Below are 841,075 nucleotides of genomic sequence, written 5' to 3'. Positions count from 1 at the left end.
GGTGATGCCGTGGCCGTGCAGGGCCAGCAGGTGGCATTGGCCAGCGATGGCGCCCTGCAGCTGCAGGGTGTGACGGCAGGCAGCCTGGTCGCGCGCAGTGCAGAACGCCTGACCCTGTCCGCGGCCGACGTTGCCGGCAATGTGACGCTGCAGGGCCAGCAGCTGCACTTCGGCACGACACATGTGGGTGGCAACCTGCAGGCCACGGGTAGCAACGGCATCGATCAGGACGGCACGCTGCGCGTGGATGGCAGCACCGACCTGCGCAGTGATGCGTCGATTGCACTGGGATCGGCTGGCAACGAGCTGCGTGGCGTGGTGTCGCTGGCTGGCGTGGGTATCGATCTGGCCAGTGCGGGCGACCTGCGCATCGGTTCGCTCGACAACCGCAGCGCCGCAGTTCGCCTGCAGGCAGGAGGCTCGCTGAACCTGCCCACCGGCGTGATCGATACCGGCGGCGGTGACCTGCAGCTGCTGGCCGGCGGCGCATTGCAGTTGCCGGCGGCGTTGCGTGGAAACAACATCACCCTGCGCAGCGGCCAGGACCTGCAGCTCGGCCAGGACGTGCTGGCTGCGGGGGAACTGCAGCTCGGCAGCGGTGGCGCGCTGACCCAGAGCGGTGGTGTGCTGGCCGCACAGCGCCTGCAGGGCAGCGCCGGCGGCAAGGCCAGCCTGCGCGGCGACAACCGTATCGCCACGCTCGGTGACTTCAGCAGCCAGGGCCTGGAGCTGCGGACCACGCAAGGGCTGCAGGTGACCGGCAATGTGCAGGCTGGCGCGCAGGGCCTGCTCGACGTGCATGGTGGTGATCTGCAGCTCAATGGCAGTGTGCAGGCGGGCCAGCTGCGCCTGCAGTCGTCCGGCGCGATCCGTGCCGGTGCTGGTGGACGCCTGCTGGCTGATCAGCTCAGCGGACGCGCCGCCGGGCCGACGATGCTGGGCGACGCCTCGCAGTTCGTGGCCAATGCCATCGGTACCCTCGGCGATTTCCAGTCGCCCGCAGGCTTCAGTCTGACCAACGCCGGTACCCTGGCCCTTGCCTCGCTCAACGGCAGCGCATTCAGTGTCGATGCGGGCAATAGTGGGTTCTACCTGAAGGTGCAGGGCGGTGACATCCGCCAGCTGGGCACCACGCCGGTGCTGGCCGGTGCCAGCCACTGGTGGTCCAGCGGCAGCATCGGCACCCAGCCCTTGCCGATCTATCTGACCAGCGCCGGCAGCAGCCACGTGGTGGACTTCATCGGCCGCCCACCGGCGTACTTCTATGGCATCGGTATGGATGGACTGCCGCTGGTGGTGGGCGGCGGCCTCAACCTGCCCACGGCGATCGTTGGCGCGCGGACCCAGGGCAGCGTGCTGCCGCGGGTTGCCTATGTCGACATGGGCGCATTGAGTGCCCAGTACCGCGCGTTCGGCATCGTCCAGCCCGGCATCCGCCTGCCGGCCGACCAGACCGTGGCCTGTGACAGCGGTGACCCGGACGCGGAGTGCGCGCAGTGAATCCCACCCTGCCTGGCCACTGGCCGTGGAGGCTCTGATGGACCGCAACGACCTGCTCGACCGCCTGTGTGCGGCACTGCCCGAGGGCGGCGCCTGTGGTGACAACCTCGAATACGATCCGGCCTTCCTGGCCCTGGACCAGGCGGCGGCGGCGCGCGCCGAGCGGGTCGTCGGCGACAGTGTGCTGGCCGCTGAAGAACCCGACTGGGACCGGGTCGGCGAGCAGGCGCTGGCACTGCTGCAGCGCACCCGCGACCTGCGGGTGGCGGTGCATCTGGCCACGGCATGGAGCCGGCAGCAGGGCTGGGCGGGTTGGGCCGATGGCCTGCGCCTGGTGCAGGGCCTGCTGCAGCAGCAATGGGCCGGGGTGCATCCGCAGCTGGATGCGGAAGACGATGACGACCCGACTGCCCGGGTCAACGCGGTGCTGGCGCTGGCCGATCCGCTGGGGGCACTTGGTCGCCTGCGCGTGCTGCCCTTCGTGCAGTCGCCGCGGCTGGGGCGCTTCGCCCTGCGTGAGCTGCGTCTGGCCGAAGGCACGTTGAAGGGGGCGGCAGAGTCCCCGCCTTCGCCGGGCCTGGAGGAGATCGACGCCTGCTGCCTGGATTGCCCGCTGGAGATGCTGGCGGCCAGCACCGAGGCTGCGCGGCAGTCGCTGCAGGCGGCACGCGCGATCGATCAGTTGCTGGGTGAACAGCTGGGACCGGCGGCTCCGGACCTGAAACCGCTTCTGGACGATCTGGCCACGCTGGATCGCTACCTGCAACCGCGCTGGCAGGCACGCAGCGGCAGCCAGGCCGGTGTGGGCGACGAGGAACATGACGCGTCACAGGACAGCGACAGCGCAGGTCCGGTCTCAACCCGCAGCCAACGCATCGAAAGCGCCGACGATGTGCGCCGGCGGCTGGACGAGATCTGCGAGTACTACGCGCGCTGCGAACCGTCCAGCCCGGTACCCCTGCTGCTGCAGCGGGCGCGTCGCCTGGTCGGTGGCGACTTCCTCGCCCTGCTGCGTGACCTGGCGCCGGGTGGCATGGACGAAGTGGGACGGGTGGTGGGCCGCACCGAATAGACCCACGCCCTGCGTGGACGGGCGTCGCCCGATNCCGCACCGAATAGACCCACGCCCTGCGTGGACGGGCGTCGCCCGATGGGGCAGAGCCCTTTCCTGCGGAAAGGGATCCGACCCTGTCAGATCACCAGCTGTAGAGCTTCCAGTACACCGGCGACACGCCGTCCTTGTCGTTGTCCATGCGGCCATCGCCGTTCTTGTCGTACATGTAGAACGGCGCACCGCGCGACGGGGTCACCTTGACCATGCGCAGCTGGCCGGACACGCGGTATTCCTCGATGACATCGCCGTTGTCCATGGTGCGCTTGGACACATCCGCGCCCTTGACGTCGACCGGGGGAGCGCCCGCGCCACCCATGCTGGCGCAGCCGGCCAACAGGAGCAGGGAGGCCAGCATCAGAGTCTTCATGGGTGGGGTTCCTTTGCCTGGAAAGAGCCTCGATTATGCCCCATCGCCGCGTACGTGCCGTGTCGCCGCGGTGCAGGCACGGGCGCGTAGAATCGACCCATGAGCAGATTAGTCCTGATCGACGGGTCCAGTTACCTGTACCGCGCGTTCCACGCGCTGCCGCCCCTGTCCAATGCACAGGGTGAACCCACCGGCGCGCTGTTCGGCGTGGTCAACATGCTGCGCTCGACGCTGAAGGAGCGCCCGGCCTACGTGGCGTTCGTGGTCGATGCGCCCGGCAAGACCTTCCGCGACGACCTGTACGAGCAGTACAAGGCCAACCGCCCGCCGATGCCCGATGAGCTGCGCAGCCAGGTCGAACCGATGTGCCGCATCGTCGAGGCGCTGGGCATCAGCATCCTGCGCATTCCCGGCGTGGAGGCCGACGATGTGATCGGCACGCTGGCGCTGCAGGGCCTGGCGCAGGACCTGAAGGTGACCATCTCCACCGGCGACAAGGATTTCGCCCAGCTGGTGCGCCCGGGCATCGAACTGGTCAACACCATGACCGGCAGCCGCATGGATTCGGATGCGGCGGTGATGGACAAGTTCGGCGTGCGCGCCGACCAGATCATCGACCTGCTGGCGCTGATGGGCGACACCGTCGACAACGTGCCGGGCGTGGAGAAATGCGGTCCGAAGACCGCCGCCAAGTGGCTGGCCGAGTACCAGCACCTGGACGGCGTGATGGCGGCCGCGCCGACCATGAAGGGCAAGATCGGCGAGAACCTGCGCGCCGCGCTGGAGCGCCTGCCGCTGAACCGCGAGCTGGTGACCATCCGCACCGACGTGGAGCTGGACGCCAGCCCGACCACGCTTGCCCTGCGTGAGCAGGACGTACCGGTGCTGACCGAGCTGTACACGCGCTATGGCTTCACCCAGGCGCTGAAGGAACTGGGTGCACCACTGCCGGCGCCCGCGGCGGCCAGCGAAGCTACCCCGAGCCTGCGCGGTACCGCCGCCGGCTTCGCCCGTGGCAGCGCCGAGGCCCCCGCTGCTGGCACGCTGGATCCGGCGCTGGCCGCGCCAGGTGAATACGAGACCGTGCTGACCAGCGAGCAGCTGCAGGGCTGGGTCGAGCGCCTGCAGCAGGCCGATCTGATCAGCTTCGATACCGAAACCGATGCGCTGGACGCGATGCGCGCGCGCCTGGTCGGCGTCAGCCTGGCGGTCGAGCCGGGCAAGGCCGCCTATATTCCGGTCGGCCACGATTACCCGGGCGCGCCGGCGCAGCTGCCGATGCAGCAGGTGCTGGATGCGCTGCGCCCGGCGCTGCAGGACCCGGCAAAGAAAAAGCTGGGCCAGCATGGCAAGTACGACCTGCATGTGCTGCGCCGCCATGGCGTGGAGGTGCAGGGCTACCACGACGACACCATGCTCGAGAGCTTCGTGCTCAACTCCACCGCCACCCGCCACGACATGGATTCGCTGGCCCTGCGTTACCTGGGCTACAGCACCATCAAGTTCGAGGACGTGGCCGGCAAGGGCGCCAAGCAGATTCCGTTCTCGCAGGTGGGCATCGACGAAGCCAGCCGCTATGCGGCCGAGGACGCCGACGTCACCCTGCGGCTGCACCGCGCGCTGCAGCCGCAGCTGCTGGCCGAGCCGGCGCTGGACAGCGTGTACCGCGACATCGAGATGCCGCTGGTGCCGGTGCTGACCACGATCGAAGCCAATGGCGTGCGGATCGACACCGACGAACTGCGCCGGCAGAGCCAGGACCTGTCCTCGCGCATGCTGGCCGCGCAGCAGAAAGCCACCGAGCTGGCCGGCCGCAGCTTCAACCTGGATTCGCCCAAGCAGCTGCAGGCGGTGCTGTTCGACGAGCTGAAGCTGCCGGCGGTGGTGAAGACCCCCAAGGGCCAGCCCAGCACCAATGAAGAGGCGCTGGAGGCGATTGCCGACCAGCACGAGCTGCCGCGGGTGATCCTGGATTACCGGGGCCTCGCCAAGCTGCGCAGCACCTACACCGACAAGCTGCCGGAGATGGTCAACCCGGACACCGGCCGGGTGCATACCAGCTACCACCAGTCCGGTGCTGCCACCGGCCGCCTGTCCTCCTCGGACCCGAACCTGCAGAACATCCCGATCCGCACCGAGGATGGCCGCCGCATCCGCCGCGCGTTCATCGCCCCGGAGGGCTTCCAGCTGCTGGCGGCCGACTATTCGCAGATCGAGCTGCGGATCATGGCGCATCTGTCCGAGGACCCGGGCCTGGTGCGTGCCTTCGAACAGGGCGCCGACGTGCACCGCGCCACCGCCGCCGAGGTGTTCGGCCGCACGCTGGAGGAAGTGACCCCGAACGAACGCCGCGCGGCCAAGGCGATCAACTTCGGCCTGATGTACGGCATGAGCGCCTTCGGCCTGGCCCGCAACCTGGGCATCGACCGCGGCCAGGCGCAGGACTACGTGGCGCTGTACTTCAGTCGCTACCCGGGCGTTCGCGACTTCATGGAGCGGATGCGCCAGCAGGCCCGCGACCAGGGCTACGTGGAAACCCTGTTCGGCCGCCGCCTGTACCTGAACGACATTCATGCCCGCAACCAGGGCTTGCGCGCCGGTGCCGAGCGCGCTGCGATCAACGCACCGATGCAGGGCACCGCCGCCGACATCATCAAGCGCGCGATGGTGGATGTGGACCAGTGGTTGCGTGACAGCGGCGCACCGGCACGGATGATCCTGCAGGTGCACGATGAACTGGTGTTCGAAACCGAAAGCAGTTTCGTTGAAGACTTGCGTTTGCAGGTGGTCGAGCGCATGTCGCAAGCGGCCAAACTGCGGGTGCCGTTGGTGGTCGATACCGGTGTCGGTAACAACTGGGACGAAGCCCACTGAGTGCATTTCAGGCCGAAAACGACGTGAATTCGTTCATCCGCCGGAGCTTTCTGACTCGATCATGAATGTTGCCCTGATGGAAGTTCATTAAATTGGGCCCCTTCACGAACCGTTAGTGTTCGGAGTGCTTCTATAACTCTCGACAGGCGCAACGCCTGTTGTGGATCTCTCCCATCCCCTGGAGCAGATCTCGGAACGGGGACTCCTCCCCAAGTGCCCGTTCCCCGGCCCCGTTGACCTCCCCCTGGTCAGCGGGGCTTTTTATTTGTGCTGTCACAACCTCGGATGGGGTCAGATCCCTTTGCCCATCGGGCAAAGGGATCTGACCCCGGATGCTAGGCTGGGCCACCGATCCGCAGGGGAAGACAATGCCCGACCTGTTCGCACTGGCGATGCCGTGGTGGGAGTTCATCCTGCGCGCGGTGGTGGTGTATGTCGTGGTGCTGGGCATGGTCCGGCTCAGTGGCAAGCGCCCGCTGGGGCAGATCACCCCGTTCGACGTGCTGCTGGTGGTGCTGCTGGGCAACGCGGTGCAGAACGCGCTGCTGGGCACCGATACCTCGCTGGGCGGCGGCCTGCTGCTGGCGGCCACCCTGATCCTGCTCAACTACGGAGTGGGTTGGGTGAGTACCCGCAGCCGGCGGGTTGAACGCCTGGTAGAAGGAGAACCGGTGGTGATCGCACGCGATGGCCGCCTGTTCGACGCCGTTCTGCGGCGGGAACAGGTCACCCGCTCGGATTTCGAGGCCGCCATGCGCCAGCAGGGCTGCCTTGGCGTGGAAGATGTCGAGCTGGCCTTGCTGGAGATCAACGGGCACATCACCATCATTCCCAGGAAGAGCACCTGACTTGTAGAGCCGAGCCATGCTCGGCTGCACTGGGTTTCAGCCGAACATGGGCTCGGCGCTACGCGGCATCGTTCATGGCGTGCAGCGGGCGTTGCCCGCAGCAGGCTTGCGCTCGTAATAGGCGAAACGGTTGCCGCTGTCGATGCCGACCAGGTTGCCGTTCTGCAGCAGTTGCAGCACGAAGTCGCTGCCGATATCGCGATGGATGAGGATGCGGCCTTCGCGCAGGCTCGCACGCAGTGGCTGTTCGCGGCCTCCGGCCTCGACCACGCCACCCTCGAGGAAACGCAGCTGCGACAGCACGCTGCGCTCGGCTTCAAAGCTGCCACAGGGCATCGCGGTGGCTGGCACTGGCGTGAGCGCGGACGCGGAGGCGCTGGCAAGAACGGCAAGGTCCTTGGCAGGCCCGCAGGCCGGGGCATCCGCGCGCTGAGCACAGGAACGCTGCAGCGCATCGCGGGCCTGCTGCAGGCGGCCACCGCTCCACAAGGCTTCGGCGACGTCGGCGCAGAATGTTTCGCCCTGTTGCACGCGGCACAGCTCGGTCAGCTCATCCAGCTGTGCGGGCGGCAGCGGCGCATCCACCGAATGCTGCAGGCCGAGCAGGGCCTTGCCCATCATTTCCGAAGCGATCTTCCTGGCCACTGCGGTGCAGCCCTCGGCGTCGAACGACGGTGACTCCTCCTTGCAGATCTCGGGCATCGGCGGTTCGGACGTTTCCGGCGCGGCGTCCTTGGCCTGCTGCTGGTAGGTCTCCAACAGCTGGGAGCAGGCCGCGCCCACGCCCTCGGCACACCAGGCGTGCAGCTTCACCGGTGCGGCCTCCGGCAGCGCCTCCAGGCACTCGGAGGTGTTCATCACGCAACCATCTTCGATGGGCTCGGGCATCGTCTTGCAGGCGGCGGCGTGCTCACGGGTGAACTCGCGATAGGGCGTGTTGATCGTGCGGTCGTTGTCCGAGAAGTACCAGTTTTCCAGGCGGCCGGTGGACAGGTTGCCGGTGCCGAGCACATCTTCCTGGCGGGCGATGCGCAGTTCCTCGGTGGCCTGGTAGGGGCCGGACAGGAAGCCGTGGCCTTCGCTCTCGATGGTCAGCGTGATAGTGCCGCCGCTGTCCTTGTAGGTGCCGCAGGCCATCGATTGCGCGGCAGCCGGCAGGCTGGCCGAGGCCAGCGCGAGCAACAGCAGGGAGCGCCAACCCGCAGCGCGGTGGCGGAGGGCAACAACAGCAGGCATGACATCATCCTTGAAGAAGAAAGAACACGACCTGCCCGGTGCAGGACGCACCGCAGGCAGGAGAAAGCACCACGCCCCAGGCGCGGTGCCGGAAGATCAGAGCCAGTCGCGCGGCACCAGGTAATCGGCCAGGCGTGCCTCGGCGCTGCCCGCTTCCGGACTGAAGCCGTACTCCCAACGCACCCGCGGCGGCAGGCTCATCAGGATGCTTTCGCTGCGGCCGCCGCTCTGCAGACCGAACAGCGTGCCGCGGTCATAGACCAGGTTGAACTCCACATAGCGGCCGCGACGGTACAGCTGGAACTCGCGCTCGCGCTCGCCGTAGAGGGTGTCCTTGCGCTGCTGCACGATCGGCAGGTAGGCATCCAGGAAGCCATCGCCGACCGCGCGCAGGTAGTCGAAATCGCGCTCGAAGTCGCCGTGCAGGTCGTCGAAGAACAGGCCGCCGACGCCGCGCGTTTCATTGCGGTGGCGCAGGAAGAAGTACTCGTCGCACCAGCGCTTGTGCGCGGCATAGCGCTCATCGCCGAACGGGGCGCACAGGTCGCGCGCAACCTGGTGCCAGTGCTGCACGTCCTCGTCGAACGGATAGAACGGGGTCAGGTCGAAGCCGCCGCCGAACCAGCTGGCCACCACTTCGCCATCGCGCTGCGCCTGGAAGAAGCGCACGTTGGCATGGGTGGTCGGCACGTAGGGGTTGAGCGGGTGGAACACCAGCGACACCCCGGTAGCGCGCCAGGAGGCACCGGCCAGTTCCGGACGGTTGGCCGAGGCCGACGGCGGCAGGCGGCTGCCGGCCACGTCGGAGAAGCCGATGCCGGCCTGCTCGAACACCGCGCCATCACGCAGTACGCGGGTACGTCCGCCACCGCCCTCGGCACGCTGCCACAGGTCTTCCTGGAAGCGGGCCTGGCCATCGACGGCCTCGATCGCCGCACAGATGCGGTCCTGCAGGTCGGTGAGGTAGGCGCGCACGCGCTCGAATTCGTTCATGGCGCGTACTTTACCGCAGGGCCTGCCCAAAGCTGCGGGCAGGCCCTGGCGGGCTCAGCGCTTGCGGTTGGAATGGCGTGGCGGCGGGGTGTCGTCTGATGCCGCGTCATCGGCTGCCTTCTGCAGCGCGCGGCCCAGATCGATCAGTTCCCAGTTCTGGGTTCCGAGCACATCGCAGGCCACATGCAGGCCGCTGCGGTCGGTCTTGCACAGTTGCTCCAGGACTGCTCGTGCGTTCACTTCGACACCGTTGCCCTGCGCGGTGACCAGGTTCTCGCACCCTTCGCGGACGCCGGCGCGGCAGACCGTGGTGTAGTGCTCGGCGGCCTGCAGCCAGTTCCCGGACAGCGCAAGGCGGTTGCCAAGCATGTTGCAGCCCTGCAGCTTGCCCTGCGCGCAGCAGGCTTCCGCCCCGCCGGCAGCGAGCGCCTGCGGGCAATCCTGTGGTAGCGGCAGCACGGTGTACTGCTTCGGTGCACTGCAGCGGCTCGGGCCCTCGTCAGTGGGGGTGAACACCTGGAAACGGGTCCAGGTATCCAGGCCCAGCAGTTGGCCGCCAGGCAGCGGGCGCAGCACGAAGTCGCCGCCCCGGTCGTGGCGGATGCGGATGTCGCCCGCTTCGACGCGTGCGCGAAGATGGCTGCTCCAGCCCACACCGACCAGGCCGGCATCGCCGAAGTCCAGCGTGTCCATCAGGCCGCCGTCGGACCGGTAATTGCCGCAGGGCAATGCAGTCGCGGGCTGCGGTCGCAGCGATGCGACCACCGCCTGCAGTGCGGGCAGACGCTCACAGACGGAGCGCTCGTTGCCGGCGGTGCAGGCCGCCGCCAGGGCCTGCACCGCCTGCAGGTGATCTCCCGACTCCCAGGACAGTTCGGCCACGCGCTCGCAGAAGCCGGCCTGCGCTGTCTCCCGGCACAGTTGCAGCAGTTGCTGGCGTCGCTGTACAGGCATGATCACCGGTGAGTCCGGGCCAGCCATCGTCACCATGGCTTCGGTCATGGCGGCCGTCATCGCGGCCTTGACCAGCTGCTCCTGCACTGCGGGGTCGGCCTCGAGTGCGGCCGCACACGCCGGGGTTCCCTGTTCGAAGCCGCCATCGTCACAGGCGGCGGGGAGTTTGATGCCCGACAGGGCCGCGTCGAGCGCTGCCTTTGCCAGGGCGGGATCGGCCTCGACCGTGGGTTTAGCCTCCTCGTGCCAACGATCAGCCAGTTGCAGGCACATGCCGGGCACGCCCTCGCGACACCCCGCTTCCAGGGCGGCCGGGGTCGCTTCGCGACGGTTGTCCAGGCACGCCGTCGCATCGGCCAGGCAGCTGCCTTCAGCCGGTATGGCCGCTGCGGCGCACTGTGCGGGGGTCTGCAGGAGGTAGACCGTGCCATCCACCTCGACCGTGCGGCGACGATCGCGAACCTGCAGCGCACTGGGCAGGCCGTACTCCAGATTCACCAGTTGCAGCTTCCCGTCGATCTGCTGGAACACGACCGGAGACGGCGCACTGCCGAAGTGCTTCTGCTCGCCACGGTTGGGTGAGCTGATGCGCAGCGTGCTGCTGCCTTCATCGGCCTTGAACAGGCCGCATTGCAGTGACTGTGCGGAGGCCATCGGCGCGGCCAGCAGCAACGCCCAGGCCAGCCAGCGGCGGCGCGGTGCGGGTGAATGCATGTCGTCTCCTTGACGATCGAACGGGAAACTCCAGGCGCTACGGCGAACCACGGCCCTCGCGCGGGGGCATGCATTGTGCCGTGCCTGGCACGGGCTGGTAACGCTGGTAGGCCGTCTGGTTGTCCATGCCGAGCAGGTCGCCGTTGCCGAGCTGGCGCAGCACGAACGTTTCGCCGTTCTGTTGTAGCTGGACGGCGCCTTCGTGCAGGCGGGCCTGCGTGCCGTCGCCGAAGTCGAAACTGTCGAACTGGCCACCGTCGGCCTGGTAGCGGCCACACGGCACATGTTGGAGCGCCACCAGGTGCAGGTCGGCGCCGAGTTCACGCAGCGGTGCGGTACGTTCGCAGGCACTGACGCGTCCAGCATCGCAGACCACCTGCAGGGCCTGCACCGCCAACGCAGGTTGCAGCGCGTCCAACTGTTGCGCGGCTACTTCGATGCAGAAGCGGCCACCACGGTGTTGCAGGCACAGCTGCTGCAGCTGTTGCAGCGCCGCCAGGGGCAACGGCGGTCCCTTCGGTGCCTTCTCGGCCTGTTCCAGGCGCTGATCAACCCGTCGCATCGCGGCAGCCAGATCATCGTCGGTCAGCGCTTCGCAGACCTGAGGATCGTGGGTGGGGGCGTGCTCGCGGCAGGCTGGCGGGCGCTCGAAGTGCGCACTGCCGGCGCCATCGGTCGCTGCCGCGGTGTTGCTTTCGAGTCTCTGCTGCAGCAGCGCCGAGCAACCGGCGCCCACACCCTCGTCGCAGGCGCGCCGGGCCTGGCCGGGCGAGGCCGTTGGCAGCTGCACCATGCAGTAACTGCCAGCAGCGCGGCAGCTGCCGGCCACAGCGCTGGGCTCGACAGCGCAGGCCCTGGGCTGGCGCAGGGTATAGACCACGAACACGTCGTCCTCGATGCGCCGCCCATCGGTGCTGATCCGGATCGGCTCCGCCACGCCATCGTCGAGCATGACCAGGCGCGTCTGTGCCGCACTGCGATCGACCCACAGCGGCTCCGGCTCACCGATGCCGTTGTCGCGGTAGCCGCTGCTGTGGGTGGTGAACACCAGGGCCATGCCGTCGTCGACACTGCGGTACTCGCCGCATTGCAGGGCATCGGCGCTGGCAGGCAGCGCGGCGAACAGCAACAGGGCAGGGAAAAGTGTCAGCAAGCGCATGCGACGGTCCTTGTCGTGCGAGAAGGGGACGGGGCTCAGTGGAAGCGCGAGCGGATGTCGGGTCGCAACAGGCGCCAGGCCAGCCAGCCCTGCAGGCCCAGGAACAGCACCGAAGTGCCCAGCAGGGTGAAGGTCATCATCCAGCGACGCGGCTGCAGCGATTGCTGCATCTCCGGCTCGTCGGCAAGCAGCACGATCATGTCGCGCATGAATACGTCCAACCACCAGGTGATCGCGAAATTGGCCAGTGCGCTCACCAGCAGCATCACCACGAAGCACCACAGGCCCCAGCGGCGCTCGCGCAGCAGCCCCCAGCTGGCCACGGCCGAGACCAGGCAGAGCAGTGCGGTGATCATCGAGGCACCCACCGGGTGCGCCAGCAGCCAGGTCAGGCTGTGCATCTGCCGATGCTGTGCTTCACCCGCCAGCAGCTGCCAGAGTGGAGCGTCGTGCAGCGGCCACACCAGCAGACCCTGCAGCGCGAAATAGCCGGCCAGCAGCGCGGACAGCCAGAAGGAGGCCTGCACCAGTGGCCGAATCCACGCGTGGTAGGGCGAAGGCTGCAACGAGGGCGGCGGGAGCGGCACTGACATCCGGTGTCCTTGCAATCGGTGCCCGCGCGATCAGCGGGCCGTCACCCGGGTGGCGACGGCCGGCAGGATATGGTGTTCGCTTAGCGGTGCCAAGGGCAGGCCGTGCGGTGGCTGCAGCGGCACCCAGGCCAGTTCGGCGATCTCCGCGCGTGCCTGTGGCCTGCCGTCCACCTGTACCCACCAGGCCTGGGCCTGCACGCGGTGGCCGGGCTCGTTCACCGCCCAGTCCTGGAACGTGCCCAGCGTGATGGAGGCATCGGTGCACAGCTGCACGCCGAGTTCCTCGTCCAGCTCGCGGGCCAGCGCCTGCAGTGGCGCTTCGCCGGGTTCGGGCTTGCCGCCGGGCTGGATGAAGCGGGTGGCGCCGTGCTTGCGCACCACCAGCGCCCGGCCGCGGTCATCCAGGATGACCGCGGCCACGATGTGGATCGTGGCCGCGGCGTTGCTCACTTCAGGTTCTGCTCGAACAGCTTGAGGATGCGCTTGTACTGGTCCAGCCAGGAATCGGCGCGGACGTAGCCGTGGCGCTCCAGCGGGTACGGTGCGATCGACCAGTTGTCCTTGTGCAGTTCGATCAGGCGCTGGGTGAGGTTCACCGAGTCCTGGAAGAACACGTTGTCATCCATCATGCCGTGGGCGATCAGCAGGTTGTCCTGCAGGTTCTGCGCGTACTCGATCGGCGAGGACACGCGGTACGCCTCCGGATCGATGTCCGGGGTGTTGAGGATGTTGCTGGTATAGCCGTGGTTGTACTGGTGCCAGTCGACCACCGGGCGCAGCGCGGCGCCGGCCTTGAACGTGCCCGGCGAGCGGAACAGGGCCATGAAGGTCATGAAGCCGCCGTAGGAACCGCCGTAGATGCCGGCGTGGTCGCGGTCACCCTGCTGGGTATCGACCAGCCAGTCCAGGCCGTCCTTGTAGTCTTCCAGTTCCGGGTGGCCCATGTTGCGGTAGATCGCAGTACGCCAGTCGCGGCCGTAGCCCTCGCTGCCGCGGTAATCCATGTCCAGCACGATGTAGCCCTTCTGCACCAGCAGGTTGTGGAACATCTGCTCGCGGAAGTAGGCCGGGTAGCGCTGGTGCACGTTCTGCAGGTAGCCGGCGCCGTGCACGAACATCACGATCGGGTACTTCTTCCCCGGTTCCTTGTTTTCCGGTTCGTAGTACTTGGCCCAGACCACGCCGGCACCGTGCTTGGACGGCACCGCCACCAGCTTCGGCTGGATCCACTGGCGTGCCTTGTAGTCGGCCGTGCGGGTGTCGGTCAGCACGCGGGCCTGGCCACCGGTGCTCGGCAGCACGGCCAGCTGCGGCGGCAGGTAGGCACCGGAATAGCGCACCAGCAGCTGCTGGCCGTCCGGCGACAGCGAGAAGTCTTCCACGCCGTTGAGGCTGGTCAGCTCGCGCACCTGGCGGCTGCCGGTGTCGACCGCGCAGACTTCGTAGTCATGCGGGGCCTGCTGGTTGCACAGGAAGTAGAAGCCCTTGCCATCGGCCGACGGCACCGGCGCCGAGGTTTCCCACTTGCCGCTGGTCAGCGCCTGCGGCTTGGCGGTGCCGGCCTGGGTGTACAGGTGCGAGAAGCCCGATTCCTCCGACAGCAGCCACAGCGTGCGGCCATCGGCCATCCAGCCGAAATCATTGAAGCCCCAGTTGATCCAGCCGTTGTCGGTCAGGCGATGGCGGTTCTGCACGCGGCCATCGGCAGCGTTGACGCTGATGATCCAGCGGTCCTTGTTGTCGTTGGCACGCAGCATCACTGCGGCCTGCTGGCCATCGGGGCTCCAGCGGATGCCACCGCCCATGAAGTCGCTCATCACTTGCAGGCTGCGCTCGCCCTTCAGCGCGTCCTTGCCGGCCTTGCGGCGCAGCTCGGCCAGCGGATCGGTGCTGATGCCAGGCAGGCCGGCCAGCGAAACCTTCTCGGCCTTGCCGGTACGCACGTCCACGTACCACAGGGTGTGCGGCTCGAAGCCGTTGCGGCCGACGCGGGTGCGGGTGTCTTCGGTTTCCTCGTAGCCCGACTCGGTCACGTACAGCGGCATCTTGCCGCCGCGGCCGTCATCGAAGTCCTTCGGCTTGGTCACCACGATCAGGTGGGTCAGGTCCGGCGACAGCACGCTGTCGGCGATCTCCACGTCGGTGCCCAGGTACACCGGGCCCGGTGCGCGGGTCGGGTCGGCCTGGCGCCAGCGCTGGTCCTGGTCCTTCAGTGCTTCGCGCTGGTCGCGGTCGCGGCGCAGGGTTTCCAGCGTACGCAGCTGCTGGTCGCGCAGCACGTCGGCCTTCGGCGGCGTGCGCGGATCCTTCTCGGCCTTCAGGCTGGCCACCTGCTGCACACCGCTGGCAGCGGTCCAGTGGAACCAGTTCTGGCCAACGCGCCAGATCACGCCATTGTCGGCAGCGAAGTTCACGTTGCCCGCGCGCTCGTTGCTGCGGGTCAGCTGGGTCAGCGCGCCACTGCGCAGGTCGCGTACGAACACGTCGCCATTGCGGACGAAGGCGCTGCGGCTGCGGCTGCGGTCGTAGACCGGCTCGGCCACGTCCAGGGTGCCACGCTGGTCATCGGCCACCTGTGCGGCCACGCCACCGGCCACCGGCTGGCGGAAGGTATCGCGCACCGGGCTGCCGTTGCGCTTGAGCTGGTATTCCACCTGCTGGCTGTTCCACGACCACCAGGCCTTCTCGACCGGCGGACCAATCCAGTCCGGGTCGGCCATGGCCTGTTCGATGGTGATCGGCGTCGGCGCGGCATGCGCAGCCGGTGCGGCCAGCACGGCCGACAGCAGGAGGGACAGGGGCAGCACTCGGGACATGGGCGGACGGCACCAGAAGAGGAAACCGGCCAAGCGTAGCAGCCGCAAGGGCCCGGGGCAGGGGCCACAGGTCATGGCAGCGGGATTGGCAAAATGGCCCCGCCCGGGTCGCTGCGGCGGCGTGTGCGGCATGATGGCCATTCCGTTCGGATGGAACCGATATGTACTGCTACGACTACAGGATCTCTCTGGGCGTGCAGCACCCCACAGAGGCCGGCGCCGGGATTGCCGCCCGGCTGGATCTGGAACCAGCGTTCTCCCGAGATGTCGGGACCGGATACAGGGATCGCGACGGCAGCCTGATCAGGGTGCATGCGGAGACCCGCGCGGTGTTCGTACTGGAGAGGGGCAAGGACGGCTGGCTGATGGATGCCTGGCCGGCGTTGATCGATCTCCTGCGGGCACGTACCGACGTGATCAGGGAGCTGCTGCAAGAAGGAGCCGGGATCGGCCTGCGTGTCGGCATCTTTGGAAAGACCGCATGGGCGGGTTTTGTGCTGGATCAGCAGCTGCTGCGACTCATGGCGGACCTGCAGCTGGAGTTTCAGGTGGAGACCTATTTCCCGGACCCGGTGGATACGCCCGGCACCAGCGACGAGGTGGCAGGCACCTAGTGCAACCGGTTGCCGTGGTCGCGCATCCATTCTCCTGAACCCGCATCATCCACCGAACAGGAGCCCGACCATGCAGGAACTCATCCCGATCACCCTCTTCATCTGCATCGCCTACGCGATCCACGCCATTGCCGATGCGCGCGCGCGCAGCAAGCTGGTGGCCCCGCACGTGCCGGAGGAAGTGATCCGCTCGCTGGCGGTGCTGGAAGAAGAGCGCCGCCGCCAGGGCGCGCTGCGCTGGGGCATCAGCCTGGTCTGCCTGGCCCTGGCCCTGGCCCTGCTGGAAGCCATCGGTGCCCGTGACCTGACCTTCGGCGCCGCCGCCGCGCTGGTCGGCAGTGCTGGCCTGGGCCAGCTGCTGGCCTGGCACTTCACCCGCCCCGCCGCACGCAAGGGCTGAGCCGGCGCATGCCACGGGCACAGGGGACGCCCCGCAGATGAGCCTGCTCGGCGAAGCATTGTCGGCACTGCGGGGCCGTCGCCGCCACGATGCAGCAGCGGCGGCACCGCCCGCCGAGCCGCTGGACGCGGACCAGGCCCTGGTGCGGGCCATCATCGACGGTTCGCAGGCGGCCTTCGCGCAACTGGTTGAAACCCATCAACGCACCTGCGCGCATGTGATCGGACGCATGGTCGGCGACCGCGACCAGGTCGCCGACCTGCTGCAGGAGACCTTCCTGGCCGTGTTCCGCCAGCTGCACCGGTTCCGCTTCGAATCCTCGCTGCGTACCTGGGTTTCGCGGGTGGCCTACACCACCGCGCTACAGCACCTGCGCCGGCGACGGCTGGAGGCGCAATGGATGGTGGCGGTGGAAGTGCCCGAGGAACTGGGCGTCGGCGATGAAGGTCCGGGGCCGGCTGAACTGAGCGAGACCCTGCAGGCAGGGCGCCAGCTCGGCACAGCGCTGGAACGGTTGAGTGCACCGCAGCGCCTGATCGTCGGCCTGCATTACCTGGAGGATTTCGATCTAGCCGAGATCGAACAGGTGACGGGGCTGGCGCGCGGTACCATCAAGAGCCACCTGCACCGCGCGCGCCAGGTCCTGAAGCAGGAACTGACGCGACATGCCGCCGCCGGAGAACTGCTGTGAGCCCATCGACTGACCCTCGCGATGCGGAAGAACGCGCGCTGGCGCAGGCGTTGCGTGAGCAGACGCAGCAGGAAGAAACACCGGATGTGAGCGAGGCGCTGCAGAAGCGCATTGCCGCTGAGTCGCGCGACGGTGGTGTGGGCTATGTGGTGGTGCAGGTGGTGTTGTTGGGTGCGTTGGTGGCGGCAGCGGCCTGGTACTTCTGGCATTAAGCGATTTGTAGGCTGACGTCAGTCGTATCCGGCATGAATCTTCCTCCGCCATTCCCAATGTCGCTGATTCGGACAATCCCCCGCACCCGACGGATTGCGTCATCTCCAGACGCTACGTGAAGATCCCCACACTGAGGATAATTGCAAAGGAATCTGCAGCTATTGATGTCGATGACGCTGCTGGAAAAATCTAAATCGTCAGCAATCGTTGACGCTGGCCAGGAGCCGAACAAGCTCTCGGCCATATCCAGCAGTATCAACTTCAAAGGAGCTGAATAATGTCGAAGATCTGCAAGTCCGTGCTTCTTCCTCCGGCACTCATTGCAATGCTTGGTCTGGCCGGAATCGCATCTGCTTCGCAGGAGAGTGCGTCCAATGATCTCACGCAGATCCAGAACGCCTCTGTGCTGGACATCACTCTCGTCAGTGGGACGGAGTTGCAAGAGGGAACCAGCGATAACGAGATCGCAGGGGTTCAATGTACCAACTACTCAAGCGGTGGTACCCACTGCGGTCACTACTCGTCAGGTGATGCAGAAGAACTCCAGTTTGCGCACGTAGTTCCTGACGTCCAGAAGTTCAACGTCTAAGAACGCGGACGGTCGCCCATTGGGGGGCCGTCCGTCACCAAGGAGAGGTTGATGAGAACTTCCGTAGAGGATCTCAGGAGAGCAATTGAAGATCCATGCAGAACGGTTGACGTTTGCTCAGTACTGCTGGATGCATGGTTTGAAGTAACTCCACGTCGTTTGGGTGAGGCTCTTTCAAAATTCAGAGATGAGCGGATTGAGAATAAAGGTCATATTGAGAATTTTGAAAGAACATTCAAGAAATTGGATCCTGCGGCGAGAAGAAGATTGCTTGGCTCCCCATGGGTTTCCGGATTCATGGATGATCCAGATGGGGTGTCCCATGAAGATGCAGATGGAAGGCCTGTCACGACCATCGAAGCGCTTCATCTCGCCGCAATGGCGGAATGTCCAGTTGCTCCCATCCATGACGAAATGGGCGAACTTCACCGAGGGACGGTAATCGAAAGTCCTCTTGGGGAGTGGGTGATCAGGCGGAGTGAATCCGGGCTTGAAAAGGTCGAGCGCGCAAAAGTAGGAGGTGTGATCGCTCTGGACGTGGATAGTGGGCTGGCGCGTCGAAACGAGCCGGAGAGCGGAACGTTCTGCAATCCATTCCTGAGCATCTCATCAGAAGAGCTTGTTGTAATCCAAGACAAGCTGGAAGCGGCCATGGGGCTGGTGGACGAAGCCACTCCACACCTGGGTCTCCTGATTCGGACATTCACAAGGCGTGTGCTTGTCAGGAAGTCGATCGAGTCGGATGATCAGGCTTCACCTCTGAATCTTGGATCCGAGTATCGGCCGATTCATGCAGGTTGCATCCGAATTCTCAATGTCCACAGGCCGGAAATGACCGTGGATCTTTGCGCAGAGGCAATTCTGCATGAGTCCGTCCACTCGTACCTCTCCGCCTATGAAGAGGTACATGGGAAGTTCATGTCAGGTGCAATCAGGGTTCGTCCGGTCTCACCCTGGTCAGGTAACTTCATTCCAAACCACTCACTGGCGCACGCGGTTTTTGTCTACTACGCCATCCATCAGCTTCTCGGGAGGTTGGTTGGTATCGGTGCTGGGGTTGGAGAAGAAGCCGTGAGGAGAATGAAGCGACGGCTGATGCACGTAGCAGGCGGATTCTTCATCGAACGGAGGATCTCGACGCTGTTCGTATTGGAGTCACCCGCGTCGGTGCAGCTGATGGCAGTCGTGGATGAAATTCAGGAGGAGATCAGGGCCGAGTACGGGCAGAGAATGCCAAAGGAAATGTTGGAGAGCGCGGCATGAAGGTTCCAACCATTGTCATCCACTCCGATCCGGAAGACGCCGTCGCAGCCGTGCTGAGAGATGTCCAAGGCGTGAGTGTGATCCATCTGGACGAACTGACTCAAAGTTGGTGCGTTCAGGAGGCAGAGATCATTGAACCCGTAGTGGAAATGTGGATTCCTAGCATGGGGTCCGCCTACATCATCAACAGAGTCTTCGATCTCTCTTGCACCGAGATTGGCAAGCGTCTTCGTGCATTCGGATTGCATGAGAACTGGGCACACACAGCTTTGGGTTCGGTTCTATCGCGAGCGCACGCACTGGCACACGGAATTGGTCCTCGCGGAGTGAGTAGATCGCTTCTCCCCTTGAATGTGCAGTGGAAGCTTCTTTCCGAGCGTATCCCAGACATAAAAACACCAAATTTCGCCTTTGGGTTCGGTCATCGAATGCCTGATATGTCGCATCTGGACAAATTCGTACAGAAGTCAGTCTGGTCTTACTTCCGATGGAATGGTGATTCTGATGTCGCAGAAGGGGAGCGGCAGTGGCATCCGTTCTTCGTCGAACAGCCACAAGGCATCCCAATCATATGTAGTTATCACGGAGAGGCGTTCGCACTGAGTTTCCCAAGGGGGCGGCCCAAGGCGGATCTTGGGGCCTTTCCCGCTCTCGTATACGCATGCCGGGAGTTGTTCGACAGCAGGATGGGCGAGATTCTGGCGTACCAAGAAGACGAAAGTCTGACCTTCTGCGCCTGCAGCCCATACATGGCTGGAATAGGTGAGCTGGGAGAAAGGGAGCAACTTCTTCTACAGGGAGTTCCTTCGAGTTGAAGTTGAGGGCTCTGCAAAGGCCAAGGAGGGTACGTGCACGGTTACTACATCAAAATGTCGTTGATTCGATTCAAGCAGAGAGTCGGCACTCATCTGGCAATCGCTCTTATGTTGGGTGCGGGGGTAGGGATCACCACCGTGATGCTTTCCATTGTTCTCCAGGCATCGTCGGATCCCGCTCCAGGCCGGAGCTCGGCATTGTTCCGCCCGTACCTTGACGCGCGTCCAGATGCACTGCGCAGTGGCTCTCCGGATCCTGGTCAGCCACTGACCTGGCCAGACGCGAAGGTGCTTCTGAACCAAGGCCGGACGTGGAAGCAGGCAGCAATGGCAGGGGGCGCGGTGACGCTCTCCCGGCCGGGAGAGTCCAGCGCAAGACTGCGCGCCAGGTTCGCCACGTCCGAACTCTTCAGTGTCCTTGGCATTGCCGTTGTTCAAGGGCGGGCATGGACCGCCGAGGAGGGGCATGCTGCGAGTCGAGTAGTCGTCCTGTCGCGTGCGCTCGCAGAGCGCGAGTGTACACAGGACTGCGTTGGTCATCGGTTGGAACTGGGCAGACGCACCTACACCGTTGTGGGTGTCGCGGAGGATTGGCATCCGGTGCCAATGTTCCAGGGAGATCTCACACGCCGACCGTTTGTGCAACCTGACGAGATCTACCTGCCGGTTGAAACCGCAATCGCAGACAAACTGACTGTTGTGGACGGGACGGCGATCTGGGGTGGTGACCAGGACACGGATCTTGCAGGGGCCAACGTTTCCTGGCTTCAATTGTGGGCGTGGCTGCCCACCGCAGATGATGTTGCCACTTACCGCGCGAGTCTGAACGCCTATGCGCAGGAAAAGGGGCTTCGAATCGGGCCAGGCACCCAGCAGGTGGCACTCTGGCCGCTGATGGATTGGCTGGACAGGCTGGGATTGGTTCCGGAGCAGGCCAGGATGCAGCTTCGGTTGTCGCTGATCCTTCTCGGTGTGTGCATCGTCAATGCGGCGGCGCTGCTGAGCTTCAGTCTGGGGCGCCGTCGGCGGGAGCTCGCGATACGACGTGCACTGGGAGCGCGACGCCGAGACGTGTTCATCCAGCTCATGTGGGAATCCATCGCGGCGGGCGTCGCAAGTAGTGCGCTCGCTGTCGTCACCTACACGCTGGGAATCCGGGTGGTTGCTGCGGGAGACGTTCTGCCCAGCGCGATAACAGCAATGCATGCTGGGGCAATGCTGATGGCGGCTGGTCTGGGAGTCGTCACGACGTTGCTCTGTTCATTGGTCCCATCGATTGAAATCTGCAGGGTCAGCTCACTGTCGAGTGCCTTCGCGAAGGGGGCTGCCTGAAATGTTCGAATCAATGAGGGAGACCCGACGGCACCTGGGAAGCGCCGCACTGCTTGCAGTGCAGGCTGCGCTTGCAAGCCTGGCATGTGCATTCGCACTGCAATCTGTGCTGGACAGCTTCGCCAGATTGAACACCCGCAGCATCCGGGAAGCAGTATCGATTGGTGTGGTCAGGGTCTCGGATGTCGAAGAAGGCGCTGATGCTGCAGTGCTGCGGGCAGACCTGTCTGCGATCCGGCTGCCCGGTGTTCAGGACACGGCTGTGAGCGACGCTGTTCCGTTCGGGGGAAGAGCCCATCGATACGGCGTGTGCACCAGCGAGTCGGCCATGGCGTACTCGATGAACGCGGGTACGACAGACGTTGCTGGATGTGATCGCATTCCTGTGGTAACTGCCAGCTCTGGCTTGCTGGCGATGCTGGGCGCGGGAATCGTCCTGGGGCGGGATGCCACAGAGGACGACATGGCTGAAGGTGCTCCGGTGGTGCTGATCAGTGAAGCGCTGGCTGCCCGTCTGTTCGGAACGGAGCGTGCTGTTGGCCGCCACCTGCATTTCGGCCCCGGCAGCAGCCGGGTCATCGTGGGCGTATTTGCGTCTGTTGCTGGACCGGCACCAGGAGGCAATGAGCGAGACTTGCAGTGGGCGCTGCTTCCGGGCCTTCCCATGGGCGCCAGTCGCTATTATCTGGCGAAGTGGAGGTCGGAGGTTGATCGTTCTTCGCTTGATCGCATTGTCGATGCGCTGCAGCGGCCCTATCGGATCGTGAATCCGGCGGGTGTCGAGACGCTGTCGGGATATCGCGACGCCTACGTCAAAGCCGATCGATTCGCTACGACCGTGCTCGCCATCATGACCGCGGTTGTTCTGGGTGTTCTGATGGCAGGAGTTTCCGGGGTCGTAGGTGCGTGGCTCGATCGACGCCGGCAGTCCATCGGGATCCGACGCACATTGGGTGCGCGCGGATCCGTGATCTTTGCCGAAATCATGTTCGAGGTTTCACTGTTCACCACGTTGGGCGCCCTGCTCGGGGCGATGTCGTTGCAGTGGATAGGGTCGCCGCAGGACGGCATCACAGGGTCACCGTGGGTCTCGATACTGAGCGCTGTCGTGCTGGTGATGGCGACCTGCTTGACCGCACTGGTACCCAGGGCCCTGCGAATCGCCAAGGAGCTGCCCTTGACCTTGCTGAAGCCCCTATAGCCCATTCATCCTGGCATCCAGCTTCACCTGCGACAAAGTGAAGCAGCGCGTCACCCGGTCGCATCCCGGCTTAACGAAATCCTCCTAAAGTGGTCCGGTATCCCACCGGTCACAGGCAGGAGGCGTCCCTTGGACGCGTTGTTGTTGTCCCGGATCCAGTTCGGATTCGTCATCAGTTTCCACGTGTTGTTCCCCGCCTTCACCATCGGTACGGCCAGCTGGCTGGCCTTCATCGAATGGCGGTGGCTGCGCACGAAGTTGCCCGTGTGGCGCGAGCTGTATTTCTTCTGGCAGAAGATCTTCGCCGTGTCGTTTGGCATGGGCGTGGTCAGCGGCATCGTCATGGCCTTCCAGTTCGGAACCAACTGGCCACGATTGAGCGAAGTGGCCGGCACGGTCATCGGACCGCTGCTGACCTACGAGGTGCTGACCGCGTTCTTCCTGGAAGCCAGCTTCCTCGGCGTGATGATGTTCGGCTGGGGCCGGGTCTCGCCGCGCCTGCATTTCCTGTCCACCTGCATGGTGGCACTGGGCACGCTGTTCTCCACGTTCTGGATCCTGTCGTCCAACAGCTGGCTGCATACGCCGGCGGGCTACGAGATGATCAACGGCATCGTGCATCCGGTGGACTGGTGGCAGGTGGTGTTCAACCCCTCGTTCCCCTATCGCCTGGCGCACATGGCGCTGGGTTCGTTCATTACCACCTGTTTCGTGATTGGTGGCGTGGGCGCGTGGTACCTGCGCAAGGGCACGCACGTGGAAGCGGGGCGGCGCATGCTGATCGCGGCGGTGGCGTTCGCCGCACTGACCGTGCCGGTACAGATCTTCGTCGGCGACATGCATGGCCTGAACACGCTCAAGCATCAGCCGATGAAGATCGCGGCGATGGAAGCGCACTGGCATGAAACCAAGGAAGGCGAGGGCGTGCCGCTGGTGGTGTTCGCGCTGCCGAACGAGAAGGAAGAGCGCAACGACTTCGAAGTGGCAATTCCGAAGCTGGGCAGCGTCATCCTCACCCACAGCCTGGACGGCACCTTCGACCCTCTCACCTCGGTGCCGGCCAGCGAACGTCCGCCGGTGACGCCGGTGTTCTTCGCCTTCCGCATCATGGTCGGGCTGGGCACGCTGATGCTGCTGCTGGCCTGGGTGTCAGCGTTCCAGCTGTGGCGCAGGAAGCTGCTGGATTCGCCGTGGCTGCTGCGCGGCTGGAACTGGATGCTGCCCAGCGGTTTCATCGCACTGCTGTCCGGTTGGTTCGTCACCGAGATGGGGCGCCAGCCGTGGGTGGTGTATGGCGTGCTGCGCACCGCCGATGCGGTGGGGCCGCAGAGCGCGTGGATGACTGCGCTGTCGCTGGGCGTCTATGTGGTTGGCTACGCCTTCGTGTTCGGTTGGGGCATCTGGTACCTGGTGAAGATCCTGCGGCATGGGCCGCAGCCGTATGCCGAGGGGCCGTCGCTGGACCATGGCAGCCATACCCCGGCACGTCCGTTGTCGGCCGCCGATGAACCGCTGGAGGAGCGCTGACATGGACCTGATGACCTGGCTGCCGGTGGCGTGGTTCGCGGTTATCGGCTTCGGCGTGCTGATGTACGTGGTGCTGGACGGCTTCGTGCTGGGCATCGGCATCCTTGCCCCGTTCGCTGAGGACGAGGAACAGCTGGACCTGATGATGAACACCGCCGCGCCGATCTGGGACGGCAACGAGACCTGGCTGGTACTGGGTGGCGCCGGCCTGCTGGCGGCGTTCCCCAAGGCGTACGCAGTTCTACTGTCGGCGCTGTACCTGCCGGTGCTGCTGCTGGTGGTGGCACTGGTATTCCGCGGTGTGGCCTTCGAGTTCCGCTTCAAGGCGCATCGATCGCGCCGGTTGTGGAGCGTGGCGTTCGGCCTCGGTTCGCTGCTGGCCACGTTCGCCCAGGGCGTGATCCTCGGCACCCTGGTGCAGGGCATCCCGCTGGTGGACGGCGTCTATCAGGGCGGGCCGTTCGCCTGGTTCAGCCCGTTTGCGATGCTGACCGGCGCCGCGCTGGTGGCCGGCTATGCGCTGCTGGGCAGCACCTGGCTGATCCTGAAGACCGAAGGGCGCGTGCAGGCGCTGGCGCGGCAGATGACCCGGCCGCTGGTGGTGGCGGTGATCGCGGCGATGGGCCTGGTCAGCAGCTGGCTGCCGTTCCTCGATTCGCGCCTGATGGCGCGCTGGTTCAGCGACGGCAACTTCTGGTGGCTCTCGCCGGTGCCGTTGCTGACCCTGGCGGTGGCCGCCGCGCTGTGGCGCAGTGCCACCCACCCGCGCCGTGACCTGCCGCCGTTCCTGCTCAGCCTGGCCCTGTTCGTGCTCGGCTTCCTCGGCCTGGTGCTGGGCATGTGGCCTTATCTGCTGCCACCGTCGATGACCCTGTGGCAGGCCGCCGCGCCGGCGTCGTCGCTGGGCTTCACCCTGGTCGGGCTGGTCATATTGCTGCCGGTCATCCTCGGCTATACGGCGTGGTCCTACCGGGTATTCCGCGGCAAGGTGCACGCCGACACCGGTTACCACTGATCGATTGAACACGGGGCCTGCCGTTGCCGGGCCCCGTGTTGGGGAATGTGAAACCTGCACACTCTGGGCGGGACGTGCTAGCGTGCGCTCCTTTCCGGCGGCCAGGGGGGCAGCCGGCGACGTCCTGGACGGACGCACGGCTGCAGGAACGGGGGGCCGCCGCGCGTCGCCGTAGTGGCTCGTGCCTATCGTTCTCCCGTTGAAGCACCATCGCTAAATGATCGAATTCTCCATCGTCGACTGGGCCGCCTGGGCGCCCGGCCTGAGTGAGCGTAGCCAGTGGCTGGGCTGGGCCGATGCGCCGTACCTGCCGCACGGCGGGGACACGCCGGCGCTGGCCGAAGTGCCAGCGATGCAGCGCCGCCGCATCGAGCGGCTGGGCCGGATGGCGATCCAGGCCGCGTGCTGGTGCGAGGATGGACAGGGCGCGGACAGTGACGTGCCGCTGGTGTTCGCCAGCCGCCACGGCGACGTGGCCCGTTCGATGGACCTGCTGGGCGCGCTGGTTGGCGAGCAGCCGCTGTCGCCGACCGGATTCGGCCTGTCCGTGCACAACGCGATCGCCGCGCTGTACTCCATCGCCCGCGGCCACCGCGGCAATTACCTGGCGCTGGCCGCCGGGCAGGCGACGGTGGAGGCGGCCTGCCTGGAAGCCGCTGGCCTGCTGGCCGAGGGTGCCCGCGAGGTGCGGGTGGTGGTCTATGAATCGCCGCTTCCCCAGATTTACGCGACGTTCGCCGACGAACCTGACCCGTTCTTTGCATGGTGCTGGCGCCTGACTGCCCCGGCAGAGGGCCGGCCGACGCTGTCGCTGCAGTGGCATCCGGCGGAAGGCCAGGCCACCACTGCGCCAGGCCTGTTGCCGCATGCGCTGGACCTGCACCGCTTCCTGCTGTCTGGTGCGCCGGCGCTGGAGCATGTCGCTCACGGCCAGCGCTGGTGCTGGGGGCGCCGTGGCTGAGGCGCTGCGCCGCCTCGATCATGCCTGGCGGGTGTTTGGTACCGGCCTGAGCTTTGTCGCATTCGGCGTGGGCGGCCTGCTGCTGGGCGTGCTGGTGATGCCGGTGCTGCTGATGATGCGCGACCCGGTGGTCCGCCGCCGCCGGGCCCGCCGCGTGGTCCAGGTCGCCTTTGCCAGCCACCTGCGCCTGATGCGCGCGCTGGGGGTGATGACCTACCAGATCGAGGGCGGTGAACGCCTGCAGCGCGACGGTCTGCTGGTGCTGGCCAATCACCCGACCCTGATCGACGTGGTCTGCCTGATCTCGCTGCTGCCCAACGCCGACTGCGTGGTGAAGCGGGCCGTGGCCTGCAACCCGTTCATGCGCGGCCCGGTGCGGGCGGCCGGCTACATCGCCAACGATGACGGCGCCGGCCTGGTTGATGACTGCGTGGCGGCGGTGCATGCCGGCGGCACCCTGGTGATCTTCCCGGAGGGCACCCGCAGCGTGCCCGGACAGCCTCCGCGGCTGCAGCGCGGGGCCGCCAACATCGCCGTACGGGGCCGGCTGGACATCACCCCGGTGCGGATCACCTGTACCCCGCCCACGTTGACCAAGGGACAGAAGTGGTATCGTGTCCCCTCACGTCGCTTTCACGTTCGGCTGCAGATCGGCGAAGATATCCCGATCGCGCCCTTCCTGGCCGATGACGACTCGCCAAGGGGGGATGCCTTGGCAGCACGCCGCGTCACCGAGCACCTTTCTCGTTACTTCGACCTGTCTGGAGATCCGAACCGTGCAAGCACTTGAGCACGAGATCAAGGAATTGATCATTTCCTCGCTTTCGCTGGAGGACATCACGCCGGAGGACATCGATCCGACCGCGCCGCTGTTCGTGGAGGGCCTCGGCCTGGATTCGATCGACGCGCTGGAGCTGGGCCTGGCGCTGCAGAAGAAGTACGGTGTCAGCCTCTCGGCCGATTCGGAAGAAACCCGTCGCCATTTCTCCAGCGTGCGCGCGCTCGGCGAGTTCGTCGCCGCCCGCCAGTCGTAACGGCGCCAGGAATTGCCATGACCAAGAATGAACTGTTCGAACGCATCGTCAGCATCCTGACCGACAGCTTCGAGATCGAAACCGCCCGGATCACCCCCGAGGCCCGCCTGTACGACGACCTGGACATCGACAGCATCGATGCGGTCGACCTGATCGTTCAGCTGAAGCCGCTGCTCGGCCGCAACCTGCAGCCGGAAGCGTTCAAGGCCGTGCGCACCGTGCAGGACATCGTCGATGTCGTGCATGGACTGCTGCCGGACCAGGCAGCCGCCTGACCGCAGCGCCGGCGGCTTCGCCATGGCTCGCGCACGTACCGTCGTGGTGGCAGCGATTTCGCTTGCCTATCCACTGCTGGTGTACCTGGCGATGGGCCGTTTCGAGCCGCGCTGGCTGTCGCTGCTGCTGTTCACCCTGGCCCTGCTGCGTGCGCTGAGCACGCGACAGCCACTGTGGTGGGCGGCCGCCGCCGGCACCGGCCTGCTGGCGGTGCTGGCCACCGTGCTCAACCAGGCCCTGCCGTTGAAGCTGTACCCGGCGCTGGTCAATGCGGTGATGCTGGCGGTGTTTGGCACCAGCCTGCGTTTCGGGCCTCCGCTGGTGGAGCGCCTGGCGCGGCTGCAGGAGCCGGACCTGCCCCCGTTCGCGGTGGCCTATACCCGCCGCGTCACCCAGGTGTGGTGCGGTTTCTTCGTTTTCAACGGCAGCCTGGCCCTGCTGACCGCGCTGTACGCGTCGGACAGGGTCTGGATGCTCTACAACGGATTGTTGGCGTACGTGATGATGGGCGTGTTGTTCGCAGGTGAGTGGCTGGTGCGGCGGCGGGTGAAGGCGGCGCACGCACATGGCTGAGTGGATCGCCCTGGACCGGCTGCTGCTGGAGGCACGGCCGCAGCGCGGCGTCGGCCTCTGCGACGGCGAGGTGGTCGACCACGCCGGCTTCCGCCAGCGGGTGCTGGCCTGGCGCGGCGCCTTTGCGGCAGCCGAAGGCCGTGACTGGGCTCTGTACTTCGATGACGCGGTGGCCTTCGCCGCGGCGCTGTTTGGTGCCTGGCATGCCGGCAAGCGGGTGTTCCTGGCCGCCGACAACCTGCCGGCCACGCTGCAGGCGCTGCAGTCGCAGGTAAGCGGCTTCGCAGGCGACGTGTCCGCCGATTACCGCCCGTTGATGGCGCGGGACGCCGCCCTGGATGACGAACTGCAGGCGCTGGACGAGCGTGCCTGCGAACTGTGCGTGTTCACCTCCGGCAGCACCGGCCAGCCGAGCGCGATCGGCAAGCGCCTGGACCAGCTGGCGCGCGAGGTGGAGGCGCTGCAGGCTGCGTTCGGCACGCAGCTGGAGGGCGTGCAGGTGCATGGCACAGTGTCGCACCAGCACATCTATGGCCTGTTGTTCCGCGTGCTGTGGCCGCTGGCTGCCGGCCGCCTGATCCACCCGCGCCGGTTCTTCCACGAAGACCTGGTGGCGGCGCTGTCCGGTACCGACACGGTGCTGGTGGCGACCCCGGCCCATCTCAAACGCCTGCCTGAGCAGCTTGACTGGGCCAGCCTGCAGGGCCGCCTGCGCGCGGTCTTCTCCTCCGGTGGCCCGCTGCCGGAAGAAGCCGCACGCCAGGTGCGGCAGTGGCTGGGCGTGGCCCCGACCGAGGTCTATGGCAGCAGCGAGACCGGCGGCATCGCCTGGCGCCGCTGGGACACCGACCTGCCGCCGTGGCAGCCGCTGCCCGGCGTGCAGTGGCGCATCGAGGAGGGCTGCCTGGCGGTGGCCTCTGCACATCTGGAAACCCCGGATTGGTGGCGTACCCAGGACCGCGTTGAAGCGTTGGCCGATGGCCGCTTCCGCCTGCTGGGCCGCGCCGACCGCATCGTCAAGATTGAAGAGCGCCGCGTTTCGCTGGATGCACTGGAACGTGCGTTGCGCGAAGACACCGAAGTGGATGACGTGCGCGTGCTGGTGCTGCCCGGGCAGCGCGAGCAGCTGGCCGCCGTGGTGGTGCCGGCTGACCCGGCATTGCTGGCCGGTGGCGATGCCGCGCGTCGCGCGCTCGCGCAACGTCTGGGGGCACGCCTGGCACAGGGCCATGACGCCGTCACCCGGCCGCGCCGCTGGCGACTGGTGCAGGCGCTGCCGATCAACGCACAGGGCAAGGTCACCCAGGCGGCACTGGCAGCGCTGTTCCAACCGCTGATGCCGGTGCCGGTCTGGGATCACCGCGATGCGGCCAGCGCTACATTGCGCATGACCCTCGATCCCGCGTTGCGGCCGTTCCTGGGCCACTTCCCGCAGGCGGCGATCCTGCCCGGCGTGGCACAGCTGGACTGGGCGGTACGTTTTGGCCGCCAGGTGTTCGCGATGCCGGCAGTGTTCCTGCGCATGGATGCGGTGAAGTTCCAGCACGTGGCCCGCCCGGGCGATGAGCTGACCCTGCAGCTGGACTGGGATGCCGCACGCAACGTGCTGGCCTTCCGCTACACCTCCAGCCATGGTGTGCATGCCAGCGGCAAGGTGGTTTTCGCCGATGCGGACTGACCCGGCCGGTGCCGGTGCCGCGTTCGCGCCACTGGTGGTGATTCCCGTCTACGACCACGAGCACGCCATCGCGGCGGTGGTCGACGGCGTGCAGGCCGCCGGCCTGCCGTGCCTGCTGGTCGACGATGGCTCGCATGAGGCGTGCGCGGCAGCACTGCGTTCGCTGGCACAGCGCCAGGGGGTCGACCTGCTGCGCCTGGACATCAACCAGGGCAAGGGCGGGGCGATGCTGGCCGGTTTCGCCGAGGCGGCCGCGCGTGGCTACAGCCACGTGCTGCAGATCGATGCCGACGGCCAGCACGACACCCGCGATCTACCGCGCTTCATCGAGGCCGCGCGCGTGCATCCGGATGCGGTGATCTGCGGTATCCCCGCCTACGACGCCAGCGTGCCGAAGGCGCGTCTGTACGGCCGCTACGCCACCCACATCTGGGTCTGGATCAACACGCTGTCGCTGCACCTGCGCGACACCATGTGCGGCTTCCGCGTGTATCCGCTGCCGCCGGTACTGCGCCTGATCGGTGAAGAAACCATCGGCCAGCGCATGGATTTCGATACCGAAGTGATGGTGCGCCTGTACTGGCGGCAGGTGCCGGTCGAGCATCTGGCCACCCGCGTGACCTATCCCTCCGATGGCGTGTCGCACTTCGATGTGTGGCGCGACAACGTGCGCATCAGCCGTATGCATACCCGCCTGTTCTTCGGCATGCTCTGGCGCGCACCGCGCCTGTTGTGGCGCCGCCTGTGGGGGCGGCGCTGAGATGGCTGCCGCGCAGGGTGCCCCGCACTGGGCCGACATCGGCGAATCGACGTCGGTGGCCGGCGTGCTGTTCCTGTGCTGGGTGCACCGCTGGTTCGGGCGCTGGCCGTTCCGCCTGTGCGTGTGGCCGGTGGTGGCCTGCCATTGGCTGGGCAACCGCGTCGGCCGCCAGGCCTCGATGCAGTACCTGCAGCGCCTGCAGGCGCACAGTGGTGCGCTGGGTCGCGCGCCGACCCGGGGTGACAGCCTGCGCCACTTCTTCGCGTTTGCCGACACGATGCTGGACAAGATCCTGGGCCTGGGCGGGCGCTATCCGGCCGAACGCATCCACCTGCATCGCGACCTGGTGCTGGAGAAGATCGCGCGCCGCGAAGGCGGGCTGATCCTCACTGCGCACATCGGCTGCCTGGAACTGTGCCAGGTGCTGGCCGAACAGGTGCCGGGCTTCCGCATCACCGTGCTGGTGCATACCGCGCACGCGCAGCGCTTCAACCGCCTGCTGCAGCGGCTGGACCCACTGGCAGCGGTGGAACTGGTGCAGGTAACCGAAATGGGCCCGGCCACGGCGGTGATGCTGGCCGAGCGCGTGGCGGCGGGTGGCTTCGTCGCCATCGTCGGCGACCGCACGCCGGTGCAGGGCGGCCGCAGCGTCACCGCCGATTTCCTTGGCCACCGCGCGCCGTTCCCGATCGGCGCCTATGTGCTCGCCGCCGCGCTGGGTTGCCCGGTCTACACCATGGCCTGCCTGCACCAGGGCGAGGGCTATCGCGTGGCATTCGAACAGTTCGCCGAACGCATCGTGCTGCCGCGTGGCTCGCGCGACGCCGCACTGGCCGAACAGGCGCAGCGCTTCGCGCGCTGGCTGGAACTCCAGGTCATCCAGTCCCCGTTGGACTGGTTCAATTTCTTCCCCTTCTGGGATCAGGCTCCGCATGACGACTGACGCCGTACCCGTGTGCCGCTTTGGCGATGCACCGTTGACCATCGAAGATGTGGTTGCCCTGGCCCAGCGCCAGTGCGAGGCCGCGCTGAGCGACGCGCCGGCGTTCCGCGCGCACATCCAGCGCGGTGCCGACTTCCTTGATCGCCTGCTGCGCGAGGACGGTGTGATCTACGGTGTGACCACCGGCTATGGCGATTCGTGCACGGTGAACATCCCGCCGGCGCTGGTGGCTGAGCTGCCACACCACCTGTACACCTACCATGGCTGTGGCCTGGGCCGTTACCTGGACCCGGTAGAGACCCGTGCGGTGCTGGCCGCGCGCCTGGCCTCGCTGGTGCGCGGCATGTCCGGTGTCAGCGTGCCGCTGCTGGAAGGCCTGGCCACGCTGCTGCAGCACGACGTGCTGCCGCTGATTCCGGCCGAAGGCTCGGTGGGTGCCAGCGGTGACCTGACGCCGCTGTCGTACGTGGCGGCGGTGCTGTGCGGCGAGCGCGAGGTGCTGCACGACGGTCGCGTGCAGCCGGCGGCCGAGGTGCTGGCGAAGATCGGCATGACCCCGCTGAAGCTGCGGCCGAAGGAAGGCCTGGCGATCATGAACGGTACCGCGGTGATGACCGGCCTGGCCTGCCTGGCCTGGCAGCGCGCCGACTACCTGGCGCGCATGGCCACGCGCCTGACCGCGTTCAACGTGCTGTCCAGCGACGGCAATGCGCACCACTTCGACGAAACCCTGTTCGCAGCCAAGCCGCATCCTGGCCAGGGCCGCATCGCCGCGCGCCTGCGCAGCGACCTGCACAGTGAGCGTCCGCCGCGCAATGAACAGCGCCTGCAGGACCGCTACTCGCTGCGCTGCGCGCCGCATGTGATCGGCGTGCTGGAGGACAGCCTGCCGTTCCTGCGCCAGCTGATCGAAACCGAACTGAACAGCGCCAACGACAACCCGCTGATCGATGCCGACGGCGAGCGCATCCTGCATGGCGGCCACTTCTACGGCGGCCACATCGCGCTGGCGATGGACACCCTGAAGAACACCGTGGCCAACGTTGCCGATCTGCTCGACCGGCAGCTGGCGCTGGTGGTCGATGCCCGTTACAACCATGGCCTGCCGGCCAACCTGTCGGCGGCCACTGGCCCGCGCGCGGCCATCAACCATGGCCTGAAGGCGCTGCAGATCAGCGTGTCGGCCTGGACTGCCGAAGCGCTGAAGCAGACCATGCCGGCCAGTGTGTTCTCGCGTTCCACCGAGTGCCACAACCAGGACAAGGTCAGCATGGGCACCATTGCCGCGCGCGATTGCCTGCGCGTGATCGAGCTGACTGAACAGGTGGTGGCCGCGATGCTGATCGCTGCCCGCCAGGGCCTGGCGCTGCGCGAACGGGTTGGCCTGAACGCGCAGCTGCATGGCAGTCTGGCCGACATGTACGCCGACCTGGGGCAGCGCATCGCCCTGGTTGAAGAAGACCGCGCGCTGGATCGCGAACTGCGGGAACTGCTGGTGGAGATCCGCGCGCAACGTTGGGAGCTGTATGCCGGTGAATGAGGCCATCGAACGGGTTGGCGAGATTGCGTTGACCCCCGCCTTCCATGACTGCGATCCGATGAATGTGGTCTGGCATGGCAACTACTTCAAGTACTTCGAGATCGCGCGCTGCGCGCTGCTCGGCCGCTACGACTACGACTACCCGCAGATGCTTGAATCGGGCTACCTGTGGCCGCTGGTCGATGCGCGGGTGAAGTACGTGCGTCCGTTGCTGTTCAACCAGGCCCTGCGCGTGATCGCGCGCATCGTGGAATGGGAGAACCGGCTGAAGATCGAGTACGAAATTCTCGATGCGCAGAGCGGCCAGGTGCTGACCCGTGCGATGACCATCCAGGTTGCGGTGGACGCGACCAGCAAGGAAATGCTGTACCAGTGCCCGCCGGTACTGTGGGAACGCCTGGGAGTGCCTGCGCCATGAACCGAGCCAACCGTTTTGCGCGCGCACTGCTGTGCGCGTTGCTGCTGCTGGCCGCACCGCTGGTGCAGGCCGCCGACCCCGCCATCGATGCGATTACCCAGGCGGTGGCGCGGCCGGACGTGCTGCGCGGCCAGTTCAGCCAGGAAAAGCAGGTCAGCGGCTTCAAGAACCCGCTGCGCTCGCAGGGCCGGTTCGTGGTCGCGCGCCAGCACGGCGTGATCTGGACCACGCTCAAGCCGTTCCCTTCCGAAGTAGTGGTCACCGCCGACCGCATCCTCAGTCGCCAGCGCGATGGCAGCACCCGTGTCGAGCTCGATGCACGGCAGCAGCCGGCGATGCGTTCGGTGAACGCGATCATGTTCGCGCTGATGAGTGGCGACGTGCAGGCGCTGTCCAGCCAGTTCAACGTGGCGGCCAGCCGTGAAGGACAGGGCTGGCGGCTGCGCCTGACGCCGAAGTCGGCGATGCTGGCCAAGGCTTTCGAATCGCTGACCCTGCAGGGTGACCGCTACGTGCGCCAGGTCGAGATCGTGGAGGCCAACAAGGACCGCACGCAGATCCAGTTCAGCGCATTGAGCGAGACGCCGGCCACGCTCAATGCCGACGAGGCGCGCCGCTTTGAGTGAGGGTGCCGCATCGAACGCACCGGAGCGGTTGCGGCGCTGGTGGCACTTGCTGGGCATTGCCTGGCTGCTGGTGCTGCTGGTGATGGGCGCGCAGCAGTGGCGCCTGTGGAGCCAGCAATCGCGGATCGACACCGACATCCTCGCCCTGCTGCCGCAGGATGCACACGACCGCCTGTTGAGCGATGTCACCCGGCGCATCGCCGATGGCAGTTCGCGGCAGGTGGTGGTGCTGCTGGGCAGCAAGGACGGCGCTGCCGCCAAGCGTGCGCAGGCGGCTTTTGCCGCGGCCATGGCCAAGGACGCCGATCACGCCTTGCTGGTGCCCAGCGGCTCGATCGAAGGCTGGTTCGATGAGGCGCGCGCGTTCTACGCGCCGTACCGTGACCGCCTGCTGACCCCGGCCCAGCGCGAGCAGCTGCAGGGCAGCGAGCCGGGCGCGTTGGCCGAACAGGCGTTGGCCGCGCTGTACGGCCCGATGGGCGCGCCGCGCCTGACCGACTGGCGGCAGGACCCGTTGTCGCTGTGGCCGCAGTGGTGGCAGCAGCAGGCGCAGGGTTCGGGACTGCGGCTGGGTGATGACGGCCTGCTCGAAGCCGAGGACAGGCATTGGGCCGCGCTGCAGTTCGACACGCCGGGTTCGGCGTTCCAGCTCGACGGCGAACGCCATCTTGACGGCCTGCTGGAACGTGCCGGGCAGGCAGCAAAAGCGGCCGCTCCGGATCTGGAGATCCTGCATGCCGGCGTGCCGCTGCATGCCGAAGCGGCCGCGGTGCAGGCCAACCAGGAGATCAACACGATCGGTTGGGGCTCACTGGCGGCGGTACTGCTGCTGGTGTGGCTGGCGTTCCGTTCGCTGCGGCCGATCCTGCTGGTGGCCGCGTCATTGCTGATCGGCTGTGGCGTGGCGCTGGCGGTGACCGTGCTGGTATTCGGCAAGGTGCACGTGCTGACCCTGGTGTTCGGTGCATCGCTGGTGGGCGTGGCCGAGGATTACGGCATCCACTGGTTCGCTTCGCGCCAGGCCGAGCCGGCTGATCGTCGCTGGAAACTGCTGCGGCACCTGCTGCCTGGCCTCTGGCTGGCGCTGCTGACCAGTGCGCTGGCCTACCTGGCATTGGGCCTGGCCCCGTTCCCGGGCCTGCGCCAGATGGCGCTGTTCTCAGTGGTCGGCCTGGCTGCCGCCTTCCTTACGGTGATCTTCTGGTTCCCGTGGCTGGATGGCGGTGAGATCCGCCAGACCCGTTTCTCGCAGTGGCTGGGCAACACGCTGGAGCGCTTCCCGCGGTTGCATGGCCGTCGCCCGGTGACGGTGTTCGTGGTGATCACGCTGGCGCTGTCTGCCATCGGCATCGCCCGCCTGCACAGCAACGACGACCTGCGCAGCCTGCAGTCTTCGCCGCCGGCGCTGATGGCGCAGCAGATCCGCCTGAGCCAGCTGCTGGGCATGCCCAGCCCGGCGCAGTTCTACCTGGTGCAGGGTGCGGACGCCGCGCAGCTGCTGCAGCGTGAGGAAGCGCTGACCGAACGCCTGCGTGTGCTGGCCAACGACAAGCGCATTGGTGGCTACCGCGCGATCAGCGACTGGCTGCCGTCGCCGGCACGCCAGCAGGCCGATGCCGCGCTGACCGCGAAGGTGGAACCGGGCGTGCTGGATGCGGTGTCCGAGGCGGTCGGCGAACCGCTGCCGCGCCCGGACTTCGCCGCGAAGGCACTGACCGCAGAGGCGTTCCTGGCCTCGCCGGCGTCGCAGCCGTTCCGTCATCTGTGGGTGGGTGAGGTCGGTGGGCAGATGATCAGCGTGGTGATGGTCGATGACCTGTCGCGCGCCGATGCGCTGGCCACCCTGCAGGGCGCGGCCGAAGGCCTGCCGGGCGTGCGCTGGGTGGATCGCACCGCCGACTTCTCCATGCTGCTGGGCCACTACCGCAAGCTGATGGGCGGGCTGCTGCTGGTCGGCATCGTGCTGGTGTTCGGCGCGCTGTGGCTGCGCTACCGCCGCCAGGCCTGGCGCGTGTTTGCGCCGACCCTGATTGCCGGTGCGCTGACCCTGGGCCTGCTGGGCCTGTTCGGCCAGCCGCTGCAGCTGTTCAACGTACTGGCACTGATGCTGCTGCTGGGCATGGGCATCGACTACGGCATCTTCCTGATCGAGCACCGTGGCGATGCCAGCGCCTGGCTGGCGGTGTGCGTGGGCGCGGCCAGCACCTGGTTGTCGTTCGGCCTGCTGGGCCTGTCGCAGACCCCGGCGCTGCGCGCGTTCGGCCTGACCCTGCTGTTCGGCATCGGCCTGGTCTGGCTGATCTCGCCGCTGTTCAGGCCGCCGCCGCACGACCTGCCGTCGGCCTGAGCCTGTTTCCCGACTTCCTTCTTTCCACTTGATCGAGCAACAAGGACGCACCGATGAATACTGCTGTGGATGCTGTCGAACGTACTGAAATCCTGATCATCGGTGCGGGCCCGGCCGGCTCGGTGGCCGCCGCGATGCTGCGCCAGCAGGGTCGCCAGGTGCTGATGCTGGAGCGTCAGCAGTTCCCGCGCTTCTCGATCGGTGAAAGCCTGCTGCCGCAAAGCATGGAGTACATCGAAGCGGCAGGCCTGCTGCAGGACGTGGTCGAGGCCGGGTTCCAGCACAAGAACGGCGCCGCTTTCGTGCATGGCGAGGCGCGTACCGCGTTCGACTTCAGGAAGAAGTTCTCGCCGGGTTGGGGTACCACCTACCAGGTGCAGCGCGCCGACTTCGACAACGTGCTGGCGCGCGGTGCCGAGCGCATGGGCACTACGCTGCGCTTCGGCGATGAAGTGCTTGCGGTCGAGCCGGGCGAGCATCCGGCGGTGACCGTGCGTCGTCCGGATGGCAGCGAGTACCGCATCGAGGCCGATTTCATCCTCGACGCCTCCGGCTTCGCGCGCCTGCTGCCGCGCCTGCTGCAGCTGGAATCGCCGTCCAACTTCCCGGTGCGCGGGGCGATCTTCTGCCACGTGCGCGACAACATTCCGGCCGAAGCGGACTTCGATCGCAACAAGATCCTGATCACCACCCATCCCGAGCACATCGACGTCTGGTACTGGACGATCCCGTTCTCCAACGGCTGCTGCTCGCTGGGCGTGGTCGCCGAGCCGTCGTTCTTCGAGCGCTACGAAGGCGACGACCTGCAGAAGCTGCAGGCCATCGTCGGCGAGGACCCCAACCTGACCCGGCTGCTGGCCAACGCCGAATGGGCGGTGCTGCCGGTGCGGCGGATCACCGGTTACTCGGCCAATGTCAGTTCGCTGTGGGGCCGGGGCTACGCCCTGCTGGGCAATGCCGGCGAGTTCCTCGACCCGGTGTTCTCCTCCGGCGTCACCATCGCCTTCAAGTCCGCGCAGCTGGCCAGCGAGTGCCTGGCGCGCCGCTATGCCGGCGAAACCGTCGACTGGGAAGCCGACTTCTCGATCCCGCTGCGCGCCGGTGTGAAGACCTTCCGCCGCTTCGTCGAAAGCTGGTACGAAGGCGGTTTCCAGAAGATCATCTACCACCCGCAGCAGCAGCCTGAAGTGCGCGACATGATCAGCTCCATCCTGGCCGGCTACGCCTGGGACACCAACAACCCGTACGTGGCCGACGAAAGCGGCCGCCGCATGCGCGTGCTGGAGCAGCTGTGCAGCGCCTGATCGCCCGTACTGCAGCGCTGTTGCTGTGCCTGCTGCTGGCCGCGTGTGCCGGCCGCATGCCCAAGCCATTGGTGGAGCTGCCGCCGCTGCGCCTGTCACCGGCCAGCCTGCCGGCGCCGCTGGCGCTGCAGCAGCAGCTGCATTTCCGCTTCGGCACGCATGAGCGCGACCTGGATGCTCTGCTGGAAGCCGATGCGCAGCAGGTGCAGCTGGCGGTGCAGGCGATGGGCCAGACCGGCGTGCGCCTGCAGTGGGACGGCCAGCAGCTGACCCAGCAGCGCGCGCCGTGGCTGCCGCCGCAGGTGCGTGCCGAGCGCGTACTGGATGACCTGCAGTTCGCGCTGTGGCCGACCGCGGCCATCGCCGCCGCGTTGCCGGCAGGTTGGCAGGTCAGCGATGACGGCCATCAGCGCAGCCTGTCGCGCGACGGCACGGTGTGGCTGCAGCTGCAGCGCCTGGACGATGGCAGTGTGCAGTTGGACAACCGCGCCGAAGGCTACGCGCTGCGCATCGAATCGATCGACATGGCCGGGCCGGACCGATGAGTGCACCGATCTACCTGAACGACCTGGGCGTGGTCTGTGCGCTCGGCGATGGCCGCGCCGCGGTGGCCTCGGCCATGTTCGCCGATGTGCCGGGCGGCCTCAGCGACAACGACAGCCTGCTGCCGGGGCGCACCCTGGCACTGGGCGAAGTGCGCACGCCGCTGCCGGCGCTGGAGGACCTGCCGGTGCCCCTGCGCGGGCGCAACAACGCGCTACTGGACGTGGCACTGGCGCAGATCGCACCGGCAGTGGCCGCCGCGATCGCCCGCCATGGCGCCGAGCGCGTGGCGGTGGTGCTGGGCACCAGCACCTCGGGCATCGGTGAATCCGAGCAGGCCCTGCGCAGCCACGCCGAGCAGGGCCAGTGGCCGACCGGGTTCGACTATGCCCAGCAGGAAATGGGCACCGCCGCGCAGTTCGTGCGCCAGCGCAGCGGCGCGCAGGGGCCGGCATGGACCCTGTCCACCGCCTGTTCGTCCAGCGCCAAGGCGCTGATGTCGGCCGCGCGCATGCTGCGCGCCGGCATCGTCGATGCGGTGATTGCCGGCGGTGCCGATTCGCTGTGCCGCTTCACCGTGGCCGGCTTCAGCGCGTTGGAATCGGTGTCGGCCCTGCGCTGCAATCCGTTCTCGCAGCACCGCGCCGGCATCAACATCGGCGAGGGCGCCGCGCTGTTCCTGCTTACCCGCGAGCCGGGTCCGGTGTGCCTGGCCGGGTGGGGCGAATCGGCTGATGCCCATCACATGTCGGCGCCGGATCCGCAGGGGCTGGGCGCCATCGACGCGCTGCAGCAGGCACTGCTGCGTGCGGGCTGGGGCGCCGACGAAGTGGACTACGTGAACCTGCATGGCACCGCCACCGGGCACAACGATGCGATGGAAAGCCTGGCGGTCTCGCAGGTGCTGGGCAATGGCGTACCGGCCAGCTCCACCAAGCCGTTGACCGGCCATACGCTGGGCGCTTCGGGTGCGATCGAGGCAGCGCTGTGCTGGATCCTGCTGGCCGAGAACCCGCAGCAGCAGCTGCCACCGCACTGGTGGGACGGCGTGGCCGACCCCGCACTGCCGGTGCTGCCGCTGGTCGCGCCGGGCTCCCGCCTGGCGCAGGCGCCGCGGCGGGTGCTGAGCAATTCGTTCGCCTTCGGCGGCAGCAATGCCGTGCTGGCGCTGGAGCGCCGATGAACACCCTGTACGCGATCGAGGACGTGGTGCCGCACCGTCAGGACATGTGCCTGCTGGAGCGCATCACGCAGTGGGACCAGGAGGCCATCGAGGCCGAACTGGTGGTGCCCGAAGCCGGGCTGTTCGTGGAGAACGGCGAAGTGCCGGCGTGGGTCGGCATCGAATACATGGCGCAGGCCATCGCGGCCTGGGCCGGTTGCCGTGCACGTGCGGCCGGCAATCCGCCGCAGCTCGGCTTCCTGCTTGGCAGCCGGCGCTACAGCAGCCGCTGCAGCGGCTTTCCCAGTGGCACCCGGCTGCGCGTACAGGCGCGCTGCGAGCTGTTGGGCGACAATGGATTGGGGATGTTCGCCTGCCGCATCCTGGCGGGCGAGGACGAATGGGCGACAGCCAACGTGTCGGTGTTCGAGCCGGCCGACGCGATGGCCTATCTGGAGAGTGGACAGGCATGACAGGGAATCGAAGTGTGCTGGTGACCGGCGCCAGCCGGGGCATCGGCCGGGCCATTGCGCTGCGCATCGCGCGCGATGGCTTCGACGTGGTGGTGCATTGCCGCAGCCGCCTGGAAGAAGCACAGGCCGTGGTGGCCGAGATCCAGGCCTTGGGCCAGCAGGCCCGCGTGCTGGCGTTCGACGTAGCCGACCGCGAGGCCGCACGCGCGGCGCTGGAGGCCGATGTCGAAGCGCACGGCGCGTACTACGGCGTGGTCTGCAACGCCGGCATCGCCCGTGATGGCGCCTTCCCGGCGCTGTCGGCGGACGATTGGGACCAGGTGATCCACACCAATCTGGATGGCTTCTACAACGTACTGCATCCGTTGATCATGCCGATGGTGCGGCGGCGCAAGCCCGGTCGCATCGTCACCCTGTCGTCGGTGTCCGGCCTGGCCGGCAACCGCGGGCAGGTCAACTACAGCGCCGCCAAGGCCGGCATCATCGGTGCCACCAAGGCGCTGGCACTGGAACTGGCCAGCCGCCAGATCACCGTCAACTGCGTGGCCCCGGGCCTGATCGAGACCGAAATGCTCAACGATGAAGTGATCGAACACGCGCTCAAGCTGATTCCCGCCGGCCGCGTCGGTCGTCCCGACGAAGTGGCGGCCACGGTGGCGTTCCTGCTGTCCGAGCCGGCCGGCTACATCACCCGCCAGGTGATCTCGGTGAACGGAGGCATGCTCTGATGGCTGCCGATCGTCGCGTGGTGGTCACCGGTGCCGCTGCCATCAGTCCGCTCGGCCACGACTGGCCCACCATCGAAGCGCACCTGCGCAGCTGCCGCAATGCCGTGCGCACGATGCCCGAATGGGATGTCTACGCTGGCCTGAACACCAAGCTGGCCGCGCCGGCGCAGGACTTCGAGCTGCCGCCGAACTACAACCGCAAGACCACCCGCTCGATGGGCAAGGTCGCGATCATGTCGGTGCGCGCCACCGAGGTGGCACTGCGCGAGGCTGGCCTGCACGAGCACCCGGTGCTGCGCAGTGGCCGTACCGGCGTGGCCTACGGCTCGTCCTCGGGCAGCCACGAGGCCACCGGCGAATTCGGGCGCATGCTCAACGAATTCACCACCGAAGGCATCAGTGCCACCACCTACCTGAAGATGATGAGCCACACCGCGCCGGTCAACATCGGTGTGTTCTTTGGTTTGTCCGGACGCGTCTACACCACCTCCAGTGCCTGCACCTCGGGCAGCCAGGGCGTGGGCGCGGCCTATGAGGCCATCCGCAGCGGCAAGCAGACGGTGATGGTGGCCGGCGGTGCCGAGCAGCTCGATGCCACCGCCGCGGCGGTGTTCGACACCCTGTTCGCCACCAGCGTGCGCAACGATGCACCACAGACCACCCCGCGCCCGTTCGATGCCGGCCGTGATGGCCTGGTGCTGGGCGAGGGCGCCTGCACGCTGATCCTGGAAGACCTGGAGCACGCGCAGGCGCGTGGCGCCACCATCCTTGCCGAGGTGGTCGGCTACGGCACCAACAGCGATGGCCAGCACGTCACCCAGCCCAGTGCCGACACCATGGCCCAGGCCATGCGCCTGGCGCTGGAGGATGCCGGGCTGGACGCGGCGCAGATCGACTACGTCAACGCCCACGGCACCGCCACCGACCACGGTGACATCGCCGAGACCCAGGCGACCGCGCAGGTGTTCGGCAGCCGCATCCCGATCAGCTCGCTGAAGAGCTATGTCGGCCACATGCTGGGTGCCTGCGGCGCGTTCGAGGCCTGGCTGAGCATCGAGATGATGCGCGCCGGCTGGTTCGCGCCCACCCTGAACCTGGCCGAGGTCGATCCGCGCTGTGGCCAGCTCGACTTCATCACCGGGCAGGGCCGCGAACTGCAGGCCGAATACGTGATGAGCAACAACTTCGCCTTCGGCGGCATCAACACCTCGCTGGTGTTCCGCCGCTGGCGCGAGTGATCCACCGCTTCACTGCACTGTTTCCGCTACCCACCCGCACCCTCGACAAGGAGATGTTCCGATGCGCCGCACCCTGATGATCGCCACGGCCACCGCGCTGCTGGCCCTGACCTCCACCGCCTCCGCCCGCGATACCCGCGTCGAGCAGTCCCTGCAGGAGCTGGTCAGCTCGCAGGCTGCCAAGGACGCCGGCATCGACGGCAGCGTGCGCTTCTACCTGGCGGGACAGCCGGTGAGCGTGCAGCAGCGCCTGGGCGAAGACGTGACCAACAAGAAGACCAACGCCGCCAACAAGAGCGACGCGGAGGCCTGCCGCTGGGTTGCGCTGTCGGCGCTGCGCGCGCTGCAGGACGGCGCCAGGTCGCGCGGCGCCAACGCGGTGGTCGACATCGTCAGCTATTACAAGAAGAACGAGTTCAAGAGCACGACCAACTACGAGTGCTGGGCCGGCACCTTCGTCGCCGGTGTGGCGCTGAAGGGCACCTACGCCAAGGTCAAGTAAGCGACCGTGCGGCGGCGGCGCTGCCTGAACGCCGCCGCCACATTGCTGAACCCCGCTGGGGAAACGCCGTCGATCACGCCGCCATCGTCGGCTGACGGCTTTCCCCGGTGTCGGCTTTCCGACACAATCATGGCTCTTCCCGGGTTATTGTCCCGCGGACATGCACGCCTACGTCTATAAAAGCCAACTCAAGCCCGACACCTACGTCTACGTTCCCCGACGCGATGATTTCAGCGCGCTGCCCGCGCCGCTGCTCACCTCGCTGGGTGCGCTCACCTTCGTCCTGGACGTGGCCCTGGATGCCCAGCGCCGCCTGGCCCAGGCCGATCCGGACAAGGTCCGCAGCGAAATGAGCGAACGCGGGTTCTACCTGCAGGTGCCGCCGTCGGTGGCCAGTCTGATGCCGCGGCACTATGACTGACGCCTCCCGTCCGCGCGTCCTGTCGATCGCCTTCGCCGTTGGCGCCGTACTGGCGTTGGGCGCTGCCGTGGGTGGCGTTCCAGGTGCGATCCTCGCCGCCCTGGCGCAGCCCGCGTTCGCGCTGGGTGTGTCGTGGTGGCGTCGCAGCCGCGCGCTGCTGCCGCTGAAGGTCGTCGCGCGCCAGGACCTGCCGGCGCTGCTGGCGTTGTGGGCGGCCGCACCGCTGCTGCTGGCGCTGCTGCTGGCCTGGCCGCTGGCGGCGCTGCGCGACAGCGGCAGCCTGGCCGCGGTGCTGGGCCTGAGCGTGCTGGTCAGTGCCGGCCTGCTGGCGGCATGGCGTACCTGGCCGTTGTGGAACGATGTTGAACGCCTGGACGGCAGCCTGGCCCAGCATTGGCAGGCGCTGGCCGGGCGCGACCTGACCGCGTGGCGTGGCCTGGGCGTGGCCGCGCTGGTGATTGCGCTGTCCGCACTGGTGGTGCTGCCGGCCTGGCCGGGCCTGCTGCCGGAAAGCGCGCGCTGGCCTGCCGCGCTGGCGGTGGTGGTGCTGTCGCCACTGCTGCACCTGCTGCTGCAGCGGGTGGCGCCAGCGCCGCTGGTGTCGCTGCGCTCGAGTCCGTTGACCGCGGCCAGCAGCGAGCGCGAACCGATGTTCGCTGCCGCCACCGAAACCGCGCCGCTGGAGGCGATGGCGCCGCAGGAGCTGACCCCGGCCCTGTATGAAGCCGCCCGCCAGGGCCGCATCGACCGTGGCCTGCAGCTGCTGCAGGCCGGTGCCGATCCCTATGCGCTGCCCGACCCCAACTGGCGCGACCAGCGCAGCCTGGCCGTACTGGCCGCAGTGCTGCCGGACCTGCGCCTGCTGCGCGAGCTGATTGCCCGCGGCGTCGACGTGAATGCGCCGCACCGGGGCATGACCCCGCTGCTGGCCGCCACCCGTGACAGCTGGCATGGCCGCCCCGAAGCGGTGATGACCCTGCTCGCCAACGGCGCCGATTCGCGTGCCACCGACAGCGATGGCAACACCCCGCTGCACCATGCTGCGCGCAGCTCCGACCCGGGTGTGGCCGCGCTGCTGCGTGATGCCGCAGCCGAAGTCGACGCACTGAACCACGATGGCTGGTCGCCGTTGGCGGTGGCCTGCCAGGTCGGCAACTGGCGCCTGGCGCGGTTCCTGCTCGAACGCGGTGCACGCAGCGAGCCGGCCGAAGGCACCCCGGTGCTGCTGGCTGCCGCCGCCACCGAAGACGACGATCCGGCCGGCGTGCAGCTGCTGCTCAAGCACAAGGCGCGGGCCGACGCGCGTGATCGCCAGCGCCGCAGCGCGCTGCATGAGGCCGCACTGGCTGGCCACGTCGAGATCATCGGCGTGCTGCTGGGTGCCGGCGCCAATCTGGAAGCGCGCGATGCGCTGGGCCGTACGCCGTGGCTGGAAGCGGCCCGTGCCGGTCGCGCTGCCGTGATCGAGCATCTGCTGCCGCACAAGCCAGACCTGGTCGCGGTGGATGGCGAAGGCCGCAACGCGGTGCAGCTGGCAGCGATGGCCGAAGATGTCTCGCCGCTGCTGATCAAGCGCCTGGTTGAACTGGGCATCGCCGCCGATGCCACCGATCCGGTCGGCCGCCGTGCGGTGGACTACGCCGCCGAAGCCGGTCGTTGGGCGATCGTGGCCCTGCTGGACCCGTCCTATCCGTTGCCGGCTGCGGTCAGCGATGGCCTGGCCGAGCGCGGCGAAGCGGCCAGCGCCAGCGGCCTGCTGCCGGACCGCCCGCCGTTGACCCTGCTGCGCGAGGCACTGGGCTTCGGCAACACCGATGGCATGGCGGCGCTGGCCAAGCTGTGCCAGCCGGAAGAACTGGGTGGCCTGCTGCTCGATCCGGAACTGGCACTGGAGCCGCGTGCGGTCGACTGGCTGCTCGGCCACGGCGCCGATCCCTATGTGCGTGACGCCTGCGCCGACACGCCGATGTTCGCGCTGCTGTCGCGCGGCATCGACGCGGTGCCTGCGCTGCAGGTGATGCTGCAGCGGGGCCTGTCCCCGGCCGGACGCGGTGGCCTGGCGCGCTTCCTGGCCGCCTGTGCGCAGCACGACCAGGCCGCCCGTGGCCTGGAACAGCTGGCACTGGAGCTGCTGGAACGTGGCGCCGATCCGTTCGCGGCCTCGCCGGCGGGTGATCCGCCGCTGTCGCTGGCGGTGCGTCTGGGCTGGCTGCGCCTGCAGCAGGCCCTGCTCAAGGCCGGTGTCGATCGCGAAGCACGCGACAGCCACGGCATGACCGCACTGCACCTGGCCACCGCATTGGCCCGCGAAGGCGCGCTGAAGCTGCTGGTGCAGCACGGCGCCTCGCCGGAAGCACGTGCCGCCGACGGCCAGACGCCGCTGGGTGTGGCGCTGTCGATCGGTCGCCGTGACCTGGCCGACTGGCTGGACTGGCGGGTGTGGCCGTTGCCGCGCCGTACCCTGCGCGAGGCCGATCTGCCGGCCGCCGCGATGGCCGGTGACGTGGATGCGGTGCGTCGCCTGATCGATCTGGGCTTCGCCGTTGATGCGGTCGATGCACAGGGCTGCACCGCGCTGCTGCGTGCGGCCGGTGGTGGCCATCTGGCGGTGACCGACCTGCTGCTGGCGCGTGGCGCCGATCCGCAGCACGCTGCGGCCAGTGGTGCGACGCCGCTGTCGGCGGCGGTCAGCATGCGCCAGGTGGATATCGTGTCGGCCCTGCTCGATGCCGGCGCCAAGCTGGAACACCGCCTGCCGGGCGGCGTGACCGTGCTGATGCTGGCCTCGGCGCTGGGCCTGCCGGACATCGTCGCGCGCCTGCTCACCGCCGGTGCCGACGTGCATGCCGGTGACGCGCAGCAGCTGGGGCCGCTGCATTGCGCTGCCCTGTACGGCTTCAGTGCGCGCGATCGCTCGCGCCTGCTGGCCCTGCTCGACACCCTGCTGCTGGCCGGTGCCGAACCGGACCAGGCCGCTGCCGGTTCGGTCACGCCGCTGCTGCTGCTGCTGGGCGCACGCGCCGAGCCGGGTACCGCGTGCGACGAGCAGGTGGTGATGGCGGCGGTGGAGCGCCTGCTGGACGAGGACGTCAGCCTGGACGTGCGTGATCCGCGCGGCTTCGGCCCGCTGCATCTGGCCGCGCTGCACGGCCTGCCACTGCTGGTGCAGCGCCTGCTGCGCGCCGGTGCCGATCCGGAAGTGCGCGACAGCCTCAACCGCAGCCCGCGCGAGATCGCGGTGATGCGCGGCTTCATCGACGTTGCTGGCGAGTTCGAACCGCGCGTGCCGGGCGTTTCGTCGATGGCGCGGTTCCTGCGCGACAACGGCTGACAGGCCGGGGTCGGATCCCTTTCCAAGGGAAAGGGCTCTGACCCCGACACCGCGCTGCCGGAATCTGCTGCGGCCGGCGCTACCGGGTCCACCATTGATCGGGTGGGTGCCGTCAGCGCTCCTTGTCGCCGTCGCTTTCCGCGTCGGCCTCGAACAGGTGCATCAGGTCGTTGCGTGCATCGCGCGAGGTCTGGATCACCGCGGCCTCGTCGTCGTAGACCAGGTACTGATCGCGCAGCAGCTGTTCGTCGTGTTCGCGGAAACGCTGCACATGCCGTTCGGCCACGTTCGGTGCAACGCCGAGCGCGGTCAGCACGCGCCCGCTCATTTCCAGACTGGTGCCGAATACTTCGCGGAACGGCTCGGCCGACATGTCCATCAGGCGCCAGGCATGCTGGCGGTTGCGTGCACGCGCCAGCACTGTCGCGTCCGGGTACAGCCGGCGCACCATGCGCACCGCGCGCAGGTTGGTTTCCGGGTCGTCCACGGTGATCACGAACACATCGATGTGCTCGCCGCCGGCCGCGCGCAGCATCTCCGGCCGGGTCGGGTCGCCGTAGTACAGCTGGTTGCCGAAGCGGCGCAGGTCGGCCACGGTGTCCGGGTTCGCCTCCAGCGCCACGAACGGCACCTTCTGCGCGGTCAACAGGCGCGCGATCACCTGGCCGAAGCGGCCCATGCCGGCGATCAGCACCTTGGGCCGGTTGTCCGGCGCTACCTTGTCAGCCTCGGCCGCCTGGCGCGGTGGGGCCTTTTCCTGGCCGAGCAGCTTGAGCAGCGCGATCATCAGCAGCGGCGTGATCGCCATCGACAGGCCGACGATCGCCACCAGCCGGTCATGGTTGGCGTTGCCCAGCAGGTGCGCGCGCTGCGCTTCGTTGAACACCACGAAGGCGAACTCGCCACCCAGCCACAGCACGCTGCCCAGCAGCAACGACTGCCGTGAACTGAGCCTGGCGATGCGCCCGATCACGTACAGCAGGCCGAACTTGACCACCAGCAGGATCGCCACGCCCGCCGCGATCAGCCAGGGCTCGGCGGCGATGCGGTCGAGGTCGATGCCCATGCCCACCGCGATGAAGAACAGGCCCAGCAGCAGGCCCTTGAACGGCTCGATCTGTGCTTCCAGCTCGTGCCGGAACTCCGAATCGGACAGCAGCACCCCGGCCAGGAAGGCGCCCAGGCTGGGGCTGAGGCCGGCTTCCTGCATGAACCAGGCGGTACCCAGCACCACCAGCAGGGCGGTGGCGGTGAACACTTCCGGGCTGCGGGTGCGCGCGATGATGCTGAACACCTTGCGCAGCACCGGTCGCCCGCACAGGATCACCACCGCCAGCGCACCCAGCGCCACCATCGCATCCTCGATGCGCAGGGTCTCGTTCTTCACCCCGCCCAGCAGCGGGATGGCCGCCAGCAGCGGGATCGCGATCAGGTCCTGGAACAGCAGGATGGCAAAACCCAGCCGGCCATGGTCGCTGTTGATCGCCTTGTGCTCGGACAGCAGCTGCAGGCCCACCGCGGTGGATGACAGCGCCAGCGCCACGCCCACCACCAGCGCGCTCTTCCACTGGAAGTGATCGAGCAGCAGCAATCCCCCCAGCACCAGCCCGGACAGCGCCACCTGTGCCGCACCGGCGCCGAACACCGAGCGCCGCATCACCTTCAGGCGTGCCGGCGACAGTTCCAGACCGATCACGAACAGCAGCATCACCACGCCGATCTCAGCGGCGCCGAGGATGCGGTCGGCGTCCTGCACGAAGCCCAGCCCGTCCGGGCCCAGCACCACGCCGGCCGCCAGGTAGCCCAGCACCGCGCCGAAGCCGAATTTCTTGAACACCGGCACGGCGATGACCGCCGCCAGCAGCAGCACCAGGGCCAGTTCCAGACCACCGCTATGCATGGGAATACCTGGTCATCGGGGGAGCCCGCTGTGCGTCCGTTCGGGTGGGGGAGGGCGTGGTGAGCACCACCGCGACATTATGCGCGCCGGTCTGTGTACGCACGAGAACAACCGGCCGGGCGTCGGTGCGGGGCTGCCGGGTTGACCTGCATGGCCCGCGGGTCCAGACTGCCCGCCGCTGGCGGCGCGTCCGTCGGCATACGCATCCCGGAGTCCCCAACCCATGTCCAGCGACAGTAGAAGTCGACCTCGTTCGACGCCAGCGATGGCCACCGCCTGACATCGGGACGGTTTGCCTGCGTTGGCGTTGCGCGAGGTCGCACCCCCACAAGGCAAAACCGATGAACCAGAAGCAATTGCTGCGCCAGGTGGCCGATGCCGCCGCACTGGCCGCACCGCTGGCGAACTACAACACCGCCGACGCGGTGGAATTCCTCAACACGCTGGAACTGACCCGCGCCGCGGAAACGCTGGCTGCGCTGCAGTTGCCGCGTGCAGTGAAGATGCTCGAAGCGCCGGAGCTGCATCGCAGCGGTGAGCTGGTGGCCGCGCTGCCACCGGCGCGGGCTGCGGCGCTGCTGGGCCTGATGGCCGACGACCGGGCCACCGACATCGTCCACGAGCTGGACGAAGAAGAGCGCGCGCGGCTGATCCCACTGCTGGGCACCGACGCCCGCCAGGCCATCCAGAAGCTGCTCAGCTACCCGCCGAACACCGCTGGCGCGCTGATGACCACCGAGTACGTGGCGGTGCCTGCCAGCTGGACCGTGGCGCAGACCCTGCAGCACATCCGCCAGGTCGAGCGCACCCGCGAGACGGTGTACGCGATCTACGTGCTGGAGCCGGCCAGCCAGCAGCTGCAGCAGGTGGTGACCATGCGCCGGCTGATCACCGGCCTGCCCGAGGAATCGATCCTGGACGTGGCCCAGGTCAATCCGCCGGTGACCGTGGATGCGCTGATGGACCAGGAAGAAGTGGCACGGCTGATCCGCCGCCACGACCTGCTGGCGATCCCGGTGGTCGACGCGCAGCAGCAGATGCTCGGCATCGTCACCGTGGACGACGTGCTTGATGCGCTGATCGAGGAATCCACCGAGGACGCGCACAAGTTCGGCGGCATGGAAGCGCTGGACAAGCCCTATATGCAGATCGGCTTCTTCGAGATGCTGCGCAAGCGCGCCGGTTGGTTGAGCGTGCTGTTCCTGGGTGAGATGCTGACCGCCAGCGCGATGCAGCACTACGAAGACGAACTGGCACGCGCGGTGGTGCTGACCCTGTTCATCCCGCTGATCATGAGCTCGGGTGGCAACTCCGGCTCGCAGGCCACCTCGCTGCTGATCCGCAGCCTGGCGCTGCGCGAACTGCGCCTGCGCAACTGGTGGAAGGTGGCCCTGCGCGAAATCCCGACCGGCATGGTGCTGGGCGCCATCCTCGGCTGCCTGGCCATCGTGCGCATCGTGATCTGGCAGCTGGGTGGCCTGCATGACTACGGCGAGCACTGGATCCTGCTGGCGATCACCATCGGCGCCGCGCTGGTCGGCATCGTCACCTTCGGTTCGCTGTCCGGCTCGATGCTGCCCTTCATCCTGAAGCGGCTCGGCTTCGACCCGGCCAGCGCTTCGGCGCCGTTCGTGGCCACCCTGGTGGACGTGACCGGCCTGGTGATCTACTTCAGCATCGCCGCGATGATCCTGCACGGCACGCTGCTGTAAGCCGGAACCACTGTGCTCCGGTAGGTGCCGACCTTGGTCGGCACGCAGGGGTCAGAGCCCATCGCTGTGCGAAGGGATCCGACCCCGGAGACCGGAGGCTTGCGCTGGATCATGCGCCCGATGCGCTGGTGCGTGTACCGTAGGCGCATGAGTACCTACCACCTGCAGTCCGTGTTCCGTCCGCAGTCGGTCGCGGTGATCGGCGGCAGCCCGCGCGAGCGCTCGGCCGGGCGCGCGGTGATGCGCAACCTGCGCGGCACCGGCTTCCCCGGCAAGGTGGCGTGGATCAATCCGCGGCATGCCGAGATCGATGGCATCCGCACGGTCAAGCGCTTGAAGGACCTGGACTGGGTGCCCGACCTGGTGGTGATCACCGCACCGGCGGCGATCGTGCCGCAGGTGGTGCGCACCGCCGCCGAACGTGGCGTGCAGGCGGCGATCATCCTCACCGCGCACCTGGGCGAAGGCCCGGGGTCGTTGTCGGAACAGGTGGAAACGGTAGCGCGCAAGCATGGCCTGCGCATCCTGGGCCCGCACTGCCTGGGTGTGATCGCACCGCATGCGCGGCTCAATGCCAGCATCGCCGCGCACTTCCCGCAGGCCGGCGACCTCGCGCTGATCTCCGAATCCTCGGCCATTGCCGCCGCGCTGGTGGAATGGGGCGTGGCGCGCTCGGTCGGCTTTTCTGCCGTGGTGTCGCTGGGCGACACGATGGACGTCGACTTCGGCGATCTGCTCGACTACTTCGCCACCGACTACCGCACTCGAGCCATCCTGCTCTACGTCGAGCAGATCAAGGACGCGCGCAAGTTCATGTCGGCCGCGCGTGCTGCGGCCCGCGCCAAGCCGGTGGTGGTGGTGAAGTCCGGCCGCGCCGAGCGTGTGCAGCCGGGCAGCCGCGATACCCATGTGCAGGCCCTGGCCCGCGCCGATGATGTGTACGGCGCGGCCTTCAACCGCGCCGGCCTGCTGCGCGTGGGGGCGCTGGACGAACTGTTCACCGCCGCCGAGTCGCTGGGTCGGTTGGGGACGTTCCCCGGTCGCCGCCTGGCCATCCTCAGCAACGGTGGTGGCGTGGGTCGCCTTGCGGTGGACCAGTTGATCGCGCTGCGCGGCACGCTGGCCAACCTGTCCGACAGCACCGTCGAGAAACTCGACGCGGTGCTGCCGCAGGGCTGGTCGCGCAGCAATCCGGTCGACATCGTGGTCGACGCCGATGGTGATCGCTATGCCGCGGCCATCGAAGCGCTGCTGGCCGACAACGAGAATGACGCGGTGATGGTGGTGAACGTGCCGACCGCGTTCACCTCATCGGCGGACGCCGCGCAAGCGCTCACCCGCACGCTCGGCCTGCGCCCGCGCCATCATCGCGACAAGCCGGTGTTCGCGGTGTGGCTGGGCAACGACGACCAGGCTACCGCCACGCTCAACGCGGCACGGGTGCCGACCTATCCGACCGAGGCCGAAGCCGTACGTGGCTTCCAGCACCTGGTGCGCTACCGCGAAGCGCAGAACGCGTTGATGGAAACGCCGCCCAGCCTGCCGCAGGACTTCAGCGTCGACACGGCCGCCGCGCGCACGCTGGTTGATGCCGCACTGGCCAACGGCCAGCAGTGGCTGGACCCGCTGGCCACCCATGAACTGCTAAAGGCCTATGGCATTCCCTCCGCGCCGGTGATGCATGCGCGCGATGCGCACGAGGCGATGGATCTGGCGCAGCCGCTGCTGGAGCGCGGTGCCACGGTCGCACTGAAGATTCTCTCGCCGGATATTCCGCACAAGTCGGAAGTGGATGGCGTGCGCCTGAACCTGTCCACGCTGCCGGCGGTGCAGAGCGCGGCCAACGCGATCCTGTCGCGCGCACGCCAGCTGCGGCCGGATGCACGCATCGATGGCCTGCTGGTACAGCCGACCATCGTCCGCCCGAAGGCGCGCGAGTTGATTGTCGGCATCGCCGATGACGCGACGTTCGGTCCGGTGATTGTGGTCGGTCGCGGCGGCACTGCCGTCGAAGTGATCAACGACAAGGCGCTGGCGCTGCCGCCGCTGGACCTGCGCCTGGCCCACGAGCTGATCGGCCAGACCCGCGCTTCGCGCATCCTCAAGGCTTACGGTGACGTGCCGGCGGCTGACGAGCGCGCACTGGCGCTGGCGCTGGTGAAGCTGGCACAACTGGCCGCCGACATTCCCGAAGTGCGCACGCTGGACATCAACCCGCTGCTGGTCGACGGCAAGGGCATCCTCGCCCTTGACGCCCGCGTGGCGGTGGCGCCGTCGCGCATCCTGCACAAGGGCCGCGGCCACCCGCGTTTCTCGGTGTTCCCATACCCGAAGGAGTGGGAGCGCACCATCGAGCTGTCCGATGGCGGCCGTGCCTTCGTGCGCCCGGTGCGGCCGGAGGACGACGCACTGTTCCGCGCGTTCTTCGCTCGTGTCAGCGATGAGGACCTGCGCCTGCGCTTCTTCCAGTCGGTGAAGCACTTCAGCCACGAGTTCATCGCGCGCCTGACCCAGCTCGACTACGCACGCTCGATCGCGCTGGTGGCGATCGAACCGCGCAGCGGCGAAATGCTGGGCGCGGTACGCCTGCACGCCGATGCCGATTACCACCGTGGCGAGTACGGCATCCTGATCCGTTCGGACCTGAAGGGCCACGGCATCGGCTGGCGGTTGATGGCGATCATGATCGAGTACGCCAAGTGGCTGGGCCTGGACGTGGTCGAAGGCCAGGTGCTGCGCGAGAACAGCACCATGCTGGCGATGTGCCAGAGCCTGGGCTTCAAGACGAAGCTGGATCCGGATGACCCGACGGTGATGATGGTGACCCTGCCGGTGCAGCAGGTCGAGGTGCCTGACGTTCCGCCGGTGGCTTGATTGCCGCCTGAGCCGGGCATGGGCTCGGCTCTACAGCTTCAACGCAATGGTTCCACCACCACCGCCGTGCCATAGCACAGCACCTCGGTCAGCCCGGTCATCACGTCGGTGGCGTCGTAGCGCATGCCAATGATCGCGTTGGCGCCCAGCTGCCGCGCGTGCTTGACCATGTCGCGGTAGGTTTCCTCGCGGGCCTGTTCGCACAGCTCGGTGTAGATGGTGATGTTGCCGCCGAAGAGGGTCTGGATGCCGCCCAGGAAGTTGCCGACGATCGAACGCGAGCGCACGGTGATGCCGCGCACTACCCCCAGATTGCGCACGACGCGATGGCCGGGCAGCTCGAAGGCGGTGGTGACCAGCGAATCGTCGAAGCGCAGCGCGGGCGGGGAGGGGATACCGCTGTTGTAGGGGTCTGCCATGGTCGCGTCCGTGTCGTTGCCTTCTGTAGAGTCGAGCCCTGCTCGACTGGCTGTGGAGCAGTCGAGCAGGGCTCGACTCTACAACGCAACCGCCCGTTGCGGCATGGCGCCGCCACCGCACCGGCGCGACAATACCCCCATGACCGACCGTATCCCCCTGTTGCTGCTGCCCGGCCTGCTCAACGATGCCGATCTCTGGCGCGCACAGCTGGCTGACCTGGCCGACATCGCTGATTGCAAGGTGGGCGACCAGACCCGCGGCGAAACCCTGCAGGGCGTGGCCGAGGACGTGCTGGCGCAGGCGCCGGAACGCTTTGCGCTGGCCGGTTTCTCGCTGGGCGGTTTCGTCGCCCAGCAGATCCTGCGCATCGCGCCGGAACGTGTGCTGCAGCTGGCGCTGATCGATACCTCGATCCATGCCGATTCGCCGGAACGTGCCGAGCAGCGCCGCAGCCAACGTGCCAGCGTGCGCCTGCCGGGAAAATTCCACGGCTTCGGTGACGTGCTGATGCGCAGCTACATCGATGCTTCTCGGCTGGACGACTACGTGCTGGTGCAGCGTGTGCGCGACATGACCGCGCGATTGGGCGCCGAAGTGTTCCTGCGCCAGAGCGCGCTGGAGCGCCGCGACGGCCATGACGTGCTGGCCGGCTACCGTGATCCGCTGCTGATCGTCTGCGGTGCGAACGACCGCATCACGCCGCTGGCGGTGAGCGAGGAGATGCACGCCCTGGCGCCGCATTCGCAGCTGGTGGTGGTGCCTGATTGCGGGCACCTGGCACCGATGGAAAAGCCGGACGAGGTCAGTGCGGCCATGCGTGGGTGGTTGCTGCAAGGCGAGGGATAGCGCTGCCTTTGGTAGGTGCCGACCTTGGTCGGCACGATGTGTCATCGACTGACCAGAGGCCAGCGCCGACCAAGGTCGGCATCTACCTGTAGAGCCGAGCCATGCTCGGCTGCAGGCGGCCAGGAGCCGAGCGTGGGCTCGGCTCTACAACAATGCCTCAATCCCAGGCCGGGGCAATCCCTTCCGGATTCGCCAAACGATGGCCGCGATCCAGCTTGGCGATCTGCGCCATGTCTTCGTCGGTCAGGCGTACGGCCGCTGCTTCCAGGTTGGCCGCCAGGTTTTCGCGCTTGGTCGACGACGGAATGACCGAGAAGCCCTGCTGCAGCGCCCAGGCCAGTGCAACCTGCGCCGGCGTGGCCTGGTGACGGCCGGCAATGGCCTGGATCACCGGGTCCTTCAGCACTTCGCCATAGGCCAGACTCATGTAGGCGGTGATGTGGATGCCGTTGTCCTGCAGGAACTTCACCAGCAGGCGGTTCTGCAGGTACGGGTGGATCTCGATCTGGTTGGTGGCGATGGCATCGGCACCGAGGATCTCGATCGCCTTGCGGGTCTGCGCGATGGTGAAGTTGGAGATGCCGATCGCCTTGGTCAGCCCCTGCGCCTTGGCCTCGGCCAGTGCTGGCAGGTATTCCTCCATCGGCACATCGACCTTGTCATTCGGTGACGGCCAGTGGATCAGCGCCAGGTCGACGCGATCGGTGCGCAGCTTCTCCAGACTGGTACGCAGGCTGGCCAGCAGCGCATCGCGCTTGAACTCGGTGATCCACACTTTGGTGGTCAGGTACAGATCATCGCGCGGCACGCCCGACTCGGCGATGGCCTGGCCGACTTCGGCTTCATTGCCGTAGATCTGCGCGGTATCGATGGCGCGGTAGCCGACCTCCAGTGCGTTGCGCACCGAGTCGATCACGGTCTGGTCTTTGAGGCGGAAGGTGCCGAGACCGAAAGCGGGGACAGTCATGGAAAGCTCCAACGGGGGAAGGGAGTAGCAGAAGGAAGAGGGTAGGACAGGCACCGCATGCATGCCGGCAACGGTGCATTGCATGAATCAATGCGCGGTGGCGGCAATGCCGTCGGCGCGGTGGTCGATGCCATCACGGCGGTCGAGGCGGCCGCTGAGCGCGGTCAGCACGTAGGCCAGTGCGACCACCAGCGCGCCCAGCCAGGGCGTATGCATCAGGCCGATGTGCTCCACCACCAGGCCACCCAGCGAGGCGCCCATGGCGATGCCAACGTTGAACGCGGCGATGTTCAGGCCCGAGGCCACGTCGGCCGCCTGCGGCGCGTAGCGCTGCGCCTGCTTGACCACGTAGACCTGCAGGCCGGGCACGTTGCCGAACGCCACCGCGCCCAGCGCCAGCACCGTCAGCAGCATCAACCAGGTGTTGTAGGCCGTGAACGTGAGTACGAACAGCACCAGGGCCAGCAATGCGAAGATGCGCTTCAGCGCGGGCACCGGACCCATGCGGTCGGCCATGCGCCCGCCCCACAGGTTGCCGATCGCCACCGACACGCCGTACACCAGCAGCACCAGGCTGACCGCATTGGCGGAGAAGCCAGTGACGTCCTGCAGGATCGGCGCCAGGTAGGTGAAGGCCAGGAAGGTACCGCCGTAGCCCAGCGCGGTCATCGCATAGACCAGCAGCAGGCGTGGCTGGCCCAGTACGGCCAGCTGCTGATGGAGGCTGGCCGGTGCGCTCTGCGGCAGGTTGCGTGGTACGAACAGCAGCGCGCCGAGCAGGGCGATCACGCCGAGGCCGGCCACCGCCAGGAAGGTCGCGCGCCAGCCCAGGTGCTGGCCGATGATGGTGCCCAGCGGCACGCCGGTCACCAGCGCCACGGTCAGGCCGGTGAACATGATGGCAATCGCGCTGGCGGCCTTCTCCTTCGGCACTACGGCGGTGGCGATGATCGCGCCGATCGAGAAGAACACGCCGTGGGCCAGGCCGGTGAGGATGCGGGCAAGGATCAGCGAGGTGTAGCCCGGTGCCAGGAAGGCGATGACGTTGCCGAGCGTGAACAGCACCATCAGCGCAACCAGCAGCGACTTGCGCGGCACGCGGCCGGTGAGCGCGGTCAGCACCGGTGCGCCGATGGCCACGCCCAGTGCGTACAGCGAGACCAGCAGGCCGGCCGAAGGCAGGCTGACCTGCAGGTCGCCGGCAATGGTCGGGATCAGGCCGACGATGACGAATTCGGTGGTGCCGATGGCGAAGGCACCGAGGGTCAACGCCAGCAGGGCGAGGGGAATGCCACGGATCATGACAGGGTCCAGCAGGAGGAAGAGGCTGCGCAGTCTGCGCTGCCGACCTTTGCGGAAAAACCGGTCTTCACGCCAATCACTCTTGCTGTGCAGTCAATAATAGGGGCATGAAGACGACGCTTGATGAAATGCAGGCCTTCCTGGCGGTGATCGACAGCGGTTCGATCAGTGCTGCCGCCGAGCAGCTGGGGCAGACGCCCTCGGGTGTGAGCCGTGCGCTGGGGCGGCTGGAGGACAAGCTGGGGATCACCCTGCTGACCCGCACCACCCGCCGCCTGCACCTGACTGCCGAGGGCGAGGCGTTCCTGCGCCATGCGCGCGCGATCGTCGATGCGGTGGAATCGGCCGAGGAACAGATGGCGGCGCGCCGCGGGCGCCCGGCCGGGCGCCTGCGGGTGGATGCGGCGATGCCGTTCGTGCTGCACGTGATCGCGCCGCTGGTGGCCGGTTATCGCGCGCGCTACCCGGACGTGCAGCTGGAGTTGAACAGTTCCGACCGCTACATCGACCTGCTGGAGCGACGCACCGATCTGGCGATCCGGATCGGGCCGCTGGCCGACTCCACCCTGCACGCGCGGCCGCTGGGTCGTTGCCAACTGCGGTTGGTGGCGAGCCCGGCCTACCTGGCCAGGCACGGTGAACCGGCCAGCGTCGCCGCGCTGGGCCAGCACACGCTGCTCAGCTTCAACGAGCCGGAATCGCTGAACCGCTGGCCGCTGCCCGGTGAGTCGGAGGGGTTGCTGCTGGTGCGCCCGGACATCGCCGTGTCCAGTGGCGAGACGCTGCGCCGCCTGGCGGTGGAAGGCGTCGGCATCACCTGCCTGTCCGACTTCGTCACCGATCGCGACCGCGCTGCCGGCACGTTGGTGCCAGTGCTGGCGGCGCAGACGCTGGATGTATACCAGCCGATCCACGCGGTGTATTACCGCAACACCGCGGTGTCGGCGCGGATCAGCTCATTCGTCGACTACCTGGCCGACGCGATGGCACAGAGCGATTACGTGCGCTGAGGTCGCCGGCCAGCGGCCGGCACTACCGCTCATCGCACGGGTAGTGCCGGCCGCTGGCCGGCAACCGGATCAATCAGGCCGCGCGTGCCAGTCCACCCTTCGCTGCCGCCGTGGTCGACAGATCGAACACATCCACCGCGTCGATCAACCGGTTCGCCTGTTGTTCCAGGCTGCGTGCGGCGGCACTGGCCTCCTCCACCAGCGCGGCGTTCTGCTGGGTGGTGCCATCCATCTGGATCACGGTCTGGCTGACCTGCTCGATACCTGCGCTCTGCTCCTGCGAGGCCGCCGAAATCTCGGCCATGATGTCGGTCACCCGCTGCACCGACGCCACGATCTCGGCCATGGTGTCACCGGCCTCGCGCACCCGCTGTGCGCCGTGGCCGACCTGTTCCACCGAGGTCTCGATCAGCGACTTGATCTCCTTCGCCGCAGCGGCCGAACGCTGTGCCAGTGTGCGCACTTCGCTGGCGACCACCGCGAAGCCGCGGCCCTGTTCACCGGCGCGCGCCGCTTCCACCGCGGCATTCAGCGCCAGGATGTTGGTCTGGAACGCGATGCCATCGATCACGCTGATGATCTCGGCGATCTGCCGCGACGAGGTTTCGATCGCGCCCATCGTTGCCACCACCTGGCCGACCACGTTGCCGCCGTGCGAGGCGACGTTGTGCGCGCCGATCGCCAGCTGGTTGGCCTGGCGGGCGTGCTCGGCATTCTGGCGCACGGTGGAGGTCAGTTCCTCCATCGATGCAGCGGTTTCTTCCAGGTTGGCGGCCTGCTGTTCGGTGCGGCGCGACAGATCATTGTTGCCGGCGGCGATCTCCGCCGCAGCCGTGTGGATGTTGCCGGAGGCGTGCTTGATGTCGGTGACGATGGTGGCCAGCTGCGCGGCAGTGGTGTTGGCATCGCCGGCGATGCGTGCGAACACACCCTGGAAATCACCGTGCATGCGCGCGCCAAGGCGGCCATCGGCGATCGCACGCAGCATGCTGGAGACCTCGCCCAGGTTCAGTTCAGTGGCCTGCATCAGGCGGTTCAGGCCATCGACCATCGCGCGGAAATCATGCTCGAAACGTGCGCTGTCGCCGCGCTGGCTGAAGTCACCGGCGGCGGCCGCTTCGGCCAGGCGGCGGATCTCGCCATTGATGGTGCCCAGATTGGCCTTGGCGGTATCCAGTGCTTCGGTGATCACCGCCTTCTCGCCCGGCAGCCGCTCCATGTCCTGGCTGAGGTCGCCGATGGCGTAGCGCCCCATGATCGCGATCGCGCGCATCTTGACCTGGATATGCGCGTCGACCAGTGCGTTGCTGTCGGCCACCATTTCGCCGAACGCGCCCGGGAAGGCACGGGCATCCATGCGGTGGCTGATGGTGCCGGCGTCATGCGCCTGTGCCATCGCCGCCTGCGCCTCCAGCACGCCACGCAGCGTCGACTGCACCGCCTGCATGGCCTGCGCGAGGCGACCGATCTCGTCGCGGCTGCGCACCTGCACAACGTGCTGCAGATCACCGGCAGCCACTGCACGCGCAGCGGCTTCCACCGCCAGCACCGGCTGCACCACGGCACGCCGCAGCCACCAGGCCAGCCCGATCAACAGCAGCACGGCAGCCAGCACGGTCAACGCCGCGCACAGCAGCAGGGTCTGCCGCGCCTGGTGCGAACGGGCCGCCAGCGCCGCCTCGGCCACCTGCGTGGCATGCGTGCTCAGTGCATCCAGTGCCGCCGCCACCGGGCGATCCTTGCCGCGCACGAGATTGTCGCCAGCGGCGGGATCGTAGCCGGCCTCGGCGAAGGCCTGCAGCGCTGCGTGGTAGTCCTGCTGCAACTGCGCGTGCAGGCCGATGAACGCCTGCGCCAGTTCACGCGTGTGCGCGTCCGGGCTCGTCACCAGGCCCTTGGCCAGCTGTTCGACCAGACGGCCCTCGCTGTCGAACGCGTCCAGGTGGCGTTGGCGCAACGCGTCGTCGTGGCCGCGCAGCAGCACGTTCTTCCATTCCTGCACCTGGCCGCGGAACTCGCGCTGCAGGCGTTCGGCATCGCGGCTGTGCGCGACTTCGGGTGGAACCTCGGTGGACAACTTCAACCAGGCGGAGGCCAGGCCGGCCAGAGCGCACAGCAGGACCACGGCCAGACCAACAGAAACCGCGCCGAGCAGCTTGGACTGCAGGCGCGGAGCACGGACAGACGCATTCATGGGGAAGAACTCTCGGGAAGGGGCACTGCGGTATCGACCCGCTGCGCACGCGCTGAAGTGCGACGCGCATCACATTCGTGTTTCGTTTAGCGATGTGAAGAAACTATTTCATAGGACAGATGTGTCCATATGGAACGAAAGCAGACCCTCGACAGGCGAATTAAATGTAACTATTGTTGTTACATGAAATCCGCGAACCCGCTTTCCGACGCCCTGCACGTGATGGCGCATCTGGTCGGGCATGCCCAGCCGCGCACCTCCGAACAGCTGGCGTCATGCCTGCCGACCCATCCGGTGGTGATCCGCCGCCTGCTGGCGCAACTGCACAAGGCCGGCCTGGTGCGCAGCACCCGTGGTCACGGCGGCGGCAGCCTGCTGGCCCGCGATGCCGCAGCGATCACCCTGCATGACATCTACCTGGCGGTGGGCGCACCGCCGCTGGTGCAGGTCGGTGCCCGCGATTCCGGCGGTGGCTGCCCGATCCAGCAACTGGTCAACAGCGCCCTGCTGGAGGGCGCACGTGAAGCACAGCGGCTGCTCGAGGCGCGGCTGCAGGCAACCACGCTGGACCAGCTCGGCGCCGACTTCGCCCGCCATCTCGCCCATCACCGTTCCCTGGAAGGTCACCATGAATCCTGATGTGCTCATCGTCGGCGGCAGCTATGCCGGCATCGCCGCCGGCCTGATCCTGGCCCGTGCCCGCCGCCCGGTCACCGTCATCGACGCAGGTTTGCCGCGCAACCGTTTCGCCAGCCATTCGCACGGTGTGCTGGGACTGGACGGCATCAGCGGTGCCGAGCTGCTGAAGACCGCACGCCAGCAGTTGCTGGGCTATCCCACGGTACGCTGGGTGCACGCCGAAGCAGAGCACGCCCGTACCACCGCCGAAGGCGTGGAAGTGCATACCGCCGATGGCCAGGTGCTGGCCGCGCGCAAGCTGTTGCTGGCCAGCGGTATCGTCGACCAGCTGCCGGCGCTGCCCGGACTGGCCGAGCGTTGGGGCAGCACCGTGCTGCACTGCCCCTACTGCCACGGCTATGAAGTCGGTGGTGGCGCCATCGGCCTGCTCGGTGGCCATCCGATGTCGGCCAGCAAAGCGCCGCTGTTCGCCGACTGGGGCAATGTCACGTTCTTCAGCATGGGTCTGGAGATCACCGATGAGGAACGCGCCGCCATGCAGCAGCGTGGCGTGCACATCGAGACGTCACCCGTGCTGGGTGTGCAGGGCGACCAGCCGACCTGGCTGGAAGTGGAGCTGGCCGATGGCCGCCGCATCGCCCAGCGTGCGCTGTTCGTACCGGCCACCCAGGCGATGGCCACGCCGCTGGTGCAGCAGCTGGGGTGCACATTGGTCGAGAGCCCGCTGGGGGTGCTGATCGAGGTCGACATGATGAAGCAGACCTCGGTGCCGAGCGTGTATGCCGCAGGCGATGCGACCACGGTCGGCAACATCACCCTGGCCACCGCCGAGGGCGTGCGCGCGGGGATCGGCGTGCATCATGCGCTGGTGGCCGAAGACAGCGTGCCGCGCTGAATGTGCCGGGGTCAGATCCCTTTCGCAGAAAGGGATCTGACCCCCGACGCGACGTGTTGCTCTGGTAGAGGCCGGCCGTGGCCGGCACCGTTCCATCATCCCTTCACGCACAGCACCTGGCGCAGGGTGTGCACCACGTCCACCAGGTCGAGCTGCGCCGCCATCACGTCGTCGATCGACTTGTACGCGGCCGGTGACTCGTCCAGCACGCCGCTGTCCTTGCGGCATTCCACGTGCGCGGTTGCTTCGCGATGCTGGGCCAGCGTGATCTGCTGGCGCGCAGTGCCACGGCTCATCACCCGGCCGGCACCGTGGCTGCAGCTGTGGAAGCTGTCCGCGTTGCCCTTGCCACGCACGATGTAGCTGCGCGTGCCCATGCTGCCGGGAATGATGCCCAGCTCGCCCTCGCGCGCGCTGACCGCGCCCTTGCGCGTCACCAGCAGTTCCTGGCCGTGGTGCGTCTCCTTCTGCACGTAGTTGTGGTGGCAGTTCACCGCCATCGCTGCCAGCTGGAACTTCGGCAGCCGGTGGCGCATCTCGGCCAGCACCCGCGACATCATTGCCTCGCGGTTCTGCCGGGCATAGTCCTGCGCCCACGACACCGCCTCGACGTAGTCATCGAACAGCGGCTCGCCCTCCATGAAGAACGCCAGGTCCTTGTCTGGCAGATGGAAGCCGAGCACGCGCCGGGCCAGTTCCTCGCGCGCCTTCTCGATGAAGTAGGTGCCGATCAGGTTGCCGGTGCCGCGTGATCCGCTGTGCAGCATCACCCACACCGTGTCCGTCTCGTCCAGGCACAGTTCGATGAAGTGGTTGCCGCCGCCCAGCGTACCCAGCTGGCGGTCGAGCTTGTCGGTGCGGATCCTGCGGTGCTTGTCCTTGATCTTCTCCAGACCGGCGGCCAGCCCGGACTGCACCAGCCGCGTGTGGATGCTGTCGGGCATGCGGTGGTGCTCGCCGCCGCGCCCGTTGCCGACCGGGATGCCGCGCTCGATGCTGTTGCGCAGCTGCCGCAGGTCATCGGGCAGGTCGTTGGCACGCAGCGTGGTGCGCACGGCGGCCATGCCGCAGCCGATATCGACACCGACCGCGGCCGGGATGATCGCACCGCGGGTCGGGATCACCGAGCCCACGGTCGCGCCCTTGCCCAGGTGCACGTCCGGCATCACGGCCACCCACGGCCCGACGAACGGGATCGCGGCGATGTTGCGCAGCTGCTCATGCGCCTGCGCTTCCAGCGGCACACCGTTGACCCAGCCCTTGATCGGCGTGGTGCCCTCGGCGTGCAGCCATTGATAGTTCTGTTGAGTGTCCATGTCTTTGTGTTTGTCCTTGATGGGCCGGCGGCGCGTCCCTGCGCCGCCGCGACCCCCTACCTGATCGTCACCAACTGCTTCAGCACGCCCTCCAGGCCGCCGAACACGGTGAGCTTGTCGATCTTCTCGGTGACCTTCTCCAGCGCCTCCAGCTCCTTCAAGCGCATCAGCACCGGGTTGTCCTCGATCAGCTTTGCGGTGTTGAGCTGCGAACGCGTGGCGTTGGCCTCCTCGCGACGGCGGATCACGCTGGCCTGGGCCTGCTTCTCGGCCAGCACCACACCGTTGAGGATCTCCTTCATCTCACCCGGCAGGATCACGTCCTTGATGCCCACGCCGAGCAGCCGCACGCCGTGGCCCTCGATCGCCGCCTGCACATGGGCGGCGATCTCGCCGTCCAGTGCGGCCTTGTCGCCCAGCAGCTCGTCCAGGCTGCGCGCGGCAATCGCCTGGCGCAGGCCGAACTGCAGCTGCCGGTAGACGAACTCGTCGGCATTGCTGAGCGTGCGGTGTGCACGCACCGGGTCGACCACCTGCACGGTCGCAGCCAGGTTCACCCGCAGGGTCACCTTGTCGCGGCTGAGCAGTTCCTGGCCGGACACGTCCAGCGAACGGGCACGCAGCTCCACACGCTCCACCGATACGTTGCCGTTGAAGTTCCAGAACGCGTGCAGGCCGGCGTCCAGCGTCTGCCGCAGCGTGCCATCGATGAACAGCAGGCCGACCGACTCGCTCGGCACGGTGCTGATCACTGCCACACGCGGCAGCACGCCCAACTGGCCCAGGCGCTGCTGCACGTCCGCCGGAACGCGCGGCTCGTCACCCAGCGCCATCACGCGCACCTGGGTGTCGACCGAACCCCGCCAGTACAGACGGCGGCTGCCCGGCGGCAGGACTTCATCGATGCGGCCGTTGCGCAGCAACAGGCCGACCTCGATGGCACCGACGTTGGCCAGCACGAAGTGCGTGTCCAGCGTCGCGCCCAGTGCCTCGATCAGGCTGTCCTGGTCGCTGCCGGTGTAGGCCGCGCCCTTGGATGCGGTGTGGATGTCCACGTGCGGTCGGCCGCCGAACAGCGACAGGCGGTGCACGCCCGGCAGCAGGATCTGCTGGAAGCGACGGTTGCGATACACCAGGCCGCGCTCGCCGTCGCCGATCACGACCTTGATGGTCCAGAACATGGGAGTCTCTCCTTGTATGGCTCTGGTGGTTCGACCCGATGGGAATGAATCGCCATGACCCGGGTCGATCAGGTCGTGGCACAGCCAGCTGCACACCACGTGCAGGCGGCGGAAGAGGGCGGCCATCGGCGGACGGTCCGCGCGCGGAGCCTTCGGTGCACCGGCTCTGCTGCCGTCGTCGTTCCCGGCAGGCGGCACCGGTGCGGAACGTGGCTGGCAGTAGCGGCGGGCCGGGGCCCGGCGTGCGGTCCGTTGCCTTCCACGTTCCTGCCCGAAGGCGATGTCCGTGGACGGCGACGATGGCCGCTGGGGCTTGCGCCCCGGGTGTTGCTTCAAGTCATGACGTGAGAGGTCATGTGGTTGGAGTGGGAGTCGAACCCACGACAGACGGAATCAGGATCCGTTGCTCTGACCAAGCTGAGCTATCCAGTTGGGGATCGCGCGGAATCGAACCGCGTACCGGCGAACCGGCGCCTGCTTCCAGCAGGCGATCCAGGCGATGGCATGTCCGCGACCTCCGGCATACGCCACGGCAACGCCGCGCGCACCAGCCCGTGGTGGAAACGGGACCGTTGGAGAATCGAGGGTGCAGGCCACCGACATTATCGCGAGCGATAATGTTTGGGTGCGATGCAGATAATGTCCAGGTGTCGCCAATCGCGCGAAGTAAATCCTTCGGCGGGGCGGGAAAAACCTGGGTCAGTGAGCGGCGGGTTGCCGCGCGGTGTGCAGTTCTGGCATCGCGGGTCCTTGTGCCGACGCAAACGAAAACGCCCCCGGGACTTGCGTTCCGAGGGCGTCGTCAAGCCTCGGAGATCGGGGTGGCCGATCTCCGCAGGGCGGGTATCAGGCCGTTGTCAGCTGGACTTCCTTGCCGAACGCGCGCGCCAGCACGTCCATGCGCAGGCATGGCAGCAGTTTGGCGATGGCGACGGAATGCGCGTTCAAGGGAAGTTTCCAGTGGTTGTTGAAACGAGGTGCGCACGATAAACCACGATTTACTCGTGCGCAACCATTTTTTTCAATTATTTTCTTCGGCATTGTGCGATGCCGGCCAGCGGCCGGCACTACACCTCAGCCTTCTTTGCTGGCGGCATCGAGTTGCGCGACATCCTGCACGCTCAGCGACACGTTCGCCGCCGCGAGCAGATCGTGCAGCTGCTCGACGCTGGTGGCGCTGACGATCGGCGCGGTGATCGACGGCCGTGCGATCTGCCACGCCAGTGCGATCTGCGCGGCACTGGCGCTGTGCTTGCTGGCCACGTCATCCAGCGCCTGCAGGATGCGCAGGCCACGCGGATTCAGATAGCGCTTCACCACGTTCTCGCCACGTGCCGGGCTCTTGGCCGCATCGGCCGGCGTGCGGTACTTGCCGCTGAGGAAGCCGCTGGCCAGGGCGTAGTAGCCGATCACGCCGATCTGTTCGCGCTGCACCAGCGGTTCCAGCTCCTTCTCGTAGCCGGCGCGGTCGTACAGGTTGTACTCGGGCTGCAGGGTTTCGTAACGCGGCAGCTTGTAGTCGGTGGATACCTTCAGCGCATCGGCCAGGCGCGTGGCGCTGTAGTTGGACGCACCGATCGCACGCACCTTGCCGGCTTCGATCAGGCGCCCGAACGCGGCCAGCGTCGCTTCCAGCGGCGTGGATTCATCGTCTTCATGGGCCTGGTACAGATCGATGACATCGGTCTGCAGGCGGCGCAGCGAATCTTCCACCGCGGCATTGATGTTGTCCGGGGTCAGGCCGGGGCGCTCGGCCCACTTGGCCACCTTGGTTGCCAGCACCACCTTGTCGCGCTTGCCGCTGCGGGCGAACCACTTGCCGATCAGCGTTTCCGATTCGCCACCGGCATTGCCCGGCACCCAGGCCGAATACACATCGGCGGTGTCGACCAGGTTGAAGCCGGCGTCGACGAAGGCATCGAGCAGGGCGAAGCTGGCCTTCTCATCGGCGCTCCAGCCGAACACGTTGCCACCGAAGGCGAGCGGACGTACATGCAGGCCGGAACGGCCCAGTTCGCGGGTTGCCGTCATGGGCACGGACTCCTTGAGGGAAGTGCTCCAGAATAAAACGCGTTGTGTGACCGTGCTGCGGCGGTGACCACAAAACAGTGTTCCGCGATACGCACGCAGCTAACGTTTTGTGAACACCTGGGACGCCGCGGCTGCTAGTCTCGCCGCATCTTCCGCTGGAGTCGCTCCGATGATGCCTGCTTCGTCCCTGCGTGGTTGCCGCCTGCTGCTTGCTTCGGCCCTGCTTGCCGCTGTTCCCGCGTTCGCCGCACCGGCCACGGTGGCACCGGCGAAGATCCAGGTCTCACCGGCCATCGATGCGGCGGTGAAGGCGTCGACCCGTGATGCCAACAACGTCAAGCGCGATGGCTTCCGTCATCCGGCGCAGACGCTGTCGTTCTTCAAGGTGACGCCGGAAAAGACCGTCATCGAGATCACCCCCGGCAACGGCTGGTACTCGGAAATCCTGGCGCCGCTGCTGCATGACAAGGGCCATTACATTGCTGCCGTGGTCGATCCAATGGCGGTTGCCGAAGGGCGCGGCCGTGACTACCAGCAGCGCAGCCGCGACAGCCTGGAAAAGAAGTACGCCGGTGCGCCGGCACAGTTCGGCAAGACCGCCGTGGTGGCCTACGATCCGGCCAAGCCGGTGTTCGGCCCGGCCAGTTCAGCCGACGTGGTGCTGACCTTCCGCAACGTGCACAACTGGCGCAAGGCCGGCCAGGCACAGGGCATGTTCCAGGGCTTCTTCAACGTGCTCAAGCCGGGCGGCGTGCTGGGCGTGGTCGAGCACCGCGCCAAGGCCGACGTGGCCGACGACGATGACACCGGCTATGTCGGCCAGCAGCAGGTGATTGCGATGGCCGAGGCCGCCGGCTTCAAGCTGGACGCGCGCAGCGAGGTCAACGCCAACCCGCGCGACACCAAGGACCACCCGAACGGCGTGTGGACGCTGCCGCCGACCAACCAGCACGACAAGGCCGATGATGCGAAGTACCAGGGGATCGGCGAAAGCGACCGCATGACCCTGCGCTTCATCAAGCCGTAAGGCGGTAGCGCCGGGCTGGTGCATGTTGACGCTGTAGAGCCGAGCCCATGCTCGGCTGCTGTTGCGTTCCGCCGCGCTGTGCGCGATGAGCCGAGCATGGGCTCGGCTCTACAGCCGAGTGGCGCGTGGCGCGGCGTGGGACACTATCCCACCCGCCGCCCGTCGTGCCCGCAATGCTGATCGCCTTCAACAAGCCCTTCAACGTGCTCTGCCAGTTCACCGACCGCAGCGTGCCGCCGCGGCCGACCCTGGCCGGGTTCGGCCTGCCGCCGCGCGTGTATGCCGCCGGTCGCCTGGACCATGACAGCGAGGGCCTGCTGCTGCTGACGGATAACGGCACGCTGGCGCACAAGCTGACCGACCCGAAGCACAAGGCCGACAAGACCTACTGGGTGCAGGTGGAAGGCATGCCCAGCGACGAACAGCTGCAGCAGCTGCGCGAAGGCGTGGTGCTCAATGATGGGCCGACCCTGCCGGCGAAGATCGAGCGCCTCGATCCGGCGCCGTCGCTGTGGACACGCGATCCGCCGGTGCGCTTCCGCAAGACCGTGCCCGATGCCTGGCTGGCGATCACGATCCGCGAGGGCCGCAACCGCCAGGTGCGGCGGATGACCGCGGCGGTGAACCTGCCGACGCTGCGGCTGGTGCGGGTGTCGATGGGGCCGTACCGGCTGGATGACCTGCAGCCTGGGCAGTGGCGGCAGATCGGTTGATACGGAAAGGGCCGGACGCCTTGCGGCGTCCGACCCTCATGCCGTGCCTTGGGGTCAGAGCCCTTCCTGTGGAAGGGATCCGACCCTGGATCGGGGTCAGACCCCTTCCGCAGAAAGGGCTCTGACCCGGGCAGACTCACGCATCGCTGCCGATATCGCTGTGCTCGTCCACCACGGTGTCGTTGCGGCGGTCGCGTGCGCTGATGCGCTGCGCCTGCCCGTTCACCACGTGGCCATTGGTGGCCTTCTTCTTCTGCTGCTTGCGGTACAGCGCATAGCCGAGCAGGCCGACACCCACCGCGGCAGCGGCCACGGCCACCGCCGGATTGCGGCGCACGAACTTGGTGGCGGCCTTGCCGCCGGTCTTCACTGCGCCGATGGCGGCGCCGGTCTTGATCCAGTCCGCATTGCGCAGGCTGCCACCGGCGCTCTTCAGGCCATCGCCGGCGGTGTGGGCCAGCTCCAGGGCGCGCTCCAGAGCGCGGTCGGTGATTACGGTCAGCTTGCTCATGCGGGGGTCCTTTGCCTCGGGTCGAAGTCCAGTGTCGCGTGTTGCCCGTAAACGGTATGTCAGCCGGGGTGGCACGTGGTGTGACTTTACCGCAGCCATTCAGGATCAGGCAGGGTGGCGTCGGATCCCTTTCCCTTGGGAAAGGGCTCTGACCCCAACCGCCACGCCCGGGGTCAGGGCCCTTTGCGTTGCAAAGGGATCCGCCCCCCGCCCTCAGGTGCCACGCGGCTTGGCCCGATGCGTGGCCGTCGCTGTCCACGGATCATCCGGCCACGGATGCCGCGGGTAACGGCCCTTCATTTCCTTTTTCACTTCCGCGTAGGTGTTTTCCCAGAAGTTGCGCAGGTCCTGGGTGACCTGCAGCGGGCGGCCACCGGGCGAGAGCAGGTGCAGGGTGAGCGGCACGCGGCCGTCGGCGATGCGCGGCGTGTCGGCCAGGCCGAACAGTTCCTGCAGTTTCACCGCCAGCACCGGGGGCAGCGGTTCGCCGCTCTCGCTGTCCAGCGCGTAGGTGATCGGCCGCTCCAGCCCGGAGGGCACGGTGATGCGGGTCGGTGCATGACGCTCGACCAGCTGACGCTGTGACCACTCCAGGGGCGACTTCAGCGCTTCGCCGAAACTGGCCTCGTCCAGCGCATCCAGGCGGCTCTTGCCGGCGAACGCGGGCTGCAGCCATTGCGCACGCGTGGCCAGCAGGGCGTCGTCGCTGCAGTCGGGCAGGTCCAGCTCCGGCATCCAGCGCCGCAGCGATTCCACCCGTGCCTGCCACTGGCGCAGGCCTTCGGTCCACGGCAGCGCCTGCAGGCCGAGCTCGGCCACCGCGTCGGTCAGGGCCTGTGCGGCGTGCTGCGGATCGACCCGGCCGGCCGAGCGGCTGTCCAGCACGATGCGGTCGAAACGGGTCTCGCGCAGTGCCACCAGGGCGCGACGCTCGCTGTCCCAGCGCACCACGTCCTCGGTGACGAACCGCTCCGGCCACGCCTTGCGCAGTTGGCCCTCGTCCACCGGTGCGGCACGCAGCAGCAGCGCGTCGCGCGCCTCGAAGCGCAGTTCACTGGCTACCAGCCACGGTTCGCCACGCAGGTCGCTCAGCTCGTGCAGCCGTGCGCTGCGACCATTGGCCAGCAGGTAGCGCAGCGGATCGCTGGGGTGCTGGACACCGATGCGGTCGGGGAACGCACGTGCGAGCAGATCCCCCAATTCGTGCGCCTCGATGCTGGCCGGCGGCGTGGCCTCGCAGCGCAGGCGACGTCGCCATTGTTTGGCGGCGGCATCGATCGCGGCCAGGCCGCTGCGGTTGGCGTCGCCCGGTGCGCGGCCACTGCGGAATGCCGCCAGCGCACGCCAACGCGCGGCCAGCGCATCACCGCCCTGGCGCAACGGATCACGCGCGTCCAGCAGGGCGGCCAGGTCGGCAGCCAGCGCCTGCCCCCGTCCATCGGGCGCGGCCAGCAGCATCGCCGCCATCCGCGGATGCGTGCCCAGCGCCAGCACACGGCGGCCAAGTGCGGTGATCGCACCGCTGCTGGACAGCGCGCCGAGCCGCTGCAGCAGTTCGCGTGCCGCGCCCATCGGGCCGGCCGGTGGCGGATCGAGGAAGCGCAGGTCGCTGCTGCCCCAGGCCGCCAGTTCCAGCGCCAGTCCGGCCAGCTCGACCTGATCGATTTCGGCGCGGCGCTGCGGCTCCAGTCGCTGCGACTGCGGCCACAGCCGCCAGGCCACGCCTTCGGCGACGCGACCGGCACGGCCCGCGCGCTGGTCGGCCGACGCCTGCGCGATGGCCACCACGTCCAACCGGGTGAAGCCGCTGTTGGGGTCGTAGCGCGGTTCGCGCGCCTGGCCGCTGTCGATCACCACGCGCACGCCGGGCAGCGTCACCGAGGACTCGGCCACGTTGGTGGCCAGCACCACGCGCCGACGACCATCGCTGGCCGCCTGCAGCACCCGCGCCTGTTGTTCCACCGGCAGTTCACCGTGCAGCGCCAGCACTTCGACGCCGGCATCCAGTGATTCCTGCAGGCCAGCCTGCACCCGCGCGATCTCGCGCTGGCCGGGCAGGAACACCAGCAGGTCACCGGGGTGTTCGGCCAGGGCCTGCTGCACCGCGCGGCGCACCTGCAGCTCCAGCGCCTCATCGCGGCGCGCCGGGAAATGGCTGATCGCCACCGGGTAGCTGCGGCCTTCGCTGCTCAGCCGCGGCGCATCCAGGAAACGGGCCAGGCGCTCACCATCCAGCGTCGCCGACATCACCACCAGGCGCAGGTCATCGCGCAGCTGTGCCTGCACGTCCAACGCCAGCGCCAGGCCCAGATCGCCACTGAGGTGGCGCTCGTGGAACTCGTCGAACAGGATCGCGCCGACCGCTTCCAGCATCGGGTCGTCCTGCAGCATGCGGGTCAGGATGCCTTCGGTGACGACTTCAATGCGGGTGCGTGCCGAAACCTTGTTCTCGAAGCGGATGCGGTAGCCGACCGTGCCGCCCACCTCTTCGCCCAGCTGCCGCGCCATGAACAGCGCGGCGCTGCGTGCGGCGACCCGGCGCGGTTCCAGTAGGATGATCTTCAGCCCCTGCAGCCACGGTGCATCGAGCAGCGCCAGCGGGACCTGGGTGGTCTTGCCGGCGCCGGGCGGCGCCTCCAGCACCAGCCGCGGCTGCGCGGCCAGATGCTGCTGGATCTGTGGCAGCAGCGGGGAAATCGGGAAGAGCGGGGCGTTCATGTGCAAAGGATAAGGGGCCACGGCGGCCGCAGGTACAATGCGCGGGCACTTTTCCCCCGCGATGACCATGCACCTGATCGATATCGGCGCCAACCTGACCCACGACTCCTTCGACCGTGACCGCGATGCCGTGCTTGAACGCGCACGGCAGGCCGGCGTGGTGCAGATGGTCATCACCGGTGCCAGCCGAGAGCACTCGCCACTGGCTGTGCAGCTGGCGCAGCAGCACCCGGGCTTCCTGTACGCCACCGCTGGCGTGCACCCGCATCACGCGGTGGAGTACACCGAGGAATGCGACGCCGAGATGCGCGTGCTGCATGCCCACCCGGAAGTGGTGGCGGTGGGTGAGTGCGGGCTGGACTACTTCCGTGACTTCTCGCCGCGCCCGGCCCAGCACCGCGCGTTCGAGCGCCAGCTGCAGCTGGCCGCAGACAACGGCAAGCCGCTGTTCCTGCACCAGCGCGACGCGCATGCCGATTTCATGGCACAGATGAAGAACTTCGAAGGCCGTATCGGCCCGGCGGTGGTGCATTGCTTCACCGGCGAGCGTGACGAGCTGTTTGATTACCTGGACCAGGACTGGTACATCGGCATCACCGGCTGGCTGTGCGACGAACGCCGTGGCGCGCACCTGCGCGAGCTGGTGAAGAACATCCCGGCCAACCGCCTGATGATCGAGACCGACGCGCCGTACCTGCTGCCGCGCACGCTGAGACCGATGCCGAAGGACCGCCGCAACGAACCGATGTTCCTCTCGCACATCGTGGAAGAACTGGCGCGTGACCGTGGCGAGGACGTGGCGGTGACCGCCGCGAATGCAACTGCCGCGACGCGTACGTTCTTCCGCCTGCCCGACGCGGGTTGATCAGGTAGTGCCGGCCGCTGGCCGGCAGCAGCATGAACGCCGCAAAAATCGCGCGATTGCCGGCCAGCGGCCGGCACTACCGGAGCAGGTCGCGCAGGCCCTCACGGTAGCTTGGGAAGCGCGGCTGCCACCCAAGCGCTTCACGCGTGCCACGACTGTCGATGCGCTTGCTGCTCTCGTAGAAGCGCCGCAGCGTTGGGCTCAGCACCGGGTCGTCCCAGGCCACGGCAGGCGGCATCGCAAACCCGCCCAGCTGCGCGGCGAAGGCCAGTACCTGCTGCGGCGGTGCCGGCTCGTCGTCGGCCGGCAGATACAGCCCATCCACGCACGGCCGCTGCATCGATGCGATAACGACCGTTGCCAGGTCATCCACGTGCAGTCGGTTGAATACCAGCCCAGGACGTACCACGTGGCGCGCACGTCCCTGCGCCAGCTGCAGCAGGGCATTGCGTCCGGGACCGTACAGGCCGGGCAGACGGAACACCGCCGACGCGACGCCACGTTCTTCCGCAAGCGCACGCCACTGCGCTTCGGCCCGCAGGCGCTGCACGCCGGCTGCTTCTGTGGCATCGGCTGCGCTGCGCTCGTCGACCCAGCCGCCGGCCCGATCGGCATAGACCGACGTGGATGACAGATAGCCCACCCAGTGAAGTGCTGGACTTTCCTGCAGTGCCGGCAGCAGCAGACGCAGTGCCGGGTCACCCTCGGCATCGGGCGGCACGCTGCACAGCACGGCCTCGGCCTGCGCGATCTCACCGAGCAGAGCGGGCGATGGCGTGGCGTCGGCACGTAGCTGATGGCGCAGCAGGCCATCGTGCGGTGCTGATGCCAGGTCGCGCACCGTGCCGGCCACGTGTACGCCCAACGCTCGCAGATGCGTGGCCAGCACGCACCCGCTCCAGCCCATGCCGAGGATCAACACCCGCGCGGGCAGGGCGTTGGCCTTCGTCGTATCGCTCACGCGCCGCGCAGTGCCTGGTAGGCCTGCAGGCTGCTGTAGGCGACCTGCAGCAGCAGAGCTTCCTGGTCGGCCTTGCGCGCGCGCGCCAGCATGTCGCCGACGATCTGTTCTGCCTCCACCTGCTGGCCGGCTTCCAGATCGCGCAGCATCGACGCCTTCAGTGCCGAGCCGGCCTGGGTCAGGGTGCCGCGTGCGGTGTCCTGCGCGGCATCAGGAATCGGTTCACCGGCAGCCTCGGCCACGGCCAGGCACTCGTCGTACAGGCCACGCACGAGCGCCTCGCCATCATCGGTGGCGACGATGCTGCCGATATCCGCGCGCAGCAGGCAGGTCGCGGCGGCCAGCGCGGTCAGGAAGGTGTACTTGATCCACTGTTCCTGGCCGATGTGCTCGCTGGCCAGGTGATCGAGGTTGGCCTGCGCGCAGGCGGCGGCGAAGGCACGCATGCGTTCGGAGATGGCACCGCCGTCGCGCTCGCCGAAGGTGAGCTTGGCCGGCTTGCCCAAGTGCAGCACGGCGCCGTCGGGGGCCTTGGTGGCACTGATGAAGCACAGGCCGCCGAGCACAGCGTCGCGGCCGAAGCGCAGGTCCAGCGCGTTGTAGTGATGCAGGCCGTTGAGGACCGGCAGCACGGTGGTGTTCGCGCCCACGGCCGGAGCGATGGCGTCGATCGAGCTGTCGAGGTCGTAGGCCTTGCAGCTGAGGATGACCAGGTCGAACGGCGTCTGCGCGGCCAATGCGGGTAGCGCATCGGCGGTGACGTGCTGCACCGGGAAGCTGGCATCGCCGAGTGGGCTGCGGATGACCAGACCATCGCGGTCCAGCTGGGCGGCGCGTGCGGGGCGCACGAGGAAGGTCACGTCTACGCCGGCCTGGGCCAGGCGACCACCGAAGTAACCGCCGGTACCGCCGGCGCCGAGGATCAGGATGCGCATTGCACGTTCACCGTTTTCTGGGGAATCAGACCTGCGATTGTGCCGGAGATTGCAGGCAAAAAAAGAGCCGAGCATGGGCTCGGCTCTACAGGTAATGCCTTGTCCGCGCAGGGCGCGGATCTACCGTGTCGACCAAGGTCGACACCCACCAACAGCAGCGGAGAACGCCGTCCCGGCAGGTTGCAGGAATTTGTCGAAGGCGGGGTGGATCCGATTGCGGGAGTGTCCGCGGCATGGATGCCGCGGCCAAGCCCCCAGGGATGGGTTTACGGCGTCTCCCGCAACCGGACCCACCCCGCCATCCCAAGGATAGTCAGCTTTTGCCGTTGAAGTTGACGTTGATTCGGCGGGTGCAGGGCCGCAGGCCCTGCAGGCACCCCTCAGCTGCGCATGCCCACGCCACGGCGCAGCAGCCACAGCGCCAGCGCCGTCAGCGCCACCACGAAGCCGAGCATCAACCCGTAGGCCACCGGCAGCGGCACGTCACTGCTGCCCAGCAGGCCATAGCGGAATGCATTGACCATGTAGAAGATCGGGTTCGCGTGCGTGGCCGCTTCCGCCCAGCCCGGCAGCAGCTTCACCGAATAGAACACGCCACCCAGGTAGGTCAGCGGGGTCAGGATGAAGGTCGGCACGATCGCCACGTCATCGAACTTCTTCGCATACACCGCGTTGATGAAACCGGCCAGCGAGAAGATCGTCGCACCCAGGATCACCGTGGTCAGCATCACCAGCGGGTGCGGAATGCGCACCGGGGTGAAGAACATCGCGATGATCAGCACGATCACGCCCACCATCAGCCCGCGCAGCACCGCACCGGCCACGTAGCCCCACAGGATCACCCAGTTCGGCATCGGGCTGACCAGCAGCTCTTCCACGTGGCGGCCGAATTTGGCACCGAAGAACGAGGAGCTGATGTTGCCGTAACTGTTCTGGATCACGCTCATCATCACCAGGCCCGGCACGATGAACTGCATGTAGGTGTAGCCGCCCATGTCCCCCACGCGCGACCCGATCAGGTTGCCGAAGATCAGGAAGTACAGGGTCATGGTGATCGCCGGCGGCACCAGGGTCTGGCCCCAGATGCGCATGATGCGGGCGACTTCGCGGCGCACGATGGTCATCAGTGCGATGCGGTTGCGCTGGCCGTCGGTCAGCTCGGTGGTGCTCATGCAGGCTTCTCCAGGTTGCCGGTGAGGCGCACGAACAGCTCCTCCAGGCGGTTGCTCTTGGTACGCATCGATCGCACGCGGATACCGGACTCGTTGAGCGTGGCAAACACGCGGTTGAGGTCCATTGCGCGCGGCATGTCGATGTCCAGCGTGTGCGGGTCCGGTGCGGTCAGCGTCGCGCCCTCGATCACCGGCAGCTGCGCCGGCAGGTCACCGTCGATGTCCAGCAGGAAGCCTTCCACGTCCAGCTTGGCCAGCAGGGTGCGCATCGGCCCCTGCTCGACGATCTGGCCATGGTTGATGATCGCCAGGTGGCGGCACAGGTACTCGGCTTCTTCCAGGTAGTGCGTGGTGAGGATGATCGTGGTGCCGGCGGCGTTGATCTCCTTCAGCACGCGCCACATGTCGCGGCGGATCTCGATGTCCACGCCGGCGGTCGGCTCGTCCAGGATCAGCAGGCGCGGGCGGGTCATCATCGCACGGGCGATCATCAGCCGGCGCTTCATGCCGCCGGACAGCGTACGGCTCATCACCTGTGCCTTTTCCCACAGGTGCGCCCGCTTCAGTTCCTCTTCGGCACGCTGCTCGGCTTCCTCGCGCGGCACGCCATAGAAACCGGCGTAGTTCACCAGGATGTCGAAGGGCTTTTCGAACAGGTTGAAGTTGATCTCCTGCGGCACCAGCCCGATCAGGCGCATGGTGGCGCTGCGGTTGCGCACCAGGTCGCTGCCGAACACTTCCACCTGGCCCTCGCTGAGGTTGACCAGGGAGCTGATGATGCCGATCAGGGTGGACTTGCCGGCACCGTTGGGGCCGAGCAGGGCGAAGAAGTCGCCCGGGGCCACTTCCAGGGAAACCCCCTTCAGGGCTTGGGTGCCGTTGTCATAGGTCTTGCGCAGGTCGCGCACGCGCAGGGCGGGCGCCGTATCGTTCTGGGATGCCAAGCTCGAAGCCTTCGCGCCCATGGGCTGGCGCTGGAGAGGGGCGGGGAGGGGCTATTATAGAAGACCCCGAGGGCTTGCCCCGGCTACACACTGTCCCGAAAAGTCGTGCCTGTTCAATTCCCCCTCAAGCTGGTCGGTTGCCGCATGCTGGCCCCGACCGTCGGCCACTACCAGTTCGTGCGTGACGATGGGCAGCCGCTGGATTTCCAGCCCGGTCAGTTCATCCAGGTCCATTTCAGCTACGCCGACGGCACCGAAACCAAGCGCAGCTACTCGCTGGCGACCATCCACGACCACGCGTTGGGCCCGGGCGAAGCGGTGGATATCGCGGTCAGTTTCGTGCCCGGTGGCGCCGCTACGGCGCTGTTCGAGGCGCTGGAGCAGGGCGGCCAGATCAGTGCGTCCGGCCCCTACGGCCGGTTCTGCCTGAACCCCGGCGATCACAACGCCCGTTACCTGCTGATCGCCACCGGTACCGGCGTTACCCCGTACCGCTCGATGCTGCCGCTGCTGGAAAAGGCCATGGCCGAACGCGGCGTGCAGATCGTGCTGCTGCAGGGCGCGCGCAGCCCGGGTGAGCTGCTGTACAGCGAAGACTTCTACAGCTTCGCCGAAAAGCACCCGAACTTCCGCTATGTTCCGTGCCTGTCGCGCGAACTGCCGGCCGAACCACACCCGGACGTGCAGCACGGTTACGTGCAGCAGGCGCTGGCCGGATTCACCCCGGACCCGGCCACCGACATCGCCTACCTGTGCGGCAACCCGGACATGGTCGATGCCTGTGCCGAACTGCTGAAGGCCGCCGGTCTGGGCAATCCGCAGATCCGCCGCGAGAAGTACGTCAGCAGCAAGTAAACCAGGGTAGTGCCGGCCGCTGGCCGGCAACCGCATGGACCCTGGTAGTGCCGGCCGCTCGCCGGCAACCCCATGAACCGGAGGCGGCATCACGCCGCCCCCGGTGTCCTGTCTCAGTACGCGATCCAGGCGTCGCGCCAGGCGAAACCGGTGCCCGGACGATAGGCATCGGCATTGATGTTGCACCAGGCGCCTTCCGGGAACGGGCGGCAGGCATACAGCTTGCCGTCGGTGCCCTTCACCACGGTCTCGCCCGGCGTGTAGCTGCCGAGGCCGGCCGGGTAGACGAAGTCGAAGTCGCCGCCCGGCGGATCGACCGGATCGATCGGGCCCGGACCCGGTACCTGGGTTTCCAGCTGGAAGCGGTTGCCCGGCTTCAGGTACACGCGGTTGTCGGTGGCCGAGGCGACCGGCGTGATCACGCCGTTCTTCATCACACCCACGCGCGCATGCTGTGCACTGGCATTGACCTTGCGGGCCAGGGCCAGCGGCCACTGCGTCGGACTGGTCTGGCCAGCGGCCAGCTGGGTTTCCACACGCTCCAGGTCGTTGCCGTTGGCATTGAACACGCGCAGGGTCACGGTGCTGTCCACGTCCAGTGCGCCGTTGGCGGTCACCGCGCCGGCATCCTGCCACTGCGGCGGCGGAACCACGCCACCGCCACCTTCGAAGCGCACGTCCATGCAGGTGTAGAACGCCTCCTGCGAATCCGAGCGCTGCCAGGTGTTGTAGATGATGTGCTGGCCACTGCGCTTGGGCAGCGGGCAGTCCAGCTTGTAGACACCGCCTTCGGACAGCGGCACGTTGCCCAGGGTGCAGAATTCCTGCAGGTCGGCCCAGCGCAGCGGGCTGCCCGGTTGCCAGCCGTCACGGGTGACATAGAACTTCCACTCGCGGGTGGCGTGCGGTGCCGGTGCCTTGAACTCGAAGGTGTAGCGGCCACGCGAATCGGCGCGCACCGGCGTGGTCGGCCAGTCGCTGCGATTCAGATCGAGGCCGCGGTACTTGGGGATGCTGGCGCTGCACAGTTCGCCATCACGCACCAGGTCGCGGTGGTTGCCATTGGCGTTGCCGTGGGCGATTGCACTCCAGTCATAGAACGGCTGCGCGCCGCCGATGGCCTTGGCCGCGGCACAGGCCGGGTTGGTCGGGTTTTCCGGATTGCCTTCGTGGCACTGCTTCACGCGGCTGAGCGGCTTGGACATGGTGCCGTGGGCGAGGGCGCTGCCGGACAGGGCCAGGCAGGCAACGACGGACAGAGCGAGGACTGCCCGGTGGGACAGGTGCATGCAGGAACTCCTTTGCGAAGTGTGGGAAACCTCGCGCAGTCTTCACATGCAGGGCCGTCGGCAACATCGGACAAGTTTGAAATCGATGAAGGCCGTGATCGATCTGCAACACGGTGCTCACTGTGCCGCCATCCGGGCGAAAGGCGGTGCACAGTGCACCGCCTCCCGCATCACTGCCTCAGTACGCGATCCACGCATCACGCCAAGCCGCGCCGGCACCCGGCCGATAGGCTTCGGCGTTGACGTTGCACCATGCACCTTCCGGGAACGGGCGGCAGGCATACAGCTTGCCGTCGCCGCCCTTCACCACGGTCTGGCCCGGCACGTAGCTGCCGATACCGGCGGGATACACGTGGTCGAAATCACCGCCCGGTGATGGCGTGCCGGGGTCGGGCACCTGGGTATCGAGCTGGAAGCGGTTGCCATCCTTCAGGTACACGCGGTTGGCGGTGGCCGAGGCCGTCGGTGTGATCACGCCGTTGTTGAGCACGCCCACGCGTGCGTGCTGGGCGCTGGCATTGACCTTGCGGGCCAGCGCCAACGGCCACTGTGCGGCCGCGGTCTGGCCACTGGCGAGGGTCTCTTCCACGCGTTCGACATCATTGCCGTTGGCGTTGAACACGCGCAACGCCAGGGTGGTGCCGACCGGTAGCTCGCCGCGCGCGGTGACCGGGCCGGCATCCTGCCACTGCGCTGCGGGCGGGGTGCTGCCACCGCCTCCTTCAAAGCGCACGTCCATGCAGGTGTAGAACGCCTCGGTCGAATCCGAGCGCTGCCAGGTGTTGTAGATCACATGCTGGCCGCTGCGCTGTGGCAGCGTGCATTGCAGCTTGTAGGTGCCATCGGCCGACAGCGGCGTGTTGCCCAGCGTGCAGAACTCCTGCAGGTCGGCCCAGCGCAGCGGGCTGCCCGGTTGCCAGCCGTCGCGGGTGACGAAGAAGCGCCAGTCGCGCGTGGCGTGCGGTGCGGTCGCCTTGAACACGAAGGTGAACTTGCCGTTGGCGTCTGGCTGGATCGGTGTGGTCTGCCAGTCGCTGCGGTTTACATCCAGCCCGCGGAAGGTCGGGTTGTTGCCGCTGCACAGCTTGCCGTCGGGCACCACGGCCTGGTGGTTGCCGTTGGCATTGGCCTGGTTGATGCCATTCCAGTCGTAGAACGCCTGCGAACCGCCCACCGCTTTCGCGGCGGCGCAGGCCGGGTTGGTCGGGTTCTCCGGATTGCCCTGGAAACAGGCATAGACGCGGCTGACCGGCGTGGTCATGGTGCCGTGGGCGAACGCGTTGCCGGCCAGGCACAAGCCCGCAGCAGCGAACGAGGTGGCCAGCAACAGCGGTGTGGATCGGAATGACATGGCGCATCCTTGTGGTCGTCGAAAGGGAACGGTGACCGCAGGAGCTGCGCTGCACGGCGGACTTTCGGCGGCACCACGGCGAGTATCGAGTCGCGATGCAAGGGGCGGAACCACCGAAGCGCCGATCCGTGACTGGGGGTGTGAAGCCCTTCCCGCAGGCTTCACGTGGGGCTGAACGGATGCGTTGGCGGTCACGGGATCGGCGTGGCATCGATCACGTCGTGGAGATCATGCTACGTCGGCGCCATACCCACTCGATCTGCCTGGCACGAGAAGCAGCCGTGGGCCGCGTTGTGCAGCTGCACGAAGGCCACGGCAGGGTCGGCAAACAGCGTGTCCAGCCGGGCAGCAACATCAGTGCCCGCGCTGATCTCTGCGGCCAGCATCAATGCAGCCTGGTCATAGGCGCGCAACGAGATCGTACGGCGCTGTACATAGGCGGGTACCTCACCCGGCGGCAGCACGCAGCGCGTTACGCCACGCTGCACGAAGATCGGACCCGAGGCGTGATAGGGCGAGTGCAGGGGCAGGTGCACATGGGACAACAGCAGCAGCTCGCTGCCGCTGGGTGGGTCGCTCAGGCTGATCCGGCAGGGATGGCCGCCATTTTCGCCGGCCCAGCGACGCTGGATGCCCAGCGCGGCGAGTTCGCGCTCGCTTTTCTCGAACAGGTGCTGGAAGGGGCGATGGTCCAGGCCACCGAGGTACCACGCATGCATGAGCGTCTCCTTTGGTTTCCGCGGAGTCTGCGTGGGCATCGGCGGCGATGCTCGCCGTTTTCCGACCTCGCATCACGCCGGGCCGGACAGCGCCATGGCGACTGCACCACAAGGCGCTAAGATGCGCGCGCCGCCCCGGCCGACGAGCGCCGCATGTCCCTGGATTTCCCCACCATCACCGTGCTTGGCTTCCTGCTCTGCATCGGCATCGCCGTGGGGTTCTCGCTGCTGCTGGTCGTGCTGCGCGGGCAACCGGTGCTGCGCCAGTGGACCATCAGCCTGTGGCTGCTGACCCTGGGCGTGACCCTGCTGGCACTGCGGCCCTATCTGCCGCTGGCCCCGGCCGTGCTGGCCGGCAACGCGGCGATGGCCGGTTGTGGCCTGATGATGCTGCGCGGGGTGGCACTGCACCTGGAGCAGCCGCTGCCGCTGTGGCGGCCGCTGCTGATCGCGGCGGCGTTCATGGCCTGCATCTTCGCGTTCCTGGTGCTCTGGCCGAACCTGCACCTGCGCCTGCAGGTATTCAGTGTGTTCGCGCTGATCGTCGATGGCTGGATCGCCTGGTTGCTGCTGCGCCATGCGCCGGTGCAGCAGCGCACCAGCTGCCGGTTGGCGGCGTCGGTGTTCCTGGCCGAAGCCGCGCTGTATGCCGTGCGCCTGTTGCTGCCGGTGGCACCGGATGCAGGCGAGGACATCATGCGCACCGGATCGCCGATGTTCGCCACCTACATCGCCGGGGTAATGCTGGAACTGGCGCGATGTTTCGCGATGGTGCTGCTGCTGGTCGAGCGCATGCTGGTCGATCTGCGGCATGCCGCGCGCACCGATGGCCTGACCGGCCTGCTCAACCGCAGCGCGGTGCTGGCCGATGGCCAGGTGCAGTTGCAGCGGTCGCGCCGGCAGGGCCGTCCGCTGGCCCTGCTGCTGGTCGATGTCGACCACTTCAAGCGGATCAATGATCGCTGGGGCCACCTGGCCGGTGACCAGGTGCTGCGTCACTTCGCTTCGGTGCTGCAGCAAAGCACCCAGGGACGGACCCATCTGCTGGGCCGCTATGGGGGCGAGGAGTTCGTGCTGGTCCTGGCCGGCAGTACGTCGAGCGACGCGGTGGCGCTGGCAGCGCTGATCCGCACCCGTCTGCAGCGACATCCCGCCCTTCTGGACACGGGGCCTGTGCTCGTCACGGCCAGTGTTGGCCTGGCCATGGACGAGGGCCAGGGTGACCTGTCGACGCTGCTGGCGGCTGCCGATGCAGCACTCTACCGGGCCAAGGCCGAGGGCCGTGACCGCTTGGCCTGTGCCGTGCCGGCGACGATTTCGCCTTTGCCCATCGCCGCCGGCGCCGTGCCCGTGTAAGTTGGGTCACATCTTCCGCGGCAGCCCGTCGTGGTCGACAGGAACGTCCTCCAGGGGAAACGAGCACGATGCAAAGACACCACCTCGCGCTGGCCGGGATGCTGGCCAGCCTGATGCTTGCCGGGTGCAGCCAGTCACCGCCACCCGGCGCCGAAAGCGCCAACGATGCGCCCAGCCGCCGTTTCGGCACGATCGACTTCCAGCCCTGCACGCTGTCCACCGAAGGCGCCAGCGCCAACGTGGAAGCGCAGTGCGCCACCCTGCAGGTGCCGGAGGACCGGGCCCAGCCAGATGGCCGCAGGATCGACCTGCGCATCGCCTGGCTGGAGTCGGGCAACAGCGGTTCCAGCCAGCCCGACCCGGTGTTCTTCCTGGCCGGTGGCCCGGGCCAGGCCGCCAGCGAGGTGGCGGTCATCGTCGATACCGCGCTGCGCCAGGTACGCAAGCAGCGTGACGTGTTCCTGATCGACCAGCGCGGCACCGGCGGCTCCAACCCGCTCAGCTGCCTCGGCGCGGACGGCAAGGACCTGCAGATGGACGAGGACGCCGCTCCCACCGAGGCGTCGCTGCGCGACTACGCGCAGCGCTGCGCGGCCTCGCTGCAGGGGCGTGCCGATGCACGCTTCTACACGACCACCGAAGCCATCGCCGACCTGGATGCGGTACGCCAGGCCTTGGGCGTGGACCGGATCAACCTGGTCGGCGGGTCCTACGGTACCCGCGTGGCCCAGCGCTACGCCGGCGCCTATCCGCAGCACACCCGCAGCATCGTCATCGACGGCGTGGTGCCGAACGAACTGGTGGTCGGTGGTGACTTCGCCACGACGTTCGAGGATGCGATCGCCCTGCAGTCGGCGCAGTGCCGCAAGGATGCCAGATGCAGCAAGCGTTTCCCGACCGATACCCGCGCGCAGGTGCGCAGCGTGGTGGAGACCCTGCGCCGTGCGCCGGTCTCGGTCGAGTACCGCGACCCCGGCACCTACGATATCCGGAAAGACGTACTGACCCCGGACAGCGTGGTCGGCCTGGCGTTCGCGTTTTCCTACGTGCCGCAGTATTCCTCGCTGCTGCCGCTGGTCCTCGATGAGGCCGCACAGGGCCGCTATGCACCGTTGGCATCGCTGGCACGCGGCGCGAACCGCAGCATGGATTTCCAGATCAACCGCGGCATGCAGTGGTCGGTGATCTGCAGCGAGGATGCACCGCGCTACCACGCGCCGGCCGAGGATCCCGAGCGCCTGTTCGGCAACGAAGTCGCCAGCGCCTTCTTCGCCGCCTGCCCGGTGTGGCCGCATCGAGCGGCAGCGGCGGCCGCTGCAGTGCCGTTGCGCAGTGACGTGCCGGCGCTGCTGCTGTCCGGTGAACTGGACCCAGTGACACCGCCGCGCTACGCCGAGCAGGTCCTCAAGGGCCTGCCGAATGGCCGGGCACTGGTCGCCCGTGGCCAGGGCCACGGCACGCTGACCGCCGGCTGCATGCCGCGCCTGCTCGGCCAGTTCATCGACAAGATCGATGCCAAGGCGCTGGATGCCGGCTGCCTGGACACGCTGAGCTACGTGCCGGCGTTCACCTCGTTCAATGGATGGGAACCATGATCGTCGCCGACAACCTGCACAAGGCCTTCGACACCCGTACCGGCCGTATCCAGGCGGTGTCCAACGTCGGCTTCCGCGCCGAGGACGGCCGCATCACCGGCCTGCTGGGCCCCAATGGTGCCGGCAAGACCACCACCATGCGCATGCTGTACACGCTGATGACCCCTGACCAGGGCAGCATCAGCGTCGACGGGGTCGATGCCGCACGCAACCCTGTAGAAGTACGCCGCCACCTGGGCGTGCTGCCCGACGCGCGCGGTGTCTACAAGCGCCTGACCGCACGCGAGAACATCACCTACTTCGGCGAACTGCATGGCCTGACAGCCGAGCGCATCCGCGAACGCATCGAGGTGCTGTCGCACGCGCTGGACATGGGCGACATCCTCGACCGCCAGACCGATGGTTTCTCGCAGGGCCAGCGCACCAAGACCGCCATCGCCCGCGCGCTGGTGCACGACCCGCGCAACGTGATTCTCGACGAACCGACCAACGGCCTGGACGTGATGACCACGCGCGCACTGCGCCGCTTCCTGCTGGGCCTGCGCGAAGAGGGCCGCTGCGTGATCCTGTCCAGCCACATCATGCAGGAGGTGGCCGCGCTGTGCGACCACATCGTGATCATCGCCAAGGGCACGGTGATGGCCGCCGGCAGCGCCGATGAACTGCGTGCGCAAGCCGGCGAATCCAACCTGGAAGACGCGTTCGTGAAACTGATCGGCAGCGAAGAGGGCCTGCACGCATGAGCATGATGTCGACCCTGATGACGGTGATGCGCAAGGAGCTGCGCGATCTTTCCCGTGATCGACGTACGCTGCTGCTGACCCTGCTGTTCGGTCCGCTGTTGTACCCGGTGCTGCTGCTGGGCATGGGCAAACTGGCCGAGAGCCGGGTACGCACCCAGATCGAACAGCCGCTGCAGATTCCGACCATCGGTGCGGAGAACGCCCCCAACCTGGTGCGCTTCCTCGCCGCACAGGGGCTGAATACCGCGCCGGCACCGAAGGACCTGCCCGACGCCATCCGCAGCCAGGAGATCGACGTGGCGCTGCGCATCAGCGAGGACTTCGGCAAGGACTGGGCCGATGGCAAGCCGGCGCTGGTGGAGGTGATCAAGGACAGTACCCGCCGTGCCGCTGAAGTGCCCAGTGCGCGTCTGGAGGCGGCGCTGGCGACCTACAACGGCCAAGTGGGCGCGCTGCGATTGATGGCGCGTGGCATCGACGCGCAGGTGGCGCGGCCGCTGGACGTGGCACGCCAGGACCTGGCCAGTGCCGAAGCCAAGCGCGGCATGATCCTGTCGATGCTGCTGCCGGTGCTGCTCACGCTGACCTCGTTCATCGGCGGCGCCTATCTGGTGATGGATGCCACCGCCGGCGAGCGCGAGCGGCAGTCACTGGAACCGCTGCTGGCCACGCCCGGCTCGCGCAGCGCGATCGTCAGCGGCAAGATCGCGGCTGCCTGCGTGGTCGGGTTCGTATCGCTGCTGCTGACCCTGGTGGCGTTCAAGGTGAGCGCACAGATCGCGCCCGGCAACATCGGCCGCCAGTTCAACATGAACGTCGCCTCGATGCTGCAGATGCTGCTGGTGATGCTGCCGATGCTGATGATCGGCACCTCGCTGCTGACCTTCCTGTCGGCGGCGGCCAAGAGCATGAAGGAAGCGCAGAGCCACATGACCTGGCTGATGCTGCTGCCGATGATGCCCGGCTACGCGCTGGTGGCCTATCCGCTGAAGAGCGAGCTGTGGCAGTACGCCGTGCCGTTCCTGTCGCAGAACCAGATGCTGTTGAAGGTGATCCGCCACGAGACCATCACGCCGTCGGTCTGGGCCATCTATCTCGGTGCCAGCCTCGGCCTGGCCGCACTGCTGTGGTTCGCCGCCGTGCGCCGTTACCACAACGAGCGTCTGGCGATCTCCGGCTGACCGCCACTGGTAGCGCCGGGCCATGCCCGGCGGATTTGAAACGAGGCCCGGTCATTCCGGGCCTCGTTGTTTTCAGGATTGCGTTGCCTGCCAAGCGGCGAAGCGTTGGGCGATCACCGGTGCCAATCGATCAAAGTTTTCCCAGGTATCGGCGACGTGGTACAGCGACGGGACCTCGGCCCCCAGCTGTTCCTCATAGTCTTCGAGATACTGGCCATTTTCGAGGTCGTAGTACGCAGCAGTGAACGCGTTGGCTTCATCACTGATCAGGTCATCGACGAATTTGCCGTCGCTGCATTGAAGCAGGAGCAGGCCTGGCGTCGTACTACGTTCCCGCAGCGCCTGCAGGTCTTCTTCTGCGTCCTCGGCGAGCTCTTCGCTTGCCATGCCCTGTAACAGCAGCCATGCCAGGTACATGCCGATGTGAGTGGCACCGGCCTCAGCCGGAAGATCCGAAGGGAAGTCACCCCCGGAATGCCAGCTGGCGTCGTCGTACTTCATCGGTTCTCCTCCTGAGTTTGGAAAGTAGCTTAGGTCGCGAGGGTAGACAGCGGGAGCGTTGAATGCGTCATCCGCCGGCATACCGCGCAGGCGTCACCCTCATCTCGCGCTTGAACACGGCGATGAAGGCACTGGGTGTGTCGTAGCCCATCGACAGCGCGACGCTGATCACCGGCTCGCCGGACAGCAGGCGTGGCAGCGCCAGCAACACCCGCAGGCGTTGCCGCCACTGACTCAGCGTCATCTGGGTCTCGGCCAGCCAGTGGCGGGCGAGACTGCGGCTGGACAAACCGGTGCGGGTGGCCCAGTCCTCGATGCTGCGGTTGTCGTGCGGTGCGCGCGCCAGCGCGGCCGCGATCCGCCGCAGGCGTCGGTCGCGCGGTTGTGGCAGGGCAAGTGGCAACGGCGTGCTGGCGCCGATCTCATCGGCGATCACTCCTGCCAGCCGCGTCTGTGCGGCATCCAGTGCAGCGTGTGGCCATTGCAGTGCGCGCATGACGCTCGCCTGCAGCAACGCATCGGCCTGGAAGATGCGAGGGGTCGCTGGCAGATCGGCACAGGCGGGCGCACTGAAGTACAGGCTCCAGCCATCGAACGCACTGGTGCTGGCCAGTGCATGGGGCAGCAAGGGTGGAATCCAGGCGACATGCCCCGCCGGCAGCAGCCAGTGCAGATCGCCCACTTCGATCCGCAGCAGGCCCTGGTGTGCACCCAGCAGCTGGCCACGGGCGTGCTGATGACGGGCTGTCCGTCGCGGACGGCGCAGGCGTAGCTGGGCTGCCAGCAGCGCCGGTCCGTCGCTGGCATTGGCCAGTGCCGGGTCGATCAATACGATGGATGTCTGATCTGCCATACAGGTTGGCAGTTATACGGCAGAACCGCCATTGCGGGGCATCCACACTGGAGCCCTCATTCAATCGAGCAGCCCCCATGCAGCCACAGGACATTCTTCCGGACCATCAGAACGAGGTGCAGGTAAATGGCCTCACCGTGCGCAAGGGCAGCGTCGGTGCCTTCCTGGCCAGCGTCCGTGACTGGCAGGATCCCGCCAGCGATGATGCCACCCGCGCCACCGCCGAAGCCGACCTGCGTGCGCTGCTGCCGGGCCTGCACGCACTGGGCCTGTTTCGGGTGCTGGCCGCGCGTGATCCTGCGCTGCAGGATCTGATCGAGGGTGCAGCCTGAAACGGACAAGGCCCGGACGGACCGGGCCTTGGCGTCATGGCGTGGGCGGAAACGACTTAATCCCCTCCGTCCCCTTTTTGCGGTCAGCCGCCGCCGGGAGCGAACACCAGCGTGCGGCGGGTGGTGACCGGTGCGCTGATCGGCTCGAAGCGCCAGCGCTTGACCGCGTTCATCGCTTCGCGATCGAAGATGCGTGACGGTGTCGCGCGCAGCACGCGGGCGTTGACTACCGAGCCGTCAGTGCCGACGGTGATTTCCACCAGCACTTCGCCGGAGGTGCCGGCACGCAGCGCTTCGGCCGGATAACGCGGCGCCGGCGTGCTGACCGGTCGCAGGGTCGGCGCGGCGGTGGCGGCAGCCTGGCGCGCGGCGCTGGCCTGCTGCGCGGCGGCCTGCTGCTGCTTCTGCTCGGCCTCGCGGCGGGCAGCGGCCTGGCGCTCGGCTTCCTGACGCTCGTTGTCGCGGCGCGCGGCGTCCTGTTGCGCGGCAATCTGCTTGGCCGCATCGGCCTCCTTGGCACGCTGTTCGGCCAGGCGCTGCTGCTCGGTCTGCTGCTTGCTGCGGTCCTCGGCGTCCTTCTTCGCCTTCTCTGCCTCTGCTTCGGTGCGCTTGGCGGCGTTCTGCACGCCCTTGGCCAGGCCTTCCTTCAGGCGCGGCAGGGCCGGCGCGGACGCATCCACCTTCTCGATCAGCGCCACCAGGCGCTGCGCTTCGGTGTAGTCCTCGCGGCCCAGGTGCTGTTCGGCGGCGATCAGGGTGTAGGGCAGCAGGTCGGTCAGCGCGCTCTTCACCGAGGCGTCGTCCGGGGTCTTGTCGCGCAGGGCGAGGTAGTACTCGATGGCGTTGTCGCCGGCCGGCGCGTACATGCGGTTCTCGCGCAGCGCCTGGCTGGCCGATTCACGCAGCTGCTCGGTGCCCATCGACTGCACCTTGGCGGCGACCACCGGTGCGGCCGGTGCGGCGGCGGGTGCACTGGCAGGTGCGGGTGCCGGGGTTTCTTCCTTGCCCGAGCAGGCGGCCAGTGCCAGTGCCAGGGCAACCGGCAGCCACCGGCGCGCGGCGGTGATCGTTGAGACGTGCGACATCCTGCTCCCCTCTAGAAGACGACGTGACGTAAATCATTGATATGCATGGCCGGGACCAGCGGTCCGGGCACGGAACGATGACGTTTCCCGACGCCATCGCCGGCAACGGCGAGGGTGCAATCTAGCATCCCGGCCACCGCCGCGCGCAAGGGGCGGTGGCCGGGACGCGCAGCGGTGGTCATGCCGCCGCCGGCGACGAGATCAGTGTTCGTGCGCCTTGTCGTGCGACTTGCTGTGGCTGTTGGACATCAGCTTGTCGGTCCAGGCGATGCCGATCGCCGACAGGATGAACACGCAGTGGATGATGGTCTGCCACAGCACGCCATCCGGAGTGAAGGTCGAGCAGGTCTGCTCGCCGATGTTGGCTGCGGCCGATGCCATTCGTTCAGGCGGGCACAGCGGGATGCCGTTCAGTGCACCGCTGGCGATGAAGGTCTTCAGCAGGTGGATCGAGGAGATGCCGATGATCGCCATCGCCAGCTTCACTTTCAGAACGCTGGCGTTGACGTGGCTCAGCCATTCCGGCTGGTCCGGGTGGCCTTCCAGGCGCAGGCGCGAGACGAAGGTTTCGTAGCCGCCGACGATCACCATCACCAGCAGGTTGGAGATCATCACCACGTCGATCAGGCCGAGCACGATCAGCATGATCTGCTGTTCGCCCATAGTGGCCGAATGCGAGATCAGGTGCCACAGTTCCTTGCCGAACAGGAACACGTAGACGCACTGGGCAACGATCAAACCCAGGTACAGCGGCAGCTGCAGCCAGCGCGAGGCGAAGATCAGGGTGGACAGGGGGGAGAGCGGCGGTCGGTTTGCACTCATGCGGGGGATGCTGCGTTGCGGGGGAGTGGCGAGGTTACTGGCCCGCCATGACGGTGCCAACCCAACTCTCGCACTAGACTTCAGGTTCCTTTCCGCACCCCGAGCCGCCGCCATGATCGACCTGTATTACTGGCCCACCCCGAACGGTCACAAAGTGACCCTGCTGCTGGAAGAAGCCGGCCTGGAGTACCGCATCCACCCGGTCAACATCGGTTCGGGCGACCAGTTCAAGCCGGAATTCCTTGCGATCTCGCCCAACAACAAGATGCCGGCCATCGTCGACCAGGCCCCGGCCGATGGCGGTGCTCCGCAGAGCGTGTTCGAGTCCGGTGCGATCCTGCTGTACCTGGCCGAGAAGACCGGCCAGTTCCTGCCCCGCGACCCGCGCGGCCGCGTCACCACCCTGGAGTGGCTGTTCTGGCAGATGGCCGGCCTGGGTCCGATGAGCGGCCAGATGGGCCACTTCAATGTGTATGCGCCGGAGAAGATCCCGTATGCGATCGAGCGCTATGACAACGAAGTGCGCCGCCTGCACGGGGTGATGGACAAGCGCCTGGCCCAGCACGCCTTCCTGGCCGGGGACGAGTACACCATCGCCGACATGGCCAGCTACCCGTGGATCGGCGCCTACGACAAGCTGCCGGTGGATTTCGCCGCCTTCCCGAACCTCAAGCGCTGGCATGAAGCGATCGCCGCACGCCCGGCCACCCAGCGCGCCTATGCCCTGCGCCAGCAGGTGAACCCCAACGCCGGCAAGCCGCTCAGCGACGAAGAGCGCAAGCACCTGTTCGGCCAGCGTTGACCCGCCGCGGGGTCGGATCCCTTTGCAGCGCAAAGGGCTCTGACCCCAGCACCGCGGCATGGGCAGAAGGTCATGCTGCCTTCCCGCACGGGCTTGGTTAGGATGGGGGACGACCGCTCCGCGTCCATCGCGGGGGCGGACCTGCCGTTTGCCGGGATCCTCCATGCGCCACCTGTTCGCTTCGCTCGCCCTCATGCTCGCCACCAGTACCGCCGCCCACGCTGAAAAGCTGACCCTGGAAGCCATCACCGGCCCGCTGCCGCTGTCCGGCCCGACCCTGATGAAACCGAAGGTCGCCCCCGATGGTTCGCAGGTCAGCTTCCTGCGCGGCAAGGACAGCGACCGCAACCAGCTGGACCTGTGGACCTACGACATCGGCAGCGGCCAGACCCGTCTGCTGGTGGATTCGAAGGTGGTGCTGCCCGGCACCGAGACCCTCAGCGATGAGGAAAAGGCCCGCCGCGAACGCCAGCGCATCGCTGCGATGACCGGCATCGTCGATTACCAGTGGTCGCCGGACGCGCAGCGCCTGCTGTTCCCGTTGGGCGGCGAGCTGTACCTGTACGACCTCAAGCAGCAGGGCCAGGCCGCAGTGCGCCAGCTGACCCACGGCGAGGGCTTCGCTACCGACGCCAAGCTGTCGCCCAAGGGCGGTTTCGTCAGCTTCATCCGTGGCCGCAACCTGTGGGTGATCGACCTGGCCAGCGGCAAGCAGTTGCAGCTCACCCGCGACGGCAGCACCACCATCGGCAACGGCGTGGCCGAGTTCGTCGCCGACGAGGAAATGGACCGCCACACCGGTTACTGGTGGGCGCCGGATGATTCGGCCATCGCTTTCGCGCGCATCGATGAAGCACCGGTGCCGGTGCAGAAGCGCTACGAGGTCTACGCCGACCGCACCGACGTGATCGAGCAGCGTTACCCGGCCGCCGGCGACGCCAACGTGCGCGTGCAGCTGGGCGTGATCGCACCGGCCGCCGATGCGCAGCCGCGCTGGGTCGACCTCGGCAAGGAACAGGACATCTATCTGGCCCGCGTCGACTGGCGCGATGCCCAGCACCTGAGCTTCCAGCGCCAGTCGCGTGACCAGAAGCAGCTGGACCTGGTGGAAGTGGCACTCGACTCCAACCGCCAGCGCGTGCTCGCGCACGAAACCAGCCCGACCTGGGTGCCGCTGCACAACAGCCTGCGTTTCCTCGACGACGGCAGCGTGCTGTGGTCGTCCGAGCGCACCGGTTTCCAGCACCTGTACCGCATCGACAGCAAGGGCAAGGCCACCGCGTTGACCCACGGCAACTGGCCGGTGGACGAGCTGCTGGCGGTCGATGAAAAGGCCGGCAAGGCCTACTTCCGTGCCGGCATCGAGACCTCGCGCGAAAGCCAGATCTACGCGGTGTCGCTGCAGGGCGGTGAGCCGCAGCGGCTGTCCAAGGCTCCGGGCATGCACAGCGCCAGCTTCGCCCGCAATGCCAGCGTCTATGTGGACAGCTGGTCCAACAGCACCACGCCGCCGCAGATCGAACTGTTCCGCGCCAATGGCGAGAAGATCGCCACCCTGCTCGAGAACGACCTGGCCGATCCCAAGCATCCGTATGCGCGTTACCGCGATGCGCAGCGCCCGATCGAGTTCGGTACGCTGACCGCCGCCGACGGCAAGACCCCGCTCAACTACAGCCTGATCAAGCCGGCCGGCTTCGATCCGTCCAAGCGCTACCCGGTGGCGGTGTACGTCTACGGTGGCCCGGCCAGCCAGACCGTTACCGACAGCTGGCCCGGCCGTGGCGACCACCTGTTCAACCAGTACCTGGCCCAGCAGGGCTACGTGGTGTTCTCGCTGGACAACCGTGGCACCCCGCGACGTGGCCGTGACTTCGGTGGCGCGTTGTATGGCAAGCAGGGCACGGTGGAAGTGACCGACCAGCTGCGTGGCGTGACCTGGCTGAAGCAGCAACCGTGGGTGGACCCGGCGCGCATCGGCGTGCAGGGCTGGTCCAACGGCGGCTACATGACCCTGATGCTGCTGGCCAAGGCCTCGAACCAGTACGCCTGCGGCGTGGCCGGTGCGCCGGTGACCGATTGGGGCCTGTACGACAGTCATTACACCGAGCGCTACATGGATCTGCCGGCGCGCAACGAAGCGGGTTACCGCGAAGCGCGCGTGCTGACCCATATCGACGGCCTGCGTTCGCCGCTGCTGCTGATCCACGGCATGGCCGACGACAACGTCTTGTTCACCAATTCGACCAGCCTGATGAGCGCGTTGCAGAAGCGTGCACAGCCGTTCGAGCTGATGACCTACCCGGGTGCCAAGCATGGCCTGTCCGGCGCCGATGCCCTGCATCGCTACCGCGTGGCCGAAGCCTTCCTGGGACGCTGCCTGAAACCTTGATCCACAGCCGGGAAGGAGCCCGCCGATGACCCTGCCACCGCCGATTCCTGCCCATGGCCAGAGGCCTGCCAGCTGGTGGTGCCGACACTGGCGCTGGGCAATGCCGTTGACCGTGGTGCTGGTGCTGGGCGCGGTGGGGGGCGTGGTGACCTGGAGCGTGCTGCGCTGGAGCGAGGCGGCACGCGAGAGCCCGCCGATGCGCGAAGCGATGCGTCGCGCGGGATGCAGCATCGAACTGGTGGAAGCCTTCGGCGAGCCGCTGCGCACCGAATCGATGCCGCTGGGCAGCATGCAGACCGCGATCAACGGCCAGCGTGATGTTGGCCTGACCGTGGCCCTGGAAGGACCCCACGCGCACGGCCGGCTGTTCGTGAAGGGCACCCGCAGCGATGACGTGTGGGATTACCCGGTGATGTACGTGCTGGCCGAGGACAAGCAGACCTTCGACCTGACCGCATTGGATGACGACGAGGCGGCACAGGAATGCGAACTGCAGGCCTGCCGTGATCGCGGCGAATGCCCGATGACCGCGGCGTTGTGACCTCCGGCCGATTGTCGCCACCGCGCTGAGCGCGTAGGGTGCGGGCAACCCTTTGCTGGAGTGTCCCATGAAGCCGATCGCGTTGGCCGTTGCCCTGGCCCTGACTGCCGCCCCGCTGCTGTCTGCGCCGCCGGCGCTGGCGGCACCCGCTGCCAAGGCCGCGACTCCCGCCAGCCCGGCCTGGGTCGCCCGCAGTAATGCGCTGGCGCAGATCCTGCTGGATGCGCAGGGCCCGTTCCAGCCGGAGGAAACCGGCTTCTTCGGCGTGCCTGGCTATGACGAAAAGGTCGCCGATCTCGGCCCCGACAACGGCAAGCGCTACCGTGCCGCGATGGCCAAGGCCCGCGACGAGCTGAAGGCGAAGCTGGCCACCGAACAGGATCCCAATGTCCGCCAGGACCTGGAGATCATGATCCACGCCGCCAACCAGAACATCGAAGGCAGCGAGCTCAACGAGAAGTACCTGCTGCCATGGAGTGACGCGCCGCAGACCGTGTTCAGCGGCCTCAACCTGCTGCTGTCCGACCAAGTGCCAGCCGAGCGCCGGGCCAAGGCGATCGAACGCCTCAAGGCCTATGCCGGCCTGCAGCCGGGCGGCACCGCGTTCACCACGCTGGCCCGCCAGCGCTACGAAGAGCGATTGAAGGACAGCAGTCTGCTGCAGCCGACCAAGATCGAAGTGCAGCAGTCGCTGGACAACGTCGAGACCTACATCACCGGCATCGAGTCGCTGCTGAAGAAGTACCAGATCGCCGGTGCCGATGAGGCGATGAAGACACTGGCCGGGCAGATGAAGGACTACGCCGCCTGGACGCGCACGACCGTGCTGCCGAAGGCACGTGCCGACGCACGTCTGCCGGCGCCGCTGTACGCCTACCAGCTCAAGCAGGTAGGCATCGACATCGACCCGAAGCTGTTGATGCAGCGCGCGCAGCTGGAATTCATGGAAACCCGCTCGGCGATGCAGCAGCTGGCGCCGCTGGTGGTGAAGGACAAGGGCCTGAAGGTGGCCGACCCGAGCGACCCGGTGGCGGTGATCCGCGCGCTGAAGGCCGACAAGATCGCCGACGATCATCTGGAAGGCCACTACCGCAAGGTGATCGATGCGATCGACCCGTTGATCCGCGAGCACGCCATCGTCGACGTGCCCAAGCGCGCGATGCAGATGCGCCTGGGCTCGGCCGCCGAGAGTGCTGCGAGCCCGGCGCCGCATTTCCTGCCGGCGCCGCTGGTCAACAACACCGGGCAGCAGGGCACGTTCGTGCTGCCGCTGGGCAACCCGGCCGCGGGCCCGGGTGCGCAGTACGACGACTTCAACTTCGGTGCGGCGGCGTGGACGCTGAGCGCGCATGAGGGCCGCCCGGGTCACGAGCTGCAGTTCACCGCCATGGTCGAGCGCGGCGTGTCGCTGGCACGCACCATGTTCGCGTTCAATTCGGTGAACGTGGAGGGCTGGGCGCTGTATGCCGAAGCCGAGATGGTGCCGTACGAGCCGCTGGACGGGCAGATGATCGCCCTGCAGTTCCGCCTGCTGCGCGCCGCACGCGCGATGCTGGACCCGATGCTCAACCTTGGCCTGACCGACCGTGCCAACGGCGAGCGCGTGCTGATGGAGCAGGTCGGCCTGTCCAAGGCGATGGCCACCCAGGAACTGGACCGCTACATGGTGCGCATGCCGGGCCAGGCCGGCAGCTATTTCTACGGCTACACCCGCATCCTCGAACTGCGCATGCAGACCGAGCTGGCACTGGGCGCGAAGTTCGACCGCCTGGCGTTCAACAACTTCTTGCTCGACCAGGGCCTGCTGCCGCCGGACCAGCTGGCCGATGCGGTGAACAAGGTGTTCGTGCCGAAGTACAAGCGCTGAGCATCAGCGGGTAGTGCCGGCCGCTGGCCGGCATTCCCCTTGGGCAGAGTTGCCGGCCAGCGGCCGGCACTACCCGCGGTGACGCTGCCGCGTCACCGCTGCGGCTGCGGTGTGATCACCTGTGTCGGCAACCGCGCCGGCGGTGCCGGATTCGGCACCCAGATTGCGACGCCGGCGGCGCGCTTCTGCGTGGTCGGAATGCCGATGCCGACGCCACCGCCCACATGCGAGCCAAACGTGCCGGCGCCGACCGACATGCCCACCGGCGAACCACTGCTGCCCACGCCCATCAGTACCACGCCATTGGCGCCGAGCGCGGCGGCCTCACGCTTCAGGCGTGCCACGGCGGCGTCGGTCTGGCCCTGGGTGCCGAAGCCCACGGCCGAAGCCGATTCCAGCTGCGCGATTTCCTGGGAACCGGCCGGCGGCGTCGAATAGATCTGCACCAGCGCCGGATCGATCGGTGCGCGGGCGCGGCCCAGCATCACCTTGGAGGTACTGGCACAGCCAGCGGCGACCAGCAGGATGGCCGCCAACGCGGCCCAACGGATATTCATGGCACGACCCCTGTAGGACTGGTTGCGATCATCGGCGGGCCACTCTGAATCGGCGCCAACACCCGGGCCAGGGCACGCACGACAGCACGCTAGCACGGGGCGGGTGACAGCCCCGCCAATGGCAGTAGGCGGCGGCAGCGGGAACGTCTATGGTTGGGGCAGGAACCAACTGCGGGAGAGCGGCATGGGTGTGATCAGTCTGTTGTGGGGCGTACTGGCGCTGTTGTGGATGATCCTGGCGCTGATTCCACTGCTCGGCTGGGGCAACTGGTTCCTGATCCCGTTCGCTGCGGTGGGCGCGGTGATCGCCGCGCTGGGCATCCTGTTCACCCATCCGAGCAAGCGTGGCCGGGCCTGGGCCGGGCTGGTGCTGAACGGCATCGTGGTGGTGGTCGGCATCCTGCGCCTTGGCCTGGGTGGCGGCGTGATCTGAGCCCGCACCCGGGTGCGACAGGGCGTCGCAGGCGCACGGTCCATGGCCGGGCAGGGGCGTACAATGAATGGCTGCGCGAGCCCCCCGCGTGCCTGTGAATCCGCGCCCGGCGCGGCAGCCCCATGATCATCCGACCCCGTCCCCACGGCTGGCAACTGCTCTACATCCTGCGCGGCTCGATCGTCAAAGCGATCGCGCCCAAGGTGCTGGCCATCCTGATCCTGTCCATTGCGGTGGCCGCCGTGGTGGAACTGGCGCCACCGACCGGCATCGAGCGTGTCTCGGTCACGCCGTTCACCCTGCTTGGCCTGGTGCTGTCGATCTTCCTCAGCTTCCGCAACAGCGCTTGCTATGACCGCTGGTGGGAAGGCCGCAAGCTGTGGGGTCAGCTGGTCTACGAATCGCGCTCGCTGGCCCGCCAGGTCAACCTGCTGCTGGCCGATGACGCGGGCCGCCGTCGCCGCATCGCCTACCTCACCACCGCCTTCGCCCATGCCCTGGCCGGTCGCCTGCGCGGGCGCATCGTCGCGCTGATGGCCCTGCCGTGGCTGGACAAGCGCCAGCGCGAACAACTCGGCCAGCGCGAGAACGTGCCGGACGCGCTGTTGTCGATGGTCGCCGCCGAGCTGGCCCAGGCCCTGCGTGCCGGTGACCTCGACCCGATCCTCTACGCCCAGCTGGAGGACCGTCTGCACGCGATGTCGTCGATCCAGGCGGGCTGCGAGCGCATCCTCACCACGCCGCTGCCGTTCGCCTACACCCTGCTGCTGCACCGCTGCGCGTGGATGTTCTGCGTGCTGCTGCCATTCGGCCTGGCCAGTTCGCTGGGCTGGGGTACGCCGGTGCTGTCGGCGGTGCTGGCCTATGCCTTCTTCGGCCTGGACCAGCTGGGCGAAGAAATGGAAGACCCGTTCGGCCTGGAGCCGAACGACCTGCCGCTGGACGCGCTGGTGCGCACCATCGAGATCGACCAGCTCGACGCGCTCGGCGAACGCCCCTTGCCCGAACCCCTGCTGCCGCAGGGCTACCTGTTGCAATAGCCACTCCTCGGAGCCTGCCATGTCCCACCCGCTTTACCGTCCGCGCCGCATGCGCCATGACGAGTTCTCGCGCCGCCTGATGCGCGAGAACACGCTGACCACCGACGACCTGATCTACCCGGTGTTCGTGCACGAGCTTGCCGGCCGCACCGCGGTACCCTCGATGCCGGGCGTGGAGCGGCTGTCGATCGAAGAACTGCTGAAGGTGGCCGAAGAGGCGCTGGAGCTGGGCATTCCGGTGATCGACCTGTTCCCGGTGATCGACCCCTCGCTGAAGTCGCTGGATGCATCGGCGGCATGGGCCGAAGACGGGCTGGCGCAGCGTGCGATCCGCGCGCTGAAGTCGCGATTCCCGGAACTGGGGGTGATGACCGACGTGGCGCTGGACCCGTACACCACCCACGGCCAGGACGGCATCATCGACGACAAGGGCTATGTGCTCAACGACGTCACCGTCGAAGCGCTGGTCAAGCAGTCTGTCTCGCATGCCGAAGCGGGCGTGGACATCGTCTCGCCGTCGGACATGATGGACGGCCGCATCGGCGCGATCCGCCGTGCGCTGGATGCCGACAACCACATCAACGTGCGCATCATGGCCTACTCGGCCAAGTACGCCTCGGCGTTCTACGGTCCGTTCCGTGATGCGGTGGGCAGCGCCGCCAGCCTCGGCAAGGCCGACAAGAAGACCTACCAGATGGACCCTGCCAACGGCGACGAGGCCCTGCGCGAGATCGCGCTGGACCTGGAAGAGGGCGCCGACATGGTGATGGTCAAGCCGGGCATGCCGTACCTGGACCTGGTGCGCCGGGTGAAGGAGACATTCGGCGTGCCGACCTTCGCCTATCAGGTGAGTGGCGAGTACGCGATGATGAAGGCTGCTTTCGCCAACGGCTGGCTGGACGAGCGCGCCTGCGTGCTGGAGTCGCTGCTGGGCTTCAAGCGGGCCGGCGCCGACGGCGTGCTGACCTATTTCGCGCCGCAGGTGGCGCGATGGCTGCGCGAGCGCTGACAATAGCGCCAGGATAGACGGAGGAATACGCGATGGGCCCCGAACTGGGATGGATGCAATGGCTGATCTGGGGCATCGGTACGCTGGTGTTCGGCGCCATCATCGTCGGTGTCTTCATCGCGGCCTGGCGGGCCGGCAAGCGCCCGCCGGAGCAGCTCTCCGCCGCCCGCCATGTCGCCCGTGAGCAGGCCCTGCCGGACAGCGTGCAGGCCGAACTGGCCGCGCTGAACCAGCGCAAGGACAATGGCCAGCTGAGCGAGGTGGAGTACGAGCAGTTGCGCGCCAAGGTGTTGTCGCGCTGACGGGTGGGTGCCAACCTTGGTTGGCACTTTCCCGCATGCCAACCAAGGTTGGCATCTACCAAACGATCATCCACGCATGGCGTGGATCTACGGGTGGCCGCCAACCCCGGTTGGCGTTTGCCGTTACCGAGCGGCAGGCAGGCACCCCGCAACCGCCGCCACCTTCGGCACCGCCAACCGGTACACGTCCACGCCACCGGCACGCGGCGCCTTCGCCGCACTGCTGGCAACCATCATCTCGCCCGGCTTGGCGTTGTCGATCACCGGCGCGCCGGTCCAGCCGCCGGTCTGGTTGAACGACAACCCCAACGGCTGCAGCGCCGCGCCGGTCCACGCACAGCCGCTGCTCCATACCTGCGCGGTCGTGCCGCTGCCGCGGCTGAACACCACGGCGCCGTCATGGCCCAGCCAGTCGCCATCGGTCTCGTCGTCGGCGCTGTTCAACGCGCTCAGTGCGGTGGCCGGACCACGCAGGCCCTGGGCATCCAGTGTCGACACGAACAGGTCCCAGCCGGCGCCACGGCCCTGCTGGCGGGCAAACAACAGCTGCCTGCCATCCGCGCTCAGGGCCGGCCCGCGCTCTTCCCGGCGGCCCGCGTCGCCGGCCAGCGGCTGCGCCGGGCCCAGCTGGCCGTCGGCGGCCAACGCGGCGCGGTACAGCGCCAGCTTGCCGTCGGGGCCGGCCGCGAACAGCAGCCAGCGGCCATCGCGGCTGAAGTAGGGATCACGGGCCTCACCGGCCACGCCTACCGGCAAGGCCTGCGCCTGCTGCCAGCGGCCGTCCACCAAGCGCGCCTCCCACAGGCCCCAACCGGCCTCGCCACGGCGGGCGAAAACGATGCGCTGGCCATCGGCGCTGATCGTGGCGCGGCCCTCGTCGGCGCGGGTCGAGACCACGCCCATGCCTTCGATGCCGTACTCGTTCAACGCCATCGCCACGGGGGCAGAGAGTAGACTGGCGGCAAGCACCAGCAGGGGCGGGGTGATGCGCATCATCCGGATCCGTGCACGAAAGAGCATCAGTCTAGCCAGCTTGAGGATTCCATGACCGACCGTTACGCCGTCTTCGGACACCCCGTTGCCCACTCGAAGTCGCCGCAGATCCACGCGACGTTCGGTCGCCAGGAAGGCATCGCAGTGGATTACCGCGCGATCGACCTGGCCCCGGATGCGTTCCTGGCCGGCCTGGAGGCCTTCGCCGCCGAGGGCGGTGTCGGTGCCAACGTCACCCTGCCGCACAAGGAATCCGCGTTCTCGGTGTGCACCACGCTGACCGCACGGGCGCGTCGCGCCGGCTCGGTCAACACGCTGCTGCGCAAGGGCGACCGCTGGCATGGTGACACCACCGATGGCATCGGCCTGGTGCGCGACCTGACCGATCGCCACGGCCTGGACCTGCGCGGCCGCCGCATGCTGCTGATCGGCGCCGGCGGTTCGGCGCGCAGCGTCGCCCCGGCGCTGCTTGATGCCGGCATCACCGAGCTGGTGGTGGTCAACCGCACGTCGGAACGAGCCGATGAGCTGATCGACGCGATGGGCGAACCGGGCCGCGCGATCAGCCGCTACTGGGAAGACCTGCGCGACCTCGGCGACTTCGAACTGATCGTCAATGCCACCTCGGCCGGGCGCGACCGCGCCGTTGAGTTCAAGCTGCCGCTGTCGCTGGTCAACTCGATGACCACCGCCGTCGACCTGAACTACGGCGAGGCCGCCATCGCCTTCCTGGCCTGGGCCCGTGCGGCGCAGTGCCGCAATACCGTGGACGGCCTGGGCATGCTGGTCGAGCAGGCGGCCGAGAGCTTCCTGCAGTGGCACGGTGTGCGCCCGCAGACCGACGAGGTCTACCAGTCGCTGCGCCAGGGCTCGGCGGTACTGGCCGGCGAGGACTGACCGATGGACAGCACAACCCTGCTGGTAACCGTGCTGAGCATGGTCGGCGTACGCCTGCCGGTGCTGATCGCGCTGTGCGTGGGCCTGGTCTGGGTGGTCGGGGCACCGCGCGACGCCACCCGTACCGGCGCCCTGGTCGGCCTGCTGCTGTTGCTGCTGACCAGCCTCGGTGGAATGGCGGCGGGCATCCTGCCGATGTGGATGGTCCGCAGTGGTGATTTCAGTGCCGTGTCGAGCCTGAGCGCCATCCTCGGCGTGCTGCATTTCGCGCTGGCGATGATCGAGGCCATCGGTGTGGTCCTGCTGGTCTGGGCCCTCGTGCGCCTGCTGCGATTGCGCGGCAACGCAGCGCAATGACACGCCGGTGACGGCCTCGGGCCGTCACCTGTCCTGCCTGGTGTGTTCATCCAGCCACCGGGCGTCGCCGCTGCCCCGTTCAGGCAGCCAGCGGCGGCGGAGGTGGCCGGCCATGCGACAATGACCGGCCTGATCCAGCCACGGTAGTTCCCGGCGTGACCGAAACCGTCGCCGCTCCGCGCACGCTCGATGACACCTTGAAGGACGCGATCCGCAAGGCGTACACGACGCTGCAGGCCAATACCCCCGGCTTCTCCACCCGTCGCTCGCAGAGCCAGATGATCGGCGTGGTGTCGCGCGCGCTGTCGAAAAGCGGTGGCGTGGGCGTGGTCGAGGCGCCCACCGGCGTCGGCAAGAGCCTGGGCTACCTCACCGCAGGCGTGCCGATCGCGCTGGCCAGCAAGAAGAAGCTGGTGATCAGCACCGGCACCGTGGCGCTGCAGTCACAGCTGGTCGAGCGCGATATCCCGAATTTCCTCAAGGCCACCGGCCTGGAAGCGACCGTGGCGCTGGCCAAGGGCCGTACCCGCTACCTGTGCACGCGCAATGCTGCCGAAGCGCAGGGCGAGGGCTCGCAGGGCGGCATGTTCGAGGATGACGCGCCGCTGTTCGACCGGCCGCTGGCGCCGATCGAGATGGACATCGCCAAGCGCCTGACCGACGCCTTCACCGGCGGCAGCTGGGATGGCGACATCGACAACGCACCGGAGACCATCAGCCCCGGCCTGCGCAGCCGCATCACCACGCCGGCCTCGGGCTGCGCCGGGCGCCGCTGTGCCTATTCGGCGCAGTGCGCGGTGCTGCGTTCGCGCAACACGGTGCGCGATGCACAGATCGTGGTCACCAACCACGCGCTGCTGTTGTCGGCACTGTCGATCGGTGACAGCGACAACGGCCAGCCATTGATCGCGCCGCCGTCGGACATGCTGCTGGTGCTGGACGAAGGCCATCACATCGGCAACGTGGCGATCGACCAGGGTGCGGCCAGCCTCGCGCTGGATGAGATGGCCAAGCGTACCGGCCGCCTGCAGATCCTGATCGCCGGTGCCTACCGTGCGGTCGACAAGGACCGCCTCGGCAACCTGCTGCCCAACGAAGCGATCGAGGTGGCCAGCAACGTCGCCAAGCAACTGCGCGCGTTCCGCGACCACATCGAACGGGTGTGGATGCCGGCGCCGGCCGACGAAGAGCCGATGTGGCGCGCGGCCAATGGGCGCCTGCCCGACGCCTGGCGCGAGCCGATCGAAGCGCTGGCCGACGACACCCGCAGCCTCTACAACTGGGCGCATGCCGCCACCGCGCAGGTCGCCAAGGGCAAGCCGGACGATGCCGCGCGCGAGCGCCTGCAGCGCAACCTGGGCATGGCGCTGGAAATGATCGAGCAGCAGTACAACCTGTGGCAGGCGTGGCGCCGCGAGGACAAGGACGGCGCGCCGCCGATGGCGCGCTGGGTCACCGCTACCCGCGACGGCGACCTGGTGCTGCATGGCTCACCGGTGTCGGCCGCGCACGTGCTGCGCAAGCTGCTGTGGGATGAAGTGGACTCGGTGGTGATGACCTCGGCGACGCTGACCGGCGGTGGCGACTTCCAGTCGCTGGCGATCGACAACGGCATTCCGGAAGAGGCCGAGATGGTCTCGCTGTCGTCGCCGTTCGACCTGCCCAACCAGGCCGAGCTGATCGTGCCGAAGTTCCCGGTCACGCCTGACGACCGCGAAGGGCACCCGCGCGAAGTGGCGCGCTACCTGGACACCGAACTGGACTGGGCCAAGGGCTCGATGGTGCTGTTCACCTCGCGCTGGAAGATGGAGAAGGTGGCCGGGCTGATGTCGGCCGCGCGCCGCAAGCAGGTGCTGGTGCAGGGCGAGATGTCCAAGACCCGGCTGATCGACGAGCACCTGCGGCGCGTGGCCGCGGGCGAGGGCTCGGTGCTGTTCGGGCTGAATTCGTTCGGCGAAGGCCTCGACCTGCCCGGTGAGGCCTGCACCACGGTGGTGATCACCCAGGTGCCGTTCGCGGTGCCGACCGATCCGCAGACCGCTACGCTCAGTGAGTGGTTCGAGGGGCGCGGGCTCAACGCCTTCAACCTGATCGCCATTCCGCATGCGTTGCGCACGCTGACCCAGTTCGCCGGCCGCCTGATCCGCACCTCCACCGACACCGGCCGCGTGGTCATTCTGGATTCGCGGCTGCTGACCCGCCGCTACGGCAAGCGCATCATCGACGCGCTGCCGCCGTTCAAACGCGTGATCGGCTGACCGGTAGTGCCGGCCGCTGGCCGGCAAAAAGGGGACGGAGGGAATTAAGTCGTAAGTGGCACAAACGACCTCACCACCGCCGTCTCCGGTCGCTAGCGCCGTAACGGCAGCCATTGCCCTTCGCTGGCGCTGCGCCACAGCCATTCGACCGGCCCGAAGCGATGGCCACGCAGCCACCACGCGCTCGCCCACAGTTGCAGCGGGAACACCACTGCCGCCACCAGGAGCACTGGCCACAGCCCGTACTGCGGGCCGATACCCAGCCCGAAGCCGGCAAACAGCGGCACGCAGATCGCGCTTTGCAGCAGGTAGTTGCTCAGTGCCATGCGCCCGGCCGGCACGAACACGCGTAGCATGCGCTCGGCCCACGGGCGCAGATAGAGCAGGGTGAAGATCGCCGCCGCAGCAATGCCCAGCGCCAGCGGCGCAACGCGATAGGACACGCGCAGCAGGTAGCCGGGCACGCCCGCACGCAGCGCCGGCCATGCCTGTTTGAGCGCATCGGCCTGGGCATCGATCCACAGGAACACCGCTGTCAGCAGCAGGCTGCCGATGGCGATCGAGCGCAGCAGCGGCAGATGCGCCTGCGGCTGCTGCAGCAGCCCGCGACGGCCGGCCCAGTAGCCCAGCAGGAAGCGGCCGAGCACGAAGAACAACAGCGCCCAGTTGCTCAGCTTCAGCCATGCGGCCAGCTGCAGGTTGTGCCACCACGCCTGCGCCAGCGTGCCGTGCGCAAGGGCATCGAGCGCCATGGCGTTCATCTGCGCGCGCGGTGTGAGCAGGGCGACCCATTCGCGGATCCACGGCGACAGCAGCGGTGGCAGCAACAGGGCGATGAACATCCCACTGAACAGCAGTGCGCGATCACCAAGGTGACGGAACAATGGCAGCAGCAGGCCCACCAGCGCATAGACCAGCAGGATGTCGCCCCACCAGACCAGCACCGAATGCAGCAGGCCGATCACCAGCAGTACTGCCATCCGCCGCAGGTGCGCGGCCATGCTACCGCGGGCGTTGCCGTCCATCTGCATTGCTACGCCCATGCCGAACAGCAGCGAGAACAGGGTGATCGCCTTCATGTCCACCAACCACGCCATGCCGGTGCGGATGGCATGGTCGAGCGCCGCGCTGGGCAGTGCCTGCTGCGCGGCCTCGGTCATCAGTGCATCGAGCGAGAAGAAGCGCAGGTTGACCAGGAACACGCCGAGCAGCGCGAACCCACGCAGGGCATCGATGAGGGGCTGGCGCGGCGGGCGGTGGGTCATGCCGCGCAGCGTACCGGATCGGTAGCGCCGGCCGCTGGCCGGCAACCGTTGTTGGTAGATGCCGACCTTGGTCGGCGCTGTGGGTTCCGTGCCAACCAAGGCTGGCACCCACCAGAACGATGCGGCGGTTGTTGCAGGGGTAGTGCCGGCCGCTGGCCGGCACCTGCACCGCGATGGCCCACATCGATGAGGCTGCCGGCCAGCGGCCGGCACTACCGCACGGGGGTCAATCGCCGAGCAGCGCGGTGTTGCGTACGGCACCCTTGTCAGCGCTGGTGGCCAGCAGCGCGTAAGCCTTCAGCGCACTGGTGACCTTGCGCGGGCGCGGTGCGCGCGGCTTCCAGCCGCGGGCATCGGCGTCGGCGTGGCGCTGGGCCAGCGTGGCCTCGTCCAGCAGCAGGTCGAGGCGGCGGGCCGGGATGTCGATGCGGATGCGGTCGCCGTTTTCCACCAGGCCGATGACACCGCCGCTGGCGGCTTCCGGCGAGACGTGGCCGATCGACAGGCCCGAGGTGCCGCCGGAAAAGCGGCCATCGGTGAGCAGCGCACATTGCTTGCCCAGCCCCTTCGATTTCAGATAGCTGGTCGGGTACAGCATCTCCTGCATGCCGGGGCCGCCCTTCGGGCCTTCGTAGCGGATCACCACCACCTCGCCCGGCTGCACTTCGTCGGCGAGGATGCCGGCAACGGCGGCGTCCTGGCTTTCGTAGACGCGCGCGGGGCCTTCGAACACGTGGATCGACTCGTCCACGCCGGCGGTCTTCACCACGCAGCCATCCACGGCCAGGTTGCCGCGCAGCACGGCCAGCCCGCCTTCCAGCGAATACGCGTGCTGCAGCGAGCGGATGCAGCCCTCGGCGCGGTCCACGTCCAGCGTCGGCCAGCGCGTGGCCTGGCTGAAGGCTTCCTGGGTGGGGATGCCGGCCGGGCCAGCCTTGAAGAAGGTATGCAGGGTGTCGTTGTCACTGCGCACCACGTCCCAGCGTTCCAGTGCTTCGGCTAGGCTGGCGCTGTGTACGGTCGGCACCGTGGTTTCGAGCAGGCCGGCGCGGTCCAGTTCACCGAGGATGCCGAACACGCCGCCGGCGCGATGCACGTCCTCGATGTGGTACTTCGGCGTGTTCGGCGCCACCTTGCACAGCTGCGGGACGCGCCGCGACAGCGCGTCGATGTGGGTCAGGTCGAAGTCGACCTCCGCTTCCTGCGCGGCAGCCAGCAGATGCAGGATGGTGTTGGTCGATCCGCCCATGGCGATGTCCAGGGTCATCGCGTTGGCGAACGCGGCCTGGGTGGCGATGCCGCGCGGCAGCGCGCTCGGGTCTTCGCCGCCATACCAGCGGTGGCAGAGTTCGACGATCAGGCGGCCGGCACGGCGGAACAGCGCCTCGCGGTCGGCATGGGTGGCCAGCGTGGTGCCATTGCCCGGCAGCGACAGGCCCAGTGCTTCGGTCAGGCAGTTCATCGAGTTGGCGGTGAACATGCCCGAGCAGGAGCCGCAGGTGGGGCAGGCGCTGCGCTCGAACGCCGCCACTTTCTCGTCGGAGGCGCTGTCATCGGCGGCCACCACCATCGCATCGACCAGGTCCAGCTTGTGCTCGGACAGCTTGGTCTTGCCCGCTTCCATCGGCCCACCGGAGACGAACACCACCGGGATGTTGAGGCGCAGGGCGGCCATCAGCATGCCGGGGGTGATCTTGTCGCAGTTGCTGATGCACACCAGCGCGTCGGCGCAGTGCGCGTTGACCATGTACTCCACGGCATCGGCGATGATCTCGCGGCTGGGCAGCGAATACAGCATGCCGTCGTGGCCCATCGCGATGCCGTCGTCCACGGCGATGGTGTTGAATTCCTTGGCGACGCCGCCGACCTGTTCGATCTCGCGCGCGACCAGCTGGCCGAGGTCTTTCAGGTGCACGTGGCCGGGCACGAACTGGGTGAAGGAGTTGGCGATGGCGATGATCGGCTTGTGGAAGTCGCCGTCCTTCATGCCGGTGGCACGCCACAGGGCGCGGGCGCCGGCCATGTTGCGGCCGGCAGTGGAGGTGCGGGAACGGTATTCGGGCATGGCTGGCGGAACGGGCGGGCCGTACGACGTGGGGGTCAGCCGATCATGGCCAATTTTTTCGGTTGCTGCTGCAACCACCTTCACCGCTTGCAGCGGCTTGGTGGTCCGCGCATTTCCCCTTATCCCCGCGCCTTCGGCGCGCCCCCTTGAACAACTAAGGGGGCTTCTTGCCGGAGACTTGGCTGCGCGCGCCGGGCCTAGCGGGGCGCCGCGGGGGGTGTGCCAACCAAGGTTGGCACCTGCCAGAGCGGTGCGCCGCCCGGGGTCGGATCCCATCGCGGCGCGATGGGCTCTGACCCCAATGCCCGACGAAAATGAAAGTCCGTTCATCTTTCGGACTTTGCCGATTCCGGTTGCTGGTCCGGATTTGGCATCATTGGGGCATTGATCCGTCGACAGGGCATGAGGCCATGAAACGTTCCCGCACCACCGCGCTGCTGCTGATGAGCGCTGCGCCGCTGCTGTTCACCGCCTGCCAGAAGGAGCCGGAGGTGAAGGTGCAGGAAGGCCTGTACACCTCGGTCGAGGCCTGCACCGAGGCCACCGGCGATCCGTCGTCGTGCCGCAATGCCTTCGCCGAAGCGCAGAAGCAGGCCGCCGATGCGGCGCCGAAGTACGCCAGCAAGGAAGCCTGCGAGAAGGACTACAAGCCGGAACAGTGCGTGCAGCAGCACACCTCGGCCGGTACCTCGTTCATCGGCCCGATGATGATGGGCTTCTTCATGTCGCAGATGCTGAGCAACCGCGGCGGCCTCGCCCCGCAGGCGCCGGCGGCGTCGCCGGCCTACCAGGACAAGAGCGCTGGTTGGGCGCGTCCGGCACCGGGCGGTACCGGTGGCCTGAACACCGCCAGCGGCATCGGCGCCGGCAAGGCTGGCCTGGCGCCGGTCACCAGCGAGCCGAACCGTGCGGTCACCGCCAGCCGTGGTGGCTTCGGCAACACCAGCGCACGCCGCAGCACCAGCGGCAGCTACGGCGGCTGATCGACCCATGCAGCGCATCCGGATTGCCGCGCGTGCCCAGTGGCGGGCACGCGCGGATGAAGCGGGTTTCCGCTTCCACACCATCGACGGCCAGCCGTATTGGGATGAAAGCGCGTACTACGCCTTCACCCTGCGCCAGATCGAACAGGACATCGAAGACCCCAGCGCCGAGCTGCACCAGATGGCGCTGGACCTGGTCGGTGATGTCATCGGCAGCGAGCGCCTGATGGACCAGCTGGCGATTCCGTCGCATTACCGCGACTGGATCGCCGACAGCTGGCGCCAGCGCCAGCCGCATCTGTACGGTCGCCTGGACCTGGCCTACGACGGTACCGGCCCGGCCAAGCTGTACGAGTTGAACTACGACACGCCGACCTCGCTGTTCGAGGCCAGCTTCTTCCAGTGGCAGTGGTTGGAAGACCAGCGCAATGCGGGTCGCCTGCCGCAGCATGCTGACCAGTTCAACGCGATCCACGAAGCGCTGGTCGAACGCTTCGGCGAACTGGCCACGCAGTTGCCGCCGCCGCTGTATTTCAGCGCCGTGGGCAGTTCGGAAGAAGACCGCGGCACCGTCGACTACCTGCGCGACTGTGCGTCGCAGGCCGGCCTGCATGGCCAGGCCATCGCCATCGAGGATATCGGCCTGTCCGAGGACGGTCGCTTCACCGCGCTGGACGATTCGGTGATCGGCACGCTGTTCAAGCTGTACCCGCTGGAAGACCTGATGGCCGAGGAGTTCGGCCGCGCGCTGCCCGGCTCGGGCGTGCAGCTGCTGGAGCCAGCGTGGAAGGCGGTGCTGAGCAACAAGGGCATCCTGCCGCTGCTGTGGCAGCGCAACGTGGGCCATCCGAACCTGCTGGAGGCGCATTTCGATGACGGCAGCACGCTGGCGTCGGGCTGGGTGCGCAAGCCGCTGTTCTCGCGCGAAGGCGCCAACATCGAGATGCACCTGGCCGATGGCAGCACCCAGCGCAGCGACGGGCCTTACGATGGCCCGGCGATCATCCAGCGTGCGCATCCGCTGACCCGCTTCGAAGGCGGCTACCCGCTGATCGGCAGCTGGGTGGTGGGTGACCACGCCTGCGGCATCGGCATCCGCGAAGACGACAGCGCGATCACCCGCGACAGTGCGCGCTTCGTGCCGCACGCGATCGTTGATGAGGCGCCGACGCGGATCTACGTCTGATGACGGTACGGCGCAACCGGGCCGGCGTGGGCAACCGACGCCGGTCGTAGAACAACCCCTGTAGGTAGAGGCCGACCTTGGTCGGTGCTGTTGATTCCGTGCCAACCAAGGTTGGCACCTGCCAGGGCGGTGCGGCGGTTGTGGCAGGGGTAGTGCCGGCCACTGGCCGGCAACCGCCGTTGGTAGATGCCGACCTTGGTCGGCGCCGTTGATTCCGTGCCAACCAAGGTTGGCACCTACCAGAGCGGTGCGTCGGTCGTTGCAGGGGTAGTGCCGGCCGCTGGCCGGCAATCGGTGTTGGTAGATGCCGACCTTGGTCGGCGCCGTTGATTCCGTGCCAACCAAGGTTGGCACCTACCAGAGCGGTGCGTCGGTCGTTGCAGGGGTAGTGCCGGCCGCTGGCCGGCAATCGGTGTTGGTAGATGCCGACCTTGGTCGGCGCCGTTGATTCCGTGCCAACCAAGGTTGGCACCTACCAGAGCGGTGCGTCGGTCGTTGCAGGGGTAGTGCCGGCCGCTGGCCGGCAATCGGTGTTGGTAGATGCCGACCTTGGTCGGCGCCGTTGATTCCGTGCCAACCAAGGTTGGCACCTACCAGAGCGGTGCGTCGGTCGTTGCAGGGGTAGTGCCGGCCGCTGGCCGGCAACCGCCGTTGGTAGATGCCGACCTTGGTCGGCGCTGTGGGTTTCGTGCCAACCAAGGTTGGTACCTACCAGAGCGATCGCTGGTATCAGAGCAGCCCTTCGCGCTTCACCGCCAGGTAGCGTTCCACCAGCGCACCGGGCAGGGCATCGGCGGTCACGTCCAGCACCATCACCTTCTCGCTGCGCAGCGCCTCATGCGCCTTCGCGCGCTGCTGCAGATACAGCGCCGCTGCACCGGCCTGGGTGGCGTCTTCCAGTGTCTGCACTTCGCTGTCCAGCACGCCGTCCAGCTCACGCTCGCGCAGGCTGGCCACGCATACCAGATGGCGCTGCTGCAGCAGGCGCACCGCCGCCAGCAGGTCTTCGATGTCTTCGTCGCGCACGTTGCTGACCAGCATCACCAGCGCGCGCCGGCGCTGGCGCAGCGACACTTCGGTAGCGGCGGCCAGATAGTCGGTGGCCACCGCGCGAGGCTGCAGATCGTAGCTGGCGCGCAGCAGGTGCTCGACGGTGCCCATCCCGCGCTGCGGTGCCACCCAGCGGCGCTCGCCACCGGTGGCGAACAGGCCGGCGGCATCGCCCTGGCGCAGCGCTAGGTAGGCCACCACCAGCGAGGCGTTCAATGCATGATCGAAGTGCGAGAGCCCGCCTTCGCTGGCCAGCATGCGGCGGCCACTGTCGAGCATCAGCAGCAGCTGCTGGTTCTTCTCGTCCTGGTACTCGCGCGAGATCAGCTTGCGCGCACGCGCGGTGGCCTTCCAGTCGAGCTGGCGCAGGCTGTCGCCGATGCGGTACTCGCGCATCTGATGGAAGTCGGTGCCTTCACCACGGCGACGCTTCACATGTGCGCCGACCAGCCGCGAGGCCTGGTCGGCACTGAACAGGGCGAAGCGGGTGAGCGGTACGAAGTTCGGATAGACCCGCACGTCCAGTGCTGGCGGCAGCGTGCGTTGCTGCCACCACAGGCGCCACGGTGAACGCATGCGCAGGTGCACGCCTTCGAAGCGGAAATGCCCACGCTGCAGCGGCTGCAGATGATAGTGCAGGGTGGAGGCACTGCCGGCCTGCAGGTGCACGCGCTGCGGCAGTGACTCCAGCGGCCAGCCGCCGGGGACCAGATCGAACACCTGCACCGTCATCGGTGCGTCCGCCTGCAGCCGCAGTGCAGCCTCGCGGCGCACGCCCAGTGCCAGCGCTTCGGGCAGTTCGCGCTGCACCTGCGGCGACGGACGCCGCCACTGGCGCCATAGATCCACCAGCGCCGGCACGGCAATCGCCAGCGCCGCCAGCGCCCAGCTCCAGCGCGGCAGCAACCCGCCCAGCACCAGGCCGCCCAGGACAGCCCAGGCCAGCAGCAGCGCCAGCAGCAGCGGGGCCGGCCTCATCGGCGCGGCGCTTCCACCTTGGCCAGCAGCGCGCCCAGCACGTCGTCGGCGTCCTGGCCTTCAATCTGCAGTTCCGGTGCCAGCGCGATGCGGTGGCGCAGCGCCGGGCGTGCGATGTCGCGCACATCATCCGGGGTGACGAAATCACGACCGGCCAGCACCGCCTGTGCACGCGAGGCACGCACCAGCGCGATGCTGCCACGCGGGCCAGCGCCGACCGCGATACCCGGCCACTGCCGGGTCGCCGCGACGATGCGTACCGCGTAATCGATGACTTCGTCATCGACCGTGATCGCCGCAGTGGCGCGCTGCAGTTCCAGCAGCTCGCCGGCGCCGAGCACACGCGGCACCTGGCTGAGGTCGAAATCGCTGGCGGCGCGGCCGCTGGTGATTGCGGTCACCATGCGCTTCTCGTCCTCCAGCTGCGGGTAGTCGATCAGCACCTTCAGCAGGAAGCGGTCCAGCTGTGCTTCCGGCAGCGGGTAGGTGCCTTCCTGCTCCAGCGGGTTCTGCGTGGCCAGCGCCATGAACGGCGGCGCCAGGGTGAAGGCCTTGCCTTCGATGGTCACCTGGCCTTCCTGCATCACTTCCAGCAGCGCCGACTGGGTCTTGGCCGGTGCGCGGTTGATCTCGTCGGCCAGCAGCAGGTTGGTGAACACCGGGCCGCGACGGATCTTGAAGCTCTCGCTCTTCGGGTCGTACACCGCGTGGCCACTGACGTCGCTGGGCATCAGGTCGGGGGTGAACTGTACGCGGCCGTAATCCAGTTCCAGGGCCTGTGCCAGTGCGCGCACCAGCAGGGTCTTGCCCAGCCCGGGCACGCCTTCGATCAGCACGTGACCACCGGCGAGCAGGGCCACCAGGATCTGGTCCAGCACATCGGCCTGGCCGATGAAGGCGTGGCCGACGGCATCGCGGATGGCATCGACGCGTTCGATCAGGCGGGCGTTGGCGGCCGCCGGCAGCTCGGGGACTTCAGTCATAGCAGGGATCTCATCTGGAGCAGCAAGCGGATGCGCTCGCGCAGGGCGGAGGAATCGTGCGGCGGTGGGGGCGTGAGCGCGCTGGCGACGCGGCCCTGCGGCCACTTCAGCAGCTCGGCGATGGCCTGATCGCGCGGCGCACCATCCAGTGCGGCGGCAATCGGTGCGCGCAGGCGCAGGCGGTGCAGGAACAGGGCGAGCACGGCCTCGTACAGGCGTATGCCGTGACCGAAGCGCAGCAGCAGTTCGCCACTGGCGCGCACGTGCTCCAGCAGCGAACGGCGTTCCAGCACCGGTGACGGCAGCAGGCTGCCGAAGCGCTGCGAGCGGCCCCACAGCCAACCCAGCAGGGCCAGCAGCAACGGTGCCCACAGCGGCCAGCCCTGATAGAACATGCGCGACCACAACGACGGCGGGCGGCTGGCATAGACCAGCCAGACCGCACCCTTGCCGTAGTTCGGATCGAGCAGGTAGCGGGTCAGGTCGCGATGGGCAGGATCGTGCAGGCCGTCGCTGGCCTTGCCTGCGGCAGAGGCCAGGCGCGCTGCCGGTGAGTCCACTTCGCTGCGCATGAACTCCATGTCGGCCAGCACGCTCACTCTGCCCTGGCCGTGGCGCAGGCGCGCGAACACCAGGTCGCGATCAGTGCCCCAGCGGCGTTCGGCCTGCGCACTGGCCGCAAACCCCAGGGTGAAGCGGCGGCCACCACAGAATTCGACGTGGCCCGGATCGTCGTCGACATGGAAGGCCTGGCAGTCGCTGCGCTGGAACAGGCTGTCCACGCTCAACTGGTCCAGCAGGGGACCCTGCGTGCTGCTGGCATCGTCCTCGGCCGGTGGCGGTGTACGCACCAGCAAGTGGCCGCCCTGGTCGACCCAGTCCAGCAGCTGTTTCACCGCCGGCGCCGGCAGTTCGCTGCTGTCCTGCAGCAGCACCACCGTGTCGTGGCGCCCCAGCGTCATCTGCTGCAACTCCAGCCGCGGTCGCGAATGCACGTCGATGCCATCGGCGCGCAGGGCCTGGCCGAGTACGTACAGCGGGTTGTAGGCGGCCTCGCCCTGTGGCGGCAGCCGGATCGTCTCGGTCACCCGCTCGTGCGTGCGCAGGTAGAGGATGGTCAGCGGCACACCGAGCAGCACCAGCACCCCCAGCAGCAACGACCAGAACAGGCGCGGACTCATGCCTGCCACCCGTACTGCTGGCGCAGGGTGCCGGCCAATGCATCGAAATCGGCGCGGCTGGGCAGGCGGCCACCGTAGGCGGCGTACTGCCACATGCGCACGATGCGCGCGAACAGGTCACGGTCGCTGGCCTGGGGCATGCGCCGCGATGCGCGCAGGCATTGCGCTTCGGTGGCACCGGGTGGAAGCGCGATACCGCTGCGCTCGCCCACCGTGCGCACACTGGCGCGGTACAGCAGGGCCAGCGCCTGCCGCGGCCGGCCCTGGTCCCACAGCAGGCCAGCCTGGGTGGCCACGTCTGGCGGCAGCACCACCGGCAACTCCACCTGCTCCTCCAGCACCTTCGGTGCAGCGTCGGCCTTGCGGCGGCCACTGCCACGCAGCCACGGCAGCCACAGCCGCGCGGTCAGCAGCAGCACCAGCAGCAGGATGCCGAGCAGGCCCCACAGGCCCCATTCGGCCAGCCGTGCCAGCCAGGCGATGCCGTCCTTGCGCGCTTTGCGTTCACCTTTGCTGTTGGCGTCACGCTGCAGCTGCTTGTCTTCCTTCTTTTTTTCCTCGGCCTGCTCGATCGGCTTCCAGCGGGTGACCTCGCGGGTCGGGCGCTGCAGCGGGTCCTCATAGGCGCGGTTCACCGCCTGACGGAAACCGGCGGTGTCCACCGGCGTACCGCCGAAGATCATTGCCGGCGTGTTGGCCGGGTCGATGGTCGGTCCTTCGTCGCCTTCCTCGGCGTCGATGCCACGGTCGTTGGGCTTGCCCATGGCACGTTCGGGCCCGGTGTCCGCGTCCTGCGCATGCACCGGTGTGGAGAGCAGCGGCAGTGCCAGGCACAGCAGCAGCGCCAGCGTCGATGCCGCCGGCAGCAGGCGGTCGCGCAGGCGCCGCAGGGCGATTTCCACGTCCCAGGCTTCCATCTGCGTACGCCGGTTCAGATACAGGCCGAAGCCGGCACCAACGTAGAAGGGCCCGATCAGCACCGACGCCAGCCAGCATGCCAGGTTGAAGCCCAGCCGCGCCCATGCGGGCGTGTCCTGGCCAATCATGTCCCATGCGGTGCGCCACGATTCGGACATCAGCTCCAGCGGCATGAACATGAACACCGCGCCGATCGCGCCGGACACGAGCACCGCTTCGAACGCCATGCAGGTCACGGTGAGCACCAGTGCCGCGCCCGCTGCGCCAGCTGCCACCGCCCGACGGCGTGGACCGCGTTGGCCCGGCGTGTTGCCTTCCAGCAGGTTCACCGGCAGGCACAGGCTGCGCAGCACGCTGAAGCGGCGCCAGCCCAGGTAGCCCCAGAAGCCGCTGTTGCCCCACGCACCCTGTGCGCGCAGCGCCGCCAGCGTGCCGACCGGCTCGCCGAAGATGCCGCGCGACAGCACGTACAACGGCGCTCGTTCGAACAGTGGTTTGCACCACCACATCGCCAGCCAGGCCCAGCCGAACGCATCCAGCCACCAGCCCAGTGCGTTGAAGATCACGAACAGCGGGGCGCTGGCCAGCAGCCAGCTGCCCCAGACCGCACGTGCGTGGCGGCGGGCGAGGGCGCTGCCCAGCTCCATGGCTTCCCAGCCGCTGCGCGCGCGCAGCACCACGTCCAGGCGGTCAATGCGCATCGCCGCCTCCACGTCCGCCGCGCCACAGCCACAACAGCACGCCGGCCCACAGCACGCCGGCCACGCTGAACTTGCCCCATGCGGGTACTTCGGCGATCGATGACCAGAAGGCCTCGATGAAGGCCGCGACCAGCAGCATGAAGGCGACGCCGAGGCACAGCCGTGCGCCGATGCGGCCGCCGTTGACCAGTGCATCCAGGCGGCTGCGCCGGCCCGGTGCCAGCAGCTTCATGCCCAACTGCAGCCCGGCGCCGCCGGCGATCACGATCGCGGTCAGCTCGAAGGCACCATGGCCGACCACGAAGCGCCAGAACGGGCCGCCGTGGCCGATGTGCTGCAGGTGGCCGGCCACCGCACCGATGGTCACGCCGTTGAACAGCAGTACCAGCAGCGTGCCCAGCCCGGCCAGCAGGCCGCTGGCGAAGGTGCGCAGGGCGATGCTGATGTTGTTCATGACGTAGTGGCCGAACATCATCCAGTCGGTGCCGCTGTCGCGGCCCAGGCGTTCGGCCGCGGGGTCGTACATGCGCTCCATCTCGGCAATCTGGCGGTTGTCCATCAGCATGTGGATCAGGTCCGGATAGGCCTGCGCCAGCACGAAACAGGCCACCGCCGGCAACGCGAACATCGCCAGTGCCACCCACATGCTGCGTGCCTGGCTGCGGACCAGCAGCGGAAAGTCGGCCACCAGGAACTCCAGTGCCGCGCGCCAGCGCGTCGGCCGCGTGCGGTACAGCACGCTGTGGCCCTGCTGCATCAGCTGCTGCAGGCGCTGCACCAGCTGTGGGCTGTAGCCGCGCTCGCGGGCCAGCGCCAGCTGCTGGCACAGGCGCCGGTAGCGCTGCGGGAAGGCAGTGTCGTCCAGTGCCAGGCCGCTGGCCTTGCGGCGCGTGCGGCGCGAGGCACCGGCGCGCAGCAGCAGCCACTGCTCCAGGTCCTGCCACTCCTGTTGATAGCGGGCGACGAACTGTTCCTGCTTCATCGCCGCCCCAGCAGCCAGTTGGCCATGGCGTACAGGCGCAGCACGGCGACCTGGCCGTGGGTACCGGTCAGGGGCTCGGCAATGCCGGCCAGCTCCTGCTGGCGTGCCGCCGACAGCCGTGGCGCGCGCTCGGCAAAGGCCATCAGCGCGGCCTGCTCTTCCGGGCGCAGCGGCTGTGGCGGGGCCAGTACGCTGTCGATGGTGGGTGGCGGCGGCAGATACAGCGCAGGCGCGTGCACCACCACGGTGCCGGCCACCAGGTCACCCAGGCGCCGGCCATGCGGGTCGAACAGGCTGCTGATCAGGCCCAATGCATAGCCGAACGGCAGCATGTCCACGGTACGCAGCAGATTGCGGGTGATCGACGCCATCCAGCCCACCGGTGCGCCATCGCGCGACAGCACCCGCAGGCCCAGTGCGCGCTTGCCGAGGGTACGGCCCCACAGTGCCTCGCAGACGATCGGGTAGGCCCAGTAGACGAGGAACATCAGCACCAGGTAGAGGCCGGAGCCGAACTTGTCCAGCAGCGCCAGCGGAATCGACATCAGTACCAGCACCGCGATGCGTACGCCCAGGTCGATCAGCCAGGCCATCGCCCGCGGCAGCGGACCGGCTGCCGGCAACTGCAGCAGCACACCCTCCGGCGTCACCACCTCGCGGTAGGTATCGAGCATCGGTGCGGCCATCAGTGCGATGGCCTTCGTTGTGGGCGCCGGAGTCCTCTCCGGCAGGCGTCCACAGGCATGGGGGTCTCGACAGGTCCTGGTCGGGCCCAGACTTTAGCAGAGCCGCATGGCGGCGTTGGCTGCTCAGCCCAGGTATTCATCCTTCAGCCGCACGTAGTGGTCGGCCGAGTAGTGCAGCGACTCGATTTCCCTGTCGCTCAGCGTGCGGGCCGGGCGGGCCGGGTTGCCGACCCAGAGCTCGCCTTCGCCCACCACCTTGCCCGGGCCGACCACCGCACCGGCACCGACGAAGCCATGGCGCTCCACGCGGGCGCCATCGAGGATGCAGGCGCCCATGCCGATCAGGCTGTAATCACCAATGGTGCAGGCGTGGATGATGCAGCCATGGCCGACCGTCACGCCTTCGCCGATCAGGGTCGGGTAGCCGGCCTTGTTGTACGGGCTGTGGTGGCTGACGTGGATGATCGTGCCGTCCTGCACATTGGTGCGCGCACCGATGCGCACGTAGTTGACGTCACCGCGGATGATCGTGCCCGGCCACACCGACACGTCATCGGCCACTTCCACGTCGCCGATGAGGGTGCAGGCCGGATCGATGTACACGCGCTCGCCGAGGACGGGCATCTTGTCGCGGAAGGGGCGCAGCGGGTTCATCGGTGTCTCCGGAAATCAGGGCGTTCACTGCGATGATACCCGCGTGGTCCGCACGCCGCGTGCCTGCCGCGGGGTAGTGCCGGCCGCTGGCCGGCAACCTCATGGGCGCATCTGGATTTCCGTGGTTGCCGGCCAGCGGCCGGCACTACCAGAAGCCGGCGCGGTCGCCTATGCAGGCGCGAGTTCGGCCAGCATCTTCCGGAACAGTGCGTCCAGCCAGCCGTTGTCACCCTGTCCGGCCGCCAGCTGCGGGACCTGCGCGGTGCGCACGGCCATTGCATGGTCGATGTAGTCGCTGATGATGACGACGCGCGGACGGGCGGTGACTTCGGCGCTGGCTCGCTTGACCACCAGCAGGGCGTCGATGGCGTTGCGCACGGGACCGTCAGGCAGCAGCCGGTCCAGCAGGTCCTCGAAGGCCATCGGCGGCGGCGTGGATTCGCTTTCGATCCACTGGCAGGCAAGCAGGGCACGCAGCACATACAGGTACTTCTTGGTACTGACGGTGGGCTCGCCCAGATGGCGGCTGTACGTGGTCTTCGCCATGCTCATGTAGTGCCACCAGCTGCCCAGCGGCGAATAGAACCCCTTCGCTGCCTCCCACAGCTGCGCCACCGCAGCGTCATCCTGCTGGTACACGATCGGCGAACGCAGCCACTCGATCAGCGTTGGATTGGACTTGGAGACCAGCCGCAGTGCCTTGCGCAGGTCCCAGCCACTGACGTCGAGCTCCTCATCGATCGGCAGCTCGATCACATCACGCTGCGCTTCGCCGGGACCGGTGCTCTCGTTGACGCTGAGGTACCACGGCTGGCGATGCACGTAGATGAAGCGCGCGTCGTAGTCACTGTCCGGCGAGGAGAAGCCCCAGCCGCGGCTGCCCGATTCGCAGGCCAGCAGCACACGCACATCGTGGCGCTGTTCGATCGCGGCGAGGGTGGAAAGGATGGCGGCGCGCTTGTCCGGCGCGATCGGGTGGATATCGTCCATGCAGTCGTGTTCGCAGTGTCGAGCGTGCTCGACTGTAACGCAGGTGCGCACGGGTAGTGCCGGCCGCTGGCCGGCAACCTCATGGGCGCACCTGGAATTCTGCGGTTGTCGGCCAGCGGCCGGCACTACCGGCTAGGGTTCGTAGCTGTAACCCATCCCGTATACCGAGCGGATCGGCTCGCCTTCCATGCCGGCGTCGGCCAGCTTGCGGCGCAGGTTGCGCACGTGGCTGTCGACGGTACGGTCGACCACCACGCGATGGTCCAGATAGAGGCGGTCGAGCAACTCATCGCGGGCCCAGATCCGGCCGGGCGTGGCCAGCAGGGTGCGCAGCAGGCGGTACTCCACCGGCGTCAGGTCCAGGCCTTTGCCGTTCCAGGTGGCGCGTGCCGCCGGCTCATCGATGTGCAGGCCGCTGTTGGCGCGTGCAGCGGGGTCCGGGCGGTAGCGGCGCAGCACTGCCATCACCCGCGCGACCACTTCGCGCGGACTGAACGGCTTGCAGATGTAGTCGTCGGCGCCGATCTCCAGGCCCAGCAGGCGATCGATCTCTTCCACCCGCGCGGTGACCATGATCACCGGCACGTCACTGCTGGCACGCAGTTCGCGGCACAGGTCGACGCCGTCGCGCTGTGGCAGCATCAGGTCCAGCAGCACCAGATCAGGCTGGTAGCGCGCGAAGGCGTCGATCACCTGGCCGCCATCGTCCACCCATTCGCTGGCCATGCCGGCGGCGGCCAGGTAGTCGCGCAGGACCGAGGCCAGGCGTGGCTCATCCTCGACGATCAGGATCTTCGCGGACGCAGCGGGGGACGTGCTCATGCAGGCTCCGGCAGGGTGATGACCACGCGCAGGCCACCCAGCACCGAAGGCTCGGCGTGGATGTGGCCGTGGTGGGCGAGGATGATGTTGTGGCTGATGGCCAGGCCCAGCCCGCTGCCGCCGCTGGCACGGTTGCGCGAACTCTCCACCCGGTAGAAGCGCTCGAACAGCAGCGCGCATTTGTCGGCCGGTACGCCCGGAGCGGTGTCTTCCACGACCAGCTGCACGCCGGCGGGCACGCGCGCGGCCTGCACACGTACGCGGCCGCCGGTATGGGTATAGCGCAGCGCGTTTTCCAGCAGGTTGGCGAGGACCTGCTGCAGGCGCCGCTCATCGCCGGAGACCGGCAGCGGGCCGGCCGGCAGGTCTTCTTCCAGCGCCAGGCCCGCATTGGCGAAGCGCACGCGCATGCCATTGAGCTCGCTGCGCAGCAGTGCCACCAGGTCCAGCGGCGCGAAGCGGTAGGCCAGGCCCCCGGACTGGGTCATCGACAGGTCGTGCAGGTCGTCGATCAGTTTGCCCAGCTGGCGGATCTCGCCCTGCAGGGCACCGAGGTTGGCGCGGTCCAGCGGGCGGATGCCGTCTTCGATCGCCTCCAGTTCGGCGCGTACCACCGCCAGTGGCGTACGCAGTTCGTGCGAGATGTCGGCGATGAAGGCGCGGCGGTTGCGCTCGGTATCATCCAGCGCTTGTGCCATCCGGTTGAAGTCGTTGACCAGTGCGTCCAGCTCGTCATCGCTGGTGCGCTGGATGCGGGTGGCGTAGTCGCCGGCGGCGAGCCGGTGGGTGGCGGCGGCCAGCTTGGCCAGGCGCTGGCGCAGCGCGCGTGACACCAGCCAGGCCAGCAGTACCGTCACCAGCAGCAGCGAGATGCCGATCACCCACCATGCGCGCATCTGGGTGTTGTAGAAATTCAGATCGTTGGTGGCGATGACGGTCTGGAACGGCACCATGCCCAGCCAGCCCACGGTGTGCCCATCCAGCTGCACCGGATGCGGATCGTCATCACTGGTGGCATCGGGGTTGCCGGCCACGAACCGATGCTGCTCATCGAACAGGCCCAGCCGTGAGGGAACGCCGGTCTGGTCGGACAGCGGCGGCACCGGGCCTTCGTGCCCATGGGCCAGGTCCGGGCGCAGCAGCCGCGCCCAGCGGTCACTGTCGCCGCGCAGATGCTCCCAGCCGCCGTGGGCGCTGTACTCGCGCTGCAGGTGGGGCATCAGGCGCTGCATGCGCAGGTCGCCCTGGTCGTTGAGGTAGTCCAGGAAGCCGGTCTGGAACGCCACGCGGCTGGCAATGCCGTTCACTGCCAGCACCAGCAGGCAGGCGGTGAAGATCGCGAGGAAGGTCTTCGCGGTCAGGCCGAATTTGAGTCGAATCTTCGCCATCGCGGGGGCCATTAGCGGCGCATGCGGCGCTGAAAGCAAGCGTCAGCTGAGCCGGTCGCACAATCTCCATATTCTCTGCACAGTTCCACGGCAGCGTGCACGGGTCAACGCAAGGCCTCCACGCCCCCCATGTCACTCCCGCGCCCGCTGTCCCGTTCCCCCCGTCCGCTGCTGTTGCCCCTGCTGCTGGCCCTGGCCGCCTGCTCGGCGGGCAGGACCGACGTCCCGGCCACGCCCGAAGTGGGCATCATCACCGCCAGCGCACAGCCACTGGCGCTGCAGCAGACCCTGCCCGGCCGCGCGGTGCCGTTCGAGGTGTCCGAGGTGCGGCCACAGATCGGTGGGCTGATCCGCCAGCGGCTGTTTACTGAAGGCCAGCAGGTCAAGGCCGGCCAGCTGCTGTACCAGGTCGATCCGGCACCGTACCAGGCGGCCTTCGATACCGCCCGTGGCCAGCTGGCCCAGGCCGAGGCCACCGTGCTGTCGGCGCAGCCCAAGGCCGAGCGCACGCGCGCGCTGCTGGGCATGGATGCGGCCAGCAAGCAGGATGCCGACGATGCCACCTCGGCGCTGAAGCAGGCGCAGGCCAATGTGATCGCCGCGCGCGCCGCGCTGCAGGCCGCGCGCATCAACCTCGACTACACCCGGGTGACCGCACCGATCGACGGCCGCATCGGCACCTCCAGCGTCACCGCCGGTGCGCTGGTCGCAGCCGGCCAGGACGCGGCGCTGGCCACCATCCAGCGGTTGGACCCGGTCTATCTGGACGTGACCCAGTCCAGCACGCAGATGCTGGCGCTGCGCAAGCAGCTCGATGCCGGCCTGGTGAAGGCCATCGATGGCAAGGCGCAGGTGAAGGTGCTGCTGGAGGACGGCAGCACCTATGCCCATGAAGGCACGCTGGAGTTCGTTGGCAGTGCGGTCGACCCGGGCACCGGCAACGTGGTGCTGCGCGCGGTCATCCCGAACCCGGACGGCCTGCTGCTGCCGGGCATGTACCTGAAGGCGGTGCTGCCGATGGCCACCGACGCGCGCGCCCTGCTGGTGCCGCAGAAGGCGGTGCTGCGCAACGAGCGTGGCGAGCCGCTGCTGCGCCTGCTCGATGCCAAGGACCATGTGGTGGAACGCCGGGTCAGCACCGGCCAGGTGGTGGGCAACCAGTGGCAGATCACGCAGGGCCTGAAGGCCGGCGAGCGGGTGATCGTCAGCAATGGCAGTGCGGTATCGCTCGGCCAGCAGGTGAAGGCGGTGGCGGCCAGCAGGGCGCAGCTGGCGGCGATGCCGGCGGTCGACCCGAACGGCAACACCGACGAAAAGTCGCACTGAGGCCCGCCGCGCATGGTTCGTTTCTTCATCGACCGGCCGATCTTCGCCTGGGTGATCGCCATCGCGGTCAGCCTGCTCGGCCTGCTCGCGATCCTGATCCTGCCGGTGGACCGCTACCCGCAGATCGCCCCGCCCACCATCACCATCCGCGCCACCTACACCGGCGCCTCGTCGCAGACCGTGGAGAACGCGGTCACCCAGGTCATCGAGCAGTCCCAGCAGAGCCTGGACCACCTGATGTACATGACCTCGACCAGTGCCTCCGACGGCTCGGCGCAGGTCAACCTGGTGTTCGCTACCGGTACCAATCCGGACACCGCACAGGTGCAGGTGCAGAACCAGCTGCAGGCGGCCATGGCGACGCTGCCGCAGGCGGTGCAGCAGAACGGCCTGACCATCACCAAGTCCAGTGGTTCGATCTTCGAGGTGCTGTCGTTCACCAGCGAAGACGGCAGCATGGACAACTTCGATGTCGCCAACTTCATGGAAGCGCGCATCGACGACCAGATCAGCCGTGTCAGCGGCGTCGGCAACATCCAGCCGATCGGCCAGGAATACGCCATGCGCATCTGGCTGGACCCGGAAAAGATGCGCCAGTACGCGCTGATGCCGTCGGACATCGAGAGCGCACTGCAGGCGCAGAACACCGATGTGTCGGCGGGTGAACTCGGTGGCCAGCCGGCGCTGAAGGGCCAGCAGCTGGACGCGACCGTGACCGCGCGCAGCCGCCTGCACACCCCCGAGCAGTTCGCGCAGGTGGTGCTCAAGGCCGATGCCAATGGCAGCGTGGTGCACCTGGGCGACGTGGCGACGATCGGCCTGGGGCCGGAGAGCTACGACAGCATCAGCACCTTCAACGGCAAGCCGTCGGCCTCGCTGGGCATCGAGCTCAACGCCGGTGCAAACGCCATCGCCGTGTCCAAGGCCATCGATGCGCGGCTTCAGCAGCTGCAGAAGTACTGGCCGCATGGCTACACCGCCCACGTGGCATTCACCACCACGCCGTTCGTGACCATCTCGCTGAAGGAAGTGGTGATCACCCTGATCGAGGCGATCGCGCTGGTCGTGCTGGTGATGTACCTGTTCCTGCAGAACTGGCGGGCCACGCTGATCCCGACCATCGCGGTGCCGGTGGTGCTGCTGGGCACGTTCGGCGTGCTGGCGGCCTTCGGGTACTCGATCAACACGCTGACCATGTTCGCGCTGGTGCTGGCCATCGGCCTGCTGGTGGACGATGCCATCGTGGTGGTGGAGAACGTGGAGCGGGTGATGACCTTCGAAGGGCTGGCCCCGAAGCCGGCCACGCTGAAGGCGATGGGCCAGATCACCGGCGCGCTGGTCGGCATCGTGCTGGTGCTGACCGCGGTGTTCCTGCCGATGGCGTTCTTCAGTGGTGTCACCGGCGTGATCTATCGCCAGTTCTCGGTGACGATCGCCGCCGCGATGATCCTGTCGGTGCTGGTGGCGATGACCATCACCCCAGCGCTGTGCGGCAGCATCCTGCACCAGATTCCCAAGGGCGGCCACCCGCATGGCGACCACGGCGGCGAGCCGAGCCTGCTGGGCAAGTTCTTCATCTGGTTCAACCACCGCTTCGAGCGCACCTCCAACGGCCTGCGCCATCGCGTGGATGGTTTCCTCGGCCGGCGTACGCTGGGCGTACTGTTCTACCTGGTGCTGAGCGTGGCCACCGGCCTGTTGCTGTGGCACCTGCCCGGCGCATTCCTGCCCGATGAGGACCAGGGCATGCTCAACGCGCTGGTGAAGCTGCCAGCCGGCTCCACCCTGGAGCAGACCCGTGCAGTGATGGATCGCCTCAGTGCCGCTGCGGTGAAGGACGACAGCGTGCTCTCGATCCAGGCCACCGCTGGTTTCAGTGTCACCGGCAGCGGCCAGAACGTCGGCCAGGCCTTCATCCGCCTGAAGGACTGGGATGACCGCAAGGACGATGCCGATACCATCGCCGCGCGCTTGACCGCGGCGATGGCCAGCGTGCCCGATGCGCAGGTATTCATCACCTCGCCACCGGCCATCCTCGGCCTGGGCGATGCGGGCGGTTTCACCCTGGAACTGCAGGACGAAGGCGGTGCCGGCCATGCCGCCGCCGTGGCCGCGCGCAACACGCTGCTGAAGGAAGCCGCCAAGGACCCGAAGCTGGTCAACGTGCGCTACGCCAGCCTGGAAGACGCGCCGGTATACGCGGTGAAGGTGGACGACGCCAAGGCGCAGGCCATGGGCGTGAACCCGCAGGACGTCAATGACACCTTGAACGCGGCGTTGGGCGGCGACTTCGTCAACAACTTCATCTACAAGGGCCGCATCAAGAAGGTGTTCATCCAGGGCACCGCCGAAGCACGCATGCAGCCGCAGGACATCGAGCGCTGGAGCGTACGCAACCAGGCCGGCCAGATGGTGCCGCTGTCGTCGCTGATCAGCACGCATTGGACCAGTGCGCCGGCTGCATTGCAGCGCTACAACGGCGTATCAGCGATGGAGATCACCGGCCAGCCAGCACCGGGCGTCAGCTCCGGCGAGGCGATGGCCGAGATCGCGCGGCTGGCCGACACACTGCCGGAAGGCTTCAGCCATGCCTGGTCGGACATGGCCTACCAGGAGCAGCTCTCGGGCAACCAGGCGCCGATGCTGTATGCCATCTCGCTGCTGTTCGTGTTCCTGTGCCTGGCGGCGTTGTATGAAAGCTGGGCGGTGCCGTTCGCGGTGATGCTGGCGGTGCCGGTGGGCGTGTTCGGTGCGGTGCTGATGATGAACCTGCGTGGCCTCAACAACGACGTGTACTTCCAGGTCGGTCTGCTGACCACGATTGGTCTGGCAGCAAAGAACGGCATCCTGATCGTCGAATTCGCGCGTATCCTCGAACAGCAGGGCAAGCGCACCCGCGAAGCGATCCTGCAGGCGGTCTATCTGCGGCTGCGTCCGATCGTGATGACCTCGCTGGCGTTCCTGATGGGCGTGTTGCCGCTGGTGTTCGCCACCGGCGCCGGTTCGGCCGCGCGCCGTTCGCTGGGTACCGGCGTGGCCGGTGGTACGGTCGCCTCGATGGTGCTGGGCATGTTCTTCGTGCCGTTGTTCTACCTGCTGGTGCGCCGCATGTTCCCGGGCCGCGCGCCGGCCGAAGCCACTGCCCCGGAGGCAAGCCCATGAAGCCGATGCTGCTGCGCGCCCTGGCGGCCGCAACGATGACCACCGTACTGGGCGGCTGCGTGAGCATGGCACCGCACTACCAGCGCCCCGAGGCGCCGGTGCCGGCACAGTTCGGCAATGCCGCCACCGGCGAGACCGGGCCGGCACTGGCGATGCCGGCCTGGCGTGAGGTGTTCCTGGAACCGCGCCTGCAGCAGGTGATCGCGCTGGCGCTGCAGAACAACCGCGACCTGCGCGTGGCGGTGCTGCAGGTGGAGAAGGAACGCGCGCAGTACCGCATCCAGCGCGCGGCGCTGCTGCCGTCGGTGGATGCCAGTGGCAGTGTCACCCGCTCGCGGGTGAGTGATGCCAACAGCGAGATCGGCGTCAGCCAGGTGACCGAATCCGATGCGGTGCAGGTGGGCATCAGCAGCTGGGAACTGGACCTGTTCGGGCGCGTCCGCAGCCTGAAGAACGAGGCCCTGCAGAACTGGCTGGCCAGCGTCGAGAACCAGCGCGCCGCGCGCACCAGCCTGGTGGCCGAAGTGGCGACGGTGTGGCTGGCGCTGGCGGCCGACGAGCAGTCGCTGGCGTTCACCCGGCAGACGCTGGACAGCCAGCAGCAGACCCTGCAGCGCACCGAGGCCCGCCATGCACAAGGCCTGGCCTCGGGCCTGGACCTGTCGCAGGTGCAGACCAGCGTGGACGCCGCGCGCGGTGCGCTGGCCAAGCTGCAGACCCAGCAGGCGCAGGATCGCGATGCGCTGCAGTTGCTGGTGGGCGCGCCGCTGGAGGCGGCGATGCTGCCCAGCGCACAGGCACTGGACGGCACCGTGGCGCTGGCGCCGTTGCCTTCCAACCTGCCCTCAAGCGTGCTGCTGCACCGCCCGGACGTGCTGTCTGCCGAACACGCGCTGCAGGCGGCCAATGCCGATATCGGTGCCGCGCGCGCCGCGTTCTTCCCGACGCTGACGCTGACTGCCAACTACGGCCACAGCTCCACCGCGTTGTCGACGCTGTTCTCGGCCGGCACCCGCGGCTGGTCGTTCGCGCCCAGCATCACCGCGCCGATTTTCCACGCCGGTGCGTTGAAGGCCTCGCTGGATGCCTCGAAGATCGGCAAGGACATCGGCATCGCCCAGTATGAGAAGGCAATCCAGCAGGCCTTCAGCGAAGTGGCCGATGCGTTGGCCACGCGCGATCACCTGACCGCGCAGATGGAGGCCCAGCGTGCGCTGGTCGCCGCCAGCCAGCGCAGCTACACGCTGGCCGATGCGCGTTACCGCACCGGGCTGGACGGCTATCTGCAGGCGCTGGACGCGCAGCGCAGCCTGTATGCCGCGCAGCAGGACCTGATCGCGTTGCAGCAGCAGGAGGCGGGCAACCGGGTGACGTTGTTCAAGGTGCTGGGCGGCGGCGCGGACGCACGGTAACGCGCTTGCGCGGGTGTGTGCGTCTTCCGCTCCGGTGGGTGCCGACCTTGGTCGGCACGGAAGCATGCGATCAGATGATTCGTGCCGACCAAGGTCGGCACCCACCAGAAGCAGGTTCGACCGCGTTACGCCACGCGGCCGCGGCGTGCGCGCTCCAGGTGCACCAGCAGCAGCGAGATCGCGGCCGGGGTCATGCCCGGGATGCGTTGCGCCTGGCCGATGGTCTGCGGCCGCACGCGCTCCAGCTTCTGCAGCGCTTCGGCCGACAGCCCGCGCACCGTCGCGTAGTCGAAGGCCTCGGCGATCGGCGTGGCTTCATGCCGCTGCTGGCGCTCGATCTCCTCGCGCTGGCGGTCCAGGTAGCCGGCGTACTTCACGCCGATCTCGACCTGCTCGGCCACCTTGCCGTCGGCCACGGCCGGGCCCAGCGACGGCACCTGCATCAGCTGCGCGTAATCCAGCTCGGGGCGCTTGATCAGGTCCAGCACGTTGGTTTCGCGGCTGACCGCTACGCCCAGCGTGTCCTGCACCTCGCGGCCCAGCGCATTGGCCGGGGTTGCCCACAGCGCACCCAGGCGCGCGCGTTCGGCGGCGACGGCCGCCTGCTTGGTCTCGAATGCGTTCCAGCGGCGGTCATCCACCAGGCCCATTTCGCGGCCGGCCGGGGTCAGGCGCTGGTCGGCATTGTCCTCGCGCAGCTGCAGGCGGTACTCGGCGCGGCTGGTGAACATGCGGTAGGGCTCGTTGGTGCCGTGGGTGATCAGGTCATCCACCAGCACGCCCAGGTAGGCTTCGTCGCGACGCGGGCACCAGCCGTCCAGCCCACGCACCTGGCGTGCGGCGTTGAGGCCGGCCAGCAGGCCCTGCGCGGCGGCTTCTTCATAGCCGGTGGTGCCGTTGATCTGGCCGGCGAAGAACAGGCCGTTGACCAGCTTGGTTTCCAGCGAGGCCTTCAGCCCGCGTGGGTCGAAGAAGTCGTACTCGATCGCGTAGCCGGGGCGGGTGATGTGCGCGTTCTCGAAGCCGCGGATGCTGCGCACCATCTCCAGCTGCACGTCGAACGGCAGCGAGGTGGAGATGCCGTTGGGGTAGATCTCGACGATGCCCAGGCCTTCGGGTTCGACAAAGATCTGGTGGCTGGCCTTTTCGGCGAAGCGCACCACCTTGTCCTCGATGGACGGGCAGTAGCGCGGGCCGATGCCTTCGATCTGGCCGCTGTACAGCGGCGAGCGATGCAGTGCGTCGCGGATGATCTGGTGGGTCTGTTCGGTGGTGTGGGTGATCCAGCAGCTGACCTGCTGCGGATGCTCGTCCACCGAGCCGAGGAAGGACATCACCGGGCGCGGCGAATCGCCGGGCTGCTCGTCCATCACGCTGTAGTCCAGCGAGCGGCCGTCGATGCGCGGCGGCGTGCCGGTCTTCAGGCGGTCCACCTGGAACGGGCGTTCGCGCAGGCGCGCGGCCAACGTGGTGGCCGGCGGGTCGCCCATGCGGCCGGCGGCGTATTGGGTTGGGCCAACATGGATCTTGCCGGCCAGGAAGGTGCCGGCGGTCAGCACCACGGCCTCGGCGTCAAAGCGCAGGCCGGTCTGGGTGATCACCCCGCGCACGGCGTCGCCTTCGATGACCAGGTCATCGACGGCGGCCTGGAACACGGTCAGGTTGGCCTGGCCTTCGACGATGGCGCGGATCGCCATGCGATACAGGTTGCGGTCGGCCTGGCAGCGGGTGGCGCGCACGGCCGGGCCCTTGGAGGCGTTGAGCGTGCGCCACTGGATGCCGGCGCGGTCGGCGGCATGCGCCATCGCACCGCCGAGAGCGTCGATTTCCTTGACCAGGTGGCCCTTGCCGATGCCGCCGATGGCCGGGTTGCAGCTCATCGCGCCCACCGTTTCGATGTTGTGGGTCAGCAGCAGGGTGCGCACGCCGGTGCGGGCCGCGGCCAGCGCGGCTTCGGTGCCGGCGTGGCCACCGCCGATGACGATGACGTCGTAACGATGGAAGGACGGGTTCATGGGGGGCTGTTCAGCTGGGGGCGGGCGCGGACCGGGGGGCGGCGCCGGGGTGGCGATTTTAGCGCCATTCGGGGGCGGGACGTCGGTGCCGGCCGGCCGGCGTCGAAATCAGCCCTAAAGTTGGCAGGATTTTTGCAGATAACCCAATAGCACCCATCGTGGCTGGCGCCGTAGGCGCCCGTGACCGGAATTGGAACAGGGGCCGGTACAGGCGCACGGTGGGGGAGCAGAGGGCCGGCAGTCGGGGGACTGTCCGGCCCTGTTTTTTGGGGCGGCGGGAAAGGCCCCATCCACGCATGGCGTGGATCTCACTGACGCTGGGGCTCTCGCCGGTTCGCGGCCCGGCAAAACAAACGGCCCCGCATTGCGGGGCCGTCTGCCTTCAGAGGTGCCGACATCCGACAGGGCCGGAACAGGGGGGATCCAGATGTTCCTGTCGGATATCGACGTAGAGCTTTTTGCGGCGGCCCGTGTCGTTTTTGTCACATTGTGACGCGGGCCGTCACTGGTCCCGTAGAGTGCGGCTTGGACCGTGTGAAATGCAAGACGGTTCAGCGCTCAACTGTGCGCTGCGTCCCACGATCCATGTTGCGCCAGGGGGAACCGTTCATCCTCGGCGCACTCGGCACGGGGGCCGGACGGGCCTGTGGCGGTGGTGCCGACGGCTGGATGTTCGACTGCGGCGGGCGCCGCATCGAGTCCATGTTCCGCCATGGCGAACCGCCGTTGTACGACGGCCGCGACGGCGGCGGACGGTTCTCGCCGCCATTGCCCGGGCGCGGTGGCGGGCGGTGGTTGTGCGGCGGACGGTAGATCGGACGCGAGTAATACGGGTTGCCGTAGCCGCCGTAGTAGCCGCCATAGCCACCGTAGTAGGGGCCGTAGTTGTAGGGATAGCCGGCCGGGTAGCGGTACTCCACCGACGGCGCACCGTGGTAGTAGCTGCCACTGCGGCCGCCGCCGACATAGTCGTAGGTGGTGCAGCCGGTCAGGGCCAGCAACAGGCCACCGGCAAGCATCAGGCGCGTTTTCATGGTGGGTCCCCCCAGAGGACGGGTGTGCAGTCAGCTTCGTGCGCCGGCATTGAATCGGCCCTTAATTCCACCGGCCAGGATGAATGGAGGTGAAGGCCCGCATGCTGGCATGACCTGTGCCCCGGTCGCCAGCGGGGAGCCTTACGTTAATCTTGCGTCATGAGCGATTCACTGTTGCCCCGCGCCGATGACGTCCTGCTTGCTGCCGCGAGGATCGCCCCGCATGCCAGCGTGACCCCGGTGCTGCGCTCGCACACGCTGGATGCGATGGCCGGGGCACAGCTGGCCTTCAAGGCCGAGCACCTGCAGCGTGGTGGTGCATTCAAGTTCCGCGGCGCCTGCAATGCGGTGTGGTCACTGGACGCCGATCGCGCCCGTGCCGGTGTGGTGACCCATTCGTCCGGCAACCACGGTGCCGCCCTGGCCCTGGCCGCACGGACCCGTGGCATTCCCTGCCACGTGGTGGTGCCCGAAGGCGCGGTCGCGGCGAAGCTGGCCAACATTGCCCGCCATGGTGCGACGCTCTGGCGCTGCCCGCCGACCATTGCCGACCGTGAGGCCACCTGCGCCAAGGTGCAGGCCGATACCGGCGCAACCCTGGTCCATCCCTATGCGGACCCGGTGGTAATGGCCGGGCAGGGCACCGCGGCCCTGGAACTGCTGCACAGCGACGGCCCGTTTGACGTGATGGTGGTGCCGGTGGGCGGCGGTGGCCTGGCCAGCGGTACCGCACTGGCCCTGCAGCACGCCAGCCCGCAGACCCGGCTGGTGCTGGCCGAACCGGCCGGCGCCGATGACACCGCACGCTCGCTGGCCGCAGGCGAGCGCCAGGGGGCGTTCACTCCGGACACGATCTGCGATGGACTGCGTACCCTGATCGGCGCGCCCAATTACGAACTGCTGCGTGCGGCCGGTGCCGAGGTGATCGTGGTCGATGACGCGGCGACGATGGCCGCGATGCGCCTGCTGTGGGAGGTCCTCAAGCAGGTGGTCGAGCCGTCCTCGGCCACCGTGCTGGCTGCGGTGCTGGCGCAGCCGCAGCGTTTTGCCGGCCTGCGCGTGGGCCTGGTCCTGTCCGGTGGCAATGTCGACCTGCCAGCGCTTCGCTGGGGGGCGCCTTGAGCCGCGAGCGCAACCGGCATCGCACCGGCCTGCTGGGCTGGCTGTGGCGGCTTTTCGTGGTGCTGGTGATCTGGCTGCTGGGCGTGACTGCGTGGATCGTCTGGGTCGGTGAACGTGACCAGGCCGCCAAGGCCGACGCCATCATCGTGCTCGGGGCGGCGGCCTATGACGCCAAACCGTCACCGGTGTTCGAAGAGCGCATCCGCCATGGCCTGGACCTTTACGAGGCCCAGTACGCGCCACTGCTGATCTTCACCGGTGGCTATGGCGGCACCGGCGCGCGCTTCTCCGAATCGCAGGTGGCGCGGCGTTATGCGCTCAAGCATGGCGTGCCGGACGATGCGATCCTGATCGAAACCGCTTCGCGCAACACCGTGCAGAACCTGGTCGAAGCCAAGCGGCTGATGGACCAGCGCAACCTGCACCGGGTGATCATCGTCAGCGACCCGCTGCACATGGCGCGCGCGCTGCGCCTGAGCAGGGCGCTGGGCATCGATGCGCTGGCTTCGTCCACGCCCAGCACGCGCTTCCGCAGCTTCCATACGAGTTGGCGCTTCCTGGTGCAGGAGATCTATTTCTTCCACCGCGACCTGGTGCGCCCGCCGCTGAGTTCGCCGGCCAATACCTGAGGCGGAAGCCTGCCTTGGTTGGCACAATGCCGGCCCATACCTGCCTTTGGTAGGTGCCGACCTTGGTCGGCACACTGCTGGCGGCACCGCGATCTGATGGGTTGTGCCAACCAAGGTTGGCACCTACCAGAGCGATTCGCGTGTGGTGTGGAATGCGGTAGTGCCGGCCGCTGGCCGGCAGATGCCCACCATGGAATCGTGAGGTTGCCGGCCAGCGGCCGGCACTACCGGACGATCAGGTCTGCTTGCGCCGGATCGGAATCGCCGACACCGGCACCGCGGCCACGTCATGCCCGCCTTCGCGGATCGGTGCGCCCGGGTCCGGTGCCCAGGCGTGGGCATAGATCACTTCCCAGCTGCTGGGCAGCTTGCCGTCGGCACGGCGCATCGGTTCATACGCCGCCGCCGCAGCGGCGAAACGGCCGCGCCCGGTCAGCGTATGGCGGCGGTCCACCCGTGCATTGGTCGCGCCCATCGCGCGCAGCTCGCGCATCAGCGAGGGCAGGTCGTCGTAGGTCAGGGTGAACAGATCGCGGTCCAGCACCGGGTCGCGGAAGCCGGCCATCATCAGCGCATCGCCGAACTGGGCGATCTGCGCGAAGCGGCTCACGTGCGGGCGGTCATCGGCGGCCGCGAACGCTTCATTGAGTTCAACCAGCGTTTCCGGGCCGAAGGTCGAGCACAGCAGCAGGCCACCGGGCTTGAGCACACGGCGGAACCCGGCAAACACCGCCGGCAGGTCGTCCACCCACTGCAGGCACAGGTTGCTGAAGATCACGTCCACGCTGTTGTCGGCCAGCGGCAGCGCGGCGGCGTCGCCGCACAGGCGCTGGAACGGCTTCCACCAGCCGGCCTGGCGCTTGGCCTGGTCCAGCATCGGCAGCGCCACATCCAGCGCGATCACCTGCGCCTTCGGCCAGCGCTTCTTCATCAACGCGCTGGCATGGCCGGTGCCGGCACCGATGTCCAGCACCACCTCGGGCTTGCGCGCCTCCAGGTAGTCCAGCGATTCGATCAGCCGCGACTGCACTTCGCGCTGCAGGGCGGCGGCGGCGTCGTAGCTGTTGGCGGCACGGGCGAACGCGCGGCGGACATGGCGGGCATCGAAGTGGGACGGCATTGCGAAAGTCTCTTAGAACGTACCGGGGTAGGCGCCGCCGTCGATCAGCAGGTTCTGCCCGGTGAGGTAACCGGCCTGTGCACTGCACAGGAAGGCGCAGGCGGCGCCGAATTCGTCGGGTGTGCCGAAGCGGCCGGCGGGGATCTGCTGGCGGCGGCGTTCGGCCACTTCGCCGGCGTTGCCGTCCTTGCCCGCACTGTGGGCGAAGTTGGCGCGCAGGCGGTCGGTGTCGAACTGGCCGGGCAGCAGGTTGTTGATGGTGACGTTGTGGGCCACGGTGCGGCGCGACAGGCCGGCGACGAAACCGGTCAGGCCACTGCGCGCGCCGTTGGACAGCGCCAGGATATCGATCGGGGCTTTCACCGCCGACGAGGTGATGTTGACGATACGGCCGAAGCCGCGCGCGATCATCGCGTCGACGGTGGCGCGGATCAGCGCGATCGGCGCCAGCATGTTGGCGTCCAGCGCGGCAATCCAGTCATCGCGCTCGAAATTGCGGAAATCACCGGGCGGCGGGCCACCGGCGTTGTTGACCAGGATGTCCACCTGCGGGCACGCGGCCAGCGCGGCAACGCGGCCGGCTTCGGTGGTGACGTCGGCGGCGACCGCGCGCACCTCGGCGGCACCGGCCAGCGCGCGCAGCTCTTCAGCGGCGGCCTGCAGGGCGGCTTCGCCGCGGGCCACGATCACCACGTTGACGCCTTCACGCACCAGCGCACGCGCGCAGCCCAGGCCCAGCCCCTTGCTTGCGCCGCAGACCAGTGCCCAGCGGCCATTGATACCCAGATCCATGCGTCAATCCTGCGGAATTCGGAAGGCGCTCATTGTCCGCCATCGGCCGGTGACAGGCCGGCAACGAAGTGTTGCAGGGCGGCGGCGACCTCGTCGGCATGGCCGAGGAAGGGCGCATGGCCGCCGTGGGCGATGGTCAGCATCTGCGCGTCCGGGGCCATTGCCGCGGCGGCCTGCATCGCCGTCGGTGAGACCAGCCGGTCGCGTTGGCCGGCGATCCACAGGCTGGGCTTGCCCAGCATCGGCAGGGCGCCGCGCAGGTCGGTGCTTTCCAGCAGGCGCAGGCCTTCCAGCAGCGCGCGTTCGGTGGGCGCACCGCGCTCGACCAGGCGCTGGCGCAGGGTGCGCAGCTCTTCGCGGGCGTGCGCCGAGCCCATCACGTCCAGCGCCAGGAAGCGCTCCAGCGTGCCACCGAAGTCGCTGGCCAGCTCGCGCCCGAACTGTTCGAACACTGCCGGTTCCACCGCATGCGGCCAGTCTTCACCACGCACGAAGCGCGGCGTGGCCGCGATCATCGCCAGCCCGCGCACCTTCGGCAGGGTGGCCGCCGCATGCAGCGCGAACAGGCCGCCCAGCGACCAGCCGCACCACACCGCCGGCGGCGTGGCCGCGGCAATGGCATTGACCACGAACGGCAGGCGCAGCGGCGTGCTGTCGTCGCGGCTGTGGCCATGGCCGGGAAGGTCTACCCGATGCAGGGTGAACTGGTCCGCCAGGCGCTGCACCAGCGGCGCGAACACGCCGCCCTGCAGGGCCCAGCCGTGGATCAGTACCAGGTCCGGCCCACGGCCGGTCACTTCAATATGCATGGGGAACTACACGGAACTCAGGCAAAGGCGGGCAGCGGCGGTGGCGCGGCTTCACGCACGGTCAGGGTCACGCGATCGCGCGCGTTGGCGATGGCCTCCACCAGGCCACGCACCTGTTCCGGCGTATGCAGTGCGGACAGGGTGACGCGCAAGCGTGCCTTGCCTTCCGGCACCGTCGGTGGGCGAATCGCGCCGACCAGCCAGCCGGCCTGTTCCAGCGCCGTGGACATCGCCACGGCGGTATGGTCATCACCACATAGCAGCGGCTGGATCGGCGTTTCCGAAGCCATCAGGTCCAGGCCGTGGCGACGCGCTTCACTGCGGAACAGCGCGATCAGGTCGGTCAGTTTGGTGCGGCGCCAGTGGTCGCGGCGCGCCAGGCGCACTGCTTCAAGCGCCGCAGCGGCCATCGCCGGTGGCACGGCGGTTGTGTAGATGTACGGGCGCGCCGTTTCGGCCAGGTGCTCGATCAGGTCGTCGCGGCCCAGCACCAGTGCGCCGGAACCGCCCAATGCCTTGCCCAGCGTGACCAGTTGCAGCGGCACGTCGTCCACGCCCAGCCCGGCGGCGGCCACGGCACCACGGCCATCAGCGACCACGCCCACGCCGTGCGCGTCATCGACGTAGAACAGTGCCTGCTGCAGGCGTGCCACAAGCGACAATGCACGCAGCGGTGCGATGTCGCCATCCATGCTGAAGACACCATCGGTGGCCAGCATCGCCGCGCCATCGGGCGCGTGCTTGAGCTGACGCATCGCGCCTTCCGCATCCAGATGCGGATAGCGGCGCAGGCGTGCACCGGCCAACCGCGTCGCATCCAGCAGGCTGGCGTGGTTGAGCTTGTCCTGTACGCAGACATCGTTCTCTTCGCTCAGCAATGCCTGCTGCACCGCCAGGTTGGCGGCGAAGCCACTGCCGAACAGCAGCGCACGCGGATAGCCCAGCCACTCGGCCACTTCGCGTTCAAGCGCTTCGTGCATGGCGTGGTGACCACAGACCAGGTGCGAGGCACCGGCGCCAGCGCCTTCGCGTGCGGCGGCGTCCTGCAGCGCGTTGACCACGCTGAACTGCTGGGCCAGGCCCAGGTAATCATTGCTGCAGAAGCCGGTCAGCCACTGGCCGTCCACTTCCAGGCGCACGCCATCACGACGGCTGACCGTGCGTCGCGGGCGGCGACGGCCTTGGGCATCGCGCAGGGCGCGCTGGGCGTGGAGGCGGGCGGTCAGGTCGGGGCGGGCCATGGTGGCTGAATGCGTCGACGGGGCGGCTAGGGTAGCGCGTTGCCGCGGCGCCTGCTTGCGGCCCGTCTCAGGCCGCGTGAGCGCAGCCACAGCCGGGCGTATCGGCACTGATATCGGCGTGCACGGTGCCGCCGTGGTCGTGGCCCTCGGCATCCACCTGCACCGCCATCGGTTGCAGGCCCAGGCGTGCGAACAAGGCCAGGTCGCGCTCGCTCTCCGGGTTGCCGGTGGTCAGCAGCTTGTCGCCGTAGAAGATCGAATTGGCACCGGCCAGGAAACACAGCGCCTGCAGTTCGTCGCTCATCGCTTCGCGCCCGGCCGACAGCCGCACCATCGAGCGCGGCATGGCGATGCGCGCTACCGCGATCATGCGCACGAACTCGAACGGGTCCAGCTCGGCACTGCCATGCAGCGGCGTGCCCGCCACCTGCACCAGCTTGTTGATCGGCACCGAATCGGGATGTGCCGGCAGCGTGGCCAGCGCCAGCAGCAGGCCGACGCGCTGCGCGCGCGTCTCGCCCATGCCGACGATGCCACCGCAACAGGTCTTCAGGCCGGCATCGCGCACGTGCTCCAGCGTATCCAGGCGGTCCTGGTACTGGCGCGTGTGGATGATCGAATCGTAGTAGTCCGGCGCGGTGTCGAGGTTGTGGTTGTAGTAGTCCAGGCCGGCGTCCTTGAGCGCACGTGCCTGTTCGCCACTGAGCATGCCCAGCGTGGCACAGGTCTCCAGGCCCAGCGCCTTCACCCCGGCGATCATTGCCGCCACCTTCGGAATGTCGCGGTCCTTCGGCGAACGCCACGCGGCACCCATGCAGAAGCGCGAGGCACCGGCGGCCTTGGCCTGGCGTGCCTTGGCCAGCACTGCGTCGGTCTCCATCAGTTTCTGCGCGTTCACCCCGGTGTTGTAGCGCTGCGCCTGCGGGCAGTACGCGCAGTCTTCCGGGCAGCCGCCGGTCTTCACCGACAGCAACGTGGAGACCTGCACCTGCGAGGGGTCGAAGTGCTCGCGGTGGACCGCTGCGGCGCGGAACAGCAGCTCGGGGAACGGCAGATCGAACAGTGCCTGCAGTTCGTCGTGTTGCCAGTCGTGGCGGATGGCAGCAGCCATGGCGGGACCTTGGGTACGAGTGGAGCGAGGGCGGCAGTGTGGGTGGGTGTGTCCGGACTGTCAACCATTGTTGATTTAGATTGGTTTACGGGGTTCGTGCCTAGAATGGAGCCCCCACGCAAAGGACGGCCATGAACGCTGCATCGATCACGCGCGCTGCGGTTGCTGTAGTGGCCCTTGCCCTGGGACTGGCAGCAGCGGCTGCCTGCGCGGCCGAGCCGACTGCTGCGGAGATTGACGAAAACTCCCGCGTCCGTGAGGCGATCTTCCGTGGCGAGCAGGGCGGCCCGCAGCTCACTGATTACCCTGTGGCGAAGGTCTACGGCGGACCTGCCGCTGCGCTGGACATGAGTACGCATGAGGCGCGCATGTTCAAGACGCGGATGTCCGCCGCATTGAAGGACGGCAAGGTCGAGTTCGCCGGCGAGTACACCGTGGCCGGCTGGGGCTGCGGCACGGGGTGCTTCTCGCAGACCTTCATCAGCCTGCGCACCGGCAAGCCGCTGCCGCAGAGCCTGGGTGGGGAGCTCGGCCCGAACATCGTCCGGATCGATCCGCACAGCGCGCTGGTGGTGGCCGAAGGCACCGAGTACGACAGCAACTACGACAGGACCGGTCACTACGCCTACTTCTATGTGCTGGAAGGGCATGCGTTGAAGCTGATCCGGAAGGTAGCGGTGCCGGAGGCTTTGGAAGAGGAATGAGTATGAAACCGGATGCAATGCCGCCAGGTGGAAAACTGCTGGTACTCGACCTGGACGAGACGTTGGTGCACGCAAGCGAGCGCGAACTGGAGCGGCCGGCGGACTTCCGCCTTGTCGGCTACCACGTCTACCTGCGGCCTCACCTGCAGGCGTTCCTCGACTATGCCTTCGCCCATTTCACGGTGGGGGTGTGGACGTCTTCCGGGCAGTTGTATGCGGAGCCGCTGGTGGCCCGCCTGATGCCGGGCCGCCCGCTCGCATTCCTGTGGTCCGCGCAGCGATGCAGCACGGCGCGTGACTGGGACACTGGCGGCTATGCGTCGCAGAAACGGTTGGGCAAGCTGAAGCGACACGGCTTCCGGTTGGAGCAGATGATCGGTATCGACGACACGCCCGGCAAGTACGCCAGAAACTACGGAAACCTGGTCGAGGTGCGCGAGTTCACCGGTGATGCGAGCGATGATGAGTTGGCACATCTGCCGCTCTATCTGGAATGGCTGCGGCAGCAGCCCAACGTGCGCAGCGTGGAAAAGCGCCGGTGGCGGGAGCGATTGCCCGCCCAGTAGTGCACGCACGCGGCAGGCTGTCGGGAGGATCCATGGCCGGGCATTTCACCGCATCCTGCAAGGCCTTCAGCCACAGTAGCCGCTGTCCGCCTTCCCCCGCAGCGTCCAGACTGCCCCGCATGACCGATCTTCACCGCCTCCGCGGCCGCATCACCGCGCTGGTTCTCAGCGAGGCCTGGCGTCGCCGTGCCGCGCTCTGGGGCGGCGCCGTGGCCGTGGCGCTGGTGGCCATCCTGTTCGCCAAGGCCAGTGACGCGGCCTTCCATCTGTTCCAGCGCATCACGTCGCACTCGCCGTGGTGGGCGCTGCTGCTCACACCGGGCATCTTCGCGCTGTTGGCCTGGTTGACCGCGGGCGTGCTGAAACCCACGCGTGGCAGCGGCATTCCGCAGGTCATTGCCGCACTGGACAAGCCCGATGAGTCGTTCCGCAGGACCAATCTTTCGCCCGCAGTCTCGGCCGGCAAGCTGCTGCTGACCTCGTTGTCGCTGCTGGGCGGCGCGTCGGTCGGGCGCGAGGGCCCGACGGTGCATGTGGGTGCCAGCCTGATGTACCTGTTCGGCCGCTGGTTCGGCTTCAAGGACCCGCGCGAACTCTCGCACTTCCTGCTGGCCGGTGGTGCAGCGGGTATCGCGGCGGCGTTCAACACGCCGTTGGCCGGTATCGTCTTTGCCATCGAGGAGCTCAGCGGCCGTTTCGAGCATCGCTTCTCCGGCACCCTGCTGACCGCGGTGATCGTCGGTGGCGTGGTGTCGCTGGGCCTGCTGGGCAACTACACCTACTTCGGTCATGTGAGCGCACGCCTGCCGCTGGGCCAGGGCTGGCTGGCAATCCTGCTGTGCGGCGTGGTGGCGGGCTTGCTGGGAGGCCTGTTCGCGCGTGCGGTGCTGGCCAGTGCGGCGGGCCGCCCGCGCTGGCTCGGGCAACTGCGCCAGCGGCATCCGGTTCTGTTGGCCGCAGGCTGCGGCCTGGTGGTGGTACTGCTCGCCCTGGTCTTCGGTGAAGGCGCGTTCGGCACCGGCTACGAGCAGGCGCGCAGCCTGGTGCAGGGACAGGCGATGGTCGGCCACGAGTTCGGGTTGATGAAGCTGCTCGCGAACCTGGCGTCCTATGTGGCGGGCATTCCCGGTGGCCTGTTCTCGCCGGCGCTGGCGGTCGGTGCCGGACTGGGCCACAACCTGGCGGTCCTGATGCCGGGCGTGGACCCGCGCGCGTTCGTGCTGTTGGGCATGTGCGCCTATCTGACCGGCGTCACCCAGGCACCGCTGACTTCGGCGGTGATCTCGCTGGAGCTGACCGACAGTGGTGATCTGCTGCTGCCGATCCTGGCCACGGTGCTGATCGCGCGTGGCGTGTCCGGGCTCGTGTGCCGGGTGCCGATCTATCGTGGTCTGGCGGAGGTGTTGATGATGCCCGCCGTGCCGCCGTCGGATGCCGGGGATCGCGAACGCACGCCCTGAAGGGCGCGCGGTAACAGATAGCGCTGACACTGCAGCACGCGGTCCGCTGATGGTGAAGCTGACGCAGCGATGGAAGGCTGGCGCATGCGCATCAACTTCCTGCACGCGGCAAGCACTGTCCCTCACGCGCTGCTTCGCGTCCTGCTGCCACTGCGTTGCCTGGTCTGCAACGACCCCGGCCACGATGGGCTGGATCTGTGCGCCGCGTGCTATGCGGAACTTCCGTGGTCGGGCCGCGCCTGCCTGCGCTGCGCACTGCCGTTGCCGGACAACGCGCTGATCGTCTGCGGCAGCTGCCGTGAGGAAGCGCCACCGCAGGCCGCTACCCATGCCAGCTTGTTGTACCTGCCGCCGGTCGACCAGCTGCTGGTGCGCTACAAGTTCCATCAGGATCTCGCAGCGGGTCGCCTGCTCGCGCAGTTGATGCAGCGCGCACCGCCGCCCTGGTGGTGCCCTCTACTGGTGCCGGTGCCGCTGCACACCCGTCGCCTGCGCCAGCGCGGCTACAACCAGGCCGCAGAACTGTGCCGCCTGCTGTCGATACCGGTCTGGCAGGGGCTGTATCGGCGGCGGCATACCGCGCCGCAGTCCGAGCGTACGGCCGAACAGCGCAGGGAGAACCTGTTCGATGCGTTCGATGTACGTGGTCCGGTGCCGCCGCGACTGACCGTGGTGGACGATGTGATGACCACCGGCAGCACGGTGATGGAGGTTGCGGAGACGCTGCGGTGGGTGGGAGCGGACGAGGTGCGGGTATGGGTCTGCGCGCGGGCGCCGTGATCGTCCTCTTCATCACCAGGGGCTAGGATGAGCCCGGTTCCGGATCGAAGGAGTGGCCATGAATTCCCCCTTGTCTCCCCTGTTGTCGGCGGTTGGGCGCAGTTGGTGGATCCTGCTGCTGTATGGGCTGGTTGCGCTTGGCTTTGGCATCGTCGCCATCGGCTGGCCGCTGTCTGCAGCCATGGCATTGGCATGGACGCTGGGTGTGATGGCCATCGTTGAAGGTGTCATCAGCCTGTTCGCACTGGTCAGCGGCGGCAGCGGTGCCTCGCGTGGCTGGCTGGCGCTGTATGCCATCGCCTCGTTGGGTTTCGGCATCCTGGCGGTGATCAATCCGCTGGCCACCGCCAGCGTCCTGGTGCTGTTCCTGGCAGCGTGGCTGCTGGTGGCCGGCATCTATCGCATCGTGTTCGCGATCCGCGTGCGCAAGCAGATCCAGGGCGAGTGGCTGCTGATCCTCAGTGGCGTGCTGGCGGTGGTGCTGGGCCTGCTGTTTGCGGCCAATCCGTATGCGGGCGTGGCGGTGACCACGTTGTGGATCGGCATCGGCAGCCTGCTGTACGGGCTGTTGCAGGTGCTGGTGGCGTTCAAGCTGCGGAAGCTGAAGTGAGGGCTGCGCTTCCCCTATTGCTGGGCATGGTATTGAGCTTGGCCGGATGCATGCAGGGCGCCACGCCCGGTGCGTTGGCAGGCAAGGATCATGCGCCGCGCCCCGGCGTGGATGTGCGCCTGAGCGCGGTCGATGCAGCCGGCAAGGGCACGCCGGCGCAGTGGCAGGGCGAGACCCTGGCGCTGCGCGAGCCACCGATTGCCGGCAGCGCGGATATTGCCGATGTGCGCTATGTGCTGGATGAAGGCAAGCAGCCGGGCCTGCAGATCCGCTATCGGCCGGAGGCGCATCAGCGCATCCACGATGGCACCGCGGCACTGGTGGGCCAGCGTGCGGCGATCAGCGTGGATGGTCGCGTGCTGATGGTGGCGACGGTGCAGGGGCCGTTCGGCGAATCGATGATGCTGAGCGGGTTGTCCAGCGTTGCCGAGGCGCGGGAGCTGGCGAAGCACATCACTGGCGAATGACGGGCGCGCCATGAACCCGCGCTGCGCGCGGAGGTCGACCAAGGTCGACCGCTACCGGGCGAAGCGGGCCTCGATCTCTTCCAGGGATTTGCCCTTGGTCTCCGGCAGCCAGAACGCGGCCACCAGGAAGAACACGAAGGTGCACGCCGCCCAGAACACGAACATGCTGGCGTAGCCGTAGTGGCCCACCGTGGGCAGGAAGATGGCGGCGATGGTGGTGGACACGAACTGGTTGATCAGCAGCGCGATGCTCATGCCGTTGGAGCGGATGCGGTTCGGCATCAGCTCCGACAGTGCCAGCCATACGCAGACGCCGGGGCCGACCGCGAAGAATGCGACGAACACCAGGATGCAGGCGGCCACTGCCCAGCCGTGTGCCGGTGGCGGCACCGGGCCGATGCGGGCCTGCTCGATGCGCAGCGGTGCTTGCGCGGCCTTGGCCGGATCGGCGAACGGGTTCAGGTGCAGTTTGCGGAAGAACGCGCCGATCACGCTGTCCGGCTGCACGGTGCCCGCACGCTCGATGCGCAGCTCGCGGTCGGTCAGGTTGTCGCTGCGCAGGGCGCGCACATTGGTGAAGTCGCCATAGGCATACGACACGGTCAGCTGCAGCGGCCGGCCTTCGCTGTCGATGCCAGCGCCAAGGCGCTGCCACTGCGCATCATCCAGTACCAGTTGCAGCCCATCGCCGCTGACCGCCGCCTGCAGCTGCGGCTGCACGTCGGTGCGGCCGCGTTCGGCCTGGAAGAAGAGGGTGGCGGCGGCCAGCAGGGCCACGCAGATGCCGCCACTGCCGAGCATCAGCAGGAACTTGCGGCCCTTGCGGTCGACCAGCAGCAGCGCGACCACGGTCATCACCGCATTGAGCAGCTTGATCGCCACGTCGGCGCCGTTGGCCACCGAGCCGGACAGGCCGGCCTGGTTGAGGATGTTCACCGCGTAGGCCAGCACCGAGTTGATGCCGGTGGCCTGGGTGCAGGCCAGCACCACGCAGGCGAGCAGGAACGGCACCACGTAGCGGCGACTGAGCAGCGGGTCGCGCTTGCCGCTGCTGCCGCTCGATTCCGGTGCCTGGATCTGTGCAAGCGTGGGCTCCACCTCCGAAGCCGGCAGTACGCGCTGCAGGCTGCGGCGCGCATCATCGATGCGACCGCGGCGCACCAGCCAGCGCGGCGATTCGGACAGCCAGAAGATGCCGGCGCAGAACAGCAGGCCCGGCGCCAGGCAGGTCCAGAAGATGGTGCGCCAGGCGTGGTCCTTCACCGCAAACAGCTCCTGCGCCTGCTGCGCGACCGGCAGTGAGCGCACGGCTTCGGCGGCGGCATCCACGGCGTGGGCGTGGTACAGGCCGATCAGGGCAGCCAGCACCAGGCCAACGGTCAGCAGCAGCTGGAACATGGCCGCGCCGCGCCCGCGTCGCTCTGGGCTGAGCACTTCGGCCAGGTACAGCGGAATCACTACGCCGATCAGGCCGCCACTGATGCCCTGCAGCAGCCGGCCGAGCAGCAGGGGCGTGTAGCCGGATGCCAGTGCCATGATCGGGATCGAGGCAGTGAACAGCAGGCCGGCCAGCAGCATCGCACCGCGGCGGCCGATCAGGTCGGCGACCATGCCGGCGAACAGCGAGGACAGCACGCTGCCCAGCAGCACTGCCGCGACGACGAAGCCGAGCTGCTGGCTGCTGAGCTGCCAGGCGTGGCTGGCAGTCGCTTCAAGATAGGGCAGGGCGCCGGCGATGATGCCGATGTCGATGCCGTACAGCAGGCCACCGAGGCCGCCGATGAAGAGCAGGTAGCGTACGGGCCAGCGCGGAGCGGTGCTTGCAGTCATCGGCAGTTCCTGTGGTAGCGCCGGGCTATGCCCGGCGACGGTTCGTCGCAGATTGCTTTCTGTAGAGTCGAGCCATGCTCGACTGCTCTTCGTTCCGATATCGAGGTTCCCTGCACCGCGCGTTGCGCGGTGAGTCGAGCATGGCTCGACTCTACAAAAACGCAGATATCAGGCGTTTGCGGCGTTCAAATCAACTACGCGCCCACCAACCACCACCTGCTGCAGGCGCAGTTCGGCGTCCAGCACCACCAGGTCGGCACGGGCGTCGGGCGCGATGCGGCCGCGATCGTCCAGGCCCAGGTAATCGGCCGGGAACGTGGAAACACGCTGCGAGGCGTCGGCCAAGTCCAGGCCCACACGCACCAGATTGCGCAGTGCCTGGTCCATGGTCAGCGCGCTGCCGGCCAGCGAACCGGTCGCCAGGCGCACGCAGCCGCCGCACTTGTGCACGCGCTGCTCGCCCAGCGCGTACTCGCCGTCGGGCATGCCGGTGGCGGCAGTGGCGTCGGTCACCGCGTACAGGCGCGGGATCGCGCGCGCGGCCAGCCGGATCACGCCGGGGTGGATGTGCTGCAGGTCGGGAATGATCTCGGCGTACTGCGCATGTGCCAACGCCGCCGCTGCAATGCCCGGGCGATAGTGATCGACGCCGGTCATGCCGTTGAACAGGTGGGTGAAGCCGGAGGCGCCGGCCTGCAGTGCCGCCACGCCTTCCTCATAGGTACCGGCGCTGTGGCCGAGCTGTACGCGGATGCCCATCGCCGAGAGCGCGGGAATCAGCGCGGTGTGCTCACCGATTTCCGGGGCCAGCGTCATCACCCGGATCGGTGCCAGCGCATGCAGCTGCTGCACCAGTGCCAGCGTCGCCTCGATCGTGCGGTTGGGCTGCGCACCCAGACGCTGCGGGCTGATGAACGGTCCTTCCAGATGCACACCGACGATGCTGGCGGCGTCGGCATCGGGTGCCGCCATGGTGGCGGCCACGCCCTGCAGCGCGTGCTCGATCTCGTCGAGCCCGGCGGTCATGGTGGTCGCCAGCAGCGTGGTGGTGCCGAAGCGAAGATGGGTGCGGGCGATGGTTCGCGCCACGTCGCCGCCCTGCATCAGGTCCACGCCGGCCGCGCCATGCACATGCAGGTCGATGAAGCCGGGCAGGATCACCGGCAGCTGCAGGTCGTCAGCGCCGCTGTGGTCATCCACCTGCAGCTGGCGCACGTGCGAATCGAAGTGGACGTGGCCACGCCGCCAACCCAGCGGGGTGAGGATGCGGCCATGCAGGGTGCGGGTGTCGGTCATGCGGTGGGCTCGGCGATGATCACTTCGATGCCCAGCCGCTGCAGCCCCTCACGGGTTGCGTCGTCAATGCCGGCGTCGGTGATGATGGCGTGGATCTGATCCAGCAGGGCGATGCGATGCAGGCTGACGCGGCCGAACTTGGAGGCGTCGGTCAGCACCACGATGCGGCGCGCACGCTCGACCATGCGATGGTTGAGGCGGGCTTCGGCTTCATCGTGGGTAGTCAGGCCGAACTGCAGGTCCAGGCCGTCCACGCCCAGGAACAGGGTGTCGAAGCTGTACGAGTTGAGGCTGGCTTCAGCCTGGCTGCCCTGCAGCGACAGCGACTGCTGGCGCAGCAGCCCACCGGTCAGCAGTACGGTGATGCCTGCGGCATTGGCCAGTTCCCAGGCGATGTTCAGGCCGTTGGTCATCACCGTCACGTCGCGATGCGCGCGCAGGTGGCGGGCCAGGGTCATCGTGGTCGAGCCGGAGTCGATGATGATGTTGTCGCCGGGCTGCACCAGGCGCGCAGCGCGCGCACCGATCGATTCCTTCAGCGGCAGGTTCAGCGCGTCTTTCTCGTGGATGTCCTGTTCCTGCGGCGGCGTACGAACGAGCGTGGCGCCGCCGTGGGTACGGTTGGCCAGGCCCTGCGACTCGAAGTGGGTCAGGTCGGCACGGATGGTCACCGCCGACACGCCGAAGCGCTCGACCAGATCGGCCACCTGCACCGAGCCGTGCTCGATCAGCAGCTGCAGGATCTGTTGCCGGCGGGAGCGGGTGTTGCGCATGGCCATTCTCGGTTTCGCGGGAAAAGGTAGAGATTAGCCGTTCGCAGCAACGCCGGCAGCCGAGCCCGCGTTCTGCGTGCGGGGGCCGGCCTGGTTGGCGCTGCAGGCGCGGGCGTATTCGCCCAGGCACAGGCCGATACGGTGCTGCACCAGTGCGGTGGGGGTGTTGGCCAGGCGGCCTTCGCGCACCGCACGGTACTGCTCCGGCAGGTACTGGCTGAGCAGTACCTGCGGCGGCGCGTGCTGTTCCAGGTTGGCGAACAGGGTCTGCACCGCCTGCACCAGCGCCGGCTCGCCCCAGTAGTAGCGGCAGCGGTCGCTGAAGGAGTAACTGCGCAGCAGGCGCAGTGCCGCCTCATCGCCCTGGTAGTAGGACTGCCAGTACTTCGGCTGCGCCACCATCACCTCGTCCAGCACCTGCGGCAGGCGCGAGCACTGCGCGGCCGGCAGCAGTTCGGCCTCGATCGCGGCCAGCGCGAACAGCGCCTCGCGATAGGCGAAGGTGGCGGCCGGGCCGACCTTCAGGATGGCAAAGTGGTCGCGCACCAGTGCATGCAGGCCGCTTTCGCGCTGGTAGTCAGTGGAATGCGCTTCGAACACGATGCGCGGCTGCTGTTCGAGGAAGCCGGCCAGCGTGCTGGCGGCGGTCGCGTCGTACTCGTGCACGCTGCTGTGGTCGAAGTCCACGCCCGGCTGCACCACCATCGCGATCACGCGCTGCCACGCGTCGCGAAGCTGCGGGGTATCGAACGCCTGCTGGTGGATGGCCAGGGTCTGCGCGGCGGCGGCGGGCGTGGTCACCTGCAGGCCCTCGGCAAGCGAGGCTTCGCCACCGGGAATCGGCACTTCGGTACCGATTACGTAGACCGGCGGCGGCAGGCTGTGTTCGGCGGCGGTGCGTTCGGCGATCTCGGCCAGCTCGGCCGAACGCGCGGCGACGATGGCATCGGGCAGCGGCACCGGGTCATCGGCACAGGACATGCTGCAGTCCAGGTGGATCTTGTGGAAGCCGGCAGCGACGTAGGCCTCGATCAGCACGCGCGCGTGGGTCATCGCTTCGGCAGCCGGGCGCTTCTGCCAGGCATTCGGGCCGAGGTGGTCACCGCCCAGGATCAGCCGTTCGCGCGGGAAGCCTTCCTCATCGGCCAGCGTGCCCACGTAATCGCGGTACTGCGGCGGGGTCATGCCGGTGTAGCCGCCGAACTGGTCGACCTGGTTGGAGGTGGCCTCGATCAGCAGCACGGTGCCGTGTGCCAGCGCCACGTGCATGGCCGCGCGCAGCACCTGCTCGTTGCTGCAGCAGACGCTGTACAGGCCGACGTTGGCACCGGCGCGGTGGGAGGCAAGCAGGGTCTGCAACGGGGACATGGTCAGGCTCCGGACATCAGGAAAACGAGGGTTGGCAGGCGAGCAGGGCAGCACCACGTGCGCCACCGGCATCGCCGAAGCGTGGTGGCACGATCGGTGGCACCTGCACACCCTTGAACAGATGGGCGGCGATGGCGGCGGGCAGGTGCGCGTACAGCGGCGCGTACTGCGAAAGGCCGCCGCCGAGCACGATCACGTGCGGGTCCAGCGCCAGCACCAACGCCGCCAGGCTGTGGCCGAGCAGGTCGCGATGGATGTCCAGCGCCTTGCGCGCGCGCGCATCACCGGCGTCGGCCAGGGCGATCACCGCGCTGGCGTCGGCGGCGCTGCCACCGAGGTGACGCTCGATCATCGCCACGCCACTACCGGAGACATAACGCTCCACGCAGCCCTGCAGGCCGCAGGCGCAGTCGATCAGCGGCAGGCCGTGGCGCTGCAGCAGATGACCGGGCACGCTCCAGTGGCCCCATTCGCCGGCCAGCCCGTTGAAACCGGACAGCAGGCGGCCGTGCAGGCAGAAACCACCGCCCGCGCCGGTGCCGAGGATGGCGCCGAACATGCTCGGATAGCCGTCGGCGGCACCGCCGTGTGCTTCCGACAGGGCAAAACACTGCAGGTCGTTGCCGAAATGCAGCGGCCGCTGCAGGCGCGCCTGCAGGTCGGCCGCCACGCTGTGGCCGGTCAACGCAGGCACGTTCGCGCTCAGCTGGCGGCCGCTGCGGCGGTCGCGCACGCCGGGCAGGGCGATGCCGATCGCCGCATCACTGCGGCCCAGCGCGGCATCGGCCTCGGCGACCAGGGTCACCACCGCCTGCAGGAAACCGTCGTAGTCGCCCTGCGGCGTGGCCACCCGGCGACGCCAGGTGACCTGCATCGCCGCATCGCACGCCACCAGCTCGATCTTGGTGCCGCCGATGTCGATGCCGTAGCAGGCGTGGGCGATCAGCTCAGCCATGGTGGATGGTGACGCCCTTGACCACGCGGTTGACGGTGCCATCCGGGAACGGATTGTCCGGAGTCAGGCCCAGCGCAGCCGAGCGCTGCAGCGCGAACAGCTGCGCGAAGCCCAGCCACACCGGTGCCAGCCACGGATCATCCAGTGCCGGTACGGTGAGGGTGTACTCGTCGTCCGCACCGATGTCCGAATGCGGGCCGATCGCCAGCACCTGGCCGGCCACGCCATCGCGGCGCAGTTCTTCCAGCAGGTCCTGTTCGTAGCGGCGCGCCAGTGGCTGCACGCTGCGCAGCACCACCACCAGGGTGTTGCCGTCCAGCGTCGATTTCGGGCCATGGCGGAAGCCCAGCGGGGTGTTGGCCAGCGCCAGCACGCGGCCGGCGGTCAGTTCCAGCACCTTCAGCGCGCACTCGCGTGCCAGCGCTTCCAGCGGGCCGCTGCCGAGGTAGATGATGCGGTTGAACGGGCGCTGTGCCAGCGCCGCCACCGGTGCATCCCATTGCGCCTGGCCTTCGCGGGCCAGCGTGGCGATCTGCTTCAGGCGCGCCACACGCGCATCCCACGGCGAACGATCGAACACGGTCAGTGCGGCCAGCAGCATGCAGGTCAGGCTGCTGGTCATGGCGAAGGCACGGTCGCAGCTGGCCGACGGCATCAGCAGGGTGCAGGTGTCGGCACGGCCGGCGCCACGACGGGCCAGTTCGCCATCGGCATTGCAGGTGATGTCGAGGAAGCGCGCGTCATCCACGTCGCTGCGCACGCGGTCCACCGCCGCCACGCTTTCCGGGCTGGAGCCGCTGCGGCCGAACGAGACCAGCAGGGTCGGACGGTCGCGCTGCAGGTACAGCGCCGGGTGGGTCAGCAGGCTGGTGGTGTGCACCACGCGCACATCGGCCGGCCATTGCGCGTTGATTGCATCGGCCACCATTTCGGCGATGAAGCCGGAGCTGCCGGCGCCGGTGAACAGCACGCGCTGGTTGGGATCGTTGAGGCTGTCGCCGAGGAAGGCCTGCAGGCGGTCGCGGGCACGCGACAGGTCCTGTGCGAGGGCGTCCCACAGCGCAGGCTGCTGGGCGATTTCGGTAGCGGTATCGGCTCCGCCAAGGCGCTGCCAGGCGGACACATCGGAAAGCAGGGTGACGTCCATTCGGAGGTTCCAGTTGGGCCAGCGCACCATCTGTGTTTTCTTTCGAAATGTCAAATAGCGAAAGTAAAAAGAAAGAAAATGGCATGGTGACTTTTCCCGCCTGGGTGTGCTCGGGAAAACGAAAGAACGGGCCGGATGCCGTATCGCACAATGCTTAACAGGCGCCTGCAAGCGCTTACACAAAGTATTGCGGCGCAACAACTTTCGTTTCAATAGAATATATCTTCCTTTTTCCTTTCAATTTGTTGACATCTTTCGAATCGCTGCCCTAGAGTCGGCCCAATCGCTTTCGAAACGCCCGGTGAACGGGTTGGGAGTCCGCGTGGAAAACTGCGTTCGTCGCTCGCCGCTGATGCTGGCCCTGTTGCCGGCATTGATGCTGGCGTCCATGCCGGCCCGGGCCGAGCCCGTCGGCAACCTGCGTTCGGTCAGCGCCAGCGCCAGCCGCGATGGCGTGCAGGGCTGGGACCTGCAGACCGACAAGGGCGCGCGCATCCGCATCGAACTGCCGGCCACCGACATCATCCGCGTGCAGGCCGGTCGCAACGGCACGCTCACCGGTGCAGGCGACAAGGCCGCGCCGATCGTGCTGCCGCAGCCCAAGGCGAACGTGCAGGCGCAGCTGGAAGAAGACGCACAGGAAATCCGCGTGCGCACCGAGTCACTGGTGCTGCATGTACAGCGGCAGCCGCTGCGCATGCGCCTGGAACGGCTGGACAACGGCCAGCCCACCGCGCTGTGGCAGGAACTGCAGCCGCTGGACCTGGATGCCACGCAGAGCGTCCAGGTGCTGTCCTCGCAGGCCGATGAAGGCTACTTCGGTGGCGGCCAGCAGAACGGCCGTTACCAGTTCAAGGGCCGCGAGCTGGAAGTGTCCTACTCCGGCGGCTGGGAAGAAGGCGACCGCCCAAGCCCGGCGCCGATGCTGCTGAGCAGCCGCGGTTGGGGCATGCTGCGCAATACCTGGAGCGACGGCAGCTACGATCTGCGCGAGGCCGACCAGGTCACGCTGCTGCACCGCGAAGACCGCTTCGATGCGTACTACTTCGTCGGCGCCGACCTGCCGAAACTGATCGAGCGCTACACCCAGCTGACCGGCCGCCCCAACATGGTCGCGCGCTGGGCGCTGTCCTACGGCGATGCCGATTGCTACAACGACGGCGACAACAGCAAGAAGCCCGGCACCGTACCCGAAGGCTGGAGCGACGGCCCGACCGGCACCACCCCGGATGTGATCGACAGCGTGGCCAGGCAGTACCGCGCCAACGACATGCCCGGAGGCTGGATCCTGCCCAATGACGGTTACGGCTGCGGCTACAAGCAGTTGCCGGAAACGGTGAAGGGCCTGGCCAAGTACGGCTTCCGCACCGGCCTGTGGACCGAGAACGGCGTCGACAAGATCGCCTGGGAAGTGGGCAAGGCCGGCAGCCGCGTGCAGAAGCTGGACGTGGCCTGGACCGGCAAGGGCTACCAGTTCGCGATGGACGCCAACCGCCAGGCCTTCAACGGCATCCTCGACAATTCCGATTCGCGCCCGTTCCTGTGGACGGTGATGGGCTGGGCCGGCATCCAGCGCTATGCGGTGGCATGGACCGGCGACCAGAGCAGCAGCTGGGATTACATCCGCTGGCACGTACCGACCCTGGTCGGTTCGGGCCTGTCCGGCATGGCCTACGCCAGCGGCGACGTCGATGCGATCTTCGGCGGCAGCGCCGAGACATTCACCCGCGACCTGCAGTGGAAGGCGTTCACCCCGGTGCTGATGGGCATGAGCGGCTGGTCGTCGAACGCGCGCAAGCACCCGTGGTGGTACGACGAGCCCTACCGCAGCATCAACCGCGATTACCTGAAGTTGAAGATGCGCCTGACCCCGTACATGTACGGGCTGGTGCACGAGGCTGCGCAGACCGGTGCACCGCCGGTGCGGGGCCTGATGTGGGACAACCCGCGCGATCCGCATGCGCAGGATGAAACCTACAAGTACCAGTTCCTGCTCGGCCGCGACCTGCTGGTGGCGCCGGTGTACCGCAGCCAGGCGGCCAGCCGTGGCTGGCGCCGCGACATCCATCTGCCGGCCGGCGGCTGGATCGACTACTGGGATGGCCGCCGCGTGCAGGCCGCCGCCGATGGGCGCCAGCTCGACCGCCAGGTGGACCTGGCCACGCTGCCGGTGTTCGTGCGTGCCGGCGCGATCCTGCCGATGTACCCGTCGATGCTGTTCGACGGCGAGAAGCCTCTCGATGAAGTGACGTTCGACCTGTACCCGCAGGGCGATTCGCAGTACACGCTGTACGAAGACGACGGCAACACCCGCCGCTACCAGCAGGGCGAATCGAGCACGCAGCAGATCCGCGTGCAGGCGCCGGCGCAGGGCAGTGGCCCGGTGCAGGTGCAGATTGATGCCGTGCAGGGCCAATACAACGGCCAGCTGGCGCAGCGTCGCTATGGCCTGCGCGTGCTCAGCCGCCAGGCGCCGCGCGCGGTGCAGGCCGGTGGTCGCGCGCTGCCGGCGCTGGCCGATGCCGCCGCCTTCAACAGCGCCAACGAAGGTTGGTACTTCGATGCCCAGGAGCGCCGCGGCACGCTGCATGTGCGCACCGCCACACAGAACATCCGCCAGCCGCTGCAGCTGCAGCTGGACTTCGCAGTCGCTGCTGCCGTGGCCGACGATGCCTATCCGGCCGCGCCGGTGCTGGGCCGCGAACTGCCGGCCGACAGCCTGCTGGTGGTCAACCGCCCGGCCGAAGAACCCGGCCATGCGCTGGAAAATGCCTTCGATGATGATCCGGGCACCTGGTTCCGCAGCGTGCGCAACCAGGCCGTGCGCACCGGTGCGCACGAGTGGGTGATCGGCTTCGGCGAGCGCAGGATGATCGACGGCATCGACATCGCGCCGCGCAACGACAAGAACTGGAAGCACGGCCAGGTCCGCGACTACGAGGTGTACCTGGGTGACAGCAATGGCGAGTGGGGCGAGCCGATCGTCCGCGGTCGCCTGCAGCTGAAGGAAGGCGTGCAGCGCATCGACTTCCCGGCCCACGCCGGCCGCCTGCTGCGTTTCCGCGTGCTGAGCGTGCAGAACCCCGAAGGCGACGGCGCCAGCAGCGCCGACCCGATGGTCACTGCCGCACAGGGCAGCGCCCGCGCGTTCGATGCATTGCAGCCGCGCGATGTCGGCCCGATCGCACTGTCCACCTTCCACATTCTCGAACACCAGGAACCGGAGCGACCGGCCCGGCAGCGCTATCTCTCCGAGCTGCCGGTGCCGGCCGCGCTGGCCAGCCAGCTGCGCACCGACCAGTCCTTCCATGGCGACGCCGGCATGCGCATGAACGGCCTGCAGTTCCGCCGTGGCCTGGGTGTCGGCGCCAACAGCCGCATCGACCTGCGCCTGCAGGGCGGCTGGCACCTGCTGCGTGCCGACCTCGGCATCGATGACGCCTGCCGCAGCGCCGGTGGCCTGCAGTTCCAGGTCTGGGGTGACAACCGCCTGCTGTACGACAGCGGCCTGGTGAAGGCGCCCGGCGTGGTCAAGCCGGAGCTGGACATCCGAGGCCTTTCCACCCTGAGCCTGCGCACGCTGGGTGCGCAGGGCAGCCAACCCGCCCAGGTCTGTGCCAACTGGGCCAACGCCGTGCTGATCGGCCAGGAGGGCGACTCCGCCAGCATCGTCGCCCCATGACTCCCTCGTAACACCGCTCCTCCCCCCGCCCATTCCGACTACGGCCCTCATGGTCGTGGCCCGGGAGCGTTTTGCCCGCCGAACGCCCACGCGCTCACTTTTTGCGCCGCACCCCTGCCAGGAGAGAACCCCGATGTTGCCCGCACGCCACCACCGCCCCCCCTGTCGTTCGATCGCTCCGCTGTCGCTGGCCATCGCCGGCGTGCTGCTGTCGGTCGCCGTTCCTGCCTTCGCCCAGGAGAGCAAGGACAAGGCCACCGACCTGGCCCGCATCGAGGTCACCGGCTCCAACATCCGCCGCACCGACGTTGAAACCGCGTCGCCGGTGCAGGTGATCAGCAAGCAGGACATCCAGAACATGGGTGCGCGCACGCTGCTGCAGGTGCTCGACAACCTGCCGGCCGCACGCCCGGCACAGCAGGACGCGCGTTCGCTGTTCACCGGCTCCGATGGTGCCTCGCAGGCCAACCTGCGTGGCCTCGGTGCCCAGGGCACGCTGGTGCTGCTGAACGGTCGTCGCCTGTCGTACTACGGTGCACCGGCCGGCTTCCAGACCCAGTTCGTCAACATCGATGCGATCCCGGCCGCGGCCATCGAGCGCATGGAAGTGCTGACCGATGGCGCTTCGGCGGTGTATGGCACCGACGCGGTGGCCGGCGTGATCAACGTGATCACCAAGCGCAACTTCCAGGGCGCCGAGATCAGCTTCACCAACGACACCTCCTCGCGCATCGACTCCTACGGCGAGCGCCAGGCCAGCATCACCGCCGGCTTCGGCGACCTGGCCGAGAACCGTTTCAACATCTACGGCGCGGTGAACATGTACCGCCGCGACGCGATCCCGCTGAGCGATTTCTACGACAAGCGGCCCGACCAGTACTACGTCAACAAGCCGAACTACCTCAACGACCTGCGCCTGGGCGTGGGCAGCAAGCCGGGCGAGTTCAACCCGGGCACCTACTTCGCCTTCGATCCGGTCACCGGCCGCCGCGTGCAGGAAGCTGCGCCGGGCTGCAAGAACGTGCTGACCAGTGAAGCGGCCGGTCCGCGTTGCGTCTGGGAAACCTGGATGAACAACGAGATCGATGCCGGCGCCAAGTCCGAGCGCAACACCGCCTACCTCAACGGCACCTTCCTGGTGGGTGACAGCACCGAGATCTTCGCCGAGGCGACCTACACCGACATCGACCTGCGCGCCAACGGCGGCACACCGCGCACCTACGGCACCACCACCGGCAACCCGACCAGCTGGTTCTCGCGCAACACCGGCAACACCGTCAACCAGTTCCTGTACCCGTTCCTGGGCCCGAACAACGAGTACAACCACGCCAGCCCGCAGATGAAGGCGATGATGGGCGGCGTGGTCGGCTTGAATTACCTGCTGCAGGATGCCGGCCCGAACTACTTCGGCCAGCGCAACACCGACAAGAGCTACCGCGTGCTGGCCGGTGCGCGTGGCAACCGGGGTGACTGGAACTGGGAGACCGCCTTCGCCAGTGCCGGCACCCATTCCACCACGTACCAGACCATCAACGTCAACATCAAGGGCTTCGAGAAGGCCTTCGGCCCGTACTCGATCGATCCGGGCACCGGTCGGGTGATCATCTCCGACCACCCGGCGTATAAATTCGGCGAGATCAGCGAAGCCAATGCTGCGCTGATCCGTGAGGCGTTCCCGACCTTCGACATCCAGTCGTGGACCCGCCTGCATACCCTCGACGGCAAGATCGAAGGCCCGCTGTTCCAGCTGCCGGCTGGTGAAATGCGCGCCGCGTTCGGCTTCAACGCCAGCCGCGAAACCTTCTACACCCCGGGCAATGCCGATGCGGCCAATGGCCTGATCTCCCAGCAGGGTGGCTCCTGGTTCGACGGCAAGCGCAACACCTACGCGCTGTTCGCCGAGACCGTGGCACCGATCACCGACAAGCTGGAACTGGATGCGGCGGTGCGCGTGGACAAGTACCCGAACTTCAGCGCCAACGTCGCGCCGAAGATCGGCTTCAAGTACCAGGCGTTCGACCAGCTGATGCTGCGCGGCACCTACTCGACCGGTTTCCGTGCACCGAGCCTGGCCGAATCCGGCAACGGCGGCGTGTTCGCGCAGCTGGGCGGCTACCGTGACGAGCTGCGCTGCAACGAGACCAACGCCATCGCCAACCTGCTGCTGAAGTCGCAGCGGCCGGGTGATGTCGATCTGGGCAAGACGATGCTGAACGTCGATTGCAGTCGCACCGTGGCCCGCATGACCCAGCCGAACAAGGACCTGAAGCCGGAGAAGGCGAAGATCGCCACCCTCGGCTTCGTCTACGAGCCGGCAACGTGGCTGTCGGTGTCGGCCGACTACTGGTTCATCTATCGCGACAATGAAATCGTCGCGCCGGACTACCGCCGCATGGAAGACATCATCTCCTCGTCGCGCTCGCCGATCACCGACAGTGACCGCGCCAACCTGGCGCAGCTGGCGGCGATGTGTGCCGACCCGGCCAGTGGCGTGAGCTGCCCGTCGGTACTGCCGGGCTACTCCGCCGGCAACGTGGCCAGCGTGGTGGGCCAGTACAAGAACCGTGGCAAGACCCTGATCGACGGCTTCGACATCGATGCGCGCAGCCGCTTCTCGCTGGGTGACTGGGGCAACCTGAACATCGGCCTGGCCGCCACCATCGCCAACCGCAACCGCTTCTACATGGACGCGGAGAACGGCTGGTACTACGGCGACGTGGTGGGCTATTACAACAACCCGCGCCTGCGTGCCACGCTCAATGCCGACTGGACCTACAAGCAGGTCACCACCAGCATGTTCGTCAACTACGTGGGTGGTACCAAGTGGGCTACCGACCAGGTCGACGAAAAGAGCAACAACAAGGAAACCTGCACCGGCGGCTACCTGGCCCTGCAGAAGAGCAAGTGCGACGGTGCACCATCGTGGTGGACCGCCAACATGAGCGTCACCTGGCGCCCGGATGATGCGTGGAACCTGAGCTTCACGGTCAAGAACCTGTTCAACCGCCTGCCGTTCTACGATCCGAACAGCTTCCTGGGTGACTCCAGTGACTACGCAACGATCTTCGGTCGTGGTTACAGTGTGACCATCGGCTACCGGTTCAAGTAATTCCGTTTGCGTGACCTGGCGTGCCGGCTGCGGCCGGCACGCTGCCAAGAGGAGAGATGTTTGCCATGAAGCGTAGGGAATTCATCGCGGCCAGCGCCGCTGTCGCCGCCAGCAGCCTGCTGCCGCAGACCCCGGCCTGGGCACGCGGGCGCAAGGTGCGCCTGGCCATGATCGGTACCGGCATGCGCGGCCTGGTGCTGCTGAAGGAACTGGTGCGCCGCGACGACGTCGAAGTGGTCGCCCTGTGCGACATCGAGCCGATCATGCTCGGCCGCGCCACCGAGATGGTGGCCAAGGCGGGCAAGCCGGCGCCGAAGACCTATGGTCAGGACCGCGACACCAATGCCTGGAAGCGCCTGCTGGAACAGAAGGGCATCGATGGCGTGATCATCGCCACGCCGTGGGAGTACCACGCGCCGATGGCGATTGCCGCGATGCAGGCCGGCGTGGCGGTGGGCTGCGAAGTGGTGGCCGGCATCACCCTGCAGGACCACTGGGACGTGTTGAAGACCCAGCTGAGCACCGGCACGCCCTACATGCTGCTGGAGAACGTCTGCTACCGCCGCGACGTGATGGCTGCGCTGCAGATGGTGCGCCAGGGCCTGTTCGGCGAGCTGGTGCACCTGCAGGCCGGCTACCAGCACGACCTGCGCGGCGTGAAGTTCAATTCCGGCGACCCGAACCAGCCCTACGACAGTGGCGTGGAGTTCGGCCCCAAGGGATGGAGCGAAGCACGCTGGCGCACCGAGCATTCGGTGGAGCGAAATGGTGAGCTCTACCCCAGCCACGGCATCGGCCCGTGCGCGATGTATACCGGCATCAACCGTGGCAACCGCTTCACCCACATCAATGCCTTCGCGACCAAGGCGCGTGGCCTGCACGAGTACACCGTGGCCAAGAGTGGTGGCACCACGCATCCCAGCACCAAGGTGAAGTTCAAGCTGGGCGACATCGTGACCACCACGCTGGCCTGCGAGAACGGCGAGACCATCCTGCTGCAGCATGACACCTCGCTGCCGCGTCCGTATTCGATGGGCTTCCGCGTGCAGGGCACCAAGGGCCTGTGGATGGACGTGAACCATTCGATCCACATCGAAGGCCGCAGCCCGCCGCACCAGTGGGAAGAGTTCAAGAAGTACCAGGATGAGTACGAGCACCCGCTGTGGAAGCAGAATGCCGACACCGCCGCCAGCGCCGGCCACGGCGGCATGGACTGGTTCGTCATCCACGCCTTCGTGGAAGCATTGAAGGCCAAGGCGCCGATGCCGATCGACATCTATGACGCGGTGACCTGGAGCGCGATCACCCCGCTGAGCGAGCAGTCGATCGCCAACAGCTTCCAGACGCTGGAGTTCCCGGACTTCACCGCTGGCGCGTGGAAGCAGCGCAAGCCGATCTTCGCGTTCGACGGCAAGTACTGATCCGCTCTTTGTAGCGTCGGGCCATGCTCGACTGTTTTGAACACAACGCCGGGCACTGCCCGGCGTTGCTGTATGTGGGCCCCCCTCTGCCACGCCCATGCTAGGCTCGGATACGTACCTGGCAGATGACGCCAATCGGTGGAGAGGAGCTTCCGGATGCGCGTGCTGACCTTCACCTGTCCACTTTGCGGCGCTGCCGGGCAGCGATTCCCGCTGCTTTCCGCATCGAGACGGCAGGCGAAGACGGCATGCAGGGGATGTGGCGTGGTGCTGCGCTCGGATCCCCGCTTGGGCCTGCATACGCTCTACCTGCTGTATACGCAGATCGTCGTGCTGCTCGCTGCATTGCCCATGATCTGGGCCTATGCTTCCGGCCGATGGTTCTGGTTGGCTGCGATCTGGGCCATGGTGTTGGTGTTGTCCTGGTTCCCAGGCGTGATCAGGCACGCACGAAGTCCGATCGTGCGCGCCTGCCGGGATCCCGATTACAGCTACGCGCGCAGGCCTTGCGCACCATCCACCGGCGGCACCGCAGAACCGGCGCCGTGCAGCCGCATTCCATGATGGCTATCGATGGATGTCCTACGGTGTTCGCGTCGGTCCCAGCTCAATCGGCAGGCCAACCCGCTGCCACCCGGTCCGCCAGCACCAGTTCGGTATCCATCTGCCGGCCATCGCGTAGATAGCGGACGCCAACGCGCGTTCCCACCGGACGCTCGCGCAGCTGCGCACGCCAGTCCCCCAGTATCCGTGCGGCAATCGGCTCTCCCGCAATCATGACGATGCAGTCATCCCTGCGCAGGCCGGCGCGTGCACCGGCGCTGGTCGGCGCTACATCGGCTACGCGCAGTGCACCGTCCTCGGCCTGCAGCCACAGTCCGCTGCGGTCGAAGGCATCGGGCTGCGTGCTTTCAGCGTTGGGCACCAGATAAAGGCGCTTGGCGTCGTAGTCGATGCCCATGGAGAAGCGCCGCAGCACGCCGCCGCCCAGGATCGCGCCATAGTCGGCCAGGGCCAGCGCGCCCTTGTCGGTGCTGGACAGATCACCCACCAGGCCGGTGACCTTGATGTCGCCCATGCGCAGCACACCGAGCCGGGCGGGGCGCGCGCGGCCGGGGCCTCCGAGGCCCCATCCAAGCACGGCCTCCTCACTGGCGTGGTACTTCTCCAACAAACGATGGGTGCGCACGAACGGGCTGCTCAGGCTCAGCGAGTTGCGTGAGCCGGTGTCCAGCCACAAGCGCAGTGGAATGCCGTCCAACTCGCCATTCAGTACCGGCGCGCGGTCGTCCTGTTCGAACGGCAGCACCACCGCGTTGGCGGGCGGCTGGTAGTGGCCTGGCCGGGTGAAGCTGAGCACGCGCGCGCCATAGTCGAAGGTGGTGACGAAGCGCAGGAAGGTCTCGTAGCCAATGAAGCCATCATGCGGCACGCCCATCGAGTTGATCTGCTGGCCGAGGTCGATGATGTGGAACACCGGGTTTGCAAGGTGCGCGCCACCGATGCGCAGGTGGCGGGCCTGTGCCAGGCCCAGGTCGCTGGCGTTGTCACCGGCACCATGCACGCTCAGGCGGCCTGTGGTGGTCAGCCCCAGGCGCTTGGCGCCGGTGGGCGTCAGCAGGTTGATGGCGCCGGTATCCACCAGGAATCGCGCCGGCTGGCCGTCCACTTCGGCTTCGATGTAGACATGGTTGTTGACCAGGTCGAACGGAATGCGGGTGGTGCCGCTGGCATCTTCGATGTAGCTGTCGTGGGCCATCACCGGCGGCGCATACACGGTGTCCGCTACCGGCCCATCCACCTGGTAGCGCTGCACCTGCACGTCGCTGCGCAGGCGCGGGTCGGCACGGCCCAGGGCATCGAGCGTATCGGTGACGATGCGATGGGGCAGCAGCAGGCCATCGACCGCCCGGTAGTCTTCCAGCGTGGTGGCGGTGGGTGTGCGCGCGGAGGCGATGATCACCCGGCCGAGCTGGCCGCTGCGGGTGTCGAACCAGAGCTCGATCGGGTCCGCGCCCTCCGGCGTCGTCGACAGCACGTCATAGCGCTGCCCGTCGTGGACCTCGGTGCGTGGGCCCGCGAAGCGGGAGGCGGGATAGGCGCTGGACCAATAGGCGCGGGTGGCCAGCCACGCCTGCGTGCGCGCGGTGCGGCGTGGCACGGTGCCGTCCAGCAGGCCGACCTCACCGCCGTAGTCACGCCGCCAGGACCGCTGGCCGTCGAAACCCTGGGCAACAGTGAAGGCCCCCAGCTGCGCCTGTTCGGCATAGCGACCGGCGCGCAGGTCCTGGTTGAGCTGCCAGCGGCCCTGCAAGCCACCGACCGACTGCTCGCCTTCAGCCTGCAGGCGCTGTACCGACAGCCACGGCTCGCCGCCACTGGCTGCACGGGCCCGGGCCAGCACACCCGCCGCATCCCCCACCGCAGCCTGCACGGGAACCGCCAGCATCCACAGCAGGCCGAACATCATCCGTTGCCATCGCATCGCATCACCTTCTTCGTCGGGTCGAGCGCTGATGGCAACGCAGCGGCGGGCGCCGTTCGACCGGGCGTGAAGGATTGGACGTTCAGCCGGACGTGGTGCGGCTGCGGCGGTATTCGCTGGGGGTCTGCCCGGTGGCGCGCTTGAACGCGCTGTTGAACGTGGACTTGCTGCCGAAGCCGGCGGCAAGGCCGATGTCCAGCACGCTGCGTGGGTCAGCCGGGTCGGAGAGGCAGGATTTCGCCGCCGTGATGCGGAAACCGGTCACGAACTCGGAGAAGCTCTGGCCCAGGCCCTGGTTGAGCGCCTGCGAGACCTGGTTGGGTGACCAGCCGCTATGCTGGCTCAAGCCCTGGAGATCGAGTCCGGGGGCTTCATGCAGGCGTTGGTCCTGCATCAATGCGGTCAGCGCGCTGGCGATGGCCGCGCATTGCGCCGCGTCGATGCCCGAGCGCTGGTAGCGTGCGACGGCGACGTCCTCGGTGGGCGCGGGGACAAGGTTCCCCATGCCCGGTGCAGCGGCGCTCACAGACGCGCGCAGCTGCTGCCGCACCACGCGGCAGGCCAGCAGATACATGCCGGCGGTGGTCAGCAGACTGAGCCCGATGCTGGCCAGCAGCGGAGCGGTATCCGGCGGCCACCGGTTCATCGTGCTGGCAAGCCAGCACCCCGCCATCACGATCGCCAGCCCGCGCAGCCCGCTGTGCTGGATGGCGGTTCCGCGCGGGGCCGAAGGCGTACGCAGCGAGAGCCACAGCGTGGCCAGCAGGTAGGGTGCACCCTGCAGCAGCCAGCCATGGAAGCTGAGCTGGAACAGCGCATTGCCCAGTGGCGAGGTCTCGAAAGGCGCGACTGCGTTCAACAGGGAAATGACGAACGCGAGAACGGCCGGCAGCAGATGCGCGACCGGCAACGGCGACGCATGCTCCCGCGCGGGCGCCAGCAGTGCACGTGCATGGCCGTACAGCAACGGGCCCAGCAGATAGACCAGCGGCACCTCGATGACCCGCAGCCAGCGCACCGCGTCGGCCGACAGCCACGCCTGGCCACCCAACAGCACCAGCCCGAACAGATTGGCGGCGGCGAAACAGGCGAAGAAGGTGGTGAGCAGATGACTGCCACGCCGAGCGCGGCCGAAGCTCACTCCGGTGGACAAGGCGGCCAGGCCCAGAATCGCAGCGCCTGCCGCCAGCTGCAGCAGATCCGGTGGCGTCATGCGCGCAGTGTTGATGATGCGCGCGGCAACGTCCAGCGCGGATAGCAGCGTGCAGGCAACAAGCGGGGGAGATGGCGCGCCCGGAGGGATTCGAACCCCCGACCAATGGCTTCGGAAGCCACTACTCTATCCGGCTGAGCTACGGGCGCGTTGTAGAACCGCCGCGCCGTCGGCCGGTGCCGGGGCGGGCATCGCAGCGCCATGAAGCGGTGCGGGACCGGCATTCTATCCAGTTTCGCCGAACAAATCTCCCCCCACGGGCAAAGCCCTGCCAGAGGGGCAGGAGTATCCTATCGCCATGGCTGATACCCCCCTCACTTCGCCGCAGTCGCCGGCGACGCCGCGTTGGCGGCATTACTGGAGTCTGATGCGCGCTGATCGCCCGATCGGCACGTTGCTGCTGCTGTGGCCCACCTGGTGGGCGTTGTGGCTGGCCGCGGGCGGCCTGCCGCCGCTGTGGACGCTGTTCGTGTTCACCGCCGGCGTGTGGCTGACCCGTTCGGCCGGTTGCGTCATCAACGACTACGCCGACCGCTGGCTCGACCCGCATGTGGAGCGTACCAAGGCGCGTCCGCTGGCCACCGGTGCGATCAGTGGCCGCGCTGCGCTGGCGTTGTTTGCGGTATTGATGCTGGTGGCATTCGGCCTGGTGCTGACCCTGAACGGGCTGACCATCGGCCTCAGCTTCATCGGCGTGTTCCTGGCTGCCAGCTACCCGTACCTGAAGCGCTACACCCATCTGCCGCAGGTCTACCTGGGCATGTCGTTCGGCTGGGGCATCCCGATGGCGTTCGCCGCCGTGCAGGGCGAGGTGCCGATGCTGGGCTGGCTGCTGTATGCCGGCAACATCCTGTGGTCCACCGCCTACGACACCTGGTACGCCATGGTCGACCGCGAGGACGACCTGAAGATGGGCTCGCACTCCACCGCGATCCTGTTCGGCGACCTTGATCTGGTCATCCAGGGCGTGTTGTATGCACTGTTCCTGGCCACCATGGCGCTGGTAGGCGTACGCGGCGGGCTGGGTGGGTACTACCTGGCCGGCGTGGCCGTGGCCACTGCGCTGGTGGTGTACGAATTCTGGATCTGCCGCAACCGCGAACGCGGCCCGTGCTTCAAGGCGTTCCTGCACAACAACTGGGTGGGCGCCGCGCTGTTTGCCGGTATCGCCGTGGACCTGGCGCTGCGTTGAGCCCAGGGTCGGATCCCTTTTCCTGTGGGAAAGGGCTCTGACCCTTCTGCCGCGCCGATACCCGGCTCGGGGTCAGAGCCCTCTCCTGTGGAGAGGGATCCGACCCCGCCACCTACGACCAATAGGTGGCAGACAGCCCGCACCCCACCGCCCAGAATCGGTCCATCGAACCTGGGAGGGTAGGCGATGGCCTCGACGGCAGCAGTACAGGACGGCTGGATGGCGCGCGCTGCGCTGCGCTCGGCCGCCTGGGCGGAAAAGTGGTTCCCCGATGCGTATGTATTCGCGGTGCTGGGCGTGGTCATCGTCGCGCTGGCCGCGATGGGCTTCGGCTCGACCCCGCAGGCCACCGCCAGCGCCTTCGGTGACGGCTTCTGGAGCCTGATTCCCTTCACCATGCAGATGGCCTTCGTGGTCATCGGCGGCTACGCCGTGGCCACCGCGCCGGTGGTCGCACGCTTCATCGACTTCCTCGCCCGCGTGCCGCGCACTGGCCGTGGCGCGGTGGTGTACGTGGGCCTGGTCAGCATGCTGGCCTCGCTGCTCAGCTGGGGTTTCTCGCTGGTGTTCGGCGGACTGCTGGTGCGCGCGCTGGCGCGCCGTACCGAACTGCGCATGGACTACCGCGCGGCCGGTGCTTCGGCGTATCTCGGCCTCGGTGCGGTGTGGGCGATGGGGCTGAGTTCCTCGGCCGCACAGCTGCAGGCCAACCCGGCCAGCATGCCGCCGGGGCTGGTCGAGATCACCGGCGTATTGCCGTTCACCGAAACCATCTTCCTGTGGCAGTCGATCGCGCTGACCTCGGTGCTGATCCTGGTCTCGCTGCTGATTGCCTGGTTGACCGCACCCGCCGCCGCCAGCGCCCGCACCGCCGAGGAGTTCCCCGGCGCTGCGCAGGCCGAGCCGGAGCCGCTGCAGCGACGCACGCGCCCGGGCGAATGGCTGGAGTACAGCCCGCTGCTGACCGTACTGCTCTCGCTGCTGGCGTTCGGCTGGCTGTTCAACGAGTTCGCCAACAAGCCGGTGATCACCGCCATCGCCAACCTCAATACCTACAACTTCCTGTTCATTTCGCTGGGCCTGCTGTTGCACTGGCGTCCGCGCAGTTTCCTCAATGCGGTGGCCAAGGCGGTACCGAGCACCACCGGCGTACTGATCCAGTTCCCGCTGTACGGTGGCATCGCGATGATCCTCACCCACGCGGCCGGCGGCGATGGGCAGACATTGGCGCACCGGCTGTCGAGCCTGTTCGTGCACGTGGCCAGCACCGATTCGTTCGCGCTGGTGATGGGCGTCTACTCGGCGGTGCTGGGCTTCTTCGTACCGTCCGGTGGTGGCAAGTGGATCATCGAGGCGCCGTACGTGATGCAGGCCGCCAATGAACTGAAAGCGCACCTGGGCTGGGCGGTGCAGGTCTACAACGCGGCCGAAGCGCTGCCGAACCTGATCAACCCGTTCTGGATGCTGCCGCTGCTGGGCGTGCTGGGCCTGAAGGCACGCGACATCGTCGGCTTCACCTTCATCCAGTTGCTGGTGCACATTCCGCTGGTGCTGGGCCTGCTGTGGCTGCTGGGCATGACCCTGGCGTATGTGCCACCGGTGATGCCCTGAATGCACGGCTGGCGTCCGTGCCCGAACAGGACGCCAGCCTCGTTCAGCGCGTGTTTCCAGCGGAGCACGCCATGAATGCGCGGACCCGCGCCGCCTGCATGAGCACATGCCGAACCTGCATGAATCCTTCAGCCGCTTGTGCTGCAAGGGGCTCTGCGCGTTCATTCACAGGCGTACACACAGGTGTAGCCGTCCGCCAACGCGCGATTAACTCTTCGCTGCAGACGATGGCCCCGTCCACCGCATTCCGCGCGTGGCTTTCGGAGAACGGACATGGCACAGCAGAACCAGAACCCGAACCAGAAGCAGCAAGGCCAGCAGAACCAGCAGGATCAGCAGGATCAGCAGCAGGGGCGTCGTGACCAACAGCAACAGCAGCAACAACAGCAGGATCAGCAGCGCAAAGAGCGCAACCAGCAGCAGGGCGGCCACGACGAAGAAGAATGACCGCGCCGCGCATGCGGAGTGACCGGTGAAGCCCCGCCTTGCGCGGGGCTTCGCTTATTCCAGCACCCCGATGCGCTGCAGCACCGGCGCCGCCGACATGTCGTTCGGATTGGTGCCAGGCTGATCCTGCGGCACCTCCATGCCCATGCCGCGGTACAGATCAATCCAGTGCTGGGCGATCTGCCCGGTCTGCGGATTGCGGAAGTTCATCGGCTGCAACGCGAATACATGGTGCGCACGAAACGCACGTTCGATGAAGTCGGAACAGTAGTAGCTGTCCTCGTTCAACACATACGACGTGTTGTACGGCTTGCCCAGCATCGTGCGCGCGGTGGCGACCGCATCCCTGATCGCCGCCTGCTGCGGCGCGCGCAGGCGATAGACCACGATCTGCCGCTGCTTGGCGCGCGCCTCCTGGCGGAATTCGACCAGCGATTGCCGGCGCGATCCTTTCTCGTCTGCATGCAATACCTCCCAGCCCTTCGGCGCGGAAGCGACCAGCGCGACGTGATCGAAGCTGGGTGCGCCCTGCTTGCCGGTGGCATCGTCGATGGCCGCACTGAGACCGCTGCGGCCGGCGGTGACGAACAGCAGGTCGCCCTCGTGGACATCGACGGCCCTCGCCACCGCCGGCCACAGGGCGGGCAGCAGCAGGCCGATCAGGAGCAGGAGGCGATGCATGAGGACTCTCGGACAGGCGGAATGCCGGAATTGTAGGGTGCGCGGTAGCATGGAGCGACCGGACCGGATTCAGGATGAGCCCATGCGTCGTTACCGTTCTGCCGCACTGCTGACGCTCGCCTGCGGCGTGGTGCTGGTTGCCTGCACGCCAGCGCCGCAGCCACCGCAGACCGCGGCCGAAACCGTGCCTGCCGCAGCTGTACCGGCGACCGCCGCTATCGAGCCCACGGCTGTGGCTGCACGCAGTGAGTGCCCCTACCCGGACTTCGATGCGTTCCTGAAGCATTTCGGCAACGAGATCGCGTTGCAGGAAAAGGCCACCGCCGATCCGCTGCTGGACAGCTACATCGATGCCGAGGCCGAGCCGGAACCGCGCAAGGTGGAAAGCCGGCTGGCGCTGGCCGATGTCGAGTGGCCGGTGATGCCTGATCCCGCCGCACTGGCCGGGCAGGGCCGCGAAATGCAGGTCAGCCCCCTGGCCGATGGACAGCGGCAGGTGCAGATCCGTACGCCGGACAGCAGCGACCAGCAGACCTACACCTTCGCGCAGGCGCCCTGCTGGACGCTGGTCAAGCGTGAGGATGAGTCGATCTGATGGCTGATCCGGCACAGGCGCGGCGGGCCAGCGGCTGCTAGGCTCGATCCCTGGTCCAGGCAGGGAGACGCCGATGCAGGCTTTCAGGAAGCGCACCACCACCGCCGCCATTGCCGCCGTATTGGCGATAGCCCCCTTCAGCGGCGCGCAAGCACAGTCGGTGCATGCCGATGACCGCACCTACTTCGCCAGCGCCGCGTCCGAACAGACCTCGCGCGACGCGCTGGGCAAGCGCGTCGAGGCCCTGCAACAGGCGTCCACCCTCGCACCGGCGGAACGCTTCCAGCAGGCCGAGGCACTGGAGGCGCAGTGCCTGCGGCATCTCGCCTATCTGCATCTGCAGTCCGCCCGCAACGCGCGCGATCTTCGCCCGGCACAGGCGATGGAGCAGGCAGCGGGGCTGTGCAGCCGCATCGCTCGCAGTGGTCGCGCCGCACTGCGCGAGGCGCCCGCAGATGCGGCGTGGGCAGCACCGTATGGCTTCCTGCGCGCACGGGCGCTGAAGGAGGCTGCCACCCCGGCCAACGCCGCGTTGGATGAGGCCGTGGAGGCACTGGCCGATCCGGCGCTGGACAGCTTCGCGCGCCTGCGCGGGCAGATCCTGCGCAGCGCCGAGTACCCGCAGATCGAGCACGGCGGTCGGCACTGGGACACGGGGCGCGACAAGCAGGTGCTGGCCCAGCAGCCCGACCGCGCCCTGCGCGAGGCCGGCTGGAAGGGCTACTGGCAGGGGCTGCACTCGCGCCGTGAGCCGATGGCCTCGGTGCTTCTGGGGCTGGTGCAGGTGAATGACGCCGCCGCACGCCTGCAGGGTGACGGCTCGGCGCCGGCATATGGCTACCAGCGCATGGGCCTGGATACTGCCGCAGTGGATGCAACGCTGGTGGCGATCGAACAGCACGCCGGGGATCGCCGCGCCTATCAGGACATGCTGCTGCGCCACGCTGCGCGATCCGGCATCGACGCGCCGCAGCTCTGGGATACCACGCTGCCCGATGCGGGATACACGCCACCGGTGCTGACGCTGGCGCAGCTGCGCGACAACGCCGCCGATGCCATGCAGCACCTGGGGCCGGCGTACGTCGCCGAACTGCGCGCGCTGCTCGATCCGGCCAACCGGCGCATGGATCTGGCCACCGAACGTGGTGACCGCAGCCAGGACGCGTTCCCGGTGAGCGCTCCCGGCGTGCCGGCAATGCTGTTCGTTGGCGTGCGCCGTGGTGATCTGGAAAGCGACGTCGAGATCGCCCATGAAGCCGGTCATGCCGTGCACGGCGAGTGGATGCAGCGCGGTCATGCGTCGCCGCTGCAGCGCAATGGCAGCCAGTGGCTGACCGAGGCGTTCGCGATCTACAACGAGCTGCGCTTCCGCGACCAGCTGTACCAGCAGGCAGAGGATCCGCGCGCCAAAGCCTATTACCTGAAATCGTTGCTGGACGACATGGTGCTGCAGCTGTTCACCTCTTCCGAGGAAGCGCAGCTGGAGCAGTCGATCTATCGGGGCGTGGCCGCGGGCACCTTGGGCACCGCCGATGATCTGGATGCGCTGACCGGCCAGGTGCTGGCGCGCTTCGGCCAGCAGCCGGAGCGCTATCCGCAGCTGCGCAACAGCTGGATCGCCAAGCGCCTGATGTATGAAGACCCGAACTATCTGGTGAACTACCTGTATGCGGGGCTGTTGGCCGTGCAGCTGTACGTGCAGGACCAGCGCGACCCCGAAGGGTTCCGTGAGCGCTATCTTGCCGTGCTTGGCGAGGGCTTCGACCGCGCGCCGAGCGAGCAGGTGGCGCAACTGCTGGGGCACGCGCCTGACTGGGCGGCCCTGGTGGATGCCGATCTGCAGGTGTTCAACCAGACGGCGGCACAGCTGCAGGCACTGCATGCGCGGATCGAGGCAGGGCAGGGTACGTGAACCCGGCGCGCCCCATGCAGCAGGCGATCGCCACCGTGTGGCTGCTGTTGCTGCTGTGCCTGCTGCCGATGGCAGCGATGGCGGTCACCCCGATACCTGCGCTGGACGATCCGGTGGTGGATGCCGCCAACGCGCTGTCCGCCGACACCCGCGCCACGTTGCGCACGCAGGCGCTGCAGCTGCAGGCGCGGAAAGGAGCGCAGCTGCAGGTGCTGATGGTGCCCAGTGTTGGCAGCGAGGGCATCGAGGCCTACGCACAGCGGGTGTTCGATCAGTGGCAGCTGGGCCGGATCGGTGTCGATGACGGTGTGCTGCTGTTGGTGGCGGTGCAGGACCGCCGCGTGCGCATCCAGACCGGCTATGGCCTGGAAGGAGCGCTGCCCGACGCGTACGCCGCTCGCATCATCGATAACGCGATCGTGCCGCGCTTCCGTGAGGGCGATGTCGACCAGGGCGTGCTCGATGGCACGAAGATCATGGTGGCGCTGATCGATGGCGAGGACCTGCCGGCATGGGAAGAACCGACGGCCAGCAACGTGCTGCCCGCAGACTGGCGCCGCGCCGATTCGGTGGTGGCATTGACCCTGCTGGCCGGTTTCCTGGCCGGGCTGTGGCGCTCGCCGCCGCCCTTCCCACCGGCGAAGACCGAGGCCGATTTCAGCGGCAGCCGTCGCGAGCGCCGACGCAAGGCGCTGGCCGCCAATGCATCGGCACCAAAACCAACTTGGCCGACCTTGCCGGCCTGGGGCCGCCCGATGCTGGTGACTGCTGTTGTGGGTGCGGGCGTGCTCTGCGTGGCGCTGCTGCTGCCACGCCATGTGCTGCCGGGCCTGTGCTTCGTGCTGGCGCTGGGCGTGCCGGTGGCGGCCCTGCTGGGCTGGTGCTGGCGCCGCAGCCAAGGTGTGCGCATCGTGCTGTGCGGCATGCTGGTGCTCAGCGTGGTCTTCCTTGCGCAGGCGCTGCTTCGTGGCCAGCTGCCACCGAGCCTGGCCCGGCACCTGCTGCTGCAGGCCGCCGCGGGCGTTCTCACCCTGATGGTGTTCCTGCTGGTGCAGGCTTGCCGCACGCGCTGGAAGAAGAACCGCAGCAGCTTCGCCGTGCGCATGGCGGCGCTGGTCCTGCTCACCCTGGGCTACGGTGTGGGCGCGTTGCTGGTCATCCATCGTGCCGAAGGTGACGATCCACGATTGCTGGCGATGATCGTGTCCGGGGTGTGCGGCGTACTGTTGTACTTCGTGTGGTTGTTCACCATGCTGCCGGGCGAGCGCGCACGTGGCCGGGCTTCTTCATCCCGCGAACGCACGTCGTCCCGTTCGCCGTCCTCGTCGAGTTCGTCGTCGAGCAGTTCCAGCAGCTGGTCTGGAGGCGGCGGCCGCAGCGGTGGCGGCGGCGCATCGGGCAGCTGGTAGTTCTCAGGCCGCCTGCACCCGCCAGCCGAGCGCGGCGTCCTCCACAACGCCCGGGCCGGCCACATCGGCGACCTGCAGCTGCAGGCCGCGCGCATTCGGCAGGTCCTTCTGCTCGGGGAACCAGCGACGATCCGCCGCAACCACGATCAGCAGGCCCTCGTCGTTGCCCATCGGTGCGAACTTCGGCGAGGCCGTACTGATCGGCTGCAGGCCAAAGTGCTGGTTGGACTGCGCGCGCACGGCATCGACATCGTGGCTGGGCAGGCCGACTTCGCTCAGGCAGGTCAGTTCGCTGCCGTGGAACGCGCCTTCGCGCGTGCTGGCCGGCAAACGGCGGCGGCCGATCAGTTCCAGGATCAGGCCGTCAGGGCCAGTGAAGTACACCGACTGCGACTGCCAGCTGCTCTCCAGCGCGAAGTAGTCCAGTCCCGCCGGATTGCGTTGCAGCGGCGTGCGCTCACGCAACCAGGTCATCGCCTCGCTGAAGCGGTTGTCCGGTACGTTGAAGGCCAGGTGCACGCCACCGACCGGATGATCACCCGCCGGCTGCAGTTCGATCGTGCTCCAGCCGATGTGCACATGATTGCCGACCACGCGCTGCTGCAGCACATCGTGGAAATACGCGGCGACGGTGGTGACGTCGGACACCGGCAGGGTGAGGTGAAGCAGGCGCATGGCCGATCCTCCTTGGATGCGCCCACTGTAGCGCCGGGCCACGCCCGGCGGCCACTACCGCAGTGCTTCGGCGAAGAATCGCACCGCGGCATCCACTGCCTGCGCGTGGGTGCCCGCCTTCGGAACTGAACTGCTGCAGAGCTCGGGCAGCCTCTGCACACCGACCGCTGTACAGCCCGCCAGGAAGTCGTAGTGACCGACATCCGGCAGACGCTGCAGCGCAGCGCCCGGAATCAGTGCCTGTGCAGCCTCGCCATTACTCTGCGGTGGCGCAACCGTGTCAGCCTCGCCGAGCATGATCGACACTGGCTGCCTCAGCGAGGACAGCTGCTCGGGCGCGAACGCCTGCACGATCGCGGGCGCCAGCAGGAATGCCGCGCGCACGCCAGGGATCGCGCGCGAGTCGTCGGCGTGGGAGATCCAGGGGGACAGCGCGGGTGAGCCCGCAGCGGCAACACGCGCCTCCATCGTGTGCGTGGCGGTTTCCTGTTGTGGCCGGCAGACGCCGTCATCCGGATGCGCGCGGCAGAAGGCCAACAGCCGCTGCAGGTCGGGGCGTGCACCGGCGGCCAGCAGCGCGGTGTAGCCTCCGGCCGAGAACCCGGCCACACCCAGTCGCTCAGGGTCGACGTGCGCACCCAGCAGCGGATCGGCCTGTACTGCAGCGAGTGCCGAGCGCAGGTCATCCGCACGCAACCAGCTCAGTACGCTGCCGGGCAGGGTCATCTCGTCCACGCCGTTGTTGCCGGGATGATCGACCGCGATTACCAGATACCCGGCGCGCGCCAATGCCGTGCCCAACCAGCCCATCATGCGCGCGCTGCCGCCGTTGCCGTGGGAGAGCAGCAGGGTCGGCAGGCGCTTGCCCGCGATCGGGGCATCCATGGCTGAGCGGCCGACGTCGAACAGCGGCGCATCGGGCGGACCGATGGTCAGGGCGGTTTCCGTGCTGCCAGCGGGCGCGGGATACCAGACCGTGTAGCGCAGGGCGTCGCGATGCTGCGCATCGCGCACCGCGGCGCTGGCCACTGTGGTGGTGCCGTGGCGTTCGCCTGCCACCCTGGTCCCGGCGGCGTTGGCGGCCCCCGCGGAGGCCATCAGCATCAGTCCCAGCACAGTGGCTGTCATGCGCATCGTCGATTCCTTGTCAGCGTGGGCGCTCGTCCGTCCACCGGCAGCCAGATCTCCACGCCACCGTTGCCGGTATGCTCATCGAAGCGGGAGTCGTAGCGTTCCAGGTCCGGTGCATCGGCCAGGCTGAGCCCGGAGCCGGGAAGGTAGTGGTCCAGCAGCCAGAACCAGGTCGAGCGGATGGTCGAGATATGCCCACCGTGCCATGCCACCAGGTAGCGACGTGCCGGTACGTCGATCCGCTGCCAATGCGCGGGCACGGTGGACAGCGCGCTGAGCGGCAGCGCGGCGACGTAGTCGAAGCCGCCGTCGTCATCGCTGTTGCAGCACACGCCGAAGCTGATCGGCGCCGGCGCCGGCCAATCCCGGTTGAGCTGTGCCCACTGCCCGGGAATCGCACCGCCGCTGTCGCGGGTATGCCGCATGCCGATACCCGCGACCTGGAAGGCAGGGGTATCGAGCAGGCGCGGCGCTTCACCGCAGGCAGCCGGCGCATCGTCCACGCGGATCGCCTGCACCAGTGCCAGTCCATCGGTACCTTGTTCGCGTACCCGCTCCGGGGTCTGTCCGAACTGTTCGCTGAAGGCGCGGGTGAACGCGGCATGGGTGGTGTAGCCCGCGCCCAGTGCCACCTGCAGGATGTCGCCCGCCCCGTTGGCCAGCCGCTGCGCGGCAGCGGTCAGGCGCCGTCCCCGCAGATAACGCACCACCGAGGTGCCGGTACGGGCCTGGAACAGGCGTGACAGATGGAACGGCGACAGCCCCGCTGCGGCGGCAATATCGGCCAGTGCCAATGGCCGGTCCGCATGGGTTTCGATGTACCACAACGCCTTGCCTGCCGCGCTCATCCTGCCGTTCCCCGAATCCAATGCCGGCACAGTAGCGGATCGGCAGGCGCCGCGTTTAGCAGTTCTTGCGCTGCAGCGGCATCAAGCTGTCGCACTGACGTCATGGCTCCTTCACAGATCGCGCCGAGACTGCGCGCCTTGTCCAGGCCTGCGATATCCCTGCAGGTGCTGGCCCTGTCGCGTCCTCCCGGAGCCCTGCCGTGCATCGTTCGAAGCTTTCGCGTTCCATCCTCCTCGCCCTTTCCATGGCCAGCGCAGGAGGCGCGATCGCAGCGCAGGCCGATGCGGTCGATGCCCCGGCGGGCAGCCGTGCGGCGCCCACCCAGCTCGACGCGATGCTGGTCACCGGCACCCGCGCCTCCAACCGCACCCAGTTCGAAACGTTGGCGCCGGTGGACGTGTTCACCAAGGAAGACATCAAGTCCGTTGAATCCACCGACCTGAAGGACGTGCTGGCGCAGCTGGTGCCGTCGTTCGTGGTGCAGCGCCTGCCGATGGCGGACGGTCAGGTGTTCGTGCGCCCGGCCACGCTGCGTGGCCTGTCGCCGGATCAGACGTTGGTGCTGGTCAACGGTCGTCGCTTCCACCGCAGCGCGCTGCTCGGCAACCGTGGCGCGCAGGCGGCCGACCTGGCACAGATTCCGACCAGTGCGATCAAGCGCATCGAAGTGCTGCGCGATGGTGCGTCGGCGCAGTACGGCTCGGATGCCATCGCCGGCGTCATCAACATCATTCTGGAGGATGGCCCCGGTACCGAGATCACCGCCGGCTATTCGCAGTATGCGCAGGGCGATGGCGCCTCGCGCGATTTCAGCGCACGCACCGGCTGGTCGCTGGGTGACTATGGCAGCCTGGTGCTGTTCGCCGAATCGTCCAACTCCGACGCCACCTCCCGCACCCGCCAGCGCCCGGATGCGATCGCCTTCCAGGCCGCGCATCCGGATCTGGACGTGCCCAACCCGGTACAGCGCTGGGGCCAGCCGGAACTGGAAAGCCGCCGTGTCGGCTTCAACGTGAAGGCCAATGCCAGCGACACGCTGGAGTTGTATGCGTTCGGCCTGTACAGCCACAGCGATGGCGTCAGCGATTTCAACTGGCGCAATCCGGACACCACCACCGGTGCCTACCGCACCACGGCGATCTTCCCCGGCTGGAACCTGCGTTCGATCTATCCAGTGGGGTTCAGCCCGCAGTACGGCAACGTCCAGAACGACCTGCAACTGGTCGGTGGCCTGCGTGGCGAGATCACCCCGAAGCTGCGCTGGGATGTCAGCGCGTCGTATGGCCGCAACGCCATCGACTACAGCCTGAAGAATTCGATCAACGCCTCGCTCGGCCCGGTCAGCCCGACCGCATTCGATCTCGGCCGCCTGACCCAGACCGAGAAGAACGCCAACGCCGACTTCAACTACGAGTGGGATGTGGCTGCGCTGTCCAAGCCGATCAACGTCGCCTTCGGTGGCGAGTTCCGCCAGGAGACCTACCAGGTGCGTGCCGGTGATCCGGCTTCGTACGCAGTGGGCCCGGGCGCTGCCGCTGGCCTGGAAGCCAACTCCAACGGTGCGCCGGGCTTCTCGGCCAGCCAGGCCGGGCAGTGGAGCCAGCGCAGCAAGGCCGCCTACGTGGATATGGAAGTGCCGCTGGGCGAGCGCTGGAGCATCGGTGCGGCCAGCCGCTACGAGGACTTCTCCAGCTTTGGCAGCACGCTGGACGGCAAACTGTCGGCACGCTTCGCGATCACCCCGGACGTGGCCCTGCGCGGCACGGTGTCCACAGGCTTCCGCGCACCGACACCGGCGCAGCTCAATACCACCAGCACCACCCAGGGCCTGGATACGCGCACGCTGCAGATCTTCACCAGTGGCCGCCTGTCGCCGAACGATCCGCTGGCCCAGCTGCTCGGTGCCAGGCCGCTGAAGCCGGAGGAATCGCGTACCGCGTCGCTGGGCCTGACCTGGCGCACCGACCTGGGGCTGTCCGGCTCGGTGGATGTCTACCAGATCAAGCTCACCGACCGCTTCAGCCAGTCGGCCAGCTTCGCCATTCCGGCCGGCACGCCGAATCCGCTGGGCTATACCTCGGTGAACTACTTCACCAACGACTTCGATACCACCACCACCGGCGTGGACGTGGTCGGCAACTACCTGCGCGACCTCGGCACGGGTCGCATGACGCTGACCCTGGCCTACAACTACAACCGTACGCGGGTGGACAACGGCAGCACCTCGGTGGCCACCAACGAAACCCAGCGCGTGCTGTTCGAAGACCGCCTGCCCGAGCACAAGGGCAGCCTGACCGGCAGCTGGGACATCGGTGCCTGGTCGTTGATGGCGCGCATGCGCTACTACGGTGCCTGGACCGACGCCAGCGGCAATGCGGTGGGCGACATCTACCAGCGCTTCGGCGCGATGAGCTTCCTCGACCTCGCCGTGGGGTACCGCATCAACGAGCACCACAGCCTGCGCGTGGGTGCCGACAACGTGCTCGACCGCTATCCGGATGAGGCGGTCTTCCAGGCCAGCCGCGGCCTGGTTTACTCGCGCAACGCACCGTACGACACCGATGGCGCCAACCTGTACGCGCAGTACCGGCTGAGCTTCTGATGGACCGTACCCGCCGCTCCCTGCTGCGTGCCGGCACCTTGCTGCCCGCCGCAGCCGCATTGTCGTCACTGCCCGCCATGGCCGCCGCGCGTTACGCTGCGCCCATGCAGATTCCCGCAACGACCGTGGCGCCGGACGTGCTGGCCCGCGATGAAGGCTACTGGGCCGCCGTGGCCAGCCACTTCGACATCACCGACGAAGTGAACCATCTGGAGAACGGCTACTGGGGCGCGATGGGCCGCGAGACGCTGGCCAGCTACCAGCGCCACACCGCCGAGGTGAACCGTGGCAACGCGTGGTATGGCCGTCGCGAGTTTCCGGCGCAGTACATGGCGGTGCAGCGGCAGGTGGCCGAGCTGCTGGGCGTGGCCGCCGACGAGATTGCACTGACCCGCGGCGCCACCGAGGCGATGCTGGCGCTGATCGGCGGCTACAACCGCCTGCAGCCCGGCGACCAGGTGCTCTACGCCGACATCGACTACGACAGCATGATCGGCGCGATGCGCTGGCTGCAGCAGCGTCGCGGCGTGCAGGTCGAGCGTATCGCGCTGCCGGCGGTGCCGGACCACGCGCAGATCCTGCAGGCGTATGAGGACGCATTCGCGCGGCTGCCACGCCTGAAACTGGTGCTGCTGACCCAGGTCAGCCATCGCCATGGGCTGGTGCTGCCGGTGGCGGAGATTGCCGAACGCGCGCGAGCACGCGGTATCGATGTGATCGTCGATGCCGCGCATGGGTTTGGCCAGATCGACTACGCGGTGCCGCAGCTGAAGGCCGATTTCGTCGGCATCAACCTGCACAAGTGGATCGGTGCGCCGGTGGGCGTCGGCGCGATGTACGTGCGCAAGGGGCGCGTGGCCGACCTGGATCCCTACATGGGTGAAACCGACGATGGCCGCGTGGGCAGTCGCGTGCATACCGGTACGGTCAACTTCGCCGCCTACCTGGCACTGCCGGACGCCATTGCCCTGCATCAGCGCATCGGCGTGGCCAACAAGCAGGCGCGGCTGCGCTACCTGCGTGAGCGCTGGACCGTGCCGGCGCGGCAGATGGCGCATATCGAAGTGCTGTCCTCGGCGGACCCGGCGCTGGCCAGTGCGCTGGCCAGCTTCCGCCTGCGCGGGCACACCAGCGTGGCTGACAACCTCGCGCTGCAGAAACGCCTGCTGGATGAGCATCGCGTGTTCACCACCCATCGCGATGGTTTGGACTCCGGCGCCTGCGTGCGGGTGACGCCGTCAGTGTTCACCCGGCCGGAGCAGATCGATGCGCTGGTGAAGGCGCTGGTGGCATTGGGGTAGTGCCGGCCGCTGGCCGGCAACCTCCTGATCCGTGCACGCCGTTGCCGGCCAGCGGCCGGCACTACCAGGCCTACCGCTCGATCGCCGGCAACGCATCCGACAACAACAACCGATCAATCCGCCGCAGCGCACTTTCCAGCTGCCGACGGTCCGCCGCCAGCCCCAACGACAGCCGCACCCCGTTCTGATGCTGTACCCCCGGCGGGCAGAACGCCGATGACGGTGCAATCGCCAGCCCCTGCAGTTGCGCGGTGCGCACCAGCGTGGCATCGGTCCACGGTGCCGGTATCCGGCACCAGGCATGCAGGCCTTCAGCCCGCTGCAGCAGCGATGGCGCCAGCAGGTAGCGGGCCATGCGCATGCGCTCGCGCGCCTCGGTGCGCACCTGCGCCAGCAGTGACTGCGCCGAACCATCCAGCAGCAGCTGGCTGGCCAGCGCCGAGACCAGCGGATGGCCCATCAACCGCGTTGCCCGCAGTGCAGCCGTCATCGCCTCGGCATGCGCCGCGCTCGGGCTGCGCACGAAAGCGGTGCGCAGGCCGGGGCTGATCACCTTCGACAGCGTCGCCACGTAGAACACATGGCGCGGTGCCAGCGCCGCCAGCGGTGTCGGTGCATCCTCGGCGAGGTGCCAGTACGGATCGTCTTCGATCGCCAGCAGGCCTTCGCGCTCCAGCACGCGTGCCAGCGCTTCGCGCCGTTGCAGCGGCAGGGTCAGCGCGGTCGGGTTCTGGCAGGTGGGATTGAGATAGACCAACCGCGCGCCGCTTTCGCGCGCCAGCCGGGCCAGTGCATCGGGGCACATGCCGTGTTCGTCGCTGTCCACCGGCAGCAGGCGCCGGCCCAGTGCGGCGGCGGCCTGCAGCAGGCCCGGATAGACCAGCGCATCGCAGAGGATCGCGTCGTTGTCGCGGCCCTGGCTGACCAGGATCGCGGCCAGCGCCACCTGTGCACCTTCGGTCAGCAGCAGGCAGGCATCGTCCACCTTTCCCAGCATCGGCTGCAGCCAGCGCGCCGCCGCGTGGCGATCGGTCAGGTTGCCGCCGCCCAGGTGATAGGTCATCAGGTTCGGTGCGTTGCTGCGTGCAAGCACGGCGGCGGCGCCACGGCGCAGCGTCTCGGCCAGCGCATCGGCGTCGGGCACCGGCGGCACGTTCATGCTCAGGTCCACCACCTGGTCGAAGCCGGCCTTGGGCGGTGCGATGAAGCTGCCCTGTGGTCCACGCGCTTCGATCAGGCCGCGCTTGCGTGCTTCATCGAATGCCCGTGTCACCGTGGTCAGGTCGATGCCGAGCTGCTGCGCCAACGCGCGCTGCGAAGGCAGGCGCTGTCCCGGTGCGAGACCACCGCGGCGCACCGTGCGTTCCAGCGAGTTGACGATGCGCAGGTAGATCGGCCCGCTGTGCGCGAGTACGTCCTGCACCCATTCGCGGGCTGCGACATCCGGTCGCGGCATGTACGGAGCATGTCGGGGCGTATCGTTGCTTCCAACGGCGGGAGCCTGTCCATAACCATCGGTCGGTTCGGACAGGTGACCGCCGTTGTTGTTTGCGGCGGCCACGCCGGCCAGCGTCAGTGATGTCATTGCGCGTCCTCAGCGCTTGGCCTGCCAGGGGCAGTAGCAGCCCACGGCAAGCAGTCCTTTCGGGCGCACGGCCTCGCCGCGCACCAGTCTGTCCAGCAGCGGTTCGACGAAGCTGTTGGCCGAGTTGCAGACCATGCCGATGCTGTACGGTCCTGCGTAGGCGAGGTGGCCCTGGCGATCCCAGATGGCTACGGCGGGGCTGGCCGGAATGTGTTCGATGCCGTCGATGGTCGGCAGGTTGATCACCTTGTTGCGCAGTGGCTCGGGCAGCTCGCCCTGCGTACCCGGGCGGCGGATGGCATAGAAGTCGATGCCGGCGCGGCGGTACATGCTGATCAGGTAGCTCAGGTGCGCACCGGTCTCGCGGTTGCACACGCCGCAGGCCGGGTCCCAGAAATGCACCACGCGGATGCGGCCGGTATCACCGGCCAGATCGGCCGGCAGGCGCAGCTGCGAATCGTCGAAGACGATGGCCTGTTCGGTGAAGGTGGACTGCGCGCTGTAGCCGAAGTACTGCCACAGCGCAGCCGCGACGCCGGCCATGAACAGGCAGGCGAGGGCGATCATCGTCGGCAGCAGCCAGCGGCGACGCGGCGCGGCTGCGCCCATCAGGAATCTTCCCGGCCGAACTTGTGCACGTACTGCTTGCGCATCTCACGGCAGGAATCGGCCTGCGCGCGGCGCTGGATCTCGCTACGCGACGGATCCTCGCTGCGCTGCACGCATTGCTCGATGGCGTGGCGTTCGGCGGCCTGTACGTCCACGGTCTGTGGCTGCAGGCAGACCCAGGCCAGTGCGGCCAGCATTAGCACCACAAAGCCACCGCACCCGGCCATCACCAGGTGGAACTTCAGTTTCTCGGCGCGCATCGATGCACGTCCCTTCATCCATACATTGCATACAAAATATCATCTTGTATGGATAAAGCGCCATGCGCCCCGTTCAGACGATGGCGTTGTGGCGTGCCTCGGGGGCCTCGGACAGGATCTCGTTCAGCTTGGCGAGTGCCCCGGCCAGCGCGCCCTGGTCGACCGCGCCGCCCAACGACAGGCGGATCGCATTGCCCGGTGGCGGTTCTTCCACGCTGAAGGCATCGGAGCTGGCAATGCCCAGCCCCTGCTCCTGTGCGGCCTGGATCAACCGGTACTGGTCGAGCCGCGGCGGCAGCGGCAGCCACACATGCAGGCCGGCCGGATGCGCCTGGGCACGGGCTGGCAGGTAACGGGCGGCAATGGCCTGGCGCTCGCGCAGTTCCTGCTGGAAGCGCTGCACCATGTCCTGGGCCTGGCCGCTGCGGATCCACTGCGAGGCCACCGCCACCATCGACTGGGTCGGCATCAGCGCGATTGCGCGCAGCGCATCCAGCACCGGTTCCATCGGCTCGCCGGCCGGCACCACCAGGTAGGCGGTGCGCAGGCCCGGGGCCAGACACTTGGACAGAGTGGAGATGTAATAGACCGGGCAGCCGGCATCGCGGTGTGCGGCCAGCGGCGGTGGGGCGTCTCCGGCCAGCAACCAGTACGGATCGTCTTCGATCACGGTCATGTCGTGCCGCTTGGCGACCGCCAGCAGCGCCTGCCGGCGCTGTGCCGACATCGTTGCCGTGGTCGGATTCTGGATGGTCGGCACCAGGTACAGCAGGCGTGGGCGACGCAGCTGGCAGGCCTCTTCCAGCGCTTCAGGCAGCATGCCTTCGGCGTCCATCGCCACCGGCACCACGCCCCGCTGCAGCACGCGCGCGGCGGCCAGCAGGCCCGGGTAGGTCAGCTGCTCGGCGGCGATCAGTTCGCCCGGCTGGGTGCGGGCCAGGATCAGCGCGCACAGCGCGGTCTGCGCGCCGGGGCAGATCACCACCTGGTCGGCGCCGACCGTGCCCAGCATCGGCGCCAGCCACTGCACCGCAGCGGCGCGGTCCTCGCGAGTGCCGGCGCCGACGTGGTAGCTCATCAGTTCGCCCTGGCCCAGCTGCTGGCCCACGTGCTGGAAGCCGGCCTCCATGCCCTGTGCGAACGGCGCGCTGCCCAGCAGCGGCGGGATGTTCATGCTCAGGTCGACCGAGGTGCTGCGGTTGCCGGCCGACAGCGCGATGAAGGTACCGCCGGCGCCCTGGGCGTCGAGCAGGCCGGCCTGGCGCAGCTCGGCGAAGGCACGGGTGACCGTGGTCAGGTCCACCCCCACCTGCTGGGCGAGGTCGCGCTGGGGCGGTAGGCGGTCGCCCGGGCGCAGCACCCCGTCATCCACCGCCTCGCGCACCTGCTGGGCAATCTGCAGGTACAGCGGGCCGGCGCCCTCGCGGAAGGGGCGAACCCAGGTGCGATTGGGGTGTTTCAGGCGGCGGCCGGCGGCAGGTGGCGTCATCGGTCAGTTTTTCCATACGTACAGATGCACAAGTCCATACAATGATGTATCTTGTATGGGCTTGATTGGAGTGGTTCGCCTGCTTGTAGGCGACCTCGTACCCACAGTGTAGCCGCTCCACGCCCGGGCGCTGCGCGCAGGCGAGCCGGTCAAGCGCGCTTCTTCAACAGGGTTGACCTCCAATGAATATCTGCTGGAACCGCATCCGCCTGGCGCTGGTCGCCCTGGCCTGCGTCGGCCTGTCGGGCTGTGACTGGGTGCTGCTGGATTCGAAGGGCATGGTCGGGCTCGCCCAGCGCGACCTGATCCTGATCTGCATCGGCCTGATGCTGATCGTGGTGATACCGGCCATCGTGCTGACCTTCGTGTTCGCCTGGCGCTTCCGTGCCGGCAACACCAAAGCGAAATACACGCCGGACTGGTCGCACTCCACCAAGGTGGAGATCGTGGTCTGGGGCGTGCCGCTGCTGATCATTGCCGGCCTGGCCGTGATCGTGTGGAAGTCGACCCACGAGCTGGACCCGTACAAGCCGCTGGACGTGGCCGGTGAACCGCTGCACGTGGACGTGATCGCGACCGACTGGAAATGGGTGTTCGTGTACCCGGATCTGGGCATCGCCACGGTCAACCAGCTCAACTTCCCGGCCAACCGCCCGCTGGCGTTCAACATCACCTCCAACTCGACGATGAATACCTTCTTCATCCCGCAGCTGGGTGGGCAGATCTACGCGATGGCCGGCATGCGCACGCAGCTGCACCTGATCGCCAACGAGCCCGGCCAGTTCCGAGGCATGTCCGGCAACTACAGCGGACATGGCTTCTCGAACATGAAGTTCATCGCCACCGCCAGCAGCAATGAAGACTTCGAGCGCTGGGTGGCCGAGGTGCGCAGCGCGCCCGACGCACTCAGTTTCACGCAGTTCAAGGCGCTGGCCGCGCCGTCGAAGAACGCACCGGTGCAGCACTTCTCCAGTGTTGAACCACTGCTGTTCAAGAAGGTCATCGACCAGTTCATCGGCGTTGGCGAGAACACCGCTGCTGCTACCCCGGCGGGCGCTGCCGGTGGTGTCCAGGTTTCCCAGGAGTAACGAACATGTTGGGTAAATTGACGTGGGAGGCCGTGCCGCTGCACGAGCCGATCGTCGTGGTCACATTGGCGGCCATGGTGCTGGGTGGCCTCGCGCTGCTCGGCGCGGTGACGTACTTCAAGCTGTGGGGCCCGCTGTGGCGTGACTGGTTCACCACCGTGGACCACAAGAAGATCGGCATCATGTACGTGGTGGTGGCGCTGGTCATGCTGGTGCGTGGCTTTGCCGATGCGCTGATGATGCGCGCGCAGCTGGCCGCGGCTGGCCCGGGCAGTGACGGCTTCCTGCCGCCGGAGCACTACGACCAGATCTTCACCGCGCATGGCGTGATCATGATCTTCTTCGTGGCCACCCCGTTCGTGGTCGGCCTGATGAACATCATCGTGCCGCTGCAGATCGGTGCGCGCGACATGGCGTTCCCGTTCCTCAACGCCTTCAGCTTCTGGATCTTCGTGGTCGGCGCCGCGCTGATGATGATCTCGCTGGGTGTCGGCGAATTCGCCATGACCGGCTGGGTGGCGTATCCGCCGCTGTCGGGCATCGAGTTCAGTCCAGGCGTGGGTGTCGATTACTACATCTGGGCGTTGCAGGCTTCGGGCATCGGCACATTGCTGACCGGCGTCAACCTGTTCATCACCATCCTGCGCATGCGTGCGCCGGGCATGACCCTGATGAAGATGCCGGTGTTCACCTGGACCGTGCTGGTCACCAGCGTGATCATCATCGCCGCCTTCCCGATCCTGACCGTGGCATTGGGTGCGCTCACCCTGGACCGCTACCTGGACTTCAACTTCTACACCAACACGTTGGGTGGCAACCCGATGATGTACGTGAACCTGGTGTGGGCCTGGGGCCACCCGGAGGTGTACATCCTGGTGTTGCCGGCGTTCGGCATCTTCTCTGAAGTGACCGCCACGTTCGCGCGCAAGAAGCTGTTCGGCTACAAGTCGATGGTGGGCGCCACCCTGGCGATCGGCATCCTGTCGTTCATCGTCTGGCTGCACCACTTCTTCACCATGGGTTCCGGTGCCAGCGTCAATGCCTTCTTCGGCATCATGACGATGATCATCGCCATCCCCACCGGCGTGAAGATCTTCACCTGGCTGTTCACCATGTACGGCGGTCGCGTTGAGTTCAGCGTGCCGATGCTGTGGACCATCGCCTTCCTGGTCACCTTCACCATCGGTGGCATGACCGGCGTGCTGCTGGCCATTCCGGGCGCGGACTTCCTGCTGCATAACAGCCTGTTCCTGGTCGCGCACTTCCACAACACCATCATCGGCGGCGCGCTGTTCGGCTACCTGGCCGGCTTCGCCTACTGGTTCCCGAAGGTGTTCGGCTTCACCCTCAACGAGCGCCTGGGCAAGTGGTCGTTCGCCTGCTGGGTGATCGGTTTCTACCTGGCCTTCATGCCGCTGTACATGCTCGGCTTCATGGGCATGACCCGCCGCATGAACCAGTACGACAACCCGGCGTGGACGCCGTACCTGATCGCCGCCTTCATCGGTGCACTGTTCGTGTTCGCGGGCATCATCCTGATGTTGGTGCAGATCTACGTGAGCGTGCGCGACCGCAAGCGCAACCTGGACCTGACCGGCGACCCGTGGAATGCACGCACGCTGGAATGGGCCACGCCGTCGCCGCCGCCGTTCTACAACTTCGCCGTGGTGCCCAAGGCCGATGAGCTGGATGCCTTCCACGAAGCGAAGAAGCGTGGCCTGCCGCCGCCGCCGAAGAAGTACGCACCGATCCACATGCCGAAGAACACCGGCGTGCCGCTGATCCTCAACATCTGGATCCTGGTGCTGTGCTTCGCCCTGGTCTGGCACATCTGGTGGATGGCCGCAGCCAGCTTCATCGCGATGATCGTCACCCTGATCGTGCGGTCCTATGACGAGGACGTGGACTACTACGTCAGTTCCGAAGAGGTGGCACGCACCGAAGCAGCCAACCTTGCCAAGCTGAAGGAGGTACGCGCATGAACCTGTTGACCCGCCCCGAGCTGGCCAGCGACACGCAGGCGCACGAGGACCACCACGAACACGACCATGGCCACGAACAGGGCGGCATGAAGGTGTTCGGCATGTGGGTCTACCTCATGTCCGACCTGGTGCTGTTCGGTTCGCTGTTCGCCTCATACGCGGTGCTCAGCACCGCCTATGCCGGCGGCCCCACCGGCAAGGAGCTGTTCTCGCTGCCGTTCGTGATGGCCGAGACCTTCCTGCTGCTGGTCTCCAGCATCACCTACGGCCAGGCCGTGCTGGCGATGCATCGCCACGACACCTCGGCGGTGCTGCGCTGGCTGGGCGTGACCTTCGTGCTCGGTGCCTCGTTCATCGGCATGGAGATCTACGAGTTCTCGCACCTGATCCACGAAGGCGCGGGCCCGAGCACCAGTGCCTACCTGTCGGCGTTCTTCGCCCTGGTCGCCACCCACGGCCTGCACGTCGCCAGCGGCCTGATCTGGATGGCGGTGGTCATGCACCAGGTCTACAGCCGCGGCCTGACCCCGACCAACATCACCCGCGTGTCGTGCCTGAGCCTGTTCTGGCACTTCCTGGACCTGGTGTGGATCTGCGTCTTCACCTTCGTCTACCTGATCGGAGCCTTCTGACATGGCCCACGTCGAAACCTCGCGCGCCGGCAATGCGCACGGCTCCACCAAGTCCTACCTGATCGGCTTCGTGCTGTGCGCGCTGCTGACCGTGGTGCCGTTCGCGCTGGTGATGAACCCGGTGCTGTCGCGGCCGCTCACGCTGTTCCTGCTGGTCGGCTTCGCGGTGGCGCAGATCCTGGTGCAGCTGGTCTATTTCCTGCACATGGACCGCAAGTCCGAAGGCGGCTGGAACCTGGCCAGCTTCGTGTTCACCCTGGTGATCCTGTTCATCGTCGTCGCACTGTCGGTCTGGATCATCTGGAGCATGCACTACCACATGATGATCAACTGACCGTGGCCGGGGTGATCGGCATGGACCGCGCGATCACCCCGGCACCTCCGTCCTCTTTCCCCCCCAAGGGCAGGCCTGACCGAGACCCCGCCCGCGTCTGCGTTGGTGGTACCCGTGAAGCGTCCTGCTGCTGTTGTCCGTTCGTTGTTCTCTCCCCGATTCCGCCTGCCGCTGCTGGCAGGCCTGGCCATCGGCCTGCTGGCTGGCTGCAGCGCGCAGTCGCGCATGGATTTCTACTCCAAGGACATTGCCTGCGAAGAGCTCGGCCAGCACTGGTCGATGCCTGACAGCCACGGCGCCGTGCGCGGGCCCAAGGATCTGCAGGGGCAGGTGACCTATCTGTTCTTCGGCTTCACCAGCTGCCCGGACGTGTGCCCGACCACCATGGTCGAGCTCAGCCAGGTCAAGCACCTGATGGGCAAGGATGCCGACCAGCTGCAGGTGGTTTTCGTCAGCGTCGATCCCGCACGCGACACGCCGGAAGTCGCCCGCACCTATGTGGAAGCCTTCGACCCCAAGGCGATCGCGCTGGTCGGCAACGAAGCACAACTGGCCGCGATGGCCAGCGACTTCAAGGCGTTCTACGAAAAGGAACCCGGTCAGATACCGGAGACCTACACCATGAGCCACATCGCCGGTGGCTACGTGTTCGACCGCCAGGGCCGCCTGCGCCTGTTCGCGCCCTATGGCATGCCGGTGGACAAGCTGTTCTCCGACGTGCAGCGCCTGCTGCTGGAGCCCGGCCACCCGGCCGCCGGCAACGGCCCGTTGGCCAGCTGCCACCTCAAGCGAAGCGACACGCTCGCCGCCCGGTAGTGCCGGGCCATGCGCGATTGATACCAACTGTTCGTCGCGCCCGCTGCCCCGGTAGGTGTCGACCTTGGTCGACACGCGATGAATGAATCGGGTGGGTGCCGATCGTTGGTCGGCACATCCCGCCACACCAATCCCCCGGCCGGCCAGGAGAGCCAACCGGCCGGGGGCACCACTCAACGCCTTACTTGGTTTCTTCCCACTGCACCACGTCCGGCTCGGCTGCCTTGATGCCAGCGGTCGACAGCAGCTTGGTGGTCGCATCCAGCGCCGCGTTCACCGAGGAGTACTCCACGATCGCGCGGCCGGAGGCCTTGGATACCTTCACCACGGTGCCGCCGGTGGCGGTGGCCGCACGCTGCGCCGAAGCCGCATCGGTGAAGAACACCTTGACCCGCGAGGTCGCCACGACCGGTGCGCCATCGTTGGAGACAGCGGCCGCAAACTTGCTGGTACCGGCATCCGCACGTGCGGCCACACCGGTAGACGCATCCGTGGACCGCTTGCTGCGGGTGCCGACGGCCGCAGCGCTGGCATCAGCCCCGGTGGTGATCCGGAACTGGCCGCCGCTGGCCTGCTGCACGGTTGCCGACGGCGCCAGCTGGAAGCGCGAGCCGCCCACATTGAACGAACGGCCAGTGGCCTCCGCCTTCAACTGCTGCGTGTCTACGGTCGACAAGGTCTTCGCCGGAGGTGTCTGGCCCGAACTCTGTGCCCAGGCGGTGGTGGTCATCGCCGCAAGGGCGAGGGTGCTCAACAGAATGGTCGTCTTCATCATCAGTGCCCCAGAACGCGGATCTTGAAGAATTCGAGGTTGCCACGCGATGCAGCGTTCGCGGCCTGCCCCAGGTCGGTGACTTCCAGCGTCCAGGTGCCCGTGGCGTTCTCATCCAGGAAGGCATTGCTGGACAGCAGGTCCCAGTTGGTGAAGTTGCGCTGGACACCATTGAGGCCAGAGCCGATCGCGGTGAATGCCGGCTGCACCACGCTGCGGGTGCCACTGGGCGAGATCAGCACGAACTGCAGCTGGCGGGTGTTGCTGTGGTTGACGCGGAAGCCGAGCTGCACGCTCTCGATGTTGCGCGCACCGTTGGCGAGCTGGAAGGTCAGGCGCGCCGCGGCCGCCGAGGTATTGCCGATGGCCACGGTACGCGTCGTGTTGCGCCAGCCACTATCCACCAGTGCACCCAGCGGCTGGAAGTCCTCTGCGACCTGTACTGCGCGTGCTGCATTGACCACACCGAAACCGTACCAGTTGCTGTAGGCACGGCCGGCGGCATTCACCGTCCAGCCCGGCACCAGCACGCGGCCGTCGGAGTGGGTCACCGCTGCCCGGTTCGGATCGGTGCGGGTGGCGGTGGTGGCCAGGATGTACTTCACATCGCGGTAGGACAGGTTCGGGTTGGTCTCCAGCAACAGCGCCGCGACACCCGACACCATCGGTGTTGCTGCCGAGGTGCCGTTCATTTTTCCTGTGTAGTTGCAGGTGCTGTCGATGGCAGACTGGTCGCCGTCCAAGGTGTTGCGCAGGCTCGTGTTCTTGTTGCTGCCCTGCGCGCAGCCGGTGACATCGGTGGTGAGGATGGCCGGATCGTAGCGGATCGCCAGCTGCCCCGGCACGACCTGGCGCTGCCAGCCGTTCTCGCCGCCGAAGCCGGACACCCACAGCGCCGAGCCGGTGGACGAGTAGGACGAGCGCACGCCATCGGCGCGCACGGCGGCAACGGTGATCACGTTGAACAGGTTGTTACGCGGGTCGCGGCCGGCCGGAATGCAACCCGTGTTGCGGTTCTTGGTGTCTGCCGAGCAGATGTCGGTGCCATCCGAGCGTGCACCGTTGTTGTGATTGTTGCCAGCGGCCTTCACGTAGATGCCACCGCGCCCGCCACGGGTGCCGGACATGGCCTGCTCATAGGCGGCGATGTCGTTCTGGCTGTAGGCCAGCGGCAGGTTGGGGTTGCCCGGGCTGGAGCCCCAGCTGTTGTTGAAGACCCCCACGTCGGCCACTTCGGCGCCATCCCACCACGAGTACTCGATGTTGGAATTCGAATTGCCCTGGACATTGGACGCCAGGAAGTTGAAGCCCTTGAGTGTGGCGGCCGAGGCGACGCCGCGCACGCCCAGGTTGTTGGCGCCCACCGCACCGGCGATGCCGCCGACCATGGTGCCGTGATTGTCGCGGTCGGGATTGGACGGTGAAGGGTTGTTGCTCTGGTTGGCGAAGTTCTTGCCGGCGACCGCCGCGACGTTGGCGGCCAGGTCCGGGTGGGCGATCTGCAGGCCGTCATCGACGATGGCGATGGTGACGCCCTGGCCGCGGATGCCGTTGCGGTACAGGCCATCCACGTTCAGATCGTTGCCGGTCACCGGCAGGGTATCGCCCAGTACGGCCTGTCCGGTGTTGAGCAGATGCCACTGACGCCCGGCCAGCGGATCGGCCTGCTGGGCCTGTGCGGTGACGGCCAGGCTGCCCAGTACCAGGGCAGTGGCCAAGGCCAGGCGCGCGGAGCGCGGTGGCGCGGAGCGTTGCGTGTGTCGCTTCATACACGAATCCTTCTGTTGTGAATCGGCATGGCAGGACGGCGGGGCGGAACTGCCCCATCGCAACGAGCCAAACGCGACACAACGAACAACCCCCTACCTCTTCACACAAGCAATCTGCAGATGTGCCAATTGCGTCACAAACACTTATGCCGTGGGGTAATGACGACTGCAGCGGCCCGCATCTGGTAGGTGCCAACCTTGGTTGGCACGCGTATCCACGCATGGCGCGGATCTACCCAGCATCATCGCGCGCCCTCACATCACGCTGTGCTACTACAGCCCGTGCACCCTTCCGCACGGAGCACGATGATGGTCAACCCCCTGGCCCAGGCGCATCGCGGCCTTGGCACCACGCTGTTCAGCCTGCTGAACCCGATACCCTTCGGCTTCTTCGTCGGCGCGCTGATCTTCGACGCCATCTATCTCAACAGTGCCGAGGTGATGTGGGGCAAGGCTGCGGCCTGGCTGATCACCTTCGGCCTGCTGATCGCCATCATTCCTCGGCTGATCAACCTGTTCACGGTCTGGCGCCGCAACGGCACCGCCACGCGCATCGACCGCATCGACTTCTTCCTCAACCTGGTCGCGGTGGTGCTGGCCATCTGGAACGCCTTCGTGCACAGCCGCGATGCCTATGCCGTTGCGGTGCCCGGCACGATCCTGTCGGCGCTGACCGTGGCGCTGATCGCACTGGGCCTGATCCTGCTGTCGTTGCAGCCGCCGTTGCTGCAGGGAGGCCGTCATGGCTAAGCACATCCTGCCCACCGTCGGCGCCCTGGCGCTGGCCGTGATGCTGTCGGCCTGTGCCGGCAAGGCCGAATACCATCCCGCCGACCAGTCCGGTGCGCAGCCGCCGCTGCCGGCACCGAAGAACTTCCTGATGCCGCCGATGCAGGTGCCGCGCGGCGTGGGCTGGGCCGAGGGCCAGTCACCCACGGTGGCCGAGGGCCTGAAGATCGAACGCATCGCCGCCAACCTGCTGCATCCGCGGCGATTGTTGACCCTGCCCAACGGCGATGTGCTGGTGGTGGAGGGCAATGGCCCCGGCGAAGAACCGGTCACCTCGCCCAAGCAGTGGATCGCCGGCAAGGTCAAGGCGCGCTCGGGCAAGGCCGGCAAGGGCGGCAACCGGGTCACCCTGCTGCGCCGCACGCCGGGAACGAACACCTGGGCCCAACACGTTTACATCGAAGGCCTGCATTCGCCGTTCGGCATCCAGCTGATCGGCGACACGCTGTACGTGGCCAACACCGGCAACATCGTGCAGTACCACTACGTGCCTGGTGAAACCCGCATGTCCGACAAGGGCCGTGAGTTCACCGACCTGCCCAGCACCATCAACCACCACTGGACCAAGGAACTGCTGGCCAGCCGCGATGGCCGCAAGCTGTACGTGGGCGTGGGCTCCAACAGCAACATCACCGAGAACGGCCTGGCCGTCGAGTACCGCCGCGCGGTGGTGCTGGAAGTGGACGTCGCCACCCGTGGCAGCCGTATCTTTGCGTCGGGCATCCGCAACCCGACCGGACTGGACTGGGAGCCGAGCACCGGCCAGCTGTGGGCAGTCGCGAACGAACGCGATGAGATCGGTGCCGACCTCGTGCCGGACTACCTCACCTCGGTGAAGGAGGATGGCTTCTACGGTTGGCCCTACAGCTACTACGGCCAGCACGTGGACGAGCGCGTGCAGCCGCAGCGGCCGGACCTGGTGGCCAAGGCGATCGTGCCGGACTACGCCATCGGCTCGCACGTGGCACCGCTGGGCCTGTTGTTCTACACCGGCCAGGCACTGCCGGCGCAGTACCACGGCGGCGCCTTCATCGGCGAGCACGGCAGCTGGGATCGTTCACCGCTGAGCGGCTACGAAGTGGTCTACGTACCGTTCAAGGACGGCAAGCCGACCGGGCGGCCGCAGACCGTGGTCAGCGGTTTCGCCTCGAAGGACGAGAAGACCTTGATGGGCGCACCGGTAGGCATGGCGATGGACGCCGAAGGCGCACTGCTGGTCGCCGACGACGTGGGTGATGTGGTGTGGCGGGTGTCTGCCAAGTAACTCTGTAGCGTCGAGCCACGCTCGACTGCTGTGGATCTGGCCCTTGTAGAGTCGAGCCATGCTCGACTGCTTTGGATCTGGCCCTTGTAGAGTCGAGCCATGCTCGACTGCTTTTGCCAGCAGCAGTCGAGCATGGCTCGACTCTACAAAAAGCCATAAGCAGCCGAGCCTGGGCCCGGCTCTACACTTCCGACGGCGCCGCGCGCAGCCCGCTGAACACCGATTCGGCAGCGAACCCCACGCCCCCCAGCAGCACGCCGAAATACACCACCGTGGCCACCACGAAGCTGTAACCCGCCGCCACCGCCGCACCATCGCGCTGGATGAAGCCAATCGCAAACGACATCAGCGCCAGCGCCGGCAAGGTATTGCTGAACGGAATCGGCCCGGCGGGCGCCATCAGCAGCAGGGTCGCGAACACCAGCATCAGGTTGTTCAGGCGCATCATCTTCTTCGAGCGCACCATCACCGCCAGCCGCATCGGCCGCGACAGCCGCTCCATGCGGTGCACCCACTTCAGCGCACGGCCCAGGTTGGCCTTCAACTTGTCGGTGGCGATCTCGCGGCGCGCCAGCTTCTGCGGCACCCACAGCGGGCGGTTGCGTACGCGGCTCAGGCCGATCAGCAGGATCGAGGCACCAAACACCGTACTCAGCCCGGGAATCGACACCGGAATGATGAAGATGGCCGAGAGCAGGATCACGATCAGCAGCAGGCCTTCATCGCCCAGCGCGCTGAGCAGGGTGCCGACGCTCACCTGGTCGCCGGGCAGCTCGTCGATCATCTGCTCGATCTGCTGGGCCAGGGGCGCGCTGTCATTGGTTTCGGGGGCACGGTAGGTCATGCGTCGCAAGGTTCTCCAGGGAAGGGCGGTCAATGGGCCGTCCTGCGGTGGGGGACGCACAGGCTCCCGCAGTATCCCGGCCAACGTGGGCAAAGAGGTGAACCGGGCATGAGGGGTTAAACTGGCGTGCCCCGCACGAGTTGAACGCAATGGACATGGGCCGCAGGCAATCGACCATCGAACTGGTCGCCATCGACATGGATGGCACCCTGCTGGATCCCACCCACACGCTCACCGCGCGGGCCAAGCAGGCGATCGCGCAGGCGCGCGCGCTGGGCGTGCACATCGTGCTGACCAGTGGCCGCCCGGTTCCCGGCCTGGCACCGTTCCTGCACGAGCTGGGCATCACCGGCGACGACGACTACTGCATCGCCTGCAATGGCGGCCTGGTGCAGCGCATCGGCACACGCGAAACCGTGGTCGAGTATCCGCTCAGCTTCGACGACTTCCTGTTCTGCGAGCAGGTGGCCCGCGACCTGGGCGTGCACTTCCAGGCGCTGGACAGTCGGCGCATGTATACGCCCAACCAGGACATCAGCTACTACACCGTGGCCGACTCGCATCTCTCGCGGATGCCGCTGTCCTATCGCCGCGTGGCCGACATGGACCCGTCCATGTCGTTCATCAAGCTGATGATGATCGACGAACCCGACGTGCTGGATGCCGCCATCGCGCGCCTGCCCAGCGAACTGACCGAGCGCTTCGCGGTGCTGAAGAGCGCGCCGTTCTTCCTGGAAGTATTCGACCACCGCGCCGGCAAGGGGCCGAGCCTGCAGAAGCTGGCCGAGCACCTGGGCATCGACCGCGCCAACGTGATGGCCATCGGTGACCAGGAGAACGACCTGACCATGCTGCAGTACGCCGGTACCAGCGTGGCGATGGGCAATGCCATCGACGCGGCGAAGGCGGTGGCGCGATTCGAGACCACCAGCAATGCAGACGAAGGCGTGGCGCGCGCCATTGAGCGTTTCGTCCTGCAGTAACCGCGCGTCCCTATGCCCTGGTAGGTGCCAACCTCGGTTGGCGCACGCAGACGGCAAGCGCCAGGCTATACCCACGTATAGCCCACCCATCCCCATCGCCATTCGCGCTGTACCACGGTGCAATGGCGAATGCGGCAGTGCGATGCAAGAATTTCGCACGTCGAAATCACCCCACCAAATCCCACGGCAGATGATCGCCTTCGTCTGCTGACCGGCGCGCCCCGCGCCGTCACTCCCCAAAAGCAATCGCATCGCCAGCCAGGGCGCCGACACCGGTGCTGCAACGCGCTGGGTGTGCGCCTGCGCCGCTCTCTCCCTGCACCTGGATCTGCCCATGAACACCCCACCCACGACGCGCCTCGCCCTGGCCATCATCGCGGCCATCGCTGCACCTGCATATGCTGCAGAAACGCACGATGCCACGCATGACACCCCCACCACCTTGAACGCCCTGCAGGTCATCGCCACGCCGCGCGGCGCGGCCGTTGCGCCTACCCAGGTGGTCGGCCCCAACCGCTACATCATCAAGGCTGAAGACCTCGACGCGATGGTCACCGGCAACAATGGTCTGGCCATGCTGAAGCAGGTACCGGGCGCCAGCTACACCGCCACCGACGGGCTGGGCCTGGATATCTCGGCCACGAGCCTGTTCGTGCGCGGCTTCCGCATGAACGAAATGGGCATCACCTTCGAGGGCGTGCCGCTGAACGACAACGGCTTCCTCTCGCTCACCGGCACCAGCGTGGTGAACGTGGGCGTGCCCGATGGCATCGGCGCGATCACGGTCAGCCCCGGTGGCGCACCGGTCAGCGTGTTCTCCAGCAGCGTCAACGGCGGCAGCCTGGAATACCGCCTGCGCGAGCTGCAGGACACACCCAGCCTGCGCGTGAAACAGGGCGTGGGCAGCAACAACACGCTGGTCACCACCGTATCCGGGCAGAGCGGCCAGCTCGGTGAGCACGGCCCGAAGGTGCTGGTCGACCTGCAGCGTGTGTCTGCCGACAAGTACCAGGGCGAGGGCACCCAGAACTTCCTGCGCGGCGACCTGAAGCTGCAGCAGGATGTCGCCTGGGGTGACTTCACCGTGTTCCTGTCCGACAGCAAGGCCAAGGTCTGGGGCTACAACAACATCTCCTTCGACATGATCCGCAAGCTGGGCTGGAAGGCCGACATCTTCTATCCCGATTATGCGTGGGCCTGGTACGTGGCCTCGCCGGAGAATGCGGACAAATCCTGCGGCGCCTACACCTGCGGTGAGCTGTCCGAACTGATCCCGTACGACACCGGCCAGATCACCCGCGATCGCGTGTCGTCGATCAACCACCGTTTCCAGATCACCCCGGCGCTGAGCGGCAACGTGCAGCTGTACAACGCCAACAGCCACACCCAGGCCACGCTCACCGACCCGACCGTGCCGTCGCCCAACGGCGCGCCATTCTCCGAACAGGTGCAGACGCCGCGCGTGAATCGGCTGGGTGGCATGTTCAACCTGCAGTTCGAGGCCGGCGCGCACACCTTCACCGCCGGCTTCTGGCAGGAGAAGAGCAAGGCCGCGGCCAAGACCGAGTGGTACCAGCAGCCGCTGCTGGGCGAGGGCCCGCCGCTGAAGGCCACCGGTCCGTTCGATGTGTATGGCCCCGCGTTCAAGACCGACAACGCCTCGAGCTGGGTGACCCGCTCGCGCCAGTTCTACCTGCAGGACGACATCGTGCTGAACGACACGCTGAAGCTGGGTGTCGGCTTCAAGGCCGTGGACTTCCGCACCAGCGGCGGCGGCCTCGGTGACGCCAAGGACCGGCCGGTGAACGGAACGCTGCGCGCGAAAAGCAACTTCCTGCCGCACGTCTCGCTGTTCTGGAGCCCGACCGAATCCACCGATGCCTTCATCGACCTGGCCAACACCATGAACGGCTACCGCGTGGCCCAGCGCGGCAACATCGGCTACACCGCCTCGGCGTGGACCATCACCGACCAGGAGGAGTTCGACCGCGTGGCCGGCACGCTGCGCCCGGAGAAGAACTGGAACCTGACCGTCGGCGCATCGCATCGCTTCGACCGGCTGACGATCACCGGCGACGTGTTCTACAACGACATCCGCAACCGTCTGCTGTCGGCCGCCATCGGTACCCAGTTCGCGCAGATCAACACCGTGCGATTGATGCCGAAGATGCACGTGATCGGTGCTGACCTCGGCATCACCGCCGACCTGACCGACCACCTGCAGTTCTACCAGGGCGTGGCCGTGGCCCGTTCGTACTACGACAGCGATTTCGTGGTGGGCGACACGGTGTACCCGATCAAGGGCAACGCCCAACCGGGCTATCCGCAGATCTCGCTGGTCAGCGACCTGTCGGCGCATTTCGGTGACTGGCGCTTCGGTGCCACCAGCACCTCCTACCTGCGCCAGCCCTTCACCTACGAGAACGACATCCGCGTGCCGACCTTCTGGCAGGTCAACACCTATGCCGCCTACCGCTTTGGCGTGGACAGCGCCGTACCGGGCCTGGAGCTGCGGCTGGACGTGAGCAACCTGTTCAACCGCCACAACATCGGCACCGCCACCATCGCCGGCTCGTCGTTCTCGGGGGATTACCAGACCCTGCAGCGCAGCGCGCCCCGGCAGCTGATGTTCAGTACGTCGATGGCGTTCTGAGGCGACGAGGAACGGGGTCAGAGCCCTTTGCGGTGCAAAGGGATCCGACCCCGAAGCCACCCATGACCGGGGTCAGATCCCTTTGCACCGCAAAGGGCTCTGACCCCAAGCCCCTCCAGAAACCCGCCTTGCGCAATCAACAGGGGTTTTCTGGCAGCGACGCAAGGTTCCCACAATGTTGCTGGGTCATGCTGTCGGCATGGCTCAGGACAACCCCCGATCACCGTTGTTCGGCATACGGAGTCATGGACGGCCCCGGCAGGCGCTGTCCGTGGCGCCTGTGATCGACCTGCAGGCCGAGTACCAGTTCTGGCACGTCTACGAGCGTGTGGTCCGTCCGTTGCCCGGTGGGGGGCTGCGGCTGGCCTGGCTGGTGTGCCAGAAGGTGTACCGGGACCGGTGGCAGCACCCGGACGACAACGACGAGGCGGCGTTGTCGCGGGTGCTGTTTGGCGGGAACATGACGGCTGACCGGGCGTCGGAGCTGGCGGAGCTGCACGCGCTGGTCAGCCGTCGGGTGGCGTTGCTGGCGAAGCGTGGGCGGGTGGACTCCGCAGCGTGATGCGCGGGGGCTGCTCTCGGCGTGCCGAGCTGCCATGACCCGCTCTGGCACCATTGCACCATCCGTCGCCATGACCCGCTGTTGGTAGAGTCGACTGCTAGTCGACTGCTCTTCGCGCGCGAGTCGACCAACGGTGACTCAACCAACGACCACTCCGAACGGTGCTCCTAGGGCTTTCCCCTGTCCAACTGCCGGTACCCGATCGCTTCAGCCAGATGCGCCGTCTGGATCACCTCGCAACCTGCCAGATCTGCAATCGTGCGCGCCACCCGCAGAATCCGGTGCATCGCCCGCGCAGAAAGCTGCAGACGTTCAATCGCCTGCTCCAGCAGATCCTGATCGGCCTCGCTCAGTTTCGTGCAGGCCCGCAGCGCCGCCGGTGGCAGATGGGCATTCAGCCCGCCACGCGCCTGCTGCCGGGCATGGGCGGCTTCCACCCGTGCACGTACCGCAGCACTGGGCTCACCCAGCGGCGTGCTTTCCCGTAGCTCCACCGCGTCCATGCGCGCCACGCTGATGTGCAGGTCGATACGGTCCAGCAATGGGCCGGAGACGCGCGCACGGTAGCGGTTGATGCGCTCATCGCTGCACAGGCAGCGGTTGCTGCGGTCACCAGCCCAGCCACACGGGCAAGGGTTCATCGCTGCTACCAGTTGGAACCGCGCGGGATACTGCACGCTCCGCGCCGCGCGGGCGATGCGGATGTGGCCAGATTCCAGCGGCTCGCGCAGGGTTTCCAACGCACTTCGATTCCACTCCGGAAGCTCGTCCAGGAACAGCACGCCGTGATGGGCCAGCGAGATTTCGCCGGGGCAAGGCGGATTTCCGCCGCCCACCAGCGCCGCCGCACTGGCACTGTGATGTGGGGATCGGAAAGGCCGTTGCCGCCAGCGCCGTGGGTCCAGCCCTTCACCACTCACCGAGGCAATCGCAGCCAGCTGCAGCGCCTCGGCTTCCTCCGTGTCCGGCAGCAGGCTGGGCAGGCGCGAAGCCAACAGCGTCTTGCCGCAGCCAGGGCTACCGATCAGCAATAGATGGTGCCCACCCGCAGCGGCGACCTCCAATGCACGCCGCGCATGCGCCTGCCCGCGCACGTCGGCCAGATCCGGCAGCGGCAACGGCGTCGTGTCCACACGCTCCACGGGCGGCAGCAGGCGTGGGTTCCCCAACCCAGCGCAGCACTCCAGCAACGTACGCGCTACCCGCACATCGGCATGCTCGGCCAGCGCAGCCTCGGCGGCATTGCCCGGCGGCACCACCAGGATGCGCCCGGCGTCAGCCGCCGCAATCGCCGCCGGCAGAGCGCCAGCCACCGGCCGCAGTTCACCGGTCAGGCCCAACTCGCCCAGGAATTCGTACTGAAGCAGCGACTGCGGATCGACCTGGCCGCTGGCCGCCAGAATGCCCAGCGCGATGGCCAGGTCGTAGCGCCCGCCCTCCTTGGGCAGGTCGGCGGGCGCGAGGTTCAGGGTGATGCGCCGCTGCGGGAAGTCGAAGCGTGCACAGAGCAGGGCGGCGCGCACGCGCTCGCGTGATTCGCGCACGCTGGTCTCGGCCAGGCCGACAATCTGGGTGGCGGGCAGGCCGCCAGAGAGGTGCACTTCCACCCGCACCAGCGGGGCATCGACCCCGGCGCGGGCACGGCTGTGGACCAGCGCCAGGCTCATGTGTGGTTTCCTGCAGAGGGACGTCTGATGATGTGGCAAATGAGGTGCGGCGAACTATCGGGAATTGCTGGCGAAGTGGTTAGGGGGATTCCGACGGACGGTTGGAGCGGGTCTTCTTCCTTTGTGGAAGCGAGCCTCTGCGATCAAGTGAAGGATGGTCTCCAATTGGCCGTGCTACTCGAACTGGAGGGCGTCTGCTTCATATGGCCACACATTTCCAAACGCTACCCCAATCCCACTTGGGGCATCCCAATGCCACCTCTGCGGATGCTTCTGAAAGAACGGCGTGGCAACAGCCACCGCTTGATTCACGTCAGCACGCACTGGTTTGCAGTGCGACTTCCCCGTCATCGGGGACTGTGATATGAAGACGGGGCCTTGCTGGAAGGCTCTTTCAAGGGGATTGGAAGGATGGAGAAGTTTGAGGGGGCCGATCGTCGTGTTTCCCTCGATCTTTGGGGCTTGGTGAAGCGCTTTCCCAAACGGGGCCTCAGGTATGCCTGGGTCTGTTGCACACCACTGATGAGCTTGGCGCAAGCGCCATCGGCAGGCGCCGAGACGATCACCTACATTCATACCGATGCGCTTGGTTCGGTGGTTGCCGAGACCGATGCCAATGGCAACGTGGTCAAGCGCTATGACTACGAACCCTATGGGGGCGCTGTCGACGGGCAGGTTACGGATGGACCTCGATATACGGGGCACGTGAGCGACGCTGCCACTGGGCTGAGCTACATGCAGCAGCGCTACTACGATCCCCAGTTGGGACTCTTCCTCTCGGTAGATCCCATCTCTACGCATTCAAGCCTGAAACACTTCAATCGATACAGCTACGCTTACGGCAATCCGTATTCCTTCACCGATCCGGACGGAAGAGTCCCGGTAATGCCCTTCATCTACGGTGCCGTCCTGGGTGGTCTGGCAGACATCGCGGTCCAGAAAGCCATGAATCCGGACAAGCCTATCGACAAAGTGGAGGTTGGCATTGCTGCTGCGGTTGGCTCTGTCTCCGGAGGCGCTGGTGGAGTTGCCGTTGCGGCAGTCGGTTCCGGCACAATTTCGGTAGGGCGTGCAGTTGCTATACAGACCGTGGTCAATGCGGTGGCGGGCGGTGCCGGTTCCGCCGCAGAGAGCGCAATCAAAGGGCAGCCCATCACGGCGGAGGGCGTCGCTTCAAATGCGATTGGCAGTGCAGCAGGGGGATTGGCAGCCTCCGGGGTTGGCGTTGCCATGGGTGATTTCGCTGGCCCAGCTGCACGGGGATCACTCCAACGGCTGAGTCAATCCCGCGGCCCAGGTGGGCCGAACATGGCAAGTGCCACTGCGTCAACTGGAACTGCGATTCCCAGGCAATCGGCACTCCAGGGCGCGGCGTCCCAAGCGGGCCAAGGCCTGGCGGGAGCAGGGGCAACTGTCGTACAGAAGGATCTGGAGAAGAAGAAATGAGTCCCTTGTTGAAAGGCTTCATAGGGACTCAGCTTCTCGCTGCGCTCTTTGGCCTTTCGTACTTCGCAGTTCTCACATACCGCCATTACCCCAACGCTCTGCATACGGGATTGCGTATCTGGGGCTACTTCGCGGTGATTTTTCTATTCCTTCATCTGTTTCTTGCGCTGAAGCAGTGGTGGGAAAATTCGCATCGAAGGCGATAGGCGTGCACCCTTCCTTGATTTCGTTTGCACCAAAGAACAAGTCGCCCGATGGGCGGCTCGTGCTTTCTACGGGGCCGGGTACCGGTGTGCAAGTGAAAGCATGCCAATCTCCACATCAGCTGGTGGAAGAACTGCGTTCACTACAGATCCATCGCGGTTTACGTGTGCTGATGGTCCTCTCGCTCGTCTTGGGTCTGCCGGGCTGCCGGGACGAGGTGGAGAGTTCAACGTATCCCCTTGGCCAGACGGGAGAGACGTGCACTGCTTACAGAGGCTTTGACCGCAAGCCTCCTGAAGTAGTTGTGGCCGAGCTTGCCAAGCGAGGCTTGGATAGTCGTAGATTGGTTCACAAAACAGTCTGCGGCTCGATCACCAGCTGGGACATTCTTCCTGCTGGGGCGTCGATCGATCGGATACCTCCGCCAGATGTATATGTAAACGTCCGCATGCGGGAGGACGGCTCGGTTTCCGTCAATACAGACCATTCATGATGTTAGCGTCGCCCTGATGATCGAGCATCGGGTGGCCCCTAGCGGTGCAGGCGCACCGCCACTACAAGCGTCAGCCTACGAAGGCACTTCGGCGCGGACATGGTTGCTAGGATCGGCCTGGCGGCGGCCTGGGCCGCCAAGCAGACACCGCTGCTCATCAGGCACCAACGCAGTGAAGCGCCCAAACCGCGCCTCAACCCACGAAGGCCCCGCACTTTCCACCAGCAACGTTCCTTGGCTCTGGTGCAGATCCAGCCAACGCTCGAAGCTGATACGCAGCCGTTCGATAGCCGGCGCACGCCACACGGCATCGGCAGGCATGCGGATCAGCACGCGCGAGGGCGCGTTTTCCACGTCCATCACCAGAACGCCCTTGCACCGGATCTCGAAGGACGTCGCCCCGACATGGCGCGCGTACAGTTCAAAGCCCTCATCAGTCTTCGCGGCCACGAAACCGAGCGCCTCGCTATGCAGCATCCGATAATCGGCCGGCCGCAGCTTCTGGTAGGCCCACACCTGGTCGCCCGCGGGCTCGGGCCACCCCATCCAGACCGCCACCGTGATCGCGGCGCATACCGCCGCTGCAGCAAGACCGTGCTTCTTCATTCGTCACCCCCACACCCAGGCAGAACGGTAGGCACCGCACGCGGGCGCTCAGTCCTTGGGACGCATCCGCTCGTGGATGAAGGCCGTGAGTGCCATATCGGCCATCACCAGCCCCTCCATCACCCGGTCACCCACGTACTGCTCGGGCTCACCGTTCTGGCGGGTGCGTTCGGCTGCCAGCAGGATTTCCTGCACGATGCGCTGGCCGGTCGCCGCGCAGTCGGCGTCGGACATCGCCATCTGTCGGCTGCGCAACAGGTGGCGCTCGGGCCAGGGCTGGCCGTCGGCCGCAGCACCGGCACCGATGGCGTGCAGGATGGCGATGAGGCTGTTGGGGTCCAGCGCAGGCGCGGGTGACGGCGCTTCCTGGATCGGGCGCGGGGGAGGGGAGTGCAGTGTAGTCATGGCGGGCTCCGTGCATGCAGGCGGAAGCCGCCACCGATAAAGGTGGCGGGCAGAGCGTGGCTCGAAAACCGGTTGCTAGACAAAGCCGGCGGGTACAAGACCCCCACGCCCCGCCCGCCATAGCCGGCAGACGGATTGCCAGCCGGCATCACGCGAGGTGATGCCGGCTGGCAAGCGCAAACTACATCTAGCAAAACGGGTTTTCGAGGCCCGGCCACCCGTTTTCGGTGGCGATACCAGAGTTGCCTGATGTAGTTGGGAATGCCAAGGGGATGGGGTCAATGCCGCCAAAACCCGAGACGCTTTTGGCATTGTCGCATAGCGCCGGAAGCCGCGAGAGCCTTGGCGTGCTAGGCGGTGCGGCACTTCTGGAACGGAGTCGTCAGAACCTTCCGCAAGAGATGCAGGGAGCGGCAAATGCGACAGCACTTGGTAGGCGAAAGCGTACTGCTGCTACTACCAACAGCGGCGCCTGACTAGCCAGGCGAATCTGGCCGCTCGCGGAACCAAGCCCCGAGCTGGCCGTGGTGCGCGAAGTGGCGCAGTTCGAACTGACGAGATTCGTGAATGAGGTGCCGCCATCGGGCACAGCCGTACTTCTTGGGGATTTGCTCCGGGTGGTGCTCTGCTACCCAGCGAACGGCTGTGTCCAGATTCACCCAGCCGTCGATCGCCCGTTCTCGGAAGGCCTGTCTCAGCGCACTGACAATACCTGTGAGCGGCCAATGGATCTGCCCATCAGGCGCGATGCCGTTGACCATAAACTCATGGAACTGGGGTGACTGAACCAGCTCCGCAAACGCTTTCGCTCCCCGCGCAACATCTGCCGCAAGTGCACGCAGCCGTTGAAATTGGCGGTCGATCTGAGCGTAAGAACGGCTGAGTGCAACCTGTGCCTCCAGGCATCCTTCGACAGTCTGGATATCGTATTGCTCGATGAAGTGGTGAACGAGCACGTTCCTGAGGTTCACCAGATCGCGCAGGTCGGATTTCAGCGTTGCATGGGATTGCTCTGGAAACTCTAGCCCCATGTGCAGAGCGACGAAGCTTGAATTGCTGTCGTAACCCGATGGGCCGCCTGGGGCTTCGCGGCCCTCTTTGACCACGCATTCGGCAGTCAGGTGACCTACCAGCACCCCCATTGTCTTGCCGCTGATCTCTGCTTTGCGCTTGTTCAAGGCCATTGGGAGTGTTTCCGGCGTACCGAACAACTTCTGAAAGGCGAGCATGGACTTCATCAGTTGCTCGCACTGCTGAAGTCGCAGAATGCAACGGCCAAGAAGCCGTTGCACTTCGTGCTGTGCACCGACAATGTCATTCTGGTCGACGGCGGACATGACAAGCCTGAGCATGGGATGCGTCGACTTTACAGCTAGATATGGTGGAAGCTCAGGCTGGACCAGAATGATGAGGTTGTTGTCTGCATCGCTTGCGGGCATGAGTGACTTTCTGCCTATTGACCCCGCAGGGCGTCACGCAGAATCTGACTACCGCTGTAGTCACCCGGAGCTGTCCTGCCCGCAGCAGGAGGGTCTTGTGGCGTTTGAACGGATTCCCCCCCTTGGCGCAGACCAATACAAGGATCACGGTACGTGTTACGTCGCAATCGACTTCTACTGTTTGCGGGTCTGATCCCGCTTCCGTGGTTCCTGTTCTGGACCAGCGTTGCCGCCGTGCTTGCGCCGGGCTACAACCCGCTTGCACAGCACGCCAGCGAGCTGCTGCAGGCGCCAACGCTCGCAAGCATCTGCGCCAGGATTGCCCCCATCGGCTGCGGCGTGAGCTTCGTGGCGTTTGCCATCGGGGTATGGCGGGAGTCCGGCCGCCGGATTGCCGTAGGCGCGATCTGCTGGTTGGTATTTGGCATCTCCATGCTGACCAACGGGCTCTGGCCCATGGGCCATCCGATGCACGGCTTCTACACCATGGGTATCGCAAACATCATTGCACCGGCGATGTCGCATATCGAATTGAGCGCGTGGTCTGCAAACCGAAGGGCGTACGCCGTGACCGCATTGGTGAGCATCGCGGGCATTGTGTATCTCTGGTTGAACGTGGTGGGGATGGATCCGGAAGGGTTCAGGGGGCTGACACAGCGGCTGTTCTCATCGATCAACTCGCTGTGGCCGTTCCTGGTGGCGCTGTACCTCCTGCGAAGGGGTTCACACGCGCTGAAGGCGCGGCCGACGCTTTGATGGAAAGGCATGCAGGCACATGGACGACCATTGAGCATGTGGGGTTGAGAAGGGGATGAAGATTTTTCGCTGTCAGCTGATCTACGTTCAAGTGCACCAGGACCACTTCATTGCCCGCGTGGTGGGTGGAGACAGGACCATTCGTCGCCAGTGTCACGCCCTTGACAATCGCGCGGGTCCGATCAAGGACTTCTCTACTCTCCAGCCCCAGCTCAAGGCGATCTTCTCGGAACTCCTGCCTGGGTTCTCTTTCGTCAAGCCGTGGGGGATTCTGCACTTTGATCCAGTTGAGTACCCGGTTACGAAGGAAGAACTGGCCGGGTTCCAGAAGGCTGCCATGCAAGGTGGTGTGAGCTTCTGCTTTCTCTCCACGTGGGAGCAGCGGCATGAAGACAAGGATCTGTTGGAGATGTTCAAGTAGGGGCCGGCTCGAAAATTATTTCAGGGCCAAACCGCTTCGTGATTGGGCGTGGTTGAAATATTGTGAGCGTCCGCCTCTGGCCGGAAGCGGACATCAGCACTGCGTGGGCGCCTGGCCCGGTGCTATTCTCCGATTCGATCCGAAGTGGACACTTTGGCCCTTCCGCTGGTCTGTGGAGCAGTCGTCCCAGGTCAGTGCCCGATTGTCTCGTTCGACCAGGCCAACAAGATCAACGGCAGGACGGATTGGTACTACCTAGTTGATGTTGCAACCGGGTCAATGGAGTGGCTCAATCCATAGCGTTGATCTAATGTCCGCTTCCGCCCCGGAGCGGACATTGGTGCGGTCGCCGAGACCAACGCTGAGTCCGGTTATAGGCAGGCTTGTTAGCCGGAGCCTGTAGCCTTAAGATCAAGCTGTGTCAAAGGAAACTCATCGCACGGTGCGTTTGGGAAGACTAAGTCCGGACGCAGGGATCCGTCTAGTAGGTAGTTGCTGGCATGGACAGTGCATACGAGATCTTTTCAAAAACCCCAAGCAACTGCTCGGCCACAGAAATCTGTGACTTTGTCGCTCTTGTAGAGCAAGGCGGAGAGGTTGCAGTCGGCGGGCTGAAACAGCGTGTCATGAGCGCCGCTAACTTGGCGTTCCTGCAATTTGGCGGGCGCTTGGCCGGAGTAGCCGCCCTCAAACATCCCAATGCTGGGTATCGCGCTAGAGTTTCATCTTCCTCGGGGATAGAACTGCCGCAGGACTCTTACCCGTATGAGCTTGGCTGGGTGTTCATCGCCATGGAGGCCAGAGGCAATGGTTACGCTCGGCTTCTTTCACAAGCTGCATTGTCCCTAACTGATGGCAGTGGAGTATTTGCCACTTCGCGCACACGCAACGTCCCAATGCACCGGGCTTTGGCTAGCCTTGGCTTTGTATCCTCAGGTTCCGCTTACCCTTCACTACACGGCAGTTATCACCTTCAGCTGTTCACGCGGATGCCGTCTAACAATTCATTGGAGCCGAAGCCGCTTCGCGGCTCGGCTTAGTTCGAACGTTCCGTCTCTGGAGGTAGTACTGCGTGGAAAAGCGATACCAGGTTTTTGTGAGCTCGACGTTCGCGGACCTACAGCAAGAGCGTCAGGAAGTGATGCAGGCATTGCTTGAACTTGATTGCATCCCATCTGGCATGGAGTTGTTTCCAGCCGCAAACGAAGACCAATGGACGCTCATCAAAAAGGTCATTGATGACTGTGACTACTACATGGTCATCCTAGGGGGGCGCTATGGCAGCATCGGCCCTAACGGCCATAGTTACACCGAGATGGAATACCGATACGCGCTGGAAAAAGGAATGCCAATTCTTGGCTTTGTCCACAAAGACCCATCTCAGATCGCAACGAGCAAATCGGAGCAGTCGGAGAGCGGGCGAGAGAAGCTTGGAGAGTTCCGAGAGTTTGTCCAGAAGCGCATGTGTCGCTTCTGGGACTCTCCGGCTGACCTCGGAAGCCAAGTCAGTCGCAGTCTCGTCAAACTGATCAAGACACATCCCAGTATTGGCTGGGTGCGAGGTGATCAGGTTCCGTCAGAGAGTGCTACTACCGAGATCTTGTCCCTTCGTAGGACAGTGGATGAACTGGAGCGGAAACTTTCAGCGGTAGCAACTGAAGCACCGCAAGGTGCTAGCACGTTGGCGCAAGGCGGTGATCAGGTCTCTCTCGCTTATAGCTTCATAGCGTCTACAACAGAGTACAGGCACAACGGAGAGACCTATTCGGGGGACTCTGTCCTCACCTGGGACGAAATCTTCTCAGCGCTTGCACCGCTCATGATCGACGAGTCTGATGAGTCTGGCCTGCAGATAGCTCTCAATAGCCTTGTGAGATCGAAGGAATACGAAGACCTGCACTCACAGAAGCGTTTCAAAGGCCAAAAGTTCTTTGATTTCGCTGTGCTTCGAGACGATTTCCAGACCGTGAAGATCCAACTTCGCGCGCTAGGATTGATTACCAAGAGTAGCAAGAATCGCAGCGTGAAAGACACGGCTACATATTGGACGCTGACGCCCTATGGTGACAACCAAATGACTAAGCTGAGAGCGATCCAGCGTACAGAGATCTAACAGATTCGTTCAAGCGGAACTCGCCCCGCGGGGCGTCATATTTCAGGCATTCGATGTCCGCTTTTGGCCGGAAGCGGACGTGCACCAGGGTAGGTCCGTTGCTACGACACTATGCAATGCATGCTGGGACCCGCGCCGGAGAGGCGGTGAGCATAGCCTAACGCTTTGAAATAGCTTTCAAATTTATCGTCACAGCCGAGTGCATGTATGCTCGGCTAAGTTCGAGCCTCAGGGGGGCGTATGAGTGACGAAGACTACGTAGCTAACAAGCGAAGTGACAGGGTCTATGTCTCCCGACCATTCAAAATTGGAGTGAGTAAGGACACGGATGCTCGCTACGTCACTAGGGTCTTTGATGATGGCCAGAGATCCTGCTTCGACTCGGTAGACGATGAGATCGTAATCAGGGCAACTTACGACGACAAGGTGCAGATCAAGGCCGTTGTTACAAGTGATCAGCAAGGTCTGAGACACCTGACGCTGCAGAGCTTCCGCATCTACAAAGACGGTACCCGGCCCAGCGAGCAGTACGGCATCAATCTACGGGGGCAGGAGATCGCTGAGTTTGTTGAGTTCGCGCAGCTCGCTAGCAGTGTGCAGCTTGATAACACCGGCAAGTTGCGCTTGGACCGTGCGTCACTTGCACATGTCGATGTGGACATGGATTCAGCAGCAAGGGCTTGGATCGCTAGGCACCCAGATGCTTTACGTGAACTTGTGGCGAGTGAGGCCACATCCCGTGACGTAGTGGCGGTGGCCTACCGCCGCAAGCAGCTTGCGAAGTTCGCGCAGCTCTTGAGCGATGACGCCTACTTCGATCAAGTAACTGCTGAAAGCTTCAATGGCCGCAAGGAGGCGACGTGGCAGTGCTTTTTCGAGCGCAATCGCTGGGTTTTCGGGTATGGCCTATTTCATCTGTCCGCCGATGGATTCACCGATGAGAAGCTAGAGCAGGTAGTCGCAGGCTCTACGGTTGCTACTCCTGGAAAACGCATCGACGGCCTTCTGAGGACGCGAGGGAGGATAAGCGCCGCATGCCTAGTTGAGATCAAGCATCACAGGACTCCGCTGTTGGCTAAGGGAAGCTATCGGGCCGGCGCGTGGCAGCCGTCGCAAGAGCTCACAGGGGCGGTTTCTCAGATCTTGATGTCAGTAGATGGAATGGAGCGTCAGTTCCAGCGCTTACTCGTAATGCGGGATAAGGATGGCAATCCCACCGGTGAAGAGGCGGTTGTGGCACGCCCTCGCTCCGTTATCGTATGCGGAGCTCTGTCTGAGTTCGTCAAGGATCTTGGCATCAACGAGGACCAATTCCGTAGCTTTGAGCTCTACAGGCGGCACTTGTTCTCTCCGGACATCGTGACCTTTGACGAGCTCTATGAACGGGCTAAGCTCATCGTGGAATCATCAGACTAGCGCGTGGATGCAAGAGGAGCACAGTCAAGTGATTTGAATGGCAATCACGATCCCGCTTCTCCCGCCTATCGTATGGCTTTGACTTCGTCGCGCTCGTTTTCAAAAATGTCAGCAGTAGAGTGTGATCGGCGGGTTGCGTCCGTTTCTGGCCGGAAGCGAACATTGACGAATCAACGCGTCGGATTAGCCACCTACCAGTCATGGAATGACATGAGCGATCCTAGGATCCCAGCTAAGATCGAGCAACGTCTCAGGCTCAAGACGCTTCGGAGGGACCCGGAAGGCACGCCACTGTGCGCCAGTGACCTAGCCAAGCGGTACTGTGTAGCGCGGCTGGATGAGTGACGTTGAAGCGCTCGTGCAGCGTCTGATGACGGCAGGGTCGTCGACGCGAGAAGCCTACATATTGGCCCTCGAATGGCTTGATAAGGCGGTGTGCGAGGCCAGCGCCGTAGGCCAAGCCCAAGCAGGACGCATGGCCGCGCCTTGTGTGGGCTACGGGACATATCTATTCGCACGCATGTGTTCGCATGGCGTCGCTGCTGTGCGAGCAATGCCTTATTCCCGTTGGGTTAGAAGCGATCACCAGGAGTGGGGGTTCAATGTACTAGCCTGCCACGCCCGCGCTCTGCTGGAAGGCAATTTGTACTTTCATTATTTCATGCAGCCGGCGGACGAGACCCTTGATGAGAGCAGGGCGCGGGTTACCCTGCTTCAACTCAACGACTGCTGCAGCCGATTGAGGATGTTTGCCGGTAGCGAACAACAGCGGTTTTGGTTCGAGCAGCAGCTTGATGACTTGCAAGCGTGCTTGCGCTCCCTACCATTTTTCCTCAAATTGTCTCCTCCCTTACAGGCTCAGTGCCTAATCGGCAAGAAGGCCTGGTGTCCAGACCGCGCACAGTTGGTAGAATTATTAGGAATGGACAAGGCTGGCTTTGACATTCTCTGAAACCTATGGTCACAGCATTCCCACATCCACCCCATTTCGTTCCTGCGCATGCAGCCAAATGGCCGAGGCACGGGCTTGGAATGCGATCCCGATCGCCTGTACTTGGCCGTTGCCATGTTGATCAGTGCCGGTATTCTAGAAGCAGCCACAGACAAGATCGTCGAGGTCTTCCCGGTGTGGCCGGCGAGCGGAAGGGGTTGGACTCGAAGTTCAGCCCTGGACCTAAACGCAATCGGCGAAGGTAGTCGGCAAAAGGAAACATAGCTCAAGGATAGGATACAGGAATGGCCACTTCCGACATGGAGACGCGATTTCATACTTTCGCCTTAATGGTCGAAGGCGGGGAGGCGATCGATGATCTGCAGCTGGACACCCTCGGTGGCCAACGTGCGGACTACCTGTGGCGATCTCGATCCGTCATTGTTGAACTGAAAGTCCTGCAAGGGGACCCCCAGCACAAGATCAACAGCACATTCGAGACGCTGAGAAAGCGCGAAGACTTCCCAGTAATTCTTGGTCAGGCAGCTGCACACAAGGTGCTTACGCATCTTCCCGACGGGGATGAGCAACTGCGACGTCTCCGTCAAAAGATCATGCGATCCGTGGAGGCCGCATTTCGAGACGCCAAGGGGCAGATCGCAAACACTAAGCGGCTTCTGGAGTTGGATGATGCTCTAGGCATCTTGGTCCTGCTGAACCACGATGTCGAGTCGTTGGATCCAATCAATGTGGGAAAGGAGATCAGTCGCCTCATGCAACAACGGCAAGGCGAGACCTGGGCGGTGGATGCCATTTGGCTGTTGTCCGAGGCTCATCTGATAGGCGGAGCGCAGCCATGCATCATCATTGAAAGCGATAGAGTTGACCGCTTCCCTTGGGCTGAGGCGTTCTTGTCCTCTCTCAACGCCCAGTGGGGAATCTTTAACAACAGCCCCATACTCACCTCGGACGCCAAGCACTTGACGGATCTGCCGATGAGGCGAAAGTCCGAGCAACGCACAGGACCACTGACCAACGAGCAGCGCTGGCGGTCCAACTACCGTACTAATCCTTACCTAAGCGAGTTGGACGACGATGCTCTTCGGCTCTTTGGCGAGAAGGCCATTGCAGATCTTATGCCGTACTTCCTAGTAGGTGGCCCTAGGAAGCCGATGGCCGAATTAGAGCCGCTTTTGGCGCGGTGGACGCACTTCCTTGAAGAAGCCTCCGATCGTGGTTTTAACGCTCGTGGGATGGGCCTTCCTCGGGAACGGCCTTAACACTGGGCACTATGGACTATCAAGGGATGATCGGAGTGGGGCATGAAGTCGGAGACTTGGATGATCCAACAGGTGTTCCAGGATCGGATGCAGTACAAGGGCTCGAAGGGTTGAGGTGTGTGAAGAAATACCATGGCCAACTTCTGGTAGAGGGATTGGCCAGCGTTCGCCTAGCTCGAGAAGCTAGGCGTGATGCGACCCAAAGCCGCCGTTGCAAGGCTTGGCGTCTCTGTCCGGCTCTGCGCTCGATTGTTAGCCGGACATGGCATAGATAAGGTGCCGAAAGAACAATGAGTTGCGCGGGAATCTCGTTGCGCCGCCGGGAACGTACAACCGGACGGGCATGTCCGTATATTAAATAGCTAGACCTCAGGAGAAATCTGGCAATGACTGTCGGCCCCGTAATCGTCCTTCTTAACCTTGGTGCTGCTCTATTCGCGCTGATAGCTGCTTGCTTGTGGTACAGGTCGGCAACAGTGCAGGTTCCGCACAAAGACGAACCTGATTCTAGTGGACTTTATCCAGCGGCGATCATTGTTGGTGAGAACACCGATTTCATTGGTACTGCCTTTGCCCAATCAACGTGGAGCAAGCGCGCTGCGTTCGCAGCAGCGATAGCCGCTGCTCTTCAAAGCCTAGCGCTGTTGGTGCAAAGTGTCTGGGCCTAACATCTCTTTCGAGGCGGACGGCTACGCCGCAGCTCAACCGCGGCGTTATCCTCCACAATCCAATTGCATGTTGCAGAGGATCGTAGATTGACAAATCTCACCCAAGTCTTCGGCGTCAGCGCCGACCCCGTGTTGTCGTACATCGTCCGCGACAACATTGACGGGCTCTTCACCGCCGTGCTCAAGGAGGACAAGCATGTGGTCGTGTACGGTGCCTCGAAGCAGGGCAAAACAGCATTGGTTTCCCGGTATCTGCCTTACGACCAGAACGTTGTTGTTCGCCTATCACCGAACACGAACGTCGAAGACATTTATTCGAGCATCCTCCGCCAAAGTGGCGTGGAGATTGAGACAGGGACGGTGGAGGAGAAGACCTCAGAGACTTCGGCAACTTTGGGGATCAAGGCGAAGGCGACGATTTGGTTCTTTGGTGAGGGAGAGGCAAACGCATCAGGTGGGCTTAAGGCTGGCGATAGGAGCCAGAAGGCCTCCAAGACAATTCCTTTCAATCTAGCCGTGGCGCAAGACATCGCAGAGCTATTGAAGGCGGTGAAATTCAAGAAGAAGATCGTTTTGGAGAACTTCCATTACCTTGCAGAAGATAAGCAGCGTCAACTATCTTTTGATCTGCGCTCGTTTCAGGAGATGGGCATCATCTTTGTGGTTCTGGGGGTATGGCGGCAGAAGGACAAGCTCCGAATCTATTGCCCTGATCTCACCGACCGGGTCGTTGATCTCGCAGTGGAGCCTTGGACCGAGGGCGAGTTTCGCAAGGTTGCTGCAGAAGGCGCAAAGTGCCTGAACATCGACTTCGCTCCTGAAGTGATTCAGCGTTGCATTGAGAACTCTTTTGGAAGCGTTGGAGTCTTCCAGGAACTGCTGAAGCACACGTGTATGGCGGCCGGTGTATCGGAACGGAAGTTCTTGGCTCAGAAGGTCGCTGATGTTGCGTTTGCTCAAAAGGCGGTACAAGAAAAGGCGGATCAGTACGGCGCTACACACCAACAAGCTCTCGAACTTATTTCGTCGGGCAACGTCACGCATTCAAAGGAGAAGGAGAAAACGCCCCTTCACCTGCCGTACTACCTCGTCTGCGCCATCCTAGAGATGGGGTACGCTGGTCTGGAGCATGGCATCAGCCGCTCCGACATCACGGACAAAATGAAGCAGCATCATCACCGTAAAGATGATGTGCGCGCATCAGACATGAGCAACCTGCTCCACAACCTCTCGACTCTGCAGCACAAAAAAGGCATCAATCCGCCCTTGATCGACTACGACATCGGCAAACGTCAGTTGTACGCGATCGATTCCACCTTCTTTTTCTTCCTGCGGAACTGCGATCTCGGGTTGGTGAAGGACGAGCTTCCATCTCCGATTGACGCCAGTGAGGGATAACAGATCGATCGACGCAGACGGCCAGTAGGTGGGCTTCAGCCCGCCTACTGGCTGACGGTCGTCTTCACGCTCACTGTCCGCTTCTGGCCGAAAGCGGACATCATTCGACTACCTGCTGCATTGATCTTCCGTTAGCCAAAGCATGGGTCTCTCCTTCCCTCAATTGATGATCTCCCCACTCCCCGAAGCAACAAACGCCTTCAACTGCCGAACGAACTTCGCGTCGTAGAGCTCCCACTCCACAATCTCCCCAACCACCCGCAACGGCTGCGCACTCCGATACGACCGCGTCGGGTTCCCGGGAAACTTCTTGTTGGTCACGTTCGGGTCGTCTTCAAACGGCCCGGTCGGCGCCACCACATACACGCGCGGCCGCCCTTCACCCTTGGCCATCTCCGCAGCCAGCCCGGCGCCCTTGGCAATGGTGGTGAAGTAGATGTGGTTCATCACCACGCTGTCGCGATAGTTGGAGCGGTAGCCCGCACTCAGCAACTCGCCCGCCGCCAGATCAGCGCGGGTGCCGTGGTAGAACGGCCCGGCGACCTGGTCGCAGATGTCATGCGAAACGGGTGTCCATTCGGTGTCCTGCGCCATCGGCACTGCCCCTGCGTGTCCTGCCGGATCGACAGGCCGGCGAGTCTAGGGCGCCCGGTGGGCCTTGCTGCAAGGCCCCATCCGGGAAATACTCTGTAGTGGGAGGCGCGGTGCGCCTCCTCTTTCATTCTGCGGCGCCGCGCCCTTCCAGTTCGCGCACGGCGGTTTCCAGCGCATCCAGCTTCTCGCGGGTCTTCAGCAGCACGGCGCGCTGCACTTCAAACTCCTCGCGGGTGACCAGGTCCAGCTTGGCCAGGCCGGCCTGCAGCGCGCTCTTGAAGGTGGCCTGCAGTTCCTCGCGCGATTCGCGCAGGCCCGGCGGCACCAGGTCGCTGAGGCGACGGGCGAGGTCATCGATTTGGTTCAGGTCGATCATGGGGTGCTCCGTGGGGGTGGGCCCGTGCATCCGGCGCGGGCAGGCCGATCGGGCACAAGGATACTGCTGGCACCCATCGCCCGGACAGGCGGCAGCGGCTTCGCACGGGCCGCGTTCAGGCGCTATCCTCCACGCCGGAAGACAGGAGATAGACGATGAAGATGGTCATGGCGGTGATCAAGCCGTTCAAGCTCGACGACGTGCGCGAAGCGCTGGCCGAGCGTGGGGTTACCGGGATCACGGTGACGGAAGTGAAGGGCTTTGGTCGCCAGAAGGGCCATACCGAGCTGTACCGCGGCGCGGAGTATGTGGTCGATTTCCTGCCGAAGGTGAAGCTGGAAGTGGCAGTGACCGATGACCAGGTTGAGGCGGTGGTTGAGGCCATCGTGAAGGCCGCCGGCACCGGGAAGATTGGTGACGGCAAGGTGTTCGTGTACGACCTGGGCAGCGTGGTGCGTATTCGTACCGGTGAGCTGGACGCGGACGCGTTGTAAGCCGGTTTCTGTAGAGTCGAGCCGATGCTCGGCTGCATTTCGTGCGATGCAGGAAGAGCAGTCGAGCATGGCTCGACTCTACATAAGAGCGGTCGAGCAAGCTCGACCCCTACCAAAGCAAAGCACTACCGGCGCTTGGCCCACTTGTAGAACCGCTTCCAACCCTGCCGCACCGCCGCCACCCAACCAGGGTCGGCCACCAGCGCGGCCTGCGCGGCACTCGGCGCCTGGCCGGTCACGCGCTGGCGGATCTTCAGCAGGTTCTTCATGTCGCTGCGGCGCATCTGCCGGCTCAGCGGGCCGCGGCGCAGCCAGCGGGGTACGCGCCAGGCGGAGGTGAAGTCCAGCAGCACCGGCACGCCGCCACTGACCACCACGTTGGTGCCATGCAGGTCGTTGTGGGTGATGCCGGCGGCATGCAGGCGGCTGAGCGCGTGCTGCAGCTGCTCGAACACGTCGTTGCCGACCGCCTGCGCGGTGCTCAGGGTCTGGCCAGGAATGAATTCCATGCCAAGTGCGAGGCCGCCGAGGGTGCCGAGCAGCGCGGGGGCATGCTTCCAGCCGCCGAGGCGTTGCAGCATGCGTGCTTCACGGCGAACCATCAGCCGCGCGATCAGCGAAACGGGAGTGCCGCGGTAGCGGGAATAGTCCTTGATGACCGCCTCGCGCCCGTCCAGGCAGGTGCGGTAGACGTCGGGGGCCAGGAAGCGTTCGCCGCGCTTGAGCAGCAGCGGGGCGGCGGTGTCATCGCCACAGGAGGAGGGGGGAGGTGCAGGGAGATACATGTCGGGGTCTCGGACGACCCGGTGGGTGGCGCAAAGCGTCAAGCGAACCGGTATTACAGGGAGTTACTAAGCTTTCGTTAATTTTAGTACTCGCCAGTTCGCTATTCCACGATTTGTCGGAGAAATGTCGGGGCCGTGGCTGGAACAGTTCGTCACGCTGAATCGGACAATTATGTCTCACTTGTGGGAAGGGGGCTTGCAAATCAAGCAGTTGTGGCTTCATCCCGCCCATTCATTCGCGTTCCGCTGAACGCGACGTACGTCCGGCTTGACCCCGGCGCACGCCCTGCCGACCATAAGCTGTTAACCCGCGACATCGGCGGCCGCCCCCTCCGGCACGTCCCCGTCCCCTGCCGCGTTCCCAACCGGTGCTGGCCGCCAGGCCGTGCATCGCCCCGTTTCCCGTTCCGGCCGCGGCTGGAGGAAAGTGCTTTGATCATCAAAATCGTCATTGCAGCGCTGTTCGTGGCCTGCGTGCTGTACATCCACTTCCGTGGCAAGGTCCGCGCGCGCTGGTCGCGCCAGCTGCTGGACCACTCCAGTTTCATGGCCCCGATCAACGTGGTCATGTACATGTTCTCGAAGGTGCCGACCACGCCGTTCCTGGACCCGGCCAAGGAATTCCCGCAGCTGGAGCCGCTGCGCCAGAACTGGCAGATGATCCGCGATGAGGCGCTGGCGCTGCGCGATGCGCAGAAGATCGCCGCGTCCAGCACGTTCAACGACGCCGGCTTCAATTCGTTCTTCCGCCGTGGCTGGAAGCGCTTCTACCTGAAGTGGTACGGCCCGTCGCACCCGTCGGCGAAGGCGATGTGCCCGAAGACCACCGCGTTGCTGGAGTCGCTGCCGGATGTGCGCGCGGCGATGTTCGCGCAGCTGCCGTCGGGCAGTGAACTGCGCCCGCACCGCGACCCGTTCGCCGGTTCGCTGCGCCTGCACCTGGGCCTGGCCACGCCCAACAACGACGGCTGCTACATCAAAGTGGACGGCATCAAGAAGAGCTGGCGCGACGGCGAGTGGATGATGTTCGATGAGACCTACATCCACCACGCGCACAACGAGACGCCGGATGACCGCGTGATCCTGTTCTGCGACATCGCCCGCCCGCTGCGCTTCGGCCTGCCGGGGCTGTTCAACCGCGCGGTGGCGGCCACGCTGCTGGCCGGTGGTGCCTCGCCGAACCTGCCGGGTGACCCGACCGGTGGCGTCAACAAGGCGTTCGGCAGCGTCTACAAGGTGCGCCTGAAGGCCAAGGCACTGCGCGAGCGCAGCGTGGTGGCCTACCAGCTGATCAAGTGGGGCCTGGTGGTGGCGGTGATCGCGGGTATCTGGGCGCTTTGATCGTTACATGCGGTTGCCGGCCAGCGGCCGGCACTACCGGAACAGGAAAAAACCCGCGCTGTCGCCAGCGCGGGTTTTTCTTTTGCATGGGTGGGTGCCGACCGTTGGCCGGCACGCCTCAACCCCGGTAGGTGCCAACCTTGGTTGGCACGCTTTCCGATCAACCCTTCAGTGCCGCCTGCACGAACGGCGGGGTCACCAGCACGCCGGTGTGCAGCGCGGCGGTGTAGTACAGGGTGTTGAAGGTCTTGGCGGCCGAGTCGGCCTGGCGGAAGTCGAAGCTGCTGTCGCCCTTGCGCGCCATGGTCACGCTCCACCAGCCGGTGGGGTAGCACGGCTGCGGGAACGGCAGGGTCTTGAACGAGCCGAAGCCGGCCTTGCCCATCTCGGTGCGCATTTCGTTGATCAGGTCCAGCTGCATCAGCGGCGACTCGGACTGCTGCACCAGGATGCCGTCGTCCTTCAGGGCCTTGAAGCAGCTCTCGTAGAAGGCCTTGTTGAACAGGCCTTCGCCGGGGCCGACCGGGTCGGTCGAATCGACGATCACCACGTCCACGCTGCCGGCCGGGCAGTTGGCCATGTAGGCCACGCCGTCGTCGAACAGCAGCTCGGCGCGGGCGTCGTCGTTGGAGTCGCACAGTTCCGGGAAGTGCTTGCGCGCCATCACCGTGACCTGCTCGTCGATATCGCACTGGGTCACGCTCTCCACGCCCTTGTGCTTGAGCACTTCGCGCAGGGTGCCGCAGTCGCCGCCACCGATGATCACCACGCGCTTGGGCGCGGCGTGGGTGAACAGCACCGGGTGGCTGATCATCTCGTGGTAGAAGAAGTTGTCCTTGCTGGTCAGCATGATGGCCCCGTCGATGGTCATCAGGTTGCCCCAGTCGGTGGTCTGGAAGATCTCGATCTTCTGGAACGGCGACTGCACCTCGTCCAGCTTGCCGGTGATGCGGTAGCCGATGGCCGAGCCGGTGCGCTCGAAGTGCTCGATGTACCAGTTGTTGCTGTCAGTCATTTGAAAACAGTCCTGTTCGGAGAGGTGAAGCCGGGCTGGCGGGCGGGGCCGCGTGGCACAGATGCCACATCCGGACGGATCGGCCCGTTCAGGTTGAAACCTGTCACGGGCGCGGGCGCGCATGATAACGAACCTGTGGGCATATAGGCGTTATCATGCCCCCCCTTTTATTGCCAACAAGGCCGACTGAAATGACCGATTGGTCCCTCGACCAAGCCCGCAAGACCTACTCGATCCCGCATTGGGCGGACGGTTACTTCGACGTGGATCAGGCCGGGCACATGGTGGTGAGACCGACCGGGGCGGACGGCCCGGTGGTGTCGCTGCCCAAGGTGGTCGACGCGGCCCGTGCGGCCGGCGCCAAGCTGCCGCTGCTGGTGCGCTTCCCGGACATCCTCGGCCAGCGCCTGGGCAAGCTGCAGGCGGCCTTCGGCCAGGCCCAGCAGGACTGGGAGTACAGCGGCGGCTACACCGCCGTGTACCCGATCAAGGTCAACCAGACCCGCGGCGTGGCCGGCACCCTGGCCAGCCACCACGGCGAGGGCTTCGGCCTGGAAGCGGGCAGCAAGCCCGAGCTGATGGCCGTGCTGGCGCTGTCGCGCCCGGGTGGGCTGATCGTCTGCAACGGCTACAAGGACCGCGAGTACATCCGCCTGGCCCTGATCGGCCGCAAGCTGGGCCTGCAGACCTTCATCGTCATCGAGAAGCCGTCCGAGCTGAAGCTGGTGCTGGAAGAGTCCAAGGCGCTGGACGTGAAGCCGGGCCTGGGCGTGCGCATGCGCCTGGCCTCGCTGGGCGCCGGCAAGTGGCAGAACAGCGGCGGCGACAAGGCCAAGTTCGGCCTGTCGCCGCGCCAGCTGCTGGACCTGTGGAAGTCGCTGCGTGACACCGAGTATGCCGACTGCCTGAACCTGCTGCACTTCCACATGGGTTCGCAGATCTCCAACGTGCGCGACATCGCCAACGGCATGCGCGAAGCCACCCGCTACTTCGTGGAGCTGTCGCGCCTGGGCGCGAAGATCACCCACGTCGATGTGGGCGGTGGCCTGGGCGTGGACTATGAAGGCACCCGTTCGCGCAGCTTCTGCTCGATCAACTACGGCCTGCATTCCTATGCCAGCAACATCGTGCAGCCGCTGGCCAATGCCTGCGAAGAGTTCGGCCTGACCCCGCCGCGCATCGTCACCGAGTGCGGCCGCGCGATGACCGCGCACCACGCGGTGCTGATCGCCAACGTGTCGGAAGTGGAGGAGGCGCAGGAAGGCCGCGTGCCGGACCAGCACGACGACGAGCCGGCGGCGATCCGCCACCTGCGCGAGATCCACGACGAGCTGGACGTGCGTCCGGCGGTGGAACTGTTCCAGGAAGCACAGCACTTCCACGCCGAAGGCCTGGCCAGCTATGCGCTGGGCCAGATCGACCTGCCGCAGCGTGCGCGCATCGACGATCTGTTCTACGCCATCGCCCATGGCGTGCGTGCGCGCCTGAGCTACGACGAGAAGAGCCATCGCCCGGTGCTGGACGAACTGAACGAGCGCCTGGTCGACAAGTACTTCGTCAACTTCAGCGTGTTCGAATCGATCCCGGACGTGTGGGCGATCGACCAGGTGTTCCCGATCGTGCCGATCGAGCGCCTGGACGAAACCCCGGACCGTCGCGGCATCATCGCCGACATGACCTGCGACTCGGACGGCATGGTGGAAACCTATGTCGAGAACGAGAGCCTGGACAGCTCGCTGCCGCTGCACAAGATGAAGCCGGGCGAGAGCTACCGCATCGGCTTCTTCATGGTCGGCGCCTACCAGGAAATCCTGGGCGACATCCACAACCTGTTCGGCGATACCGACGCGGTGGAAGTGCTGGCCGATGCCGATGGCTATGCCATCACCCAGCAGCGCCGTGGCGACACCACCGACGTGATGCTGGATTACGTGGGTTACCGCCTGGACGAACTGCGCGCCACCTATGCGCAGCGTGTGGCCGAGGCGCAGCTGTCGCCGGAACGTGCGCAGGAGCTTTCGGAGGCGCTGGAAGCCGGCCTGACCGGTTACACCTACCTGTCCGACGAACCGCTGGTGTGAGGTCAACGGGAACGCCGGGCACGGCCCGGCGCTACCGGTCCCGATGAGCGCGCGCGCGATCTTCCACCTGTTCCTGCATGCCGCCGTGCCAGCCCTGCTGGCATGGCTGTTCTGGCGCAAGCGCTTCGCCTCGGCGTGGTTGCTGATGCTGCTGGGTTGGATCATCGATCTGGATCATCTGCTGGCCGATCCGATCTATGCGCCGAACCGCTGCAGCATCGGGTTCCATCCGCTGCACACTGCACCGGCGATTGCGGTCTATGCAGGGCTGTGCGTGCCGAAGAAAACGCGGTTGTTCGGCATCGGTTTGATCATCCACATCGTGCTGGACGCGATTGACTGCTGGTGGATGCATCACCGTTGATGGGACGCGCCGAGCCGAGCATGGGCTCGGCCCCACAGCAGCCCGTTGCCTCATCGTCCGTTGTAGAGCGAACCCACGCTCGGCTGCGCCTGGGTACGCCTCGGCTCCACTCAGTCAGTCGGCGCCAGCGGCAGTTCCAGCCGCGCGCGCAATCCCGGGTTCTCATTCGACAGGCGCAGTGACCCATCGTGGCTGGCCGCGATCTCCGCAGCGATCGCCAGGCCCAATCCACTGCCTTCCACCCGTTCGTCCAGGCGCACGCCGCGCTGCAGGACACTTTCCAGCTTGGTCTTGTCCAGCCCGGGGCCGTCATCGCGCACTTCGATGTGCAGCCGATCGTTCTGGGCCAGGGCACGCAGGCGGACTTCGCTGCGCGCCCACTTGCCGGCGTTGTCCATCAGGTTGCCGAGCATTTCCTCCAGGTCGGTGCTGGCACCGGCAAAGGCCAGGCCCGGCGCAACGTCCATCTGGAAGCGGATGCGACGGCCGGCATGCACACGGGTCATCAGCCGGCACAGTGCTTCGGCAGCCGGGGCCACCTCGCTGCGCTGGCGATGGTCCACGGCCAGACCGGCGGCCAGATAGCGGTCGATGCTGGCGCGCATGCGTGCGCCCTGTTCGTGCAGGGTGCGGCGCCAATCGCGGCCTTCGCCCTGCGCTTCAGCGGCCAGAACGCTCAGCGGCGTTTTCAGTGCATGTGCCAGGTCTTCGGCGCTGCTGCGCGCGCGCGCGACCATGCGCTGGTGGTGGTCCAGCAACGCATCGAGCTCATCGGCCAGCGGCGCGATTTCCCGGTCCAGCTGGCTGCGGTCGATGCGTTCGGCCTCGCCACGGCGGATGCGTTCCAGCTGCTGGCCCAGCCCACGCAGCGGGCGCAGGCCGAAGTGCACCTGGCTGGCCAGCACCGCCAGCCAGGCCGCAACCAGGATGCCCAGTGCCAACGCACTGCGCTGGCGGAATGCGGCGATGTCGGCATCCAGCGCACTGCGGTCGTTGGCCACCACGGCCACATAGGTCTGCGTGGCGCGGGGCAGGCGCACCTGCTGCACGCGCGCGCGCAGCGATTGCTGCATCGGCCCGCCCAGGTTGCGTTCGACCGGGCCATCGGCGCTGGCGGCCAGGGTCTGGTCCCACAACGAGCGTGACTGCAGCAGCACCTTGCCCTGGCTGTCGGCGATCTGCCAGTACGCACCGGAAAACACCCGCTGGAAGCGCGCGTCGTTCGGTTCCTGGCGCAGGCGCAGCTGCCCTTCCGGATCCACTTCCGCCTGCGCGAGCAGGGTCAGCATGTCCTGCTGCAGTTCGTGGTCGAGGCGGTCATGCGCGCTGCGCTTGAACAGTTCGCCCAGCAGGACGCTGGCCAGTGCCGAGACCAGCACCAGGCCGATGCCGGCCACCAGCAGCAGCCGCCGGCGCAGCGAAGGTTGCCGCGCGCTCATGCCTCTGCCAGCCGCCAACCCTGGCCGCGCACGGTATGGATCAGCTCAATGCCCAGCTTGCGGCGCAACCGCCCGAGCAGCACGTCCAGCGCGTTCGAATCCGGATCGTAGCCGCCTTCGAAGACCTGCTCGCCGAGGCGGTCGCGGCTGATCACGCTGCCGGTGTGGTGGATGAAGTAACTCAACACGCGGAACTCCTGCGGGCTCAGCGGCAACACCTGCCCATCCAGTTCAAAGCGGCCGGCGTTGACGTCCAGCTGCAGCGGACCGCAGTGCAGGCGTGGGCTGGCGTGGCCGTGGCTGCGGCGGATCAGTGCACGCAGGCGCAGCACCAGTTCGTCGGGCTGGAAGGGTTTGGTGAGGTAATCGTCGGCACCGGCGTCAAAGCCGGCCAGCTTGTCATGCCAGCGCCCGCGCGCGGTCAGTATCAGCACCGGGAAGCTGCGGCCATTGCCGCGCCAGCGCTCGATCACGCTCAATCCATCCAGCCCGGGCAGGCCCAGGTCGACGATGGCCGCCTGCAGATCCTCGATCTGGCCGATCTCCTCGGCCTGGCGGCCGTCGGCGACCACCTCGACCACGTAGCCTGCCTGCTCCAGCAACGGCAGCAGGCGCTGTGCCAGCGCGGCATCGTCTTCAGCCAACAGGATGCGCATCAGTCGTCCAGTTCCGTCTTCAGCAGCTTTCCACTCCGCGCATCATAGTCCAGCTCCACCACCACGCCGTCGCCGCGCAGGATCTCCACTTCGTAGACGCCATCGTCCAGCTCCACTTCCAACAGCTGGCCGGGGTAACGACGGAGCGCATCGCGCACCACGCCTTCCAGCGGCACATAGCGGCCTTGCTGCACGGCACGGCGTGCGACCTGCTGCGCCGGATCCTGCACGGGCGCGGCGGTCGGGGTGTTGGCCAGGGCCAGCAGCAGGGGCAGGGTCGAGAGCATGCGGGGTGGGCAAAGGGGGGAACAGGCGCGAGTCTGGCCGTGGCGACTAACAGTGGGCTAACAGCCACGGCTAAGGCGCTGTTAACTGGGGCAGGCATCGTGGCGTTGCCGGGATGGTCCGGCCACGAACAGGAGAACCCCCATGTTGAAGTCGCTCACCCTCGCCACCGTTGCCACCCTGGCCCTTGTGCCGGCCGTACAGGCCGCACCGCTGGGCATGGCCCAGGTTGAACAGACCCTGCGCAAGGCCGGCTACACCCAGATCCACGAGATCGAACGCGATGACGGCCTGTGGGAGGCCGACGTGAGCCGCGCCGACGGCCGTTTCAGCGAGGTCTACGTAGACCCGAAGACCGGCGAGATCTTCGACGAGCACAACGGCCGCACGCTGCTGGGGGCCGATCAGGTGCTGGCACGGGCACAGGCGCATGGCCTGCGCGAGATCCATTCACTGGAACGTGATGGCGCGACGTGGTCGCTGGAAGCGCGCAATGCCCGCAACCAGAAGGTGGACGTGCGCCTGAGCGGTTACGACGGTCGCATCCTGCACAGCGAGCGCGATGGCTGGCTGGATTGATTCGCGTGCCGGTAGGTGCCGGCCGCTGGCCGGCACAGAGCGCAGAGCGTGTCGACCAAGGTCGACACCCACCGGCACATGCAGCGGTAGCGGCCGCCCTTGGTCGGCCCAGGCCCGACGCGGGGCTTACCAGCCAAACGGCGGCGGGTAATCCCAATAGCCCGGGCCGCGGCCGTAGTAGCCGCCGTACGGGCCGAAGAAGCCCGGGCCCTTGCCTTCGCTCACGTGGATGTTGACGTTGACCCCGTGGGTCTTGCCCTCATCGGTGGTGTAGTTCTTGCTGAGGTTGAGCGTGGCGGCGTTGTAGTGGCTGTTGCCGCCGTTCTTGGAGTAGCCGATGCCGGTGGTGAAGCTGCCGGACACCTTGACCTTGTCGTCGGTCACGTCGGCGATCTTGGCGTCGTTGTGTACGCGCGGGCCGCTCTTGTCGCCGTAGTACGTGCCCGGCGGGTCCTGCTGCAGGGCCGGGTCGTTCAGATAGCGCATCGGCGCCTGCGGCAGCGACAGATCCAGGCCGGCCGCCTGCGGCGCGGTGGCGCCTGCAGCAGACTGGGCCAGCACGGTTCCCGGCAGGGCCAGGCACAGCAGCAGGGTCAGGGGGCGGATCATGACGGCGCTCCAGCGGACAGGTGGCCACGCAACACGCGGCGGTACAGGCCGACGCTAGCAGGGACTGCTTGAATGATGCCTGTCGGCGCCGGATTGGGGTAGAGCCAGGCCATGCCTGGCTGCAGGTCACAACCGCCCGAACCCGAACAGCCCCGCCAGCGGATGCCTGCGCCGTTCGATCCGGGCCCGCAGCAGCTGCGCGCCGATCATCGAGTAGGTGATGCCGTTGCCGCCGTAGGCCATGGCGAAGTGCACCCGCGGGCCCCACTGATCGTGCGGGCCGAAGAACGGCAGGCCGTCGGCGGTTTCGGCGAAGGTGCCGGCCCAGGAGAAGGCGGGTATCGGGTCCAGCCGCGGGAACCAGTGCCGCAGCTGCTTCATCAGCTTGCCGGCCTTGGCCTGCACCCGGCGGTCCCGGCGCGCGGGGATGTCGATGGCGTCATCCAGCCCGCCCACCAGCAGGCGGCGGTCGCCGGTGGCACGCAGGTACAGGTAGGGGCGGGCGCTCTCCCACACCATGGTGTGGCGCAGCCGGCCGAGCACGTTCGCATCGATGGGGTCGGTGATGAAGGCATAGCTGCTGCGGTTGCGTGCGACCCGTTGCTGCAGCCATGTCTGGTTGGCATAGCCCATCGCCAGCACCACATGGCGGGCGTGGATGGTGGTGCCGCCCTCGGTGACCGCGCTCACGCCGCGCACGGTGGGTGTCAGCGTGTGCAGCACCGTGCGGTCATGCACATTGCCGCCGCGCCGGCGCACGCGCTGCAGCAACCCATAGGTCAGGCGATAGGGATCGACCCGCGCCGCCTGGCGCGTGAGCAGGGCGCCACCGGCGTCCACGTCGAAGCGCTCCCGCAGTGCCTCCGGGCCCAGCCAGCGGGCATCCAGGCCGATGCTGCGCCGCGTCTCGCCCTCGGCCATCAGGCGCGGCACGTCGCGATGGCGGCTGGCCAGGTACAGGCTGTCCATGCGCTGGAAGTCGACATCCAGCCCGCGTGCCACATCGCCCAGTGCCGGAATCGCCTCCGCACAGGCCCGGTAAGCCAGCGCGGCGGCGTCCTGGCCATAGCGCTCGGTCAGTTCCAGCAGGTGGGTATCGATCTCGTACTGCAACAGGGCGGTGCTGGCAGCGGTGCTGCCCCAGCCGATGTCACGCTGCTCGATCACTGCAACGTCGTGGCCATGCCGGGATAGTTCGTCGGCGATCAGCGCACCGGTGATGCCGCCGCCGACCACCAGTACGTCGCAGCGCAGGTCCTGCTGCAGCGCAGGAAAGGCGTGGATCAGGCCGTTGCGTACCGCCCACCAGGGGTAACCGCTCTTCAGGTCCATGCGTGGCGCCGCTCAGGCAGTGGGCTGGCCGGTATGCGGGGTCTGGATCAGTTCGGACAGATCGAAGCCCTGCAGGCGGGCCGCCGCCAGATAATGGTCCTGCACGGTCGCGTCCAGGCGCGGCTCGCGCGCCAGCAGCCACAGGTACTTGCGATCTGGGCTGCCGACCAGTGCCACGCTGTAGTCCGGAGCGACCTGGATCACCCAGTAATCGCCCTTGGCGAACGGCAACCAGCGCAGGCCCTTGGGCAGGAAGCTCACCTCCAGGCGCGCGCTGTCGTTGTCGACGGCGCAGGCCTCGCCGGTGGCTTCCTCGACCTCGCCGTCCATGCGGCAGCGGTTGGTGACGCCAACGTTGCCGTTGTCGAGCAGGGTGTAGTGCGCCGACACGTCGGTACAGCCTTCCGGTTCATGGCGCATCGGCAGGCGCGCGATCTCGTACCAGGTGCCCAGGTAGCGGGGCAGCTTGAGGTCGGCAACGGTCTTCAGCGGCGGGTGCTCGGTCATCGGTGATCGTGGCAGGGGTGGGCCTCCACGATGCCGATGGCCTTGCCATGGGCGGGTGAAGCCGGGGCGATGGCCGTGTCCAGAACGTTCCGTCGCCCCGGCGGAGCGCCCGTTGTCACCGGCGTGGCGGTATCCTGCTGCCAGCGCCGTGTTTTCCTGATCCAACCGAGGTGGAGGTGCCGATGTACCAGGTGATCCTGTTGAAGAGTGAATCCGCGTTCGCACGCGAACAGTGGCCGCAGGTCGATGACCTGGTCGACTATGAAGGCGTGGCCTACAGCCTGCGTGCCGGCCCGCGCCAGCCGCTGCCGACCGACCACGACTGGCACCCGGTGGCGGTGTATGCGCCCGATGAGATCACCGAGGAAGAGTTCCAGGACTGGTACGCGCTGCAGCAGCCGGCCGTGGAAGAGCTGCGCCTGAAGTACTGATGCGCGACGCTGGCGGGGGCGCCCATCCGGCCTTGACCGGCTCTGCCGTATAGTCGCGCGCAGGCGCGGTGGTCCGCGCGAACCGGTGTGGCTGCGTGTCTTCTTTCCTGCGATCGATCCGTGCACGGGGGCCCTGGTGGGTCCTGCTGCTGTGCACTGCCTTCCTGCTGTCTGCGCCGGTGCTGGCGCAGGATGAGGACCCCACGCCGAAGCAGCAGCTGGCGGATATCGATTCCAGCCTGAAGGATGTGGAGCGCAAGCGTGGCGATGCAGAAGCCACCGAGACGCTGGCGATGCTGTCCGAGAATGCCTCGCAGGCACGGCGTGACGCCGAGGCGCTGGAAAAGGCGCTACAGCCACAGCTGGACCGCCTCGACGAGCAGCTGGCGCAGCTGGGAACGCCGGCAGAAGGCGCCACTGAGCCGCCGGAGCTGGCGGCGCAACGGCGCACCCTCACCAAGCAGCGCGACGGCCTGGCCGCTTCGGTGGTGCAGGCCAAGGCCAGTGCCGTGCGTGCGCAGCAGCTGGCGGCGGACATCGAGCAGCAGCGCACCGCACAACGCACGGAAGAACTGGGCCAGAAGGTCGCCTCGCCGCTGTCGCCTGCGCTGTGGAGCAAGGTGGCCGAGCGCCTGCCGATCGATATCGCGCGCGTTGCGCCGTTGGCCGAGCAGGGGCGCGACGCGCTGGTCGCCGGCATCCGCACGAATGGCTGGGGCACACCGTTGCTGGGCCTGCTGGCCGCGCTGGTGATGATGTTCCCGCTGCGGCTGTGGCTGCGCAGGCTGGGACGTCGCTTTGCCGCGTCCGAGCGTGCGCCCGATGGTCGCCTGCGCCGGTCCGGCCTGGCCATGTGGCTGCTGCTGGTGGGCACGCTGCTGCCGGGTTATGCGGTGGTGGTGCTGATGGCGGCGCTGGATGCCATCGATGCGATCGCGCCGCGCCTGCAGGTGGTGGCCGACGGCCTGGAGACCGCCACCTTCCGTGCGGCCTTCATTGCAGCGCTCAGCGCCTGCCTGCTGGTGCCCAAGCGCCCGTCATGGCGGCTGTTGAACCTGGACGATACCGCCGCGCTGAAGCTGCGCAAGTACGCGTGGGGTGCGGCGGCGCTGGCCTGGCTGAGCACGGTGCTGGTGGCCCTGGACCAGGCCACGCGCACCAGCGACGTCACCACGGTGGCGCTGGATGGCCTGATTGCCCTGACCTACCTGGGCCTGATCATGGCTATGCTGGTGACGCTGGCGCGCCTGCATCGGCGGCAGACCGCCGAGGCCGAGGCCAAGCTGGAAGCGCAGGCCGATGGCCTTGGCGTGAGTACGCCAGTGCGCCGCAGCAGCTGGCTGGTACTGGCCCGGGTAGCGGGCAACATCGCGGTGGTGGCGGCCATCATTGCTACGTTGCTGGGCTACCTGAACTTCGCCAAGTTCGTGAACCAGCAGCTGATCGGCGGCAGCATCGTGGTGCTGGCCGCGACGTTGCTGTTCAAGTTCGTCGATGACCTGAGCACCTGGATGCTCAACGCCGACAGCAAGGTCGGCCAGACCATCCTGCTCAGTACCGGCCTGAGTGTGTCGCGGCTGGAGCAGGCCGGCGTGCTGCTGTCGGCGGCGCTGCGCACGATTGTCGTGCTGCTTGCCCTGCTGGCGCTGGTGGCGCCGTTCGGCAACATCGGCGCGGTGGTCGAGCGCTTCTCTTCGCTGTTCACCTCAGGATTCGATGTCGGTGGAACGAAGCTGGAACCGGTGCGGATCGTGCTGGCGGTGCTGGTGCTGCTGGCCGGTCTGGCGATCACCCAGCTGGTGCAGCGCTGGCTGACCGACACCTACCTGCCCAAGACCGAGCTGGACCTGGGCGCACGCAACTCGGTCAGTACCGTCGCCCGCTACGTGGGCATCATCATCGCGGTGATCTGGGCGCTGTCGGCCATGGGCCTGCAGCTGAGCAAGCTGGCATTGCTGGTCAGCGCGCTGTCGGTGGGTATTGGTTTTGGCCTGCAGGTGATCACCCAGAACTTCGTCTCCGGCCTGATCCTGCTGGCCGAGCGCCCGGTGAAGATCGGCGACTGGGTGAAGCTGGGCGACCAGGAGGGCGACATCCGCCGCATCAGCCTGCGCTCGACCGAGATCCAGGTGGGAGACAAGTCGACGTTGATCGTGCCCAACTCCGAGCTGGTCACCAAGACCGTGCGCAACATGACGATGGGCAACAACCAGGGCCGCATCCAGATCCAGTTCGCGGTGCCACCCAGCACCGATGTCGGCAACCTGCGGCAGGCGCTGCTGGATGCTTATACCGCGCACACCAACGTGCTGAAGCAGCCGGCGCCGACGGTCTACATCGACAGCATTGCCGGTGGCCAGATCACCATCAACAGTTTTGCGTACGTGGCCAGCCCGCGGCAGGTGTATGCCACCCGCAGCGATCTGTACTTCAGCCTGCTGCAGATCCTGGCCGAGCGGAACATCCCGCTGTCGACCCCGACCGACATCCACATCACCCGCGATCCGCAGGAGTAGGGGGTGTTCTGCAGGGCTGCGCCCTGCACCCGCTACGAGCCGGAGCAAAGGCAACAGCAACAGCGTGCATTCCGTGGTTTGGCGGGGTGGGTCCGGTTGCGGGGGACGCTGCAAGTACGTCCATGTAAGCTCGGTCGCCGCATCCATGCGGCTCACGCCCCCGCAACCGGACCCACCCCGCCTTCGACAGATTTCCGTGATCTGCTGGACATGCTCTTGGGGTCAGATCCGTTTTCCGGAGGAAAACGGATCTGACCCCAGATCGATTTCGAAATCTGACAGAAGTGTCGACCAAGGTCGACACCTACCAACAGCCGCAGGAATCTGTCAGAGGTGGGGCGGTGTCGGAGTGCGGGGTGTCAGCCGCATGGGCCCGAGGCATGCCTCGGGCGGGTTGGGCAGGACGCCCAACCCCGGTCTTGCCGTGTGCGCAGGACTGCGCACACGAGCAAGCGGCTGCCAAGCCCCCAGGGATGGGTTCACGGCGTCCCCGCACTCCGACACCGCCCCGCCAAACCACGGAATGCACGCTGTTGCCGTTGATGTTGCCTTTGCTCCGGCCTGTAGCAGGTGCAGGGCGCAGCCCTGCAAAGAAACCCCTATCCTCGTGGTCGGCTGCGCGAGGGCACCAGTGCGAACGTATCCACCGCCAGCTTCTCGGCGTGGTTCAACCACGCGCGGATCTCCAGATCATCCACTTCGTGGTCCAGCCCGAACGACACGTTGATCTTGCCGTTGGCATCGGGCTGCACCCACTGCTGGGCCAGCACCACCTTGCGTTGCGAGGACACCGCCTCGATCCAGAAACCACGATCCGGGCGCGTGCTTGCCACCAGCTGCAGCATGTACTGGCCGGCACGGGTACGGCGGCCCTTCTGGGTGATCATGTGCGCCTGGCGCACGCTCGGGCGCGGGCCCTGGAACGCATCCAGCGGTGCATCCACGGCAATGCCACCGCGCAGGTCATTGTCGCGGTACAGCTTGATGCCGTTGTCACGGTTGACCAGCAGGGCGCACCAGTCACCATCGGCTGAGCCATCCTCGAACGCGGTGCAGCGATCGACATAGGCCAGGGTGTTGTCCGGGTTGGCATCGTCGAACTGGCGCGAGGTGTTCTCCAGGTACACCGACTTCAACCCCCAGTCCTTGTCGTACTCCAGCAGCACCGGCGGCTGCACGTGCTGCAGGCCGACCACCACCTGGTCATCGCCATCGATCTTCAGTTCGCGGGTCGGTTCGCCCAGCCACAGTGAACGCGCGAAGGCCAGGTACTGCGGATAGTCGCGGCCACCATCGCGCTGGGTCGCCACGCTGGCGCTGGGCGTGCGTTGGCTGTCGATCAGCGAACGGCCGAAGCCCATCGTCTTCAGGTTCGGGTCCAGCAGGCTGAGCAGGGTCGCGCCCGAATCCAGGGTGGTACCGGCGTCGGCGCTGAGCTGCTGCGGGGCAATGTCATCGCCCAGGAACAGCAGCAGGTTCTCGCGCTTCTGCCGGGTCAGGATGTGGGTCAGATCGTTGGGCATCGCCAGGTGGTCGGAGGCGATCACGATCAGCGTGTCCTTGCCGTACGGGCTGGCCTGGATGCGCTGCACCAGCTGCGAGATCAGGCGGTCGCTGCACTTGAGCGCGTTGAGCATGTTGATGTTGCCGTACTGACTCTGGTAGCGCTCGCCCTTGCACGACACCGGCAGGTGGCCCGCCGGATGGTGGGTGTCCATGGTCAGCGTGGTCAGCATGAACGGTGAGCCGGCGCGCGAGAGCTGTTCAAAGCGCTGGTAGGCGGTGTCCAGCAGCACGTCGTCGTGCACGCCCCAGGCCGAGTAGTGGATGCGGCCGATCTTCTTCTGCTGCTTGAACCACGCCAGGTCGTGTACTTCGTCGAAACCGTGGCTGGCCAGGAACTGGCCCTTGCCGGCGAACTGGCCGTTGGCGCCACCCAGATAGTGGTTGGTGTAGCCCTGCTGCTTCAGGTAGTCGCCCAGGCACACGGCCTTGGGCAGGAAGCTGCCCATGCGGTCCATGCTGTTCTCGTCGCCTTGGGAGGTGGTCAGCGGCACACCGCACATCGACGAGACCAGGCCGGCGATGGTCCAGCCGCTGCCTTCGGCCGAGGCCAGGCCGCGCACGTCCAGCGACTTCGTGGCCAGACGGTTGAGATTGGGCATCAGGCCCGGGAACACGTTCTCGTCCAGGTAGGTGCGTTCCAGGCTTTCGCCATAGATCCAGACGATGTTGCGCGGGCGCTGCAGCGGCTGCGTCGGCACCTGGTATTCGGGCGCGATGCGGGCGAAGTCGACCGGGCGCAATTGCTGGTACAGGCGTTGGCCGTCGCGGGCCAGCGGGCTGATCATGATCGTGGCCACCCATACTGCAGCGAAGCCGGCGAACCAGGCACCGCCGCGACCGGGCCGGCGCCAGCGCTTCACCCGTGTGGCGAACAGCGGCAGCAGCGAGACCAGCGCCAGCACGATGAAGCCGGCGATATAGCCCTTGAAATCGGAGACACCGGCGCCTTCCATGTCGGCGCCCAGGTGGTACAGCGTTGCAGCGTTGAGCCCATCACCCGACAGCTTGTCGATCAGCCACCATGCGCTGAGCGTCAGCAGCAGCAGCGAGAACGCAGCGGCCTTCCACCACACCCACTTTTCGGACGCGAGGAACAACCAGCACAACAGCAACAACGACAGCAGCAGTATCCAGAGCATAGGCAGCTTCGGCAGTGACGGGGTGGTGGTGATGGACGTCGTACCGACGCGTGTCCATCCGACCGGCGCTGCCACAAGCACATCCACATGACAGGCCGATGACCCGATAGTGCATGCACGAACCTGACTGAAATGTTTGTTGAAATGACGCGTGTGCAATCGCGCTCAGAAGGTAAAACGAGCGTGAAAGGCTTCGTTGGATTGCATTAAAAACCGCATGAATACGGGTGTTTTCGTCGACGCGCTAGCGGTGCCCGCGCTCTTCGCGTGCCCGCGCACGACGGTCGAACAGCAATGCACTGGTCACGATGCCCAGGCCGAGCACCACGCCGATGAACAACAGGATCAGGGCGATGAGCGGGTAGCCGAACAGGTGCCAGCCGGTGTCGATCTTCATCATCATTGCCGCAGCCATGATCAATGCCGCGCTGATGATGCCGGCTGCCACCCGGTTGGCGATCTTCTGCAGGTTTTCCATCAACCGTGATTCTTCCAGCCCGGTCACCTTCATCTGCAGGCGGTTCTCGGCGAGCAGCGCCATGATGTCCGACAGCTTGCGCGGCCCATCGCGCAGCAGCTGCTGCAACTCCATCGCCTCGCTGGCGATGTTGGCTGCCGACAGCGATTTCTTCAGGCGCGCACGCATCACGTGCTGCAGCTGGCGCTCGACGATGCGGCGGGTTTCCAGCTCGGGTGCCAGCAGCCGGCACACGGTTTCCAGGTTGAGCAGGGCCTTGCCCAGCAGGCTCAGTTCCGGCGGCGTGCGCAGGCCGCAGGCGGTGGCGATGCGCACCATGTCCAGCACCACGCGGCCTTCGGAGAAGCTGCCGCTGGCGGCGTAGCGCGCGATCAGCTGGCCGGTCTCGCGCAGGTAGCGTTCTTCGTCGAACGCCTCCAGCCGCGTGCTGATGCTGATCAGGTCGTCGGCCACTTCTTCGCCGCGGCCATCGACGGCAGCGAACAGGATCTTCAGCAGCCGCTCGCGCAGGCGTGGCGGCATGTGCGCGACCATGCCCAGGTCGAAGATCGCCAGCCGGCCATCGGGCATCACCCGCAGATTGCCCGGGTGTGGATCCGCATGGATCTCGCCGTGCACGAAGATCTGGTCCAGGTAGCCGCGGATCAGCGCCGCCGCCAGCGGGTCCATCGACTGCTCGGTGCGGCGCACATCGGGAATCGCATCTACGCGCACGCCGGTGGCCAGTTCCATGGTCAGCACGCGCTGGCTGCTGTAATCCCACAGCGGCTGCGGAATCCACAGCCGCCGGAACGGCTTGAGATGGCGGCCGAAACGGGCCAGGTTTTCGGCCTCGGCGTGGTAGTCCAGCTCCTGCATCAGGGTCTTGGCGAACTCGTTGAGCCAGTCGCGCAGGCGTACGCGGCGACCGACCTGGGTCAGGTGGTCGGCCGCCAGCGCGAAGCTGCGCAACGCCTCCAGGTCCGAACGCAGCTGCGCGGCGACCTCGGGCTTCTGCACCTTCACCGCCACCTGGCGGCCATCGTGCAGCACCGCGCGATGCACCTGCGCGATCGACGCGCATCCCAGTGGCTCGGGATCGAACGCGGCAAACAGCTTGTTCACCGGCGCGCCCAGCTCCTGCTCGACGATGGCATGGATGCGCTCGACCGGGATCTCGGCCACCTTTTCCTGCATGCGCTCCAGCGCGGTGGCGAACTCCACCGGCACCATGTCCGGGCGGGTGGACAGCATCTGGCCCAGCTTGACGAAGGTCGGTCCCAGCGCTTCCAGGTCGCTGACGAACTGTTCCGGGTTGCCATCGGCGGGCACATCGGCCTGGTTGCTGGCGGCGTCCAGGTTCATGCCCGAGAACACGCCCGAATGGCGGTAGCGCATCAGCAGGCGCAGGATCTGGCTGCGCCGGTTCATGCCTTTGACCAGCGGAGGGTTGCCATTGGCGGTGGGCGGATTGCTCAAGCGACACTCCCATGCGACGAATACAGGTAGTGCCGGCCGCTGGCCGGCAATGTCCGGATTCCGCAGTGTCGCCGGGGGCCGGTAGGCACGCGGTGAATCCGACCGCTTCCGCAGCTGCCCCGGTATCGGTCAGAATCCGCTCATTCCCTCTCTTGGACGCCCCATGGCCGGTGCCAGCCTGTTTGCCCTGCTCGACGATATCGCCTCCCTGCTGGACGATGTCTCGGTGCTGACCAAGGTCGCGGCGAAGAAGACCGCGGGCGTGCTGGGCGACGATCTGGCGCTGAACGCGCAGCAGGTGACCGGGGTCAACGCCAACCGCGAACTGCCGGTGGTGTGGGCGGTGGCCAAGGGCTCGCTGGTGAACAAGGTGATCCTGGTGCCGGCGGCCCTGGCGATCAGTGCGCTGGAAGCCTGGCTGCACAGCCGTGGCTGGAACGTGCCGCTGATCGTGCCGCTGATGATGATCGGTGGTGCCTTCCTGTGTTTCGAGGGCGTGGAGAAGCTGGCGCACCGCTTCCTGCATTCGGCTGACGACGATGCCGAGCGCCTGGCCGAGCGTCGCAAGGCGCTGGCCGATGGGCAGGTGGACATGGTCGCGTGGGAGAAGGACAAGGTGAAGGGCGCGATCCGCACCGACTTCATCCTCTCGGCCGAGATCATCGTGCTGACCCTGGGCGTGGTCGCCACCGCACCGTTCACCAACCAGGTGATCACCCTGGCGGTGGTGGCGCTGGCGATGACGATCTTCGTTTACGGACTGGTGGCGGGCATCGTCAAGCTCGACGACGTAGGTCTGTACCTGTCGCGCAAGGGGGGGGCCATCGCTGCCTTCGGTCGCGGCCTGGTCGCCTCCGCGCCGTGGCTGATGAAGTTCCTGTCGGTAGCCGGGACCATCGCCATGTTCCTCGTGGGCGGTGGCATCCTGGTGCACAACGTGCCGGCGCTGCACCACGCGGTGCAGGCGCTGGGCGGGGAAGGGCAGTGGGGCTGGCTGATCAGTGCGGTGGGCAACATGGTGGTCGGCATCATCGCCGGCGCCATCGTGCTGGCCGCGGTGACCGGGTTCCAGAAGCTGCGCGGGAAGTAGGCGCCGGCCCATTGCCTGGTAGAGGCCGACCTTGGTCGGCGCTGTGTTTCCGCGCGTGCCAACCAAGGTTGGCACCTACCAAAGCGCTGTCCTTTGCATTGGTAGAGGCCGACCTTGGTCGGCGCTGTGTTTCCGCGCGTGCCAACCAAGGTTGGCACCTACCGAAGCGCTGTCCTTTGCATTGGTAGAGGCCGACCTTGGTCGGCGCTGTGTTTCCGCGCGTGCCAACCAAGGTTGGCACCTACCGAAGCGCTGTCCTTTGCATTGGTAGAGGCCGACCTTGGTCGGCGCTTTGTTCCGGCGCGTGCCAACCAAGGTTGGCACCTACCGAAGCGCTGTCCTTTGCATTGGTAGAGGCCGACCTTGGTCGGCGCTTTGCTCCGGCGCGTGCCAACCAAGGTTGGCACCTACCGAAGCGCTGTCCTTTGCATTGGTAGAGGCCGACCTTGGTCGGCGCTGTGTTTCCGCGCGTGCCAACCAAGGTTGGCACCTACCGAAGCGCTGTCCTTTGCATTGGTAGAGGCCGACCTTGGTCGGCGCTTTGTTCCGGCGCGTGCCAACCAAGGTTGGCACCTACCGAAGCGCTGTCCTTTGCATTGGTAGAGGCCGACCTTGGTCGGCGCTTTGCTCCGGCGCGTGCCAACCAAGGTTGGCACCTACCGAAGCGCTGTCCTTTGCATTGGTAGAGGCCGACCTTGGTCGGCGCTTTGCTCCGGCGCGTGCCAACCAAGGTTGGCACCTACCGAAGCGCTGTCCTTTGCATTGGTAGAGGTCGACCTTGGTCGGCGCTGTGTTTCCGCGCGTGCCAACCAAGGTTGGCACCTACCGAAGCGCTGTCCTTGGCGTTGGTAGAGGCCGACCTTGGTCGGCGCTTTGTTCCGGCGCGTGCCAACCAAGGTTGGCACCTACCAAAGCGGTTTCCGGTGTACCGGAGAACTACCCCGCCTGTACCCGGTTCTTGCCTTGCCGCTTGGCTGCATACAGCGCGTCATCGGCGCGGCGCAGCAGGGTCTCGGTATCGTCGCCGGGCTGCCATTGCGCCAGCCCGGCACTGAAATGCACCGGCACGCGCTGGTCCTGCACGGTCAGCACGCGGTGTGCCAGTGAACGCTGCAGGCGCTGCACGGTGGCCATGCTGTCGGCGCCCTGGGTCTCCGGCAGCACCAGCACGAACTCGTCGCCACCCAGCCGCGCGATGCCATCGGTGGCGCGCAGCAACAGCTTGCAGACGGTTACCAGGTGCTGCAGCAGTGCATCGCCACCGGCATGGCCATGTGCATCGTTGGTCTGGTGGAAATCATCCAGGTCGATCACCGCCACGCCCAGCGGCGAGTTGTTGCGCGCGGCGCGGGCCAGTTCACGCTGCAGCAGTTCGTCCAGGCCGCGGCGGTTCAGCGCCTGGGTCAGTGGATCGATGTGCGCCAGGTCACCGGCGGCACGTAGTTCCTGCTCCAGCTCGGCGATGCGCTGCTCTGCACGCTCCACTTCCTGGCGCGCGTTGGCCAGGTGATCGCGCGCCTGCGCGGCCTGCTGCTGCACCTTGCCGGTGTCGCGCATCACGTCCTGCAGCAACTGGTTGAGGTCGGCAATGCTGCGTGCCTCGCGCAGCTGCAGCGCATAGCTGCCAATGCGGTCGTGGTATTCGCCGGTGCTGGTGGCCATGCCGTCCATGCGCTCGATGAACTCGCCCATCAAGCCGCGCATCGCCGCCTTCGAATCGTCGATGCCCTGGCGCAGCAGCCCCTGCTTGTAGATCACTTCGCGCAGTTCGGCGCGGGTGCGCTCGACCGCCTCAGCTTCCAACGGCCCGTCCAGCAACTGGCGCACCGCCGCGATCTGGCCCTGCAGCCAGCTGCGGTCATCCAGCAGCTCGCTCACGTTCTCCAGCAGCAGCGCGAACAGCTCCAGCAGCAGCGCCTGCTGCTCCTGCCAGCTCTCGGCACGCACGCCGACCTGGTGGCCGAGTTCGCGCACACCCTGTTCGATCGGCTCCAGTGCGGTACCCGGCTGCCACTGGCGCAGGCGCGTGGCCAGCGCTTGGGCCTGCTCGCGCAGATCCGGGTCGTGCTGCAGCAGGGCCACCACGGCGCCGCCCAGCAGCAGGCGCAGCTGCTCGGACAGGCGCAGGCTTTCCGGCTGCCCGTCCGGTGAATGCTGCTCGATGGTGCGGATGTACTTGTCGATCAGCTGCCGCATCGCGCGCCCGTAGCGCGGCCAATCGGCACTGGCCTGCGCCGACTGCAGGCGATCACCCATGTCACCCAGTTCGCCGGGCAGGGTGGCCATGCCGTTGGCGAACGCGGCCAGTAGCGGCTCCGGCGCGTCGGCACCGGCAAACAGCTGCTGCAGCGCCACCCCGCCGCCGCCCTGCAGCACCACCCGGTCACCCAGGCCATCGTCCACCACCGCGCGCACGCGTGCCGGCGGCCCAAGGGCGGTACCGGGGGCAGGGCGGTGGTCGGGCTGGTCCGTCATCGAGCAAATCCTGGGGCTGGCAGGGACTGGTTCCAGCATATCGGCGCGGCCGCCGACGGCTTGAACGGCTAGGATGGGCGACAGGATGCCGCAGTGGAGGTGGTGATGCGCGTGATGTTGCTGGGGGCGACCGGCCTGGTCGGCGGGCTGACCCTGTCCAGGCTGCTGGACGACCCGCGCTGCAGCGCCGTGATCGCGCCGACCCGCCGCCCGTTGGCTGTGGCCCACGCCAAGCTGGAGAATCCAGTGCTGGCCTTCGATGCGTTGCCTGGCGCGCCCGAGTGGGCACGCGTGGACGCGGTCATCTGTGCGCTCGGCAGCACCATCGCCCAGGCCGGCAGCCGTGAGGCCTTCCATCGCATCGACCACGACTACCCGCTGGCGTTCGCCCGGCTGGCGCAGGCGCAGGGTGCGCAGACCTATGTGCTGAATTCCGCAGCCGGTGCCAACCCGCAGTCGTCGATCTTCTACAGCCGGGTGAAGGGTGAGCTGGAGCGTGACCTGCGCGCGCTGGGCTTCAACTCGTTGACCCTGGTCCGCCCCGGGCTGATCGGGGGCGAGCGCACCGAGGTGCGACGTGGCGAGCGCCTGGCCCTGACGGTGCTCGGCGCGCTGGGGCCGGTGTTGCCACGGGCGTGGCGGATCAACCCGGCCAGCGAGATCGCCAAGGCACTGGTCGAGGCCGCGCTGGCCCCGCAACCGGGGCAGCATGTAGTGGCATCCAGCGCGCTGGTCGGCTGATGTCGCGTGCGCTGCGCCTGACCCAGCTGCTGCAGCTGCTGCGCCGCCATCGACGGCCGGTGGCCGGGCAGGTGCTGGCCGAAGCGCTGGGTATCAGTCTGCGCACGCTGTACCGCGATATCGAGACGCTACGCGAGCAGGGTGCCGACCTGCGCGGTGAGGCTGGCGTCGGCTACCAGCTGGCACCGAGCGATACCCTGCCGCCGATGACCCTGCCGCCCGCCGAGATCGACGCGCTGGTGCTTGGCCTGCGCTGGGTCGCGGCGCGCACCGAGCCGGCGTTGGCTGAGGCCGCACGCGATGCTTTGGCGCGTATCGCGCATGTATTGCCAGCAGCACGTCGGGAAGCCTTGCGTGATAGCGGCCTGCGCGTTGGCCCTTCGCGCGCTGCGGCCAAGGTGCCGGCGGCACGCCTGCAGGCCGTGCGTGAGGCTATGGGTTCGCAGCAGCGCCTGCGGTTCGGTTACCAGGATGCGCAGGGCCAACGTACCGAGCGCATTGTGTGGCCGTTCGCGCTGGGCTACTTCGATGAAGTGCCGATGCTGGCGGCGTGGTGCGAAGGCCGCGAGGACTTCCGCCATTTTCGCCTGGACCGCATCCGCCAGGTGCGCGTGCTGGAGGATCGCTACCTCGTGCCGCGCGCCACCCTGCTGCGGCGCTGGCAGAAGGCACAGGGCATCGCACCGGACTGGTTGGATCGTTCGTAGTGTCGGGTTTGCCCGCCTGCTTCCGTGCTTCGCTTCCGGCTCCTGGGGGAGGGTGGCCTTCGCTCTTTGCTCCTGGTAGGGGGTCGAGCTTGCTCGACCGCCTTTGATCTTCGCGAACAGCAGTCGAGCAAGCTCGACATCTACCAGGGCAAGGGCAACAGCAGTCGAGCACGCTCGACGCTACTGACAGAATCTGTCAGCAGGGCCGTACCACCATGATTGCTCCCAACAACGGAGCTTCCCCATGTTCACGCCCAGCACCCTGCTGCAGTACGTGCGCGACGTCGCCACCAGCGCCACGTTCTACAGCGGCATTCTCGGCAAGCCACCGGTCGAGCAGTCGCCCGGTTTCGCCCTGTTCCTGCTCGGCGATGGCGCCGCACTGGGCCTGTGGCAACGCGACGACGTGCAGCCGCCGGTGTCCGCACAGGCCGGTGCCGCCGAACTGGCGATGGTGGTCGGCAACCCGGAGGCCGTGCAGCAGATGCACGATGCGTGGCGCGCACTCGGTGTGCAGATCCTGCAGGCACCGGTGACCCTGGAATTCGGCCATACTTTCGTCGGCGCCGATCCGGATGGCCACCGCCTGCGTGTCTACAGCCGCGCGGAAGGCATGGTCGCGCGCGATTGATCGCCCGCATTGTGTAGATCCACGCCATGCGTGGATGCGGGCACAAAAAAACGCCGGGCAGCGCCCGGCGTTTTTCCAGTTCATGTGCCAACCAAGGTTGGCACCCACCGATAAGGTGGCCGATCAGCTGGCCAGCGCCAGGTCGTCCATCATCGCGCGCAGGAAACGAGCGGCTTCGCCGCCAGTGGCCGCGCGGTGGTCGAAGGTGACCGACAGCGGGATCACCTTGTGCGCTTCCACGCCGCCCATCACCGGGGTCATCTGGTGGCGGGCACGGCCGGCACCGACGATGGCCACGCACGGCGGCACCACGACCGGGGTCGCGTAGCGGCCGGCGAACATGCCGAAGTTGGACAGCGAGATGGTGTAGCCGCTGAGTTCCGAGGCGGCGATCGAACGCGATTCCACCTGCTCGCGCAGGCGGTTGACGCCTTCACGGATGCCGCGTGCGTCGAGCATGTCGGCGTTGCGCAGGGCCGGCACGAACAGGCCGTCGTCGGTGTCCACGGCGATGCCGATGTCCACCTGCGCGTGCAGGGTGCGGGTCAGCGCTTCACCGTCGAACCAGGCGTTCATCGCCGGCACCTTCTGTGCGGCGACCACGATCGAACGCACCAGGCGCGCGGTGACGTCGTTGCCCGGCAGCCAGGCGTGGATGTCGGCGTCGTCGTTCAGCGTGGTCGGCACGACCTTGCTGTGCGCATCGGCCATCACGCGCGCCATGTTGCGGCGCACGCCCTTCAGCGGTTCCGGCTGGCCCTTGGCGACCACGCCCGGCGGCTGGGTGCGCATCGGCTTGCCGGCGGCAGACAGCGGGGTGCGGGCTTCGCTCTGCACCGGGGCAGACACCTGCGCCGGGGCCGGCGCGGCATAGGCGGCAGCAGCGGCCGGGGCCGGAGCGGCACCGATCTTGGCGCTGCCATCCGCAGCCGCCTGCTTGACGTCGGCCATGGTCACCGCGCCATCGGCGCCGGTGGCGCGCACGCGGGACAGGTCCACGCCCAGCTTGCGCGCGGTGGCACGCACGGCCGGCACGGCCTTGACGCCACCGACGGCCAGCGCCTGCTCGGCGTGCACGGCGTTGGAACTCTGCATGGCGCCGACCACGGTACCGGCGTCATCACGCTCGGCGGCGGCGGGCTTGGCCGCTTCGGCGGCCACCGGCGCGGCAGCGGCCGGCAGCGGCGGCGGGGTCGGTGCCGCGGCCGGTGCAGCATGGCCGTGGCTGTGGCCGGTGTCCTGGCCATCCGCGCGCTGTGGCAGGTTGGGGTCCAGTTCGAAGCTGGCCAGCACCGAGCCGGTCGGGATGATGTCGCCGGCAGCGCCGGACAGCTTCAGCACCTTGCCGGAGAACGGCGACGGCACTTCGACGACGGCCTTGGCGGTCTCCATCGAGACCAGCGGCTCGTCCAGCTTGATCACATCGCCTTCCTTGACGAACCACTCGACGATGGTCGCGTCCGGCAGGCCTTCGCCCAGGTCGGGCAGGTTGAAGTTCTTGGTCTGGCTCATTTGCAGTTCTCTTCCAGCAGTTCCAGTTCGCGGGCCGGCAGCCAACCCGTCGCGCCATTGGCGCGCTCGGACCACCACCACCCGCCGTGTTCGTGATGAAGCTTCACCATCTCGCCGCTTTCCACATCCAGCTCGCGGGCGTCGTAGTCGCACAGCGCTTCGGCGCGACCCTCGTCCAGCAGCTGCAACCAGGCGATGGGCGCCCATCCAGCGCGCCCATCGTTGGTGCGTACCCAGGCAAACGCCGGCCATTCCTCGTCACGGACACCTACTTCGACGATCTGGCCGGTGTGGAACCGGAGCGGGTTGGGATACTGGCTGCGGTAAGCCCCCAGAAGGCGGGCCCGCATGTCAGCCGGCCGCCACCGCGCGCTTGGCCGCAGCCACGATCCGCTCAACGCTCGGCAGATACTTCATTTCCAGGCGGAACAGCGGAATGTGGGTGTCGTAGCCAGTGACGCGCTCGACCGGGGCCAGCAGGTCGTAGATCGATTCCTCGGCCAGGCGCGCGGCGATTTCGGCGCCGAAGCCCGCGGTCTTCGGGGCCTCCTGCACGATCACGCAGCGGCCGGTCTTGGCCACCGATTCGGCGATGGTGGCGAAGTCCAGCGGACGCAGCGTGGCCACGTCGATGACTTCGGCGCTGATGCCTTCGCCGGCCAGCTTGTCGGCCGCTTCCAGCGCTTCCTTCACCTGCGCGCCCCAGGTCACCAGGGTCACGTCGGTGCCATCGCGCAGCACGAAGCAGACGTCCAGCGGCAAGGCTTCGCCGTCGTTGACGACCACTTCCTTGTACTGGCGGTAGATGCGCTTGGGCTCCATGTAGATCACCGGATCCGGCTCGCGGATCGCGGCCAGCAGCAGGCCGTAGGCGCGCTGCGGCGACGACGGCAGCACCACGCGCAGGCCCGGCACGTTGGTGAAGATCGCCTCGTTGGCTTCGCTGTGGTGTTCCGGCGCGCGGATGCCACCGCCCCACGGCACGCGCAGCACCATCGGGCAGTGCAGGCGGCCACGCGTGCGGTAACGCAGGCGTGCGGCGTGGCAGACGATATGGTCGACCATCGGGTACATGAAACCGTCGAACTGGGCCTCGGCCACGGGCTTCATGCCCTGCGCGGCCAGACCGATGGTCAGGCCGGCAATGGTGGTTTCATCCAGCGGGGTGTCGAGGATGCGTTCGGAGCCGAAGCGCTGCTGCAGGCCGGCGGTGGCGCGGAACACGCCGCCGTTGACGCCCACGTCCTCGCCCAGCACCAGCACCGACGGGTCGTGCTCCAGCTCCCAGGCCAGTGCCTGGGTGATGGCTTCGATCAGGGTGATGGGGGTGGTGGTCATGCTCTCTTCTCCGCGCGCGACGGCGGCGCTGTCGGCGGCGTTGGTGTGCGCGCCGGGCGCGCCGTTCTTGATCTCATCCATGGCGCTTCTCCAGGGCGATCGCCTGGGCACGCTGGGCCAGCAGGTCCTGCGGCGGATCGGCGTAGAGGAAATCGAACATCGCCTCGACCGGCTGCACCGGCGTGTTGAGGTACAGGTTCACTTCCTCGTCCACGCGCGCGCCGCACTCGGCGACCCACGCGGTTTCCTCGTCCTCGCTCCACACGCCGGCGTTGATCAGGTACTTGCGCAGGCGCAGCATCGGCTCGCGCTGCCAGGCATCCTTCACTTCGGCGTCGTCGCGGTAGCGGCGTGCGTCATCGGCGGTGGTGTGGTCGGACAGGCGGTAGGTCATCAGTTCCAGCACGGTGCCACCGTTGCCGGCCAGCGCACGTTCGCGCGCCTGCTCCATCGCCGCCAGCACTGCGATCAGATCGTTGCCGTCCACCTGCAGGCAGTGCAGGCCGCCGGCCAGGCCCTTCTGCGCCAGCGTTTCGGCACCGGTCTGGGCCGAACGCGGAACCGAGATGGCCCAGCCGTTGTTGACGATGCACAGGATCAGGGGCAGCTTGTAGGCGCCCGCCGAATTCAGTGCCGCGTAGAAGTCGGTCTTGGAGCTGCCGCCGTCGCCACACACGGCCACCGCGATCTGCGGTTCCTTGTTGAGCTTGAACTTCAGCGCGGCGCCTGCGGCATGCAGGCACTGGGTGGAAATCGGCACGCAGAACGGGAAGTCCTTGGCCGCGTTGCCGCCGTAATCGTTGCCGCGTTCGTCGCCGCCCCAGTACATCAGCACGTCGTGCGGGCGCACGCCACGCATGAACATCGCGCCATACTCGCGGTACGAAGGTGCGAACACGTCGTCCTTCTGCATCGCGGCACCGATGCCCACGTGCGCGGCTTCATGGCCCAGGCAGGCGGCGTAGGTGCCGAGCTTGCCGGTGCGCTGCAGCGCGATGGATTTGCTGTCGAACGTACGTACGAACAGCATCTGCTTGAACAGCGGTACCAGGACCTTGGGGTCGCGCAGCGACGCGGGCAGGTCATCGCGGACGAGCTTGCCGTCCGTGTCCAGGTACTGCAGGTATTCGATCTTGAATTCAGCGGCAACCGTCATTGCGTACTGCACCTTCGACAGAGAAGTTACAAATGATATGAATCGCCATGTTAAGGAACGCGTACGGAATAGCCTTCCTGCGGCGCAACACGGCGACACCCCGTTTTACCCCTGCCGGCGGGTGGGGGGCCAATAACAACAACGTATTCAGTCGTTGCTGCAAAGCATCAGAATATGCCTCTGGCTGACTGCCCGCGCAACGGCCTGATCGGTTCCACGCGCAGGCCCGGCATCGGGCGATGCTCCACGGCCTTCCGCACGCCCGGGTATGGAGGTGGCGGCTGCCAGCACGGCGGCAACGCGCTACCCTTGCCGCCCCCGATCTGGCCGCACCCATGTCCGTCGACAACAACCAACGCGATCTCGAAGCCGGCATCCACACCGATCTGCAGGGGCGCCTGACCTATGGCGGCTACCTGCGGCTGGACCAGCTGCTCAGCGCGCAGCAGCCGCTGTCCAACCCGCCGCACCACGATGAGATGCTTTTCATCATCCAGCACCAGACCTCGGAGCTGTGGCTGAAGCTGCTGGGCCACGAACTGCGTGCCGCGATCGGCTTCCTGCAGCGCGATGAAGTCTGGCAATGCCGCAAGGTGCTGGCGCGCAGCAAGCAGGTGCTGCGCCAGCTCACCGAGCAGTGGTCGGTGCTGGAAACGCTGACTCCGTCCGAGTACATGGGCTTCCGCGACGTGCTGGGCCCGTCGTCGGGCTTCCAGTCGCTGCAGTACCGCTACATCGAGTTCCTGCTGGGCAACAAGAACGCGCAGATGCTGCAGGTGTTCGAGCACGACGCGGCCGGGCAGGCGCAGCTGCGCAGCGTGCTGGAAGCGCCCAGCCTGTACGAGGAATTCCTGAAGTACCTGGCCCGCTTCGGCCATGCCGTCCCGGCAGTCTACGAGGCCCATGACTGGACCCAGCCGCATGTGGCCGACGACGCACTGCAGCCGGTCTTCGAACGCATCTACCAGGACACCGACCGCTACTGGCGCGAGTACTCGCTGTGCGAGGACCTGGTGGATCTGGAGACCGCCTTCCAGCTGTGGCGATTCCGACACATGCGCACGGTGATGCGGGTGATCGGCTTCAAGCGCGGCACCGGCGGCTCGTCCGGGGTGGGCTTCCTGGCCAAGGCGCTGGAGCTGACCTTCTTCCCCGAACTGTTCCAGGTACGCACCAGCCTGCAGGCCGCGCCCCCGGCAGAACTGGGGTGATCCCCATTCAGCTTGGCCCCCGGCGATTGGCTGGATCGTTTCAGATGCAAGTTCAGCGAGCAGGCCGTGACCTGCCTCAAACGGCGTGTATTTGACGTGAACGCCAGAAGTCGGTGATCCTCGCGCGTTGCTCCAACTGCACATCGGACGTGCTCGTCATCCACCGAACCAGGAAATCCGCATGAGCGTAAACGCCACTGCGAACACCCCAGAGCCGGCGCTGCCGGACTTCAAGACCACGCTGGGCCACCCGCGCCCGTTGTGGATGCTGTTCATGACCGAGTTCTGGGAGCGCTTTGCGTTCTACGGCATCCGCTGGGCCTTGGTGCTGTACATCGTCGCCCAGTTCTACAACGGCAACGCTGCCGGTGAAGGCGACGCCAGCCGCATCTACGGTGCCTATCTGGCCCTGGTGTACGCCGCGGCGATCTTCGGTGGCTACGTGGCCGACCGGGTCCTGGGCTACCAGCGCTCGATCCTGACCGGCGCGATCATCATGGCCGCCGGCCTGTTCATGATCTCGCTGCCGCAGGAGCACATCTTCAAGCTCGGCCTGGCCACGATCATCGTCGGCAACGGCCTGTTCAAGCCCAACATCTCGACCATGGTCGGCAAGCTGTACGGCCTGAAGGACGAGCGCCGCGATTCGGGCTTCACCATCTTCTACATGGGCATCAACATCGGCGCGATGATCGCCCCGGTGCTGACCGAGTACCTGGCCCGCAAGGTCTTCGGTACCACCGAAATGCCGTCGTACAAGGTCGTGTTCATTGCCTCGGGCGTGGGCATGCTGATCTCGCTGGTGTGGTTCTACATCGGTCGTGCCGGCCTGAAGGGCATCGGTGCACCGCCGGCCGGCGCTGAAGGCTTCGGCCGCATCATCATGGTGCTGATCGGTGCCGTGGTCGCCATCCCGGTCGCGTACTTCCTGCTGGCCACCGGCGCCACCGCGCTGGCCTGGATCCTGGGCGCGATGTTCACCGCGCTGGCCGTGCTGCTGCTGGTCGAGGGCATCCGCGAGGGCAAGGTACAGCGCGACCGCGTGATCGCCATGCTGATCATCTTCGCCTTCAACGTGATGTTCTGGATGTTCTTCGAGCAGGCCGGCAGCTCGTTCACCTTCCTGGCCGAGAACATCGTCAACCGCCAGTTCGGTGACTGGACCTTCCCGACCGCGTGGTTCCAGTCGGTCAACTCGGTGGCCATCATCACCCTGGCACCGATCATCGCCTGGATCTGGGTGGCCATGGGCCGCGCCAATCCGTCCATCCCGCGCAAGTTCGGCCTGGGCCTGCTGTTCAACGGCGCCGCGTTCGCGCTGTTGATGTTCGCCCTGTCGCAGATGGTGGTGGACGGCAAGATCCCGTTCTGGACCCTGTTCATGGTCTACGTCATCCAGTCCGTGGGTGAGCTGTGCCTGTCGCCGATCGGCCTGTCGATGGTGACCAAGCTGGCCCCGGTGCGCTTGGTCGGCTTCGGCATGGGTGGCTGGTTCCTGTCCACCGGCATCGGCAACAACCTGTCGGGCATCTTCGCCGGTGTGGTCAGTGGTGAAGGCGGCATGACGGTCGAGTCGGCCCTGAAGGGGTATACCTTCGGGTTCTGGGCCCTGATCGGCTCCGGCGTGGTGCTGTTCCTGGTCGCCCCGCTGATCAACAAGCTGATGCACGGCGTCAAATGATGATGAGAGGGTAGAAGGCATGCGCAGCAAGCTCGGTGGTGCAATGGGGGTGGTCTGTGCGGCGCTGATCGGCGCCTGTTCCCAACCGCAACCGCCTGCCGCCGCCGAGCCCACGCAGCCTCTGGATACCCGACCCACCGAGCCACCGGTCGCTGACCCCAGCGAGCCGGTGGCCTCGGGCAACACCCCGGTGGCGGCGGACATCGCCGCCATCGCCGGGCTCGGCGCGCAGTTCGACCCGGCCCGCGATCCCGCCGACGATCTGGCCACCGCCAAGGTGGAAGCCCAGCGCGGCAAGAAGCGCATCCTGCTGGAGGTCGGCAACGCCGCCTGCGATCGCTGCCAGGCGCTGGACGAGCTGGTGGAAGGCAACGGCGATCTGCGCCGCTTCCGCGATGCCCACTACGTGTGGGTGAAGATCAACGCCAGCGACGAACAGCCCAACACCGCCTTCTTCGCCCAGTTCCCGGAAATGGAGCGCGACTACCCGCACCTGCTGGTGCTCAATGCCGATGGCAGCCTGCTGGTGTCGCAGGCGACCGGCGAACTGCGCAAGGGCGACGCCTTCCAGCCGGCACGGGTGACCGCCTTCCTCAAGCAGTGGGCACCTGACAAACCGGAATAGGGTAGTGCCGGCCGCTGGCCGGCCGCTGGCCGGCAGCTTCGGTGGATGCCGACCGCTGACCGCCACCCCCGGTGGGTGCCGACCGTTGGTCGGCACTGAGGAACATCCACGCGTGACGTGGGTCGATTGCGCGCGCCGTCACACTCTCCGAATCGGCATCTCAACTTCACCGTACGTACGCCGTTACCGGCAAGGACCTCAGTCGACATCCCGTCGATACACCCTACCGGAATGCCCATGCACAGCGACCACGCCGAACGACTGCCCGAACCTGCCAGCACTCTGGCCGACGGCGAAGCAGGCGATGGCGTGACCCTGCCGCCGCAGGAGGCACTGCTGGATGACGCGGGTACCGGCGAGGACACCGTTGAACTGGCACCGCCGCGTCACCGCCTGCCGCAGATCGCGCTGCCCGACAACGTGGTGCTGAAGGGCGCGGTGCAGAAGCTGGTCGAGCAGAAGGCGCGGCTCGATGCATTGGCCGCCGAAGGCCAGCTGGCCGGGCTGCTGCCGCCGGAATGGCAGGGCCATGGCGTGCGGGCCATCGAACTGTCCACGTTCATCCAGGGCGTACTGCCGTTCCTGCAGCCGGGCGAACGCGGCGAAACCGCGCCCGCACGCCTGCCGGTGCGCCATGTGCTGGGGGACGACAGCCGCTGGGGCCTGGACGATGTCTCCGAACCGAAGTCGCTGGCCTGGTACCTGGCCAGCGACGAACGCGCTACCGCCGGCAGCAAGGATGTGGCCGAGGCCTATCTGGTGGGTGCACTCGGCCTGGCGTGGATGCAGGAAGGGCGCAGCCGTCCTGGATTCCTGCGCGCGATGGGCCAGGACAGCCTGGCGGCGCGGGTGACCATGCTCGGCTACCCACCAGCCGGGGAGCTGGCGCTGTACAGCGTCACCGCCCACGGCCAGCCACAGATCTGGTGCGTGCATGGCCGCCGCCGCATGCGCCCGCTGGTGGCGCCGTGGCTGAGCGTGCCGCTGCTGACCGCCTATGGCGTGCCGGCGCCGGTCGCGTGGCCGTCCAGTTTCCCGCCGGTGGAGGCGGTGGCCGAACTGCTGGCGACCGCGCGGCAGGGGCGCGCGCTGCCGGAAGTGGACCTGGGCAAGGTCGTGGCGAAGATCGCCGAGGACGCCGCGTCTGACGCCTGGCAGCCGGTCAGCCTGCTGCAGCTCAACACCTGGTCACCGCGCTGGCACTTCTTCCTGGGCACCTTCGTCGGCCTGCCGTCGCTGCTGCTGGTGGCTGCCGCGCTGGCGCTGCCGGGCGCGGTCGAAGCGGCCACGGTTGCCGCCTCGCTCGGCTTCGCCGGGGGGGCCATCGCTGCGCTGGCGGTGCCGTGGATCCATGCGCGGCGCAAGCATCTGAGCTGAAGCATGAGCGCCATCCACGCGCGGCGTGGATCTACAGGGGGCCGGGTGCCGCGGTCTGCAGCTGTTGCCGGGCCCGCTCCATGGCGGTCTGCAGTCTTTGTTTGAGGACCTCACGAGAGGGCAGCGTGGTCAGGTACTCCGCAACATGGATGCCTGAGCGATCCAGCTCCAGCAATTCGATCTGACCCGCCTTCTTCCCCGTGCAGAGGATGATGCCCAACGGCGCCTGCTCGCCGTCCTCACGTTCGTAGCGGTCCAGCCAGCGCAGATAGAGTTCCATCTGCCCTTTATAGGCGGGCTTGAATTCGCCGATCTTCAGCTCGATGGCGATCAGCCTGCGCAGACGCCGGTTGTAGAACAGCAGGTCCAGGTGGAAGTCATCGCCGTCGATCTGGATGCGCTTCTGGCGGGCGACGAAACTGAAGCCGGTGCCAAGTTCGAGCAGGAAACCCTGCATCTCGCGTAGGATCGCGCTTTCAAGGTCCTGCTCGTCCCAGCTGTCCTTGAGGCCAAGAAAATCCAGTACGTAGGGATCACGCAGTACCAGCCCTGGAGACAGCTGCTGGTTGTCGCGCAGTGCCGCCAACTCATCGGCGATGGTCTGCTCGGGTTGACTGGAAAGCGCCGTGCGCTCGTACAGCATCGAATCGATGCGCTGGCGCAGCGTGCGCACACTCCAGCCTTCGGTGGCGGCCATCTGCGCATAGAAGTCACGCTTTAGCGGATCCGCCAGCGGGATCAGTGCGATGAAGTGGGTCCAGCTCAATTGTCGTATCAGCGATACGACAATCTGCTCGTCTGCAAATGCGGTGGAGAACTGCACCATCCGGCGCAGGCTCTTCTCACCGAAGGAGGTACCGAACTCGGTCGTCAGCGCCTTGGCTATCCGGGTGAAGACAAGCTCTCCGTAGCGGGCCCGTCGGCCCCTCAACTGATCAACGTGGATGCGACGCCCGATCCGCCAGTACAACAGAGTCAGTTCGGTGTTGATGGTCCTGTGCATCCTGTTGCGCGCCGCGCAGATCAGCTCCCTGAGATCGGCCAGCAATTCCTGGCCATGCGGCAGCGTTGAACGCGAGTCATCCATGAGGGGGCCCGTCCGATGTGGATCCATGGCCGGGCTGATACCCGTTGAACGTTTACCGTCAGGCCGCACACGTGAGCAGTCCAATAGGAGAATTCACTGAATCAGCCCGTTTCGATACACCAGCCTGGCGGAAACGGGCCGTAACGGGCCAATGCGGAAATGTCGCTGGGCGAGGGCGACACTTCAGGGCGGGATCTGCGGGAGGTGAATGCGTCCGATGGCATCGCTTGCGGTCGGTCCGCAGTCCGCCAAAGAGCGGGTCCCGTCAGATCAAAGGGGGCGGACGACAATCGCCCGGCCACTGTTCCGCTACCGCTCGGGGTCGGAACCCGCAACTTGGGGTCCAAAACGACTTAATCCCCTCCGTCCCCTTTTTCTTTCAGACCCCTTCGCCCATCCGCTCCAGGCCTTCGCCGGCCAAGCGCAGGATCAGCTTTTCCAGCACCTGCTCTTCCTCGTCGCTCAGCACCGACATCAGTTTGCGGGTGATCTCGATCACCATCGGCGCGATGGTCTCGTACACCTCGAAACCGGCTGCAGACAGGGCAAGCACCGAGCGGCGGCGGTCGTCGCCGTGGGTCTCGCGCTTGATGAAGCCGCGCTCCAGCAGGCGGGCCACGGCACGGCTGACCGCCACCTTGTCCATCGCCGTGCGGTCGGAGACCTCGCTGGCCGAGGAGCCCGGGTACAGCGCCAGGATGGTGATCACCCGCCACTCGGGAATCGCCAGACCGTAACGATCGCCGTATAGCTTGGCGATGTTGCCGCTGACCCGGTTGGACAGCACGCTCAGCCGGTACGGCAGGAACTGTTCCAGGTCGAGCAGGACGTGCGAGGCACGCAGGCGGGTCGAGGCGGGATCGGGGCTCATGTTGCGGTGCACCTTGCTGGTGGTTTCAAGTGTAACTATAAGGGTTGGGTCCAGACCCTGCATTCTCGCCGGGTCCCTACCTGCCCGCACCTGGTTTGTACCGATGCGGTACCGATTCGGAGCCACGCCATGAATACCGCAGTCCCGACCGCCTCGCACCCCAACCCCGGCATGCAGGTCACCACCTTCGAGAACCCGATGGGCATCGACGGCTTCGAGTTCGTCGAATTCGCCGCCCCGGCCGGCCGTGGCCAGGAGCTGCACGAGTACTTCCGGAAGATGGGCTTCAGCGCGGTGCTCAAGCACAAGCAGCGTCCGATTACCGTCTATCGCCAGGGCGACGTCAACTTCCTGGTCAATGAAGACCCCGATTCGTTCGCCTCGGACTTCGCCGAAAAGCACGGCCCGTGCGCCTGCGGCTTCGCCATCCGCTTCAAGAAGCCGGGCCAGGAGGTCTACCAGACCGCGCTGGGCAACGGCGCCGAAGCCATCGCCTTCAAGCCGGACAGCAAGGCGGTCAGCGCGCCGGTCATCAAGGGCATCGGCGACTGCATGCTGTACCTGGTCGACCGCTACGGCAGCGCCGGCAGCATCTTCGACGGCGACTACGAGCCGATCGCCGGTGCCGACCTGCACCCGGTGGGCTTCGGCCTGACCTTCATCGACCACCTGACCCACAACCTGTACTTCGGCAACATGCAGCAGTGGTCGGATTACTACGAGCGCCTGTTCAACTTCCGCGAGATCCGCTACTTCGACATCAAGGGCCTGAAGACCGGCCTGGTGTCCAAGGCGATGACCGCGCCGGACGGCATCGTGCGCATCCCGCTGAACGAATCGTCCGACCCGAAGAGCCAGATCAACGAGTACCTGGACGCGTACAAGGGCGAGGGCATCCAGCACATCGCCTGCTTCACCGAGAACATCTACGAGACCGTCGAAGCGATGCGCGCGCAGGGCGTGGATTTCCTCGATACGCCGGAGACCTACTTCGACGTGATCGACCAGCGCGTGCCGAACCACGGTGAAGACGTGGCGCGCCTGGCCAAGAACAAGATCCTGATCGATGCCGATCCGGAAACCCACCAGCGCAAGCTGCTGCAGATCTTCACCCAGAACTGCATCGGCCCGATCTTCTTCGAGATCATCCAGCGCAAGGGCAACGAAGGCTTCGGCGAAGGCAACTTCACCGCGCTGTTCGAAAGCATCGAGCGCGACCAGATCCGCCGCGGCGTGCTGTAAGGTCTGCAGGCAATGTCGGCCTCCCGCCGACATTGCCTGTCCGAATGGTAGTGCCGGCCGCTGGCCGGCAATCTCTGGAGTTTCCATGTCCACCGCCATCACCGCCCGCGGCTACCAGTCCGGTTTCGGCAACGAATTCGCCACTGAGGCCGTCGCCGGCGCGCTGCCGGTCGGGCAGAACTCGCCGCAGAAGGTGGCCCACGGCCTGTACGCCGAACAGCTGACCGGCACCGCCTTCACCGCGCCGCGCGGCAGCAACCGCCGCAGCTGGCTGTACCGGATCCGCCCGGCGGTGACCCATGGCGAATTCACGCCGTTCGCGCAGTCGCAGCTGCAGTGTGATTTCGGCGCTCAGCCTGCTTCGCCGAACCAGCTGCGCTGGAGCCCGCTGCCGCTGCCGGAACTGCCGACCGACTTCGTCGAGGGCCTGTACACGATGGGCGGCAACGGCTCGCCCGATGCGCATGCCGGCGTGGGCATCCACCTCTACGCCGCCAACCGCGACATGGTCGGCCGCTACTTCTACGATGCCGATGGCGAGCTGCTGATCGTGCCGCAGCTGGGCGGCCTGCGCCTGCTGACCGAGCTGGGCGTGATCGAGATCGAGCCGCAGCAGATCGCGGTGATCCCGCGCGGCGTGCGCTTCCGCGTCGAACTGCCCAATGGCCCGAGCCGCGGCTACATCTGCGAAAACTACGGTGCGCTGCTGAAACTGCCGGACCTCGGTCCGATCGGGTCCAACGGCCTGGCCAACCCGCGCGACTTCGAAACCCCGCACGCAGCGTTCGAGGATGTGGATGGCGATTTCGAGCTGATCGCCAAGTTCGAGGGCCGCCTGTGGCGTGCACCGATCGACCATTCGCCGCTGGACGTGGTGGCCTGGCACGGTAACTACGCGCCGTACCGCTACGACCTGCGCCGCTTCAACACCATCGGTTCGATCAGCTACGACCACCCGGACCCGTCGATCTTCCTGGTGCTGCATTCGCCCAGCGACACGCCGGGGACCAGCAACATGGACTTTGCGATCTTCCCGCCGCGCTGGCTGGTGGCGCAGAACACCTTCCGCCCGCCGTGGTTCCACCGCAACATCGCCAGCGAGTTCATGGGCCTGGTGCATGGCGCCTACGACGCCAAAGCCGAAGGCTTCGTGCCGGGTGGCGCGTCGCTGCACAACTGCATGAGTGGCCACGGTCCGGATGCGCCGACCTTCGACAAGGCCTCCAATGCGGACCTGTCCAAGGCGGACGTGATCAAGGACACGATGGCCTTCATGTTCGAGACACGCGCGGTGATCCGCCCGACCGCGCAGGCCTTGGCGGCCGGCCATCGCCAGGGCGATTACCAGCAGTGCTGGAACGGGCTGCGCAACAACTTCCGCTGACCCGGAAAAGGGGACGGAGGGGATTAAGTCGCAAACAGCGCACGTGTGCTTGAAACGACTTAATCCCCTCCGTCCCCTTTTTCTTCAAGCGGCCTCGGCGAATGCGTCGCAATGCTCCAGCGGCAGCGCTTCCAACAGGCGCTGGCGTACGCGCTGGCAATAGCCGTCCGAGGTCAGCGCGGGCAGCATCTGCATCGCCGACTGCAGCCGCTGCAGCACCTCGTCTTCCGCACGCGCCTGCTGCAGGTCGCGGAACAGTGCAGCCGCCTGCGGGTGGCGCTGCATCTCCAGGATGCCCAGCACATAGATGCGCGCGGCCACCAGCGAGCGGCGGCGTTCGACCGGTGTGGCAGTCGCTGCAGCCGGAGCCGGTGCTGCAGCAACAGGTTCGGGTGCGATGACCGCGCTGGGGGAGGGCGTGGCCGTGGCCTGCCCTGTGCTCAGGTAGCCCGCCTGCACCAGCTGGATGACCATCGCCGGCGCCTCCGCACCGAGCAGGCCGGTCAGTTCGGCGATGCTGCGCTGGCCGTCGCACAGGATCAGCAGCCGGCGCTGGCGCATGTCCAGCGGCGCGCGGTGGGCCTGCAGCGCGGTTCGGGCGAGATCGGTCTTGCGCGGTTGCATGGGAGGGACAGCCAAGTCGGTGCACGCCGAGCCTGAACGAAGGCGATGAAACCGCGATGACAATGCAACGCCTGCACGCACCTTGCGCTAGCGTGCAGCCACCTTCGTGCCAGGGAACCGCACCGATGAAGCACCTCCCGATTGCTGGTCTGTTGCTGCTGTCGCTCGCCGCCTGCAACCGCAATGCCGAGGCACCCGCCGCGGCCGACGCTACCACGCCATCCAGCGCAGGCGCCTCCGCCAGCCCGGCAGCCACACCCATTGCAGCCGCGGAACCGGGCCCGGCACGCCTGGATGGCTTCGCCGGCGCGACGCTGGGCACCGGCATCGCCGAGGTCCGCAGCGGCTTCGGCGCGCCACTGCAGGGGCTGGGTGCCGACGCCAGCGGCACGCCGCTGCCGGCCGACGACAGCAACGACGGCTGCTATTTCCTGCATCCGCAGGACGCCGAAGACCCGCGCCTGATGATCGAAGGTCGCAAGCTGGTGCGCTATGACGTGCGCAGCCCCGCGATCACCGCACCGGGTGGCGGCAAGGTCGGCATGACCCTCGGCGAGCTGCAGGTGCTGTACCCCGAGCGCGCCGACGTCGGCCCTGACAAATACGACGAGAAGGCCCAACACCTGCGCGTGCGCCCGGCGCAGGACGGCGCTGCGGTGATCGACTTTGCGCTTGGCGCTGATGGCCGGGTGAGTGCATGGCGGGTCGGGCAGACCCCGCAGGTCGATTATGTGGAAGGCTGTGGCTGATCCTTGATCCACGGCCCAGCCATGCGCGCGGGGCCAGCGTAGAATCGCGCCACGACCGCTGGGGGAGTGCTCGATGATCGCTATTGCCATTGCCTGGTTCCTGCTCGGCCTGCTGTTGCTGGCGCTGGGGGGGGACTCCATCGTCAAGGCCGTGTCCGGCCTGGCCCAGCGCTTCGGGGCCAGCCCGTTCACTGCGGGCCTGCTGTTGCTCGGGGTGACCACCTCGTTGCCGGAACTGGCGGTCAACGCGCGCGCGCTGGCGGTCGGCCAACCCGAGCTGGCGCTGGGCAATGCAGTAGGCAGCAGCATCGTCAACGTGGGCCTGACCCTGGCCATGGCGGCGATCGCCGCCCCGCTGCTGCTGCGCGCGCGCCTGCAGACGGTGCTGTGGTGGACGCTGCTGGCAGCGGGCGTGCTGCTGATCCTGTTCGGGCTGGATGGGCGCCTGGTGCGCTGGGAGGGTGGCGTGCTGGTGGCCGGCTTCATCGTCGTGCAGGTGCTGCTGCTGCGCCGTGGCCGCAGCGAGAGCGCGGACGTGCAGGCGACCATCGCCGAGTCCGCCTTGAGCCGCACCAGCCTGCCATTGAACGTGCTGCGCGTGCTGATCGCGGCGTTGACCCTGTACTGGGGCGCGCGCCTGGTGGTGGGTGCCGCAGCGGACTTCGGTGCGGCGCTGGGCTGGACGCCACTGCTGGTCGGCCTGCTGCCAGTGGCAATCGGCACCGCATTGCCGGAGGTGGCCACCGCCATCGCCGCCGCGCGTCGCGGTCACGGCGACATGGTGCTGGGGCACGTGCTGGGCTCCAGCGTGGTCAACCTGCTGCTGGTGATCGGCGCGATGGCGATGCTGCAGCCGCTGGCGCTGCCGGCCTCGTTCGTACGCCTGGAACTGCCGGCGCTGCTGGCCTTCGCACTGGTGCTGTACCCCATGCTGCGCGGCGATCTGAAGATCAGCCGCGGCGAAGGCGGGATCCTGCTGGTCGCGTTCACGGGCTGGTTCGTGCTGGAACTGCTGCTGGTGGGCGCACCGGCGTTGTAGATCCACGCCATGCGTGGATGCGGTTGGTTCCGTGCCGACCAAGGTCGGCATCCACCACCGATTACCCGGTAGCTGCCAACCTTGGTTGGCACTCGGGGAAACAAGGCGCCGACCAAGGTCGGCCTCTACCGGATTTACCGGTTCTGCGTGGTCTCTTCTTCCCGCACCGGTTCCGGCGGCGGCAGCTGCTCTTCGGCAGCCGGCTCGTTGCCGGGCAGGCTGGGGCGGGTTTCCATCAGCAGCGACAGCGCGGCCTTGGCCATCATGTGTGCGCTGATCGGTGCAGTGATGAACAGGAACACGGTGATCAGCAGCTCGCGCGGCTGCGGGTCCTGGCCGAGGAAGATGTGGTAGCACACCGAACACACCAGTACGCAGCCCACGCCCAGCGTGCTGGCCTTGGTCGGTGCGTGCAGCCGCTTGAAGAAGGTGGACAGCTTCACCAGGCCCAGTGCGCCGACCAGGATGAAGAAGCAGCCGAACAGCAGCAGGATCGACAGGCCGATCTGGATCGCAGTGATCATTCGACGATGTCCCGGCGCAGCACGAACTTGCTCAGCACCACGGTGCTGCCGAAGCCGAGCATGGCGATGACCAGTGCGGCTTCGAAATAGATCGCTGAGTTGAGGTACATGCCGAACAGCATCAGCTCGGCAATGGCAGTCACCGACAGGGTGTCCAGCGCGAGGATGCGGTCGGGCACGGTCGGGCCGCGCAGCAGGCGCCAGGTGGCCAGCAGCATCGCCAGCCCGACCACGTGCATGCACACCACCAGCGTGGTCTGGATGATCTGGAATCCAGTCATGGGAAGATCTCCATCAACGGGGCTTCGTAACGTCGCTTGATCGTGTCGATCAGGTCCTGCGGGTCCTCCAGGTGCAGCACGTGTACCAGCAGGAATCTGCGGTCGTCGCTGAGCGCGGCCGATACCGTGCCCGGGGTCAGGGTGATCATGCTGGTCAGCGCAGCGATGCCGTGGATGTTGGCGATGTCCAGCGGCAGCCAGATGAAGCCCGGGTGGATGTTCTTCTCCGGGCCCAGTACCTGGATCGCCACGCGGATGTTGGACATCAGGATGTCCCACAGGGTCACGCACAGCAGCTTGGGCAGCGGGCGCAGGGTGCCGATGCGGGCGAACTCGCGGTCCAGGCGCGCGGCGAACAGCGGCACCACCACGCCCAGCACCAGCCCCAGCACGAACTGGCCGAGGGTGAAGCTGTCGGACATCAGCAGCCAGAACGCCACCACCATGATGCTGAGCATCGGCGAGGGAATGATGCGGCGGAACAGGGAGCGCTGGGCGGTCATGGCTGGCGGATCTCCGGCGGGGTCGCACGCAGCTGCTGCACATACTCGCTGGGGTGCAGCAGCTGTGCAGCGGTGGCGTCGGTGTAGCGCATCAGCGGTGCAGCGGCCAGGGTCATGCCGATGCCGTAGGCCAGCAGGATGCAGGCCGCGTACAGCTCGACCCGGCGCAGGCGTGCCTTGCGCGGCTTCGGTGCATCGGCCTCGACCGGCGGCACGCGCCAGAACAGGCGGATGCCGCCGCGGGTCAGGCCCATGATCACCAGCAGGCTGCTGACCAGCACCGCGGTCCACACCGGCCCGGTGTACTGCGCCGGCATGCCGGCCAGCAGCGCGGCCTTGGCCAGGAAGCCGGACAGCGGCGGCAGGCCGGCCACCGACACCGCGCCGATCAGGAACAGCACCGCCGGGGTTTCCTTGCCCGGCATCGGCGCGACCACTTCCTTGCGGTCGCTGGCGCCACCGCGACGGCGGCGGATCAGGTCGGCAATCAGGAACAGTGCGGCGGCGACGAAGCTGCTGTGCGGCAGGTAGTACAGGCCGGCGGACAGCACCTGCGGCGTGCCTACCGAGAAGGCGATGAACAGCGTGGCTGCCGAGACGATCACCAGGTACGAGATCAGCACGCGCAGGCGGGTCGCGGCCAGCGCACCGAGGCCGCCAAGCACCAGCGTTGCCACGCCGGCCCACAGCAGCCAGTCGCGGCCGTAGCCGGCCATCGCACCGGCATCGTCGCCGAACCACAGCATCTGGATGCGCAGCACCGAGTACAGGCCGACCTTGGTCATGATCGCGAACAGGGCGGCGACTGCAGCCGGTGCGCGCGAATAGGCTTCCGGCAGCCACAGGTACAGCGGCATCAGGGCGGCCTTGGCGCAGAACACCAGCAGCAACAGGCCCATCGTCGCCTTCACCAGGGTCAGCTGCGCCGGCGGCACTTCGGCGATGCGCTGCGAGAGCTCGGCCATGTTCAGCGAACCCAGCGAGGCGTACAGCAGGCCCAGCGCGATCAGGAACAACGTCGAGGCGGTGACGTTGAACACCACGTAGTGCAGGCCGATGCGCATGCGCAGGCCGCGGCCGCCACTGAGCAGCAGGCCGTAGGAGGCGATCAGCATCACCTCGAAGAACACGAACAGGTTGAAGATGTCGCCGGTCAGGAACGCGCCATTGAGGCCGACCAGCTGGAACTGGAACAGTGCATGGAAGTGCGGTGCGCGACGGTCCCAGCCCGAGCAGGCATGCAGCAGGCAGGGAATGGCCAGCAGCAGGGTGGTCAGCAGCATCCACGCCGACAGCCGGTCAGCCACCAGCGCGATGCCCAGCCGCGACGGCCAGTCGCCCAGCAGGTAGACGTTGATGTCACCGCCCGCGGTCGATGCGAACAGCAGGCCCACCGCCAGCGCCAGCGCCGACAGCGAGGTCCAGGCCACCGTGCGCTGCACCCTGGGGCCATAGCGGCGGTGCTCGACGAACAGCGACAGTGCGGCACCGAGCAGCGGAATCAGGATCGGCAGGATCACCAGATGGTTCATGCGCGATCCTCGCCCTGGCGCGGCGGCGCGTCGTCGCCTGGTCCGGTTTCGTCAGGTTCGTGGGCGTCCACATGGTCGCTGTGGTTGTCGCTGCGGCTGCGCATGGCCAGCACGATGCTCACCGCGGTCATCGCGAAGGCGATCACGATCGCGGTCAGCACCAGCGCCTGCGGCAGCGGGTCGGTGTAGTTGCCGAGGTGGCTGTCCACGCCTTCCTGCAGCACCGGCGCCTTGCCCAGCACCACGCGGCCACCGGCGAAGATCAGCAGGTTGGTCGCATAGGACAGGAAGGTCATGCCGAGGATCACGTCAAAGCTGCGCGCACGCAGCAGCAGGTAGACGCCGATCGCGGTCAGCACGCCGATCGCGGTAGCCAGGGCCAGTTCCATCAGTGCATCTCCCCGGTGCGTGCCGAACGGCGTTGCAGGTCGATCTCACCCTTGCGGGCGGTACGGGTACGCGACGGCCTGATCGTGCCCATCATCGACAGCATCAGCATGGCGCCACCGAACACCACCAGGTACACGCCGATGTCGAAGCCGATGGCGCTGGCCAGTGGCACGTCACCGATCAGCGGCAGGTGCAGGTCGAGGTGGCCGCTGGTCAGGAACGGCACGCCGAACAGCATCGACGCGCTGCCGCTGAGCAGGGCGATCAACAGGCCCGTGCCGATGCAGCGGATGTAGTCGAAGCCGAAGCGCGATTCCACCGACGCGGTGCCCTGGATCACGTACTGGATCAGCAGCGGCACCGCCAGCACCAGGCCGGCGATGAAGCCACCGCCCGGCGCGTTGTGGCCGCGCAGGAACAGGAAGATCGATACGGTCAGGGTCAGCGGGAACATGATCTGCGCCAGGTCGGCCGGCACCGGCAGCTTGATCGGCGGGCCGGGCATGATCTGCTCCGGCGCCATGCGGGTGCGCCGCAGCAGCGCGTGCACCACCAGCGCGGCGATGCCGAACACGGTGATCTCGCCGAAGGTATCGAAGCCACGGAAGTCGACCAGGATCACGTTGACCACGTTCTGGCCGTACGCCTCGGGCAGTGCCCGGCCCAGCAGCTCGCCGGCCATGGTGTTCGGCGGCAGGGTCATCGCGGAGTACGCCAGCGCGCCAAGGCCGGCACCGGCGATGATCGCGATCACCGCATCGCGGCGCTTGCGCCAGCGCGGCCGCTCCGGCCCGGACTGCGCGGGCAGGTAGTTCATGCCCAGCAGCATCAGCACCAGGGTCACCATCTCCACCAGCAGCTGGGTCAGGGCGAGGTCGGGCGCGGACAGGAACACGAAGGTCAGCGCCACCATCAGGCCGACGCCGCCGACCAGCAGCACCGCCAGCAGGCGCTGCTTGTAGACGCGCAGGGTGGCGACCGCACAGGCCATCATCACCAGCCACAGCGCCCAGCCCAGCAGCGGGATCGGCTGCGGCGCGGTCCAGTTCGGCGAGGCCGGATTGGCCACGAATGGCGCGGCGGCGACCACGATCGCCACCAGCACCAGGCCCAGCAGCATGCGCTGCAGGCTGCCGTTGGCGATGCCGTTGGTCAGGCGCATGGCCAGCGCGGAAAGCGCATCCAGCTGCGCATGGAACACGTTGCGGCCGGTGGTGCGGGTTTCCACGCCATGCAGATTGATCAGCCTGCGCAGGCCGAAGTACAGCGCCACGCCACCGACCACGCCGATCGCGCTCATTGCCAGCGGCAGGTTGAAACCGTGCCATACCGCCAGGCTGTACTCGGGCATGGCATTGCCGAGGATCGAGGCCGCGGCGGCATGCAGTACCGGCGCCACGGTCAGTGCCGGGGCGATGCCCACCGCCACGCAGATCACCACCAGCAGTTCCACCGGCACCTTCATCCAGCGCGGCGGCTCATGCGGCACGCGGTCGAGGTCGTGCGGGCCGGGGCCGAAGAAGGTGTCGTGCACGAAGCGCAGGCTGTAGGCCACGCCGAACACACCGGCCAGCAGCGCCGCGATCGACACCGCCGTGCGCATGGCGCCTGGGCCGCCGCCAGCGGTCAGCGCTTCGGCGAACAGCATTTCCTTGGACAGGAAGCCGTTGAGCAGCGGGATGCCGGCCATCGCCAGCGAGGCGATGATCGCCAGCGCGCTGGTGAACGGCATCAGCCTGCGCAGGCCGCCCAGCTTGCGCATGTCACGGGTGCCGGTCTCGTGGTCGATGATGCCGGCGGCCATGAACAGCGAGGCCTTGAAGGTGGCGTGGTTGAGGATGTGGAACACGCCGGCCACCACCGCCATCGGCGTGGACAGGCCGAACAGCAGGGTGATCAGGCCCAGGTGGGAAATGGTCGAGTACGCCAGCAGGCCTTTCAGGTCGTGCTGGAAGATCGCATTCCAGGCACCGATCAGCAGGGTCAGCGCGCCGATGCCACTGACCGTGTAGAAGAACAGGTCGCTGCCGGCCAGCGCCGGGTGCAGGCGTGCCAGCAGGAACACGCCGGCCTTCACCATGGTGGCCGAATGCAGGTAGGCCGAGACCGGCGTGGGCGCCGCCATCGCGTGCGGCAGCCAGAAGTGGAACGGGAACTGCGCGCTCTTGGTGAAGATGCCGGCCAGCACCAGGAACAGGGCGTAGGGGTACAGCGCGCTGGCGCGGATCTGCTCGCCGGCGGCCAGCACCACGTCCAGGTCGAAGCTGCCGACGATGCGGCCGATCAGCAGCACGCCACCGAGCAGGGCCAGGCCACCGCCGCCGGTGATCACCAGCGCCATGCGTGCGCCCTCGCGGGCGTCCTGGCGGTGCGACCAGAAGCCGATCAGCAGGAACGAGCTGATGCTGGTCATTTCCCAGAAGATCATCAGCAACAGCAGGTTGCCCGACAGCACCATGCCCAGCATGGCGCCCATGAACAGCAGCAGGTAGCAGTAGAAGCGGTGGGCGTTGTCCTGCTGGCTCAGGTAGTAGCGCGCATACAGCACCACCAGCGCGCCGATGCCGAGCACCAGCCCGGCGAACATCCAGGCCAGCCCGTCCAGGCGCAGGGTGAAGTCCAGGCCGATCTGCGGCAGCCAAGGGACCATCGTCCGCACCACCTGGCCGTCGAGCACCGACGGGGTCAGCCAGCCGAGGATGGCCAGCCCGCCCAACGGCGCCAGCGCCGCCAGCCAGGCAGCAGTCGAGCGCGAACTACGGGGGAAGGCCGCAACAGCCGCTGCCATCAGGAACGGCAGGGCCAGCAGCAGGGGCAGGCTGGGGAGCATGCAGGGAATCCATGATTCACGAGCAGGTCAGGGAGGATAACAGGCTGCGAAATGTCGCCGAAACCCATCGAACAGCGATCAATTGCATGTAACGTCCGCTGATTCATTTTTTCTGCAGCGCAGCATCACGTTGCTGCGGTCCCTCCCCGGTTGCCCTCGGGGGACACCCTACGCCCACGCAGGGAGACCGCAGGCCCTGTCGCACAGGGGCTGCCGTCGACGGGCGGGCGATGGGGAACGGATCACCGGTGCAGGCTGGCAGGGCCGTCGTGGAGTGCGGGTGACGGAATCTGCCCGTTCAGGAAACGAGGGGCGCGGTCGGCCACGGGCAGGTCAGTAGCGCCAGTCGAGCTTGCGGTAGAACTTGGCCATCACCCAGGCCGGGCCGATCAGCAGGTAGGTCAGGTCGGTCAGGAAGCTGGGCTTGCGGCCCTCGAACTTGTGACCGATGAACTGCGCGATCCAGGCCACCACGAACACGCCCACCGCCAGCCAGAACAGATTGTGCAGGCCGATCTCGGCCTCCAGCAGGCGGCACAGGCAGCCGAACACGAAGAACTGGATGAGCATGCCGATGCCCAGCGGGCGCGACAGCTTGTTGTAGAAGCACCAGGCGCTGAACATCGCGAACGCCGACCAGATGCCGTACTGGAGCCAGGTGATCAGTGGCGGCAGGCACCACAGCAGGGCCACCACCGACCACAGGATTGCCGGTACCGCCACCACGTGGATGCGCTGGTTGATCACATTGCGGTGGTCGTCGGAGTAGCTGGCGAAATAGCGGTCGATCGGCCGCGCAAGCTCGGTGGATGTCTGCATGCTGCGTTGCTTCCTCGGACAACGGTAGTGCCGGCCGCTGGCCGGCAATCCAGAGCATAGCCGAGTTCGCGAGGTTGCCGGCCAGCGGCCGGCACTACCCCCAGGCAACCGTCAGTAGAGCCAGGCCATGCCTGGCTGCAGGTTCGCGAGGTTGCCGGCCAGCGGCCGGCAGTACCGCATTCAGAACGCCCCCAGCCAGACCGGCCGGGGGCGCAGGGGATCAGTCGACGCTGATCCCGGCCAGGCGCTGCAGCGCCTCGGCGTACTTGGCGCGGGTGCGCTCGATGATCTCGGCCGGGATGGTCGGGCCCGGGGCGGTCTTGCCCCAGTCCAGCGTCTCCAGGTAATCGCGCACGAACTGCTTGTCGTAGCTCGGCGGGCTGGTGCCCACCTCGTACTCATCGGCCGGCCAGTAACGCGAGGAATCCGGCGTCAGCATCTCGTCCATGATGTACAGGCGGCCATCGGCATCGGTACCGAACTCGAACTTGGTATCGGCCAGGATGATGCCGCGCTCGCGGGCGTAATCGGCGGCGAACTTGTAGATGCGCAGGGTGGCGTCGCGCACGCGCTCGGCCATCTCGGCACCGACCTGCTTCACCATCGCATCGAAATCGATGTTCTCGTCATGGTCGCCCACGGCGGCCTTGGTCGAGGGGGTGAAGATCGGCTCGGGCAGCTGCTCGGCCTGGCGCAGGCCGTCCGGCAGGTCGATGCCGCTGACCTTGCCGGTGCGCTGGTAGTCCTTCCAGCCGCTGCCGATCAGGTAACCGCGGGCGATCGCTTCCACCGGCACCGGCTTCAGCTTGCGGGTGACTACCGCGCGCTTGGCGTACAGGGCCGGGTCCACGCCTTCGGGCAGCACGCTGGCCACGTCGATGCCGGTCAGGTGGTTGGGCATCAGGTGCGCGGTCTTGGCGAACCAGAAGTTGGAGACCTGGCAGAGCATCTCGCCCTTGCCCGGGATCGGGTCGGGCAGGACCACGTCGAACGCCGACAGGCGATCGGTGGCCACCATCAGCAGGTATTCGCCCGGCGGGGTTCCGGCTGGCAGCCGCTCGCGCGGGATATCGAACACATCACGCACCTTGCCGCGATGGCGCAAGGGCAGGCCGGGGAGATCGGATTGCAACAGCGTGGTTGGCACGGGCACTCCTGGGGCGTTGTCGATACGGCTGCTGCCCAACGGACCCGGCGGGCCCGCTGACCAGCGGGCGGCCTAGTGTAAAGCGGTCCGGGCCCGCTGTGACGTAAAATGAGCGTCCATTTCGTCGGTCGACCCCGGAGCGCCATGCGCTGGTACGGAAAACTGCTCGGATTCATCGCCGGCGCCCTGCTGTTCCGGCCCAATCCGCTGTTCGGCGCGGTGGTCGGCCTGTTGATCGGCCACGCCTTCGACTCGGACTGGTTCCGCCTGAACAAGGAGAACCCGTACCGGGAGCTGGGGCTGACCTCCGAGGCCACCGATGCCGAGGTCGAGCGCGCCTACCGCAGGCTGATCTCGCAGTACCACCCCGACAAGCTCGGCGGCGCCGCCCCCGAGCTGCAGCAGCAGGCCGAGCAGAAGTCGCGGCGGATCAATGCCGCCTACGACCGCATCAAGACCCTGCGCAAGCGCTGACCCACTTTCCCCTCATTGCAAGGCCCGGCCATGTCCAACTGCCTCATCGCCCCCTCCATCCTGTCCGCCAACTTCGCCCGCCTCGGCGAGGAAGTCGACAACGTCCTCGCCGCCGGCGCGGACTGGGTCCACTTCGATGTGATGGACAACCACTACGTGCCGAACCTGACCATCGGCCCGATGGTCTGCCAGGCCCTGCGCAAGCACGGCGTGACCGCGCCGATCGACGTGCACCTGATGGTCGAGCCGGTGGACCGCATCATCCCGGACTTCGCCGAAGCCGGTGCCACCTACATCAGCTTCCACCCGGAAGCGAGCCGCCACGTGCACCGCACCATCCAGCTGATCCGCTCGCTGGGCTGCAAGCCGGGCATCGTGCTCAATCCGGCCACGCCGGTGGACATCCTCGACTGGGTGCTGGATGACCTGGACCTGGTGCTGCTGATGTCGGTCAACCCGGGCTTCGGTGGCCAGGCCTTCATTCCCTCGGCGCTGGACAAGCTGCGCGTGGTGCGCAAGATGATCGACGCCAGCGGCAAGGACATCCGCCTGGAGATCGACGGCGGCGTGAAGGCCGACAACATCGGCGAGATCGCCGCCGCCGGCGCCGATACCTTCGTTGCCGGTTCGGCCATCTTCAACGCCAAGACCAGCTACCAGGACGTGATCGCGCAGATGCGCGCGAATGTCGCTGCGGCACGCTGACAAAAAAGGGACGGAGGGGATTAAGCTCGCCTGATTCCCTCCATCCCTTTTTCGCCCATGGCTCTGTTGAACATCCGTCCGGCCACTGTGGCTGATGCCGGCCTGATCCTGCATTTCATCCGCGAACTGGCCATCTACGAGAAGGCCGAGCATTCGGTGCAGACCGATGAGATCGGCATCGCCGAGAGCCTGTTCGGTGCCGATGCCACGGCGCGCGCGCTGATCTGCGAAGCCGACGGCGAGCCCATTGGTTACGCCGTGTATTTCTACAACTACTCGACTTGGCTGGGCCGCAAGGGCATCTACCTGGAAGACCTGTATGTCAGCCAGGAAAAGCGCGGCGGCGGTGCCGGCAAGGCGCTGCTGAAGTACATCGCACGCCAGGCCGTGGCCGAAGGCTGCGGCCGTTTCGAATGGTCGGTGCTGGACTGGAACACCCCGGCCATCGAGTTCTACACCGCCGCTGGTGCCACGCCGCAGGACGAGTGGACGGTGTACCGGCTGCAGGGCCAGGCGTTGCACGAGTTCGCCAACGGCTGAGGCGAAGTGCATCCACGCATGGCGTGGATCTACCAACCTGGTGTGTGTGAACCGCAACCCGGTGGGTGCGAACCTTGGTTCGCACGCCCTGCGAGCTCCGAAAAAAAAGCCACGCCAATCACTGGCGTGGCCTCGCTGCATGCGTGGGAGGCTGATCCTGCCTCCATCCGTCGTCCCTGCTATGGCCTTCCATTCTCCGGCAGCTGAATGACACCTGCGTGACATTCACTGCGGACAAACGGCGCATTGCTAGCCTGTGCCACCCCCGTCCTGGAAGCACCGCATGAGCACCCCGCGCTGGCGCCTGATCCTCAACGGAAAATCCGCAGGCAATGACGCGCTGCGCGACGCGGTCGGTCATTGGCGTGGGCAAGGCGTGCAGCTGGACGTGCGGGTGACCTGGGAGGACGGTGACGCCGAGCGCTACGTGGCCGAGGCCATCGATCATGGCGTGGACGTGATCGTCGCTGCCGGTGGTGATGGCACGCTCAGTGCCGTGGCCGAGACGCTGGCGCACCGTGAGGAAGCGGCAGATGCGTTGCCCTCGCTGGCGCTGATTCCGATGGGGACCGCCAACGATTTCGCCACCTCGGCGGGCATTCCGACCGCGCCGAAGGCGGCCTTGGCCTTGATCGGACAGACCACGCCGCACGCCATCGATCTGCTGCGCGTGGACGCCGATGGCACGCCCTGGTGGTGCGCCAATCTCGCCAGCGGGGGCTTCGGCACGCAGGTGACGGTGGAGACCGATGCCGGCTTGAAGAAGATGCTGGGCGGGCTGGCGTATGTGATCACCGGCATCGCCAAGCTGGGGCGGATCGAGCCGATCCATGCGCGCCTGTCAGGTCCGGATTTCGCATGGGAGGGCGACTTCATCGCGCTCGGCATCGGCAATGGCCGCCAGGCCGGTGGTGGCCAGCAGTTGTGCCCGCAGGCACTGATCGATGATGGGCAGCTGGACGTGACGGTGCTTCCGGAGCTGGAGGGTGAAGTCACCGCCACGCTCGGCCAGATGCTGAAGTCGGGCACCCAGGCCGCACTGGAACAGCTGGCAACGCGCGCGCGCCTGCCGTGGCTGCAGGTGGAATCCGAGCGCCCGTTGACGCTCAACCTGGACGGCGAACCGGTACAGGCCCGCCAGTTCCGCATCGCGTGCGTGCCGGGCAGGGTACGGATGCATCTGCCGGCCGGCTGTCCGCTGCTGGGTGGGGGCTCCGCTGCGAACGCCCCGGCGTAGTGCCGTTCTCTGCGGCCGGGCCCGGGCGTCCCGTGGTTCAGTTTCACAGGGTTCCCCTCCCGTCCAAGCTGCGATACAGTCAAGGGGTGTCCAGCCTGACGACCCCGCATACCCTTTCTTCCGCACGCCGTTGGTGGCGATGGTGGCCCGTTGCCGTCGTCCGCCCCCATAACGCTGTGTCCCGGAAGGAAAGTCGTCTTGAACTCGCACGCTCAGTTTCAGCTGCAGGCCGCTGAAGGCCACACCCATATTCCCGTCGTCCGTGAAGTGCTGTCCGACCTGGACACGCCGCTTTCGGTCTATCTGAAGCTCGCCGACGGCCCCAATACCTACCTGTTTGAATCCGTCGAAGGCGGCGAGCGCTTTGGTCGTTACTCGATCATCGGCCTGCCGGCGCGCCGCGTGTACGCCTTCCATGGCCACACGCTGACCGTGCGCGAGGACGGCCAGGTGGTGGACACCCGCGAGGTGGCCGACCCGTTCGCCGAAGTCGAGGCGCTGCGCAGCGCCCACTCGGTGCCGAAGCTGGAAGGCCTGCCGGGCTTCACCGGCGGCCTGGTCGGCTGGTTCGGTTTCGAGTGCATCGGCTACATCGAACCGCGCCTGGCACCGCCGGCCGGCCGCGATGAACTGGGCACGCCGGACATCCTGCTGCTGGACTCCAACGAGCTGGCGGTGTTCGACAACCTCAAGGGCCGGCTGTACCTGATCGTGCATGCCGATCCGCGTGTCGACGGTGCCTTCGAGCAGGCCCAGGCACGCCTGGATGCATTGACCGCCAAGCTGCGCGCACCGGGGGCCGGCTATCCCGCACCGCTCAACAGCGACGTGCTGGACGAGTCCGATTTCGTCTCCGGCTTCACCCGCGAAGGCTTCGTCGATGCGGTCCAGCGCAGCAAGGAATACATCCGTGCCGGCGACATCTTCCAGGTGGTGCTGAGCCAGCGCCTGAGCGTGCCGTTCAAGGCGCGCCCGGTGGATGTGTACCGCGCGCTGCGCGCATTGAATCCCTCGCCGTACATGTATTTCCTCGATGTCGGCGACCTGCAGGTGGTCGGTTCCTCGCCGGAAATCCTGGTGCGCCTGCAGGATGGCGAAGTCACCGTGCGTCCAATCGCCGGCACGCGTCCGCGCGGTGCGACCGTCGAGCAGGACCTGGCGCTGGAAGCCGAGCTGCTGGCCGATCCGAAGGAACGTGCCGAGCACCTGATGCTGATCGACCTCGGCCGCAACGATGCGGGTCGCGTATCGAAGGCCGGCACCGTGGAAGTGGGCGAGCAGTTCGTGATCGAGCGCTACAGCCACGTCATGCATATCGTCAGCGAAGTGACCGGGCAGCTGCAGCCGGGCCTGAGCTACGCCGACGTGCTGCGCGCCACCTTCCCGGCCGGCACCGTCAGCGGTGCGCCGAAGATCCGTGCGCTGGAAGTGATCCGCGAGCTGGAACCGATCAAGCGCAATGTCTACGCCGGCAGCATCGGCTACATCGGCTGGCACGGCGACGCCGATACCGCGATCGCGATCCGCACCGCGGTGATCAAGGATGGCCGCCTGTACGTGCAGGCCGGCGCCGGCATCGTCTACGACTCGGACCCGGACAAGGAATGGGACGAGACGATGAACAAGGGCCGCGCGCTGTTCCGCGCCGTCGCCCAGGCCGCCAAGGGCCTGTAAGCCTGCCTCGCCACGGCCGCTGCGCCGTGGTCGTTCCGCCGTTCCCGTTCAAGACAAGGAGTACTGCATGAAGCTGCTGAGCGCATTGCTGTGGTCGTCACTGCTGGCCACGATGGCCCCGTCTGCGTGGGCGCAGGCCAATACCATTCCCTCGCAGCCACACCTGCTGGTGAAGGGCGAGGCGCGCCGCGTGGTGATGCCGGACCGGTTCGGCCTGCAGTTGAACATCGAAGAGACCGACATGGATGCCGACGCCGCGCGCCGCCGCGTGCAGGACAACGTCGCGCGCGTGCTGGCGCTGTTCAAGCAGAACAAGGCGGTGGAAGGCAGCGTGCGTGCGGACAACCTGCGGATCGGTCCAGCCCATCGCTACGACAATGGCAAGCAGGTCTTCATCGGTACCCGCGTGGCGCGCCAGCTGCGTGCGAGCTTCGCCAGTGTGCAGGCCATGCAGGCAACGCTGGCTGCACTGAAGGCCAACGAGAACCTGCAGGTCAGCAGCGTGGCCCCGACCTACTCGGGCGAAGTGGCGCTGCGCCGCGAACTCAAGGGCGAGGCCGCGGCCAGGACCCGCGAGTCCGCACAGGGCCTGGCCAAGGCCTACGGCACCCAGCTGCGAGGCCTGTACAGCATCTCCGACGTGGCCCCGGACTTCGCCTATGGCATCCAGGCCGGCCGATGGCCACAGCCGGTCGAGGGTGAGGTGAGCGGCGTGCCTGAGCCACGCCTTACCGATATCACCCTGACCGGCAGCGCTGCAGCGCCCGCACCCATGGCACCGGAGTCGATCGAGGCCGGTCCCATCACCTACACCGAAAACGTGTACGCCATTTTCCTGATAAGCGACGGAACCTGACCATGTTGTGGATGATCGACAACTACGACAGCTTCACCTACAACCTCGTGCAGTACCTGCAGACGCTGGGCGCCGAGGTGAAGGTGGTGCGCAACGATGCGATGAGCGTGGACGAGATCGCCGCGCAGAAGCCCGAGCGCATCGTCATCTCGCCCGGCCCGTGCACGCCCAACGAAGCGGGCGTGTCGCTGGAGCTGATCCAGCGCCTGGGCCCGACCACGCCCATCCTCGGCGTCTGCCTGGGCCACCAGGGCATCGGCCAGGTCTACGGCGGCACGGTCATCCGTGCCGGCAACATCATGCACGGCAAGACCTCGCCGATCCGCCATGAAGGCAAGGGCGTGTTCGCTGGCCTGCCGGACCGCTACCAGGCCACCCGCTACCACTCGCTGGTGGTGGACAAGAACAGCCTGCCGGACTGCCTGGAAGTGACCGCCTGGACCGAGAACGACGACGGCTCGATCGAAGAGATCATGGGCCTGCGCCACCGCCAGTTCCCGGTGGAAGGCGTGCAGTTCCATCCCGAATCCATCCTCACCGAACACGGCCACGCCCTGCTGCGCAATTTCCTGCAGCGTCCGGCGGCCTGATCCAAGGAGCATTCCCATGAGCTTCTCCCCCCAGGAAGCCCTGCAACGCACCATCGAGCACCGCGAAATCTTCTTCGACGAAATGGTCGACCTGATGCGGCAGATCATGCGCGGCGACGTCTCGCCGATGATGACCGCCGCGATCCTCACCGGCCTGCGCGTGAAGAAGGAAACCATCGACGAGATCGCCGCGGCGGCCACGGTCATGCGTGAATTCGCGCTGGCGGTGCCGGTGGCCGACAGCACCCACCTGGTCGACATCGTCGGCACCGGTGGCGATGGCTCGCACACCTTCAACATCTCTACCTGCGCGATGTTCGTCGCCGCTGCGGCCGGTGCGCGCGTGGCCAAGCATGGCAACCGCAGCGTGTCGTCCAAGTCCGGCAGCGCCGATGCGGTGGAAGCACTGGGTGCGGCCATCGAGCTGCAGCCGGCCCAGGTGGCCGCGGCGATCGAGCAGACCGGTATCGGTTTCATGTTCGCGCCGATCCATCACCCGTCGATGAAGGTCGTCGCGCCGGTCCGCCGCGAGATGGGCGTGCGCACCATCTTCAACATCCTTGGCCCGCTGACCAACCCGGCCAGCGCACCGTCGGTACTGATGGGCGTGTTCCACCCCGATCTGGTGGGTATCCAGGCACGGGTGCTGCGCGAGCTGGGTACCGAACGCGCCATGGTGGTCTGGGGCCGCGACAACATGGACGAGATTTCGCTGGGCGCCGGCACCCTGGTGGGCGAGCTGCGCGATGGCAAGGTGCGCGAGTACGAGATCCACCCGGAGGACTTCGGCATCGCCATGTCGGCCAGCCGCAACCTGCGCGTGGACAGCCCGGAGCAGTCCATCGCCATGCTGCGCGCGGTGCTGGACAACCAGCCCGGCCCGGCGCTGGACATCGTGGCCCTGAATGCCGGCGCCGCGCTGTACGTGGCCGGCGTGGCCAGCGACATCGGCGACGGCCTGGCCCGCGCCCGTGCCGCCATCGCCAACGGCAGCGCCCGCCAGCGCCTGCAGCAGTATGTGGAGACCACCCGCGCGCTGGTTGCCTGAGCGCGCGGTTCAGCCTGACCCTCTTGATGGCCGATAATGGCCGTCCTCACCGCCCCCGCACCGAACCGAAGACGATGAGCGACATCCTGCAGACGATCCTGGCCCGCAAGGCCGAAGAAGTGGCCCAGCGCCGCGCCCAGCGCCCGCTCGAGGAGCTGCAGGCCGCCGTGGCCAGCGCCCCGCCGGTACGTGGCTTCGTGCGCGCGCTGCAGGCGGCGGTGGCCAACGGCGACCCGGCGGTGATTGCCGAGGTGAAGAAGGCCAGCCCCTCCAAGGGTGTGATCCGCCCGGACTTCCGCCCGGCCGACATCGCGGTCAGCTACGAGTTCGGTGGCGCCAGCTGCCTGTCGGTGTTGACCGACGTGGACTTCTTCCAGGGCGCCGACGCCTACCTGCAGCAGGCCCGCGAAGCCTGCACGCTGCCGGTGCTGCGCAAGGACTTCGTGATCGACGCCTACCAGGTGTACGAGGCGCGCGTGCTGGGCGCCGACTGCATCCTGCTGATCGTCGCCGCGCTGGACGACACCCAGCTGGCCACGCTGTCCGAACTGGCGTTGTCGCTGGGCATGGACGTGCTGGTGGAAGTGCACGACATCGACGAGCTGGAGCGTGCGCTGCAGGTACCGGCGCCGATGATCGGCATCAACAACCGCAACCTGCGCACCTTCGAGGTGTCGCTGCAGACCACGCTGGACATGCAGAAGGCGGTGCCGCGCGATCGCCTGCTGGTCACCGAGAGCGGCATCCTCGGTCCGCAGGACGTGGCGCTGATGCGCGATGCCGGCATCCATGCGTTCCTGGTCGGCGAGGCCTTCATGCGCGTGGAAGAGCCGGGCGAGGGCCTGCGTCAGCTATTCTTCGCGGCATGACAACGCACTATCCGACGCCGCGCGAGGATGCGCCGCTGGTGGTCTTCGACTTCGACCACACCCTCTACGACGGCGATTCGGGCACTCACCTGTTCGCTTCGCTGATCAAGCGCAACCCACTGCGGATGCTGGCGGCGCTGCTGGTCACGCCGATCGCCGGGCCGCTGGTGGCGATGCTGCCGACGCGTCGCACCGGCATTTCGGTCTATGTGTGGATCGGCAGCTTCGGCCTGCACCGTGCGCGTGATTTCAACAAGGTGATCGACGCCTACGTGCTGCGCAACGAGGCGCAGATGCGCGCCAAGCTGCTGCCGCAGGCGCTGGAGGTCTTTGCTGCGCACCGCGCCAAGGGCGACCGCGTGGTGGTCGCTACCGGCGCGCCGCCGGAACTGGCGCGCGCGATCCTGGCCTTCGTGGCCCACCAGGACGTGCCGGTGATCGGCACCGAGGTCGGCCCGCGGCTGGGCGGCGTCGGCCCGACCCGCCACTGCCACAACGAAGAGAAGATGCGCATGCTGCGCGAGCGCGGCTATGGCGACATCGACGTCGCGTACTCCGACAGTACTGCCGACCTGCCGCTGCTGCTGGCCGCCAAGGCGCCGGTGGTGGTGAACCCGAAGCCGAGCCGCGTGGACTTCTTCCGCCGCGTGCTGCCGGCCGGCACCCGCATCCTCAACTGGGGCTGCGTGGACCGTGGCGGCGACAAGGCCTGATCCCGCCGCACGGTGATGGATCTGCCGGCCAGCGGCCGGCACTACCCCTTTTCCGTCCTGGTAGTGCCGGCCGCTGGCCGGCAAACGTTCAGCGCGCCAGATACCCGGTCAGCGCATGCCCGATCTGGAACAGGCTGATGCCCAGTACCAGCACGCCGACGGCCACCAGTACCCAGCGCTCCTTCAGGCGCTTCACCAGCAGTGCCGCCACCGGTGCCGCCATCATGCCGCCGATCAGCAGGCCGGCCACGATCTGCAGGTGATGCAGGCCCATCGACAGCAGGAACGTAGCTGAAACCGTCAGGGTGACCACGAATTCGGCCGCGTTCACCGTGCCGATGGTGGTGCGCGCCTGGCCGCCGCGGGCGAGCAGGGTGGAGGTGGCCACCGGTCCCCAGCCGCCCCCGCCGCTGGCATCCAGGAAGCCGGCCACGAAGCCCAGCACGGGCACCCGCTTGACCTCGCCCTTGGGCATCAGTCGGCCGGCGGCACGCGCCAGGATGATGATGGCCAGCACCAGCAGGTAGAGATAGATGAGCGGGCGGATCACCTCGCCGGGCAGCTGGGTCAGGCCGTAGGCACCCACGGCGCCGCCGACAGCGCCGGGCAGCGCCAGGCGCAGGAACAAGCGCTTATCGACATTGCCGGCGACCAGATGCGACACGCCGGAGGCGCCGGTGGTGAACACCTCGGCGGTGTGGATGGCGGCGCTGGCCTGCGCGGGCGGAATGCCCATGGCCAGCATCACCGACGACGACACCAGGCCGAACGCCATGCCCAGCGCGCCGTCCACCAGCTGGGCGCCCAGGCCGATGAGGATGAACCACCAGAATGCGCTGCTCAGTTCCATGTACCGAGCCTAGCGCGCCAAGGAGTGCGGACCAAGGTCCGCACCACCCACCGGGTGCTCAACGGTCAACGGGTGCCGTACAGCACCACGGTCTTGCCGCGGGCATGCAGCAGGCCGTCGGTCTGCAGCTTCTTCAGCACACGGCCGGCCATTTCGCGCGAGCAGCCGACCAGGCGGGCCAGTTCCTGGCGCGAGACGCGCAGCTGGCTGCCCTGCGGATGGCTCATCGCCTCCGGCTCCTGCGCCAGGTCGTGCAGGGTGCGCACGATCCGGTCGGTAACGTCCAGGAATGCCAGGCGGCTGGCCTTGCGGCTGGTGTCGAGCAGGCGCTTGGAGATCTGCTGGCCCAGCGCGTACAGCAGGCGCGGGGCATCGGCCGACAGCGGGCCGAGGAACAGCTGATGCAGGCGCTCGTAGCTGATTTCGGCCAGCTCGCAGGCGGTACGGGTCCTCAGGATCACCTCGCGGCGGTCCGATTCAACGAACAGGCCCATCTCGCCGACGAACTCGCCGGCACCGAAGTAGCCCAGCACCAGCTCGCGATCGTCATCTTCCTCGGCCATGATCGAAACCGAGCCACTGATGACGTAATACAGGGTTCCCGCCGGGTCACCGGGTCGGAAGACGTCGGTACGGGTGGGGTATCGCCGCCTGTGGCTGTGCGCCAGGAAACGATCGATTGTGGCGATATCCAGGGCCAGTGGACTGCTAGCTAGGCGCACGGTTGACACGATAGGAGCGCTCCCTCTGCGCATGAACGGATTCACGGGGTCGATAGCGGAGCTTAACCAGCGCAATTGTTAAGGGCAAACAGTGTGCCAGATGTGAGCGCTCTTCACGTTCCCCCCGGGGACAGTTTGCCCCATAATTCCCCCTTTCCCTTCTTACACAGGAATCGACCGCCGTGGTCAAGCCGTTGCCTCGCCTGAGGCTGCAGGGTTTCAACAACCTCACCAAGGCGCTGAGCTTCAACATCTATGACGTGTGTTACGCGCGCACCGAAGAGGAGCGTCAGCGTTACATTGAATACATCGATGAAGAGTACAACGCCGACAGGCTGACTCAAATCTTGACCGATGTCGCCGAGATCATCGGCGCCAACATCCTGAACGTGGCCCGCCAGGACTACGACCCGCAGGGTGCCTCGGTGACCATCCTGATCTCCGAAGAACCGGTGATCGACAAGAAGCAGGCCGGCAAGGAGCTGATCTCCGATGCCGTGGTCGCGCACATGGACAAGTCGCACATCACCGTGCACACCTATCCGGAAACGCACCCGCAGGAAGGTATCGCCACCTTCCGCGCCGACATCGACGTGGCCACCTGCGGCGTCATTTCGCCGTTGAAGGCGTTGAACTACCTGATCGAAAGCCTCGAGTCGGACATCGTGATCATGGACTACCGCGTCCGTGGCTTCACCCGCGATGTGAAGGGCAAGAAGCACTACATCGATCACAAGATCAACTCGATCCAGAACTTCCTGGCCAAGAACATCAAGTCGCGTTACGAGATGTTCGACGTCAACGTCTACCAGGAAAACATCTTCCACACGAAGATGCACCTGAAGGACTTCGACCTGGACCAGTACCTGTTCGAGGAAAAGGCCAAGAACCTGTCGTTCAAGGAACGCATGAAGATCGAAGCGCTGCTCAAGCGCGAGATCGAAGAGCTGTTCCACGGCCGGAACCTGTCCGAGTAAACCCCATGTGCGATGCCCGCAGGCATCGCCGCCCAGGCGGGACGACCCGCTCCGTGGAACCAGTGCCCCGCACGCGTTATAGTTCCACGGTGATGTACCGACCCACGGCCCGGTGTGAAAACACCGGGCCGTTTCGTTTTTCTCAAAAAAGGTAAGGAGCCCCCACCCATGCCCTGGATCTACCTGCTGCTGGCCGGCCTGTTCGAGATCGGTTTTGCCCTTGGAATGAAGTACTCCGAAGGCTTCAGCAAACCCCTGCCCACCGTTGCCACGGTGGTGTCCGCCCTGATCAGCCTGTACCTGATGAGCCAGGCGATGAAGAGCATTCCGGTTGGTACGGCCTACGCGATCTGGACCGGCATCGGCGCCATGGGCGTGGCGGTGCTGGGCATCTACCTGTTCAATGACAGCGCATCGCCGGCCCGCCTGGCCTGCGTGGGCCTGATCGTGGCCGGTGTGATCGGCCTGAAGCTGGTCTCGCCCAATTAATCGGTAGTGCCGGCCGCTGGCCGGCAACCTCCTGATCTTCTGCGGTGCCTGCGTGGTTGCCGGCCAGCGGCCGGCACTACCTGGCGGTCACAGCCGGTAGGCGATGGTCTTCATGACCTTGGAAGCCAGCGCCATCGCGCCCGGGATCGGGAACGGCAGGCGGCGTGCGCCGGCCTGCTCGGCGTGGTCCGCATGGCGGGCCTCGTCTTCCTTCATCACGGCGATGACCGCGCGGCTGCGCAGGTCGCCGGCCGGCAGGTCGACCAGGTGCTCGTCCAGGTGCGCCTCCACCTGGCGCTCGGTCTCGACCACGAAGCCCAGGTTCCAGCCGTCGCCACGCAGCCCGGCCAGGGTGCCGATGGTGTAGCTGCCGGCGTACCAGAGCGGGTTGAACAGGCTCGGACGACTCTCCAGTTCGCCCAGGCGGGTGGCGCACCAGGCCAGGTGGTCGGTCTCTTCCTGGGCCGCTTCCAGCAGGTGTTCACGCGTGGCCGGGTCGCGGGCCACGGCCGCCTGGCCGAAGTACAGGCCCTGTGCGCAGACCTCGCCGACGTGGTTGATCCGCATCAGCCCGGCGGCATGGCGGCGCTCGGTGCGGTCCATGCCGGGCTCGTCGGTCTCCGTGGCCGGGTAGGGGCGGGCCGCCGGCGGGTTCCCGAACACCGTGTCCAGGGCGCGCTGCGCCTCGGTCAGCAGGTGGTCCAGCGGGGTGATCTGGCGGAGCACGGTCATGGCGGTACACGGTGGGGCGGAAGACCCCGCGATTCTCGCCCGGCCCCGTCCCCCTGCCAACCCGGTCAGGGGCCCGCTTGCAACCCTGGGCTGACCTGCGTACAATCCCGCCTCTTACGCTTCACCTTTTCACAACGCGTGGCAGAGTTCCGGCGAGCCTTTCGCCGCAATGAGCCCGACCTAACCTAGAGTTCTTCATGAGCACTTTCACTGCCAAGAACGAGACCGTCCAGCGCGACTGGTACCTCGTCGACGCCGAGGGCAAGACCCTGGGCCGTCTCGCCACCGAGCTGGCCCGCCGTCTGCGTGGCAAGCACAAGCCGGTCTACACCCCGCACGTTGATACCGGCGACTACCTGGTCGTCATCAATGCAGAAAAGATTGCCGTCACCGGCAAGAAGCTGCAGGACAAGATGTATCACCGTTTCACCGGTTACATCGGCAACCTGAAGACCGAATCCCTGGCCCAGGCGCTGGAGCGCCACCCGGAGCGCGTGATCGAGATCGCCGTGAAGGGCATGCTGCCGAAGGGCCCGCTGGGTCGCCAGATGTACCGCAAGCTCAAGGTCTACGCCGGCACTGAGCATCCGCACGCCGCACAGCAGCCGCAGGTTCTGGATATCTAATCATGGCTATCACTCAAAACTACGGCACTGGCCGCCGCAAGTCCTCCACCGCTCGCGTGTTCCTGCGCAAGGGTTCGGGCAACATCACCGTCAATGGCCGTCCGCTGGACGAGTTCTTCGGTCGTGAGACCGCGCGCATGATCGTGCGCCAGCCGCTCGAGCTGACCAAGAACACCGAAAGCTTCGACATCCTGGTCACCGCCGCTGGCGGCGGCACCACCGGCCAGGCCGGTGCGATCCGTCTGGGCATCGCCCGTGCTCTGGTCGAGTACGACGAAACCCTGAAGTCCGAGCTGCGCAAGGCTGGCTTCATGACCCGTGACGCCCGTGAAGTCGAGCGTAAGAAGGTCGGTCTGCACAAGGCCCGCCGCGCCACCCAGTTCTCCAAGCGCTGATCTACCGCGCCTGGTTGGGCTCCTTCGGGAGCCCGCTGGTTGGAAAAGCAAAAGCCCGGCTTCGGCCGGGCTTTTGTCGTTTCGGGGTCATGCATTTCCAGGTTGCCGGCCGGTGGCTGGCGATGGGGTGGGGTCAGAGCCTTTTCCTTTGGAAAAGGATCCGACCCCGGACCTCTCTGGAGAAGAGTCCCCTTGATGTTCAAGGGCGCGCGCCGACAGGCGCGGGGATAAGGTGGGATGCGTGACCAAGCAAAAAAGAAAAAAGCCTGATCTTTCGATCAGGCTTTTTTCTTTTTTGTTTGGCTGCCCCGGATGGATTCGAACCACCGAATGCCTGAGTCAGAGTCAGGTGCCTTACCGCTTGGCGACGGGGCAAAACGTGCAACTATTTTCTCACTTTTCACACTGAAAAACAACTTGATTTTCAGTGTGGTGGCTATGGGTGGACTCGAACCACCGACCCCAGCATTATGAGTGCTGTGCTCTAACCGGCTGAGCTACATAGCCTTGGTGAGCCCGCTATTCTGCGGATGTGTATCGCCCCTGTCAACACTTTTGTGTCGTGCTTGTGGGCCGACAGAGGGCATGGGATAGTCCCGACCAGTAGATTTTTTAGGAGTCCGCATCGTGATCGATCCGGACGGCTATCGACCGAACGTCGGCATCGTGCTGATGCGGCAGGATGGTCAGGTGTTCTGGGCACGACGCGTGCGCCGGGACGGCTGGCAGTTCCCGCAGGGTGGCATGAACACCGACGAGACGCCTGTCGAGGCCATGTATCGTGAACTGCAGGAAGAGACCGGCCTGCTGCCTGAGCATGTGGAAGTGCTCGGGGCGACACCCGGCTGGCTGCGCTACAAGCTGCCGGCGCGGGCCATCCGCCGCAACGAGCGGCAGGTCTGCATCGGCCAGAAGCAGGTCTGGTTCCTGCTGCGCCTGACCGGCGACGAATCCCACGTGAAGCTGGACCACACCGACTCGCCCGAGTTCGACCACTGGCGCTGGGTGGACTTCTGGTACCCGGTAGAGCACGTGGTGATGTTCAAACGCGGCGTCTATGCGCGTGCCCTGCGACACCTGGCGCCACTGGCGCGCGGCGTGGCCGGGCAGGGCGTCACCGCCATGCCCAAGAGCGCCGCCGAGGCCTGGATGCCGGGCCACACGGCCGGGCACGACCGCCCGCGCAAGCGCCCACGGACCCGGGGCTACTGGCCGAAGAAGGCCACCGGCGATGGTCCGGCCACGTAACCGGCTGAACGGTATCGAGAATGGTTCAGGTCTCTGATTGACAACCATTCTCGTTTCCATTGGAATAGCCAACAGGCCGCTTCTGGCCTGTCAGCCCGGTCCACGCCTGTGTACGTCTGCATCTGCAACGGAGTCACCGACCACCAGATCCGCGAAGCCGCCAGCCATGGCGTCAGCACGGTGGCCGAACTGACCATGCGTACCGGTTGCGGTGCCACCTGCGGTTCCTGCCTGGACATGGCCGGCGATCTGTTGGCCAAGGCGCGTGCCACCCACGATCTGCCGCTGCCGGTACTGGGCTTGGCCCAGGTCGCCTGATCGTCTCTTCGCGGCGCGTTGACGCCGCGCTTTCGCATCCTTCACGTGCGGCCGCACAGGCCAATGCGCACGATTCGCGTTCCTTCACGACCGCACGCAAGGCGCTAAAGTGCCTGCGTTTTCAGCGTGCAGGAGCATCCCCATGAAGGGCGACACCAAGGTCATCGAATTCCTCAACAAGGTCCTCTACAACGAGCTGACCGCGATCAACCAGTACTTCCTGCACGCCAAGATGCTGAAGAACTGGGGCATCAAGGAGCTGGCCGAACACGAGTACAAGGAATCGATCGACGAGATGAAGCATGCCGACATGCTCGCCGACCGCATCCTGTTCCTCGAAGGCCTGCCGAATTTCCAGGCGCTGGGCAAGCTGCGCATCGGCGAGAACCCGACCGAGATCCTGCAGTGCGACCTGTCGCTGGAACGCGACGGCGTGGTCACCCTGCGCGAGGCCGTGGCCTATTCCGACTCGGTTGGTGACTACGTCAGCCGCCAGCTGTTCGTGAAGATCCTGGATTCGGAAGAAGAGCACATCGACTGGCTGGAAACCCAGCTCGACCTGATCGAGCGTATCGGCGAGCCGAAGTACCTGCTCAGCAAGCTGGAAGAGTGACGTAGCGTCGAGCTTGCTCGACTGTGATCAGCATGGCGATGGTCGAGCAAGCTCGACGCTACCGATGCTGTGCCAGGTAGCCCGTCAGCGCCACGCGCGCGCGGGCGAATTCCGCAACCAGCAGCGCCACTGCCACGGCGGGGCGCTGCAGGCTGCCGCTGCGGGCCTCATGTTCGATCCGCTGCGCGACCGCCGACAGCGACAACGCCCCAACGTTCGCACTCGATGATTTGAGGCTGTGGGCGATTGCCTGCAGTCGCGGCTCGTCGCTGCCCTGCGCGGCCTGCTGCAGCTGCTGCACCATCGCCGGTGCATCGTCCAGGAACACCATGATGATCTGGAAGGCGGTGTCGCCGATCACCGCGTGCAGTTCGTCCAGCACATCGCGGTCCAGCACCGGTTGCGTCACCGCTTGGCTTTTCGTCTCCTGTAGAGCCGAGCCATGCTCGGCTGATGGAGCGCGACTGCTATTGGCCGTCAGCCGAGCATGGCTCGGCTCTACAGAAGGCCGTGCAGGTGATGCAGCTCTACCGTCCCCCCAGCGCTTCAACAGCGCATGCAAGGTGGCGCGCGCGATCGGCTTGGACAGGTAGTCGTCCATCCCGGCCTGCAGGCAGCGTTCGCGGTCACCGGCCATCGCATTGGCAGTCATCGCGATGATCGGCAGCCGCGTGCGCCCAGTTTCCCGCTCCTCGGCGCGCCAGTGACGGGTGGCGGCATAGCCATCCAGTACCGGCATCTGGCAATCCATCAGCACCACATCCACATCGCCCTCGCGCAGGGCCAGCAGCGCCTGTTCGCCATCGGCGGCATTGCGCACCTCGCACTGGAACACACGCAGCAGTTGCTCGGCCACCATCCGGTTGACCGTGTTGTCCTCCACCAGCAGTACGCGCAGGTGCAAGGGGGGCAGCATGGGCGTGGGCTGCCCCTCTTCGGCATTGGCCAGCAGCGCGGCAGGGCGCGCAGGCGCGGCCGGTGCAGCCAGCAGCGCATGCAGTGCGGCGTCATCGAAGTGCGTGGGGAGTTGGCGCTGGCGCGGGCGTGCCGGAAGGGCATCGTCCTGCAACCACAAGGCCTGCAGCGTGTCGTCCTCGCCACGCTCGGCCAACGCCTGTTGCAAGGTGGCTTCGCTGATGCGGCGCGCACGTGCATCGACAATCAGCCAGGCCGGTGCCGGTTGCCCGGGCCGTGGCATCGCGCGCAGGCGCTCGACCACGGCGTCGGCCTGCGCCAGCGCGTGCACCTGCAGCCCATGATGGGCTGCGATGCGCTCGATGCGCGCCTGCAGGATCGCATCGGTACTGAACAGCAACAGCGGGACCGGCGTCCGCGCCATCGCCGGCAGGTCGCCGGGTACCTTCAACAGCGGGATCTCGAACCAGAACGTTGCCCCCTGGCCCGGCGTGGACTGCACGCCGATGCGGCCGTGCATCAGGTCGATGATGCGCTTGCAGATGGCCAGGCCCAGGCCGGTACCACCATAGATCCGGGTGGTGGAGGCGTCGGCCTGGCTGAAGGACTGGAACAGGCGAGCCTGCAGGGCCGCATCGATGCCGATGCCGGTATCGATGATCTCGAAGCGCAGCTGATGCTGTGCAGGACCTTCGCCCAGCCGCTGCACGCGCAGCTGTACCTGGCCGCGCGCGGTGAACTTGATTGCGTTGGCCAGCAGGTTGCTCAGCACCTGGCGTAGGCGCACCGGGTCGCCGCGCACCGGCAGGCGCACGGAGGGATCCAGCTGCAGGCCCAGCGACAGGCCCTTGGAGTCGGCCGCGCGCTGCATCAGCTGCACGACACCATCGAGCAGGTCACGCAGGTTGAAGCTGGTGATCTCCAGCTCAAGTGCCTGCGCTTCCAGCCGTGAGTAGTCGAGAATGTCGTCGACGATGCGCAGCAGCTGCTGCGAGCTGGCCGAAGCAGTGGCCAGCATCTGTCGCTGGTCCTCACCCAGCGGCCCGCGCGCGATCAGCTCCAGCATCGGCAGGATGCCGTTGAGCGGCGTGCGGATCTCGTGGCTCATCGTGGCCAGGAACTCGCCCTTGGCCAGCACGGCCGCTTCGGCGGCCTGCTTGGCCTGCAGCAGCTGCTGCTCCAGCTGGCCCTGGCGTTCAGTGGTGTGGCGCAGCTGGTCGCGCTCGGCGGCCAGCAGGCTGCGCTCGCGCTGCAGCTGGGCCAGTGCCCGGTTGCGCGCGCGCAGGCGCAGGCCCAACAGCAGCAGTGCGACGGCCGCAGCAAGGGCAACCAGCAGCACGCCCCACAGCGGCACGTCAGAGCACCGCGTTGTGGAAGTCGAAGTTCAGGTCGCTGCCGGCCGACTGCACCATGTTGCCCTGGATGTAATCGACTCCGCCGACCCACATCGCGGCCGCAGCCTGCGGGTCCTCGATCTGCTGGCCGATGATCTGCTGACCGGTGGCGTGTGCGCGTTCAATCGCCTTGCGCAGTTCTTCGCGCGTGGCCGGATTGGAGTGGCTGCTGGAGAAGCGCGCGGCCATGCGCACGAACGACAGCGGCAGCTGGGGCAGCAGTGCATCGGCCTCGCCGCTGGGCTCGAACTGGCTCAGGCAGAAGCGCACGCCGGCCCCGGCCATGCGCTGGCAGAACTGCTGCAGCGGCACGGTGTGGATCAGCGCGTCGGGCAGGCGCACGTCGATCACCAGTGCGCTGCCGGGCAGGTCGCGTTGCTGCAGCGATTCCAGCAGCCAGTCGGCGAACGCATCGCGCTGCAGGGTGCGCAGCGACTGCGAGACGAACAGGTTCAGCGGTTGCGTTGCGTGCCGGTACAGGTCCAGCAGGCCCAGCGCGTGATCCATCACCTGCTGGTCGAGGTCGGCGATGCGCCCGGCGGCTTCCGCGGCCGGGATCACCTGGCCGGCTGCCAGCACCGTGCCATCGGCCTGGCGCAGGCGCAGCAGCAGCTGGTACTGCGCGGTGTTGCCACCGGCGACGGCGACGATCGGCTGATAGGCCAGCTCAAGTTGGCCTTCCAGCAGGGCCAGGTGCTCCTGTTCGCTGATCACGTCGCGATGCACGTGGCCAGCCACGCCGGCGCTGAGCAGGCGCGCCTGCAGGGTGGTGCGTTCGACGGCCTCCAGCGCACTGTTGGCATCCTCGAAGCCGGACGACAGCGGCGCGTAGCCGACCACGCCGCGCAGGTGCACGGATTCATCGTCGCGGATCACGAAGGCGCGCGCCGACAACTGCTCGCGCAGCGTCGCAGCGATACCTTCCAGGCTGTCCTCATCGGTATTGCGTACGAGCAGCAGGAAGCTGTTGTCATTCAGGCGTGCCAACAGATGCGGGTGGCCGGCTTCCGCCAGGCGCTGCCCGGCCTGCACCATCAGACGCTCGAAGGCCGCATAGCCATAGCGCTCGCGCAGCCCCAGCGCACTGGACACTTCGACGAACAGCACGCCGCCCGGGTCGCGGTGGGCGAGCGCAGCGTTGAGCTGCTGCAGCACGTGATGACGCGTCGGCAACCCCGTTTCCGGATTGCTGGTGGCCGGTGCGCCGCCCGCACCGGGCAGGGTCGCGGCCTGCGCACGTGCGCGACGGATGCGGTTGGCCACGGCAGCGATCAGGTGGCGCGGGCGGATCGGCTTGCTCAGGTAGTCATCGGCGCCACTGTCGAGCACTTCGAACTGGCGCTCCGGGTCCGGATCGCCGCTGAGGAACACGATCGGCAGCAGCTGCAGGCCGGGTTGCTGGCGGATCAGCGCGGTCAGGCGCATGCCATCGAGGCCAGGCAGGTGCAGGTCCATCAGGATCAGGTCGGGGCGATGTTCCCTGATCGCCTGCAGCGCGCCATCGGCATCGCTGTGCACGATCGCCTGCATGCCGGCACCGTGCAGCACGCTCTGGGCGAACAGCGCCTGGGCGCGATCGTCCTCGACGATCAGCACGCGGTACGGCGAATCGGACGGCGGCGGCGCCTGGTCGTTGTTGCCAGCCTCGGCCAGCACGGCCGGGCCGGGAAGCGGCGGTGGCGCGCTGTGGATCGACGGAGCATCGGCAACGGCGCTCTGCGGCATGACCGCCACAGGTGTTGCCGGAGCGCTGGTGACCGTCTCGACGGTCCAGCGTTGCCAATGATCGGCCGGAGGGGTTTCAGCGCGTCCCGGGCGGGCGCCCGCGGGGGATTCGTTTGCGGCCATCGGTGCTCCTGGTGTTCGCGTCCATTATGCGACAAGCCCGGGGATCAACCGGTACCGGGTTGCCGCGCACTGTCCGGTGATGCGCTGCGTGCCAGCCAGCGCACGCCCTTCCACAGGGCGCGCCACACCAGCCACACCAGCAGTGCACCGGCCAGGCTGCAGGCCAGCACCACGATCAGCGCGATCCAGGGATGTGCCAGGGCCAGGGCGAGGCCGCCGATCACCACGGTGTCTTCGGCGGCCGATGCGACCCAGTTGCTGGCCGGCTCCGGCGAGGTATTGAGCAGGGCGCGGGTGCCGGCCTTCAGGCCATGGCTGGCCAGCGCCACACCGGCGCCGGCGGCAAGTGCGCCGGTGCCCAGCTGGCCGTCCGGCGACAGCGTGGCAGCGGCAAGGAAGGCGCCGGCAGGCACGCGCGCGAGTGTCTGCACCAGGTCCCAGACCGAATCCACACCGGGGATCTTGTCGGCGAAGAATTCGGTCACTGCCAGCGCTGCGGACGTGCCCAGCACCCACCACGATTCCGTGGCCTGCAGGGCCGGCGGCAGGTCGACCCAGCCGAGCAGGCCGGCCAGGCCGACACCGAACACGGTGAGGTAGACGCGGATGCCGGCCAGCCAGGCCAGCAGGATGCCGATCACGAACAGGTGGGCTTCGGTCATGGCGGTGCTCCGGCGACGGAACTGTGCAGGGGGCCACACTATCGACGATGGCGTGCCTGAACGCCACAGACCGCGGCCCGCCACTGCGCAGGAAACCCACCCGTCCTGTCATACACTAGCCCGTCGTTTGCCACAGGGGCCGTACCGGTGTCGCCCTCGCGATGCCCCGGAAACCACCCATGACCAACCGTCCTCCCATGCGCGTGCAGGTTCGCCTGCCCGGCGCGCCGCAACCGCCGGCCGACCGTCGCCGCCTGCTGGTGATCGGCGGCATCTGGCTGCTCAGCCTGGTGCTGGCGGTGCTGGGTGGCTGCTGGATGGCCACGCCGCGCGATGCCCAGGGCCAGCGCCTGCAGGCCGCCGAGAAGCGTGCCGAGACGTTGCAGGCGCAGCTGACCGAACTGCGCCAGAAGCAGGCCACGCTGGAAGCCTCCGACCGCATCAGCCGCGCCGCCAACACCGAGGTGCAGTCCTCGCTGGCCGAGCGCGATGAGGAAATCGCCGGCCTGCGTGCCGACGTTGCCTTCTATGAGCGCCTGGTGGGTTCGACCAGCCAGCGCAAGGGCCTGAACACCCATTCGATCGAGTTCAGCCCGGAAGCGGCCGGCACCTGGCAGTACACCGCCGTGCTGACCCAGAACCTCAACCGCGGCGCCATCAGCCAGGGGCAGATGCGTTTCACCGTGGAAGGCGTGAAGAACGGCAAGCTGGCCACGATCAGCTGGGATGATCTGCACCAGCGCAGCAAGGTGCCGGGACAGGATTACTCGTTCCGGTACTTCCAGCAGATCACCGGCAGCGTGATGCTGCCGGCTGACTTCACCCCGCAACGCGTGCGGGTGACATTGGGGAGTGGTACGGGGGGTACCACCCAGGTATTCGACTGGAAACAGGCCGGTGCGCCGGCCAGCAAAGGGGAGTAGGCAGATGTTCGGAAGCAGCAAATCCAACCGTGAAGGCCAGCTGGTGGTGGATGCCCTGATCGGCAACCAGGTGGTGATCCGTGGTGATGTGGAATTCAGTGGGGGCCTGTATGTGGAAGGTCGCATCCATGGCAAGGTGATCGCCGCCGAAGGCGCCAGTGGCGCGACCCTGACGGTCGCCGAGCATGGCGTGATCGAGGGCGAGATCCGCGCCCAGGTGGTGGTCATCAGTGGCCGTCTGGACGGCGACGTGCACGCCACCGAGAAGGTCGAGCTGACCCCGAGCGCACGGGTCAATGGCAACGTCCACTACCAGGTGGTGGAGATGAATGCGGGCGCCCAGCTGAACGGCCGCCTGATCCATGCCAGCGCCCCGATGGCGGCCCTGCCGGCCCCGGAAGGCGACGACGCCAATGGTGGCAAGGGCGACACCGCCGCACGCCGCAAGCTGGCCGAGGCGATGGCTTGAAAGCCATCGCCGGCACCCCCATGCTGACGGCATGAGCACGCTAGTCTCCCTGCCCGGCGCCACCCCGGTTGCCGCGCCCGATTACCAGTCGCTGGAGCGCCCGCTGAACTTCACCGAGTCGGCGGCCGCCAAGGTCAAATCCCTGATCCAGGAAGAGGGCAACCCCGACCTGGCCCTGCGCGTGTACATCGAAGGCGGTGGCTGTTCGGGCTTCCAGTACGGGTTCGAGTTCGACGAGAACCGTGCCGAGGATGACCTGGCGGTGCAGACCAGCGGGGTGACCCTGCTGGTCGACCCGTTGAGCCTGCAGTACCTGATGGGCGCCGAGGTGGACTACACCGAGAGCCTGACCGGTGCCCAGTTCGTGATCCGCAACCCGAATGCGAAGACCACCTGCGGCTGCGGCAGCAGCTTCAGCATGTAAGAACCCTGTGGCCGGGATGTGCCAACCAAGGTTGGCACCTACCAGAGCGGATCAGTAGATCCACGCCATGCGTGGATGTTCCGTGCCTCCACGCCCACATCAGCAGATTGCGCACAGCGCCGACCTTGCCTCCCGCATCGATTGGCGGCACGCTTGCCGGATGCCCAATACTCCTTCGCCGCTTTCCGGTTTCGCCTTCGTTGGCGAACCGCTGGAGCGCGCCGATGCCCTGCGCGAAGATGCCGATGCACTGGCGCGCCTGTGGCCGGGCGCGCGCATTCTCGTGCTCGATCAGGACGGCAGCGCCTTCACTGGCGATGACGATCAGCCACTGGCGCTGAGCGGCGCCGACATCGGCGGTGGCCCCGGTGCCGCGATCTTCCTCGGCCTGCGTGGCGAGCAGGCCTGGTTCTCGGTCGAAGCCGCCAACGTTACCGTCACCGCGCCGCGCCGACTCGACCTGCGCCAGGCCGCACTGCTGTGGTCGATGGCCGATGCGACCGCCTTCAGCTATGCCCGCGGCATGTCCTACTGGCATTCGCGCACCCGCTTCTGCGGCGTGTGCGGTGGTGCTGTGGCGTTTGCCCGTGGCGGCTTCGTCGGCCGTTGTGTGCAGTGTTCCACCGAGCACTATCCGCGGGTCGATCCTGCCGTGATCGTCGCCGTGGAAAACCAGGGCCGGTTGCTGCTGGGCCGGCAGTCGAACTGGGCACCGCGGCGTTACTCGGTGCTGGCCGGCTTCGTCGAACCCGGCGAGACCTTCGAGCAGACCGTGGTGCGTGAAGTGCACGAGGAGAGCAAGGTACGGGTGACCGCCTGCCAGTACCTCGGTTCGCAGCCGTGGCCGTTCCCGGGCGCGCTGATGATCGGTTTCCGTGCACAGGCGCAGGATGACCTGCCGACCGTGGATGGCGAGCTGGAAGATGCGCGCTGGTTCAGTGCCGACGAGGTCGGCGCGGCACTGGCACGCGATGTGGAGGACGATGGCCAGGGCATCCGCCTGTCGCCGCCGATCTCGATTTCGCGCGGCCTGATCGAACACTGGTACCGGCAGCAGAAGGGCTGAGCGGGGCTGACGGTGGCGCCTGTATTGCCGCCACCTGAACACGGCCCGGGTTACAGTCCGGTTCACCGCTGAGGGCGCCGCTGCGACAGGTAAGGTAGCGACGCCGAGCGTTCTGTTTCGTAGGGAGACCTGCCATGTTCACCACTCTGGCCGCCGTGCTGGTGGCACTGGCCCTGGGCCATGTTGCCCCGGCCGCTGCCGCCTCGCTGCGCCGTTTCGACGGCTTCCGGCGTTGGCTGGGCTGGCTGGACGCGCGCGGTGGCAAGGCCTGGCAGGGACCGGCCGGCGTTGCCCTGGCACTGCTGCCGCCGCTGTTGCTGATGGCGCTGCTGGCGTGGCTGCTGCGCGGGGTGCTGTTCGGCCTGCCGTCGCTGCTGCTGGGCGTGGCGGTACTGGCGTGGTGCTGGGGCCCGCGCGATCTGGACCGCGATATCGAAGCGATCATCGATGCCGATGACGCGGCGACGCGCCAGGCCGCGGTACGTAACCTGCAGGTGGCCGGTGGCAGCCTGCGCGAGGACATTCCGTCACTGGTCGAGGCAACCGTGCTCAACGCCTTGCGGCGCTGGTTCGCGGTGCTGTTCTGGTTCCTGCTGCTGGGCCCGGCCGGTGCGCTGGGTTACCGGCTATTGGCGTTGATGGCGGAAAGCCCGATGCGCGCCCGCGTGCCGGTGGAGCCGCTGGCGCTGGCGCAGCGCCTGCTGGGCTGGATCGAGTGGCCGGTGGCACAGCTGATGGCGTTTTCGATGGCGCTGGTGGGCAACTTCGATACGGCGTGGAAGGCCTGGCGCCAGGCCCACGGCGAGCGCCTGGCCGGCAACATCGGCTTCCTCGGCGCGGTGGCGCGGGCCAGCGTCAATGCCGAGCTACGCGAGGATGCGCACGATTACACCGAGGCGGGATTGTTGCCGGTGTGGCAGCGGCTGCCGGACCTGCGTGATGCGATGAGCCTGGTGTGGCGGATGCTGCTGCTGTGGCTGGCGATCCTCGCCCTGCTGGTGATTGCAGGCTGGGTGACGTAGTTGCTTTGCAGGGCTTGCAGCCCTGCACCTGCAGAAGCAACAGCAACAGCAACAGCAACAGCAACGGCAGGATTGCTGCGGGTTGGCGGGGTGGGTCGGATGGCGGGGGACGCCGTGAATCCGTCCGTGGAGGCTTGGTCGCCGCATCCATGCGGCTCACACCCCCGCCATCCGACCCACCCCGCCTTCGACAGATTCCCGCGGCTGTTGGTAGGTGTCGACCTTGGTCGACACGGTAGATCCACGCCATGCGTGGATGCAGAGCGAAGCGATCCGCTTCCGCTTCCGCTTTTGATCTTCTCTTTCTTTTCCGTGGTGGACGCACACGGAAACTGTCCGTGGCCGGGCGGGATGGGTTTGCGGGGGTGTCCGCGGCATGGATGCCGCGGCCAAGCCTCCACGGACGGATTCACGGCGTCCCCCGCAAACCCATCCCGCCCGGCCAACCCCATGATCGACAAACGCCGCCCACCACGAGGGGCTGCGCCGTTGGCTGGAAACCTAGATCGGTGCCAGTGCAGTGAACGGTGCCCACGGCAGGTTGCGCAGCAGCGCATACCCGGGCAGCACCCAGAGCCAGAACACGGGATTGGCCAGCACCCGCATCAGCGGGTCGAGCACACGCGGGCGGATGCCGGCGATGTTCAGCAGCATCAACAACAGGAACGGCAGGCTGATGACCAGCAGCGGGTTCATCGCCATCGCGCCGGGCAGGTCGAAGTGGACCAGGGAATACAGGCAGCGCGTGCTGCCACAGCCCGGGCAGTACAGGCCGGTCAGCGCGTACAGCGGGCAGCTCGGCAGGGGATTGCCGGCGACATACGGATTGACGTTGCGCAGCACCACCGTGGCACCCACGGCCAGGCCGGCGGAAACCAGCAGCGGTGCCCAGCGGGCGAGTCGGGAACGAGCGGGAAGCGCGGACATGCAACAACGGATCCGGCGCAGGCGCCGGATCCGTCCAGGCGTATCAGTAGTTGCCGTTGCTCATCGCGCCCATGCCGCCGAGCACAACGAAGAACAGCACGTACAGCACGACCAGCACGACCCAGGCGATGGCCGACCACATGGCCCACTTCTTGGCCTTGGCGGCGGAGTCCTGGGCGCCGGCGATGTCGCCGGCCGCCAGCTTGCCGTTGACCTGGGCGGCGTAGACGATCGACACGATGCCGGCCGGCAGGCAGCAGAACAGGGTGGTCAGGATCGCCCAGACCAGGTTGTTCGGGACCTGCGGAGTAGCAGTATTCATGGGTTCAAGCTCCTTGATGGGTGGTGGTGGTGAATCATTGGTCGGAAAGAGCGCCCAGTACGGCCAAGCCGCCGAACAGCCCGAACCACAACAGCAACAGGACCGGCAGGGCCACGGCCGAAGCCACCGCCCACCAGCCCGCCTTGCGCGACGCACTGTAGGCCCCCGGCAGGTCGCCGGCCGCGCGGCGGCCATCGACCTGGGAGGCATAGACGATCGACACCACGCCCAACGGCAGGCAGCAGAACAGCGTCGTCAGGATCGCCCAGACCAGATGGTTGGGGATGTAGACCGGACGGCTGAGCGGTGGTGGTTGATTCAAAGCGAGACTCCATTCCTTGGTGGCCGGCCATGATGAATCGGCCGGACCTCCCCCCTGTGGGTGCGTAATCTACCGCAACCTGCGTTGCATGTATGCGTTTACAGTCACGACATGTCGCGTACACCACTGGACGATGACGTATGTGGGGGAGTCCGCTGGGCCCGCTCGGCGGGCCCATCTCGTCAGGCGTGATCGCCGCGCAGGGCCCGCACCTGGGCCTCCAGCACCGGTGCGCTGGTGCTGTGGCCATCCACGGCCGCTGCCGCCACCACCTCGACGGTGGCGCGGAAACGGCGCGGCACGCGCATGCGGCCCAGGCGGCTGTCGCGCCGGCTCCACATGCTCGACCACATGCCGCGCAGCGCCATCGGCACCACCGGCACCGGCCGCCGTTCGAGGATCTTCTCGACGCCGGACTTGAACGGTGCCATCGCGCCATCCTTGGTCAGCGCGCCTTCCGGGAAGATGCAGACCAGCTCGCCTTCGGCCAGCGCAGCGTCGATGTCATCGAACGCGCGCTGCATCAGCGCCGGGTCTTCGCGCGCACCGGCGATCGGGATCGCCTTGGCGGTCCGGAAGATCCAGCGCATCACCGGGATGTTGAAGATCTTGTAGTACATGACGAAGCGCACCGGGCGCGGGATCGTCGCCGACAGGATCAGTGCGTCCATGTAGCTGACATGGTTGCAGACCAGCAGCGCGGCGCCCTCGTCGGGCACGTTGGCCTCGATGCCGTGCGGGCGCAGGCGGTACAGGGTGCGCACCATCAGCCAGCTGAGGAAGCGCATCAGGAATTCGGGGACGATGGTGAAGATGTAGATCGCCACCAGTGCGTTGGCGATGGCCAGCGCCAGGAACTGCTGCGGGATGGTCCAGTGCAGCAGCTTGTGCGCGGCCAGCGACAGCAGGGCTGCGCCGACGATGAAGCCGGAGTTCTGGATGTTCAGCGCCGCAAACACGCGCGACATCTGCGCCTTCGGCGTGCGGCTCTGGATCAGCGCGAACAGCGGCACCACGAAGATGCCGGTGAACAGGCCGATGCCGATCAGGTCGATGACGATGCGGATGCTGCCCGGCTGCTGCAGGAACGTCCCGATGGTCAGTCCGTGCACGGTCGCTTCGCCACTGCGGGCGAAATACAGGTCGAGCAGGAACGCGGTCATGCCGAACGCACCCAGCGGCACCAGGCCGATTTCCACCGTGCGTGCCGACAGCTTCTCGCACAGCAACGAGCCAACGCCGGTGCCGACCGAGAACAGGGCCAGCGCAAAGATATACAGGGTCGGCTCACCGCCGAGGTTGGTCACGGCATAGGCCGGCAGCTGCGAGGTCAGCACGGTGCCGACGAACCAGAACCAGGACACGCCCAGGATTGAATTGCGCACCGCCTTCTGCTGGCGCGCCATGCGCAGCACCGCCAGTGATTCGGGCAGCGGGTTCCAGTTGATCTTCAGGTTCGGGTCGCCGGCATCGACCCTGGGAATCAGGCGCGCGGCGATGTTGCCGCAGATCGCCAGGCCGATGATCGCGCAGGCCGCCACCACCGTACCGTGGCTGCCGGCGACGGTGAACACCAGGCCGCCGACGATCATGCCGGACAGGATCGACATCGAGGTGCCCATTTCAACCAGGCCGTTGCCACCGGTCAGCTCTTCGGGCTTGAGCACCGACGGCAGCACCGAGTACTTCACTGGGCCGAACAGGGTCGACTGCATGCCGGTGCAGAACAGGGCGACCAGCAGCACCGGCAGGCTCTGAGTGAGGAAGCCGGTGGCTGCCAGCGACATGATCACGATCTCCATGGTGGTGGTGATCACGATCAGCCGCGATTTTTCCAGTTTGTCGGCGATCTGCCCGGCCAGCGCCGAGAACAGGAAGTACGGCAGGATGAAGATGGCCGGTGCCAGCGTGGCGTACAGCCCCAGTTCTTCCTCCGGTACGGCCATGAACAGCAACATGCTGATGATCGCCTGCCGGTACACGTTGTCGTTGAACGCTCCGAGTGCCTGGACGACGAAGAACGGCAGGAAACGGCGCTGGCGCAGCAGGGCGAACTGGTTGTGACCGGACATGGAGCCTCCTTGACCGGCGCAGCCTAGCATTCCTGCCTATCCGCCGGGACCATGGCGGGATGCATCCACGCATGGCGTGGATCTACTGAAGCCCCACAACTGTGGGTGCGGACCGTTGGTCCGCACACCTTGATAGGTCTCAGACGATATCGTCGACCACGCCGCCATCCACGCGCAGCGCTGCGCCGGAGGTCGCCGAGGCCTGCGGCGAGGCCAGGTACACCACCATGTTGGCCACTTCCTCGACCGTGGCGGTGCGCTGGATCACCGAAGACGGCCGGTGTGCCATCACGAACTCGCGGCCGATCTGCTCCAGTGGCTTGCCGCTGCGCTGGCGTTCATCTTCGAACATCGCCGCGAAACCGTCGGACATGGTCGGGCCGGGCAACACCGCGTTGACGGTGACGCCGCTGCCGGCCACGCGCTTGGCCAGGCCGCGCGACAGCGACAGCTGCGCGGTCTTGCTGACACCGTAGTGGATCATGTCGGCCGGAATGTTGCGTGCCGATTCGGATGAGATGAACAGTACGCGACCCCAGCCGGCATCGACCATGGCCGGCAACAGTGCCCGCGACAAGCGCACGCCGGACATCACGTTGGTCTGCCAGTAGCGTTCCCAGGTCGCGTCTTCGGTCTCGAAGAAGTCCTCGGGGCCGAAAATGCCGGCGTTGTTGACCAGGATGTCGACCTTGGGCAGGCCTGCCAGCAGCGTGTCGACGCCGGCCGCATCGGAGAGGTCGGCGGCCACGCCGAGCACGTCGGCACCCGGAACGGCGGCGAGCAGGCGCTGGCGGGCGCGTTCGACGCTGTCGGTGCTGCGGCCGTTGAGAATGATCCGCGCGCCCGCGTTGGCCAGGCCCTGGGCAATCGCCAGGCCGATGCCGGCGGTGGAGGCGGTGACCAGCGCGGTACGGCCGGAGAGTTCAATCTTCATGGGGAATCCGGGGGAGCAGGGATCGCCCAGTATCCGCGCGGGAACGTGATCGGGGCGCATCGCCATACGCAACACACGGTTGCACGCGGTGCAGTAGATCCACGCCATGCGTGGATGGAATGTCCGACCAGCGATGAGGGATCAGGTCAGGCTGGTCACCGCCTCATTCGCCGCCGCCCGCACCTTCGGCAGCATCCGCAGCACCAGCGCCATCTGCGTGCGGATCAGCTGCAGCTTCGGCGGCATCGCCTCGTCGATCTGTTCCAGTTCGGCCGCCACCGCGCGATCAGCGTCGTTGTCGTCCTCGCTGACCGGCTGCCGAGCGCTCAGGGCCGTCGCCAGTTGCTGCAGCGCCTTGCGCACGCGCTCACCGGCAGCCAGCGCCAGCGGATCGCCGGCGTAGCTGTCCACCTGGTCGCGGTGCGCACCCAGGGCCGACAGGTGCCCGAGCAGTGTGTTGGACAGCGCCAGGAAGTGGAAGCCGGCATCCAGATTGCGGCGCACATGGCCGGGCTCACGCAGCATGTTCGACAACGCGGTGGACAGCGCGGCGTCGGCGTTGTGCATGTCGCGGCGGGCGATGCGGTAGGCCAGATCGTCACGCATGCCGCTGCGGTACTGGCCCAGTACCGAATCCAGGTAGCGCGCGGCGGTGTCCAGCACGCGCGCCAGCACAAGGTGCAGCTGGCGGCCCTGCCAGTCGGGCAGGATCAGGAAGGCGGCCGCGGCGGCGATTGCACAACCCAGCAGCGTATCGACCATGCGCGGCACGATCAGCACGAAGCCGTCGCCGATCAGGTTGAAGCAGGTCAGGGCCATCACCGTGATTGCCGCCGACGCCACCAGGTAGCGGTCGGTGCGGGTGAAGAAGAACAGCAGCGCCGACAGCAGCGCGATCAGCAGCTGTACGTGCAGCTGTGGGAACAGCTGCAGCAGTGCCCAGGTCAGCACCAGGCCGGCCACGGTGCCGACGATGCGTTGTGCAAGGCGCTGGCGGGTCGCGCCGAAGTTGGGGCGGCACACGAACACGATGGTCAGCAGCACCCACGAGCCGTTCTGTGCATTGAACAAGCGGATTGCCGCGAAGCCGGCGATCAGGGCCAATGCCATGCGCAGGCCGTGGCGGAACAGGACCGAGCCGGGCGTGAGCTGCTGGCGCACGCGCACGCCCATCTCGCGCAGGGTGTGCGGGTTGCTGTCGCGCAGGCGGGTATCGACGTTGTCCAGGCTGGCCTCGGAGCGCTCCGCATCCAGCAGGCGGCGCTCGATGCTGCGCAGGTTGTGCACCAGCAGATCCAGCGATCCGAGCAGACGCTGCCATTGCGGACGCTGCTGGTCGCGCAGGTAGGCCAGCGCATCGGCCAGGTCGCGCCCGGCCTGCTGGTTGCTTTCGCCATACACGAACGGACGGCGCAGGCGGATCGCCTCGCCCAGCCGTGCGCAGGCCTGCCCCTGCAGGTCGAGCAGGCGCTGGCAGCGGTACAGCACATCGCTGTGGAAGAAGGCATCGACCAGCGCACCGTAGGGGTAGTGCGAGGAGCTGGCGCGCTCGTGGAAATCCTGTGCCATGTAATAGAGGCGCAGGTACAGGCCGGAGTTCACGCCGGGCCGCCCGGAACGGCCGAAGCGGGCCAGGATCGCGGTCTTGGCTTCATTCAATGCACCAACCACGCGCCGGTTCTGTTCGGCCAGGTCGAGCTGGCGACGCTGCAGGTCGGCCTCGCGCACCGGCTCGAACAGTGTTGCCTTCAACTGCAGGTAGCGGCCCAGTTCAACGTACAGTCGTGCCACGCGTTCGCGTACCGGACGGTTGGCGAACAGTGCGGTCCAAAGGATCGACAGCAGGCCGTACCAGACCGCACCGGCCAGCAGGTGGCTGACCGCGTCCAGCGCGCTGTGCAGGTCGCTGGCGCCATGCTGCTCCAGCCCGATCATGGTGTAGATCGCCAGCGTTACCGTGGCCTGGGCGATGGACGCATAGCGCTCGCCGAGCGCACCCAGCAGGGTCAACCCGAAGGTGGACAGCGCCAGCGCGCCGATGAAGATCCACGGCCAGGGGAACAGCCAGATCACCGAGGCGGCGGCGAGGCAGAAGCACAGCAGCGACAGCAGTACCGCCTTGGTACGGCCCCACCAGTTGTCATCGGTCTCGGCGATGGCGCTGGCGATGATGCCGAGGAACACGCCGGGCAGGGCAGTGAGCGCGTCCAGCTGCCAGCACACGGCAAGCGCTGCGGTCAGGGCGATGAACACCCGAAGGCCATAACTGGCCTTTTCGTGGGCCCACAGGCGGCTGAGGCGGGATTCGCGGGCGGGCATGCAGGCTCGGTGGAAGGGTCTCCCACCATTATTGCGGGTACGGGGTGAAGGGGACAGCCCGCGAGGGAATACCCGGTAGTGCCGGCCGCTGGCCGGCTCTCATGCGCCCGGACGGAGGTGCGAGGAGCCGGCCGGCGGCCGGCACTACCGGTTTGCCGGGCATTACATGTCGAACCGCACGCTCACCGCGAACGTGCGTGGCAGGCCGGCGCCGGCGTTGGACCAGTACTTCCGGTTGGCCAGGTTCTCGACGCTGGCACGCAGGGTCACCGGATGGCCGGACGCCAGCAGGCGATAGCCGATGCCTGCATTCACCAGCGTGTAGTCAGGCAGCTTCAGGGTGTTGTCGGCGTCGTACCAGACACCGCCGTAATAGCGCACGGCGGCATAGGTTTCCAAGCCGTCTACCCACGGCAGCTGGTAGGTGGCGTGCAGTACGCCGCTCCAGCGCGCAGCACCGGCGGTGCGGTTGCCTTCCTGTGCGGCACTGCCCGGGGACAGCTTGTCGTAGGTCGGATCCAGCCAGGTCACGCCGCCGCCGACGGTCAGTGCATCGTTGAGGTGCAGGTCGGCACTGGCTTCAATGCCTTCGTACAGCGTGATGCCGTCCTGCACCAGGCGCTTGCCGGCCGGCGTGAGCTCATCGATGTTGGCACCACGTTCCAGCCGGAACGCGGCCACGTTCGCATTCCAACGCGCCGCTTCGACCTTGGCCCCGATCTCGTACTGCTTGCTGATGGTGGGATCGAGCACGTCACCGGCGTTGATGTAGCTGTTGCCTACGCGGCTGCCCGCTTCGAGCGACTCGATGTAGCTGGCGTAAAGGGTGACCGCCTCGCTGGGCTTGAACATCACGGCGTAGGTCGGGGTGACCGGGTAGGTGTGGTATCGCCCCTTGGTTTCGAAGTCGTTGTAGCGCCAGCCCGCCAGCACCGACCAGCCGCCGCCGAGGTTCACCGTATCGCTTGCGAACACCGCCTGCTGCACCGTCTCGTCGCCGCGGGTCATCACCCGAGAACCGACGGCGTCGTGGCGGATGGCATGGCGCTGGTACAGGTTGGCGCGCCCGATCAGGTTCCACTCGTAGGGACGGTCCCAGCCCAGCCCGGTCTGGTGGCTGATGCCCGCCACCACCTGATGCTGAAGGGGGCCGGTGCGGAAGCTGCCCTGCAGCATCGCCTGGGCCAGCTTCCACTCGCTCTTGCCACCCAGTTCGTAGACGTTGACGTCGTAGTCGCCGTTGAGATCGTCGATGTAGGCGAAGATCTTGTTGACGTCATTCCACGAGGTGGTGACGCCGTAACTCAGGCTGGCTTTCCAGTCGCTGTTGATCTGCCAGTTCAAGCCGGTCGACAGCAGGCTGGAGCGTGTGTCGTAGTAGGTGCCGGGCACGCTGTTGTCGGTATCTCCGGCGATCGGCCGCGGCAACGAGGTCAGGCCACGGAAGTAGTACTGCGGCGATTCCTCGCGCAGGTCGCGCGACTGGAACACACCGTCGAAGGTCCAGGTGAGCGCATCGCTCAGGCGCGCGTCCAGCGACAGTGCGCCCACCTTGCGATCGACGTGTCCGCCATTGAAGGTCTCGCCTTTTTCCTGGAAGGCGTTGAAGCGGTAGCCGAACATCTGCTCGTTGCCGAAGCGGCCGCCAACGTCGATGCCGCCGCTGACGATGCCTTGTTCGCGCCAGCCCAGCTGGGCGGAGAAGGTGGGCGTGTCCGTCGGCTTCTTGGTGATGTAGTTGACGATGCCGCCGGGGGTGCCGAAGCCATACAGGAATCCGCCCGGGCCTTTCAGCAGATCGACCTGTTCCATCACTTCCAGCGGCCATTCGGTGCCCCAGGAAGAGACCTGCAGGCCATTGACCCGGTAGCTGTCGTAGTTCAGCTCCAGACCGCGGTTGCGGATGGGCGAGCTCCAGCCACTGGCATAGGCGCTGACCTGGGTGCTGACCGAAGGGTCGAGCAGGAAGGCTTCGCCCAGCGAGACCACCTGGCGCTGCTCGATCTGCTCGCGGCCAACAGCGGTGATCGCGAACGGAGTGTCGCGCAGGGCGCGGTCGCCCAGTGCGCCAGCGTCGGTATGGGTGCGTTCGGCGGTGACCTTCACCGCATCCAGATCGGTGGCGTTACGGCTGCCGGCCGGCGCTTCGGCATGGGCAGCGCAGGCGGCTGACAGGGCGATGGCCAGCAGGGCCAGGCGGGGAGAACGGGAAGGCAGCATCGATGGTGGTCCTCGACGGACGGCCACAGGCCATCCGCCCACGGGTGGGGGAAGGGGCAGTGGCTGGGATCACGCAGGCTGGCCGGAGATGGCAGCGGGGCGCCGCGAAGGGGCGCAGGACCATGGCTGGATGAGAATTGTTCTCTTTTCGTTACCGTGCGTCAAACCCGGAGGTATGCGGACCAACGGTCCGCACCCACCATCCGTGCCCACGGTTCGTACCCACCATCCGCTCCCACGGTAGTGCCGGCCGCTGGCCGGCAGATTGGCTGTACGGAGAACGCCGGCCAGCGGCCGGCGCTACCAGTAGATCCACGCCCTGCGTGGATGGGCCCTTCTACGCCCGTTGCGCGCGCTTGAGCAGCTTCGCTTCGCGCCTGCGTGCGCGACGTGCGCGCCAGCGCTCGGCCAGGCAGGAGAAGATCACGTACAGCGCCGGCGTGCTGAGCAGGGTCAGGCTCTGCGAGAACAGCAGGCCGCCGATCATCGCGATGCCCAGCGGGCGGCGCAGCTCCGACCCTTCGCCCAGGCCGATCGCCAGCGGTACGGCCGCCAGGATCGCCACCATGGTGGTCATCATGATCGGGCGGAAGCGCACGATGCTGGCCTCGCGTGCGGCGTCGCGCGGTGCCAGCCCATGCTCGCGCTGCGCCACCAGCGCGAAATCGATCATCATGATCGCGTTCTTCTTGACGATGCCGATCAGCAGCACCAGCGCGATCATCGAGATCACCGACAGCTCGGTGTTGGTGCCGAACAACGCCAGCAGCGCACCGACGCCCGCCGCCGGCAGCGTGGACAGGATGGTGACCGGGTGGATCAGGCTCTCGTAGAGTATGCCCAGCACCAGGTACACGGTCAGGATCGCCGCCAGTACCAGGATCAGCATGTCGCTGGGATCGGAGTTGAAGCCGAAGCCCGCATCGTCGGCCAGGCGGATGTCGCCGGGCATGCGCATGCCCGCCACCGTTGCGTCGATGATCGCCTTGGCCTCACCCATGCTCACGTTCGGAGCCAGGTTGTAGCTCAAGTCCATCGTCGTGTACTGGTTTTCGTGGGTGATCTGCGACGGTGCCAGGCCGGGCATCTGGGTGGCCACCGCGGTGATCGGCACCATGTCGCCGTTGCGTGCCCGCACGTACACTTCATCCAGCGCCGCTGGCGTGGCGGTCTGCGAGGGCAGGGCGTTCACCACCACGCTGTACTGGTTGATGTCCGAATAGATGGTGGAGATCTGGCGCTGGCCGAACGCACCGTACAGCGCGCCGTCGATGGCACCCACCGTGATGCCCAGGCGGGCGGCCTTGGCGCGGTCGATCTGGATGTTCTGGCGCAGGCCGGCGTTGTCCACGTCGGTACCGACATCGCGCAGCTTCGGGTTCTTCTTCAGTTCCGCCTGCAGCTTGGGTAGCCATTCCTGCAGTGCGGCCAGGTCGTTGCCCTGCAGGGAAATGCGGTACTGCGCGCCCTGGCTGGAACCGCCGCCATCGTTGCTGGGCAGGTCCTGGATCGCGCGCAGGCGCAGCTGCAGGTCCGGGTAGCGATCGGCCTTGGCACTGAGTCGCGCCAACGCATGCGCGGTGGTTTCGCGACGGCCGTCGCTGCGCGACTTCAGCTCGATGTTGAACTGTGCACTGGAGCCTTGGCGGCCGCTGCCCAGGCGCACGCCCACGGTCTTCACTGCCGGGTCGGCCATCAGCATGTCGGTGATGCGGCGCTGGCGGGCGACCATGTCCTCGAAGGAAACGGTGGCGCTGGAGTTGGCGCGGCCCCAGATCAGGCCGGTGTCCTGCGGCGGGAACGCGCCCTTCTTCACCGCGCCGAACAGGAAGACGGTGGCACCGATCAGCAGCAGCGGCGTCAGCGACAGCAGCAGCGCATGGCGCAGCGAGAAATCCAGGAACACGGTGTAGATGCGCAGCATGCGCTCGTGGCCGGCATCCAGCCAACGGCCGAAGCGCGACGGCGGCGCCGTGTGGTCGTGGGCGCTGAGGAAGCGGCTGCACAGCGCCGGGGTCAGGGTCAGCGAGACGATCATCGAGACCACGATGGCCGCCACCAGGGTGACGGTGAACTCGCGGAAGAACGCGCCCATCATGCCGCTGGCGAACAGCAGCGGGATGAACACCGCCACCAGCGAGGCGGTGATCGAGACGATGGTGAAGCCGATCTCGCGCGCGCCGGTCAGCGCTGCCTGCATCCGCGGCATGCCTTCGTCGAGGTGGCGCATGATGTTCTCGATCACCACGATCGCATCGTCGACCACGAAGCCGATCGCGATCACCAGCGCCAGCAGGCTCAGGTTGTTCAGGGTGAAACCCATCACGTACATCACCAGCGCGGCACCGGCCAGCGACAGCGGCACGGTCACTGCGGCGATCAGCGTGGGTGCCAGCCGGCGCAGGAACAGCGCCATGGTCAGCACCACCATCGCCAGGCTGATCAGCAGAGTGATCTGCACTTCATGCAGCGACGAGCGGATGGTCGGCGTACGGTCGAAGTACGGTGTCATCGTGGTGCCCGGCTGCAGGTAGTCGCGCAGCGCGGGGATCTGTGCCTTGACCCGGTCCACGGTCTCCACGATGTTGGCGCCGGCGCGGGTGAACACGTACATCACCACCGCCGGCTTGTGGTCGAACCACGCCGCCTGGTAGGCGTCCTGCTGGCCGTCGTAGACGTTGGCGATGTCCTTCAGGCGGATCACCCGGCCATCGCCCTGGGTCTTGACCACCAGGTCGGCGAAGTCGGCAGCACGTGCGACCGAATCGTTGGCGATGATCGCGGTGGTGGTGTTGCCATCGCTGAGGAAGCCGGTGGGTGAGGTCACGTTGGCCGCACGCACCGCGTTGCGCAGGTCATCGGCGGTCAGGCCGAGTGCGTTCATCAGGCGCAGGTTGACGTCCACACGCACCGCCGGCGTCGAGGCACCGGCGATGTCGACCGAAGCAACACCGCTGATCTGGCGGATGCGCTGCGCCAGCAGCGAATCGGCGACGTTGTACAGCTCATCGGCCGACTGCGTCTGCGAGGTGAGCGCGATGGCGATCACCGGGTCGTCGTTCGGGTTCGCCTTCTGGTACATCGGCGAGCCCATGCCCGAAGGCAGGTCGGCCTGTGCCGAGTTGATCGCGGTCTGTACGTCCAGTGCCGCCGAATCGATGTTGTGGCCGCTCTGGAAGATCATGAACACCAGCGAGCTGCCTTCCGAGCTCGACGAGCGCATGCGGTCGATGCCCGGCAGCTGGCCGAGATGACGTTCCAGCGGCGCGGTGACCGTGGAGGCCATGGTTGCCGCATCGGCACCGGACTGACTGGCGTGCACGAAGATCACCGGGATCTCGATGTTCGGCAGCGCCGACACGCCCAGCCGCAGGTAGCAGATCAGGCCGACCATGAACAGGCCGATGGCCAGCAGCGCGGTGCCGATCGGGCGGCGGATGAAGGGGCCGGACAGGTTCATCGTGCGGCCCCCCGCAGCAGCGGGGCGTGGATCATGCCTGCGGCTCCTGCAGCGAACCGTCGCGCAGTGCGCGCTGCTCGCGGCGGCGGGCCAGCCATTCGGAGAAGCGCTCCATGTACAGGTAGATCACCGGCGTGGTGTACAGGGTGACCAGCTGCGACAGCAGCAGGCCACCGACGATGGCGATGCCCAGCGGGCGGCGCAGTTCCGAGCCGATGCCGGTGCCCAGTGCCAACGGCAGCGCGCCGAGCATGGCCGCGGCGGTGGTCATCATGATCGGGCGGAAGCGCAGCAGGCAGGCGCGGCGGATCGCTTCGTGCGCGTTGGCGCCGGCGCGGCGTGCCTCGATCGCGAAGTCCACCATCATGATGCCGTTCTTCTTGACGATGCCGATCAGCAGCACGATGCCGACGATGCCATCCACCGACAGGCTCAGCCCGCACAGCATCAGCGCCAGCAGCGCACCGACACCGGCCGGCGGCAGCGTGGAGATGATCGTGATCGGGTGGATGTAGCTCTCGTACAGCACGCCCAGCACGATGTAGATCACCACCAGCGAGGCCAGCAGCAGCCACACCACATCGGTCTGGCTGCCGGTGAATTCGGCAGCCTTGCCGATGAACTCGGCATGCAGGTGGGTGGGCATGTCCAGGCTGTCCTTGGTCTCCTGGATTGCACGCACGGCTTCGGACAGCGAATAGCCCGGCGCCACGTTGAACGAGACCGTCACTGCCGGCAGTTGCTGCTGATGGCTGACCACCAGCGGCGCACTGCTGACCTTGCCTTCGGCCAGGGCCGACAGCGGAATGATGCTGCCCGCGCCGACGGTGATGCCGGTGTTCTGCGCGCCGATGCCGGTAGCCGTCGATGAGTTCGACGAGGTGACCTGGCCGAAACTGGTGGCGTTGGTGCCGGTCAGTGCACCGGCACCATTGGAGGCAACGGCCAGCTGTTCCATCAGCGCGGTGCTGGTGCGGAACTCCGGCGCCACTTCCAGCACAACCCGATACTGGTTGAGTTCGGTGAAGATGGTCGAGATCTGGCGCTGGCCGAACGCATCGTAGAGGGTGTCGTCGATGGTCTGCATCGGCACGCCCAGCACGCTGGCCTTGTCGCGGTCGATGTTCAGTTCAAGCGCGCGGCCCTGGTTGGACAGGTTGTTGTCGACGTCGGTCAGTTCCGGGCGCTTGCGCAGCGCTTCGGTCAGGCGTGTGGCCTGGGTGGCCACGGTCGCCGGATCGACGTCCGACAGCGAGTACTGGTACTCGGTGGCGGCCACGCGGGTATCCAGGGTCACGTCCTGGACCGGCTTCAGGTACAGGGCCACGCCCGGAATACCGGCCACCGCCTTCTGCAGGCGCGGCAGGATCTTGTCCAGGCCGTCGCGCTCGCCGCGTTCCTTCAGCACGATCGACAGCTGGCCCTGGTTGAGCGTGGGGTTCATGCTGCCCGCGCCGATGAAGGCTGACACGCCGGTCACGTCCGGGTCCTGGCGCAGCGCTTCGGCCACCTGCTTGGTGCGCTGCTCCATCTGCGGGAAGGCGATGTTCTGGTCAGCCTGGACCACGCCGGTGATCAGGCCGGTGTCCTGTTCGGGCAGCAGGCCCTTGGGAATCAGCACGTACAGCAGCACGGTCAGCACCAGTGCGCCGCCGGCCACGGCCAGGGTCAGGCGCTGGTGGTCCAGCACCCAGTCCAGACTGCGCTCGTACAGGCCGACGGTGCGCGTCCACAGGTTCTGCTTGCCGGCCGCCGCCGCACGCTCATGTGCGTCCTCGCCTTCGGGCAAGGCGTCGGGCTTGAGCAGGTAGGCGCACATCATCGGGGTCAGCGTCAGCGAGATCAGCATCGACAGCACCACGGCGATGCTCAGCACCCACGCGAACTCGTGGAACAGGCGGCCGGTGACGCCGGGCATCAGCAGCAGCGGCAGGAACACCGCCACCAGCGAAACGGTCAGCGACAGCACGGTGAAGCCGATCTGGCGCGCACCGATTTCGGCCGCTTCCTTGCCACTCTTGCCCTGCTCGATGTAACGCACGATGTTCTCGATCATCACGATCGCATCGTCGACCACGAAGCCAGTGGCCACCACCAGCGCCATCAGCGAGAGGTTGTCCAGCGACATGCCGGCAAAGGCCATCACCGCGAAGGTGCCGGCCAGCGACAACGGCACCGCCACCGAGGGAATGATCGTGGCCCACAGGCGGCGCAGGAACACGAAGATCACCGCCACCACCAGGCCGATGGTCAGGATCAGGGTGAACTGCACCTCATGCACCGAGGCGCGGATGGTCTCGGTACGGTCGTTGAAGATCTCCAGGTGCACGTCGGCTGGCAGCACGCCCTGCAGCTGCGGCAGGATCGCGCGGATGCGCTCGACGGTCTGCACGATGTTGGCGCCGGGCTGGCGGCGCACTTCCAGCAGCACCGCCGGCTTGCCATCGGCCCAGGCGGCCAGCTGGTCGTTCTCCACGCCATCAACCACTTCGGCCACGTCGGACAAACGCACGGGACGTCCGTTCTTGTAGCTGATGATGGTGTCGCGGTACTCGGCGGCACTGGTGAGCTGGTCGTTGGTACCGATGCTGTAGGACTGGGTCTTGCCGTTCAGCGAACCCTTCGGCGCGTTGACGTTGGCCTGGGTCAGCGCGCTGCGCAGCTGCTCCAGGGTCAGGCCCATGTTCGACAGCTGGGCCGGATTGACCTGGATGCGCACGGCCGGGCGCACGTTGCCGGCGATCGAGACCAGGCCCACGCCCTGCACCTGCGACAGGCGCTGGGCCAGGATCGAGTCGGCGTAGTTGTTGACGTCGCGCAGCGGGCGCGTGTCAGAGGTCAGTTTCAGGGTGACGATGGCCGCGTCGGCTGGATTCACCCGGTTGTAGACCGGCTGGTAGGGCAGCGACGAGGGCAGGGTGGCCTGGCGGATCGCCGCCTGCACGTCCTGCGCGGCAATGTCGATGTTCCGGTCCATCGAGAACTGCAGGATGATCGTGGACAACCCGGCCGACGAGTCGGAGGTCATCAGCTCCAGCCCGGAGATCTGCCCGAACTGGCGCTCCAGCGGCGTGGTGACCAGCGAGGCCATGGTGGTGGCGTTGGCGCCGGGGTACTGGGTGGTGACCACCAGGCTGGGCGCATCGATTTCCGGCAGCGCCGACACCGGCAGCTTGCGGTAACCGAGGATGCCCAGCAGCAACAGGCCCGCCATCAGCAGCGAGGTGGCGATGGGGCGGCGGATGAAGATCGTCGAAAAGCCCACGGACTGATCCTTGCTGGCACTTCAATGTCGGCGCCGGCAGGCTTGCCGGCGCGAGGGAGGTCGGTAGCCTGCGCTCAGCGCGGGCCGCCGCCACGACGGCCACCGCCGCCGTTCTTCTGCTCGGCCGCCTTCAGCTCGGCCTCGGTCGGTGCGGCCGGGGTCTCGCCCGGCTTCAGCGCGTTGACCTTGCTGCCCGGCTTCAGGCGGAACTGGCCTTCACTGACCACCCGCTCGCCGCCCTTCAGGCCTTCGGCGATCTGCACCTGGCTGTCGCCCACTTCCACGCCGCTGCGCACGGTCTGCATCTTTACCGTGTTGTCGCCCTGCACGATGTAGACGTACTCGCCGTCCGGGCCACGCAGCACCGCCTGGGTGGGGATGACCACGCCGCCGGCAATCGTGCGCAGCTGCATGCGCACGTTGACGAACTGACCCGGCCACAGACCGTTGTCGGTGTTGTCGAACAGGGCGCGCGCCTTGAACGTGCCGCTGTCGGCACTGATCAGGTTGTCGACCACATCCAGCTTGCCGTCACCGGACAGCACGTGCGAGTCGGCGCGGTCCAGCGCCGCCACCGGTACCGCGCCGGCGGCCTGCGCCTGGCGCACGTCGCCAAGCTGGCGCTCGGGCAGGTTGAACAGTACGTGGATCGGGTGGATCTGGGTCAGCGTGACCAGCGCGGTGCCGGCATTGACCACGTTGCCAGCATCGACCGCGCGGATGCCGGCGATGCCGGTGATCGGTGCGGTGACCTTGGTGTACTGCAGCTGCACCTGCGCCGAGCGCATGCTGGCCTCGTTCGCTGCGACTGCGCTTTCGTACTGTGCCACTTGGTTTCGCTGTGTATCCAGATCGGTCTTGGCGACGTACTGGCGATACTCCGGCGCGTTCGAGCGCTGGTAGTTGGAGCGCGCGGTGGCCAGCAGCGCTTCGTTCTGGCGCTTGGCCGCGGCGGCCTGGTCGTAACTCGCCTGGGCGGTGCGCGGATCGATCACCGCCAGCACATCACCCTGCTTCACTTCCTGGCCTTCGCGGAAATTCAGGCTCATCAGCTGGCCGCCGACCTGCGGGCTGACCGTAACGGTGTTCATCGCGGTCACCGTGCCCAGTGCGCTGGCATACACCGGCACGTCCTGGCGCGTAGCGTCGACCACGGTGACCGGCACCGGGCCGGCATCCGGATCCTCGCCGCCCTGGCGCGCGCCCGCAGCGGGTTTTCCAGCCTTGTCCTTGCCCCCACCGACGACGCGCAGGCCGACCACGGCCAGCACCAGTACCGCCACGACCAGCAGCACGATCTTCCAAACACGTGACATTACGAGGACTCCAAGAGGGCTGGACCGGGCGGGACCCCGGGGGCAATGCGCAAAGCATACCTGTGCCACATCGCGTTTCCTGCATGACGGATGGGACGGGCGCTAAGACCGGATCCGGCCAGGGAGGTTCCCGTAGCGCCGGTGTTGCCCTACATTCAGTTGGAACCCCTTGCCGTGGAGATCGTGATGCGCCGTTCGCTGCTGCTGTCCGCCCTGCTGCTGGCCCTGCCGGCCCTTGCCCATGCCCAGGACGGGCAGCGCCCGGAGGTGACCGCTGCCGCGCAGCGGTTGCAGGCCAAGGTGGTCGAATGGCGCCGCGACTTCCACCAGCATCCGGAACTGTCCAACCGCGAGGCGCGCACCTCGGCCGAGGTCGCCAAGCGGCTGCGTGCGATGGGCCTGAAGCCGAAGACCGGCATCGCCCATCACGGCGTGGTGGCGATCATCGAAGGCGGCAAGCCCGGGCCGAAGATCGCCCTGCGTGCGGACATGGACGCGTTGCCGGTGACCGAACAGACCGGCCTGCCGTTCGCCTCCAAGGCCACCGACCAGTACCGCGGGCAGACCGTGGGCGTGATGCATGCCTGTGGCCATGACGCGCACACCGCCACCCTGCTGGGCGTGGCCGAAGCACTGGTGTCGATGAAGAAGGACCTTCCGGGCCAGGTGATGCTGATCTTCCAGCCTGCCGAAGAGGGTGCACCGCCGCCGGAAGAGGGTGGTGCTGCCCTGATGCTGAAGGAAGGGCTGTTCGCCGACTTCAAGCCGGAAGCCGTATTCGGCCTGCATGTGTTTTCCAGCGTGCAGGCAGGACAGATCGCGGTGCGTGGTGGTCCGCTGATGGCGGCTTCGGATCGTTTCGGCATCAAGGTGATCGGGCGGCAGACGCACGGTTCGGCGCCATGGAACGGTGTTGATCCGATCGTCGCCACCGCCGATCTGGTCGGCACCGCGCAGACCATCGTCAGCCGCCGCGCCAACCTGTCGAAGCAGCCGGCGGTGCTGACCTTCGGCGCGATCAACGGTGGCATCCGTTACAACATCATTCCCGATGAAGTGGAAATGGTCGGCACCATCCGTACTTTTGATGAAGGCATGCGCCAGCAGATCTTCGCCGACCTGCGCAACGTGGCCGAGCACACCGCCGCCGCGCACGGGGCAAAGGCGGTGACCGACATCTACGAATCGGAAGGCAACCCGGCCACGGTGAACGACCCGGCATTGACCGCGAAGATGCTGCCGAGCCTGCAGGCGGTGGTGGGCAAGGACAACGTGTACGAGCCGCCGCTGCAGATGGGCGCGGAGGATTTCTCGCTGTACGCGAAGGAGGTGCCGGGGATGTTCTTCTTCGTGGGTTCGACCAGCGTGGGCATCGACCCGGCGACGGCGCCGGCGAACCATTCGCCGAAGTTCCTGCTGGATGAGAAGGCGCTGGATGTCGGGTTGCGGGCGCTGCTGCAGGTGAGCCTGGATTTCTTGAACGGTGCCGGCACTCCTGCGGGCTGAGGGTTTCCGGCAGGGCTTGCAGCCCTGCACCCGACAGGTTCACGCGGCTGTTGGTGGGTGTCGACCTTGGTCGACACGGGCAGACATCCGGAATGTCTGAAGGATTGGCTTTTGATTTTGATTTTTCTGATCTTTCCCGTGGTGGTGGCCGCGTGCAGGGAACTGTCAGGGGCCGGGTGGGTAGGCGGGGCGGGGGTGTCCGCGGCATGGATGCCGCGGCCAAGCCCCCAAGGACGGGTTTACGGCGTCCCCCGACCCGCCTACCCACCCGGCCAAGCCGATAGACCGCCTTCCACCACCAACCAACAAAACCACCACGGAGGGGCTCCGCCGTTGGCCGGCCGGGCCGAAGGCCCGCCCTCCGCGCGATACAATGACCCCCATGAACACCCCACAGGATTCCAGCCTCGGTCGCGAGGTCAGTTACCCGTCGCAGTACGATCCCGGCCTGCTGTTTCCCATCCCCCGCAGCGGTGCCCGCGCCGAGATCGGCCTCGATGACGCCGCGCTGCCGTTCGTCGGCCATGACCGCTGGCATGCCTTCGAGCTGAGCTGGCTCGACCCGCGTGGCAAGCCGCAGGTCGCCGTCGCCACCGTGCAGGTGCCGTGCACCTCGCCGCGGCTGATCGAATCGAAGTCGTTCAAGCTGTACCTGAATTCCCTCAACAGTACCCGCATCGACACTGCCGAAGCGCTGCGCGCGCGCATCATCGCGGACCTGTCGGCCTGCGCCGGTGCGCCGGTCCAGGTCGAGTTCGGCCTGCCGGGCCTGCGCGAGACGCCGCTCGGTGAATCCATCGACGGGCTGGACGTGGAGATCGACTGCTACGGCCCGCCACAGGCGGACTTCCTCGCGGCCGATGCGGGCGAGGTGGTGGAGGAGACCCTGGTCTCGGCGCTGCTGAAGTCCAACTGCCCGGTCACCGGCCAGCCGGACTGGGCCACGGTCAGCCTGCGTTACCGTGGGCCGAAGATCGACCGCGCGGGCCTGCTGCGCTACCTGGTCAGCTACCGCGAGCACGCCGAGTTCCACGAGCAGTGCGTTGAACGGATCTTCAGCGAGGTGTCCGCCCGCTGCCAGCCGCAGTGGCTGGAAGTGGAGGCCCGCTACACCCGCCGTGGTGGCCTGGATATCAATCCCTGGCGTGCCAGCCCCGGCATCGCTGCCCCGGCCGCGACCTACCGCGAACTGCGGCAGTAACCGCCGCAGGCGGTTACGGGTAGTGCCGGCCGCTGGCCGGCAGCCGCAGGGAACCCGCATCCAGGACCAGCGCAAGCCGGCCAGCGGCCGGCACTACCGGGCACCGGCTCTCCCGATTGTTCAGCCGCCCCCGGGGGCGGCTTCACATCTGCACCATCCCCATTTAACAACCTCCATGGCACCGTGCGAACCACGTAGTCATGCAGACGGGAGTTGTGGATGAGTACCGAGAAGAAAGCCGATTTCTCCGGTGTCAGTGGCAGTGTCGACAGTACCGCCGAGCAGGTGCCGAAGGCGGACTTCTCCGGCGTCAGCGCCTCGGTGGACAGCACCGCAGACGTTGTCAGCGGCGGCACCTATACCGTGCAGAAGGGTGACTCGCTGTCGAAGATCGCCAAGCAGCATCTGGGCGATGCCAACGCCTGGAAGAAGATCTTCGAAGCCAATCGCGATGTGCTTGATGACCCGGACAAGATTTTCCCGGGCCAGACCCTGAAGCTGCCGCCGAAGTAAGCCGGCCATCGAACGCCGTCCGACAATCCCTGGGAGGAACCCCGAATGATCAAGACCACCCCGCTCCAGACCGCCCTGATCGCCGCCCTGCTGGGCAGCGTTGCCTTGGTAGGTTGCAAGAAGAAAGAAGAGTCGACCGACAGCAACGCCGCTCCGGCAGCGACCGCGCCGGCCGAACCGGCAGCACCTGCACCGATGACCGGCGCACCGCCGCCGATGGCCGAAGCCGCTGCAGTCAGCGTCTCGGCAGTGACCGTCGGCAAGACCGCAGCCGCCGACAAGTCGGTTGCGACGACGGCATTGTTCGCACCGAAGGATGACGTCATCGTCTCGGTCAAGACCGACGGCGCTGCCAACAACGTCACTGTTGGCGCGAAGCTGACCTACCAGGACGGCCAGGTGGCCGGCGAACAGAACGCCACCCTGAACACCAGTGGCGCGGAAACCACCAACGTCACGTTCAAGAATGCAAAGGGCTGGCCGGCCGGCAAGTACCGCGCCGAAGTCACCGTCGATGGCAAGGCGGCCGGAACGCCGCAGGAGTTCGAGGTCAAGTAAGTCCTGCCGACTCTCTCCCGGCAGGGCTCACGATGGACGCAGCCGCGAGGCTGCGTCCTTTTTTATTGGGCGATACTCGGAAGTACTCCGCGGGCCGCCCGTAATGAGATAAAGCTTGTCAACGGGGAAACCTCCCACCGCAGCGGACGGAGTTTCGCGGAGTTGGGCGGAAAGAAGGGCGAGATCAATGTCCTGGATAGATTTGACAAGGGTGTTGTTCCTCATGAAGTGTCACATCTTGGCGGTGTGGATGATCTTTATGACAAGACGACGGGGCTGCCCAATCCTGCACGTGGCGACGGAATCATGAATAGGGTTCCCGGTGTGGTTGACAGCCATACCATCGGTGGAATTGTAGAAGGCGATTCGGCGGTTCAAAAACGGGAGCGTTGAGATGCTTTCACGCATTTTGGTTTTCTTCGCTTTCTTGTGCCTGCTCACTTCGTGGGCCCAGGAATCTAGCCTGTGGAGCTACAGTTGCGACCACTTCCTATATGGCGCTTGTCTGCGCGTGCCAACAGGCATGTCCGTGACCTACGAGGCACCTGTTGACTTCGGCGTGCACCGCGTCAGAAGCGATGATCGGGAAGTCGCCTTGATCTACGAGGGCGATGCCCCCGAAAAGCCTGCGTCAGGAAGCACGCCGGATCTGCGCTTCACGGACGGCGGATATGTCGTGTCGGGGTATGCAAGGGCGGAAGGAGGTTCCACCCGGTACGACGTCTACGTTCGGCCCGGATCGTCTGGCGCCGGTTCGCTGCACATCCGAGGCTCTGCAGCGACGGCTGATGAACTCGCCAGCCTGGCCGCCGTTGTTGGGGGATTCCGCATCTGCAACTTCCAGCAAAGCAAGCGCTCACAGACATTGACCTGTCCAAGGCATGCCGAGTGGGGGCCGCGATTGTCGGAGTGGGTCATGCGTGCCTCAACGAGCGGGAAGTCGAATTAGCCATCAAGCCTCAGCTTCCAGACCGGAAGCGAGCCAGCGGCGCAACACAGTGGTGCAGTACCGCCGCGTATGGCGTGGCTTTGCCCCGCGCGGCTGAAAACGCGACAATGCAGGGGTTTCCCCGCCGCGCGCCCACCCTGACGGCGACGGGGGAAAGCGTGGGGCCCGGCCCCGCGCGCGACACGGTTGCACGTGGCCCGGCGCTGGTGCCGGCCTTCCCCTGAGCATTGCTACAGAGTCCAAGTCCCCCATGTCCAAGATCCTCTACACGCTGACCGACGAAGCACCGTTCCTGGCCACCCAGTCGCTGCTGCCGATCGTTGGTGCCTACACCGCCACTGCCGGCATCGTGGTGGAAACCCGTGACATCTCGCTGTCCGGCCGCATCCTGTCGCTGTTCCCGGAACTGCTCAGCGACGCGCAGAAGGTCAGCGACGACCTGGCCGAGCTGGGCCAGCTGGCGACCACCCCGGACGCCAACATCATCAAGCTGCCGAACATCTCCGCCTCGGTGCCGCAGCTGAAGGCGGCCATCAAGGAACTGCAGGACCAGGGCTATCCGCTGCCGGATTACCCGGAAACCCCGGCTGACGACCAGCAGCGCGACTACAAGGCGCGCTATGACAAGGTCAAGGGCAGCGCGGTGAACCCGGTGCTGCGCGAAGGCAACTCCGACCGCCGCGCACCGCTGTCGGTGAAGAACTATGCGCGCAAGCATCCGCACCGCATGGGCGCCTGGGCGTCGGATTCGAAGTCGCACGTCGCGCACATGGCCGCCGGTGATTTCTACGGCAGCGAAAAGTCGGCCACCCTGGCCAACGCCGGTTCACTGAAGATCACCTTCCACGGCAAGGACGGCAGCACCGTCGTGCTGAAGGAAAAGACCGCAGTGAAGGCGGGTGAGATCGTCGACGCCGCCGTCATGAGCCGCAAGGCACTGGCCGCCTTCATCGGCGAGCAGATCGCCGATGCCAAGGCCCAGGGCGTGCTGTTCTCGCTGCACCTGAAGGCGACCATGATGAAGGTCTCCGATCCGATCATGTTCGGCGTGGCGGTCAACGAGTTCTACAAGGACGTGCTGGCCAAGCATGCCGACGTGCTCAAGCAGGCGGGTTTCGATGCCAACAACGGCATCGGTGACCTGGCTGCGCGCCTGCCGTCGCTGCCTGAAGCCACCCGTGCGGCGATCGAAGCCGACCTGGCTGCCGAGTACGCGCAGCGCCCGGGCGTGGCCATGGTCAACTCGGACAAGGGCATCACCAACCTGCACGTGCCGAGCGACGTGATCGTCGACGCCTCGATGCCGGCGATGATCCGCGACTCCGGCAAGATGTGGAACGCCGAAGGCAAGCTGCAGGACACCAAGGCGGTCATTCCGGACCGCTGCTACGCCGGCGTGTACCAGGCCGTCATCGACGACTGCAAGGCGCACGGCGCCTTCGATCCGGCCACCATGGGTTCGGTGCCGAACGTCGGCCTGATGGCGCAGAAGGCCGAAGAGTACGGCTCGCACGACAAGACTTTCCAGATCGCTGCCGATGGCGTGGTCAAGGTCACCGACGACGCCGGCACCGTGGTGTTCGAGCACGCCGTGGAGGCCGGTGACATCTGGCGCATGTGCCAGACCAAGGACGCGCCGATCCAGGACTGGGTGAAGCTGGCCGTCGAACGCGCCCGCCTGAGCAGCACCCCGGCCGTGTTCTGGCTGGATGCCGCCCGCGCCCACGACGCGCAGGTCATCGCCAAGGTCGAGCAGTACCTGAAGGACCACGACACCAACGGCCTGGACATCCGCATCCTGCCGCCGGTGGAAGCCACCGCGTTCTCGCTGGACCGCATCCGCAAGGGCGAGGACACCATCTCGGTGACCGGCAACGTGCTGCGCGACTACCTGACCGACCTGTTCCCGATCATGGAGCTGGGCACCAGCGCCAAGATGCTGTCGATCGTGCCGCTGATGGCCGGTGGCGGCCTGTTCGAGACCGGTGCTGGTGGTTCGGCTCCGAAGCACGTGCAGCAGTTCGTTGAAGAGGACTACCTGCGTTGGGATTCGCTGGGTGAGTTCTTGGCCCTGGCAGCGTCGCTGGAACACTTGGGCAACCGCTACGACAACGCCGCAGCCCGCGTGCTGGCCAAGGCGCTGGACGAAGCCAACGGCCAGTTCCTGGACAACGACAAGTCGCCGTCGCGCAAGCTGGGTGGCATCGACAACCGCGGCAGCCACTTCTACATCGCGCTGTACTGGGCCCAGGCCCTGGCCGCGCAGAATGAAGATGCTGCACTGAAGGCACGCTTCGCGCCGCTGGCCAAGGCGCTGACCGACAACGAGCAGAAGATCGTTGAAGAACTGATCGCGGTGCAGGGCAAGGCCGTGGACATCGGCGGCTACTACCGCCCGGACGTGGCCAAGGCCAGCAAGGCGATGCGCCCGAGCGCGACCTTCAACGCCGCGCTGGAGCAGCTGCGCGGCTGATCCATCGCCATTCTGTCGTGACACCGGAACCCGCGCTTCGGCGCGGGTTTCTTTTTTGGCTCTGGGGTCAGATCCCCTTCGCCATGCAAAAGGGATCTGACCCCAGGCGATGAAACCGCGACTTCCGTCGGCTGTCGGAATGCCGTCAAAGGGGCATGAAACTTGCCCGCGATGGCCGTCGCAGAACCGATATGAGCGGATCTGCAGCCGCCCTCGATCTGAGCAGTCGATCACGACGGCTGCCGCTGGCGATGCCCTAGCCTTGGCGACGCGAGGCCACCGGGGAGGTGGCCGCACGGGGAACACGGATGGCACGCGTGCTGGTAGTGGGAACCGACATCCAGGGCGAGCAGGCCCTGCTGCAGCGGCTGCGCGTGGCATCGGCCCTGCCGGACGGCCAGATCCGCCGCAGCCAGGACCTGGATGATTGCGATCTGCTGGTCATCCGCGATACGCCGGCGCTGCGCAACGCGGCCCTGCGCATGCGCCAGCAGCGTCCGCGACTGCAGTGCTGGATCGAGGACCTGGGAGGCCAGCTGCGCGACGGTGATGGGCACCAGGATGTACTTGATGACAGTGCCATCGGCCGTGCATTGCGCGGCATGCAGTTGGCAGTGGAGCCCATGGCCATGCACGCAGCCGCACCGATCCGTCTGGCTGATGGTGCGCATGCCATCACCCGTCTGCTGCGCGAGCGGCTGCCGCTGCGACAGGGCCAGGCACTGTTGAGTGATGCGGGCGAGCCTCTGCTGCTGATGGATCTGGAGCACGACCAGGCCGTGCTGCTGCAGGAACCGGCTGCGGCGCTGGTGGAGCGTTTGGCCGATGCCTTCGAACGCCTGCAACTGGATGCGCTGACGCCGGCACGCCTGCAGGCGCTGGCCGGCGAGCGGCCACGCCAACCACTGCGACCGCTGCTGTGGCAGTGGGCACAGCGCAGCCGCCATTGGCAGGCATTGGACGAACGCCTGCGTGGCGCCTCAGTGAAGCTGCTGCGCTGGCCGGACTTCCGCGTACTGGGCCACGACCATGATGGCTTCCGCCTGTGTTCGCTGCTGCTCAAGCGCGCGTGCACGGTTGACGAGTGCGCGATGCTGCTTGAGTTGCCGGCTGCGGCGGTGCGCGATTTCATCCATGCCGCCTACCTGTGCGGCTACGCGCAGTTGCAGAGCGCCCCGGTGGCCCCGATGGCGGCAGGACGTGGCAGCGGCACGGGCACCGACAACGGCCTGCTTGCCCGCCTGTGGCGGCACCTGCGCGGGAGCGAACGCAATGCGTGAGCACAAGGTGGTGGTGCTGGGTGGCATGGGCAGCGGCAAGTCGACCCTGGTGCGCAGCATCGCAGCGGGCGCGGTGATCGACACCGATGTGGCCAACAGTGACCGCCTCGGCGCCGACAAGGCGTCCACCACCGTGGCGCTGGACTACGCAGACATCGACCTGCCCAACGGCGAACGCCTGCGTCTCTACGGCACACCTGGCCAGCAGCGCTTCGATTTCCTGTGGCCGATCCTGCTGCAGGGGGCACGTGGTGCGGTGCTGCTGCTGGATGCGCGTCGTGCCGGGCTGGCCAGCGAGCTGGAGGACTACCTGCAGGTGCTGCAGCCGTTCGCATCGTCATTGGCGCTGGTGGTGGCGGTGACCCATCTCGACCAGGCGCCACGCGCCGCGCTGGATGACTGGGCCACGCGCGCCTGCCTCGACGACCAACCACTACCGCTGCTGGCGGTGGACGCCCGCGACCGCGAACAGGGGCTGCTGCTGATGGATGTGTTGATGAGCGAAATGGAAGCGCACGCGCTGGTGGCGGCACATGGCTGACGGGCAGGCGGCAGTCCTGCCCGATGCCGGCCAGCGTGAGCGCCTGCAGCCCTTGCTGCAGGACCTGCAGCAGCGCGTCGAAGGCGTGCGTACGGTAGTGCTGGCCAGCGTCGATGGCTTTGCCCTGGTCAGTGCCGGCGCCGATGGGCGTGGCGAACGACTGGCAGCGATGACCAGCGCGATGCTGGCACTGGCCGCGGCGGTGGGCCGCGAACTGGTGCTGGGCGATCTGCAGACGCTGATGCTGGAGGCTGCGGGCGGCAAGGTGCTGATGCTGGCGATCCTGGCTGAAGGGCGCGCACCGCTGCTGCTGATGGCGGCCTGCGACCAGCGCAGCGTGATCGGCCAGGTGCTGTGGCAGAGCAGGGAATGTGGCCAGGCGATCCTGGCCGAACTCGGCGGATCGTGAGCCCGGCCGCAGGGGAACGAGGGGCTCGAACCAACATCGACAAGGGGTGCGACGTGGCTGGATTGAATGAATCGTTGAATGCACTGATGGGCATCGACGGCGCGCAGGCAGTGGCGCTGGTCGACTACGAAAGCGGCATGCTGCTGGGCGAAGCCGGTGCCGGCATGGACATGGAAGTGGCCGCCGCCGGCAACACCGAAGTGATCCGAGCCAAGATGAAGACCGCCGCGTCGCTGAACCTCAACGACAGCATCGAGGACATCCTGATCTCGCTGGGCAAGGCGTACCACATCATGCGCCCGGTGGCGAAGAAGAAGGGCCTGTTCTTCTACCTCGTGCTGGACCGTACCAAGTCCAACCTGGCGCTGGCCCGGCGCAAGGTGCAGGACGTAGAGGCCGAACTGGCGATCTGAGCCGGTAGTGCCGGCCGCTGGCCGGCATCTGCATGGATCCACCGGCGGTCCAGGGGCTGCCGGCCAGCGGCCGGCACTACCTCTGCGCTCGACGGCATCACACACGCCAGCGTATGGTAAAGCCGGTCCTCCCCGGTGAGCCGTGCATGTCCGAGCCTGACATCGCTGCCGAACTGGCGCCGCGTATCGCCGGCGCCATCCGCGATGGTTTTGAGCAGTACCACGCCCGCTTTGCGGCAATCACCGCCCGTGCGCGGCTGCGTTTCGAGCAGCGCGACTGGGCAGCGGCACGCCAGGATGCGGTCGAGCGCATCGCCCTGTATGACCTGTGCATCGCCGAGCAGATGGATGCGTTGCGTCGCCTCGCCGGTGACGCGATCGGCGAGCGCGCGCTGTGGCTGCAGGTGCATGCCTGCTACAGCGCGCTGCTGCAGGGGCTGATCGACGCCGAGCTGTACAAGACCTTCTACAACACGCTGTCGCGGCGCCTGTTCGCCACCCGGGGCGTGGACCCGGCGCTGGAGTTCATCGCCTTCGATGTCGAACCTTCCGATGCAATCACCCATCCCGTGGCACGGCATACCTATGCCGTCTCGCCGACGCGGCCGGTGGAGGCGTTGCAGCGGGTGCTGGCCGACTATCGCTTCGACATCCCCTATGCGCACCAGCTGCGCTGCGCGGCGACCATTGCCGTGCGCCTGCAGGACGACCTTGCCCATTGGGGGGACACGCCGGTACGCAGCATCGAGCTGCTCGACACCGTGTTCTACCGCGAGCGTCGCGCCTACCTGGTCGGACGCGTGTTCGGCGAGCACCGCTTCTCGCCGTGCGTGATCGCCCTGGTCAACGACGAGCGCGGCCTGCGTGCCGATGCAGTGCTGACCCGGCGCCGTGATGTTGCTCACCTGTTCGGCGTCTCCCGCAGCTACTTCCAGGCTGACCTGGGCACGGTGGGCGACGCCGTGGTGTTCCTGCGCAGCCTGCTGCCGGGCAAGCCCATCGACGAGATCTACACGGTGCTGGGCCGTGCCAAGCAGGGCAAGACCGAGCGCTACCGCACCTTCTTCCGTCATTTCAACGAGCACCCGCAGGAGCGGCTGGTGCATGCAGAGGGCACACCGGGCATGGTCATGGCGGTGTTCACCCTGCCCAGTTACCCGCTGGTGTTCAAGCTGATCCGCGACCGCTTCGCGTGGCCGAAGTCGATGTCGCGCCAGCAGGTGGAAGAGAAATACGCGCTGGTGTTCAACCTGGACCGTGTCGGCCGCCTGCTCGATGCACAGCCCTATCGTCATCTGCGCTTTCCAAGCGACCGCTTCGCACCGGCCTTGCTGGAAGAGCTGCTGCAGCAATGCGCGCAGAGCGTACGCATCGATGGCGATGAGGTTGAAGTCGCACTGTGCTATGTGCAGCGCCGCTTCCGCCCCTTGAACCTGTACCTGCGCGAGCAGGGAGGCGAGGCCGTGCGCGCGGCGGTGCTCGACTACGCGCAGGCCATCACCGACATGGCGCGCAACAACATCTTCCCTGGCGACATGCTGCCGAAGAACTTCGGCGTATCGCGGCATGGCCGGGCCGTGTTCTACGACTATGACGAGCTGTGCCTGGTCAGCGACTGCGTGTTCCGCGCGTGGCCGCAGCCACGCACGCCTGAGGAAGCGATGGCCGACGAGCCCTGGTTCCATGTCGGCCCGCGTGATGTGTTCCCGGAGCGCTTCGGCCCGTTCATGGGCCTGCCGGCAGGTGAACTGGCCGCAGTGCGCGAGCACTACCGGCACCTGTTCGACCCGGGTTGGTGGCAGGGCCTGCAGGAACGCTTCGCCCGCGGTGACTATCCGGATACGCCCCCTTATGCGGGTGTGCACCGGTTGGCCTGAGGCGGCTGTCATGGCGGCTGGGACTGGGGTACGCTCGCCGTTCATCACCAAGGATCCGGCAATGATGCGTTCCCCTCTGTTTCTCGCTCTCGCGCTGGCCGTAGGTGCCGGCACCCCGTTGCTTGCTGGCGAGGCCAGTGCACAGACCGCGCGTGCGGTGCGTGCCACCGCGGAAATGAGCATGGTGCTGTCCGGCCATATCGAGATCACGCCTGAGGGTGAGGTCAGCTCGCTGGTACTGGACCAGAAATCGGCCTTGACTCCAAGCATCGCCTCCTTCGTGGAAGGCACGATCGGCGGCTGGCGCTTCGAACCCACGCTGCGCGATGGCAAGGCAGTGGCTGCACGCGCCCCGATGCGGGTGCGGCTGAGGGGGACGCAGATGGCCGATGGTGGCTACCAGGTCAGCATGACCAGTGTCGATTTCAGTGAGTATGATCCGAAGGCTACCGATTCGGTGACCCGGAAGCAGATGGCCCCGCCGCGCTATCCGGAAGACGCCTATCGGAATGGTGCGCAGGGTGAAGTGCTGCTGATGGTCAAGGTGGCGCGTGACGGCACGGTGGCCGATGTCATCGCCGAGCAGGTGAACATGGCCGTGGTCGGCCCGGAACGGGCCATGGCCAAGATGCGCGACATCCTGGCCAAGGCCAGTATCAGCAGCGCCCGCAGCTGGACCTTCAACCCACCGACCACCGGCGAAAGCAGCACACACGACAGCTGGACGGTACGCATCCCGGTGAGCTTCGCCCTGGGCAATGACCGCAACGCAGGGCAGGAACGCTATGGCCGCTGGCGCGCCTTCATCCCCGGGCCCCGCCAGGCTGCGCCGTGGCGCGAACGCCGGTCGATCGAGCAGGCCGGCAGCGACCTGCTGCCGGAGGGTGGGGTGTACATGGTCGATGGCGCCAAGCGCGGCGTGCGCCTGTTGACCCCGCTGGAACAGGGCTGATTGTGGGAGCGGAGCCGGGCAATCCGGCTCCGCGTCAGTCCGCATACGGGTAGACCACCACCCGGTTGCGGCCCTGTTCCTTGGCCATGTACAGCGCCTTGTCGGCCAGCCGCAGCGCCTGTTCTGCGTCGACATGGAAGCTGGGGAAGTGGGCCACGCCCAGCGATACGGTGATGGTGCCGACCGGTTCGAACGGATGGTCGGCGATGTGCTGGCGCAGGCGTTCGCCGGCCTGGCGCGCCGATTCAGTACTGATGCCCGGCAGCAGCAGCAGGAATTCCTCGCCACCGGCGCGGCAGAGGATGTCGCTGTCGCGCGAGTAGCGACGCATCTGGTCGGCGATATGGACGATGGCGTTGTCGCCGACGTCATGCCCATGGCTGTCGTTGATCGACTTGAAGCGATCGATGTCCAGCGCCAGGATCGCGAACGGGATGCCCTGCACCTGCAGCGCGTCGAGCGCCTGCTGCAGTCCGCGGCGGTTGAACAGGCCGGTCAGCGGGTCGGTACGGCTGGCACGGTTGAGCGTGCCGATGCGATCCTGCAGGGCATTGAAGCTGTGCAGCACCGCCTGCTTGAGCTGGGCGACCTCGAAGTACCAGGCGCGGATGCCGCTGACATGGTTGATGGCGTTGCCGGTGTCCTCGCCGCCCTGAACATTGCGTGCCAGCTGCCACAGTGGCATCGAGATGCGGCGCGCGAACCACCAGGTGACCAGCAGCGACAGCAGGCCGAGCGGAATCGCGTTCCAGATCACCGCCGTCATCAGCCGCGACAGCGGCTGCAGCGTGGCCTCGGTCGGGCGCTGGGCGATGATGCCCCAGCCGGTGGCTGCGACCGGTGCGTAGCCAGCCAGCATCGACACGCCGCGGTTGTTGCGCACCTGCTGCGCGCCGCGCTCGCCCCGCACAACGGCCTTCACCGCGGGGTTGCCAACCACGTAGTCGCCAACCCGCTTGCCGTCGGCGTGGTACAGCAGGCGGCCATGGCGGTCGACCACGTACAGGTAGGAGCCGTCGCGGTAGTAGTGCTTGCCCAGCAGCGTATGCAGGGCGCTGCGCTGGCGCAGGTACAGGGTGCCGCTGACATAGCCGCGATAGCGGCCCTGGCGGTCGAAGATCGGGTGCGACAGCGAGACCAGCAGCTTGCCGGTGGCCGATTGGTACGGATCGCTGATCATCGGCTGGCGCGCGGCCAGTGCCGCATTGTTGCCGACACTGTGCAGCACCTCACCCTGCAGCTGCAGGGTCTGCGGCGAGGTGGCGATCACCAGGCCATCGGCATCCACCACCAGCGAGGAGTTGAAGCTGCTGGACTGCAACTGCAGGCGGCTGGCTTCGTCCTGGGCCTGCTTCGGATCAAGGTCGCCCTGGCCTAGCCGGGTGGCTGCATAGGCCAGCTGCTGCTGCGCGGCCAGCAGGAAGTTCTGGGTGGTCTCGGCCAGCTTGGTGGCGTAGACGCGGTTGGCTTCCAGGGTATTGCCGACCAGCTGGTCGCGCTGCACCCGGTAGCTGGCCAGCAGGGTGTTGGCCAGCGCGATGATGGCGCTGAGCAGGGCCAGGGCGAGGATCAGCTTGCCCAGGTTGAGGCGGGGGGACAGCGTTCGCATGCGTCGACGGATCCGGCAGGAGGCTGGACCCGACCGGTTCTCCGGAAGGGGCGACAGCGGGAATCGGTGGCCGGGCCCACGGGGGCCGGGCAGGGTATCGCGCGGATTATCGCCAAAAGCGGGCGCCAGCGAAGTGAAGTGCGTCGCCCTGCAGGCAAAAAAAAACCTGCCGCAGCGAGCGGCAGGTTTCTTCCGATGCAGCGCCGGGGCTCAGCGCTTCATCGAACCGAAGAACTCGTCGTTGGACTTGGTGTTCTTCATCTTGTCCAGCAGGAACTCCATCGCGGCCATTTCATCCATCGGATGCAGCAGCTTGCGCAGGATCCAGATCTTCTGCAGCAGTTCCGGTTCGATCAGCAGGTCTTCGCGGCGGGTGCCGGAACGGTTGATGTCGATGGCCGGGAACACACGCTTTTCAGCGATGCGGCGGCTCAGGTGCACTTCGCTGTTGCCGGTGCCCTTGAACTCTTCGTAGATCACCTCGTCCATCTTCGAACCGGTGTCGACCAGTGCGGTGGCGATGATGGTCAGGCTGCCGCCTTCTTCCACGTTGCGCGCGGCACCGAAGAAGCGCTTCGGGCGATGCAGGGCGTTGGCGTCCACACCACCGGTCAGCACCTTGCCCGAGCTCGGCACCACGTTGTTGTAGGCACGGGCCAGGCGGGTGATCGAGTCGAGCAGGATGACCACGTCCTTCTTGTGCTCGACCAGGCGCTTGGCGCGCTCGATGACCATTTCGGCCACCTGCACGTGGCGCGCGGCCGGTTCGTCGAAGGTCGAGCTGATGACCTCGCCGCGCACGGTGCGCTGCATTTCGGTCACTTCTTCCGGGCGCTCGTCGATCAGCAGCACGATCAGGTGCACGTCCGGGTGGTTGGTGGTGATGGCGGTGGCGACCTGCTGCATCATCATCGTCTTGCCGGCCTTCGGCTGCGACACGATGAGCGAGCGCTGGCCCTTGCCCTGCGGCGCCATCAGGTCGAGGATGCGGCCGGTGATGTCTTCCGACGAACCGTTGCCGCGCTCCAGGGTGAAGCGGCGGCGCGGGAACAGGGCGGTCAGGTTCTCGAACAGCACCTTGTTCTTCGACGCTTCGATCGGCTCGCCGTTGATGGTGTCGACGATGTTCAGCGCGAAGTAGCGCTCGCCGTCCTTCGGGAAGCGGATGCGGCCGGAGATATGGTCGCCGGTGCGCAGGTTGAAGCGGCGGATCTGGCTGGGCGAGATGTAGGTATCGTCCGGGCCGGCCAGGTAGCTGGCTTCGGCCGCGCGCAGGAAGCCGAAGCCGTCCGGCAGGATTTCCAGCACGCCGTCGGCGGCGACGCCGTCACCGTGGCGGGTCAGTACCTTCAGCAGGGCGAAGATCACATCCTGCTTGCGGGCGCGTGCCACGCCTTCGGAGATCTGCAGCTGCTCGGCGATTTCCAGCAGCTTCTGCGCCGGCATCCGCTTGAGGTCGCTCAGCGAGTAGACCGGGAAGCCCTCGGGCACGTTGGCGTGCGGGCGCGGCACGAACGGCTGCTGCTCGCCGCCGTCGTTGGGCAGGCCATCGTCGCGGAAGCGGTTGTTGCGGTCACGGTCGCGGCGGTTGCGGAAGCGGTCGCGGCGATTGCCCTGACCTTGCCCCTGGCCCTGCTGGCCGTTCTGGTTGTACGGGTTCTGGCCCTGGTTCTGGCCGCCCCCCTGGTGGTTCTGCTGGCGCGGCTGGCCGGATTCGCGACCCTCACCACCTTCGCCGCCGCCACTGCTGGCAGGGGCCTCGGCGGCGGGCGCGCTCGGTGCGGGGGCGGCGGCGGCCGATGCCGGCGCTTCGGCCGCGGCGGCCAGCGGCAGGGTCGGCTGCGCCGGAGCGGCGCTGGTTTCGGCGGCTGCCGGAGCGGCGGCCTTGCTCACGCGGGGCTTGCGCACGCGCTTTTCGGCGGGCGCATCGGCGCTGCCGGTTTCGGAAGTGTTATCGGACAAGAGCGTTATTCCTCGCTTGAAGGTGCGAGCGCCCGGCTGGGGCGGCGAACGTTGGGAATGGGTCTGGAAGAAACTGCGTCCAGAGGGTGCGGCACGCGAACGCGGCCGGATATGCCGACACTATCATCGGCCCGCGGCGCCATGCAAGGGTCACCGGGAACAGCATTCATCATGGGCGCGGGGCGCCCCACCGGCAGCCGTGGTCGACGGCTGCCGGGGAACAGCGGGATCAGGCCAGGGCCTTGTCCAGCAGGCCGGCCAGCTGGGCCTTGCCCACCGCACCGATCTGCTCGGCGACCTTCTCGCCATCCTTGAACACGACCAGGTACGGAATCGAACGCACGTGGTACTTGGCGGCCAGCGCACGGTTGTGGTCGACGTTGACCTTGGCGATCTTGGCGCGGCCCTGGTAGGCATCGGCCAGCTCGTCCAGCGCCGGGGCGATCATCTTGCACGGGCCACACCACTCGGCCCAGAAATCGACCAGCACCGGTTCCTTGGAATTCAGCACTGCGCTATCAAAGTCGGCGTCGCCGACATGTACAACCTTGTCGCTCATCTTGGTTTCTCGTCTTGGATTGCACCCGGTCATGCCGGAGGTGGGTGAACTGGGCCATGCCCGGTGGCGCGACCCTCGTCGTTGCCTCGCGGCGCACTGCCGCGGTGCGTTCGGCGGGATGCCTGGACGCTCACGGCCGGCAGTGTACCCCTATCGCAGGGCAGGGACAGGCGCCGGCTGGAACCCAGCGTATCGTGATCGCTTCGATGGCCGGTATGTGTCGGATTTCACTGTCTTCCTGTACATGGGGCTGGCAGTGGGCGACACCAGCGCCTCTGGAAGGACCGTTCAAGTCCGGTGTTGCTGGGTGAAGGTCGAGCGTCTCTCGTATCTTTGAGACGGCTCATTCCGGTTTGCCCGCCCGAGTGCGTTAAACTGGGGCATTGTGCGGCGCGCGGACCCGGTGGTCCCAGCCTGCCAACCCGCCGCAGGGGCCGCAGTTTGCGACGGTGCCCCTAGACGATGAAGTGCCAGCCGCCTTACGGGCCGGCGGCCATACCAAGACGGACTCATGAGCGACAAACCGCTGACCGATTTGACCTTCTCCTCCTTCGAGCTGCATCCGGCCCTGCAGGCCGGCCTTGAAGGAGCCGGATTCACCCGCTGCACCCCGATCCAGGCGCTGACCCTGCCGGTCGCGCTGGCCGGCGGTGATGTTGCCGGCCAGGCCCAGACCGGCACCGGCAAGACCCTGGCCTTCCTGGTCGCGGTCGTGAACCGCCTGCTGAGCAAGCCGGCGCTGGCCGACCGCAAGCCGGAAGACCCGCGCGCGCTGATCCTCGCCCCGACCCGCGAACTGGCCATCCAGATCCACAAGGACGCGGTGAAGTTCGGTTCCGACCTGGGCCTGCGCTTCGCGCTGGTCTATGGCGGTGTCGACTACGACAAGCAGCGCGAGATCCTGCAGCAGGGCGTGGACGTGATCATCGCCACCCCGGGCCGCCTGATCGATTACGTGAAGCAGCACAAGGTGGTTTCGCTGCATGCCTGCGAGATCTGCGTGCTGGACGAAGCCGACCGCATGTTCGACCTCGGCTTCATCAAGGACATCCGCTTCCTGCTGCGCCGCATGCCGGAGCGCACCACCCGCCAGACCCTGCTGTTCAGCGCCACCCTCAGCCACCGCGTGCTGGAGCTGGCCTACGAGCACATGAACGAGCCGCAGAAGCTGGTGGTCGAAGCCGAGACGGTCACTGCCGCACGCGTGCGCCAGAAGCTGTATTTCCCGGCCGACGAAGAGAAGATCCCGCTGCTGCTGGGCCTGCTGTCGCGCAGCGAAGGCGCCCGCACCATGGTGTTCGTCAACACCAAGGTGTTCGTCGAGCGCGTCGCCCGTTCGCTGGAAAAGGCCGGCTACCGCGTCGGCGTGCTGTCCGGCGACGTGCCGCAGAAGAAGCGTGAGAGCCTGCTCAACCGCTTCCAGAAGGGCCAGCTGGAAATCCTGGTGGCCACCGACGTGGCCGCGCGCGGCCTGCACATCGACGGCATCAAGTACGTCTACAACTACGACCTGCCGTTCGACGCCGAAGACTACGTGCACCGCATCGGCCGTACCGCCCGCCTGGGCGAGGAAGGCGATGCGATCAGCTTCGCCTGCGAACGCTATGCGATGAGCCTGCCGGACATCGAGGCCTACATCGAGCAGAAGATTCCGTCCGAGCCGGTCACCAAGGAGCTGCTGACCGCGCTGCCGCGCCCGGAACGCCCGGCCCCGGCCGCAGGCGAGGACGGCGAAGAGAACGAGAGCGTTGGCCAGATCTTCCGGGAAGCGCGCGAAGCCCGCGCCGCCGAGGAAGAGCGTCGTGGCGGTGGCCGCAGTGGTGGCCGCTCCAGCGGTGGCCGCGGTGAGCGTCGCGACGGTGAGCGCAGCGGCGAGCGCCGTTCGCGTGGCCCGCGCAAGCCGCGCGTGGAAGGCGAGCAGGCTGCGGCCGCTCCGGTGGAAGGTGCTGAAGCCGCTGTCGCCCAGGCTCCGCGCCCGCCGCGTCCGCCGCGTGCCGAAGGTGCGCCGGAAGGTGCGGTGGATGGCGAGCGCAAGCCGCGCAAGCGTCGTCGTCGTCGCCACGGCCGTCCGGTCGAAGGTGCCGAAGGCGTGCAGGCCACGGCCGGCAATGGCGCCAGCCCGGTCACCCCGGTGCAGGTGGTGGCCAAGCCGGTGCGCACCGCGGCCGATACCGGTGATTCGTTCCTGACCCGCATCGGCCGCAAGATCCGCCGGATGCTGTCGGGCAACTAAGCCACCGCGGGTGGGTGCGGACCTTGGTCCGCACCGAGCCGAGCCCATGCTCGGCTCTACAGCCTCACGAGGCATGGTAGTGCCGGCCGCTGGCCGGGACCGGCATGCCGCGCAGGCGCCGGCCACGCAACCTTGTCGCATCTGACTCTGGCCGCGCCCGCCGGCTTCCATCCAAGCTGACGCCTCCCGCATCCGGAGGCGTCACGCGATGGCATCCATACCCTGTTACGACGCATTCGATCTGCATTACGCGCAGCATGTGGCGGCCTCTGCATCCCGTCCGCTGGAACGCCGGACACTGCTGGAGCTGGCCGGCCCACTGCAGGGGCGGGATGTCATCGATCTGGCCTGCGGTTCCGGTGATTTCGGCCGCCACCTCCTGCTGCACGGGGCCCGTAGCGCCCTCGGCGTCGATCTGTCCGCCGCGATGATCGAACAGGCGCGCCGGCTTTCCGCGCAGGGCGGTGACGCCATGCAGTTCCTGCACGGCGACGCGACCCGCCTGGACATGCCGGCCCGCTTCGATGTTGCCGTGGCGGTCTGGCTGTTCAACCACGCCGATACGCTGCAGGAACTGGAGCGCATGTACCGGGCAGCAGCCAGCGTCCTCAAACCGGGCGGACGGCTGCTGGGCATCGTCACCCATCCTGCCTTCCGGTTGGCCAAGGGCGACTTTTCGCGTTACGGCGCGCGTATCGTCCGGCAGCAGGCGCTGGATGATCATCACCTGGTCGAGGTCGCGTTCGCCGATGCGGCCGTGGCCCGCGTCACCGACCATCAATGGCGCGCGGACCAGCACGAGCAGGCGGCCGCCCGCGCGGGGCTGCCCGGGCTGCAGTGGCAGGCGCCGGTGCCGACAGCGGCGGAATGCAAGGACCGGCCTCCCGGCTTCTGGGATGAATACCGCGACAACAACGCGTTGGTGGTCCTGCACGCCCGCAGGGAAGGGTAGCGCCCGGGGAGGTCCGGCGGGCGCAGTGGCAGATCGAAGATTCCGCCGGGCAACGCCAGGCGCTACCGATCGGTGGCGCCGCTCCTGCATAATCGGGGCATGAGTGTCCTGCGCTTCGATAATGTCAGCAAACAGTACGCCGGTGGCCACGAGGCACTGACCGATGTCAGCTTCGAGGTCGCGCCGGGCGAGATGCTGTTCGTCACCGGCCATTCCGGTGCGGGCAAGAGCACCCTGCTCAAGTTGATCCACCTGGACGAGCGGCCAAGCCGCGGCGCGGTGGTGTTCGACGAGCGCAACCTGCTGAAGGTGCGTGGCGGCGATGTGCCGCGCCATCGGCGCGCAGTGGGGGCGGTCTACCAGGACCATCGCCTGCTGATGGACCGCTCGATCGCCGAGAACGTGGCGCTGCCGCTGATCCTGCGCGGCACCCGCCGTGGCGACATCAGCAAGCGCGTGCGCTCGGTGCTGGAACGGATGGGCCTGGGCCACCGCGAGAAGGCGCTGCCCTCGCAGCTGTCGGCCGGCGAGCAGCAGCGCGTCGGCATTGCCCGCGCGATCGTCGGCGAGCCCAAGCTGCTGGTGGCCGATGAACCAACCGGCAACCTCGACCCGACCCTGGCGGCGGAGATCATGGCCTTGTTCGCCGAGCTGCCCTCGCGCGGCACCAGCGTGCTGGTGGTCAGCCACGACCTGCCGCTGCTGCGCCGCATGCGCAAGCGCGTGCTGATCCTCGACCACGGCCGGCTGGTGGATGACATCTCGCCGCAGGATCTGGCGGAGTAACCGATGGCGAAGAACGAAAACAGCGAAGCCGCCGCCCCGTCGCGCGTGGGCGTCTGGTTCCAGCACCACGTGCACAGCGTGGTGTTCAGCCTGGGCCGCGCCTGCCGCAAGCCATGGGCGACCCTGCTGACGGTGATGGTCATGGCGCTGGCACTGGCCCTGCCGCTGGGCCTGTCGATCGCGCTGGACAACCTCAAGCAGTTCGCTGGCAGCGTGCAGCAGTCGCGCGACATCAACGTGTTCCTGAAGGGCAACGTCGATGGTCCCGGCGCGCTGCGCCTGGCGGGCCAGCTGCGCGACCGCGACGACGTGGCCGAAGTGAACGTGCGCACGCCCGAGCAGGGCCTGCAGGAACTGCGCGATGCCGGCCTCGGTGAGGCGATCGACGCACTCAACGACAATCCACTGCCCTCGCTGCTGGTGATCACCCCCGGCCAGGGCAAGGACGACGCGCGCCTGGCGCGCGCGCTGGAAAGCCTGCCCGAGGCCGACCTGGTGCAGCACGATGCGCTGTGGCGCCAGCGCCTGGATGCCTGGCTGGCGTTCGGTGCGCGGCTGGTGCAGGTGCTGTCGGTGCTGCTCGGCGTGGGCGCCGCGCTGGTGGTCGGCAACACCGTGCGCTTGGACATCCAGGCCCGTCGCGAGGAAATCGGCGTGCTGCAGCTGCTGGGGGCCAGCGATGGCTTCATCCGCCGCCCGTTCCTGTACCTGGGCGCGTGGTACGGCCTGGGTGCCGGCGCGGTGGCGCTGGCCCTGATCGGCGGCGCCGGTGCCGCGCTGCGCGTGCCGCTGGCCGAACTCTCCCGCAGCTACGGCAGCCCGTTCGTGCTGCACGGCCTGGACCTGCTGCATGGCAGCCTGGTCCTGCTCGGCACACTGCTGCTGGGCTGGCTGGGCGCGTGGCTGGTGACCGGCCATTTCCTTCGCCAGACCCGCCCGACCGACACCTGAGACCGGCATGCAACCGCAAGCGCTGAAGCACCTTGAAGGGCCCGCGACGCGGGTGATGGTGGTCGATGGGTCAAAGCTGGTGCGCAAGCTGATCGCCGACGTCCTGCAGCGTGACCTGCCGGGCGTGGAGGTGATCGGCTGCGACAGCATCGAGGACGCACAGCAGGCGCTGGCACAGGGGCCGGTGGATCTGGTGACCACCTCGCTGACCCTGCGTGATGGCGACGGCCTGGCACTGGCGCGGATGGTCCGCGAAGCCGCAGGCCAGGCCTATGTGCCGGTGATCGTGGTCTCCGGCGATGCCCAGCAGCATCTGGAGCAGCGCCGCTTCACCGAGTACGTCACCGACTATTTCGACAAGGCGCTGGGCCACGAGGCACTGGCGACCTTCATCCGCGGCTACGTGCAGCCGCAGACCATTCCCGGCGCCACCATCCTCTATATCGAGGACAGCCGCGTGGTCGCCGAGGCTACCAAGCGCATGCTGGAACGCCAGCAGTTGAACGTGCTGCACGTGGTCAGCGCCGAAGAGGCGTTCACCCTGCTCACTGCCGAGTCGCTGGGCCGCAGTCGCCACCGCATCGACCTGGTGCTGACCGACGTCACCCTGAAGGGCGAACTGAGCGGTCGCGACGTGGTGCAGCGCGTGCGCGTGGACTTCGGCTACGGCAAGCGCCGCCTGCCGGTGCTGGTGATGACCGGCGATGGCAACCCGCACAACCAGACCGGGCTGCTGCAGTCCGGTGCCAACGACCTGGTGCTCAAGCCGATCGAAGAGCGCCTGCTGGTCACCAAGGTGCTGTTCCAGCTGCGCCTGGCCCGGTTGAACGATGGACCCCTGATTCGATGAAGTGGCGTGATGATTGATGAAGTAGCCGGCACCCCGACGATCCAGCTCGAGCCGAGCTGGAAGCAGCATGTCGGCGATTACCTGATGCAGCCGCAGATGCGCGAGCTGTCCAGCTTCCTGCGCCAGCGCAAGGCCAGCGGTGCGGCGGTGTTCCCGCCCGGCCCGCAGATCTTCGCTGCGTTCGATGCCACGCCGTTCGAGCAGGTGAAGGTGGTGATCCTCGGCCAGGACCCGTACCACGGCCGCGGTCAGGCGCATGGGCTGAGCTTCTCGGTGGCGCCCGGAGTGCCGGTGCCGCCGTCGCTGCTGAACATCTACAAGGAGATCGAGAGCGATCTCGGTATCCCGCGTCCGGACCATGGCTGCCTGATCCCGTGGGCGCAGCGCGGTGTGCTGCTGCTCAATGCCGTGCTGACGGTGGAAGAGGGCCAGGCCGGTGCCCACCAGGGGCGTGGCTGGGAAGGTTTCACCGACCACGTGGTGGATGTGCTCAACCGCGAACGCGACGGCCTGGTGTTCATGCTCTGGGGCGCGTACGCGCAGAAGAAGGGCAAGGTCATTGATACCCGCCGCCATCGCGTGCTGAAGTCGCCGCATCCGTCGCCGCTGTCGGCCCATCGTGGCTTCCTCGGCTGCCGGCATTTCTCGATGGCCAACGAGTACCTGCAGCGCCGCAGCCAGGCCCCGATCGACTGGTCGCTGCCGCCACGCTCGGCGCTCTGACCGCCGGCGGGTGATCGGGGCTGAACGCCGAGCAACGTTTCCGGGCCTGAATGGGTCCTGCGGAAGGCCCGTTCAGCTCCGCTTGACCGGAATCGGCCGGTTTCCAGTAGGTAATTGCTTGAATTCCAAGGGATTGTGAATCCCGAAAAGCATGCTCGCCACTGTCATCAAATCGCGCTACGGTAGGGCTCTGTTTGGGACCAGTGTTGCATCAATGGGATGCTGGAACTTTTTCCTCCTTTAGCAGTCCAAATGCCGGACTGCTAAGATGGGTGCCTATGAGCCAGAACACCTCTACTGCCCTTGTGGCAAACAATCTCCCGATTCCCAGTGCGCTCGGTTCGCTGGACGCCTACATCGGTGCCGTGCACCAGATTCCGGTGCTGTCGGTCGATGACGAACAGGACCTGGCCCGTCGCTTCCGCGACGGCAACGATCTGGACGCCGCCCGCGAGCTGGTGCATTCGCACCTGCGCTTCGTGGTGCACGTGGCCCGCGGTTACAACGGCTACGGCCTTGCCCTGGGTGACCTGATCCAGGAAGGCAACATCGGCCTGATGAAGGCGGTCAAGCGCTTCGACCCGGACATGGGCGTGCGCCTGGTCTCCTTCGCCGTGCACTGGATCCGTGCCGAGATGCACGAGTTCATCCTGAAGAACTGGCGCATCGTGAAGGTCGCCACCACCAAGGCGCAGCGCAAGCTGTTCTTCAACCTGCGCAAGTCGAAGACGCGCCTGGGCTGGATGAACGCGGCTGAAGTGAGCGCGGTGGCCAAGGACCTGAACGTGTCCGAGCGCGAGGTCATGGAAATGGAGTCGCGCCTGTCAGGTCGCGATATCGGTTTCGATGCGCCGACCGATGAGGACAACGAGCACGCGCCGCCGTCGCCGGCCGCGTTCCTGGTCGCCAACGACGAAGACCCGTCGATGGCCTACGAACGTGCCGACAGCGAAGACAACCAGATGCAGCTGCTGCGCGAAGGCCTGGCCGAGCTGGACGCCCGCTCGCGCGACATCATCCGCCGTCGCTGGCTGGATGCGGACAGCAAGGTGACGCTGCAGGAACTGGCTGACGAATACGGCGTGTCGGCCGAGCGCATCCGCCAGGTTGAAGCGAATGCGCTGAAGAAGATGAAGGCGCTGTTCACCGCGTAAGCGGGGTGGCGCTGGATTGAAGAAAGGCCCGGCAATGCCGGGCTTTTTCTTTTTGGTGGCGTTCTCATCCACGCATGGCGTGGCTCTAGTCTGACGCCAAAGCGGTGATTGCGCCGACCGGATCATGTGCTGGATGCTGATGTTCACGCCGTACCACGCAGTGGCACGGTATGATCATGCCACGCGTCTTCCGCACACGAAGTTTCAATCGCAGCATGCGCAGGACCACCCTGTCCGACGCTGCGCTGTACCGGTCGGTACGTGAAATGGAAGGGGGTCTGGTGGATGCTGATCTTGGCGGCGGAATCTTCAAGAAGCGCGTTGCCTTGCCGGGGCGAGGAAAGCGTGGGAGCGTCCGAACCATCGTCGCCACACAGCGAGGCGGGCATTGGTTCTTCCTTTTCGGCTACGAGAAGAATGAACGTGCTGCAATCACGAATGCGGAACGCGATGCGCTGCAGCTGTACGCATCGGAGTTCTTGAAAATGAGTACGGCGCAGCTGAATCGTGCCGTGCAGTACGGGGATCTACAGGAGATCAGCCATGACGAAGACCCCTGAGCGACGGCGCGCGAAAAGTGCGCTTCTTGAGGCGGTGCATGATGCGGCTGTGAGTCTGCACGCACATGGCTTCATCGATAAGCGTCGGTTGAGCAGCTACGAAGCGCTTTGCCTTGAGCCGGTCCCTGAATACAGCAGTGCCCAGATCCGTGCCCTGCGTGCGTCATTACAGCTCAGTCAGCCGGTCTTTGCTGGAGTTCTCAATACCAGCGTTTCCACCGTACGCAGCTGGGAACAGGGCGAGAAGAAGCCCAGCGGACCATCACTGAAGTTGCTGAACCTGATTGATCGGAAGGGACTCGAAGCAGTCCTGTAAAGCAAAGGCCCGGTTCTGCCGGGCCTTTGCTTTTCCGAGGTGTTCAATCCACGCACGGCGTGGATCTACTGCTGATTCCAGTAGAGCCACGCCATGCGTGGCTGCTCTGCTATCGCGTGGGCCTCAGCCCTCGCGTGCGATCGCGCGCCAGCCGATGTCGTTGCGGTGGAATTCGTTGGCCCAGCTGACCTTGGCCACGCCGGCATAGGCATTGGCCTGCGCGTCGCGCACGCTGTCGCCCAGCGCCGCCACGCACAGCACGCGGCCGCCGGCACTGACCACCTGGCCCTGTGCGTCCAGCGTGGTGCCGGCATGGAACACCTTGGCACTGGCCGGCACGTCGTCCAGGCCGGAAATCACGTCGCCGGTGATCGGCGATTCCGGGTACGGCCTGGCGGCCAGCACCACGCCCAGCGACGGGCGTGCATCCCAGTGCGCTTCCACCTGGTCCAGGCGGCCGTCGATGGCGGCTTCCACCAGCTCCACCAGGTCTGACTGCAGCCGCAGCATCACTGGCTGGGTTTCCGGATCGCCGAAGCGCACGTTGAATTCGATCACCTTCGGCGCGCCGCTGGCATCGATCATCAGGCCGGCGTAGAGGAAGCCGGTGAACGGGATGCCGTCGGCGATCATGCCCTGCACGGTCGGGTTCACCACCTCGCGCATCACGCGGGCATGCACCTCCGGCGTCACCACCGGGGCCGGCGAATAGGCGCCCATGCCGCCGGTGTTCGGGCCGGTATCGCCGTCGCCGACGCGCTTGTGGTCCTGCGAGGTGGCCATCGGCAGCGCATGCACGCCGTCCACCATCGAAATGAAGCTGGCTTCCTCGCCGTCGAGGAATTCCTCGATCACCACACGTGCACCGGCATCGCCGAACGCGTTGCCGGAGAGCATGTCACGCACCGCGTCTTCGGCTTCGGCCAGGGTCATTGCGACGATCACGCCCTTGCCGGCGGCCAGGCCATCGGCCTTGACCACGATCGGTGCGCCCTTCTCGCGGATGTAGGCCAGGGCGGCGTCCACGTCGGTGTGCACGGCGTAGAACGCGGTGGGGATGTTGTGGCGGGCCAGGAAGTCCTTGGCGTAGGCCTTGCTGCCTTCCAGCTGCGCGGCAGCGGCGGTCGGCCCGAAGATGCGCAGGCCGGCGGCGCGGAAGCGGTCGACCACGCCGGCCACCAGCGGTACTTCCGGGCCGACCACGGTCAGCGCCACGCCTTCGGCCTGTGCCAGCGCCAGCAGGCCGTCGATATCGGCAACCTTGACCGCCACGTTGCGGCACTTGTCTTCGCTGGCGGTGCCGGCGTTGCCGGGCGCCACGATCACTTCGGTGACACGGGAGGACTGGGCCAGCTTCCATGCCAGGGCGTGTTCGCGGCCGCCAGAGCCGATGACAAGTACGTTCATCACGAGATTCCAGATTGCGTGGGAAGGGAAGATCGATATCCCCGGCGGCGCGCGTGCTTCACTCGCAGCCTTCGCGTCGCAGCGATTCGGGGAAGGAATAGGCCCAGGTCTTCGGGTCCAGGGTGAAGCGGTGCTGCTGCCGGACCTGCTTGCCGCCACAGGTGGTTCCGGTTTCTTCGATCAGCAGCGGCCAGACCCGCGCGCTGCGGTCGCTGTCGTCGAAACGCAGTGCGAAATCGATGCTGAAACGGCGGGTGCGGCAGTCGTTGGCCGTGTCGGGGTCGGTGCTGGCGTCGCACTCGTACTGGGCGTCATTGTCGATATGGCTGCGCACGCTGCCACTGGCCACCAGGCCGTTCGGGCCCGGCAGGATCAGCGACTGCGAGAGCAGCGAGAAGCCCTGCCCGAACCAGCCGTCCTCGACGCGGAAACCATAGAAGTCACTGCCGGCGCGGATGATGCTGGCGGTGCCGGGCTGGCCGCCGCTACCGAAGCGCTCGCCGGTCAGTTCGCTGGTCACCTCGAAGCCATCGCCCTTGGGGCGCAGCACAAAGAACTCGATGGTTCCCGGGTCGATGTGCGCGCCATCGACCAGCGCACCGCACACGGCCAACAACTGCTGCCAGCTGTCCCCGCTCACCACCGGTTGTTCCGCGCAGACCTGCCAGTCCACCGCATGGGTATCGCCATCGTCGGTCCAGCTGCCGCGCCATTCAGCGGAGAGCGTGGCGTTGCTGCCGTAGCGCTGGACCAGGAACGCCTGCAGTCGTGCGGTGCGGCTGACATGCTGCGCCGGTGAGGCGGGGGCCACTGCAGGCGCATCCACCTTCGGCGCCACGCTGGGCTCGCCGGCAGGCTTGCAGCCCGCCAGTATGGCCGCACCCGCGAGGGCGAGGGCGGCCAGCGATTTCATTGAAACTGTGGACATCCGTGTCGCTCCAGGATCAATGGCGGAAGTGGCGCACGCCGGTGAACACCATGGCCAGGCCATGTTCATCGGCGGCGGCGATCACTTCGGCATCGCGCATCGAACCGCCCGGCTGGATGACCGCCTTGATGCCGGCGGCGGCAGCGGCATCGATGCCGTCGCGGAACGGGAAGAACGCGTCGGAGGCCATCACCGAGCCCTCGACCACCAGGTTCGCATCGGCGGCCTTGATGCCAGCGATGCGGGCCGAGTACACGCGGCTCATCTGGCCGGCGCCGACACCGATGGTGCGGTTGTCCTTGGCATAGACGATCGCGTTGGACTTCACGAACTTGGCCACCTTCCAGGCGAACAGCAGGTCGGTGAACTGCTTGTCGGTCGGCGCCAGCTTGCTGACCACCTTCAGTTCGTCGCGGGTCATGCCGCGGTTGTCCGAGGACTGCAGCAGCAGGCCCGAGCCGACGCGCTTGCTGTCGAAGTTGTTCAGGCCATCGCCGTGCGGGATGCGCAGCACGCGCACGTTGGCCTTTTTCTGTGCGTATTCCAGCGCGGCCGGCTCGTAGTCCGGGGCAATCAGCACTTCCACGAACTGGCGGTCCAGGATCACCTTGGCAGTGGCGGCGTCCAGCGGCTTGTTGAAGGCGATGATGCCGCCGAAGGCGCTGGTCGGGTCGGTGGCGTAGGCCAGCTCGTAGGCGTCGCCGTTGCCGGCACCGACGGCCACGCCGCACGGGTTGGCGTGCTTGACGATGACGCAGGCCGGTGCATCGAACTGGCGCACGCATTCCCACGCCGCGTCGGCATCGGCCAGGTTGTTGTAGCTCAGTTCCTTGCCCTGCAGCTGCTGGAAGGTCGCCAGCGTGCCCGGCACCGGGTACAGGTCGCGGTAGAACGCGCCGCTCTGGTGCGGGTTCTCGCCGTAGCGCAGGTCCATCACCTTCACGAAGGTGGAGTTCATCTGCGCCGGGTACTCGGCACGTGCCGGTACGGCGGCGTCGGTGGCGGTGACCGCCGACAGGTAGTTGCTGATCGCGGCGTCGTACTGGGCGACGCGGTTGAACGCGGCTACCGAGAACGCGAAGCGGGTGGCGGCCGACAGCTGGCCGTCGTTGGTGTCCAGCGAGGCCAGCAGCTCGGCGTACTGCGACGGGTCGGTGGCCACCGCCACGCGGGCGAAGTTCTTGGCTGCCGAACGCAGCATCGCCGGGCCGCCAATGTCGATGTTCTCGACCGCGTCGGCGAGGGTGCAGTCGGCCTTGGCGGTGACCGATTCGAACGGGTACAGGTTCAGCACCAGCAGGTCGATGGCGCCGATGCCGTGCTCGGCCATCACCGCATCATCCAGGCCGGAACGGCCCAGCAGGCCGCCGTGTACCATCGGGTGCAGGGTCTTGACCCGGCCGTCCATCATCTCCGGGAAACCGGTGACGTCGGCGACGTCCTTCACGGCCAGGCCCATGTCGCGAATGGCTTTTGCGGTGCCGCCGGTGGACAGCAGTTCCACGCCACGTGCGGCCAGCGCAGTGGCCAGCTCGACCAGGCCGGTCTTGTCGGAAACGGAGAGGAGGGCCCGGCGGACGGGCAACAGATCGGCAGTCATGGGACAGAATCGGCAGCGGAGCGGGGCCGATATTGTAGGCGGTGGGGGCCGGTGGCGGGTGCCGCAGGAGCAGATTCGCCGCGTTCAAGGCCGACTTGACCGTGATGGGCACGATTGGCGGGCTTGTCAGCCATCGCCGGGCACGGCACGGTGCCGCCTGTCCCCCGTGTGCAGGATGCCGCCCCATGACCGTCGCCAAGCGCCTGCAGGCCGCCCTCGATGCCGAAGGGGCGCTGCTGTTCCTGGCCCGCTATGTGCGCCACGCGCGTTGTGGCCAGGCCGCGGCCTGGTGCGCCTCGACCGATGTACCGAGGCTGCAGGCTGAAGCCGCCGAGCGCTGGGGTGAGCAGGCCGAGATCCTGTCCTGGGACGTGCAGCGCCGTGAACGCCGGCGCTGGCGGCGGCTGGAGTTCAAGGTCTACCTGGACGACGACAAGTGCTGGTATGGCGATGCCATCGCGCCCTACCGGCGCGCACCGAGCGTGGCCGAACTGCTGCAGGTGATGCATGCGCAGTACTGGCTGGACCCGTTCGAGCTGTATCTGTACGCCGATGGCCTGGATGAGGGCGCCATCGTGCTGCCCGCCGGCGGCATCATCCACTTCCAGCGCTCGCCCGGCGGTGTGTACCGGCTGCTGGCGCTGCAGGCGGGGTTCGCCGATGCTGGGGCGCGGGAGCGGGCCGTGCAGGCGGTGCGCAATGCCATGCAGCGCAGCCATGACGCGGTCTGGTTGCGCCGCCATATCGATCCGCAGCTGCCATGGCAGGACTGGCTGGGCCCGGCGGAACTTGCCGGTACCCGTATTTGATGGGGTAGGCTGTGGCCGCACTGCCAAGGACCAGCGGATACAGATCGTGTCGATCTATGCACTGAAAGGACGTTTCCAGGACCTGTTGCGTCCGGCCGTACGCGGCCTGCACCGTATGGGGATCACCGCCAACGCGGTGACCGTGGCCGCCGCCGTGGTTTCGCTGCTGGTGGCCGTTGCCGTGTGGTGCTGCGCGCCGGCCCAGCCCCTGCTGTACCTGCTGCTGCCGCTGTGGATGCTGCTGCGCATGGCGCTCAACGCGGTGGATGGCATGCTGGCCCGCGAGTTCGGCCAGCAGTCGCGGCTGGGCGCCTATCTGAACGAGCTGTGCGATGTGATTGCCGATGCGGCGCTGTACCTGAGCCTGCTCAGCGTGCCTGGGGTACGCCCGGAAACGCTGTGGCTGCTGGCCTGGACCGCGGCACTGAGCGAGTACGCCGGGGTGCTGGGGCTGATGGTCGGTGCCAGCCGCCGCTACGACGGCCCGATGGGCAAGAGCGACCGCGCGTTCGTGATCGGTGCGCTGGGCCTGCTGCTGGCGTGTGAGTGGGTTGGCGCGATGACGGTCACTGGCGTGGCCGCGGCCATGGCGGTGCTGTGCATGCTGACCATGATCAATCGCGTCCGTCGCGGACTGCGGGAAGCGGCGGTTTCGCCGGACTAATCAAGCAGATACAAGAAGACAATCAGGAGATTGCATGCGTCAGGCGCAGGAACGGGAATTCCACAGCTTCGACCAGGTACCGCTGTTCTACCGGTACTGGGCGGGCACCACTGCAACGCCGGCCACCAAGGCCATCGTGCTGCTGCACCGCGGCCACGAGCACTCCGGGCGGGTCACCCACCTGGTCGATGAGCTGGACCTGCCCGACACCGCCTTCTTCGCCTGGGATGCGCGCGGCAATGGCCGTTCGCCGGGTACGCGTGGCGATGCACCGGGCTTCCCGGCGCTGGTGCGTGACCTCGACAGCTTCATCGCCCACATCGGTGCCGAGCACGGTATCGCGGTGCAGGACATCGTGGTGATCGCACAGAGCGTGGGGGCGGTGGTCGCCGCCACCTGGGTGCACGACTATGCACCACGCCTGCGCGCGCTGGTGATGGCTTCGCCGGCGTTCAAGGTGAAGCTGTACGTGCCGTTCGCACGCCCGGGCCTGGCGCTGATGCAGAAGCTGCGCGGCAATTTCTTCGTCAACAGCTACGTCAAGCCGCAGTGGCTGACCCATGACCCGGCGCGGGTGGAAAGCTATCGTACCGACCCGCTGATCACCCGGCCGATCTCGGTGCGCGTGCTGCTGGGCCTGTACGAGGCGGCCGACCGCATCGTGGCCGATGCGCAGGCGATCAGCGTACCGGTGCAGCTGCTGGTGTCCGGCTCGGATTTCGTCGTGCACCGTGGCCCGCAGGACCGCTTCTACGAGCGCCTGTCCAGCCCGATCAAGGAGCGCGTGCATCTGCCGGGCTTCTTCCACGACACGCTGGGCGAGCGCGATCGTGCACCAGCACTGGCGCGCATCCGCAGCTTCATCCAGGCGCGTTTTGCCGAGCCGCTGCGCGAGCTGTCACGGCGCGACGCGCACCGCCATGGGCCGACCTTCGAGGAATCGGAGATCCTGGCGTGGCCACCGGAGCGCAACAGCCTGGCCGACCTGCGCTGGCGCGTGGTACGTGGCGGCCTGCGTTTCGGCGGAACGTTGTCCGAAGGCATCGCGCTGGGCCTGCAGACCGGTTTCGATTCCGGCAGCACGCTGGACTACATCTATCGCGACGAAGCGCGTGGCAAGGGCCCGCTGGGTCGCATGGTCGACCGCAACTATCTGGATGCGATCGGCTGGCGTGGCATCCGCGTGCGTGGCCAGCACCTGCAGGAACTGCTGCGCGACGCTGCCCAGCGCCTGCGTGGGCAGGGCACGCCGGTGCACGTGCTGGACGTAGCTGCTGGCCATGGTCGCTACGTGCTGGAAGCGCTGGGACAGGGCGAACAGCGCGCCGATCGCATCGTGCTGCGTGATTTCAGCGATCTGAACGTGGCCCAGGGCCAAGCGTTGATTGAGCGCCTGGGGGCGGCCGCTATTGCCCGCTTCGAACAGGGCGATGCGTTCGATCCGGCGCAGCTGGCCAAGGTGGAACCCGCACCGACGCTGGCCGTGGTATCGGGCCTGTACGAACTGTTCCCCGACAACGATGCGGTGCTGCGCTCGCTGCAGGGCATTGCTGCGACGGTGCCGGTGGGCGGCTACCTGGCCTATACCGGCCAGCCCTGGCACCCGCAGCTGGAGCTCATCGCACGCGCACTGACCAGCCATCGTGGTGGCGCAGCGTGGGTGATGCGCCGCCGTACCCAGCAGGAAATGGACGAGCTGGTGCGCCTGGCCGGGTTCGAGAAGGTGGCGCAGCGTATCGACGACTTCGGCATTTTCACCGTGTCGCTGGCACGCCGGACCGCGTGATGGCGACGCTCGCCGCCACCCCGCTGGCCGCGGAGGGGCGCCCCTGGCGGCGCGCCCTGCTGTGGCTGGCCCTGCTGGGCCCGTTCTTCTTCGCCAGCTATGGCTTCGCCAACTGGATGGCGGGCCGCCATGCCGAACTGCCGGTGATGGCCTTCGGATGGGAAACGCAGATTCCGTTCGTGCCGTGGACGATCGTGCCGTACTGGTCGATCGATCTGTTCTACGCGATCTCGTTCTTCCTGTGCCGGCGTCGGCTGGAACTGGACCGGCACGCGCTGCGCCTGTTCAGTGCACAGCTGATCGCAGTGACCTGCTTCCTGCTGTGGCCGTTGCGCTTCAGCTTCGAGCGGCCGGAGATCGGCGGCGTGTTCGGTTGGCTGTTCGATGTGTTGCTGGGCTTCGACAAGCCGTTCAACCAGGCGCCATCGCTGCACATCGTGCTGCTCATCGTGCTGTGGGTGAAGTTCGCGCAGTACCTGCACGGGGTGTGGCGCTGGGTGCTGCATGTGTGGGCGCTGCTGATCGGCGTTTCGGTGCTGACCACGTTCCAGCATCATTTCATCGACATCCCGACCGGCCTGCTGGCCGGCTGGCTGTGCGTCTGGCTGTGGCCCGAGCAGGGCACACCACCGTTGCGTGCGTGGCGCACGACGCGGGATGCCAAGCGCTGGCGCCTGGCGGGGCTGTACCTGCTCGGGGCGGCGCTGCTGCTGGTGCCAGTGATCCTGCTGCGGGGTGTGGCGTTGTGGCTGCTGTGGCCGGTGGTATCGCTGCTGCTGGTGGCGCTGGCCTATGCCGGGCTGGGTACGGCGGTGTTCCAGAAGCGCGCCGACGGACGCCTGACCATGGCGTCACGCTGGCTGCTGGCGCCGTACCTGGGTGCGGCCTGGATCAATTCACGGTTGTGGACGCGCCGCGCACCGCAGCCGGTGCCGGTGATGGACGGTGTGTGGCTGGGGCGTATTCCCTGCGCTGCATTGCCGGCACCCTTGGTGGGCGTGGTCGATGCCTGTGCCGAGCTGTCCTGTGGTGCACCGGCCGCGGCGTACGCCAGCGTGCCGATGCTGGACCTGGTGGCGCCTGCACCGGAGCAATTGCTCGAGGCTGCAGAGGTCATCGAGCGGCTGCGCGCGCACGGACCGCTGCTGGTGTGCTGCGCGCTGGGCTATTCGCGCAGCGCCGCCAGCGTAGCGACCTGGCTGCTGCGCAGTGGTCGCGCCGCCGACGCCGATGGTGCGATGGCGATCGTGCGTGCTGCGCGTCCCGGCGTCGTGCTGGGCGTCGCGCATCTGCATGCCATCACTGCTACAGCAGGCGCGCGCGCATGAGTACGGTTCCCGACCTGGCGACCATGCAGCTGCTGCTGCGGCAGGGCCGTTGGCCGGCCGGCCTGTCGCTGGGCCTGCTGCTGGTGGCGCTGCTGCTGCTCGGCACCGAGCCGGGCCTGGCGATGATTGCCGCCGGCCTGTTGCTGGCCAGCGCTGGGGCAGGGCTGGTGCAGGCGTATCACGCGTGGCGGGTTGGACTGGACGCGAGCCTGCTGCAGCTGCTGCGTGATGAAGGCCTGGAAGGGGAGGCTGCCGCGCGCCGCACCGACCAGCTGCTGCACGACAGCGGTCTGCGCCGCGCACCGTCCGATGCGCCGCTGCGCGGTTGGGACCTGCGCTGGGCCGGCATGCGCCGCCTGCTGCTGCGGCAGTACCTGCTGACAGGTGTGCAGGTAGTGCTGCTGGTGCTGGCCGTGGTGTGGCCGCAGACGTGAACGGGAGGAACCGATGTTCGCCGAACTGATTGCCCGCGCCTGCAGTGGCGCGATCCACGTAGTGACCGGTGCGCGCGCGCTGTGGATCGGCTGCGCGCCGTCCAGCGAGCGTCGCGTGTACTACGGCAACCATGCCAGCCATGGTGACTTCGTGCTGATCTGGTCGTCGATGCCACCGGCACTGCGGCGCCAGGTGCGCCCGGTTGCCGCAGCCGAGTACTGGCAGCGCGACGGCCTGCGCCGCTACCTGATCGATGCGGTGTTCAACGGTGTGCTGGTCGAGCGCGAGGCCGGCCATCGCCTGCAGGATCCACTGCAGGTACTGCGCGATGCGGTGGACGAAGACTGCTCGCTGATCCTGTTCCCGGAAGGCACCCGCAATGTCGGCGATGAGCCGCTGCTGCCGTTCAAGAGTGGTATCTACCATCTGGCGCGGCAACGGCCGGAGCTGGAGTTCGTGCCGGTGTGGATCGACAACCTGAAGCGGGTGATGCCGAAGGGCCGGTTCCTGCCGCTGCCGCTGCTGTGCACGGCCACCTTCGGCACGCCGCTGCGGCTGCAGGCCGATGAAGACAAGGCCGCGTTCCTGGCCCGCAGCCGGCAGGCGCTGCTGGACCTGGCGCCGAATGGAGGGCGCGCATGAGTTATCTGATGGAGGTGTCCGGTGACCTGGCCGCGCGCAGCGTGGGCCAGCAGACCGGCCTGCTGTTCGCTGGCGTGGGTGCGGTGCTGGTACTGGCCACGCTGGTGGCCGAGACCCTGCGCTGGCGTCAGCGCGGGCAGCCCAGCGCGGTCATCGCCAACCTGGTGTCGCGCATCCGCGCGTGGTGGGTGATGGCGATCGTGGTCGGGCTGGCGCTGTTCTTCGGCCGTGCCGGGGTGATCGTGCTGTTCGCGATCATCTCGCTGTTCGCGCTGCGCGAGTTCATCACGCTGGCGCCGACCCGTTCAGGCGACTACTACGCGCTGCTGGCCGCGTTCTACATCGTGCTGCCTTGGCAGTACTACCTGGTCTGGATCGACTGGTACGGCATGTACACGCTGCTGATCCCGGTCTATGCGTTCCTGTTCCTGCCGATCCTGTCGACCATCGGCGGTGACACCACCCACTACCTGGAGCGGACCGCGAAGGTGCAGTGGGGATTGATGATCTGCGTGTTCTGCATCTCGCACGTGCCGCTGCTGTTGAACCTGCATGTGCCCGGGCATGATCCGTCGCGCAACGTGCTGCTGTTCGCTTTCCTGGTGATCGTGGTGCAGTCCTCGGACGTGCTGCAGTACATCTGGGGCAAGTTGCTGGGCAGGCATCTGATCGCGCCCAAGCTGTCGCCGTCGAAGACGGTGGAGGGCTTCGTGGGCGGTGTGTTGAGCGCCAGTGCGCTGGGTGCGGCGCTGTGGTGGATCACCCCGTTCACGCCGTTGCAGGCGTTCGGCCTGTCGCTGCTGATCAACCTGATGGGGTTCTGGGGCGGCCTGGTGATGTCGGCAATCAAGCGCGATCGCGGCATCAAGGACTGGGGCCACATGATCGAGGGCCATGGCGGCATGCTCGACCGGCTGGACTCGGTGTGCTTTGCTGCGCCGGTGTTCTTCCACGTGGTGCGGTACTACTGGAAGGCGGGCGGCGGCTGATTTCGCGGGGGCTTCATCCACGCATGGCGTGGAACTACGGGTTGTGCCGGCCGCTGGCCGGCAACGGCAACATCCTGCCATCGTTCATGGGGTTGCCGGCCAGCGGCCGGCGCTACCCGCGCGCGCGCTCAGGCGCTGATGCCGTATTCCTTCAGCTTCTTGCGCAGGGTGGCGCGGTGGATGCCCAGCATCGCGGCGGCGCGGCTCTGGTTGCCTTCGCAGTGGTTGAGCACTTCCACGAACAACGGGATTTCCATCTCACGCAGCACGATCTCGTAGACATCGTCCGCGTCGCAGCCATCAAGGTCACGCAGGTAACGGCGCACGGACTGGGCGACATGTTCACGCAGCGGTGGCCGGGGAGCGCCACGACTGTTGTCAGGACGAGAAAGGACAGCGTTCAAGGGGGTTCCCGATTCGGTTGGCCCGTGCGCGCGAAGCGCGCGGCCGGATGAGGTGGTGGCGGTCAGTCTAGCGCGAGCGTGCCCGGCCTGCCATGACCGGGCGGCCACTTGCGGTCATAGGAAGTCGAAGGTGAATGCGACGGTGGATGCGGCGGGCTCCTGTACGCGGAAGGCGACGCGGGCGCTCTGTCCCGGTTCCAGCAGGGCTGCCCCGGGGTTCTCCCCCAGGTACTGCGCGGGCGTGAACACGCCACTGCCGATCACCCGGCCATCGGCATCGGACAATGACAACCGCAGGTCTGGCCATGCCTGTGCCCAGCGCGCATCGTTGCGGATGCTGGCCTGCACCTGCAGCACGCCGGCCTGGCCCGGCAGGGGGCGGATCTCGCGGCTGGTCATGGTGAACGCAGTGGGCTCGTGCCAAGCGGGCAGGCTGCAGCGCAGGACGCCGCACAGCGTGCCCAGCCATGCGCGGTTGCCGGCGTCGGCGGCCAGCCGCGTGCGGTCGGCCAGCACGCTCTGCAGGACCAGCAGCAGCGCCAGCGCGGCGACCAGCACCCAGTGCCAGCGCGGCGTTGGCAGGGCACGTGGGCGCGGGTTGCCGAGGAAACTGGGTGCATCGGTGGCAACCGTCGTTGCCGGTAGTACGACCGGTGCCGGTTCGATGGCCGCGGAGTCATCAACGATGACCATGTCATCGTCGTGTCGCATCTCCGCCGTCGGCGCATGTGCCAGATCAACGGGCTCGGTCGGCGCCTGCATTGCAGGCGCTGTGTGCTCAACGTCGTGCTGCGTGCGCGCATCGGTCGCAGGCGCAGCCTCACCCTCCGGCGTCGTGCGCAGGAAGGTGGCCAGGGGACGGCGCGGTGGGTTCGGCTCGGACATGCTCAGGGTGCGGGCTCGGATCCAGCGGTCATTCAACCACGATCAGGCGCGGCGCACGCCGGTGATGCGCATCCAGTCGCCATCCTGGGTGGCCTGCAGGTCGTCGAACCACGCGGCGTAGCGCTGCAGCAGCTCGCCTTCCTGGCCATGCAGGATGCCCGACAGAGCGATGCGGCCACCGGCAGCGACGCGCGCGGCCAGCAGTTCGGCCAGCGCATCCAGCGCCGAGGCGAGGATGTTGGCGACCACGATCGGGTAGGTCGCGACGGGTTCGTCCTGCGGCAGGTACACATGCATGCGCGCCTGCTCGCCGTTGCGCTCGGCGTTGTCGGCGGTGGCGACCAGAGCCTGCGGATCGTTGTCCACGCCGATGGCTTCAGCGGCACCCAGCTTCAGCGCGGCCAGCGCGAGGATGCCCGAACCGCAACCGAAGTCGAGCACGCGCTGGCCCTGCAGCACGCCGTCGACGGCCAACTGGTCGAGCCAGCGCAGGCACAGGGCCGTGGTCGGGTGGGTGCCCGAACCGAAGGCCAGGCCCGGGTCCAGCCGCACCACGGCAGCATCGGCGGCCTGTGCAGCTTCCGGCAGTTCATGGTTCCACGGCACGATCCAGGTGTGGCTGCCGAAATCCATCGGCTGGAACTGGTCCAGCCACGCGCGCTCCCAGTCTTCGTCCTCTACGGCGCGGAAGCTGCCGTTGCTCCAGTCCAGTTCCGGATCGAAGGCTTCCAGCGCGGCAAGCAGCAACAGGGCGTTGCTGTCGGCGGGAAACAGCGCGCTCAGCACCAGGGTGTCCCACAGCGGGGTCTCGCCCACACCCGGCTCGAGGATGGCCTGTTCGTTGCTGGTATCGGCTTCGGCATCGAGCAGGGTGACGGCCAGTGCGCCGACGTCCTCCAGCGCATTTTCATAGCGGGGCTGGGTGGCTTCGGTGCAACGCAGGGTCAGTTCCAGGAACGGCATGGCGGTGGGGGCAATCACGGGAAAGGGGGCCATGCTAGACCATCGGGGCGTCTCCGTATTGCCTGAGATGCTGCCCGGGGATGAACGGGGCCAGTTCAGACAGGTCTGCCGGGCCTTGCTAAACTCCGTGCTTTCCTGTGCGCCGTGAACGCTCACTGTTGCCGATGGCCTTGGCTCCGACCCTGAAAACCTGGTTGCTCGTGCTGCCGGCGGTGGCCGTGCTGGGCGTGGCCGGGTATCGGGCCAGCGGGCATGCCGGGGCGGTCACTGTGCCTTCGCCGGAACTGTCGACGGCACTGGCTGCCGGTGACAGCAACCCGCCGTTGCCGGTGATACCGGAAGCGCTGGCGCGTCGCCTGGCGGCGTTCGAGCGCGGCAATGCGCTGCCTTCGGGCCTGCCGCTGGACCTGCGCGCCGACATCGAGGATGCCACCGATCTCTACGCCTATGCGCAGCGCCTGCGCGTGCAGGCCGACGACGGCAACCACGAGGCGCGCTGGATGCTGAGCCGGGTCTATGACTACTGCGCGCAGTACGCCATCGATCCCGGTGGCTACCGCTTGGACAACAACGTGCTGGCCGGGTTGGGCCTGACCGCCGCACCGGCGATGGTGCAGGCGCGTGAGCGCGTGGCACAGCGCTGCGGTGGTTTCGTGCCGGGCGACAAGCTGGGGTCGGCCCTGGTGCTGGCTGAACGTCGCACGGCGGCCGCGCAGGGCAACCTGGCCGCGGAAGCATCCTTGTTCGCCGAAGGCGAGCCGCTGCAGGACAGCCCCGAGTACCGCCGTGACCTGGTCGAGCGGGTGCGCACTTCGCGTGATCCGGAAGCCTTCATGGCGATCGCGCCGGGCATGGGCGCGCGCGCGGCAGGGGACCGCGCACTCGATGGGCTGGTGGCCGGCGAGCAGCTCAGTGAACTGGCATGGCGGCTTGCGGCCTGCGAACTCGGTCTACCGTGTGGGGCCGACAGTGTGCTGGTCAACAGTTTTTGTGCGAATGGAGGGATCTGTTCGCAGGATGGGACGCAGGATTTCCGGGATTTTGTGTATGACGCTGCGGTTTCGCGGCAAGGTGCGGGGAAGATGAAGCAGTGGATCAAGCGATTGGTTGGAAAGAGGGACGGGCAATGAATTACCGTCGATTCCTGCATGGGGCCAAGTTCTGGTTCTGGGTGGCGCTGTTCGTGGCTTACTCGGCCGGTGCGGTCGGGCTGTTGATGATCGATACCTACGAAGATCGTTACCGGCATCTGTCGAAAGTGGAACTGACCACTGTGAAGGCGCAGGAAGACGTGCGCCGCGCGGGTGCCAGCCAGGTCGCCGCGGTCTATCGCGCGCAGAGTGGCATGCCGTTCGCCTCGTTGCCGGCCGGCAGCACTTTCCAGGTGGTGTGGCCCGATGGTTCGACCGAGACCATGGTGATCGTCGATCCGACCTCGCCCAATGGCGTGCGTCCGCTGGCGAACTCGCAGATTCCGGCCGAAGCTGCCGACAAGCGCTGAAGCGCCTGCCATAGAGCCGAGCCCACGCTCGGCGCTACAGCAACAGAAAAGGGCGGGGAATTCCCCGCCCTTTTCATGTCCAGCACCTGCTGCCGATCAGGTCAACGCGATCGGCTTGTTCTTGCGCTCGGCAAGGCGCTTTTCCAGGTAGTGGATGTTCTGGCCACCGGCCTGGAAGCCCTTGTCGCGCATGATCCGCTGCTGCAGTGCGACGTTGGTCTTGATGCCATCAACCACCATTTCGCTCAGCGCCACCTGCATGCGAGCGATGGCGGTTTCGCGGTCCGGGCCGTGCACGATCAGCTTGCCGATCATCGAGTCGTAGTTCGACGGCACGCGGTAGCCACTGTAGATGTGGGTATCCACGCGCACGCCAGGGCCACCCGGCGGATGGAAGCCGGTGATGGTGCCCGGGCTCGGCACGAAGGTTTCAGCGTCTTCGGCGTTGATGCGGCATTCGATCGCATGACCGTTCAGCACCACGTCGCTCTGCTTGATCGACAGCTTCTGGCCGGCGGCGATCTTCAGCTGCTCGGCCACCAGGTCGATGCCGGTGACCATTTCGGTGACCGGGTGCTCCACCTGGATGCGGGTGTTCATTTCGATGAAGTAGAAGCGGCCGTCCTCGTAGAGGAACTCGAACGTGCCGGCGCCGCGGTAGCCGATGCGGATGCAGGCTTCCACGCACACCTTGCCGATCTGCTCGCGCTGTTCGGCGGTGATGCCCGGTGCCGGTGCTTCTTCCACCACCTTCTGGTGGCGGCGCTGCATCGAGCAGTCGCGCTCACCCAGATGGATGGCGTTGCCCTGGCCGTCGGCCAGCACCTGGATCTCCACGTGGCGCGGATTTTCCAGGAACTTCTCCATGTAGACCTCGCCATTGCCGAACGCGGCCTTGGCCTCGCTCTTGGTGGTTTCGATCGAGGTCTTCAGCGAGGCTTCGGCGTGCACCACGCGCATGCCACGGCCACCGCCGCCACCGGCCGCCTTGATGATGACCGGGTAGCCGATCTCACGGGCGATCTTGGTGTTGGCGACGATGTCTTCGCCCAGCGGGCCGCCCGAACCGGGTACGCACGGCACGCCGGCGGACTTCATCGCGCGGATGGCTTCGACCTTGTCGCCCATCATGCGGATGGTGTCGGCCTTGGGGCCGATGAAGATGAAGCCGGATTCCTCCACGCGCTCGGCGAAGTCGGCGTTCTCCGACAGGAAGCCGTAGCCCGGGTGGATGGCCTGGGCGTCAGTGACTTCAGCGGCGGCGATCAGTGCCGGAATGTTGAGGTAGCTCTGCGGCGACGGTGCCGGGCCGATGCAGACCGACTCGTCGGCCATGGCCACGTGCTTGAGGTTGCGGTCGACCGTGGAGTGCACGGCCACCGTGCGGATGCCGAGGGTGTGGCACGCGCGCAGGATGCGCAGCGCGATCTCCCCTCGGTTGGCAATGACGACTTTGTCGAGCATGGCGTGCCCCTCAGCCGATCACGAACAGCGGCTGGTCGAACTCCACCGGCTGGCCGTTCTCACCGAGGATGGCGACGATGGTGCCGGACTTGTCGGCTTCGATCGGGTTGAACATCTTCATCGCTTCGATGATGGCCAGGGTCTCGCCTTCCTTGACCTGCTGGCCAACGGTGACGAAGGCCGGCTTGTCCGGGGCGGACGAGGCGTAGAAGGTGCCGACCATCGGCGAGCGCAGCACGTGGCCTTCCGGCAGTGCCGGGCCCGGCTTGGCGGTGCCGCCGGTGGAGGCCTCGGTCGGCGACTGCATCGGCATCGCCTGCGGCGCCGGGGCGGCCGGAGCGGCGTACACCGGGGCCGCAATCGGGGCGGCATAGCCGGCCACCGGGGCACGCGACAGGCGCACCGACTCTTCGCCTTCCTTGATTTCGATTTCAGCCAGGTTCGACTCTTCCAGCAGGTCGATCAGCTTCTTGATTTTGCGCAGATCCATGAGGGCCTCTTTGGTTTCTATCTAGGTGAGGAGAGCGCCGTGGGCGCCCGGGTCGACAATCAGGTGGCGGATACCCGCAGCAGCGCCGCGTCCATCGCGTAGCGGTAGCTGTCGGCACCGAAGCCGCACACCACGCCCACCGCCTTGTCACTGAAGTAGCTGTGCTGGCGGAACGGTTCGCGGGTATGCGGGTTGGACAGGTGGATCTCGATGAACGGCACCGCCACCGCTGCCAGCGCATCGCGCAGAGCAACCGAGGTGTGGGTGAAGGCGGCGGGGTTGATCAGGATGAAAGCGGTTCCGTCGTTGCGTGCGGCCTGCACGCGGTCCACCAGCACGTGCTCGGCATTGGACTGCAGGCTCTCCACCGCGTGCCCGGCGGCCGATGCCTGGCTGGCCAGGGCCTGGTCGATGTCGGCCAGCGTGGTGTGGCCGTAGACCTCCGGCTCGCGGGTGCCGAGCAGGTTGAGGTTGGGGCCGTGCAGGACCAGCAGCTTCGCCATGGGATCCGGAAGACGGGAAAGGGCGGCAGTCTGGCGGAACCGGTGGATGCTGTCCAGTTCGGCGAAGTTTGCAGCGTTTCAATCGAACGTTTGAAATCTACCGGAGCGCTTGTGGCCGTATGGCGGGCGCTGGATCAAGGCGCGCTGAACGCCTTGCAGGCCGGGGATGCATGCACGTAGGCCGACGATGGCGGCAGGCCGGGCGATGGCGGCTGCCGCCATGGGCCGTGATGCCGTGGATCCAGGCCATGCTTGGATGGCGGAGTTCGGTGCGCAGCGAGCGACGCACCCACCACGAAGCCTTCTGGTATCGGGCCGCTCAGGTCTCCAGCGGCACCGTCGGTACCACGTTCGGGAACACCTCCTCCAGCGGCTCCCGTTCCCCGGGCTTCGGCGCCGGCCAGTTGTAGGCATTGACCGGCTGCGTCCGGTTCACCCACAACGCGTAATACAGATGGTCGGCGCGGCCATCACCGGTATTGGGGTGGATCAGGATGGTCAGGCCCAGGCTGTTGAGTTGCAGCCAGGGCACCAGCACCGGCAGCAGGTCGTTGGTGAAGCCGAAATAGAACGAGGGCGTGACGTGCGGTCCACGGGGCTCCAGGTTCCAGTTGCCCAGCTCCACCGGGAAACGCTCGGCGGCCCAGCGCCGCAGCAGGGCCGCCTTCTCGAAGCTGTCCTCGTCGAAATAGATATGCGCGTGGTAGCTCTTGATGTCGGTGTACGCGCGCGGGGCGCTGGGTAGCGTGGCTTCGCCGGGACGCACACTGGCCGGGCGCGGGGTCGGTTCGCTGGCCGTGGCCTGGCCCCAGGGGCTGCTGCCCTTCACCGGCGGCGGGACGATGGCGCGGAAGCCCGGGCGCCCGGGTTCGGTGGTGTTCACCGTACTGTCGCCGCGCGGGGCTGCGGTGGCGGTCGACGCGCTGGCCAGCCCACCGGCGGCCAGTCCGGCCGAGGCGATCAGGCGTCGGCGCGTGGGTGAGAGCAGGTCGGCCCAGTGGGCGTCATCGTCGCCGGCGTCGACGAGGGTCTGCGGGTCCGGGTGCATGGAGGGCTCCGTGGCGGCATCGTGTGGGCAGGCAAGCACGCTCGGGCACCTGCATCCACAGCGTCCAATAAGCAGGCGGCATCACCTCATGCAGGTTCGACCTGGTCGTCATTGAGCGCGGCTGCGGGGCGGGCTAGGGTGCAGGTCTTTCGCCCCGGAGCTCGCCATGACCTCGCCCGATGCCGATACCCAACGCAAGCGCGCGGCCTTCCGCCAGCTGCATGCAGCTGGGTGCTTCGTACTGCCCAATCCGTGGGACGTGGGCAGTGCCCGCTACCTGCAGCGGCAGGGCTTCCAGGCACTGGCCACGACCAGTGCCGGCTGCGCCTGGAGTGAAGGGCGGCCGGACGGAGCGGTTTCGCTGCAGGCCACGCTGGACCATCTGCGCCTGATGGCGGCAGCGACGCCGCTGCCGTTGAACGCCGATTTCGGCGATGGTTTCGGTGATACGCCGCAGAAGGTGCAGGAGGCGGTGGCCGCGGCGATCGACACCGGCATCGCGGCGTTGTCGATCGAGGATGCCAGCGGCGTCGCCGATGCACCGCTGCGTCCGATCGATCAGGCGGTGGAGCGCATGCGCGCTGCCCGTGCAGCCATCGACCGCGCTGGCGGCGACATGCTGCTGGTTGGCCGTGCCGAGAACTTCTTCGTCGGCGTGCCGGATCTGCCGGACACCCTGCAGCGCCTGCGCGCCTATGCCGAGGCCGGCGCCGATGTGCTGTATGCACCTGGTATCAGCACGCGCGAGCAGATCAGCGCGGTGGTTGCCGCCGCAGGGTCGAAGCCGGTGAACCTGCTGGTCGGTGGGCCGACACCGCTGAGCCTGCAGGACATTGCTGCACTCGGCGTCCGCCGCGTCAGCCTGGGCGGCGCATTGGCCCGTGCTGCTTGGGGCGGACTGATGCAGGCGACACAGCTGATCGTGCAGGACGGACGCTTCGACGGCCTGCAGCAGGCGGCTTCGGGCGCAGCCTTGAACGCCCTGTTCCGCTGACGGAAACCCCGGCATTGGCCCTGGCCAGAAGACGGAAGTAGATCCACGCCATGCGTGGATGGATGCGCCTGCGATTACAGCGCTTCCATCCTACCCTTGGGGAGCGTCACCCCAGGCTCCAACGCTGGCAGCAGTTGCCGCAGCAGCGCGGGATTGTCCAGCAACGCTGCACCGTCAATGAAACTCCATTGGGCTGTGCCGACGCGGCGCACGGCGAGCATGAACGAGGTGCTGCGCATCGGCGCTTCGCGCACGCGCAGCAGTGACTGGCGCGGTACGAAGCAGACTTCCTCGTCACCGGCCGCATAGGTGCGGCCCGGCACGCCCGCTTCGTCGCTGATGATGGTGACGCCGGCCTTGCGCAGTTCCTTTACCGTGTCGCGGGTCATCCGTGCATAGGCCTCATCACCGCCGGCCAGCTGCTTCAGGCTGGGATGGGTGCGCGCGATGATCAGCTCGGTATCGCCACGAGCGAAGGCGTCCATCATCGCCCGCACATCCTTGCGCAATGTGGCTGAGTCTTCCGGACTGAGTTCACCGGCCAACGCTGGCGCAACGGCCATTGCCATCGGCAGGGCCAGCAGAAGGGCAAGCAGGTATCGGTGCATCGTCGGGTATCTCAGCGGGAACCGGCGCACTATACGGTGGATGCGGAAACAGCGTCCCACGCATGGCGCTGGTGTCCCGGGCGTCACTACTTACTATTAGTAGTTAGTGAATTCCGGACATCCCCCATGCACACCCTCATCGTTGCCGCCCATCCTGAATCCGCCGCGTTGACCCATGCCATCGCCAGGCGCATCGGCGAAGCCATCACCGCAACGGATGCCGCCAACACCGTGACCCTCGCCGATCTGATGGCCGAAGGCTTCGATCCGCGCTTCAACACGCACGACCAGGCGCTGTTCCGTGGCACCGGCGCACCTCCAGCCGACGTTGCCGCCGAGCAGGCGCGGCTGGATGCTGCCGACACGCTGGTACTGGTCTATCCGCTGTACTGGTGGTCGTTCCCCGCACTGCTGAAGGGCTGGATCGATCGCGTGTTCACCCAGGGCTGGGCCTACCAGGACGGTGCCGACGGCAAGGTGCAGAAGAAGCTGCAGCGGTTGCGCGTGCACCTGGTCGGCATCGGTGGGGCCGGCGCGGACATGATCGAACGGCGCGGCTACGGCGCGGCGATGAAGACCCAGATCGACATGGGCATCTTCGACTACTGCGGCGCGCGCGTGCTGTTGTCCGAACTGCTGCTGGATGCGGATTCCGGTGCGGCCGAAGTGCATCTGCAGTCGGCAGAGTCGATCGGACGTAAAATCGGTACTCCGATGCGCTGACCGCCGTGCCCTGCCGATGCCTGCCAATGCCGCTCCCACGCGCCGCCGATTGACCCGTGAGCAACGCGGCCGCCAGTTGCTGGATGTGGCCTGGGCGCTGGTCGGCGACGAAGGCACCGACGCGCTGACGCTGGGGCGGCTGGCCGAGGCTGCGGGCGTGACCAAGCCGGTGGCCTACGATCACTTCGTGACCCGCAATGGGCTGCTGGCCGCGCTCTACGATGACTACGACGGCCGCCAGACGCGGGTCTTCAACGAGCGCATCGGCCGCGCCCGGGCGCAGTTGGCCGATCGTGCGGCGGCCATCGCCTCCGGCTACATCGACTGCATCCTCAGCCAGGGCAGTGAAGTGCAGGGCATCCTTGCCGCGCTGGTCGGTGCACCTGAACTGCACGAGGTGCGGCGGCGCTACCAGCAGGATTTCATCGACAACTGCGGCACCTGGCTGGGCCCGTTTGCTGCCGACGGCACGGTGCCACTGGCCGGGCGCTGGGCGATTCTCGGTGCGGCCGAAGCCCTGTCCGAAGCCGTAGCAGCAGGCGCGCTGGACAAGGCCGCAGCCGAAGCCGAGCTGCAGCGCTTGATCGTGGCAACGGTCAAGCGACGCTGAGCCCTTCAGGCGTCGGCGGTGCTGTCGGCCAGCGCCGCAAACCCGGCGGCCAGCCGTTCGCGCACAAGGGCATCGCGTGCGTCGCGGCTTTCAGAACCCAGCACCACGGTGATCAGGCGTACCGGCTGATCCCGCCCGGGCACTGCCCGGCATGCGGTGGCGGCCAGGCAGAAGCCTGCGGCCTGGGTGTAGCCGGTCTTCAAGCCATCCACGCCGTCATCGCCAAGCAGCGCGTTCTGGTTGTTGCGGCCGAAGCTGCCATGCGCGAACGTGCGCTGCGCGGTGATTGCCAGTATCTGCGGATGGTCATTCAGCAGGCAGGCGGCGAGTACTGCCATGTCGCGCGCGCTGGAAGCATGGTGCGGGGTGGTGATGCCGGATACGCTGGCGAACCAACTGCTGCGCAGGCCAAGCTGGCGCGCGTGCCGGTTCATGCGGTCCAGGAACGCAGGCTGTGATCCGTCCAGATGGCGCGCGATGGCCAGCGCCGCGTCATTGCCGGAGACGATCATCAGTCCTTCCAGCAGGCGCGCGAGGGTGACTGTTTCACCGGGCACCAGGCCCATGCGCGTTTCATCATCGGCCACCGCGTGCACATCCTCGGCGGCGATGGTGACCGCTTCGTCCCACGCGCCTCCGTTCTCTTCGACGCATTCGTATGCCGCATAGGCGGTCATCAGCTTGGTCAGCGAGGCCGGTTGCCGCGCGATGTCCGCGTTGTGCTGATGGACCACCGCGAAAGTTGCCGCATCGAGGGTGATCGAGGACAACGGCGCGCGCTCAGTAGCAGGAGACGGCATGGATGGGCCGATGGAGGAGGGCTTGCAGGATAGCCCGCGGCGGCTGCATGAAGCTGCAATATTGAAACGATATAACGTACCGTCATTGTGGGCCGCCGTTGGCCCGACGGGACATCCGATGACTGCACGCATGCCACGCCGTTGGCTCCATTCCTCGCTGCTGCTTGCGTTGGCTACGCTGGGTGGCTGCCAGCCCAACCTGCGCGCCGAGGCTGTTGCTTCCGGCCCAGCGCGCCCGCACAACGTGATCGTGATGATCAACGACGGTGCCGGTTGGGGTACCTGGGACGCCGCCGTCTACTGGCAATACGGCAGCCGCGAAGGGGCGCCGTATGCGGATTTTCCGCAGCGCCTGGCGGTAACCACCTTCCCGTTGAACGCCAGCAGCCAGCCGACCCGCGACAACGCGCAGACCCTGGGCTACGACGCGGGCAAGGCCTGGGATGACACACCGGTTCCTGCGCAGGACCTGCCGTTTGCGGGCTACCAGTACCTGGCTGCGGTGGCTACCGACAGTGCGGCGGCGGGCACCGCGTTGTCCTCGGGCATCAAGACCTACAACAACGCCATCAATTACAACAACGATGGCAATCCGGTCGAGTTCAATACGCTGCGCGCCAAGCGGCTGGGCATGGCCACCGGCGTGGTGACTTCGGTACCGTTCGCGCATGCCACGCCGGCCGCGTTCGCGGCGCAGAACGAATCGCGCAACAACTATCACGCCATCGCCCATCAGATGCTGGCGCAGGGGCATATGGATCTGGTGATGGGCACCGGAGGCCCGGGCTACAGCGTTGATGGTCGCGCCTGTGACGAGAGTGCCGGCGCGGCCAAGGCCGAGGGCTGCGCCAACCCGTGGGAATGGGTGTCGCAGCAGGATTGGCAGCAGCTGGAAGCGGGCAGCACCATCGGCGGCAATCCGTCGGGGCCGTGGCGCCTGATCCGCAGCAAGGAGGCGTTCGCCGCGCTGGCGCAGGGACGGTTGCCGGCCGACCGGCCGCTGATCGGCGTGCCGCGCGTGGCCAACACGCTGCAGCAGGCGCGCCAGCTGCAGGTGCTGGGCAAGGATGCGGCCACGCCTTCCGGTGTGAGGAAGATCGACAGCGTGCCCGATCTTGCGACCATGACCCGTGGCGCGCTGCTGTTCCTGCAGCAGCGTTCGTCCAACGGCCTGTTCCTGATGGTGGAAGGCGGCGCCACCGACTGGGCCGCCCATACCAGTGCCTGCGGCACTGAATGGCACTACGGCCAATGCAGCGACCAGCCGCAGTACGGCCGGCTGATCGAGGAAACCGTGGAGTTCAACGACGCGGTGGCGGCGGTGGTCGACTGGATCGAGCGCAACGGTGGCTGGGAACGCAACCTGTTGATCGTCACCACCGACCACGACAACAGCATGCCGATGGGCCCGGATGCACAGAACGTTGCCTTCGAGCCGGTACGCAACAACGGCCGTGGACGCATGCCGGGGATGAGCTTCCGCCCGACCGGCAACCATTCCAATGCGCTGGTGCCGTTGTGGGCCAAGGGCGCGGGCGCGGAGCTGCTGGGCCAGCGCGTGCGGGGCGTCGATGCCGGTTACCGCCAGCATGTGCGCTGGAACGACGGCAGCTACATCGACAACACCGATGTGGCTGCGGCGGTGCAGGAGGCACTGCAGCGTTAAGGGTGCGCGGGGCGCTGGCTGGCAGCTGCAGGTTTCCCGGTCGACGAGGTTGCCGGCCAGCGGCCGGCACTACCGGGGATGGTGCTGGGCGGCGGCGACGGGCTGGCCAGCTGGCGTGCCAGCTCGGTGCTGGCCACGTGGCCGTGCAGGAACAACAAGCCGCTGAAGATGTTCATGAGCGTGCCTCCACTTGAGTGGATTGCACGATACGGGCAGCATGGACGGGTAAAAAGCGACATTTCCGCAAGGTGGCCTTGAGAGGAATTCAAGCCTGATGTCCCGCCCTCCACTCCATGCCCTGCAGGGCTTCGTGGCTGCCGCCCGGCTCGGCAACCTGTCGCGTGCCGCCGCGTCGATGAATGTGACCGTCAGTGCGCTCAGCCACCAGATGCGGCAGCTGGAAGAGCGCCTTGGCCAACCGTTGCTGATCCGCCAGCCGCGTGGTGTCACCCTCACCCTGGAAGGGCAGCGCCTGCTCGACCAGGTCGGACCGCATCTGGATGCGATCAACGAAGCCTTCCAACCCTATGCGGCACGCGCCGAGCACGTGCTGACGATCAGTGCGGTGCCGTCGATGGCCTCGGCCTGGCTGGTGCCACGCCTGGGCCACTTCGTGGCCGCGCACCCGCAGATCGAGATCAACCTGCAGTCGAGTGAACGCCTGGTCGATTTCGAGCGGCAGCGCCAGTTCGACGCCGCGCTGCGGTTGGGCACCGGGCAGTGGCCCGGGCTGGTGGTGGAACCGCTGTTCGACGAGTGGCTGCTGCCGATGGCCAGCCCGGCACTGATCGAACGCATGGGGGGCATCGACCGTGTACCGCTGACCCAGTGGCCGCTGCTCGGTGATCCCGACGGCGCGTGGGGCGCCTGGTTCGCCTTGAGTGGGCAGAGTCCGCCACCGCGCTTCGTGGCGGTGCTGGATGATTCGGAGGCACACCACCGTGCGGCGCTGGACGGGGTAGGCGTAGCGCTCGGGCGGGTGACGCGGGCACGCTTGCTGCTGGAATCCGGTCAGCTGGTCGCGCTGTCCAGCCTGCGCCTGAAAACCGCCTGGCCACATTGGCTGGTGTACCCGCAGCGCTCGGCCAGCCATCGTGGCTTCCTCGCGTTCCGCGACTGGCTGCATGCGCAGGCCGCCGAGCACGTGCGGCACATGGCAGACGCACATCTATAGCGTCGAGCCATGCTCGACCATTGCATCTGGATCTGTAGCGTCGAGCCATGCTCGACTGCTGGTGCTCGACTCTACAGTCATCGCACCAGCGTGACCGCCTGCCCGGCACGCGCGAACGCTTCCTCAAGCAACGGGCCGGCCTTGATCGCCTCCACTTCCTCGAACAACGCCCGCAATGCATCGGCCGGGCGTGAGGCCGGCGCCGCCACTGCCTGCTGGATCGCGGTGAAGCGGTCGGCCAGCACACGGTGGCCGGGATGCGCCTGCGCCCATGCTTCCAGCGGCTGGCGTACACCGGCGTCGGCATCCAGGCGCTGCTGATCGAACAGGGTGATGGCCGCCGCCGAGGTCTCCGCCCGCTCGATCGTGGCATGGCGCAGTTCGCGACTGAGGAACAGGTCATAGGCCGCGCCACGCCCCACCGCGATGCGCAGCCCCTCGCGATCCAGGTCGGCTACCTGCTGCGCAGGGCTGTCCGCGCGCACCAGATAGGTACCTTCGATCTCCACATACGGAGCACTGAAGGCAATGCGGTCGGCGCGTGCCGGATCGATGGCCAGGAAGGCCAGATCCCAGCCGTCTTCGCCTGCTGCCTCGACCACCGAGGCTGCGGCATCGTGGCAGGTGAAGCGAGCCTGCACCCCCATCCGTTGCGCCAATGCGGTAGCCAGTTCCAGTGAGGGGCCGCGCGGTGAGCGCGCATCGCCCTGTGCCAGCACCGGGTTGCCCAGGTTGATCGCCACGCGCAGAAAACCGTGCGGTGCCAGCGTACGTCGGTGGTCGGCCAGGGACATGCGGGACTCCACGGGGCAGGGGAGACCCAGCATGCCAATAACGGTGTCCGCGTGGCGTGGAATCAGCCGCGCGCGGCGAAGGTGCCGTGGAAGCCCAATGGCACCGCATACGGCAGCCAGGCCTGTGCCAGCGGACCGTCGTCCAGGTGGCGGGCATCGAGCACCGCCAGGCCGCTGCGCTTGTTCACCGGGTCAAGCAGGGTGCCGATCAGCCAGCCATCATCGGCGTTGCGGCTGCCCTGGCGCGGCACGAACACATGCTCTTCGGCCATGATGTCCGGTCCATAGTTCCACAGCTGGCGGCGCCCGTGCTCGATGTCGAACGCGGCCACGGCGTTGAAGTACGGCGCATTGGCCGTGCCGTCGATGGTCGGCGCATACAGCCGTGCGCCACGTGTGTTCGCCGAGCGCGGGTCGAACAACGGGAACTCCACTGCGCTGATGCCCAACATTTGCCAGCCGGCCTGGCCACGACGCAGGTCCAGATGCAGCTCGACCAGGCTGGCGCCACTGTTGGCAGCGTGTGCGCCATCACCGGCCATCGCTTCCTTCATCGGCGAGCGCGCCTCATTGATGTCGTCGTGGCGCACTGCACGCAGCACGATGCCGCCATCGCGGGTGAACGCGTCGCCGAAGTGGTAGATCGCCGCGAACGGGGCCTCGAACCATTGCGCCTTGTCCGGCGCATCCTTGGCGACCACCGCGATGCGCACAGGACGCTGAGGCGCGAACTGCATGCGCTCGAAGAAGCTGCTGCCTGCGCCGGTGAAATCGAACGGCATCATCACGAACACCAGGTGCTGGTCGGTCATCGCGAAGGCATGCAGGTAGCCATGCTCGGGTGTTTCGATCACATTGGCGCTGCGCAGCTGGCCGTTCGCACCGATGTGCCAGACCAGCAGGCCATGGCCACCCATCAGGCTGATCGAGCCGAAGTTCCAGACGCTGCCGTCGCGGTCGCGCAGCGGGTGCGCCGAGAACGGCAGTGCGGCGAGGTCCGGACGCCAGGTCACCGGACCCAGCGTCTGCAGGGAATCGGGGTCTACTTCGAATGCCGAGCCGGACTCGCACAGCGCGAACAGGCGGCCATTGATCATGGTTACCGAGGTATTGGCCACGTTGGCATCGTCGTTGTTTCGAACTGCCAGCGCACCGGGAACGCTGGTGCCGGCAGCTGGATACTGGAAGCGGCCGGCCTTCTGTTCACGGGTGAATTTCGGCGTGGCGACCATGCGCCCGTGATGGGTCAGGCTGCCGTCACCATTGAAGCGCCAGCCATGCACCATGCCGTCACCGTCGAACCAGTGGTCGTAGCGGAAGCCATCGCGCTCGGTCCAGGCCGGGCCGTTGCGGTACAGCGTGCCGGCCAGGCCCGCTGGCAGCTTTCCCTACAGTTGCACGGTGGCCGGGCCGAGGCTTTCGCTGCCGACGCTGCGCCAGCCGAGCAGCCACGGGTGTTCCTGCATGCCCTGCGCGAACCGCGCCGGGTCGCCGGCGTAGGCGGGAGCGCTGCGCAGCGCGGTGGCGCCCAGGGCCAGGCAGGCACTGCTGCTGAGCAGGGTACGAAGGAAGCGGCGACGGTCCATGGTGGCCTCGGGTCTGGATGCGGGAATCAGCGCAGGGTGATGTCGATGGCGGTGCCAGCCGCCGGCACGTCGACGCGCGCCTCGTCGAAGGTCGGCTTGCGCATCACCTGCGGGTTGTTGCTGAAGCCGTAGCCTTCCACCGGCATGCCGACCAGGTTGGTGTCGAGCTTGCCGTTGTCGTTCTCGTCGTGGGTGAGCAGTACGGCATAGGTGCCGGCCGGCAGGTTCTTGAACACGAAGCGGGCGCTGTCACCGCTGGGCGCCGCCTGCTGGGCCTGCACGGGCCTGGCCTTGCCGTCCCAGGCGGCCGCGCTGTCAACCAGGGCAGCACGCAGGGTGCCGGTCTGCACGCGGACGTCGTGCACGGTCACGGCCAGGTCGGCGGCGTGGGCACTGCCGGCCAGGGCCAGGGCAGTCAGGGCGGTGCTGAGCAGGGCGGTGCGGATCATGGCGGTGGCTCCGGAAGTGGGTGAGGCGGTGTGGAGCCAGTCTGCGTGGGGCGGTGCACCGGGTTCAGGGCCAGTGGTCATCGATTCGACGTGCCAGAAGTCACTTTCTGCGCCGGACCCATTGCCGCCGGCGTGCGCGGCCGTCAGCATCTGGCCATGCCCAGCCTGTTCCGCCATCTGTTGCGTCCGCTCAGCCTCGCCGGCCTGGTCACCGTGCTGGTGGTCGGCCTGTCGTTCGCAGTGCAGCGCAGCGGCGCCGGGCTGAGCCTGCTGCTGCTTGCTGTGTTCCTGCTGCTGTTCGTGGTGCACGGCTGGGCGTCGATGCCATCCCGCGTGCGCGCCGTCGCTGCGGTGTTGCAGGCGCTGTTGGCGGTTGTGCTGGTTGCGCTGCAGCCGCGTACCGGCACCGCCCCGGTGCTGCTGGTGGTGCTGGTTGCACAGCTGGCCGAGCACTGGCCGCCGCGCTTTGTGCTGGGTGTTGCGCTGCTGGCCAACCTGGCGGTGTATGCCGTGCTGCGCCACAGCGGCTTCAGCCAGCCCCTGCTGGTGGTGCTGCTGTATGGCGGTTTCCAGGCCTTTGCCGCGCTGACCGCGCACTATGCCCGCAGCACGGCGCTGGCCCGCGATGACCTGGCCCGGGTCAACGCCGACCTGCTGGCCACCCGCGCGCTGCTGGCTGACAGTGCACGCGATGCCGAGCGCCTGCGCCTGGCCCGCGAACTGCATGATGTGGCCGGGCACAAGCTCACCGCGATGCGGCTCAACCTGCGCGCCCTGGCCGCTGACCCTGCGCTGGCCGGTCGCGAAGGGCTGGTGCTGGCCGAACAGTTGTCCGGCGAGTTGCTGGCCGACATCCGCCAGGTAGTGCAATCGATGCGCGATGATCGCGGCCTCGATCTGGCCACCGCGCTGCATGCGCTGGCCGCACCCTTCCCACGACCGAAGCTGCAGCTGCAGATCGGCGACGGGGTGCGCGTGGCTGACCCATTGATGGCCGAGACCGTGCTGCGGCTGGTACAGGAAGCCCTGACCAATGCCGCCCGGCACGGCAATGCAGACACCGTGTGGTTGACGATCAATGAAGAGGAATCCCAGTTGCGTATCGATATTCGCGATGATGGCCAGCGCGCCGAACGCATCCGCGAGGGCAATGGCATCGCCGGCATGCGCGAGCGCCTGGCGGCTGTGCAGGGGCGGCTGGAGTTGGCCCGAACCGCGCAGGGCGGCATGCATCTGACCGCGCGGTTGCCGGCATGAGCCCGGCGGCAATCCGCGTAGCGCTGGCCGACGACCAGGCATTGGTGCGTGCAGGCCTGCGTGCGCTGCTGCAGGGCCTGGGGGTGGACGTGGTGCTGGAGGCCGAGGATGGCCAGGCCCTGCTGGATGCGCTGGATACGCAGCGCGTGGACGTGGTGCTCAGTGACATCCGCATGCCCGGGCTGGATGGGATCGAGGCACTGCGCCAGCTGCGCGCGCGCGGCGATGCCACGCCGTGGCTGCTGCTGACCACCTTCGATGAAAGTGATCTGCTGCTGCGCGCCAGCGAGGCCGGTGCGCAGGGCTTCCTGCTCAAGGATGCCGCGCCGGCCGACCTGCGCGAGGCCATCGAACGCGTTGCCGCTGGCGAGACCCTGCTGCTGCCGGTCAGTACCGATCCGGTGCGCGCGCGTTACCGCTTCCACGATGAAGCGCCGCCCACCGATACCTTCGGCGAACGTGAAGTGGCAATCCTGCGCCTGCTGGCCGGGGGCTACAGCAACAAGGAGATCGCGCGCAGCCTGTTCCTGGCCGAGGGCACGGTGAAGAACTACGTGTCCGCCATACTCGACAAGCTGGGCACCCGCGATCGCACCCGTGCAGTGCTGAAGGCGATTACCCTGCGCATCATCTGAGTGGACGTGGCAAGGAATGTCAGTGAACCCGATCCTGCATGTGGAAATCCCGGCCAGTGACCTGGACCGGGCCATCACGTTCTACCAGCGATGGCTGCAGGTTGCGGTGGACGAACCCATCGTGCTGCACGACTGCCGGATGGCCTATCTACCGTTTTCCGATGAGGCCGCCGGTGCCAGCATTGCTCTGGTGCACGGCGCGGACTATCTGCCCTCCGAGCAGGGCACGCGCATCTATATCGGTGTCGATGACCTGGATGCCAGCCTCGAGCGTGCGCTGCAGGCCGGGGCCGAGCTGCGCTTCGGCCCGGCCGATGCCGGCGACTGGCGCGTGGCCGAGATCCGCGACAGCGAAGGCAACCGGATTGCATTGCAGGCGCGCGCGGTTCTGTAGAGCCGAGCCGATGCTCGGCTGCTGTTGACCCAGCTGCCAACGCTCAGCCGAGCATCGGCTCGGCTCTACACCGTCGCGGCGCGTGAGCGCTGCAGCCAGTCGTTGATCGCGGGGTCCAGCCGCGGGTCGTCCGGAAGCTGGATACCGAAGCGCTGCTCCAGCACGTCGCGCACGTCTCCGACGTCATGCAGCGGGCGCTTGTCCGGCGCCTGCCCGGGGCGATACTCGGTGTAGTTGCCGCTGCCGATGGTGCGGCGCCAGTCCGGACCGGTCAGCGATGCGCGCAGCTGGCCGGGGAAACTGGAGTCGGGATGGGTGCACACGTACCAGTTGCCCACCACGTTGTCGATCGGCGCCGGCGCCTGCAGATCGAAGCGGTACATCGCCCGCCAGCCCTCGCCGGATTCGGCCGACAGCATGAAATCACCGCCGTCTTCCAACCGCTGCAACAGGTAGCGTTCGTGCGGCGTGGCCTGCGGCTGCGGGTCATGCAGGCGCAGCGGTACGGTCGGGGTCAGGCTGCCGAAACCTGCGTCCACCAGCCAGTCATCACCGTCCACGTGCACGCGCAGCAGCAGATGGGTACGCGCCGTCAGCTGGCCGTCCTGGGCGGCCAGCAGCACGCGCGCGCTCAACGGCTGCGCATCGAAGCCCAGCACCTGCAGCAGCGCCAGCAGGCCGCCGTTGAGTTCGAAGCAGTAGCCACCCCGGCGGTCGTCAAGCAGCTTGCGCTGCACGCTGTCCAGGTCGATCGGTACCGCATCGCGCAGCAGGCAGCTGAGGGTCTCGAACGGCAGCAGCGCGTTGTGGCGCTGCTGCAGCAGGGTCAGGCCGGCCAGCGTCAGCGGCGGGGGCGCATCCAGCTGCAGGCGCTGCAGGTAGCGGGGAACATCGAGCGTCGTCATGGGGGCACCGGGCGGGGAAGGGAGGTCCACTGTGCTCCCCCAACCGGGGTTGAGGTCAAGCACCGTGCTGGTGTCATCGCCCCGTCGCGTGTGCCGGGTACAAAGGCGGCGTCCGCCAGCAGTCGGTGGGACTGAACCAAAAAATCCCTAAAGTTGCTCCATATCCAGCCGATACAGGTGCGTCCTTCCGCCTGGAGTCTGTCATGTCGGCCGTTGTTCCCCACCTCCGGTCCCTGCGCACGCGTCTTGCCACGTTGCGCTCGGCGTCCCCCGGCCTGCTGCTGTGGCTGCAACCACACCGGCTCAGCGTAGCCAACAAGCTCAAGGCGACCCTGTGGGTCTGTGGCCTGGGGCTGGTGGCGATCGCCGCCGTCCACGCCTGGACTGGACATGGCAGTGCGCAGGCCGCACGCACCCAGGCCAGCTACCAGCGCGGTAGTGACCTGGCCGCCAGCCTGGCCACCCGCGTGGCGGAAGCACGCCGCCTGCAGACCCAGTATGCACGCAGTTTCGATGATGCTGACCGCAGCCAGCTGCTGGCCATGCAGAAGGCGCTGCAGGCCGACCTGCAGGCGCTGCGCGCGATGCCGATGGATGCCGGCCGGCGCAAGGCGCTGCAGGCGCTGACCGAAGCCGCCGACGCCTTCTCGCAGGGCGTGGCGGCCCTGTTCGAACGGGTCGACGAGATGGGCCGCGGCGAGGCCGGCCTCGCTGCGCAGCTGCAACAGGCTGCAGACACACTGCAGGCGCAGGTGGATGCGCAGCAGCGGCCCGCGCTGGCGCTGTCCCTGCAGAAGATGCGCCGCCAGGAGGCGTTGCTGCTGCTGGATGGTGACTCCGTCCATGCCGACCGCGCCAGCGAGGAGAAACTGCCGTTCGATCTCGCGCTGGCGGGCCTGTCCACTGACGTGCAGGATGCCCTGCGCAGCGGAATGGAGGGCTACCAGGTTGCCCTGCTGGGTTACACCGCGGCCCGCGTCGGCCTGGATGTGGAGGCGCAGTCACTGCTGGATACCGCTGCCGGCGTGGCACCGGCGCTGGCCGCCTTCCAGCAGGCCCAGGTGGCGGCGCTGGCCAGGGCGCAGGCGCGCCAGCAGGCCGGCGCACGCACCATGAGCGTGCTGTTCGTACTGACCCTGCTGCTGGTCGCTGGCGTGCTGATCACCAGCCTGGTGCTGGTGCTGCGCGCGGTGCGCCAGCCGATCCAGGACACCCTGCGCTTCGCCAGCGATATCGCCGACGACCGCTTGGACACGACGTTGCGTGTGTACAACGCCAACGATGAGATCGGTCAGCTTGCCCAGCGCCTGGTCGACATGCAGCAGCGCCTGCGCGCGCGCATCGAGACCGAACGTGCTGTGGCGCGCGGCAACACCCGCGTGCGCCAGGCGCTGGACAGTGCGCAGACCGGGCTGATGGTGGTCGATGCCGAAGGCCAGGTGGCCTATGCCAACCCGGCGCTGCTGCTGCAGCTGGAGCGCCAGGGCGATGAGCTGGTGGGCAGCGATGCGATAGGCCTGCATCCGGCGCTGGCCAGCCTGGCTGGCGTGCGACAACGCGAAGAACGCGAGATCGGCCATTCCGGTGTGCGCTATCAGCTGGTCGCCAATCCCATTGTCGACGAGGGGCATTTCCTCGGCGTGGCGGTGGAATGGCGCAGCCGCGCGCTGGAAACCCTGCTGGAAACCGAAGTGGCGGCCCTGGTCGACGCGGCCGCGCACGGCGACCTGCACGGGCGCATCGCGCTGGAGGGCAAGCAGGGCTTCGTACGTACATTGTCCACCAGCATCAACCGCTTGCTGGCCACCTTCGAGGCCAACCTCGGCGATCTGCAGGCACTGTTGGCTGCGCTCGCCCGTGGTGATCTCAGCGTTCGCATGGAGGGTGAACTGCAGGGCGTGTTCGCGCGCATGCGCGATGATGCCAATGCCACCGTCGCGCAACTGGGCCGCATCGTCACCCGCATCCAGCAGGCCACGTCCAGCCTCGATACCGGCGTTGGCGAGATCGTCGCCGGTCACCACGACCTGTCACAGCGCACCGAGCAGCAGGCCGCCAACCTGGAAGAGACCGCAGCGTCGATGCATGAGCTGACCGATACCGTGGGCCGCAATGCTGACGCCGCTGGCCGCGCGGACGCGCTGGTCAAGGGCGCGGCGGCAGTGGCCCAGCGCGGCGGTGAGGCGGTCGGCCAGGTGGTGGCAACCATGCATGGCATCAGCGAAGCCTCACGGCGGATCGGTGACATCACCCAGCTGATTGATGGCATCGCCTTCCAGACCAACATCCTCGCGCTCAACGCGGCGGTGGAAGCGGCACGTGCCGGAGAGCAGGGCCGCAGTTTCGCTGTCGTGGCTGCCGAAGTGCGCCTGCTGGCACAGCGCAGTGCCGAGGCGGCCAAGCAGATCAAGGGATTGATCGAGGATTCGGTGACGCGTGTCGGGCAGGGCAACCAGCAGGCCGAGCAGGCTGGCACCACGATGGGCGAAATTGTCGGCAGCGTGCAGCAGCTGGCGGATCTGCTGGCCGGGATCCGCAGCGCGTCGCAGGACCAGCATGCCGGCATCGCACAGGTGAACCAGACCATCGTGCAGATGGAGGCCAGTACCCAGCGCAACGCCAGTCTGGTGGAAGAGGCGGGGGCCTCGACTGCGCAGATGCAGGCGCAGGTGCATGCCCTGGCAGAAGCCGTGGGCGCGTTCCGTTTGCAGCCAATGCCACGGGCGCGCGCTGCGGCCTGATTCTGTTCCGGTAGTGCCGGCCGCCGGCCGGCACCGTCCATGATCATGCCGGCCAGCGGCCGGCACTACCCTTGTGGCTCAATACACGTCGCGGCGGTAGCGCCCGGTCTCCAGCAGCGTTTCCACCGCGTCATCACCCAGCGCGGCGCGCAGCACCTGGTCCACGCCTTCGGCCATGCCCTGCAGCGAGCCGCAGACATGGATCACCGCACCGCGCTGCATCCACTCGCGCAGCGCATCGACGGCCGCACCCAGGCGATCCTGTACGTAGCCACCCTCACCATCGCGCGAGAACGCCAGGTCCACCCGTGCAAGATGGCCGTCGGCCTGCCAGGCCTCGATCTCGTCGGCGAACAGGAAGTCGTGTGCGCGCTGGCGCTCACCGAACAGCAGCCAGTGCCCGTGCTCGCCTGTGTGGGCAGCTTCGCGCAACAGGCTGCGCAGACCCGCGATGCCGGTGCCATTGCCGACCAGCACCATCGGGGCGCCACTGACACGATGGAATCCAGGATTGCGGTGCACACGGGCCACGATGCTGGCACCGACCGGGGCATGCAGCGCCAGCCAGCCCGAGCCCAGCCCGGCTCGACCCGACAGGTCATGCACCAGGCGCACCACCAGTTCCACCACTTCATCACTCGTGGAGGAGGCGATGGAGTATTCGCGTCCGGGCAGCGTTGGCAATCCGGACAGCCACAGGCAGGCATCCTGCACCGCCAGCGCGGCGTCGGCCTCGGGCAGCTCGCGTTCACTGGCCAGCGCCAGCAGTGTGCGTGGGTGGCCGTCCACCAGCAGCGGCTGCAGCGGATCCAACCCATGTGCCTTCAACACGGCGTTGGCGTGCCGTGCGTTGTGCCGGGGCGCGATATGCAGGATGTCGCCCGCCTGCCACTGCACGTCGGCCGGTGGCGCAAGACGGATGCGCCAGATGGCACCACCGATGCTGCCCGGATTGAGCCGGTCGCGGCCGAGCAGCCGCCACTCATGCATCTGCGTGGCCGCCGGCAGCACGCTGTCATCGGTGACGATGCCGGTCAGCGCGCCCAGCTGCAGCTGCCATTGGCGCAAGGCCGCTACCGAGGCGGCATCGACTTCGACGCGGTCGAACAACGGGCGCGCGCCGTTGCCGAGCAGCCAGCCATCAACCTGGCGACCGAAGCCGCAGTAGTGCGGGTACTGTCGGTCACCCAGCGCCAGCAGTCCAAACTGCAGGCCTGACAGGTCGAGTGTCTGTGCCATCAGCCGTCGTGCAGCGCCTCGCGCCGCATCCGGTGGCTCGCCGTCGCCGAAGGTGCTCAGTACCCACAGCACCTGCGCGGTGCGTGCCAGCTGCGCGGCATCGACGCGGGCCAGTGGCAGCACCTGCACCGCATGACCGGACGCCTGCAGCTGCGCGGCGGCGCGCCATGCCAGTTGTTCTCCCAGTCCACTCTGGCTGGCATGCACCACCAGCCACGGCGTACCACCGCCATCGGCAGGCGTTGCTGGCAGCGACTGGCGCAGGTCACGCGCGGCGCGCTGGCTGCGGCGGCGGTCCAGGTAGAGCATCCAGCCGGTGATGAAGAACAGGCTCATGCCCAGGCTGCTGAGCATCACCACCACGCGCCCGGGCACGCCGAAGTAGCTGCCCGAGTGCAGCGCGAACACGCTGGTGGCCAGCTGCGCGCCGGCGCCCTGGCGCGCATAGGGGCGGGCATCGAGCGTGGCCCCCGTGCCTGGGTCCAGCTGCAGCAGATCATGCGCGCGGTCATGCTGGCCGCCGCGCTGCGACGGATCACCGGCCATCACCCGCACGTTCAGTGCCTGCCCCGGCTTCTCCGGCAGGCGCAGGTCGATGTAGCCGGTGCGCACGCCGGGCAGTGCGTACAGCGTGGCTTCGATGCGTTCCAGGTTCAGGGCGGCGTCGGTGGCGACCTTGTGCTTGGCGGCCGGTGCGACGCCCAGCAGGGTGTTGGCGGCACTGCGATACCAGTCGAACGACCACCACAGGCCGGTCAGCGCACTCATCAGGTAGATCAACAGCACCCAGGTGCCGACCACCGAGTGCAGGCTCCACAGGAAGCCACGGCCGCTGCGTTTCCATTCCACCGCCAGCCAGCTGCGCCAGTGCCACCAGCGCCGCGGCCAGCGCAGGTAGAGCCCGGACAGGGTGAAGAACAGCAGCGCGATGGCACAACTGCCGGTGATCCATTTGCCGCGCTCGCCGGCGGCGAGGTGGCGATGCAGATCCTCGACGAAATCGAAGAACGCCTGCCCGCGCAGGGCGCTGAAGCGCTCGCCGGTGTACGGATCGAAGTAGACCCAGTGTTCCTTGCCGCCAGCGAAGCGCGCCACCGACGGCCGTTGCCCGGTGGCATCCACGCGCAGACGTTGCAGGGGGCGATCACTGCCGGCCTGCAGCAGCGGCACCAGTTCGCTGAGTTCAAGCGGAAGCTGGCCGTCGGCATGGTGCTCGGCGATCTCGGCGAAGCCGGGATTGGCCGCGCGCAGCAGTTCGTCCTCGAAGGACAGCACGGCGCCGCTGAGGCCCATCACGGCCAGGACGGCACCGGCGGTGATGCCCAGCAGCCAGTGCAGTTGGAACAGGACGTTCTTGAACATCGAAGGAGGAGGGCCTGGAAGGCTGCCGCCCGCATCCTGCGCAACAGCAAATGAGAATTAGTCGCGGAATTCTCCGTGGCGCTCCGGCTGCGGTCAAGCAGGGGATATCGGCCGGGCGGCGCCCGGCACCCGCGGTAGTGCCGGCCGCTGGCCGGCAACCTCAGAAGCAACAGCCGAAGCAACAGCGGGTTTCCTGTGAGGAGGCGGGGTGGGTCCGGTTGCGGGGGACGGCGGCAAGTACGTCCCTGTAGCCTTGGCCGCGGCATCCATGCCGCGGACACCCCCGCAACCGGATCCACCCCGCCTTCGACAGTTTCTCGCGGCCTGTTGGAACGACGTATTGCCTTGGTAGGTGTCGACCTTGGTGGACACAGTAGATCCACGACATGCGTGGATGACTCATTCGACATCTGACAGATGTGTCGACCAAGGTCGACACCTACCAACAGCCGCGAAGATCTGTCAGAGGTGGGGCGGTGTGGGTGGTCAGGACCGTTGGCGCCATGGATGGCGCCATCGAGCCCCCATGGACGGGTTTACGGCGTGTCCTGACCACCCACAGTGCCCCGCCATCCCACGGAATGCCCGCTTTGGCTTTGGCTGTTGCCGTTGCATTGAGCAGGGTGCAGGGCTGCAAGCCCTGCAAAAAACACCCTCACTTCACCCAGCGGTCGATCTCGCCGTGGGCGAACGGTCCCAGCTTCGCCTTCACCAGCCGCCCCTGTGCATCGAACAGCACGCTGTAGGGCAGCAGGCCCTGGGTATTGCCCAGCTGCACGCTGGCATCGCGCGGCCCGGGTGTCTCGATCACGATCGGGTAGCCCACCGGCACCCGTTGCAGGAAGCCACGCACGTCCTCCGGGGTATCCAGCGCCAGGCCAAGAACCTGCACACCATTGTCGCCCTGGCCGCGGGCGAAGCGGGCCAGCTCGGGCATCTCTTCCACGCAGGGCGCGCACCAGCTGGCCCAGACGTTGATCAGCAGGGGGCGACCGGCGAAGCGCTGGCGCAGGTCCAGCGGTCGGTCATCGAGATCCGGCAGCGTCAGCGCCGGCAGCGGGTCGCCCACCTGCAGTGCAGGCGTCGCGGCGGCAGCAGGGGACGCGGCAGGCGGTGTGTCGGATGTCGCTGGCGCCGGTGCCAGCCGATGCCCGGCCCACAGGCCGAGGCCGGCGGCCAGCACCGCTGTCCACAGCAGCGCTGGCCGTTGCCACTTCATCGTGCGGTGCGCAGCAGCGCTTCCTCGACCACCGCCTGGGTCAGCAGGGTCGGCAGCACGGTCGGCGGTGCGCCGGGGCCGTACACCACGTACAGCGGCACGCCCACGGCCTTATGCTCTTCCAGGAACGTGGTGATCTGCGGGTCCACATTGGTGTAGTCACCGCGCATGTACACCGCGTTGGTGCGCTTCAGCAGTTCCTTGAACTCCGGCCGCGACAGCACGGCGCGTTCGTTGGCCTTGCAGCTCACGCACCAGTCGGCGGTCATGTTCACGAACACCACGCGGTTGTCGGCACGCAGGCGGTCCAGCAACTGCGGCGAATACTCCACCACGTTGTCGCTGGCGGCCTGTGCGGCACGCGCCGGCGCTGCCAGCTGGGTCACGCCCCAGGCGGGGACCAGTGCACCGATCGCCAGCAGCACGCCGAGCAGGGTGACGGCGCGCGAGCCGGTCCAGCGGTTGCGTTCAAACAGCCACAGGCCGAAGGCCAGCAGCAGCAGGCCACCCAGTACCAGCGCCATGCCGTCCACGCCGCGCTGCTTGCCCAGCACCCACAGCAGCCACAGCACGGTGGCATACATCGGGAAGGCCAGCACGTGCTTGAGCGTTTCCATCCACGGGCCTGGCTTGGGCAGGCGGCGCGCCAGCGCCGGCACGAAGCCGATCAGCAGGAACGGCAGGGCCAGGCCCAGGCCGAGGAACAGGAACACGGTCATCGCCTTCAGCGGCGGGGCAATGAAGGCGTAGGCAATCGCGCCGCCCATGAACGGGCCGACGCAGGCACTGCCGACCACGCAGGCCAGCGCACCGGTGAAGAAATCACCGGCCGGGCCACTGCGGCTGGCCAGCGACTGGCCGAGGTTGCCGATGCCGCCGCCGAGGGTGAACACGCCGGACAGGCTCAGGCCCACCGCGAACATGATGTAGGCCAGCGCCGCCACCACGCCCGGGTGCTGCAGCTGGAAGCCGATGCCGACGGCGTTGCCGATCGCGCGCAGGCCCACCATCAACGCACCGATCACCGCGAACGCGACCAGCACGCCCAGCGTGTACCAGAGGGCGTGGCTGCGCGCGCGCTGCGGGCTTTCGCCACTCTGCGCCAGGCTCAGGACCTTCAGCGACAGGATCGGCAGCACGCAGGGCATCAGGTTCAACACCAGGCCACCGGCCAGCGCCAGCAGCAGCACCCAGACGAACGAACGGTCCGGGTTCGGCGTGGTCACCGGCGGTCGCGTGCGCAGCGCGTTGTCACCGCGCGCGTCGGCGGCGAACTCATTGCCTGCGCCTTCACTGCCGACGGTTGCCGGGGCCGCTGCACCATCGTTGGGCACGGTCGGCAGCAGGCGCAACGGGGCGCCGTTGGCGGCTTCGCGCGGTGCGCCACTGGCAGCGGGCAGCGGGCTGATCACCTCGTTGCGCGGTGGCGCCTGATCGGCACTGGCGCTGATCTTGCCGGCAGGGATCGACAGCTTCACCCGGCGGGTCATCGGCGGGTAGCAGATGCCATCGGTCTGGCAACCCTGGAAGGTCACCACCAGGGTGCTGTCGACCGCATCGGCGACGGAGCGGCGCAGCGGCAGCGGCACTTCCACCTGGTTGAAGTAGACCGAGACATCGCCGAAGTGCTCGTCGCGATGCGACTGCGCGGCCGGCCAGCGCGGCTTGTCGGCCAGCACACCGGTGCTGCCTTCCAGCTTCAGCGAGGTGCGGTCGCGATACAGGTAGTAGCCCGGTGCCGGGCTGAAGCGCAGCAGCAGGGTATTGCCGTCGCTGGCGATGGCGTCGAAGCCGAACGCCTGCTCCGACGGCAGCGGCAGCGCCTGGCTGTTGCTGGCCGCACCCGGCAGGCGCAGGCCGCCGCTGTTGCCGGCACCGGCCAGCGGGTTGTTGAACGGGCTGGCCGCACCGGTGCGTGCAGCCGGGGCGTTGGCCTGTGCACCGGCACCGGGCAGGGTGACCTGCACCACGCGCTTCTGCGGCGGGTAGCAGACACCGGCATCGGCGCAGCCCTGGTAACGCACTTCCAGGCTGATGGTGCCGGCGGCGTCGGTCGGCGTGCCGGGCAGGGTGGCCTGCAGGCGTTCGCGATAGGTTTCGACTTCGCCGAAGAAATCGTCGTGGTGCTTGTCGCCCTTGGGCATCTGCAGCGCGCCGGCATTGAAGGCCGGATCCGCCTTGACGCTGGTGCGGTGGCGATACAGGTAATAGCCCGGTGCGATCTTGAACTGCAGTTGCACCTGGCCACGCTCGGCGGCGGTCGCGGTCAGTGCGAACGCCTGGTCCACCGGCAGCAGGTCTTTCTCATCCAGGGCGAACGCCGGCAGCGAGAGCCACAACAGGGCGCACAGGGCGGCGCCACGCGCAAACAGAGTCTTCAATCAGTGTCCTCCCGGGTCTGTGCCCGGATCCAGTCCAGATACGCCGGCAGGCCGGCCCGGGTTTCGACCGCAATGCACTCCGGGAGTTCATACGGATGCAGTTCGACGATCCGGGCAATCGCGTCATCGACGCGACTCGCGGTGGTTTTCACCAGCAGCTGCAGCTCGGCGTCGGTGGTCACCTCGCCCTGCCAGCGGTAGGTCGACTGCGCGCCATCGAGGCGGGTCACGCACGCGGCCAGGCGCTCGCCGACCAGCGCGTGCGCGATGCGCTCGGCACTGGCCCGGTCCGGGCAGGTGGTCAACAGCAGCAGGACGGGATCGACGGTCGACATGACCGTCGAGTATAGGGCCGCCGCCGGGTCAGGGCCCGGCGGCGGCAGTGGACCGCTGCGTTGCGCGGTCAGTTGGCCAGCTGGCAGGTGGCCGGCTTGGCCGAGGTGAACAGGGCCGGGGTCGCCCACTCGGGGTGGTCGATGAACGGGTTGCGGTTGCCCTGGAAGCTGTAGACCACGTCATTGCGCGCACGCTCGGCATCATCCGGCGGATCGGACAGGTGCCAGTCGATCAGCGTTGACAGCAGGCCCATGTAGGCCGGCGAACTGCTGGTCTTGACGATCCTGCTGCGGTCGTCGGTCAGCTCCAGGTCCGGCTCGGACTGGCCGGTGGCCGCATCCTTGCCGCCCTCGTAGCGGATCGCCATGTACATCACCGCACGCGCCATGTCGCCCTTGCGCTTGCCCCACACCTCGAAGGTACCGGTGTTGCCGTCCGGCGTGCGCACCCAATTGGAGTTGCCCGGGTAGCCGCCGCTGCCGCCGCCCTGGCCGTTGTTGGCCTCGGTGGCGCGTTCGCCGCAGCTCGCATCGCACTTGCCGAACGGCTTGTTGCCACGGTCGGCGTTCCACTGCGCGTCGGTCAGGTACAGCATGTGGGTGTCGGTGTACGGCGCGTACGGCAGGCCCTTGTCGCCGGTGGTGCTGGCAAAGCCCAGCGAGTTCGGCCAGGTGTGCTCGCGGTTGTACTTCAGGCCACTGCCACTGCCGGCGCGATCGGTCACCTTGGCGTAGCTGCGGTTGCGGTACGCATCCAGGATCCTGCCGCTGTTGTTCGGATCCTCGTCGGCGATTTCCAGGATGGTCCAGGTGCTGGTGCCCGAGCCGCTGTACGGGTAGGCGGTGTGGCCCTTGATGGTCGCGTGCAGCGAGCAGCGCAGCTGGCTGGGGCTGCTGGTATTGACCTTGGAGTAGTAACCGGCCGGCACGCCCGGGTTGCCGGGGTCCGGATTGCCGCCAGTGCTGGCCACGGTGAAGGCGATGCGGCTGTCGGCGGCGGGGTGTGCGCCCTGCAGGTCGGTGATGCGCGCGGCGCGGATGTCGAAGCGGCAGGCTTCACCGGCCACCAGCGCGGTGTTGGTGGACAGTTTCACGCTGCGGCCGCTGGCCGGGTAGGTCAGCGGTACGCTGCCGGAGGTGCCGCAGCTCAGTGCGAACGCACCACTGGCCAGGTTCACCGTTTCGCTGAACACCACTTCCAGATCGGCCGCGGCCGGGAAGGTGCTGCTGCCCTGCGCCGGGGTGGTGGTGGACACTGACGGCGGCGTGTTCGGGCCTGGGGTGCCGCCACCGCTGAAGGTCTGGCCGTTGTTGCAGCTGCCGAATGTCTGTTTGGCCGACTCGGCCCAGGTGAAGTGGGCGTACTGGCTGCCGCTGCCGGTCAGCTGCAGCGAGGTGCCCGGCGCCGTGCTGTTGGTCTCGGCCACCGGGATGTTCTGGCTGGTCATGCCGGCGGCGGGGCCACCGGAGGCGGTGATGGCGCCCTCGTAGCTGAGGAACTGCACCACCTTGCCGCTGGCATCGACCAGGGCGATGCCGTCGTTGGGGCCGTTCTGGATGCCGTTGGTCGGGTAACTGACCACGGCGATGGTGGCGCTGCCGCAGCCGGCGGCGGTGCCTGCCGGGACCGGGTTGTTGGCGTAGACCACCGCGGCCGAGGCGTTGGCGCCGTTGTACAGATACAGGCGGTAGCCGGACAGGTCCTCACCGGCAGTGGCCACGACCTCGATCGCTTCGCCGACGTCACCGGCGGCGGTGCTGTCGTCGTAGTGCAGTTCGTTGATGAAGACCTCGGCCTGGGCCGGCGCGGCGGCCAGCGCCAGCAGGCAGGCGGCGGCAAGCGGGGACAGCAATCGCATCGACTACTCCTTGTGATTGGGAATGCGCGGCCGAGCCTAAGGCCGATCCAGTGACACTTTGTCGTAAATGAACGTCAGATATCTGACAGTGCGACGCCAGTCACCAAAAGTCGAGGGTTCCAGAGACAGGGTTGCCGCGTTGCACCGGCATCCAGGCCTTCACACCGGCGCGGATCGAGCGGGCCCGGGGCAGAGAAATTTTTTCCGCGAGCGGCCTTGAAAGGTCCGGGGCCAGCTCCATCTCTGTCCTGCTCCCGATTCATCGGGCTTTTTCGCGAGCAATGCTGGCAGTCACCTGGGGTGAGTGCTAACATCGCCAGACTTTTTCAGACCAATCAATAACTTAAGAGGTCTCTCATGAGCATCAAGCCGCTGCACGACCGCGTTGTGGTCAAGCCGATCGAAGCCGACGAAATCTCCGCCGGTGGCATCGTCATTCCGGATTCGGCCAAGGAAAAGTCCACCAAGGGTGAAGTCGTGGCCGTCGGCCCGGGCAAGCCGCTGGACAACGGCAGCGTGCGCGCTCCGTCGCTGAAGGTCGGCGACAAGGTCATCTACGGCCAGTACGCCGGCAGCTCGTACAAGAGCGAAGGCGTCGAGTACAAGGTCCTGCGCGAAGACGACGTGCTCGCCGTCATCGGCTGAGCCCCGGCGCGACCTGCTTCAACCTGATCCCCAAATCCCAGCCGCCGGACCCGGTCCGGCGCTACCAATGAGGTAATTGCAATGGCTGCCAAGGATATTCGTTTCGGTGAAGACGCCCGTTCGCGCATGGTGCGCGGCGTCAACGTTCTCGCCAATGCCGTCAAGGCCACCCTGGGCCCGAAGGGCCGCAACGTCGTGCTGGAAAAGAGCTTCGGCGCGCCGACCATCACCAAGGACGGCGTCTCCGTCGCCAAGGAAATCGAACTGGCTGACAAGTTCGAGAACATGGGTGCGCAGATGGTGAAGGAAGTTGCTTCCCGCACCAACGACGACGCTGGCGACGGCACCACCACCGCCACCGTGCTGGCCCAGGCCCTGATCCGCGAAGGCGCCAAGGCTGTTGCCGCCGGCATGAACCCGATGGACCTCAAGCGTGGTATCGACAAGGCCGTCGTGGCCGCCGTTGCCGAGCTGAAGACCATCTCCAAGCCGACCGCCGACGACAAGGCGATTGCCCAGGTCGGTACCATCTCGGCCAACTCGGACGAGTCGATCGGCCAGATCATCGCTGACGCGATGAAGGAAGTCGGCAAGGAAGGCGTGATCACCGTTGAAGAAGGCTCGGGCCTGGACAACGAGCTGGACGTGGTCAAGGGCATGCAGTTCGATCGTGGCTACCTGTCCCCGTACTTCATCAACAACCAGCAGTCGCAGACCGCTGACCTGGATGACCCGTTCATCCTGCTGCACGACAAGAAGATCTCCAACGTCCGTGACCTGCTGCCGGTGCTGGAAGGCGTCGCCAAGGCCGGCAAGCCGCTGCTGATCGTTGCCGAAGAAGTCGAAGGCGAAGCGCTGGCGACCCTGGTGGTCAACACCATCCGTGGCATCGTCAAGGTCGTGGCCGTCAAGGCTCCGGGCTTCGGCGACCGTCGCAAGGCGATGCTGGAAGACATGGCCGTGCTGACCGGCGGCACCGTGATCTCCGAAGAAGTGGGCCTGTCGCTGGAAAAGGCCACCATCAAGGACCTGGGCCGCGCCAAGAAGGTGCAGGTCTCCAAGGAGAACACCACCATCATCGATGGCGTGGGTGACAAGGCTGCCGTCGACGCACGCGTCGGCCAGATCAAGACCCAGATCCAGGACACCTCCTCGGATTACGACCGCGAGAAGCTGCAGGAACGCGTGGCCAAGCTGGCCGGTGGCGTTGCCGTGATCAAGGTCGGTGCTTCGACCGAAATCGAAATGAAGGAAAAGAAGGATCGCGTCGACGACGCCCTGCACGCTACCCGTGCAGCCGTTGAAGAAGGCGTGGTCCCGGGCGGCGGCGTGGCCCTGGTCCGTGCGGTCACCGCACTGGCCGGCCTGAAGGGTGCCAACGAAGACCAGAACCACGGCGTCCAGATCGCCCTGCGCGCGATGGAAGCCCCGCTGCGCGAAATCGTGGCCAACGCCGGTGAAGAACCGTCGGTCATCATCAACAAGGTCAAGGAAGGCACCGGCAGCTTCGGCTACAACGCCGCCACCGGCGAGTTCGGCGACATGCTGCAGTTCGGCATCCTGGACCCGACCAAGGTGACCCGTTCGGCGCTGCAGAACGCAGCTTCGATCGCTGGCCTGATGATCACCACCGAAGCCATGGTTGCCGAAGCTCCGAAGAAGGACGAGCCGGCCATGGGTGGCGCCGGTGGCATGGGCGGCATGGGTGGCATGGGCGGCATGGACTTCTAAGTCCCCGCATTCGCCCCGCAATGAAAAACCCCGCTGCAAGGCGGGGTTTTTTTGTGGCCGGCTGCAATGGCATCGCTTTCCGAGCGGCTCATCCTGCGTCCTGCAGGGTGTGTGTGCCTGCTGCCTGCGGCGTCATCAGTGCTGCATGCAACCAGGTCATGAAAGCAGGTATCGCCGCGTTGGCCTCGCCGTCCGCACGCGTCACCGCGTAGTAGGCGAAGGCCTGTGGCCAGGGCTGGTCGATCACCACCTGCAGCCGGCCATTGGCGAGTTCTTCGGCCGCGTGGATGTCGCGCACCAGGGCGATGCCTTGCCCGGCCACCGCCGCGCGGATCAGCAACAGGTCGTCATCGAACGCAGGGCCGCGCTCCAGTCGTTCATCGACGGGCAGATCCAGTGCCTGGAACCACAGCCGCCAGTCGCTGCGGTCGGCGTCCTGCAGCAGCGGCAGCTGCAGGCAATCCTGCACTGTACCCACGGCAGGCGCGCTGGCCAGCAGCGCAGGGCTGGCCACCGGCAGCAGTACCGGTGCCATCAGGTGCTCGGCATGCAGGCCAGGGTAGCGGCCCAGTCCATGACGGATCGCGATGTCCACCCCCTCGCGGCGCAGGTCGACCAACGCCGCGCTCGAGTCCAGCTGCACGTCCACCTGCGGATGCAACGCACTGAACCCGCCCAGTCGCGGCGCCAACCACTGTGCGGCGAAGCTCGGTGCCGCGCTGATGCGTAGCGTGCACCGTGTTTCCCAGCGTTCGAGTGTCTGCAGGCTCTGTGCGATCTGATCGAAGGCCTGCAGCAGCTCCGGATACACACGCGCGCCGGCTGCACTGAGCACCACGCCATGCCGGGTGCGGTCGAACAGGCTCACGCCCAGCCGCTCCTGCAGCTGTCGAAGCTGCTGGCTGATTGCACCAGGTGTCACCCCCATCGCATCGGCGGCGGTGGTCAGGCTGCCATGTCGGCCGGTTTCAACGAAGGCCCGCAGGCCCAGCAGCGGCAGCACCGCACCCATCTCAACTCTCCTGTAACCGCGTCGGCACGCGCCGCGCTGCGACAGCATATCGACCGCACTGCAGGCTGTCGCGCGCGCGTCGCGCACGTTGAGCCCCGCTCAACTCCCCGTGCAGGAGACATCGTTTCCCCGCGACGCAGGCCTTTCCTAGACTGCCTGCACGGCTGCTGCAGCGCCCGTTCCCGCATCGCCCGGCCACCTTCAACGGCCGATGCATGCCGTCGCTCCCTGCCGTCCAGGATTCCCATGAACGAACCTTCGCTGCACCTGTACTCCGACAGTTCTCCCAATGGCTTCAAGGCCACCATCGCACTGGAAGAACTGGGTCTTCCCTATCACCTTCACCACGTCCACATCGCCGATGGTGAACATCGCCATCCCGACTTCCTGCGGCTCAACCCGCATGGCCGCATTCCGGTGCTGGAAGATCGCGCGCGCGGCCTCGTTGTCTTCGAATCGGCGGCGATCCTGATGTACCTGGCCGAACAGGGCAATGCGTTGCTGCCTTCCGAACCGGCTGCGCGCTGGGAGACGCTGACCTGGCTGATGTTCCATGCCGCCAGCGTCGGCCCGATCCTCGGCCAGCGCGTGCACTTCGAGCACTTTGCACAACAGCCCGATTCCGCGGCAATCGAACGCTACCGCCGCCTGAGCGACGACCTGTTCGCGGTACTCGACCAGCGTCTGCAGGGACGCGAGTGGTTGGCTGGCGATCACTACTCGATTGCCGACATCGCCCACTTCGGCTGGCTGCACATCGCCCGCATCATCGACATCGATTTCTCGCGGCATCGCCATCTGGATGCGTGGTACGCGCGGGTTGCAGCACGCCCTGCGGTACAGCGCGGCGTGCAGCTGCCCGAGCCGGCCACCGGTCCGTAAGGAGGCCATGCTGATGAATGATTCCATTGCGATGCCGGGCGCGTCGGCGCCGGTCTTTGCCGCGCACCCGGGCTACCAGCGCATGTTCCGCGCCGACGCGCTGACCCTGGGCATCTACCTGCCGCTGCGCTTCTACCAGGGCGACATGGCCGTGCTGCAGGGCCAGGCGCGGCTGGTGGAGGAGATCGACCGCCACGACTTTGCCGCGGTATGGGTGCGCGACGTGCCGCTGTTCGATCCGCTGTTCGGTGATGCAGGCCAGCTGTTCGATCCATTCACCTACCTTGCGTGGCTGGCAGCGCGCACGCAGCGCGTGGCCCTGGCCACCGGCAGCGTGGTGCTGCCACTGCGCCATCCGATCGATCTGGCCAAGGCCGCGGCGTCGCTCGATCAGCTGTCCGGTGGGCGGCTGGTGATGGGTGTGGCGTCCGGTGATCGACCGCTGGAGTTCCCGGCCTATGGACTGGAGCACGCGGCGCGCGGAGAGCGTTTCGCCACCGCAATGAACGAGATGCGCCGTTGGCTGCAGCCGGGCACGGATGGGCGGATGACACATGCCGGTGCCGAGCAGGGCGTGCAGTTGCTGCCGCCCACGGTCAGTGGCCGCGTTCCGCTGGTTGTCACCGGTGGCGCACGTCAGCCACTGGAGTGGATCGGCCAGCATGCCGATGGGTGGCTGACCTATCCAGAGGCCACCCATGACAACGCCGGTCCGCAGCGGCTGGCCGCGAAGATCGGCGCCTGGCGCGCGCTGATTCCGGATGGCGGCTTCCGTCCGCACATGACCAACGAATGGATCGACCTGGTGGACGATCCGGATCATCCACGCATGCCGCTGCGGGGTGGCTTCACCCTGCGCACCGGCCGCAAGGGCCTGATCGATCTGCTGCAGGCCTGGCAGCGGGCCGGCGTCAACCATGCCGCGCTGGGCATCCAGTTCGCCGAGCGGCCTGCCGGCGAGGTGCTGCAGGAGATGGCTGAAGAAGTGCTGCCCTTGTTCCCGTCGCACCCGGGGCCGGCGCCGCAGGTGATGGACTGGTAGCACGTTCGCAGGCGCCGGCCGCTGCTCAGTTGGCCGGCCGACGCAGGCAGATCCTTGCGGCGGCGGCACCGATGTCCACCTGGCCGCCGCGCATTGCGTCGGCACCGAGGATCAGCGCCGGCCGTGCCTCCAGGCCAATGGCCTTGAATACCGGCAGCTCGCTGATCCGTACTTCCATCGGGGGATGTCGCCAGCCAGCGCTGGCCATGCTGGGCAGGGTGTACAGCCAGGTGGCCTGGCTTCCGCCACCCAGGCCTTCAGTGCCTTTCCCGCGAACACGCACGCGCTGGTCGCTGCCGTCGGTATGCACGCCCAATGCGCGTGCGGCTTCGGCATTGAGCACGGTCTGCGCCGCGCCGGTATCGATTACGGCGATGGCTTCCACACCGGCATCACCCAGTGCCACCGTGATGAAACCGAAGTGGCGCAATCCAGCCTTGCGATCCGGCAGCGCGTTGGCCTGGCACCCGTTTCCATCCAGCGCGAGCCGGCCCGGGGTCCACAGCGCGAGCTCTTGGCGGCCGAAGTCCCAGCGGGTATCCCAGCGTCCGGTCAGGTCATTGCCAACCAGGCCATCAATGACCGCCTCATCATCCTTCGCCAACGAGGACAGATCGGCCTGAACGCCACTGGCCTGCAGCTGCCAGCTGCCCAGCCGCCAGGACGTGGTACGCATCCGTCGCAGCTGGGCCGTCTTCGCACTGGCACCCTGCGCATGCGACACCGCTGCATCGGCGTCCTCCAGACCATAGCGCCGGGTCACGCGGTCATCCACCAGGGTCGCACCGGCTGCACTGTCGACCACGAAGCGCAACGGCTCCGCACGCCCGTCCAGCGAGACGGCCACGGCCGGATGCCCGCCCTGCATCCACATCGGCAGCACGTGTTCGGGGGCATCGCCTGCCAGCGCAGGCAGCGGGAGGGCAAGCAGGGGAAGCAGGGTGAGGCGCAAGGGGCATCTCCGTTGTGATCGATGACGACCATTGGCGCGCGCTGGCGTATCGCGGGAATATCGGCGCTGATACCGTCCTGATACACAACGGCCCGATACTGACCCCATGAACGCTCCCGCCCGGGTCATCGTTGTCGATGACGACGCCAGCATCCGTGATGCCATCGCCGACTGCCTGCAGCTGCATGGCTACGATGTGCGGGTGGCGGGCGGTGCGGCGGCGTTGGATGTGCTGCTGCAGGCCGAGCGCCCGGACGTGATCATCCTCGACTGGATGATGCCCGGCGAGGATGGCCTGTCGGTCTGCCGCCGGCTGCAGGCGCGGGCGATCCCGATCCTGATGCTGTCGGCGATGGGCAGCGCGCCGGACCGGGTGATCGGTCTGGAGATGGGGGCAGACGACTACCTGGCCAAACCGTTTGATCCGCGTGAGCTGCTGGCACGGGTGCGGGCGCTGTTGCGCCGCCAGCACAAGCTGCGTGAGCAGGTGGCCAACGAGCTGCGCTTTTCTGGATGGCGGTTGCTTCCTGGGCAGCGCCGCCTGATCACGCCGGATGGCGCTGAGCTGGCCTTGAGCCGTGGTGAATTCTCCCTGCTGCTGGTGCTGGCCGAGCGCCCCGGGCGGGTGCTCGGCCGCGAGCAGTTGCTGCAGCTGATGCACGGCGAACCCAGCGACAGCGTCGATCGTGCCATCGATCTGGCGATCAGCCGGTTGCGCCGCAAGCTGGGACACGCTGTGCCCGGCGCTGAAACCCTGGTGCAGACACTGCGCGGGGAAGGCTATCGCTTCGGTACCGAGGTCCAGGTGCTGTGAATACGCGCTGGTCCACTGCGCGCTGGATCGCGGTGCTGGCCCTGGCCAGCCTGTTGCTGGCCACCCTGGTCAGCGTCGCGGTGGTGGGCTGGATGCCACGCCCCGCGCCGCCGCCGATGCGGTTGGACCAGGCCACGCAGGTGCTGCGGGGGGAACAGGCGCCGGCGTCGCTGGGCCTGCATCTGGCGACGCAGGCAGCGCCGCCGCAAGGCAGCGCCAGCGACTGGCTTACGCAGCTGGCGGCGCTGCAGCTGGGCTCGCCGGTGGAGGATGTTCGGCTGGTATGGAGTGGACAAGGCAAGGCGCCCGATGTGCAGATCATCGAAGGTGGCGCGGTGCTGGATGCCACGGCGCGGGCCGGCGTACTGAAGGCGCAGTCAGCAGTGCTGACCGCCATGCAATGGCCGCCGTTCGAACTGGGCGTGCGCCAGGCCGATGGCCGTTGGCGGGTGGTGGGCAGCGATCACAGCGATCTGGCGGCCTGGCGCCGCCAGGTGGTGCTTGCCCTGCTGGGCGGTGCCGTACTGCTGGCGCCGTTGGCAGCATGGGCGTCAATCCGCTTGGGGCGCCCGTTGCGACGCTTGGCCGAAGCCAGTGCACGTGTGGATCTGCAGGCCGACACACCCTTGCCGGATGACGGCCCGCGCGAAGTGCAGGTGCTGGCTGCGGCGATCAGCGCGGGTCGTGGGCGGCTGCGCGAACAGGCACAGGACATGACCCGCATGCTGGCTGCTGTAGCGCACGACCTGCGCACGCCGCTGACCGGCCTGCGCCTGCGTGCGGAGTTCGCACCACCGGCACAGGCCGCACGGATGGTGGCCGACATCGAACGCATGGATACGATGATCGAGCAGGTGCTCGACTACGCACGCGGCGAACTGCAACCGCTGGAGTTGCGGCGGCTTGACCTGGCGGCGTTGCTGGAAGAGTGCGTGCAGAGTGCTCTCCTGCGCGGCATCGAAATCTCCGCCGAGGGACCGGACGTGCTGCCTTGGCAGGGCGATGCGCTCCTGCTGCGGCGGGCGATCGACAACCTCATCGACAACGCCGCTCGCTATGCCGGCGCAGTGGAACTGCGGGTCGCGGTGGTGGGGCGCAGGGCGCAGCTGGATGTGATGGACCGCGGACCGGGCATCGCCGAGGGCGACCGTGTACGCCTGCTGCAACCGTTCCAGCGCAGCGAGAGTTCGCGCAGTCGCGCCACCGGCGGAGCGGGACTTGGGCTGGCAGTGGCGGCCAACGTGGCACGGCGGCATGCAGGCGAACTGCAGCTGCTGCAACGTGATGGCGGTGGATTGATCGCCCGCCTGCTGCTGGGGACGGCTCCCTGACAGCACGTACGGATTGACGCGGCCCCGCCCTTTCGATTTATGATTAGGCGCCTAATCATATCGGTATGGATGATGATCGAAGCCAAGCACAATGCCCTGCTGGAAGAGGCGCTGCGACGCGGCCATGCCAATGTCGCGCAGCTGCGCCTGTGCTTCCAGCTGCTGTCGTTGTCGTCGTCCATCGACCACGATTGCGCCACCCGGCTGGCGCCACATGGGCTCAGCGAAGGGCGCTTCATCGTGCTGTTCCTGCTGCACGGCGCCGGTGGCACGCTGCCGCCCCATGAGCTTGCCGAGCGCGCTGGCGTCACCCGCGCCACCATCAGCGGCCTCCTCGATGGCCTGCAGCGCGAAGGCCAGCTGCAGCGGCGCAGCGACCCCGAAGATGGCCGTCGTCTCCAGATCGTGTTGACCGCACAGGGAAAACGCTTGGCCGAGACGCTGTTCGATCAGCACACGCAGTGGATCGGTGGCCTGTTCAATGGTCTGGACACCGATGAACAGCAGCAGCTGTCGCGGTTGCTGCACAAGGTCTGGCAGCACACCGCTGCTGGACGAGAGCCCGCAGCATGAGCCCGGCGATTGCGGCGGAACGGCTGCATGAACTCAACACCGGCAACGTCCCCGCCACCCATCTGGGCGAATGCCTGGCAGTGGATTTCGCCGCACTGCTGCAGGTGGTGGCGCCTGCGCTTGCGCCGGAAGCGCTGCAGCGCATGCGGGATGCCTCAGGCAAGGGCATCACGCTGCGCATGGCCTTGGCCGCGCAACTGCTGCGTGAGGCGGGGCAGGGCGCGCCTCTGCTCTGGCAGCATCACCGCTCCGATACCGTGCGCGGCTGGGCCTGCTACCTGATCGGCAGTGATGCCCGCGCAACGTTGGCAGAGAAGCTGCAGCAGATGCGCACGCTGGCCGATGACCCACACTTCGGTGTGCGCGAATGGGCGTGGCTGGCGCTACGCACGGACATCGTTGCCGCGCCGATGCAGGCGCTTGAGTACCTGCAACCGTGGACGCTGGAAGCGTCGCCGTACTTGCGTCGCTTCGCCTGTGAAGCACTGCGTCCGCGCGGTGTCTGGGCCACGCATATCGCGCTGTTCAAGCAGCACCCGGAGCATGCTTCCGCGCTGCTGGAAGCACTGGCTGACGACCCGGAACGCTACGTGCAGGACTCAGTCGGCAACTGGCTCAATGACGCCGGCAAGACTCGGCCGCAGTGGCTGCGCGAGCTGTGCACGCGTTGGCAGCACGAGCGCCACAGCGACGCCAACACCTACATCCGCAAACGCGCACTGCGCTCGTTCCGGTAGTGCCGGCCGCTGGCCGGCAACCCCGCAACCTCGTAAACCTCAAGGAAGAACCTCATGTCCCATACCTTCATCGAGCTCTACACCGCCACACCTGCCTGGACCACACTCCCACCCGAGCAGCGGAATGCCTTCTTCGCCCGTATCGGAGCCGGCATGCAGCAGTTCGATCCAGCCCGCATCACGCCGCTGGCGATGGGCCGCATTGCCACGGACGTACCGCACGGCAGCGATGAGCAGTTCTATGCGGTCTGGCGCTGCGCCAGCCGCGAGGAGGTCGATGCGCTGGTCGCCGGCATTGCCGCGACCGGCTGGCATGCGTACTTCACCACTACCCATGCGATAGGCGCGACGGACAGCATGGCCCAGCACCTGGCCGACCTGGCGGGGTTGTAGCGGCGTGGCAGACGCCGACAGATCCCGGTCCTCGGCATGAGTGGCACATGCGCCTGTCACCCAGACACGGTAAACAGGACATTGCCCATGTCCATCCGCAGGGAAGTCGATCATGCAGAGCACGCTCCAGGTCACGCTGTTCGGCCCTCTTGGCGACAGTCCGGCGTTGCAGTTGCCGGGGCTGGAAGGGCCGTCGGTGGCCATCCCGGAATCGGCCCTGCGGCGGTTGGTTTCCGACCTCTACACCGCGCGTTCCCTGCTCAACCCCGAGCAGCTGGACGAAGCCAGGCAGGAGCTGGACCGCGTGCTGGAGCGCTGGGCCGACATCCATGAGGGCCTGCTGCTGGACGTGGAAGTGCATGGTAAATGAGCAACTTCGCGTGGCTGCCGCCGCGTAGGCAGGGCTGGCGCGCACCTCGCTGAACCGCGTCCCCAGTTGCGGATGAAACATTTTGCACTGCGCAAAAGCTGTGCTATCAATAGATCCCATGAACGCAGCCGCCACCCGCTTTTACTGGTATTACTTTCCGAAGCCACTGGCGGAGGAAGGACTGCGCTCACCCTGAAGAAAGCTTCAGACGCATTCCCGAAAGCCGCCAGCGAACCTGGCGGCTTTTTTCATGCCGCCACGCTGGGGACCCCCAACGTTCCGGAGATCTCCCGCAATGCCCCCGCACACCGACGACCTGCGTATCCGCACCATCGAACCGCTGACACCGCCTGCCCAGCTGCTGGCGATGCTGCCCTGTGACGATGAAGCCTCCGACACCGTCAGCGCCTCGCGCGCGGCCCTGCACCAGATCCTGCATGGCCGTGACGACCGCCTGGCGGTGGTGGTTGGCCCATGCTCGATCCACGACCCGAAGGCCGCCATCGAGTACGCCCAGCGCCTGAAGCCGCTGCGTGACGCGCTGGCCGGTGAGCTGGAGATCGTCATGCGCGTGTACTTCGAGAAGCCGCGCACCACGGTGGGCTGGAAGGGCCTGATCAACGACCCGGACCTGGACGGCAGCTTCAAGATCGACAAGGGCCTGCGCATCGCCCGCGGCCTGCTGCGCGACATCAACAAGCTCGGCCTGCCGGCCGGTGTCGAGTTCCTCGACGTGATCTCGCCGCAGTACATCGCCGACCTGGTGGCATGGGGCGCGATCGGCGCACGCACCACCGAAAGCCAGGTGCATCGCGAGCTGGCGTCGGGGCTGTCGTGCCCGGTCGGCTTCAAGAACGGCACCGATGGCAACGTGAAGATCGCCGCTGACGCGGTGGGTGCGGCGTCCAATCCTCATCACTTCCTGTCGGTCACCAAGCAGGGCGGTACCGCCATCGTGTCGACCACCGGCAACCCGGATTGCCATGTGATCCTGCGCGGCGGCAAGCAGCCGAACTACGACGCAGGCAGTGTTGCCGAGGCCTGCCAGGTGCTGGCCAAGGCCAAGCTGCCGACGCGTCTGATGATCGACGCCAGCCATGCCAACAGCCTGAAGAACCCGGAGAACCAGCCGAAGGTGATCGACGACATCGCCGTTCAGCTGGAAGACGGCGAACAGCGCATCGTTGGCGTGATGATCGAGAGCCATCTGGTCGGTGGCCGCCAGGAACTGGTGGAAGGCCAGCCGCTGGTCTATGGGCAGAGCATCACCGATGGCTGCATCGACTGGGACACCACCGTGACGGTGCTGGAGCGACTGGCTGCGGCCGTGCGCGCCCGTCGCAACGTGAAGGTGTCCGAAGCAGCTTGATGGAAGCCGCCTGAGTGCGGCGCGTGTGTGGATGGCGGCCAGCGCCTGCGGGGGTGCGGCCGCGATCAGGGCCGGTCGGAGTTGGAGACCGGCCCATCTGCACCGGCGATGCGCCTGGCGCTGCGCATGAGCGACAGCGCCAGGTACATCGCCGGGGTGGCAGTAGATCCACGCCATGCGTGGACGATTCGCCGTCCCCGGCAATGACGGCTACGACCCGCTGGAGGCCACATTTGTCGCGGGCCCGTCGGGTCGCACCCGGCACGCCAAGTGGTCCAGTCCGCACAGTGCGATGATCCGCCTTGGACACGTAGAGTCGAGCTTGCTCGACTGCGGAAAAACGTGCACCAACGGCAGTCGAGCAAGCTCGACTCTACTCAAGGTCCGCAGTAGATCCACGCCATGCATGGATGTGGGCCACAATGCGATCACTTCTCCTTGCGGCTGCCGCCATGAAAGAACTGATCATCCCTGAAGCTGCCCAACGCGACGAATCTTCGGTCGAGATGATTCGCGTGTGGATCGCTGAGCGCGGGCTGCATGCATCATTGAAAGTGGGGCTGTACGAGGATCGCCCCGACATCCGCGAAGAACGTGCCTGGGGGCGAATTCTTGCCGACGTTGCCCAGCACGTTGCCGACGCGCTGGTGACCAGTGAGGGCATGGACCGTGACGTGGTGGTCGAGGCCATCAAGGCAGCCTTCAACGAGGAGCTGCAGGCGCCATCCAGCGGCCGGTCCGGCGGGTTCGTCGTGCGGCATTGACGGTAGATCCACGCCACGCGTGGATGAATTCCCCGCCCCACATTCACTGCTTCGCCCGAATCCTCGCCAACGCCAGATACATCGCCGGGGTCGTGTACAGCGTCAGCCACTGGCTGACCAGCAAGCCGCCGACAATCGCAATGCCCAGCGGTTGCCGCAGCTCCCAGCCTTCGCCGTTGGCCAGCATCAGCGGCAGCGTGCCCAGCAGCGCCGCCAGCGAGGTCATCAGGATCGGCCGCAGGCGCAACCGCGCGGCTTCCATCACTGAATCCTGCGCGCTCAGCCCGCGCCGCTCGCCGGCCAGCGCGAAATCCACCAGCAGGATGGTGTTCTTCATCACCACGCCCACCAGCAGGAACAGGCCGAGCAGGGCGATCAGGTTCAGCTCGTTGCCGAACAGCCACAGCGCCAGCAGCGCACCGACACCGGCCGAGGGCAGGGTGGACAGGATCACCAGCGGCTGCAGGAAGCTCTCGTAGAGGATGCCCAGCACCAGGTAGACCGCCAGCGTGGCGCCCAGCACCAGCCATAGCTGGCGCGCGCGCAGCTGATCCAGCCCGCCGGCTTCACCGGACAGTTTTCCCTGGACCGAACGCGGCAGCATCAGTTTCGACATCGCACCATCGATCGCCTGCGTGGCCTGTTCCAGGCCCATCCCCGGTGCCAGCGCGAACTCGATCCAGATCGAGGCGAACTGCTCGCTGTGGTACACCCGGTCCGGTGCCATGCCATAGCGCCAGCTGGCGATGCTCGACAGCGGAATGCGCTGGCCGTTGCCATCGATCACCTGCAGGCGTGACAGCGTGCCCGGGTCCTGGGTGTGCTTCGGGTCCAGCTCCATCACCACGCGGTACTGGTTGAGGCTGTCGTACAGCGTGGCGACCTGACGCTGGCTGAAGGAGTTGTTGAGCATGTTGGCGACGGTGCGCAGGTCCACGCCGTGGCGCGCGGCTGCTTCGCGGTCGATATCCAGCACCACCTGGCGCATGCCCGCTTCACCCTGTGCTTCCACGTCAACCAGTTCGGGCAGGCCACGCAGGGCGGCCGCCACCTTCGGCGCCCATTCGCGCAGCGGCGCGGTATCGGCCGACAGCAGCTGGAACTCGTACTTGCCACTGCTGCCTGCGCCCTCCAGGCGGATGTCCTGGTCGACCCACAGATAGAGATTGCCGCCGGGCAGCTTGGGCAGCCGCGCGCGCAGGCGGTCGATCACCTGTTGGCTGGACACCTTGCGCTCGGCCAGCGGCTTCATCTTGATCATGATGAAGGCGTTGTTGACCCCGTTGCTACCACCGATGTAGCCGATGATGTCCTCGATGGCCGGATCGGACAGCAACAGCTTCCTGTACGCATCGATCTTCGGTTGCATGGCCTGGAAGGACAGGCCGTCATCACCGCGCGCGAAGCCACGCAGCTGCGCGGTGTCCTGCTTGGGCACGATGCCCTTGGGCACCTGTTGGAACAACCAGGCGTTGAGGGCGATCACGGCCACGAACGCCAGCAACGGCCAGCGCAACCGGCGCATGCTCGCCTGCAGGGTGCGCAGGTAGGCGCCGCGCAGGCGCTCGAACAGTGCGTTGCTGCCGCGCTGCCAACGCGAGGGTTGCTGTGCGGCATCCACGAACAATCGTGCACACAGCATCGGCACCAGGCTCAGCGCGACCAGCACAGAGACCGTCATGGCCGCCACCAGGGTCAACGAGAATTCGCGGAACAGGCGTTCGACGAAGTCGTCCAGGAACAGGATGGAGACGAACACCACGGCCAGTGCAACGTTCATCGACAGCAGCGTGGCACCGACTTCCGATGCACCCCGTACTGCCGCCTGCCAGCGGTCGGCGCCCAGTTCGCGATGGCGGGCGATGTTCTCCAGCACCACGATGGCATCGTCCACCACCAGCACGGCGGCGACGATCAGCGCCATCAATGAAAGCGTATTGAGCGAGAAGCCCATCAGCGCGATCAGCGCCAGCGTGCCGAACAGCACCACCGGAATCGCCACGCTGGGGACCAGCGCTGCACGCCAGTGGCCGAGGAAGCCGAGCACCACCAGCACCACCAGTACGATCGCCAGCACCAGGGTGAGCTCTGCCTCATGCAGGGTGGCGCGGATCACCGGCGAGCGGTCCATCACCAGCCGCATGTCCACGCTGGAGGGCAACAGCGCATGCAGTTGCGGTAGCTGCGCCTGGATGGCATCAACGGTGGCGATGATGTTGGCGCCGGGTTGGCGGCTGACGATCAGCAGCACGGCGGGGCGTTCGTTGTGGAAGCCGCTGGCGTAACGGTCTTCCACGCCATCGGCAACGGCGGCGACATCGCCCAGCCGCAGCGTGCGGTCGTCGCTGACCTTCAATGCCAGTTCGCGGTACTGCGCGGCCTGGCGCAGCTGCAGCGGCGCTTCCAGCTGCCACTGCTGGCGGTCATCGCCCACGGCACCCAGCGGGCGCATGGCGTTGGCGCGGCCGATGGCCTGGGCCACGTCCTCCAGCGCCAGGCCTGCATGGTTCAGTGCATTCGGGTCCAGCGATACACGCACGGCGGGCAAGGCGCTGCCGCCCACCTGCACTTCGCCCACGCCCGGTACCTGCGACAGCTTCTGCGCCAGCACGGTGGAGGCCAGATCATACAGCTGGCCTGGCGAACGCGTGTCCGAGGTCAGTGCCAGCGCCAGGATCGGTGCCTGTGAGGGATTGACCTTGCGGTACTGCGGCATGCCGGGCATGCCACTGGGCAACTGCCCGCGTGCAAGATTGATGGCGGCCTGCACTTCACGCGCTGCCTCATCGATGTCGCGGCCGAGTACGAACTTCAGTTCGATCTGGGTCTGGCCCTGGGTGCTGGCCGAGTCGATGCGTGAGATGCCGGGCAGGCTGCCCAGTGCGCGCTCCAGCGGCGTGGCGACGGTGGCTGCCATCGACTCGGGCGAGGCGCCGGGCAGGCTGGCACTGACTTCAATGGCCGGGTAATCGACCTGTGGCAGCGGCGCCACCGGCAACAGGCGCAATGCCAGCAGGCCGGCCAGCACCAGCGCCACCGCCAGCAGGATCGTCGCTACCGGGCGCTGCACGCAGGCCTGCGCCAGGCGCGCGCTGGGGGTCACGCGCGCGCCTCGTCAACGGCCACCGGGGACGTCGCACGGCCACGCTGCAGGCGATCAAAGGCCAGGTAGATCACCGGCGTGGTGAACAGGGTCAGTACCTGGCTGACCAGCAGCCCCCCCACCATCACCCAGCCGAGTGGCTGCCGCAGCTCTGCGCCGGAACCACTGGCCAGCATCAGCGGGATTGCGCCGAACAGCGCGGCCAGCGTGGTCATCAGGATCGGCCGGAAGCGCAGCAGCGCGGCCTGATGGATCGCCTCGCGCGGTGACATGCCGCGTGTGCGCTGCGCGTCCAGCGCGAAGTCGATCATCATGATCGCGTTCTTCTTCACCAGGCCGATCAGCAGCACGATGCCGATCACCGCGATCAGGTCCAGGCTGCGTCCGCTTACCCACAGTGCCGCCAACGCACCGACGGTGGCCGAGGGCAGGGTGGAGAGGATGGTGATGGGGTGGATGAAGCTCTCGTAGAGCACGCCCAGCACGATGTACATCACCACCACCGCGGCCAGGATCAGCCACAGTGTGGACGACAGCGAGCTGCTGAAGGCCGCTGCGGCACCCTGCAGGCGAAGTTCGATGCTCTGCGGCAGGTTCACCTGTGCGCGCGCGGCGTGCACAGCCTCCACCGCTTCGCCCAGTGATGCGCCCGGGGCAAGGTTGAACGACAGCGTGGCCGCCGGGAACTGGCCGACATGGTTGCGCAGCAGAGCGGTCGGGCCCAGATCCACGCGTGCCACCGCACCCAGCGGCACGGTCTGCCCACTGCTGCTGCGCACACGCAGGCCCGTGATCGCCTCCGGCCCGGGCTGTCGTGAAGGATCGGCCTCCAGCACCACCCGGTACTGGCTGGCCTGGGTGAAGATGGTCGAAATCTGGCGCTGCCCATAGGCGTCGTACAGCGCATCGGCTACTGCTTCCACGCTCACGCCCAGGCGCGCCGCCGCATCGCGGTCGATCGCCACGCGCGCCTGCCGGCCCTGCATCTGCAGATCGCTGGCGACATCGCGCAGTGCAGGTTGCTGGCGTAGCGCCTGCAGCAGCTTCGGGGTCCAGCGTTCCAGTGTTTCAAGATCCGGCGTGGTCAGGGTGAACTGGTACTGGGTGCGGCTGATGCGGTCTTCGATGCCCAGCTCCTGTACCGGCTGCAGGTACAGGGTGATGCCGGGGATCTTCGACACGCGCTGTTGCAGGCGCGCCATCACCACGGCGGCGCCATCGCGGTCGCCGTGCGGTTTCAGCTCGATCAGCAGGCGGCCGGTATTGAGCGTGGCATTGTTGCCGTCCACGCCGATGTAGGACGAGACGCTGGCCACCGCCTCGTCGGCTTCGATGGCCGCCGCCAGCGCCTGCTGGCGCTCGCGCATCGCCTGGAATGAGATCGCCTGCGGCGCTTCGCTGATGCCCTGCACCAGGCCGGCATCCTGCACCGGGAAGAAACCCTTGGGCACGGCGAAGTACAGCGCCACGGTCAGTGCGAGGGTGGCAACGGTGGCCAGCAGCATCAGCGGCTGGCGCTGCAGCACCCAGCGCAGCTGGCGGTCGTAGAGGCCGATGACGCGGTCGAAGACATCGGGCGCATGTGCAGTCTTCGCGTGCGGCTTCAGGAACCGCGCGCACAGCATCGGCGTCAGCGTCAGCGAGACCACCAGCGAAATGCCGATGGCTACAGCCAGTGTCACTGCGAACTCATGGAACAGTGCACCCACCAGGTCGGCCATGAACAGCAGCGGGATCAGCACCGCGATCAGCGAAACAGTCAGCGACACCAGGGTGAAGCCGATCTCGGCTGCGCCTTTCAGCGCTGCATCGCGGGGGCTTTCGCCTTCCTCCAGATGGCGGGCGATGTTCTCCAGCATCACGATGGCATCGTCCACCACGAAGCCGGTGGCGATGGTCAGCGCCATCAGCGTGAGGTTGTTGAGCGAATAGCCGGCCAGCAGCATCACCGCGAAGGTGCCGATGAGCGACAGCGGCACCGCGACGCTGGGAATGAGCGTGGCCGGCAGATTGCGCAGGAACACCCAGGTGACCAGCACCACCAGGCCGATGGCCAGTACCAGTTCTTTCTGCACGCCGCGCACCGACGCGCGGATCGATTCGGTGCGGTCGCTCAGTACATTCATCTGCACGCCGGCGGGCAGCGTGGCCTGCAGCTGCGGCAGCAGCGTACGCACCTGCTCGACCACGGCGATCACGTTGGCGCCGGGCTGGCGCTGGATGTTCACCAGCACTGCCGGCGTGGTACCGCTCCACGCAGCCAACTGGCGGTTCTCGGCGCCATCGGCAATGGTGGCTACATCGCCCAGCCGCAGCGGCGCGCCGTCGCGCCAGGCCAGTACCAGGGCACGGTACTCATCCACGCTGCGCATCTGATCGTTGGCATCGAGCATCACCGCGCGGATCGGGCCATCGAAACTGCCCTTGGGCAGGTTGACGTTGGCGGCGGCGATGGCGGTGCGGATGTGGTCCATGCCCAGGTTGTTGGCGGCCAGCGCCGCTGGATTGACCTGGATGCGCACCGCCGGGCGCTGGCCCCCGGCCAGGCTGACCAGGCCGACGCCGGGCAACTGCGCCAGGCGCTGGGCGATGCGCGTATCCACCAGATCGTGCACCTGCGGCAGCGACAGGCCTTGCGAGGTCACCGCCAAGGTCAGGATGGGGGTGTCGGCCGGGTTGACCTTGCGGTACACCGGCGGCACCGGCAGGTCCCCGGGCAGGAAGCTGCCCGCCGCGTTGATGGCGGCCTGCACGTCCTGCTCGGCCACACCCAGCGACACCTCCAGCCCGAACTGCAGGGTAATGACCGAGGCGCCACCGGAACTGGTCGACGACAGTTGTTTCAGGCCGGGAATCTGGCCGAGCTGGCGCTCCAGCGGTGCGGTGATGGTGCGTGTGGTCAGTTCGGGGCTGGCCCCCGGATACAGCGTGGTGATCTGGATGATCGGGTAATCGACCTGCGGCAGCGCCGCCACCGGCAGCAGGCGATAGGCCAGCACGCCGGACAGCAGCAGCGCCACCATCAGGAGAGTCGTTGCGACCGGGCGCAGGATGAACGGGCGCGAGAGGTTCATGCGCCGGCCTTGGTCGCGGCCTCCTCGGTGATGATCTCCACCGCCGTGCCGTCTTCCAGCCCGTCGATGCCTTCGATCACCACCTTGTCCCCTGCGGCCAGCCCGGAGCGCACGGCCACGCGTCCATCATCGGCTGGACCGAGCACCACGGTGCGGCGCTGTGCCTTGCTGTCCTTGTCGACGATATGCACGTAGTTGCCCTGGCTGCCGAACTGCACGGCGGCATCGGGAATCAGCAGCGCGGGCTGCTCGCCCAGCTGCAGGCGGACGTTGACGAACTGGTTGGGGAACAGCGCCAGATCGTGGTTGTCGAAGTGCGCACGCAGTTTCAACGTGCCGGTGGTGGTATCGATGCGGTTGTCGACGCTGGACAGCGAGCCGCGGGCCAGCTGCCGGCGTTCTTCGCGGTCCCAGGTTTCCACCGCCAGTGCCGGTTGCGCCTGCACGGCATCGAGCAGCGCAGGCAGCTCGGGTTCGGGCACCGTGAACAGCACGCTGATCGGCGCGGTCTGCGCCAGCGTCACCAGGCCTTCGGCATCGCTGGCGCGCACCAGGTTGCCCACGTCCAAACGGCGCAGCCCGACGCGGCCACTGACCGGCGCGGTGATGCGGGTGTACTGCAGCTGCAGGCGCGCTTCATCAACAGACGCCTGATCGCTGAGGCGGCGGCCCTGCAGCTGGCGCACCTTGCTCTGCTGGTCGCTCAGTTCCTGCCCGGACACGTAGTTCTGCTTCTGCAGTTCGCGGTAGCGCTGCAGCTGGCGCTCGGCGTTTTCCAGCTCGGCCAGATTCTGCTGCTGGGTACCCTGCGCCTGTGCCAGCTTCACCTCATACGGGCGCGGGTCGATCTGCGCCAGCAGATCGCCGGCCTTCACCTGCTGGCCTTCCTGGAAATGCAGCCGCAGCAGTTCGCCATCCACGCGGCTGCGTACCACCACGCTGTGCAGCGGGGTGACCGTACCGACCGCCTTCAGGCGCAGCACCAGCGGCTCGGCGCTGGCGCGTGCCACGCGTACCGGCACCGTCTTGCCCGGCGCATCGTCGCTGCTGCCGGCACCATTCCGGGGCCACAGCCACCACGCCAGAACGGCGACGAGGGCGATGGCCAGCACCGCCCATAACAGGCGGGCACGACGGAAGCGGGAATTTTCGGCGACAGACATGGGGCATCCTGCGCCCTGCGCGCGCAGGGACATGCGGGCCCGTCGGCGCGTTCACGGCACCACGGGCAGCGGGGAGGGAGTTGTCTGGCGGGGCCGCGGGCGCGGCGTGGCTGGATGCCGTCGCGGCAGCGACGGGGTGACAATGGTAGCCAATCACCCCGGCCAATGCCGCATGACCATGGTCATGCAACGCATTCGGTAGTGCCGGCCGCTGGCCGGCAACCTGCCGGAATCTGCGGGCGTGTGCCGTGTTGCCGGCCAGCGGCCGGCACTACCGTCAAACAATCAATGCACTTCGTCGTGATAGACGAACTTCGGCATTTCCCAGCGGTAGTGGATCGCCAGCAGGCGCAGCGCGAAGCCGCCGCCGAGGCAGCACAGGATCGCGGTGGCGTCGGCCACGCCCCAGTGCAGCAGCAACAGGTAGGCCGCGCCGGTCAGCAGCGCGATGATCGCGTACAGCTCCTTCTGGAAGATCAGCGGCACCTCGTTGCAGAGAATGTCGCGCAGCACGCCGCCGAAGGCGCCGGTCAGCATGCCGGCGATCAGCACGATCGGCATGGCATGGCCGGCCTCGCGCGCGATCGAGCAGCCGATCAGGGTGAAGGCGATCAGGCCCAGGCCATCGAGCACCAGGAAGGTGCGGCGGAAGTGGTGCATCCAGCGCGCCACCCAGGTGGCGATCAGCGCCGCGCACACGGTGAAGCCCAGGTACTCGGGATGCTTCACCCAGCCCAGCGGGTAGTGGCCGAGCAGGATGTCGCGCAGCGAACCGCCCCCGAGGGCGGTGACGCAGGCGATCATGACCACGCCGAACAGGTCCATGCGGCGACGGCCGGCGGACAGCGCGCCGGTCATGGCTTCGGCGGAAATGGCGATCAGGTAGATGATGGACAGCAGCATGGGACAGGCTCCGGGCGCGGTGGGGCCGGCCATGCGCGACTACCGCCACTGCCTGCGCAATGACGGGATGACGATGACCGGTGCCGCTCCCGCTGTCCTTTTGCCTGAGAGTTCAGCGGCGTTGGCCGCGTGCCCCTTCGGCGGATCGTCCCGGGCATGCCCGGTGACCTCTCTCCAGCTCGGCGAGTCGAATGCATGGTTGGTGGGATTCCAGCCCACCGGCCTGAGCGATCATGGGAGCCTGCGCCTTCGGCGGGCGCCAGCGCGGCGCCTCTCTCCTGCATTCGGGCGCCAGTATATCCGCTGCAGTGCAGCACGGCATAATCCGGGCATGGCCCCGTCCCTCCGCCCGTGGTTCCTGTACCTGCTCGAATGCCGCGATGGCAGCTACTACGCCGGCATCAGCACCGATGTGGAGGCGCGTTTCGCCGCCCACCAGGCCGGCAAGGGCGCGCGCTACACCCGGGCACGGCCGCCGCTGCGCGTGCTGGCCGTGCGCGAGTACCCGGACCGGGCCGCCGCCTCGCGGGCCGAGTGGCAACTCAAGCAGCAGCCGCGCGAACGCAAGCTGGCCTGGCTGCAGGAACCGGCCGAGACGCTTCTGTAGATCCACGCCATGCGTGGATGGGCCACTTGGCCCATGCCATGATCACCCCGCGCCCAGAGCTGGAGACCCGGATGTCCGCGATTGCCCTGCTGTTCGCTCTCTCCGCAGCAACAAGTCCCGCCGCCGACCCGGCCATGATCGCGGCCATCGAAGCCACCTGCCACGATTACGTCGATGGCCAGCTGGAGGCCGACCCGCAGCGCGTCGCCCGCTCCCTGCACCCGGACCTGGCCAAGCGCGCGGTCCTCGGCGATACACCGGACGAACGCCTGGGCCTGCGCCGCATGTCGAAGGAAGAGCTGGTCTCGTTGACGAAGCAGGGCGCGCTGAAGACCCCGAAGGATCAATGGGACCGCCGCTGCACGGTGCTGGACGTGACCGGCAACGCGGCCTCGGTACGGCTGGAAACGCCGTGGTTCGTCGACTACTTCCACATGGGCCGCTTCGATCAGCGCTGGGTCATCGTCAACGCGCTGTGGTACCCGAAGCCGAAGGCACCGTGAGCGACGCGTGCCACGAAGATCGCTTCGGTCGCCGGTCGTAGCGATCATCCATGCGCATGCAGTTGGGTGCGGGAGAAATGGGCTTGATGCTGTAGATCCGCGCCATGCGTGGATGACGCCACCGCGCTCAACTGTCCATTGAAACGCCAATCACTTCGTCGTCCTCATCGAGCTCGACACTCAGCACATATTGCGAGACATCGCCCGGCAGCGAAAAATCGATGTGCACCGATCCATCGTCTCCCCACGGTTCGCGCGGCTGCAGCAGGCCCAGCACCGCGCTGGCCGCCGGCGTGGGCGTGCCCAGGTGCGCGATCCAGTAGTCGGCTTCGATCTCATCCAGATGATGCTGGACGAACAGGTCGACGCTGTCGTCGCCTTCTTCGGTGCCCAGCAACTGTTCAAGGGCGGTGCGCGCACGCTTCTGTTGGTTGGTGGAGGTGGTCATGGCAGTCCTTTGAGTGGTGGTTGGAGACAGGGTTCAAACATCCACGCATGGCGTGGATCTACTTTCGCCGCCGGTCGTCCTGATCATCTCCAAAGATGATGCGCGCACTGCGCTGGTAGCTCCAGTACGCCACGGCCCAGTTCAGCAGCACCACGATGCGGTTGCGGAAGCCGATCAGGAAGAACACGTGCGCGGCCAGCCAGAACCACCAGGCCAGGATGCCCGACAACTGCAGCCGGCCCAGGTGCACGATGGCGGCCATGCGACCGATGGTGGCCAGGTTGCCGTAGTCGGCATACTTGAACGGGCCGGGCTCGGGCTTGCCGTGCAGGCGTGCGCGGATCACCTCGGCCACGTACTTGCCCATCTGCTTGGCAGCGGGTGCCACGCCGGGTACCGGCTTGCCGTCGGCCTGGCTCAGTGCGGCCAGGTCACCGGCCACGAACAGCTCCGGGTGATCGGGCAGGGTCAGGTCCGGTTGCACCTGCACGCGGCCGGCGCGATCCAGCGGCACGTCCAGCGTGCGCGCCAGCGGCGATGCGGCCACGCCGGCGGCCCAGACCACGGTGCGGGCCGGCACGAACTGCTCACCGAGCTTGAAGCCCTGGCTGTCGATGTCGCTCACCGGGGTACCGGTCAGCACTTCCACGCCCAGCTTTTCCAGCTGCCGGCGTGCCTTCAGCGAAAGCACTTCCGGGAACGAGGACAGCACGCGCGGGCCAGCCTCGACCAGCCGCACCTTGGCGCTGGCCGGATCGATGTGGCGGAATTCGTTGCGCAGCGTATGCCGCGCGATCTCGGCCAGGGTGCCGGCCAGTTCAACACCGGTGGGACCGCCGCCAACCACCGCGAAGCTCAGCCATGCCGCCTTCTTCGCCGGGTCCGGTTCGGCTTCGGCGCGCTCGAACGCCAGCAGCAGCTTGCGGCGCAGTGCGATGGCATCGTCCAGCGTCTTCAGGCCGGGGGCATCATCAGCCCACTGGTCGTTGCCGAAGTAGGCGTGGGTGGCGCCGGTGGCCAGCAGCAGGCTGTCGTAGTCCAGCGTGCTGCCATCGGCCATGCGGATCTGCCGGGCCTGCTTGTCGATGGTCACCACTTCGCCGAGGCGGACTTCCACATTGCGCTGGTGGCCGAGGATGTGGCGCAGCGGCGCGGCGATGTCCGGCGCGGACAGGCCGGCGGTGGCCACCTGGTACAGCAGCGGCTGGAACAGATGGTGGTTGCGGCGGTCGACCAGGGTGATGCGTATGCGCTCGCGGGCCAGGGCACGGGTGGCCCAGAGGCCGGCAAAACCGCCGCCGACAACAACCAGGTGGGGAACGCGCTCGCGACTCATCGACTCACTCCAGTGGGGGCATTGGGGGAAGCGCCTGGCATCTTCGCACGATGGCGCCCTGTCACGTCAGCGCCCGCATGGATCGGCGATACTCGGGTTCAGGCAACCGCCCGTGAGGAGCCCATGAGCGAACCGGAAAAGCGCATCGCCCTGTTGATCGACGCCGACAATGCGCCGGCCTCGAAGATCGACGAGGTCCTGGCTGAAGTCGCCCGCTACGGCGTGGCCAACGTGCGCCGCGCCTATGGCAACTGGAAGAGCCCGCGGTTGAAGGGTTGGGAGGCCGTGCTGCACGAATATGCGATCCGCCCGATCCAGCAGTTCGCCTACAGCAAGGGCAAGAATGCCTCGGACATGGCGATGGTGATCGATGCCATGGACCTGCTGTACGCGCGCAATCTCGATGGCTTCGCCATCGTGTCCAGCGATGCCGATTTCACCCCGATGGTGATGCGCCTGCTGACCGATGGCGTGAAGGTGTATGGCTTCGGCGAGAAGAAAACCCCGGAGCCGTTCGTCAACGCCTGCTCGAAGTTCACCTATCTGGAAGCGCTGGGCCAGACCCATGCCAGCGTGCCGGATACCGAACAGGCGTCCAGCGAACAGGCATCGAACGAACCTGTCGCCAATGATGATGCGCGGCCGCGCAAGAGTGGTGCGGAAATGCGCAGCGACACGCGGCTGGTGAAGATGCTGCGCCGCGCGGTGTCCGCGGCCGAGGGCGAGGATGGCTGGTCGCACCTCGGCCCGGTCGGCAGCCAGATCGGCAACCAGGCGTCGTTCGACCCGCGCAACTACGGCTACGGCAAGCTCAGTGACCTGCTGGCGGCGATCGGGCTGTTCGAGCTGAAGAAGGACGGCAAGTCGTCCTACGTCCGCGCGCTGCCAAAAAAGAACAGGTAGTTCCGGCCGCTGGCCAAGAAAGAACCGGTAGTGCCGGCCGCTGGCCGGCAAGCCCCAGATGCCAGATCCCGCATCCGGCACGCACATCTCCACTCCGATCAGGCGTATCGTTGCCGCTCGCATTGCCAGCAAGGAAAACCCGCATGTTGAAGATCTGGGGCCGCCGCAATTCCAGCAACGTTCGCAAGGTGCTGTGGTGCGCCGAGGAGATCGGCCTGCCGTATGAATCCATCGAAGTCGGTGGCAGCCACGGCGGCACGCAGACGCCGGAGTACCTGGCGATGAATCCCAACAGCCTGGTGCCGGTGATCGAAGACCATGGCCTGCCGCTGTGGGAATCGAATGCCATCGTGCGCTATCTGAGTGCGCGCTACGCGCTGGGCACGCTGTACGCCGAAGACCCGATGGAACGCGCCCAGGCCGAGAAGTGGATGGACTGGAGCACCTCGCGCATGGCGCCGCTGTACACCGACCTGATCTGGGGCATCATGCGCACCGCCCCGGCCGACCGTGACGAAGCGCGCATCAATGCCGCCATCGTGCGTGCCGGTGACTACCTGGCGATGGCCGATGCCACGTTGGCCAGACAGCCGTGGCTGTCGGGCGAGACGTTCGCGATGGGTGACATTCCGCTGGGCTCGCTGATCTACGCCTGGTTCGAACTGCCGATCCAGCGCCCGGAACTGCCGCACCTGGCCGATTGGTATGCGCGCCTGCGCGAGCGGCCGGCCTACCAGCGCGGCGTGATGTCGCCGCTGACGTAAGCGGTGGCGGTCGGGGTCAGAGCCCTTTTCTGCGAAAAGGGATCCGACCCCTCAGTACAGATCCGTCGGATCCACATCCAGCGACCAGCGCACCTTGCGGGCTTCCGGCAGCGCGTACAGCTGCGGCACCAATTGCGAAAGCACCCCATGCAACGGCGGCCGCTGCAGGGCAGACAGCAGCAGCTGCGTGCGCTGGTAGCCGGCACGCCGAGGCATCGGCGCCGGCATCGGCCCGTAGGCCTCGACCACATTCTGTTCCCCCAGCAGTTGCCGCGCGGCCAGCAGGAATGCATTGGCATGCTCCACCTGCTGCGCTTCGGCACGCATCAGCGCCAGATGCGCGAACGGCGGGAATCCGGCGGCCTGGCGCTGGTTCAATTCGGCCTGGGCGAATGGGTGGTAGCCACCGCTTACCAGGGTTTCCAGCAGCGGGTGCCCGGGGTGATGGGTCTGCAGCCAGACCTCGCCAGGATCACGCGCACGTCCCGCGCGTCCTGCGACCTGGATCAGCTGCTGCGCCAGTTTCTCGCTGGCGCGGAAGTCGGCGGAGAACAGACCTTCGTCGATGCCCACCACCACCACCAGGGTCAGCTTGGGCAGGTCGTGGCCCTTGGCCAGGATCTGTGTGCCCACCAGGATGCCGGGCTGGTCACCCAGCTTGGCGAGCTGTTGTTCCAGTGCATCGCGGCGCGAGGTGGTGCCGCGATCGATGCGCACCACCGGAAAGTCGGCGAAGGCGGCGGTGAGGTGCTCTTCCAGGCGTTCGGTGCCGATGCCCTGCGGTTGCAGCGCCAGGCTCCCGCACGCGGGGCACGCCAGCGGCGCCGGTTGCCGCGCGCCGCAGTGATGGCACTGCAGGCGACGGCCGCCGCCATGCACGGTCATCGGCGCATCGCAGCGCTGGCACGGCGCGGTCCAGCCGCAGTCGTGGCACAGCAGCACTGGTGCGTAGCCACGGCGGTTCTTGAACACCAGCACCTGCTGGCCCCGCTGCAGGTGCTCGCCGATGCCGGCCAGCACATCGGCCGAGAGGCCATCGTGCAATGGCCGCTTGCGCACATCGAGGATGCGCACGCGCGGTGGCCGTGCATCGCCGGCACGCTGCTTCAGGCGCAGGTGGGTGTAGCGCCCGGCGTAGGCGTTGTGCAGGGTTTCCAGCGAGGGCGTGGCACTGCCGAGCAGCACCGGAATGCCGAGCGCCTTGGCCCGGACCAGGGCGAAATCGCGCGCGTGGTAACGGATGCCGTCCTGCTGCTTGTAGCTGCCATCGTGTTCCTCGTCGACGATCAGCAGGCCGGCCTGGGGAAGGGGCGTGAACACCGCCGAGCGGGTGCCGACGATGACCCGTGCCTCGCCACGCGAAGCCGCCGCCCAGACGCGCGCGCGCTCGTTGTCGTTCAACCCGGAGTGCAGCGCGTGCACGGCGATGCCGAGGCGGCCGCGGAAGCGTGCCAGGGTCTGCGGGGTCAGGCCGATTTCCGGCACCAGCACCAACGCCTGCCTGCCCTGCGCCAGGCAATGGATGATCGCCTGCAGGTAGACCTCGGTCTTGCCGCTGCCGGTCACGCCATCCAGCAGGAAGGGCTGGAAGCCGTCGGCGGCGTTGATCGCGGCCACCGCCTCGGCCTGGTCCGGGTTGAGCGCGGGGCCGGGCAGCGGCTGCGCATGCTGCGGTGCCACCGTCATCGCCACGCGCTCGGCCAGCGCGCGCTTGGCCAGGCTGCGCGCGGCGGTGCGCCAGTCCTCCATGCGTTCGCCCAGTACATCCTCATCCACCACGGCGTCGGCCAGCAGTTCGGCCAACTGCCGCGGGCGGCTGCCGGCGCGCAGCGTCCCGCGCTGGGCATGGCCCTCCGCAGTCAGCTGCCAGCCCCAGTGATGGGTGTCGGGCAGGGCGTCGCCATGGCGCAGTGGACCGGGCAGGGCGGTACTCAGTACTTCGCCCAGGGGGGCGTGGGTATAGCGCGCCAGCCACTGCAGGCTCTGCCACAGTTCACCCTGCAGCAGCGGTTGCGGGTCGCACCAGGCTAGGGCCTGGCGCAGTCCCTGGCCGTCGTCGGTCTGGCCGAGGCCGACCACCACGCCGACCAGCTCGCGGTTGCCGAACGGCACCTTCACACGGCAGCCGACCACAACCGTGGGGGCCTCGCCCTCCGGCGACAGGTAGTCGAACAGGCGGGGCAGGGGGACGGGCAGGGCGACCTGCAGGGTCGGAATCGGTGAAAGCATCGGGCCAGTGTAACGGCCCATGCGGGCGCGAATGGCGGGCGCGGGTGTAGCCGGGCGACGCCCGTTGAATCATAAATGTCACCTAAATATCGGTGTCCATTGGAGATTCAGTCTTATCCACATGTTCTGTGGATAACGTTGTGCGTTAACCGGCAGCGGAAACGCAGAAGGCCGATGGCGACGGCCTCACACTCGGGTTGGTCAAAAAATCGCCACATAGTAAAAACATTCAAAATCAACAACTTAAGTGTGAAACAATGCTGAAACAGAGTGAATTCAGCTGGATGCCCCAGTTTTCCGCAGCGGGGCCTTGGTGCTGTGCACAACCTGCAGCACGAAGTGCCTGCGGGCGCAAGTCCTACGGGCGCCGATGGCCTGCCGCTATCATGCCGGCAGACCTTTGGAGTGACCGATGACGGCTGTGCCCGCCCCTGTTTCCTCGACCGCGGCCGGCGCGCTGTCGGCGTTCCTGCGTGGCGTCGAGCGCCGTGCCCTGGTGGTGGCTGAACTGCAGTGCGGCGATGCTGCCCGTGCCGAACAGACCCTGGTGGCGGTGATGCGCGCGTTTGCGGCGGTTGCCAGCGACCTGCCGATGGCGCAGTGGCCGACCCGCTTCTGGACCCTGCTGGGCCAGCGCCAGGTACTGCGCGAACCGGTGGGCGGCCAATGGGCGCCGCCGTTGGCTGCGCTGGGCGAGATGGGATCGATGCCGCGCCTGGCGCTGTTGCTGCGGGTGGGCGGCAGCCTGGACGAAGGCATCGCCATGCGCGTGCTCGACCAGGACGAGGCCAGCTACCAGCGCTTGTTGGCCGATGCCTGCCCGCGCGATGCGCACGGCCAGCCCGATGCATCGGCCTGGCGCCAGCTTGCCGAGCAGGTGCAGCTGCGCATCCGCGATCTGCCGGCCAAGCGCCTGCAGCAGCTGCAGCAACCGGCTGCCCCGGCTGCCAACAATGAACCCCCGACCTCCAGCTGGCGTGCACCGCAGCGGGACGAGCGTGCGGCTGCCAGCGGCAAGCGCCGCCGTACGAATGCCAAGCCACGCTGGCGCGGTCCGCTGATCCTGCTGGTGACGGTGGCGGTGCTGTTGGCCGCGGCGCTGGGCTGGCGCTATTGGCAGGGGCATTCGTTCGGCAGCAATGCTCCGCTGCCGGAAGGCGTGGTCGGTGAAGCGGGTCCGGTCACGGTGGAAGCACTGCCGCCGAGCACGGTCAGCGCTGCGCCGGATGCGGCCCCGGCCCAGGCCACGGACGACGCTGTGATGCTGGCCGACCGCGACTACCCGCTGGTGGCCGATGCCGATCTGTATGCGTGGACCGCCGCGGGCGGCCCGCTGCCGGTGGACGAGTCGCAATCCAAGCCGAGCCGGCCGGAGCCGGCCAGCGCCACGCTGGAGACCGCTGCTGCCGATGAATAAGACCGTATTCCCCAGCCTGTTGCTGGCCTTGCCGTTGTCGCTGTCCGCCGCGCCGCAGACCTTGAACGTACCGCTGCCGCCGCCAGTGCCGGGCAGTTCATCGGCGGCCCCGGCCCCGGCCCCGGCCATCACAAGTACGACGCCCGCTGCGTTTAGCCAGTTCGATGCCCAGCAGCAGCGCCAGCGCCGCGCCGACTACGCCGCATGGCAGGCATTGCCGGAAGGCGAGCGTGAGCGCATCCGCCAGGCCGCGGCGCGCTTCAATGCGCTGCCGGCTGATCAACAGCAACGTATGCGCCAGCAGTTCGAGGCGCAGGACCAGGCGTTCCGCGAAGGCTGGCGGCTGGGCCCGCAGCTGGGCCTGGAATTCCCCAAGCTGCACGGCCTGTTCGGGTTCGTGCCGCCGGAACAGCGCGAGGCCGCGCTGGCCGTGCTGCGCCAGCTCAGCCCGGCGCAGCTGGCCCAGCTCACCCTGGTCGCGCAGCGCACCCCGCCGCAGGAGCGCGACAAAGTACGCGGCGCGTTCCTCGCGGTGCCACCCGCCGAGCGCGACACCTGGCTCAAGCGCCAGGCGGGTCAGTAAACAAAGGGGACGGAGGGGATTAAGTCGTACTCGGCACAGTCGGGCTTGAAACGACTTAATCCCCTCCGTCCCCTTTTTCTGTTCGTAACGTGATCGCAACGCGTGATGCCGGGGCCTGCTGAAACCCAGCATTCACGCCATGTCATGGGAATGCGCACGCCGCACGCGTAAGATGGCGGCCCGCAACCCGGTGCCTGTGCCCTTCGCGCGCAACCGTAGTTCGCGTCAAGCACCTTATGTCTACTGCAACCTCCACGCCGCGCTTCAGCAAGGAAGTCGGCGCTACCGGTCTGCTCGCCCTGCCGCTTGTGCTCGGGCATGTGTCCACCGGTCTGATCTCCTTCGTCGACAACGTGATTGCCGGCCACCACGCCACGGCGACCCTGGCCGCGGTGACCATCGGCACCGCCCTGCTGTGGCTGCCGATGCTGATCCCGATCGGCACCCTGATCTCGCTCACCGCCTCGGTGTCGCAGCTGCATGGCGCCGGCCGCGAGCGCGAGATCGGTCCGCTGTTCCGCCAGGCACTGTGGCTGGCGCTGGGCCTGGGCCTGATCATGTTCACCTTCCTCACCGTGGTGCCGCCGCTGCTGCCGGCCTTCGGCATCGCGCCGGACATCGTGCCGGGGGCCACCGCATTCCTGCACGCGGTGCGCTGGGGCGGCCCGGCGCTGACCCTGTATTTCTGCATGCGCTATCTCAGCGAGGGCATGCACTGGACGCTGCCGACCATGCTGCTCGGCTTCGGCGGCCTGCTGGTGCTGGCACCGATGGGCTATGTGCTGGCCAACGGCAAGCTCGGCTTCCCGGAAATGGGCGCCGAAGGCCTGGGCATCGCTTCGGCGGTGATGATGTGGCTGCAGGCGATCGCGTTCGCCACCTACCTGTGGTTCACCAAGCGCTTCGCCCACCTGCAGCTGTTCTCGCACTTCGAAGGACCGCGCTGGAAGGCGATCTGGGACCTGCTGCGCACCGGCCTGCCGATCGGCATCACCGTGCTGATGGAAGGCGGCCTGTTCATCGTCACCGCGCTGCTGATCGGCCGCCTCGGTGCCAATGAAGCGGCCGCGCACCAGATCGCGATCAACGTCGCCCAGCTGTGCTTCATGATCCCGATGGGCGTGGCCGAGGCCACCACCGTGCGCGTCGGCCATGCGGTTGGCCGTGGCGATGGCTTCGGCGTACGGCGTGCGGCCTGGGCCGGCTACGCGATCATCATGGGTACGCAGACGCTGTCGGCGGCAGTGCTGCTGTTCGGCCACGATGCCATCGTCGGCGTCTACACCAACGACCTGGCGGTGGCCGGCCTGGCCTCGACCCTGCTGCTGTACGCGGCCACCTTCCAGTTCCCGGATGGCATCCAGGTACTGTCGGCCGGCGCGCTGCGCGGCCTGAAGGACACCCGCGTGCCGATGTTCATCGCCATGTTCGCGTACTGGGGCCTGGGCATGCCGCTCGGCGCCGGGCTCGGCCTGGGGTTGGGCATGGGGCCGCAGGGCATGTGGATCGGCCTGATCGTCGGCCTGACCGCCGCCGCCATCCTGATGGGCTGGCGCCTGCGCCGCAGCAGCCTGCGCATCGGCCAGTCCGCGCTGTCCTGACCTCCCGCCCGCCACGATGATCCGTGGCGGGCGATCCCCTGACTTGTGTCCGATGCCGCATCACGCGGCACCGGCTATGCTGGCACCACGGCAAGAAGCCATCCGGAGCGTTCCATGAATCAACCCGTGCCCCCGCTGCCCCCGGCGCGTCGCAACCCCGTCGCCAGTTTCTTCATCGGGCTGTGGGACGTCATGAACTTCACCCGCCGGTTGATCCTCAACCTGGTGTTCTTCGGCCTGCTGTTCCTGCTGCTGGTGATGTTCGTCATCGCCGCCGGCATGGGCGCCGGTGCCAGCAAGTCGCTGCAGGACCGCACCACCCTGGTGATCGCGCCGGAGGGCCGCCTGGTCGAGCAGTTCAGCGCCGATCCGGTCAGCCGCGCGCTGGCCAAGGCGGTGGGCGACAACGGCGCCGAGGAGATCCAGCTGCGCGACCTGCTGCGGGTGATCGAGTCGGCCAAGGAAGACAAGAAGATCGAGCGCGTGGTGCTGGAGCTGGACAAGCTGCAGCCGTCGGGCTTCGCTTCGCTGCGTGAAGTGGCCACCGCGCTGCAGGACCTGCGTGCCTCCGGCAAGCAGCTGGTGGCCTACAGCGAGAGCATGGGCCAGTCGCAGTACCTGCTGGCCGCACAGGCCGACGAGGTCTACCTGGACCCGATGGGGTCGGTGGTGCTCGAGGGCCTGGGCCGCTACCGCCAGTACTTCCGCACCGGCCTGCAGGACAAGCTGGGCGTGGACGTGCACCTGTTCAAGGTGGGCGAGTACAAGTCCGCGGCCGAGCCGTACGTGCTCGACGCCGCCTCGCCGGCCTCCAAGGAAGCCGACCTGTTCTGGATGAACGACGTGTGGCAGCGCTACCTGGCGGACATCGCCAAGGCGCGTCGCCTGGACCCGGCACAGCTGGCCGCCGGCATCGACACGCTGCCGGAAGGCATTGCTGCCGCCGGTGGCGACCTGGCCAAGTTTGCGCTGCAGCAGAAGCTGGTGACCGCGCTGAAGACCCGCGAGGAATTCGAGGATCTGATGATCGAGCGCGGCGTGGCCGACGACGATGCCGACGGTGGTTTCCGCAACGTCGACTTCGGCACCTACCTGGGCCAGCTCGATGCGCGCCGCAACCCGGTGGACTCGCGTCCGCAGGTGGCCGTGGTGGTGGCGGAAGGCGAGATCAGCGGCGGCGACCTGCCGGCCGGCCGCATCGGTGGCGAGTCGACCTCGGCACTGCTGCGTGCCGCGCGTGACGACGAGAACGTGAAGGCGGTGGTGCTGCGCGTGGATTCGCCGGGTGGTGAAGTGTTCGCCTCCGAGCAGATCCGCCGCGAAGTGGTGGCCCTGCAGGCCGCCGGCAAGCCGGTGGTGGTGTCGATGGGCGATCTGGCCGCTTCCGGTGGCTACTGGATCAGCATGAACGCCGATCGCATCTACGCCGATCCGTCGACCATCACCGGTTCGATCGGCATCTTCGGCATGGTCCCGAACTTCAGCCGCGCGCTGGACAAGATCGGTGTGCATACCGACGGTGTCGGTACCACCCGCTTCGCCGGTGCCTTCGATGTCACCCGCCCGATGGATCCGGCCGTGGGCCAGGTCATCCAGACGGTGATCAACAAGGGTTACGCCGACTTCACCGGTCGCGTCGCCGACGCCCGCAAGAAGCCGATCGAGGCGGTGGACGAGGTGGCCCGCGGCCGCGTGTGGAGCGGTGCACAGGCCAAGGAACGCGGCCTGGTCGACGCCTTCGGTGGCCTGAAGGATGCCGTGGCCGACGCCGCCAGCCGCGCCAAGCTGGGCAAGGCCGATGCCTACCGTGTGCGTTACATCGAGAAGGCGGCGACGCCGTTCGCGCAGTTCGTCAGCGGTTTCGCCGGCAGCCGCGCCGGTGCCTGGATGCTGTCCGACTCGGGCATGGCGCGGATGATGCTGGCACGCACGATGCCGGAAGTGGATACGCAGCTGCGTTTCGTCGAGAACGCGGCCCGCGAGAAGGGCAACGGCACGCCGGTGAAGGCGCTGGCGTACTGCTTCTGCGGGTTCTGATCGGCAACGGTGACGAATGAAAACGCCCGGCCCTGGCCGGGCGTTTTCGTTGGTGGGGTCGGATCCCTCTGCCCCGCAAAGGGCTCTGACCCCACAGGTCACTGCGTTGCGTCGGCCTCTGCCTTGCGCTCACGCGCGGCAGCATCGTCCACGGTTTTCTGCACGTCCTTGGCGCGGTCCAGCGGCTCATGCATCGCGCGCGCCATCGCCTGCGGTGCTGGCGGCTTCTCCGGGTTCGGTGTCGGCGGCCGCTGGCAGGCCGCCAGCAGCACGCTGGCCAGCAGGGGCATGGACAGGATCAGGATGCGCATGGCGGCTCTCCGCAGTGGGCGTACCGGCAGTGTCGCATCCTCGGCAGGGGGCGGCCGTGAGCGCGTATCCTTGCCGCATCGAAACACAGCGGGCGCGGCCCGGGAGAACACATGACCCAGCAACGGTGGCGCCTGGACGGCCAGACCGCCCTGATCACCGGCGCCAGCGCCGGCATTGGCCTGGCCATCGCGCATGAACTGGCTGGCTTCGGCGCCGATCTGATGATCGTCGGCCGTGATATCGACATGCTGGAGACCGCGCGCGACGAACTGCTGGACGTGTATCCGCAGATGCAGGTGCATGCGCTGGCCGCCGATGTCTCAGACGACGAGGACCGCCGCCAGATCCTGGACTGGGTGGAGGATCATAGTGATGGCCTGCACATCCTGGTCAACAACGCGGGTGGCAATGTCACCAAGGCGGCGACGGAATACTCCGAGGATGAATGGCGCAGGATCTTCGAGACCAACCTGTTCTCGGCCTTCGAGCTGTCGCGCTACGCGCATCCGCTGCTGGCCCGGCACGCCTCGTCGTCGATCGTCAATGTCGGCAGCGTGTCCGGTCTGACCCATGTGCGCAGCGGCGTGGTCTACGGCATGACCAAGGCCGCGATGCACCAGATGACCCGCAACCTGGCCGTCGAGTGGGCCGAGGATGGCATCCGGGTCAACGCGGTGGCGCCCTGGTACATCCGGACGCGGCGCACGTCCGGTCCGCTGTCGGACCCGGATTACTACGAGGAAGTGATCAACCGCACGCCGATGCGCCGCATCGGCGAGCCGGAGGAAGTGGCCGCAGCCGTGGGCTTCCTGTGCCTGCCGGCGGCCGGCTATGTGACCGGCGAGTGCATCGCGGTGGATGGTGGTTTCCTGCGCTACGGGTTCTGATCTTTCAGCAGGTAGTGCCGGCCGCTGGCCGGCAACTGCACTCATCTGAAGATCCTGTGGTTGCCGGCCAGCGGCCGGCACTACCGGGTGGCCGTCACCCTGGCACCGGGCAGTTGCTGGCCTCCAGCACGCCCTGCAGCCGCTCGCGTTCACTGCGTGCGGCATCGCGGTTCTCCGGGGCGGCGAAGCGCTCACGGCCGCGTGCATCGCGGAAGCGCTGCTGCCAGCTGCCGCAGCGCTGCGTTTCGGGCAGTTCCTCGCAGCGGTCGCGTACCACCTCGCAGCTGGCCGCATTCACCGGCGTGACGCCGCCCAGACCCTGCACCGTCATCAGTTCGCAGCGGCCGGGTGCAGGCTCGTATTCGTGCAGGTAGCCACTGCCCTGGCTGTCGGTGCACTGGAAGATCGGCGGCAGTGGCGGCTTCGGTGGTCCGTCGCCGGCGGCGGCGCGGGCGTCGGCATCGCGCCGCAGCGTCGCGCTGTCGAGGATCTGATTCTCGCCCTCGCGTTCAACCATGCCTGCTTCCATGATCGTGCGCCCTTGGTCCGCGCGCCGTGGCGCCGATGTGGCCGCCGTGCCGGGCGCGGGTTCGGTCACTGCCGGAACCCGAGGGGAAACAGGAGCCGGCGCTGATGAGGGCTCGACCGCGGCAGGTTGCGGACTGGACGGGGCGGGCACGCGCAGCACCTGTTGCTTGCTGCCGGACGGGCACGGCGTGCGCTGCAGGGTAGGGACGTCACTACTGCTGGAGGTACAGCGGTAGATCACACCCTCTTCGGCCAATGCGCTTCCGGGCAGCAGCACCAGGAGCAGCCAGATCACTCTGTTCATGCGCACAGCGTACAGCCTGCGACGGAGCGCTGCGCTCAGCGCTCGCAGTCGCGCGACAGGCGTGCGTCGATGCCGCGCTGTTCGTTGCTGATGGCCGTGCGTTCGCTCTGCAGTGCGCTGTTGTAGCGCCGGTCCAGTTCCCAGCGGCGGTCGCGCAGGCGTGCACAGACTTCCTGCGGCGGCAATGCATGGCAGCTGTCGCGGACCAGCACGCTGCCGGCTGGAACCTGCACACCCACGCCCACCGACGGCGGGCGATAGCCCGCACCTTCGCCGATGGGGGTACCGGCCGGCGTGCCGATGGCCGGGCGTGGTCCGGGGTAGGCTGGACCACGATGGCCGTGTGGCAGCCAGACACTGGTCCACAGCGGTACCCAGCGTGGATTGCCTTCGTTGTTGTCGCTGGTATAGCGCCGGCCGTCCTCGCTCACGCATTCGTACATCGGCTGCGGCGGCTGGATGTAGACGTGGCGGACTTCGCGCTCGCGGATGACCGGCGTTTCGCTGGGCGGCGGGGGCGTGGCATCACTGCGCACCACGCGCGGGGCGGGAGCGCGCGGGCGCTGCAGGTCGCGTACTTCCTGGTGGCCACTGTTGCACGGCCTGTCCTGCAGGGCGACGGCACCGTTGCTGGCAACGCAGCGGTAGACACGCACGTCCTCGGCCTCGGCGGCGGGTGCCGTCCACGGCAGCAGCAGGCACAGGCTGAGGGTGGCGCGCAGCAGGGTCATGGCGGCAGGGTGCGTGATTGTCCGCGGCAGCGCAATCGCCGGCTCAGGAGCGCAGCACGTTGCCGCTGAGCGCGTCGCGGATCGGGGTGGGCTGGGCCAGGCCGCCGGTCTGTCCATCGAGGATGCCATCGAGCAGGCGCAGCAGGCGCGGATCCAGCTCTTCGCGGCTGCGGGCTGGTGGCTCGCCGGCCAGGTTGGCGCTGGTGGAGACCAGCGGGCCGCCCCAGGCGCGGCAGAGTTCGGCCACCAGCGGGTGCGCGCTGATGCGCACCGCGATACCGCTGTGTTCGCCGGTGACCCAGGGTTGCGCGCGCGGGCCGGCAGGCAGGATCCAGGTGTTGGCACCGGGCCAGCTGGCCAGCACCGCGCGCTGGCGGGCGTCGGGCAGCGCCTGCAGGCGCACCCAGCCTTCCAGCTGCGCCAACTCGGCGGCGACTAGGATCATGCCCTTCTCGATCGGGCGTTGCTTCAGCCGCAGCACCATGTGCACGGCGGCTTCGTGCGAAGGATCGCAGCCCAGGCCCCAGACCGCTTCGGTGGGGTAGGCGATCACGCCGCCCGCGCGGAGCGTGGCGACAGCAGAGTCGAGGGTGAGTTCTTTCATGGCGGCGACCGGCCCGGCGTGGGCCTTCATTATCCCCCCGCTGCGTGCAGATGGGGTGGACCCTGGCACCCGGTAGTGCCGGTCGCTGGCCGGCATCTGATGCTTATGGAGGGTGCCGGCCAGCGGCCGGCACTACCCCCTCATCCACGCATGGCGTGGACCTACTTCTTGGCGGCCTTCTTGACGGCCTTCTTGGCCGGGGCCTTCTTCGCGGCAGCCTTCTTCACCGCCTTCTTTGCCGGGGCCTTCTTGGCAGCGGCCTTCTTCGGCGCCGCTTCCTTCTTCACCGCCGCCTTCTTTGCCGGGGCCTTCTTCGCGGCGGCCTTCTTGGCGCCGAAGCCCTTGCGCACCGGCTTGCCGGTTTCTTCCATCAGCTGCTGCACTTCGGCCAGGGTCAGCGATGCCGGCTCGCGATCCTTGGGGATCTTGCCGTTCATCTTGCCGTCGCTGATGTACGGGCCGAAACGGCCGTTCAGCACCTGGATGTCGCTGCCCTCGAACTCCTTGATGATCCGGTTGCGCGCGATCTCTTCCTTCTCTTCGATCAGGAACACGGCGCGGGCCAGGTCGATGGTGTACGGGTCGTCTTCCTTCTTCAGCGAGGCATAGGTGCTGCCACGCTTGGCGAACGGACCGAAGCGGCCGATGCCGACGCTGACCGGTTCGCCCTTGTCCTCACCCAGCGCGCGCGGCATCAGGAACAGTTCCAGCGCGTCTTCCAGCGAGATGGTGTGCATCGACTGGCCGGGGCGCAGCGAGGCGAACTTCGGCTTCTCCTCGGCGTCCTCGGCGGTGCTGCCGATGGCTGCGTAGGGCCCGAAGCGGCCGAGGCGTACGCTGACCGGCTTGCCGGTCTTCGGGTCGGTGCCGAGCTCGCGCGCGCCACTGGCTTCAGCGCGATCAACCGATTCCTTCTTGTCCTCGACCAGTTCCTTGAACGGCTCCCAGAAGCGGGCCATCAGCGGGATCCACTCTTCTTCGCCACGCGAGACGGCGTCGAGCTCGTCTTCGAGTTTGGCGGTGAAGTCGTAGTCCACGTACCGGGTGAAATGGCTGGACAGGAACTTGGACACCGCACGGCCGACGTCGGACGGGCGGAAGCTGCGGCCTTCCATTTCCACGTACTTGCGGAACAGCAGGGTCTGGATGATCGAGGCGTAGGTCGAGGGACGGCCGATGCCGTACTCTTCCAGCGCCTTCACCAGCGCCGCTTCGGTGTAGCGCGGCGGCGGCTGGGTGAAATGCTGTTCGGCCTGGATGCGTTCCAGCGGGATGCGGTCACCGGGCTTCATCGCCGGCAGCTTGCGGCCTTCGTCCTCGTCCTCGGCGCTCTTGCTGTCCTTGCCTTCCTCGTACACGGCCAGGAAGCCGGGCACCACCACGGTGGTGCCGCTGGCGCGGAACACGTGTTCGCTGCCGGCGGACAGATCGACGCTGACGGTGTTGAGGGTGGCCGGAATCATCTGGCAGGCCACTGCACGCTTCCAGATCAGCTCATACAGGCGGCGCTCGTCGTCGGTGAGGAAGCGTGCCACCTGGGCCGGGGTACGCAGGGCCGAGGTCGGGCGCACCGCTTCGTGCGCTTCCTGGGCGTTCTTCGACTTGGTCTGGTAGGTGTTCGGCTGGTCCGGCAGCGAGGCGATGCCGTAGTCGCGGGCGATCACGTCGCGGATCTCGGCCAGTGCGTCCTGCGACAGGTTCACCGAGTCGGTACGCATGTACGAGATCAGGCCGACGGTGCCCTCGTCGCCGATGGCCACGCCTTCATACAGCTTCTGCGCCACCTGCATGGTCTTGCGGGTGGTGAAGCCGAGCTTGCGCGAGGCTTCCTGCTGCAGGGTGGAGGTGGTGAACGGCGGTGCCGGGCGGCGCTTGCGCTCCTTGCTGGCCACGTCGGTGACATGCAGCGAGCCCTGCGCGGCCTGCTGGATGCGCAGGCGGGCGGCCTCGGCGGTGTCGCCGTCGGTGATGGTGAACTGTTCGAACTTCTGCCCGTCCAGCTTGATCAGCTTGGCGTTGAAGTGCTGCGACGGGTGCGCGCACTCGGCGGCGATCGACCAGTACTCGCGGGCGATGAAGGCTTCGATCTCTTCCTCGCGCTCGACGATCATGCGCAGCGCCGGGCTCTGCACGCGGCCGGCGGACAGGCCGCGCTGGACCTTGCGCCACAGCACCGGCGACAGGTTGAAACCGACGAGGTAGTCCAGCGCGCGGCGCGCCTGCTGGGCGTCGACCAGGTCGCTGGCGATCGCGCGCGGCTGGCTGATGGCTTCCTTGATGGCGCGCGGGGTGATCTCGGTGAACACCACGCGCTGCATCGGCTTGTCCTTGACCAGCCCGCGTTCCTTCAGGATCTCGGCGATGTGCCAGCTGATCGCTTCACCCTCGCGGTCCGGGTCGGTCGCCAGCAGGATGTCGTCGGCGCCCTTGGCGGCCTTGGCGATTGCATCGACGTGCTTCTCGTTCTTGTCGATGACGTCGTAGTGCATGGCGAACCCGTTGTCCGGGTCGACTGCGCCTTCCTTCGGAATCAGGTCACGCACATGCCCATACGAGGCCAGGACCGTGTAGTCCTTGCCGAGGTATTTGTTGATCGTCTTGGCCTTGGCCGGCGATTCGACGATGAGCAGGTGCTTGGGCATGGCAGCAGGGTCTGTGGGGCGAACCGTGGGGAAGGGGCCGCTAGGGTGGAGCAAACGGCCGCATTAGTGAAGCGGCCACGGGCAAATCCATAAACTGAACGCCCGGTAATGTGCCGGGCGTTCAGGTTTCACCTTGTTAGAGGAATCACGCCCGGCCAGCCCCTGTCAAGCAGCCAGTCGTGAGGATGGCCGTTCAGGAGGCCATCTTGGCGATGAAGCCGACCGCGAATACCAGCAGGGCCAGGCCCACCAGCGACAGCAGGCCGGTCAGCACCAGTACCAGCACGGTGACCGTTCCCAGCTCCCGGCGCTGCAGCTGCGGCTGGTCGGTGTAGGCCCAGCGGTCGACCACCAGGGTGTCGCAGATCATGTCGTGCAGGCCCTGCTTGCGCTCGGTGAACGCCGCCATCAGGAAGCCGATGCCGAGGGTGAAGCTGCTCAGCAGCATGGCCCAGTAGCGACCAAATGCGCGGCCCTTGGTCAGGCGTTCGCCATTGCTGCGCACGACCTTGATGCCGACCGCCATCTTGCCCAGCGTGGCGCCACCCTTCGAGGCATGGAACCAGGTGTAGTACGCCATGCCGATGGCGAAGTTGATCAGTGCGCTGGACAGCTGGGCGACCACTTCGATGGCCGATTCGCCGCTGCCCACCGCGCCCATGCTGGCGCCGAGCACCACGCCGAGGATGGCGCCGATGATGCTGCCCGGGATGACCAGCACGAAGTAGTCGATCATGTAGGCCGCTACGCGCTTCCAGAAGCCGGCATAGACCACCTCGCCCCCCATCACCGGCTGGGCATGGCCGCCGCCGCCGAGCGCCGCAGGGGCGCTGTAGGGCGAACTGCTGAGGGCGCCGGTGCCCGGCAGTGGCGCCGTACCGTTGTCGATGGCGGCATAGTCGCCACGCAGGTCGAAGCCGCCGCTGGCGGTGGCCGTGCTGGCGTCAGCCAGTGTCTGCAGTCCGAGTTCGTCGACCACCTGGCGCAGCGCAGCCCACTGCGCCATGCCTTCGCGCCAGACCAGGGTGTCCAGGTTCAGTTGGCCGCGCTGGAAGCGCTGGCGGATCTCCTCGACCGGCAAGGGCCCCTGGCGTTGCTGTCCTTCTGCGTAATACCACTCAGTCATTGCATGTTCCCTGTTGGATCGTCCTTGGAGGTGCCGGTGTGTGCGCGGTTCAGCCGCGGCACGACGGCGGCAGGTACTTGTCGTCGCTTTCGCCGCTGCATTCCCAGCGGCCACTGTCGCGATCGTATTCCAGCCACAGCAGATCGCCATCGAGGCTCTTGCCGGGCAGCGCCAGGGTGGCTTCGATGCCGCAGTGGCCGTTGTTGAAGCGGCCGATGTTCACCGCCGAGAGACCGACCTGGGTGAAGTCGCCAGGGGCCGGGAAGCCAGCGTCGTTGGCACCGGGGCAACGGCCTTCGTCATCGGCGAAATGCTGCACCTGGTCCTTCAACGGCTGCAGCGCGGCCACTGCGCCGGCAACCTTGGCGCGCACGGTGTAGTCCTTGTAGGCGGGCAGGGCGATGGCGGCCAGGATGGCCAGGATTGGTACCAGCACCAGCAGCAGGCCGCCGCCGATGATCGCAGTGAGGGCGCAGCCGGACAGCTTCTTCTTCGGTGGCGGCAACACGCCGGCCGGCGGGGTGGCGGCATACGGCGTGGACGGCGGCAGCACCGGCGGCTGCGGCGGAGGCGGTGCCGCCGGTGCCTGTTCCGGTTCCGGTTCCGGCTCGATGGTTGGTGCGGAAGCGTCGAGTGCCGGCACGATCAGGCCGAGTTCGTCCACCACGGTGCGCAACGGCTGCCATTGCGGCAGGCCGTCGCGCCAGACCAGGGTGTCCAGGGAGATCTGGTTGTTGCGGAACAACTCGACCAACTGTTCCGCCGGCAGCGGACCCTGCTGCCGGTTGCCTTCTGCATGGAACCACTCGCTCACGGGGACGCTCCTGAATGCGCTATGCCCCCAAGTGTACGGTCAGTGCAGGGGTTCTGGCTCGTCCATGAACATCTGCGTCTCCATCCAGGCGTACGCCGCTTCGGAGCCGGGCTGGTTGAACAGCACCATCAGCACGACCCACTTCAGGTCGTCCAGGTCCAGTTCGTCCTGGTCCAGGGCCATGGCCCGGTCCAGCACCAGCTCGCGCTGGTCGGCGTCGAGGATGCCGTGCTGTTCCAGGTACAACAGGAAACCACGGCATTCCACGTCCAGCTTGTCCAGCTCGGGGCCGTGGTAGACGCGCACGGGGCCATCGACCCGCGCCTGGGCCACGCTCGGCCGCTGCGCGGCCAGGGCATCGAGCCAGTCGAACGCCTTGTTGATCTCGGTTGGGCTGAAACCGGCCTGGATCAGGCCGTTCTGAAGCGAATCGCGGTCACGGATCAGGTCCGCATCTTCGCTGAAATAGTGTTCAAACAGGTACAGCAGTACGTCCAGGATGCTCTCTTTCATTGCCCCTCGGCCTGCGTCGCGCGACGCTGTGGAGGTGAAGAAACTAGGGAGTTCGACAGTAGCGGCCGTGTACGCACACCACGATTCCCGCCAGTTCCATGGCCAGCAGCATGGAGGACACCTGGGGCGCCGTCAATCCACAGCGCGTGATCAGTGAATCCATACCGCTTGGGTTGTGGTCCAGGGCCCGCCACAAGCACTGGTAGTCAGGGTCGTCGGCCCAGCGCGCCGGCAGGAGCGCCGGCGGTGCCTGTTCAGTGGGGGTGGCGAGCCGTGATTGCAAGCCCGGCAACTGCTGGCGAAGGGCGGGGGCCAGCAGTTCAAGGACCTCCTCCGGGCGCTCGACCAGTGCCGCACCCTCGCGGATCAACCGGTGGCAGCCCGCCGCGCGTGGGTTGAGTACCGAACCGGGCAGGGCGCAGACCTCGCGGCCGGCCTCGGCGGCCAGGCGCGCGGTGATCAATGCGCCGGAGCGCTGGGCGGCCTCGACCACCACCGTCGCCAGCGCCAGCCCGGCCACCAGGCGGTTGCGGGCTGGAAAGTGACCGGGGCGTGCCGGTGTGCCCGGCAGGTACTCGCTGAGCACCGCGCCTTCGGCGGCGATGCGGGCCTGCAGCCGGGCATGGTTGTCCGGATAGGTCCGGTCCGGGCCGGTGCCGATCACCGCCACGGTGCAGCCACCGGCGTCCAGCGTGGCCTGGTGAGCGGCCGCGTCGATGCCTGCCGCCAGTCCGCTGGTCACCGCCAGGCCCGCTTCGACGAAGCAGCCAGCAAACCGGGCGGCCAGCGCGCGTCCGCCTGGCGTCGGCGAGCGGCTGCCGACCAGCGCCACCGAGGGGCGCCAGGCAAGGCTGGGGTCGCCGGCGATGAACAGCGCCAGAGGCGGGTTGGGCACATCCAGCAGGGGGGGAGGGAATCCCGGATCGGTGAAGGCCAACAGGTGGTGGTTGTCGTCATCCAGCCAGCGCCGTGCGGCTGTCCATGCCCGGATATCGGGGTGTTCCAGCGCGGCGCACTGCTCCGGCGTGCAACCGTGTGCGCGCCAGGTCGCAGTGCCTTGCGCGATGGCGGCTTCCGCACCGCCTGCGGCCTGCAGCAGGGCCCGTCGGGGCGCCAGTGCGCCTCCCGCCATCAGCAGGCGCAGCAGCGCCTCATATGCATGCGTGGTCATCCCCCACTATCGGCCGCACACAACAAAGGCGCCCTAGGGCGCCTTCGCATGTGACTGTCAGGTTTTGCCGGAGGTGCCTGCCGGCCGGTGGCTGGCACTCCCTGCGGTGGCCGGGGCAGCCCGGCAACCGCTACTTCGCGTCCGGGTGCAGCGCGTTGTAGCCCACCCGCACCGGCTTCACGCCCTGCATCACCAGCGCGTAGCTGACATTGTCGAAGGTGCGGAACACCATCGCGTGCGCGGCATATTCGTCCGGCAGCGAGACCCGGCCCGCGCCGGTGCTGAGCGAGTCGTCCATGCGCGACGAGGTCGGGTACTTCATGCGGTGCGCCACGTGGCGGCCGGGGCGCCACAGCGAGAACACGGTGCCGTTGTCCACACCCTGGGCGCGACCTGCGGAAATCGCGATCACGTCGCGCGGGCCACCGGCGGTGAACATGTCGGTCACCGCCAGTACGCGCACGTCCACGCCCTCGACACCCGCGGCGGGCACGTGGGGCACGAACTGCAGGTCGTACGGCTTGGCTTCGACCGGCACCAGGCGGTCGCCGGCGCGCACTTCGCGGCCACCGACGTTCTTGTCCAGCACCAGCGTGGAGGCCTCGACCTTGCCGCCGGCGATCTGGGTGATGGTGCCGGTGGCGACCTGGGCCAGCTCGTAGCCGAGCACGCCACGCCGTGCGTTGGGGGCGTTGTAGGCCTTCCACAGGTTGCCGCTGCCGGGGGTGACGTCGCCATTGGCGGTCAGGTCCTCGGTCGGCTTGGGCTGGGCGTAGCGCACGGTCGGGCGTACCACGGCCCAGCGCTGGCCCACCTGGGCATCGGCCAGGCGCACGTAGACGGTGTCGCCACCGGACACGCGCAGGCGGCTGTCCTCCAGGCCGACCACGTAGGGCAGCTGCTTGACGCTGTCGACCACGCTCAGCTGCTTCAGGAACGGCTCGACCTGGGCCAGCGGAATGGCGTCGATCGGGGCCTCCTGGCGCGGGCCGGGCCGGGCCGCCACGGTCACCCGGTCCAGATAGGCCAGGCTGAGTACGTCACCGGGATAGATCAGGTGCGGATTGGCGATCTGCGGATTGGCCTGCCAGATCTCCGGCCACAGCCACGGCTTCTGCAGGAAACGTGCGGCGATATCCCACAACGTGTCCCCTTTTCGGACCACATAGGTGTCCGGGTGCCCGCCATTCACTTCCACGGCGGTAGCATAGGCAGCCACGGTCAGCATCGCCGCGGCGACGACCGTACGAAAACGAAGCAACATAGGTGTGAAGCCCTGATTCCCCAACAGGTCCGCGCACTATAGTCCAGAAACCGGGGCGCAAGGCAAGCGTTGGAGCTAGAATCTGCGACGTATGCCGGCGTGCCGGCCCCCTATCCGGAAACAGCCATGGCCCTTCTCCCCATTCTCGAGTTCCCCGATCCGCGCCTGCGCACCAAGGCCGCGTTGATCGAAGCCGCCGAAGTCACCACGCCGGCCTTCCAGGAACTGATCGACAACATGTTCCAGACCATGTACGACGCCCCGGGCATTGGCCTGGCCGCCACCCAGGTGGACGTGCACAAGCGCTTCATGGTCATCGATGTCAGCGAAGAAAAGAATGAACCGCATGTGTTCATCAACCCGGAAATCGTCGCCAAGGACGGAGGCCGGGTGTACCAAGAGGGCTGCCTGTCGGTCCCGGGCATCTTCGCCGACGTGACCCGCGCCGACACCATCACCGTGAAGTACCTGGACCGCAATGGCCAGCAGCAGGAGCTGGAAGCCGGCGAAGTGCTGGCCACCTGCATCCAGCACGAGATGGATCACCTGGACGGCAAGCTGTTCATCGACTATCTGTCGCCGCTCAAGCGCGAGATGGTGCGCAAGAAGCTGGCCAAGCAGCGCAAGCACGTGGCGTGATCGCCAATCCGGGCCGCCCTTCGGGTGGCCCGTGCCTGCGCGACGCGCGCGGGCTGTACGGCGCCGGCCGACGGCGCCGTTTTCTTTCCTGCACGAATCCATCCTGCAAGTGGGGTAGCCATGAGGATTGTCTTTGCCGGTACGCCGGAATTCGCGGTGTCATCGCTGCGCGCGGCTGCGCGCCATCACGAGGTCGTGGCCGTCTACACCCAGCCTGATCGCCCGGCCGGGCGCGGCCGTGGCCTGGCGCCGTCGCCGGTCAAGCTCGAAGCCGTGGCCCGCGGCATTCCGGTCTACCAGCCGGAGTCGCTGAAGGGTGAAGCCGCCCAGCAGCAACTGCGCGACCTGCAGCCGGACCTGATGGTGGTGGTGGCCTACGGCCTGATCCTGCCCAAGGCGGTGTTGGCCATTCCGACCCATGGCTGCTGGAACGTGCATGCCTCACTGCTGCCGCGCTGGCGCGGTGCCGCGCCGATCCAGCGTGCGATCCAGGCCGGTGACGCAAAGACCGGTGTGTGCCTGATGCAGATGGAGGCCGGCCTGGATACCGGCCCGGTGCTGCTGCACCAGGAGCTGCCGATCGCCGCCACCGATACCGGTGGCCAGCTGCACGACAAGCTGGCCGAGCTGGGCGCACAGGTGCTCTCCGACGGCCTGGGCCTGCTGCGCGCCGGCATCAAGCCGATCGCGCGACCGCAGCCGGAACAGGGCGTGACCTACGCACACAAGCTGGACAAGGCCGAAGCGAAGCTGGACTGGGCGCAGGATGCAGGCGCGCTGGCGCGCACCGTGCGCGCGTTCAATCCGTGGCCGATCGCCGAGGCGACGCTGGCCGGCGAACGCGTGCGCATCCATGGCGCGGTGGCGCTGGAGGCGGACCACGGCCAGGCACCGGGTACGGTGCTGGCCGCCGGCCGCGATGGCATCGACATCGCCTGTGGCCAGGGCGCTCTGCGCCTGCGCGTGCTGCAGCGTGAAGGCGGCAAGGCGATCACCGCCGCCGACTACCTCAACGCTCGCCGCGACCTGCGCGTGGGAGCGTAAGCGGTGTCGAAGCAGAACGATTTTTCCATCGCCAAGGCGGCGCCGGGCGCGGCGACGCGCATGCTGGCCGCACGCGTGCTGGCCCAGGTGTTCACCCGTGGCCGTTCGTTGAAGGCAGAGCTGGCCTGGGCATTGCCGAAGCTGGCCGACAGCCGCGACCGCGCGCTGCTGGAAGCACTGTGTTTCGCTGTCCTGCGTCGCCGCAGTACCTATGACGCTGCCTTGCAGGCATGGATGCAGAAGCCGCTGTCGGCGCGTGACGCCGATCTGCGCACGCTGCTGATGGTCGGCTTCGCCCAGCTGGACGTGCTGGAGCTGCCGGCACACGCGGCGCTGTCGGCCACCGTCGATGCGGCACGCGCGCTGGGTCGCGAGCGCCAGGCGGGCCTGGTCAATGCGATCCTGCGCCGCGCGCAGCGCGAGGGTTTCCCGGAGCAGCCTGCACGCGACGCCTTCCCGGACTGGCTGGCCGATGCGATCGAGCGCGATTGGCCGGCGCAGGCCGAGGCGATCTTCAACGCCAGCCTGCAGCCGGCACCGCTGTGGCTGCGCGCCAACCGCCAGCATGGTGGTCGCGACAAGGTGCTGGCCACGCTGTCCGACGCCGGCATCGGCGCCGAAGCCAGTGCGCTCTGCACCGACGCATTGCGCCTGGCGGCCCCCGTTGCCGTGAACCAGTTGCCTGGCTTCGCAGACGGTGCGCTGTCGGTGCAGGACCTGTCGGCGCAATGCGCGGCCGATGCGCTGGCGCCGGTGGCCGGTGCGCGCGTGCTGGATGCCTGTGCGGCACCGGGCGGCAAGTCGGCGCACCTGCTGGAGCGTGACCCCAGCCTGCGCCTGCTGGCGCTGGATATCGACGCGCGCCGGCTGGCCCGTGCACGCGACACCTACACCCGCACCGGGGTGGGCGAGCATGCACAGACGCTGGTTGCCGATGCCAGTGATCCCGGTTCGTGGTGGGACGGCGTGCCGTTCGACGCGATCCTGCTGGATGCACCGTGTTCAGCCACCGGTGTGATCCGTCGCCAGCCGGACGTGATGTTCCATCGCCGTGCGGAAGACATCGACGCGCTGGTCGGCGTGCAGGCGCGCCTGCTGGAAGCCTGCTGGTCGATGCTGCGGCCGGGTGGCGTGCTGCTGTATGCCACCTGTTCGATCCTGCGTGCCGAGAACATCGATCAGGTGCGCGCGTTCCTGAAGTGGCATCCGGACGCCGTGGCGCAGCCGTTGGGTGACGAGTTCGGCGTGGATTGCGAAGGCGTGGCACGCCAGCGACTGCCGGGTGACAACGATGCTGACGGTTTCTTCTACGCGCGTCTGATAAAAGCAGCCTGACCCCCGCTGCCGTTTCGAGTCCCATGCTGAAAACCCACGCGTCGCGCCAGACGTGGTTGTTCGTGCTGATGGCCCTGCTGGTGCTGGGGGCCGGTCTGGGCCTCCGTGATCCGTGGCCCTCGGATGAGCCACGTTTCGCGCTGGTGGCCAAGCAGATGGTCGACAGCGGTTACTGGTTGTTCCCGCATCGCGGCCCCGAACTGTATTCGGACAAGCCGCCGATGCTGATGTGGTGGCAGGCCACGCTGTACAGCCTGGTCGGCCACTGGCGGGTGGCGTTCCTGCTGCCCTCCTTGCTGGCTGCGCTGGGCACGCTGTGGTGCGTGGTCGACCTCGGCCGCCGCCTGTGGACGCGGCAGGTGGGGCTGTACGCGGGCTGGGCACTGCTGTTCGCGCTGCACTTCACCTTCCAGGCGAAGAAGGCGCAGATCGATCCGCTGGTGGTGCTGTTCATCACCCTGGCCAACTACGGCCTGCTGCGCCATCTGCTGCTGGGTCCGGCCTGGCGCTGGTGGTGGCTCGGCTGGTTCTTCGCCGGCATCGGGGTGATCACCAAGGGCGTAGGCGTGCTGGCGCTGATGATGATCGCGCCGGCCGCAATCGCATCCATGCTGCATTGGCCGCGGGTGCGCCTGCATGTGCGCGACCTGCGTTTCTGGCTGGCACCGCTCGTCTTCCTGCTGGCGGTGTCGTTGTGGCTGGCGCCGATGCTGCTGGCCGGCCTGGCCACCGGCTCGGAGCCGTACCGCGCCTACATGGACGACATCCTGTTCCGGCAGACTGCGCGGCGCTATACGCAGTCCTGGGACCATCACCAGCCGTGGTGGTATTTCCTGGCGATCATGCCGTCGATGTGGATTCCCGCGTTCCTGCTGCTGCCGTGGGCAGTTCCGGCCTGGTTCCGGCGGCTGCGTCGGCGCGATGCGCGCTACCTGCTGCCGTTGGCCTGGTGGCTGCTGGTCGTGCTGTTCTTCTCCATTCCGCACGGCAAGCGCGACGTCTACATCCTGCCGGCATTGCCGATGTTCTGCCTGGCGTTGGCGCCGTTGCTGCCCGGGCTGCTGAGGCGGCGCGACGTGCAGCGCGTGCTGGGCGCTTTCACCATGGTGCTGGCATTGGCGCTGGGCCTGGTCGGTGCGCTGGCGCTGCTGGGTGATCCCGGTTTCGAAGTGCGCCTCACCCATGGCCGCGGGCTGCTTCCCGGCGCCACCGATGCGCTGGCCTGGGCGGCGCTGGCGATGGCGATCTGGGCGGCCCTGAGCCTAGGGGTGTGCGGGCGCCGGCGTCGGCACGTGGCCCTGGTTTCCAGCCTGGCCGGGGTCTGGGTGCTGTACAGCCTGGTCGGTTATCCGGTGTTGAACGATTCCAGCTCGGCCCGTGGCCTGATGCGTGAAGTCAGCGCACGCATCGGCCCGCAGGCCGAGCTGGGACTGGTGGCATGGAAAGAGCAGAACCTGCTGATGGCCGATCGCCCGGCGGCCACCTTTGGATTCGAAGCGCGTTGGCATGAACAGCTGCAGGCGGCCGTGCGCTGGCAGCGGCTGGTTCCGCAGCAGCGCTGGCTGCTGGTGAACGAGGATGCGATGCAGGCCTGCATTGATCGTGCGCGGGCCGAGATGGCGGGCATTTCCAATCGTCGCCGCTGGTGGCTGGTGCCTGCCGACGCGGTTGCAGGCACCTGCCGGCCGTCGGCGGCGGACCTCGAGCACGAGCGCCGCCTGCAGGGACCCGGGATCGCCGATTGAGCGTTCGGGCAACGCGGCTCAGGTGCTGGCCAGGGCGGCGTGGTAGCTGGCCAGCGTGGCGTCGGCGAATGTCTGCAGGCCGAACTCCCGCTGTGCATGGCGGCGTGCTGCACGTCCGTGTTCCGGCAGCGCATCGCGCTGTGCGTACAGCGTCTGAACCTGTGCGGCGATGGCGTCGATGTCGCGGGTGGCAACCACCCAGCCATCGACACCTGGTTCGATGTTCTCCGGCAGGCCCGCATAGTCGCTGACCAGCATCGGCTTGCCGCTGGCCATCATTTCGCGGCAGGCGAAGGAGATCGTCTCGACGTCATGGGACAGTACGAAGCCAGCGTCGCCGGCAGCGATCAGCACGCGGGTATCGGCCAGCAGGCCTGTGAAGTGCACCTGTGCGGCGACCTCGCCCAGCGCCTGCACCTGTTCGCGCTGCTGCGCGCTGGGCAGGTGGCCGGCCACGGCCATGTGCACGTGCGGACGCACCGCATCGGGTAGCCGCGCGATGGCCTTGGCCAGGTCGATCCAGCCTTTGTAATCGTCGGTGCCGGCGTTGCTGACCAGCACCAGCGCCTGTGGATCCTGCGTCCATTGCTGGCGCAACGCGCAACCGGTGCCGGCCGGCTGTGGCGAGTAACGCTCGAGGTCCACGCCGTTGCGGACGACGTCGATCGGGCAGCGACGGTACGGGCCCTGTTCCAGCAGGCGCTTGGTGTCGGCCGATACTGCGATCACGCGGTCGGTGGCCAGGCGGGCACGGAAGGCGTTGCCCAGGGTGTTGGTCGGCTTGCTGTTGTGCTTGGTGAGGATGATCGGCGGGCGGCGCATGCCGAGCAGGCCCTGCATCACGAAGCGGTGGTCACGTGCACCGTTGACGTGGATCAGGTCGATGCCTTCTTCGCGCACCAGCCTGCGCAGCGCGCGCTGTTCGGCCAGCTGCCGGGGCAGCGTTGGCAGGCCGCTGCCGAACGCAATCGGCAGTGTGCGGGCGATGCCTTCATCGGCCATGGTCCGCAGCAGGCGGCTGTCGGCCGGTGCGGCGACATGGAGCGTGTGCTGGCCATGCAGGGCCCGCGCCAGCGAGACGATGTACGTGGTGTGACCGCCACCGTCGCCGTAGTGGAAGTTGGTGTACAGGATTTTCATGGGGGGTCTTCAGGCAACGCCCGCGCAGTGTGACACAGCGTGGTCAAGGCCGGTCCGCGGAAGGCGCCGGGTCGGCCACCGCCTGTCCATTGCCCAGCATCCACAACATGATGGTCTTCTGCCGCACGTAGTTGGCCCGTACATAGGCGTAGACCAGACCGTGCCAGCCATCGCGGAAGCCGCCGCGGAACAGGAATCCGCGCCAGAACCGCCAGGCCGGGGCCAGCACCAGCTTGCCCAGTGTGGCCCGCTTGCCGCGCGCGAACTCGTGCTCGGCCATCATCCGCGCGTACTTCTCGGTCTTGGCCAACTGCTGCTGCAAAGACCGGTACGGGTAGTGGATCAGGTCGCCGGGCAGGGTGCCCACGCTGCCGTCGACGCTGGCGGCCTCGTGGATCTCGCGCTTGCCGCGCCAGCCCCCGCGGCGGCGGTCGAACAGGCGCATCACCCGGTCCGGATAGGCATTGCCATGGCGCAGGAACTTGCCGAAGTACTCCGACAGGCGTGCGAAGCGATAGCCGGCATGGCCGGCGAAGCCGCCGTCACGGACCTGTTCGATGGCCGTGCGCAGCGCCGGGCTGATCCGTTCGTCGGCATCCAGGCACAGCACCCAGTCGTGGCGGGCCTGCTCGACGCAGAACGCCTTCTGGCTGCGGAAGCCGTCGAACGGGCGCTGCAGCACGCGGGCACCGGCGGCCTCGGCGATGGCTACGGTGGCATCGGTGGAATACGAGTCCACCACCACGATCTCATCGCAGAAGGCCAGCGAGGCCAGGCAGTCGCCGATGCGCCCGGCTTCGTTGAACGCGATAATGCACGCCGAGATGCGAGGCCGTTCGATGGGAGCGGTCGTGGAGGACATGATGGCCGGGTACCTGTTGTTTGCGACGGAGCGTTATGCGCTGCCTATTCTCGCCCCGTTGGCGCAGGCCTTGCACGCCTCCGGGCAGGAGGTGGCGGCCTGGTTCGAAGGCGGCGCGGCTGGCAGCAGCCTGCCGGGGGTGCCCAACATCGGCCTCAAGCAGGCCCTGGCGATGCGTCCGCGGGCGGTGTTCAGCGCGGCCAACTGGGTGCCGACATTCCTGTCCGGGGCCAAGGTGCAGCTGTTCCATGGCTTCAACGTGGAGAAGCGGGACAGCGCGCGCGGCCACTTCCGGGTGCGCGGCATGTTCGACCTGTACTGCACGCAGGGCCCGGCCACCACCGCGCCGTTCCGGGAGATGGCCAGCCTGCAGGGCCACTTCGCGGTGGCCGAGACCGGCTGGCCGAAGCTGGACCCGCTGTTCCGCGATGACGGTGGCGAGAGTTCCGCGCTGCGCGCACCGGCCGGAGACCGCCCGGTGATCCTGTTCGGCTCGACCTTCACTGAACGGTTGAGTGCGGCCCCACACCTGCATGCGCAGATCGCCGCTGATATCGCCGCCGGCGACCACTACTGGCTGCTGACCCTGCACCCGAAGTGCCCGCCGGAACTGTTCGAACGCTACCGCGCGCTGGCCGGTGCCAATGCCCGCTTCATCGAGCCGGAACAGGTGATGGCCGCGCAGCGTGCCGCCGACGTGCTGGTCTCGGATACCTCGTCGATCGTTTCGGAGTTCATCGTCCAGCACAAGCCGGTGGTGACCTTCCGCAACCGCGTGCCCAAGCCGCACATGATCGACTTCGATGATCCTGCGCAGCTGCCGGCGATGCTGCAGCGCGCGCTGCACCCGGACGCCGTGCTGCAGGCGGAGATCGTGCGCTACGCCGACGCCATCCACCCTTACCGCGATGGCCGCTCCAGCGAACGGGTGATCGCGGCCACCGAGGATTTCCTGTCCGGTGAAATGGGTGCGTTGCGGCGCAAGCCGTTCGGCAGCTGGGTGCGCGATCTGCAGATCCGCAAGGACCTGGGGTATTGGGGCCCGTCGCAGCGCTGAAGCCTCGCTGACCCCGCTCGCGGTAGTGCCGGCCGCTGGCCGGCAATCTCGGTAATGTCGGCGGATGCCGGCCAGCGGCCGGCACTACCTGTTTCAAGGCCGGGGTGCGCGGTGCCCCATCACCAGCGCAGCTTGCGCCGAGCCAGTGCCGCGGCCAGCTGCTCCATCACCTGCTGGGCCTGTGCCTGCGGCAGATGGTGCAGGGTCAGCGCCACATCGCCGTGCGCGCCGGCGGTATCCAGCTGCAGGCTGCTGGTGCCGAGCAGCTTGTCCAGCGGCGAGCGTTGCAGGCGCAGTCCCTGCACCTTGTCCAGTTCGGCCCAGCGCCACCAGCGCTTCCACCAGCCGCCCCGCACCGCCACGTAGTGGTCATCCAGATACCAGCCCATGCGTGCCATCTGCCGGTGCGCGACCAGCAGCGCCACCGGCAGCCACGCCAGCACCAGCAGGCCCCATGGGCCCCAGCGCCAGTACGCGGCCGCCGCCAGCAGCGGCACCAGCACCAGCGCACCCAGGCACAGCCGCCACCAGCCGCGCTGCGGAACGGACTGCCACTGCGCCGGTGGCCATTGCAGCTGTGGCAGCAGATGCTGCACCAGCTCCGTGCAGCGCTCGCTCGACGCCAGTGGCGCGAGTTCGCGCAGGGCGCGGTCCTCTTCGCGCGAGGGGCCACCGGCGGCGCTGTCGATACGCAGCTGGCGCAGCCCGAACCAGCGCGGCAGAGTGCCTTCGCGCAGCGTCCAGGCCTGGATGCGACGACGCGCCACGCTGCTGCGGGTGCGGCTGAGCAGGCCGGCCGAAACGGTCAAGCGGCGATCCTGCTCGCTGAGCGTAAAGCCGTGGTAGCGCAGCAGGGTCAGCACCACCGACAGCAGGCGCAGCCCCAGCCAGCCCACCAGCAGCGCGGCGGCCAAGAGCAGGAACGCGCCGGTTACGCCGGGATGCAGGTGGCTGGCATAGCCGAAGGCCTCGCGGCCACCACGCTGGATGGCATCGTCCATCACTGGCCGCGGCACGGTCTGGAACAGCACGCCGAACGCGGCCAGCGCCAGTGCCCAGCCACGGTTGGAGAGCAGACCCATGCGCACCACGTCCCAGCTCGACAGGCGCAGCAGCACGTGCTCGCTGTCGACCTCGGCAATGGGCGGCGCATCAACGGCGTCAACGGCCTGTGGCGCCTGTCCACGCTGGCGTACCAATCGCTCCAGCGCCAGCGCCTGGTCCAGCTTCAGCACCCGCATCTCGGCTTCCGGACGCACGCCACCGGCCGACTCCAGGCGCAGTTCGGCCACGCCGAACAGGCGATGCAGCGGGTTCTGCCGTACTTCCACGTTGTGGATGCGCGCGAACGGGATCTCGCGGCGGTTGCGCGCCAGCAGGCCGCTGCGCACGGTGATCGCATCGCTGCCGATGCGGTAGCGGTAGCTGAGGTACTGCAGCACCGACACCAGCACCAGCGCGACGATCGCTGCCAGTGGAATCAGCTGCGCCCACATTGGATCGCGGTCGCCGCGCTGGCCGAATACCAGCAACGCCACCAGCGGCAGGAAGTAGTGGCGCAGCTGCATCAGCAGCACGAACAGCCACGACCACGGATGCAGGCGATGGTCCTCGCCACCGGCAGGCAGCGATGCGGGCAGGGGCGGCGGCAGGCTCACAGGGCGTCGGCGTCCTGGTCGAGCTGGTGCGACAGGGTGTCACGCAGGCGCTCGGCATCGGCCTCGTCCAGGCCGCTGACGGTCACCGCGCTCATGCGGGTACCGGCGGTGTGCACGATCAGCGTGGCCAGCCTGGCACGGCGTTCCAGCGGGCCCCGGCGCAGGTCCAGGTGCTGTACGCGCGAAATGGGGACGCGCGTTTCCAGCTGCCACATCAGGTCGCGGCGCAGGCCCAGCCCTTGGGCATCCAGCCGCCAGCGGGTGCGGGTCAAGCGCCGGCGGCCGAGCCAGGCGCCGAAGACGATGCCGATCAGCAGCCCAAGGGCGGCCGTCCACAGGCCGCCGGGCAGGTCGAAGAACCACGCGGCTGCGGCCAGCGGCAGGCCCGGCACGAACAGGCCGCCGAAGGCGCCTTCCAGTGCAGCGAGGCGGGCAGCGCGTTGCGGCAGCGACTGCCAGGCATCGGTGGGCGAGGAGGGCGGGGGAACGTCGGTCACGCGGGCTCCGTCAGGTGGCAGGGCGGGCGGTGGCGGCCGTGGCCGCACCGCGCAGACGGTAGCAGGTCGGCTGCGTTACTGGGCAGCCTGGATCAGCGCGTCCACATCCAGCATGTGGCCTGCGCGATCAGCCTTGGTGCGCAGGTAATGCTCGTTCTCGGCGGTGATCTCGCCGGTGACCGGAATGCAGTCCAGCACCTCGATGCCAGCGTTGCGCAGGCGCTGTGCCTTGGTCGGGTTGTTGCTGAGCAGGGCCACGCGCGAAATGCCCAGGCCACGCAGCATCGCCACCGCACTGCCGTAGCGGCGCTCGTCGGCACCGAAGCCCAGCTGTGCATCGGCATCGATGGTGTCCAGGCCGTCGTGCTGGTAGCCGTAGGCGCGCATCTTGGCGGCAATGCCGGTGCCGCGTCCTTCCTGGTCCAGGTACAGCAGCACACCGCCGCCCAGTTCCTTCAGCTTGCGCAGGCCACGCCGCAGCTGGTCGCCGCAGTCGCACTTCAGCGAACCGAACAGGTCGCCGGTCAGGCACGAGGAGTGCACGCGCACAGGCACCACTGCCGACAGGTCCGGTTCGCCGACGATGATCGCGACCTGGTCGCGCTGGGCCACGCCGCCGCGGAACACCGCGAAGGTGGTCATGCCGACGTCGCGCAGCGGTACCGGCGAACGTGCCACCAGTTCGTAATCGTGGGCCGCATGGGCAGCGCCTTCGGCCAGGTCGCACAGGGCCACTTCGGCAGCACCGTCAAAGGTGCGGTCTTCGGCGTCCAGGCGCACCGCCACCATTGCCGGCAGCAGCAGGCCGAGGCGGGCCAGTTCCACCGCGCCGGCATCGAAGGCGTCACCCGCGCTCCAGCCGTCCGGCATCGGGCCCGGCTCGCGCAGGTAGCCCAGCGAGGGCAGCGCATCGAAGGCAACACCCGCCAGCGGCAGGCGTGCTCCTTCCGGGGCCTCCACGCCGAGCACGCGGGCGCGGGTGGCGGTCAGGAACAGGTAGTGGCGCTCGCACGCGGCGCTGGCGAACGTGGCGAAGCTGCTGGCGGTGGCGCTGTCCAGTGCGATCACCGCCAGGCGCTGGCCCTGACCATCGTGGAGTAGCACCGGGCGACCGGCGCGCAGTTCGGCCACCGCGCGTTCGCAGCGGATCGCGGCGGGATCGCCGAACAGGGAAGGGGCAGCAGGCATGGCAGGACCGGGGGAGGCGGACATCGCAGTCTCTATGGGGGCGCCGGCGTCGTATTCAACGTGGCGCGGCCGCCGGTCGCAGGTGCCATGTGGGCCTGAGTGCGGCAGCCGTCAGTGCGGATGCTCTTCGGTCGCGTACGGGTCTTCCTCGCCGCTGCCTGGTGGCCGCAGCGTATAGCGCTTGTAGGTCCACTGGTACTGCGCCGGATCGCGGCGCGCAATGCGCTCGATGCCGGCATTGAGCGCGGTGGCGGCCACCTGCGGGTCCGGGTCGGCCACGGCCGGGTCGGTCGGCTCGATGTGCAGGGCGAATTCCATGTCCGGCCCGATGCGCTCGCACCAGCCGTACAGCACGGTGGCGCCGGTGCGCTCGGCCAGCCGGTTGACCAGGGTCATGGTCAGCGCCTGCACGCCGAAGAACGGCACGAACACGCCGTCGCCGGCCTTGGGCTGCTGGTCGGGCAGGATGCCGGTGGCACCGCCGTCCTTGAGCACCTTGAACAGCTGGCGCACGGCCGGGCCTTCGGCGCGCACCTGCTGTACGTTCTGGCCGCCCCGCACCAGCTGCAGGAAGGCATCGCTGGCTTCGTCCTCCGGCGGCTTGTAGACAATGGCGATCTGCCCGCGCGAGGCCAGCCACTGGTTCAGCAGCTCCCAGTTGCCGAAGTGAGGTGCGGCCACGATCACGCCCTTGCCGCTGGCCAGGGCCACGTCGTACAGGGCCTCGCCGTGGCGCTGCTTCAGGTGCAGGCGCAGGTTGTCGGCCGGCGCCTGGCTCCACAGGCGCAGGGTCTCGATGGCCTGCAGCGCGGTGGAGCGCAGCAGATCGCGGTGCAGGCGATCGCGTGCGGCGCCGTCCAGCTCCGGGTAGGCCAGTTCCAGGTTGCGCCGGGTGACACGGCTCTCACGGGCGTTGAGATTGATCCAGGCCCACGCCAGCGCGCGCGCGAATCCCCGCAGTACTGGCCAGGGCAGGCGGGCGAACAGGGTGGTGGCGCGGTAGACCAGCCGGGCTTTGCGTTGCGGATTCATCGGTGCCAGTTTAGCCAAGGCCGCTGCTATCGTGGCCGGCCCCGTTCATTGGAAGCCCACGATGCTCGTCCTGATCCAACGTGTCAGCCAGGCCGCCGTCCATGTCGATGACGAAGCGGTGGGGCAGATTGGCCCGGGCCTGCTGGCCCTGGTCGGCATGGAGCCGGGCGATACCGAGGCCCAGCTGCGGCGCATGGCCGAGCGCCTGCTGGGCTACCGGGTGTTCGCCGACGAGGCCGGGAAGATGAACCGGTCGCTGCGCGACACCGGCGGCGGCCTGCTGCTGGTCAGCCAGTTCACCCTGGCGGCCGATACCCGTTCGGGCATGCGGCCCAGCTTCACCAGCGCTGCAGCGCCGGACGAGGCTGAACGCGGGTTCAATCGATTTGTCGAGATCTGTCGTGAAAATCACGCGCCAGGGGTGGAAACGGGCCGATTTGGTGCCCATATGGTCGTCAGCCTGGTCAATGACGGTCCCGTGACCTTCCTTCTCAGGCCCTGAGCCTGCGGGACCACCGCCCGGCAGGTGGGGCCCCGGGCTGGTATAATGCTACGTTCCCTATTTCTCCCTAGCCGGTGGCGCGAGCACTACATGGCCAACGAACGTCCTGCCCAATCCGAAATCAAGCAACTGATCAGCAAGGGCCTGGAACAGGGCTACCTGACCTACGCCGAAGTCAATGACCATCTGCCGGACGACATGGTCGACCCGGAACAGATCGAAGACATCATCGGCATGATCAACGGCATGGGCATTGATGTCCATGAAGTTGCGCCGGATGTGGAAACCCTGCTTCTCAACGATGGCAACACCGGTAACCGCGAAGTCGATGACACCGCGGCCGAAGAAGCCGCCGCCGCGCTGAGCGCGCTCGACACCGAAGGTGGCCGTACCACCGACCCGGTGCGCATGTACATGCGCGAAATGGGCACGGTCGAGCTGCTGACCCGCGAAGGCGAAATCGCCATCGCCAAGCGCATCGAGGAAGGCCTTTCGCAGGTCCAGGCCGCCCTGGGCCAGTTCCCGGTCTCGGTCGAGTCGCTGCTGACCGACTACGAAGCCCACAAGGAAGGCAAGAAGCGCCTGGCCGAAGTGATCGTTGGCTTCAACGACCTGGCCGACGAAGAGCCGGCGCCGCCGGCGGCTGCTGCCGATGACAGCAGCGATGCCGACGCCGAAGGCGACGAGGACGAGGACGATGATGTCGAGGGTGGCGAGGAAGAAGCCGCACCGACCGGTCCGGATCCGGAGGAAGTCGCTGCGCGCATGCAGGCGCTGAGCGATGCCTTCAACGCCTTCAAGAAGGCGGCGACCAAGGGCGACAAGAAGAACCTGCCGCGCCTGCGCGAAGAGATGTCGGCGGTGTTCGTCACCCTGAAGCTGCCGCTGCCGCTGACCGACGTGCTGACCAAGCAGCTGCGCGACACCATGGCGTCGATCAAGGCCCACGAGCGCCGCGTGCTGAACCTGGCCACTGTCACCGCCCGCATGCCGCGCAAGGACTTCATCCGCTCCTGGGAAGGCAACCAGACCAACCTGGAGTGGGTGGAAGACGCACTGAAGCGCAAGCAGAAGTGGTCTTCGGCCCTGCGTGAAGTGAAGGACCAGATCATCGCCGAACAGCAGGCGACGATCGACATCGAGAAGCTGACCCAGCTGGACCTGGAAGAGCTGAAGGAAATCAGCCGTGCCATGGCCTACGGTGAAGCCAAGGCGCGCAAGGCCAAGAAGGAAATGGTCGAGGCCAACCTGCGCCTGGTGATCTCGATCGCCAAGAAGTACACCAACCGCGGCCTGCAGTTCCTCGACCTGATCCAGGAAGGCAACATCGGCCTGATGAAGGCCGTGGACAAGTTCGAGTACCGCCGCGGTTACAAGTTCTCGACCTACGCCACCTGGTGGATCCGCCAGGCGATCACCCGCTCGATCGCCGACCAGGCGCGCACCATCCGTATTCCGGTGCACATGATCGAGACGATCAACAAGTTGAACCGCATTTCCCGCCAGATGCTCCAGCAGTACGGCCGCGAGGCTACGCCGGAGGAGCTGGCCAAGGAAATGGACATGCCGGAAGACAAGATCCGCAAGGTGATGAAGATCGCCAAGGAGCCGATCTCGATGGAAACCCCGATCGGCGACGACGAGGATTCCCATCTGGGCGACTTCATCGAGGACACCAACGTGGAGTCCCCGATCGAGAACACCACCAACATCAACCTGTCTGAAACCGTGCGCGACGTGCTGGCCGGCCTCACCCCGAGGGAAGCCAAGGTGCTGCGCATGCGCTTCGGCATCGACATGAACACCGACCACACGCTGGAAGAGGTCGGCAAGCAGTTCGACGTGACCCGCGAGCGCATCCGCCAGATCGAAGCGAAGGCCTTGCGCAAGCTGCGTCACCCGAGCCGTTCGGAACAGCTGCGCAGCTTCCTGGATATCGATTGATATCCGGCGGCTGTTGAAGCGTTGAGAAAAACCCCGCCTGGTGCGGGGTTTTTCTTTTTGGGATGGCGTGTGCTTTGCCTGCTCTCTCCTGTAGAGCCGAGCCATGCTCGGCTGCTGTTCGCGGTGACGTATCCGGCTACGCACGTGAACGCACACAGGCCTCATTGCTGAGCCTTGTGACGCAACTGGCTTGAGAATTGTTGAGGCCTTCGCCGCGATTCGCTGCCGGGGGAAGTGGTCATTCAGCCGAAACCCCAAGTGCCTCAATGAAATGTGTAGTCGGATGGGAGTGACAAGCGCACGCAATGTCGCATTCACCAATTGAAGCCTCTAGCCTTCCTTCCACACAGTCCTCCGCAGGTGCTCAACACACCGTCGTAGGCGGACTGTCTGCCGCAACAGCAGGCAATCCAAGGCCAAACCGCAACTCTCGCCATTCCGGTGAGCCCAAGGGTTTCTGGCCGGGTGGCGCGCAGCCATACAAGACCCTGCAAGGGGAAAGCTGCGGGCGGCCCTACGACCGTGTTGAAGCACCCGGTCGCCTCTCTCAACAGGAGGCGGAAGAGGTTCGACGAATCGTAGGAGAGTGAATATGGGGCTGACGGAGATTGACGGTGGGTGCGGCTGGGGTGGCTCGGATACGCGTGGCTGCGACTTCCCCCCGTTGTTGGACTGGGACGATGTGCTGCGTGATGAGCGCGAGGATCCACTGGGGTTCGCCCGACGAGCGACGTTGGCATTGCTGACACAGTCGGGTGCCGGATTGCTTGCTGGCTTCGGCGGCGGCAACCAGATTGGGCTGGAAGAGGCCAGGAGGACGGTGGCGCTGTTCCACGCCCACCTGCGGCGGCAGGCGTGGTTCGCGGAAGCGGCGGAGAAGCGGTTGGGGCACGTTGCTGAGGTTCTTGCTGCTGCCGGGTAGCCGATCGTGCGCGGCCTCCACTACACTGTGACGCTGCGCAGGGCCTATAGCTCAACGGTTAGAGCAGGGGACTCATAATCCCTTGGTTTCAGGTTCGAATCCTGGTGGGCCCACCATCTACTGATCCGGCAACGTCCAGGTCAGTCCGAATATCCTAGAAAAACGACCTCATTCTCGGCTTTCATGTCCAGCCAGGTCCGGTCGCGTGCGCCTTCATCCAGCTGGAACGTGAGTAACGGTGCGAGTAAGATGACCGGAAGGTCTTCGCTTACTCACATACCGGTTACTCACAGCCATGTTGACGGACACCAAGCTGCGCAGCCTCAAGCCCCAGGGCAAGGTCTATCGCCTAGCCGACGCCAATGGGCTGTGCGTCGAGGTGAGGCCTTCGGGGGCCAGGATCTGGCGCTATCGGTACCGGTTCGCCGGCAAGGCGAACATGCTGACCATCGGCGATTACCCGGCGGTTTCCCTTGCAGAAGCTCGCGCCGAGCGGGACAAGGCCCGGGCCCAGCTCAAGAAGGGCATGGACCCGGCTCTCGTGGTGAAGATCGAGCGGGCGGCACAGGAGGAAGAGGCCGGCAATACCTTTGGCTCTCTTGCTGAAGAACTAGTGGCGCAACGGGCCAAGAAGCTGACCCCCGGGTCAGTCGTTCGGGAGCGCCGGATGCTGGAGCGCGACCTAGGGAGCATCGCTGATCTGCCCGTTCGGAGCGTGACTGCGCCAATCCTGCTGAAGGCCCTGCGGAAGATCGAGGCCCGTGGAGCGCTTGAGACGGCGCATCGGGCTCGCGCCGCTGCGGGCATGGTCTTTCGCTATGCCATCGCCACCGGCCGTGCAGAGAACAACCCCGCCCTGAGTCTTGCCGGTGCGTTGACCCCTACGAAAACCAAGCACTTCTCAAGCCTGACTGAGCCAGAGGAGGTGGCAAAGCTTCTCAAGGCGATCTACGGCTACCAAGGGTCGCCCATCGTCTCCGCTGCGCTCAAGCTTTCGGCGCTCCTGTTCGTCAGGCCGGGCGAGCTCCGTGCGGCGCGCTGGGAGGATATCGACCTGGATGCGGCTGAGTGGCGTTACATCACCAGCAAGACTCAGACCCAGCACATCGTTCCCTTGGCGGGGCAGGTCGTCGAGCTCCTGGAGGATGTCCGGCCCTACGCAAGGAAAAGCCAGTACGTCTTTCCGAGCGTGCGCAGCATCCAGAAGCCAATCAGTGAGAACACGATCAACGCTGCTCTGCGCAACCTCGGGTTCGACGGCGAGATGATGACTGCCCATGGCTTTCGGGCCATGGCGAGAACCCTGCTGGACGAGGTGCTTGGATTCAGGCCGGACTTCATCGAGCATCAACTCGCCCATGCGGTACGGGATCCGCTGGGGCGGGCGTATAACCGGACTACCCACCTAGAAGAGCGCAGAAGGATGATGCGGGCTTGGGCAAACTACCTAGACGAGTTGAGACGTCGCGCATAGGCTTCGAGTCACAGATGAGTTCGCGCATCGTCGCTCAATTGACGACAATGCGCGTGGAGCAACTCGTGGTAGGGGTGCCGCTTGGCGTCGAAGAACGCGTACTGCGTCGCCAGCTACTTGGGCTCATTCGAGTTGAGGCACGCGCCGATGTGTTCGGCTTGATGCTGATGATGGTGCGGTCCTGACCTGACTGAAATGGCGTGAATGAGCCAGCGTTGTTGTTGCATTCGACTGGACGAAGTCGTGCTTTTCGCTGAGTCAGCAGCTCCGGGGAGTGCGTCTGCTGTGGTTCGAAGGCTTGACCACACAGCCCATCGCGCGACGTAGACCCCGGGGAGCAGGTTTAATTTTCCGGCAAGGTGACAATCATGCGAATGACGGACACAAGGCGCTTTGCTGAAGCGCTAGGCAGTTGGATGCACTTCGAAACCTGCTGTTTCAGGGCAGGTCTGTTTTCCGAGAGCTCGTTCAAGAGCGCAATTGGTAATGTCGCCAGCTCTCTGCATGGGGACCACAAAGCAGCCCGGGTCCATGCGGACTACCCTCTGGCCGCGCTCCAGCGCGTCCCAGATGCCGAGCGCAAGATTGGCGGTGGTCGAAAGCGTAGCGTCGACTTCGCACTGATCTATGATGACGGAAGACAGCCTGCATCAGATCCACAAGTTCTTATTGAGGCAAAATGGGCCGGATCGTCGCACTGCTCGGTGACGAATTTGATGGCGGATTTCATCCGTCTCTGCCTCATGAAGCGAGCGCACCCGAACGCAACATGTCTGCTAGTACTTGCTGGTCATTCGAGAGATATCAACAAAGTTCTCTCGCGCAGACCCTTTGTGGGGGGAGCCCGTGATGTTATGCCCTCCAAAGACAACGCCAGCAAGAGCTTTAAGTTTCTGCATAGGGACGCCGCCCACCAGAGCGCTTTTGCTGCAGCCATCGCTGCGTTTCATCAAGCGAACCTGAAAGTGCCAATTCGATTTTCTGTTTCTGGCGGCGCTCCCTATCCGACAGGAGCAGCGAAATTTCAGGCAGTGGCGTGGGAAGTTGGTAGTGTTGACGTTAGAGATTTAAGTCGCGACGAGTGGCCGAGTCCGACGAAAAGCCGTGCTACGCAGCTAGTCGAGGATGCGATTATCTAGGCCGGCCCGCCGCCAATGCGCGTTTCAGTCGGCACAACGGTGCATGGCGGTTACGGCTAGCAAGATTGCTCTGACCTGCTGGACCAGACGGTAGGGTTCCGTGGAAAGAATGCGTCCACAGACAAGATAAACGCATGCGCGTCCGCCTTGGGTCGTAAGCCGCCCCTCAAGCGACGACCGCTTCCGGACAAGAGCGGACATCACGTAGCAACGCCAGGGATGAGAGAGCGGCCGATGACTTACCGCCAAGCAAATCGCGCTGCACGCCCCAACAGATGTCATTTGGCCAGATAGGTGTCGGCTGAAATGACTTCCGCATACCCGAATGCGAGCGTTGACATCAGGGCCGTATGCACTTGCTCGGCGGGCACGCTCTTCCCATCGAACTCGAGCTCGCGGGTTGCGCAGGCGTCGTGCACGACCGTTGTCTTGTAACCAAAATAGCCGCGGCGCAAGTTGTCGCGTCGATGCACATGTGGCTCATCGGCCAATAACCGTGACTTATTCGATGCCGTCGGAATCGAGTGTCTCCTTGAGGTCCGTCTTGTGGAACGAGTTCGGATAGTTCTTTGTGATGACGTGCTCGTCGTCTTGGGGGGCTACCTTCGGATGTATCAGCACGCCCTCGGTGCCGGGTACGAAGAACGGCAGGTCGCCGGCGCGAACGCTTACCGGATCATGGACGCAGTCCGGCACTGACCGGACCCGGCACGCAGCGGTCGTTAGCCCGGGACCTTGCTCCTGGCCTGGGAAGCGTCGGCCTCGATCCTGCGGCGCACCTCTTCCTCAAGACCCTTGAGCCCCCAGGTTCTTCCGATCGCGATCGCTTCATCGGCCTCCTTTCCGTCCACCCATGCGGCCCGGAGCGCTGCCATCGCACCGACACGGTTGCCGCTGGCACAGTGCACGAGCACCGGACGTTTCGCGTCTCGAACAATGGCATCAAACGCCATCACGTTCTCACGGGTGAGATCCACTGCACCGCGTAATGGCAGGTTGGAGTACAGAAGGCCGGCCGCGCGGACGGCTGCCGCCTCGTCGAAATCTGGCGTCTCCGCATCCAAGGTGAGGTCGATGACGTGGCGGATGCCAGCATCACGCACGCGTGAGATGTCGTCGGCATCCAGCCGCCCCGCCGACACGATGCCCGGCGCAGGTGACACCGCATCCGCAACGGTCGGCAGTGCAGTCGGGTACGTGGCGGAGGCGCAGCCGGGGCCTGCGAGCGCAACGACAAGGAAGAGCAATGGAATAGGCTTCATGGCATAACCTCAGGCGCGGTTGACGACACGGTGCAACAGGATGCCAGCCAGCATGGCCGGGATGAACCACAGCGCTTCGACCGAGCCGATCCCCAGGCCCGCGAGTGCAGGACCTGGACAGTAGCCGGCGATACCCCAGCCGATTCCGAACAGTGCCGCACCGCCGAGCAGCTTGCGGTCGACCTGCTTCAGGTTCGACAGCTGGAACGTATCGGCGAGCACCGGGCTGCCACGGCGCAGCACCAAGCGGAACAGCAGCCCGGTGGTGGTGACGGCGCCGCCGAGGACGAACGCCAGCGTCGGATCGAAATCTCCGAACACGTCGAGGAAGCCGAGCACGATGCGGGGGTCGGTCATGCCCGACATTGCCAGCCCCAGACCAAACAGCGCACCCGACAGCAGCGCGGCAATCGAGAACTTCATCATCAACTCCAGACGTGGCGCACAAGGAAGGTGGTTGCAATGGCCGTGGCCATGAAGGTCAGGACGGCCGCCAGCGAGCGCATGGACAGTCGGCCGAGCCCACACACGCCGTGGCCGCTCGTGCAGCCGTTGCCCATGCGCGTGCCGAAGCCCACCAGCAGCCCGGCGACCACCAGCCCGACTCGCGAATAGTCCGTCCGCGGCAGTGGTGCACCGGGCACCAGTGCCATGTATAGGCCCGCGGCGACGATCAAGCCCAGCAAAAACATGGCGCGCCACGACACATCACCTGCCTTCGGGAACAGAACGCCGTTGAGGATGCCGCTGACGCCCGCGACCCGTCCGTTGAGCCACAGCAACAACGTCGCGGACAGTCCAATCAGCACCCCGCCTGCCAGGGCGATCATCCACGTGGTCATGCCTCACCTCCCAATTGGTTCAGGGGCAGCCGCAGGTAGCGGATGCCGTTCGCGTCCGTCGGCGGCAGCTCGCCAGCGCGAATGTTCACCTGCAACGCCGGCAGAATCAGCTTGGGCGCCGCCAGTCTTGCATCCCGTTCGGTCCTCAACTTCACGAACGTCTCCTCATCTGCCTCGCCGCCCACATGCACATTGCGCTGCTTCTGCTCGTCGAGCGAGCTCTGCGGATGCGCCTCGCGCTCGGCCGGCGGGTAGTCGTGGCACAGGAACAGGCGGGTGTCGGCGGGCAGATCGAACAAGGTGCGGATCGATCGGTAGAGCTTGCGCGCGTCGCCCCCTGGGAAGTCCACTCTCGCGGTGCCCGTTTCAGGGGCAAACACCGTATCGCCCACGAACGCGGCGTCACCAACGAGATAGGTCAGACTATCGTCGGTGTGACCGGGCGTCGCGATCGCACGCGCTTCGAGCTCGCCGATGGCGAACGTGTCTCCATCGGCGAACAGCCGATCGAACTGGCGGCCGTCGGTGGCGAACTCCGGCTCCATCCCGAACAGCGCCTTGAAGCGCTCCTGCACCTGGGTGATACCGCGACCGATCGCGACCTTCGCGCCGGTTTCGCGTTTGAGGTATGCCGCCGACGTCAGGTGGTCGGCATGCGCATGGGTTTCAAGGATCCAGTCCACGATCAGCGAATGATCGCGCACGAACGCGAGCACGCGGTCGGCCGAGGCGGTCGAGGTTCGGGCACAGGCGGGATCGTAGTCGAGCACCGGGTCGACGATGGCGGCATGGCCACCGTCACGATCGTAGACCACGTAGGTGAAGGTGAACGTGGCCGGGTCGTAAAAGCTCTGCACCTGCGGATTCATTTGACAGCTTCTTGCTCTGTACTTTAGGTACTGCTACATTACATTCGTCACCTGTCCTTGTCAAGAACTTACTAAACTACATCCGCCATGGCCCGTTCATCAAAGAAGATACGTCCGATGCCCTCGACCGAGCAGATGGCGCAGCATGCCAATGAAGCGGCCGCACTGTTGAAGGCACTGGCCCATCCGGCACGCCTGCTCGTGCTGTGCCAGCTGGTCGAGGGCGAGGCTTCGGTAGGAGAGTTGCAGCCGATTACCGGGCTCAGCATGTCCGCCCTGTCGCAGCACCTGGCCGTACTGCGCGAGATGCAGCTCGTCACGACGCGTCGCGAGGCGCAGACCATCTACTACGCGCTAGCCGAGGGCCCTGCTGCAAGCGTGCTCGATACGCTATACGCCGCCTACTGTGGCAGCCAGGAGGCTGTCCAATGACCACGTTCCAGTTAGTGATGGGGGTCATTTCCGGCGGCGTCGTCGGCTTCACGCTCGGGCTGGTCGGTGGCGGCGGCTCCATTCTCGCGGTCCCGCTCATGGTCTACCTCGTCGGGGTGCGCGACCCGCATGTGGCGATCGGCACCAGCGCGCTTGCGGTTGCGGCCAACGCACTTATCGGCCTGACCAACCATGCCCGCAAGCGCAACGTGAAGTGGCGTTGCGCCGCGGCGTTCGCTATCGCCGGCGTGCTGGGCGCGTGGTTCGGGGCGATGCTCGGCAAGGCCATGGACGGGCAGCAGCTGCTTGCATTGTTCGCGCTCCTGATGCTCGTGGTCGCCGGCATGATGTTCCGCTCGCGCGGAAGTGAAGGGGATCCGGCGGTGGTGCTCAATCGGGGCAACGCGCCGAAGCTGCTGGGTTCGGGCGCGGTCACCGGGCTCCTGTCGGGTTTCTTCGGTATTGGAGGGGGCTTTCTGGTAGTACCGGGCCTGATCGCCTCGACCGGCATGCCGATCCTGTTCGCGGTCGGTTCATCGCTGCTCGCCGTTACCGCCTTCGGACTGACCACCGCATTGAGCTACGCGAGCTCCGGACTGGTCGCCTGGTCGCTTGCGGTGGCGTTCATCGGCGGCGGCGCGGTCGGCAGTCTGTTTGGCGCCCGCCTCGCCACACGCCTGGGCGACCGCAAGGGCGTGCTCAACACGGTGCTTGCCGGCCTGATCGTCGTCGTCGCGGTGTACATGCTGTACCGCACCGCGAGTGAACTCGGCTGGATCTGAATTTCGTTCTTCCCCGCAAACGTTCCGGAGGCTCCCATGAACACACCCTGGCGCTTCGCTGAAGATCACTACGCCGGTGGGCAGCCCACGCCTGCGCATCTGGCCGAACTCGTGCGCGAGGGCGTGCGTACGGTTATCAATCTGCGTGCCCCAGAAGAGCCGGCGGAGTACGACGAAGCCGCCGAGGCCGCCCGGCTCGGCGTGCACTACGTATCGCTGCCGATCGCCGGCGCCGCCGATCTCGACCGAGCCCGGGTGCGCGAGTTCGGCCAGACGCTGGACGATGCGCGCCGCGAAGGCGGGGTCCTGATCCATTGCGCGAGTTCCAACCGCGTGGGCGCAATGATCGCGCTTGACGCGACACTCAACCGCGGCTGCTCGCTGGAAGCGGCGCTCAAGCGCGGCCGTGAGGCCGGTCTGGCGACGCTGGAGCCGGCGGTGGTCGCGCTCGCGGAAAATGAAGGAGCCCGGTCATGATCGGTCCCGCCACCATCTTCCGCCAGCTCTTCGAGCCGGTGTCTTCGACCTACACCTATCTGATCGCCTGCCCCGAAACGCGCGAAGCCGCCCTCGTGGATCCGGTGATGCCCGCCTGGCAGCGCGACCTGCAGGTAGTCAACGAGCTCGGTCTGAATCTCGTTATGACGATCGACACGCACATTCATGCGGACCACATCACGTCGGCGTCGATGCTCCGGCGGGAGGTAGGCAGCCGCATCGCTACCCCCGCGCTCGATGCATTGTCCTGTACCGACGTGCCGATGGAAGACGGCGTCCCCCTGCAGGTCGGCGGCGTGCGCATAGACCCGATGCATACGCCCGGCCACACCGACAACCACTTCGCGTTGGTGATGAATGACCGCGTGTTCACCGGCGACGCGCTGCTGATCGACGGCTGCGGCCGTACGGACTTCCAGAGCGGCGACGCGCGTGAACTGTACGAGAGCGTACGCGGTCGGCTGTTCGGCCTCCCGGGCGAGACGCTCGTGTACCCGGCGCATGACTACCAGGGGCGGTGGGTATCGAGCATCGCGCAGGAGAAGCAGCGCAACCCGCGGCTCGGCGCCGAACGCACGCTCGAGGATTTCATCGAGCTGATGGAAAACCTGAACCTGCCATACCCGAAGTTCATCGACTATGCCGTGCCGGGTAACAAGGCGTGCGGGCAGTGTCCTCCGGACCTGCCGGAGCACCTTCGCCAGTACTGTCAGGAAATGGCGGAAAGCCCCCAAGGTTAGCGAGGGTCGGGGGTTGGAGGCATTCCACGGCCGCCGAATCTAACCGTCCTGCCTCGGCAGGACGAGCTCCGCGACCGTCCCACCTCCCTCCCTGGGACGCAAGACCACGTACCCGCCATGACGCTCGGCGATTGCCTCGACGATCGTCAACCCCAACCCGCTGCCTCCTGCGCTGCCGGTCGCGCGTCCTCGCCAGAACCGTTGCGTCGCCTGCCGGTACTCGTCAGGTTCGAGACCAGCGCCACGATCGGTCAGACGGAACCGTACCGTGGTGGCATCGGCATCAGCAACAAGGTCTACGGCACTTCCCGGAGGCGAATAGCGCAACGCGTTGTCGACGAGGTTGCGCAACGCCGCCACGGACAGCGCGGGAGGCACCGCCGGCACCGCCTGACTACCGCTTCCAGCCACGACAACGACCCGGCCATTGGCCGCCGGACTGCTGGCCGCCACCGCCTGCTCCACCACCTGCGCGGCGGTGATCCACTGTCCGTCGTCGAACGGCAGCCGTCCTTCGACCCGCGCCAGCATCAGCAACTGGTCCAGCGTCGCACGCATACGCTGCACGCCTTCACCGGCATCGGCCAGCGCACGTCGTGAGTCCTCGCCACCAGTCAGCCGCGCAACCTGCAGGTGAGTGTCGATCGCAGTCAAGGGTGTGCGCAGTTCGTGCGCAGCATGGTTGGTGAAGCTGCGCTCTCGTGACACCGCGTCGGAAACGCGCTGCAGCAGGTGGTTGAGGGATTCGACCAATGGCCGGAGTTCGCCCGGCATTGGTTGCGCGTCGAGGGGCTCGTCGGCATCGGGCTGGCGTTGCGCAAGCGTGCGACGCAGCCGATCGAGCGGCGCGAGCGCACGGCCCGCGCCCAGCCACAACGCAAGCAAGCCACCCACCGCGGCAATCAGGAACGGCAGCCCGGCCGCCAGCGCGATCTGGCGGCTCAGTTCGGCACGCTCACCGAGACTGTCGGCAGTGGTAATGCTGTAACCGTTCGCCTCCAGCGTGTAGGTACGCCACGCCGTACCCTCGATCTCACGCGTGCGATAGCCCGGCGCGTCGGTCGCCATCAGTGCGCTGGATGCGCCCTGGGTGGTGGCGATCACCTCCCCACGCAGCGAGCGTATCTGGCACGCCATCCCGCGACTGCCGGCAACGGTCACCGCATCAGCCGCCGCTACCGGCGAGGCGCCCACCAACGCGCCCTGCGCCAGCAGTCCGGACACCATGCGTGCCGACATCGCCAGCCGGTCGTCGAGGGTATGCTGCAGGTTGCGATCGAGGTCACGCAGCATCCACGCCGCCGCCACGCTCCACAGCACCGCCAAGGCGATGCCGATTGTCAGCACCAGGCGGAATCGCAGGCTCATGGCTCGGCCCTGCCGAACCGATATCCGAGTCCGCGCACGGTTTGAATGACATCGGCACCGAGTTTCCGGCGCAGGTGATGGATGTGCACGTTGATTGCGTTGCTGCCGACCTCCTGTTCGAAACCGTACAGGCTGTCCTTGAGCTGTTCGCCGGACAGGCAGCGCCCGCCTGCCTGCATCAGGCTGGCGAGCAGTGCGGTCTCGCGACGCGACAGGTCGACGGGTATGCCGTCGAGCCAAGCCTGCCCACTGGCGGGATCCAGCGCCAGTGAACCGGCTTCGATTAGGTTCACGCTGCGGCCAGCGGCACGCCTCGACAAGGCGTGCAGCCGTGCCACGAGCTCGCCGAGATCGAACGGTTTGACCAGATAGTCGTCGGCGCCGCCTTGCAGGCCGGCGATGCGATCTTCCACCGCATCGCGCGCGGTCAGCAGCAGCACCGGCAATTCATCACCGCTCTGGCGCATGCGCACCAGCAGCTGCATACCGTCCTCGTCGGGCAGCCCAAGGTCCAGCACCATCGCGTCGCAATGGGTCGTCTGTCGCGCGAGTTCGGCGTGCGCGACGCTCTCCACGCGATCGGCTGTCATTCCAAAAGCCCGAAGACCGGAGACTATGCCCCGGGCGATCAATTCGTCGTCCTCAACGACCAGGATCCTCATTGATGCCAACTCCGGAAACCAGATGCGCGCTGCACCCTAGCGCAGGGTACCCGGCGTCGCCACCGCCGGGTCATGGCTCCAGCCTGGGGGGCCTTTAATCGTGACTTAATCGCGCGCCTTCATCGTGGCCGGCCTGGATCTCCGGAGTACTGAATGATGCTGTTGCTGCGCCGGTTGTTGCTAAGCCTGTTGATGTTGCCGATGTTGGCGGTTCCCGTGCCCGCGATGGCGCAAGGCTGGCTCGCACCACCGAGCGGGCAGCAGCAGCCCGAGTTCCTCGAGGTCAGCGAGGTGTTCAGGGTCGAGGCAACGGCCGTGAAGGATGGCGCGACCCGGCTGAGCGGCACTATCGCGCCGGGCTACTACCTCTATCGACACCGCCTGAGCGTTGTTCTCGACGGCGGCAAGGCGTTGCCGCTGCAGTTGTCGAACGGCAGGGCGAAAACCGACGAGTTCTTCGGCCGCACCGAGGTCTATTATGACACTGTCGAAATCATAGTCAATGGTGGCGACGCACGCTCGGCGACGCTGCATTGGCAGGGCTGCGCAGATGCCGGCATCTGCTATCCGCCGCAGACCATGCCGGTCGATCTGCCATCGGTCGAGACGCCACCGGCAACCAATGCCGCTGTGGACACCGCAGCGACGACGCCGCCCTCGGAAAAGGCGACAAGCGACAGCGCCCCGCAGCCGCCCACCTCCCCCTCTGCGGCCTCCGTCGCACAAAACTCGGCAGGCGTCGGCGCATCATCCGTCACGGGCTCGATCAGGGAGGCCGCCCCGGCGCCTTCCGTTGCCGGCGAGGACCAGCGCTTCGCCAGCCGCCTCGCCGATGCCAGCCTGTTCGCGTCGGTCGCGGTGTTCTTCGGCATGGGGCTGCTGCTCGCGTTCACGCCGTGCACGCTGCCGATGATCCCGATCGTTTCCAGCCTGATCGTTGGCGGACAGCCGACCACGCGGCGTGCGCTCGCCTTGTCGGTGGCCTACGTTCTGCCGATGGCGTTGACCTACGCCGCGCTCGGCGTGGCCGCCGGGATCGCCGGTGCCAACCTGCAGGCGGCCTTGCAGAACCCGTGGCTGTTGGGCGCCTTCGCGGCGGTGTTCGTGGTGCTTGCGCTGTCGATGTTCGGTGCGTTCGAGCTGCAGTTGCCGGCGTGGCTCGGCGACCGCCTGGATCGCGCCGGTCGCCAGCAGCGCGGCGGCACGCTCGCTGGCGCCGCCGCGCTCGGGTTCCTGTCCGCGCTGCTGGTGGGACCGTGCATGACTGCGCCACTTGCCGGCGCGCTGCTCTACATCAGCCAGTCCGGCAGCGCGCTGACCGGCGGCCTGGCGCTGTTCGCGCTTGGGCTGGGCATGGGATTGCCCCTGCTCGCGATTGCGGTGTTCGGCGCACGCATCCTGCCGCGCCCCGGCGCGTGGATGGATCGCGTCAAGGCGGTCTTCGGCTACGTCCTGCTGGCGTTGGCGATATCGATGCTGGCGCGGGTGCTGGCACCGGCGACGGCGCTGGTGCTATGGGGCGCCTGGCTGCTCGGCGTGGCGGCGGGTTTCCTGGCCCTGGTCGCACCGCCTGCAAGCGGCCCGCTGCGCCTGTGGCTGCCGCGCTATTTTGCAGCCGCGTCGGCGGTCTGGGCACTGGCACTCATGATTGGCGGTGCCAGCGGCTCCGGCGATCCGTGGCGCCCCCTGGAACGACTCGGTGCCAGCGATGCGAGTGCGCAGACAGCCGCGCCGACGGTCGCCTTCGTCCAAGCCAAGACGGCCGACGACCTGTCACGTCGCATCGCCGAAGCCGGTGCGCGAGGCCAATGGACGCTGGTCGATTTCTACGCCGACTGGTGCGTTTCCTGCCATGTCATCGAACGGGAAGTGTTCGGTGATCCGCAGGTGGCATCGATGCTCGCCGGCATGCAGGTCGTGAGGCCCGACGTCACCGCCAACGATGTGGCCGATCGGGCATTGATGAAGGCATGGCAGGTGGCCGGTCCGCCGACGTTGCTGCTCATCGGACCCGACGGCCAAGAACACCGCGCCGAGCGCACGGTGGGCGAGATCACCCCCGAAGCATTCCTGGCCCGCCTGCAGCGCGTCCAGCAAGGAGCGCAATGATGGTCAGTCTTGGCCCGTTTCCCATGTCCCTGGTGGTGCTGCTGGTCGCACTCGCGATTGCCGCACTGGTCGCCCGGCAGTTCGTTGTGCCCTTGCCCGGGCAACCCGCGATCAAGCCGCTTTCGACGTTCCTCGACATGCTGATGGTCGGCGTGCTCGCGGCGCGGCTAGCCTTCGTGCTCGCATGGTGGCCGCAGTACCTCGCGGATCCGTGGTCAATTGTCCGCATCGGCGACGGCGGCTTCTCGATCTGGGCGGGCGTGCTCGCGGGCCTCGCATTCGGCGCATGGCGAGCGCGAAACGCTCCCGCGCTGCGACGTCCGCTGCTGTTCGGTGCGATCGCAGGGCTGGCTTCCTGGGCCGTTCTCGGTGGCGCGCTGCTGTTGATGCAGCAGTCGGTGATGAAACTGCCGGCAACCGAACTGAGCACGCTCGACGGCGGCAGCACGAAGCTTTCGGCGATGACCGGCGAGCCGATGGTCGTGAACCTGTGGGCGACGTGGTGCCCGCCGTGTCGCCGCGAAATGCCGGTCCTGGCCAAGGCGCAGGAAGAACGCGGCGACGTGACGTTCGTCTTCGTCAATCAGGGGGAATCCGAATCGGAGATCCGTGACTACCTGCGCGAGAGTCACCTGCAACTGAGCAATGTGCTGCTCGATCCATTCTCGTCCGTAATGCAGGAGTCCGGCTCGCGCGGCCTGCCAACGACGCTGTTCTTCGATGCCGACGGCCGGCTTGTGGACACCCACATGGGCGAACTCTCGAATGCGAGCCTTGCCGTAAAGCTGCGGCGCTTCGGTGCTGCGCCCTCATCGAGTCCCCCAACCCTTCCAACCAAGGAGGTGCCGTGATGGCACGAGTGAACCCCACTGCAATACTGCTTTCGTCCGCCCTGCTGCTCGCCACCGGTTGCAGTCAGGCCGCCGAGGAAAAGTCGGTTTCCACCGCACCGGCTGTCCCAACGAACGCCACCAGCAACCCGGAGACTGAAAGGCCCGCCGTGATCGAAGCCATTGAAGCCCAGGGTTTCGAAGTGCTCGGCGAGTTCGACGCCCCATCGGGTCTTCGCGGCTTTGCAGGCGTCGCAGGCCAGCAGCCCGTGGCGGTATACGCGACCAACGACGGCGAACATGCCGTCGTTGGGACGCTGATCAATGCAAAGGGCGAGGACATCGGCGCCGAGGCGCTGCAGCGACTTGTCGCCGGTCCGATGTCGGCCCGCACCTGGGCACTGCTGGAGGCGAGCGAATGGATCGCCGACGGAAAGGCCGATGCGCCCCGCGTGATCTACACGTTCAGCGACCCGAACTGCCCGTTCTGCAACAAGTTCTGGAGTGCAGCGCGGCCGTGGGTGGATTCGGGCAAGGTGCAACTGCGGCACATCATGGTCGGTGTGATCCGTCCGGACAGCGCCAACAAGGTTGCCACGATCATGACCGCCAGCTCGCCGTCGGAGGCGCTCCGTCGCAATGAAACCAGCTACAGCTCAGGCGGCATCAAGCCGGCGGCCTCCGTGCCCGCCAATGTGCGCGCCACCCTCGATGCGAACCAAAGACTGATGGTCCAACTAGGGTTCCAAGGCACGCCGGGCATCCTGTTCCGCGACGACAACGGCACGGTCCAGCGCCGAGCCGGCATGCCGGCACCAGATGACCTGGCCACCGTGCTCGGACCGCGCTGATGCGGGGCACATCCTTGCTATTGGGCCTGGTGCTGGCGGGCATGACCTACTTCGCGCAGGCGGCGACGCCGGCGACGTCTCCCGCCCACACTATCGCCATGCATGGCAAAGCGATCGTCCTGCCGGACGCCGCCCACCAACCCGACCCGAAAATGCGCCAGCGGGCGGTATTCAGCCTGACCGTGGCGCCGGCTTCACCCGCTGCGACGGATCCGGGCTTGGAGCGGGTCGCGCGCGCCGTCAACCTGCTCAAGGCAAGCGGAGTGACGAAGAAGCAGTTGGACTTCGTCGTGCTGCTCAGCGAAGGAGCAACGGATTCAGCGCTGGCTGATCCCGCGTACCGCGTCCGCCATGGGGTCGCTAACCCGAACCTCGGGCTGATCGCGCAACTGTCGGCGGCGGGAGTGCAAATGTTCGTGTGCGGCCAGGCCTTGCACTCCCGGCAGCTGGACAGCAACTCGCTGGCACCCAGCATCGCAATATCGCTTTCGGCGTTGACCAGCATCATCACGCTGCAGCAGCAAGGCTATGCGCTGGTTCCGCTGTGAACCAGCAGCAGACGCCGCTGGCTGAATCGACTGTGCCCAGCGATGGTCTCCGGACACCGATCTCGGTGCCTTCCGCAATAGGAGTTCGTCGGCAGTCACTGAGGGGGGGGGCTCGCCGGCCCGCTGCTCCAGGGTCGGCTCCTGTACCGCTTCTAGGTATGCGGTCGAAGCGTTGATCACGAGAATCAGTCGACCGCGACGGAGACTTGGAGCCAGCGATGTCCGCTTTGGGTCGGGAGCGGACGTTGGCTGGTCGGTGCCGGCAGAGGCTGACCCGCCACAACTGATCCGTGACGCAGCGGCATCAGCGCACGCACTGTCGGCCGAGGGGTTGAACAACGCATCAATACTCGATTCAAAAATGTTTCATCCACATATCACCCCGTTGAAGCCAGTAGGGTCTGGCTTTGCGCAAGGGCACAGCGCTCCTTGTGCGCCTTCATCATGGATTCTCTATGAGTGACAGGTCGGAGGCGATCTACTGCGTCCTTGTAGTAATCGCAGCAGCTCTGGTGAGTGTTGCCAGATGCGTCCACTGTAAACGCCCGAAGTTCCCCTGTTCCAACCCGTGACAGACCACAAGGCCCGGCAATCGCCGGGCCTTGTGCGTTTATGCCCGAGATTAAGGAGATGAGACGATGCACCTGGTTGAAACAATGGCCTATGCCGGCGAGCAGCCCTGGCACGGCCTCGGTCACAAGCTGGCGCCGCAGCAGCCGATCGATGTCTGGAAGCGAGAGGCCGGGATGGATTGGTCGATCGAAGAGTCCGAAGTCCGCTACGTGGTCGGCAAGAACGGGATCGGGGCCATCAACGCCTTCCCAGACCAGAAGGTCCTGTACCGGTCCGACACGCACGCGCCGTTGTCGGTCGTGTCCAAGCGGTACAAAGTGGTCCAGCCGGGCGAGATCCTGGAGTTTTACCGCGATCTGACCGAAGTCGGTGGCTTCGAGCTGGAATCGGCCGGTGTCCTGCGCGAAGGCCGCAAGTTCTGGGCCTTGGCCAAGACCGGCCAGAGCACCGTCCTGAAGAGGAAGGATCGCGTTGACGGCTACCTGCTGCTGGCCACGGCCTGTGATGGGACACTGGCGACCACCGCCCAATTTACTTCGGTGCGGGTCGTGTGCAACAACACCTTGGCCATCGCGCTCGGCAGCAACGCGGGAGCCGTCAAGATGCCGCATCGCAGCCACTTCGATCCCGACGTGGTGAAGCGCCAGTTGGGGATCACCGTGTCGAGCTGGGACTCGTTCGTGGCCCGGATGAAGGCGCTTGTCGAGTGCCCGGTGGATCCCGACTCGGTGGATGGGCTCCTGCGCCGGGTGCTGACCTACCCCAACCCGGACGGGCAAGGGGTGGCGGTCAACGAACAGGCGTTCACGGTGGCCCGGGCCTTGTACGACGGAGCAGGCAAGGGCTCGGATCTGGCGAGTGCCAAGGGAACGGCCTGGGGTGTTCTGAGCAGCGTGACCGAGTTCGTCGATCACCACCGGCGGGCCAGGAGCGACGACCATCGCAGGGAGGCGGCATGGTTCGGGGCGGGTGCCCAGATCAAGCGGCGGGCGTGGGACGAAGCCATGAAGCTGGTGACCTGACCAATGGAAGTCGATCAGCTCGACGTTGCGTACATCGCGATAGGCGCCAAACAGGCGCTGGACAAAAGCGGGGCCCCGTACGCGAAGGTTCCGTTCCAGGGGGAGTTGGGCTACGTCCAGGTATGTATCGACCAGGCCGAGCTTCTGACTCGCGCCTGGCGCGCATGCAGTGAGGTGTTCCCCGGTGTCTGGTGCTACGAGGTGGCCGAGCCCTTCGGCGTGGCCTTCGGCAAGCACCTCTTGGCCGGAGGGGGTCCTGAGAGCGCTCAGAGCATCCTCAACGGCGTGGTGGCCGCAGCGATGGCGACATCGCCGGCCTAAGTTTCGACGTTGTCAGGCAACCCCATAAGCCCGGCCTCCCCACGGAGGCCGGGCTTCTTCTATTGGAGAATCGGAAATGAGCAGATCAGCGGCGATTCGCCTGGTCGATACACGCTCCCTGGAGCGAGAGCAGTGGTTGGAAGTTCGCAAGCAAGGCATCGGCAGCTCAGACGCGGCGGCCGCGGTGGGCTTGTGTCCGTACAAGAGCCAGCTGGAACTCTGGATGGAGAAGACCGGCAGGGCCGTTCGTGGCGAAGAGCCGGGTCAGGACAGTCCCATGTATTGGGGCACCCTGTTGGAGCCGCTTGTCGCCGCGGCCTACACCGAGCGGACCGAGCGAAAGGTGCGCCGCGTCAATGCGGTGCTTCAGCATCCGACCTACAGCTTCATGCTGGCCAACATCGATCGGGAAGTGGTCGGTGTGCCGGATGTCCAGATTCTCGAGTGCAAGACAGCTGGGGAGTTCGGGTCACGGCTCTGGCGCGACGGTGTGCCGGAGTACGTCCAGCTCCAGGTCCAGCACCAGCTGGCCGTGACCGGCAAGCAGGCCGCAGATGTGGCGGTCCTCCTGTGCGGCCAGAAGCTTGAGGTCCATCGGATCGAACGGGACGAGGAGGTGATCTCCCGCCTGATCGTGCTGGAGGCCAGGTTCTGGGAGCACGTGACCCAGGACACCCCGCCGCCGGCCGATGGAAGCGAGTCTGCCGCTCGGGCGCTACGCAGCCTCTACACCGGCAACGACACCAGCATCGACTTCAGCGAAGACGCCGAGTTGTCGGCCACCTTCGACGGGCTGGTGCTGCTGCGCGACGAGATTGCGCAGATGGACAAGCGGGCAGAGCAGATGCGCCAGCAGCTGGAGCAGTCGATGGGGGATGCCTCCCGGGCGATCTTCCCGACCGGCGAGATCACCTACCGGCGCTCCAAGGACGGCACGAGCGTCGACCTCAAGAGGTTGACCGAGGCTCACCCGGATCTCGTGGTCGGTTTCACCGTTGAGCGTCCCGGATCCCGGCGGTTCCGGATCGTCCCCAACCAGAACGAAGGAGCATGATCATGCTGAAAGGCTTGGCGATCACACCGCCCGTGATCGGGCGGATCTCAATCGGCCGCGTGGTCGAGCGCAACGGCAAACGCCTGCCGGAGAAGGATGACCAGTTCACTCTGACGAGCCAGGTCCAGAATCGGGAAGGCTGGATTTTGCATCCGCTGGATGAAACGTTGCGCAAGGAGTCCGGCGGCAAGCTGCGTTCGATTCCGGTTTGCCTGCTCTTCAACGATCCCGGCTTGAACCTGCGCGCGGACTATTCGCTCTTTGACCGGACGACCGGCAGGCCGGTGTGTGTCGGCAACGGGGAGACCAGCCGGAGGATGGGCAAGGGCGGAATCACGCAGGAAGCTTGTCCTGGCCCCGACGGCTGCCCCTTCGCCATGGGCGAGTGCAAGGCGTACGCCCGCTTGAACGTGAGGGTCGGGGACGAGGACGAACTCGGAAGCTTCGTGCTCCGCACCACGTCGTACAACACGATCCGGACGTTGGCAGCCCGGTTGGCGTACTTCGATGCCGTCTCGGGTGGTCGTCTGGCGTGCATGCCGCTCGAACTGAAGCTCCGCGGCAAGTCCACGACGATGAGCTTCAGGTCGGCGATCTACTACGTCGACCTGGTGATCAGGTCAGGCCTGTCGCTGGAGCAGGCCATCGTGGAGGCGAGGACGCTTGACCAAGCCCGCAAGGACGCGGGATTCGATCAGGCGGCGCTGGATGAGGCCGCCAGGCACGGTTTTGCCAACGGTGCGTTCGAGGACCTGGTGGAGGACGTACCGGCCGTGGTGGAGGAGTTCTATCCCGCCGAGGCGGGTGTGGGCGGGAATGGCGTCACGAACGGGCCTGCAGGCGGCAACTTGCAGGACAGGCTGGAAAACAAGGTCGCCCGATTGGGGACCGGTTAGTCGTCAACGAATAGGAGAAAGACAATGCTGAAAGCGATTGGTGGGGCTGTGGTGTACGGCTTCGCGCTTTACGGCCTCAACACCTTCATGGAGAAGGTCAAGGTCATGCAGCGCGTCAAGCGACCGCTGGATCTGGGGGATCCCGGTCAGGTTGCCGGGCAGGAGGACGTCCCCGTCGCGTAGCGGGGGCTCGTCGGAACTGCCTGGCTTGCGGGCAAGGCAGGGCAACGTGAGGGCAGGGAACAAGGGGCGCATCCGCGCCCCTTTTCTGTTGCCGTCGAATCAGGACACGAAAATTCATCGAGGAGAACCAGATGGAGTCACCACCCATGAGCTTGCCCCCGCTGTACGTTCGAAGCGGCACGCGATCCTACAAGGTTGCCAGCGCCGACGAGGTCTTGGAGGCGGCCCGCGCCGTCGTCGGGCAGAGGATGCACCGTGGGGCCGCCTTTTCGGACCCCCAGACCGCCAAGGCATTCTTCCGCGACAAGCTGGGCGGGTTGGGTCAGGAGGTCTTTGCCGCTGCCTTTCTGGACACCCGTCACCGTCTGGTCGAGTACGTGGAACTGTTTCACGGAACCATCGATGGAGCCGAAGTCCATCCGCGGGAGGTAGTCCGTCATGCACTCCGCTGCAACGCCGCCGCGGTGATCGTGGCCCACAATCACCCTTCTGGTTCGGAACATCCCTCAGCTGCCGATCGCGCCGTGACAACACGCCTCAAGCAGTCGCTCGCCCTGGTCGATGTGCGCCTGATCGATCACGTGGTAGTCGGTGGACTGCAGACGGTGACCCTGGCGGAACGTGGCTGGCTTTGACTGCCACACGCGACGCCCGGTGGGGAGCGCAACCTGATCGACTAGCCTGCCAGCCAATGGGGGCTGGCAGGCTGGGGTCGAGTCTTCATTTTTTTGGTCTTACGAGGGTGAATTAGTCTCTTCGCGCGTTGTTTCGACCAGCGGCCGACCCACTAGGCGCACCGGGTCGAACGAGAACACGTGCTCCAGCGGTGCATCATGGCAGCGACCAACCAGCCGATCCGGGAACGCGGCCCGTCCGTGGTCGAGATCCACTTCGGCCGAGCAGATCGGGCACGTGCCCCAGTGGCGCACGACGGCGAATTCGCGGGACTTCAGCTTTCGACCAGGTGCCGGCATGGTGCGAAGCTGGCCGTAGAGCTCGCTCAGAGCCAGAAATGACGGCCCTGCCATGGTGACCCGCTGTGTGGGCAGCTGGAACACCGGCCGCGACAACCACCACAGCCCGGCTGTCACCAGCATCACGAGGCCGAGCTGAGCCAGTGTTGCGGTGGTCACAGGGGCGCTCCGGCCCCATGAGGAAAACAGCAAGAACCAGGCGATTCCCATCAGCACCATGTTCATGGCGGCACTGCCGATGAGCACGTAGCCACGCCAGGACTGCACAGGGAACGGCCGGCTGCCGACCGTCAGCCTTAGCCACAGCGCAGGCTTGACCGGATCCATTTGGTAGCGCATCGAGGTCGGGTTGACCTCGGGCGTCGTGTTGTCCTCAGTTTCCGCCTCACGCGTCGGGCGAAACCCGAAGGACAGCCGGGAGGGTAGGCCACGGCCGCCACCCTTCTTGACCACGAGGTCGGGGGTCAGGGCGCAGCCCTGCTGGGCGCACCGCTGTCGGAGCTGCTCCTGTCGCGAGTCCCACCATTTCTCCAGCTCGGTCGCCCGGAATACCTTGGAGAGGCCATCGCCGGTTCCTTCGAGTTGGTGAAAGAGTGCTCGAAGTGTCGTGGTGTCCGTCTCAGGAGGCGGTTCTCCGCGCGAGATCGCCGTCAGGGTCGTGTCCATGACCTCCCGGAGGACACGAGCGTTGCGCTGCTGGCCCCCCTCCCGATCAAGCCATCCAAGGGCCAACTGGAGGGATTCAACCTGCGGATTACCCGTTTGAGCGGGTTTAGATCTGTTTTCGTCCATGGCCTGCCGCGAATTTCTGCTTTCCCTCCGATCAAGGAAAGCACCATGGACACCATCCCAGAGCGGTTCTCACTCCGCAATCCGTCGGGCAATCCGCTGGCACGGCGCGGCGGGTTTCGCGTTCCATTTGGACTGAAAGATGGCCGTGTCTTAGCGCCGAGCGAGGTCCCGAAGGGCAAAGCGTGCGGCTGCGTTTGCCCGGGGTGCCATGCCCCCTTGTCCGCCAAGGCCCAAGAAAGCCGGCGCAAGCGCCCCCACTTCGCTCACCTGGTCGACACTGGCTGCCACACTGGTCGCGAGACCGGAATCCACGAGCGAGCCAAGCAACTGATTGCCGATCATCGGCGGCTGGTGATCCCGGCCTGGACCGGTGACCCAATAGACATGCCCAATCCGCCGCATGCCCGGGACGCAGATGGTCTGCTCCACTGGGGCCGCCAGATCGATCATCCGACCCGCGGCATGGAGTTGCGCGACATCGAGATTGAGCGATCGTTTGGCACCTACCAGCCCGACGTGGTTGCCCGAGATGAGGTCGGCGAGCTCCTGATAGAGATCCGCGTGACCCATGCCGTTGGCGACATCAAGGCGGCGCGAGTTCAAGCCGAGGGCCGGAGGATGGTCGAAGTCGACCTCTCCCAGCTGCACCGGGACATTCCTCACGACGTGGCGGCCTTCGAGCATGCGGTGCTTGTCGACCCCGCCAATCGCAGCTGGATCTCCTGCCCCAAAGCAGTTGCGGAGTGGCAGGCCTCCAAGCTGGAATTGGACGAGCAGGTTGCAGCCCGGAACCTGGAGATCGCCCAGCAGCGCGACCAAATGGTCAAGGCGGCCCAGGCACGCCAGGAGCGTGAGGCCCAAGAGACCAAGGACAAGGAGGGCCGGAAGGCCTACGTGCGTCGACAGAAGCGCGCGAAACACGCCGAGGACCTGGAGCATCTAATCGAGCTGACGTCGCCTGAGCGAATCGACCGGGTCCTGCGCGAGTACCGGATCAGTGCAGAAGATCGGGTCAGCGAGCTCCTGAACTCTGTGCCGGCGGCGGTGCGCTCGGCCTGTCTGCGCGCCCACAAGGATGCTTGGATCTTTGGAGTGGATCCGGTTCTCTGGCAGCTCCTGGCCCATGACCACTTCATCACGAAACGATCCCCAGGTGATCGGTTCAACCAGAGGGACGTCGCCACTTGGGTTCGCCGGAGCTTCTACACAGAGAGGGCGCTATACAGGCTCTTCGTCACCCAATATGCCAACCGAGCCGAGGCCCAACGCGCGGGCTTTCCCAAAAGGCGGCTGGCCTACTGGGTATTCACTGACGAAGAGAACGACCGGATTCCGAACTTCTACACCCCCGTCAACGACTTCATCGACCGGCTAGAGTCCGCCAGAGTCATTCGGCAACTGCCGGCGCCCAAAGGCGAGTGCGAAGTCCTTCCGCCGCCGTCTTCGGGCTTCACGCCTGCGGCGGCAGTGGCAATGGGGCCGCTTCCGCTCGGCTAGAAGGGGGAGCGCGGAGGGCCTCTGTTCCTCTTTTCTCTTTTTTTTCAATAGGATAGAGTGCTTTTGGCACGCTAGCCTACCGAAAAAACTGAACATAATTTAAATAAACACAACCGCATTAGGCAATTACTGCAGCTTTCGCATTGACTTGCGCCGCGCATAGGTGCAGCCTACGCTTAACAGCGGAGGGAGCTGCAATGCATAAGACGAAGCACTTTCAGCAGCGGATGGGCCAGCGGGGCATCAACCAGGCGATGATCGATCTGGTTTTGGGGTACGGCGAAAACGAGGGCAGCAAGGTGGTCCTGAGCCGCAAGAAGTCGGAGCAGCTTCGCGAAGCGCTTCGCACCCTCATGAAGATCGTAGACAAGGGCGGCTTGGTGGTCGTTGCCGAGGGCGATGCCCAGATCACCACGTATAACTATGCGGGCAGGAGCCAGTGACTATGTCCAAGGACAATGCCGGACAGGTCCTGTTCCAGGTGATGGAGCACTTCCGCAGCACCTCTCTCAGCGTCGACGAGTCCAAGTTGCTCGCGTTCCAGTTGCTCACGTGGGCGCATCTGTCGGCAAAGGACAGGCTTGAGCCCAGTGTCACGCTTGATACCGCCGTGGCTCAGGGAGGCGTCGAGGGGCTGTTGAGCGTTCTGAAGAAACTGTTCTGGCAACCCGGCGCGCTCGGAATGGCGTTTTTCAATGCCAATCGATACGTCGAGCAGGCGAATGATGCGGTTTTCGCTGCGCTGAGAACGGTGAAGTACCTGGTCGACGGCGGTGTATTCGAGAGGTTCTCGCCGGTCGATGTCGCCGGTGACCTGGTCGGTGGCACTTTCGAGGGTTTCGATGTGCCCGTCGAGCTGGCGCGTCTGATGAAAGATGTAGCGGTCGGTGAGACTACGCGTGCGGCCTACTTGCCTTGGGAGACTAGCGGCCAGCTTGTCGGGGTGCTGATGGATCAGCCTGACCTCCGCGTCCACGCTGAAGCACATCTCGGATCGCAAGTTGCGGCATTGCTGGCCCTGTTTCGTGGAGCGCCTACAGACGTTGCGTCAAACGATCCGCTGCGTGCGCCTGCAGCAGTTCATGGCGGACACCTGGAAAGATTTGACGCAACTCTTTCGATTCCACCGATGGGCATGGCCGGCGGCGTCGATGACGTGGTGATGCAGGACATCTACAGCCGCTTTCCTGTGGTCAAGGCCAGCGTGACAGGTCTGATGGTGCAGCACATTGCAGCGCAGACACGTGGCATTGCCGCCATCGTTGTACCTAATGGCTTTCTCTTCAGCTCAGGCAAGGACAGGGACGTTCGCGAATACCTGTTGAAGCAAGGCTGGGTCGAGGCGGTCATTGCGCTGCCCAATGGCATCTTCCAATCCAGCGGGCTGGGAACATCCATGCTGGTGTTGAACACGCAGGCACGCCACCGTCGCGTTGGATTCGTCGATGCATCGTTGCCGCACTTCCGTGCGTCGATGGGCAGGGGGCGGGTTGCGCTGCAGAGTACTGGCCTCATTCTGGACTTCTGCAGGCAGGTGCGCGTCGAGTCTGATATCCAAGCGGCTGCTGGACGTCAAGAAGAGGACTCGTATACGCAAGTCGTCAGTCTGGACGCCATCTTCGACAACGATGCCACGCTGGATGTCGGTCGCTACGTCATTCCAGACCAGCAGCGTGAAGCGCAAGCGCGGATGGAAACCCTGCCAACCGAAACACTGGAAGATGTGGTCCGCATTCTCATTCCAATACCCAACAGGGACCGCGGAGTGGATGTGTCAGCAGGAGTCGATGTTCTCGAGGTCGGGGCCGTCGATCTTCCCAGCGCAGGCTACATCCGGACCCCCGAGAAGAGTGTCAGAGTGCAACTGGCCGCCAAGCGTTCCGGCGATGTAATGGATATCTTCCTGCGGCCGCATGATCTGCTGTTGGTCGTGAAAGGCACCGTTGGAAAGATTGGCATCGTGCCCGACAACGTGCCGCCACCCGGGGATGGTGGCTGGATTGCCGGACAGTCGTTCGTGGTCCTGCGGGGGGCAAAGCCCGGCGTGGACCTCCGTGGCCTGGGTTTGTGGTTGCGGTCGAAGATGGGCCAGCAGGTGCTGGACGGCATCAAGACCGGCGCGACCATTCCCATGATGTCCATCAGTACGCTGCGCAAGCTCAAGGTCTTTGCGCTGAACGCGGCATTGACTGAGGCCGCAGTCGAAATCATCGAACGAGAAAAAGAGCTGCAATGGCAGATTGAGAGCTTGCAGGATGAGCAAGCCGGGATTGCAGAGGACTTCTGGAAGGAACTTCTCGCACAGCTACAGCAGGTCGACAAGGGTCAGAACACCCCATGAACATCCAGCAACTCGAAAGCGACCTGTGGCAATCGGCAGACGACCTGCGCGCCAACTCCAAGCTCACCGCCAGCGAATACTCGATGCCGGTTCTGGGGCTGATCTTCCTGCGCCACGCCAGCAACCGCTTCAATGCCTACCTGTCCGGGATCACCGCCGGAATCGGCCCGAAGGTTCCCGCTTCACGGCGGGAAGCCCTCATCAAGCTCGGCTTCCAGGGCAAGGCCGCAATCTATCTGCCGGAGGCGGCGCGCTTCGAGAACATCGCCGCCCTGCCGGCGGGCCCAGGAGTCGGCGAAGCGATCGATGCGGCCATGGACAGCATTGAAGCCGAGCATGAAGTCCTGCGAGGCGCGCTGCCGCGTGGCTTCCCCGCGTTCGAACCGGACCTGCTGGCGCGGCTCATCAAGGTCTTCGACGGGGAGGCGATCCGCAACGCTACCGGCGACGTGTTCGGGCGCATCTACGAGTACTTCCTCAACAAGTTCGCCATGACTGGCGCCCAGGAGGGCGGTGAGTTCTTCACCCCGCCATCGCTTGTGCGGATGATCGTCAACGTCATCGAACCCGACCACGGCCTCGTGCTGGATCCGGCCTGTGGGTCGGCGGGCATGTTCGTGCAGTCCGGCCATTTCATCGAGGGCCGCGGGCAGGATCCGCTGGACTCCGGCGTGGTGTTTCACGGGCAGGAAAAGAGCGACACCAACACCAAGCTGGCGCGCATGAACCTGGCGGTGCACGGACTGGATGCCAGCAACATCCGCCAAGGCAATACCTTCTACGACCAGATTGAACCGCTGATTGGCGAGTGCGATTTCGTCATGGCCAATCCGCCGTTCAACGTGGACGGCGTGGAGACCAAGAAGGTCGAAAGCCAGGTCGCGCTCGGTAGCCGCTTGCCGTTCGGTCTGCCCGGCTTGAACGCCAAGACCGGGGCGATCTCCAATGCCAACAGCCTGTGGATCCAGTACTTCCACTCCTATCTGAACCCGACCGGCCGCGCCGGGTTCGTGATGGCGTCGAGTGCATCGGACGCCGGCAACAAGGACAAGGAGATCCGCGAGAAGCTGGTCAGGACCGGCGATGTGGACGTGATGGTCGCCATCGGCAACAAGTTCTTCTACACCCGCAGCCTGCCGTGCACGCTGTGGTTCTTCGACAAGGGCAAGCCGGAGTCGCGCAGGGACACGGTGCTGATGCTGGATGCACGCAACGTCTATACGGTCGTCTCCGCGCGTTCGCATGTCTTCACCGAGGAGCAGCTCGCCAACCTCAACGCGGTGGTGTGGCTGTATCGGGGGGAGGGCGACAGGTTTGCGGCGCTGGTGGCCAGCCATCAGCAGCAAGCGGATGGCTGGTTGGCGCAGCTGCCGCAGCGGCTGGCCGACGACACGGCGGCAATCGAGGCGCTGGCCCGGAATCTGACCGTGTTCGGCACAGGCGCGACGCTGGCCGAGCTCAATGACGGCGTTGACGACGAGGCCCGGCTCGATGAAACAACGCTGGAGGCCTTCAAGGCAGAGCTGGACGCGGCTCGGGAGGACGGCAAGGACACCGGGCAAGCCGTCGCAGACCTAGAGGCGGCGGTGAAGCTTGCACGCAAGGTCGTTGCGAAGGCCCGGCCGGACAAACTTGCCAGCGTGAAGGTCGCGCAGGCCGCGCTGGAAGACCTTGCGCCGCAACTGAAGGCCACGGCCCGGCAGCTTGAGGCCCGACACAAGCAATGGCTGAAGCTGCTGGACAAGGCTGAGAAGGAACTGCGCGGGCGCAAGAGCGACGCCTTCGATGCCAAGGCCATCCGAGAGGCCAGGCGCGCCTTGCTGGCCGCCGACCGAAATCGGAACGAAGAGGCCACGGTTCGCGACCTGGCGCTGGAGGCGCTCAAGCAATCCGGCTACTTCATCGCCCAGGGGCACTGGTTGCTTTCGAGATTTCCCGACGGCGTGTTCGTGGACGTTCAGGGCCTGTGCGCGGCCGTCACCCGCGAGCGCATCGGGCAGAACGACTGGTCGCTCACGCCGGGACGCTATGTCGGCGTGGCGGTTGTCACCGAGGATGACGAGGAAGGGTTCGTCGACCGGATGCGGATCATCCATGACGAGCTGGTGGAGTTGAACGAGAAGGCTTCAGAGCTTGCAGCGACGATCAGCGCCAACTTCGAGGAGTTGTTGGCGTGAGTTGGAAGTCAATGCGGTTAGGGGATGTGCTTCGCCTGAAACGTGGCCACGACTTGCCGAAAAATAGTCGAACTTCTGGCGATATCCCAATCGTGTCGTCCTCGGGCATCACTGGCTGGCACAACGTAGCTAAAGTTGCCGGGCCGGGCGTGGTGACGGGACGATACGGAACACTCGGCGAAGTGCATTACATTGAAGGCGACTATTGGCCGCTGAACACGGCGTTGTATGTGGAAGATTTCAAGGGAAATCATCCGCGTTTTGCCGCATATTTGCTGATGACTCTGGAGCTAGGGTCTCAGAACGCGGCCGGGGCGGTTCCAGGCGTGAATCGGAACACACTGCATCAAATGCCGGTGAGCGTGCCGGATGTCGAAACACAGAGACAGGTCGCTCAGGTGCTTTTCGCCTACGACGATCTCATCGCGACAAACCAGCGCCGGATCGCCCTGCTGGAGGAAGCTGCCCGCCGCCTGTACCGCGAATGGTTCGTGCACCTGCGCTTTCCGGGCCATGAGGCCGTCAATGTGGTGGATGGCGTGCCGGAAGGATGGGCAAGAACTGCTTTCTCCGATGTTGTACAGATCAATCCGAGAACACCGTTCGAGAAGGGTGTCGAACGCCCATTCGTCGAGATGGCCGCATTGTCCGAAAGGTCAATGGTGGTTGGGGAGCGCTCGTCGCGAGTCATCAGTGGCGGGGCGAAGTTCAGGAACGGTGATACGTTGCTGGCGCGTATCACCCCTTGCATCGAGAATGGAAAGACCGGGTTCGTCCAGTTTCTGGAAGGCGATGATGCGGTCGCCAGTGGGTCGACCGAGTTCATCGTTCTCCGCAATGCGAAGGTCAATCGATGGTGGGTCTACTGCATGGCACGCGAGGACAGTTTTCGCGAGCACGCGATTCGTAGCATGTCGGGTTCCGACGGTCGTCAGCGTGTGAACACAAAATCATTCTCACAGTTTGAAGTGCTGCTACCACCACAGAGTTTGCTGGCGCAGTTCGCGGAGATGGTGGGCGGCTCGTTCACTCAGATCGAGCAACTGGCCAGTCAGAACAGCATGCTGGCCAAAGCCCGCGGCGCCCTGCTGCCCAAGCTGATGAGCGGACAGCTGCACGTCTCCGGGCTCCCGCTGCCGCAGCCAGAAGCGGCGTAACCCGGCGGACGGATTTGCCAGACATAAACGAATACATTAAGGTTTGCATGTACTAACTCCCGGAGCCCGCCATGCCTATTACCTCGCAGGACATCGTGCCCTTCAATAAGGCCCGTGCCGACCTGACCCGGCTGGCCGATGAAGTCCGCGCCGGCCACGAAAAGATCATTACCCGCAACGGCGAGAGCTATGTGGCGCTGGTGGACGCACGCAAGCTGGACTACTACCACCGGCTGGAGCGCGAAACCCTAGCGCGGGCCAACTTTCAACTTGGCCTGCTGAACGACGTGGCCGCCGGTTTGCAGGACGTTCGCGCGGGTAAGCCCGGGATCCCGGTGGAGGAGGCCAGGTCGCGGTCGCAGGCCCGGCTGGACGCGGCCAGGGCCGCACGCAAGACGGACGCCTGACGCATGCAGGTCGTCCTGGGTGCGGCCTACGAGCGCAGACTGGACGAGGCCGTGGCGTACCTGATCGGCGTTAGCGCGGATGCCGCGGCGCAGGAGCTGCTGGACGACGCCTATGACGCCTTGCCCAAGCGCCTGGCTCAGACGCCGCGCATCGGGCGCGAATTCATCGCCCACAACCCTGAAGCGCCCGAAGTGCTCGCTGCCTGGACAGCCGTGCGCGACCTGCTGGGCGATGACATCGAGCTGCGCGAGTACATTCTGGAAGAATACCTGGCGCTGTATGCCATCCATCAGGACTGCATCCATCTGCTGACGCTGCGCCATCACCGCCAGTGCGGCTTCGACTTCAGCGAGGCGTAAGGCGATGAACGCACGGGGGGATTACAGCGAAGACGGCATGATCCAGAAGGATGCCGCCGCAATCCTGGGTGAGCTTGGTTGGTCGTCGATCCATGCCCAGGCCGAGACCGAGGACAGGCCGCATCTCACCGGACGTAACAACTTCACCGAGACGGTGCTCAAGCCCGACCTGCGCGCCGCGCTGGAGCGTCTCAATCCCGGTCTGCCCGAAGAGGCCTACCAGCAGGCCATCGACCAGGCGACCGCCCACGATCACGCCAAGACCCTGGTCGCCATCAACCAGGACAAGTACGAGCTGTTGCGCAACGGTGCGCTGGTCCGGTTCAAGGATGGTGCCGGGCGAGCCGTGGAACGCCGCCTGCGGCTGGTCGATTTCGTCGATCCGGACAACAACAGCTTCAAGGCCGTGCGCGAGCTGTGGGTGCGCGGGAGAAACTACCTGCGTCGCGCTGATCTGGTGGGCTTCGTCAACGGCCTGCCGCTGGTGTTCGTCGAGCTCAAGCGCTTCGACGTGGACTACCACGACGCCTACAAGAAGAACTACCGCGACTATCGCGGCACCGACGAATCCGGCAAGCAGGCCGCCATCGAGGGCAGCGTCGAGCAGTTGTTCCATTGGAACCAGTTCGTGGTGTTCTCCAATGGCCACATCGCCAAGTACGGCAGCATCACGGCCACGCCCGAGCATCACTATCAGTGGAAGCGGCTGGACGAGGACGATCCGGAGCCGGGAAAGAGCACGATGCAGCTTCCGCTGCTGCTGCGCGGAATGATGGACAGGGCGCAGCTGCTGGACATCGTCGAGAACTTCATCCTGTTCGACACCAGCGAAGGCGGTGCCGCGAAGATCGTGGCCCGCAATCACCAGTATCTGGGCGTGAACCGCGTCATTGCGCGCCTGCAGTCGGACGATGACAAGGTGAAAGCCGAGCTGGCGAAGGGCCAGCTCGGCGTGTTCTGGCATACCCAGGGTTCGGGCAAGTCGTACTCCATCGTGTTCCTGAGCGAGAAGATCCGGCGCAGGGTGTCGGCGGGCTACACCTTTGTTGTCGTCACCGATCGCAGCGAGCTGGATGACCAGATCGCCGGCACCTACACCCATTGCGGGCGCGCAAATGCCAAGGATGACCAGGCCCAGAGCGGCGCCAGCCTGCGGGCCATGCTCCGCGACAGCAACCGCAGCCATGTGTTCACCCTGATCCAGAAGTACCGCGAGCGCGTGACGGAGCCCTATTCGGAGCGCGGCGACATCATCGTCATCAGCGACGAGGCGCATCGCAGCCAGTACGGACGCCTGGCCCTGAACATGCGCAAGGGATTGCCCAATGCCAAGTTCATCGGCTTCACCGGCACGCCGCTGATCGAAGCGGCGGAGAAGCAGCTGACCCGCGAAGTGTTTGGCGACTACGTCTCTGTCTACGACTTCCAGCGTGCGGTCGCTGATGGCGCGACCCTGCCGCTGAAGTATGAGAACCACGGTGAGAAGCTGAAGATCGTTGATGATGATCTGAACGAAAAGATCACCCGCTACATCGAGGAAGCCAGGCTCGACTCCACGGCGGAAGACCCGTGGACGGACGAGAAGGAAGACAAGCTCTACAGGAAGCTGGCCAGGGAATACACCATCTTCACCTCGCCCACGCGCCTGGACGCGGTGGCGGAGGATTTCGTCAAGCACTACTCGCAGCGCCGCAATGCCGTTTCCGGTGGCAACAGCAAGGCGCTGATGGTCTGCATCGACAAGATCACCTGCGTGAAGATGTACGACCTGATCGCCGACAAGTGGAAGGCGCTGGGCGACATGCTGAAAGTGGAGCTGCTCGCCGACGAGGCGATCTTCAATGCCAAGTATCCCCAGCGCCCCTTGCCCAGGATCATGCAGCAAAAGCGCGAACGCCTGGAGTGGATGCGCGAAACCGAATTCTGCGTGGTGGTGTCCAGCGAGCAGGGCGAGGTGGAGGAGTTCACGAAGTGGACCAATCACCGTGGTGAGCCGCTCGACATCGCGCCGCATCGGGCCAAGATGACCTCGCGCAACCTGGAGCAGGAGTTCAAGAAGGCCGAGAACCCGTTCCGAGTCGCCATCGTCTGCGCGATGTGGCTGACCGGCTTCGACGTGAAGTCACTGGCCACCCTGTACCTGGACAAGCCAATGCGGGGCCACACCCTGATGCAGGCCATTGCCCGGGTGAACCGCGTTGGGGGAGGTAAGGCCAACGGCCTGATCATTGACTACAACGGCATGATCAAGAGCCTGCGCAAGGCGTTGGCGACGTTCGCCCAGGGCGACCGGGACGGCAAGCTGGAAGTTGGCGAAGGCGAGGACCCCGGCTATCTGGAAGACGACGCCGAAGGGATTGCCGAGTATGCCGCGAGCATCGAGCATGCGGCCGAGTTCCTGGCGGACCTTGGCTTCGAGCTGCAGGACGTGATCGACGCCCAGGGCATGGACAAGGGCGAGAAAATCCTGGAGGCCTGCGATCTGCTGGCGGCCAGCCATGAGCGGCGCAAGACCTTCATGGTGATCGTGGAGGACGTTGCGGCCAAGTATCGCGGCCTGTTCCCGAATCCCGGCCTGTTCGCCTATGACGAGCAGGAGAGCGCCCTCAACGCCATCTACAACAAGCTGCAGGCGGCACGCACGTCGCCGGATATCACCAGGCTGCTGCAGGGTTTCTATGACGTGGTGGACCTTGGCATTGGCCTGGAGCAGGGGGCCAGCAAGGCGCCTGCGCAGTTCGACCTGAGCACCATCGACTTCGACCGGTTGCGGGCGGAGTTCCAGAACATCAAGCAGAAGAATCTGGTCGCGCTGAACCTCATGGAGAAGATCGAGGAAGGGCTGAAGGCTATGGTGCTTGAGAACCCGACGCGGATCGACCTGTACGAGAAGTTCCAGCGCATCGTTGCCGAGTACAACACCGACAAGGACGAGGCTGAGATCCAGAAAGTGATGGGAGAGCTGTTCGCTACCCATGACGAGATGGACGAGGAAGCCAGGCGCTTCCAGCGGGAAGGCCTGGAGACCGAGCAGCAGCTCGCCGTGTTCGACCTGTTGCGGAAGAAGTCACTCAGCCGGAAGGACCGGGAGGCGGTCAAGAAGGCGGCCGTCGAGCTGCTGGCGAGGCTGGAGGAGCGCAATCTGCTGATGGGCCACCTGCGCGACATGGCAGCGAAGCAGGCGCAGTTGCGTCACGAGATCGAGAACCATCTGTGGGACAGCGGAATGGCCGACATGGGCTATTCCGAAGACGAGGTGGTGAGCAAGGGCGATGCCGTGTTCGCCTATCTGTTTGCCGGTGCTGCCAGCGGCAGTGCGCGGATGCTTCATTGACGCGTGTCGGTAGGCATCTCAGGCCTGGACCGCCGAAGGTCTGGCTGTGTTGCTCAAGCGAGCCGCTTTCGCCATCCAACTTCAGTGTCATGAAGAACCAGTAAAAGTAATTTTATACCTGCGTAACACTACCCTATGAGCAAGGGTGGGTTCGATGATTGGTAGTTCGCAGTAATCAGTGCTGGCTTGTCCCATATTGATAGGGGGGGCAAAGCCTTCGCGCACTTACCGTTTCCCCACGAATCACTTCAATTGCTCAAAGACCGGCCAAGGCAACCTGGCCGGTCTTTTCATTTCTACAACCAAGAAAAGGGTAGTGCGCTGATGGCAACGTTTCATGTTCAAATCAAGAGTGGAGGCAAAGGAACCGCAGGTGACCATGCGGATTACATCGCCAGAAATGGCTTTCACCGCAAACGCGACGATCTGGTTCATGCGAGCCATGGAAACCTGCCGCGGTGGGCGGACAACAATCCGAAGGTCATGTGGAGGGCCGCGGACAAGTACGAACGCAAGAACGGTGCCGCATACCGGGAGGCGATCATTGCGCTGCCTGCTGAGCTGACAGCGGAGCAGAACGCGGCTTTGGTGGACGATATCGTTGCGAAGCTGACGCCTGGAAAGCCATACCAGTTTGCAATCCATGCGCCATCATCCTCGCTGGAGGGTGAGGCCAATCCACATCTCCACCTGATGACGTGTGATCGCATGGATGATGGAGTCGAGCGATCTTCAGATCGCTTCTTCACTCGGTACAACAGTAAGCGACCGGAGGATGGCGGTCGCAGGAAAGCCAGTGGAGGACGCAATCGCATGCAGCTCAGGGACGAGGTCATCGCGATGCGAAAGTCGGTGGCGGACACCATCAATCAGCATCTTGAGATCAACGGGCATGCTGCGAGGGTCGATCACCGGACGCTCAAGGAGCAGGGCGCTGATAGAAGGGCTGAACGCCATCTCGGACCGGCGAGGATTCGAGGAATGTCACCGCAGGAGAAGGCTCAATACGTTTCGGTACGTCGAAATGGCGAGAGCGATTCGGCCTGACCTGCCGTGGGGGCTACGATGGGTTGGTGGGTCAGTGCCATGACCCTAGCGGCGTGCCGGTAGGCCTGCGCTGGGGGCGATTTGCGGCACTTGTAGCAGAATCGCACGTCGTGCAATCGGTTGTTCCCTCAAATCGGCCTTTCGGCAGGGGGATAAGGAGCGAGGCCGCCCCGTTAACGGGGCGGCCTCGGTCGCTGTAGTTGGCAGGGTCTCCTACTGGGTCGTGATCTGGCTGAAGACTGCCCCGTTCAAGTGGATCCAGAGCCTGCCTTTCCCTCGGGCGGCGTCTTGATGCATCACGCGGACAGAGTCCTCCATCTGCAGTTGATGGAGTGCCGCTTCGAAGCGTCCCTGGTTCCGGATCGGGCCGCTCTTTCGTACTTCGTTGCGCACAGCCGCCCCATATCCAGCACACCAGTAGCGCCTCCACAGGTACATGGCCAGAGTGCGGACATCCTTGGCCTGCTCAGGCTCGTGATTCCTGTCTCCAAATACATCGAGGAACTCTTGGAAGTGCCAGCCCACGACTTCCAGCGCTCGGCCCAGAGTTTCCTTAGTGATCAGGTTGCCCTCCTGTGCGCTGAAATGGTGCAGGATTGCGGCAACCCGTCCCGTGATCTCCATCGATTTTGATGCGAAGTCCCGAACACTGGACAGATCGCCATCCTGGCGCAGGCGCGGTTCGATCGCGTTCTGAGTGTTCACCCAAAGCTCTTTCGCCTCTTGCGTGAACGTGAGCGTCTTACGGGTGTTATCACCGGCGATACGACGTGCCTGTGCGGCCGTGAGAAGTTCGCTCACACGCTGATGGAATCGGGGCAGCTGCTCCCAGACAGGTTCCTCAAGCGACATGAAGCGGAAGCCCTGCGTGGACGCGGGCCACGCGACGAGGTATCGCGCGAGGTGACCGGACCCGCGAGCCACCTCACCCCGCTTGTTCATGAACTCCCTGAACACCCTTTCCTGCACCATCATGCTGATGGTCAGGCGAGGATTGTTGACCACGATGCTGTCGTCTGCGCGATCCAGCGTCAGTGTTTTGGCGCCGTCCCAAGCCTTGTTGAGCGTGCCAAACTTGTTCATGGCACCTCCCTTGAGCACGATTTCGCCTTCATCACTCAGGATTGCGATCGACTTGCCATCGCCCTGCATGCTTTCCATCAGGGGGCGTTCGGTGATGTTCTGGTGCACGATGCGACTGAGGACAGGCTTGGCGGGCTCGCACGCGCCATGGCTGATGAGTTCTTCGCGCAGTTGTTCGATGTCGTCGTCTGTGCCGCTGTCCAGTGCCTTGGCTACCCTGCGTTGCAGGGACGCCTCCTTGGCATCCCAAAGGCGCCGGTCTGCCTTGTAGGCGAGCAGGGCCAGGGCGTGATCTCTTGCCACCTTCTCGTCGTGCTCGTAGATGGGCGCGCCAACAATACTGTCGGTGGCCGACTTGCGTTCGCCGGAATCGGCAATGACCAAGACATCCAACGAAACCGGGCGGAGCTGGCCAGTGGGGAGTTCGACATCCACATCTCCCTGCGACGCGATGGACATCGCCGTGAGGAACGAACCGGCGATCAGCGCGTCGGGCGCTTTCAGGTTGTGCTGGACTTCCAGGATCGCGTCCCGGATGGCGCTGTACATAGCGTGGATGGGGTAGGCGCGAGGCAGATAGGGAGTGTTCATTCCTTACCCTCCTCTTCAACGCGGGAGCCCGAAATGCTGGGGATCTTCTGGGCCTCCATCGCCATCATCTCCTTGAAGCGGGCAGGATGGAGCTTCAGCCCCTTTTCCGCGAGGGTGGCCAGGATCGCTTTTTGTGTGACGTTCTTTTCCAGCATCTCGACGATCGCCGGATAGAGCAGCGAGAAGAGCTGGCCCTTCCGGTGCTGAGGGTTGGATTGCAATTCCCGAAGCGCTCCCATGATGTCGTCGGCTTCGAACTGAAGGTCATCGTTGATGTTGTGCTGCATTTTGTTTACCCAGAGTCTTGTGAGGTGGTCCGCCACGTTGTGTGGCGGGGTGTGGCAGGTAGCGTTTAAAACAACTCCCCGCAGGACAGTCGCGAACCAGTCGCGCATCTACTGTCAGTCCACACCCCCTCTGGCCTGCATCAGGCCAAGGATGTAGTCGTCAATTTCGTGCTCGATGAAGCCGACGCTTGAGCCGTAGCGCACGGGCTTCGGCAGGTCAGGGTCGAAGTAGGGTGATTTCCGATCGAGACGCGTGTAGAGCGTGGAGCGCGCAAGGTTCAGGCGCTTCGTAGTCTCGAGCAGGGAAATGATTTGGAGTGGCTGCGAATTCATGAGTGTGTCGGCAAGCTGATGCTTGGGACACACGCTAAAAATTCGGAGAGAAAGTGCCGATCCCTACTGGATGCAATCCGCTTTTATAGCGGCTATCGGGTTGAATAATAGCGGCAATTCAACGTCGTTGTGATGCACTCGGACGAGCGTGCCGCACGCTCGCCAGGAGTCCGCGATGTATCAGGAGCGCATTGGCCGGTACTGCAGATGCAATCAGCGGGTTCGCCTGCTCGTCGGAGGCAAGATTCTCTTGATGTCCTGGCGCTTGAGCAACGCGCGCCACTGATAGTCAGTTGCATTGAATCCGGAGACCTCGTCGGCCAGTTCGAAAAACTGCCGATGGACCTCTGGGCGGCTCTTCCATCCGTTCTTGGGTGTCGCGGCAATGAGTTTGCGGGCGACAGCGTCTTGAAGCTGCTTGGCGTTCTCGCCCTTCTTCAATCCGCCTTTGCGGCCATATTGCTCTAGCTTCGCATTGATGGCCTGTTCTGGCGTAGTCAGGGACTCGGCTTCATTGATGCCAATGAGGTACCCCAAGTGTTCCGATGCTTGGACGAGATAGGACCAGGCAGCAGGTTCTTGGTTCTCTTGGATGGCGCCGGCGGCTGCCTTCAGCAGATCGACTACCGATTCGCGCTTCAGCCCGTTGAAAAAGATGACGTCGCTGCGGCTGGACTTTTCGGGTGTACTGTCGAACATGGCTGCGAGTGCTGCCAAGGTTTCTTGAACGCTCTTCTGTTTCACCTGTACGACCATCCGCAACGATTCGTGTACTTGAGAAGCTTAACTCGACGGTCTGTGCGCTGGTTCGCTCGATGGAACACAGACACTTTGAGCAGCTCAAACAGTCGCATGGGTTCATGCTCTCGGATGGCCAGCTTGGCACCGCGCAGCGTGATGGGCGAGGTGAGCCGGGTTGGGGTGGTGAACCGATGCTGCAGGCAGGACCAGTGCCTTGTTCTGCAGGACAGCGTAGTCGGTGATCAGCAGCGATGGTGCCAAAGCCACCGTATGCTCGGGAGTGATCCAGAGCAGGTGGCAATCGAAGAGCGTGTGGAGGTCGGCGCGCAGCAACAGGCCGTTGTCCACCCGGTTCGTATGCGCGCCCTTGTAAGGCAGCACGTGCGCGGCTTCCAGCACCTCCAGCGCGGAGCACCCGGTGACAGCGCAGCGGCCGCCGTAGGCGTCCAGCAGCTTGGCGCGGAACAAAGGCTGGCCGCGGCGCTGGGCCACAGCGCGCATCGCCGAGACGCGGGCGTCGTGGTCGCTATCCACTTGAGCGGCGAACGCCCCTGCCTGCGCTTCGGCCTCCACCCGCGCTTGGTCGACCATGACCAGAGGCATGACCTTCCACTTTCCGTCGCCGCCCTTTAGCAGGTCCACGTGTCCGTGGTCCGCTGGGTTGAACAACACGTAGCGGGTGCGCCGCGGCGGGCCGGGATCGACCAGCTTGAACAGGCGGTCATGCGGGTGATCCTGGTCACTTCGCCAGTTGGTGCGCGAGTAGTTGTAATGGATTCGGCTGGGCGAGTTGACAGTGAACAGCTCCAGGTCGGCGCGGGCGTTGCCCAGCGGGTCGTGAGGGTGGTGCGACAGGTCCCACTCCTTGACCTCGGCCAGCGACGCGCTGCCCAACGCCTCAATGGCGTCGACGGCTCGCCAATACTTGACGCCATCGCGTCCCGGCTTCTGTGTAGCGGCCATCGGCTACGTCCCCTGCCCAATTGTCCCCACGGCCCATGGAGGTCGCCCCAAGCGCGGCGCCATGAAGAAGACTGGATAGTACTTTCCTGTACAGCGTGGGACTATTGCTCTACTGCTCACAGCGATCGTCAGGCTTCGAATCCCGTCCCCTTTTGGGGAATGTGAGTAACGGTGCGAGTAACCGCAGCTGGCCTTCTGAAGAAAAGGTCTTCCCTCACAATCTCTTGGGGGATGAATGTGATTGCTGATGGGCCCACCACATCAACGTCCAGCGAAGTCCAGAGTTGTGGGCGTAGGCATAAGTTGGCCGGGATGGCCAACTCATGCTGATGTGCATTCATCAATTGCCTGAAAATCTTTCCCCTTAGACTTGGGCTCGAGTCGTAACCCGCCGGTTGTCAATGACGATGTGATCCAGAGGACGACCTCTGGTGATCTCCAGCTGGACATTTTCAGCAACAGGCGATGGATTGACTTGGTTCTAGGTGGATTTGACCGACAATCGTGGCGACCGGCTAATTGGAAAATGCCGTTTTAGCGGGACGGTGACGTGGACCTAGGTGCTCTTGGCCAATAGACGACTGCATCGGCGGAGTGCGGGAAATGAACCCCCGGCGAGCCGGGGGTTCCTCTGTGAGTTACGGATCATCCGCAGTGGTAAGGATCTGCAGGCCCAAGCTGGCGAAATAGTCGGTAGGCATGAAGAAGAGATCTTTATAGAACTCTGTCCCTGAATTGCCCCGCCCATGAACCATGCCATACGCGGTGTCGTAGAAGCGCCCATCAGGCTTCTGCGTCCCATAGACAGGGCCACCGCTATCGCCAAAATCCGTCATGGTGCGGCCTTCCGGGCTAACCACCCGAACGAATTCGCCGATAGCGTTTTCAAAGGTTGCTTGAAATTTAAGATCGGTGATGAGGCCGCACGTCTCATACGTTGATTTTCCGTACTTACAGACAATGTCCCCCACCTTCATCTCTGAGCGCGGCCTTACGGCGACCATAAGACGGCTCTGAGATCCTGCCTCGACGCGGTGGGAGGGAACGTAGTGATACCGGCTCGTGTCTGGATAGGTATGCCATTGAATGTCCTCTGAGCCGGATTTTTTTTCGGCCTGAAAGGTCAAGGGATTTCCACTATGCGTCAACGTGTTATCGCAGTGCCCCGCTGTAGTGATGCCGCGAGTCGTGCCGCTCTTAACGCCAAACCCGCTGGTGCAGTAGGATCCCGGTGGCTCCTTGAGCTTCTGGGCAGAGCTCAGCGATATTTCCAGTAGCGTGGGCTGCAAGAAGCCAGTGGTTCTCTTAAATCGAATGAACGGAATTTCCGAGCGTAGGGAACGCATGGGCTGTTCCACCAGCTGCGGATCTTCAACAGAAAATTCAACGGTTGAATGCTCCAAGTCCAGGCGTGAGAGGAAATTGATCCCATTTCGATGGAGCTCCTCACCAACGGCTTGTTGAGCCGCACCAAGTTCAACCAACGAATGGGATGCTGGCAGAGCAACGAAGGCGGGGTCCGCGGTCACTGAACGCAGACTTTCTACCGGGGACTCTGTGAAACGTACAACAACACGGAATTGGGGCTGGTGCTCCACATACAGTCCGCCGAATGTCGTTGGATACTTGGTTCGAAGGATCTCTTGTACTTTGGTCGATTCCGCCATGACGAGGAATCGCGCCTGAGCTTCAATCTTGGATACCCCGAACATCCTTGAGTATGTAGCTATTGGGGTGCTGTTGTCCTCGGTCTCAAACTCTGAAGAACACAGCGCATGGCTGGAGTAGAACGAAAACAGCGCAGCTGCAGCAATTCCGGCAATACGAAGACGCTTCATTTCAATTTCCTTTTGGATGTAGCGATTTTCAAATTAGTACCATCAGAGGCGGCAGGACGATGGCCACGGTTTACGCCAAGATCGACAGCCGGCAGGCTACGTCAGTGCTGCCCATCGGCGGCCAGTTCGCGTCACCAGGTGATCCACTCAAGGCCGTGATGCCCAGCATGTGCACGCCGACCTGATGACGGCGGGACGGCTCCAGGCCAATTACCTCAATGAGCAGATGGGTCGGCAAGTCGCCGGCGGCCGTCTGCTGATCGGGTTCCTTCAGCAGGGGCAGTCGGTGGTGAAAGATCTTGGGGCTCTCTGACATGGGCCGCATACTGGATGCCGCACTCCGTTGAATAGCGCAGCGGCATATACCGCTGCGCCTGGGTGTCACTGGAACTCGATGACCTCGCGCATCGGTTGCGTCCAGGTATCAGTGACTACGCACGCTCCTTCATGACAGAAGGTTTGGGTGCAGCGAGCCATGCCGCCGCCGGCGGGGACGCACGAAGTGTGGAAGGAAGCGGCATTGGCGGTGGGCACAACGCCTACGGTCCCGGCCGCTGCAGCGGCAGCAACGATCAAACCAAGCAAGACATTTTGGATCTTCATGATCACTCCACTGTCAAGTTGATGAATGCCCGATGGGCAGCTGGAAGGTCTCAACGGACTTGGATATTCGCAATAGGAAAATCACTCGCCGACATATAGGGAAACGCCTACGAGGCAGCAGTGGTAGGGGGGGGGCAGGGCTTCCTGAGCGGTTAAAACTTGCGGTTGAGCGAATCGCAGCGGCTGAGACGCTCGGCAATATCCTTCTGGTCATGCTTCCCATGCACGGCTACCAGGGTTTCCGCACCGCTCCCGTCCCCTCTGGCTGGGGCCAGCTGAGTGACAACTGGGTGCTGAGGTGGAGCGGTCGGCAGATCGCCCAAGTTTCCCCAGCCAAGGAACGCGGGGGGCGTGTGCACATCGGTGTCCAGAAGATGTGGCAGACCAAGGACGAATGGGCGGCCAGCCTTGTCCAAGGCAAGAGCGCTGGCAGCGCGTGTTGCCCTTGGCACTGATTCCTGGCCTTCTCTCGACCCCTTGCCTTCGCCGTATCGAGCGATGGGGTGATGTCACGTATGGGTCTATTGGGACTGCTGCGGGTCGCAGGCGGCACTGCCTCCACCAAGCCTCCAAGTCTTCTCGATGGATACGATCCGACTTGGCTCTCTGCCTGAGTCTTACAGCGGTCAGTCGCCCGCTATCAATAGCTCTGCGTATCGTCTTGGCAGAGCACGTGCTTTGTTCTGCCGCTTCTGCAACGGTCATTAGCTTGTCGGAAGGAGCCACTAGGGTTTCCCCTTGCGCTCGTCATGGTGCCGCAGCCGAGCCAGCGCTTCCTCCATCTGGGGCGAGGTAGGAACCAGGGAGGCGCCAGGTGTTCCCTCGAGATTTCCAGTTGCGGGAGTTTTCGGTTGCTCTGTACAGCTCGTTCTTCGCATAGAGCTGCTTGCCCATGAAGCTTCTGGGCACAAGGCCCAGATCAGGGGCGTTCCTTCGAAACTGACGGGACGACACGCCGGGGTAGTGGGCGGCCTCGTCTGCAGTACGCCAGTCCTTGCCTGAGAGATCGACGCGCATGATCGATAGCTGAGATCTCAGACCCTCAATTTCTGTGGACAGATTCTGGAGAGCTGGTTGGACCCAGCTGATATCAATGTCAGCCATGAGCATGCCTAGTAGATGTTGGAAGTTGGGAGCGCCGCGTCTCAGTCTATGAGCGTCGCGCGACCTAAGCTGGCAGAGCCCATTAGGGGTGAAGCTTGGGAGTCTCAGATGACGAATGTGACCTTCTACGTTGGGCCGCATCAGGATGACTGGCAGCTGTTCCGTGGGGAGCAGGCATATCTCGATATTCAATCGGGCGCCAGAGTGGTCTTTATTTACCTCACGGCTGGCGATGCAGGGGGCGGACCGGTTCCTGGATGGTGGAGTGCACGAGAGCAGGGAGCATTGGAGTCTTGTCGCTTGGCTACTGGACCAAATCCGCTGATTTGGGGGGTGAACTGGTTCAATGGCCGCCCCATTACCGGATGCGACTGTGGGAATACGACAAGCTACTTCTTGCGGCTACCAGATGGCTCGCTGGATGGGCTGAGAATCAACAGCGCACCAATCAGCGCTATTGATGGCTCGACCAGCTACCTTGGCTGGGAGGATGTCTGCCAAACACTCAAAGCTATCTTGGACGAGCATAAGGCGGCATCAACGAATGCGAGGCCGTACGTGAACGCTCCGGACTATGACGTTGCATTGAATCCCGAACCCAACACGGATCACACCGCCACCGGCTTCGCGGTACTGGCTGCCACGCCGAACGGATACAACCGTGCTTGGTGGGTGGGCTATGACATTGGAGAACGGCCAGAGAATATCGACTCGCTGGCGGCCGGGCGAAAAAGGGAGCTGCAGCAAGCGTACACAGGCCGAATTCTCAAGGAGACAACCGACGCGGGTTCACCCTATGACGATTGGGCAGAGGCCGGCAGCATCTACGAGGCTTGGATAAAGCGAAGCTACTCCCGCTCTGATTCTGGTGGCTGAGGATGGCTATTCGGCTGAATGGATCTGGGGTCCTATACGTCCCCAGGTCTGTTCACGGCAGAACGGATGCCGCGAGCAGTAGAGCGATGTGTGAGTCGATTAGTGATTCAAAAGTAGATTGAATTAGACTGATTTTTAATAAAATCAATCATTTTCGAGGATTTTGTGGGTGCTGGTGGACACCACATCAACGTCCGACGAAGTCCAGTGACGACGCCCCGATGGCTTCTGGCTGATGCATCAGGGGGGGCACCAAGGGCAGCACCTTGCGGCGATGCCCTTCCATTGAAGTGCCCTCAGGATCGCGGAAGATTCTCGATCGGACCCACGCGACCGGGCGGGGGCGGCTGACAGTTGCCGAAGCACCCACCACCACCGGGGAACCAGCCGCCGATCCCGCCACCACCGCCAGTGCTGCCACCACCTCCGCCGCCGCCAGACGGGGGTGTCGAGGCGAAGCTGTCTTCAGTGCCGCCTGACTCTTCTGCCGACTTCCCGCACGGCTTGCTGACGGTGATCATGCTTGAGCCGGTCATCATCATGATTTTTGTCTTGTACATGACGTTGCCGACGAAAGACGTGTTGCGCCATGCATCCGCACCGAAGGTCCTTTCAGCGGTCTCATCCAGTTTCTTGAGGAATGCCTTGTTGGGTGCCTCTGCAGAGGAGGCGCCGGCTTGCTTGGCTGCCGCGATATCTTTCAGGTCGACCGATATCGAGAACGGGAGCATTGGAAGAACGGTGCAGGCCAGAGCAACACCGGTAACGGTGAAAGCTGCGGTGGCCAGGACGAATTTACTTACAGGTTTCATTGCCATCCTTGCGAGTTGTCAACGGGGAACGGGCGGTAATCGGGAACGAACGCGTTGCCGGTTCTTCCCTGGTAAAGCTGGTTGAAAGTAGCGTTCAGACGAAGTGCTTCGGCCTCCCCCTGCATCCGCTCCTCGATAGTGAGTGGCGCAGAGAACATGATTTCCCTGCCAAGCGCGGCGGAAGGGTCTGCGCGCATCTCCAGGACACGCGAAACCGCGTATGCGTTGATGTTTCCCGCTCGACCGGTGGATGCGAAATGTGTCGCAAGCAACTGCAGCGCAAAGTAGTTGCCGTCCACTGCGGACGACATCATCTGGTCCAGGGCCGCTCGATCGGGGAGCCTTCGCGAGTCCAGCATCGTGCGGGCAAGCTTGTCGCCGTTACTGGCGGCCTGTTCCAGCAACGCATCGGGCGCGCTGGAATAGGAAGCCCACTGTGCGGTATTCGGATAGCCGTGTTCGTCCAGCCAGCGTTGCTCTTCGCGGCTACGCCCATCAAATGGATCATCGTCCTTGGGCTCCATGGCATCGCGATTCTGCGGAACACCAGGAAACAGCATGCTCGTGCTGCTTGCAGGCCGTGACGCGGTCGATGCCACTAGGGATGGTGAGGTGGCTGGATCGCTGCGCTGCCCGCCCGCCTGTTCAACACTCGGTGCTGTTTGCGAGGGCTGTGGCGTGGGGCGAAGGAGGAGAAAGGCCGCTACTGCTCCCGTGGCGAGTACGGCAATGATGAGTGCTGCAGCGAATTTCTGCGATGAACTTCGGTTTTCCATGATGCCGGGACAGGTTCCTTGCGTTGAATTCGTATTGCGCATATCTGGATCGCCTGCATACAACGGAGAAGTGGTGCACCCTCCCCCAGTCACCCGTGGTCCGGATTCAGTTTTCGTTTACGTTGCTGTGGTCTGGTCCGTCAGCTGACTTCGAAGATGATCTGCTCGCTGGTGCATTCCGGCACACTTGTCGGGCCCGATGGTGGGTGGCTCGCATGCAGGGATCGACCATGCCCAACACCGATACGTCCGTGGAAGACTTCACCACTGAAATCGAAGACAGCCGGCATCTGTTCGCCTGGTGCCTGGTGCGCTACGGCCAGATTCCCGAAGCGCTGGCAATCGAACACGCACGCCAACGCTATCCCGACCAGGCCCCTGGCTGCGAGTACGAGCACGCACTGATCTTCCACGACGAGCCCTGGCACTGGGCGATGCTGCACGTGTTGGGTGAAGGGTACTGGCACCAGAACCCGGAACTGGCGCAGCCGTCGCTGGCGTACGACACCGAGTCGGATGCGTTGTGCCTGGCTCGCGGTGAGTCGGTTCCCTTGCTGGATGAGGACGAGTATCTCGGTGCGCTTGCCCATGCCCGCCATATGCATGCGTGGACGCTGATCCATCAGGCAGGCATTGCCGAAGAGCAGGCGCAGCAGCAGGCGCTCGAACACTACGCCTACTTTCCGCCGCATCATCGTTGGCGGATGCGCGTCCACGATGCGCGTGCTGCATGGGGCGGCGTGATGGGTGCGCTGCACCTCGATGACTACTGGTCGCAGCCGGAGCTGCACACGCCACCACAGGCCTATTGGCATGCGTCGCGCGCTTTCGTTGCCGCGAATGGAATCCGCCTGCCGGATGGTCCGGGAAGTGCCTGAAGCACTTCCCGGATCCTTCACGATCAGCTCTCCAGGAACGCCAGCAGGTCGGCGTTGATCCGGTCGGCGTGCGTGGTCGGAATGCCGTGCGGTGCACCCTCGTAGGTGATCAGCGTGCCGTTCTTTACCAGCTTCGCGGAAAGGACGCCGGAGTCGGAATACGGCACCACCTGGTCGTCATCGCCGTGGATCACCAGCACCGGAATGGAAATGCCCTTCAGATCTTCGGTGAAATCGGTCTGCGAGAAGGCAACGATGCCGTCGTAGTGCGCCTTGGCCGAGCCTTGCATGCCCTGCCGCCACCAGTTCCAGATCACCGCGTCCGACGGCTTCGCGCCGGGGCGGTTGTAGCCGTAGAACGGTCCGGCCGGTACGTCATGGTAGAACTGCGCACGATTGGCGGCCAGCTGTGCCTGGAAATCGTCGAAGACCTCCTTGGGCGTGCCCTGTGGGTTGGCTGCGGTCTTGACCATCAACGGCGGCACCGAGCTGATCAATACCGCCTTGGACACGTTCTTCTCGCCATGGCGCGCGATGTAGCGCACCACCTGGCCGCCGCCGGTGGAATGGCCCACATGCATGGCACCCTGGGTGCCCAGCTTTTCGACCACTGCAGCAACATCGTCGGCATAGTGGTCCATGTCATGCCCGTCCCATACCTGGCTGGAGCGGCCGTGTCCGCGGCGATCGTGCGCGACCACGCGATAGCCCTTGTTGACGAAGAACAGCATCTGCGCGTCCCAATCGTCGGCGGTGAGCGGCCAGCCATGATGGAAATGGATGACCTTGGCGTCGCGCGGACCCCAGTCCTTGTAGAAGATCTCGACGCCGTCTTTGGTGGTAACCGTAGCCATTTCGGGGTTCCTCGCTGTTGGGTTTGGAGAACGTCCTGCGTCGCGGCGGCCTGCATCGGTGCAGGAGCAGGGACGCTGACGGTGAATCTCGCGGGAGTGGCCCCAGGCATGCGATTCCTTCTATGCTGAGGCAGCCATCACTCCGCCCGAATCCATTCTAGGTAGCGCTCTATCAATTGAAATTGGCGGAGGTGACATTCATGCGTATCGAAACTGACAAGCGGATCGAAGTCGCTCTGCTGATCTACCCGGATTGCCAGATGGCGGCCATCCATGGCCTGACCGATCTGTTTCGGATCGCGAATGAATGGGCTGCGTATCCTCACGAGGATGACCGGCGGTGCTTCATCCGGGTGACGCATTGGCAATGGAACCCGCAATCGGGCCGCATGGAATGTTGCTGGGACAGCGATCCCGGCGATGTGAACGCCCCTGGCTTCGTGATCTCGCCGCCGAGCGTGGCGATGCCTGAGCGCATGTCCGCGATGCCAAACGAGGCGCAGTGGCTAAAAACGCTCCATTCAGGCGGCACGATCATGTGCTCCGTCTGCGCGGGTGCTTTCGTGCTTGCCCAGACCGGCCTGCTTGCACGGCGACGGGTCACGACGCACTGGGCGTTCGCGGGCCTGCTTGCCGGCACCTACACCGACGTCCAGGTGACCACCGAGAACGTCGTCATCGATGATGGCGACGTCATTACGTCAGGCGCGATCCTTGCGTGGAATGATCTGGGCCTGTTGATCGTCGATCGCACGATGGGCTCCAGCGTGATGTTGGCAACGGCACGCTTCATGCTCAGTGACGGAATCCGGCAGGACCAGCGGCCACTGCAGGGATTCCTGCCAAAGCTGGATCACGATGACGCAGCGCTGCTGGCTGTCCAGCGATCCATCCTTGCCGAACCCGGATTGCGCCACACGGTCAGTACCCTGGCTGAGCGTGCCCACCTGACCGAAAGAACATTCATCCGGCGATTCCAGAAGGCCACGGGACTCAATCCGGCTGACTACATCCGGCAGGTCAGGATGGCCAAGGCCAGGGATGCGCTGCAGCTCGGCGATATCCCTGTTGCGCAACTGGCCTCGACATTGGGATACGACGATGTGAGCGCATTTCGCAAGGCATTCCAGAGCATCGTTGGCATGTCCCCTTCGGCCTACCGGAATCATTTCCGGATCAGGCGGCGCGCACAGCGATGAATTTCACCCGCGCCGCCCCCTGCCATCAATGCTGTACCGCCCAGCCCCAGTGCAGGCCAGCAGCAGGAAGCCACCGGCCAGCCCCAGGTTCTTCAGGAACATGATCTGCTGGGTCTGGTCGGCGAAGTTGTGATGGAAGATGAAAGCGGTGACCAGGCTGAAACCCACCAGCACGATCGACACCAGCCGGGTCTGGAAGCCGAACAGGATGCACAGTCCGCTGCCGATCTCGAAGGCGATGGTCGGCCAGAGCAGGATGCCGGGCACGCCCATCGCTTCCATGTAGCCCTGGGTGCCGCTGAGATCACCGAGCTTGCCCAGGCCGGAGATGAGGAACAGCGCCATCAGCAGGATGCGTGCAAGCAGGTAAGCGAGCGAATGGGATGAGTGGCTCACGTCGGTGTCCTCGGAGGTGGCCGGCGAAGGCGATCGGAGCCCACCGGCAGTGAAGCCCGTGTCTACGCCAAGGGCAAGACGCCTTGACAGCTGGCCGTCCGCAGGAGACCTTTCTCCCATGACGATTGATATTGAATCGCTCAGCCTTCGGGAGCTGGGCGCCTTGGTGGTTGCCGCTGAACAGCGGAAACAGCTCATTTCCAGCCGCCGCCCGGCCAGCGCGGTGCGGCGGATGTTGAAGGCCGCCGCGGCGGAGGCCGGTTACACCCTCGAAGAACTCTTCGGTGGCGAAGCCTCGGAAACACCTGCGCCCGCCCGCAAGCCCGCCCGCCGGAAATCCGGCAAAGTCGCGCCCAAGTATCGCGACCCGGAATACAAGCGCCTGACCTGGACCGGTCGCGGACGCATGCCGCGCTGGTTGGCGTCCAAGGTGTCGATGGGTCACAAGGCCACCGATTTCCTGATTCCTGGCCTGGCCAAGCCGACCGCCGGCAAGACCAGCACCATCGGCAAGCGGACCGTCATCAAGAAGGGATGAGGCTGCGGCACTGCTACGCTGCCCGGGTCTTTCAACCAAGGAGCACGGGATGGCACACGAGGGTGGCATGACGATCACGCCGAAAGTCCTGTACACAGCCGCAGGCGCGGCCGTGCTGGTCAGCCTGCTGGCCTGGGCGGTGGAATGGAGCGGGATGGCCTATGTCTGCCCATACTGCCGCGTGCAGCGCACGGTCATCGGCGTGCTGGGTGTGCTGACGCTGTTCGCGCGACCGGGCGGCCTCATCGTGCCGTGGTTGTCGTACACCGCGGGTGGCTTCGCGTTCATGGTCGCGGCGATGCAGCACTTCAACGGCTGGAAGCGCATTTCCGCCGGAGATTTCAGCTTCAACGCGCAGTGGTACATCGACCCGTGGCTGCTGTCAGGTTGCGCGATGCTGATCCTGGTGGCGCAGCTGATGCTGGTGCAGGCCGCATGTCGGCGCAGTCTGCACTGAGGCCTGCCCACGGGCGTAGCGTCAGGCGTTCTGGAACACCGCCAGCTGCGCAGCAAACGCACGCTGGTAGGCGGGGCGCTGCGTTGCACGGCCCACATAGGCCACCACCTGCGGGTACTCATCGAGGAGGCCGCTGCTCTTCAGGCGCAGCAGCACCGAAACCATCATCAGGTCGCCGGCGCTGAACTCGCCCTCCAGCCACAACGCCGATCCCAACCAGGCGGACAGCTGCGCCAGCCGCATACGCACACGCTCATCGAGCATCGGCAGGCGCTGCGCATACCAGGGCTGTTCGCGCTCCAGCACCCAGGCCATCGAGCGCTCGACGATGGGCGGCTCCACCGTATTCAATGCAGCGAACACCCACATGATCGCGCGCATGCGTGCATCTGGATCAGCAGGAAGCAGGCCGGCATGCTGCTCGGCCAGGTACAGCACGATCGCGCCGGATTCGAACAGGACCTGGCCGCCGTCCTGCCAGGTGGGGATCTGCCCGAAGGGGTTGCGGGCCAGGTGCGCGGGCTGCTTCAGCTCGGCAAAGCCGAGCAGCTGCACGTTGTAGGGCACGCCCAGCTCCTCCAGCGCCCAGCGCACGCGCATGTCACGGGCCAGGCCCTGGCCGCGGTCCGGGGAAGTAGCGAAGGCGGTGAGGATCGGGCACATCGTGGCACTCCTGCAGGTCGAAGGGCCTGCCTTTCCTGTTCCGACGAACGACGGGGCGGGAAATCGACACCCTTCCCGGGACGGCGGGCGATACACTGCCCCCCACCCACCACTCCTGTGCCTCCTCATGTGGCAGCGCCGCACTTCCCTGGCCGAACTGCAGCAGCAACGCGATGTGCTGCAGGCTGAGATGGATGCGGACGCCCAGCGATGGGTCTCACAGCTTCCGCCGGATGATCTCGTGGCAGCGCTGATGCCGCAGTCGCGCCGGCTTCAGGAGCTCAATCAGCTGATCCTGCGGGCTACACCACCGCGTGAACTGATGAAGCGCCTGAAGGCGCTTGAGCGCCAGCTGCTCGAACCCGGTACACAGAACGCAGGCGTGCGGAGGGGACTGGAAGATGAACTGCGCGATCTGCACCTCTATTTCAGCAATCCCCGCCGTCGCCCATTGACGGCAAAGGTCATTCTCATCCTGTTCGCCTGCGTTCTGGCCGCCTTGTTCCTGCCGAGGCTGCTTGCGGACCTGCTGATCGCTCTCTAGGCCGCCCTCACCCCGCCCGATGCAGCTTCCGGTACTGATCCGGCGTGCACTGCGCGTGCCGCTTGAACATCTCGGCGAAGGCGCTGACGCCGGAATAGCCCAGCTCCTCGGCGATCCGGCTGATCGGCCGGCGGGTGCACAGCGCCTCGGTGGCGCGCACGAACTTCACCCGTCCACGCCAGTCGCCGAGCGACATGCCCAGCTCGCTACGTGCCATGCGCTCCAGCTTGCGCACGCTCATGTGGTGGCGCTGCGCGATTTCGGCAACCGATTCGGCCATCGACAGGTGTTTCTCCATGTACGCCATCACCTGCTTCAGTGCATCGCTGCTGGCGATCGGCAGGAAGCTGGGCAGTACGGCCGCATTGACGATCTGGTCGATCACCACGGCGGCCATGCGCCGCTGGGCCGGGGTCCGCGGATCGGTCACGCCCTGCCGTGCCAGTTCGTGCAGCAGCTCGCGCAGCAGCGGGCTGACTTCCAGTGCACGGCAGCGATCAGGCAAGCGGCGTGACAAGGCCGGCGACAGATAGGCCGAGCGGTAGGCCAGCTGCGAGCGGTTGCGCGAGTAGTGGGCCATTCCCGGTGGAATCCAGATCGCGTAGTGCGGCGGGGACACCATCCATTCGCCGTCGATCTTCATCTCCATCACACCCTGCGCGACGAAGTTGAACTGGCCCCACGGATGGCTGTGCGTCCCCCAGTCCGTGGGCTCCATCGCACCCTGCCGGAAGTAGATCGGACCGGGCAGCTGGCGGAAGGTGGGGATTGGCTCCATCGGTTGCCGCAAGCCGGGGTCGGTGTGGCGCATTTTCGGGATGTCCTCGATATGCGCCAAGCGTACGCTGGGCAATCCCCCACGTACACCCGCGTTCCGTGAACTATCTTTTCCCGATCCTCGCCTGCCTGCTGTGGGGCGCGAACACCATCGTCACCAAGCTCGCCTCGGGCTCGGTCGGCCCCATCGACATCGGCTTCTTCCGCTGGCTGGTCGCGGCGGTGGTCCTGCTGCCGTTCGCGCTGCCACGTCTGCGCGAAAACCTGCCGACCGTGCGCGCCAATCTCGGGCGCTTCCTGGTGCTGGGCTGCCTGGGTGGGGTGATGTACCAGTGCCTGGCCTACTATGCGGCGCACTTCACCTCGGCCACCAACATGGGGGTGATCCAGGCGCTGATTCCGTTGATCGCGCTGGCGCTGTCGCGCGTGTTCATGGGCCATCCGGTGCGAGGCACTTCCATTCTTGGCGCGGTGATCTCCACTGCCGGTGTGGTGGCGGTGGTCTCGCAGGGCGACCTGGCGCGGTTGGCAGCGCAGGGCCTGAACCGCGGCGACGCGATCATGCTGATCGGTGCATTGGCGTTCGCCGCCTACAACGTGCTGATGCAGCGCTGGAAGATTCCGCTGTCGGTGCTGGAGTCGCTGTTCCTGCAGGCCACCGCTGCATCGCTGATCCTGTTGCCGGTACAGCTGCTGGTCGGCACCGGGGTGAACAACCTCACGGCGGTCGGCTGCATCGGCTTCGCCGCCGTGTGCGCTTCGATCCTGGCGCCGCTGACCTGGATGACCGGACTGTCACGCCTGGGCGCTGCGCGCGTCTCTGGCTTCTTCAACCTGGTGCCGATCGTGACCGCCGCACTGGCTGTACTGCTGCTGGGAGAATCGCTCAGTGGCTGGGTACTGGGCGGTGGCCTGCTGGCGGTGTCCGGCGTGGTGTTCGCCGAGTACAGCGCCAGGCGCGCTGCTGCAGTGCCGAGCGAGCAGCCCGCATAGGGCTTCGGTCATGCGGGATACGTGTCTCCGCTCAGCGCCTGTTCCACCCGCTGTTGCAGCGCGTCTGCATCATGGCCGCGTTTGCCCTGCAGGCTGAGATACAGCGAAAGAGGGTCCACCACATCGCCAATACTGGTGAATGCCGGCGGATAGGCCCAGATCTGCAGCCGTGCGCTCTGGAGGCAGTCCGGACCGGGCAGGGGAAGTGCGCCCAGCAGGCGCCACGCATCGATGTGCAGTGCGCGGGTGCCACCGATCGGGGGCGGTGACGTTTCAGCAAGCGCGTCGAGGCCTGCCGTCGGCGCCGGATGCCCCGCATCGCGGAGTGCCTCGGCGGTCGGGCCCCAGCAGACATCCACTTCCTTCAGGATGGGGGAACGCAGGAACGGCTGTGCCCTGGCCCAGACCTCGTCGCGGTTGCCGGCCAGCTTCAGGAAGCGCTCGCGGCCACCGGTGGAGCGCTCGACCAGGCCGCGACCGACCAGTTCGGCAGACAGGCGCGACGCCGTCATCGAGGTGTAGCCGGCGACGGCACTGATCTCGCGCGGTGACCACCAGCGCGACTGGCCGCTCAGCAGCACATGGATCAGCACGGCCTGCGCCGAAGGCAGCAGCGAGATGGCCTTCTTCTCATGATCGGGGTCGTCGCGGAACTCAATGGCCAGGCTGGGCGCGAACAACTGAGTGTGCGGGACCACGAAGTCGATGTGGTTCTCGACCAGGAAGCGGCGCTGGGTCGGCGTGAGATAGGGCGAGACGTACAGCACCAGTGCATTCGCTGCAGAGCGCAGGCAGCGCACATCCTGGATCACGCGGGTGCTGGATTCGCCTGGTTCGCGGGCCACGGCGAGCATGGCGGGGGTTTCCCCGTACAGCATCAGCCCGGCGAGGTGGTAACGCGATGCCATGGCGTGTGGAATGGCATGCGATGAAGCAAGTGGATGCACCGCCGAGGCAAGCCCCGGGAGAATCCTGCGCAGGTACCGCTGCGCGTCAGCGACCAGGTCGGTCAGGCCGGTGCGAACTGCCGTCGTCATCTCGTACTTCCCTTGCGGCGGCATGTCCGGAAGATCGGAACCCGGCCACACCGTCACATTCAGTGGTGAACCTGGAGACGGACGTGCAGTGTCGGGGCGCGTGGCAATCCATGCGGTCCTGCTCCTCAGCCGTCATGACATCAGTGTTGCCGGGAACCTTGGAGATTCCGTCGAAGAACAATGGAGATTGGGTGGAGGCGGTGTGCATCGTGGCCGGCGGACTCCCCTTCCGCCGGCCACGAGCACGGACATGCCCGTCAGAAGCGCTGCGAGTACTTCACGTACACGGTGCGGCCGATATCGAAGCCACCGTAGTAGGGGAAGGAGCTGGACGGCTTGGAGAACATGATCGGGCCCTGGTGGTTGAACACGTTGTTCGAACCCAGCGCCACGGTGCCATCCCACGGCAGCTTGTAGCTGACCTGGATGTCGTGGAAGGCATTCGAACCGACCTTGCGCAGGGCATCCGGTTCACCGTAGGCGTAGCGGTCGGGCAGGGTGCAAGGACGGTTCGGTACGCAGTTTTCCACCATGCCGGAGTAGTAGCGCACGGTGTACTGCGTGCTGAAGTTGCCGAGCTGCCAGTTCACGCCCAGGTTCGAGCGCAGGCGGGAAATACCCGGCTGGCCGATCCGGCCCATCATGATCGTATCGCCGGCCGAATTCTGGTTCTGCTCGTCGTACTTGGAGACATAGCTGTTCTGCAGGTCAATGGTGAAGCGGCCGAACGAGAACTCGGGCAGGCGGTAGCGGATGCCCAGGTCCCAGCCTTCGGTTTCCATCGAGCCCAGATTGGCCAGGCCGTAGAACATGCTGGTGATGTGGCCATCGCCAGCGCGCTTGACGCTGCCGCAGCGCGACGCGTTGCCGAGCACGTAGCAGTCACGCAGGATACGGTCGACGCTGTCCTGGATGATCATGTTGGTGATCTTGTAGCTGTACCAGTCGAGGTTGATGTCCAGCCCGTCGACCCAGCGCGGGCTCCAGACCACGCCCACGGTCTTGCTCTTGGACTCTTCCGGGCGCAGCTTCGGATCGGAGCCGGTGGTGAACTCGTCAGGCGTGGCGCACGGATAGCTGGCGCAGGGCTTCAGGCTCTGGTTCAGCTGCTGGTAGCCCAGCGGGACGCCGGCAGCGTTGCAGGCAGCGTTGCCGTTGACGCTGTTGGTGGCGCCGATGCCGCACGGGTCGACATAGGTTTCGAAGCTGGTGCCCAGGCCGCCATACAGATCGGAGATGCTCGGTGCGCGGAAGCCTTCGGCGAAGGTGCCGCGGATCATGAGCTCTTCGATCGGACGCCAGGCGAAGCTCGCCTTGGAATTGGTGGTGCTGCCGAAGTTGCTGTAGTCGGAGTAGCGCGTAGCCAGGTTCACGGTCAGTTCCTTGGCGAACGGCAGGTCGCGCAGGATCGGCACGTTCACTTCAGCGAAGAACTCGTTGAGGCTGTAGTCACCGGCGGTGGTGGAGGCGCCCAGTGCAGTGCTCTGGCGCGACTGGGCGAAGGCATCAGGCACGAAGCGGCCTTCTTCCTTGCGGTACTGGTAGCCTAGCGCGACGGACAGGTCACCGGCGGGCAGTTCGATCACCGGGCCGGAGATGTTGGCGAAGTAACTGCGGGTCTTGGTGATGCCGGTATCGTTGAACGTCGGGAACAAGAAGCGCTGCAGTTCGGGATCGGAGAGAGAGCCAGCCCCCGCGACTCCGAACGGCAGCAAAGGATTCCAGGCCAGGCAACCCGAGACCGGCGATGCCGCCGTGCCACACCGGGCCACACCGTTGGCATCGAGGTAGGAGGGCCCCAATGCCTGCCGGGAAGCGATCAGGCTCATGTCGCCACGGCCTGTTTTTGTAACTTCATTGCGGTTGAACAACGCGCCGACTTCCCAGTCGTATGTCTTGGTGCCCAGCTCGAAGTAGCCGGACAGACTGGGTGCAACCCGCAGCGACTTCAGCTTGCTCTCGGTGGTGCGTGGCACCTCCCACAGGCGGCGATTGAACGCAATGCTGTGGTCGACCGGGTTGAACACGCTGGCCGCATCCAGCGGCGTGCCGAACTTGGTCGACTGGTACGGGTAGCCCGCGATCTGCTGGTCGGTGGTGCGCTCGTTGTAACCGATGTCGGCAGTGAACTTGATCTGGTCGGTCAGCGCGTAGTCGGTGCTGAGGAACAGCGAGCGGCGCTCGATGCCGGTCTGCAGGTGCATCTGCTCGTTGCCGTTGGCGAACTCGGCCGGCGTTATCGGGTGGTAGTCGTTCGGGTTCTTTGGATCGCCACCACGATTGAGGGTCTTGAACACCGCATCACCGGTATTGCACTTGTAGAGCGCCGGGTCGCACCACGAACCGTTCTGGCTGATGTTGCTCCAGTCCGCGCCCGGATAGTTGGGGCCGGCGCCGCCGTACCGGGAGAACTCGCGGTCGCGGGCAAACACCGGGTCTGACTTCTGGTATTCCAGTGCGAGGGTGTATCCGCCACGCTCCCCACGGGCGCCGGTGACCAGCGAGAACGTGCTGTCCTTGCCATCGCCCTGGCTGAACTGTCCGTGCTGCATGGACACTTCCAGGCCTTCGTAGTTCTTGCGGGTGATGATGTTGACCACGCCAGCGATTGCATCCGAGCCGTACAGCGAGGAGGCGCCGTCCTTCAGCACGTCGATGCGTTCCACCGCGCTCATCGGAATCTGGCTGAGATCCTGCAGGCCGCTGGTGGTGGCGCCGAGCCGCTTGCCGTTGACCAGCACCAGGGTGCGCGTGGCACCCAGATTGCGGATGTTGACGTAGTAGCCGCCAACGTTCTCGCCGGACGCCAACGCGCGCGCACGCGAAATGGTTGGCGCGCCGGTGGAGGTCAGGTTCTGCAGCAGGTCGGCGATGGTGGTGAAGCCCTGCTGCTCGATCATCGCGCGGGTGATGGCGATGATCGGCTGCTGCGTTTCGATATCCACGCTGCGGATGGCCGAGCCGGTCACCTGGATGCGATCGAGGTTCTTCGGTGTTTTATCGCTGTCATCCTGCGCATGCGCGGCCGGTGACCAGGCAGCGGCCAAGGCCGTGCCCACTGCCAGGGAAAGCAGGGTGTACTTGTAGTGCATTTGGCTCTCTCCAAATCCAGTTGAATGGGTTTCCGCATCGCTGCGTGGAAACCGATCTGAAATCCCGCTGTGCGGAATCGGAAGGAACCTAACACTCCGTTTACAACTCGATTACGTTATGGACGCGTTATCGTCGCGCGCCGGATACAGCGTTCATGCACAGGCCATGCACGAAACCGCGACGCGCACCGAGGGTGCTCTGCTTCAGTCTGGCTGCGGGCTGATGACAGACTCCAGGAGACATCCGATGAATACCCCCGGCAAACCAAGACCTACGTGGAAGCAGTGGCATGTGCTGTTGCTGGTGCTTGCCATCGCACTGCTGGTGACGCTGATCATCGTCATCGCGCCATGGTGAGTCGTCGGCGTTCTGCTCAGGTACCGTGAACGCGGAAATGCGACGGGATGAAGGAGTCAGGGCGCGTTGAGGGTGGTGATGCATGCATCAATTCGTACTCACCCAATCGGCACATTCAAACCTCCACAGTGGTTCCGAAGGCAACGCACTCGCGCTGTCATTCTCCATAGACCATCGAGCACACAGGAGCGATTCCATGAGCACCCAGTCCACCATCGAACACCGCCTCAACGACCTGATCGAGATTGCCCGTGATGGCAAGTCGTTCTATGAAGAAGCGGCGACCAAGGTAAAGGACGCCGAGCTGTCGGCCCTGTTCACCCGCATTGCCGGCGTCAAGGGCCGCATCGTCGCCGGACTGAGCGGCTCGGTTGCTGCCAGCGGTGGCAAGCCGGCCGAGCACGGCACCGTGGTCGGTTCGATGCAGCAGTTCTATGGCAAGGTCCGCGCCGCATTCGGCGACACCAACTATGGTTACGTGGCCGAGCTGGAAGAGTCCGAAGACCGGCTGCTTGGCGCGTTCAAGGACGTGCTGAAGGACAACGAACTGCCGCCGGCCGTGCGCCAGGAAGTCACCCAGTTGCTGCCTGAAGTGCAGGAGTGCCACAACGTGATGCGTGCGCGCAAGCACGCCATGAAGGCGGCCTGACGATCATCGGCGGCCTTCTCCCCGGGGCCGCCACGGTCGGGGCAGCGTGGCTGCCCCGGCCATCTTTGCAACCAGCGCTCCAACATCATCGCTGCGTGGTGCCACGGCCCAGCAGCAACACCGCAAGGCCGGCCAGCAGCGCGGCGATGGCCGACGTCCACAGTGCACTGGCGAATCCATGGCTGTAGATCGCCTGTGCGAAGGTGGCGGCGCGTGCATCGGCGAAGGTTCCGGTAGCGATCGCATCGGCCATGGGCAGTACGTCGCGCGCGGGAACCGCCGCGGACAGTGCGCTGCGGATGCCCAGGCTCAAGGCACTGGACAGCACGGTGAAACCGAGCAGGATGCCGACAAAGCGCGTGGTCGCGCTGATGCCGGAGGCCATGCCGGCGCGCTCGCGTGGTGCCGCGCCGATGATGGCCTTGGACGTCTCGCCATTGAGGATGCCGCCGCCGGCGCCGATCACCACCATTGCCACGAGTGCCAGCCACGGCCGGTGCTGCCACGCGGCCAGTCCGGCCACGGCATTGCCTGCGGCGGTGACCGACAGCCCGATCGCCAGCACGGCCGAACTGGTCAGATGGCGGCCCAGACGCCGGCCCACGCTGGGAAACAGCAGCATTGCGGCGGCGAAGGGAAGCATGCCGGCGCCCGCGGCCAGCACGCTCAGGCCGATGCCGTTCTGCAGGTACTGCGGCAGCATCGAGGCCATGACCTGTGCGCTGACCGAATAGCCGACCATGGCAATGAGTGCGCCGACGAAACGCGGACTGGCCAGCAGCCCGAGATCGACCATGGGATGTGACCGTGCCCGTTCAACGATGACGAAGGCAACAGCCATGATGATGGCCAGGCCCAGCCCGCTCAGCGCCGGGGCCGATGACCATCCTTCTGCCAGTCCTTCCACCAGGAAGAACACGATGCCGAAGATGGCAACGCTGAACGTGATGATGCCGGGCGGATCGAGCGGGCGGACCACGCTGTCGGACGACTCGGGTATCCAGCGCAGCGTGCCGTAGCCGAGCAGGGCCAGGAACGGCAGGATCGCGATGAACACCGCGCGCCAGCCCCAGAGCGCGGACAACAGGCCGCCGATCAGCGGTGAGAGCACCATCATCACGCCCATGGCTGTGCCCCAGAACGCCCATGCGGTGTCTTTGGCAGCCCCCTCGTGGTACGTGTGGCCGATGATCGACAGCGAGGGTGCCAGCAGAAAGGCAGCACCAATGCCCTGCAGTGCCCGCGCCAGGTAGAGCAGGGTGGCACCGGGCGCCAGTGCACAGAGCAGAGAGGTGAGGGCGAACAGGCTGATGCCGATCAGCAGCACCCGGCGGCGGCCGTAGCGGTCGGCGACAGCGCCGGCGGGCAGCAGCAGGGAGGTGAAGGACAGGATGTAGGCACTGATCACCCACTCGATATCGGCGAATCCGGCGTGCAGGTCACGCGCGATGCTGGGCAATGCGACCGCGACGGCATTGGTCTCCAGCACGGTCATCGTACAGCCCAGCGAGGCCACCAGCAGGACGGCGTCAGGCAGCGTGTGCCGTGCAGGCGAAGGGGGAGGAGAGGGCGGCACCGGTCACTCGCAGGAAGGGGAGGACGGCCATTCCATCAATGATCGGTGTTTGTTTCATTCTCGGTGTTTTCTGGTTACGTTAGCTTGAACCTAACGAAATGCCGCCCATGGAACGCCGTCACCTGGAGTACTTCGTCACCCTGGCCGAGGAGCTGCACTTCGGTCGCGCTGCCCTGCGCCTGGGAATTGCTACTCCAACGCTGAGCGTGCAGATCCAGGACATCGAGCGTCGCCTCGGCACGCGCCTGTTCGACCGCGGCCGGCGGGAGGTGCTGCTGACCTCCGCAGGCGAGGTGTTCCTGGTGGAAGCCCGTGATGTGCTGCGCCGGTTCGAACAGGCCGAAACCATGGGCCGGCGCGCCGGGCGGGGGGAGATCGGCAAGATCGAGATTGGCTACGTCGGCTCGGCGCTGTATGCCGGCGCGTTGCAGGATCAGCTCAGCCGGTTCCGCAGCCGCTACCCGGGCGTGGAACTGCAGGTGAGCGAATGGCCGATGGGCGAGCTCCCGCAGCTGCTGCAGGAAGGACGGGTCGATGTGGTGTTCTGCCGGCCTCCGATGGATGTACCCGACAGTTTCGGCGAACACACCCTGGTCGAAGACCAGTTCTGCGTGGCGCTGCCGGAAACCCATCCGCTGGCGCGGGCCAGGGCGCCGGTACAGCCGGCATCTTTGGCCCGGGAGGGCTTCGTCATGCCGGAGCAGCCGGTGGGTGCAATGGAAGTCGGGCGTCGCGGCGGTTTCATTCCACGTATCCGTTCCCAGCCCGGGCATCTGGCGGCGGTGTTGGCCGAGGTATCGGTCGGCGTCGGTTCGGTGGCGATCGTGCCATCGGTGCTGCAACGCACGCTGGTGCTGCCCGGGATGATCTACCTGCCACTGGCCGGTCCCACCATCGTCTCGACCATCGCTGTGCAGTACCGGCGTGGGGAGACCTCGCCCGTGGTGCGACGGCTGATCGAGCAGGTGAAGGAAACGCCGTGCAGGCGCATCGACATGTTGCCCCTGGCCTGAGCTCCGCCCGGCAGCTGGACGATTGCTACACTTGCGCCACCTGCATTCGCATTCGATGGACACCATGAACAACGGGAACGGTCCGCAGACAGTTCGCTGAGCCGCAACAACGATGCAGACGTTGTTGCGGTGATCGCCCCTGCGATGCACGCGAGGTGGATGGATCACCGCCGGATTCACTCTGGGCGGAGATTCCCCATGTTCAATCGTCAGACCCCGCGTTGGGCCCATACCCTGCCATCGGCCATTGCGCTGATGGCGCCGTTCGACCTCCTGGCCTCGCTGGCCATGGATATCTATCTTCCCGTGGTACCGGTGATGCCGCAGGCATTGCAGACATCACCAGCGGTGGTGCAGCTCACGCTGAGCATCTACCTGCTGGTGCTCGGCCTGGGCCAGTTGCTGTTCGGCCCGTTGTCCGACCGCATCGGGCGGCGGCCGGTGCTGCTGCTGGGTGCATTGCTGTTCATCGTCGCGTCGTTTGCGTTGGCGCTGTCCAGCAGTGGCGGGGCATTCCTGGCCTGGCGCACCGTGCAGGCGGTGGGGGCGTCGGCGGCACTGGTGGCGACCTTTGCCACGGTGCGTGATGTGTATGCCGATACACGCGAAGGCGCGTCGCTGTATGGGCTGTTCGCCTCGATGCTGGCCTTCGTGCCGGCGCTGGGGCCGATGCTGGGTGCGCTGGTGGCCACGGCAGCGGGCTGGCGTGCGATCTTCGTGTTGCTGGGTGTGCTTGGCCTGATCGCCTGGCTGCGCGCGCAGCGCCAGTGGCAGGAAACCCGACCAGCAGGCAGCAGAGAGGCGCGTCCGGCACTGCGGAGGATGCTTGGCAGTGGCGCCTTCTGGACATACACGCTGGGGTTCAGTGCCGCGATGGGGACGTTCTTTGTGTTCTTCTCGATCGCACCGCGCGTGCTGGTCGGGCGCATGCAGTACTCGTCGATCGCGTTCAGCCTGGCATTCGCAACGGTGGCGCTGATGATGATCATCACCTCGCGCATGGCGAACGTCTTCATCGCACGCTGGAATACGCGCGGAACCTTCGTGCGTGGCCTGTGCGTGATGGTGGCAGGTGGGCTGCTGATGGCACTCGGTACGGCGTTGCCATTCTCATTCGCCACTGTCGTGCTGCCCATGTGGGGCATTGCCGTAGGGCTGGTGATGGTGGTCTCGGTGGCCGCCAACGGCGCGCTGCGAGACTTCGCCGATGTGTCCGGCATGGCGGTGGCGCTGTATTACGCCGTGCAGAGCGTGATCGTGGCCGGCTTCGGGACATTGGCTACCGTGCTGCTGCCGGGGGATACGGTGTGGCCGCTGGTGGCCTATGGCCTGCTGCTGCCACTGGCCAGTCTGATTGCTGTGGCGGCGTTGCGGTGCCGCGCATAGCCTTGGGCAGTGAATAAAAAAGGGGCGGCCCTGAGGCCGCCCCAACCCGTCAAGCGATCATGTGCGTGGTACTAGAAGCGCACCGACCAGCGCACGTTCGCACTGTGATCGCGGCTCTCGCTGCCGTACTGGCCGCTGTAGCCCAGCTCCAGCTGCTGGCGCGGCGTCAGCCACGCCGCCAGGCCCAGCTCGGCCACTACGGCGTTGTCTGCAATCGGAGCGCCCTCGACCACGAAGGTGGTGCTGCTGTTGGCGAAGGCGAGGTTGCCGACCTGGCTGCGGTCGCCGGAGGCGCGGCGATAGCCGACTCCGCCGCGCAGGTGCAGCCAGCTGTCCTGCTGGAACGATGCCTTCAGGCCCTTGTCGAAGCGCACGCCCCCCGTGGCGATCGTGGTGCCGGTGTCGTCTACCTTGCCGTGCAGGGCAGCCGCACCGCCGCGTTCGTTGATCTGCTTCAGGTCGACCTCCACGCGTGCGACCTGCAGGTACGGCTCCAGTCCGGCCTCTGGACCACCAAAGCGATAGCCGGCTTCAATGAAGGCCTGGCGGGTATGCGCGTTGTAGCGTGCGCTCAGGCTGTCGCTGAAGCCAGCGAAGTCGACATCACGCGTGCTCTTCACCTTGTGCTTGCTCCAGGCCACGCCACCGCGCAGGCCGAAACCACCCCAGTTGTGGCCCGCGTAGGCACCGAAATGGGAGTTGTCGATCTTCGACTTGGCTCGACGCTCCTGTTGCTTCACGTCGGTACGGCCGGCGCCGGCCAGCACGCCGACCTGCCAGCCGGAGAACTCGCGGTCGATGCCGATCAGCAGGCCGTTACTGTTGGCTTCGGTGCGGGCGGTGTTGACGTCGCCGTCCAGCTTGCTGTTGCCACCGATCGCCTGCACCCATGCGCCGGTGGCGTCGCCCGCATCGGCACCCGGGGCGACTGCACCGGCACGACGTGACAGTGCGGCGTCGCGTACATAGCGGCTGCCTTCGACCAGCGCCAGCGCGGTGGCCGCATGCAGCTCGCCGCTGAGGCCGTCGAGCACGCTGCCGACCTGCTGCGGGAACAGCTGGGTCAGCGGCTTGGGCAGGCCCTGGTTGATCGCCAACAGGTCGGCAGCGGTCGCCACTGCACGTTGGTTGCGCGTGTTGGCGGCGCTGGCCAGCGAGGCACCGCGCGCCACGTCGATGCGGGTGCCGTTGGCGCCGTAGGCGAGGCTGAACTGCAGGAAGGGCGAGAACGCACTGAAGTCGGTTTTGGCGAACTGGCCGCTAACGCCGCCATCGGCGCGGATGAAGTTGAACTGTTCGCCGAGGTAGTAGGTGCCCGGCTCCGGCAGTGCGACCAGGGTGCCGCCGAGGGTGGCGGTGCCGGTCACGTGCAGCTGGTCACTACGCCCGCCCGGCGCGAGCTCGGCCGCATAGATGCCGGTTGCGCCCTGCACGTAGTCGCCGTTGATGGTCAGCGTGCCGATCGAGTTTCCGGGCGCGATGATGCCGTCCACACGGGTGGTGCCCAGCGTACCGACACCCTTCAGCAGGCCGTTGACACCGACCGTGGTGGTGCCGCCAGTCTGCGTGCCGTTGAAGGACACCACGCCACCGTTGACGGTCAGGTTGCTGTCCTTCAGCAGGCCGCTGGCGCTGACCGTGCTTACGCCACCGGTGGTGTTCAGCGCGGTGGAGACCAGGCTGCCGTTGAGCAGGAACTGGCCACCCTGGACCTCGATCGCTGACGTGAGCGTGTTGGCACCGTTCAATTCCAGCGTGCCGTCCTGCAGCATTGCGCCGTTGAAGGTGTTGTTGCCGCTCAGGCGCAGCCAGCCGATGCCGGACTTGGTCAGCTTGCCGGGGCCGCCGATGTCGTTGGTCCAGTCATCCCAGGCGTCGCCTTCCCACACCTTCAGGCCACCGGCCTTCTGGTTCATCACCACGTTGGTGTCCACACGCAGCGAACCGTAGCCTTCGATGGCCTTGCGCAGGTCGACCATGCCCCAGCCGTAGATCTCATCAATGCCCGGATCGCCCAGGTCGCGGGCGGTGGTCAGCAGCACGTCGCGGACCTGTGCGTTGTCCAGATACGGGAAGCGCTCCATCAGCAGGCCAAGAGCGCCCGTGATGTGCGGCGCGGCCATCGACGTGCCGGTCTTGGTGCCATAGACGTAATTGGTGTTCTCGCTATCGATGATCAGCCGCACGTAGGCGGAGGTGTTCTCGATGCGGCCCTGGATATCACCGGAGACGATGGTGCTGAGGATGTCGGTGCCGGGGGCCGAGATGCACCAGTTGGCGGCAACGCCGCAGATGCTGGAACTGCCATCGATCACGTAGTCGGTTTCACCTGCGGCGGCGTTGGGCCGGCGGACATTGGCGACCGCCAGCCAGTACGGTTCCAGTTCGGGCTTCCAGCGCGGCATCGAGGCGGTGATGCCGGCAACCGCGCCGCTGCCGTTGCCGGCCGACCACACCTGGATGAGGGTGGAGCTGGGTGTATCGCCGTTGCTGGCGTAGATGCTGCCGTACACGCCGTAGTCGGCACCGATGCTGGCGTACTGCTGGTCCAGCGCGGCGGCGGTCATGTTGCGGGTGGAAATGCCCCAGCTGTGGTTGATGGCGCGGACACCCTGCGCCTGGATCTGCGCATACATGTCCAGCGTGGCGGCATCATCCGGATCGGTGCGGTACACCGCGCGCGGCCGATAGAAATTGTCGGGGTCCAGGCGCCACTCGTAGTAGGTGTCACCGAACACGCGGGCGGCGGTGAGATCCGCACCAAAGGCCACGCCATGCATGCCGGTGCCATTGCGGTTGGCGCCGATGGTGCCAAGCACATGTGTTCCGTGATCGGCATAGCTGAAGCCATAGGGCTGGCCGGCGGCGATCAGGCGTGCCGCCAGTGAGGCCGGAACGCCGGCGCCGAGTCCGTAGTAGTTGTAGCCGGGCTGTTCGCCGCGGGTCTGCCCGCAGGCACCGGTACCTGCGACGACACCCGGCGTCGCGCAGTCGGCACCGATGGTGATGCTGGAGGTATTGCGTCCTGCAAACTCCGGATGCGCCAGCGCGGAGCCCGAGTCGAACAGCGCAAGGCGTACACCCTTGCCGGTCAGACCGCGTGCATAGGCGTAGTCGGCGCCCATCGCACCCAGGCCCCAATCGGCGTTGAATTCATCGCTGCGCCAGCTGGCCGGATCGCCTGGGTTGCCGAGAACGGCGGTGCTACTGGCGGCAGGTGCAGTGGCCGTGGCTGCAGGCGCCGTGCTGGAAGCGGGCTGCGCCCACGCAGCCTGTAGCTGGCGCTGCTGCTGCCAGGCATCGAGTGATTCGCTGGCCATGGTCGGGAGTGCGGTGACCAGCAACAGCGAGCTGGCGACGGCAAGCGCCAGCGGGCGGTGCGACAGGGAGCGGGACGAACGGCCGTACAGCGGGTGATTCATCGGACAACTTCCTTGATTGACGGACATCAAAGGCCGTTAACCCCGCAGCGCGCCGATCACCCCCAGTGGTGTGAAGAAAATTTAATGAACGAGTTAAGGTTTCGTGACATGGGCATTCACTTCGTCTCCCGGCGGTCCCGCTACCGTGACCCAGCCTGGGCTCACCAGGCGTATCAGGGAGTGATGCAATGCGCGTTTTCAGGAAAGTGATCGCAGGCGCTGTGTTCGCGCTGGCATGTACCGGTTCGGTGGCGGTGGCAGGGCCGGTCGAGCCCTGCGACAAGCCGTGCTGGCGGGCTTACCAGATGTGCCTGGCCAGTGGTGCCGATGCCGGTGAATGCCAGCAGGCGTACAACACCTGCGTGGTCGATCTGTGCATGGGCGTGTGAGTCGCGCCGTTTGAGCGTTGCGTTCCGTGGAGCCCCGTCATCGACGGGGCTCTTCTGTTTCAATCGAGGATGCCGTCAGCGATACGGTAGTCTCGGCATGTCTTCATGGGCAGAGGAGTGCCATGGCCGTCAAACGTGTTGTCGCCAACATTGCCACGGCGGAGCCGCAACGGGCTGCTGCCTTCTACGGCGAGCTGCTCGGCATGCCGGTGGTGATGGACCACGGCTGGATCGTCACTCATGGCGGGCAGGGCAGCGCGCTGGCGCAGGTCAGCTTCGCCAGCGAAGGGGGTTCGGGCACCGCAGTGCCGGACCTGTCGATCGAAGTGGACAATCTGCAGGAGGTGCTGGACCGCCTGCGCGCGGCAGGCGTTGCGCTGGAGTACGGCCCGGTCGACGAACCCTGGGGCGTGCGCCGCTTCTTCGTCCGCGATCCGTTCGGCCGGTTGTTGAACATCCTCGCCCATTCCTGAGCAGCGGCGAGGACTTCAGCGGCGCGTGCCGCCTCGCTTCGGGGCTGGCGACACGCCGACCATGCGCAGGCAATCGTCCACCACCGCGCCGATGAAGGCATCGGCATCCTGCGCTGGTGCGGCGATCAGGTCGTCGGTGGCGCCGTGCACGCCGGCATAGATCAGTGAGGCGGTGACCTGCGGCGCGGGCAGCTGCCAGAGGCCATCGGTGATGCCGGCGTCGAGGATGGCCAACAGTTGCTGCTGGATTGCGTTGCGTTCGGCGTTGCCACGCTGGTGGTGGTGATGGTTGGCGTACACCACATCGTGCAGCGCATGGGTGCGCACGTAGAGCTCGATGTTGGCGCGGATCCAGGCACGCAGGCGCGCCACGCCATCGCTGGCAGGGTACTGCTGCACGGCGCGGTCGACGTCTTGCATGAAACGCTGGGTATAGCGCTGCGCCAGTGCCTGCAGGATCTCGGTGCGTGAGGCGAAATAGGTATAGAAGGTGCCCTTGGCCACGTCGGCCGCAGCAACGATGTCGCTGATGGTGGTGGCGTCCACGCCCTGCGACAGGAACAGCGCCTGCGCGGCATCCATCAGTTCTTCCTGGCGGGTTTCCGCGGGCTTGGTGCGAGGCCTGGCAACAGCTGGGGTCTGCATGGTGGGCAAGGTCCGGGTGCGACGGCCGCCATTCTAGCTGCCCTTCGGCATTGACTGACCGCCAGTCATTGACCGACGGTCAGTCAATGGCTACGATGCGCGCACATCCTCCCCCCGGGATCCGCACATGCAGCGCTTCCAACGTCCGGCCCTGGTGCTGGCCGCCTACCTCGGCACGTTCCTCGCCTCGCTGGACATCAGCATCGTCAACGTCGCACTGCCGACCCTGCAGCAGGCGTTGAATACCGACATGGCCGGCCTGCAGTGGGTGATCAATGCGTATGCGATCGCGTTGTCGGCGCTGATGCTGTCGGCGGGGCCGCTCGGGGACCGTTACGGCCATCGGCGGATGTGGTTGCTCAGCGTCGCCACCTTCACTCTTGGCTCGTTGCTCTGTGCCTGTGCCGGCAATCTTGCGACGCTGGTGGCTGGACGCGCGGTGCAGGGCATCGCGGGCGCGCTGCTGATTCCCAGCGCGATGCCGATTCTCAGTCATGCATTCCCTGATCCGCGCCAGCGCGCGCGGGCGATCGGTGGCTGGTCGGCGTTCAGTGCGTTGGCCCTGGTGCTTGGGCCGTTGCTGGGCGGGGTGCTGGTACAGCGCGCTGGGTGGCCGAGCATCTTCCTGATCAACCTGCCACTGGGCCTGCTGGCGCTCATGCTCGGTGCCTGGGGGATTCCCGAGCGGCGGCATCCAGAGCATGCCGCGCTGGATCCTGCCGGGCAGCTGCTCAGCATGGTCGCGCTGGGTGCGCTGAGTTACGGCCTGATCGCGATCGGCGAGCACGGCCTGCTGGCGCCACTGACCCTGTCGGCCATGAGCATCGCGGGCGCTGGCCTGATCCTGTTCGGCATCGTCGAACGCCGGGTGGCACGCCCACTGCTGCCGTTGGACCTGTTTGCCGATCGCCGTTTCGGCATGCTCAATCTGGCATCGTTCGTGCTGGGCTTCACCGCCTACGCGAGCCTGTTCTTCCTGTCACTGTTCTTCCAGCAGGCGCAGGGGCACAGCGCAGCACTGGCAGGCGCACAGTTGGCACCGCAGTTCCTGTTGATGGGTGTGGTCTCGTTGCTGTTCGGGCGCTTGGTCGTGCGCGTGGGGCTGCAGGCTGCGCTGGTCTCGGGCTATGCGTTGGCCGGCGTGGCGCTCTGTGCGATGGCCGCGTTCGAGCCGCTGACCTCGCGCGGATATGCCAGCGGCTTGCTGATGCTGCTCGGCATTGGAATGGGGCTGGCGGTTCCCGCGACCGGCATGGCGGTCATGGCCAGCGTGCCGGCCGAGCGCGCAGGTATCGCTTCAGCCACCATGAACGCATTGCGCCAGGCCGGCATGAGCCTGGGCATCGCGCTGCTGGGCAGCCTGATGAGCCTGCGTGCCGTGTGGCATTTCGCTGCATCCGCGCAGGCCGCAGGGCAGCCGGGGTTGGCCGCACACGCGCGCGAACTGATCCTGCAGCCTACCCCGCTGCAGGCGGCACCACCACTGCTGGCGTGGTATCGCAGTGCGATGGCCAGCGGCTTCGGCTGGGCCATGGCCGTGGCCGGCGCGCTGACCCTGCTTGCAGCCTTCGGCCTGCATCGGCAGCGCGCACCGGCCTGACGCGCAGCATTCAGCCCTGCTGGCGTTGCCGGCCCTCTGCGGTGCGTTCGATCTCCTGAGGCTGTTGTTGCTGCTGGCGCGCATTGGCGTGGCGAGCGTGTCCACCTTCACGACCGATCGCGGCCATGTGCTGGCGGTTGCGGCTGATCGCCTCGCCGCCCTTGCGGCCAGCGACACGTGCTTCGGCTGGACTGAATTCATGCGCGTTGCCAGAGGCATGTGCGGCACGCCCGCCCTTGGCAGCGATGGCGCGCTGCTTTTCCTGGTCCATTGATGCGAAACCCCGGTTGGAGCTGCGCGGGTTCTGCTCAGTCATGTGAAATCTCCTGCGGTGTGGGCGCCGCCTTCGTAGACGACGGCACCCATGCTTGGCCATCGCACGCTAAGTCCAGGTCGCCATCTTCGCCATGGCTTTCACGCGCCCTGCGCACGGGGCTGAAGACGCAGCCATTCAGGCGGGCGCCGCCTTCGCTGCCGCGATCTCGCTCAACTGCGACAGCAGGGCCGCAGGAACACAGTGAGGATGGAGTGTTGCGTAGAAGCACACGCGCATCCACCGATGATCATGATGGGGCCACCGCCCCTGTTGATAGGATGCGCAACAACGCCACTCGCCTGGCCACGACAGGGACGTAGAACATGAACAGGATTGGATTGATCGCATTGCTGGCCTGTACCGCCCCCGTCCATGCGGCCAGTCCCCTGTTGTCCGGCAGCTTTGTCCACGTCGGCTATTCGGCTACCGACGAACAACTACCGGCCACGCAGTTGCCGCTGTTCCTGGATGAACTGCAGGACCTGGGCAACGACACCCTCATCCTCGGTCAGGTGCGTGCCACGCGTGCGGGTGTGGGGTGCGCCAGCGGTGTGCAGGATTTCGAATGGATCGCCGGTTTCCCCGGCAAGCTGGGCACCGTCCTCGATGCGGCGGCCGCGCGCGGCATGAAGGTCGTGGTCGGTACCACCTACAGTTCGGGACAGTGCGGCACCTTCTGGCAAGGCCAGAACGCAACGGCTGTGGCGCAGGACGCCGCGCAGTCGCTGGCCCAGCTTGGCCAGCAGTACGGATCGCATCCGGCCTTCGCCGGCTGGTACATCACCGACGAGCCGGCACAGGTACCGGCTGACCGTGCGCCCTTCTATCGTGCGATCGTGACCGCGCTGAAGGGCAGTACCCCGTCCAGGCCGGTGATGGTCGCCCCCTACCTGGCGTCATCCAGCGTGGATCCGGCAAGTGTCGCGCGTGCGGCGGCGCAGTTCCGCACGGCTACCGGGGTGGATGTGCAGATCTGGCAGGACGGCATCGGCGCCGCCTCGCATGCGCGCTTGTTCCAGTGGGATCGCCCGGGTCATTCCACCGAGGCGTATTACGAGGCGCTGTCGGCGGCGTTGGGTGCCAGCGGCCTGTGGGCCGATATCGAACTGTTCAACCATGGCAGTCCGTTGTTCCTGGAGGCCGGCAACGGGTTGTCCGGCGCCTACCGCTCCGCTTCGGTGCAGCGCATCAACCAGCAGTTGTGGAGTGCGCGTTCGGCCGGCAAGCGCGTTGCCTGGCTCAACCAGTACCACATGTCCGAGGTGGTCGGTCCCGGCCAGGGCTATGCCGAATCGCCGCGGATGATGAACACCTATCGCGGGCTGTATGGGCTCGGCGCGTCCTACCTCGTCGATCCGGTGCAGACCGCGTACAGCTACAGCGTGGCACCGGATGCGAACTATCCGGACAGCAGTGGCCACGAGCTGTTCGATCGTCGGGTGGGGGACCCGCGCAATCCGATGGATGCCGGCTGGGTGGGCGTGCACGGCAACGTCAGCATCACCATCGACCTCGGCCAGCGTCGGCGGGTGGACTGGATCGGCCTGCACACGATGACTCGCCCCGGATGGGGCATCGTCACGCCGACGTCGGTGGAGGTGATGTGCACTGAGCCGGGTACTGCAGCAACCAGCATCGGCATGTTGTCGGCGCCGTTCACCCAGGCCGGACTCAGTGGATCGACCGAGGAGGAATACGTGCTGGGCAACGCGGCGCCCCTGGCTGCGCAGTGCCGTACACTGGAGCTGCGGCTGGCCAATGGCAACTGGACCTTCCTCAGCGAGATCGAGATCGCGGCCGAGCAGTAGCGATGTCAGCGTTGGCGTGCGTCGTGCAGCCGCTGTGCGAACGGCTGCTGTTCAAGCGCCTGCAGTGCGTCGCGCAGCACCTGCTCCAGTGACTGCCCGAGATCGGTATCCAGGCTGCGCGCCGCGCGCGCCGTAGCCTGCCACTGTGCCTGCAGCGCCGGCAGGACCTGCAGCGCCTGCGGGCTGAGCTGCAGGATGCGCTCGCGGCTGTCCTCGCCGATGGCGGTATGCAGCCAGCCGTCGTGCACCATCGCTGAAACCGTCTGGCTGAGCGCCGAATGGCTGAGCCCGCAGGCCAGTGCCAGGTCCTTGATGCGGCAGGGGCCCTGCGCCATCAACGTGCGCAGCACCGGGGTGTAGCGCGGCCGGTAGTCCAGCTGCAGGTCGCGATAGGCCTGTTCGACCGCCGGATCGAGCTGATCAAGCAGGGCGCGCAGCAGGGTGCCCAGGGTGGCGTGTTGGAGATCCATGGGCGCGATGATATATAAGCACTTACATATCATCAACGTGGGGTGCGGTCATGGCGGTTTCGTGGATGCTGGGCGCGGTGCTGGCGGCGTCCTGCCCGGCCCAGGACGCGGTGCTGCAGGCGGCGGCCACGGCGATACAGGCGCACTACCTGGACGTGGCCGAGGGCGCGCGCATTGCCGGGGCCGTGCGCGGCTGGTCCAGCCAGCAGCGCTATGTGGACAGCTGCGCGGACCCGAAGGTCTTCAGTGCGCGCCTGAACCAGGACCTGGACGTGTTCGACGGCCACTTCCATGTGGAACGGGTGGATGCCCGCGCCGGGCAGGACGATTGGCTGATGGCCTGGCGCGCGGATGCGCGTGGCAATGCTGCGGGCGTGCGCGAAGTGCGGGTGCTGGAGGGCAACATCGGTTACCTGCGCCTGAGCAGCTTCTACCCGCTGGATCTGGCCCGGCCCAAGCTGGCGGCGGCGTTCAGCCTGCTGGCCGACACCGATGGCCTGGTGCTGGACCTGCGCCAGAACGGGGGCGGTGATGATGGCAGCGCGGACCTGCTGGTGCGCACGCTGCTGGAGCCAGGCGTCACCGCAGTGCAGGCGCTTGAGCAGCGTGGCAGGCGTACCCCCGTACTGCTGCCGCCAGCGAGCCTGCCTTTGTACCTGAAGCCGCTAGTGGTGCTGATCGACCGCCGTACCGGTTCGGCCGCCGAGTTCGTGGCGTACTCGCTGCAGGCGCTGGGACGAGCGCAGATCGTCGGCAGTCGCAGCGGCGGCGCCGCGCATATGTTCGATGATCCTGTGCTGCTGCCGGATGGCTATCAGATCAGCATTCCGGACCGGCAGCCGATCAATCTGCGCACCGGCGGCAACTGGGAGAAGCGCGGCGTCATGCCTGATACGCCAGGAGGTGATGATCCGTTGTTCATCGCACGGCAGCTGCTGGCCCCGATGAAGTCGTCAGGATGAACGCATATCTGCAACGCCGTCCTATCGCGGATGCGCGGCTGCATGCCTAGAATCGAAGCATCCCGGTAGTTCCCGGGCGCTTCGAGTGAATGGACTCAATGAAGATTCTGTTGACCGGCAGTTCCGGGCGGATCGGGCGGGCGATCTTCGGCGCGTTGGCGGCGGCCCATGAAGTGGTGGGGCTGGATCGCAGCCCGTTCGCCACGACGCGAATCATTGCCGATGTCACTGATCGTCAGGCGGTCACGCGGGCGGTGCAGGGTGTCGACGCGGTCATCCATACCGCAGCGTTGCATGCCCCGCACGTCGGGCTGGTGCCGGATGCGGTGTTCCAGCAGATCAATGTGGACGCCACCGCGCACCTGCTGCAGGCGGCACGCGAGGCCGGTGCACGGCGCTTCGTGCTGACCAGCACCACCGCCCTCTACGGTCACGCGGTGGTGGCCGGCGGCTGCCGCTGGATCGACGAGGACACCGAGCCTCTGCCGCGCACCATCTACCATCGCACCAAGCTGCAGGCCGAGGCTCTGGCCGAAGCCGCAACCGCGCCCGGTTTCAGTGTGCGCGTGCTGCGCATGGGCCGCTGCTTCCCGGAACCGCCCGAGCGCATGGCGATGTTCCGCCTGCACCGTGGCATCGACGCGCGCGACGTGGCCAGCGCACATGCCGCGCTGCTGCACGATGAGGGCGCTGCCTTCGCCCGCTACATTGCCTGCGCACCGACGCCGTTCCGGCGCGAGGATTGCCTGGAACTGGCGACCCAACCACGCGGGGTGCTGGCCCGCCGCGCCCCGCAGTTGCTGGCCGAGTTCGAGCGCCGTGGCTGGCCGCTGCCGCTGAGCATCGACCGCGTCTACGACAGTGCGCTCATGCGCAGCGAACTCGGCTGGCAGCCGCGCTTCGGTCCGGACGATGTGCTCCAGCAGTACGCCGCTGGCAGCATCGAAGTGCTGCCGCGGGCGGAATGGATCAAGGACCGCGTGGCCGAATAGGGCGGCCGCGGGGCGGGTTCCTGACCCGACCCTGAGCAGGTTCAGGAATGTGCAGGCCGGCCGCCTCAACCTCGTTGGCAGGCGGCCGCTAACCCGGTGCGCTTCCAGTGCCGGGCATGCCCCGGCGGCCGGTGGCCTGCGCGATGGATCGCGCGCCTGCGCGGTGCCCTCGCGGCGCCGGTCGTCCTGAACTGCCTTGCGGACCTTTCCATGCCTCCTTCCCGCTCCGCCGCTGCCCGCCGCCCGGGCAGCATTGCCCACAAGCTGATGCTGGGCACCGCTGTGATCGCACTGCTGTGCTTCGGCCTGACCGCGTTCCTGATCTACCGCCAGGCCAGCGCCAGCCTGATCAACGCCTCGCGCCAGACCCTGTCCAGCGAAGCCACCGCCGAAGCGCGCCAGGTCTCGGCTGACCTGGGCACCGCTTTCGCCAGCAACGATGCCATGGTCGAAACCGTGCTCGCCCAGCGTGCGCGCGGTGACGTGCCCGATCGCGCCAGCCTGGCGGCAGTACTCGGCGAACAGCTGCGTACCCACCCGGAGTGGCTGGGCAAGAGCACCATGTGGGAGGCCGATGCCTTCGACGGCAAGGATGCCGAGTTCGTCAACACTGAAGCGCACGACGCCACCGGTCGCTACATGAGCTACTGGGCCTGGCACGACGGCAAGCCGCAGCAGTCGCAGATGACCGACTACACCGAGACCGCCAGCGGTTCCGGTGACTGGTACATGGTGCCCAGCCGCGACCAGCTGCCCAAGGTCAGCGAGCCCTATGCCTATGACATCGCCGGCCAGCAGGTGCTGATGAGCACGCTGAGCACGCCCATTGTCGAGAATGGCAGGTTCCTCGGCGTGTTCACCGTCGATTTCTCGCTGGCGGCGCTGCAGAAGCACCTGGCGACGTTGAAGCCGATGGGGGCTGGCAGCGTCGAACTGCTGTCGCCGAAGGGCGTGGTGCTGGCCTCGGCCAATGCCGCTGAGATCGGCAAGCCACGCAGCGACGCGCTGACCCGCAGCATGCTGGCCGACATCGCTGCCGACCGTCCGTTCGAGGCTTTCAGCCCCGATGCGGCCGGCAACGTGCGCGTGTACGTGCCGCTGCGCGTGGGCGACGCCCCGCAGCGCTTCGCGCTGGGCGTGGTGATGCCGCATTCGGTGATCGTCGCAGAGGCACGTCAGTTGCTGTGGCTGACCCTGCTGGTCGGTGTGGTGGCAGCATTGACCCTCAGTGCGGGTGTCTATGTTCTGCTGCGCCGGTTGGCAATCCGTCCGTTGGCCGAAGCTGTGCGCGTGGCCGGTGATGTCGCCGCTGGCAAGCTGGACAGCACCCTGCCGGCACGCAGCAATGACGAAGTGGGGCGCCTGCTGGACGCGATGCAGGGCATGCGCGGCCAGCTGCAGGCGGTGATGGCGGCGCAGGCGGAAATGGCGCGCCGCCACGATGCCGGCGAGCTCAGTTACCGCATGGACGCCGCGGCGTTCCCGGGCGAGTACGGCCGCATGGTGGCCGATAGCAACCAGCTGGTGGCCTCCAGCAACGCGGTCACCCAGCGCCTGGTTGAAGTGATGCAGCGCTACGCCGTTGGCGACCTCAGTCAGGACATGGAAGCGCTGCCGGGCGAGAAGGCGGTGTTCACCGCCGCGATGGCCACCACCAAGCGGAACCTGGCCGCGATCAATGAACAGATCCAGCAGCTGGCTGCTGCGGCCGCTGCCGGTGACTTCGCGGTGCGTGGCGATGCCCTGTGCTTCGACCACGACTTCCGCCGCATGGTGGAAACCCTCAATACCATGATGCAGGTGAGCGACCACAACCTGGCCGAGCTGTCGACACTGCTGCGCGCGATCGCCGCAGGCGACCTCAGCGCGCGCATGCAGGGCGACTTCCACGGCGTGTTCGCGGTGATGCGCGACGATGCCAACAGCACCGTGCAGCAGCTGACCCGGATCGTCGGCCAGATCCAGCAGTCGGCGGCCAGCATCCGCCTGGCCGCGGGTGAAATTGCCGCGGGCAACAGCGACCTGTCGCGGCGTACCGAGCAGCAGGCCGCCAACCTGGAAGAAACGGCGGCCTCGATGGAGGAATTGACCTCCACCGTGCGCCAGAACGCCGACCACGCGCTGCAGGCCAATACCCTGGCCGGTTCCGCGGCCGGCGTTGCCAGCGAAGGCGGGCAGGTGGTCAGCCAGGTGGTGCAGACGATGGAGCAGATCGAAGCCTCCTCGCAGCGCATTGCCGAGATCATTTCGGTGATCGATGGGATCGCCTTCCAGACCAACATCCTGGCGCTGAATGCGGCGGTGGAAGCGGCGCGTGCCGGCGAGCAGGGCCGTGGCTTCGCCGTGGTCGCCAGCGAAGTGCGTGCGCTGGCACAGCGATCGGCGGGTGCGGCCAAGGAGATCAAGGAGCTGATCGACGCCTCGGTGGCGCAGGTCGGTGCCGGTGCGCAGCTGGTGCACGGCGCGGGCCGTACCATGCAGGAAATCGTCGGCCAGGTCGGCCGGGTCAACGAGATCATGGCCGAGATCTCGGCGGCCTCGCGCGAGCAGTCGGCGGGCATCGAGCAGGTCAACCAGACCGTGGTGCAGATGGACGAGACCACCCAGCAGAACGCCGCGCTGGTGGAAGAAGCCAGCGCCGCCGCGCGGGCGATGGAAGAACAGGCCGAGCAGCTGGCGGTGGCGGTCTCGCGTTTCCGCCTGCAGGCCGAGCCGGTCGCCGTGGCACGCCACGCGGCCTGAGTCCCGGCATGCGCAAAAGAAGACGCCCGGCCAAAGCCGGGCGTCGTCGTTTCTGCTCGCCGGTGTGCCGGAATCAGGTCCGGCAGCTGCAATGGCTCAGAACATCCCTTCGAAGGGGTTCCAGCTGGCCCTGCCCTTCACCTGTTCCAGGTAGTAGCTGTAGTTGGTGCTGGAGGCGACCAGGAAGTTCATGGCGATGAACAGCGCACGGGCGACGATGTCCGGCAGGAACAGGGCGACGAGGGTCAGCACGATGTTGATGCCGAGCACGACCAGCGCCTTGCGCCACATGCCCAGGATGAGCAGGTAGATGAAGCCGAAGAAGAAGGCGAAGAAATTGATGTTGACCTTCAGCCGGTCGCCGAAGGACAACGCCTTCCAAGCCTGCTTGAAACCCGGCTCCTTGGGCGCGCCGTGCTGCTGGAAGAAGTTGAAGCGGAACTGCCACTTCGGGCTGAAGCGGGAGAGGTCGACTGTGTTCATTGACGTATACGTCCTTGTAGGAAAACGGTTCCATGATAGATGTCGCGAATTCAGGAAACTACCCTCCGGCGTCAAAAATGTGACGTTCTTTGCCGTGTGAAGCTGCGGCTGTGCGCCGCACCGTCACCCATCCGCCTTGTTTTTAGGATAGGGTGCGCAGTTCCGCTGCCGCCCCAGCTGAATCCGTGCGGCGGCGGGATGTCCATGGAGGTTGCATGACCACACCTGCTACACCGGAAAACGCACCGGGACCGGTGCTCCTGCCGACACCTGAAGTGGTGCAGGCACAACAACTGCTCGCACGCCAGCAACTGGCGGTGGCAATGGACCGTGCGCGCACGGCTGCCACGCAGGATGCGGCCCAGGCCGCCCTGGAAAGCGAGTGATCCGCAACACCGCCGATCGCGCTGGCCTGTCGCCAGCGCGATCGCGGTGCGCGCCGCCGGTCAGAACCGCGCGGTCATGCTCAGGAAATAGCTGCGTCCGGCCACGAAGTAGTCGGTGGAGCCTTCGGCATACAGCTTCTTGTCGGCCAGGTTGCTGACGCCGCCGCGGAGGGTCAGCACCTCGTTGACGTTCCACGCTGCGGTCAGGTCATACAGGGTGTAGGCCTTGAGGAAGGTCGTCGCCGTGCCGGTCTGCTTGCCGGTGTACTGCGCCGACAGGCTGCTGGAGAACACCGTACCGGGCGTCCAGTCCAGCGACGAGTAGCCGGAGAATTCCGGTGTATCGATCAGGTTCCTACCGGTGGTCAGGTTCTTGGCCTCCTTCATCCAGGTGGCCGAGGTACGCCAGCGCCAGTGCTCACCGAAGCGGAAGTTGAGGTTGCCTTCCATGCCGCTGGTGCGCGCCCGCTGCACGTTGCTCATGCGCGTCCACCAGATGCCGTTGAACTGGCCCAGTGGGGCGTACTCGATCTTGTTCCTGAAGTCGGTATGGAAGTAGGTCAGGCCGGCATCCACCAGATCGTTGTCGAAGCTGATGCCGATCTCACGGTTGGTGCTGGTTTCCGGATCCAGGTCCGGGTTGCCGGCCATGTAGCAGCCGCCACGGGTATAGCCCAGCGGAATCAGCGAGGTGCAGCCACGACCACCGGACTGGGTGGCGGCGGTGGCCGAATTCTCGGTCAGGCTGGGCGCGCGGAAGCCTTTGGAAACGCCGCCTCGGATCGTCCACTGCTCGGCCGGATGCCAGACCAGGTAGGCACGCGGGCTGACGTGGCTGCCGAACTTCTCATGGTGGTCCAGGCGTGCGCCCAGGGTCAGCGCCAGGGTGCGGTGCAGCTTCAGTTCGTCCTCGACGAACAGCGCCCAGGTGTCCACTTCCAGGTTGGAGCCGCTGACGGCATTGCCGGCATAGTCGATCGGCGCACGGCCGATGGTATCGGTGTTGGTCAGTTCCTGGCGCTTCCACTGGCCGCCCACGGCAAACTGGTGTTCAACCCCCAGGGTGAACGGCGTGGTCAGGCTGCCTTCGATGATCGTATCGGTGGCCTCGGAGCGGCCGGTGGCACCGATGTCGTTCTTGTACTCGGTCCAGTAGGCGCTGAGCTTCGAGTTGCCGAAGCTCCACTTGCCATCGTGATTGAGGGCCAGCGAGCTGCGCTTGAGTTCACTGGCGCCCCAGGCGCCTTCGTCCTGTTTTTCCAACGAGGCATCGATGAAGGCCTGCTGCACGCCATGACCAGCTTCCAGCGACAGCTCCTGGGCGTCGCTGAGCTTCCATTGCAGCAGGGCGTCAACATTGCGGTCCTTCTCACCGGCGTAGGCATTGCCGTAGACGCCGCCGTTGGAGCGGTCCGAGTCGCGGCGCATGCTGTTGGCGCCGATGCGCAGGCCGAAGCGTTCACCAAGCGGGCCGGAGAACGTCGCGCCGATCTGCTGGGTATCGCCGCGCTTGCCATCGCCCGGGCGGGTATAGCTGTGGGTGGCGCTGCCGTTCCAGTCATCGCCGATGCGCTTGGTGATGATGTTGATCACGCCGCCCATGGCGTCGGAGCCGTACAGCGACGACATCGGTCCGCGCACCACCTCGATGCGTTCGATCTGGTCGGGCGAGATCCAGTTCAGATCCTGGCGGCCGAGGTCGGGGCGGTAATTGGTCGAGGCCGAGCTGCCCATGCGCTTGCCGTCCACCAGCACCAGCGTGTAGTTGGAGGGCATGCCGCGCAGCTTGATCTTGGACTGCTCGCCCGCCGCGCTGAGGCCGCCGGTTACGCCCGGCACGCGGCTGAGCAGGGTGGCCAGGTCGTGCACCGGCTGGCGCTCGATGTCCTCGCGGCTGATCACGCTGATGCTGGCCGGGGCATCCTTGATCCATTGCTGGTTGCCCGAGGCGGTGACCACCACGGTATCCAGGTCCTTGGTGGAGGCATCTGCGCTAGCTTCGGCGGCGGCCAGGCCGGGCAGGGCCAGCAGGCAGGCGGTGGCCAGGGCGGTGGCCAGGTGGGTGCGCGGCAGGCGCGGGGAACGGGAACGGGACGGCAGGGACATGACGGCTTCCATCGGAGAGAGTAGGGACCCGGTGGAAACGGCAGGCGCAGGCGGACCGCAGGCAGCCCCTTCCATGGGTCGTCGGCGCGCGGTGTGGACCGGCGTAGCTGGGTGGGTCTCAGCCGTGCGGAAGACGGCAACCTGCCTGGTTAATGAAATGATAACCGTTCGCGTTTGTTGCGATCCAGTACCCCCGGTGACAAAGCGACAACCTGCCGCACCGTCACGGCACGCCTGCTGTTTGCTGAATGGGGATAAATGCGGGCGTAGACCTTCGCACGCGGCTTACATCCGGCGCCCTAGACTGAGCCGCATTTTCGATTCCGCCCCGTTGGAGATCGTGTGGGTTCCGGTAGTGACAGACATCGACTGTGCGGCCAAGCGCCGGCACAGCCAGGACAAGTGCGGGCGCCGGGAAGGCGCGCCGGGAACCTTCGTGCATGCAGCCCGGCCGGGACGGCCGGCCATGCCGACCGTGGGGAGTAAGCGGTGATGGGGGGTCAAACCATCCACGCGGAAGCGGATGCACCCCGGCTCGACGCCGGCTGGGCGCTGCTGCCGGCCGAGTCGCCGCTGCAGATGCCCGAGCAGACCCTGCGCGAAGGCGAGCTCAAGGTCCGCCGCCACCGCACCTCGCCGCGCCTGATCGGCCTGCGCCGGCTGTATATCTTCGGTGGCACCCTGGGCATGACCGCCATCGCCACCCGCATGATGTGGCGAGTGCTGTCGGCCAATGGCATCAGCGTGCTCGAAGCGTGCCTGCTGGTGCTGTTCGTCGGCCTGTTCGCCTGGATCGCACTGTCCTTCGCCAGTGCCCTGGCCGGCTTCCTGACCGCCGTGTTCGATCGTGGCTACCGCCTCGGCATCGATCCGGACAAACCGCTGCCGACCGTGCACAGCCGCACCGCGCTGCTGATGCCGACCTACAACGAAGACCCGCGGCGCCTGCTGGCGGGCCTGCAGGCCATCTACGAATCAGTGGCCGCCACCGGCCAGCTGGAGCGCTTCGACTTCTTCGTGCTCAGCGACACCCGCCGCGAGGACATCGCACGCGCCGAGGAACAGGTGTTCGCCGAGCTGCGCGAGCGTGTGCCGGATGGCCGAACGCGCCTGTTCTACCGTCGCCGCGGCGACAACAGCGGACGCAAGGCAGGCAACATCGCCGACTGGGTCCGCCGCTTCGGCGGTGCCTACCCGCAGATGCTGATCCTCGATGCCGACAGCCTGATGACCGGCGACAGCATCGTACGCCTGGTGGCTGGCATGGAGCACAACGCCGACGTCGGTCTGATCCAGACCCTGCCGTCGGTGATCGGCGGCCGCACCCTGTTCGCCCGCATGCAGCAGTTCGGTGGCCGCGTGTACGGCCCGGTGATCGCGCGCGGCGTGGCCTGGTGGCATGGTGCCGAGAGCAATTACTGGGGCCACAACGCGATCATCCGCACCCGCGCTTTCGCCGACCACGCCGGCCTGCCGGCGCTGCCGGGACGCAAGCCCTTCGGCGGCCACGTGCTCAGCCATGATTTCGTTGAGGCAGCGCTGATGCGCCGTGGTGGCTGGGCTGCGCACATGGTGCCGTACCTGGGCGGCAGCTACGAGGAAGGCCCGCCGACCCTTACCGACCTGCTGGTGCGCGACCGCCGCTGGTGCCAGGGCAACCTGCAGCACGGCAAGGTGGTCGGCAGCCGCGGGCTGCACTGGATCAGCCGCACGCACATGCTGATCGGCATCGGCCACTATTTCACCGCGCCGATGTGGGCGATGCTGATGCTGATCGGCATCGCCATCCCGCTGTTCCAGGAGGGCATCGATTTCAACGCCCTGCTGCACCTGTCGCCCAGCGTGTACTGGCGCGCCCAGGACGAAGAGCAGGTGGTGCGCCTGTTCGCGGCCACCATGGCGGTGCTGCTGTTGCCCAAGGTGCTGGGCTACCTGGCGATGCTGCTGGACCCGGTCGACCGCCGTGGCTGTGGCGGTGCGATCCGCGCCTTCGTGTCGATGCTGGTGGAAACGGTGCTGGCCGCACTGATGGCGCCGGTGGTGATGTACGTGCAGTCGCGCGGCGTCGCCGAGGTGCTGTCCGGGCGCGACTCGGGCTGGGACGCGCAGCAGCGTGACGATGGCGGCATCTCGTGGCTGGCGCTGATCCGCGGCTATGGCGGCCTGGGTGTCTTCGGTGCCTTCATGGGCGTGCTGGCCTGGGCGGTTTCGCCGTCGCTGGCCGCGTGGATGGCACCGGTGGTGATCGGCATGGTGCTGGCGGTGCCGGTGGTGGCGCTGACCTCTTCACGCGGCCCGGGTGCCTTCCTGCATCGCCTTGGCCTGCTCGATATTCCCGAAGAGAACATTCCGCCACCGGTGCTTGTGCGTGCGGCACAACTGCGCCGGGAAGCGGCCGAGCAGCCGCCGCTGTACTGATCCCCCTGCGCCAGCGGCATAATGCGGCTCGAACTTGAAGGAGCCGCATCATGCTGCAAACGGTGGAACAGGAAACCGGCGCCTCGCCGCAATGGTCGGTGATCTGGCTGCACGGCCTCGGGGCCGATGGCCATGACTTCGCGCCGATCGTGCCGGAACTGGTGCGCCCGCACTGGCCGGCCCTGCGCTTCGTGTTCCCGCATGCGCCGGTGCGGCCGATCACGATCAACAACGGTGTGCCGATGCGCGGCTGGTACGACATCGTCGGCATGGATTTCCGTTCGCGCGCCGACATGGTGGGCGTGCAGGAATCGGTGGTGCAGCTGGACGCGCTGATCGCGCGCGAGATCGAGCGCGGCATCGCGCCCGGGAAGATCTTCCTGGCAGGCTTTTCGCAGGGGGGCGCGATCATTCTTACCGCCGCGCTGTCGCGCACCGCGCCGCTGGCCGGCCTGATCGCGCTGTCCACCTACCTGCCCGAAGCTGAAAGCGCCAAGCGCATTGAGGGGGCCGTGCAGGTGCCGGTGTTCATGGCCCATGGCAGCAGCGATCCGGTGATTCCGCAGGCGGTGGCCGTACACAGCGCACAGGCTCTGCAGGCGCTGGGCCTGGAAGTGGAATGGCACAGCTACCCGATGGCCCACCAGGTTTGCGCCGAAGAGATCCAGGCGCTGGGTGACTGGTTGCAGGAACGGCTGGGCGCTGCCTGAGCCATGGCCCCGGCCAGCACACCGCCGTGGATGCCGGAACTGTGCCGCCTGCCGCGGCTGGCGGCGATGCTCGGCCTGGCCGAGCTGGTGGTGGTGGTGCTGGCGCTTGCGCCCGACGGTAGCCGTCACTGGACCTTCGGCGAACTGCTGTCGGCCAGTGGCTTCGCGTTGTGGCTGGCGCTGGCGGTGACCGCCAGCCTGTGCCTGCTGCGGCAGGTGCTGTCGAGGCTGCCGCAGCTGCTGGGGGCCGTCGCGGCGATCACGCTGGCGACCCTGATCGCGGTGATCTGCGCCGGCATCGTGCATGCGCTGTACGCGGTGCTGGGGGACAACTTTGCCCGGGGAATCAGCTTCTGGCGCTTTACCCTGGGCAGCGCGGCCACCACTGCGCTGATCACCGCGCTGGCCCTGCGCTATTTCTACGTGAGTGACCGCTGGGCCGCACAGGTGCAGGCCAATGCCCGGGCGCAGGCAGACGCCCTGCAGGCGCGGATCCGCCCGCATTTCCTGTTCAACAGCATGAACCTGATCGCCAGCCTGCTGCATCGCGACCCGGCGGTGGCCGAACGTGCGGTGCTCGATCTGTCCGATCTGTTCCGTGCAGCCCTTGGGGCAGGCGAGGGTGATTCCACCCTGCGTGACGAATGCGAGCTGGCCGAGCGCTATCTGTCGATCGAATCCCTGCGCCTTGGAGAACGCCTGCAGGTGCGCTGGCAACGCGATGAACCGCTGCCGTGGGACCTGCCATTGCCGAGGCTGGTACTGCAGCCACTGGTGGAAAACGCGGTGCTGCACGGCATCTCGCGCTTGCCCGAAGGCGGCACCATCGAGCTGCAGGTGCTGCGTGCGGGCAACGAGCTGCAGATCCGCGTGCGCAATCCCGCGCCCGATCCACAGGCCCCGGGATTGGCGCTGGCACGTGGTGCCGGCCATGCCCAGCACAGCATCGGCCATCGGCTGGCCTGGCGCTTCGGCAGCGCCGCGCGGATGACGGCTGGCTGGAGCGAGGGCTACTATGCCTGCCAGGTGACAGTGCCGATCCAGTGAGGGGATGATCGTGAGGGTAGTCATCGCTGATGACGAACCGCTGGCACGTGAGCGCCTGCGCAGCCTGCTGGCCGCGCAGGACGGCGTGGATGTGGTGGCCGAGGCCGGCAACGGCGAGCAGGCCCTGCACGCGTGCGCGGAGCTGCAACCGGACCTGGTCCTGTTGGATATCGCGATGCCCGGGCTGGACGGCCTGGAAGCCGCCCGCCATCTGGCCAGCTTCGAGCCGCGGCCGGCCGTGGTGTTCTGCACCGCCTACGATGCGCATGCGCTGTCGGCGTTCGAGGCCGCAGCGATCGATTACCTGATGAAGCCGGTACGCGCAGAGCGGCTGGCGGCGGCGATCGCACGCGCGCGCACGTTCCTGGCCGGCCGCGACGGCCAGCCGCAGGAACACAGCGGGCAGCAGGCACGCAGCGTGCTGTGCGCACGCCTGCGCGGCAGCCTGCGGTTGATTCCGCTGGACGATATCCACTACCTGCAGGCCGAGGAAAAGTACGTGGTGGTGCACCACGCACGCGGCGAGGACCTGATCGAGGAATCATTGAAGTCGCTGGAGGAAGAGTTCGCCAGCCGTTTCATCCGCATCCATCGCAACTGCCTGGTGGCGCGTCACGAGCTGGTGGAACTGCGCCGCGGCTCGGGCGGGCAGGTGCAGGCGGTGCTGCGGCATGGCAAGCAGCCGCTGGAAGTCAGCCGCCGCTGCGTGGCGACGCTGAAGCAGGAACTGCGGCATCTGTGAGTGTTCCGCGCGGCCTGCGGCCGCGACTGCTTACGAGCAACGTCCGAAGCAACAGCAACAGCAAATTGTCGGCTCTGTGTTGTTGCGTGTTGGGTGAGGCGGGATGGGCGGGCGGGACACGCCGTAAACCCATCCATGGGGGCTCGATGGCGCCATCCATGGCGCCAACGGTCCCGCTCGCCCATCCCGCCTCACCCTCACGAACTTCCCGGTGACGGACGGCAAGAGCATTGGTGTTATCGGCTGGGAAAGAGGGGTCAGATCCCTTTTCCTGCGGAAAAGGGATCTGACCCCAGAAGCCGTCGGCTGTTGCTTTTGCTTCTGCTTTTTTTTTCTTTTGATCTTCCGTGGCTGACGCGCACGGAAACTGTCAGAGGCCGGGGCGGTGGGGGCAGGCGGGGTGTCCGCGGCATGGATGCCGCGGCCAAGCCCCCAAGGACGGGTTTACGGCGCCCCCGCATGACCCCACCGCCCCGGCCAAGCGCCATAGATTCAGCCGATGCAGCAGCCACGAGGGGCTCCGCCGTTGGCCGTATCCGCGCCGAAGGCGCGATAATGACCGGATGGAAACCGTCCGCATCGCCACCCGCAAGAGCCCGCTCGCCCTCTGGCAGAGCGAACACGTCGCCGACCGCCTGCGCCAGGCCCATCCCGGCCTGCATGTGGAACTGGTGCCGATGAGCACCCGCGGCGACGAGGTGCTGGACCGCTCGCTGGCCGCCATCGGTGGCAAGGGCCTGTTCCTGAAGGAGCTGGAGTTGGCCATGCTGCGTGGCGAGGCCGACTGCGCCGTGCACTCGCTGAAGGATGTGCCGATGGAGCTGGACGCACCGTTCGCGTTGCCGGCAATGCTGACCCGCCACGATCCGGCCGATGGTTTCGTCTCCAACCTGTACGCCTCGCTGGACGCGCTGCCGATCGGTGCGCGGGTCGGTACCTCGTCGCTGCGCCGCCAGGCCCAGCTGCGCGCGCTGCGCCCGGACCTGGAACTGCTGGACCTGCGCGGCAACGTCAACACCCGCTTGGCCAAACTCGACAACGGTGGCTACGACGCCATCGTGCTGGCCGTGGCCGGCCTGGAGCGTCTGGGCCTGGGCGAGCGCATCGTCGCGCGCCTGCAACCACCGCAGTGGCTGCCGGCTCCGGCGCAGGGCGCGGTGGCGGTGGAGTGCGATGGTGGCAACGCGCGCTTGATGGCGCTGTTCGCCGGCCTGGATGACGCGGAAACCCGTGCCTGCGTGGAAGCCGAGCGGGCGATGAACCGTGCGTTGCATGGCAGCTGCCACGTGCCGGTGGCGGCGATCGCGCAGTGGCAGGGCACCGACCTGCACCTGCAGGGCCTGGTCGGTAGTGCCAGTGATGGTCGTGCGGTGCGTGCCGAGGCCGTAGGGCCGGCCAGCGACCCGGAAGCACTGGGCCAGCGCGTGGCGACGATGCTGCTGGATGCCGGTGCCGGCGAACTGCTGAACGTCTGAGCATTGCAGGTAGTGCCGGCCGCTGGCCGGCAACCTCGCGCCCCCGGTTGAATGCAGTTGCCGGCCAGCGGCCGGCACTACCGAAAGAAGAACGGGCGCCTTTGGCGCCCGTTTCTTACTTGAACTTGTAGACCACGTTCATCGTGGTCAGCGTATCGGTCTTGCGCTTGTCCTCGGCCACGTCACTGTTGTAGCGCGCCTGCCAGCCGGCTTTCAGCGCCAGGTGTTCGTTCATGCTCACCGAAACGCCGAAGTCGTTCTGGCCGAAGGTATTGTACGAACCGGATTCGACCAGCAGCGTGTTGACCAGGTCGGTGTTGTCGGTCAGCGAGTACTTCATGTCGAACAGGCCGCGGCCGATCATGCCGGTACGGGTGCGGTCGTCCTCGGTGCTGTGGGTACGACGCACACCGGGGCCGATCTGCGCGTCGAACGAGAAGCGCTCGGTGTTCCACAGGCGGGTGCCGTAACCCAGACCGAACGAACTCTGGCGGTCGTAGGTGGCGAAGTCATCGCGTTCGGTACGTACCGTCGCGGTCAGCTGGCGGTGCTCGCCCAGCTGCAGCGCGCTGCCGGCACTGCCGGTGTAGCGGTTGGCGGTGGTGTTGTTGCGGCGGGTGGTGGTGCCGTCGTCGTTGGTCTCGGTCACCTTGGAGCTGGAGCGCAGGCCGAACAGGTCCATGCTGTGCACCCAGTCGCCGTCGGTGTAACGCAGGCGGAGGCGGCCGTTGAAGCTCTCGGTGCTGCTGTTGCCACGTGCCGAGGCGAAACCGAGCTCGCCGCCACTGCCGCTCCACGGCGAGGACATCGCCGCCAGCTCGGAGGCATCCTGCGCATACGCGAGAGGCGCGCACAGCAGCAGGGGGATCAGCAGGGACACGCGCAGGGACATCGGGGCTTCTCCGAAGCGATTGACAGCCGGTGATGATACTGGAAGCGTGATGGCGGTCCGAATCGATCCAATGCGCGCTTCAGCGAACGTTGCCACGATTGCCTATTCAGGGCAGATCGACGCGCAATGCCGGGTCGTTGAAGCGCGAATAGCGCAGGCGCAGCTGGAAACTGCGGCCATTGCTGCTGCCGCTGCGCACGATCTGGCGCGGCAGGCCCTGCGCATCCACCCAGTATTCCAGGCGTTCGCCGGGCTGGGCGCCGCGCAGCCGATAGTGACGGGTTTCGACTCCATCCAGCGACTGGCTGCCCAGATCCTCGGCCTGCAGGTCGGCGGGCAGGGCGTCGGCCGGCAACGGGTTGCGCCACTGCTCGAGCAGGCCCGGCGGGGTTGGCACCTGGCGGACCGCACCGTCGGCCTGCAGGAACATGGTGTCACCGATGATGGTCTGCGGCCCGGCCGGTGTCTGCACCCGGAAACGATCGGGGGCGACGAAGTCCATGGCGCTGCGCACCGGCTGTGGCGCGCCCAGCACCTCCAGCTCGGCGTGGAAGCTGCGCAGGGCTGCGAAGCGCTGGCTGGCGCCCAGGACCGCCTGCGCCGGGTCCGCGGCCGGTACCGGGGCTTCGGTACTGGCCGGTGCCGGTGTGCGATCGCAGGCGGCCAGCAGCAGGCAGGCCAGCAGGGACAGGGCAGGCAACCGGCGCATCGGGTGTTCCAGAGGGGTGGGGGCGAACACGATAGCCCAAACGTCCCACACAAGACCCGCGACTCGGACATAATCGGGGGTATGGACCGATACGAACGCATCACCGCCCTGCATCGTCTGCTCAAGTCCGCGCGCTATCCGGTGACGGTGGCGACCCTGCAGGACAAGCTCGGTTGTTCCCGCGCCACCGTCTACCGCGACCTGGCCTTCCTGCGCGATGCGCTGATGGCACCGATCGAGGGCGACGGCGAGGCGGGCTTCCGCTACCAGGCTGACGAGAGCGACCGCTTCGAGCTGCCCGGCCTGTGGCTGAGTTCGGAGGAACTGCATGCCCTGCTGGCCTCGCAGCACCTGCTGGCGCGGACCGGCGGCGGCGTGCTGTCGTCGGTGCTGGCACCGCTGCAGCAGCGCATCGAGAGCCTGCTGGCGGCCCAGGCCGGCGTCTCCAGCTGGCCGGTCGACCGCGTGCGGGTGATTCCGCACCGTGGCCGCAAGTTCGACGAAGGCAGCTTCCGCAGCGTCGCCTCCGCCGTGCTTGAGCGCCGCCAGCTGGCGTTCGAGTACCGTGCGCGTTCCACCGATGAGCCGACCCGGCGCACGGTCTCGCCGCAGCGCCTGACCCACTACCGCGACAACTGGTACCTGGATGCCTGGGACCATGACCGCGAGGCCCTGCGCAGCTTTGCCGTGGATCGCATCCACAAGGCGCGGGTGATCGACAGTACCGCCCGTGACGTGGCCGACAGCGAGCTGGACGAGCAGCTGGGCGCCAGCTACGGCATCTTCTCCGGTGCGCCGAAGGGCTGGGCGACCATCCTGTTCAGCGCCAAGGCCGCGCGCTGGGTGGCCGACGAGCACTGGCATTCCAAGCAGCAGGGCCGCTTCCTGGCCGATGGCCGCTATGAACTGAAGGTGCCGTACAGCGTCTCGCGCGAGCTGCTGATGGACGTGCTGCACTACGGCTCGGATGCCGAGATCGTCGAGCCGGTGATGCTGCGTGAGCAGGCCAAGGCGCTGCTCGAGCTCGCCCTGAGCAACTACGACAACTCCTGACACTCCCCCCGAGAACCCTTCCGCCCATGAAAAAGACCCTGTTGCTGCCCCTGCTCGCCGCTGCGCTGGCCCTGACCGCCTGCGGCAAGTCCGGCGAGCCCTCGCAGAAGCTGGTGGTGGCCGCCACGGCCGTGCCGCATGCCGAGATCCTCGAGGTGGTCAAGCCGATCCTCAAGCAGGAAGGCGTGGACCTGGACGTGCGCGTGTTCAACGACTACGTGCAGCCCAACGACCAGCTGGTGCAGAAGCAGGTGGACGCCAACTACTTCCAGACCGAGCCGTACCTGGATGCCTACAACCGCGACCGCAAGACCGATCTGGTGAAGGTGATCGGCGTGCACATCGAGCCGTTCGGTGCGTACTCGCGCAAGATCAAGTCGCTGGCCGAACTGCGCGAAGGCGCCGACGTGGTGATCCCGAACGACCCGAGCAACAACAGCCGCGCGCTGATCCTGCTGCACAAGGCCGGTGTGATCGAGTTGAAGGATCCGACCAACGCGCTGTCGACCCAGCGCGACATCACTGCCAACCCGAAGAACCTGAAGTTCCGCGAGCTGGACTCGGCGATGCTGCCGCGCGTGCTGGACCAGGTCGACCTGGCCCTGATCAACACCAACTATGCGCTGGACGCTGGCCTCAACCCGACCAAGGACGCACTGGCGATCGAAAGCAAGGATTCGCCGTACGTGAACTTCCTGGTCGCGCGCCCGGACAACAAGGACGACGCCCGCGTGCAGAAGCTGGCCAAGGCCCTGACCAGCCCGCAGGTGAAGGCCTTCATCGAGACCAAGTACAAGGGCGCGGTGCTGCCGGCGTTCTGACCGGCGCTACGGACGCTCTGGCCATGCGGTAGTGCCGGCCGCTGGCCGGCGATCTGCAGACGCCGCCAAGGATCATGGGGTTGCCGGCCAGCGGCCGGCACTACCGTCAGTCGACGTGGAAGGCGAGGGTGGCCGCCACGGCCTGTTGCCATCCCGCATACAGCTTCTCGCGCCGCGCCACCTCCATCTGTGGCTCGAAGCGCCGGTCCAGGCCCCATTGCGCGGCGATCTGTTCGCGGCTGGTCCAGAACCCCACCGCCAGGCCGGCCAGGTAGGCCGCGCCCAGTGCGGTGGTCTCGGTCAGCCGCGGCCGCAGCAGCGGCACGCCGAGGATGTCGGCCTGGAACCCGGCCAGGAAGTCGTTGCCGATCGCACCGCCATCGGCGCGCAGCTCGGTCAGCGCGATACCAGCATCGGACTGCATCGCATCAAGCACGTCGCGGGTCTGGTAGGCCATCGCCTCCAGCGCGGCACGCACGAAGTGCGCCTTGCGGGTGCCACGGGTCAGGCCGAACATTGCGCCGCGCACATCACTGCGCCAATAGGGCGCACCGAGGCCGACAAATGCTGGTACCAGGTAAGCACCGCCACTGTCGGGCACCTGCGCGGCCAGCGCCTGGCTGTCGCTGGCGCGTTCGATCATGCGCAGACCGTCGCGCAGCCACTGCACCACCGAGCCGGCGATGAAGATCGAGCCTTCCAGCGCATATTCCACGCGCCCGTCCAGGCCCCAGGCGATGGTGGTCAGCAGGCCATTGCGCGAACGCACCGCCTGCGTACCGGTGTGCATCAGCATGAAACAGCCGGTGCCATAGGTGTTCTTGACCATGCCCGGCTGGAAGCAGGCCTGGCCGAACAGCGCCGCCTGCTGGTCACCGGCGATGCCGGCGATCGGAATCGGGTGATCGAAGAAGAACTGCGGCCGGGTATGCGCGTACACCGCGCTGGAATCGCGCACCTGCGGCAGCATCGCGCGCGGGATGTCCAGCAGCGCCAGCAGGTCGTCATCCCAGTCCAGCGTGTGGATGTTGAACAGCAGCGTGCGCGCCGCGTTGCTGTAGTCGGTCACGTGCGCCTGGCCGCCGCTGAGGTTCCAGACCAGCCAGCTGTCGATGGTGCCGAACAGCAGCTCGCCACGTTCGGCGCGCTGCTGCGCGCCCTCCACGTGGTCGAGGATCCAGCGCACCTTGGTGGCGGAGAAATAGGCGTCGATCAGCAGGCCGGTGCGCTCGCGGATCAGCGCCTCATGCCCTTCGGACTTCAGCCGCTCGCAGATGGCGTGGCTCTGCCGCGACTGCCAGACGATGGCGTTGTGGATCGGCTGGCCGGTGGCACGGTCCCAGACCACGGTGGTTTCACGCTGGTTGGTGATGCCCAGTGCCGCAATATGGCGCGGGTCGATCTGCCCGCGGCTGAGCAGTTCGGTCAGCGTGGCATAGACGCTGGTGAGAATTTCGCGCGGGTCATGCTCGACCCAGCCGGGGTGCGGGAAGATCTGCGCGAATTCGCGCTGCGCGCTGCCGACGATGTCGCCGGCACGGTCAAACAGGATCGCGCGCGAACTGGTGGTGCCCTGGTCGATGGCCAGCACGTAGCGGGGCGTCATGCAGCGTCTCCGGTAGCGATGGGGAAATCCTAATGCATCGGTCGCGTCGCGCGCGGCCGCCCTGGTAGCTGCCAACCTTGGTTGGCACACGTGGAAACACCGGGGTCAGAGCCCTTTCCGCGGGAAAGGGATCCGCCCCCGCATCCACGCCTGCAGCCGCGCCACCTGCGCAGCATCCAGCCGCAACCCCAGCTTGCTCCGCCGCCACAGCACGTCCTCGGCGTCCCAGGCCCATTCGTGGTCGCGCAGGAAAGCCACTTCACGCGCATGCAGGCCGCCGCCGAAGTCCTCTCCAAGATCGTCCATGCCCCGCACACCCTGCAGAAGGGCGGCGCTGCGGCTGCCGTAGGCTTCGGCCCAACGCCGTGCGATCTCCACGGGCAACCACGGTGCCAGCGCCTGCAGACGGGAGCGCGCCTGCGCGGCGTCGCCCCAGTCGCTGCCCGGCAGCGGGTCTCCGCCTGCGGTCCAGGCCGGCCCCATCTGTGGCAGGGCAGGGCGCAGCAGGTCCAGCGCTTCCTCGGCCAGCACGCGGTAGGTGGTCAGCTTGCCGCCCAGCACATGCAGCGCCGGCGCCGGATCGGACTGCAGCTGCAGGCGGTAGTCGCGGCTCAGCTTCGCCGCACGTGGGTCCGGGTCGGCCAGTAGGGGACGTACACCGGCGAACTGCCAGACCACGTCCTGCGGAGTGATCGGTTCGCGCAGATAGCGGTTGGCGGATGCGCACAGGTAGCTCACCTCGGAAGGCAGTACGCTGCAGCGCGCCGGGTCACCGCGGTAGTCGGTGTCGGTGGTGCCGACCAGCAGGTGATCGTGGGCGAACGGGAGCAGGAACACCACGCGGCCATCGGGCTGCTGCAGCAGGCAGGCACTGTCATCGGGCCAGGAACGGCGCAGCACGATGTGGCTGCCCTGCACCAGCCGCAGCGCGGGGCCGCCGCTGCGTGCCTCCATCTGCTCCAGCAGACCGCCGGCCCATGGGCCCGCCGCATTGGCGATGGCGCGCGCGGTCACATGCCGCTGGCCATCGGAGGATTCCAGCACGGCCTGCCAACGGCCCTGCACAGGGCGCAGTTCGATGCAGCGGCTGCGCACGTGGACCTGCGCGCCGCGCTGCGCGGCGTCCAATGCGTTGAGCACTACCAGGCGCGCATCATCGACCTGCGCATCGGCGTAGCTGAAGGCCTGCCGCAGATCCGGGGAGAGCCAGAGGCCAAGCGGATCCCGCTGCAGATCCAGCGCGCGAGATGCTGGAAAAGCAGGGCTGCGCCGGCCGAGGTGGTCGTACAACCACAGTCCCACGCGCAGCATCCAGCGTGGGCGCAGGTGGGGTTCCCACGGCAGCACGAAACGCAGCGGGCGGACCAGATAGGGCGCCTGCCGGCGTACCACCTCGCGTTCGCCCAAGGCCTTGCGTACCAGGCCGAACTCGCCCTGTTCCAGGTAGCGCAGGCCGCCATGGATCAGTTTGCTGCTGGCACTGGAGGTGTGCGCGGCCAGGTCGTGCTGTTCGCACAGCAGCACGCGCAGGCCGCGGCCGCTGGCGTCACGGGCGATGCCGGTGCCATTGATGCCGCCACCGATCACCAGCAGGTCGACGTCGTCCATCGTGCCTCCGCCTCCTGTGTCTGTGTAGAGCCGACTGTCAGTCGACTGCTTTTTCGATAGCCGAGCATGGGCGCGGCTCTACAAGAGCAGTCGACTGACAGTCGACTCTACAGACAGCAGGTGACGGAAACGACGACGGGCCCCGAAGGGCCCGTCGCGTTGCATCAGTGAAGCGGTGCTGCCTGGATCAGAAGCGGGCGCCGATGCCGAAGCCGACGGTCCACGGATCCATCTTGGCTTCGCCGATCTTCTCGCCGCCAACCTTGATGTCCGGGCGGGCGCGCATGTAGCGGGCGTCAGCACGGGCGAACCAGGTGGAGTTGATGTTCATGTCGACGCCGACGGTGCCGATCACGCCCTTGGCATCCTTGAAGCGGATGTCGGTGTCAGCGCCGTTGCCCAGCTTCTCGTTGCTGAAGCTCGACTGGTAGTAGCCCACGCCCACGAACGGACGGAACACGTTGTCAGCCTGGCCGAAGTGGTACTGGCCGCTCAGCGCGACCGGCTGCTGCTCGACCGAGCCCAGGCGGGCGTTGTTCGGGCCCTTGAACTTGTTGTCGAACTTGTCGGCGGCGCCCCACAGTTCAACGGCCCAGTTGTCGTTGATGTAGTAGCTGAAACTGACGGTCGGCGCCGGGCCGCCATCGGTCTTCTTCACGCCGGTGATCGGGTCGTTCTTCGGCTGCAGCAGCGAGATGCCGCCAACAACGGCAAAATGCTTGCCCGAAGCGGTGTCGGTGCTACTGCTGTCCTGGGCGAAAGCGGCCGGTGCGAAGGCGGCGGAGGTCAGCAGGGCGAGACTCAGGATACGGATGGAGCGCATGGGGGTATCTCCTAATGTTTCTTGTTTTGGGCCCCCGGTTGCGGGGCGAGCACACCGTAGTCGCCCCAACATGAATCGAATCCGACGCACGTTAAAAAATAGTTTTCCTTGTTCAGCGATCAGCTCGAAAAGCCTGTATTCATGGGGTTTCCGGCCATCAGTGGCATTCATTCAGTTGGAGAAGATGTGAGCGCGGCGACGATGTGCATCGGCCTGCAAGCGCAGGTGAACGTGGATTGCAGGGTGCTGCTGCTGGGCTCGATGCCGGGCGTGGCGTCGCTGCAGGAGCAGCGCTACTACGCCCATCCGCGCAACCGCTTCTGGCCGCTGATGGCGGATATCTGCGGTTTCGATGCGGATCTGGCCTATGCACAGCGGCTGCAGGCGTTGAACGCCGCAGGTATCGGTCTGTGGGATGTGATCGGTCAGTGCGAGCGGCGTGGCAGCCTGGATGCGGACATCGTGCGTGGCACGGAAGTGACCAATGCGCTGCCCGAACTGATCGCCACCCTCCCTGAGCTGGAGCTGATCGGCTGCAATGGTGCTGCGTCACTGCAGGCGTTCCAGCGCTGGGTGCTGCCACGGCTGGAGGCCCCGCCCAGGCTGCTGGCACTGCCGTCCACCAGCCCGGCCAATGCGGCGTGGTCGCTGCCGCGCCTGCGCCAGGCCTGGCAGCCGGTGGCCGACGCACTGGCGACATCAAGCGGACATCGTCCGGACAATACGCTACCGACTGGTCATGGCCGCAACCCATGAGCAACAGCGTGTCCCGGCTGCGTGCGTACTGAAAACACCTGTAACGGTTGGCGCTGGACCCCGCTGGCCGCACAATAGACGTTTCCCTACACCAGATTGCCGGAGTTATCCCCATGGCCGAAATCAAGGAAGCACTTGTCCCCGATATCGGTGACTACAGCGATATCCCGGTAATCGAGGTGCTTGTCGCCGTCGGCGACACGGTCAAGAAGGACCAGGGCCTGGTGACGCTGGAAAGCGACAAGGCGACCATGGAAGTGCCGTCCTCGGTGGCGGGCGTGGTCAAGGAACTGAAGGTCAAGGTTGGCGACAGCCTGTCCGAAGGCAAGGTCGTGGCCCTGATCGAAGTGGCCGAAGGTGAAGCCGAAGCCGCCAAGCCGGCGGCTGCCGCCCCGGCACCGGCCAAGGCCGCTGCCCCGGCTGCCGCCACCCAGAGCGCGCCGGCCCCGGCCGCAGCTGCGCCGGCCGCTCCGGCTGCCAGCGGTGGTGCGGTTGAAGCGCTGGTGCCGGATATCGGCGACTATTCCGGCATTCCGGTCATCGAAGTGCTGGTCGCCGTCGGCGACACGGTCAAGAAGGACCAGGGCCTGGTCACGCTGGAAAGCGACAAGGCCACCATGGAAGTGCCGTCTTCAGTGGCCGGTGTGGTCAAGGAGATCAAGGTCAAGGTCGGCGACAATCTGTCGCAGGGCAACGTGGTCGCCATCATCGAGGCCGAGGGCGCTGCTGCACCGGCGCCGACCAAGGCAGCCGCTGCTGCCGCTCCGGCTGCCGCCGAGACCGCCACCAAGGTCGAGCCGGTCGCTGTGCCGGCGCAGCCGGACAAGCTGGCGGCCCGCGAGGTCGCCTCGGCCGGTACCCCGTCCAGCCCGCCGGTGCAGTTCAACGCCGATGGCGTGCTGCCGGCCAAGGTGCCGTACGCCACCCCGGCGGTGCGCGTGTTCGCCCGCGAGCTGGGTGTGGACCTGCTGCAGATCAGCGGCACCGAGAAGGGCGGCCGCATCACCAAGGGTGACGTGCAGAAGTTCGTCAAGGCCGCACTCAGCGGCGGCGTGCCGGCTGCCGGCGGTGCTGCTGTCGCTGCCGGTGGTGGCCTGAACCTGCTGCCGTGGCCGAAGGTCGATTTCAGCAAGTTCGGCGAGACCGAAGTCCAGCCGCTGTCGCGCATCAAGAAGATCTCGGGTGCGAACCTGGCCCGCAACTGGGCCATGATCCCGCACGTCACCCAGTTCGAACAGGCCGACATCACCGACCTGGAAGGCCTGCGCGTGGCGCTGAACAAGGAAAACGAGAAGGCCGGCATCAAGCTGACCATGCTCGCCTTCCTGATCAAGGCCAGCGCCGCGGCGCTGAAGAAGTTCCCGGAATTCAACGCCTCGCTCGATGCCAGCGGTGAAAACCTGACCCTGAAGAAGTACTTCCACATCGGCTTTGCCGCCGACACGCCGAACGGCCTGGTCGTGCCGGTCATCCGCGACGTGGACAAGAAGGGCGTGGTGCAGATCGCGCAGGAAACCGGCGAACTGGCCAAGAAGGCGCGCGACGGCAAGCTGGGCCCGGCCGACATGAGTGGCGGCTGCTTCTCGATCAGCTCGCTGGGCGGCATCGGCGGCACCGCGTTCACCCCGATCGTCAATGCACCGGAAGTGGCCATCCTCGGCGTCTCCAAGTCGTCCATCCAGCCGGTCTGGAATGGCAAGGAGTTCGCACCGAAGCTGATGCTGCCGCTGTCGCTGAGCTACGACCACCGCGTCATCGATGGCGCCCTGGCCGCACGCTTCACCACGTACCTGTCGCAGGTACTGGCCGACATGCGCCGCGTGTTGCTGTAAGGCATCCGCTTCGCCCCCATCGTGCGGCCGCTGCCCCTGGCGCGGCCGCCTGTCGAAACGCAGTGACAGCCCGCCGGCCACGCCGGGCGGGCTTGAGGAAAACCCACCATGGCCACGATTGAAGTCAAGGTTCCCGACATCGGCGATTACAGCGATGTGCCGGTGATCGAAGTGTTGGTCGCCGTCGGCGACACGGTGAAGAAGGATCAGGGTCTGGTGACCCTGGAGTCGGACAAGGCCACCCTGGAAGTGCCGTCCTCGGCCGCCGGTGTGGTCAAGGAAATCAAGGTCAAGCTGGGCGACACCCTGTCCGAAGGCGCTGTGGTCGTGGTGCTGGACGCCGAAGGCGCCGCCGAAGCCCCGGCCAAGGCCGCCGCGCCGGCTCCGGCCGCCCCGGCCAGCAAGCCGCCGGTGACCCCGTCGCACCGCGCCCCGGCCGAACCGGCTGCGCCGAAGCCGGCGCTGTCCAGCGGCAAGCCGGCCGACATCGAATGCGAAATGGTCGTGCTGGGCTCGGGCCCGGGCGGCTATACCGCCGCCTTCCGCGCCGCCGACGTCGGCCTGGATACGGTGCTGGTCGAGCGTTACGCCAGCCTCGGTGGCGTCTGCCTCAACGTGGGCTGCATTCCGTCCAAGGCGCTGCTGCACGCCGCAGCGGTGATCGACGAAGTGGCCCATGCCGGTGATTTCGGCGTCGAGTTCGGCAAGCCGACCATCACCCTGGACAAGCTGCGCGAGTACAAGGAAAAGGTCGTCAACCAGCTGACCAAGGGCCTGGCCGGCATGGCCAAGCAGCGCAAGGTCCGCAGCGTGCAGGGCGTCGGCAAATTCGTTTCGGCCAACGAGCTGGAAATCACCGCCGCTGATGGCAGCACCCAGCTGCTGCGCTTCCAGAAGTGCATCATCGCCGCCGGTTCGCAGGCGGTGAAGCTGCCGAACTTCCCGTGGGACGACAAGCGCGTGATGGACTCCACCGACGCGCTGGAGCTGGCCGAAGTGCCGGGCTCGCTGCTGGTCGTCGGCGGCGGCATCATCGGCCTGGAAATGGCCACCGTGTACAGCGCGCTGGGCAGCAAGGTCACCGTGGTCGAGTTCATGGACCAGCTGATGCCGGGCGCCGACAAGGACCTGGTCAAGCCGCTGGCCGACCGCCTGAAGAAGCAGGGCATCGAAGTCCACCTGAAGACCAAGGCTTCGGGCGTCACCGCCGATGCCAAGGGCATCACCGTGACCTTCGACGCCGCCGAGGAAGGCCAGGCGCCTGCGCTGGCGCAGGGCACCTTCGACCGCGTGCTGGTGGCCGTGGGTCGTTCGCCGAACGGCAAGAAGATCGATGCCGAGAAGGCCGGCGTGCAGGTCACCGACCGTGGCTTCATCCCGGTCGATCGCCAGATGCGCACCAACGTGCCGCACATCTTTGCCATCGGCGACATCGTCGGTAACCCGATGCTGGCCCACAAGGCCACGCATGAGGGCAAGCTTGCCGCCGAAGTGGCTGCTGGCCACAAGAAGGAGTGGGTGGCCCGCGTGATTCCGTCGGTGGCCTATACCAACCCGGAAATCGCCTGGGTCGGTGTGACCGAGACCGAAGCCAAGGCCAAGGGCCTGAAGGTCGGCGTGGCCAAGTTCCCGTGGGCCGCCAGTGGCCGCGCGATCGGCATCGGCCGCACCGAGGGCTTCACCAAGCTGATCTTCGACGAAGAGACCCACCGCATCATCGGTGGTGCGATCGTCGGTGTGCATGCCGGTGACCTGCTGGCCGAGATCGGCCTGGCCATCGAGATGGGTGCGGAGGCGGAAGACATCGGCCACACCATCCATGCCCACCCGACGCTGAGCGAGTCGGTGGCGATGGCCTCGGAAATCTACGACGGCACGATCACCGATCTGTACATGCCGAAGAAGAAGTAGGGCGCCCGCGCCGTTCCGAACGAAAAGCCCCGGCCTCTGCCGGGGTTTTTTGTTGGCTGTGGGGACGCCTTCGGCAGCACATCGCGAGTGTCCGGGCCGCTGCGCGGGTGGCAGGCGTTTGGACAAATGTCCCCCGCCGTCCGCCTGCGGCGGTCGCCTCCTCCTTTACTTTGTCCAAACGCCTGCCACCCGCGCAGCGGCTCTGCTTGCGGATGGCCGAGAGCCACAGCAACGGACACATTGATGCCGACACGCGGAGGGAGCGGGGGCTGCGTGCGAAGTAAAGGAGGAGGCGTCGGCCGCAGGCCGGCGCCGGGGGACATTCGCACGCAGCCCCCGCTCCCTCCAGCGCTCGACCAACCCGCTTCTGCTGTCCTTTCAGGAGCCCACAAAAAGCGCGGCCCCGATGTTCCGGAGGCCGCGCCAGGAGAGCGAGTGCCGTGGAAGGGGCGGGGGATCAGAACACGAAGCTGACGCCGGCCACCGGACCCTTGAATTCCTGCTTCAGGCCGACAGTGCCATCGCTGCCCTTCTTGTCCACGTCCAGCTTGAACCAGTCGTAGCCGGCGAACACACCGAAGTTCTTCGTGAAGCGGTAATCGACGATGGCGTTGGCGCGGCTCAGGTCGCCCTTGTAGTCATCGAAGCTGCCCCAGCGCGTGTTGAGATACTGGCCCTGCAGCGTGATCATCCAGCGCTCGGACGGCGTGAAGGTCATGCGCGCACCCACCACCGGCGCGATGCCGTCAGCCTTCTCGTTGAGGAACTGGCCGTCGTACACGGTGCCCAGGTCGGCGTAGCCCTTGGTGCTGACCTTGGCGTACTCGGCGCCCAGCTGCAGGCCGAGGTCGAAGGTATCGGTGTCCACCACCGAGTAGTCATAGACCAGGCTGGCGACCTGGTACTTCAGTTCGCCCTTGACGAAGCTGCCGGATGGCACGTTGACGTCACCGAAGGAGATGTCCTGGCCGAGGGTCTCGCGGCGGTCCTTGTCGTACTTGAAGTAGTTGAACAGCAGGCGCTGGCGGTTGCTGATGCGGAACATGCCGTCGATGCGCGGTTCCCACTCCTTGCCACCCAGCTTGAAGTCCTCGGAGAAGCCGATGTCCTGGCCGGCGACGTTGGTCTTGCCGCGAAGGGTGTTGTCCGAGTCGATGTTCATCGCACCCAGGCGCAGGGCGAAGCGGTCGTCGCCTTCAGCGGCGTGGGCGGCAGTGGCGAACGAAGCGCCGGCGGCGAGCAGGGAGAGGGCGAGCAGGGTGGGTACGGGGCGCATCGAAGAGTCCTTGCAGTGGTTCATCAGAATGAAGGCCACTGTGCCGGACAGGCCCGTCCACCATCCGTGAACGTATGGTCCACGAGGTGTGCACGGTTCAGCGCTGTCGCGACGATGCAAAAAGATGGCCCCGGAGCCGGGCTTCGGGGCCATCGTGGGACCTGCGGGGCGGAGCGTCGACGAGGTTGCTGCAGGCAGGTCGAAAGATCGGACCGGCGCATTCGGCGAAAGTTCCGCAGCCTGCGACCAAAGTTCAATACTGCGCTGCAACATCATACGGACGTCATTGTCCCCAGGGTGGCACGCAAAAATGTAACCGTTACCGCAACTTGCGGCCTCCCGGGATGAACAGGGAGCGGTTGTCTCGCAAATTGTCCCATTGCTATAATTTGGCGGCTCGATGAGGCCCCCCTGCTTTAGCCGCCTCAGCCCTCCACTTGCAACCACGCGGGACGTCCTGTGCTGAACTCCGTTGATGCGGGTCGGCGACTGATGCTGCGCGCCGCGGTCTACCCGCTGGCCGCAGTGGCTGTCCTGGCCCTGGCCTTCCTGCTGGTAGGTCCGAAATATGCCCTCGGCGCGCTGGCGTCCGGTGTGGCCATTTCGGCCGGTGGCTGGGTGGCGGCACGGATGGCACTGGGCGGTGGGGCACTGGCCGCAGGATCGGCGATGGCTCGCCTGATCATTGCGATCGTGGCCAAGTGGGTGGTGGTTTTCGGCGTCCTGCTGGTGGGGTTCCTGGTCTTCAAGCTGCCTGCATTGGCGCTGTTGGCCGGTATCGCCGTCGGCTTGATGTTCCAGGTCCTGGCCATGGCCAGGCGTTGACAGAATTCAATTAACTGAAGGTTCCGGACACATGGCGGGCGAGGCTCTAACCCCTACCAGCTACATCCAGCATCACCTGCACAACCTGACCGCGCCGGTCGGCAAGGGTGAGGGTATGTTCTGGCATATCCACGTCGATACCTTCCTCACCGCGGTCCTGATGGGCCTGGTGATCGTGGTCGCGTTCTGGCTGGGGACCCGCAAGGCCACCGCCGGCGTGCCGGGCAAGTGGCAGGCCTTCGTCGAGATCTGCCTGGAGTTCGTCGACCGCCAGGCCAAGGATACCTACCACGGCAAGAGCAAGCTGGTCACGCCGATCGCCATCACGATCTTCTTCTGGATCCTGATGATGAACCTGATCAAGATGATCCCGGCCGATTTCATCGCCAAGCCGCTGGAATGGGCGGGCATCCACTACTGGAAGCCGGTGCCGACCGCCGACGTCAACGCCACCCTGGGCATGGCCATCAGCGTGTTCTTCCTGATGCTGTTCTTCGCGCTGAAGTCCAAGGGCCTGCTTGGCTTCATCAAGGAATTCCTGACGGCGCCGTTCGGCAAGTGGATGATGCCGTTCAACCTGATCCTCAACATCGTCGAGTGGCTGAGCAAGCCGATCTCGCTGGCGATGCGACTGTTCGGCAACATGTTCGGCGGCGAAATCGTGTTCCTGCTGATCTGGGTGCTGGGTGGTGCCGGTTTCTTCGGTGCCATTGCCGGTGGTGCGTTCGGCCTCGGCTGGATGCTGTTCCACCTGCTGGTGATCCCGCTGCAGGCCTTCATCTTCATGATGCTGTCGATCGTGTACCTGAGCCTGTCGGAAGACGCTCACTGAGTTTCAAGCTTCAACGCGTTTCAACCTTCATCCGTTTCATCACCCTTAGCAACTTAAGTTCCTGGAGATAACCATGTACTTCGCCGTCCTGACCAACTTCGCGCAGATTCAGAGCTCCACCGCCCTTGCCGTCGGCATCATGATCGGCCTGGCCGCGCTGGGCGCCGGTCTGGGTCTGGCCATCATGGCTGGTAAGTTCCTGGAGTCGGCCGCCCGCCAGCCGGAACTGATCCCGGTCCTGCAGGTCCGCATGTTCATCACCGCCGGCCTGATCGACGCCGCGTTCATCATCTCGGTCGCCGTTGGCCTGCTGCTGGCCTTCGCCAACCCGCTGTCGGCTGCCTTTGCTGGCGCCGTCACCAAGGCTCTGGCCGGCTGATACAGCGGTTTGAGACGACCGGGTGCTGATGCACCCGGTTTCGGATGAAGGCCGGATGCGCCGCTACGGCGGCGCGTCCACCCCGAAACCAGCGATCGAGCTAACCATGAATATCAATTTCACCCTTCTTGCGCAGGCGCTGGCCTTCGCTGGTCTGATCTGGATCATCGCGACCAAGATCTGGCCGCCGCTGATGAACGCGATCGAAGAGCGCCAGCAGAAGATTGCTGAAGGCCTCGCTGCTGCCGACCGCAGCCAGAAAGATCTGGCCCAGGCGCAGGAGAAGGTCAACGAAGCGCTGAAGGAAGCCCGCACCAAGGCCAACGAGATCATCGATCAGGCCCACGCGCGTGCCAACCAGATCGTTGATGCTGCCCGTAACGAAGCGATCACCGAAGCCACCCGTCAGAAGGAACTGGCCCAGGCTGAAATCGACGCCGCCGCCAACCGTGCCCGTGAAGATCTGCGCAAGCAGGTGTCCGCGCTGGCCGTGACCGGTGCCGAAAAGCTGCTCAAGCGCGAAATCGACGCCAACGCCCACAAGGCGCTGCTCGACGAGCTGGCCTCGGAGATCTAAGGATGAGCCAGGCCCTCACGCTTGCCCGCCCGTACGCCCGCGCCGCGTTCGCGACCGCGCGCGACGAAGGCGCGTTCGCGCCGTGGTCGGACGCCCTGGCGTTCTCCGCCCACGTCGCCGCCGACCCGCGCGTGGCGGCCCTGCTCGCCAACCCGGAGCTGGGTCGTGACGACGCCGTCGCCCTGCTGGCGCCGGTGTCCCACGGCGAGACCTACTCGCGCTTCCTGGCCATCCTGGCCGACTCGCATCGTCTGCCGCTGCTGCCGGAAATCTCCGGCATGTTCGACGCCCTGCGCGCCGAAGCCGAGCACGTGGTCAAGGCCACGGTGACCTCGGCGGCCGAACTGTCGGCCGGCGAGCTGGATGCGATCAAGGTCGCGCTGCGCAAGCGCTTCAACCGCGAGGTCGACGTGACCACCGCGGTGGATGCCTCGCTGATCGGCGGCGCCGTGATCGACGCCGGCGACGTGGTCATCGATGGTTCGCTGAAGGGCAAGCTGGCCCGTCTGCAGACCGCGCTCGCTAACTGAATTCATTTAACGTCCGGCCCCGCTGCCGGCACTAGGACTTGACGATGGCAACCACGCTCAACCCCTCCGAAATCAGCGAACTGATCAAGAACCGCATCGAGAAGGTCAAGCTGGCCGCGGAATCGCGCAACGAAGGCACCGTGACCAGCGTGTCCGACGGCATCGTGCGCATCTTCGGTCTGGCCGACGTGATGCAGGGCGAAATGATCGAACTGCCGAACAACACCTTCGCCCTGGCCCTGAACCTGGAGCGCGACTCGGTCGGCGCCGTGGTCCTGGGTGACTACGAGCACCTGCGCGAAGGCGACGTCGCCAAGACCACCGGCCGCATCCTGGAAGTGCCGGTCGGTCCGGAACTGCTGGGCCGCGTCGTGAACGCGCTGGGCGAGCCGATCGACGGCAAGGGCCCGCTGGGCACCGACCTGACCGCTCCGGTGGAGCGCGTTGCTCCGGGCGTGATCTGGCGCAAGTCGGTCGACCAGCCGGTGCAGACCGGTTACAAGTCGGTCGACGCCATGATCCCGATCGGCCGTGGCCAGCGCGAGCTGATCATCGGTGACCGCCAGACCGGCAAGACCGCGATGGCGATCGACGCGGTGATCAACCAGAAGGGCACCGGCATCAAGTGCGTGTATGTTGCGATCGGCCAGAAGGCTTCGACCATCGCCAACATCGTGCGCAAGCTGGAAGAGAACGGCGCGCTGGCCCACACCATCGTGGTGGCCGCGACCGCTTCCGAATCGGCTGCCATGCAGTACATCAGCGCCTACTCGGGCTGCACCATGGGTGAGTACTTCATGGACCGCGGCGAAGACGCGCTGATCGTGTACGACGATCTGTCCAAGCAGGCCGTTGCCTACCGCCAGATCTCGCTGCTGCTGAAGCGCCCGCCGGGCCGTGAAGCCTACCCGGGTGACGTGTTCTACCTGCACTCGCGCCTGCTGGAACGCGCTGCCCGCGTGTCCGAGGAATACGTCGAGAAGTTCACCGAAGGCAAGGTCACCGGCAAGACCGGTTCGCTGACCGCGCTGCCGATCATCGAAACCCAGGCCGGCGACGTGTCCGCCTTCGTTCCGACCAACGTGATCTCGATCACCGACGGCCAGATCTTCCTGGAAACCGACCTGTTCAACGCCGGCATCCGCCCGGCCGTGAACGCCGGTATCTCGGTCTCGCGCGTCGGTGGCTCGGCCCAGACCAAGATCATCAAGAAGCTGTCGGGCGGCATCCGTATCTCGCTGGCCCAGTACCGTGAGCTGGCTGCGTTCGCGCAGTTCGCCTCGGACCTGGACGAAGCGACCCGCAAGCAGCTGGAGCGCGGCCAGCGCGTCACCGAGCTGATGAAGCAGAAGCAGTACGCGCCGATGTCGATCGCCAACCAGGCGCTGTCGATCTACGCCGTCAACGAGGGTTACCTCGACGACGTGCCGGTCAACAAGCTGCTGGCGTTCGAAGAAGGCCTGCACGCCCACTTCGCCAACACCCAGGGCGAGCTGGTCAGCAAGGTCAACGCCACCGGCGGTTGGGACAACGACATCGAAGGTGCCTTCAAGAAGGGCATCGCCGAGTTCAAGACCACCGGCAGCTGGTAATCGCGGTCCTGTAGAGCGGAGCCGCTGGCTCCGCTGGACCAGATGACAAACGGTTGAACAACGCGGGGCAACAGCCCCGCGCCACGGGAAACAAGAGATGGCAAGCGGACGCGAAATCAAAACCAAGATCAAGAGCGTGCAGAACACCCGCAAGGTGACGCGCGCCCTGGAGATGGTCTCGGCCTCCAAGATCCGCAAGGCGCAGGATCGGATGAAGACCTCGCGTCCGTACGCGCAGGCGATGAAGCAGGTGATCGGCCACCTGGCCCAGGCCAGCACCGACTACCAGCATCCGTTCCTGGTCGAGCGCGAGCAGGTCAAGCGGGTCGGCTTCATCGTGATCTCCTCCGATCGCGGCCTGGCCGGCGGCCTGAACAACAACCTGTTCCGCAAGATGCTGGGCGAAGCCAAGGCATGGCAGGACAAGGGTGCGGAAGTGGACCTGGTGACCATCGGCCAGAAGGCATCGACCTTCTTCCGCCGCGTGAAGGTCAACATGGTCGGCAGCGTGACCCACATCGGCGACGTGCCGAAGCTGGAGTCGCTGATCGGTGTGATCAAGGTCATGCTCGACGCCTTCACCGAAGGCAAGGTCGACCGCGTGTACCTGGTCTACAACCGCTTCGTGAACACCATGACGCAGAAGGCCAGCTTCGATCAGCTGCTGCCGCTGCCGCCGGCTGAGAAGCAGGTCGCTCACCACGACTGGGACTACCTGTACGAACCCGATGCCGCGACCGTGCTCGAGCACGTGATGACGCGTTACATCGAGTCGCTGGTGTACCAGGCCCTGCTGGAAAACGTCGCCTCCGAGCATGCGGCACGCATGGTTGCGATGAAGGCGGCGAGCGACAACGCCAACAAGCTGATCGGCACCCTGCAGCTCGTCTACAACAAGGCGCGCCAGGCAGCGATCACCCAGGAAATCTCCGAAATCGTCGGCGGCGCGGCAGCAGTCTGACCGCGTTCGTTCAAAGCACACATTTAGAGGATGCAGCAATGAGTCAGGGCAAGATCGTTCAGATCATCGGCGCGGTCGTCGACGTCGAATTCCCGCGTGAGTCGGTGCCGAAGGTGTACGACGCACTGAAGGTCGACAACACCGAAATCACTCTCGAAGTCCAGCAGCAGCTGGGCGACGGCGTGGTGCGTACCATCGCCCTCGGTTCCACCGATGGCCTGAAGCGCAACCTGGTCGCCACCAACACCAACCGCGGCATCTCCGTGCCGGTCGGTGCTGGCACCCTGGGCCGCATCATGGACGTGCTCGGCCGTCCGATCGACGAAGCCGGCCCGGTGGCCGCCAGCGACAGCTGGGAAATCCACCGTGCGGCCCCGTCGTACGAAGACCAGTCCCCGGCCACCGAGCTGCTGGAAACCGGCATCAAGGTCATCGACCTGATGTGCCCGTTCGCCAAGGGCGGCAAGGTCGGCCTGTTCGGCGGCGCCGGCGTCGGCAAGACCGTCAACATGATGGAACTGATCAACAACATCGCCAAGGCGCACAGCGGTCTGTCCGTGTTCGCCGGCGTGGGTGAGCGTACCCGTGAGGGCAACGACTTCTACCACGAAATGAAGGACTCCAACGTCCTCGACAAGGTGGCGATGGTGTACGGCCAGATGAACGAGCCGCCGGGCAACCGTCTGCGCGTCGCCCTGACCGGCCTGACCATGGCCGAGTACTTCCGCGACGAGAAGGACGAAAACGGCAAGGGCAAGGACGTCCTGCTGTTCGTTGACAACATCTACCGCTACACCCTGGCCGGTACCGAAGTGTCGGCACTGCTGGGCCGCATGCCGTCCGCCGTGGGTTACCAGCCGACCCTGGCCGAGGAAATGGGCGTCCTGCAGGAACGCATCACCTCGACCAAAAACGGTTCGATCACCTCGATCCAGGCCGTCTACGTTCCCGCGGACGACCTGACCGACCCGTCGCCGGCGACCACCTTCGCCCACCTGGACTCGACCGTTACCCTGTCGCGTTCGATCGCCTCGCTGGGTATCTACCCGGCCGTCGATCCGCTGGACTCCACCAGCCGCCAGATGGATCCGCTGGTCATCGGCCACGAGCACTACGACACCGCCCAGCGCGTCCAGCAGACCCTGCAGAAGTACAAGGAACTGAAGGACATCATCGCGATCCTGGGCATGGACGAGCTGTCCGAAGAGGACAAGCAGGCCGTGTCGCGCGCCCGTAAGATCGAGCGCTTCTTCAGCCAGCCGTTCCACGTGGCCGAAGTGTTCACCGGTTCGCCGGGCAAGTACGTGCCGCTGAAGGACACCATCCGTGGCTTCAAGGCCATCGTCGATGGCGAGTACGACCACCTGCCGGAGCAGGCGTTCTACATGGTCGGCGGCATCGAAGAAGCGGTCGAGAAGGCCAAGAAGATGGCCGAGAAGGCCTGATCCGGGACGGGCGGGAGCGATCCTGCCCGACCTGACGCCGGCGCCGGGCAACCGCCCGCGCCGGTGGACTCCCACGGTGGCATTGCGCCGCCGCGAACAGCGAAGAGATTTGCATGAGCACGATCCGTTGCGACATCGTCAGCGCCGAGCAGGAAATCTTCCGTGGCGAAGCGACCCTGGTCGTGGCCACCGGTGAGCTGGGCGAACTGGGCATCGCGCCCAAGCACGCGCCGCTGATCACCCGCCTGAAGCCGGGCAAGGTGGTGGTGACCACGCCGAACGGCGAGCAGCTGGATTTCGCCATTTCCGGCGGCATCCTGGAAGTGCAGCCGCAGGTGGTGACCGTGCTGGCCGACACCGCGATCCGCGCGCAGGACATCGACGAAGCCTCGGTCCGCAAGGCCAAGGAAGAAGCCGAGCGCATCCTGGCCAACCGCGGCGAAGCGATGGAAGTGGCTGAAGCCCAGCAGAAGCTGGCTGAAGCCGTCGTCCAGCTGCAGGCGCTGGAGCGCCTGCGCAAGACCCTCAAGCACTGAAACGTGCTCGGAGGCCATCGGCAGCAATGCCGGTAGTGATGGAAGATCGCCGGCTCAGTGCCGGCGATTTTCGTTCAGGAGAAGGGAGGCATGCACGGAATGCAGTACGCATCGACGACGAGCATCCACGCGGTGGATTCAACCCGTTCGCCCTGGACTCGGCCTGAGACCCTGTGGCTGGCAAGCTGGTTGTTGCTGTGCCTGCCGTGGCTGATCGGTACCAAGGTCATCCCCTACGACGCCGTGCAGCAGTTCTTCCCGGCGGTCAGTTTCAGTGCCGAGCAGCTTCGGCACCTGCAGGCGCCCTGGTGGAACCCTTATCTGTTCGGCGGCTATCCGCAGGTCGCCGACCCGCAGATGATGACCCTGCAGCCGACCATGGTCCTGCCAATGATGCTGGCACCTGCCTCGCTGCATCTGTTCACCGTGGTGGTGTTGCTGCATGTGCTGATCGGCGGCCTCGGCGCGTTGCGCCTGGCGCGTTCGTTCGGTCTTTCAGCTCCTGCACAATGGCTCTTCGCAATGGTGCTGATGTTCGGTGGAGTGGCCGCCTCCCGCCTGCAGCACACCCCGATGATTGTCAGCTACAGCCTGCTTCCCTGGCTGTGGCTGGGCTTGTCGAGGGTCCGGCGCCAAGGCCGCGCGCGCGACGTGCTGCTGGCGGGAACGGCAGGTGGCCTGTGTGCGCTGCAGCTGACCCAGGTGACCTACTTCATCATCCTGGCCTCTGCGTTGTACGCAATGGGCGCCGTACTGTTGGCGCCCGGCAACCGCCTCCGCCTTGCATCACAGCTGGCAGCGGTGGCATTGATCGCCGCCGTGGCGTGTGCCCCCCAATGGCTTTCCACGCTGGCATGGCTGGGGGACACCAATCGCGACGGCATGACCCTGGAGACGGCACTGCGCGGCGCGATGCACTGGCAGGGGCTGGCGACACTGCTCTCTGGAAACCTGTTCTCGCAGGGACGTGGGGTCAGCTGGTCCTTCGGCGATATCAGCACCGATTACCTCTACTTCGGCTCGGTGCCACTGGCGCTGTGGCTGGCGTGGGGGGGGGGCGTGATGCGCAGGCAACCGGGCGCAACCCGGCTGGCGCTGGCAGTACTGCTTTTCACCACGCTGGTCGCACTGGGAGGAGCTACCCCCCTGTTCGCCTGGCTCTTCAGCTGGTTGCCGGGCCTTGACCTGTTCAGACGGCCCTCCGATGCACTGTTCCTTGGCGTGCCGGCAGCTGCCTGGCTGGGCGCGCAGTCGCTGCAGTCCGCGCTGCAGGATCGCACCCTGTGCCCGCATCGGGTGTCCTTGGGGCTGGCCGTCGTCCTGATGTTCGTTGCCTCATGGTTGGCCATGAGCCACGGGCACCTGGAAGCCTTTGCGTGGCTGGTGGCCAGCGGCGGCATCGGTATCGCCGCGGTGCAGCTGCTGCGCCGGCATCCGGCTCCGGTGCGCTGGCTGATCGCACTGGTCATGTTCGACATGCTGCTGTTCAACGTGGGAGCGCGCTTCAACACGTCCGGCGCCCGTCCGCCGGTAATGACCGCGGACCGCAATGGCGCCACGCAGCGCGCGTATGCCCTGCTTGCCGCCGAGCGGGGGGCTGGCCTCCCGGAACGCGCCATCATCTTCGGCATCGGCGTACTGACCAATGGCGCAGCGGTGCATGCGATTCCGCTAGCCAATGGATACAACCCACTGTTGTCCAGTGACTACCAGCAGATGGTGGGCATGCCGACGGAGCCCGTGGCTGCCTTCCAGCAGAAGGCGACGACCCCTTGGGCTGCGGACATGGACGCACCCGTGTACGACCTGCTGGGGGTCCGCTGGTTGCTGTCACCGGAGCCGTTTGCAGGGTCCGATGACCAAGGCAGCGACGTGCAGCTGGCGCTACGCGGAAGTGTGCTGCCGCGTACGCTCAACCCGCAACGGGTGCGGCGGCACAGTGAACGCCTGCCACCGGCCGCTGAGTTCAACCAGACCGACTTCAGCCAGGTGGTCTGGCTGCCTGGCGGGCAGCACGCGGAGTGCCCAGAGCACGAAGCAGGCCGACTGCGGTTGCTGTCGCAGGCCTACAAGCCGGGCAGTATCGTGCTTGAGGTGGAGGCTGAGCAGCCGGCATGGCTGGTGATCAATGAGGTGACCGCTCGCGGCTGGCAGGCCCGGCTGAATGGCGGCGTGTCTCTGCCGCTGCTGCGAGCCAATGGGCTGTTCCATGCGGTGTGTGTACCTGCGGGGCGGCACAGCGTGGAGCTCGGGTACAGCCCGCTGCAGCTGTGGCGGGACGGCCTGTGGCAGCGCTTCGCGGCGGATGCGGTCCACTGAGCGTCAGCGGAAGACCACATGGCGCAGCAGCAGGAAGGAGATCAGGGCGATCCCACCTTCGATCAGCGGCTTGGCCAGCCAGGCCCAATCCAATCCAAGATGGCGGCTGGTCAAAGCCACCAGCACCGTGCTGGCAGCGGTAAGTGCAGCCCACACCCCGAAGAAACGTGAGAATCGACGCCAGCCGAGGCGTGCACCATCCGCATGGGCGAAGGTGTATCGGCCGTTGAGCCAGAAGCCCAGCAGCATCCCGGCCAGGCGTCCGGCGACGTTGGCCGGCGCCACCGGCATGCCCAGCGCGGTGGCGGCGACGAACACCAGCCAGTCGAGCAGCAGCTGCACGAGCCCGATGATGAGATAGGTGCTTCCCTGGCGGACGAGGCCCATCGGCATGGTGAAGGAGGAAGGATGCCCATGTTAACGGCCCACGCTCTAGAATCACCGGCAACGAACCACGGACTGCCGTTCCCATGACCCAAGCCCTGCACGTCATCATCCTCGCCGCCGGCGCGGGCAAGCGCATGAAGTCGGTGCTGCCGAAGGTGCTGCAGCCGATCGCCGGCCAACCGATGCTGGCGCACGTGATCGACGCGGCCCGCGAGCTGCAGCCGGCGGCCATCCATGTGGTCCATGGCCATGGTGGTGAAGCGGTGCGGCAGTACTTCGCCGACCAGCCCGATCTGCAATGGGCCGAACAGGCGCAGCAGCTGGGTACTGGCCACGCAGTGGCGCAGGCGATGCCGCAGGTGCCGGATGCCGCGCAGGTGCTGGTGCTGTACGGCGACGTGCCGCTGATCCGCGCGCAGACCCTGCGCGACCTGCTGGCGCAGCCGGGGCGGCTGGCCGTTCTGGTCGCCGATGTTGACGATCCGACCGGTTACGGCCGCGTGCTGCGCGATGCCGAAGGCAAGGTGGGTTCGATCGTCGAGCAGAAGGATGCCAATGACGATCAGCTGCGCGTGCGCACGATCAACACCGGCATCATTGCCGCCGAGTCGACCGCGTTGCGGCGCTGGTTGTCGCAGCTGTCCAACAGCAATGCACAGGGCGAGTACTACCTGACCGACGTGTTCGCCTTTGCCGCGCACGAGTACACCCCGGCCGAGATGGCGCTGGTGGCCGACGCACAGGAAGCCGAAGGGGCAAACGATCCCTGGCAGCTTTCGCAGCTGGAGCGTGCCTGGCAGCGCCGCGCGGTGCGAGCGCTGTGCGCGCAGGGCGCGCGCGTACGCGATCCGGCACGTCTCGATATCCGTGGCACTGTCACCGTGGGCAGTGACGTGCTGATCGATGTCGATGTCGTTCTCGAAGGCAATATCGTGCTGGGCGATGGGGTGACCATCGGTCCATTCAACCGCCTGAAGGACGTCGCTCTCGGTCCGGGCACCGAAGTACGTGCGCACTGTGATCTGGAAGGCGTGGTCACCGAAGGCGCAGCACTGGTCGGTCCGTTCGCGCGCCTGCGCCCGGGTACCGTGCTGGCCGATGGCGTGCACGTGGGCAACTTCGTCGAGACCAAGAAGGTGACCCTCGGCGTTGGCAGCAAGGCCAACCACCTCACCTACCTGGGTGATGCGGTGATCGGCAGCAGGGTGAACATCGGTGCCGGCACCATCACCTGCAATTACGACGGCGTGAACAAGTCGACCACCACCATCGGCGACAACGCGTTCATCGGTTCCAATAGTTCGCTGGTGGCGCCGCTGACGATCGGCGAGGGCGCGACCATCGCCGCCGGCTCGGTCATCACCCGCACCGCCCCGGACGGCAAGCTGACACTGGCACGTGCACGACAGGAAACCATCGATGGCTGGAAGCGCCCGGTCAAGAAGTCCTGAGCCCCGCATCCCGCACGCCGACGAACTCGGCGTGCTGCCGGCGATCGAGCAGCGTGCCGGCGAGCTGTTGAAGGGCCACGAGGCGTATCCGGTGTTTGCCGGGCACGGCCTGGACCTGCCGGCATTGCAGGACGGCCTCCTGCGTGAGCAGCTGTGGGTAGTCGATGCCGCCGAGGGCGGTATTGCGGGTTACCTGCTGGCGGGCGAGCTGTGCGGTGAGTTCCATGTCCTGCAGATGGACGTGGACCCGGCACATGCGCGTCGCGGCCATGGCCGAGCGTTGCTGCGGCATGCCTTGGCGCAGGCCAGGGCCGCCGGCTTCGCTGCAGCGGTGCTGACCACGTTGAGCGATGTGCCGTGGAATGCAGCCTTCTATGCCAGCGAAGGCTTCGACGTGGTGCCTGAGGCTGAGTGGAACGACGGCCTGCGCGCAGTCATGGCCGAAGAGGCTGCGCTCGGATTCCCGATGCACCTGCGGGTGGCGATGCGGCGGGTCTGGTAGGTGCGGATCTTGGTCGGCACATCCATGCATGGCATGGATCTACCTGATCGGCCCACTCAACCCACCGGCAACAGGATCGACACGCACAACCCTCCATCACCGCGGTTCTGCAGCGACACCCGTCCACCGTGCGCTTCCACGATCTCGCGGGTCAGCGCCAGCCCCAGCCCGGTGCCATTGCGCTTGGTCGAATAGAAGGGCATCAGTGCGTTCTGCAGCACCTGCTCGTTCATGCCCTTGCCGCGGTCCAGTACGTCCAGGCGCAGCCACTGCGGCAGCCGCGTGAGTTGCACCTGTACATCATCGTTGGGCGGATCAGCTTCGGCGCAGGCTTCATGCGCGTTCTTCAGAAGATTCAACAGTGCCTGCCCGAACTGCGCGATGTCGATGCGGCTGTTCAGTTCCTCGTCCGGCTCGCGTTCCATGGTGAACGGGATCTGCTGGCGCAGGCTGGACAGGAACGGCGCCCAGTGCACGGTCTGCAACTGTGGCTGCGGCAGCTTGGCGAAGCGAGCATAGCCACGGATGAAGCCTTCCAGATGGCGTGCGCGGTCCTCGATGGTGGTGAAGATCTCGGGCAGCCGATCGAAGCGCTCGCGCTGCACCAGCACACCGCCGGAATGGGCCAGCGAGGCAATCGGTGCCAACGAGTTGTTCAGCTCGTGACTGATCACCCGGATTACTTTCTTCCAGGTCTGTACTTCCTGGCGGCGCAGCTCGGCGGTCAGCAGGCGCACCAGCAGCAGATCGTGCGGACGGCCGTTGAGCTGGAACGCGCGGCGCGACAGGTGGTAGACCTGCTCGTCATCCTCATCACCGTCTTCGCCTTCCGCATGCACGGCGAACAGGCTGTCGCCGCCACGGGCGATGGCATCGCGCAGCTCCACGGGCACCTGTTCCAGCACCTCTTCCAGGCGCTGGCCCTCCAGCTTCCAGCCACCATGCAGCAGCTTGCGCGCGGCCAGGTTGGAGAACACCACGCGCGCGATGCCGTCGCCGCCGGAGGCAATCAGCAGCATCGCCACCGGTGTGTTCTGCACCATGGTGTCCAGCAGCAGTTCGCGCTGCACCAGGCCCTGCCGCTGCTCGCGCAGCACGTCCCCCAACTCGCGGTGCGCCTGCACCAGATCGCCCAGTTCGTCGTTGCCTGGCCAGTACACACCGAAGTTGTACTCGCCGTCGCGGTAGCTGCTGGTGGTGCCGGACAGTGCACGCATCAGCGAGCGCACGGGTGCGGTGGCACGGCGCAGGGTCCACCACATCAGCGCCAGCAGGATCATGGTCGACACCGTGGTCACCACCCAGCCATGGTTCATCCAGTACGCCAGCAGCCACGGCAATGCCGCGGCCAGCGCCAGCACGGGCAGCAGGCGCAGGAACAGGCGGAAGGTGAACGAACGCCGTTTCATTCGCGTGGGATGCCGTGCCGGTCCATGCGCCGGTACAGCGCCTGGCGGCTCAGGCCGAGTTCGGCGGCGGCCTGGGCGATGACACCGTGGTTGCGTGCCAGTACGTCCTCGATGCGCGCGCGGTCGGGATCATGGCCGGCACTCGGTGCCGGGCGCGGCGCCGGGGCGGCGCGTGGCAGATTGAGATCGGCCACTTCGATGCGGTTGCCGGTCGCCAGCAGTTCGGCACGCTGGATCACGTTGCGCAGTTCGCGGACGTTGCCCGGCCACGGGTGCCGTTGCAGGGCGGCGCTGGCAGCACTGGACAATGGCTTGCCGGCCGCCAGGAAGCGCTCGGCCAGTGGCACGATGTCGCCCGCGCGCTCGGCCAACGGGGGCAGCACCAGTTCCACCGTATTGAGGCGGTAATAGAGGTCTTCGCGGAAGGTGCCGTCGCGGATCATGGCCGGCAGGTCGGCGTTGGTGGCGCTGACCACGCGCACCTTGACCTGGCGCTCCCGGTTGGAGCCCAGGCGCTCGAAGCGGCCGGTTTCCAGCACACGCAGCAGCTTCATCTGCCCGCCCAGCGACAGGTTGCCGATCTCATCCAGGAACAAGGTACCTCCGTCGGCGGCTTCGAACTTGCCTTCGCGTGCCTTGTTGGCACCGGTGTAGGCGCCGGCCTCGGCACCGAACAGTTCGGCCTCGATCAGCTCCGATGGCAGTGCACCGCAGTTGACCGTGATGAACGGGCCCTTGGCCACCAGCGAATTGGCCTGGATGATCTGCGCGATCTTTTCCTTGCCGGCACCATTGGGGCCGGTGATCAGTACCGGCAGTTCCGAGCGCGCGACTTGGCAGGCCAGGGCGATGACGCGCTCGCTGGCCGGATCGGCGAAGACCGCGCCGCACAGGTCGTACTTCTCTTCCAGCGCGTTGCGCTGGCGCAGTTCACGGCTGCGGCGCCGATCCAGTTCGCGGCGCGCCTCGGACAGTTCCAGCAGGTTGTTGACCGTGGTCATCAGTTTGCGGTCGTCCCAGGGCTTGGCCAGGTAGTCGGCGGCACCGGCCTTGACCAGGTCCACCGCGCTGCTCAGGTGGGTCCATGCGGTGAGCAGGATCACCGGCAGGTCCGGGTGGCGTGCGCGGATCTGTGCGAACAGGTCTTCGCCTTCTTCGCCAGAAGTCGTGTCCTCGCTGAAATTCATGTCCTGGATCACCAGGTCGACCGGCTGCGATTCGAGCAGGGCCAGCCCTTCGGCCGGGCTCTGCGCCTGCAGGGTATCGATGTCGTGCAGGGAGAACAGCACGTCCAGTGCGGTGCCCACACTGGCGTTGTCGTCGATGATCAGGATCGAAGGCATCAAGCAGTTCTGCGGAAAGGGATGGGCGGCGCCGATGGAGCCGTTCGTGTCCACGCACCGGGAGAGCCCGGCGCCACCCATCAAGCATAGCCAAACCTGTGGCCGCAGGGGGCGGGCCGGTCTCAGCGCCGCGGTGGGGGAGGCGGTGGTGTCGGTGGCGGTGGAGCAACCAGCGCCAGTCGCCAGGCGGCAGCATCCACCGAGACCGTGAACTCGCGTCTGTCGCGGCGCAGCAGAAGATACGCAGTCGAAGCGTTGGAGTGACGCAGGGCGTCGGCCAGGTGCTCGATCCGCCGTACGGCGGTGTCGTCCACCCGCAGGATGCGATCGCCGCTGCGCACGCCGAAGCGGGCTTCCGGACTGGCCGCGTCCACGCGCACCTGGCCCTCGGTCGAGCGCAGCGCCAGCCGTGCATCGTTCTGGCGCCATTCCAGTGTCTGCGAGCTGCCACCGCCGGCCAAAGCCGGCAGTGGCAGGAGCATCATCAACAGCAACCAGCGCGCACGCATCTCACGCGCCCCGCGTGGCGACCGCGGGCGGTACCGCTGCAGCGCGCCGGGCCGGCCCGAACACCGCGATCTGGCCCAGCACCCACAGCAGCAGCGCACCCAGTGGCAGGTAGAACAAGGGCATGCGCGGCAGCTCGTACATGTTCATCAGTGCGAGGTTGATTGCATAGGCCGCGAGCATGCCGAGCACGATGCCCAGCGTTGCCAGCAGGAAGTTCTCGGTCTGGAAGTAGCGCAGGATCTGCCCACGCGTCGCGCCGAGCGCGCGGCGGATGCCGATCTGCTTGCTGCGCTGCTGCACCCAGAAGCTGGCCAGGCCGATGATGCCCAGGGCGGTGACCACCAGCAACGAGACGCTGACCGTGATCAGCAGGCCGACCATTGCGCGGTCGTTCTTGAAGAAATCCTTGCGCTGGTCTTCGTAGCTCAGTTTGTCGCGCATCAGCCGGTTGGGATCGTTGCGCTCCAAGGCGGCAGCGGCGGCATTGAGCACTTCCTCGCGGCGCGCCGGATCGGTGCGCAGCACGTAGGTGCCACCGTCATCGAAGGTGGGCCGCAACGGCAGCAGCATCGAGTTGGTCCAGTTGTCACTCCAGCCGTTGGGCGTGCTGAGCGTGTCGACGATGCCGACCACGTTCAGGGGCTGCTTGCCCATGTAGTAGGTCTTGTTCAAGGCGCTGCCGTTGGGTTCCATCTTGGCAGCGGTACTCTGGGTGAGGATCACCGGGATCGCCTGTTCCTTGGCGCCGCCCTTGGTGGCTTCCTTGATGTCCTTGTATTCGCTGGGCAGGAAATCACGGCCGGCGATCAGGTTGATGCCCAGGGTGCCCAAGCCACCCTCGGACAGGGTGTACATCGAGGCATTCGTGGTCGGGCGCTCCTGGTCGAGCACGCGCGAGATGCTGCTGCTGGAGGAGCCATTGCGGAATGGAACCTGGTTGATGATGGTGGCGCTGGTGACGCCGGGAATGGCGCGCAGCGAGGCCAGGTCTTCGCGGGTACGGGCCATGGCGTTGGTCTGCTCGCCGATGCCGCTGACACGCAGCATCACCAGTTCGTTCTCGGCGATGCCGCTGGGCATGCTGATCTTCTCGATGCGCTGGCTGACCAGGAACAACGCGTTGCAGACGATGGCACAGGTCAGTGCGACTTCCAGCACGATCAGGGCGGCGGCGGTCTTGTGCCGGCGCAGGGTGCTGAGGATGGGGCGGATGTCCATGGGAGTCCTCGTTCTCGTGCTTACTGCGACTTGAGCTGGATGGCCGGAGTTACCTGCATGGCGCGCCAGGCGGGCAGGAAACCCGCGGCAAGACTGGCGAGCAGGGTCAGGCCCAGTGCGAGCAGCAGCATGCTGCCGTCCAGGTGGGCCAGCTTCGCGTAGTCGACAGGTTGCTGGCGCACCGCATACAGGCCAAGCAGGGCCAGGCCGATACCGAGCACGCCACCGACCACGCCGACCGCACCGGCTTCCACCAGGCATTGCAGGAAGATCTGCCCACGGCTGGCACCCAGTGCGCGGCGCACGCCGATTTCGCCGCTGCGGCGCAGGAACTTGGCCAGCAGCAGGCCGACCGTGTTGACCAGGCAGACGCCGAGGAAGCCCAGTGCCAGCCACAGCTGCAGGCGCACATCGCTGGGTACTGCGCCGTTGAAGTCGAGCCACTCCATCACGTTGCGCAGGCGCACGTTCGGCGGACGCTGGAAGCGACCGGCTTCGCGCTGCTGGTTGGAGTAATTCTCCAGGTAGCGGCGATAGTCGCCGGCCTTGGCCGGATCCATCTCTACCCAGTACTGCAGCCACGCGCACGGCGCATTGAGTGAATGGCTGTTGTCGTCCGGGTTCTCGCCGAAGCAGTTCATGTTACCGTTGTTGCCGAGCTTCAGGTCGAACGAAGTGGTGATCGGCAGCAGCAGGTCTTCATCCTTGCCGTAGCTGCCAGTGGTCAGGTCGTAGAAGTGCGGTTCCGGGCTCCACTCCTTCATCACACCGACGATGCGGTAGGACTGGCCTTCCATGCGGATGTCACGGCCCACGCTGTTGGCGCCCTGGAACAGCTTGTCGTTGAGCGCCTTGGAGATGACCACGACCCGGGCGCGGGCGGTGTCGTCCTCACGCGTCCACGGACGCCCGTACTGCATCGGCACTTCGAACATCGGGAAGAAGTCAGCCGAGGTCCATCGGGTATCGATGGTGAACGGCTTGAGCGTGGCGCTGGTCGGTTCGATGGTGCCGCCGCCGCCGCTCATCAGCGCCTGGCGCTCGCCCTTGGCTTCGCGCAGCAGCGCTTCACCGTCGAACCGCGTCAGCTGGGTCTCCGGCTCTTCGCCCGGCACATAGCCACCGCGTCCGCCGGGGTCGAGCTGGACGTAGAACAGACGGTCGCTCTTGCCGGGAATCGGATCGCCGGAGAGCACGTGGAACACGGTCAGCGTGGTCATCGAGGCACCGATGCCGAGTGCGATGGCGACCACCATCAGCGCGGTCAGTACCTTGTTGCGGCGGAAGCTGCGCGCCGCCAATCGGGCGTAGTAGGCGAACATGGTCGGGCCCTCACTCGTTGACGGCGACGATGTGGCGCGGCGGGGTGGCCAGCACCGGCTCGCGGACCAGGTCGGTCACCTGGCCATCGACGATGTGCACGTTGCGCTGCGCGCGCGCGGCCAGCTCCGGATCGTGGGTAACCATCACGATGGTGGTGCCGGCGGCATTGATCTCCTCCAGCAGTTCCATCACGCCGCGGGCCATCTGCGTGTCCAGGTTGCCGGTCGGTTCGTCGGCCAGCAGCAGACGCGGGCTGCCGGCCAGGGCACGCGCGATCGCCGCACGCTGCTGCTGGCCACCGGAAAGTTCATTCGGATAGTGCTTCATGCGCGAGCCCAGGCCGACCTGGGTCAGCGCCTTTTCGATGCGTTCGCGGCGCTCGTTGGCGCTCATCTTCCGGTAGCGCAGCGGCACGTCGACGTTGTCGAACAGGTTCAGGTCGGGAATCAGATTGAAGCCCTGGAAGATGAAACCGATCTTCTGGTTGCGCAGGCGGCTGCGGGCGTCATCGCCCAGCGTGCTCACGTCCTGGCCGTCCAGCATGTAGGTGCCGCTGGTGAAGGTTTCCAGCAGGCCGGCGATGTTGAGGAAGGTGGTCTTGCCGGAGCCGGACGGGCCGGTGACGGCGACGAACTCGCCTTCCTTGACCTGCAGTTCCAGCGAGCGCAGTGCGTGGGTTTCCACCTGTTCGGTGCGGAAGACCTTGGCGACCGAACGCATTTCGAGCATGTACATGGGGTGTCCTCTCTCCAGGATTCAGGTATCAGGTATCAGTTGACGGAGACGCGTTCGGCGTCCTTGAACAGGTCGCTGCCAGAGACCACGATGCGGTCGCCTGGCTGCACACCCGACTTGATTTCCACTTCGCCCAGGCTGCTGACGCCCAGTTCCACCGGACGCCGCACCGCGGTGCGGCCGTCCATTACGTAGGCGATGCCGTTGCCCTGTTCGACGAACGGGCCGCGCTCGACCTTGAGTACGTCCTTGCGGGTATCGAGCAGCACGCGCACCGACATCCGCTGGCTCTGGCGCAGACCTTCCGGTTGCGCGCTGGCGAAGCGCACGCGGGCGTTGACTTCGCCGTTGACCACTTCCGGCGACACCGCGCTGATCTCGCCCGGGAACGGTTTGCCATTGCCGCCGGTCAACTGTGCCGGCATGCCGATCGCCAGGTCGCGGGCGAAGCTTTCCGGCACCTTGATCTCGACCTCGAACTTGGACAGGTCGACCACGCCCAGTACCGGTGCGTTGGCCGCCAGGTTGGTGGACTGGATGGCCTGCACCTGGCCGACCTGGCCGTCGAACGGTGCACGCAGGGTCAGTGCATCGACCTGGCGCTGCACCTCGGCCACCACGGCCTTCTGGCGGTCGGCCAGCAGGCGCTTGTTGCGGGCGTCCAGGTCCGCGCCCTGGCTCTGCAGGCGGGCATCGGTGGTGGCGTTGGCCAGGGTGATGTCGGCCTTCTTCAGCGAGTCCTTGGCCTTGGCAAGATCGATCTGCGGGACTGCGCCGCCGTCGTAGCCACGCTGGTAGCGCTGCAGGTCGCGGTCGGCCGCCTGCCGCTCGATGGTGGCCTGGTCGGTTTCCTTGCGCGACTTGGCGCGGGCCAGGGTGGCGTCCAGCGCGGCGCGGCTGGCCTCGGCTTCCAGGCCGGCCAGGGTGGCCTGCTCCTGGGCCAGCTTGCTGCGCAGTTCCGGGCTGTCGATGACCGCCAGTTCCTGGCCCTTCTTGACCACGTCACCGGCAACCACCTTCAGGTCCACGGTACCGGCCGAGATGGCGTACAGGATCGGGCTGTTGGCGGCGATCACCCGGCCGTCGGCGGCGATGTCACGGACCAGGTCGCCGCGCTTCACTTCGGCAATTCGCACGCGGCTGCTGTCGTAGGAGCGACTGGCATTGGACCAGGCGTGCACGGCCCAGCCGATGCCGGCGAGCAGCGCGATGGCGCCCAACGCCGGCCAGCGGTAGCGCTGCCAGCTGGCGCGGGTGGTGCTGGCCGGGGCGGAGGAAACGATCTGGTCCTGTGCGGAAGTGTCGCGGATCATCGGGTGCGTGCCTGACGGTGGTAGCCAATACCAAGCACGTAGCGTGCCAACTTTATTTCATTTCAGATCAATGGGTTGGAGAGAGGTTTGAAGTGTCCGGGTGTCCGCGGACACCTTTCCGGACACTTTCATTAAGCGGACAGGAGGGGGAAGCCGGACATGCGGGCTAGAATGCGCCGATCGTCTTCAAGGAAACGCGTGACATGTGTGGAATCGTGGGTGCAATCGCCGATCGCGACGTAGTGCCGGTGCTGATCGAGGGCCTGAAGCGGCTTGAGTACCGTGGTTACGACTCCTCGGGCATTGCGGTGATCGACCATGCCGAGCGCCCCGAAGTACGTCGCGTCCGTCGTACCGGCCGCGTGTCGGAAATGGCCACGGCAGCCGAAGCCGAAGGCTTCAATGCAGTGCTGGGCATCGGCCACACCCGCTGGGCCACCCATGGGGGTGTCACCGAGGCCAACGCGCATCCGCACATCAGCCAGGGCGTGGCGCTGGTGCACAACGGCATCATCGAGAACCACGAAGAGCAGCGCGAGAAGCTGCGCGCGATGGGCTACACGTTCGAGTCGCAGACCGATACCGAAGTCATCGCGCACCTGATCCACCATCACCTGAAGGGCGGCGACGACCTGCTGGTGGCGTTGCAGCACACGGTGAAGGAGCTGACCGGTGCCTATGCGCTGGCCGTGGTCAGCCGCGCCGAGCCGGAGCGCTTCGTCTGCGCGCGCATGGGCTGCCCGCTGCTGATCGGCCTGGGCGAGGGCGAAAACTTCGTCGCCTCCGACGTCTCGGCGGTGATCTCGGCCACCCGCAAGGTGATCTTCCTGGAAGAGGGCGACACCGCCGAGATCCGCCGCGATGGCGTGCGCATCTTCGATGAGCACGACCAGCCGATCGAGCGCGACGTGCACCTGTCCGATGTATCGCTGGCATCGCTGGAGCTGGGCCCGTACCGCCACTTCATGCAGAAGGAAATCCACGAGCAGCCGCGCGCGCTGGGCGATACCATCGAGGCGGCGATCGACGCCGGTGGCTTCCCGGCCGAGCTGTTCGGCAAGAACGCCGAAGCGGTGCTGTCCGGCATCGAAGGCGTGCAGATCATCGCCTGTGGTACCAGCTATTACTCCGGCCTGACCGCACGCTACTGGATCGAAGCCATCGCCGGCCTGCCGTGCAGCGTGGAGATCGCCAGCGAGTACCGCTACCGCGCCGCCTATGCGAACCCGAAGCACCTGATCGTCACCATCTCCCAGTCCGGCGAAACGCTGGATACGATGGAAGCGCTGAAGTACGCCAAGTCGCTCGGCCACAAGCACACGCTGTCGATCTGCAACGTGCCGGAAAGTGCGATTCCGCGCGCCAGCGAACTGGTCTGCTACACCCGCGCCGGTGCCGAGATCGGCGTGGCCTCGACCAAGGCCTTCACCACCCAACTGGCCGCACTGTTCCAGCTGACCGTGGTGCTGGGCAAGCTGCATGGCCGCATCGACGCGGCGCAGGAAGCGGACTACCTGGAGCAGCTGCGCTTCCTGCCGGGCAGCGTGCAGCATGCACTGAACATGGAGCCGCAGATCGCCGCCTGGGCGGAACGTTTCGCGCGCAAGAGCAGCGCACTGTTCCTCGGCCGTGGCCTGCATTACCCGATCGCGCTGGAAGGCTCGCTCAAGCTCAAGGAAATCTCCTACATCCACGCTGAGGCCTATCCGGCGGGCGAACTGAAGCACGGCCCGTTGGCGCTGGTGGACGAGGACATGCCGGTGGTGGTGATCGCGCCCAACGACAGCCTGCTGGAGAAGGTGAAGTCGAACATGCAGGAAGTGCGCGCGCGTGGCGGCGAGCTGTTCGTGTTCGCTGACCAGGACAGCAACTTCAACGAGTCCGAAGGCGTGCACGTGATCCGCACGCCGCGCCATGCCGGCGTGCTCAGCCCGATCGTGCACACCATCCCGGTGCAGTTGCTGGCGTATCACACCGCACTGGCGCGTGGCACCGACGTGGACAAGCCGCGCAACCTGGCCAAGAGCGTGACGGTGGAGTAACCCCGCCGGATCCATTGGATGCTGCATGCGAAGGGGCCCCACGAGGGCCCCTTTCGTTTGCGTCGCTGGCAATGCCAAGTGGGACGGCCGCCGGGTGTTCTGTCCGCCGTCGGCAGCAGGCAACCAATCTTTAATGCGCGACATGGCCTGTATTCAGCGGCGGTTTCAGCCGCGGTGCCATTCTCTGGATCGTCAGTTGGTTCCCACGACGAACTGTCCTATCGATGCCGGTAGTGACTGATGGTCGCAGTCGTAGAATCGATTTGACCGAGGTCCGGGTTGAGCGGTTGAGCCCACCTCGTTCGCGTTGCAGCACGACGTCTGCCGATCCATTCCACGCGGCAGTCGGGTGCGCCAGACGTGCGCTGAAAGGTCTGTTCCCGGGGAGGGGGCGTATCGGAAGAGCACACTTTTTTGACTTCAGTGACCTGCACCAGGAAACAAGAATGAACGTCCGCGAACTCCTGCAATCCAAGAAAGAAGCTGTCATCACCATCGACGCCGAAGACACCATCGGTGCCGCCGCCCACAAGATGAGCGCGAACAAGATCGCTGCGTTGGTGGTGATGAAGGACGATGCCCCGGTCGGCATCATTTCCGAGAAGGACATCGTGCGTACCCTGGCCGACGACGGCCCGCAGGCCGGCCGCCGGGTGATCTCCAGCCTGCCGTCCACCGGTCTGGAAGGCATCGCGCCGGAAGCCACCCTGAAGCAGGCCATGTCGTTGATGACGTATTCGCGGCGCCGTCATCTGATGGTCACCGACGGCACCCGCCTGGTCGGCATCCTCAGCCTGGGCGACATCGTGAAGAACCTGCTGGGCGAGCTGGAGCTGGAAAAGGCCGTGTTGCAGGACATCTACATGGCCGCCCACTGAGGGCTGCAGCGCTGGAGGCAGAGAAGCCGGGCATTGCCCGGCTTCTTCGTTCACGGCACCGGTGAAATCAGAAAGTGACCTTCACCGAATCGGCGCTGTAGTTCGCCGGGCCGTGGTAGACCACTTCGATGTTGTTGCCGTCCGGGTCGAGCACGAAGGCGCCGTAGTAGCCCGGGTGGTAAGGGCGTTCGCCCGGCGCGCCGTTATCGGTGCCGCCGGCGGCGATCGCGGCGGTATGGAAGGCATCGACGGTGGCGCTGTCGCGGGCCTGGAAGGCCAGATGGTGGCGCCCGGTCAGCTGGCCGGCGGCGGCCTCGCTGCTGGCGCTGGAAATGAACAGCTCATCGGCCCAGAAGAAGTCCGGCCCTTCGCCGCCCAGCGGCACGCCGATGGTGTCGAACACCGCCTGGTAGAAGCGGCGGCTGGCGGCCAGGTCACGCACCACCAGCTGCAGATGGTCGATCAAGCGGCCGCGGTGCAGTTCCATCGTTTCCATACGAACCTCGCAAAAAAGGGGACGGAGGGGATTAAGTCGCTTCCAGCCAATAGTGCCAGAAACGACTTAATCCCCTCCGTCCCCTTTTTGGGTCAGACGTTGGAGATGATCTCGACCCAGTAGCCGTCCGGGTCCTTGATGAAGGCCAGGTTCTTCATGCGGCCGTCGGTCAGGCGCTTCTGGAAGGTCACGCCCAGGTCTTCAAATCGCTGGCAGGCGGTCTCGATGTCCGGCACCGACACGCAGATGTGGCCGAAGCCGCGCGGGTCGCTGTTGCCATCGTGGTAGACCGCGCCGTCCTGGGTCTCGGTGCCGTGGTTGTGGGTCAGTTCCAGCACGCCCGGCAGGCCGGCCATCCACACGCGGCGCTGGGCATCGTCTTCCGGCACCACCGCGCCGGCCGGCACGTAGGCCAGGAAGTACAGGCTGAACTGGGCCTCCGGGAAGTCGCGCTTGTCGATCAGCTGGTAGCCGAGCACGCGGGTGTAGAAGTCCAGCGAGGCGGTGATGTCCTTCACCCGCAGCATGGTGTGGTTGAACACGAAGCCGCTGGTTTCGGCTGGGGCCTGGGTGGCGACGCCGGGGACATCGCGCAGGGCGGGAATGGTCATGGGGGAGGTCCTTCAGACAGGGCCGTTGCCGGCCGGATGGGCCCATTCTACCGGCCGTCACCTGACGGCACCGCGACGTACAATGGCCGGATCGCACCGTTCCGTTCTGAGCATTGCCCGCCATGTCGCAGCGTGAATGGGTGGCCGCCGCCATCCGCAAGATCGAAGCCGATTTCAACCGTTCCGCCGATACCCACCTGATCCCGCTGGCGCTGCCCGGGTTCGAGGGCATCGATGTGTACCTGAAGGACGAGTCGAGCCATCCCACCGGCAGTCTCAAGCACCGGCTGGCGCGCTCGCTGTTCCTGTATGCGTTGACCAACGGCTGGTTGCGCGAAGGCCGGCCGGTGATCGAGGCCTCCAGCGGCTCGACCGCCGTCTCCGAAGCCTATTTCGCGCGCCTGCTCGGCCTGCCGTTCATTGCGGTGATCCCGGCGACCACTTCGCCGGAAAAGATCGCCGCGATCGAGTTCCACGGGGGCCGCTGTCACCTGGTCGAGCGTGCCTGCGAACTCAACGGTGAATCGGAGAAGCTGGCCCGCGAAACCGGCGGCCACTTCATGGACCAGTTCACCTATGCCGAGCGCGCTACCGACTGGCGCGCCAACAACAACATCGCCGAATCCATCTTCAAGCAGATGGCCGAGGAGCCCAGCCCGGTTCCGGAGTGGATCGTGTGCAGCCCCGGTACCGGCGGTACCGCAGCGACGCTGGGCCGCTATGTCAGCTACCGCCGGCATGACACCCGCATCCTGTGCGCGGACCCGGAAGTGTCGGTGTTCTTCGATGGCTACCAGGCTGCCGTGGCCGGCGAGCAGGACTGGCGGGGCCTGACCTGCAGCGGTGGTTCGCGCGTGGAAGGCATCGGCCGGCCGCGGGTGGAGCCGAGCTTCATCCCGACCAGCGTCGATGCAATGGTGAAGGTGCCCGATGCACTGAGCCTGGCCGCGATGCGCCATGTCAGCCGCCAGCTCGGTCGACGCGTGGGTGGCTCCACCGGCACCAACTTCATCGGTGTGCTGCAGGCTGCGCAGTGGATGCGTGAGGCGGGCCACCAGGGCAGCATTGTCAGCATCCTGTGCGACAGCGGCGAGCGCTACGCGCAGAGCTATTACGACCCGGCGTGGTACGTGCGCCAGGGCATCGATGTCGACGGTGCCGATGCGCAGCTGGCAGCGGCGGTGGCCGGGCAGGGGTTGCCCGAACTGCCGTGGTGCAGCCTGGAAGCGCTGTAGCGCCCTCGTAGAGCCGAGCCGTGCTCGACACTCCGGGAAAGAGCCGTCGAGCATGGCTCGACGCTACAGATTCAATACCCCGCCGCAGTGAACGCATCCAGCACCGCATCGCGCAGTGCATCGGGCAATGCCTCGATGTCCATCGCGCGGTCATCCAGATGCAGGCTCGGGTCCAGGCTGCTGGCACGGCCCTGGGCCAGCGCCTGCAGCCACAGCAGCACGCAGATCACGAACTCGCGCTCATGGCCCAGCCGCAGTTGGCTGGCGCCGCGCTCGATCACCTCGAACGGGTACCACTCCTGGGCGTCGTTGAAGGTGCCGCCCTGCTGTAGCACCGCCTGCAGTTGCTGCAGATGGCGCGGGGCGTCATCGCCGGCATCGCACAGCGCGGCGATCCAGGTCAGTTCGGCCGGGCTGGCGGACAACGCCAACGACCGCGCCGGTGGGGCGGATGCAACTGCAGCCAGACCTTCCATGTGGGGCCTCGTTCAGTACCTACCGCTGCGGACTCCCCCGCAGCCAGAGCTTCGATGCGTGACCGTAAGGCCGATGTGAATGCCGCGCCCCCTTGTCAGCCACGCCTGCCAGCGCCATATCTACTGGGCTGCCCGCCCGCCGGGCCCGTTCCCTGGAGATCTGCCGTGACCGTTGCCAACCCCCTGCTCGATTTTTCCGGCCTGCCGCGCTTCGAGGCCATCCGCCCCGAGCACGTGGCACCGGCGTTGGACGTGCTGCTGGCCGAGGCCGAAGCCGCCGTCAGCGCGGCCGAGCAGGTGCAGCCGGTGCGCTGGGAGACCTTCGTGGCCCCGCTGGATGACGCCACCGAGCGCCTGTGGCGCGCCTGGGGCCTGGTCGGCCACCTGCAGGGCGTGGTCAACACCCCGGAACTGCGTGAGGCCTACAACAGCAACCTGACGCGGGTGACCCGCTTCGCCAGTGCGCTGGGCCAGAACCTGGCGCTGTACCGCCAGTACCAGGCACTGGCCGCCAGCGCGGAGGCCGCGGGCTTCGACGAGGCCCAGCGCAAGGTGCTGGACAACACGCTGCGTGACTTCCGCCTTGGCGGCGCCGAGCTGGCGCCCGAGGCACAGCAGCGCTTCGCGGCGATCAAGGAGGAGCTGTCGGCGCTGTCGGCGAAGTTCTCGCAGAACGTGCTCGACGCTACCGACGCGTGGTCGCTGATCATCGAGGACGAAGCGCGACTGAACGGCCTGCCGGAGGACGTGAAGGCCGCCGCGCACGCTGCGGCGGAAAAGGACGGCAAGACCGGCTGTAAACTGACCCTGCAGATGCCGTGCTACCTGCCGGTGCAGACCTGGGCCGAAGATCGCGACCTGCGCGAGATTCTGTACCGTGCCAGCGCGCAGCGTGCGTCCGAATTCGGTGACGACGCGCTGGACAACAGCGGCAACATCGACCGCATCCTCGCCCTTCGCGCGGAGCTGGCCGCACTGCTCGGCTTCGGTTCGTATGGTGACTATTCGGTGGCCACCAAGATGGCGCAGGACCCGGCCGAGGTGCTCGGTTTCCTGCGCGACCTGGCCTCGCGCGCCAAACCGTTTGCGGCCAAGGACCGCGCCGAGCTGGAGCAGTTTGCACGCGAACAGCTCGGCATCGACAGCCTGCAGGCCTGGGACCTGGCGTTCGCCGCCGATCGCCTGAAGCAGGCGCGCTACAGCTATTCAGAGCAGGAAGTGAAGCAATATTTCACCGAACCGAAGGTGCTGGGCGGCCTGTTCTCGGTGATCGAGCAGCTGTACGGCCTGCGCGTGCAGGAGGACAGCGCGCCGGTGTGGCACGAAGATGTGCGCTTCTTCCGCCTGGTCGATGCGCAGGGCGCGCTGGTTGGCCAGTTCTACCTGGACTTGTACGCGCGCGAAGGCAAGCGCGGTGGCGCGTGGATGGATGATTGCCGTAACCGTCGCGTGCGTGGGGATGGCAGCGTGCAGACGCCGCTGGTCTACCTGGTGTGCAACTTCGGCCGTGGTGCCAACGGCAAGCCGGCGACCTTCAGCCACAACGAAGTAACCACGTTGTTCCATGAGATGGGCCACGGCCTGCACCAGCTGCTGACCCGCATCGGCGAACTGGGTGTGGCCGGCATCAACGGCGTGGAATGGGACGCGGTGGAGCTGCCCAGCCAGTTCATGGAGAACTTCTGCTGGGAATGGGACCACCTGCAGGGCATGACCGCGCATGTTGAAACGGGTGAGCCGCTGCCGCGCGCGCTGTACGAGCGCATGCTGGCCGCGCGCAATTTCCACAGCGGCATGGCCACGGTGCGCCAGCTGGAGTTCGGCCTGTTCGACATGCTGCTGCACAGCCAGTTCGAACCGGCGCAGGACAGCGTGCTGGCACTGCTCGACCGCGTGCGTGCGGAAGTGGCAGTGAACCACCCGCCGGTCTGGAACCGCTTCCCGCACCAGTTCAGCCATATCTTCGCTGGCGGTTACGCCGCGGGTTACTACAGCTACAAGTGGGCCGAGGTGCTCAGCGCCGATGCCTACGCCGCATTCGAGGAAGCGCCGCAGGCACTGGCTGAAACCGGTGCACGCTTCCGCAATGAGATCCTGTCGCGTGGTGGCAGCCGCCCGGCGGCGGAGAACTTCAAGGCCTTCCGCGGCCGCGCACCGCAGATCGACGCGCTGCTGCGCCACTCGGGCATGGCGTAAGGTGTTTGGTAGGTGCCAACCTTGGTTGGCACGTTACCGCTATCCACGCATGGCGTGGATCTACCGGAATGTTCGGACATGGCGTAACGCCTTGGTAGGCGCCAACCTTGGTTGGCGAAAAGCCCAGNCTTCAAGGCCTTCCGCGGCCGCGCACCGCAGATCGACGCGCTGCTGCGCCACTCGGGCATGGCGTAAGGTGTTTGGTAGGTGCCAACCTTGGTTGGCACGTTACCGCTATCCACGCATGGCGTGGATCTACCGGAATGTTCGGACATGGCGTAACGCCTTGGTAGGCGCCAACCTTGGTTGGCGAAAAGCCCAGGCCAACCAAGGTTGGCCTCTACCAGGCGTCGCGCCTTGGGGTCATTCGGCGTAGATCATCTTCCGGGTCATGCCGCCGTCGACGATGAAGTCCTGGCCAGTGGTGAAACCGGACAGCGACGACAGCAGGTACACCGCCAGTGCACCGATGTCTTCGGGGCGGCCGACCCGGCCGACCGGGTGTTGCGCATGGTCGATGGCCGAGTACTCCGATTCGTGGCGACGCGACGGCGCTTGCCAGGCGGTAGTGCCGATCCAGCCGGGACTGATGCTGTTCACCCGCACCGCCGGGCCGGCGCTGATCGCCAGTGCATGGGTGAAGGCCACCAGCCCACCCTTGGCCGCGGCATAGGCTTCGCTGTGTGCTTCGGATTGCCAGGCGCGGGTGGAGGCGATGTTGATGATCGCACCAGCGTCGCTGTTAGTCAGCGCGGGCAACGCGTGCTTGCTGCACAGGAAGGCGCCGTGCAGCGAGGACAGCCGGCGCTGCCACTCGTCCCAGTCCATGTCCTGCAGCAGCGTGCCGTGCGGGCCGGCGATCCCCGCGTTGTTGACCAGCCCGTCGATGCGGCCGAAACGCTGCTGGGCCACGGCGATGAAATCGCGCACGCTGGCTTCGTCGGTGATGTCCAGGCGCTGGAACGCGGCATCCTCGCCACGCTGCCATTCCGCCAGACACGCCTCGCCGGCCTCCTCATCCAGGTCGCCGATCAGCACGCGTCCGCCGGCACCGAGCACGGCCTGGGCGATGCCGCGACCGATGCCGTTGGCGCCGCCGGTGACCAGCACCGCCTTGCCCGACAGCGGCGCGGCCGGCCATGTGGCAATCGGCGGCACCGTGCTCACGTCAGGTCTTCGCCACGCAGGCGGCGAAGCCAGCCGTCCACGCCGATGCGGTCCAGGGTCTGGATGTTGCGCTCGACGATCACGTCCGGGTCCGGATAGACATCCACCGCGCGCGCCACGCTGTCTTCGCGCAGCAGGTGCAGGGTGGGGAAGGGCGCGCGGTTGGTGTAGTTGCTGGCGTCGTCCGCGGCCACGCCGTCGAACTGGTAGTCCGGATGGAAGCTGGCCACCTGCAGGATGCCCTGCAGGTCCAGCGCCTCGATCGCCGCATCGGCGTTGTCGAGGAAATCGTTGTAGTCGAGGAAGTCGGTCAGCACCTGTGGGTGCACGATCAGGGTGGTGTCGATCTGCTCGGCGGGCGTGTCACGCAGCAGCACCAGTTCCTCGGCCAGCTGTTCAACCAGGGCTTCCGGCGTGGTCGCATCACTGAGCACGATGCGGACCTGGTCCTTCACGTACACCGCCTTGGCGAACGGGCACAGGTTCAGGCCGATGACGATGCGCTCCAGCCACAGGCGGGTGGCGGCGATCGGGTCATCGGTGGGCAGGTGGGAATCGGTCATGGCGGGCACGTCGGCTGGCGGGGCCGCCATTGTAGGCAGTGTGCCGGTGCTGCGTTGTCCACTGTGCAGGAACTGGACAGTGGCGAAGCTGGAAATTCCCGAAGATTCAAACCGTTGCGCGCTACCGATGGATGGCCGATTGCCAGCCCGGGGCGACGGGCGTGGAATGGATGCACGACACAGGAGGACACCCATGACTGCATCTTCCCCGTGGCTGCCGGACGCCCTCTGGGCCGGCGCCTTCTTTGATGGCCACTGGCAGGCTGCCCCGCAACGGCACCCGGTGATTGAACCGGCCACCGGCCAGGAGCTGGGCGAGATCGGCCTGGCCGACCCGGCGCAGTTCGCGCGTTCGGCAGCCGCCGCGGCACAGGCGCAGCAGGCGTGGGCGGCGGCGCCCTACGAACAGCGCGCCGAGGTGCTGCGCAAGGCTGCGCGGCTGGCCGAGGAGAACATCGACACCCTCATCGACTGGTTGGTCCGCGAAAGCGGCTCGACCCGCCTCAAGGCCGGCTTCGAGGCCAAGGTGACGATCAAGGCGCTGCATGAAGCCGCCGCACTGCCGTCGCGCAGCGTGGGCGAGATCCTTCCCTCCGAACCGGGCCGGCTGAACCTGGCACGGCGCAGGCCGCTGGGCGTGGTCGGGGTCATCTCGCCGTTCAACTTCCCGCTCTACCTGGCGATGCGCGCGGTGGCCCCGGCGATCGCGCTGGGCAACGCTGTGGTCCTCAAGCCGGACCCGCGTACGGCGGTATGTGGCGGCGTGGTGATCGCACGCCTGTTCGAGCAGGCGGGCCTGCCGGCAGGCGTGCTGCACATGCTGCCCGGCGATGGCGCGGCCGGGGCTACACTGACCAGTGACCCGCACGTGGCGATGATCCAGTTCACCGGTTCCACCGCCGCCGGGCGCAAGGTCGGCGAAGCGGCGGGCAAGCACCTGAAAAAGGTTTCGCTGGAGCTGGGTGGCAAGAATTCGTTGATCATCCTGGACGATGCGGACCTGGACCTGGCGGTGGCCAACACCGCGTGGGGCGTCTACCTGCACCAGGGCCAGATCTGCATGGCGACCGGGCGCGTGCTGGTGCACCGGAAGATCCACGACACGTTCCTGCAGAAACTGGTGGCCAAGGCCAACGCGCTGAAGGTAGGCGACCCGGCACGTGAGGACGTGGCGATCGGCCCGCTGATCAATGCTGGCCAGCGCGACCATGCCGCACGCGTGGTCGAGCAGGCGGTGCAGGCCGGTGCCACGCTGGAAGCGGGCGGCACGCACCGGGAGCTGTTCTTCGCACCCACCGTGCTCGGCAACGTTGCGGCCGACAATCCGGCCTTCAGCGAGGAGATCTTCGCGCCGGTGGCGGTGGTGGTGCCGTTCGACGATGACGACGAAGCCGTGCGCCTGGCCAACGACAGCGAGTACGGGCTGTCGATGGCGATCGTGTCCAGCAACGTCGGCCGCGCGCTGAAGATCGGCGAGCGCCTGCGTACCGGTCTGCTGCACATCAACGACCAGACCGTGAATGACGAGGTGATCAACCCCTTCGGTGGCGTCGGCGCGTCCGGCAACGGCACCAGCATCGGTGGCCCGGCCAATGGCGAGGAGTTCACCCAGTGGCAGTGGTTGACCGTCAAGGGCGAAGCGCCCGCATACCCGATCTGATCGAAGGAGCCATCACGATGAACGACAACAACGCAACGCGTGAGATCACCGCCGCCGTGGTACGCGGCAAGGAGCAGCCCTTCGTCATCGAGCAGGCGACGCTGCGCGGTCCGCAGGACGACGAGGTGCTGGTGAAGGTGGTGGCCACCGGCCTGTGCCATACCGACCTGATCGTGCGCGATCAGTACTATCCGGTGCCGCTGCCGGCGGTGCTGGGCCATGAGGGGGCGGGCATCGTCGAATCGGTTGGCCCGAACGTGCGCGACCTCAAGGCGGGGGATCACGTGGTGCTGACCTACGGCGCCTGTGGTCACTGCAATCCCTGCCGGGGTGGACACGGTGCCTACTGCAGGGATTTCTTCGCCCTGAACTTCGGTGGCGATGATGGCCACGGACGTACCGCGATCACCGATGCGCAGGGCCAGCCGCTGCACGATCATTTCTTCGCCCAGTCCTCGTTTGCCACCTACGCGCTGGCCCGCGAGATCAATGCGATCAAGGTGCCTGATGACGCACCACTGGAACTGCTGGGCCCGCTGGGGTGCGGCATCCAGACCGGTGCCGGTGCGGTGCTCAACTCGCTGCAGGTGCGGTCGGGCAGCAGCTTTGCAAGCTATGGTGCCGGTGCGGTGGGCCTGAGCGCGGTGATGGCGGCCAAGGTGGCCGGGGCCACCACCATCATTGCCATCGACGTGGTGCCTTCGCGCCTGGAGCTTGCTCTGGAGCTGGGGGCCACCCACGTGGTCAACAGCCGGGAGACCGATGTGGTCGAGGCGGTGCGTGCGATCACGGGTGGGGGTGCTGACTTCGCGCTGGAATCGACCGGTCGTCCGGACGTGCTGTCCGCTGGCGTCGAGGCGCTGGGTGGGCTGGGCATGATGGGCGTGGTGGGCGCGCCGAAACTGGGCACGACGGCCAGCTTCGATGTGAACAACCTGCTGCTCGGCGGTCGCAGCATCCGCGGCATCGTCGAGGGCGACAGTGTGCCGCAGGTGTTCATTCCGCAGCTGGTGACCCTGTTCCAGCAGGGACGCTTCCCGTTCGACAAGCTGGTGAAGTTCTATCCGCTGGAACAGATCAACCAGGCCGCAGAAGACAGTACCCGTGGCATTACCCTGAAGCCGGTGCTGCGCATCGCGGCGTAGTTTCCCCTGTTGGTAGTGCCGGTCGCTGGCCGGCATGGGGCAGATCCGTTTCCAGAAGATAATGGCTCTGCCCCTTTGTTTGAACGCGTCTTGAAACGGAAACGCTCCGTTGCCGAGACGTAACATGGCGTTGCCGCTGGCGGGTGTAGGCTGCTTCCATGATGGCCACGACAGTCGGGCAGCAACAACTGGTGGCGGCACGTGCCGCTTTCGCCGACGGCGATGTGCGCTCATTGGGCGTGTTGCCGCTGCCGCTGCAGCAGTCATGGCTGCGTTCGCGCGCGGCGGGCCTGCAGCCGGGGCAGGAGCCGGACTATCGGCCGCTGCTGGGCGATGGCCGCCATCTGTCCCATCCCGATGACCGGCGCCTGGCGCGTTGCGTGCAGCCGGAGCTGGAACAGCTTTGGGCGGCCTTCGGTGGGCGTGGCTGGACGATGTTCTGCGCCAACCGCGATGGCATGGTGATCGCGCAGCAGGCCCACGGGCTGGAAGATGCTCCCTTGCTGCGGCCGATCCAGGTCGGGCGACAGCTGGGCGAGACCGAGATCGGCACCACCGCGCCAGCGGTCAGCCTGGCCGATGATGTGCCGGCACTGGTGCGCGGCAACGAACATTACCTGCAGCGGTTCGCGCCGGTGTTCTGCCTGAGCGAGCCACTGCACGATCTCGACGGTCGGGTCTGCGGAGTGATCGACATCACCGGTCTTGGCGAGCGCGATCCCGCCCTGCTGCAGGGCTATTTCCGGCAGGCTGCGCTGGCCAGCGAAAACCGCTTGTTCCACAGCCTTACCGACGTGCACCTGCTGGCCGTGCAACATGATCCGCGCTGGCTGGCGTCACCGCTGCAGGGGCTGCTGGCGGTGCAGGAGGATGGCCAGCTGCGTGCAGCCAACCGCGTTGCACGGCGCCTGCTGGGCCTGCCACGGCGCGGGCCGTTGCCGCTGCTGGGTCTGGAAGCGCTGTTTGCTGGTGCCAGTGCGGCGCAACGGCGTCGGCTGCTGCAACCGGGCGCAGCGCATCGGGTCCGGCTGGGCGAGGGCAGTGCGGTCTACCTGCAGCGTCTGCAGGGGCCGCGGGGGGCGGCGCACCGGTCTACTGTGCGGAGCACCCCGGCAGATCCAGGCGCGCCGCGGCTGCGTGACCAGCAGCGTGAGGCCGCGCGCCGCGCGGCCCAGGCCGCTGACGGCAACCTCAGCCTGGCCGCACGCCAGTTGGGAATCTCGCGCACCACGCTGTACAAGCTGCTGCGCGATTGACCGCGTAGTCCACCGGGCAGGGCCCGGCGGGGGCATCAGTCGCGGAAGTTGTTGAACTGCAGCGGCAGCTCGAACTTGCCGGCCTTGAGCACGGCGATGGCGTCCTGCAGGTCATCGCGCTTCTTGCCCTGCACGCGCAGCTTGTCGCCGTTGATCTGGCTTTCCACCTTCAGCTTGGCGTCCTTCAGTGCCGCCGCGATCTTCTTGGCGATCTTCTGCTCGATGCCCTGCTTGACGGTGATTTTCTGCCGGGCCTGGGCCAGGTTGGTTTCGATGTCGCCGAACTCCAGGCTGAGCACGTCGATGCCGCGCGCGGCCAGGCGGGCGCGCAGGATGTCGTTCATCTGCTTGAGCTGGAACTCGGTCGGCGCCGTCTGGTTGATCACATCGCCATCGCGCTCGAACTTGGCGTCCACGCCCTTGAAGTCGAAGCGGGTGGCCAGTTCGCGGTTAGCCTGGTCGATGGCGTTGGTCAGCTCGTGGGTGTCGACTTCGGACACGACGTCGAAGGAAGGCATGGGCGATGCTCCGCAGGATTCAGTGGTGGCCATTCTATCGCGCCGGCCCGCATGCCTGCTTTCTGTAGAGTCGAGCCATGCTCGACTGCTCTTCACAAGGCAGTCGAGCATGGCTCGACTCTACAGAAGGGCGGCAGTCGAGCAAGCTCGACTCTACAAGCCGGTGTGGTCGGCGATAATGGGCCATGAACGTGCAACGCTCCCCTTCGCGTGCGGTGGCCTGGATGGTCGCTGCGGTCGCCTGTTTCTCGCTGATGGATGCTGGCATGAAGCAGCTGTCGACCAGCTATCCGACCCTGGAAGTGACCTTCCTGCGCGGCGCGGCCTCGTTGCCGTTCGTGCTGGTCTGGGTGCTGGCCAGCGCCGGCCCGCGCTCGCTGATCCCGCGTCGCTGGGGGCTGCACCTGCTGCGTGGCGCGCTGGGCATGGCGATGATCGGCTGCTTCGTGTTCGCCCTGCGCGACCTGCCGCTGTCCACCGCCTACACCATCTATTTCGTCGCCCCGCTGCTGATCGCCGCATTGTCGGTGCCGCTGCTGGGCGAGCGGGTCGGGCCACGGCGCTGGGTGGCCATCGGCATCGGCCTGGTCGGCGTGCTGGTGGTGCTGCGGCCGGGTGTGGACGGTTTCATCTCGGTGCCCGGCCTGATGGTGCTGGCCGCCGCCACCGCCTATGCCGTGGCGGCGATCACGGTCAGCCTGCTCACCCGCACCGATACCTCGCAGTCGATGGTGGTCTGGTTCCTTGTGATCATGGCCATCGGCGCCGGCCTGCTGGCCCTTCCCGGCTGGGTGCCGCTGCAGCTGGCGCATGCGCCGCTGATCGCCGGCATGGGCCTGGCCGGCGCGCTCGGCCAGATCGCCCTGACCAAGGCGTTCCAGCTGGGCGAGGCCTCGATGATCGCGCCGCTGGAGTACAGCGGCCTGGTCTGGGTGATCGGCTGGGATCTGGCCTTCTGGGGCCAGCTGCCAGACAGCTATACCTGGGTGGGTGCGGCGATCATCGTCGCCTCGGGGCTGTACCTGCTGCACCGTGAGCGGGTGAACCGGCAGGAGCCGCCGAAGCCGCTGGACCATCCCTGAGTCGGTTTGGCCGGGGAATGGGGTCAGAGCCCCTGCGGGGATCCGACCTTGGGGTCGGATCCCCGCAGGGGCTCTGACCCCAGCCAACGTGTCGGTGCGGGCGACTTAGAACCAAAAGGAATAACATTCTGGCCCATGGCGCGGGCGCGCGACCGCCTGCGCTGGTAGGCTGCACGCCCCCTTCCGTCACCCAGCCGGTGAGCCACGCCCGTGATCGAGTTCCAGCGCCTGCACAAATCCTATGCCGTTGCCGGCCGAGAAGTCAGCGCGCTGCAGCCGCTGGACCTGACCATCGAGGCCGGTGAGGTATTCGGCATCATCGGCCACTCCGGCGCCGGCAAGTCGACCCTGATCCGCATGATCAACCGTCTGGAAGAACCCAGCGGTGGCCGGCTGCTGATCGGTGGCGAGGATGTCACCGCACTGGACGCGGATGGCCTGCGCGCGTTGCGCCGGCGAATCGGCATGATCTTCCAGCACTTCAACCTGCTGTCGTCGCGCACGGTGGCCGGCAATGTCGCCTTCCCGCTGGAGCTGGCCGGCACGCCGAAGGCGGAGATCGACGCGCGCGTGGCCGAATTGCTGCAGACCGTGGGCCTGGAGGCGCATGCGCAGAAGTACCCCGCACAGCTTTCCGGTGGCCAGAAGCAGCGCGTCGGCATCGCCCGTGCGCTGGCGACACGCCCGCAGATCCTGCTGTGCGACGAGGCCACCAGTGCGCTGGACCCGCAGACCACCGCCTCGGTGTTGTCGCTGCTGTCGAAGATCAATCGCGAGCTCGGCCTGACGATCGTGCTGATCACCCACGAGATGGACGTGATCCGCCGCGTCTGCGACCGCGTCGCCGTCCTCGATGCCGGCCAGATGGTCGAGACCGGGCCGGTCACCCGGGTGTTCCTGCACCCGCAGCACCCGACCACGCGCCGTTTCGTCAGCGAATCGGAGCACGTGGATGAAGGCGCGCTGCACCGTGATTTCGATGCCGTCGGTGGCCGCATCGTGCGCCTGACCTTCCTCGGCGGAGACACCTACGAACCCCTGCTCGGCAGCGTCGCGCGGGAGACCGGTGTCGATTACAACATCCTGTCCGGCCGTATCGACCGGATCAAGGACACCCCGTATGGCCAGCTGGTTGTCGCCCTGGTGGGCGGTGACCAGTCCGCCGCGCAGGCCGCGTTCGTGGCCGCCGGCGTGCACGTTGAGGAACTGCGTCGATGATCATCGCCACTGCCGGCGGTTTCTTCCGCCACCTGGATGCGGGCAAGTGGGCCGACATCGGCCAGGCCACCATCGACACCCTGCTGATGCTGCTCGGTTCGCTGCCGCTGACCCTGGCCATCGGCCTGCCGCTGGGCGTGCTGCTGTACCTGTTCGGCGCACCGCAGATGAAGCGCCGTCCGTTCGCCTATGGCGTGCTGGCGCTGGTGGTGAACCTGCTGCGCTCGGTGCCTTTCATCATCCTGATGATCGTGCTGATTCCGGTCACCCTGTTCCTGATGGGGACGTCGCTGGGCGTGCGTGGTGCGATCGTGCCACTGGTGATCGGCGCAGCGCCGTTCTACGCGCGCCTGGTCGAGAGCGCGCTGCGCGAAGTGGACCGTGGCGTGATCGAGGCCACCCAGGCGATGGGTGCCACCACCTGGCAGCTGGTCACCCGCGTGCTGCTGCCGGAAGCGCGTCCTGGCCTGATCGCCGGTGCGACGGTCACCACCGTGGCCCTGATCGGCTTCACCGCGATGGGCGGTGCGATTGGTTCCGGCGGCCTTGGTGACCTGGCGTTCCGCGATGGCTACCAGCGTTCGCACACCGACGTGGCCCTGGTTACCGTGGTCCTGCTGCTGGTGCTGGTGCAGCTGCTGCAGATGCTCGGCGACCGCCTGGTCGCGCATTACAGCCGCAAATGACGAGGCGCCGGGGCGCTGCCCCGGCGTCGCCCGGTGCATCGCGGCAGCCGGCCAGCGGCCGGCTCTACCCCATTGCCTGGAAATGGTAGTGCCGGCCGCTGGCCGGCAATCCCACCTGCAATCAACGCACGTTCGGTACTTCGTAGCCCAGCTTGCCGACCTGCTCCGGGTGCTGCGGCACGCGCTTGAGCTTGTCGGTGTTCACGCCGTACTCGTCGCGCAGTCGCTCTGCGAGCTCCTTGTACAGGGCTTTGTCCATGTCCGGCGTACGAGAGAAGATCCAGGCCATTTCACGGCCGGGATAGCCGATCAGCGCCCACGAATAGTCCGGGGCCACTTCCAGTACCCGCGAATGGGTGGGCACCACGCGGTAGAACCAGGTGCGCCAGCCGTGGTTGCCGCTGTCCGGGTCGACGCTGGCACGCGCGCGGACTTCCTGCAGCGGTTCGCCGAAGCCATCGCGGTAGCGGTAGGTGATGCCGACCTTGTGCGCGTCGCGGAGCTCATACTCGTTGACGCTGGCCACATGGCCCCGTTCGATGAAGTTCGGCACGCGGCCGATCACGTACCAGGTGCCCATGAAACGCTTCAGGTCGATCGGCGCATCCGGGTCGGCGGCGCGCGGAGCGCTGGCACGGGGCGACGGCGGCTCACTGGCGGCCACGGCGGGGCCCGCCAGGGACAGGGCCAGCAGCACGGCGCAGAGCGGGCGGATCGAAGTCATGCGGGAGCGGGCTCCAGTGGGCTTGCACGCGCATGGTCGACTGTGTGCACGCGATCCGTCAATGGTGTCGCAACCTGTGAGAAGGGCCTTGCCCATGCTGTGTTGCATTGTCCACCGGAGAAGCCCCATGAACGCACGTTCCGTCCGCCGCCCTGCAACTGAACGCGTCATTCTCGAGCGTGCCGACCCCCGCCTGCTGCGCAGCGTGCAGCAGCTGGCCCTGGCCGGCGTGGCACTGGTACTGGTCTGGCCGGCCGCGCGCGGCAGCAGTGCCTGGCTGGGTTGGCTGCCGATGTGGCTGGTGGGCATGCCGCTGGTGGCCTGGTGGGCGTTGCTGCGCTTCCCGTTGCCGCGCCTGTCGTGGCTGCGGCTGGCGCGTCGTACCGGTGGACAGGCGCGTCGCCGTAGCGGCGGGGCGGTGCGAGGCCGTCGCGGCTCGACCGCCGCGGCCTGACCTTCGACACGGGGGCGGCCGCGGCGATCCATGCTAGCGTTCCACGGCTTATGACTGCCTGGAGCTGCAATGTCTCGACTTGCTTCCGCCTGCCTGCTGGCCGGCATGATGACCGCTGCCTCGGTGGGGACCGCCGTGGCCGCTGAAGACACCGATCGCTACGCCTGGCTCGAAGACGTCACCGGCGACAAGCCGCTGACCTGGGTCAAGGAACAGAACGCCAAGTCCGAGGCGCGCCTGGCGCAGACCCCGGCCTTCAAGCAGATGGAGACCAGCATCCGCGAGGTGCTCGACTCCGATGCCAAGATCCCCGGCGTGCAGAAGATCGGCGACTACTACTACAACTTCTGGAAGGACCAGCAGCACGAGCGCGGCCTGTGGCGGCGCACCACCTTGGCCGAATACCGCAAGGCCTCGCCGCAGTGGGAGACCGTGCTCGACCTGGATGCGCTGAACAAGGCCGAGGGTGAGAACTGGGTCTGGCACGGTGCCGACTGCCTGCGCCCGGACTACAGCCGCTGCCTGATCGCGCTGTCGCGCGGCGGCGCCGACGCCGACGTCACCCGCGAATTCGACCTGGCCAACAAGACCTGGATCAAGGACGGCTTCTTCCGTCCGGAGTCGAAGGGCGGCCTCAACTGGGTCGACCGCGACACGGTGTTCGTCTACACCGACTTCGGTGCCGGCACGATGACCACGTCGGGCTATCCGCGCGTGGCCAAACTGTGGAAGCGCGGCACGCCGATGGCCTCGGCCACCGTGGTGTATGAAGGCAAGCCGGAAGACATGTACATCGCGGCGATGCACGATGACACCCCGGGCTTCGAGCGCAACCTGGTCAGCCGCACGCTGGCGTTCTACAACAACGAGATCTACCTGCGTGGCGACGACGGCACGCTGACCAAGATCGACGCGCCGAACTCGGCCGAGAAGGGCCTGCACAAGCAGTGGCTGACCCTGGAACTGCGCGATCCGTGGACCGTGGGCGGCAAGACCTACGCGTCCGGTTCGCTGCTGGCGACGAAGCTGGACGACTTCCTGGCCGGCAAGCGCGACTTCGAGGTGCTGTTCACCCCGACCGCGACCACCTCGCTGGCCAGCGCCACCTGGACCAAGAGCCACCTGGTGCTGAACGTGCTGGATGACGTCAAGAACCGCCTGTCGGTGCTGACCCCGGGCGCCAATGGCTGGCAGACCAGCCGCTTCGTCGGCGCGCCGGCCTTCGGCACGCTGGGCGTGGCCGCGGTCGACAGCAACGACAGCGACGCGGTGTGGCTGACCGCCACCGACTACCTCACCCCGACCACCCTGGCCCTGGCCGAGATCGGGCAGGCGCCGGAAACGCTGAAGACCATGCCGGCCTTCTTCGATGCCAAGGGCAAGGTGATCGAGCAGCACTTCGCCACCAGCAAGGACGGCACCCGCGTGCCGTACTTCGTGGTGCATGACAAGGCGATGAAGCTGGACGGCTCCAACCCGACCCTGCTGTACGGCTATGGTGGCTTCGAGATCTCGCTGACCCCGAGCTATTCCGGTGGCATGGGCCGCGCCTGGCTGGAGAAGGGCGGCGTGTACGTGGTTGCCAACATCCGTGGCGGCGGCGAGTACGGCCCGCGTTGGCACCAGGCAGCGCTGAAGCAGAACCGCCACAAGGCCTACGAAGACATGGCCGCCGTGGCACGGGATCTGGTCAAGCGCAAGATCACCACCGCCAAGCACCTGGGCGTGCAGGGCGGCAGCAACGGTGGCCTGCTGACCGGCAACATGTTGACCCAGTACCCGGAACTGTTCGGTGCAGTGGTCGTGCAGGTGCCTCTGCTGGACATGAAGCGCTACAGCCACCTGCTGGCCGGCGCGTCGTGGATGGCCGAATACGGCAACCCGGACACCAGCGACTGGGAGTTCATCAAGACCTTCTCGCCGTACCACCTGTTCGACGCGAAGAAGAAGTACCCGCCGGTGCTGTTCACCACCTCCACCCGCGATGACCGCGTGCACCCGGGCCATGCCCGCAAGATGGCGGCGAAGATGATCGACGCCGGCAAGGACGTGACCTACTACGAGAACATCGAAGGTGGCCACGGCGGCGCAGCCAACAATGCGCAGGCCGCGCACATGTCGGCGCTGGCCTACAGCTTCCTGTGGGAGCGGTTGGGCGGTAAGTAAGCAGAACGGAAAACGCCGCCCCAGGGCGGCGTTTTTCATTACCGGTAGTGCCGGCCGCTGGCCGGCAACTGCATCATTCACGCATTCCCGGGTTGCCGGCCAGCGGCCGGCACGACCGTCAACGTGATCCTTGCCAACGCTTCAACCCGCGCGCGATCCGCGCCACCGCCTCCTGCAATCGCGGCACTTCCTGGGTGTAGGCCAGGCGCACATGCTGGTTGGCGCGATGGAAGCCGAAATCCAGCCCCGGGGTGAACGCCACGTGCTCGGTTTCCAGGAAATGGGCACAGAAGGCCTGTGCGTCGTCGGTGAACGCGCTGACGTCGGCGTACAGGTAGAACGCACCCTGCGGCTCGACTTCGATACGGAAGCCCAGTTCACGCAGTGCCGGCAGCAGGAAATCACGGCGCTGGCGGAACGCATCACGGCGCTGTTCGAAGATCGCCATCGATTCCTCGCTGAAGCAGGCCAGTGCGGCGTGCTGGGCGATGCTTGAGGCGCTGATGTACAGGTTCTGCGCCAGCTTCTCCAGGTCCGGTACCGCGGCCGGTGGGGCCACCAGCCAGCCCAGCCGCCAGCCGGTCATGCCGAAATACTTGGAGAAGCTGTTCAGCACGAACGCGCTGTCATCCACCTGCAGCACGCTGGGTGCATCCAGGCCGTAGGTCAGGCCGTGGTAGATCTCGTCCACCACCAGGTGGCCACCGCGCGCGTGCAGGGCCTGCGACAGTGCAGCCAGTTCGTCGGCGGACAGCACGGTGCCGGTCGGATTGGCGGGGGAGGCGACCAGTGCGCCGACGCTGTCGGCATTCCAGTGCTGTTCCACCAGCGACGGTGTGAGCTGGTAGGCGGTGTCCGGGCCGACCGGCACCAGTTGCGCGCCACCTTCAACGAGGCGCAGGAAATGGCGGTTGCAGGGGTAGCCGGGGTCGGCCAGCAGCCAGTGGTGGCCCGGATCGACCAGCAGGCTGCTGGCCAGCAGCAGCGCACCGGAGCCGCCGGGAGTGACCAGGATGCGTTCGGGGTCGATGTCCAGCCCGTAGTGGCTGCGATAGAAGCCGCTGATCGCCTGGCGTAGGGCCGGCAGGCCACGTGCGGTGGTGTAGCGGGTATGGCCGGCGGCCAATGCGGCCTGGCCGGCCCGCACGACCGGTTCGGCCGTGGTGAAGTCCGGTTCGCCGATTTCCAGGTGGATCACATCGTGGCCCGCCTGTTCCAGCGCCTGCGCGCGGGCCAGCAGGGACATTACGTGGAACGGAGCGATTTCATGGCTGCGCCGGCTGTAGCCCGGCGTGTGGGGCAGGGTACTCATGTGCCCATGGTACGCCGGCCGGCACGACCCATGACGATCCGCAGGGTTGCCGCATTGCCGGGATTGGGGTCAGATCCCTTTTCGGGAAAAGGGATCTGACCCCGCCGAAGACCATTGCATTGATGCGCCTGGAGCCTTATCTCATGAAATCCACCCTCTGCCTGTTGCTTGCCAGCCTGATGACCACCACTGCTACCGCCGCCACGCCGCCCGTTCCGCCGGATGCCGCCAAGCATCCGCATGTGGTCAAGGCGCCGTTCGGCGCGACCCGCAACGACGACTATTACTGGCTGCGCGACGACAAGCGCGAGAACAAGGACATGCTGGCCTACCTGCAGGCCGAGAATGCCTACGCCGACCAGCTGCTGGCGCCGCTGAAGCCGCTGGAAGACACCCTGTACAAGGAAATCGTCGGCCGCATCAAGCAGGACGATTCCAGTGTGCCGGCGCGCGAGCGCGGCTACTGGTACTACAGCCGCTTCGAGACCGGCCAGGACTACCCGATCCACGCACGCCGCAAGGGCGGCATGGATGCCGCCGAGGAAATCCTGCTGGACGTCAACACGATGGCTGCCGGCAAGGGCTACTTCAGTGTTGGTTCGATGGAAGTCAGCCAGGACAACCAGCTGCTGGCCTGGGCCGATGATGATGTCGGCCGGCGCCAGTACACCATCCGCTTCAAGGACCTGGCCACCGGCAAGGTGCTGCCCGATGTGATCACCGGCAGCTCCGGTGACCTGGTCTGGGCCGACGACAACCGCACCGTGCTGTACGTCGAGAACGATCCGGAAACGCTGTTGACCGTGCGCGTGAAGAAGCACGTGCTGGGCACTCCGGCCAGCGCCGACACCGTCGTCTACGAAGAGAAGGACGACAGCTTCTACATGGGTATCGGCCGTACCCGCGATGATCGCTTCATCACCATCGGCGTGCACAGCACCGTGTCCTCGGAAGAGCGCTACGCGCCGGCCAGCGACCCGACCACGTTCACCGTACTGGCGCCGCGCCAGCGCGATGTGGAGTACGACGCTGACCACTACGATGGTCGCTGGGTGATCCGCACCAACGACGGTGCGAAGAACTTCAAGCTGGTCACCGCACCGACCGATGCGACCTCGCGCGCACAGTGGAAGGACTGGATCGCGCACGACGATGCGGTGTTCATCGAAGGCTTCGAGCTGTTCGATGCGTACACCGCCATCGCCGAACGTTCCGAGGGCCTGGAGCGCATCCGCCTGCTGTTCAAGGATGGCCGCAGCGACTACGTGAAGGCCGATGAGCCGGCGTATTCGATGGGCCTGGGCGACAACACCGAGGCCGATACGCCGTGGCTGCGCTACGTCTACACCTCGATGACCACCCCCACCACCGTGTTCGAGCTGAACACCGCCACCGGTGAGCGCCGCCAGCTGAAGGTGCAGCCGGTGATCGGCTATGACGCGTCGAAGTACGAGACCGACCGCGTCTGGATCACCGCACGCGATGGCGTGACGGTGCCGGTGTCGCTGGTCTACCGCAAGGGCTACCAGAAGGATGGCAAGGGTGCGTTGTTCCAGTACGCCTACGGCAGCTACGGCATGTCGATGGATCCGTACTTCAACCAGACCGCAGTGAGCCTGCTCGACCGTGGCGTGGTCTATGCCATCGCCCACATCCGCGGCGGCCAGGAGATGGGCCGCGACTGGTACGAGAACGGCAAGCTGCTGCACAAGCAGAACACTTTCAACGACTTCATCGACGTCACCCGTGGCCTGGTGGCGCAGGGCTGGGCGGCGAAGGATCGCGTTGCCGCCTCGGGTGGCAGCGCCGGTGGCCTGCTGATGGGCGCGGTGGCCAACCAGGCGCCGCAGGATTACCGGGTGATGGTGGCGCAGGTACCGTTCGTCGACGTGGTCACCACCATGCTCGACCCGACCATTCCGCTGACCACCAACGAGTACGACGAGTGGGGCAACCCGGAGCAGAAGCCGTACTACGACTACATGCTGTCCTACTCGCCTTACGACAACGTCAGGAAGCAGGCCTATCCGGCGCTGTTCGTGGGTACTGGCCTGTGGGATTCGCAGGTGCAGTACTGGGAGCCGGCCAAGTGGGTGGCCAAGCTGCGTGACGACAACACCGGCCACTACCCGATCCTGTTCCGCACCAACATGGAAGCCGGCCACGGTGGCAAGTCGGGTCGCTTCCAGCGCTACCGCGAGCTGTCCGAGTCGTATGCGTTCGTGCTGCAGCAGCTGGGCATCGCCCAACCGTAAGGGCACAGGGGTGCCGGGCGTTGCCTGGCACCCCGAACCGGTATCCTTGCGGCCATGAACCCGCCTGAACCCCCCGCACCCCGCGATGCTGCCACGCCACCGCGCGTGGTGCGTTTCCGCTGGGCGTGGTGGCTGCTGGCGTATGTCAGCCTCGGTACCGGCATCGTTGGCATCTTCGTTCCGGGCCTGCCGACTACCGTATTCATCCTGATTTCCGCGTGGGCTGCGTCGCGGGGTTCCGAGCGTCTGCATACCTGGCTGCTGCAGCATCCGCGCTTCGGCCCGGCCATCGCCAACTGGCAGGCGCACGGTGCGGTCAGCCGCTACGGCAAGTGGATGGCCACGATCACCATGGCGGTGTGCGCCGGCATCATGCTGTGGTGCGTGCCGATCGCCTGGGTGAAGTGGTTCTCGATCGGCAGCATGACCGTGGTGGCGATCTGGCTGTGGACGCGGCCGCTGCCACCGCCCGCGGATTGAGCGCCTGCGGTAGTGCCGGCCGCTGGCCGGCAACCCGAGCCCCTGCACCAACCGCTCAGCCGCCAATGGCTATACTCGGGGCATGAAGATCCCCCATCGAAACGCCATCCTGATTCCGCTGGCAGCGGCCTCGCTGCTGCTCCTCGCCGCCTGCGGCAACAAGGGCCCGCTGGTACTGCCGCAGAAGCCGGTGCCGGTGGAAGAAACCGTCGAGCCCGCTGCCGAGCCCGCCACCGAGGCGACCCCGGCGGAGACCCAGGGCAGCGGCACCCCGGCCACGACCGTGGAGCCGGCCGCACCGACCACCCAGCGGGCGCCTGCGCCGGCAAAGAAGGTGGGCGGCGGGAATGAGTAAGGCCGGTTCCAAGGCCCTGCGCTTCAGCAAGATGCACGGCGCGGGCAATGATTTCGTAGTGATCGACCTGCGTGACGGTACGTCGCCGCCCACGCCTGAACTGGCCGCGCGCCTGGCCGACCGCCACACCGGCGTCGGCTGCGACCAGATCCTGACCATCGAAGCGCCGCGTGCGGAAGGCTCGGTGGCTTCGTACCGCATCTGGAATGCCGACGGTTCCAACTCCGAACAGTGCGGCAATGGCGCGCGCTGCATCGCGGCCTGGCTGGTGCGCGAAGGCAGTGCGCAGGGCGATGCATTCGTCATCGACAGCCCGTTGGCCAGCCACGAAGTGAAGGTGCTGGGCGAGGGGCAGTTCGCGGTAACCATGGGCGTGCCCGCGTTCGAGCCGACCAACGTGCCGCTGATGGGCTTTGCCCACGCACGCGAGGAATACCTGCTGCCGTTGCAGGGCGAGAGCGTGCGTTTCGCTGCGGTGTCGATGGGCAACCCGCATGCGGTGATCGAAGTGGGCCTGATCGATGCGGCCCCGGTCGAGCGCGTCGGTTCGCTGCTGCAGCAGCATGCGTCGTTCCCGCGCTCGGTGAACGTGGGCTTCGCCCAGGTGATGAGCCCCGCGCATGCACGCCTGCGGGTGTTCGAGCGCGGCGTCGGTGAAACCCTGGCCTGCGGCAGCGGTGCCTGTGCCGCCGCGGTGACCCTGATGCAGCGTGGCCGCCTGCAGCGCGATGCGCGCATCAGCCTGCCCGGTGGCGACCTGCGCATCCAGTGGCCGGGCGATGGCCAGCCGGTGGTGATGGCCGGCCCGACTGCATTCGTCTTCGAAGGGGAGTGGATCGCATGACCGAAACCGTCGACAAGCTCGGGGCCCATGAAGTCGCTGCCTGGTTGCGGCGCCATCCCGGCTTCCTCAAGCAGTTCCCGGACCTGGCCCTGACCCTGGTGGTGCCACGCGATGACGGCCCGACCGCATCGCTGGCCAGCTACCAGCTGGAAGTGCTGCGCGAGAAGAACCGCGAGCTGGCGCGACGGTTGGCCGATCTGGGCGCCACCGCCCAGGTCAATGAACGCCTGGCGGTGCGCACGCACCAGCTGACCCTGGCGCTGATGAAGCAGGACAACGCTGCCGATACCCTGCGTGCAATGGCGGCATCGCTGCAGGAGGATTTCGCTGGCGACCTGGTGCGATTGGTGGTGCACACACCGGTGGCCGGGCTGGAACAGGCCGACTGGCTGCAGGTGATCGCCGCGGACGATCCGCAGCTGGGCCCGTTCCGCGATTGTCTGAACGACGGCGAGCCGATCTGCGGCCGCCTGCAGCCGGAAAAGAATGCCGTGCTGTATGGCGTGCGCAGCGAAGAAGTGCAGACCACCGCGCTGCTGCCGTTGCCGGGTGTGGGCCTGATTGCCGTGGGCAGCCACGACCCGAACCGCTTCTATCCGGGCATGGGCACGCTGTTCCTGCGCATGATGGGTGACGCCCTGGTTACCGGCTTGAAGCGATTCCAGGACTGAGCAGGGCACGACGACGATGAGCGCGGTACAGGCCTTCCTGCAGCACCTGCAGGTGGAGCGGCGGATGTCGGCACATACGCTCGACGCCTACCGCCGCGACCTGGACGCGCTGTCGGTCTGGGCCGAGCCACGCGGTGTTGCGGTGGAGGCACTCGATGCCGAGGCGCTGCGTCAGTTCGTCGCCGATGAGCACCGGCGTGGCCTGTCGGCCAAGAGCCTGCAGCGCCGCTTGTCGGCGTGCCGCAGCTTCTACGCCTGGCTGTTGAAGCATGGACGCATCGAGGTCAGCCCGGCGGCGACGCTGAAGGCGCCACGCGCACCGCGCCGGTTGCCGCAGGTGCTCGATGCCGACGAAGCCGTGCAGTTGGTCGAGCTGGAGCCGGAAGGTGAACTCGGCCGCCGTGATCGCGCGCTGCTGGAACTGTTCTATTCCTCCGGCCTGCGCCTGAGCGAAGTCTGCGCGTTGACCTGGCGCGACCTGGATTTCGACAGCGGCCTGGTCAACGTGCTGGGCAAGGGCAACCGCCAGCGCCGCGTGCCGTTCGGCCGGCCCGCACGCGAAGCGCTGCAGGCGTGGCGTGCGGAAAGTGGCGGCGGCCCGGCCTCGCCGGTGTTTCCCGGCCGCAACGGGCCGATCAGCCAGCGCGCGGTGCAGATCCGCATCCGCCAGCTGGCGCAGCGCCAGGGCCTGTTCAAGCACGTGCACCCGCACATGCTGCGGCACAGTTTCGCCAGCCACATCCTGGAATCGTCAGGCGACCTGCGCGGCGTGCAGGAACTGCTTGGCCATGCCGACATCGCCACCACCCAGATCTACACCCACCTCGATTTCCAGCATCTGGCCAAGGTCTACGACGCCGCGCATCCACGTGCGAAGCGCCGCAACAAGGACGACAAGGCTGAATAGACCGCCCTTGATCTGGATCAGGGCAGGGCGGGCGCTACCGGCGCATCGTGGCCGCAGGCCACGAGGACACCGCCACCATGGCGAAGCCCATTCCGCTGCACCCCAGGCATCCGGAGCGCATCTGCTGGGGCTGCGACCGCTACTGCGCGGCTGACGCCCTGGCCTGCGGCAATGGCTCCGGCCGCACCCAGCATCCGATCGAGACGCAGGGCGAAGACTGGTACCTCGCCTGGGGCATCGAGCCGAATCCGGATCGGCCGTCGCAGGCCAAGCGCTGAACGGCAGGCGTTCCACGTTCGGGCGGCGGGGTCCGCGCGCATTGCGATGCGCTCGTTAGAAGGGCGCCCTCTTCCCATGGGGCGCCACCAAGCGCTGAACGGCAGCCATCCGCACAGGCTTGATCGCACCCGGCGCTGTCCCCATGTCCCGTGAACAGCTATCGGAGGCCGCATGGACCCCAGTCAGAATCCCAACGTTTTCCACGCCACCACCATCGTCTGCGTCCGTCGCGGCGAGCACGTGGCCATTGCCGGCGACGGCCAGGTCACGCTGGGCCACACCGTGATGAAGGGCAATGCGCGCAAGGTGCGCCGCCTCGGTCGTGACGGCCAGGTGCTGGCCGGCTTCGCCGGTGCCGCCGCCGATGCCTTCACCCTGTTCGAGCTGTTCGAGGCCAAGCTGGAAAAGCACGGCCAGCTGCAGCGCGCTGCGGTCGAGCTGGCCAAGGATTGGCGCACCGAGCGCCGCCTCGGCAAGCTTGAAGCCCTGCTGGCGGTGGCCGACAAGGAAACCTCGCTGATCATCAGCGGCACCGGCGATGTGATCGAGCCGGAGGACGGCATCATCGCCATCGGTTCCGGTGGTTCCTATGCACTGTCGGCCGCGCGCGCACTGATGGCGCACACCGAACTGGATGCGCGCACCATCGCCAGCGAAGCGATCGGCATTGCCGGCGACATCTGCATCTACACCAACCGCAACGTGGTGGTCGAGGAGCTGTGAGGGTCGTGCCGGCCGCTGGCCGGCAACCTCATGATCCCCCCACGCGTGCCTGGTTGCCGGCCAGCGGCCGGCACTACCGACACTGAATCCGTGAGCACATCCATGTCGAAGATCGAAGTTTCCTCCGCCACCATGACCCCGCGCGAGATCGTGCAGGAACTGGACCGGCATATCGTGGGCCAGCACGACGCCAAGCGCGCCGTGGCCATTGCCCTGCGCAACCGCTGGCGCCGCATGCAGCTGGTGCCTGAGCTGCGCAATGAAGTGATGCCGAAGAACATCCTGATGATCGGCCCGACCGGCGTCGGCAAGACCGAGATCGCGCGTCGCCTGGCCACCCTGGCCAACGCACCGTTCGTGAAGGTTGAAGCCACCCGCTTCACCGAAGTCGGCTACGTCGGCAAGGACGTCGAGCAGATCATCCGCGACCTGGCCGATACCGCTGTGAAGCTCTATCGCGAGCAGGCCAAGGTGCGCGTGCGTACCCAGGCCGAGGAGCGCGCCGAAGACCGCATCCTCGATGCGCTGCTGCCGCGCCGCAGCGGTGGCATCGGCTTCGATCCGGAAGTCGCCCGCAACGAGCCGTCGGCGCAGGACAACGAGACCCGCATCAAGTTCCGCAAGATGCTGCGCAACGGTGAGCTGGACGAGCGCGAGATCGAACTCGACCTGGCTGCCAACGTCAGCATGGACATCATGACCCCGCCAGGCATGGAGGAAATGGGCCAGCAGCTGAAGTCGATGTTCGCCAACCTCGGCGGTGGCGCCAAGGCGCACAAGCGCACGCTGACCATCAAGGCCGCGCGTCCGCTGCTGATCGAGGAAGAGGCCGGCAAGCTGGTCAACGAGGACGACATCCGCACCGCGGCGATCGAGGCCTGCGAGCAGCACGGCATCGTCTTCATCGACGAGATCGACAAGGTTGCCAAGCGTGGTGACAACGTGGGTGGTGGCGACGTCTCGCGCGAAGGCGTGCAGCGCGACCTGCTGCCGCTGGTGGAAGGCTCCAACGTGTCGACCAAGTACGGCACGATCAAGACCGACCACATCCTGTTCATTGCTTCGGGCGCGTTCCACCTGGCCAAGCCCAGCGATCTGATTCCGGAGTTGCAGGGCCGCTTCCCGATCCGCGTTGAACTGGGTGCGCTGAGCAAGGGTGATTTCGTGCGCATCCTGACCGAGCCGAAGGCCGCGCTGACCAAGCAGTACGAAGCGCTGCTGGCCACCGAGGGCGTCAAGGTCAGCTTCACCGCCGATGCCATCGACCGCCTGGCCGAGATCGCCTTCCAGGTGAACGAGCGCCAGGAGAACATCGGTGCCCGTCGCCTGCACACCGTACTGGAGCGCCTGCTGGATTCGCTCAGCTACGAGGCACCGGACCGCGACGGCGAGACCCTGGCCATCGACAGTGCTTATGTCGATGCGCATCTGGGTGAGCTGGTGCAGGATCCGGACCTGAGCCGCTACATCCTGTAATGCCTGACGCTGCAAAGCATGAGGCCGCCGAAAGGCGGCCTTTTTGTTGGTGGTCAGTGCGGATGTCTGACGCGGTAGGCCTGCAGCACCTGGTCGATCACCGCACTGGTGCGGGCGGCGCTGATGCCGTTCGACGGCGAGTGACCCCAGCCACGCAACTCATCGACCATGGTAGCGATCAACGGCTGCTGGATCGACGGCGGGTTCGGGATATCGAACGTCTGCATACCGGCTTCGGTTTCCAGTACCACTGGAACATCCTCGAAGGTGGCAAAGCGCAGTTGTCCGCGATCGCCGGTGATCTCGATCTCATCCTGGCGGCGGAACGCGCAGAAGCTCCATTGCGCGATGCCGTGCACCCCCGTCCCGGTGCGGAAGCACATCGAGACGCTGTCCTCGGCGGCGTAGGCGCCGGTCAACGAGCTGGCCAGGCCACGCACATCGCTCAGCGGCCCCAGCAGATGATCCAGCAGGTCCAGGGTGTGCGAGCCCAGATCGACGAACAGCCCGCCGCCAGCGATCGCCGGGTTGGTCCGCCAGAAGTCCGGCGATGCAGCGTTCGCCGAATGTGGCCGGTGCAGGGTGGCGCGCACGCTGCGCGGTGTGCCGATCGCGCCGCTGTCCAGCAGCTGCTTCACCTGCGCGAAGCGGGGCAGGGCGCGGCGGTAGTAGGCCACGAACACCGGCACGCCGCTGCGGGCGCTGGCTTCAATGATGCGCTGGCACTCGCCGTGGTCCATGGCCATCGGCTTTTCGATGTAGACCGGCTTGCCCGCGGCAATCGCCTGCAATGCGTAGTGCATGTGCGTGGAGGGCGGCGTCGCAACGTAGATCGCGTTCACTTCCGGGTCGGCGATGAGTGCATCGGCGTCCGCGTACCAGCGGGGAATCGCATGGCGCCGCGCATAATCCTCGGCCAACGCCGCATTGCGGCGCATGACCGCGGCCACCCGTGAGCCCGGCGTGTTGGCCAGGGCCGGCCCGCTCTTCTTCTCGGTGACGCTGCCACAGCCGATGAAGCCCCATACCACGTTGTCCAGGATCATCACGATGCGTCCAGAAAAGGGAAGGTCCGCCGGGTTCAACCCAACAGTGAGCGTAATCGATCACCGGCGGAGGCGGAGACATCGGCACCGGTGGGCAGGAAGCAACGAAGCTGCCACTGCCGGGTCCGGATCGCGTCCTTTGCGGTCGGCGTGCTCCACGGCGGATAGACACGGAGGGCGCGCTTTCCGCCCTCGCCATCGCGCGACATCACGCCGCGCTCGATCAGCAGGTCACGACTGAAGATGAACTGCCCGCGCTGTGTTCCGTCGGAGACCGCGATCACCACGAAGTGCACAGCATCGGCTGCATCCAATGGAGCGATATCAGAACCGGGGGCGGGGCGCTTCCACAGGGTTACGAACTGGCCGGTCTTGGTGGGGGTGATCTTCGCGACGCGGAACACGATGCTGTGACCCTCAAGGGCAAAGCGGCAGGCACCGTACTCTGCGCTTTCCGCTTCCGCCACGATCGGTCCGCTCAACTGCAGCCCTGCGGGCAGGTAGAGATCGTGCAGTGCCGCAGTGGCGGCAGCAATGCCGCTCATGCTTCCGGCAGCGGCTCGGGCACCGTTCCGGGCACGAACACGCCTTCTTTCACGTAGGCGGCCAGGGTCATGTCCAGCGCGAGCATGCCATCGCGCTTGAGGTCCATCAGTTCCGGTTCGACCATCGCGCCGTGCAGCACGCCCAGCACAGTGGCGTGCAGCATGCGCGCGGCGATCTTGGGGTCGGCGCCTTCGCGCAGCTGGCCCAGATCGCGGGCGCGGCGCAGGGCGCGCTCCATCCGGTCCAGCGCATCGCGGAAGCCGGCCTGCTGCATTTCGGTCAGCACCTTGGTATCGGCCGAGGCGTCGCTGCGCAGCATGATCTCCATGGTCTTGCGCAGGCGCTCGTCCTCGGACAGCTCGATGAACGAGTGGATCATCACCGCGCGCAGGTCGTGCACCGGGGTGTCGCGCTGGTCGGTGGAGGTACGCTCCAGTTCCTGCATGAAGGGCAGGTGCACGCGCTCGACGATCGCGGCGAGCACCTCGCTCTTGTTCTTGAAGTGCCAGTACACCGCGCCACGGGTATAGCCGGCGCGGGCGCCGATCATCTCCAGCGTGGTACGGGCCACGCCGTGTTCATGGAAGCAGGCTTCGGCGGCGTCAAGGATGCCTTCCCGGGTTGCCTGGGTGTCCTCTTTGGTCTTGCGGGCCATGGGTAGGGTACGAGTGCGGGTGAAACGTGGCTGAATTGTACCGGTTTACAAACAAACAAGCATGTATGTATATTTCGCACCCATCATTCCCGTCGTGTGCGTGGCAGGCCCGTCCGGCTCCCACTCCACCCGGGTGGGCGCTGTTCGCACGGTCTTCACCTTTGCTGGTGGAGGGTCCGCCGTATCAGCGCTGGCTGAGACCCTTTCCTTCAAGAGCCTTTCCGTCATGTTGCTGAGCCGAATCCGACCCTTTGCACTGTCGCTGGCAATCGCCGCGACCGTGGCTGCCTGCGGCGGCCAACCCCAGGCCCCCGAACAGGGCCCGGGTGACGTCACCGTGGTCACGCTGAAGTCCGAGACCGTGGGCCTGACCCGCGAGCTGCCGGGCCGTACCAACGCCTTCCTGGTCGCCGAAGTGCGTCCGCAGGTCAACGGCATCGTCGCCAAGCGCCTGTTCACCGAGGGCGGCATGGTCAAGGCCGGCGAGCCGCTGTACCAGATCGAGGACGCCAGCTACCGCGCACAGGCCAACAGTGCCCGTGCCCAGCTGGCGCGTGCCGAGGCCACCGCCAACGCCGCGCGCCTGAGCGCCAAGCGCATCACCGAGCTGGCCAAGGTTGATGCGGTCAGCCAGCAGGACCTGGAAAACGCGGTGGCCGCGCAGAAGCAGGCCGAGGCTGACGTCGGCGCCGCCAAGGCCTCGCTGGATGCGGCCAACGTCACTCTGGGCTACGCCCGCATCACCGCGCCGATCAGCGGCCGCATCGGCAAGTCCAGCGTCACCCAGGGTGCGCTGGTCAGCGCCGGCCAGGCCAATGCGCTGGCCACCGTGCAGCAGCTGGACCCGATCTATGTCGACCTGACCCAGTCCTCGGCCGAGCTGCTGCAGCTGCGCCGTGAGCTGGCCGCGGGCCGCCTGCAGGACAACCAGACGCTGCCGGTCAGCATCCTGATGGAAGACGGCAGCACCTTCGAGCACAAGGGCACGCTGGAGTTCTCCGAAGTCAGCGTCGACCCGGCCACTGGCAGCTTCGGCCTGCGCGTGAAAGTGGACAATCCGGACGGCCTGCTGATGCCGGGCACGTACGTGCGCGCGGTGATCGGCGGCGGCGTGCGCAGCGATGCAGTGCTGGTGCCGATGGCCGGCATCGCCCGCGATCCGAAGGGTGACACCTCCGCGATGGTGGTCGACAAGGACAACAAGGTCGAAGTGCGCCCGGTCAAGGTCAGCCGCACGGTCGGCGACAAGTGGCTGGTCGAGGACGGTCTGAAGGCCGGCGACAAGGTGATTGTCGAAGGCCTGCAGAAGATCGGCCCCGGCATGCCGGTCAAGGCCACCGAGAAGGGTGCTGCTCCGGCCAAGCCGGCAGCGGCCGCCCAGCCTGCCGCTCCGGCCGGCGACGCGAAGTAAGCGGAGAACCCCATGGCACGCTTTTTCATCGATCGACCCATCTTTGCATGGGTGATCGCCATCATCATCATGCTCGCCGGCGGCCTGGCCCTGTTCAAGCTGCCGGTCTCGATGTACCCCAACGTCGCACCGCCGGCGGTGGAAATCAGCGCCACCTACCCGGGTGCATCGGCCAAGGTGGTCGAGGACTCGGTGACGCAGATCATCGAGCAGAACATGAAGGGCCTTGATGGCCTGATCTATTTCTCCTCCAACAGCTCATCCAACGGCCAGGCCACCATCACCCTGACCTTCGAGAGCGGCACCAACCCGGACATCGCCCAGGTGCAGGTGCAGAACAAGCTGCAGCTGGCCATGCCGCTGCTGCCGCAGGAAGTGCAGCGGCAGGGCATCAACGTGGCCAAGTCCAGCTCGGGCTTCCTGAACGTCATCGCGTTCGTGTCCGAGAACGGCAGCATGGACGCCAACGACATCGCCGACTACGTCGGTTCCAATGTCGTCGACCGTCTGAGCCGCGTGCCGGGCGTGGGCAACATCCAGGTGTTCGGTGGCAAGTACGCCATGCGTATCTGGCTGGACCCGAACAAGCTGCACACCTACGGCCTGTCCGTTGCGGAAGTGACCGCAGCGATCAAGGCACAGAACGCCCAGGTGGCCATCGGCCAGCTCGGCGGCGCGCCGTCGATCAAGGGCCAGCAGCTCAACGCCACCATCAATGCGCAGTCGCGCCTGCAGACCCCGGAACAGTTCCGCAACATCATCGTGCGCGGTGCGCAGGACGGTGCCGAGCTGCGCCTGGGCGATGTCGCCCGTGTCGAACTGGGTGCAGAGTCCTACGACTTCGTCACCCGCTACAACGGCCAGCCGGCCAGCGGCCTGGCGGTCACCCTGGCCACCGGCGCCAACGCGCTGGATACTGCGGCCGGCGTGGATGCCGCGCTGCAGGACATGAAGAGCTTCTTCCCGGCCGGCCTGAAGGCCGAGATCCCGTACGACACGACCCCGTTCGTGCGCGTGTCGATCAAGGGCGTGGTGCAGACCCTGATCGAAGCGATCGTGCTGGTGTTCGTGGTGATGTACCTGTTCCTGCAGAACTTCCGCGCCACCCTGATCCCGACCATCGCCGTGCCGGTGGTGCTGCTGGGTACCTTCGGCGTGCTGGCGATGCTGGGCTTCTCGGTGAACATGCTGACCATGTTCGCGATGGTGCTGGCGATCGGCCTGCTGGTGGACGATGCCATCGTGGTAGTGGAGAACGTCGAGCGCATCATGTCCGAGGAAGGACTGTCGCCGCTCGAGGCCACCCGCAAGTCGATGGGCCAGATCACCGGCGCGCTGGTGGGTATCGGCCTGGTGCTGTCGGCCGTGTTCGTGCCGATGGCCTTCATGAGCGGTTCCACCGGCGTGATCTATCGCCAGTTCTCGGCCACGATCGTTTCGGCGATGGCGCTGTCGGTGCTGGTCGCGATCGTACTGACCCCGGCGCTGTGCGCGACCATGCTCAAGCCGCTGAAGAAGGGTGAGCACCACGTCGCACACAAGGGCTGGTCCGGTCGTTTCTTCAACGGTTTCAACCGCGGCTTCGACCGCACCAGCGAAAGCTACCAGCGCGGCGTGCGCGGCATCATCCACCGTCCGTGGCGCTTCATGGGCATCGTGGCGGCACTGTTCGTGCTGATGGGCGTGCTGTTCGTGCGCCTGCCCAGCTCGTTCCTGCCCAACGAAGACCAGGGCGTGCTGATGGCGCTGGTGCAGGCGCCGGTCGGTGCCACCCAGGAACGTACGCTGGAATCGATCGCGGCACTGGAAAACCACTTCCTGCAGAACGAGAAGGATGCGGTGGACTCGGTGTTCTCGGTGCAGGGCTTCAGCTTCGCCGGCATGGGCCAGAACGCGGGCATGGCATTCGTCAAGCTGAAGGACTGGAGCGAGCGTGACGCCAACAATGGCGTGATGCCGATCACCGGTCGCGCCATGGCAGCGCTGGGCCAGATCAAGGATGCCTTCATCTTCGCCTTCCCGCCGCCGGCCATTCCGGAACTGGGTACCGCCTCGGGCTACACCTTCTTCCTGAAGGACAACAGCGGCCAGGGCCACGAGGCACTGGTGGCCGCGCGCAACCAGCTGCTGGGCCTCGCCGCCGGCAGCAAGAAGCTGGCCAACGTGCGCCCGAACGGCCAGGAAGACACGCCGCAGTTCCGCATCGACATCGATGCGGCCAAGGCGACCTCGCTGGGGCTGTCGATCGACCAGATCAACGGTACCTTGGCCGCCGCATGGGGTAGCTCGTACATCGACGACTTCGTCGATCGTGGCCGCGTCAAGCGCGTGTTCGTGCAGGCCGACCAGCCGTTCCGCATGGTGCCGGAGGACTTCGATCTCTGGTCCGTGAAGAACGACAAGGGTGAGATGGTGCCGTTCAGTGCCTTCGCCACCAAGCACTGGGATTACGGTTCGCCGCGCCTGGAACGCTACAACGGTGTGTCGGCGATGGAAATCCAGGGCGAACCGGCACCGGGTGTCGCGTCCGGTGACGCCATGGCCGAGATCGAACAGCTGGCCAAGCAGCTGCCGGCGGGCTTCGGCATCGAGTGGACGGCGATGTCCTACCAGGAACGCCAGGCCGGCTCGCAGACGCCGCTGCTGTACACGCTGTCGCTGATGATCGTGTTCCTGTGCCTGGCCGCGATGTATGAAAGCTGGAGCGTGCCGACCGCGGTGCTGCTGGCGGCCCCGCTGGGTATCCTCGGCGCGGTGCTGGCCAATACCTTCAAGGGCCTGGAACGCGACATCTACTTCCAGGTGGCGATGCTGACCACGGTGGGCCTGACCAGCAAGAACGCGATCCTGATCGTCGAGTTCGCCAAGGAAAACCTGGAGAAGGGGGCCAGCCTGATCGAGTCGATCATGCACGCCGTGCGCGACCGCTTGCGCCCGATCGTGATGACCTCGCTGGCCTTCGGCATGGGCGTGGTGCCGCTGGCAATCTCCACCGGTGCCGGCTCCGGTGCCAAGCAGGCGATCGGCACCGGCGTGCTCGGCGGCATGATCGTCGGCACCGTGCTCGGCGTGTTCTTCGTGCCGCTGTTCTTCGTGGTGGTGCAGCGCGTGTTCAAGCGCAAATCCTCCACGTAAGCGAAACGGTAGTGCCGGCCGCTGGCCGGCACCTACTGCCCGCGTGATGTGAATCCAACGAGGTTGCCGGCCAGCGGCCGGCACTACCTCCTGCCATCCGGCAGTACCGATGGAAGTCATTCCCATGAAAAGTGCATCCCTGTTTCTTTCCATTGCCGCCGTGCTCGCGCTCGCCGGCTGCTCCACCCTGGTGCCGAAGAACACCGCCGTTGCTCCGGCCATTCCGGCGCAGTGGCCGGCCGAGGCCGCGCAGGGCGAGGTGGCCGATGTTGCCGCCGTCGGCTGGCGCGACTTCTTCACCGATGCGCGCCTGCAGCAGGTGATCGACCAGTCGCTGCAGAACAACCGCGACCTGCGCGTGGCCGTACTCAACGTTGAACGCGCGCGCGGCCAGTACCGCGTACAGCGCGCCGACCGTGTGCCCGGCGTGGCCGTCACCGGCCAGATGGACCGCCGTGGTACCGACGCCGGTGTCACCGAGCAGTTCACCGCCGGTGTTGGCGTAGCCGAGTTCGAACTGGATCTGTTCGGCCGCGTGCGCAATCTCAGTGAAGCGGCGCTGCAGCAGTACTTCGCCGTGGCCGCCAACCGCCGCAACGCGCAGCTGAGCCTGGTGGCCGAGACCGCCACGGCGTGGCTGACCTACGGGGCTGATGCGCAGCGGCTGAAGATCGCCGATGCGACGCTGAAGACCTACGAGGATTCGCTGCGCCTGGCCGAGGCCCGCCACGAGCGTGGTGGCAGTTCGGCGCTGGAGCTGACCCAGACCCGTACCCTGGTCGAGACCGCACGTACGGATGCTGCACGCCTGCGTGGCCAGCTGGCCCAGGACCGCAATGCGCTGGCGCTGCTGGCCGGTGGCCAGTTGGATCCGGCACTGCTGCCGGACAGCATCGAACCGCAGCTGCTGGCACTGGCACCGCCGCCGGCCGGCCTGCCCAGCGACGTGTTGCTGCAGCGCCCGGACATCATGGCCGCCGAACACCAGCTGCTGGCGGCCAACGCCAACATCGGTGCGGCACGCGCGGCGTTCTTCCCGAGCATCTCGCTGACCGGCAGCATCGGTAGTGGTTCGAGCGAATTGTCCAACCTGTTCGACAGTGGCACCCGCGTGTGGAGCTTCCTGCCGAAGATCACGCTGCCGATCTTCCAGGGCGGCAAGCTGCGCGCCAATCTGGCCATCGCCAATGCGGACCGTGACATTGCGCTGGCGCAGTACGAGAAGTCGATCCAGGTGGGCTTCCGCGAAACCGCCGATGCGCTGGCGTTGAACGTCAGCCTGGATGAGCAGGTGAGTTCACAGCAGCGCCTGGTGGAAGCGGCCGAACAGGCCAACCGCCTGTCGCAGGCACGCTACGACGCTGGCCTGGACAGCTTCGTGACCCTGCTTGATGCGCGCCGTACCGCCTACAACGCGCAGCAGACCCAGCTGCAGGCGCAGCTGGCCCAGCAGGCCAACCGCATCACCCTGTACAAGGTGCTGGGCGGCGGCTGGCACGAACGCAGCTGAAGGACAGCCGGCCAGCGGCCGGCTCTACCTTGATGATCGATGGTAATGCCGGCCGCGTGCCGGCATTGTCATTCCGGGGCCTGCTACACCGCTTCATCGTCGCGCCGCGCTGCATGGCAGGCGCGCACACGCGCCAGCGCGTCGCCAGCTTCGCGCGCCATCTGCTCGTACTCGCGCCGGATCTCTTCCAGCCGCTCCTCGTCCAGTTCTTCCAGATCCAACAGTTCGTTGTTGGCTTCGGCCGTCGCGCGGATCAGCTCGTCCAGCTTGATCTGCATCGCGGCGGTATCTGCGTTCTGCGTGTGCTGGATCAGGAACACCATCAGGAAGGTGATGATGGTGGTACCGGTGTTGATCACCAGCTGCCAGGTGTCGTTGAAACCGAACACCGGGCCACTGATGCCCCAGATCACCACGATCGCTACCGCAGCCAGGAAGGTCCACGGCGAGCCGGTGGCGGCCGCGGCCTTCTTGGCGATCGTATTGAACAGGTTGCGTGCTTTCATCGTCGTCGTCCCACTCAGGTGACGAGGATGATCGGCAGCGGCTCGTGCAGGGGCCGTGCAGCTCAGGCGCGCAGGCGCGGGGCGTCCTGCAGGCGCACCGGGCTGGTCTGGTAGACGTGCTGCCAGCAACGGTCGACGAATTCGCGGGCCTGGGCTTCGCTCAGGCGCGGCATGATCTGCAGGGCGTACTGGGTCTGGAACATCTCGTCGCGCTGCGCATTGCTGGCGCGCGGCTGGGTGATCAGCGAATCACAGGCGAACTTGATCCACGGCACGTAGGAGCCGAACGAGTTGTGCGGTAGTGCGCCGTCGGCATGCTGGCGGCGCCAGTGGTCAAGCTCGGCGTCAACGTTGATGACCGGGGGAATGGTGGGAACTTCGGCGTGCATGACAATCCAGTTCGGTTGAGTGGAGAGGGAGTGGGGGTTCATCCGAGTGTGGCCGATGGGGCAGTGGAAGCCGCGTCAGCGCGATGTGCAGCCGGCGTTGCGATTGCCTATCAGTTGCGCATGCTCGACCGCGCCCATCTCTTCGGCCATGTCGGCCATGGCATTGCAGAGGCGTTCGTGTTCGAGCGGATGGCCGCGCACCAGTTCCAGCTGCAGGCCCTGGTAAGCTGTCCAGAACTGGGCGCCACGCTGATGCAGCGCGAACTGCTGCTGCAGGCGCTTGCGGATGGCGTCAAGGATCGGGTCGGGCGTGGGGCGTACGGCGTGCGCGCACATGGCTGGCTCCGCCGGGGAAGGAAGGTCCCGGTAGCCCCACCCTAGGCGCGACGCTGGGGCGGGGTGTTACCGCAGCGTGTGCACGGGGCACGGCTGACTGTGCACGGGTTCGCGGCTGGCGCCGCAAACGCTGCCGGCACTAGGGCGTGCCGGCACTGAAGCGTTCATTAAGCGGGTTCAACAGCACACTGCGTGGTGCTCATTCACCGATGTCTTCGTTCCAGATCTCGGGATGCTGCGCAATGAAGCCGCCGAGCAGATCGACGCATTCCTGGTTGTCGAGGTCGATCACGTTGACGCCGTTTTCGCGCAACCAGCCGATGCCGCCCTGGAACGTGCGCGATTCGCCCACCACCACGGTGCCGATGTTGAACTGGCGCACCAGGCCCGAGCAGTACCAGCAAGGCGCCAGCGTGGTGACCATGATGGTGTCCTGGTAGCGGCGCTGGCGGCCGGCCTTGCGGAAGGCGTCGGTTTCGCCGTGCACGGAGGGGTCGCCTTCCTGCACCCGGCGGTTGTGGCCGCAGCCGAGCAGGCGGCCATCGTTGTGGTACAGCGCCGCGCCGATCGGCACGCCGCCCTCGGCCAGGCCCTGGCGGGCTTCGGCGATGGCGGTCTGCAGCAGGGCCTGGTAGTCGGGCGTGGTGATCATGCGGGGGCTCCGGTAAGTCGTGGCCCGCCATGATACGGGCAGGGGGTGCCGCTGGCCCCCGGCGGTGCGATAATCGGCGCCATGAGCGAATCCCCCTACAAAGCCGGTACCACCCATTTCGGGTTCCGCGACGTCGCCGCCAAGGACAAGCAGAAGCTGGTCGGCCAGGTGTTCACCTCGGTCGCGCGCAACTACGACCTGATGAACGACCTGATGAGCCTGGGTGTGCACCGGGCGTGGAAGCGCTACTACGTGGCCACCGCGCAGGTGAAGCCGGGCGACCGCGTGCTCGACCTGGCCGGCGGCACCGGCGATATCGCCGCCCTGCTGAAGGAGCGCGTCGGCGCCGAGGGCTCGGTGGTGCTGGGCGACATCAACGCCGGCATGCTGTCGGTCGGCCGTGACCGCCTGACCAATCGCGGCCTGGTGCTCGGCCTGGACTACGTGCAGTGCAACGCCGAAGCCCTGCCGTTCCCGGACAACAGTTTCGATCTGGTCACCATCGCCTTCGGCCTGCGCAACGTGACCGACAAGGACGCCGGCCTGCGCGAGATGTACCGCGTGCTGAAGGTCGGCGGCCAGGCCCGCGTGCTGGAATTCTCCGAAGTCACCGCCGACTGGTTCAAGCCGATCTACGACTTCCACTCGTTCAAGATCCTGCCCAAGCTGGGCAAGCTGTTCGCCAACGATTCGGACAGCTACCAGTACCTGGCCGAGAGCATCCGCAAGCACCCGCCGCAGGATGAGCTGAAGGCGATGATGGGGCAGGCCGGCTTCGAGCGCTGCCACTACAAGAACCTGACCGGCGGCATCGTTTCGATCCACTCCGGCTACAAGCTGTAAAGCGTGTGGGGCCGCCGGGCATGGCCCGGCGCTACCTGTTCTGGTAGGTGCCAACCTTGGTTGGCACACGCTTGCACCGGGCGCTGACACATCCGTGCCAACCAAGGTTGGCACCTACCTATGGATGCCAACCTTGGTTGGCATGCGCCGCAGGCGCAGGATCGGCCCCGGCCGCCATTACCCCGCACCGCGCAACGCCTGCGGGGCCGGAGGGAGTTACCATTGGGGGTCTGATCCCCGTAACGGTCCCGATTCATGCGTAATCCGCTGATGCTCCTTCCGCTGGCCGTGGCCCTGGCCGCCGGCTGCTCTCAGGAGGCGGCCGCGCCCGCCGCCGCCCCGACTGCCGCCAAGGCCCCCGCCGCCCCCGTGAACGCCGAGAACCGCAGCCACGACGAAAGCTCGTACGCCGAGCCGGACAAGGTCGTCATCAAGGACATCGCGCTGGATCTGAAGCTGGACTTCGACCAGAAGCAGATCGGCGGCACCGCCACCTACTCCCTGGAATGGAAGCAGAAGGACGCCAAGCAGCTGGTGCTCGACACCCGCGAGCTGACCGTGTCCAAGGTCGAGGCCGTTGCCGCCGATGGCGCGCGCAGCCCGCTGCAGTTCGCGCTGGCCCCGGCCGACAAAGTGTTCGGCAGCAAGCTGACCATCGAGACCCCGGAACAGCCGGCCAAGGTGGAAGTGACCTACCACACCGCGCCGACCGCTTCGGGGCTGCAGTGGCTGGCGCCGTCGATGACCGAAGGCAAGAAGCTGCCTTTCATGTTCAGCCAGTCGCAGGCCATCCACGCCCGTTCCTGGGTGCCGCTGCAGGACACCCCGAGCGTGCGCTTCACCTACAGCGCGCACGTGGTCTCGCGCCCGGACGTGATGGTGCTGATGAGCGCCGACAACGATCCGAAGGCGGCGCGTGACGGTGACTACACCTTCAAGATGCCGCAGCCGATTCCGTCGTACCTGCTGGCCATCGCGGCCGGCGACCTGGTGTTCGAGCCGATCTCCGGCCGCTCCGGCGTCTGGGCCGAGCCGACCATGGTCAACAAGGCCGCCAAGGAATTCGAAGACACCGAGAAGATGATCGGTGCCGCCGAGAAGCTGTACGGCGAGTACCGCTGGGGCCGCTACGACATGCTGGTGCTGCCGCCGTCGTTCCCGTTCGGCGGCATGGAGAACCCGCGCCTGACCTTCGCTACCCCGACCGTGATCGTCGGCGACAAGTCGCTGGTCTCGCTGGTGGCCCACGAACTGGCGCACAGCTGGTCGGGCAACCTGGTGACCAACGCCAGCTGGAAGGACATCTGGCTCAATGAAGGCTTCACCACCTACGTCCAGGGCCGCATCACCGAAGCCCTGTACGGCAAGGAGATGGCCGAGATGGAGAAGCAGATCGACCAGACCGACCTGCTGGCCGAAGTGAAGGACATGAGCCCGGCCGACCAGGCGCTGGCGCTGCCGCCGCTGAACGAGCGCGATCCCGATGAAGCCCTCAGTCAGGTGGCCTACGTCAAGGGTGCGTGGTTCCTGGAATTCCTGGAACAGCGCTTCGGCCGCGAAACCTTCGATCCGTTCCTGCGTGGCTGGTTCGATGACCACGCCTTCCAGAGCGCGAACACTGATCAGTTCGTTGCCTACATGAAGGAAAAGCTGCTGCCGAAGAACCCGTCTGCAGTGACGGAAGCCGAACTGAAGGCGTGGCTGGACGAGCCGGGCATTCCGGCGTTCGCGGCCAAGGCGCAGTCGCGCAACTTCAGCAGCGTGGATACCGCACGCATCGCCTTCGCCAGCGCCGGCACCGTGCCGAGCAGCCAGGTCATCGCTGACTGGAGCACGCAGGAATGGGTGCGCTTCATCGACGGCCTGGGCGCGACCCAGCCGCTGGACAAGCTGGCCACGCTGGACAAGGCGTTCCACTTCACCGGCACCCCGAATGGCGAGATCGCCATGCGCTGGTACCCGCTGGCGATCCGCAGCGGTTACGAGCAGGCCAATGAAGGGGCGGCTGCATTCATCGAGCGCGTCGGTCGTCGCAAGCTGATCCTGCCGATCTACGCCGAACTGGTGAAGACGCCGAAGGGTCTGGAGCTGGCCAAGCAGGCCTTCGAAAAGGCCAAGCCGGGCTACCACCCGATCACCACCGCCTCGGTCCAGGACATGCTGGCCAAGGCCGAAGCCAAGTAAGAAGACGCGCCGGGTATCCCCCGGCGCTTTTCTTTGTAGAGTCGAGCCATGCTCGACTGCTGTTGAAGCGCCAGTCGAGCATGGCTCGACTCTACAGAAATGCGAAAACACGAAGGACCTCCGCCATGAAACGACTGATCCTGCTCACCGCCTGTACGCTGGCCCTTGCTGCCTGCAGCAACCCCGAGGAAGAGCGCAAGGCGCAGGAAGCCGCCGCAGCCGCCGTGCAGGCACAGAAGGAAGCCAAGGCCGAAGACGTGGCCAAGCAGTACGACATGGCCGTGGCCGCAGAGGACTGGGAGCGTGCGCGCCTGCATGGCGCCTCGCTGCTGGACCAGTACAAGGACACCGCCGCCGCCGAGCGCATCGCCGCAGGCTTCGACGAGGTCAAGGCCAAGGGCGATGCCGCGCGCGACCTGCGCCGCATGCAGGCGCTGTGGCAGTACAACCAGATCCCGGTGGGCAACAAGGGCAACCAGGTTTCGGCGCAGATCTACAGCAAGGAACGGGTGGACGTGGATGGCAGCGGCGCCAAGCCGGTGCAGCTGGTGTTCCGCGATCACCCGGAGTGGAAGCGGCATGCCTACCTGGTGCTGCAGGCCGGCGACTTCTGCTGCCCGCAGTGCACGGTGAAGGTGACCGTGGACGACGGCAAGCCGGTGTCGATGGCAGCCTGGCGCCCGAAGACCGATGAAGCCATCGCGCTGTTCATCACCGACCAGAAGGCGCTGTGGAAGCTGGCGCGCAAGGGCAAGTCGATCAGCATCGAGTTCCCGGTCAAGGCCGTCGGCACGCGTACTGCCGTGTTCGAAACCGGTGGTGTCGACGCCAGCCGCATGCCGCAGTGGTGGCAGTGATGATCGCGGCGGGCAGCGCAGTGCACGCGTTGTCCGCGATCCGGCACTGGGTGTTCGACATGGACGGCACACTGACGGTGGCCGTGCATGACTTCGCCGCGATCCGCCGCGCGCTGGAGATCGCCGCGGAGGAAGACATCCTCGACCACATCGCGGCGCTGCCGGGCGCATCGGCGCAGGCCAAGCGTGAGTGGCTGCTGGAACACGAGCGCACGCTGGCCGAGGACGCGCTGCCGGCACCGGGCGCGGTGAAGCTGCTGCGCGCGCTGGCGGCGGCTGGCTGCCGGCTGGGCATCCTGACCCGCAACGACCATGCGCTGGCGAAGCTGACCCTGGACGCGATCGGGGTCGGGGAGCTGTTCGACGATGCCGACATCATTGGTCGCGATGAAGCGGTGCCCAAGCCCTCACCGGATGGGCTGCAGCAGCACCTGCGGCATTGGGGCATCGCAGCGTCGGAGGCGGTGATGGTCGGTGACCACGCCTACGACCTGGAGTGCGGCCGCGCCGCGGGCACGCACACCGTGCTGGTCAATCTGCCGGAGAACCCGTGGCCGGGCCGTGCCGACTGGCATTTCGCCGATTGCCGCGACCTGTTGGCCGCCTGGCAGCGCAGGGGGTAGTGCCGGCCGCTGGCCGGCAGTGTCGACCAAGGTCGACACCTACCAGGCCACAGCGTGTCGACCAAGGTCGACACCCACCGAGCGGGTGCGCGGGCAGTTCGTTTACGCGCCCAGCGCGTAACCGAACTGCTGCTTGAACTGCTCGTTGAACTCGTCAAAGGTGAAGCGCTGGTTCTGCGTGCCCGGGTGCTCGACCTTCAGTGCGCCCATCAGGTTGCCCATGCGGCCGATGGTCAGCCAGTCGTAGCCCTTCTGGATGCCGTAGATCAGGCCCGCACGGAAGGCGTCGCCACAGCCGGTCGGGTCGACCACGCGGCGCTCGTGCGCCGGCGGGATGTCGTAGCTCTTTTCCGGGGTGTGGATGACTGCGCCCTTCGGGCCGCGGGTGGTGATGTAGGCCTTGACCCGGCTGACGATCTCCTTCTCGTCCCAGCCGGTGCGTTCCTGCAGCAGGTTCGACTCGTAGTCGTTGACCACCACGTAGTCGGCCTGGTCGATGAAGGCGCGCAGCTCCGGGCCGTTGAACAGCGGCATGGCCTGGCCCGGGTCGAAGATGAACGGAATGCCGTCTTCGTGGAATTCCTGCGCGTTCTGGATCATGCCTTCGCGGCCATCCGGGCCGACCAGGCCCAGGGTCACGCCCGGCACGCCACGCACGTGGTTCTCGTAGGAACGCATCATCGCGCCCGGGTGGAAGGCGGTGATCTGGTTGTTGTCGTGGTCGGTGGTGATGAACGCCTGCGGGGTGAACAGCTCATCGATCACGCGCACGCGCGTCAGGTCGATGCCCAAGCCTTCGAAGTACTCGCGGTACGGGCCGAAGTCCGAACCCACGGTGCCCATCGGGATCGGCTGGCCGCCCAGCAGGTGCAGGTTGTAGGCGATGTTGCCGGCGCAGCCGCCGAACTCGCGGCGCATGCGCGGCACCAGGAAGGACACGTTCAGGATGTGCACCTTGTCCGGCAGGATGTGATTCTTGAACTGGTCCGGGAACACCATGATGGTGTCGAAGGCAAGAGAACCACAGATCAGAGCGGACATCGATGTAAGCCTATGCGGTGAATTTTGGGGTGGGCCGGCCCGGTTCAGCGGGCAAGCAAACGGCGCCCTTGGGCGCCCGACGGCGCAAAGGTTACCCGCTGGTGCCGCTCAGGGCCAGAACCGGGTGAGACCCGATCAGGCCGAAAGCCTGTGAAGACGCGGGTTCAGCTAGTTTTTTCCTTGCTCGGCGGCAGGCGGGTTGCTAGGCTTGTCGGCCTCGATTTCTGCCCATTTTTTCGCCATCCCGCGGCGGGCACGACACCCCTCAGGACTCCTTCCTCAGATGTTCAAGAAACTCCGTGGCATGTTCTCCAATGACCTGTCCATCGACCTGGGCACGGCCAACACCCTCATCTACGTGCGCGGGCAGGGGATCGTGCTGAACGAGCCGTCGGTCGTGGCCGTGCGCCAGGACCGTGCCATCGGTGGTACCCGCTCGGTGGCAGCCGTGGGCGCCGAAGCCAAGCAGATGCTGGGCCGTACCCCGGGCCACATCACCACCATCCGCCCGATGAAGGACGGCGTCATCGCCGACTTCACCTACACCGAGGCGATGCTCAAGCACTTCATCAAGAAGGTGCACAAGTCGCGCGTGCTGCGCCCGAGCCCGCGCGTGCTGGTCTGCGTGCCGGCCGGCTCGACCCAGGTCGAGCGCCGCGCGATCAAGGAATCGGCCGAGGAAGCCGGTGCCCGTGACGTGTTCCTGATCGAAGAACCGATGGCCGCCGCGATCGGCGCCGGCATGCCGGTCACCGAAGCCCGTGGCTCGATGGTCATCGACATCGGCGGCGGCACCACCGAAGTTGCGGTGATTTCGCTCAACGGCATCGTCTATTCGGCCTCGGTCCGCATCGGCGGCGACCGCTTCGACGAGTCGATCACCAACTACGTGCGCCGCAACCACGGCATGCTGATCGGTGAAGCCACCGCCGAGCGCATCAAGGTCGAGCTGGGCTGTGCCTACCCGCAGGCGGAAGTGATCGAGATGGAAATCTCCGGCCGCAACCTCGCCGAGGGCGTGCCGAAGATGATCAAGATCAGCTCCAACGAGGTGCTCGAGGCCCTGCACGAACCGCTGTCGGGCATTGTCAGCGCGGTCAAGCTGGCGCTGGAGCAGACCCCGCCGGAACTGTGCGCCGACGTCGCCGAGCGCGGCATCGTGCTGACCGGTGGTGGCGCCCTGCTGCGTGACCTGGACCGCCTGATTTCCGAGGAAACCGGCCTGCACGTGCAGGTGGCCGACGATCCGCTGACCTGCGTGGCCCGCGGTGGCGGTCGTGCGCTGGAGCTGGTGGACATGCACGGCAACGAGTTCTTTGCGCCGGAATAAGCCGTCCCGGCTGCCTGCGCCCGCAGCGCCCCTCCGGGGTGCGGCCCACCATGAGGGTAGGCCGGCACCGGCGGGGCGTCCACGTGTTTCCCTTCCGCCTTCTGCCAGTTGAATCGTCGCCGTGCCGCCCTACGCCGGACCTCCCGTTGCTTCCCGATCCGGTGATGCCGCCAGCCCGCTGCGTCTGCTGGCTTATCTCGCACTGGCCATCACCCTGATCGTCCTCGACGACCAGGCCGGCTGGCTTGCGCAGCTGCGCGGGCAGGCCAACAGCCTGGTGCAGCCGGTATGGGCACTGGCTGGCCTGCCCGGCAAGCTCGGCAACCAGGTCAAGGATTCCGCTGCCAGCCACACCCAGCTGGTCACCGAGAACCGCGAACTGCGCAACCAGCTGCTGCTGGCCAACGCGCGCCTGACCCGCCTGCAGACCGCCGCGCTGGACAATGCCCAGCTGCGCGAGCTGCTGAACGTGGCCGAGCGCAGCGGCCTGGACGTGCAGCTGGCACCGATCCTGGACATTGACCTGGACCCGGTGAAGCAGCGTCTGGTGCTCGACGCTGGCAGTCGTGAAGGTGTGCATGTCGGCCAGGCGGTGATCGATGCCGGCGGCCTGATGGGTCAGGTGATCAGCGTCACCGGCGGCACCTCCACCGTGCTGCTGCTGACCGACCCCGACCACGCGGTGCCGGTGACCGTGGCCCGCAACGGCGTGCGCCTGATCGTGTACGGCCGCGGTGACAAACTGGAACTGCGCGACATTCCGCTCAGTGCCGGCGTGGAAGTGGGCGATGAAATCGTCACCTCCGGCCTCGGCGGCCGCTTCCCGGCCGGCTTCCCGGTAGGCACCATCACCGGCCTGCGTCCGGACGATACCCATGCCTTCCTGGTTGGCGAGCTGAAGCCGGCGGCCCAGCTCGACCGCGGCCGCGACGTGCTGTTGCTGCGCCCAGGTGCGGCAATTCGCTTGCCTGCGGCCAGCGAATTGCAGCCGACTGCACCTTCGGTGCAACCGGCCCGCGCATCCTCCCTTAACCCCGCGCCGTTGGCGCGCCCCCTTGAACAACAAGGGGGCTCCACCCCAGCCGGCGCTACGGTAGTGCCGACCAGGCCGGAGGCCCAGCGATGAGCCGCTTGCGCGACAATCCGTGGGTGCTGCCGGCCAGCCTGGTGGTGGCATTGCTGCTGGGCCTGCTGCCGTTGCCGGCGCTGTTGCAGCCGCTGCGTCCGTACTGGCTGGCGCTGGTGCTCGCGTACTGGGTGATCGAAGCGCCGGAGCGTGTTGGCCTGGGCATTGCCTTCGCCAGCGGCGTCATCGCCGATCTGCTGTACGGTGGGGTACTCGGTGAACAGTCGCTGCGGCTGGTGATGCTGGCCTTCATCCTGCAGCGCTTCCGTGCCCGTATCCGTTTCTTCCCGATGTCGCAGCAGATGCTCGCCATCGGCGGCCTGCTGTTCAACGACCGCATCGTCAGCGCGCTGGTCCACATCGTGGTGGATGAGCCGACCCTGCCGTGGTCGTACTGGTGGGCACCGCTGCTGGGCATGGGCCTGTGGCCGCTGGTATTCGTGCTGCTGGACGCGGTGCGTTTCGGCAAGCGCGGGCGCTGAGCCATGATCCCGCGCCGCCAGGTCAAGAATCCGCATGCCGAAGCCGAACAGTTCCGCCGTCGTGCGGCGCTGGGCTTCCTGGGCGTGCTGGTCTGCCTGCTGGGCCTGGGCGGCTGGTACTTCAAGCTGCAGGTGCTGGACCACGACGTCTACGCCACGCGCTCGGAAGCCAACCGCATCAAGCCGCGGCCGGTGGTGCCCGGGCGCGGCATGATCTACGACCGCAATGGCCGCCTGCTGGCCGAGAATGTGCCGGCCTTCCGCCTGGACGTGACCCCGGACAAGGTCAAGGACATGGATGCCACCCTCGAGGGGCTGGCGAAGATCATCAGCATCAGCCCGGAAGAGCTGGAAGCGTTCAACAAGTCGCGAAAGGCGCGTCGCAAGTTCCTGCCGGTCACGCTGAAGCTGCGCATGAGCGACGAGGAGATGGCGCGCTTCGCCGTCGACCGCTGGCGTTTCCCCGGCGTCGAGCTGGAGCCCTACCTGACCCGCCGCTACCCGTACGGCGATCTGTTCGCGCACATCATCGGCTACGTCGGCCGTGTCGATGACAAGGATCTGGAAATCCTCGGCGAGGGCAATGCCGCGCTGACCCACATCGGCAAATCCGGCCTGGAGCGCTATTACGAGCAGCAGCTGCGCGGCAAGGTCGGCTACGAGCAGGTCGAGACCAACGTGCAGGGGCGTGCGATCCGCACTATCGGTCGCGTCGCCGCGCAGTCCGGTGCCGACCTGCGGCTGTCGATCGACGCCGACCTGCAGCGCGCCATGGTGGCGGCCTTTGGCGACCAGGAAGGCTCGGCAGTGGCGATGGACCCGCGTAGCGGCGAGGTGTTGGCGATGGTCAGCCTGCCGTCCTACGACCCCAACCTGTTCGTCAACGGCATTTCGCATGCCGACTTCAAGGCGCTGAACGAAAATCCGTCGCGGCCGCAGTTCAACCGCCTGGTGCTTGGTGGTGTCGCGCCCGGTTCCACGCTGAAGCCGCTGATCGGCCTGGCCGGCCTGGATTCCGGCGTGCGCCGCCCGGAGGACAAGGTGCTGTCCACCGGCATGTTCTACCTGCCGGGGACCTCGCGCGGCTGGGGTGACGCCCATCGTGGCGGCCACGGCTGGACCGACCTGCGCAAGTCCATCGCCGAATCGGTCAACACCTACTACTACAAGCTGGCGCTGGACCTGGGCATCGAGCGCTTCGACCACTACATGGAGTACTACGGCTTCGGCCAGCCGACCGGCATCGACCTGACCGGTGAGATCGGCGGCATCCTGCCGTCGCCGGCCTACAAGCGGAAGAGCCGCAAGGAAGCCTGGTATCCCGGTGATACGGTCAACATCAGCATCGGCCAGGGCGACTGGAAGGTCACCCCGCTGCAGCTGGCGCGCGGCGTCAGCGGTCTGGCCGACGGCCAGCTGCGCACCCCGCACCTGGTGATCCAGCAGCGCGACGGATTCGACAGCGACTGGTCGGCGATGCCGGCAGGCGAGAGCAAGCCGGTCAGCCCCAACCCCAACAACGTGCAGGCCGTGCGCGAGGGCATGATGGCGACCATGCGGCCCGGCGGCAGCGGTTGGCGCGTGGCGGTGGGTGCACCGTACGTGATGGCCGGCAAGACCGGTACCGCGCAGGTCATCAGTCGCAAGGGCACGGCGGCGGTGAATCCAAAGAGCCTGCCGATGCACCTGCGCCACCGCGCGCTGTTCGTCGGCTTCGCACCGGTCGAGAACCCGGTGATCGCGATTGCGGTGGCCGTGGAAGGCGGCGGTTACGGCGGTTCGGCGGCCGCGCCGATCGCGCGCAAGGTGTTCGACGCCTACCTGCTGGGCAAGATGCCCGAAGGCATGCAGCCGCTGGACAGCGAGCGCGGCACCACCGCCATCGGCGCTACCGCGTTCGACAACGAAGACGCCGGCGCGCGCCAGGCGGGCGATCTCGCCGCGGCGCAGCTGGGAGAACATCCGGTGCTGGTCGGCATGCCTGCGCCGGAACCGCAACCCGCACCGCAGCCGGGGACGCCGGCCGCCGCCGCGCTGCCGGCAACGCCGCGCCCGACCGTCGCGGAGCCCGCACGATGAGAGTGTTCCTGCGCTGGGCCGGTGACATGCTGCGCCGCTTCTTCAGCACGCTGGACTGGGTGTTGTGCCTGGCCCTCGGCGCGCTGATGGTGATCGGCCTGGCCACCTTGAAGAGCGCCGGTGGCGATGGTCTGGTGATGGCCCAGGGCGCGCGCTTCGCAGTGGGCATGGCGGCGCTGTGGGGCATCTCACGGGTACCGATCCTGCGCATCCGCTCGGCCACGCCGATGATCTACGCGATCTCGATGATTCCGTTGCTGGCGGTGTTCGTGCTCGGCACCGGCAAGTACGGCCGGCAGTGGCTGGACCTGAAATTCTTCTACCTGCAGCCGGCCGAGCTGCTGAAGGTCAGTCTGCCGATGATGGTGGCCTGGTACCTGCACAAGATGCCGTTGCCGCCGCGCTTCAACACCGTGCTCGTGGCGCTGGTCATCATCGGTGTGCCAACCGGCCTGGTGATGCTGCAGCCGGACTTCGGTACCGGTGTGCTGATCGCCGCCAGTGGTGTGTTCGTGCTGTTGCTGGCGGGCCTGCCGTGGTGGTGGGTCGGCCTGGGCGTGGGCGGCGTGGCCGCGGTCGCGCCGGTGGCCTGGTTCTGGCTGCTGCGGCCGTACCAGAAGGACCGCATCATGATGTTCCTGGACCCCGAGATGGATGCGCTGGGGGCCGGCTGGAACATCATCCAGTCGAAGATCGCGATCGGTTCCGGCGGCTTCGATGGCAAGGGCTGGGGCGAGGGCTCGCAGTCGCACCTGAACTTCATTCCCGAACAGACCACCGACTTCGCGTTCTCGGTGCTGAGCGAGGAATTCGGTTGGATCGGCGTAGCGACCGTGCTGGCGCTGTACCTGGTGGTGATCGGGCGCTGCCTGTGGATCGCCAGCCAGTCGCGTGATTCCTATTCGCGGCTGCTGGCCGGCGCCACCGGCCTGGCGTTCTTCGTCTATGTGCTGGTGAACGGCGGGATGATTTCCGGCCTGCTGCCGGTGGTGGGCGTGCCGATGCCGCTGATCAGCTATGGCGGCACTTCGGCGGTCTCGCTGCTGGCCGGCTTCGGGTTGGTGATGGCGGTGCGCAGCCACAACCCGGTGCATGGCGGTTACGGTTGAGTCCGGCGTCGGGGTCAGATCCCTTTTTCCACAGGAAAAAGGGATCTGACCCCAGAGCTCGGCGACGGAGAGCAGGAGCACCCTGACAGCTTCACGCAAGCGCCCGTTGTTACCGTGCTGCGCGTGGACTGGAAACGAATGTTTGGCGGCTGCCGTGAGGCGGTGCGCACGATCGATCTGCCGTTGCTCATCGCGCTGTTGATCCTGATGGCCGCAGGCCTGGCGGTGCTGCACAGCGTGTCCGGCCCGGTGGGCGGGCAGGCGGCGCGCTTCGCCGGTGGCCTGTTGGCGATGTGGCTGCTGTCGAGGGTGTCGCTGCTGCGCCTGCGCGCATGGACACCGGCGCTGTACGCGCTGTCGATGCTGCCGCTGATGGCGGTGTACGTGATCGGCACCGGCAAGTACGGGCAGCGCTGGCTCAACCTGGGGGTGTTCTACCTGCAGCCCTCCGAGCTGCTCAAGATCAGCCTGCCGCTGATGATGGCCTGGTACCTGCACCGCCAACCGCTGCCACCGTCGCCACGCACGGTACTGACGGCCGCAGTGCTGATCGGCGTTCCCGCCGTGCTGATCCTGATGCAGCCCAACCTCGGCACCGCCACGCTGGTCACCGCCAGCGGCGTGTTCGCGTTGCTGCTGGCGGGCCTGCACTGGGGCTGGGTGGCCACCGGCGCGGTAGGGCTGGCGGTGGCCGCGCCACTGGCCTGGTTCGGCCTGTTGCGGCAGTACCAGAAGGATCGCGTACTGACCTTCCTCGACCCGGCAGCAGACCCGCTTGGCACCGGCTGGAACATCCTGCAGTCGCGCATCGCGATCGGTTCCGGTGGTTGGGAGGGGCGTGGCTGGGGGCAGGGCACGCAGGCGACGCTGGATTTCCTGCCCGAGTACACCACCGACTTCGCGTTTTCGGTGCTGGCCGAGGAGTTCGGCTGGATCGGCGTGGCGACGCTGTTCGCGCTGTATCTGTTCGTGGTCGGGCGTTGCCTGTGGATCGCAGGGCACGCGCGCGACACGCATGCGCGGTTGCTGGCCGGCAGCCTGGGGCTGGCGTTCTTCGTCTATGTGCTGGTGAATGGCGGAATGATCTCTGGCCTGCTGCCGGTGGTGGGCATTCCGATGCCGCTGATCAGCTACGGCGGGACCTCGGCGGTCTCGCTGCTGGCCGGCATCGGACTGGTGATGGCCGTACGTGGGCACCGGCCCGTACACGGGGGATAGGGTTCCCAGCCAACGGCGCAGCCCCTCGTGGGTGGTCGCGCAAAGCAGTTCATGGGTGGGGCCGGGTAGATGGGCTGCGCAGGGGACGCTGCAAGTACGTCCATGTAAGCTCGGTCGCCGCTTGCTCGTGTGCGCTGTCCTGCGCACACGGCAAGACCCGGGTTGGGCGTCCTGCCCAACCCGCCCTAGGCATGCCTCGGGCCCATGCGGCTCACGCCCCTGCGCAGCCCATCTACCGGGCCACGGACAGGTTCCGTGCGCGTCTACCCACGGATAAGAAAGAGAAGATCAAAAGCGGGTCGCGGCGCTGCGCTTGCTCGTGAGCCGAGCAAGGCTATGCCGGTCGTCCTGACCGGCACCCTTCGGGCCGTCGCCATGGGCGACGTTGGCAGCGGCTCCTGCCGCAGCATTCGGCTCTACAGGAAGCAATGAAGCGGGCGGCCAAGCTGGTTTTGCTTTTGATCTTCTTTTTCTTTTCCGTGGGTGGACGAACACGGAATCTGCCAGCGGCCGGGTGGGTGGGCAGTGCGGGGTGTCCTCGGCATGGATGCCGCGGCCAAGCCCCCATGGATGGGTTCACGGCGTCCCCGCAGTGCCCACCCACCCGGCCAGCCCTCAGCAATCCGGCTTTCAGCGACCAATTCCACCCACGAGGGGCTGCGCCGTTGGCTGGAACCTTCCTGACTCTGCGCAACGCCCGTTGTGGAAGCGTTCTCACAACGATGCATGGCAGCACACCCACTGACCAAAGTCCGCAAAAAACGTTAGCTGGTTCACACTTTTACAGCGCGTTGATCTTGATCAATGGACTTGTCGTAATCGGCCTGCACAATGGCGGCCCGTTCGGCACGGCGCGCCGTCAATCGATGCAGCGCGAGGGGGCGTCGGGCGGGAAGCAGTACTGATCCAACGGGTACAGGGAGCGCGGAGCACTGCCACTGGGGAGCGGCAGCCGTGCAGGTACCGACCGGATCCGGTCGCCGGTTGCGTCTGCGGGGATGGGGACGCAACCGGCAACCTCTATCTGAATGGGGAAGGGTGATCACGACGTCTTCACATTTCCCGCTGCTTGCAGGCAAATCGTTGTGATTCATGGTGTTAGGGGTTTTAATTCATCCATGACCTGCTAACCTGCGACGATGATTCGACGCACTCTGGCCTGCATGCTCACCCTCGGCCTGGTCGCCTGCGCGACCCAGCCGAAGTCCCCACCGTCTTCGCCCCAGGCCAGCAGTACGCCGCGCCAGCCCGCCGCCAAGGCCCATGGCCCGGCAGAGGCGGCGCCCGAAGCCACCGCCGCCACTGCGCCGCCGGTCGATCTCACCCCAGTACCGTTCGAAGTCGCGCGGGCCCGCTTCATTGCCGATACCGCCAAGCGCTATGGCCTGAAGCCGGAGCAGATCAGCAGCGTGCTCGACCAGGCGCAGGTGCGCCAACCGATCATCGCCGCGATGTCGCGCCCCGCCGAACGGGTGAAGCCGTGGAACGAATACCGGCCGATGTTCATCAGCAAGACGCGCATCGATGGCGGCCGCGCGTTCCTGGCCCAGCACCGTGCCGAACTGGACCGCGTGCAGCAGCGCACCGGGGTCCCGGCCGAAGTGATCGTGGCAATCATCGGCGTGGAAACCAGCTACGGAAAGAATGCCGGCAGCCATCGCGTGCTCGATGCGCTGTACACGCTGGCGTTCTATTACCCGCGCAGTGGCGACCCGGCCAAGCTGGAGCGCGAAGTGCGCCGCGAGCTGTTCTTCCGCGATGAGCTGGCCAAGCTGTTCGAGCTGGGCCGCGAAGAAAACCTGGACATCACCACGCTCAAGGGCAGCTATGCCGGCGCGATGGGCATGGGCCAGTTCATGCCGTCCAGCTACCTCGATTACGCCGTGGACGGTAATGGCGATGGCCGTCGCGACCTGTTCACCAGCTACGACGACGTGTTCTCGTCCATCGCCAACTACTTCGTGAAGAAGGGCGGCTGGGTGCGTGGCGGGCAGGTGGCCGTGCCGGCCACGCTGGCGCCGGGCCGCGAGGAGTTCAATCCGACCGAATGGATGCCGACCTGGTCGCTGGCCGACCTGGCGCAGCGCGGCTACCAGCCCAGCGCTGCGGTGCAGCCGGGTGCCACCGCCACCCCGATCACGCTTGAAGGCAGCACCGGCAAGCAGTACTGGCTGGGCTTCCAGAACTACTACGCGATCACCCGCTACAACCTCTCGAAGATGTACGCGATGGCCGTGTTCCAGTTGTCCCAGGCCATCGCCGGACAGGAGCTGCCCCCGGCATGAACATCAGATGGCTGGTCCCAGGCTTGATCGTCCTCGCGCTGGCTGCCTGCAGCAGCGCGCCGAAGAAGCCGGCCACGGCCGGCCATGGTGGCAAGTCGGGCGGCACCCTGGTGCAGGGCCGTGGCTCGCGCCCGGCACATTGCCCGGAAGGCTCGCCGTACGCGGCGGCCAAGGAAGACCTGAGCACCCGCGGCAACTACACCGCCGGTGGCCTGTACAAGCCGGGCGTGCGCGACAGCACCCCGGACTACATTCCGAACGTGGCCTGCATCCCCGAACCGGAAGTGACCGCGGAAGAGCGGTCGGCGATCGGCAACAAGACGCCGTACGTGGTGCTGGGCAAGTCGTACAAAGTGCTCGACGACACCCGCAACTATGTCGAGCGTGGCACTGCGTCGTACTACGGCGCCAAGTTCCATGGGCGCCTGACCTCCAACCGCGAGGTCTACGACATGTACCAGTTCACCGCTGCGCACAAGACGCTGCCGCTGCCCAGCTTCGCCCGCGTGACCAACCTCGACAACGGTGAGTCGGTGATCGTGCGCGTCAACGACCGTGGCCCGTTCCACGATGGTCGTGTGGTCGATCTCAGTTATGCCGCCGCGGTGCGACTGGGCATCACCCAGCGCGGTACCGGCAACGTCGAAGTGCGCGCGCTGCAGCCGGGCGAGAGCAACCTGCTGGCGCAGAAGCCGTCGCGCCGCGAGCGTCGTGCCGCCGAAGCGGCAGCCGCGGTGGCCAGTGCGCGCCCGGCACCGACCGCACGTGCTGCCGCCGACAGCGACATCGATCGCCTGGTCAAGGGGCTACCGGCCGATGGCATGCCGGCGCGTGGCCAGCCGGCCACCACCCAGGGCGTGGCCAGCACCGTGCCGGACGTGGCGATCAGCAGCCTGCCGCCGAGTGCTCCGCCGGTGCGCAGCACCGCATACGCGCCGGCTCCGGCGGTCGTTGCCAGCACCACGCCGCGCGCCGTTGCGCCGGCGCCGGTGCGCACCGGCGCCGCTACGCCGGCGGCACCCAGCCTGTCGCAGCAGGTGGTGGGCGCGGTCATGGTGCAGGTCGCCAGCTTCTCCAACCGTGACAACGCCAACCGCGCGATGGGCCAGCTCAATGCCGCCGGTATCGTCGGTGCAACCATCAGCGACATCGCCGCCGGTGGCCGTACCCTGTTCCGCCTGCGCGTTCCCGCCAGCGACCATGCCAGTGCCGCGGAACTTGTCGGCCGCATCGCCGGTCTGGGCCTGGGTTCGCCGCAGATCGTCAAGGATTGATCCACCCGGACCGGTGCTGCCGGCCCATGCTGCCCCGGCCTTACAATGGCCGCTACGTTCCACCCTCCATTCCCGGCCGTCCCCTGGAGCCTGCTGTCCAATGAATTTCCGTTCCGCCGCCACCGCCCTGGCCGCCACCCTGGTGGTCGGCCTGGCTTCCGCCCAGACGCCGCTGCCGACCCCGGCTACGCCGGCGCCCGCCGCCGCCGCTGCTGCCCCGGCTACCGTTGCCACTCCGCCGGCCCCGGCGCCGAGCGTGTCCAAAGCCTGGGTCCTGATGGATTACGCCACCGGCCAGGTGCTGGCCGGCGAGAACGTCCACGAACAGCTGGCCCCGGCCAGCATCACCAAGGTGATGACGTCCTACGTGATCGCTGCCGAGGTCAAGAACGGCAAGGTCCGTGCGGATGACCAGGTGATGATGAGCGAGCGCGCCTGGCGCGAAGGTGGCGCCGGTACCGACGGCAGCTACAGCGGCTTCCCGGTCAACCAGACCGCACGCCTGGAAGACATGGAAAAGGGCATGGCGATCCAGTCCGGCAATGACGCCGCGATCGCCCTGGCCGAGCACGTGGCTGGCAGCGAAGAAGCCTTTGCGTCGCTGATGAACAGCTACGCCGCCAAGATCGGGATGAAGGACTCGCACTTCGTCAACGCCCACGGCCTGACCGCGCAAGGTCACCACAGCACCGCCTACGATCTGGCACTGCTGGGCCGCGCGATGGTGCGCGATTACCCGGAAACCTACGCGTACAACAAGATCAAGGAATTCCAGGTCGGCAACATCAAGCAGCCGAACCGCAACCTGCTGCTGTGGCGCGATGGCAGCGTGGACGGCATCAAGACCGGCCACACCTCCGAAGCCGGCTACTGCCTGATGAGCTCGGCCCAGCGTGGCGACCAGCGCCTGATCGCCGTGGTGCTGGGCGGTGCGTCGGAAAAGCAGCGTGCCGATGACAGCCTGGCCCTGCTGAACTGGGGCTTCCGCTTCTTCGAGACCCACCGCCTGTACGAGCCGGGCAAGGCCGTGGCCGAGCACAAGGTCTGGAAGGGCACCACCGACAAGGTGCAGCTGGGCGTGGCCCAGCCGATGCTGGTGAGCGTGCCGCGCGGCCGCTACAACGACCTGAAGCCGAGCATCGACGTGCCCAAGACCCTGGAAGCACCGTTCACCGCCGGGCAGCAGATCGGTACCGTGAAGGTCACCCTGGATGGCAAGGTCATCGCCGAGGCACCGCTGGTGGCCGTGGCCGCGGTCGAGCAGGCCGGCTTCTTCAAGCGCCTGTGGGACAGCTTCTGGATGTGGTGGGAATCGGAATGATCCACGCCCCCGCGTGGTGAAGGAAAAGGCCGGCGAAAGCCGGCCTTTTCCGTTTTCGGGATGCCGGTTCGGCCCGGATGCGGGTAGTGCCGGCCGCTGGCCGGCTCCTCATGAACCCATCCGGATATGCCGGCCCCGGTGTGCCGACCAACGGTCGGCACCTACCTACAGCGAGCGGCTGATGGTGAAGCTGCCGAACACCGGCGCTTCGCGCTGGCCGTTGAACTCGCGCGTGCTGTGGTAACGCGCCGCAGCGAACTTCCAGCGTCCGTACATCACCGCCACGCCATAGCCGCCGTAGGCCACCACATGGCGCTTGTCCACACTGTGGCTGTTGCGGAACGTGTTGCCATCCAGCGTGATGTCACGGATCACCCAGGCGGCGTCCGAGGTCGCGAACAGGTGCCAGGACCAGCCATTGGGACGGCCGCCACGGGTCGGCGCAGTGTTCTCACCGGCCGGGCGCAACGGCGTGCTGCCGAAGTCGTCCGGCAGCTTCCAGCCGAAGCGCACTTCACCGCCGAGATTGGCCTTGGTTTCCAGGTTGCCGATCGATCCGCCGTAGTGGCTGATCGCGTCCCAACCCCAGCCGTCGGCATTGACGCTGGCATCGCCCGGCCAGCGGCGCATGCGCTCATGGGTCAGCATGAACAGGGGCTCGTTGTGCAGCTGGTTGTCCCAGCCCTTGAATTTCTCGTCGCCCAGCACTTCGTGCACGGCATTCTGCACCTGCTTGCCCTGTGCCCACGGGCCAACCACGCCCAGCGTCAGTTGGGTGGTCTGCAGGCGGTCGCCGCTGCGCGCATTGAAACCGAAGTTTGCGATCAGTACGCCGGCGTAAGGGCGGTCGTCCTCGATCAGGTCCCTGCGGCTGAAATCGGTCGGGGTGAAGATGCCCTGGCCGATGCTGAAGATCATGTTCTGCTGTTCGAACTTGCCCGGATGCAGCCCTTCCAGGTACTGGTTCACCCAGCGGGCCATGCGTGGCAGGCAGGGGTCGTCGGTGTAATCGACCAGATTGGGCGAGACCAGTGTCAACAGTGCACCATTGGTATAGCCCTGGTCCTGGTGGCGGCCGCCGAACAGGTCGTTGTCAACGCGGAAATTGACCTGCGGAGGGTGGTCGCGCATCGCGTCCGGGCCACATTGTTCGGCCGCCTGGGCGGCGAGGGGGAGGGCAGCAGCCAGCAGGCCGGACAGCCCGAGGGCTGCAAGGCGACGTTGGGAAGGGGGGCTCATGTGGAGGTTTTTTCTGTCTGTCGTTATATGCCGCGACACGGTACTCGTGCGGGCGTGATGGAACGAGCGCGTTCGAATCACTTGTCTGTTCCGAAAACGACATTGTCTCGTGAAGACAATCCTGCACTGTCCTGCGGCGCCCCAAGGGGCAACGGCCAATGCTGAACGGCTGTTCAGCTGCAACGCAGCGACTCACCGGTGCACTGTTTGACGTTGATGAATACTCTTGGGTTTGTTGGCCTGCGGCCCGATAATGGGGGCATGGAAATCAAGTCCGACAACCCCGACCACGGCTTCCAGTTCCCCGGCCAGTTCGAGCTCAGTGCCATGGGCCCGGCCAACCGCGGCCTGGAACATGAGCTTCCCCGCCTGCTGCTGGCTGCCGGCATCGATGTGGTGAATGAACGCATCAGCTGGAAGCATTCCTCCAACGGCAAGTACGTGTCCGTGCGCATCGTGTTCAAGGCCGAGAGCCGCGAACAGTACGACCTGGCGCACCAGGCACTGCGCGACCACCCGGAAGTGAAGTGGACGCTGTAGCCGACAGCTGCCCGGCCGAAGCCGCCCCGGAAGACCGCGCGCCGCGCCCGGCGCTGGTCCGCGACCTCGGCCGCCAGGCCTATGAACCGGTGTGGCGCGCCATGCAGCGCTTCACCGACCAGCGCAGCGAGGCCGACGCCGATGAGCTGTGGGTGGTCGAGCACGACCCGGTATTCACCCTGGGCCAGGCCGGCAAGGACGAGCATGTGCTGGCGCCGGGCGAGATCCCGGTGCTGCACGTGGACCGCGGCGGCCAGGTGACCTATCACGGCCCCGGCCAGCTGGTGGTCTATCCGCTGCTGCGCCTGCCACGGCTGGGCATCGGTGTGCGCGACTACGTGTGCCGCATCGAGCAGGCCATCATCGATACCCTGGCCGAGTGGAACATCGGCGCCGAACGCCGCGAGGGCGCCCCGGGCGTCTACGTCGGTGGCGCCAAGATCGCCGCGCTCGGCATCCGCGTGCGCCGCGGCTGTACCTTCCATGGCCTGGCCTTCAACGTGGCCATGGACCTGGAACCTTTCCACCGCATCAACCCCTGTGGCTATCAGGGGTTGCAGGTGACCTCGGTAGTAGACTTGGGCGGGCCCTCCGGGATGGAGGCCGTCAAGCCGGTGCTGCTGGACCACCTGGCCCGCCAGTTCGGCCTGCTGCTGCAGCCCACGCCCGAACTGCCTGATCTTTCTGCGGCCGCCTGACCGCCCCCCGGAACTGCCATGACTGAAACCACCGCCCGTTCCATTCCCCTGCAGATCGTGCAGGGCGACTCTCCGTCCGCCGCGCCGTTGCAGGCCGGGGTCAAGCAGCTGGGCGGTGACAAGATCAACCGCTCGCCGGTGCAGTTCGCCGACGCGCCGGTACTGCGCAAGCCGTCCTGGATCCGCGTGCGCATTCCCTCGGGCAATGCGGTGCAGAACCTGAAGGCCAAGCTGCGCGAGAACCGCCTGGTGACGGTGTGCGAGGAAGCCAGCTGCCCGAACATCCACGAGTGTTTCGGCCACGGCACGGCAACGTTCATGATCCTCGGCGAGGTCTGCACCCGCCGCTGCTCGTTCTGCGACGTCGCCCACGGCCGCCCGAAGCCGCCGGATGCCAACGAACCGGCCAGCCTCGGCCAGACCGTGGCCGACATGGGGCTGAAGTACGTGGTGGTGACCAGCGTCGACCGAGATGACCTGCGCGACGGCGGTGCCCAGCACTTCGTCGACTGCATCAGTGCCATCCGCGCGAAGTCGCCGGGCACCCGCATCGAAGTGCTGACCCCGGACTTCCGCGGCAAGGGCCGCATGGAGCGCGCGCTGGAGATCCTGGCGCAGAACCCGCCGGACGTGTTCAACCACAACATCGAAACCGTGCCGGACCTGTACCGCAACGTGCGCCCGGGTGCGGACTACCAGTGGTCGCTGAACCTGCTGAAGAACTTCAAGGCGCAGCACCCGGAGGTGCCGACCAAGAGCGGCATCATGCTGGGCCTGGGCGAAGAGTTCGAGCAGATCAAGGCCACCATGCGCGACCTGCGCGCGCACGACGTGGACATGATCACCATCGGCCAGTACCTGCAGCCGACCGCGCACCACCACCCGGTGCTGAAGTACTGGACCCCCGAGGACTACAAGGCGCTGGAAGACTACGGTTACGAGCTGGGCTTCAGCCACGTGGCCTCCGGCCCGATGGTGCGCTCGTCGTACCACGCCGACGTGCAGGCCAAGGGCGCCGGCGTCCGGTAAGCGGTTGCGCGATGCGCGCCACCGCTTCCCACGCTGCGCTGCGCACACCGTGGGCCCCGGCTTACCACCACCCACACCCCCGCCGCTTCGCGGCCGCCCCCTGACTCAGGGGGCTTGCAACCCCGTGCCCTCTGCAACCGGACAGACGGCGCCGCTGGGTGCGCCGCTCTTCAGCCATTCACAATTTGCTACACCGGCCCGGCTAGGCTGGTTTTCCACCGAGCGCGGCCGGGTGACAAACCCGGCAACTTTCGGCACTGTCGTGGTGTCTTAACACCCCGCAGTCTCCCCCTTGGCAAGGCGCCTTCGAGCACGTCAATGAAATTCAAAGCCCCCGCATTCCTGATGGCCCTGGCGCTGGTCGCGCCGCTGGCGCTGGCGGCCAAGGCCGATTCGCCGGCATTGCCCGCTGCGGCAACCGCCGATCAGGTGACCACCTCCAAGCTGGTGTACGGCCTGCTGTCCGACAGCCGCTACGCGTACCGCCCGCGTGCGCTGGACGAGGCCACCTCCAAGGACGTGTTCAAGCGCTACCTGGAGACGCTGGACGGCGGCAAGCAGTACTTCACCCAGGCCGACGTGGCGCGCTTCGCGCCGTTCGAAGCCAACATTTCCTCGGCCATCCGTGGCGGCGAGCTGGAGCCGGCGTTCCAGGTGTTCGCGGTCTACAAGCAGCGCGTCGGCGAACGCGTGGCCTATGCGCGCAAGCTGCTCAAGCAGGAGCCGGACTTCACCACCGACGAGCGTTTCGAATACGACCGCAAGAAGGTGCCGTGGGCGGCCAGCAGCGCTGAACTGGATGAGCTGTGGCGCAAGTCGGTCAAGAACGACTGGCTGCGCCTGAAGCTGGCCGGCAAGAAGCCGGACGACATCCGCAAGACGCTGGACAAGCGCTACGCGACGCTGGAGAAGTCGGTCAATGAACTGAAGGGCGAAGACGTCTTCCAGTTCTTCATGAACTCGTACACCAGCGCCGTTGACCCGCACACGGATTACTTCACGCCGCGCACCGCCGAGAACTTCAACCAGGCGATGTCGCTGTCGCTGGAAGGCATTGGTGCGCAGCTGCAGCGCCAGGACGACGTGGTCGTGATCCGCGAGATCATCGCCGGTGGCCCGGCCGCAGTGGATGGCACGCTGAAGCCGGGTGACCGAATCGTCGGCGTCGGCCAGGGCAAGTCCGGCCTGGTCGAGGACGTGATCGGCTGGCGCATCGACGACGTCGTGGCCAAGATCCGCGGCGCCAAGGATACCCAGGTCAAGCTGGAGTTCATCCCGGCTGCTGAGGGCGCCGACGGCAAGCACCACACCCTGGTGCTGACCCGCCAGAAGGTGCGCCTGGCCGAACAGGCCGCCAAGGGCGAGACCATGACCATTCCGGCCGCCAATGGCGAGCCGGCGCGCAAGGTCGGCGTGATCAAGCTGCCGACCTTCTACCAGGACTTCGAAGGCCGTCGCCGCAACGCGGCCGACTACGCCTCGGCCACCCGCGACGTGGCCAAGCTGCTGGCCGGCTTCAAGAACGACAAGCTGGACGGCGTGGTGCTGGACCTGCGCAACAACGGTGGTGGTTCGCTGGATGAAGCCATTGAACTGACCGGTCTGTTCATCGAGCAGGGCCCGGTGGTGCAGGTGCGCGAGTCCGGTGGCCGCGTCACCGTCAACAGCGACCGCAACCAGGGCGTGGCATGGGATGGCCCGCTGGCAGTGCTGATCAACCGCGGTTCGGCCTCGGCTTCGGAAATCTTTGCCGGTGCCATCCAGGATTACGGCCGTGGCCTGGTGATCGGTGAGACCAGCTTCGGCAAGGGCACCGTGCAGAACATCGTCGACCTGGACCGTTGGCCGAGTGGCGAGACCCAGCGCTTCGGCCAGGTGAAGCTGACCATCGCCCAGTTCTTCCGCATCAGCGGCAGCAGCACCCAGCACAAGGGTGTGGTGCCGGACCTGGCCTTCCCGGCCAGTGTCGATGCCACCGAGTTCGGCGAGAGCACCTACGACAACGCGCTGCCGTGGACCCGCATCGCTGCCGTGCCGCACACCCAGTACGGCAACTTCGCGCCGCTGCTGCCGAAGCTGGAAACCCGCCATGACGCGCGCATCGCCGCCGACAAGGAATTCCAGTGGTGGAACGAGGACGTGCAGCAGTTCCGCACCGAGGCCGCGAAGAAGTACATCTCGCTCAACGAGGCCACCCGTCGCGCCGAGCGTGAGCGCCAGGACACCCAGCGCAAGGAGCGCCAGGCAATGCGCAAGGAACTGGGCCTGGCCCTGGACCCGCTGGCCGATGACAGCAACGACGACGGCCTGACTGGCAACGAGCGCGACATCGTCAAGGATGCCGCCCGCGAGAAGGCTGCCGAGAAGCGTCCGGATCCGCTGCTGCGCGAGTCGGCCTCGATCCTGGCCGATGCGGTGAACCTCCTGGCCAATGACCGCCCGCTGTCGGCGCAGGTGCTGCCGCAGTCCACCGGCGCTGGTCGCTGGGCGGACTGAGCCGGCGACGGCATGTGATATCCGAGGGGCCGGCATTGCCGGCCCCTTTCTGTCTGGGGACCTCGTTCACGGTAGCGCCGGGCCATGCCCGGTGAGCGAAGTGCCACAAACGACTTAATCCCCTCCGTCCCCTTTTCTGTGCATGAACCGGCAGCAACGGGGTGGCTCGGTCACGCCGGTTTCGACCTGCCGCACACGGCCGCAGGACTACCCTTGGCGGAACCGTCCTCGCAGGAGTACCCATGCGGGCCTCCCGTCTTTCCAGTGCTGCCGTGGCGCTCGCCAGCGCCCTGATCCTGTCGGCCTGTGGTGGCCGCGCCGCCAACAGTACGTTGCTGCGCGAATCCTTTGATTCCGGCGACACCTTCTCGCGTACCGTCGATGGCCGCCCCGGTGACGCCTGCGAGGCCGCGCGGCGCACCCTGCTCAGCCAGGGCTACGCCATCGCCCGCTCCGACGAAGCGCAGGTGGAAGGCAACAAGAACTTCCAGCCACGCGAGGATGATCACGAGCAGCTGGTGCTGCGCATCTCGTGTGCCCCGCGTGGCAGCCAGACGCTGGTATTCGTCAGCGCGGTTCAGGACCGCTACGCGCTGAAGAAGAGCCCGACGTCGGCCAGCGTGGGCGTGGGTGCATTGGGCTCGGTGTCGCTGCCGTTCGGCAGCAATGACGATTCGCTGGTGAAAGTGGCCAGCAGCACCGTCACCGATGCCGGGTTCTATCAGCGCTTCTTCCAGCGCCTGCAACAGTACCTGCCGGCGGATGCTGGCAAACCCGCACCGCCTGCGCTCGCGCCGCCCGAGCCCGCATCGTCCGAGCCCGCACCGGCCCGCAGCACGGATCAAGGGTGATCGTGCGCGGCACGTTGATGGGCGTGGCACTCCTGCTGGTGCCCGCGCTGGGCATTGCGTCCGCAACGCCGGACTGCACGCAGGGCCTGCTGCAGCGGCTGGGATGGCGCTTTGACGAGGTCACGGCCGGTGCACCACAGGTGCACGGCGGCCCGGTGTGTACACTTGCCTCGCTGGCTGAAGCACAGGCGGCAGGCGATCTGCGCGTGGGGTGGCCGGCCGGAATGCCCGCTGCAGCACGCCAGGCGTTGCTGCAACAGTTGCTGGACGATCCAGCCACGGTCTGCGCCTATGCCTTCGAACTGGGCGCGGCCACGCAACGTGCGGCCTCGGCACTGCAGGACAACCCCACCTTCCGCTTCTCCGGCCTGCAGCTGGGCTGGATCGGCTTCGGCCTGCAGGGCCCACGCGCGCAAGGCTGGCAGCGCACACGCAGTTTCGGTCGTGGCTTCGTGCCGAGCGCGGGCAACAGTCAAGCACTGGAGGCGTTCTACAGCGGTGCCGTGCGTGCCGAATGCGGGGTCGGCCGCCAGGTCGCGCAGCTGGCCACGCAACGAGAGCTTTATGGTGATGCCGCGTTCGATACGGAGTTCGCAGCGGATGAACTGTCGATCGGCACCTTCCTCGCCCTGCACGAGACCGACAGCATCCTGCTCGGTGCCCACGCGGGTGATTTCTTCGCTGATGGCAAGGCGGTGCGCACCTCGGCGATGGGACGGCAGGCCTTCGTTGGCGTGCCCGGCTTCATCGAGCACGTGTACGACAAGGGCACGCTGGACGACCTTAGCAACCAGGCCGAGAACTTCGTCGTGGTCGAGGTGGGCGAGGGCGCCGCGCAGGCACTGGCTGCGCATGGCGGCCTGGCCTGGTACGACCAGCGCAATGCCGAACTCTGGAAACTCGCGCAGGGCATCCCGCGCATCGGCCAGCGCTACTTCGAGCGCCTGTTGTTCGAGCGTGATCCCAACCTTCGTGCACGGCTGGAACCGCGCTACCACGACACGCTGGCACGCATGGACCAGCTGCTGGACGATCCGTTCTACCAGCAGTTCGTGATCTATGTGCATCCACGCGGCATACGTCCCATCGGCTACCACATCGCCCGCCTGCTCGATCGCAACCCGCGAACGCCGTTTTCGATCGACCTGGCGGTGCACAATCTGCATACCACGCTCTACCGGCGTTGGCGCGAGGCGCAGCTGCGCCACTGCGCGGCTACCGGCAGGCCAGGCAGCCTGACCCTAGACCCCAACTGAAGGTGAAACAATGGATATTGCAATGATCGGCCTCGGCCGCATGGGCGCCAACATGGCCCAGCGCCTGCATCGCGGCGGCCACCGCGTGGTCGGCTACGACCCGGGCGACGGTGCCCGCCAGCGCGCTGCCGAGGCCGGCCTGGAAGTGGTTGATTCGCTGGCCGCCGCGGTTGCCGCGCTGCCGGTACCGCGCGTGGTGTGGCTGATGGTGCCGGCCGGCGAAACCGTCGACCAGACCCTGGGCCAGCTGACCCCGCACCTGGCCGAGGGTGACATCGTCATCGATGGCGGCAACTCCAACTACCAGGACTCGATCCGTCGCGCCAAGGCACTGGCCGAAGACGATCTGGGCTACGTCGACTGCGGCACCAGTGGTGGCGTGTGGGGCCTGCAGGAGGGCTACAGCCTGATGGTCGGTGGCGAAGCGTCGGTGGTGGAGCAGATCGCACCGCTGCTGCGCACGCTGGCACCGGCCGAAGATCGTGGCTGGGGTCGTGTCGGCCCGTCCGGCGCTGGCCACTTCACCAAGATGGTCCACAACGGCATCGAGTACGGAATGATGCAGGCCTACGCCGAAGGCTTCGCGCTGATGGAGCGCAAGCAGGAAATGGAACTGGACCTGGCCCAGGTCGCCGAAGTCTGGCGCCACGGTAGCGTGGTGCGTTCGTGGCTGCTGGACCTGAGCACTGAAGCCCTCAAGCGCAATCCGTCGCTGGATGGCATCGCCCCGTACGTGGAGGATTCCGGCGAAGGCCGCTGGACCGTGGCCGAAGCGATCGCGCTCGATGTGCCGGCACCGGTGATCACCCTGTCGCTGCTGGAACGCCTGCGCTCGCGCGAATCGAATTCGTTCACCGACCGCCTGTTGTCGGCGATGCGCAATGAATTCGGCGGCCACGCCATCAAGAAATCGTAAGCACCGCGGTGGGGTCGGAGCCCTTCGGCGTTGCCGAAGGGCTCCGACCCCATGAAGCCAGTCGAGCATGGCTCGACTCTACAAAAGCCGTCTCCGATGGTTTCCACGTCGATGTGTCGACCAAGGTCGACACCTACCGTCGGACCCACCCCGCCATCTCACGGATAGCTTGCTTTTGACGTTGACGTTGCCGTTGATTCGGCAGGTGCAGGGCGCAGCCCTGCCGGTCACCCCAACGCGATTCGCCGCCCTTCGCGCGCGCTGTCCATGCCGGCCTGCAGCAACCGCATCAACTGCAGTGCCTGCACCGGACTGACCGTCGGCTCGCCATCGCCGTGCATCGCCGCCGCGAACTGCGCATACAACCGCCGGTAGTCGCCCGGCAGGTTGTCCACGGTACTGCGCTGCACATTGTCCTCGGCATCGCAGCGCACCAACTCGCCGTGCCGTGGGTCGATGCCCCAGCCCGGCGCCCCTGGCGCAACACCGCGCCGCAGCTGTGCCTCCTGCACGTCCAGCCCATGCTTGATCCAGCTGCCACGACTGCCATGCACACTGAAGTGCGGCGTGGGCGCCGCCACCAGCGAACCGGCATGCACGATCGCGCGATGCCACGGGTAGTGCAGTACCGCGTGGAAGTAATCGATGCCGCTGCCGCCTTCGCGCTGCACGGCCAGATCGGCATCGATCGCCTCGGGCCAGCCGAACAGCACCAGCATCTGGTCCAGCAGATGCGGGCCAAGGTCGTACCACAGGCCGCTGCCTGGGCCGTCCTGTTCGCGCCAGCGGTCGCGCACCTGCGGCCGGTAGCGGTCGAAGTGCGCGTGGCACTCGGCCACGTCACCGAGCGTGCCTTCGGCCAGCAGCGCCTGCAGGGTGAGGAAATCCGCATCGAAACGCCGGTTCTGGAACACGGTGGCGATGCGTCCGGCATCACGTGCCGCAGCCAGCACCGCTTCGGCTTCAGCGACATCCAGCGCGAACGGCTTGTCGATCAGTACATGCTTGCCCGCGGCCAATGCCGCGATCGCCAGCGGTGCATGCTGTGCGTTCGGTGTGGCGATCACCACCGCGTCCACCGCCGGGTCGTCGAACACCTCCTGCGGCGTGGCGCGCACGTGCACGTCGCTGAACGCGCGTAGCAACGTGTCGCGCTGCGAACTGGCGATGCTGTGCAGCACCAGGCCCGGCGTGTGCTGGATCAGTGGCGCATGGAAGACGCGGCCGGCGAGACCGTAGCCGATCAGGGCCAGTTGCAGGTCGGGGCGCATGAGAGGGCTCCGGCAGTGGGAAGGGCAGGGTAAACGACGGTTGCTGGCAGTCCAAAACTGAACCGTTGCCGTTGGAAACGTTTCGATTCACGGCGGCATGACCGCAACGCCACGCCTGCTCTACGGCCGCGTGTCCAGACTGGCAGCACATCCCGAAGGAGTACGACACGATGAGCAATACCACCCGCACGCTGATTGCTTCCGCCCTGACCCTGGGCCTGGCGCTGTCCTCCTCGGCTGCATTCGCCAAGGATCCGGCCGCGAAGAGCCCGCCGACCAGCACCCATCCGGCAACCCATGCCGATCGCCATGACTCCAACGAGCCGGTGACCGATACCTGGATCACCACCAAGGTGAAGGCCGATCTGCTGGCCAGCAGCAACGTTCCGGGCACTGAAATCAAGGTGGAAACCGTGAACGGCGTGGTCAGCCTGAGCGGTGCCGTGGCCACCCAGGCTGAGAAGGACAAGGCGGTCACCACCGCCAAGGGCATCAAGGGCGTGACCCGCGTCGATGCCGCTGCATTGAAGGTCAGCGCTGCTGCCAAGCGCTGACCCCGGTGGGCGCCCCAGGCGGGGCGCCCAGCCCCTGTGGAGCCGAGCCATGCTCGGCTCCACAGGAAATGTCGTAACCCGTTCAGGCAACCACACTGGAAACCCCAGACTTGTGACCGCCTGCGCTATATTGCCGGTTCCGCCGCAACCGGGCTCGTCCCGGACAACGCTTCGCGGCTGTGCTGACGAGGAACTATGGCGCTGGTTTTCAGTGACGACATCTGGGACCGTTGGCGATTGCCAGCCTTGGCGCTGGCCGCCGCCGCGATCATCGTGGTGCCGTGGTTGACCCTGCGCAAACTGCAGCAGGACAACGAACAGGCGATGGCCTGGGTCAACCACACCCAGGCCGTCGGCGTAGCCTTGCAGCAGCTGCAGGCGGACGTACGCGATGTCGAGTCGGCGGCGCTGACGCTGTCCAAGGGTGTGGACGCGCCGGGGCTGCGCGAGCGCATGGCCAAGGCCAACGACATTCCCGGGCGCCTGGCCGAACTGGGCCGGATGACCCGCGACAATCCTGACCAGCTGATCCGCATCGGCCGTATCGAGTCGATGCTGGAAGGGCGCATGGCGCTTGCCCGTGAGCTGGCCAAGTCTGAGCCCAACAGTGATCAGCGCGGGCTGGTGAAGGACCTGAGCACGCGCTATCCGATTCGCGGCCTGGTTGAAGAACTGCAGGCCAGCGAGCAGAAACTGCTGACCCTGCGTGCGGAGCAGGCTGCGCGCCAGCGCAAGCAGACCGAGCTGGTGTCGTGGAGTTCGCTGGTGATCCAGCTGGCGCTGCTCGGCCTGGTGTTGTGGCTGCTGCAGCGGCAGATCGGCCGTCGCCTGCATGCCGAACGGCAATCACTGCGCGCGGCGGCACGTGCCGCGTCGGTACTGCAGACGGTGCGCGAACCGATCGTGCTGCTTGACCGTGACCTGCGTGTACAGCTGCATAACCCTGCCTTCGCCGAGCTGTACGGGCTGCAGGACGAACGTGCCGATGGCCTGCTGCTGGAATCCGTCGGTGATGGTGCGTGGAAGGACACGGTGGTGCGTCAGCGCCTGTCCGACGTGCTCTCGCGTGGTCGGGAACTGTGGGACTTCGAGCACGAGCAGCGCACTGCCGATGGCATGGCGCGTTACATGCTGCTCAATGCGCGGCGCATGCCGCTGCCGGATACCGATGACGAAGTGGTGCTGCTGACGGTCAGTGACGTGACCATGCAGCGTGCGGTTCAGCTGCGCGTGGAAGAGCTGAATCGCCAGCTGGAAGGCAAGGTGGCCCAGGTGTCCGAGGTCAACCGTGAGCTGGAGGCCTTCAGCTACTCGGTGTCGCACGACCTGCGCGCACCGCTGCGCCACGTGGCCGGTTTCTCCGACAAGCTGTCGCGCCACCTCGGCGACGCTGCCGACGACAAGAGCCGCCATTACCTGGAAGTGATCTCCAGTTCGGCCCGTCGCATGGCGGCACTGATCGACGACCTGCTGGTCTACTCGCGGCTGGGCCGCGCGGCGATGCGCCAGCAGGCGGTGGACATGCAGTCGCTGGTGGCCGATACCCGTGCGATGCTCGATTCCAACCTGCAGGCGGAGGCCGAAAGCAGCGGCCACGCGCACCAGGTGGAGTGGAGCATCGCGCCGCTGCCGATCGTGGTGGCGGACGAGAACATGATCCGCCAGGTCTGGCTGAACCTGCTCGGCAATGCGGTGAAGTACTCGGGCAACCGCGAGCCGGCGAAGATCCGCGTGGATTACCAGCCGCAGCCCGATGGCGGTCATCAGTTCACGGTCAGCGACAATGGTGCAGGCTTTGACATGGCCTACGCCGGCAAGCTGTTTGGTGTGTTCCAGCGCCTGCACAAGGCCAGTGACTACCCGGGTACCGGCATCGGCCTGGCCAGCGTGCGCCGCGTGCTGACCCGCCATGGCGGCCGTATCTGGGCCGAGGCCGAACCGGACGTCGGCGCCACCTTCCACTTCTACCTGCCTCCCGCGATCGATGCGGACAAACAAGGGCCTTCTGCATGACCACTCTGCGCACCATTCTTCTCGCCGAAGACAGCCCGGCTGATGCCGAAATGGCGATCGACGCCCTGGAAGAGGCGCGTCTGGCCAATCCCATCGTGCACGTCGAAGACGGCGTGGAAGTGATGGACTACCTGTTGCGCCGTGGTGCCTTCGCCAATCGCGAGGAAGGCCTGCCGGCGGTGCTGTTGCTGGACATCAAGATGCCGCGCATGGATGGGCTGGAAGTGCTGCGGCAGATCCGCGAGCACGAAGAACTCAAGCGCCTGCCGGTGGTGATCCTGTCGTCCTCACGGGAGGAAAGCGACCTCGCCCGCAGCTGGGACATGGGCGTGAACGCCTACGTGGTCAAGCCGGTCGACGTGGACCAGTTCTTCGGCGCGGTGCAGACCCTGGGCAAGTTCTGGGCGTTGATCAACCAGGCACCGGAACTCGAGTGAGCCCATGCCCCTGACCGGTCCCGCCCTGGGGGCGCTGCGCATCCTGCTGGTGGAAGACTCACCGGAAGATGCCGAGCTGATGTCTGAACAGATGCTCGACGCGGGCCTGGAAGCCCGCTTCGAGCGTGTCGAGAGCGAGGCCGAACTACGCCAGGCACTGGCCAGGTTCCAGCCGGACATCGTGCTGTCCGACCTGAGCATGCCGGGGTTCTCCGGTGATGACGCGCTGCGCATCGTGCGCGAGACCTCGCCGGAAGTGCCCTTCATCTTCGTCTCCGGCACCATGGGTGAGGAGAACGCAGTGGCGGCGCTGCAGAAGGGCGCCAACGATTACATCATCAAGCACCTGCCGGCGCGCCTGCCGTCGGCGGTGGCGCGTGCGATCCGCGATGCACGCAGCGCGGTGGAGCGTGCACGGGTGGAAACCGAACTGATGCGCGCGCAGCGCCTGGAAAGCCTGTCGCTGCTTGCCGCCGGCCTCAGCCATGACCTGCGCAACATCCTGCAGCCGTTGCTGATCATGCCGGACCTGCTGAAGGCGCGTACCGAGGATCCGCAGCTGCACCATCTGGCCGATGTCATCGCCGAGTGCGGCCGGCGTGGCCACGAGATGGCCGAATCGATGCTGTCGTTCGTGCGCGGTTCGCGCAAGCCGAGCGAGCGCATCGAGATCGATGGCCTGTTCGATGCGGTGGCACTGCTGTTGCGCAGCAACGTGCCCGATGCCGTGCGCCTGGAACTGCAGGTGCAGGACGAAGGCCTGGTGGTCGATGCCAACTACACCGAGCTGCAGCAGGTGATGCTGAACCTGGCGCTCAACGCGATCCAGGCGATGCCCAATGGCGGCCGCCTGAGCCTGACCGCCAGCCATGCCGGCCAGCGCGATGGCGTGGACTGGATGCACATCCGGGTCGCCGACGAAGGCATCGGCATGGATGCGGACACGCTGTCGCACCTGTTCAATCCGTTCTTCACCACCAAGGCCGATGGCACGGGCCTGGGCCTGATTTCCTGCAAGCGCATCGTTGAAGGCGCCGGCGGCAGCATCCACGTCAGCAGCCAGTCGGGGCAGGGCACCTGCTTCGAACTGCGGCTGCCGATGCACGAGGCCATCGATGGCAGCGAGCCGATCGAGCAGCTGGTGGCGCTGGGCAGCGGCCAGTCGATCCTGGTGGTCGATGGCGAAGCCACGCGCCTGTCGCTGCTCGGCAACGCGCTGTCCAGCCAGGGCTACCAGTTGCAGCTGGCCTCCGATGGCCCGGCGGCGCTGCGCTGGATGCAGCAGGAGGCGATGCCGGCGCTGGTGATTGCCGATGCCGGCTCGAAGTTGCTGCCGGCCAGCCAGCTGCTGGGCGAGATGGCGACGTTGGGCTATCGCGGCCCCGCGCTGGTGCTGGAGGATGCGGCAGTGACGGTACCGGCCGATGCGTTCCCTGCGGGTGTCGAGGTGCATGTGCTGCACAAGCCGCTGCAGATGCAGCAGGTGTTCCGCGCGGTGGCCGAAGCGCTGGGCTGATGCTGCGGTAGTGCCGGCTGCTGGCCGGCATCCGCGTGCGGTGGGATCATTGCGGTTGCCGGCCAGCGGCCGGCACTACCGGTCCAGGGTTTCCCAGGGGAACCGTGGCAGCGCATCCACCGCCTGTTCCAACCGCCGCGACCAGTTCTGGTGGATGTCCGCATACAGCGCTGAATCCGCGCCCAGCCGCAGCTGCTGGCCGATGCGCAACTCGCCGTCGCGCAGCAGCGCCAGGTCGATCGGCAGGCCCACCGACAGGTTGGAACGGATGGTGGAGTCCAGCGAGACGATGGCCGTGCGCGCGGCATCCTCCAGGTGTGTGGCCGGGCTGAGGATGCGGTCGAGGATCGGCTTGCCGTACTTGGATTCACCGATCTGCAGGTACGGCGTCTCCGGCGAGGCGGCGATGGCGTTGCCGAGCGGATAGATCATGTACAGCCCGGGGCGCTCGCCGGCGATCTGGCCGCCGAAGATCAGCGTGGCCTGGGTATTGACCCCATCGTGGCCATGTTCGCTGTGGTTGCTGTGCACCTGGCTGTCCACCAGCAGCTGGCCGACGTACTCGGCGGCTTCGAACAGGTGGGCCATGTCGCGCAGGTTGGGCGTGCGCCGTTCACCGGCGTCGCGCCCCAGGCGCGACACCAGCAGCTGGGTGGTGGCCAGGTTGCCAGCCGCCATCAGCACGTAGGCTGCCTGGCCGGGGTACTCGAACACGTGCAGCTTGCGGTGCACGCGCACATCGTCCAGCGAGGCATTGGTCCGGGTGTCGGCAGCGAAGACCAGGCCTTCGTCCACCTCGATTCCAACGCAATAGGTCATGTCGGTGCCCTATCATGTGCGTCCCGGATTGTAGGCAGGCCGCCGTGACGACGGCATGTCCACGCCCCCCAAGTGCCGTCACCTGAACCGCATGACCACCGTGCTCCTGAGCCTGGGCAGCAACGTCCAGCCCCGTCGCTACCTCCACGCCGCGGTGGCGGCCCTGCGCGAGCGCTTCGGCGCGCTGCAGGTGTCGCCCGCCTACCGTACCGCCGCGGTCGGCTTCGATGGCCCGGCCTTCCTCAACAATGCGGTGGCGATCGAAACCGACCTGCCGCTGCAGGAACTGGACGACTGGCTGCATGCGCTGGAAGACGCACACGGCCGCGACCGTAGCGGGCCGCGCTTCTCCGACCGGACCCTGGACATCGACGTGGTGTTCTACGGGGATCTGGTGGTGGAAGGTCCCGGCCACCTGCGCATTCCGCGCCCGGAGCTGAAGCATGCCTTCGTGCTGAAGCCGCTGGCCGACATCGCGCCGGGCTTCATCGACCCGGTCAGCGGGCAGGACCTGGCCACGTTGTGGCGTGCGCACAGACAGTTTGGCGAGACGTTCGAGGTCGTGGACCTGGAATGAGGGTGGTTGCCGGCCAGCGGCCGGCACTACCGGTAGTGCCGGCCGCTGGCCGGCAACATTTCAACTGACCGTACGCCCGCCATCCACGCGCAGGGTATGGCCAGTGACGAAGCTGGCTTCGGCCACCAGCCAGTACACCGCCTCGGCGATCTCCTCGACGGTGCCGATCCGCGCCAGCGGCGTGCGTGCCAGCAGCGCTTCGCGGGCGAAATCGTCCTTGCCCTGTTCCGGCCACAGGATCGCCCCCGGCGCTACCGCATTGACCCGCACCTTCGGCGCCAGCTCCAGCGCCAGCGAGCGGGTGGCCATCTCCAGCGCGGCCTTGGCCATGGTGTAGGCGATGTGGTCGCGCATCGGGTCGGTGCCGTGCAGGTCGGTCAGGTTGACGATGCAGCCCTGCTGGCGGCGCAGGTAGGGCGCCGCCGCCTGTGACAGCAGCAGCGGCGCGCGTGCATTGACCGCATACAGCTCGTCCATCGCCTCGGCGGTGACCTGGCCGAGCGGGGTGGGGAAGAAGTTGGAGGCGTTGTTGACCAGCGCATCCAGCCGGCCGAAGTGGGTGACGGCCTGTTCCACCAGGTCGGCCAGGGCGTCGGCGTCACGCAGGTCGGCCTGCAGGGCCAGCACGCTGCCGGGGCGCACGTTGTCGAAATCGAACGCGGCCTGCTGCAGCTCGGCGCTGGAGGTGTTGGCGTGCAGCACCACCGACCAGCCACAGGCATGGAACTGGCGGGCGATGGCCGCACCGATCCGGCGCGCGCTGCCGGTGATCAGGACCACGGGGTGGGTGTCGCTCATCGAGGGTCCTCCAAGGCTCGGCTATCCTGTGCACCATTGTCACCGCATTCGAAGACGCCATGCAGCCCACCTTCCCCCTGCCCGAAGCCGATGCCCTGGCCCACAGCGACCAGCTGGCCGCCGCCCTGCGCGCCGAAATCCTTGCGCAGGGCGGGGCGATGCCGTTCTCCCGCTTCATGGAGCTGTGCCTGTACACCCCCGGCTGGGGCTATTACAGCGCCGGCGCCAGCAAGTTTGGTGGCAGCGGTGACTTCACCACCGCACCCGAGCTCGGCAGCCTGTTCGCCGGCAGCGTGGCCAATGCGCTGGCCCCGGTGTTCGCCCAGTTGGGTGCGCAGGCGCGGATGCTGGAACTGGGCGGCGGGACCGGCGCCTTCGCCGAGGCGGTGCTGCTGCGCCTGGCCGAGCTCGACGCACTGCCGTCGCGCTACGCGATCCTCGAACCCAGCGCCGACCTGCGTGAGCGCCAGCAGCAGCGCCTGCAGCAGAACCTGCCGGCCGAGCTGGCCGCACGCGTGGACTGGGTCGACCGCCCGTTCGAAGAGGACTGGGAGGGCGTGGTGTTCGCCAACGAGGTGATCGACGCATTGCCGACCCCGCGCTTCCTGATCCGGGATGGCGAGGTCTACGAGGAAACCGTGGAGCTGGATGCCGAAGGCAACTTCATCCGCGGCGCGCAGCCGGCCGACATCCTGCTCAACGGCGCAGTGCGCCATATCGAGCGCTACCTGGAAAAACCCTTCGCCGAGGGCTACCGCTCCGAGGTGCTGCCGCAGCTGCCGTACTGGCTGCAGGCGGTGGCCGGCGGCCTGCAGCGCGGCGCGATGCTGTTCGTCGATTACGGCTACAACCGCGGCGAGTTCTACCAGCACGACCGCGACGATGGCACCGTGCGCGCCTTCTACCGCCATCACGTGCATAACGACGTGCATCGTTGGCCGGGCCTGCAGGACATCACGGCGTCGGTGGATTTCACCGCCATGGCCGAGGCTGGCATGCACGGTGGCTTCGAGCTGGCCGGCTACTGCAGCCAGGCCAGTTTCCTGCTCGGCAACGGGCTGGACCAGGTGCTGCTGCTGGCCGAGGAACGCACCGATGAAGTGGGCCGCATCCAGCTGCGCGACCAGGTGAAGAAGCTGACCCTGCCGACCGAAATGGGCGAGCGCTTCCAGGCCATCGGCCTGCAGCGCGGCGTCGACTTCGAACCGGCCTTCGAGCTGGGTGACTTGAGCTGGCGCCTGTGAGCGCGGCGTTGCCGGTGATCAAGCCGCTGCGTCGGCCACGGTTGTGGACCGTACTGTGGGCGACGGCGGTGCTGCTGGTGATCGTGGTCTGCCTGATCCCGCCGCCGCCGATTCCGCTGCCGGAAAACAGCGACAAGGGCGAGCATTTCCTCGCTTACTTCATCCTGGCGGGCAGCGCGGTGCAGCTGTTCCGGCGCGGGCGGCCGCTGCTGTGGGTGGGCGTGGGCCTGGTGCTGATGGGCATCGGCATCGAGTTCGCGCAGGGCGCACTGACCAGTAACCGCACGGCGGATCCGATGGATGCGATCGCCAACACGATCGGCGTGCTGGCCGGTCTGGCTACGGCACTGACCCCGCTGCGCGATCTGCTGCTGCGCTGGCGCGGGTAAAGGCGTGCCAACCAAGGTTGGCACCCACCCGTAGATCCACGCCATGCGTGGATGAGCTGCCCGGGGTGCCGACCAAGTTCGGCACCCACCATGACAGACCTGTCATTACTTCCCCAGCGTGACCTCATCCAGCACCCACATCGCCGGGCGCGTATCGCCGGTGAAGTTGATGCACAGGTCACCGGCGCCCTGGGTTCCCTTCGGCAGCGTCGCGCGCAGGGTCACGAAGCCATCGGCATCGGGCTTGGCCGGCAACGCTACTTCAGCCAGCACCTTGCCGCTGCAGTCGCCACGACGCACCTGCATCTCGCCATGCGCGCGCTTGGCCTTCTCGAAACGGCGCTTGGGTTCGTCGTGGGCCAGCTGGAAGTAGTACGGGATGCGACCTGCACGCACTTCCACGCTGCCGATGCCGTCCAGCTGCGCCTGCGGCCAGCGCCAGCACGGCTGGAAGATGTCCACGTTGAACACCGCACGGGGGCCCTCGCGTGGGCCATCGTCTTCCAGGCGCAGCACCAGCCCCTTCTTGCCCACGCAGCTGAGCAGTTCATCGCTGCGGCGGCTGAGCAGCGATTGTGCGCTGAAGTCCGCGACCGTCGGCTTCGCCGCCAGCATCTGGCCCTGGTAGAACGCGGCGGCCTGCACGGCGGCGGGCAGCTGCGCCGTCAGCGGCTGCTGGTACAGCGGCGACTGCGCGGTCACCGGCTGGCCATCGGTGCTGTAGCGCACTTCATAGCCCAGCGGATTGGCCAGCGACACGGTCACCGTGTTCTTCGCGCGATCATCGGTGTAGTCCACGCCTACTTCGAACGGAGTCTGCGCATAGGCCAGGCCCCAGGCACGGTAGCGCTGCAGCTGCGCCGGCAGGCGTGCGAGGAAATCGCGGAAGTCGCGATGTTCCGGCATGCTCCAGCCGGTCTCGGCCACGGCGGCCAGGCGCGGGAACAGGTTGTGCTGCAGGCGTGCATAGCTGCGCGTGTGTTCGGTGAACATGTTGGCCTGCAGGCCGAGGATGTGCCCGCGCTTGTCGGCGGCCAGTTCGGCCGGCACCGGCTCGAAGTTGTAGAGCTTGCCAAGGTTGACCTGGGTCGGGCGGCCCGGCGGTTCGTTCGGTGAGGCCGTCTGCAGGTAGTCCAGGTACAGGTAGCCGACGGGCGACATGATCACGTCATGCCCGGCACTGGCCGCAGCGAGGCCACCTTCGGTGCCCTGCCACGACATCACGGTGGCCTGCGGCGGCAGACCGCCTTCGAGGATCTCATCCCAGCCGATCAGGCGCCGGTCGTGTTCCTCCAGGAACGTCTCCAGGCGCTTGATGATGTGGCTCTGCATGGCCATCTCATTCTTGATGCCCAGCGCACGCATGCGCTGCTGCACCTGCTTCGAGGCTTCCCACTGGTCCTTGACCGCCTCGTCGCCGCCCACGTGCACGTACTTGGCCGGGAACAGTTCGATCACTTCCTCCAGGACGTTCTCGAGGAAGGTGACGGTGCTGTCTTCCACGTTGAACAGGTTCGGGAACACGCCCCATTCGCTGATCGGCTTCAGCGGGGTATTGATCGAACCCAGTTCCGGATACGCGGCGATCGCTGCGGTCGCGTGCCCCGGCACATCGATTTCCGGAATCACCTGGATATGCAGCTTCGCGGCATAGGCGATCACCTCGCGGATCTGGTCCTGCGTGTAGAAGCCGCAGTACGGGTGCTCCTGGCCGCTGGCCGGATCGATGCCGCCATCGCCGGCCGGCAGGCGGCAGCTGCCCACCTCGGTCAGCTTCGGGTAGCGCTTGATCTCCATGCGCCAGCCCTGGTCATCGGTGAGGTGCCAGTGGAAGGTGTTGAGCTTGTGCGCAGCCATTGCGTCGAGCACGCGCTTGATCTCGTCCAGGCTCTGGAAATGCCGCGCCGAGTCGAGCATGAAGCCGCGCCAGCTGAAGCGCGGCGCGTCCTGGATCTGCACCGCTGGCAGCACGCCGTTGCTGCCGCCGGTGGCCAGCTGGGCGAGGGTGGTCGCGCCATAGAACAGGCCGGTTTCGTTGCCAGCCTGGATCACCACGCCCTGCGCGGTGCTGTCCAGCGTGTATCCCTCACCGCTGTCGCGGAAGGTGGGCACGATCTGGAAACGGATGCTGCCGGCCTTGGCTGCAGCCTTGCCCTTGGCCGGGGTCAGGCGCGGGCCACCACTGCGGGCCAGCAGGTCCGCGAACTGGGCAGCGACGCGCTGTGCGGCTTCGCCTTCGGCCTGCAGCACGGTATCGGCGCGCACGGTGATGCCGCTGCCCTGGCCACGTTGCACAGTGGCCGGGGCGGGGATCAGCATCAGGCTGCCAGCACGCAGCTGCGGGCCGGGCGCTTCAGCGGCGGGCGTGGGATCGGCGGCGAGCGCCGGCATTGCCGGCAGCAGGGCGAGCAGGCTGCCCAGCAGCACTGCGCTGCGCATCCGGGCGCGGGAAGGCTTGACCATCGGAACGACTCCTTGGAACGGTGCGATGAACGCTATACATGAAAAACGCCGGGCCCGGAATGACCCAGGCCCGGCGTGCGTGCACGACTCGGCGATGTTGCCGCCGCTGGATCAGTACTTGAAGCGGAAGTTGAGGTAGTACTGGCGACCGTTGCTGTAGAACGAGGTCGGAGTGGCCGCGCTCTGGTAGTACTTGTAGGTCGGGTTGTTGAGGTTCAGCGCATCGAAGCTGACGCTCATCCAGTCGGTGGCCTTGTAGCTCAGCGATACCGACAGGGTGCCGAACGCGTCCTGGTAGTAGGGGTTGGCACCCGACAGACCGATCAGGAACGACGAGCGGCGGGTGTAGCTGACGCGTGCGCCGAAGGTATCGTTCTCGAAGTAGGCACCCACGTTGTAGGTGTTCTTCGAGGTGCCCAGCAGATTGTGGCTGCCGTCGGCCCAGGTGTGCGAGGTGCTGCCATCGGCGTAGGTGTAGTTGGCGTTGACGCCGAAGTACTCACCGATCGGCTGCTCGTACGCCACTTCCATGCCGGTGACCTTGCCGTCGGCGTTGACCGGCACCGAGACCTGGTAGGCCTCCAGCTGGTGGGTCAGTTCGCTGAACAGCATCTGGGTCTGGGTGCCGAAGGCCACGTAGTCCTTCAGGTTCATCGAGTACGCACCCACCGACAGCAGGCCGCGCGGCATGAAGTACCACTCGACGTTGGCGTCGAAGTTGGTCGACAGCACCGGCTTCAGCTTCGGATTGCCACCGCCACCGGTCTTGTTCAGATCCGAGCCCCAGGTCGAAGCACCCAGCGCCGAGAAGTCCGGCAGGGTCTGGGTCTGCGACGCGGCGAAGCGGAACACCAGGTCATCGGCCAGATCGAACTTCAGGTTCGCGCTGGGCAGGATGCGGTCGTGCTTGTTGTCGAACGACAGCGACTTCCACATGCCGAACAGGCTGCGGACGTCGGCGTTTGCCGCGTCGGTGACGGCCTGGTAGGTGTCGATGTCCTGCTTGATGTTGACATAGCGCAGGCCGACGTTGCCGCTCCAGCGGTCGCCGCTGAAGTTGCCCTGCACATAGGCGGCGAAGTTCTTCTCGGCAACCTTCCACTCGGCACCGTAGTTGTGGCGGCCGGTCGGGCCGTCATTGCCGGACAGCCAGGTGGAGTTGTTGGTCACCGCATCCTTCAGCGCGCCCGGGGTGAAATACCACAGGTCGCGCGGGAAGCTGCCACCGATGCTGCTGGCGAAACCACCCGGGAAGCCTGCGGTCGCACCGTTCTTCAGTGCATCCCAGATCGCGCCCGGGGTTGCGCCTTCCGGCGACTTGGATTCGCGCTTGTGGTCGGCGAAACGGGCACCGAAGTCGATCGAGTTCAGTGCGCCGGCATCGCTGAAGTACTGGTTGAAGTCAACGTTGACCCACTTTTCCTTATCGATCGCGGTCACCTGCTGGTTGCCCCAGGTGCCGAATTCGGTCACGCCGCCCGGGCTGATGTTGCCACCGACATTCCAGTCGATCGGCGAACCATTGCCGTGGGTGGCCCAGGTTGCACCACCACCGCGGGCGAGGTTGACCTCGGCGATGTACTGGCGCGGTGTATCGCCGGTACCCTTGGTGCTGCCAGCCTGGAACTTCATGCCCAGGTTGTCATTGATCTGCCAGTCGGCATCGAAGGTGATGTAGTTGGTCTTGGCCTTCGACTCGCGGTAGATCATGTCGTACACCGCGTAATCGCGGTCGGCCTGGCCAGCGAAGGTGGCGTTGGTCAGCACGCCATCCTTGACCACATAGCCCGGGTTCGGGGCCTGGCCCGGAATCAGGATCTTGTTGCCATTGGCATCTTCAACGGTGCGGTCGTTGAGGATGCGGCCGCCCCACAGCATGAAATTGCGGTTGTAGTTGTTCGCCTTCAGTTCCGAGCTGAAGCCTTCCAGGCCCAGGGTCAGGTTGTCCATAGGCTTGAACTGCAGCGAGATCAGGCCGCCCTTGCGCTCGCGGGTCTGTTCGAACAGCGTCGAGCCGAGCAGGCCCGGCGCGTACACGCCGGCCAGATCCGGATTGGACTGGGCCACCGTGCCGGTCGGATCGATCTTGAAGAAGCCACCCGGGATTTCCTGCGCTTCGCGGCGCAGCTCGCGCTTCTGGCTGAAGGCCTGCACCATCACGCCGAAGGTGTTGTCGTCGTTCTTGTAGTTGAACAACGCCGACAGCTGCGGGTCATTCGACTTCGCCTGGTCCGAACGCACCGCACCGATCGAGGCCTCAGCCGAGATCTGCTTGGAGAACTCCAGCGGCTTGCGGGTGAGGATGTTGACGGTACCGGTGGTGCCGCCGTCCTGCAGCTTGGCCTGCGAGGACTTGTTCACTTCCACCGAGCGAACCAGTTCCGACGGCAGCAGGGCGTAGCTGACGCTGCGGCCGACGTTGTTGCCCTGGCTGAGCACGAACCAGTCGGCCGAGCCGACGGTGTGGCCGTTGATCAGGGTCTGGGTCAGGCTAGGGCTGGTGCCGCGCAGGCTGACACGGTCGGCTTCGTCGAAGCCGCCTTCGTCGGCGCTGGATGAGCTGATGTTGACGCCCGGCAGGCGCTGCAGGGTGTCGGCGACGTTGTGCGCGGGCAGCTTGCCCACGTCTTCGGCGGTGACCACTTCCACGCGTGCGTTCGCTTCGCGCTTGGTGTCCAGCGATTTTTCCATCGAACCACGGATGCCGGTGACCTGCACGGTGTCCAGGTCGGTGGCGGTCTGGGAGGCCTGCTGCGCGTGCGCACTGAAGGCGATGCAGCTGACGATGGCGGCCGAAAGCAGGGTCTTGCGGGTGTTCATGATGTCTCTCCTCATCACTCGATTGGATGCCGGCGGCGGTGTTCGATTACGGTTGCGAAGACATGCGCGGGGCGGCGGCGAAGTCCCGTGCGTTGGCGTGCCACGTACTGCGTGCTGCGATTGCGTTGAAGCCTGTTGCGGTGTCAGGCGGCCGACTGCTGCTGCAGGTACCAGCTGGCAGCGCCGACCACGCCCAGCTGGCCGTGTTCGACGACCTTCACCGGGATGCGTGCCAGCGCTTCGCCCATCGGCCCCTTCTGCAGGTAGCGTTCGACGAAGGTGCTGGCGTGCAGGTATTCGCGGATCTGCGGCAGGATGCCGCCGGCCAGGTAGACGCCACCGTGGGCGCCGTAGAACAGCGCCATGTCGCCGATGGTGCTGCCGAGCAGGCCACAGAACACATCCAGCGCCTGGCGCGCGTGCGCATCGGTATCGGCCATGGCCGCGGCGGTGACTGCATCGGGGCTGGCCAGGGTCGGTGCCTGCCCCTGCAGCGCGCACACCGCGCGGTACAGGTTCATCAGGCCCGGGCCGGAGATTGCATGCTCGATCGACACGTGGGCGCGGTCGCGCTGCATGTGGCGGACGATGGCCATTTCCAGTTCGGTGCTGGCCGCCAGGGTCGGCTGGCCGGCTTCGGTCGGCAGTACCACCGGACCGTGCGCGGTGGGAATCCACAGCGCGGCGCCGAGGCCGGTGCCGGGGCCGACCACCAGGGTCGGGCCACGCGCAGCGGTGTCCGGCCCGCACAGGTGCAGCACGCCGCTGGCGTCCACCTGCGCGGCGGCATAGGCCACCGCTTCGAAGTCATTGACGATGTAGACCCGCTGCAGGCCGACGTCTGCTTCCACCTGGCGCGCCGACAGCGGCCACGGCAGGTTGGCGGTGATCACCGTGCCGTCCTCGCGGGCGTAGCCGGCGCTGGCAACCACGCAATGCGTGGGCCGCGGGCCTTCGCCAAGGAAGTCGGACAGGATCGCGCTGAGGCCGGCATGGTCGGCATTGCGGTACTTGCGGTACTCCAGCACCTGCACCGGGTGGGCGGCATCACCGCTGGCCTGGACCCGGGCCACGCGCACATGGGTGCCACCGACGTCGGCGGCCAGGAACGAGGGCGCGACTCGGGACAGGACATGGGCCGGGGCGGGGTGGCTGGCGGTCACGCGGGCTCCTGCTGCAGGTGGGGCCGGACCCGGGATCGGGGGCGGCGATTGGGGCGGAGTCTGTAACCCCGCTGACAACGATGTCAACGAGTTCGTGACACTTTCGTTGCTGCGTCGCAACGAATGCGACATGCAGTAAACGTTTACATGGCGTGAGCATGGGTTTCACGCGGGAACCGTTGCTGCAAGGGGATCAAGGGCTGTGGCGCATTCAGCACACGGCGCTGTGATCGGGTTGCGCAGTGCAGCACGAGGTTCACGGGGCTGCGCATGGAAGTTGACAAACCGCGGTTGTCCATCGAAAGAATGTGACAACGTTGTTCCCAGCCACTCTCCGACGCCGCGTTCTGCGGCCGTCGCCGCAGGAGCCCTCCTGATGTCCGCCGTCCCCGCTGCAAGCGCGCGCCCGAACGTGGCCACCTCCATCGCCATCGTTGGCGTGTTGTTCTTCCTGATCGGCTTCTTCACCTGGCTCAACGGCCCGCTGATCACCTTCGTCAAGCTCGCCTTCGAACTCAGCGAGGTGGGTGCCTTCCTGGTGCTGATGGTGTTCTACCTGTCCTACTTCTTCCTGGCCCTGCCGGCATCGTGGATCCTGCGCCGCACCGGCATGAAGAAGGGCCTGAGCTTGAGCCTGCTGGTGATGGCCGGTGGTGCTGCGTTGTTCGGTGAGTTCGCCACCCAGCGCTGGTACCCGGGCGCGCTTGGCGGCCTGTTCGTGATCGGCAGTGGCCTGGCCCTGCTGCAGACCGCGATCAACCCCTACATCTCCATCCTCGGCCCGATCGAGACGGCGGCGCGCCGCATCGCGCTGATGGGCATCTGCAACAAGATCGCCGGCATGCTCGCCCCGGTGCTGATCGGTACCGTGGTGCTGCATGGCATCGGTGATCTGTCGGCCACGGTGGCCGCTGCCGATGAAGCCACCAAGGCGCAGTTGTTGAACGAATTCGCCGCCAAGATCCATGCGCCGTACCTGGCGATGGCCGGCCTGCTGGTGCTGCTGGCGGTGGCCGTGCTGTTCTCGCCGCTGCCGGAAATCAAGTCGTCCGAAGCCAACGCTACGCCGGTGGCGGCCGGTGCCGCCGAACGCCGCAGCATCTTCCAGTTCCCGCACCTGTGGCTGGGCGTGTTGTGCCTGTTCGTCTACGTGGGCGTGGAGGTGATGGCCGGTGATGCGATCGGTACCTACGGCCATGGTTTCGACCTGCCGCTGGACCAGACCAAGATGTTCACCTCGCTCACGCTGGGCGCGATGCTGGTCGGCTATGTGGTCGGCCTGCTGCTGATTCCCAAGGTGGTCTCGCAGTCGCGCTACCTGACCATTTCAGCGGTGCTGGGCGTGGTGTTCTGCCTCGGCGCCTGGGCCACCCACGGCTATGTATCGGTGGCCTTCGTGGCCCTGCTGGGCTTCGCCAACGCGATGATGTGGCCGGCGATCTTCCCGCTGGCGATCCGCGGCCTGGGCCGCTTCACCGAGACCGGCTCGGCCTTGCTGGTGATGGGTATTGCCGGTGGCGCGATCATTCCGCAGCTGTTCGCCGTGCTCAAGCAGCACATCGACTTCCAGCTGGTGTTCGTGCTGCTGATGGTGCCGTGCTACCTGTACATCCTGTTCTACTCGGTGGTCGGCCACCGCGCCGGCCTGCCGCAGGAGCGCTGATCGGCGATGATGGACGGCAGCCAACCCCAGGGAAAACCCATGCGCAGAGCGACCATCAAGGACGTTGCGGAAAAGGCCAAGGTCTCGCTGAAGACGGTCTCGCGGGTGATCAACAACGAGCCTTCGGTGATGCAGGCCACCCGTGCGCGGGTGTTGCGTGCCATCGCCGAACTCGATTACGAGCCCGATCCGTCCGCGCGCAACCTGCGCAGCGGCACCACCTTCGTGATCGGGCTGGTCTACGACAACCCGAACCCGTACCACATCATCGGCGTGCAGAACGGCGTGCTCGCTGCCTGCCGCGAGACCGGCTTCGGCCTGCAGATCCATCCCTGTGATTCCAGCTCGCCGCTGCTGGCCGATGAACTGGCCGACTGGGTGCAGCGTTCGCGCCTGGCCGGGCTGGTGCTGACCGCGCCGATGTCCGAACGCCGCGACCTGATCCAGGCACTGACCGCGCGCGGCATCAAGCTGGTGCGCATCATTGCCGCCACCGAAGACCCGGCCGATGGTGCCTGCGTGTTCGTCGACGACCGCGAGGCCGCCTACGAGATCACCGAGCACCTGATCCAGCTGGGTCACCAGCGCATCGGCTTCCTCTGGGGCGGCATCTCGCACCGCTCCTCGGGCGAGCGTTATGCCGGTTACGAAGCTGCGCTGAAGGACTACGGCATGACCGTGGACAAGCACCTGGTGGTGCAGGGCGACTACACCTTCGACGATGGTTTCCGTGGCGCGCGCCGCCTGCTGGCGCTGCGCGAGCCGCCCACCGCCATCTTCGGATCCAACGACGAAATCGCCGCCGGTGTGCTGGCCGCCGCGAAGTCGGCGGGCATGAACGTGCCGTACGACCTGTCCATCGCCGGTTTCGAGGACAGCCCGTTCTCGCGCCAGTCGTGGCCGCCGCTGACCACCGCCAAGCAGGCCACCGAGGACATTGCCCGCCATGCCGCGCGCCTGCTGATCGCACAGCTGCGCAGCGACGCCTACGACGATGCGCCGGCACCGCTGCACAACCAGGGCTTCGTGCCGCAGCTGGTGGTGCGCGGCTCGACCGCGCCGATGCGCCCAGCCGGCGCACGCCCCCTTCCTTCCGATCCTGCCTGAGCCTGCCATGTCGCTGTCAGACCCCACGTCCACCCTGATGTTCGCCGAGGCCGCTGAAGCGGCCGACGTGGTCGCGCGCCAGTTCTCGCGCAACCACGCCACCATGGAAACCCTGGCCGCCAGCCTGCGTGCGGCGCCGCCGCCGTTCGTGGTCACCTGCGCCCGCGGCAGCTCCGACCATGCCGCCACCTATGGCAAGTACCTGCTGGAAACCCAGCTGGGCCTGGTGGTCGCATCGGCCTCGCCGTCGGTGGGGTCGGTCTATGCCGCACCGCTGCAGCTGCGTGGCGCGCTGTTCATCGTCATCTCGCAGTCGGGCAAGAGCCCGGACCTGCTGCGCAACGCGGAAGCTGCCAAGGCCGCCGGCGCGCGCGTGATCGCGCTGGTCAACGTCGAGGATTCGCCGCTGGCGCAGCTGGCCGACACGGTCATTCCACTGCACGCTGGTGCCGAAAAGAGCGTGGCGGCGACCAAGAGCTACCTGGCGTCGCTGGCCGCGCTGCTGCAGCTGGCTGCCTATTGGAAGCAGGACAGCAGCCTGCGTGCCGCGCTGGACCTGCTGCCGGACGCGATGCGTGAGGCCTGGCAGTGCGACTGGACGTCGGTGACCGAAGGCCTGGTCGATGCCACCAACCTGTTCGTGCTCGGCCGCGGCCTGGGCCTGGGCGCGGCGCAGGAAGCCGCGCTGAAGTTCAAGGAAACCTGTAGCCTGCACGCTGAGGCCTACAGCTCGGCCGAGGTCAAGCATGGCCCGATGGCGCTGGTTGATCGTGGTTTCCCGGTGCTGGCCTTCGCCCAGCCGGATGAGACCGGCGCCGGTACCCGCGCGGTGGTCGATGAGTTCACCGCACGTGGCGCGCAGGTGTGGATGGCCGGTGCCGGTGGCAATCTGCCGGTGGCCGCCGCGCCGCATCCGTTGTGCGCACCGCTGCTGACCGTGCAGAGCTTCTACCGCGCGATCAACGCGTTGGCGCTGCGTCGTGGCTTCAACCCGGACCTGCCGCCGCACCTGAACAAGGTTACGGAGACGGTGTGATGGCAACGGTCCTGCGCAACGCCCGCATCCTTGCCGGCGATGAATTCCGAGACGATCTGGCGGTGGTGATCGAGGGCGGTCGCATCAGCGCGCTGCTGCCTGACGCTGCACCGCAGCTCGGCCAGGCCGCCGAGCAGGTGGACCTGGGCGGTGGCTGGCTGCTGCCCGGTTTCATCGATGTGCAGGTCAACGGTGGTGGCGGTGCGCTGTTCAACAACACGCCGGACGTGGCGGCACTGCGCACCATCGCGCAGGCGCACCGTCGCTTCGGCACCACCGCAATGCTGCCAACGCTGATCAGCGATGACGTGGCGGTGATGCGCGAAGCCATCGGTGCGATGCGCGAGGCGATCGCGCAGGGCGTGCCGGGCGTAATCGGCATCCATCTGGAAGGGCCGTACATCGCGCCAGCCCGGAAGGGCACGCACGATGCCAGCAAGTTCCGCGTGCCCGACGAAGAGGAGATCGCACTGGCCGCATCGCTCGACAACGGCGTGACCCTGCTGACGCTGGCGCCAGAGCGCGTGCCGCTGGAGACCATCCGTGCGCTGGTCGAGCGCGGCGTGATCGTTGCTGCTGGGCACACGGCAGGCACCTACGAAGAGATCCGCGAGGGTCTGGATGCCGGCGTGCGCGGCTTCACCCACCTGTACAACGCGATGTCGCCGCTGCAGGGCCGTGAGCCCGGCGCGGTGGGCGCTGCGCTGGAAGACCGCGACAGCTGGATCGGCATCATCGTCGATGGCGTGCATGTGCATCCGGCCAGCCTGCGCGTGGCGCTGGCGGCCAAGCCGCGCGGTCGCCTGCTGCTGGTGACCGATGCGATGCCGCCGGTCGGTGCCGACGATCCCAGCTACGTGCTGTATGGCGAAACCATCACCGCCATCGACGGTGTGGTGCGCAACGCTGCCGGTTCGTTGGCGGGTTCGGCGCTGGACATGGCCACCGCCGTGCGCAATACCGTGCAGCTGCTCGGCCAACCGCTGGCCGAAGCCGCACGCATGGCCTCGACCTATCCGGCGCAGTTCCTCAACGTCGACGACCGCCTCGGGCACATCGCCGAGGGTTACCAGGCCGACCTGGTGCTGCTGGATGACACCCTGCAGGTGCGTGGTACCTGGATTGCCGGACAGTACGAGGCCGCCTGATGAACAGTATGCCGCCGCGCCGGCTGGGCTCGATCGATGCCCTGCGCGGCATCACCGTGGCGGCAATGCTGCTGGTCAACAACCCGGGTGACTGGAGCGCGGTGTTCGCGCCGCTGCGCCATTCGGAATGGCATGGCTGCACGCCCACCGATCTGGTGTTCCCGTTCTTCCTGTTCCTGGTGGGCGTGTCGATGGCCTTCAGCGTGGCGCCACGCGCGCTGGACACGGCGGCGCGACCCGCGTTGGTGCGCGGCGTTCTGGAGCGCGCACTGCGCATCCTGGTGGCCGGTGCGTTGCTGCACCTGCTGATCTGGTGGGCGTTGCATACCCCTCACTTCCGCATCTGGGGCGTGCTGCAGCGGATCGCGGTATGCGCGGCGCTGGTGGGCGTACTGGCGGTGTATGCGCGTCCGCGCGCACAGGCGGCCGTACTGGTCAGTCTGCTGGTGGGGTATACCGTGCTGCTGCTGGGCGTCGGCGATCTGGCGCCGTGGACCAATCCGGCCAGTCGTCTGGATACCACGCTGTTCGCACCGTGGATCTACCAGTGGCATGCCGATACCGGGCTCGGACATGACCCGGAAGGATTGCTGAGTACGCTGGGTGCGCTTGCCAGCACGGTGCTCGGCCTGCTTGCCGGTGGCCTGCTGCGCAACGGGCGTTCGGCGGCATTGGCCGGGCTGGGCGTGGCGACCGCTGTGCTCGGCCTGTTGCTGGCCATCGTGTTGCCGCTGAACAAACAGCTGTGGACGCCCAGCTACGTGCTGTGGACCGGCGGCCTGGCCGCGCTGGCGCTGTGGCTGGGCCACGTGCTGATCGACCAGAAGGGCTGGCCGGCGCTGGGCCGGCGCTTCGGGGTCAACGCGATCACCGCGTACCTGGGGGCATCGGTGATGTCGGTGGTGCTGATGGCGACCGGCGCCTGGGGCTGGATCTGGCAGCAGCTGGCCAACGCGATGCCGCAGTCGCTGGAACTGGCGTCGATGCTGCAGGCGCTGGTGTTCGTCGCGCTGTGGTGGGGCGTGGCGTGGTGGCTGGACCGGCGGAAGATCTATCTGAAGATCTGACCCCCGGCGGCGCGCCATATCCACGCATGGCGTGGATCTACCGGGCGAGAGGCGAACGCGATGCAGGCGGAATGGTCAGTAGATCCACGCCATGCGTGGATGCTCTCCGCGTGGCTTGCGATCGCCGCCTTGATGAACGGTTTCAGCCACGTAGAGGCGAGGTGATGCCCGATCAAGTTCGCATCTGAACTGTGATAACGGGCACTCAATTTCACCTATCGAAACCATTCACCACACGGCAGACTGCCTTCGCAGTACCGCATATCCGCAGTTCCTGATCCCCTGTCCAGGAGTGCTGTATGTCCCGTGCCGTCCCGCGCGCGTTCCGTCCGCGCCGCCTCACCGTTTCCGTGCTTCAGGCCCTGGCTGTCCCGTCCGTCCTGCTGTTGACCGCCAGTGTCGCCTGGGCCGGCTGTGACAATGCCACCCCGACTGCGGGCCAGACGGTCACCTGCGATGCCAACGCGCCGAATCCACAGACCGTTCCCGTCACCGCCACTGACGCGGCCGGTATCACCGTCAATGTCGCCAACACGGCACAACTGCAGCAGAGCGGTGGTGGCAGCGCGATTTCGCTGGTCGGGGCCGGCGGACACCTGCTGTCCAACCTCGGCACGATCAGTTCGGTGGGGGGCGTGGCGGTCCAGCTTGGCGGTGGCAGCCGCGTCGAAAATGCCGGCAGCATCAGCACCGGCAACAACACTGCCCTGCAGTTCGTTGGCGCCGGCGACAGCGTGCTGGTCAACCGCGGAACGATCAGCGGGCGCACCGGCGTGCAGTTCGGCGCCGGCAATGATCGCCTGGAAATGCAGGCCGGCAGCATCACTGGTGGTGTCCTGCAGGGGGATGGCAACGATGTGCTGCTGCTCAGCAATGGCACCATCGACAGCGTCGACCAGGGCAGCGGCGATGACCAGATGACCGTCACTGGCGGCACCGTCACCGGCGTGGTGGCGCAGGGCAGCGGCCGCGACGATTTCGTCATGAGTGGCGGCACGATCGGCGCGCTGCAGCAGGGCGACAACATCGATACGTTCCGCATGAGCGGTGGCCGCATCATCGGCGCGTTCGAGGATGGCGACCAGGCGTGGATGACCGGTGGCCGCATCGGCCGCGTCAACATGAAGCTGGACAAGAACCTGTGGGACCAGTCCGGCGGCACCGTGGACGGCAACGTGGTGACCGGCTTCGACACCGACACCATCATCATCTCGGGTACGGCCTACATCGGTGGCAACATCAGCGTCAGCGGCGGCAATGACAGCGTGACCATCACCGATGGCACCGTGCGTGGCCAGGTGCTGCTCAGTACCGGCAATGACACCTTCAACTGGAACGGCGGCGGCATCGTCTACGGCGCGATCGACATGGGGCCGGACAACGACGTGGCCAACCTCAGCAATCTCAACCAGGCCAACCTCGGTGCGGTACCGCTGTTCGACGGTGGCAGTGGCGTCGACCAGCTCAACCTCAGCAACGTCAAGACCGCCGGCGTAGGCCGTTTCCAGAACTGGGAGGCGATCAGCCTGGCCAACAGCACCGAGCTGAGCTTCGATGGGGATCTGGTGCTGGGCGACAGCGGGACCGGTACCGGTACGCTCACGGTGGATGACACCAGTACCGTCTACGCGGGCAGTGGCGGTCATGCCATCCGGCCGTTCAACAGTGGCGCACTGGTGGAGATGGTCAATGCCGGGCGCATCGACCTGACCGGTACCGGCGCTGGCGACGTGTTCACCGTGCGTGGCAACTACCGCGGTGACGGCGGTGGGCTGTACCTGCGTACCGTGCTGGGCGCGGACAATTCCACCAGCGACCGCCTGGTGATCGATGGCGGTACTGCCACCGGCACCACCGGCATCGGTGTGCTCAATGCCGGCGGCAGCGGCGCGGCCACGCTGGCCGATGGCATTCTGGTGGTGCAGGCCTTGAATGGTGGCCGTACCGCGCCGGGCGCGTTCTCGCTGTTCGCACCGGTCGCGGCCGGTGCCTACGAGTATTTCCTGTTCAAGGGCGGTGTCAGTGCTGGTACCAGCGAAAACTGGTACCTGCGCTCGACGCTGGTGACCGGGCCGACGCCAGCACCCAACGGCGGCGGCAGTGCCACGCCACCGCCACTGACGCCGCCGGTCGCTCCGCCGCCGCCGATCACCCCGGCACCGCCACCGCCGCCCGAAGGCGCTACCGATCCGGACCTGACTGCCGGCGAGACCGCGCCGCCACCGCCGCCACCGGAACCCGCTCCGGTGGCGCCGCCCAGCGACCCGGCGGTGCCGGACGTGCCGGTGGCGGGTGGCAGCCTGCCCGGTACCGGTGCGCCGCCGACGCCGGGTGCACGCCCCGCCGAGGGCGCAGTGGTGCCGCTGTACCGCGTGGAAACCGCCACCTACGCCGTTGTGCCGCCGCTGCTGCGCGAGACCTCGCTGGCCAGCCTCGGCACGTTCCACGAACGGCAGGGCGAGCAGCGCCTGCTGTACAGCCAGGGCGCATTCCGCACTGCCTGGGGCCGTCTGGTGGGGCAGAGCAGCGAGATCCACTGGAAGGGTGATGCGCAGCCCGGCTTCGATGGCGATGTGATGGGCCTGCAGGCCGGCCTCGATGTGTGGGCCGCGGCCTCTGACAACCATCGCAACCAGATCGGCGTGTTCGTCGGCCGCACCCGCGCGCAGGGCAAGACCACCGGCCTGGCGCTGGGTTGGGAGAACGTACAGGTGGGCCAGAACCGCCTGGACGACAAGCACGTGGGCCTGTACTGGACGTTCACCGACAGCAGCGGCGGCTACATCGACGCCGTGGCGATGCAGAGCCGCTACGACGGCCGCGTACGTTCCTCACGCGGGCTTGGCTTCGGGATCAAGGGCGATGGCACCAGCGTATCGGTGGAAGCCGGCAAGCCGCTGCTGCACGTCGGTCAGTCCGCATGGTGGCTGGAACCGCAGGTACAGGTGATCTGGCAGCGCACCGCGCTGGACGACCGCCGCGATGTGGTATCGAGCGTGCGTTTCGACAACGACAACGCCTGGACTGGCCGCATCGGCCTGCGTCTCGCGGGCGACTACCAGCTGGCTGACAACGGCTGGCAGCCGTATTTCAAGCTCAATTACTGGCATGGTCGTTCCAGCGAAGACCGCATCCGCTTCGGCGACGACGTGATCATCAATTCGCAGCGCTCGCGTGCACTGGAAGCCGGTGTGGGTGTGGTCGGGCGCTTCAACCGCACCATCAGCGCCTATGCCGTGGCCGATTACACGCGCGAGCTAGGTGGCGACCGCAACGAGAAGCGCCGCATCATCGAAGGCAACATCGGTCTGCGCGCGGATTGGTGACAAGCGCAGGCCTGGGTAGGTGCCGACCTTGGTCGGCACAGATCCAACGGCGACAGGAACGAGCTCTGGTAGGTGTCGACCTTGGTCGACACGAATCCAACGACGTCACGCTCCCGCGCCTGCACCCGGCGCCACCAACCCACTCGCATGATCGGCCAGCACCACCACTGCATGCAGCAAGCCTTCCTCCACCTGCGGCGGACACTGCGCCGTCGCATCGTCCATCTCGCGCGCCGACTGCGCGGCCAGCAACACACCCCCACACGCAGACACTGCCGCCAGACAGCGCGTGGCCTCGGCCAGTTCCCGGCCGCGCGCCTCGCTGAGCTGCCGTTCGCACCACGCCTGCCCATCAACCGCGTGGTTGTGCGCGATACCACGCAACCGCGCGAAGAATGCTGATGGCGGCGCCTGTTCGTGGGTTTCGATGAGCGCATCTTCCAACGCTTCTGCTGCGGTAGTGGACAGCTGCAGGCCGGGCAGTGCAGCGCCGAGCAGTGCATGCAGGCGTGGATAGGTGGGGTAGGGCGTGTTCATGGCGGCAACCTCACAAGGCAAGGCCACCTGCGGGATGCGAGGTGGCGGGCGGTGCGGGTTGGCGTGCCGGTGAAGCTCTTCACGAGGAATGACGCCGGCGGATCCGGGGATCCCCACGCACCGCCCGCCGCAGAACGACGGACGGTGCATTGTTCGGGCCGGCAACGACGTTGCAAGCCCGCTCGTGAAAAGCTTCATTCAGGACGCCAATCCCGGCCAGCGCAGGAAGCGCCGACAAAGCCACCTTGGCGCGTTGTACGCCGCGATGACATGGGCAAAGTTGCAATGTTGCGATCGCAGTGAGCGTGTCTGCCTGCAATCTGCGGAGGAGGCAAACACGACAGTTCGCGCATGGCGAAAGCGATCATGCCCCGGTTATGCTGCGGGCCTGACTCAACGACAAGGAAACGTCGCATGCAGGTTCGCAAGGGAGTGCGCCGCATCGGCGCGCTGATGCTCGTGTTGCTGGCGACCAACGCCATGGCCAATTCCCCGACTGCGGTCGAAGTGCCTTCTGCGGAGGCTCAAGCGGAGATCCTCAACCTGCTTGAACGCCAGGCGCTGTATCGCGACCGGGTGGACTGGCCCGCCACCCGCGTACGCCTGCAATCGGCGCAGGGCGACCCCGCGCAACGGCTGGCCGTTCTGCGCGAAGCCATTGCGCTCAGCACCGGCCACCATGGTGCATGGACCACGACCCAGCGCCAGCGCGAATCCCTTGCACGTGCGCAGCAGGCCGGCGCTGCCGCCGTGGACCGGGCCAGGGCCGCCGATGCGGTGGATGCGCGTATCGGCTGGGTGGTCATCGAGGGCTATGCCTCCACGCCCGGCGCGACGCCGCAGGAAAAATTCCGTCAGGACATCCAGCGTGCCGCGCGCTGGCAGCAGGTCATCCGCAGCAAGGACGACGGCGCGCGCTGTGGCTGGATCGTCGACCTGCGGGACAACGGCGGTGGCGCCATGTGGCCGATGCTGCTGGGCATGGCCCCGCTGCTGCGTACCTCGGTGGTGAACAACGAGGACGTGGGCTCGTTCGAAACCGCGCACGGGCCGCAGCGCTGGACGTTGACGGCGACCGCCGTGCAGCTGGCGGGCAAGCCATTGCTGGATTTCGGCCAGTCCGGCCATGTGCTGCGGCAGCCCGGCGCACCGGTGGCGGTGCTGTTCGGGCCCCGCACCGGCAGTTCGGGCGAGGCTTCGGTGCTGGCGTGGCGTGGCCGCCCGCAGGCGCGGAGTTTCGGCCAGCCGACCGCGGGTGTCTCCACCGGCAATGTCGTGCACACCCTTGCTGATGGCAGTCGCCTGCTGCTGACCACCAGCGTGATGCGGGACCGCGATGATCGTGGCGATGGATTGAAGATCGAGCCTGACCAGCGCGTCGAGGGTGATGCCGCCACCGTGGCTGCCGCCCAAGCGTGGCTGCTGGCCCAGCCCGCCTGCCAGGGCCACTAAGCCATGATCCTGATCGGCCAACAGGAACGGGTGGTGGTTGTCGGCCCCACCGAAGCGCATCACTGCCTGCGCTGCCAGACGGAAACCGAGTTCGCTCCGCAGTTGCGCTACACGATGGCGCGCATCGACCTGCTGTTCGGCTTCACCTACCAGCGCCGTTACGAACTGGCCTGCACCCGGTGCGCGCACGGCTGGGTGTTGGATACCGAGACCATGGACCAGCAGCTGGGCGGGGTACCGATCCCGTGGCGGCACCGCTTCGGCCTGCCGCTGATGCTGGTGGTTGTGGCCGGGCTGGCCGCGCTGGGCTGGCTGTGGCGGCACGGATACATCGGCCGCTGATGAAGATGAGACGGTTGCTTATATCCCATATTGGGACTAGGATGCGGGAATGAAAGTGGTTGCTCTGGCGACGCTGAAACGATTCTGGGAACGCCACCCCGATTCGGAAGCAGCGCTGAGGTCCTGGTACGACGAAGTCAGGCACGCCGTATGGGACACGCCGCACGACGTACGCCAACGTTATGCAAGCGCAAGTTTCGTGGCGAACAGTCGTGTGGTGTTCAACATAAAGGGCAACAGCTACCGGCTTATCGTCGCTGTGGGTTACAGGTTTCAAGTGGTCTACATCAAGTTCATTGGCACCCACGCCGAGTACGACCGGATCGACGCCGACACTGTGGAGCTTCTATGAACATCCAGCCTATCCGTACGGAAAGCGACTACGAAAACGCTCTGCGCGAGATTTCGGCCTATGTGGACAACGAGCCGGAGCCGGGGAGCGAGGATGGCGATCGATTCGAAATTCTCGTAACGCTGGTTGAAGCCTACGAAGCGAAGCACTACCCGATCGACCCGCCAGATCCCATCGACGCAATCCGCTTCCGCATGGAGCAGGGCGGTCTGACCGTGAAGGATCTGGTGCCGTCCATCGGCCAGCTCAACCGTGTCTACGAGGTGTTGAATCGCAAGCGCAGTCTGACTCTGGAAATGATCCGGAAGCTTCACCGCAACCTGGGCATTCCCGCGGAAAGTCTCATCGGCCGCTGAAGCCCTGAGAGTCCCTGCCGATGCGCTGCCGTGCCTCACCCCCGGCCTGCTAAAGTTGCAGCCTGCAATCACGTACCGGAACCGACCATGGACCACGACACCCCGTTCGAACCCCTCAACGACCTCGAGGTGCGCCTGCTGCAGGCCCAGGACGGCACGCTGACCGCAGCGCAGTTCCTCGACGGCCTGCTGACCTCGACGGCGTTCGTGCTGCTGGACAAGGCCATCGGCGAAGATGGCGCCTGGGACGAGAGCATCTCGCCGCTGGTGCTGACCAGCGAGAGCGGCGAGCCGATGTTCGCGGTGTTCACCGCGCCGGAGCGCGCCGGCCTGTGGCACGAGCAGCTGCCGCAGTTTGCGCATGCCATGCCGATCGCGGTGCACGCGCTGTTGGCCGGTATCGGCGACGGCGTCGGCCTGGTGCTGAACCCGGGCCTGGACGTGGGCATGGAAATGATTCCCGATGCCGTGGCCCAGCTGAAGCAGCGTGCGGCGGCGATCACCCGCGGCATGGCGCACTGAATCCAGGGACTGTCTGGTTGCCGGCCAGCGGCCGGCACTACCCGTGATGCCGGACGACAGCGATGGCTTGCAAGTGCGTCCTGCTCAATGGAGAGGAGCATCGTGGGCAAGCGTTCTAACCGATCGCTATGGGTCTATGAAATCGGCCTTCTTGCGAGTTCGACACTGGCAGCTGCGTTCATCACCCGGTTCAATCCGGTGGAGACGCTCCGGTTGGGTGGATGGCTGTTCCTCTTGATGCAACCCATCTTGTTGGGTGCTCATGCTGTCGATCATTTTTCGCGCAAGCGCCGTCGATAGACGGGAGATGTGAAGGTGCCGGCCAGCGACCGGCACTACCCGGTGCTTCAGCGGGCGGCGGCGATGGCTTTCACCCGCGCCTTGGCCAGTGCCTCACCGATGGCCGGGCCCTTCAGATGCGTGGTATCCAGATCCCGGGCCTGCACTGACAGCGCCGCCTGGTGCAGGCGCTTGAGCGTTTCGCTCTGTGGGTAGTCGGCATCCTCGAAACCGAGCCGGCCGCGCTTGTCGGCCTCGCAGCACAGTGCGATGCGGGCCACGCGTTCCGGCCGGCGTAGTGCATCGCAGCGGCCCAGCAGTTCCAGCACGGTGGCATCGCGCAGTTCGCCGATGCGGTGCACGTTCAAGTGCTCGCGGCAGACCGCTTCGGCCAGTTGCTGGTGCTCGGTGGGAATCTTCAACCGCGCGCACAATGCCTTCAGCGGTTTGATGCCGCGCTGCTCGTGCATGATGTGGCGTGGCCATTCCTCCGGCGGGGTCAGGCCCTTGCCGAGGTCGTGGGTGAGGGCAGCGAAGCCGACCAGGTCATCACCCGGTGCCAGTTTCGCGGCCATGTCGCTGACCATTTCCTGGTGGATGCCGGTGTCGACTTCCGGATGGAATTCGGCACGCTGCGGCACGCCATACAGCGCTTCCAGCTCGGGCAGGATCGGGCCCAACGCATGCGCAGCGTGCAGCGTGCGCAGGAAGGCGGAGGGCCGTTCACTGACCAGCGCCTTGCGCAGTTCCTGCCAGACGCGTTCCGGCACCAGCGCGTCCAGCTCGCCACTGGCGGCGACCTCGCGCATCAGCGCCATGGTCTCTTCGGCGACGGTGAAGCCCAGTGGCGCGAAGCGCGCCATGAAGCGCGCCGCGCGCAGCACGCGCAGCGGGTCTTCCACGAACGCAGGGCCGACGTGGCGCAGCACGCGCAGCTCAAGATCGCGAACGCCACCGTAAGGATCGACCAGCGTGCCGGTCTCCTCATCGCAGGCGATCGCGTTGATGGTGAAGTCGCGCCGCTGCAGATCTTCTTCCAGCGTCACCGCTGGATCGGCATCGACCACGAAGCCGCGATAGCCACGGCCGGATTTACGCTCGGTGCGCGCCAGCGCGTATTCCTCGCCGGTCTTCGGGTGCAGGAACACCGGGAAATCACGGCCGACGGCGGTGTAGCCCTGCGCTTCCATCTGCGCGGGCGTGGCACCGACCACCACCCAGTCACGGTCGCCGGCATGGCGCTGCAGCAGGCGGTCGCGTACGGCGCCGCCGACAAGATAGATCTTCATGGGGGGGATGATCGCATGCCCGGCGCATATGCACTGGTAGTGCCGGCCGCTGGCCGGCAACCCCTGGGCAAATAGCGGTTGCCGGCCAGCGGCCGGCACTACCGACGCAGAGGCATCACGGCAAACCGCGCCACTCCGGTACGAACAGGCCGGCCAGGAACCACAGGCCGTAAACGATCCACAGGCAGAGGAAATAGAGCTTGATCTGCGCTTCGTCCCACAGGCTGCCCCAGCTGTCGACGAAGGCCAGCGACTTCCAGCCTTCCATCCAGGCCGCGCCACCCCAGCGCAGCACCCAGGTGGCGAACAGGCTCCAGGCGGCGAACATCCCGATCCAGGCCAGCAGGCTCATCGCTTTCCCCTCCCCGGGAAATGGATGCCGGGTAGTGCCGGCCGCTGGCCGGCAACCCTTGGATAATGGCCGAAGCCGGCCAGCGGCCGGCACGACCGCAGTGCGATCAATCGCCGCCCTGGTCAGCGTTGGCGGCGCAGCTGAAGCTCTTGCGCTTGTCCACCAGGCGGCCCATCAGACGGTCGCTCAGCGGCAGCGCATCACCATTGAGGCGCCAGTCGTAGATCACGCTGAAGGCCAGCACGCGCGCGACGTACTCGCGGGTTTCCTTGTAGCTGATGGTCTCGATCCACAGGTCCGGGTCATAACCCGGGCGCTGGCTCTGCCAACGCGCGGTCGGGGTCGGGCCGGCGTTGTAGGCGGCGATGGTCACGTACGGCAGACCGTCGTACTTGTTCATCAGCTGGCGCAGATAGGCGGTACCGATGGCGATGTTGGTGTCCGGGTCGTACAGGCTGTCGGCGCCGCCGTAGCCGGTCAGGCCGATCGACTTGGCCACGCCGGCACCGGTGGCCGGCAGCACCTGCATCAGGCCCATGGCGTTGGCAGGCGAGCGCGCGCGCGGGGTGAAGGTGCTCTCGGCGCGGATCTCCGCCGCCACCCAGGCCGGATCGATCGCGTTGCGCGCCGATTCGCGACGGATGGTGGCGTCGTGGTGCAGCGGGAAGCGCAGGTCGTACAGGCGCTGTTCCTGCGGCTGCTTGCCGAGTGCGAACACGGCGCGGTCGAACCAGCCATTGTCCTGCGCCACGCGAACGGCGAGGCGGCGCTGGGTGTCATCGAAGCGCGACAGCGCACTGTTCCATTCGGCCACGGCCCAACCGGCGCGATCGATCTGGTACAGCGCCATCGCGCGCTGGATCGCCGGATCGCGCGCGATCACCGCCTGCGCCTGCGCGCTGTCATTCGGCTTCCAGGGGCACAGGGTATAGCCCTGCTGCAGCTTGTCGGCGGCCAGGAAACCGTGGAAGGTCGGTGCGCGCGCTGCCTCGCGGAACAACGGCTGCGCCTGTTGGGCCTGGCCGGTCTTCTCCAGCATGCGGCCTTCGAAGTAGCGCCAGCGCGGGTCGCTGCGCTGCTTGCTGCCCATCTTGCGGATCGCGGTCAGCGCCGCCGGCCAGTCGCCGCGCGACATGGCTTCGCGCACGCGCCACTCGTGCAGGCGCTCGTCATACGCCGATTCCGGAACCGCGTTGAGGCGGCGCGCCGAATCGGGCAGGTAGGACGCCACCGTCCACAGTGCGATCTGGTACAGCACCTGGCCTTGCTGGTCGGCACTCAGGCCCAGTGCCTGCGCATACTGCGGCAGCTGCTGTTCGGTGGCGCCGGGATCGGCCTTGGCCAGCTTGGCCAGGCCATCGGTGGCGATGCGCCGGCTGCGCTCGTTGCGCGGCCAGTTCAACGCGCTGGCGTTGGGCTTGTCGACAAAGGCAGCGTAATTGCTGGCCAGCGCCAGGTCGGTGGCAGGCAGGCCGCGTGCGGCGCTGCGCATCACGGCCGGCTGCTGAGCGTCGGCGGCAGCGTCGATGCGTTCCCAGCGCAATGCGTCGCTCAGCCCGCCCTGCGCCTGCAGCACGGCGAAAACGGCATCACAGCCGTCCGGCAGCGACTTGCCGTTCTTGCGCCACAGGTCCTGCGCTTCGCTGATCCACTGCGGATCGACCTTGCCGGTCACCTGGCGCGCGGTCAGCTGCGCACAGCGCAGGCCGGCGTTGTCGGTGGGCGCCCAGTTGGCGAGCAGGGTGGGCCAGTCCTGGCGGCGTGCGACCGAGGGCAGCCATACGCTGCGGAACGTGCTGGCCACGGCTTGGCCGTCATAGCGCTTGAGGAAGGCCTGCGCCTGCGCGGTATCGACGGTGTCGATGTTGCGGCGCAGGTTGGCGTACTCCAGCCAGCCGTATGCCGGATGGCGGCTGAGTGCGGCGGCCTGGCCGGGATCGAACTGGCCGCGTTCGGCGGCAGCGATCGCGGCCTTCAGCTGCGCGTTCTGGGCGTCGAGGGACTGGGCATTGGCGCAACCGATCAGCAGCGTGGTGGCCAAGGGCAGCAGGGACAGGGCGGTCGAAGAGCGTCGGGTCATGGCGCCCAGCATAGCGGGGGCTGGCTGAATTCAGTTTCGCAGCGCGTGCACGTTGTTGGCCGGCAACGGCAGCTGAACGCCACTGCAGTGTGCACTGCCTGGCAGGCCTGCGGGCGACGTAGTGTCGACCTTGGGCGAACGGCCCGGCTGCAGGGAGCGGCACATGGCGTTCAGTAGCGCAGGAAGAAGCGGCCCGCTGGCGGACATCAATGTCACGCCACTGGTGGATGTGATGCTGGTGCTGTTGATCATCTTCATCGTGACCGCGCCGATCGTGGCCCGGCCGATTGCTGTGCAGTTGCCACAGGCCACCGATCGCACGATCGATCGCCCCGAACCGCCGCCGCCGATCGAACTGCGCCTGGATGCGTCGAACCAGTTGAGCTGGGATGGCCAGCCGATGGCCATCGGCGATCTGCAGGCACGCCTGCAGGCGCAGGCCGGCGCGCATGCCGGCAACCTGCCGGAGCTGCGCATCGCCACCGACCCGGCGGCCGAGTACGAAGGCATGGCCCGGATATTGGCTGCGGCCGAAGCCACTGGCATGGAGCGCATCGCTTTCGTGCGGTAGGGCTATCTAAACCGCCGCTCATGGGGAGATTGCGACATGAGCGGCGGATGTGGGTGTCAGTATTGCTGGCAGTAGACTGTGCGACCATCCCAACTGCACGAGATGCGGCTGCTGCTTCCGCGCTGGACGGGGACTCCATACATCTGTGCGGATCTGACCCAGTTGTCCAGGTCACGATGCTGGCCGAAATAGTATTGTCCGGCGTACGAAGGGGCGGAGATCGGGTCGGCGATGGATTCGTCAGGAACCTTGTTGCCTGTGCTGTCGCGACTTTCGCCCTTCTGATACTTGGCTTCGGCCACGTTGTCGGGTGTTACTCGATAAAGCGTCTTTGACCCGTCACGCCATGTGGTCATTATTGCTATGGATCCGCCACCTTTGAGACCTGCTCAGTTCAGGGCCGCTTGTTGAATCGAGAGCGCAATGCTGTTCCAGGTTGGGCTTCCCGTATTGGCTCCTGCCAGTTCTGTGGCTAGATACTGGCCAAGTCTGGTTCTCAGTGTGGCTGAGGCGACGATGTCGAAGGTATTGGAGGACTTGTAAGACTCGGGAAACCTCACTCCATTGGTGTTTCCGGGGTTGTCTGGATGCAGCACGACTACTGATCCGCCTCCTGCCATCGCGTGGGCCTCTTCAGGTGACGCTCGAAAGGCTGACGTCGCATCCAGAATTCGTAGGAAGGCCATTTGAATCTGTGCGGGAACCGGTGTCGAAAGTGCGCGCCACTTTCTGATCTCGCGATCATATTCAACTTCGAAGGCGCTCAGTCGGGCTTTTTCGAAGTCCATTACAACCGCCAACCCGGAGCCTGACATCAGGGCTGCATCCTTGGGAGATGCACAGTTGTTGCATTCAATCAGGCCCCCCGCTCTCGATTCGCTTGCCGGGGACAGAAGCAATGCCGTGACAATCGCGACATGGATCATGACGGTGATTGTTTTCACAATTGAGCCTCATGAGAATGACTGGGGTTCTCAGTCTCACCTTGGTCGGCCCCGGAAATCCGTTTGACGGGCAGTTTTCAAACTATTCCTAAATGTTGTCTGAATTTGCTCCGTAGGTTCAAGCTAGTCGATGCATGTAGCTCTGTCATCGAGATGGCAGGATCCGAAAGAGCAGACATTGAGTGCCTCACGTTCGCACGGTGATCCCGGCGATCTGCAGTCCATCATTGCAAGAGCTCCTCCCTACGGGTTACTCACCATCTTGGTATGAGTTCCAGCTAGAAAGCGATCTGATCGACACCGTCAACCGACGGCAACGGCGATCATCATGCTGCCGATGGCGAAGGCGCATTGTCGTTGGACGGATCGGCAAGAGCACTTGCCCAATCGCGGGAAAGCCGGGAAACGGCTGTCGCAGCCAGCATCAAGGCTGCCTGCTGCGAACAGTATCGTCCGGTCATAACCTGCAGCCATCTGACGCAATCGGCCTGCAATTGCGTCAATTCCGCGTGAAAGAGTGTCGATCATCACGCCGCGATTTTTACCACTTGTTTACAAAGGAGACGGCGCCGCCATGCAGGGAGGGAGTGCGGCAGCCCATGTCCCGACATTCCTTTGGAGAGAGAGCGAATGAATCACCTGCACCACCGCCCTTTGGCGGTTGCCGTCGCGCTGTGCGTGATGACCCTGGCACCGTTGGGTGCCGCTGCACAATCCACCACCAACCTCGATGCGGTGGAAGTCACCGGTACCCGCATCAAGCGCGCTGAAGTCGAAGGCCAGGTGCCGATCCAGACGCTGACCCGCGGTGATATCGAACGCACCGGCCTGACCTCGATCGGCGAAGTGCTGCAGCAGCTCACCGGTTCCGGTTCCGCGCTCAATGCCAAGTTCAATTCGTCCGGCAACTTCGGCTTCCCGCCCGATGGCAGTGGCGTGGGTGCCGGTTCCGCGCAGGTTGATCTGCGTCATCTGGGGGCCAAGCGCGTGCTGGTGCTGGTCGATGGCATCCGCTGGGTCAATGAGTCGTCTGCCTCCGGTGTGGGCTCGGCGACCGACCTCAACACCATTCCGCTGGCCATCGTCGAACGCATTGAAGTGCTGGAAGATGGTGCGTCGTCGCTGTATGGCTCCGACGCCATTGCCGGCGTGGTCAACATCATCACCCGCCGTGATTTCGATGGCGGCCAGGTGACTCTGAACTACGGCGAGTACAGCAAGGGCGATGGTACGCAGAAGGGCGTGGACCTGGCCTGGGGCAAGAGCGGTGACCGCTACAGCCTGTTCCTGGGCGCGAGCTGGACCAAGCAGGATCCGGTGTTTGCCAAGGACCGCGAACAGTCGCGCTTCCCGATTCCCGGCACCGGCCTGGCCTTCGGCAGTGGTGGCATTCCGCAGGGCCGTTTCATGTTCACCGATCCGAACACTGGTGCGGTGCAGAACATCGTGCCCAATACCGGTGTGAGCAACCCACGTTACGACGGCAGTGCCGGCTGCACGCGCACCGATGACTATCACTGCTTCACCAGCGCTGATCGGTTCAATTTCGCCGAATACAACATGGTGCTGACACCCTCGGAGCGTAAGGGCCTGTTCGGCCAGTTCCGCTTCGACATCACCGACAACGTGCAGTGGTACGTCAAGGCACTGGGCAACCGCCGCGAGTCGACCAACCAGGCCGGTCCGGAGCCGCTGTTCTTCGGTCCCGATGGCGCCACCGGTAATCCGTTGGCCGACAACATCACCGTGTCTGCGCTCAACCCGTACAACCCGTTCGGCTTCGACCTGGTCTCGGGTGACAACCTGAGCCTGATCGGTCGCCGTCCGGTGGAGGGCGGTGCGCGCGTGTTCAAGCAGAAGGTGGACACCACGTACTTCGCCACCGGCCTGGTCGGCAACTTCCAGGCGGCTGACCGCAACTGGTACTGGGACGTCAACGGCATGTACAGCAAGAACAAGGCCGAACAGACCAACTACGGCAGCTACAACATCTACAACGTCAACATGGCGCTGGGCGATCCTGCCATCTGCGCCGCCACGCCAGGGTGCGTGCCGCTGAACATCTTCGGTGGTGTGGGCTCGATCACGCCGGACATGCTGAAGTGGATCCAGCCGGTGGTGCGTGACCGCAGCCAGAACGAGCTGAGCCTGTTCACCGCCAACCTGTCCAGCGAGCTGTTCACGCTCCCGGCCGGCCCGGTGTCGTTCGCCACCGGTGTCGAACACCGCAGGTACAAGGGCTCCTACCAGCCGGATCCGTTGACGGTGGCGGGCCACTACAACGGCGTGCCCTCGCAGCCGACCTCGGGCTCCTATGACGTCAATGAAGCTTACCTGGAGTTGAGCGTGCCGATCTTCGCCGACTCTTCGTTCGGCAAGAAGCTGGACCTGAGCCTGGCCGGCCGCTATTCGGACTACTCCACCTTTGGTGGTGAATTCACGCCCAAGTACGGCCTGCGCTGGCAGGTGACCGATGACTTTGTGCTGCGCACGACCTATGCCGAAGGCTTCCGCGCACCGTCGATCGGTGAGCTGTACGGCTCGGCGGCACGTGCCGACCTGCAGTTGTTCGATCCATGCTCGGTGGGCCTGGGCGGTACGCCGCCGCGTGGCAGCGCCGCCAACTGTGCTGCGCTGGGCGTGCCGGCTGGTTTCCAGCAGGCCAACTCGCAGATCTCGGTGACCACCGGCGGCAACCGTGAGCTTGATCCGGAACGCTCGCGCAGCTTCAGTGCCGGCTTCGTGTGGAGCCCGTGGTTCGGCAACAATGCGTCGTGGTCGGAGCGCTTCGACGTGGAAGTGACCTTCTACCGCCACGCCATCGATGGTGCCATCCAGGCGATCAACGCGCAGACCCAGCTGGACCTGTGCGTGGATACGCTCGATCCGATCTACTGCGACGGCATCACCCGTGCCAGCACCGGCGCAGTGAGCAGCTTCAACAACCGCCTGACCAACCTGGGGTCGATCAAGACCGATGGTTGGGACGTGGATCTGTTCTGGACCTTGCCGCAGACCTCCATCGGCCAGTTCAAGCTGGGCTGGAAGAACACCTTCGTCGGCCGTTACGAGGCCACCGGCGCGGCCGGCCAGAAGCAGCCGCAGAAGCCAGGCGTGGAAGTAGCCGACAGTTCGATTCCGGAATGGACCAGCAATGCCAGCATCGGCTGGACGATGGACCGCTGGAGTGCCAACTGGACCGTACGGCACATCTCCGAGCTGACCGAAAACTGCGGTGATGCCGCTGCCTTCCCGGTGTGCAGCAACCAGGCCGCAGGCACCAATACGCTGTCGGCCACCACCTTCCATGACATGCAGGTGGGCTACAAGATCGACTGGATGAAGGGGCTGCAGCTGACCGCTGGCCTGAACAACGTGTTCGACAAGGATCCGCCGATCTGCCTGTCGTGCTCGTTGAACGGTTACGACGCTTCGACCTACGACATCCCGCGTGGCCGCTACTGGTACCTGCGCGCGGACCTGCGTTTCTGATGAAGGGACGGCGCCGGGCTCCGCCCGGCGCCGTTGCAGCGTCGAGCCATGCTCGACTCCATGAAGGTGGTCAATCCGGAATGTCCTGTTCCGGGTCATCCTGTTCAAGGCTGGCACGGCGGAACGCGGTGCGTGCCCATCCCAGTCCGGCCACGATCATCATCGGCCCGACCGCGAAGGCGGGCAGTGAGGGAATGCGGAACTGTGGCAGCGTTTGGACCAGCAGGTTGTACAGGATCCAGGCCACCAGGATCAGGCCGATCCCCGCGCACAACAGTCCGAACAGCACCTGTGGAATGCCCATTGCCAATCCCAGCGCGCGCTCGGAGCGGGTGGGGATGGGGATGGCGCGCAGTTCACGGCCCAGATCGAACCAGAACAGGATCGCTGCGGGCAGGCCGATCAGCAGAAGCAGGATGAAGTAGCCATTGCCTGTAGCGACCATCAGCGGCAGCGAAGAGAACAGGGCCACGAGCGAGAGAGCGAGTTTCGTGCGGGTGCGCATGGCCGGTCGTCCTTGAGGGGGAAGGCGCGAGGTATCCGTCTGCGCGACGCTACACCTGCAAGGTCAGCGCGGCAACGGGGGCGCCGAGCGCCCCCGTTGTGGTGTCGAGCCGTGCTCGACGACCCCGTGTGATCGAGTCGAGCATGGCTCGACGCTACAAGGCCGGTTGGATCAGAACGCCCAGGTGAACGTCAGCGAGCCATTGCGGCCGTCGCCGTAGGCACCGTAGCCGGTGATCTGCGAGTAGTACTTCTTGTCCAGCAGGTTGTTGAGGTTGGCCTGCACGCTGAACTCCGGCGAGATGCGGTAGCGCACGAAGGCACTGACCAGCGCGTAGCCTTCCTGTTCGAAGCGGCCCACTACCGGCGCAGCGTAGTAGATGCGGTTCTGCCAGTTGGCACCGCCGCCGACGGTCAGTTCCTGCAGCGATTGCGGGGTGTAGCTGGTGAACAGCTTCAGCGCGGTCTGCGGCAGGTTGGTGTTGATGTCGGCGCCGTTGATGTCCTTGGCCACGTAACGTGAAGCACCGAAGGTCGCGTTCCAGCCCGGTGCCAGTTCGCCGTTCACTTCGAACTCGAAGCCGCGGCTGACGGTGCCACGTGCAGCGATGTAGGCGGTCTCGTTCATTTGCCCGTCGACCTTGTCCATGGTTTCCTGGCCAACGTTGTCCTGCTCGATGCGGAACACTGCCACGGATGCATTCAGCCGGTTGTCGAACCACGCGCCCTTGACGCCGACTTCGTAGCTCTTGCCATCGACCGGATCGAGGTAGCTGCCCTGCTTGTTGCGCAGCGTCTGCGGCTGGAAGATCTCGGTATAGCTGGCGTAGGCGGAGTAGGTATCGTTGATGTCGTAGACCAGGCCGGCATACGGCGTGGTCACTTTGTGCGAGCGGTCGTTGCCTTCGTCTTCGCTCTTCCAGTCGGTGTAGCGCGCACCGATGATCAGCTTCAGCGGATCGGCCAGCGACAGGCGTGCGGCGGCATAGCCGGCCTTCTGTGTGATGGTGCCCTGGCTGGCAAGCTTCAGCGGTCGCCAGTTCGGCTGCGGGAAATCACCGGTCCAGCCGAAGTAGCTGGCCAGCGGCAGGTACTGTGCATTCGGATCGTTGAAGTCAGGCTGGAAATCACCATAGTTGGCGAACTCACGCTTGTTGTAGCTCAGGCCGGCCATGAACTGGTGCTCGCGGCCGAACAGCTGGAACGGCCCATCGATGTAGCCATCGATGCCATCAACCTTGCGCTCGGTGTTGTAGAAGCCGGCCATCGGCGTGATGCCGGCGCCCGTGGTCTTGTTGAACGCGGTGTAGGCCGGATAGAACAGCTTGTCGTCGGCCTTGGTGCGGTCGTGGGTGGCGCCGATCTTGAACTTCCAGCCGTTGCTGAAGGCATGCTGCAGGGTGGCGAACGCACGCTTGCTGGTGGTGTCCCAGTAGGTCCAGTCCGGCGACGGATTGAACGAGGTCGGATAGTTGGTCGGGCTGCCATCGGCGTACCACATCGGGAAGCCGCCCCAGGTCGCGCCGTTGGCGCGCTTCTGCTGGTAGTCGTAGCCCACGCTGAGCTGCGTGTCCGGGGTCAGGTCGGCGTCGATGACGGCATAACCCAGCGTCTTGCGCTGGTTGTAGCGGTCCATCTGACCATCGGTGTCCAGGTAGCTGCCGATCACCCGGCCGCGCACCGTGCCACTGGCGTTCAGCGCGGTGCCCACGTCCACGGTGGTGCGTGTGCGGCCCCAACTGCCGACGTTCACCGAGATGCTGCCGGTCAGTTCTGCGCTGTCGGCGTGTTTGCGGATGAGGTTCACCGAGGCGGACGGATTGCCAGCACCGCTGAGCAGGCCGGTAGCGCCGCGTACCACTTCCACGCGGTCGTACAGCGCAAGATCGAGGCCGGAATCGCCGTAGCTCCAGTTCTGCACCATCTGCGTCGGCAGGCCATCGAACTGGTAGGCATCGATGTAGAAGCCACGCGCGTAGAACTCGGTGCGCTCGCTGTCGGACTGGGTGCTGGTCACGCCGGTGGTGTTGGCCAGCACGTCGATGATGTCGTCCAGCTTCTGATCTTCGATGCGCTGGTGGCTGATGATACTGACCGACTGCGGGATCTCGCGCGGCGCCAGGTCGAAGCGGGTACCGGCCGAGGTACGGCGAACCGAATAGCCTTCGGCGCGCTCGCCCTTGACCACCACCTTGTCCAGCGTGGTCGGGTCGGCGGCAGTGTCGGCGAAGGCGGCCGGGGCCACGGCACAGAGAACAGCAAGCACGGCAACGGACAGCCGCTGCGGCTGCAGGGTACGGAAGGCGGGACGGGTCATGGGAGTCCTGGACGAGCACGCGCGTTCGACCGTCATCCAGGAGGCGATGCGCTACGGGTAGGGGAAGGGCGGGCAGGCCGTCCTGGCACCACCGGAAACGAAAGAAATGGTAATACGAACTATTCCTATTTACAAATCATGAACAGATCGGTCCGCGGGTGCGCAACAGCGTTCAGCGCAGCAGCGGCAACGGGTCGCGAGGGCCGTTCGAGCCGTAGATGCCCCAGTGCAGATGCGGCGGTGTGCCCTTGGCATTGCCGCTGTCGCCCACATGGCCGAGCAGGTCACCGGCCCGCACCACCTGGCCGCGCGCCAGGCCCTCGGCCCAACCTTCCAGATGCGCGTAGTAGTAGCGTTCCCGCCCGGGCCCGATCACCCAGACCTGGCGGCCACCGAGGCCGCGTTCGCTGACATCCGCGATGACGCCGGCAGTGACGCTGCGCACCGGCGTGCCGCGCTGGGCGAAGATGTCGATGCCGGCGTGGGAGCGGTTGCGGCCGCGCGGCGCGCCGAAGGTATCGGCGATCTGGCGGGGGCGCACACCCTCCACCGGCACCGGGAGTTCGGTGGCCGGCGGCATCTGCGCGAGTGTCCACAGCATCTTTGGTGCGGCGGCCCAGGGACTGTTCCACAACGCCATCATCGCAACGACGGCAATGGCCAGCCACAGACCGCGCAGCAGCCAGCGGCGCAGGCGACCGGCAGGAGAGGACGGAGTGCTCATGGTCTCCGACTGTAGCGTCGAGCCATGCTCGACGGCTGTTGCTCTGCGGTAAAAGCGCAGTCGAGCATGGCTCGACGCTACAGAACCGGTGCCAGCGGGACCTCGAAACTCCGCTTCAAGGTGCCCAGTGCCACCGAGGTCCGGAAGCGCTCGATATTGTCGTCGCCACCGAACAAGCGCTCGGTGATCGTCTCGTATTCTTCCATCGACGCGGCCGAAAGCAACAGCAGGAAATCGCCGTCGCCGGTGATCGAGTAGCACTGCTGCACGGCCGGGTCGTCCTGCACGCGGCGCTTGAACGGCGCCACGCGTTCACGCTGCTCGCTGACCACGCGCACCTCGACGATGATGGTCAGTGGTCGCCCGACCTTGGCTGCGGCGACCACCGCTACATTGGCCGCGATCACGCCGCTGTCCTGCAGGCGCTTGATGCGGCGCTGCACGGCCGGGGTGGACAGGTGCACGGCCTCGGCGATTTCGCGCTGCGGCAGGGTGTTGTCCCGCTGCAGCAGGTCGAGGATGGCGCGGTCGAAACTGTCGAGCACGGGGGCGGTGGCCATGGCGAGCAGAAGTTGCACGAACGGGCTGTCAATTGAGCCAAGTGCTCGGCGCCGGCGCAATAGACTTTGCGCATGCAGACCTCACGACTCGCGCCGATGTTGCCGGCGCTGGCGGTGCTCGGCTCGGTCACCTCGCTGGCCATCGGCACCTCCTACGCAAAACACCTGTTCCCACTGATCGGCGCGCAGGGCACCAGCGCGCTGCGCGTGGGCTTCTCGGCGCTGTTGCTGCTGCTGTTCTGGCGGCCATGGCGCTGGAAGACCAGCCGCGTGGATGCGATCACCATCCTGCGCTACGGGCTCACCCTGGGTCTGATGAACCTGCTGTTCTACATGGCCCTGCGCACGATTCCCTTCGGCATCGCGGTGGCCATCGAGTTCACCGGGCCACTGACGGTAGCGATGCTGTCATCACGACGACCGATCGACTTCCTGTGGGTGGGCTGCGCGGCGGTGGGGCTGCTGTTGCTGTTGCCGATCGGTGGCGGCCCGGCGCTGGATCCGGCCGGGGTGCTGTATGCCATGGGTGCGGCGGCGTGCTGGGGCCTGTACATCGTGTTCGGCAAGCGTGCCGGCCACCTGCACGCCGGGCATTCGGTGTCGCTGGGGCTGCTGGCGGCGTCGCTGGTGGTGGTACCGGTGGGCGTGGTGCATGCCGGCGCTGCACTGCTCGATCCGAAGATCCTGGCGGCCGGCCTGCTGGTGGCGCTGGTCTCCAGCGCGATTCCGATGTCGCTGGAGATGATGGCGCTCAAGCGCCTGCCCAAGGAGACCTTCGGCATCCTGATCAGCATGGAGCCGGCGGTGGCCGCGCTGTGGGCGATGCTGCTGCTGCACGAGCACCTGCACGGGCTGCAGTGGCTGGCGATCGGCTGCACGGTGCTGGCCTCGGTGGGCAGCACGATGACCGCGCGGCGGCTGAAGGTGCCGGTCACCGCATGAAAAAAGGGGACGGAGGGGATTAAGTCGTTTGTGTCGCAAACGACTTAATCCCCTCCGTCCCCTTTTTTCAGCGCAGGGCGTCGGCCGGGACGTCGATCTGCATCGCCAGGGCGAGGTGATCGGAGAATGCGGCCGGTACGGCTTCCACGGTGCGGGTCTGCAGGCCACTGCTGACCAGGATATGGTCAATGGCGCGGTCGGGGCGCCAGCTGGGGAAGGTCGGCACGATGCAGCCGGGAGGCTGCAGCCGGGTCTTCTGGTACAGCACCTGCATTTCCGGGCGTTCGGCCAGGCAGTTGAAGTCGCCCATCAACACGGCGTTGGGATGGTCGGACAGCAGCTCGGCGATGAAACCCAGCTGCGACATCCGCGAGCCCGCGCCCAGCGACAGATGGGCCACCGCCACCGCCAGGCCATCGGCACCGTCGCCGAACTTGGCCAGCAGCACGCCGCGCCCGCCGATGCGGCCGGGCAGGGCGTGGTCCTGCACTTCCACCGGTTCCAGCTTGCTCAGCAGGCCATTGGCGCTGGAGGCGACCCCGCCCATGCGCCGGTTCGGCTGGTGGCTCCAGTAGTTGAAGCCGGCACGCTGGGCCAGGTAGTGGGTCTGGTTGGTGAAGCCCGAGCGCAGGCTGCCCGGGTCGGCCTCCTGCAGGCCGACGATGTCATGTTCGCGCGCCAGGGTGGCGATCGCGTCCAGGCTGCTGCGCTTGCGGCCCGCCGGCAGCGCATGTGACCAGCTGCGGGTCACATAGTCGCTGTAGCGGCGGGTACTTGAGCCGGCCTGGATGTTGGCCGTCAGCAAGCGCAGGGTCCGTGTACGGGGGGAATTCACGGCCGGGAAACGCTTCTCTTGGCTCAGTGAGCCTGGGCCGCACCGCGTTCGCGGGCGATCAGGTGGTCGGCAATGCGCAGCATGTCCGGGAAGCTCTTGCCCTTCACCAGGTACTTGCCGTTGACGATGATCGACGGGGTGCCGCTGATCTGGCTGCGCTGGGCGAACTGCTTGGCCGAGTTGGTCTTGGCGTTCACCGCGAAGCTGCCCATGGTGGCGGCGAACTGCTTCGGATCCACGCCGTAGGCACCGTAGAACTTGGCAATGTCGTCCACCGAATCACGGCCACGTTCGCCCTTCAGGGTCTTCTGCGAGTGGATGGCGGCGTACAGCGCTTCGTGGGTCTTCTCCTGCACGCCCAGGGTCTGCGCGGCGTAGAAGGCACGGGCGTAGTCATCCCAGGTGCCGCCGAACATGGCCGGCACGTAGACGAAGTTCACGTCGCTCGGCAGGCCGGCCTTCCACGGGCCGACCAGCGGCTGGAATGCGGCGCAGGCCGGGCAGACATAGCCGAAGATCTCGGTCACTTCGATCTTGCCGGCGGCCGGCTGGAACGGCTGGCCGTTCGGGATGACCTGGTAATCGGCGCCTTCCACCGGAGCCGGGCCGGTCAGCGCGGCGGTGCTCGGAGCCGGTGCGGCAGCCGGTGCGGCTTCGGCTGGGGCCTTCTCGCCTTCGGCGACAGCCGGAGCGGTGCCTTCGCTGCCCGCGGCCGGTGCAGCGGCGGGCTCGGTGGTGGCCGGAGCGGTCGCCGGTTCGGCCGGGGCCGCGGTGGTGTTGGTGCTGCCGTCGTCGGCCTTGCAGGCCGCCAGGATCGGCAGCAGCGCTGCGAGTGCGAGGGCGTAACGGATCTTCATGGAAACGTCTCCAGCATCTGGAAAGGTGGGGCCGGCGTCAGGCGCCGGCCAGAGGGAAATGATGACATGCGGCGGCGACAGCGCCGTGTCGGTGGTGGGCGTTGGTTCAGCGGCCGCGGGCGGCGCGGGCCTGGGCGATCAAGGCCGAGGCGATGCGCAGCTGGTCGTCGAAGCTGTTGCCGCGCACCAGGTACTGGCCATTGATGATGATGGCCGGGGTGCCCGGCACCTTGGTGCGCTGGGCGAACGCGCGGGCGGCATCGACCTTCTTCTGCACGGCCTCGCCGCGCAGGGCCTGGATGTAGCGGTCCGGAGTGACGCCATAGGCCTTGTAGAAGGTGGCGAGCTCATCGGCCGAGACGTTCTGCATCGGCAGCGAACCCTGTTCGTGCAGGGCCTTGAACACGGCGGCGTGGCTGCGCTTGGCCACGCCGACTTCGTCAGCGGCGTAATAGGCCAGCGCCCAGGCATCCCAGGCACCACCGAAGGCGGCCGGGACCGGGGTGAAGCGCACGTCGGCCGGCAGCTTGGCCGCCCAGGCTTCCAGCTGCGGTTCGAAGTGGGCGCAGTGCGGGCAGGTGTAACCGAAGACTTCGACCACCTCGATCTTGCCGGCCAGCGGCTGGAACGGACCCGGCTGGGCGATGCGCTCGTAGTCTTTGCCCTCGACCAGCGGGGCATTGGCGGGAGTGGCGGCGCAGGCTACCAGCGGCAGCAGCACCAGCACGGACAACAGCAGGCGGGAAATCAACCTCATCGACACGCATCTCCGTTGAAAAAAGCAACGCCGGCGCGGTCGCCGGCGTGAAGGAAACATACCGCAGGCGAGGGCCGCAGTGGCGGCCCGGGCCGACCAGCGGTGGTCAGGGCGCGGCAGCCGGTTGTGCCGGCGTGGTCGTCACGGCAACGTCGTCGGCCTTGTTGTGCAGGCCCTGCAGGTAGCTCGACAGCGCCTGCACCTCCTGCTCGCTGAGCTTCTGCGCGACCGTGGCCATGATCTGGAAGTGCGCCTTGTCGGTCTCGTGGGTCTGCCCGGCCTGGTATTCCTGCAGGCGCCGCGCGACATAGCTGGCGTGCTGGCCACCGATGTGCGGATAGGCCGGGCCCGGATTGCCGGCGCCACTGGGGCCGTGGCAGGCCATGCAGGCCGGCAGGCCGCGCTTGGCGTCGCCACCGCGGTACAGCTGCTGGCCGATCTCGTAGAACTTCATGCCCTTGTAGGGGCCGTCGGCAACCAGGGTGTCGTCGGCGATGCCGGCGGTGGCCTTCTGCGTGGCGAAGAACGCGCCGATGTCGCGCATGTCCTGCGGGGTGAGGTTCTGCACGAACGGCACCATCGCCACCGCCGCACCGGAGCTGCGCTGGCCATTGGCGATCAGGGCCATCTGCTGGGCCACGTAACGTTCGCTCTGGCCGGCGATGGACGGGTACATCTCCACCGTGGAATTGCCGTCGGCGCCATGGCAGGCCGCGCAGGCCGAGGCCTTGGTCTGGCCGGCCTTGGCATCGCCCCAGTGGGTCTTGCTGAAATCCACCTCCAGCGAGGCGGTGTTGATCGGCCCGTTGTCGGGCAGCGGGGTCAACGTGGTCTGCGCGAACGCAGCAGCGGCAACGACTACAGCAGTGGCAAGGGCGGATACGGCAAGAACGCGAGCGTGGCGCATGCTAAAGCTCCGTATGGACCGGGCCGGGCGGTGGCCGCCGGCATCGCCCGGATTATCAACGCCGTTTCCGCGCACGGTCAACGCAGCAGTGCAGCAAAATGCCCGCAAAGGCCGCCGGCACGGGCGCGCGGCGCCGCAACATGCGATCCTAGGCGCATGTCATTGCTCATCGAACGCGCCCGTTACCACCTTTCGGCCCACAACGTGCGGCAGCTGCCGCCCGACGAAGGGGCCGAAGTGGCCTTCGCCGGCCGCTCCAACGCCGGCAAGTCCAGTGCGCTCAACGCGCTGACCCGCCAGAACGCGCTGGCCCGTGTCTCCAAGACCCCCGGCCGCACCCAGCAGCTGGTGTTCTTCCAGATCACCCCGGAAGCCCATCTGGTCGATCTGCCCGGTTACGGCTACGCCAAGGTGCCGCTGGACCTGCAGGCGCACTGGCAGGCCTTCATCGACAAGTATTTCCGCACCCGCGAGGCCCTGAAGGGGCTGGTGGTGGTGATGGACATCCGCCATCCGCTGAAGGACTACGACCGGCAGATGCTGTCCTATGCGGTGCAGCGCGGTTTGCCGGCGCACGCGCTGCTGACCAAGGCCGACAAGCTCAGCCGCAGCCAGCAGATGCAGACCCTGCAGAAAGTGCGCAAGGAACTGCACTCGGCCTACGGCGACAGCGTCAGCGTGCAGGTGTTCTCCGGCGAAGACCGCACCGGCGTGGATGAAGCCCGCGGCGTGATCGGCGGCTGGCTGGGGTTGGAGTAAGCGCTCCCCCGTCGCCCGGCTGGCAGCCGGGCGCTACCGGATCGGGTGGGTGCCGACCTTGGTCGGCACACCCTCACAACGGCGAATATTCCGCCGGCACCCAGGCATAGGCCTGGCCTTCGCTGCGCACATGGCCCAGGCCGGGGAACGGCAGGTGTGCACCGGCCACCCACCAACCGTGGGCGGTGGCCTGCTGCAGCAGGCTGCGACGGCTGGCGGTGGCCGCCTTGCGGTCCGAATCGGCCTCGAACGCGGCTTCCGGGTGGGCGAACTGCACCGCATGGAAGTGCAGCACATCGCCCCACACCAGCAGCGACTGGCCCTGGCTGTCGAACCGGTAGGAGACATGGCCGGGCGTGTGGCCATGGGTATCCATCGCCACCGCGCCACCGGGCAGGGCATCGCCGGGGCTGAACGTGCGCAGGTGGCCGCTGGTCTGGTACGGCGCCACCGCGTTGCGCGCCAGCGGGAAGGCGAAGCGCACCCCCTTCGGCGCGGTGGCCTCGCTGGCCGGATTGAGCCAGTAATCGGCATCGGCCTTGGACAGCCACACCGTGGCATTCGGGTAGGCCGGCTTGCCCTGCGCGTCGAGCACGCCGCACAGATGGTCCGGATGGGCGTGGGTCAGCAGCACCTCATCCACCTCGGCCGGGTCCACGCCGGAGGCGCGCAGGTTGCCCAGCACCTGGCCCAGGCCGGGGCCGAAGCACTGCGCGGTGCCGGTATCGACCAGGGTCAGGTGGTTGCCCTGGCGCACCAGGAAGGCGTTGATCGCGGTCTGCAGGCCCTTCTTGTCTTCAGGCACGTAGCGGCCCTCCAGCAGGCGGCTGACCAGCGTTGGCGGCACGTCGACCACTTCCTGCCGGCCCAGTGCGACCACGCCGTCGAACAGGGCGGTGACCTGCAGCGCTCCGATGCGCTGGTGGTAGACGCCGGGGACCTGCTGGGTGGGGGCGGGCGAAGTGGCTTCGGCCAGCGCGGCCAGCGGCAGGGACGACAGGGCCAGCAGCAGGGCGCCGCGTAGCGGCAAGGGACGCAGGGTCATGGCGGTTCTCGGTGGATGACGGGCGGTTCCGTTGCGCCCAGCGTGCCGTGGCCGGCGTGTGCACGGCGCTCAAACCACTGCGCGGAATGCTCAGGGAGGGGTGTTGTCTGCAGGGCTGCGCCCTGCACCCGCTACGAGCCAGAGCAACGGCCGAAGCAACAGCGGCTATCCGTGGGATGGCGGGGTGGGTCCGGTTGCGGGGGACGCCGTAAACCCATCCATGGGGGCTTGGCCGCGGCATCCATGCCGCGGACACTCCCGCAACCGGACCCACCCCGCCTTCGACAGTTTTCTGCGATCTGTTGGAAATACTCTTGGGGTCAGATCCGTTTTCCGCAGGAAAACGGATCTGACCCCGGAATTTCATTCGATATCTGACAGATGTGTCGACCAAGGTCGACACCTACCAACAGCCGCGGAGATCTGTCAGGGGTGGGGCGGTGTGGGTGGGCAGGACCGTTGGCGCCATGGATGGCGCCATCGAGCCCCCATGGATGGGTTTACGGCGTGTCCTGCCCACCCACACCGCCCCGCCATCCCACGGATAGCCGCTGTTGCTGTTGCTTCGGCTCTTGCTGTTGCCTCGGCAGGTGCAGGGCGCAGCCCTGCCGAACCCCCTCAAATGTCTGTGGGAGCCAGTCCGTACTGCTCGGCGAAGCGCTTGCTGAAACTCGCCGCAGACCGGTAGCCCGCGCGTGCGGCGACGGTCTTCAACGGCAGGTCGGTGGTGTAAAGCAGCTTCATCCCGTGAGCCAGCCGGGCCTCGGTGAGCAGCTGGCGCAGGCTGGTGTCCTCGGCCGCAAGGCGACGGCGCAGGGTGGCACCGCTCAGCGCGAACTGTTCTTCCACATCACGCGATTGCCAGTCGCGAGCCGGTTCGGCGGCGATGCGGTCGCGGATCTGTTCGCCCAAGCTCGGTGCCTGCGGCAGCAGCAGGTTGCCGTGGCCCTGCCGGCACAGGGTCAATACCAGCGAGGCCAGGGCCAGCCGGGCGTCGCTGTAACGGCCGTCCTGCAGCGATTGCCGCCACTGGCGCAGCACCGTGCCATGGTCGATCAACGACAGTCGCGCCATCGCCTGGCCAGCGGCGGGAAGTTCCTCGCTCCACAGCGTGCGTGCGGCCGCCAGCACTTCGGTACACAGCGGCACGATGGCGCTGAGGTAGCGGCCACTGCGCGGATCGGGGCTGTTGACCACGTCGATACGGCAGCGCTGGGTCAGCAGCAGGATGTCGCCGGGGATGAATTCCAGCAACTGGTGCGCGGTACGCACCTGCTTGCGGCCTTCCAGCAGGATCGCGAACTGTGGTTGCGGAATCTCCACCGAGCTGGCGCCATGCTCTTGGCGAGCGGTGATGCAGGCATAGCCTTCGGCGCGTGCGCAGCCGGCCAGGCTGGTCATCTCGGCCAGTAGTGCGGTGGCCGGGGGCAGCATGGTGGTCATGCCACGTGGGCGCCGAACAGACGTCCGACGCCTGCAGCGGCGGCCATTGCCAACGCGCCCCAGAACATCACCCGGATCGCGCCGCGCACCGGCGGTGCGCCGCCGGCCTGGGCCGCCATCGCGCCGGTCAGGCACAGGCCGAGCAGGGTGCTGGCGGTGGTCATCATCGCGACCTTGTCGACCGGCGCGAGCAGCGCGGTCAGCACCGGCAGTGCCGCACCACAGGTGAAGGCGCCGGCCGAGGCCAGCGCTGCCTGCAGCGGGCGCGCGCGCAGGGTATCGGTGATGCCCAGCTCGTCGCGGGCGTGGGCGCCCAGTGCGTCGTGGGCGGTGAGCTGCTCGGCCACCTGCCGCGCCAGCGCCGGCTCCAGGCCGCGGTGGCGGTAGATCGCGGTCAGCTCTTCCAGCTCGCTGTGCGGATCTTCGTGCAGTTCGCGCTTTTCCATCGCCAGGTCGGCGTCTTCGGTGTCGGCCTGGGTCTGCACGGAGACATACTCTCCAGCGGCCATCGACATCGCGCCGGCCACGGTGCCAGCCACGCCGGTGGCCAGAATGGTCGCCGCGGAGGCGCCGCTGGCGGCCACGCCGACCACCAGGCCGGCCACCGAGACGATGCCATCGTTGGCCCCCAGCACGGCGGCACGCAGCCAGCCGACGCGCTCGGAGCGGTGCAGTTCGGGGTGTCGTGAATGGCGGCTCATGGCCCCGAGTGTACGAGGGTCAAGAGGGCGTCGGTAGGATGCTGAAAACCGTCTCCGTCGCATGACGCAACGGGTCGCCACGCTATAGTGCGCCCTTGCGATGGAAGGCCCCGGGCCCCACATCCCCCGCCACTGTCCAGCGAGCCTTCCCCTTGTCGAGCCCCAGCCACGTCGCCGATACCCCCATTACCGACCGCTCGCAGCTGGTGGAGGTGATCGCCTCCGGCGAGAAGCCCCGCGCGCAGTGGCGCATCGGTACCGAGCACGAGAAGTTTGGATTCCGCCTGGATGACCTGCGACCGCCGACCTTCGAGGGCGAGCGTGGCATCGAAGCGCTGCTCAACGGCCTGGTCCGCTTCGGCTGGGAGCCGGTGCAGGAGAACGGCAACACCATCGCCCTGCTGCGCGATGGCGCCTCGGTCACGCTGGAACCGGCGGGCCAGTTGGAACTGTCCGGCGCGGCGCTGGAGACCATCCACCAGACCTGCGTGGAGACCGGCACCCACCTCAACGAGGTGGCACAGGTGGCCGGTGAGCTGCAGCTGGGCTTCCTCGGCATGGGCTTCCAGCCGAAGTGGAAGCGCGATGAGATGCCGTGGATGCCGAAGGGCCGCTACAAGATCATGCGCGCGTACATGCCCAAGGTCGGCTCACTGGGCCTGGACATGATGACCCGCACCTGCACGGTGCAGGTGAACCTGGACTACGCCACCGAAGCGGACATGGTGAAGAAGTTCCGCGTGTCGCTGGCGCTGCAGCCGATCGCCACCGCGCTGTTTGCCGATTCGCCGTTCACCGAAGGCAAGCCGAACGGCTACCTGAGCTACCGCTCGCACATCTGGACCGACACCGACGCCGACCGCACCGGCATGCTCGACTTCGTGTTCGAGGATGGCTTCGGTTACGAGCGCTATGTCGATTACCTGCTCGACGTGCCGATGTATTTCTCCTACCGCGATGGCATCTACCACGACGCCAGCGGGCAGAGCTTCCGCGATTTCATGCAGGCCAAGCTGCCGGTGCTGCCGGGTGCGCTGCCGACGCTGCGCGACTGGTCGGACCACATGACCACCGCGTTCCCGGAAGTGCGCCTGAAGAAGTATCTGGAAATGCGCGGTGCCGACGGTGGCCCGTGGAGCCGCCTGTGTGCGCTGCCGGCATTCTGGGTGGGCCTGCTGTACGACGACACCGCACTGGATGCGGCCTGGGACCTGGTGCGTGATTTCACCCTGGCCGAGCGCCATGCACTGCGCGACGGCGTGCCGAAGCATGCAATGAACCTGCCGTTCCGCACTGGCAGCGTGCGCGACCTGGCCCGTGAAGCGGTGAAGATTTCCGTCGAAGGCCTCAAGCGCCGCGCGGCGCGCAATGCCGACGGCCAGGACGAGAGCAAGTTCCTGGACGTGCTGCAGGAGATCGTCGAGTCCGGCCTGACCCCGGCCGAACGCAAGCTGGCGCTGTTCCATGGCCGCTGGCACGGCGACGTCGATCCGGTGTTCCGCGAGTTCGCGTACTGACACTGTTCCGGCAGGTGCCAGCCGGGGCCGGCACCTGCCGTTGCGTCACCACCCGCGCGCTGCGAACAGGCGCGCGTAGATGCCGCGAACCACATCCTGCTTGCTGCGGTTGTAGGCCTGCACGTTGGCATTGCCCTGCAGTGCTGCCTGCTTGGCCTGTGCATAGCGCCTGCGGTCGTCTTCATGGCTGCGCAGCCAATCGCGGAACAAGCAGTGGCGGAGGTGCTCGGCGCAACCAGGTGCGAACACGTGCAGGTTCACGCGCGGCACGTCCAGCCGCAGCATGCGGTGCTGGTACCACGAGGGTTCGCGGATGGTAAGCACGTAGCCCAGTGCCTGCAGCGGTGGCAGCCAGGCCGCTTCGTCGGCGGGATCGGCAACCAGCAGGTCGATGTCCAGTACCGGTTTGGCCGGCAGGCCCGGCACCGCGGTGGAGCCGACGTGTTCAATGCCCAGCGCGATGTTGCCGAGTGCCGCCTGCAGCTGCGTGCGCTGCTGCTCGAACTGGTCGGCCCACAGCGTGGACCAGGGCACCACCTGCAGCGCTTCCGGCTGCGGCGCGCCGAGAACCCAGGGATTCTCGTCAGGGTCGCCATCGGCGAAGGTAGTGATTGTGGTGGGATCGAACGGAATATCGGACATGCCCACCATGGTGCCATGCCCGGCGGTGATGTCAGCCCGGCTTGCCGTCGCGACGTGGGCTCAGGTAGATCCAGCCCAGACGCGCCACCCATGGTGCAAGCGCCAGCAACCAGCCGATGGCTGCGGCGAAATGCCACGCATAGGCGTCGGGCATCAGTTCGGCAGCGATGCGCATGATCGCCACCGCCTGCAGCGCGACGAACGCAAACCAGGCCACTGCCGGCATCACCAGCGGTCGCCCGGAATGCCCCTGGGTGACCCGGGTCACCATCGCCACCAGCAGGCTGCCGAACAGGCCCACGGCGAGGGCATGCAGCGGCGCGCGGCCGAGCAGTTGCAGATGGCCCAGCATCTGGCCGATGTCCTGCAGCAGATACAACGCAAAGCTGATCGGCAGCCACGCCAGCGCCAGGAACAGGGCCGCGAGCAGGCCCGGCATCGGCCCGCGTGGCCACCAGTGCCATAGCGCCTGCAGCGACAACATCAGCAGCGGCGCATCGGCCAGCCACAGCAGGTGGTCGATCTGCAACGCGCTCAACAGCAGGCGCAGCATCAGCAGCGCCCACATCGCGGCCAACCAGCGCAGCGGTCGCCACGGCACGTAGCCGTCCACCACGTTGTTGGCGAAGAACGGGATCATCCGGTGCGCGACGGTGAGGTAGACCGGCAGCAGCAGGCCGAAGGTGCCGAGTGCCACCGTGACCGGCATCAGGGTGGCGTGGCCGCGCACCACCGCCATGAACAGCAGCAGCCCCAGCCAGCCCAGCAGCAGTGCGGCATAGCAGGCGCGCGCATGCCAGTTGCGGTTGGGGCCGGCGGCCGTGAGCACGCGTCCCAGCACGATCAGTCCGGCGCTCCAGCCGGCCAGTGCCAGCAGCAGGCCGGGCCACAGCCCGGGTGTCCAGCCGCAGGCGGCGGCAATCAGCAGCGCCTGCCCACCAAACAGGCCGATGCCGACCGGCGCATAGCGGCTGCGTGGCAGCTCCGGCTGTGCCATCCAGCGCGGGAACACGGTGAGCAGGAAGCCGAAGATGAAACTGGGCAGCACCAGGTACTGCATCAGCAGCGCGTGCAGCCAGGCCGGAGGCAGCGGCGGTGGCTGCGGCGTCCACAACCCGCGCAATGCGCCCAGCCACAACGCCCACCACAGCATTGCCAGCAGCAGGTTGCTGGCGCCGATGAAGAACAGCAGCCGGTGCGGCGCGCGCATCAGCATCGCAGGGGAGGGCAGGCGGGCCATGCAGCGAGTCTGCGCCGGAGGGGGCGGCCGCTGCCTTGACCTTCGTCATGCCAACGTATGGATGGTGCCAGCCAGCGGCCGGCACGACCAGAAAGAAACCCCGGCAGTGCCGGGGTTCTTCGTTCACAGTCGCCGATCGATCAGGCGGCGTTCTTCATCGTCGCCATGTCGATCACGAAGCGGTAGCGCACATCGTTCTTCGCCATGCGTTCCCAGGCTTCGTTGACGTTCTTGATATCGATCATCTCGACGTCGCTGACGATGCCGTGCTCGGCACAGAAGTCCATCATTTCCTGGGTTTCGGCCATGCCGCCGATCGCCGAGCCGGTCAGGTGCTTGCGGCCGAAGATCACGCTGCCGCCGGTCAGCGGCGGATCCAGCTCGGTCAGCACGCCGACCAGGCACATGGTGGCCTCGCGCTTGAGCAGGCCCATATACGGGTTGGTGTCATGGCCAACCGGAATGGTGTTGAGCAGGAAGTCGAAGCTGCCGGCGTGCGCCTTCATCTGCGCGGCGTCGCGCGAGACCAGCACTTCGTCGGCGCCCAGGCGCTTGGCGTCGGCGCCCTTTTCCGGCGTGGTGGTGATCATCACCACATGCGCGCCGAGTGCCTTGGCGAACTTCACGCCCATGTGGCCGAGGCCACCGAGGCCGATCACGCCGACCTTCTGGCCCGGGCCGACCTTCCAGTGGCGCAGCGGCGACCAGGTGGTGATGCCGGCGCACAGCAGCGGCGCGGCCGCCTTCAGGTCGAGGGTGTCGGATACCTTCACCACGAAGCGCTGCTCGACCACCACGTGGTCGGAATAGCCGCCGTAGGTCGGCGCACCGCTTTCGCGTTCACGGCCGTTGTAGGTCCAGGTCGCGCCTTCGGCGCAGTACTGCTCCAGGTCGTGCTCGCAGGCGTCGCAGTGGCGGCACGAGTCGACCATGCAGCCCACGCCGGCGTGGTCGCCGACCTTGAAGCGGGTGACGTTGCTGCCGACCTCGGTGACGCGGCCGATGATCTCGTGGCCCGGCACCATCGGGTAGATCGAGCCACCCCAGTCGTCGCGGGCCTGGTGCAGGTCGGAGTGGCAGATGCCGCTGTAAAGGATCTCGATGCGCACATCGTCCGGGCCGACCGGGCGGCGTTCGAACTCGTACGGGATCAGCGGGTCGGTATGTGAATGGGCGGCGTAACCACGGGCGAGGGACATGGGGAATCCTTGGCAGGGTTTGTCGAAAGGCGTTTTACAATACGCCCCGTACCCAGCGGCAAGAAGCGCGGATATCGGCATGATTCATCAAGTGGAACTGCACAATCATGGCCACTGACAACCTCTCCCACTTGGCCGCGTTCGCGGCGGTCGCGCGCCACCGCAGCTTCCGCCGCGCCGGCGCCGAGCTGGCGCTGTCGACCTCGGCGGTGAGCTATGCGATCCGCGCGCTGGAAGAACGCTTGGGCGTGGGCCTGTTCCATCGCACCACCCGCAGCGTGGCCCTGACCGAGGCCGGGCAGCGCCTGCTCGAGCGCCTGCAACCGGCACTGGGGCAGGTGCATGACGCGCTGGAAGAGATGAACCAGTTCCGGGCCGTCCCGGCCGGCCTGCTGCGCATCAACGCCACCCGCGCGGCGGTGCCGACCCAGTTGCGGCCGCGGCTGGCGCGTTTCCTGCACGCGCATCCGGACATCCGGGTGGAACTGACCGAGAACGATGGCCTGGTCGACATCGTCGCCGAGGGCTACGACGCCGGCGTGCGCCTGCATGAGTTCGTGCCGGAGGACATGGTGGCGGTGCCGATGGGGCCACCGCTGCGCGGGCTGATCGTCGGCTCGCCGGACTACCTGCGCCGGCACCCGGCGCCGCAGCACCCGCGCGACCTGGCCGCGCACGAATGCATCCGCTTCCGCTTCGCCAGTGGCCATCTGTACAAGTGGCAGTTCGAACGCGAGGGACGGGCGTTGGAGATCGATGTGCCGGGGCGGCTGACGCTGGGCGAGCAGGGCACCGTGGTCAGTGCGGTGCTCGATGGCATCGGCCTGGCCTATGTGCTGGAAGACACCGCGCGGCCGTACATCGACTCGGGCCAGATGGTGGCGGTGCTGGAAGACTGGAGCGAACCGTTCGCCGGTTTCGCGCTGTACTACCCGAAGCAGCGGCAGATGCCTGCCGCACTGCGTGCGTTCGTGGATATGCTGCGCGAGTGAATCGCAGCGGATGGCGCAGAGCCGTCCAATGACCGGCTCCAGCGAGAGGTTTCCGAGTAGATCCGCGCCATGCGGGGATGGCGTTCACCCGCTAGAGTGAGTCTTCTCAACAAAAGGACGTCATTGAGCATGCTCGCCGATCTCGAACAGGCTTCCGGCCAGACCTTCCCGCCGTTGTTCCGCCAGCTGGTGGAAGGCAACCGTTTCAGCTGGGGCGAGCAGGGCCCGAACTGGTACCGCACGGTGTTCCCGCAGGTGCAGCCGCAGCCGCCGGTACTGCTGTATGCCAACGACTATGAACCGATCGAGCCGAGCGAACTGCGCGCAGCCTGGGAAGATCTGACTGCCGAAGATCATTACAACCCGCTGCGCGATGACCTGAAACTGCTGCCGTTCGCGCGCACTGGCGCGGGTGATCACTACTGTTTCTGGACCAATGCACCGGGCTCCAGTGAGTCGCCGGTGCTGCTGGTCTGGCATGACGATGATCGCGCCGATCTGCTGGCCGCGAGCTTCCAGGACTTCCTGTTCCGCAAGATGGCCGAAGCGGTGGTGGAGCTGGAGGAAGAGGATTCGCTGCTTTCGGAGGGCGATATCGGAACCAATCTGCAGGCCTGGCTCGGTACCCATCGTGGCTGGCTGCGAGGGGACCAGGCAGCTGCGCTGCAGGCGTTGTATGCACGCGTTGAGGACATCACTGCGGGTGAGATCAGTGACGAGGACGTGCAGCCGCTGCTGCAGCTGATCGCGTTCGATGGTATCGACAGCGAAATGCCCTACGTGCAGTCGTGACCTGATCCGAAGCGTTGCCGGTAGATCCACGCCATGCGTGGATGCGGCCGGCTACGGTACCTGCAGTACGGGTGCCAACAATTCCAGGCAATCACGCAGATGCATCTCTACGGGGGCATCTGCGTCCACCACGCCGATCACACGTTCGCGCAGCGGCTCGGCCACGGCCATCGCCAGGATCAGTCGCGCCATGCACGCGGCATCTCCCTCGCGCAGCAGCCCGCGCTGCTGCTGCCGCGCCAGCCAGTCGGCCAGCAGCGCACGGCCGCGTTCGATGCCGTTGTCCAGGTAGGCGTGCAGCAGCGCGTCCTTGCCAGGAAAGTCGGTGGCCAGCAGCCGGAATACCTGCACCGCCTGCGCCGACAGTGCCTGCGCGCAGACCGCCTGCAGGATGTCCTGCAGCAACGGCAGCACCTCGTCGGCATTGCGCGCATCGCGCTGCAACTGCGGCGCGAAGCCGTCGGTCCACTCGCGCACTGCCAACCCGACCAGTTCCTCGCGGTTGCTGGCGTGGCGGTACACGGTTTTCTTCGCCACCCCAGCGTGCGCCGCCACCGCTTCGATGGTGGTGGCCTCGTAACCCTGTGCCAGCAGCAGTTCCAGGGTGGCCTGCAGCACCGCGTGGCGGACTTCGGCTTCCGGGCGCGCAGGGCGGCCGCGGCGGCGGATTGGTGAGGGTGGCTCGGGCAGGGTGCTGCTGTTCATTGCGCCCATCTTACCGCATTCGGATAATTGCGAAACGAAGAACGTTTCCGTATTGTCAGGTCTCCCGACATGCAGGAGACCCCGATGGATACCGCTGTGAACGCCCGCGCCTGGCTGGACCACCACGATCTGCTCGACCCCGCACCGATGCATCTGGAAACCGGCATCCAGCGCCGCGAAGACGGTACCCTGCTGGTGGCGGTGCGTACCGATCTGCATGGCTGCAAGGGCCGCATGCTGGACTGGTGGTTCACCTTCTTCGAGACCACCCAGCACATCCGCTGGTGGCATCCGGTCGACCATGTCGAGCATCGCGGCTGGGACGCGGCCTGGCAGCGTGGACGCAGCTACCACGGTGCCAGCATCCATGCCGTGGAATCGCTGGCTGACATTCCGCCGGTGGCGGCGCGCCTGAAGTTCCATGACCCGCGCACGTTGCTGGTGCCCGAGCGCCTGCAGGTGGCACAGGATGCAGGCGATGTATCGGCGGTGATCGCCGCGCGCATCGGCTTCGGTGACCACGTACGCCTGGATGCAAACGGTGATCCCTGCGACGGGCAGATGCTGCACGTGGCGCGCGATACGCCGTTTGGCTGCGTGCTGCGCAGCCGCTTCGTACTCGGCCTGGACAGCACCGATCCGCACCGCGATGCCGGCGATGCTGTCGGCCTGGGCCTGCTCAAGCACTGCTATACGGAGTTCAGTTTCCTCTCGCGCCTGCTGCCGTCGCTGTACTACGGCGAGCGTGCCAACGGCGAAGCGGTGCCGTTGCCGTGGTGAACGATGCGCCGGTCATTCGACCAGCACGTCGTAGCCTTCGCCACTGAACTGGATCAGACAGAAGCCATGGCCGAATGGATCGGCCAGCACGGCGATGCGCCCCCAGCGACGCTCGCGCACGGACTGCTCAAGTGTCGCCCCGGCCGCAACCGCACGTACCACTCCAGCTTCGATGTCATCCACCACCCAATCCAGGTGCAGCGGCGTCCAATGGCGCTCGTAGTCGCGCACGTCGCCGTCTTCAGTAGCGACGCTGCCAGCTTCGTTCTGCAGCAGGTACAACGGTGTTGGCCCGCCGAGCAGTTCCACGGCCTCCGGCCCGAGACGGCGGCCGATGCGCAGGCCGAAGGCTTCGGTGTAGAAGGTTTCAGCGGCAGCAAGATCGGGCACGTCGAGGTTGACGATGAACGACGTGGTGACGGAGTTCATGGGGACTTTCGTCATGTTGTTGGGCACGGATGGGCGGTCTAGGATCGCACTGTAGTTCAGGATCGGAGTGCCCGGTCGTTGCGACTGGTGGCCTCGTTGCCAGGGAGGATTCCATGCGGGATCTGGAAGTGGAAGCGCGACTACGCACGCTGGAGCAACGGGCAGCCCGATGGCGCTGGCTGCTGGTGGCAGCGCCCGTGCTGATGATGTCGATCGTGCTGGCCGGTCGCGGTTTTGCCAGGCCGGAGGCCGGCATTGTTCCGGAGATCCGAACCCAGCGCCTGATCGTGCTTGATCAGGAAGGGCGCAAGCGGGTGGAGATCGGTGAGGACGCGCCGGACCTGGACATCAAGCGCAACGCCCGGGTGGCGGGGTTGATCATCTTCGATGGCAATGAACAGGAGCGTGGAGGCATGGTCACGGCCGACGATGGCAGTGCCACGGTTGCCCTGGATGCGCCGCGCGGCGTTGGCTATCGCGTGTCAGATCGGGCTGGAATGAAAGTGGGAGCGGACGGTTCGGCGCTTATCGGTGTCCTGTCCAACGCCGGGGGTTTTGCCGCCAGGCTGGTCGCGCAGGGCGCGGAAGGACAGCTGGAGCTGAGCCGCATGGAGTCCGCCGAAGGTGGCGCATCCACCCGTGTGATCCACGTGGACGCTGATGGCAAGTGACGGAGCAACAACCACAGACTCAAACAGGGAGCGCAACATGCATGAACAGGATATAGCCCTACGCTTGGAACGCCTGGAACACCGGCTGCGCCGCAGGAATCTGCTGGCGGCCTCGATGTTCGCGCTGGGCGCATCGTTGGCCCTGATCGGAACCAGCGTGGCCACACCTGATGCCGGCGTGGTGCCGGAGATCCGTACCTACAAGCTGACCGTGCTCGACAGTGAAGGGCGCACGCGCGTGCAGATTGCCGAGGATGCCAGTGACATTGCCCGCAACTCACGCGCAACGGGCATGACCATCTACGATGCGAAGGGCGATGAGCGCGGTGGCATCGGCACCATGGCCAACGGCAGCGCGGTGATGGCGTTGGATGCACCGGTTGGCGTGGGTTACAAGGTTCGCGATCGGGCGGGCATGAGGGTCGCGGCCGATGGCTCCGCCGTGATCACGGCACTGTCCAATGAGGGCAGCTTTGCCGCCAGCCTGGTGGCGCAGGGCAACCAGGGGCGGCTTGAGCTGAGTCGCAAGGATTCGGCCAAGGGCGAAATCAGCACCCGTGTGCTGACCTTTGATTCGGACTCGACCAAGGTGGAGAAGGCGCCGTGATGTGTCCTGTGGCGAGTGGCGCGTCGCATCCACGCATCGCGTGGCTCTACGGCGCGCGCGGGTAGTCGAGGTAGCCTGCTTCGCCACCACCGTAATAGGTGTTGCGGTCGGGCGTGGCCAGCGCGACGTCGTGCTGCAGGCGCTCGACCAGATCCGGGTTGGCGATGAACGGCTGGCCGAATGCGGCCAGGTCGATGGTGCCGGCCTCGACCAGTTGCAGGGCACGCTCGCGGGTCATGCCGCCGGCCAGGATCACGGTGCCACCGTAGGCCTGCTTGAACTGCTGCAGGAAGGCCTCGCCCAGCACCGGGTGCCCCGCCTGCAGGTTGTCGTTGAGATGCACATAGGCCAGCCCGCGCTTGCCCAGTTCCTCGGCCAGGTACAGATAGGTGGCTTCGTTGTCGGGGTAGAACGGCATGTCGAAGGTGAGGTTGTTCGGTGCCAGGCGCACGCCGATGCGATGCGCACCGATGCGCTGTGCCATCGCGTCGACCGTTTCCAGGATCAATCGCGCGCGGTTGTGCAGTGAACCGCCATAGCGGTCTTCGCGCTGGTTGATGAGCGGGTTGAGGAACTGCTCGAACAGGTAACCGTTGGCGGCATGCAGCTCGATACCGTCGAAGCCGGCGGCGATGGCGTTGTCCGCCCCGCGTACGAAGTCGTCGATGATGCCGGGCATCTCCGCGGTCTGCAGTGCACGTGCCGGAGTGGGATCGGCGTGGCCACGGCTGCCATCGTCCAGATAGACGAACGAGGTGTTCTTCGGTGCGCTGGCGACCGGGCGCGTACCCGCGCTGACCGGTTGACCGCCCCCGGGCTGCAGCGAGGCATGCGACATGCGGCCGACGTGCCAGAGCTGGGCGAAGATCCTGCCCTGCTCGGCATGTACAGCCTCGGTGACCAGCTTCCAGCCGGCCACCTGCTCGGCCGACCAGATGCCCGGCACATCGATGTAGCCCTGGCCCTGCGGCGAGACCGGCGTGCCTTCGCTGATGATCAGGCCGGCGCTGGCGCGCTGCCGGTAGTACTGCGCGGTGAGCGCGTTGGCGATCGCGCCGGGATTGCGGGCGCGGGTCATCGGCGCCATTGCGATGCGGTTGCGCAGGGAGGTTCCTGACAGGTCGAACGGGCGGAAGAGGGCGGTGGTCATGTCGGTCATCTCGGTGCGGGGGAGAGGCGCCAGCGGCGCGATGCACACAGGATGGAGTTGACATGCGGGTGCATAAAGCGCTTCGATCTCCCTTGGGGCGGGACTATTTGTCCCCAATGGAGTGCGAACGATGCTGCCGCTGGAATCCTTGAATGGCCTGGTGACGTTCGTCACGACCGCACGCTCGGGCAGCTTCACCGAGGCGGCAGACGCGCTGGGCATCTCGCGCTCGGCGGTGGGCAAGGCCATCGCCCGGCTGGAAACGCGGCTGGGTGTGCGCCTGTTCCATCGCACTACGCGGCGCATCGCACTGACCACTGATGGCGAGGCGTACTACGCCTCCTGTGCGGCGGCGCTGGAAGAAATCTCCGCGGCCGAGGCCTGTCTGGGTTCGGCGGGCCTGCCCAGCGGGCGGCTGCGCATCGACATGCCGTCCTCGTTCGGGCGGCTGGTGGTGCTGCCGGAGCTGTTGCGCCTGTGCCGGCAGTACCCGGACCTGCAGTTGACGATGACCTTCACCGATCACTTCGTCGATCCGGTCGAAGAGGGCATCGACCTGCTGATCCGCTTCGGCGGGCTGCACCAGGCCGAGCATCTGGTCGCGCGTCGGCTGGGCCGCCAACGCCTGGTCACCTGCGCATCGCCGGAGTACCTGCAGGCGCATGGCGTGCCGCGCACGGTGGAGGAACTGGCGCAGCACCGCAGCATCGTCGGCTTCCGCCATGGCCAGCCGATCTGGTGGCGGATCGGCAGCGAGGATGACGAGGGAACGTTCATTCCCAGTGCGCCGTATCAACTCAATGATGGCGATGCGGTGATCGAAGCGGCAATCGCCGGCCTCGGCATCTGCCAGATGCCCATTTCACTGGTGCGCCGCCATCTCGATTCCGGCGTGCTGCAATCGGTGCTGGACGAACACATGCAGCGGCACATCGACATCCACGCGCTGTGGCCACCGACGCGTCACCTGCGGCCGAAGGTGCGCTACGTGGTGGATGAACTGACCCGGTTGGCGGGTGAGGGATTGTTCGATTGAGCCGGCCGGGATTGAGTCCGTGGCTCCGGCTTGTATACTATCCCCTAGTATAGTTCCAAGGTGGCCCGCCATGCCGCACTCCCCCGAAGAGAAGAAGAAGGTCCTGGCCCGCGTGCGCCGCATCCGCGGCCAGTGCGATGCGCTGGACCGCGCGCTGGAAGCCGGTGCCGACTGCGGGCCGGTGCTGCAGCAGATCGCCGCCATCCGTGGTGCGGTCAACGGCCTGATGTCCGAGGTGATGGAGGCCCATCTGCGCGAGGAGTTCGGCCAACCCGCGGCCTCCGACGAACAACGCGCCGAACGCGTGCGCGACATGAGCGCGTTGATCCGCTCGTACCTGAAATAAACGATGGCGCAACATGGCGCCGCCCATCCTGTCATTGCCTGTTTTTGGAGAAACCACCATGAAGTCCCGTGCCGCCGTCGCCTTTGGTCCCGGCCAGCCGCTGCAGATCGTCGAGATCGACGTCGCCCCGCCGAAGAAGGGCGAAGTGCTGGTGAAGATCACCCATACCGGTGTCTGCCACACCGATGCGTTCACCCTGTCCGGCGATGATCCGGAAGGCCTGTTCCCGGTGGTGCTGGGCCATGAAGGCGCCGGCATCGTGGTGGAAGTGGGCGAGGGCGTGACCAGCGTCAAGCCGGGCGACCACGTGATTCCGCTGTACACCGCCGAGTGCGGCGAGTGCCTGTTCTGCAAGAGCGGCAAGACCAACCTGTGCGTGTCGGTCCGTGCCACCCAGGGCAAGGGCGTGATGCCTGACGGCACCAGCCGCTTCAGCTACAACGGCGAGCCGCTGTACCACTACATGGGTTGCTCGACCTTCAGCGAGTACACCGTGGTGGCCGAAGTCTCACTGGCGAAGATCAATCCGGACGCGAACCCGGAGCACGTCTGCCTGCTCGGCTGCGGCGTCACCACCGGCATCGGCGCGGTACACAACACCGCCAAGGTGCAGGAAGGCGACAGCGTGGCGGTGTTCGGCCTGGGTGGCATCGGCCTGGCGGTGATCCAGGGCGCGCGCCAGGCCAAGGCCGGCCGCATCATCGCGGTGGACACCAATCCGTCCAAGTTCGAGCTGGCCCGCGAATTCGGCGCCACCGACTGCATCAACCCGAAAGACCACGACAAGCCCATCCAGCAGGTCATCGTCGAGATGACCACCTGGGGCGTGGACCACAGCTTCGAATGCATCGGCAACGTCAACGTGATGCGCGCGGCGCTGGAATGCGCGCACCGTGGCTGGGGCCAGAGCGTGGTGATCGGCGTGGCCGGTTCGGGCCAGGAAATCTCCACCCGTCCGTTCCAGCTGGTGACCGGCCGCAAGTGGATGGGCACCGCCTTCGGTGGCGTGAAGGGCCGCAGCCAGCTGCCGGGCATGGTCGAGGACGCGATGAAGGGCGATATCGAACTGGCACCGTTCGTCACCCATACCATGGACCTGGACAAGATCAACGAAGCCTTCGACCTGATGCATGAAGGCAAGTCGATCCGGTCGGTGGTCCATTACTGAGGCGCGGCATGGGCTGGTTCGATGCCCTGCGCAGGCCGCGTGCGGACGATCCGCGCGCGGCTTTGGTCGATCCGATCGAGCAGGCCCTGCGTGCACTGGGCTGGGTCGAGGGTGTGGTCGGGCCGCCTCGCGCGGTGGATTCCGCCTTCGGCATCGACGAGATGCCGTTCGAGCACTGGCTGGCGCAGGTGTTCCTGCCGCGCCTGCACGAAGCCCGCGCCGATGGCCAATGGCCACCGCACAGCAACGTGGCGGTGGCGGCGTATCGCAACCTGGACGGCCAGCCCGGTGTCGAGCCCTTGCTGCGCCTGTTGGCACAGCTGGATGAACGGATCAACAAAGGCATCCACGCCGCGCGTGGATAAGCCGACCAAGGTCGGCATCTACCAGAAGCACGCGTGCGCTGACGCGCCGCGCAGGAGAGCACCATGGAACGTATTGAACACCGCGCCTGTTTTGGCGGCTGGCAGGACGTCTACCGCCATCATTCCAGCGCGCTGGGCTGCGACATGCAGTTCGCCGTGTACCTGCCGCCGCAGGCGGAAACACAGAAGCTGCCGGTGCTGTACTGGCTGAGCGGCCTGACCTGCACCGAGCAGAACGTCATCACCAAGGCCGGCGCGCAGCGTTATGCGGCCGAGCACGGTGTGATCATCGTCGCGCCCGACACCAGCCCGCGCGGTGATGACGTGGCCGATGCCGAGGGCTACGACCTGGGCAAGGGGGCAGGCTTCTACCTCAATGCCACCCGCGCACCGTGGGCGAAGCACTACCGCATGCACGACTATGTGGCGCAGGAACTGCCGGCGCTGATCGAGGCGAACTTCGCGGTGACCGACGCGCGCGCGATCAGTGGCCATTCGATGGGCGGCCATGGCGCGCTGGTGATCGCGCTGCGCAACCCCGGGCGCTACCGCAGCGTGTCGGCGTTTTCGCCGATCGTCGCGCCCAGCCACGTGCCGTGGGGGCAGAAGGCCTTCCATGCCTACCTGGGCGACAACCCGGCCGACTGGGCGCAGTGGGATGCCTGCGAGCTGATCGCTGTGGCTGACGAGCGCCTGCCGCTGCTGGTCGACCAGGGCGAGGCGGACGAGTTCCTGCAGACCCAGCTGCAGCCGCAGCGCCTGCAGCAGGCCTGCGATGCGGCCAACCACCCGCTGACCCTGCGCCTGCAGCCGGGTTACGACCACAGCTATTACTTCATCGCCAGCTTCATCGGCGAGCACATCGCGCACCACGCTCGGGCACTGCACGGCTGACGGCTTTCCGGTAGTGCCGGCCGCTGGCCGGCAACCTGCAGCCCAGTGATTCCCCGGGATTGCCGGCCAGCGGCCGGCACTGCCATGGCGGGCACGCGGCGTGTCGTCTTGCCGTAGTGGATCACGCCGCTGTGGCGCGGGCAGGACTATCGTGCGCGCGTACGGCCTTGCGGATCGGGGGATGCATGCCGGTAGTGCTGGCGCTGCTGTATGTGCTGTGCCATGGCCTGGTGCTGACCCTGTGGCCGGGCCCCGCCGGGGTGGGATCGTTCGTGTTCCTCACCGGCGCACCGTTGCTGGCGGCGGGCGCCTGCCTGTGGCGGGCGCGCCGCGACCGGGCGGCCTTGGGCTGGCGCGCCACCGCGCTTGCGCTGCTGCTGTGGGCGGGCGGCATGGCCTCCAACATGGTCGATGCGCTGGGGGCTGGCCGCGCCGATATCACCCCGCAGGCAAGCCTGTTCCTGTACGTGCTGTATGGCGTCCCGCTGGTGTTCATCCTGGCCCGCGCGCGCCGCGAACGAATGAGCATCAGCCTGATCGATGCGGCGATGGCGGCACTGCTGGGCGTGCTGTTCTTCGTACATACGCAGTCGTTCGCCGACCGGGTCGAGATCGATCCCCTGGCGCTGGTCAGCATGCAGCGCATGTTCGATATCCAGAACCTGTGCATCGCCGGGTTCGCGGTGGTGCGCTGGCTGGCCGTTGATGTACCCGAGCGGCGCAGCTTCTTCCGCGCGCTGGCGCTCTACGCGCTGGCTTACCTGTTGGTGGCGTACTACATCAACCATTACACCTCGGAAGATTCCTTTGGCGCCTACAACGATCTGTTGATCGATCTTCCGTTCCTGTTGCTGGCGCTGCTGGCACTGAGCCACACGCCGCTGCCGGCTGCCCTGCCGCATCCGCGGTTGGCACGCACGGTGCAGGCGGCCGGGCCGATGATCCTGCCGTTGCTGCTGCTGGTGGTGGGTACGCTGGTGGTCGACCATGCACGGCCACTGGCGGTCAGTGGGTTCGTGGTGGCCACGCTGGGCTTCGGCGTGCGCAGCATCCTGCTGCAGGTGGACCTGATGGAACGGCAGGCATCGCTGGACCAGCTGGCACGGCAGGATGGCCTGACTGGCGTGGCCAACCGGCGCGAGTTCGATGCACTGCTGCTGGCGGAGTGGAACCGGGCGCGTCGCAGTGGCACCGAGCTGGCGCTGCTGCTGGTCGACATCGATCACTTCAAGGCATTCAACGACCAGCACGGGCATCCCGCCGGGGACCGCTGCCTGCAGGCCGTGGCCGCGGTGCTGAAGGTCATTGCCGGTCGCGGCGGCGACAGTGTTGCGCGTTACGGCGGCGAAGAATTCGCGGTGATCGTGCCGGCAAGCCCGTTGTCGGGCGTGCTGGCACTGGCCGAACGCCTGCGCGAGGCGGTGGAAGGGCTGCCGCTGCCGGAGGGGCGGGTCAGCATCAGCATTGGCGTGGGCTACCTGCATCCGCCTGCGCTGGCCAGCGCAGGCCAGCTGCTGGCCGATGCCGACGCCGGCCTGTACGCCGCCAAGCGTGCCGGCCGCAACCGGGTGGTACTGCATGCGCAGGTGCTTGACGACGAAGACAGCGCACATGGAACGATCGACTGCTGAATGCCATGCGGCCGGGTCCGCCCGTGGATGGTTCAGCGCTGGCGCAGCCAGCCGGCCGGGTCCAGCAACCTCAGCCCGACCGGTGACAGCGAGCGCTGTCGCAATGGCAGATTCGCCGCGTGGACAGCAAATGCGCAGCGCGCCAGTTGCTGGCGCAACGGTGCCAGGGTGTCGTCTTCGCGGGGGCGCGCATGTCGCCACTGGGCAATGCGCAGCAGGCAGACCAGCAGGTCCAGTTCGCTGGCGGCAATGAAGGGAGAGCCGGCGGGCAGCAGGTCGATCGGGGCGGCGGGCGCGGCCAGCAATGGCAGCAGGGCGACGAACGCATCGCAGCCCTCGCGGTCCAGGCCAAGGTGGCTCAAACCCGCCAGCCCTTCGGCCTGCAGCGTAGGATCACGGAGCTGGCGTATCGCGGCGAGCAGTGCCTGCTCGCCACGACCAAACTGGCGGCCGAATGCCCGGTAGTTGACGCGGGTAGGAAACAAGGGGGAACGGGAGGCCATGGCAGCTAGGGTTGTGGGTCGCGGGTTTCCACCAGCACGGGACAGGGCGCGTGGTCGATGGTCCATTGCCCGATCGAGGGTTCGAACAGGCGTTCCAGGCGGGACAGGTGGCGGTGGCCGATCACGATCAGGTCGCACTTCAGGCGCCGGGCCTGCTCGCTGATCACTTCGCCCGGGTCACCGGAGGGAATCTGCGCGATGGCGTCGACGCCGCGCTCGCGCAGCTCGGCCAGGGCTTCGGCCAGCACCGCTTCGGCCCGCGAGCGCTGGCGGGCGGCTTCCGGGTACTCGATGCGGTCGGCGTCGCTGGCATCGGCCGCCAGCGCGAATTCGGGGTCGAGCACGCACAGCAGGTGCAGGCGGCTGCGGGGGCCGGCAATGGCGGCGGCCAGGTCCAGCACGCGAGCGTGCTGGGGGCCGCCGTCCAGGGCGACCAGCAGGGTAGTGAACATGGATGTCTCCTTGGCAGGCCGGGGATGGTCGCCGATGTCACCGCGCGCACCCATGCCGTGCGCGGCAGTCAATGAATGCGCCAGGCGCAATCCATGGGGGCCACGCGTGCCGTAGAGTCATCCGGATTACTGGAAAATGTTCCACTGGAGACTGCCATGCCCCTGCCGGACCTGAACCTGTTGCTGGCACTGGACGTGCTGATCGACGAATGCAGCGTGGCCGCCGCCGCGCGGCGGATGAACCTGAGCGCGCCGGCGATGAGCCGTACCCTTGGCCGGATCCGCACCGCCCTGGGCGATCCGGTGCTGGTGCGTGCCGGCCGCGGGCTGGCGCCCACGCCGCGTGCGCTGCAGCTGCGTGAGCAGGTCCGCGATGTGATCGAGCAGGCCCATCGTGTGTTCAACGCCGGTCGCGAGATCGACCTGCGCACCCTGGAGCGCACCTTCAATGTCCGCGCCAATGATGTCTTCATCGGTGGATTCGGCGGACGCCTGCGTGAACTGTTCCGCCAGCAGGCGCCGCGCGCGGTGCTGCGCTTCGTGCCCGAGGGCGATACCGACGACGATGCGATGGCGCAGGGCCGGATCGACCTGTACATCAGCACCGCCGGCAAGCATGCGCCCGACACCAAGGTGCAGAACCTGTTCAGTACCTCGTTCATGGGCGCCGCGCGCGAGGACCATCCGCTGTTCGATGAGGAGATCAGCGCCGAGCGTTTTGCTGCCTGCGATCACATCGCGGTGTCGCGGCGGGGGCTGCCGCGTGGCCCGATCGATGACGACCTGGCCACGCTGGGCCTGCAGCGGCGGGTGGCGCTGATCAGCCCGACCTTCCACGGCGCGATCTTCGCTGCGGCCGAGTCGGACCTGATCCTGCCGCAGATGCCGAGCGTGATGCTGGAGCGGATCGTCAGCATGCGCCTGCCGCTGCGCCTGTTCCCGCTGCCGATCCCGGTGCGCACCGCCGCCATCGTGCAGGCCTGGCACCCGCGGCTGGACAACGATGCTGCGCACCAGTGGCTGCGCCGCTCGATCAAGACCATGTGCGAGCGTGTCGAGGACACCCACCGGTGACACCTGCAGGCGTGCGCGCGGCGCACGCCTGGGATGCCGATGGCACCATTTTTCGCAGGGTACCGGCTCCCTAGACTGCGCTCCCCGGAGTTTCACTGAGCGCATTCCAATGACCCCCAACATGCCGTGCACTGCACGGATTGGTGCCCGGCGATGAATACGCCGGCCGCCGCTGTCCCGGCCGCTGCAGCGCCCCGTCCTGCCGCCGCCCCCGGGCTCGACCGCCGCGTCCTGGTCGGCCTGTGTGGCGTGCTGCTGGCGGTGCTGGTGTCGGGCTTCAACGAGAACATCACCAAGGTCGCCCTGGCCGACATCCGCGGTGCGATGGGTTTCAGCGTCGACGACGGCAGCTGGATCGTCGCCCTCTACAGCGCGATGTCGGTCAGCGCGATGGCCTTCGCCCCGTGGTGTGCCGCCACCTTCTCGCTGCGCCGTTTCGCGCTGGCGATGATCGGTGGCTTCATGGTGCTGGGCGTGCTCTGCCCGCTTGCCCCGAACCTGCAGGTGTTCCTGCTGCTGCGCGCGCTGCAGGGCCTGTGCGGTGGTGCGCTGCCGCCGCTGCTGATGAGCGTGGCGCTGCGCTTCCTGCCGCCGGGCATCAAGCTGTATGGCCTGGCGGGTTACGCGTTGACCGCTACCTTCGGCCCGAGCATGGGCACGCCGCTGGCCGCGTTCTGGGTCGAGCAGGTGGGCTGGCATTGGGCGTTCTGGCAGATCGTGCCGTACTGCCTGGCGGCCATGGCGATGGTCAGCTGGGGCCTGCCACAGGACCCGCTGCGGCTGGAGCGTTTTGCCCAGTTCGATGGCGTGGGCCTGCTGCTCGGCCTGCCGGCGCTGGTGCTGCTGGTGCTGGGCCTGGTGCAGGGCCCGCGCCTGAACTGGTTCGACTCGCCGATGATCACCCTGATGATCGGTGGCGGCGCCGGCCTGATGGTGCTGTTCATGATCAATGAATGGTTCCACCCGCTGCCGTTCTTCAAGCTGCAGCTGCTGGCCAACCGCAACCTCAGCTACTCGCTGGTGACCCTGGGCGGCGTGCTGTTCGTGCTGCTGGCAGTGATCTCGATTCCCTCCGGTTTCCTGGCCAGCGTGCAGGGCTACCGGCCATTGCAGACCGCACCGATGCTGCTGTGGGTGGCGCTGCCACAGGTGATCGCACTGCCGTTGGTGGCGGCGTTGTTGAACATCCGCGCAGTGGATTGCCGCTGGGTGCAGGCCACCGGCCTGGCGATGCTGGCGCTGGCCTGCTGGCTGGGCTCGCATCTGGAGGTGGCCTGGATCCGCGACAACTTCCTGTGGGTACAGCTGCTGCAGGTATTCGCCCAGCCGATGGCGGTGTTGCCGCTGCTGATGCTGGCCACTGGCGGGCTGGCACCGCAGGACGGTCCGTTCGCCTCGGCGTGGTTCAACACGGTCAAGGGCTTTGCTGCCGTGCTCGCCAGCGGCGTGCTGGATGCCGTCGCCCAGGGCCGCCGTCATTTCCATTCCACCGTGCTGGTCGACCGCCTTGGCGAGCAGCCGTGGCTGGCCGAGGGCCCGCAGCTGGGTGCGCGCCTGCATGCACAGGTGCAGGCGCTGACCTCGGCCGACCTGTACTGGGTGGTCGCGCTGGTGGCGCTGGCCTTCATTCCCCTCATTGCCTGGATGCCCACCCGCATCCATCCGCCACGTGCCGTGGCCTGAACCTTTCGCAGGAACCCCCTCATGACGATCAATCGAACCACTCTCAATACCGGCCTGGGCCTGGGCGTGCTGGCGCTGGCCATCGGTGCCTGGCTGCTGCTGCGCGACGGCGGTCACCAGACCACCAACAATGCCTATGTCGTTGCCGACTACACGCTGGTTGCGCCGAAGATTCCCGGCTTTGTCAGTGCCGTGGAAGTAGAGGACAACCAGTCGGTGAAGGCCGGCGACGTGCTTGCCCGCATCGACGACCGCGACTACCAGGTGGCCCTGCAGGCGGCCCGTGCCGACCTCGCCAACGCCCGTGCACAGCTGGCCAACGCGCAGGCCGCACTGGCCCAGCAGGACTCGCTGATCGAACAGGCCAGGGCCAGTGTCGATGTCAGCCGTTCCGAACTGACCCTGGCCAGCGCCGACCAGCAGCGTTACCGCGAACTGGCCCGTGATGGCGCCGGCACCGTGCAGAACGCACAGCAGGCGCAGTCGAAGCAGGCCGTGGCCAGTGCGCATCTGCAGCAGGGCCAGGCCGCGCTGTCGACCGCACGCCAGCGCACCGATATCCTCAACGCTGGCGTGCAGGCCGCACAGGCGGCGGTACAGCGTGCAGAAGCGGCGCAGGCGCGTGCCGAACTGGACCTGTCGCACACCGTGCTGCGCGCGCCGATCGACGGCATGGTCGGCCGCCGCGCTGTGCGCGTGGGCGCCTACCTGACCCCGGGTACGCCGGTGGCTGCGGTGGTACCGCTGAAGCGCGCCTTCGTGGTCGCCAACTTCCAGGAAACGCAGATGACCCGCATGCAGGCCGGCCAGCATGTCGAGCTGAAGGTGGACGTGTTCCCGGGCAAGCCACTGCGCGGGCACATCGACAGCATCGCACCGGCCACCGGCGTCACCTTCGCCGCCGTCGCACCGGAAAACGCCACCGGCAACTTCACCAAGGTGGTGCAGCGCATTCCGGTCAAGATCGTGCTGGAACCCGGCCAGCCACTGCTGGACCAACTGCGTGCCGGCATGTCGGTGGAAGCCAGTGTTGACCTGGGCAGCCGCGCCCGCGCGCAGAGCGTGCAGCACAGCCCGGGGCACAAGAGCGGGGAGGATGCATGAGCGCAGCCACCGTGTTCCGCACCTTCGTTGCGGCCACCCTGTGCACGGCCCTGGCTGCCTGCACGATGGGTCCGGACTTCGTACGCCCGCAGGCGGAACTGCCCAGCCGCTGGCAGGGAGAGGCGGTCGCCGGCAACGCCATCGACCAGGACGCGGCCTGGTGGGCCGGCTTCGACGATCCACTGCTGGGGCAGCTTGCCGGCCAGGTGCTCGCGGCCAACCTGGACCTGCAGCTGGCCGCCAACCGCGTGCAGCAGAGCCGCGCCGCACGTGGCATCACCGCGGCCGATCGCCTGCCCAGCGTCAGCGCGAGCGCCAGTGGCGTGCGTGCACGCAACAGCGAGGTGGGCCTGAATGATCCGTCCGGCAACGGCGGCCGTGATGACTACGGGCTGTTCCAGGCCGGCATCGGCCTGAGCTGGGAACTGGACCTGTGGGGGCGTGTGCGCCGCCAGGTGGAAGCGGCCGACGCACGCGTGCAGATGGCGGAGGAGGATGCACACGCGGTGCGCATCGCGCTGCTGGCGGAAACCGCGCGTGATTACCTGCAGCTGCGCGCGACGCGGCAGCTGCTGGCGATCACCGAGGACAACCTCAGCATCGCCCTCGACATGAAGCGCCTGACCGAGGCACGCCAGCAGCAGGGCGTGGCCAGCACGCTGCAGGTGTCCAGCGCGTCCGCGCAGGTGGCATCGCTGCAGGCCCGCATCGCGCCGCTGCGGCATCGTGAATCGCAACTGCGCAATGCGCTGGCGTTCCTGCTGGCGCAGCCGCCGCAGGCGCTGGACGCGCAGCTGCAGGATGCACGCCGTGACTGGCCGGCGTTGCCGGCGGTGGCGGTGGGGCTGCCCAGTGAACTGGCCGAGCGTCGCCCGGACATCCGTCGTGCCGAAGCGGCACTGCATGCGGCAACCGCCGGCATCGGCGTGGCCAAGGCCAGTTTCCTGCCGCGCATCACCTTGAATGGCGACGCTGGTTTCCAGGCCAAGCAGCTGGATGATCTGGATGGCTGGAACGCGCACCGCTTCAGCATCGGGCCGTCGATCAGCGTGCCGATCTTCCAGGGCGGGCGGCTGAAGGCCAACCTGGCGCTGAGCAGGCTGCAGCAGCAACAGTCGGCGCTGCAGTTCCGCCGTACCGTGCTGCAGGCCTGGCATGAAGTGGACGACGCCATCGATGGCTATGCCGCTGAGCAGCAGCGCACGGTGCAGCTGCATGTAGCGGTGGACGAGAGCGAGAGCGCACTGGGCGCGGCGCGCCGGCAGTACCAGGCTGGCGTGGTCGACATGCTGGATGTGCTGACCACCCAGCGCATCGCGCTGGACAACCAGGCCGCGCTGGCCAACAGCCAGGCCACGGCTGCGATCGCGCGGGTGGAGCTGTACCGCGCGCTGGGCGGTGGCTGGTAGGGAAATGGAAACGCCGGGCCACGCCCGGCGGCTCGTCTGTAGTTGCCAACCTTGGTTGGCGTCTACCAGAGCACGGCCTTGCGCGGCGGCTGGTAGGAAATCGTCGGGGTAGTGCCGGCCGCTGGCCGGCAGCGACAACATCCATGGAGGTGCCGGCCAGCGGCCGGCACTACCAGGGCATGGCCTCAGCGCACGTCGCGCAGCTCCCAGTGGCTGCCGGCCAGCAGGCGCAGGCGCTGCTTGAACACATCGCTGTCGATGCGCGTGGTGGCCACAAGGTTGATGCGCAGGTCCTTCTGCTCGCCGGTCACGGTGGCATCCGGGTCGGTCACGCCCCACTGCGGTTCCACCGCATCCGGGTCAGGCTGCTTGGCCTTCCAGCGCTCGAACAGCGTGCCGCTGCGCAGGGCGTCCTGCAGCTCTTCGGCGAAACCGGCGGCGCCCTGCGAATGGAAGGACAGGTCAGGATCGTTGCCGCGGGCCTTGGACGGGTCGGGCAGGCTGATGTGGTACTGCGCAGGCATGGAGTTCTCCTTGAAGTGCGGCAAGGCTGGCACAACCGCGGTGGAATCGATGTGCAGATTCCCGCCGCAGTCGGTTTTCATTCAAACCGATGTGGCCCATCGGCGAAGCCCACGGTGACCGCGCCCTTGCCGACGTTGACCATGCCGGTCAGGCTCATCACCGATTCGTACACGGTCACGCCATGGCTGGCGCAGACCTCTTTCAGCTGTGGATAGCCGGGAAGGCTGCGCAATTCGTCCAGCTCACCGCCGTAGCTGACGCACACCGTCGGTGTCATCAGCCCGGCACGCACGCGCTGGCCGACCACCGAAAACAGTTTCTGCACGGCGTTGTCGAAACCCTTGATCTTGGCCACCGGTCCGGTCTCGCCCCGGTACCCATGGAGCACCGGCTTGATGTCCAGGGCACTGCCCAGCGCGGCGCTGAGCAGGCCGACGCTGCGGTCGCCCTTGTGCCGTGCACGCGCGCGCATGTAGTACAGGTCGCGGGTGACCATGTAGCCGTGCACGTTGCTGGCCAGTTCTTCCAGCCGTTCGCGGATCTGCTGCACGCTGGCATTGCTGTCGCGCAGGCGCACCGCTTCCACCGCAGTTACCGCCTGCGCGGCGAACAGGTTCTGGGTGTCGAGCACGCGCAGCGCGAATGGCGAGTTGTAGCCCGCCGCCTGCCGAACCGGCTTGTAGTCGTTGAGGATGGCGAAGCTGGCCTGCAGCGCGTTGTCATGGATCGGGCTGCGGGTCTTGGTGATGGTCATGCAGAACACGTGGTCGTAATCGATCACCAGCTGCTGCAGGAACAGGTCGCGGATCTGGTTGACGCTGAAGGGGATGGTCTCCGCTTCAGCGCCGTGCTCGGCCACGTGCGCGTGCAGGAAGCTGAGGGTAGCCTGCTCATCGCGGTGATCGGCCAGCACGGCTTCGCCGATGCGTACGGTGATCGGCAGCAGCACGATGTTGTGCTCGGCGATGAAGTCCTGTGGCAGGTCGCAGGCCGAGTCGACGACGATTCCGATGCGCATCCGCGGCTCCCCCTCCAGGGCGGTTGTAGGTTCGGAAACGTGAAATCTATCTCAAAACCCGGCGTGGCGCGCGAGGGAAACGCGCCACGCCCTGTTCAGCGATTGCGCTGCACCGCCACTGGCAGGGTGGCCAGGCGTCGCCATTCGGGCTGCTGCAGCAGGTCAGGATCGGCCAGAACGGCAGCCATCAGCGGGTGCGCATCGTTGCCCCAGAACAGCTCATCGTCGATCGCCAGGGTGGGCACACCGAACACGTCGGCGCTGATCGCGGCCTCGGTGTTGCGGCGCAGCTGCTCCTTCACCGCCGGGTCGGCGATGGCGCTGGCGACATCCTCGATACCCAGCTGCGCAGCAGGTTCGCGCAGGGCGTCAGGGCTGTCGGCCGCGTTGCCGTCGCGCCAGATCCAGTCGAACAGGACGTCCACCGCCTGCACGCTGGCGCCGGCGGCCAGGCACAGGCGCAGGGCGGACAACGGGTTGAACGGATGGCCCGGTGGGAACCGCAGCGGTGTGCCCTCGGCCTGTGCGGTCCACAGCAGCTGGCGGTAGATGAAGCGGCGCTTGGCCGGAATCTCGGCTGGCCCCAGGTTGCCCAGGTGGTGCAGCACCGCACCGAAGGCGATCGGCACGGTCTGGATCTGCGCGAACTGCGGCAGCCGCTTCAGCTTCTGCCAGTGCAGGTAGGAGTACGGAGAGATGAAGTCGAAGTACCAGCGCAGCGTCGCCATCGGTGTGTCCTCGTGTGCGGTCAGGGCTGCGCGTTGCGCTGCAGGTAGCGGTCACGCAGTTCGGTCTGGCGCGAGCGCATCGGCATCGCACGGCCGCCCAGCCAGACCTGCTCGGCATAGTGCACCACGTCCAGCGGATCGCCCTCCCACAGCACCAGGTCGGCGCGCTTGCCCGGCTCGATGCTGCCGATCTGGTCGGCCACCCCGAATGCCTGTGCAGGCACCCGGGTCAGCCCAGCCAGGCCATCGGCCCACGGCAGACCGTTGGCCACCGCGTTGCCGGCCAGCTGGCGCATCTTGCGCGCGTTGTGGGTGGCGTCACCGCGCTGCACGAAGGAAACCGCCACGCCGGCACGCTGCAGGCGCGCGGCGTTTTCCAGGGTGGCGCCGAGCTGGTCGAAGCTCGCCGGCAGGTTGGCCAGCACGTCGACGAACACCGGCACGTGCGCGGCGGCCAGCTCCGGGGCCACCTGCCAGGCTTCGCTGGCACCGGCGATGGCGATCTTCACCTTTTCGCGGGTGGCCCAGCGCAACAGCTGGCGGATGTCGGCGGCGCGATCCACCTCCACCACGATGCGGCCCTGGCCGGCCAGGTAGCGACTGAGTGTGCGGCGTCCAGCCGGCGTCAGCAGCGCGTGCGGCGAGTCCGCAGCCACCTGGCCGCGTGCTTCGTCGATCATCTGCTGCAACAGCATCCATTGCGCGGCGCGCGAATGCCCGGTCAGTTCGGAGGCTGCCGCGCCGATGCGCAGGAACAGGGCACGCGGGCCGATCGGATCGGTGCTGCCATCGAGCCGCATCACGCCGCCCTGGCCGGCGACGAAACCACCGCCGGTGGCAGCGCCCAGCGCAGTGAAGCCGATGCCTTCCAGGCGCGTGACCGGAATCAGCACCGAGGCCGGGTTGTAGGCGAGCGTGACGTCGAATTCCGGGCGCAGCGGCTGCTCACCGAGCTTCAACGAACTGTCCACCGTGCTTGATTCACCCGAGACCTCTTCGATACCGGTTTCGGTGATGCCACCAAACAGCGCCGGTGTCAGGGGACGGCCATTGGCCTCGACCACGCTGGCGCCGGCCGGCGCCGACAGACCATTGCCCACCGCACGGATGATGCCGCCCTGCACCAGCACGTCCGCGTTCTGCAGGCTACCACGTGCGCTGGCGGTGTGCACCGTAGCGTTGCGCACCAGCAGGTCCTGTGCCTGTGCGGATGTGGAGATGCAGGCCAGCACGACGGCAGTAGCGCCGAGCCATGCTCGGCTGCCCTTCGCGGCAGACTGCGCCAATTGCTTGAGCACCACCATCAGCGCACCTCCTGGCCAAGCTGGAAATCGGAACGCGGCGTCGCTGCCGGTGCACTGCGGTCGTACAACCTGCGGCCATCAATGAAGACCTGCTCGGCCAGCGCATACGAACTGAAGGGATTGCCGTTCCAGACCACCACATCGGCCATCTTGCCGGCCTCCAGGGTGCCGGTCTGGCCCTCGATGCCCAGCGCCTTGGCGGCGTTGGCGGTCATCCAGGTGATGGCGTGCTCGGGCGTGATCTCCGGCATGCGCGCGCGGCGCGCGGACGCCATCACCTTGGCCGCTTCCTGGTTCAGGCGCTGGATGCCCTCGGGTGAATCGGAGTGGACGATGGCGCAGCTGTTCTTCGGCCGGTCGACCAGCGCGATGTTCTCCGGGATGCCGTCGAAGGCTTCCATCTTGAAGCCCCACCAGTCGGCCCACAGCGCACCGCAGACGCCGTCGGCGGCCAGCCGGTCGGCCAGCTTGTAGGCCTCCACGCCGTGGTGGAACGCAGCGACCTTGAAACCGAACTCCTTGGCCAGGTCGAGCATGGTGGCCATCTCGTCGGCGCGGTAGCAGTGGATGTGCACGCGGATGTCGCCTTCGATCGCGCCGGCCAGCGTGTCCAGCTTGAGATCGCGCTTGCCGCCGGCATCACCGGCGCTGTCACCCTTGTCACTGCCGAACCAGCCCTTGCGCTTGGCTGGCTTCGGCTTGTTCTTGGCGATGTAGTCGGCGGCATCGATGAAGGCGGCGCGGTAGCCGGCCACGTTGCCCATGCGCGTGGCGGGTGCAACGCCCTTGCCTTCGCCATAGACGCGCTTGGGGTTCTCGCCGCAGGCCATTTTCAGGCCCCACGGTGCACCGGGGAACTTCATCGCCTGGTAGGTCACCGCGGGTACGTTCTTGAGGGTCACGCCGCGGCCACCCACCAGGTTGGCCGAGCCCGGCAGCACCTGCATGCTGGTCACGCCGCCGGCCAGCGCGGTGGCGAAGCCCGGGTCCTGCGGCCACACCGAGTGCTCGGCCCAGACGTTGGCGGTGACCGGTGCGGTCATCTCGTTGCCATCGCTGTGCGCGCCAACGCCGGGGCTGGGGTACACGCCCAGGTGCGAGTGCACGTCGATCAGGCCCGGCGTGACCCACTTGCCCTGCGCATCGATGCGGGTGACACCGGCGTCGGTCTGCAGCTGGCGGCCGACGGCGACGATGCGACCGTCGCGCAGCAGCACGTCGGCATTGTCCAGGCGCTGGCCGGTGCCGGTCAGCACGGTGGCGTTCTGGATCAGCACCGGCGCATCGGGATGCGCCTGGTAGGTGCTTGGGTAGGGATCGGCGACGAAGCGCGAGGCGCCCACCGCCGGTGCCGTGCTCAATGAAAGCAGCGCCAGTGCCACCCCGGCGCGCAACAACGTCGATGCCATGCAGTTCCCCTTGCAGCGTGATCCAGCCGCCGACGCTAGCCGGGCGGCGGGGCGTTGCCAAGTGACCTTCTTCACAGGCTGGCCGACGGCGGCTCGACGGCACCGCCCCGCTGACCGAAAATAGCCGGTCCCCCCGCCGTACCGGTTCCCCGCCATGAAGAGCAAGCAGGAAATTGTCGACAACTGGCTGCCACGCTATACCGGCGTGCCCCTCGACCAGTTCGGCCAGCACATCCTGCTGACCAACTTCGGCGGCTACCTGCATACCTTTTCGGAGCTGACCGGCGCGCCCGTCATCGGCCTGGACCGGCCGATGGCCAGTGCCACCATCGATGGCATCACCATGATCAACTTCGGCATGGGCAGCCCCAATGCCGCGATCATCATGGACCTGCTGTCGGCGGTGATGCCCAAGGCCGTGTTGTTCCTGGGCAAGTGCGGTGGTCTCAAACGCAAGAACCAGCTGGGCGACCTGGTGCTGCCGATCGCGGCGATCCGCGGCGAGGGCACCTCGGGTGACTACCTGCCGCCGGAAGTGCCAGCGCTGCCGGCTTTCGCGCTGCAGCGTGCGGTCTCGACCATGATCCGCGACCTCGGCCACGATTACTGGACCGGCACCGTCTACACCACCAACCGCCGGGTCTGGGAGCACGACGAGGCCTTCAAGGAGCGCCTGCGGGCGATGCGCTGCATGGCCATCGACATGGAAACGGCCACGGTGTTCGCCGCCGGCTTCGCCAACCACATCCCCAGTGGCGCGCTGCTGCTGGTCTCGGACCAGCCGATGATCCCCGACGGGGTCAAGACCGAGGCCTCCGATGCCAAGGTCAGCTCCCAGTTCGTGGAAAACCATATCCAGATCGGTATCGAGGCGCTTAAGCTTATCCGGCGCAACGGCAAGTCGGTCCGCCACCTGCGCTTCGACGAATGATGATGATGGCCGCGCGCAGCGCGCCGGCCCTGGGGAGTAGGTGATGGACGTTGCCGCGCAAGTGGTGGATTTCTGGAAGGAGGCGGGCCCGGCGAAGTGGTTCGCTCGCGACGACGCGTTCGACGCGCAGTTCCGCCAGTTGTTTCTGGACGAGCATTTCGCTGCGGCGTCGCGCGCGCGCGAGCATTGGCTGGGCAGCGCCGAGGGCGCACTCGCCTTGATGCTGCTGCTGGACCAGTTTCCGCGCAACTGCTTCCGCGGTACCGCCCATTCCTACGCCACCGATGGCCTGGCGCGGCACTACGCCATGCGCGCGATCGAGGAAGGCCTGGACCTGCAGCTGGTGCCGAAGCTGCGTGCCTTCATCTACCTGCCGTTCGAGCACTCCGAGGACCCGTTGGACCAGGACCGCTCGGTGGCGATGTTCGACGTGCTGGGTGACAAGGAATACCTGCAGTACGCCGAACTGCATCGCGACATCATCCGCCGCTTCGGCCGTTTCCCGCATCGCAACGCCGTGCTGGGTCGCATTCCCTCGCCGGAAGAACTGGATTACCTGGCCGAAGGCGGGTTCGCCGGCTAAGAAAAAGGGGACGGAGGGGATTAAGTCGTTTGAGGCACAAACGACTTAATCCCCTCCGTCCCCTTTTTCGGTGCCGATCAGTACTTCGGCACGCCGTTGTCCACCTCTTCCGACCAGGCGTTGATGCCGCCGGTGACGTTGAAGACCTTGGTGAAGCCCAGGGCGCGGAACTGCTCGGCGGCCTGCGCGCTGCGGCCACCGTGGTGGCACATGAAGGCCAGTGCGGTGTCCTTCGGCAGAGCTTCCAGCGCGGCGCGGCCGTTGCCGTCGAAGCTCTTGAACGGCACGCCGACGGCTGCGATGGCGCGCTCGTCAGCCGGGCGCACGTCCACCAGGGTGATGTTGCCGGCACGCACCAGGTCGTCAGCGTCGCGCACGCTGATCTCCTGCACCGGCTTGGGCGCGTTCGGGTTGTCGATGGCCAGGCCCTTGCCGCGGATGTCGTCCACCCAGTCGATGGTGATGCCGTTGGCGCGACGCGCGCTGGCCAGGTCGAACTGCACGCGCAGGCCGTTGGACTCGGCGGCAATCGCGCCTTCGTCGTGCGGGGCCAGCTGGAAGTTCGGCTGGAAACCGGCGTCGATGGACAGCTGCAGGGCAGCGCCCGGAGCATCGGCCAGCGCGCCCTTGAGCATTTCCACGGCGGCCGGGGTGACGGTGATGCTCGGCGGGGTACGGTCCGGCGCAGCCAGGCCCAGCACGCTGCTCAGCTCGCCGCTGGCGGCCATCTGCAGCACGATGTCGCTGCCGCCGACCAGTTCGCCGTCGATGTACAGCTGCGGGATGGTCGGCCAGTCGCCATAGGCCTTGATGCCTTCACGGATTTCCTGGTCGGCCAGCACGTTGACGTGGGCGAACTCGACGCCGAGGTCCTGCAGGGCGCCCACGGCCTTGGCCGAGAAGCCGCACTGCGGCATCGACGGCTGGCCCTTCATGAACAGCACGACGCGGTTGGCGTTGAGGATGGATTCGATGCGCGAACGCAGGGCGGGATCGAGGGACATGGACGTCGGGGTTCCGGGAATTCGAATCATCAATTCTAACCCCCATGGCATCATGGGGGATGAGCAACGCAGGAACATTGCATCGCATCCCGGCCCGCCCCTGGCGCTGGCTGCCCTGGCTGGTGGCGTCGCAGCTGGCCGTGATCCTGGTCTGGGCCCTGGCCGGCTGGCACTGGGGGCTGCCACTGATGGTGGCCAGCCATGCGCTGTTCATGGTGCCGGTGTTCCTGCCCAACAGCCGCTTCTATGCGCCGGTGCTGAGCCGGCTGCCGGAGGCCGGCAACACGGTATGGCTGACGATCGATGACGGTCCTGGCCCGGAAACCCGCGCCGTGCTCGACCTGCTGGACCGCCACCAGGCGCGCGCCACCTTCTTCCTGGTGGGCGAACGTGCGCTGGCGCAGCCGGAACTGGTAGCCGAGATCCTGCGCCGTGGCCACGACCTCGGCAATCACAGCCACAGCCATCCGCAGGCACGCTTCTGGCGGCTGGGCCCGGCCGCGATGCGCGCCGAGATCGAGGGTTGCCAGCATGCATTGCAGACCCTGGGTGGCCAGCCGGTGCGCTGGTACCGCTCGGTGGTGGGTATGACCAATCCGTTCGTGGCGCCGGTGCTGCAGCGGTTGGGGCTGGTCCGGGTGGGCTGGAGTGCGCGCGGCTTCGACGGCATCGACTGCACGGCGCAGGGCGTGCTCGATCAGCTGCTGCCCGACCTGCGCCCGGGCGCCATCGTGCTGCTGCATGAGGGGGCTGCCCACGGTCACAACCTGGCGATCATCGAGCGCGTGCTGCAGGCGCTGGACGAGCGTGGCCTGAAGGCGCAACTGCCGGCCCTGTAACCCAGGGTTCTGGTCGCTTGAGGCAGCCGAGCATGGGCTCGGCTCTACAAGGGCTGGCGATCATCCTGTAGCGCCCGAGCCGATGCTCGGGCGGCGGTGCGCAGCACCGGAAGACGTCGGAGGGCAGCCGGGCGTGAGCTCGGCGCTACAACGAAGGGCGTTCGGCCACCAGCAGCCAGCTGTTGAACGGGGTACGCCCGTGCAGCGGCCGGGGGGCAGTCACCTGCAATCCAGCTTCGGTCAGCGTCGCCTGCAGTACCTGTGGGTCGGGGTAGTGACGCGGCCGTGTGCCCATCCAGCCGACCAGCCAGGCCAGCCGGTCAGCCACCCGCGTGGTGCGGTCGCGGCTGTCGCCGGTGGCCAGCGGCGTGCGCAGCAGCAGGCGACCACCCGGGGCCACCCGTGTGCTTGCCGCGTGCAGCAGCGCCTGTTGCGGCCCCGCGTCCAGATACTGCAGTACGTCCAGCAGCAGGACGTGCCCGGATTGGGCCGGCAGCGGCGCCTGCACATCCAGGCAGTCGAAGTGCACATCGGGCAGGTCGGCGGCTGCACGCCTGGCACGCGCGATCTTGCCGGCATCCACGTCCAGGCCCAGGTAGCGCTGGCTACCGCCGCGCTGGCGCAGCACATGGGCGAACAGGCCGAGGCCGCAACCCAGGTCCAGCACCGGCTGCCCATCGTCAGGCAGATGCTGCAGCACGCCGTCGTACAGCGGATCGCTGCCGAGTTTGCCGCGTGTGTAGTAGTAGTCGCGGCGACTGCCCCAGACCTGCGCCGGCCGGAATGCGTCGGCGATCAAGCGGGCTTGCGGGGCCGCCAGGGGAGTGCAGGGCAGGGGCGTGCCAGTCCGTGGCGTGCCGTCCATCGCCTCAGTCCGTGCCGCCAAGCAGGTGCGCGGCCACCGGCAGGGCGCGCGCGCTCCACAGCGCGTACATCCGCGCCGAAGGGTGCAGGCCGTCTTCGGCAATCATCGCCGGGTCGTCACCGTGGTCACGGCTGATATCGGTGATGTCGACGAAGGCCACGCCCTGCTGGGTGCTGATCACCTCGGCAGCCGCGTTGAACTCGTCGGTCTCGATCTCGATGGCGGCCAGGTCGCGGCCACTGCCGGCGCCGAACGGGGTCGCACCCCAATCGGGGAAGGACAGCACCAGCACGCGGCCGGCGTCACCGCCAGCGAAGCCGATCGCCCGCTGCAGCAGGGCCTGGAACTGGCTGCGGTATTCGTCCAGCGGACGCCCGCGGTACTGGTTGTTGACGCCGATCAGCAGGCTGACGAAATCGAACGGCCCCTGCGGCGCGGCCGCATCGATGCCCGCATCGAGTTCGTCGGTGGTCCAGCCGGTGGTCGCAATGGTCTGCGGATCGGACAGCTCAGTGCCCTGTGCACGCAGCGCGGCAGCCAGCTGGTGCGGCCAGCGGCCTTCGACTGCAACCGCTTCACCAATGGTGTACGAGTCACCCAGTGCCAGGTAGGACAGCGCCACCACTCAGGCCACCGAGCGGCGTGGCTTCAGCGGCACGACCTTGGTCGCGTCCTCGGCACGGCGGGCCAGGGCACGGTCAATGCGCGCGAATACATCGCGCATCACCGAGGCTTCCGGCATCAGGGTCACGCGGAAATGGTGGCGGTAGGGCACGTTGAAGCTCGAGCCCGGCACCACCAGCACGCCCTCGTTGTTCATCAGGTCCAGCGCGAAGTTGTGGTCGTCGAAGCCCTTCGCCGCAGCGCCGACCACGGCCGGGAACGCGTACAGCGCACCGGCGGGAGCGACCAGCGACAGGTGCTCGCTGGCTTCGCAGGCCTCGATCACCGCGCGTCGGGTTTCATACAGGCGACCGCCCGGCGTGCACAGCTCGGAAATGGTGTCCGGGCCGTTCACCGCGGCCTCGATGGCGTACTGGCCCGGCACATTGGCGCACAGGCGCAGCGCACCGAGCAGGTCCAGCGCCGCGCGGAAGTCACCCAGGCGGGCATCATCGCCGCTGAGGTGGGCCCAGCCCACGCGCCAGCCGCAGGCGCGGTGCACCTTGCTCAGGCCGCTGAAGGTCAGGCACGGATGATCACCGGCCAGCGGTGCGACCGGCTGGAACACCGCGTCGTCGTACAGGATCTGGTCGTAGATCTCGTCGACCAGCAGCAACAGGTTGTGGCGGCGCGCGATCTCCACCACGCGCTCCAGCAGTTCGCGCGGATAGCTGGCGCCGCTGGGGTTGTTCGGGTTGATCAGCACGATGGCGCGGGTGCGCGAGGACACCAGCGTCTCGATCTCGCTCGGGTCCGGCTGGAAGCCGTTCTCCGGTGCGCAGCGGTAGTACACCGGGCGGCCATCGTTGAGGATGGTCGAGGCCGACCACAGCGGATAGTCCGGTGAGGGCACCAGCACTTCGTCGCCGGGATTGAGCAGCGCACGCAGCGACAGGTCGATCAGTTCGCTGACGCCATTGCCGAGGAAGACGCGGTCCGGATGGGCATCGGGCGCGCCACGGCGGGCGTAGTACGCCGCGATGGCTTCACGTGCCACCGGCAGGCCCTGCTGGTGGGTGTACGGGTCGGTGCGGCCCATGTCATCGGCGATCGCGCGCTGCAGGTGCTCAGGCGCACGGAAGCCGAAGGCGCCGGGGTTGCCGATGTTGAGCTTGATCAGCTTGCGGCCCTGCGCCTCCAGCTCCCGGGCTCGCCGCGCCAGTTCTCCGCGGATTTCGTAGCGCACTTCGGAAAGGCGCTCGCGGATGGCCAGGGGCTTGGGCGAGTTGGTGGACATGGGAGCTGGGCCGTCAAAAGGCATGGGGCTTCCATCCTACCGGAATTGCTGCAATGCATGGCAAGGGCTCGGGCCCCGTCAATGCTGGGCTGGCAGGGCGCCGGCACAGGTAGAATGGCAGTGATGACCCAGACCCCCGATTTCATCGCCCTGCAGACCATCGGCTGGCCCTGGCCGGGCCCGGCGCAGCAGGCCGACTGGCAGGCCGCCATGGCCGCTCACCCGCAGGCCCGCCCGGCGCGGGTGATCGAACAGCACCGCACCCACTATGTGGTGGCCGATGGCCCGGATGCGTCGATCAAGGCCGAGTCGCTGCCGGAATGGCAGCGCCCGCGCTTCCCCAGCCATGAACGGCCGGCGGTAGGTGACTGGGTATTGCTCGACGGCATCCGCATCGTCGCGCTGCTGCCGCGGCGTACCGCGATCAAGCGCGGTGCGGCCGGCGAGCACTATCATCAGCAGGTGATCGCCGCCAACATCGATACGGTGTTCATCGTCTGTGGCCTGGATGCCGACTTCAATCCGCGCCGCATCGAGCGCTACCTGCTGCTGGTCGGTGGTGGTGGTGCCGAACCGGTAGTGGTGCTGACCAAGGCCGACCAGACCGAGTACAGCGAGGATGCGCTGGCGGTGCTGGAAGAGCTGGAGATGCAGGGCATCGCGCTGCATGCGATCAACGGCCTGGATGCCGACAGCGTGGCGGTGCTGCAGCCGTGGCTGGGCCCGGGCCGCACGGTGGTGCTGGTCGGTTCCTCCGGTGCCGGCAAGTCCACGCTGACCAACACCCTGCTCGGCGAGCAGCGGATGAAGACCAACGCAGTGCGCGCCAACGATTCACGTGGCCGCCATACCACCACGCACCGCGCGCTGATGCCGTTGCCGATGGGCGCCTGTCTGATCGACACCCCGGGCATGCGCGAGTTGAAGCCGACCGGTGAAGAGACGCTGTCCGAAGGTGGCTTCGCCGACATCGAAGCGCTGGCCGCACAGTGCCGCTTCAACGACTGCAAGCACCAGCAGGAACCGGGCTGTGCCGTGCGTGCAGCGATCGAGGCCGGCGAGATTGAAGAGAGCCGGCTGCTGAACTACTTCAAGCTGAAGGAAGAAGTCGCCGCCGCCGCCGCCAAGCTGGCGGTGCGCCAGGCCGAGACCGCGCAGGAACGCGGCGGCAAGAAGGGCAAGGGCCAGCAGTTCCGCCCGGCAGGCAAGCCGCGTCGGCGCTGATCGGTATCGCGGGGTCGGATCCCATTGCACCGCAATGGGCTCTGACCCCTGCAATGAACCCGCGTCTGCCTGCTTCGGGTGGGTGCCAACTGCCCGCTCCTGGTAGGTGCCAACCTTGGTTGGCACGAATGGTTCCAAAGCCCGCCCTCGGCGGATGCCAACCCAGGTTGGCACCTACCAACGTGCGGGCAGAGCGCTATAGTCCGCGCATGGAACCGATCGCGACGCTGGACCGTGACGTGGCCCACCATGCAGCGCTCGATGCGCGTCTGGTCGAGGCCGTGGGAGGCATCCGCCTGCTGGGCCTGACCAGCTGGCCAGCAACGGTGCAGGCACCGTTCCTGGCCAGCGTGGCGCGTGGCCAGCCGGTACTGCCGAAGGTGGATTACCCGAAGCTGGACTTCAGCGAAGAACGCCGCGCACTGGCCGCGATCGCCGCCGACTGCGACGACAGCCATCCGTTGGGTCACTACGTGCGGCAGTCGGCGCAGAGCTGGGACCTGGCTGCACAGCTGCTGGAAGGGCTGGGCACTGCTGCCGTCGACTCCTGTTCGGTGCAGCTGTTCGGCGCCCCCGAGCAGCCGCTGCCGGGCAATGGCCCGAGCACGCGCGAAGCGGCGCGCCACTTCATCCAGATTGCCGCCGAGCTGGACCACGAACTGCTGGCACCGGAAGAGCAGGTGCCGGTCTCGGCCATCGCGCTGCAACTGCAGCTGCAGAACGATCTGGACGCCTTCTTCGAATCACGCATCATCCAGGTGCAGCTGGATCCGGAACTGGTGTCCAAGGCGGCTGCAGGCCCGACCCGCATCCGCCTGCGCACCAGTGCGCGCTTCAGTGCCTACGACCGCGCGCAGCTGTTCCACCATGAAGCGCTGGTGCATTCGCTGACCGCCCTGAACGGCCGCGAGCAGCCGGTGCTGCCGAGCCTGGCACTTTCCTCGCCGCGGGTGACGGCAACCCAGGAAGGGCTGGCCACCTTCGCCGAGCAGATCACCGGCAGCATCGACATCGAGCGCCTCAAGCGCATCAGCCTGCGTACCGAAGCGATTGCGATGGCGCGCGAAGGCGCCGATTTCATCGAAGTGTTCCGCTATTTCTGTGATGCCGGGCAGAACGCGGAAGAGAGTTTCGCTTCGGCGCAGCGCGTGTTCCGCGGCGTGCCGCCAAGTGGCGGTCTGGCCTTCACCAAGGACACGGTGTACCTGCGCGGCCTGGTGTCGGTGCATACCTTTTTCCGCCACATGCTGGCCGAGGACCGCCTGCAGGTCTGCCGCTGGTTGTTCGCCGGCAAGATGAGCCTGACCGATGCGATCGCGTTCGCGCCGTTGTTCGAGGCGGGGGTGCTGAAGCCGCCGCGCTGGCTGCCGCATTGGGTGAGCCGGGCGAACGGCCTGGCCGGCATGCTGGCGTTCTCGCTGTTCGCCAACCGGATACGGATGGACCAGCTGGCGCCGGAATGAAATGCGTTGGCGGGATGATGCGCTGGCGCCTCGATTGATATCGCTGGGCGGCGGTGGGGCACCCTGGACAGGACACGCCGTAAACCCATCCATGGGGGCTCGATCGGCGCATCCATGCGCCTCACGGTCCTGGCCAGGGTGCCCCACCGCCGCCAGACAGTTTCCCGCGCGGGCGGCAGCACATCACCGCGCCGAAGGGATTGCGCTTGAAAAGCAAAGAGCCGGGCAGTGCCCGGCTCTTTGCTCTTGCTCTTGCTTTCCATTGCCTCCGCGCCGGCGCGGGGAACTGTCCAGCGTGGGTAGGCAGGCCCATGCAGGACCGTGAGGCGCATGGATGCGCCGATCGAGCCCCCATGGATGGGTTTACGGCGTGTCCTGCATGGGCCTGCCTACCCACGCTATGCAGGAACAATCAACGCGCCGCAGCGCCCGCTTTCGATTTAGAACTCCGCCGCCACCGTCATGAACAACTGCCGCGGTGCGCTCGCATGGATCGCATACCGCGTGCCCTTCGGATCGGTCGGTGCGAACGAGCTCAGCTGGCCGGCGTAGCGCTTGTTGGTCAGGTTGGTCGCGTTCAACGACACCCGAACGTTGCGCAGGCCCAGGCCCGGGCCGAAATCGTAGCCCGCACCGGCGTCGAAGGTGGTCACGCCCGGCACCGACTGGTCGTTGGTGTAGGTGTAGTAGCGCTTGCCGGTGTACTTGGCACGCAGGCTGGCGAAGAAGCCATCGCGGTTCCAGCTGATTTCACTGGAGGCCATGCGCTGCGGCGTATCCACGGTGATCTTGCCGGCCACCGGCACCACCGCACCGCCGGACAGGTAGTCGTCCTCGTAGGTGGTCTTGTTCCAGGACAGCGCGTTGTACCACTGCAGGCCGTCGATCGGCTTGAGGATGAAGGTCAGCTCCGCACCGTGGCTCTTCACCGAACCGACGTTGATGAAGCGCGTCACGCACTCCGGACGCGTGCCGACTTCGATGCTCGAGCACGGGTTCAGCGACAGCAGGCGGTTGTCGAACTTCACGTTGTAGGCCGCGATCGACGCCTGGTACTTCTCGCCGAAGGTACGGAAGCCGGCTTCCAGGCTCTTGGACTTCTCCGGCTCCAGCCCGGCACTGGCCGCGAACGATTCCGGCGACACCTGCAGCGGGCCGCCGCTGCCACCACCGACGAAGGCGGCGATGTTCTCGGCGTAGGAGGCGAACAGCTCGTTGTTGGCATTGAGCTTGAAGCCCAGGCCCACCTGCGGCAGTACCGACTTCTTGGCGGTCAGCGTGCCCGAGGCAATGCTGGTTTCCACGCCCGGCTGGGCGGTGGCGCGCATGCGGGTGTTGGGGCTCTTGATGCCGACATCCACGGTCAGGCGCTGGTCCAGGAAGCGCATGCGGTCCTGTACGTAGAACTGGCGGGTGCGGATGTCGAAGTCCTGGTTGAACAACAGGCGGTCCGGGTTCTTCAGGTACAGGTCGTCCAGGAACGGACCGCTGATGTAGTAGAAGTTGCGCGACACGTTATGGTCGTTCTGCTCGTACCACAGGCCGGCTTCCAGTTCGTGGATGCCCACCGTCCACGACAGCGCGGCGGTCAGGCCATCGCGGTTGATCGTGTAGTTGGTGCTGCGGATCGAGATCGGCAGCATCCTGTCGGTACCCGGGTAGGACGGCTGGCCCGGTGCCCACCAGTGGCCCTGGCCACGGTTGTCGTGGTGATAGGCCAGCAGCTTCAGGCGGCCCTGCTCGCCCAGGCGCAGGTCGGCATCCACCGAATACAGGTTGTCGTCGCGCAGCGCACGGCTCTGGTAGTACGCATCGTCGATGCTGTTGACGCCGCCGCTGAATGCGCAGCGCGCCTTGTTGTAGGTGCCCGGCGCGCAGTACGCGGCGGCGACGGCGCGATCCCAGTCCGGTGCATAGATGTTCCAGTCATAGCCCAGGCCGCGGGCCAGCATGTCCTTGGACAGGTAGGCGTAGTTGGCCTGGCTGGCGCGCGAGGTGGCCACGAACGCACCGAAGCGGTGGTCGCCGACATTCCACACCGCCTTGGCATTGAACTGGCGGGTGGTCTGGTTCTGGTACGGCGCGACCCACATGTCCTGGTCCTGGTGCACGCCGGACACATAGGCCGAGAAGCCGTTGATGTCGCCGGTATCCACGCGCAGGTAGCCACGGCGCTGGCTGTTGTCGCCGACGGTGACGCTGGCGCGGCCACCGAATTCGGTGGACGGGTCCATCGAGAAATACTGGATGGTGCCGCCCAGGTTGCTGGTCGAGGCCACGCCCAGCGAACCGATGCCCTGCGACAGCTCGGCACCGGCCAGGTTCTCGGCGATGATCGCGCGGGCGATGCTCAGGCCGTTGTAGTTGCCGTAGCTGTTGTCGCCCAGCGGGATGCCGTCCAGCGTGTAGCCCAGACGGCTCTTGTCGAAGCCACGCAGGCTGATGGTCTGCGATTCCTCGTTGGCACCGAAGGCGTCGTTGGACTGCACCGACACGCCCGGCAGGCGGTCGAGGATCTTCTGGCCGCTGGTGCCCGGCGGCAGCACCTGCTTGTCGACGGCGGTGATGCGCTGCACCTGGCGGGTCTCGCCCTGGCCGATCACGGAGACGGTATCCAGCGTCTGCGCGCTCAGCGCGGCCTCGGTGCTGGCGCCGGTATCGGCGGCGGTGGCGGCATGGGCGCTGGCGGCGGCGGAGAGCGCGATCGCCACGGCGATCGTCAGGTGTCGGGTCTGCATGGTGGTCCGTTGCATTGGGGGTGGTCACCGGCACGCGTGCGCGGTGCATGGCCACTATGCGAACGGAACATGAAACCTTCTTTACGAAAAACCAACGAACGATGCAGGGCAGTGGTGTGCGTCCTGCAACCTGTTCGTCATGGTGGCATGTCGGTGGGAATCAGAAGCGCTCCCCTGGCCAGCCCAATTTGAGCTGGTCCATGCAGTCACGGTCATGTTCGGAGAATGAGAACCCGATCTGGATGCCGTTCACTACCGTACCGAACACCGTGGACTCGTCGAGGCTATGCCCTGACGGGACGGAAAGGACGTTGAAGTCGGGGTAGCGACGACCCATCTGCTTTCGCGAGATGCAGGCGCCGCCCAGCGACAGCGTAATGCCTTTGATGATTCGCCCCGACGCATCGGTGTGGATCTGGCCAGAAGGCCCCTTGATCCTCCCAGCGACCACGAATGGCGCCAGGTCGATGGTGGCGCTGTCGCCCCGGCCCCTTCTTGCTTCCGAACGCGAGCCGGCCGGAGCCAGGGGTGACAGCTGCGCGACAAGGTCAGAGCGTGCCAGTTGCAAGGACCAGCGCTCCACGAGCCGCCAGGTTGCGTCCGCCTCTTCCGCAGTGGCAGCGGACGTGGCTGCAGTTGCAGAACCGGCAACCAACAGGCTCAGGAGCAGAAGAAGTTCAGGGACGGGCTGCGATCGCTTCATCGTAGATTCTTCCGTAGAAGTCGTTGTAGTTCTCGCCGGTGGTTGAAGTTACGTTGTTGTCGCAGAACAGCTTACCTACCCGCCGGTCCAGGTCTTCACCGCCGGCATCGGCCTGTGCGATGAGGCCAGGACCGTTGGATGCAGCTACGCCGATGTCGTAGTACCCCAGGCTGGTCACCAGAAGCTCACTGCGCGCGGTGAGGTTGTTGAGTACCGCTTTCCCCTCCATGGTGCAGAAGTGCTGGATGAACGCACCTCGGGTGCTCAAGGCGATACCTTCGAAGTACAGTGCGTGTCCCACTTCATGGGCAATGGCTGCGATCCGGAAGTAATAGCCTGCAATGTCGGAGGAATCGCAGTCGAAGGACTGGATGTAGATCCGGATGGGATTGCGATTGGTATAGGACGCGGGAGCCCAGGCGAAGGTCCACTCCGGATGGCCGGTGATCTGCGCGTCGAGCGTGGGCGCGCCTGGGATCAGCCAGTCGGGGCAGCCCAGACCCGTGATCACCCGCATGGGAGGGGGCTCCGCGCGGGCCGGTGTCGCCAGCAGCGTAGTGGCGACCACGAGAAGCGCAATCAGCAATGCACGCATGCCAACCTCCTTGATCCGCGATTCCAGCCGTTCATCCATCGGGCTCAGCGAGCGCTGGCAGGTATAGCACCGGTTCTGCCGATGTATCGGGAAGTGCGTCTCAGAAATGCAGAAACAAAAAGGGGCCGGATCCCCCTCGCGAACGAAGGTTTACCGGCCCCGCGCACTCCGTGGGGGAGGCGGTTCACGCACTGCGTGGAGGAGGGCTCAACCCATGTACAGGCCACCGTTGACCGGATAGTCGGCGCCGGTCACGTACGAAGCTTCGTCCGAGGCCAGCCAGGCGCACAGGCCGGCTACTTCCTCGGGGCGACCCAGGCGGCGTACCGGTACCGAGGCGGCCAGCCGGTCCAGTACATCCGGCGGGAAGCTGCTGATTGCCTGGCTGGCGATGTAGCCCGGCGACAGCGTGTTGACGGTCACCCCGCGCGAGGCCACTTCCGCGGCCAGCGCACGGCTGAAACCATGCATCGCGGCCTTGGCGGTGGCGTAGTTCACCTGCCCGATCTGGCCCTTGTGGGCGCTGACCGAGCCGATGTTGATGATGCGGCCCCAGCCACGCGTGGCCATCCCATCGACCACCTGCTTGGTCAGGTTGAACAGCGCATTGAGGTTGGAGGCGATCACCGCGTTCCAGTCTTCCACCGTCATCTGCCGGAACAGCAGGTCGCGGCTGCCGCCGGAATTGTTGACCAGTACATCCACCTCGCCGACTTCGGCGCGGACCTTGGCGAACGCCGCACTGGTCGAGGCCCAGTCGGTCGCGTTGCCTTCGGAGGCGATGAAGTCGAAGCCCTGTTCGCGCTGCTCGCGCAGCCAGTTGGCCTTGCGCGGCGAGTTCGGCGCGCAACCGGCGACCACGGTGTGGCCGCTGCGGGCCAGGCTCTGGCAGATGGCAGTACCGACACTGCCCATGCCGCTGGTGACGTAAGCGATTCGAAGCGTCATTGCAGAAGGCTCCTTTGGTAAGGGATCAGGCCGCGAGCGGGTACAGGCCGAACAGCAGGCTGCCGACCATCAGCAGCATCGAGATGGCGATGGCCCACTTCAGGGTGAACTTCTGGTGGTCGGCGAACTCGACCTTGGCCAGGCCCACCAGCAGGTAGGTGGACGGCACCAGCGGGCTGAGCAGGTGCACCGGTTGGCCAGCCAGCGAGGCACGCGCCATTTCCACCGGGGTGATGCCGTAGTTGCCGGCGGCCTCGGACAGGATCGGCAGCACGCCGAAGTAGAACGCGTCGTTGGACATGAAGAAGGTGAACGGCATCGACGCCACCGCCGTGATCACCGCCAGGTACGGGCCCCACGATTCCGGAATCACCGCCAGGAAGCTGTGCGACATCGCTTCGACCATGCCGGTGTTGTTGAGGATGCCGGTGAAGATGCCAGCGGCGAAGATCAGCGACACCACCGACAGCACGTTGCCGGCGTGGTTGACCACGCGGCGGCGCTGCTCGGCCAGGTTCGGATAGTTGATCACCAGGGCGATGGCGAAGCCGACCATGAACAGCACCGGCATCGGCAGCACGCCGATGATCAGCGCGGTCATCAGCGCCACGGTCAGGGCCAGGTTGACCCACAGCAGCTTCGGACGCTTGATGTCCTCGGCGTCTTCCACCGTCGGCAGCGGATTGCTGTCGTCGGACACGCTGTTGTCCATCCAGCTGCCGCCCTTGGGCAGGGTCACCACGCCCAGGCGACGCCGTTCCTTCAGGCCCAGGTACCAGGCCAGCAGCAGCACGCCGGCACAGGCGATCACCATCGACGGGATCAGCGGCACGAACACATCGGCCGGGTCAACGTGCAGCGCGGTGGCCGCGCGTGCGGTCGGGCCGCCCCACGGGGTCAGGTTCATCACGCCGCCGGCGAGGATGGTCACGCAGGTCATGTTCAGCGCGTTCATGCCCAGCCGCTGGTACAGCGGCAGCATCGCCGAGACGGTGATCATGTAGGTGGTCGAGCCATCACCGTCGAGCGAGATCAGCATCGCCAGCACCGCGGTGCCGAGCACGATCTTCATCGGATCGCCCTTGACGAAGCGCAGGATCACCCGCACCAGCGGATCGAACAGGCCGGCGTCGATCATCACGCCGAAGTAGAGGATGGCGAACATCAGCATCACGCCGGTCGGCGCGATCTTCTTGATGCCCTCCAGCATCATCTCGTCGATGCCGGCGCCGAAGCCGCCGATCAGCGCGAACAGGATGGGGATGGTGATCAGGGCGACGAGCGGCGACAGGCGTTTGCTCATGATCAAGTACATGAACGTAATGACCATGCCAAAGCCGAGGATGCTCAGCATCATCTGCGGACTCCTTGCGAAAACAGGACGTGGGGGAGTGGAAAAGGCCCGGGCGGCGTGCCCGGGATGCCGGGCTTAGAAGTCGTACTGCAGGCGGCCGGTGACCGCGCGCGTGCGGTCCACCGTGACCCCGGCCAGGCGGTCGCGGTTGCGGCTTTCGATCACGTTGAGCATGAAGCGCAGGTTGTCGCGCAGGTACCAGTTGCCACCCAGCGTCCACGCTTCGGTGCTGCCGCGGCGCAGGTCGGGTGCACCGTCGAGGTGCTGTGCGCCCCACATCTGGTCGTAGCGCAGCGCCACTTCGAAGGCACCGGCCTTGTGGCGGATATCCTTCACCCGCGCGAAGCGGCCGGTCTTGCGGTCGTAGGCGCGGCTTTCGCCGGTGACGAACCAGCTGAGCATGCCGTAGGCGGCCATCACGTCACCGCGCTGAGCGCCGTCGTCGAAGGTGGCGCCACTGAATTCGCCCTGCCACGACAGCGGGCCGCGCACCTGCGCGTATTCCAGCGACCACTTGTTGACGTCGGTATCGCGGCCGGCGGAGAAGTTGACCAGGGTCAGGCGGCTTTCATCGGACAGATGGCCGGCCGGGCGAGGGCGGATGCTCAGGCCCGGGGTGCCGTTGGCGCCGGGGTTGTCGTAGGCCTCGCGGGCCAGCGACAGGCCCAGGTGCAGCACGTCGCCCTCGCTGGGCGAAGGTGCCCAGGTGACGCGGCCACCGGCGGCGCGGCCCTTCACCTGCCAGGCGTCGATGCTTTCCAGGCTGTAGATGCTGGCCGCCCAGGTGAAGTCACCGGGGTTGGCCTGCCACGACGCACCCAGGCGGTACAGCGGCGCCAGCGTGGTGCCGGCGTTGCCGCGCTCCAGGAAGCTGCCGTAGTTGGAGCTGGTGCGGTCATCCAGCGAGAAGTACTGCTTGAACTGGCCCACGGTCAGCTTGCCGGCCTTGCCGAAGCTGCGTGCCAGGTACACGTCCTTGGCCTCGACGCGGTCGCCGGAGAAGTCAGCTTCCAGCTTGTAGTCGACCACGAAGAACTTGCCGGACACGTCCAGCCAGGCGCGACGGATCTCGGTGTCGTCCTTGTTCGGCGTACCGCGGTTGTCGTTGTCGAAGGTGGCGAAGTCCAGGTGCAGGCGGCCACCGAGGGTGGCGGTGACCGGGCGGTCGTCTTCGGCGGCGAAGGCCGGCGCCGACAGGGCAGCCAGAGCCATCATGGCGGCAGGACGCCGCCAGGCAAACGTGAATTCCACAAACCCTCCCAGGTGCGCGCCAGGCGCGCGGCAATCGTGGGCACCGGACGGTGCGCGGCCGCAGTCTGGGTCGGGCAAGCTGTCATCGTCCTGTCAACGGTTTGTGCGGTGCAGCGTAAAACCGGCCGCTGCGCTCACTGGGCCACGCCCGGCAAGCGCGGCGGCGGCATGCGGTAGCATTCGTTTCCCCTCCCACCCGTGTGCCCATGCGCCTGCTGCTGGTCGAAGACAACCCGGATCTGGCCGATGCGATCATCCGTCGCATGCGTCGCAGCGGCCACGCCGTGGACTGGCAGGCCGATGGCCTGGCCGCCGCCAGCGTGCTGCGCTACCAGAGCTTCGACCTGGTGGTGCTGGATATCGGCCTGCCCAAGCTCGATGGCCTGCGCGTGCTGGCCGGCATGCGCGAGCGCGGCGACAGCACACCGGTGCTGATGCTGACCGCGCGCGACGGCATCGAAGACCGTGTGCAGGCGCTGGACGTCGGCGCCGACGATTACCTGGGCAAGCCGTTCGATTTCCGCGAGTTCGAAGCGCGCTGCCGCGTGCTGCTGCGACGCGCGCGCGGCCAGGCCAGCGAAGTGGTGCAGATCGGTGGCTTCCAGTTCGACAATGCCGCGCACCGGGTCAGCCTCGACGGCGAACCGATCGAACTGCCGAACCGCGAGTACCGGCTGCTGGAGATTCTGGTCGGCCGCCTCGGCCAGGTGGTCGGCAAGGATGAGATAGGCAATGGCCTGTTCGGCTTCGACGATGAAGCCGGCCCGAATGCCATCGAGCTGTATGTGGGGCGTCTGAGAAAAAAGCTGGCAGGTGCACCGCTGCGCATCACCACGGTGCGCGGCGTTGGCTACCTGCTGGAAGCCAGTGATGACAGCGCCGACGCCGATGGCTGACGCGCGTACCGCGAACGCCGCACCGGGCTCGCTGCGGCGCACGCTGCTGCTCTACCTCGGCGCGTTGCTGGCGGTGTTCGCGGTGGCTCTGCTGTTTGCCGCGCGCGGCTATGGCCAGCGCGCCGCCAACCGTTCCTACGATCACCTGTTGGTGTCCTCGGCGTTGTCCATTGCCGATTCGGTGGCCCTGGTCGATGGCCAATGGCAGGTCGATCTGCCCTATGCGGCGCTGGACCTGCTGGCGATGGCCCCGGAAGACCGCGTGTTCTATCGGGTCGCCGACAGCCGTGGCAACCTGATCACCGGCTATGGCGACCTGCCGGCGCCGCCGCGCCGGCCCGGCACGCAACCGCAGCTGTTTGATGCGGCGTACAGTGGCGAGACCGTGCGCTTCGTGGTGGTCGGCCGCAGTTTCGCCGCCGCCTCGGCGCAGGGCGAAGTACAGGTGCAGGTCGGCCAGACCCGGCGTGCGCGTGAAGCGGTCGCGCAGGACATGGTCAATCGCGCGCTGTTGGCGATCGGCGTGTTGTCCGGCCTGCTGCTGGCGCTGGTGGCCTTCGGCGTGCATCGCGCATTCCGTCCGCTGGTGCGGGTGGAGCGCGAGCTGTCGCGACGGGAACCGTCCGACCTGAAGCCGCTCGACGCCCGCGTGCCGCGCGAGATGGACCAGATGGTGGCCGCGCTGAACCGCTTCATGGAGCGGTTGTCCAGCAGCAACGAGACGCTGCGCGCGTTCATGGCCGAGGCCGCGCACCAGATGCGCACGCCGCTGGCGGCATTGCGTGCGCAGGCACAGCTGGCGCTGGACGATGATGACCCGGAGGACATGCGGCGCAGCCTGCAGGCGATCGAACGCAACGCCACCCACATGAGCCGCCTGCTCAACCAGCTGCTCAGCGATGCCAGCGTGATCCATCGTTCGCACCTGCAGCGCTTTGCTGCAGTGGATCTGGCCGAGACCGTGCACCAGGCCCTGCATGAAGCGCTGCCGCAGGCCGGCCCTGCGCCGCGCGTGCAGCTGGCGATGACCGCCGAGCCGGTACAGGTGCATGGCGATGCGCTGCTGCTGCGCGAGGCGATCAAGAACCTGGTCGACAACGCATTGAAGTACGGTGGTGATGGCCCGTTGCAGATTGCCTTGACCGTGGAAGGTGGGCAGGCGGTGCTGACCATCGCCGATCACGGTGCGGGCATCGCGCCTGGCGATGCCGAACGCGTGTTCGAGCGCTTCGCCCGTGGCGAGGGCGCGCCGTCCGGCGGCGCCGGGCTTGGCCTTGCCATCGTCAAGCGCGTGGTCGACAGCCATGGTGGCCGCATCGATCTCAGCAACCGTCCGCAGGGTGGTTTGATCGCTACCATCCGCCTGCCCCGGAGCAGTTCATGATCCGCCTGTTCGCCACCGCCGTTGCCCTGCTGCTGGCCCTGCCGGTGCTGGCCGCGCCCGGCGATGTGCGCCGTTTTCCCGCACAGGGAGCGGTCACCGCGCAGCTGCGCATCCACGGCACCACGGACATCGAAGTGTTCGCGGTGGTCATCGCCGACTACCAGCGCCTGCACCCGGGCACCGAAGTGGTGTACGAGGACATCATCACCCAGGACCTGTACGCGCGGTACCTGCACGACCGCGGCGGGCCGGCATCGCCGGACCTGCTGATCTCCAGTGGCATGGACCTGCAGACCAAGCTGGTCAACGATGGCCATGCGCTGCCACACCGTTCGGCACAGACCGCCGCGCTGCCGGCCTGGGCGCAGTGGCGCAACGAGGCATTCGGCATCAGCTATGAGCCGGTGGTGATGGTCTACAACACCCGCGCACTGCCGTCGGCGAAGGTGCCGCACACGCGCCGCCAGCTGCTGGACCGGCTGCGTGCGGAGGGCGCACCGCTACGCGGAAAGGTCGGCACCTATGACATCGAGCGCAGCAGTGTCGGCTACCTGCTGGCGACCCAGGATGCGCAGCGTGGCAGCATCGCCGGCGCATTGCTGGGCGCGCTCGGCGACAACGACGTGGTGCGTGAGGAGCGCACTGGCGTGCTGCTGGACCAGCTGGCCAGTGGCCAGCTGTCGCTGGTCTACAACGTGCTCGGCTCTTACGCGCAGGCGCGCATCGACGCGGGTGCTCCGCTGGCGATTGTGGAGCCTGAGGACTACACGCTGGTGGTACTGCGTACCGCGGTGATTCCACGCACCGGCCCGCATCCGGAGGAGGCACGGCGTTTCCTCGACTACCTGCTGTCGCCGCGAGGCCAGCAGGTGCTGTCGCGCGAAGCGCGTCTGATGCCGATCGTGACCGGCAACGCACGTGGCGACGATGCGCCCGGCCGCAGCCGCCGTCCGATCCAGCTCGGCCCGGGCCTGCTGGTGTACCTGGACGCGCTCAAGCGCCGCCAGTTCCTCGATGCCTGGCGCAGCAGCGTGGAGCCGGCAGGGCGCTGACGCGGCGGCCTGCCCGTACAATGGCGGCATGAGCGAATACACCATCCTGATCGCCGATGACCATCCGCTGCTGCGTTCGGCGGTGGTGCAGTCATTGCGGCAGAGCCTGCCGCTGGCGCAGGTGCGCGAGGTCGCCAGCGCAGAGGCATTGGCCGAAGCCCTCGACGCGCACCCGGACGTGGACCTGGTGCTGCTCGACCTGACCATGCCTGGCGCACACGGTTTCTCCGCGCTGCTGCACGTGCGCGGCTCGCATCCGGACATCCCGGTGGTGATCCTCTCGTCCAACGACCATCCGCGGGTGATCCGCCGTGCGCAGCAGTTTGGCGCAGCCGGTTTCATCCCGAAGTCGGCGCCGGCCGAGACCATCGGCGAGGCGGTGCAGGCGGTGCTCGACGGCGGCCTGTGGTTCCCGGCGATGGCCGCCGAGCGTTCGGAGGCCGACGCACTGCTGGCCAGCCGCCTGGCCCAGCTGACCCCGCAACAGTTCCGCGTGCTGCTGTGCCTGGCCGATGGCCTGCTCAACAAGCAGATCGCCTATACGCTGGGGCTGGCGGAGAACACGGTGAAGGTGCACGTCACCGCGATCCTGAAGAAACTCGAGTGCCATAGCCGAACGCAGGCGGCAGTGCTGGTGAAGGCGCTGGAGCCCGAGGGCGACGCCGGCATCGGGTTGTAGTTTTCAGCCAACGGCGAAGCCCCTCGTGGGTGGACACGTAGAGTAGTTCATGAGTGAGGCCGGGCAGGTGGACTGCGCAGGGGCCGCTGCAAGTACGTCCATGTAAGCTCGGTCGCCGCTTGCTCGTGTGCGCAGTCCTGCGCACACGGCAAGACCGGGGTTGGGCGTCCTGCCCAACCCGCCCGAGGCATGCCTCGGGCCCATGCGGCTCACGCCCCTGCGCAGCCCACCTGCCCGGGCACGGACAGGTTCCGTGCGCATCCATCCACGGAAGAGAAAAGAAGATCAAAAGCAAAGGCAGCCTGGCAGGCTGCCTTTTGTAGAGCCGAGCCCACGCTCGGCTGCTTTGCGGCCGGTCCGCGAAGCCGAGCATGGGCTCGGCTTTACACGAGCAAGCGCAGCGCGCGATCCGCTTTTGATCTTCTTTTTCTTCTCCGTGGGTGGCAGGCCACCGAAATCTGTCAGAGGCCGGTCGGGTTGGGTCCGCGGGGGTGTCAGCCGCATGGATGCGGCTGCCAAGCCTCCAGGGATGGATTCACGGCGTCCCCCGCGCACCCAACCCGACCGGCCCACCCACGGCTTTTGCTTTTCACGAGCAACCAGACACCACCCACGAGGGGCTGCGCCGTTGGCTGGAAACTACCCGCGATGCCGGATCAACAACTGACTCATCAGCGCCCGCAGCGCCGGCGGCTTCACCGGCTTGGCCATCATTCCCCAGCCACGCTCGGCGGCCATCTCACGCAATCCCGCATCGCGCTCGGCAGTGACCAGCACCACCGGCGGTCGGGCCTGCCACAGCTCTGCCAATGTCTCGTACAGCACCGGGCCATGGTGGTCACCCATGCGCACATCCAGCAGCACCAGCTCCGGCACGGTTGCCGTCGTGGCCAACTGCAGCGCTGCCTGCGGGCCGTCAGCCAGCACCACCTCGCAGCCCCAGCGCTCCAGCAACGCGCGGCTGGCTGCGCAGACGTGCGGATCGTCGTCGATCACCCACACCCGGCGCCCACGCAGCGGATTGTCCGCCGCCGGTTCCTGCACCAGCACGGGCGCGGGTGCCGTGGCGGGAATCGCGCTGGCGTCGCCGATCGGCACACCCACCGCGAACACGCTGCCCTGGCCAAGCTGCGAGCGCAGCCGGATCGGGTGGCCGAGCAGGCGACCGATACGGTCGACGATCGCCAGGCCGAGGCCGGCACCGCGCTGCTGGCCGTCGTGCAGGCGGCGGAATTCCTCGAAGATTTCGCCCTGCAGCGCATCGGGAATGCCGGGACCCTGGTCGTGCACTTCGATCCACAGCATGCCTTCGCGGCGACGGCAGCCGAGCAGCACGCGGCCGCGCTCGCTGTAGCGCAGTGCATTGGACAGGAAATTCTGCAGGATGCGGCGCAGCAGCGCTTCATCGCTGACCACTACGGCATTGGTATCAACCCAGTCGACCACCAGACCACGTGAGTGCGCGGCGATGCCGAACTCGCGCGCCAGCGTCTGCAGCAGCGGCCCCAGCCGGAACGCCTGCACGCGGGTGGGAAGGCTGCCCGATTCCAGCCGCGCTATGTCCAGCAGGCTATTGAGGATCGCATCCTGCGCGGCCAGTGCAGCGTCGATGTGATCGCTGGTCTGCTGCTGCGCCGGGTCGCTCAGCTTGCCGCGCAACACCGAGACGAACATGCGCGCGGCATTGAGCGGTTGCAGCAGGTCGTGCACCGCCGAGGCGACGAAACGGGTCTTGTAGCGGTTGGCCTGTTCGGCTTCGCGGCGTGCTTCGTCCAGGTCGTGGGTGCGTTCGGCAATACGGTGTTCCAGTGCATCGGCCAGCGAGCGCAGTTCGCGCGCGGCGTTCTTGTAGCTGGTGATGTCGGCGTAGCTGGTGACGAAGCCACCATCGGGCAGGGGATTGCCGCGGATTTCCAGCACCGTACCGTCGTCCTTCTCACTCTCGCGCATGTGCGGGCGGCCGCTGCGCAGGTGGTTCAGGCGGCGCTCGATGGCCTCGTCCACCGGGCCGGGACCGAGCAGGCCACGGCGTGCGTTGAAGCGGAACAGTTCTTCGATCGGCCGGCCCACGCGTACCAGGTCCACCGGGAAGCGGAACAGCTCCAGGTAGCGCGAATTCCACGCGACCAGACGCAGTTCGCGGTCGATCACCACCACGCCCTGCGGCAGGTGTTCGAGGCTGCGGCTGAGGCCGCTGTCGGCATCGGTAGCGGCCTGCAGCAGGCCATCCTGCGCGGTGCGCAGTTCCTGTGCATGCTGCTTGAGCAGGGTTTCCAGCTCGCGGCGGCTGCGCAGGCGATGCTTGGCCAGGCGCCGGCGCTGCTGTACGAACAGCACCAGGAAGCCCAGCGCCAGCCACGCGGCACCGCCGGTGAGTGCGGCCGCACGGCCGGCAGTGGTGGCCGCACTGGCGTCGTGCAGCAGGTGCAGGTTCCAGCCCTCGGCGGGCAGCGGCAGACTCTGCCACAGCATCGGCTGCGGCAACGCCGGATCCAGCAGGCGTACCATGCGGCCGCCGTCGGCCAGTACATCCTCGGTGCGTGCGCGCAGTGGCTGCAGGGTGCGGTCGGCGTACTGGCGGGCGTCCAGCATTTCGCGGCGCTCATCGGCGCCCAGTGGGCGCAGCAGGCGGTAGCGCCAGCTGTCACGGTTGGCCAGGAACACTACATCGTGGTCGTCACTGGCGAGCACCACATCCGGGCTGCTCAGCCACTCCTGCTCCAGTGCCGACAGCTCGACCTTGATCACCACCACGCCGAGCCGCTTGCCGTCTTCCTCGATGGCCTGCGACAGGTAGTAACCGGGAACGCCGGTGGTCATGCCGATGCCGTAGAAGCGGCCGCGGCCCTGCGCCAGCGCCTGGCGGTAGTAGGGGCGGTAGCTGTAGTTCTCGCCGACATTGGTGGTCGGCTGGTCCCAGTTGCTCGCCGCCACCGCCACGCCATCGTGACCGACCAGGGTCAGGGTGGAAGTGCGGGTGACTTCGTTGGCGCGTTGCAGCTTGAGGTTCAGCCGCTGCCGTTCAACCGGGGAGGGCGGCACGCGCAGTGCGTGCAGAAGGTCCGGGTCAAGCGCCAGCACCTGCGGCAACGTACCGAAGCGGTCGATACGCTGCTGCAGGCCCTGGCCGTACAGCTGCAGCTGGCGCTGCACCTGGCTGCTTTCCTCGCCGAGCGCGCGGCGCCAGGCGTAGTGGCCTGCGGCGACCGCGCACAGCGCGGTACCGCCGACCATCACCAGCAGGGTCAGCAACAGCATCCGATGTCGGCTGAGCCAGTACATGGCGGCAGTCTACGCAGGGCCGGCGGGCGTGGCGTGCACGCCCGCCGGGGTCTGACGTGGAAGGGGTCAGAAGTGCATCTGCGCGCGCAGCTCGAAGATCTCCGGCGTGCTGTGCACGCCACGACGGCTGGCGTCGACCTTCACGTAGTTGGCCTGGAACTTGAAGTGGCTGGTCAGGTACCAGTTCGCACCCAGGGTGAGGTCATGCTGGCGGCCACCGAGGATGTCGCCGTCATCGAGATCCAGGCGGCTGTAGCGGGCCACCAGTTCCACCGCACCGTAGTTGTGCGCCGGCTTGATGTTGGCCACCGCGCCTGCGTTGTATGGGCGCGATTCGCCGGTCAGTACCCAGCTGGCCATCGCGTACTGGCCGCTGCCGGTGTAGTCGGGCTTGCCGTCATGGCGGGTGACCGTGGCGCGCAGCGCTTCGGCCTGCAGCGAGAACGGGCCGCGGATCCAGATGCCTTCCAGACCGGTGCGACGGATCTGGTCGGCAGTGACCAGCGCACCGGAATCGACGTAGCGGATGTCGGTGAGGCCGGCTTCCGGGCGCGCGCGCAGGCGGGCGCTGGCCTCGTGGTGCACGTCGCGGCCATCGCTGTAGCCACGCGGGTTTTCCTGCGAGTAGGCCAGGCCCAGGTGGATCACATCACCCGGTGCCTTCACCGGCGTCCATACCGCACGCACGGCCTGGGTGGTGCCGGGGTTGTCGCCCTGGAGGTCCTTGCCGCCATAGGCGCCGGCCTGCAGCAGGTACTGCGGACGCTCCAGCACCCATTCCACACCGGTACGGCGGCCTTCGTAGAAGGCCTGCACCGGCAAGGAGGTCTCAAGGAAGCTGCCGGCACGCAAAGAGGTATTCGCATCCAGGCCGACCGGGGTCTTCATGTAGCCGAAGCGGAAACGGCCGACGTCGCGGCCGAAGAACGCCTTGCTCTCGAAGCGCACGAACACGTCCAGCCAGGTGTCAGCCTGGAAGTCGTAGTAGACCATTGCATCGTAGACGCCCTTCTTCTTCAGCGTCGCGCCGAATTCCTTGCGGCGCACGGCATCGTCGTCCTCGAGGCCACTGGCCGAAGAGAAGTCGTTGTAGTCGTAGGCGATGTTGGCGGTGGCCGCCAGCTCGGTGCCATCGCCGAAGGTGTACTTGGTCGGCCAGTTGTCGAAATCGGCAGCCGAGGCGAAGGCGGGAAGGGCGGCCAGCGACAGGGCCAGCAAGGTGGGAATCGGGCGCATGTTGGGTGCGGCTCTCTCAGATTGCGTGTGGACAGGACAACAACGGCCGCAAGGGCCGGAACTTTCGCAAAGACGCGCCCGGCCGTTCAGCTCGGGCCACCGGCCTCCCCAGGATCGGGCGGTGCGGCGCCAGTGTAGGCACCGTGGCCACCTGAACCGGGGGGCTAGTACCAATAGGTTATCTGCGCCGGCGTGCCCGGCGCGTACAAAGGCGTCCATTGGTCGCACCCCCTGCGCGTGCTGCACAGGGCCTGCGAGCAGTTTCCACGGTAACGGTTCCCGCGCTGTCCCGGGGCCGTACGTGCCTGAAAACGCCCCTTCCGGAGTACGCCATGCACATCCCGACCGCAGCCCCGGCGCCTGCAAAGCCGTTGCCGATCTATCGCCAGCTGTACTTCCAGGTGATCGTGGCGATCGTCCTGGGCGCCATCCTCGGCCACTACGAGCCGCTGGTTGGCGAGAAGATGAAGCCGCTCGGCGATGCCTTCATCAACCTGGTGAAGATGATCATCGCGCCGGTGATCTTCCTGACCATCGTCACCGGCATCGCCAGCATGACCCACCTGCGCACGGTGGGCCGCGTGTTCGCCAAGGCGATGGCGTACTTCCTGTTCTTCTCCACGCTGGCGCTGATCGTCGGCATGGTCGTGGCGCACGTGGTGCAGCCCGGCGCCGGCATGAACATCAACCCGGCCGAGCTGGACCAGACCGCGGTGCACAGCTACGTCGAGAAGTCGCACGACCTGACCCTGGTCGGCTTCCTGATGGACATCATTCCGAAGACGCTGGTGAGCGCCTTCGTCGACGGCAACATCCTGCAGGTGCTGTTCATCGCGGTGCTGTTCGGCATCGCGCTGGCATCGGTGGGTGAGAAGGGCAAGCCGATCCTGAATTTCCTGGAGGCGCTGGTCGCCCCGGTGTTCAAGCTGGTGCACATCCTGATGAAGGCTGCCCCGATTGGTGCCTTCGGCGCGATCGCCTTCACCATCGGCAAGTATGGCGTCGGTTCGCTGGTCAACCTGGCCTGGCTGGTGGGCTCGTTCTACCTCACCGCGTTCCTGTTCGTGGCGGTGATCCTGGGTGTGGTCTGCCGCCTGTGCGGGTTTTCGGTGTTCAAGCTGGCACGCTACCTGAAGGCCGAACTGCTGCTGGTGCTGGGCACGTCGTCGTCGGAGTCGGCGCTGCCGTCGCTGATGGAGAAGATGGAGCGTGCCGGCTGCAGCAAGTCGGTGGTCGGCCTGGTGGTTCCGACCGGCTACTCGTTCAACCTGGACGGCACCAACATCTACATGACGCTGGCCGCGCTGTTCATCGCCCAGGCCACCAACACCGAACTGACCCTGGGCCACCAGATCGCCCTGCTGCTGGTTGCCATGCTCAGCTCCAAGGGCGCGGCCGGCGTCACCGGCGCCGGCTTCATCACCCTGGCTGCTACCCTGGCCGTGGTGCCGGAAGTGCCGGTGGCCGGCATGGCGCTGATCCTGGGCGTGGACCGCTTCATGAGCGAATGCCGCTCGTTGACCAACTTCATCGGCAATGCGGTCGCTACCGTGGTGGTCTCGCGCTGGGAAGGCGCACTGGACCGCAACCGCCTGCAGCTGGCGCTGGATGGCCGCGAGAGCGAACTGCCGCCGCCGGTCGATGCGCTGCCCGAGGCGCTGCCGGCCAAGGGCTGATCCAGGTGTGTGGTACCGCGGGGCCGATCACGACAGTGGTACGGCCCCGCGGCGTTTCAAGGCGACCCATGGCTGTCATGCGGAGCGCCGAAGCTGGTCTCGCGGTACCGTCGCATACGGCACGGAATTGTGCGGTCGCAGCATGCTTGCGACAGGATAGCGACAGGTCCAGACGCTCCAACGGGGGTATCATCCCCTGTCCCTTCTGCCCATTCATGTAACCCACATCGATGTCCAACGAAGATTTCAAACAGGCCGCCCTCGATTACCACCGGATGTCCCCGCCGGGAAAGATCAAGGTTTCCGCTACCAAGCCCATGCTGACCCAGCGCGACCTGTCGCTGGCGTATTCGCCGGGCGTGGCGTACGCCTGTGAAGCGATCAAGGCCGACCCGCAGCAGGCCAGCGAGCTGACCGCTCGCGGCAACCTGGTGGCGGTGATCTCCAACGGCACCGCGGTGCTGGGCCTGGGCAACATCGGCGCGCTGGCCGGCAAGCCGGTGATGGAAGGCAAGGGCGTGCTGTTCCAGAAGTTCGCCGGCATCGATGTGTTCGACATCGAAGTCGATGAGACCGACCCGGACAAGCTGGTCGACATCATCGCCTCGCTGGAGCCGACCTTCGGCGGCATCAACCTGGAAGACATCAAGGCGCCGGAATGCTTCGTGGTCGAGCGCAAGCTGCGCGAGCGCATGAAGATCCCGGTGTTCCATGACGACCAGCACGGCACGGCGATCATCGTCGGCGCGGCGGTGCTCAACGCCATGGCGATCACCGGCAAGAAGATCGAGGACGTGAAGCTGGCGACCACGGGCATGGGCGCGGCCGGCATTTCCTGCGTGAACATGCTGGTGCAGCTGGGCCTGAAGCCGGAGAACATCCTGGCCTTCGACCGCGAGGGCGTGATCCACACCGGTCGTACCGACCTGGACCCGGAAAAGCAGCGCTATGCGCGCGACACCGACAAGCGCACCCTGGCCGAGATCGTCGACGGCGCGGACATCTTCCTGGGCCTGTCGGCACCGGGCATCCTGACCGCCGACATGGTCAAGACCATGGCGCCGGATCCGGTGATCTTCGCGCTGGCCAACCCGACCCCGGAAATCATGCCGGAACTGGCGCGCGCCGCGCGTCCGGACGCGATCATCGGCACCGGCCGTTCGGACTACCCGAACCAGGTCAACAACGTGCTGTGCTTCCCGTACCTGTTCCGTGGTGCGCTGGACGTGGGCGCCACCGCGATCAACGAGGAAATGAAGATCGCCTGCGTGCGTGCCATCGCTGCACTGGCCCGCCGCGCCGCCACCGACATGGGCTCGGCCTACGGCGGCGAGACCCCGAGCTTCGGCCGTGAATACCTGATCCCGCGTCCGTTCGACCGCCGCCTGCTGGTGGAGCTGTCGGCCGCCGTGGCCCAGGCCGCGATGGACTCGGGCGTGGCCTCGCGCCCGATCGACGACATGGGCGCCTACCGCGACAAGCTGGCCCAGTTCGTCTACCGCACCAGCCTGATGATGAAGCCGGTCTACGACCGCGCGCGCAGCGACAAGCAGCGCGTGGTGTACGCCGAAGGCGAAGAGGAAGTGGTGCTGCAGGCGGTGCAGAACGTGGTCGATGACGGCCTGGCGCACCCGATCCTGATCGGTCGCCCGGAAGTGATCGAATCGCGCATCGAGCGCCTCGGCCTGCGCCTGAAGATCGGCGAGAACGTTGAAGTCACCAACATCAACGACGACCCGCGCTTCAACGAGTACTGGCAGTACTACCACGGCCTGACCGGCCGTCGTGGCGTGACCGTGGCCGCGGCGAAGAACCTGATGCGTTCGCGCCCGACCCTGATCGCCGCAGTGATGGTGGCGCGTGGCGAAGCCGATGCGATGCTGACCGGCATCGTCGGCCGCTTCCACAAGAAGCTGGGCTACGTGCGCAGCGTGCTGCCGCTGGAGCCGAAGGTCACCTCGACCTCGGCGATGACCGGCGTGATCAACCAGCAGGGCGTGTTCTTCTTCGTCGATACCCACGTGCAGGAAGACCCGACCGCCGAGCAGCTGTGCGAAGCGACCCTGCAGGCGGCCTACCGCATGAAGCTGTTCGGCATCGAGCCGAAGGTCGCGCTGCTGTCGCACTCCAACTTTGGCAGCCATGATTCGAAGGACGCGCTGAAGATGCGCCAGGTGCGCGAGCTGCTGCTCAAGCGCAACCCGCGTCTGAACGTGGACGGGGAAATGCAGGGCGACACCGCATGGGACGAAGCGCTGCGCCAGAAGCTGCTGCCGGGCTCGACCCTGCAGGGCCGTGCCAACCTGTTCGTGCTGCCGAACCTGGAAGCGGCCAACATCGCCTACAACCTGGTGCGTGTGTTCACCGACGGCGTGGCGATCGGCCCGATCCTGATGGGCGTGAACAAGCCGGTGCACATCCTGACCACCAGCGCGACCTCGCGCCGGATCCTGAACATGACCGCGATCGCTGCGGTCGATGCGCAGATCAGGAAACAGCTGGAAGCGGAAAAGAAGGCGTAAGCCTTCTTTCCAGCGACAGCTGCAGAAACGCGCCCCATGGGGCGCGTTTCTGTTTCCGCGAAGCGGAAACGGGTAGTGCCGGCCGCTGGCCGGCAACCACAATGATGTCGAGGTACGACGACAGCCGGCCAGCGGCCGGCTCTACCGTAGGGCAACTGCAACCGGGCTCGGACACGCCGCGACAGCCGGCCAGCGGCCGGCTCTACCGTAGGGCAACTACAACCGGGCTCGGACACGCCGCGACAGCCGGCCAGCGGCCGGCTCTACCCCGGTCTGTGCCACACGCGCTACGCAGCCCGGTCATTTCCCTGCAACGCCATTGCGGCCCAATACGCCCACGCGGCCCGGCCGTGGGAAGGGACCGGACCGGCCTTCCCACCCTGGGCCCGACCATCTCCCCATCGGCGAAAGTGTCATGCGCAATCGAGTGACCCGGCGGTACTTCCAGCAGCTGTTCGCGCTCTACGCCGGTTTCGTGCGGTCGCGCTGAGGCCGCCAGCCGCCACGGCACGTCGGGCATCCGTGCCCATCGTGCACGCGGCTTACTGCGCCGTGCTCGGCGCCAGCAGCTCGATCTCCGCCAGCGGCATCCGGCCCGGTGCGACCAAGCGCAGTCGGTATTCGCTGTAGCGGCCGGGTTTGGCGATGCGGAACGGACGGGTCTGGCGGGCAGACGCGAAGTCTTCGCCGCTGCGCTGGTCGAGCACGGTCCAGCTGCCGCCGCCGTTGCGCGCCTCCAGCGTCCACTCACCGCCCTGGATGCGGCCGTCACCGCTGGTGAGCGTGTACATCGTCGGCGTGCCGTCGCTCAGTCCGGTCAGCGCGATGGTTGCGCCGCCGCCCAGGCCCACGGTGGTGCTCGCATCGTCATCGACCAGTGCGGGCAGGGCACGGCCATCGGCCAGCGTCGCCTTCGCGCCGCTGCCGAGCAGGTCGTGCAGCAGCTGCGGGCGCTGGCCGCGCGCGGTCAACGAGCGCGGCACATCGTCCACGCCGCTGCCCCAGCGCGAGGGACGGGGTCCCATCACGAAGTCGAGGGTCGCGCCCTTGGCGATCAGGTCGTGCGGCACCCAGGTCTTCGTCCACGGCGTACCGTTGATCTTCAGCGACTGCACGTAGACGTTCTCGCGCGAGTTGTTGGCCGCGTTCACGGTCAGCACCGCGCCACCCTGCAGCTCCACCCGTGCGTGCTCGAATGCCGGCGAGCCGATCACGTACTCCGGGGCGCCCATGCGCAGCGGGTACAGGCCCAGCGAGGCCAGCACGTACCATGCCGAGGTTTCGCCGTTGTCCTCATCGCCCGGATAGCCCTGGCCGATCTCGCTGCCGACGTACAGCCGCGACAGGATCTCGCGCACGTGTTGCTGGGTCTTCCACGGCTGCCCGGCATACAGGTACATCCACGGGATGTGGTGCGCAGGCTGGTTGCTGTGCGCGTACATGCCCATGCGCACGTCGCGTGCTTCGGTCATCTCGTGGATGGTGCCGCCGTAGGAGCCCGCAAGTGCCGGATCCGCGGTTTCCGGCGTGGCGAAGAAGGTATCCAGCTTCGCCGCCAGCTTTTCGCGGCCACCGTACAGCGCGGCCAGGCCTTCGCCGTCATGGGCGGCGGTGAAGGCGAAGGTCCAGCCGTTGGATTCGGTGTAATCGTGGCCCCACACGCGCGGGTCGTAGTCCTTGGCGTCCACGCGCCAGCGGCCATCGGCCTTGCGGCCCTGGAAGAAGCCGGCGGCAGGGTCGAACATCGTCGCGTAGCTGGCGGCGCGGTGGCGGAAGTAGTCGGCCTCGGTGCTGTAGCGCTCACGTGCGGCAGGTGCGGTCGCGCGCTTGGCCAGGGCATCGGCCATGTTGGCGATGCCGAAGTCATTGAGTGCGCCTTCCATCGTCCACGACATGCCCTCATGCACGTCGGCGCTGGCGTAGCCCCGGAAGGTCGAACGGTCCATGCCCTTGCGGCCGACATGGCGGTCGGGTGGTACCACGGTCGCGTTCTTCAGCGCGGCGGCATAGGCCTCGGCCGGATCGAAACCGCCGATGCCCTTCAGCCAGGCATCGGCGAACGCCACGTCAGAGCTGGTGCCGACCATCAGGTCGGCGTAGCCCGGCGACGACCAGCGCGCGATCCAGCCGCCGGCACGGTACTGCTCGATGAAGCCCTGTACCAGCTGCCCGGCATCCTCCGGAGTGAACAGCGCATAGGCCGGCCAGGTGGTGCGGAAGGTGTCCCAGAAGCCGTTGTTGACGAATACCTTGCCGTCGCGCACGGCGGCATAGCTGCGGGTCGCGCTGCCCTCGGTGTTGTCATCGCTGGCGCTGGCTTGGTTGGCGTAGCGCCACTCCGGTGCGGCGGCGCTGCCCACGTTCTCGTGGCCGGAATTGGGGTACAGGAACAGCCGGTACAGGCTGGAATACAGCGTGGTCTTCTGGTCGTCGCTGGCATCGCCGATGTCGAAACGGGCCAGGCGCGCATCCCATGCATCCTGCGCACGGCCGGCCACGCTTTCCAGCGTATCGACTGCGGCGATTTCCAGGGCCAGGTTGTGCCGTGCCTGCTCCACCGAGATCAGCGAGGTGGCGATGCGCATGGTCACCCGCCGGTCGCTGCCGGCATCGAACTTGATGTAACCGGTCGGTCGGCCGGTGTTGAGGCGCCCACTGCTGCGCCACGGCCTGTCGAAGCTGGCTGCCACGTACATGCGGCTGGCGCCGTTGGACAGCCCGCTGCGCGTATCGGTGTAGCCGGACAGTGTCTGCGTGGCAGCGTCCAGGGTCAGGCCACCGCGTGCATCGACATTGTCGAACAGCAGGTTGGCGTCGCCGCCTTCGGGGAAATCAAAGCGGAACAGCGCGGCATGATCGGTCGGCGCGATGGCGGCCGCGATGCCGTTGTCGAAGCGAACGTCGTAGCGATACGGGCGCGCGCTTTCATGGCTGCGGTCGAACGACAGCGCGCGCTTGCGGCGGTCGGCCTCCGGCACGCCACGGCTGGCCGAGGGCATCACCTGGAAGGTCTGGCGGTCGCCCATCCACGGGCTGGGCTGATGGCTCAGCGCAAGCGCCTGCAGCTGCGGGCGGTTCTGCGCGTCGTTCTGCTCGTTCCAGCGGTACAGCCAGTTCAGCGCACCGGCATCGGTGACCGGGGTCCAGAAGTTGAACCCGTGCGGCACCGCCGTGGCCGGGAAATTGTTGCCGCGCGAGAAGGTGCCGTTGGCCTGGGTGCCGCGGGTGGTCAGCACCCAGTCGGAGACGCGCGCTGGCTGCTGACGTGGCACTGTGCCCAGGCGCACGTCATCAATCCAGCCGGAGACCGGTGCGCCGTCGGCACTGGCCACCTCCAGTTCGATCGCCACCACACGGCGGCCCTTCAGCGCGGGCACATCGCCCAGCCGCACCGCCTTGCGTGCCCATTGCTGCGGGTACAGCGTCTTCGAGTCGCCCTGCGCGCGTGCGCCGATGGCTACGCCGTGCTGGTCGCGTGCAGTGCCGGCCGAAACCCGACTGCCATCGTCCAGCAGCAGGTCCAGTGACACATAGGTCGAGGCCACGGTGTCCTTGCCGACGATCTCCGGCAGCACCAGCCACGACAGGGTGGTATCGGCCTCGATGGTCATGTCCGCCTTGAACAGCTCGCGCCGCGCGCTGCCGCCTTCGCTGCTGTAGCGCAGTGCGTGCAGGCCGCTGTAGCCGGCATTGCGCTTGGCGGCGTAGGGCGCCGCGGGGCCGTTGCCGATCGTGACCTGCAATGCGCCTGTGGCCGGTGCCGGAGCCGGCTGGCCCGGTTCGAACGAGGTCTGCAGCCCCTGTGCCAGTACCGGCATCGCAGTGGTCGCACAGGCAAGGGCCAGGGCGAGCGGAAGCAGGGCGCGGCGTGGATCGGACAGGGTCATGCAAGGGTCTCCCGGGAGGGCAGGCGGCGGGCAGAACCCGCATCGGCAGACACCACGGGCAGCATCGCTCCGCCCGCCTGGATGGCAGTGGAAGAGGCGATGCTGGTCCGGTGGGGGCGGGCCATGCGATCGGGTCGGATTGGGCAGGTCGGGCTGCGACCTGGCCCGATCCTGCAACAGCCACAGCGGCCTGACAAGTGCCATTTAGTTCGATCCAAATGCGGGAAATATCGTGGTCGAGAGGTTTTCGAGGTGAACCTGCAGGATCGATGGGAGAATTTCCGCCCGTGCCCGGCCTTGGATCTGCCGTGCATCGCTGCGAGGAAACGCCCGGCGGCACGCAAAGGCCTGTTGCGGCGCAATGTCGAGGCGGCCCGGATGCTAGAATCACAGGCCTCGCAACCCGTTCATCGACATCCGCCATGAGCCATACCGCCACCGCGCCCGCCAACGCCGAGAAGCGCTACACCGTGCACCGCAGCGATCTGCCGCTGAGCTGCCCGACCCCGGAAATGGCGCTGTGGAACTCGCATCCGCGCGTGTACCTGCCGATCGAAGACGAGCCCAACGGCGAAGCGCAGTGCCCGTACTGCGGTTCCGTGTTCGTGCTGGCCGACTAAGCGGCCGCCCCTTCGATGCGCCGATTGACCGTGGTGCAGTTGCTGCCGGCGCTGCACTCCGGCGGTGTCGAGCGCTCGACCCTGGAAATTGCTGCGGCCCTGGTCGCCGCCGGCCATCGTGCGCTGGTGGTCTCTGCCGGTGGCCGCCTGGTGCAGCCACTGCTCGACAGCGGTGCCGAGCATCTCACGCTCGACATCGGTCGCAAGTCGCTGCTGACCCTGCGCCACCTGCCGACCCTGCGCCGCCTGTTCGCCGAGGTTGGCGCCGACATCGTGCATGCCCGTTCGCGGCTGCCAGCCTGGCTGGGCCTGTACGCGATCCGCGCGATGCCCGCCGCGCAGCGCCCGCATTGGGTGACTACCGTGCACGGGTTGAACTCGCCCAGCCGCTACAGCGCGGTGATGACCAGCGGTGAACGCGTGATCTGCGTGTCCAATACCGTACGCGACTACGTGCAGCGGCATTACCCGACCGTTCCCGAGGCGACCCTGCAGGTGATTCCGCGTGGCGTCGATGTCGGCCAGTTCCCACGCGTGGCGCGTGCCGATCGCCGTCCGCGGCTGGCGCTTGCGGCCGATTACCCATGGCTGGCGCAGGTTGAAGGCCCGCTGCTGCTGCTGCCGGGGCGTGGCACCCGGCTGAAGGGCCACGCACACGCATTGCAGCTGCTGGCGGATGTGCGTGCCGCCGGCGTGCCGGCACAGCTGTGGATGCTGGGCACCGATGAACCCGGCCGTGAAGCCTACGTGGCCGACCTGCGCCGGCAGGCCGCTGCTTTGGGCGTGACCGATGCCGTGCAGATCAGCACGCCGAGCGCGCGCATCGCCCAGGCCTATGCGGCCAGCGACCTGGTGCTGCAGCTGTCGGACAAGCCCGAAGCGTTCGGCCGCACCGTGGTCGAGGCGCTGTCGGTCGGCCGCCCGGTGCTGGGCTGGGACCATGGTGGTGTCGGCGAACTGCTTCGGCAGCTGCAACCCAGCGGTGCGGTGCCGCTTGGTGATGCACGCGCGCTGGGTGAACGTGCGCTGGCCCTGCTGGCGCAGCCGCCGTCGTTGCCGACCCGCATCCCGTTTACCCTGCAGGCCATGCAGCGCGATACCCTCCGCCTCTATGCCGATCTCGCCGGCTGATCCCGCCGTCATCCTGCGCGACGACCGCGCCGGGCGCTGGGCGCCCTGGTGGGTGCTGGCGTACGTGGCGCTGTGGCCGCTGCCGGGCATCGCTGAAACCGTGCTCGGGCTTGGCGCGCTGTACGCCGCCGCGCGCATGGTCATGCGCCGGCTGCAGCGCCGCCCGCACCTGCTGAGCACGGCAGCCTGGGCACTGACCTCGATCCTGTTCCTCGGCTACTGGCTGCCGCAGGCGTTCTCGGCCATCGATGCCATTGATCCGGCGGCGTCCTGGACCAAGGCTGCTGCGGGTCTGCGCTACCTGCCCTTCATGTGGCTGGTGGCGATTGCTGTGGCCACGCCGGAACGGCGACGCCTGACCTTCGGTGGCCTTGCGTTGATCACCGCTGCGTGGACGCTGGATGCGCTGGTGCAGGCGGCAGCGGGTACCAGCCCGTGGTTCTGGTCGCTGGAACACCTGAAGCTTGCGGTGAGCGGTCGTGCACTGTGCCCGGCAGATGAGGCCGCATTGGCCGACCGGCTCAGTGGCGCCCTGGGGCCGTGCAACCTGAAATTCGGCCAGGTGCTGGCCAGCCTGTCGCCGTTCCTGTTGCTGCCGGTGGCGCGCCGCTTCGGTAATCGGGGCTGGCTGCTGGCGGCCGCCACGCTGGGAAGTGTGCTGCTGCTGGCCGGCTCGCGCGCCTCGTGGATCACCTTCGCACTGGTGCTGGCCTACAGCGGCGTGCGCCAGTTCGGCTGGAAGCGGTTGGCGGTGCTGGCACTGGTGGCCGTTCTCGGAGCTGGCGTGCTGACCGCCAGCGTGCCGCAGCTGCGTGAGCGCTTCGCACGTACGGCGATGGCCTGGGAGGGCGGCGACCGTGGTGTCGACGAGGCGCTGTCCGGCCGTGCGAGGATCTGGGAAGCGGCTGTCTGCATGATCGAGGAGCACCCGATCAACGGTGTCGGCGCGCGTGGCTTCCGCAATGCCTATCCGGCCTGCGTGGCCGATGAAGACCCGGCGGTGTGGGGCAGTGCGCCGGCATTGCACGCCCATCAGATCGTGTTGGAGATCCTGGCGGAGACCGGTGTGCTCGGCCTGCTGCTGTGGCTGGCGGCGGTCGCCCAGGCCTGGCGGGCATGGCGCTACGCGCCGGCCGCCGCCCGTGAGCGTGCGCGGCCGGCGATGCTGGCGCTGGCAGTCACGGTGTTCCCGCTCAACACGCACCTGGCGTTCTATTCCGCGTTCTGGGGTGGTCTGACCGTGCTGCTGGCGGCCCTGTTCGCCGGCAGCCTGCTGGCCCGCGACGCAGACGATTCCCCGCCGATGCAGTAGCTGCCAACCTTGGTTGGCTCCCCGGGACCGGCCTCGGTTCATCGGCGCCAACCAAGGTTGGCGACTACCACGTGCACGCCGGCCCTTCCACCGCATCCGGTTATTTGTAGAAATCGCTCCGGCCGCCGGGCTGGCGCTTGAAACGGCGGTGGATCCACAGGTACTGGTCGGGCGCCTCGCGCACCATTTCCTCGATGGCCTGGTTGACCCGCGTGGTATCGGCTTCCACATCCTCGCTGGGGAAATTCTCCAGCGGTGCACCAATCTTCAGGATGTACTTCCCACCTTCGCGGCGGTGGAAATAGGGGATCACCGCGCAACCGGTCATCCGCGCCAGCTGGTGGGTGGCGGTGATGGTGGAAGCGGTGTGGCCGAAGAACGGCACGAACACGGTGTCCTTGCCACGCATGTCCTGGTCCGGCGCATACCAGAGGAAGCCGCCCTTCTTCAGGTGGCGCACGGTGGCGCGGATGTCCTCGTTGGCGAACATCGCCTTGGCATAGCGCAGGCGGCCGAACTTCACCGCCCACTCGTATACCGGGTTCTTGTGCTTGCGGTACATGCCGGACAGGTCGACGTAGTCGCACAGCAGGCGGCCGCACATCTCCAGGGTCATGAAGTGGCCGGAGACCAGCAGCACGCCACGTCCTTCGGCCTGCATCTGCCGCAGGTGTTCCAGGCCTTCGATCCGCACCTGCGGGCGGATGCTGTCGATGCTGCCCCACCAGGCGCGGATGCACTCGAACACGCCCACGCCCAGCGCATCGAAGCTGTCGCGCACCAGGCGCTGGCGCCAGGCTTCGTCCTTCTCGGGGAAGCACAGTTGCAGGTTGACCTCGGCGGCGCGGCGGCGGCTGCCGAGCAGGCGCCAGGTGATCCAGCCGACGCCCCGGCCCAGCGCGCGCTGCAGCATCCACGGCAGGCGGGCGATGGCGAAGGCGCCGAACATGGCGGCGAACATCGGCCAGTTGCGCGGATCGCGCAGCGACGGGCGGACGGCGGTGGAGGCATCTGACATGGGGCCATTCTACCAAGGCGGCCGCGTGTCTTTCCCGGGGGGCTCCCGTATCCTTGCCGCATGCGTAAAGACCCTGTCGAATGGATCCTGCGCGGCCTGTACTCGGCTGTGCTCTACATCCTGCTGCCGATCACCGTGTACCACCTGGTCTGGCGCGGCTTCCGGGTTCGCGAGTATTTCCGGCGCTGGGACGAGCGCTACGCCTCCTATCCACAGCCGACCGGCCAGCCACGGGTCTGGCTGCACGCGGTGTCGGTGGGCGAGGTCAATGCCGCCGCACCACTGGTGAACGCCCTGCGCGAGCAGCGCCCGGACATCCGCTGGGTGATCACCACCATCACCCCGACTGGTTCGGAGCGCGTGCGCGCGCTGTGGGGCGATGCGCTGGACCACGTCTACCTGCCGTACGACGTGCCGGGCAGCGTCAACCGCTTCCTCGGCCATTTCCGGCCCAGCCTGGCACTGATCCTGGAAACCGAGCTGTGGCCGAACATGCTGTTCGGCTGCCGTGACCGTGGGATTCCGGTCTACATCCTCAATGCGCGCCTGTCGGCACGTTCGCTGCGCGGCTACCGGCTGCTGGCGGCGCTGATCCGGCGCGCTCTGCGCACCGTCACCTGCGTGGCCGCGCAGTCGCAGGACGATGCGGACCGCTTCGTGCAGCTCGGCGCTGCCCCGGAGCAGGTGCAGGCGCTGGGCAACCTGAAGTTCGACATCACCACGCCGGAGGTGCAGGGCTTCGTCGAGCAGTTTCATGCCCGGGTGCCAGCCGGGCGTCCGGTGTGGATCGCCGCCAGTACCCACGATGGCGAAGAACAGGCAGTGGTCGACCTGCACCGCCGCCTGCGCCAGCAGCATCCCGACCTGCTGCTGCTGTGGGCGCCGCGGCATCCCGAGCGCTTCCCGAAGGTGGAGGCGCTGGCGCGCGAGCAGGGCTGGAACGTGACCACCCGGCGCGCGAAGCAGTGGCCGGAAGCGGGCACCGACGTGTTCGTTATCGACACCCTCGGTGAACTGATGCCGTTCTACGCCTGTGCCCAGGTCGCCTTTGTCGGCGGCAGCCTGCAGCCGATCGGCGGCCACAACCTGCTGGAGCCGGCAGCGATGGGCACCGCTGCCGTGACCGGCCCGCACCTGCACAACTTCGCGGAGATCTCGCGCCGCATGCGTGAGGCGGGTGCACTGCTGATCGGTGAGGACGTGCAGGCGGTCGGTGACCTGTTGCAGCACCTGCTCGACGATGCACAGGCACGCGAAGACATGGCGCGCGCTGGCTGCACGCTGGTGAGCAATGGCCGCGGCGCCCTGCAGCGCACGCTGGCGCTGGTCGCGCCGCATCTGCCGCCACCGCGCAGCTGAGACGGGCGCCGGCAGCCGGCGCGTCGACTGACGTGATCGACTGCATCAATTCTGCTTAGCGATCGGAATCCTGTCGCAGCAGGACCGGGTACGGGCCTTTCATCGTGTCTTCGATCACATCGCAGCGCCCCCGGTACGGTTTCTGATACCGCCCCTCGGCGCAGGCTGCCAGCCTGCTGTCGACCGCACTTGGGCGGATATCAAGGGGACTTGCGATGGACAGCGACAACGGCCGCGACCGGGATGCCTGCCTTGGCATGGATCATGTCGCGGCGCTGGCACTGGCGCTGCTGCTGGGAGGCAGCGTGATCGCCCTGGTCGGCCAGCACACCGCCGCGCGGGCGGGGCCGGCCATCGTACTGAGCCTGGTATTGGCCGCGCTGGGTACTGCGCCGGTGCTGTATTGCCTGCATGTCCTGAACCAGCAGCGACCCGCCGGCGGGGGCCTGCATGGCGTGCTGCAGGCCAGCTGGGGCAGGGTGGGAGCGGGCGTACTCAGCGGCGTGTTGCTGCTGGAACTGGTGGTGACCAGTGCGGGCGTGGCGCAGTCCATCGCCAGCCACCTGCAGGTGCTGCTGGCCCGCTGCGGTATCGAGGCCGGAAACGGGATGCCGGTTCAGCTGCTGGCCGCCACCGGTCTATGGCTGCTTGGCATGGTCGTGCTGCTGCCGCCACGTCACGTCGCATTGATTGTCTGTGCGCTGCTGACGGTGAAGATCGGCATTGGCCTGCTGCTGCTGGCACTGGCGGCCCGTTACGTGCACTACGCACTTTGGATTCCATGGTTGCCGGAAGCCACGGCGCCGTATCGCTACGGGCTGGGTGGGGTACTGGCGGCGAGCGTGCCGCTGCTCGGCGTGTTCGCCAGCGTCGGCCTTGCGCTGGGAATTCCCGGCATGGGCCGGCAGGCGAGGGCACGACAGCCGCTGCTGCTGGCGGGGATGCTGCTGTTGGCCATGCTGCTGTTGATCGTACTTGCTGCGCTGCAGGCGGGCCTGGTGGAGTTCCCGGCATTGGCCAGCACGCGACCGTTGTCGGTGGCGCTGCAGCAGCACCCGCAGCTGCACTGGATGATGCCGTTGCTGCCACTGGCCGGCGCGGCCGGGTTGGCGGCGCTGCTGCTGGTACTGATGATGTTGGCCGCGCGCCTGGCGACGCAGCTGCGGTCTGCGGCCGGCCCTGCAGCGCCCGGCTTCCAGGTGCGACTGACGTGGGTCGCGGTGGTCCTGTCGGCGGCACTGCTGGCGCTGCTGGCACCCATCGGTGCGCTGCCGGTGCTGCCGGGTCCGGCCACCCTGCTGGTGATGGCGGCCTTGTGCCTGGCCGTGCTTCACGTGCAGGTGCCACCCTCGCGCGTCCTGCCGGTGCTTGCGCCCATGGCCACCGTACTGTGCCTGTTGGCCGCAGTGGAGCGGATGCGCGCCTGGCCTGGCTGACGGCCGTGCAAAGGCAACAAAAAAGCCACCCTCGCGGGTGGCTTCTTCATTGCCGGCAGGGCGACGACTCAGTGCGTGGTCGTTGCCGGGTTGCCCGCGTCCTGGGTCAGCAGGCGGTTGACGTCCTGCAGCTCGGCCACGTCCAGCGCACCCAGCGACTGGCTCAGCAGCAGGCGGTTCTGCAGGAAGGTGTAGCGGGCCTGGGCGTAGTCCAGCTGCGCCGAGAACAGGATGCGCTGGTTCTGGATCACGTCCAGCACGGTGCGGGTACCGACTTCCAGGCCGACCTGCGAGGCGTCGTACGCGCTCTGCGCCGAGACCACCGCCAGGCGGCGGGCTTCCACTTCGCTGATGCCCTGCACCAGGGTCTGGTAGGCATTGCGGGTGTTGCGGTCGAGGGCACGCTTCTGCTGCTCGTAGCCATCCTGGGCGATGTCACGCTGGGCCAGTGCCTGGCGGACGCCGGACTGGGTGGCGCCACCGGCGAAGATCGGCACGCTCAGGGTCAGCCCGATGCTGTTGGTGCGTGCATCCGGCGACAACGAGCCGGCACCGGTGCTGTCACCCCAGGTTGCGCTCTTGCCCCAGCTGCCGCCCAGCGACAGGGTCGGGTAATGGCCGCCACGAGCGGCCTGCACGCCAGCCTCGGCGGCGCTGACCTTCAGTTCCTGGGCCTTCAGCGCCGGATTCTGGTTGGTGGCCTGGTGCACCAGCTCGTCGATGTTGCCACGGTTGGCCGGCACTTCCGGGCGGAAGTCGGCCGGCAGCCCACGCAGGTTGGTCACCGGCTGGCCGGTCAGTTCGGTCAGGGCCTGGTAGTTATCGGCCAGGGTGTTCTGCGCAACGATGGTGTTGGCGCGCGCCTGGTCGTACTGGGCGCGTGCTTCGTGCACGTCGGTGATCGGCGCCAGGCCCACTTCCAGGCGCTTGTCGGCGAAGTCGAACTGCTTCTTCGCAGCCGCTTCATTGGTCTGTGCGGCGTTCAGCGATTCGATTGCCACCAGCACGTTGAAGTAGGCCGCCGAGGTGCGCACGATCAGGCTGTCGTTGGCCGAATCGAGGGTGAAGTCCGCCGCCTTGCTCAGCTCGCGCTGCGAACGCAGGTTGTTGATCTGGGTCCAGTTGAACAGCGTCTGGCTCCCTTCGATCGTGTAGTTGCGGCGCTTGCTGGTCACGGTGCCGGAGTTGGCGTCATGGTCCGCCTCGCTGCGCGAGCGGTTCAGCGTGGCCTGGCCGTTGATCTGCGGCAGCAGGGCAGCGCGGGCCTGCACGGCGCCTTCCTTGTCGTACAGCCGGGTGGATTCGGCGGCGGACAGCTGCGGATCGCCATTGCGCGCCATTTCGTAGACCTGCAGCAGGTCGGCGGCATGGGCGGACAACGGCAGCAGGGCAGTGGCCAGCGCAACAGCGAGGGATCGGCGGATCATTGCGGCTTCCTTGGACTCAGAGGTGGAACTGGGGGGCCGGGGCGGCACCACGCAGGTAATCAATATCGGTCTCGAACAGGGACTCGGTGCTGCCGTCGGCCTTGACCAGCAGGGCCTCCATCGCCGGCGAACGGCCATGGATCACGAACAGGCGACCACCCGGACGCAGCCACGAGGCGAACTGTGACGGCACCACGTCGACCGCACCAGTGACACAGATCACGTCAAAGCGGCGTTCGGTCTGCCAGGACAGGGCATCGGCCACTTCCACGCGGACGTTGGTGCCCAGGCCGGAGGCGTCCAGGCGGGCACGCGCGGCGGCGGCCAGTTCCGGGTCGATCTCCAGGCTCAGCACGTCGCGCGCCAGCGCGCCGATGCAGGCCGAAAGGAAGCCGCTGCCGGTACCGATTTCCAGCACTTCGTCACCCGGCTGCAGATCCAGTGCCTGCAGGGTACGGCCCTCGATGACCGGCTTCATCATCTTCTGGCCATGGCCGATCGGCAGTTCGACATCGGCGTAGGCCAGTGCCCGGTGCGCGTCGGCGACAAAGGCCTCGCGCGGCAGGCGGGCCAGGACGTCGAGCACCTTGATGTCCAGCACGTCCCAGGGACGGATCTGCTGTTCCACCATCAGTTCGCGGGCGTGGGCGTAATCAATCGTCATGAGGTTCAAATCCAGCGCAGTGGGCCGGCCATTTTACCGGTGCCGGAGGCCGGCGGCGCGCCCAGAGCATCAGCTGCAGGGTGGCCGGGGTCGCAGTGCCGGAAGTCATCGCGACCTCCGGTTCATTCAGGTTTGCCGTTTCAGCCGGTTCCGGCCCCTCGCGGCGCATAGGCGCGCAGGAAGAAGTCGATGCTGGCGGTCACGTGGGTGAGAGGGTCGCACTCCACCGGTGACAGTGGCATGCCGCACATCATATGCATGTGCACTTCACCCTTGACCAGGGTCAGGAACTGCTGGCCGGCCAGGTAATAGTCGGGGATCTCCAGCTCGCCGCGTTCGCCGCGGGCGCGCAGGAAGTCGGCCAGGGCCTCGCAGGTACGCTCGGGGCCGGCCCGCCAGAACAGCTCGCGCAGGCGCTCATCGGTCTCCGGCGCCATCATCATGCGCTGGATCGAGATCGCCGCATCGGAGGTGATCAGCTCGAAGAAGGCCAGGCCGATGCCGATCAGCTGGTCGCGCAGCGGGCCGTCCGCGTCGGCCACGAACAGGGCATCGGGCAGCATTTCAATGCATTTGGACTGCACGGCCTCGGAGAACAGGGTCTCCTTGTCGCCGAAGTGGCTGTACACGGTCAGCTTCGAGACGCCGGCCTGAGCGGCGATGGCGTCCATGCTCACGCCGGTATAGCCCTGTTCGATGAACAGTGCCTTGGCTGCTTCAAGGATCGCCGCGCGCTTGCCGAGGTCCTTGGGGCGCCCGGGTCCGGCGGCCTTGGCAGCGGGCTTGGCCGACGGCTTTCGGGAAGTGGGAGAACTCATCGCAACAATACTAGACCAAGCGGTTCGATATTTATACTATACCGGCCGGTTTATTAAATTGGGCCGGCAGTCGCGGCTCCCCCCTTAGTTGCAACCCTGCGTTTTCAGGACGTTGACCGATGAAGATCGTGCGCTGGATGGGCGGTATGGTGTGGGTGGCTGCGCTGGCAGCCTGTTCGGGACAGGAACAGGCGCCTCAGGCCGCCGTGCCGGTGCTGGTGGTTCACCCGGGCGAGCAGGCCGGGCAGACGCCTGCGGCGTTCCCGGGCACGGTGCGTGCACGCCAGGAAAGCCCGTTGTCGTTCCGCGTTGGCGGCAACCTGGTCAAGCGCCACGTCGATGCCGGCCAACGGGTGAAGAAGGGCGACGTGCTGGCCGAGCTGGACGTGGCCGACTTCGCGCTGCAGGCCCGCGCCTCGCAGGCGCAGCTGGCTGCGGCGGAAGCTGATCTGGTGCGTGCCCGCGATGACCTCAAGCGTTACCAGGTGCTGGCCGACCAGCAACTGGTCAGCCGCTCGCAGCTGGACCAGCAGTCCGCGGCGTTCAAGGCCGCGCAGGGCCAGGCCAACGCCGCCCGCGCCAACCTCGATGTGCTGCGCAACCAGGCCGACTACGCACAGCTGCGCGCACCGGCCGACGGCGTGATCGCCAGCCGCGAGGCCGAAGCCGGGCAGGTGGTGTCCGCCGGCCAGACCATCTTCAACCTGGCTGCCGATGGCGGGCGCGAAGTACTGATCGACCTGCCCGAGGCCACCATCCGCGACTACGCAGTCGGCCAGCCGGTCGAGGTGGAGCTGTGGAACCGCCCGGGCCAGCGGCTGCCGGGCACGATCCGCGAGATCGCTGCCGCCGCCGATCCGCAGGCGCGTACCTATGCGACCCGGGTCAGTCTGGCCGCCGATGCACTGGCCGATGTCGAACTGGGCCAGAGCGCGCGCGTCTACAGCAGTGCCGGTCGCCACGGCACCCTGCAGCTGCCGTTGGGCGCGCTGCAGCGTGGCGCCAATGGGGCCGCCAGCGTATGGGTGGTCGATCCGGCCAACAGCACGCTGAAGTCCGCAGCGATCACCACCGGGGCTTACGGCAGCGAAACGGTGCCGGTGCTGTCCGGTGTGGGCGCGGGCGACTGGGTGGTCGCCGCGGGTGGCCATCTGCTGCGTGCCGGCCAGCCGGTGATTGCCGTGGATCGGCAGAACCGCCCGGTGCTGAAGCCGGCCGCGCCGGCCGCTGCCGCCAAGGCCAAGGAGTAAGCCGGTGCGCCGCTTCAATCTTTCCGAGTGGGCGCTGGCCAATCGTCCACTGGTGCTGTTCGCGATGCTCGCCTTCGCCTTGATCGGCGCGTGGTCGTACAAGCATCTGGGCCAGTCCGAGGATCCACCGTTCACCTTCAAGGCGATGGTGGTGCGTACGCTGTGGCCGGGTGCTACCGCCGAGCAGGTCTCGCGGCAGGTGACCGAGCCGATCGAGAAGGCGCTGATGAACACCGGCGAGTACGAGTTCATCCGCTCGTATTCGCGCCCGGGTGAATCGCAGGTCATCTTCATGGCGCGCGACAGCCTGCGCTCCAAGCAGATTCCGGATCTGTGGTACCAGGTGCGCAAGCGCGTGGGCGACATCCGGCCGACGCTGCCGCGCGAGATCGTCGGCCCGTTCTTCAACGATGAGTTCGGCGACACCTACGGCAACATCTATGCGCTGACCGGCAAGGGCTTCGACTACGCGGTGATGCGTGATTACGCCGACCGCATCCAGCTGGAGCTGCAGCGCGTGCCCGACGTCGGCAAGATCGACCTGGTCGGCCTGCAGGACGAGAAGGTGTGGATCGAGCTGTCCAACACCCGCCTGGCCACGCTGGGCGTGTCGATGCAGCAGGTGCAGCAGGCACTGGCCGACCAGAACGCGGTCACCGGCACCAGCTTCTTCGAGACCGCCACCGATCGCGTGCAGCTGCGCGTGACCGGCCAGTTCAATGACATCGACGCCATCCGCCAGTTCCCGATCCGCGCTGGCGACCGCACCGTACACCTGGGCGACATCGCCGAGGTCAAGCGCGGCTTCGCCGACCCGGCGTCGCCGAAGATGCGCTTCATGGGCGAGGAGGCGATCGGCCTGGCCGTGGCAATGAAGGACGGCGGTGACATCCTCAAGCTTGGCGCCAACCTCGATGCCGAGTTCGAACGCCTGCAGAAGACCCTGCCGGCGGGCATGCAGCTGCGCAAGGTGTCCGACCAGCCGCAATCGGTGGAGGAGTCGGTCGGCGAGTTCGTGCAGGTGCTGACCGAAGCGGTGGTGATCGTGCTGCTGGTCAGCTTCTTCTCGCTGGGCCTGCGCACCGGCCTGGTGGTGGGCGTGACCATTCCGCTGGTGCTGGCGATGACCTTCTTCGTCATGCACTACTTCGACATCGGCCTGCACAAGATCTCGCTGGGCGCGCTGGTGCTGGCGCTGGGCCTGCTGGTGGACGATGCGATCATCGCGGTGGAGATGATGGCCACCAAGATGGAACAGGGCTACGACCGCCTGCGTGCGGCCAGTTTCGCCTGGGAATCGACCGCGTTCCCGATGCTGACCGGCACCCTGATCACGGCGGCCGGCTTCCTGCCGATCGCCACGGCCGCATCGAGCACCGGTGAATACACCCGCTCGCTGTTCCAGGTGGTGACCATCGCACTGGTGGTGTCGTGGATTGCCGCAGTGCTGTTCATCCCGTATCTGGGCGACAAGATGCTGCCGGACCTCTTCAATCCGCAGCCGCCGAAGCCGGGCAGCCTGTCCGCGCGCTGGCTGGCCAAGCGCCAGCAGTGGGCCGACCGCTATCCGGCGCTGGCCAACCTGATCGCACCGCCACAGCACGGGCACGACCATGATCCGTACCAGCGCCCGTTCTACCGCAGCTTCCGCCGCTTCCTGGATGCCTGCCTGCGTCACCGCTGGTGGGTGATCGCCGCGACCATCGGCCTGTTCGTGTTCTCGCTGATGATGTTCCGCTTCGTGCCGCAGCAGTTCTTCCCGGATTCGACCCGGCCGGAACTGATGGTGGACATCGAGCTGGCCGAGGGCGCGTCGCTGCGCTCGACCCAGGCCCAGGCCGAGAAGCTGGAGAAGCTGCTGTCCAACCGCGAGGGCATCGCCAACTATGTGTCCTACGTGGGCACCGGTTCGCCGCGCTTCTACCTGCCGCTGGACCAGCAGCTGCCGGCCACCAACTTCGCCCAGTTCGTGGTGCTGGCCAAGGACATCAAGTCGCGCGAAAGCACCCGTGACTGGCTGCTGCATGAGGTGATCCCGAAGTTCCCGGACGTGCAGATGCGCGTGACCCGCCTGGAGAATGGTCCGCCGGTCGGTTACCCGGTGCAGATGCGCATCTCCGGCGAGCACATCGAGAAGGTGCAGGCGATCGCACGCCAGGTCGAGGCCAAGGTGCGTGAAAACCCGCACGTGATGAACGTCAACCTGGACTGGAGCGAGCCGAGCAAGGTGGTGCGGCTGGTGATCGACCAGGAGCGTGCCCGCGCGCTGGGCGTGAGCAGTGCCCAGGTCAGCCAGTTCCTGTCCAGCTCGCTGGCCGGGCAGTCGGTGAGTGTGTATCGCGAAGGCAACCGCCAGATCGAGATGCTGCTGCGTGGGCCGGCCGATGAACGCAACCAGCTGGAGCTGCTGTCGAGCCTGTCGATGCCGACCGCCAACGGCGGCAGCATCACGCTGTCGCAGGTGGCGACGATGGAGTACGGCTTCGAGGACGGCATCATCTGGCACCGCAACCGCCTGCCGACGGTGACCGTGCGCGCCGACATCAGTGATGGCATGCAGCCGCTGGACGTGGTGCACCAGATCCTGCCGACGCTCGACGGCATCCGCGCCGAGCTGCCCAGCGGCTACCTGCTGGAAACCGGCGGTACCGTGGAAGATTCGGCACGTGGCCAGAACTCGATCAAGGCCGGCATGCCGCTGTTCCTGGTGGTGGTGGCCACGCTGCTGATGCTGCAGCTGCGCAGCTTCTCGCGTGCGGCGATGGTGCTGGTGACCGCGCCGCTGGGCATCATCGGTGCGACCCTGTTCCTGCTGCTGTTCCGCGCGCCGTTCGGCTTCGTGGCGCTGCTGGGCACGATCGCGCTGGCGGGCATGATCATGCGTAACTCGGTGATCCTGATCGACCAGATCCAGCAGGACATCGATGCCGGGCATGACCGCTGGCATTCGATCATCGATGCCACGGTGCGCCGTTTCCGCCCGATCGTGCTGACCGCGCTGGCGGCGGTGCTGGCGATGATTCCGCTGTCGCGCAGCGCGTTCTATGGCTCGATGGCGATCTCGATCATGGGTGGCCTGATCGTGGGCACGGTGCTGACCCTGGTGTTCCTGCCGGCGTTGTACGCGGCATGGTTCCGGGTGAAGCCGGACGAATCCGGGGCGTGATGCCCCGGGTTCTGCGGCCGGGGTCGGATCCCTTTCCCGCTGGGAATGGGCTCTGACCCCATCCACGTTGTGCACATCCACGCATGGCGTGGATCTACCGCGGTGCGCCTGGTGGGTGCCAACCTTGGTCGGCACTGATGCATGCATCCACGCATGGCGTGGATTTACCGCAGCGGGTCTTGGCCCTGGTAGGTGCCAACCTTGGTTGGCACTGATGCACGCATCCACGCATGGCGCCGATCTACTGCAGCTGCAGGCCGTTCCGCAGCACCGGCAGCAGCCATTCGATGAACACCTGCACGCGTTGCGCGCGGTGTTGCCGGTGCGGCTGCAGCAGGGTCACCGGTAACGGCTGCGCCACGTACTGCGGCATCACCTCCACCAATGCGCCTGACTGCAGTTCAGCCTGTACGTCGTAGCGCGGAATCTGCAGCAGCCCCAGTCCGGCCACGCAGCAGGCGATCGAGGCCTCGGCACTGTTGACCCGCACCCAGCCGGGCATCGGCAACGTGCGCAGCTGGCTGCCGTCCTGCCACTCCCACGCTTCCACCCGCGCTGTCGTCGGCGATGCATAGTTCACCGCGCGGTGCTGCTGCAGGTCGGCAGGATGCTGCGGTACGCCATGCTCGCGCAGGTAGGCCGGCGCGGCGACGTTGACGAAGTCGAGCTGTCCCAGCGTGCGCGCGACCAGGCTGGAGTCACCCAGCTGCCCGACCCGCAGGACCGCATCACAGCCGTCTTCGATCAGGTTCACCGCGCGGTCGGTCATGCCCAGGTCCACTTCCACCTGTGGATGGCGAGCGAAGAAATCCGGCAGCGCAGGGGCGAGGATGCGGCGGCCGATGCGGCTGGGCACGTCGATCTTCAGCAGGCCCACCGGCTGTGCGTCATCCTGTCGGAACAACGATTCGGCGTCTTCAACCTCTGCGATCAGTCGCAGGCAGCGGGCATGGAACACGTCGCCGTCGTGGGTGGTGGAGACCCGCCGGGTCGAGCGCTGCAGCAGGCGGGTGCCGAGCCGCTGCTCCAGCTCCGCAATGGCCGCCGAGACGGTGGAGCGGGGCAGGCCGAGCTGGTCGGCGGCGCGGGTGAAGCTGGCGCACTCCACCACCCGGGTGAAGATGCGGAAGCGATCGATCCGGTCCATTGTTCGTTGGCTCTGGAAAGTTAAGTCAATGTGGCGGGCTTTATCCGCTTTTTCTGCACGATATCGTCGTCAGGGCAGGGTTGCCACCCCGGGCAGCCCCCTCCCGAGACAAACGCCATGACCGACCATTCCCTCAAGGGCAAGACCGTGCTGATCGCCGGTGGCGCCAAGAACCTCGGCGGACTGATCGCCCGCGACTTCGCCAGCCAGGGCGCCAAAGCCATCGTCATCCACTACAACAGCGCCGCCACCCAGGCCGATGCAGAGGCGACCGTCGCCGCCGTGCAGGCCGCTGGCAGCACGGCGGTGGCGCTGCAGGGCGACCTGACGTCGGCCGCAGCGATGGAGCGCCTGTTCGCCGATGCCGTGGCTGCAGTCGGTCGCCCTGACATCGCGATCAATACGGTCGGCAAGGTACTGAAGAAGCCGCTGCTTGAGATCAGTGAAGCCGAGTACGACGAGATGAGTGCGGTCAATGCCAAGGCTGCGTTCTTCTTCCTGAAGGAGGCCGGCCGCCACGTCAACGACGGTGGCCGCATCTGCACGCTGGTCACCTCGCTGCTGGGGGCGTTCACCCCGTTCTATTCCAGCTATGCAGGCACCAAGGCACCGGTCGAGCATTTCACCCGCGCGGCGTCCAAGGAGTTCGGTGAGCGTGGCATCTCGGTGACCGCGATCGGCCCGGGTCCGATGGACACGCCGTTCTTCTATCCCGCCGAGAGTTCCGACGCGCAGGCGTATCACAAGACCGCAGCCGCACTGTCGGCGTTCACCCGTACCGGACTGACCGACATCGCCGACATCGTGCCGTGGATCCGCTTCCTGGTCACCGACGGCTGGTGGATGACCGGGCAGACGATTCTGGTCAATGGTGGGTACACCACCAAGTAACGCAGCCACGCAGGGCGTGGCCGCGAGGTCCCTGTAGAGTCGAGCCATGCTCGACTCAGGCAACAGCAGTCGAGCATGGCTCGACTCTACAAGTGTTGCCGGATAGGTCAGCCCAGCTTCGCCAGCACCGCATCCGTGGCGGCTGCGGTACTCACTGCCGTTCCCTTCGCCGCGAGGTCGGCGGTGAACACGCCGTCGTCCAGCACGGCGTGCACGGCGGCTTCCACCGCGGCGGCTTCGGCTTCCAGCCCCAGCGAATGGCGCAGCAGCATCGCCGCACTGAAGATCGTTGCGTAGGGATTGGCGATGCCCTTGCCGGCGATGTCCGGGGCCGAACCGTGGATCGGCTCGTAGATGCCGACCGCACCGGGCTCGCCCAGCGAGGCCGACGGCAGCAGGCCGAGCGAGCCGGCCAGCATCGAGGCTTCGTCGGTGAGGATGTCACCGAACATGTTCTCGGTGACGATCACGTCGTACTCGCGCGGCTTGGCCAGCAGGTGCATCGCCATCGAATCGACCAGCTGGTGTTCCAGCGCCACGTCCGGGAACTCCTCGCGGCCGATGCGCGCGGCCACGTCACGCCACAGGCGCGAGGTTTCCAGCACGTTGGCCTTGTCCACCGAGGTGACCTTGCCGCGACGCTGTTGCGCCAGGCGGAACGCACTGCGCAGCACGCGTTCGATCTCGGCCACGGTATAGCGGCACAGGTCGCTGGCGCTGTCGGCATCGCGGGTCTTGTCGCCGAAGTAGATGCCGCCGGTCAGTTCACGCACCACCACGAAGTCCACCCCCTGCAGCAGCTCGGCCTTGATCGGCGAGGCGTGCAGGGCGGCTTCATGGGTACGCACCGGGCGCAGGTTGGCATACAGCCCCAGCGCCTTGCGGATCGCCAGCAGGCCCTGCTCCGGGCGCACCTTGGCGTTCGGGTCGGACCACTTCGGGCCACCGACCGCGCCCAGCAGCACCGCGTTCGCGGCCTGGCAGGCCGCCAGGGTCGACGCCGGCAGCGGTTCACCGTGGCGGTCGATGGCGATGCCACCGATGTCGTGCTCGCTGAAGGTGAAGGTGTGGTTGAAGCGTTCGGCGACGGTCTTCAGGACCGCAACCGCGGCGGCGGCGACTTCCGGGCCGATGCCATCACCGGGCAGGACAACAATTTCAGCGTGCATGCTCACTCTCGTAACGTTCAATTTCAGGGACACGGCCCAACAGATACCCCAACTGGTCGACACCTTCCAGCAGGCAGGTCTGCGAGAAGCCATCCAGCGGGAAGGAATAGACGCGACCATCGGGCGTGCGCAGTTCGCGCGCGGCCACGTCGATGGTCAGCTCGTCGTCCGGGCGCTGCATCAGCGCCTGCACATCGGCCTCGTCCAGCACGATCGGCAACAGGCCGTTCTTCAGCGAGTTGCCGCGGAAGATGTCGGCGATCTCGCTGCTGACGATGGCGCGCAGGCCGAGGTCGGTCAGCGCCCACGGTGCATGCTCGCGCGAGGAACCGCAGCCGAAGTTGCGGCCGGCCAGCAGGATGCTGCGGCCGGCGTTGTGTGGCTGGTTGAAGGCGAAGTCGGCGACCGGCGAACCATCGGCCTGCCAGCGCCAGTCATTGAACGCGTTGCGGCCCAGGCCGGCGCGCTCGGTGGTGGACAGGAACCGCGCCGGGATGATCTGGTCGGTGTCGATGTTGGTCTGGCGCAGCACCACGCTGGCCGAGGTCAGGGTACGGAAACCGGCCATCACGCCACCTCCTGTGCGAACAGTTCGCGGGTATCGGCAACGTGCCCGTTCACCGCGGCCCACGCCGCGCTCATCGGCGAGGCCAGCAGCGTGCGCGAACCGGGGCCCTGGCGCCCCTCGAAATTGCGGTTGCTGGTGCTCACGGCCAGCTGGCCGGGTGCGACCAGATCGCCATTCATGGCAATGCACATCGAACAGCCCGGCTCGCGCCATTCGGCACCGGCCGCGCGCACGATCTCATGGATGCCTTCGGCCTCGGCCTCGCGCTTGACGATCTCCGAGCCTGGCACCACCAGCATGCGCACCCGCTCGGCGACGCGGCGACCGCGCAGCACCTGCGCCACTTCGCGCATGTCGCTCAGGCGGCCGTTGGTGCACGAGCCGACGAACACCACGTCCACCGGTGTTCCGGCCAGCGCCTTGCCGGCCTGGAAATGCATGTAGTCCAGGCCTTTCTGTGCGGCAGCATCGTTGGCCGCCGGAATCGGCGCATCCACTGCGATGGCGGTGCCCGGATGGGTGCCCCAGGTCAGGGTCGGGCGGATATCGGCAGCGTCGATGTGCACTTCACTGTCGAAACGCGCGCCCTCATCGCTGCGCAGCTGCTGCCAGCGCGCCACGGCAGCGTCGAAGTCGGCGCCCTTGGGACCACGTGGGGTCGCGGCGACGAAGTCGAAGGTGACCTGGTCCGGCGCCACCATACCGGCGCGTGCGCCGGCCTCGATCGACATGTTGCACAGGGTCATGCGCTGTTCCATGTCCATCGCTTCGATGGTGCTGCCACGGAATTCGATCACGTGGCCGGTGCCTCCGTTGACGCCGATCACGCCGATGATGTGCAGGACCACGTCCTTGGCGCCAACGCCGGGAGCCAGCGGCCCATCAACAGTGATCGCCAGCGTCTTCGCCTTGCGCTGCAGCAGGCACTGCGTGGCCAGCACGTGGCCGACTTCACTGGTACCGATGCCGAACGCCATCGAGCCGAAGGCCCCGTGGGTGGAGGTGTGGCTGTCGCCACAGACGATGGTCATGCCCGGCTGGGTGAAGCCTTGTTCCGGCGCGATCACGTGGACGATGCCGCGATTGTCCGAGGCCATGTCGAACAGCTCGATGCCGTGCTCGGCGCAGTTGCGTGCCAGCGTGGCGACCTGGGCTTCGGAGGCGGCGCTGGCATAGGGCAGCGTGCCATCGGCGGCAGCCGGCAGGGTCGGCGTGGAGTGGTCCATCGTCGCCTTGGTGCGATCCGGGCGGCGTGGCGACAGGCCGCGCTCGCGCAGTTCGGTGAACGCCTGCGGCGAGGTCACCTCGTGGATCAGGTGCAGGTCGATGTACAGCACGGCGGGCGCGCTGTCGGATTCGGGAACCACCACGTGGGCGTCCCACAGTTTGTCGTACAGGGTGCGGGGTGCGGAAGTCATGCGTGTGCCTGGCAGAAGTACGAAGGTGCGGACATCAGGAAAGATAGCGAAAAGGTCATGTCAGCGACGGCGGGCGAGCACCCGCAGCCGCACGTAGTCGGCCAGCGGCTGGCCGGCGGCATTGCGCGGCAGCTCGGCCAGCAATGCGGTGGCGGCCTCGCGCACGGTGGCGCGTGCCTCGACCGGCAGGTCGTCCAGCAGCGGCGCAGCGAATACCCGCAGCCAGCCGGCCACGCCGGTCGGCAGTGCGGTTGGGCGCGGCGTGCACTCGATCAGTTGAACCTGGAAACCATGCTGGCGCAGGCGGTCGGCATAGGCATCGACAGTGGGGAAGTACCACTGGAAGGCACTGGCGCCGTGGCCGTGGGCCACGCGCGCGGCCTGCACCGCCGCGATGATGGTGGCCACGTTGCCATGGCCGCCGAATTCGGCGACGAAGCGGCCACCGGGGCGCAGCGCGCGGCGCACGCCTTCCAGCACGCGGTCCGGGGTGCCCATCCAGTGCAGCGCCGCATTGCTGAACACCGCATCGAACTCGGCGTTGAAGGTCAGTGCGTGGCCATCCATCACCTGCGCATCGACGCCGCGCGCACGCGCGGCGATCACCAGTTCTGGTGAGGCATCCACACCGTGGATGTGCGCGCCGCTCAGCGCCAGCTCGGTGCTGAGCACGCCATCGCCACAGCCCAGGTCGAGGATGCGTTCACCGGCGCGCGGGTCGAGCAGGCGCGATACAGCGCCGCCGAGCAGCGGCACGAAGCCGGCGTCGATCGCATAATCCTGGGCGTTCCACTGCTGGCCAGCGGCGCTGGTCGAGGTGGGGGTGTCGAAGGCGCTCATGGCGGGGTCCTCAGGCGGTGGCGGGGGTGGCAACGTCGGTGTTGCTGTGGGCGGCAGCCTGGCGCTGGCGCAGCAGGCGGTTGGCAACATCCAGCCAGGCCAGTGCGGAGGCTTCGATGATGTCCTTGCTGGTGCCGGTGCCGTCGTACTCCACGCCCTCGTGGCGCACGCTCAGATTGGCTTCGCCGCGCGCGTCGGCGCCGATGCCGACGCTGTGCACGTGGTAGCTGTCCAGCATCAGCTGCACGCCGGTAGCGGCCGACAGCGCGCCGAACAGCGCATCGACCGGGCCATCGCCCTGCGCGGTCTCGGCCACGCGGTTGCCGTCCGGGTCGGACAGTTCCACCAGCGCATTGGCGCGGCTGCCGACATCGCTGATGGTCATCGACGCCAGGCGGTAGCCCTGCGCGTTGGAGCCGCCCTGCATCAAGGTTTGCAGGTCGGCATCGGTGACCACGCGCTGCTGTTCGCACAGACCCTTGAACTGCTCGAACACCAGCTTCAGTTCGTCTTCGTCCAGCCAGAAGCCCAGCGCACGCAAGCGCGCTTCGACGGCGGCGCGGCCACTGTGGCGGCCCAGCACCATCTGCGAATCTTCCCAGCCCACGTCTTCCGGACGCATGATTTCGTAGGTGCCGCGGTGGCGCAGCATGCCGTGCTGGTGGATGCCCGATTCGTGGGCGAAGGCATTGGCGCCCACGATGGCCTTGTTGCGCTGTACCGGCATGCCGACCAGGCGCTGCAGCAGCTGCGAGGTGCCGACGATGCGCGGGGTGTTGATCGAACTGTCCTGCTCGTAGAAGGCCTGGCGCACCTTCAGCACCATCGCGATCTCTTCCAGCGAGCAGTTGCCGGCGCGCTCGCCGATGCCGTTGATGGTGCATTCGACCTGGCGCGCGCCGCCTTCGATGGCGGCCAGCGAGTTGGCCACGGCCAGGCCCAGGTCGTTGTGGCAGTGCGCACTGAAGATCACGTTGGCGGAATTCGGTACGTCGGCGACGCCGGCGATGACCTGCTGGAACATCGCGCGGATCTCTTCCGGCGTGGTGAAGCCGACGGTGTCGGGCAGGTTGATGGTGGTGGCGCCGGCAGCAATGGCCACGCGCGCGACTTCGATCAGGTAGTCCAGCTCGGTGCGGGTGGCATCTTCGGCCGAGAATTCGACATCGTCGATGTAGGAGCGGGCCAGCGAGACGTGCTTGCGTACCGACTCCAGTACCTGCTCGCGGGTCATCCGCAGCTTGTGCTCGCGGTGCAGCGGGCTGGTCGACAGGAACACGTGCAGGCGCGGGTTGGCAGCGGCCTCCAGCGCACGTGCCGAGGTTTCGATGTCGGCCTGCAGGCAGCGCGACAGCACCGCCAGGGTCAGGCTCGGACGGCGCAGTTCGCGGCCGATCAGTGCCATCGCCTCGCGGTCGGACTGCGAGCTGGCCGGGAAGCCGGTCTCGATGATGTCCACGCCCAGTTCGTCCAGCGCACGCGCCATCACCAGTTTCTGCGGCGGGCTCATGCTGCAGCCGGGGGACTGCTCGCCGTCACGCAGGGTGGTGTCGAAGATGCGGATGCGCGGGGTGGTAATTCGTTCGATGGTGGTCACAGGGAAATCTCCTCGACAGCGGGTGCGACGGCTTGCAGGGGGGAAGGGGAAGAGGTGGGGGAAGCGGTGGCGCTGGCCTTGGCGGGCGAGCGCGGGGTTTCACTGCGCCGTCGCCGCGGTTTGCGTGGCGGGCGCGGGCGGATGTCGGTGAGCAGGCCGGCCAGGACACCGGCATCGATGTTGCCGCCGGAGACCACCGCGCACTTGCGGCGGCCGGCGACGCGGCGGCCGGCCGCCAGCGCCAGCGCACCAGCGCCCTCGGCGATGATGTGTTCTTCCAGTGCCAGCCGCACCAGGGTTTCGCGCAGTTCGGCCTCGCGCACGATCACCACATCATCCAGCAGCGAGGCGCACAGGCGGCGGGTCAGGAAGCCGGGAATCTTCACCCGCACGCCGTCGGCCAGCGAGGCAACGGGGGCGATCCCGCGCACGTCGCCACGGATCGCACGCGCCATCGAATCGACACCTTCCACCTGCGCGCCAACGACGCGGACGCCCTGCGATTTCAGCGCCAGCGCAACGCCGGAGGCCAGGCCGCCGCCGCCGATCGGCACGATCACCACGTCCGGCGCGTGCGCGGCCAGCTCGATGCCGACCGTGCCCTGGCCGGCGATCACGTCGGCATCGTCGAACGCGGACAGGAAGCGGTAGCCGTGGCGTTGTGCCAGTTCGACCGCGAAGGCGTAGGCCTCGTCATAGCTGTTGCCGTGCTGGCGCACGGTCGCGCCCCAGTGGGCGACGCCGGCGATCTTGGTGGCCGGTGCGCCGTGCGGCATCACGGTGATGGCCGGCACGTCCAGGCGGTAGGCCGCCCACGCCACGCCCTGGGCATGGTTGCCGGCCGAAGCGCAGATCACTGGCCGGGTATCGCCGCGCTCGCGGCCGGCCAGCAGCGCGTTCAACGCGCCGCGCACCTTGTAGGACCCGGTGCGCTGCAGGTTCTCCAGCTTCAGCCAGGTGCCGAAGCGCTCGGCATGGTGCAGCGGGGTGGGCGGCAGGAAGCGGCGCAGACGAGCCTGCGCCGCCAGTACGTCGGCGACGCTTACGTCGCCGACATCGCTTTCCTGGCTGGTGTCAGCGACCGGCATGGGCCACCAGCGCAGTGCAGAAGACCGCCGCATGCGGGCACGGGCGGCGAAGAAGACGCCTCCGTACCGGCACCGTGGTCGCTACGGTACGGGTGTTCATACGGATGCTCCTTCCACGGCGGTGACCTGCACGGACACGCAGTCGTAGATCTTCTCGATCTGCCGGCACAGCGTTTCCGCCGGACGCTGGCCATCCACCACCAGCTGCAGGTGCCAGCGGCCATCGTCGGCGGCCACTGGCGCACCGCTGATCGCGCGCGGCGCGAAGCCACGGCGTTCGGCCATGCCGATCACGCGCAGCAGCGCGCCTTCGGCCGGGTGCAGCACCAGGTCAAGCCGGTATTGCATTGGGGGTCTCCTGGCGGGCGTGGGCGGGATTGCTTTCCAGCATCGTGCTGTTGGCGGTGTTCGGCGGCACCAGCGGCCACACGTTGGCGCGCGCATCGATGGCCACGTGTAGCAGTGCCGGTCCCGGTTCGGCCAGCAGCGCGGCCAGCCCGCCTTCGACGTCATCACGTGCGTCGATGCGGGTCGCGGCGATGCCGAACACCTGCGCCAGCGCCACGAAGTCCGGGTTGTCGGACAGGTCGATCTCGCTGTAACGCTCGGCGAAGAACAGCTCCTGCCACTGCCGCACCATGCCCAGCGAACTGTTGTCCAGCAGCACGATCTTCACCGGCAGGCGGCAACGCGCGATGGTGGCCAGCTCCTGCACGTTCATCATGAAGCTGCCGTCGCCGGAGACCAGCACCACGGTGCGATCGGGGCAGGCGAACTGCGCACCCATCGCGGCCGGCAGGCCGAAGCCCATGGTGCCCAGCGCGCCACTGGTCAGGTGGTTGCGCGGGTGGTTGAAGCGGCAGTGCTGTGCCACCCACATCTGATGCTGGCCGACATCGCAGGCGATCACCGCATCGGCCGGTGCCAGTTCGCTCAGGCGCTTCAGCATGGCCGGTGCGTAGATGTGCTGGCCCGGCGCGTCGTAGCGTGCGGCGAAGCGATCGCGATGCTGCGCGCAACGCTTGCGCCATGCGTCCTGGTGGGCCTTGGGGGAGGGGAAGGCCGCACGCAGGGCGCGGATGGCATGGCCGACATTGCCAGCCACGGCGACATCGGCGCTGCGCAGCTTGGAGATCTCATACGCGTCCGCATCGATGTGGACGACGCGGGCGAACGGTGCGAACTCGGCCAGCTTGCCGGTGGCGCGGTCATCGAAACGCGCCCCCAGCACCAGCAGCAGGTCGCTTTCCTGCACCGCCATGTTGGCCGCGCGGGTGCCGTGCATGCCCAGCATGCCCAGCGACTGCGGGTGGTTGGCCGGCAGCGCGCCCAGCCCACGCAGGGTCATCACGGTGGGGATGGCACTGGCCTCGACGAAGTCGCGCAGGTCCTGCACCGCATCGCCCAGCGCGATGCCGCCACCGGCGTAGACCACCGGCTTTTCGGCGGCTGCCAGTGCGGCGATGGCCTCGGCGATGGCGGCTTCGGCCGGGGCAGGCGGCGGCTCGACGCTGCTTGGCACGTGCGCCGGCAGATGACTGGCATCGGCCAGCTGCACGTCCTTGGGCAGGTCGATCAGCACCGGGCCGGGCCGGCCTTCGCGGGCGATGCGGAACGCATCGGCGACCACGCGCGGCAGGTCATCGACGCTGCGCACCAGCCAGCTGTGCTTGACGATCGGCAGGGTCAGGCCGAACACATCCAGTTCCTGGAAGGCGTCGGTGCCCAGCAGCGGCGTGGCGACCTGGCCGGTGATGCAGACCATCGGCACCGAATCCAGCATCGCGTCGGCGATGCCGGTGACCAGGTTGGAGGCGCCCGGGCCGGAGGTGGCCACGCAGACCCCCACCTGGTTGCTGGCGCGGGCGAAGCCGTTGGCGGCCAGTGCCGCGCCCTGCTCATGGCGGACCAGGATGTGCTTCAGCGACGAATCCACCAGCGCGTCGTAGAACGGCATGATGGTGCCGCCGGGATAGCCGAACAGCGTGCGGACGCCCTCGGCCTCCAGCGCCTGGGTCAGCCAGCGCGCGCCGTTGGGCGGCGCGCTGCGATGTGTGGAAGAGTTCATGGGGGAACCTTGCAAAGCGGGTGGGGGAGGGCCGCGTGGTTACGCGGCCTGTCCTTGCAACCAGACCATCTTGGCGCGCAGTTCCTTGCCCACCTTCTCGATCGGGTGCTCCAGGTCGGCCTGCTTGAACCTGTTGTAGTTCGGCAGGCCCGCTTCGTACTCGGCCACCCAGTTCTTGGTGAAGGTGCCGTCCTGGATGTCCTTCAGCACTTCCTTCATGCGCGCCTTGGTGCCGGCGTCGATCACCCGCGGGCCGCTGACGTAGTCGCCGTACTGCGCGGTCTCGGAGATGAACTCCAACATGCGCGAGATGCCGCCTTCGTAGAACAGGTCCACGATCAGCTTCAGTTCGTGCAGCACTTCGTAATAGGCGATCTCCGGCTGGTAGCCGGCTTCGACCAGGGTCTCGAAACCGGCCTGCACCAGCGCCGAGGCGCCACCGCACAGCACGGCCTGTTCGCCGAACAGGTCGGTCTCGGTCTCTTCCTTGAAGGTGGTCTGGATCAGGTTGGCGCGGGCGCCGCCGAGGCCGGCCGCGTAGGCCTGCGCGTGCTGCGCGGCCTTGCCGCTGACATCCTGGTAGACCGCCCAGATGCACGGTACGCCGCGCCCGATCTCGTACTCACGACGCACCAGCGCACCCGGGCCCTTCGGCGCAACCAGCACCACGTCCAGGTCGGCGCGCGGCTCGATCATGCCGTAGTGCACGTTCAGGCCATGCGCGAACAGCAGGCAGGCGCCCTGCTTCATGTTCGGCGCCAGCACGTCGTTGTAGAGCTTCTTCTGCACCATGTCCGGGGTCAGCACGGCGACCAGGTCGGCATCCTTCACCGCATCGGCGGGCGCGATCACGGTGAAGCCATCGGCCTGGGCCTTGGCTTCGGTCGGGCCGCCCGGACGCAGGCCTACCACCACGTCGAAGCCGGATTCGCGCAGGTTCAGTGCGTGGGCGCGGCCCTGGCTGCCGTAGCCGATGACGGCGATCTTGGTCTGGGGCAGGTCGTTGGTGCTCATGGGGGAGGTTCCTTGCGGTGGGAAGAAAAAAGAACGGCCGGTCGTCGAGGTGACGTGCCGGCCGGTCAGGGGAAAGCGGTGGAGGAGGCGCCACGCGTTGCACAGGCACAGCCACCACGAGGCGTCGCGGTGGTGCAGGTCCGGGTTGTGCGATCGGCGTTGGTCATGGTGGTTGCGTCTGAAACCAGGTCCTGAAATGAAAAAACCCGCACCGGGGCGGGTGCGGGTTTTTGAAGAGTTCCGGTGTGTTTGTTGCTTACACGCTGGCTCGTCCCGCACCTGTTGGTTGGGTAATAAGTACGAGCACAAGAATCGAACGCAGCGAGGCGGCGCCGGTGTCGGCGGCTTCGATGTGGATTCGCGGTGGCGTGTTGTGATGCAACATGTGATCGAGAGGAACACAACCGTTTCGACGATGTCAACCCTCGCGACGGAATTTTTATCGGTTTCCGCTGCATCCAGCGCAATCGCTTGTGGCACAAGGATGGTTGCCGCTGAAAGTGTTTCGGTGAACCCGAATTCACTCCTTTCAGGTCGGCTTCTGCGCGGAATCCAGCGGATTTTCGCCTTGTTGGGTGCGGACCTCCGCACCCACCCCAGGATCAACGTCCATGACCTCTGCCCGATACCGCGTGAAGGCCGCAGCGGCGAAGATCGGGGACCACCCTTCCATCGGAACCCGACCGTGTCCCGACGCCTTGCCCGTTCCCTGCTCGCTGCCGCCGTGCTGGCTGCCGTGCCCGCGCTGTCCTTTGCCGCCGACCGCATCACCGGCCACGCCTTCGCTACCCGTTCGGAGGTGATCGCCCCGCATGCGATGGCCGCCACCTCGCAGCCACTGGCCACCCAGATCGCGCTGGACGTGATGAAGGGCGGTGGCTCGGCGGTGGACGCGGCGATCGCCGCCAACGCCGCGCTTGGCCTGATGGAGCCGACCGGCAACGGCATCGGCGGCGACCTGTTCGCCATCGTCTGGGACCCGAAGACGCAGAAGCTCTACGGCTACAACGGCTCGGGCCGCTCGCCGAAGTCGCTCACCCTGGCCGAGTTCCAGCGCCGTGGCCTGAAGGACATCCCGGCCACCGGTCCACTGCCGGTGTCGGTACCGGGCGCTGTCGACGGCTGGTTCGCACTGCACGACCGCTTCGGCCGCAAGCCGATGGCGGACAACCTGGCACCGGCCATCCGTTACGCCCGCGAGGGTCACCCGGTGGCTGAGGTGATCGCCTACTACTGGGACCGCTCGGTGCCCAAGCTGTCGCAGTATCCGGGGTTCAAGGAACAGTTCACGATCAACGGCCACGCCCCGCGCAAGGGTGAGATGTGGAAGAACCCGAATCTGGCCAGTACGCTGCAGAAGATCGCCGACGGCGGCCGTGATGCCTTCTACAAGGGCGATATCGCCCGCACCATCGGCGACTATTTCAAGGCCAACGGTGGCTACCTGAGCTACCAGGACATGGCTGACCACCACGGTGAGTGGGTCGAACCGGTCAGCAGCAACTACCGTGGCTACGACGTGTGGGAGCTGCCGCCGAACAGCCAGGGCATCGCCGCGCTGCAGATCCTCAACGTGCTGGAAGGCTACGACTTCTCGAAGATTCCCTTCGGTTCACCGGAGCATGTGCACCTGTTCGTTGAAGCGAAGAAGCTGGCCTTCGCCGATCGCGCGCGCTTCTATGCCGACATGGCGTTCCAGCCGGCGCCGGTGCAGAAGCTGATTTCCAAGGAGTACGCCGCGCAGCGCCGTGCACTGATCTCGATGGACAAGGCGTTGAAGGAAGTGCAGCCGGGCACGCCGAAGCAGCTGGAGGAGGGCGACACGATCTACATGACCGTGGCCGACGCCGACGGCATGATGGTGTCGCTGATCCAGTCCAACTACCGCGGCATGGGCAGCGGCATGGCACCGCCGGGGCTGGGCTTCATCCTGCAGGATCGTGGCGAGATGTTCGTGCTGCAGAAGAACCATCCCAACGGCTATGCACCGGGCAAGCGTCCGTTCCAGACGATCATCCCGGCGTTCATCACCAAGGGCGGCAAGCCGTATGCCAGCTTCGGCGTGATGGGCGGCGCGATGCAGCCGCAGGGCCACGCGCAGATCGTGATGAACCTGGTGGATTTCGGCATGAACCTGCAGGAAGCCGGAGATGCGCCGCGCATCCAGCACGAAGGCTCGACTGAACCGACGGGTCAGGCCACGGCGATGACCGATGGCGGCGAAGTGAATCTGGAAACCGGCTTCCCGTATGAAACGGTGCGTGCGTTGATGCGCAAGGGGCATCGCATCGTGTTCGCCGATGGTCCGTATGGTGGGTACCAGGCGATCATGCGTGATCCCGAGACCGGGGTGTACTACGGTGCATCGGAGAGCCGCAAGGATGGGCAGGCGGCGGGGTATTGAGGTTTCCCGGCCACCGGGCTGAGCCCCCTCTGCGGTGATGGTTCAGCGATGCTTGGCTTGGCCGGGCGGGTGGATTGTCTGGGGGACGCCGTGAATACGTCCCTGTAGGCTCGGTCGCCGCATCCATGCGGCTCACGCCCCCAGCCAACCCACCCGCCCGGCCACGGACAGTTTCCGTGTCCGTCACCGCAGGAAAAGAAAAAAGAAGAGCAAGAGCAAAGGCAACAGCAACAGCAACAGCAACAGCCGCGTGCTGTGGGTTGGGGTCGGATCCGTTTTCCACAGGAAAACGGATCCGACCCCTTCCTGTTTTCCGATACACCTCATCCACGCATGGCGTGGATCTACTGCCGTCACCGGGAAATTGTCGGAGGCGGGGAGGGGGCCGATGGCGGGACCGTCCACGGCATGGATGCCGTGGCNCACGGACAGTTTCCGTGTCCGTCACCGCAGGAAAAGAAAAAAGAAGAGCAAGAGCAAAGGCAACAGCAACAGCAACAGCAACAGCCGCGTGCTGTGGGTTGGGGTCGGATCCGTTTTCCACAGGAAAACGGATCCGACCCCTTCCTGTTTTCCGATACACCTCATCCACGCATGGCGTGGATCTACTGCCGTCACCGGGAAATTGTCGGAGGCGGGGAGGGGGCCGATGGCGGGACCGTCCACGGCATGGATGCCGTGGCCGAGCCTACAGGGACGTACTTGCGGCGTGTCCCGCCATCGGCCCCCTCCCCGCCAAGCAAGCAGCAACCCAGAGCTGCTCTGGCTTTTGAACGTGCTCTTGCTTGAAAGAAAAGCGGTGCAGCCGCAGGCTGCAAAACCCCCTCAATCCTGATCGTGCGCGCGCGCCGCCTCCGCCTGGGTCTCCTCCTGCGCCGCCATCTCGCGTGCGATCCATGCATCGATCATGTGCCGCTGGCGCTGCGCTTGCCGCCGCTCGCGCGTGTACTCCTGGTCCAGCACCCGGTACAGCGACACCATCACCAGCACCATCAGCAGCGCGAATGGCAAGGCCGCGATGGTGATGACCCCCTGCAGCGCGTCCAGGCCACCGGCCAGCAGCAGCGCACCGGCGATCAACGCAACCCCCACGCCCCAGGCCAGCTTGCGCTTGGGCGGCGGATCGCCGGCTTCATCGGTGGACATGCTCGCCAGTACCAACACTGCGGAATCAGCCGAGGTCACGAAGAAAATCATCAGAAGCACCAGCGCGATGCACGACAGCAGCAACAGCAGCGGCATGCTGTCGAACATGGTGAACAGCACCGTTTCATAGCCATTACCCAGTGCCTGCAGTAGATCGGCCTGGCCGAAGATCTGCATCCAGATCGCCGTGCCGCCGAACACCGAGAACCAGAAGAAGCCGAGCAGCGTTGGTGCCAGCACCACGCCGATGACGAACTCGCGCACGCTGCGCCCGCGCGAGATGCGGGCGATGAACGAACCGACGAACGGTGCCCAGGAAATCCACCAGGCCCAGTAGAAGATCGTCCAGTCGGCCACCCAGGTGCTGGACGAGAACGGTGACATGCGCAGGCTCATCGTCACCAGCTGGTTCAGATACGAGCCCAGCGTGGTGGTAAAGGTGTTGAAGATCGCGCCGGTGGGGCCCAGCACCAGCACCAGCGCCAGCAGCAGAGCGGCCAGCGCCAGGTTGAAATTCGACAGCCACTTCACGCCACGCTCGACACCACTGAGCGTGGAGGCCATGTACAGCACGAACGCGACTGCGATGACGGTCAGTTGCAGCGGAACGCCTGCGTGCAGGCCGAACACACGCTCCATGCCGGCCGCGATCTGGATGGTGCCGAAGCCCAGCGTGGTGGCAACGCCAATTGCGGTGGCGACGACGGCGGCGATGTTGACCACGCGCCCGATCCAGCCGCGGTGATGGCGGCCGATGATCGGCTGCAGCATGTCGCTGACCAGGCCGCGGCCGTTGCGGTTGAACTGGAACCAGGCCATTGCCAGGCCGATCAGCGCATAGATGGCCCACGGGTGCAGGCCCCAGTGGAAGAACGCATAGCGCATTGAGGCGCGCGCGGCATCCATGCTTTCAGATGCCAGCCCTTCCGGTGGCTTGTTGAAGTGCGAGATGGGTTCGGCGGCACCCCAGAACACCAGGCCGATGCCCATGCCGGCGGCGAACAGCATCGACATCCAGCTGGCGCGCGAGAATTCCGGTTCAGCGTCTTCGCCACCGATGCGCAGGTTGCCGAAACGACCGAAGGCCAGATACATCAGGAACACCAGCGCGAGGAACACGACCAGCAGGTACAGCCAGCCGATGCCGCGGATGAGTTCACCGAGGATGCTCTGCACCACGGCATTGAAGGGGCCCGGTGCAACACCGGCAAGCAGCACCAGAAGCAGAACCAGTGCGATGGAAACGCGAAACACCATGAAGGAGCTTCTCCGATCAAGGGATTGAGGGGAGCGAGCAGAGCTTGCTGCGAGGGGCCGGCGACATGCAGCACAGACCGGGCAGGGGCCGCGAAGGCGGCGAGGAAAACACCGGCCGCAGCGGCACGATGCGCGTGCACGTTACTGAACGCGATGTCACGGTTCTGTTAATGCCGATGGAGCAGCGCCACGCCATGCATGGATTAACGGCCATGAGCTGCAGTGATTTCTATGCTCTAATGCACGCCAAGAAGCGGGGGTACCGCGGCCATGTGGCCACGGTTGAGACAGTCCCTTGGAACCTGATCCGGCTCATACCGGCGTAGGGAAGCTTTGCAATGCAGCCGTGCCCGGACTCCGCCCAAGGACCGTTCGTGCGCGGTCGCAGTGCGCCGCCGCTTCGTCCCTGACCTTCCTGGACGATGCCCGATGAACGCACAGCTCTCCGCCCTGCAGCAACAGGCCCAGCAACTCTCCGAATCCGTGACCCGGCCGATACCCGGTTCGCGCAAGATCCATGTGCCCGGTTCACGCCCGGATCTTCAGGTGCCGATGCGCGAGATCGCGCTGACCCGCACGCCGACGCTGTTCGGCGGTGAAGAGAATGCACCGGTCACGGTCTACGACACGTCGGGCCCGTATACCGATCCGGACGTGCGTATCGATCTGTCCGTCGGCCTGCCGACGCTGCGTCGTGGTTGGGTGGAGGAACGCGGTGATACCGAACAGCTCGACGGCCTCAGCTCGTCGTTCGGCCGCGACCGTGAGCATGATCCAAAGCTTGATGCAGTACGCTTCCCCGCGCGCAGCCTGCCACGGCGTGCACGCGCAGGCGCGAACGTCACCCAGATGCACTACGCGCGCCGCGGCATCATCACGCCGGAAATGGAATTCGTCGCCATCCGCGAAAACCAGCGACTGGACGCGATCCGCGATGCAGGCCTGCTGCAGCAGCACCCGGGCGAGGCGTTCGGTGCCTCGATCCAGAAGATCATCACCCCGGAATTCGTGCGCGACGAAATTGCCCGCGGCCGCGCGGTGCTGCCCAACAACATCAACCACCCGGAAAGCGAGCCGATGATCATCGGCCGCAACTTCCTGACCAAGATCAACGCCAACATCGGCAACAGCGCCGTGTCCTCGGGTATTGCCGAGGAAGTGGAGAAGCTGGTGTGGGCGATCCGCTGGGGCGGTGACACGGTGATGGATCTGTCCACCGGCAAGCACATCCATGAGACCCGCGAGTGGATCATCCGCAACTCGCCGGTGGCGATCGGTACCGTGCCGATCTACCAGGCGCTGGAAAAGGTCGATGGCCGTGCCGAGGCACTCACCTGGGAGATCTTCCGCGACACGCTGATCGAACAGGCCGAGCAGGGCGTGGACTACTTCACCATCCACGCCGGCGTGTTGCTGCGCTATGTGCCGCTCACCGCCAAGCGTGTGACCGGTATCGTCAGCCGCGGCGGCTCGATCATGGCCAAGTGGTGCCTGGCGCACCACAAGGAGAACTTCCTCTACACGCATTTCGAAGAGATCTGCGAGATCATGAAGGCCTACGACGTGACCTTCTCGCTGGGGGATGGCCTGCGCCCGGGCTGCATCGCCGATGCCAACGACGCGGCGCAGTTCGGCGAGCTGGAAACGCTGGGTGAACTGACGAAGATCGCCTGGAAACACGATGTGCAGACCATGATCGAAGGCCCTGGCCACGTGCCGATGCAGCTGATCAAGGAAAACATGGACAAGCAGTTGCGCGAGTGCGGCGAAGCGCCGTTCTATACGCTGGGGCCGCTGACCACCGACATCGCGCCGGGCTACGACCACATCACCAGCGCGATCGGTGCGGCGATGATCGGCTGGTTCGGTACGGCGATGCTCTGCTACGTGACGCCGAAGGAGCACCTCGGCCTGCCCAACCGCCAGGACGTGCGCGACGGCATCATGGCCTACCGCATCGCCGCACATGCGGCCGATCTGGCCAAGGGCCACCCGGGTGCGCAGGTGCGCGACAACGCGCTGAGCAAGGCGCGCTTCGAGTTCCGCTGGGAAGACCAGTTCCACCTTGGCCTGGATCCGGAGAAGGCCAAGGAGTTCCATGACGAGACCTTGCCGAAGGATGCGCACAAGCTGGCGCACTTCTGTTCGATGTGCGGCCCGCATTTCTGTTCGATGAAGATCACCCAGGACGTGCGCGACTACGCCGAGGCCGGCATGAAGGAGAAGTCGGAGGAGTTCCGCGCTGCGGGGGCCGAGGTCTACCACCAGGGATGATGCGGAAACGGGGGTGCCGGCCAGCGGCCGGCACTACCGCTCATCACGCCGCGCCCGGCTATGCTCCGCCCATTGCCCAGGGGAAAGGACGCCATGCCCGTTGCCATGACCACCCGTTGGCTGGCCATCGCCCGCCGCCATCCTTCGGCCTGGCTGCTCGCGGCCCAGTTGATCGCGGTGCTGCTGTATCCCGCACTCGATGACACCGCTGGCGGCCGTGCGGCGCTGGGCATGTTCGGCATGGCGGTGCTCGGCCTGGCGCTGTGGGTGGTCCAGCGCAGTCCGCTGGGTACGTGGCTGGCGCTGCTGCTGGCCATCCCCTCGGTGGTGTTCTCGCTGGCCGGCGCGCTGTTGGACCGCACCGGCCTGCTCACCACGGCGCAGCTGCTGGAGAGCCTGCTGTATTTCTATACGGCGGGGGCGTTGATCGCCTACATGCTGCAGGACCATAAGGTCACCCGCGACGAACTGTTCGCTGCGGGCGCGACCTTCACATTGCTGGCCTGGGCGTTCGCATTTGCGTTCGCCGTGTGCCAGCAGTGGTATCCGGGCAGTTTCCACGGCACCGGCGGTGGCGATCAGCGCAGCTGGATGGAGCTGCTTTATCTGAGCTTCAGCTTGCTGTCCGGGGTGGGATTGAGCGACGTTGTACCACTGCATCCGCAGGCGCGTGCACTGGTCATGCTGGAGCAGTTTTCCGGCGTGATGTACGTAGCTTTGGTGGTTTCGCGACTGGTCGGACTGACCATGTTGAGGCGCATGTGAACATGAACGCCAGATAAAAATTTCGCGCCCCGAAGGGCGCGAATGGTGCTGCAGATTATGTGAATTCGTCGGCGAGAGAGAGCCTGGATGTCGACCACGCGATAGGCGAGGTAACCCGCATAGGCTAGTATTCGCCCGCTTCATTGTTTTTGCGGTATGCGCCGATGCTTTGTGCGGAGTCTGGCTTTTTGCTGTTCCCAGGACGGGAGGGTATCGAAGGCAAACGCTGCCCCGGACCTGTCTCTACTGTGTAGCGGAAAATGAACAGCAGTGAAAACCAGCCCCCCGGATTCGATCGGATCCGGATAGGAGAGTGCACTGTCACTCTGTCCTCGCGCGAAGTCGAGGTCGTCGGTGCGCGTCGCCCGCGTCGGCTGACGCCGAAGGCGCTGGGCGTGCTGCGTGTACTGCTGCGCCAGCCGGGGCGTGTTGTCACCCGCGACGAACTGTTCGCGGAAGTCTGGCCGGACACGCTGCCGACCAATGATGTGCTGACCCAGGCCGTCACCCAGCTGCGCAAGGCGTTCAGCAACGACGATGACAACGGCCAGGCCTACATCGAAACCATCGCCAAGACCGGCTATCGCCTGCTGGTACCGGTACAGGTGCTGGACGATGTCGAGTCGACACCGACAGGATCGTCCGACGACCACGCTGAGGATGTGCAACCCGCGCTGGCCGTCGGAGTGGCACCCGCAGTGCCTGGGCAGCCCTCACGCCACCGTTGGCGCCATGTTCGCCGGCGTGCGCTGCTGGCAGTGGGCGTGCTGCTCCTCGCTACCGTGGTGGTGCTGGCCGCGCTGTTGCTGCGCCGGACACCGGCTGGCAGCTCGCCCGTGGATGCGGCCGTTGAGAACGGCACGCGTGTGATCGGCAGTCCGCAGCGTCCCTATCGACTGATCACTGCGACCAGCGGTTTCGAAACCTATCCCACGCTCTCGCCCGATGGTTCGCTGGTGGCCTATGAAGGTGCCAACGAGGATGGGTTGGGGGGCGGTGCCATCAAGGTGCAGACTTCCGGCAATGCGCCGGCGCGGCAATTGCTGGCTCCGCCAGCGGGTTCGGTTGATCGCTTCCCGAGCTGGTCGCCGGATGGACGCGAGATTGCTTTTGCACGCTTCGGTGACAATGGCAGCTGCCAGGTGCTGATTGCCAGCGCGACCGGCGGCGCACTGCGCCAGGCCACGCGTTGCGATGGCACCGAACTGCTCAGTTTCGACTGGACGCCGGATGGTCGCGGCCTGGTGTTCGGCAGCATGGTGGGCCGCTATGCCCATCGCGGGATCCGGACGCTTGATCTGGCCAGCGGCCAATGGCAGGCACTGGACTACGCTGTCGATGCGGATGACTTCGACTATGCGCCCCGCTACTCGCCCGATGGCAACTGGCTGGTGTTCGTACGCAACCCACAGCTGGGCGACCTGTGGCGCATGCCGGCCACGGGGGGGACGCCCGAGCAGCTGACCAACGAGGCGGCGGAGTTGCGCGGTTGGGCCTGGCTGCATGATGGCCGCACGATCGTGTTCGGGCGGCGTGTCGACAGTGAAGTGCGTCTCTACTACCTGGATGTTGAAAGCCGCACGCTGCGCGACGCAGGGCTGGACGACGCGCAATGGCCGGCGACATCGCGCCGCGGTGGCATGTTGGCGTTCGTCCACCGGCGCGCGCAGTTCGGCATCTTCAAGGTACCGGTGGAGGGCCACTCGCCGCCCGTCCGCCTGTTCGCTTCCAGTGGCCGCGATGGTCAACCCATGGCGGCGCCGGATGGGCGGCAACTGGTGTTCACGTCTGATCGTTCAGGCAGCTTCGCGCTGTGGTGGGCGGACATGGATCGTCCCGACTCGCTGCGACCGATCGAGGGATTGCGGCCGGAGGCGCGCCAGGCCCCGGACTGGTCAGCCGACAGCCGGCGATTGCTGGTGGTGGGGCGCGACGAGCATGGGCGCACGGTGGTCTACGAGATCGCGCCGCGTGATGAACGCCTGCAGCCACTGCCCGTGCCTTCGGAGCAGCCCCTGCAGGCGCTGTACGGAGCAACGCCCGACCAGTTGCTGGTGGTCGAACGCGATGACCAGCAACAGACCCGGCTGAGCCTGTTCGATCGCAGCGTTCAGCCGTGGCGTCGGCTGGCCAGCATCGATGGCGTGTCGCAGGCCCGGTTCGACCGCAGCAGCGGACGGGTCCTGTTCACGCGGTTGGCGGCCGGAGGACTGTGGTCGGTGGACGCAGGGTTGGCCGCGGACAGCGTGCAGCAGATCAGTGATGACCGACCCAGCCGTTGGCGGTACCGGGCCTGGACCGTGGCCGGCAACAGCGCGATTGGTTACCTCGGCACGTCCACCACCTGTGGCACCACGCTGGTGCGGATCCAGGCCGGACGCGAGGAGCCGGAACGCTGCCTGGACGCGGAACGGCTCAGCGCTGGCAATGGGCTGAGCGCCAGCGCCGATGGGCGCTCGCTGTTTGTCGCGATGGCGGTCAGCGACGGTGCCGACATTGGTGTGATGCGCTTGCCCGAACGCTCGCCAGCGCTGCTGCCGGCATTCTCCAAGCTGTTGTTGTTCAAAGGAAATGGGCCTTCGTAAGTTTTTCGTCTGGACCTCGTCGCGAATTCGTGGCGATCTCGTCTGACTTTCCTGACGCGGTGCCGCCTGATTTGGCAAAACGGAGTCCTGTACTAGGCAAATCCGTGGTGCCCCCATGCGTCAACTCTCGCTGGCCGATCGCGGCCAATCCGTCTCTCTGGACCGGTCGCTCGATGATGCTGCGCCGACTTGCCTGGGCGTGGCCCGGCTGGGCAGCCTGCAGACCGCCGGCAGCAGCTTCACTGTCTGGATGCAGGTGCGTGGAAGCTCCTGGGTGGAAGCCAAGGAAGGACGCTTCCGCTTGCGCCAGGGCGAGTGGATCGCCTTCGAGAAGGAATCGCGGCCGCTGGTGCAGGCCGGCCGAAACGGGCTGTGCGTCGGCCTGAACCTGAACGCCGAAGCGCTGCGCGTGCTGGCCGAGATGGCCGACTGTGGCCTGTATGCAGGTCGTGGCCGCATGAACCGTGGCGATGCCCGCGTTGCGTTGCGCCTGTGGCGCGACGCGCTGGCCAGCGGGCAGCCGGCACAGGCCCTGCGGCCGTTGCTGTTGCACCTGGCAGGCCTGCAGCGTGGGCTGGCCGACAACGTACAGCGTTGCCCGGGCCGTTCGCGCAGCCGCAAGCGCCAGGTGTTCGGCCGCATGCAGCGTGCCCGCCTGTACCTGGAAGGCAACAGCCACCGCGTGGTGCGCATCGGTGAACTGGCCGAGCTGACCAATTTTTCCAGCTGGTATCTCTCCAAGACCTTCCAGAGCCTCTACGAAGAAAGCCCGCAGTCGCTCTCCGCACGCCTGCGCCTTGAGCGCGCCGCCGACCTGCTGCGTGACACCGACATGATGGTCGGCGAGGTCGCTGCGGCCAGTGGTTTCGACAACTGCTGCAGCTTCGCGCGTGCGTTCCGTGCCCGCTACGGCCAGTCGGCCTCGCGCTTCAGGGAGAACGGCGGCTTGCTGCCGCCACAATCTGCAAAGTCTCCGGTTGGTTCGCGCAAATACAGCGCTGCAACGCAATCGTAACGTGCTGGGGTGTTTTAACACGCTGCTAACACGTACCTTGGAGAGATTGATGAACGTTCGTAATCCCGCAGTGCGGTTCGGCTTGCTGCCGGCCGGCATCGCGCTGGCGCTGGCGCCGGCCTTTGCTTCGGCTCAGGAAGCAAAGGGCACCACCGACCTGGACCGCATTTCGGTCACCGGCTCGCGTATCCGCGGCGCTGCAGTCGAAACCCAGCAGCCGGTCGTTACCCTCAGCCGTGAGAACCTGGAAAAGCAGGGCTACACCTCGGTTGCCGACGTCCTGCAGAACCTGACCTCGGCCGGTTCCCCGGCCATCTCGCGTTCGGAATCGCTGGCTTCCGGCGAAAACGTCGGCGGCTACTACGTCGACATCCGCAACCTGGGCGCCCAGCGCACTCTGGTGCTGATGAATGGCAAGCGCCTGGGCGCGACCACTTCGGGTTACCAGGATCTGAGCCAGATCCCGATGTCGGCCATCGAGCGCATCGAAATCCTGAAGGATGGCGCCTCCGCCATCTACGGTTCGGACGCGATCGCCGCCGTGGTCAACGTGATCACCCGCAAGCGCTTTGACGGTGCTGAAGCCAGTGTCTATGTCGGCCAGTACGGCAAGGGCGACGGCGACACCACCACCTATTCGTTCACCCTCGGCAGCGAAGGCGAGCGCGGTGGTGTGACGCTGGCCGCCGAGTACTCCAAGCAGGACCCGGTGTGGGCCAAGGACCGCTGGTTCAGCCGTGACGGCAACGCCGGCCCGAACTACCCGGGTTCGGGTGCCAGCCCGATCAACCAGAAGGGTGGCTTCTGCGACCCGTGCGTGACCCCCGACCTGAAGAAGGGTGAACCCGGCTACATCGGTCCGAACGACCAGCGCTGGTACACCCTGCGCGATGGCGGCGACCCGACCAAGCGTTCGGACTACCGTCTGGAAACCAGTGCTGACGCCGTCAATGCCAACGAGCAGATGATGGTGCAGACCGGCATCGAGCGTAAGTCGCTGTACGTCAACGGCAACTACGACTTCACCGACTCGATCGCGTTCAATGCGGACGTGATCTACAACGAGCGCACCACCAACCAGCAGATCGCCGGTTACCCGTACCAGTCGGCTTCGTTCGATACCCCGCTGTCGAAGGACAGCGCGTTCAACCCGACCGATCAGGACCTCACCTTCCGTCGCCGTCTGTGGGAAATGCCGCGTACCACCGAAAGCAAGCTGAAGACCCTGCGCTTTGCGCCGAGCGTCAGCGGCTTCTTCGAGTTCGCCGGCAGGACTTTCGACTGGGACGTCGGTGCGCTGTGGAACCGCAACGAATCGACCAAGACCGGTCACGGCGACATGAGCCTGATCGCCTCGCGCCAGGCGCTGGGTGCTTCGTTCGTTGGTCCGGACGGCGTGGCCCGTTGCGGCACCAGCATGGCTGACCCGCTGGCCACCAGCAATTGCCGTCCGTGGAACCCGCTGCTGCCGTACGGCGTGGCAGGCAATGGCTCGCTGGCTGACCCGGCTGCCCAGTCGTTCCTGTTCCCGTACTTCACCGACACCGGTTTGACCAAGACCACCAGCTTCACCGCCAACCTGTCCGGTTCGATCGTGACCCTGCCGGCCGGTGATCTGGGCTTCGCCGTGGGCGTGGAGCACCGCAAGGAAGAAGGCCGCTTCTCGCCGGACGCCTTCGCACAGTCGGGTGAGTCCACCGGTCTGGGCAAGCAGACCACCCAGGGTGACTACTCGCTGGATGAAGTCTACCTGGAGCTGAACGTGCCGGTCCTCGCCGACATGCCGTTCGCCAAGGAGCTGACCCTGAATGCTGCGACCCGTTACTCGGATTACAGCAACTTCGGCAACACCCTGAATTCCAAGTTCGGCTTCACCTGGCGCCCGCTGGACGAGCTGCTGGTCCGTGGCACCTGGGCTGAAGGCTTCCGCGCCCCGACCATCGATGATCTGTACGGTGGCCTGAGCAGCAGCTTCGAGTCCTACACCGATCCCTGCGGCGTCACCGCTCCGGGCTCGGTCAATGGCAACGGCGCTTGTTCCTCGCGTGGTGTGCCGGTGGGTTACACGCAGTTGGGTCAGGGCCTTGTTCCCTGCACCTCGACCCCGTGCGCTACCCCGGACCAGTTCATTTCCGGTTCCAACTCCGCACTGAAGCCGGAAACCTCCAAGAGCACCACCGTGGGTGTGGTGTGGAGCCCGCGTTGGGTGCAGGGTCTGGACATCTCGCTGGACTGGTACAAGTACGAAATCAGCGACATGATCATCGCCGACAGCGTCGATCGTATCCTGCGCGACTGCTACGTGCTGGGTGATTCGGCCCGTTGCGCCGGTCACACCCGTGCTGGCGATGGCCACATCTCCGCGATGACCTATGGTTTGGCCAACCTGGGCCAGATGGAGACCCAAGGCTACGATCTGGGTATCAAGTACCGCCTGCCGGAACTGGCGATCGGCCAGTTCAACATCGATTGGCAGACCAGCTATCTGTCCAAGTACGACGAGCAGGGCCAGAATGCTGATGGCAACAACATCACCATCGGCCGTGTCGGCGAAGCCGGCCTGTTCCGTCTGCGCTCGAACGTCGGTGTTACCTGGTCGAAGGGTGACTTCGGTGTGTCCTACATGGCGCGTTACTACTCGGGCATGAACGAAGCCTGCGTGGCCAACCGTCCCTGCGACGTCGCCGACCGTTATCAGAACGGCGAGAAGTCGCCGCTGCGCAAGACGGGCTCGAACACCTTCCACGACCTGCAGGTCAGCTGGAAGGCGCCGTGGGATGCCACGATCGCCCTGGGTGCCAACAACGTGTTTGACCACAAGGGTCCGATCATGTTCACCCAGCCGAACTCGAGCTTCGCCTATTACGGCGGCTTCGACGTCGGTCGCTTCCTGTACATGAAGTACACCCAGCGCTTCTGATCGTTCGAAGTGCGATAGCAGTACCGGGAGGGCGGACCGAAAGGTCCGCCCTCTTTTTTTGTAGGGAAATTCCGAAACATGTTGGAAGGTGAGTGGAGTCTCATTCCTGTCATGTCGTATTCAACACAGTTGACGGGTCCACTCACGGACGCCTGCACATGGAGAGAGAGATGAAGAGCACGCTGTTGCACAAGCTGTCTGCCGCTGCACTGATCTATGCGACGCTGGTCGGTGCGGTGTTTGCCCAGACCGGGGGCGTCTGTGGTGGCGGGCTGTACTGCGAGGAGCTGCGTCAGGAATGCCTGGCCGCAGGCAAGTCGAAGGTTCTGTGCGATCTGCAGTATCGTCACTGCGTGCAGGACGCCTGCGGCGCGCGCTGATGCAAAAAAGGGCGCGCCGTCAGGCGCGCCCCTTGAGTCTTCCTGGCATGCAGGGGGCTCAGGCGTCGCTGGGTACCAGTCCCATCAACGCATTGGCATGCTCCCGCCACTGCGGCAGCCTGTTGAGTACACCCGCGCGTTGCAGGTAGTCCTCATCCACCGGATCGCCGTTGACCAGCGCCAGCGCCACATGCACCGCTCCGGTCACCCAGAAGCTGCGCGTATTGGCGCGTTGCGGCTGCAGGTGGAACGCCACCGCTTCGATGATGGGCATCGGCAGGCCCCACAGGCCGAGAAGATAAGCGCCGGCTTCCGCGTGGCCCGGGCGCGTGTCACCGGCCAGCGTCGGCTCGCTGCGTTCGTTGCGTACGCCGGGCAGCAGCAGGCCGATGTCGGCCAGCAGTGCGGCGGTCGCGCCCAGTTCGGCACTGGATTCGGGCAGCAGGCGCGCGGCCAGGCGCGAAGCGAGCAGGGCGCGCTGCTGCAGCGAATTGCGTTCGGCGGTGGACAGCGTGGGTGCGGAAAACACCTCGCTGGCCAGCACCAGGTCGCGCAGTGTCGACAGGCCCAGGCGGGTCACTGCCGTGCGCAGGTCGGCGATGGTGCGTCCCTGGCTGAAGAACGCCGAGTTCGACAGCTGCAGCACCTTGGCGGCAATGGCCGGGTCGGCCGCCACCAGCTTGGCGACGTCGGCGCTGTCGGCGTCGTCGTCATGCTCCAGCGCCTGGGTCAGGCTCAGGTACAGGTGCGGCGGCGAAGGCAGTTTCTCGATACGGCCGATGGCATCGCGCAGGCGTGGGCTGTCCAGTACTTCGCGCAGCTCTTCCAGGCTGGTCAGCGCTTCCAGCAGCACTTCCGGTGCCAGTGGCAACGGCAGGAAACGGTGAGCGACACCGATCAGGCGTGCCGGCGGCGGCCGGTTGCCATGCTGGGCATCCACCAGCGCAATGCGGATGGTTTCCGGGCGCAACGTCCGGATCTGGCCCAGCAGCGTGGTGGCATTGAGGTCCGGCAGCTGCGGGCAGACGATCACCGCATCCACACCCTGCGTAGCCACCGCGGTCATCGCGGTCTGGCCATCAGTGGCGGTCAGCGGCTGCCAGTCTTCCCCAAGATCGGCAATGAATTCGGTCAGCTCGGCCGGCAGGCTGGCTGCATCCCCAACAAGCAGAATACGCACGACACATTCCCCTGGCTGTCTCGACGATGGATGTCGATGACGTGTGAAGTGACGCAATTTACCTAATACGGCGGCACGTGTGATGTGCCGTCGTCGTGAAACGTGACCCGCATCGCTCCGGCAGGGCCTGCCGGAGCAATCCGGTTCAGGCTCAGGCCTTGCTGTCGAGATGGCGCTGGTGCGCCTCGATCAGGATCTGCTTGGCCTCAGCGGCGCCGCCCCAACCGTCCAGCTTGACCCACTTGCCCTTCTCCAGGTCCTTGTAGTGCTCAAAGAAGTGGCCGATGCGCTCCAGCCAGTGGCTGGACACCTGGGCGATGTCTTCGACGTGGGCATAGCCACTGAAGATCTTCGAGACCGGCACGGCCAGGATCTTCTCGTCGCTGCCTGCCTCATCGCTCATCTTCAGCACGCCGACCGGACGGCAGCGCACGACCGAGCCCGGCACCAGCGGCAGCGGCAGCACCACCAGCACGTCGGCCGGATCGCCGTCGCCGCACAGGGTGCTCGGCACGTAGCCGTAGTTGCAGGGGTAGCGCATCGGGGTGGACAGGATGCGGTCGACGAAGATCGCGCCGGTTTCCTTGTCCACTTCGTACTTCACCGGCTCCGAGTCCTTCGGGATCTCGATGATGACGTTGATTTCTTCCGGCGGGTTCTTGCCGGGCGAGACGAGTTCCAGACCCATGGTCGTGCTCCAGGTGGGGGATGTAGACGGATAGCCCCCCATTTTATGCCTTTGCCGGGCGCTGTGCAGGGGCGGGGGCCGACAGTACGGCACGGCGGCCGCCCACACGTGCTGGTGGGGTTGCCCGATGGGGACGTCGGGACGCCGGGTGCAGGCTGGAACCCTCATCCCAAGGAGCTCCCGCATGAAAGCATCTGCCCTGCCGATCGGCCTGACCTGCGCGCTGCTGATGGCGCCGCCGGTACAGGCATTCCCCTATGTCGACCTGATCGACTACCCGCACCAGGAGGCCAACTGGGACCGCTTTTTTGCTCTGGAAGGCCGTTTGCAGCATGGCTTCGACGCGATCTGTGGCGACACCTTCTGCGAGGGCGAATACAGCGACATCCGGGCGCTGCGCCTGCGCTGTTCGGTGGATGCGGTGCGGGGAACCATCCATGAGTGCCTGTGGGCATTCGCCGCCAGCGATCTGGAGGTGTCCCGCAGCGATGGCGCGATCGTGGCCCGGCAACCGACCTGGCTGTGCCGCTTGCCGCTGGTGACGGGAACCCCGGTGGAAGCCTTCCATGCCGCGCTGGTCGCGCGCAATCCCCTGCATGACCCGCTGCCGGGGACCTCGCAGAGCGTCTATGACGGACTGACCGGGTGCATCCATTGATGCGAACGTGACTGATTCTCATTAACGGAGTAGCATGCGCGGCGCCTTCCGTCTGTCGTCCCGGTTCCGCGCATGTCCTCCAATGCCGCCTCCCTCACCGAACTGCTGATCCGCGAGCGGCCCGCGCTGCTGCGCCGGGTGCAACGCATCCTGGGGGGCGACAACGGCGCCGAAGACGTGATCCAGGCGGTGTGGTTCAAGGCGCGCGGGGTCGACGACAGCCAGGCCATCGACAACCCGCGCGCCTATCTGTACCGGCTGGCCGCCAACCTGGCCACCGACCATGGCCGCGAATCGACCCGGCGCAACCGTCTGTTGGCCGACCACTACCTGTGGGGGCCGGACGAGGTGATCTCGACCGAGGAGCAGGCGATGGCACAGGACGAGCTGCAGCGGGTGCTCGACGCGGCGGGACACCTGCCGGAGCCGACCCGCACCATCTTCCGGCTCAACCGCCTGCAGGGCCTGACCCAGGCCGAGATCGCACGCCGTCTGGGTGTGTCGGTGACTACCGTCGAGAACCATGTGCGCACCGCGCTGCAACGCCTGGCCTGGGCGCGCAGCGGCCGATGAACGCCCCGGCTTGGGGCTGGCCCTCGCTGAAACGTCTTGATCACTGGACCGTGGATGCGGTCTAGTTCCTCCGCCCGCGCTTGAATGCGCCTGTCCGCCAGCCGATGAGCCCGCCGAACACGCTGCCCGCCGCCAATGACGATGCCCTGGCCGAACAGGCCCGGGGCTGGATCGCGTGGCTGGCCTCGGGTGACATCGGCGAGGGGCGCATGCACGAGTTCGAGCACTGGCTGGCACAGCCGGGGCACCGCCGCGCCTTCGAGCACGAGCGCGCGCTGTGGCGCAGCGTCGGACCACGCCCGCAGGCCACGCCCGTCGGACGCCGGCGCCCGCATCGAATGCGCTGGGCAATGGCCGCTGCAGCTGCGTTGGCGATGCTGGTGGCATGGCCGGAGGCCTGGTTGCGGCTGCAGGCTGACCATCGCAGTACGCATGTCGTGCAGAGCGTGAATCTGCCCGATGGCAGTCGCGCCGTGCTGGATGCGGACAGTGCGATTGCCGTGCGTTTCGATGCACATGCGCGCGAGATCGAGCTGCTGCGCGGGCGGGCCTGGTTCGAGGTCAGCCCGGATGCGCAGCGACGTTTCAGCGTGCGCGCTGGCAATGGCCTGGTCGAAGACATCTCCACTGCCTTCAGCGTGGCACGCAGCGATGGCCGGGTGGAAACCCAGGTCGGGCAGGGCAGGGTGCGTGTGGCCAGCCCGGTCGACGGTGGCTGGACCTATCTGCAGGTGGGACAGCGTGCGGTCTATGGCGAGCGCAGTGGCGTGACGCGTCTGCAGGATGTGGTGGCCGACAGTGTCGGCGCGTGGCGGCAGGGCGAACTGCTGCTGGAGCAGGCCAGCGTCGCCGACGCCGTGCAGTGGGTCGGGCGCTATCGCGCTGGCCCGACCTTCGTGCGTGGCGATCTGTCGCAGCTGCCGGCTGTCAGTGCAGCGTTGCGCATTGATCGCCCGGAGCAGGCGCTGGATGCGTTGGCGGCAACAGCAGGTCTTCGGGTTACTCGTCTGCCATTCGGCGTCGCCATCGTGCAGTAGATCCACGCCATGCGTGGATGACCGTCCCTGTGCCGCCCAGCGGTCGGCACCTGCCGCGGCCGCAAATCGCTCTTGGGGTTGCCACGCTGTCATCCGTCTTACTCCGTGAACGTACCCGCCGCCGCCAGTACGTCGCCGTGTCCGCCCGTGTTGCGGATGTCGCCGCGCCCGCGGCACCGATTACCTGACAGGTTCCCCCATGTTCGATCTCCATCGTCCGGGCCGCATGCCGCGCCCGTCCCGCCTGTGCATCGCCCTGCTGGCGGCCGGCCTGGCCAGCGCCGCGCCCTCCGTACTCGCGCAGGATGCAAGCGGTGACCACGCTGCCGTGCAGCGCTTCGATATCCCCGCGCAGCCACTGGACGAGGCGCTGCGCAGCTACATGCGCCAGTCCGGCGTGCAGGTCGTGTACCCGGCCACCCTGGCCCGGGGTGTGACCTCGCGTGCGGTCAGCGGCAGCCTGTCGGCCAGCGAGGCGTTGCAGCACCTGCTGCAGGGCAGTGGCCTGGCGGTGCGCCGGGTCAGTGCCGATGCGGTGACCCTGGAAGCGGCAGCGTCGGCGCAGGCCGACAGCGGTGTGATCGTCACCGATACGCTGAGCGTGGCCGGCGACCGTATCGACAGCGGCGCAACCAGCGACGAGGCGCGGCTGCTCGACGGCTATCGCAGCGTCGGCTCCACCACCACGCTCAACCGCACGCACCTGGAGCGATTCCGCGGTACGTCCAACGGCGACATCGTCAAGGGCGTGGCTGGCGTCACCGCCGGTGATCCGCGCGTGGGCAACGGCTTCGACGTCAACATCCGTGGCATCCAGGGCCAGGGCCGCGTGCCGGTGATCATCGACGGTGGCCAGTCCAGCATCGATACCTACCGTGGTTATGCCGGCCAGTCGCAGCGCACCTACCTCGACCCGGACCTGATCTCCAGCCTGACCATCACCAAAGGCCCGAGCCTGCAGGCCAACGCCTCCGGTGGCATCGGCGGCGTGGTCGAGATGGAGACGCTGAAGATCGGTGACGTGCTGCGCGAAGGCCGGGATTTCGGCGTGCGCGTGCGTGGCGGCCTGGCCAACAACAGCGCCAACAACCTGCCTTCCTACAGTGCCGCGCCGCGCAACGATCGCAGCGCCACCGGCAGCCAGTTCTTCAACGTCGCCGCTGCGGGACACTGGGATCGCTTCGATCTGGTCGCCGCCTACGCCTACCGCGACAATGGCAACTACTTCTCCGGCAAGCACGGCTACGACGACTTCCCGCAGACTCGGCGCACACTGGCGCCGCTGAACCCGCCGCGTACCGAGGTCTTCAATACCTCGGCCCGCTCGAAGTCGGCGCTGCTCAAGGGCACCTGGCGCATCGACGATGCACAGACCCTGGAAGCGGGCTACCGCCGCTACGAGGGCACCGCCGGCGAGATCATGGCCTCGCAGATCATCCGCGTCGATCGTGACCGCATTCCGCAATGGGATCCGGGCCACGTCGACATGGACAGCTACACCCTGCGCTATCGCTTCAACCCGGACAGCGAGCTGGTCGACCTGCGCGTCAATGCCGCGTACACCGACACCGACAGCGTGATGTACAACAGCCTGACCGGCATCACCCCGTGGTATTTCGATCGTCGTACCGAGTGGTACGACGCGCCCAGCTTCAGTGGCGACCCCGGTTACAAGGATGCCTACCGCAATCCGCTGCGGCAGAAGCGCTTCGGCCTGGATGCCAGCAATACCTCGAAGTTCGATACCCGCGCCGGTGCATTCACCCTCGACTACGGCCTGTCCTACAGCGATGAGGACATCGCACCGGGCAGCTCGGGGCCGGTCATGCACGATGACCTGATCAACAACCGCTTCCTGCGCAACGCCGAGCGCAAGGAATACAGCGCCGTGGCCTCGCTGAAGTGGCAGCCCGATGAGCACTGGGAACTGCTGGCCGGCGGCCGCTGGAACCGCGTGGACGTGCACGACCGCAACCGCCTGGCCACGCCCGATGCCTACGAGGTGCAGGGCCAGTACCGCTACACCGAGCTGCTCAATGGCAACCCGGCGCTGCCGTCGTGGCGGGCCAAGCGCATCGCGCTGCTGAACTGGTATCCGGACGCCAACGGCAACTTCACCCAGGAATCGCTGCTGGCTTCACCGTACAAGAAGGGCACGGTGGGCGACATCGGTGGCTGGAACTTCTACGACGCCGGCAAGGCGCAGGACCTGGAAGTGCCGGTCAGCTGGACCTGGTCGCAGCCGATCCGTCGCCGCGACACCGCGTTCTCGCCGACCGCCAGCGTGGCCTACCGCTTCAGCGAAGACACCATGGTCTACGTGAAGTACGCCGAAGGCACCAAGCTGCCGAGCCTGTTCGAGACCACGCTGGGTCTGTTCACCGCCGCCAAGCCGGTGGGCGAGCTGAAGCCGGAGCGTGCGCGCAGCTGGGAGATCGGTGCCAGCACCATCCGCTATGACCTGTTCACCGCCGGCGACCGCCTGGCGCTGAAGCTGGCGTACTTCGATACCCGCATCGACGACCTGATCACCCGCGACTACCGCACGCTGTCGGCTGGCCTGATCCGCAACGTCGACCAGTTCAAGGTCTCGGGCATGGAGTTCCAGTCCAGCTATGACAGCGGCAAGGTTTTCGCCGACCTGTCCGCGCACTACTACTTCAAGGCCAAGACCTGCGCGCCGGACATCGCCGCCGAGCGCCGTGCCTATGGTGCGCAGCGCAGGAACGATGAGCTGGCCAACACGCCCAACTGCGTGGACGGCGGCTTCGAGGGCTCGTACACCAATACCCAGAACCCGCCGCGCTACATGGTCAACCTGACCCTGGGCTCGCGCCTGTTTGACGAGCGCCTGACCTTCGGCACCCGCGTGGTCCACAACGCCGGCCCGATCAGCAAGCTGGACAAGGACTGGAACGTGGGCCTGTCGGCGATCCAGCAGCTGTACCGGCCGACCACCCTGGTCGACCTGTTCGCCAGCTGGAGCTTCAACGACCAGCTGTCGGTGGAAGCCGGCGTGGACAACCTGACCGACCGCTACTACCTGGACCCGCTTGCCCTGGGCGTGATGCCGGCCCCGGGCCGTACCGCGCGGTTGGCGTTGACCTGGAAGTACTGATCGGTCGCGGATGAGTGGTGGGGTCGGATCCCTTTCCTGCGGAAAGGGCTCTGACCCCAGCGAGCCTGCGTAGCCCGCTTACAGCCCGGTCGCCGCCTTCACCGCATCTTCGTGCAGCGACTCGTTCAGCTCATCCACCACTGTGCTCCATGCAGCATCGGCCTGCAGCGACTCGGACAGGAACTGGCGCTGGGCATCGTTCCAGTACGGTGCTTCGACCACTTCCACGTCGGTGGCCAGCTGGTGTTCGCGGATGAAGCGGGCGATGCCCTCGGCGCTGGCATCCAGGCCCAGCTGCAGGAACAGGTTGGTCATGCGCGGTTCGGTGGTGATCATCGTCGGTTCCTGCGGGAAGAAGGGATGCGCCATTATCGGTGCACATGGCCTTGGGGAAAGCCCCGTGGCGAACGTCTACAGCAGGACGACCCCTTTGGCATCCCCATGAACGCACACATCGCCCCTGAAGACAGCCGCAGCCTGCGGCTCAAGGCCGCCACCCGCGACAGCCATGGCGCGCTGGACAAGCGCATCATGGCCGGCGACATCTTCGCCGACCGCAGCAACTTCGCCCGTTTCCTGCGCGTGCAGTACCGCTTCCACCGCAGCATCGATGCGTTGTATGCCAATCCTGCGCTGGACGCACTGCTGCCGGACCTGGGCGAGCGCCGCCGCCTGACCCAGGTCGCGCGCGACCTGCAGGATCTGGAGCAGACCCTGCCGGGGGCCGACATCGCGGCGTTGCCGTCTGATCTGGAACTGCCCGCCGCGTTGGGGTGGCTGTATGTGGCCGAGGGCTCCAACCTGGGCGGCACGGTGCTGTACAAGATGGCCGCCAAGCTGGGCCTGGACCGCGATTTCGGCGCCCGCCACCTGGCCGCGCATCCGGATGGTGCTGCGCGCCACTGGCGTGAATTCACTGCTGCGCTGGACGCGGTGCCGCTGAGCGCCGAGCAGGAGCAGCAGGTGATCGATGCGGCCGATGCTGCGTTCCGCAGCGTGCACGGCCACGTTGAAGTGGAATTCGCCTGATGCACGCCTCCCGCCTATCGGCGCAACGCTGATGCGCTGGCTCTGGTTCGCGCTGGGCTGGCTGATGGTCGGCCTCGGAGTGATCGGCGCGCTGCTGCCGGTGATGCCGACCACCATCTTCCTGATCCTGGCCGTGGGCTGCTTCGCGCGCAGTTCACCAAAGTTCGAACAGCGCCTGCTGGCGCATCCGCGCTACGGCCCGTCATTGCGGCTGTGGCGCGAACAAGGCGCGGTGTCACGCAAGGGCAAGGCGTTCGCCAGCGCCGGCATGGCGGTGGGCTTCGCACTGTTCTGCTGGGGTGCGCACCCGTCCTGGCGCCTGCTGCTGGGCGTAGGCCTGTTCTTCGCGGTCAGCGCCGGCTACGTGCTCAGTCGGCCCGCACCGCGGCTGGAGCCCAATCCGGTCGTGGAAGTGGACGACGCCAATGATCCGCGCGCGGCCCGCCGCCGCGCAGCGACACCTGATGCTGATGGAAACCGAGACGATGCTGCCTGCTGACCTGGCCCCCGTGGCCGCCCACGCATTGACCCCGTGGGGCATGTACCTGGCCGCCGACATGGTGGTGAAGACGGTGATGATCGCGCTGGCACTGGCGTCGCTGGCCACCTGGACCGTGCTGCTGGCCAAGGGCTGGGAGCTGGCTCGCCAGGGCCGGCAGCTGCGCGCAGCGCGCACGCTGTTGCTGCAGGCGCCGAGCCTGTCCGGCGAGAGCGCCGAGGCCTGCCTGCAGCAGGGCACCGCACTCGCCATGCTGGACGCTGTCCGCACCGAGCTGCGCCTGTCGCAGGAACTGGACAGCCGCGACGGCATCAAGGAACGCGTCGCCTCGCGCCTGGACCGCATTGAACTGGAAACCGCGCGCGTGCAGCGACGTGGCATCGGCGTGCTCGCCAGCATCGGCGCGGTGGCGCCGTTCGTCGGCCTGTTCGGTACGGTGTGGGGCATCATGAACAGTTTCATCGGCATCGCCCAGAGCAACACCACCAACCTGGCGGTGGTTGCGCCCGGCATCGCCGAGGCCCTGCTGGCGACCGCGCTGGGTCTGGTCGCAGCGATTCCCGCCGTGCTGGTCTACAACCACTTCAGCCGTGTGCTGGCCGGCCTGCGGGGTCTGCTCGGCGATCTGTCGGCGGCCGTGCAGCAGCTGGTCTCGCGCGATCTCGATCGTGCCGTGCTGCGTACCGCAGCGGCACCGCTGCGTGCGGTGCACTGAGGCACGACGATGGCGATCAGGACCGCGTCCGGCCGTGACGATGCACCGGAAGAAGCGCACGAGATCAACGTCACGCCCTTCATCGACGTGATGCTGGTACTGCTGATCATCTTCATGGTGGCCGCACCGCTGGCCACCGTGTCGGTGCCGGTCCAGCTGCCGGCCAGCAATGCCAGCGCCACGCCGCCGGAACAGGCGCCGGTGTACGTGACCGTGCAGGCCGATCTGTCGGTGCGCGTTGGCGAGCAGCCGGTGGCGCGCGAGGGACTCGCTGCCGCATTGAAGGCCGCCACCCACGAAGACACCGCACAGCGCATCTTCCTGCGTGCCGATACCCGTGTGCCCTATGGCGAACTGATGGCCACGCTGGATGCGCTGCGCGCGGCCGGCTACCTGAAGGTGGCGCTGGTCGGCCTGGAGCAGGGCGCACGATGAGTGGACTGCGGCGCTGGGCGACCAGCCTGGCGATCGTGCTGCTGGTGCATGCGCTGTTGATCGGCGCGGCCTGCTGGTGGGCGGCCCGTGCGCCAGCACTGGCTGCAACGGCGCCGCCCGCGGCACTGATGCTGGAACTGGCGCCGATGGCGCAGGCACCGCCGGTGCCGCCGCGCGAGGTCGCCACCGGGCCGCTGCAGCAGCAACAGCAGCGGCAGGCGCCGACGCCGGCCCTGCGTGAACAGCCCAAGGCGCCGGTGCAGCCGCAGGGCGACCTGCCACCGCCGCGTACACCGGAGCCGACGCCGTCGCCGGACACCGCTGACGCCAACGTCGCGCAGACCAGCGCACCGCCGCAGGTGGCGGCTGACGCGGCTACACGCTACACCGCACCGCAGACCACGGCGGGTGAGCGCAGTCGTGCCGAGGCGACCTGGGAAGGACGCCTGCTCGGGCATCTGCAGAGGCATCGGCGCTATCCGCGCCAGGCCGAGCGGCTGCGCCAGCAGGGCGTGGTCTACGTGCGCTTTGCCGTGGCCCGCGATGGCGCGGTCTCGGGGTTGAAACTGGGCCGCAGCAGTGGCTTCGCGCTGCTTGACCAGGAGACGCTGGACACCGTGCAGCGCGCCAGCCCGGTACCGGCGCCGCCGGCCGACGTGGCCGGCGACCCGGTGGAAGTGATGGTGCCGGTGTCGTTCTTCCTGCGCGGGCGGTGATTGACGATGGGGTCGGATCCCTTTCCGGAGGAAAGGGCTCTGACCCCATCGGGCATCTCATCCACGCATGGCGTGGATCTACAGCAGCGGCACCAGCAGCAGCGCCACGATGTTGATGATCTTGATCAGCGGATTGATCGCCGGGCCGGCCGTGTCCTTGTACGGGTCACCGACGGTATCGCCGGTCACCGCGGCCTTGTGCGCTTCGCTGCCCTTGCCGCCAAAGTGGCCGTCCTCGATGTACTTCTTGGCGTTGTCCCAGGCACCGCCGCCAGTGGTCATCGAGATGGCCACGAACAGGCCGGTCACGATCGTGCCGATCAGCAGGCCGCCCAGGGCGCGCGGCCCCAGCAGCAGGCCGACCACCACCGGCACCGCCACCGGCAGCAATGACGGCACGATCATTTCGCGGATCGCCGAGCGGGTCAGCATGTCCACCGCCTTGTCGTACTGCGGCTTGCCGGTGCCCTGCATGATGCCCGGGATCTCGCGGAACTGGCGGCGAACCTCTTCCACCACCGCACCGGCGGCGCGGCCGACCGCTTCCATCGCCATCGCACCGAACAGGTAGGGAATCAGGCCGCCGATCAGCAGGCCGATGATCACCGTGTGGTCGCTGAGGTCGAAGCGGAATTCCTGCCCGGGATGCGCGGCCTGCAGGTTGTGGGTGTAGTCGGCGAACAGCACCAGTGCCGCCAGCGCCGCCGATCCGATCGCGTAGCCCTTGGTCACCGCCTTGGTGGTGTTGCCAACTGCATCCAGCGGATCGGTGATGTCGCGGATCTCCGAGGGCAGCTCGGCCATTTCGGCGATGCCGCCGGCGTTGTCGGTGATCGGTCCGTAGGCATCGAGGGCGACGATCATGCCGGCCATCGACAGCATCGCGGTGGCGGCGATGGCGATGCCGTACAGGCCGCCCAGCGCGAACGCGCCCCAGATTGCCGCACACACTGCCACCACCGGCAGTGCGGTGGACTTCATCGAGATGCCGAGGCCGGCGATGATGTTGGTGCCATGCCCGGTGGTCGAGGCCTGCGCCACGTGCTGTACCGGCTTGTACTGGGTGCCGGTGTAGTACTCGGTGATCCACACGATCAGGCCGGTCAGCACCAGCCCGATCAACGCGCAGCCATACAGCGCCATCGGCCCATGCACGTTGTCACTCATCAACCCGGTGGTGATCGGGTAGAACGCGATCGCAGCCAGCACGCCGGAGACGATCACGCCCTTGTACAGCGCACCCATGATCGAACCGCCCGGCTTCACCTTGACGAACAGCGCGCCGATGATCGAGGCGATGATCGACACGCCGCCCAGCACCAGCGGATACAGCACCGCGTTGGCGCCGGCCTCGGCCAGCATCAGGCTGCCCAGCAGCATGGTGGCGATGACAGTCACCGCATAGGTCTCGAACAGGTCGGCGGCCATGCCGGCGCAGTCGCCGACGTTGTCACCGACGTTGTCGGCGATCACCGCCGGGTTGCGCGGGTCGTCCTCGGGAATGCCGGCTTCGACCTTGCCGACCAGGTCGGCACCGACGTCGGCGCCTTTGGTGAAGATGCCACCGCCCAACCGCGCGAAGATCGAGATCAGCGAGGAGCCGAAGGCCAGGCCGACCAGGGCATGCAGCGCCTGTTCCATCGGCAGGCCCATGCGCAGCAGCAGTGCGTAGTAGCCGGCCACGCCCAGCAGGCCGAGTCCGACCACCAGCATGCCGGTGATCGCACCGCCGCGGAAGGCGACGTCCATTGCGGCGCTGATGCCGTGGCGTGCAGCTTCGGCAGTGCGCACGTTGGCGCGTACCGACACGTTCATGCCGATGTAGCCGGCGGCGCCGGACAGCACCGCGCCGACCGCGAAACCAATCGCGGTGTACCAGCTGAGGAAGATGCCGACCAGCACGAACAGCACCACGCCGGCGACGCCGATGGTCAGGTACTGGCGGTTGAGGTAGGCACGCGCACCTTCCTGGATCGCGGTGGCGATCGCGATCATGCGTTCATTGCCGGTGGGTTGGCGCAGGATCCAGCGCGCCGAGACGATTCCGAACAGGATCGCGAGAATGGCGCAGCCCAGCGCCAATGACAGCCCGTGACGTTCCAGCATTAGACCCCTCCGCAGAATGGATGTAGGCATCCAGTGGCGATGAACGGCACCACGAGGGGGACGACGGGCTGCAGCCTGGAACCAACCCGTACCGACCTTGGTGGTCGTCCGACGTATGGCGGTGTTCAGCATTCCCTGGTGCCCGCAGTATGCGTGCCGCGCACTGTAGAGTCGAGCCGTGCTCGACTGGCTCCTGCGAACCGCGGCGCATGCCGCCAGTCCATGGGCATGATTCGAAAGCTGCAGGCCTTTGCACCCCGTTAAGCCAGCCTCTGCAAGCCTGCGCGGAGTCCTGAAGGAGATCCCCCATGCGCCTGTCCCTGTTGATGCTTGCCGCCCTGGTCCCGGCCGTACCGGCACTCGCCGCGGAAACCCCGGAGCTGCAGCGCGCCGTGGGTGCCCCCCAGGCCGTGGGCGCGGTGCACACCCTGCGGCAGATTCCCGAGGCCTGCGCGCGCCTGGAAGGTGCCTTCACCGGTCAGGCGGCCGAGCCGTATCGCTTCTCCGCCGTGCGTACCAGCGAGCAGTGCCAGCCGCGCGCGCGCTTCGTCGACTACGCCAAGGCGCAGCCAAGCGCCGACAAGGGCTGGAAGCTCAATGATGTGATCCGCGTTCCCAGCGCCGCCTGCCCGGCACAGCAGGCCGTGGTGCGGGTATGGCGCCTGCCGTCGAGCAACAAGGTCGAGCTGGACGGGCAGGGCCAGTCGCGCATCTATCTGGAAGAGGCCAAGAAGCAGGCCGCCGCCGGCCAGATTCCGCAGGTGACGATGTTCGCCGCGCAGCTGCAGATGGAAGGCAAGGCCTGCAATTGAAATTGCGTGGGCGGTGTACCCACGCGGTCATCCACGCATAGTGCCGGCCGCTGGCCGGCAACCCTGCGATCTTCACTTCGCCAGCGTCGCCCCGCGCGCCACCAGCAGCTCGCGCAGGGCCCTGCGATGGCAATGCGCTTCATCCTCGCAGTAGCACCCCACGCTGATGTCGCTGTGTTGTGACATCGCGGCCAGCAGGTCCAGCGCGTGGGCCGCATCGGGCGCCTTCATCTCGGCCCTGTAGTGGCGGAAGAACGCATTCCAGTCGGCCGCGGTTTTTGCCTCGTGCGCCTGCTTCACCAGTTCCGCGCTGGGTGACAGGGTCGGGAACCAGACGTCGTACCAGTCCTGTGTCGCGAATTCGCTGCGTGGCACGCCGCGCGGTGGTCGTCGCACGGTACCGATACGCAGGCCCTCGCCGGGAGCGCGCGGCGTACCCAGTCGAACAACTCGCAGTGCCAAGGTGTGCCTCCACTAAAAAGGGGACGGAGGGGATTAAGTCGTATCCGACCCACTGCTGACGCTGTAGGAGATGACGGAGGGGCAGATGCGACTTAATCCCCTCCGTCCCCTTTTTCGGCTCAGCCCTCGAAGGCTGGCAGCTTCTGCTTCACCGCCACGTTCTTCAGGGTGACGTACTTCGGCAGGCCGTCGCTGCCGTACGGCAGTGGTGCTTCGCCCTTGATCAGCGGCGACAGGTAGGCGCGTGCCTTGGCGGTGATGCCGAAGCCATCGCGGCGGATGAAGCCTGCCGGCATCTTCTTCTCGTGGTTGGCGATCTTCGACAGTGGCGCCGCCTCGATCTTCCAGCGGTACGGCGCATCGCTGCTGCGCACGATCACCGGCATCACGCCGTTCTGTCCCTTCAGTGCCAGCTGCACGGCGGCCTTGCCCACCGCCTGGGCCTGCTCCCAGTCGGTCCTGCTGGCCAGGTGGCGGGCCGAGCGCTGCAGGTAGTCGGGCAGCGCCCAATGCACCTTCAGGCCGAGCTGGTCCTTGACCCGTCCCGCAAGGTGGGCCGCCACGCCACCCAGCTGCGAATGACCGAACGAGTCCTTGCCGCCACCAGCGTCGGCGACGAAGCGGCCATCGGCGGTCGCGATACCTTCCGAGGCCACCACCACGCAATAGCCGACACGTTCGACCACGGCCTTGACCTTGGCCAGGAACACCGCCTCGTCATAGGCGCGCTCGGGCAGCAGGATGATGTGCGGCGCTTCGTCATCGCCGTTGCCGGCCAGGCCGGCGGCCGCGGCCAGCCAGCCGGCGTGACGGCCCATGGCCTCGTAGATGAAGACGCGGGTGGAGGTCTCGGCCATGGCCGCCACGTCCAGCGCCGCTTCGCGCACCGAGACCGCGGTGTACTTGGCGGCCGAGCCGAAGCCGGGGCAGGTGTCGGTCACCGCCAGGTCGTTGTCGATGGTCTTGGGCACGCCGATGCAGGTCAGGTCGTAGCCGGACGCCTTGGCCAGCTGCGAGACTTTCAGCGCGGTATCGGCCGAGTCGTTGCCGCCGTTGTAGAGGAACCAGCGCACGTCGTGGGCCTGCAGGACCTCCAGCAGGCGGTCGTAGCGGGCACGGTCGGCGTCCAGCGATTTCAGCTTGACCCGGCACGAGCCGAAGGCGCCGCCCGGGGTATGGGCCAGCGCGCGGATGGCCGCAGCGCTCTCCTTGCTGGTGTCGATCAGTTCCTCGCGCAGCGCGCCGAGGATGCCGTTGCGGGCGGCCAGGACCTTGATGCCCTTGGCCCGGGCCTGCTCGATCACCGCTGCCGCCGTGGCGTTGATGACGGCGGTGACGCCGCCGGACTGGGCGTAGAGGAGAGTACCGTTGCGCATGCTTCTACCTGCTCGGGGGAGGGGACATTGCAGGGACATTACCCGGATGCGGTAAAGTGGCGCTATTGCGGTGCAGCGATACCGGTCCGTCCGGGACGCGAACCTTCTTTGTTTTCAACACGTTGGAGTCAGGTCAATGCGATTGGTTCTGTTGGGACCGCCCGGTTCGGGCAAGGGGACACAGGCGACGCGCCTGAAGGAAAAGCTGGGGATCGCCCACATTTCGACCGGTGACATGCTGCGCGCGGAAATCGCCGCCGGCACGGACCTGGGCAAGCAGGCCAAGACGGTGATGGATGCCGGCAACCTGGTGTCGGACGACATCCTGCTGGGCATGCTGGAGTCGCGCCTGACCCAGGCTGATGTCGCCAAGGGCTTCATCCTCGATGGCTACCCGCGCAATGTGGCCCAGGCCAATGCGATGGACGGCCTGCTGGCCAAGATCGGCCAGCCGCTGGATGCCGTGGTGCAGCTGGACGTGGCCACCGAGCTGCTGGTCGACCGTATTGCCGGTCGTGCCAAGGAGCAGGGTCGCGCCGATGACAATCCGGAAGCGGTGCGTCAGCGCCTGCAGGTCTACAACGACCAGACCGCTCCGGTGGTCGACTTCTACGCCGGCCGTGGCACCCTGGCCCGCGTCGACGGCGTCGGTGAGCTGGACGAGATCGAAGCCCGCATCCTGGCGGCGATCAAGGCCTGATCCGGCCGGGCCGGCGCGAGCTGCCGGCCCCTCGGGCACAAAAAAACACAGGCCTGGTCCGCGAGGATCAGGCCTGTGTCGTTTGATAGGCGCCAGCAGAGGGCTTGCTCAGGGCCCCGCAGCATGAGCTCCCTTGGGGATGGCCTCTTGGGGAGTAGGACCGGTTCGGGTACTGCGGCTGGCAGTTCGAATTGTGTCCGGGTTCACAGAACATCGCTATCGGGAATTCCCTGACAGAAGATTGGAGTTTTCTCACATCCCGTGTAGGACTTGTCTTACCCGGGAGCGGACATTGGCCCTATACAGCCGTCATCGGTCACAATCCTCGGTCATGAGCAGCGTACATATCCTTGCAATCGCCGGCACCTTCATGGGCGGCGTGGCCGCCCTGGCGCGGGAACTGGGCCATTCGGTCAGCGGCAGCGACCAGGCCATCTATCCGCCGATGTCGACCCAGCTCGAGCAGCTGGGCATCACCCTGGACCAGGGCTACCGCGCCGACAGCGTGCCGGCCGGGACGGACGAAGTGGTGATCGGCAACGCGCTCTCGCGCGGCAACGCAGCCGTGGAAGCCGTGCTCGATGCTGGCCAGCGTTACATTTCGGGCGCGCAGTGGCTGTCCGAGCAGGTGCTGCCGGGCCGCGACACGCTGGCCGTGGCCGGCACCCACGGCAAGACCACTACCACCACCATCCTCACCTGGCTGCTGGAAAGCGCCGGGCGATCGCCGGGCTTCCTGATCGGCGGCGTCGCCGAAGATTTCGGCGTCTCCGCCCGCCTGGGCCAGGGCCGCGAGTTCGTGGTCGAGGCCGACGAGTACGACACCGCGTTCTTCGACAAGCGCAGCAAGTTCGTGCACTACCGGCCGCTGGTGGCCATCCTCAACAACCTTGAATACGACCACGCCGATATCTTCCCGGACGTAGCCGCGATCCAGCGCCAGTTCCACCATCTGGTGCGCACGGTGCCGGCGCGTGGCCGACTGATCGTCAACGGCGAGGACCCGCATCTGGCCGAAGTGCTGGCGATGGGCTGCTGGACCCCGGTCGAGCGCTTCGGATTCGATCCGTCGCTGGAATGGCACGCCGAACTGCTGGCCGCCGATGGCAGTGCCTTCCGCGTGCACCATCGCGGCCAGGCACTGGGTGATGTGCAGTGGTCGCTGCTGGGCCGCCACAACGTGCTCAACGGCCTGGCCGCGCTGGCCGCCGCGCATGCGGTGGGCGTGGCACCGGCCGACGTGATTCCGGCACTGGCGCGCTTCCGCAGCGTCAAGCGCCGCATGGAAGTGATCGGCAGCCATGACGGCATCACCGTCTACGACGACTTCGCCCATCACCCGACCGCGATCGCCACCACGCTGGAAGGCCTGCGTGCCAAGGTCGGCGATGCGCGCATCGTGGTCGCGATGGAACCGCGCAGCAACTCGATGCGACTGGGCGCACATGCGCAGGCCCTGGCACCCTCGCTGGCGCTGGCCGATGAAGTGGTGTTCCTGCATCGCCCGGAACTGGTCTGGGATGCCGCTGCGGTGATCGCCGCGGTGCGCGGCGAAGCACACGCGGTACCGGATACCGACGCGTTGCTGGCGCAACTGCAGGCCAGCGCGCGCAGCGGCGACCACGTGGTGTTCATGTCCAACGGTGGCTTCGACGGCGCGCCGCGTCGCTTCCTCGCCGCCCTGCAGGCCCGATGAGCGTCGACGATTCGCTGCCCCTGTTTCCGCTGCACACCACGCTGGTACCGGGTGCGGCGGTGGGCCTGCGCGTATTCGAGCGCCGCTACCTGGACCTGGTCCGCGATAGCGGCCGCAGTGGTGAGGGGTTTGGCGTCTGCCTGATCCTCGATGGCCAGGAGGTCGGTGCACCAGCGACGCCGGCCGCCTATGGCGTGCAGGTGCGTATCGAAGACTTCGATGTCGGCGCCGACGGCGTGCTGCAATTGCGCCTGCGCGGCACCCGCCGCTTCCACGTCGAGCGCACCCGCGTGCGCGACAACGGCCTGGTGGTGGCCGACGTGCGCTGGTGCGAGGAAGACCCGGACGATGAACTGCGGCCGCAGCACGCGCTGCTGGCCACGCTGCTGGGGCACATCATCGAACAGGCTGGCGAGGCCTATGCGCCGGCCAACCCGGCACTGCTGGACCAGGCCAGCTGGGTCGGCTGGCGGTTGGCCGAACTGCTGCCACTGAGCGAGCAGCAGCGTCTGCAGCTGCTGCAGATGGACGACCCGCACCAACGCCTGCAGCAGTTGCTGGGCTGGATGCCGTAGCAGCCATCCACGCATGGCGTGGATCTGCTGTACAGCCGAGCCTATGCTCGGCTTGATGGATCCCGCGAAGAGCAGCCGAGCATGGGCTCGGCTCTACAGTGGGTGATCGCGCACCGGTGCCGGTCAGGGCGCGGTTGTCTTCAACCGCAGCACCGGCAATCCGGTTTCGCTGTGCACATCCTCGTGCTGCGGCAGGCCCTGTACGGCTTCCTTCACGGCATTCATGGCCGGGTCGACGCCACGCAGCGGGTGCCACATGCCGATCCATTCGAAGTGGCGCTCGTAACGCAGGGTCTGTGCGCTGCCCAGCCACAACGGCGTGTTGCCCGGCTGCAGCTGCGCAGGCGCCGGCCACAGGCGCAGCACGTAGCGCTCATCCGGCTGCGCGCCCTGGCGCACCATCAGCAGGGCTTCCACGCGGGTGTCCAGCGTTGCCGGCAACACCGGCAGCTCGTCGGCGCCGGTGTTCTTGTCCAGCATCAGCAGCGCCTGCTGCCAGCCGGCCTGCTCCTGCCGCTTCCAGCCACGGGCTTCCAGCTGCGCCTGCAGCGGCGCCAGCGGGCCCGCCACCTGCACGTCCAGCGGCCAGCGCTGGTCGTCGTCGAACTCGTTGCGGCGCGCCGGCAGCGTGGCCCAGTCGTGCTGCCACCACGCCTGCATGTCCATTGCCTGCGGTGCCGGCAGGGTCGGCTCGAAGCGTTCCAGCTTCACCGGAATATGGCGCGGTGCGTACCACATCGCCGCCACGGCGAAGACGCCGTAGAACAGCCAGGCCACCGGCTTCACCCAGAACGAGCGGTTGAAGCGGCGGCGGTAGGCGATGCCCAGCACCAGCAGCCAGAACGTGCCGAACAGCATGCCGCCGATCACATCGCTCAGCCAATGCGCGCCCAGGTACAGGCGCGAGAAGCCGATCAGGCTGACCACGATGCCGGACACCAGGTACGGCCAGACGCGGGTGCGGCCGGGCATCTCGCGGGCGATCAGCACTGCGAAGAAGCCGAAGGTGATGGTGGCCATGGTCACCGACACCGACGGGAAGCCGAAGCCGCTGCTGGCGTCGACCGGGCGCACCACATCCACGGTGGCACCGAGCAGCATGGTCAGCGCCAGGCCGAAGGCAAGCGCGGCCAGCCAGTGCGCGGCGGCCATCCAGCGCCGGCGCCAGATCAGGTAGCCCATCGCCGCCGCCGTGGCCGGCAGCAGTACCTGCCAGGCACCCAGCGACGCCAGCGCGGCCATCGGGTAGTCGGCCAGCGGGTTGCGCAGTGCCAGCATGGCCTGGTGCACCAGCAGGTCGATCGCCAGCGGCTCGCCGTGTGCGACCACCACGGTCAGCAGCGCGAACCAGCCCCAGCCCAGTACCAGCAGCATCAACGCCAGCATCGCCAGCGGCACCGATTCGCGGCGCTTGGGATCAAGCACGCCGACGGTGTAGCGGCCCAGCGTCGGGTGACGATTGGACCAATCCAGCAGGCGCGCCAGCCAGTTGTCCATGCGCGCGGCCGACCAGCGATAGCCGTACAGCACGATGGCCCAGACCAGGCCGAGGATCACCGCCAGCAGGCCGACCACCACCACCAGACGCCCGGCCACCGCCGCGACTGCGTCGTAAGCTTCGCCAAGAATCCAGCCCGGCGCCAGGAACAGCACCGCCCAGGAGATGCTGGCGATGCCGCTGGCCTGCACGTAACGGCTGGCGGGCATCTTCATCATGCCGGCGATGGCCGGCACGAACGGTCGGATCGCGCCCACGTAGCGTGCGATCAGGATGCTCTTGAAGGCATTGCGGCGGAACAGGTTCTCACCGCGGTCGAGCAGCTGCGGGTAGCGGCTGAACGGCCACACGCCGCGCAGGCGGTCACCCCAGCGGCGGCCGATCCAGTAGCTGATGCCATCCCCGGCGAACGCGCCCAGTGCCGCTGCCGCCACCGCGTACGGCCCGGAGATCTGGCCCAGGCCGATGAACACGCCCACCGCGAACAGCAGCGGCAGCGCCGGCACGATGGCGCCAAGAATGATCACCGCATCGCAGAAGGCGATGAGGAAGATAACGGCACCCGCCAGCACGGGGTGAGCGGCAATCCACGCGAGCGTGGCGTCGATCCATGAAGAGTCCATTGCCCGATTATAGGGGCGTGAAGGTGACTGGTTCCCAGCCGCTTCGTGACCGTTTGCAACCGTCGCCATCGCCTAGAATGGGCCCATGCCGCATTCGCCAGACGCTCCACCGCACGCATTGAAGGCCGACAGCTTCGGCCAGATCCTTCTTGTGAAAGGGCCCGATGGCCCCTTCGTGCGCCGTGATCTGGGCGCCACGCCGCTGTGGCTGCGGCTGCCGGCCTGGTGGCTGGCCCGCCGCGAAGCACGCGCGCTGCGCCACATCCACGGCATGGCCGATGTGCCGCAGCTGCTGGCGTGGGATGGCCGTCATCTCGACCGCAGCTTCATGGCCGGCGATGCCATGTACCAGCGTCCACCACGCGGTGACCTGGCCTGGTTCCGCTCGGCGCGTCGGTTGCTGCAGCAGCTGCACCGCAATGGCGTGGCCCACAACGATCTGGCCAAGGAAGCCAACTGGCTGGTCACCGAAGACGGTCGTCCGGCGCTGATCGACTTCCAGCTGGCGGTGATCGGCAACCCGCGCTCGCGCTGGATGCGGCTGCTGGCCCGCGAGGACCTGCGCCACCTGCTCAAGCACAAGCGCATGTATTGCCGCGAGTCGCTCACCCCAGTGGAGAAGCGGTTGCTCAAGCGCACCTCGTGGGTGCGCGAACTGTGGTTCGCCACCGGCAAGCCGGTCTACCGTTTCGTCACCCGCCGCATCCTGCATTGGGAAGACAACGAAGGGCAGGGGCCGAAGCCGTGAGCCGTGCGCAGGTGGTGACCGGCCCGCCGAGTGCGGGCAGCGTCCTGCGCCCACAGTTGGCTGGCGCCGACTTCGTGCACGCCTGCCAGGCGGCGACCCGTCGCGATGGGCGCTCGGCCCTGCAGGCCTACCGCGATATGGCGGCGACCATTCCCGGCTGGTTCGATGGGCTGATGGCGCTGCGCAATCGCGGCATGCGCCTGCTCGGCATGAAGCACCTGGGCTCGTTGCGTGCGGTGCAGGATGTTGAGGATCCTCAACCCGGCCAGCGGCTGGGCATCTTCACCCTGCGGTCGCTGGACGACGATGCCATCGTGCTGGAAGACGACGACCGCCACCTGCGCGTGCAGCTGGCGCTGCAGTGGCAGGGCGACGTGCTGGAAGTGGCGACCGTGGTGCATACGCACAACGCGTTCGGGCGCGTGTACATGCTGCCGGTTGCGCCGGTGCATCGGTTGATCGTGCCGCATCTGTTGAAAAAGCAGGTGCAGTTGTACCGGTAGATCCACGCCATGCGTGGGTGCTGTTCGCAATTCAATGATTGCGCACAGACGCCAGATAATTGGCGCTGAAAACATTTTTCATCTGCTCGTGGTACTCACCTAGAATCGAGAACGAGAGAGTCGCATGGAAGCGTCGTCGCGCCGCCCTGGCGCGGGTTCGCATGCGGACGCGAGGGGAATGCTGTGAGTCGATTTTCTACTTGGCAGTACCGCGCAGTTGCGGTACTGGTGCTGTGTGTGGGTGCGGGAACGGTCTCGGCGGTCCAGCCGTATCAGGAGTATCGCAAGCTCATCGAGTCCGCACAGAATCTGACCGCGCTGAAGGACGATCTCTTTGGTGAGAGTGTCAGCCTCTACAACGGCAAGACCGAATTTGCCGTGACCGATGTCAGCCTGCCCGGCAACAACGCACTGCCTGTGCAGATGCGGCGTCGCTTCAGCGTCGAGATGGATCTGGTGGGGGCTGGAAGCTTCAACGCCAACATCGAGGGAACCGGCGGAAAGGTGAGATGATGATTGATTCTGATGAATTGGCTGATGTGGCTAAAACTATTGCTTGGTATAAGAGCAATTTCTTCGAAGGCTGTGAAGAGGACTTTGTTGCAGACTTTATGGTTTTCTGTTGGCAGGCGGTTGATCCCGGTCGCGTCGCTTCCCTGGATTTGGATGACGAAACTGTAGATGCATGTGCCAATATGCTCTCTGAGTTGAAGCTCTTTGTTGATGAGAAACGCGGGAAATGGGGGGTTTCTGCTTTCTGGAGGCGCTACATCGATTGGGCGGATTACGCCATAGATTTTCCGCTTGATGAGTGCAGGCGATTCATGCGAGAGACTGTTGGTTATCTTGAGCCCTCATTTTTCGTATTTACGGCCACCGGTGGTGCCGAGATGAGGTCCGAGGCAATGGCGATTTTTGCCGAGTACTCACAGTCCGGCAAGGCGCGGGCTACCTATGTTAGATCGGTAATTGAAAGCCGGTTGGCGACTGAATCATTCTATCGACGATCCCTTTGATTCTCTCCGTCGCGAAATATGAGGTACTGCCGCTCTGGTCGTCGTTCGGCTTTTGGTCAGGGGAAAGCCAATATCCACGGTCCGCTCGGTCGATGTCGCCGGGCATGGCCCGGCGACCACAGCATCGCGACGCTTAACGCCTTACGGCGTCGCCGGCACCACCTGTTGGCCAATGAAGTTGCGCTTGGCATCGAAGTCATAGGCGATCTGCAGCTGGCCCACGTCCGGGCAGGCGTGGCAGTCGCGCAGCGGCGTGCGGTACAGCAGGCGGATGCCGCCGTTATCCAATGGCGAAGCGCCGGCCGACTGTGCCGGCGCGAACGGCGTGGCCTGCGGGTTGGCTTTCAGCAGTTCCTGCACGGTCGGGTCGGCACGCAGGGTGTCGTCCAACTGCACGGCATCCACGTCGATGCGCTTGCCGCTGGCATCGACCAGTCGCGTGCCCTCGTTGGTATTGGCGCGGAAGGGATACTCGACCGTGGCAATGCCCAGCCCTTCGTTCTCGTGCCAGGCGGTCACATAGGCCAGCTCACCGCCGCTGGACAACTGCTCGGCGGCAGTGATGGCATCGGTGCTGGCGCCACCCGCGCGCATCGCATCGCGCAGGCAATCACGGGTCGCAGCATTCTCGCCCTGGCGGCAGGCGTTGAGGTCGCCATCCCAGACCACCGCCTCGCTCCAGCGCATCTTGCCGTCAGCGGCAGCCTTCTCCGCGCTGGGCGCGTCACCGGCGGGTGGCTCCTTGCCGGGTTCCGGCGAACGGCCCTGGCAGGCAGTCAGCAGGGCAAGCCCCAGGGCAGGCAGCAACAGGCGGGAACGGCGCATGGCGTGGACCTCGTGCGTTGTCTGGAGGCCTGAGTATCGTCAAGGCCGGGTGAACTCCGCGTCGGCGCGGCATACTAGCGGCTCATTGCATACGCTGGAGTGTGGAACGTGGGCAGTCTGCAGGGCAAAACGCTTTTCATCACCGGTGCCTCGCGCGGCATCGGCCTGGCCATCGCACTGCGCGCTGCGCGCGACGGCGCCAATGTGGCCATTGCGGCCAAGTCGTCGGTGCCGAACCCGAAGCTGCCGGGTACCATCCATACCGCGGCCGAAGCGGTAACGGCAGCCGGTGGCCAGGGCCTGGCCCTGAAGTGCGACATCCGCGAGGAAGAGCAGGTGCAGGCGGCGGTGGCGGCCACGGTCGATACCTTCGGTGGCATCGACATCCTGATCAACAACGCCAGCGCGATCTGGTTGCGCGGCACGCTGGATACGCCGATGAAGCGTTTCGACCTGATGCAGCAGGTCAATTCGCGCGGCAGCTTCCTGTGCGCGCAGGCCTGCCTGCCGTACCTGCAGCAGGCGCCAAACCCGCACATCCTGACTCTGGCGCCGCCGCCGAGCCTGGAGCCGAAGTGGTGGGCACCGCACACCGGCTACACGCTGGCGAAGATGGGCATGAGCTTCGTCACCCTGGGCCTGGCCGCCGAATTCGGTCCGCAGGGCGTGGCGGTGAATGCGCTATGGCCGCGCACGGTGATCGCCACCGATGCGATCAACATGATTCCGGGCGTGGATGCGGCTGGCTGCCGTACGCCGCAGATCATGGCCGATGCCGCACATGCAGTGCTGGTGCGTGAAGCGGCCGGCTTCCACGGCCAGTTCCTGATCGACGATGAAGTGCTGGCGCAGGCCGGTGTCACCGATCTTTCCGGCTATGCAGTGGATCCGTCGCGCGCGTTGTTGCCGGACCTGTTCCTGGATTGACCGCGCGTCGCCGGAAGAGGCCGAGGGCTGCGACCCTCGGCCTGCTGCGCTAGAATGCGTGACTGTAATCGTTTTCAACAAGGATGTGAGCACATGTCACGCACTCTTTCCGTCGCGGCGCTGGCCGCTTCGCTGTCGTTGATCCTGACCGCCTGCGGTGGCAAGGCCCCCGCAGCTGCAGGCGGCGCCGCTGCCTCCGGCACGCCGGAGGCCAGCGCGGCCCCGTCCGATACACAGCAGCAGTTGACCGCCAAGCTCAACGCCTACATCGGCTGCTTCAACGCGCTGGATTCGAAAACCCACGGCAGCATCCAGTCCTACACGCGCTGGATCAAGGATGTCGACGCTGGCCCGACCGGACGCGAGACGCACGTGTACGGCCCGTTCGAGATCAGCGGCTACGACATGAAGCAGTGCGACGCTCCGGTGACCGAGGCGATTGCTGCCAAGCCGGCGCTGGCCGATCTGGATGCCGCTGCAGGCCATTACCAGCAGGCGCTGAAGGCGCTGGTGCCGCTCAGCAAGGACGCGCATGACTACTACGATCGCCAGGACTACGAAGACGACCAGTTCGCCAAGGGCAAGCAGCTGCACGCGCCCTTGATGGCCGCTTTCAAGGATTTCGTGGCTGCCAGCGAAACGTTCAATGCCGAGCTGGAGCGCCAGAACGATGCTGCCCAACGCGAGCAGCTCAAGGTTCTGGAGCAGGCCGAGGGGCGCACGCGCGAGTACTACCGTCTGGCGATGATGCTGGAAGCCAAGGCCATCATGGATCTGATGAGCGAGGATGATTTCGATCAGGCCAAGGCCCGCGAACGCCTGGATGCCTTCAACCGCATTTCCGATGAAGCGCACGCCAAGGTTGCCGACCAGGAACCGGGCAAGTCGGACTGGGAAGGCTTCGAACGAGGGGCCGAGAATTTCCGGCGCGAAGGCAAGGAGCGGCTGCAGCGCGTCAGCGAGAAGAAGCCTTACACCGATTTCGAACGACGCATGCTTGATTCGCCGTCGATGGCGCCGCGTGGCTCTGCCAACAAGCTGATGCAGGAATACAACACGCTCGTTTTCCAGAGCAACCGCCAGTAGCGCTCCCGCTCATCGCGTGATCAGCGAGCGCCGGTGTACATCGCCGGCGCCCGCATCAATGACTGAACGCATCCGGCAGCTGGCCACCACACTTGCGGCAATGGCGCGCATCCGGCTCGTGCCCTTCCAGTCCACACTCCGGGCAGCCACGTGCATCACGACGCGCGGCCAGCTCGGCTTCGCGCATGGTGCTGGCCAGTTCGGCGGTGTAGATGCCGGTGGGCACGGCGATGATGCTGTAGCCGATCAGGATCAGTACCGAGGTGACGAAGCGGCCGAGCACGGTCTGCGGCACGATGTCGCCAAAGCCGACCGTGGCCATGGTCACCACCGCCCAGTACATGCTGGCCGGGATGTTGGTGAAGCCGTGTTCGGGGCCCTCGATCACGTACATCAGTGCGCCGGCGATGATGGTGATGGTGATCACCGTGAACAGGAACACCAGCACCTTGCGCCGGCTGCGCCACAGCGACGTCATCAACACGCCGCTTTCCTCGATGTAGCGGGTCAGCTTGAGGATGCGGAACACGCGCAGGATGCGCAGCGCGCGCACCACCAGCAGGCTCTGCGCGCCGGGGATGAACATCGACAGGTAGGCGGGCAGGATCGACAGCAGGTCGATGATGCCCCAGATGCTCACCGCGTAACGCAGCGGGCGCTTGACCACCGCCAGCCGCAGCAGGTACTCGGCGGTGAAGATGATCGTGAAGCCCCATTCCAGGATGTACAGGCCGGTGGACCATTCGGCATGCAGGTGCTGCACGCTGTCGATCATCACCACCAGGATGCTGGCGATGATCGCCACCACCAGGATCAGGTCGAAATTGCGCGAGGGCCGCGAGTCATGGCGGTAGATGATGTCGAACCACCGACGGCGCCAGCCGGTCTCGGTGGCGGGGTTCAGCTGGGGGGCGGAAAACGGTCGCATGGGCGCATTGTGCCGCAGGGGTTCCGGCGCGAGAATGGGGATTCCTGAACCCTGTCGACTGCCATGACCGCCGCTACCGATCCGCTGATCTCCCTTTCGCACTATTACCTGCCGGTCTACAAGCCCCGCCAGGTGGTACTGGAGCGAGGCCAGGGCGCCCGCGTGTGGGACAGCCAGGGCCGTGAGTTCATCGACCTGGCTGCCGGCATCGCCGTGTGCGGCCTGGGCCACAACGACCCGGACCTGGTGGCCGCGCTGGTCGAGCAGGCCGGCAAGCTCTGGCACACCAGCAACGTGTTCTACAGCGCGCCGCCGCTGCACCTGGCCGAGGAGCTGGTGAAGGCCAGCCGCTTCGCCGAGCGCGTGTTCCTGTGCAATTCCGGCGCCGAAGCCAATGAAGTGGCGATCAAGATGGTCCGCAAGTGGGCCTCCAGCCAGGGGCGTCCGGCCGACAAGCGGGTGATCATCACCTTCCGCGGCAGCTTCCACGGCCGCACCATGGGCGCGGTGACCGCCACCGCTCAGCCGAAGTACCAGGAAGGCTACGAGCCGCTGCCCGGTGGCTTCCGCTACATCGATTTCAACGATGAGGTGCAGCTGGAAACCGCGATGGCCGCCGGCGATGTGGCTGCAGTGATGCTGGAGCCGATCCAGGGCGAGGGCGGCGTGATGCCGGCCAAATCCGGTTTCCTCAAGCGCGTGCGCGAGCTGTGCGACCAGCACAACGCGCTGCTGGTGCTGGACGAGATCCAGGCCGGCATGGGCCGTACCGGTACGCTGTTCGCGCACTGGCAGGACGACGTGGTGCCGGACATGGTCACCCTGGCCAAGGCACTGGGTGGTGGCTTCCCGATCGGCGCGATGCTGGCCGGCCCGAAGGTGGCCGAGACCATGCAGTTCGGTGCGCATGGCACCACCTTTGGCGGCAACCCGCTGGCTGCTGCGGTGGCCCGCGTGGCACTGCGCAAGCTGGCCTCGGCGGAGATCGCCGCCAATGTCAGCCGCCAGTCAAAGGCACTGCGCGATGGCTTTGCCCGCATCAACGACGAGTTCGGCGTGTTCAGCGACGTGCGCGGCCGTGGCCTGATGCTGGGCGCGGTGCTGAGCAAGGACTTCGCCGGCCAGGCCGGGGCGATCCTCGACCACGCCGCCGAGCAGGGCCTGCTGACCCTGCAGGCCGGCCCGGATGTACTGCGCTTCGTGCCGTCGCTGAACATCACCGACGAAGAAGTGGCCGAAGGCCTGAAGCGCCTGCGCGCGGCGATTGCCGCGTTCATCGCCGCGCGCTGAAGCCATGGCGCTGGGGTTGGATCCCTCTCCTGCGGAGAGGGCTCTGACCCCGATCAGCTCACCGCGTAACGCTTCAACACCTTGCCCAATCCCCGGCCATCGCGCACGGTTTCCGCGTGCAGGCCGGCGGCGCGTGCGCCGCGCACGTTGGCGAACAGGTCATCGACGAACAGCGTGCGCGCAGGTGCCACGCCGAGCGCTTCCAGCGTACGCAGGAATACCGCAGGCGCCGGTTTGCGCAGGCCGAAATCCGCGCTGCAGAACACGCGGCCCTGCAGGGCAGGGAACAGTTCCGGTAGCAGGGTGGGCAAGGCCTGCTGCATCAGTGCGCCATTGTTGGTCAGCACCGCCATCGGCAGCTGCAGTGTCTGCAGCCGCTGCAGCACGGCCGGCTGTGGATGGCTGGCGGCCTGTCGCGCCGCGATCCAGGTGTGCACATCAACGGTGCGGCCCAGCTGTTTGCTCAGCTGCGCCAGATAGGCCGGGCCATCCAGCGTGCCATTGTCGTGCGCCGCTTCCAGCCCGCTGTCGTACAGCGCGGCCTGCACGGTTTCCGGCGCGACATCCAGCGCCTCCGCCAGGTGCAGCACGCGCTGCGCGCGCTGGTACTGCACCAGAACGCCATCCACATCCAGCAGTAACAGGTCGATCCGCATTGGTCGAGCATGCCATTGCAGTGAACACGCGGGAAACCCTGGAGTGGGCATGCGACAGACGGTCGCAGACGGCGCCGCAGGGGCCTGCCTAGAATGGCGCCTAGATCCGCAGGAGATGCAACGATGAAGGCTTGGATGGTGGCAGTGGGACTGGGCGCGCTGATGCTTGCGCCGTCGGCGATGGCGCGGGTATGTGCGGTCAGCATCGACAGCACCGACCAGATGAGCTTCAGCAGCCGCGAGATCAAGGTGGCGGCCGACTGCACCGCCGTGGATCTGACCCTGCGCCATACCGGCAAGCTGGCTGTCACCGCGATGGGCCACAACTGGGTACTGACCCGCAGCGCTGATTACCAGCCGGTAGCGATGGCCGGCATGCGCATGACCCTGGCCGACAGCTACCTGCCGAAGGCCGACAAGCGCGTGCTGGCGCACACCAAGGTGATCGGCGGCGGCGAGACCACGCGCGTGCGCTTTTCCACCCAGGGCCTGCAGAAGGGTGGCGACTACACCTTCTTCTGCTCGTTCCCCGGCCACTTCGCGATGATGAAGGGCAAATTCGTCTTCGGTTGATGCCGTCTGTAGAGTCGAGCCATGCTCGACTGCTCCGTGCCAACCAAGGTTGGCACCTACCAGATGCGGCAGTGCCAACCAAGGTTGGCACCCACCAGAGCGGGATCAGCCCTTGGCGGCCTTGAACGCCACGCGTGCGGCGGCGAGGGTGGCCTCGATCACCGCATCGTCGTGCGCGCTGGACAGGAAGCCGGCTTCGTACGCCGACGGTGCCAGGAACACGCCCTGCTCCAGCATCGCGTGGAAGAAGCGATTGAACGCCGGAATGTCACAGGCGGTGGCCTGCGCATAGGTCTCCACCTTCTCGCTGGTGAAGAACAGGCCGAACATCGCGCCCACGTGGGTGGTGGTCACCGCCACGCCGGCGTCGGCGGCGGCCGCTTCCAGGCCGGCACACAGGCGCGCGGTGCGCTCGGCCAGATCGGCGTGGAAACCCGGCTGCTGGATCAGTTCCAGCATCGCCAAGCCGGCGGCCATCGCCACCGGATTGCCGCTCAGCGTGCCGGCTTGATAGATCGGGCCGGCCGGGGCGATCTGCTGCATCAGTTCGCGGCGGCCGCCGTAGGCACCCACCGGCATGCCGCCGCCGATGATCTTGCCGAAGGTGGTCAGGTCCGGGGTGATGCCGTAGTGCGCCTGTGCACCGCCAAGGGCAACGCGGAAACCGGTCATCACTTCGTCGAAGATCAGCAGCGCGCCATGCTTCGTGCACAGTTCGCGCAGGTGCTGCAGGTAGCCTTCGCGTGGCGGAATGCAGTTGGCGTTGCCGACCACGGGTTCGATGATCAGGCCGGCGATGTCGTCGCCCTGCTGTTCGAACAGGGCAGTAGCCGCTTCGAAGTCGTTGTAGGGCAGGGTCAGGGTCAGTTCGCTCAGGCCGGCCGGCACGCCCGGCGAGGTCGGCACGCCCAGGGTCAGCATGCCGCTGCCGGCCTTCACCAGGAACGAGTCGCCATGGCCGTGGTAGCAGCCTTCGAACTTGACGATGCGGTTGCGGCCGGTGGCACCACGCGCCAGGCGGATCGCCGACAGCGTGGCTTCGGTGCCGGAGTTGACCATGCGCACCATCTCGCATGACGGCACCAGTCGGGTGATGGTCTCGGCCATGGTCACTTCGGCCGCGCACGGCGCACCGAAGGACAGGCCATTGTCGATCGCCTTCTTCACCGCCTGGCGCACCGCCGTGTGGTTGTGGCCGACGATCATCGGGCCCCAGGAACCGACGTAATCGATGTAGCGGTTGCCGTCGACGTCGTACAGGTAGGCGCCGTCGGCACGCTCGACGAAGAACGGTTCGCCACCGACCGACTTGAACGCGCGTACCGGCGAATTGACGCCGCCCGGCAGCAGCTGCTGGGCGCGGGAGAACAGGGCGTGGGACTGGTCGTGGTTCATGCGGATTTCCTGGGCATTACGCGAACTGGGCGAGGTAGGCGCGCTGGGTCGCCACCGGGTCTTCGGCGGCGAACACGCTGCTGACCACGGCGACCAGATCGGCGCCGGCGTCGATGATGGGACCGACATTGTCCGGCGTCAGGCCGCCGATCGCCACCCGCGGCACGCCCAGTGCGGCGCTTTGCCGCAGCAGGTCGGTATGGGCGCGGCTGTTGGTGATCTTGGTGGTGGTCGGGAAGAACGCGCCGAAGGCCACGTAGCTGGCGCCTGCGGCCACGGCCTGCTCGGCATTGGCCAGCTGGTCGTAGCAGGAGGCGCCGATGATGGCCTCGGCACCAAGCAGCGCGCGCGCGCTGGGGATGTCACCGTCGGTGCCGCCCAGATGCACGCCGGCGGCGCCGACCGCCTTGGCCAGCGCCGGGTCGTCGTTGACGATCAGCGGCACGCCGTGTTCCTCGCAAAGCGCCTGCAGGGCGGTGGCCTGCTCCCGCCGCAGCGCGCCGCTGGCGGTCTTGTTGCGGTACTGCAGCCAGGTGGCGCCCGCGGCCAGCAGCGGCGCGGTGCGGGCCAGCAGGCGTGCGGTATCGGGCTCGTCCGGGGTGATCAGGTAGACGCCGCGGGGCGCCGGGGAAGCAGAAGTCATCGATGGCTACCGGTGAGTGGACCGCGATGGGACAATGGCGGCCCGTGAATCCAGCCCTGATTATCCGATGAGCGATGCCACCCCCACCACCTTGCGCACCTGGATGTGCGTGGTCTGCGGCTTCCTTTACAGCGAAGCGGAAGGCTTGCCGGAGGAGGGCATCGCGCCGGGGACGCGCTGGGAAGACATTCCCGAGACCTGGACCTGCCCGGATTGCGGGGTGACCAAGGCCGATTTCGAGATGGTCGAGGTCGACTGACCGGCGGGCCACCCGGCCCATCCTGAGGGTGCGGACCGTTGGTCCGCACACCAGCCACCCTCAATGCAGCCGCGGCACCGGCCCACCCAGGTCGATCAGCTTCTCGCGCAGCCACTGCGCATCGCTGGCCTCGGGATTGCGCTTCAGGTACTGCCCCAGGTCGTGGCGGGCACCGGCCAGGTACTCCAGCTGCAGGTAGGCCAGGCCGCGGTCACGCAGCGCATCATCCTGCTCCGGGGCCAGCTTCAGCAGGCGGTCGGCACTGCGTGCGGCACGGTCCCATTCGCCGGCTTCGGCATACACGCCGTGCAGGTTGCGCAGCATGCGCATCAGGATCGCGCGCGCTGGCGCCGGGTCGAGGATCTGCGCCAGCACCTGGTCGTCGGGCATCTGCCCGCCCAGGTGTGACTTGGCCCGCTCGCGCAGTTCGTCCACGTCCAGCGGGCGACCGCCATTGAACGGGTCCATCACCAGCACGCCGTCGTCCACCGGCAGGCGCACCAGGAAGTGGCCGGGGAAGGACACGCCGTCGAGCGGAATGCCCAGCCGGCGCGCGACTTCCATCTGCACCAGTGCCAGCGAGATCGGGTTGCCCAGGCGGCGCTCGAATACCTGGTTGAGGTAGCTGTTGCGCGGGTCGTAGTACTCGTCGTGGTCGCCGCTGTAGCCCAGCTCGTCGAACAGGTGGCGGTTGATCGCCGCCATCTTCAAGGGGCTGTTGTCGATGCTGTCCACTTCCGAGCGGAGGTGGTCGACATGGCTCTGGATCAACGCGTCGTAGGTGGACGGCTGCAGATCGGGGTATTCATCGCGCGCGATCAGCAGCGCGGTCGGCAACAGTGGCAGCGCCTCGTCTTCGAGGTCGGCCAGTGCATCCCAGTCGGGGAGTGAGATCTGGTCCTGCATGACCACAGACTGGCGTCATTCGCAGGCGGTTTCAAGCGGTGCCGCGTGAAAAATTCAGGGGTCAGATCCCTTTCGCGTGCGAAAGGGATCTGACCCCTGCAGGGTTGCCGGCCAGCGGCCGGCACTACCGCGGGTGCCGGCCGCTGGCCAGTCGCATCGTTTACTTCTCGATGCCCGGGCCGAAGGTCAGCTGGGTCCCGTCCTTCAGCTTGAGCTTCTCGGCCTGGCCGGCGTTGAGCTCCAGCACATAGCGCGCCGGGCCGCCGCTGGGGTAGGGCGGGCACATGTCGCCGGCCGAGCACGGCGGCACATCGCGCTGCTGGCTGACCAGCTTGCGCTGGCTGTCGAAGTACAGGATGTCCAGTGCGATCTTGGTGTTCTTCATCCAGTACGCCTGCATTTCTTCGCGGTCGTGGATGAACAGCATGCCGTGGTCGGCCGACATCTGGTCGCGGAACATCAGCCCACGCGCGCGGGTTTCATCGTTGGTGGCCAGCTCGACCTGGTAGCGGGCGCCATCCAGCTCGACCCAGTGGCGGGCCGCGTCGGTGGCACAGCCGGTCAGGGCCAGCAGCGGAAGCATCAGCAGCGAACGCAACAGCGACATCGTCAGGATCCTTCGGAAGGGTCAGAGCACGACCGGCGGCTCGCCGCCGACGATCACCACATCGGCGCGACGGCGCGCGAACAGGCCGACGCAGACCACGCCCGGCAGCTGGTTGAGCTCGCGCTCCAGCTTTTCCGGATCGGTGATCTGCAGGTTGTGGATGTCCAGGATCTGGTTGCCGTTGTCGGTGACCACGCCTTCGCGCCAGGTCGGCTGGCCGCCGGTCATGTCGCGGATCTGGCGGGCGACCAGGCTGCGCGCCATCGGGATCACTTCCACCGGCAGCGGGAACTTGCCCAGCACCGGCACCTGCTTGCTTGGGTCGACGATGCAGATGAAGCGCTCGCTGGCCTCGGCGATGATCTTCTCGCGGGTCAGCGCGGCGCCGCCGCCCTTGATCAGGCACTTGTTGGCATCGCACTCATCGGCGCCGTCCACGTACAGTGACAGGTTGCCGCTGTGGTTCAGCTCGATCACTTCGATGCCATGCTGCTTCAGGCGCGCGGTGCTCTGCTCGGAGCTGGACACGGCACCCTTGATGCGGTGCTGGATGCGGGCCAGGGCATCGATGAAATAGGCGACGGTGGAACCGGTGCCGACACCGACGATCATGCCGTCTTCTACGTACTCGATGGCTTTCTCGGCGGCCAGGCGCTTGGCTTCGGACATGGGAGAACTCTCAGGCAGGGAATCAGGATTTCTTTTCCAGCGACAGCAGCAGCTTCCACTGCGCAGCCGTCACCGGGAATACCGACAGGCGGTTGCCCTTGGCAACCAGCGGGAAGCCTTCGCCGAGTTCTTCGGCGTGCAGCTTGATCTCGTCCAGCGCGATCACCTGCTTGAGCTTGCGGTCGAAGGCCACGTCCACCAGCATCCAGCGCGGGTTCTCGCGCGTGCTCTTGGGGTCGTGGTAGTCGGATTTCGGGTCGAACTGGGTGTCGTCCGGATAGGCCGGGCTGGCCACCGTGGCCAGGCCGACGATGCCGGGCACCTTGGTATTGGAGTGGTAGAACAGGATGCCGTCGCCCACCTGCATGCCATCGCGCATGAAATTGCGCGCCTGGTAGTTGCGCACCCCGTTCCAGGGTTCGACCTTGACCTTGGCCAGGTCATCGATGGAGAAGGCGTCCGGTTCGGACTTCATCAGCCAGTAGCGCTTGCGGGCGGTCATGCGTTCACGGGGGCAGCGGAGGGGAACAGGGGGCCGTCTTCGGTGCAGATCGCATCCACCGGTACGTCCCACGACGCCACCGGCAAGGACTCGACCTGCTGCACCGCGAACGCAGCGCCGACCAGCCAGGGCGGCGCCGGCCGGTCGTGGCGGAAGGCGAAGCTGCGATCATACCAGCCGCCCCCCATGCCCAGCCGCCGGCACTGTGCGTCGAAGCCCACCAGCGGGGTCACGACCAACGCCATCTGCGCCGGTTCCAGGGTGTCTTCCACGGCTACGTCCGGCTCGGGAATGCCATAGCGGTTGCTGGTCAGTGGCTGCCCGGGCCGCCACGGCGCGAAGCGCAGTACGTCGCCGGCCAGCACTGGCAGGCAGTAGGTAAGTCCTTCGGGCAGTTGCAGCTGCCAGCGGTGCAGGGCGATTTCGCCATCCAGCGCCCAGTAGCCGGCCACGGCGCCTTCGCGCGGGGCGAATGGGAGGGCCAGCAGGGCATCGGCAAGCGATTCAGCGGCGGCGATGCGCTCAGCGGCGGAAAGGTCGCGGCGGCGTTGCCGCAGGTCGTGGCGCAGGGCCTGGCGCGGGTCGGTCATGGCAGCGTGCGGCAAGGATCAGCCGTCATTGTGCCGGAAAGAACAAGGGCGACGCCCGAAGACGCCGCCCTTGCTGGAATATTGCATTCTCCGCAATGTCGATGCATGCGAAACGACCTTGAACCCGGGGGCTCAAGTGGGAACGCTGGAGAACCATCGGGCTTCCCGCTACAAGGCGGACCTGCACTCCCGGCGCTGTCGCGCTCCCGGTGTCGTTCTTAAGGGACAAGGCGAATGTTTGCACATGCCGTCGAGTACCGCAGAGAACGCGTGGCCATTATAGCCAGCACGCAGGATCTGGATAGGCCGTTCGTCGGCAACAGTCCGTGCCAATTCAGATATGAGAAAAGGGGACGGAGGGGATTAAGACGTTTCCAGCACGGAAGGGGCGAATGCGCCTTGATTCCCTCCGTCCCCTCTTCTACGGGGTGCCGTCGATCGCGCGGTCCAGGCGCCGGTTCAGGTCGGCCAGCGTCTGCTGCAGCGCCACCGCCTGGCGGGCGTTCTCATCGCGCAGCAACTGCAGTTCGTGGGCCAGGTTCAACGCCGCCAGCACGGCGACGCGGTCGACCGCGGCCATGCGGTTGCTGCCGCGGATTTCGCGCATGCGCGCATCGAGCAGGCGCGCGGCCGCCATCAGGCTGTCGCGTTCATCGCCGCCGACACCCACGGTGTATTCACGATCAAGGATGCGGACACTGACCGGTTCGGCGCTCATGTGTGCTGCTCCAGGGATTTGAGCCGGCTGATCATTGCTTCCACCCGCGAGCGTGCCTGCTCGTTCTTGGCCAGCAGCGTGGAACGCTCGGCCACCAGCTGTTCCTGCTGGTGGCGCAGGCTGCGGTTCTCCTCGGCCAGGCGCTGGTTGCGTTCAAGCAACGCTTCCACGCGGGCAGCGAAGTCCTGCAGCTGGGCAAGGGGATCGGCGGGTTCCATGCGGGCACGATAGGCAAGCCGGGTAAGGGCGGTCAAGCGTTGTCGCAGCAAGGCCTGACGGTCGCAGAGAGGATGCCGTCGGGTTGCTACACTACCGGGTCTCACGGGCGCGCGCGTGCGCGCCCCGGGTTTCCTTTCCGAACGAGCCGCACGATGACCGAACTTCCCTCCGTCGACGACGTTACCCGCGCCAGCCAGGAACTGGGCCTGGGCGCCACCGCTGCCGAGCTGCACGGCGCACTGTGCGGCTGGCTGGCCGCCGGCGGTGCCCCCGGCAATGATTGGCCGGCGCGTGTGCTGGCCGACGACAACCTGCCGCCGGTGGCCGCCGACAGCGTGCTGGGGCAGCTGCTGCAGGTCACCATCAAGCAACTGGAAGACCGCGATTTCGCCTTCGAACTGCTGCTGACCGACGGCGACGACGTGTCCGCGCAGGCCGATGCCATGTTCAGCTGGACCCGTTCCTTCTTGGGCGGCTTCGGCCTGGGCAGCGGCGGCCGCCGCCCGACCCTGTCCGAAGAGGGCGAAGAAGCGCTGACCGACATGGCCAGCCTGGCGCGTGCCTCCAGCGAGGATTTCGAGGCCGGTGGTGACGATGACGACGAAGCCCTGTCGGAGATCGAGGAATTCATCCGCGTGGCGGTACTGCTGCTGCACGGTGACGTGGTGCTGGCCTCGCGCCATCGGCAGCGCCTGAACTGATGGACATCAAGCAGCGCACCGGCATCGCGGCCGGCGAATACAAGCGTCGCCGCCGCCAGCTGATGGACATGGCCGGCGAAGACGCGATCCTGGTGCTTCCCGCCGCCGCCGAGAAGGTGCGTAGCCTCGATACCCATTACCCGTTCCGGCAGGATTCGGACTTCCAGTACCTGAGCGGCTTCCCGGAACCGGAGGCGGTGCTGGTGCTGATTCCGGGCCGCCGCCACGGCGAGGCCATCCTGTTCTGCCGCGAGCGCGATGCCGAACGCGAGGCCTGGGATGGCAGCCGCGCCGGCCAGGAAGGTGCGGTGGCGCAGTACGGGATGGACGATGCGTACCCGATCGACGATCTGGACGACATCCTGCCAGGCCTGCTGGAAGGTCGTTCGCGCGTCTACTACCACTTCGGCCGCGACGCCGATTTCGACCTGAAGCTGATCGGCTGGGTCAACCGCGTGCGTTCGCAGGTGCGCCACGGCGCGCAGCCGCCGCATGAGTTCCTGGAGCTGGGTCACCTGCTGCACGAGCAGCGCCTGTTCAAGTCCGGTGCTGAAGTGGCGCTGATGCACCACGCCGCGCAGATCAGCGTGCGTGCACATCTGGCGGCGATGAAAGCGGCGAAGGCCGGCATCCACGAATACGAACTGCAGGCCGAACTGGAACGCGTGTTCCGCGCCAACGATGCCGTGCCGGCCTACTGCAGCATCGTCGGTGCCGGCCGCAACGGCTGCATCCTGCATTACCGCGACAACAACGCGCGTTCACGTGATGGCGAGCTGGTGCTGATCGACGCCGGCGCCGAATACCGCGGCTATGCCAGTGACATCACCCGCACGTTCCCGGTGAATGGCCGCTTCAGCGCCGAGCAGCGCGCGCTGCATGACCTGGTCGGTGACGCGCAGGCCGCGGCACTGGCCCAGGCCAAGCCGGGCGTACCGTACGAGGCCGGCCACCTGGCTGCGGTGCAGACCCTGACCGAAGGCCTGCTGCGGCTGGGGCTGCTGAAGGGCACGCTGGAAAAGAACCTGTCCGAGGGCCTGTACCAGCGCTTCTACCGGCACAAGACCGGGCACTGGATCGGGCTGGACGTGCACGACGTGGGTGATTACCGCCTGGCGGGCGATTCGCGCCTGCTGGAGCCGGGCATGGCGTTCACCATCGAGCCGGGGCTGTATGTCGGCGTGGACGACACGACGGTGGAACCGCGCTGGCGCGGTATCGGCATCCGTACCGAGGATGACGTGCTGATCACTGATGACGGCCATCGCGTGCTGACCGAAGGCCTGGCGCGCAGCGCCGACGAAATTGAAGCGGTGATGGCGGGGTAAGGGGTTTCGGCAGGGCTTGCAGCCCTGCACCTGCTGCAATCAACGGCAACTGCCAAAGCCAGAGCGGCATTCCGTGGGATGGCGGGGCACTGTGGGTTTGCGGGGACGCCGTGAACCCATCCATGGGGGCTTGGTCGCGGCATCCATGCCGCTCACACCCCGCAAGCCCACAGTGCCCCGCCTTCGACAGGTTCACGCGGCTGTTGGTAACGGCGGTTGTTGGAACGAACGACGATTGGTAGGTGTCGACCTTGGTCGACACAGAGCGAGCGCAGCGAGCGACCCGCTTTTGCTTTTCTTTGTTCTTTTCCGCGGTTGGACGCGCGCAGGAAACTGTCAGAGGTGGGGCGGGTGGGCCATGCAGGGGCGTTGGCGCCATGGATGGCGCCATCGAGCTTACAGGGACGTACTTGCAGCGTCCCCTGCATGGCCCACCCGCCCCGCCAAGCGCGGCTTTTGACTTCAGCATCCAACCACGAGCGNGGGGGGGGGGGGGGGGGGGGGGGGGGGGGGGGGGGGGGGGGGGGGGGGGGGGGGGGGGGGGGGGCGCGGAGGCGCCGTGAACCTATCCATCGGGGCTTGGTCGTGGCATCCATGCCGCTCACACCCCGCAAGCCCACAGTGCCCCGCCTTCGACAGGTTCACGCGGCAGTTGGTGGGTGCCGACCGTTGGTCGGCACATCTGTCAGATATCGAATGAATCATCCACGCATGGCGTGGATCTACTGGCCACTGCGGCCGTTGGAACGCGCGGCTGTTGGTAGGTGTCGACCTTGGTCGACACAGAGCGAGCGCAGCGAGCGACCCGCTTTTGCTTTTCTTTGTTCTTTTCCGTGGTTGGACGCGCGCAGAAAACTGTCAGAGGTGGGGCGGGTGGGCCATGCAGGGGCGTTGGCGCCATGGATGGCGCCATCGAGCTTACAGGGACGTACTTGCAGCGTCCCCTGCATGGCCCACCCGCCCCGCCAAGCGCGGCTTTTGACTTCAGCATCCAACCACGAGCGACTCAGCCGTTCGCCACCGCAAACTCCGGCCGCGTCAGGTTGTCCGCTTCGCCCTCGGTGCACAGCACTTCGTCTTCGATGCGGATGCCGCCATACGGACGGAAGAAATCCACGCGGTCCCAGTTGATCGCATCGCCATGGCCGGCATCCTTCACTTCATTCAACAGCATGTCGATGAAGTACAGGCCCGGTTCGATGGTCACCACCATGCCCGGTTCCAGCACGCGGGTCAGGCGCAGGTACGGGTGGCCCGCCGGGCGCTCGATGCGGCCACCCTCGTCGCTGGCCGCGAAACCGGCCACGTCGTGCACCTGCAGGCCGATCAGGTGGCCGATGCCATGCGGGAAGAACGCGGCGCTGACGCCGGTTTCCACTGCAGTCTGTGGCGAGACCTTGATCACGCCGAAGTCCTTCAGCACGCCCATCAGTGAAAGATGTGCATCCACGTGCAGCTGCTTGTAGTCAAAGCCCGGGCGCACCGCTGCGCACATCTGCTGCTGGGCCGCATCGACGGCGGCGATCATCGCGGCGAACTCGTCGTGGCCTTGCGCGGCGTAGGTGCGGGTGATGTCGCTGGCGTAGCCGTGTGCGCTGGCACCGGCATCGATCAGGAAGCTGCGCAGCGGCTGCGGTGCCTTGCGGCCCAGCTCGGTGTAATGCAGCACGGCGGCATGTTCGTTCAGCGCCACGATGTTGCCGTAGGGCAACTCGTTGGCGTCCTGGCCAACGGCCTGGCAGTAGGCCATGTGGATGCTGAACTCGTCGGCGCCGTTGCGGAACGCGGCCTCGGCGGCGCGGTGGCCGCGCACGCCCAGCACCTGCGCCTGGCGCATCAGCGCGATTTCATACGGCGTCTTGCTGCCGCGGTGCCACTCCAGGTAGTTCACCACCGGTGCCGGGTTGTTCGGCACGTAGTTGCCCAGCGCGCTCTGCGGCTCGCCGAGGATGGCGCAGCGCGACGGGTCGGCCGGCAGCAGCGCCAGCGCCTCTTCGGGCTTGCGGATGATGTGGATGTCGAAGTGCTCCACCCACCAGCCGCTGGGGGCGTCCGGTACCACGTGCCAGTAATCGAAGGGCTGGTGGAAGATCACCGCCGGACGCTTGCCGGGGGTGAACACGATCCAGCTGTTGGGCACGCGGGTCAGCGGCAGCCAGGCCTTGAACTGCGGATTCACCGCATACGGGTAGTCGCGATCGTCGAACACCTGGTAGTGCAGGGTGCCGCTGGGCACCACCAGGTGATCGAAGCCGCCGCGGGCCAGCGCCTGTTCGGCGCGTCGGCACAGCACGGCCAGGTGGTCGGAATACAGGGCGCCGGGGTCTTGCTGGATCATTGCGGTGGCTCGACACGGAAAACGGCCCTAGATTCTGCCGCATACCGCGAAAAACCGCTGTGCCGGAACCGGCACTCAGGCCGTCGAAACCGGTCCCTCGTCGCTGTCCTCGCCCACCCACTGGCGCAGCAGCTGCCGATGTTCGCGCGACAGGGTGAGGAATCGGAAGCCGGTCCAACTCTGGCCGGGTGCATGTGCGGGCTCGCTCCACAGCAGGTGCACGCCCACATCGATGTCCTGCTGGCGGCCATCACCCAGTGGCAGCGGGAAGCGCAGCTGGTACAGCGCGTCCTCACGCAGCGGCGCACTGGCCAGCATCAGCATGCCGGTTTCGGAAACATTGCCGAGACGGCCGACCACGCATTCGCGCATCTGGTCGGTGACCGGGACCAGGTCCGAGACCTGGCGGCGCGGTGCGCGACGGGTGTCCTGTGGCGGCTGGGTGTTCATGCGGAGGTCTCCTGCGTGTGGCCGGCCGCCAGCGCACGCAATGCGCCAAGGCTGGCTTCCCAGGCGCGGTCGACCAGCCGGGCCTTGTCTTCGGTGACCAGCTGCGCACGGCCGGCGCTGATCTGCCGGGCCAGCGTATCCAGGTCGGTCTCGGCGATCTTCTGCCCGCGCGGATTGACGAACAGGGCGTGGCCGGTCAGCAGGCTGTACCAGGACAGGCGCTGGCGGCGCAGCGTGCCATCACCGGTATCGATGTCGAACCAGCTGCCGAACGGCAGCGTTGACAGCTGCTGGTAGGCGGCTTCTTCGGCACTGCTGCGGGGTGTTGCAGGCGCCGTGCCGGTGGGCGTGCCGGCGTGTTCGCCCAGGCGTGCACGCGCCTTCAGGCGGGCACTGAGTTCGGTACGCGAGGTGCTTTCGTCCTCGCCGCCGGGCGTAGCCAGCCTGCGCGCGACGGCGGCGGCTTCCTCGGCGTGGTAGCCGACCTGCAGCAGGGCGGCCTCGACATCGGCAGCAAGCGCGGCATCGGTGCCACCGGGGGCATCGACGGCCTGCGCGGTGATGGCAGCGATGCGCTGGGTCTGCTGCAGGCGTTCCTGCCATTGCGGTGAGTCGTCGCCATGGCGCAGGCGGGTGAGGGTCAGGGCGTCGGCCCAGGCCTGGCGCAGCAGGGTCTGCACGAAGCGCGGCGGTTCCTGCGTGTCGCAGCACTGGTCGATCTGTGCGCTGGCCTGGCGCCGGGCCAGTTCCAGCCGCTCCTTGCCGCGCGCAGCTTCGACATGGCGGCGCTCGGCCAGCTCGGCGCGATGCGCCGCGGCACGCTGGTGCTGCTGCACGTCTTCATTGGCGGTGGCGAAAGCCTCCGGCGTCCGTGCGTCCTGGCCCAGCAGGCCCTGCACGCTCTGCGCCATGCGCTGCAGCAGCTGTGGGTCGACGTCATCGTCGCCCAGCCAGTTGGCGCCGACTTCGGCAATCTGGTTGAGCAGCTCGCGCGCCGGGTGCTCGTCGCGTACGAAGAAGCCCGGATCGGCCATTGCCGCGCGTGCCAAGGGCACCTGCAGGCGCGCCAGCAGGGCGGCCGGCACCGGGTCGGGGCGCTGTTGCTGCTGCACCTGCTGCATCAGCATGCGCAGCAGGTCGAGGTTGTCACGGTCGTGGCTGCCCAGCTGCGCCTGCGTACCGTGCTCGCTGCGCAGCTGCGCCACGACGGCGGCCTGCAGGTCGGCAACGCCGGTGGCCGAGCTGGACTGGGCCTGCAGGCGTGCGAGCACCGCATCCACTGCCGCGCTCGGCACGGCATCGCGGTCCGCAGGGGCTGCGCTGGCATGGCGTGCCTGCTGCAGCAGCTCATGCAGCGCGCTGCCGGTGGCGGTGGTCAGGCCCGGCAGGGCCGCGCCGGTTGCGCCGCCATCCTGGAAGGCGTCCTGCACCAGGCTCGACCAGGAACCGGCGGGTGCCGATCCGTTCCAGCCGGTCAGTGGCGCCGCAGCGCGCTTTGCCGGCTGGGTGGCACGTCCACCGCCCACCGACTGGGTGATGATCCGCCGCGTGCTCGACGAGCGCGCCAGGTAGGGGGTGTAGACCAGGCCGGGCAGCACGCCGTGCTGGGCCAGCAGGGCATTGGCGCGGTCGAGGATGTCGCCCAGGCGTTCCAGCACCTGGCGTTCGAAGCTGCGATACAGCGCCAACTGGACTTCGACGCTGAGCGCATCCTGTTCGGCGATCCGGCGCAGCATCGCGCACAGTGCCTGCGGTGCCAGTGGCAGGGTATCGGCCTCGAAGGCCGGTGCCGCGGCCAGCACGCCCAGGCGTTGGCCCAGCAGGTTCAGTGTGTTGGTCGAGCGCAGCGTCTCGCGCCGGATCATCTCGGTCAGCAGCAGGTCGCGGTCCACTTCATGTTCATCGACCAGCGACAGCCCGAGCATGCCGGGCAACGGCGGGGGCGTGGCACCGACGCTGGCGCCGGTGGCGGGTTCGCGCAGCCGTATCAGTGCATCGGCCACGGCATTGAGCATGCGGTCGGCGAAATGGCCGGAAAAGGCATGCAGTTGGCCGCGCTGGGCCATCAGTTCGGCCTGCAGCTGTGGATTGCGCGCGCGATCGGCGTCGTGCAGCAGCGTCTGTTCCAGCGCTTCGACGGTCAGGATCAGAGGGGCGGCCAGCGTCTGCCGGCACAGGCCGATCAAGGCGCCCAGCAGCTCACGCACCCGCGGTGGCAGGTTGCTGGCAGCCAGGCGGGCTTTGTCGGCAGAGGTAATGGAGAAGACAGCTGACATCGGCAGGCGGTACCCGGATTCCCGCGGATCGATCTTGTGAATCTACCGTGTCGGCCGCAGTCGGCGCTACTTTAGGGTGAATGTGCATCCCATTCGCCAGGCATGGCCCGACCGATGAACGGTAGTGCCGGCCGCTGGCCGGCAATCCGCGCCGATCGAGCTGCCGGCCAGCGGCCGGCACTACCCCCTGTCAGGCGAGGATCACTCCTCCAGGAACAGGCTCACCACATCGTTGGTGAATCGGCGGCCCAGCTCGGTCGGCTGCACATGGCCATCCGTCACCTCCAGCCAGCCGCGCTGCACGGCCTCGGCCAGCGGTGCATCGAGCACGCGGCGCGGCAGCCCGGTGCGCGACTCGAAATCGCGCAGGCCGAAGCCTTCATGCAGGCGCAGCAGATTCAGCATGTACTCGAAGGGCAGGCGCTCGGCTGCGATCACATCGTCACCGCCGAACGAGGCCGGGGTACCCGCGCTGTCCAGATAAGCCTGCGGATGCTTCAGCTTCCAGCGTCGCAGCACGTGTTCCTCGGCACCCGAACTGATCTTGCCGTGCGCGCCGGCACCGATGCCCAGGTAGTCGCCGAAACGCCAGTAGTTCAGGTTGTGCGCGCTCTGCCGGCCAGGGCGTGCGTAGGCGCTCACCTCGTACTGGCCGAAACCGGCCTGCGCCAGCAGGGCCTGGCAGTGTTCCTGCATGTCCCAGGCATTGTCTTCATCGGGAATGCCCTGCGGCGGCCGCGCGAAGAACACCGTGTTCGGTTCCAGGGTCAGCTGGTAGTGCGAGATATGCGCCGGCTGCAGTGCGAACGCGCGCTCCAGATCGGCCTCGGCGCCGGCCAGGGTCTGTTCCGGCAGCGCGTACATCAGGTCGATGTTGAAGTTGTCGTAGCCCGCGTCCTGCGCCATCTTCACCGCGCGCTCGGCTTCGCCACTGTCGTGGATGCGGCCCAGGCGCTTGAGCATCGCATCGTCGAAACTCTGGATGCCGAAGCTGAGGCGGTTCACGCCGGCCGCGCGGTAGCGGTCGAAACGGCCATGCTCGGCCGTGCCCGGGTTGGTTTCCAGGGTGATTTCGGCGTTGGGTGCGAAGCGCAGGCGTGCGCTGGCCTGTTGCAGGAAACGGTCGATTGCTTCCGGCGGGAACAGGCTGGGTGTGCCGCCACCGAAGAACACGCTGTGCACCACCCGGCCCCAGACCAGCGGCAGGTCCTGGTCGAGATCGCGCAGCAGCGCATCGATGTAGGCGTCGAACGGCAGTTCGCCCTTGGCCTGGTGCGAATTGAAATCGCAGTACGGGCACTTGCGCACGCACCACGGCAGGTGCACGTACAGCGACAGCGGTGGTGGCACCAGTCGCGGCGGGCTGTCGTGGTCAGCGGAGCAGGCTTCGCCGGGCAGGTGGTTGCAGTGGTCGTGGGCGTGCGGCATGGGCTTCTTCGGTAGTGCCGGCCGCTGGCCGGCTTCCCTGGTTCGATCGGGTGGCGTCAGTACAGCGTCGCCAGCTGCTGCTTGAGCTGTTGCAGGGCAATGGCACGGTGGCTGATGGCGTTTTTCAGGGCCGGCTCCATCTCCGCGGCAGTCAGGCCGTGGGTGGTGTCCAGGAACACCGGGTTGTAGCCGAAACCATTCGTGCCGCGCAGTTCACGGATGATCTGCCCTTCCCAGCGACCTTCGCAGATCAGTGGCTGCGGGTCGGTGGCGTGGCGCAGCAGCACGATCACCGCATAGAAGCGGGCGCCGCGCTGGCCATCGGGAATGTCGGCCATCGCCTCCAGCAGCTTGGCGTTGTTGGCCGCGGCGTTGGTCGGGTGGCCGGCATAGCGCGCGCTGTACAGGCCGGGTGCGCCGCCGAGGGCATCGACGATCAGGCCGGAATCATCGGCCAGCGCCGGCAGGCCGGTCGCTTCGCAGGCCGCGCGCGCCTTCAGCAGCGCGTTCTCGACGAAGGTCAGGCCGGTCTCTTCCACGTCGCCCAGGCCCAGCTCGGCGGCCGAGGTGATCTGCAGCGGCAGGTCGGCGAGGATCTCCTGCATCTCCACCAGCTTGCCGGCGTTGTGGCTGGCCAGTACCAGTTTCTTCATTGACGGGGCTCCAGCAGGTCCCAGGTGTTGCCATACAGATCGCGGAACACCGCGACCGTTGCATAGGGTTCTTCGCGCGGCGCTTCCAGGAACTCGACCCCGGCGGCCAGCATCGCCGTGTGGTCGCGGTGGAAGTCATCGGTGTTGAGGAAGAAGGCGACGCGGCCACCGGTCTGGTTGCCGATGCGGCTGCGCTGTTCCTCGTCGCTGGCACGGGCCAGCAGCAGGGCGGGAGCGCTGCCGTCGGTCGGCCCCACCACCACCCAGCGCTTGTGGCCCTGGTCGATGTCCTCCAGCAGCGCGAAGCCGAGCTTGCCGGTGTACCAGGCAATGGCTTCGTCGTAGTCGGCCACCACCAGCGTGGTCAGGGCGATGCGCCGGTTCATGCCGACAGCGCTGCCTGCTGTGCGGCCAGCAGTTCGGCCACGCCCTTTTCGGCCAGGCCCAGCAGCGCATCCAGTTCGTCGCGACGGAAGGCATGGCCTTCGGCGGTGCCCTGCAGCTCGATGAAGCCACCGCCGTCGTTCATCACCACGTTCATGTCGGTGTCGCAGTCGCTGTCTTCGGCGTAGTCCAGGTCCAGCACCGGGGTGCCGCGGTACACGCCCACCGACACCGCTGCCACCGCGCCCAGGATCGGGTTGCGCTTGATGTCGCCGCGCTTCATCAGCACGTTCACCGCATCGACCAGCGCCACGTAGGCGCCGGTGATGGCGGCGGTGCGGGTGCCGCCGTCGGCCTGCAGCACGTCGCAGTCGAGGGTGATGGTGCGTTCGCCCAGCGCGTTGCGGTCCACGCAGGCACGCAGGCTGCGGCCGATCAGGCGCTGGATCTCCAGCGTGCGGCCACCCTGCTTGCCACGGGCGGCTTCACGGTCGCTGCGGGTGTGGGTGGCGCGCGGCAGCATGCCGTATTCGGCGGTCACCCAGCCCTCGCCCTTGCCGCGCAGGAAGCCCGGCACGCGGTTCTCGACGCTGGCGGTGCACAGCACACGGGTTTCACCGAAGCACACCAGCACCGAACCTTCGGCGTGGCGGGTGAAGCCGCGTTGGATGACGACCGGGCGGAGCTGGTCGGGCTGGCGGCCGCTGGGGCGGGAATCGGACATGGTGCGGGTTCCGTAATGGCGTGGGAGTACGCCGCCACGCCCGCGGCCTTCACGGGGCGGGCAAGGGGGCTCTGGTGAGGGCGCTAGGGTACCATTCCCCCTTTGCACGCACCGGACACAATCCATGATTCGAAGCATGACCGCCTACGCCGGCGGCGAGCGGGTCACCCCGTGGGGCACGCTGGGCTGCGAGCTGCGCTCGGTCAACCACCGCTTCCTGGAGGTCGGCACCCGCCTGCCCGAGGAACTGCGGGCGCTCGAGCCGCAGCTGCGCGAGCGTATCGCCGCGCGCCTGAGCCGCGGCAAGCTGGATCTGGTGATGCGCCTGCGCGCCCCGGAAGCGGCCGCCAACCTGCAGGTGGACGAGGCCCTGCTGGGCCAGCTGGGCCGCCTGGCGCACCGTCTGACCTCCGATTTCCCCAACCTGCAGGTCAGTTTCACCGACCTGCTGCAGCTGCCGGGCGTGACCCGCGGCGAGGCCACCGATGCCGCCGCCCTGCAGGTCGAGGCACTGGCCCTGCTGGACCAGGTGCTGGACGGCTTCGTCGAGGCCCGTGAGCGCGAAGGCGGCAAGTTGTCCGCGGCCATCAGCGAGCGCGTGGACGGCATCGAGCGTATCGCCACCGACGTCCGCACGCTGATTCCGGCCATTCGCGACGGCCAGCGCGCCAAGCTGGCCGCACGCCTGGCCGACCTGCCGCACCCGGTCGACCCCGGCCGCGCCGAGCAGGAACTGGTGCTGTGGCTGCAGAAGCTGGACGTGGATGAAGAACTGGACCGTCTTGGCAGCCATATCGTCGAGATCCGCCGCGTGCTCAAGCAGCGCGAGCCGGTCGGCCGTCGCCTGGACTTCCTGCTGCAGGAGTTCAACCGCGAAGCCAATACGCTGGGCTCGAAGTCGGTGGACAGCCGCACGTCCAATGCGGCGGTGGAGCTGAAGGTACTGATCGACCAGATCCGCGAACAGGTGCAGAACATCGAGTGATGCTGCATCCAGCGCTACAGCAGGGGCGCCTTCGGGCGCCCTTGCCGTTCCAGCGCCTCAGCGGACGCTGACGCCCGGCGTTCCCTCGCCCAACCGTCCCACCACGGCCGCCTGGCCGAACCCGGCGTCGTGGAAGCAGGCCAGCACCGCATCCACCGCTTCCGGCGCACAGGACACCAGCAGGCCGCCGCTGGTCTGCGGGTCGGTCAGCAGTGGCTGCCAGTGGGCGGCCAAGCCCTCGGCGAAGCGCACCTCGGCGCCATACGAGGCCCAGTTGCGGTTGGAGGCGCCGGTTACGCAGCCGCGTTGCAGCAGGTCCAAGGTCTGCGGCAGCAGCGGCACCTGGGTACTGTCCACCTCGGCAGCCACCCCACTGGCCCGGCACACTTCCAGCAGGTGGCCCAGCAGGCCGAAACCGGTGACGTCGGTCATCGCGTGCACGCCGTCCAGCGCAGCCAGTGGCACGCCGACAGTGTTCAGGCGCGTGGTCGACTCGATCATCTGCCGGTACCCGTCGGCGTCCAGCACTTCCTTCTTCAGTGCTGACGAATACACGCCCACGCCCAACGGCTTGCCCAGCACCAGCACATCGCCGGCGCGGGCATCGGCATTGCGCTTGAGGCGTTGCGGATCGAGCACGCCGATCGCGGCCAGGCCATAGATGGGTTCCACCGAATCGATGCTGTGGCCACCAGCCACCACGATGCCGGCATCAGCGCAGGCGCGTTCGCCGCCCTGCAGGATGCCGCGGATGGTGTCCTGCGGCAGCGTGTTGATCGGCATGCCGACGATGGCCAGCGCGAACAATGGCCGCGCGCCCATCGCGTACAGGTCCGACAGCGCATTGGTGGCGGCGATGCGGCCGAAGTCGAACGGGTCGTCGACAATCGGCATGAAGAAGTCGGTGGTGGCGACGATTGCCTGCCGGTCATCGAGGCGATACACCGCGGCGTCGTCGCTGGTCTCGCGGCCGACCAGCAGCTCGGCCGGTGCCGGAAGCGCTGGAACGCCACGCAGCAGTTCGGTCAGCACGCCGGGCGCGATCTTGCAGCCGCAGCCACCGCCATGCGCGAGAGACGTCAGTCGTTGCGGGGCATCAGCCGTTGAAGGAGCGGGGGACTGCGCGTGCGTGGCCATGCCGACATCTCCTGCGGAAACACGAATGGCGGAAGGCAGCAGGAGTCGAACCTACCAGGGAACGATCGACGCCCCCTACTGGGTTTGAAGCCCAGCCGCATGCCCGGATGCGCATGCCTTCCGAAAGTACGGCGGTACCGGTGGGCTCAGTCGCGGGCTGCGTTCCACTGCAGGTCGCCGCGCGGCCGATGCTGGTCACCGACGCGTCGAGTGTAGCCAACGCGATTGAAGAACTCCAAGATCTGGATGCTGCGTTTGCGGCCCAGGCCGATGGCATCGCGGAAGGCCGCCGCATCCACCGTGCCGGTGGCCTGTGACAGCTGCGCGACAATCGCGGCCAGCTCGGCGATGCGGGCCGGCGCATAGAACAGGTCCGGCACCACCTGGAACAGTTCACCACGTGCGGCGGCGCGGCGCAGGACCGCGCGGACCTCATCTTCGGCCAGACCGACGTCGGCGGCCAGGGTGCGCACCCACGGTGGATCGAAGCCACCGGCGTGCAGTTGCGGCAGCACGCGTTCCAGCAGGAGACGTTCGCGTTCCGGTGGCACATGGTCATGGCCGGGCAGGCGCCACCACGCGCCCACGCGCTGCAGCGTGCCATCGGCCAGCAGGTCCTGCAGCAGCGCATTCCAGAGGCTCGCTGCAAGCGAGGGCAGGGTACTGCGCTGCAGGCGCCCGCTGTCGACACCGGGTTCGTCCGGGCGTCGCTCGTGCCAGCCGCGCAGCGAGGTGATCACCTGCTCGCGCAGTGCCTGCCAGTGCGGTGCGAGGATGATCACTGTGTCATCGCGGGTCGCGATGCGTCGCGCGTCCTCGGGCAGGTCGATGCGGTCGGCGGCGCGTCGGCAATAGCGTTGCAGCGCAGTGAGGGGAATGCCGGCAGGTGCCTGCTGCAGCAGCGGGACAACACCGGCACCGGCCGCCAGCTGCTCCAGTGCCGCCAGCCAGGCCAGCCGTGCAGGACTGCGCCGACGCCGCTGCGGAGGATCCGGATCGAGCACGACGCCACCGCCCAGTGTGTGGGTGGCCGCTGAATCACGGGCGATGAAACGATCGCCACACATCGCGCAGACCGGTGCATCGAACACCAGCTGCACCAACTGACCATCGCCGTGGTCGTGGTCGTGGTCTTCCAGCAGCACCATATGCGCCTGCCGGTGCATCGTGCCCCAGTGGATGTGCAGCGGTGACCAGTCGCGCAGTGGCGGCGCCAGTGCGGAAAGCCGCAGCCGCACATCAACGCGGGTGGTGGCCAGCAGCGCGCGTGGATCGGCGATCCAGTCGCCCCGGTGGATGTCGTCGCGGGCGATGGCGGCCAGGTTCAGCGCGCAGCGTTGCCCAGCCATCGCGTGCTCGCTGGCCTGGTTCTGCGCGTGGATGCTGCGCACGCGCACGTCGGTGGCGGCCGGCATCAGCTGTAGATGCTCACCCACCGCCGCGATGCCGCCATGCACCGCGCCGGTCACCAGCGTGCCGTGGCCGGCCAGCGAGAACACGCGGTCCACCGGCATGCGGAACAGTTCGCTGCGCAGTTCGGCCTGGCGTGTGCTGGCATCGTCCGCCGCCCACGCGTGCAGCTGGGTACGCAGTGCGTTGATGCCGGCATCGTCGGGTGCGGTGCTGTTGCAGGCGAACAGAGGGGAATCCTGCAGCGGTGTCGCGGCCAGCAGCGCGGCAATCTCGATCTCGACCCGGGCGAGGCGCGCCGCATCCACACGGTCGATCTTGGTCAGGGCCACCGCACCACGATCCACGCCCAGCAGCTGCAGGATCGCCAGATGCTCGCGGGTCTGTGGCATCACGCCGTCGTCGGCAGCGATCACCAGCAGAGCGACATCGATACCCGTGGCGCCGGCCACCATCGTATGCACGAAGCGCTCATGGCCTGGCACGTCGACGAAGCCCAGCGTCGCGGCGGGGCCTTCGACGTGCCTGCTTTCCACCGGGACATAGGCGTAGCCCAGTTCGATCGATATACCGCGCGTTCGCTCTTCCTGCAGGCGATCGGTTTCGATGCCGGTCAGTGCGCGTACCAGGCTGGTTTTGCCATGGTCGATATGCCCGGCGGTGCCGACGATCATGCCTGCAGCGTGCTCCACTGGGCGAGGAAGTCGGCTTCGTCGGCCGGTTCCAGGCAGCGCAGGTCCAGCCACAGCGCGTCATCGGCAATGCGGCCCAGCACGGGCCGCGGCAGCTGACGCAAGCGCTTGGCCAGGCGATCCAGTCCGCCACGGCGCGCGCTGGTAATGCGCAGTCCGGCGCTGGCCAGCTGCGCCTGTGGCTGGGCGCCGCTGCCGATCTGGCTCTGCATTGGTGACCGTTCAAGATCGTAGTCGGCCGCGAGCACGGAACGCATCGGCTGCAGCAGGCGCTGAGCCTGCACGTCGAGGTCCTCCTGCGTGCGTGACAGGGTGCGCAGGGTCGGCAGTCGCTGTGCCAGCAGCTCCGGCTCGCGGTACAGGGCCAGCACCGCTTCCAGTGCGGCCAGGCCCATCTTGTCCATGCGCAGTGCCCGCTTCAGCGGGTTGCGGTTGATCCGCGCGATCAGGTCGGCGCGGCCGGCGATGATGCCGGCCTGCGGACCACCCAGCAGCTTGTCGCCACTGAACGACACCAGGTCGGCGCCGGCCGCCAGCGTTTCCTGCACGGTGGGCTCGTGCGGCAGGCCGAAGGCCGCCAGATCACACAGGCTGCCACTGCCCAGGTCCACCACCAGCGGCAGGCCATGCTCGTGCGCGATCGCGGCCATCGCCGCGGTGTCGACCTTGGCGGTGAAGCCGGTGATCGCGTAGTTGCTGGCGTGCACCTCCATCAGCAGCGCGGTGCGCGTGCCGATGGCATTGGCGAAGTCAGCCGGATGGGTACGGTTGGTGGTGCCGACTTCCAGCAGCCGCGCACCGGCACTGCGCATCACGTCGGGAATGCGGAAGGCGCCACCGATCTCCACCAGCTCGCCGCGTGACACCACCACGTCGCGGCGGTTGGCCAGGCTGTTGAGCAGCAGCAGGACCGCCGCGGCATTGTTGTTGACCACGGTGGCGGCTTCTGCGCCGGTCAGTTCGCAGATCAATGCCTGCACCCGTGCATCGCGGTCGCCGCGACGGCCGCGGCTGACGTCGAACTCCAGATCCACCGGTGCGGTCATCGCGCGGGTGACCGCGTGCACGGCGGCATCGGGCAGCAATGCGCGGCCAAGATTGGTGTGCAGCACGGTGCCGGTCAGGTTGAACATCGGCTGCAGATCCAGCCGTGCGTCAGCGGCCAGTGCGACCTCGACTGCTGCCACCAGCGCCGGGCCGTCAACCGCTTCCTGCAGCTGCGTGGCCGAGAGCTGGCCGGCGCTGATACGGTCGCGCAGCACCTGCAGGTGCGAACGCAGCAGCTGGGTGATACGGCTGCGGCCGTGGCCCTCGATCAGTGCTGCCAAGGCAGGCAGACGCAGCAACCGGTCCAGCGAGGGCAGGGCAGCGGCCGATGCCGGGGTGGGGGGGGGCGTGGCTGTCATCGCCTCACTCGCCGTCGGATTGCCACAGCAGCGGATTCTGGCTGGCGCGCGCATACCCTTCCTCGCCCAGCAGCAGGTCCAGCGCCAGCGTGCCGAGGTCGTCGGCCACCGGCTCCAGCGACGGGTCTTTCTCCAGATACAGGATCTTGCGGTAGCTGTGGCAGTGGTCGCAGGTCTCGGCGCGGACCGCGCTCTCGCGCACGGCCTCGCCGCTGTCGCCATCCACATCGGCCAGGGCGCGGTAGGCGATGTCCTTGCCGGCGGTGCCACACTGGCTGCACTGCACGCGCACGTAGTGCCACTGGCAGGCACACAGTGAGCACGACAGGTAGCGGTAGGACGCATAGGGCGGCCGCGCCTGCACCACGCTGACCACCGGCAGGGTGCCGCACAGCGGGCACAGCCCCGGTGCATCGGCCAGCGGCTTCAGGTCGGTGGGGCGGAAGCTGTCTGCCAGTACCGCCCAGTAGACCTGCAGCGCGTTCATCACCAGCAGCGCAGCCACCGCATCCACCGACGGCGCGTCATCACGTTCCAGCACCGCATGCGCTTGTGCATCCAGCCACGCGTCACCGGCAGCGGCAACGCGCTGCAGTTCCAGCCGGGTTTCCGCCGGCAGCCCGGCTTCTTCAGCGCAGTGCTGGCATAGCGTGCGCAGCCAGTCGCGCCAACGTCCATCCAGCTGAAGCGTGTTGGCCGGCCGCAACGGCATCCCGGCGCCGGCCGCCGCACTCGACTGCTGTGCACGCGCCTGTGCCTGAAGCTCCTCGCGTTGCGGCGGTGTCAGATCCTCCAGCAGCGCCTGCTGCGCATCAGCCAGCGCAGCCAGAAGCTGCAGGTAACCACCGATGGCACTGTGTCCCGCCAGACTGCGCAGCCGGTCCGCACGTCCGGCAAACAGCGACGCGGTATCGGGCAGGATGATGCGCGGAACATCGCGCGAGGCCAGCGTCTCGATCTCACCGGGTTCAAGGATGCGTTGCGCCATGCAGGGCCAGCCAGAAGAACCAGCCTCCATCCTCGCCGTTGTCAGCGCTGCCGTCCAGCGCATTGCAGGCCATTTGAAATGGTTGGGGTCAGATCCGTTTTCCATAGGAAAACGGATCTGACCCCATCGGTTGTTGCCGTGTTCATTGTGTCGACCAAGGTCGACACCCACCAACAGCAACGCAGAACGCCGTCCCGACAGATCGCAGGAACCTGTCGAAGGCGGGGTGGGTCCGGTTGCGGGGGTGTCCGCGGCATGGATGCCGCGGCCAAGCCCCCATGGAAGGGTTTACGGCGTCCCCCGCAACCGGACCCACCCCGCCATCCCACGGATAGCCGCTGTTGCTGTTGCCTTGGCTTGAAGCGGGTGCAGGGCCGCAGGCCCTGCCGCTAACCCTGTTCCCGCCGCCCGCGCAGGATGTCCCGGAACCACTGCCGGTGGTGCTTGTACGCCCACCCGTAGGTCACCTTGCCCTGGGTCATCGCCCGCACCGAACCCTTGATCCAGATCGCCGCATAGATGTGCACCACGATCGCGCACACCAGCACCCAGCCGAACAGCGCATGGGCGAGCACCGAGAAGCGGATCACCCCGATCGGGAAGAAGTGGCTGAAGTACTGCCGCCAGATCACGAAGCCGGTCAGCAGCAGCGCCGACAGGCAACCGATGATGGCCCAGAACAGCAGTTTCTGGCCGGCATTGAAGCGGCCCACCGGCGGCAGCTTCTCATCCTCGTTGCGCAGTACATCGCGCATGCCGCGCATCCACGCGCGGTCATCGGCGCTGAGGAAGTTGTCACGCCACATCCGCAGCGCCAGCAGCGCAAAGCCGATCACCATGGCCAGGCCGATGAACGGATGCAGGATGCGCGTCCACGGCCCGCCACCGAACAGCTGGGTCAGCGGGAACAGGGCAGGGTGGAACAGCGCCATCCCGGACAGCGCGGTCAGCACGAAGCAGATCGCCACGATCCAGTGGTTGATGCGGGTCGGCGCACGGTAGCGGATGATCTCGCGGGGGCGCGGGGCGCGGCTCATGACCGGTCCTCCTCGATCTTCTCGGCCTCACGCTCGGCGTGTTCTTCCTCTTCCTCGTCCACCGTGTTGCGGCCGATGCCGATGTAATGCAGGAAGCCGGCGAAGGCCGTGGCGGCGATCGCCAGCACGCCCAGCGGCTTGGCCACGCCCTTCCACACTTCCACCATCGGGCTGATGCGCGGGTCCTTGGGCAGGTCGGCGTACAGCTCGGGCTTGTCCACGTGCTGCAGCACGTACATCACATGGGTGCCGCCGACGCCCTGCGGGTCGTACAGGCCGGCGTTCTCGTAGCCACGCGATTTCAGGTCCTCCACGCGGCCGGCGGCATGCTCGGTCATCGCCTGCTTGCTGCCGAAGGTGATCGCACCGGTCGGGCAGGTCTTCACGCAGGCCGGTTCCTGGCCCACCGCCACCCGGTCCGAACACAGCGTGCACTTGTAGGCCTTGTGGTCCTTCTTGGAGATGCGCGGTACGTCGAACGGGCAACCGGTCACGCAGTAGCCGCAGCCGATGCAGTTCTCTTCCTGGAAGTCGACGATGCCGTTGGCGTACTGGATGATCGCGCCCGGCGACGGGCAGGCCTTCAGGCAGCCCGGATCGCTGCAGTGCATGCAGCCTTCCTTGCGGATCAGCCACTCCAGCTTGCCCTTCTCGTCCTCGTACTCGCGGAACTTCATCACCGTCCACGACTGTTCGCTCAGGTCGGGCGGGTTGTCGTAGCTGCCAACGCAGCTGCCGACCTCGTCGCGCAGATCATTCCACTCCATGCAGGCGACCTGGCAGGCCTTGCAGCCGATGCACTTGCTCACATCGATCAGCTTGGCGACCTGGCCGGTGTGCGCGCCACGCGCCTCCGGCGAGGGCGTGGTGGTGGCCGAGCGGCGGATGATGTCCAGGGATTGCAGTGACATGGCGTGTCTCCTACACCTTCTCGACCTTGACCAGGATGCACTTCGATTCGGGCGTCTGCGAGTTGCCGTCACCGATGGCGTTGGTCAGCGTATTGGCGATGTATCCGGGCTTGGCCGCACCGAGGAAACCCCAGTGGATCGGCACGCCCACCTGGTGCACGGTTCTGCCATCAATCTGCAGGGCCTTGATGCGCTTGGTCACCATCGCCACCGCTTCGATGTGCCCGCGCTTGGAACTGACCCGCACGCGGCTGCCGTTGTTGATGCCCAGCTCATCGGCCAACGCCGCGCCGATCTCGACGAACTGCTCGGGCTGGATGATGGCGTTCAACTTGCCGTGCTTGGTCCAGAAGTGGAAATGCTCGGTCAGGCGGTAGGTTGTGGCTACATGCGGGAACTCGTCCGGCGAACCGATCTGTGCGCGATCGCTGGCGAACACGCGGGCCGCCGGGTTGTTCAGCGTCAGTGCCTGCCCCGGGCTGAGCGGGTTGCTGCGCAGCGGTGTATCGAACGGTTCGTAGTGCTCCGGGAACGGGCCCTCGGCCATGCCAGCCTTTGCGAAGAAGCGGGCGATGCCTTCCGGATTCATGATGAACGGGCCCATGCCGCCGGCGGGATCTTCGTCCGCCTTGAAGTCCGGCACGTCCACGCTGCCCCAGTTCCTGCCGTTCCAGGCCAGCAGCGTGCGGCGCGGATCGAATGGTTGGCCAGCCACGTCGCACGACGCGCGGTTGTACATCACGCGGCGGTTGGCCGGCCATGCCCAGGCCCAGCCCAACGTGTTGCCGATGCCGGTGGGGTCGCTGTTGTCACGCCGCGCCATCATGTTGCCGGTCGGGCCCCAGGCACCGATGTAGATCCAGCAGCCGGAGGAGGTGCTGCCGTCGTCGCGCAGGTCGCCGAACGCGGCCAGCTGCTCGCCGGCCTTGCGCACCAGCTTGGTCGGGTCCTTCGGATCGAATACGTCGGCCAGCGCCTTGCCGTTGTATTCCATCGCCAGTTCTTCCGGCGTTGGCAGTTCCGGGTTGGAGTACTTCCAGGCCAGGTCGCGCACCGGCTCCCACCACGCACCGCCGTCCTTCTCGTACATCGCTTTGATGCGATGGAACAGCTCGGACATGATCTCGATGTCGCTGCGTGCTTCGCCCGGCGGATTGGCACCCTTCCAGTGCCACTGCAGCCAACGCGAGGAGTTCACCACCGCGCCGTTCTCCTCGGCGAAGGAGGTGGTCGGCAGGCGGAATACTTCGGTCTGGATCGTGCTCGGGTCGACGTCGTTCAACGCACCATGGTTCTGCCAGAAGGCAATGGTCTCGGTTTCCAGCGGGTCCATGCTGACCATGAACTTCAGCTTGGAGAACGCACTGATCAGCTTGCCCTTGTTCGGCGCCGAAGCCAGCGGGTTGAAACCCTGGCAGATGTAGCCGTGGATCTTGCCCTCGTTCATCAGCTCGTACGCCTGCAGCATGTCGTACGGCTTGTCGAGCTTGGGCAGGTGGTCGAAGCACCAGTTGTTGTCGGCGGTAGCGGCGTCGCCCCACCACGACTTCATCAGGCTGACGTGGAACTTCGGGTAGTTCTGCCAGAACGACATCTGGTTGGCGCGCAGTGGCTTCTGCGTGCGCTTGGCGATGTAAGCGTCGTAGTCCTGCTCGTCCTGTTTCGGCAGCGTCAGGTAGCCGGGCAGCAGGTCGGACATCAAGCCGATGTCGGTCAGGCCCTGGATGTTGGAATGCCCGCGCAGCGCGTTCATGCCGCCGCCGGCCACGCCGATGTTGCCCAGCAGCAGCTGCACCATGGTGCCGGCGCGCACGTTCTGCGCGCCGATCGAGTGCTGCGTCCAACCCAGCGCGTACAGGATGGTCATCGCCTTGTCCTTGCCGGCGGTGGACGCGATCATGTCCCAGACCTGGCGGATGCTGTCGGCGGGCGTGCCGCAGATGCGTTCGACCATCTCCACGGTGTAGCGCGCATAGTGCTGCTTGAGCAGGGTGTAGACGCAGCGCGGGTCCTTCAGCGTCGGGTCGCTGCGCACGAAGCCATCGTCACCGTAGGCGTAGTCCCAGCTGGAGCGGTCGTAGCTGCGCTTCTCTTCGTTGTAGCCCGAATACAGGCCGTCCTTGAAGGCGAACTCGTCCTTCACCAGGAACGACATGTCGGTGTAGTTCAGCACGTACTCGTGCTGGATGCGGTCCTCGGTCAACAGGTAGTTGATCAGGCCGCCCAGGAACACGATGTCGGTGCCGGTACGGATCGGCGCATACACGTCGGCCACCGCGGCCGAGCGGTTGAAGCGCGGATCGACCACGATCAGTCGGGCCTTGTTGTGTGCCTTCGCCTCGGTCACCCATTTGAACCCGCACGGGTGTGCCTCGGCGGCATTGCCACCCATGATCAGGATCAGGTCGGCATTCTTGATGTCGACCCAGTGATTCGTCATCGCACCACGGCCTAGCGTCGGGGCAAGACCTGCCACCGTCGGGCCGTGTCAGACACGTGCCTGGTTGTCGAATGCCAACATGCCAAGGGAGCGGACGACCTTGTGGGTCAGCACCGCGGTTTCATTGCTGGTGGCCGAGGCCGCCAGCATGCCGGTGGTCAGCCAGCGGTTGACCGTCTGCCCGGCCTCGTTCTTCTGCACGAAGTTGGCATCGCGGTCTTCCTTCATCAGCCGCGCGATGCGGTCCAGCGCATCGTCCCAGCTCAGCCGCTTCCACTCGTTCGAGCCCGGTGCGCGGTACTCGGGGTAGAGCAGGCGCGACTTGCTGTGGATGATGTCGGCCAGGCCGGCACCCTTCGGGCACAGCGTGCCGCGGTTGACCGGATGGTCCGGGTCGCCCTCGATATGGAAGATGCTCGGCTCGGCGTTCTTGGCGCCGTCGCCGAGGCTGTACATCAGGATGCCGCAGGCCACCGAACAGTATGTACAGGTGTTGCGGGTCTCGGTCGCGCGGGTCAGCTTGTATTGCCGAACCTCCGCGAGCGCGATGCCGGGCGCGAAGCCCATCAGTGCCAGGCTGGAGCCGACCAGGGTTGTCCCGGTCACTTTCAGGAACTGGCGGCGGCTCATCGAGGACATGCCGTTCTCCTGGGATGGCGGGGAGGCACGGGCCTCCGGGCTGTCGTTGGGTACGGCCCGGTTATAGCACAGGCCCCCGCACGCCCATGTGGCACAAGGCCCGGCGCCTGCCGGGCGGGCGCGGCAAGGGGCGGCTCTGGTAAAGTTGCGTGCCCGCACCCCGGGGAGTCGTCTGCCGGGCCTGGTTCCAGGATGTTCCGCGCAGCCCCCGCCGTCCTGGCGCGATCCTCCGCGCCGGATCTGGAACATCGAGGAAAAATTTTGCGAAATCAACCAGTTGGGTTCCGTGCATGAGCGCCCCGTCTACTCCGTCGGACGCCGTCGCGCGCGGCACGCTGTACATCGTTGCGGCGCCCTCCGGCGCCGGCAAGAGCAGCATCGTCAACGCCACCCTGGCGCGTGACCCGCAGATCGCCCTGTCGATCTCCTTCACCTCGCGCGCGATGCGCCCCGGTGAAGTGAACGGCCAGCACTACCACTTCGTCAGCGCCGAGAAGTTCGAACAGATGATCGCCGCCGGCGACTTCTTCGAGCATGCCTGGGTGCACGGTGACTGGAAGGGCACCGCCCGCCAGTCGGTGGAACCGCAGCTGGCCGCCGGCCAGGACGTGCTGCTGGAGATCGACTGGCAGGGCGCGCAGCAGGTGCGCCAGCTGGTGCCGGGCACGGTCACCGTGTTCATCCTGCCGCCGTCCAAGCAGGCCCTGCAGGACCGCATGCGCAAGCGCGGCCAGGACAGCGAGGCGGTCATCGCCCAGCGCCTGGGCGCGGCCCGTGACGAGATGCTGCACTTCAACGAGTTCGACTACGTGATCGTCAACGAGGTGTTCGACACCGCCGTGGACGAGCTGTGCGCCATCTTCACCGCCAGCCGGCTGCGCCGGGAGGCCCAGAAGGTCCGCCACGCTGGCCTGATCCAGGCCCTGTTGACCCCCGATCCGGGCGCAACTGACTGATTCCAAAAGAATCGGGTAGGGGTTGGCTTGATTTTGTCCAGCCCCTGCCAGTACACTCCGTCCCCTTTCCCTCATTCGATTGAGCGGCCGACCGGTCGCCGGGAGCCCGTATGGCCCGCATCACCGTAGAAGATTGCCTGGAAGTCGTTAACAACCGTTTCGAACTGGTCATGATGGCTTCCAAGCGTGCCCGCCAGCTCGCCAACGGCGTGCAGGCCACGCTGGACAACAGCGAGACCGAGGACAAGCCGACCGTGCTGGCGCTGCGCGAAATCGCTGCCCGCAAGATCGACAACGCGCTGATCGACGAAGTCGAGAAGGCCGAGCGTGAGCGCGCCGAGCGCGAAGCGCTGGAGTGGGCTGCCGCGGAAGTGGTCGCCGACGAAGACATGTCCAAGAACGACGATTGATCGCATCGATCAACGCAATCGTTGGATGTGCCGAACAGCCCGCCCCGTGCGGGCTGTTTCGCATTCAGGATTTGCCGTAAACGTCGCGCTGGAATAGGCTTCGGGCATGAACCCAGGCCCCACTGCCAAGGTCGCCGCAGCCCCCGCTGCCGCCGTACCCGACTACGTCCTCCAGCTTGAACGCGCCGCCCATTACCTGCCGCCGGAACAGCTGCCGCTGTTGCGCCGTGCCTGGGAAGTCGGCGCCGCCGCGCACGCTGGGCAGACGCGCAAGTCGGGCGAGCCCTATATCACCCATCCGGTGGCCGTGGCCCAGGTGCTGGCCGAGCTCGGCCTGGACGTGGAAGCGCTGATCGCCGCGATCCTGCACGACACCATCGAAGACACCCCGCTGACCCGTGAAGCGCTGGCCGCCGAGTTCGGCGAAGCCGTGGCCGAACTGGTCGACGGCGTGACCAAGCTGGACAAGCTGAAGTTCCGCGACCGCCAGGAAGCGGCCGCCGAGAGCTTCCGCAAGATGCTGCTGGCGATGTCGCGCGACCTGCGCGTGATCATGATCAAGCTGGCCGACCGCCTGCACAACATGCGCACGCTGGGCGCACAGAGCCGCGAAGCACGCGGCCGCATTGCCCGCGAAACGCTGGAGATCTACGCGCCCATCGCCCAGCGCCTGGGCATGAGCCTGGTCAAGAGCGAGCTGCAGAACCTCGGTTTCAAGGCGCTGTACCCGTGGCGCCACGCCATCATCGAGAAACACATCCGCAGCCAGCCGGTGGTGCGCCGCGAGGCGATGGCGCAGGTGGAAGTACAGCTGTCGCAGCGCCTGGCCAAAGAAGGGATCGAGCACCGCCTGGTCAGCCGCATCAAGACCCCGTGGAGCATCTACAACAAGATGCGCGACGAGAACAAATCCTTCGACCAGGTGATGGACGTGTTCGGCTTCCGCCTGGTCGTGCGCAGCGTGCCCAGCTGCTACCACGCGCTGGGTTCGGTGCATGCCACCTTCAAGCCGCTGGATGGCCGCTTCCGCGACTTCATCGCCATTCCCAAGGCCAACGGTTACCAGTCGCTGCACACCGTGCTGTTCGGGCCTTATGGCTCGCCGATCGAGGTGCAGATCCGCACCGAGGAAATGGACCTGATTGCCGAACGCGGCGTGGCCGCGCACTGGACCTACAAGTTCGGTGGTGATTCGCCCAACAGCGCGCAGAGCCGCGCGCACGCCTGGATCGTCGAGCTGATCGACTCGCAGCGCGCCGCCGGGTCCTCGCTGGAGTTCCTCGACAACGTCAAGGTCGACCTGTTCCCGGACGAGGTCTACCTGTTCACTCCGAAGGGCAAGATCCTGGCCCTGCCGCGCAACTCCACCGCGCTCGATTTCGCCTACGCCGTGCATACCGATGTCGGCAACATGGCGGTGGCTTCGCGCGTGGACAAGAAACTGGTGCCACTGCGCACCAAGCTGGTGTCCGGGCAGTCGGTGGAGATCATCACCGCCCGCTCGGCCACGCCGAAACCGCAGTGGCTGGAATTCGTGGTCACCAGCAAGGCGCGCACCGCCATCCGCCACCAGCTCAAGCAGTTGGAGCACGAAGACGCCGTGCAGCTCGGCCACCGCATGCTCGACCGTGCGCTGGAAGCGATGGATTCGTCGCTGGAACGGCTGCCGAAGGGGCGCCTGGATGCGTTCCTGGCCGAGCACCGCTTCCCGCGCCTGGAGGCGCTGCTGGCCGAGGTCGCACTGGGCAACTGGATGCCGACCCAGGCCGCGCAGGCGCTGATGGCCTACGCCGAACTGCGTGGCGGCCCGCATTCGCGCCACCACTCGCAGGAGAAGATCCTGATCAACGGCAGCGAGCGCGGCGTGGTCACCTTCGCCGGTTGCTGCCAGCCGATTCCCGGCGACGAGATCATGGGCTACCACACCGCCGGCAAGGGCATCGTGGTGCACCGCATGGACTGCCCGAACCTGGCCGAGCTGCGCAAGTCCCCCGAGCGCTGGGTGCCGATCGGCTGGGACACCACCGTTTCCGGCGACTACGACACATCGCTGGTGGTGGAAGTGGAGAACGGCACCGGCGTGCTGGCGCAGCTGGCCGCCGCCATCGCCCAGAGCCACTCCAACATCGAACGGGTGGACTACCTGGACCGTGACTTCAACGCTGCCGTGCTGGCGTTCAACATCCAGGTGCGCGACCGCAACCACCTGGCCGAAGTGATGCGCCGCCTGCGCCGCCTGTCGGTCGTGCAATCGGTACGCCGCCAGTAACGCGAACCCGGGGTCGGATCCCTCTCCTGCGGAGAGGGCTCTGACCCCATTGAATCCCGCCGTAGGTCCACACAATGCGTGGATGTTGCCGTGCGGGGTCAGAGCCGTTTCCCACCGGGAAACGGATCCGACCCCAGCCGATACCGCCCCCACCCGGTACAATCACCGCTCTGTTTTCCCCCAAGCACCGGAGCGACCCATGTCCCGCCAGATCATCAACACCGAAAAGGCCCCCGCCGCCATCGGCCCGTACTCGCAGGCCGTGCGCGCCGGCAACACCGTGTACTTCTCCGGCCAGATCCCGCTCGACCCGGCCACCGGCGACATCGTCGGCGCCGGTGACGTTGAAGCACAGGCCCGCCGCGCCTTCGACAACCTCAAGGCCGTGGCCGAAGCCGCTGGCGGCTCGCTGGACAAGGTCGTGCGCCTGGGCCTGTACCTGACCGACCTGGGCGAGTTCGCCAAGGTCAACGCCGTCATGCAGGACTACTTCCAGGCCCCGTACCCGGCCCGTTCCACCATCGAAGTCTCCGGCCTGCCGAAGGGCGCCAACTTCGAGGTCGACGCGGTGATGGTCATCGACTGACCGCCACGTGGCACGCAAGGCGGCGGTCACCCCGGTCCTGTCACCGTCCGGCGAAGCATCCCTGGCGATGCTCGCTGGCGTGGGGCCGGCCGTGGCCGCCAAACTGCAGGCGCGTGGCCTGGCCACCCTGCAGGATCTCTGGCTTCATCTGCCGCTGCGCTATGAAGACCGGACCCGGCTGACCCGCATCGAAGACCTGCGCAACGGCGTGCCGGCGCAGGTGGAAGGGCGGGTGGTCGCGGTCGAGCGCGGCATGCGCTACCGGCCGATGCTGAAAGTGGCGGTGGAAGACGAAGGGCAGGGCACCCTGGTGCTGCGCTTCTTCCACTTCCGCCAGCAGCAGGTCGGCCAGTTCGCGGTCGGCAACCGGCTGCGCTGCTTCGGCACCCCCAAACCCGGCCATCTCGGCCTGGAAATCGTCCATCCCAGCTACCAGGTGCTGGGCCGCAACGACGATCCCGAACTCGGCGACCGCCTCGACCCGGTGTATCCCACCGTCGAAGGTGTCGGCCCGATGACCATGCGCAAGCTGATCGGCCAGGCCCTGGATCGCCTGCCCGAGGAAAGCACGCTGGAACTGCTGCCCAGTGGTTGGCTGGATGGCCTCGGCCTGCCGTCGCTGCGCAGTGCGCTGCTGACCGTGCATCGGCCGCCGCCGGATGCCGATCTGGCCGCCTTGGCAGCAGGCACCCACCCGGCGCAGCGTCGCCTGGCAATGGAAGAGCTGCTGGCCCATCACCTTAGCCTGCGCCGCCAGCGCATTGCCTTGCAGGCGCACCATGCGCCGCCGCTGGCCGGCCCCGGCAAGCTGGCCAAGGCGCTGCTGAAACAGCTGCCGTTCGCGCTGACGGGTGCACAGGCGCGTGTGTTCAAGCAGATTCGCGAGGACCTCGCACGGCCCAGCCCGATGCTGCGGCTGGTGCAGGGCGACGTTGGTTCCGGCAAGACCGTGGTCGCCGCACTGGCCGCGATGCTGGCAGTCGAGCAGGGCAAGCAGGTCGCATTGGCAGCGCCCACCGAACTGCTGGCCGAACAGCATCTCAACAACCTGCGCAGCTGGCTGGAACCGCTGGGCGTGCGTATCGCCTGGCTGGCCGGCAAGGTCACCGGCAAGGCGCGCGCCAAGGTGATGGAGCAGGTCGCCAACGGCGAAGCGCAGGTGGTGGTCGGTACCCATGCACTGATGCAGGAAGCGGTGGTGTTCCAGGATCTGGCCCTGGCCATCGTCGATGAGCAGCACCGCTTCGGCGTGCACCAGCGTCTGGCGCTGCGCGACAAGGGCGCGGGTGGCAACAGCGTGCCGCACCAGCTGGTGATGACCGCCACGCCGATTCCGCGCACGCTGGCGATGTCCGAATACGCGGATCTGGATGTGTCGGCCATTGACGAACTGCCTCCCGGCCGCACACCGGTGCAGACCGTGGCACTCAACAACGATCGCCGTCCCGAACTGATCGAGCGCATCGCGCTGGCCTGCCAGGAAGGGCGGCAGGTGTACTGGGTGTGCACGCTCATCGAGGAAAGCGAGGAACTGGATGCCACCCCGGCGCAGGCCACCTACGAGTCGCTGCAGGCGCTGCTGCCGGGCGTGCGCGTGGGGCTGGTGCATGGCCGCCTGAAGGCCGCCGAGAAGCTGGCGACGATGGTGGCGTTCAAGGCCGGTGAGATCGATCTGCTGGTGGCGACCACCGTGATTGAAGTGGGCGTGGACGTACCGAACGCTTCGCTGATGGTGATCGAGAACGCCGAGCGCCTCGGCCTGGCCCAGCTGCACCAGTTGCGCGGCCGCGTGGGTCGTGGTTCGGCGGTATCGCGCTGCGTGCTGCTGTACCAGGCGCCGCTTTCGCAGATGGCGCGCGAGCGTTTGCAGACCATGCGCGAAACCAACGATGGCTTCGTCATCGCCGAAAAGGATCTGGAACTGCGCGGCCCCGGCGAACTGCTGGGTACCCGGCAGACCGGCCTGGCCGGCTTCCGCATTGCCGACCTGGCCCGCGACGCCGGCCTGCTGCCCGGCGTGCACGATCTTGCCGAACGCCTGCTGGCCCAGCAACCAGCGCTGGCCGATCGCGTGGTGCAGCGCTGGATCGGCACCGCCGTGCGTTACGCCTCGGCGTAAGTGGCGGGGTCAGACCCCTTTGCACAGCAAAGGGCTCTGACCCCATCCCCGGGACGCTCATCCACGCATGGCGTGGATCTACTGTAGAGCCGAGCCCACGCTCGGCTGCTTTTCGCGCTGCGCGCGGGAGTCGAGCATGGCTCGACTCTACAGAGAGCCAATTCGATCATTTACATGTTCCTCCACGCATTGCGTGGATGTGTGGACCGAGGTCGACACCCACCAGAGCAGAACGCCGTTCCGACAGATCGCGGAAATCTGTCGAAGGCGGGATGGGTCCGGTGGTAGGGGTGTGAGCGGCATGGATGCCGCGACCAAGCCCCCATGGACGGGTTCACGGCGGCCCCTGCCACCGGACCCATCCCGCCATCCTCCAGAAAACCAGCTTCTGACGTTGCCGTTGCTGTTGCCGTTGCTCCTGCCTCTGCGGGTGCAGGGCGCAGCCCTGCCGAACCCCAACCCCCCGTACTTGCAACGGTCATCATCCCGGTCCACACTTCGTTGCCGATCTGAAGACGGCAACGATGACCCACAAGATCCCCCTGTTGATCGACACCGACCCCGGTGTGGACGACGCCCTGGCCCTGCTGATGGCCTTTGCCGACGAACGGCATGACGTGGTCGCCCTGACCATCGCCGCCGGCAATGTCGGCCTGCAGTACACCGTCCGCAACGCCCTCAAGCTCTGCGACATCGTCGGCCGCGCCGACGTGCCGGTGTTTGCCGGCAGCCCGGATCCGCTGCTGCATCCCTCCGTCGACGCCGCCCACGTGCATGGCCGTGATGGCTACGGCGACGTGGACCTGCCGCCGCCGAGCCGCCAGGCCGAGGCCGAGCACGCCGCACTGGCCATCCTGCGCCTGTCGCACGAGCACGCCGGCGAACTGATGCTGGTGATGCTTGGCCCGCTGACCAACCTGGCGCTGGCACTGAAGCTGGACCCGACCCTGCCCGAGCGCATCAAGCGCATCGTGGTCATGGGTGGCGCGGTCACCTGCCACGGCAACATCACCCCGGCGGCCGAGTTCAATATCGCCTTCGATCCGGAAGCGGCGCACGTGGTGTTCACTTCGTTCAAGCACCTGCTGGTGTCGGACTGGGAGGCCACCGTCGCCCATGGCCTGCCGCTGCAGGATGCCGAGAAGTGGCTGCAGGCCGATTCCGATCGTGCCCGCTTCTACGAGCTGATCTCCCGCAAGACCCGTGGCCTGTCCGAAGACAGCAAGGGCGGGCGCTGGTACACCGCCGATGCGGTGGCCATGGCCTGGGCACTGAACCCGGAAGGGCAGCTGCAGGTCGAATCGCGTCCCCTGAACGTGGAACTGAACGGCACGTTCAGCCGCGGCGCCACCATCGTCGACTGGAACCGCCAGACCGGCCAGCCGGACAACTGCGATCTGCTGATGGCCTACGACCAGCAGCGTTTCGAGGCCCTGGTGCGCCAGGCCCTGGGCGCGGACTGAAGTTGATTGACCGGCACCGGTTGCCCCGAGCGGCAACCGGTGCTTATAATGCCGCTCTTGACCACCAGCCCATTTACGGTGTGAGCCCATGAAGGCCGATATCCATCCGAACTACCGCGACGTCGTCTTCCATGACGTCACCTCCGATTTCAAGATCCTGACCCGCTCGACCATGGCGACGAAGGAAACCATCAAGTGGGAAGACGGCAACGACTACCCGCTGGTGAAGGTTGAAATTTCCTCGGCTTCGCACCCGTTCTACACGGGCAAGCACAAGGTCATCGACACCTCGGGCCGTATCGACAAGTTCCAGAAGCGCTACGCGCGCTGATCTGTCGATCCAGCTTCGAACCGACGGCCGCGCTCTGCGCGGCCGTTTGTTTTTCCCCAACGCCAACCCAACGGGCGTTTGGATGGACGGAACACTGCGTTCGTGTGACAACGCTTTTGCCGATCCGGGCCGCTCAACGGCCGGCGTCTGGCCGCCTGTCGTATACGACTTCTGTCTAGCGCCGGGCAAATGCTGCTGTGCGATAATGGCGTGATCCCCGGCACAGGCCGAGGACGTCATTCACGTGCCTGACCAATGCGCTTGGGCAGGCGCCTTCCCATGAAGGAGCGCACACAGTGTCCGATCTTGATCAGGTCACGCTCAACGCCGGCGATAAGTCCGTCGTTCTGCCCGTCATCAAACCCACCCTTGGCAACGACTGCGTCGACATCGCGAAGCTGACCAAGGAAACGGGGTTCTTCACCTACGATTCCGGCTTCACCGCGACGGCCAGCTGCAAGTCCGCCATCACCTACATCGACGGCGACAAGGGCGTGCTGCTGTACCGCGGCTACCCGATCGAACAGCTGTCGGAAAAGTCGAGCTACGTCGAAGTGGCCTACCTGCTGATCAACGGCGAGCGCCCGAGCGCCGAGCAGCTGAAGGCCTTCACCGATGAGCTGACTGCCGAAGCCAACGTCGATGCGTCGATCAACACCCTGATCGGCAGCTTCGCCAAGGACGCCCACCCGATGGCCATCCTGGCTGCCGCGATCGCGCAGCTGTCGGCCATCTACCACGACTCGCTGGACCTGTCCGACGCCGAACAGCGCCGCCAGGCCGCCGTGCGCCTGATCGCCAAGGTGCCGACCCTGTCGGCGCTGATCTACCGCCATGGCAAGGGCCTGCCGGCCAACAAGCCGGATACCTCGCTGGACTACGTCAGCCGCTTCCTGAAGCAGACCTTCGAGTCGGCTGATGGCCAGTACGACCTGAACCCGGACGTGGTCAAGGCGCTGGACCTGCTGTTCATCCTGCACGCCGACCACGAGCAGAACGCCTCGACCTCGACCGTGCGCCTGGTCGGCTCGACTGGTGCCAACCCCTACGCGTCGGTCGCCGCTGGCGTCACCGCGCTGTGGGGTCCGGCTCACGGCGGTGCCAACGAAGCCGTGCTGAAGATGCTGGAAGAGATCGGCAGCGCCGACAACGTCGAGTCCGCCGTGGTCAAGGCCAAGGACAAGACCTCCGGCTTCCGCCTGATGGGCTTCGGCCACCGCGTCTACAAGAACTTCGATCCGCGCGCCAAGGTCATCGGCGAGATGACCAGCAAGGTGCTCAAGCAGCTGGGCGTGCAGGATCCGCTGCTGGACGTGGCCGTGAAGCTGGAACAGGCCGCGCTGCAGGACGAGTACTTCGTCGCCCGCAAGCTGTACCCGAACGTCGATTTCTACAGCGGCATCATCTACAAGGCGCTGCAGATCCCGACCGAAATGTTCACCGTCATGTTCGCCCTGGGCCGTACCTCCGGCTGGGTCTCGCATTGGCTCGAACAGCAGGTTGACCCGGAAATGAAGATCGGCCGTCCGCGCCAGGTCTACACCGGCAGCGACGTGCGCGACTACCAGGGCTGATCGCCCGCGTAGGTTGTGCCGAGAACGCCCCGCATCCGCGGGGCGTTTTTTTTGCCGCCCTGGTGGGTGCCAACCTTGGTCGGCACGCTTTTGTAGAGTCGAGCCATGCTCGACTGCTCTTGCTGAGTCGAGCATGGCTCGACTCTACAAAAGCAGAGCACTACACCTCTGAATACTGGCTCGGCGAACACCCCAGTTCGCGCCGGAACGCGGCGGAAAACGCACTGGGACTCGCATACCCCAGGTCCAGGGCCACGCGTGTCACCGCCTGCCCCTGGCCCAGCCGTTCGATGGCCGCCAGCAGGCACACCTGCTGCCGCCACTCGGCGAAACTCACCCCGGTATCCGCGCGGAACGTCCGCGTGAAGGTGCGCCGGCTCATGCCTGCATCCGCAGCCACCTCATCAAGCCCGATGGCGAGTGAGGGCGCATCAAACAGCGCCCGGCAGACGCGCGCCAGGCGTGCATCGGCAGGCAACGGCGCATGCAGGGAAAGCATCGGCATCGACGCGATCTCCGCGACCAGCAACTGCATCAGCTTGCCCGCACGCCCGTCCTCGTCATACAGCGCGGGCAGATCCACTGCGCCTTCCAGCAGCTGCCGCAGCAACGGCGAAACGGCATACACGTGGCACTGCGCCGGCATCGCCACCGCAGCAGCCGCCTCGATGGAAAGGAATGCGTTGAGCATCGTCACCGGCCCGCGCATCGTCATTTCGTGCACCAGACCGGCGGGAACCCAGCAGGCGCGCTGTGGCGGCACCAGCCAGCGCCCCTGCGGTGTCGTCACGCTGATGGTGCCGCGCGCGGCGAACGCGAACTGTCCGCGTCGATGGGCATGGCGCGGAAAGGTGGACGACGCTGCGTAGTCGTTGGAGGTGACCACGACATCGCGCGGCAGGTCTTCATAGGGATCGAGCAGCGAATTGCGCATGGCCCGGATTCTATAGCGGTTGACCCGTCATCGACGGTGGGCCGGGCCTGCGCTGCCTAGCATCAACACTCCTCCTCATTGCGGCAATGCTTCATGGCCAACACTTTTCATCGCGTGGGGCAGGGGTCTCACTCCGTCCTGGTCCTGCATGGCTGGTTCGGCGACGCACACGCGTTCGAACCGATCGAGCCGTGGCTGTCACGCGACCACTTCAGCTACATCTTCATGGACTGCCGTGGCTACGGCGGCATGCGCGATGTGGCGGGGCAGTACAGCATCGACGAAATCGCCCGTGACGCACTCTCGCTCGCCGATGCACTTCAGCTGGAAACGTTCAGCGTAGCGGGGCATTCCATGGGGGGCATGGCGATCGAGCGCATTGCCGTGCTCGCCCCCCAGCGGGTGCGGTCCATGCTGGCCATCGCACCCGTTCCCTGTGGCGGCATTGCCTATGACGCATCCACGCGAGGACTTCTGGAGAGTGCTGCCGGCAGCGTGGCCAGCCGAAGGGCCATCATCGATCGCAGTACTGGCGGGCGGCTGCCTGCAGCCTGGCTGGATTGGAAGGCCCGCTATTCAATGCAGCACTCCACGCCTGACGCGTTTGCTGCCTATCTACCTGCGTGGACAGATACGGATTTCAGCAATGAGATCGTCGACGAGCACCGGTTGAAGGTGCTGATAGGTGGGCACGATCCGACCTTCAATCGATCACTGATGGAGCGCACCTATCTGCACCGCTACCGGCAGGCCACGCTGGAGGTTCTGGAGGATGCAGGACACTACCCGATGAATGAGACGCCCTTGGCACTGGTGGCGGCCATGGAGTCGTTCCTGTTGTCAGCACCTTGATCGAAGAGGGGTTCGGCGACGATCTGCCGACGGAGGCCATCGGATGGGTACGGTGGTGGAACCGCATGGCGAGGTCGACACGCATCGGTTCAAGCCGACCGACATCGTTGTTGATCGGGCCACCGTGGTGCCCGCAGGCTGAGGCTCGCGCGCACAGCGCGAACAGCAGTCGAGCATGGCTCGACTCTACAAAGGCGAGGCAATGGGGTTTGTTGTATTCAACGCGTGAGGGAAGTTGCATAACCTTGTCTGTAGATCCACGCCATGCGTGGATGAACCACTGTAGAGTCGAGCCATGCTCGACTCGCACGCATAGCGCGAACAGCAGTCGAGCATGGCTCGACTCTACAAAAGCAAGGCAATGAGGTTTGTTGCATTCAACGAATGAGGGAAATTGCATAACCCTCAAACATTGAGCGCCTTCAAGAATCCTCCTTAGCATTCAATGTTTTAGGAATGCTTGAATGGCCGGCAGGACAAGGGATTTCTAACATTCTCTCCGTCGCCCGCAACCACCTCTGCGGGCGGCGCCTCCCTCCCTTTCTCCTTAGGGGAGGGGGGCTTTCATATTCCCCCTTGTCCGAGAGAGACACCCATGCACGCCATTCTCAAGAAGGCCGCGCTCGCTGCAGCGCTGGCCACCGCTTCGCTGTCCGCGCACGCCGTGGAAACCAAGATCTCCGTCTATGCCGACGTCGACCCGACCCTGGCCCTCCTGCGCGACGATGGCAGCGCGCTGCCGGACGCCGTCACCCTGACCCACGATCCGATGCGTGGTCTGCTGCCGAACACCCAGCGCGTTCGCATCCACTCCAACGATCAGACTGCTGATATCGAGGCAAAGATCGGCGGCACATTCGTGCTGGCCAGTGGCGACGGCAAGGTCACCGTGCCGATGAAAGTCAGCCTCAACGGTCGCGATCTGGGCCTCACCCCGATTGAATACGCTGCAGCCGACCTGTTCACCGGGGCAGGTGCCACCCCGGGTGCGTCGATCTCGATGCCGCTGACCATCGCGCAGACCACGCCCGCCCCGATTGCCACCAAGGGTGCGTATACCGGCGTCGTCAACATCGTGCTGAGCCAGAAGCCCTGATTCAACGCGGCTCCCGCGCCGGCCCGCACGCCGGGCCGGCTGCCTTTCCAGCGGTACCTCCATGACACCACACGCCCCCGCCATCACCCGGCTGGCGGTCGCGCTCGCCCTGGCGCTGGCAACGCCGCTGGCGGCGGCGCGCGGCGTCCCGCCCGGCTTCGAAGATCTGGTCGAAGGCCAGACCGAACAACTCGACATCCAGCTGTTCGGCCGCTCAGCCGGGCTGTCGCCGGTGCGCGTGACCCTGGAACACGTGCAGCTGGAAGACCCCGCCCAGGTGCTGCAGGCACTCGACCTGCCCGCCGAGGCGCAGGCCGCGCTGCTGCCCGCGTTGTCGCAGCCGATGCCGCGCAACAGCCATCTGGCCTGCCGCTTCGGTGGGGCCACCGCCGGCTGTGGCTATCTCGATCCTCCAGAAGACCCCGCCGCCGTGCGCGCGCTGTACGACGAAGGCGAGGGCGCGGTGCGCCTGTTCGTCGCCCGCCAGTGGATTCCCGGCAAGCCGGCTGCCGAACGCTTCCACACCGTCAGTGCCAACGCCGAGAACGCCTTCCTGCACCAGCAGGTGATCAATGTGAGTGGCAGCCGCGATTACCAGACGCTGTCCGCGCGCGGCACCGGCGTGCTGGGCCTGTTCGATCGCGGGCATGTCTCCGCCGAATGGAACTTCAACCAGCAGCGCTACCGCAGCCGTGGTAGTAACAGTGAGTTCCAGTTCGACAACGTCTACTACCGCCACGACCTGGGGCAGGCGCACTACCTGCAGGCCGGGCGCATGGACCGCCGCAACCTGTCCAGCCCGCAGGGCGGCACCTTCAGTTTCAGCATGCTGCCGCTGGACCGCCTGCAGGGCCTGCGCGTGGGCACCACCCAGGCCTATGTGGACGCCGATGCTGCCGTGCAGGCCACGCCGCTGACCGTGCTGCTGGCGCGCGATGCACGCGTGGATGCCTACGACGGCACGCGCCTGCTGCAGACCTCCTACCTGCAGGCCGGCATCAACCAGATCGACACCCGCAACTTCCCGTTCGGCAACTACACCATCACCCTGCGCATCTACGAAGACGGCGTGCTGGTGCGCAGCGAAGACGCGCCGTTCGACAAGGGCGGCGACTGGACCAACAGCCAGTGGCAGTGGTTCGTGCAGGGCGGCAAGCGCAACGAGCGCCGTAGTGACCGCTTCGATGGCGAACGCGTGGCCGTGGCCGGCATGCGCGTGCCGCTGGGCCGCGACGTGGCGATGGTGGCCGGCGCCGCCGACCTGGGCGGCTTCCGCTATGGCGAGCTGCGCGTGGATCTGCGTCGCCTGTACGCCACCCAGGAACTGCGCGCCAGCTTCGGTGGCATGCGCGGCAACGATGGCAGCACCGGCCAGCAGCACCAGCTGTCGTACCGCCGCACCGCGTCCTGGAACATCTACCAGCAGCGCATGCGCGGCAAGGCCTGCCAGTTCGAGGCCGACGCCCGCGACCAGCTGGGCTGCACCAACTCGCTCAGTGCATCGATGGCGCTGCCGCTGGCCGGTGGCAGTGCCTATGTGGGCTACACGCGGCGCCAGACCTGGCGCGCCGGGCGCGAGCTCCCCGGTGCAGAGGGCGATCCGCTGGCCGGGCTGGACCCGCTGCTGCCACCGCCGCCGCCGTGGCAGCCACGCCGCGAGCCGCAGCTCAGTCGTACCTGGCAGGCCAGCTTCAGCCGCAGCCATCGCTGGCAGGATTTCAGTGTCTCCACCCGCGTGGGCGTGTGGCAACAGCGCGCCAGCGACAGCCTGCGCGGCAGTGACCAACGCGACCGCGGCATCTACTTCAACCTGAGCCTGACCCGCCTGCTGCGCGGCACCGCCGGCAGCGGCCAGCGCCGCTACAGCGTGGACGTACGCCAGCCGCAGCACCAGCGCCCGGACATCAACTACAGCGTCGGCCACAGCCTGCGCCAGGAAGTCGATGCGCAGTACCGCGAGCTGTCGGCCGAACTGCGCGCCAACAACAGTGACCGCTACAGCGCCACGCTCAGCGGGCAATTGCAGAACAGCCTGGGCCAGAGCGGCGCCACGCTGGCGCACTACCAGCAGCGCGGCCGCAGCGAGACCGCCTACAGCGGCATGCACAGCTCCGGCTTCGCACTGGGCAAGCGCGGCTTCTACTGGAGCGGCAGCAACGGTGCCGACGCCGGCCTGGCCGTGCAGGTGGCCGACACCGACGACATCGACCTGCGTGGCGTGGCGGCCGAACTGCAGGTGGGCGGCCTGCGCAGGCAACGCCTGCAGATTGGCGAGCGCCGCCTGCTGCCGTTGTCGTCGTACCAGTCGCACCGCGCCGAGGTGCAGGACGCCAGCACGCTGGACAGCATCGCCGCCATCCGCGTGACCGGCGTGGGCGGCGCACGGCCGATGTTCCTCAGCCCCGGGCGGCTGATGCGCATGCCGGTGCCGATCGAGGTGACCTACACCTTCATTGGCAACGCCAAGGATCTTGCCGGAGCGCCGCTGGGCGGCGCCCGCATCCTCAACGCGCCGGTGCCCGGCACCAGCGCCAACGGCGGCTTCGTCGCCGATTTCCCGCGTCGCGAGACAACGCTGTACCTGCTGCAGGACGACCGCCTGCTGCACTGCCCGCTGCAGGTGCGTGAGCGCCGCCAGGTGGTGCTGCTGGTCGGCGCCGTGCACTGCGAGCCGCTGGCCGTGGCCCAGCTGCCGGCCGAGATCCGCCAACAGGCCCGGGTGACCCGCCTGCTGCAGGAACGCGCGTTGATTGCCGCCACGCCCCAGACCGCTGCTGCAGGAGGAACGCCATGAACCGGCGTGTGTTGTTGGTGTTGATGCTGGTGTGTGCGCTGGTGGTGCTGGCGCCGAGGGCGTGGGCGCAACGTCCGCCCGATACGGATCCGCCCAGTGGTGTGATTGCGCGTGATATCAAGATGGCGTGGGATCGCTCGGCGATGCCGGGAGACATCGAGATCTGGGTGCCCAAGACTTTGATCGCGTACGACATAGATCTGAGTAAGCAGTACGGAAAGCTCTATCTGACGTGCGAGTCAACCATTGATCCTGCATCTGGAATGTGCCGTACCGAAGATACAGAGGCGGAAAGTGGTGATGTAACCAGTGTGATACCGGTACGGGCGACAGAAGAGCGTACGGGAAGCCCGAGCACGATCAACTTCGCTGCTTCCATCTATAGGGCTGATTCCACCCAAATTTGCTCACTCGACTACTTTCGGGATACCAGGTACGCAATCTGGTCGTCGCATTCCAGACCTTGCGGCAGTGACTACGCAGTCGGTACAGGTCTGGCCATTGCGATTGCCGGGGATAGCGTTGCGCGCTTGGTGGCCGGCCGCTGGAGGGGCAGTCTCGCACTCAATCTGAGAGTGCCACCAGGCAGGCATTTGGCGAAGTATGTCGTCAACTTCGACTTCACCGTCACCGATTACGACGCGATCTCGATCTACTTCCCAGGTTTCGACGGTGTCGCCCCCCTGGTCAACATGGATCTGCGCTACGACCCCATCCGCAAGGTCGTCGCCGGGCGCAAGGAAGTGGACATGTGCCTGTACGACGGCGTGGGCTCGCAGAGCGAATTCCTCGGCGTCACTGTGCGCGACAGCGGGCCGCGCTCACCGCCGGGGCGCGACTTTGCGGTCTGGCATCAGGACGGCGGCAGCGATGACACCCAGCGCCTCGATTACCAGGTCGGCCTGAACTACGGCGGCAACCTGCTGGCCATGAAGCACGGTGAGGAACAACTGCTGCGTGGCATCGACAGCGCGCAACTGCGCATGGTGCTGCTGCCGGGCATGAGTCAACCCGTGTACTGCGTGCCCACGCCATTGACGCTGGAAACACCGCCCACGCCCATCGCCAGCAAACGCGCAGGTCTCTACGACGGCGAACTGACGGTGGAGCTGCGCGTGCCGACCGCCAAACCCTGATCCCCACGGAGGCTCATCATGAAGAAGCTGCTGTTCTGCCTGCTGCCGTTGAGCGCACTGCTGGCCCCGCCGGCACAGGCCAATCTGTCCATTCATCCGATGCGCGCAGCGGTGGATGCCAAGCATGGCACGAAGATCCGCGTGTACTCGCAATCCACCCAGCCGCAGTACGTGCAGGCGCGGCTGCTGCGCATCAACAACCCGGCGCAGCTGGGTGAGGAAGAGATCGAAGTGGAAGCCGCCGACGCGGCGATTGCAATCACCCCCGGCAAGTTCGCACTCAGCGGGGGCGGCAATCGCCTGATCCGGGTGATTCCACTGCAGACCGTCGAGAAGGAGGCGGCCTACCGGATCTACTTCGAGGGGGTGAAAGGTCCCGACGGCACGATCCTGGAAGGCGACGAGCAGGCGGCGCAGGCCAACGTCGGTGTCAGCCTGGTCTGGGGCGCGCTGGTGAACGTAGTGCCCACCAAGGGTAGCGTGGATCTGCAATTGCAGGGCAACACCCTGCGTAACACCGGCACGCTGCGTGTAGGCATTACCGGTGCTGCCGAGTGCAAAACCGGTGGCGTGTGCACGCCGCTTGAGCTGTCCAGAAGTCTCTACCCCGATGCCGCGCTGACCTTGCCGTTCCAGCTCCAGCCGGGCAGCACCCTGCAGCTGCAGTACCGACTGTCGAACGACAGCTATCGCGATCACGTAACGATTCTGGCGCCGAGCGCCTGACCTTCTATTGCCCCGCGCACGCGCGGGGCTTCATTTCCCTTGTCCTGTTAAGGAAAGAATATGAATCACATCTACCGTCGTATCTGGAATCACGCTAAACAATGCTGGGAGGTTGCCAGTGAGCTGGCACGCACAACGGGAAAGCGGACGTCAGGGAGGCGAGTCGCCGTGCTGGTGGGATGCTTGATCTCTGTACCATTCGCGGCTGCTTCCGCTGACTTGGATTCAGAGGAAGAGCAGTCAGTCCAGGTTGAATCCGGACGGATCTCGTCTTTCACGGAGTCGGCTCAGGAGACGCTGGCTGTAGGCGCGCGCTCGATGTCGGCCAGGGCGGGTTGGTACTCTGTTGAGCTTGGCCCCGGAGCAAATGCTTCCTCCTCGTCCACTGTCGCTATTGGCAACGGTTCTCAGGCGACCAGCTTTAGCGCTGTTGCAGTAGGCCACGGCTCCGTTGCAAGCGGCGCAGAGAGCATTGCTGTCGGAAGGGGGGCAAATGCCACCACCAGTGACGCAGCTGCGATTGGATACCGAGCATCTGCCAAAGGAATCGGCTCCACTGCTGTCGGTAGGGACGCTTCGGCGTCGGCCATTCAATCGTCGGCGTTTGGCTACGGCGCGAAGACCGATGGAAGGTGGTCTTTGGCCTTGGGAAATGGAAGCCATGCGGTTGCCGACTATTCCGTGGCGATGGGAATGTCCTCAAAGGCGACAGGTGCCAATGCGCTCGCTTTGGGACGTTATACCCAGTCCGTCGGTGAAAGCGACATTGCCATCGGTAGTTATGCGAAAACACTGGGTGCTGGTTCCGGCATTGCGCGAGTCGCGATCGGTGAAGGAGCCACCGCTGGAACCGAAGGCTACACCGGGGCTGTCGCCTTGGGGGGCAGGTCAAAGGCCGAGTTCGATGGTGTTTCGCTTGGCTACAACTCCAAGGCCTCAAAGACAGGGGCAGTTGCTCTAGGAGTGCACTCCATAGCCGATGAGGCGAACACTGTATCGGTAGGAAACAGCACAACGAAGCGCCGTATCGTCAATCTTGCCGACGCCCGCTTGACCAGTTCCAGCACCGACGCAGTGACCGGCAAGCAGCTCTACGCCACCGAGCAGAAGATCGGATCACTGAATGGCATGCTGAAAGCGGGTTCGCATGCCGATTCCTTCGTAATTGGGACAGGCTCTGTGTCCGCCTCGGCCAACACGGTGTCTGTTGGCAGCGCAAGCAATAAGCGCCGCATCCAGTATCTTGCCGACGGCGTGATTGGCTCTGGCAGCACGGATGCCATGACGGGTAACCAGCTGCATGCCACCAACACGAAGGTGGCGGCCGTTGAGAAAACTGCCAATACCGCGAAGACGGATCTTGTGGCGGTGCGCGAAATCGCGCAGAAAGCCACCAATCGTATTGACGCGACCACGCTGGCCCTGGGCAAGGGGGCCACTGCAGAGAACGGCAGCTACGGCATCAGCACCGCACTCGGCAACAACGCAAAGGCGTACAACGGCCGCAGCGTAGCGCTGGGCGACGACGCGCGCGCTGGTGTGGATGCGGACGGCAACAAGGTGGCCAACCAGAACGCGGGTGTCTCGGTCGGCGCCGGAACCCGCAGCGCCAACGGCGCCGTTGCAACCGGCTTCCGTGCAAACGCAAGCGGCAACTTCTCTATTGCCGTAGGCGGCGACGCCAAGGCCGAGTCAGAGCACGCTACGGCGGTTGGTTATCTGAGCAAGGCCAGTGCCAGCCAGGCCACCGCACTGGGGCGTGGTAGCGAAGCCGCTGCGCAGTACGCCACTGCCCTCGGCAATCTGGCCAAGGCAACAACAACCAGTGCTGTGGCCCTGGGTGATCGCGCTCAAGCCAAGCATGACAACGCAGTAGCACTGGGTGCAGGCTCGGTGACTGCCTCGTCCGACTCTGTTTCCGTGGGGAGCAGTAGCAAGAAGCGAAGAATCCAGTACATCGCAGATGGTGTGGTTGGGGCCGGTAGCACTGATGCAATCACAGGCAATCAGTTGCACACCACCAACCAGGCCGTGACCAAAGCCCAGACAGCAGCAGACGGCGCGACCACCACTGCCAATGCCGCAAAGGTGGAATCGGGCAAGGCGCTGGCCGAGACGGTCGTGCTGGGTGGCCTGGTCAACCAGACCGCTGCCAATGGCAGTGTTCGTCTGGGCCAGAAGAACAGTGGCACGCAGCTGGACGTGCGCAACAGCGCCAATGCGAACCGCAGGATTCTGGGCGTCGCCGACGGGGCCATCAGCGCGACCAGCAACGAGGCCGTGACCGGCAAGCAGCTCCATGAAACCAACGCGAACGTGAATTCGGCACAGACGACAGCCAGCGCAGCGAAGGTAAGCGCGGACAAGGCGCTGGCCGACACCGGAGTGCTGAATGGCCTTGTCGGTCAAGTCGCTGTCAACGGCAACGTTCGTGTTGGCGAGAAGAACAGTGGCACCATGCTGGATGTTCGCAACAGCGCGAACGCGAATCGGAAGCTGAGTGGCGTGGCTGATGGAATAGTCAGCGCCAGCAGCTATGAGGCCGTCAACGGCAGGCAGCTTAATGCCATCAATGACAAGGTGACGACGGTGGAGGACATTGCCAGGACTGCGGGCATGGAAGCTGTCGCCGCAAAGGGAGATGCGGCCAGGGCGCTGGCCGAGACGGCAGTGCTGGGCGGGCTGGTGGCGCAGGTTTCTGCGTCTGGCAATGTGCGCCTGGGTGAGAAGAACGGCGGAACGACCTTGGATGTGCGCAATAGCGTCAATGCCAATCGGAAGATCAGTGGTGTGGCGGATGGCTTGATGGACGTTGGTAGCGTCGATGCAGTCAATGGTGGGCAGCTGCATGCGGTTGAGCAGTCTGCGCAGGGAGCGAGGAGCATTGCAGATGAAGCTGTGAGAAGAATTGAGGGGCTTGCCGAGAGTTCTCGCTATTTTTCGAGCGGGAAGGGAGGGCCTCAAGGCGCGGCGCGAGCAGGCTTGATCGGCGTCGCTATTGGTGATTCCGCCGAGGCATCAGTTTCAAGTGAGGGGGCAGTCGCCGTAGGTAGTTTCTCTGCTGCTCGCGGCAAGAATTCTGTTGCTTTGGGGAGGGCTGCCCGCGTGGATGAGCGTGCTGACAATGGGTTTGCTCTTGGCGTTCTCGCTTCAGTGCAGGAGGCTGGTGGTGTCTCGATCGGGGCGAATAGCATTGTGCAGAGGGGTGCCACTAGTGCATTGGCTCTGGGGGTGTCCTCTGTGGCCGATGAGGCTCATACCGCGTCATTTGGCAGCGACGAGGTTAAGCGTCGGCTCACCAACATCGCCCGCGGTACCGCCGACCACAACGCCACCACTGTCTCCCAGCTCAAGGATTCCCTCGCTACGCTCGGCGGCGGTGCAGGCATGGATGCCAATGGCAACATCATCGCCCCGACCTACACGGTGCAGGGCGGAACGCAGAGCACCGTCGAGGATGCGCTGACGGCACTCGATGGCGCCGTCATCACCGCCGGCCGTCGCGCGGACAAGGTGGAAGGTCAGCTCAGCTCGATCTTCCAGGATTCACCCTCGGTCCGTGCCGACGGCATGAGCCAGATTGCGCTGAATGGCGTGAACGGCATGGTGCTGACCAATCTTGCCGACGGCCGGGTGGCACCAGGAGGCCGCGATGCAGTCAACGGTGGTCAGCTGCATTCGATGCAGCAGCAGCTCAACGGCCGCATGGACGGTCTGGAGCAGCGCATCGACGACGCCCCGGCACCGCGTGCCCTGGCGACGTCCTCGGTGCCGAAGCCCCAGACCGAGGAAACGTCGGTGGTACCGGAAGGCAAGGACTCCCAGCAGGTCGCCTCGGTAGGCGAGGGCGACAAGCCCACGCCGCAGCCGAAGGCCAACAAGGACGACTCGCCGAAGCCGCAGGTCGACACCGCCGAGCTGGAGAAGATGCTGGCCCGCGCCAACGAGTACACCGATGGTGCGATCAGTAACTTCGAACGCCGCCTGGACAAGATGGACAAGCGCTTCAACCGCATGGCGGCGATGAGCAGCGCGCAGACGGCGATGGCGATGAACACCGCCGGCCTGGCCACCTACAACCGCCTTGGTGCGGGCGTGGGCTACAGCGAGGGTGAGTCGGCGATGGCGGTGGGCTACCAGCGCGTGCTCAATGAGAAGGGCTCGGCCACCTTCAGCCTCAATGGTGCGTTCACCAACAGCGGTGAGCGCAGCATGGGCGTGGGTGTGGGCATCGGCTGGTAAGCCATGCAGCCCCGGCGTGACGCGCGTAATCCACCCCGTCGCGCCGGGGTCCTTGCCGAGGAGATGGCAATGTATGGTTGGGTAAGCCGGTTCATGAGCTACCGCACCTTCTATGTGTGGCGTGCGCGCTACCGGTACTACACGCGCCACTTGAATGGCAGGATCGTGGTCAGTGCGCTGTGCCTGGCGGGTGTGGTGCTGCTGCTCTGGTACTACTGGCGGTACACCAACGTGCCGCCGCCGCGGATGCACCCACAGGCCGCAGCCTTGCGGGTGGAAGGCATCACCAACGAAGCGATCCACCGCATCGTGCTGGTGCGCCATGGCGGCAGCACGCCGGGCCAGGAGTTCACCACGCCGCAGGATATTCGCGCCAGTACGGCGCGCACGATGCGGGTGCGGCAGGTGCTGGACGGGGAAGTGGCATGGCGCCTGAAGGCGAATCTGCTGGCGGACATCGCGGACTACATCGAGGTTACCGGAGGATGTGTGCCTTACCCGTGCGCTCAGGTGCAGGCCCGCCTCCTACTGTTGCGCGAGGCGGCGGTGCAGAATGCGGGTATCAACCAGACCTTGCAGCGGATTCTGGACGGGCCGAGCGATCTGATGCCGAGCCTGGAACGTGGTGACCGCCAGCGGGTGAAGAGCGGCTGGTCGGATTCGTTCGACGACATCTACTACCAGACATGGTTGTTGAACGATCTGCAAAGCATGCACGCACGGATGATGGCGGAGTATCCCAGGCGCGCCCCGGCGCCGTGGCTGCCGGAGTGGATGATGGGCACGGAGTCCTCAACCGGCAGCGGAATGCCGCCGTAACGCGACGGCCGTTGCCTGCTGTAGAGTTGAGCCGCGCCGAAGGATCTGTAGGCGCCCTCCAGATGAACGCATCGCCATGCGCGCGGAACCTGCCGCCGGGCCGAGGGCAGGATTCGCGCTCGACTGCTCTTCGGTCAGAGATACAGACGCCTGAAGCACTGTGCGGACCAACGGTCCGCACCTACCAATACCGGTACTACCGTTACCCGCCGATGTACGCAGTGATCTCCGCCTCGGCCAGCACCTGCCGCAACTGCGCCACGGATGCGCGCCGCATCGGCTTCTCATCCACCGGCGAAAGCGGCGCCTGGCGCAGGGCGTCGTACGGCAGCACGGCCAGGTCGAAGGTCAGCTCCTCGGCACTGAACACCCACACCGGCACGTCCAGGCAGCGCTCGCGGTCCATGCGCAGGCGGCGTGTCCGCGATTCGGCGGGAATGCCGTGTTCGTCCAGGAAGCGGTGCACGGCTTCCGGGTCGTCGCTGTGCAGGTGCAGCTGCACGGGACTGTTGGCGTCGGCGGTGCCGTCCAGTACGGGGCCGGCCAGGCGCGGGGCGAAGCCGTGCAGGAACTCCAGCGCGCGCATCGCGGCTTCGCGGCGGCGCTGCAGTTCGTTGCCGTGCTGGGGCCCGGAGAACAGCCGCTGGTACTCGCGCAGGGCGTCCTCGATCTCGGTATTGCGGGGCAGGGAGGCATCGTCGTGGATGCCGAGCCGGCTGGCGGCCTTCAACTTGGCCTGGTGGTAGTCGCGGATGCCGCCTTCGGCCATCAGGCGGGCGGCTTCGTGGGCGAGGCGGTGGCGCCGCTCGCGGGTCTGGCTGGCAGCATGCTGACGGGCGCGATGCATGCGATGACTCCCTGTTGCGACCTGGCTACAGACTAGCGCACGGATGTGACATCTGCGTGGGTATGGCGGATGCAACCGCTTTGGTAGGTGCCGACCTTGGTCGGCACAGGGCGCCAACCGAGGTTGGTGTCTACCAGGGCAGCATCAGTGCCAACCAAGGTTGGCATCTACCAGAGCCGCATCAGTGCCAACCAAGGTTGGCACCCACCAGAGCCGCATCGGCGCCAACCAAGGTTGGCATCTACCAGAGCCGCATCGGTGCCAACCCACGGTTGGCACCCACCAAACCCTTCCTCAGAAGATATCGAACGCGGCGGCGTCGGCCTGCGGGGTATTGAGGTTCAGGTCGTAGTCGGTCAGGCGGTCCATGTCTTCCACCTTCACCCACTCGGTGGCGCCGTTGAGGGTGGCCTGGACCATGCCGCTGGGCGGGTCGTTCTGCGCGATCGGGGTGTCCTTCAGCGCGGTGCGCATGTAGTCGATCCAGATCGGCAGGGCGGCCTTGCCACCGTATTCGCGGTAACCCAGCGAGCGGAAGTCGTCGCGGCCCACCCACACCGTGGTCACGTACGGGCCGCCGAAGCCGGAGAACCACGCATCGCGGTGGTCGTTGGTGGAGCCGGTCTTGCCGCCCACGTCCTCGCGGCCGAGCACCTTGGCCTGCACGCCGGTACCGCGCTGGACCACGTCGCGCATCATCGACACCAGCTGGTAGGCAGTGCGGGCATCGATCGCGCGCGGGGCGGTGCGGGCATCCGGGTTGGCCGGTGCCGCCGGGGTTTCGGTCTTGGCTTCGGCCTTGGCCGCAGCGGCCGGGTCCACCTTCGGTGCCGGAGCGCCGAAGTTGAAGCCGTCCACCACCTGGTTGACCGGCTGGTCGCTGCTGCCGGCGCAGTCGCGGCAGGCCAGTGCCGGGTTTTCCTTGAACACCAGGTTGCCGTCGCGGTCGTTCACCTGGTCGATCAGCCAGGTGTCCACGCGCGAGCCGCCGTTGGCGAACACGGCGTAGCCACGCGCCACCGACAGCGGGGTCAGCGAGGCGGTGCCCAGCGACATCGACAGGTTCGGCGGCAGCTCCGATTCGGCAAAGCCAAACTCGCTGATGTACTTGCGCGCGTAGTCCACGCCCATGCCATCGAGCAGGCGCACCGAGACCAGGTTGCGCGACTGCACCAGCGCTTCGCGCAGGCGCATCGGGCCACGGAAGCCGCCGCCGTCGTTCTGCGGGGCCCAGGTCTTGCCGCGGCGGTCGCGGAACACGACCGGGGCGTCGAGCACGATCGAGGCCGGGTTGTAGCCCTTGTCGAAGGCGGCTGCGTAGACGAACGGCTTGAAGCTCGAGCCCGGCTGGCGACGGGCCTGGGTGGCGCGGTTGAACTTGTTGCCGGAGAAGCTGAAGCCACCCACCAGCGCCTTCAACGCGCCGTTGTGGGCATCCAGCGAGACCAGCGCGGACTGGCCGCGCGGGATCTGGTCCAGCAGCCACTCACCTTCCTTGGCACCGGCGCGCACGCGCACGATGTCACCGCGCTGCACCAGCTTGCCCGGGGTCTTGTTGGTCCACTTGGCGGCACCGGCCGGCAGCACGATCTCGCTGCGGTTTGCCAGCACCACCGTTGCGCTGCCATCGGCACCGGTGCTGGCGACGATGGCCGGCAGCAGGCCGGCCTGGCCGTACATGCCACGCAGGTGCTCGGCCAGGGCGGCGGCGTCTTCGCCGGCACCCACCTGGACCTGCTTCTCCACGCCGTGCCAGCCGTGGCGGTGGTCGTACAGCAGCAGGCCATCGCGGACAGCCAGGTTGGCGGCGGTCTGCAGGGTCGAGTCGATGGTGGTGGTGACGTGGTAACCCTTGTTGACCACATCGCCGCCGAAGCGGGCGATCATTTCCTGGCGCACCAGCTCGGCCACGTACGGGGCATCGACCTGCACCGGCGGCTCATGCGCGGTGGCGTGCATCGGCACCGCCTTGGCAGCGTCGGCCTCGGCCTGGCTGACGAACTTCAGGTCGGCCATGCGCTGCAGCACGTAGTTGTCGCGGCGCTGGCGGGCACGTTCCGGGTTGGAGATCGGGTTGCCCGAAGACGGGAACTTGGGGATGCCGGCCAGCGAGGCCATCTCGTCCAGGTCCAGCTCGTTCAGCTTCTTGCCGTAGTAGAACTCGGCAGCAGCGGCCACGCCGTAGGCGCGGTTGCCGAAGAAACTCTTGTTCAGGTACAGCTCGAAGATCTCGTCCTTGCTCAGCTCGGACTCGATCTTCCGCGCCAGCAGGATCTCGGCCAGCTTGCGGGTGTAGCTGTACTCGGAGCTGAGGAAGAACTGGCGGGCCACCTGCTGGGTGATGGTGGAGCCACCCGGCACGCGCTTGTCGTTGGTGGTGGCCAGCAGCCACACCGCGCGGCCGATACCCATGTAGTCCACGCCGCCATGCTCGTAGAAGCGGGCGTCCTCGGTGGCCAGGAACGCCTGCTTCAGCTTCTCCGGCACGTCCTTCATGGTGATCGGGGTACGCCGGGTCTCGCCGAACACGGCCATCAGCTTGCCGTCGGCAGCGTAGACGTACATCGGCTCCTGCATTTCAACGTCGCGCAGGGTCTGCACGTCGGGCAGCTTGGAGGACACAGCGTAGTACAGACCGCCCACGGCGGCCGCGCCGATCAGCGCCAGGACCAGGACAATCAGGAAGATCCAGCGCAGCCAGCGGCGGAGTCGAGTCATCGGGTTCAGATTCCGATTGCGAATTTCGTGGTCGCAGAGTATAGATTACGCAAGGTGGCGGCTGGGGTCGTCGCCGGGGAGCGCAAAGGGAACAGTCAGGGGCTGCATGGTGAATCCGTGAGGGACTTCACAGCAGGGCCGTTGCCATTTGCTAAGAATACGTTATTAATGCTCGGGCGCAGGTCTTGCGTCCAAGTGCCCGTCGGCAGGGGAGAAACCGTGGGGCTCATCCCAAAAAGTCAGTCGCCGCTTGTGGGCGTCGACATCAGTTCGACTGCGGTAAAGCTTTTGCAGCTGTCCCGCAGTGGCAACCGTTTTCGTGTGGAACATTACGCTGTGGAACCTCTTCCGCCGAATGCGGTGGTGGAGAAGAACATCGTGGAAGTGGAGGCCGTGGGTGAGGCTATCCGCCGTGCGATGAACCGCTCGGGGAGCAAGGCCAAGCTGTGCAGGGGTGGGATATATGGG

Annotated in this window: 758 protein-coding genes, 6 tRNA genes, 1 other RNA gene, 4 pseudogenes and 3 riboswitches; of the genes and pseudogenes, 434 read left to right on the top strand and 335 right to left on the bottom strand. The window is 66.6% G+C overall.

Annotation, left to right across the window (positions count from 1 at the left end; genetic code table 11):
* Both D5301_RS24000 and tssA read left to right on the top strand, forming a co-directional pair.
* Positions 1–1,500: pseudogene (locus D5301_RS24000) on the top strand (hypothetical protein); the annotation flags it as partial.
* Between the two features lie 37 nt (positions 1,501–1,537).
* A complete protein-coding gene (gene tssA, locus D5301_RS03840) occupies positions 1,538–2,572 on the top strand; it encodes a type VI secretion system protein TssA (protein WP_153854831.1) in 1,035 nt (344 codons plus the stop codon).
* Positions 2,573–2,696: 124 nt separating this feature from the next.
* On the opposite strand, the gene D5301_RS03835 is transcribed toward tssA, so the two are convergent.
* Positions 2,697–2,981, bottom strand: coding sequence for a DUF2782 domain-containing protein (locus D5301_RS03835; RefSeq protein WP_110714140.1), 285 nt, complete (start codon positions 2,979–2,981; stop codon positions 2,697–2,699).
* 99 nt (positions 2,982–3,080) lie between these two features.
* On the opposite strand from D5301_RS03835, the gene polA reads away from it, so the two are divergent.
* Positions 3,081–5,855, top strand: coding sequence for a DNA polymerase I (gene polA, locus D5301_RS03830; protein WP_153854830.1), 2,775 nt, complete (start codon positions 3,081–3,083; stop codon positions 5,853–5,855).
* 368 nt (positions 5,856–6,223) lie between these two features.
* Positions 6,224–6,703 (top strand): YetF domain-containing protein, encoded by a 480-nt coding sequence (locus tag D5301_RS03825; RefSeq protein WP_110714138.1) that lies wholly within the window; start codon positions 6,224–6,226, stop codon positions 6,701–6,703.
* A 72-nt stretch (positions 6,704–6,775) separates the two neighbouring features.
* Here D5301_RS03825 and D5301_RS03820 read toward each other — a convergent pair whose 3' ends face one another.
* The 7 genes from D5301_RS03820 to D5301_RS03790 all read right to left on the bottom strand — a co-directional run bounded on the left by D5301_RS03820 (position 6,776) and on the right by D5301_RS03790 (position 15,168).
* Positions 6,776–7,939, bottom strand: coding sequence for a hypothetical protein (locus tag D5301_RS03820; protein ID WP_153854829.1), 1,164 nt, complete (start codon positions 7,937–7,939; stop codon positions 6,776–6,778).
* A gap of 96 nt (positions 7,940–8,035) precedes the next feature.
* On the bottom strand, positions 8,036–8,932 hold the full coding sequence (hemF, locus tag D5301_RS03815) for an oxygen-dependent coproporphyrinogen oxidase (RefSeq protein WP_153854828.1): 897 nt from the start codon (positions 8,930–8,932) through the stop codon (positions 8,036–8,038).
* A 54-nt stretch (positions 8,933–8,986) separates the two neighbouring features.
* Positions 8,987–10,600 (bottom strand): hypothetical protein, encoded by a 1,614-nt coding sequence (locus tag D5301_RS03810; RefSeq protein ID WP_153854827.1) that lies wholly within the window; start codon positions 10,598–10,600, stop codon positions 8,987–8,989.
* A 37-nt stretch (positions 10,601–10,637) separates the two neighbouring features.
* Positions 10,638–11,759 carry a hypothetical protein gene (locus D5301_RS03805; protein WP_153854826.1) on the bottom strand — a complete coding sequence of 374 codons (1,122 nt, stop codon included), beginning with the start codon at positions 11,757–11,759 and terminating at the stop codon, positions 10,638–10,640.
* Positions 11,760–11,794: 35 nt separating this feature from the next.
* A complete protein-coding gene (locus D5301_RS03800) occupies positions 11,795–12,352 on the bottom strand; it encodes a hypothetical protein (protein WP_153854825.1) in 558 nt (185 codons plus the stop codon).
* Positions 12,353–12,382: 30 nt separating this feature from the next.
* On the bottom strand, positions 12,383–12,802 hold the full coding sequence (locus tag D5301_RS03795) for an NUDIX domain-containing protein (RefSeq protein WP_324187251.1): 420 nt from the start codon (positions 12,800–12,802) through the stop codon (positions 12,383–12,385).
* Positions 12,799–15,168 (bottom strand): S9 family peptidase, encoded by a 2,370-nt coding sequence (locus D5301_RS03790; RefSeq protein ID WP_125893347.1) that lies wholly within the window; start codon positions 15,166–15,168, stop codon positions 12,799–12,801. Before D5301_RS03790 ends, D5301_RS03795 begins: the two co-directional genes overlap by 4 nt.
* Before the next feature lie 161 nt (positions 15,169–15,329).
* Between D5301_RS03790 and D5301_RS03785 the strand changes: the two genes are divergently transcribed.
* The 32 genes from D5301_RS03785 to D5301_RS03630 all read left to right on the top strand — a co-directional run bounded on the left by D5301_RS03785 (position 15,330) and on the right by D5301_RS03630 (position 45,686).
* Entirely contained in the window at positions 15,330–15,782 is a 453-nt protein-coding gene (locus D5301_RS03785; RefSeq protein WP_153854823.1) for a hypothetical protein, read from the top strand.
* A gap of 70 nt (positions 15,783–15,852) precedes the next feature.
* Positions 15,853–16,182 (top strand): hypothetical protein, encoded by a 330-nt coding sequence (locus D5301_RS03780; RefSeq protein WP_153854822.1) that lies wholly within the window; start codon positions 15,853–15,855, stop codon positions 16,180–16,182.
* A gap of 37 nt (positions 16,183–16,219) precedes the next feature.
* Positions 16,220–16,873 (top strand): sigma-70 family RNA polymerase sigma factor, encoded by a 654-nt coding sequence (locus D5301_RS03775; RefSeq protein ID WP_153854821.1) that lies wholly within the window; start codon positions 16,220–16,222, stop codon positions 16,871–16,873.
* The gene (locus D5301_RS03770; protein ID WP_110714128.1) at positions 16,870–17,085 is read left to right on the top strand and encodes a hypothetical protein; all 216 of its coding nucleotides are present in this window, start codon (positions 16,870–16,872) and stop codon (positions 17,083–17,085) included. The genes D5301_RS03775 and D5301_RS03770 overlap by 4 nt, the downstream gene beginning before the upstream one ends.
* 278 nt (positions 17,086–17,363) lie before the next feature.
* The gene (locus tag D5301_RS03765) at positions 17,364–17,675 is read left to right on the top strand and encodes a hypothetical protein (protein ID WP_110714127.1); all 312 of its coding nucleotides are present in this window, start codon (positions 17,364–17,366) and stop codon (positions 17,673–17,675) included.
* A 51-nt stretch (positions 17,676–17,726) separates the two neighbouring features.
* Complete coding sequence (locus tag D5301_RS03760) at positions 17,727–18,938, top strand: hypothetical protein (protein WP_153854820.1); 1,212 nt, start codon at positions 17,727–17,729, stop codon at positions 18,936–18,938.
* Positions 18,935–19,753: a hypothetical protein gene (locus D5301_RS03755; protein WP_153854819.1), complete on the top strand. Its 819-nt coding sequence runs from the start codon at positions 18,935–18,937 to the stop codon at positions 19,751–19,753. The genes D5301_RS03760 and D5301_RS03755 overlap by 4 nt, the downstream gene beginning before the upstream one ends.
* A 33-nt stretch (positions 19,754–19,786) precedes the next feature.
* The gene (locus D5301_RS03750; RefSeq protein ID WP_110714124.1) at positions 19,787–21,085 is read left to right on the top strand and encodes an ABC transporter permease; all 1,299 of its coding nucleotides are present in this window, start codon (positions 19,787–19,789) and stop codon (positions 21,083–21,085) included.
* A 13-nt stretch (positions 21,086–21,098) separates the two neighbouring features.
* Positions 21,099–22,286 carry an ABC transporter permease gene (locus D5301_RS03745; RefSeq protein ID WP_228756301.1) on the top strand — a complete coding sequence of 396 codons (1,188 nt, stop codon included), beginning with the start codon at positions 21,099–21,101 and terminating at the stop codon, positions 22,284–22,286.
* Positions 22,287–22,415: 129 nt separating this feature from the next.
* The gene (locus tag D5301_RS03740; protein ID WP_153854818.1) at positions 22,416–23,813 is read left to right on the top strand and encodes a cytochrome ubiquinol oxidase subunit I; all 1,398 of its coding nucleotides are present in this window, start codon (positions 22,416–22,418) and stop codon (positions 23,811–23,813) included.
* A 1-nt stretch (position 23,814) separates the two neighbouring features.
* On the top strand, positions 23,815–24,828 hold the full coding sequence (gene cydB / locus D5301_RS03735) for a cytochrome d ubiquinol oxidase subunit II (protein ID WP_005414876.1): 1,014 nt from the start codon (positions 23,815–23,817) through the stop codon (positions 24,826–24,828).
* A gap of 217 nt (positions 24,829–25,045) precedes the next feature.
* Positions 25,046–25,789 (top strand): beta-ketoacyl synthase chain length factor, encoded by a 744-nt coding sequence (locus D5301_RS03730; protein WP_110714121.1) that lies wholly within the window; start codon positions 25,046–25,048, stop codon positions 25,787–25,789.
* Positions 25,782–26,579, top strand: a complete 798-nt coding sequence (locus D5301_RS03725; RefSeq protein WP_324187255.1) for a lysophospholipid acyltransferase family protein — start codon at positions 25,782–25,784, stop codon at positions 26,577–26,579. The genes D5301_RS03730 and D5301_RS03725 overlap by 8 nt, the downstream gene beginning before the upstream one ends.
* Positions 26,566–26,823: a phosphopantetheine-binding protein gene (locus D5301_RS03720; protein WP_005411610.1), complete on the top strand. Its 258-nt coding sequence runs from the start codon at positions 26,566–26,568 to the stop codon at positions 26,821–26,823. Before D5301_RS03725 ends, D5301_RS03720 begins: the two co-directional genes overlap by 14 nt.
* Positions 26,824–26,840: 17 nt before the next feature.
* Positions 26,841–27,098, top strand: coding sequence for an acyl carrier protein (locus D5301_RS03715; protein WP_005411609.1), 258 nt, complete (start codon positions 26,841–26,843; stop codon positions 27,096–27,098).
* A 22-nt stretch (positions 27,099–27,120) separates the two neighbouring features.
* Entirely contained in the window at positions 27,121–27,672 is a 552-nt protein-coding gene (locus D5301_RS03710) for a hypothetical protein (RefSeq protein ID WP_132811025.1), read from the top strand.
* Positions 27,665–29,350 (top strand): AMP-binding protein, encoded by a 1,686-nt coding sequence (locus D5301_RS03705; protein WP_153854816.1) that lies wholly within the window; start codon positions 27,665–27,667, stop codon positions 29,348–29,350. The genes D5301_RS03710 and D5301_RS03705 overlap by 8 nt, the downstream gene beginning before the upstream one ends.
* Complete coding sequence (locus D5301_RS03700) at positions 29,340–30,110, top strand: glycosyltransferase family 2 protein (RefSeq protein ID WP_153854815.1); 771 nt, start codon at positions 29,340–29,342, stop codon at positions 30,108–30,110. Before D5301_RS03705 ends, D5301_RS03700 begins: the two co-directional genes overlap by 11 nt.
* A 1-nt stretch (position 30,111) precedes the next feature.
* Positions 30,112–31,053, top strand: a complete 942-nt coding sequence (locus D5301_RS03695; RefSeq protein WP_110714117.1) for an acyltransferase — start codon at positions 30,112–30,114, stop codon at positions 31,051–31,053.
* Entirely contained in the window at positions 31,043–32,593 is a 1,551-nt protein-coding gene (locus tag D5301_RS03690; RefSeq protein WP_153854814.1) for an aromatic amino acid ammonia-lyase, read from the top strand. Before D5301_RS03695 ends, D5301_RS03690 begins: the two co-directional genes overlap by 11 nt.
* Positions 32,580–33,011 (top strand): acyl-CoA thioesterase, encoded by a 432-nt coding sequence (locus tag D5301_RS03685; RefSeq protein WP_153854813.1) that lies wholly within the window; start codon positions 32,580–32,582, stop codon positions 33,009–33,011. Before D5301_RS03690 ends, D5301_RS03685 begins: the two co-directional genes overlap by 14 nt.
* Positions 33,008–33,637 carry an outer membrane lipoprotein carrier protein LolA gene (locus tag D5301_RS03680; protein ID WP_153854812.1) on the top strand — a complete coding sequence of 210 codons (630 nt, stop codon included), beginning with the start codon at positions 33,008–33,010 and terminating at the stop codon, positions 33,635–33,637. Before D5301_RS03685 ends, D5301_RS03680 begins: the two co-directional genes overlap by 4 nt.
* Positions 33,609–35,984, top strand: a complete 2,376-nt coding sequence (locus D5301_RS03675; RefSeq protein WP_153854811.1) for an MMPL family transporter — start codon at positions 33,609–33,611, stop codon at positions 35,982–35,984. The genes D5301_RS03680 and D5301_RS03675 overlap by 29 nt, the downstream gene beginning before the upstream one ends.
* A gap of 53 nt (positions 35,985–36,037) precedes the next feature.
* Positions 36,038–37,288, top strand: coding sequence for an NAD(P)/FAD-dependent oxidoreductase (locus tag D5301_RS03670; protein WP_153854810.1), 1,251 nt, complete (start codon positions 36,038–36,040; stop codon positions 37,286–37,288).
* On the top strand, positions 37,276–37,833 hold the full coding sequence (locus D5301_RS03665; RefSeq protein WP_110714111.1) for a DUF3261 domain-containing protein: 558 nt from the start codon (positions 37,276–37,278) through the stop codon (positions 37,831–37,833). Before D5301_RS03670 ends, D5301_RS03665 begins: the two co-directional genes overlap by 13 nt.
* Complete coding sequence (locus D5301_RS03660) at positions 37,830–39,014, top strand: beta-ketoacyl-ACP synthase (protein ID WP_153854809.1); 1,185 nt, start codon at positions 37,830–37,832, stop codon at positions 39,012–39,014. The genes D5301_RS03665 and D5301_RS03660 overlap by 4 nt, the downstream gene beginning before the upstream one ends.
* Positions 39,011–39,466 (top strand): hotdog family protein, encoded by a 456-nt coding sequence (locus tag D5301_RS03655; protein ID WP_110714109.1) that lies wholly within the window; start codon positions 39,011–39,013, stop codon positions 39,464–39,466. Before D5301_RS03660 ends, D5301_RS03655 begins: the two co-directional genes overlap by 4 nt.
* A complete protein-coding gene (locus tag D5301_RS03650; protein ID WP_153854808.1) occupies positions 39,463–40,194 on the top strand; it encodes a 3-ketoacyl-ACP reductase FabG2 in 732 nt (243 codons plus the stop codon). Before D5301_RS03655 ends, D5301_RS03650 begins: the two co-directional genes overlap by 4 nt.
* Positions 40,194–41,432, top strand: coding sequence for a beta-ketoacyl-ACP synthase (locus D5301_RS03645; protein ID WP_110714107.1), 1,239 nt, complete (start codon positions 40,194–40,196; stop codon positions 41,430–41,432). Before D5301_RS03650 ends, D5301_RS03645 begins: the two co-directional genes overlap by 1 nt.
* Before the next feature lie 61 nt (positions 41,433–41,493).
* Positions 41,494–41,934 (top strand): hypothetical protein, encoded by a 441-nt coding sequence (locus tag D5301_RS03640; protein ID WP_014038922.1) that lies wholly within the window; start codon positions 41,494–41,496, stop codon positions 41,932–41,934.
* A gap of 160 nt (positions 41,935–42,094) precedes the next feature.
* Positions 42,095–42,355 carry a YcgL domain-containing protein gene (locus D5301_RS03635; RefSeq protein ID WP_049431711.1) on the top strand — a complete coding sequence of 87 codons (261 nt, stop codon included), beginning with the start codon at positions 42,095–42,097 and terminating at the stop codon, positions 42,353–42,355.
* Entirely contained in the window at positions 42,348–45,686 is a 3,339-nt protein-coding gene (locus D5301_RS03630) for an ankyrin repeat domain-containing protein (RefSeq protein ID WP_153854807.1), read from the top strand. The genes D5301_RS03635 and D5301_RS03630 overlap by 8 nt, the downstream gene beginning before the upstream one ends.
* Positions 45,687–45,798: 112 nt before the next feature.
* Here the strand turns inward: D5301_RS03630 and D5301_RS03625 are convergent, their stop codons facing one another.
* A complete protein-coding gene (locus tag D5301_RS03625) occupies positions 45,799–47,586 on the bottom strand; it encodes a monovalent cation:proton antiporter-2 (CPA2) family protein (RefSeq protein ID WP_153854806.1) in 1,788 nt (595 codons plus the stop codon).
* A 341-nt stretch (positions 47,587–47,927) separates the two neighbouring features.
* On the opposite strand from D5301_RS03625, the gene mgtE reads away from it, so the two are divergent.
* Both mgtE and D5301_RS03615 read left to right on the top strand, forming a co-directional pair.
* The gene (gene mgtE, locus D5301_RS03620; protein WP_153854805.1) at positions 47,928–49,298 is read left to right on the top strand and encodes a magnesium transporter; all 1,371 of its coding nucleotides are present in this window, start codon (positions 47,928–47,930) and stop codon (positions 49,296–49,298) included.
* Between the two features lie 147 nt (positions 49,299–49,445).
* On the top strand, positions 49,446–52,172 hold the full coding sequence (locus tag D5301_RS03615; RefSeq protein ID WP_110714104.1) for a bifunctional acetate--CoA ligase family protein/GNAT family N-acetyltransferase: 2,727 nt from the start codon (positions 49,446–49,448) through the stop codon (positions 52,170–52,172).
* Between the two features lie 38 nt (positions 52,173–52,210).
* On the opposite strand, the gene D5301_RS03610 is transcribed toward D5301_RS03615, so the two are convergent.
* Entirely contained in the window at positions 52,211–52,591 is a 381-nt protein-coding gene (locus D5301_RS03610) for a YbjQ family protein (protein ID WP_153854804.1), read from the bottom strand.
* 139 nt (positions 52,592–52,730) lie between these two features.
* On the opposite strand from D5301_RS03610, the gene D5301_RS03605 reads away from it, so the two are divergent.
* Positions 52,731–53,438 carry an alpha/beta hydrolase gene (locus D5301_RS03605; protein WP_153854803.1) on the top strand — a complete coding sequence of 236 codons (708 nt, stop codon included), beginning with the start codon at positions 52,731–52,733 and terminating at the stop codon, positions 53,436–53,438.
* A 157-nt stretch (positions 53,439–53,595) separates the two neighbouring features.
* Here D5301_RS03605 and dkgB read toward each other — a convergent pair whose 3' ends face one another.
* Positions 53,596–54,405 carry a 2,5-didehydrogluconate reductase DkgB gene (dkgB, locus tag D5301_RS03600; protein ID WP_153854802.1) on the bottom strand — a complete coding sequence of 270 codons (810 nt, stop codon included), beginning with the start codon at positions 54,403–54,405 and terminating at the stop codon, positions 53,596–53,598.
* 87 nt (positions 54,406–54,492) lie between these two features.
* Positions 54,493–55,707 carry an MFS transporter gene (locus D5301_RS03595; protein WP_153854801.1) on the bottom strand — a complete coding sequence of 405 codons (1,215 nt, stop codon included), beginning with the start codon at positions 55,705–55,707 and terminating at the stop codon, positions 54,493–54,495.
* Between the two features lie 107 nt (positions 55,708–55,814).
* On the opposite strand from D5301_RS03595, the gene D5301_RS03590 reads away from it, so the two are divergent.
* Positions 55,815–56,717, top strand: coding sequence for a LysR family transcriptional regulator (locus D5301_RS03590; RefSeq protein ID WP_153854800.1), 903 nt, complete (start codon positions 55,815–55,817; stop codon positions 56,715–56,717).
* A 73-nt stretch (positions 56,718–56,790) separates the two neighbouring features.
* On the opposite strand, the gene D5301_RS03585 is transcribed toward D5301_RS03590, so the two are convergent.
* Positions 56,791–58,911 carry a methyl-accepting chemotaxis protein gene (locus D5301_RS03585; RefSeq protein WP_153854799.1) on the bottom strand — a complete coding sequence of 707 codons (2,121 nt, stop codon included), beginning with the start codon at positions 58,909–58,911 and terminating at the stop codon, positions 56,791–56,793.
* Between the two features lie 183 nt (positions 58,912–59,094).
* Between D5301_RS03585 and D5301_RS03580 the strand changes: the two genes are divergently transcribed.
* Positions 59,095–59,550, top strand: coding sequence for an Rrf2 family transcriptional regulator (locus tag D5301_RS03580; protein ID WP_153854798.1), 456 nt, complete (start codon positions 59,095–59,097; stop codon positions 59,548–59,550).
* Complete coding sequence (locus tag D5301_RS03575; protein WP_153854797.1) at positions 59,540–60,445, top strand: NAD(P)/FAD-dependent oxidoreductase; 906 nt, start codon at positions 59,540–59,542, stop codon at positions 60,443–60,445. The genes D5301_RS03580 and D5301_RS03575 overlap by 11 nt, the downstream gene beginning before the upstream one ends.
* A 95-nt stretch (positions 60,446–60,540) precedes the next feature.
* On the opposite strand, the gene D5301_RS03570 is transcribed toward D5301_RS03575, so the two are convergent.
* The 4 genes from D5301_RS03570 to D5301_RS03555 form a co-directional block, all read right to left on the bottom strand.
* On the bottom strand, positions 60,541–61,761 hold the full coding sequence (locus D5301_RS03570; protein WP_110714095.1) for an RtcB family protein: 1,221 nt from the start codon (positions 61,759–61,761) through the stop codon (positions 60,541–60,543).
* A 56-nt stretch (positions 61,762–61,817) separates the two neighbouring features.
* A complete protein-coding gene (locus D5301_RS03565; protein WP_110714094.1) occupies positions 61,818–62,942 on the bottom strand; it encodes a slipin family protein in 1,125 nt (374 codons plus the stop codon).
* 357 nt (positions 62,943–63,299) lie between these two features.
* A tRNA-Gln gene (locus D5301_RS03560) sits at positions 63,300–63,371 on the bottom strand.
* Positions 63,372–64,016: 645 nt separating this feature from the next.
* On the bottom strand, positions 64,017–64,973 hold the full coding sequence (locus D5301_RS03555) for an aldo/keto reductase (RefSeq protein WP_049447040.1): 957 nt from the start codon (positions 64,971–64,973) through the stop codon (positions 64,017–64,019).
* A gap of 169 nt (positions 64,974–65,142) precedes the next feature.
* Here D5301_RS03555 and D5301_RS03550 point away from each other — a divergent pair, with 169 nt between their 5' ends.
* A complete protein-coding gene (locus D5301_RS03550) occupies positions 65,143–66,000 on the top strand; it encodes a class I SAM-dependent methyltransferase (protein WP_153854796.1) in 858 nt (285 codons plus the stop codon).
* Between the two features lie 173 nt (positions 66,001–66,173).
* The gene (locus D5301_RS03545) at positions 66,174–66,713 is read left to right on the top strand and encodes a pseudouridine synthase (RefSeq protein WP_153854795.1); all 540 of its coding nucleotides are present in this window, start codon (positions 66,174–66,176) and stop codon (positions 66,711–66,713) included.
* Between the two features lie 136 nt (positions 66,714–66,849).
* Here the strand turns inward: D5301_RS03545 and D5301_RS03540 are convergent, their stop codons facing one another.
* On the bottom strand, positions 66,850–67,224 hold the full coding sequence (locus tag D5301_RS03540) for a hypothetical protein (protein ID WP_153854794.1): 375 nt from the start codon (positions 67,222–67,224) through the stop codon (positions 66,850–66,852).
* A 213-nt stretch (positions 67,225–67,437) separates the two neighbouring features.
* The gene (gene hrpB, locus D5301_RS03535; protein ID WP_153854793.1) at positions 67,438–69,942 is read right to left on the bottom strand and encodes an ATP-dependent helicase HrpB; all 2,505 of its coding nucleotides are present in this window, start codon (positions 69,940–69,942) and stop codon (positions 67,438–67,440) included.
* Between the two features lie 67 nt (positions 69,943–70,009).
* On the opposite strand from hrpB, the gene D5301_RS03530 reads away from it, so the two are divergent.
* The gene (locus D5301_RS03530) at positions 70,010–70,807 is read left to right on the top strand and encodes a TatD family hydrolase (protein WP_153854792.1); all 798 of its coding nucleotides are present in this window, start codon (positions 70,010–70,012) and stop codon (positions 70,805–70,807) included.
* 76 nt (positions 70,808–70,883) lie between these two features.
* Here D5301_RS03530 and D5301_RS03525 read toward each other — a convergent pair whose 3' ends face one another.
* The 4 genes from D5301_RS03525 to D5301_RS03510 form a co-directional block, all read right to left on the bottom strand.
* On the bottom strand, positions 70,884–71,768 hold the full coding sequence (locus tag D5301_RS03525; RefSeq protein ID WP_110714089.1) for an epimerase: 885 nt from the start codon (positions 71,766–71,768) through the stop codon (positions 70,884–70,886).
* The gene (gene panE, locus D5301_RS03520; RefSeq protein ID WP_153854791.1) at positions 71,765–72,703 is read right to left on the bottom strand and encodes a 2-dehydropantoate 2-reductase; all 939 of its coding nucleotides are present in this window, start codon (positions 72,701–72,703) and stop codon (positions 71,765–71,767) included. Before panE ends, D5301_RS03525 begins: the two co-directional genes overlap by 4 nt.
* A gap of 380 nt (positions 72,704–73,083) precedes the next feature.
* Positions 73,084–73,875, bottom strand: a complete 792-nt coding sequence (locus D5301_RS03515; protein ID WP_088027914.1) for an ABC transporter permease — start codon at positions 73,873–73,875, stop codon at positions 73,084–73,086.
* Positions 73,872–74,840 carry an ABC transporter ATP-binding protein gene (locus D5301_RS03510; RefSeq protein WP_049400895.1) on the bottom strand — a complete coding sequence of 323 codons (969 nt, stop codon included), beginning with the start codon at positions 74,838–74,840 and terminating at the stop codon, positions 73,872–73,874. The genes D5301_RS03515 and D5301_RS03510 overlap by 4 nt, the downstream gene beginning before the upstream one ends.
* 84 nt (positions 74,841–74,924) lie before the next feature.
* Between D5301_RS03510 and D5301_RS03505 the strand changes: the two genes are divergently transcribed.
* Entirely contained in the window at positions 74,925–75,674 is a 750-nt protein-coding gene (locus D5301_RS03505; protein ID WP_029379813.1) for a ferredoxin--NADP reductase, read from the top strand.
* 113 nt (positions 75,675–75,787) lie between these two features.
* Here the strand turns inward: D5301_RS03505 and D5301_RS03500 are convergent, their stop codons facing one another.
* From D5301_RS03500 to D5301_RS03490, 3 genes are all read right to left on the bottom strand, one after another.
* A complete protein-coding gene (locus D5301_RS03500; RefSeq protein WP_153854790.1) occupies positions 75,788–76,963 on the bottom strand; it encodes a lytic polysaccharide monooxygenase in 1,176 nt (391 codons plus the stop codon).
* A gap of 178 nt (positions 76,964–77,141) precedes the next feature.
* Entirely contained in the window at positions 77,142–78,314 is a 1,173-nt protein-coding gene (locus tag D5301_RS03495; RefSeq protein ID WP_153854789.1) for a lytic polysaccharide monooxygenase, read from the bottom strand.
* A 233-nt stretch (positions 78,315–78,547) separates the two neighbouring features.
* Positions 78,548–79,033 carry a DUF1203 domain-containing protein gene (locus D5301_RS03490; RefSeq protein ID WP_153854788.1) on the bottom strand — a complete coding sequence of 162 codons (486 nt, stop codon included), beginning with the start codon at positions 79,031–79,033 and terminating at the stop codon, positions 78,548–78,550.
* A 153-nt stretch (positions 79,034–79,186) separates the two neighbouring features.
* On the opposite strand from D5301_RS03490, the gene D5301_RS03485 reads away from it, so the two are divergent.
* The 4 genes from D5301_RS03485 to D5301_RS03470 all read left to right on the top strand — a co-directional run bounded on the left by D5301_RS03485 (position 79,187) and on the right by D5301_RS03470 (position 83,908).
* Positions 79,187–80,389 carry a GGDEF domain-containing protein gene (locus tag D5301_RS03485; RefSeq protein ID WP_153854787.1) on the top strand — a complete coding sequence of 401 codons (1,203 nt, stop codon included), beginning with the start codon at positions 79,187–79,189 and terminating at the stop codon, positions 80,387–80,389.
* Positions 80,390–80,457: 68 nt separating this feature from the next.
* A complete protein-coding gene (locus tag D5301_RS03480) occupies positions 80,458–81,984 on the top strand; it encodes an alpha/beta fold hydrolase (protein WP_153854786.1) in 1,527 nt (508 codons plus the stop codon).
* The gene (locus tag D5301_RS03475; RefSeq protein ID WP_153854785.1) at positions 81,981–82,727 is read left to right on the top strand and encodes an ATP-binding cassette domain-containing protein; all 747 of its coding nucleotides are present in this window, start codon (positions 81,981–81,983) and stop codon (positions 82,725–82,727) included. Before D5301_RS03480 ends, D5301_RS03475 begins: the two co-directional genes overlap by 4 nt.
* Positions 82,724–83,908: an ABC transporter permease gene (locus D5301_RS03470; RefSeq protein WP_153854784.1), complete on the top strand. Its 1,185-nt coding sequence runs from the start codon at positions 82,724–82,726 to the stop codon at positions 83,906–83,908. The genes D5301_RS03475 and D5301_RS03470 overlap by 4 nt, the downstream gene beginning before the upstream one ends.
* Positions 83,909–83,980: 72 nt before the next feature.
* Here D5301_RS03470 and D5301_RS03465 read toward each other — a convergent pair whose 3' ends face one another.
* Both D5301_RS03465 and D5301_RS03460 read right to left on the bottom strand, forming a co-directional pair.
* Positions 83,981–84,409 (bottom strand): hypothetical protein, encoded by a 429-nt coding sequence (locus D5301_RS03465; RefSeq protein WP_032129133.1) that lies wholly within the window; start codon positions 84,407–84,409, stop codon positions 83,981–83,983.
* Between the two features lie 67 nt (positions 84,410–84,476).
* On the bottom strand, positions 84,477–85,262 hold the full coding sequence (locus tag D5301_RS03460) for a helix-turn-helix transcriptional regulator (RefSeq protein ID WP_153854783.1): 786 nt from the start codon (positions 85,260–85,262) through the stop codon (positions 84,477–84,479).
* A 77-nt stretch (positions 85,263–85,339) separates the two neighbouring features.
* On the opposite strand from D5301_RS03460, the gene D5301_RS03455 reads away from it, so the two are divergent.
* A complete protein-coding gene (locus D5301_RS03455) occupies positions 85,340–85,594 on the top strand; it encodes a hypothetical protein (RefSeq protein ID WP_153854782.1) in 255 nt (84 codons plus the stop codon).
* An 83-nt stretch (positions 85,595–85,677) separates the two neighbouring features.
* Here D5301_RS03455 and D5301_RS03450 read toward each other — a convergent pair whose 3' ends face one another.
* Both D5301_RS03450 and D5301_RS03445 read right to left on the bottom strand, forming a co-directional pair.
* Positions 85,678–86,679 (bottom strand): energy transducer TonB, encoded by a 1,002-nt coding sequence (locus D5301_RS03450; RefSeq protein WP_153854781.1) that lies wholly within the window; start codon positions 86,677–86,679, stop codon positions 85,678–85,680.
* A gap of 201 nt (positions 86,680–86,880) precedes the next feature.
* Entirely contained in the window at positions 86,881–87,501 is a 621-nt protein-coding gene (locus D5301_RS03445) for a TIGR00645 family protein (protein WP_110714074.1), read from the bottom strand.
* A 112-nt stretch (positions 87,502–87,613) separates the two neighbouring features.
* On the opposite strand from D5301_RS03445, the gene D5301_RS03440 reads away from it, so the two are divergent.
* The 4 genes from D5301_RS03440 to D5301_RS03425 all read left to right on the top strand — a co-directional run bounded on the left by D5301_RS03440 (position 87,614) and on the right by D5301_RS03425 (position 93,100).
* On the top strand, positions 87,614–88,303 hold the full coding sequence (locus tag D5301_RS03440) for a glutathione binding-like protein (protein WP_153854780.1): 690 nt from the start codon (positions 87,614–87,616) through the stop codon (positions 88,301–88,303).
* 163 nt (positions 88,304–88,466) lie between these two features.
* Positions 88,467–90,692, top strand: a complete 2,226-nt coding sequence (locus D5301_RS03435) for a S9 family peptidase (protein ID WP_153854779.1) — start codon at positions 88,467–88,469, stop codon at positions 90,690–90,692.
* 25 nt (positions 90,693–90,717) lie between these two features.
* Positions 90,718–91,233: a cytochrome c oxidase assembly factor Coa1 family protein gene (locus tag D5301_RS03430; RefSeq protein WP_153854778.1), complete on the top strand. Its 516-nt coding sequence runs from the start codon at positions 90,718–90,720 to the stop codon at positions 91,231–91,233.
* Between the two features lie 67 nt (positions 91,234–91,300).
* Positions 91,301–93,100: a DUF885 domain-containing protein gene (locus D5301_RS03425; RefSeq protein ID WP_153854777.1), complete on the top strand. Its 1,800-nt coding sequence runs from the start codon at positions 91,301–91,303 to the stop codon at positions 93,098–93,100.
* Between the two features lie 92 nt (positions 93,101–93,192).
* Here the strand turns inward: D5301_RS03425 and D5301_RS03420 are convergent, their stop codons facing one another.
* A complete protein-coding gene (locus D5301_RS03420; RefSeq protein ID WP_014038879.1) occupies positions 93,193–93,657 on the bottom strand; it encodes a hypothetical protein in 465 nt (154 codons plus the stop codon).
* Positions 93,658–93,841: 184 nt separating this feature from the next.
* On the opposite strand from D5301_RS03420, the gene D5301_RS03415 reads away from it, so the two are divergent.
* The 4 genes from D5301_RS03415 (at position 93,842) to D5301_RS03400 (ending at position 96,441) form a co-directional block, all read left to right on the top strand.
* On the top strand, positions 93,842–94,090 hold the full coding sequence (locus D5301_RS03415) for a hypothetical protein (RefSeq protein WP_006475755.1): 249 nt from the start codon (positions 93,842–93,844) through the stop codon (positions 94,088–94,090).
* Between the two features lie 122 nt (positions 94,091–94,212).
* Positions 94,213–95,130 carry a bestrophin family ion channel gene (locus D5301_RS03410; RefSeq protein WP_153854776.1) on the top strand — a complete coding sequence of 306 codons (918 nt, stop codon included), beginning with the start codon at positions 94,213–94,215 and terminating at the stop codon, positions 95,128–95,130.
* Between the two features lie 19 nt (positions 95,131–95,149).
* A complete protein-coding gene (gene hemB / locus D5301_RS03405) occupies positions 95,150–96,139 on the top strand; it encodes a porphobilinogen synthase (RefSeq protein ID WP_153854775.1) in 990 nt (329 codons plus the stop codon).
* Positions 96,140–96,171: 32 nt separating this feature from the next.
* Positions 96,172–96,441: an SHOCT domain-containing protein gene (locus D5301_RS03400; RefSeq protein WP_049424121.1), complete on the top strand. Its 270-nt coding sequence runs from the start codon at positions 96,172–96,174 to the stop codon at positions 96,439–96,441.
* 123 nt (positions 96,442–96,564) lie between these two features.
* Here the strand turns inward: D5301_RS03400 and D5301_RS03395 are convergent, their stop codons facing one another.
* Positions 96,565–97,437: a PD40 domain-containing protein gene (locus D5301_RS03395; RefSeq protein WP_153854774.1), complete on the bottom strand. Its 873-nt coding sequence runs from the start codon at positions 97,435–97,437 to the stop codon at positions 96,565–96,567.
* A 48-nt stretch (positions 97,438–97,485) separates the two neighbouring features.
* Between D5301_RS03395 and aroE the strand changes: the two genes are divergently transcribed.
* The 3 genes from aroE to dinG all read left to right on the top strand — a co-directional run bounded on the left by aroE (position 97,486) and on the right by dinG (position 100,946).
* A complete protein-coding gene (gene aroE / locus D5301_RS03390) occupies positions 97,486–98,331 on the top strand; it encodes a shikimate dehydrogenase (RefSeq protein ID WP_153854773.1) in 846 nt (281 codons plus the stop codon).
* Between the two features lie 3 nt (positions 98,332–98,334).
* A complete protein-coding gene (locus tag D5301_RS03385; RefSeq protein WP_110714067.1) occupies positions 98,335–98,688 on the top strand; it encodes a hypothetical protein in 354 nt (117 codons plus the stop codon).
* Positions 98,689–98,843: 155 nt separating this feature from the next.
* A complete protein-coding gene (gene dinG, locus D5301_RS03380) occupies positions 98,844–100,946 on the top strand; it encodes an ATP-dependent DNA helicase DinG (protein ID WP_094001302.1) in 2,103 nt (700 codons plus the stop codon).
* 92 nt (positions 100,947–101,038) lie between these two features.
* Here the strand turns inward: dinG and D5301_RS03375 are convergent, their stop codons facing one another.
* Together D5301_RS03375 and ilvD are read right to left on the bottom strand one after the other, a co-directional pair.
* A complete protein-coding gene (locus D5301_RS03375; RefSeq protein WP_153854772.1) occupies positions 101,039–102,211 on the bottom strand; it encodes a DUF418 domain-containing protein in 1,173 nt (390 codons plus the stop codon).
* A gap of 226 nt (positions 102,212–102,437) precedes the next feature.
* Entirely contained in the window at positions 102,438–104,276 is a 1,839-nt protein-coding gene (ilvD, locus tag D5301_RS03370; protein ID WP_153854771.1) for a dihydroxy-acid dehydratase, read from the bottom strand.
* A gap of 410 nt (positions 104,277–104,686) precedes the next feature.
* Here ilvD and D5301_RS03365 point away from each other — a divergent pair, with 410 nt between their 5' ends.
* On the top strand, positions 104,687–105,259 hold the full coding sequence (locus D5301_RS03365; RefSeq protein WP_071228542.1) for a DUF1190 domain-containing protein: 573 nt from the start codon (positions 104,687–104,689) through the stop codon (positions 105,257–105,259).
* 7 nt (positions 105,260–105,266) lie between these two features.
* Positions 105,267–106,445, top strand: a complete 1,179-nt coding sequence (locus tag D5301_RS03360; RefSeq protein WP_153854770.1) for a glutathionylspermidine synthase family protein — start codon at positions 105,267–105,269, stop codon at positions 106,443–106,445.
* Positions 106,446–107,174: 729 nt separating this feature from the next.
* On the opposite strand, the gene D5301_RS03355 is transcribed toward D5301_RS03360, so the two are convergent.
* From D5301_RS03355 to baeS, 10 genes are all read right to left on the bottom strand, one after another.
* The gene (locus D5301_RS03355) at positions 107,175–108,473 is read right to left on the bottom strand and encodes a DUF58 domain-containing protein (protein WP_153854769.1); all 1,299 of its coding nucleotides are present in this window, start codon (positions 108,471–108,473) and stop codon (positions 107,175–107,177) included.
* Entirely contained in the window at positions 108,470–109,456 is a 987-nt protein-coding gene (locus D5301_RS03350) for a MoxR family ATPase (RefSeq protein WP_005411535.1), read from the bottom strand. Before D5301_RS03350 ends, D5301_RS03355 begins: the two co-directional genes overlap by 4 nt.
* The gene (locus D5301_RS03345; protein ID WP_153854768.1) at positions 109,453–110,637 is read right to left on the bottom strand and encodes a DUF4350 domain-containing protein; all 1,185 of its coding nucleotides are present in this window, start codon (positions 110,635–110,637) and stop codon (positions 109,453–109,455) included. Before D5301_RS03345 ends, D5301_RS03350 begins: the two co-directional genes overlap by 4 nt.
* Positions 110,634–112,256 carry a DUF4129 domain-containing protein gene (locus tag D5301_RS03340; protein WP_153854767.1) on the bottom strand — a complete coding sequence of 541 codons (1,623 nt, stop codon included), beginning with the start codon at positions 112,254–112,256 and terminating at the stop codon, positions 110,634–110,636. Before D5301_RS03340 ends, D5301_RS03345 begins: the two co-directional genes overlap by 4 nt.
* Positions 112,246–113,238, bottom strand: coding sequence for a stage II sporulation protein M (locus tag D5301_RS03335; RefSeq protein ID WP_153854766.1), 993 nt, complete (start codon positions 113,236–113,238; stop codon positions 112,246–112,248). The genes D5301_RS03340 and D5301_RS03335 overlap by 11 nt, the downstream gene beginning before the upstream one ends.
* Positions 113,235–113,924 carry an RDD family protein gene (locus D5301_RS03330; RefSeq protein WP_110714058.1) on the bottom strand — a complete coding sequence of 230 codons (690 nt, stop codon included), beginning with the start codon at positions 113,922–113,924 and terminating at the stop codon, positions 113,235–113,237. The genes D5301_RS03335 and D5301_RS03330 overlap by 4 nt, the downstream gene beginning before the upstream one ends.
* A gap of 123 nt (positions 113,925–114,047) precedes the next feature.
* Complete coding sequence (locus D5301_RS03325; protein WP_153854765.1) at positions 114,048–114,578, bottom strand: gamma carbonic anhydrase family protein; 531 nt, start codon at positions 114,576–114,578, stop codon at positions 114,048–114,050.
* A gap of 168 nt (positions 114,579–114,746) precedes the next feature.
* Positions 114,747–115,568, bottom strand: coding sequence for a nucleotidyltransferase domain-containing protein (locus tag D5301_RS03320; RefSeq protein ID WP_110714056.1), 822 nt, complete (start codon positions 115,566–115,568; stop codon positions 114,747–114,749).
* Positions 115,569–115,700: 132 nt separating this feature from the next.
* Positions 115,701–116,390, bottom strand: coding sequence for a response regulator (locus D5301_RS03315; protein WP_110714055.1), 690 nt, complete (start codon positions 116,388–116,390; stop codon positions 115,701–115,703).
* Entirely contained in the window at positions 116,387–117,790 is a 1,404-nt protein-coding gene (baeS, locus tag D5301_RS03310; RefSeq protein WP_153854764.1) for a sensor histidine kinase efflux regulator BaeS, read from the bottom strand. The genes D5301_RS03315 and baeS overlap by 4 nt, the downstream gene beginning before the upstream one ends.
* Positions 117,791–117,907: 117 nt before the next feature.
* On the opposite strand from baeS, the gene smeA reads away from it, so the two are divergent.
* The 3 genes from smeA to smeC are packed head-to-tail and all read left to right on the top strand — an operon-like array spanning position 117,908 to position 123,678.
* Entirely contained in the window at positions 117,908–119,104 is a 1,197-nt protein-coding gene (smeA, locus tag D5301_RS03305) for a multidrug efflux RND transporter periplasmic adaptor subunit SmeA (RefSeq protein WP_110714053.1), read from the top strand.
* A gap of 12 nt (positions 119,105–119,116) precedes the next feature.
* Positions 119,117–122,266, top strand: coding sequence for a multidrug efflux RND transporter permease subunit SmeB (gene smeB / locus D5301_RS03300; protein ID WP_153854763.1), 3,150 nt, complete (start codon positions 119,117–119,119; stop codon positions 122,264–122,266).
* Positions 122,263–123,678 carry a multidrug efflux transporter outer membrane subunit SmeC gene (gene smeC / locus D5301_RS03295; RefSeq protein WP_153854762.1) on the top strand — a complete coding sequence of 472 codons (1,416 nt, stop codon included), beginning with the start codon at positions 122,263–122,265 and terminating at the stop codon, positions 123,676–123,678. Before smeB ends, smeC begins: the two co-directional genes overlap by 4 nt.
* 125 nt (positions 123,679–123,803) lie before the next feature.
* Here the strand turns inward: smeC and mnmG are convergent, their stop codons facing one another.
* Both mnmG and D5301_RS03285 read right to left on the bottom strand, forming a co-directional pair.
* Positions 123,804–125,693 (bottom strand): tRNA uridine-5-carboxymethylaminomethyl(34) synthesis enzyme MnmG, encoded by a 1,890-nt coding sequence (gene mnmG / locus D5301_RS03290; RefSeq protein WP_075675914.1) that lies wholly within the window; start codon positions 125,691–125,693, stop codon positions 123,804–123,806.
* Positions 125,694–126,244: 551 nt separating this feature from the next.
* Entirely contained in the window at positions 126,245–126,727 is a 483-nt protein-coding gene (locus D5301_RS03285) for a hypothetical protein (protein ID WP_153854761.1), read from the bottom strand.
* Positions 126,728–126,886: 159 nt separating this feature from the next.
* Here D5301_RS03285 and D5301_RS03280 point away from each other — a divergent pair, with 159 nt between their 5' ends.
* Both D5301_RS03280 and D5301_RS03275 read left to right on the top strand, forming a co-directional pair.
* Positions 126,887–127,849 carry a pyridoxal-phosphate dependent enzyme gene (locus D5301_RS03280; protein ID WP_153854760.1) on the top strand — a complete coding sequence of 321 codons (963 nt, stop codon included), beginning with the start codon at positions 126,887–126,889 and terminating at the stop codon, positions 127,847–127,849.
* On the top strand, positions 127,834–128,478 hold the full coding sequence (locus D5301_RS03275) for a YdcF family protein (protein WP_180848222.1): 645 nt from the start codon (positions 127,834–127,836) through the stop codon (positions 128,476–128,478). The genes D5301_RS03280 and D5301_RS03275 overlap by 16 nt, the downstream gene beginning before the upstream one ends.
* 235 nt (positions 128,479–128,713) lie before the next feature.
* Here the strand turns inward: D5301_RS03275 and bioC are convergent, their stop codons facing one another.
* The 5 genes from bioC to bioB all read right to left on the bottom strand — a co-directional run bounded on the left by bioC (position 128,714) and on the right by bioB (position 133,551).
* A complete protein-coding gene (gene bioC / locus D5301_RS03270) occupies positions 128,714–129,598 on the bottom strand; it encodes a malonyl-ACP O-methyltransferase BioC (RefSeq protein WP_153854759.1) in 885 nt (294 codons plus the stop codon).
* 12 nt (positions 129,599–129,610) lie between these two features.
* Complete coding sequence (locus tag D5301_RS03265; RefSeq protein ID WP_153854758.1) at positions 129,611–130,390, bottom strand: SDR family oxidoreductase; 780 nt, start codon at positions 130,388–130,390, stop codon at positions 129,611–129,613.
* Between the two features lie 29 nt (positions 130,391–130,419).
* Complete coding sequence (gene bioH / locus D5301_RS03260; RefSeq protein ID WP_110714045.1) at positions 130,420–131,199, bottom strand: pimeloyl-ACP methyl ester esterase BioH; 780 nt, start codon at positions 131,197–131,199, stop codon at positions 130,420–130,422.
* Between the two features lie 17 nt (positions 131,200–131,216).
* The gene (bioF, locus tag D5301_RS03255) at positions 131,217–132,440 is read right to left on the bottom strand and encodes an 8-amino-7-oxononanoate synthase (protein ID WP_153854757.1); all 1,224 of its coding nucleotides are present in this window, start codon (positions 132,438–132,440) and stop codon (positions 131,217–131,219) included.
* A 67-nt stretch (positions 132,441–132,507) separates the two neighbouring features.
* On the bottom strand, positions 132,508–133,551 hold the full coding sequence (bioB, locus tag D5301_RS03250) for a biotin synthase BioB (protein ID WP_032127076.1): 1,044 nt from the start codon (positions 133,549–133,551) through the stop codon (positions 132,508–132,510).
* Positions 133,552–133,682: 131 nt separating this feature from the next.
* Here bioB and D5301_RS03245 point away from each other — a divergent pair, with 131 nt between their 5' ends.
* From D5301_RS03245 to D5301_RS03220, 6 genes are all read left to right on the top strand, one after another.
* Positions 133,683–134,255: a hypothetical protein gene (locus D5301_RS03245; protein ID WP_110714043.1), complete on the top strand. Its 573-nt coding sequence runs from the start codon at positions 133,683–133,685 to the stop codon at positions 134,253–134,255.
* 2 nt (positions 134,256–134,257) lie between these two features.
* Positions 134,258–134,821: an HAD family hydrolase gene (locus D5301_RS03240; protein WP_228756300.1), complete on the top strand. Its 564-nt coding sequence runs from the start codon at positions 134,258–134,260 to the stop codon at positions 134,819–134,821.
* Between the two features lie 119 nt (positions 134,822–134,940).
* Positions 134,941–136,281 (top strand): chloride channel protein, encoded by a 1,341-nt coding sequence (locus tag D5301_RS03235; RefSeq protein WP_153854756.1) that lies wholly within the window; start codon positions 134,941–134,943, stop codon positions 136,279–136,281.
* Positions 136,282–136,365: 84 nt separating this feature from the next.
* A complete protein-coding gene (locus tag D5301_RS03230; RefSeq protein ID WP_153854755.1) occupies positions 136,366–137,061 on the top strand; it encodes a ComF family protein in 696 nt (231 codons plus the stop codon).
* A 58-nt stretch (positions 137,062–137,119) separates the two neighbouring features.
* Positions 137,120–137,671, top strand: a complete 552-nt coding sequence (locus tag D5301_RS03225; RefSeq protein ID WP_006399985.1) for an HdeD family acid-resistance protein — start codon at positions 137,120–137,122, stop codon at positions 137,669–137,671.
* Positions 137,668–138,138, top strand: coding sequence for a hypothetical protein (locus D5301_RS03220; protein ID WP_164161935.1), 471 nt, complete (start codon positions 137,668–137,670; stop codon positions 138,136–138,138). Before D5301_RS03225 ends, D5301_RS03220 begins: the two co-directional genes overlap by 4 nt.
* A 51-nt stretch (positions 138,139–138,189) precedes the next feature.
* Here the strand turns inward: D5301_RS03220 and D5301_RS03215 are convergent, their stop codons facing one another.
* The 6 genes from D5301_RS03215 to D5301_RS03190 all read right to left on the bottom strand — a co-directional run bounded on the left by D5301_RS03215 (position 138,190) and on the right by D5301_RS03190 (position 145,507).
* A complete protein-coding gene (locus tag D5301_RS03215; protein ID WP_153854753.1) occupies positions 138,190–139,968 on the bottom strand; it encodes an MFS transporter in 1,779 nt (592 codons plus the stop codon).
* 168 nt (positions 139,969–140,136) lie between these two features.
* Positions 140,137–141,264 carry an N-acetylglucosamine-6-phosphate deacetylase gene (gene nagA / locus D5301_RS03210; RefSeq protein ID WP_153854752.1) on the bottom strand — a complete coding sequence of 376 codons (1,128 nt, stop codon included), beginning with the start codon at positions 141,262–141,264 and terminating at the stop codon, positions 140,137–140,139.
* On the bottom strand, positions 141,261–142,037 hold the full coding sequence (locus D5301_RS03205; protein ID WP_014038836.1) for a DeoR family transcriptional regulator: 777 nt from the start codon (positions 142,035–142,037) through the stop codon (positions 141,261–141,263). The genes nagA (D5301_RS03210) and D5301_RS03205 overlap by 4 nt, the downstream gene beginning before the upstream one ends.
* Before the next feature lie 33 nt (positions 142,038–142,070).
* Positions 142,071–143,405 (bottom strand): D-tagatose-bisphosphate aldolase, class II, non-catalytic subunit, encoded by a 1,335-nt coding sequence (locus D5301_RS03200; protein WP_153854751.1) that lies wholly within the window; start codon positions 143,403–143,405, stop codon positions 142,071–142,073.
* Positions 143,406–143,421: 16 nt separating this feature from the next.
* The gene (locus tag D5301_RS03195) at positions 143,422–144,360 is read right to left on the bottom strand and encodes an ROK family protein (RefSeq protein ID WP_153854750.1); all 939 of its coding nucleotides are present in this window, start codon (positions 144,358–144,360) and stop codon (positions 143,422–143,424) included.
* Positions 144,353–145,507 carry an SIS domain-containing protein gene (locus tag D5301_RS03190; protein ID WP_110714035.1) on the bottom strand — a complete coding sequence of 385 codons (1,155 nt, stop codon included), beginning with the start codon at positions 145,505–145,507 and terminating at the stop codon, positions 144,353–144,355. The genes D5301_RS03195 and D5301_RS03190 overlap by 8 nt, the downstream gene beginning before the upstream one ends.
* A 322-nt stretch (positions 145,508–145,829) precedes the next feature.
* Between D5301_RS03190 and D5301_RS03185 the strand changes: the two genes are divergently transcribed.
* The 4 genes from D5301_RS03185 (at position 145,830) to D5301_RS03170 (ending at position 154,283) form a co-directional block, all read left to right on the top strand.
* Positions 145,830–149,189 carry a TIM-barrel domain-containing protein gene (locus tag D5301_RS03185; RefSeq protein ID WP_324187250.1) on the top strand — a complete coding sequence of 1,120 codons (3,360 nt, stop codon included), beginning with the start codon at positions 145,830–145,832 and terminating at the stop codon, positions 149,187–149,189.
* 133 nt (positions 149,190–149,322) lie between these two features.
* Positions 149,323–152,298: a TonB-dependent receptor gene (locus tag D5301_RS03180; protein ID WP_153854749.1), complete on the top strand. Its 2,976-nt coding sequence runs from the start codon at positions 149,323–149,325 to the stop codon at positions 152,296–152,298.
* A 65-nt stretch (positions 152,299–152,363) separates the two neighbouring features.
* A complete protein-coding gene (locus tag D5301_RS03175; protein WP_153854748.1) occupies positions 152,364–153,719 on the top strand; it encodes a Gfo/Idh/MocA family oxidoreductase in 1,356 nt (451 codons plus the stop codon).
* A gap of 156 nt (positions 153,720–153,875) precedes the next feature.
* Positions 153,876–154,283: a hypothetical protein gene (locus tag D5301_RS03170; protein WP_153854747.1), complete on the top strand. Its 408-nt coding sequence runs from the start codon at positions 153,876–153,878 to the stop codon at positions 154,281–154,283.
* Positions 154,284–154,326: 43 nt separating this feature from the next.
* On the opposite strand, the gene D5301_RS03165 is transcribed toward D5301_RS03170, so the two are convergent.
* The 3 genes from D5301_RS03165 to D5301_RS03155 form a co-directional block, all read right to left on the bottom strand.
* Entirely contained in the window at positions 154,327–156,204 is a 1,878-nt protein-coding gene (locus D5301_RS03165; protein WP_153854746.1) for an aspartyl protease family protein, read from the bottom strand.
* A gap of 82 nt (positions 156,205–156,286) precedes the next feature.
* Positions 156,287–157,417, bottom strand: coding sequence for a helix-turn-helix transcriptional regulator (locus D5301_RS03160; protein ID WP_153854745.1), 1,131 nt, complete (start codon positions 157,415–157,417; stop codon positions 156,287–156,289).
* Between the two features lie 72 nt (positions 157,418–157,489).
* Positions 157,490–157,566 (bottom strand) — tRNA-Arg (locus D5301_RS03155).
* 149 nt (positions 157,567–157,715) lie between these two features.
* Here D5301_RS03155 and ubiA point away from each other — a divergent pair.
* From ubiA to D5301_RS23990, 3 genes are all read left to right on the top strand, one after another.
* Positions 157,716–158,609 carry a 4-hydroxybenzoate octaprenyltransferase gene (ubiA, locus tag D5301_RS03150; protein WP_005411493.1) on the top strand — a complete coding sequence of 298 codons (894 nt, stop codon included), beginning with the start codon at positions 157,716–157,718 and terminating at the stop codon, positions 158,607–158,609.
* Positions 158,610–158,795: 186 nt separating this feature from the next.
* A complete protein-coding gene (locus D5301_RS03145) occupies positions 158,796–160,220 on the top strand; it encodes a TIGR00366 family protein (protein ID WP_180854520.1) in 1,425 nt (474 codons plus the stop codon).
* Between the two features lie 273 nt (positions 160,221–160,493).
* A complete protein-coding gene (locus tag D5301_RS23990) occupies positions 160,494–160,667 on the top strand; it encodes a hypothetical protein (protein WP_194936600.1) in 174 nt (57 codons plus the stop codon).
* Positions 160,668–160,721: 54 nt separating this feature from the next.
* Here the strand turns inward: D5301_RS23990 and D5301_RS03140 are convergent, their stop codons facing one another.
* A complete protein-coding gene (locus D5301_RS03140) occupies positions 160,722–161,348 on the bottom strand; it encodes a YiiX/YebB-like N1pC/P60 family cysteine hydrolase (protein WP_110714029.1) in 627 nt (208 codons plus the stop codon).
* Between the two features lie 82 nt (positions 161,349–161,430).
* Here D5301_RS03140 and D5301_RS03135 point away from each other — a divergent pair, with 82 nt between their 5' ends.
* From D5301_RS03135 to D5301_RS03125, 3 genes are all read left to right on the top strand, one after another.
* A complete protein-coding gene (locus tag D5301_RS03135) occupies positions 161,431–161,943 on the top strand; it encodes a hypothetical protein (RefSeq protein WP_110714028.1) in 513 nt (170 codons plus the stop codon).
* Positions 161,944–162,016: 73 nt separating this feature from the next.
* Positions 162,017–163,855 carry a M3 family metallopeptidase gene (locus D5301_RS03130; protein ID WP_153854744.1) on the top strand — a complete coding sequence of 613 codons (1,839 nt, stop codon included), beginning with the start codon at positions 162,017–162,019 and terminating at the stop codon, positions 163,853–163,855.
* Positions 163,856–163,869: 14 nt separating this feature from the next.
* Positions 163,870–165,264, top strand: a complete 1,395-nt coding sequence (locus D5301_RS03125; RefSeq protein WP_153854743.1) for a TPM domain-containing protein — start codon at positions 163,870–163,872, stop codon at positions 165,262–165,264.
* A 3-nt stretch (positions 165,265–165,267) separates the two neighbouring features.
* Here the strand turns inward: D5301_RS03125 and D5301_RS03120 are convergent, their stop codons facing one another.
* The 3 genes from D5301_RS03120 to D5301_RS03110 are packed head-to-tail and all read right to left on the bottom strand — an operon-like array spanning position 165,268 to position 167,918.
* Positions 165,268–165,939 (bottom strand): VOC family protein, encoded by a 672-nt coding sequence (locus D5301_RS03120; RefSeq protein ID WP_153854742.1) that lies wholly within the window; start codon positions 165,937–165,939, stop codon positions 165,268–165,270.
* Between the two features lie 54 nt (positions 165,940–165,993).
* A complete protein-coding gene (locus D5301_RS03115) occupies positions 165,994–167,073 on the bottom strand; it encodes an alpha/beta fold hydrolase (protein ID WP_153854741.1) in 1,080 nt (359 codons plus the stop codon).
* Positions 167,064–167,918, bottom strand: a complete 855-nt coding sequence (locus tag D5301_RS03110; protein ID WP_153854740.1) for an AraC family transcriptional regulator — start codon at positions 167,916–167,918, stop codon at positions 167,064–167,066. The genes D5301_RS03115 and D5301_RS03110 overlap by 10 nt, the downstream gene beginning before the upstream one ends.
* Positions 167,919–168,118: 200 nt before the next feature.
* Here D5301_RS03110 and D5301_RS03105 point away from each other — a divergent pair, with 200 nt between their 5' ends.
* Positions 168,119–170,521 (top strand): TonB-dependent receptor, encoded by a 2,403-nt coding sequence (locus D5301_RS03105; protein ID WP_180854525.1) that lies wholly within the window; start codon positions 168,119–168,121, stop codon positions 170,519–170,521.
* The gene (locus D5301_RS03100) at positions 170,521–171,822 is read left to right on the top strand and encodes an aminotransferase class V-fold PLP-dependent enzyme (RefSeq protein ID WP_153854738.1); all 1,302 of its coding nucleotides are present in this window, start codon (positions 170,521–170,523) and stop codon (positions 171,820–171,822) included. Before D5301_RS03105 ends, D5301_RS03100 begins: the two co-directional genes overlap by 1 nt.
* Before the next feature lie 70 nt (positions 171,823–171,892).
* Here D5301_RS03100 and D5301_RS03095 read toward each other — a convergent pair whose 3' ends face one another.
* Genes D5301_RS03095 through D5301_RS03080 form a run of 4 tightly spaced genes read right to left on the bottom strand, consistent with a single transcriptional unit; the run spans position 171,893 to position 175,765 of the window.
* On the bottom strand, positions 171,893–173,407 hold the full coding sequence (locus tag D5301_RS03095; RefSeq protein ID WP_153854737.1) for a PLP-dependent aminotransferase family protein: 1,515 nt from the start codon (positions 173,405–173,407) through the stop codon (positions 171,893–171,895).
* A gap of 9 nt (positions 173,408–173,416) precedes the next feature.
* Positions 173,417–174,016 (bottom strand): DUF6436 domain-containing protein, encoded by a 600-nt coding sequence (locus tag D5301_RS03090; RefSeq protein WP_153854736.1) that lies wholly within the window; start codon positions 174,014–174,016, stop codon positions 173,417–173,419.
* Positions 174,016–174,294: a hypothetical protein gene (locus D5301_RS03085; RefSeq protein ID WP_005414763.1), complete on the bottom strand. Its 279-nt coding sequence runs from the start codon at positions 174,292–174,294 to the stop codon at positions 174,016–174,018. Before D5301_RS03085 ends, D5301_RS03090 begins: the two co-directional genes overlap by 1 nt.
* A 55-nt stretch (positions 174,295–174,349) precedes the next feature.
* Positions 174,350–175,765, bottom strand: coding sequence for a PLP-dependent aminotransferase family protein (locus tag D5301_RS03080; protein WP_153854735.1), 1,416 nt, complete (start codon positions 175,763–175,765; stop codon positions 174,350–174,352).
* A 182-nt stretch (positions 175,766–175,947) separates the two neighbouring features.
* Here D5301_RS03080 and cyoA point away from each other — a divergent pair, with 182 nt between their 5' ends.
* The 5 genes from cyoA to D5301_RS03055 all read left to right on the top strand — a co-directional run bounded on the left by cyoA (position 175,948) and on the right by D5301_RS03055 (position 180,617).
* Positions 175,948–176,853 (top strand): ubiquinol oxidase subunit II, encoded by a 906-nt coding sequence (cyoA, locus tag D5301_RS03075; protein WP_153854734.1) that lies wholly within the window; start codon positions 175,948–175,950, stop codon positions 176,851–176,853.
* Between the two features lie 5 nt (positions 176,854–176,858).
* Entirely contained in the window at positions 176,859–178,835 is a 1,977-nt protein-coding gene (cyoB, locus tag D5301_RS03070) for a cytochrome o ubiquinol oxidase subunit I (RefSeq protein ID WP_006474876.1), read from the top strand.
* Positions 178,832–179,467, top strand: a complete 636-nt coding sequence (gene cyoC / locus D5301_RS03065; RefSeq protein WP_153854733.1) for a cytochrome o ubiquinol oxidase subunit III — start codon at positions 178,832–178,834, stop codon at positions 179,465–179,467. The genes cyoB and cyoC overlap by 4 nt, the downstream gene beginning before the upstream one ends.
* 1 nt (position 179,468) lies before the next feature.
* Positions 179,469–179,801, top strand: a complete 333-nt coding sequence (cyoD, locus tag D5301_RS03060; RefSeq protein ID WP_006399830.1) for a cytochrome o ubiquinol oxidase subunit IV — start codon at positions 179,469–179,471, stop codon at positions 179,799–179,801.
* Between the two features lie 144 nt (positions 179,802–179,945).
* A complete protein-coding gene (locus tag D5301_RS03055) occupies positions 179,946–180,617 on the top strand; it encodes an SCO family protein (RefSeq protein WP_110714015.1) in 672 nt (223 codons plus the stop codon).
* Positions 180,618–180,798: 181 nt separating this feature from the next.
* Here D5301_RS03055 and D5301_RS03050 read toward each other — a convergent pair whose 3' ends face one another.
* Both D5301_RS03050 and D5301_RS03045 read right to left on the bottom strand, forming a co-directional pair.
* Complete coding sequence (locus tag D5301_RS03050; protein WP_153854732.1) at positions 180,799–181,392, bottom strand: DNA breaking-rejoining protein; 594 nt, start codon at positions 181,390–181,392, stop codon at positions 180,799–180,801.
* A complete protein-coding gene (locus D5301_RS03045; protein WP_153854731.1) occupies positions 181,392–183,158 on the bottom strand; it encodes a S8 family serine peptidase in 1,767 nt (588 codons plus the stop codon). The genes D5301_RS03050 and D5301_RS03045 overlap by 1 nt, the downstream gene beginning before the upstream one ends.
* A gap of 309 nt (positions 183,159–183,467) precedes the next feature.
* Here D5301_RS03045 and D5301_RS03040 point away from each other — a divergent pair, with 309 nt between their 5' ends.
* The gene (locus tag D5301_RS03040; RefSeq protein WP_153854868.1) at positions 183,468–183,908 is read left to right on the top strand and encodes a DUF2231 domain-containing protein; all 441 of its coding nucleotides are present in this window, start codon (positions 183,468–183,470) and stop codon (positions 183,906–183,908) included.
* Complete coding sequence (locus D5301_RS03035; protein ID WP_153854730.1) at positions 183,901–185,211, top strand: sorbosone dehydrogenase family protein; 1,311 nt, start codon at positions 183,901–183,903, stop codon at positions 185,209–185,211. Before D5301_RS03040 ends, D5301_RS03035 begins: the two co-directional genes overlap by 8 nt.
* A 181-nt stretch (positions 185,212–185,392) precedes the next feature.
* Here the strand turns inward: D5301_RS03035 and D5301_RS03030 are convergent, their stop codons facing one another.
* A complete protein-coding gene (locus D5301_RS03030; RefSeq protein WP_153854729.1) occupies positions 185,393–186,055 on the bottom strand; it encodes an exopolysaccharide biosynthesis protein in 663 nt (220 codons plus the stop codon).
* Between the two features lie 149 nt (positions 186,056–186,204).
* Between D5301_RS03030 and yidA the strand changes: the two genes are divergently transcribed.
* The 3 genes from yidA (at position 186,205) to D5301_RS03015 (ending at position 190,253) form a co-directional block, all read left to right on the top strand.
* On the top strand, positions 186,205–187,038 hold the full coding sequence (gene yidA, locus D5301_RS03025; RefSeq protein ID WP_049421122.1) for a sugar-phosphatase: 834 nt from the start codon (positions 186,205–186,207) through the stop codon (positions 187,036–187,038).
* A gap of 334 nt (positions 187,039–187,372) precedes the next feature.
* Positions 187,373–189,691 (top strand): TonB-dependent receptor, encoded by a 2,319-nt coding sequence (locus D5301_RS03020; protein WP_153854728.1) that lies wholly within the window; start codon positions 187,373–187,375, stop codon positions 189,689–189,691.
* A gap of 175 nt (positions 189,692–189,866) precedes the next feature.
* Complete coding sequence (locus tag D5301_RS03015; protein WP_153854727.1) at positions 189,867–190,253, top strand: hypothetical protein; 387 nt, start codon at positions 189,867–189,869, stop codon at positions 190,251–190,253.
* A 167-nt stretch (positions 190,254–190,420) separates the two neighbouring features.
* Here D5301_RS03015 and D5301_RS03010 read toward each other — a convergent pair whose 3' ends face one another.
* The gene (locus tag D5301_RS03010) at positions 190,421–191,920 is read right to left on the bottom strand and encodes a YifB family Mg chelatase-like AAA ATPase (RefSeq protein ID WP_110714008.1); all 1,500 of its coding nucleotides are present in this window, start codon (positions 191,918–191,920) and stop codon (positions 190,421–190,423) included.
* Between the two features lie 411 nt (positions 191,921–192,331).
* Here D5301_RS03010 and D5301_RS03005 point away from each other — a divergent pair, with 411 nt between their 5' ends.
* Complete coding sequence (locus D5301_RS03005) at positions 192,332–193,366, top strand: RHS repeat-associated core domain-containing protein (protein WP_153854726.1); 1,035 nt, start codon at positions 192,332–192,334, stop codon at positions 193,364–193,366.
* Positions 193,367–194,138: 772 nt separating this feature from the next.
* Here the strand turns inward: D5301_RS03005 and D5301_RS03000 are convergent.
* The 3 genes from D5301_RS03000 to D5301_RS02990 all read right to left on the bottom strand — a co-directional run bounded on the left by D5301_RS03000 (position 194,139) and on the right by D5301_RS02990 (position 196,513).
* A complete protein-coding gene (locus D5301_RS03000; RefSeq protein WP_153854725.1) occupies positions 194,139–194,669 on the bottom strand; it encodes a cold-shock protein in 531 nt (176 codons plus the stop codon).
* Positions 194,670–194,717: 48 nt separating this feature from the next.
* The gene (locus tag D5301_RS02995) at positions 194,718–195,074 is read right to left on the bottom strand and encodes a hypothetical protein (RefSeq protein ID WP_153854724.1); all 357 of its coding nucleotides are present in this window, start codon (positions 195,072–195,074) and stop codon (positions 194,718–194,720) included.
* A gap of 476 nt (positions 195,075–195,550) precedes the next feature.
* Positions 195,551–196,513: an OST-HTH/LOTUS domain-containing protein gene (locus D5301_RS02990; RefSeq protein ID WP_228756298.1), complete on the bottom strand. Its 963-nt coding sequence runs from the start codon at positions 196,511–196,513 to the stop codon at positions 195,551–195,553.
* Positions 196,514–196,666: 153 nt separating this feature from the next.
* On the opposite strand from D5301_RS02990, the gene D5301_RS02985 reads away from it, so the two are divergent.
* The 8 genes from D5301_RS02985 (at position 196,667) to D5301_RS02950 (ending at position 205,496) form a co-directional block, all read left to right on the top strand.
* On the top strand, positions 196,667–197,269 hold the full coding sequence (locus tag D5301_RS02985; protein WP_324187249.1) for a DUF998 domain-containing protein: 603 nt from the start codon (positions 196,667–196,669) through the stop codon (positions 197,267–197,269).
* 55 nt (positions 197,270–197,324) lie between these two features.
* Positions 197,325–197,690, top strand: coding sequence for a hypothetical protein (locus D5301_RS02980; protein WP_153854723.1), 366 nt, complete (start codon positions 197,325–197,327; stop codon positions 197,688–197,690).
* Between the two features lie 500 nt (positions 197,691–198,190).
* Positions 198,191–198,730 carry a hypothetical protein gene (locus D5301_RS02975; protein WP_074725734.1) on the top strand — a complete coding sequence of 180 codons (540 nt, stop codon included), beginning with the start codon at positions 198,191–198,193 and terminating at the stop codon, positions 198,728–198,730.
* 32 nt (positions 198,731–198,762) lie between these two features.
* Complete coding sequence (locus D5301_RS02970) at positions 198,763–199,803, top strand: DUF4062 domain-containing protein (protein WP_074725735.1); 1,041 nt, start codon at positions 198,763–198,765, stop codon at positions 199,801–199,803.
* 240 nt (positions 199,804–200,043) lie between these two features.
* Positions 200,044–201,219, top strand: a complete 1,176-nt coding sequence (locus D5301_RS02965; protein WP_153854722.1) for a Shedu immune nuclease family protein — start codon at positions 200,044–200,046, stop codon at positions 201,217–201,219.
* Positions 201,220–201,556: 337 nt separating this feature from the next.
* Entirely contained in the window at positions 201,557–202,171 is a 615-nt protein-coding gene (locus D5301_RS02960) for a hypothetical protein (protein ID WP_153854721.1), read from the top strand.
* 284 nt (positions 202,172–202,455) lie between these two features.
* A complete protein-coding gene (locus D5301_RS02955) occupies positions 202,456–203,430 on the top strand; it encodes a hypothetical protein (protein WP_153854720.1) in 975 nt (324 codons plus the stop codon).
* 755 nt (positions 203,431–204,185) lie between these two features.
* Positions 204,186–205,496 (top strand): hypothetical protein, encoded by a 1,311-nt coding sequence (locus D5301_RS02950; RefSeq protein WP_153854719.1) that lies wholly within the window; start codon positions 204,186–204,188, stop codon positions 205,494–205,496.
* A gap of 159 nt (positions 205,497–205,655) precedes the next feature.
* Here D5301_RS02950 and arr read toward each other — a convergent pair whose 3' ends face one another.
* Complete coding sequence (gene arr / locus D5301_RS02945; protein ID WP_153854718.1) at positions 205,656–206,090, bottom strand: NAD(+)--rifampin ADP-ribosyltransferase; 435 nt, start codon at positions 206,088–206,090, stop codon at positions 205,656–205,658.
* A 124-nt stretch (positions 206,091–206,214) separates the two neighbouring features.
* On the bottom strand, positions 206,215–206,466 hold the full coding sequence (locus D5301_RS02940; protein WP_005411375.1) for an accessory factor UbiK family protein: 252 nt from the start codon (positions 206,464–206,466) through the stop codon (positions 206,215–206,217).
* A gap of 155 nt (positions 206,467–206,621) precedes the next feature.
* Here D5301_RS02940 and D5301_RS02935 point away from each other — a divergent pair, with 155 nt between their 5' ends.
* Positions 206,622–206,960: a P-II family nitrogen regulator gene (locus D5301_RS02935; RefSeq protein WP_005411374.1), complete on the top strand. Its 339-nt coding sequence runs from the start codon at positions 206,622–206,624 to the stop codon at positions 206,958–206,960.
* Between the two features lie 125 nt (positions 206,961–207,085).
* Here D5301_RS02935 and D5301_RS02930 read toward each other — a convergent pair whose 3' ends face one another.
* A complete protein-coding gene (locus D5301_RS02930) occupies positions 207,086–207,745 on the bottom strand; it encodes an RIO1 family regulatory kinase/ATPase (protein WP_153854717.1) in 660 nt (219 codons plus the stop codon).
* A 435-nt stretch (positions 207,746–208,180) separates the two neighbouring features.
* Between D5301_RS02930 and D5301_RS02925 the strand changes: the two genes are divergently transcribed.
* Entirely contained in the window at positions 208,181–209,086 is a 906-nt protein-coding gene (locus tag D5301_RS02925) for an aspartyl/asparaginyl beta-hydroxylase domain-containing protein (RefSeq protein ID WP_324187254.1), read from the top strand.
* A 160-nt stretch (positions 209,087–209,246) separates the two neighbouring features.
* On the opposite strand, the gene speE is transcribed toward D5301_RS02925, so the two are convergent.
* Positions 209,247–210,101 carry a polyamine aminopropyltransferase gene (gene speE, locus D5301_RS02920; RefSeq protein ID WP_008268330.1) on the bottom strand — a complete coding sequence of 285 codons (855 nt, stop codon included), beginning with the start codon at positions 210,099–210,101 and terminating at the stop codon, positions 209,247–209,249.
* A 191-nt stretch (positions 210,102–210,292) separates the two neighbouring features.
* Here speE and speA point away from each other — a divergent pair, with 191 nt between their 5' ends.
* Together speA and D5301_RS02910 are read left to right on the top strand one after the other, a co-directional pair.
* Complete coding sequence (gene speA / locus D5301_RS02915; RefSeq protein WP_012512349.1) at positions 210,293–212,182, top strand: arginine decarboxylase; 1,890 nt, start codon at positions 210,293–210,295, stop codon at positions 212,180–212,182.
* A 43-nt stretch (positions 212,183–212,225) separates the two neighbouring features.
* Entirely contained in the window at positions 212,226–212,546 is a 321-nt protein-coding gene (locus tag D5301_RS02910; RefSeq protein WP_005411369.1) for a DUF6122 family protein, read from the top strand.
* A gap of 110 nt (positions 212,547–212,656) precedes the next feature.
* On the opposite strand, the gene D5301_RS02905 is transcribed toward D5301_RS02910, so the two are convergent.
* Genes D5301_RS02905 through D5301_RS02895 form a run of 3 tightly spaced genes read right to left on the bottom strand, consistent with a single transcriptional unit; the run spans position 212,657 to position 214,928 of the window.
* Entirely contained in the window at positions 212,657–213,985 is a 1,329-nt protein-coding gene (locus tag D5301_RS02905; protein WP_110713997.1) for an ATP-binding protein, read from the bottom strand.
* Positions 213,982–214,641, bottom strand: coding sequence for a response regulator transcription factor (locus D5301_RS02900; protein WP_153854715.1), 660 nt, complete (start codon positions 214,639–214,641; stop codon positions 213,982–213,984). Before D5301_RS02900 ends, D5301_RS02905 begins: the two co-directional genes overlap by 4 nt.
* Positions 214,641–214,928: a PepSY domain-containing protein gene (locus tag D5301_RS02895; protein ID WP_153854714.1), complete on the bottom strand. Its 288-nt coding sequence runs from the start codon at positions 214,926–214,928 to the stop codon at positions 214,641–214,643. The genes D5301_RS02900 and D5301_RS02895 overlap by 1 nt, the downstream gene beginning before the upstream one ends.
* A gap of 142 nt (positions 214,929–215,070) precedes the next feature.
* On the opposite strand from D5301_RS02895, the gene D5301_RS02890 reads away from it, so the two are divergent.
* Positions 215,071–215,505: a PepSY domain-containing protein gene (locus D5301_RS02890; protein WP_153854713.1), complete on the top strand. Its 435-nt coding sequence runs from the start codon at positions 215,071–215,073 to the stop codon at positions 215,503–215,505.
* A gap of 126 nt (positions 215,506–215,631) precedes the next feature.
* Here D5301_RS02890 and D5301_RS02885 read toward each other — a convergent pair whose 3' ends face one another.
* The 3 genes from D5301_RS02885 to D5301_RS02875 form a co-directional block, all read right to left on the bottom strand.
* A complete protein-coding gene (locus D5301_RS02885) occupies positions 215,632–216,114 on the bottom strand; it encodes a hypothetical protein (RefSeq protein WP_153854712.1) in 483 nt (160 codons plus the stop codon).
* Between the two features lie 126 nt (positions 216,115–216,240).
* The gene (locus D5301_RS02880) at positions 216,241–217,446 is read right to left on the bottom strand and encodes an FAD-dependent oxidoreductase (RefSeq protein WP_153854711.1); all 1,206 of its coding nucleotides are present in this window, start codon (positions 217,444–217,446) and stop codon (positions 216,241–216,243) included.
* A 12-nt stretch (positions 217,447–217,458) separates the two neighbouring features.
* Positions 217,459–217,953 carry a lipocalin family protein gene (locus D5301_RS02875; RefSeq protein WP_153854710.1) on the bottom strand — a complete coding sequence of 165 codons (495 nt, stop codon included), beginning with the start codon at positions 217,951–217,953 and terminating at the stop codon, positions 217,459–217,461.
* Positions 217,954–218,135: 182 nt separating this feature from the next.
* Between D5301_RS02875 and D5301_RS02870 the strand changes: the two genes are divergently transcribed.
* Together D5301_RS02870 and D5301_RS02865 are read left to right on the top strand one after the other, a co-directional pair.
* Positions 218,136–218,384 (top strand): hypothetical protein, encoded by a 249-nt coding sequence (locus D5301_RS02870; protein ID WP_049422925.1) that lies wholly within the window; start codon positions 218,136–218,138, stop codon positions 218,382–218,384.
* Between the two features lie 95 nt (positions 218,385–218,479).
* Positions 218,480–220,900, top strand: coding sequence for a DUF3772 domain-containing protein (locus D5301_RS02865; RefSeq protein ID WP_324187248.1), 2,421 nt, complete (start codon positions 218,480–218,482; stop codon positions 220,898–220,900).
* A 599-nt stretch (positions 220,901–221,499) separates the two neighbouring features.
* Here D5301_RS02865 and D5301_RS02860 read toward each other — a convergent pair.
* The gene (locus D5301_RS02860) at positions 221,500–223,605 is read right to left on the bottom strand and encodes a phosphoglycerol transferase I (protein WP_153854709.1); all 2,106 of its coding nucleotides are present in this window, start codon (positions 223,603–223,605) and stop codon (positions 221,500–221,502) included.
* A gap of 244 nt (positions 223,606–223,849) precedes the next feature.
* Positions 223,850–225,505, bottom strand: a pseudogene (locus tag D5301_RS02855) (AarF/UbiB family protein); the annotation flags it as partial.
* Positions 225,506–225,704: 199 nt separating this feature from the next.
* Here D5301_RS02855 and D5301_RS02850 point away from each other — a divergent pair.
* Entirely contained in the window at positions 225,705–226,631 is a 927-nt protein-coding gene (locus tag D5301_RS02850) for a DUF808 domain-containing protein (RefSeq protein ID WP_153854708.1), read from the top strand.
* A 936-nt stretch (positions 226,632–227,567) separates the two neighbouring features.
* On the opposite strand, the gene D5301_RS02845 is transcribed toward D5301_RS02850, so the two are convergent.
* Positions 227,568–229,106, bottom strand: a complete 1,539-nt coding sequence (locus D5301_RS02845) for a GGDEF domain-containing protein (RefSeq protein WP_153854707.1) — start codon at positions 229,104–229,106, stop codon at positions 227,568–227,570.
* A 105-nt stretch (positions 229,107–229,211) separates the two neighbouring features.
* On the opposite strand from D5301_RS02845, the gene D5301_RS02840 reads away from it, so the two are divergent.
* From D5301_RS02840 to D5301_RS02830, 3 genes are all read left to right on the top strand, one after another.
* A complete protein-coding gene (locus D5301_RS02840) occupies positions 229,212–229,847 on the top strand; it encodes an NAD-dependent dehydratase (protein WP_153854706.1) in 636 nt (211 codons plus the stop codon).
* Positions 229,847–230,554, top strand: a complete 708-nt coding sequence (locus D5301_RS02835; RefSeq protein ID WP_153854705.1) for a YafY family protein — start codon at positions 229,847–229,849, stop codon at positions 230,552–230,554. The genes D5301_RS02840 and D5301_RS02835 overlap by 1 nt, the downstream gene beginning before the upstream one ends.
* Positions 230,555–230,798: 244 nt before the next feature.
* A complete protein-coding gene (locus D5301_RS02830; protein WP_153854704.1) occupies positions 230,799–231,185 on the top strand; it encodes a VOC family protein in 387 nt (128 codons plus the stop codon).
* 123 nt (positions 231,186–231,308) lie between these two features.
* On the opposite strand, the gene D5301_RS02825 is transcribed toward D5301_RS02830, so the two are convergent.
* Genes D5301_RS02825 through pdhA form a run of 4 tightly spaced genes read right to left on the bottom strand, consistent with a single transcriptional unit; the run spans position 231,309 to position 235,191 of the window.
* The gene (locus tag D5301_RS02825) at positions 231,309–232,697 is read right to left on the bottom strand and encodes a dihydrolipoamide acetyltransferase family protein (RefSeq protein WP_153854703.1); all 1,389 of its coding nucleotides are present in this window, start codon (positions 232,695–232,697) and stop codon (positions 231,309–231,311) included.
* Positions 232,694–233,047, bottom strand: coding sequence for an SH3 domain-containing protein (locus tag D5301_RS02820; protein ID WP_005411349.1), 354 nt, complete (start codon positions 233,045–233,047; stop codon positions 232,694–232,696). Before D5301_RS02820 ends, D5301_RS02825 begins: the two co-directional genes overlap by 4 nt.
* A 1-nt stretch (position 233,048) precedes the next feature.
* Entirely contained in the window at positions 233,049–234,116 is a 1,068-nt protein-coding gene (locus D5301_RS02815; protein ID WP_019338598.1) for an alpha-ketoacid dehydrogenase subunit beta, read from the bottom strand.
* A complete protein-coding gene (gene pdhA, locus D5301_RS02810; RefSeq protein ID WP_153854702.1) occupies positions 234,109–235,191 on the bottom strand; it encodes a pyruvate dehydrogenase (acetyl-transferring) E1 component subunit alpha in 1,083 nt (360 codons plus the stop codon). Before pdhA ends, D5301_RS02815 begins: the two co-directional genes overlap by 8 nt.
* 335 nt (positions 235,192–235,526) lie before the next feature.
* On the opposite strand from pdhA, the gene D5301_RS02805 reads away from it, so the two are divergent.
* The 4 genes from D5301_RS02805 (at position 235,527) to D5301_RS02790 (ending at position 240,085) form a co-directional block, all read left to right on the top strand.
* Complete coding sequence (locus tag D5301_RS02805; RefSeq protein ID WP_125426943.1) at positions 235,527–236,402, top strand: tryptophan 2,3-dioxygenase family protein; 876 nt, start codon at positions 235,527–235,529, stop codon at positions 236,400–236,402.
* Positions 236,403–236,583: 181 nt separating this feature from the next.
* Positions 236,584–238,083: a peptide MFS transporter gene (locus D5301_RS02800; protein WP_153854701.1), complete on the top strand. Its 1,500-nt coding sequence runs from the start codon at positions 236,584–236,586 to the stop codon at positions 238,081–238,083.
* Between the two features lie 19 nt (positions 238,084–238,102).
* Positions 238,103–238,708, top strand: a complete 606-nt coding sequence (locus tag D5301_RS02795) for a thioredoxin family protein (protein WP_153854700.1) — start codon at positions 238,103–238,105, stop codon at positions 238,706–238,708.
* A gap of 237 nt (positions 238,709–238,945) precedes the next feature.
* The gene (locus D5301_RS02790) at positions 238,946–240,085 is read left to right on the top strand and encodes a hypothetical protein (RefSeq protein ID WP_153854699.1); all 1,140 of its coding nucleotides are present in this window, start codon (positions 238,946–238,948) and stop codon (positions 240,083–240,085) included.
* Positions 240,086–240,116: 31 nt separating this feature from the next.
* Here D5301_RS02790 and D5301_RS02785 read toward each other — a convergent pair whose 3' ends face one another.
* Both D5301_RS02785 and D5301_RS02780 read right to left on the bottom strand, forming a co-directional pair.
* Positions 240,117–241,172 carry a PDDEXK nuclease domain-containing protein gene (locus D5301_RS02785; RefSeq protein ID WP_110713982.1) on the bottom strand — a complete coding sequence of 352 codons (1,056 nt, stop codon included), beginning with the start codon at positions 241,170–241,172 and terminating at the stop codon, positions 240,117–240,119.
* A gap of 379 nt (positions 241,173–241,551) precedes the next feature.
* Entirely contained in the window at positions 241,552–242,043 is a 492-nt protein-coding gene (locus tag D5301_RS02780) for a MarR family winged helix-turn-helix transcriptional regulator (RefSeq protein ID WP_057501376.1), read from the bottom strand.
* Between the two features lie 129 nt (positions 242,044–242,172).
* Between D5301_RS02780 and hppD the strand changes: the two genes are divergently transcribed.
* Both hppD and hmgA read left to right on the top strand, forming a co-directional pair.
* The gene (gene hppD / locus D5301_RS02775) at positions 242,173–243,285 is read left to right on the top strand and encodes a 4-hydroxyphenylpyruvate dioxygenase (protein ID WP_176433087.1); all 1,113 of its coding nucleotides are present in this window, start codon (positions 242,173–242,175) and stop codon (positions 243,283–243,285) included.
* Positions 243,286–243,370: 85 nt separating this feature from the next.
* Positions 243,371–244,669: a homogentisate 1,2-dioxygenase gene (gene hmgA, locus D5301_RS02770; protein ID WP_153854698.1), complete on the top strand. Its 1,299-nt coding sequence runs from the start codon at positions 243,371–243,373 to the stop codon at positions 244,667–244,669.
* Between the two features lie 84 nt (positions 244,670–244,753).
* On the opposite strand, the gene D5301_RS02765 is transcribed toward hmgA, so the two are convergent.
* Positions 244,754–245,293, bottom strand: a complete 540-nt coding sequence (locus D5301_RS02765; RefSeq protein WP_153854697.1) for a hypothetical protein — start codon at positions 245,291–245,293, stop codon at positions 244,754–244,756.
* 125 nt (positions 245,294–245,418) lie between these two features.
* On the opposite strand from D5301_RS02765, the gene D5301_RS02760 reads away from it, so the two are divergent.
* On the top strand, positions 245,419–246,042 hold the full coding sequence (locus D5301_RS02760; protein ID WP_153854696.1) for a hypothetical protein: 624 nt from the start codon (positions 245,419–245,421) through the stop codon (positions 246,040–246,042).
* Positions 246,043–246,115: 73 nt separating this feature from the next.
* Positions 246,116–247,081 (top strand): sodium:calcium antiporter, encoded by a 966-nt coding sequence (locus D5301_RS02755; protein ID WP_153854695.1) that lies wholly within the window; start codon positions 246,116–246,118, stop codon positions 247,079–247,081.
* Between the two features lie 134 nt (positions 247,082–247,215).
* On the opposite strand, the gene D5301_RS02750 is transcribed toward D5301_RS02755, so the two are convergent.
* The 8 genes from D5301_RS02750 to D5301_RS02715 form a co-directional block, all read right to left on the bottom strand.
* A complete protein-coding gene (locus D5301_RS02750) occupies positions 247,216–247,605 on the bottom strand; it encodes a Na+/H+ antiporter subunit G (protein ID WP_049401677.1) in 390 nt (129 codons plus the stop codon).
* The gene (locus tag D5301_RS02745) at positions 247,602–247,886 is read right to left on the bottom strand and encodes a K+/H+ antiporter subunit F (RefSeq protein ID WP_006399171.1); all 285 of its coding nucleotides are present in this window, start codon (positions 247,884–247,886) and stop codon (positions 247,602–247,604) included. Before D5301_RS02745 ends, D5301_RS02750 begins: the two co-directional genes overlap by 4 nt.
* Positions 247,883–248,389, bottom strand: a complete 507-nt coding sequence (locus D5301_RS02740) for a Na+/H+ antiporter subunit E (protein WP_110713978.1) — start codon at positions 248,387–248,389, stop codon at positions 247,883–247,885. Before D5301_RS02740 ends, D5301_RS02745 begins: the two co-directional genes overlap by 4 nt.
* Positions 248,386–249,921, bottom strand: coding sequence for a monovalent cation/H+ antiporter subunit D (locus D5301_RS02735; protein ID WP_153854694.1), 1,536 nt, complete (start codon positions 249,919–249,921; stop codon positions 248,386–248,388). Before D5301_RS02735 ends, D5301_RS02740 begins: the two co-directional genes overlap by 4 nt.
* The gene (locus D5301_RS02730) at positions 249,918–250,310 is read right to left on the bottom strand and encodes a Na+/H+ antiporter subunit C (protein WP_153854693.1); all 393 of its coding nucleotides are present in this window, start codon (positions 250,308–250,310) and stop codon (positions 249,918–249,920) included. The genes D5301_RS02735 and D5301_RS02730 overlap by 4 nt, the downstream gene beginning before the upstream one ends.
* Complete coding sequence (locus D5301_RS02725) at positions 250,310–253,141, bottom strand: monovalent cation/H+ antiporter subunit A (protein ID WP_153854692.1); 2,832 nt, start codon at positions 253,139–253,141, stop codon at positions 250,310–250,312. The genes D5301_RS02730 and D5301_RS02725 overlap by 1 nt, the downstream gene beginning before the upstream one ends.
* Positions 253,142–253,474: 333 nt before the next feature.
* On the bottom strand, positions 253,475–253,960 hold the full coding sequence (locus D5301_RS02720) for an Mpo1-like protein (RefSeq protein ID WP_153854691.1): 486 nt from the start codon (positions 253,958–253,960) through the stop codon (positions 253,475–253,477).
* Between the two features lie 220 nt (positions 253,961–254,180).
* The gene (locus D5301_RS02715) at positions 254,181–255,107 is read right to left on the bottom strand and encodes a phosphoribosylaminoimidazolesuccinocarboxamide synthase (RefSeq protein WP_162622101.1); all 927 of its coding nucleotides are present in this window, start codon (positions 255,105–255,107) and stop codon (positions 254,181–254,183) included.
* Between the two features lie 144 nt (positions 255,108–255,251).
* On the opposite strand from D5301_RS02715, the gene D5301_RS02710 reads away from it, so the two are divergent.
* From D5301_RS02710 to D5301_RS02665, 10 genes are all read left to right on the top strand, one after another.
* Positions 255,252–255,581, top strand: a complete 330-nt coding sequence (locus D5301_RS02710) for a DnaJ domain-containing protein (protein ID WP_014038745.1) — start codon at positions 255,252–255,254, stop codon at positions 255,579–255,581.
* Between the two features lie 30 nt (positions 255,582–255,611).
* Positions 255,612–256,286 (top strand): ribulose-phosphate 3-epimerase, encoded by a 675-nt coding sequence (gene rpe / locus D5301_RS02705; protein ID WP_032127160.1) that lies wholly within the window; start codon positions 255,612–255,614, stop codon positions 256,284–256,286.
* Between the two features lie 57 nt (positions 256,287–256,343).
* Complete coding sequence (locus D5301_RS02700) at positions 256,344–256,826, top strand: GNAT family N-acetyltransferase (RefSeq protein ID WP_153854689.1); 483 nt, start codon at positions 256,344–256,346, stop codon at positions 256,824–256,826.
* A 283-nt stretch (positions 256,827–257,109) separates the two neighbouring features.
* Complete coding sequence (gene yegS, locus D5301_RS02695) at positions 257,110–258,063, top strand: lipid kinase YegS (protein WP_153854688.1); 954 nt, start codon at positions 257,110–257,112, stop codon at positions 258,061–258,063.
* A 198-nt stretch (positions 258,064–258,261) separates the two neighbouring features.
* Positions 258,262–259,737 (top strand): anthranilate synthase component I, encoded by a 1,476-nt coding sequence (gene trpE / locus D5301_RS02690; RefSeq protein ID WP_049443910.1) that lies wholly within the window; start codon positions 258,262–258,264, stop codon positions 259,735–259,737.
* A gap of 67 nt (positions 259,738–259,804) precedes the next feature.
* Positions 259,805–260,593: an SIMPL domain-containing protein gene (locus D5301_RS02685; protein WP_110713970.1), complete on the top strand. Its 789-nt coding sequence runs from the start codon at positions 259,805–259,807 to the stop codon at positions 260,591–260,593.
* A 2-nt stretch (positions 260,594–260,595) separates the two neighbouring features.
* A complete protein-coding gene (locus D5301_RS02680; protein WP_014648668.1) occupies positions 260,596–261,183 on the top strand; it encodes an aminodeoxychorismate/anthranilate synthase component II in 588 nt (195 codons plus the stop codon).
* A 16-nt stretch (positions 261,184–261,199) separates the two neighbouring features.
* Entirely contained in the window at positions 261,200–262,231 is a 1,032-nt protein-coding gene (gene trpD, locus D5301_RS02675; protein WP_110713969.1) for an anthranilate phosphoribosyltransferase, read from the top strand.
* Between the two features lie 74 nt (positions 262,232–262,305).
* Positions 262,306–263,100 carry an indole-3-glycerol phosphate synthase TrpC gene (gene trpC / locus D5301_RS02670; RefSeq protein ID WP_106550927.1) on the top strand — a complete coding sequence of 265 codons (795 nt, stop codon included), beginning with the start codon at positions 262,306–262,308 and terminating at the stop codon, positions 263,098–263,100.
* Positions 263,097–263,813, top strand: a complete 717-nt coding sequence (locus D5301_RS02665; protein ID WP_153854687.1) for a haloacid dehalogenase-like hydrolase — start codon at positions 263,097–263,099, stop codon at positions 263,811–263,813. Before trpC ends, D5301_RS02665 begins: the two co-directional genes overlap by 4 nt.
* 88 nt (positions 263,814–263,901) lie before the next feature.
* Here the strand turns inward: D5301_RS02665 and D5301_RS02660 are convergent, their stop codons facing one another.
* Together D5301_RS02660 and crp are read right to left on the bottom strand one after the other, a co-directional pair.
* A complete protein-coding gene (locus D5301_RS02660; RefSeq protein WP_014038735.1) occupies positions 263,902–264,663 on the bottom strand; it encodes a sulfite exporter TauE/SafE family protein in 762 nt (253 codons plus the stop codon).
* Positions 264,664–264,728: 65 nt separating this feature from the next.
* On the bottom strand, positions 264,729–265,418 hold the full coding sequence (gene crp, locus D5301_RS02655) for a cAMP-activated global transcriptional regulator CRP (protein ID WP_010482649.1): 690 nt from the start codon (positions 265,416–265,418) through the stop codon (positions 264,729–264,731).
* A gap of 149 nt (positions 265,419–265,567) precedes the next feature.
* Between crp and speD the strand changes: the two genes are divergently transcribed.
* Both speD and sugE read left to right on the top strand, forming a co-directional pair.
* Positions 265,568–266,362: an adenosylmethionine decarboxylase gene (speD, locus tag D5301_RS02650; RefSeq protein ID WP_006473908.1), complete on the top strand. Its 795-nt coding sequence runs from the start codon at positions 265,568–265,570 to the stop codon at positions 266,360–266,362.
* A gap of 168 nt (positions 266,363–266,530) precedes the next feature.
* Entirely contained in the window at positions 266,531–266,851 is a 321-nt protein-coding gene (gene sugE, locus D5301_RS02645; RefSeq protein WP_005419816.1) for a quaternary ammonium compound efflux SMR transporter SugE, read from the top strand.
* 87 nt (positions 266,852–266,938) lie between these two features.
* Here sugE and coq7 read toward each other — a convergent pair whose 3' ends face one another.
* Positions 266,939–267,583, bottom strand: a complete 645-nt coding sequence (coq7, locus tag D5301_RS02640) for a 2-polyprenyl-3-methyl-6-methoxy-1,4-benzoquinone monooxygenase (RefSeq protein ID WP_153854686.1) — start codon at positions 267,581–267,583, stop codon at positions 266,939–266,941.
* A gap of 197 nt (positions 267,584–267,780) precedes the next feature.
* Between coq7 and rplM the strand changes: the two genes are divergently transcribed.
* On the top strand, positions 267,781–268,209 hold the full coding sequence (rplM, locus tag D5301_RS02635; RefSeq protein ID WP_005414692.1) for a 50S ribosomal protein L13: 429 nt from the start codon (positions 267,781–267,783) through the stop codon (positions 268,207–268,209).
* Between the two features lie 2 nt (positions 268,210–268,211).
* Positions 268,212–268,604, top strand: coding sequence for a 30S ribosomal protein S9 (gene rpsI / locus D5301_RS02630; protein WP_005411311.1), 393 nt, complete (start codon positions 268,212–268,214; stop codon positions 268,602–268,604).
* A gap of 300 nt (positions 268,605–268,904) precedes the next feature.
* On the opposite strand, the gene D5301_RS02625 is transcribed toward rpsI, so the two are convergent.
* Together D5301_RS02625 and D5301_RS02620 are read right to left on the bottom strand one after the other, a co-directional pair.
* Positions 268,905–268,979 (bottom strand) — tRNA-Gln (locus D5301_RS02625).
* A 55-nt stretch (positions 268,980–269,034) separates the two neighbouring features.
* Positions 269,035–269,111 (bottom strand) — tRNA-Met (locus D5301_RS02620).
* Between the two features lie 120 nt (positions 269,112–269,231).
* Between D5301_RS02620 and D5301_RS02615 the strand changes: the two genes are divergently transcribed.
* The 3 genes from D5301_RS02615 to bfr all read left to right on the top strand — a co-directional run bounded on the left by D5301_RS02615 (position 269,232) and on the right by bfr (position 270,783).
* A complete protein-coding gene (locus tag D5301_RS02615) occupies positions 269,232–269,852 on the top strand; it encodes an RNA pyrophosphohydrolase (protein WP_032127170.1) in 621 nt (206 codons plus the stop codon).
* A gap of 108 nt (positions 269,853–269,960) precedes the next feature.
* On the top strand, positions 269,961–270,170 hold the full coding sequence (locus D5301_RS02610; protein WP_005411309.1) for a bacterioferritin-associated ferredoxin: 210 nt from the start codon (positions 269,961–269,963) through the stop codon (positions 270,168–270,170).
* Positions 270,171–270,312: 142 nt separating this feature from the next.
* A complete protein-coding gene (gene bfr / locus D5301_RS02605) occupies positions 270,313–270,783 on the top strand; it encodes a bacterioferritin (protein ID WP_005419804.1) in 471 nt (156 codons plus the stop codon).
* A 58-nt stretch (positions 270,784–270,841) separates the two neighbouring features.
* Here bfr and D5301_RS02600 read toward each other — a convergent pair whose 3' ends face one another.
* Genes D5301_RS02600 through D5301_RS02590 form a run of 3 tightly spaced genes read right to left on the bottom strand, consistent with a single transcriptional unit; the run spans position 270,842 to position 275,602 of the window.
* The gene (locus D5301_RS02600) at positions 270,842–273,052 is read right to left on the bottom strand and encodes an ATP-binding protein (protein WP_324187247.1); all 2,211 of its coding nucleotides are present in this window, start codon (positions 273,050–273,052) and stop codon (positions 270,842–270,844) included.
* 1 nt (position 273,053) lies between these two features.
* The gene (locus D5301_RS02595; protein WP_153854684.1) at positions 273,054–274,940 is read right to left on the bottom strand and encodes an EAL domain-containing protein; all 1,887 of its coding nucleotides are present in this window, start codon (positions 274,938–274,940) and stop codon (positions 273,054–273,056) included.
* Positions 274,941–274,984: 44 nt separating this feature from the next.
* Positions 274,985–275,602 (bottom strand): DUF4126 domain-containing protein, encoded by a 618-nt coding sequence (locus tag D5301_RS02590; protein WP_110713963.1) that lies wholly within the window; start codon positions 275,600–275,602, stop codon positions 274,985–274,987.
* Positions 275,603–275,781: 179 nt separating this feature from the next.
* On the opposite strand from D5301_RS02590, the gene D5301_RS02585 reads away from it, so the two are divergent.
* From D5301_RS02585 to ampE, 5 genes are all read left to right on the top strand, one after another.
* Positions 275,782–276,525 (top strand): DUF6776 family protein, encoded by a 744-nt coding sequence (locus D5301_RS02585; RefSeq protein ID WP_100442148.1) that lies wholly within the window; start codon positions 275,782–275,784, stop codon positions 276,523–276,525.
* A 4-nt stretch (positions 276,526–276,529) separates the two neighbouring features.
* Positions 276,530–276,994 carry a polymer-forming cytoskeletal protein gene (locus D5301_RS02580; protein WP_099554096.1) on the top strand — a complete coding sequence of 155 codons (465 nt, stop codon included), beginning with the start codon at positions 276,530–276,532 and terminating at the stop codon, positions 276,992–276,994.
* A gap of 31 nt (positions 276,995–277,025) precedes the next feature.
* Positions 277,026–277,418 (top strand): iron-sulfur cluster insertion protein ErpA, encoded by a 393-nt coding sequence (erpA, locus tag D5301_RS02575; protein WP_005419789.1) that lies wholly within the window; start codon positions 277,026–277,028, stop codon positions 277,416–277,418.
* Positions 277,419–277,578: 160 nt separating this feature from the next.
* Entirely contained in the window at positions 277,579–278,484 is a 906-nt protein-coding gene (gene nudC / locus D5301_RS02570) for an NAD(+) diphosphatase (protein ID WP_153854683.1), read from the top strand.
* 134 nt (positions 278,485–278,618) lie between these two features.
* Complete coding sequence (gene ampE / locus D5301_RS02565) at positions 278,619–279,506, top strand: regulatory signaling modulator protein AmpE (RefSeq protein ID WP_153854682.1); 888 nt, start codon at positions 278,619–278,621, stop codon at positions 279,504–279,506.
* 501 nt (positions 279,507–280,007) lie between these two features.
* Here ampE and D5301_RS02560 read toward each other — a convergent pair.
* From D5301_RS02560 to D5301_RS02515, 10 genes are all read right to left on the bottom strand, one after another.
* A complete protein-coding gene (locus tag D5301_RS02560; protein WP_006473646.1) occupies positions 280,008–280,433 on the bottom strand; it encodes a DUF2752 domain-containing protein in 426 nt (141 codons plus the stop codon).
* 43 nt (positions 280,434–280,476) lie between these two features.
* Positions 280,477–280,755: a CD225/dispanin family protein gene (locus D5301_RS02555; RefSeq protein WP_032127177.1), complete on the bottom strand. Its 279-nt coding sequence runs from the start codon at positions 280,753–280,755 to the stop codon at positions 280,477–280,479.
* Between the two features lie 34 nt (positions 280,756–280,789).
* Entirely contained in the window at positions 280,790–281,077 is a 288-nt protein-coding gene (locus tag D5301_RS02550) for a CD225/dispanin family protein (RefSeq protein ID WP_005419784.1), read from the bottom strand.
* Between the two features lie 182 nt (positions 281,078–281,259).
* A complete protein-coding gene (locus D5301_RS02545) occupies positions 281,260–283,149 on the bottom strand; it encodes an MFS transporter (RefSeq protein ID WP_153854681.1) in 1,890 nt (629 codons plus the stop codon).
* A gap of 139 nt (positions 283,150–283,288) precedes the next feature.
* Positions 283,289–284,083, bottom strand: coding sequence for an SDR family oxidoreductase (locus D5301_RS02540; RefSeq protein WP_153854680.1), 795 nt, complete (start codon positions 284,081–284,083; stop codon positions 283,289–283,291).
* Positions 284,084–284,224: 141 nt separating this feature from the next.
* A complete protein-coding gene (gene yccS, locus D5301_RS02535; protein WP_032127180.1) occupies positions 284,225–286,402 on the bottom strand; it encodes a YccS family putative transporter in 2,178 nt (725 codons plus the stop codon).
* A 162-nt stretch (positions 286,403–286,564) separates the two neighbouring features.
* Entirely contained in the window at positions 286,565–288,622 is a 2,058-nt protein-coding gene (locus D5301_RS02530; RefSeq protein ID WP_153854679.1) for a TonB-dependent receptor, read from the bottom strand.
* Positions 288,623–288,959: 337 nt separating this feature from the next.
* Entirely contained in the window at positions 288,960–292,082 is a 3,123-nt protein-coding gene (locus D5301_RS02525) for an efflux RND transporter permease subunit (protein ID WP_153854678.1), read from the bottom strand.
* Positions 292,083–292,113: 31 nt separating this feature from the next.
* Positions 292,114–295,347: an efflux RND transporter permease subunit gene (locus tag D5301_RS02520; RefSeq protein WP_149908984.1), complete on the bottom strand. Its 3,234-nt coding sequence runs from the start codon at positions 295,345–295,347 to the stop codon at positions 292,114–292,116.
* Positions 295,348–295,421: 74 nt separating this feature from the next.
* Positions 295,422–296,663: an efflux RND transporter periplasmic adaptor subunit gene (locus D5301_RS02515; RefSeq protein ID WP_153854677.1), complete on the bottom strand. Its 1,242-nt coding sequence runs from the start codon at positions 296,661–296,663 to the stop codon at positions 295,422–295,424.
* Positions 296,664–296,849: 186 nt separating this feature from the next.
* Between D5301_RS02515 and D5301_RS02510 the strand changes: the two genes are divergently transcribed.
* From D5301_RS02510 to D5301_RS02450, 13 genes are all read left to right on the top strand, one after another.
* Positions 296,850–298,169 carry a M20 family metallopeptidase gene (locus D5301_RS02510; protein ID WP_153854676.1) on the top strand — a complete coding sequence of 440 codons (1,320 nt, stop codon included), beginning with the start codon at positions 296,850–296,852 and terminating at the stop codon, positions 298,167–298,169.
* Between the two features lie 382 nt (positions 298,170–298,551).
* The gene (queF, locus tag D5301_RS02505; RefSeq protein WP_153854675.1) at positions 298,552–299,370 is read left to right on the top strand and encodes an NADPH-dependent 7-cyano-7-deazaguanine reductase QueF; all 819 of its coding nucleotides are present in this window, start codon (positions 298,552–298,554) and stop codon (positions 299,368–299,370) included.
* Between the two features lie 219 nt (positions 299,371–299,589).
* On the top strand, positions 299,590–299,883 hold the full coding sequence (locus D5301_RS02500; RefSeq protein ID WP_005419771.1) for a LysM peptidoglycan-binding domain-containing protein: 294 nt from the start codon (positions 299,590–299,592) through the stop codon (positions 299,881–299,883).
* Positions 299,884–299,928: 45 nt separating this feature from the next.
* Positions 299,929–300,441 carry a hypothetical protein gene (locus tag D5301_RS02495; RefSeq protein WP_032130280.1) on the top strand — a complete coding sequence of 171 codons (513 nt, stop codon included), beginning with the start codon at positions 299,929–299,931 and terminating at the stop codon, positions 300,439–300,441.
* Positions 300,442–300,603: 162 nt separating this feature from the next.
* The gene (locus tag D5301_RS02490; RefSeq protein WP_134951482.1) at positions 300,604–300,834 is read left to right on the top strand and encodes a hypothetical protein; all 231 of its coding nucleotides are present in this window, start codon (positions 300,604–300,606) and stop codon (positions 300,832–300,834) included.
* Position 300,835: 1 nt separating this feature from the next.
* Complete coding sequence (locus D5301_RS02485) at positions 300,836–301,390, top strand: hypothetical protein (RefSeq protein ID WP_228756297.1); 555 nt, start codon at positions 300,836–300,838, stop codon at positions 301,388–301,390.
* A gap of 250 nt (positions 301,391–301,640) precedes the next feature.
* Positions 301,641–303,863 (top strand): NADP-dependent isocitrate dehydrogenase, encoded by a 2,223-nt coding sequence (locus D5301_RS02480; protein ID WP_153854674.1) that lies wholly within the window; start codon positions 301,641–301,643, stop codon positions 303,861–303,863.
* Between the two features lie 308 nt (positions 303,864–304,171).
* Entirely contained in the window at positions 304,172–305,143 is a 972-nt protein-coding gene (locus D5301_RS02475) for a hypothetical protein (protein WP_153854673.1), read from the top strand.
* Complete coding sequence (locus D5301_RS02470) at positions 305,136–305,684, top strand: ATP/GTP-binding protein (protein WP_110713949.1); 549 nt, start codon at positions 305,136–305,138, stop codon at positions 305,682–305,684. The genes D5301_RS02475 and D5301_RS02470 overlap by 8 nt, the downstream gene beginning before the upstream one ends.
* On the top strand, positions 305,677–306,093 hold the full coding sequence (locus D5301_RS02465; RefSeq protein WP_153854672.1) for a roadblock/LC7 domain-containing protein: 417 nt from the start codon (positions 305,677–305,679) through the stop codon (positions 306,091–306,093). The genes D5301_RS02470 and D5301_RS02465 overlap by 8 nt, the downstream gene beginning before the upstream one ends.
* A gap of 53 nt (positions 306,094–306,146) precedes the next feature.
* Positions 306,147–306,506, top strand: a complete 360-nt coding sequence (locus tag D5301_RS02460) for a hypothetical protein (RefSeq protein ID WP_180847468.1) — start codon at positions 306,147–306,149, stop codon at positions 306,504–306,506.
* 146 nt (positions 306,507–306,652) lie between these two features.
* On the top strand, positions 306,653–308,383 hold the full coding sequence (aceK, locus tag D5301_RS02455; protein WP_153854671.1) for a bifunctional isocitrate dehydrogenase kinase/phosphatase: 1,731 nt from the start codon (positions 306,653–306,655) through the stop codon (positions 308,381–308,383).
* A gap of 61 nt (positions 308,384–308,444) precedes the next feature.
* Complete coding sequence (locus tag D5301_RS02450) at positions 308,445–309,335, top strand: energy transducer TonB (protein ID WP_153854670.1); 891 nt, start codon at positions 308,445–308,447, stop codon at positions 309,333–309,335.
* A 34-nt stretch (positions 309,336–309,369) separates the two neighbouring features.
* Here D5301_RS02450 and D5301_RS02445 read toward each other — a convergent pair whose 3' ends face one another.
* The 3 genes from D5301_RS02445 to trxA form a co-directional block, all read right to left on the bottom strand.
* Complete coding sequence (locus D5301_RS02445) at positions 309,370–310,944, bottom strand: sensor domain-containing diguanylate cyclase (RefSeq protein ID WP_110713944.1); 1,575 nt, start codon at positions 310,942–310,944, stop codon at positions 309,370–309,372.
* 210 nt (positions 310,945–311,154) lie between these two features.
* The gene (gene rho / locus D5301_RS02440; RefSeq protein WP_153854669.1) at positions 311,155–312,906 is read right to left on the bottom strand and encodes a transcription termination factor Rho; all 1,752 of its coding nucleotides are present in this window, start codon (positions 312,904–312,906) and stop codon (positions 311,155–311,157) included.
* 229 nt (positions 312,907–313,135) lie between these two features.
* Positions 313,136–313,465: a thioredoxin TrxA gene (gene trxA / locus D5301_RS02435; protein WP_088027548.1), complete on the bottom strand. Its 330-nt coding sequence runs from the start codon at positions 313,463–313,465 to the stop codon at positions 313,136–313,138.
* Positions 313,466–313,976: 511 nt separating this feature from the next.
* On the opposite strand from trxA, the gene rhlB reads away from it, so the two are divergent.
* The 9 genes from rhlB (at position 313,977) to D5301_RS02390 (ending at position 321,990) form a co-directional block, all read left to right on the top strand.
* Positions 313,977–315,698 carry an ATP-dependent RNA helicase RhlB gene (rhlB, locus tag D5301_RS02430; protein WP_110713943.1) on the top strand — a complete coding sequence of 574 codons (1,722 nt, stop codon included), beginning with the start codon at positions 313,977–313,979 and terminating at the stop codon, positions 315,696–315,698.
* Between the two features lie 259 nt (positions 315,699–315,957).
* Positions 315,958–316,650, top strand: a complete 693-nt coding sequence (locus D5301_RS02425; protein ID WP_248858376.1) for a class I SAM-dependent methyltransferase — start codon at positions 315,958–315,960, stop codon at positions 316,648–316,650.
* A 99-nt stretch (positions 316,651–316,749) separates the two neighbouring features.
* Positions 316,750–317,436: a cell division ATP-binding protein FtsE gene (ftsE, locus tag D5301_RS02420; RefSeq protein WP_049424090.1), complete on the top strand. Its 687-nt coding sequence runs from the start codon at positions 316,750–316,752 to the stop codon at positions 317,434–317,436.
* A 3-nt stretch (positions 317,437–317,439) separates the two neighbouring features.
* Positions 317,440–318,387 (top strand): permease-like cell division protein FtsX, encoded by a 948-nt coding sequence (gene ftsX, locus D5301_RS02415; RefSeq protein WP_153854667.1) that lies wholly within the window; start codon positions 317,440–317,442, stop codon positions 318,385–318,387.
* Between the two features lie 7 nt (positions 318,388–318,394).
* Positions 318,395–319,237 carry a response regulator gene (locus tag D5301_RS02410; protein WP_005411271.1) on the top strand — a complete coding sequence of 281 codons (843 nt, stop codon included), beginning with the start codon at positions 318,395–318,397 and terminating at the stop codon, positions 319,235–319,237.
* A 9-nt stretch (positions 319,238–319,246) separates the two neighbouring features.
* The gene (ung, locus tag D5301_RS02405; RefSeq protein WP_153854666.1) at positions 319,247–319,960 is read left to right on the top strand and encodes a uracil-DNA glycosylase; all 714 of its coding nucleotides are present in this window, start codon (positions 319,247–319,249) and stop codon (positions 319,958–319,960) included.
* Positions 319,961–320,238: 278 nt separating this feature from the next.
* Positions 320,239–321,114, top strand: coding sequence for an RNA polymerase sigma factor RpoH (gene rpoH / locus D5301_RS02400; protein ID WP_006473441.1), 876 nt, complete (start codon positions 320,239–320,241; stop codon positions 321,112–321,114).
* A gap of 176 nt (positions 321,115–321,290) precedes the next feature.
* Complete coding sequence (locus D5301_RS02395) at positions 321,291–321,674, top strand: type II toxin-antitoxin system RelE/ParE family toxin (RefSeq protein ID WP_180847466.1); 384 nt, start codon at positions 321,291–321,293, stop codon at positions 321,672–321,674.
* Positions 321,658–321,990, top strand: coding sequence for a DNA-binding transcriptional regulator (locus D5301_RS02390; RefSeq protein WP_014038700.1), 333 nt, complete (start codon positions 321,658–321,660; stop codon positions 321,988–321,990). The genes D5301_RS02395 and D5301_RS02390 overlap by 17 nt, the downstream gene beginning before the upstream one ends.
* Before the next feature lie 123 nt (positions 321,991–322,113).
* Here D5301_RS02390 and purD read toward each other — a convergent pair whose 3' ends face one another.
* The 3 genes from purD to purH are packed head-to-tail and all read right to left on the bottom strand — an operon-like array spanning position 322,114 to position 325,925.
* Positions 322,114–323,397 carry a phosphoribosylamine--glycine ligase gene (purD, locus tag D5301_RS02385; protein ID WP_153854665.1) on the bottom strand — a complete coding sequence of 428 codons (1,284 nt, stop codon included), beginning with the start codon at positions 323,395–323,397 and terminating at the stop codon, positions 322,114–322,116.
* A 58-nt stretch (positions 323,398–323,455) separates the two neighbouring features.
* Positions 323,456–324,325 carry a hypothetical protein gene (locus D5301_RS02380; RefSeq protein ID WP_153854664.1) on the bottom strand — a complete coding sequence of 290 codons (870 nt, stop codon included), beginning with the start codon at positions 324,323–324,325 and terminating at the stop codon, positions 323,456–323,458.
* A 16-nt stretch (positions 324,326–324,341) separates the two neighbouring features.
* Positions 324,342–325,925 (bottom strand): bifunctional phosphoribosylaminoimidazolecarboxamide formyltransferase/IMP cyclohydrolase, encoded by a 1,584-nt coding sequence (gene purH, locus D5301_RS02375; protein WP_153854663.1) that lies wholly within the window; start codon positions 325,923–325,925, stop codon positions 324,342–324,344.
* A 185-nt stretch (positions 325,926–326,110) separates the two neighbouring features.
* Between purH and D5301_RS02370 the strand changes: the two genes are divergently transcribed.
* Genes D5301_RS02370 through D5301_RS02340 form a run of 7 tightly spaced genes read left to right on the top strand, consistent with a single transcriptional unit; the run spans position 326,111 to position 332,578 of the window.
* On the top strand, positions 326,111–326,734 hold the full coding sequence (locus D5301_RS02370) for a hypothetical protein (RefSeq protein ID WP_153854662.1): 624 nt from the start codon (positions 326,111–326,113) through the stop codon (positions 326,732–326,734).
* A gap of 43 nt (positions 326,735–326,777) precedes the next feature.
* Complete coding sequence (locus D5301_RS02365) at positions 326,778–327,398, top strand: CDP-alcohol phosphatidyltransferase family protein (protein ID WP_180854029.1); 621 nt, start codon at positions 326,778–326,780, stop codon at positions 327,396–327,398.
* Between the two features lie 34 nt (positions 327,399–327,432).
* Complete coding sequence (locus D5301_RS02360) at positions 327,433–329,184, top strand: bifunctional alpha/beta hydrolase/class I SAM-dependent methyltransferase (protein WP_153854661.1); 1,752 nt, start codon at positions 327,433–327,435, stop codon at positions 329,182–329,184.
* Positions 329,185–329,207: 23 nt separating this feature from the next.
* Positions 329,208–330,512, top strand: coding sequence for a phosphatase PAP2/dual specificity phosphatase family protein (locus tag D5301_RS02355; protein ID WP_194936604.1), 1,305 nt, complete (start codon positions 329,208–329,210; stop codon positions 330,510–330,512).
* Positions 330,509–330,946, top strand: coding sequence for a hypothetical protein (locus D5301_RS02350; protein ID WP_153854659.1), 438 nt, complete (start codon positions 330,509–330,511; stop codon positions 330,944–330,946). Before D5301_RS02355 ends, D5301_RS02350 begins: the two co-directional genes overlap by 4 nt.
* Before the next feature lie 13 nt (positions 330,947–330,959).
* A complete protein-coding gene (locus tag D5301_RS02345; RefSeq protein ID WP_153854658.1) occupies positions 330,960–331,589 on the top strand; it encodes a lysophospholipid acyltransferase family protein in 630 nt (209 codons plus the stop codon).
* Positions 331,586–332,578, top strand: a complete 993-nt coding sequence (locus D5301_RS02340; RefSeq protein ID WP_153854657.1) for a phosphatidate cytidylyltransferase — start codon at positions 331,586–331,588, stop codon at positions 332,576–332,578. Before D5301_RS02345 ends, D5301_RS02340 begins: the two co-directional genes overlap by 4 nt.
* 128 nt (positions 332,579–332,706) lie before the next feature.
* Here the strand turns inward: D5301_RS02340 and fis are convergent, their stop codons facing one another.
* The 3 genes from fis to prmA all read right to left on the bottom strand — a co-directional run bounded on the left by fis (position 332,707) and on the right by prmA (position 334,830).
* Positions 332,707–332,982: a DNA-binding transcriptional regulator Fis gene (gene fis / locus D5301_RS02335; protein ID WP_005419706.1), complete on the bottom strand. Its 276-nt coding sequence runs from the start codon at positions 332,980–332,982 to the stop codon at positions 332,707–332,709.
* Positions 332,983–333,096: 114 nt separating this feature from the next.
* On the bottom strand, positions 333,097–333,867 hold the full coding sequence (locus tag D5301_RS02330; protein WP_153854656.1) for a DUF3426 domain-containing protein: 771 nt from the start codon (positions 333,865–333,867) through the stop codon (positions 333,097–333,099).
* A gap of 42 nt (positions 333,868–333,909) precedes the next feature.
* A complete protein-coding gene (prmA, locus tag D5301_RS02325; protein WP_153854858.1) occupies positions 333,910–334,830 on the bottom strand; it encodes a 50S ribosomal protein L11 methyltransferase in 921 nt (306 codons plus the stop codon).
* Positions 334,831–334,994: 164 nt separating this feature from the next.
* Here prmA and D5301_RS02320 point away from each other — a divergent pair, with 164 nt between their 5' ends.
* Both D5301_RS02320 and D5301_RS02315 read left to right on the top strand, forming a co-directional pair.
* Positions 334,995–335,960 (top strand): hypothetical protein, encoded by a 966-nt coding sequence (locus D5301_RS02320; protein ID WP_110714389.1) that lies wholly within the window; start codon positions 334,995–334,997, stop codon positions 335,958–335,960.
* On the top strand, positions 335,957–336,331 hold the full coding sequence (locus tag D5301_RS02315; RefSeq protein ID WP_010481078.1) for a hypothetical protein: 375 nt from the start codon (positions 335,957–335,959) through the stop codon (positions 336,329–336,331). The genes D5301_RS02320 and D5301_RS02315 overlap by 4 nt, the downstream gene beginning before the upstream one ends.
* A 96-nt stretch (positions 336,332–336,427) precedes the next feature.
* Here D5301_RS02315 and accC read toward each other — a convergent pair whose 3' ends face one another.
* The 4 genes from accC to D5301_RS02295 all read right to left on the bottom strand — a co-directional run bounded on the left by accC (position 336,428) and on the right by D5301_RS02295 (position 339,836).
* Positions 336,428–337,795, bottom strand: a complete 1,368-nt coding sequence (gene accC, locus D5301_RS02310) for an acetyl-CoA carboxylase biotin carboxylase subunit (protein WP_049446715.1) — start codon at positions 337,793–337,795, stop codon at positions 336,428–336,430.
* Between the two features lie 10 nt (positions 337,796–337,805).
* Positions 337,806–338,285: an acetyl-CoA carboxylase biotin carboxyl carrier protein gene (accB, locus tag D5301_RS02305; RefSeq protein WP_049443248.1), complete on the bottom strand. Its 480-nt coding sequence runs from the start codon at positions 338,283–338,285 to the stop codon at positions 337,806–337,808.
* A gap of 59 nt (positions 338,286–338,344) precedes the next feature.
* On the bottom strand, positions 338,345–338,788 hold the full coding sequence (aroQ, locus tag D5301_RS02300; protein ID WP_110713928.1) for a type II 3-dehydroquinate dehydratase: 444 nt from the start codon (positions 338,786–338,788) through the stop codon (positions 338,345–338,347).
* A 319-nt stretch (positions 338,789–339,107) separates the two neighbouring features.
* Positions 339,108–339,836, bottom strand: coding sequence for a DOPA 4,5-dioxygenase family protein (locus D5301_RS02295; RefSeq protein WP_153854655.1), 729 nt, complete (start codon positions 339,834–339,836; stop codon positions 339,108–339,110).
* 166 nt (positions 339,837–340,002) lie between these two features.
* Between D5301_RS02295 and D5301_RS02290 the strand changes: the two genes are divergently transcribed.
* The gene (locus tag D5301_RS02290; RefSeq protein ID WP_153854654.1) at positions 340,003–340,830 is read left to right on the top strand and encodes an isocitrate lyase/phosphoenolpyruvate mutase family protein; all 828 of its coding nucleotides are present in this window, start codon (positions 340,003–340,005) and stop codon (positions 340,828–340,830) included.
* A 74-nt stretch (positions 340,831–340,904) separates the two neighbouring features.
* On the opposite strand, the gene D5301_RS02285 is transcribed toward D5301_RS02290, so the two are convergent.
* Positions 340,905–341,438 (bottom strand): hypothetical protein, encoded by a 534-nt coding sequence (locus tag D5301_RS02285; RefSeq protein ID WP_153854653.1) that lies wholly within the window; start codon positions 341,436–341,438, stop codon positions 340,905–340,907.
* Positions 341,439–341,564: 126 nt separating this feature from the next.
* On the opposite strand from D5301_RS02285, the gene D5301_RS02280 reads away from it, so the two are divergent.
* Both D5301_RS02280 and D5301_RS02275 read left to right on the top strand, forming a co-directional pair.
* Positions 341,565–342,161: an NAD(P)H-dependent oxidoreductase gene (locus tag D5301_RS02280; RefSeq protein WP_153854652.1), complete on the top strand. Its 597-nt coding sequence runs from the start codon at positions 341,565–341,567 to the stop codon at positions 342,159–342,161.
* A gap of 16 nt (positions 342,162–342,177) precedes the next feature.
* Positions 342,178–342,771, top strand: coding sequence for a TetR/AcrR family transcriptional regulator (locus tag D5301_RS02275; protein WP_110713923.1), 594 nt, complete (start codon positions 342,178–342,180; stop codon positions 342,769–342,771).
* Positions 342,772–342,776: 5 nt separating this feature from the next.
* Here D5301_RS02275 and D5301_RS02270 read toward each other — a convergent pair whose 3' ends face one another.
* The gene (locus D5301_RS02270) at positions 342,777–343,571 is read right to left on the bottom strand and encodes a D-alanyl-D-alanine carboxypeptidase family protein (protein ID WP_110713922.1); all 795 of its coding nucleotides are present in this window, start codon (positions 343,569–343,571) and stop codon (positions 342,777–342,779) included.
* A 118-nt stretch (positions 343,572–343,689) separates the two neighbouring features.
* Between D5301_RS02270 and D5301_RS02265 the strand changes: the two genes are divergently transcribed.
* On the top strand, positions 343,690–345,237 hold the full coding sequence (locus D5301_RS02265) for an alkaline phosphatase (protein WP_153854651.1): 1,548 nt from the start codon (positions 343,690–343,692) through the stop codon (positions 345,235–345,237).
* On the opposite strand, the gene D5301_RS02260 is transcribed toward D5301_RS02265, so the two are convergent.
* Positions 345,234–345,413 carry a hypothetical protein gene (locus D5301_RS02260; protein ID WP_110713920.1) on the bottom strand — a complete coding sequence of 60 codons (180 nt, stop codon included), beginning with the start codon at positions 345,411–345,413 and terminating at the stop codon, positions 345,234–345,236. The genes D5301_RS02265 and D5301_RS02260 overlap by 4 nt on opposite strands.
* A gap of 98 nt (positions 345,414–345,511) precedes the next feature.
* On the opposite strand from D5301_RS02260, the gene D5301_RS02255 reads away from it, so the two are divergent.
* Positions 345,512–346,411: a LysR substrate-binding domain-containing protein gene (locus tag D5301_RS02255; protein WP_153854650.1), complete on the top strand. Its 900-nt coding sequence runs from the start codon at positions 345,512–345,514 to the stop codon at positions 346,409–346,411.
* Between the two features lie 77 nt (positions 346,412–346,488).
* On the opposite strand, the gene D5301_RS02250 is transcribed toward D5301_RS02255, so the two are convergent.
* From D5301_RS02250 to D5301_RS02240, 3 genes and pseudogenes are all read right to left on the bottom strand, one after another.
* On the bottom strand, positions 346,489–347,205 hold the full coding sequence (locus D5301_RS02250) for an ABC transporter substrate-binding protein (RefSeq protein WP_153854649.1): 717 nt from the start codon (positions 347,203–347,205) through the stop codon (positions 346,489–346,491).
* A gap of 62 nt (positions 347,206–347,267) precedes the next feature.
* Positions 347,268–348,791 (bottom strand): annotated as a pseudogene (locus tag D5301_RS02245) (carotenoid oxygenase family protein).
* 26 nt (positions 348,792–348,817) lie between these two features.
* Positions 348,818–349,240 (bottom strand): DUF2141 domain-containing protein, encoded by a 423-nt coding sequence (locus D5301_RS02240; protein ID WP_110713916.1) that lies wholly within the window; start codon positions 349,238–349,240, stop codon positions 348,818–348,820.
* A 156-nt stretch (positions 349,241–349,396) separates the two neighbouring features.
* Between D5301_RS02240 and D5301_RS02235 the strand changes: the two genes are divergently transcribed.
* Genes D5301_RS02235 through D5301_RS02225 form a run of 3 tightly spaced genes read left to right on the top strand, consistent with a single transcriptional unit; the run spans position 349,397 to position 351,526 of the window.
* Positions 349,397–350,497 (top strand): histidine kinase, encoded by a 1,101-nt coding sequence (locus D5301_RS02235; RefSeq protein ID WP_110713915.1) that lies wholly within the window; start codon positions 349,397–349,399, stop codon positions 350,495–350,497.
* The gene (locus tag D5301_RS02230) at positions 350,494–351,132 is read left to right on the top strand and encodes a response regulator transcription factor (RefSeq protein ID WP_032129575.1); all 639 of its coding nucleotides are present in this window, start codon (positions 350,494–350,496) and stop codon (positions 351,130–351,132) included. The genes D5301_RS02235 and D5301_RS02230 overlap by 4 nt, the downstream gene beginning before the upstream one ends.
* Positions 351,133–351,154: 22 nt before the next feature.
* The gene (locus D5301_RS02225) at positions 351,155–351,526 is read left to right on the top strand and encodes a VOC family protein (protein ID WP_324187246.1); all 372 of its coding nucleotides are present in this window, start codon (positions 351,155–351,157) and stop codon (positions 351,524–351,526) included.
* A gap of 65 nt (positions 351,527–351,591) precedes the next feature.
* Here D5301_RS02225 and D5301_RS02220 read toward each other — a convergent pair whose 3' ends face one another.
* A complete protein-coding gene (locus tag D5301_RS02220; RefSeq protein WP_153854647.1) occupies positions 351,592–352,431 on the bottom strand; it encodes an arylamine N-acetyltransferase in 840 nt (279 codons plus the stop codon).
* Between the two features lie 203 nt (positions 352,432–352,634).
* On the opposite strand from D5301_RS02220, the gene D5301_RS02215 reads away from it, so the two are divergent.
* A complete protein-coding gene (locus D5301_RS02215) occupies positions 352,635–355,172 on the top strand; it encodes a methyl-accepting chemotaxis protein (protein ID WP_153854646.1) in 2,538 nt (845 codons plus the stop codon).
* A gap of 78 nt (positions 355,173–355,250) precedes the next feature.
* Here the strand turns inward: D5301_RS02215 and D5301_RS02210 are convergent, their stop codons facing one another.
* From D5301_RS02210 to D5301_RS02190, 5 genes are all read right to left on the bottom strand, one after another.
* Positions 355,251–357,773, bottom strand: a complete 2,523-nt coding sequence (locus D5301_RS02210; protein WP_153854645.1) for a sulfite reductase flavoprotein subunit alpha — start codon at positions 357,771–357,773, stop codon at positions 355,251–355,253.
* 655 nt (positions 357,774–358,428) lie between these two features.
* Positions 358,429–358,992, bottom strand: a complete 564-nt coding sequence (locus D5301_RS02205) for a TlpA disulfide reductase family protein (protein ID WP_153854644.1) — start codon at positions 358,990–358,992, stop codon at positions 358,429–358,431.
* Positions 358,989–361,373, bottom strand: coding sequence for a protein-disulfide reductase DsbD domain-containing protein (locus D5301_RS02200; RefSeq protein WP_153854643.1), 2,385 nt, complete (start codon positions 361,371–361,373; stop codon positions 358,989–358,991). The genes D5301_RS02205 and D5301_RS02200 overlap by 4 nt, the downstream gene beginning before the upstream one ends.
* Entirely contained in the window at positions 361,370–361,708 is a 339-nt protein-coding gene (gene cutA / locus D5301_RS02195; protein WP_010481118.1) for a divalent-cation tolerance protein CutA, read from the bottom strand. Before cutA ends, D5301_RS02200 begins: the two co-directional genes overlap by 4 nt.
* 68 nt (positions 361,709–361,776) lie before the next feature.
* On the bottom strand, positions 361,777–363,567 hold the full coding sequence (locus tag D5301_RS02190) for an endonuclease (RefSeq protein ID WP_153854642.1): 1,791 nt from the start codon (positions 363,565–363,567) through the stop codon (positions 361,777–361,779).
* 357 nt (positions 363,568–363,924) lie between these two features.
* Between D5301_RS02190 and D5301_RS02185 the strand changes: the two genes are divergently transcribed.
* Both D5301_RS02185 and groL read left to right on the top strand, forming a co-directional pair.
* Positions 363,925–364,212, top strand: coding sequence for a co-chaperone GroES (locus D5301_RS02185; protein WP_006396661.1), 288 nt, complete (start codon positions 363,925–363,927; stop codon positions 364,210–364,212).
* Between the two features lie 81 nt (positions 364,213–364,293).
* Complete coding sequence (groL, locus tag D5301_RS02180; RefSeq protein ID WP_153854641.1) at positions 364,294–365,943, top strand: chaperonin GroEL; 1,650 nt, start codon at positions 364,294–364,296, stop codon at positions 365,941–365,943.
* Positions 365,944–366,031: 88 nt separating this feature from the next.
* Here the strand turns inward: groL and D5301_RS02175 are convergent, their stop codons facing one another.
* Positions 366,032–366,955: a LysR substrate-binding domain-containing protein gene (locus D5301_RS02175; protein WP_153854640.1), complete on the bottom strand. Its 924-nt coding sequence runs from the start codon at positions 366,953–366,955 to the stop codon at positions 366,032–366,034.
* Between the two features lie 246 nt (positions 366,956–367,201).
* On the opposite strand from D5301_RS02175, the gene D5301_RS02170 reads away from it, so the two are divergent.
* Positions 367,202–367,837: a glutathione S-transferase family protein gene (locus D5301_RS02170; protein WP_153854639.1), complete on the top strand. Its 636-nt coding sequence runs from the start codon at positions 367,202–367,204 to the stop codon at positions 367,835–367,837.
* Positions 367,838–367,850: 13 nt separating this feature from the next.
* Positions 367,851–368,879 carry an LLM class oxidoreductase gene (locus D5301_RS02165; protein WP_153854638.1) on the top strand — a complete coding sequence of 343 codons (1,029 nt, stop codon included), beginning with the start codon at positions 367,851–367,853 and terminating at the stop codon, positions 368,877–368,879.
* 25 nt (positions 368,880–368,904) lie between these two features.
* Here the strand turns inward: D5301_RS02165 and D5301_RS02160 are convergent, their stop codons facing one another.
* Positions 368,905–369,831 carry a pepsin/retropepsin-like aspartic protease family protein gene (locus D5301_RS02160; protein ID WP_153854637.1) on the bottom strand — a complete coding sequence of 309 codons (927 nt, stop codon included), beginning with the start codon at positions 369,829–369,831 and terminating at the stop codon, positions 368,905–368,907.
* 106 nt (positions 369,832–369,937) lie between these two features.
* Between D5301_RS02160 and D5301_RS02155 the strand changes: the two genes are divergently transcribed.
* The 8 genes from D5301_RS02155 (at position 369,938) to D5301_RS02120 (ending at position 376,182) form a co-directional block, all read left to right on the top strand.
* On the top strand, positions 369,938–370,645 hold the full coding sequence (locus tag D5301_RS02155) for a response regulator transcription factor (protein WP_097048632.1): 708 nt from the start codon (positions 369,938–369,940) through the stop codon (positions 370,643–370,645).
* Between the two features lie 32 nt (positions 370,646–370,677).
* Positions 370,678–371,976 carry an ATP-binding protein gene (locus D5301_RS02150; RefSeq protein WP_180854027.1) on the top strand — a complete coding sequence of 433 codons (1,299 nt, stop codon included), beginning with the start codon at positions 370,678–370,680 and terminating at the stop codon, positions 371,974–371,976.
* A gap of 72 nt (positions 371,977–372,048) precedes the next feature.
* Positions 372,049–372,549, top strand: a complete 501-nt coding sequence (locus tag D5301_RS02145) for a MarR family transcriptional regulator (RefSeq protein ID WP_153854636.1) — start codon at positions 372,049–372,051, stop codon at positions 372,547–372,549.
* Positions 372,546–373,286 (top strand): DNA alkylation repair protein, encoded by a 741-nt coding sequence (locus D5301_RS02140; RefSeq protein ID WP_153854635.1) that lies wholly within the window; start codon positions 372,546–372,548, stop codon positions 373,284–373,286. Before D5301_RS02145 ends, D5301_RS02140 begins: the two co-directional genes overlap by 4 nt.
* A 54-nt stretch (positions 373,287–373,340) precedes the next feature.
* On the top strand, positions 373,341–373,679 hold the full coding sequence (locus tag D5301_RS02135) for a DUF6616 family protein (protein ID WP_153854634.1): 339 nt from the start codon (positions 373,341–373,343) through the stop codon (positions 373,677–373,679).
* A 112-nt stretch (positions 373,680–373,791) separates the two neighbouring features.
* Entirely contained in the window at positions 373,792–374,049 is a 258-nt protein-coding gene (locus D5301_RS02130) for a hypothetical protein (RefSeq protein ID WP_005414620.1), read from the top strand.
* A 295-nt stretch (positions 374,050–374,344) separates the two neighbouring features.
* Positions 374,345–375,418: a 3-deoxy-7-phosphoheptulonate synthase gene (locus D5301_RS02125; protein ID WP_153854633.1), complete on the top strand. Its 1,074-nt coding sequence runs from the start codon at positions 374,345–374,347 to the stop codon at positions 375,416–375,418.
* A gap of 452 nt (positions 375,419–375,870) precedes the next feature.
* A complete protein-coding gene (locus tag D5301_RS02120; protein ID WP_080356512.1) occupies positions 375,871–376,182 on the top strand; it encodes a DUF5076 domain-containing protein in 312 nt (103 codons plus the stop codon).
* 43 nt (positions 376,183–376,225) lie between these two features.
* Here the strand turns inward: D5301_RS02120 and D5301_RS02115 are convergent, their stop codons facing one another.
* From D5301_RS02115 to D5301_RS02100, 4 genes are all read right to left on the bottom strand, one after another.
* A complete protein-coding gene (locus D5301_RS02115; RefSeq protein WP_324187245.1) occupies positions 376,226–379,285 on the bottom strand; it encodes an efflux RND transporter permease subunit in 3,060 nt (1,019 codons plus the stop codon).
* Positions 379,282–382,359, bottom strand: coding sequence for a multidrug efflux RND transporter permease subunit (locus D5301_RS02110; protein ID WP_153854632.1), 3,078 nt, complete (start codon positions 382,357–382,359; stop codon positions 379,282–379,284). Before D5301_RS02110 ends, D5301_RS02115 begins: the two co-directional genes overlap by 4 nt.
* Positions 382,356–383,522 carry an MdtA/MuxA family multidrug efflux RND transporter periplasmic adaptor subunit gene (locus D5301_RS02105; protein ID WP_012512239.1) on the bottom strand — a complete coding sequence of 389 codons (1,167 nt, stop codon included), beginning with the start codon at positions 383,520–383,522 and terminating at the stop codon, positions 382,356–382,358. Before D5301_RS02105 ends, D5301_RS02110 begins: the two co-directional genes overlap by 4 nt.
* A 285-nt stretch (positions 383,523–383,807) precedes the next feature.
* Positions 383,808–384,425 carry a trimeric intracellular cation channel family protein gene (locus D5301_RS02100; RefSeq protein ID WP_005411215.1) on the bottom strand — a complete coding sequence of 206 codons (618 nt, stop codon included), beginning with the start codon at positions 384,423–384,425 and terminating at the stop codon, positions 383,808–383,810.
* An 84-nt stretch (positions 384,426–384,509) separates the two neighbouring features.
* A riboswitch (glycine riboswitch) is annotated at positions 384,510–384,613 on the bottom strand.
* A gap of 13 nt (positions 384,614–384,626) precedes the next feature.
* Positions 384,627–384,716, bottom strand: a riboswitch (glycine riboswitch).
* Between the two features lie 40 nt (positions 384,717–384,756).
* On the opposite strand from D5301_RS02100, the gene D5301_RS02095 reads away from it, so the two are divergent.
* Together D5301_RS02095 and D5301_RS02090 are read left to right on the top strand one after the other, a co-directional pair.
* A complete protein-coding gene (locus D5301_RS02095) occupies positions 384,757–385,032 on the top strand; it encodes a GIY-YIG nuclease family protein (protein WP_153854631.1) in 276 nt (91 codons plus the stop codon).
* Between the two features lie 71 nt (positions 385,033–385,103).
* Positions 385,104–385,535: a nuclear transport factor 2 family protein gene (locus D5301_RS02090; RefSeq protein ID WP_153854630.1), complete on the top strand. Its 432-nt coding sequence runs from the start codon at positions 385,104–385,106 to the stop codon at positions 385,533–385,535.
* Positions 385,536–385,662: 127 nt separating this feature from the next.
* Here D5301_RS02090 and D5301_RS02085 read toward each other — a convergent pair whose 3' ends face one another.
* The gene (locus D5301_RS02085) at positions 385,663–385,983 is read right to left on the bottom strand and encodes a DUF2004 domain-containing protein (RefSeq protein ID WP_153854629.1); all 321 of its coding nucleotides are present in this window, start codon (positions 385,981–385,983) and stop codon (positions 385,663–385,665) included.
* A gap of 58 nt (positions 385,984–386,041) precedes the next feature.
* Positions 386,042–387,319: an NAD(P)/FAD-dependent oxidoreductase gene (locus tag D5301_RS02080; RefSeq protein ID WP_153854628.1), complete on the bottom strand. Its 1,278-nt coding sequence runs from the start codon at positions 387,317–387,319 to the stop codon at positions 386,042–386,044.
* Between the two features lie 123 nt (positions 387,320–387,442).
* Between D5301_RS02080 and D5301_RS02075 the strand changes: the two genes are divergently transcribed.
* The gene (locus tag D5301_RS02075; protein WP_005411210.1) at positions 387,443–388,222 is read left to right on the top strand and encodes an NYN domain-containing protein; all 780 of its coding nucleotides are present in this window, start codon (positions 387,443–387,445) and stop codon (positions 388,220–388,222) included.
* 143 nt (positions 388,223–388,365) lie between these two features.
* Positions 388,366–388,986 (top strand): glutathione S-transferase, encoded by a 621-nt coding sequence (locus D5301_RS02070; protein ID WP_032129683.1) that lies wholly within the window; start codon positions 388,366–388,368, stop codon positions 388,984–388,986.
* A gap of 51 nt (positions 388,987–389,037) precedes the next feature.
* On the opposite strand, the gene D5301_RS02065 is transcribed toward D5301_RS02070, so the two are convergent.
* Positions 389,038–391,215 carry a primosomal protein N' gene (locus D5301_RS02065; RefSeq protein WP_153854855.1) on the bottom strand — a complete coding sequence of 726 codons (2,178 nt, stop codon included), beginning with the start codon at positions 391,213–391,215 and terminating at the stop codon, positions 389,038–389,040.
* Positions 391,216–391,627: 412 nt separating this feature from the next.
* Between D5301_RS02065 and D5301_RS02060 the strand changes: the two genes are divergently transcribed.
* The 4 genes from D5301_RS02060 to sppA all read left to right on the top strand — a co-directional run bounded on the left by D5301_RS02060 (position 391,628) and on the right by sppA (position 396,853).
* Complete coding sequence (locus D5301_RS02060; protein ID WP_153854627.1) at positions 391,628–392,632, top strand: hypothetical protein; 1,005 nt, start codon at positions 391,628–391,630, stop codon at positions 392,630–392,632.
* Positions 392,625–393,215 (top strand): DUF3106 domain-containing protein, encoded by a 591-nt coding sequence (locus D5301_RS02055; protein ID WP_153854626.1) that lies wholly within the window; start codon positions 392,625–392,627, stop codon positions 393,213–393,215. Before D5301_RS02060 ends, D5301_RS02055 begins: the two co-directional genes overlap by 8 nt.
* A 236-nt stretch (positions 393,216–393,451) precedes the next feature.
* Positions 393,452–394,816, top strand: coding sequence for an MATE family efflux transporter (locus tag D5301_RS02050; protein ID WP_110713888.1), 1,365 nt, complete (start codon positions 393,452–393,454; stop codon positions 394,814–394,816).
* A 114-nt stretch (positions 394,817–394,930) separates the two neighbouring features.
* Complete coding sequence (gene sppA / locus D5301_RS02045; RefSeq protein ID WP_153854625.1) at positions 394,931–396,853, top strand: signal peptide peptidase SppA; 1,923 nt, start codon at positions 394,931–394,933, stop codon at positions 396,851–396,853.
* Between the two features lie 98 nt (positions 396,854–396,951).
* Here the strand turns inward: sppA and D5301_RS02040 are convergent, their stop codons facing one another.
* Positions 396,952–397,164 carry a hypothetical protein gene (locus D5301_RS02040; RefSeq protein WP_153854624.1) on the bottom strand — a complete coding sequence of 71 codons (213 nt, stop codon included), beginning with the start codon at positions 397,162–397,164 and terminating at the stop codon, positions 396,952–396,954.
* A gap of 111 nt (positions 397,165–397,275) precedes the next feature.
* Between D5301_RS02040 and D5301_RS02035 the strand changes: the two genes are divergently transcribed.
* Positions 397,276–398,052, top strand: coding sequence for an SDR family oxidoreductase (locus D5301_RS02035; RefSeq protein ID WP_110713885.1), 777 nt, complete (start codon positions 397,276–397,278; stop codon positions 398,050–398,052).
* A 94-nt stretch (positions 398,053–398,146) separates the two neighbouring features.
* Here the strand turns inward: D5301_RS02035 and D5301_RS02030 are convergent, their stop codons facing one another.
* The 9 genes from D5301_RS02030 to D5301_RS01990 form a co-directional block, all read right to left on the bottom strand.
* Positions 398,147–398,884, bottom strand: coding sequence for a hypothetical protein (locus D5301_RS02030; RefSeq protein WP_153854623.1), 738 nt, complete (start codon positions 398,882–398,884; stop codon positions 398,147–398,149).
* A gap of 35 nt (positions 398,885–398,919) precedes the next feature.
* Positions 398,920–399,615 carry a DUF4124 domain-containing protein gene (locus D5301_RS02025; protein ID WP_153854622.1) on the bottom strand — a complete coding sequence of 232 codons (696 nt, stop codon included), beginning with the start codon at positions 399,613–399,615 and terminating at the stop codon, positions 398,920–398,922.
* A 43-nt stretch (positions 399,616–399,658) separates the two neighbouring features.
* The gene (locus D5301_RS02020; protein ID WP_019338925.1) at positions 399,659–400,249 is read right to left on the bottom strand and encodes a Sua5/YciO/YrdC/YwlC family protein; all 591 of its coding nucleotides are present in this window, start codon (positions 400,247–400,249) and stop codon (positions 399,659–399,661) included.
* A 131-nt stretch (positions 400,250–400,380) separates the two neighbouring features.
* The gene (locus D5301_RS02015; protein WP_110713882.1) at positions 400,381–402,861 is read right to left on the bottom strand and encodes a DNA topoisomerase I; all 2,481 of its coding nucleotides are present in this window, start codon (positions 402,859–402,861) and stop codon (positions 400,381–400,383) included.
* A gap of 193 nt (positions 402,862–403,054) precedes the next feature.
* On the bottom strand, positions 403,055–403,987 hold the full coding sequence (locus D5301_RS02010; protein WP_110713881.1) for an RDD family protein: 933 nt from the start codon (positions 403,985–403,987) through the stop codon (positions 403,055–403,057).
* Positions 403,988–404,036: 49 nt separating this feature from the next.
* Positions 404,037–404,801, bottom strand: a complete 765-nt coding sequence (locus D5301_RS24430) for a pilin (RefSeq protein WP_324187244.1) — start codon at positions 404,799–404,801, stop codon at positions 404,037–404,039.
* A 39-nt stretch (positions 404,802–404,840) separates the two neighbouring features.
* Positions 404,841–405,314, bottom strand: coding sequence for a DUF494 family protein (locus tag D5301_RS02000; protein WP_005411195.1), 474 nt, complete (start codon positions 405,312–405,314; stop codon positions 404,841–404,843).
* A gap of 43 nt (positions 405,315–405,357) precedes the next feature.
* Complete coding sequence (dprA, locus tag D5301_RS01995; protein WP_153854621.1) at positions 405,358–406,485, bottom strand: DNA-processing protein DprA; 1,128 nt, start codon at positions 406,483–406,485, stop codon at positions 405,358–405,360.
* Positions 406,486–406,615: 130 nt separating this feature from the next.
* The gene (locus tag D5301_RS01990; protein ID WP_110713877.1) at positions 406,616–407,749 is read right to left on the bottom strand and encodes a LysM peptidoglycan-binding domain-containing protein; all 1,134 of its coding nucleotides are present in this window, start codon (positions 407,747–407,749) and stop codon (positions 406,616–406,618) included.
* 126 nt (positions 407,750–407,875) lie between these two features.
* Here D5301_RS01990 and def point away from each other — a divergent pair, with 126 nt between their 5' ends.
* The 4 genes from def (at position 407,876) to D5301_RS01970 (ending at position 412,512) form a co-directional block, all read left to right on the top strand.
* Positions 407,876–408,388: a peptide deformylase gene (gene def, locus D5301_RS01985; RefSeq protein WP_110713876.1), complete on the top strand. Its 513-nt coding sequence runs from the start codon at positions 407,876–407,878 to the stop codon at positions 408,386–408,388.
* Positions 408,389–408,508: 120 nt separating this feature from the next.
* Positions 408,509–409,432, top strand: coding sequence for a methionyl-tRNA formyltransferase (gene fmt / locus D5301_RS01980; RefSeq protein ID WP_153854620.1), 924 nt, complete (start codon positions 408,509–408,511; stop codon positions 409,430–409,432).
* A 3-nt stretch (positions 409,433–409,435) separates the two neighbouring features.
* The gene (rsmB, locus tag D5301_RS01975) at positions 409,436–410,767 is read left to right on the top strand and encodes a 16S rRNA (cytosine(967)-C(5))-methyltransferase RsmB (protein WP_164160820.1); all 1,332 of its coding nucleotides are present in this window, start codon (positions 409,436–409,438) and stop codon (positions 410,765–410,767) included.
* A gap of 23 nt (positions 410,768–410,790) precedes the next feature.
* Complete coding sequence (locus D5301_RS01970; RefSeq protein ID WP_153854619.1) at positions 410,791–412,512, top strand: glycosyltransferase family 39 protein; 1,722 nt, start codon at positions 410,791–410,793, stop codon at positions 412,510–412,512.
* Between the two features lie 18 nt (positions 412,513–412,530).
* On the opposite strand, the gene D5301_RS01965 is transcribed toward D5301_RS01970, so the two are convergent.
* Positions 412,531–413,652 carry a glycosyltransferase family 4 protein gene (locus tag D5301_RS01965; RefSeq protein ID WP_153854618.1) on the bottom strand — a complete coding sequence of 374 codons (1,122 nt, stop codon included), beginning with the start codon at positions 413,650–413,652 and terminating at the stop codon, positions 412,531–412,533.
* A gap of 43 nt (positions 413,653–413,695) precedes the next feature.
* Complete coding sequence (locus D5301_RS01960; RefSeq protein WP_153854617.1) at positions 413,696–414,514, bottom strand: glycosyltransferase family 2 protein; 819 nt, start codon at positions 414,512–414,514, stop codon at positions 413,696–413,698.
* On the opposite strand from D5301_RS01960, the gene D5301_RS01955 reads away from it, so the two are divergent.
* The gene (locus D5301_RS01955; RefSeq protein WP_153854616.1) at positions 414,513–415,571 is read left to right on the top strand and encodes a CDP-glycerol glycerophosphotransferase family protein; all 1,059 of its coding nucleotides are present in this window, start codon (positions 414,513–414,515) and stop codon (positions 415,569–415,571) included. The two genes, D5301_RS01960 and D5301_RS01955, sit on opposite strands and share 2 nt — an antisense overlap.
* 119 nt (positions 415,572–415,690) lie before the next feature.
* Here the strand turns inward: D5301_RS01955 and D5301_RS01950 are convergent, their stop codons facing one another.
* The 4 genes from D5301_RS01950 to D5301_RS01935 form a co-directional block, all read right to left on the bottom strand.
* Entirely contained in the window at positions 415,691–417,229 is a 1,539-nt protein-coding gene (locus D5301_RS01950) for a PH domain-containing protein (RefSeq protein WP_324187243.1), read from the bottom strand.
* The gene (locus tag D5301_RS01945) at positions 417,226–417,726 is read right to left on the bottom strand and encodes a PH domain-containing protein (protein WP_248858349.1); all 501 of its coding nucleotides are present in this window, start codon (positions 417,724–417,726) and stop codon (positions 417,226–417,228) included. Before D5301_RS01945 ends, D5301_RS01950 begins: the two co-directional genes overlap by 4 nt.
* 75 nt (positions 417,727–417,801) lie before the next feature.
* Entirely contained in the window at positions 417,802–418,938 is a 1,137-nt protein-coding gene (gene ribA / locus D5301_RS01940) for a GTP cyclohydrolase II RibA (protein ID WP_153854615.1), read from the bottom strand.
* 87 nt (positions 418,939–419,025) lie between these two features.
* Positions 419,026–419,946 (bottom strand): lauroyl acyltransferase, encoded by a 921-nt coding sequence (locus D5301_RS01935; protein WP_153854614.1) that lies wholly within the window; start codon positions 419,944–419,946, stop codon positions 419,026–419,028.
* A gap of 61 nt (positions 419,947–420,007) precedes the next feature.
* On the opposite strand from D5301_RS01935, the gene dtd reads away from it, so the two are divergent.
* From dtd to D5301_RS01900, 7 genes are all read left to right on the top strand, one after another.
* Positions 420,008–420,448: a D-aminoacyl-tRNA deacylase gene (gene dtd, locus D5301_RS01930; protein ID WP_110713866.1), complete on the top strand. Its 441-nt coding sequence runs from the start codon at positions 420,008–420,010 to the stop codon at positions 420,446–420,448.
* A 90-nt stretch (positions 420,449–420,538) separates the two neighbouring features.
* Entirely contained in the window at positions 420,539–422,392 is a 1,854-nt protein-coding gene (rpoD, locus tag D5301_RS01925; protein WP_014038623.1) for an RNA polymerase sigma factor RpoD, read from the top strand.
* Between the two features lie 592 nt (positions 422,393–422,984).
* Positions 422,985–423,314, top strand: a complete 330-nt coding sequence (locus D5301_RS01920) for a hypothetical protein (protein WP_110713865.1) — start codon at positions 422,985–422,987, stop codon at positions 423,312–423,314.
* Positions 423,315–423,354: 40 nt separating this feature from the next.
* A tRNA-Ile gene (locus tag D5301_RS01915) sits at positions 423,355–423,430 on the top strand.
* A 179-nt stretch (positions 423,431–423,609) separates the two neighbouring features.
* Positions 423,610–424,788 (top strand): integrase arm-type DNA-binding domain-containing protein, encoded by a 1,179-nt coding sequence (locus D5301_RS01910; protein ID WP_153854613.1) that lies wholly within the window; start codon positions 423,610–423,612, stop codon positions 424,786–424,788.
* A 14-nt stretch (positions 424,789–424,802) separates the two neighbouring features.
* Positions 424,803–424,973, top strand: coding sequence for a hypothetical protein (locus D5301_RS01905; protein ID WP_153854612.1), 171 nt, complete (start codon positions 424,803–424,805; stop codon positions 424,971–424,973).
* Between the two features lie 183 nt (positions 424,974–425,156).
* Positions 425,157–425,927, top strand: coding sequence for a hypothetical protein (locus D5301_RS01900; RefSeq protein WP_153854611.1), 771 nt, complete (start codon positions 425,157–425,159; stop codon positions 425,925–425,927).
* A 278-nt stretch (positions 425,928–426,205) separates the two neighbouring features.
* On the opposite strand, the gene D5301_RS24125 is transcribed toward D5301_RS01900, so the two are convergent.
* The 5 genes from D5301_RS24125 to D5301_RS01875 all read right to left on the bottom strand — a co-directional run bounded on the left by D5301_RS24125 (position 426,206) and on the right by D5301_RS01875 (position 428,900).
* Complete coding sequence (locus D5301_RS24125) at positions 426,206–426,382, bottom strand: hypothetical protein (protein ID WP_228756296.1); 177 nt, start codon at positions 426,380–426,382, stop codon at positions 426,206–426,208.
* A gap of 267 nt (positions 426,383–426,649) precedes the next feature.
* The gene (locus tag D5301_RS01890; protein WP_100441027.1) at positions 426,650–427,189 is read right to left on the bottom strand and encodes a sulfur transferase domain-containing protein; all 540 of its coding nucleotides are present in this window, start codon (positions 427,187–427,189) and stop codon (positions 426,650–426,652) included.
* 9 nt (positions 427,190–427,198) lie between these two features.
* Complete coding sequence (locus D5301_RS01885) at positions 427,199–427,615, bottom strand: DUF6691 family protein (protein ID WP_024890249.1); 417 nt, start codon at positions 427,613–427,615, stop codon at positions 427,199–427,201.
* The gene (locus D5301_RS01880) at positions 427,615–428,031 is read right to left on the bottom strand and encodes a YeeE/YedE family protein (protein WP_024890248.1); all 417 of its coding nucleotides are present in this window, start codon (positions 428,029–428,031) and stop codon (positions 427,615–427,617) included. The genes D5301_RS01885 and D5301_RS01880 overlap by 1 nt, the downstream gene beginning before the upstream one ends.
* Positions 428,028–428,900 carry an MBL fold metallo-hydrolase gene (locus tag D5301_RS01875; RefSeq protein ID WP_100441026.1) on the bottom strand — a complete coding sequence of 291 codons (873 nt, stop codon included), beginning with the start codon at positions 428,898–428,900 and terminating at the stop codon, positions 428,028–428,030. Before D5301_RS01875 ends, D5301_RS01880 begins: the two co-directional genes overlap by 4 nt.
* Before the next feature lie 117 nt (positions 428,901–429,017).
* Between D5301_RS01875 and D5301_RS01870 the strand changes: the two genes are divergently transcribed.
* The 4 genes from D5301_RS01870 to D5301_RS01855 are packed head-to-tail and all read left to right on the top strand — an operon-like array spanning position 429,018 to position 431,352.
* Positions 429,018–429,332, top strand: coding sequence for a metalloregulator ArsR/SmtB family transcription factor (locus D5301_RS01870; protein WP_043689608.1), 315 nt, complete (start codon positions 429,018–429,020; stop codon positions 429,330–429,332).
* Positions 429,329–430,114 carry a sulfite exporter TauE/SafE family protein gene (locus D5301_RS01865; RefSeq protein WP_024890245.1) on the top strand — a complete coding sequence of 262 codons (786 nt, stop codon included), beginning with the start codon at positions 429,329–429,331 and terminating at the stop codon, positions 430,112–430,114. Before D5301_RS01870 ends, D5301_RS01865 begins: the two co-directional genes overlap by 4 nt.
* A 36-nt stretch (positions 430,115–430,150) precedes the next feature.
* Positions 430,151–430,591, top strand: coding sequence for a sulfur transferase domain-containing protein (locus D5301_RS01860; protein ID WP_100441024.1), 441 nt, complete (start codon positions 430,151–430,153; stop codon positions 430,589–430,591).
* Entirely contained in the window at positions 430,588–431,352 is a 765-nt protein-coding gene (locus D5301_RS01855) for an MBL fold metallo-hydrolase (protein ID WP_100441023.1), read from the top strand. Before D5301_RS01860 ends, D5301_RS01855 begins: the two co-directional genes overlap by 4 nt.
* 39 nt (positions 431,353–431,391) lie before the next feature.
* Here D5301_RS01855 and D5301_RS01850 read toward each other — a convergent pair whose 3' ends face one another.
* Both D5301_RS01850 and D5301_RS01845 read right to left on the bottom strand, forming a co-directional pair.
* Complete coding sequence (locus tag D5301_RS01850; RefSeq protein ID WP_100441022.1) at positions 431,392–432,720, bottom strand: ATP-binding protein; 1,329 nt, start codon at positions 432,718–432,720, stop codon at positions 431,392–431,394.
* A complete protein-coding gene (locus tag D5301_RS01845) occupies positions 432,717–433,382 on the bottom strand; it encodes a response regulator (RefSeq protein WP_100441021.1) in 666 nt (221 codons plus the stop codon). Before D5301_RS01845 ends, D5301_RS01850 begins: the two co-directional genes overlap by 4 nt.
* A 153-nt stretch (positions 433,383–433,535) precedes the next feature.
* On the opposite strand from D5301_RS01845, the gene dsbD reads away from it, so the two are divergent.
* The 10 genes from dsbD to radC all read left to right on the top strand — a co-directional run bounded on the left by dsbD (position 433,536) and on the right by radC (position 442,404).
* Positions 433,536–435,491 carry a protein-disulfide reductase DsbD gene (dsbD, locus tag D5301_RS01840; RefSeq protein ID WP_228756295.1) on the top strand — a complete coding sequence of 652 codons (1,956 nt, stop codon included), beginning with the start codon at positions 433,536–433,538 and terminating at the stop codon, positions 435,489–435,491.
* A complete protein-coding gene (locus D5301_RS01835) occupies positions 435,488–436,342 on the top strand; it encodes a TlpA disulfide reductase family protein (RefSeq protein ID WP_228756294.1) in 855 nt (284 codons plus the stop codon). The genes dsbD and D5301_RS01835 overlap by 4 nt, the downstream gene beginning before the upstream one ends.
* Positions 436,342–437,172, top strand: a complete 831-nt coding sequence (dsbG, locus tag D5301_RS01830) for a thiol:disulfide interchange protein DsbG (RefSeq protein WP_153854610.1) — start codon at positions 436,342–436,344, stop codon at positions 437,170–437,172. Before D5301_RS01835 ends, dsbG begins: the two co-directional genes overlap by 1 nt.
* A 41-nt stretch (positions 437,173–437,213) precedes the next feature.
* On the top strand, positions 437,214–437,720 hold the full coding sequence (locus D5301_RS01825) for a DsrE family protein (RefSeq protein ID WP_194936599.1): 507 nt from the start codon (positions 437,214–437,216) through the stop codon (positions 437,718–437,720).
* A gap of 638 nt (positions 437,721–438,358) precedes the next feature.
* Positions 438,359–439,315 (top strand): DUF932 domain-containing protein, encoded by a 957-nt coding sequence (locus D5301_RS01820; RefSeq protein WP_153854608.1) that lies wholly within the window; start codon positions 438,359–438,361, stop codon positions 439,313–439,315.
* Between the two features lie 3 nt (positions 439,316–439,318).
* On the top strand, positions 439,319–439,636 hold the full coding sequence (locus tag D5301_RS01815; RefSeq protein WP_101101290.1) for a hypothetical protein: 318 nt from the start codon (positions 439,319–439,321) through the stop codon (positions 439,634–439,636).
* A 76-nt stretch (positions 439,637–439,712) separates the two neighbouring features.
* Entirely contained in the window at positions 439,713–440,690 is a 978-nt protein-coding gene (locus D5301_RS01810; protein ID WP_101101288.1) for a lambda-exonuclease family protein, read from the top strand.
* Entirely contained in the window at positions 440,687–441,586 is a 900-nt protein-coding gene (locus tag D5301_RS01805) for a hydrolase or metal-binding protein (RefSeq protein WP_228756293.1), read from the top strand. The genes D5301_RS01810 and D5301_RS01805 overlap by 4 nt, the downstream gene beginning before the upstream one ends.
* A 24-nt stretch (positions 441,587–441,610) precedes the next feature.
* The gene (locus tag D5301_RS01800; protein ID WP_153854607.1) at positions 441,611–441,769 is read left to right on the top strand and encodes a hypothetical protein; all 159 of its coding nucleotides are present in this window, start codon (positions 441,611–441,613) and stop codon (positions 441,767–441,769) included.
* Positions 441,770–441,900: 131 nt separating this feature from the next.
* A complete protein-coding gene (radC, locus tag D5301_RS01795; protein ID WP_101101285.1) occupies positions 441,901–442,404 on the top strand; it encodes a DNA repair protein RadC in 504 nt (167 codons plus the stop codon).
* 99 nt (positions 442,405–442,503) lie between these two features.
* Here the strand turns inward: radC and D5301_RS01790 are convergent, their stop codons facing one another.
* Positions 442,504–443,409: a hypothetical protein gene (locus D5301_RS01790; RefSeq protein ID WP_153854606.1), complete on the bottom strand. Its 906-nt coding sequence runs from the start codon at positions 443,407–443,409 to the stop codon at positions 442,504–442,506.
* Between the two features lie 171 nt (positions 443,410–443,580).
* On the opposite strand from D5301_RS01790, the gene D5301_RS01785 reads away from it, so the two are divergent.
* The 9 genes from D5301_RS01785 to D5301_RS01745 all read left to right on the top strand — a co-directional run bounded on the left by D5301_RS01785 (position 443,581) and on the right by D5301_RS01745 (position 455,855).
* Positions 443,581–445,032, top strand: a complete 1,452-nt coding sequence (locus D5301_RS01785) for a phage tail tape measure protein (RefSeq protein WP_101101282.1) — start codon at positions 443,581–443,583, stop codon at positions 445,030–445,032.
* A 197-nt stretch (positions 445,033–445,229) separates the two neighbouring features.
* Complete coding sequence (locus tag D5301_RS01780; protein ID WP_101101280.1) at positions 445,230–445,475, top strand: DUF4258 domain-containing protein; 246 nt, start codon at positions 445,230–445,232, stop codon at positions 445,473–445,475.
* A 2-nt stretch (positions 445,476–445,477) separates the two neighbouring features.
* Positions 445,478–447,373, top strand: a complete 1,896-nt coding sequence (locus tag D5301_RS01775; RefSeq protein ID WP_101101278.1) for an N-6 DNA methylase — start codon at positions 445,478–445,480, stop codon at positions 447,371–447,373.
* Entirely contained in the window at positions 447,370–449,550 is a 2,181-nt protein-coding gene (locus D5301_RS01770; protein ID WP_153854605.1) for a class I SAM-dependent DNA methyltransferase, read from the top strand. The genes D5301_RS01775 and D5301_RS01770 overlap by 4 nt, the downstream gene beginning before the upstream one ends.
* A complete protein-coding gene (locus D5301_RS01765) occupies positions 449,547–450,707 on the top strand; it encodes a restriction endonuclease subunit S (RefSeq protein WP_153854604.1) in 1,161 nt (386 codons plus the stop codon). Before D5301_RS01770 ends, D5301_RS01765 begins: the two co-directional genes overlap by 4 nt.
* A 71-nt stretch (positions 450,708–450,778) precedes the next feature.
* Complete coding sequence (locus D5301_RS01760) at positions 450,779–451,114, top strand: type II toxin-antitoxin system Phd/YefM family antitoxin (RefSeq protein WP_153854603.1); 336 nt, start codon at positions 450,779–450,781, stop codon at positions 451,112–451,114.
* 3 nt (positions 451,115–451,117) lie between these two features.
* A complete protein-coding gene (locus D5301_RS01755) occupies positions 451,118–451,474 on the top strand; it encodes a hypothetical protein (RefSeq protein ID WP_153854602.1) in 357 nt (118 codons plus the stop codon).
* 4 nt (positions 451,475–451,478) lie between these two features.
* On the top strand, positions 451,479–454,808 hold the full coding sequence (locus D5301_RS01750) for a type I restriction endonuclease subunit R (RefSeq protein WP_153854601.1): 3,330 nt from the start codon (positions 451,479–451,481) through the stop codon (positions 454,806–454,808).
* A 186-nt stretch (positions 454,809–454,994) separates the two neighbouring features.
* Positions 454,995–455,855, top strand: a complete 861-nt coding sequence (locus D5301_RS01745; protein WP_228756291.1) for a MobA/MobL family protein — start codon at positions 454,995–454,997, stop codon at positions 455,853–455,855.
* A 213-nt stretch (positions 455,856–456,068) separates the two neighbouring features.
* Here the strand turns inward: D5301_RS01745 and D5301_RS01740 are convergent, their stop codons facing one another.
* The 8 genes from D5301_RS01740 to D5301_RS01705 all read right to left on the bottom strand — a co-directional run bounded on the left by D5301_RS01740 (position 456,069) and on the right by D5301_RS01705 (position 462,294).
* A complete protein-coding gene (locus tag D5301_RS01740; RefSeq protein WP_153854600.1) occupies positions 456,069–457,529 on the bottom strand; it encodes a YfjI family protein in 1,461 nt (486 codons plus the stop codon).
* Positions 457,526–457,924, bottom strand: a complete 399-nt coding sequence (locus D5301_RS01735; RefSeq protein ID WP_101101264.1) for a hypothetical protein — start codon at positions 457,922–457,924, stop codon at positions 457,526–457,528. The genes D5301_RS01740 and D5301_RS01735 overlap by 4 nt, the downstream gene beginning before the upstream one ends.
* Before the next feature lie 6 nt (positions 457,925–457,930).
* The gene (locus D5301_RS01730) at positions 457,931–458,149 is read right to left on the bottom strand and encodes an AlpA family phage regulatory protein (RefSeq protein WP_099476181.1); all 219 of its coding nucleotides are present in this window, start codon (positions 458,147–458,149) and stop codon (positions 457,931–457,933) included.
* A gap of 213 nt (positions 458,150–458,362) precedes the next feature.
* Positions 458,363–458,893 carry a hypothetical protein gene (locus tag D5301_RS01725; protein ID WP_143570088.1) on the bottom strand — a complete coding sequence of 177 codons (531 nt, stop codon included), beginning with the start codon at positions 458,891–458,893 and terminating at the stop codon, positions 458,363–458,365.
* 114 nt (positions 458,894–459,007) lie between these two features.
* Positions 459,008–459,853: an HNH endonuclease signature motif containing protein gene (locus D5301_RS24120; RefSeq protein ID WP_228756290.1), complete on the bottom strand. Its 846-nt coding sequence runs from the start codon at positions 459,851–459,853 to the stop codon at positions 459,008–459,010.
* 638 nt (positions 459,854–460,491) lie between these two features.
* Complete coding sequence (locus D5301_RS01715; RefSeq protein ID WP_110713864.1) at positions 460,492–461,691, bottom strand: S1 family peptidase; 1,200 nt, start codon at positions 461,689–461,691, stop codon at positions 460,492–460,494.
* A gap of 70 nt (positions 461,692–461,761) precedes the next feature.
* A complete protein-coding gene (locus tag D5301_RS01710) occupies positions 461,762–462,007 on the bottom strand; it encodes a hypothetical protein (RefSeq protein WP_153854599.1) in 246 nt (81 codons plus the stop codon).
* A 65-nt stretch (positions 462,008–462,072) separates the two neighbouring features.
* Positions 462,073–462,294 carry a hypothetical protein gene (locus D5301_RS01705; RefSeq protein WP_153854598.1) on the bottom strand — a complete coding sequence of 74 codons (222 nt, stop codon included), beginning with the start codon at positions 462,292–462,294 and terminating at the stop codon, positions 462,073–462,075.
* A 1,212-nt stretch (positions 462,295–463,506) separates the two neighbouring features.
* On the opposite strand from D5301_RS01705, the gene D5301_RS01695 reads away from it, so the two are divergent.
* Positions 463,507–464,274, top strand: coding sequence for a PIG-L family deacetylase (locus tag D5301_RS01695; protein WP_162622098.1), 768 nt, complete (start codon positions 463,507–463,509; stop codon positions 464,272–464,274).
* Between the two features lie 296 nt (positions 464,275–464,570).
* On the opposite strand, the gene D5301_RS01690 is transcribed toward D5301_RS01695, so the two are convergent.
* Together D5301_RS01690 and D5301_RS01685 are read right to left on the bottom strand one after the other, a co-directional pair.
* Complete coding sequence (locus D5301_RS01690; RefSeq protein ID WP_153854597.1) at positions 464,571–465,086, bottom strand: hypothetical protein; 516 nt, start codon at positions 465,084–465,086, stop codon at positions 464,571–464,573.
* A complete protein-coding gene (locus D5301_RS01685) occupies positions 465,083–465,904 on the bottom strand; it encodes a hypothetical protein (protein WP_153854596.1) in 822 nt (273 codons plus the stop codon). The genes D5301_RS01690 and D5301_RS01685 overlap by 4 nt, the downstream gene beginning before the upstream one ends.
* 188 nt (positions 465,905–466,092) lie before the next feature.
* On the opposite strand from D5301_RS01685, the gene D5301_RS01680 reads away from it, so the two are divergent.
* Positions 466,093–466,740 carry a hypothetical protein gene (locus tag D5301_RS01680; RefSeq protein WP_153854849.1) on the top strand — a complete coding sequence of 216 codons (648 nt, stop codon included), beginning with the start codon at positions 466,093–466,095 and terminating at the stop codon, positions 466,738–466,740.
* A 23-nt stretch (positions 466,741–466,763) separates the two neighbouring features.
* On the opposite strand, the gene D5301_RS01675 is transcribed toward D5301_RS01680, so the two are convergent.
* Positions 466,764–467,594, bottom strand: coding sequence for an alpha/beta hydrolase (locus D5301_RS01675; RefSeq protein WP_153854595.1), 831 nt, complete (start codon positions 467,592–467,594; stop codon positions 466,764–466,766).
* Positions 467,595–467,794: 200 nt separating this feature from the next.
* Here D5301_RS01675 and D5301_RS01670 point away from each other — a divergent pair, with 200 nt between their 5' ends.
* On the top strand, positions 467,795–468,793 hold the full coding sequence (locus D5301_RS01670; protein ID WP_228756289.1) for a helix-turn-helix domain-containing protein: 999 nt from the start codon (positions 467,795–467,797) through the stop codon (positions 468,791–468,793).
* Between the two features lie 3 nt (positions 468,794–468,796).
* Here D5301_RS01670 and D5301_RS01665 read toward each other — a convergent pair whose 3' ends face one another.
* Entirely contained in the window at positions 468,797–469,189 is a 393-nt protein-coding gene (locus D5301_RS01665; RefSeq protein ID WP_032128569.1) for a DoxX family protein, read from the bottom strand.
* 118 nt (positions 469,190–469,307) lie between these two features.
* Here D5301_RS01665 and D5301_RS01660 point away from each other — a divergent pair, with 118 nt between their 5' ends.
* Positions 469,308–469,727 (top strand): H-NS histone family protein, encoded by a 420-nt coding sequence (locus tag D5301_RS01660; RefSeq protein WP_111113055.1) that lies wholly within the window; start codon positions 469,308–469,310, stop codon positions 469,725–469,727.
* A gap of 49 nt (positions 469,728–469,776) precedes the next feature.
* The gene (locus D5301_RS01655) at positions 469,777–470,184 is read left to right on the top strand and encodes a hypothetical protein (protein ID WP_110713854.1); all 408 of its coding nucleotides are present in this window, start codon (positions 469,777–469,779) and stop codon (positions 470,182–470,184) included.
* 21 nt (positions 470,185–470,205) lie between these two features.
* Here D5301_RS01655 and D5301_RS01650 read toward each other — a convergent pair whose 3' ends face one another.
* Positions 470,206–470,847: a glutathione S-transferase family protein gene (locus D5301_RS01650; RefSeq protein ID WP_110713852.1), complete on the bottom strand. Its 642-nt coding sequence runs from the start codon at positions 470,845–470,847 to the stop codon at positions 470,206–470,208.
* 127 nt (positions 470,848–470,974) lie between these two features.
* Between D5301_RS01650 and D5301_RS01645 the strand changes: the two genes are divergently transcribed.
* Positions 470,975–471,391, top strand: coding sequence for a hypothetical protein (locus tag D5301_RS01645; protein WP_049461991.1), 417 nt, complete (start codon positions 470,975–470,977; stop codon positions 471,389–471,391).
* 7 nt (positions 471,392–471,398) lie between these two features.
* Here D5301_RS01645 and D5301_RS01640 read toward each other — a convergent pair whose 3' ends face one another.
* Positions 471,399–472,202 carry a helix-turn-helix transcriptional regulator gene (locus D5301_RS01640; RefSeq protein WP_153854593.1) on the bottom strand — a complete coding sequence of 268 codons (804 nt, stop codon included), beginning with the start codon at positions 472,200–472,202 and terminating at the stop codon, positions 471,399–471,401.
* Positions 472,203–472,267: 65 nt separating this feature from the next.
* Here D5301_RS01640 and D5301_RS01635 point away from each other — a divergent pair, with 65 nt between their 5' ends.
* Positions 472,268–473,161, top strand: coding sequence for a DMT family transporter (locus D5301_RS01635; RefSeq protein ID WP_110713850.1), 894 nt, complete (start codon positions 472,268–472,270; stop codon positions 473,159–473,161).
* A gap of 8 nt (positions 473,162–473,169) precedes the next feature.
* On the opposite strand, the gene D5301_RS01630 is transcribed toward D5301_RS01635, so the two are convergent.
* Both D5301_RS01630 and D5301_RS01625 read right to left on the bottom strand, forming a co-directional pair.
* Positions 473,170–474,198: a hypothetical protein gene (locus D5301_RS01630; protein ID WP_110713849.1), complete on the bottom strand. Its 1,029-nt coding sequence runs from the start codon at positions 474,196–474,198 to the stop codon at positions 473,170–473,172.
* Between the two features lie 257 nt (positions 474,199–474,455).
* On the bottom strand, positions 474,456–477,290 hold the full coding sequence (locus tag D5301_RS01625) for a TonB-dependent receptor (RefSeq protein WP_153854592.1): 2,835 nt from the start codon (positions 477,288–477,290) through the stop codon (positions 474,456–474,458).
* 554 nt (positions 477,291–477,844) lie between these two features.
* Here D5301_RS01625 and D5301_RS01620 point away from each other — a divergent pair.
* Complete coding sequence (locus D5301_RS01620; protein ID WP_153854591.1) at positions 477,845–478,297, top strand: PA2169 family four-helix-bundle protein; 453 nt, start codon at positions 477,845–477,847, stop codon at positions 478,295–478,297.
* 85 nt (positions 478,298–478,382) lie between these two features.
* Here the strand turns inward: D5301_RS01620 and D5301_RS01615 are convergent, their stop codons facing one another.
* Positions 478,383–479,873, bottom strand: coding sequence for an MFS transporter (locus D5301_RS01615; RefSeq protein ID WP_324187242.1), 1,491 nt, complete (start codon positions 479,871–479,873; stop codon positions 478,383–478,385).
* A gap of 107 nt (positions 479,874–479,980) precedes the next feature.
* Between D5301_RS01615 and D5301_RS01610 the strand changes: the two genes are divergently transcribed.
* Both D5301_RS01610 and cml read left to right on the top strand, forming a co-directional pair.
* Positions 479,981–480,886, top strand: coding sequence for a LysR family transcriptional regulator (locus tag D5301_RS01610; RefSeq protein WP_153854590.1), 906 nt, complete (start codon positions 479,981–479,983; stop codon positions 480,884–480,886).
* 198 nt (positions 480,887–481,084) lie between these two features.
* Positions 481,085–482,272 (top strand): CmlA/FloR family chloramphenicol efflux MFS transporter, encoded by a 1,188-nt coding sequence (gene cml / locus D5301_RS01605; RefSeq protein WP_153854589.1) that lies wholly within the window; start codon positions 481,085–481,087, stop codon positions 482,270–482,272.
* Positions 482,273–482,343: 71 nt separating this feature from the next.
* Here the strand turns inward: cml and D5301_RS01600 are convergent, their stop codons facing one another.
* Positions 482,344–485,694 carry an autotransporter serine protease gene (locus tag D5301_RS01600; RefSeq protein ID WP_153854588.1) on the bottom strand — a complete coding sequence of 1,117 codons (3,351 nt, stop codon included), beginning with the start codon at positions 485,692–485,694 and terminating at the stop codon, positions 482,344–482,346.
* A 188-nt stretch (positions 485,695–485,882) separates the two neighbouring features.
* Here D5301_RS01600 and D5301_RS01595 point away from each other — a divergent pair, with 188 nt between their 5' ends.
* Both D5301_RS01595 and D5301_RS01590 read left to right on the top strand, forming a co-directional pair.
* The gene (locus D5301_RS01595; RefSeq protein ID WP_049449083.1) at positions 485,883–486,083 is read left to right on the top strand and encodes a hypothetical protein; all 201 of its coding nucleotides are present in this window, start codon (positions 485,883–485,885) and stop codon (positions 486,081–486,083) included.
* Between the two features lie 122 nt (positions 486,084–486,205).
* On the top strand, positions 486,206–486,556 hold the full coding sequence (locus D5301_RS01590) for a VOC family protein (RefSeq protein WP_094001326.1): 351 nt from the start codon (positions 486,206–486,208) through the stop codon (positions 486,554–486,556).
* A 15-nt stretch (positions 486,557–486,571) separates the two neighbouring features.
* On the opposite strand, the gene D5301_RS01585 is transcribed toward D5301_RS01590, so the two are convergent.
* Positions 486,572–487,201: a TetR/AcrR family transcriptional regulator gene (locus tag D5301_RS01585; protein WP_153854587.1), complete on the bottom strand. Its 630-nt coding sequence runs from the start codon at positions 487,199–487,201 to the stop codon at positions 486,572–486,574.
* 127 nt (positions 487,202–487,328) lie between these two features.
* On the opposite strand from D5301_RS01585, the gene D5301_RS01580 reads away from it, so the two are divergent.
* Positions 487,329–488,801, top strand: a complete 1,473-nt coding sequence (locus D5301_RS01580) for an MFS transporter (protein ID WP_153854586.1) — start codon at positions 487,329–487,331, stop codon at positions 488,799–488,801.
* 10 nt (positions 488,802–488,811) lie between these two features.
* Here the strand turns inward: D5301_RS01580 and D5301_RS01575 are convergent, their stop codons facing one another.
* Positions 488,812–489,117, bottom strand: coding sequence for a KGG domain-containing protein (locus tag D5301_RS01575; protein WP_110713835.1), 306 nt, complete (start codon positions 489,115–489,117; stop codon positions 488,812–488,814).
* A 323-nt stretch (positions 489,118–489,440) separates the two neighbouring features.
* Between D5301_RS01575 and D5301_RS01570 the strand changes: the two genes are divergently transcribed.
* A complete protein-coding gene (locus D5301_RS01570) occupies positions 489,441–490,925 on the top strand; it encodes a DUF4434 domain-containing protein (RefSeq protein WP_153854585.1) in 1,485 nt (494 codons plus the stop codon).
* A 5-nt stretch (positions 490,926–490,930) separates the two neighbouring features.
* Here the strand turns inward: D5301_RS01570 and D5301_RS01565 are convergent, their stop codons facing one another.
* The gene (locus D5301_RS01565) at positions 490,931–491,395 is read right to left on the bottom strand and encodes a MarR family transcriptional regulator (RefSeq protein WP_153854584.1); all 465 of its coding nucleotides are present in this window, start codon (positions 491,393–491,395) and stop codon (positions 490,931–490,933) included.
* A gap of 50 nt (positions 491,396–491,445) precedes the next feature.
* Here D5301_RS01565 and D5301_RS01560 point away from each other — a divergent pair, with 50 nt between their 5' ends.
* The 3 genes from D5301_RS01560 to D5301_RS24425 all read left to right on the top strand — a co-directional run bounded on the left by D5301_RS01560 (position 491,446) and on the right by D5301_RS24425 (position 496,091).
* Complete coding sequence (locus D5301_RS01560) at positions 491,446–492,357, top strand: S41 family peptidase (RefSeq protein WP_153854583.1); 912 nt, start codon at positions 491,446–491,448, stop codon at positions 492,355–492,357.
* A gap of 98 nt (positions 492,358–492,455) precedes the next feature.
* Positions 492,456–493,349: an NAD(P)-dependent oxidoreductase gene (locus D5301_RS01555; RefSeq protein WP_110713829.1), complete on the top strand. Its 894-nt coding sequence runs from the start codon at positions 492,456–492,458 to the stop codon at positions 493,347–493,349.
* A 210-nt stretch (positions 493,350–493,559) separates the two neighbouring features.
* The gene (locus D5301_RS24425) at positions 493,560–496,091 is read left to right on the top strand and encodes a methyl-accepting chemotaxis protein (RefSeq protein WP_110713827.1); all 2,532 of its coding nucleotides are present in this window, start codon (positions 493,560–493,562) and stop codon (positions 496,089–496,091) included.
* Positions 496,092–496,187: 96 nt separating this feature from the next.
* Here D5301_RS24425 and D5301_RS01545 read toward each other — a convergent pair whose 3' ends face one another.
* Entirely contained in the window at positions 496,188–496,574 is a 387-nt protein-coding gene (locus tag D5301_RS01545; protein WP_110713826.1) for a DUF2628 domain-containing protein, read from the bottom strand.
* 215 nt (positions 496,575–496,789) lie between these two features.
* Here D5301_RS01545 and D5301_RS23985 point away from each other — a divergent pair, with 215 nt between their 5' ends.
* Positions 496,790–496,960: a hypothetical protein gene (locus tag D5301_RS23985; RefSeq protein ID WP_180847132.1), complete on the top strand. Its 171-nt coding sequence runs from the start codon at positions 496,790–496,792 to the stop codon at positions 496,958–496,960.
* Between the two features lie 60 nt (positions 496,961–497,020).
* Here the strand turns inward: D5301_RS23985 and D5301_RS01540 are convergent, their stop codons facing one another.
* Entirely contained in the window at positions 497,021–499,066 is a 2,046-nt protein-coding gene (locus D5301_RS01540) for a TonB-dependent receptor (RefSeq protein ID WP_110713824.1), read from the bottom strand.
* Positions 499,067–499,558: 492 nt separating this feature from the next.
* Between D5301_RS01540 and mdoH the strand changes: the two genes are divergently transcribed.
* From mdoH to hemC, 5 genes are all read left to right on the top strand, one after another.
* Positions 499,559–501,484: a glucans biosynthesis glucosyltransferase MdoH gene (gene mdoH, locus D5301_RS01535; RefSeq protein WP_110713822.1), complete on the top strand. Its 1,926-nt coding sequence runs from the start codon at positions 499,559–499,561 to the stop codon at positions 501,482–501,484.
* A 50-nt stretch (positions 501,485–501,534) separates the two neighbouring features.
* Positions 501,535–502,194: an alpha/beta hydrolase gene (locus D5301_RS01530; protein WP_153854582.1), complete on the top strand. Its 660-nt coding sequence runs from the start codon at positions 501,535–501,537 to the stop codon at positions 502,192–502,194.
* Between the two features lie 3 nt (positions 502,195–502,197).
* Complete coding sequence (locus D5301_RS01525; RefSeq protein ID WP_194936598.1) at positions 502,198–503,241, top strand: sensor histidine kinase; 1,044 nt, start codon at positions 502,198–502,200, stop codon at positions 503,239–503,241.
* A 4-nt stretch (positions 503,242–503,245) separates the two neighbouring features.
* A complete protein-coding gene (locus tag D5301_RS01520; RefSeq protein ID WP_153854581.1) occupies positions 503,246–503,983 on the top strand; it encodes a LytTR family DNA-binding domain-containing protein in 738 nt (245 codons plus the stop codon).
* Between the two features lie 563 nt (positions 503,984–504,546).
* On the top strand, positions 504,547–505,458 hold the full coding sequence (gene hemC / locus D5301_RS01515; protein WP_153854580.1) for a hydroxymethylbilane synthase: 912 nt from the start codon (positions 504,547–504,549) through the stop codon (positions 505,456–505,458).
* A gap of 115 nt (positions 505,459–505,573) precedes the next feature.
* Here the strand turns inward: hemC and D5301_RS01510 are convergent, their stop codons facing one another.
* On the bottom strand, positions 505,574–506,350 hold the full coding sequence (locus D5301_RS01510) for a DUF481 domain-containing protein (protein WP_049448000.1): 777 nt from the start codon (positions 506,348–506,350) through the stop codon (positions 505,574–505,576).
* 106 nt (positions 506,351–506,456) lie between these two features.
* Positions 506,457–507,059: a hypothetical protein gene (locus D5301_RS01505; RefSeq protein ID WP_110713818.1), complete on the bottom strand. Its 603-nt coding sequence runs from the start codon at positions 507,057–507,059 to the stop codon at positions 506,457–506,459.
* Between the two features lie 81 nt (positions 507,060–507,140).
* Between D5301_RS01505 and D5301_RS01500 the strand changes: the two genes are divergently transcribed.
* Entirely contained in the window at positions 507,141–508,112 is a 972-nt protein-coding gene (locus tag D5301_RS01500) for a YafY family protein (RefSeq protein ID WP_126930096.1), read from the top strand.
* 26 nt (positions 508,113–508,138) lie between these two features.
* A complete protein-coding gene (locus D5301_RS01495) occupies positions 508,139–508,933 on the top strand; it encodes a MetQ/NlpA family ABC transporter substrate-binding protein (RefSeq protein ID WP_032129055.1) in 795 nt (264 codons plus the stop codon).
* Positions 508,934–509,039: 106 nt separating this feature from the next.
* Here the strand turns inward: D5301_RS01495 and glpK are convergent, their stop codons facing one another.
* The 3 genes from glpK to D5301_RS01480 form a co-directional block, all read right to left on the bottom strand.
* Positions 509,040–510,539 (bottom strand): glycerol kinase GlpK, encoded by a 1,500-nt coding sequence (gene glpK, locus D5301_RS01490; protein ID WP_153854579.1) that lies wholly within the window; start codon positions 510,537–510,539, stop codon positions 509,040–509,042.
* Positions 510,540–510,644: 105 nt separating this feature from the next.
* The gene (gene glpD, locus D5301_RS01485) at positions 510,645–512,147 is read right to left on the bottom strand and encodes a glycerol-3-phosphate dehydrogenase (RefSeq protein WP_153854578.1); all 1,503 of its coding nucleotides are present in this window, start codon (positions 512,145–512,147) and stop codon (positions 510,645–510,647) included.
* Positions 512,148–512,334: 187 nt separating this feature from the next.
* Positions 512,335–512,970, bottom strand: a complete 636-nt coding sequence (locus D5301_RS01480; RefSeq protein ID WP_153854577.1) for an OmpW family outer membrane protein — start codon at positions 512,968–512,970, stop codon at positions 512,335–512,337.
* Between the two features lie 186 nt (positions 512,971–513,156).
* On the opposite strand from D5301_RS01480, the gene D5301_RS01475 reads away from it, so the two are divergent.
* The 3 genes from D5301_RS01475 to lpdA all read left to right on the top strand — a co-directional run bounded on the left by D5301_RS01475 (position 513,157) and on the right by lpdA (position 517,469).
* A complete protein-coding gene (locus D5301_RS01475) occupies positions 513,157–513,726 on the top strand; it encodes a DNA-deoxyinosine glycosylase (protein ID WP_110714382.1) in 570 nt (189 codons plus the stop codon).
* 113 nt (positions 513,727–513,839) lie between these two features.
* Positions 513,840–515,558, top strand: coding sequence for a dihydrolipoyllysine-residue acetyltransferase (gene aceF / locus D5301_RS01470; protein ID WP_153854575.1), 1,719 nt, complete (start codon positions 513,840–513,842; stop codon positions 515,556–515,558).
* A gap of 108 nt (positions 515,559–515,666) precedes the next feature.
* Entirely contained in the window at positions 515,667–517,469 is a 1,803-nt protein-coding gene (gene lpdA / locus D5301_RS01465) for a dihydrolipoyl dehydrogenase (protein WP_153854574.1), read from the top strand.
* A gap of 457 nt (positions 517,470–517,926) precedes the next feature.
* Here the strand turns inward: lpdA and D5301_RS01460 are convergent, their stop codons facing one another.
* Positions 517,927–518,745 (bottom strand): hypothetical protein, encoded by an 819-nt coding sequence (locus D5301_RS01460; protein ID WP_153854573.1) that lies wholly within the window; start codon positions 518,743–518,745, stop codon positions 517,927–517,929.
* Between the two features lie 459 nt (positions 518,746–519,204).
* Here D5301_RS01460 and D5301_RS01455 point away from each other — a divergent pair, with 459 nt between their 5' ends.
* The 10 genes from D5301_RS01455 (at position 519,205) to D5301_RS01410 (ending at position 528,741) form a co-directional block, all read left to right on the top strand.
* Positions 519,205–519,570: a hypothetical protein gene (locus D5301_RS01455; protein WP_006394654.1), complete on the top strand. Its 366-nt coding sequence runs from the start codon at positions 519,205–519,207 to the stop codon at positions 519,568–519,570.
* Between the two features lie 31 nt (positions 519,571–519,601).
* Positions 519,602–520,402 carry a F0F1 ATP synthase subunit A gene (gene atpB / locus D5301_RS01450; RefSeq protein WP_049466592.1) on the top strand — a complete coding sequence of 267 codons (801 nt, stop codon included), beginning with the start codon at positions 519,602–519,604 and terminating at the stop codon, positions 520,400–520,402.
* A 73-nt stretch (positions 520,403–520,475) separates the two neighbouring features.
* Positions 520,476–520,781, top strand: a complete 306-nt coding sequence (gene atpE, locus D5301_RS01445; protein WP_005411133.1) for a F0F1 ATP synthase subunit C — start codon at positions 520,476–520,478, stop codon at positions 520,779–520,781.
* Positions 520,782–520,887: 106 nt separating this feature from the next.
* The gene (locus tag D5301_RS01440; RefSeq protein WP_005419512.1) at positions 520,888–521,358 is read left to right on the top strand and encodes a F0F1 ATP synthase subunit B; all 471 of its coding nucleotides are present in this window, start codon (positions 520,888–520,890) and stop codon (positions 521,356–521,358) included.
* A gap of 2 nt (positions 521,359–521,360) precedes the next feature.
* Complete coding sequence (locus D5301_RS01435; RefSeq protein ID WP_110713802.1) at positions 521,361–521,888, top strand: F0F1 ATP synthase subunit delta; 528 nt, start codon at positions 521,361–521,363, stop codon at positions 521,886–521,888.
* Positions 521,889–521,932: 44 nt separating this feature from the next.
* Positions 521,933–523,480 carry a F0F1 ATP synthase subunit alpha gene (atpA, locus tag D5301_RS01430; RefSeq protein ID WP_008266965.1) on the top strand — a complete coding sequence of 516 codons (1,548 nt, stop codon included), beginning with the start codon at positions 521,933–521,935 and terminating at the stop codon, positions 523,478–523,480.
* A 97-nt stretch (positions 523,481–523,577) separates the two neighbouring features.
* Entirely contained in the window at positions 523,578–524,441 is an 864-nt protein-coding gene (gene atpG / locus D5301_RS01425) for a F0F1 ATP synthase subunit gamma (protein WP_006471334.1), read from the top strand.
* Between the two features lie 38 nt (positions 524,442–524,479).
* The gene (gene atpD, locus D5301_RS01420) at positions 524,480–525,886 is read left to right on the top strand and encodes a F0F1 ATP synthase subunit beta (RefSeq protein WP_010481327.1); all 1,407 of its coding nucleotides are present in this window, start codon (positions 524,480–524,482) and stop codon (positions 525,884–525,886) included.
* 113 nt (positions 525,887–525,999) lie between these two features.
* Positions 526,000–526,422 carry a F0F1 ATP synthase subunit epsilon gene (locus D5301_RS01415; protein WP_005411127.1) on the top strand — a complete coding sequence of 141 codons (423 nt, stop codon included), beginning with the start codon at positions 526,000–526,002 and terminating at the stop codon, positions 526,420–526,422.
* A 90-nt stretch (positions 526,423–526,512) separates the two neighbouring features.
* Entirely contained in the window at positions 526,513–528,741 is a 2,229-nt protein-coding gene (locus D5301_RS01410; protein ID WP_228756288.1) for a hypothetical protein, read from the top strand.
* A gap of 3 nt (positions 528,742–528,744) precedes the next feature.
* Here the strand turns inward: D5301_RS01410 and D5301_RS01405 are convergent, their stop codons facing one another.
* The gene (locus tag D5301_RS01405) at positions 528,745–529,128 is read right to left on the bottom strand and encodes a GtrA family protein (RefSeq protein ID WP_153854572.1); all 384 of its coding nucleotides are present in this window, start codon (positions 529,126–529,128) and stop codon (positions 528,745–528,747) included.
* Between the two features lie 83 nt (positions 529,129–529,211).
* On the opposite strand from D5301_RS01405, the gene glmU reads away from it, so the two are divergent.
* A complete protein-coding gene (glmU, locus tag D5301_RS01400; protein WP_110713797.1) occupies positions 529,212–530,579 on the top strand; it encodes a bifunctional UDP-N-acetylglucosamine diphosphorylase/glucosamine-1-phosphate N-acetyltransferase GlmU in 1,368 nt (455 codons plus the stop codon).
* Positions 530,548–531,081 (top strand): GNAT family N-acetyltransferase, encoded by a 534-nt coding sequence (locus D5301_RS01395; RefSeq protein WP_153854571.1) that lies wholly within the window; start codon positions 530,548–530,550, stop codon positions 531,079–531,081. The genes glmU and D5301_RS01395 overlap by 32 nt, the downstream gene beginning before the upstream one ends.
* Before the next feature lie 56 nt (positions 531,082–531,137).
* Here D5301_RS01395 and D5301_RS01390 read toward each other — a convergent pair whose 3' ends face one another.
* The 7 genes from D5301_RS01390 to D5301_RS01360 all read right to left on the bottom strand — a co-directional run bounded on the left by D5301_RS01390 (position 531,138) and on the right by D5301_RS01360 (position 538,932).
* Positions 531,138–532,490 (bottom strand): HAMP domain-containing sensor histidine kinase, encoded by a 1,353-nt coding sequence (locus D5301_RS01390; protein ID WP_153854570.1) that lies wholly within the window; start codon positions 532,488–532,490, stop codon positions 531,138–531,140.
* Positions 532,487–533,833, bottom strand: a complete 1,347-nt coding sequence (locus D5301_RS01385) for a sigma-54 dependent transcriptional regulator (protein WP_110714381.1) — start codon at positions 533,831–533,833, stop codon at positions 532,487–532,489. Before D5301_RS01385 ends, D5301_RS01390 begins: the two co-directional genes overlap by 4 nt.
* Before the next feature lie 122 nt (positions 533,834–533,955).
* The gene (locus D5301_RS01380; RefSeq protein ID WP_153854569.1) at positions 533,956–534,342 is read right to left on the bottom strand and encodes a PDZ domain-containing protein; all 387 of its coding nucleotides are present in this window, start codon (positions 534,340–534,342) and stop codon (positions 533,956–533,958) included.
* A gap of 1 nt (position 534,343) precedes the next feature.
* Complete coding sequence (locus D5301_RS01375; RefSeq protein WP_153854568.1) at positions 534,344–535,561, bottom strand: FtsX-like permease family protein; 1,218 nt, start codon at positions 535,559–535,561, stop codon at positions 534,344–534,346.
* A 20-nt stretch (positions 535,562–535,581) separates the two neighbouring features.
* Positions 535,582–536,883, bottom strand: coding sequence for an ABC transporter permease (locus tag D5301_RS01370; protein WP_153854567.1), 1,302 nt, complete (start codon positions 536,881–536,883; stop codon positions 535,582–535,584).
* Between the two features lie 10 nt (positions 536,884–536,893).
* A complete protein-coding gene (locus D5301_RS01365) occupies positions 536,894–537,619 on the bottom strand; it encodes an ABC transporter ATP-binding protein (protein WP_014038558.1) in 726 nt (241 codons plus the stop codon).
* A gap of 35 nt (positions 537,620–537,654) precedes the next feature.
* Complete coding sequence (locus D5301_RS01360; RefSeq protein WP_110713786.1) at positions 537,655–538,932, bottom strand: efflux RND transporter periplasmic adaptor subunit; 1,278 nt, start codon at positions 538,930–538,932, stop codon at positions 537,655–537,657.
* A gap of 203 nt (positions 538,933–539,135) precedes the next feature.
* On the opposite strand from D5301_RS01360, the gene glmS reads away from it, so the two are divergent.
* Together glmS and D5301_RS01350 are read left to right on the top strand one after the other, a co-directional pair.
* Positions 539,136–540,974, top strand: a complete 1,839-nt coding sequence (gene glmS / locus D5301_RS01355; protein WP_110713784.1) for a glutamine--fructose-6-phosphate transaminase (isomerizing) — start codon at positions 539,136–539,138, stop codon at positions 540,972–540,974.
* A 446-nt stretch (positions 540,975–541,420) separates the two neighbouring features.
* Entirely contained in the window at positions 541,421–541,852 is a 432-nt protein-coding gene (locus tag D5301_RS01350; RefSeq protein WP_099551136.1) for a CBS domain-containing protein, read from the top strand.
* A 67-nt stretch (positions 541,853–541,919) separates the two neighbouring features.
* Here D5301_RS01350 and D5301_RS01345 read toward each other — a convergent pair whose 3' ends face one another.
* Positions 541,920–542,348 (bottom strand): VOC family protein, encoded by a 429-nt coding sequence (locus tag D5301_RS01345; protein ID WP_110713782.1) that lies wholly within the window; start codon positions 542,346–542,348, stop codon positions 541,920–541,922.
* Positions 542,349–542,440: 92 nt separating this feature from the next.
* The gene (gene gloA, locus D5301_RS01340) at positions 542,441–542,959 is read right to left on the bottom strand and encodes a lactoylglutathione lyase (RefSeq protein WP_153854566.1); all 519 of its coding nucleotides are present in this window, start codon (positions 542,957–542,959) and stop codon (positions 542,441–542,443) included.
* 122 nt (positions 542,960–543,081) lie between these two features.
* Here gloA and D5301_RS01335 point away from each other — a divergent pair, with 122 nt between their 5' ends.
* Positions 543,082–544,194 carry a PLP-dependent cysteine synthase family protein gene (locus D5301_RS01335; RefSeq protein WP_153854565.1) on the top strand — a complete coding sequence of 371 codons (1,113 nt, stop codon included), beginning with the start codon at positions 543,082–543,084 and terminating at the stop codon, positions 544,192–544,194.
* Between the two features lie 71 nt (positions 544,195–544,265).
* Here D5301_RS01335 and D5301_RS01330 read toward each other — a convergent pair whose 3' ends face one another.
* Positions 544,266–544,670: a hypothetical protein gene (locus D5301_RS01330; RefSeq protein WP_110713776.1), complete on the bottom strand. Its 405-nt coding sequence runs from the start codon at positions 544,668–544,670 to the stop codon at positions 544,266–544,268.
* Positions 544,671–544,835: 165 nt separating this feature from the next.
* Between D5301_RS01330 and D5301_RS01325 the strand changes: the two genes are divergently transcribed.
* Entirely contained in the window at positions 544,836–546,866 is a 2,031-nt protein-coding gene (locus D5301_RS01325; RefSeq protein WP_324187241.1) for a M3 family metallopeptidase, read from the top strand.
* 363 nt (positions 546,867–547,229) lie between these two features.
* Here D5301_RS01325 and D5301_RS01320 read toward each other — a convergent pair whose 3' ends face one another.
* Positions 547,230–548,033, bottom strand: a complete 804-nt coding sequence (locus D5301_RS01320; RefSeq protein WP_164161494.1) for an SDR family oxidoreductase — start codon at positions 548,031–548,033, stop codon at positions 547,230–547,232.
* On the bottom strand, positions 548,030–548,596 hold the full coding sequence (locus D5301_RS01315) for a DUF1415 domain-containing protein (RefSeq protein ID WP_153854563.1): 567 nt from the start codon (positions 548,594–548,596) through the stop codon (positions 548,030–548,032). The genes D5301_RS01320 and D5301_RS01315 overlap by 4 nt, the downstream gene beginning before the upstream one ends.
* A gap of 193 nt (positions 548,597–548,789) precedes the next feature.
* Between D5301_RS01315 and D5301_RS01310 the strand changes: the two genes are divergently transcribed.
* The 3 genes from D5301_RS01310 (at position 548,790) to D5301_RS01300 (ending at position 552,657) form a co-directional block, all read left to right on the top strand.
* Complete coding sequence (locus D5301_RS01310; RefSeq protein ID WP_153854562.1) at positions 548,790–550,256, top strand: benzaldehyde dehydrogenase; 1,467 nt, start codon at positions 548,790–548,792, stop codon at positions 550,254–550,256.
* Between the two features lie 17 nt (positions 550,257–550,273).
* Positions 550,274–551,401: an NAD(P)-dependent alcohol dehydrogenase gene (locus D5301_RS01305; RefSeq protein WP_153854561.1), complete on the top strand. Its 1,128-nt coding sequence runs from the start codon at positions 550,274–550,276 to the stop codon at positions 551,399–551,401.
* Positions 551,402–551,559: 158 nt separating this feature from the next.
* Positions 551,560–552,657 (top strand): helix-turn-helix domain-containing protein, encoded by a 1,098-nt coding sequence (locus D5301_RS01300; protein ID WP_110713768.1) that lies wholly within the window; start codon positions 551,560–551,562, stop codon positions 552,655–552,657.
* A gap of 35 nt (positions 552,658–552,692) precedes the next feature.
* Here the strand turns inward: D5301_RS01300 and D5301_RS01295 are convergent, their stop codons facing one another.
* Positions 552,693–553,175, bottom strand: coding sequence for a YajQ family cyclic di-GMP-binding protein (locus tag D5301_RS01295; protein WP_006471121.1), 483 nt, complete (start codon positions 553,173–553,175; stop codon positions 552,693–552,695).
* Between the two features lie 185 nt (positions 553,176–553,360).
* On the opposite strand from D5301_RS01295, the gene D5301_RS01290 reads away from it, so the two are divergent.
* From D5301_RS01290 to D5301_RS01280, 3 genes are all read left to right on the top strand, one after another.
* Positions 553,361–554,257, top strand: coding sequence for a DMT family transporter (locus D5301_RS01290; protein ID WP_153854560.1), 897 nt, complete (start codon positions 553,361–553,363; stop codon positions 554,255–554,257).
* A 210-nt stretch (positions 554,258–554,467) separates the two neighbouring features.
* Positions 554,468–555,475 (top strand): methionine ABC transporter ATP-binding protein, encoded by a 1,008-nt coding sequence (locus D5301_RS01285; protein WP_006471119.1) that lies wholly within the window; start codon positions 554,468–554,470, stop codon positions 555,473–555,475.
* Positions 555,472–556,161, top strand: a complete 690-nt coding sequence (locus D5301_RS01280; RefSeq protein ID WP_153854559.1) for a methionine ABC transporter permease — start codon at positions 555,472–555,474, stop codon at positions 556,159–556,161. Before D5301_RS01285 ends, D5301_RS01280 begins: the two co-directional genes overlap by 4 nt.
* Positions 556,162–556,282: 121 nt before the next feature.
* On the opposite strand, the gene D5301_RS01275 is transcribed toward D5301_RS01280, so the two are convergent.
* Positions 556,283–556,885 carry a lipocalin family protein gene (locus D5301_RS01275; RefSeq protein ID WP_094001036.1) on the bottom strand — a complete coding sequence of 201 codons (603 nt, stop codon included), beginning with the start codon at positions 556,883–556,885 and terminating at the stop codon, positions 556,283–556,285.
* Positions 556,886–557,012: 127 nt separating this feature from the next.
* Between D5301_RS01275 and D5301_RS01270 the strand changes: the two genes are divergently transcribed.
* Positions 557,013–557,339: a hypothetical protein gene (locus D5301_RS01270; RefSeq protein WP_110713762.1), complete on the top strand. Its 327-nt coding sequence runs from the start codon at positions 557,013–557,015 to the stop codon at positions 557,337–557,339.
* A 69-nt stretch (positions 557,340–557,408) separates the two neighbouring features.
* The gene (locus D5301_RS01265) at positions 557,409–559,505 is read left to right on the top strand and encodes a prolyl oligopeptidase family serine peptidase (RefSeq protein WP_153854558.1); all 2,097 of its coding nucleotides are present in this window, start codon (positions 557,409–557,411) and stop codon (positions 559,503–559,505) included.
* Between the two features lie 118 nt (positions 559,506–559,623).
* On the opposite strand, the gene D5301_RS01260 is transcribed toward D5301_RS01265, so the two are convergent.
* On the bottom strand, positions 559,624–560,817 hold the full coding sequence (locus tag D5301_RS01260) for a pyridoxal phosphate-dependent aminotransferase (protein ID WP_153854557.1): 1,194 nt from the start codon (positions 560,815–560,817) through the stop codon (positions 559,624–559,626).
* 143 nt (positions 560,818–560,960) lie between these two features.
* Here D5301_RS01260 and D5301_RS01255 point away from each other — a divergent pair, with 143 nt between their 5' ends.
* The 9 genes from D5301_RS01255 (at position 560,961) to hslU (ending at position 568,807) form a co-directional block, all read left to right on the top strand.
* A complete protein-coding gene (locus D5301_RS01255) occupies positions 560,961–563,072 on the top strand; it encodes a S9 family peptidase (RefSeq protein WP_153854556.1) in 2,112 nt (703 codons plus the stop codon).
* A 54-nt stretch (positions 563,073–563,126) separates the two neighbouring features.
* Positions 563,127–563,552 (top strand): YbaN family protein, encoded by a 426-nt coding sequence (locus D5301_RS01250; RefSeq protein ID WP_153854555.1) that lies wholly within the window; start codon positions 563,127–563,129, stop codon positions 563,550–563,552.
* Positions 563,553–563,634: 82 nt separating this feature from the next.
* A complete protein-coding gene (locus D5301_RS01245) occupies positions 563,635–563,907 on the top strand; it encodes a lipoprotein (RefSeq protein WP_153854554.1) in 273 nt (90 codons plus the stop codon).
* Complete coding sequence (dapF, locus tag D5301_RS01240) at positions 563,900–564,751, top strand: diaminopimelate epimerase (protein WP_153854553.1); 852 nt, start codon at positions 563,900–563,902, stop codon at positions 564,749–564,751. Before D5301_RS01245 ends, dapF begins: the two co-directional genes overlap by 8 nt.
* Positions 564,748–565,422, top strand: coding sequence for a DUF484 family protein (locus tag D5301_RS01235; RefSeq protein ID WP_153854552.1), 675 nt, complete (start codon positions 564,748–564,750; stop codon positions 565,420–565,422). The genes dapF and D5301_RS01235 overlap by 4 nt, the downstream gene beginning before the upstream one ends.
* A gap of 16 nt (positions 565,423–565,438) precedes the next feature.
* Positions 565,439–566,329 carry a tyrosine recombinase XerC gene (gene xerC / locus D5301_RS01230; protein WP_153854551.1) on the top strand — a complete coding sequence of 297 codons (891 nt, stop codon included), beginning with the start codon at positions 565,439–565,441 and terminating at the stop codon, positions 566,327–566,329.
* A gap of 77 nt (positions 566,330–566,406) precedes the next feature.
* Entirely contained in the window at positions 566,407–566,607 is a 201-nt protein-coding gene (locus D5301_RS01225) for a DUF3079 domain-containing protein (protein ID WP_049421394.1), read from the top strand.
* A 172-nt stretch (positions 566,608–566,779) separates the two neighbouring features.
* The gene (gene hslV / locus D5301_RS01220) at positions 566,780–567,331 is read left to right on the top strand and encodes an ATP-dependent protease subunit HslV (RefSeq protein WP_005411093.1); all 552 of its coding nucleotides are present in this window, start codon (positions 566,780–566,782) and stop codon (positions 567,329–567,331) included.
* A 102-nt stretch (positions 567,332–567,433) separates the two neighbouring features.
* Positions 567,434–568,807 carry an ATP-dependent protease ATPase subunit HslU gene (hslU, locus tag D5301_RS01215; protein ID WP_014038532.1) on the top strand — a complete coding sequence of 458 codons (1,374 nt, stop codon included), beginning with the start codon at positions 567,434–567,436 and terminating at the stop codon, positions 568,805–568,807.
* Between the two features lie 53 nt (positions 568,808–568,860).
* On the opposite strand, the gene D5301_RS01210 is transcribed toward hslU, so the two are convergent.
* Genes D5301_RS01210 through smeT form a run of 3 tightly spaced genes read right to left on the bottom strand, consistent with a single transcriptional unit; the run spans position 568,861 to position 571,054 of the window.
* Positions 568,861–569,853, bottom strand: a complete 993-nt coding sequence (locus D5301_RS01210; protein ID WP_110713754.1) for a Gfo/Idh/MocA family oxidoreductase — start codon at positions 569,851–569,853, stop codon at positions 568,861–568,863.
* Positions 569,854–569,888: 35 nt separating this feature from the next.
* The gene (locus tag D5301_RS01205) at positions 569,889–570,398 is read right to left on the bottom strand and encodes a MepB family protein (protein ID WP_153854550.1); all 510 of its coding nucleotides are present in this window, start codon (positions 570,396–570,398) and stop codon (positions 569,889–569,891) included.
* The gene (smeT, locus tag D5301_RS01200) at positions 570,395–571,054 is read right to left on the bottom strand and encodes an efflux transporter SmeDEF transcriptional repressor SmeT (RefSeq protein WP_111202805.1); all 660 of its coding nucleotides are present in this window, start codon (positions 571,052–571,054) and stop codon (positions 570,395–570,397) included. Before smeT ends, D5301_RS01205 begins: the two co-directional genes overlap by 4 nt.
* Positions 571,055–571,280: 226 nt before the next feature.
* On the opposite strand from smeT, the gene smeD reads away from it, so the two are divergent.
* The 3 genes from smeD (at position 571,281) to smeF (ending at position 577,110) form a co-directional block, all read left to right on the top strand.
* Positions 571,281–572,465: a multidrug efflux RND transporter periplasmic adaptor subunit SmeD gene (gene smeD, locus D5301_RS01195; RefSeq protein ID WP_032129008.1), complete on the top strand. Its 1,185-nt coding sequence runs from the start codon at positions 571,281–571,283 to the stop codon at positions 572,463–572,465.
* 12 nt (positions 572,466–572,477) lie between these two features.
* The gene (gene smeE, locus D5301_RS01190; protein ID WP_153854549.1) at positions 572,478–575,600 is read left to right on the top strand and encodes a multidrug efflux RND transporter permease subunit SmeE; all 3,123 of its coding nucleotides are present in this window, start codon (positions 572,478–572,480) and stop codon (positions 575,598–575,600) included.
* A 109-nt stretch (positions 575,601–575,709) separates the two neighbouring features.
* On the top strand, positions 575,710–577,110 hold the full coding sequence (smeF, locus tag D5301_RS01185; protein WP_153854548.1) for a multidrug efflux RND transporter outer membrane subunit SmeF: 1,401 nt from the start codon (positions 575,710–575,712) through the stop codon (positions 577,108–577,110).
* An 83-nt stretch (positions 577,111–577,193) separates the two neighbouring features.
* On the opposite strand, the gene D5301_RS01180 is transcribed toward smeF, so the two are convergent.
* The 4 genes from D5301_RS01180 to D5301_RS01165 all read right to left on the bottom strand — a co-directional run bounded on the left by D5301_RS01180 (position 577,194) and on the right by D5301_RS01165 (position 578,993).
* On the bottom strand, positions 577,194–577,616 hold the full coding sequence (locus tag D5301_RS01180; RefSeq protein ID WP_032129005.1) for a low affinity iron permease family protein: 423 nt from the start codon (positions 577,614–577,616) through the stop codon (positions 577,194–577,196).
* Between the two features lie 62 nt (positions 577,617–577,678).
* Positions 577,679–578,005 carry a hypothetical protein gene (locus D5301_RS01175; RefSeq protein ID WP_014038526.1) on the bottom strand — a complete coding sequence of 109 codons (327 nt, stop codon included), beginning with the start codon at positions 578,003–578,005 and terminating at the stop codon, positions 577,679–577,681.
* A gap of 75 nt (positions 578,006–578,080) precedes the next feature.
* Positions 578,081–578,341 carry a hypothetical protein gene (locus D5301_RS01170; RefSeq protein ID WP_153854547.1) on the bottom strand — a complete coding sequence of 87 codons (261 nt, stop codon included), beginning with the start codon at positions 578,339–578,341 and terminating at the stop codon, positions 578,081–578,083.
* 199 nt (positions 578,342–578,540) lie between these two features.
* Entirely contained in the window at positions 578,541–578,993 is a 453-nt protein-coding gene (locus D5301_RS01165; RefSeq protein WP_153854546.1) for a nucleoside deaminase, read from the bottom strand.
* A gap of 81 nt (positions 578,994–579,074) precedes the next feature.
* Here D5301_RS01165 and ubiE point away from each other — a divergent pair, with 81 nt between their 5' ends.
* From ubiE to D5301_RS01145, 4 genes are all read left to right on the top strand, one after another.
* Positions 579,075–579,836 carry a bifunctional demethylmenaquinone methyltransferase/2-methoxy-6-polyprenyl-1,4-benzoquinol methylase UbiE gene (gene ubiE, locus D5301_RS01160; RefSeq protein ID WP_005411082.1) on the top strand — a complete coding sequence of 254 codons (762 nt, stop codon included), beginning with the start codon at positions 579,075–579,077 and terminating at the stop codon, positions 579,834–579,836.
* A gap of 255 nt (positions 579,837–580,091) precedes the next feature.
* Entirely contained in the window at positions 580,092–582,020 is a 1,929-nt protein-coding gene (locus tag D5301_RS01155; RefSeq protein ID WP_153854545.1) for a M1 family metallopeptidase, read from the top strand.
* A gap of 125 nt (positions 582,021–582,145) precedes the next feature.
* Positions 582,146–582,877: a hypothetical protein gene (locus tag D5301_RS01150; RefSeq protein WP_153854544.1), complete on the top strand. Its 732-nt coding sequence runs from the start codon at positions 582,146–582,148 to the stop codon at positions 582,875–582,877.
* Complete coding sequence (locus tag D5301_RS01145) at positions 582,877–583,500, top strand: HAD family hydrolase (protein ID WP_153854543.1); 624 nt, start codon at positions 582,877–582,879, stop codon at positions 583,498–583,500. Before D5301_RS01150 ends, D5301_RS01145 begins: the two co-directional genes overlap by 1 nt.
* A gap of 102 nt (positions 583,501–583,602) precedes the next feature.
* Here D5301_RS01145 and D5301_RS01140 read toward each other — a convergent pair whose 3' ends face one another.
* Positions 583,603–584,541: a carbohydrate kinase family protein gene (locus D5301_RS01140; protein ID WP_134951036.1), complete on the bottom strand. Its 939-nt coding sequence runs from the start codon at positions 584,539–584,541 to the stop codon at positions 583,603–583,605.
* A gap of 283 nt (positions 584,542–584,824) precedes the next feature.
* Between D5301_RS01140 and D5301_RS01135 the strand changes: the two genes are divergently transcribed.
* The 9 genes from D5301_RS01135 (at position 584,825) to D5301_RS01095 (ending at position 596,765) form a co-directional block, all read left to right on the top strand.
* Positions 584,825–585,871: a rod shape-determining protein gene (locus tag D5301_RS01135; protein ID WP_005419402.1), complete on the top strand. Its 1,047-nt coding sequence runs from the start codon at positions 584,825–584,827 to the stop codon at positions 585,869–585,871.
* A gap of 121 nt (positions 585,872–585,992) precedes the next feature.
* Positions 585,993–586,997 carry a rod shape-determining protein MreC gene (gene mreC, locus D5301_RS01130; protein ID WP_324187240.1) on the top strand — a complete coding sequence of 335 codons (1,005 nt, stop codon included), beginning with the start codon at positions 585,993–585,995 and terminating at the stop codon, positions 586,995–586,997.
* Positions 586,994–587,479, top strand: coding sequence for a rod shape-determining protein MreD (gene mreD / locus D5301_RS01125; RefSeq protein ID WP_110713734.1), 486 nt, complete (start codon positions 586,994–586,996; stop codon positions 587,477–587,479). Before mreC ends, mreD begins: the two co-directional genes overlap by 4 nt.
* 3 nt (positions 587,480–587,482) lie before the next feature.
* The gene (mrdA, locus tag D5301_RS01120; RefSeq protein ID WP_110713732.1) at positions 587,483–589,558 is read left to right on the top strand and encodes a penicillin-binding protein 2; all 2,076 of its coding nucleotides are present in this window, start codon (positions 587,483–587,485) and stop codon (positions 589,556–589,558) included.
* Positions 589,555–590,667, top strand: coding sequence for a rod shape-determining protein RodA (rodA, locus tag D5301_RS01115; RefSeq protein ID WP_010481418.1), 1,113 nt, complete (start codon positions 589,555–589,557; stop codon positions 590,665–590,667). Before mrdA ends, rodA (D5301_RS01115) begins: the two co-directional genes overlap by 4 nt.
* 138 nt (positions 590,668–590,805) lie before the next feature.
* Positions 590,806–591,885: a rod shape-determining protein RodA gene (gene rodA / locus D5301_RS01110; RefSeq protein ID WP_153854542.1), complete on the top strand. Its 1,080-nt coding sequence runs from the start codon at positions 590,806–590,808 to the stop codon at positions 591,883–591,885.
* 1,139 nt (positions 591,886–593,024) lie between these two features.
* Positions 593,025–594,170: a lytic murein transglycosylase B gene (gene mltB / locus D5301_RS01105; protein ID WP_153854541.1), complete on the top strand. Its 1,146-nt coding sequence runs from the start codon at positions 593,025–593,027 to the stop codon at positions 594,168–594,170.
* A complete protein-coding gene (locus D5301_RS01100; RefSeq protein WP_153854540.1) occupies positions 594,167–595,444 on the top strand; it encodes a septal ring lytic transglycosylase RlpA family protein in 1,278 nt (425 codons plus the stop codon). Before mltB ends, D5301_RS01100 begins: the two co-directional genes overlap by 4 nt.
* A 100-nt stretch (positions 595,445–595,544) precedes the next feature.
* Complete coding sequence (locus tag D5301_RS01095; protein ID WP_049447834.1) at positions 595,545–596,765, top strand: D-alanyl-D-alanine carboxypeptidase family protein; 1,221 nt, start codon at positions 595,545–595,547, stop codon at positions 596,763–596,765.
* 165 nt (positions 596,766–596,930) lie between these two features.
* Here D5301_RS01095 and D5301_RS01090 read toward each other — a convergent pair whose 3' ends face one another.
* Complete coding sequence (locus D5301_RS01090) at positions 596,931–598,004, bottom strand: lipid A deacylase LpxR family protein (protein ID WP_032130312.1); 1,074 nt, start codon at positions 598,002–598,004, stop codon at positions 596,931–596,933.
* 261 nt (positions 598,005–598,265) lie between these two features.
* Here D5301_RS01090 and D5301_RS01085 point away from each other — a divergent pair, with 261 nt between their 5' ends.
* The 7 genes from D5301_RS01085 to gnd all read left to right on the top strand — a co-directional run bounded on the left by D5301_RS01085 (position 598,266) and on the right by gnd (position 605,790).
* Positions 598,266–598,544, top strand: a complete 279-nt coding sequence (locus D5301_RS01085) for a YbeD family protein (protein WP_005411067.1) — start codon at positions 598,266–598,268, stop codon at positions 598,542–598,544.
* Positions 598,532–599,242 (top strand): lipoyl(octanoyl) transferase LipB, encoded by a 711-nt coding sequence (gene lipB, locus D5301_RS01080; RefSeq protein WP_032130311.1) that lies wholly within the window; start codon positions 598,532–598,534, stop codon positions 599,240–599,242. Before D5301_RS01085 ends, lipB begins: the two co-directional genes overlap by 13 nt.
* An 18-nt stretch (positions 599,243–599,260) precedes the next feature.
* Entirely contained in the window at positions 599,261–600,271 is a 1,011-nt protein-coding gene (gene lipA / locus D5301_RS01075; protein ID WP_153854539.1) for a lipoyl synthase, read from the top strand.
* A gap of 318 nt (positions 600,272–600,589) precedes the next feature.
* Positions 600,590–602,767 (top strand): carboxy terminal-processing peptidase, encoded by a 2,178-nt coding sequence (locus tag D5301_RS01070; RefSeq protein WP_032130309.1) that lies wholly within the window; start codon positions 600,590–600,592, stop codon positions 602,765–602,767.
* A 242-nt stretch (positions 602,768–603,009) separates the two neighbouring features.
* Positions 603,010–603,618, top strand: a complete 609-nt coding sequence (locus tag D5301_RS01065) for a DUF2242 domain-containing protein (RefSeq protein ID WP_153854538.1) — start codon at positions 603,010–603,012, stop codon at positions 603,616–603,618.
* A 17-nt stretch (positions 603,619–603,635) separates the two neighbouring features.
* The gene (locus D5301_RS01060; RefSeq protein ID WP_153854841.1) at positions 603,636–604,874 is read left to right on the top strand and encodes a hypothetical protein; all 1,239 of its coding nucleotides are present in this window, start codon (positions 603,636–603,638) and stop codon (positions 604,872–604,874) included.
* Positions 604,875–604,884: 10 nt separating this feature from the next.
* Positions 604,885–605,790 (top strand): phosphogluconate dehydrogenase (NAD(+)-dependent, decarboxylating), encoded by a 906-nt coding sequence (gene gnd / locus D5301_RS01055; protein WP_153854537.1) that lies wholly within the window; start codon positions 604,885–604,887, stop codon positions 605,788–605,790.
* Between the two features lie 227 nt (positions 605,791–606,017).
* Here the strand turns inward: gnd and D5301_RS01050 are convergent, their stop codons facing one another.
* The gene (locus D5301_RS01050) at positions 606,018–607,061 is read right to left on the bottom strand and encodes an oxidoreductase (RefSeq protein WP_153854536.1); all 1,044 of its coding nucleotides are present in this window, start codon (positions 607,059–607,061) and stop codon (positions 606,018–606,020) included.
* A 170-nt stretch (positions 607,062–607,231) separates the two neighbouring features.
* Between D5301_RS01050 and D5301_RS01045 the strand changes: the two genes are divergently transcribed.
* The 4 genes from D5301_RS01045 to D5301_RS01030 all read left to right on the top strand — a co-directional run bounded on the left by D5301_RS01045 (position 607,232) and on the right by D5301_RS01030 (position 611,581).
* Complete coding sequence (locus D5301_RS01045) at positions 607,232–607,615, top strand: BON domain-containing protein (RefSeq protein WP_006470382.1); 384 nt, start codon at positions 607,232–607,234, stop codon at positions 607,613–607,615.
* Between the two features lie 195 nt (positions 607,616–607,810).
* The gene (locus tag D5301_RS01040) at positions 607,811–609,628 is read left to right on the top strand and encodes an ATP-binding protein (protein ID WP_110713717.1); all 1,818 of its coding nucleotides are present in this window, start codon (positions 607,811–607,813) and stop codon (positions 609,626–609,628) included.
* Positions 609,625–610,065: a response regulator gene (locus tag D5301_RS01035; protein ID WP_005411057.1), complete on the top strand. Its 441-nt coding sequence runs from the start codon at positions 609,625–609,627 to the stop codon at positions 610,063–610,065. The genes D5301_RS01040 and D5301_RS01035 overlap by 4 nt, the downstream gene beginning before the upstream one ends.
* Positions 610,066–610,069: 4 nt before the next feature.
* Positions 610,070–611,581 carry an ATP-binding protein gene (locus tag D5301_RS01030; protein ID WP_153854535.1) on the top strand — a complete coding sequence of 504 codons (1,512 nt, stop codon included), beginning with the start codon at positions 610,070–610,072 and terminating at the stop codon, positions 611,579–611,581.
* Positions 611,582–611,656: 75 nt separating this feature from the next.
* Here the strand turns inward: D5301_RS01030 and D5301_RS01025 are convergent, their stop codons facing one another.
* Complete coding sequence (locus D5301_RS01025) at positions 611,657–612,400, bottom strand: 20S proteasome subunit A/B (protein ID WP_135967721.1); 744 nt, start codon at positions 612,398–612,400, stop codon at positions 611,657–611,659.
* Between the two features lie 91 nt (positions 612,401–612,491).
* Between D5301_RS01025 and folK the strand changes: the two genes are divergently transcribed.
* Positions 612,492–612,977: a 2-amino-4-hydroxy-6-hydroxymethyldihydropteridine diphosphokinase gene (folK, locus tag D5301_RS01020; protein ID WP_110713711.1), complete on the top strand. Its 486-nt coding sequence runs from the start codon at positions 612,492–612,494 to the stop codon at positions 612,975–612,977.
* 60 nt (positions 612,978–613,037) lie between these two features.
* On the opposite strand, the gene D5301_RS01015 is transcribed toward folK, so the two are convergent.
* Positions 613,038–613,775 (bottom strand): pteridine reductase, encoded by a 738-nt coding sequence (locus tag D5301_RS01015; RefSeq protein ID WP_024957037.1) that lies wholly within the window; start codon positions 613,773–613,775, stop codon positions 613,038–613,040.
* Between the two features lie 59 nt (positions 613,776–613,834).
* Between D5301_RS01015 and D5301_RS01010 the strand changes: the two genes are divergently transcribed.
* Positions 613,835–615,019 (top strand): SAM-dependent methyltransferase, encoded by a 1,185-nt coding sequence (locus D5301_RS01010; RefSeq protein ID WP_010480950.1) that lies wholly within the window; start codon positions 613,835–613,837, stop codon positions 615,017–615,019.
* The gene (locus tag D5301_RS01005; RefSeq protein WP_180855458.1) at positions 615,016–615,408 is read left to right on the top strand and encodes a VanZ family protein; all 393 of its coding nucleotides are present in this window, start codon (positions 615,016–615,018) and stop codon (positions 615,406–615,408) included. The genes D5301_RS01010 and D5301_RS01005 overlap by 4 nt, the downstream gene beginning before the upstream one ends.
* Positions 615,409–615,513: 105 nt before the next feature.
* On the opposite strand, the gene D5301_RS01000 is transcribed toward D5301_RS01005, so the two are convergent.
* The 3 genes from D5301_RS01000 to D5301_RS00990 all read right to left on the bottom strand — a co-directional run bounded on the left by D5301_RS01000 (position 615,514) and on the right by D5301_RS00990 (position 621,854).
* A complete protein-coding gene (locus D5301_RS01000) occupies positions 615,514–617,871 on the bottom strand; it encodes a family 20 glycosylhydrolase (protein WP_153854533.1) in 2,358 nt (785 codons plus the stop codon).
* Positions 617,872–617,982: 111 nt separating this feature from the next.
* Positions 617,983–620,691 carry a TonB-dependent receptor gene (locus tag D5301_RS00995; protein ID WP_153854532.1) on the bottom strand — a complete coding sequence of 903 codons (2,709 nt, stop codon included), beginning with the start codon at positions 620,689–620,691 and terminating at the stop codon, positions 617,983–617,985.
* A 143-nt stretch (positions 620,692–620,834) separates the two neighbouring features.
* A complete protein-coding gene (locus D5301_RS00990) occupies positions 620,835–621,854 on the bottom strand; it encodes a glucokinase family protein (protein WP_197561812.1) in 1,020 nt (339 codons plus the stop codon).
* Between the two features lie 376 nt (positions 621,855–622,230).
* On the opposite strand from D5301_RS00990, the gene D5301_RS00985 reads away from it, so the two are divergent.
* The 6 genes from D5301_RS00985 to D5301_RS00960 all read left to right on the top strand — a co-directional run bounded on the left by D5301_RS00985 (position 622,231) and on the right by D5301_RS00960 (position 631,201).
* Entirely contained in the window at positions 622,231–623,517 is a 1,287-nt protein-coding gene (locus D5301_RS00985; RefSeq protein ID WP_153854531.1) for a sugar MFS transporter, read from the top strand.
* Positions 623,518–623,556: 39 nt separating this feature from the next.
* A complete protein-coding gene (locus D5301_RS00980; protein ID WP_006391719.1) occupies positions 623,557–624,624 on the top strand; it encodes a LacI family DNA-binding transcriptional regulator in 1,068 nt (355 codons plus the stop codon).
* A gap of 7 nt (positions 624,625–624,631) precedes the next feature.
* Positions 624,632–625,660, top strand: a complete 1,029-nt coding sequence (locus tag D5301_RS00975) for an SIS domain-containing protein (protein WP_110713700.1) — start codon at positions 624,632–624,634, stop codon at positions 625,658–625,660.
* Entirely contained in the window at positions 625,660–626,808 is a 1,149-nt protein-coding gene (nagA, locus tag D5301_RS00970) for an N-acetylglucosamine-6-phosphate deacetylase (protein WP_110713698.1), read from the top strand. Before D5301_RS00975 ends, nagA (D5301_RS00970) begins: the two co-directional genes overlap by 1 nt.
* Positions 626,808–627,875 carry a heparan-alpha-glucosaminide N-acetyltransferase domain-containing protein gene (locus tag D5301_RS00965; protein WP_153854530.1) on the top strand — a complete coding sequence of 356 codons (1,068 nt, stop codon included), beginning with the start codon at positions 626,808–626,810 and terminating at the stop codon, positions 627,873–627,875. The genes nagA (D5301_RS00970) and D5301_RS00965 overlap by 1 nt, the downstream gene beginning before the upstream one ends.
* A 299-nt stretch (positions 627,876–628,174) precedes the next feature.
* Complete coding sequence (locus D5301_RS00960; RefSeq protein ID WP_153854529.1) at positions 628,175–631,201, top strand: autotransporter outer membrane beta-barrel domain-containing protein; 3,027 nt, start codon at positions 628,175–628,177, stop codon at positions 631,199–631,201.
* A 105-nt stretch (positions 631,202–631,306) separates the two neighbouring features.
* On the opposite strand, the gene D5301_RS00955 is transcribed toward D5301_RS00960, so the two are convergent.
* Entirely contained in the window at positions 631,307–631,738 is a 432-nt protein-coding gene (locus D5301_RS00955; protein ID WP_153854528.1) for a hypothetical protein, read from the bottom strand.
* 414 nt (positions 631,739–632,152) lie between these two features.
* On the opposite strand from D5301_RS00955, the gene D5301_RS00950 reads away from it, so the two are divergent.
* From D5301_RS00950 to D5301_RS00925, 6 genes are all read left to right on the top strand, one after another.
* Entirely contained in the window at positions 632,153–633,190 is a 1,038-nt protein-coding gene (locus D5301_RS00950) for a S41 family peptidase (RefSeq protein WP_153854527.1), read from the top strand.
* Between the two features lie 3 nt (positions 633,191–633,193).
* Positions 633,194–633,532, top strand: a complete 339-nt coding sequence (locus D5301_RS00945; RefSeq protein WP_153854526.1) for a hypothetical protein — start codon at positions 633,194–633,196, stop codon at positions 633,530–633,532.
* A gap of 49 nt (positions 633,533–633,581) precedes the next feature.
* The gene (locus D5301_RS00940; protein WP_065178056.1) at positions 633,582–633,884 is read left to right on the top strand and encodes a type II toxin-antitoxin system HigB family toxin; all 303 of its coding nucleotides are present in this window, start codon (positions 633,582–633,584) and stop codon (positions 633,882–633,884) included.
* Entirely contained in the window at positions 633,881–634,240 is a 360-nt protein-coding gene (locus D5301_RS00935; protein ID WP_153854525.1) for a transcriptional regulator, read from the top strand. The genes D5301_RS00940 and D5301_RS00935 overlap by 4 nt, the downstream gene beginning before the upstream one ends.
* A gap of 87 nt (positions 634,241–634,327) precedes the next feature.
* On the top strand, positions 634,328–634,762 hold the full coding sequence (locus tag D5301_RS00930; RefSeq protein WP_005419309.1) for an SseB family protein: 435 nt from the start codon (positions 634,328–634,330) through the stop codon (positions 634,760–634,762).
* 102 nt (positions 634,763–634,864) lie between these two features.
* The gene (locus tag D5301_RS00925; protein WP_153854524.1) at positions 634,865–635,062 is read left to right on the top strand and encodes a hypothetical protein; all 198 of its coding nucleotides are present in this window, start codon (positions 634,865–634,867) and stop codon (positions 635,060–635,062) included.
* A 47-nt stretch (positions 635,063–635,109) separates the two neighbouring features.
* On the opposite strand, the gene D5301_RS00920 is transcribed toward D5301_RS00925, so the two are convergent.
* The 3 genes from D5301_RS00920 to D5301_RS00910 all read right to left on the bottom strand — a co-directional run bounded on the left by D5301_RS00920 (position 635,110) and on the right by D5301_RS00910 (position 638,774).
* The gene (locus D5301_RS00920) at positions 635,110–636,330 is read right to left on the bottom strand and encodes a multifunctional CCA addition/repair protein (protein ID WP_153854523.1); all 1,221 of its coding nucleotides are present in this window, start codon (positions 636,328–636,330) and stop codon (positions 635,110–635,112) included.
* A 115-nt stretch (positions 636,331–636,445) separates the two neighbouring features.
* Positions 636,446–636,682, bottom strand: a complete 237-nt coding sequence (locus D5301_RS00915; protein WP_008267778.1) for a hypothetical protein — start codon at positions 636,680–636,682, stop codon at positions 636,446–636,448.
* Between the two features lie 106 nt (positions 636,683–636,788).
* The gene (locus tag D5301_RS00910) at positions 636,789–638,774 is read right to left on the bottom strand and encodes a transglycosylase SLT domain-containing protein (RefSeq protein WP_153854522.1); all 1,986 of its coding nucleotides are present in this window, start codon (positions 638,772–638,774) and stop codon (positions 636,789–636,791) included.
* Positions 638,775–638,925: 151 nt separating this feature from the next.
* On the opposite strand from D5301_RS00910, the gene D5301_RS00905 reads away from it, so the two are divergent.
* Positions 638,926–639,333: a biopolymer transporter ExbD gene (locus D5301_RS00905; RefSeq protein ID WP_153854521.1), complete on the top strand. Its 408-nt coding sequence runs from the start codon at positions 638,926–638,928 to the stop codon at positions 639,331–639,333.
* A 389-nt stretch (positions 639,334–639,722) separates the two neighbouring features.
* On the opposite strand, the gene D5301_RS00900 is transcribed toward D5301_RS00905, so the two are convergent.
* A complete protein-coding gene (locus D5301_RS00900) occupies positions 639,723–640,277 on the bottom strand; it encodes a hypothetical protein (protein WP_153854520.1) in 555 nt (184 codons plus the stop codon).
* 303 nt (positions 640,278–640,580) lie between these two features.
* Positions 640,581–640,808 (bottom strand): hypothetical protein, encoded by a 228-nt coding sequence (locus D5301_RS00895; RefSeq protein ID WP_153854519.1) that lies wholly within the window; start codon positions 640,806–640,808, stop codon positions 640,581–640,583.
* Positions 640,809–640,907: 99 nt separating this feature from the next.
* Between D5301_RS00895 and D5301_RS00890 the strand changes: the two genes are divergently transcribed.
* On the top strand, positions 640,908–643,769 hold the full coding sequence (locus D5301_RS00890) for a TonB-dependent receptor (protein ID WP_153854518.1): 2,862 nt from the start codon (positions 640,908–640,910) through the stop codon (positions 643,767–643,769).
* 70 nt (positions 643,770–643,839) lie between these two features.
* On the opposite strand, the gene D5301_RS00885 is transcribed toward D5301_RS00890, so the two are convergent.
* From D5301_RS00885 to D5301_RS00870, 4 genes are all read right to left on the bottom strand, one after another.
* Complete coding sequence (locus D5301_RS00885; RefSeq protein ID WP_153854517.1) at positions 643,840–644,274, bottom strand: hypothetical protein; 435 nt, start codon at positions 644,272–644,274, stop codon at positions 643,840–643,842.
* A gap of 171 nt (positions 644,275–644,445) precedes the next feature.
* Positions 644,446–646,590 carry a ferric-rhodotorulic acid/ferric-coprogen receptor FhuE gene (gene fhuE / locus D5301_RS00880; protein ID WP_032128963.1) on the bottom strand — a complete coding sequence of 715 codons (2,145 nt, stop codon included), beginning with the start codon at positions 646,588–646,590 and terminating at the stop codon, positions 644,446–644,448.
* Between the two features lie 172 nt (positions 646,591–646,762).
* A complete protein-coding gene (locus tag D5301_RS00875) occupies positions 646,763–647,314 on the bottom strand; it encodes a M23 family metallopeptidase (RefSeq protein ID WP_153854516.1) in 552 nt (183 codons plus the stop codon).
* A gap of 77 nt (positions 647,315–647,391) precedes the next feature.
* The gene (locus tag D5301_RS00870) at positions 647,392–647,874 is read right to left on the bottom strand and encodes an Lrp/AsnC family transcriptional regulator (protein WP_153854515.1); all 483 of its coding nucleotides are present in this window, start codon (positions 647,872–647,874) and stop codon (positions 647,392–647,394) included.
* Positions 647,875–647,946: 72 nt separating this feature from the next.
* Between D5301_RS00870 and D5301_RS00865 the strand changes: the two genes are divergently transcribed.
* Positions 647,947–648,816, top strand: coding sequence for an EamA family transporter (locus D5301_RS00865; RefSeq protein ID WP_033835229.1), 870 nt, complete (start codon positions 647,947–647,949; stop codon positions 648,814–648,816).
* 67 nt (positions 648,817–648,883) lie between these two features.
* Here D5301_RS00865 and D5301_RS00860 read toward each other — a convergent pair whose 3' ends face one another.
* The 4 genes from D5301_RS00860 to D5301_RS00845 all read right to left on the bottom strand — a co-directional run bounded on the left by D5301_RS00860 (position 648,884) and on the right by D5301_RS00845 (position 652,172).
* Positions 648,884–649,621, bottom strand: coding sequence for an endonuclease/exonuclease/phosphatase family protein (locus tag D5301_RS00860; RefSeq protein WP_005419292.1), 738 nt, complete (start codon positions 649,619–649,621; stop codon positions 648,884–648,886).
* A gap of 53 nt (positions 649,622–649,674) precedes the next feature.
* The gene (locus tag D5301_RS00855) at positions 649,675–650,508 is read right to left on the bottom strand and encodes a thiol:disulfide interchange protein DsbA/DsbL (protein ID WP_153854514.1); all 834 of its coding nucleotides are present in this window, start codon (positions 650,506–650,508) and stop codon (positions 649,675–649,677) included.
* A gap of 106 nt (positions 650,509–650,614) precedes the next feature.
* A complete protein-coding gene (locus D5301_RS00850; protein ID WP_110713671.1) occupies positions 650,615–651,265 on the bottom strand; it encodes a thiol:disulfide interchange protein DsbA/DsbL in 651 nt (216 codons plus the stop codon).
* Between the two features lie 106 nt (positions 651,266–651,371).
* Positions 651,372–652,172 (bottom strand): c-type cytochrome, encoded by an 801-nt coding sequence (locus D5301_RS00845; RefSeq protein ID WP_153854513.1) that lies wholly within the window; start codon positions 652,170–652,172, stop codon positions 651,372–651,374.
* 156 nt (positions 652,173–652,328) lie between these two features.
* Between D5301_RS00845 and yihA the strand changes: the two genes are divergently transcribed.
* Positions 652,329–652,931 carry a ribosome biogenesis GTP-binding protein YihA/YsxC gene (yihA, locus tag D5301_RS00840; RefSeq protein WP_100440120.1) on the top strand — a complete coding sequence of 201 codons (603 nt, stop codon included), beginning with the start codon at positions 652,329–652,331 and terminating at the stop codon, positions 652,929–652,931.
* Between the two features lie 73 nt (positions 652,932–653,004).
* Here the strand turns inward: yihA and D5301_RS00835 are convergent, their stop codons facing one another.
* The 3 genes from D5301_RS00835 to D5301_RS00825 all read right to left on the bottom strand — a co-directional run bounded on the left by D5301_RS00835 (position 653,005) and on the right by D5301_RS00825 (position 656,120).
* Positions 653,005–653,976: an MBL fold metallo-hydrolase gene (locus D5301_RS00835; RefSeq protein WP_110713667.1), complete on the bottom strand. Its 972-nt coding sequence runs from the start codon at positions 653,974–653,976 to the stop codon at positions 653,005–653,007.
* 618 nt (positions 653,977–654,594) lie between these two features.
* Positions 654,595–655,419: a helix-turn-helix transcriptional regulator gene (locus D5301_RS00830; RefSeq protein WP_153854512.1), complete on the bottom strand. Its 825-nt coding sequence runs from the start codon at positions 655,417–655,419 to the stop codon at positions 654,595–654,597.
* Entirely contained in the window at positions 655,416–656,120 is a 705-nt protein-coding gene (locus D5301_RS00825) for a VIT family protein (protein WP_153854511.1), read from the bottom strand. The genes D5301_RS00830 and D5301_RS00825 overlap by 4 nt, the downstream gene beginning before the upstream one ends.
* Positions 656,121–656,272: 152 nt before the next feature.
* Between D5301_RS00825 and D5301_RS00820 the strand changes: the two genes are divergently transcribed.
* Positions 656,273–657,637 (top strand): glutamate--cysteine ligase, encoded by a 1,365-nt coding sequence (locus D5301_RS00820; RefSeq protein ID WP_032129893.1) that lies wholly within the window; start codon positions 656,273–656,275, stop codon positions 657,635–657,637.
* Positions 657,638–657,682: 45 nt separating this feature from the next.
* Here the strand turns inward: D5301_RS00820 and D5301_RS00815 are convergent, their stop codons facing one another.
* The 3 genes from D5301_RS00815 to D5301_RS00805 form a co-directional block, all read right to left on the bottom strand.
* Positions 657,683–658,279: a GrpB family protein gene (locus D5301_RS00815; RefSeq protein WP_228756287.1), complete on the bottom strand. Its 597-nt coding sequence runs from the start codon at positions 658,277–658,279 to the stop codon at positions 657,683–657,685.
* A 31-nt stretch (positions 658,280–658,310) separates the two neighbouring features.
* Positions 658,311–659,519 (bottom strand): NnrS family protein, encoded by a 1,209-nt coding sequence (locus D5301_RS00810; protein ID WP_153854509.1) that lies wholly within the window; start codon positions 659,517–659,519, stop codon positions 658,311–658,313.
* 140 nt (positions 659,520–659,659) lie between these two features.
* Entirely contained in the window at positions 659,660–660,718 is a 1,059-nt protein-coding gene (locus D5301_RS00805) for an NAD(P)-dependent alcohol dehydrogenase (RefSeq protein ID WP_153854508.1), read from the bottom strand.
* 107 nt (positions 660,719–660,825) lie between these two features.
* Here D5301_RS00805 and D5301_RS00800 point away from each other — a divergent pair, with 107 nt between their 5' ends.
* Together D5301_RS00800 and D5301_RS00795 are read left to right on the top strand one after the other, a co-directional pair.
* Entirely contained in the window at positions 660,826–661,710 is an 885-nt protein-coding gene (locus D5301_RS00800) for a LysR family transcriptional regulator (protein WP_110713655.1), read from the top strand.
* 129 nt (positions 661,711–661,839) lie between these two features.
* A complete protein-coding gene (locus D5301_RS00795; protein WP_239496499.1) occupies positions 661,840–662,502 on the top strand; it encodes an SMI1/KNR4 family protein in 663 nt (220 codons plus the stop codon).
* A 51-nt stretch (positions 662,503–662,553) separates the two neighbouring features.
* On the opposite strand, the gene D5301_RS00790 is transcribed toward D5301_RS00795, so the two are convergent.
* The gene (locus tag D5301_RS00790; RefSeq protein WP_153854507.1) at positions 662,554–663,216 is read right to left on the bottom strand and encodes a TetR/AcrR family transcriptional regulator; all 663 of its coding nucleotides are present in this window, start codon (positions 663,214–663,216) and stop codon (positions 662,554–662,556) included.
* A gap of 75 nt (positions 663,217–663,291) precedes the next feature.
* Here D5301_RS00790 and D5301_RS00785 point away from each other — a divergent pair, with 75 nt between their 5' ends.
* Positions 663,292–663,987 (top strand): hydrolase, encoded by a 696-nt coding sequence (locus D5301_RS00785; protein WP_153854506.1) that lies wholly within the window; start codon positions 663,292–663,294, stop codon positions 663,985–663,987.
* 12 nt (positions 663,988–663,999) lie between these two features.
* Here the strand turns inward: D5301_RS00785 and D5301_RS00780 are convergent, their stop codons facing one another.
* Positions 664,000–664,416, bottom strand: coding sequence for a VOC family protein (locus tag D5301_RS00780; protein ID WP_153854505.1), 417 nt, complete (start codon positions 664,414–664,416; stop codon positions 664,000–664,002).
* Between the two features lie 206 nt (positions 664,417–664,622).
* On the opposite strand from D5301_RS00780, the gene D5301_RS00775 reads away from it, so the two are divergent.
* Both D5301_RS00775 and D5301_RS00770 read left to right on the top strand, forming a co-directional pair.
* On the top strand, positions 664,623–665,087 hold the full coding sequence (locus D5301_RS00775) for a hypothetical protein (RefSeq protein ID WP_153854504.1): 465 nt from the start codon (positions 664,623–664,625) through the stop codon (positions 665,085–665,087).
* A gap of 64 nt (positions 665,088–665,151) precedes the next feature.
* Positions 665,152–665,694 (top strand): hypothetical protein, encoded by a 543-nt coding sequence (locus D5301_RS00770; RefSeq protein WP_153854503.1) that lies wholly within the window; start codon positions 665,152–665,154, stop codon positions 665,692–665,694.
* A 46-nt stretch (positions 665,695–665,740) separates the two neighbouring features.
* Here the strand turns inward: D5301_RS00770 and D5301_RS00765 are convergent, their stop codons facing one another.
* Entirely contained in the window at positions 665,741–666,844 is a 1,104-nt protein-coding gene (locus D5301_RS00765) for an alkene reductase (RefSeq protein WP_153854502.1), read from the bottom strand.
* A gap of 130 nt (positions 666,845–666,974) precedes the next feature.
* On the opposite strand from D5301_RS00765, the gene D5301_RS00760 reads away from it, so the two are divergent.
* From D5301_RS00760 to D5301_RS00735, 6 genes are all read left to right on the top strand, one after another.
* Complete coding sequence (locus D5301_RS00760) at positions 666,975–667,880, top strand: LysR family transcriptional regulator (protein ID WP_153854501.1); 906 nt, start codon at positions 666,975–666,977, stop codon at positions 667,878–667,880.
* Positions 667,881–667,950: 70 nt separating this feature from the next.
* Positions 667,951–668,226 (top strand): formaldehyde-responsive transcriptional repressor FrmR, encoded by a 276-nt coding sequence (gene frmR, locus D5301_RS00755; RefSeq protein WP_005411009.1) that lies wholly within the window; start codon positions 667,951–667,953, stop codon positions 668,224–668,226.
* Between the two features lie 58 nt (positions 668,227–668,284).
* On the top strand, positions 668,285–669,394 hold the full coding sequence (locus D5301_RS00750) for an S-(hydroxymethyl)glutathione dehydrogenase/class III alcohol dehydrogenase (protein ID WP_110713638.1): 1,110 nt from the start codon (positions 668,285–668,287) through the stop codon (positions 669,392–669,394).
* Positions 669,395–669,402: 8 nt separating this feature from the next.
* Positions 669,403–669,759 carry a YqcC family protein gene (locus D5301_RS00745; protein WP_110713636.1) on the top strand — a complete coding sequence of 119 codons (357 nt, stop codon included), beginning with the start codon at positions 669,403–669,405 and terminating at the stop codon, positions 669,757–669,759.
* 63 nt (positions 669,760–669,822) lie between these two features.
* Positions 669,823–670,653: an S-formylglutathione hydrolase gene (gene fghA / locus D5301_RS00740; protein ID WP_153854500.1), complete on the top strand. Its 831-nt coding sequence runs from the start codon at positions 669,823–669,825 to the stop codon at positions 670,651–670,653.
* A gap of 185 nt (positions 670,654–670,838) precedes the next feature.
* Positions 670,839–672,284, top strand: a complete 1,446-nt coding sequence (locus D5301_RS00735) for a GGDEF domain-containing protein (RefSeq protein ID WP_153854499.1) — start codon at positions 670,839–670,841, stop codon at positions 672,282–672,284.
* A gap of 32 nt (positions 672,285–672,316) precedes the next feature.
* On the opposite strand, the gene D5301_RS00730 is transcribed toward D5301_RS00735, so the two are convergent.
* On the bottom strand, positions 672,317–672,787 hold the full coding sequence (locus D5301_RS00730; protein WP_110713630.1) for a hypothetical protein: 471 nt from the start codon (positions 672,785–672,787) through the stop codon (positions 672,317–672,319).
* 5 nt (positions 672,788–672,792) lie between these two features.
* Positions 672,793–673,239 (bottom strand): universal stress protein, encoded by a 447-nt coding sequence (locus D5301_RS00725; RefSeq protein WP_088027082.1) that lies wholly within the window; start codon positions 673,237–673,239, stop codon positions 672,793–672,795.
* A 156-nt stretch (positions 673,240–673,395) separates the two neighbouring features.
* Between D5301_RS00725 and D5301_RS00720 the strand changes: the two genes are divergently transcribed.
* The 4 genes from D5301_RS00720 to D5301_RS00705 all read left to right on the top strand — a co-directional run bounded on the left by D5301_RS00720 (position 673,396) and on the right by D5301_RS00705 (position 678,509).
* Complete coding sequence (locus D5301_RS00720) at positions 673,396–674,313, top strand: LysR family transcriptional regulator (RefSeq protein WP_110713629.1); 918 nt, start codon at positions 673,396–673,398, stop codon at positions 674,311–674,313.
* Between the two features lie 153 nt (positions 674,314–674,466).
* The gene (locus tag D5301_RS00715) at positions 674,467–675,996 is read left to right on the top strand and encodes an MFS transporter (protein ID WP_153854498.1); all 1,530 of its coding nucleotides are present in this window, start codon (positions 674,467–674,469) and stop codon (positions 675,994–675,996) included.
* 21 nt (positions 675,997–676,017) lie between these two features.
* The gene (locus tag D5301_RS00710; protein WP_153854497.1) at positions 676,018–677,100 is read left to right on the top strand and encodes an HlyD family secretion protein; all 1,083 of its coding nucleotides are present in this window, start codon (positions 676,018–676,020) and stop codon (positions 677,098–677,100) included.
* A complete protein-coding gene (locus D5301_RS00705; protein WP_153854496.1) occupies positions 677,097–678,509 on the top strand; it encodes an efflux transporter outer membrane subunit in 1,413 nt (470 codons plus the stop codon). The genes D5301_RS00710 and D5301_RS00705 overlap by 4 nt, the downstream gene beginning before the upstream one ends.
* A gap of 185 nt (positions 678,510–678,694) precedes the next feature.
* On the opposite strand, the gene D5301_RS00700 is transcribed toward D5301_RS00705, so the two are convergent.
* The 5 genes from D5301_RS00700 to D5301_RS00680 form a co-directional block, all read right to left on the bottom strand.
* Positions 678,695–679,033, bottom strand: coding sequence for a hypothetical protein (locus tag D5301_RS00700; RefSeq protein ID WP_005414449.1), 339 nt, complete (start codon positions 679,031–679,033; stop codon positions 678,695–678,697).
* Positions 679,034–679,110: 77 nt separating this feature from the next.
* On the bottom strand, positions 679,111–680,052 hold the full coding sequence (locus tag D5301_RS00695; RefSeq protein WP_153854495.1) for a DegV family protein: 942 nt from the start codon (positions 680,050–680,052) through the stop codon (positions 679,111–679,113).
* A 95-nt stretch (positions 680,053–680,147) separates the two neighbouring features.
* Positions 680,148–680,780, bottom strand: a complete 633-nt coding sequence (locus tag D5301_RS00690; RefSeq protein WP_153854494.1) for a 2-hydroxychromene-2-carboxylate isomerase — start codon at positions 680,778–680,780, stop codon at positions 680,148–680,150.
* Between the two features lie 20 nt (positions 680,781–680,800).
* A complete protein-coding gene (locus D5301_RS00685; protein WP_153854493.1) occupies positions 680,801–682,084 on the bottom strand; it encodes an amidohydrolase family protein in 1,284 nt (427 codons plus the stop codon).
* Positions 682,084–683,493: an amidohydrolase gene (locus D5301_RS00680; protein ID WP_153854492.1), complete on the bottom strand. Its 1,410-nt coding sequence runs from the start codon at positions 683,491–683,493 to the stop codon at positions 682,084–682,086. The genes D5301_RS00685 and D5301_RS00680 overlap by 1 nt, the downstream gene beginning before the upstream one ends.
* A gap of 154 nt (positions 683,494–683,647) precedes the next feature.
* On the opposite strand from D5301_RS00680, the gene D5301_RS00675 reads away from it, so the two are divergent.
* Complete coding sequence (locus tag D5301_RS00675) at positions 683,648–684,424, top strand: AMP nucleosidase (RefSeq protein WP_005414446.1); 777 nt, start codon at positions 683,648–683,650, stop codon at positions 684,422–684,424.
* 43 nt (positions 684,425–684,467) lie between these two features.
* Positions 684,468–685,007 carry a DUF924 family protein gene (locus D5301_RS00670; RefSeq protein ID WP_110713615.1) on the top strand — a complete coding sequence of 180 codons (540 nt, stop codon included), beginning with the start codon at positions 684,468–684,470 and terminating at the stop codon, positions 685,005–685,007.
* A 77-nt stretch (positions 685,008–685,084) separates the two neighbouring features.
* On the opposite strand, the gene grxD is transcribed toward D5301_RS00670, so the two are convergent.
* Entirely contained in the window at positions 685,085–686,011 is a 927-nt protein-coding gene (gene grxD / locus D5301_RS00665) for a Grx4 family monothiol glutaredoxin (RefSeq protein WP_153854491.1), read from the bottom strand.
* A 59-nt stretch (positions 686,012–686,070) separates the two neighbouring features.
* On the opposite strand from grxD, the gene D5301_RS00660 reads away from it, so the two are divergent.
* Entirely contained in the window at positions 686,071–686,850 is a 780-nt protein-coding gene (locus D5301_RS00660) for a polysaccharide deacetylase family protein (protein ID WP_153854490.1), read from the top strand.
* 145 nt (positions 686,851–686,995) lie between these two features.
* Here the strand turns inward: D5301_RS00660 and D5301_RS00655 are convergent, their stop codons facing one another.
* Genes D5301_RS00655 through D5301_RS00645 form a run of 3 tightly spaced genes read right to left on the bottom strand, consistent with a single transcriptional unit; the run spans position 686,996 to position 689,615 of the window.
* Positions 686,996–687,715 (bottom strand): class I SAM-dependent methyltransferase, encoded by a 720-nt coding sequence (locus D5301_RS00655; protein ID WP_153854489.1) that lies wholly within the window; start codon positions 687,713–687,715, stop codon positions 686,996–686,998.
* A gap of 4 nt (positions 687,716–687,719) precedes the next feature.
* Positions 687,720–688,337, bottom strand: a complete 618-nt coding sequence (locus D5301_RS00650; protein ID WP_324187239.1) for an SGNH/GDSL hydrolase family protein — start codon at positions 688,335–688,337, stop codon at positions 687,720–687,722.
* Positions 688,338–688,340: 3 nt separating this feature from the next.
* Entirely contained in the window at positions 688,341–689,615 is a 1,275-nt protein-coding gene (locus D5301_RS00645) for a pyridoxal phosphate-dependent aminotransferase (protein ID WP_110713611.1), read from the bottom strand.
* A gap of 114 nt (positions 689,616–689,729) precedes the next feature.
* Here D5301_RS00645 and rsgA point away from each other — a divergent pair, with 114 nt between their 5' ends.
* A complete protein-coding gene (gene rsgA, locus D5301_RS00640; RefSeq protein WP_110713610.1) occupies positions 689,730–690,839 on the top strand; it encodes a ribosome small subunit-dependent GTPase A in 1,110 nt (369 codons plus the stop codon).
* Positions 690,840–691,048: 209 nt separating this feature from the next.
* Positions 691,049–692,302 carry a flavohemoglobin expression-modulating QEGLA motif protein gene (locus D5301_RS00635; RefSeq protein ID WP_110713608.1) on the top strand — a complete coding sequence of 418 codons (1,254 nt, stop codon included), beginning with the start codon at positions 691,049–691,051 and terminating at the stop codon, positions 692,300–692,302.
* A 440-nt stretch (positions 692,303–692,742) separates the two neighbouring features.
* On the opposite strand, the gene D5301_RS00630 is transcribed toward D5301_RS00635, so the two are convergent.
* The 6 genes from D5301_RS00630 to D5301_RS00605 all read right to left on the bottom strand — a co-directional run bounded on the left by D5301_RS00630 (position 692,743) and on the right by D5301_RS00605 (position 699,855).
* Positions 692,743–695,040: a TonB-dependent receptor gene (locus tag D5301_RS00630; RefSeq protein ID WP_153854488.1), complete on the bottom strand. Its 2,298-nt coding sequence runs from the start codon at positions 695,038–695,040 to the stop codon at positions 692,743–692,745.
* Positions 695,041–695,200: 160 nt separating this feature from the next.
* Positions 695,201–695,743, bottom strand: coding sequence for a hypothetical protein (locus D5301_RS00625; RefSeq protein WP_153854487.1), 543 nt, complete (start codon positions 695,741–695,743; stop codon positions 695,201–695,203).
* Complete coding sequence (locus tag D5301_RS24105) at positions 695,718–696,338, bottom strand: hypothetical protein (protein ID WP_228756285.1); 621 nt, start codon at positions 696,336–696,338, stop codon at positions 695,718–695,720. Before D5301_RS24105 ends, D5301_RS00625 begins: the two co-directional genes overlap by 26 nt.
* A gap of 207 nt (positions 696,339–696,545) precedes the next feature.
* Positions 696,546–697,286 (bottom strand): acetoacetyl-CoA reductase, encoded by a 741-nt coding sequence (phbB, locus tag D5301_RS00615; protein ID WP_005419193.1) that lies wholly within the window; start codon positions 697,284–697,286, stop codon positions 696,546–696,548.
* Positions 697,287–697,311: 25 nt separating this feature from the next.
* The gene (locus tag D5301_RS00610; protein WP_012481220.1) at positions 697,312–698,640 is read right to left on the bottom strand and encodes a CitMHS family transporter; all 1,329 of its coding nucleotides are present in this window, start codon (positions 698,638–698,640) and stop codon (positions 697,312–697,314) included.
* A gap of 75 nt (positions 698,641–698,715) precedes the next feature.
* Positions 698,716–699,855 carry a porin gene (locus tag D5301_RS00605; RefSeq protein ID WP_153854486.1) on the bottom strand — a complete coding sequence of 380 codons (1,140 nt, stop codon included), beginning with the start codon at positions 699,853–699,855 and terminating at the stop codon, positions 698,716–698,718.
* Positions 699,856–700,097: 242 nt separating this feature from the next.
* On the opposite strand from D5301_RS00605, the gene D5301_RS00600 reads away from it, so the two are divergent.
* The 4 genes from D5301_RS00600 to D5301_RS00585 are packed head-to-tail and all read left to right on the top strand — an operon-like array spanning position 700,098 to position 703,902.
* Entirely contained in the window at positions 700,098–700,787 is a 690-nt protein-coding gene (locus D5301_RS00600; protein WP_049463657.1) for a response regulator transcription factor, read from the top strand.
* Positions 700,780–702,171, top strand: a complete 1,392-nt coding sequence (locus D5301_RS00595) for a sensor histidine kinase (RefSeq protein ID WP_153854837.1) — start codon at positions 700,780–700,782, stop codon at positions 702,169–702,171. Before D5301_RS00600 ends, D5301_RS00595 begins: the two co-directional genes overlap by 8 nt.
* Positions 702,168–703,223 (top strand): ABC transporter substrate-binding protein, encoded by a 1,056-nt coding sequence (locus D5301_RS00590; RefSeq protein ID WP_153854485.1) that lies wholly within the window; start codon positions 702,168–702,170, stop codon positions 703,221–703,223. Before D5301_RS00595 ends, D5301_RS00590 begins: the two co-directional genes overlap by 4 nt.
* A 28-nt stretch (positions 703,224–703,251) precedes the next feature.
* Positions 703,252–703,902 carry a response regulator transcription factor gene (locus D5301_RS00585; protein ID WP_005414428.1) on the top strand — a complete coding sequence of 217 codons (651 nt, stop codon included), beginning with the start codon at positions 703,252–703,254 and terminating at the stop codon, positions 703,900–703,902.
* Positions 703,903–704,541: 639 nt separating this feature from the next.
* Here D5301_RS00585 and D5301_RS00580 read toward each other — a convergent pair.
* Positions 704,542–707,184 carry a PAS-domain containing protein gene (locus D5301_RS00580; protein ID WP_153854484.1) on the bottom strand — a complete coding sequence of 881 codons (2,643 nt, stop codon included), beginning with the start codon at positions 707,182–707,184 and terminating at the stop codon, positions 704,542–704,544.
* A gap of 66 nt (positions 707,185–707,250) precedes the next feature.
* Positions 707,251–708,420, bottom strand: coding sequence for a porin (locus D5301_RS00575; RefSeq protein ID WP_153854483.1), 1,170 nt, complete (start codon positions 708,418–708,420; stop codon positions 707,251–707,253).
* 332 nt (positions 708,421–708,752) lie between these two features.
* Here D5301_RS00575 and D5301_RS00570 point away from each other — a divergent pair, with 332 nt between their 5' ends.
* Together D5301_RS00570 and D5301_RS00565 are read left to right on the top strand one after the other, a co-directional pair.
* Positions 708,753–710,096: a dicarboxylate/amino acid:cation symporter gene (locus D5301_RS00570; protein WP_110713592.1), complete on the top strand. Its 1,344-nt coding sequence runs from the start codon at positions 708,753–708,755 to the stop codon at positions 710,094–710,096.
* A gap of 230 nt (positions 710,097–710,326) precedes the next feature.
* Positions 710,327–712,618, top strand: a complete 2,292-nt coding sequence (locus D5301_RS00565; protein WP_032959490.1) for an NADP-dependent malic enzyme — start codon at positions 710,327–710,329, stop codon at positions 712,616–712,618.
* Between the two features lie 542 nt (positions 712,619–713,160).
* Here D5301_RS00565 and D5301_RS00560 read toward each other — a convergent pair.
* A complete protein-coding gene (locus tag D5301_RS00560; protein ID WP_153854482.1) occupies positions 713,161–716,505 on the bottom strand; it encodes a GH92 family glycosyl hydrolase in 3,345 nt (1,114 codons plus the stop codon).
* Between the two features lie 422 nt (positions 716,506–716,927).
* Between D5301_RS00560 and D5301_RS00555 the strand changes: the two genes are divergently transcribed.
* Genes D5301_RS00555 through D5301_RS00545 form a run of 3 tightly spaced genes read left to right on the top strand, consistent with a single transcriptional unit; the run spans position 716,928 to position 719,568 of the window.
* Positions 716,928–717,125, top strand: coding sequence for a zinc-finger domain-containing protein (locus D5301_RS00555; protein WP_005410967.1), 198 nt, complete (start codon positions 716,928–716,930; stop codon positions 717,123–717,125).
* Positions 717,126–717,140: 15 nt separating this feature from the next.
* Positions 717,141–718,256 (top strand): glycosyltransferase, encoded by a 1,116-nt coding sequence (locus tag D5301_RS00550; protein ID WP_153854481.1) that lies wholly within the window; start codon positions 717,141–717,143, stop codon positions 718,254–718,256.
* Positions 718,237–719,568 (top strand): O-antigen ligase family protein, encoded by a 1,332-nt coding sequence (locus tag D5301_RS00545; RefSeq protein WP_153854480.1) that lies wholly within the window; start codon positions 718,237–718,239, stop codon positions 719,566–719,568. The genes D5301_RS00550 and D5301_RS00545 overlap by 20 nt, the downstream gene beginning before the upstream one ends.
* Before the next feature lie 100 nt (positions 719,569–719,668).
* On the opposite strand, the gene D5301_RS00540 is transcribed toward D5301_RS00545, so the two are convergent.
* Entirely contained in the window at positions 719,669–720,586 is a 918-nt protein-coding gene (locus tag D5301_RS00540) for an LpxL/LpxP family Kdo(2)-lipid IV(A) lauroyl/palmitoleoyl acyltransferase (RefSeq protein WP_110713586.1), read from the bottom strand.
* Between the two features lie 60 nt (positions 720,587–720,646).
* Between D5301_RS00540 and waaA the strand changes: the two genes are divergently transcribed.
* Positions 720,647–721,945, top strand: coding sequence for a lipid IV(A) 3-deoxy-D-manno-octulosonic acid transferase (gene waaA / locus D5301_RS00535; protein ID WP_153854479.1), 1,299 nt, complete (start codon positions 720,647–720,649; stop codon positions 721,943–721,945).
* A 215-nt stretch (positions 721,946–722,160) separates the two neighbouring features.
* Positions 722,161–723,381, top strand: coding sequence for an APC family permease (locus D5301_RS00530; protein WP_153854478.1), 1,221 nt, complete (start codon positions 722,161–722,163; stop codon positions 723,379–723,381).
* A 68-nt stretch (positions 723,382–723,449) separates the two neighbouring features.
* On the opposite strand, the gene D5301_RS00525 is transcribed toward D5301_RS00530, so the two are convergent.
* The 3 genes from D5301_RS00525 to D5301_RS00515 all read right to left on the bottom strand — a co-directional run bounded on the left by D5301_RS00525 (position 723,450) and on the right by D5301_RS00515 (position 726,290).
* Positions 723,450–724,808, bottom strand: a complete 1,359-nt coding sequence (locus D5301_RS00525) for a TolC family outer membrane protein (RefSeq protein WP_110713581.1) — start codon at positions 724,806–724,808, stop codon at positions 723,450–723,452.
* Positions 724,809–724,824: 16 nt separating this feature from the next.
* Positions 724,825–725,472: a protein-L-isoaspartate O-methyltransferase gene (locus D5301_RS00520; RefSeq protein WP_005414414.1), complete on the bottom strand. Its 648-nt coding sequence runs from the start codon at positions 725,470–725,472 to the stop codon at positions 724,825–724,827.
* Between the two features lie 140 nt (positions 725,473–725,612).
* Positions 725,613–726,290, bottom strand: coding sequence for a TetR/AcrR family transcriptional regulator (locus tag D5301_RS00515; protein ID WP_153854477.1), 678 nt, complete (start codon positions 726,288–726,290; stop codon positions 725,613–725,615).
* Positions 726,291–726,409: 119 nt separating this feature from the next.
* On the opposite strand from D5301_RS00515, the gene D5301_RS00510 reads away from it, so the two are divergent.
* A complete protein-coding gene (locus D5301_RS00510) occupies positions 726,410–727,540 on the top strand; it encodes an efflux RND transporter periplasmic adaptor subunit (protein ID WP_153854476.1) in 1,131 nt (376 codons plus the stop codon).
* 4 nt (positions 727,541–727,544) lie between these two features.
* On the top strand, positions 727,545–730,706 hold the full coding sequence (locus tag D5301_RS00505) for an efflux RND transporter permease subunit (protein WP_180854345.1): 3,162 nt from the start codon (positions 727,545–727,547) through the stop codon (positions 730,704–730,706).
* A gap of 241 nt (positions 730,707–730,947) precedes the next feature.
* Here the strand turns inward: D5301_RS00505 and D5301_RS00500 are convergent, their stop codons facing one another.
* Positions 730,948–731,853, bottom strand: a complete 906-nt coding sequence (locus D5301_RS00500; RefSeq protein ID WP_153854475.1) for a LysR family transcriptional regulator — start codon at positions 731,851–731,853, stop codon at positions 730,948–730,950.
* Between the two features lie 117 nt (positions 731,854–731,970).
* On the opposite strand from D5301_RS00500, the gene D5301_RS00495 reads away from it, so the two are divergent.
* Positions 731,971–732,744, top strand: coding sequence for an SDR family oxidoreductase (locus tag D5301_RS00495; RefSeq protein WP_153854474.1), 774 nt, complete (start codon positions 731,971–731,973; stop codon positions 732,742–732,744).
* Positions 732,745–732,851: 107 nt separating this feature from the next.
* Here D5301_RS00495 and leuB read toward each other — a convergent pair whose 3' ends face one another.
* From leuB to ilvC, 9 genes are all read right to left on the bottom strand, one after another.
* The gene (gene leuB / locus D5301_RS00490) at positions 732,852–733,913 is read right to left on the bottom strand and encodes a 3-isopropylmalate dehydrogenase (protein ID WP_110713571.1); all 1,062 of its coding nucleotides are present in this window, start codon (positions 733,911–733,913) and stop codon (positions 732,852–732,854) included.
* Positions 733,903–734,481, bottom strand: a complete 579-nt coding sequence (leuD, locus tag D5301_RS00485; protein WP_005410953.1) for a 3-isopropylmalate dehydratase small subunit — start codon at positions 734,479–734,481, stop codon at positions 733,903–733,905. The genes leuB and leuD overlap by 11 nt, the downstream gene beginning before the upstream one ends.
* Positions 734,481–735,899: a 3-isopropylmalate dehydratase large subunit gene (leuC, locus tag D5301_RS00480; RefSeq protein WP_153854473.1), complete on the bottom strand. Its 1,419-nt coding sequence runs from the start codon at positions 735,897–735,899 to the stop codon at positions 734,481–734,483. Before leuC ends, leuD begins: the two co-directional genes overlap by 1 nt.
* A 60-nt stretch (positions 735,900–735,959) precedes the next feature.
* Complete coding sequence (locus D5301_RS00475) at positions 735,960–736,739, bottom strand: class I SAM-dependent methyltransferase (RefSeq protein WP_153854472.1); 780 nt, start codon at positions 736,737–736,739, stop codon at positions 735,960–735,962.
* Positions 736,740–736,749: 10 nt separating this feature from the next.
* Positions 736,750–738,336, bottom strand: a complete 1,587-nt coding sequence (locus D5301_RS00470) for a 2-isopropylmalate synthase (RefSeq protein ID WP_071228154.1) — start codon at positions 738,334–738,336, stop codon at positions 736,750–736,752.
* Positions 738,333–739,424 carry a threonine dehydratase gene (locus D5301_RS00465; protein WP_153854471.1) on the bottom strand — a complete coding sequence of 364 codons (1,092 nt, stop codon included), beginning with the start codon at positions 739,422–739,424 and terminating at the stop codon, positions 738,333–738,335. Before D5301_RS00465 ends, D5301_RS00470 begins: the two co-directional genes overlap by 4 nt.
* 96 nt (positions 739,425–739,520) lie before the next feature.
* Positions 739,521–739,772 carry an ACT domain-containing protein gene (locus D5301_RS00460; RefSeq protein WP_014038403.1) on the bottom strand — a complete coding sequence of 84 codons (252 nt, stop codon included), beginning with the start codon at positions 739,770–739,772 and terminating at the stop codon, positions 739,521–739,523.
* On the bottom strand, positions 739,756–741,492 hold the full coding sequence (gene ilvG / locus D5301_RS00455) for an acetolactate synthase 2 catalytic subunit (RefSeq protein WP_110713562.1): 1,737 nt from the start codon (positions 741,490–741,492) through the stop codon (positions 739,756–739,758). Before ilvG ends, D5301_RS00460 begins: the two co-directional genes overlap by 17 nt.
* Before the next feature lie 39 nt (positions 741,493–741,531).
* Entirely contained in the window at positions 741,532–742,506 is a 975-nt protein-coding gene (ilvC, locus tag D5301_RS00450; protein WP_110713561.1) for a ketol-acid reductoisomerase, read from the bottom strand.
* 685 nt (positions 742,507–743,191) lie between these two features.
* On the opposite strand from ilvC, the gene ggt reads away from it, so the two are divergent.
* Complete coding sequence (gene ggt / locus D5301_RS00445) at positions 743,192–744,910, top strand: gamma-glutamyltransferase (RefSeq protein ID WP_324187238.1); 1,719 nt, start codon at positions 743,192–743,194, stop codon at positions 744,908–744,910.
* Between the two features lie 825 nt (positions 744,911–745,735).
* On the opposite strand, the gene D5301_RS00435 is transcribed toward ggt, so the two are convergent.
* On the bottom strand, positions 745,736–747,313 hold the full coding sequence (locus D5301_RS00435) for a BCCT family transporter (protein ID WP_153854469.1): 1,578 nt from the start codon (positions 747,311–747,313) through the stop codon (positions 745,736–745,738).
* A gap of 245 nt (positions 747,314–747,558) precedes the next feature.
* Positions 747,559–747,660: riboswitch (TPP riboswitch) on the top strand.
* Positions 747,661–747,742: 82 nt separating this feature from the next.
* Between D5301_RS00435 and thiC the strand changes: the two genes are divergently transcribed.
* The 6 genes from thiC to D5301_RS00405 all read left to right on the top strand — a co-directional run bounded on the left by thiC (position 747,743) and on the right by D5301_RS00405 (position 757,252).
* Positions 747,743–749,587, top strand: coding sequence for a phosphomethylpyrimidine synthase ThiC (gene thiC, locus D5301_RS00430; RefSeq protein ID WP_153854468.1), 1,845 nt, complete (start codon positions 747,743–747,745; stop codon positions 749,585–749,587).
* Between the two features lie 93 nt (positions 749,588–749,680).
* On the top strand, positions 749,681–750,352 hold the full coding sequence (locus tag D5301_RS00425; RefSeq protein WP_110713554.1) for an ion channel: 672 nt from the start codon (positions 749,681–749,683) through the stop codon (positions 750,350–750,352).
* 260 nt (positions 750,353–750,612) lie between these two features.
* Entirely contained in the window at positions 750,613–752,937 is a 2,325-nt protein-coding gene (locus D5301_RS00420) for a winged helix-turn-helix domain-containing protein (RefSeq protein ID WP_153854467.1), read from the top strand.
* Positions 752,938–753,052: 115 nt separating this feature from the next.
* Positions 753,053–753,952 carry a helix-turn-helix transcriptional regulator gene (locus D5301_RS00415; RefSeq protein WP_110713550.1) on the top strand — a complete coding sequence of 300 codons (900 nt, stop codon included), beginning with the start codon at positions 753,053–753,055 and terminating at the stop codon, positions 753,950–753,952.
* A 49-nt stretch (positions 753,953–754,001) separates the two neighbouring features.
* On the top strand, positions 754,002–756,872 hold the full coding sequence (locus tag D5301_RS00410) for a TonB-dependent receptor (RefSeq protein ID WP_110713548.1): 2,871 nt from the start codon (positions 754,002–754,004) through the stop codon (positions 756,870–756,872).
* 170 nt (positions 756,873–757,042) lie between these two features.
* Positions 757,043–757,252, top strand: coding sequence for a hypothetical protein (locus tag D5301_RS00405; protein ID WP_010483987.1), 210 nt, complete (start codon positions 757,043–757,045; stop codon positions 757,250–757,252).
* Positions 757,253–757,310: 58 nt separating this feature from the next.
* On the opposite strand, the gene D5301_RS00400 is transcribed toward D5301_RS00405, so the two are convergent.
* Positions 757,311–758,432 (bottom strand): HDOD domain-containing protein, encoded by a 1,122-nt coding sequence (locus D5301_RS00400; RefSeq protein WP_110713547.1) that lies wholly within the window; start codon positions 758,430–758,432, stop codon positions 757,311–757,313.
* A 151-nt stretch (positions 758,433–758,583) separates the two neighbouring features.
* Entirely contained in the window at positions 758,584–759,120 is a 537-nt protein-coding gene (gene ppa, locus D5301_RS00395) for an inorganic diphosphatase (protein WP_005410935.1), read from the bottom strand.
* 184 nt (positions 759,121–759,304) lie between these two features.
* Between ppa and D5301_RS00390 the strand changes: the two genes are divergently transcribed.
* The 4 genes from D5301_RS00390 (at position 759,305) to D5301_RS00375 (ending at position 764,506) form a co-directional block, all read left to right on the top strand.
* Positions 759,305–759,778, top strand: coding sequence for a hypothetical protein (locus tag D5301_RS00390; RefSeq protein WP_110713546.1), 474 nt, complete (start codon positions 759,305–759,307; stop codon positions 759,776–759,778).
* 72 nt (positions 759,779–759,850) lie between these two features.
* Positions 759,851–760,351, top strand: a complete 501-nt coding sequence (locus tag D5301_RS00385) for an RNA polymerase sigma factor (protein ID WP_014038389.1) — start codon at positions 759,851–759,853, stop codon at positions 760,349–760,351.
* 104 nt (positions 760,352–760,455) lie between these two features.
* Positions 760,456–761,388 (top strand): FecR domain-containing protein, encoded by a 933-nt coding sequence (locus D5301_RS00380; protein ID WP_153854465.1) that lies wholly within the window; start codon positions 760,456–760,458, stop codon positions 761,386–761,388.
* 199 nt (positions 761,389–761,587) lie between these two features.
* Positions 761,588–764,506, top strand: coding sequence for a TonB-dependent receptor (locus tag D5301_RS00375; protein WP_153854464.1), 2,919 nt, complete (start codon positions 761,588–761,590; stop codon positions 764,504–764,506).
* A 78-nt stretch (positions 764,507–764,584) separates the two neighbouring features.
* Here the strand turns inward: D5301_RS00375 and D5301_RS00370 are convergent, their stop codons facing one another.
* The gene (locus tag D5301_RS00370; protein ID WP_010483993.1) at positions 764,585–764,842 is read right to left on the bottom strand and encodes a DUF2789 domain-containing protein; all 258 of its coding nucleotides are present in this window, start codon (positions 764,840–764,842) and stop codon (positions 764,585–764,587) included.
* A 105-nt stretch (positions 764,843–764,947) separates the two neighbouring features.
* Here D5301_RS00370 and D5301_RS00365 point away from each other — a divergent pair, with 105 nt between their 5' ends.
* The 5 genes from D5301_RS00365 to D5301_RS00345 are packed head-to-tail and all read left to right on the top strand — an operon-like array spanning position 764,948 to position 767,900.
* Entirely contained in the window at positions 764,948–765,535 is a 588-nt protein-coding gene (locus tag D5301_RS00365) for a biliverdin-producing heme oxygenase (RefSeq protein WP_012512028.1), read from the top strand.
* Between the two features lie 31 nt (positions 765,536–765,566).
* Positions 765,567–766,034: a YbaN family protein gene (locus D5301_RS00360; protein ID WP_110713541.1), complete on the top strand. Its 468-nt coding sequence runs from the start codon at positions 765,567–765,569 to the stop codon at positions 766,032–766,034.
* Positions 766,021–766,749, top strand: a complete 729-nt coding sequence (exbB, locus tag D5301_RS00355) for a tonB-system energizer ExbB (protein WP_194936597.1) — start codon at positions 766,021–766,023, stop codon at positions 766,747–766,749. The genes D5301_RS00360 and exbB overlap by 14 nt, the downstream gene beginning before the upstream one ends.
* A gap of 9 nt (positions 766,750–766,758) precedes the next feature.
* Positions 766,759–767,184 (top strand): TonB system transport protein ExbD, encoded by a 426-nt coding sequence (gene exbD / locus D5301_RS00350; protein ID WP_110713538.1) that lies wholly within the window; start codon positions 766,759–766,761, stop codon positions 767,182–767,184.
* Positions 767,181–767,900 (top strand): energy transducer TonB, encoded by a 720-nt coding sequence (locus D5301_RS00345; RefSeq protein ID WP_110713537.1) that lies wholly within the window; start codon positions 767,181–767,183, stop codon positions 767,898–767,900. Before exbD ends, D5301_RS00345 begins: the two co-directional genes overlap by 4 nt.
* A 78-nt stretch (positions 767,901–767,978) precedes the next feature.
* On the opposite strand, the gene D5301_RS00340 is transcribed toward D5301_RS00345, so the two are convergent.
* The gene (locus D5301_RS00340) at positions 767,979–770,006 is read right to left on the bottom strand and encodes a sodium-translocating pyrophosphatase (protein ID WP_071228169.1); all 2,028 of its coding nucleotides are present in this window, start codon (positions 770,004–770,006) and stop codon (positions 767,979–767,981) included.
* A gap of 308 nt (positions 770,007–770,314) precedes the next feature.
* Between D5301_RS00340 and D5301_RS00335 the strand changes: the two genes are divergently transcribed.
* Positions 770,315–770,818, top strand: a complete 504-nt coding sequence (locus tag D5301_RS00335; RefSeq protein ID WP_153854462.1) for a hypothetical protein — start codon at positions 770,315–770,317, stop codon at positions 770,816–770,818.
* A gap of 72 nt (positions 770,819–770,890) precedes the next feature.
* Here D5301_RS00335 and D5301_RS00330 read toward each other — a convergent pair whose 3' ends face one another.
* Both D5301_RS00330 and D5301_RS00325 read right to left on the bottom strand, forming a co-directional pair.
* Entirely contained in the window at positions 770,891–771,280 is a 390-nt protein-coding gene (locus D5301_RS00330) for a DUF488 family protein (protein ID WP_153854461.1), read from the bottom strand.
* 119 nt (positions 771,281–771,399) lie between these two features.
* On the bottom strand, positions 771,400–772,656 hold the full coding sequence (locus tag D5301_RS00325; RefSeq protein WP_153854460.1) for a 6-phosphofructokinase: 1,257 nt from the start codon (positions 772,654–772,656) through the stop codon (positions 771,400–771,402).
* A 136-nt stretch (positions 772,657–772,792) separates the two neighbouring features.
* Between D5301_RS00325 and D5301_RS00320 the strand changes: the two genes are divergently transcribed.
* From D5301_RS00320 to D5301_RS00310, 3 genes are all read left to right on the top strand, one after another.
* On the top strand, positions 772,793–773,356 hold the full coding sequence (locus D5301_RS00320; RefSeq protein WP_110713530.1) for an adenylate kinase: 564 nt from the start codon (positions 772,793–772,795) through the stop codon (positions 773,354–773,356).
* Between the two features lie 331 nt (positions 773,357–773,687).
* Positions 773,688–775,052: a UDP-N-acetylmuramate:L-alanyl-gamma-D-glutamyl-meso-diaminopimelate ligase gene (gene mpl / locus D5301_RS00315; protein ID WP_110713528.1), complete on the top strand. Its 1,365-nt coding sequence runs from the start codon at positions 773,688–773,690 to the stop codon at positions 775,050–775,052.
* Positions 775,049–775,627 carry an LON peptidase substrate-binding domain-containing protein gene (locus tag D5301_RS00310; RefSeq protein WP_110713526.1) on the top strand — a complete coding sequence of 193 codons (579 nt, stop codon included), beginning with the start codon at positions 775,049–775,051 and terminating at the stop codon, positions 775,625–775,627. Before mpl ends, D5301_RS00310 begins: the two co-directional genes overlap by 4 nt.
* Positions 775,628–775,750: 123 nt before the next feature.
* Here D5301_RS00310 and D5301_RS00305 read toward each other — a convergent pair whose 3' ends face one another.
* The gene (locus tag D5301_RS00305) at positions 775,751–777,748 is read right to left on the bottom strand and encodes a bifunctional DedA family/phosphatase PAP2 family protein (protein ID WP_153854459.1); all 1,998 of its coding nucleotides are present in this window, start codon (positions 777,746–777,748) and stop codon (positions 775,751–775,753) included.
* A gap of 85 nt (positions 777,749–777,833) precedes the next feature.
* On the opposite strand from D5301_RS00305, the gene D5301_RS00300 reads away from it, so the two are divergent.
* The 4 genes from D5301_RS00300 (at position 777,834) to D5301_RS00285 (ending at position 780,015) form a co-directional block, all read left to right on the top strand.
* Complete coding sequence (locus tag D5301_RS00300) at positions 777,834–778,496, top strand: serine/threonine-protein kinase (RefSeq protein WP_110713522.1); 663 nt, start codon at positions 777,834–777,836, stop codon at positions 778,494–778,496.
* Positions 778,493–778,999 carry a DUF2867 domain-containing protein gene (locus D5301_RS00295; protein WP_324187237.1) on the top strand — a complete coding sequence of 169 codons (507 nt, stop codon included), beginning with the start codon at positions 778,493–778,495 and terminating at the stop codon, positions 778,997–778,999. The genes D5301_RS00300 and D5301_RS00295 overlap by 4 nt, the downstream gene beginning before the upstream one ends.
* Before the next feature lie 183 nt (positions 779,000–779,182).
* Positions 779,183–779,512: a hypothetical protein gene (locus tag D5301_RS00290; RefSeq protein WP_153854457.1), complete on the top strand. Its 330-nt coding sequence runs from the start codon at positions 779,183–779,185 to the stop codon at positions 779,510–779,512.
* Positions 779,509–780,015 carry a hypothetical protein gene (locus D5301_RS00285; RefSeq protein ID WP_153854456.1) on the top strand — a complete coding sequence of 169 codons (507 nt, stop codon included), beginning with the start codon at positions 779,509–779,511 and terminating at the stop codon, positions 780,013–780,015. The genes D5301_RS00290 and D5301_RS00285 overlap by 4 nt, the downstream gene beginning before the upstream one ends.
* A gap of 141 nt (positions 780,016–780,156) precedes the next feature.
* Here the strand turns inward: D5301_RS00285 and D5301_RS00280 are convergent, their stop codons facing one another.
* Positions 780,157–780,840 (bottom strand): hypothetical protein, encoded by a 684-nt coding sequence (locus tag D5301_RS00280; RefSeq protein WP_153854455.1) that lies wholly within the window; start codon positions 780,838–780,840, stop codon positions 780,157–780,159.
* Between the two features lie 108 nt (positions 780,841–780,948).
* On the opposite strand from D5301_RS00280, the gene D5301_RS00275 reads away from it, so the two are divergent.
* Together D5301_RS00275 and D5301_RS00270 are read left to right on the top strand one after the other, a co-directional pair.
* Entirely contained in the window at positions 780,949–781,767 is an 819-nt protein-coding gene (locus D5301_RS00275) for an NAD(P)-dependent oxidoreductase (protein WP_324187236.1), read from the top strand.
* Between the two features lie 93 nt (positions 781,768–781,860).
* Complete coding sequence (locus tag D5301_RS00270; protein ID WP_153854454.1) at positions 781,861–782,853, top strand: YiiG family protein; 993 nt, start codon at positions 781,861–781,863, stop codon at positions 782,851–782,853.
* A 55-nt stretch (positions 782,854–782,908) separates the two neighbouring features.
* On the opposite strand, the gene D5301_RS00265 is transcribed toward D5301_RS00270, so the two are convergent.
* A complete protein-coding gene (locus D5301_RS00265) occupies positions 782,909–783,781 on the bottom strand; it encodes an ion transporter (RefSeq protein WP_110713514.1) in 873 nt (290 codons plus the stop codon).
* A gap of 63 nt (positions 783,782–783,844) precedes the next feature.
* On the opposite strand from D5301_RS00265, the gene D5301_RS00260 reads away from it, so the two are divergent.
* Positions 783,845–785,071 carry an acetylornithine transaminase gene (locus tag D5301_RS00260; protein ID WP_006467246.1) on the top strand — a complete coding sequence of 409 codons (1,227 nt, stop codon included), beginning with the start codon at positions 783,845–783,847 and terminating at the stop codon, positions 785,069–785,071.
* A 53-nt stretch (positions 785,072–785,124) separates the two neighbouring features.
* On the opposite strand, the gene D5301_RS00255 is transcribed toward D5301_RS00260, so the two are convergent.
* The gene (locus D5301_RS00255; protein WP_110713513.1) at positions 785,125–785,727 is read right to left on the bottom strand and encodes an HAD-IA family hydrolase; all 603 of its coding nucleotides are present in this window, start codon (positions 785,725–785,727) and stop codon (positions 785,125–785,127) included.
* 123 nt (positions 785,728–785,850) lie between these two features.
* Between D5301_RS00255 and azu the strand changes: the two genes are divergently transcribed.
* Positions 785,851–786,300, top strand: a complete 450-nt coding sequence (azu, locus tag D5301_RS00250) for an azurin (protein WP_110713511.1) — start codon at positions 785,851–785,853, stop codon at positions 786,298–786,300.
* A gap of 105 nt (positions 786,301–786,405) precedes the next feature.
* On the opposite strand, the gene hemL is transcribed toward azu, so the two are convergent.
* Positions 786,406–787,695: a glutamate-1-semialdehyde 2,1-aminomutase gene (gene hemL, locus D5301_RS00245; RefSeq protein WP_153854453.1), complete on the bottom strand. Its 1,290-nt coding sequence runs from the start codon at positions 787,693–787,695 to the stop codon at positions 786,406–786,408.
* A 16-nt stretch (positions 787,696–787,711) separates the two neighbouring features.
* Entirely contained in the window at positions 787,712–788,338 is a 627-nt protein-coding gene (gene thiE, locus D5301_RS00240; protein WP_153854452.1) for a thiamine phosphate synthase, read from the bottom strand.
* A gap of 34 nt (positions 788,339–788,372) precedes the next feature.
* On the opposite strand from thiE, the gene D5301_RS00235 reads away from it, so the two are divergent.
* On the top strand, positions 788,373–788,597 hold the full coding sequence (locus D5301_RS00235; protein ID WP_014038358.1) for a rubredoxin: 225 nt from the start codon (positions 788,373–788,375) through the stop codon (positions 788,595–788,597).
* Between the two features lie 60 nt (positions 788,598–788,657).
* On the opposite strand, the gene D5301_RS00230 is transcribed toward D5301_RS00235, so the two are convergent.
* The 8 genes from D5301_RS00230 to D5301_RS00195 form a co-directional block, all read right to left on the bottom strand.
* Positions 788,658–789,503: a SirB1 family protein gene (locus D5301_RS00230; protein ID WP_049400716.1), complete on the bottom strand. Its 846-nt coding sequence runs from the start codon at positions 789,501–789,503 to the stop codon at positions 788,658–788,660.
* Positions 789,504–789,663: 160 nt separating this feature from the next.
* A complete protein-coding gene (locus D5301_RS00225; RefSeq protein WP_110713503.1) occupies positions 789,664–790,110 on the bottom strand; it encodes a DUF192 domain-containing protein in 447 nt (148 codons plus the stop codon).
* Between the two features lie 21 nt (positions 790,111–790,131).
* Entirely contained in the window at positions 790,132–790,779 is a 648-nt protein-coding gene (rpiA, locus tag D5301_RS00220; RefSeq protein ID WP_006389802.1) for a ribose-5-phosphate isomerase RpiA, read from the bottom strand.
* A 22-nt stretch (positions 790,780–790,801) separates the two neighbouring features.
* Positions 790,802–791,281, bottom strand: a complete 480-nt coding sequence (locus D5301_RS00215; protein WP_032128370.1) for an EVE domain-containing protein — start codon at positions 791,279–791,281, stop codon at positions 790,802–790,804.
* Complete coding sequence (locus D5301_RS00210; protein WP_153854451.1) at positions 791,278–791,871, bottom strand: 5-formyltetrahydrofolate cyclo-ligase; 594 nt, start codon at positions 791,869–791,871, stop codon at positions 791,278–791,280. The genes D5301_RS00215 and D5301_RS00210 overlap by 4 nt, the downstream gene beginning before the upstream one ends.
* Before the next feature lie 83 nt (positions 791,872–791,954).
* Positions 791,955–792,140, bottom strand: a non-coding RNA gene (gene ssrS, locus D5301_RS00205) — 6S RNA.
* 152 nt (positions 792,141–792,292) lie between these two features.
* Positions 792,293–792,589 (bottom strand): cell division protein ZapA, encoded by a 297-nt coding sequence (locus tag D5301_RS00200; protein ID WP_005410899.1) that lies wholly within the window; start codon positions 792,587–792,589, stop codon positions 792,293–792,295.
* On the bottom strand, positions 792,586–792,807 hold the full coding sequence (locus tag D5301_RS00195) for a TIGR02449 family protein (protein ID WP_005410898.1): 222 nt from the start codon (positions 792,805–792,807) through the stop codon (positions 792,586–792,588). Before D5301_RS00195 ends, D5301_RS00200 begins: the two co-directional genes overlap by 4 nt.
* A 153-nt stretch (positions 792,808–792,960) precedes the next feature.
* Between D5301_RS00195 and D5301_RS00190 the strand changes: the two genes are divergently transcribed.
* Both D5301_RS00190 and D5301_RS00185 read left to right on the top strand, forming a co-directional pair.
* Complete coding sequence (locus tag D5301_RS00190) at positions 792,961–793,509, top strand: YecA family protein (protein WP_032128368.1); 549 nt, start codon at positions 792,961–792,963, stop codon at positions 793,507–793,509.
* Between the two features lie 5 nt (positions 793,510–793,514).
* Positions 793,515–794,837: an aminopeptidase P N-terminal domain-containing protein gene (locus D5301_RS00185; RefSeq protein WP_088028469.1), complete on the top strand. Its 1,323-nt coding sequence runs from the start codon at positions 793,515–793,517 to the stop codon at positions 794,835–794,837.
* Positions 794,838–795,843: 1,006 nt separating this feature from the next.
* On the opposite strand, the gene pepQ is transcribed toward D5301_RS00185, so the two are convergent.
* The 7 genes from pepQ to rph all read right to left on the bottom strand — a co-directional run bounded on the left by pepQ (position 795,844) and on the right by rph (position 803,090).
* Positions 795,844–797,175 carry a Xaa-Pro dipeptidase gene (gene pepQ, locus D5301_RS00180; protein ID WP_153854449.1) on the bottom strand — a complete coding sequence of 444 codons (1,332 nt, stop codon included), beginning with the start codon at positions 797,173–797,175 and terminating at the stop codon, positions 795,844–795,846.
* 75 nt (positions 797,176–797,250) lie between these two features.
* Positions 797,251–797,625, bottom strand: a complete 375-nt coding sequence (locus D5301_RS00175) for a PilZ domain-containing protein (RefSeq protein ID WP_097049436.1) — start codon at positions 797,623–797,625, stop codon at positions 797,251–797,253.
* Positions 797,622–799,901, bottom strand: a complete 2,280-nt coding sequence (locus tag D5301_RS00170) for a DUF1631 family protein (protein WP_153854448.1) — start codon at positions 799,899–799,901, stop codon at positions 797,622–797,624. Before D5301_RS00170 ends, D5301_RS00175 begins: the two co-directional genes overlap by 4 nt.
* A gap of 201 nt (positions 799,902–800,102) precedes the next feature.
* Positions 800,103–801,329 carry a radical SAM family heme chaperone HemW gene (gene hemW, locus D5301_RS00165; protein WP_162622093.1) on the bottom strand — a complete coding sequence of 409 codons (1,227 nt, stop codon included), beginning with the start codon at positions 801,327–801,329 and terminating at the stop codon, positions 800,103–800,105.
* Positions 801,330–801,385: 56 nt separating this feature from the next.
* Positions 801,386–801,982, bottom strand: coding sequence for an RdgB/HAM1 family non-canonical purine NTP pyrophosphatase (rdgB, locus tag D5301_RS00160; RefSeq protein ID WP_049446541.1), 597 nt, complete (start codon positions 801,980–801,982; stop codon positions 801,386–801,388).
* Positions 801,979–802,368, bottom strand: a complete 390-nt coding sequence (locus D5301_RS00155) for a VOC family protein (protein ID WP_110713495.1) — start codon at positions 802,366–802,368, stop codon at positions 801,979–801,981. The genes rdgB and D5301_RS00155 overlap by 4 nt, the downstream gene beginning before the upstream one ends.
* Positions 802,365–803,090, bottom strand: coding sequence for a ribonuclease PH (rph, locus tag D5301_RS00150; RefSeq protein ID WP_049426699.1), 726 nt, complete (start codon positions 803,088–803,090; stop codon positions 802,365–802,367). Before rph ends, D5301_RS00155 begins: the two co-directional genes overlap by 4 nt.
* Before the next feature lie 124 nt (positions 803,091–803,214).
* Here rph and D5301_RS00145 point away from each other — a divergent pair, with 124 nt between their 5' ends.
* Complete coding sequence (locus D5301_RS00145) at positions 803,215–804,075, top strand: YicC/YloC family endoribonuclease (RefSeq protein ID WP_106469017.1); 861 nt, start codon at positions 803,215–803,217, stop codon at positions 804,073–804,075.
* Positions 804,076–804,132: 57 nt separating this feature from the next.
* Here D5301_RS00145 and selD read toward each other — a convergent pair whose 3' ends face one another.
* The 8 genes from selD to fdnG all read right to left on the bottom strand — a co-directional run bounded on the left by selD (position 804,133) and on the right by fdnG (position 814,735).
* A complete protein-coding gene (selD, locus tag D5301_RS00140) occupies positions 804,133–805,212 on the bottom strand; it encodes a selenide, water dikinase SelD (RefSeq protein WP_153854447.1) in 1,080 nt (359 codons plus the stop codon).
* A gap of 26 nt (positions 805,213–805,238) precedes the next feature.
* Positions 805,239–805,334, bottom strand: a tRNA-Sec gene (locus D5301_RS00135).
* Between the two features lie 24 nt (positions 805,335–805,358).
* Positions 805,359–807,296, bottom strand: a complete 1,938-nt coding sequence (gene selB / locus D5301_RS00130; RefSeq protein ID WP_153854446.1) for a selenocysteine-specific translation elongation factor — start codon at positions 807,294–807,296, stop codon at positions 805,359–805,361.
* Complete coding sequence (gene selA / locus D5301_RS00125; protein WP_153854445.1) at positions 807,293–808,720, bottom strand: L-seryl-tRNA(Sec) selenium transferase; 1,428 nt, start codon at positions 808,718–808,720, stop codon at positions 807,293–807,295. The genes selB and selA overlap by 4 nt, the downstream gene beginning before the upstream one ends.
* 4 nt (positions 808,721–808,724) lie before the next feature.
* Positions 808,725–809,708 (bottom strand): formate dehydrogenase accessory protein FdhE, encoded by a 984-nt coding sequence (gene fdhE, locus D5301_RS00120; RefSeq protein ID WP_153854444.1) that lies wholly within the window; start codon positions 809,706–809,708, stop codon positions 808,725–808,727.
* Between the two features lie 389 nt (positions 809,709–810,097).
* Positions 810,098–810,745 (bottom strand): formate dehydrogenase subunit gamma, encoded by a 648-nt coding sequence (locus D5301_RS00115; protein WP_153854443.1) that lies wholly within the window; start codon positions 810,743–810,745, stop codon positions 810,098–810,100.
* A complete protein-coding gene (gene fdxH, locus D5301_RS00110; protein WP_097049444.1) occupies positions 810,742–811,656 on the bottom strand; it encodes a formate dehydrogenase subunit beta in 915 nt (304 codons plus the stop codon). The genes D5301_RS00115 and fdxH overlap by 4 nt, the downstream gene beginning before the upstream one ends.
* A 10-nt stretch (positions 811,657–811,666) precedes the next feature.
* Positions 811,667–814,735: a formate dehydrogenase-N subunit alpha gene (gene fdnG / locus D5301_RS00105; protein WP_153854442.1), complete on the bottom strand. Its 3,069-nt coding sequence runs from the start codon at positions 814,733–814,735 to the stop codon at positions 811,667–811,669.
* A gap of 290 nt (positions 814,736–815,025) precedes the next feature.
* On the opposite strand from fdnG, the gene gmk reads away from it, so the two are divergent.
* The 8 genes from gmk (at position 815,026) to D5301_RS00065 (ending at position 824,443) form a co-directional block, all read left to right on the top strand.
* The gene (gene gmk / locus D5301_RS00100) at positions 815,026–815,691 is read left to right on the top strand and encodes a guanylate kinase (RefSeq protein WP_110713473.1); all 666 of its coding nucleotides are present in this window, start codon (positions 815,026–815,028) and stop codon (positions 815,689–815,691) included.
* Positions 815,692–815,801: 110 nt separating this feature from the next.
* Positions 815,802–816,101, top strand: coding sequence for a DNA-directed RNA polymerase subunit omega (gene rpoZ, locus D5301_RS00095; protein ID WP_005410877.1), 300 nt, complete (start codon positions 815,802–815,804; stop codon positions 816,099–816,101).
* Positions 816,102–816,207: 106 nt separating this feature from the next.
* Complete coding sequence (locus D5301_RS00090; protein WP_093999555.1) at positions 816,208–818,370, top strand: bifunctional (p)ppGpp synthetase/guanosine-3',5'-bis(diphosphate) 3'-pyrophosphohydrolase; 2,163 nt, start codon at positions 816,208–816,210, stop codon at positions 818,368–818,370.
* A gap of 199 nt (positions 818,371–818,569) precedes the next feature.
* Complete coding sequence (locus D5301_RS00085; protein ID WP_005410875.1) at positions 818,570–818,956, top strand: RidA family protein; 387 nt, start codon at positions 818,570–818,572, stop codon at positions 818,954–818,956.
* A 7-nt stretch (positions 818,957–818,963) separates the two neighbouring features.
* Positions 818,964–821,075, top strand: coding sequence for an ATP-dependent DNA helicase RecG (gene recG, locus D5301_RS00080; RefSeq protein ID WP_324187235.1), 2,112 nt, complete (start codon positions 818,964–818,966; stop codon positions 821,073–821,075).
* A 524-nt stretch (positions 821,076–821,599) separates the two neighbouring features.
* Positions 821,600–822,538, top strand: a complete 939-nt coding sequence (locus tag D5301_RS00075) for a nucleoside hydrolase (RefSeq protein WP_032127836.1) — start codon at positions 821,600–821,602, stop codon at positions 822,536–822,538.
* Between the two features lie 88 nt (positions 822,539–822,626).
* Positions 822,627–822,869: a type B 50S ribosomal protein L31 gene (locus D5301_RS00070; RefSeq protein WP_010484049.1), complete on the top strand. Its 243-nt coding sequence runs from the start codon at positions 822,627–822,629 to the stop codon at positions 822,867–822,869.
* Positions 822,870–823,165: 296 nt separating this feature from the next.
* Positions 823,166–824,443 (top strand): citrate synthase, encoded by a 1,278-nt coding sequence (locus tag D5301_RS00065; RefSeq protein WP_110713467.1) that lies wholly within the window; start codon positions 823,166–823,168, stop codon positions 824,441–824,443.
* Between the two features lie 160 nt (positions 824,444–824,603).
* On the opposite strand, the gene D5301_RS00060 is transcribed toward D5301_RS00065, so the two are convergent.
* Positions 824,604–825,377 (bottom strand): helix-turn-helix transcriptional regulator, encoded by a 774-nt coding sequence (locus D5301_RS00060; protein WP_153854440.1) that lies wholly within the window; start codon positions 825,375–825,377, stop codon positions 824,604–824,606.
* Between the two features lie 93 nt (positions 825,378–825,470).
* Between D5301_RS00060 and D5301_RS00055 the strand changes: the two genes are divergently transcribed.
* The 8 genes and pseudogenes from D5301_RS00055 to D5301_RS00020 all read left to right on the top strand — a co-directional run bounded on the left by D5301_RS00055 (position 825,471) and on the right by D5301_RS00020 (position 837,042).
* A complete protein-coding gene (locus tag D5301_RS00055) occupies positions 825,471–826,229 on the top strand; it encodes an alpha/beta hydrolase (RefSeq protein WP_153854439.1) in 759 nt (252 codons plus the stop codon).
* A gap of 595 nt (positions 826,230–826,824) precedes the next feature.
* Entirely contained in the window at positions 826,825–827,325 is a 501-nt protein-coding gene (locus D5301_RS00045) for a CS1 type fimbrial major subunit (protein WP_153854438.1), read from the top strand.
* A 61-nt stretch (positions 827,326–827,386) separates the two neighbouring features.
* The gene (locus tag D5301_RS00040) at positions 827,387–830,119 is read left to right on the top strand and encodes a TcfC E-set like domain-containing protein (protein WP_153854437.1); all 2,733 of its coding nucleotides are present in this window, start codon (positions 827,387–827,389) and stop codon (positions 830,117–830,119) included.
* Entirely contained in the window at positions 830,116–831,255 is a 1,140-nt protein-coding gene (locus D5301_RS00035) for a CfaE/CblD family pilus tip adhesin (RefSeq protein ID WP_153854436.1), read from the top strand. Before D5301_RS00040 ends, D5301_RS00035 begins: the two co-directional genes overlap by 4 nt.
* Positions 831,256–831,273: 18 nt before the next feature.
* Positions 831,274–831,981 (top strand): pilus assembly protein, encoded by a 708-nt coding sequence (locus D5301_RS00030; RefSeq protein ID WP_153854435.1) that lies wholly within the window; start codon positions 831,274–831,276, stop codon positions 831,979–831,981.
* A gap of 60 nt (positions 831,982–832,041) precedes the next feature.
* A pseudogene (locus tag D5301_RS24420) lies at positions 832,042–832,587 on the top strand (ESPR-type extended signal peptide-containing protein); the annotation flags it as partial.
* A gap of 33 nt (positions 832,588–832,620) precedes the next feature.
* Positions 832,621–836,223 carry a YadA-like family protein gene (locus tag D5301_RS00025; protein WP_324187253.1) on the top strand — a complete coding sequence of 1,201 codons (3,603 nt, stop codon included), beginning with the start codon at positions 832,621–832,623 and terminating at the stop codon, positions 836,221–836,223.
* Between the two features lie 69 nt (positions 836,224–836,292).
* Positions 836,293–837,042 carry a hypothetical protein gene (locus D5301_RS00020; protein WP_153854433.1) on the top strand — a complete coding sequence of 250 codons (750 nt, stop codon included), beginning with the start codon at positions 836,293–836,295 and terminating at the stop codon, positions 837,040–837,042.
* Between the two features lie 202 nt (positions 837,043–837,244).
* Here the strand turns inward: D5301_RS00020 and D5301_RS00015 are convergent, their stop codons facing one another.
* Positions 837,245–837,889, bottom strand: coding sequence for a hypothetical protein (locus D5301_RS00015; protein ID WP_012511978.1), 645 nt, complete (start codon positions 837,887–837,889; stop codon positions 837,245–837,247).
* 294 nt (positions 837,890–838,183) lie between these two features.
* The gene (locus tag D5301_RS00010; protein ID WP_153854432.1) at positions 838,184–840,607 is read right to left on the bottom strand and encodes a penicillin-binding protein 1A; all 2,424 of its coding nucleotides are present in this window, start codon (positions 840,605–840,607) and stop codon (positions 838,184–838,186) included.
* Between the two features lie 219 nt (positions 840,608–840,826).
* Here D5301_RS00010 and pilM point away from each other — a divergent pair.
* Positions 840,827–841,075: pilus assembly protein PilM (gene pilM / locus D5301_RS00005; protein ID WP_343200896.1), on the top strand; the 249-nt coding region annotated here is incomplete at its 3' end.

Origin of the sequence: Stenotrophomonas sp. MH181796 (assembly GCF_009659995.1) — a bacterium.
Lineage (GTDB): Bacteria > Pseudomonadota > Gammaproteobacteria > Xanthomonadales > Xanthomonadaceae > Stenotrophomonas > Stenotrophomonas riyadhensis.
This window is presented reverse-complemented; position numbering and strand designations above follow the sequence as displayed.

What these genes read in the sequence shown, in the direction of transcription:
- ilvD (WP_153854771.1), bottom strand. Translation starts at nt 104,276, where the DNA reads ATGCCCGAATACCGTTCCCGCACCTCCACTGCCGGCCGCAACATGGCC.
- D5301_RS00780 (WP_153854505.1), bottom strand. Translation starts at nt 664,416, where the DNA reads ATGAACTCCGTCACCACGTCGTTCATCGTCAACCTCGACGTGCCCGAT.
- D5301_RS01495 (WP_032129055.1), top strand. Translation starts at nt 508,139, where the DNA reads ATGAAAAAGACCCTGTTGCTGCCCCTGCTCGCCGCTGCGCTGGCCCTG.
- D5301_RS01875 (WP_100441026.1), bottom strand. Translation starts at nt 428,900, where the DNA reads ATGAATCCGCAGGTGCAGAGCTTTTACGACCCGGCCACGTTCACCTTC.
- D5301_RS01090 (WP_032130312.1), bottom strand. Translation starts at nt 598,004, where the DNA reads ATGAGCCCCCCTTCCCAACGTCGCCTTGCAGCCCTCGGGCTGTCCGGC.
- D5301_RS00255 (WP_110713513.1), bottom strand. Translation starts at nt 785,727, where the DNA reads ATGCGGATCGACCTGTTACTGCTGGATGTGGATGGCGTTCTGGTGCAG.
- D5301_RS01805 (WP_228756293.1), top strand. Translation starts at nt 440,687, where the DNA reads ATGATCATGCTGAAAGGCTTGGCGATCACACCGCCCGTGATCGGGCGG.
- D5301_RS03470 (WP_153854784.1), top strand. Translation starts at nt 82,724, where the DNA reads ATGAGCATGATGTCGACCCTGATGACGGTGATGCGCAAGGAGCTGCGC.
- aceK (WP_153854671.1), top strand. Translation starts at nt 306,653, where the DNA reads ATGTCCGAGCCTGACATCGCTGCCGAACTGGCGCCGCGTATCGCCGGC.
- D5301_RS01630 (WP_110713849.1), bottom strand. Translation starts at nt 474,198, where the DNA reads ATGACGACGGCAGTTCGCACCGGCCTGACCGACCTGGTCGCTGACGCG.
- D5301_RS01145 (WP_153854543.1), top strand. Translation starts at nt 582,877, where the DNA reads ATGATCGCGGCGGGCAGCGCAGTGCACGCGTTGTCCGCGATCCGGCAC.
- D5301_RS03765 (WP_110714127.1), top strand. Translation starts at nt 17,364, where the DNA reads ATGTCGAAGATCTGCAAGTCCGTGCTTCTTCCTCCGGCACTCATTGCA.
- D5301_RS01155 (WP_153854545.1), top strand. Translation starts at nt 580,092, where the DNA reads ATGCGTAATCCGCTGATGCTCCTTCCGCTGGCCGTGGCCCTGGCCGCC.
- D5301_RS01165 (WP_153854546.1), bottom strand. Translation starts at nt 578,993, where the DNA reads ATGATCACCACGCCCGACTACCAGGCCCTGCTGCAGACCGCCATCGCC.
- D5301_RS00850 (WP_110713671.1), bottom strand. Translation starts at nt 651,265, where the DNA reads ATGAGGTTGATTTCCCGCCTGCTGTTGTCCGTGCTGGTGCTGCTGCCG.
- D5301_RS03320 (WP_110714056.1), bottom strand. Translation starts at nt 115,568, where the DNA reads ATGGACGATATCCACCCGATCGCGCCGGACAAGCGCGCCGCCATCCTT.
- D5301_RS03700 (WP_153854815.1), top strand. Translation starts at nt 29,340, where the DNA reads ATGCGGACTGACCCGGCCGGTGCCGGTGCCGCGTTCGCGCCACTGGTG.
- D5301_RS01670 (WP_228756289.1), top strand. Translation starts at nt 467,795, where the DNA reads ATGCGTATCGAAACTGACAAGCGGATCGAAGTCGCTCTGCTGATCTAC.
- D5301_RS00765 (WP_153854502.1), bottom strand. Translation starts at nt 666,844, where the DNA reads ATGACCACCGCCCTCTTCCGCCCGTTCGACCTGTCAGGAACCTCCCTG.
- D5301_RS00375 (WP_153854464.1), top strand. Translation starts at nt 761,588, where the DNA reads ATGTTCGATCTCCATCGTCCGGGCCGCATGCCGCGCCCGTCCCGCCTG.
- D5301_RS00720 (WP_110713629.1), top strand. Translation starts at nt 673,396, where the DNA reads ATGCCCCTGCCGGACCTGAACCTGTTGCTGGCACTGGACGTGCTGATC.
- D5301_RS02660 (WP_014038735.1), bottom strand. Translation starts at nt 264,663, where the DNA reads ATGGAACTGAGCAGCGCATTCTGGTGGTTCATCCTCATCGGCCTGGGC.
- D5301_RS01235 (WP_153854552.1), top strand. Translation starts at nt 564,748, where the DNA reads ATGACCGAAACCGTCGACAAGCTCGGGGCCCATGAAGTCGCTGCCTGG.
- D5301_RS01330 (WP_110713776.1), bottom strand. Translation starts at nt 544,670, where the DNA reads ATGGAAGGTCTGGCTGCAGTTGCATCCGCCCCACCGGCGCGGTCGTTG.
- azu (WP_110713511.1), top strand. Translation starts at nt 785,851, where the DNA reads ATGAAGGCTTGGATGGTGGCAGTGGGACTGGGCGCGCTGATGCTTGCG.
- D5301_RS02215 (WP_153854646.1), top strand. Translation starts at nt 352,635, where the DNA reads ATGTCGGCCGTTGTTCCCCACCTCCGGTCCCTGCGCACGCGTCTTGCC.
- D5301_RS02720 (WP_153854691.1), bottom strand. Translation starts at nt 253,960, where the DNA reads ATGCAGACATCCACCGAGCTTGCGCGGCCGATCGACCGCTATTTCGCC.
- D5301_RS03610 (WP_153854804.1), bottom strand. Translation starts at nt 52,591, where the DNA reads ATGGCAGACCCCTACAACAGCGGTATCCCCTCCCCGCCCGCGCTGCGC.
- D5301_RS03115 (WP_153854741.1), bottom strand. Translation starts at nt 167,073, where the DNA reads ATGCGCATGACAGCCACTGTGCTGGGACTGATGCTGATGGCCTCCGCG.
- D5301_RS01555 (WP_110713829.1), top strand. Translation starts at nt 492,456, where the DNA reads ATGAAGATTCTGTTGACCGGCAGTTCCGGGCGGATCGGGCGGGCGATC.
- D5301_RS00795 (WP_239496499.1), top strand. Translation starts at nt 661,840, where the DNA reads ATGCTCGCCGATCTCGAACAGGCTTCCGGCCAGACCTTCCCGCCGTTG.
- D5301_RS03170 (WP_153854747.1), top strand. Translation starts at nt 153,876, where the DNA reads ATGCGCGTGCTGACCTTCACCTGTCCACTTTGCGGCGCTGCCGGGCAG.
- D5301_RS00325 (WP_153854460.1), bottom strand. Translation starts at nt 772,656, where the DNA reads ATGCGCAACGGTACTCTCCTCTACGCCCAGTCCGGCGGCGTCACCGCC.
- atpG (WP_006471334.1), top strand. Translation starts at nt 523,578, where the DNA reads ATGGCAAGCGGACGCGAAATCAAAACCAAGATCAAGAGCGTGCAGAAC.
- D5301_RS02185 (WP_006396661.1), top strand. Translation starts at nt 363,925, where the DNA reads ATGAGCATCAAGCCGCTGCACGACCGCGTTGTGGTCAAGCCGATCGAA.
- D5301_RS01385 (WP_110714381.1), bottom strand. Translation starts at nt 533,833, where the DNA reads ATGCCTTCGATCCTGATCATCGACGACAACGCCAGTGTGGGCACCGCA.
- pepQ (WP_153854449.1), bottom strand. Translation starts at nt 797,175, where the DNA reads ATGATCCAGCAAGACCCCGGCGCCCTGTATTCCGACCACCTGGCCGTG.
- rsgA (WP_110713610.1), top strand. Translation starts at nt 689,730, where the DNA reads ATGGCAGTGATGACCCAGACCCCCGATTTCATCGCCCTGCAGACCATC.
- D5301_RS01030 (WP_153854535.1), top strand. Translation starts at nt 610,070, where the DNA reads ATGCCCCTGACCGGTCCCGCCCTGGGGGCGCTGCGCATCCTGCTGGTG.
- D5301_RS01315 (WP_153854563.1), bottom strand. Translation starts at nt 548,596, where the DNA reads ATGACCGATTCCCACCTGCCCACCGATGACCCGATCGCCGCCACCCGC.
- D5301_RS02525 (WP_153854678.1), bottom strand. Translation starts at nt 292,082, where the DNA reads ATGAACCTGTCCGGCCCCTTCATCCGCCGCCCGATCGGCACCGCGCTG.
- D5301_RS02145 (WP_153854636.1), top strand. Translation starts at nt 372,049, where the DNA reads ATGATCGAAGCCAAGCACAATGCCCTGCTGGAAGAGGCGCTGCGACGC.
- D5301_RS03590 (WP_153854800.1), top strand. Translation starts at nt 55,815, where the DNA reads ATGAAGACGACGCTTGATGAAATGCAGGCCTTCCTGGCGGTGATCGAC.
- D5301_RS02800 (WP_153854701.1), top strand. Translation starts at nt 236,584, where the DNA reads ATGAGCGTAAACGCCACTGCGAACACCCCAGAGCCGGCGCTGCCGGAC.
- smeT (WP_111202805.1), bottom strand. Translation starts at nt 571,054, where the DNA reads ATGGCCCGCAAGACCAAAGAGGACACCCAGGCAACCCGGGAAGGCATC.
- D5301_RS03690 (WP_153854814.1), top strand. Translation starts at nt 31,043, where the DNA reads ATGACGACTGACGCCGTACCCGTGTGCCGCTTTGGCGATGCACCGTTG.
- D5301_RS01910 (WP_153854613.1), top strand. Translation starts at nt 423,610, where the DNA reads ATGTTGACGGACACCAAGCTGCGCAGCCTCAAGCCCCAGGGCAAGGTC.
- D5301_RS00630 (WP_153854488.1), bottom strand. Translation starts at nt 695,040, where the DNA reads ATGCAGACCCGACACCTGACGATCGCCGTGGCGATCGCGCTCTCCGCC.
- D5301_RS03365 (WP_071228542.1), top strand. Translation starts at nt 104,687, where the DNA reads ATGAAACGTTCCCGCACCACCGCGCTGCTGCTGATGAGCGCTGCGCCG.
- D5301_RS03045 (WP_153854731.1), bottom strand. Translation starts at nt 183,158, where the DNA reads ATGAAGCGACACACGCAACGCTCCGCGCCACCGCGCTCCGCGCGCCTG.
- D5301_RS01250 (WP_153854555.1), top strand. Translation starts at nt 563,127, where the DNA reads ATGAACCCGCCTGAACCCCCCGCACCCCGCGATGCTGCCACGCCACCG.
- D5301_RS02015 (WP_110713882.1), bottom strand. Translation starts at nt 402,861, where the DNA reads ATGCCCAAGCACCTGCTCATCGTCGAATCGCCGGCCAAGGCCAAGACG.
- D5301_RS03650 (WP_153854808.1), top strand. Translation starts at nt 39,463, where the DNA reads ATGACAGGGAATCGAAGTGTGCTGGTGACCGGCGCCAGCCGGGGCATC.
- glmS (WP_110713784.1), top strand. Translation starts at nt 539,136, where the DNA reads ATGTGTGGAATCGTGGGTGCAATCGCCGATCGCGACGTAGTGCCGGTG.
- D5301_RS03565 (WP_110714094.1), bottom strand. Translation starts at nt 62,942, where the DNA reads ATGTTCTGGACCATCAAGGTCGTGATCGGCGACGGCGAGCGCGGCCTG.
- rpoD (WP_014038623.1), top strand. Translation starts at nt 420,539, where the DNA reads ATGGCCAACGAACGTCCTGCCCAATCCGAAATCAAGCAACTGATCAGC.
- D5301_RS02895 (WP_153854714.1), bottom strand. Translation starts at nt 214,928, where the DNA reads ATGCTCTCGACCCTGCCCCTGCTGCTGGCCCTGGCCAACACCCCGACC.
- D5301_RS03135 (WP_110714028.1), top strand. Translation starts at nt 161,431, where the DNA reads ATGCGTCGTTACCGTTCTGCCGCACTGCTGACGCTCGCCTGCGGCGTG.
- D5301_RS00460 (WP_014038403.1), bottom strand. Translation starts at nt 739,772, where the DNA reads ATGCAATACCGGCTTGACCTGGTGCTGCACCCGGCCGAAGGCGCGCTG.
- D5301_RS01990 (WP_110713877.1), bottom strand. Translation starts at nt 407,749, where the DNA reads ATGTTGCTTCGTTTTCGTACGGTCGTCGCCGCGGCGATGCTGACCGTG.
- D5301_RS03675 (WP_153854811.1), top strand. Translation starts at nt 33,609, where the DNA reads ATGCCGACGAGGCGCGCCGCTTTGAGTGAGGGTGCCGCATCGAACGCA.
- D5301_RS00910 (WP_153854522.1), bottom strand. Translation starts at nt 638,774, where the DNA reads ATGCTGGGCGCCATGACCCGACGCTCTTCGACCGCCCTGTCCCTGCTG.
- D5301_RS01350 (WP_099551136.1), top strand. Translation starts at nt 541,421, where the DNA reads ATGAACGTCCGCGAACTCCTGCAATCCAAGAAAGAAGCTGTCATCACC.
- D5301_RS02445 (WP_110713944.1), bottom strand. Translation starts at nt 310,944, where the DNA reads ATGCGAACGCTGTCCCCCCGCCTCAACCTGGGCAAGCTGATCCTCGCC.
- D5301_RS02495 (WP_032130280.1), top strand. Translation starts at nt 299,929, where the DNA reads ATGATCAAGACCACCCCGCTCCAGACCGCCCTGATCGCCGCCCTGCTG.
- D5301_RS02190 (WP_153854642.1), bottom strand. Translation starts at nt 363,567, where the DNA reads ATGCGATTGCTGTCCCCGCTTGCCGCCGCCTGCCTGCTGGCGCTGGCC.
- D5301_RS03760 (WP_153854820.1), top strand. Translation starts at nt 17,727, where the DNA reads ATGAGAACTTCCGTAGAGGATCTCAGGAGAGCAATTGAAGATCCATGC.
- D5301_RS00270 (WP_153854454.1), top strand. Translation starts at nt 781,861, where the DNA reads ATGTCACGCACTCTTTCCGTCGCGGCGCTGGCCGCTTCGCTGTCGTTG.
- sppA (WP_153854625.1), top strand. Translation starts at nt 394,931, where the DNA reads ATGAATCAACCCGTGCCCCCGCTGCCCCCGGCGCGTCGCAACCCCGTC.
- D5301_RS01095 (WP_049447834.1), top strand. Translation starts at nt 595,545, where the DNA reads ATGAATTTCCGTTCCGCCGCCACCGCCCTGGCCGCCACCCTGGTGGTC.
- selD (WP_153854447.1), bottom strand. Translation starts at nt 805,212, where the DNA reads ATGGCCACGCACGCGCAGTCCCCCGCTCCTTCAACGGCTGATGCCCCG.
- D5301_RS01965 (WP_153854618.1), bottom strand. Translation starts at nt 413,652, where the DNA reads ATGAAAATCCTGTACACCAACTTCCACTACGGCGACGGTGGCGGTCAC.
- D5301_RS03790 (WP_125893347.1), bottom strand. Translation starts at nt 15,168, where the DNA reads ATGTCCCGAGTGCTGCCCCTGTCCCTCCTGCTGTCGGCCGTGCTGGCC.
- D5301_RS02370 (WP_153854662.1), top strand. Translation starts at nt 326,111, where the DNA reads ATGACCGTCGCCAAGCGCCTGCAGGCCGCCCTCGATGCCGAAGGGGCG.
- D5301_RS01760 (WP_153854603.1), top strand. Translation starts at nt 450,779, where the DNA reads ATGCCTATTACCTCGCAGGACATCGTGCCCTTCAATAAGGCCCGTGCC.
- D5301_RS02835 (WP_153854705.1), top strand. Translation starts at nt 229,847, where the DNA reads ATGTCGCGTGCGCTGCGCCTGACCCAGCTGCTGCAGCTGCTGCGCCGC.
- D5301_RS01460 (WP_153854573.1), bottom strand. Translation starts at nt 518,745, where the DNA reads ATGCGCCCCGTACCCACCCTGCTCGCCCTCTCCCTGCTCGCCGCCGGC.
- purD (WP_153854665.1), bottom strand. Translation starts at nt 323,397, where the DNA reads ATGAACGTACTTGTCATCGGCTCTGGCGGCCGCGAACACGCCCTGGCA.
- D5301_RS03400 (WP_049424121.1), top strand. Translation starts at nt 96,172, where the DNA reads ATGGGCCCCGAACTGGGATGGATGCAATGGCTGATCTGGGGCATCGGT.
- D5301_RS02840 (WP_153854706.1), top strand. Translation starts at nt 229,212, where the DNA reads ATGCGCGTGATGTTGCTGGGGGCGACCGGCCTGGTCGGCGGGCTGACC.
- D5301_RS02585 (WP_100442148.1), top strand. Translation starts at nt 275,782, where the DNA reads ATGACCAACCGTCCTCCCATGCGCGTGCAGGTTCGCCTGCCCGGCGCG.
- D5301_RS00155 (WP_110713495.1), bottom strand. Translation starts at nt 802,368, where the DNA reads ATGAACCGGCGCATCGCCCTGACCACGCTGGTGGTGGCCGACTACGAC.
- D5301_RS02765 (WP_153854697.1), bottom strand. Translation starts at nt 245,293, where the DNA reads ATGCAACCGCGCAAGACCGATCTCGCCCGAACCGCGCTGCAGGCCCAC.
- D5301_RS02120 (WP_080356512.1), top strand. Translation starts at nt 375,871, where the DNA reads ATGAAAGAACTGATCATCCCTGAAGCTGCCCAACGCGACGAATCTTCG.
- D5301_RS23990 (WP_194936600.1), top strand. Translation starts at nt 160,494, where the DNA reads ATGGCACAGCAGAACCAGAACCCGAACCAGAAGCAGCAAGGCCAGCAG.
- D5301_RS03705 (WP_153854816.1), top strand. Translation starts at nt 27,665, where the DNA reads ATGGCTGAGTGGATCGCCCTGGACCGGCTGCTGCTGGAGGCACGGCCG.
- D5301_RS02075 (WP_005411210.1), top strand. Translation starts at nt 387,443, where the DNA reads ATGAGCGAACCGGAAAAGCGCATCGCCCTGTTGATCGACGCCGACAAT.
- ilvG (WP_110713562.1), bottom strand. Translation starts at nt 741,492, where the DNA reads ATGAACTCTTCCACACATCGCAGCGCGCCGCCCAACGGCGCGCGCTGG.
- D5301_RS02745 (WP_006399171.1), bottom strand. Translation starts at nt 247,886, where the DNA reads ATGACTGGATTCCAGATCATCCAGACCACGCTGGTGGTGTGCATGCAC.
- atpE (WP_005411133.1), top strand. Translation starts at nt 520,476, where the DNA reads ATGTACTTCGCCGTCCTGACCAACTTCGCGCAGATTCAGAGCTCCACC.
- D5301_RS00565 (WP_032959490.1), top strand. Translation starts at nt 710,327, where the DNA reads ATGTCCAACGAAGATTTCAAACAGGCCGCCCTCGATTACCACCGGATG.
- D5301_RS01955 (WP_153854616.1), top strand. Translation starts at nt 414,513, where the DNA reads ATGATGGCCGGGTACCTGTTGTTTGCGACGGAGCGTTATGCGCTGCCT.
- D5301_RS01695 (WP_162622098.1), top strand. Translation starts at nt 463,507, where the DNA reads ATGACGAATGTGACCTTCTACGTTGGGCCGCATCAGGATGACTGGCAG.
- D5301_RS01500 (WP_126930096.1), top strand. Translation starts at nt 507,141, where the DNA reads ATGGACCGATACGAACGCATCACCGCCCTGCATCGTCTGCTCAAGTCC.
- D5301_RS03515 (WP_088027914.1), bottom strand. Translation starts at nt 73,875, where the DNA reads ATGAGCACCACCGAGCTGACCGACGGCCAGCGCAACCGCATCGCACTG.
- D5301_RS00575 (WP_153854483.1), bottom strand. Translation starts at nt 708,420, where the DNA reads ATGCGCCCGATTCCCACCTTGCTGGCCCTGTCGCTGGCCGCCCTTCCC.
- D5301_RS03035 (WP_153854730.1), top strand. Translation starts at nt 183,901, where the DNA reads ATGGCTAAGCACATCCTGCCCACCGTCGGCGCCCTGGCGCTGGCCGTG.
- D5301_RS02860 (WP_153854709.1), bottom strand. Translation starts at nt 223,605, where the DNA reads ATGCTCTGGATACTGCTGCTGTCGTTGTTGCTGTTGTGCTGGTTGTTC.
- D5301_RS01815 (WP_101101290.1), top strand. Translation starts at nt 439,319, where the DNA reads ATGGAAGTCGATCAGCTCGACGTTGCGTACATCGCGATAGGCGCCAAA.
- yidA (WP_049421122.1), top strand. Translation starts at nt 186,205, where the DNA reads ATGGACATGGGCCGCAGGCAATCGACCATCGAACTGGTCGCCATCGAC.
- D5301_RS03350 (WP_005411535.1), bottom strand. Translation starts at nt 109,456, where the DNA reads ATGACTGAAGTCCCCGAGCTGCCGGCGGCCGCCAACGCCCGCCTGATC.
- D5301_RS02130 (WP_005414620.1), top strand. Translation starts at nt 373,792, where the DNA reads ATGCAGAGCACGCTCCAGGTCACGCTGTTCGGCCCTCTTGGCGACAGT.
- D5301_RS00875 (WP_153854516.1), bottom strand. Translation starts at nt 647,314, where the DNA reads ATGAGCACTCCGTCCTCTCCTGCCGGTCGCCTGCGCCGCTGGCTGCTG.
- D5301_RS02260 (WP_110713920.1), bottom strand. Translation starts at nt 345,413, where the DNA reads ATGAACATCTTCAGCGGCTTGTTGTTCCTGCACGGCCACGTGGCCAGC.
- glpD (WP_153854578.1), bottom strand. Translation starts at nt 512,147, where the DNA reads ATGGACGACGTCGACCTGCTGGTGATCGGTGGCGGCATCAATGGCACC.
- tssA (WP_153854831.1), top strand. Translation starts at nt 1,538, where the DNA reads ATGGACCGCAACGACCTGCTCGACCGCCTGTGTGCGGCACTGCCCGAG.
- D5301_RS02320 (WP_110714389.1), top strand. Translation starts at nt 334,995, where the DNA reads ATGGCCTTGGCTCCGACCCTGAAAACCTGGTTGCTCGTGCTGCCGGCG.
- D5301_RS02240 (WP_110713916.1), bottom strand. Translation starts at nt 349,240, where the DNA reads ATGATCCGCACCGCCCTGCTCAGCACCGCCCTGACTGCCCTGGCCCTG.
- D5301_RS03205 (WP_014038836.1), bottom strand. Translation starts at nt 142,037, where the DNA reads ATGCGCAACACCCGCTCCCGCCGGCAACAGATCCTGCAGCTGCTGATC.
- speE (WP_008268330.1), bottom strand. Translation starts at nt 210,101, where the DNA reads ATGACTGACAGCAACAACTGGTACATCGAGCACTTCGAGCGCACCGGC.
- D5301_RS03180 (WP_153854749.1), top strand. Translation starts at nt 149,323, where the DNA reads ATGTTGCCCGCACGCCACCACCGCCCCCCCTGTCGTTCGATCGCTCCG.
- D5301_RS03005 (WP_153854726.1), top strand. Translation starts at nt 192,332, where the DNA reads ATGGAGAAGTTTGAGGGGGCCGATCGTCGTGTTTCCCTCGATCTTTGG.
- D5301_RS03500 (WP_153854790.1), bottom strand. Translation starts at nt 76,963, where the DNA reads ATGCACCTGTCCCACCGGGCAGTCCTCGCTCTGTCCGTCGTTGCCTGC.
- D5301_RS02595 (WP_153854684.1), bottom strand. Translation starts at nt 274,940, where the DNA reads ATGGCCGCAAACGAATCCCCCGCGGGCGCCCGCCCGGGACGCGCTGAA.
- D5301_RS01855 (WP_100441023.1), top strand. Translation starts at nt 430,588, where the DNA reads ATGATCGGTCCCGCCACCATCTTCCGCCAGCTCTTCGAGCCGGTGTCT.
- D5301_RS00775 (WP_153854504.1), top strand. Translation starts at nt 664,623, where the DNA reads ATGTCGATCGTGCTGGCCGGTCGCGGTTTTGCCAGGCCGGAGGCCGGC.
- D5301_RS03440 (WP_153854780.1), top strand. Translation starts at nt 87,614, where the DNA reads ATGATCGACCTGTATTACTGGCCCACCCCGAACGGTCACAAAGTGACC.
- D5301_RS02105 (WP_012512239.1), bottom strand. Translation starts at nt 383,522, where the DNA reads ATGTCTGTCGCCGAAAATTCCCGCTTCCGTCGTGCCCGCCTGTTATGG.
- D5301_RS00890 (WP_153854518.1), top strand. Translation starts at nt 640,908, where the DNA reads ATGAATCACCTGCACCACCGCCCTTTGGCGGTTGCCGTCGCGCTGTGC.
- D5301_RS03555 (WP_049447040.1), bottom strand. Translation starts at nt 64,973, where the DNA reads ATGACGGCAACCCGCGAACTGGGCCGTTCCGGCCTGCATGTACGTCCG.
- D5301_RS03460 (WP_153854783.1), bottom strand. Translation starts at nt 85,262, where the DNA reads ATGGCAGATCAGACATCCATCGTATTGATCGACCCGGCACTGGCCAAT.
- ubiE (WP_005411082.1), top strand. Translation starts at nt 579,075, where the DNA reads ATGAGCGAATCCCCCTACAAAGCCGGTACCACCCATTTCGGGTTCCGC.
- D5301_RS02560 (WP_006473646.1), bottom strand. Translation starts at nt 280,433, where the DNA reads ATGTCCGCGCTTCCCGCTCGTTCCCGACTCGCCCGCTGGGCACCGCTG.
- D5301_RS02110 (WP_153854632.1), bottom strand. Translation starts at nt 382,359, where the DNA reads ATGAACCTCTCGCGCCCGTTCATCCTGCGCCCGGTCGCAACGACTCTC.
- fghA (WP_153854500.1), top strand. Translation starts at nt 669,823, where the DNA reads ATGGAACGTATTGAACACCGCGCCTGTTTTGGCGGCTGGCAGGACGTC.
- gnd (WP_153854537.1), top strand. Translation starts at nt 604,885, where the DNA reads ATGGATATTGCAATGATCGGCCTCGGCCGCATGGGCGCCAACATGGCC.
- D5301_RS03165 (WP_153854746.1), bottom strand. Translation starts at nt 156,204, where the DNA reads ATGCGATGGCAACGGATGATGTTCGGCCTGCTGTGGATGCTGGCGGTT.
- D5301_RS00410 (WP_110713548.1), top strand. Translation starts at nt 754,002, where the DNA reads ATGAACGTTCGTAATCCCGCAGTGCGGTTCGGCTTGCTGCCGGCCGGC.
- D5301_RS03040 (WP_153854868.1), top strand. Translation starts at nt 183,468, where the DNA reads ATGGTCAACCCCCTGGCCCAGGCGCATCGCGGCCTTGGCACCACGCTG.
- D5301_RS03145 (WP_180854520.1), top strand. Translation starts at nt 158,796, where the DNA reads ATGGCCTCGACGGCAGCAGTACAGGACGGCTGGATGGCGCGCGCTGCG.
- D5301_RS02360 (WP_153854661.1), top strand. Translation starts at nt 327,433, where the DNA reads ATGCGTCAGGCGCAGGAACGGGAATTCCACAGCTTCGACCAGGTACCG.
- D5301_RS24105 (WP_228756285.1), bottom strand. Translation starts at nt 696,338, where the DNA reads ATGCGTGCATTGCTGATTGCGCTTCTCGTGGTCGCCACTACGCTGCTG.
- baeS (WP_153854764.1), bottom strand. Translation starts at nt 117,790, where the DNA reads ATGGCCCCCGCGATGGCGAAGATTCGACTCAAATTCGGCCTGACCGCG.
- D5301_RS00540 (WP_110713586.1), bottom strand. Translation starts at nt 720,586, where the DNA reads ATGTCAGATGCCTCCACCGCCGTCCGCCCGTCGCTGCGCGATCCGCGC.
- D5301_RS00810 (WP_153854509.1), bottom strand. Translation starts at nt 659,519, where the DNA reads ATGGCCCGCCTGCCCTCCCCTGCGATGCTGATGCGCGCGCCGCACCGG.
- D5301_RS03100 (WP_153854738.1), top strand. Translation starts at nt 170,521, where the DNA reads ATGGACCGTACCCGCCGCTCCCTGCTGCGTGCCGGCACCTTGCTGCCC.
- rpiA (WP_006389802.1), bottom strand. Translation starts at nt 790,779, where the DNA reads ATGTCCGAAGCCAAGCGCCTGGCCGCCGAGAAAGCCATCGAGTACGTA.
- smeE (WP_153854549.1), top strand. Translation starts at nt 572,478, where the DNA reads ATGGCACGCTTTTTCATCGATCGACCCATCTTTGCATGGGTGATCGCC.
- D5301_RS01290 (WP_153854560.1), top strand. Translation starts at nt 553,361, where the DNA reads ATGAACGTGCAACGCTCCCCTTCGCGTGCGGTGGCCTGGATGGTCGCT.
- pdhA (WP_153854702.1), bottom strand. Translation starts at nt 235,191, where the DNA reads ATGACGGTTGCCGCTGAATTCAAGATCGAATACCTGCAGTACCTGGAC.
- D5301_RS01675 (WP_153854595.1), bottom strand. Translation starts at nt 467,594, where the DNA reads ATGGCTACGGTTACCACCAAAGACGGCGTCGAGATCTTCTACAAGGAC.
- D5301_RS00785 (WP_153854506.1), top strand. Translation starts at nt 663,292, where the DNA reads ATGGATACCGCTGTGAACGCCCGCGCCTGGCTGGACCACCACGATCTG.
- D5301_RS00555 (WP_005410967.1), top strand. Translation starts at nt 716,928, where the DNA reads ATGAGCCATACCGCCACCGCGCCCGCCAACGCCGAGAAGCGCTACACC.
- D5301_RS02990 (WP_228756298.1), bottom strand. Translation starts at nt 196,513, where the DNA reads ATGCCCGCAAGCGATGCAGACAACAACCTCATCATTCTGGTCCAGCCT.
- hrpB (WP_153854793.1), bottom strand. Translation starts at nt 69,942, where the DNA reads ATGAACGCCCCGCTCTTCCCGATTTCCCCGCTGCTGCCACAGATCCAG.
- D5301_RS01300 (WP_110713768.1), top strand. Translation starts at nt 551,560, where the DNA reads ATGATGGCCACGACAGTCGGGCAGCAACAACTGGTGGCGGCACGTGCC.
- bioC (WP_153854759.1), bottom strand. Translation starts at nt 129,598, where the DNA reads ATGCCGTCCCACTTCGATGCCCGCCATGTCCGCCGCGCGTTCGCCCGT.
- D5301_RS01050 (WP_153854536.1), bottom strand. Translation starts at nt 607,061, where the DNA reads ATGCGCCCCGACCTGCAACTGGCCCTGATCGGCTACGGTCTCGCCGGC.
- D5301_RS01395 (WP_153854571.1), top strand. Translation starts at nt 530,548, where the DNA reads ATGGCTGGAAGCGCCCGGTCAAGAAGTCCTGAGCCCCGCATCCCGCAC.
- D5301_RS01680 (WP_153854849.1), top strand. Translation starts at nt 466,093, where the DNA reads ATGCCCAACACCGATACGTCCGTGGAAGACTTCACCACTGAAATCGAA.
- D5301_RS03360 (WP_153854770.1), top strand. Translation starts at nt 105,267, where the DNA reads ATGCAGCGCATCCGGATTGCCGCGCGTGCCCAGTGGCGGGCACGCGCG.
- D5301_RS01545 (WP_110713826.1), bottom strand. Translation starts at nt 496,574, where the DNA reads ATGAACACAGTCGACCTCTCCCGCTTCAGCCCGAAGTGGCAGTTCCGC.
- D5301_RS01205 (WP_153854550.1), bottom strand. Translation starts at nt 570,398, where the DNA reads ATGAGCGGCATTGCTGCCGCCACTGCGGCACTGCACGATCTCTACCTG.
- D5301_RS03615 (WP_110714104.1), top strand. Translation starts at nt 49,446, where the DNA reads ATGAGTACCTACCACCTGCAGTCCGTGTTCCGTCCGCAGTCGGTCGCG.
- D5301_RS03800 (WP_153854825.1), bottom strand. Translation starts at nt 12,352, where the DNA reads ATGTCAGTGCCGCTCCCGCCGCCCTCGTTGCAGCCTTCGCCCTACCAC.
- D5301_RS00625 (WP_153854487.1), bottom strand. Translation starts at nt 695,743, where the DNA reads ATGAAGCGATCGCAGCCCGTCCCTGAACTTCTTCTGCTCCTGAGCCTG.
- D5301_RS01380 (WP_153854569.1), bottom strand. Translation starts at nt 534,342, where the DNA reads ATGCGTGCGCGCTGGTTGCTGTTGATGATGCTCCTGCCACTGCCGGCT.
- D5301_RS00365 (WP_012512028.1), top strand. Translation starts at nt 764,948, where the DNA reads ATGAACGCACACATCGCCCCTGAAGACAGCCGCAGCCTGCGGCTCAAG.
- selA (WP_153854445.1), bottom strand. Translation starts at nt 808,720, where the DNA reads ATGACAGCCACGCCCCCCCCCACCCCGGCATCGGCCGCTGCCCTGCCC.
- D5301_RS00475 (WP_153854472.1), bottom strand. Translation starts at nt 736,739, where the DNA reads ATGAGCGCCTTCGACACCCCCACCTCGACCAGCGCCGCTGGCCAGCAG.
- D5301_RS00215 (WP_032128370.1), bottom strand. Translation starts at nt 791,281, where the DNA reads ATGACCGCCCGCAAGCGCTACTGGCTGATGAAGTCCGAACCGGACGCC.
- leuC (WP_153854473.1), bottom strand. Translation starts at nt 735,899, where the DNA reads ATGACTTCCGCACCCCGCACCCTGTACGACAAACTGTGGGACGCCCAC.
- D5301_RS02580 (WP_099554096.1), top strand. Translation starts at nt 276,530, where the DNA reads ATGTTCGGAAGCAGCAAATCCAACCGTGAAGGCCAGCTGGTGGTGGAT.
- D5301_RS03570 (WP_110714095.1), bottom strand. Translation starts at nt 61,761, where the DNA reads ATGGACACTCAACAGAACTATCAATGGCTGCACGCCGAGGGCACCACG.
- aroE (WP_153854773.1), top strand. Translation starts at nt 97,486, where the DNA reads ATGACCGACCGTTACGCCGTCTTCGGACACCCCGTTGCCCACTCGAAG.
- bioH (WP_110714045.1), bottom strand. Translation starts at nt 131,199, where the DNA reads ATGCATATTGAAGTGACCGGCCGTGGGCCGGACCTGGTACTGATCCAC.
- D5301_RS03745 (WP_228756301.1), top strand. Translation starts at nt 21,099, where the DNA reads ATGAGGGAGACCCGACGGCACCTGGGAAGCGCCGCACTGCTTGCAGTG.
- frmR (WP_005411009.1), top strand. Translation starts at nt 667,951, where the DNA reads ATGCCGCACTCCCCCGAAGAGAAGAAGAAGGTCCTGGCCCGCGTGCGC.
- D5301_RS00170 (WP_153854448.1), bottom strand. Translation starts at nt 799,901, where the DNA reads ATGTCAGCTGTCTTCTCCATTACCTCTGCCGACAAAGCCCGCCTGGCT.
- D5301_RS03835 (WP_110714140.1), bottom strand. Translation starts at nt 2,981, where the DNA reads ATGAAGACTCTGATGCTGGCCTCCCTGCTCCTGTTGGCCGGCTGCGCC.
- D5301_RS02935 (WP_005411374.1), top strand. Translation starts at nt 206,622, where the DNA reads ATGAAGATGGTCATGGCGGTGATCAAGCCGTTCAAGCTCGACGACGTG.
- D5301_RS02475 (WP_153854673.1), top strand. Translation starts at nt 304,172, where the DNA reads ATGGCACGCGTGCTGGTAGTGGGAACCGACATCCAGGGCGAGCAGGCC.
- xerC (WP_153854551.1), top strand. Translation starts at nt 565,439, where the DNA reads ATGAGCGCGGTACAGGCCTTCCTGCAGCACCTGCAGGTGGAGCGGCGG.
- D5301_RS00995 (WP_153854532.1), bottom strand. Translation starts at nt 620,691, where the DNA reads ATGAACACCCGCAAGACCCTGCTTTCGGCCGCCATCGTCAGCTGCATC.
- D5301_RS01310 (WP_153854562.1), top strand. Translation starts at nt 548,790, where the DNA reads ATGACTGCATCTTCCCCGTGGCTGCCGGACGCCCTCTGGGCCGGCGCC.
- D5301_RS01620 (WP_153854591.1), top strand. Translation starts at nt 477,845, where the DNA reads ATGAGCACCCAGTCCACCATCGAACACCGCCTCAACGACCTGATCGAG.
- atpA (WP_008266965.1), top strand. Translation starts at nt 521,933, where the DNA reads ATGGCAACCACGCTCAACCCCTCCGAAATCAGCGAACTGATCAAGAAC.
- D5301_RS01935 (WP_153854614.1), bottom strand. Translation starts at nt 419,946, where the DNA reads ATGAATCCGCAACGCAAAGCCCGGCTGGTCTACCGCGCCACCACCCTG.
- thiE (WP_153854452.1), bottom strand. Translation starts at nt 788,338, where the DNA reads ATGACTTCTGCTTCCCCGGCGCCCCGCGGCGTCTACCTGATCACCCCG.
- D5301_RS03475 (WP_153854785.1), top strand. Translation starts at nt 81,981, where the DNA reads ATGATCGTCGCCGACAACCTGCACAAGGCCTTCGACACCCGTACCGGC.
- D5301_RS03820 (WP_153854829.1), bottom strand. Translation starts at nt 7,939, where the DNA reads ATGCCTGCTGTTGTTGCCCTCCGCCACCGCGCTGCGGGTTGGCGCTCC.
- D5301_RS00055 (WP_153854439.1), top strand. Translation starts at nt 825,471, where the DNA reads ATGGCCAACACTTTTCATCGCGTGGGGCAGGGGTCTCACTCCGTCCTG.
- D5301_RS02175 (WP_153854640.1), bottom strand. Translation starts at nt 366,955, where the DNA reads ATGGGTGCGGTGCTGCCGCTGCTGGGCCTGCGGGCCTTCGTTGAAACC.
- D5301_RS03635 (WP_049431711.1), top strand. Translation starts at nt 42,095, where the DNA reads ATGCACGCCTACGTCTATAAAAGCCAACTCAAGCCCGACACCTACGTC.
- D5301_RS02590 (WP_110713963.1), bottom strand. Translation starts at nt 275,602, where the DNA reads ATGACCGAAGCCCACCTGTTCGTGATCGGCATCCTGCTGGCCTGGCTG.
- D5301_RS02470 (WP_110713949.1), top strand. Translation starts at nt 305,136, where the DNA reads ATGCGTGAGCACAAGGTGGTGGTGCTGGGTGGCATGGGCAGCGGCAAG.
- D5301_RS02100 (WP_005411215.1), bottom strand. Translation starts at nt 384,425, where the DNA reads ATGCTGCTGTCCATCATCTACCTGATCGCCATTTCCGCCGAAGCCATG.
- D5301_RS00210 (WP_153854451.1), bottom strand. Translation starts at nt 791,871, where the DNA reads ATGACCGACCCGCGCCAGGCCCTGCGCCACGACCTGCGGCAACGCCGC.
- rpe (WP_032127160.1), top strand. Translation starts at nt 255,612, where the DNA reads ATGTCCAACTGCCTCATCGCCCCCTCCATCCTGTCCGCCAACTTCGCC.
- D5301_RS02850 (WP_153854708.1), top strand. Translation starts at nt 225,705, where the DNA reads ATGGCCGGTGCCAGCCTGTTTGCCCTGCTCGACGATATCGCCTCCCTG.
- D5301_RS03605 (WP_153854803.1), top strand. Translation starts at nt 52,731, where the DNA reads ATGACCGACCGTATCCCCCTGTTGCTGCTGCCCGGCCTGCTCAACGAT.
- D5301_RS02875 (WP_153854710.1), bottom strand. Translation starts at nt 217,953, where the DNA reads ATGACCGAGCACCCGCCGCTGAAGACCGTTGCCGACCTCAAGCTGCCC.
- D5301_RS02890 (WP_153854713.1), top strand. Translation starts at nt 215,071, where the DNA reads ATGTTGAAGTCGCTCACCCTCGCCACCGTTGCCACCCTGGCCCTTGTG.
- D5301_RS01685 (WP_153854596.1), bottom strand. Translation starts at nt 465,904, where the DNA reads ATGCGCAATACGAATTCAACGCAAGGAACCTGTCCCGGCATCATGGAA.
- D5301_RS01590 (WP_094001326.1), top strand. Translation starts at nt 486,206, where the DNA reads ATGGCCGTCAAACGTGTTGTCGCCAACATTGCCACGGCGGAGCCGCAA.
- D5301_RS00090 (WP_093999555.1), top strand. Translation starts at nt 816,208, where the DNA reads ATGAACCCAGGCCCCACTGCCAAGGTCGCCGCAGCCCCCGCTGCCGCC.
- D5301_RS00600 (WP_049463657.1), top strand. Translation starts at nt 700,098, where the DNA reads ATGCGCCTGCTGCTGGTCGAAGACAACCCGGATCTGGCCGATGCGATC.
- D5301_RS03215 (WP_153854753.1), bottom strand. Translation starts at nt 139,968, where the DNA reads ATGACTGCAAGCACCGCTCCGCGCTGGCCCGTACGCTACCTGCTCTTC.
- D5301_RS02815 (WP_019338598.1), bottom strand. Translation starts at nt 234,116, where the DNA reads ATGGATGAGATCAAGAACGGCGCGCCCGGCGCGCACACCAACGCCGCC.
- D5301_RS01860 (WP_100441024.1), top strand. Translation starts at nt 430,151, where the DNA reads ATGAACACACCCTGGCGCTTCGCTGAAGATCACTACGCCGGTGGGCAG.
- D5301_RS00985 (WP_153854531.1), top strand. Translation starts at nt 622,231, where the DNA reads ATGTCCGCCGTCCCCGCTGCAAGCGCGCGCCCGAACGTGGCCACCTCC.
- dprA (WP_153854621.1), bottom strand. Translation starts at nt 406,485, where the DNA reads ATGACCACGCATGCATATGAGGCGCTGCTGCGCCTGCTGATGGCGGGA.
- D5301_RS00610 (WP_012481220.1), bottom strand. Translation starts at nt 698,640, where the DNA reads ATGCTGAGCATCCTCGGCTTTGGCATGGTCATTACGTTCATGTACTTG.
- D5301_RS02995 (WP_153854724.1), bottom strand. Translation starts at nt 195,074, where the DNA reads ATGACTACACTGCACTCCCCTCCCCCGCGCCCGATCCAGGAAGCGCCG.
- nagA (WP_153854752.1), bottom strand. Translation starts at nt 141,264, where the DNA reads ATGACCGACACCCGCACCCTGCATGGCCGCATCCTCACCCCGCTGGGT.
- D5301_RS01785 (WP_101101282.1), top strand. Translation starts at nt 443,581, where the DNA reads ATGGACACCATCCCAGAGCGGTTCTCACTCCGCAATCCGTCGGGCAAT.
- grxD (WP_153854491.1), bottom strand. Translation starts at nt 686,011, where the DNA reads ATGTCCCTCGATCCCGCCCTGCGTTCGCGCATCGAATCCATCCTCAAC.
- D5301_RS00835 (WP_110713667.1), bottom strand. Translation starts at nt 653,976, where the DNA reads ATGACCCTGCGTCCCTTGCCGCTACGCGGCGCCCTGCTGCTGGCCCTG.
- D5301_RS03695 (WP_110714117.1), top strand. Translation starts at nt 30,112, where the DNA reads ATGGCTGCCGCGCAGGGTGCCCCGCACTGGGCCGACATCGGCGAATCG.
- D5301_RS02275 (WP_110713923.1), top strand. Translation starts at nt 342,178, where the DNA reads ATGCCTGCCAATGCCGCTCCCACGCGCCGCCGATTGACCCGTGAGCAA.
- D5301_RS00920 (WP_153854523.1), bottom strand. Translation starts at nt 636,330, where the DNA reads ATGAAGATCTATCTTGTCGGCGGCGCCGTACGCGACCGCCTGCTGCAG.
- D5301_RS01060 (WP_153854841.1), top strand. Translation starts at nt 603,636, where the DNA reads ATGGGCGTGGCACTCCTGCTGGTGCCCGCGCTGGGCATTGCGTCCGCA.
- D5301_RS01845 (WP_100441021.1), bottom strand. Translation starts at nt 433,382, where the DNA reads ATGAGGATCCTGGTCGTTGAGGACGACGAATTGATCGCCCGGGGCATA.
- D5301_RS02555 (WP_032127177.1), bottom strand. Translation starts at nt 280,755, where the DNA reads ATGAATACTGCTACTCCGCAGGTCCCGAACAACCTGGTCTGGGCGATC.
- D5301_RS01970 (WP_153854619.1), top strand. Translation starts at nt 410,791, where the DNA reads ATGCTGAAAACCCACGCGTCGCGCCAGACGTGGTTGTTCGTGCTGATG.
- smeC (WP_153854762.1), top strand. Translation starts at nt 122,263, where the DNA reads ATGAAGCCGATGCTGCTGCGCGCCCTGGCGGCCGCAACGATGACCACC.
- D5301_RS00200 (WP_005410899.1), bottom strand. Translation starts at nt 792,589, where the DNA reads ATGAGCGCCGAACCGGTCAGTGTCCGCATCCTTGATCGTGAATACACC.
- D5301_RS00510 (WP_153854476.1), top strand. Translation starts at nt 726,410, where the DNA reads ATGAAGATCGTGCGCTGGATGGGCGGTATGGTGTGGGTGGCTGCGCTG.
- D5301_RS00340 (WP_071228169.1), bottom strand. Translation starts at nt 770,006, where the DNA reads ATGCTGGAACGTCACGGGCTGTCATTGGCGCTGGGCTGCGCCATTCTC.
- D5301_RS23985 (WP_180847132.1), top strand. Translation starts at nt 496,790, where the DNA reads ATGACCACACCTGCTACACCGGAAAACGCACCGGGACCGGTGCTCCTG.
- D5301_RS00935 (WP_153854525.1), top strand. Translation starts at nt 633,881, where the DNA reads ATGAACATCCAGCCTATCCGTACGGAAAGCGACTACGAAAACGCTCTG.
- D5301_RS02465 (WP_153854672.1), top strand. Translation starts at nt 305,677, where the DNA reads ATGGCTGACGGGCAGGCGGCAGTCCTGCCCGATGCCGGCCAGCGTGAG.
- D5301_RS02345 (WP_153854658.1), top strand. Translation starts at nt 330,960, where the DNA reads ATGTTCGCCGAACTGATTGCCCGCGCCTGCAGTGGCGCGATCCACGTA.
- D5301_RS01525 (WP_194936598.1), top strand. Translation starts at nt 502,198, where the DNA reads ATGGCCCCGGCCAGCACACCGCCGTGGATGCCGGAACTGTGCCGCCTG.
- D5301_RS01415 (WP_005411127.1), top strand. Translation starts at nt 526,000, where the DNA reads ATGAGCACGATCCGTTGCGACATCGTCAGCGCCGAGCAGGAAATCTTC.
- D5301_RS01170 (WP_153854547.1), bottom strand. Translation starts at nt 578,341, where the DNA reads ATGTGCGCGCACGCCGTACGCCCCACGCCCGACCCGATCCTTGACGCC.
- D5301_RS03450 (WP_153854781.1), bottom strand. Translation starts at nt 86,679, where the DNA reads ATGTCGCACGTCTCAACGATCACCGCCGCGCGCCGGTGGCTGCCGGTT.
- D5301_RS03395 (WP_153854774.1), bottom strand. Translation starts at nt 97,437, where the DNA reads ATGATGCGCATCACCCCGCCCCTGCTGGTGCTTGCCGCCAGTCTACTC.
- D5301_RS03425 (WP_153854777.1), top strand. Translation starts at nt 91,301, where the DNA reads ATGAAGCCGATCGCGTTGGCCGTTGCCCTGGCCCTGACTGCCGCCCCG.
- ampE (WP_153854682.1), top strand. Translation starts at nt 278,619, where the DNA reads ATGTTCACCACTCTGGCCGCCGTGCTGGTGGCACTGGCCCTGGGCCAT.
- D5301_RS01040 (WP_110713717.1), top strand. Translation starts at nt 607,811, where the DNA reads ATGGCGCTGGTTTTCAGTGACGACATCTGGGACCGTTGGCGATTGCCA.
- D5301_RS03640 (WP_014038922.1), top strand. Translation starts at nt 41,494, where the DNA reads ATGCGCCGCACCCTGATGATCGCCACGGCCACCGCGCTGCTGGCCCTG.
- arr (WP_153854718.1), bottom strand. Translation starts at nt 206,090, where the DNA reads ATGGCGCAGGACACCGAATGGACACCCGTTTCGCATGACATCTGCGAC.
- D5301_RS03330 (WP_110714058.1), bottom strand. Translation starts at nt 113,924, where the DNA reads ATGGCCGCACCGATGCTCGATACCTACCGCGAGGTGGTGACGCCGGAG.
- D5301_RS03490 (WP_153854788.1), bottom strand. Translation starts at nt 79,033, where the DNA reads ATGCATGCGTGGTACCTCGGTGGCCTGGACCATCGCCCCTTCCAGCAC.
- D5301_RS00905 (WP_153854521.1), top strand. Translation starts at nt 638,926, where the DNA reads ATGGCGTTCAGTAGCGCAGGAAGAAGCGGCCCGCTGGCGGACATCAAT.
- D5301_RS00865 (WP_033835229.1), top strand. Translation starts at nt 647,947, where the DNA reads ATGCAGACCTCACGACTCGCGCCGATGTTGCCGGCGCTGGCGGTGCTC.
- D5301_RS01625 (WP_153854592.1), bottom strand. Translation starts at nt 477,290, where the DNA reads ATGCACTACAAGTACACCCTGCTTTCCCTGGCAGTGGGCACGGCCTTG.
- D5301_RS01750 (WP_153854601.1), top strand. Translation starts at nt 451,479, where the DNA reads ATGAACGCACGGGGGGATTACAGCGAAGACGGCATGATCCAGAAGGAT.
- D5301_RS02960 (WP_153854721.1), top strand. Translation starts at nt 201,557, where the DNA reads ATGAGTGACGTTGAAGCGCTCGTGCAGCGTCTGATGACGGCAGGGTCG.
- D5301_RS00645 (WP_110713611.1), bottom strand. Translation starts at nt 689,615, where the DNA reads ATGTCCACCAACTCGCCCAAGCCCCTGGCCATCCGCGAGCGCCTTTCC.
- D5301_RS03715 (WP_005411609.1), top strand. Translation starts at nt 26,841, where the DNA reads ATGACCAAGAATGAACTGTTCGAACGCATCGTCAGCATCCTGACCGAC.
- D5301_RS02265 (WP_153854651.1), top strand. Translation starts at nt 343,690, where the DNA reads ATGACTGCACGCATGCCACGCCGTTGGCTCCATTCCTCGCTGCTGCTT.
- D5301_RS00360 (WP_110713541.1), top strand. Translation starts at nt 765,567, where the DNA reads ATGCGCTGGCTCTGGTTCGCGCTGGGCTGGCTGATGGTCGGCCTCGGA.
- D5301_RS00085 (WP_005410875.1), top strand. Translation starts at nt 818,570, where the DNA reads ATGTCCCGCCAGATCATCAACACCGAAAAGGCCCCCGCCGCCATCGGC.
- D5301_RS02380 (WP_153854664.1), bottom strand. Translation starts at nt 324,325, where the DNA reads ATGTCCACAGTTTCAATGAAATCGCTGGCCGCCCTCGCCCTCGCGGGT.
- D5301_RS02980 (WP_153854723.1), top strand. Translation starts at nt 197,325, where the DNA reads ATGAAGATTTTTCGCTGTCAGCTGATCTACGTTCAAGTGCACCAGGAC.
- D5301_RS01280 (WP_153854559.1), top strand. Translation starts at nt 555,472, where the DNA reads ATGATCATCGCCACTGCCGGCGGTTTCTTCCGCCACCTGGATGCGGGC.
- D5301_RS02665 (WP_153854687.1), top strand. Translation starts at nt 263,097, where the DNA reads ATGACAACGCACTATCCGACGCCGCGCGAGGATGCGCCGCTGGTGGTC.
- D5301_RS03485 (WP_153854787.1), top strand. Translation starts at nt 79,187, where the DNA reads ATGTCCCTGGATTTCCCCACCATCACCGTGCTTGGCTTCCTGCTCTGC.
- D5301_RS00425 (WP_110713554.1), top strand. Translation starts at nt 749,681, where the DNA reads ATGCCCGTTGCCATGACCACCCGTTGGCTGGCCATCGCCCGCCGCCAT.
- D5301_RS01730 (WP_099476181.1), bottom strand. Translation starts at nt 458,149, where the DNA reads ATGAATTCGCAGCCACTCCAAATCATTTCCCTGCTCGAGACTACGAAG.
- D5301_RS02530 (WP_153854679.1), bottom strand. Translation starts at nt 288,622, where the DNA reads ATGCTGCCTTCCCGTTCTCCCCGCCTGGCCCTGCTGGCCATCGCCCTG.
- cyoD (WP_006399830.1), top strand. Translation starts at nt 179,469, where the DNA reads ATGGCCCACGTCGAAACCTCGCGCGCCGGCAATGCGCACGGCTCCACC.
- D5301_RS01645 (WP_049461991.1), top strand. Translation starts at nt 470,975, where the DNA reads ATGTGGCAGCGCCGCACTTCCCTGGCCGAACTGCAGCAGCAACGCGAT.
- D5301_RS03050 (WP_153854732.1), bottom strand. Translation starts at nt 181,392, where the DNA reads ATGATGAAGACGACCATTCTGTTGAGCACCCTCGCCCTTGCGGCGATG.
- D5301_RS00670 (WP_110713615.1), top strand. Translation starts at nt 684,468, where the DNA reads ATGGACGTTGCCGCGCAAGTGGTGGATTTCTGGAAGGAGGCGGGCCCG.
- D5301_RS00965 (WP_153854530.1), top strand. Translation starts at nt 626,808, where the DNA reads ATGAACAGTATGCCGCCGCGCCGGCTGGGCTCGATCGATGCCCTGCGC.
- D5301_RS00420 (WP_153854467.1), top strand. Translation starts at nt 750,613, where the DNA reads ATGAACAGCAGTGAAAACCAGCCCCCCGGATTCGATCGGATCCGGATA.
- D5301_RS01755 (WP_153854602.1), top strand. Translation starts at nt 451,118, where the DNA reads ATGCAGGTCGTCCTGGGTGCGGCCTACGAGCGCAGACTGGACGAGGCC.
- D5301_RS01370 (WP_153854567.1), bottom strand. Translation starts at nt 536,883, where the DNA reads ATGTTCGCCTACTACGCCCGATTGGCGGCGCGCAGCTTCCGCCGCAAC.
- D5301_RS01595 (WP_049449083.1), top strand. Translation starts at nt 485,883, where the DNA reads ATGCGCGTTTTCAGGAAAGTGATCGCAGGCGCTGTGTTCGCGCTGGCA.
- D5301_RS02740 (WP_110713978.1), bottom strand. Translation starts at nt 248,389, where the DNA reads ATGACCGCCCAGCGCTCCCTGTTCCGCCGCATCATTCCCTCGCCGATG.
- bfr (WP_005419804.1), top strand. Translation starts at nt 270,313, where the DNA reads ATGAAGGGCGACACCAAGGTCATCGAATTCCTCAACAAGGTCCTCTAC.
- D5301_RS01520 (WP_153854581.1), top strand. Translation starts at nt 503,246, where the DNA reads ATGATCGTGAGGGTAGTCATCGCTGATGACGAACCGCTGGCACGTGAG.
- D5301_RS01565 (WP_153854584.1), bottom strand. Translation starts at nt 491,395, where the DNA reads ATGGATCTCCAACACGCCACCCTGGGCACCCTGCTGCGCGCCCTGCTT.
- D5301_RS02340 (WP_153854657.1), top strand. Translation starts at nt 331,586, where the DNA reads ATGAGTTATCTGATGGAGGTGTCCGGTGACCTGGCCGCGCGCAGCGTG.
- D5301_RS03000 (WP_153854725.1), bottom strand. Translation starts at nt 194,669, where the DNA reads ATGAAGAAGCACGGTCTTGCTGCAGCGGCGGTATGCGCCGCGATCACG.
- D5301_RS03265 (WP_153854758.1), bottom strand. Translation starts at nt 130,390, where the DNA reads ATGGATCTGGGTATCAATGGCCGCTGGGCACTGGTCTGCGGCGCAAGC.
- D5301_RS01920 (WP_110713865.1), top strand. Translation starts at nt 422,985, where the DNA reads ATGGGGCTGACGGAGATTGACGGTGGGTGCGGCTGGGGTGGCTCGGAT.
- ilvC (WP_110713561.1), bottom strand. Translation starts at nt 742,506, where the DNA reads ATGAGCACCAACGACCTGCCCCAGACCAAGATCGCCGTCATCGGCTAC.
- D5301_RS02230 (WP_032129575.1), top strand. Translation starts at nt 350,494, where the DNA reads ATGAGCCCGGCGGCAATCCGCGTAGCGCTGGCCGACGACCAGGCATTG.
- bioF (WP_153854757.1), bottom strand. Translation starts at nt 132,440, where the DNA reads ATGGCCCGCCCCGACCTGACCGCCCGCCTCCACGCCCAGCGCGCCCTG.
- D5301_RS03670 (WP_153854810.1), top strand. Translation starts at nt 36,038, where the DNA reads ATGAATACTGCTGTGGATGCTGTCGAACGTACTGAAATCCTGATCATC.
- glpK (WP_153854579.1), bottom strand. Translation starts at nt 510,539, where the DNA reads ATGACGCCCCGCTACGTGCTGGCCATCGACCAGGGCACCACCAGTTCG.
- D5301_RS01575 (WP_110713835.1), bottom strand. Translation starts at nt 489,117, where the DNA reads ATGACTGAGCAGAACCCGCGCAGCTCCAACCGGGGTTTCGCATCAATG.
- D5301_RS02040 (WP_153854624.1), bottom strand. Translation starts at nt 397,164, where the DNA reads ATGCGCATCCTGATCCTGTCCATGCCCCTGCTGGCCAGCGTGCTGCTG.
- D5301_RS02085 (WP_153854629.1), bottom strand. Translation starts at nt 385,983, where the DNA reads ATGACCACCTCCACCAACCAACAGAAGCGTGCGCGCACCGCCCTTGAA.
- D5301_RS01255 (WP_153854556.1), top strand. Translation starts at nt 560,961, where the DNA reads ATGAAATCCACCCTCTGCCTGTTGCTTGCCAGCCTGATGACCACCACT.
- D5301_RS00305 (WP_153854459.1), bottom strand. Translation starts at nt 777,748, where the DNA reads ATGGACTCTTCATGGATCGACGCCACGCTCGCGTGGATTGCCGCTCAC.
- ftsX (WP_153854667.1), top strand. Translation starts at nt 317,440, where the DNA reads ATGGCGAAGAACGAAAACAGCGAAGCCGCCGCCCCGTCGCGCGTGGGC.
- D5301_RS02165 (WP_153854638.1), top strand. Translation starts at nt 367,851, where the DNA reads ATGAATGATTCCATTGCGATGCCGGGCGCGTCGGCGCCGGTCTTTGCC.
- D5301_RS02205 (WP_153854644.1), bottom strand. Translation starts at nt 358,992, where the DNA reads ATGAAGTGGCAACGGCCAGCGCTGCTGTGGACAGCGGTGCTGGCCGCC.
- D5301_RS01900 (WP_153854611.1), top strand. Translation starts at nt 425,157, where the DNA reads ATGCGAATGACGGACACAAGGCGCTTTGCTGAAGCGCTAGGCAGTTGG.
- dkgB (WP_153854802.1), bottom strand. Translation starts at nt 54,405, where the DNA reads ATGACTGTCCCCGCTTTCGGTCTCGGCACCTTCCGCCTCAAAGACCAG.
- phbB (WP_005419193.1), bottom strand. Translation starts at nt 697,286, where the DNA reads ATGACGCTTCGAATCGCTTACGTCACCAGCGGCATGGGCAGTGTCGGT.
- D5301_RS00825 (WP_153854511.1), bottom strand. Translation starts at nt 656,120, where the DNA reads ATGAGCCGCCATTCACGACACCCCGAACTGCACCGCTCCGAGCGCGTC.
- D5301_RS02210 (WP_153854645.1), bottom strand. Translation starts at nt 357,773, where the DNA reads ATGTTCAAGAACGTCCTGTTCCAACTGCACTGGCTGCTGGGCATCACC.
- D5301_RS03015 (WP_153854727.1), top strand. Translation starts at nt 189,867, where the DNA reads ATGTTGCTGGGTCATGCTGTCGGCATGGCTCAGGACAACCCCCGATCA.
- D5301_RS03465 (WP_032129133.1), bottom strand. Translation starts at nt 84,409, where the DNA reads ATGAAGTACGACGACGCCAGCTGGCATTCCGGGGGTGACTTCCCTTCG.
- D5301_RS03130 (WP_153854744.1), top strand. Translation starts at nt 162,017, where the DNA reads ATGCAGGCTTTCAGGAAGCGCACCACCACCGCCGCCATTGCCGCCGTA.
- D5301_RS03195 (WP_153854750.1), bottom strand. Translation starts at nt 144,360, where the DNA reads ATGGCTGAGCTGATCGCCCACGCCTGCTACGGCATCGACATCGGCGGC.
- leuD (WP_005410953.1), bottom strand. Translation starts at nt 734,481, where the DNA reads ATGGCCGGTTTCCGTACCCTGACCTCGGCCAGCGTGGTGCTGCGCCAG.
- D5301_RS02000 (WP_005411195.1), bottom strand. Translation starts at nt 405,314, where the DNA reads ATGAAAGAGAGCATCCTGGACGTACTGCTGTACCTGTTTGAACACTAT.
- D5301_RS01660 (WP_111113055.1), top strand. Translation starts at nt 469,308, where the DNA reads ATGACGATTGATATTGAATCGCTCAGCCTTCGGGAGCTGGGCGCCTTG.
- D5301_RS02025 (WP_153854622.1), bottom strand. Translation starts at nt 399,615, where the DNA reads ATGACCCTGCTGCGCGCCACCCTCAGCCTGTGCCTGCTGCTGCCGTGG.
- D5301_RS00015 (WP_012511978.1), bottom strand. Translation starts at nt 837,889, where the DNA reads ATGCATCGCGCCCGTCAGCATGCTGCCAGCCAGACCCGCGAGCGGCGC.
- D5301_RS00980 (WP_006391719.1), top strand. Translation starts at nt 623,557, where the DNA reads ATGCGCAGAGCGACCATCAAGGACGTTGCGGAAAAGGCCAAGGTCTCG.
- D5301_RS02820 (WP_005411349.1), bottom strand. Translation starts at nt 233,047, where the DNA reads ATGCGGGCCCGCCTTCTGGGGGCTTACCGCAGCCAGTATCCCAACCCG.
- D5301_RS00175 (WP_097049436.1), bottom strand. Translation starts at nt 797,625, where the DNA reads ATGAACACCCAGCCGCCACAGGACACCCGTCGCGCACCGCGCCGCCAG.
- hemW (WP_162622093.1), bottom strand. Translation starts at nt 801,329, where the DNA reads ATGCCGCACGCCCACGACCACTGCAACCACCTGCCCGGCGAAGCCTGC.
- D5301_RS00405 (WP_010483987.1), top strand. Translation starts at nt 757,043, where the DNA reads ATGAAGAGCACGCTGTTGCACAAGCTGTCTGCCGCTGCACTGATCTAT.
- D5301_RS02795 (WP_153854700.1), top strand. Translation starts at nt 238,103, where the DNA reads ATGCGCAGCAAGCTCGGTGGTGCAATGGGGGTGGTCTGTGCGGCGCTG.
- dtd (WP_110713866.1), top strand. Translation starts at nt 420,008, where the DNA reads ATGCTCGTCCTGATCCAACGTGTCAGCCAGGCCGCCGTCCATGTCGAT.
- D5301_RS01540 (WP_110713824.1), bottom strand. Translation starts at nt 499,066, where the DNA reads ATGTCCCTGCCGTCCCGTTCCCGTTCCCCGCGCCTGCCGCGCACCCAC.
- D5301_RS00680 (WP_153854492.1), bottom strand. Translation starts at nt 683,493, where the DNA reads ATGGCATCGACGTTGTTGCGCGCCGGGGTGGCACTGGCGCTGCTTTCA.
- mdoH (WP_110713822.1), top strand. Translation starts at nt 499,559, where the DNA reads ATGGGGGGTCAAACCATCCACGCGGAAGCGGATGCACCCCGGCTCGAC.
- ubiA (WP_005411493.1), top strand. Translation starts at nt 157,716, where the DNA reads ATGGCTGATACCCCCCTCACTTCGCCGCAGTCGCCGGCGACGCCGCGT.
- smeA (WP_110714053.1), top strand. Translation starts at nt 117,908, where the DNA reads ATGTCACTCCCGCGCCCGCTGTCCCGTTCCCCCCGTCCGCTGCTGTTG.
- D5301_RS03730 (WP_110714121.1), top strand. Translation starts at nt 25,046, where the DNA reads ATGATCGAATTCTCCATCGTCGACTGGGCCGCCTGGGCGCCCGGCCTG.
- trpD (WP_110713969.1), top strand. Translation starts at nt 261,200, where the DNA reads ATGAGCTTCTCCCCCCAGGAAGCCCTGCAACGCACCATCGAGCACCGC.
- trxA (WP_088027548.1), bottom strand. Translation starts at nt 313,465, where the DNA reads ATGAGCGACAAGGTTGTACATGTCGGCGACGCCGACTTTGATAGCGCA.
- hslV (WP_005411093.1), top strand. Translation starts at nt 566,780, where the DNA reads ATGGACCCCAGTCAGAATCCCAACGTTTTCCACGCCACCACCATCGTC.
- D5301_RS03825 (WP_110714138.1), top strand. Translation starts at nt 6,224, where the DNA reads ATGCCCGACCTGTTCGCACTGGCGATGCCGTGGTGGGAGTTCATCCTG.
- D5301_RS02330 (WP_153854656.1), bottom strand. Translation starts at nt 333,867, where the DNA reads ATGTCCGAGCCGAACCCACCGCGCCGTCCCCTGGCCACCTTCCTGCGC.
- rph (WP_049426699.1), bottom strand. Translation starts at nt 803,090, where the DNA reads ATGTCCGATTCCCGCCCCAGCGGCCGCCAGCCCGACCAGCTCCGCCCG.
- D5301_RS00225 (WP_110713503.1), bottom strand. Translation starts at nt 790,110, where the DNA reads ATGTCGCTGTTGCGTTCGCTGCTGATGCTTCCGCTGCTGGCCCTGACC.
- D5301_RS02480 (WP_153854674.1), top strand. Translation starts at nt 301,641, where the DNA reads ATGTCCAAGATCCTCTACACGCTGACCGACGAAGCACCGTTCCTGGCC.
- smeB (WP_153854763.1), top strand. Translation starts at nt 119,117, where the DNA reads ATGGTTCGTTTCTTCATCGACCGGCCGATCTTCGCCTGGGTGATCGCC.
- D5301_RS02070 (WP_032129683.1), top strand. Translation starts at nt 388,366, where the DNA reads ATGTTGAAGATCTGGGGCCGCCGCAATTCCAGCAACGTTCGCAAGGTG.
- D5301_RS01015 (WP_024957037.1), bottom strand. Translation starts at nt 613,775, where the DNA reads ATGAGCGACACCCACCCCGTGGTCCTGATCACCGGCAGCGCGCGCCGG.
- D5301_RS02880 (WP_153854711.1), bottom strand. Translation starts at nt 217,446, where the DNA reads ATGGACCTGAAGAGCGGTTACCCCTGGTGGGCGGTACGCAACGGCCTG.
- D5301_RS01735 (WP_101101264.1), bottom strand. Translation starts at nt 457,924, where the DNA reads ATGCGCGACTGGTTCGCGACTGTCCTGCGGGGAGTTGTTTTAAACGCT.
- yegS (WP_153854688.1), top strand. Translation starts at nt 257,110, where the DNA reads ATGAGCACCCCGCGCTGGCGCCTGATCCTCAACGGAAAATCCGCAGGC.
- D5301_RS02510 (WP_153854676.1), top strand. Translation starts at nt 296,850, where the DNA reads ATGCGCCGTTCGCTGCTGCTGTCCGCCCTGCTGCTGGCCCTGCCGGCC.
- D5301_RS03810 (WP_153854827.1), bottom strand. Translation starts at nt 10,600, where the DNA reads ATGCATTCACCCGCACCGCGCCGCCGCTGGCTGGCCTGGGCGTTGCTG.
- D5301_RS00800 (WP_110713655.1), top strand. Translation starts at nt 660,826, where the DNA reads ATGGCCACTGACAACCTCTCCCACTTGGCCGCGTTCGCGGCGGTCGCG.
- D5301_RS00725 (WP_088027082.1), bottom strand. Translation starts at nt 673,239, where the DNA reads ATGTTCACTACCCTGCTGGTCGCCCTGGACGGCGGCCCCCAGCACGCT.
- D5301_RS01705 (WP_153854598.1), bottom strand. Translation starts at nt 462,294, where the DNA reads ATGAAGATCCAAAATGTCTTGCTTGGTTTGATCGTTGCTGCCGCTGCA.
- D5301_RS02030 (WP_153854623.1), bottom strand. Translation starts at nt 398,884, where the DNA reads ATGAACAGAGTGATCTGGCTGCTCCTGGTGCTGCTGCCCGGAAGCGCA.
- D5301_RS03110 (WP_153854740.1), bottom strand. Translation starts at nt 167,918, where the DNA reads ATGAGCGCGGCAGGCAAGGCGTTGTGGTACATCGAAACCCATGCGGAC.
- D5301_RS01610 (WP_153854590.1), top strand. Translation starts at nt 479,981, where the DNA reads ATGGAACGCCGTCACCTGGAGTACTTCGTCACCCTGGCCGAGGAGCTG.
- rdgB (WP_049446541.1), bottom strand. Translation starts at nt 801,982, where the DNA reads ATGAAGAAACTGGTACTGGCCAGCCACAACGCCGGCAAGCTGGTGGAG.
- D5301_RS01600 (WP_153854588.1), bottom strand. Translation starts at nt 485,694, where the DNA reads ATGAATCACCCGCTGTACGGCCGTTCGTCCCGCTCCCTGTCGCACCGC.
- D5301_RS01245 (WP_153854554.1), top strand. Translation starts at nt 563,635, where the DNA reads ATGAAGATCCCCCATCGAAACGCCATCCTGATTCCGCTGGCAGCGGCC.
- D5301_RS00690 (WP_153854494.1), bottom strand. Translation starts at nt 680,780, where the DNA reads ATGGCGACGCTGCGCTGGTACTTCGACTTCATCTCTCCGTACTCCTAC.
- dsbG (WP_153854610.1), top strand. Translation starts at nt 436,342, where the DNA reads ATGGCACGAGTGAACCCCACTGCAATACTGCTTTCGTCCGCCCTGCTG.
- yihA (WP_100440120.1), top strand. Translation starts at nt 652,329, where the DNA reads ATGTCATTGCTCATCGAACGCGCCCGTTACCACCTTTCGGCCCACAAC.
- D5301_RS02735 (WP_153854694.1), bottom strand. Translation starts at nt 249,921, where the DNA reads ATGAACCATCTGGTGATCCTGCCGATCCTGATTCCGCTGCTCGGTGCC.
- D5301_RS01265 (WP_153854558.1), top strand. Translation starts at nt 557,409, where the DNA reads ATGTCTCGACTTGCTTCCGCCTGCCTGCTGGCCGGCATGATGACCGCT.
- D5301_RS01435 (WP_110713802.1), top strand. Translation starts at nt 521,361, where the DNA reads ATGAGCCAGGCCCTCACGCTTGCCCGCCCGTACGCCCGCGCCGCGTTC.
- D5301_RS02790 (WP_153854699.1), top strand. Translation starts at nt 238,946, where the DNA reads ATGCACAGCGACCACGCCGAACGACTGCCCGAACCTGCCAGCACTCTG.
- rpsI (WP_005411311.1), top strand. Translation starts at nt 268,212, where the DNA reads ATGGCTATCACTCAAAACTACGGCACTGGCCGCCGCAAGTCCTCCACC.
- D5301_RS01100 (WP_153854540.1), top strand. Translation starts at nt 594,167, where the DNA reads ATGAACATCAGATGGCTGGTCCCAGGCTTGATCGTCCTCGCGCTGGCT.
- D5301_RS02755 (WP_153854695.1), top strand. Translation starts at nt 246,116, where the DNA reads ATGATCGCTATTGCCATTGCCTGGTTCCTGCTCGGCCTGCTGTTGCTG.
- D5301_RS24425 (WP_110713827.1), top strand. Translation starts at nt 493,560, where the DNA reads ATGCCTCCTTCCCGCTCCGCCGCTGCCCGCCGCCCGGGCAGCATTGCC.
- D5301_RS02515 (WP_153854677.1), bottom strand. Translation starts at nt 296,663, where the DNA reads ATGTCACGTGTTTGGAAGATCGTGCTGCTGGTCGTGGCGGTACTGGTG.
- D5301_RS03235 (WP_153854756.1), top strand. Translation starts at nt 134,941, where the DNA reads ATGACCGATCTTCACCGCCTCCGCGGCCGCATCACCGCGCTGGTTCTC.
- mrdA (WP_110713732.1), top strand. Translation starts at nt 587,483, where the DNA reads ATGATCCCGCGCCGCCAGGTCAAGAATCCGCATGCCGAAGCCGAACAG.
- D5301_RS03660 (WP_153854809.1), top strand. Translation starts at nt 37,830, where the DNA reads ATGAGTGCACCGATCTACCTGAACGACCTGGGCGTGGTCTGTGCGCTC.
- D5301_RS00930 (WP_005419309.1), top strand. Translation starts at nt 634,328, where the DNA reads ATGGACCACGACACCCCGTTCGAACCCCTCAACGACCTCGAGGTGCGC.
- D5301_RS01650 (WP_110713852.1), bottom strand. Translation starts at nt 470,847, where the DNA reads ATGTGCCCGATCCTCACCGCCTTCGCTACTTCCCCGGACCGCGGCCAG.
- D5301_RS00815 (WP_228756287.1), bottom strand. Translation starts at nt 658,279, where the DNA reads ATGTCCGATATTCCGTTCGATCCCACCACAATCACTACCTTCGCCGAT.
- D5301_RS00730 (WP_110713630.1), bottom strand. Translation starts at nt 672,787, where the DNA reads ATGGCCTCCCGTTCCCCCTTGTTTCCTACCCGCGTCAACTACCGGGCA.
- D5301_RS00500 (WP_153854475.1), bottom strand. Translation starts at nt 731,853, where the DNA reads ATGGACCGGATCGATCGCTTCCGCATCTTCACCCGGGTGGTGGAGTGC.
- D5301_RS01770 (WP_153854605.1), top strand. Translation starts at nt 447,370, where the DNA reads ATGAACATCCAGCAACTCGAAAGCGACCTGTGGCAATCGGCAGACGAC.
- D5301_RS00190 (WP_032128368.1), top strand. Translation starts at nt 792,961, where the DNA reads ATGACCGAACTTCCCTCCGTCGACGACGTTACCCGCGCCAGCCAGGAA.
- D5301_RS03595 (WP_153854801.1), bottom strand. Translation starts at nt 55,707, where the DNA reads ATGATCCGTGGCATTCCCCTCGCCCTGCTGGCGTTGACCCTCGGTGCC.
- D5301_RS03645 (WP_110714107.1), top strand. Translation starts at nt 40,194, where the DNA reads ATGGCTGCCGATCGTCGCGTGGTGGTCACCGGTGCCGCTGCCATCAGT.
- D5301_RS00515 (WP_153854477.1), bottom strand. Translation starts at nt 726,290, where the DNA reads ATGAGTTCTCCCACTTCCCGAAAGCCGTCGGCCAAGCCCGCTGCCAAG.
- D5301_RS02350 (WP_153854659.1), top strand. Translation starts at nt 330,509, where the DNA reads ATGAGTACGGTTCCCGACCTGGCGACCATGCAGCTGCTGCTGCGGCAG.
- D5301_RS00495 (WP_153854474.1), top strand. Translation starts at nt 731,971, where the DNA reads ATGACCGACCATTCCCTCAAGGGCAAGACCGTGCTGATCGCCGGTGGC.
- rhlB (WP_110713943.1), top strand. Translation starts at nt 313,977, where the DNA reads ATGAGCGACAAACCGCTGACCGATTTGACCTTCTCCTCCTTCGAGCTG.
- D5301_RS03190 (WP_110714035.1), bottom strand. Translation starts at nt 145,507, where the DNA reads ATGGACGTCACCCTGCTTTCCGATGTGTCCGCCTGGCAGCGCCTTGGC.
- gmk (WP_110713473.1), top strand. Translation starts at nt 815,026, where the DNA reads ATGAGCGCCCCGTCTACTCCGTCGGACGCCGTCGCGCGCGGCACGCTG.
- D5301_RS02780 (WP_057501376.1), bottom strand. Translation starts at nt 242,043, where the DNA reads ATGAGCCCCGATCCCGCCTCGACCCGCCTGCGTGCCTCGCACGTCCTG.
- D5301_RS00385 (WP_014038389.1), top strand. Translation starts at nt 759,851, where the DNA reads ATGTCCTCCAATGCCGCCTCCCTCACCGAACTGCTGATCCGCGAGCGG.
- D5301_RS00570 (WP_110713592.1), top strand. Translation starts at nt 708,753, where the DNA reads ATGCACATCCCGACCGCAGCCCCGGCGCCTGCAAAGCCGTTGCCGATC.
- D5301_RS00075 (WP_032127836.1), top strand. Translation starts at nt 821,600, where the DNA reads ATGACCCACAAGATCCCCCTGTTGATCGACACCGACCCCGGTGTGGAC.
- D5301_RS02315 (WP_010481078.1), top strand. Translation starts at nt 335,957, where the DNA reads ATGAATTACCGTCGATTCCTGCATGGGGCCAAGTTCTGGTTCTGGGTG.
- D5301_RS01360 (WP_110713786.1), bottom strand. Translation starts at nt 538,932, where the DNA reads ATGATCCGCGACACTTCCGCACAGGACCAGATCGTTTCCTCCGCCCCG.
- D5301_RS02010 (WP_110713881.1), bottom strand. Translation starts at nt 403,987, where the DNA reads ATGACTGAGTGGTATTACGCAGAAGGACAGCAACGCCAGGGGCCCTTG.
- D5301_RS01585 (WP_153854587.1), bottom strand. Translation starts at nt 487,201, where the DNA reads ATGCAGACCCCAGCTGTTGCCAGGCCTCGCACCAAGCCCGCGGAAACC.
- D5301_RS00435 (WP_153854469.1), bottom strand. Translation starts at nt 747,313, where the DNA reads ATGGTGTTTCGCGTTTCCATCGCACTGGTTCTGCTTCTGGTGCTGCTT.
- D5301_RS01960 (WP_153854617.1), bottom strand. Translation starts at nt 414,514, where the DNA reads ATGTCCTCCACGACCGCTCCCATCGAACGGCCTCGCATCTCGGCGTGC.
- D5301_RS01335 (WP_153854565.1), top strand. Translation starts at nt 543,082, where the DNA reads ATGTCGCAGCGTGAATGGGTGGCCGCCGCCATCCGCAAGATCGAAGCC.
- D5301_RS00285 (WP_153854456.1), top strand. Translation starts at nt 779,509, where the DNA reads ATGATGATTGATTCTGATGAATTGGCTGATGTGGCTAAAACTATTGCT.
- D5301_RS03480 (WP_153854786.1), top strand. Translation starts at nt 80,458, where the DNA reads ATGCAAAGACACCACCTCGCGCTGGCCGGGATGCTGGCCAGCCTGATG.
- D5301_RS01820 (WP_153854608.1), top strand. Translation starts at nt 438,359, where the DNA reads ATGCACCTGGTTGAAACAATGGCCTATGCCGGCGAGCAGCCCTGGCAC.
- D5301_RS00060 (WP_153854440.1), bottom strand. Translation starts at nt 825,377, where the DNA reads ATGCGCAATTCGCTGCTCGATCCCTATGAAGACCTGCCGCGCGATGTC.
- folK (WP_110713711.1), top strand. Translation starts at nt 612,492, where the DNA reads ATGACCACCGTGCTCCTGAGCCTGGGCAGCAACGTCCAGCCCCGTCGC.
- D5301_RS02955 (WP_153854720.1), top strand. Translation starts at nt 202,456, where the DNA reads ATGGCCACTTCCGACATGGAGACGCGATTTCATACTTTCGCCTTAATG.
- D5301_RS01570 (WP_153854585.1), top strand. Translation starts at nt 489,441, where the DNA reads ATGAACAGGATTGGATTGATCGCATTGCTGGCCTGTACCGCCCCCGTC.
- accB (WP_049443248.1), bottom strand. Translation starts at nt 338,285, where the DNA reads ATGGATCTGCGCAAAATCAAGAAGCTGATCGACCTGCTGGAAGAGTCG.
- D5301_RS01505 (WP_110713818.1), bottom strand. Translation starts at nt 507,059, where the DNA reads ATGCGCCGGTTGCCTGCCCTGTCCCTGCTGGCCTGCCTGCTGCTGGCC.
- D5301_RS01865 (WP_024890245.1), top strand. Translation starts at nt 429,329, where the DNA reads ATGACCACGTTCCAGTTAGTGATGGGGGTCATTTCCGGCGGCGTCGTC.
- hemL (WP_153854453.1), bottom strand. Translation starts at nt 787,695, where the DNA reads ATGAACCACGACCAGTCCCACGCCCTGTTCTCCCGCGCCCAGCAGCTG.
- D5301_RS00465 (WP_153854471.1), bottom strand. Translation starts at nt 739,424, where the DNA reads ATGCCGGTCGCTGACACCAGCCAGGAAAGCGATGTCGGCGACGTAAGC.
- D5301_RS02060 (WP_153854627.1), top strand. Translation starts at nt 391,628, where the DNA reads ATGACGGCTGTGCCCGCCCCTGTTTCCTCGACCGCGGCCGGCGCGCTG.
- D5301_RS01885 (WP_024890249.1), bottom strand. Translation starts at nt 427,615, where the DNA reads ATGATGAAGTTCTCGATTGCCGCGCTGCTGTCGGGTGCGCTGTTTGGT.
- dapF (WP_153854553.1), top strand. Translation starts at nt 563,900, where the DNA reads ATGAGTAAGGCCGGTTCCAAGGCCCTGCGCTTCAGCAAGATGCACGGC.
- D5301_RS00950 (WP_153854527.1), top strand. Translation starts at nt 632,153, where the DNA reads ATGCAGGTTCGCAAGGGAGTGCGCCGCATCGGCGCGCTGATGCTCGTG.
- rodA (WP_153854542.1), top strand. Translation starts at nt 590,806, where the DNA reads ATGTTTGGCGGCTGCCGTGAGGCGGTGCGCACGATCGATCTGCCGTTG.
- ung (WP_153854666.1), top strand. Translation starts at nt 319,247, where the DNA reads ATGATTGATGAAGTAGCCGGCACCCCGACGATCCAGCTCGAGCCGAGC.
- D5301_RS00635 (WP_110713608.1), top strand. Translation starts at nt 691,049, where the DNA reads ATGGAACCGATCGCGACGCTGGACCGTGACGTGGCCCACCATGCAGCG.
- D5301_RS00045 (WP_153854438.1), top strand. Translation starts at nt 826,825, where the DNA reads ATGCACGCCATTCTCAAGAAGGCCGCGCTCGCTGCAGCGCTGGCCACC.
- D5301_RS01710 (WP_153854599.1), bottom strand. Translation starts at nt 462,007, where the DNA reads ATGTCAGAGAGCCCCAAGATCTTTCACCACCGACTGCCCCTGCTGAAG.
- D5301_RS01510 (WP_049448000.1), bottom strand. Translation starts at nt 506,350, where the DNA reads ATGTCCCTGCGCGTGTCCCTGCTGATCCCCCTGCTGCTGTGCGCGCCT.
- atpB (WP_049466592.1), top strand. Translation starts at nt 519,602, where the DNA reads ATGGCGGGCGAGGCTCTAACCCCTACCAGCTACATCCAGCATCACCTG.
- rplM (WP_005414692.1), top strand. Translation starts at nt 267,781, where the DNA reads ATGAGCACTTTCACTGCCAAGAACGAGACCGTCCAGCGCGACTGGTAC.
- D5301_RS03375 (WP_153854772.1), bottom strand. Translation starts at nt 102,211, where the DNA reads ATGACCCACCGCCCGCCGCGCCAGCCCCTCATCGATGCCCTGCGTGGG.
- D5301_RS00415 (WP_110713550.1), top strand. Translation starts at nt 753,053, where the DNA reads ATGCGTCAACTCTCGCTGGCCGATCGCGGCCAATCCGTCTCTCTGGAC.
- D5301_RS00915 (WP_008267778.1), bottom strand. Translation starts at nt 636,682, where the DNA reads ATGAGCCTGCTGGCCTGGATCGGGATGTTCGCCGCCTGGAGCCTGTTC.
- trpC (WP_106550927.1), top strand. Translation starts at nt 262,306, where the DNA reads ATGAGCGACATCCTGCAGACGATCCTGGCCCGCAAGGCCGAAGAAGTG.
- sugE (WP_005419816.1), top strand. Translation starts at nt 266,531, where the DNA reads ATGCCCTGGATCTACCTGCTGCTGGCCGGCCTGTTCGAGATCGGTTTT.
- cutA (WP_010481118.1), bottom strand. Translation starts at nt 361,708, where the DNA reads ATGTCGACCGTCGATCCCGTCCTGCTGCTGTTGACCACCTGCCCGGAC.
- D5301_RS02395 (WP_180847466.1), top strand. Translation starts at nt 321,291, where the DNA reads ATGCCACGCGTCTTCCGCACACGAAGTTTCAATCGCAGCATGCGCAGG.
- mpl (WP_110713528.1), top strand. Translation starts at nt 773,688, where the DNA reads ATGAGCAGCGTACATATCCTTGCAATCGCCGGCACCTTCATGGGCGGC.
- D5301_RS00280 (WP_153854455.1), bottom strand. Translation starts at nt 780,840, where the DNA reads ATGCGCCGTTCCCGCCTGTTGCTGCCTGCCCTGGGGCTTGCCCTGCTG.
- D5301_RS01640 (WP_153854593.1), bottom strand. Translation starts at nt 472,202, where the DNA reads ATGCGCCACACCGACCCCGGCTTGCGGCAACCGATGGAGCCAATCCCC.
- D5301_RS00260 (WP_006467246.1), top strand. Translation starts at nt 783,845, where the DNA reads ATGACCGCCGCTACCGATCCGCTGATCTCCCTTTCGCACTATTACCTG.
- D5301_RS01825 (WP_194936599.1), top strand. Translation starts at nt 437,214, where the DNA reads ATGACCTACTTCGCGCAGGCGGCGACGCCGGCGACGTCTCCCGCCCAC.
- dsbD (WP_228756295.1), top strand. Translation starts at nt 433,536, where the DNA reads ATGATGCTGTTGCTGCGCCGGTTGTTGCTAAGCCTGTTGATGTTGCCG.
- D5301_RS00960 (WP_153854529.1), top strand. Translation starts at nt 628,175, where the DNA reads ATGTCCCGTGCCGTCCCGCGCGCGTTCCGTCCGCGCCGCCTCACCGTT.
- D5301_RS01010 (WP_010480950.1), top strand. Translation starts at nt 613,835, where the DNA reads ATGCAGCCCACCTTCCCCCTGCCCGAAGCCGATGCCCTGGCCCACAGC.
- D5301_RS03345 (WP_153854768.1), bottom strand. Translation starts at nt 110,637, where the DNA reads ATGAGTCCGCGCCTGTTCTGGTCGTTGCTGCTGGGGGTGCTGGTGCTG.
- D5301_RS00030 (WP_153854435.1), top strand. Translation starts at nt 831,274, where the DNA reads ATGAAGAAGCTGCTGTTCTGCCTGCTGCCGTTGAGCGCACTGCTGGCC.
- accC (WP_049446715.1), bottom strand. Translation starts at nt 337,795, where the DNA reads ATGCTCGACAAAGTCGTCATTGCCAACCGAGGGGAGATCGCGCTGCGC.
- D5301_RS03775 (WP_153854821.1), top strand. Translation starts at nt 16,220, where the DNA reads ATGAGCCTGCTCGGCGAAGCATTGTCGGCACTGCGGGGCCGTCGCCGC.
- D5301_RS00760 (WP_153854501.1), top strand. Translation starts at nt 666,975, where the DNA reads ATGCTGCCGCTGGAATCCTTGAATGGCCTGGTGACGTTCGTCACGACC.
- D5301_RS01690 (WP_153854597.1), bottom strand. Translation starts at nt 465,086, where the DNA reads ATGAAACCTGTAAGTAAATTCGTCCTGGCCACCGCAGCTTTCACCGTT.
- D5301_RS00550 (WP_153854481.1), top strand. Translation starts at nt 717,141, where the DNA reads ATGCGCCGATTGACCGTGGTGCAGTTGCTGCCGGCGCTGCACTCCGGC.
- D5301_RS01715 (WP_110713864.1), bottom strand. Translation starts at nt 461,691, where the DNA reads ATGAAGCGTCTTCGTATTGCCGGAATTGCTGCAGCTGCGCTGTTTTCG.
- D5301_RS02870 (WP_049422925.1), top strand. Translation starts at nt 218,136, where the DNA reads ATGTACCAGGTGATCCTGTTGAAGAGTGAATCCGCGTTCGCACGCGAA.
- D5301_RS03355 (WP_153854769.1), bottom strand. Translation starts at nt 108,473, where the DNA reads ATGAGGCCGGCCCCGCTGCTGCTGGCGCTGCTGCTGGCCTGGGCTGTC.
- hemB (WP_153854775.1), top strand. Translation starts at nt 95,150, where the DNA reads ATGTCCCACCCGCTTTACCGTCCGCGCCGCATGCGCCATGACGAGTTC.
- mnmG (WP_075675914.1), bottom strand. Translation starts at nt 125,693, where the DNA reads ATGAACCCGTCCTTCCATCGTTACGACGTCATCGTCATCGGCGGTGGC.
- nudC (WP_153854683.1), top strand. Translation starts at nt 277,579, where the DNA reads ATGCCCAATACTCCTTCGCCGCTTTCCGGTTTCGCCTTCGTTGGCGAA.
- D5301_RS00975 (WP_110713700.1), top strand. Translation starts at nt 624,632, where the DNA reads ATGTCGCTGTCAGACCCCACGTCCACCCTGATGTTCGCCGAGGCCGCT.
- ppa (WP_005410935.1), bottom strand. Translation starts at nt 759,120, where the DNA reads ATGGGTCTGGAACTCGTCTCGCCCGGCAAGAACCCGCCGGAAGAAATC.
- D5301_RS01175 (WP_014038526.1), bottom strand. Translation starts at nt 578,005, where the DNA reads ATGCACGCCGAAGTTCCCACCATTCCCCCGGTCATCAACGTTGACGCC.
- panE (WP_153854791.1), bottom strand. Translation starts at nt 72,703, where the DNA reads ATGCGCATCCTGATCCTCGGCGCCGGCGGTACCGGCGGTTACTTCGGT.
- D5301_RS02930 (WP_153854717.1), bottom strand. Translation starts at nt 207,745, where the DNA reads ATGTATCTCCCTGCACCTCCCCCCTCCTCCTGTGGCGATGACACCGCC.
- D5301_RS00585 (WP_005414428.1), top strand. Translation starts at nt 703,252, where the DNA reads ATGAGCGAATACACCATCCTGATCGCCGATGACCATCCGCTGCTGCGT.
- D5301_RS00790 (WP_153854507.1), bottom strand. Translation starts at nt 663,216, where the DNA reads ATGGGCGCAATGAACAGCAGCACCCTGCCCGAGCCACCCTCACCAATC.
- D5301_RS03805 (WP_153854826.1), bottom strand. Translation starts at nt 11,759, where the DNA reads ATGCGCTTGCTGACACTTTTCCCTGCCCTGTTGCTGTTCGCCGCGCTG.
- D5301_RS02020 (WP_019338925.1), bottom strand. Translation starts at nt 400,249, where the DNA reads ATGAAGGCCCACGCCGGGCCGGTCGCCGCCATGAAAGAACTCACCCTC.
- D5301_RS02090 (WP_153854630.1), top strand. Translation starts at nt 385,104, where the DNA reads ATGTCCGCGATTGCCCTGCTGTTCGCTCTCTCCGCAGCAACAAGTCCC.
- D5301_RS01085 (WP_005411067.1), top strand. Translation starts at nt 598,266, where the DNA reads ATGGAAATCAAGTCCGACAACCCCGACCACGGCTTCCAGTTCCCCGGC.
- D5301_RS03455 (WP_153854782.1), top strand. Translation starts at nt 85,340, where the DNA reads ATGCAGCCACAGGACATTCTTCCGGACCATCAGAACGAGGTGCAGGTA.
- D5301_RS02805 (WP_125426943.1), top strand. Translation starts at nt 235,527, where the DNA reads ATGTCCGTCGACAACAACCAACGCGATCTCGAAGCCGGCATCCACACC.
- aroQ (WP_110713928.1), bottom strand. Translation starts at nt 338,788, where the DNA reads ATGGCGAAGCTGCTGGTCCTGCACGGCCCCAACCTCAACCTGCTCGGC.
- D5301_RS01070 (WP_032130309.1), top strand. Translation starts at nt 600,590, where the DNA reads ATGAAATTCAAAGCCCCCGCATTCCTGATGGCCCTGGCGCTGGTCGCG.
- D5301_RS03085 (WP_005414763.1), bottom strand. Translation starts at nt 174,294, where the DNA reads ATGAAGGGACGTGCATCGATGCGCGCCGAGAAACTGAAGTTCCACCTG.
- D5301_RS03200 (WP_153854751.1), bottom strand. Translation starts at nt 143,405, where the DNA reads ATGTCCCCGTTGCAGACCCTGCTTGCCTCCCACCGCGCCGGTGCCAAC.
- D5301_RS02760 (WP_153854696.1), top strand. Translation starts at nt 245,419, where the DNA reads ATGAAGCACCTCCCGATTGCTGGTCTGTTGCTGCTGTCGCTCGCCGCC.
- D5301_RS01480 (WP_153854577.1), bottom strand. Translation starts at nt 512,970, where the DNA reads ATGCGCTCCATCCGTATCCTGAGTCTCGCCCTGCTGACCTCCGCCGCC.
- hslU (WP_014038532.1), top strand. Translation starts at nt 567,434, where the DNA reads ATGTCGAAGATCGAAGTTTCCTCCGCCACCATGACCCCGCGCGAGATC.
- D5301_RS01065 (WP_153854538.1), top strand. Translation starts at nt 603,010, where the DNA reads ATGCGGGCCTCCCGTCTTTCCAGTGCTGCCGTGGCGCTCGCCAGCGCC.
- D5301_RS00695 (WP_153854495.1), bottom strand. Translation starts at nt 680,052, where the DNA reads ATGCGCATCGGAATCGTCGTCGACTCGGCCTGCGACCTGCCACAGGAC.
- crp (WP_010482649.1), bottom strand. Translation starts at nt 265,418, where the DNA reads ATGCGCAGAGGGAGCGCTCCTATCGTGTCAACCGTGCGCCTAGCTAGC.
- D5301_RS02485 (WP_228756297.1), top strand. Translation starts at nt 300,836, where the DNA reads ATGCTTTCACGCATTTTGGTTTTCTTCGCTTTCTTGTGCCTGCTCACT.
- D5301_RS02250 (WP_153854649.1), bottom strand. Translation starts at nt 347,205, where the DNA reads ATGTCCCTGGCCGACCACCGACGTACGCTGGCACCGCACGGTTTTCTG.
- D5301_RS00115 (WP_153854443.1), bottom strand. Translation starts at nt 810,745, where the DNA reads ATGAGCCGCGCCCCGCGCCCCCGCGAGATCATCCGCTACCGTGCGCCG.
- D5301_RS01780 (WP_101101280.1), top strand. Translation starts at nt 445,230, where the DNA reads ATGCATAAGACGAAGCACTTTCAGCAGCGGATGGGCCAGCGGGGCATC.
- prmA (WP_153854858.1), bottom strand. Translation starts at nt 334,830, where the DNA reads ATGCCGTTCCTGGAACTGACCCTGCGTTGCACCGAAGCCACCCAGCCC.
- fdhE (WP_153854444.1), bottom strand. Translation starts at nt 809,708, where the DNA reads ATGGCGCAACGCATCCTTGAACCCGGTGAGATCGAGACGCTGGCCTCG.
- D5301_RS02080 (WP_153854628.1), bottom strand. Translation starts at nt 387,319, where the DNA reads ATGAGTCGCGAGCGCGTTCCCCACCTGGTTGTTGTCGGCGGCGGTTTT.
- D5301_RS01410 (WP_228756288.1), top strand. Translation starts at nt 526,513, where the DNA reads ATGCACGGAATGCAGTACGCATCGACGACGAGCATCCACGCGGTGGAT.
- D5301_RS00745 (WP_110713636.1), top strand. Translation starts at nt 669,403, where the DNA reads ATGGGCTGGTTCGATGCCCTGCGCAGGCCGCGTGCGGACGATCCGCGC.
- rpoH (WP_006473441.1), top strand. Translation starts at nt 320,239, where the DNA reads ATGAGCCAGAACACCTCTACTGCCCTTGTGGCAAACAATCTCCCGATT.
- D5301_RS03430 (WP_153854778.1), top strand. Translation starts at nt 90,718, where the DNA reads ATGACCCTGCCACCGCCGATTCCTGCCCATGGCCAGAGGCCTGCCAGC.
- D5301_RS03225 (WP_006399985.1), top strand. Translation starts at nt 137,120, where the DNA reads ATGAATTCCCCCTTGTCTCCCCTGTTGTCGGCGGTTGGGCGCAGTTGG.
- D5301_RS00520 (WP_005414414.1), bottom strand. Translation starts at nt 725,472, where the DNA reads ATGACGATTGATTACGCCCACGCCCGCGAACTGATGGTGGAACAGCAG.
- radC (WP_101101285.1), top strand. Translation starts at nt 441,901, where the DNA reads ATGGAGTCACCACCCATGAGCTTGCCCCCGCTGTACGTTCGAAGCGGC.
- D5301_RS02095 (WP_153854631.1), top strand. Translation starts at nt 384,757, where the DNA reads ATGGCCCCGTCCCTCCGCCCGTGGTTCCTGTACCTGCTCGAATGCCGC.
- D5301_RS01375 (WP_153854568.1), bottom strand. Translation starts at nt 535,561, where the DNA reads ATGGACATCCGCCCCATCCTCAGCACCCTGCGCCGGCACAAGACCGCC.
- D5301_RS02825 (WP_153854703.1), bottom strand. Translation starts at nt 232,697, where the DNA reads ATGAGCCAGACCAAGAACTTCAACCTGCCCGACCTGGGCGAAGGCCTG.
- D5301_RS03785 (WP_153854823.1), top strand. Translation starts at nt 15,330, where the DNA reads ATGTACTGCTACGACTACAGGATCTCTCTGGGCGTGCAGCACCCCACA.
- D5301_RS02680 (WP_014648668.1), top strand. Translation starts at nt 260,596, where the DNA reads ATGTTGTGGATGATCGACAACTACGACAGCTTCACCTACAACCTCGTG.
- D5301_RS03685 (WP_153854813.1), top strand. Translation starts at nt 32,580, where the DNA reads ATGCCGGTGAATGAGGCCATCGAACGGGTTGGCGAGATTGCGTTGACC.
- D5301_RS03245 (WP_110714043.1), top strand. Translation starts at nt 133,683, where the DNA reads ATGAACGCTGCATCGATCACGCGCGCTGCGGTTGCTGTAGTGGCCCTT.
- D5301_RS01000 (WP_153854533.1), bottom strand. Translation starts at nt 617,871, where the DNA reads ATGGTCAAGCCTTCCCGCGCCCGGATGCGCAGCGCAGTGCTGCTGGGC.
- D5301_RS03550 (WP_153854796.1), top strand. Translation starts at nt 65,143, where the DNA reads ATGATGCCTGCTTCGTCCCTGCGTGGTTGCCGCCTGCTGCTTGCTTCG.
- D5301_RS00195 (WP_005410898.1), bottom strand. Translation starts at nt 792,807, where the DNA reads ATGGAACCCGCCGATCCCCTTGCCCAGCTGCAGGACTTCGCTGCCCGC.
- D5301_RS03540 (WP_153854794.1), bottom strand. Translation starts at nt 67,224, where the DNA reads ATGAGCAAGCTGACCGTAATCACCGACCGCGCTCTGGAGCGCGCCCTG.
- D5301_RS01295 (WP_006471121.1), bottom strand. Translation starts at nt 553,175, where the DNA reads ATGCCTTCCTTCGACGTCGTGTCCGAAGTCGACACCCACGAGCTGACC.
- hemF (WP_153854828.1), bottom strand. Translation starts at nt 8,932, where the DNA reads ATGAACGAATTCGAGCGCGTGCGCGCCTACCTCACCGACCTGCAGGAC.
- D5301_RS00035 (WP_153854436.1), top strand. Translation starts at nt 830,116, where the DNA reads ATGAACCGGCGTGTGTTGTTGGTGTTGATGCTGGTGTGTGCGCTGGTG.
- D5301_RS03080 (WP_153854735.1), bottom strand. Translation starts at nt 175,765, where the DNA reads ATGACGCCACCTGCCGCCGGCCGCCGCCTGAAACACCCCAATCGCACC.
- D5301_RS02725 (WP_153854692.1), bottom strand. Translation starts at nt 253,141, where the DNA reads ATGCTCCCCAGCCTGCCCCTGCTGCTGGCCCTGCCGTTCCTGATGGCA.
- D5301_RS03315 (WP_110714055.1), bottom strand. Translation starts at nt 116,390, where the DNA reads ATGAGCACGTCCCCCGCTGCGTCCGCGAAGATCCTGATCGTCGAGGAT.
- purH (WP_153854663.1), bottom strand. Translation starts at nt 325,925, where the DNA reads ATGACTGCCGATCTGTTGCCCGTCCGCCGGGCCCTCCTCTCCGTTTCC.
- D5301_RS00675 (WP_005414446.1), top strand. Translation starts at nt 683,648, where the DNA reads ATGAAGAGCAAGCAGGAAATTGTCGACAACTGGCTGCCACGCTATACC.
- D5301_RS00710 (WP_153854497.1), top strand. Translation starts at nt 676,018, where the DNA reads ATGACGATCAATCGAACCACTCTCAATACCGGCCTGGGCCTGGGCGTG.
- erpA (WP_005419789.1), top strand. Translation starts at nt 277,026, where the DNA reads ATGAGCACGCTAGTCTCCCTGCCCGGCGCCACCCCGGTTGCCGCGCCC.
- D5301_RS01870 (WP_043689608.1), top strand. Translation starts at nt 429,018, where the DNA reads ATGCCCTCGACCGAGCAGATGGCGCAGCATGCCAATGAAGCGGCCGCA.
- ftsE (WP_049424090.1), top strand. Translation starts at nt 316,750, where the DNA reads ATGAGTGTCCTGCGCTTCGATAATGTCAGCAAACAGTACGCCGGTGGC.
- D5301_RS01260 (WP_153854557.1), bottom strand. Translation starts at nt 560,817, where the DNA reads ATGAGTACCCTGCCCCACACGCCGGGCTACAGCCGGCGCAGCCATGAA.
- D5301_RS00715 (WP_153854498.1), top strand. Translation starts at nt 674,467, where the DNA reads ATGAATACGCCGGCCGCCGCTGTCCCGGCCGCTGCAGCGCCCCGTCCT.
- bioB (WP_032127076.1), bottom strand. Translation starts at nt 133,551, where the DNA reads ATGGCTGCTGCCATCCGCCACGACTGGCAACACGACGAACTGCAGGCA.
- D5301_RS01530 (WP_153854582.1), top strand. Translation starts at nt 501,535, where the DNA reads ATGCTGCAAACGGTGGAACAGGAAACCGGCGCCTCGCCGCAATGGTCG.
- D5301_RS03285 (WP_153854761.1), bottom strand. Translation starts at nt 126,727, where the DNA reads ATGAAAACGCGCCTGATGCTTGCCGGTGGCCTGTTGCTGGCCCTGACC.
- cyoA (WP_153854734.1), top strand. Translation starts at nt 175,948, where the DNA reads ATGAATATCTGCTGGAACCGCATCCGCCTGGCGCTGGTCGCCCTGGCC.
- leuB (WP_110713571.1), bottom strand. Translation starts at nt 733,913, where the DNA reads ATGCACGCTGAAATTGTTGTCCTGCCCGGTGATGGCATCGGCCCGGAA.
- D5301_RS00230 (WP_049400716.1), bottom strand. Translation starts at nt 789,503, where the DNA reads ATGCAGGACCAGATCTCACTCCCCGACTGGGATGCACTGGCCGACCTC.
- D5301_RS03780 (WP_153854822.1), top strand. Translation starts at nt 15,853, where the DNA reads ATGCAGGAACTCATCCCGATCACCCTCTTCATCTGCATCGCCTACGCG.
- D5301_RS03340 (WP_153854767.1), bottom strand. Translation starts at nt 112,256, where the DNA reads ATGCGCATTGACCGCCTGGACGTGGTGCTGCGCGCGCGCAGCGGCTGG.
- D5301_RS03335 (WP_153854766.1), bottom strand. Translation starts at nt 113,238, where the DNA reads ATGAAGCAGGAACAGTTCGTCGCCCGCTATCAACAGGAGTGGCAGGAC.
- D5301_RS01440 (WP_005419512.1), top strand. Translation starts at nt 520,888, where the DNA reads ATGAATATCAATTTCACCCTTCTTGCGCAGGCGCTGGCCTTCGCTGGT.
- D5301_RS00380 (WP_153854465.1), top strand. Translation starts at nt 760,456, where the DNA reads ATGAGCCCGCCGAACACGCTGCCCGCCGCCAATGACGATGCCCTGGCC.
- D5301_RS02280 (WP_153854652.1), top strand. Translation starts at nt 341,565, where the DNA reads ATGCACACCCTCATCGTTGCCGCCCATCCTGAATCCGCCGCGTTGACC.
- D5301_RS03630 (WP_153854807.1), top strand. Translation starts at nt 42,348, where the DNA reads ATGACTGACGCCTCCCGTCCGCGCGTCCTGTCGATCGCCTTCGCCGTT.
- ribA (WP_153854615.1), bottom strand. Translation starts at nt 418,938, where the DNA reads ATGTCCGCCTCCCCCGGTCCTGCCATGCCTGCTGCCCCTTCCCTGTTC.
- D5301_RS01880 (WP_024890248.1), bottom strand. Translation starts at nt 428,031, where the DNA reads ATGACCACGTGGATGATCGCCCTGGCAGGCGGGGTGCTGATTGGACTG.
- polA (WP_153854830.1), top strand. Translation starts at nt 3,081, where the DNA reads ATGAGCAGATTAGTCCTGATCGACGGGTCCAGTTACCTGTACCGCGCG.
- glmU (WP_110713797.1), top strand. Translation starts at nt 529,212, where the DNA reads ATGACCCAAGCCCTGCACGTCATCATCCTCGCCGCCGGCGCGGGCAAG.
- D5301_RS00545 (WP_153854480.1), top strand. Translation starts at nt 718,237, where the DNA reads ATGCCGATCTCGCCGGCTGATCCCGCCGTCATCCTGCGCGACGACCGC.
- D5301_RS00705 (WP_153854496.1), top strand. Translation starts at nt 677,097, where the DNA reads ATGAGCGCAGCCACCGTGTTCCGCACCTTCGTTGCGGCCACCCTGTGC.
- gloA (WP_153854566.1), bottom strand. Translation starts at nt 542,959, where the DNA reads ATGACCATTCCCGCCCTGCGCGATGTCCCCGGCGTCGCCACCCAGGCC.
- D5301_RS03230 (WP_153854755.1), top strand. Translation starts at nt 136,366, where the DNA reads ATGCGCATCAACTTCCTGCACGCGGCAAGCACTGTCCCTCACGCGCTG.
- yccS (WP_032127180.1), bottom strand. Translation starts at nt 286,402, where the DNA reads ATGCCCGCCCGCGAATCCCGCCTCAGCCGCCTGTGGGCCCACGAAAAG.
- hmgA (WP_153854698.1), top strand. Translation starts at nt 243,371, where the DNA reads ATGTCCACCGCCATCACCGCCCGCGGCTACCAGTCCGGTTTCGGCAAC.
- D5301_RS03710 (WP_132811025.1), top strand. Translation starts at nt 27,121, where the DNA reads ATGGCTCGCGCACGTACCGTCGTGGTGGCAGCGATTTCGCTTGCCTAT.
- D5301_RS02170 (WP_153854639.1), top strand. Translation starts at nt 367,202, where the DNA reads ATGAACGAACCTTCGCTGCACCTGTACTCCGACAGTTCTCCCAATGGC.
- D5301_RS03240 (WP_228756300.1), top strand. Translation starts at nt 134,258, where the DNA reads ATGAAACCGGATGCAATGCCGCCAGGTGGAAAACTGCTGGTACTCGAC.
- D5301_RS00560 (WP_153854482.1), bottom strand. Translation starts at nt 716,505, where the DNA reads ATGACCCTGTCCGATCCACGCCGCGCCCTGCTTCCGCTCGCCCTGGCC.
- cydB (WP_005414876.1), top strand. Translation starts at nt 23,815, where the DNA reads ATGGACCTGATGACCTGGCTGCCGGTGGCGTGGTTCGCGGTTATCGGC.
- D5301_RS01045 (WP_006470382.1), top strand. Translation starts at nt 607,232, where the DNA reads ATGAGCAATACCACCCGCACGCTGATTGCTTCCGCCCTGACCCTGGGC.
- mltB (WP_153854541.1), top strand. Translation starts at nt 593,025, where the DNA reads ATGATTCGACGCACTCTGGCCTGCATGCTCACCCTCGGCCTGGTCGCC.
- D5301_RS01655 (WP_110713854.1), top strand. Translation starts at nt 469,777, where the DNA reads ATGGCACACGAGGGTGGCATGACGATCACGCCGAAAGTCCTGTACACA.
- D5301_RS00595 (WP_153854837.1), top strand. Translation starts at nt 700,780, where the DNA reads ATGGCTGACGCGCGTACCGCGAACGCCGCACCGGGCTCGCTGCGGCGC.
- D5301_RS00580 (WP_153854484.1), bottom strand. Translation starts at nt 707,184, where the DNA reads ATGTACTGGCTCAGCCGACATCGGATGCTGTTGCTGACCCTGCTGGTG.
- D5301_RS01225 (WP_049421394.1), top strand. Translation starts at nt 566,407, where the DNA reads ATGGCGAAGCCCATTCCGCTGCACCCCAGGCATCCGGAGCGCATCTGC.
- lipA (WP_153854539.1), top strand. Translation starts at nt 599,261, where the DNA reads ATGACTGAAACCACCGCCCGTTCCATTCCCCTGCAGATCGTGCAGGGC.
- D5301_RS02685 (WP_110713970.1), top strand. Translation starts at nt 259,805, where the DNA reads ATGAAGCTGCTGAGCGCATTGCTGTGGTCGTCACTGCTGGCCACGATG.
- D5301_RS02750 (WP_049401677.1), bottom strand. Translation starts at nt 247,605, where the DNA reads ATGATCACTGCGATCCAGATCGGCCTGTCGATCCTGCTGCTGTTCGGC.
- D5301_RS01150 (WP_153854544.1), top strand. Translation starts at nt 582,146, where the DNA reads ATGAAACGACTGATCCTGCTCACCGCCTGTACGCTGGCCCTTGCTGCC.
- D5301_RS00320 (WP_110713530.1), top strand. Translation starts at nt 772,793, where the DNA reads ATGCGATTGGTTCTGTTGGGACCGCCCGGTTCGGGCAAGGGGACACAG.
- D5301_RS03755 (WP_153854819.1), top strand. Translation starts at nt 18,935, where the DNA reads ATGAAGGTTCCAACCATTGTCATCCACTCCGATCCGGAAGACGCCGTC.
- D5301_RS02450 (WP_153854670.1), top strand. Translation starts at nt 308,445, where the DNA reads ATGATGCGTTCCCCTCTGTTTCTCGCTCTCGCGCTGGCCGTAGGTGCC.
- D5301_RS00855 (WP_153854514.1), bottom strand. Translation starts at nt 650,508, where the DNA reads ATGAAGATCCGTTACGCCCTCGCACTCGCAGCGCTGCTGCCGATCCTG.
- aceF (WP_153854575.1), top strand. Translation starts at nt 513,840, where the DNA reads ATGGCCGAAATCAAGGAAGCACTTGTCCCCGATATCGGTGACTACAGC.
- D5301_RS00605 (WP_153854486.1), bottom strand. Translation starts at nt 699,855, where the DNA reads ATGATGGCTCTGGCTGCCCTGTCGGCGCCGGCCTTCGCCGCCGAAGAC.
- D5301_RS02125 (WP_153854633.1), top strand. Translation starts at nt 374,345, where the DNA reads ATGCCCCCGCACACCGACGACCTGCGTATCCGCACCATCGAACCGCTG.
- rodA (WP_010481418.1), top strand. Translation starts at nt 589,555, where the DNA reads ATGAGAGTGTTCCTGCGCTGGGCCGGTGACATGCTGCGCCGCTTCTTC.
- D5301_RS02390 (WP_014038700.1), top strand. Translation starts at nt 321,658, where the DNA reads ATGACGAAGACCCCTGAGCGACGGCGCGCGAAAAGTGCGCTTCTTGAG.
- D5301_RS00235 (WP_014038358.1), top strand. Translation starts at nt 788,373, where the DNA reads ATGGCGGCCCGTGAATCCAGCCCTGATTATCCGATGAGCGATGCCACC.
- D5301_RS02140 (WP_153854635.1), top strand. Translation starts at nt 372,546, where the DNA reads ATGAGCCCGGCGATTGCGGCGGAACGGCTGCATGAACTCAACACCGGC.
- selB (WP_153854446.1), bottom strand. Translation starts at nt 807,296, where the DNA reads ATGATCGTCGGCACCGCCGGGCATATCGACCATGGCAAAACCAGCCTG.
- D5301_RS00300 (WP_110713522.1), top strand. Translation starts at nt 777,834, where the DNA reads ATGCCGCATTCGCCAGACGCTCCACCGCACGCATTGAAGGCCGACAGC.
- D5301_RS02055 (WP_153854626.1), top strand. Translation starts at nt 392,625, where the DNA reads ATGAATAAGACCGTATTCCCCAGCCTGTTGCTGGCCTTGCCGTTGTCG.
- D5301_RS00655 (WP_153854489.1), bottom strand. Translation starts at nt 687,715, where the DNA reads ATGGACGGCACGCCACGGACTGGCACGCCCCTGCCCTGCACTCCCCTG.
- D5301_RS03090 (WP_153854736.1), bottom strand. Translation starts at nt 174,016, where the DNA reads ATGGGCGCAGCCGCGCCGCGTCGCCGCTGGCTGCTGCCGACGATGATC.
- D5301_RS24120 (WP_228756290.1), bottom strand. Translation starts at nt 459,853, where the DNA reads ATGGCCGCTACACAGAAGCCGGGACGCGATGGCGTCAAGTATTGGCGA.
- D5301_RS01580 (WP_153854586.1), top strand. Translation starts at nt 487,329, where the DNA reads ATGCAGCGCTTCCAACGTCCGGCCCTGGTGCTGGCCGCCTACCTCGGC.
- D5301_RS02700 (WP_153854689.1), top strand. Translation starts at nt 256,344, where the DNA reads ATGGCTCTGTTGAACATCCGTCCGGCCACTGTGGCTGATGCCGGCCTG.
- D5301_RS00685 (WP_153854493.1), bottom strand. Translation starts at nt 682,084, where the DNA reads ATGGTGGTGCTCAAGCAATTGGCGCAGTCTGCCGCGAAGGGCAGCCGA.
- D5301_RS03120 (WP_153854742.1), bottom strand. Translation starts at nt 165,939, where the DNA reads ATGCGCCTGCTTCACCTCACCCTGCCGGTGTCCGACGTCACCACCGTC.
- D5301_RS03530 (WP_153854792.1), top strand. Translation starts at nt 70,010, where the DNA reads ATGCACCTGATCGATATCGGCGCCAACCTGACCCACGACTCCTTCGAC.
- D5301_RS02285 (WP_153854653.1), bottom strand. Translation starts at nt 341,438, where the DNA reads ATGCACCGATACCTGCTTGCCCTTCTGCTGGCCCTGCCGATGGCAATG.
- D5301_RS02220 (WP_153854647.1), bottom strand. Translation starts at nt 352,431, where the DNA reads ATGACGACGCTCGATGTTCCCCGCTACCTGCAGCGCCTGCAGCTGGAT.
- D5301_RS03510 (WP_049400895.1), bottom strand. Translation starts at nt 74,840, where the DNA reads ATGGGCGCGAAGGCTTCGAGCTTGGCATCCCAGAACGATACGGCGCCC.
- D5301_RS02270 (WP_110713922.1), bottom strand. Translation starts at nt 343,571, where the DNA reads ATGCCGTCTCCTGCTACTGAGCGCGCGCCGTTGTCCTCGATCACCCTC.
- thiC (WP_153854468.1), top strand. Translation starts at nt 747,743, where the DNA reads ATGAACGCACAGCTCTCCGCCCTGCAGCAACAGGCCCAGCAACTCTCC.
- speA (WP_012512349.1), top strand. Translation starts at nt 210,293, where the DNA reads ATGACCGATTGGTCCCTCGACCAAGCCCGCAAGACCTACTCGATCCCG.
- D5301_RS02910 (WP_005411369.1), top strand. Translation starts at nt 212,226, where the DNA reads ATGAGCGCGCGCGCGATCTTCCACCTGTTCCTGCATGCCGCCGTGCCA.
- D5301_RS00955 (WP_153854528.1), bottom strand. Translation starts at nt 631,738, where the DNA reads ATGAACACGCCCTACCCCACCTATCCACGCCTGCATGCACTGCTCGGC.
- D5301_RS03445 (WP_110714074.1), bottom strand. Translation starts at nt 87,501, where the DNA reads ATGAGTGCAAACCGACCGCCGCTCTCCCCCCTGTCCACCCTGATCTTC.
- D5301_RS01790 (WP_153854606.1), bottom strand. Translation starts at nt 443,409, where the DNA reads ATGGACACGACCCTGACGGCGATCTCGCGCGGAGAACCGCCTCCTGAG.
- D5301_RS00590 (WP_153854485.1), top strand. Translation starts at nt 702,168, where the DNA reads ATGATCCGCCTGTTCGCCACCGCCGTTGCCCTGCTGCTGGCCCTGCCG.
- D5301_RS01345 (WP_110713782.1), bottom strand. Translation starts at nt 542,348, where the DNA reads ATGGAAACGATGGAACTGCACCGCGGCCGCTTGATCGACCATCTGCAG.
- D5301_RS00870 (WP_153854515.1), bottom strand. Translation starts at nt 647,874, where the DNA reads ATGGCCACCGCCCCCGTGCTCGACAGTTTCGACCGCGCCATCCTCGAC.
- D5301_RS00830 (WP_153854512.1), bottom strand. Translation starts at nt 655,419, where the DNA reads ATGACCACCATGCTGCCCCCGGCCACCGCACTACTGGCCGAGATGACC.
- D5301_RS01135 (WP_005419402.1), top strand. Translation starts at nt 584,825, where the DNA reads ATGTTCAAGAAACTCCGTGGCATGTTCTCCAATGACCTGTCCATCGAC.
- D5301_RS01390 (WP_153854570.1), bottom strand. Translation starts at nt 532,490, where the DNA reads ATGAAACGGCGTTCGTTCACCTTCCGCCTGTTCCTGCGCCTGCTGCCC.
- D5301_RS03280 (WP_153854760.1), top strand. Translation starts at nt 126,887, where the DNA reads ATGAGCGATTCACTGTTGCCCCGCGCCGATGACGTCCTGCTTGCTGCC.
- cml (WP_153854589.1), top strand. Translation starts at nt 481,085, where the DNA reads ATGTTCAATCGTCAGACCCCGCGTTGGGCCCATACCCTGCCATCGGCC.
- D5301_RS03020 (WP_153854728.1), top strand. Translation starts at nt 187,373, where the DNA reads ATGAACACCCCACCCACGACGCGCCTCGCCCTGGCCATCATCGCGGCC.
- D5301_RS03010 (WP_110714008.1), bottom strand. Translation starts at nt 191,920, where the DNA reads ATGAGCCTGGCGCTGGTCCACAGCCGTGCCCGCGCCGGGGTCGATGCC.
- D5301_RS00145 (WP_106469017.1), top strand. Translation starts at nt 803,215, where the DNA reads ATGATTCGAAGCATGACCGCCTACGCCGGCGGCGAGCGGGTCACCCCG.
- D5301_RS02065 (WP_153854855.1), bottom strand. Translation starts at nt 391,215, where the DNA reads ATGCTTTCACCGATTCCGACCCTGCAGGTCGCCCTGCCCGTCCCCCTG.
- D5301_RS03435 (WP_153854779.1), top strand. Translation starts at nt 88,467, where the DNA reads ATGCGCCACCTGTTCGCTTCGCTCGCCCTCATGCTCGCCACCAGTACC.
- groL (WP_153854641.1), top strand. Translation starts at nt 364,294, where the DNA reads ATGGCTGCCAAGGATATTCGTTTCGGTGAAGACGCCCGTTCGCGCATG.
- D5301_RS03160 (WP_153854745.1), bottom strand. Translation starts at nt 157,417, where the DNA reads ATGACGCCACCGGATCTGCTGCAGCTGGCGGCAGGCGCTGCGATTCTG.
- fhuE (WP_032128963.1), bottom strand. Translation starts at nt 646,590, where the DNA reads ATGACCCGTCCCGCCTTCCGTACCCTGCAGCCGCAGCGGCTGTCCGTT.
- D5301_RS01560 (WP_153854583.1), top strand. Translation starts at nt 491,446, where the DNA reads ATGGCGGTTTCGTGGATGCTGGGCGCGGTGCTGGCGGCGTCCTGCCCG.
- D5301_RS01035 (WP_005411057.1), top strand. Translation starts at nt 609,625, where the DNA reads ATGACCACTCTGCGCACCATTCTTCTCGCCGAAGACAGCCCGGCTGAT.
- smeF (WP_153854548.1), top strand. Translation starts at nt 575,710, where the DNA reads ATGGAAGTCATTCCCATGAAAAGTGCATCCCTGTTTCTTTCCATTGCC.
- D5301_RS03415 (WP_006475755.1), top strand. Translation starts at nt 93,842, where the DNA reads ATGGGTGTGATCAGTCTGTTGTGGGGCGTACTGGCGCTGTTGTGGATG.
- cyoB (WP_006474876.1), top strand. Translation starts at nt 176,859, where the DNA reads ATGTTGGGTAAATTGACGTGGGAGGCCGTGCCGCTGCACGAGCCGATC.
- D5301_RS02540 (WP_153854680.1), bottom strand. Translation starts at nt 284,083, where the DNA reads ATGAAGATTGAACTCTCCGGCCGTACCGCGCTGGTCACCGCCTCCACC.
- D5301_RS03580 (WP_153854798.1), top strand. Translation starts at nt 59,095, where the DNA reads ATGAAATCCGCGAACCCGCTTTCCGACGCCCTGCACGTGATGGCGCAT.
- D5301_RS02155 (WP_097048632.1), top strand. Translation starts at nt 369,938, where the DNA reads ATGAACGCTCCCGCCCGGGTCATCGTTGTCGATGACGACGCCAGCATC.
- D5301_RS02885 (WP_153854712.1), bottom strand. Translation starts at nt 216,114, where the DNA reads ATGATCCGCCCCCTGACCCTGCTGCTGTGCCTGGCCCTGCCGGGAACC.
- D5301_RS01740 (WP_153854600.1), bottom strand. Translation starts at nt 457,529, where the DNA reads ATGAACACTCCCTATCTGCCTCGCGCCTACCCCATCCACGCTATGTAC.
- D5301_RS01270 (WP_110713762.1), top strand. Translation starts at nt 557,013, where the DNA reads ATGAACGCACGTTCCGTCCGCCGCCCTGCAACTGAACGCGTCATTCTC.
- D5301_RS03680 (WP_153854812.1), top strand. Translation starts at nt 33,008, where the DNA reads ATGAACCGAGCCAACCGTTTTGCGCGCGCACTGCTGTGCGCGTTGCTG.
- D5301_RS02845 (WP_153854707.1), bottom strand. Translation starts at nt 229,106, where the DNA reads ATGACGGACCAGCCCGACCACCGCCCTGCCCCCGGTACCGCCCTTGGG.
- D5301_RS00735 (WP_153854499.1), top strand. Translation starts at nt 670,839, where the DNA reads ATGCCGGTAGTGCTGGCGCTGCTGTATGTGCTGTGCCATGGCCTGGTG.
- nagA (WP_110713698.1), top strand. Translation starts at nt 625,660, where the DNA reads ATGGCAACGGTCCTGCGCAACGCCCGCATCCTTGCCGGCGATGAATTC.
- D5301_RS01800 (WP_153854607.1), top strand. Translation starts at nt 441,611, where the DNA reads ATGCTGAAAGCGATTGGTGGGGCTGTGGTGTACGGCTTCGCGCTTTAC.
- D5301_RS00390 (WP_110713546.1), top strand. Translation starts at nt 759,305, where the DNA reads ATGAAAGCATCTGCCCTGCCGATCGGCCTGACCTGCGCGCTGCTGATG.
- D5301_RS03175 (WP_153854748.1), top strand. Translation starts at nt 152,364, where the DNA reads ATGAAGCGTAGGGAATTCATCGCGGCCAGCGCCGCTGTCGCCGCCAGC.
- D5301_RS02965 (WP_153854722.1), top strand. Translation starts at nt 200,044, where the DNA reads ATGAGTGACGAAGACTACGTAGCTAACAAGCGAAGTGACAGGGTCTAT.
- D5301_RS01210 (WP_110713754.1), bottom strand. Translation starts at nt 569,853, where the DNA reads ATGATCCTGGACAACGTGGTATGGGGCTTCATCGGCTGTGGCAGCGTC.
- fdxH (WP_097049444.1), bottom strand. Translation starts at nt 811,656, where the DNA reads ATGTCACTGCAATCCCTGGACATCATCCGCCGCTCGGCCACCACCACG.
- D5301_RS02295 (WP_153854655.1), bottom strand. Translation starts at nt 339,836, where the DNA reads ATGCACCCGGACCCGCAGACCCTCGTCGACGCCGGCGACGATGACGCC.
- lpdA (WP_153854574.1), top strand. Translation starts at nt 515,667, where the DNA reads ATGGCCACGATTGAAGTCAAGGTTCCCGACATCGGCGATTACAGCGAT.
- D5301_RS00845 (WP_153854513.1), bottom strand. Translation starts at nt 652,172, where the DNA reads ATGCGCCACGCTCGCGTTCTTGCCGTATCCGCCCTTGCCACTGCTGTA.
- D5301_RS00370 (WP_010483993.1), bottom strand. Translation starts at nt 764,842, where the DNA reads ATGATCACCACCGAACCGCGCATGACCAACCTGTTCCTGCAGCTGGGC.
- D5301_RS02905 (WP_110713997.1), bottom strand. Translation starts at nt 213,985, where the DNA reads ATGAGCGCGCGGCAACCTTCGCTGCGCCGGCGGCTGCTGCTGGTGGCC.
- D5301_RS01305 (WP_153854561.1), top strand. Translation starts at nt 550,274, where the DNA reads ATGAACGACAACAACGCAACGCGTGAGATCACCGCCGCCGTGGTACGC.
- D5301_RS03410 (WP_153854776.1), top strand. Translation starts at nt 94,213, where the DNA reads ATGATCATCCGACCCCGTCCCCACGGCTGGCAACTGCTCTACATCCTG.
- D5301_RS02255 (WP_153854650.1), top strand. Translation starts at nt 345,512, where the DNA reads ATGTCCCGCCCTCCACTCCATGCCCTGCAGGGCTTCGTGGCTGCCGCC.
- D5301_RS01835 (WP_228756294.1), top strand. Translation starts at nt 435,488, where the DNA reads ATGATGGTCAGTCTTGGCCCGTTTCCCATGTCCCTGGTGGTGCTGCTG.
- D5301_RS03125 (WP_153854743.1), top strand. Translation starts at nt 163,870, where the DNA reads ATGCAGCAGGCGATCGCCACCGTGTGGCTGCTGTTGCTGCTGTGCCTG.
- D5301_RS00750 (WP_110713638.1), top strand. Translation starts at nt 668,285, where the DNA reads ATGAAGTCCCGTGCCGCCGTCGCCTTTGGTCCCGGCCAGCCGCTGCAG.
- D5301_RS00265 (WP_110713514.1), bottom strand. Translation starts at nt 783,781, where the DNA reads ATGCGACCGTTTTCCGCCCCCCAGCTGAACCCCGCCACCGAGACCGGC.
- D5301_RS02135 (WP_153854634.1), top strand. Translation starts at nt 373,341, where the DNA reads ATGTCCCATACCTTCATCGAGCTCTACACCGCCACACCTGCCTGGACC.
- D5301_RS00335 (WP_153854462.1), top strand. Translation starts at nt 770,315, where the DNA reads ATGCGCCTGTCCCTGTTGATGCTTGCCGCCCTGGTCCCGGCCGTACCG.
- D5301_RS02050 (WP_110713888.1), top strand. Translation starts at nt 393,452, where the DNA reads ATGTCTACTGCAACCTCCACGCCGCGCTTCAGCAAGGAAGTCGGCGCT.
- D5301_RS01890 (WP_100441027.1), bottom strand. Translation starts at nt 427,189, where the DNA reads ATGAAGCCTATTCCATTGCTCTTCCTTGTCGTTGCGCTCGCAGGCCCC.
- D5301_RS01180 (WP_032129005.1), bottom strand. Translation starts at nt 577,616, where the DNA reads ATGAAAGCACGCAACCTGTTCAATACGATCGCCAAGAAGGCCGCGGCC.
- D5301_RS03575 (WP_153854797.1), top strand. Translation starts at nt 59,540, where the DNA reads ATGAATCCTGATGTGCTCATCGTCGGCGGCAGCTATGCCGGCATCGCC.
- hppD (WP_176433087.1), top strand. Translation starts at nt 242,173, where the DNA reads ATGAATACCGCAGTCCCGACCGCCTCGCACCCCAACCCCGGCATGCAG.
- D5301_RS00020 (WP_153854433.1), top strand. Translation starts at nt 836,293, where the DNA reads ATGTATGGTTGGGTAAGCCGGTTCATGAGCTACCGCACCTTCTATGTG.
- smeD (WP_032129008.1), top strand. Translation starts at nt 571,281, where the DNA reads ATGTTGCTGAGCCGAATCCGACCCTTTGCACTGTCGCTGGCAATCGCC.
- D5301_RS03325 (WP_153854765.1), bottom strand. Translation starts at nt 114,578, where the DNA reads ATGAACCCGCTGCGCCCCTTCCGCGACAAGATGCCCGTCCTCGGCGAG.
- D5301_RS03585 (WP_153854799.1), bottom strand. Translation starts at nt 58,911, where the DNA reads ATGAATGCGTCTGTCCGTGCTCCGCGCCTGCAGTCCAAGCTGCTCGGC.
- D5301_RS00525 (WP_110713581.1), bottom strand. Translation starts at nt 724,808, where the DNA reads ATGATCCGCCGATCCCTCGCTGTTGCGCTGGCCACTGCCCTGCTGCCG.
- D5301_RS03655 (WP_110714109.1), top strand. Translation starts at nt 39,011, where the DNA reads ATGAACACCCTGTACGCGATCGAGGACGTGGTGCCGCACCGTCAGGAC.
- D5301_RS02730 (WP_153854693.1), bottom strand. Translation starts at nt 250,310, where the DNA reads ATGGAACTGGCCCTGGCTACCGCGATCGGCGTGCTGACCGCGATCGGC.
- D5301_RS02545 (WP_153854681.1), bottom strand. Translation starts at nt 283,149, where the DNA reads ATGTCCGGTCACAACCAGTTCGCCCTGCTGCGCCAGCGCCGTTTCCTG.
- D5301_RS03140 (WP_110714029.1), bottom strand. Translation starts at nt 161,348, where the DNA reads ATGCATCGCCTCCTGCTCCTGATCGGCCTGCTGCTGCCCGCCCTGTGG.
- D5301_RS01025 (WP_135967721.1), bottom strand. Translation starts at nt 612,400, where the DNA reads ATGACCTATTGCGTTGGAATCGAGGTGGACGAAGGCCTGGTCTTCGCT.
- D5301_RS00945 (WP_153854526.1), top strand. Translation starts at nt 633,194, where the DNA reads ATGATCCTGATCGGCCAACAGGAACGGGTGGTGGTTGTCGGCCCCACC.
- D5301_RS00530 (WP_153854478.1), top strand. Translation starts at nt 722,161, where the DNA reads ATGGACAGCGACAACGGCCGCGACCGGGATGCCTGCCTTGGCATGGAT.
- D5301_RS00345 (WP_110713537.1), top strand. Translation starts at nt 767,181, where the DNA reads ATGAGTGGACTGCGGCGCTGGGCGACCAGCCTGGCGATCGTGCTGCTG.
- exbB (WP_194936597.1), top strand. Translation starts at nt 766,021, where the DNA reads ATGCTGCCTGCTGACCTGGCCCCCGTGGCCGCCCACGCATTGACCCCG.
- D5301_RS02035 (WP_110713885.1), top strand. Translation starts at nt 397,276, where the DNA reads ATGACCCAGCAACGGTGGCGCCTGGACGGCCAGACCGCCCTGATCACC.
- D5301_RS03095 (WP_153854737.1), bottom strand. Translation starts at nt 173,407, where the DNA reads ATGACATCACTGACGCTGGCCGGCGTGGCCGCCGCAAACAACAACGGC.
- D5301_RS02290 (WP_153854654.1), top strand. Translation starts at nt 340,003, where the DNA reads ATGACCTCGCCCGATGCCGATACCCAACGCAAGCGCGCGGCCTTCCGC.
- D5301_RS01365 (WP_014038558.1), bottom strand. Translation starts at nt 537,619, where the DNA reads ATGTACATGCTCGAAATGCGTTCGGTCGCCAAGGTCTTCCGCACCGAA.
- D5301_RS03545 (WP_153854795.1), top strand. Translation starts at nt 66,174, where the DNA reads ATGCTGATCGCCTTCAACAAGCCCTTCAACGTGCTCTGCCAGTTCACC.
- D5301_RS02785 (WP_110713982.1), bottom strand. Translation starts at nt 241,172, where the DNA reads ATGGATGACTCGCGTTCAACGCTGCCGCATGGCCAGGAATTGCTGGCC.
- D5301_RS02500 (WP_005419771.1), top strand. Translation starts at nt 299,590, where the DNA reads ATGAGTACCGAGAAGAAAGCCGATTTCTCCGGTGTCAGTGGCAGTGTC.
- D5301_RS02710 (WP_014038745.1), top strand. Translation starts at nt 255,252, where the DNA reads ATGCGCTGGTACGGAAAACTGCTCGGATTCATCGCCGGCGCCCTGCTG.
- D5301_RS00885 (WP_153854517.1), bottom strand. Translation starts at nt 644,274, where the DNA reads ATGCGCACCCGCACGAAACTCGCTCTCTCGCTCGTGGCCCTGTTCTCT.
- D5301_RS03420 (WP_014038879.1), bottom strand. Translation starts at nt 93,657, where the DNA reads ATGAATATCCGTTGGGCCGCGTTGGCGGCCATCCTGCTGGTCGCCGCT.
- D5301_RS01810 (WP_101101288.1), top strand. Translation starts at nt 439,713, where the DNA reads ATGAGCAGATCAGCGGCGATTCGCCTGGTCGATACACGCTCCCTGGAG.
- exbD (WP_110713538.1), top strand. Translation starts at nt 766,759, where the DNA reads ATGGCGATCAGGACCGCGTCCGGCCGTGACGATGCACCGGAAGAAGCG.
- D5301_RS02975 (WP_074725734.1), top strand. Translation starts at nt 198,191, where the DNA reads ATGGACAGTGCATACGAGATCTTTTCAAAAACCCCAAGCAACTGCTCG.
- D5301_RS00040 (WP_153854437.1), top strand. Translation starts at nt 827,387, where the DNA reads ATGACACCACACGCCCCCGCCATCACCCGGCTGGCGGTCGCGCTCGCC.
- D5301_RS01850 (WP_100441022.1), bottom strand. Translation starts at nt 432,720, where the DNA reads ATGAGCCTGCGATTCCGCCTGGTGCTGACAATCGGCATCGCCTTGGCG.
- D5301_RS02410 (WP_005411271.1), top strand. Translation starts at nt 318,395, where the DNA reads ATGCAACCGCAAGCGCTGAAGCACCTTGAAGGGCCCGCGACGCGGGTG.
- D5301_RS03385 (WP_110714067.1), top strand. Translation starts at nt 98,335, where the DNA reads ATGGACAGCACAACCCTGCTGGTAACCGTGCTGAGCATGGTCGGCGTA.
- D5301_RS02830 (WP_153854704.1), top strand. Translation starts at nt 230,799, where the DNA reads ATGTTCACGCCCAGCACCCTGCTGCAGTACGTGCGCGACGTCGCCACC.
- queF (WP_153854675.1), top strand. Translation starts at nt 298,552, where the DNA reads ATGAACACCCCACAGGATTCCAGCCTCGGTCGCGAGGTCAGTTACCCG.
- D5301_RS03495 (WP_153854789.1), bottom strand. Translation starts at nt 78,314, where the DNA reads ATGTCATTCCGATCCACACCGCTGTTGCTGGCCACCTCGTTCGCTGCT.
- D5301_RS01775 (WP_101101278.1), top strand. Translation starts at nt 445,478, where the DNA reads ATGTCCAAGGACAATGCCGGACAGGTCCTGTTCCAGGTGATGGAGCAC.
- D5301_RS01140 (WP_134951036.1), bottom strand. Translation starts at nt 584,541, where the DNA reads ATGTCCGCTCTGATCTGTGGTTCTCTTGCCTTCGACACCATCATGGTG.
- D5301_RS02940 (WP_005411375.1), bottom strand. Translation starts at nt 206,466, where the DNA reads ATGATCGACCTGAACCAAATCGATGACCTCGCCCGTCGCCTCAGCGAC.
- D5301_RS02235 (WP_110713915.1), top strand. Translation starts at nt 349,397, where the DNA reads ATGCCCAGCCTGTTCCGCCATCTGTTGCGTCCGCTCAGCCTCGCCGGC.
- hemC (WP_153854580.1), top strand. Translation starts at nt 504,547, where the DNA reads ATGGAAACCGTCCGCATCGCCACCCGCAAGAGCCCGCTCGCCCTCTGG.
- D5301_RS00010 (WP_153854432.1), bottom strand. Translation starts at nt 840,607, where the DNA reads ATGACTCGACTCCGCCGCTGGCTGCGCTGGATCTTCCTGATTGTCCTG.
- fmt (WP_153854620.1), top strand. Translation starts at nt 408,509, where the DNA reads ATGAGGATTGTCTTTGCCGGTACGCCGGAATTCGCGGTGTCATCGCTG.
- D5301_RS00940 (WP_065178056.1), top strand. Translation starts at nt 633,582, where the DNA reads ATGAAAGTGGTTGCTCTGGCGACGCTGAAACGATTCTGGGAACGCCAC.
- D5301_RS03030 (WP_153854729.1), bottom strand. Translation starts at nt 186,055, where the DNA reads ATGACCTACCGTGCCCCCGAAACCAATGACAGCGCGCCCCTGGCCCAG.
- cyoC (WP_153854733.1), top strand. Translation starts at nt 178,832, where the DNA reads ATGAACCTGTTGACCCGCCCCGAGCTGGCCAGCGACACGCAGGCGCAC.
- def (WP_110713876.1), top strand. Translation starts at nt 407,876, where the DNA reads ATGGCCCTTCTCCCCATTCTCGAGTTCCCCGATCCGCGCCTGCGCACC.
- mgtE (WP_153854805.1), top strand. Translation starts at nt 47,928, where the DNA reads ATGAACCAGAAGCAATTGCTGCGCCAGGTGGCCGATGCCGCCGCACTG.
- D5301_RS02900 (WP_153854715.1), bottom strand. Translation starts at nt 214,641, where the DNA reads ATGCGCATCCTGTTGGCTGAAGACGATGCCGCGCTGGCACAGCGCCTG.
- D5301_RS00805 (WP_153854508.1), bottom strand. Translation starts at nt 660,718, where the DNA reads ATGTCCCTCGCCCGTGGTTACGCCGCCCATTCACATACCGACCCGCTG.
- D5301_RS00660 (WP_153854490.1), top strand. Translation starts at nt 686,071, where the DNA reads ATGAGCAACGCAGGAACATTGCATCGCATCCCGGCCCGCCCCTGGCGC.
- D5301_RS00070 (WP_010484049.1), top strand. Translation starts at nt 822,627, where the DNA reads ATGAAGGCCGATATCCATCCGAACTACCGCGACGTCGTCTTCCATGAC.
- atpD (WP_010481327.1), top strand. Translation starts at nt 524,480, where the DNA reads ATGAGTCAGGGCAAGATCGTTCAGATCATCGGCGCGGTCGTCGACGTC.
- D5301_RS01405 (WP_153854572.1), bottom strand. Translation starts at nt 529,128, where the DNA reads ATGGGCCTCGTCCGCCAGGGAAGCACCTATCTCATCATCGGGCTCGTG.
- rpoZ (WP_005410877.1), top strand. Translation starts at nt 815,802, where the DNA reads ATGGCCCGCATCACCGTAGAAGATTGCCTGGAAGTCGTTAACAACCGT.
- D5301_RS00310 (WP_110713526.1), top strand. Translation starts at nt 775,049, where the DNA reads ATGAGCGTCGACGATTCGCTGCCCCTGTTTCCGCTGCACACCACGCTG.
- waaA (WP_153854479.1), top strand. Translation starts at nt 720,647, where the DNA reads ATGCGTAAAGACCCTGTCGAATGGATCCTGCGCGGCCTGTACTCGGCT.
- D5301_RS03625 (WP_153854806.1), bottom strand. Translation starts at nt 47,586, where the DNA reads ATGCATAGCGGTGGTCTGGAACTGGCCCTGGTGCTGCTGCTGGCGGCG.
- mreD (WP_110713734.1), top strand. Translation starts at nt 586,994, where the DNA reads ATGAGCCGCTTGCGCGACAATCCGTGGGTGCTGCCGGCCAGCCTGGTG.
- D5301_RS00700 (WP_005414449.1), bottom strand. Translation starts at nt 679,033, where the DNA reads ATGCCTGCGCAGTACCACATCAGCCTGCCCGACCCGTCCAAGGCCCGC.
- D5301_RS01905 (WP_153854612.1), top strand. Translation starts at nt 424,803, where the DNA reads ATGAGTTCGCGCATCGTCGCTCAATTGACGACAATGCGCGTGGAGCAA.
- coq7 (WP_153854686.1), bottom strand. Translation starts at nt 267,583, where the DNA reads ATGACCGTGCTCCGCCAGATCACCCCGCTGGACCACCTGCTGACCGAG.
- D5301_RS01275 (WP_094001036.1), bottom strand. Translation starts at nt 556,885, where the DNA reads ATGACTTCGATCCGCCCGCTCTGCGCCGTGCTGCTGGCCCTGTCCCTG.